The sequence below is a fragment of the Clostridium sp. JS66 genome (assembly GCF_033561535.1).
In the GTDB taxonomy this organism is placed as follows: Bacteria; Bacillota; Clostridia; order Clostridiales; family Clostridiaceae; genus Clostridium_AM; species Clostridium_AM carboxidivorans.
Genome location: NZ_CP131467.1, coordinates 1 through 922,746, shown reverse-complemented (window position 1 = coordinate 922,746; position 922,746 = coordinate 1). Strand labels below are relative to the sequence as shown.

General features: G+C 30.2%; 785 protein-coding genes, 23 tRNA genes, 18 rRNA genes, 3 other RNA genes, 14 pseudogenes, 15 riboswitches and 6 other annotated features (1 of these 864 only partly in view). Of the genes and pseudogenes, 186 read left to right on the top strand and 657 right to left on the bottom strand.

All coding sequences use genetic code 11. The features are described from left to right. Positions 1 to 95 carry the final stretch of an EamA family transporter gene (locus tag Q6H37_RS04185; RefSeq protein WP_318739337.1) on the top strand. It extends 895 nt beyond the left edge of the window, so 95 of the gene's 990 nt are visible here — the last part of the coding sequence; its start codon lies beyond the left edge, outside the window; the stop codon is at positions 93 to 95. Between the two features lie 159 nt (positions 96 to 254). Here the strand turns inward: Q6H37_RS04185 and Q6H37_RS04180 are convergent, their stop codons facing one another. From Q6H37_RS04180 to Q6H37_RS04170, 3 genes are all read right to left on the bottom strand, one after another. Continuing rightward, positions 255 to 779 carry a PadR family transcriptional regulator gene (locus Q6H37_RS04180; RefSeq protein WP_318739335.1) on the bottom strand — a complete coding sequence of 175 codons (525 nt, stop codon included), beginning with the start codon at positions 777 to 779 and terminating at the stop codon, positions 255 to 257. A 64-nt stretch (positions 780 to 843) separates the two neighbouring features. Then, on the bottom strand, positions 844 to 1,692 hold the full coding sequence (locus tag Q6H37_RS04175) for a sialate O-acetylesterase (RefSeq protein WP_318742918.1): 849 nt from the start codon (positions 1,690 to 1,692) through the stop codon (positions 844 to 846). Between the two features lie 139 nt (positions 1,693 to 1,831). Further along, positions 1,832 to 1,954 (bottom strand): hypothetical protein, encoded by a 123-nt coding sequence (locus Q6H37_RS04170; protein WP_318739333.1) that lies wholly within the window; start codon positions 1,952 to 1,954, stop codon positions 1,832 to 1,834. Positions 1,955 to 2,426: 472 nt separating this feature from the next. Here Q6H37_RS04170 and Q6H37_RS04165 point away from each other — a divergent pair, with 472 nt between their 5' ends. The 3 genes from Q6H37_RS04165 (at position 2,427) to Q6H37_RS04155 (ending at position 5,404) form a co-directional block, all read left to right on the top strand. Further along, complete coding sequence (locus Q6H37_RS04165; RefSeq protein WP_318739331.1) at positions 2,427 to 3,599, top strand: SH3 domain-containing protein; 1,173 nt, start codon at positions 2,427 to 2,429, stop codon at positions 3,597 to 3,599. 286 nt (positions 3,600 to 3,885) lie between these two features. After that, positions 3,886 to 4,857, top strand: a complete 972-nt coding sequence (locus Q6H37_RS04160) for a choloylglycine hydrolase family protein (RefSeq protein ID WP_318739329.1) — start codon at positions 3,886 to 3,888, stop codon at positions 4,855 to 4,857. A gap of 274 nt (positions 4,858 to 5,131) precedes the next feature. Further along, entirely contained in the window at positions 5,132 to 5,404 is a 273-nt protein-coding gene (locus Q6H37_RS04155) for a hypothetical protein (protein WP_318739327.1), read from the top strand. A 376-nt stretch (positions 5,405 to 5,780) separates the two neighbouring features. Here Q6H37_RS04155 and Q6H37_RS04150 read toward each other — a convergent pair whose 3' ends face one another. Beyond that, on the bottom strand, positions 5,781 to 6,392 hold the full coding sequence (locus Q6H37_RS04150) for a TetR/AcrR family transcriptional regulator (protein WP_318739325.1): 612 nt from the start codon (positions 6,390 to 6,392) through the stop codon (positions 5,781 to 5,783). A gap of 129 nt (positions 6,393 to 6,521) precedes the next feature. Between Q6H37_RS04150 and Q6H37_RS04145 the strand changes: the two genes are divergently transcribed. Beyond that, positions 6,522 to 7,727 carry an alpha/beta hydrolase family protein gene (locus Q6H37_RS04145; protein ID WP_318739323.1) on the top strand — a complete coding sequence of 402 codons (1,206 nt, stop codon included), beginning with the start codon at positions 6,522 to 6,524 and terminating at the stop codon, positions 7,725 to 7,727. A 45-nt stretch (positions 7,728 to 7,772) separates the two neighbouring features. Further along, a complete protein-coding gene (locus Q6H37_RS04140) occupies positions 7,773 to 8,324 on the top strand; it encodes a flavodoxin family protein (RefSeq protein WP_318739321.1) in 552 nt (183 codons plus the stop codon). Between the two features lie 280 nt (positions 8,325 to 8,604). Here the strand turns inward: Q6H37_RS04140 and Q6H37_RS04135 are convergent, their stop codons facing one another. The 4 genes from Q6H37_RS04135 to Q6H37_RS04120 form a co-directional block, all read right to left on the bottom strand. Further along, positions 8,605 to 9,330: a CPBP family intramembrane glutamic endopeptidase gene (locus Q6H37_RS04135; protein WP_318739319.1), complete on the bottom strand. Its 726-nt coding sequence runs from the start codon at positions 9,328 to 9,330 to the stop codon at positions 8,605 to 8,607. Between the two features lie 292 nt (positions 9,331 to 9,622). Next, positions 9,623 to 10,201, bottom strand: coding sequence for a flavodoxin family protein (locus tag Q6H37_RS04130; protein WP_318739318.1), 579 nt, complete (start codon positions 10,199 to 10,201; stop codon positions 9,623 to 9,625). A 60-nt stretch (positions 10,202 to 10,261) separates the two neighbouring features. Then, positions 10,262 to 11,251 (bottom strand): NAD-dependent epimerase/dehydratase family protein, encoded by a 990-nt coding sequence (locus tag Q6H37_RS04125; protein WP_318739317.1) that lies wholly within the window; start codon positions 11,249 to 11,251, stop codon positions 10,262 to 10,264. 316 nt (positions 11,252 to 11,567) lie between these two features. Then, the gene (locus Q6H37_RS04120) at positions 11,568 to 11,984 is read right to left on the bottom strand and encodes an RrF2 family transcriptional regulator (protein WP_318739316.1); all 417 of its coding nucleotides are present in this window, start codon (positions 11,982 to 11,984) and stop codon (positions 11,568 to 11,570) included. Between the two features lie 107 nt (positions 11,985 to 12,091). Between Q6H37_RS04120 and Q6H37_RS29485 the strand changes: the two genes are divergently transcribed. Further along, positions 12,092 to 12,328, top strand: a complete 237-nt coding sequence (locus tag Q6H37_RS29485) for a hypothetical protein (RefSeq protein ID WP_412523927.1) — start codon at positions 12,092 to 12,094, stop codon at positions 12,326 to 12,328. Positions 12,329 to 12,993: 665 nt separating this feature from the next. Here the strand turns inward: Q6H37_RS29485 and Q6H37_RS04115 are convergent. The 8 genes from Q6H37_RS04115 to Q6H37_RS04080 all read right to left on the bottom strand — a co-directional run bounded on the left by Q6H37_RS04115 (position 12,994) and on the right by Q6H37_RS04080 (position 18,268). Continuing rightward, positions 12,994 to 13,293: an antibiotic biosynthesis monooxygenase family protein gene (locus tag Q6H37_RS04115; RefSeq protein WP_318739315.1), complete on the bottom strand. Its 300-nt coding sequence runs from the start codon at positions 13,291 to 13,293 to the stop codon at positions 12,994 to 12,996. A gap of 137 nt (positions 13,294 to 13,430) precedes the next feature. Next, positions 13,431 to 14,600 (bottom strand): alpha/beta hydrolase, encoded by a 1,170-nt coding sequence (locus tag Q6H37_RS04110; RefSeq protein ID WP_318739314.1) that lies wholly within the window; start codon positions 14,598 to 14,600, stop codon positions 13,431 to 13,433. Between the two features lie 209 nt (positions 14,601 to 14,809). Continuing rightward, positions 14,810 to 15,250 (bottom strand): DUF4345 domain-containing protein, encoded by a 441-nt coding sequence (locus Q6H37_RS04105; protein ID WP_318739313.1) that lies wholly within the window; start codon positions 15,248 to 15,250, stop codon positions 14,810 to 14,812. A gap of 125 nt (positions 15,251 to 15,375) precedes the next feature. Continuing rightward, positions 15,376 to 15,945, bottom strand: a complete 570-nt coding sequence (locus Q6H37_RS04100; RefSeq protein ID WP_318739312.1) for a flavodoxin family protein — start codon at positions 15,943 to 15,945, stop codon at positions 15,376 to 15,378. After that, on the bottom strand, positions 15,942 to 16,460 hold the full coding sequence (locus Q6H37_RS04095) for a PadR family transcriptional regulator (protein WP_318739311.1): 519 nt from the start codon (positions 16,458 to 16,460) through the stop codon (positions 15,942 to 15,944). Before Q6H37_RS04095 ends, Q6H37_RS04100 begins: the two co-directional genes overlap by 4 nt. Before the next feature lie 182 nt (positions 16,461 to 16,642). Beyond that, complete coding sequence (locus tag Q6H37_RS04090) at positions 16,643 to 17,113, bottom strand: Fur family transcriptional regulator (protein ID WP_318739310.1); 471 nt, start codon at positions 17,111 to 17,113, stop codon at positions 16,643 to 16,645. Between the two features lie 119 nt (positions 17,114 to 17,232). Then, a complete protein-coding gene (locus tag Q6H37_RS04085; protein ID WP_318739309.1) occupies positions 17,233 to 17,766 on the bottom strand; it encodes a methyl-accepting chemotaxis protein in 534 nt (177 codons plus the stop codon). A 13-nt stretch (positions 17,767 to 17,779) separates the two neighbouring features. Then, positions 17,780 to 18,268 carry a MarR family transcriptional regulator gene (locus Q6H37_RS04080; protein WP_318739308.1) on the bottom strand — a complete coding sequence of 163 codons (489 nt, stop codon included), beginning with the start codon at positions 18,266 to 18,268 and terminating at the stop codon, positions 17,780 to 17,782. Between the two features lie 187 nt (positions 18,269 to 18,455). On the opposite strand from Q6H37_RS04080, the gene Q6H37_RS04075 reads away from it, so the two are divergent. The 4 genes from Q6H37_RS04075 to Q6H37_RS04060 all read left to right on the top strand — a co-directional run bounded on the left by Q6H37_RS04075 (position 18,456) and on the right by Q6H37_RS04060 (position 21,184). Beyond that, positions 18,456 to 18,941, top strand: a complete 486-nt coding sequence (locus tag Q6H37_RS04075; RefSeq protein WP_318739307.1) for a MarR family winged helix-turn-helix transcriptional regulator — start codon at positions 18,456 to 18,458, stop codon at positions 18,939 to 18,941. A gap of 269 nt (positions 18,942 to 19,210) precedes the next feature. Beyond that, on the top strand, positions 19,211 to 19,456 hold the full coding sequence (locus Q6H37_RS04070) for a hypothetical protein (protein ID WP_318739306.1): 246 nt from the start codon (positions 19,211 to 19,213) through the stop codon (positions 19,454 to 19,456). 35 nt (positions 19,457 to 19,491) lie between these two features. Continuing rightward, on the top strand, positions 19,492 to 19,770 hold the full coding sequence (locus Q6H37_RS04065) for a hypothetical protein (protein ID WP_318739305.1): 279 nt from the start codon (positions 19,492 to 19,494) through the stop codon (positions 19,768 to 19,770). A 70-nt stretch (positions 19,771 to 19,840) separates the two neighbouring features. After that, on the top strand, positions 19,841 to 21,184 hold the full coding sequence (locus tag Q6H37_RS04060; RefSeq protein WP_318739304.1) for an MFS transporter: 1,344 nt from the start codon (positions 19,841 to 19,843) through the stop codon (positions 21,182 to 21,184). A 122-nt stretch (positions 21,185 to 21,306) separates the two neighbouring features. Here Q6H37_RS04060 and Q6H37_RS04055 read toward each other — a convergent pair whose 3' ends face one another. Together Q6H37_RS04055 and Q6H37_RS04050 are read right to left on the bottom strand one after the other, a co-directional pair. Further along, positions 21,307 to 21,507 carry a hypothetical protein gene (locus Q6H37_RS04055; protein WP_318739303.1) on the bottom strand — a complete coding sequence of 67 codons (201 nt, stop codon included), beginning with the start codon at positions 21,505 to 21,507 and terminating at the stop codon, positions 21,307 to 21,309. A gap of 156 nt (positions 21,508 to 21,663) precedes the next feature. After that, positions 21,664 to 23,640, bottom strand: coding sequence for a DNRLRE domain-containing protein (locus Q6H37_RS04050; protein WP_318739302.1), 1,977 nt, complete (start codon positions 23,638 to 23,640; stop codon positions 21,664 to 21,666). Between the two features lie 191 nt (positions 23,641 to 23,831). On the opposite strand from Q6H37_RS04050, the gene Q6H37_RS04045 reads away from it, so the two are divergent. The 3 genes from Q6H37_RS04045 (at position 23,832) to Q6H37_RS04035 (ending at position 27,027) form a co-directional block, all read left to right on the top strand. Beyond that, positions 23,832 to 24,917, top strand: coding sequence for a glycosyltransferase family 2 protein (locus tag Q6H37_RS04045; RefSeq protein ID WP_318739301.1), 1,086 nt, complete (start codon positions 23,832 to 23,834; stop codon positions 24,915 to 24,917). A 256-nt stretch (positions 24,918 to 25,173) separates the two neighbouring features. Then, positions 25,174 to 25,620, top strand: coding sequence for a MarR family winged helix-turn-helix transcriptional regulator (locus tag Q6H37_RS04040; RefSeq protein WP_318739300.1), 447 nt, complete (start codon positions 25,174 to 25,176; stop codon positions 25,618 to 25,620). Positions 25,621 to 25,635: 15 nt separating this feature from the next. Further along, positions 25,636 to 27,027, top strand: coding sequence for an MATE family efflux transporter (locus Q6H37_RS04035; protein ID WP_318739299.1), 1,392 nt, complete (start codon positions 25,636 to 25,638; stop codon positions 27,025 to 27,027). A 152-nt stretch (positions 27,028 to 27,179) separates the two neighbouring features. Here Q6H37_RS04035 and Q6H37_RS04030 read toward each other — a convergent pair whose 3' ends face one another. Next, on the bottom strand, positions 27,180 to 28,025 hold the full coding sequence (locus Q6H37_RS04030; RefSeq protein ID WP_318739298.1) for an SDR family oxidoreductase: 846 nt from the start codon (positions 28,023 to 28,025) through the stop codon (positions 27,180 to 27,182). Positions 28,026 to 28,386: 361 nt separating this feature from the next. Here Q6H37_RS04030 and Q6H37_RS04025 point away from each other — a divergent pair, with 361 nt between their 5' ends. Further along, positions 28,387 to 28,956: a flavin reductase family protein gene (locus Q6H37_RS04025; RefSeq protein ID WP_318739297.1), complete on the top strand. Its 570-nt coding sequence runs from the start codon at positions 28,387 to 28,389 to the stop codon at positions 28,954 to 28,956. A 125-nt stretch (positions 28,957 to 29,081) separates the two neighbouring features. Here the strand turns inward: Q6H37_RS04025 and Q6H37_RS04020 are convergent, their stop codons facing one another. The 37 genes and pseudogenes from Q6H37_RS04020 to Q6H37_RS03845 form a co-directional block, all read right to left on the bottom strand. Next, positions 29,082 to 29,537 carry a hypothetical protein gene (locus Q6H37_RS04020; RefSeq protein WP_318739296.1) on the bottom strand — a complete coding sequence of 152 codons (456 nt, stop codon included), beginning with the start codon at positions 29,535 to 29,537 and terminating at the stop codon, positions 29,082 to 29,084. A 20-nt stretch (positions 29,538 to 29,557) separates the two neighbouring features. Next, positions 29,558 to 30,532: a hypothetical protein gene (locus tag Q6H37_RS04015; protein ID WP_318739295.1), complete on the bottom strand. Its 975-nt coding sequence runs from the start codon at positions 30,530 to 30,532 to the stop codon at positions 29,558 to 29,560. A gap of 253 nt (positions 30,533 to 30,785) precedes the next feature. Next, complete coding sequence (locus tag Q6H37_RS04010; protein ID WP_318739294.1) at positions 30,786 to 31,283, bottom strand: SUKH-4 family immunity protein; 498 nt, start codon at positions 31,281 to 31,283, stop codon at positions 30,786 to 30,788. A gap of 343 nt (positions 31,284 to 31,626) precedes the next feature. Then, positions 31,627 to 31,923 (bottom strand): hypothetical protein, encoded by a 297-nt coding sequence (locus tag Q6H37_RS04005; protein ID WP_318739293.1) that lies wholly within the window; start codon positions 31,921 to 31,923, stop codon positions 31,627 to 31,629. 274 nt (positions 31,924 to 32,197) lie between these two features. Next, positions 32,198 to 32,791 carry an RNA 2'-phosphotransferase gene (locus Q6H37_RS04000; protein ID WP_318739292.1) on the bottom strand — a complete coding sequence of 198 codons (594 nt, stop codon included), beginning with the start codon at positions 32,789 to 32,791 and terminating at the stop codon, positions 32,198 to 32,200. After that, positions 32,778 to 32,999, bottom strand: a complete 222-nt coding sequence (locus tag Q6H37_RS03995; RefSeq protein WP_318739291.1) for a hypothetical protein — start codon at positions 32,997 to 32,999, stop codon at positions 32,778 to 32,780. The genes Q6H37_RS04000 and Q6H37_RS03995 overlap by 14 nt, the downstream gene beginning before the upstream one ends. 465 nt (positions 33,000 to 33,464) lie before the next feature. Beyond that, the gene (locus Q6H37_RS03990) at positions 33,465 to 33,761 is read right to left on the bottom strand and encodes an SMI1/KNR4 family protein (protein WP_318739290.1); all 297 of its coding nucleotides are present in this window, start codon (positions 33,759 to 33,761) and stop codon (positions 33,465 to 33,467) included. 68 nt (positions 33,762 to 33,829) lie between these two features. Then, positions 33,830 to 34,006: an SMI1/KNR4 family protein gene (locus Q6H37_RS03985; protein ID WP_318739289.1), complete on the bottom strand. Its 177-nt coding sequence runs from the start codon at positions 34,004 to 34,006 to the stop codon at positions 33,830 to 33,832. Positions 34,007 to 34,042: 36 nt separating this feature from the next. After that, the gene (locus Q6H37_RS03980) at positions 34,043 to 34,519 is read right to left on the bottom strand and encodes an HNH endonuclease (RefSeq protein ID WP_318739288.1); all 477 of its coding nucleotides are present in this window, start codon (positions 34,517 to 34,519) and stop codon (positions 34,043 to 34,045) included. Then, positions 34,516 to 34,695 carry a hypothetical protein gene (locus Q6H37_RS03975; protein ID WP_318739287.1) on the bottom strand — a complete coding sequence of 60 codons (180 nt, stop codon included), beginning with the start codon at positions 34,693 to 34,695 and terminating at the stop codon, positions 34,516 to 34,518. Before Q6H37_RS03975 ends, Q6H37_RS03980 begins: the two co-directional genes overlap by 4 nt. A 107-nt stretch (positions 34,696 to 34,802) precedes the next feature. Beyond that, the gene (locus tag Q6H37_RS03970) at positions 34,803 to 35,033 is read right to left on the bottom strand and encodes a hypothetical protein (RefSeq protein WP_318739286.1); all 231 of its coding nucleotides are present in this window, start codon (positions 35,031 to 35,033) and stop codon (positions 34,803 to 34,805) included. 143 nt (positions 35,034 to 35,176) lie between these two features. After that, entirely contained in the window at positions 35,177 to 35,689 is a 513-nt protein-coding gene (locus tag Q6H37_RS03965; protein WP_318739285.1) for an Imm6 family immunity protein, read from the bottom strand. Between the two features lie 50 nt (positions 35,690 to 35,739). Continuing rightward, positions 35,740 to 36,717, bottom strand: coding sequence for an immunity protein YezG family protein (locus tag Q6H37_RS03960; protein WP_318739284.1), 978 nt, complete (start codon positions 36,715 to 36,717; stop codon positions 35,740 to 35,742). Positions 36,718 to 36,729: 12 nt separating this feature from the next. Further along, positions 36,730 to 36,945, bottom strand: coding sequence for a DNA/RNA non-specific endonuclease (locus Q6H37_RS03955; RefSeq protein ID WP_318739283.1), 216 nt, complete (start codon positions 36,943 to 36,945; stop codon positions 36,730 to 36,732). Then, the gene (locus Q6H37_RS03950) at positions 36,918 to 37,160 is read right to left on the bottom strand and encodes a hypothetical protein (protein ID WP_318739282.1); all 243 of its coding nucleotides are present in this window, start codon (positions 37,158 to 37,160) and stop codon (positions 36,918 to 36,920) included. The genes Q6H37_RS03955 and Q6H37_RS03950 overlap by 28 nt, the downstream gene beginning before the upstream one ends. Beyond that, entirely contained in the window at positions 37,145 to 37,279 is a 135-nt protein-coding gene (locus Q6H37_RS29480; protein WP_412523902.1) for a hypothetical protein, read from the bottom strand. The genes Q6H37_RS03950 and Q6H37_RS29480 overlap by 16 nt, the downstream gene beginning before the upstream one ends. A 59-nt stretch (positions 37,280 to 37,338) precedes the next feature. Continuing rightward, positions 37,339 to 38,277, bottom strand: a complete 939-nt coding sequence (locus Q6H37_RS03945) for a WG repeat-containing protein (protein WP_318739281.1) — start codon at positions 38,275 to 38,277, stop codon at positions 37,339 to 37,341. A 27-nt stretch (positions 38,278 to 38,304) separates the two neighbouring features. Further along, a complete protein-coding gene (locus Q6H37_RS03940; RefSeq protein WP_318739280.1) occupies positions 38,305 to 38,586 on the bottom strand; it encodes a hypothetical protein in 282 nt (93 codons plus the stop codon). Between the two features lie 526 nt (positions 38,587 to 39,112). After that, positions 39,113 to 39,796 (bottom strand): hypothetical protein, encoded by a 684-nt coding sequence (locus Q6H37_RS03935; RefSeq protein ID WP_318739279.1) that lies wholly within the window; start codon positions 39,794 to 39,796, stop codon positions 39,113 to 39,115. A gap of 16 nt (positions 39,797 to 39,812) precedes the next feature. Then, positions 39,813 to 39,965 (bottom strand): hypothetical protein, encoded by a 153-nt coding sequence (locus Q6H37_RS03930; RefSeq protein ID WP_318739278.1) that lies wholly within the window; start codon positions 39,963 to 39,965, stop codon positions 39,813 to 39,815. 117 nt (positions 39,966 to 40,082) lie between these two features. Continuing rightward, positions 40,083 to 40,295 (bottom strand): hypothetical protein, encoded by a 213-nt coding sequence (locus Q6H37_RS03925; RefSeq protein WP_318739277.1) that lies wholly within the window; start codon positions 40,293 to 40,295, stop codon positions 40,083 to 40,085. A 520-nt stretch (positions 40,296 to 40,815) separates the two neighbouring features. Continuing rightward, positions 40,816 to 41,244 carry a hypothetical protein gene (locus Q6H37_RS03920; RefSeq protein WP_318739276.1) on the bottom strand — a complete coding sequence of 143 codons (429 nt, stop codon included), beginning with the start codon at positions 41,242 to 41,244 and terminating at the stop codon, positions 40,816 to 40,818. Between the two features lie 234 nt (positions 41,245 to 41,478). After that, positions 41,479 to 41,825: pseudogene (locus tag Q6H37_RS03915) on the bottom strand (IS1595 family transposase); the annotation flags it as partial. Next, positions 41,822 to 41,905 (bottom strand): annotated as a pseudogene (locus Q6H37_RS03910) (ATPase); the annotation flags it as partial. The pseudogenes Q6H37_RS03915 and Q6H37_RS03910, both read right to left, overlap by 4 nt. Position 41,906: 1 nt before the next feature. Then, a complete protein-coding gene (locus Q6H37_RS03905) occupies positions 41,907 to 42,071 on the bottom strand; it encodes a hypothetical protein (protein WP_007060949.1) in 165 nt (54 codons plus the stop codon). A 372-nt stretch (positions 42,072 to 42,443) separates the two neighbouring features. Continuing rightward, the gene (locus tag Q6H37_RS03900; RefSeq protein WP_318739275.1) at positions 42,444 to 43,364 is read right to left on the bottom strand and encodes a suppressor of fused domain protein; all 921 of its coding nucleotides are present in this window, start codon (positions 43,362 to 43,364) and stop codon (positions 42,444 to 42,446) included. A gap of 166 nt (positions 43,365 to 43,530) precedes the next feature. Continuing rightward, a complete protein-coding gene (locus Q6H37_RS03895; protein WP_318739274.1) occupies positions 43,531 to 43,908 on the bottom strand; it encodes a hypothetical protein in 378 nt (125 codons plus the stop codon). A gap of 99 nt (positions 43,909 to 44,007) precedes the next feature. Further along, positions 44,008 to 44,943, bottom strand: coding sequence for a WG repeat-containing protein (locus Q6H37_RS03890; protein ID WP_318739273.1), 936 nt, complete (start codon positions 44,941 to 44,943; stop codon positions 44,008 to 44,010). Positions 44,944 to 44,969: 26 nt separating this feature from the next. After that, positions 44,970 to 45,437 (bottom strand): hypothetical protein, encoded by a 468-nt coding sequence (locus Q6H37_RS03885; RefSeq protein WP_318739272.1) that lies wholly within the window; start codon positions 45,435 to 45,437, stop codon positions 44,970 to 44,972. Between the two features lie 151 nt (positions 45,438 to 45,588). Further along, on the bottom strand, positions 45,589 to 46,389 hold the full coding sequence (gene imm47, locus Q6H37_RS03880; protein WP_318739271.1) for an Imm47 family immunity protein: 801 nt from the start codon (positions 46,387 to 46,389) through the stop codon (positions 45,589 to 45,591). Between the two features lie 24 nt (positions 46,390 to 46,413). After that, positions 46,414 to 49,743: a polymorphic toxin-type HINT domain-containing protein gene (locus Q6H37_RS03875; RefSeq protein ID WP_318739270.1), complete on the bottom strand. Its 3,330-nt coding sequence runs from the start codon at positions 49,741 to 49,743 to the stop codon at positions 46,414 to 46,416. Beyond that, entirely contained in the window at positions 49,743 to 50,057 is a 315-nt protein-coding gene (locus Q6H37_RS03870) for a hypothetical protein (RefSeq protein WP_318739269.1), read from the bottom strand. The genes Q6H37_RS03875 and Q6H37_RS03870 overlap by 1 nt, the downstream gene beginning before the upstream one ends. Further along, entirely contained in the window at positions 50,050 to 50,688 is a 639-nt protein-coding gene (locus Q6H37_RS03865; protein WP_318739268.1) for a DUF5081 family protein, read from the bottom strand. The genes Q6H37_RS03870 and Q6H37_RS03865 overlap by 8 nt, the downstream gene beginning before the upstream one ends. Before the next feature lie 21 nt (positions 50,689 to 50,709). Further along, the gene (locus tag Q6H37_RS03860) at positions 50,710 to 51,225 is read right to left on the bottom strand and encodes a hypothetical protein (RefSeq protein ID WP_318739267.1); all 516 of its coding nucleotides are present in this window, start codon (positions 51,223 to 51,225) and stop codon (positions 50,710 to 50,712) included. 57 nt (positions 51,226 to 51,282) lie between these two features. Beyond that, entirely contained in the window at positions 51,283 to 51,618 is a 336-nt protein-coding gene (locus Q6H37_RS03855; RefSeq protein WP_318739266.1) for a hypothetical protein, read from the bottom strand. A 471-nt stretch (positions 51,619 to 52,089) separates the two neighbouring features. Then, on the bottom strand, positions 52,090 to 53,184 hold the full coding sequence (locus Q6H37_RS03850) for an NAD(P)-dependent alcohol dehydrogenase (RefSeq protein ID WP_318739265.1): 1,095 nt from the start codon (positions 53,182 to 53,184) through the stop codon (positions 52,090 to 52,092). A gap of 42 nt (positions 53,185 to 53,226) precedes the next feature. Next, positions 53,227 to 55,170: an FAD-dependent oxidoreductase gene (locus tag Q6H37_RS03845; RefSeq protein ID WP_318739264.1), complete on the bottom strand. Its 1,944-nt coding sequence runs from the start codon at positions 55,168 to 55,170 to the stop codon at positions 53,227 to 53,229. A 242-nt stretch (positions 55,171 to 55,412) separates the two neighbouring features. Between Q6H37_RS03845 and Q6H37_RS03840 the strand changes: the two genes are divergently transcribed. Continuing rightward, positions 55,413 to 56,339 (top strand): LysR family transcriptional regulator, encoded by a 927-nt coding sequence (locus Q6H37_RS03840; RefSeq protein WP_318739263.1) that lies wholly within the window; start codon positions 55,413 to 55,415, stop codon positions 56,337 to 56,339. 78 nt (positions 56,340 to 56,417) lie between these two features. On the opposite strand, the gene Q6H37_RS03835 is transcribed toward Q6H37_RS03840, so the two are convergent. Then, the gene (locus tag Q6H37_RS03835; protein ID WP_318739262.1) at positions 56,418 to 56,558 is read right to left on the bottom strand and encodes a hypothetical protein; all 141 of its coding nucleotides are present in this window, start codon (positions 56,556 to 56,558) and stop codon (positions 56,418 to 56,420) included. Positions 56,559 to 56,970: 412 nt separating this feature from the next. On the opposite strand from Q6H37_RS03835, the gene Q6H37_RS03830 reads away from it, so the two are divergent. The 5 genes from Q6H37_RS03830 to Q6H37_RS03810 all read left to right on the top strand — a co-directional run bounded on the left by Q6H37_RS03830 (position 56,971) and on the right by Q6H37_RS03810 (position 61,758). Then, complete coding sequence (locus Q6H37_RS03830) at positions 56,971 to 57,108, top strand: hypothetical protein (protein WP_318739261.1); 138 nt, start codon at positions 56,971 to 56,973, stop codon at positions 57,106 to 57,108. A 59-nt stretch (positions 57,109 to 57,167) separates the two neighbouring features. Beyond that, complete coding sequence (locus Q6H37_RS03825) at positions 57,168 to 57,479, top strand: PqqD family protein (RefSeq protein WP_318739260.1); 312 nt, start codon at positions 57,168 to 57,170, stop codon at positions 57,477 to 57,479. A gap of 2 nt (positions 57,480 to 57,481) precedes the next feature. Continuing rightward, positions 57,482 to 58,858 (top strand): B12-binding domain-containing radical SAM protein, encoded by a 1,377-nt coding sequence (locus Q6H37_RS03820; protein WP_318739259.1) that lies wholly within the window; start codon positions 57,482 to 57,484, stop codon positions 58,856 to 58,858. Between the two features lie 140 nt (positions 58,859 to 58,998). Beyond that, positions 58,999 to 59,679 (top strand): hypothetical protein, encoded by a 681-nt coding sequence (locus tag Q6H37_RS03815; RefSeq protein WP_318739258.1) that lies wholly within the window; start codon positions 58,999 to 59,001, stop codon positions 59,677 to 59,679. 1,395 nt (positions 59,680 to 61,074) lie between these two features. Further along, on the top strand, positions 61,075 to 61,758 hold the full coding sequence (locus tag Q6H37_RS03810; RefSeq protein WP_318739257.1) for an ABC transporter ATP-binding protein: 684 nt from the start codon (positions 61,075 to 61,077) through the stop codon (positions 61,756 to 61,758). Between the two features lie 271 nt (positions 61,759 to 62,029). Here the strand turns inward: Q6H37_RS03810 and Q6H37_RS03805 are convergent, their stop codons facing one another. From Q6H37_RS03805 to Q6H37_RS03790, 4 genes are all read right to left on the bottom strand, one after another. Further along, positions 62,030 to 63,415, bottom strand: coding sequence for a DUF445 domain-containing protein (locus tag Q6H37_RS03805; RefSeq protein ID WP_318739256.1), 1,386 nt, complete (start codon positions 63,413 to 63,415; stop codon positions 62,030 to 62,032). A gap of 14 nt (positions 63,416 to 63,429) precedes the next feature. Continuing rightward, positions 63,430 to 64,677 carry a DUF445 domain-containing protein gene (locus Q6H37_RS03800; RefSeq protein WP_318739255.1) on the bottom strand — a complete coding sequence of 416 codons (1,248 nt, stop codon included), beginning with the start codon at positions 64,675 to 64,677 and terminating at the stop codon, positions 63,430 to 63,432. A 170-nt stretch (positions 64,678 to 64,847) separates the two neighbouring features. Continuing rightward, a complete protein-coding gene (gene rlmD, locus Q6H37_RS03795) occupies positions 64,848 to 66,200 on the bottom strand; it encodes a 23S rRNA (uracil(1939)-C(5))-methyltransferase RlmD (protein WP_318739254.1) in 1,353 nt (450 codons plus the stop codon). A gap of 3 nt (positions 66,201 to 66,203) precedes the next feature. Continuing rightward, positions 66,204 to 66,752, bottom strand: coding sequence for a hypothetical protein (locus tag Q6H37_RS03790; protein ID WP_318739253.1), 549 nt, complete (start codon positions 66,750 to 66,752; stop codon positions 66,204 to 66,206). Positions 66,753 to 67,099: 347 nt separating this feature from the next. Between Q6H37_RS03790 and Q6H37_RS03785 the strand changes: the two genes are divergently transcribed. From Q6H37_RS03785 to Q6H37_RS03770, 4 genes are all read left to right on the top strand, one after another. Beyond that, positions 67,100 to 68,953 carry an LTA synthase family protein gene (locus Q6H37_RS03785; protein ID WP_318739252.1) on the top strand — a complete coding sequence of 618 codons (1,854 nt, stop codon included), beginning with the start codon at positions 67,100 to 67,102 and terminating at the stop codon, positions 68,951 to 68,953. Between the two features lie 83 nt (positions 68,954 to 69,036). After that, positions 69,037 to 69,792 carry a sulfite exporter TauE/SafE family protein gene (locus tag Q6H37_RS03780; RefSeq protein ID WP_318739251.1) on the top strand — a complete coding sequence of 252 codons (756 nt, stop codon included), beginning with the start codon at positions 69,037 to 69,039 and terminating at the stop codon, positions 69,790 to 69,792. A gap of 338 nt (positions 69,793 to 70,130) precedes the next feature. Further along, complete coding sequence (locus Q6H37_RS03775; RefSeq protein WP_318739250.1) at positions 70,131 to 70,568, top strand: MarR family winged helix-turn-helix transcriptional regulator; 438 nt, start codon at positions 70,131 to 70,133, stop codon at positions 70,566 to 70,568. Positions 70,569 to 70,652: 84 nt separating this feature from the next. Next, on the top strand, positions 70,653 to 72,014 hold the full coding sequence (locus tag Q6H37_RS03770; protein WP_318739249.1) for an MATE family efflux transporter: 1,362 nt from the start codon (positions 70,653 to 70,655) through the stop codon (positions 72,012 to 72,014). A gap of 148 nt (positions 72,015 to 72,162) precedes the next feature. Here Q6H37_RS03770 and Q6H37_RS03765 read toward each other — a convergent pair whose 3' ends face one another. Further along, positions 72,163 to 72,687, bottom strand: a complete 525-nt coding sequence (locus Q6H37_RS03765) for a phosphatase PAP2 family protein (protein ID WP_318739248.1) — start codon at positions 72,685 to 72,687, stop codon at positions 72,163 to 72,165. A 420-nt stretch (positions 72,688 to 73,107) separates the two neighbouring features. On the opposite strand from Q6H37_RS03765, the gene Q6H37_RS03760 reads away from it, so the two are divergent. Together Q6H37_RS03760 and Q6H37_RS03755 are read left to right on the top strand one after the other, a co-directional pair. Further along, positions 73,108 to 74,448 carry a Na+/H+ antiporter NhaC family protein gene (locus Q6H37_RS03760; RefSeq protein ID WP_318739247.1) on the top strand — a complete coding sequence of 447 codons (1,341 nt, stop codon included), beginning with the start codon at positions 73,108 to 73,110 and terminating at the stop codon, positions 74,446 to 74,448. A 420-nt stretch (positions 74,449 to 74,868) separates the two neighbouring features. After that, positions 74,869 to 76,209 carry a Na+/H+ antiporter NhaC family protein gene (locus Q6H37_RS03755; protein WP_318739246.1) on the top strand — a complete coding sequence of 447 codons (1,341 nt, stop codon included), beginning with the start codon at positions 74,869 to 74,871 and terminating at the stop codon, positions 76,207 to 76,209. Between the two features lie 95 nt (positions 76,210 to 76,304). Here Q6H37_RS03755 and ribE (Q6H37_RS03750) read toward each other — a convergent pair whose 3' ends face one another. The 4 genes from ribE (Q6H37_RS03750) to ribD form a co-directional block, all read right to left on the bottom strand. Next, positions 76,305 to 76,769 (bottom strand): 6,7-dimethyl-8-ribityllumazine synthase, encoded by a 465-nt coding sequence (gene ribE, locus Q6H37_RS03750; protein ID WP_318739245.1) that lies wholly within the window; start codon positions 76,767 to 76,769, stop codon positions 76,305 to 76,307. A 43-nt stretch (positions 76,770 to 76,812) separates the two neighbouring features. Beyond that, positions 76,813 to 78,015, bottom strand: a complete 1,203-nt coding sequence (locus tag Q6H37_RS03745; RefSeq protein WP_318739244.1) for a bifunctional 3,4-dihydroxy-2-butanone-4-phosphate synthase/GTP cyclohydrolase II — start codon at positions 78,013 to 78,015, stop codon at positions 76,813 to 76,815. 76 nt (positions 78,016 to 78,091) lie between these two features. After that, positions 78,092 to 78,745: a riboflavin synthase gene (gene ribE, locus Q6H37_RS03740; protein WP_318739243.1), complete on the bottom strand. Its 654-nt coding sequence runs from the start codon at positions 78,743 to 78,745 to the stop codon at positions 78,092 to 78,094. A gap of 42 nt (positions 78,746 to 78,787) precedes the next feature. Next, a complete protein-coding gene (gene ribD, locus Q6H37_RS03735) occupies positions 78,788 to 79,900 on the bottom strand; it encodes a bifunctional diaminohydroxyphosphoribosylaminopyrimidine deaminase/5-amino-6-(5-phosphoribosylamino)uracil reductase RibD (protein WP_318739242.1) in 1,113 nt (370 codons plus the stop codon). A gap of 194 nt (positions 79,901 to 80,094) precedes the next feature. Further along, positions 80,095 to 80,213: riboswitch (FMN riboswitch) on the bottom strand. Positions 80,214 to 80,348: 135 nt separating this feature from the next. On the opposite strand from ribD, the gene Q6H37_RS03730 reads away from it, so the two are divergent. Together Q6H37_RS03730 and Q6H37_RS03725 are read left to right on the top strand one after the other, a co-directional pair. Next, positions 80,349 to 80,984 carry a 5-methyltetrahydrofolate--homocysteine methyltransferase gene (locus Q6H37_RS03730; protein WP_318739241.1) on the top strand — a complete coding sequence of 212 codons (636 nt, stop codon included), beginning with the start codon at positions 80,349 to 80,351 and terminating at the stop codon, positions 80,982 to 80,984. Between the two features lie 100 nt (positions 80,985 to 81,084). Continuing rightward, positions 81,085 to 81,792, top strand: coding sequence for a hypothetical protein (locus tag Q6H37_RS03725; RefSeq protein ID WP_318739240.1), 708 nt, complete (start codon positions 81,085 to 81,087; stop codon positions 81,790 to 81,792). A 70-nt stretch (positions 81,793 to 81,862) separates the two neighbouring features. Here Q6H37_RS03725 and Q6H37_RS03720 read toward each other — a convergent pair whose 3' ends face one another. Next, positions 81,863 to 82,186 (bottom strand): hypothetical protein, encoded by a 324-nt coding sequence (locus Q6H37_RS03720; RefSeq protein ID WP_318739239.1) that lies wholly within the window; start codon positions 82,184 to 82,186, stop codon positions 81,863 to 81,865. 245 nt (positions 82,187 to 82,431) lie between these two features. Here Q6H37_RS03720 and Q6H37_RS03715 point away from each other — a divergent pair, with 245 nt between their 5' ends. Next, positions 82,432 to 83,325: an MBL fold metallo-hydrolase gene (locus Q6H37_RS03715; RefSeq protein WP_318739238.1), complete on the top strand. Its 894-nt coding sequence runs from the start codon at positions 82,432 to 82,434 to the stop codon at positions 83,323 to 83,325. A gap of 77 nt (positions 83,326 to 83,402) precedes the next feature. On the opposite strand, the gene Q6H37_RS03710 is transcribed toward Q6H37_RS03715, so the two are convergent. The 10 genes from Q6H37_RS03710 to purE all read right to left on the bottom strand — a co-directional run bounded on the left by Q6H37_RS03710 (position 83,403) and on the right by purE (position 94,682). Then, the gene (locus Q6H37_RS03710; protein WP_318739237.1) at positions 83,403 to 84,809 is read right to left on the bottom strand and encodes an amino acid permease; all 1,407 of its coding nucleotides are present in this window, start codon (positions 84,807 to 84,809) and stop codon (positions 83,403 to 83,405) included. Between the two features lie 392 nt (positions 84,810 to 85,201). Continuing rightward, positions 85,202 to 86,242, bottom strand: a complete 1,041-nt coding sequence (locus Q6H37_RS03705; RefSeq protein WP_318739236.1) for a hypothetical protein — start codon at positions 86,240 to 86,242, stop codon at positions 85,202 to 85,204. A gap of 15 nt (positions 86,243 to 86,257) precedes the next feature. After that, the gene (locus Q6H37_RS03700; protein ID WP_318739235.1) at positions 86,258 to 87,268 is read right to left on the bottom strand and encodes a phosphodiester glycosidase family protein; all 1,011 of its coding nucleotides are present in this window, start codon (positions 87,266 to 87,268) and stop codon (positions 86,258 to 86,260) included. A gap of 275 nt (positions 87,269 to 87,543) precedes the next feature. Continuing rightward, positions 87,544 to 88,791, bottom strand: coding sequence for a phosphoribosylamine--glycine ligase (gene purD, locus Q6H37_RS03695; protein ID WP_318739234.1), 1,248 nt, complete (start codon positions 88,789 to 88,791; stop codon positions 87,544 to 87,546). 28 nt (positions 88,792 to 88,819) lie between these two features. After that, positions 88,820 to 90,322, bottom strand: a complete 1,503-nt coding sequence (gene purH, locus Q6H37_RS03690; RefSeq protein ID WP_318739233.1) for a bifunctional phosphoribosylaminoimidazolecarboxamide formyltransferase/IMP cyclohydrolase — start codon at positions 90,320 to 90,322, stop codon at positions 88,820 to 88,822. 24 nt (positions 90,323 to 90,346) lie between these two features. Then, entirely contained in the window at positions 90,347 to 90,958 is a 612-nt protein-coding gene (gene purN / locus Q6H37_RS03685; RefSeq protein WP_318739232.1) for a phosphoribosylglycinamide formyltransferase, read from the bottom strand. After that, positions 90,946 to 91,941 (bottom strand): phosphoribosylformylglycinamidine cyclo-ligase, encoded by a 996-nt coding sequence (purM, locus tag Q6H37_RS03680; protein ID WP_318739231.1) that lies wholly within the window; start codon positions 91,939 to 91,941, stop codon positions 90,946 to 90,948. The genes purN and purM overlap by 13 nt, the downstream gene beginning before the upstream one ends. 60 nt (positions 91,942 to 92,001) lie before the next feature. After that, positions 92,002 to 93,441 (bottom strand): amidophosphoribosyltransferase, encoded by a 1,440-nt coding sequence (purF, locus tag Q6H37_RS03675; RefSeq protein WP_318739230.1) that lies wholly within the window; start codon positions 93,439 to 93,441, stop codon positions 92,002 to 92,004. Between the two features lie 49 nt (positions 93,442 to 93,490). Further along, the gene (gene purC / locus Q6H37_RS03670) at positions 93,491 to 94,201 is read right to left on the bottom strand and encodes a phosphoribosylaminoimidazolesuccinocarboxamide synthase (RefSeq protein WP_318739229.1); all 711 of its coding nucleotides are present in this window, start codon (positions 94,199 to 94,201) and stop codon (positions 93,491 to 93,493) included. A gap of 1 nt (position 94,202) precedes the next feature. Beyond that, positions 94,203 to 94,682, bottom strand: a complete 480-nt coding sequence (gene purE / locus Q6H37_RS03665) for a 5-(carboxyamino)imidazole ribonucleotide mutase (protein WP_318739228.1) — start codon at positions 94,680 to 94,682, stop codon at positions 94,203 to 94,205. Between the two features lie 110 nt (positions 94,683 to 94,792). Then, positions 94,793 to 94,894, bottom strand: a riboswitch (purine riboswitch). A 221-nt stretch (positions 94,895 to 95,115) separates the two neighbouring features. Here purE and Q6H37_RS03660 point away from each other — a divergent pair. Together Q6H37_RS03660 and Q6H37_RS03655 are read left to right on the top strand one after the other, a co-directional pair. After that, complete coding sequence (locus Q6H37_RS03660) at positions 95,116 to 95,430, top strand: hypothetical protein (protein WP_318739227.1); 315 nt, start codon at positions 95,116 to 95,118, stop codon at positions 95,428 to 95,430. Between the two features lie 24 nt (positions 95,431 to 95,454). Beyond that, on the top strand, positions 95,455 to 96,048 hold the full coding sequence (locus tag Q6H37_RS03655; protein WP_318739226.1) for a GDSL-type esterase/lipase family protein: 594 nt from the start codon (positions 95,455 to 95,457) through the stop codon (positions 96,046 to 96,048). Here the strand turns inward: Q6H37_RS03655 and Q6H37_RS03650 are convergent. The 5 genes from Q6H37_RS03650 to Q6H37_RS03630 all read right to left on the bottom strand — a co-directional run bounded on the left by Q6H37_RS03650 (position 96,008) and on the right by Q6H37_RS03630 (position 101,558). Next, the gene (locus Q6H37_RS03650; protein ID WP_318739225.1) at positions 96,008 to 96,844 is read right to left on the bottom strand and encodes an alpha/beta hydrolase family protein; all 837 of its coding nucleotides are present in this window, start codon (positions 96,842 to 96,844) and stop codon (positions 96,008 to 96,010) included. The genes Q6H37_RS03655 and Q6H37_RS03650 overlap by 41 nt on opposite strands. Before the next feature lie 189 nt (positions 96,845 to 97,033). Next, positions 97,034 to 97,279 (bottom strand): hypothetical protein, encoded by a 246-nt coding sequence (locus Q6H37_RS03645; protein ID WP_007062859.1) that lies wholly within the window; start codon positions 97,277 to 97,279, stop codon positions 97,034 to 97,036. Between the two features lie 106 nt (positions 97,280 to 97,385). Continuing rightward, positions 97,386 to 97,979 carry a YdcF family protein gene (locus Q6H37_RS03640; protein WP_318739224.1) on the bottom strand — a complete coding sequence of 198 codons (594 nt, stop codon included), beginning with the start codon at positions 97,977 to 97,979 and terminating at the stop codon, positions 97,386 to 97,388. Between the two features lie 171 nt (positions 97,980 to 98,150). Continuing rightward, entirely contained in the window at positions 98,151 to 99,584 is a 1,434-nt protein-coding gene (locus tag Q6H37_RS03635; protein ID WP_318739223.1) for an NCS2 family permease, read from the bottom strand. Positions 99,585 to 99,660: 76 nt separating this feature from the next. Beyond that, a riboswitch (purine riboswitch) is annotated at positions 99,661 to 99,761 on the bottom strand. A gap of 168 nt (positions 99,762 to 99,929) precedes the next feature. Continuing rightward, a complete protein-coding gene (locus Q6H37_RS03630) occupies positions 99,930 to 101,558 on the bottom strand; it encodes a TaqI-like C-terminal specificity domain-containing protein (protein WP_318739222.1) in 1,629 nt (542 codons plus the stop codon). 120 nt (positions 101,559 to 101,678) lie between these two features. Here Q6H37_RS03630 and Q6H37_RS03625 point away from each other — a divergent pair, with 120 nt between their 5' ends. Next, entirely contained in the window at positions 101,679 to 101,807 is a 129-nt protein-coding gene (locus tag Q6H37_RS03625; protein WP_318739221.1) for a hypothetical protein, read from the top strand. Between the two features lie 292 nt (positions 101,808 to 102,099). Continuing rightward, positions 102,100 to 103,353, top strand: a complete 1,254-nt coding sequence (locus Q6H37_RS03620) for a S1C family serine protease (protein WP_318739220.1) — start codon at positions 102,100 to 102,102, stop codon at positions 103,351 to 103,353. Between the two features lie 265 nt (positions 103,354 to 103,618). Here Q6H37_RS03620 and Q6H37_RS03615 read toward each other — a convergent pair whose 3' ends face one another. The 12 genes from Q6H37_RS03615 to hydA all read right to left on the bottom strand — a co-directional run bounded on the left by Q6H37_RS03615 (position 103,619) and on the right by hydA (position 116,220). Further along, positions 103,619 to 103,774 (bottom strand): small, acid-soluble spore protein, alpha/beta type, encoded by a 156-nt coding sequence (locus Q6H37_RS03615; protein ID WP_318739219.1) that lies wholly within the window; start codon positions 103,772 to 103,774, stop codon positions 103,619 to 103,621. 166 nt (positions 103,775 to 103,940) lie between these two features. Next, a complete protein-coding gene (gene preA / locus Q6H37_RS03610; RefSeq protein ID WP_318739218.1) occupies positions 103,941 to 105,179 on the bottom strand; it encodes an NAD-dependent dihydropyrimidine dehydrogenase subunit PreA in 1,239 nt (412 codons plus the stop codon). Beyond that, positions 105,179 to 106,444 (bottom strand): FAD-dependent oxidoreductase, encoded by a 1,266-nt coding sequence (locus Q6H37_RS03605; RefSeq protein ID WP_318739217.1) that lies wholly within the window; start codon positions 106,442 to 106,444, stop codon positions 105,179 to 105,181. The genes preA and Q6H37_RS03605 overlap by 1 nt, the downstream gene beginning before the upstream one ends. 41 nt (positions 106,445 to 106,485) lie before the next feature. Next, on the bottom strand, positions 106,486 to 107,484 hold the full coding sequence (locus tag Q6H37_RS03600) for an electron transfer flavoprotein subunit alpha/FixB family protein (protein ID WP_318739216.1): 999 nt from the start codon (positions 107,482 to 107,484) through the stop codon (positions 106,486 to 106,488). Between the two features lie 14 nt (positions 107,485 to 107,498). Further along, positions 107,499 to 108,287, bottom strand: coding sequence for an electron transfer flavoprotein subunit beta/FixA family protein (locus Q6H37_RS03595; RefSeq protein WP_318739215.1), 789 nt, complete (start codon positions 108,285 to 108,287; stop codon positions 107,499 to 107,501). A gap of 13 nt (positions 108,288 to 108,300) precedes the next feature. After that, positions 108,301 to 109,437 carry an acyl-CoA dehydrogenase gene (locus tag Q6H37_RS03590; RefSeq protein ID WP_318739214.1) on the bottom strand — a complete coding sequence of 379 codons (1,137 nt, stop codon included), beginning with the start codon at positions 109,435 to 109,437 and terminating at the stop codon, positions 108,301 to 108,303. 106 nt (positions 109,438 to 109,543) lie between these two features. Further along, positions 109,544 to 109,939 carry a hotdog fold domain-containing protein gene (locus Q6H37_RS03585; RefSeq protein ID WP_318739213.1) on the bottom strand — a complete coding sequence of 132 codons (396 nt, stop codon included), beginning with the start codon at positions 109,937 to 109,939 and terminating at the stop codon, positions 109,544 to 109,546. Between the two features lie 28 nt (positions 109,940 to 109,967). Beyond that, complete coding sequence (locus Q6H37_RS03580; protein WP_007063768.1) at positions 109,968 to 110,417, bottom strand: hotdog fold domain-containing protein; 450 nt, start codon at positions 110,415 to 110,417, stop codon at positions 109,968 to 109,970. Between the two features lie 35 nt (positions 110,418 to 110,452). After that, positions 110,453 to 111,643, bottom strand: a complete 1,191-nt coding sequence (locus tag Q6H37_RS03575) for a CoA transferase (protein ID WP_318739212.1) — start codon at positions 111,641 to 111,643, stop codon at positions 110,453 to 110,455. A 251-nt stretch (positions 111,644 to 111,894) separates the two neighbouring features. Beyond that, positions 111,895 to 113,142, bottom strand: coding sequence for a Zn-dependent hydrolase (locus Q6H37_RS03570; protein WP_318739211.1), 1,248 nt, complete (start codon positions 113,140 to 113,142; stop codon positions 111,895 to 111,897). A gap of 54 nt (positions 113,143 to 113,196) precedes the next feature. Further along, positions 113,197 to 114,741, bottom strand: coding sequence for an NCS1 family nucleobase:cation symporter-1 (locus tag Q6H37_RS03565; protein ID WP_318739210.1), 1,545 nt, complete (start codon positions 114,739 to 114,741; stop codon positions 113,197 to 113,199). Between the two features lie 93 nt (positions 114,742 to 114,834). Next, the gene (gene hydA / locus Q6H37_RS03560; RefSeq protein WP_318739209.1) at positions 114,835 to 116,220 is read right to left on the bottom strand and encodes a dihydropyrimidinase; all 1,386 of its coding nucleotides are present in this window, start codon (positions 116,218 to 116,220) and stop codon (positions 114,835 to 114,837) included. A 326-nt stretch (positions 116,221 to 116,546) separates the two neighbouring features. Between hydA and Q6H37_RS03555 the strand changes: the two genes are divergently transcribed. Continuing rightward, positions 116,547 to 117,758, top strand: coding sequence for a PucR family transcriptional regulator (locus Q6H37_RS03555; protein WP_318739208.1), 1,212 nt, complete (start codon positions 116,547 to 116,549; stop codon positions 117,756 to 117,758). A 77-nt stretch (positions 117,759 to 117,835) separates the two neighbouring features. On the opposite strand, the gene lgt is transcribed toward Q6H37_RS03555, so the two are convergent. The 12 genes from lgt to Q6H37_RS03495 form a co-directional block, all read right to left on the bottom strand. Beyond that, complete coding sequence (gene lgt, locus Q6H37_RS03550) at positions 117,836 to 118,615, bottom strand: prolipoprotein diacylglyceryl transferase (protein WP_318739207.1); 780 nt, start codon at positions 118,613 to 118,615, stop codon at positions 117,836 to 117,838. Between the two features lie 91 nt (positions 118,616 to 118,706). Continuing rightward, entirely contained in the window at positions 118,707 to 119,594 is an 888-nt protein-coding gene (locus tag Q6H37_RS03545; protein WP_318739206.1) for a sulfite exporter TauE/SafE family protein, read from the bottom strand. 426 nt (positions 119,595 to 120,020) lie between these two features. Further along, on the bottom strand, positions 120,021 to 122,933 hold the full coding sequence (locus Q6H37_RS03540; protein WP_318739205.1) for a metallophosphoesterase family protein: 2,913 nt from the start codon (positions 122,931 to 122,933) through the stop codon (positions 120,021 to 120,023). 247 nt (positions 122,934 to 123,180) lie between these two features. Beyond that, positions 123,181 to 124,545 (bottom strand): MFS transporter, encoded by a 1,365-nt coding sequence (locus Q6H37_RS03535; protein ID WP_318739204.1) that lies wholly within the window; start codon positions 124,543 to 124,545, stop codon positions 123,181 to 123,183. A gap of 283 nt (positions 124,546 to 124,828) precedes the next feature. Beyond that, the gene (locus Q6H37_RS03530) at positions 124,829 to 126,220 is read right to left on the bottom strand and encodes a sugar porter family MFS transporter (protein ID WP_318739203.1); all 1,392 of its coding nucleotides are present in this window, start codon (positions 126,218 to 126,220) and stop codon (positions 124,829 to 124,831) included. A gap of 220 nt (positions 126,221 to 126,440) precedes the next feature. After that, positions 126,441 to 127,337, bottom strand: a complete 897-nt coding sequence (gene iolE, locus Q6H37_RS03525) for a myo-inosose-2 dehydratase (protein WP_318739202.1) — start codon at positions 127,335 to 127,337, stop codon at positions 126,441 to 126,443. A 31-nt stretch (positions 127,338 to 127,368) separates the two neighbouring features. Beyond that, positions 127,369 to 128,385, bottom strand: coding sequence for an inositol 2-dehydrogenase (gene iolG, locus Q6H37_RS03520; RefSeq protein WP_318739201.1), 1,017 nt, complete (start codon positions 128,383 to 128,385; stop codon positions 127,369 to 127,371). Between the two features lie 104 nt (positions 128,386 to 128,489). Further along, positions 128,490 to 130,436 (bottom strand): 3D-(3,5/4)-trihydroxycyclohexane-1,2-dione acylhydrolase (decyclizing), encoded by a 1,947-nt coding sequence (gene iolD / locus Q6H37_RS03515; RefSeq protein WP_318739200.1) that lies wholly within the window; start codon positions 130,434 to 130,436, stop codon positions 128,490 to 128,492. A gap of 27 nt (positions 130,437 to 130,463) precedes the next feature. Then, on the bottom strand, positions 130,464 to 131,264 hold the full coding sequence (locus Q6H37_RS03510; protein ID WP_318739199.1) for a 5-deoxy-glucuronate isomerase: 801 nt from the start codon (positions 131,262 to 131,264) through the stop codon (positions 130,464 to 130,466). Positions 131,265 to 131,275: 11 nt separating this feature from the next. Beyond that, complete coding sequence (gene iolC / locus Q6H37_RS03505) at positions 131,276 to 132,292, bottom strand: 5-dehydro-2-deoxygluconokinase (RefSeq protein WP_318739198.1); 1,017 nt, start codon at positions 132,290 to 132,292, stop codon at positions 131,276 to 131,278. An 11-nt stretch (positions 132,293 to 132,303) separates the two neighbouring features. Next, entirely contained in the window at positions 132,304 to 133,146 is an 843-nt protein-coding gene (locus Q6H37_RS03500; RefSeq protein WP_318739197.1) for a class II fructose-bisphosphate aldolase, read from the bottom strand. Positions 133,147 to 133,154: 8 nt separating this feature from the next. Continuing rightward, positions 133,155 to 134,309 (bottom strand): iron-containing alcohol dehydrogenase, encoded by a 1,155-nt coding sequence (locus tag Q6H37_RS03495; RefSeq protein ID WP_318739196.1) that lies wholly within the window; start codon positions 134,307 to 134,309, stop codon positions 133,155 to 133,157. Positions 134,310 to 134,636: 327 nt separating this feature from the next. On the opposite strand from Q6H37_RS03495, the gene Q6H37_RS03490 reads away from it, so the two are divergent. Continuing rightward, entirely contained in the window at positions 134,637 to 135,392 is a 756-nt protein-coding gene (locus tag Q6H37_RS03490) for a DeoR/GlpR family DNA-binding transcription regulator (protein WP_318739195.1), read from the top strand. A 64-nt stretch (positions 135,393 to 135,456) separates the two neighbouring features. Here Q6H37_RS03490 and Q6H37_RS03485 read toward each other — a convergent pair whose 3' ends face one another. Beyond that, positions 135,457 to 136,233, bottom strand: a complete 777-nt coding sequence (locus Q6H37_RS03485; RefSeq protein WP_318739194.1) for a cell wall-binding repeat-containing protein — start codon at positions 136,231 to 136,233, stop codon at positions 135,457 to 135,459. A gap of 292 nt (positions 136,234 to 136,525) precedes the next feature. Here Q6H37_RS03485 and Q6H37_RS03480 point away from each other — a divergent pair, with 292 nt between their 5' ends. Together Q6H37_RS03480 and Q6H37_RS03475 are read left to right on the top strand one after the other, a co-directional pair. Beyond that, positions 136,526 to 137,224 (top strand): response regulator transcription factor, encoded by a 699-nt coding sequence (locus Q6H37_RS03480; protein ID WP_318739193.1) that lies wholly within the window; start codon positions 136,526 to 136,528, stop codon positions 137,222 to 137,224. Beyond that, the gene (locus Q6H37_RS03475; protein ID WP_318739192.1) at positions 137,225 to 138,685 is read left to right on the top strand and encodes a HAMP domain-containing sensor histidine kinase; all 1,461 of its coding nucleotides are present in this window, start codon (positions 137,225 to 137,227) and stop codon (positions 138,683 to 138,685) included. It begins immediately after the preceding gene. A 56-nt stretch (positions 138,686 to 138,741) separates the two neighbouring features. Here the strand turns inward: Q6H37_RS03475 and Q6H37_RS03470 are convergent, their stop codons facing one another. The 4 genes from Q6H37_RS03470 to Q6H37_RS03460 form a co-directional block, all read right to left on the bottom strand. Beyond that, entirely contained in the window at positions 138,742 to 139,563 is an 822-nt protein-coding gene (locus tag Q6H37_RS03470; protein ID WP_318739191.1) for a hypothetical protein, read from the bottom strand. 157 nt (positions 139,564 to 139,720) lie between these two features. Beyond that, the gene (locus tag Q6H37_RS03465) at positions 139,721 to 140,038 is read right to left on the bottom strand and encodes a hypothetical protein (protein WP_318739190.1); all 318 of its coding nucleotides are present in this window, start codon (positions 140,036 to 140,038) and stop codon (positions 139,721 to 139,723) included. Positions 140,039 to 140,339: 301 nt separating this feature from the next. Further along, complete coding sequence (locus Q6H37_RS29475; RefSeq protein ID WP_412523926.1) at positions 140,340 to 140,552, bottom strand: aminotransferase class III-fold pyridoxal phosphate-dependent enzyme; 213 nt, start codon at positions 140,550 to 140,552, stop codon at positions 140,340 to 140,342. Continuing rightward, the gene (locus Q6H37_RS03460; protein ID WP_318739189.1) at positions 140,536 to 140,916 is read right to left on the bottom strand and encodes an aminotransferase class III-fold pyridoxal phosphate-dependent enzyme; all 381 of its coding nucleotides are present in this window, start codon (positions 140,914 to 140,916) and stop codon (positions 140,536 to 140,538) included. Before Q6H37_RS03460 ends, Q6H37_RS29475 begins: the two co-directional genes overlap by 17 nt. Between Q6H37_RS03460 and Q6H37_RS29470 the strand changes: the two genes are divergently transcribed. After that, entirely contained in the window at positions 140,882 to 141,280 is a 399-nt protein-coding gene (locus Q6H37_RS29470) for an FCD domain-containing protein (RefSeq protein ID WP_412523925.1), read from the top strand. The genes Q6H37_RS03460 and Q6H37_RS29470 overlap by 35 nt on opposite strands. Positions 141,281 to 141,657: 377 nt before the next feature. On the opposite strand, the gene rnpB is transcribed toward Q6H37_RS29470, so the two are convergent. The 8 genes from rnpB to Q6H37_RS03420 form a co-directional block, all read right to left on the bottom strand. After that, positions 141,658 to 142,009, bottom strand: an RNA gene (rnpB, locus tag Q6H37_RS03455) — RNase P RNA component class A. Between the two features lie 56 nt (positions 142,010 to 142,065). After that, positions 142,066 to 142,788, bottom strand: a complete 723-nt coding sequence (locus Q6H37_RS03450) for a zinc ribbon domain-containing protein (RefSeq protein ID WP_318739188.1) — start codon at positions 142,786 to 142,788, stop codon at positions 142,066 to 142,068. Between the two features lie 66 nt (positions 142,789 to 142,854). Then, complete coding sequence (locus tag Q6H37_RS03445) at positions 142,855 to 143,670, bottom strand: Nif3-like dinuclear metal center hexameric protein (RefSeq protein ID WP_318739187.1); 816 nt, start codon at positions 143,668 to 143,670, stop codon at positions 142,855 to 142,857. Beyond that, positions 143,661 to 144,350, bottom strand: coding sequence for a class I SAM-dependent methyltransferase (locus Q6H37_RS03440; RefSeq protein WP_318739186.1), 690 nt, complete (start codon positions 144,348 to 144,350; stop codon positions 143,661 to 143,663). The genes Q6H37_RS03445 and Q6H37_RS03440 overlap by 10 nt, the downstream gene beginning before the upstream one ends. Positions 144,351 to 144,370: 20 nt before the next feature. Next, the gene (locus Q6H37_RS03435; RefSeq protein ID WP_318739185.1) at positions 144,371 to 145,258 is read right to left on the bottom strand and encodes a PH domain-containing protein; all 888 of its coding nucleotides are present in this window, start codon (positions 145,256 to 145,258) and stop codon (positions 144,371 to 144,373) included. Positions 145,259 to 145,350: 92 nt separating this feature from the next. Then, positions 145,351 to 146,415: an RNA polymerase sigma factor RpoD gene (rpoD, locus tag Q6H37_RS03430; RefSeq protein ID WP_318739184.1), complete on the bottom strand. Its 1,065-nt coding sequence runs from the start codon at positions 146,413 to 146,415 to the stop codon at positions 145,351 to 145,353. 23 nt (positions 146,416 to 146,438) lie between these two features. Next, positions 146,439 to 148,202: a DNA primase gene (dnaG, locus tag Q6H37_RS03425; protein ID WP_318739183.1), complete on the bottom strand. Its 1,764-nt coding sequence runs from the start codon at positions 148,200 to 148,202 to the stop codon at positions 146,439 to 146,441. Positions 148,203 to 148,516: 314 nt separating this feature from the next. Further along, positions 148,517 to 149,545 (bottom strand): deoxyguanosinetriphosphate triphosphohydrolase, encoded by a 1,029-nt coding sequence (locus Q6H37_RS03420; RefSeq protein ID WP_318739182.1) that lies wholly within the window; start codon positions 149,543 to 149,545, stop codon positions 148,517 to 148,519. 126 nt (positions 149,546 to 149,671) lie between these two features. Here Q6H37_RS03420 and Q6H37_RS03415 point away from each other — a divergent pair, with 126 nt between their 5' ends. After that, the gene (locus Q6H37_RS03415) at positions 149,672 to 150,739 is read left to right on the top strand and encodes a CotS family spore coat protein (RefSeq protein WP_318739181.1); all 1,068 of its coding nucleotides are present in this window, start codon (positions 149,672 to 149,674) and stop codon (positions 150,737 to 150,739) included. A 35-nt stretch (positions 150,740 to 150,774) separates the two neighbouring features. Here the strand turns inward: Q6H37_RS03415 and ppdK are convergent, their stop codons facing one another. From ppdK to gpr, 25 genes are all read right to left on the bottom strand, one after another. Next, positions 150,775 to 153,408, bottom strand: coding sequence for a pyruvate, phosphate dikinase (ppdK, locus tag Q6H37_RS03410; protein WP_318739180.1), 2,634 nt, complete (start codon positions 153,406 to 153,408; stop codon positions 150,775 to 150,777). Between the two features lie 84 nt (positions 153,409 to 153,492). After that, complete coding sequence (locus Q6H37_RS03405; RefSeq protein ID WP_318739179.1) at positions 153,493 to 154,134, bottom strand: helix-turn-helix transcriptional regulator; 642 nt, start codon at positions 154,132 to 154,134, stop codon at positions 153,493 to 153,495. A 424-nt stretch (positions 154,135 to 154,558) separates the two neighbouring features. Then, a complete protein-coding gene (locus Q6H37_RS03400; RefSeq protein ID WP_318739178.1) occupies positions 154,559 to 155,134 on the bottom strand; it encodes a DUF4342 domain-containing protein in 576 nt (191 codons plus the stop codon). 51 nt (positions 155,135 to 155,185) lie between these two features. Beyond that, positions 155,186 to 155,962, bottom strand: a complete 777-nt coding sequence (recO, locus tag Q6H37_RS03395; RefSeq protein ID WP_318739177.1) for a DNA repair protein RecO — start codon at positions 155,960 to 155,962, stop codon at positions 155,186 to 155,188. A 92-nt stretch (positions 155,963 to 156,054) separates the two neighbouring features. Then, a complete protein-coding gene (gene era, locus Q6H37_RS03390; protein WP_007061137.1) occupies positions 156,055 to 156,936 on the bottom strand; it encodes a GTPase Era in 882 nt (293 codons plus the stop codon). A gap of 171 nt (positions 156,937 to 157,107) precedes the next feature. After that, positions 157,108 to 157,809: a diacylglycerol kinase gene (locus Q6H37_RS03385; RefSeq protein WP_318739176.1), complete on the bottom strand. Its 702-nt coding sequence runs from the start codon at positions 157,807 to 157,809 to the stop codon at positions 157,108 to 157,110. Positions 157,810 to 157,836: 27 nt separating this feature from the next. Then, positions 157,837 to 158,337: an rRNA maturation RNase YbeY gene (gene ybeY / locus Q6H37_RS03380; RefSeq protein ID WP_318739175.1), complete on the bottom strand. Its 501-nt coding sequence runs from the start codon at positions 158,335 to 158,337 to the stop codon at positions 157,837 to 157,839. 11 nt (positions 158,338 to 158,348) lie between these two features. Continuing rightward, a complete protein-coding gene (locus Q6H37_RS03375) occupies positions 158,349 to 160,424 on the bottom strand; it encodes an HD family phosphohydrolase (protein ID WP_318739174.1) in 2,076 nt (691 codons plus the stop codon). 191 nt (positions 160,425 to 160,615) lie between these two features. Then, positions 160,616 to 161,758 (bottom strand): sporulation protein YqfD, encoded by a 1,143-nt coding sequence (yqfD, locus tag Q6H37_RS03370; RefSeq protein ID WP_318739173.1) that lies wholly within the window; start codon positions 161,756 to 161,758, stop codon positions 160,616 to 160,618. Next, positions 161,751 to 162,035 carry a sporulation protein YqfC gene (gene yqfC / locus Q6H37_RS03365; RefSeq protein WP_318739172.1) on the bottom strand — a complete coding sequence of 95 codons (285 nt, stop codon included), beginning with the start codon at positions 162,033 to 162,035 and terminating at the stop codon, positions 161,751 to 161,753. Before yqfC ends, yqfD begins: the two co-directional genes overlap by 8 nt. Positions 162,036 to 162,126: 91 nt before the next feature. Continuing rightward, on the bottom strand, positions 162,127 to 162,573 hold the full coding sequence (locus tag Q6H37_RS03360) for a GatB/YqeY domain-containing protein (protein WP_318739171.1): 447 nt from the start codon (positions 162,571 to 162,573) through the stop codon (positions 162,127 to 162,129). 27 nt (positions 162,574 to 162,600) lie between these two features. Continuing rightward, the gene (rpsU, locus tag Q6H37_RS03355; protein ID WP_007061146.1) at positions 162,601 to 162,777 is read right to left on the bottom strand and encodes a 30S ribosomal protein S21; all 177 of its coding nucleotides are present in this window, start codon (positions 162,775 to 162,777) and stop codon (positions 162,601 to 162,603) included. Positions 162,778 to 162,903: 126 nt separating this feature from the next. After that, entirely contained in the window at positions 162,904 to 163,248 is a 345-nt protein-coding gene (locus tag Q6H37_RS03350) for a histidine triad nucleotide-binding protein (protein ID WP_318739170.1), read from the bottom strand. Positions 163,249 to 163,424: 176 nt separating this feature from the next. Next, the gene (gene mtaB / locus Q6H37_RS03345; protein WP_318739169.1) at positions 163,425 to 164,735 is read right to left on the bottom strand and encodes a tRNA (N(6)-L-threonylcarbamoyladenosine(37)-C(2))-methylthiotransferase MtaB; all 1,311 of its coding nucleotides are present in this window, start codon (positions 164,733 to 164,735) and stop codon (positions 163,425 to 163,427) included. A 49-nt stretch (positions 164,736 to 164,784) separates the two neighbouring features. Then, positions 164,785 to 165,549, bottom strand: a complete 765-nt coding sequence (locus Q6H37_RS03340; protein ID WP_318739168.1) for a 16S rRNA (uracil(1498)-N(3))-methyltransferase — start codon at positions 165,547 to 165,549, stop codon at positions 164,785 to 164,787. A 35-nt stretch (positions 165,550 to 165,584) separates the two neighbouring features. Further along, positions 165,585 to 166,520: a 50S ribosomal protein L11 methyltransferase gene (prmA, locus tag Q6H37_RS03335; protein WP_318739167.1), complete on the bottom strand. Its 936-nt coding sequence runs from the start codon at positions 166,518 to 166,520 to the stop codon at positions 165,585 to 165,587. Between the two features lie 107 nt (positions 166,521 to 166,627). Then, the gene (gene dnaJ, locus Q6H37_RS03330; protein WP_318739166.1) at positions 166,628 to 167,770 is read right to left on the bottom strand and encodes a molecular chaperone DnaJ; all 1,143 of its coding nucleotides are present in this window, start codon (positions 167,768 to 167,770) and stop codon (positions 166,628 to 166,630) included. 139 nt (positions 167,771 to 167,909) lie between these two features. Further along, positions 167,910 to 169,772, bottom strand: coding sequence for a molecular chaperone DnaK (gene dnaK, locus Q6H37_RS03325; protein ID WP_318739165.1), 1,863 nt, complete (start codon positions 169,770 to 169,772; stop codon positions 167,910 to 167,912). A gap of 69 nt (positions 169,773 to 169,841) precedes the next feature. After that, on the bottom strand, positions 169,842 to 170,465 hold the full coding sequence (gene grpE, locus Q6H37_RS03320) for a nucleotide exchange factor GrpE (RefSeq protein WP_318739164.1): 624 nt from the start codon (positions 170,463 to 170,465) through the stop codon (positions 169,842 to 169,844). A 63-nt stretch (positions 170,466 to 170,528) separates the two neighbouring features. After that, positions 170,529 to 171,566 carry a heat-inducible transcriptional repressor HrcA gene (gene hrcA, locus Q6H37_RS03315; protein WP_318739163.1) on the bottom strand — a complete coding sequence of 346 codons (1,038 nt, stop codon included), beginning with the start codon at positions 171,564 to 171,566 and terminating at the stop codon, positions 170,529 to 170,531. Between the two features lie 192 nt (positions 171,567 to 171,758). After that, entirely contained in the window at positions 171,759 to 172,910 is a 1,152-nt protein-coding gene (gene hemW, locus Q6H37_RS03310) for a radical SAM family heme chaperone HemW (protein ID WP_318739162.1), read from the bottom strand. Between the two features lie 34 nt (positions 172,911 to 172,944). Next, the gene (gene lepA, locus Q6H37_RS03305; protein ID WP_318739161.1) at positions 172,945 to 174,753 is read right to left on the bottom strand and encodes a translation elongation factor 4; all 1,809 of its coding nucleotides are present in this window, start codon (positions 174,751 to 174,753) and stop codon (positions 172,945 to 172,947) included. 138 nt (positions 174,754 to 174,891) lie between these two features. Then, entirely contained in the window at positions 174,892 to 175,242 is a 351-nt protein-coding gene (locus Q6H37_RS03300) for a hypothetical protein (RefSeq protein ID WP_318739160.1), read from the bottom strand. 171 nt (positions 175,243 to 175,413) lie between these two features. Further along, on the bottom strand, positions 175,414 to 176,493 hold the full coding sequence (locus Q6H37_RS03295; protein ID WP_412523901.1) for a stage II sporulation protein P: 1,080 nt from the start codon (positions 176,491 to 176,493) through the stop codon (positions 175,414 to 175,416). Between the two features lie 122 nt (positions 176,494 to 176,615). Next, a complete protein-coding gene (gpr, locus tag Q6H37_RS03290) occupies positions 176,616 to 177,590 on the bottom strand; it encodes a GPR endopeptidase (protein WP_318739159.1) in 975 nt (324 codons plus the stop codon). Positions 177,591 to 177,823: 233 nt separating this feature from the next. On the opposite strand from gpr, the gene rpsT reads away from it, so the two are divergent. Continuing rightward, positions 177,824 to 178,090 carry a 30S ribosomal protein S20 gene (gene rpsT / locus Q6H37_RS03285; protein WP_318739158.1) on the top strand — a complete coding sequence of 89 codons (267 nt, stop codon included), beginning with the start codon at positions 177,824 to 177,826 and terminating at the stop codon, positions 178,088 to 178,090. A gap of 91 nt (positions 178,091 to 178,181) precedes the next feature. Here rpsT and Q6H37_RS03280 read toward each other — a convergent pair whose 3' ends face one another. The 7 genes from Q6H37_RS03280 to rfbC form a co-directional block, all read right to left on the bottom strand. Further along, positions 178,182 to 179,174, bottom strand: a complete 993-nt coding sequence (locus Q6H37_RS03280; protein WP_318739157.1) for a glycosyltransferase — start codon at positions 179,172 to 179,174, stop codon at positions 178,182 to 178,184. A gap of 176 nt (positions 179,175 to 179,350) precedes the next feature. Further along, positions 179,351 to 180,565, bottom strand: coding sequence for a glycosyltransferase family 2 protein (locus tag Q6H37_RS03275; RefSeq protein ID WP_318739156.1), 1,215 nt, complete (start codon positions 180,563 to 180,565; stop codon positions 179,351 to 179,353). Positions 180,566 to 180,570: 5 nt separating this feature from the next. Then, positions 180,571 to 181,662 (bottom strand): CDP-glucose 4,6-dehydratase, encoded by a 1,092-nt coding sequence (gene rfbG, locus Q6H37_RS03270; RefSeq protein WP_318739155.1) that lies wholly within the window; start codon positions 181,660 to 181,662, stop codon positions 180,571 to 180,573. Further along, positions 181,644 to 182,414 carry a glucose-1-phosphate cytidylyltransferase gene (gene rfbF, locus Q6H37_RS03265; RefSeq protein ID WP_318739154.1) on the bottom strand — a complete coding sequence of 257 codons (771 nt, stop codon included), beginning with the start codon at positions 182,412 to 182,414 and terminating at the stop codon, positions 181,644 to 181,646. Before rfbF ends, rfbG begins: the two co-directional genes overlap by 19 nt. Then, positions 182,411 to 183,046, bottom strand: a complete 636-nt coding sequence (locus tag Q6H37_RS03260; RefSeq protein ID WP_412523924.1) for an acetyltransferase — start codon at positions 183,044 to 183,046, stop codon at positions 182,411 to 182,413. Before Q6H37_RS03260 ends, rfbF begins: the two co-directional genes overlap by 4 nt. A 25-nt stretch (positions 183,047 to 183,071) precedes the next feature. Next, complete coding sequence (locus tag Q6H37_RS03255; protein ID WP_318739152.1) at positions 183,072 to 184,205, bottom strand: DegT/DnrJ/EryC1/StrS family aminotransferase; 1,134 nt, start codon at positions 184,203 to 184,205, stop codon at positions 183,072 to 183,074. A gap of 18 nt (positions 184,206 to 184,223) precedes the next feature. Continuing rightward, positions 184,224 to 184,757, bottom strand: a complete 534-nt coding sequence (rfbC, locus tag Q6H37_RS03250; protein ID WP_318739151.1) for a dTDP-4-dehydrorhamnose 3,5-epimerase — start codon at positions 184,755 to 184,757, stop codon at positions 184,224 to 184,226. A 632-nt stretch (positions 184,758 to 185,389) separates the two neighbouring features. On the opposite strand from rfbC, the gene Q6H37_RS03245 reads away from it, so the two are divergent. The 6 genes from Q6H37_RS03245 to Q6H37_RS03220 all read left to right on the top strand — a co-directional run bounded on the left by Q6H37_RS03245 (position 185,390) and on the right by Q6H37_RS03220 (position 195,211). Continuing rightward, positions 185,390 to 186,436: a DNRLRE domain-containing protein gene (locus Q6H37_RS03245; RefSeq protein ID WP_318739150.1), complete on the top strand. Its 1,047-nt coding sequence runs from the start codon at positions 185,390 to 185,392 to the stop codon at positions 186,434 to 186,436. 123 nt (positions 186,437 to 186,559) lie between these two features. Beyond that, complete coding sequence (locus Q6H37_RS03240; RefSeq protein WP_318739149.1) at positions 186,560 to 188,632, top strand: DNRLRE domain-containing protein; 2,073 nt, start codon at positions 186,560 to 186,562, stop codon at positions 188,630 to 188,632. Between the two features lie 132 nt (positions 188,633 to 188,764). Beyond that, on the top strand, positions 188,765 to 191,008 hold the full coding sequence (locus Q6H37_RS03235) for a DNRLRE domain-containing protein (protein WP_318739148.1): 2,244 nt from the start codon (positions 188,765 to 188,767) through the stop codon (positions 191,006 to 191,008). Positions 191,009 to 191,137: 129 nt separating this feature from the next. Continuing rightward, positions 191,138 to 192,217 carry a glycosyltransferase family 2 protein gene (locus Q6H37_RS03230; RefSeq protein ID WP_318739147.1) on the top strand — a complete coding sequence of 360 codons (1,080 nt, stop codon included), beginning with the start codon at positions 191,138 to 191,140 and terminating at the stop codon, positions 192,215 to 192,217. Then, positions 192,207 to 193,715 carry a glycosyltransferase gene (locus tag Q6H37_RS03225; protein ID WP_318739146.1) on the top strand — a complete coding sequence of 503 codons (1,509 nt, stop codon included), beginning with the start codon at positions 192,207 to 192,209 and terminating at the stop codon, positions 193,713 to 193,715. Before Q6H37_RS03230 ends, Q6H37_RS03225 begins: the two co-directional genes overlap by 11 nt. Beyond that, a complete protein-coding gene (locus Q6H37_RS03220) occupies positions 193,712 to 195,211 on the top strand; it encodes a glycosyltransferase (protein WP_318739145.1) in 1,500 nt (499 codons plus the stop codon). Before Q6H37_RS03225 ends, Q6H37_RS03220 begins: the two co-directional genes overlap by 4 nt. A gap of 56 nt (positions 195,212 to 195,267) precedes the next feature. Here Q6H37_RS03220 and Q6H37_RS03215 read toward each other — a convergent pair whose 3' ends face one another. Genes Q6H37_RS03215 through Q6H37_RS03205 form a run of 3 tightly spaced genes read right to left on the bottom strand, consistent with a single transcriptional unit; the run spans position 195,268 to position 198,220 of the window. Next, entirely contained in the window at positions 195,268 to 196,263 is a 996-nt protein-coding gene (locus Q6H37_RS03215; RefSeq protein WP_318739144.1) for a glycosyltransferase family 1 protein, read from the bottom strand. Next, positions 196,238 to 197,227 (bottom strand): glycosyltransferase, encoded by a 990-nt coding sequence (locus Q6H37_RS03210; RefSeq protein ID WP_318742914.1) that lies wholly within the window; start codon positions 197,225 to 197,227, stop codon positions 196,238 to 196,240. Before Q6H37_RS03210 ends, Q6H37_RS03215 begins: the two co-directional genes overlap by 26 nt. Before the next feature lie 18 nt (positions 197,228 to 197,245). Then, a complete protein-coding gene (locus tag Q6H37_RS03205) occupies positions 197,246 to 198,220 on the bottom strand; it encodes a glycosyltransferase (RefSeq protein ID WP_318739143.1) in 975 nt (324 codons plus the stop codon). A gap of 207 nt (positions 198,221 to 198,427) precedes the next feature. On the opposite strand from Q6H37_RS03205, the gene Q6H37_RS03200 reads away from it, so the two are divergent. Continuing rightward, the gene (locus Q6H37_RS03200) at positions 198,428 to 200,089 is read left to right on the top strand and encodes a hypothetical protein (RefSeq protein WP_318739142.1); all 1,662 of its coding nucleotides are present in this window, start codon (positions 198,428 to 198,430) and stop codon (positions 200,087 to 200,089) included. 17 nt (positions 200,090 to 200,106) lie between these two features. Here Q6H37_RS03200 and Q6H37_RS03195 read toward each other — a convergent pair whose 3' ends face one another. From Q6H37_RS03195 to Q6H37_RS03185, 3 genes are all read right to left on the bottom strand, one after another. Next, a complete protein-coding gene (locus Q6H37_RS03195; protein ID WP_318739141.1) occupies positions 200,107 to 200,379 on the bottom strand; it encodes a DUF3343 domain-containing protein in 273 nt (90 codons plus the stop codon). A 16-nt stretch (positions 200,380 to 200,395) separates the two neighbouring features. Further along, positions 200,396 to 201,355 (bottom strand): hypothetical protein, encoded by a 960-nt coding sequence (locus Q6H37_RS03190; RefSeq protein WP_318739140.1) that lies wholly within the window; start codon positions 201,353 to 201,355, stop codon positions 200,396 to 200,398. 64 nt (positions 201,356 to 201,419) lie between these two features. Then, complete coding sequence (locus Q6H37_RS03185; protein ID WP_318739139.1) at positions 201,420 to 202,997, bottom strand: YncE family protein; 1,578 nt, start codon at positions 202,995 to 202,997, stop codon at positions 201,420 to 201,422. Between the two features lie 299 nt (positions 202,998 to 203,296). Here Q6H37_RS03185 and Q6H37_RS03180 point away from each other — a divergent pair, with 299 nt between their 5' ends. The 4 genes from Q6H37_RS03180 (at position 203,297) to Q6H37_RS03165 (ending at position 209,292) form a co-directional block, all read left to right on the top strand. Next, positions 203,297 to 204,565 (top strand): hypothetical protein, encoded by a 1,269-nt coding sequence (locus tag Q6H37_RS03180; protein WP_318739138.1) that lies wholly within the window; start codon positions 203,297 to 203,299, stop codon positions 204,563 to 204,565. Between the two features lie 213 nt (positions 204,566 to 204,778). Next, complete coding sequence (locus Q6H37_RS03175; RefSeq protein WP_318739137.1) at positions 204,779 to 206,521, top strand: beta strand repeat-containing protein; 1,743 nt, start codon at positions 204,779 to 204,781, stop codon at positions 206,519 to 206,521. A gap of 71 nt (positions 206,522 to 206,592) precedes the next feature. Beyond that, positions 206,593 to 208,380 carry a glycosyltransferase gene (locus Q6H37_RS03170; protein WP_318739136.1) on the top strand — a complete coding sequence of 596 codons (1,788 nt, stop codon included), beginning with the start codon at positions 206,593 to 206,595 and terminating at the stop codon, positions 208,378 to 208,380. A gap of 57 nt (positions 208,381 to 208,437) precedes the next feature. Beyond that, positions 208,438 to 209,292: a DNRLRE domain-containing protein gene (locus Q6H37_RS03165; RefSeq protein ID WP_318739135.1), complete on the top strand. Its 855-nt coding sequence runs from the start codon at positions 208,438 to 208,440 to the stop codon at positions 209,290 to 209,292. A 212-nt stretch (positions 209,293 to 209,504) separates the two neighbouring features. Here Q6H37_RS03165 and holA read toward each other — a convergent pair whose 3' ends face one another. The 23 genes from holA to Q6H37_RS03050 form a co-directional block, all read right to left on the bottom strand. Further along, positions 209,505 to 210,527, bottom strand: coding sequence for a DNA polymerase III subunit delta (gene holA, locus Q6H37_RS03160; protein WP_318739134.1), 1,023 nt, complete (start codon positions 210,525 to 210,527; stop codon positions 209,505 to 209,507). Positions 210,528 to 210,615: 88 nt separating this feature from the next. After that, positions 210,616 to 212,397, bottom strand: a complete 1,782-nt coding sequence (locus Q6H37_RS03155) for a ComEC/Rec2 family competence protein (RefSeq protein ID WP_318739133.1) — start codon at positions 212,395 to 212,397, stop codon at positions 210,616 to 210,618. A gap of 44 nt (positions 212,398 to 212,441) precedes the next feature. Beyond that, the gene (locus Q6H37_RS03150) at positions 212,442 to 215,039 is read right to left on the bottom strand and encodes an HAD-IC family P-type ATPase (RefSeq protein ID WP_318739132.1); all 2,598 of its coding nucleotides are present in this window, start codon (positions 215,037 to 215,039) and stop codon (positions 212,442 to 212,444) included. Between the two features lie 145 nt (positions 215,040 to 215,184). Then, the gene (locus tag Q6H37_RS03145; RefSeq protein WP_318739131.1) at positions 215,185 to 216,975 is read right to left on the bottom strand and encodes a glycosyltransferase; all 1,791 of its coding nucleotides are present in this window, start codon (positions 216,973 to 216,975) and stop codon (positions 215,185 to 215,187) included. 406 nt (positions 216,976 to 217,381) lie between these two features. Then, a complete protein-coding gene (gene thiE, locus Q6H37_RS03140; RefSeq protein ID WP_318739130.1) occupies positions 217,382 to 217,996 on the bottom strand; it encodes a thiamine phosphate synthase in 615 nt (204 codons plus the stop codon). Further along, positions 217,987 to 218,799: a hydroxyethylthiazole kinase gene (gene thiM / locus Q6H37_RS03135; RefSeq protein WP_318739129.1), complete on the bottom strand. Its 813-nt coding sequence runs from the start codon at positions 218,797 to 218,799 to the stop codon at positions 217,987 to 217,989. Before thiM ends, thiE begins: the two co-directional genes overlap by 10 nt. A 130-nt stretch (positions 218,800 to 218,929) precedes the next feature. Next, on the bottom strand, positions 218,930 to 219,733 hold the full coding sequence (gene thiD / locus Q6H37_RS03130; RefSeq protein ID WP_318739128.1) for a bifunctional hydroxymethylpyrimidine kinase/phosphomethylpyrimidine kinase: 804 nt from the start codon (positions 219,731 to 219,733) through the stop codon (positions 218,930 to 218,932). 106 nt (positions 219,734 to 219,839) lie between these two features. After that, positions 219,840 to 219,941, bottom strand: a riboswitch (TPP riboswitch). A gap of 59 nt (positions 219,942 to 220,000) precedes the next feature. After that, a complete protein-coding gene (gene rodA, locus Q6H37_RS03125) occupies positions 220,001 to 221,113 on the bottom strand; it encodes a rod shape-determining protein RodA (protein ID WP_318739127.1) in 1,113 nt (370 codons plus the stop codon). A 197-nt stretch (positions 221,114 to 221,310) separates the two neighbouring features. Further along, entirely contained in the window at positions 221,311 to 223,014 is a 1,704-nt protein-coding gene (locus Q6H37_RS03120) for a methyl-accepting chemotaxis protein (RefSeq protein ID WP_318739126.1), read from the bottom strand. 38 nt (positions 223,015 to 223,052) lie between these two features. Further along, positions 223,053 to 226,784 carry a helicase-exonuclease AddAB subunit AddA gene (addA, locus tag Q6H37_RS03115; protein WP_318739125.1) on the bottom strand — a complete coding sequence of 1,244 codons (3,732 nt, stop codon included), beginning with the start codon at positions 226,782 to 226,784 and terminating at the stop codon, positions 223,053 to 223,055. Positions 226,785 to 226,987: 203 nt separating this feature from the next. Beyond that, positions 226,988 to 228,046: a diguanylate cyclase gene (locus Q6H37_RS03110; protein ID WP_318739124.1), complete on the bottom strand. Its 1,059-nt coding sequence runs from the start codon at positions 228,044 to 228,046 to the stop codon at positions 226,988 to 226,990. Positions 228,047 to 228,078: 32 nt separating this feature from the next. After that, entirely contained in the window at positions 228,079 to 229,137 is a 1,059-nt protein-coding gene (locus Q6H37_RS03105) for an HD-GYP domain-containing protein (RefSeq protein ID WP_318739123.1), read from the bottom strand. 91 nt (positions 229,138 to 229,228) lie between these two features. Next, a complete protein-coding gene (locus Q6H37_RS03100) occupies positions 229,229 to 230,320 on the bottom strand; it encodes a GerAB/ArcD/ProY family transporter (RefSeq protein WP_318739122.1) in 1,092 nt (363 codons plus the stop codon). 69 nt (positions 230,321 to 230,389) lie between these two features. Then, the gene (locus Q6H37_RS03095; protein WP_318739121.1) at positions 230,390 to 231,517 is read right to left on the bottom strand and encodes a Ger(x)C family spore germination protein; all 1,128 of its coding nucleotides are present in this window, start codon (positions 231,515 to 231,517) and stop codon (positions 230,390 to 230,392) included. 29 nt (positions 231,518 to 231,546) lie between these two features. Beyond that, positions 231,547 to 232,665, bottom strand: coding sequence for a Ger(x)C family spore germination protein (locus Q6H37_RS03090; protein WP_318739120.1), 1,119 nt, complete (start codon positions 232,663 to 232,665; stop codon positions 231,547 to 231,549). Further along, positions 232,643 to 233,746 carry an endospore germination permease gene (locus Q6H37_RS03085; RefSeq protein WP_318739119.1) on the bottom strand — a complete coding sequence of 368 codons (1,104 nt, stop codon included), beginning with the start codon at positions 233,744 to 233,746 and terminating at the stop codon, positions 232,643 to 232,645. Before Q6H37_RS03085 ends, Q6H37_RS03090 begins: the two co-directional genes overlap by 23 nt. Continuing rightward, positions 233,739 to 235,232, bottom strand: coding sequence for a spore germination protein (locus tag Q6H37_RS03080; protein ID WP_318739118.1), 1,494 nt, complete (start codon positions 235,230 to 235,232; stop codon positions 233,739 to 233,741). Before Q6H37_RS03080 ends, Q6H37_RS03085 begins: the two co-directional genes overlap by 8 nt. A gap of 228 nt (positions 235,233 to 235,460) precedes the next feature. Next, positions 235,461 to 235,985 carry an FmdE family protein gene (locus Q6H37_RS03075; RefSeq protein ID WP_318739117.1) on the bottom strand — a complete coding sequence of 175 codons (525 nt, stop codon included), beginning with the start codon at positions 235,983 to 235,985 and terminating at the stop codon, positions 235,461 to 235,463. Positions 235,986 to 236,119: 134 nt separating this feature from the next. Beyond that, positions 236,120 to 237,103: a cobalt transporter CbiM gene (cbiM, locus tag Q6H37_RS03070; RefSeq protein ID WP_318739116.1), complete on the bottom strand. Its 984-nt coding sequence runs from the start codon at positions 237,101 to 237,103 to the stop codon at positions 236,120 to 236,122. A gap of 198 nt (positions 237,104 to 237,301) precedes the next feature. Further along, entirely contained in the window at positions 237,302 to 238,153 is an 852-nt protein-coding gene (gene lipA / locus Q6H37_RS03065; RefSeq protein ID WP_318739115.1) for a lipoyl synthase, read from the bottom strand. A 31-nt stretch (positions 238,154 to 238,184) separates the two neighbouring features. Continuing rightward, a complete protein-coding gene (locus Q6H37_RS03060; RefSeq protein ID WP_318739114.1) occupies positions 238,185 to 239,168 on the bottom strand; it encodes a lipoate--protein ligase in 984 nt (327 codons plus the stop codon). Positions 239,169 to 239,194: 26 nt separating this feature from the next. After that, a complete protein-coding gene (locus tag Q6H37_RS03055; protein ID WP_318739113.1) occupies positions 239,195 to 239,674 on the bottom strand; it encodes a PTS glucose transporter subunit IIA in 480 nt (159 codons plus the stop codon). Positions 239,675 to 239,699: 25 nt separating this feature from the next. Further along, positions 239,700 to 241,517 (bottom strand): MutS-related protein, encoded by a 1,818-nt coding sequence (locus Q6H37_RS03050; protein ID WP_318739112.1) that lies wholly within the window; start codon positions 241,515 to 241,517, stop codon positions 239,700 to 239,702. A 308-nt stretch (positions 241,518 to 241,825) separates the two neighbouring features. Here Q6H37_RS03050 and Q6H37_RS03045 point away from each other — a divergent pair, with 308 nt between their 5' ends. Then, positions 241,826 to 242,473 carry a hypothetical protein gene (locus Q6H37_RS03045; protein WP_318739111.1) on the top strand — a complete coding sequence of 216 codons (648 nt, stop codon included), beginning with the start codon at positions 241,826 to 241,828 and terminating at the stop codon, positions 242,471 to 242,473. Between the two features lie 14 nt (positions 242,474 to 242,487). After that, positions 242,488 to 243,048 (top strand): hemerythrin domain-containing protein, encoded by a 561-nt coding sequence (locus Q6H37_RS03040; protein WP_318739110.1) that lies wholly within the window; start codon positions 242,488 to 242,490, stop codon positions 243,046 to 243,048. 87 nt (positions 243,049 to 243,135) lie between these two features. Here the strand turns inward: Q6H37_RS03040 and Q6H37_RS03035 are convergent, their stop codons facing one another. Further along, complete coding sequence (locus tag Q6H37_RS03035) at positions 243,136 to 247,293, bottom strand: 5'-nucleotidase C-terminal domain-containing protein (protein WP_318739109.1); 4,158 nt, start codon at positions 247,291 to 247,293, stop codon at positions 243,136 to 243,138. A 257-nt stretch (positions 247,294 to 247,550) separates the two neighbouring features. On the opposite strand from Q6H37_RS03035, the gene Q6H37_RS03030 reads away from it, so the two are divergent. Then, positions 247,551 to 250,223 (top strand): PAS domain S-box protein, encoded by a 2,673-nt coding sequence (locus Q6H37_RS03030; RefSeq protein WP_318739108.1) that lies wholly within the window; start codon positions 247,551 to 247,553, stop codon positions 250,221 to 250,223. A gap of 73 nt (positions 250,224 to 250,296) precedes the next feature. On the opposite strand, the gene Q6H37_RS03025 is transcribed toward Q6H37_RS03030, so the two are convergent. Together Q6H37_RS03025 and Q6H37_RS03020 are read right to left on the bottom strand one after the other, a co-directional pair. Beyond that, positions 250,297 to 251,460 (bottom strand): methyl-accepting chemotaxis protein, encoded by a 1,164-nt coding sequence (locus Q6H37_RS03025; protein ID WP_318739107.1) that lies wholly within the window; start codon positions 251,458 to 251,460, stop codon positions 250,297 to 250,299. Positions 251,461 to 251,628: 168 nt separating this feature from the next. Next, entirely contained in the window at positions 251,629 to 252,144 is a 516-nt protein-coding gene (locus Q6H37_RS03020) for a serine/threonine protein kinase (RefSeq protein WP_318739106.1), read from the bottom strand. Between the two features lie 183 nt (positions 252,145 to 252,327). Between Q6H37_RS03020 and Q6H37_RS03015 the strand changes: the two genes are divergently transcribed. Next, complete coding sequence (locus tag Q6H37_RS03015) at positions 252,328 to 252,768, top strand: cell wall hydrolase (RefSeq protein ID WP_318739105.1); 441 nt, start codon at positions 252,328 to 252,330, stop codon at positions 252,766 to 252,768. A gap of 72 nt (positions 252,769 to 252,840) precedes the next feature. After that, a complete protein-coding gene (locus Q6H37_RS03010) occupies positions 252,841 to 253,272 on the top strand; it encodes a hypothetical protein (protein WP_318739104.1) in 432 nt (143 codons plus the stop codon). Positions 253,273 to 253,362: 90 nt separating this feature from the next. On the opposite strand, the gene gcvT (Q6H37_RS03005) is transcribed toward Q6H37_RS03010, so the two are convergent. Then, a complete protein-coding gene (gcvT, locus tag Q6H37_RS03005) occupies positions 253,363 to 254,442 on the bottom strand; it encodes a glycine cleavage system aminomethyltransferase GcvT (RefSeq protein ID WP_318739103.1) in 1,080 nt (359 codons plus the stop codon). Positions 254,443 to 254,584: 142 nt separating this feature from the next. Next, a riboswitch (glycine riboswitch) is annotated at positions 254,585 to 254,683 on the bottom strand. 388 nt (positions 254,684 to 255,071) lie between these two features. Here gcvT (Q6H37_RS03005) and Q6H37_RS03000 point away from each other — a divergent pair. Then, the gene (locus Q6H37_RS03000; protein WP_318739102.1) at positions 255,072 to 255,989 is read left to right on the top strand and encodes a metal ABC transporter substrate-binding protein; all 918 of its coding nucleotides are present in this window, start codon (positions 255,072 to 255,074) and stop codon (positions 255,987 to 255,989) included. Positions 255,990 to 256,044: 55 nt separating this feature from the next. On the opposite strand, the gene Q6H37_RS02995 is transcribed toward Q6H37_RS03000, so the two are convergent. From Q6H37_RS02995 to Q6H37_RS02980, 4 genes are all read right to left on the bottom strand, one after another. Then, a complete protein-coding gene (locus Q6H37_RS02995; protein WP_318739101.1) occupies positions 256,045 to 257,772 on the bottom strand; it encodes a HAMP domain-containing methyl-accepting chemotaxis protein in 1,728 nt (575 codons plus the stop codon). A 250-nt stretch (positions 257,773 to 258,022) separates the two neighbouring features. Further along, entirely contained in the window at positions 258,023 to 259,210 is a 1,188-nt protein-coding gene (locus tag Q6H37_RS02990) for an ABC transporter permease (RefSeq protein WP_318739100.1), read from the bottom strand. Further along, positions 259,211 to 259,912 carry an ABC transporter ATP-binding protein gene (locus Q6H37_RS02985; RefSeq protein ID WP_318739099.1) on the bottom strand — a complete coding sequence of 234 codons (702 nt, stop codon included), beginning with the start codon at positions 259,910 to 259,912 and terminating at the stop codon, positions 259,211 to 259,213. A 28-nt stretch (positions 259,913 to 259,940) separates the two neighbouring features. Then, positions 259,941 to 261,329 carry an efflux RND transporter periplasmic adaptor subunit gene (locus tag Q6H37_RS02980; protein ID WP_318739098.1) on the bottom strand — a complete coding sequence of 463 codons (1,389 nt, stop codon included), beginning with the start codon at positions 261,327 to 261,329 and terminating at the stop codon, positions 259,941 to 259,943. Positions 261,330 to 261,546: 217 nt separating this feature from the next. On the opposite strand from Q6H37_RS02980, the gene Q6H37_RS02975 reads away from it, so the two are divergent. Further along, positions 261,547 to 262,245 carry a response regulator transcription factor gene (locus tag Q6H37_RS02975; RefSeq protein WP_007059169.1) on the top strand — a complete coding sequence of 233 codons (699 nt, stop codon included), beginning with the start codon at positions 261,547 to 261,549 and terminating at the stop codon, positions 262,243 to 262,245. A gap of 4 nt (positions 262,246 to 262,249) precedes the next feature. Next, positions 262,250 to 263,701 carry a HAMP domain-containing sensor histidine kinase gene (locus Q6H37_RS02970; RefSeq protein ID WP_318739097.1) on the top strand — a complete coding sequence of 484 codons (1,452 nt, stop codon included), beginning with the start codon at positions 262,250 to 262,252 and terminating at the stop codon, positions 263,699 to 263,701. A 71-nt stretch (positions 263,702 to 263,772) separates the two neighbouring features. Here the strand turns inward: Q6H37_RS02970 and Q6H37_RS02965 are convergent, their stop codons facing one another. Further along, positions 263,773 to 265,470, bottom strand: coding sequence for a methyl-accepting chemotaxis protein (locus tag Q6H37_RS02965; protein ID WP_318742912.1), 1,698 nt, complete (start codon positions 265,468 to 265,470; stop codon positions 263,773 to 263,775). 316 nt (positions 265,471 to 265,786) lie between these two features. Here Q6H37_RS02965 and Q6H37_RS02960 point away from each other — a divergent pair, with 316 nt between their 5' ends. Further along, positions 265,787 to 266,995: an EAL and HDOD domain-containing protein gene (locus Q6H37_RS02960; RefSeq protein ID WP_318739096.1), complete on the top strand. Its 1,209-nt coding sequence runs from the start codon at positions 265,787 to 265,789 to the stop codon at positions 266,993 to 266,995. A 40-nt stretch (positions 266,996 to 267,035) separates the two neighbouring features. Here Q6H37_RS02960 and moaA read toward each other — a convergent pair whose 3' ends face one another. Beyond that, a complete protein-coding gene (gene moaA, locus Q6H37_RS02955; RefSeq protein WP_318739095.1) occupies positions 267,036 to 267,992 on the bottom strand; it encodes a GTP 3',8-cyclase MoaA in 957 nt (318 codons plus the stop codon). A 289-nt stretch (positions 267,993 to 268,281) separates the two neighbouring features. Here moaA and Q6H37_RS02950 point away from each other — a divergent pair, with 289 nt between their 5' ends. Then, complete coding sequence (locus tag Q6H37_RS02950; RefSeq protein WP_318739094.1) at positions 268,282 to 269,430, top strand: aminotransferase class V-fold PLP-dependent enzyme; 1,149 nt, start codon at positions 268,282 to 268,284, stop codon at positions 269,428 to 269,430. A gap of 158 nt (positions 269,431 to 269,588) precedes the next feature. Here the strand turns inward: Q6H37_RS02950 and Q6H37_RS02945 are convergent, their stop codons facing one another. The 6 genes from Q6H37_RS02945 to Q6H37_RS02920 all read right to left on the bottom strand — a co-directional run bounded on the left by Q6H37_RS02945 (position 269,589) and on the right by Q6H37_RS02920 (position 279,100). Next, positions 269,589 to 270,626, bottom strand: coding sequence for an aldose epimerase family protein (locus tag Q6H37_RS02945; protein ID WP_318739093.1), 1,038 nt, complete (start codon positions 270,624 to 270,626; stop codon positions 269,589 to 269,591). Between the two features lie 118 nt (positions 270,627 to 270,744). After that, positions 270,745 to 273,138 (bottom strand): phosphoketolase family protein, encoded by a 2,394-nt coding sequence (locus Q6H37_RS02940; protein ID WP_318739092.1) that lies wholly within the window; start codon positions 273,136 to 273,138, stop codon positions 270,745 to 270,747. Between the two features lie 267 nt (positions 273,139 to 273,405). Next, positions 273,406 to 274,872, bottom strand: coding sequence for an L-arabinose isomerase (gene araA, locus Q6H37_RS02935; protein WP_318739091.1), 1,467 nt, complete (start codon positions 274,870 to 274,872; stop codon positions 273,406 to 273,408). A 19-nt stretch (positions 274,873 to 274,891) separates the two neighbouring features. Then, positions 274,892 to 275,590 (bottom strand): L-ribulose-5-phosphate 4-epimerase, encoded by a 699-nt coding sequence (gene araD, locus Q6H37_RS02930; protein WP_318739090.1) that lies wholly within the window; start codon positions 275,588 to 275,590, stop codon positions 274,892 to 274,894. Between the two features lie 441 nt (positions 275,591 to 276,031). Then, a complete protein-coding gene (locus tag Q6H37_RS02925) occupies positions 276,032 to 277,387 on the bottom strand; it encodes a sugar porter family MFS transporter (protein ID WP_318739089.1) in 1,356 nt (451 codons plus the stop codon). A 108-nt stretch (positions 277,388 to 277,495) separates the two neighbouring features. Beyond that, the gene (locus Q6H37_RS02920) at positions 277,496 to 279,100 is read right to left on the bottom strand and encodes an FGGY-family carbohydrate kinase (RefSeq protein WP_318739088.1); all 1,605 of its coding nucleotides are present in this window, start codon (positions 279,098 to 279,100) and stop codon (positions 277,496 to 277,498) included. Between the two features lie 361 nt (positions 279,101 to 279,461). Between Q6H37_RS02920 and Q6H37_RS02915 the strand changes: the two genes are divergently transcribed. Continuing rightward, on the top strand, positions 279,462 to 280,550 hold the full coding sequence (locus Q6H37_RS02915; protein WP_318739087.1) for a GntR family transcriptional regulator: 1,089 nt from the start codon (positions 279,462 to 279,464) through the stop codon (positions 280,548 to 280,550). A gap of 81 nt (positions 280,551 to 280,631) precedes the next feature. Here the strand turns inward: Q6H37_RS02915 and surE are convergent, their stop codons facing one another. From surE to Q6H37_RS02885, 6 genes are all read right to left on the bottom strand, one after another. Continuing rightward, positions 280,632 to 281,381 carry a 5'/3'-nucleotidase SurE gene (gene surE, locus Q6H37_RS02910; RefSeq protein ID WP_318739086.1) on the bottom strand — a complete coding sequence of 250 codons (750 nt, stop codon included), beginning with the start codon at positions 281,379 to 281,381 and terminating at the stop codon, positions 280,632 to 280,634. A 108-nt stretch (positions 281,382 to 281,489) separates the two neighbouring features. Next, the gene (locus Q6H37_RS02905) at positions 281,490 to 282,068 is read right to left on the bottom strand and encodes an ABC transporter ATP-binding protein (RefSeq protein WP_318739085.1); all 579 of its coding nucleotides are present in this window, start codon (positions 282,066 to 282,068) and stop codon (positions 281,490 to 281,492) included. A 206-nt stretch (positions 282,069 to 282,274) separates the two neighbouring features. Continuing rightward, on the bottom strand, positions 282,275 to 285,721 hold the full coding sequence (gene addB, locus Q6H37_RS02900; protein ID WP_318739084.1) for a helicase-exonuclease AddAB subunit AddB: 3,447 nt from the start codon (positions 285,719 to 285,721) through the stop codon (positions 282,275 to 282,277). A gap of 159 nt (positions 285,722 to 285,880) precedes the next feature. After that, on the bottom strand, positions 285,881 to 286,741 hold the full coding sequence (locus Q6H37_RS02895) for a polysaccharide deacetylase family protein (RefSeq protein WP_318739083.1): 861 nt from the start codon (positions 286,739 to 286,741) through the stop codon (positions 285,881 to 285,883). A gap of 24 nt (positions 286,742 to 286,765) precedes the next feature. Next, positions 286,766 to 288,505 carry an ABC transporter ATP-binding protein gene (locus Q6H37_RS02890; RefSeq protein WP_318739082.1) on the bottom strand — a complete coding sequence of 580 codons (1,740 nt, stop codon included), beginning with the start codon at positions 288,503 to 288,505 and terminating at the stop codon, positions 286,766 to 286,768. Next, entirely contained in the window at positions 288,474 to 290,243 is a 1,770-nt protein-coding gene (locus Q6H37_RS02885; protein WP_318739081.1) for an ABC transporter ATP-binding protein, read from the bottom strand. The genes Q6H37_RS02890 and Q6H37_RS02885 overlap by 32 nt, the downstream gene beginning before the upstream one ends. 381 nt (positions 290,244 to 290,624) lie before the next feature. Here Q6H37_RS02885 and Q6H37_RS02880 point away from each other — a divergent pair, with 381 nt between their 5' ends. The 5 genes from Q6H37_RS02880 (at position 290,625) to Q6H37_RS02860 (ending at position 295,606) form a co-directional block, all read left to right on the top strand. After that, positions 290,625 to 291,896: a hypothetical protein gene (locus tag Q6H37_RS02880; RefSeq protein ID WP_318739080.1), complete on the top strand. Its 1,272-nt coding sequence runs from the start codon at positions 290,625 to 290,627 to the stop codon at positions 291,894 to 291,896. Between the two features lie 87 nt (positions 291,897 to 291,983). Continuing rightward, positions 291,984 to 292,709, top strand: a complete 726-nt coding sequence (locus Q6H37_RS02875) for an ABC transporter ATP-binding protein (RefSeq protein WP_318739079.1) — start codon at positions 291,984 to 291,986, stop codon at positions 292,707 to 292,709. After that, positions 292,696 to 293,448: an ABC transporter permease gene (locus Q6H37_RS02870; RefSeq protein ID WP_318739078.1), complete on the top strand. Its 753-nt coding sequence runs from the start codon at positions 292,696 to 292,698 to the stop codon at positions 293,446 to 293,448. Before Q6H37_RS02875 ends, Q6H37_RS02870 begins: the two co-directional genes overlap by 14 nt. A gap of 9 nt (positions 293,449 to 293,457) precedes the next feature. After that, positions 293,458 to 294,900 carry a HAMP domain-containing sensor histidine kinase gene (locus Q6H37_RS02865; RefSeq protein WP_318739077.1) on the top strand — a complete coding sequence of 481 codons (1,443 nt, stop codon included), beginning with the start codon at positions 293,458 to 293,460 and terminating at the stop codon, positions 294,898 to 294,900. 10 nt (positions 294,901 to 294,910) lie between these two features. Continuing rightward, positions 294,911 to 295,606: a response regulator transcription factor gene (locus Q6H37_RS02860; RefSeq protein WP_318739076.1), complete on the top strand. Its 696-nt coding sequence runs from the start codon at positions 294,911 to 294,913 to the stop codon at positions 295,604 to 295,606. Between the two features lie 57 nt (positions 295,607 to 295,663). Here the strand turns inward: Q6H37_RS02860 and Q6H37_RS02855 are convergent, their stop codons facing one another. The 3 genes from Q6H37_RS02855 to gdhA all read right to left on the bottom strand — a co-directional run bounded on the left by Q6H37_RS02855 (position 295,664) and on the right by gdhA (position 302,137). Next, positions 295,664 to 298,105, bottom strand: coding sequence for a sugar phosphate nucleotidyltransferase (locus tag Q6H37_RS02855; RefSeq protein WP_318739075.1), 2,442 nt, complete (start codon positions 298,103 to 298,105; stop codon positions 295,664 to 295,666). A 25-nt stretch (positions 298,106 to 298,130) separates the two neighbouring features. Beyond that, positions 298,131 to 299,660, bottom strand: a complete 1,530-nt coding sequence (locus Q6H37_RS02850) for a glycosyltransferase family 4 protein (RefSeq protein ID WP_318739074.1) — start codon at positions 299,658 to 299,660, stop codon at positions 298,131 to 298,133. Positions 299,661 to 300,778: 1,118 nt separating this feature from the next. Next, complete coding sequence (gene gdhA, locus Q6H37_RS02845; protein WP_318739073.1) at positions 300,779 to 302,137, bottom strand: NADP-specific glutamate dehydrogenase; 1,359 nt, start codon at positions 302,135 to 302,137, stop codon at positions 300,779 to 300,781. Positions 302,138 to 302,525: 388 nt separating this feature from the next. On the opposite strand from gdhA, the gene Q6H37_RS02840 reads away from it, so the two are divergent. Then, the gene (locus tag Q6H37_RS02840) at positions 302,526 to 302,786 is read left to right on the top strand and encodes a TIGR04076 family protein (RefSeq protein WP_318739072.1); all 261 of its coding nucleotides are present in this window, start codon (positions 302,526 to 302,528) and stop codon (positions 302,784 to 302,786) included. 106 nt (positions 302,787 to 302,892) lie between these two features. Here the strand turns inward: Q6H37_RS02840 and Q6H37_RS02835 are convergent. From Q6H37_RS02835 to Q6H37_RS02825, 3 genes and pseudogenes are all read right to left on the bottom strand, one after another. Further along, a pseudogene (locus tag Q6H37_RS02835) lies at positions 302,893 to 304,266 on the bottom strand (APC family permease). A gap of 254 nt (positions 304,267 to 304,520) precedes the next feature. Continuing rightward, a complete protein-coding gene (locus Q6H37_RS02830; protein ID WP_318739071.1) occupies positions 304,521 to 305,885 on the bottom strand; it encodes an aspartate aminotransferase family protein in 1,365 nt (454 codons plus the stop codon). 367 nt (positions 305,886 to 306,252) lie between these two features. Further along, positions 306,253 to 307,920, bottom strand: coding sequence for a sigma-54 interaction domain-containing protein (locus Q6H37_RS02825; RefSeq protein ID WP_318739070.1), 1,668 nt, complete (start codon positions 307,918 to 307,920; stop codon positions 306,253 to 306,255). A gap of 495 nt (positions 307,921 to 308,415) precedes the next feature. Between Q6H37_RS02825 and Q6H37_RS02820 the strand changes: the two genes are divergently transcribed. Next, positions 308,416 to 309,531, top strand: coding sequence for a 4-hydroxybutyrate dehydrogenase (locus Q6H37_RS02820; protein ID WP_318739069.1), 1,116 nt, complete (start codon positions 308,416 to 308,418; stop codon positions 309,529 to 309,531). A gap of 716 nt (positions 309,532 to 310,247) precedes the next feature. Here Q6H37_RS02820 and Q6H37_RS02815 read toward each other — a convergent pair. From Q6H37_RS02815 to Q6H37_RS02735, 17 genes are all read right to left on the bottom strand, one after another. After that, entirely contained in the window at positions 310,248 to 311,609 is a 1,362-nt protein-coding gene (locus Q6H37_RS02815; protein WP_318739068.1) for a hypothetical protein, read from the bottom strand. 257 nt (positions 311,610 to 311,866) lie between these two features. Continuing rightward, the gene (locus Q6H37_RS02810) at positions 311,867 to 313,174 is read right to left on the bottom strand and encodes an acetyl-CoA hydrolase/transferase family protein (RefSeq protein WP_318739067.1); all 1,308 of its coding nucleotides are present in this window, start codon (positions 313,172 to 313,174) and stop codon (positions 311,867 to 311,869) included. A gap of 111 nt (positions 313,175 to 313,285) precedes the next feature. Further along, complete coding sequence (locus Q6H37_RS02805) at positions 313,286 to 313,549, bottom strand: hypothetical protein (protein ID WP_318739066.1); 264 nt, start codon at positions 313,547 to 313,549, stop codon at positions 313,286 to 313,288. 27 nt (positions 313,550 to 313,576) lie between these two features. After that, positions 313,577 to 313,855, bottom strand: a complete 279-nt coding sequence (locus tag Q6H37_RS02800) for a NifU family protein (RefSeq protein WP_318739065.1) — start codon at positions 313,853 to 313,855, stop codon at positions 313,577 to 313,579. A gap of 50 nt (positions 313,856 to 313,905) precedes the next feature. Then, complete coding sequence (locus Q6H37_RS02795) at positions 313,906 to 315,357, bottom strand: 4-hydroxyphenylacetate 3-hydroxylase family protein (RefSeq protein ID WP_318739064.1); 1,452 nt, start codon at positions 315,355 to 315,357, stop codon at positions 313,906 to 313,908. Positions 315,358 to 315,707: 350 nt separating this feature from the next. After that, the gene (locus Q6H37_RS02790) at positions 315,708 to 317,141 is read right to left on the bottom strand and encodes a sigma-54 interaction domain-containing protein (RefSeq protein ID WP_318739063.1); all 1,434 of its coding nucleotides are present in this window, start codon (positions 317,139 to 317,141) and stop codon (positions 315,708 to 315,710) included. A gap of 183 nt (positions 317,142 to 317,324) precedes the next feature. Next, entirely contained in the window at positions 317,325 to 318,617 is a 1,293-nt protein-coding gene (locus Q6H37_RS02785; RefSeq protein WP_318739062.1) for an acyl-CoA reductase, read from the bottom strand. Beyond that, positions 318,614 to 319,726: an acyl-protein synthetase gene (locus Q6H37_RS02780; RefSeq protein WP_318739061.1), complete on the bottom strand. Its 1,113-nt coding sequence runs from the start codon at positions 319,724 to 319,726 to the stop codon at positions 318,614 to 318,616. The genes Q6H37_RS02785 and Q6H37_RS02780 overlap by 4 nt, the downstream gene beginning before the upstream one ends. After that, positions 319,723 to 321,228, bottom strand: coding sequence for an AMP-binding protein (locus Q6H37_RS02775; RefSeq protein WP_318739060.1), 1,506 nt, complete (start codon positions 321,226 to 321,228; stop codon positions 319,723 to 319,725). The genes Q6H37_RS02780 and Q6H37_RS02775 overlap by 4 nt, the downstream gene beginning before the upstream one ends. Then, positions 321,225 to 321,467, bottom strand: coding sequence for an acyl carrier protein (locus Q6H37_RS02770; RefSeq protein ID WP_318739059.1), 243 nt, complete (start codon positions 321,465 to 321,467; stop codon positions 321,225 to 321,227). The genes Q6H37_RS02775 and Q6H37_RS02770 overlap by 4 nt, the downstream gene beginning before the upstream one ends. A gap of 319 nt (positions 321,468 to 321,786) precedes the next feature. After that, on the bottom strand, positions 321,787 to 322,635 hold the full coding sequence (locus Q6H37_RS02765; protein WP_318739058.1) for a glycerophosphodiester phosphodiesterase: 849 nt from the start codon (positions 322,633 to 322,635) through the stop codon (positions 321,787 to 321,789). 202 nt (positions 322,636 to 322,837) lie between these two features. Next, a complete protein-coding gene (locus Q6H37_RS02760) occupies positions 322,838 to 323,230 on the bottom strand; it encodes a FlxA-like family protein (RefSeq protein ID WP_318739057.1) in 393 nt (130 codons plus the stop codon). 17 nt (positions 323,231 to 323,247) lie between these two features. Beyond that, on the bottom strand, positions 323,248 to 324,765 hold the full coding sequence (locus tag Q6H37_RS02755; protein ID WP_318739056.1) for a histidine kinase dimerization/phospho-acceptor domain-containing protein: 1,518 nt from the start codon (positions 324,763 to 324,765) through the stop codon (positions 323,248 to 323,250). Continuing rightward, positions 324,762 to 325,439, bottom strand: coding sequence for a response regulator transcription factor (locus tag Q6H37_RS02750; protein WP_318739055.1), 678 nt, complete (start codon positions 325,437 to 325,439; stop codon positions 324,762 to 324,764). Before Q6H37_RS02750 ends, Q6H37_RS02755 begins: the two co-directional genes overlap by 4 nt. A gap of 162 nt (positions 325,440 to 325,601) precedes the next feature. Then, a complete protein-coding gene (gene galU / locus Q6H37_RS02745) occupies positions 325,602 to 326,534 on the bottom strand; it encodes a UTP--glucose-1-phosphate uridylyltransferase GalU (protein ID WP_318742910.1) in 933 nt (310 codons plus the stop codon). A 47-nt stretch (positions 326,535 to 326,581) separates the two neighbouring features. Next, entirely contained in the window at positions 326,582 to 327,001 is a 420-nt protein-coding gene (locus tag Q6H37_RS02740) for a GtrA family protein (protein WP_318739054.1), read from the bottom strand. Then, on the bottom strand, positions 326,985 to 327,953 hold the full coding sequence (locus Q6H37_RS02735) for a glycosyltransferase family 2 protein (RefSeq protein WP_318739053.1): 969 nt from the start codon (positions 327,951 to 327,953) through the stop codon (positions 326,985 to 326,987). Before Q6H37_RS02735 ends, Q6H37_RS02740 begins: the two co-directional genes overlap by 17 nt. Positions 327,954 to 328,318: 365 nt before the next feature. On the opposite strand from Q6H37_RS02735, the gene Q6H37_RS02730 reads away from it, so the two are divergent. Beyond that, positions 328,319 to 328,513, top strand: a complete 195-nt coding sequence (locus Q6H37_RS02730) for an alpha/beta-type small acid-soluble spore protein (protein WP_318739052.1) — start codon at positions 328,319 to 328,321, stop codon at positions 328,511 to 328,513. A 170-nt stretch (positions 328,514 to 328,683) separates the two neighbouring features. Beyond that, positions 328,684 to 329,106: a YaaR family protein gene (locus tag Q6H37_RS02725; RefSeq protein ID WP_318739051.1), complete on the top strand. Its 423-nt coding sequence runs from the start codon at positions 328,684 to 328,686 to the stop codon at positions 329,104 to 329,106. A gap of 159 nt (positions 329,107 to 329,265) precedes the next feature. Here the strand turns inward: Q6H37_RS02725 and Q6H37_RS02720 are convergent, their stop codons facing one another. Both Q6H37_RS02720 and Q6H37_RS02715 read right to left on the bottom strand, forming a co-directional pair. Beyond that, the gene (locus Q6H37_RS02720; protein ID WP_318739050.1) at positions 329,266 to 330,240 is read right to left on the bottom strand and encodes a 3D domain-containing protein; all 975 of its coding nucleotides are present in this window, start codon (positions 330,238 to 330,240) and stop codon (positions 329,266 to 329,268) included. 127 nt (positions 330,241 to 330,367) lie between these two features. Further along, positions 330,368 to 331,921, bottom strand: a pseudogene (locus Q6H37_RS02715) (NAD(+) synthase); the annotation flags it as partial. A gap of 249 nt (positions 331,922 to 332,170) precedes the next feature. Here Q6H37_RS02715 and Q6H37_RS02710 point away from each other — a divergent pair. Further along, positions 332,171 to 333,004, top strand: a complete 834-nt coding sequence (locus tag Q6H37_RS02710) for a DUF3800 domain-containing protein (RefSeq protein WP_318739049.1) — start codon at positions 332,171 to 332,173, stop codon at positions 333,002 to 333,004. Positions 333,005 to 333,256: 252 nt separating this feature from the next. On the opposite strand, the gene Q6H37_RS02705 is transcribed toward Q6H37_RS02710, so the two are convergent. From Q6H37_RS02705 to Q6H37_RS02690, 4 genes are read right to left on the bottom strand one after another with little or no spacing between them, the layout of a single operon-like run. Further along, positions 333,257 to 333,769, bottom strand: a complete 513-nt coding sequence (locus Q6H37_RS02705; protein ID WP_318739048.1) for a hypothetical protein — start codon at positions 333,767 to 333,769, stop codon at positions 333,257 to 333,259. Further along, positions 333,733 to 335,601, bottom strand: coding sequence for a tyrosine-type recombinase/integrase (locus Q6H37_RS02700; protein WP_318739047.1), 1,869 nt, complete (start codon positions 335,599 to 335,601; stop codon positions 333,733 to 333,735). The genes Q6H37_RS02705 and Q6H37_RS02700 overlap by 37 nt, the downstream gene beginning before the upstream one ends. After that, positions 335,594 to 337,813 (bottom strand): tyrosine-type recombinase/integrase, encoded by a 2,220-nt coding sequence (locus Q6H37_RS02695; protein ID WP_318739046.1) that lies wholly within the window; start codon positions 337,811 to 337,813, stop codon positions 335,594 to 335,596. The genes Q6H37_RS02700 and Q6H37_RS02695 overlap by 8 nt, the downstream gene beginning before the upstream one ends. 17 nt (positions 337,814 to 337,830) lie before the next feature. Continuing rightward, positions 337,831 to 339,186, bottom strand: a complete 1,356-nt coding sequence (locus Q6H37_RS02690; protein ID WP_318739045.1) for a site-specific integrase — start codon at positions 339,184 to 339,186, stop codon at positions 337,831 to 337,833. 552 nt (positions 339,187 to 339,738) lie between these two features. Here Q6H37_RS02690 and Q6H37_RS02685 point away from each other — a divergent pair. Next, positions 339,739 to 341,631: an ATP-dependent nuclease gene (locus Q6H37_RS02685; protein ID WP_318739044.1), complete on the top strand. Its 1,893-nt coding sequence runs from the start codon at positions 339,739 to 339,741 to the stop codon at positions 341,629 to 341,631. 2 nt (positions 341,632 to 341,633) lie between these two features. Next, positions 341,634 to 343,415 (top strand): ATP-dependent helicase, encoded by a 1,782-nt coding sequence (locus Q6H37_RS02680; RefSeq protein WP_318739043.1) that lies wholly within the window; start codon positions 341,634 to 341,636, stop codon positions 343,413 to 343,415. Between the two features lie 742 nt (positions 343,416 to 344,157). Here Q6H37_RS02680 and Q6H37_RS02675 read toward each other — a convergent pair. Continuing rightward, positions 344,158 to 345,210 (bottom strand): hypothetical protein, encoded by a 1,053-nt coding sequence (locus Q6H37_RS02675; RefSeq protein WP_318739042.1) that lies wholly within the window; start codon positions 345,208 to 345,210, stop codon positions 344,158 to 344,160. A gap of 615 nt (positions 345,211 to 345,825) precedes the next feature. Between Q6H37_RS02675 and Q6H37_RS02670 the strand changes: the two genes are divergently transcribed. Beyond that, positions 345,826 to 346,836, top strand: a complete 1,011-nt coding sequence (locus Q6H37_RS02670; protein WP_318739041.1) for an HNH endonuclease — start codon at positions 345,826 to 345,828, stop codon at positions 346,834 to 346,836. 456 nt (positions 346,837 to 347,292) lie between these two features. After that, positions 347,293 to 348,081 carry a hypothetical protein gene (locus Q6H37_RS02665; RefSeq protein WP_318739040.1) on the top strand — a complete coding sequence of 263 codons (789 nt, stop codon included), beginning with the start codon at positions 347,293 to 347,295 and terminating at the stop codon, positions 348,079 to 348,081. 467 nt (positions 348,082 to 348,548) lie between these two features. On the opposite strand, the gene Q6H37_RS02660 is transcribed toward Q6H37_RS02665, so the two are convergent. Continuing rightward, entirely contained in the window at positions 348,549 to 349,916 is a 1,368-nt protein-coding gene (locus Q6H37_RS02660; protein ID WP_318739039.1) for a caspase family protein, read from the bottom strand. 445 nt (positions 349,917 to 350,361) lie between these two features. Beyond that, complete coding sequence (locus tag Q6H37_RS02655; RefSeq protein WP_318739038.1) at positions 350,362 to 350,556, bottom strand: hypothetical protein; 195 nt, start codon at positions 350,554 to 350,556, stop codon at positions 350,362 to 350,364. A gap of 556 nt (positions 350,557 to 351,112) precedes the next feature. Here Q6H37_RS02655 and Q6H37_RS02650 point away from each other — a divergent pair. Then, positions 351,113 to 352,042 carry a DUF4747 domain-containing protein gene (locus Q6H37_RS02650; RefSeq protein ID WP_318739037.1) on the top strand — a complete coding sequence of 310 codons (930 nt, stop codon included), beginning with the start codon at positions 351,113 to 351,115 and terminating at the stop codon, positions 352,040 to 352,042. Between the two features lie 20 nt (positions 352,043 to 352,062). Further along, positions 352,063 to 352,827, top strand: coding sequence for a hypothetical protein (locus Q6H37_RS02645; protein WP_318739036.1), 765 nt, complete (start codon positions 352,063 to 352,065; stop codon positions 352,825 to 352,827). 315 nt (positions 352,828 to 353,142) lie between these two features. On the opposite strand, the gene Q6H37_RS02640 is transcribed toward Q6H37_RS02645, so the two are convergent. Continuing rightward, entirely contained in the window at positions 353,143 to 353,475 is a 333-nt protein-coding gene (locus tag Q6H37_RS02640) for a helix-turn-helix transcriptional regulator (protein WP_318739035.1), read from the bottom strand. Positions 353,476 to 353,666: 191 nt separating this feature from the next. Here Q6H37_RS02640 and Q6H37_RS02635 point away from each other — a divergent pair, with 191 nt between their 5' ends. The 10 genes from Q6H37_RS02635 to Q6H37_RS02590 all read left to right on the top strand — a co-directional run bounded on the left by Q6H37_RS02635 (position 353,667) and on the right by Q6H37_RS02590 (position 360,266). Beyond that, positions 353,667 to 354,053, top strand: a complete 387-nt coding sequence (locus Q6H37_RS02635; protein WP_318739034.1) for a hypothetical protein — start codon at positions 353,667 to 353,669, stop codon at positions 354,051 to 354,053. 379 nt (positions 354,054 to 354,432) lie between these two features. Next, entirely contained in the window at positions 354,433 to 355,155 is a 723-nt protein-coding gene (locus tag Q6H37_RS02630) for a Fic family protein (protein WP_318739033.1), read from the top strand. A gap of 379 nt (positions 355,156 to 355,534) precedes the next feature. After that, entirely contained in the window at positions 355,535 to 355,666 is a 132-nt protein-coding gene (locus tag Q6H37_RS02625) for a hypothetical protein (RefSeq protein ID WP_318739032.1), read from the top strand. Positions 355,667 to 355,917: 251 nt separating this feature from the next. Then, positions 355,918 to 356,088 (top strand): hypothetical protein, encoded by a 171-nt coding sequence (locus tag Q6H37_RS02620; protein WP_318739031.1) that lies wholly within the window; start codon positions 355,918 to 355,920, stop codon positions 356,086 to 356,088. Positions 356,089 to 356,171: 83 nt separating this feature from the next. Further along, positions 356,172 to 356,594 carry an aminoacyl-tRNA hydrolase gene (pth2, locus tag Q6H37_RS02615; protein WP_318739030.1) on the top strand — a complete coding sequence of 141 codons (423 nt, stop codon included), beginning with the start codon at positions 356,172 to 356,174 and terminating at the stop codon, positions 356,592 to 356,594. A gap of 414 nt (positions 356,595 to 357,008) precedes the next feature. Continuing rightward, positions 357,009 to 357,359: a hypothetical protein gene (locus Q6H37_RS02610; protein ID WP_318739029.1), complete on the top strand. Its 351-nt coding sequence runs from the start codon at positions 357,009 to 357,011 to the stop codon at positions 357,357 to 357,359. A gap of 553 nt (positions 357,360 to 357,912) precedes the next feature. Then, entirely contained in the window at positions 357,913 to 358,743 is an 831-nt protein-coding gene (locus tag Q6H37_RS02605; protein ID WP_412523900.1) for a restriction endonuclease subunit S, read from the top strand. A 520-nt stretch (positions 358,744 to 359,263) separates the two neighbouring features. Further along, positions 359,264 to 359,392 (top strand): hypothetical protein, encoded by a 129-nt coding sequence (locus Q6H37_RS02600; protein WP_318739028.1) that lies wholly within the window; start codon positions 359,264 to 359,266, stop codon positions 359,390 to 359,392. A gap of 46 nt (positions 359,393 to 359,438) precedes the next feature. Beyond that, complete coding sequence (locus Q6H37_RS02595) at positions 359,439 to 359,972, top strand: hypothetical protein (protein ID WP_318739027.1); 534 nt, start codon at positions 359,439 to 359,441, stop codon at positions 359,970 to 359,972. A 51-nt stretch (positions 359,973 to 360,023) separates the two neighbouring features. Then, entirely contained in the window at positions 360,024 to 360,266 is a 243-nt protein-coding gene (locus Q6H37_RS02590; protein WP_318739026.1) for a hypothetical protein, read from the top strand. Between the two features lie 191 nt (positions 360,267 to 360,457). On the opposite strand, the gene Q6H37_RS02585 is transcribed toward Q6H37_RS02590, so the two are convergent. Next, positions 360,458 to 361,531, bottom strand: coding sequence for a hypothetical protein (locus Q6H37_RS02585; protein WP_318739025.1), 1,074 nt, complete (start codon positions 361,529 to 361,531; stop codon positions 360,458 to 360,460). A gap of 284 nt (positions 361,532 to 361,815) precedes the next feature. Here Q6H37_RS02585 and Q6H37_RS02580 point away from each other — a divergent pair, with 284 nt between their 5' ends. The 3 genes from Q6H37_RS02580 (at position 361,816) to Q6H37_RS02570 (ending at position 363,736) form a co-directional block, all read left to right on the top strand. After that, entirely contained in the window at positions 361,816 to 362,823 is a 1,008-nt protein-coding gene (locus tag Q6H37_RS02580) for a hypothetical protein (protein WP_318739024.1), read from the top strand. Between the two features lie 178 nt (positions 362,824 to 363,001). Continuing rightward, positions 363,002 to 363,256 (top strand): Fic family protein, encoded by a 255-nt coding sequence (locus Q6H37_RS02575; RefSeq protein ID WP_318739023.1) that lies wholly within the window; start codon positions 363,002 to 363,004, stop codon positions 363,254 to 363,256. A gap of 348 nt (positions 363,257 to 363,604) precedes the next feature. After that, positions 363,605 to 363,736 carry a hypothetical protein gene (locus Q6H37_RS02570; RefSeq protein WP_318739022.1) on the top strand — a complete coding sequence of 44 codons (132 nt, stop codon included), beginning with the start codon at positions 363,605 to 363,607 and terminating at the stop codon, positions 363,734 to 363,736. Between the two features lie 352 nt (positions 363,737 to 364,088). Here the strand turns inward: Q6H37_RS02570 and Q6H37_RS02565 are convergent, their stop codons facing one another. Beyond that, positions 364,089 to 366,074: an NAD(+) synthase gene (locus tag Q6H37_RS02565; RefSeq protein WP_318739021.1), complete on the bottom strand. Its 1,986-nt coding sequence runs from the start codon at positions 366,072 to 366,074 to the stop codon at positions 364,089 to 364,091. Between the two features lie 156 nt (positions 366,075 to 366,230). Next, positions 366,231 to 366,608 (bottom strand): annotated as a pseudogene (locus tag Q6H37_RS02560) (nitrilase-related carbon-nitrogen hydrolase); the annotation flags it as partial. A 173-nt stretch (positions 366,609 to 366,781) separates the two neighbouring features. Between Q6H37_RS02560 and Q6H37_RS02555 the strand changes: the two are divergent. After that, positions 366,782 to 367,318: a chromate transporter gene (locus Q6H37_RS02555; RefSeq protein WP_318739020.1), complete on the top strand. Its 537-nt coding sequence runs from the start codon at positions 366,782 to 366,784 to the stop codon at positions 367,316 to 367,318. Beyond that, positions 367,319 to 367,843 carry a chromate transporter gene (locus tag Q6H37_RS02550; RefSeq protein ID WP_318739019.1) on the top strand — a complete coding sequence of 175 codons (525 nt, stop codon included), beginning with the start codon at positions 367,319 to 367,321 and terminating at the stop codon, positions 367,841 to 367,843. Between the two features lie 75 nt (positions 367,844 to 367,918). Here Q6H37_RS02550 and Q6H37_RS02545 read toward each other — a convergent pair whose 3' ends face one another. The 10 genes and pseudogenes from Q6H37_RS02545 to Q6H37_RS02500 all read right to left on the bottom strand — a co-directional run. Next, on the bottom strand, positions 367,919 to 368,923 hold the full coding sequence (locus Q6H37_RS02545; RefSeq protein ID WP_318739018.1) for an electron transfer flavoprotein subunit alpha/FixB family protein: 1,005 nt from the start codon (positions 368,921 to 368,923) through the stop codon (positions 367,919 to 367,921). Between the two features lie 18 nt (positions 368,924 to 368,941). Then, positions 368,942 to 369,721, bottom strand: coding sequence for an electron transfer flavoprotein subunit beta/FixA family protein (locus Q6H37_RS02540; RefSeq protein WP_318739017.1), 780 nt, complete (start codon positions 369,719 to 369,721; stop codon positions 368,942 to 368,944). Between the two features lie 12 nt (positions 369,722 to 369,733). Beyond that, positions 369,734 to 370,873, bottom strand: coding sequence for an acyl-CoA dehydrogenase (locus tag Q6H37_RS02535; protein WP_318739016.1), 1,140 nt, complete (start codon positions 370,871 to 370,873; stop codon positions 369,734 to 369,736). A 279-nt stretch (positions 370,874 to 371,152) separates the two neighbouring features. Further along, a complete protein-coding gene (locus Q6H37_RS02530) occupies positions 371,153 to 372,331 on the bottom strand; it encodes an acetyl-CoA C-acetyltransferase (RefSeq protein WP_318739015.1) in 1,179 nt (392 codons plus the stop codon). Positions 372,332 to 372,353: 22 nt separating this feature from the next. Next, positions 372,354 to 373,199 carry a 3-hydroxybutyryl-CoA dehydrogenase gene (locus tag Q6H37_RS02525; protein WP_318739014.1) on the bottom strand — a complete coding sequence of 282 codons (846 nt, stop codon included), beginning with the start codon at positions 373,197 to 373,199 and terminating at the stop codon, positions 372,354 to 372,356. A gap of 43 nt (positions 373,200 to 373,242) precedes the next feature. Further along, positions 373,243 to 374,022, bottom strand: a complete 780-nt coding sequence (locus tag Q6H37_RS02520) for a short-chain-enoyl-CoA hydratase (RefSeq protein ID WP_318742906.1) — start codon at positions 374,020 to 374,022, stop codon at positions 373,243 to 373,245. Positions 374,023 to 374,200: 178 nt separating this feature from the next. Next, positions 374,201 to 375,022, bottom strand: coding sequence for a ComEC/Rec2 family competence protein (locus Q6H37_RS02515; protein ID WP_318739013.1), 822 nt, complete (start codon positions 375,020 to 375,022; stop codon positions 374,201 to 374,203). A gap of 159 nt (positions 375,023 to 375,181) precedes the next feature. After that, entirely contained in the window at positions 375,182 to 376,051 is an 870-nt protein-coding gene (locus Q6H37_RS02510; protein ID WP_318739012.1) for a S1 RNA-binding domain-containing protein, read from the bottom strand. A 91-nt stretch (positions 376,052 to 376,142) separates the two neighbouring features. Then, on the bottom strand, positions 376,143 to 377,042 hold the full coding sequence (locus Q6H37_RS02505; RefSeq protein ID WP_318739011.1) for an ADP-ribosylglycohydrolase family protein: 900 nt from the start codon (positions 377,040 to 377,042) through the stop codon (positions 376,143 to 376,145). A 200-nt stretch (positions 377,043 to 377,242) separates the two neighbouring features. Continuing rightward, positions 377,243 to 377,356, bottom strand: a pseudogene (locus Q6H37_RS02500) (IS3 family transposase); the annotation flags it as partial. 180 nt (positions 377,357 to 377,536) lie between these two features. Here Q6H37_RS02500 and Q6H37_RS02495 point away from each other — a divergent pair. The 3 genes from Q6H37_RS02495 (at position 377,537) to Q6H37_RS02485 (ending at position 380,379) form a co-directional block, all read left to right on the top strand. Then, positions 377,537 to 378,091, top strand: coding sequence for a DUF6431 domain-containing protein (locus Q6H37_RS02495; RefSeq protein ID WP_318742904.1), 555 nt, complete (start codon positions 377,537 to 377,539; stop codon positions 378,089 to 378,091). 206 nt (positions 378,092 to 378,297) lie between these two features. Continuing rightward, entirely contained in the window at positions 378,298 to 379,557 is a 1,260-nt protein-coding gene (locus tag Q6H37_RS02490; protein ID WP_318734736.1) for a DDE-type integrase/transposase/recombinase, read from the top strand. Between the two features lie 15 nt (positions 379,558 to 379,572). Continuing rightward, complete coding sequence (locus Q6H37_RS02485) at positions 379,573 to 380,379, top strand: ExeA family protein (protein WP_318733562.1); 807 nt, start codon at positions 379,573 to 379,575, stop codon at positions 380,377 to 380,379. Between the two features lie 168 nt (positions 380,380 to 380,547). Here the strand turns inward: Q6H37_RS02485 and Q6H37_RS02480 are convergent. Then, a protein-coding gene (locus Q6H37_RS02480) for an IS3 family transposase (protein ID WP_412523899.1) occupies positions 380,548 to 381,833 on the bottom strand; the annotation gives its coding sequence in 2 pieces (ribosomal slippage) (positions 380,548 to 381,446 and positions 381,446 to 381,833; 1,287 coding nt in all). Positions 381,834 to 381,952: 119 nt separating this feature from the next. After that, complete coding sequence (locus tag Q6H37_RS02475) at positions 381,953 to 382,453, bottom strand: gamma carbonic anhydrase family protein (RefSeq protein ID WP_318739009.1); 501 nt, start codon at positions 382,451 to 382,453, stop codon at positions 381,953 to 381,955. Between the two features lie 266 nt (positions 382,454 to 382,719). Here Q6H37_RS02475 and Q6H37_RS02470 point away from each other — a divergent pair, with 266 nt between their 5' ends. Further along, a complete protein-coding gene (locus tag Q6H37_RS02470; protein ID WP_318739008.1) occupies positions 382,720 to 385,758 on the top strand; it encodes a vitamin B12-dependent ribonucleotide reductase in 3,039 nt (1,012 codons plus the stop codon). Between the two features lie 534 nt (positions 385,759 to 386,292). After that, a complete protein-coding gene (gene cooS / locus Q6H37_RS02465) occupies positions 386,293 to 388,212 on the top strand; it encodes an anaerobic carbon-monoxide dehydrogenase catalytic subunit (RefSeq protein ID WP_318739007.1) in 1,920 nt (639 codons plus the stop codon). Positions 388,213 to 388,321: 109 nt separating this feature from the next. Here cooS and Q6H37_RS02460 read toward each other — a convergent pair whose 3' ends face one another. Continuing rightward, positions 388,322 to 388,696 carry a hypothetical protein gene (locus Q6H37_RS02460; protein WP_318739006.1) on the bottom strand — a complete coding sequence of 125 codons (375 nt, stop codon included), beginning with the start codon at positions 388,694 to 388,696 and terminating at the stop codon, positions 388,322 to 388,324. A gap of 212 nt (positions 388,697 to 388,908) precedes the next feature. On the opposite strand from Q6H37_RS02460, the gene Q6H37_RS02455 reads away from it, so the two are divergent. Then, complete coding sequence (locus tag Q6H37_RS02455; protein ID WP_318739005.1) at positions 388,909 to 389,208, top strand: hypothetical protein; 300 nt, start codon at positions 388,909 to 388,911, stop codon at positions 389,206 to 389,208. A 59-nt stretch (positions 389,209 to 389,267) separates the two neighbouring features. Here the strand turns inward: Q6H37_RS02455 and Q6H37_RS02450 are convergent, their stop codons facing one another. The 7 genes from Q6H37_RS02450 to Q6H37_RS02420 form a co-directional block, all read right to left on the bottom strand. After that, positions 389,268 to 390,665 (bottom strand): APC family permease, encoded by a 1,398-nt coding sequence (locus Q6H37_RS02450; RefSeq protein WP_318739004.1) that lies wholly within the window; start codon positions 390,663 to 390,665, stop codon positions 389,268 to 389,270. Positions 390,666 to 391,044: 379 nt separating this feature from the next. Further along, positions 391,045 to 392,568, bottom strand: a complete 1,524-nt coding sequence (hutH, locus tag Q6H37_RS02445) for a histidine ammonia-lyase (protein ID WP_318739003.1) — start codon at positions 392,566 to 392,568, stop codon at positions 391,045 to 391,047. Positions 392,569 to 392,587: 19 nt separating this feature from the next. Then, complete coding sequence (locus Q6H37_RS02440; protein WP_318739002.1) at positions 392,588 to 393,226, bottom strand: cyclodeaminase/cyclohydrolase family protein; 639 nt, start codon at positions 393,224 to 393,226, stop codon at positions 392,588 to 392,590. A gap of 32 nt (positions 393,227 to 393,258) precedes the next feature. Next, positions 393,259 to 394,512, bottom strand: coding sequence for an imidazolonepropionase (gene hutI, locus Q6H37_RS02435; RefSeq protein ID WP_318739001.1), 1,254 nt, complete (start codon positions 394,510 to 394,512; stop codon positions 393,259 to 393,261). A gap of 115 nt (positions 394,513 to 394,627) precedes the next feature. After that, positions 394,628 to 396,661 carry a urocanate hydratase gene (locus Q6H37_RS02430; protein ID WP_318739000.1) on the bottom strand — a complete coding sequence of 678 codons (2,034 nt, stop codon included), beginning with the start codon at positions 396,659 to 396,661 and terminating at the stop codon, positions 394,628 to 394,630. A gap of 17 nt (positions 396,662 to 396,678) precedes the next feature. Continuing rightward, complete coding sequence (gene ftcD, locus Q6H37_RS02425) at positions 396,679 to 397,575, bottom strand: glutamate formimidoyltransferase (protein ID WP_318738999.1); 897 nt, start codon at positions 397,573 to 397,575, stop codon at positions 396,679 to 396,681. Positions 397,576 to 397,756: 181 nt separating this feature from the next. Next, positions 397,757 to 398,290: a sigma-70 family RNA polymerase sigma factor gene (locus Q6H37_RS02420; RefSeq protein ID WP_318738998.1), complete on the bottom strand. Its 534-nt coding sequence runs from the start codon at positions 398,288 to 398,290 to the stop codon at positions 397,757 to 397,759. A gap of 778 nt (positions 398,291 to 399,068) precedes the next feature. Here Q6H37_RS02420 and Q6H37_RS02415 point away from each other — a divergent pair. Continuing rightward, positions 399,069 to 399,629 carry a DUF6241 domain-containing protein gene (locus Q6H37_RS02415; RefSeq protein WP_318738997.1) on the top strand — a complete coding sequence of 187 codons (561 nt, stop codon included), beginning with the start codon at positions 399,069 to 399,071 and terminating at the stop codon, positions 399,627 to 399,629. A 282-nt stretch (positions 399,630 to 399,911) separates the two neighbouring features. Here the strand turns inward: Q6H37_RS02415 and Q6H37_RS29465 are convergent, their stop codons facing one another. From Q6H37_RS29465 to Q6H37_RS02405, 3 genes are all read right to left on the bottom strand, one after another. Next, positions 399,912 to 400,403, bottom strand: a complete 492-nt coding sequence (locus Q6H37_RS29465) for a transposase (RefSeq protein WP_412523898.1) — start codon at positions 400,401 to 400,403, stop codon at positions 399,912 to 399,914. A 108-nt stretch (positions 400,404 to 400,511) separates the two neighbouring features. Beyond that, positions 400,512 to 401,339, bottom strand: a complete 828-nt coding sequence (locus Q6H37_RS29460) for a transposase (protein ID WP_412523897.1) — start codon at positions 401,337 to 401,339, stop codon at positions 400,512 to 400,514. A 312-nt stretch (positions 401,340 to 401,651) separates the two neighbouring features. Further along, positions 401,652 to 402,203 (bottom strand): hypothetical protein, encoded by a 552-nt coding sequence (locus tag Q6H37_RS02405; RefSeq protein WP_318738996.1) that lies wholly within the window; start codon positions 402,201 to 402,203, stop codon positions 401,652 to 401,654. A 235-nt stretch (positions 402,204 to 402,438) separates the two neighbouring features. On the opposite strand from Q6H37_RS02405, the gene Q6H37_RS29455 reads away from it, so the two are divergent. After that, on the top strand, positions 402,439 to 402,612 hold the full coding sequence (locus tag Q6H37_RS29455; protein WP_412523923.1) for a glycoside hydrolase family protein: 174 nt from the start codon (positions 402,439 to 402,441) through the stop codon (positions 402,610 to 402,612). Between the two features lie 238 nt (positions 402,613 to 402,850). Here the strand turns inward: Q6H37_RS29455 and Q6H37_RS02400 are convergent, their stop codons facing one another. Beyond that, positions 402,851 to 403,087 carry a BhlA/UviB family holin-like peptide gene (locus tag Q6H37_RS02400; protein ID WP_318738995.1) on the bottom strand — a complete coding sequence of 79 codons (237 nt, stop codon included), beginning with the start codon at positions 403,085 to 403,087 and terminating at the stop codon, positions 402,851 to 402,853. 296 nt (positions 403,088 to 403,383) lie between these two features. Between Q6H37_RS02400 and Q6H37_RS02395 the strand changes: the two are divergent. After that, positions 403,384 to 404,340, top strand: a pseudogene (locus Q6H37_RS02395) (IS1182 family transposase); the annotation flags it as partial. A gap of 298 nt (positions 404,341 to 404,638) precedes the next feature. Here the strand turns inward: Q6H37_RS02395 and Q6H37_RS02390 are convergent. The 3 genes and pseudogenes from Q6H37_RS02390 to Q6H37_RS02380 form a co-directional block, all read right to left on the bottom strand. Then, a complete protein-coding gene (locus Q6H37_RS02390) occupies positions 404,639 to 405,040 on the bottom strand; it encodes a hypothetical protein (protein ID WP_318738994.1) in 402 nt (133 codons plus the stop codon). 372 nt (positions 405,041 to 405,412) lie between these two features. Beyond that, positions 405,413 to 406,849: pseudogene (locus tag Q6H37_RS02385) on the bottom strand (IS1182 family transposase). Positions 406,850 to 407,058: 209 nt separating this feature from the next. Further along, a complete protein-coding gene (locus Q6H37_RS02380) occupies positions 407,059 to 407,460 on the bottom strand; it encodes a hypothetical protein (protein ID WP_318738993.1) in 402 nt (133 codons plus the stop codon). 243 nt (positions 407,461 to 407,703) lie between these two features. On the opposite strand from Q6H37_RS02380, the gene Q6H37_RS02375 reads away from it, so the two are divergent. The 3 genes from Q6H37_RS02375 (at position 407,704) to Q6H37_RS02365 (ending at position 411,242) form a co-directional block, all read left to right on the top strand. Then, positions 407,704 to 409,251 carry a transglutaminase domain-containing protein gene (locus tag Q6H37_RS02375; protein ID WP_318738992.1) on the top strand — a complete coding sequence of 516 codons (1,548 nt, stop codon included), beginning with the start codon at positions 407,704 to 407,706 and terminating at the stop codon, positions 409,249 to 409,251. A 1,266-nt stretch (positions 409,252 to 410,517) separates the two neighbouring features. Next, on the top strand, positions 410,518 to 411,081 hold the full coding sequence (locus Q6H37_RS02370; protein ID WP_318738991.1) for a sigma-70 family RNA polymerase sigma factor: 564 nt from the start codon (positions 410,518 to 410,520) through the stop codon (positions 411,079 to 411,081). Continuing rightward, a complete protein-coding gene (locus tag Q6H37_RS02365) occupies positions 411,063 to 411,242 on the top strand; it encodes a BhlA/UviB family holin-like peptide (protein ID WP_318738990.1) in 180 nt (59 codons plus the stop codon). Before Q6H37_RS02370 ends, Q6H37_RS02365 begins: the two co-directional genes overlap by 19 nt. Before the next feature lie 87 nt (positions 411,243 to 411,329). On the opposite strand, the gene Q6H37_RS02360 is transcribed toward Q6H37_RS02365, so the two are convergent. Both Q6H37_RS02360 and Q6H37_RS02355 read right to left on the bottom strand, forming a co-directional pair. Next, the gene (locus Q6H37_RS02360) at positions 411,330 to 411,791 is read right to left on the bottom strand and encodes a cell wall-binding repeat-containing protein (RefSeq protein WP_318738989.1); all 462 of its coding nucleotides are present in this window, start codon (positions 411,789 to 411,791) and stop codon (positions 411,330 to 411,332) included. Beyond that, positions 411,785 to 412,351 carry a cell wall-binding repeat-containing protein gene (locus Q6H37_RS02355; RefSeq protein WP_318738988.1) on the bottom strand — a complete coding sequence of 189 codons (567 nt, stop codon included), beginning with the start codon at positions 412,349 to 412,351 and terminating at the stop codon, positions 411,785 to 411,787. Before Q6H37_RS02355 ends, Q6H37_RS02360 begins: the two co-directional genes overlap by 7 nt. 293 nt (positions 412,352 to 412,644) lie before the next feature. Here Q6H37_RS02355 and tnpA point away from each other — a divergent pair. After that, positions 412,645 to 413,118: pseudogene (gene tnpA, locus Q6H37_RS02350) on the top strand (IS200/IS605 family transposase). 200 nt (positions 413,119 to 413,318) lie between these two features. On the opposite strand, the gene Q6H37_RS02345 reads toward tnpA, so the two are convergent. The 10 genes from Q6H37_RS02345 to Q6H37_RS02300 all read right to left on the bottom strand — a co-directional run bounded on the left by Q6H37_RS02345 (position 413,319) and on the right by Q6H37_RS02300 (position 428,466). Beyond that, the gene (locus Q6H37_RS02345; RefSeq protein WP_318738987.1) at positions 413,319 to 415,319 is read right to left on the bottom strand and encodes a cell wall-binding repeat-containing protein; all 2,001 of its coding nucleotides are present in this window, start codon (positions 415,317 to 415,319) and stop codon (positions 413,319 to 413,321) included. Between the two features lie 469 nt (positions 415,320 to 415,788). After that, on the bottom strand, positions 415,789 to 416,484 hold the full coding sequence (locus Q6H37_RS02340; protein WP_318738986.1) for a hypothetical protein: 696 nt from the start codon (positions 416,482 to 416,484) through the stop codon (positions 415,789 to 415,791). Between the two features lie 10 nt (positions 416,485 to 416,494). Then, positions 416,495 to 416,770: a hypothetical protein gene (locus tag Q6H37_RS02335; RefSeq protein ID WP_318738985.1), complete on the bottom strand. Its 276-nt coding sequence runs from the start codon at positions 416,768 to 416,770 to the stop codon at positions 416,495 to 416,497. Between the two features lie 414 nt (positions 416,771 to 417,184). Then, positions 417,185 to 417,736 carry a hypothetical protein gene (locus Q6H37_RS02330; protein ID WP_318738984.1) on the bottom strand — a complete coding sequence of 184 codons (552 nt, stop codon included), beginning with the start codon at positions 417,734 to 417,736 and terminating at the stop codon, positions 417,185 to 417,187. Positions 417,737 to 418,309: 573 nt separating this feature from the next. Further along, entirely contained in the window at positions 418,310 to 418,546 is a 237-nt protein-coding gene (locus Q6H37_RS02325) for a BhlA/UviB family holin-like peptide (protein WP_318738983.1), read from the bottom strand. Positions 418,547 to 418,821: 275 nt separating this feature from the next. Then, complete coding sequence (locus Q6H37_RS02320; protein WP_318738982.1) at positions 418,822 to 419,661, bottom strand: PIG-L family deacetylase; 840 nt, start codon at positions 419,659 to 419,661, stop codon at positions 418,822 to 418,824. 258 nt (positions 419,662 to 419,919) lie between these two features. Beyond that, the gene (locus tag Q6H37_RS02315) at positions 419,920 to 421,803 is read right to left on the bottom strand and encodes a cell wall-binding repeat-containing protein (RefSeq protein WP_318738981.1); all 1,884 of its coding nucleotides are present in this window, start codon (positions 421,801 to 421,803) and stop codon (positions 419,920 to 419,922) included. Positions 421,804 to 422,021: 218 nt separating this feature from the next. After that, entirely contained in the window at positions 422,022 to 425,066 is a 3,045-nt protein-coding gene (locus tag Q6H37_RS02310; protein ID WP_318738980.1) for an AAA family ATPase, read from the bottom strand. A gap of 555 nt (positions 425,067 to 425,621) precedes the next feature. Continuing rightward, complete coding sequence (locus Q6H37_RS02305) at positions 425,622 to 426,080, bottom strand: hypothetical protein (RefSeq protein ID WP_318738979.1); 459 nt, start codon at positions 426,078 to 426,080, stop codon at positions 425,622 to 425,624. Positions 426,081 to 426,213: 133 nt separating this feature from the next. Next, a complete protein-coding gene (locus Q6H37_RS02300; protein WP_318738978.1) occupies positions 426,214 to 428,466 on the bottom strand; it encodes a glycoside hydrolase domain-containing protein in 2,253 nt (750 codons plus the stop codon). A 690-nt stretch (positions 428,467 to 429,156) separates the two neighbouring features. Between Q6H37_RS02300 and Q6H37_RS02295 the strand changes: the two genes are divergently transcribed. Together Q6H37_RS02295 and Q6H37_RS02290 are read left to right on the top strand one after the other, a co-directional pair. After that, the gene (locus Q6H37_RS02295; RefSeq protein ID WP_318738977.1) at positions 429,157 to 429,642 is read left to right on the top strand and encodes an Lrp/AsnC ligand binding domain-containing protein; all 486 of its coding nucleotides are present in this window, start codon (positions 429,157 to 429,159) and stop codon (positions 429,640 to 429,642) included. Between the two features lie 96 nt (positions 429,643 to 429,738). Next, complete coding sequence (locus tag Q6H37_RS02290) at positions 429,739 to 429,972, top strand: DUF378 domain-containing protein (RefSeq protein ID WP_318738976.1); 234 nt, start codon at positions 429,739 to 429,741, stop codon at positions 429,970 to 429,972. Between the two features lie 60 nt (positions 429,973 to 430,032). Here Q6H37_RS02290 and argH read toward each other — a convergent pair whose 3' ends face one another. From argH to Q6H37_RS02260, 6 genes are all read right to left on the bottom strand, one after another. Next, on the bottom strand, positions 430,033 to 431,349 hold the full coding sequence (gene argH, locus Q6H37_RS02285) for an argininosuccinate lyase (protein WP_318738975.1): 1,317 nt from the start codon (positions 431,347 to 431,349) through the stop codon (positions 430,033 to 430,035). A 2-nt stretch (positions 431,350 to 431,351) separates the two neighbouring features. Beyond that, positions 431,352 to 432,557: an argininosuccinate synthase gene (locus Q6H37_RS02280; protein WP_318738974.1), complete on the bottom strand. Its 1,206-nt coding sequence runs from the start codon at positions 432,555 to 432,557 to the stop codon at positions 431,352 to 431,354. Between the two features lie 147 nt (positions 432,558 to 432,704). Further along, positions 432,705 to 433,481: an amino acid ABC transporter ATP-binding protein gene (locus Q6H37_RS02275; protein ID WP_318738973.1), complete on the bottom strand. Its 777-nt coding sequence runs from the start codon at positions 433,479 to 433,481 to the stop codon at positions 432,705 to 432,707. An 18-nt stretch (positions 433,482 to 433,499) separates the two neighbouring features. Next, complete coding sequence (locus Q6H37_RS02270) at positions 433,500 to 434,147, bottom strand: amino acid ABC transporter permease (RefSeq protein ID WP_318738972.1); 648 nt, start codon at positions 434,145 to 434,147, stop codon at positions 433,500 to 433,502. A gap of 84 nt (positions 434,148 to 434,231) precedes the next feature. Continuing rightward, positions 434,232 to 435,059 carry an ABC transporter substrate-binding protein gene (locus tag Q6H37_RS02265; protein ID WP_318738971.1) on the bottom strand — a complete coding sequence of 276 codons (828 nt, stop codon included), beginning with the start codon at positions 435,057 to 435,059 and terminating at the stop codon, positions 434,232 to 434,234. 448 nt (positions 435,060 to 435,507) lie between these two features. Further along, positions 435,508 to 436,053 carry an NADH peroxidase gene (locus tag Q6H37_RS02260; RefSeq protein WP_318738970.1) on the bottom strand — a complete coding sequence of 182 codons (546 nt, stop codon included), beginning with the start codon at positions 436,051 to 436,053 and terminating at the stop codon, positions 435,508 to 435,510. A gap of 273 nt (positions 436,054 to 436,326) precedes the next feature. On the opposite strand from Q6H37_RS02260, the gene Q6H37_RS02255 reads away from it, so the two are divergent. After that, positions 436,327 to 436,701: a transposase gene (locus Q6H37_RS02255; RefSeq protein WP_318733555.1), complete on the top strand. Its 375-nt coding sequence runs from the start codon at positions 436,327 to 436,329 to the stop codon at positions 436,699 to 436,701. Beyond that, complete coding sequence (locus tag Q6H37_RS02250) at positions 436,698 to 437,552, top strand: IS3 family transposase (RefSeq protein WP_318742896.1); 855 nt, start codon at positions 436,698 to 436,700, stop codon at positions 437,550 to 437,552. The genes Q6H37_RS02255 and Q6H37_RS02250 overlap by 4 nt, the downstream gene beginning before the upstream one ends. Before the next feature lie 102 nt (positions 437,553 to 437,654). On the opposite strand, the gene uhpT is transcribed toward Q6H37_RS02250, so the two are convergent. From uhpT to Q6H37_RS02225, 5 genes are all read right to left on the bottom strand, one after another. Continuing rightward, complete coding sequence (uhpT, locus tag Q6H37_RS02245) at positions 437,655 to 439,067, bottom strand: hexose-6-phosphate:phosphate antiporter (protein ID WP_318738969.1); 1,413 nt, start codon at positions 439,065 to 439,067, stop codon at positions 437,655 to 437,657. A gap of 110 nt (positions 439,068 to 439,177) precedes the next feature. Continuing rightward, positions 439,178 to 440,224 (bottom strand): ABC transporter substrate-binding protein, encoded by a 1,047-nt coding sequence (locus tag Q6H37_RS02240; protein ID WP_318738968.1) that lies wholly within the window; start codon positions 440,222 to 440,224, stop codon positions 439,178 to 439,180. A gap of 18 nt (positions 440,225 to 440,242) precedes the next feature. Next, entirely contained in the window at positions 440,243 to 441,085 is an 843-nt protein-coding gene (locus Q6H37_RS02235) for a DUF3919 family protein (RefSeq protein WP_318738967.1), read from the bottom strand. Positions 441,086 to 441,174: 89 nt separating this feature from the next. Next, positions 441,175 to 442,551, bottom strand: coding sequence for a HAMP domain-containing sensor histidine kinase (locus Q6H37_RS02230; protein ID WP_318742902.1), 1,377 nt, complete (start codon positions 442,549 to 442,551; stop codon positions 441,175 to 441,177). 59 nt (positions 442,552 to 442,610) lie between these two features. After that, on the bottom strand, positions 442,611 to 443,291 hold the full coding sequence (locus Q6H37_RS02225) for a response regulator transcription factor (protein ID WP_318738966.1): 681 nt from the start codon (positions 443,289 to 443,291) through the stop codon (positions 442,611 to 442,613). Positions 443,292 to 443,512: 221 nt separating this feature from the next. Between Q6H37_RS02225 and Q6H37_RS02220 the strand changes: the two genes are divergently transcribed. The 3 genes from Q6H37_RS02220 to pdxT all read left to right on the top strand — a co-directional run bounded on the left by Q6H37_RS02220 (position 443,513) and on the right by pdxT (position 445,686). Then, a complete protein-coding gene (locus Q6H37_RS02220) occupies positions 443,513 to 444,058 on the top strand; it encodes an NADH peroxidase (RefSeq protein WP_318738965.1) in 546 nt (181 codons plus the stop codon). Positions 444,059 to 444,237: 179 nt separating this feature from the next. Beyond that, entirely contained in the window at positions 444,238 to 445,107 is an 870-nt protein-coding gene (gene pdxS / locus Q6H37_RS02215; RefSeq protein ID WP_007063008.1) for a pyridoxal 5'-phosphate synthase lyase subunit PdxS, read from the top strand. Between the two features lie 3 nt (positions 445,108 to 445,110). Then, positions 445,111 to 445,686: a pyridoxal 5'-phosphate synthase glutaminase subunit PdxT gene (pdxT, locus tag Q6H37_RS02210; RefSeq protein WP_318738964.1), complete on the top strand. Its 576-nt coding sequence runs from the start codon at positions 445,111 to 445,113 to the stop codon at positions 445,684 to 445,686. Positions 445,687 to 445,748: 62 nt separating this feature from the next. Here pdxT and Q6H37_RS02205 read toward each other — a convergent pair whose 3' ends face one another. The 3 genes from Q6H37_RS02205 to metF all read right to left on the bottom strand — a co-directional run bounded on the left by Q6H37_RS02205 (position 445,749) and on the right by metF (position 449,832). Then, entirely contained in the window at positions 445,749 to 446,468 is a 720-nt protein-coding gene (locus tag Q6H37_RS02205) for a hydrolase (protein ID WP_318738963.1), read from the bottom strand. An 85-nt stretch (positions 446,469 to 446,553) separates the two neighbouring features. Continuing rightward, entirely contained in the window at positions 446,554 to 448,890 is a 2,337-nt protein-coding gene (locus Q6H37_RS02200; RefSeq protein WP_412523922.1) for a homocysteine S-methyltransferase family protein, read from the bottom strand. A 90-nt stretch (positions 448,891 to 448,980) separates the two neighbouring features. Continuing rightward, positions 448,981 to 449,832: a methylenetetrahydrofolate reductase [NAD(P)H] gene (metF, locus tag Q6H37_RS02195; RefSeq protein ID WP_318738961.1), complete on the bottom strand. Its 852-nt coding sequence runs from the start codon at positions 449,830 to 449,832 to the stop codon at positions 448,981 to 448,983. A gap of 98 nt (positions 449,833 to 449,930) precedes the next feature. After that, a riboswitch (SAM riboswitch) is annotated at positions 449,931 to 450,042 on the bottom strand. A gap of 243 nt (positions 450,043 to 450,285) precedes the next feature. After that, a riboswitch (SAM riboswitch) is annotated at positions 450,286 to 450,393 on the top strand. A 130-nt stretch (positions 450,394 to 450,523) separates the two neighbouring features. Between metF and Q6H37_RS02190 the strand changes: the two genes are divergently transcribed. Together Q6H37_RS02190 and Q6H37_RS02185 are read left to right on the top strand one after the other, a co-directional pair. Continuing rightward, the gene (locus Q6H37_RS02190) at positions 450,524 to 451,804 is read left to right on the top strand and encodes an O-acetylhomoserine aminocarboxypropyltransferase/cysteine synthase family protein (protein WP_318738960.1); all 1,281 of its coding nucleotides are present in this window, start codon (positions 450,524 to 450,526) and stop codon (positions 451,802 to 451,804) included. A gap of 108 nt (positions 451,805 to 451,912) precedes the next feature. Then, complete coding sequence (locus Q6H37_RS02185) at positions 451,913 to 453,151, top strand: homoserine dehydrogenase (RefSeq protein ID WP_318738959.1); 1,239 nt, start codon at positions 451,913 to 451,915, stop codon at positions 453,149 to 453,151. 141 nt (positions 453,152 to 453,292) lie between these two features. Here the strand turns inward: Q6H37_RS02185 and Q6H37_RS02180 are convergent, their stop codons facing one another. The 3 genes from Q6H37_RS02180 to Q6H37_RS02170 all read right to left on the bottom strand — a co-directional run bounded on the left by Q6H37_RS02180 (position 453,293) and on the right by Q6H37_RS02170 (position 456,946). Next, positions 453,293 to 454,300 (bottom strand): isocitrate/isopropylmalate dehydrogenase family protein, encoded by a 1,008-nt coding sequence (locus Q6H37_RS02180; RefSeq protein ID WP_318738958.1) that lies wholly within the window; start codon positions 454,298 to 454,300, stop codon positions 453,293 to 453,295. A gap of 126 nt (positions 454,301 to 454,426) precedes the next feature. Next, positions 454,427 to 455,797 (bottom strand): 2-isopropylmalate synthase, encoded by a 1,371-nt coding sequence (locus Q6H37_RS02175; protein ID WP_318738957.1) that lies wholly within the window; start codon positions 455,795 to 455,797, stop codon positions 454,427 to 454,429. Positions 455,798 to 456,232: 435 nt separating this feature from the next. Then, the gene (locus Q6H37_RS02170) at positions 456,233 to 456,946 is read right to left on the bottom strand and encodes a lysophospholipid acyltransferase family protein (protein WP_318738956.1); all 714 of its coding nucleotides are present in this window, start codon (positions 456,944 to 456,946) and stop codon (positions 456,233 to 456,235) included. Positions 456,947 to 457,153: 207 nt separating this feature from the next. Between Q6H37_RS02170 and Q6H37_RS02165 the strand changes: the two genes are divergently transcribed. Beyond that, a complete protein-coding gene (locus Q6H37_RS02165) occupies positions 457,154 to 458,020 on the top strand; it encodes a ComEC/Rec2 family competence protein (RefSeq protein ID WP_318738955.1) in 867 nt (288 codons plus the stop codon). 700 nt (positions 458,021 to 458,720) lie between these two features. Here Q6H37_RS02165 and Q6H37_RS02160 read toward each other — a convergent pair. From Q6H37_RS02160 to Q6H37_RS02095, 14 genes are all read right to left on the bottom strand, one after another. Continuing rightward, a tRNA-Asn gene (locus tag Q6H37_RS02160) sits at positions 458,721 to 458,795 on the bottom strand. Between the two features lie 7 nt (positions 458,796 to 458,802). Continuing rightward, positions 458,803 to 458,919 (bottom strand): 5S ribosomal RNA (rrf, locus tag Q6H37_RS02155). Positions 458,920 to 459,084: 165 nt separating this feature from the next. Continuing rightward, positions 459,085 to 461,983 (bottom strand): 23S ribosomal RNA (locus Q6H37_RS02150). 223 nt (positions 461,984 to 462,206) lie between these two features. Continuing rightward, positions 462,207 to 463,718, bottom strand: a 16S ribosomal RNA gene (locus Q6H37_RS02145). The 16S, 23S and 5S rRNA genes sit together here with 1 tRNA gene alongside, the layout of an rRNA operon. Before the next feature lie 474 nt (positions 463,719 to 464,192). After that, positions 464,193 to 465,017, bottom strand: coding sequence for a 2-amino-4-hydroxy-6-hydroxymethyldihydropteridine diphosphokinase (gene folK / locus Q6H37_RS02140; protein WP_318738954.1), 825 nt, complete (start codon positions 465,015 to 465,017; stop codon positions 464,193 to 464,195). 532 nt (positions 465,018 to 465,549) lie between these two features. Further along, positions 465,550 to 466,029: an HD domain-containing protein gene (locus Q6H37_RS02135; protein ID WP_318738953.1), complete on the bottom strand. Its 480-nt coding sequence runs from the start codon at positions 466,027 to 466,029 to the stop codon at positions 465,550 to 465,552. A 33-nt stretch (positions 466,030 to 466,062) separates the two neighbouring features. Next, complete coding sequence (folE, locus tag Q6H37_RS02130) at positions 466,063 to 466,617, bottom strand: GTP cyclohydrolase I FolE (RefSeq protein WP_318742900.1); 555 nt, start codon at positions 466,615 to 466,617, stop codon at positions 466,063 to 466,065. A 412-nt stretch (positions 466,618 to 467,029) separates the two neighbouring features. After that, a complete protein-coding gene (locus tag Q6H37_RS02125; protein WP_318738952.1) occupies positions 467,030 to 468,331 on the bottom strand; it encodes an acetyl-CoA hydrolase/transferase family protein in 1,302 nt (433 codons plus the stop codon). Between the two features lie 279 nt (positions 468,332 to 468,610). Further along, positions 468,611 to 468,686: transfer RNA gene (locus Q6H37_RS02120), tRNA-Phe, on the bottom strand. Positions 468,687 to 468,693: 7 nt separating this feature from the next. After that, positions 468,694 to 468,810 (bottom strand): 5S ribosomal RNA (gene rrf, locus Q6H37_RS02115). A 165-nt stretch (positions 468,811 to 468,975) separates the two neighbouring features. Continuing rightward, positions 468,976 to 471,874, bottom strand: a 23S ribosomal RNA gene (locus Q6H37_RS02110). Positions 471,875 to 472,021: 147 nt separating this feature from the next. Next, positions 472,022 to 472,098 (bottom strand) — tRNA-Ile (locus tag Q6H37_RS02105). A 3-nt stretch (positions 472,099 to 472,101) separates the two neighbouring features. Beyond that, positions 472,102 to 472,177 (bottom strand) — tRNA-Ala (locus tag Q6H37_RS02100). Positions 472,178 to 472,266: 89 nt separating this feature from the next. After that, positions 472,267 to 473,778: ribosomal RNA gene (locus Q6H37_RS02095) — 16S ribosomal RNA — on the bottom strand. A gap of 891 nt (positions 473,779 to 474,669) precedes the next feature. Between Q6H37_RS02095 and Q6H37_RS02090 the strand changes: the two genes are divergently transcribed. Beyond that, positions 474,670 to 474,758 (top strand) — tRNA-Leu (locus Q6H37_RS02090). 26 nt (positions 474,759 to 474,784) lie between these two features. Here the strand turns inward: Q6H37_RS02090 and Q6H37_RS02085 are convergent. The 5 genes from Q6H37_RS02085 to Q6H37_RS02065 form a co-directional block, all read right to left on the bottom strand. Next, entirely contained in the window at positions 474,785 to 474,961 is a 177-nt protein-coding gene (locus Q6H37_RS02085; protein WP_007064325.1) for a hypothetical protein, read from the bottom strand. An 838-nt stretch (positions 474,962 to 475,799) separates the two neighbouring features. Then, positions 475,800 to 476,651 (bottom strand): undecaprenyl-diphosphate phosphatase, encoded by an 852-nt coding sequence (locus tag Q6H37_RS02080; protein ID WP_318738951.1) that lies wholly within the window; start codon positions 476,649 to 476,651, stop codon positions 475,800 to 475,802. A 150-nt stretch (positions 476,652 to 476,801) separates the two neighbouring features. After that, positions 476,802 to 477,686, bottom strand: coding sequence for an FUSC family protein (locus Q6H37_RS02075; RefSeq protein WP_318738950.1), 885 nt, complete (start codon positions 477,684 to 477,686; stop codon positions 476,802 to 476,804). Between the two features lie 247 nt (positions 477,687 to 477,933). Continuing rightward, the gene (gene pckA, locus Q6H37_RS02070) at positions 477,934 to 479,520 is read right to left on the bottom strand and encodes a phosphoenolpyruvate carboxykinase (ATP) (RefSeq protein WP_318738949.1); all 1,587 of its coding nucleotides are present in this window, start codon (positions 479,518 to 479,520) and stop codon (positions 477,934 to 477,936) included. A 487-nt stretch (positions 479,521 to 480,007) separates the two neighbouring features. Then, the gene (locus Q6H37_RS02065; protein ID WP_318738948.1) at positions 480,008 to 480,871 is read right to left on the bottom strand and encodes a DMT family transporter; all 864 of its coding nucleotides are present in this window, start codon (positions 480,869 to 480,871) and stop codon (positions 480,008 to 480,010) included. 185 nt (positions 480,872 to 481,056) lie between these two features. Between Q6H37_RS02065 and Q6H37_RS02060 the strand changes: the two genes are divergently transcribed. Beyond that, positions 481,057 to 481,863, top strand: coding sequence for a polysaccharide deacetylase family protein (locus Q6H37_RS02060; RefSeq protein WP_318738947.1), 807 nt, complete (start codon positions 481,057 to 481,059; stop codon positions 481,861 to 481,863). An 86-nt stretch (positions 481,864 to 481,949) separates the two neighbouring features. On the opposite strand, the gene Q6H37_RS02055 is transcribed toward Q6H37_RS02060, so the two are convergent. The 14 genes from Q6H37_RS02055 to Q6H37_RS01990 form a co-directional block, all read right to left on the bottom strand. Then, positions 481,950 to 482,684 (bottom strand): type 1 glutamine amidotransferase, encoded by a 735-nt coding sequence (locus Q6H37_RS02055; protein ID WP_318738946.1) that lies wholly within the window; start codon positions 482,682 to 482,684, stop codon positions 481,950 to 481,952. Positions 482,685 to 482,725: 41 nt separating this feature from the next. Then, positions 482,726 to 484,036, bottom strand: coding sequence for a Mur ligase family protein (locus tag Q6H37_RS02050; protein WP_318738945.1), 1,311 nt, complete (start codon positions 484,034 to 484,036; stop codon positions 482,726 to 482,728). Between the two features lie 318 nt (positions 484,037 to 484,354). After that, positions 484,355 to 485,824: a sigma-54 interaction domain-containing protein gene (locus tag Q6H37_RS02045; RefSeq protein WP_318738944.1), complete on the bottom strand. Its 1,470-nt coding sequence runs from the start codon at positions 485,822 to 485,824 to the stop codon at positions 484,355 to 484,357. A gap of 198 nt (positions 485,825 to 486,022) precedes the next feature. Then, positions 486,023 to 487,027 carry an electron transfer flavoprotein subunit alpha/FixB family protein gene (locus Q6H37_RS02040; RefSeq protein WP_318738943.1) on the bottom strand — a complete coding sequence of 335 codons (1,005 nt, stop codon included), beginning with the start codon at positions 487,025 to 487,027 and terminating at the stop codon, positions 486,023 to 486,025. 94 nt (positions 487,028 to 487,121) lie between these two features. Then, a complete protein-coding gene (locus tag Q6H37_RS02035) occupies positions 487,122 to 487,901 on the bottom strand; it encodes an electron transfer flavoprotein subunit beta/FixA family protein (RefSeq protein WP_318738942.1) in 780 nt (259 codons plus the stop codon). A gap of 12 nt (positions 487,902 to 487,913) precedes the next feature. Next, positions 487,914 to 489,053 carry an acyl-CoA dehydrogenase gene (locus Q6H37_RS02030; protein ID WP_318738941.1) on the bottom strand — a complete coding sequence of 380 codons (1,140 nt, stop codon included), beginning with the start codon at positions 489,051 to 489,053 and terminating at the stop codon, positions 487,914 to 487,916. A 169-nt stretch (positions 489,054 to 489,222) separates the two neighbouring features. Continuing rightward, the gene (locus tag Q6H37_RS02025; protein ID WP_318738940.1) at positions 489,223 to 490,401 is read right to left on the bottom strand and encodes an acetyl-CoA C-acetyltransferase; all 1,179 of its coding nucleotides are present in this window, start codon (positions 490,399 to 490,401) and stop codon (positions 489,223 to 489,225) included. Between the two features lie 69 nt (positions 490,402 to 490,470). Continuing rightward, positions 490,471 to 491,316, bottom strand: coding sequence for a 3-hydroxybutyryl-CoA dehydrogenase (locus tag Q6H37_RS02020; RefSeq protein WP_318738939.1), 846 nt, complete (start codon positions 491,314 to 491,316; stop codon positions 490,471 to 490,473). Positions 491,317 to 491,378: 62 nt separating this feature from the next. After that, complete coding sequence (locus Q6H37_RS02015) at positions 491,379 to 492,158, bottom strand: short-chain-enoyl-CoA hydratase (protein ID WP_318738938.1); 780 nt, start codon at positions 492,156 to 492,158, stop codon at positions 491,379 to 491,381. A 463-nt stretch (positions 492,159 to 492,621) separates the two neighbouring features. Next, positions 492,622 to 495,234 (bottom strand): ATP-dependent chaperone ClpB, encoded by a 2,613-nt coding sequence (clpB, locus tag Q6H37_RS02010; protein WP_318738937.1) that lies wholly within the window; start codon positions 495,232 to 495,234, stop codon positions 492,622 to 492,624. Positions 495,235 to 495,529: 295 nt separating this feature from the next. Then, positions 495,530 to 496,786 carry a helix-turn-helix transcriptional regulator gene (locus tag Q6H37_RS02005; protein WP_318738936.1) on the bottom strand — a complete coding sequence of 419 codons (1,257 nt, stop codon included), beginning with the start codon at positions 496,784 to 496,786 and terminating at the stop codon, positions 495,530 to 495,532. A gap of 18 nt (positions 496,787 to 496,804) precedes the next feature. Next, positions 496,805 to 498,109 (bottom strand): helix-turn-helix transcriptional regulator, encoded by a 1,305-nt coding sequence (locus Q6H37_RS02000; RefSeq protein ID WP_318738935.1) that lies wholly within the window; start codon positions 498,107 to 498,109, stop codon positions 496,805 to 496,807. Positions 498,110 to 498,665: 556 nt separating this feature from the next. Next, positions 498,666 to 498,833: a YtxH domain-containing protein gene (locus tag Q6H37_RS01995; protein ID WP_318738934.1), complete on the bottom strand. Its 168-nt coding sequence runs from the start codon at positions 498,831 to 498,833 to the stop codon at positions 498,666 to 498,668. Between the two features lie 95 nt (positions 498,834 to 498,928). Beyond that, the gene (locus Q6H37_RS01990; protein ID WP_318738933.1) at positions 498,929 to 499,846 is read right to left on the bottom strand and encodes a ribonuclease H family protein; all 918 of its coding nucleotides are present in this window, start codon (positions 499,844 to 499,846) and stop codon (positions 498,929 to 498,931) included. A 228-nt stretch (positions 499,847 to 500,074) separates the two neighbouring features. On the opposite strand from Q6H37_RS01990, the gene Q6H37_RS01985 reads away from it, so the two are divergent. After that, positions 500,075 to 501,814 carry an ATP-dependent metallopeptidase FtsH/Yme1/Tma family protein gene (locus Q6H37_RS01985; protein WP_318738932.1) on the top strand — a complete coding sequence of 580 codons (1,740 nt, stop codon included), beginning with the start codon at positions 500,075 to 500,077 and terminating at the stop codon, positions 501,812 to 501,814. 61 nt (positions 501,815 to 501,875) lie between these two features. On the opposite strand, the gene Q6H37_RS01980 is transcribed toward Q6H37_RS01985, so the two are convergent. The 3 genes from Q6H37_RS01980 to Q6H37_RS01970 all read right to left on the bottom strand — a co-directional run bounded on the left by Q6H37_RS01980 (position 501,876) and on the right by Q6H37_RS01970 (position 504,440). Then, positions 501,876 to 502,847, bottom strand: coding sequence for a rhomboid family intramembrane serine protease (locus tag Q6H37_RS01980; protein ID WP_318738931.1), 972 nt, complete (start codon positions 502,845 to 502,847; stop codon positions 501,876 to 501,878). An 88-nt stretch (positions 502,848 to 502,935) separates the two neighbouring features. Beyond that, positions 502,936 to 503,994, bottom strand: a complete 1,059-nt coding sequence (locus Q6H37_RS01975; RefSeq protein WP_318738930.1) for an HD-GYP domain-containing protein — start codon at positions 503,992 to 503,994, stop codon at positions 502,936 to 502,938. 47 nt (positions 503,995 to 504,041) lie between these two features. Beyond that, positions 504,042 to 504,440 carry a DUF6762 family protein gene (locus tag Q6H37_RS01970; protein WP_318738929.1) on the bottom strand — a complete coding sequence of 133 codons (399 nt, stop codon included), beginning with the start codon at positions 504,438 to 504,440 and terminating at the stop codon, positions 504,042 to 504,044. A 116-nt stretch (positions 504,441 to 504,556) separates the two neighbouring features. Between Q6H37_RS01970 and Q6H37_RS01965 the strand changes: the two genes are divergently transcribed. Beyond that, entirely contained in the window at positions 504,557 to 504,889 is a 333-nt protein-coding gene (locus Q6H37_RS01965; RefSeq protein WP_318738928.1) for a hypothetical protein, read from the top strand. A 13-nt stretch (positions 504,890 to 504,902) separates the two neighbouring features. On the opposite strand, the gene Q6H37_RS01960 is transcribed toward Q6H37_RS01965, so the two are convergent. The 16 genes from Q6H37_RS01960 to Q6H37_RS01885 all read right to left on the bottom strand — a co-directional run bounded on the left by Q6H37_RS01960 (position 504,903) and on the right by Q6H37_RS01885 (position 521,834). Further along, positions 504,903 to 505,340 (bottom strand): Fur family transcriptional regulator, encoded by a 438-nt coding sequence (locus tag Q6H37_RS01960; RefSeq protein ID WP_318738927.1) that lies wholly within the window; start codon positions 505,338 to 505,340, stop codon positions 504,903 to 504,905. A gap of 49 nt (positions 505,341 to 505,389) precedes the next feature. Further along, complete coding sequence (locus Q6H37_RS01955; protein WP_318738926.1) at positions 505,390 to 505,941, bottom strand: manganese efflux pump MntP family protein; 552 nt, start codon at positions 505,939 to 505,941, stop codon at positions 505,390 to 505,392. Between the two features lie 115 nt (positions 505,942 to 506,056). Next, positions 506,057 to 506,776: a SprT family zinc-dependent metalloprotease gene (locus tag Q6H37_RS01950; protein ID WP_318738925.1), complete on the bottom strand. Its 720-nt coding sequence runs from the start codon at positions 506,774 to 506,776 to the stop codon at positions 506,057 to 506,059. Positions 506,777 to 506,785: 9 nt separating this feature from the next. After that, complete coding sequence (locus tag Q6H37_RS01945) at positions 506,786 to 508,417, bottom strand: S41 family peptidase (protein ID WP_318738924.1); 1,632 nt, start codon at positions 508,415 to 508,417, stop codon at positions 506,786 to 506,788. 203 nt (positions 508,418 to 508,620) lie between these two features. After that, positions 508,621 to 509,508 (bottom strand): SLAP domain-containing protein, encoded by an 888-nt coding sequence (locus tag Q6H37_RS01940; RefSeq protein ID WP_318738923.1) that lies wholly within the window; start codon positions 509,506 to 509,508, stop codon positions 508,621 to 508,623. Positions 509,509 to 509,709: 201 nt separating this feature from the next. Continuing rightward, positions 509,710 to 510,066: a hypothetical protein gene (locus Q6H37_RS01935; protein WP_318738922.1), complete on the bottom strand. Its 357-nt coding sequence runs from the start codon at positions 510,064 to 510,066 to the stop codon at positions 509,710 to 509,712. 176 nt (positions 510,067 to 510,242) lie between these two features. Then, entirely contained in the window at positions 510,243 to 511,859 is a 1,617-nt protein-coding gene (locus tag Q6H37_RS01930; RefSeq protein ID WP_318738921.1) for an ABC-F family ATP-binding cassette domain-containing protein, read from the bottom strand. Between the two features lie 106 nt (positions 511,860 to 511,965). Beyond that, complete coding sequence (locus Q6H37_RS01925) at positions 511,966 to 512,874, bottom strand: DMT family transporter (protein ID WP_318738920.1); 909 nt, start codon at positions 512,872 to 512,874, stop codon at positions 511,966 to 511,968. Between the two features lie 157 nt (positions 512,875 to 513,031). Further along, the gene (locus Q6H37_RS01920; protein ID WP_318738919.1) at positions 513,032 to 513,832 is read right to left on the bottom strand and encodes an SLAP domain-containing protein; all 801 of its coding nucleotides are present in this window, start codon (positions 513,830 to 513,832) and stop codon (positions 513,032 to 513,034) included. A gap of 116 nt (positions 513,833 to 513,948) precedes the next feature. After that, positions 513,949 to 515,133: an ABC transporter permease gene (locus tag Q6H37_RS01915; protein WP_318738918.1), complete on the bottom strand. Its 1,185-nt coding sequence runs from the start codon at positions 515,131 to 515,133 to the stop codon at positions 513,949 to 513,951. Further along, on the bottom strand, positions 515,130 to 516,293 hold the full coding sequence (locus Q6H37_RS01910) for an ABC transporter permease (protein WP_318742898.1): 1,164 nt from the start codon (positions 516,291 to 516,293) through the stop codon (positions 515,130 to 515,132). The genes Q6H37_RS01915 and Q6H37_RS01910 overlap by 4 nt, the downstream gene beginning before the upstream one ends. Before the next feature lie 27 nt (positions 516,294 to 516,320). Continuing rightward, the gene (locus tag Q6H37_RS01905) at positions 516,321 to 517,370 is read right to left on the bottom strand and encodes an HlyD family secretion protein (protein ID WP_318738917.1); all 1,050 of its coding nucleotides are present in this window, start codon (positions 517,368 to 517,370) and stop codon (positions 516,321 to 516,323) included. Positions 517,371 to 517,750: 380 nt separating this feature from the next. Further along, positions 517,751 to 518,929 carry a TolC family protein gene (locus tag Q6H37_RS01900; protein ID WP_318738916.1) on the bottom strand — a complete coding sequence of 393 codons (1,179 nt, stop codon included), beginning with the start codon at positions 518,927 to 518,929 and terminating at the stop codon, positions 517,751 to 517,753. 25 nt (positions 518,930 to 518,954) lie between these two features. After that, on the bottom strand, positions 518,955 to 520,148 hold the full coding sequence (locus Q6H37_RS01895; RefSeq protein ID WP_318738915.1) for a TolC family protein: 1,194 nt from the start codon (positions 520,146 to 520,148) through the stop codon (positions 518,955 to 518,957). A 48-nt stretch (positions 520,149 to 520,196) separates the two neighbouring features. Next, complete coding sequence (locus Q6H37_RS01890) at positions 520,197 to 521,372, bottom strand: TolC family protein (RefSeq protein WP_318738914.1); 1,176 nt, start codon at positions 521,370 to 521,372, stop codon at positions 520,197 to 520,199. Positions 521,373 to 521,408: 36 nt separating this feature from the next. Then, the gene (locus tag Q6H37_RS01885; protein WP_318738913.1) at positions 521,409 to 521,834 is read right to left on the bottom strand and encodes a MarR family winged helix-turn-helix transcriptional regulator; all 426 of its coding nucleotides are present in this window, start codon (positions 521,832 to 521,834) and stop codon (positions 521,409 to 521,411) included. Positions 521,835 to 522,019: 185 nt separating this feature from the next. Between Q6H37_RS01885 and Q6H37_RS01880 the strand changes: the two genes are divergently transcribed. Both Q6H37_RS01880 and Q6H37_RS01875 read left to right on the top strand, forming a co-directional pair. Further along, positions 522,020 to 522,394, top strand: coding sequence for a transposase (locus tag Q6H37_RS01880; protein WP_318733555.1), 375 nt, complete (start codon positions 522,020 to 522,022; stop codon positions 522,392 to 522,394). After that, positions 522,391 to 523,245, top strand: coding sequence for an IS3 family transposase (locus tag Q6H37_RS01875; RefSeq protein WP_318742896.1), 855 nt, complete (start codon positions 522,391 to 522,393; stop codon positions 523,243 to 523,245). The genes Q6H37_RS01880 and Q6H37_RS01875 overlap by 4 nt, the downstream gene beginning before the upstream one ends. A 72-nt stretch (positions 523,246 to 523,317) precedes the next feature. Here the strand turns inward: Q6H37_RS01875 and Q6H37_RS01870 are convergent, their stop codons facing one another. The 3 genes from Q6H37_RS01870 to Q6H37_RS01860 form a co-directional block, all read right to left on the bottom strand. Then, complete coding sequence (locus Q6H37_RS01870) at positions 523,318 to 526,842, bottom strand: cell wall-binding repeat-containing protein (RefSeq protein WP_318738912.1); 3,525 nt, start codon at positions 526,840 to 526,842, stop codon at positions 523,318 to 523,320. Between the two features lie 443 nt (positions 526,843 to 527,285). Then, positions 527,286 to 528,551 carry a cell wall-binding repeat-containing protein gene (locus Q6H37_RS01865; protein ID WP_318738911.1) on the bottom strand — a complete coding sequence of 422 codons (1,266 nt, stop codon included), beginning with the start codon at positions 528,549 to 528,551 and terminating at the stop codon, positions 527,286 to 527,288. Between the two features lie 366 nt (positions 528,552 to 528,917). Beyond that, on the bottom strand, positions 528,918 to 529,454 hold the full coding sequence (locus Q6H37_RS01860) for a hypothetical protein (RefSeq protein ID WP_318738910.1): 537 nt from the start codon (positions 529,452 to 529,454) through the stop codon (positions 528,918 to 528,920). 463 nt (positions 529,455 to 529,917) lie between these two features. On the opposite strand from Q6H37_RS01860, the gene Q6H37_RS01855 reads away from it, so the two are divergent. The 4 genes from Q6H37_RS01855 to Q6H37_RS01840 all read left to right on the top strand — a co-directional run bounded on the left by Q6H37_RS01855 (position 529,918) and on the right by Q6H37_RS01840 (position 537,025). Further along, complete coding sequence (locus Q6H37_RS01855; protein ID WP_318738909.1) at positions 529,918 to 530,778, top strand: tyrosine-type recombinase/integrase; 861 nt, start codon at positions 529,918 to 529,920, stop codon at positions 530,776 to 530,778. A gap of 15 nt (positions 530,779 to 530,793) precedes the next feature. Continuing rightward, positions 530,794 to 531,600: a hypothetical protein gene (locus Q6H37_RS01850; protein ID WP_318738908.1), complete on the top strand. Its 807-nt coding sequence runs from the start codon at positions 530,794 to 530,796 to the stop codon at positions 531,598 to 531,600. 551 nt (positions 531,601 to 532,151) lie between these two features. Next, the gene (locus Q6H37_RS01845) at positions 532,152 to 534,770 is read left to right on the top strand and encodes a hypothetical protein (protein WP_318738907.1); all 2,619 of its coding nucleotides are present in this window, start codon (positions 532,152 to 532,154) and stop codon (positions 534,768 to 534,770) included. A gap of 404 nt (positions 534,771 to 535,174) precedes the next feature. Beyond that, positions 535,175 to 537,025, top strand: a complete 1,851-nt coding sequence (locus Q6H37_RS01840; RefSeq protein ID WP_318738906.1) for a C1 family peptidase — start codon at positions 535,175 to 535,177, stop codon at positions 537,023 to 537,025. 188 nt (positions 537,026 to 537,213) lie between these two features. Here the strand turns inward: Q6H37_RS01840 and Q6H37_RS01835 are convergent, their stop codons facing one another. From Q6H37_RS01835 to Q6H37_RS01810, 6 genes are all read right to left on the bottom strand, one after another. Then, a complete protein-coding gene (locus Q6H37_RS01835) occupies positions 537,214 to 537,684 on the bottom strand; it encodes a hypothetical protein (protein ID WP_318738905.1) in 471 nt (156 codons plus the stop codon). 354 nt (positions 537,685 to 538,038) lie between these two features. Further along, positions 538,039 to 542,109, bottom strand: coding sequence for a beta strand repeat-containing protein (locus Q6H37_RS01830; RefSeq protein WP_318738904.1), 4,071 nt, complete (start codon positions 542,107 to 542,109; stop codon positions 538,039 to 538,041). A gap of 26 nt (positions 542,110 to 542,135) precedes the next feature. After that, on the bottom strand, positions 542,136 to 542,594 hold the full coding sequence (locus Q6H37_RS01825) for a hypothetical protein (RefSeq protein ID WP_318738903.1): 459 nt from the start codon (positions 542,592 to 542,594) through the stop codon (positions 542,136 to 542,138). A 66-nt stretch (positions 542,595 to 542,660) separates the two neighbouring features. Beyond that, positions 542,661 to 546,752 (bottom strand): cell wall-binding repeat-containing protein, encoded by a 4,092-nt coding sequence (locus Q6H37_RS01820; RefSeq protein ID WP_318738902.1) that lies wholly within the window; start codon positions 546,750 to 546,752, stop codon positions 542,661 to 542,663. Positions 546,753 to 547,473: 721 nt separating this feature from the next. Next, positions 547,474 to 548,526 carry a cell wall-binding repeat-containing protein gene (locus Q6H37_RS01815; RefSeq protein WP_318738901.1) on the bottom strand — a complete coding sequence of 351 codons (1,053 nt, stop codon included), beginning with the start codon at positions 548,524 to 548,526 and terminating at the stop codon, positions 547,474 to 547,476. Between the two features lie 322 nt (positions 548,527 to 548,848). Continuing rightward, entirely contained in the window at positions 548,849 to 552,169 is a 3,321-nt protein-coding gene (locus tag Q6H37_RS01810) for a cell wall-binding repeat-containing protein (protein WP_318738900.1), read from the bottom strand. A gap of 303 nt (positions 552,170 to 552,472) precedes the next feature. Here Q6H37_RS01810 and Q6H37_RS01805 point away from each other — a divergent pair, with 303 nt between their 5' ends. Both Q6H37_RS01805 and Q6H37_RS01800 read left to right on the top strand, forming a co-directional pair. After that, entirely contained in the window at positions 552,473 to 552,682 is a 210-nt protein-coding gene (locus tag Q6H37_RS01805) for a hypothetical protein (RefSeq protein WP_318738899.1), read from the top strand. 21 nt (positions 552,683 to 552,703) lie between these two features. Further along, positions 552,704 to 552,964 carry a spore coat protein gene (locus Q6H37_RS01800; protein ID WP_318738898.1) on the top strand — a complete coding sequence of 87 codons (261 nt, stop codon included), beginning with the start codon at positions 552,704 to 552,706 and terminating at the stop codon, positions 552,962 to 552,964. Positions 552,965 to 553,019: 55 nt separating this feature from the next. Here the strand turns inward: Q6H37_RS01800 and Q6H37_RS01795 are convergent, their stop codons facing one another. Both Q6H37_RS01795 and Q6H37_RS01790 read right to left on the bottom strand, forming a co-directional pair. Further along, a complete protein-coding gene (locus tag Q6H37_RS01795) occupies positions 553,020 to 553,889 on the bottom strand; it encodes a tRNA 2-thiocytidine biosynthesis TtcA family protein (protein WP_318742894.1) in 870 nt (289 codons plus the stop codon). A 60-nt stretch (positions 553,890 to 553,949) separates the two neighbouring features. After that, a complete protein-coding gene (locus Q6H37_RS01790; protein ID WP_318738897.1) occupies positions 553,950 to 554,222 on the bottom strand; it encodes a hypothetical protein in 273 nt (90 codons plus the stop codon). A 291-nt stretch (positions 554,223 to 554,513) separates the two neighbouring features. Here Q6H37_RS01790 and Q6H37_RS01785 point away from each other — a divergent pair, with 291 nt between their 5' ends. Beyond that, the gene (locus tag Q6H37_RS01785) at positions 554,514 to 556,355 is read left to right on the top strand and encodes an APC family permease (RefSeq protein WP_318738896.1); all 1,842 of its coding nucleotides are present in this window, start codon (positions 554,514 to 554,516) and stop codon (positions 556,353 to 556,355) included. 34 nt (positions 556,356 to 556,389) lie between these two features. On the opposite strand, the gene ytaF is transcribed toward Q6H37_RS01785, so the two are convergent. Further along, complete coding sequence (ytaF, locus tag Q6H37_RS01780; RefSeq protein ID WP_318738895.1) at positions 556,390 to 557,004, bottom strand: sporulation membrane protein YtaF; 615 nt, start codon at positions 557,002 to 557,004, stop codon at positions 556,390 to 556,392. Between the two features lie 155 nt (positions 557,005 to 557,159). On the opposite strand from ytaF, the gene Q6H37_RS01775 reads away from it, so the two are divergent. Continuing rightward, the gene (locus Q6H37_RS01775; RefSeq protein WP_318738894.1) at positions 557,160 to 559,064 is read left to right on the top strand and encodes a cell wall-binding repeat-containing protein; all 1,905 of its coding nucleotides are present in this window, start codon (positions 557,160 to 557,162) and stop codon (positions 559,062 to 559,064) included. A 163-nt stretch (positions 559,065 to 559,227) separates the two neighbouring features. Here Q6H37_RS01775 and Q6H37_RS01770 read toward each other — a convergent pair whose 3' ends face one another. Further along, positions 559,228 to 560,628, bottom strand: a complete 1,401-nt coding sequence (locus Q6H37_RS01770) for an NAD(P)/FAD-dependent oxidoreductase (RefSeq protein ID WP_318738893.1) — start codon at positions 560,626 to 560,628, stop codon at positions 559,228 to 559,230. 196 nt (positions 560,629 to 560,824) lie between these two features. Continuing rightward, a riboswitch (purine riboswitch) is annotated at positions 560,825 to 560,928 on the bottom strand. 153 nt (positions 560,929 to 561,081) lie between these two features. Further along, positions 561,082 to 561,272: riboswitch (cobalamin riboswitch) on the top strand. 144 nt (positions 561,273 to 561,416) lie between these two features. On the opposite strand from Q6H37_RS01770, the gene Q6H37_RS01765 reads away from it, so the two are divergent. Genes Q6H37_RS01765 through Q6H37_RS01755 form a run of 3 tightly spaced genes read left to right on the top strand, consistent with a single transcriptional unit; the run spans position 561,417 to position 564,238 of the window. Then, a complete protein-coding gene (locus Q6H37_RS01765; protein ID WP_318738892.1) occupies positions 561,417 to 562,370 on the top strand; it encodes an ABC transporter substrate-binding protein in 954 nt (317 codons plus the stop codon). A 24-nt stretch (positions 562,371 to 562,394) separates the two neighbouring features. Next, a complete protein-coding gene (locus Q6H37_RS01760; protein ID WP_318738891.1) occupies positions 562,395 to 563,447 on the top strand; it encodes a FecCD family ABC transporter permease in 1,053 nt (350 codons plus the stop codon). Then, positions 563,447 to 564,238 (top strand): ABC transporter ATP-binding protein, encoded by a 792-nt coding sequence (locus tag Q6H37_RS01755; RefSeq protein ID WP_318738890.1) that lies wholly within the window; start codon positions 563,447 to 563,449, stop codon positions 564,236 to 564,238. The genes Q6H37_RS01760 and Q6H37_RS01755 overlap by 1 nt, the downstream gene beginning before the upstream one ends. A 66-nt stretch (positions 564,239 to 564,304) precedes the next feature. On the opposite strand, the gene Q6H37_RS01750 is transcribed toward Q6H37_RS01755, so the two are convergent. From Q6H37_RS01750 to Q6H37_RS01695, 12 genes are all read right to left on the bottom strand, one after another. Then, positions 564,305 to 564,463, bottom strand: a complete 159-nt coding sequence (locus Q6H37_RS01750) for a zinc-ribbon domain-containing protein (protein WP_007063126.1) — start codon at positions 564,461 to 564,463, stop codon at positions 564,305 to 564,307. A 173-nt stretch (positions 564,464 to 564,636) separates the two neighbouring features. Continuing rightward, the gene (locus Q6H37_RS01745; RefSeq protein WP_318738889.1) at positions 564,637 to 565,125 is read right to left on the bottom strand and encodes a MarR family winged helix-turn-helix transcriptional regulator; all 489 of its coding nucleotides are present in this window, start codon (positions 565,123 to 565,125) and stop codon (positions 564,637 to 564,639) included. Next, on the bottom strand, positions 565,091 to 566,680 hold the full coding sequence (locus tag Q6H37_RS01740; protein WP_318738888.1) for a DHA2 family efflux MFS transporter permease subunit: 1,590 nt from the start codon (positions 566,678 to 566,680) through the stop codon (positions 565,091 to 565,093). The genes Q6H37_RS01745 and Q6H37_RS01740 overlap by 35 nt, the downstream gene beginning before the upstream one ends. Before the next feature lie 14 nt (positions 566,681 to 566,694). After that, positions 566,695 to 567,345 (bottom strand): HlyD family secretion protein, encoded by a 651-nt coding sequence (locus Q6H37_RS01735; protein ID WP_318738887.1) that lies wholly within the window; start codon positions 567,343 to 567,345, stop codon positions 566,695 to 566,697. Positions 567,346 to 567,363: 18 nt separating this feature from the next. Beyond that, entirely contained in the window at positions 567,364 to 568,344 is a 981-nt protein-coding gene (locus Q6H37_RS01730) for an efflux RND transporter periplasmic adaptor subunit (RefSeq protein ID WP_318738886.1), read from the bottom strand. Positions 568,345 to 568,571: 227 nt separating this feature from the next. Beyond that, positions 568,572 to 570,605, bottom strand: a complete 2,034-nt coding sequence (locus Q6H37_RS01725) for an HD domain-containing phosphohydrolase (RefSeq protein WP_318738885.1) — start codon at positions 570,603 to 570,605, stop codon at positions 568,572 to 568,574. Positions 570,606 to 570,902: 297 nt separating this feature from the next. Then, positions 570,903 to 571,490: a 50S ribosomal protein L25 gene (locus Q6H37_RS01720; RefSeq protein ID WP_318738884.1), complete on the bottom strand. Its 588-nt coding sequence runs from the start codon at positions 571,488 to 571,490 to the stop codon at positions 570,903 to 570,905. A gap of 215 nt (positions 571,491 to 571,705) precedes the next feature. Next, the gene (locus tag Q6H37_RS01715) at positions 571,706 to 572,377 is read right to left on the bottom strand and encodes a hypothetical protein (RefSeq protein ID WP_318738883.1); all 672 of its coding nucleotides are present in this window, start codon (positions 572,375 to 572,377) and stop codon (positions 571,706 to 571,708) included. Positions 572,378 to 572,596: 219 nt separating this feature from the next. Next, positions 572,597 to 573,898, bottom strand: coding sequence for a pyrimidine-nucleoside phosphorylase (locus Q6H37_RS01710; protein ID WP_318738882.1), 1,302 nt, complete (start codon positions 573,896 to 573,898; stop codon positions 572,597 to 572,599). Between the two features lie 17 nt (positions 573,899 to 573,915). Then, positions 573,916 to 575,097: a phosphopentomutase gene (gene deoB / locus Q6H37_RS01705; protein WP_318738881.1), complete on the bottom strand. Its 1,182-nt coding sequence runs from the start codon at positions 575,095 to 575,097 to the stop codon at positions 573,916 to 573,918. 56 nt (positions 575,098 to 575,153) lie between these two features. Then, positions 575,154 to 575,798, bottom strand: a complete 645-nt coding sequence (gene deoC / locus Q6H37_RS01700) for a deoxyribose-phosphate aldolase (RefSeq protein WP_318738880.1) — start codon at positions 575,796 to 575,798, stop codon at positions 575,154 to 575,156. A 43-nt stretch (positions 575,799 to 575,841) separates the two neighbouring features. Continuing rightward, positions 575,842 to 576,240 (bottom strand): cytidine deaminase, encoded by a 399-nt coding sequence (locus tag Q6H37_RS01695; RefSeq protein WP_318738879.1) that lies wholly within the window; start codon positions 576,238 to 576,240, stop codon positions 575,842 to 575,844. A 467-nt stretch (positions 576,241 to 576,707) separates the two neighbouring features. Between Q6H37_RS01695 and Q6H37_RS01690 the strand changes: the two genes are divergently transcribed. Then, a complete protein-coding gene (locus Q6H37_RS01690) occupies positions 576,708 to 577,415 on the top strand; it encodes a YoaK family protein (protein ID WP_318738878.1) in 708 nt (235 codons plus the stop codon). A gap of 63 nt (positions 577,416 to 577,478) precedes the next feature. On the opposite strand, the gene Q6H37_RS01685 is transcribed toward Q6H37_RS01690, so the two are convergent. The 5 genes from Q6H37_RS01685 to Q6H37_RS01665 form a co-directional block, all read right to left on the bottom strand. Then, entirely contained in the window at positions 577,479 to 579,341 is a 1,863-nt protein-coding gene (locus Q6H37_RS01685) for an ABC transporter permease (RefSeq protein ID WP_318738877.1), read from the bottom strand. Beyond that, positions 579,341 to 580,087, bottom strand: coding sequence for an ABC transporter ATP-binding protein (locus tag Q6H37_RS01680; protein WP_318738876.1), 747 nt, complete (start codon positions 580,085 to 580,087; stop codon positions 579,341 to 579,343). Before Q6H37_RS01680 ends, Q6H37_RS01685 begins: the two co-directional genes overlap by 1 nt. 15 nt (positions 580,088 to 580,102) lie before the next feature. Continuing rightward, a complete protein-coding gene (locus tag Q6H37_RS01675; protein ID WP_318738875.1) occupies positions 580,103 to 580,954 on the bottom strand; it encodes an undecaprenyl-diphosphate phosphatase in 852 nt (283 codons plus the stop codon). A 311-nt stretch (positions 580,955 to 581,265) separates the two neighbouring features. Continuing rightward, positions 581,266 to 582,258: a sensor histidine kinase gene (locus Q6H37_RS01670; protein ID WP_318738874.1), complete on the bottom strand. Its 993-nt coding sequence runs from the start codon at positions 582,256 to 582,258 to the stop codon at positions 581,266 to 581,268. A gap of 7 nt (positions 582,259 to 582,265) precedes the next feature. Then, complete coding sequence (locus Q6H37_RS01665) at positions 582,266 to 582,958, bottom strand: response regulator transcription factor (RefSeq protein ID WP_318738873.1); 693 nt, start codon at positions 582,956 to 582,958, stop codon at positions 582,266 to 582,268. Positions 582,959 to 583,181: 223 nt separating this feature from the next. Here Q6H37_RS01665 and Q6H37_RS01660 point away from each other — a divergent pair, with 223 nt between their 5' ends. Beyond that, positions 583,182 to 583,826, top strand: a complete 645-nt coding sequence (locus Q6H37_RS01660) for a TetR/AcrR family transcriptional regulator (RefSeq protein WP_318738872.1) — start codon at positions 583,182 to 583,184, stop codon at positions 583,824 to 583,826. A gap of 31 nt (positions 583,827 to 583,857) precedes the next feature. Here Q6H37_RS01660 and Q6H37_RS01655 read toward each other — a convergent pair whose 3' ends face one another. From Q6H37_RS01655 to Q6H37_RS01635, 5 genes and pseudogenes are all read right to left on the bottom strand, one after another. Beyond that, complete coding sequence (locus Q6H37_RS01655) at positions 583,858 to 584,472, bottom strand: MBL fold metallo-hydrolase (protein ID WP_318738871.1); 615 nt, start codon at positions 584,470 to 584,472, stop codon at positions 583,858 to 583,860. A gap of 54 nt (positions 584,473 to 584,526) precedes the next feature. After that, complete coding sequence (locus Q6H37_RS01650; RefSeq protein WP_318738870.1) at positions 584,527 to 585,249, bottom strand: flavodoxin family protein; 723 nt, start codon at positions 585,247 to 585,249, stop codon at positions 584,527 to 584,529. Positions 585,250 to 585,438: 189 nt separating this feature from the next. Then, entirely contained in the window at positions 585,439 to 586,146 is a 708-nt protein-coding gene (locus Q6H37_RS01645; RefSeq protein ID WP_318738869.1) for an alpha/beta hydrolase, read from the bottom strand. Between the two features lie 24 nt (positions 586,147 to 586,170). Next, positions 586,171 to 586,392, bottom strand: a pseudogene (locus Q6H37_RS01640) (acetyltransferase); the annotation flags it as partial. 148 nt (positions 586,393 to 586,540) lie between these two features. Beyond that, positions 586,541 to 586,714 (bottom strand): annotated as a pseudogene (locus tag Q6H37_RS01635) (Mor transcription activator family protein); the annotation flags it as partial. Positions 586,715 to 586,968: 254 nt separating this feature from the next. On the opposite strand from Q6H37_RS01635, the gene Q6H37_RS01630 reads away from it, so the two are divergent. Continuing rightward, positions 586,969 to 587,208 (top strand): hypothetical protein, encoded by a 240-nt coding sequence (locus Q6H37_RS01630; RefSeq protein WP_318743199.1) that lies wholly within the window; start codon positions 586,969 to 586,971, stop codon positions 587,206 to 587,208. A 188-nt stretch (positions 587,209 to 587,396) separates the two neighbouring features. Here Q6H37_RS01630 and Q6H37_RS01625 read toward each other — a convergent pair whose 3' ends face one another. The 4 genes from Q6H37_RS01625 to Q6H37_RS01610 form a co-directional block, all read right to left on the bottom strand. Further along, a complete protein-coding gene (locus Q6H37_RS01625) occupies positions 587,397 to 588,749 on the bottom strand; it encodes a L,D-transpeptidase/peptidoglycan binding protein (RefSeq protein ID WP_318742892.1) in 1,353 nt (450 codons plus the stop codon). 558 nt (positions 588,750 to 589,307) lie between these two features. After that, on the bottom strand, positions 589,308 to 590,054 hold the full coding sequence (locus tag Q6H37_RS01620; protein ID WP_318738867.1) for an ABC transporter permease: 747 nt from the start codon (positions 590,052 to 590,054) through the stop codon (positions 589,308 to 589,310). A 16-nt stretch (positions 590,055 to 590,070) separates the two neighbouring features. Continuing rightward, positions 590,071 to 590,793, bottom strand: coding sequence for an ABC transporter permease (locus Q6H37_RS01615; RefSeq protein ID WP_318738866.1), 723 nt, complete (start codon positions 590,791 to 590,793; stop codon positions 590,071 to 590,073). Continuing rightward, complete coding sequence (locus Q6H37_RS01610; RefSeq protein WP_318738865.1) at positions 590,794 to 591,705, bottom strand: ABC transporter ATP-binding protein; 912 nt, start codon at positions 591,703 to 591,705, stop codon at positions 590,794 to 590,796. A gap of 172 nt (positions 591,706 to 591,877) precedes the next feature. Here Q6H37_RS01610 and Q6H37_RS01605 point away from each other — a divergent pair, with 172 nt between their 5' ends. The 3 genes from Q6H37_RS01605 (at position 591,878) to Q6H37_RS01595 (ending at position 594,255) form a co-directional block, all read left to right on the top strand. Beyond that, entirely contained in the window at positions 591,878 to 592,591 is a 714-nt protein-coding gene (locus tag Q6H37_RS01605) for a response regulator transcription factor (protein ID WP_318738864.1), read from the top strand. 2 nt (positions 592,592 to 592,593) lie between these two features. Then, positions 592,594 to 593,955 carry a HAMP domain-containing sensor histidine kinase gene (locus tag Q6H37_RS01600; protein WP_318738863.1) on the top strand — a complete coding sequence of 454 codons (1,362 nt, stop codon included), beginning with the start codon at positions 592,594 to 592,596 and terminating at the stop codon, positions 593,953 to 593,955. 108 nt (positions 593,956 to 594,063) lie between these two features. Further along, the gene (locus Q6H37_RS01595) at positions 594,064 to 594,255 is read left to right on the top strand and encodes a hypothetical protein (RefSeq protein ID WP_318738862.1); all 192 of its coding nucleotides are present in this window, start codon (positions 594,064 to 594,066) and stop codon (positions 594,253 to 594,255) included. Between the two features lie 90 nt (positions 594,256 to 594,345). Here the strand turns inward: Q6H37_RS01595 and Q6H37_RS01590 are convergent, their stop codons facing one another. The 11 genes from Q6H37_RS01590 to Q6H37_RS01540 form a co-directional block, all read right to left on the bottom strand. Then, positions 594,346 to 595,224: an ROK family protein gene (locus Q6H37_RS01590; RefSeq protein ID WP_318738861.1), complete on the bottom strand. Its 879-nt coding sequence runs from the start codon at positions 595,222 to 595,224 to the stop codon at positions 594,346 to 594,348. A 155-nt stretch (positions 595,225 to 595,379) separates the two neighbouring features. Beyond that, entirely contained in the window at positions 595,380 to 596,246 is an 867-nt protein-coding gene (locus Q6H37_RS01585) for a ketose-bisphosphate aldolase (RefSeq protein ID WP_318738860.1), read from the bottom strand. Between the two features lie 49 nt (positions 596,247 to 596,295). Then, positions 596,296 to 597,147, bottom strand: a complete 852-nt coding sequence (locus Q6H37_RS01580; protein ID WP_318738859.1) for a class II fructose-bisphosphate aldolase — start codon at positions 597,145 to 597,147, stop codon at positions 596,296 to 596,298. 14 nt (positions 597,148 to 597,161) lie between these two features. Further along, a complete protein-coding gene (locus Q6H37_RS01575; protein WP_318738858.1) occupies positions 597,162 to 598,241 on the bottom strand; it encodes a PTS fructose transporter subunit IIC in 1,080 nt (359 codons plus the stop codon). 48 nt (positions 598,242 to 598,289) lie between these two features. Further along, on the bottom strand, positions 598,290 to 598,601 hold the full coding sequence (locus tag Q6H37_RS01570) for a PTS fructose transporter subunit IIB (RefSeq protein WP_318738857.1): 312 nt from the start codon (positions 598,599 to 598,601) through the stop codon (positions 598,290 to 598,292). Positions 598,602 to 598,660: 59 nt separating this feature from the next. Continuing rightward, positions 598,661 to 601,054 (bottom strand): BglG family transcription antiterminator, encoded by a 2,394-nt coding sequence (locus tag Q6H37_RS01565; protein WP_318738856.1) that lies wholly within the window; start codon positions 601,052 to 601,054, stop codon positions 598,661 to 598,663. Between the two features lie 247 nt (positions 601,055 to 601,301). Then, positions 601,302 to 602,180, bottom strand: coding sequence for a pirin family protein (locus Q6H37_RS01560; RefSeq protein WP_318738855.1), 879 nt, complete (start codon positions 602,178 to 602,180; stop codon positions 601,302 to 601,304). Between the two features lie 24 nt (positions 602,181 to 602,204). Next, complete coding sequence (locus Q6H37_RS01555; RefSeq protein ID WP_318738854.1) at positions 602,205 to 602,969, bottom strand: class III extradiol ring-cleavage dioxygenase; 765 nt, start codon at positions 602,967 to 602,969, stop codon at positions 602,205 to 602,207. Positions 602,970 to 603,241: 272 nt separating this feature from the next. Further along, positions 603,242 to 603,916, bottom strand: a complete 675-nt coding sequence (locus tag Q6H37_RS01550; RefSeq protein ID WP_318738853.1) for a CatA-like O-acetyltransferase — start codon at positions 603,914 to 603,916, stop codon at positions 603,242 to 603,244. A 166-nt stretch (positions 603,917 to 604,082) separates the two neighbouring features. Next, a complete protein-coding gene (locus tag Q6H37_RS01545) occupies positions 604,083 to 604,358 on the bottom strand; it encodes a CD3324 family protein (protein ID WP_318738852.1) in 276 nt (91 codons plus the stop codon). A gap of 223 nt (positions 604,359 to 604,581) precedes the next feature. Continuing rightward, a complete protein-coding gene (locus tag Q6H37_RS01540; RefSeq protein ID WP_318738851.1) occupies positions 604,582 to 605,415 on the bottom strand; it encodes a helix-turn-helix transcriptional regulator in 834 nt (277 codons plus the stop codon). Between the two features lie 135 nt (positions 605,416 to 605,550). Here Q6H37_RS01540 and Q6H37_RS01535 point away from each other — a divergent pair, with 135 nt between their 5' ends. Next, positions 605,551 to 606,132, top strand: coding sequence for a flavodoxin family protein (locus Q6H37_RS01535; protein ID WP_318738850.1), 582 nt, complete (start codon positions 605,551 to 605,553; stop codon positions 606,130 to 606,132). Positions 606,133 to 606,503: 371 nt separating this feature from the next. Further along, complete coding sequence (locus tag Q6H37_RS01530) at positions 606,504 to 606,986, top strand: hypothetical protein (RefSeq protein WP_318738849.1); 483 nt, start codon at positions 606,504 to 606,506, stop codon at positions 606,984 to 606,986. Positions 606,987 to 607,458: 472 nt separating this feature from the next. Here Q6H37_RS01530 and Q6H37_RS01525 read toward each other — a convergent pair whose 3' ends face one another. After that, positions 607,459 to 608,025 carry a hypothetical protein gene (locus Q6H37_RS01525; protein ID WP_318738848.1) on the bottom strand — a complete coding sequence of 189 codons (567 nt, stop codon included), beginning with the start codon at positions 608,023 to 608,025 and terminating at the stop codon, positions 607,459 to 607,461. A 1-nt stretch (position 608,026) separates the two neighbouring features. After that, positions 608,027 to 608,389 carry a helix-turn-helix transcriptional regulator gene (locus Q6H37_RS01520; protein ID WP_318738847.1) on the bottom strand — a complete coding sequence of 121 codons (363 nt, stop codon included), beginning with the start codon at positions 608,387 to 608,389 and terminating at the stop codon, positions 608,027 to 608,029. A gap of 372 nt (positions 608,390 to 608,761) precedes the next feature. Here Q6H37_RS01520 and Q6H37_RS01515 point away from each other — a divergent pair, with 372 nt between their 5' ends. Next, positions 608,762 to 610,069, top strand: coding sequence for an IS110 family transposase (locus Q6H37_RS01515; RefSeq protein ID WP_318738846.1), 1,308 nt, complete (start codon positions 608,762 to 608,764; stop codon positions 610,067 to 610,069). Positions 610,070 to 611,060: 991 nt separating this feature from the next. On the opposite strand, the gene ssrA is transcribed toward Q6H37_RS01515, so the two are convergent. Then, positions 611,061 to 611,414, bottom strand: a transfer-messenger RNA (tmRNA) gene (gene ssrA, locus Q6H37_RS01510). Between the two features lie 202 nt (positions 611,415 to 611,616). Then, positions 611,617 to 612,090: an SsrA-binding protein SmpB gene (gene smpB / locus Q6H37_RS01505; protein ID WP_007060549.1), complete on the bottom strand. Its 474-nt coding sequence runs from the start codon at positions 612,088 to 612,090 to the stop codon at positions 611,617 to 611,619. 319 nt (positions 612,091 to 612,409) lie between these two features. Between smpB and Q6H37_RS01500 the strand changes: the two genes are divergently transcribed. Further along, positions 612,410 to 613,186, top strand: coding sequence for a response regulator (locus Q6H37_RS01500; protein ID WP_318738845.1), 777 nt, complete (start codon positions 612,410 to 612,412; stop codon positions 613,184 to 613,186). A gap of 67 nt (positions 613,187 to 613,253) precedes the next feature. Here Q6H37_RS01500 and rnr read toward each other — a convergent pair whose 3' ends face one another. Then, positions 613,254 to 615,422: a ribonuclease R gene (rnr, locus tag Q6H37_RS01495; RefSeq protein ID WP_318738844.1), complete on the bottom strand. Its 2,169-nt coding sequence runs from the start codon at positions 615,420 to 615,422 to the stop codon at positions 613,254 to 613,256. Between the two features lie 265 nt (positions 615,423 to 615,687). Here rnr and Q6H37_RS01490 point away from each other — a divergent pair, with 265 nt between their 5' ends. Then, positions 615,688 to 616,203 carry a DUF6241 domain-containing protein gene (locus Q6H37_RS01490; protein ID WP_318738843.1) on the top strand — a complete coding sequence of 172 codons (516 nt, stop codon included), beginning with the start codon at positions 615,688 to 615,690 and terminating at the stop codon, positions 616,201 to 616,203. A 507-nt stretch (positions 616,204 to 616,710) separates the two neighbouring features. Here the strand turns inward: Q6H37_RS01490 and secG are convergent. From secG to Q6H37_RS01355, 27 genes are all read right to left on the bottom strand, one after another. Continuing rightward, positions 616,711 to 616,947 carry a preprotein translocase subunit SecG gene (gene secG / locus Q6H37_RS01485; RefSeq protein WP_318738842.1) on the bottom strand — a complete coding sequence of 79 codons (237 nt, stop codon included), beginning with the start codon at positions 616,945 to 616,947 and terminating at the stop codon, positions 616,711 to 616,713. A 93-nt stretch (positions 616,948 to 617,040) separates the two neighbouring features. Beyond that, a complete protein-coding gene (eno, locus tag Q6H37_RS01480) occupies positions 617,041 to 618,336 on the bottom strand; it encodes a phosphopyruvate hydratase (RefSeq protein ID WP_318738841.1) in 1,296 nt (431 codons plus the stop codon). Between the two features lie 123 nt (positions 618,337 to 618,459). Next, positions 618,460 to 619,983, bottom strand: coding sequence for a 2,3-bisphosphoglycerate-independent phosphoglycerate mutase (gene gpmI, locus Q6H37_RS01475; RefSeq protein ID WP_318738840.1), 1,524 nt, complete (start codon positions 619,981 to 619,983; stop codon positions 618,460 to 618,462). A gap of 105 nt (positions 619,984 to 620,088) precedes the next feature. Continuing rightward, positions 620,089 to 620,835, bottom strand: coding sequence for a triose-phosphate isomerase (gene tpiA / locus Q6H37_RS01470; RefSeq protein WP_318738839.1), 747 nt, complete (start codon positions 620,833 to 620,835; stop codon positions 620,089 to 620,091). A 30-nt stretch (positions 620,836 to 620,865) separates the two neighbouring features. Next, positions 620,866 to 622,059 (bottom strand): phosphoglycerate kinase, encoded by a 1,194-nt coding sequence (locus tag Q6H37_RS01465; protein WP_318738838.1) that lies wholly within the window; start codon positions 622,057 to 622,059, stop codon positions 620,866 to 620,868. Between the two features lie 206 nt (positions 622,060 to 622,265). Continuing rightward, positions 622,266 to 623,276 carry a type I glyceraldehyde-3-phosphate dehydrogenase gene (gene gap, locus Q6H37_RS01460; RefSeq protein WP_318738837.1) on the bottom strand — a complete coding sequence of 337 codons (1,011 nt, stop codon included), beginning with the start codon at positions 623,274 to 623,276 and terminating at the stop codon, positions 622,266 to 622,268. Between the two features lie 61 nt (positions 623,277 to 623,337). Next, a complete protein-coding gene (locus Q6H37_RS01455) occupies positions 623,338 to 624,363 on the bottom strand; it encodes a sugar-binding transcriptional regulator (RefSeq protein ID WP_318738836.1) in 1,026 nt (341 codons plus the stop codon). A 133-nt stretch (positions 624,364 to 624,496) separates the two neighbouring features. Next, positions 624,497 to 625,858: an RNA polymerase factor sigma-54 gene (gene rpoN / locus Q6H37_RS01450; RefSeq protein ID WP_318738835.1), complete on the bottom strand. Its 1,362-nt coding sequence runs from the start codon at positions 625,856 to 625,858 to the stop codon at positions 624,497 to 624,499. Between the two features lie 201 nt (positions 625,859 to 626,059). After that, positions 626,060 to 627,148, bottom strand: a complete 1,089-nt coding sequence (locus Q6H37_RS01445; RefSeq protein WP_318738834.1) for a BMP family ABC transporter substrate-binding protein — start codon at positions 627,146 to 627,148, stop codon at positions 626,060 to 626,062. A 309-nt stretch (positions 627,149 to 627,457) separates the two neighbouring features. Further along, complete coding sequence (grdD, locus tag Q6H37_RS01440; RefSeq protein WP_318738833.1) at positions 627,458 to 628,609, bottom strand: glycine/sarcosine/betaine reductase complex component C subunit alpha; 1,152 nt, start codon at positions 628,607 to 628,609, stop codon at positions 627,458 to 627,460. Between the two features lie 16 nt (positions 628,610 to 628,625). Next, the gene (gene grdC / locus Q6H37_RS01435) at positions 628,626 to 630,158 is read right to left on the bottom strand and encodes a glycine/sarcosine/betaine reductase complex component C subunit beta (RefSeq protein ID WP_318738832.1); all 1,533 of its coding nucleotides are present in this window, start codon (positions 630,156 to 630,158) and stop codon (positions 628,626 to 628,628) included. A 162-nt stretch (positions 630,159 to 630,320) separates the two neighbouring features. Further along, a complete protein-coding gene (grdB, locus tag Q6H37_RS01430; protein WP_318738831.1) occupies positions 630,321 to 631,628 on the bottom strand; it encodes a glycine reductase complex selenoprotein B in 1,308 nt (435 codons plus the stop codon). A 73-nt stretch (positions 631,629 to 631,701) separates the two neighbouring features. Further along, positions 631,702 to 632,166, bottom strand: coding sequence for a glycine/sarcosine/betaine reductase complex selenoprotein A (gene grdA / locus Q6H37_RS01425; RefSeq protein WP_318738830.1), 465 nt, complete (start codon positions 632,164 to 632,166; stop codon positions 631,702 to 631,704). Between the two features lie 56 nt (positions 632,167 to 632,222). Next, positions 632,223 to 633,509 carry a glycine/sarcosine/betaine reductase component B subunit gene (locus Q6H37_RS01420; protein WP_318738829.1) on the bottom strand — a complete coding sequence of 429 codons (1,287 nt, stop codon included), beginning with the start codon at positions 633,507 to 633,509 and terminating at the stop codon, positions 632,223 to 632,225. A 207-nt stretch (positions 633,510 to 633,716) separates the two neighbouring features. Then, complete coding sequence (locus tag Q6H37_RS01415; RefSeq protein WP_318738828.1) at positions 633,717 to 634,049, bottom strand: thioredoxin family protein; 333 nt, start codon at positions 634,047 to 634,049, stop codon at positions 633,717 to 633,719. Positions 634,050 to 634,069: 20 nt separating this feature from the next. After that, complete coding sequence (gene trxB / locus Q6H37_RS01410) at positions 634,070 to 634,990, bottom strand: thioredoxin-disulfide reductase (protein WP_318738827.1); 921 nt, start codon at positions 634,988 to 634,990, stop codon at positions 634,070 to 634,072. A gap of 72 nt (positions 634,991 to 635,062) precedes the next feature. Beyond that, positions 635,063 to 635,440, bottom strand: a complete 378-nt coding sequence (locus Q6H37_RS01405) for a GrdX family protein (protein ID WP_318738826.1) — start codon at positions 635,438 to 635,440, stop codon at positions 635,063 to 635,065. 143 nt (positions 635,441 to 635,583) lie between these two features. Next, positions 635,584 to 635,752: riboswitch (glycine riboswitch) on the bottom strand. Between the two features lie 391 nt (positions 635,753 to 636,143). Continuing rightward, a complete protein-coding gene (gene gcvPB / locus Q6H37_RS01400; RefSeq protein ID WP_318738825.1) occupies positions 636,144 to 637,604 on the bottom strand; it encodes an aminomethyl-transferring glycine dehydrogenase subunit GcvPB in 1,461 nt (486 codons plus the stop codon). Continuing rightward, on the bottom strand, positions 637,605 to 638,945 hold the full coding sequence (gene gcvPA / locus Q6H37_RS01395) for an aminomethyl-transferring glycine dehydrogenase subunit GcvPA (protein ID WP_318738824.1): 1,341 nt from the start codon (positions 638,943 to 638,945) through the stop codon (positions 637,605 to 637,607). A gap of 1 nt (position 638,946) precedes the next feature. After that, entirely contained in the window at positions 638,947 to 639,330 is a 384-nt protein-coding gene (gene gcvH / locus Q6H37_RS01390) for a glycine cleavage system protein GcvH (RefSeq protein ID WP_007060575.1), read from the bottom strand. 91 nt (positions 639,331 to 639,421) lie between these two features. Beyond that, positions 639,422 to 640,534, bottom strand: a complete 1,113-nt coding sequence (gcvT, locus tag Q6H37_RS01385; RefSeq protein WP_318738823.1) for a glycine cleavage system aminomethyltransferase GcvT — start codon at positions 640,532 to 640,534, stop codon at positions 639,422 to 639,424. Between the two features lie 126 nt (positions 640,535 to 640,660). Further along, positions 640,661 to 640,762, bottom strand: a riboswitch (glycine riboswitch). 117 nt (positions 640,763 to 640,879) lie between these two features. Next, positions 640,880 to 641,719, bottom strand: coding sequence for a DegV family protein (locus Q6H37_RS01380; RefSeq protein WP_318738822.1), 840 nt, complete (start codon positions 641,717 to 641,719; stop codon positions 640,880 to 640,882). Between the two features lie 14 nt (positions 641,720 to 641,733). Continuing rightward, positions 641,734 to 642,201, bottom strand: coding sequence for a tRNA (cytidine(34)-2'-O)-methyltransferase (locus Q6H37_RS01375; RefSeq protein WP_318738821.1), 468 nt, complete (start codon positions 642,199 to 642,201; stop codon positions 641,734 to 641,736). Between the two features lie 327 nt (positions 642,202 to 642,528). Then, the gene (locus tag Q6H37_RS01370; RefSeq protein WP_318738820.1) at positions 642,529 to 643,275 is read right to left on the bottom strand and encodes an N-acetylmuramoyl-L-alanine amidase; all 747 of its coding nucleotides are present in this window, start codon (positions 643,273 to 643,275) and stop codon (positions 642,529 to 642,531) included. Positions 643,276 to 643,462: 187 nt separating this feature from the next. Further along, a tRNA-Leu gene (locus tag Q6H37_RS01365) sits at positions 643,463 to 643,544 on the bottom strand. A gap of 159 nt (positions 643,545 to 643,703) precedes the next feature. Further along, positions 643,704 to 645,170: a VanW family protein gene (locus Q6H37_RS01360; protein WP_318738819.1), complete on the bottom strand. Its 1,467-nt coding sequence runs from the start codon at positions 645,168 to 645,170 to the stop codon at positions 643,704 to 643,706. Between the two features lie 182 nt (positions 645,171 to 645,352). Then, complete coding sequence (locus Q6H37_RS01355) at positions 645,353 to 646,501, bottom strand: VanW family protein (RefSeq protein WP_318738818.1); 1,149 nt, start codon at positions 646,499 to 646,501, stop codon at positions 645,353 to 645,355. Between the two features lie 306 nt (positions 646,502 to 646,807). Here Q6H37_RS01355 and Q6H37_RS01350 point away from each other — a divergent pair, with 306 nt between their 5' ends. Together Q6H37_RS01350 and Q6H37_RS01345 are read left to right on the top strand one after the other, a co-directional pair. Then, entirely contained in the window at positions 646,808 to 647,800 is a 993-nt protein-coding gene (locus tag Q6H37_RS01350; RefSeq protein WP_318738817.1) for an alpha/beta hydrolase, read from the top strand. 22 nt (positions 647,801 to 647,822) lie between these two features. Beyond that, a pseudogene (locus Q6H37_RS01345) lies at positions 647,823 to 648,350 on the top strand (nicotinamide-nucleotide amidohydrolase family protein); the annotation flags it as partial. 86 nt (positions 648,351 to 648,436) lie between these two features. Here the strand turns inward: Q6H37_RS01345 and Q6H37_RS01340 are convergent. From Q6H37_RS01340 to Q6H37_RS01300, 9 genes are all read right to left on the bottom strand, one after another. Then, positions 648,437 to 649,609: an NADP-dependent malic enzyme gene (locus Q6H37_RS01340; RefSeq protein ID WP_318738816.1), complete on the bottom strand. Its 1,173-nt coding sequence runs from the start codon at positions 649,607 to 649,609 to the stop codon at positions 648,437 to 648,439. A gap of 195 nt (positions 649,610 to 649,804) precedes the next feature. After that, positions 649,805 to 650,443, bottom strand: coding sequence for an endonuclease III (gene nth, locus Q6H37_RS01335; protein WP_318738815.1), 639 nt, complete (start codon positions 650,441 to 650,443; stop codon positions 649,805 to 649,807). Positions 650,444 to 650,521: 78 nt separating this feature from the next. Further along, positions 650,522 to 651,217, bottom strand: coding sequence for a lysophospholipid acyltransferase family protein (locus Q6H37_RS01330; RefSeq protein WP_318738814.1), 696 nt, complete (start codon positions 651,215 to 651,217; stop codon positions 650,522 to 650,524). Positions 651,218 to 651,255: 38 nt separating this feature from the next. Beyond that, a complete protein-coding gene (gene queG / locus Q6H37_RS01325) occupies positions 651,256 to 652,230 on the bottom strand; it encodes a tRNA epoxyqueuosine(34) reductase QueG (RefSeq protein ID WP_318738813.1) in 975 nt (324 codons plus the stop codon). A gap of 59 nt (positions 652,231 to 652,289) precedes the next feature. Continuing rightward, on the bottom strand, positions 652,290 to 652,934 hold the full coding sequence (gene epsC / locus Q6H37_RS01320; protein ID WP_318738812.1) for a serine O-acetyltransferase EpsC: 645 nt from the start codon (positions 652,932 to 652,934) through the stop codon (positions 652,290 to 652,292). Next, positions 652,897 to 653,805: a cysteine synthase A gene (gene cysK / locus Q6H37_RS01315; protein WP_318738811.1), complete on the bottom strand. Its 909-nt coding sequence runs from the start codon at positions 653,803 to 653,805 to the stop codon at positions 652,897 to 652,899. Before cysK ends, epsC begins: the two co-directional genes overlap by 38 nt. A 130-nt stretch (positions 653,806 to 653,935) precedes the next feature. Further along, positions 653,936 to 654,171: a binding site (T-box leader), on the bottom strand. A gap of 89 nt (positions 654,172 to 654,260) precedes the next feature. Continuing rightward, positions 654,261 to 654,977 (bottom strand): spore cortex-lytic enzyme, encoded by a 717-nt coding sequence (gene sleB / locus Q6H37_RS01310; protein ID WP_318738810.1) that lies wholly within the window; start codon positions 654,975 to 654,977, stop codon positions 654,261 to 654,263. Positions 654,978 to 655,149: 172 nt separating this feature from the next. Beyond that, entirely contained in the window at positions 655,150 to 656,349 is a 1,200-nt protein-coding gene (locus Q6H37_RS01305; protein ID WP_318742890.1) for an Nramp family divalent metal transporter, read from the bottom strand. A gap of 41 nt (positions 656,350 to 656,390) precedes the next feature. Next, positions 656,391 to 657,653, bottom strand: a complete 1,263-nt coding sequence (locus Q6H37_RS01300; RefSeq protein ID WP_318738809.1) for a magnesium transporter — start codon at positions 657,651 to 657,653, stop codon at positions 656,391 to 656,393. A gap of 226 nt (positions 657,654 to 657,879) precedes the next feature. Then, positions 657,880 to 658,049, bottom strand: a riboswitch (M-box (ykoK) riboswitch). Positions 658,050 to 658,443: 394 nt separating this feature from the next. On the opposite strand from Q6H37_RS01300, the gene Q6H37_RS01295 reads away from it, so the two are divergent. Then, positions 658,444 to 660,378 carry a YgiQ family radical SAM protein gene (locus tag Q6H37_RS01295; RefSeq protein WP_318742888.1) on the top strand — a complete coding sequence of 645 codons (1,935 nt, stop codon included), beginning with the start codon at positions 658,444 to 658,446 and terminating at the stop codon, positions 660,376 to 660,378. 300 nt (positions 660,379 to 660,678) lie between these two features. Here Q6H37_RS01295 and Q6H37_RS01290 read toward each other — a convergent pair whose 3' ends face one another. The 4 genes from Q6H37_RS01290 to Q6H37_RS01275 form a co-directional block, all read right to left on the bottom strand. Then, positions 660,679 to 661,329 carry a hypothetical protein gene (locus Q6H37_RS01290; RefSeq protein WP_318738808.1) on the bottom strand — a complete coding sequence of 217 codons (651 nt, stop codon included), beginning with the start codon at positions 661,327 to 661,329 and terminating at the stop codon, positions 660,679 to 660,681. Positions 661,330 to 661,426: 97 nt separating this feature from the next. Beyond that, positions 661,427 to 662,332, bottom strand: a complete 906-nt coding sequence (locus Q6H37_RS01285; RefSeq protein WP_318738807.1) for a YegS/Rv2252/BmrU family lipid kinase — start codon at positions 662,330 to 662,332, stop codon at positions 661,427 to 661,429. A gap of 180 nt (positions 662,333 to 662,512) precedes the next feature. Then, positions 662,513 to 662,941 carry a CBS domain-containing protein gene (locus tag Q6H37_RS01280; protein ID WP_318738806.1) on the bottom strand — a complete coding sequence of 143 codons (429 nt, stop codon included), beginning with the start codon at positions 662,939 to 662,941 and terminating at the stop codon, positions 662,513 to 662,515. A gap of 91 nt (positions 662,942 to 663,032) precedes the next feature. After that, positions 663,033 to 663,698, bottom strand: coding sequence for a TVP38/TMEM64 family protein (locus tag Q6H37_RS01275; protein ID WP_318738805.1), 666 nt, complete (start codon positions 663,696 to 663,698; stop codon positions 663,033 to 663,035). A gap of 185 nt (positions 663,699 to 663,883) precedes the next feature. On the opposite strand from Q6H37_RS01275, the gene pssA reads away from it, so the two are divergent. Further along, a complete protein-coding gene (gene pssA / locus Q6H37_RS01270) occupies positions 663,884 to 664,405 on the top strand; it encodes a CDP-diacylglycerol--serine O-phosphatidyltransferase (protein ID WP_318738804.1) in 522 nt (173 codons plus the stop codon). Positions 664,406 to 664,417: 12 nt separating this feature from the next. Here pssA and Q6H37_RS01265 read toward each other — a convergent pair whose 3' ends face one another. From Q6H37_RS01265 to Q6H37_RS01250, 4 genes are all read right to left on the bottom strand, one after another. Beyond that, on the bottom strand, positions 664,418 to 664,945 hold the full coding sequence (locus tag Q6H37_RS01265) for a hypothetical protein (protein WP_318738803.1): 528 nt from the start codon (positions 664,943 to 664,945) through the stop codon (positions 664,418 to 664,420). 157 nt (positions 664,946 to 665,102) lie between these two features. Then, on the bottom strand, positions 665,103 to 665,975 hold the full coding sequence (gene sdaAA / locus Q6H37_RS01260) for an L-serine ammonia-lyase, iron-sulfur-dependent, subunit alpha (RefSeq protein ID WP_318738802.1): 873 nt from the start codon (positions 665,973 to 665,975) through the stop codon (positions 665,103 to 665,105). A gap of 4 nt (positions 665,976 to 665,979) precedes the next feature. Further along, entirely contained in the window at positions 665,980 to 666,663 is a 684-nt protein-coding gene (gene sdaAB / locus Q6H37_RS01255; protein ID WP_318738801.1) for an L-serine ammonia-lyase, iron-sulfur-dependent subunit beta, read from the bottom strand. 407 nt (positions 666,664 to 667,070) lie between these two features. Beyond that, on the bottom strand, positions 667,071 to 668,726 hold the full coding sequence (locus Q6H37_RS01250; protein ID WP_318738800.1) for a nucleoside kinase: 1,656 nt from the start codon (positions 668,724 to 668,726) through the stop codon (positions 667,071 to 667,073). Between the two features lie 170 nt (positions 668,727 to 668,896). Between Q6H37_RS01250 and Q6H37_RS01245 the strand changes: the two genes are divergently transcribed. From Q6H37_RS01245 to fba, 3 genes are all read left to right on the top strand, one after another. Next, positions 668,897 to 669,568, top strand: a complete 672-nt coding sequence (locus Q6H37_RS01245) for a DUF421 domain-containing protein (protein ID WP_318738799.1) — start codon at positions 668,897 to 668,899, stop codon at positions 669,566 to 669,568. 15 nt (positions 669,569 to 669,583) lie between these two features. Further along, positions 669,584 to 669,964: a DUF4363 family protein gene (locus tag Q6H37_RS01240; protein WP_318738798.1), complete on the top strand. Its 381-nt coding sequence runs from the start codon at positions 669,584 to 669,586 to the stop codon at positions 669,962 to 669,964. 194 nt (positions 669,965 to 670,158) lie between these two features. Next, entirely contained in the window at positions 670,159 to 671,091 is a 933-nt protein-coding gene (gene fba / locus Q6H37_RS01235) for a class II fructose-1,6-bisphosphate aldolase (RefSeq protein ID WP_318738797.1), read from the top strand. A 77-nt stretch (positions 671,092 to 671,168) separates the two neighbouring features. Here fba and Q6H37_RS01230 read toward each other — a convergent pair whose 3' ends face one another. Beyond that, complete coding sequence (locus tag Q6H37_RS01230; protein WP_318738796.1) at positions 671,169 to 671,666, bottom strand: hypothetical protein; 498 nt, start codon at positions 671,664 to 671,666, stop codon at positions 671,169 to 671,171. Positions 671,667 to 671,978: 312 nt separating this feature from the next. Between Q6H37_RS01230 and Q6H37_RS01225 the strand changes: the two genes are divergently transcribed. Continuing rightward, on the top strand, positions 671,979 to 672,596 hold the full coding sequence (locus tag Q6H37_RS01225; RefSeq protein ID WP_318738795.1) for a hypothetical protein: 618 nt from the start codon (positions 671,979 to 671,981) through the stop codon (positions 672,594 to 672,596). Between the two features lie 97 nt (positions 672,597 to 672,693). On the opposite strand, the gene Q6H37_RS01220 is transcribed toward Q6H37_RS01225, so the two are convergent. From Q6H37_RS01220 to Q6H37_RS01200, 5 genes are all read right to left on the bottom strand, one after another. Further along, positions 672,694 to 673,719, bottom strand: a complete 1,026-nt coding sequence (locus Q6H37_RS01220; RefSeq protein WP_318738794.1) for a branched-chain amino acid aminotransferase — start codon at positions 673,717 to 673,719, stop codon at positions 672,694 to 672,696. A gap of 203 nt (positions 673,720 to 673,922) precedes the next feature. Continuing rightward, the gene (locus Q6H37_RS01215; protein ID WP_318738793.1) at positions 673,923 to 674,558 is read right to left on the bottom strand and encodes a hypothetical protein; all 636 of its coding nucleotides are present in this window, start codon (positions 674,556 to 674,558) and stop codon (positions 673,923 to 673,925) included. A 97-nt stretch (positions 674,559 to 674,655) separates the two neighbouring features. After that, the gene (locus Q6H37_RS01210; RefSeq protein WP_318738792.1) at positions 674,656 to 675,570 is read right to left on the bottom strand and encodes a peptidoglycan-binding protein; all 915 of its coding nucleotides are present in this window, start codon (positions 675,568 to 675,570) and stop codon (positions 674,656 to 674,658) included. Positions 675,571 to 675,765: 195 nt separating this feature from the next. Next, the gene (locus Q6H37_RS01205; RefSeq protein WP_318738791.1) at positions 675,766 to 677,022 is read right to left on the bottom strand and encodes a sensor histidine kinase; all 1,257 of its coding nucleotides are present in this window, start codon (positions 677,020 to 677,022) and stop codon (positions 675,766 to 675,768) included. 40 nt (positions 677,023 to 677,062) lie between these two features. Further along, positions 677,063 to 677,800 carry a LytTR family DNA-binding domain-containing protein gene (locus tag Q6H37_RS01200; protein WP_318738790.1) on the bottom strand — a complete coding sequence of 246 codons (738 nt, stop codon included), beginning with the start codon at positions 677,798 to 677,800 and terminating at the stop codon, positions 677,063 to 677,065. A gap of 273 nt (positions 677,801 to 678,073) precedes the next feature. Between Q6H37_RS01200 and Q6H37_RS01195 the strand changes: the two genes are divergently transcribed. The 6 genes from Q6H37_RS01195 (at position 678,074) to leuS (ending at position 683,611) form a co-directional block, all read left to right on the top strand. Next, positions 678,074 to 678,610: a class IV adenylate cyclase gene (locus Q6H37_RS01195; protein ID WP_318738789.1), complete on the top strand. Its 537-nt coding sequence runs from the start codon at positions 678,074 to 678,076 to the stop codon at positions 678,608 to 678,610. 30 nt (positions 678,611 to 678,640) lie between these two features. After that, on the top strand, positions 678,641 to 679,519 hold the full coding sequence (locus tag Q6H37_RS01190; protein ID WP_318738788.1) for a DUF5685 family protein: 879 nt from the start codon (positions 678,641 to 678,643) through the stop codon (positions 679,517 to 679,519). Beyond that, the gene (locus Q6H37_RS01185) at positions 679,503 to 680,096 is read left to right on the top strand and encodes a J domain-containing protein (protein ID WP_318738787.1); all 594 of its coding nucleotides are present in this window, start codon (positions 679,503 to 679,505) and stop codon (positions 680,094 to 680,096) included. Before Q6H37_RS01190 ends, Q6H37_RS01185 begins: the two co-directional genes overlap by 17 nt. Positions 680,097 to 680,114: 18 nt before the next feature. Next, on the top strand, positions 680,115 to 680,624 hold the full coding sequence (locus tag Q6H37_RS01180; protein WP_318738786.1) for a hypothetical protein: 510 nt from the start codon (positions 680,115 to 680,117) through the stop codon (positions 680,622 to 680,624). 67 nt (positions 680,625 to 680,691) lie between these two features. Continuing rightward, positions 680,692 to 680,767: transfer RNA gene (locus Q6H37_RS01175), tRNA-Gln, on the top strand. Between the two features lie 101 nt (positions 680,768 to 680,868). Further along, positions 680,869 to 681,076: a binding site (T-box leader), on the top strand. Positions 681,077 to 681,172: 96 nt separating this feature from the next. Beyond that, on the top strand, positions 681,173 to 683,611 hold the full coding sequence (gene leuS / locus Q6H37_RS01170) for a leucine--tRNA ligase (protein ID WP_318738785.1): 2,439 nt from the start codon (positions 681,173 to 681,175) through the stop codon (positions 683,609 to 683,611). A gap of 21 nt (positions 683,612 to 683,632) precedes the next feature. Here the strand turns inward: leuS and Q6H37_RS01165 are convergent, their stop codons facing one another. Next, complete coding sequence (locus Q6H37_RS01165; RefSeq protein WP_318738784.1) at positions 683,633 to 684,421, bottom strand: GTP pyrophosphokinase family protein; 789 nt, start codon at positions 684,419 to 684,421, stop codon at positions 683,633 to 683,635. A 153-nt stretch (positions 684,422 to 684,574) separates the two neighbouring features. Here Q6H37_RS01165 and Q6H37_RS01160 point away from each other — a divergent pair, with 153 nt between their 5' ends. After that, entirely contained in the window at positions 684,575 to 685,462 is an 888-nt protein-coding gene (locus Q6H37_RS01160; protein WP_318738783.1) for a DUF2225 domain-containing protein, read from the top strand. 96 nt (positions 685,463 to 685,558) lie between these two features. Here the strand turns inward: Q6H37_RS01160 and Q6H37_RS01155 are convergent, their stop codons facing one another. The 20 genes from Q6H37_RS01155 to Q6H37_RS01060 form a co-directional block, all read right to left on the bottom strand. Continuing rightward, positions 685,559 to 686,260, bottom strand: a complete 702-nt coding sequence (locus Q6H37_RS01155; RefSeq protein ID WP_318738782.1) for a metallophosphoesterase — start codon at positions 686,258 to 686,260, stop codon at positions 685,559 to 685,561. Positions 686,261 to 686,271: 11 nt separating this feature from the next. After that, a complete protein-coding gene (locus tag Q6H37_RS01150; RefSeq protein ID WP_318738781.1) occupies positions 686,272 to 686,535 on the bottom strand; it encodes an EscU/YscU/HrcU family type III secretion system export apparatus switch protein in 264 nt (87 codons plus the stop codon). A 96-nt stretch (positions 686,536 to 686,631) separates the two neighbouring features. Then, positions 686,632 to 688,302: a hypothetical protein gene (locus Q6H37_RS01145; RefSeq protein ID WP_318738780.1), complete on the bottom strand. Its 1,671-nt coding sequence runs from the start codon at positions 688,300 to 688,302 to the stop codon at positions 686,632 to 686,634. A gap of 68 nt (positions 688,303 to 688,370) precedes the next feature. Next, positions 688,371 to 688,994: an ECF transporter S component gene (locus Q6H37_RS01140; RefSeq protein WP_007063861.1), complete on the bottom strand. Its 624-nt coding sequence runs from the start codon at positions 688,992 to 688,994 to the stop codon at positions 688,371 to 688,373. A 126-nt stretch (positions 688,995 to 689,120) separates the two neighbouring features. Beyond that, positions 689,121 to 689,238: riboswitch (FMN riboswitch) on the bottom strand. A gap of 90 nt (positions 689,239 to 689,328) precedes the next feature. Then, positions 689,329 to 691,491, bottom strand: a complete 2,163-nt coding sequence (locus Q6H37_RS01135) for a Tex family protein (protein WP_318738779.1) — start codon at positions 691,489 to 691,491, stop codon at positions 689,329 to 689,331. A 218-nt stretch (positions 691,492 to 691,709) separates the two neighbouring features. Continuing rightward, complete coding sequence (locus Q6H37_RS01130) at positions 691,710 to 693,152, bottom strand: MDR family MFS transporter (protein WP_318738778.1); 1,443 nt, start codon at positions 693,150 to 693,152, stop codon at positions 691,710 to 691,712. Between the two features lie 31 nt (positions 693,153 to 693,183). Next, a complete protein-coding gene (locus tag Q6H37_RS01125) occupies positions 693,184 to 693,645 on the bottom strand; it encodes a MarR family winged helix-turn-helix transcriptional regulator (protein WP_007063864.1) in 462 nt (153 codons plus the stop codon). 226 nt (positions 693,646 to 693,871) lie between these two features. Continuing rightward, positions 693,872 to 694,976, bottom strand: a protein-coding gene (gene prfB / locus Q6H37_RS01120) for a peptide chain release factor 2 (protein WP_318738777.1) whose coding sequence is annotated in 2 segments (ribosomal slippage) — positions 693,872 to 694,912 and positions 694,914 to 694,976 — 1,104 coding nt in all. Because the reading frame shifts where the segments join, the coding sequence is not laid out codon by codon here. A gap of 78 nt (positions 694,977 to 695,054) precedes the next feature. Next, a complete protein-coding gene (gene secA / locus Q6H37_RS01115) occupies positions 695,055 to 697,565 on the bottom strand; it encodes a preprotein translocase subunit SecA (protein WP_318738776.1) in 2,511 nt (836 codons plus the stop codon). A 208-nt stretch (positions 697,566 to 697,773) separates the two neighbouring features. Next, positions 697,774 to 698,301 (bottom strand): ribosome hibernation-promoting factor, HPF/YfiA family, encoded by a 528-nt coding sequence (gene hpf, locus Q6H37_RS01110; protein WP_318738775.1) that lies wholly within the window; start codon positions 698,299 to 698,301, stop codon positions 697,774 to 697,776. A gap of 486 nt (positions 698,302 to 698,787) precedes the next feature. Then, positions 698,788 to 699,444: a ComF family protein gene (locus Q6H37_RS01105; RefSeq protein ID WP_318738774.1), complete on the bottom strand. Its 657-nt coding sequence runs from the start codon at positions 699,442 to 699,444 to the stop codon at positions 698,788 to 698,790. Continuing rightward, entirely contained in the window at positions 699,441 to 700,475 is a 1,035-nt protein-coding gene (locus Q6H37_RS01100; RefSeq protein WP_318738773.1) for a hypothetical protein, read from the bottom strand. The genes Q6H37_RS01105 and Q6H37_RS01100 overlap by 4 nt, the downstream gene beginning before the upstream one ends. Beyond that, entirely contained in the window at positions 700,444 to 702,699 is a 2,256-nt protein-coding gene (locus Q6H37_RS01095) for an ATP-dependent RecD-like DNA helicase (RefSeq protein WP_318738772.1), read from the bottom strand. The genes Q6H37_RS01100 and Q6H37_RS01095 overlap by 32 nt, the downstream gene beginning before the upstream one ends. 126 nt (positions 702,700 to 702,825) lie before the next feature. Next, a complete protein-coding gene (gene metK, locus Q6H37_RS01090; RefSeq protein ID WP_318738771.1) occupies positions 702,826 to 704,001 on the bottom strand; it encodes a methionine adenosyltransferase in 1,176 nt (391 codons plus the stop codon). Between the two features lie 73 nt (positions 704,002 to 704,074). Then, positions 704,075 to 704,180, bottom strand: a riboswitch (SAM riboswitch). Between the two features lie 127 nt (positions 704,181 to 704,307). After that, positions 704,308 to 704,392, bottom strand: a tRNA-Tyr gene (locus Q6H37_RS01085). Positions 704,393 to 704,397: 5 nt separating this feature from the next. Further along, positions 704,398 to 704,473, bottom strand: a tRNA-Thr gene (locus tag Q6H37_RS01080). Positions 704,474 to 704,492: 19 nt separating this feature from the next. Beyond that, positions 704,493 to 704,568: transfer RNA gene (locus Q6H37_RS01075), tRNA-Val, on the bottom strand. Between the two features lie 8 nt (positions 704,569 to 704,576). Then, positions 704,577 to 704,661 (bottom strand) — tRNA-Tyr (locus Q6H37_RS01070). 5 nt (positions 704,662 to 704,666) lie between these two features. After that, positions 704,667 to 704,742: transfer RNA gene (locus Q6H37_RS01065), tRNA-Thr, on the bottom strand. Between the two features lie 203 nt (positions 704,743 to 704,945). Next, on the bottom strand, positions 704,946 to 705,596 hold the full coding sequence (locus tag Q6H37_RS01060; protein WP_318738770.1) for a hypothetical protein: 651 nt from the start codon (positions 705,594 to 705,596) through the stop codon (positions 704,946 to 704,948). A 132-nt stretch (positions 705,597 to 705,728) separates the two neighbouring features. Between Q6H37_RS01060 and yyaC the strand changes: the two genes are divergently transcribed. Then, a complete protein-coding gene (yyaC, locus tag Q6H37_RS01055; protein WP_007063635.1) occupies positions 705,729 to 706,268 on the top strand; it encodes a spore protease YyaC in 540 nt (179 codons plus the stop codon). Between the two features lie 161 nt (positions 706,269 to 706,429). On the opposite strand, the gene Q6H37_RS01050 is transcribed toward yyaC, so the two are convergent. The 28 genes from Q6H37_RS01050 to Q6H37_RS00915 all read right to left on the bottom strand — a co-directional run bounded on the left by Q6H37_RS01050 (position 706,430) and on the right by Q6H37_RS00915 (position 730,533). After that, positions 706,430 to 707,461, bottom strand: coding sequence for a rod shape-determining protein (locus Q6H37_RS01050; protein WP_318738769.1), 1,032 nt, complete (start codon positions 707,459 to 707,461; stop codon positions 706,430 to 706,432). 101 nt (positions 707,462 to 707,562) lie between these two features. Then, positions 707,563 to 707,817 carry a sporulation transcriptional regulator SpoIIID gene (gene spoIIID, locus Q6H37_RS01045; RefSeq protein ID WP_007063637.1) on the bottom strand — a complete coding sequence of 85 codons (255 nt, stop codon included), beginning with the start codon at positions 707,815 to 707,817 and terminating at the stop codon, positions 707,563 to 707,565. Between the two features lie 108 nt (positions 707,818 to 707,925). Beyond that, on the bottom strand, positions 707,926 to 708,651 hold the full coding sequence (locus tag Q6H37_RS01040; protein WP_318738768.1) for a peptidoglycan DD-metalloendopeptidase family protein: 726 nt from the start codon (positions 708,649 to 708,651) through the stop codon (positions 707,926 to 707,928). A gap of 112 nt (positions 708,652 to 708,763) precedes the next feature. Beyond that, complete coding sequence (spoIID, locus tag Q6H37_RS01035; protein ID WP_318738767.1) at positions 708,764 to 709,807, bottom strand: stage II sporulation protein D; 1,044 nt, start codon at positions 709,805 to 709,807, stop codon at positions 708,764 to 708,766. Between the two features lie 138 nt (positions 709,808 to 709,945). After that, complete coding sequence (gene murA, locus Q6H37_RS01030) at positions 709,946 to 711,205, bottom strand: UDP-N-acetylglucosamine 1-carboxyvinyltransferase (protein WP_318738766.1); 1,260 nt, start codon at positions 711,203 to 711,205, stop codon at positions 709,946 to 709,948. A gap of 24 nt (positions 711,206 to 711,229) precedes the next feature. After that, positions 711,230 to 711,922, bottom strand: coding sequence for a hypothetical protein (locus Q6H37_RS01025; RefSeq protein WP_318738765.1), 693 nt, complete (start codon positions 711,920 to 711,922; stop codon positions 711,230 to 711,232). 255 nt (positions 711,923 to 712,177) lie between these two features. Beyond that, complete coding sequence (locus tag Q6H37_RS01020; protein WP_007061628.1) at positions 712,178 to 712,576, bottom strand: F0F1 ATP synthase subunit epsilon; 399 nt, start codon at positions 712,574 to 712,576, stop codon at positions 712,178 to 712,180. 71 nt (positions 712,577 to 712,647) lie between these two features. Continuing rightward, the gene (gene atpD / locus Q6H37_RS01015; protein WP_318738764.1) at positions 712,648 to 714,048 is read right to left on the bottom strand and encodes a F0F1 ATP synthase subunit beta; all 1,401 of its coding nucleotides are present in this window, start codon (positions 714,046 to 714,048) and stop codon (positions 712,648 to 712,650) included. A gap of 13 nt (positions 714,049 to 714,061) precedes the next feature. Then, complete coding sequence (atpG, locus tag Q6H37_RS01010; protein WP_318738763.1) at positions 714,062 to 714,913, bottom strand: ATP synthase F1 subunit gamma; 852 nt, start codon at positions 714,911 to 714,913, stop codon at positions 714,062 to 714,064. 22 nt (positions 714,914 to 714,935) lie between these two features. Further along, positions 714,936 to 716,450, bottom strand: a complete 1,515-nt coding sequence (gene atpA / locus Q6H37_RS01005) for a F0F1 ATP synthase subunit alpha (RefSeq protein WP_318738762.1) — start codon at positions 716,448 to 716,450, stop codon at positions 714,936 to 714,938. A 10-nt stretch (positions 716,451 to 716,460) separates the two neighbouring features. Next, entirely contained in the window at positions 716,461 to 717,000 is a 540-nt protein-coding gene (locus tag Q6H37_RS01000) for a F0F1 ATP synthase subunit delta (RefSeq protein WP_318738761.1), read from the bottom strand. 2 nt (positions 717,001 to 717,002) lie between these two features. Next, positions 717,003 to 717,482 carry a F0F1 ATP synthase subunit B gene (locus Q6H37_RS00995; protein ID WP_029159215.1) on the bottom strand — a complete coding sequence of 160 codons (480 nt, stop codon included), beginning with the start codon at positions 717,480 to 717,482 and terminating at the stop codon, positions 717,003 to 717,005. 54 nt (positions 717,483 to 717,536) lie between these two features. Next, positions 717,537 to 717,785: an ATP synthase F0 subunit C gene (atpE, locus tag Q6H37_RS00990; protein WP_029159216.1), complete on the bottom strand. Its 249-nt coding sequence runs from the start codon at positions 717,783 to 717,785 to the stop codon at positions 717,537 to 717,539. 33 nt (positions 717,786 to 717,818) lie between these two features. Beyond that, complete coding sequence (locus tag Q6H37_RS00985; RefSeq protein WP_318738760.1) at positions 717,819 to 718,502, bottom strand: F0F1 ATP synthase subunit A; 684 nt, start codon at positions 718,500 to 718,502, stop codon at positions 717,819 to 717,821. 16 nt (positions 718,503 to 718,518) lie between these two features. Beyond that, the gene (locus Q6H37_RS00980) at positions 718,519 to 718,881 is read right to left on the bottom strand and encodes an ATP synthase subunit I (RefSeq protein ID WP_318738759.1); all 363 of its coding nucleotides are present in this window, start codon (positions 718,879 to 718,881) and stop codon (positions 718,519 to 718,521) included. 690 nt (positions 718,882 to 719,571) lie between these two features. After that, complete coding sequence (gene wecB, locus Q6H37_RS00975) at positions 719,572 to 720,720, bottom strand: non-hydrolyzing UDP-N-acetylglucosamine 2-epimerase (RefSeq protein ID WP_318738758.1); 1,149 nt, start codon at positions 720,718 to 720,720, stop codon at positions 719,572 to 719,574. An 18-nt stretch (positions 720,721 to 720,738) separates the two neighbouring features. Next, positions 720,739 to 721,779: an MraY family glycosyltransferase gene (locus Q6H37_RS00970; protein WP_318738757.1), complete on the bottom strand. Its 1,041-nt coding sequence runs from the start codon at positions 721,777 to 721,779 to the stop codon at positions 720,739 to 720,741. Between the two features lie 74 nt (positions 721,780 to 721,853). Continuing rightward, positions 721,854 to 722,342 carry a deaminase gene (locus Q6H37_RS00965; protein ID WP_318738756.1) on the bottom strand — a complete coding sequence of 163 codons (489 nt, stop codon included), beginning with the start codon at positions 722,340 to 722,342 and terminating at the stop codon, positions 721,854 to 721,856. Positions 722,343 to 722,532: 190 nt separating this feature from the next. After that, positions 722,533 to 723,162 (bottom strand): uracil phosphoribosyltransferase, encoded by a 630-nt coding sequence (gene upp, locus Q6H37_RS00960; protein ID WP_318738755.1) that lies wholly within the window; start codon positions 723,160 to 723,162, stop codon positions 722,533 to 722,535. Between the two features lie 15 nt (positions 723,163 to 723,177). Beyond that, positions 723,178 to 723,627 (bottom strand): ribose 5-phosphate isomerase B, encoded by a 450-nt coding sequence (gene rpiB / locus Q6H37_RS00955; RefSeq protein WP_318738754.1) that lies wholly within the window; start codon positions 723,625 to 723,627, stop codon positions 723,178 to 723,180. Positions 723,628 to 723,708: 81 nt separating this feature from the next. After that, complete coding sequence (locus tag Q6H37_RS00950; protein ID WP_318738753.1) at positions 723,709 to 724,167, bottom strand: low molecular weight protein arginine phosphatase; 459 nt, start codon at positions 724,165 to 724,167, stop codon at positions 723,709 to 723,711. 23 nt (positions 724,168 to 724,190) lie between these two features. Continuing rightward, on the bottom strand, positions 724,191 to 725,243 hold the full coding sequence (locus Q6H37_RS00945; protein WP_318738752.1) for an L-threonylcarbamoyladenylate synthase: 1,053 nt from the start codon (positions 725,241 to 725,243) through the stop codon (positions 724,191 to 724,193). 216 nt (positions 725,244 to 725,459) lie between these two features. Continuing rightward, positions 725,460 to 726,182, bottom strand: a complete 723-nt coding sequence (locus Q6H37_RS00940; RefSeq protein WP_318738751.1) for a ZIP family metal transporter — start codon at positions 726,180 to 726,182, stop codon at positions 725,460 to 725,462. Positions 726,183 to 726,262: 80 nt separating this feature from the next. Then, positions 726,263 to 726,877, bottom strand: coding sequence for a hypothetical protein (locus tag Q6H37_RS00935; RefSeq protein WP_318738750.1), 615 nt, complete (start codon positions 726,875 to 726,877; stop codon positions 726,263 to 726,265). Positions 726,878 to 726,915: 38 nt separating this feature from the next. Beyond that, positions 726,916 to 727,992 carry a peptide chain release factor 1 gene (gene prfA / locus Q6H37_RS00930; RefSeq protein WP_318738749.1) on the bottom strand — a complete coding sequence of 359 codons (1,077 nt, stop codon included), beginning with the start codon at positions 727,990 to 727,992 and terminating at the stop codon, positions 726,916 to 726,918. Positions 727,993 to 728,058: 66 nt separating this feature from the next. After that, on the bottom strand, positions 728,059 to 728,931 hold the full coding sequence (gene prmC / locus Q6H37_RS00925; protein WP_318738748.1) for a peptide chain release factor N(5)-glutamine methyltransferase: 873 nt from the start codon (positions 728,929 to 728,931) through the stop codon (positions 728,059 to 728,061). 52 nt (positions 728,932 to 728,983) lie between these two features. Continuing rightward, the gene (locus tag Q6H37_RS00920) at positions 728,984 to 729,931 is read right to left on the bottom strand and encodes a DUF1385 domain-containing protein (protein ID WP_318738747.1); all 948 of its coding nucleotides are present in this window, start codon (positions 729,929 to 729,931) and stop codon (positions 728,984 to 728,986) included. Next, complete coding sequence (locus tag Q6H37_RS00915; protein ID WP_318738746.1) at positions 729,931 to 730,533, bottom strand: thymidine kinase; 603 nt, start codon at positions 730,531 to 730,533, stop codon at positions 729,931 to 729,933. Before Q6H37_RS00915 ends, Q6H37_RS00920 begins: the two co-directional genes overlap by 1 nt. A gap of 186 nt (positions 730,534 to 730,719) precedes the next feature. On the opposite strand from Q6H37_RS00915, the gene rpmE reads away from it, so the two are divergent. Then, a complete protein-coding gene (rpmE, locus tag Q6H37_RS00910; protein WP_007061651.1) occupies positions 730,720 to 730,938 on the top strand; it encodes a 50S ribosomal protein L31 in 219 nt (72 codons plus the stop codon). Positions 730,939 to 730,997: 59 nt separating this feature from the next. Here the strand turns inward: rpmE and rho are convergent, their stop codons facing one another. The 7 genes from rho to ypeB form a co-directional block, all read right to left on the bottom strand. Beyond that, complete coding sequence (gene rho, locus Q6H37_RS00905; RefSeq protein WP_318738745.1) at positions 730,998 to 732,476, bottom strand: transcription termination factor Rho; 1,479 nt, start codon at positions 732,474 to 732,476, stop codon at positions 730,998 to 731,000. Between the two features lie 186 nt (positions 732,477 to 732,662). Continuing rightward, complete coding sequence (locus Q6H37_RS00900) at positions 732,663 to 733,004, bottom strand: hypothetical protein (RefSeq protein ID WP_318738744.1); 342 nt, start codon at positions 733,002 to 733,004, stop codon at positions 732,663 to 732,665. Positions 733,005 to 733,315: 311 nt separating this feature from the next. Continuing rightward, the gene (locus tag Q6H37_RS00895; RefSeq protein WP_318738743.1) at positions 733,316 to 734,929 is read right to left on the bottom strand and encodes a CTP synthase; all 1,614 of its coding nucleotides are present in this window, start codon (positions 734,927 to 734,929) and stop codon (positions 733,316 to 733,318) included. Between the two features lie 302 nt (positions 734,930 to 735,231). Next, entirely contained in the window at positions 735,232 to 735,540 is a 309-nt protein-coding gene (locus Q6H37_RS00890; RefSeq protein WP_318738742.1) for a ribose-5-phosphate isomerase, read from the bottom strand. A 105-nt stretch (positions 735,541 to 735,645) separates the two neighbouring features. After that, complete coding sequence (locus Q6H37_RS00885) at positions 735,646 to 736,065, bottom strand: DUF1934 domain-containing protein (RefSeq protein ID WP_318738741.1); 420 nt, start codon at positions 736,063 to 736,065, stop codon at positions 735,646 to 735,648. 55 nt (positions 736,066 to 736,120) lie between these two features. Further along, the gene (locus tag Q6H37_RS00880; RefSeq protein WP_318738740.1) at positions 736,121 to 737,104 is read right to left on the bottom strand and encodes a tRNA 4-thiouridine(8) synthase ThiI; all 984 of its coding nucleotides are present in this window, start codon (positions 737,102 to 737,104) and stop codon (positions 736,121 to 736,123) included. Between the two features lie 157 nt (positions 737,105 to 737,261). Next, on the bottom strand, positions 737,262 to 738,626 hold the full coding sequence (gene ypeB / locus Q6H37_RS00875) for a germination protein YpeB (RefSeq protein ID WP_318738739.1): 1,365 nt from the start codon (positions 738,624 to 738,626) through the stop codon (positions 737,262 to 737,264). Between the two features lie 322 nt (positions 738,627 to 738,948). On the opposite strand from ypeB, the gene Q6H37_RS00870 reads away from it, so the two are divergent. Further along, positions 738,949 to 740,190, top strand: coding sequence for an MGDG synthase family glycosyltransferase (locus Q6H37_RS00870; protein WP_318738738.1), 1,242 nt, complete (start codon positions 738,949 to 738,951; stop codon positions 740,188 to 740,190). Positions 740,191 to 740,202: 12 nt separating this feature from the next. Here Q6H37_RS00870 and spoIIR read toward each other — a convergent pair whose 3' ends face one another. The 12 genes from spoIIR to Q6H37_RS00810 all read right to left on the bottom strand — a co-directional run bounded on the left by spoIIR (position 740,203) and on the right by Q6H37_RS00810 (position 754,451). Beyond that, positions 740,203 to 740,853, bottom strand: a complete 651-nt coding sequence (gene spoIIR / locus Q6H37_RS00865) for a stage II sporulation protein R (RefSeq protein WP_318738737.1) — start codon at positions 740,851 to 740,853, stop codon at positions 740,203 to 740,205. A 99-nt stretch (positions 740,854 to 740,952) separates the two neighbouring features. Next, positions 740,953 to 742,119: a Ger(x)C family spore germination protein gene (locus Q6H37_RS00860; RefSeq protein WP_318738736.1), complete on the bottom strand. Its 1,167-nt coding sequence runs from the start codon at positions 742,117 to 742,119 to the stop codon at positions 740,953 to 740,955. Next, positions 742,109 to 743,221 carry an endospore germination permease gene (locus Q6H37_RS00855; protein WP_318738735.1) on the bottom strand — a complete coding sequence of 371 codons (1,113 nt, stop codon included), beginning with the start codon at positions 743,219 to 743,221 and terminating at the stop codon, positions 742,109 to 742,111. Before Q6H37_RS00855 ends, Q6H37_RS00860 begins: the two co-directional genes overlap by 11 nt. A gap of 15 nt (positions 743,222 to 743,236) precedes the next feature. After that, a complete protein-coding gene (locus tag Q6H37_RS00850) occupies positions 743,237 to 744,697 on the bottom strand; it encodes a spore germination protein (RefSeq protein ID WP_318738734.1) in 1,461 nt (486 codons plus the stop codon). Between the two features lie 48 nt (positions 744,698 to 744,745). After that, a complete protein-coding gene (locus tag Q6H37_RS00845) occupies positions 744,746 to 744,940 on the bottom strand; it encodes a CLC_0170 family protein (RefSeq protein WP_318738733.1) in 195 nt (64 codons plus the stop codon). Between the two features lie 143 nt (positions 744,941 to 745,083). Further along, positions 745,084 to 745,926: a 4-(cytidine 5'-diphospho)-2-C-methyl-D-erythritol kinase gene (gene ispE, locus Q6H37_RS00840; RefSeq protein ID WP_318738732.1), complete on the bottom strand. Its 843-nt coding sequence runs from the start codon at positions 745,924 to 745,926 to the stop codon at positions 745,084 to 745,086. A gap of 127 nt (positions 745,927 to 746,053) precedes the next feature. After that, positions 746,054 to 748,669, bottom strand: coding sequence for a cyanophycin synthetase (cphA, locus tag Q6H37_RS00835; RefSeq protein WP_318738731.1), 2,616 nt, complete (start codon positions 748,667 to 748,669; stop codon positions 746,054 to 746,056). A 25-nt stretch (positions 748,670 to 748,694) separates the two neighbouring features. Then, positions 748,695 to 749,510, bottom strand: a complete 816-nt coding sequence (locus Q6H37_RS00830) for a cyanophycinase (RefSeq protein WP_318742886.1) — start codon at positions 749,508 to 749,510, stop codon at positions 748,695 to 748,697. 516 nt (positions 749,511 to 750,026) lie between these two features. Continuing rightward, positions 750,027 to 751,586, bottom strand: coding sequence for a DUF3794 and LysM peptidoglycan-binding domain-containing protein (locus tag Q6H37_RS00825; protein ID WP_318738730.1), 1,560 nt, complete (start codon positions 751,584 to 751,586; stop codon positions 750,027 to 750,029). Between the two features lie 374 nt (positions 751,587 to 751,960). Next, positions 751,961 to 752,197: a Veg family protein gene (locus Q6H37_RS00820; RefSeq protein ID WP_035775371.1), complete on the bottom strand. Its 237-nt coding sequence runs from the start codon at positions 752,195 to 752,197 to the stop codon at positions 751,961 to 751,963. Between the two features lie 202 nt (positions 752,198 to 752,399). Further along, positions 752,400 to 753,266, bottom strand: coding sequence for a sporulation peptidase YabG (yabG, locus tag Q6H37_RS00815; protein WP_318738729.1), 867 nt, complete (start codon positions 753,264 to 753,266; stop codon positions 752,400 to 752,402). Positions 753,267 to 753,434: 168 nt separating this feature from the next. Beyond that, complete coding sequence (locus Q6H37_RS00810; RefSeq protein ID WP_318738728.1) at positions 753,435 to 754,451, bottom strand: CotS family spore coat protein; 1,017 nt, start codon at positions 754,449 to 754,451, stop codon at positions 753,435 to 753,437. Positions 754,452 to 754,565: 114 nt separating this feature from the next. Here Q6H37_RS00810 and Q6H37_RS00805 point away from each other — a divergent pair, with 114 nt between their 5' ends. Beyond that, a complete protein-coding gene (locus Q6H37_RS00805) occupies positions 754,566 to 755,690 on the top strand; it encodes a glycosyltransferase family 1 protein (RefSeq protein ID WP_318738727.1) in 1,125 nt (374 codons plus the stop codon). 84 nt (positions 755,691 to 755,774) lie between these two features. On the opposite strand, the gene Q6H37_RS00800 is transcribed toward Q6H37_RS00805, so the two are convergent. From Q6H37_RS00800 to Q6H37_RS00780, 5 genes are all read right to left on the bottom strand, one after another. Next, the gene (locus tag Q6H37_RS00800) at positions 755,775 to 756,359 is read right to left on the bottom strand and encodes an ECF transporter S component (RefSeq protein ID WP_318738726.1); all 585 of its coding nucleotides are present in this window, start codon (positions 756,357 to 756,359) and stop codon (positions 755,775 to 755,777) included. 202 nt (positions 756,360 to 756,561) lie between these two features. Then, positions 756,562 to 757,578, bottom strand: a complete 1,017-nt coding sequence (locus Q6H37_RS00795) for a CotS family spore coat protein (RefSeq protein WP_318738725.1) — start codon at positions 757,576 to 757,578, stop codon at positions 756,562 to 756,564. A gap of 12 nt (positions 757,579 to 757,590) precedes the next feature. Beyond that, positions 757,591 to 758,352, bottom strand: a complete 762-nt coding sequence (locus Q6H37_RS00790) for a spore coat protein (RefSeq protein ID WP_318738724.1) — start codon at positions 758,350 to 758,352, stop codon at positions 757,591 to 757,593. Positions 758,353 to 758,373: 21 nt separating this feature from the next. Beyond that, on the bottom strand, positions 758,374 to 758,577 hold the full coding sequence (locus tag Q6H37_RS00785; RefSeq protein ID WP_318738723.1) for a hypothetical protein: 204 nt from the start codon (positions 758,575 to 758,577) through the stop codon (positions 758,374 to 758,376). Between the two features lie 26 nt (positions 758,578 to 758,603). After that, positions 758,604 to 759,611 carry a CotS family spore coat protein gene (locus Q6H37_RS00780; protein WP_318738722.1) on the bottom strand — a complete coding sequence of 336 codons (1,008 nt, stop codon included), beginning with the start codon at positions 759,609 to 759,611 and terminating at the stop codon, positions 758,604 to 758,606. 165 nt (positions 759,612 to 759,776) lie between these two features. Here Q6H37_RS00780 and Q6H37_RS00775 point away from each other — a divergent pair, with 165 nt between their 5' ends. Next, positions 759,777 to 760,895, top strand: coding sequence for a glycosyltransferase family 1 protein (locus tag Q6H37_RS00775; protein ID WP_318738721.1), 1,119 nt, complete (start codon positions 759,777 to 759,779; stop codon positions 760,893 to 760,895). Between the two features lie 141 nt (positions 760,896 to 761,036). Here Q6H37_RS00775 and Q6H37_RS00770 read toward each other — a convergent pair whose 3' ends face one another. The 32 genes and pseudogenes from Q6H37_RS00770 to Q6H37_RS00615 all read right to left on the bottom strand — a co-directional run bounded on the left by Q6H37_RS00770 (position 761,037) and on the right by Q6H37_RS00615 (position 801,334). Further along, a complete protein-coding gene (locus tag Q6H37_RS00770; RefSeq protein WP_318738720.1) occupies positions 761,037 to 762,305 on the bottom strand; it encodes an ABC transporter substrate-binding protein in 1,269 nt (422 codons plus the stop codon). A 256-nt stretch (positions 762,306 to 762,561) separates the two neighbouring features. Beyond that, the gene (locus Q6H37_RS00765) at positions 762,562 to 763,944 is read right to left on the bottom strand and encodes a radical SAM protein (RefSeq protein ID WP_318738719.1); all 1,383 of its coding nucleotides are present in this window, start codon (positions 763,942 to 763,944) and stop codon (positions 762,562 to 762,564) included. A 155-nt stretch (positions 763,945 to 764,099) separates the two neighbouring features. Next, positions 764,100 to 764,846: a nickel pincer cofactor biosynthesis protein LarB gene (gene larB, locus Q6H37_RS00760; protein WP_318738718.1), complete on the bottom strand. Its 747-nt coding sequence runs from the start codon at positions 764,844 to 764,846 to the stop codon at positions 764,100 to 764,102. A gap of 272 nt (positions 764,847 to 765,118) precedes the next feature. Continuing rightward, positions 765,119 to 766,186 (bottom strand): mannose-1-phosphate guanylyltransferase, encoded by a 1,068-nt coding sequence (locus Q6H37_RS00755; RefSeq protein ID WP_318738717.1) that lies wholly within the window; start codon positions 766,184 to 766,186, stop codon positions 765,119 to 765,121. 79 nt (positions 766,187 to 766,265) lie between these two features. After that, positions 766,266 to 766,511, bottom strand: coding sequence for a GIY-YIG nuclease family protein (locus Q6H37_RS00750; RefSeq protein ID WP_318738716.1), 246 nt, complete (start codon positions 766,509 to 766,511; stop codon positions 766,266 to 766,268). A gap of 22 nt (positions 766,512 to 766,533) precedes the next feature. Beyond that, positions 766,534 to 767,145, bottom strand: a complete 612-nt coding sequence (locus tag Q6H37_RS00745) for a DNA-3-methyladenine glycosylase (protein ID WP_318738715.1) — start codon at positions 767,143 to 767,145, stop codon at positions 766,534 to 766,536. A gap of 391 nt (positions 767,146 to 767,536) precedes the next feature. After that, a complete protein-coding gene (locus Q6H37_RS00740) occupies positions 767,537 to 767,671 on the bottom strand; it encodes a hypothetical protein (protein WP_318738714.1) in 135 nt (44 codons plus the stop codon). Then, positions 767,664 to 767,789 carry a hypothetical protein gene (locus Q6H37_RS00735; protein WP_007062671.1) on the bottom strand — a complete coding sequence of 42 codons (126 nt, stop codon included), beginning with the start codon at positions 767,787 to 767,789 and terminating at the stop codon, positions 767,664 to 767,666. The genes Q6H37_RS00740 and Q6H37_RS00735 overlap by 8 nt, the downstream gene beginning before the upstream one ends. 126 nt (positions 767,790 to 767,915) lie before the next feature. Beyond that, positions 767,916 to 768,797 (bottom strand): sulfite exporter TauE/SafE family protein, encoded by an 882-nt coding sequence (locus Q6H37_RS00730; RefSeq protein WP_318738713.1) that lies wholly within the window; start codon positions 768,795 to 768,797, stop codon positions 767,916 to 767,918. Between the two features lie 115 nt (positions 768,798 to 768,912). Then, a complete protein-coding gene (locus tag Q6H37_RS00725; RefSeq protein WP_318738712.1) occupies positions 768,913 to 769,920 on the bottom strand; it encodes a proline racemase in 1,008 nt (335 codons plus the stop codon). After that, on the bottom strand, positions 769,917 to 770,393 hold the full coding sequence (locus Q6H37_RS00720; protein WP_007062674.1) for a glycine/sarcosine/betaine reductase component B subunit: 477 nt from the start codon (positions 770,391 to 770,393) through the stop codon (positions 769,917 to 769,919). The genes Q6H37_RS00725 and Q6H37_RS00720 overlap by 4 nt, the downstream gene beginning before the upstream one ends. A gap of 21 nt (positions 770,394 to 770,414) precedes the next feature. Then, the gene (gene prdD, locus Q6H37_RS00715) at positions 770,415 to 771,176 is read right to left on the bottom strand and encodes a proline reductase cluster protein PrdD (RefSeq protein ID WP_318738711.1); all 762 of its coding nucleotides are present in this window, start codon (positions 771,174 to 771,176) and stop codon (positions 770,415 to 770,417) included. Between the two features lie 106 nt (positions 771,177 to 771,282). Continuing rightward, positions 771,283 to 772,008, bottom strand: a complete 726-nt coding sequence (gene prdB / locus Q6H37_RS00710) for a D-proline reductase (dithiol) protein PrdB (protein ID WP_318738710.1) — start codon at positions 772,006 to 772,008, stop codon at positions 771,283 to 771,285. Beyond that, positions 772,008 to 772,268 (bottom strand): CBO2463/CBO2479 domain-containing protein, encoded by a 261-nt coding sequence (locus Q6H37_RS00705; protein WP_007062678.1) that lies wholly within the window; start codon positions 772,266 to 772,268, stop codon positions 772,008 to 772,010. Before Q6H37_RS00705 ends, prdB (Q6H37_RS00710) begins: the two co-directional genes overlap by 1 nt. A gap of 9 nt (positions 772,269 to 772,277) precedes the next feature. After that, the gene (gene prdA / locus Q6H37_RS00700; protein WP_318738709.1) at positions 772,278 to 774,377 is read right to left on the bottom strand and encodes a D-proline reductase (dithiol) proprotein PrdA; all 2,100 of its coding nucleotides are present in this window, start codon (positions 774,375 to 774,377) and stop codon (positions 772,278 to 772,280) included. An 18-nt stretch (positions 774,378 to 774,395) separates the two neighbouring features. Then, entirely contained in the window at positions 774,396 to 775,697 is a 1,302-nt protein-coding gene (gene prdC / locus Q6H37_RS00695; protein ID WP_318742884.1) for a proline reductase-associated electron transfer protein PrdC, read from the bottom strand. A 445-nt stretch (positions 775,698 to 776,142) separates the two neighbouring features. Next, positions 776,143 to 777,027: a TSUP family transporter gene (locus Q6H37_RS00690; protein WP_318738708.1), complete on the bottom strand. Its 885-nt coding sequence runs from the start codon at positions 777,025 to 777,027 to the stop codon at positions 776,143 to 776,145. 127 nt (positions 777,028 to 777,154) lie between these two features. Continuing rightward, positions 777,155 to 778,162, bottom strand: a complete 1,008-nt coding sequence (locus tag Q6H37_RS00685) for a proline racemase (RefSeq protein WP_318738707.1) — start codon at positions 778,160 to 778,162, stop codon at positions 777,155 to 777,157. Positions 778,163 to 778,166: 4 nt separating this feature from the next. Beyond that, positions 778,167 to 779,402: pseudogene (gene prdD, locus Q6H37_RS00680) on the bottom strand (proline reductase cluster protein PrdD). Between the two features lie 78 nt (positions 779,403 to 779,480). Continuing rightward, positions 779,481 to 780,206 (bottom strand): D-proline reductase (dithiol) protein PrdB, encoded by a 726-nt coding sequence (gene prdB, locus Q6H37_RS00675; RefSeq protein ID WP_081457842.1) that lies wholly within the window; start codon positions 780,204 to 780,206, stop codon positions 779,481 to 779,483. Further along, entirely contained in the window at positions 780,199 to 780,459 is a 261-nt protein-coding gene (locus tag Q6H37_RS00670; RefSeq protein WP_007062687.1) for a CBO2463/CBO2479 domain-containing protein, read from the bottom strand. Before Q6H37_RS00670 ends, prdB (Q6H37_RS00675) begins: the two co-directional genes overlap by 8 nt. A gap of 16 nt (positions 780,460 to 780,475) precedes the next feature. Beyond that, on the bottom strand, positions 780,476 to 782,569 hold the full coding sequence (gene prdA / locus Q6H37_RS00665; protein WP_318738706.1) for a D-proline reductase (dithiol) proprotein PrdA: 2,094 nt from the start codon (positions 782,567 to 782,569) through the stop codon (positions 780,476 to 780,478). A 109-nt stretch (positions 782,570 to 782,678) separates the two neighbouring features. Next, positions 782,679 to 783,089, bottom strand: a pseudogene (locus Q6H37_RS00660) (sugar transporter); the annotation flags it as partial. 19 nt (positions 783,090 to 783,108) lie between these two features. Then, positions 783,109 to 784,416 (bottom strand): proline reductase-associated electron transfer protein PrdC, encoded by a 1,308-nt coding sequence (gene prdC, locus Q6H37_RS00655; RefSeq protein ID WP_318738705.1) that lies wholly within the window; start codon positions 784,414 to 784,416, stop codon positions 783,109 to 783,111. A gap of 276 nt (positions 784,417 to 784,692) precedes the next feature. Then, entirely contained in the window at positions 784,693 to 786,441 is a 1,749-nt protein-coding gene (prdR, locus tag Q6H37_RS00650; RefSeq protein WP_318738704.1) for a sigma-54 dependent transcriptional regulator PrdR, read from the bottom strand. Between the two features lie 144 nt (positions 786,442 to 786,585). Further along, positions 786,586 to 790,671, bottom strand: coding sequence for an AAA domain-containing protein (locus Q6H37_RS00645; RefSeq protein WP_318738703.1), 4,086 nt, complete (start codon positions 790,669 to 790,671; stop codon positions 786,586 to 786,588). A 161-nt stretch (positions 790,672 to 790,832) separates the two neighbouring features. Next, positions 790,833 to 792,464: a M20/M25/M40 family metallo-hydrolase gene (locus Q6H37_RS00640; RefSeq protein WP_318738702.1), complete on the bottom strand. Its 1,632-nt coding sequence runs from the start codon at positions 792,462 to 792,464 to the stop codon at positions 790,833 to 790,835. Between the two features lie 150 nt (positions 792,465 to 792,614). Beyond that, on the bottom strand, positions 792,615 to 793,802 hold the full coding sequence (locus Q6H37_RS00635; RefSeq protein WP_318738701.1) for a hypothetical protein: 1,188 nt from the start codon (positions 793,800 to 793,802) through the stop codon (positions 792,615 to 792,617). A gap of 279 nt (positions 793,803 to 794,081) precedes the next feature. Continuing rightward, on the bottom strand, positions 794,082 to 794,693 hold the full coding sequence (locus Q6H37_RS00630) for a DedA family protein (RefSeq protein WP_318738700.1): 612 nt from the start codon (positions 794,691 to 794,693) through the stop codon (positions 794,082 to 794,084). A 143-nt stretch (positions 794,694 to 794,836) separates the two neighbouring features. Further along, the gene (locus Q6H37_RS00625) at positions 794,837 to 795,835 is read right to left on the bottom strand and encodes a LacI family DNA-binding transcriptional regulator (protein ID WP_318738699.1); all 999 of its coding nucleotides are present in this window, start codon (positions 795,833 to 795,835) and stop codon (positions 794,837 to 794,839) included. A gap of 162 nt (positions 795,836 to 795,997) precedes the next feature. Next, complete coding sequence (ileS, locus tag Q6H37_RS00620) at positions 795,998 to 799,102, bottom strand: isoleucine--tRNA ligase (RefSeq protein ID WP_318738698.1); 3,105 nt, start codon at positions 799,100 to 799,102, stop codon at positions 795,998 to 796,000. 97 nt (positions 799,103 to 799,199) lie between these two features. Then, positions 799,200 to 799,428 (bottom strand) — a binding site (T-box leader). 85 nt (positions 799,429 to 799,513) lie between these two features. Further along, the gene (locus Q6H37_RS00615; protein ID WP_318738697.1) at positions 799,514 to 801,334 is read right to left on the bottom strand and encodes an N-acetylmuramoyl-L-alanine amidase; all 1,821 of its coding nucleotides are present in this window, start codon (positions 801,332 to 801,334) and stop codon (positions 799,514 to 799,516) included. Between the two features lie 203 nt (positions 801,335 to 801,537). Between Q6H37_RS00615 and Q6H37_RS00610 the strand changes: the two genes are divergently transcribed. Next, on the top strand, positions 801,538 to 802,170 hold the full coding sequence (locus tag Q6H37_RS00610) for an MBL fold metallo-hydrolase (protein WP_318738696.1): 633 nt from the start codon (positions 801,538 to 801,540) through the stop codon (positions 802,168 to 802,170). A 19-nt stretch (positions 802,171 to 802,189) separates the two neighbouring features. On the opposite strand, the gene nrdG is transcribed toward Q6H37_RS00610, so the two are convergent. Together nrdG and nrdD are read right to left on the bottom strand one after the other, a co-directional pair. Further along, entirely contained in the window at positions 802,190 to 802,705 is a 516-nt protein-coding gene (nrdG, locus tag Q6H37_RS00605; protein WP_318738695.1) for an anaerobic ribonucleoside-triphosphate reductase activating protein, read from the bottom strand. Positions 802,706 to 802,779: 74 nt separating this feature from the next. Then, positions 802,780 to 804,882, bottom strand: coding sequence for an anaerobic ribonucleoside-triphosphate reductase (gene nrdD, locus Q6H37_RS00600; RefSeq protein WP_318738694.1), 2,103 nt, complete (start codon positions 804,880 to 804,882; stop codon positions 802,780 to 802,782). Between the two features lie 244 nt (positions 804,883 to 805,126). Between nrdD and Q6H37_RS00595 the strand changes: the two genes are divergently transcribed. Together Q6H37_RS00595 and thiT are read left to right on the top strand one after the other, a co-directional pair. Next, complete coding sequence (locus Q6H37_RS00595) at positions 805,127 to 805,303, top strand: hypothetical protein (protein ID WP_007064001.1); 177 nt, start codon at positions 805,127 to 805,129, stop codon at positions 805,301 to 805,303. A 43-nt stretch (positions 805,304 to 805,346) separates the two neighbouring features. After that, positions 805,347 to 805,451, top strand: a riboswitch (TPP riboswitch). Positions 805,452 to 805,530: 79 nt separating this feature from the next. Further along, a complete protein-coding gene (thiT, locus tag Q6H37_RS00590) occupies positions 805,531 to 806,163 on the top strand; it encodes an energy-coupled thiamine transporter ThiT (RefSeq protein ID WP_318738693.1) in 633 nt (210 codons plus the stop codon). Between the two features lie 31 nt (positions 806,164 to 806,194). Here thiT and Q6H37_RS00585 read toward each other — a convergent pair whose 3' ends face one another. The 10 genes from Q6H37_RS00585 to Q6H37_RS00540 all read right to left on the bottom strand — a co-directional run bounded on the left by Q6H37_RS00585 (position 806,195) and on the right by Q6H37_RS00540 (position 817,340). Continuing rightward, positions 806,195 to 807,043, bottom strand: coding sequence for an Mrp/NBP35 family ATP-binding protein (locus Q6H37_RS00585; RefSeq protein WP_318738692.1), 849 nt, complete (start codon positions 807,041 to 807,043; stop codon positions 806,195 to 806,197). A gap of 62 nt (positions 807,044 to 807,105) precedes the next feature. Next, the gene (locus Q6H37_RS00580; protein ID WP_318738691.1) at positions 807,106 to 807,951 is read right to left on the bottom strand and encodes a hypothetical protein; all 846 of its coding nucleotides are present in this window, start codon (positions 807,949 to 807,951) and stop codon (positions 807,106 to 807,108) included. A 262-nt stretch (positions 807,952 to 808,213) separates the two neighbouring features. Continuing rightward, positions 808,214 to 808,801: a hypothetical protein gene (locus Q6H37_RS00575; RefSeq protein ID WP_318738690.1), complete on the bottom strand. Its 588-nt coding sequence runs from the start codon at positions 808,799 to 808,801 to the stop codon at positions 808,214 to 808,216. A gap of 98 nt (positions 808,802 to 808,899) precedes the next feature. After that, entirely contained in the window at positions 808,900 to 810,336 is a 1,437-nt protein-coding gene (locus Q6H37_RS00570; protein WP_318738689.1) for a hypothetical protein, read from the bottom strand. An 89-nt stretch (positions 810,337 to 810,425) separates the two neighbouring features. Then, on the bottom strand, positions 810,426 to 811,253 hold the full coding sequence (gene rsmA / locus Q6H37_RS00565; protein ID WP_318742882.1) for a 16S rRNA (adenine(1518)-N(6)/adenine(1519)-N(6))-dimethyltransferase RsmA: 828 nt from the start codon (positions 811,251 to 811,253) through the stop codon (positions 810,426 to 810,428). Between the two features lie 10 nt (positions 811,254 to 811,263). Next, positions 811,264 to 811,806, bottom strand: coding sequence for a ribonuclease M5 (gene rnmV / locus Q6H37_RS00560; protein ID WP_318738688.1), 543 nt, complete (start codon positions 811,804 to 811,806; stop codon positions 811,264 to 811,266). Positions 811,807 to 811,907: 101 nt separating this feature from the next. Then, a complete protein-coding gene (locus Q6H37_RS00555) occupies positions 811,908 to 812,954 on the bottom strand; it encodes a 3D domain-containing protein (protein WP_318738687.1) in 1,047 nt (348 codons plus the stop codon). A gap of 277 nt (positions 812,955 to 813,231) precedes the next feature. Further along, a complete protein-coding gene (locus Q6H37_RS00550; RefSeq protein WP_318738686.1) occupies positions 813,232 to 814,032 on the bottom strand; it encodes a TatD family hydrolase in 801 nt (266 codons plus the stop codon). Positions 814,033 to 814,457: 425 nt separating this feature from the next. Continuing rightward, on the bottom strand, positions 814,458 to 816,392 hold the full coding sequence (metG, locus tag Q6H37_RS00545) for a methionine--tRNA ligase (RefSeq protein ID WP_318738685.1): 1,935 nt from the start codon (positions 816,390 to 816,392) through the stop codon (positions 814,458 to 814,460). A gap of 67 nt (positions 816,393 to 816,459) precedes the next feature. After that, positions 816,460 to 816,715, bottom strand: a binding site (T-box leader). 52 nt (positions 816,716 to 816,767) lie between these two features. Beyond that, a complete protein-coding gene (locus tag Q6H37_RS00540; protein ID WP_318738684.1) occupies positions 816,768 to 817,340 on the bottom strand; it encodes a uracil-DNA glycosylase in 573 nt (190 codons plus the stop codon). Between the two features lie 187 nt (positions 817,341 to 817,527). Here Q6H37_RS00540 and Q6H37_RS00535 point away from each other — a divergent pair, with 187 nt between their 5' ends. Then, on the top strand, positions 817,528 to 818,883 hold the full coding sequence (locus Q6H37_RS00535; RefSeq protein ID WP_318738683.1) for an MATE family efflux transporter: 1,356 nt from the start codon (positions 817,528 to 817,530) through the stop codon (positions 818,881 to 818,883). Positions 818,884 to 819,547: 664 nt separating this feature from the next. Here the strand turns inward: Q6H37_RS00535 and Q6H37_RS00530 are convergent. Beyond that, complete coding sequence (locus Q6H37_RS00530) at positions 819,548 to 820,066, bottom strand: spore maturation protein (RefSeq protein WP_318738682.1); 519 nt, start codon at positions 820,064 to 820,066, stop codon at positions 819,548 to 819,550. Positions 820,067 to 820,106: 40 nt separating this feature from the next. Further along, positions 820,107 to 820,682: a nucleoside recognition domain-containing protein gene (locus Q6H37_RS00525; protein WP_318738681.1), complete on the bottom strand. Its 576-nt coding sequence runs from the start codon at positions 820,680 to 820,682 to the stop codon at positions 820,107 to 820,109. Between the two features lie 204 nt (positions 820,683 to 820,886). Between Q6H37_RS00525 and Q6H37_RS00520 the strand changes: the two genes are divergently transcribed. Both Q6H37_RS00520 and Q6H37_RS00515 read left to right on the top strand, forming a co-directional pair. After that, positions 820,887 to 821,129: a metal-binding protein gene (locus tag Q6H37_RS00520; protein WP_318738680.1), complete on the top strand. Its 243-nt coding sequence runs from the start codon at positions 820,887 to 820,889 to the stop codon at positions 821,127 to 821,129. Between the two features lie 13 nt (positions 821,130 to 821,142). Next, on the top strand, positions 821,143 to 821,331 hold the full coding sequence (locus Q6H37_RS00515; RefSeq protein ID WP_007063525.1) for a hypothetical protein: 189 nt from the start codon (positions 821,143 to 821,145) through the stop codon (positions 821,329 to 821,331). A gap of 113 nt (positions 821,332 to 821,444) precedes the next feature. Here the strand turns inward: Q6H37_RS00515 and Q6H37_RS00510 are convergent, their stop codons facing one another. Then, the gene (locus Q6H37_RS00510; RefSeq protein WP_318738679.1) at positions 821,445 to 822,947 is read right to left on the bottom strand and encodes an N-acetylglucosaminidase; all 1,503 of its coding nucleotides are present in this window, start codon (positions 822,945 to 822,947) and stop codon (positions 821,445 to 821,447) included. Between the two features lie 246 nt (positions 822,948 to 823,193). Here Q6H37_RS00510 and rluF point away from each other — a divergent pair, with 246 nt between their 5' ends. Next, positions 823,194 to 823,922 (top strand): 23S rRNA pseudouridine(2604) synthase RluF, encoded by a 729-nt coding sequence (gene rluF / locus Q6H37_RS00505; protein ID WP_318742881.1) that lies wholly within the window; start codon positions 823,194 to 823,196, stop codon positions 823,920 to 823,922. Positions 823,923 to 823,946: 24 nt separating this feature from the next. Here the strand turns inward: rluF and Q6H37_RS00500 are convergent, their stop codons facing one another. Beyond that, positions 823,947 to 824,888: a polysaccharide deacetylase family protein gene (locus Q6H37_RS00500; RefSeq protein WP_318738678.1), complete on the bottom strand. Its 942-nt coding sequence runs from the start codon at positions 824,886 to 824,888 to the stop codon at positions 823,947 to 823,949. A gap of 862 nt (positions 824,889 to 825,750) precedes the next feature. On the opposite strand from Q6H37_RS00500, the gene Q6H37_RS00495 reads away from it, so the two are divergent. After that, on the top strand, positions 825,751 to 825,918 hold the full coding sequence (locus Q6H37_RS00495; protein ID WP_318738677.1) for a hypothetical protein: 168 nt from the start codon (positions 825,751 to 825,753) through the stop codon (positions 825,916 to 825,918). 67 nt (positions 825,919 to 825,985) lie between these two features. Then, complete coding sequence (gene ispF / locus Q6H37_RS00490) at positions 825,986 to 826,459, top strand: 2-C-methyl-D-erythritol 2,4-cyclodiphosphate synthase (RefSeq protein WP_318738676.1); 474 nt, start codon at positions 825,986 to 825,988, stop codon at positions 826,457 to 826,459. Positions 826,460 to 826,509: 50 nt separating this feature from the next. Here the strand turns inward: ispF and Q6H37_RS00485 are convergent, their stop codons facing one another. The 3 genes from Q6H37_RS00485 to Q6H37_RS00475 all read right to left on the bottom strand — a co-directional run bounded on the left by Q6H37_RS00485 (position 826,510) and on the right by Q6H37_RS00475 (position 829,618). Next, entirely contained in the window at positions 826,510 to 827,526 is a 1,017-nt protein-coding gene (locus tag Q6H37_RS00485; protein WP_318738675.1) for an AI-2E family transporter, read from the bottom strand. Between the two features lie 213 nt (positions 827,527 to 827,739). Next, positions 827,740 to 828,738: an ornithine carbamoyltransferase gene (gene argF / locus Q6H37_RS00480; RefSeq protein WP_318738674.1), complete on the bottom strand. Its 999-nt coding sequence runs from the start codon at positions 828,736 to 828,738 to the stop codon at positions 827,740 to 827,742. Between the two features lie 283 nt (positions 828,739 to 829,021). Then, entirely contained in the window at positions 829,022 to 829,618 is a 597-nt protein-coding gene (locus Q6H37_RS00475) for a DUF1836 domain-containing protein (protein ID WP_318738673.1), read from the bottom strand. A gap of 418 nt (positions 829,619 to 830,036) precedes the next feature. On the opposite strand from Q6H37_RS00475, the gene Q6H37_RS00470 reads away from it, so the two are divergent. Genes Q6H37_RS00470 through Q6H37_RS00460 form a run of 3 tightly spaced genes read left to right on the top strand, consistent with a single transcriptional unit; the run spans position 830,037 to position 831,927 of the window. Beyond that, positions 830,037 to 830,591 carry a hypothetical protein gene (locus tag Q6H37_RS00470; protein WP_318738672.1) on the top strand — a complete coding sequence of 185 codons (555 nt, stop codon included), beginning with the start codon at positions 830,037 to 830,039 and terminating at the stop codon, positions 830,589 to 830,591. A 17-nt stretch (positions 830,592 to 830,608) separates the two neighbouring features. Next, positions 830,609 to 831,259 carry a PspA/IM30 family protein gene (locus Q6H37_RS00465; RefSeq protein ID WP_007064296.1) on the top strand — a complete coding sequence of 217 codons (651 nt, stop codon included), beginning with the start codon at positions 830,609 to 830,611 and terminating at the stop codon, positions 831,257 to 831,259. 11 nt (positions 831,260 to 831,270) lie between these two features. Next, positions 831,271 to 831,927 (top strand): DUF1292 domain-containing protein, encoded by a 657-nt coding sequence (locus tag Q6H37_RS00460; RefSeq protein WP_318738671.1) that lies wholly within the window; start codon positions 831,271 to 831,273, stop codon positions 831,925 to 831,927. 286 nt (positions 831,928 to 832,213) lie between these two features. On the opposite strand, the gene fsa is transcribed toward Q6H37_RS00460, so the two are convergent. Then, on the bottom strand, positions 832,214 to 832,858 hold the full coding sequence (gene fsa, locus Q6H37_RS00455) for a fructose-6-phosphate aldolase (RefSeq protein ID WP_318738670.1): 645 nt from the start codon (positions 832,856 to 832,858) through the stop codon (positions 832,214 to 832,216). Between the two features lie 73 nt (positions 832,859 to 832,931). Further along, the gene (locus Q6H37_RS00450; RefSeq protein ID WP_318738669.1) at positions 832,932 to 834,149 is read right to left on the bottom strand and encodes an HD domain-containing protein; all 1,218 of its coding nucleotides are present in this window, start codon (positions 834,147 to 834,149) and stop codon (positions 832,932 to 832,934) included. Between the two features lie 563 nt (positions 834,150 to 834,712). Between Q6H37_RS00450 and Q6H37_RS00445 the strand changes: the two genes are divergently transcribed. Further along, a complete protein-coding gene (locus tag Q6H37_RS00445; RefSeq protein ID WP_029161170.1) occupies positions 834,713 to 834,958 on the top strand; it encodes an AbrB/MazE/SpoVT family DNA-binding domain-containing protein in 246 nt (81 codons plus the stop codon). Positions 834,959 to 835,122: 164 nt separating this feature from the next. Here Q6H37_RS00445 and Q6H37_RS00440 read toward each other — a convergent pair whose 3' ends face one another. From Q6H37_RS00440 to Q6H37_RS00375, 14 genes are all read right to left on the bottom strand, one after another. Then, positions 835,123 to 836,166 carry an NlpC/P60 family protein gene (locus Q6H37_RS00440; RefSeq protein ID WP_318738668.1) on the bottom strand — a complete coding sequence of 348 codons (1,044 nt, stop codon included), beginning with the start codon at positions 836,164 to 836,166 and terminating at the stop codon, positions 835,123 to 835,125. Positions 836,167 to 836,533: 367 nt separating this feature from the next. After that, a complete protein-coding gene (gene rsmI, locus Q6H37_RS00435) occupies positions 836,534 to 837,379 on the bottom strand; it encodes a 16S rRNA (cytidine(1402)-2'-O)-methyltransferase (protein WP_318738667.1) in 846 nt (281 codons plus the stop codon). 32 nt (positions 837,380 to 837,411) lie between these two features. Further along, positions 837,412 to 838,152, bottom strand: a complete 741-nt coding sequence (locus Q6H37_RS00430; protein WP_318738666.1) for a tRNA1(Val) (adenine(37)-N6)-methyltransferase — start codon at positions 838,150 to 838,152, stop codon at positions 837,412 to 837,414. Positions 838,153 to 838,319: 167 nt separating this feature from the next. Then, positions 838,320 to 839,153: a flagellar motor protein MotB gene (locus Q6H37_RS00425; RefSeq protein ID WP_318738665.1), complete on the bottom strand. Its 834-nt coding sequence runs from the start codon at positions 839,151 to 839,153 to the stop codon at positions 838,320 to 838,322. After that, entirely contained in the window at positions 839,150 to 839,944 is a 795-nt protein-coding gene (locus Q6H37_RS00420) for a flagellar motor protein (RefSeq protein WP_318738664.1), read from the bottom strand. Before Q6H37_RS00420 ends, Q6H37_RS00425 begins: the two co-directional genes overlap by 4 nt. Positions 839,945 to 840,131: 187 nt before the next feature. Further along, positions 840,132 to 840,302 (bottom strand): DUF362 domain-containing protein, encoded by a 171-nt coding sequence (locus tag Q6H37_RS00415; RefSeq protein WP_007063051.1) that lies wholly within the window; start codon positions 840,300 to 840,302, stop codon positions 840,132 to 840,134. 82 nt (positions 840,303 to 840,384) lie between these two features. Continuing rightward, positions 840,385 to 840,588, bottom strand: coding sequence for a heavy-metal-associated domain-containing protein (locus tag Q6H37_RS00410; RefSeq protein WP_318738663.1), 204 nt, complete (start codon positions 840,586 to 840,588; stop codon positions 840,385 to 840,387). An 11-nt stretch (positions 840,589 to 840,599) separates the two neighbouring features. After that, the gene (locus Q6H37_RS00405; protein ID WP_318738662.1) at positions 840,600 to 841,508 is read right to left on the bottom strand and encodes a stage 0 sporulation family protein; all 909 of its coding nucleotides are present in this window, start codon (positions 841,506 to 841,508) and stop codon (positions 840,600 to 840,602) included. A 1-nt stretch (position 841,509) separates the two neighbouring features. Then, positions 841,510 to 842,454: a DNA polymerase III subunit delta' gene (locus Q6H37_RS00400; RefSeq protein ID WP_318738661.1), complete on the bottom strand. Its 945-nt coding sequence runs from the start codon at positions 842,452 to 842,454 to the stop codon at positions 841,510 to 841,512. A 14-nt stretch (positions 842,455 to 842,468) separates the two neighbouring features. After that, positions 842,469 to 842,798, bottom strand: a complete 330-nt coding sequence (locus tag Q6H37_RS00395) for a cyclic-di-AMP receptor (protein ID WP_318738660.1) — start codon at positions 842,796 to 842,798, stop codon at positions 842,469 to 842,471. Positions 842,799 to 842,877: 79 nt separating this feature from the next. Further along, on the bottom strand, positions 842,878 to 843,570 hold the full coding sequence (locus Q6H37_RS00390) for a thymidylate kinase (RefSeq protein WP_318738659.1): 693 nt from the start codon (positions 843,568 to 843,570) through the stop codon (positions 842,878 to 842,880). Next, positions 843,563 to 845,038: an aminotransferase class I/II-fold pyridoxal phosphate-dependent enzyme gene (locus tag Q6H37_RS00385; protein WP_318738658.1), complete on the bottom strand. Its 1,476-nt coding sequence runs from the start codon at positions 845,036 to 845,038 to the stop codon at positions 843,563 to 843,565. The genes Q6H37_RS00390 and Q6H37_RS00385 overlap by 8 nt, the downstream gene beginning before the upstream one ends. Further along, the gene (locus Q6H37_RS00380) at positions 845,017 to 845,229 is read right to left on the bottom strand and encodes a sigma factor G inhibitor Gin (RefSeq protein ID WP_318738657.1); all 213 of its coding nucleotides are present in this window, start codon (positions 845,227 to 845,229) and stop codon (positions 845,017 to 845,019) included. Before Q6H37_RS00380 ends, Q6H37_RS00385 begins: the two co-directional genes overlap by 22 nt. Positions 845,230 to 845,387: 158 nt before the next feature. Next, entirely contained in the window at positions 845,388 to 847,013 is a 1,626-nt protein-coding gene (locus tag Q6H37_RS00375) for a cell wall-binding repeat-containing protein (RefSeq protein WP_318738656.1), read from the bottom strand. A 149-nt stretch (positions 847,014 to 847,162) separates the two neighbouring features. Between Q6H37_RS00375 and Q6H37_RS00370 the strand changes: the two genes are divergently transcribed. The 3 genes from Q6H37_RS00370 (at position 847,163) to Q6H37_RS00360 (ending at position 850,292) form a co-directional block, all read left to right on the top strand. After that, positions 847,163 to 848,335, top strand: coding sequence for a M20 family peptidase (locus Q6H37_RS00370; protein WP_318738655.1), 1,173 nt, complete (start codon positions 847,163 to 847,165; stop codon positions 848,333 to 848,335). A gap of 76 nt (positions 848,336 to 848,411) precedes the next feature. Then, positions 848,412 to 849,353: a magnesium transporter CorA family protein gene (locus tag Q6H37_RS00365; RefSeq protein WP_318738654.1), complete on the top strand. Its 942-nt coding sequence runs from the start codon at positions 848,412 to 848,414 to the stop codon at positions 849,351 to 849,353. Between the two features lie 18 nt (positions 849,354 to 849,371). Continuing rightward, positions 849,372 to 850,292 carry an LD-carboxypeptidase gene (locus Q6H37_RS00360; protein WP_318738653.1) on the top strand — a complete coding sequence of 307 codons (921 nt, stop codon included), beginning with the start codon at positions 849,372 to 849,374 and terminating at the stop codon, positions 850,290 to 850,292. Positions 850,293 to 850,326: 34 nt separating this feature from the next. Here the strand turns inward: Q6H37_RS00360 and Q6H37_RS00355 are convergent. After that, a tRNA-Cys gene (locus Q6H37_RS00355) sits at positions 850,327 to 850,400 on the bottom strand. Between the two features lie 195 nt (positions 850,401 to 850,595). On the opposite strand from Q6H37_RS00355, the gene Q6H37_RS00350 reads away from it, so the two are divergent. Beyond that, positions 850,596 to 851,333 carry an NAD-dependent protein deacylase gene (locus tag Q6H37_RS00350; RefSeq protein WP_318738652.1) on the top strand — a complete coding sequence of 246 codons (738 nt, stop codon included), beginning with the start codon at positions 850,596 to 850,598 and terminating at the stop codon, positions 851,331 to 851,333. A 128-nt stretch (positions 851,334 to 851,461) separates the two neighbouring features. On the opposite strand, the gene rrf (Q6H37_RS00345) is transcribed toward Q6H37_RS00350, so the two are convergent. The 8 genes from rrf (Q6H37_RS00345) to Q6H37_RS00310 form a co-directional block, all read right to left on the bottom strand. Next, positions 851,462 to 851,578, bottom strand: a 5S ribosomal RNA gene (gene rrf, locus Q6H37_RS00345). 55 nt (positions 851,579 to 851,633) lie between these two features. Beyond that, positions 851,634 to 854,532 (bottom strand): 23S ribosomal RNA (locus Q6H37_RS00340). 223 nt (positions 854,533 to 854,755) lie between these two features. Next, a 16S ribosomal RNA gene (locus Q6H37_RS00335) occupies positions 854,756 to 856,267 on the bottom strand. Positions 856,268 to 856,898: 631 nt separating this feature from the next. Then, positions 856,899 to 857,645: a peptidylprolyl isomerase gene (locus Q6H37_RS00330; RefSeq protein ID WP_318738651.1), complete on the bottom strand. Its 747-nt coding sequence runs from the start codon at positions 857,643 to 857,645 to the stop codon at positions 856,899 to 856,901. A 145-nt stretch (positions 857,646 to 857,790) separates the two neighbouring features. Further along, positions 857,791 to 857,866, bottom strand: a tRNA-Phe gene (locus Q6H37_RS00325). 7 nt (positions 857,867 to 857,873) lie between these two features. Then, a 5S ribosomal RNA gene (gene rrf / locus Q6H37_RS00320) occupies positions 857,874 to 857,990 on the bottom strand. 56 nt (positions 857,991 to 858,046) lie between these two features. After that, positions 858,047 to 860,945 (bottom strand): 23S ribosomal RNA (locus Q6H37_RS00315). Between the two features lie 223 nt (positions 860,946 to 861,168). Further along, a 16S ribosomal RNA gene (locus Q6H37_RS00310) occupies positions 861,169 to 862,680 on the bottom strand. Positions 862,681 to 863,192: 512 nt separating this feature from the next. Here Q6H37_RS00310 and Q6H37_RS00305 point away from each other — a divergent pair. Continuing rightward, on the top strand, positions 863,193 to 863,519 hold the full coding sequence (locus Q6H37_RS00305) for a DUF1904 domain-containing protein (protein WP_318738650.1): 327 nt from the start codon (positions 863,193 to 863,195) through the stop codon (positions 863,517 to 863,519). Positions 863,520 to 863,601: 82 nt separating this feature from the next. Here the strand turns inward: Q6H37_RS00305 and Q6H37_RS00300 are convergent, their stop codons facing one another. Continuing rightward, on the bottom strand, positions 863,602 to 864,735 hold the full coding sequence (locus tag Q6H37_RS00300; protein WP_318738649.1) for an alanine--glyoxylate aminotransferase family protein: 1,134 nt from the start codon (positions 864,733 to 864,735) through the stop codon (positions 863,602 to 863,604). Between the two features lie 172 nt (positions 864,736 to 864,907). On the opposite strand from Q6H37_RS00300, the gene Q6H37_RS00295 reads away from it, so the two are divergent. Continuing rightward, positions 864,908 to 865,519 (top strand): uracil-DNA glycosylase, encoded by a 612-nt coding sequence (locus Q6H37_RS00295; protein ID WP_412523896.1) that lies wholly within the window; start codon positions 864,908 to 864,910, stop codon positions 865,517 to 865,519. A gap of 23 nt (positions 865,520 to 865,542) precedes the next feature. Here the strand turns inward: Q6H37_RS00295 and Q6H37_RS00290 are convergent, their stop codons facing one another. The 6 genes from Q6H37_RS00290 to Q6H37_RS00265 form a co-directional block, all read right to left on the bottom strand. Next, on the bottom strand, positions 865,543 to 866,490 hold the full coding sequence (locus tag Q6H37_RS00290; RefSeq protein ID WP_318738648.1) for a M42 family peptidase: 948 nt from the start codon (positions 866,488 to 866,490) through the stop codon (positions 865,543 to 865,545). A gap of 112 nt (positions 866,491 to 866,602) precedes the next feature. Beyond that, positions 866,603 to 866,678, bottom strand: a tRNA-Lys gene (locus tag Q6H37_RS00285). A gap of 5 nt (positions 866,679 to 866,683) precedes the next feature. After that, a 5S ribosomal RNA gene (gene rrf, locus Q6H37_RS00280) occupies positions 866,684 to 866,800 on the bottom strand. Positions 866,801 to 866,851: 51 nt separating this feature from the next. Then, a 23S ribosomal RNA gene (locus tag Q6H37_RS00275) occupies positions 866,852 to 869,750 on the bottom strand. A 223-nt stretch (positions 869,751 to 869,973) separates the two neighbouring features. Continuing rightward, positions 869,974 to 871,485 (bottom strand): 16S ribosomal RNA (locus Q6H37_RS00270). 553 nt (positions 871,486 to 872,038) lie between these two features. Next, positions 872,039 to 872,983, bottom strand: a complete 945-nt coding sequence (locus tag Q6H37_RS00265) for a GNAT family protein (RefSeq protein ID WP_318738647.1) — start codon at positions 872,981 to 872,983, stop codon at positions 872,039 to 872,041. 165 nt (positions 872,984 to 873,148) lie between these two features. Here Q6H37_RS00265 and Q6H37_RS00260 point away from each other — a divergent pair, with 165 nt between their 5' ends. Next, positions 873,149 to 874,309 carry an SAM-dependent methyltransferase gene (locus Q6H37_RS00260; protein WP_318738646.1) on the top strand — a complete coding sequence of 387 codons (1,161 nt, stop codon included), beginning with the start codon at positions 873,149 to 873,151 and terminating at the stop codon, positions 874,307 to 874,309. 40 nt (positions 874,310 to 874,349) lie between these two features. Here the strand turns inward: Q6H37_RS00260 and serC are convergent, their stop codons facing one another. The 25 genes from serC to Q6H37_RS00135 all read right to left on the bottom strand — a co-directional run bounded on the left by serC (position 874,350) and on the right by Q6H37_RS00135 (position 893,859). After that, complete coding sequence (gene serC, locus Q6H37_RS00255) at positions 874,350 to 875,432, bottom strand: 3-phosphoserine/phosphohydroxythreonine transaminase (protein WP_318738645.1); 1,083 nt, start codon at positions 875,430 to 875,432, stop codon at positions 874,350 to 874,352. A gap of 18 nt (positions 875,433 to 875,450) precedes the next feature. Beyond that, positions 875,451 to 876,701 (bottom strand): DUF1015 domain-containing protein, encoded by a 1,251-nt coding sequence (locus Q6H37_RS00250; protein WP_318738644.1) that lies wholly within the window; start codon positions 876,699 to 876,701, stop codon positions 875,451 to 875,453. 18 nt (positions 876,702 to 876,719) lie between these two features. Further along, positions 876,720 to 877,649 carry a D-2-hydroxyacid dehydrogenase gene (locus Q6H37_RS00245; RefSeq protein ID WP_318738643.1) on the bottom strand — a complete coding sequence of 310 codons (930 nt, stop codon included), beginning with the start codon at positions 877,647 to 877,649 and terminating at the stop codon, positions 876,720 to 876,722. A 213-nt stretch (positions 877,650 to 877,862) separates the two neighbouring features. Continuing rightward, positions 877,863 to 878,067 (bottom strand) — a binding site (T-box leader). 42 nt (positions 878,068 to 878,109) lie between these two features. Beyond that, positions 878,110 to 878,313 (bottom strand) — a binding site (T-box leader). Between the two features lie 129 nt (positions 878,314 to 878,442). Continuing rightward, complete coding sequence (locus Q6H37_RS00240; protein ID WP_007064051.1) at positions 878,443 to 878,628, bottom strand: hypothetical protein; 186 nt, start codon at positions 878,626 to 878,628, stop codon at positions 878,443 to 878,445. Positions 878,629 to 878,799: 171 nt separating this feature from the next. After that, on the bottom strand, positions 878,800 to 878,955 hold the full coding sequence (locus tag Q6H37_RS00235) for a hypothetical protein (protein ID WP_318738642.1): 156 nt from the start codon (positions 878,953 to 878,955) through the stop codon (positions 878,800 to 878,802). Beyond that, positions 878,946 to 879,728, bottom strand: a complete 783-nt coding sequence (locus Q6H37_RS00230) for an EFR1 family ferrodoxin (protein WP_318738641.1) — start codon at positions 879,726 to 879,728, stop codon at positions 878,946 to 878,948. Before Q6H37_RS00230 ends, Q6H37_RS00235 begins: the two co-directional genes overlap by 10 nt. A gap of 60 nt (positions 879,729 to 879,788) precedes the next feature. Next, a complete protein-coding gene (locus Q6H37_RS00225; RefSeq protein WP_318738640.1) occupies positions 879,789 to 880,475 on the bottom strand; it encodes a hydrolase in 687 nt (228 codons plus the stop codon). A 106-nt stretch (positions 880,476 to 880,581) separates the two neighbouring features. Continuing rightward, the gene (locus Q6H37_RS00220) at positions 880,582 to 881,130 is read right to left on the bottom strand and encodes an NAD(+) diphosphatase (protein ID WP_318738639.1); all 549 of its coding nucleotides are present in this window, start codon (positions 881,128 to 881,130) and stop codon (positions 880,582 to 880,584) included. A gap of 115 nt (positions 881,131 to 881,245) precedes the next feature. Then, positions 881,246 to 881,938: a DNA/RNA nuclease SfsA gene (sfsA, locus tag Q6H37_RS00215; protein ID WP_318738638.1), complete on the bottom strand. Its 693-nt coding sequence runs from the start codon at positions 881,936 to 881,938 to the stop codon at positions 881,246 to 881,248. A gap of 179 nt (positions 881,939 to 882,117) precedes the next feature. After that, on the bottom strand, positions 882,118 to 882,378 hold the full coding sequence (locus Q6H37_RS00210; protein WP_029162304.1) for a pro-sigmaK processing inhibitor BofA family protein: 261 nt from the start codon (positions 882,376 to 882,378) through the stop codon (positions 882,118 to 882,120). A 117-nt stretch (positions 882,379 to 882,495) separates the two neighbouring features. After that, positions 882,496 to 882,768 (bottom strand): YaaL family protein, encoded by a 273-nt coding sequence (locus Q6H37_RS00205; protein WP_007062884.1) that lies wholly within the window; start codon positions 882,766 to 882,768, stop codon positions 882,496 to 882,498. A 60-nt stretch (positions 882,769 to 882,828) separates the two neighbouring features. After that, positions 882,829 to 883,425, bottom strand: a complete 597-nt coding sequence (gene recR, locus Q6H37_RS00200; RefSeq protein WP_007062883.1) for a recombination mediator RecR — start codon at positions 883,423 to 883,425, stop codon at positions 882,829 to 882,831. Between the two features lie 56 nt (positions 883,426 to 883,481). Next, entirely contained in the window at positions 883,482 to 883,823 is a 342-nt protein-coding gene (locus tag Q6H37_RS00195; RefSeq protein WP_032078692.1) for a YbaB/EbfC family nucleoid-associated protein, read from the bottom strand. Between the two features lie 56 nt (positions 883,824 to 883,879). Continuing rightward, entirely contained in the window at positions 883,880 to 885,505 is a 1,626-nt protein-coding gene (gene dnaX, locus Q6H37_RS00190) for a DNA polymerase III subunit gamma/tau (RefSeq protein WP_318738637.1), read from the bottom strand. 116 nt (positions 885,506 to 885,621) lie between these two features. Further along, positions 885,622 to 885,887, bottom strand: an RNA gene (gene ffs / locus Q6H37_RS00185) — signal recognition particle sRNA large type. Positions 885,888 to 885,898: 11 nt separating this feature from the next. After that, positions 885,899 to 885,988, bottom strand: a tRNA-Ser gene (locus tag Q6H37_RS00180). Positions 885,989 to 886,207: 219 nt separating this feature from the next. Then, positions 886,208 to 886,299, bottom strand: a tRNA-Ser gene (locus tag Q6H37_RS00175). A gap of 3 nt (positions 886,300 to 886,302) precedes the next feature. Then, positions 886,303 to 886,740: a nucleoside deaminase gene (locus Q6H37_RS00170; protein ID WP_318738636.1), complete on the bottom strand. Its 438-nt coding sequence runs from the start codon at positions 886,738 to 886,740 to the stop codon at positions 886,303 to 886,305. 51 nt (positions 886,741 to 886,791) lie between these two features. Next, positions 886,792 to 887,967 carry a cyclopropane-fatty-acyl-phospholipid synthase family protein gene (locus Q6H37_RS00165; RefSeq protein ID WP_318738635.1) on the bottom strand — a complete coding sequence of 392 codons (1,176 nt, stop codon included), beginning with the start codon at positions 887,965 to 887,967 and terminating at the stop codon, positions 886,792 to 886,794. A 137-nt stretch (positions 887,968 to 888,104) separates the two neighbouring features. Beyond that, positions 888,105 to 888,551, bottom strand: a complete 447-nt coding sequence (locus Q6H37_RS00160) for a MarR family winged helix-turn-helix transcriptional regulator (RefSeq protein ID WP_318738634.1) — start codon at positions 888,549 to 888,551, stop codon at positions 888,105 to 888,107. 849 nt (positions 888,552 to 889,400) lie between these two features. Then, positions 889,401 to 890,636, bottom strand: a complete 1,236-nt coding sequence (locus Q6H37_RS00155; RefSeq protein ID WP_318738633.1) for an ABC transporter permease — start codon at positions 890,634 to 890,636, stop codon at positions 889,401 to 889,403. Then, on the bottom strand, positions 890,636 to 891,790 hold the full coding sequence (locus tag Q6H37_RS00150; RefSeq protein ID WP_318738632.1) for an ABC transporter permease: 1,155 nt from the start codon (positions 891,788 to 891,790) through the stop codon (positions 890,636 to 890,638). Before Q6H37_RS00150 ends, Q6H37_RS00155 begins: the two co-directional genes overlap by 1 nt. A gap of 8 nt (positions 891,791 to 891,798) precedes the next feature. After that, positions 891,799 to 892,851 carry an HlyD family secretion protein gene (locus Q6H37_RS00145; protein ID WP_318738631.1) on the bottom strand — a complete coding sequence of 351 codons (1,053 nt, stop codon included), beginning with the start codon at positions 892,849 to 892,851 and terminating at the stop codon, positions 891,799 to 891,801. Between the two features lie 32 nt (positions 892,852 to 892,883). Continuing rightward, complete coding sequence (locus tag Q6H37_RS00140; protein ID WP_318738630.1) at positions 892,884 to 893,360, bottom strand: MarR family transcriptional regulator; 477 nt, start codon at positions 893,358 to 893,360, stop codon at positions 892,884 to 892,886. Positions 893,361 to 893,782: 422 nt separating this feature from the next. Continuing rightward, positions 893,783 to 893,859, bottom strand: a tRNA-Arg gene (locus Q6H37_RS00135). A gap of 185 nt (positions 893,860 to 894,044) precedes the next feature. On the opposite strand from Q6H37_RS00135, the gene Q6H37_RS00130 reads away from it, so the two are divergent. Further along, complete coding sequence (locus Q6H37_RS00130) at positions 894,045 to 894,932, top strand: phosphatidylserine decarboxylase (RefSeq protein WP_318738629.1); 888 nt, start codon at positions 894,045 to 894,047, stop codon at positions 894,930 to 894,932. Here the strand turns inward: Q6H37_RS00130 and Q6H37_RS00125 are convergent. The 25 genes from Q6H37_RS00125 to dnaA form a co-directional block, all read right to left on the bottom strand. Further along, a complete protein-coding gene (locus Q6H37_RS00125) occupies positions 894,929 to 897,703 on the bottom strand; it encodes a PAS domain S-box protein (RefSeq protein WP_318738628.1) in 2,775 nt (924 codons plus the stop codon). The genes Q6H37_RS00130 and Q6H37_RS00125 overlap by 4 nt on opposite strands. 260 nt (positions 897,704 to 897,963) lie before the next feature. Further along, positions 897,964 to 898,596 (bottom strand): DUF6198 family protein, encoded by a 633-nt coding sequence (locus Q6H37_RS00120; protein WP_318738627.1) that lies wholly within the window; start codon positions 898,594 to 898,596, stop codon positions 897,964 to 897,966. A gap of 125 nt (positions 898,597 to 898,721) precedes the next feature. After that, positions 898,722 to 898,798 (bottom strand) — tRNA-Arg (locus tag Q6H37_RS00115). Positions 898,799 to 898,893: 95 nt separating this feature from the next. After that, a tRNA-Ser gene (locus tag Q6H37_RS00110) sits at positions 898,894 to 898,984 on the bottom strand. A gap of 29 nt (positions 898,985 to 899,013) precedes the next feature. Then, a tRNA-Ser gene (locus Q6H37_RS00105) sits at positions 899,014 to 899,104 on the bottom strand. Between the two features lie 61 nt (positions 899,105 to 899,165). Further along, positions 899,166 to 900,446, bottom strand: coding sequence for a serine--tRNA ligase (gene serS, locus Q6H37_RS00100; protein ID WP_318738626.1), 1,281 nt, complete (start codon positions 900,444 to 900,446; stop codon positions 899,166 to 899,168). A gap of 94 nt (positions 900,447 to 900,540) precedes the next feature. Continuing rightward, positions 900,541 to 900,906, bottom strand: a complete 366-nt coding sequence (locus Q6H37_RS00095) for a DUF1667 domain-containing protein (protein WP_318738625.1) — start codon at positions 900,904 to 900,906, stop codon at positions 900,541 to 900,543. 20 nt (positions 900,907 to 900,926) lie between these two features. After that, positions 900,927 to 902,318: an NAD(P)/FAD-dependent oxidoreductase gene (locus Q6H37_RS00090; RefSeq protein ID WP_318738624.1), complete on the bottom strand. Its 1,392-nt coding sequence runs from the start codon at positions 902,316 to 902,318 to the stop codon at positions 900,927 to 900,929. Between the two features lie 33 nt (positions 902,319 to 902,351). Then, positions 902,352 to 903,182, bottom strand: coding sequence for a L,D-transpeptidase (locus Q6H37_RS00085; protein WP_318738623.1), 831 nt, complete (start codon positions 903,180 to 903,182; stop codon positions 902,352 to 902,354). A gap of 146 nt (positions 903,183 to 903,328) precedes the next feature. Then, complete coding sequence (locus Q6H37_RS00080; RefSeq protein ID WP_318738622.1) at positions 903,329 to 906,043, bottom strand: UPF0182 family protein; 2,715 nt, start codon at positions 906,041 to 906,043, stop codon at positions 903,329 to 903,331. Positions 906,044 to 906,049: 6 nt separating this feature from the next. Then, positions 906,050 to 907,213 (bottom strand): DUF362 domain-containing protein, encoded by a 1,164-nt coding sequence (locus Q6H37_RS00075; RefSeq protein ID WP_318738621.1) that lies wholly within the window; start codon positions 907,211 to 907,213, stop codon positions 906,050 to 906,052. A gap of 26 nt (positions 907,214 to 907,239) precedes the next feature. Then, positions 907,240 to 907,755: a transcription repressor NadR gene (locus Q6H37_RS00070; protein WP_318738620.1), complete on the bottom strand. Its 516-nt coding sequence runs from the start codon at positions 907,753 to 907,755 to the stop codon at positions 907,240 to 907,242. 96 nt (positions 907,756 to 907,851) lie between these two features. Further along, positions 907,852 to 908,346, bottom strand: coding sequence for an HDIG domain-containing metalloprotein (locus Q6H37_RS00065; protein ID WP_007064210.1), 495 nt, complete (start codon positions 908,344 to 908,346; stop codon positions 907,852 to 907,854). A 105-nt stretch (positions 908,347 to 908,451) separates the two neighbouring features. Further along, positions 908,452 to 908,527 (bottom strand) — tRNA-Ala (locus Q6H37_RS00060). 3 nt (positions 908,528 to 908,530) lie between these two features. Next, positions 908,531 to 908,607: transfer RNA gene (locus tag Q6H37_RS00055), tRNA-Ile, on the bottom strand. 3 nt (positions 908,608 to 908,610) lie between these two features. Then, positions 908,611 to 908,727: ribosomal RNA gene (gene rrf / locus Q6H37_RS00050) — 5S ribosomal RNA — on the bottom strand. A 57-nt stretch (positions 908,728 to 908,784) separates the two neighbouring features. Continuing rightward, positions 908,785 to 911,683, bottom strand: a 23S ribosomal RNA gene (locus Q6H37_RS00045). Positions 911,684 to 911,906: 223 nt separating this feature from the next. Next, positions 911,907 to 913,418: ribosomal RNA gene (locus Q6H37_RS00040) — 16S ribosomal RNA — on the bottom strand. A 491-nt stretch (positions 913,419 to 913,909) separates the two neighbouring features. Beyond that, positions 913,910 to 916,381, bottom strand: a complete 2,472-nt coding sequence (gyrA, locus tag Q6H37_RS00035) for a DNA gyrase subunit A (RefSeq protein ID WP_318738619.1) — start codon at positions 916,379 to 916,381, stop codon at positions 913,910 to 913,912. A gap of 16 nt (positions 916,382 to 916,397) precedes the next feature. Further along, the gene (gene gyrB / locus Q6H37_RS00030) at positions 916,398 to 918,311 is read right to left on the bottom strand and encodes a DNA topoisomerase (ATP-hydrolyzing) subunit B (protein WP_318738618.1); all 1,914 of its coding nucleotides are present in this window, start codon (positions 918,309 to 918,311) and stop codon (positions 916,398 to 916,400) included. A gap of 15 nt (positions 918,312 to 918,326) precedes the next feature. Next, positions 918,327 to 918,590, bottom strand: a complete 264-nt coding sequence (gene remB, locus Q6H37_RS00025) for an extracellular matrix regulator RemB (RefSeq protein ID WP_007063331.1) — start codon at positions 918,588 to 918,590, stop codon at positions 918,327 to 918,329. 14 nt (positions 918,591 to 918,604) lie between these two features. Further along, a complete protein-coding gene (gene recF, locus Q6H37_RS00020) occupies positions 918,605 to 919,696 on the bottom strand; it encodes a DNA replication/repair protein RecF (protein ID WP_318738617.1) in 1,092 nt (363 codons plus the stop codon). Between the two features lie 104 nt (positions 919,697 to 919,800). Then, complete coding sequence (gene yaaA, locus Q6H37_RS00015) at positions 919,801 to 920,007, bottom strand: S4 domain-containing protein YaaA (RefSeq protein ID WP_318738616.1); 207 nt, start codon at positions 920,005 to 920,007, stop codon at positions 919,801 to 919,803. A 22-nt stretch (positions 920,008 to 920,029) separates the two neighbouring features. Continuing rightward, entirely contained in the window at positions 920,030 to 921,133 is a 1,104-nt protein-coding gene (dnaN, locus tag Q6H37_RS00010; RefSeq protein WP_318738615.1) for a DNA polymerase III subunit beta, read from the bottom strand. A 260-nt stretch (positions 921,134 to 921,393) separates the two neighbouring features. Next, positions 921,394 to 922,746 (bottom strand): chromosomal replication initiator protein DnaA, encoded by a 1,353-nt coding sequence (gene dnaA, locus Q6H37_RS00005; protein WP_318738614.1) that lies wholly within the window; start codon positions 922,744 to 922,746, stop codon positions 921,394 to 921,396.

Genomic DNA, 922,746 nt, shown 5'->3' with positions numbered 1-922,746 from the left:
TTACAAAATCTATAAAGAGTTCAGGTTGCACAGCTGAAGCTGCTGAAATATCAGTAGAAAAAGTTGAAGAAATAAAAAAGATAATAGCTAACTAAATTATAATCAGTTCAGAGGAATAGTGTAACAGCTATTCTTCTTTTTGGAGTCAGACACATGGCCATGAAGTTTAGAATATTTTAAGAATATAAAATATAGTAAATTCTAATATCTTTTCATCCATAAAGACACCATCTTATATAATATTCATGTTAATATTATAACCCATTATTTCTTATATCCTTTAACAATTCTTCAAACCATTGAACATTTACTAAATGATGAGAACGTGAATTTTCTAACATTTTTTTAAAATAAGTAGGGATACTCTCATTATGTTCAAGAGATTGATCTAATAAAAAAATTTTCTGTTTAGTTTGTTCGATTTGCATTTCTATTAGTTTTGTTAGCCCATCACCTTTATATTCATTAGCAAATAGCATTGCTGCATAAAAAGATAAATTTATATACTCTGTCTTAGAACCATACTTATACATCAATTTTTCAAATTCTTTGTCCCCTAGTTCAGTGATGATATAATTATGTGTATCTCTAGTATTGTCTACTTGGTCAACTTTTTTAATATATTGTTTTTCTTCTAATTGTTGAAGATTATAATAGAATGACCCTTTAGTGAAATTTACTATATATTTATAGTGTCTCTCTTCCATTAAGGCTAATAATTCGTATCCATAAGAACCTGGGTTTTGTCTTAATAAACCTAAAATTAGTAATGGTATCAAAAAAAACACCTCCTTTATATTATTCATCAAAATTATGCTAATAGTTATTCCATAATTATAAAGTTTAACCATTGTTGATTTGTATGAGTTGAGATTCAAATTCATCATATGATATTTTCCCTAATGCAAAATCCATACTCTTTATATATATCTTTTCTATTTTGGTATGTGTTCTAGCATGATTAAGATTTATCAACTCATTTTCATTAATTAATGGCTTCAATACATGTTGCTTATTAGAAAAGGCTTCAAAATATCGTAAACCAAATTTTCTTTGAGAAATTGCATCAATATGAATACCATCAGGATTAGAAGTTAAACCTGAGGCTGTAACAAAGTAACAATTATCTTGTTCAAAAGCAAACTTTTGTAACTCTTGATTAATAAATTTATATTCAGTGCAGTGTTTTCCAAATCCTTCTTTGCCTAAAAAATCTCCTAAACCGCCAATAATGATGGGAATATCTGGAGCATTCAACTCCTTTCTAAGAGCCTGAATAATTAAAAGTAATTTTTTGTAATAGACTTTGTAGTTACCATTAATACTATCATTTTCTCCTTGATGCCATAGAATTCCTGTTAACTCACTACTCTGCATAGCAAATTTAGCTTCAATTATTGCATGTCTAAAAAGTACTTCGTCTACAGCCCATTCATCCAGTGAGCTTCCACCTTCAGCACAAGGAATTAAGCCAATAGTATCTTCTTGATTTTGATGACACCATGCATCTGCAAATGAACTGGCCAGACTTATTCCTGAAACAGGACGGTCATAATTGATGGGCTCAGTCATCATTTGCCATCTGCCATTACGCAACATTTGTATTCTTTCATTATAAATCGGTGTTACTTCATGAATAAACCCTCGTCCTGCCATATTTGACTGTCCTAACATTAAAAACGATTTAACCATCTTTTTCATCCTTTCTTTTTTAAACATTAATTCATTACTTCAGTAGATTTTCCTATATATCAAAAACTACTAAATTTATTATTAGTCTAATTAGACTAACAACACTTAATTATTATAGTCTAATTAGACTATTTGTCAACTACTCGTTTAAGGGTATCATCTCCATTACTTTTGTCTGTCCATTTAGCCATTTTTCCTTTGCCTTATTTAGAATTTCTTCTACAATATCATTATAGATCTTATCTCCGTCTTTATCAGCCAAGGCTTGGCACCCCACCTGTGGACAATGTGAATCCTTGGATTAGTTTGATAATTTTTGCATACCTTATAGCTTGAAATTCAAAAGCTTCTTTTCTTTAACTAATATCTTAAATTTCTATAGAATCTTTTACATTTCCTTACAAGTACCTAACCCCTTTGTGAGGACATGCTTTGCTGGACTCACTTGCTAAGGCGAACCCAAAAACTCACCTTGTTATTTTTATATGTATTACCACAAATTGATTATTGATAGAATATCTTTTGCCCCTTATAATAATCCTTACAGAGTCGCTGATTAATCTTTATATCAACTCGAAGTCATCTTAACTTTAGTTTTACAAATATAGCTAATAGGATGATGTCTATTAAATTAATTTTAGTAATATCTAAGTGTTTTCAATCTCTACAGAAAGCAAGTAATTTTCTCATAATCACATATAAAATATTATTAAATATAAAAGGAGAAATTAAATATGAAAAAATCTAGTACTGCATTATTTGGTATTCTATTTGGAATAACTGCTATTGTTATACCTGCTTTAAATGTAAGTGCTGATACTGTTCAGACGCCAATTACAACAAGTCAAGCTGAGCAAAGAGCTTTAAATATGATCAATTTAACATGGACCTATTCAAAAGATAAGAACGGAAATATAGGTTCAGCTTATACAAGTAGTGTTACTCAGCCTAATCAATTTGCTAATCTTACTACAGCTCAAGTTAGTGGTATCCCCTATGATTGGGGCGGACAAGACGGTTTAAATTCAAATTCCCTTGGAACTCCATGGAGTAACTTTTTAGACGCCATTAATCAAGGTGCTTTTGCTGGAAATGTTAATACTACAGCGGGAAATAGCTATGTTCCTACTACTGCTGGTATTGATTGTTCAGGATTTGTACAAGCTACCTTTGATATACATGATGGAAAACTTTCAACTGGAACTATGTTTGATAAATACTTTACTAAGATAAACTTAAGTGATATTAAGCATATGGATATTTTGGATAGACCTGGTGATCATGTTCTTATATTTGATAAGTGGGGAACATTAAATGGAGTTAATGGAGCCTACACCTTTGAATCAACATGGGACCAAGCCTTTGGTGGAATTCAAGGTACTAAAAGATACTTTGTAACATTAGACGATATTAATAATGGATATATTCCTGGAAGATACGTTAATATTGTAGACGATACTGCAGTACCATCTACAACGCCTGCACCTACACAAACTTCTGTTACTACTGGTATGTTTGCTCAAGTAACAAAGGTTACTAATTCAGCTTATTTTAACGCAAATCCTTCAGATGGTGCAGCTTTACTTGGTACTATACCAAAAGGAACTCTACTATATTTAAATAGCTATTCTAATGGTTGGTATTTAGTAAAATATAATGGACAATCTGGCTGGGTATGGGGTGATTTATTAACTTCAATATCAAGTGGTAAATATGTTGCTGTTAAAAACGCTTATCAGCTAAATATAAGAAGTAATCCTTCAACAAGTGCATCAATAGTTGGAATATTAGGTCAAAATCAATATGCAGAGGTACTTGATTATTCAAAGGATGGAAATTGGATTAAAATAAGCATAAATGGAGTTCAAGGTTATGCTTCTAGAAACTATTTAAGCTATATATACTAAAATAAAATGGTTTAGTCATTTTGACTAAACCATTTTTATAATTTCTCTTAGCAATAAACTTCTACATATTACTTCTATATAGTAGATATTAGCAAACATAAATTTCCAGTTTATGTAACACTCTATGGGGTATTATCAGAAAATAGTTGACGATAAAAAGTCATTTTGTGGTTGCTAGATGTGCTAGTAAATAATGCTGGACAATGTGGAGATTATACCTTTGCACCTTATTTACTATGGAAGCATACAGTATAATTATGACATTTATAACATTGGAGGTTATGGTATGTGTACCGCTATTACATTACAATCTATGCAAGGTGAGAATTTTTTTGGAAGAACTATGGACTTTTCCCGTCCCATGGAACCTGGAGTTTATGTAATACCCAAAAATTACAAATGGCATAGCCTTATAACAATGAAAAAATACATTGATAACTATAGCTTTATCTGTATCGGTGAAGAAACTGATGGCATGTTAGGTTTTTTTGATGGTGTAAATGAACGAGGATTTGCTGCTGCAGTCCTATACTTTGCAGGTTATGCTTACTATGATTTATCCATAAAGGATAAAGAGCAGATTGCTTCACTAGATTTTCTACATTATATTTTAGGACATTGTGGTTCCGTGGATGATTTAAAGTCTTTATTAGAAAATATCCGTATCGTAGGTATACAAGATCCAGTTACCAAAACAGCTGCTCCTTTACATTGGATTGCTACTGATAAAAGTGGCAAATGTGTTGTTATTGAACAAACTAAGACAGGTCTTGAAATAATTGATAATCCCATAGGTGTCATGACCAATAGTCCTGATTTTAACTGGCATATGACCAATCTAAGAAATTATATGAATGTATCAATTAATCAACAAAAGAAAGTTTATTGGGGAAATGTATCATTAACCCCTTTTGGTCAGGGTGCAGGAACCATACATCTCCCAGGAGGCTTCACATCTCCTGAGCGTTTCGTTCGCACAGCATTTCTAAAAACACATGTAACAATTCCGAAAAACCGGTCCGAAGCACTTATGACATGCTTTCATATTATGAACAGCATTTTTATTCCTAAGGGTATTGTCTTAACTGATAAAGGAACCGCTGATTATACGAAATATATTGCTTTTATAAACACTAATACATGTGAATATTATTTTAAAACTTATGAGAATGATCAAATCATAAGGGCAAGTCTCTGGGATTATTATATGCATAGTACGCAGCCAATCTTTCTTGGAAGCATTGCATTCCCTGTATAATTTGAACGTAGTTAGTTGTATAAACTCTACTTTAAAAAAGCATAATAACATATTTATACAATTCCCTCAACAGTAAAATCCTTTAATTGCATTTAGCTCGCCTCCCTATATAATCTTTTACATTTCTTTACAGGTACCTTACACCTTTGTGAGAACATGTTTTGCTGGACTCACTTGCTACAGTTTATAATGGATCAGACATATGCTACAATCATAAATATAGCAGGTAAATTGGGCACGACTAAGCAGAATGCAGCAAGGATTATCAAAAGCCTTGAGAAAAAAATATATTTCAGTAATGCCATCAGAAAAGGATAAAAGAGCGGTTAATGTAGTGTTTACAGAAGCAGGCATCTGTTCTCTTTCAAAAAACGGAAAGAATGCTAAGAAAAATTTTATGGTTGATATATTTAAAGATTTTAAGAAAGAAGAATTGGAAACACTATGGCAACTTTTAAAAAAGCTATATAGTTATGATGGTGTTCCAATGGATGGGTTTGAAGAAAGAATGAAAATTTCGAATATTTCTACTGAAATGTTAGAATAATTGAGCAAAAACAGTATGATTTAGGTAAGCTATGATAGGTTAATCGTAAAATAAAACATCTGTAACTGGCAAGTACTTTTGGAGAAATTTCGGCAAATAATTTTCCTTAATTTCTTCCAGTTACTTTTCTAAAATATATACTCTCTATGTTCCAGTCTAAAACTCTTGCCAGACATATTAAAAAGTTCGCATCTATAAACAAGTTATATCAATACTTAAGTCTATAAGCCTCACTTATTTATGATACGCTTCACCATAACTATTTAATCGGATAAACTAAAAAGATACATCCCTAGTTTTTGATGTCTCTTTAAAAATTGAATATGTTCAAGAATAATGTTGATTTCTTAATAAATGCAGAATTTGAATCACAACATTAATTTTTATTCAGCATTCCTACATAGCCATTTTTAAAATAAGATCTAAACAAATAAGACATTTTTTCCGAATCAGGAGTACATCTTGACTTTAACCACCAATCAATAGTACCTATTAAAGCATTAGCGGTAAATAAGAATGCCATTTCTTGTACCTCTGGTGAGCAGTCTTCTTTGTTTACTATGAAAGAGCTTCTTAATTTTTCACGTTCTCTCAGCAATGAGATGATTTGGCTGCGCAGTCTAGACATAAACCAGATGTTACATGAATCATCTAGCATTGCCAGATATAATCGACTGTTTTCAGCAAAGTGTTCAAATAGTTTCACCCAAGGATCAGATCTTTGCTCTTCATTAAGATTCTTAAGGCTTTCTTTAGGCAGACCTAAATCTTTTTTCATTTTTTCCATTGCTTCTTCAAAGATTTTTAGTACAACATCGTATTTATCTTGATAATATCTATAAAAGGTAGAACGATTAATCATGGCTCTATTAGTGATATCACCGACTGTAATGTTATCGAAATGCTTTTCAAAAATAAGATCAATAAGTGCATCCCTTATCTGCTTATGTGTCCGTTTTGTTCGAATATCATGTTTATTCTGCAACATTTTCACTCCTTTGTTGTATATAAAACAAACTATAAGTATTGTTGGTTGAATACAAATCTGTATCTGATATATTTTAATTATAGCAACAACGTGTTACATAAACAATAAATACTGTAAAGGAGAATTACTATGAATAATTTGATTTTTAAAGATGATCAATTCGCATCCAAGGTATTGGGACTTCTTGGAGACACTGCTTTCAAAGCTGCTGATATAGGAGAGGTGGTTTCAACAGCAGAAAAGATTAAAGAAGGAGACTATCAAAGCTGGTGTGAAGAATGGACCAAAACAGCCAAGCGCTTGCAAAAAGTTGCAGAGGATAGCTACTCAGATGGCCACTTGATCAGTGCAAAAAAAGCCTATCTTAGAGCTTCTAATTATTATAGAATTGCAGAATTCTACCTTCATGAAAATCCAGAGAACCCAAAGATAGATGAATTATACAACGCAAGCCTAGATTGCTTTTCACATGTTATGAAGCTGAACAAGCCTATTATTGAAGACGTGAAAATCCCCTATGAAAATACAACACTTTCAGGACATTTTTATAAATTAGAGGATTCGAATGAACCAAAACCAGTTTTAATTGCTATGACTGGCTTTGATGGAACAAAGGAAGCATTTTACGGAATGGCAATGGATGCACTTGAACACGGTATGCATTGTATTGCTTTCGAGGGGCCAGGACAAGGAGAGGCCGTACATAAACAACAACTATTTTTCAGACATGATTACGAGAAGGTTATAACTCCAGTGGTAGACTATCTGATTACAAGAAAAGAAGTAGACTCAAAGAAGATTGTCTTATGGGGACAAAGTTTAGGTGGGTATCTTGCTCCTAGAGCTGCAGCTTTTGAACATCGACTTGCAGGCTGCATATCAAATGGAGGAGTATATGACTTTTTAGGAGGATTTACAAGTATCTTTAATATGCCAAGAGAAGAATTTTTAAATTTCGCACTTTCTGATTCAGAGGGATTTAATAAAGCTGTTAAGGAAAAAATGGAATTAAACTCAAAAGCAAAATGGAGCTTTTCACATGGAATGTATGTATTTGGTGTAAATACCCCCGCTGAATTCATTCTAAAGGTTGGAGATTTTTATATGAAAGGATTAGCAGAAAAAATACAATGCCCTACCTTAATTGTTGATTCAGAAAATGACAAACTGCTTAGAGATCAAGCAAAGCAATTGTATGAGGAGCTTACCTGCTATAAAGATTTTATTTTATTTACAGCTGAAGAAGGTGCTGAATACCACTGCCAAGCTGGAGCTAAATTAATTGCAAATGAACGTATTTTCAGTTGGATTGAAAAGATTCTTAGTAATATATAGATAGCACAGAATTTAAATTTTTATATTTATAAGGAGAGATGAAAAATGTCAAAAGTAGTTATTTTTAAAGGTAGTCCAAGAAAGAATGGATATACCTCAAAATTATTAGATCAAGTAGCAAAAGGAGCAAATTCAAAAGGCGCTGAGGTTATTGAATTTGATTTAAATAACACTGGAATCCGTGGATGTCAAGGATGTTTTTATTGCCGTATCCATGATGGCTGTGCTGTTAATGATTATTTGCAGCCGATGTATAAAGCTATTGCTGAGGCAGATGCTATTGTATTTGGTTCCCCAATATATATGTACCAAATTACAGGCCAAGCAAAAACTTGGTTAGACCGTACATTTCCAATGGTTGAAGAGCTGCCTCATAAGTTTATTCCCAGACATCCAGGTAAAAAATTAATAACTATATTTGCTCAAGGAAGCTTAGATCCTAAAAAAGGTGCAGAAACAATTAAATATGTTAATAACATTTTTGGCATATTTGGTTGGAAATTAGAGGATTGCATTCACTACTGTGGAAACAATGATGGAATGTTTAATGAGTTATCTTTAAGAGCATTTAAAGATGGTGAAAGTTTGGTTGGATAAGATTGAATGTGATATCGAATAAAAGTGGCAAAAAGTGAGTTAAGTTGAATTGGCAAGCATACTTTCCTGCTAAGATAAAAGTCTGCTTGCCCAGAAGCATATTTTTTATGATACCGTCATACGGTTTGGCCTATTTTTTGTATCTGTCCCAGCTAGAGGTGTGAATAGAAACAAAGATTGCTTGTTTCACTTTCAATTTTTGTTTCTATAAATTTGGATAAAGGCCTTGTCCATTTTTCAAATGTTTGCATTTGAATTGGAATTATAATTCTAATTTCTATTATATCAATAGTGTCATATATGACACCACCTCTGTAAATTGAGCTAAGCAATGCACTAATATTCCTAATTTTAGAGAGTCTTTTTTATATACAAAATAGTATAATGGTAACATTGTAACAACCTTTGTAATAATAAGCCAAGGTGAAAAAAAATGGTAAACTGAAAATAGTATTACATTAAATAGAACACTATACTTTCCCATCCACTTCATTCGAGCTAGTAAGAATCCTCTGAAGTAAAGCTCCTCAATAATTGGTGCTATAAGTGTCATAATGAAGAAGCTTACTAAAATTGCTATGATGATATAATTTTTACTAAACAGACTCAGATCTTGGACAAAATTAAACCAACTTGGAATCCAACAAAATACAGTTTTTAATAAGTAATTTGAAAGTGGCTTTAAAGCAATTAAAAGTATCCCTCCTACTATAAACAATGAAAGAGAGTAAAGTATAAATACTTTAACCTTCAACTTACCATTTAAACCTAGTATTTTAAATATATTAAAAGTTCCTTCTTCCTTCTTTGCTACATAAAATAGATATCCAAGTTCTATAGGAATTGTTGAGAAAATCATAGAAAAACCTAATATAACTATATGGGGATATCCTGCTAAAATTCCCACCTTCGAAAAAAATATATACATAATGCATAACGCAATTCCAGGAAACAAATGAAGAAATATAAGTTTCCTTGTGCTTCTCATTTCTTTATCTACATTCATACGTCATTACTCCTTAAATTTTTGATTACCATAATATAGTAGCAAACTCAACCTTTCAGGTTTCGCAACCACCCCTGGGATCGTTACAAAAATTGGAAGTTTTTCGTTTGCTATTTACTGGGCAACAACATGTTTTTTGTAATCAATATATAATTAAGAATTATACAACCTAACAATACATTTTTCTATACCTGGCACTCAACTATTAGGAACTATAAAATACACTTAGGTGATTAAATATGTGTGACAAGATACGAAAATTAATAATTTATTTTTACTATATTGTATAGGATCATCGATTATTTAATTTTGCTAATAGTTCCGCCATATTCTCTCCGAGATTCTCCATATTGACGATCCCTTCTATATCACTTTCAGCTTCACCAATTTCCTTACCATAAACCATGTTCCAATATGTTGATCCCACCAAAAACATTTGATTCCATTGAAAAAAATGATTTATTGTATCAAAAGCATGAGTTGCGCCTCCACGGCGTACTGCCACTACAGCTGCACCTGCTTTGTGCTTAAAGAGATAATCATTTGCTCTTGAAACATAGCCTGCTCGCTCAATTAATGCTTTCATACCTGCAGTTACATCAGAAAAATATACTGGTGATCCAAGAATTATACCATCAGCAGAACTCATTTTTTCAATACACTCATTTATAATATCTTTATTATTAATACACTTTTGATCTTTACTTTTAAAGCAACCTAAGCAGGCATTGCATCCTGTGACAGTTTTTCCTCCAAGCTGCATAAGTTCGGTTTCTATGCCTCTCTTTTCCAATACTGAAAACACCCTTCTAATAGCAATAGCAGTGTTACCATCCTTTCTTGAACTTCCATTAATACCTATAACTTTCATGATATTTCCTCCCCTTTTACATTTCCAAACCTTTGTTGGAACATATTTATAATTACCTTGCTAAAAGTTTTCTTTTGAAAAATGTAATAAAACTTCATTAATTGCTTGTTCTGGTGAGATCGGATTATACCCTAATTCTCTTTTAGCTTTTGAAATGTTTATTCGCTCATCAGCTTCATAAAAATCCATTACATTTCCCACAAGCAATAGCGGTGGCTTATGAGTTATCTTGCTTTCTTCTTCCATTTGCACAGCCAATCTAATTAATTCTTCTTTTGTAATAATATTGAGCTTTTTTATATCAAGCAAAAGATCTCTGGCCATATTTATTATTTTTGTTGTAGAAATTGAAGATTCGGTTGCAAGTATATACCGTTCACCATTTTTCCCTTTCCGAGCAGCCAAAATCATACCTTTTGCAACATCCTTAGCATGAACAAAATTAAACGAAAAATTCGGGTCAAATGGCAGTCTGTTCTTTACAATAGTGTTAAGCAAAGCATTAGTTGCAGAAAGATGACTGTATGTATTTGTACCAATAATTCCAGAGGGTAAAATAGTTACCATCCATAAATGCAATTCTCCAGCTATTTTCCAAGCTAGCTTTTCTGCATCATTCTTAGCTTTATAATATGGGTTAGGGAACTCTGTACCCCATGATCCTTCATCCATAGGTATTTGGGTCCGATCCAGCGCTGCCATTGAACTTACATATACAACTTTCTTTACTCCGCATTCCGCAGCTACTTCAAGAACATTTTTTGTACCAATTAAATTTGCTTCTATAATGTCTTTTTCTGGATCTTCCGACCAGTGCTTAAATACTGCTGCAACATGATATAGAATATCAACACCTTCCATTGCTTCAATGAGTGATTTTTTATCCAGAATATCCGCATAAACCATCTCGCAGTCAAGTCCTTCAAATGGCTTCTTATTATGTATATTCCTCACACTTGCACGTACATTTTCACCTGAACTTATGAGTTCTCGAACAAGAGTGTTTCCCAAAAGTCCATTTGCGCCTGTCACTAAAGAAATTGTTTTCATAAAAAATACCTCCATAATTTTATTTTAATTTTTAGAAATTAAATTTACTATAATTCTGGATTGATTTATTGAATCGATAAAACCACTTTTCCTACTCATGTTCTAGTCATATCAATATCTTTTTGCTTTTTCAGCAATCAATTTTGTATTACCATCAAAAGAGTAAGTACATCATAAAAATTCTAAGCTCTTTTTCTTTCATATCAAATTATCCTCCTTTCATCATACTTAATATTTATTATATTCTATATATAAAGTATATATAGTTATAGTTATAAAATAGAACTCTTACTGAAAAAGAGTTCTTAATACACTACTATTTCATTAAATCCTGTATTGTAGTTTTGCTCAAAGATTCTTTCATAGCCTTTTCCGAATCAATCAGGCATTTTTGGACTTTAGATTTCAAAGTATCTATTTCCTTTCCTTGAATTTTAATATTCAAATCAGTTTTAAAAAGAGGTCTATCTTTCTCTAATATTACAAATATATCAAGTAATGTAATTTTAGAAGGTGATTTTGCCATTGTAATACCGCCCTTTGCACCTTCTTTAGTCATAGTTATCCCTGCTACATTTAAACTATTCAATATTTTAACAGTCGTAGGAGTAGATATCCCTAATCTCTCGGATATTGATTTTGTAGTAAAAAATTCATATTCACATTCTTCTTTCTTAGAAGCAATATATATTACTATTGAAATTGCTTGGTACATTGCTAATGAGTATGCCATACTTATCATCCTTTTATGCTTTATTAAACTATATATAGTATAGGTTAAGTTTATATAGTTGTCAACACTCTTTGCAATTTTCGTTTATCATCCTGCCCCTTAGCACAGTGTGTGTAGTATTAAATGTAAAGCCCAAATTCGATATTGATGAGAAATATAGTATCAAATCAAAGCTTCCTAGCGTCTACTCAAATACGAAAGCTATTGCTGAAAAGAAAACCTTAGAATCTAATTCCCCTAAACTGAAATCCATTGTAGTAAGATCCACACTAGTTTGGGGAAAGGGTGATACTTCAGTATTACCAAAAATAATGGATGCCGTTAATTCGAATCAGTTCATGTGAATTTCTGGTGGAAGTTATAAAATACCGACAACTAATGTAATGAATCTGTGCTTTGGTCTATTATACGCAAGCAACTTTAAAAACATACCAAGGTGGCTGGCATTAACTTTCGCTAAAATACTGGATATACACCACAAAGTATTTAAAACTAAAAACTCTTCTCCCATAGATGTTGAATTCATCTATACAATGGGAACGGCTTACACAGTCAATGACCAAAAGGCTAGATCCGATTTAAAGTACAAGAATATTATTGAAATTCAAGAAGGCCTTAAGCAGTTGAATTAACTCAATTAGCATGGCTGTTTTTGAAATTTATAAAGTGATTTAAGAATTTTGGAGAATTAGTAAGCTCAACCTTTCAGGTTTCGCAACCACCCCTAGGGTCGTTACAGAAACTGGAAGCTTTTGTTTGCCATATCTTATAGCTTGAAACTCAAAAGCTTTCTTTTACTAATATCTTGAATTTCTATAGATTTTTTTACATTTCTTTAAAGATACCTGACCTCTTTGTGGACTCACCTTCTATAAACTAAAAAAGAGATATTATTTTTAGACATAAAGCAACCCTCCAAACTTTGTGGGTTTGAAGGGTTCTAAGCAATTAGCACATCGATCCCCCAACAAATTCTAGTTTTTTTGTTTAGGGGGGGTATCGCCATATATTATTCATTTATAATGGTGTCCTCTTCAAAAATCCAGCGACCTCTTGGACATTCTAAAATAGTAGTGATTAACTTCACTGTTTCAGCGTTTGCATATTCATCCTTTATTCTATCAGCCAACGCACGATTTTCCCATTTACTGAAAACCAGTAAATGTTCTTTATTATCCTTATCGACCAATATACTATGAGAAATATATCCTTTAAATTTTTGCATATCACTCCATATTTGTCGTGTAATTTTTAGTCCCTCATCACCATTACCCTTTTTCAACCAAGTTTCCCAGACAACAGTTACCATAAAAATAAATCCCCCCATCCACAAATTTAAACATTTATTAATTTCCAATCCGTCTTTAGCATTTTCGTCAAATACTCTCCCATATATATTACTTCGATTCCAAGGCCGGTAAGTTTTTTTATAGATTCCTAAAAAAACTACTCTTCTCTATTTTTAATTATTTTTATCCATGAAATAATAGTATCAAGAACTAATTTAGGATTTCCAGTATTACAATGACTTGCTGCATTCTCTTTCTCAGTAAACATTCTGTATGTTAATGATTTTACATTTTTAAGACTATCAATAGCGTCTTTATATTTTTCTATACGTATTAAATGATCTTTTTCAGCACCTAATAACATAAAATCCTGTGTGATCTTATCTGCAACATCCCTATATTCATACTTATTTGCTGCAAGCATATAATCGTAAGGGTTGTTTACTCCCATATTATAAAAACCATGATGCATTGACCAATCTATTAAAGGTTCCTTCTTCATCTGGTTATACATTATATTATTTATAGTATCTTTATCATTTTGTCTTAGCAATTTTGTTAAAGTCTCTTTTTCTTTTGTAGGAACAGCTTCAAGAAGTAATTCAAGCATGTTAACACATACACTCCAAGCTACAACTCTTTTTATTCGGTTTTCAAACGCCGCCACCCTTGGTGCCAGAATAGCCCCCATGGATATACCTATTATTGTCACATCACTTAAATTGTAATAATCTAGTAAAGCTTTTACAGGCCTTTCCCATTTAATTGAAAATGTAATTCCCTGTTTCCTTAAGGGATTTCCCTGACCTGGACCTTCAAATAGATATACCTCAAATCCATTTTCTCTAAGATACAATAATGAAGGAAAGAATTCTTCCATATAGGAATCAAATCCGCCATGTATTAGAATTGTGTCTATACACTCCCCTTCAGGTATGGCATGTATTACTGGAAGATACCCTTGATCATATGGAACATGGTCAAACTTTAATATTCCAGATTGAAACAATTCATCATGATATCTATAAAACAATTCTATTGACTTATCATATGTTTTTATTTTATCTGGATTACCGTCATACATAAAAAATTCTGTCATTCTGAAATATGCAATAGCATCTTTTATTCTATCTTCCTTTAAAGCTTTTTTAGCAAGAGCCATCATTTCTTTTTCCCATGCTTTAATATCAGTTATTTTTTTAGCAAGTTCTAAAATTTCATCAAGATTCCCATTACTTACGTTGTAGGTTCGGTTTAATTGATAATTGAAATTAGGATTAGCATGTAATTGATATTCACCTAAATTGAACTCAACATTATTTTTCATATTAACCATCATTCCTTTCGTTGTACTCAAAATACAAAAAATATACTCTATATTAAAAAGAGATATTATTTTTCACAGTATCCTTTAATATTTAATTTTATTATATTTTGTCCCCATGCCATATATTCTTCAGAAACATTGATATAGTTTTTCTTCGTGGCAACGCAAGCTTCTACACATCCCGTAATACTCGTACCCTAAAGTATACATCATTTCAAGATACTCTTTTGCCACAACGTGAGAAGCGGAAAGCTAAATTCAAGTAGCACGAAAAACATGTACATATATGAAGGCAGTCCACACATTAATATGGATATCAAGCGACCAATTCCACCAAGAAAAAAGAAGATGGCAATAATACGAAGCGTGTTCTTATCCTTATCAACCCGCGGTATCATCCACAACATTATAATTCCGACACCTAACCATAATCCACTGTAAAAACGCATGTTGCTGTCTAGCATAAGAAGCCCTTTTGAATACCCCTGCTCAGCTGAAAGCCCATAATACCAATTAACCGCACCATAAGCAAATCCTAGATAAGCTGTGTATATGGCTAAAATCCCTATTAGAGCAAATATCAACTGCATGATACGTTTCGACATAACCTTACTCTTGATGTTCTTATCTATCATATTTACTTTACTCAAGTTAATTCACACTTCCCCTCTTATAAATTACAAAATAAAATCTATTATAATCCAACTATTTATCTCTTTTCTCAATTTAAGATAAATAAATTTCCTCGTATCAAAATCAATACTTTTTACAAAGGTTATTTTTGTATTATATCTTTTGTCAACTTATCAGCTACTTCCTTAGCTCTATCATTAAAATCAGGTGCTTCGCTTAATGGAATAGTATATTTTCCAATCAAATTGCATTTTAGTACATTTCTCATTGACCTATCGAAAATCTCCTTTGCAAGATCTGCATTTCCTTCTTCACTACCCATACATGTAATTAAAAGAGCAACCTTCTTTCCCTCAATTGATGATGTGTGGCTTGGAGAACCAAAATTTATTGTAAGACAATAATGCCTGTCAATAAAAGTCTTTAACTGTGAGGTGAAATCATAACAGTAAATAGGAGAAGCATATACAACAGCATCTGCCGATATCATTCGTTTAAATATCAATACCGCATCATCTTTCAAAATACATCCAGGCCCATCGTTATTTGCCATGCAAGCATAACACCCAATACATCCTTTAATAATATGGTCACTAAGTTGTACCCTTTCTACCTCGTGTCCTTGTGAAATAAGATTTCCTTCGAGCATGTCAAGAGCTTTCGCAGTTTTGCCGTTTCTTTTCGGACTTCCTAAAATAGTTATTATCTTCATAAAATTTCTCCTTTCAATTCCTTTAACAAATTATTGCTCCATTCTATTACGTAATTATAATAGCCGACTCCAAAAATCAATGTAGAAAATTCAAAAGTATCATATTTTCCCTTTACCTTGCTCTCAGCTTCATTAAATTTTTTATATACAGGCTCTACTTCATTAATAAAAGCTTTCAGCTTTTCTATTGCCTTTTCCTTGGGCAAAAACTTAAAGAAAAATATCTTTATAAGGTGGTCCGGCTTTGTCCTTGAAAATTCCACTGGCAGTTCAAGCCAATTCAAAAACTCTGATTTTCCTAACTCAGTTATAGCATATAATTTTTTATACTTTCCTCCTTCAACAATTTCCCGTAAACTTATAACACACTTAGCTTCCATTCTCTTCAAAGCAGGATATATACTTCCATAACCTGCATCAAAAAAGTTTGATGTACTTTCAGTCATTTTTTGCTTTAAATCATATCCACTCATTTCACCGCTCATTAAAAAACCAAGAATAATATACTCTAACATTTTCCGCCTCCATATGTATTTGTGATATATATCGAAATGATATATATAGTATACATATATATTAACTCGTCATAATGATATTGTCAATATTATTGATTTATTTAATTAAAAATGTGACTGTTAATATATTTTAAAATGTAACATAAAAAAAGCAGTAACTGGATTAACTTCAGTTACTGCCTTTACTTTTGCTGGCTATCTGCAATAAATGTAGATTTCTTTTTTAAGCACTGTGAGCATAAACCTTCAAAAGCTATGCTTTGCTCTGTAATATAAAATCCATACTTATTGCTAATTCTATCATTGAAAATACTTATAAAATCATCTTTTATATCTATAATAGCTCCACACTCTTTACATATAAAATGATGCTTGTGTTCGCTTTTGCTTAAAACCATCTCATAACGAGTTATGTTATCGCCAAAGGTTAATTTTCTCACTATTCCAAATTGATATAGTAATTCTAAAGTCCTATAGACTGTAGCCACACCAGTATCTGGATTTTTTATTCTAACATAATGATAAAGCTCCTCAACACTTAGGTGATTATCTTTATTCTCAAATAAAACTTGTAGTATAATCTTACGTTGATAAGTAAGAGTAATATCTGATGCTTTTAATTGTTCATATATGCTATCCAAATAATCATTCACAACACCATCTCCTATATGATTTCATGAATCCATTATAAAATTCCTATTTAAAATAACTATAAAAATTTTATAAAAATTTTATAAAATATTTAATAAATCTTCCTTGTATTTAATTCTCCTTAATCAGTCATTTTTTTTAATTCATCAAACTTGGTAAGTATACTATCCATTTCATTACTTACTTTAGAAAAGTCACTTCTAGCTTGTTGCACATCATTTAACCTATCCTTTAATTTTTCTATTTCAATACTTCCTTCCTCTGTCAAAGAATATATCTTTTTCAGTGTATCATTCATACTCAAGACTAATTCTTTTGTTCCAATAGAAAGCTTTTTAACTTCATCTGCAACTACTGAAAAACCTCTGCCAGCATCGCCTGCTCTTGCAGCTTCTATTGATGCATTAAGTGCCAACAAATTAGTTCTAGATGCAACATCATTTATTTTTGATGAGATATTTTCTATGTATTTTGTATGAGTTAAAAGCTCTTCAAAAGTTGCAATAAAACTGTTCATTGCCTCTCCTCTGCTGGCTACCTCCTCTGAAAAACTTATATTTCCTTTTGTTTCATTTAACAAATTGGATATAGTTTCAATACATTCTTTAACCTGTGTTTCTCCATTATTTATCGTGCTGTTATTCTCCTGCATCATCCCATTCTCCTCCTTAAATTTCACTTATTAAATCATCTAGAAAACTATTTATAGTGTTTAATCCTTCTTTATCATATTTACTTAACATTTTAACAAGTTTTTCATGTTTAACTTTATGGAGCATTTCGTGTATTTCAAATACTTCTTTTCCTTGTGCTGTCAGTGTATAATAAATTTCTTTTTTATTATTTTCCAAATGATTTCCTTTTATTAACTCTTTCTTTAACAGCTTATTAGTAATCTTAGATATGGCACCTTTCGTCATATTTAATTCCTTTGCTATAAATGTTGCATTAATCAATTGATTTTTTCCAATACAATCAATTACGTGAATTTCTGAAAACATTAATCCCATATCATAAAGCTCTTTGTGTTTATATTTGATCAACAAGTCCTTTATTTCATTATCATGACTATTCAACGAATTATTTATATGTTCAAAGGCGGCTATAAACTTATTTATTATTAAATCTATCTCAAATTTTACATTTTCTGTTTTCATAATCACAATCTCCTTTTAAAATTATTTTCCTTGGAAATAATCATATTATACCTTATATCACTAACCTATTCAATATTATTTTTCAAAAATAGTTTACCAGGAAATAATATTACGATATTATAATGTTGTTTCCCGGGAAATTAAATAGTGACTTGACAAAAGTGTATGGCAGCCATATACTATTGTCATGAATAAATTTGTAAATAACAAACATCAAATTGCAGATAATTCTTTGAAGTTAGCACTTGCCTTGGTTGATCTGGATAAAAAGACTCGCAACTACAAAACGGATGTGCCGATTTTTTACTCTGAAATACATGTAATAATGACTATTGCCGAGCATCCTGGCATTCATGTGGGTGGTCTAGCTGATATTCTAGGAGTAACAAAAGGGTCTGTTTCCGAAATTCTCAAAAAGCTAGAGAGAAAGGGTCTGGTTATAAAGGAAGTTGATGATCTTAATCTATCTAGATATTCATTGAATCTGACTGAAAAAGGTAAAAAGGCTCATAACAACCATATGCACTATCATGCTGTTATAAACAATATGGTTGAAGATGAGTTACAAAATGCCTCAGAACATGAATTGGAATTTTTGTCAAACTTTTTGTCCTCCTTGATGAACAAGGTTAAATTTTTCAGTGAAAATTTTGATGAATCAAGTGATTCTTAGACTCAGGTGGAGTTTGCTTGTGAGGAATACCTCTCTTTATCTGAGCCTTAGAAGAACTTATCCAGGCGCGTAGCAGTGCTTATCCCCCAGTTAAGTAGAGAGCCAAAATCTATGATTTTGTAGGAATCACTTACTCCTTCGACAATAGGAGAAGAAGTTTCATATAAAAGGATGGGAGTATTAGCAATGGTAGCGATGGGATAAAATTTTTAAGCAAGAGTATGGTAACCATACACCTTTTATCTATAATTAAGTTAGGAGGTGCTAACATGAAAAAGAAAAAATTATCAAAGTTATATATGGTCTCTAATAATAGTGAAGTGAGTGAGAGGAGGTATAAACAAGCACTTGAAGCTAATAAAAGGACTTTGTTGGCTATTTATAATTCTTTAGCCGCATACGTTCCCTTTGGCTTTTATCCCTATGAATGCCCAATATTTGAGCAAGTCAATCCTTCCAATAATAAATTGGAAAATAGTAAAATTGATAAGCTATTAAAAAAACAAGACGAATAAACAATTGTATCCAAGAGTATGGTAGCCATACACCTTTGCCTGTAATTAAGTTAGGAGGTGCTAACATCAAAAAGAGCAAATCACCAAAGCTATATCTGACTTCTGATAATAGTGAAATGATTAAGCGTAAGTATAAACATAAAATACTTGAAGCTGATGAAAGAAGTTTATGGGCAATCTATAATGCTTTAGCCGCCTGCGTTCTCTTTGGTTTTTATCCATATGAATACTCAATATTTAAGCAAATCAATCCTTTTAATAATAAGCTTGAAAATAATGAAATTGATAAACTCCTAAAAAAGCAAGATGAATAAACAATTGCATCAAAGTGTATGGTATACATACACTTTTTACCTATGATTAATGTAAGGAGGAACTATACTAATGAATCAATTAAGAAACAAACATGAAAAGAGCCTAGATTTATATTCAAAAAGAGCTACATCAATAATGCTGATAATCGGAATTACATTTATTGCAGCGAATTTGCGTGCACCTTTAACAGCGGTTGGCCCGTTGGTCAATCAAATTCGTGGCAGCTTGCATATTTCAAATACATTGGCGGGCATGATTACAACCCTTCCATTATTCGCTTTTGCAGGATTTTCACCTTTCGCTCCAAGATTGGCGCGAAAATTTGGCACTGAATTGGTGCTGCTTTGGTCACTTATCTCTCTGACATTTGGAATTATATTACGCTCATTGTTTGGTGGGGTTGGACTATTTCTTGGGACAGCAATACTTGGATTGTCCATTTCTGTTGGCAATGTGCTGATACCCAGCCTATTCAAACAGAAATTCCCCAAACGAATCGGTGTGATGACGGGCATCTATAATGTTTCTATGGGCCTTTTTGGGGCGATAGCATCTGGTATCAGTGTCCCCGTTGCGGCAGGATCAGGATTGGGATGGGGTGGAGCGCTAAGTATTTGGACTGCACTTAGTTTCTTATCCATTATCTTCTGGATACCTCAAATAACACGGAGAAGGCAAGAAACGTCTATTGCTACGAGAACGGTCGGTAGTAACATTAAAGCAAAATCCAAACACGTCCACGAAGAAAAAAATGAAATGGAGAGTGTTAAGGGCGAAGTTATTAATAAGGCCAATCTATGGAAATCTCCTTTGGCATGGCAGGTAACGGTATATATGGGATTACAGTCGATGGTGCTCTATTGCATGGTTGCATGGTTGCCGACTATTTTGATCCAGCAGGGTATGGATTCAAGCAGAGCAGGATTTATGCTCTCTCTTTATCAACTAGCATCGCTCCCCATAGCGTTTGTGGGTTCTATCCTTGCTGGGCGTAAATCCAATCAACGTCCATTAGTTATCATTGCTTCTCTATGTGTTTTGGTTGGACTTTTAGGGATATTCTTCGGAGGGACAGGGCTTACATTCCTATGGGTGATTATGATTGGTAGTGGAGGAGCACTTACTTTTTGCCTAGCTATTATATTTTTCAGTTTTCGTACGAGAAATGCAGATGAAGCGGCAAGGCTGTCCGGCATGGCACAATCAATCGGATACCTGCTTGCTGCTTTTGGACCGATGCTTTTTGGGTTTCTACATGATTCGTCTAATAACTGGGCATTGCCACTCATTATCCTAATTGGACTTGCCGTTTTATGCTTGTTTGCTGGGCTTGGCGCATCACGTGATTTATATGTTAGTACTGCTATGGACAATGAATCAATACCTAAATTTTCTACTTCTAATAAGGATTAAATTACAAATTTATCATGGTAGAAGTGATTTACCACCTTAAAATTCCAGCAAACCTAACTTATACATCTTGGAGATTCTCGCCTTCTGTGGTATTACTACATCCTCATCAGAGCAACCTGAAATTAGCTCTGTAATTGAATTCGCTTGCGAGGAAGCTGCTTTAAATTTACTCCAGTAGTGTCAAATATATTTCCAGGAGCAGTTATATATTTAAATTCATATACTTGGGCAGCTACTAGACTCATTCTAGTATTAACTTTTTCATATGTTTCTAATTTAGATGGAAACCCAGTAGCTGCATCAAGATAAGCAACTTCTTTCATGTTCGTTGTGGCAGTTCTAGTATCTAATTTAGTGATACTTTATAAGTTTTATAAACTCTTTTTAGAGTTTTACCATCTTCAGTTTTTTTATTTCCCTCTGCAGTCCACTCTGAGGATTCATATTACCAGCTTGGTTATGAAAAAGCAACAAACTTTTTAAGGGTTTACAGTTACTCCAAGTGGTAGAGTACCTACTGGAATAGTAGCTATGACAATATTGCTAGTTCCATCAATTACTGAGACATTGCTACTTGCATTATTAGACACATAAATTTGATTTGTTGCCGAATTCACACCTATCCCACTTGGTTCACTACCCACTTCTATAGTAGCTATCACAACATTAGAAAGCCCACTAATAACCGAAACATTTCTGCCACCATAATTCCCCGCATAAATTCTATTCATTATAGAATTCACCGCTACGCCTCTTGGTTGAATACCTACTGGCACATAAGTTATCACAATATTGCTAGTTCCATCAATTACTGTAATATTATAGCTGCCCCAATTTGCTACGTAAATTTGATTGGTTAATGGATTCACACATACGCCTCTTGGTTGAGTGCCTACTGATATAGTAGTCATGACAATATTGCTATTTCCATCAATTATTGAAATATTGTTATCTCCATAGTTTGCTACATAGATTTTATTTGTTGAAGGATTCACACTTATAGCATACGGTTTAGTCCCTACTGTTATAGATTTTAAAATACTATTACTCTTTCCATCAATTACTGATACCTTATTTCTATAATAGTTTGTCACATAAATTTTATTTGTTGCTGAATTTACACTTATAGCATATGGTGTATAACCTGCTACTGGAGAGGTTATAACAGTATTGGTATTTCCATCAATTATTGAAATATTATTATCCGTATAGTTCGCTACATAAATTCCATTTGTTGCCGAATTCATACTCACACCCATTGGTGAATTACCTACTATTACTGAAGACACAACAGTATTGGTATTTCCATCAATTATAGAGAGTTTACCACTGCCCCAGTTTGATACATAAATCCTATTAACAGAAAAACTTGCTCTGGCAGGTCCAGTTGAGCCTACTGGACCTGTAGGTCCGATTGCTCCAGTTGGTCCGGCTGGACCTGTGGCTCCGATTACTCCAGTTGCTCCAGCTGGACCTGTAGCTCCGATTACTCCTGTTGGTCCAGCTGGGCCTGTGGCTCCGATTGCTCCTGTTGGTCCTATTGAACCCGTGGCTCCGATTACTCCAGTTGGTCCGGCTGGGCCTGTTGCTCCGATTACTCCAGTTGCTCCAACTGGGCCTGTTGCTCCTATTGGGCCCGTGGCTCCAATTACTCCGGTTGCTCCTTTTGGACCTGTGGGTCCTATTGCTCCTGTTGCTCCTTTTGACCCCGTAGCTCCGATTACTCCGGTTGCTCCTTTTGGACCTGTGGCTCCGATTGCTCCTGTTGCTCCGACTGGGCCTGTGCTTCCGATTGCTCCTGTTGGTCCTATTGGACCCGTGGCTCCGATTACTCCAGTTTCTCCTTTTGGGCCTGTGGCTCCGATTGCTCCAGTTGCTCCTTTTGGGCCTGTTGGTCCGGCTGGGCCAGTTGGACCTTCTGTGCTATATTCTATAGCTATGGCAGGTCTTTGCTCTATGATTGCCCATTTTGATGACCTATAACCTATTATAGTATCAAATAAATTTTCCAGTCCAATTAAAGTTATTCCATTGTTATCAATTATATTGTAAAACCACTTGACAACTATGCTTGTTATATCCATGCTAATAAATTGATTGACATTATCATCTATTATATTAATAAAATGCGGTGTGAAACTTATTTCTGGTGCATTACTCCAGGTAACTGTTTTTTCTGAAAAGTCACTTGTATTTATATATACGCTGACACGCTGCGGTGATTTAAATATATCAGCTCCATCTTTCCTATAAACAAACAATTTCAAAACAGCTCTTTGTATAATACCTCCTGATGGAATTACATTGTCTAAGTTAAATTTTAATAAGCTTCTATAAATATCTTGAGCTTGATTATAGTTTCCAGTGAACAAAACTTCTGAGTCATTAAAGTTTGTAGTTTTGTAATATTGTGATATATATACATTATCTGTAGGATTTACTTTTACAATTGGCATACAATCCTCTCCTATTTTTATTTAAATCTATGTTTCCTTTCCACTTTACTACATTGTAATCTATAAAAGTTTTAAAATACTTTTTATAATTCATTATATAATTTTTTATAAAAGCATGTGTTAAATTCACATCAAAACAGCTAATTCATATTATAAATAAAGTAAATGATATTCTAAAGGTGTGGTTTTCAATGATTACAATTAGCCTTTGCATGATTGTAAAAAATGAATCTATAAACTTAAAAAACTGTTTGGATTCCATAAAAAATGTTGTGGATGAAATAATAATTGTGGACACAGGTTCAACAGATAACACAGTAGAAATAGCTAAAGAATATTCTGATAAAGTATTTTCCTTTGAATGGATTGATAACTTTGCTGCTGCAAGAAACTTTTCCTTTTCTAAGGCCTCAATGGATTATATACTATGGCTTGATGCAGACGATGTATTACTTCCAGAAAACAGTGAGAAATTATATCATTTGAAGCACTCTCTTTCTCCTTCGGTAGATGCTGTATCTATGCAATATCACTGTGATTTTGATGATTATGGAAATGTTGCTTTAAATGTACGACGTACAAGACTAGTAAAAAAATCGAAGAATTATCAATGGGATGGTGTTGTTCATGAAGATTTACTAATAAAAAGTTCTGACTTTTATGACAGCGATATAGTAGTAACCCATAGAAAAATTAAAGGTACCACTAATCCTGACCGAAATCTTAAAATTTATGAAAAGTTGCTGTTAAGCGGCAAGGAATTTACCTTACGTGATACACTGCACTATGCTATGGAACTTCATCATCACAAATTATACCAAAAAGCCACAGAATATTATCTGAAATTTTTGGAGATGAATGGTATTACAGCAGAAGACTGTGTATATGTTTGTTCCAAGCTAGCTGATTGTTATTATCAGTTAGGGGACCGAAAAAAAGAACGAGAATATATATTTAGGTCTTTTGATTATGATTCTCCCCGTCCAGAGTTTTGCTGTCGTTTAGGTTATGCATTTTTAGAAAAAAATCAGTTCTCTCAAGCTGCGTTCTGGTACAATCTTGCTATTCAATTACCTCAACTAAATAATAATTGGGTAGTTCAGAATCAAATTAGCAGTACCTGGTTGCCTCATATGCAGCTCGGTCTTTGCTATTATCAAATGGGTGAATATGAGAAATCTTACTATCACAATAAAATAGCACTATCTTATAGACCCAATGACCAGGATATCATAAACAATATAAAGCTTTTAGAAGAATTAATAGCTAAGAAATAAGATAATATTTTTATTATATCCCCATTACAATAATAAGGCATACCTAAAATATATCAAAGGTTCCTACTTTGTAGCCTTTAATATATCCTTTTTTCTATTTATCCTGTTAGCAAGCTCAGCCAACCAAACGACCCTTGGGGGCATTAATATGTATAGTTCAATGTCTTTCTAGTATCTTGACAAATAGAAATTAAAAGCATAAAATTTAGTTAGAATTCTTACTTTAAGTATTCTTACTATCTGAAAGGTGATGTTTATGGCAAAAGATGAATTTCAAGAAATACACGACCTATTATTTAAAACTATGGGCTTATTCCATACAAAATTTATCCGTAAATTTTGCACAGAAAGCCCAAAGCATCCAGAACTAAAAAAAAATCATACTGCAATCATTGGGTTCCTTTATCAATATAAGGTTCTTACTGCAACAGAACTTTCAAAGATGCTTAATATAGAAAAAGGCAGCTTAACTACATTGATTGATCAATTAGAAGGATTAGGTCTTATTATTCGCTGCAATGATACTAATGACCGACGAAAAGTACTTATATCTCTCACAGATGCTGGAAAAAGGGAAATGGAAGGTATGATGAAAATCTCCATTCACCGTATGAGCGAAATTCTAAGTACTGCAGATCCTAATGAACTAGCAAAATTTACTGACAGTCTCAAATATGCTGTAGAATTTATGCAAAAATTTTAAGAAGGTGAATTAAAAATGGATAACACAAATGAACTTAGAAATGGAAAAATTGGTAGTCTATTATGGAAGTTTTCATGGCCAGCTGTTATAGCTATGCTGGTAAATTCTATGTATAACATTATTGATCGTATATTTGTAGGTCGTGGTGTTGGCCCACTTGCCATTGCAGCCACAACTGTAGCCTTTCCAATTATGCTTACTCTTCTGGCAGTATCCGCATTAATTGGAGTTGGTGCTACATCACTTATTTCCATTCGATTAGGTGAAAAAAAACCAGAAGAAGCTGAGAAAATAGCTGGAAATGCTGTAGTATTGTTGGTTTTATTACCTTTTTGTATTAGCATTATTTATTTTCTTTTTAGCACTCCTATTTTAACTTTTTTCGGTGCAAGCCCTAAGGTTTTGCCTTATGCTAAAGCTTTTACCAATATTATAATGATGGCATCATCTTTAGGCTCTATAAGCATGGGAATGGTTAATTTTATTAGAGCTGAAGGTAATCCTAGGATGTCCATGTATACTCAAGTAATCGGAACCATTATCAATGTAATCTTAAATTACCTTTTCGTTATGAAATTAGGTTTTGGAATTAGAGGATCTGCTCTTGCAACTGTCTGTGGTCAGATATTTTCATCTATTTGGGTGTTAAGTTATTTTCTATTTGGCCCTAGTATTGTAAAAATAAAGTTAAAAAATCTCAAGTTGAAGAAAAACTTAGTTATTAGCATTATGTCTATTGGTTTCGCTCCTTTTGCAATGCAATTAGCTAACAGTCTTCAAAATACTATCTTGAATAAAGCATTAATGAGTTATGGTGGAGATATGGCATTATCTGCCATGGGCATTGTTGGAAGTATAGCCACATTGATGTTTATGCCTATTCTTGGCATTAGCCAAGGTGCTCAGCCAATCATTGGCTTTAATTATGGTGCAAAGGAATTTACCAGAGTAAAAGAAGCCCTGAAAAAAGCAGTTATTGTTGGTATAATTATAGCAACATTCAGTACTGTAGTAGTTCATTTATGGCCTACTCAAATTGCCAATATGTTCATTAATAATAATCCTAAGCTGACCCAATTAACTGCTCACGCAATTTGTATCTTCTTTTTTATGTTTCCTGTGGCTGGTTTTCAAATTGTCTGTTCCCAGTACTTTCAGGCAGTTGGCAAACCAATTCAATCCACAATTCTGGGGTTATCCAGACAATTGTTCTTATTGGTTCCACTATTATTGATATTACCACACTTTTGGGGTATTGAAGGTATTTGGAGAACTCCACCTATAGCAGATATTCTGGCTTCTCTTATAACTGGAATTGTTGTGTTTTTTGAAATGAAACATATAAAAGAGAATGAAAAAGAACAGCTTCAAAGCAGTACCTTTGATGGCGCTGTTGTTGAGAAATAAGTTTTTCATACACTAGAAATGTATACAAAGTTATTCGAAAATAAATATCTAAAAAAGGAGTGGATTACACCATGTATTGGTTTGTAATCCACTCTTTGTTTTTTGATTTAAAGTTAAATAATGTATATCGAGTGTCCCTAAAATGCAGTAAATCATTCATTAAAATAGTGACCTTGCTCCAAATCCGCAATCAAACCTGGTTGTGTCGGATTCCACCCCAAAATCTCTTTTGTTTGTGCAACGTTTCCTGGCATTACACTTGGGATATCTAATGAAACCAACATACCGAGAAATCCGAAATGAGCATTTGCTTCTTCATGGGAAATGCTTACCACTGGAAGGTTTAAGTGTTTTCCGATAGTACTTGCAATTTCTCGGAAAGGAATTCCTTCGTCACCTCTTCCGGTAAAACTTGAACCAGCTGGTGCTTTTTCAATTGCCATACGAAAAAGCTTAGCAGCATCAAGCCTATGAATAGCCGGCCAGCGATTAGTTCCCTCTTCAACATATGCAGATACTCCTTTTGAGCGCGCAATATTGATAAGCTGTGGAATGAATCCATGGCTATCTGCGTCACTATGCACGGACGGTGCAAGACTAATGACAGCAGAACGAACTCCTTTATCTGCTAAAGCTAATGTAGCCTTATCCGAGTTTTCTCCATTAGCATGAGAAGTGGTCACAAATGGTTTCCCAGTATCCTTAAGGATTTCACCTATTGTGTTAATTACATTTAAATCAATGGCAAGTGACCCTGCGAAATCCGAAAAATCATGTCGAAAAGCCATATGAATAACACCTTCTGCCATGGAAGCCCCTTTACAAAGACATTCCGTATCTTCAAGAGTCCCAATCAGTGCTTCTGCTCCAACATTTTCTAACTTCTTGGCACCCTCTTTTGAACGTGTTAATCCAATTACTTCATGTCTAGCCTGAATCAGTTCTTGTACAACTGCTGAACCGATATAACCTGTTGCTCCTGTTACAAAAATACGCATAATAATTCCTCCTTCTAGTCGGAAGCACCGAGTAGTTTAACCCACTCGTTAAAGGTTGTTCAGACCTTTAACCTCCTTAATCTGTTGATTTTCTTTAACAATTGTAGTATAAACTATATAGTTAACTCTAATGCAAGTCATTTTTGGAGGGATTCATATGAAGATTCAAGAATTAAATGAACATGCAGCATTATCATCATAAAGTAAAATTATCTCAATTAACATAACTATGTAGGTCACAAAAATGTGCCTACTTGTTGTTATTTTTCTTAATAAATATAATAATAATATAAACATAATAAAAGGCTATGTATAAATGAGATAGTTTTATACTTAGCTAATAATTTAAGAGGTGAAATATATGAAAAAAGATCTAGGTAATAAACTTTTCCTTTATCCTACACCGGTTTTGGTTGTAACTACTTATGATAATGAAGGTAAGCCAAATGCTATGACTGCTGCTTGGGGAGGTATCTGCTGCTCTGTTCCACCTTGCGTTGCCATTTCATTGCGTAAAGCTACTTATACTTATAACAGCCTTATGGATAAAAAAGCCTTCACAATAAATATTCCTTCAGAAAATTATGTTAAAGAAGCTGATTATTTTGGCATGGCATCTGGAAAAAATGAAGATAAATTTGCAAAGACTGGACTTACACCAGTAAGAAGCGAATTTGTTGATGCTCCTTATATAAGTGAATTCCCAATAAATATAGAATGTAAGATTATACAGATTAATGAACTTGGTCTGCACACTCAATTTATCGGCGAAGTTATTAATTTCAAAATGGATGATACCATACAGGAAAAAGGCAATAACCCAATTATAGAACAAATAAAACCTCTAATATTTGCACCTGACAGCAGAAATTATTATGGCGTTGGGAAACAGATTTCTCAGGCATTTTCTGCAGGCAAGGATATAAAATAAGTAATTAATGACTGATAAAAATACTGACACCCACAGAAATCCCACATATAGTTAGGGGCGTTCTGTGGTGTTCTATTTATTTACAAAAAATAAACCTTCATTTTATATAAAGATAGTCCCTTTATCTATATATAATATTGTATAAATTTTTCTTTATAAGGAATCAATTCATCAATGTTGAATTCTACTTGCAGTAATTTTGTTTTTTTCTCTAATTTATCAATAAATAGTGCATAAAAATCACTAAATGTTGGATAGGCAAATAATCCATATCCTTTTTTTGATATGACTTTGTTGACTTCTCTTATTTTATCAGGTAAGAATTCATATTCAAACTCGTCTAGCTCCTCAAGTTCTTCTTCTGAACCTAGTTCAATGTTGTTATTAAACTCATAATCTAAAATGTAGTTCACAATTTCATAATTATGCTCACCTTTATAATCAATGCATAGAAATCTCTTTGTAGATATTCCATGTTCTAATATAGCCTCATGCAAATCCATTTCCTCTGAATGACCTAAAATAGTTTGTATATCTTCGCTATCTTCAAATATAAATCTTACTATATCTATGTCTGGCATATTTATTCCTCCAATCATTATTATTTAAACAACTCACCATATTTGTTTGGTATATATTCAGGATAATTCTTGCGATAAAATCCGTCTATAAGCAGCAATAAATCATCCCATTGTGGATATGGTTCTGCGTCTTCTATTACCATTTTTGCTTCTGGTGTATTCATTAATAGATCATCAAATTCTTTTGGAACAGGTAATTCTGTTCTTTTTCTTACATATATAAGGAATAAGATTTCAAATGGATAGAATCCATATTTAAAGTCTCCAAATTCAAATGACTGACCTATTTCAGATGCTAATATTGAATGAAACAATGACATTTTATTAATTAATTCCTCAAGTTCTTTCACATTACAAGTTGTCCAACTTTCCAGTACTTCTCTATAAATACCGAGTTCTTCAGGTATTAACTTGTATTGAAGTTTCAATTTATGAAGATTTTCCTTAATTACAATATATAACTTTTCATTAGTTCCACAAATTGTCTTATGTCTATACTGAAGATATAACTCCAGCAAAAACCATATGTGCTTATTTAATTCATTTATATCTAATCTATTTTCGTTTATATGATTTACAATGAAATCATACAATATATTTTCTTCTCTTTCCCACCCAAACATTGTAAAATGAATTAAAGCTGTTATTACTTCTTTAAAAGTATATTCAGGCATCATATTAGGATAACGAGTTTTATAAAGTTCCTGAACTATACACTGATAAAACACTACCATTTGAACATGTTTCAATTGTTCTACCTTGTTTTCACCGTTTATTAACACATCTTTTTTCCATTTTGATAGATAATTTAATGATATTGTATCTAAATCTATTAATAAGATATGATCTTTATCAATATTATTTTCTTCAACAATATTGATAATTTCATCCTTGATTTCTTCATAATCATTATCAATATCTTGCAATCTAGTTTCATTATCAAAGTTTCTACAATATCTTTTAAAGGCCATTCTAAATTTTTTAGGGTTTAACATAATAATATACCTCCAAAATCATAAAGTATTCGTTATTAAAGTTAAAATTTATTCTTTAGTATTAGGATTTTTATAGCACCAGCTCTCATCATAACCCCTGAAAGTGCCATTATTGTTCTATAACTCCTTTTAATTATTTTAAACTATTAAGCACTTTTATTACACTTCTCATAAGGAACCACTATACCATATTTGCTATTTCTGCATCTTTCTAGACACTAAAGGCTTACCTATATACTGTTGGATTTACTTTTTACATAAATCCCTCTTCAGTTTGTTCTAAAATTACAGACCACCAATTTTCATCATCTGCTAAGGCATGTTCGTCAATCTTAGTATATTCTTCTCTGACTCTATTTACAATTTCTACTGCTTCTTCATCTGCAGCATCTGCCAACCTCAATTGATTATCAATATATATCATTAAAAATTGTAAAAGACTTTTAATATTTGTATTGATAAATCTTTGTGGTAGCTCATTCGTGCTATCAAATGAAATTATTTCATTTGTATTTTGATGTATACCTATTTGTGTTCCAAAGTCATCACCTATCGTTATAAATTTGTCATTCTCTTTTATTTCACTACTGTTTTTAAAATTAATTAGTACATCATTGTCTATAGGCAACCCTACTCTTATAAGAAATTCTATTGTTTCCTTTGACAGTAAAGATTCTTTAAATAATTTACCATCAATTTTCTTTAGTGAATCCCCCCAAAATCTAATTATATCTTCAGAAATTTTATCCATAAAAGCTTCTCCTTACTTAAGATAGTTAAATTTTTTATTGCACATATCAAGGCTATTTAACATATGAATAGTTGCTAATAATCCCCACTGCTTTCATATGTTATCTACTACAAAAAATGAACCAGCCTACTTAAATTTCAGCTGATCCATTTCATTTTCTCGCTATATTGTTAATATTATGTAGTTATATTAATATGAAAAATGCTTATCCTTTGTTTAACATAATTCGTAGAATTTTCATTTCATAATTCCTAATATTAATTTTATTTTCAATCTACACTGCTTCTCATAGTCCTTCTTTTAAAGACTCACCTTTATACATATCAAGTGCCTTTTTAACTCTTTATTTACTATCTGAATTAGTAGTTGAAGCAGGTTTATCTGATCCTCTAAATTTCTTGCGTCTAAACCTATCAATGTCATAACCAATGATTGCTATAATTAATATAGCCGCCCCAGCTGCCTGTCCTGCCACATAAGCATTTGTAACAAAACCAATAATTGCTACAATTAATACTGCTAGCCCTATCAATATCTTATGCCTTGCGAAAAAAATTCTATGATCTTTGCCACAATTAGGGCATACACTTCCCTTTGCTATTTCTTTACCGCATACTTTACAATTTGTCAATTTACCCATTTACGTCCTCCTATATTTTTACCTTTTTGCATCCTCATTTGTCTTTATAATATTATAACAAAATGCTCATATTTTTACAATAATGCTCACAAATTGTAAAAGTTTACAATAGCTTACGAGTATAAAATAGCCTGTAAAAATCAAAAAAATTTCCATAGTTTAAGAAAACGCTGGAAGATAGAGAATGAATGATTTTAATACATTCTTTTTATATAGTTAATGTTAACATGATACAGGCAGCTTGCCACCTTGAGCTTACTATTTATCCATTAAACTATTGTTCCTTTTTCAAAGATAGCATATCTTTCACATTTTTATTATCCTCAATGGATATAAATTTTACTGGAACAACATCAGTTAACCAAACGCCATTTTTTGAAAAATAAAATTTATAACCTTCATCATACATTCTTATGCAGTCAATTTTAAGTACGGTTGGCTTTCCATGACGTTTGCCTACTGAAAAAGCAGTTTGGAAATCCTTTGACAAGTGTACATATTGTCTGTTTTGTTTTTGTATACCTAAATTCATAATACTATCAATAAATCTTGTTGAGGTGCCATGATAAAGATATTTTGGAGGAACCTTTTCTTCTAATTCTACATCCACCTCAATTGAATGACCTTGATTAGCTCTTATCTTGGTCCTATCATCATTGAAACTATATCTTTGTTTATTATTCTCCCTGACAATGCGTTCAAGATCTTGAAAATCTATCCTTTTTCCTTTTTTATTTATTCCTCTAATTAAATCATCCACATTGGCCCATCCATGTTCATCAAGAGTAATATCTATAGTTTGAGGACTATGCCTTAATATTAAGCTAATAAATTTACCTAATTCTATATCTTTATTATTCTGTCTCATTCTTAACTCCTAATCCCTTTCTTCTTTCAGCGCTACGTTCTTGTCTTTTTTGTTCTTTTGCTAGAAATAGTTTTAACTTATTCTTCTCTAATTTTAGTGGTATACATGAAAATAATGGATGAAAGTTTTTTAATTTTTTCATTGATAAATTTAACTCTCCAGGATTTGTAGCCGCACCTTCATCACTCATATAAATCATTTCAACCATTTACATAACTCCTTTTTATTGAAAAATTGTTTAAAGCTTTTTTAAGAATTTTAAATACTATATATAATATTTTTTCCGTTGTAACATATTTACAATGAGGACACCTAGCTATTGGATTTTCAGGTACTACAAGATTGCTATTATTTAATTTACCTGAATTCACCACGTTAATAATTGTATCATATGGATTTTGTTTAAACAATTCTGGAAACTATCCATTGCAAATAATTATATTACCCTTTATAACATTAGGTGATATAATTGTTATCATGATTTAATTATATGTTTTTTAGTTATATATTGTAACTATTCAGCTACAATAAAAAAGATCTACTTTTTTATTAATACTTTGCTAGTATCATCAATCATATTGAAGATTATTGCTGATCCTTTGTCAGAAGAAACTCAGTGTGGAAAAGATTTCTACTCTGGATTCATAGTAAATCCATGATAAACTCACTTATTCTAATCAAAGTCCTCTGGATACAACATATCCAACAATTCATCAAAGGAATTACAAACATGATGTATATTACATTCTAGCAATTCTTCTAAAGATTTCTCTGCTAATTCCTCTTCATCAAAATCTTCTGGATCATTTACTTGGTCATGTTTCATAAATACGATGGCAGGTTCTTCTTCGTTATTTCTGTAATCAAATAATAAATCATCTCCTGCTCCATTATCTGCAAATGTTATAATTCTTTGGGAATTAGGCAGTACTTGCTTAATGTCATCATTAACTGTAATAATTCGTGGCAATCCTGAAGTAGATTTAATATATGCGTAAAACCTAAAGCTTGTCACTCTATTGTTTAAGCTTTGAATTTTTAGAAATGCCTCCGCCCATTCTCCTTGCTATTTTTTATTCTTGGATCACCCCCATCGTGATCTTTAATGATTTCTTTATAAGTTTTAGGAAATTTAACATTAAAATACTTTTCTACCTTCTCCATTAATTCATCACTTACTTTCCTATCCCTATGCCATCTTATTTCATTATTCACCTTTTTCTATCCTTTCAACATACTTTATATGATTACTTATTTTATACCCCCAAATGAATCTCCTCCATTATGAGTTGCTTGTTTATGGATCCTTTCCTTAACAAGTTGTAATCTTCCTGTTTCTCGATGGTGATGCCAAGTATATCCCTCAATTTTAGTTTCACCATTTTTTATATCATCGATCGCATCAGAATCTAATCCCAAATCTTTTAAGTGTTTTTCAAAAGTTGGATCGGTCTCAATCTTATTTTTAAGCTTTTTAGTTGCTTCCTTCATATGTTCAACACTCTTCATTTCATTAATATTTTTACCTGCAGCTTTCACCTCATCCAATATTTTTATATCTAACTGAGAATCTACTTTAAAAATTGGCAAACCTATTGGATCATACTCTACACTAACACCACAAGGAAGCTCTCTTACTGTACCTGCAAGATCTGATTTTCTCAATGCTGTTGCTTTACCTGCATTTTTACTAAGATACTTATTAATATTTCCTATTGCCTCTTTCATTTCCTCAGCCCCAGAGCTTCTACTTTTATACCATTACTTTCATCTTTTAAAACCTTTCTTGTATCACTAATTATATTACCTACATTCATATCTTTAACTTCATTTTTCATATTATCAAGTTCCTTTGCATCTTTAGCTACTATTTTCATTGTTGATGGCTTTGAGACTGTATTCATTTCATATAATCTTTTACCATTTGATCCATCTTTTCATCTGCCATGCCTTATGGCCATTTTTCTTTTGGCAGTTCAGCTAATTCTTTTATCTTTTTTATTGCTAGTTGCTACTGCTGAATTTCTTCTTTAAGTGTCTTATCTACATCACTGTATTTGAGTAAATCATTTATATTTATTGTAGTTTTTTCAAAATTTTCATCTGGTGCCCCTTGGTAATATCTTGTACTTGTGCTTGTCTTTGTTACTCCTAAATTATTATCTACTTCAATCTCTTCTAATCTCACACCTCTTAAATATTTTATGGCCTCTTCTTGAGCTTTAAAAAATATTAAATCCATATTTTCATCATATTCATTTATGTTATATAACTAAAGGCTTTTCCACAAAGATCCATTAGTTTTTTAACCTACAATCCCTATGAATTATAAAATAGCAAGCTCCACAACGAGGACTATTCTCATTGTGGAGCTTGCTATTATTTTTATATTATCTTCATAAATTTCATTTTTTTTATTCTTTCATCATCACCTATCTCTTCAATCAACAAACAAAACTTTTTCATCATGTCCATTATTTCATCTTCTTTCATTAGTCCTGTTATCAATACATTTTTATTAAAATCTGCCATATGTCTTCTATGTATCCCCTCTAATATTTGAGGCAAATACTTTTCTCCATCTTCTTTATATGCGCTCCACGAAGCAAAACAAACAGCATCAGTAACTAAATGCCACATGTATTTCATATCTTTTGTTTCTTCTTCACTAGCATATTCAGATACACCTGAACATTCTTCATTATCAATTAATTCGTACAAGTCATCACCAGAAACTTTGTCCCCCTCTACCCACTGCCAACATTTATCTAAAGTCCTTCTCCCTTCAAAATATTTTTCATCTTCTATCTTTCTAATTGAAAAAACCTTTTCTGCTATAAGCAATATATATGCAACCTTTTTATCACTGCTCATTAAATCTAACAGTTCATTATTCATTGTTCAACCACTCCTATCTTTTTATAGATAAGTTTATATCTTTGTGATTTTTAAGTTTCATCTTCATGTTTCTTCATTTTTAGAATCAGCTCTTTTTTTTCATTATCTTGTGGCTGTATATCCAAATACACATATTTAAAATAATTATTAATATCCTCAGTATTGTACTTTAATTGATACCAGTTAGAATACGTAAATTCCCAGTCTACTCCAATTTCACTTTCATCCGATATCATAATTGAAAACCATTCTTCCCTATCATTATTAACATATAGGTTCCTTAACTCATCTATAATATCATAAAGAGCTTCTTTTAAAATAACTACTTCTTCATCTGTACTATTTTTCATCTTAACAACTTCATTAAATGAAAAATACTTATTATCAGTTTCTTTGAGAGTAATGTAGAAATTAATTCCTTCTACCCCATTAATTAATACTCCATCAAATACTATTTTTTCATATTCAATATCACCTAAATATTTTTTTATTTCCAAAATAACTTTTTCAACAAGCATATGTTTAGTATTTTCAAATTTTTCTAAATCGTCAGCATACTCCTTCATTCTTTCTATCTCTTCTAAAACACTTTTAGATTCAAATTTAACTCCTAAGTATTTTGCTTTAAAAAAGTTTACTATTGCACCTGAATCAAATCCTCCTTCATACCAATCAATATATTCATAACTTACTTCTAAGTTTCCTTTATAATTGAAATTCATTATTAACATATACCATAGTTCTTGCCCATATTCTATAAATACCTTCTGTAAATCTCTAACTAAAAAAAATAATTCATTATGTTCGTTTGTATATATATTATCATCAATATTAAATATATCACTTATATTTGCATTATAAATGTAACTACCTTTATTCTCTAATGTATCAAAGAAAAAATATACAACTCCATTATCATAATCATCAATATTAGCTCCTAGTATGACATTATTCCATTTAACAGGAATAATATCATTTACCTTTGATACAATTTTTTGATATAATTCTGACAACTTATTTTCTAACATAAAAGCCACCTCTTATTTCTTCTTTTTCTCAACAACAGATTTATTAGAATTCTCCATATATACATTTTTCATTTCCTTCTCAATTTCTCCACTAACTGGACTTACAATTTTATAACTTATTGTATATCCTGAAGGTCTTAATGTATCATCTCCATAAACCGGTTTTATTTCAACGGAAACCTTTTTAGGCGGATTATCTTTTAATACATTTGTCCATTTTGTTTCCATTGCATACCATTGACCACCATTTTGGTTAAACTTAGTATTTTATGGTAATACATTGGCTTTAATGCTTTTTTTCTACCCTTCCTTATTATATGATCACCATATAAAACATCTTCAATCTCATTTTTTAAGCTACTATCATTCTTACTAACTTCACTTAAATCATTAGCCACAGATTTAACTTCTGAATTTTTTTCTTCCTTTAAAGTTTTACCCAATTCTTCTGCCTTTCTTTATTGCATCCAATATTATGTACTAAAATTCCACATTTAGATATAAAATAAGTATGATACCCATCAACACTTAAATTATATATCCCCTCTGGTTCTTTTTCCAAATACTCTTCTTATATTAGCTACTTTATCTTTATTTATAATTTTTCTACTATAACTCTTTCTACCAAAGATCAAACCCTTCTGGTTTATATATCCACTTTTTATCCCTAGTTACATATCCCCAGTTTCCTTTGTATGTTACGCATGCAATCCCATCTTTAAAGTCATCTGCAGTTGTGAATACATCTTTAATAATTAGCTTTCCTTTCTTATCTATATATCCCATTCCTTTATTGGTTTCAACTGCTGCAAGACCTTCAGTAAAATCTTTAGCTTCATAATATTTTTCCTTTATTACAATGTTGCCTTCTGTATCTATATATCCTAATTTCTCAGAATTTTCTTTTTCAGAGAACACAGCTAACCCATCCTTAAAATCTCTTAAATAATTAAATCTTGGTTCAATTACAAATTCACCTGTCTTATTTATTACTCCATACTTTCTATTTTCAGTATGAACTATTGCTAATTCTTCTGAAAAATTGTGTGCACAAGCAAATTTAAACTCAATTACAATTTTACCATTAACATCTACATATCCATCTTTACCATTCTTAGTTACACTGAATATTCCATCTGATGCGTTCATTATTGAATCATATATAGGCTGAAGTATATACTTTCCTTCTTTATTAATTACTCCATGTTTGTGATTAACTTCAACCACTGAAAAACCATTTTCATTAAATTCACTATTAATCCAATCATACTGCGGTTCTATTGCTACATTCCCTTCCATATCAATATATCCAGCCTTACCATTTTGCCTAAATGCAGCTAAGCCATTTGTAAAACTTGATATTGACTCGTATTCTATATTTAATACTACTTCATTTTTGGGATTAATAAAACACTTCTTATCATCAATTGTTTTTACTAATGATAAGCCTTCACAAAATTCTTCTGCATCTTTATATATCGGTTCAATAATGAATTCTCCATTTATATTAATAAATCCATATAGGTTACCCTTTTGCATAACTAATAATTTTTCTTCCACTTATAAATTCACCTCTCTAATATAAAATTAATCATAAACTTTCCCAGCATTTTCAGGCATGTACCAATATCTTGTCCATTCATCTTCTGCTATTTCTGATAGAGGGTTGTACCACACATCAATCTCTGTTCCTTCCACCCTCACTCTTACATATCCTGGTGGATCATCTATATTTATATCATTTATTACTTTGTTTCCCTTGCATTTATCAGCTCTATAAGCCTCAAATTGAGATATTCTTGGTGAGTTAACAGGTGTTGATTGATGTATTATATTTAATGAACTATCTTCAATACAATTATCAGACAATCCTTCCTTTGTAACATATTGAACATTAGATTTTAATACTTTTTTATCACTCGCAAAACGCTAGAAGATAGAAAATAAATGATTTAAACGTCCGAAGAACTAGCAAGGAGATATCACCCATACATATAGTTGGAACGAACAGGCTGTGAAGAACAAATATCAGATATGATAAAACAACTGTATGAATGGTATTACCTGAAAGCTGACTCACCATTACCTGCACACGCAAAGGTACATCTAAAATCATTATTGCCTTGACTATTATATCTTACATCATATTTTAACCATAGTAATCTTGCCTTTAAAATATTTTAGTACATGAAAAAAGATTAATGCTCCGATTACTAAAACATTAACCTTTTTAACTTCTTTAGCTACATTATTTATATTATGAAATGTTAACTTTTCGTAGTATTATTGATTTAGCTGTACTATTCAATAATTATTTTTTTTGCAGTTACTTTACTATTTATTATGCATTAACTAATTGATTTAAACTAAACCATTTAAAAACACTTTCTATTTCCTATCCCACAACAATTAATAAGTTTTCATCTATTATATAAGGTTTAATCCCCCTTTTCCAAAGTTCAACATAGCCTTTATATGGATTATCTACATCATCTATTTTTCCAAGTGGCCATAAAATGTAGTAAATAATATTATAATCTAATGTTAACTCATATAACGCTTCATGAAATGCACTGATCGGATTTTCATCATCCTTAGGCAATACATCATCAATCATAGCATCATTACAAGAATCTCTGACATCCCTGTCTTCTATATCATTAGCATCATAATTATCTTCAAACTGCTTACCAGTAAGTTCTCTAATTTCCATTTTCCTTATATCATATGTTTTTTCATCTTCCATTTTTAATAAATAATTCATTCCATTAATATGTTTAATAATCAATTCTTTCAACTCATCTTCATTCAGATTTTTAACAATTGACTTTGCTGTTTCAGATTTACCATATAGTTCAAATAAATTATTGAATACTTCTTTACCTCTTTCAAAACAGAAAAATGGCTCGCATAACTTATAATCATCCATAAAGTATGAAAAAAAATACGGTGATATCATTTCATATCTATTCACCTTTTTATCTTTAACGATTTGTTCTTTAATCTCAGGCATTTGATTTAATAATTTAATCCATTCCTGTGGTAAATCTCTTAATTCTTCTTCAATAAAGTTCCCCATGTTTTGCACCTCCAAATTAAAATATTATCGCTAATACTTGTTTCTTGAGAATTTCACTATCAAATTGTTTCACTATAGCTTTATCTTCATTACCATTCAATGGCGTAGAAATAATATCCATATTCTTTATCTTGTCTTGCTCATACCACGATTTCATATTGTAATACATTTGCAAATACACATCCGATTCTATTACCAATCTACTCTTTATATCATAAACTAAACACTTTCCACAAGTCTGTATTCCAAGGCTCCTTTACTAGGTCTATCCTTATTCCTCACCACTCTAATTCTTCAACATATGCTGGCGTAAACACTCACATAAATTATCTTTTGCAATATTAAAATAATGTATATATATTATTTCTTTATTTTTTACAATTTCATTTTCTTCAACAATATCACCATTATAGTAAGTTTTATAGTAATTACCATTTTCTAAAGCTTCATTTTCATTAATAATATTTCCCCTTAAATCAGTATATTTAATCCCATACATTTTATCAACTCCTTGCCTAATTAATTTATACCAGACGCTTACGAAACGCCACAATCTGCATGAATGGGCGATATTTTGTCACAAAATTAAAACAACTCCTCACTGATTTATAATAAAATAGGATTGGTAAATAAAATCATCATACTTCAGAAAGGAGTTATATATGATGCCACATAAACATTCTCCTTGGCAGATGTTTTTCTAATTGCAAAGAAAAATTTGTAAATATCAAATACCAATTTCTTTCTTTAGTTGAAAATACTATTATCTTGATGATTTTAAATCAACTAATGATATCGAAAGCTCTAATTACCTTTTATTATGTTTCTATCAATAAGTTTCGCAATTATATATTAATTTATGGCTATGTTAATGAATAGTGTTGATAATATAGTATATAATAATGGAACCCCTTTTCAAGAGTTCCATTATTTCATAATTTAAGAATGAAACGAAGTAAACTAACTCAATAGTTGTAATTTGATGAGCTTCGCATTATGACATTTTGTTTGTGATAATATTACAAGTTATATTTTTGTTGATTTTTATATTTTTTATCATATTTCCAACCCCAAAAAACCGACAACAACAATACTATAATAGCTGGTATAAATGTTAATAATACCATCCACCCAAATGCTTCACCGCATACGACAATACCTAAAAAAATAAATAGTACATAAAATGTAAAAACAAGGATAGGAAAAACAAATTTATTAAGTCCTGTGATTTTAAAGTAATAAAGCAAATAAACGGCAACAAAGTAAATCAAAATAGCAGGTGCAATTACGCTTAATGCTTTCAGTACCTGCCAATTTGTGGGACCTACTGCCTCACTTTCATAGCCACCAATATTATTTAAAGCTGGCAAAAAAACTTTTAAAATATAAACATATAACATTATGTTTATTAATATAAATCCTCCAAAAGCAAATAATTTTCTTCTCATCATTTCACCTTTCTTATCACTAATTCTATTTTAATATTGCATTATAATCATATAAAAATATTCTTTTACCTTGTTATTAATGTATGACAGTATGAAGAATAATTGTTCTGCATGTTAACAATATAATGTGGCGGTGCCTAAATTTTCTTATTGGTTTCAACCTCTACAATATAAATAATCTTCCGTTCGCAGTTATTTACAATTATCCATTTGTTTAATTATATACTATATATAAATTACTTCTTCATCAATTCTATCTTTAAAAAGCCTTTCTAAATCTGTATGTTTCATTCTTCCTTTACACAAGAGTTCAGTAACAACATTGCCAACTCTATCTATAGCACACAAAACACAAACTTGCTCCTTTGAAATACCTCTTTTTCTCTTTTCAGTTTTGCTTCTTTTGCTACCTTTAACACCACTCTTATGTGCTTTACGAGGCATAGTAAAGGTTGTACTTTTTTATGATTGCCTTTAAATGATTCTCTAAAGAAAGACTCGTCAACTTCGACAACGCTACCAACTCCTATATATGCTCTAACAGCGTCTAAAATTTTGTGCCTCCAATAAAATGATGTTTGTTTTGATCATAATAAGTTGTCTTATAAATTGATGTTTTACCTGCTCCATTAACTCCTGCAAATATTGTATATGTTGCCATGTTACTTACCTATAACCTTTTGTGCTTCTCTTTTAAGTACTAAATTAGAAAGCATAACATAAAAATCCTGTTCTTCTTTAGTCTTAGCCTTCCTAAATAAATCCATTAAATCACTATAAGAATAATTCAAAAATATATCATATAATTTTTCATTATAATTTTCCACTTTAACATACCTCCAAATGAATAGAAATATTTCCCTTTTACCCTTGTCTATATTATATCCTATTTTATTAATATGAACATCACACTTGAAAGATTTATTCCAATTCTGATTATTACTTTTTTTATGTGGTAAGACTCGATAATAATTTCTTATTTAACCTATCAATTACTTGCGTATCATTTTTACAATTTTTAATTTCTTCATAAGCATTTCTATAATAGTTATTATTATGTATTTTACCACAATTTATTGCCAAGCCTCTAGATGCATCATTTACTGTTATTTGTGCTTTTCTATGAAACAAAATCGTCTAAACTTATATTAATTTAGGCGATTTAGTATAATTATCTTCAATATTATAATAAGCAGCTTTTAAACTACCGATTCACGAATTTTCGGTGGATAGTTTATGTACCCTGCTTTAAATAATTTATCTGCAACTGTATAAATATCAGTTTGTTTAGCTATTTCCAATTCTTTTTGTGTCACTCCTACAAACATATTTAATCTTGCATATCCATCTGTAACTGGTATTGTATATGGAAAGCCTATTGGATTTAGGATTATAAATCCTGATAAATTGGTTCCTTCTATAATGTAATTATCTCCATATTCTAAATACTGTCCTTGATAAATATGATTTCCTGTATTATCTAAGTAATTGACCCATGCCACAAATTGTTTTATTAGGTCCATGTCATCTTCTTTAGCAAACATTAATAATTCATATCCATAACCAGATAGTTTTCCTTCTTCAATTTCTAATTTTGATGGTGCCAGATTTGGTGAAGTAAGACCACATGTTATATATAAATCTAAATCATTAAATACTTTTTTATATTTTATAACATATAAATCTTTCTTTTTACTTCTCCAAGCTACCCTCGGTTCCTGGAACCCAGTAAGACCTCCATAAACCAGCTGTATTAAATCAGTAAATGGATATTTTTTACCTTCAGGAGGCATAAATATTCTTGCAATTATTGTTTCAACTGCTGGATGAAGTACTTGACCTTTTTTAGATGTATATATTCTTAGTAAATTTAATTTTTTATTGCTTTTTTCAAATTCTACTAATTCATCCGCGTCCATCTCTATCCATAGTTCTGGTTCAACATCACTATTTTTATCTATATTATCATAGAAAATTTGGTCTTTCCCACACCTCATTAAAACATCACTTATACTATTTCTAATGTTAAATCCAATAACATTTGCATTTCTATATAAATACTCATTGTATGGTGACTTATTGACTATGTTTTTCAATGCTTCTAATGTATTTCCATACATGTAAATCCCCCTCCTCCTAATAGCTATTATTTTCTTTGACATATAAAAGGAAATAACAATTCAAAATATGTAGGCAAATTGACTTGTTATTTTTTAATAACGTCTTATACCAGTTATATTTTTATTGTATTTATAAACAATATATTTTTAATAACAGATTAATTTATTAGTCATATACTGCACCTTTATGACTTGGCATAAACCAATCATCTCCCCATTTTTCTGCGCTTTCATCTGTGGCTCTTGGATTATATGTTACATCAATATCTGCTTCTTTTATTGTGACCCTCATATACCCTGGTTTATTTTCTACAATCATATCTGTTATTACCTGCATTCCTACACAGTTTTTATTAATATAGTTTTCAAAATCATCAAGCCTTTTGGCACAAACACTTTTGGATTCATTCTCTAAACCTGAATTATCTCGTTTTACACTGCCTTTATCTAAATTTCCTAATATATCAAGTATATTAGGTTCCGAATTTGAATTCTTATCTTTCTTGTTTAATAATCCTGATAATAATGATATTATATTTTTCATATGATTTGTATTCCCTTCTTCTAAGCTTTTACATAAAGATAAATTAGTTCTTCATTAGCTGATTTATCTTTATCTATAATTTTTCTACTATAAATCTTTCTACCAAAGATCAAATCCCTCTGGTTTATATATCCACTTTTTATCCTTAGTTATATATCCCCAGTTTCCCTTATAGGTTACACGTGCAATTCCATCTTTAAAATCACTAGCAGTTGTGAATACATCTTTGATAACTAGCTTCCCTTTCTTATCTATATACCCTATTTTTTTATTAGTATATACTGCTGCAAGACCTTCACTAAAGTCATTTGCTTGATAATACTTACTCTTAATCACTATATTTCCCCTAGTATCTATATATCCAAACTTTTCAGTATTTTTACTATCTCTAAATACTGACATTCCTTCCTTAAAATCCATTAATTGCCTAAATACTGGCTCTATTACAAATTCACCTGTTTTATCTATTGCTCCTTCTTTATCATCTAAGCAAGCTATTGCTAATCCTTCTGAAAATCTACCTCCATCTATAATCTTAAAATCAATAAAGAGATTTCCTTGGACATCAACATATCCGCATTTTCCATTTTGATATACTGTAAACAATCCTTGTGATGAATTTAATATTGTATCATAAATAGGTTCTAATACATATTCTCCTTTTTTGTTAATCACACCACGCTTTTTATTTACTTCAACTACAGAAAAACCATCTTCATTAAATTTATCATTAATCCAATCATATTGAGGTTCTATAGCTACATTTCCTTCTTTATCAATATATCCTGCTTTTCCATTTTTCTTAAATGCAGCTAAACCATTTGTAAAACTTGATATTGATTCATATTCTATATTTAGTGTTATTTCATTTTTCTCATTTATAAAACATTTCTTATTATCAACTGTTTTCACCAGTGCTAAGCCGTCATTAAAATCTTCTGCACTTTTATATATTGGGTCAATAACAAATTCTCCATTTATATTAATAAATCCATATAATCTACCTTTTTGCATTCTTAAAAACTTATCTTTCACTTATAAATCCACCTCTTTACTATAAATTAATCATAAACTTTTCCAGAATTTTCTGGCATATACCAATAACGCCCCCAATCCTTTGCACTTTCCTTTGTTGCTAATGGATTATATCTTACATCAATACCTGCCTCTGGCACTCTTACCCTTACATATCCTGGTGGATCAGTTATATTTATATCAGTAATTACTTTCATCCCTTTACAATCCTCAGCTCTATACTCTTCAAATTGACGTATTTTGGGTGAATTAACAGGTGTTGATTGAGGTATTATATTTAATGGACTATCTTCAATACAATTATCAGATAATCCTTCCTGGAATGAGAATATGTGCCCTCTTTCATATGGTTTTGTATTAGCATTTGTATATCCTGTTACTTCTTTTCTATCAACTATTTTTCCATCATAACCAACTTCATGTATAACTTTAACTGGTTTTCCCATATTATCTGTAAATACAGTTATTTTTGATCCTTCATATACTATTTTCACACCTTGCATTACATTGTCTGAACATAGTTGGTTTATAATTTATCCTTGTTTTCATATTTGTACTGAATCTTTTAAGATTTTAAAAAGCAAATGGCAGCAACAGTTCTTTACTATAGCTACCATTTATCATTAACTTCATTTAAGTTATCATTTATTGTATTTTATGTCCATAAAAATATTTACACCCTTTTTCCCAATTCATCTTTGATAGCTGTTTAACATAATCAAAAACCTTTTTCATAATTTCATCATCAACTATTGTATAATATTCTACAGGGCATTTAATACCACTCCAAATTGAAAGCATTGTTGGAATAGCAATTTCTCTTAATTCCGTTCCAAATTTTCTAGAAATGGCACTTGCTTCTAACAATCTTTTTGTTAATGTTCCTGGAAATACCAAATCACTTTTATAATAATATTTTTCTTCATCTATTTTATCTCTTCTATTAACAAAAACTTCTCCAATCTCATCAACAGAAGCATTTTCTGAAATTAATTCCTGATAATTTAGGATATTTTGTAATGCATCTCTTATTAAGATTTCAACATCTGTTTCTTCCCATTCTTCTAAAAGTGCAAGTAGGTATGGAACAACTTCATATGATAGTACCTGTTTTGAATATGTTACAAATACATTAACCGCATCATCATCAGAACTTGATAACAATTTCAAATTGTCAGAATTGTAAATATCACTATGATTTGCGATTGAACAAAATACTCTAATACAAAGGTTTAGCACACTATAATTATTACTTTCATTCATCATTTTTATCAATAATTGCTTCACTGAAAAATCTCCAAGCTTCAATAAATCTACTATTTTTAATAGTTTCTTTTTTTCATCATTCTCATTATTAATATCATGCCACAATTCCTCCTTACTGATATTATTAGGAGTCTCTCCATACCATATGCCTTTACACATTATATCATCTTTCTTATTCATCTGATTTTCCTCACAATACATATTTTATTTTCTTAATCCATTATCTCGTTGCCATTTTAATACCTTCTTTTGAAAATTAGTAGCATTTGTATGCCTTGGATTATTACCAAACACAATTACTCCATTCTCATTTTCATAAATTTTTAGTGTTTTAGCATTTTCTTTTCCATATCCATTTTTTGAATAAAAATCTAAATTCAACTCTTCCAACTCACTACTTTTAATAGTTGATTCACCTGTAAAAGTAATATTATCATTTTTATTCTCTCCACCAAATGCAAGACCTTGCTTATGATGACCTTTTTCTAGGCTTCCTTGTGAAACTAACATGTTATAATCATCTCTAGCTTTATTCAAATCTTCTCCTTGAACTATGATTGATTCATCAGGATTAGCAAAAAAGTCTGGATCTTCTTTATGCAATTTCTTTGCCTCGTCATAATATGAACCATAAACATCCTTTCCTTTTAATCCATTAGCTCTTAATACCTCTGAATTAGATCTCTTCTTTATAATATCATCTACAGTTCTTGCTACATCCTCAAACGTTTCTGTTGATTCTAAATCTTTTATTGTCTTTATTTCATTCTTTGATAAGCTTTCTAATTCATCAAATATTTTATCATACTTGCTTACTTCCGCTGCAATTTCAGCTTCACTCTTGCCACTATCCATTAAGTCTTTTATTTCTTTTAAATATTTTTCTCTTATATTTGGCATTTTTCTATGGAGCTTATCTAAAATATCCATCTTATCTGATATATTATTTTTCTCTATAAATTCTTTTAACTTACTTGTAGTATCCTTTAGATTTTCTCCATCTTTTAAAAGATTAGATATTTCTTGTATTTTTTTCTTAGTACACATCCAGTTATGAACCAAAACTGCTTCTTTCGATACAAAATAAGTATGATACTCATCAACACTTAAATTATATATCCCCTCTGGCTCTTTTGCCAAGTACTCTTCTACAGCTATTACTTTCTTTTCCTCTCCATTAGCTGCTGTCAATATATCTCCTGGTTTTAAATTTCCTGCTAATTCCCACTGACCATTTGTGTAGAATAAATGGGATGGGGTTACTTGTATTTCTTCATTTTCTACTTTAACTTTTACAAATTCACAGGTATTTCTTTTTTGAAGCTGTAGTACTTCTTTAAAGCCTTTTTCTCCTGTTCTTACATCTTGTGAATATACATAATCACCTATTTTTATATCTTTTATCTTAACTTGTCCTTCTTTTGATAATACCAAAGTATCTCCTGTAAAACATCCTATTATACAGAAATTTATTGCTGCATCTGATACTTTATTTTTTATAAGATCTGCTATGTCTATTGCTACTTTTTTTCCTGTTTCAGCCATTGTAAATATTATTTTTGTGCCTTCCTTTACTGTTTCTACTACATGATCAAATAACTTATTCATATCGGTTTTTAATGTATCTGCTATCTTTACAATTGCCTTTGCAGATGCTATCTTAGCTTCATCTACTGCTTCTACTTTTATACCATTGCTTTCATCTTTTAAAATCTTTCTTGCATCACTAATTGCAATATCTGCATTCATATCTTTAACTTCATTTTTCACATTATCAAGCTCTTTTGTATCTTTGGATATTGTATCTAATTTTGATTCACCAGATAATCCATCTTTAGCTATTCCTGTACTTTCATCTTTTATATTTTTCATATTATCTTTTGCATCTTTAGATATTGTATCTAACTTTGATTCATCAGATAATCCATCTTTAGCTATTCCTGTACTTTCATCTTTTATATTTTTCATATTATCTTTTGTATCTTTAGATATTGTATCTAATTTTGATTCAGTAGATACTCCATCTTTGGCTATTCCTGTACTTTCATCTTTTATATTTTTTATATTATCTTTTGCATCCTTAGATACTGTATCTAATTTTGATTCACCAGATACTCCATCTTTGGCTATTCCTGTACTTTCATCTTTTATATTTTTTATATTATCTTTTGCATCTTTAGATACTGTATCTAACTTTGATTCTGCAGATACTTCATCTTTAGCTATTCCTGTAGCTTCATCTTTTATATTTTTTACATCATCAGCATCTTTAGCTACTGTTTCTATTGTTGATGACTTTGAGGCTGTATTTATTTCATCTGCTATTTTACCATTTGATTCATCTTTGGCAAGATCCTTTACTTCACTTTCAATATTACTTAAATTTTTACCTACTGTGCCTTCTACTTCTACATCTTTAATTATTGAATTTAAAGAATCAACCTTCATTTCTTTTGATGCATCTTTAATATAATTCTGGACTTTGGTGTGTAATTTTCCTCCACCTATCACAATTCCTGCCATTACTGCAAGCTCTGATTTTGGATCTAAGCCTAGATCTTTTCCTAACTTTGACATTCCCTCAATAGTTTCAACCGTTGCTAAGTTCTTAGCTGTTTCTTTTACTGTGTATTTTGCCCCTTCTTTTAATAACCCTTTTCCTCCTAGCTTGAGAGCAACCTTTCCAAGTTTCCCCACCTGGCTAAATCCTATTATTGTTGCCCCTAACATTATGGCTCTCTCTTTATCTGAGAATCTTCTCCCTGATACTAGATCTTTTCCAATTGCCACTTCTGCTATTCCTTTTATATCTCCTACTATTGGAATACAATCTAGTACTGTAGACGTTATTTTCTCACCTGAAGTTTCATAATCAAGTTCCCCTGAAGTAATTAATTTTTTTATGGAATCATCATAGGATTCTTGATCTTCTTTTGTCTCTTTCAACTGTTCTACATAAGCTCTTATTTTTTCCATTCTTTCATCTGTCATGCCTTGTGGCCATTTTTCTTTTGGCAGTTTAGCTAATTCTTTTAGATTTTTTATTGCTAGTTGCTGCTGCTGAAATTCTTGTTTAAGTGCCTTATCTACATCACCACATTCAAGTAAATCCTTTATATTTATTTTAGATTTTACAAACTCTTGTCCCTCTAATCCAGGGTAATGGCTTGTATACATCTGTTTTATTCCTAAATTATTATCTAATTCAATTTCTTCTAATCTCACATCTCTTAAATATTTCATTGCCTCTTCTTGAGCTTTAAAAAATATTGAATCCACATTTTCATTATATTCATTTGTAAATCCTTTAAAATCTTTATAATCTCTACTATAATCACTTATCTTAGTACAATCAGAAGATAACGAATTATATTGCACATAAGCTAAATCCTCATGTCTATTTATTTCAGCATATGCATCTTCTATTAAACTGTCTGCTTTTTTTAAGTGTTCTAATATTTTATCTGTAACTTCATATCCTGTCTGCCCTTTCTTGTTTATGGTATTTTCATCTAACTTAAAAGTTCTAACCATTATTTCTTTCCTCCAACTATGGATTGTCGATTTTTTATCATTTGAGCTAATTCTCCATCTGTGAAACCCATTTGTTTATATGCATATGTTATATAAGTAGATGCTTTTCCATAAAGATCTGACAATTTTTTAATCTGCATTCCTTCTGAATTACAAAATTGCTTTATGTTGTCCAAAGCTGCTCCTTGATATTGTCCTTCAAATTCTGTCATTACATTTATATATAATTCAAGGGCCTCATCAACTAAATTCTGGCAATTATCAATTTTCTCTGCAATATCAATTAACTCTTCTCCAACTTTTATATTAGCCAATTTCTTCCCCCCACTTCATATCAAATAATTTTACTAATTCAATCCTTATATCTTTTGGGTTTACTTTCTTAAGTGATTTATAAATCACATCGTATTTAAAAATATCATCTTTTTCCTTATAATATATGTTATATACCTCTTGTCTGCTTGGATTTTCTATTTTTATATACAATATATCCTCATCTTTTTTTCCATTAAGTATATTTGATACAAACTCCTTAACTGAAACATACTTTCCACTGTTTTCAACTACTTTGTTTCCCCATAAAAAAGAATTTTCTTTAATTATGCTATATAACATTATTGCTTTAGTAATTTCTTTTAATACAATTTTGCCTTCTTCTTCTTTTTCTAAATGTATTACAAAATTTGTGTCATCTAATGCTACTATTCTACTATTCACCCATAAATACTTTTTGGCCTTTTTATATTTTTCTAAACCTTCAATTAACAAATAAGATCTTTCATTTATCTTTCCTTCTTTTGTTAATATGTTCTTCTCTATTAAACTTTCCTTGGCTGTTTTTCCACTGCCTAAAGTATTAACTATATTTTCCACAGGATCTACTCCATAAATCTCCATTCCATCTAAGGCTCTATTTAAATAATATAGTTCATTGGAATTAATCATTTAATATTAGCACCACCAATTCTATAGTATATTTGAAACAAATTGCCCAGCCTCATTAGCAGTCTCTGATATGCTTTCACCTGCTTCATTTGCCTTTTTTGAAAGATATTCTCCTGCCTCATTTGCTTTTTCTGATACATATTCTCCTGCTTCACAAGCCTCTTTGTATACATAATCTGAAGCTTGGTTTAAACTTGTTGCTACCTTCTCTTTAAATGACTTGCTTGGACCATCACTCCTCCATAACACCGGAATTGCTCCACTACTCATATAACTAGTAGCCTTATCATCTAGTACCTTCATTGCACTAAGATTCATTTCACTAGCCTCTATAAGCTTAGCATGATATGTATGAAATATTGACAATAAATCTAAGGCTGTTTTCTTACTTTGTCCTTGCCATACATCGCTTTGCAATATCTTTATTATATCTGTAACTCCACTTAATGAAGTTCTTAATTTTTGATTAACTTGCTCTAACGCATAAATTTGATTTGATAAGTTACTATTAACTTCATATAATAAATCACTTTGCATATATCATAAACTCCTTTTCGTATCTAGCATGCTAGATTCCTACTTTATCTCATTTTCTTAATCATCATCTAATGACTCCTCGTACAGCTCCATATAATACAAATATCTTGCATGTGCTAATACTTTTTTTTCACTAATTACATCTCTGCTAGACTTAGCCTTATTAAGTATACTTTCCAATTCCTTACCAAACTTTTTAGATTTACTATTAAAATTTTCTATAACTTGCCCCTCTAAATTAATATTGTTGTTATATACATTTGGAAAATTAGAGAAACTATCATCACATTGTCTAAGATTACTATTTATACTTTCTAATTTATCCAGCAATATTCTTTCTGCATTACTATATTCAATCATTTTCATATAATAATAAGTGCTTCTTCCGCTCATAATTTCTCCTTATAATAAATTTACATATTTTCTATTTACTAGCCATACCAATATTAACACAAAAACTAATTTTTAGGCAATATTTCAATATAATTGAATTTTATTTTTTTATTTCCTTATTAGTTGCTTTTTCTACTTCTGATGCTGCCATTCATAATTTTACACCCTTATAGATATCTCCTAGTTTCACAATCAAAATCTAAAGCAGTTACCATTTTATTAATAAGTGTATCATCTACCTATTAATATTTTTGATATTCAATAATTATAGCTAATTTTTATAACTAAATATATTTATACTAAAAAATGCACACCCCTAATTTCAAAATCCTTAGGGATGTGCAAGTTCAACATAAAATCTATAAATTTAAGCCTTAAACTTAAAAAAATTATTACCTGTTTGAGTCAAGTAAATTCATATTGAGATTATTAAACAAGTTACTTATGGTAACTTTCAGATTGTTCAGCCATTTAATTTATTTTTAATACAGCTTTAATAACTTTACCATTGTGAGAGTCTTCAAAGGCTTTGTTAATATCTTCAAAATCATAGAATTTAATTAATTTATCAAATGGAAATTTACCTTCTTTATAGTATTGAATTAATTTAGGAATAAATAACTTTGGAATAGAATCACCTTCTACAATCCCAATTAAAGATTTTGCTTCACCCATTAATTCTTCTTGTACATTAATGGTCAAATCTCCAGTTGCTCCCAAAACCACTGCAGTACCTAAGAAACGAACACAAGCAAGAGCTTTCTTTACAAAATCACCAACTCCAGTGGTATCAATTGCATAGTGGCATCCTCCATTTGTGATCTTCTTGACTTCACAAACTATATCATCAGTTTCTTTTCTGTTTATAGTATGAGTTGCTCCAAGCTCCTTTGCAAGTTCTAAACTACCTGGATTTCCTCCTACTGCAATAATTTTTGAGCATCCTGTAATTTTAGCTGCCATAATAGCACTCATTCCTATAGTTCCACATCCAAATACCGCAATAGTAGAACCAAACTTTGGATTTAATCTATTTAATACAGCACCTGCACCTGTTTGGATGCCACAACCTAGGGGGCCTACCAATGCAAGATCTATATCATCATCAACCTTTATTGCACTATTTTGATTTACTACTGCATAAGTTGCAAAGGAAGATTGTCCAAAGAATGAAGATATTTCTTTTCCATTTTGTGAAAGTCTCTTTGTACCATCACTCATAACCCCACCAAAATTAATTGCATTAAAATTTTCACATGCATGTTGATGTGCACTTAGACAGTTTTCACAATGTCCACAAAATCCAAAGGAAAATCCAACACGGTCACCCTTTTTAAACTCAGTAACACTACTACCAACCTCTTCTACAATACCACAACCTTCATGTCCAAATACTGCTGGTAAAGGTACTGGAATCACTTGTAGTTTTGCAACTTCATCAGTATGACAAACACCACTTGATACTATTTTTACAAGTATTTCATCTGCCTTTGGTGGTGCTAATTCTACCTCTTCAATTTTAAAATCTTGTCCTTTTTCATGAACTACTGCTGCTTTTATTTTCATAATAATCCCCCTTCTTTAAATATAGAGTTTCTATGTCTAATCTTAAATATCCAGTGCACGGTAGTATCCGTTTGTAACTGCCTCAACAACACGACCCGGCTTAATACAGTCGCCTGTTTCAAATACACGTGGTGCTGCGTTATAGAAGCTGTCTGCAACTGCACAGTCAGCTTTCATACCTGCTGCTAACAAAATGCTGTCAGCCTCCAAAGTAACTTCACCATGGGTTGTCTCACAGACAAGTCCTTCAGCTGTAACAGCCTTTGCCTTTGTATTTACATTAATCTTGATATTGCTGCCACGCATTGCCCTTACCATTGCACTTTTGTGCATAAAGTAAGAATCTGCTGCCCAGTCTCTTTTCATCTCAACGATTGTAACATCTTTTCCAAGGCTATCCAGATAAATTGCAGATTCGCATCCAACAAGACCTCCGCCAAGGATAACAACCTTGTGTCCAAGTGCAGGAGCCTTCTGATGAAGAGCTTCAAGTCCAACAACTTTCTCATTACCAATTCCAGGGATTGGTGGAACAATCGGTTTAGCGCCAATAGCTGTAATAATGACATCAGCATTCTCTGCTGCAGCCTGTTCAGCAGTAAGCTCTGTATTCAAACAAACCTCAACGCCTGATTTCTCCAAACGTCCTTTTAATACTTTTACAAAGTTGAACATATCCTGCTTAAAAGGAATATACTGTTCAGAAAGAAGTTGTCCGCCAAGCTCACTGCTCTTTTCATAAAGAGTAACAGAATGACCACGATGAGCTGCTGTAATAGCTGCTTCCATACCGCCTGGGCCACCACCAACTACGATAACTTTTTTTGGCGTTGTAGCTGGGAATGCATGCTTATTTTCCAGTTCGTTACCAATAACTGGGTTAAACGCACAACAGAATGTTCTATTTGTTAAATAATTGAAGAAACAAGTGTAGCAGCGGCAACAGCGATTAATATCATCTGCATTTCCTGAAAATGCTTTCTCTGGGAAATATGGATCAGCCAGTGATTGACGTGCAACCTGTATGATATCTGCTTTTCCTGAAGCAATAATTTCTTCCATCATGTCCGGATCATTTAGTCCGCCTAATGTAGCAATTGGTGTCTTAACATGCTTTTTAATCTCAGACGCAAGATATACATTATATCCATGTTCAATAAACATAGATGGGTGAGTAAGTGTAAATACCTCTGGATCTTCATGAATACCAGCAGAAACATGGATAATATCCACCTTCCCATCCAGCATTTTGGCCATATCGATACCTTCTTCGATTGTGTATCCATCTTTCGTATACTCTGCTCCACTCATACGGAATTCAATTGGATAATTAGGTCCAACGGCTTCACGTACTTTTTCTATTACCAGCAGTGGAAAACGCATACGATTCTCCAGACTGCCACCCCATTTATCTGTTCTGTAATTCATGGTTGGAGAGCTGAACTGACCAAGCAGCCATCCATGACCACCGTGGATAAGTACCATGTCAAAGCCAGCTTCTTTCACCAGTTTTGCACCTTCAGCAAAACAATCCGCAACTCTATAGATATCCTCATCTGTCATGCTGCGAACCTGAAGTCCTTCTGGATTTATTTCATCATTGGGCCCAATTAATGTGCCATCAGCATTGCCATGACCACGGGCATTCCCATATTTTCCTCCGTGGGCGAGCTCCATTACTGCATTACAATTGTGACGATGCATAGCGTTTGCAGCTTCCTTAAGTGAAGGGAGAGACATTATGTCATAGAGTTTTATTTCCTTTGTGTGTGTACGACCAATAGCATCTACAATACCAAGACCAATGGCTACACTTGCAAGACCACCACGTGCACGATTTTCATGAAATGCGATTTCTTCTTTCCTCATATTACAGTCTGCATCTAATTCCGGATTGGACATAGGCGCACCAAAAATTCTATTTTTAAAAGTAACTCCGTTAATCTTAATAGGACTCGCAAGATGTGGATAATATTTGTTCTTCATATCTTTTTACTCCTTTTTTATCTGAGTTTGATAATTTCTTGACACCTTAAGTATATATGATAAAATTAAGACAAAAAAGAAGAAAAATCATTGTATCTATACAACCAAAAGGTTGTATGCAGAAGACTGTTTCGTGAACATTTGCGATTTTTAATTATACTTGCGCTATTTTCTATAAGAAACTTATTATACAATGTGTGATAAGTTACTATATTTAAAAAAGTTATGAAGGAGGATGGGTTATGACATTCAGACAAATGGAAGTCTTTATAGAAGTATGCGAGTGCAAAAGTATCAATAAGGCATCTGCGGTATATCATGTATCCCAGCAAGGCATATCCAAAATAGTCCGAGAACTGGAAGAAGAGCTTGGATGCCAACTGCTTTACAGAAATACCAATGGAGTATCCCCCACAAAATATGGCGCGTATTTTCTGGATGAATGTCGTATTATTTTGGAGCGAAAAAGATATATGTATTCCCATATTTCTCAGATAAAGGATGTGCCTCAGGAAACCATTTTTCTTGGTATGGCCTTTGGCGTAATTTCTGTACTGCCTTATAAACTGATTACAGATTTCCAGAATACACATCCACATGTGAATATTGAATATGCAGATCATGCAGACTTTTATCTGGAAGAACTTTTGAAAAAAGACGAATATGATTTCTGTATTACAACTGGTGTCATAGATTCAGACCGCTTTTCTGCTGAATGTTTGATGCAAGAAGATATATATCTGTGTATTCCGTGGACACACGAATTATACCGCAAAAAACATATCCAGATAGATGATTTGAACTGTCAACGATATGCCATGTTTAACACACAATTTCACATACGCCACAATTTCGTTGCGACTTGTCGAAATGCAGGATTTAACCCAATTATTGATATATCCTCTGGTGACTTCAACTCCTTAAGAGAGATTGCACAACATAACAACCTTCTGTTTGTTGTTCCAGCACATACCATACGTCCGGATGATTCCAAGCTCAGATATTATAAATTTCCAGATGATAACTTTAGCTGGGACGTATATTTCGTAAAGAAAAAAAACAAAGTGTTGACTGAAAATATGTTGGCATTTTATCGATATATAAAACAGCAACTTCCTAAACTCAACAATCATCAGAGTACAATAGCTTTCCATGACCTCAATGAATGAAATTCCAAATGAAAAATAAATCCCAGCAAGGCTGTCAGTAATATCATCGTAGACAGAAGAGTCCTTCCCATAGCAAGCTCAACCAAGCCTTTTTAGCATCAATTTCAAGAATAACTGGCTTATCATTATGTCTTTTGCTAAGTACTCTTCTACAGATATTACTTTCTTTTCTTCTCCATCATCTGCTGTTAATATATCTCCCAATATTTTATATTCCACTTTACCACTTACATAATAACTCTATTTATACCATTATTTTTACAATAATTAAAATAATATAGCAGTAATTTAGATAGAATTCAATATGTATATCGCAAAACTACCATATTTTATCCCAAATGTACTTTATATTCAAATATTTCATTTCACGACATAATTTACATATTTCATAACATTTATATTGAATTTAAGATTAATATATATATAATCTTAAATTAGAGAACAAACTAATTAACTATATACTTTAAGTGAGTTTGTTCTCCTCCTCTATGATTTACTATTTTATGTAGTTACAACTATTATCTCATGGTGGAGGAAAATATAAAAACCTAACAGCTAAAAAGTTAGGCTAATCAACACTTGTGGAATTCTGCAAGCGACTAAACCATAAACTTTTAAGGAGGTGACATTTATGAAATACGAAGAACCAGTTATGCAAATAATTGAAGATGAAGAAGTATGTGTTGATGTACATTCTTCTGCATTCGCTTTGGCTGCTGTCGGTGCAATTGTTATATCAGCATTATGGCCACCTACACATGTACATTAAGCTATAAGGGGAATTTTCTTATATTCCCCTTATTAAATTTAATAGAAAGGATGAAATCAATGTTAGATTTTAAACCATGTAGAGTTATTCAAAGTTATAAAATTGAAAATAACAAAGCTTCAATAATTGGATTTAATCATGTTGTAGAGCTAAATTCAGTATCTACTGTACTTTGGAAGATGTCAAATGGTAAGAACACAGTCAAAGATATCATTACAGAAATTCTTAATATATTTGATATTTCAGATGAAAATAAAGTATATGATGATATAAAAAAATTAATAGACATGCTCCATAATGAAGGACTTTTAATTAAAAATTGGGATCCTTTATATAAAGATAAGATAGGAATTCTAACTAGGGGGAACTAAGTATGAACAATGATTTAGATGTACTTTTAATAAATGCACCATCTCCATTACCTGGAAGTATATTATCACATAGGATTCAAGGGTTACCACCATTGGGCTTGGGATACATTGGAACATGGCTTATTAAAAATAATTATACAGCAAAAATACTTGATTTTTACATTAAGGAAGTTACAATTCTAGATTTAGAAAAAATTATTAAATCAAATAGTCCAAAGCTTATAGGAATATCAACAACTACAGAAACCTATAAAAGTGGACTAGCTATTGCTAAATATATAAAATCATTGAATAGTGAAATAATCGTCTTTATGGGTGGATGTCATGTAACATTTGAATATGAAGATACATTAAAATCTGGATTTATAGATTTAGTTGTTAGACATGAAGGCGAATTAATAGTAAAAGATTTGTGTGATTATTATATAAATAATATTGGTAGTCTACATAATATCGAAGGCATATCATATATTGATAATGGAATAATAAAGAAGAATCCTCGCAAAAAATTCATAGAAGATCTAGATATGATACCTTTTCCAGATAGAAAACTATATGATTTAAATAAATACGCTGTACCAGCAAGCATTTCTACTAGCAGAGGATGTCCAGGCAAATGTATATTCTGTGCCGCTACTGCTTTATCAGGTGGAAGATATAGAGTACGTTCAGCAGAAAATGTACTTGAAGAATTTAAATATTTAAAGTCACTTGGTAGTACTCATATACAAATAGTTGATGATACAATGACTGCAGATGTTGAAAGATTATATAAACTACTTGAACTACTAAAAAAAGAAAATCTAGGCATTACATGGAATTGTGAATCAAGAGTTGATATAATGAGTAAAGATTTATTAAAAGAGATGAAAGACTGTGGATGTACATCAGTTCAATTTGGTGTAGAAACTGGAAGTCAAGAAATGTTAGATTGCTTAAAGAAAAATATAACAATTGATCAAATAAGAAAAACTTTTTTATGGGCAAGAGAGCTAGACATTAGTACTGCTACTTGTTTAATGATAGGTCAACCATATGATACAATTGAAACTATAAATAAATCAGTAGAATTAGCATTAGAACTACAATCTTATGGTGCAAAAGTAGTTTTCAGTGTTTCTACTCCTTTTCCAGGTACCTTTATGTATAATAACCCTGATAAAGTTGGGATAAAAATTAAGGATTTTGATACAGATAATTATAATACATTGACTCCAGTGTATGATACTAATAATTTTAATAGAGAAGATATTCAAATACTATATTACGATGCATTAATTAGACTAAGTAAAGGCGATATAAGACCTGAGTCAAAGATATTATACAAAAACATAAGTAAATATTTAAAAGAACAAGTTGCAGAACTAACTTGTGAATAAATTTATATTAGTGTTCCTTAAGTTTATAACCAAATATCAAGAATCAATAAGTTATTGATTTAAAATTAAATTTCTTACATTATAATGATACAAATAGGCTAATAAACATTTATGTCCTATTATGGAAAGGTTAGTTATTCATGATTAGAAGTTTTTATATTGATATACCAAACAATAAGAAAGATAATTTTTTTGTATTATATATATATATATTGCAAAAAGTTTTTAAATATTTGATTGTACCATTATTGGTTCTTATAACATTAGTATTATGCGTACATAAAGACTTACTAAAAACAACCAATATACCAAATATTTTCATATGCATTTTTCTAATTCTGTTATCAATAACATTAGAAGAAACTTTTCATGCCTCTATGTTGATTATTCAAGGTAGAGGTAATCAAGTTAAATCATTGAGATTTGATTCAATACAATTTAAAAAAATTAAAATTTGCATAGGAGTTTCTGTATATTTTAATGGCGAGTTTACTAGTAATGATATTTTATATATATCATTAGCTGGACCAATTATGTCATTGCTGTTTGGTTTAATCTCATTTTTGATTATTAGTGTGCTTATCGTAATATTCGTACATAAGATACAACTTACATATTTCTTTATACTATTTTTAGGTCTTTTAATGGTAGGAATGTTCTCTTTAGTTCCATTTAATAAATTCTTTATTAAGACAGATGGCTATAAGGTCTATGAGCTTATTAAAAAATATAAAATTACGCCAAAGAATATTGTAAAAACAATTTCTATGATTTTAAAATATTGTTTGATTTTTGTTTTTAGAAGCTTAAAAGTTACCTAAGGAGTTAATTTCTATGGATAAAAATATAATCTACTGGATAAAAGCAAATAATTTTAAAAAAAATTATAAATATCTACTAATATATATATGTATATTTTTAATATCAAATTATTTTGGAAATTCATTTGATATGTTTCTTTCAAAAAAGTATGAATATAATAGTATATTAATAAAAAAAAGCCTTGCATTGTTGCATATTATAATTACTTTTAACTTAGTAATTGTTAACACAAAAAAATTTTTATGTACCAATGAAATTTCTTTTTTAAAAGGACTTTCGTATACAAACATACAAATAACTAGTATTGGATTTTTTAAACAAAGATATATTTTTTATATTCTTTCAATAGTATATGGGATTCTTAATTTTAGAACATCTATTTTCTTAATTTTGATTAATTTATTGAAATATTTTATGTTGTATTTAGCTATTTATAAATTTATACTATTGATTTTCTTAACAATTAATATATCTTCAATTTATAAAGCAATTAAAATTATCCTTGCAAGTATGTTCTTAGTGATATTAGCATATTGCCTTTATATTAATTTTAATTTTAAAATAGCTGATTTATCTTTAGTATTTGAACATGTAATTAACAGCACATTTATAAAATTTTTAATAAATAATTTATATGATAATTTATATTTTATAATGACTTTATTTATTATTCTATCTATTTTATTGATTTTGATAGCTAGAAAAGTACATATTTATGCTTCACTTGTAAATTCAACTACTAACAGATTTAATAATATAAAAGATTTACTTCACAGGAAAAATAGATTTAAAAAACCAGTTATATCCCATATATTGAAAGATTTTTTTTCATTAACTAGGAACATGGATTTTTTACTGCTACAAATACTTTCATTTTGTATATATCTCGTTGTTGTTTTATTTAATAATGATTATACTATATATTTTATTATAAGCATTATTGTTATATATTTGAATACAATGTATTCTCAAGTGCTATATAAAATTGAGGCTAGCAATTTTATGATATATCAACAACTACCAATAAAGTATAAAGAGTATGTATGCTGTAAAATAATAAGTGTTCTTTTTATATCAACATATCAATTTATAATATTATATTCTTTTAAATGTTTTATTTTTCCTAAGTTAATATTAATTATAATAACCTTAGTTATTATAGCTCTATTTTTATCAATATATTATAATAGCATATTAATAATGTTTTACCCTAATATAGAAAAGACAAATATTCCAATACTAATTGGGAATTTTTTAATGATTGTTCCGCTTCTTCCATTTGCTATTATTTACATTGCATTAAAAAATGGTTATAAGAACTGGAAAAAATACTTTTATGAATAAAATTAAGATGTAAAAATCTATTTAATATCATAGAAAGAGGTACTACATTTATGTTAACTGCTAATAATTTAACCAAAATATATCCTAATAATAAAGGCATCACTAAAATTTCTATAAACATAGATTCATCAGAAATTTTAGCACTAATAGGTCCAAATGGTTCTGGTAAGTCAACAACTTTAAAAATTATTGCTGGTGTAATGAAAAGTCAAGAAGGAAACGTTTTGGTTAACAATCTCTCTACTACTAGTAGAGAGTCAAAAAGATATATTGGTTATCTACCAGAGGACTTATTTTTTTATGAAAAAATGAGTGTATATGAGTTTCTTGATTTTGTAGCTTGTGTAAAATTCAAATCAAATTTAAGCTCAGATATTGAAAGCCTATTAGCTAGCTATGATTTATGGGAACACCGACATCAATTATTAAAAAATTTATCTATGGGAATGAAAAAAAAGATTGGCATAATTAGCGCTTTTCTAGGTAACCCTAACTTAATAATACTTGATGAACCAACAAATGGAATTGACACTAAAGGAATAATTACATTAAAAAAACAGATAAATGATTCTAAATCTAAAGGAGCCATTATTATAATATCAAGTCACATTTTAGATTTTGTCAGTAGCATTTGTTCAAGATTTATATTTTTAAAACATGGCCAGATTGCTAAAGATATTTCTAGTGCTTCTAATTTGAATTTAGAAGCACTTTACTCTGAGTTATACTTATAAATTACAAGCTAGTGATATAGATGTATACATTTAATCTGCAAAAATTTAAAAAGGAAGGTTTCCCTCCCTTTTTGCTTTCTTCTTATTATTTTGTTCATATTTTATTCACAAATTGCAAAGAATGCTGCGAATCTTTAGCTAATCTTGCTATTTCAGTTCTCATGATTAAGAAATTAAGTGATTTCTCTTTGTTGTTCCTTTTGTAATAATATCTCTGCTAATTTAATATAAAAATTTTGTTCTTCCGTTGTATTTCTACTAAAAAATAATTTTACATTAAATGAAACACCCTTGATATAATAGGCATATAAACCCCATTCATAAACAAAAATACAATTAATCCAAACACCGCTCCAACAATACACCCATTTATACGAATCCAATGCAACTCGTTTCCTGCCTTTTTCTGTATAAAATCATTAAGGGAATCATCTGTTAAATTGCTTAATGTTTTATTAACTATAATTCCTATAAAATGATGCTCTGATTTTATAATCTTATAGATAAATCCTTTAATATAAATTTCTATACTTCGCTTTGCTTTACTATCATTTTTAAAATTTTCCCAATAACTGCTTATTTGTTCTTTTAACCAATTAATAACAGGTTGCATACTGTTTGAGTACAATTGAAAATTTTCCACATTTGTATTCTTGGATAATAGTTCATCCACTTGAACGCTTTCCTTTTTAATAGCATACCTTAGAGCCATAATAGTATTTTCTATAACATTGCCAAGCTCATTTCTAATTATAATTTTTTCAATGGTATCCAATTTCCACTTTTCTACACTAGATATTACTTTCTCATCAGTATGCAGTTTTTCTATAACTTCTTCAATTTTATTGATCATTTCAATATGTATTGGATTATTTATATCTTTTAACTCTAAAAGCACTTCTAATATCTGTTTTTGTATAGAGTATGCTGCATCTAAAGTGTTGACACTATCTGTCTCTTCTGCTAATGTCACTGCAACTTGCATTAACATTCTTTGGATACCTTTTTTATTATCTATATTCTTTTTTATAAGTTCATTTATCATATTATAAATTTCATTTCTTGTATTATCTTCTTTTGCCTTCGCAATTATTTTCTCTAAGACATCAACAAATAACTTTTCACAATCACTACTTTTTACTGCAAAAATTAAAATTTTACTTAAGTATATAGATAAGTCCACTTCTTTCAAATTGCTTTTCAAATTGTCTTCAATGTACCTGGCAATTTTATCTTTATCTATGTCCTCTAAAAACTTTGTAGTATATTTCTCCAGGAACTCAAATATATATCCACCTTGTTTTGCATTCCTATCAATATATTCAATCAAGGTATCAATAATCTTAATTTTCTTTATCCTACTCTTTAATGTTCTTTCATTTAACAGTTCATTTTCCACCATATAAGCTATTGAATTTATAACCTTATCTCTATTCTTAGGAATTATAGCGGTATGCCATGGAAAGCCTAAAGGTTTTTCATATAAGGCTGTTATAGCAAACCAATCCGCAATTCCTCCAATCAATGCTGCTTCAATGACAAAACCCAACATTTCAGTAAAAAAGCTTTTGTGAAAATATGCTTTTATAAAAACAACGGTAATAAATGCTATAAGTAATATAAATAATAATCTATCTGCTATCTTCTTATTTCTCATATTCTTACCCCTATTTAAATTCTATATGTTAGGATAAACACTATAATACCAATTAAGCCGCCAACCACTGAACCATTAATTCTAATTAATTGCAAATCATTTCCTGCCTTTGACTCAATTAGTTCTATTAACATATCATTTGAATACTTGTCTAAATTTTCTCTAACAATTCTACCAATGCTTTCATGAGCACTGTCAATAAGTTGTGATGCAGCCTTCTTTATATAGTTATCCACACTTTTCTGAAAACAAATATCATTATTAAACTTATTTCTAACAGTATCAATTTTAAGCTCTGTCTCATAAATAAATTTCTTTATGATGCCATCCTCTTCCATGCCTTTGTCCTTTAAATTTTGAAAAAATCCATCTACATATTCTTCAATTTTAAGATTGTTTATTTGACTTATCTTCCATTTTTCAATTTTATTCTTAACATTATCACTTTGCTCTAATTCTATAAACTTCTCATCAATCCATTCTTTAAATTTTAATCTATCACTATTATTGGTATTTTTGAAATTATAAAAATAGTCTGCTGCCTTTTCCTGGATAACCCTTGCAATGTTTTCAGGAGATAACTTCAAAAGCATATCTAGTACTACTGCATTAAGAATAATTCTCTTTGTCATACCATTTTCATAAGAATTTTTAGTTTTCTCTACTACATCAGTAAGTATACGATGAAAATCATCTGTTCTAATATAAGAAATAATTTCATCAATTATAAAATTTATTATTTTTTCATCATATCCATTTTTTATTGATATCTTAACGGCAGAAATCAATATCTTCCATAAATTTAATTGTGCTAGATTTTGTGTTACTAAGTTAGCTGCAACCTTGCTCGCCTCATCATTTTGTATTTTGTCAAAACTCTCCTTAATAATTGAGCTAGCAATCTTTTTAATATTTTCATACTCTTTATTATTTGATGCATACTTTAAGATTACTTTTGAGGTGTCATATTCATTTAACAGTTTCTTTAAGTGTTCTCTTGTTAATAGCTCCTCACTCACCATATTGCTTAAACCATCAAATATTTTTTCTCTATTTTTAGGTATTATCTCAGTTTTAAATGATACTCCAAGGGGCTTTCTAAATAAAGCTGTTATTCCATACCAATCAGCAAATCCTCCTATCATTGAAGCACAAAAGCCACTACTTATAAGACCCCCAATGAAAGTTTTATGGAAAGGATAACTGATTAGGAAACCAATTGTAGCTATAATTAGGATTACAGTAGCTTTATAACGATTCATAATAGTTTAGTATACCTCCTGATTTTTTTATTCATTATAAAATTAAAATAAGACACTGCCCATATACTTGAGTATATTATTTATGGCTCAAAATAATTTTTCCACCGTATATAAAATTACGGTGGAAAATCTGTATTTTAGTATTCTATAAATTTATATACCTATTGATTTTACTTGCTTAGCTTAACCACAGTCTCCACGTGAGGCGTGTGTGGAAACATATCCATAATCTTAACCTTCTCAACCTTATAACCTGCTTCTATAAGGCCTTTTAAGTCCGTAACCAAGGTTTTAGGATTACAGGATACGTAAACTATGTCAGGAGCATTAAACTTTATAACATAGTCTAAAGCCACTGGATGAACTCCTGGTCTTGGTGGGTCTAATATTATTACATCTGGTTTTTCAGTTACAGTTTTTATAACCTTAGCCACATCACCAGCTATAAATTCACAGTTGTTTAAGCCATTTAATTTAGAATTTTCATTTGCAGCCTTAACAGCTTCTTCTATAAGTTCAATACCTAGAACCTTTTTAGCATTAGAGGCCACTATCTGGCCAATTGTACCAGTACCACAATAAAGGTCAAAAACCACCTTTGAAGAAGCATCTCCTAAAAATTCTTTAACTATGCTGTATAACTTTTCTGCACCCTTTGAATTAGTTTGAAAAAAGGATTCTGGGGCTATTTTAAATTTAAGGCCCATAAGTTCCTCAATTATATAATCTCTACCATAAAGTACTTTTATTTCATCTGCCTGAACTACATCTGAAAAACTATCATTTATAGTATGTAGAATTCCTTTTAACTCTCCAGCATAACTTAAATTTAAAAGACTTTCTTTAAATTCTTCTAAATCAAAGTCTATCTGTGATGTCGTTACTAAGTTTACTAATATTTCACCCGTATTTTTACCTTTTCTTATTACTAAGTTTCTTAAGTATCCTTCTCTTTTCATAACTCTATAATAAGGAAGTGGATTTTTTCTAAAATAATTTACTGTGAAATCTAAAATCTTTCTAAAATCTTCATCTACTATTTTACAGTTATCCACATTAACTATTCCAAAACTTTTTCCTTTTATATGCATTCCAAGGGTTAGTTCTCCGCCCTTTTCTTCATCTCCAAAGGTGAATTCCATCTTATTTCTATACTCAAATTCTTCAGGACTTGTTTCTATTCCCAAGAATTCATAATTCTCAATACCTGCATTATGAAAAAGGTCTAATACTTGCTTATGTTTTAATTCAAGCTGTTTTTCATAAGGCAGAAATTGAGTTGTACATCCACCACATAAATTAAAATGCGGACATGATGGTTCCACTGCATAATTTACATTTTCTATTACTTGTAATAATTTTGCTTCTGCTTTATCTCTTCTCTTCTTAGTAATCCTAGCTAGTACCTTTTGTCCTGGAATTCCATTCTTAATAAGTACCCTTGTGCCATCTTGAACTGCTACTCCAGTGCCAGGGAATTGAGTTTCTTCTATGTAAAATTCGTATTCCTTGCCTTTTTTCAATTCTTATTCTTTCCTTTCTTGAACTTCCTTTTTACTTAATTTCTGTCCTAAAGTTTCTTTTACTTTTGTATTTTCCATTATTACTGGATATAAAATCAATAATACTATCATAAATATTATGAAAAATCCTTTGTAATCTACAACATAATATCCAAATATAAGTCTTAATATAAGATCCAGCAAACCTACACCTGCAATTGAAACAATTCCTACTACTGCTGTATCTACAACAGCTGCTTTTAAAGAATTACAGCTGAATTTTGTATGAGGTTTTTCAACTTCATTTACTGCAACACTCTTATCTTCAGCAACCACTACATCTGTTTCTTCTGATTTGTATGCTAATGCTTTAGCTTCCTCTAGTGCTTTAGTTTCTGCTGCTAATTTTGCTTCTTCTGCTGCTTTAGCTGCTGCTAGTTTTGCTTCTTCCTCTTCTATTAATTTTTTTTGCTCCTCTTTGTTTTTATTTTTAAGCTCTTCCAAAAATTGTTTTTTTGCTTCTTCTTCATCTATTAACATTTCTTCTTTAATCTCTTCTTTATTCTCATCCATTTCCTTATTCCTCCTAAAAAATTCTGTTTCCGTAACAAGTATATTATGCTATACTATTGTCTTTATGTAAATAGCTATTTTACTAAACGGAAAATATGCAACTTAATATTTTAGCTCTTATTTAATAAAATTCCAAAATGTTTACACTTCCATAAAAACACCTTATAATCATATTTGTAAATAAATTTAAGCTCCTTTTAATTATAATACAATTTTCTCTAAATGAAACTTCTATTTATAACTGTTAAATTTTTTGAAACAATTTGTTAATATATTATTATAGAATTATACACATATTAGTTTTATAATCATTTATAATGTGTTTTTTATACTTCGGAGGAAATGAAATGAAAAAAGCAAAAGTACTTATTAGTACATATATAGATGTAATATTATTTATAATTTTGGTATGTGCAAAAGCACTCGTATACGGAAGACAGCTGGAATCCGGTTACTTTTCATATACTTCATTACTTTACCCAATATTCGCCTCTGTTATAATCCTTGTATCATTTTCTCTAATTTTAAAGAGCAAAATTCGTACTAAATTTTTATACATATGCAATTTAATCATAACCATCTTTTTTATAAGCGATTTAAATTACTTTAGATATTTTAAAGATGTAATATCAATACCTGTGCTTATAAATGGATTTCAACTTGGAGCAGTAAAATCTAGTGTAAGCAGTATTATAAAATTTACTGACTTTTTTTATGCTTTAGATCTCATATTAATACCTATAATAATTAATAAATATAAATCCGAAAAAGCTGAAATTACAAGTAAGCTTTCAAAAGTCCTAGTTTTTTCAGTACTATTAATTGTAGGTATAATTATAGATACCTCTAACTTTTATTCCCTATCAAAAGATCAACCAAAACTTTTAACCACCATGTACAATAAAGTATATATAACCAAAAAATTAGGAAGTATTAATTATCATTATTTAGATTTTTATAATTTCATATCCTTCAATATAAGCCGAAAATCTCCTGTATCTAAATCAGAAGAAACATCCATACAAACTTTTTTTCAAGATAATTCTTCTCATAACAATAATTTAAATGGAGCTGCAAAAGGTAAAAATCTCATCATGATTCAAGTTGAAGCTCTTCAGGAATTTGTTATTAATGCTAAAGTAGACGGCAAAGAAGTCACTCCAAATTTAAATAGATGGATAAAACGTAGTGAATACTTCAATAATTTTTATTACCAAATATCTGCTGGAGGAACCTCTGATGCTGAATTTATGACTAACAATTCCTTATATCCAGCTTCATCTGGTGCTGCGTATTTTTTGTATTGCGGCAATGAATTTAATGCTATGCCTAAAAGTTTCAAAAAATCTGGTTATAATACAGCTGCATTTCACGGATTCAGAGAAAGCTTTTGGAATAGAAATGTAGTATACAAAAAATTTGGCTTTGACAATTTTTATGGTGAAAAAAGCTATAATATTGATGAAAATGTTGGCTTAGGTTTAAGCGATAAATCTTTTCTAAATCAATCTATAGATAAAATAAAAAAATTAAATAAACCCTACTATTCATTTTTAATAACCTTAAGCAGTCATTTTCCTTATGATGATGTTGATAACTATGGTAATTTTAATGTAGGTTCTTATGAAAACTCTCTTTTGGGCAACTATTTAAAGTCCATACATTATACAGACGAACAGCTAGGAATTTTCTTTGATAAATTAGAAAAAGAAGGCATTCTAAAAGATTCTGTTATAGTGCTATATGGCGACCATTATGCTATTCCTAAGGAGCATGAACAAGAACTAAGTAAATTCTTAGGTAAAAACTCTCTATCTGATATAGAGTGGTTGAAACTTCAAAAGGTTCCAATGATGATTCATTTTCCTGATGAATCCATTAAGGGAGTAAACAATATATATAGCGGTCAAATGGATATATATCCTACAATGGCTAACCTTTTTAATTTATCTGATAAAAGTTTTATGGGAAAGGATCTTTTTAATTCTTCTGAAGGAGATATTATATTTAGAGATGGTTCTTTTATATATAATAACTATTATTATGTCAGCCAAAAAAATTCTTACTATAATATATCTACAAACCAAAAAATTGATGAAACTGATTCTCTAAAAAAGAAAAAGGAAGATGTATTAAATCAGCTTCAATATTCAGATGAAATATTAAAACATAATTTGTTTAAAAAATTTAAATCCAACTAATAGAACTTTTTAAGCCAGCCTACTAATTTTATGTTAGAATTAATAGAGATAATTAAAATGACTAAGTATTGGCGGTGTTTTTTATGACAATGAATCTAATCTTTTTGTGTGTGGCTGGTTTTTTTGCTGCTTTTGTTGATTCTATTGCAGGAGGAGGCGGAATTATAAGTGTTCCAGCTTTTTTACTAGCAGGAGTTCCACCTCATATAACTCTTGGTACCAATAAATTTTCTTCTACTTGTGCATCATTTACTAGTTCTCTTAAATTTATGCAGTCCGGAAAAGTAGATTTAAAAATTTTAAAGTTCTTGCTTCCTTTTACAGTTATAGGTGCTGTTTTAGGTGTAAATACAGTACTTATTATAGATGCAAAATATCTTAATATGATAGTTTTAACACTATTATTATTTGTAGGAATATATAGTTTATTTTCCAAAAGTATTGGCAAAGAGGACAAGTTTAAAGGTTTGTGTAAAAAAAGCTTGTTTTTAGGTATACTCCTTGCTTTTTCTTTAGGATTTTATGATGGATTTTTTGGTCCCGGAACAGGATCTTTTTTAATATTTGGACTTATAGGTATATATCAATTCGATTTTGTGCGTTCTGCTGGAAATGGAAAGGTAATGAACTTTGGAAGCAATATTGCATCCTTAATAATGTTTGCTTTTAGAGGTCAAATTAACTACAAGCTGGGAATTCCTGTAGCTATATTTATGATAATAGGAGCGAAATTTGGTACTAAAGTAGCACTTAAAAATGGTGCAAAAATTATAAAACCACTTTTTGTAACCATGTCTTTGTGTGTGGCTTTAAAAATACTTTATGGTGCTGTTAAATAGTTATTTAACTTTCATAAAAAGTATTCAACAATAGGAGCAAAAGTGCTTTAGCAAGAAGTTAACAACCCCAAAAATAACTATAAACAAAACCATATATACAATCAATAGAGATTAATATCAATGATAACTTAATAATGCACCTAAGTAAGCAGGAGAATCAAGTCTAGGTGGAACTGGAAGAGGTTCGCCTTCTTATTTTGTTTATATTAAGAAAGTTGATGACAAATCCTAATTAATGAAAGAAATATTATAAATATAAAATAAACATTGACACTTTGAATTCTAATTGTTAAACTATAAATAGTTAGAACTCTAAGATAATTTTAGGAGGAATTTTAATGGCTAATTCTAGATACTCTATACAAACACCATATTCACAATTAATAAGAAGTATTGCGATAAAAATGAAACTCAGTTCTGATGAAAAAGTAAAAAAGTTAGGATTAAATTCTCAACAAGGACGCATGATAGGTTATATTTATGAACATCAAGACAGTGGTATTATTCAAAAAGATTTGGCACGAGCATTTCAACGTACAGAAGCAAGCATTACAAGTATGCTTCAAGGGTTAGAGAAAAAAGGATATATAGAAAGAAGAATTCCTAAAGAGAATGAGAGACAAAAGCATATATACGTATTGCCTAAAGGTGCTGAATTAATAGAAGATTTTAATAAATCAGTGGTTGATACAGAGGAAAATATTATTGCAAGCTTGACGGAACAAGAAAAAGAGACGTTGTTAGCTTTGCTATTGAAAGTAGATAGAAATTTATAAGTTATTAATATAATAACTTATACCTAAAAACTTAGAATTCTAAGAATATGAATTCTAAGAATACTTATTGTGGAGGATGAAATTATGAAACAAAAATTGTCAAACGAATATTATTTAGAAAATGCACCAATTACTAAGGCAATTGCACATTTATCTATTCCTATGATGATTGGTATGTCAGTAGGTACAATATATAACGTTATTAATGCTTTTTTTATTGGACTATTAAACAATACAGATATGTTAACTGCTGTTACTTTAGGACTACCAATCTTCACTATATTGATGGCTTTTGGAAATATGTTAGGAGCTGGAGGTGGAACATTTATAACTCGTCTTGTTGCAAAACAAAATATAGAGAAAGCTAAGAAGATAGCAGGATATACTTTTTATAGTAGTATTATCATAGGAATTTTGCTTGGAATAATCTTAACAATAGCACTTACTCCTATTGTTAAGATTATGGGGGCAGATACTTCTGCTATTATTAATTATACAAAAAGTTATTCTTTAACTATGTTTATTGGTGGTTTTGCAATTGTAATGAACTTTGCATTGGAGCAAGTTGTGAGAGCAGAAGGAGCATCAAAAGAATCAATGTTCGGAATGGTTGTAAGTACAATTTTTAGTCTTATCTTTGACCCATTATTTATACTATTATTTAAATTTAATGTTGTAGGGGTAGCATTATCAATGATTTTAGCTAATATAGCTTCATCTATTTACTATGTTTACTACTTGGAAACAAAAAGTGAGAATTTAAAAGGATTTATTAAGAATTTTAATATTTCTCTTAAAGATAAAATAGAGATATATAAAATTGGGGTTTCTGAATTGTTCCTAGCTGGTTTTCTAATTATTACAACTCTTCTTTTGAATAATTATTCAATTAGATATGGAGAAAGTGTAGTAGCTAGTTTTGGGATTGCTTTGAGAATTGTACAAGTACCAGAATTTCTTGCAATGGGGCTGGCGCTAGGAATTATTCCTTTAATTGCATATAATTTTTCTAATGAAAACTTTAAGAGATTAAAAGACAGTATAAAACAATCAGCTTTATGGATTTTGGGATTATCAGGCGGGGTTGTTACTTTAGTTTATATTTTTAGAAATGTAATTATTCATCTGTTTTCTAATGATGCAGCAGTATTAAGTGTTGGAGTTTATATCATGGCTGCCATGCTTATTTCCGCATTTTTCAATGGATTTACAACATTATTTATAGGAATTTTTCAAGCATCAGGTCAAGGAACACCATCAACAATTATGTCAATTACACAAGGAATTCTTTTCATTCCTGTCATAATAGTATTGAATAATTTCTTTGGATTGCATGGTGTTATATGGTCTATGACCATTACAGAAATAATTACCTTTTTAACTGGAGTAATACTATATATTATTTTTAATAATAAACTAAAGAAGAATCAAGTAGTAGCAAACTAACATCAATAAATATTTGACGAAACAACTAAAAAAACGAACAATTCGCAAAAACACCACATAATTCAAAGTTGAATTATGTGGTGTTTTTGCATTGCATTTCAAATATAAAGTATACTTATTGTAAATTTTCTTCTGATTAATTAATAACTTAAAGAAACTTTTTAGCAGCCATGCTAGATATTTTAGCACAAGCTAATCCTAAAATTACTCCTGCAAGCACATCTGAAGGATAATGAACAAATAAGTATAATCTTGAAAAAGCAATTAAACTTGCTAATAATAGTGCATATAAACCATACTTTTTTAAATTAATCATCACAACCCCTGCAGCTGCAAAACTAGCAGCAGTATGTCCTGATGGAAATGAAGAAGACTTAGGAACTTTCACAAGCATTTTCATTGTAGGCACATCTACACATGGTCTTGTTCTTTGAACCGCATGCTTTATTATTCCCTCTCCTAATATAGTAACTAACATTAAACTTAATGCCATAATTATTCCAACTTTTCTATACTTATTACTCATTAAAAGCAATATGGCTATGAAAACCCAAACTAATCCTCCACTTCCTAAAGACGTTATTACAGGCATTACTTTGTTCATTAATGCTGTATGCATTTTTTCTTGTATAAAGATTAATATATTCATATCTATGTTTTGTATTAAATTCATGCTTCAAATATTCCTTCCATAAGTTTAAACAACGCATTACACTATATACATTGTACATGCAATACTAAATAATTGTAATACGATTCATAGTAAATAATTTGTAAATTATTATATACAAATTTTTATAGCATTGAATTTAAAGCTTTTATATCAACTACAAATATTTATTATAGATACTATGCTTAACTATAAAATATATTTGTAACGCTTATAATTGTAATAAATAATTTACAGTTGTCAACATTCTTTTACAATTTAATTAACAAAGTGGTTTAAAACGTTTACACATATCGTTGTAATTATATTATTTTATTAAAATTCAAGCTATTGCAACTTTTGAATATCTTGGCATAATAAATGCTATTACAAATTACGCATGTTAAAACTTGCATAAAAGCATAATGGGAGGTATTCAAAATAATGAATGAAAAAAAAGGTAACGCTCTAGCCCTACTACCGTTAGGTGTATTTATGGTTCTATTTCTTGGTGTTTCAATTATTATGAAAGACTTTTATAAAATGCCTGTAATTGTAGCATTAATAATTGCATCTACTATAGCCATACTTCAAAACAAAAAAATACCTATAGAATTAAAAGTTGAGAGATTTTGCAGAGGTGCTGGAGATTCTAGTATCATACTTATGTGCTTAATTTTTATTTTGGCCGGTGCTTTTGCTGAAGTCAGCAAAGCTATGGGAGCTGTAGATTCTACTGTAAATTTAGGACTAGCTGTTTTTCCACCTAGCTTTATGGTAGCTGGTATATTTATAATAGGTTCTTTTTTATCCATGTCCCTTGGAACTTCTGTTGGAACAATCGTAACTCTATCACCTATTGCAGTTGGAATATCACAAAAAACAGGTCTTCCTGTAGCATTTTTAATTGCTGCTGTTGTCAGTGGTGCCATGTTTGGTGATGGTCTGTCTATGATATCCAATTCTACTGTAGCTGCTACTAAAACTCAAGATTGCGAAATGGTAGATAAATTTAAAGCTAACTTTAAGATAGTGCTTCCTGCAGCTATTATAACATTATTCATATATGCATTTTTAACTTTTGGTATGCACATCAATCACTCAGGAGCTTATAACTATCAATTTATTAAAATATTACCTTACATAGCCGTGCTTGGAGTAGCTTTAACAGGTTTTAATGTAGTGTTAGTATTAGTTGGAGGTATTGTACTTGCATCTATAATTGGTCTCATCTATGGATCTTTTGATGTATTTACAGTATTTCAGCTTTGTGCCAAGGGTATTGCAGGTATGGAAGACATATCTATGATATCTATATTAATTGGAGGTATTGGTGAATTAATAAAATTCAATGGTGGAATAGACTTTTTATTAAATACAATACGAAAAAGAGTTCATTCTAAGAGAGGTGCCGAATTTGGCATAGGAGTACTCGTTAGTTTAGTAGATTTATGTACTGCTAATAATACCGTTTCTATAATTATAGTTGGTTCACTAGCTAAAGATTTATCTGAAAATTACGGCGTAGATAGAAGAAAAACTGCCAGTCTTTTAGATACTTTTGCTTGCTTTATACAAGGATGTATACCTTACGGAGCTCAACTTTTAGTTGCCTCTAGTCTTGCAGCAATTTCACCATTTTTGATAATGAAATATCTTTGTTATCCATATCTTTTAGGTATCGCATCAATATTTGCTATAATACTTGGAGTACCTAAATTTAAAACTCCGGCTAAAAGCGGATTAAAACTAGAAGAGGAAGATTCTTCTTCCATTGGAGCTTAAGAATACATAAATTATATACTTTTTAATTATAAGCACTCAATTTTTGCAGTTTAAAAATATTGAGAAACAACTTTTTTAGTTAATAAATAAGATTGAAGAGTTAATAGTTAAGGATGATTTTTTATGACAGTAAAAAATCATCCTTCATTATTAACTCTTAACTATTAGTTCTTAATTTGCTAAACTTTGTTTCGTATAAAGATTAATATATTCATATCTATGTTTTGTATTAAATTCATGCTTTAAATACCCTAGTCAAAACAAAAGCACTAAACTCCATGAAATACATATAATTTTTTATAATACCTATGAACTTTATTATAAAATATATTTATTATACCAATACTTGAATGTAATACGTGATATTATATATCTGCTGCATTAAATCATGCAAAAACATAAAGGGAGGTATTCAAAATAATGAATGAAAAAAAAGGTAATGCTATGGCATTATTGCCACTAGTTATATTTATACTGCTATTTCTTGGCGTTTCAATTATAATGAAAGATTTTTATAAAATGCCTGTAATTGTAGCATTAATAATTGCATCTACTATAGCTATACTTCAAAACAAAAATATACCTATAGAATTAAAAGTTGAGAGATTTTGCAAGGGTGCTGGAGATTCTAGCATCATACTGATGTGTTTAATTTTTATTTTAGCAGGTGCTTTTGCTGAAGTCAGCAAATCTATGGGTGCTGTAGATTCTACTGTAAATTTAGGACTAGCTGTTTTTCCACCTAGTTTTATGGTAGCTGGTATATTTGTAATTGGTTCTTTTTTATCCATGTCACTTGGAACTTCTGTTGGAACAATAGTAACTCTATCACCTATTGCAGTTGGAATATCACAAAAAACAGGTCTTCCTATAGCATTTTTAATTGCTGCTGTAGTCAGTGGTGCTATGTTTGGTGACGGTCTATCTATGATATCCAATTCTACTGTAGCTGCCACTAAAACTCAAGATTGTGAAATGGTAGATAAATTTAAAGCTAACTTTAAAATAGTGCTTCCTGCAGCTATTTTAACATTATTAATATATGCATTTCTAACTTTTGGCATGCATATTAATCACTCAGGGCCTTATAATTATCAATTTATTAAAATACTGCCTTACATAGCTGTATTTGGAGTAGCTTTAACAGGCTTCAATGTAGTGTTAGTATTAGTTGGAGGTATTGTACTAGCATCTATAATTGGTATTATTTATGGATCTTTTGATATATTTACAGTATTTCAGCTTTGTTCGAAGGGTATTGCAGGTATGGAAGACATATCTATGATATCCATATTAATTGGAGGTATTGGTGAATTAATAAAATACAACGGTGGAATAGACTTTTTATTAAATACAATACAGAAAAGAGTTCATTCAAGGAAAGGTGCCGAATTTGGTATCGGAATATTAGTTAGTTTAGTAGATTTATGTACGGCTAATAATACTGTTTCCATAATTATAGTTGGTTCTTTGGCTAAAGATTTATCTGAAAATTACGGTGTAGATAGAAGAAAAACTGCAAGTCTTTTAGATACTTTTGCTTGTTTTATACAAGGATGTATACCTTATGGAGCTCAACTTTTAGTTGCTTCAGGCCTTGCAGCAGTTTCGCCATTTTTGATAATGAAATATCTTTATTATCCCTATCTTTTAGGCGCTGCATCAGTGCTGGCTATAATGTTTGGATTACCTAAATTTAAAACTCCAGCTAAAAGTGGATTAAAACTAGAAGAGGAAGATTCTTCTTCCATTGGAGCTTAAGAATACATAAACTATACACTTTTTAATTATAAGTAAAAAAGGAGCTGTCTTAAAATAAGCCATCTCCTTTTTTATTTTGCAACTTATATACTATATTATTTTAATTCCTTCATTAGGTTAGCCATTTCTATAGCAGACATAGCTCCATCCCAACCTTTGTTACCTGCTTTAGTTCCAGCTCTTTCTATTGCCTGTTCTATATTATCTGTAGTAAGTACGCTGAATATTACAGGTATTTCTGATTCTAATGATACATGAGCTACTCCCTTTGATACTTCACTAGATACATAATCAAAATGTGGTGTAGAACCTTTAATTACAGCACCAAGGCATATAACAGCATCATATTTTTTCATAGCTACCATTTTTTTTGCTACTAGTGGAATTTCAAAAGCTCCTGGAACCCAACTTATTTCTATATTACCTTCTGTTGCTCCATGTCTTTTTAAACAATCTAGTGCTCCTGATAAAAGTTTAGATCCTATAAATTCATTAAATCTTCCAACTACTAAACCAAATTTTAATGTTTCTGCACTTAATTTTCCTTCATAAATTTTCATATTTATACCTCCAAATTTTAAATAAAATTAATCACTTTCTGTATTATAAATTAAGTAAGTGTCCTAGCTTTTCTTTTTTTGTTTTCATATAATCTATACTCTCTTTTGAGTATTCCATTTCTATTGGTACTCTTTCTACTATATTTATTCCATATTCAGAAAGTCCTGATACTTTTTTAGGATTATTAGTAAGTAATCTTACACTATTTACTCCTAAATCTTTAAGAATTTGAGCTGCTATACCATAATCCCTTAAATCAGCTGGGAATCCTAAGGCAATATTTGCTTCTACTGTATCCATACCCTGTTCTTGAAGTGCATAAGCTTTTAATTTATTTAAAAGTCCTATACCTCTTCCTTCTTGTCTCATATACACAAGAACTCCTCTGCCTTCTTTTTCTATTTGAGTTAAAGCTGCTGCTAATTGATCTCCACAGTCACATCTTAGAGAATGGAATGCATCTCCTGTAAGGCATTCTGAATGAACTCTTACTAATACTGGTTCATCTTCAAAGTTTTCTCCTTTTACAAACGCTACATGATGTTCTCCATTTAAAATATTTTTATATCCTACAGCTTTAAAATCTCCAAATCTTGTTGGTATATGAGCTTCAGCTGCATTTTCTATAAACTTTTCTGTTTTCTTTCTATAAACTATTAGATCCTCTATAGTTATAATCTTTAAATTATGTTTTTTTACAAACTCCATAAGCTGTGGAGTTCTTGCCATAGTACCATCTTCATTCATTATTTCACAAATTACGCCTGCTGGAGAAAAACCTGCTAATCTTGATATATCTACAGCAGCCTCAGTATGTCCATTTCTTACAAGTACTCCTCCATCTTTAGCTTCAAGAGGGAAAATATGACCTGGTCTTTCAAATTCTTCTCCTGAGCACTCTGGATTTACAAGCTTCTGTATTGTTAAAGCTCTATCATAAGCTGATATACCTGTAGAAGTTTCCACTGCATCAACAGATACTGTAAATGCTGTTGAAAACTTTTCACTGTTTTCACTTACCATGTGATTTATATTAAGTTCTCTAAGTCTTTCCTTTGTCATAGGTGTACATATAAGTCCTCTTCCAAACTTAGCCATAAAGTTTATAGCCTCAGGGGTTACCTTCTCTGCAGACATAAGGAGATCTCCCTCATTTTCACGACTTTCATCATCTATTACTACTATCATTTTTCCTTCTTTTATATCCATTAAAGCTTCTTCTATACTATTAAATTCAAATTCCATTTCTATCTCTCCTTCAACACTTTAGTTATTAACTTCTCTATAGTTAAATTTTTATTACAAATCATTAATTGATCATCTACATAAATCCAGCTTCTCTTAACATAGCTTCTGTTATTTTAGATTCTTTTTTTTCTTCCTTTTGCTTCATAAAAACTAATCTCTCTACATATTTTCCTATTAAATCACACTCGATATTTACCTCATCGCCAAGCTTCTTTTCATAGAGAGTGGTTTCTCCTTTAGTATGTGGTATAAGAGAAACACTGAAAGATTTTTCATTTACTTCTGCTACTGTAAGACTTATACCATCTATGGTTATTGATCCTTTAAGCACAATATATTTTAATGCATCATCAGGAACTTCTACAGCAACCCAGGTAGCTATATCTTCATTCTTTATGTTAACTACTTTTCCTGTGCAATCTATATGCCCACTAACTATATGTCCACCTAATCTTTCACCTAAAGCCAATGCTCTTTCCAAGTTTACTAAACTGCCTTTTTTTAAATTATTTAAATTACTTCTTCTCATAGTTTCAGGCATAACATCTACAGTAAAACTATTATGTTTAAAACTTGTTACTGTAAGACAAACTCCATTTACAGCAATACTGTCTCCAAGCTTAACATCTTCTAATACCTTTTTAGCTTCTATATTAATTTGTGCAGAGTTTGTGCCTTTAGATATACTTAAAATTCTTCCAACCTCTTCTATAATTCCAGTAAACAAAAAGCCACCTCCTTTTAAGTATTAATTACTAATCTATATATTCTAATTGTTAAAGTACCCTTCAATGAGTAAATCTTCTCCAACGTTTTTGCAATTCATTTTATTGATTAATACAGCATTCTTTAAAATTTCAATACCGTTACCTTCAACTGGAGTTTTAGCTGTAGCGCCTCCTAAAATTTTAGGTGCTATAAAGCATAATATTTTATCTACTATTTTAGAATCTAGTGCGGAAAAATTAAGTTCTCCTCCACCTTCTAAAAGAATGCTATCTATACCTTCTTTTCCTAATTCCTTCATCAAATATTTTAAATCTACTCTATTATTATCTTTAGGAGTTACTATTATTTTTATCCCCTTTTGTTCTAACTCTTCTTTCTTTTTTGCATCAAATTCTTCAGTACATGCTATTATAATTTTTCTTTTATCTAAAGTTGTAAATATTTTTGATTGCACAGGTATTGAAAGTTTAGAATCTACAATTATAGCTGTAGGGCTTTTACCATCTTCTATAAATCTAGTGGTAAGTAGTGGATCATCCTTTTTAATAGTTCCTATTCCAGCCATTATGCCCATTACTCTGTTTCTGATAATGTGCACATATTTTCTGGATTCTTCTCCTGTTATCCACTGCGATTCTCCTGTTCTAGTAGCTATTTTTCCATCCAAAGTCATAGCCGTTTTCAATATTACAAAAGGAGTTTTTTGTGTAATATATTTTATAAATATTTCATTTACTTTTTTTGCTTCTTCCTCTAAAACTCCCACAACTACTTCTACTCCATTTTTCTCTAGAAGTTCTATTCCCCTTCCAGCTACTAAGGAATTAGGATCTTTCATAGCTATTACTACTTTTTTAATGCCAGCCTTTAAAACAGCTTCTGCACAAGGAGGTGTTTTACCATAATGCGAACATGGTTCTAAGGATACATAAAGCTCTCCCCCCTTTGCCATTTCACCAGCTTCTTTCAAAGCATATACTTCTGCATGAGGTCCTCCATAAAATTTATGGTACCCTTGTCCAACTATGTTTCCATTGTTGACAATTACTGCTCCTACTAAAGGATTGGGATTTACATTTCCTTGTCCTTTTAATGCTAAATTTAAAGCCATTTTCATGTAATATTCATCTAAATTTTTTTTCTTATCGTTCAAGACTTTCCCCTTCCTCCTAATATATATTTTCAATTTAATTACTTATTTTTAAAAATTTTGAAGTAGATGATTATAAGTGTTACCAATTTCTTTTAAAATAGTTTATAAAAAAAATAAATCCCTGAAGAAACCTTCAGGGATTATTATATGCAAAACATTTAAAAGCATACTAATTGCTTATTACTAAAATTGCATCTTTCTTTCTTTTATCCAGACTTTACTGTCGGTACTGGAATCTCACCAGTTCATGCTGACTTATCAGCTCGCGGACTTTACCGCCGATCGGGAATTTCACCCTGCCCCGAAAGTTTTTATATTAAGTTTTATTACAGGTTTAATATACACCATTCTGATAATTTTGTCAATTATTAATTAAATTCTAAATTTTCAACTTAAATAGTGTATAATATACTTGTGTGTATTTGCTAATTAATGGAGGTATATGAAAATGGAAGTAGTACTAGACTTTGATTTTAAATTGGATAAGCAGCAAGTTATAGATACTTTAAAATCCTATTGTGAAACTATAACTGATGAAGAGATAAGTTCTTTATATGAAAAGCTTTTACCTAATTTATATGAATGTGTACAACCTTCTGCTATATTCACTATAGCAGAAAAAAATAAAGACTTTACTTTCGAAGTAATAGAAGATTATAAATATATCTTTTACTGTTTAGTCACTATTGGTGATAAAATTTCTGAAAAAGTAAATGAATTTTTTTCTTATGCTAAAATGAAGGAGGGAATGGTACTAGACGCTATGGCTGCTTCCTATTTGTTTGAAATAAGCTCCCAATTATTTAATCACATACACAGTAAGGCTAAAGAATTAGGATTAGGCCTTAGTTATAGAATAGCACCTGGAGATGGTGAAATTCCTCTACGGTACCAAAAAAACATTTTAGATGAACTAGATTCTAAAAATTTTCTAGATATATATGTAAACGAAGATTTTATGCTTACATCACTGCGATCTATGGCTTATATCTATGGCGCAGATAAAAATAAACCTTTAAGTAATATAGACCATGACTGTAGTAGATGCAAGAATAAGGAACAGTGCAGTATGAGAAAGAAATAGCACATAAACTCAACTTTCACAGTTTAAAAAATGCGAAGCATTATGCTTATTTCAGATTAAATATGTACACTAAAATATATTTAAGGGGTTGATGAATGTTATGAAAACTTTAACTAATGGATGCATTTTGTTGGAGGATTTAAAGTTCAATATAGAATACTCAAAGCTATACAATGAATTAAATGTTAGTAGCAAGGAACAATCTATTATACTAAAAGAGCTCATATCTGAAGCTGAAAAAATGGCTAAGCCTAAGGCATTATTTAAAAAATGTACTATAGATAAAAAATCTCATAATTCTACCTTAATTGGTTGTGAAGAGTTTTTTAGCAGAGTTATAAGTGTAAATTTACGTAATGAACTTATAGCTTTTCCTTATATAATTACATCTGGAATAGAACTGCAAAAATGGTGTGAGTCAAAGGAAGATAAACTTATCAGTAAAGTAGCCGAACATATAAGTCAATCCATTTTAATACAAGTGCATTTAGAACTACAAAAATATATAGAAATTAACTTTAGTACTGGCAGCTTAGCTAGAGTAAACCCTGGTTCTACTATAGATTGGAATATGGATGAATTAAGAAAAATATTCAAAATTCTAGAAGATCCTATGAAATATATAGGAGTATCACTTAATGATAAATTTTATATGACTCCTAGCAAAACCTACTCAGGCATTTATTTTCATAATGAGAATAATTATAAAAATTGTTTCATGTGCCCTGGATTGCAATGTCCTTTAAGAGAATCACCTTATGACAAAAATTATTATGCTGAAAACTACGAAAACTTTAAAGCAATATAAATAATTCATTCTATTTTATTTATTAAAAATGCTGTTGATATAGTAAGTTATCAACAGCATTAATTTAAATCTAATTCTTTTTCAACATTTTCTTTCTTCTTATCTTTCTATAGACCATATCTACTGTTATAGAAAGTAATAAAAATGCTGAAAATACTATATTTAATTTTTCTGATAATTCAGGTCTAAAATAAGATGCAACTTGAACCATTAATAAAACAGTTCCTACTATTATTAAATAATTTATTTTCATGTTAACATACTTTGTATCTACACCTTTTGCATCCAGCATAAGCTTCTTTCTAACAGATTTGCTATATTTCATACCTAATCCTTGAATAATACCTGTAAAAGCAAGAAGTGTCATTAGGCTAGTCATTGCTGAAGAATCCATTTTTATACCTCCATATAAGTAAATATAATATACTATTATAAATTATAGCATGCATATGCTTAAAATTCAAAATTTTTAGTGTTTTTATCATGTGTAAATTTTACCGCAATAATTCAAATTTATTTTCACATATGATATCATTATAAACAAGGCATATTCAAAAATAACCAGTCAGTATGTTACTATATTTCACTTGTTATTTTCTCTCATATACCTAAACAAAATTAATAAGGAAGTGAACTTTTATGTCTTTAGATAAAATTAAAGGAAATACATATTATATAAACTCAGTTACCAATTCTGGAATTTTTGCATTTAAGAATAAAAATTGTCTCATAATAGATACAGGTTCGAATAATTCTGATGCTAAAAAAATAGAAGATATATTAATAAAAAATAGTCTTCATCCTAAATATATAATAAATACCCATAACCACTTAGATCATTGTGGTGGGAACATTTATTTTCAAAAAAACTATCCTGGATGCTTAGTATATACCTCCTTAAAGGAAAAATTATTCATGGAAAACCAAGAAATTCAAGGAGCAATATTATCCTCCTCCACTCCTATTAAAGGAATAGATATTAGCAATAAGCCTTTGCCAGTAGACTTTATATTAGACTATGGTACAAATAAAATTAATGATGAAAAGTTCGAAATAATACCTCTTAAGGGTCATTCTATAGAGCAAATAGGAATTATAACCCCAGAAAAAGTATGTTTCTTAGGTGATTCCATATTTAGTGCAGAAATAATGGAGAAATACTCCTTCCCTTATTTATATGATATAGAAGAAAGTTTAAATACTCTAAACAGTATAAAAACAATAGATTCAGATTATTTTGTTATAAGCCATGCAGATAAAGTTTTATGCAAAGACGAAATTGCAGAACTTTGTGATAAAAATTTAAATAATATAGAAAACTATAAAAATCAAATTCTGGAACTTTTAGAACAGCCTTTAACTCGTGAGGACATTTTAGAAAACATAGCTGTTTTAAATGATCTATCTTTTAATTTTTATCAATACCATCTTAATTTAGGAGGAGTTTCTGCTTTTCTTGCATACCTTTATTCTAAAGCACTAATAGAACACTCCATAGAATCTGGTAAACTATACTATTTTAGAAAATCTTAATGCAAATTTTAGTCTTAAAAAGGAACCTTTACAAATAGTATTGTAAAGATTCCTTTTTTAATTACTTATTTATCATTTTATTTTTGTTCTTCAAAATTCATTATACTATGTTTCTTACCATATATAAAGTATAGTACAATTCCAATTGATATCCAAACTACAAATACTTGGTGTGTTAATTGTGGTAATTTATATATTAAGTATAAGCAGAATACGATTGCAATTGCTGGAGTAATAGGAACGCCTGGGCAACTAAATGGTCTGTTAACATCTGGTCTCTTCTTTCTAAGAACTATAACCGAAGCTGAAACTATACAGAATGCACAAAGTGTTCCTATATTAGTCATTTCTGCAAGTCTTCCTATTTGTAAGAATCCTGAAAGCACCATTGTTGATACACCAACTAATAAAGTACTCTTTACAGGTGTTCCAAATTTTGGATGAATTTCTGAAAATACTGTTGGTAACAATCCATCTCTTGATAATGAGAATAGTATACGAGATGAACCAAATGTCATAACAAGTAAAACTGAAGATATACCACAAACTGCACCTACTGATACTAAAGCTGAACCCCAATTAATTCCTACTTTTGCAAGAGCATAAGCAACTGGAGCTGCATTACCATGGAATTCTTTATAAGGAACCATACCTGTTAATATAGCTGAAACTATAATATACAATACTGTACATACTAACAATGAAGCTACTATACCTATTGGTAGATCCCTTTGAGGATTTTTAACTTCTTCTGCTGCTGTTGAAACTGCATCAAATCCTACATAAGCAAAGAATATTATAGATGCTCCTGTAAATACACCATTTACACCATATGGGAAGAATGGATGCCAGTTAGCAGGATTAACATGTCCTATTCCAACTACTATAAATAATATAACAACTGCTAATTTAATTATAACAAGTATATTATTTAACTTAGTACTTTCACTAACACCTTTGATTAAGAATAACGTAACAATAAATAAAATTATAATTGCTGGAAGATTTACTACGCCTCCATTTTGTCCTGGTGGATTACAAAGTGCTGCTGGCACAGTTATCCCCCCTGCTTTAAGTAAGGCAACTATATATCCGGACCATCCAACTGCAACTGTTGCAACTGCAACTACATATTCCAGAATAAGATCCCAACCTATAAGCCAGGCCCAAATTTCACCTAATCCAACATACCCAAATGTATAAGCACTACCAGCTACGGGTATCATAGCTGCTAATTCTGCATAACATAAAGCTGCAAATGTACACGCTATTGCTGCAAATACAAATGATAGCACAAGTGCTGGTCCAGCATAATCAGCTGCTGCAACACCTGTTAATACGAATATACCTGTACCTATAATTGCACCGATGCCAAGCATTGTAAGTTCAAATGCTCCTAGCACCTTTTTAAGACCTTTTCCTGACTCAGATAACATTGCCTCAATAGACTTAGTTCTAAAAATTGATTTGTTGTCACTCGCCATGTTCCAAAACACTCCTTTCAAAATAAGATAAAATAATGAATTTTTCAATTAGTGTAATTATAGCATATTTTTAAGTTACTCTTTTATTATTCGCAATATTCTGAATATTTCTAGTAACAGCATAAAAAAATTCATTTAGCCCTTGAAATTCAATCATTTCAACTTATGAAGTAAACATTTTCATGGTGATTATTTTAAAAAAAAATATTTTCCAGTTAATTTTTTTAATTTTTTTGCATAATTATTGACTCTATTTATATATATATATGCCAAGTTTCAAATTATATTTATTTTCTAACTATTTAAATTATTCTCTTTTACTTGTGATATTAACAAAATCCTTTCAAAAAAATTGCACAACTAATATTATAGTTGTGCAAAATTATCTTTCTCTAAAATAAAGTATTAACTATTTTTCCATCATTTTTTGACAATATACCAAAATCATATATTTCTACCAAAGTTCCCTTATACTCTACTGTTTTGCCACTAGATACTTCTGTTACCACATTTTTTGATTTATCATTTACATATATCTTTCCATTTCGAGTAATATGTATATTACTTTTTTCTGCAGCTTCAGACAACGAGTATTTCTGATTTTCTGATGTTTTTTTCAAATTTACAACAAATATTTTCTTTATTTTTTGATTTTCACCATTTCCAATATATATTCTATCTTCACCATCTATACCTAGTAAATAATGGATTCCATTTTCGCCTGTTGCTATAGGACTTTTTAATCCAATACCTCTTATTCTATTACTTGTATTGTCTTCATATATTAATCTATCCTGCTTATTTTCAACAAATATCTTTCCAAGTTTACAACTAGGATACTTAGTTTCTTCTGTATTTGTCATTACATTTATACAATATAGTCTACTTCTTGCGCCTTCTTTTGAAATTTTAACATAAGTTACATTACTAGCAGTTGACATAGCTATATCAGAAACATCATATTTATCATCTAGCAATGATATTTTCAATTCCTTATTTTTTTCGTTGCTTAATGCACTTTTTTCATCTCTCTTAGCATTATAAGATTCAAATTTTAGATAACTAGAATCACCATCATTATACTTTTCCGCTATAAGTATAATATTTTCATTAGGCCACCATTTAAATGCAGACAATTTAGCATCATCATCAAGTTTTATTTCCTTTTTCTTATTATTTGATGTATCCACTACATTAATTACTCCATCAACACAGTAAGCAACATAGTTTCCATTATAAGAAGCAGATATGTCTTTAGCATCATCTGGTATTTTAAAACTGATTTTATTAGACGTTTTTTTAGTTGAATCTATTTTTTTTGCATTAAAAGTAGTCTTATCATTTAAATAGAAATTATCCACAAAGAAAAATGCAAAAATCTCTAGTATTATAGGGATCATTGTCCAAGCTAGTATTCTTTTTAATCTCTTCATTAATTAAACTCCTCTCTACTGCTTTACGTATACTGCCGTAGCTACAGTTCTTTCGCCATTCCAATCGCAAGGATCATTAATAACCTCTCCATTAAAATACATAGTAGAAGAAGATCCTCCATCAAGACTACTTGCATTTAAAGCACCTCTTTGAAGCAATATGTTTTGAACTTCTTTTAATGACGCACCTGCCTTTAAGCCTTTTCTTCCATCAATAACCAACATTATAATAGTACCGTCTGCTTTTTGTCCTATAGCAGTTCTAGGATTTAGTCCTTCTTCAGCTAAAGCAACGGGCTTTCCATTTATAATAAGACTATTTCTAAATGATATAGCTTCCGTAACATTATCCCTCAATAATTCACCCACAGTATGATCCCCTACTATCAATTTTCCATCTTTAGTAAAGGCTGTAACATTTACTGCTTCATTATTTTTAACATCACTATAAACGACTTTTCCATTGGATATAACTATTCCCTGAGGATATGCTCCAGTTCCAGTCCAAAGCTTTCCATTTGAAGATTTATCAGTAAATCCTCCTCCATTAATAGCAGCTGCTGCTCCATTTTCTTCCGCTATTTCACTTGTTTTTTGCCCTACTTCCTTTAATTTATTTGTGTATCCAATTTTCATTCTTGTAGGGTTTTTTACTTCAAGTATACATGCATGAAATTTAGTATCATCTATTTCATATCTATCTATTCCACTATCATTAGAGTAATTTACGCTAACACCACCTAAATTCTCAGACTCACTTCCTGAAACTCCACCACTTTTATTATCATTTAATATCTCATTTATCTTATCCTTTGATAAAAACATTGTCGCAAAGTATTGATGAGTAAAAGTAGCCATAGCTGTACCTACAAATTTAGTTCTAACATTATTAAAAGGACCATAGAATATTAAGAGTGGCGCAGCTATAATTACTACTATCAACTCATAAATTATAAAGCATATAAGTCTTTTTAAAGATAATTTTTTTGTTTTTACTTTTTTCCTTACTGTTCTATTTTTTTGCATACTTACCTCCAAACAATTTAAACATTTCAGTTCTAGTACAAAAATAAATACATATCACATTTTACTATTAAATTGAAATTATTTCTACCACCTTTTAACATTACATAATTTCATACTATTTTTTCTTTAATTATAACCATACACATATTTATTATAAGGTATATTTGTGTCTAAATTATAAATAAAAAAATTTAAGGTATATTTCCTATAAGAAACTTAACCTTAAATTTTTAAATTAATAAATATGTTTAAAATTTAATAAGAAATTATATAATCTATTTCACTCTTCCTATATCATGCCTGTAATATATACCTTCAAATTCTATTTTGTTTAAATCGTCATATGCAGCGTTTATAGCCTCATCTAATGTACTTCCTAAGGATTGCGTACATAAAACTCTTCCACCGCTTGTTTTAAGCTTATTATCTTCAAATTGTGCTCCAGCTACAAAAACTCTTTTAGCTTTATCTGTTCCTTTAATTTCAAACCCAACTTCATATTTACCTGGATATCCTTTAGAAACGGCTGCTACACAGCAGGAAGCTCCATTATACCATTTAACATCAAACTCTGAAAGTTTTTTATCTAAAGCTGCTTCTATAAGTTCTAATAAATCACTTTCCATTATAGGAAGTACAGCTTGAGTTTCAGGATCACCTAATCTTACATTATACTCTAAAAGATAAGGTCCTTTTTTAGTTATCATTATTCCAAAAAAGATTATACCTGTATAGTCAAACTTTTCTTCTTTAATGCCTTTTAGTGTAGGTTCAATTACTTCTTTTTCAAAAGCTTTGAGAACCTCTTCACTGCAGTAAGGATTAGGTGCTATAGCTCCCATTCCACCTGTATTTGGACCTTTTCCACCATCATATATTTGTTTATGGTCTTTAGCTGATATAAAAGGAATTATAGTTTTCCCATCAGTTATAGAAAGTATTGATGCTTCAGGTCCCTCTAAAAATTCTTCTATTACTACTTTTTTTCCTGAGCCTTTAAAAATATCATTGACCATGAAGTCTTTTATAGTTTCTTCTGCCATCTTATATTCTTCACAAATGACTACGCCTTTTCCTGCAGCTAATCCATCTGCTTTTATAACTATTGGATATGCACATGTTTTTAAGTATTTAATAGCCTCATCTTCATTTTCAAAAACTTCATATTCTGCAGTTTTAACACCATACTTTTTCATGAATTCTTTTGAAAAAGCCTTACTACCTTCAAGCTTTGCAGCTTCTTTAGAAGGTCCAAAAACCTTTAATCCCTGACTTTTAAATAAGTCCACAATACCCTCTGTAAGAGGAACTTCTGGTCCAACTACAGTAAGATATATTCCATTGTCTTTAGCAAATTTAGCTAACTCTTCATTGCTCTTCAAATTTACATTTTCGCATTTATCTTCTACTGCCGTACCACCATTTCCAGGTGCACAATAAACTTTTTCAACTTTAGAATTTTGAGCTATCTTCCAAGCAATGGCATGCTCACGACCACCCGAACCAATTACTAATATTTTCATACTTTGCCTCCAAAACTATTAATTATTATTAGTGTTTAAAGTGTCTTACACCTGTAAATACCATAGCTATTCCATTTTTATTACAGCCCTCTATAGATAAATCATCCTTTAAAGAACCACCTGGTTGAATTATAGCTTTTATTCCGTATTTTGCAGCTTCTTCAACTATATCTCCAAATGGGAAAAATGCATCTGAAGCAAGAACTACTCCATCTCCAGCTCTCTTTAAAGCGTCACAAGCTGGCCAAATTCTATTAACCTGTCCGCCGCCTATTCCTTTTGCAGCACCATCTTTAACTACAACGATAGCATTGGATTTAACGTATTTACATACTTTCATTCCAAACATTAAGTCCTTCATTTCCGCATCTGTTGGAGCTTTTTCTGTTACTACTTTTACTTCATCTACTAATTTATCATCAGATGATTGAACTAAAATTCCTCCGTCTACCTTTGCAAATTCAACTTTGCTTTGAGGTTTTATATCACTCTTTATAATTCTTAAATTCTTTTTAGTTTTTAGAACTTCTAAAGCATCCTCATCAAATTCAGGAGCAATAACTATTTCAAGGAATATCTTTACTAATTCTTCTGCTGTTTTCTTATCTAAAGTTCTATTGACTGCTACAATTCCTCCAAATATTGAAGTATCATCACATTCAAAAGTCTTCATATAAGCATCATATACATTATCTGCTATAGCTGCACCACAAGGTGTATTATGCTTTACAGCACAACATGCTATTTCTTCAAATTCATTTACTACTTTCCATGCTATATCCATATCTTTTATATTATTGTAAGATAACTCTTTTCCATTTAACTGTACAAAATCCTTCATGGAACCTTTTTCTGCAGTAGAAGTGTAATATGCTGCACTTTGATGTGGATTTTCTCCATATCTTAAATTCATAGATTTTTTATATGAAACTGACAAATATTCAGGATATTCTTCTTCTGCTAACAAAAAGTTACTTATAGCTCCATCATAAGCAGACATAAGATTAAATACTTTTCCAGCAAATTTCTTTCTTGAATTAAAATCTACATCACCATTTTCTTCTATCTGCTTCATAACATTTGCATAATCATTAACATCTGTTAATACTATAACATCTTGAAAATTTTTAGCAGCAGCTCTTATCATAGTAGGTCCGCCGATATCTATGAATTCAACTTTTTCTTGAAATTCTAGATCTTCCTTTACTTTATCAAAGAAAGGATATAAGTTTACAACCACCATGTCAATTGGTTTTATTCCCTTTTTCTCTATAGTTGCCATATGTTCTTTATTATCTCTTATAGCTAAAATTCCACCATGAATAAATGGATGTAGAGTTTTTACTCTTCCATCTAATATTTCTTCAAATCCAGTTACATCCGAAACTTCTGTTACAGGTATATTGTTTTCCTTTAAATGTTTGTATGTACCACCAGTAGAAAGTATTTCAACCTCTCTATCAACTAAAAATTTAGCTAAATCTAATACACCTTCCTTGTTAAAAACACTTATCAAAGCACGCTTTAACATTATATATACCTCCAATTTTAATTATTATTTTATTGTAACTATTCTTCCATTTACTTTAACTTTACCTTCAGAAATAAGTTTTACTGCCTCTGGAAGAGCTTTATGTTCCTCCGCTAAAATTCTCTTTTGTAATTCTTCTGCACTATCTTCTGCATATACAGGTACAGTTTTTTGCAAAATTATTGGACCACTATCTGTTCCATTATCAACAAAATGTACTGTACAGCCTGATACTTTTACACCATATTCTAATGCACACTCATGAACTTTCATTCCATACATACCATTTCCACAAAATGCTGGTATCAATGAAGGATGTATGTTTATTATTTTATTTTGAAATTTTTCTATAAGCTCACCTTTAAGTATAGATAACCATCCTGCACAAACTATTAAATCTACTTTTCCATAAAGTAATTTAAGTATTTCGTCAGAAACAGCACCTTTGTATATTTTTCTTTCAATTACATAAGCATTTATATTATTGTTTTTTGCTCTTTCTAAAGCATATATACCTTCTCTATCACTAACAACTGCTTCAATACTACAATTTGTTAAGTATCCAGTGTTTACTGCATCTATAATTGATTGGAGATCTGTACCACCACCAGATACAAGCACTCCTATTTTAAACATACTTTTTTATCTCCCTTTTCAACATATCCAATTTTATACGCTTTTTCACCCATAGTATCTAGTTCTTTGATAATTCCTTCTACATCTTCGTTCTTTACGCATAAAACAAAACCTATACCCATGTTATAAGTATTAAACATATGATCTTCATCTACGCCTAGCTCTATTATGTGTTTAAATATTTCAGGTACTTCAAAACTGTTTTTATCTATAACAGATGTAAAGTCTTCTTTAAACATTCTTGGTATGTTTTCATAAAAACCGCCGCCTGTAATATGAGCCATTCCTCTTATATCAAATTTCTCCATAAGCTTTAATACAGGTTTAACATATATTTTAGTAGGTGTTAATAATACATCACCTATTTTCTTGCCATTAAAATCTTCATCATAGTTTTTAATAAGCTTTCTGATTAATGAATATCCATTACTGTGAGGACCACTTGAAGCTATACCTATTAAGGCATCTCCATCTTCTATTTTACTTCCATCTATTACAGCGTCTTTTTCAACTATACCTACAGCAAATCCTGCCATATCATATTCTCCATCTGGATAGAAGCCTGGCATTTCTGCAGTTTCGCCCCCTATTAGAGCGCAGCCACCTTGAAGACAGCCATCTGATACACCCTTAACCAAGTCTGCAGCAACATTTGCTTCTAATTTTCCACAAGCTATATAGTCAAGGAAAAATATGGGCTTTGCACCATGACACAATATATCATTTACACACATAGCCACACAATCAATTCCTACAGTATCATATTTTTTACTTTTAAAAGCTAATTCAAGCTTTGTTCCAACACCATCTGTTCCTGAAACAAGAATAGGATTTTTATATTTTCCAATTTCAAACATACCTGCAAAGCTTCCAAGATTATTTAATACGCCTGGTATAAAAGTTTTTGCTGCATGATCTTTAATGAGTTTTACTGATTCATATCCTTCTTCTATATTAACACCTGAATCTTTATATGTTATCATAACTGCACCCCTCAAAATTTTATTTAATTCAAGAATGGAGATACTATAAGTATCTCCTATTTATTCTAAATGGTTCTTAGCTTGCTCCATAGGAGCTGATACTGGATAAACTCCGCTAAAGCATCCAAGACAAAAACCTTTGTTTATATCTAGAGCCTCTAAAAGTCCTGGAATACTTACATAACCTAAACTATCTGAACCTATTTCCTGTCTTATTTCTTCTATTTCAGCATGAGCTCCTATTAGTTCACTTCTATAAGGAGTATCTATTCCAAAATAACAAGGATATTTTACTACAGGTGACGAAACTCTAAAATGAACTTCCTTAGCTCCGGCCTTTCTCAAAGCTTCCACTAATTTTCTACTTGTAGTTCCTCTTACTATAGAATCATCAACAATTACAACTCTCTTACCTTCTACATTTACCTTTAAAGGATTAAGTTTAACTGAAACTGCTCTTTCTCTTAATTCTTGTGAAGGAGTTATAAATGTTCTTCCTACATACTTATTTTTTATAAATCCTGTTCCATAAGGTATTCCTGAAGCTTCTGCATATCCTACAGCTGCTGGTATACCGGAATCAGGTACTCCTATAACTATATCTGCTTCTGCTGGACATTCTTCATATAGCTTTTTACCTGTTTTTACTCTTGAACTATAAACATTTATACCATCTATAGTACTATCTGGTCTTGCAAAATATATATATTCAAAACAACAAGTTTCGCACTTTGTTTTTTCTGCAAAATTTATAGATCTAATTCCTTCTTTATCTATAATTACAATTTCACCAGGTTCTACATCTCTTATAAATTCTGCTCCTACAGAATCAAGTGCACAGCTTTCAGAAGATAATATATAGCTATCATTTATCTTACCTATACAAAGTGGTCTTATACCATTTGGATCACGTACTCCTATAAGTTTATCTTGAGTTAAAAGCACAATTGCATAAGATCCTTTTACTGCCTGTATAGCATTAACTACTGCTGTTTCTATACCTTTTTTTGCACCCTTAGCTATTAAATTTAGAATTACTTCTGTATCAATGGAAGTCTGAAAAACAGATCCTCCCTCTTCTAAAAGTTCTCTTATTATATCCGTATTAACTAAATTTCCATTGTGGGCAATTGCAAGGGAACCTAGTTTATATTTTACAACTAGAGGCTGCGCATTGTTTGCATTACTTGAACCAGTAGTAGAATATCTAACATGACCTATTGCGCTTATTCCTTCTAAATCCTTTATTACATTTTGATTAAATACATCTGAAACAAGACCCATATCTTTATAACATTTTAATTCCTTGCCATCTGATGTAGCTATTCCAGCACTTTCTTGTCCTCTATGTTGAAGTGCATAAAGTCCATAGTAAGTTATAGATGCCACGTCTAAATTATCTGGTGAAAAAATACCAAAAACACCACATTCATCTTTGAATTTATCTTCTTCTAAATCAAATACTAAAGACTTATTAATACATTCTTTTAAATTGCACATTATAAGATTCCCCTCTTTTTTAATTTTTAAATAGTACTAGATAAGTTTACTAGTTGTTTGCACCTATTCTGTTTAATATTTCGATATAAGCTTCTTTTACATTACCAAGATCTCTTCTAAATCTATCTTTATCTAATTTTTCATTAGTCTTTGCATCCCAGAATCTGCATGTATCTGGTGATATTTCATCTGCTAAAAGTATTTCTCCATTAAATCTTCCGAACTCTAATTTAAAATCTATTAATTTTATATTTTGTTTTAAGAAGAATTCCTTTAAAACGTCATTAACCTTTGATGCCATAGCATATATAGTTTTCAATTCATCAAAAGTTGTAATTCCCATAGCTACTGCATGATAGTCATTGATAAGAGGATCTCCTAAATCATCATTTTTATAGCTTAATTCTAATACTGTAGTTTTAAGTTCAAATCCTTCTTCTAAACCGTATCTTTTAGCCATACTTCCAGCTGCAACATTTCTTACTATAACTTCAAGAGGAACTATTTCTACTTTTTTGCAAAGTTGTTCTCTTTCGTTTAATTTCTTTTCAAAGTGAGTTTTCACTCCATTTTTCTCTAAAAGTTCAAATAATGCTGAAGTAATTGAATTGTTCATAACTCCTTTATCTTCTATTTGTCCTTTTTTCTCACCATTAAAAGCTGTAGCATCATCTTTATAATAAACAACTACCTTATCCTTATCATCTGTAGCATATACCTTCTTAGCTTTTCCTTCGTATATCATTTCTCTCTTTTCCATTTTATAACTCCACTCCCTCTTCATTATCTTTTATAAATTTTTCTTTCATATCTTTTCTATATTTTTTAAGTTTTTCTTTAATTTCTGGATATTTTAAAGATAACATTTGAACTGCAAGCATTCCAGCATTATAACTATTGTTAATACCTACTGTTGCTACTGGAATTGATTTTGGCATTTGAACTATAGCTAAAAGTGAATCCATTCCACCTATTGCTGCATTAATAGGGACTCCTATGACAGGAAGAATTGTATGTGAGGCTATAACCCCTGGCAAATGAGCTGCAAGACCTGCTCCTGCTATTATACATTCACAACCTTCATTTTCTATATTTTTAATTGTTTCCATAAGTTTTTCTGGGACCCTATGCGCTGAGAGTATGTAAGCTTTATACTCTATACCAAACTCTTTTAATGCATTAGCAGCTCCCTTCATTTTTTCTGTATCCGACTTACTTCCAAAAATAATAGCAACTTTCATTAAAGTTCCTCCTCATTTTTAATATATATTAATAAAAAATTCCACCACCAATTCACAGGGAATCTGGCAGCAGAATTTTAAAGATACCTTCAGAAAAAACTAAAAGTATCATATTCTTCAGATTAACCCATAGAAAGGAAATTAACGGTTCCCTAGTAGAAACTCCCGAACCTTATTATCAGGATTATATGGATGTTTTATTCATCTTACGTATTCATGGTAGCATATTATTTTTTAAAAATCAATATGTTTTCATCACAATATATAAAAATATTCGTATTTTTGTAGTTTTTTATCTTAATTTCAAGTTTTATAGTTCGTACCATTACGAACTATAGATTATAACACAAAATTTAACATTAAAAATAAAAGCTTAACATCAATGTTCCAACTTTGCTATAATATACTTAACAAATTTAAGGAAGGTATTTTAATGGGCATTTTAATTTTTTTTATATTTATAGTTGCAGCATCACTTTTTGTATGTAAAAATAATTTCAAGAAAAGGACAGAAGAATTAACAAGTAATTTAAAAGCTTTCAATGAAGAAATAAAAGAAGTTTTTTATTCTATACCTGAAGTTCATCAGGAAAATATTTTAAATTCATTAACCAGTGAAAGCCAGACAAATTTAAAAAATATTTTAAATAACAGCTTTATTTATGGTGCCAATGCTTGGTCCATTCAACAACAAATTCTAAAACAGCAAGAACTTCTTATGGAACTTAAGGCATCTTCAAAAAAATAATTTAAAAAGAAAGGATTTGTCTATATGAAATTAGTATGTATAGGTGATAGTATTACATTTGGCTATGGAGTTTTTAAAAAAGATTGTTGGGTAACACTATTGAATAATAAATTTGAAATAGAAATTATAAACAAAGGCGTAAACGGAGATACTACTGCTGGAATGCTATCTAGGTCTTATGAAGATGTAATTAGTCTTAATCCTTCTCATGTAATTATCATGGGTGGATGCAATGATTTTATGTGTGAACGTAAATTAAATATGGTAAAGGACAACTTAGAAGAATTATTAAAGGAAGCTTTAAACTATAATATTGTGCCAATAGTAGGTATAGAGCCTCCTATAGATGCTGTATTGGCAGAAAAAAAGTGGAGTGGAGATGTAAATTACGACTTAGTAAATAGCATAGAAGAAGATTATAGGCATTGGATAATGGACTTTTGTAATAAATCCAAAATAAACTATATAGACTTTCATAAATGTTTTAAAGAAGCCCTAAAAAATAAAGATCCAAGAGAGTTATATGTAGACGGTCTTCATCCAACTGCTCTTGGACATAAATTAATGTATCAATGTGTTATTGATGTTTTTCAAGCCATGAAACTATCCCTTGAATAAGCGAAATTCTTTTATCTGAAAAGGCATGGTCTGAATCCAATATAATTTCTTCTAAATCTTCAGGATTCTTTTCCCTTAATGCATTTACTAATGGGGTATGGTGAATGCATAGAGGAGCATCCTTATCCCTAGTTCCTGCAACTAATAACAATGATATCTTAGATAGATTATCTGCATAATTTATAACATTATAATTATGCAGATTATTTAAAGCTTCATTGACTAATCTTTTAGCACATGTTGCATTAAGGGGATATATATTTTCTATCCATTCCTCTATTGATTTACTTATTTTTTCTTTACTGTCTTCAATATCTTCAGCAAAAGCTCCTAAATTAAATCCTGATATAGATATCGCAGCTCTTATTTGAGAACTTTTAGCCGCAGTCATTAAAGTAGCAAATCCTCCCATACTATGACCTACAAGAGTTATCTTGTTTTTATCTACTCCATATTCATTTAACGCTTCTTCTGAATTTAAAAATTCCATAGATACTTGTACATCCTCAAGTATATTATTAAAAGAATAATTACCACTACTTCCCCAAGAACCTCTGTAGTGAAATATAAGTACATTATATCCTATACGTCTTAAAACCTGTGCCAAATCAATATTTTGTTCATATCCCGGAAATCCATGAAGTAAATTTATAGTAGGGTGTGGACCTTTCCCCTGTGCTATGTACATTGAACCTAAACATCTCTTCTCTTCACTTCTCAAAATTACTGTTTTTATACAGGCTGGATATTCTGTATCAACTTCAACATCATCTTTAAAAATCAAATCATATCTCAAGTGAAAATCCCCCTTTTTAAAATTATATATGTACTATGATTATTTATATTTTATCATAGTTCAACCGTGTATAAAAACCAAAACTTAATTACTCACCTTTTGTATGTGCAAAAGTGGATTTATTAAGCAAATTAAGTTTATGCATACTAAAAGAGGCCATTTTACAAATAGCCTCTTTTTTATTCAAAATTACAATAGTTTCTTTAATTGTGCAGGTTCATATTCTTTTAAAAGTTTCTCGTTAGCTTCATTTCTTATTAAAATATCTACTTTTCCATCTTTAAGTTTAAAAACCTTTCCTTTTACTTTAGTTCCAATAACATTTACAGGAGCTTTAATTGTAAGTTGTTTCAAATTTTCACTTTTACAATAATCACATACCTTGTCATTTTCTATTACTCTTTTGCATTCCACGCAGTAATAAACTTTGCCCATCAGTATTACCTCCTAATTTATTGTTCTTAGTATTAGTTTTTAACTAAGCATACATATTTTACTATATTTTATATATTCTATGTTTTCTGAAAATTTCCTTTTTTATTTAAAATATTTTAAAATAAGCTTTTAAAAAATAATACTTCATAAGAGCAGGAACTTCCCTAAGGTATCCAACAAATTCATCTGATTTATAAGTTTTAACAAAAACACCAGAATAACTTGCTTTTATTCCTTCGCCGGCAGCCATGAGAGAGGCTCTTTTTAAGTGATATTTATTCGATACTATAATGGCTGTTTTTAAATTCTTTTTTTCCATTATACTTTTTGAATTTATTAAATTAGCCATAGTTGATGCTGACTTATCTTCTAATATTATCTTAGAAGAATCTACACCTTTAGAAACTAAATATCTTTTCATAGCCTCAGCCTCAGATATACTCTCACCTTCGCCTTTTCCACCAGACACTATTAAATACTTGCCATACCCTTCTTTAAACAGCCTAAATCCTTCATCTGTTCTCCAAATAAGAAAAGGACTTGGAGTACTCCCATAAACCTTACATCCTAATACAATTATACAATCAGATTTTTCAGGTTTTGCACTTTGTCCAAAATAAATAACTTGAAAAGCAAAAACTATGACACAAACTGTTATTACTGCTATTCCCCATAAAATAAACTTTTTAATTTTAATCATAATTCCCCCCATAATTCCCTTTTCATTAATAGTAATTTATTCAACATACCAGTTCAACCAAAATATAGATAATTTAATATATTATTAATATGTACTTATACAAAAAATAAAAATAGAGTATATAAATATGAGTAATTACATATTTATATACTCTAAAATATTTAAATTTTCTTATGGAAGTAATGTAAATCTTAATATAAACAATAAAGCAAGTACATATACTATAGGGTGAACTTCTTTTGATTTTCCAGTTGCTATTTTTACTATAGGATAAAATATTATTCCTGCTGCTATACCATTAGCTATACTGTAACTAAAGGGCATGATAGCTATAGTGAAAAAGGCTGGAAGAGCTTCTGTAAAATCTTCAAAATTAATTTTTGTTATAGCTCCAATCATAAGGACTCCAACTATTACAAGTGCTGGTGCTGTAGCTTCTGATGGAACTACACCTACAAGTCCTCCAAAGAATAATGCTAGTATAAATAATACAGCAGTTGTAAAAGATGTTAATCCTGTTCTTCCACCTTCTGATACTCCTGATGTGGATTCAACATAAGTTACTACTGTACTTGTTCCAAGCAATGAGCCTACTGTAGTTGCTACTGCGTCTGATAGAAGAGCTTTATGCATATTCTTAACTTTTCCGTCTTTATCTAGCATATTAGCTTTTTGTGCAGTTCCAACTAAAGTTCCGATAGTATCAAATAAATCTACTAAACTAAAAGTTATAACAACCATAATTAAACTTGTAAAAGCTCCAAGCATTCCTGCTTTTCCCAATCCTAAAAGTCCTTTAAAATCGAATGCAAATAATGTTGGTGCTAAAGATGGAGGTGCACTTATTATTTTTACACCTGCAAGGTGTGTTACACCAAAAGGAATTCCAACTATAGTAGTAAGTATTATACCTATTAATATTGAACCTTTAATTCCTCTTGCCATTAAAATTCCAGTTATTGCTATACCTATAACTGTTACTAAAACATGAGGATCTGTAAACTTTCCAAAGGTTACTAATGTACTACTGCTTGCTACTATTATTCCGCCGCCTTTTAAACCTACAAGTGCTACAAACAATCCTATACCACCTGAAATTGCAAGTTTTAAATTATGTGGTAATGCGTCAACTATTTTTTCTCTTATTGAAGTAACTGTAATTATTATAAAAAGTACTCCTGATACGAATACAGCTGCTAAAGCTTGCTGCCATGTATATCCTAAAGTTAAACATACACTATAAGTAAAGAATGCATTAAGTCCCATTCCTGGCGCTTGAGCAAAAGGAAGGTTAGCATAAAGAGCCATTACTAATGTACCAACTGCTGCTGCTATACAAGTAGCTCCAAATACTGAAGCTACAACTGGATCATTAATAGCTGATAGTCCAGCTTTTACTGCTGCATCTCCCACAAGTCCTTTTGAATTCATTCCTGCCTGCATAAGTATTGAAGGATTTACGAAAATTATATATGCCATAGTAATAAATGTAGTAATTCCGGCCAATATTTCTGTTTTAACATTGGTATTGTTCTCCGACAACTTAAAAAATGAATTTAAAAATGATTTCTTTGGTTCTTCTGGATTAGATCTTTCCATATACATATTTTTCCTCCTCAATAAAAAAATTTCTGTTCAGATTTCAAGTAAATCCAAAACAGAAATTCAATTTTTTAAATATAAATTTCACGGATCCACCCATAGTCAGATATTTAAGGTATTCTGGTAGAGACTCTTGAACCATATTTTCAAGATTATACGGATGACTATTTAATTATATTACGTTATATATGTTAGCATTGATAAAGCATAAAGTCAATATATTTGAATGCTTTTTTAATGTAATGTTCTACTCAGAATTTACTATGTATTCCACTTGCATTTAAAATATTCGTCACAGGACGAACATTGCAAATATATTCATCAGTAAATTCTTGAATAATTAAACTTTTACAGCAATTTATCTCTATACTTATCACTTACTTCATATAAATCAAAAACTTCATTATCTAGTTCATCCTTAAACTTTTCATATAAATTATATTGTTTACTAATTTTATCTACCAAATTTTCTATTTTATACTGCCTCTTAGCATCGCAAAACTTTATAGGTATTTGATTTAAGCTATATTTTTTAAGTTGAGGAATTGACTTTGAATTTGTTATAAGGAAACTGGAATAATACCACTGCATTAATTTAGAATTTAATATGCCCAATACATACTTATAAGAAAATCTTTTATCTAAATTAATTATGCCATACAGAGATTGTTCTATAGCAGTTCCATCCTCATCCAAAGCTGCAATTATAGTATTCCCCGTTTTTCTTAATACTATTTTAGGTGAATAGGTCAACTTTTTTATATTACTAGTTCCTCCCTTTATATTTTGCTTTTCAAATTCATAATAGAACTTACTTAAAATTTTAAAATTAGTTATATTCTCTCCTTTTAGTATACTTATTTGCTTACTATTTACTCTATATTTTTTTATTTCTTTAGAATTTCCTATGAACCCTGTAAAAGTTGTGCATATGTCTCCAAGGAATTTACTGTTCATCTCTATTCTTTTCTTAATATCTAAATTAAAACTATTGCTGTTATATAAAAACTCATAATTTTCATTTTTTAAATATTGACTTTGATAAACTCTATAATTTCTCTTTTTATGTACATATAAATCTATTTCATTGTCTTTGCTGTAACTTCTTTCTAATACAAAGATCATTACATCTGTATTTATATTTGGAAACGTTATTTCAAAAGCAAGATTTTTTATACTGTAATTTAAAATTATTTTTTTTCTAAAATTTTTGTATTGAAGATTTTTTGCGAGTCTATCAGGCAGTACAAATCCAATTCTTCCATGCATTTTTAACACTTGTAAGGATCTTTTAAGAAAATACTCATATAAATTAGGTAAATATATATTTCCCTCATATTCATTTATATAATAATTTATTAGCTCTATATCTTTGCACTGCTTATTCTTTCTGTTTAAAGAAACCCAAGGGGGATTTCCTACAATGTAGTCATATTTTTTACTCCAAAAATCACACAAATAATTTGACTTTTCTGTTTTATTTATATATGCTTTTTCCCATTTAATTAAACTATCGCAGCAAACTACATTTAAAATAAGTCCTTTCCTATTTTCACAAGTGGAAACAATATTTTGCTTGCATATTTCTACTGCATTATAATCTATATCTGCACCATAAACACAATGATTTACTATATGTAAAATTATATTCTCAACTTTCCAATAATCTTTACCTTTTAACTTACAATCTCCATTTATGATATATTCTTCTTCTTCATATTTCTTTGACAAAGCATCAATATTTTTAGTAAAGTCCTCTACCAAAAATTTAATTACTTTAATTAAAAAATATCCTGAACCACAAGAAGGGTCAAGAATTTTAACAAAAGGTGTTTTTATAACATCTAAATTATCAAAAGTATTTTTTATAATATAATCTATAATATAATTTGGTGTATAAAAACATCCATAACTTTTCTTTCGGTTTTTTTCCATAAGAACATCATAACTTTTTTCTAATTTAACGTCTTTATACATATTAAACCTTCTTAATTTTATAAATTATTTACAAACACATATTATATGTTATCACATTTTTTTCATAGCATAAATAAGTTTTTTGTGGTTAGCATATTATTATTGAAAGGGGTTGTTTTTATGCATACTGAAAGTAAAAAAGAAAAGAAAACGGAAAAGAAAAGGCCTCGCAAACCAATAGTTACTAATGAAGATGAAATGAAAAAAAGGAATCCTCAAAGTACTTTGGATATTAATAGAGCTCCTTAATCAAAGGAGCTCCTACTTATTATTTGGTAAATTTCAATAACATATTTACTTTTTTTATTTTTAAGTTATTTATCATTAATATTATTAATTTTCTTTAAAATACCTAAGCAACCATATAGTATTTATTCCTTGGGAAATAAATATCAATATATTTTGTATAATAATTCTTAAATATATTAACAATTATTATACAGAAAAGTTATATTGTGTTCATAATTTTGACATAAAAATGTCACAAAATAACTCTAGTATAATAACTATAGTACAACAAAAACCTAAGGAGGTACTTATCATGGATAACTCAAATAATGAAAAAAATGAATTTCAATTAGTTAATACTAACAACACCAGTGAAGATAAGGATTTTAATAACAGTAATAACAACTATAACTTTCAAAATAAGTTTTTTAAGCATAAAGGAAAAATAAAAAGAGGACTTGTGTCCTATGTAATAGTTGGATTGATTTGTAGTATTGTAGCAGGAACAGCTTCTACTGCAGCTACATTATATTATCTTCCTAACTCGAACTTTTTCAAAAATACACCTTTATATCAAAACTTAAAGCAAGGAAGTGGAAGTACTGCTACTTCTACAAATTATATTAATGCATCAACTGTATCTGCAAAAGGTTCCTTAACTGTAGCTCAAATAGCTCAAAAGGTTGGACCTGCTGTAGTTGGTGTTTCTACTACAGGTATAGCTCAAAATGATTATGGATTTGCTGAGAAACAAGAAGGTATGGGTTCTGGTATTATAATAAATAGTGAAGGTTATATTTTAACAAACTTTCATGTTATAAATGGAGCTCAACAAGTAAAGGTAATACTTAATGATAAAAAAGAAGTATCTGCAAAAATAGTAAATTATGATCAAAATATGGATTTAGCAATAGTAAAGGTTACTGATAGCAGCGTAAAAATGCCTGCTGTAGCTGAACTTGGAAGTTCAGAGGCTCTTCAAGTTGGTGATCCTGTAGTTGCTATAGGAAATCCTTTAGGCAAGGAACTATTAGGTTCTGTAACAACTGGTGTTATAAGTGCTAAGAATAGAGAAATACAAGAAAGCAGCAATGGTCCAAAACAAACTTTCCTACAAACAGATGCAGCTATAAATGCTGGTAACAGTGGTGGTGCTTTGGTAAACTCTCAAGGTCAAGTAATAGGTATAAATACTGCAAAAATTAATGGAAGTGGAGTTGAAGGGTTAGGCTTTGCAATTCCTATGGATTCAATTAAACCTAAAATAGATAATCTTTTAAAACCTATATTAAAAATAGGAATTTCTTGTAGAGATATCTCTTCAGATGTAGCTAAACAAAATAACGTTCCTGAAGGAGTTGCTGTGCTTCAAGTTGAAGAATTTAGTCCTGCTGAAAAAGCTGGTCTACAAACTGGAGATATAATTACAAAATTTGATGGTAAATCAGTAAAATCCGTAGATAGTATGAATACTATAAAATCAAAACACAAACCTGGTGATGAAATAAGCTTAGAAGTGTATAGAGATGGTTCAACTAAGAGCTTAAAATTAAAGTTATCAGAATAACTTATAAATATAAGATTAATTATTTATATGATATTTTACTTTATTAATCCATAGAATTAATGGTATAATTTACTTATAAGTAATTTTTACATCATAATAATTTGGCTGTAATTATTACGTAAAAAAAAATACTCAATAGTTCTATCCTCCGTTAGATATCTTAGCTATTTATTAGTACGTATACTCAAAATAAATAAGCTAAGATATTTTCTTTAATAAAAAAACTGTGACGCAAATTTATTTGCGTCACATTCTAATTATTATACTAATCTTCTTTAGGCTTATCCTTTCCAAGTTTTTTAGTTTGGCTTGAAAATCCTATATCATTGGAAATTTCCATTTTCATATCTTCAAGTTCTTTCTTAGTCTTTTTTCCAGCTTTTTTGTTATCTTTGCTGTTTTTATTATCCTTATGAGACACTTTTTATATACCTCCTAACTTTTTATATGTAAGATTACATTTTAGTAAAAATTTTAAATAAGTTTCACTTTATAATCTAACCCATAAAAAAATATATATTAGGAATTCATATAAATATTTTTAACCTGAAACTTTTTACTAAGTTTCAGGTTATTTATTTTATATATTAAAGAGAAATTTCTCTACTTTCTGCACCATTTTTAAATGTCAATTCACCTTTAGTAATACATCCTTCTATAGGGCATACTAATGAACATAAATGACATCCTACACAATTGTCCTTATTAAGTGATGGCCTTCTTTTTTCTTCATCCCATACTACTGCTTGATGTCCTCCATCATAACAAGATATATAACATCTACCACATCCAATACAATTATCCTGTTCATAATTTGGATATACTATATAATCTCTATCTAATTCTTCAGCAGAAACAATATTATTAAGGGCCGCTCCAACTAATTGATGCAACTTGTCTATTCCTTTATCCTCCATATAATAAGATAATCCACTTATCATATCCTCTACTATTCTATATCCATATTGCATTATAGCTGTAGTGACTTGAACATTACTTGCACCAAGTAATATAAATTCAAGAGCATCTTCCCAGTTTTCAATTCCACCTATTCCGCTTATAGGAACATTTTTTAGCTTTGGCTCTTTTGCTAATTGAGCTATAAATCTTAATGCTATAGGTTTTATGGCTTTTCCTGAATACCCTGATATAGATGACTTTCCATTTACTATTGGTAATCCAACAAGTTTATCCAAATCCATTCCTGTTATACATTTTATTGTATTTATAGCTGAAATACCAGTAGCACCACCTTCTATTGCTCCTATTGCAGGCATCTCCATATTTCCTATGTTAGGTGTCATCTTTGCAATAATTGGAAGATGTGTGCCTTTTCTTACTGCTGCTGAATATTTTTTAACTAATGCTGGATTTTGACCTACATCAGATCCCATAGCACTACTTGTCATTTGAGGACATGAGAAATTACATTCTATAATGTCTGCTCCTACTTCAGTAACAGATTTTGCAAGTTTAGTCCACTCTTCTTCATTTTCCCCCATTATAGAAGCTATTAGCACCTTATTAGGGTAATTTTTCTTAAGCAATCTCATTTGTTCAAGATTAAAATCTAGTGGATGCTCAGCTATCATTTCCATATTTTTAAATCCTACAAATCGTGTAGATTCCTTAGTTAATGCAGAAAAACGTGGTGAAACTTCATTTGCTATAAAAATACCAACAGTTTTGAATACTATACCGCCCCAACCAGTTTCCAATGCCTTTGCACACATATCATAATTATTTCCAACAGGTGAGGAAGATAAGAAAAATGGATTTTCACATTTTACTCCACAAAAATCTATGGATAGATCCTTTTTTTTCATTATTTTAAACCCTCCTTAACTGATGCTGCTTCACCTAATCCTGTATCTGTGTTCCTTATTTCTGTCAAATATGCATCTATTCTTTCTGCTGCCAATTTTCCTGAGCCTGCAGATTGAACAACTGTTTTATCCTTTTCAACTATATCGCCAGCTGTAAATACATCTTCCAATTTAACATCTATTATGGAATCCATATCATCAATTTCTTGCCCAACAGCCACTATAATCATATCTGCCTCAAGATCCATTGATGAATCATCAAACATGCCTTTGGCTTTAATGGCTGTTACCTTTCCTGATTTTCCTAAGATTTCAACTGGTTTAAATCCTGTAAATATAGGAATATTTAATGCACCTTGAACATACTGTCTTTCTTCAATACTTGCAGGCATTTTTTCTATAGTCCTTCTATAGACGATTTTAACATCTTCTGCACCAAGAAGTTTTGCTGTAGAAGCACAATCCATAGCTACATCTCCACCACCTATAACAACTACATGGCTGCCAACTTTTATATTACCTTTTTTTACTTTTGCTTCTGATAAGAAATCTACACCATTTATAACTCCTTCAAATTCAGTTCCATTAACATCTATACCTTTGGACTTTTGAATTCCACAAGCAAGTAAAAATGCCTTATATCCATCTTTTCTCAAACTATCTATATTTACTTGATTTCCTATTTTACAATTAGTTTTAAATTCAATTTCCAAATCTTTTAAATGATTTATTTCATTCTCAACTACCTCTTGTGGTAATCTTTTAGGTGGTATTCCATAACTTAGCCATCCACCTAAAATTTGCTTTTGTTCAAAAACTATAACTTTATACCCCTTTTGTGACAAAATAGCTGCTGCAGCAAGCCCACTTGGTCCTGAGCCTATTACTGCTACTTTTTCTTTATCTAATTTAGATTTTTCCATAACTTTCATATTACTATTTTTTTCATAATCTGTTAAATACCTCTGCAAGTCCCCTATTCTTATAGGCTTATCTATACCGCATCTACTGCAAGCACCCTCACAATATTTATCATAAGGACATACCCTAGCACATATTCCTCCTAAAGGATTATTCGTTCTTATAGTTTCTATAGCCCCTTTAAGATTTCTAAATCGAAGTGAACGTATAAACTTTCCTGGATCTGTACCTGCAGGACAAGCTTTACTGCAGGGAGCATCATAACATAATAAACATCTTGAAGCTTCTTCAATAGCCAAAAAATTAGTTAGTGTTTTTTTATTTTCTTCTAAATATCCTTCCATTTACACACTTTCCTCCCTATATATAATATTTAATTTTCCTTCTACTCCTTTTGTAATTCTTCTATTAAATTAGGTATAACTTCATACAAGTCACCAACTATACCATAGTGAGCTATTTTAAATATAGGTGCATCCTTATCCTTATTTATAGCTATAATGCAATCTGAGGAATTCATACCAGCTAAATGTTGAATAGCTCCTGATATGCCGCATGCTATATAAATTTTAGGTCTTACAGTTTTACCTGTCTGTCCTATTTGATGACATTGATCTATCCATCCAGTATCCACAGCTGCACGAGAAGCTCCAACCTCTCCACCTATGGAGTCCGCAAGTTTTTTTATAAGTTTAAACCCTTCTTTATCACCTACTCCTCTACCTCCTGACACTATAATTCTTGCATCCTCCAATGAAACTTCTTTTTTACTCTTCTTTATAACATTAATTATTTCTGTATTTTTATCTTTTTCCTTTAACTTGAAAGAAATTTTTTCTACTTTTCCTGCTCTATTGGGATTTAATTCAGCTTTTTTCATTACACCTGGTCGTACAGTTGACATTTGTGGTCTATGATAACTACAAACTATAGTTGCCATTAAGTTTCCACCAAAAGCTGGTCTTGTCATTAATAAACTACCATCTTCTTCACTTATATCTAAACCTGTACAATCTGCTGTCAAACCAGTTTCCAATCTGGCAGCAAGTCTTGGAGCTAAATCTCTACCAATAAAACTAGCACCAATTAAAAGTATTTCTGGTTTTCTATCTTGTACCATCTCATATATTATTCGCGTATATACCTCTGTGGTATATAGCTTTAAAAATTTTTCTTCTGCATATAGTACTTTGTCTGCACCATATTGTATTAATTCTTTTGACAAATTTTCTATTTTGTCACCTATTAATATAGCTGTAAGATCTACTTTTAATTTACCTGCTATTTTTCTTCCTTCCCCTAATAATTCCAATGAAACATTTGATATTTTCCCTTCTCTTTGTTCTGCAAATATCCATACCCCTTTATAATTCTTATTACTCATAAACTTACCTCCCACTACCCTACTTGCTTTTCTTTGATTTTTACCGCTAGTTTTCGAGAAGCCTCTTCGACGGTCCCTGTAATAATTTCTCCTTTAAACTTAAGTTCAGGGGTAAATGATTTTTTAACATTTGTTGGAGAACCCTTTAGCCCTATACGATCTTTATCTATCTCTATATCATTAATATTCCATAAAGTTATAAGTTTTTCTCTAAATGCATTGTATATACCTTTTATTGAAGGATACCTCGGTTCATTTAATTCTTTTATAGCTGTTAAAACTACAGGCATCCTCGTTTTAATAACATAATATCCATCTTCCATTGCTCTTTTTGCTACTATTTCATTTCCCTTTATTTGTAACTCACTAACATAAGTTATTTGAGGCACCCCAAGATGTTCTGCTATTTCTGGGCCAACTTGTGCAGTATCTCCATCTATAGCTTGCCTACCACAAAGTACTATATCGTAATTGCCTATTTTATTTATAGCAGAAGCTATTATCAAAGATGTTCCCCATGTATCTGAACCACCAAATTGCCTATCGCTCAGAAGAATAGCTTCGTCTGCACCTATAGCTAGAGCTTCTCTTAGCGCATTCTCTGCTTGAGGTGGTCCCATACTTAAAACTGTTACATTTACATCTTCAAATTTTTCTTTTATTCTCAAGGCCTCTTCTAATGCATTTTTGTAATCTGGATTTATTATGCTTGGAACTCCTTCCCTAATTAATGTCCCTTTTACAGGGTCAATTTTTACTTCATTAGTATCTGGAACTTGTTTCATACAAACTATAATCTTCACAATATATCACCTCTTATTTCAACAAGCTTCTAGAAATAACCATTCTCTGTACTTCAGAAGTACCCTCATACAGCTCAGTTATTTTAGCATCTCTCATCATTCTCTCAATTGGGTAATCCTTCATATAGCCATAACCTCCATGAAGCTGCACTGCTTTAGTCGTTACATACATAGCAGTTTCTGCAGCAAATAACTTGGCCATAGATGCTTCTTTAGTTATGGTTTTTCCATTATCTAATTTATTTGCTGCATCATACACTAGAAGTCTGGAAGCATTTATTCTTGTCTCCATATCAGCCAAATTCCATTGAAGTCCTTGAAAAGCTGCTAGCGGTTTCCCAAACTGCTCTCTTTGCTTTAAGTATTCTACGGTTTCATCCATAGCACCTTGTGCTATACCAACAGCTTGTGCTGCCATAGCTATTCTTCCTCCATCTAATGCTTGCATTGCAATTTTAAATCCCTGGCCTTCCTTTCCTAAAAGGTTTTCCTTAGGTATAATACAATCTTTAAATATAAGTTCCGAAGTAGCAGATGCTCTTATTCCCATTTTGTTTTCCTTTTTTCCTATGGAAAAACCTTTAAAGTTTTCTTCTACTATAAAAGCACTTATGCCTTTAGTTCCTTTTGTTTTATCTGTCATGGCAAGAATTATATATATACCAGCTTCTCCACCATTAGTTATAAAACATTTTTGGCCATTTAATATATAACTATCTCCTTTTAAAACAGCTTTACTATTTTGGCTGGCAGAATCTGTACCTGCATTAGGTTCAGTTAAAGCAAAGGCTCCAATCTTTTCTCCTTTTAGTAATGGCCTTAAATATTTTTCCTTTTGTGCATCTGTTCCATAATTCATTAAAATCCAGCATGGTATATTATGTACAGCAAGTATAGCTGCTGTGGATGCACATTTTTTTGCTATTTCTTCTATACACATGGCAAATACATATTCATTTTGCCCTGCACCTCCAAATTCTACAGAGAAAGGCATTCCAAGCATATTTAATTTAGCCATTTTATTTATGTTTTCTCTAGGGAATTCGCCTGTTTCATCTATTTCTGCTGCAATTGGAGCAATTTCATTTTTAGTAAATTCTCTAACTGTATTAACTATCATTTTTTGTTCCTGGGTTAAATTAAAACTCATTTGCTTGCCTCCTTCAAGTTTCACTCACAAATACTCACTCAATGATTGCTTTTATAAATAATAGGTTGGTAAATTAACTTATCAACCTATTATTTATAAACTACTTCTATTTTAATGATTCATATGTTGCTATAAATTCTGTACATAAAATTGGTTTTTCTAGTACATTTATAGCGCTTGCATCTTCTGGAATCTTAGGATTATATGCTACTTTAAAAGTTCTACACTGAATTTTTCTCTTATTTCCTTCTACTCCAATAATTCTTCCTACTAATTCAAGGTAATCTCCTGCAAAAATTGACTTATATAATCTGATATTATCAAACCCCGTACATCTTCCTTCATTACCATCATGCATAATCATAAGTCTAGTAGCAACATCACCCATTAAAGTTATTGAACGAGATCCATTTACTATACCACCAGCATAAAAAACATCTTTATCTGACATTCTTAAACGCATTTTAGTCTCGTAATTTTTATCTGTTTTTTCAAAAGCCATCTTTATACCTCCTATTATTAAATTTCAATTATTTTTCTACTTCTTCCCATGGATCTGCTACAATACCATCTGGTTGAATTCCTCTTTGAAGATTCTTTTTTACTACAAGTATTGAATAGCCTTCTCCGCATAATAAAGGAGGATCTAATAAATCCATTTCACTATCATCTGCCTCAGGTCTTCCATTTCGTTTTGCTTGAGTAGCAATTTTATATGTTTCAAGTTTAACCGTACGAGATGTATTACCTATCTTCACCATAGTTGCCTTAAAGTCTACCTGATCTCCTAAATAAAGATCGTGATAAAATTTTACATCATGATATCCTAAGCATAAGGATTCATCCCCATCATTTAAAATCATAACCTCAGTCTCAGCATCCCCCCAGATGTCTAATATTCTTCCTGCTGGAACAACAAATCCTAAATTATTTGCATCAGATGGCATCATCTTGTAGCTTAATACTGATTGATTTCTCATCTAAACATACCTCCTCAAATATTCCTTTTAAAAATTTAAATTACACCATTTTCTTTCATGCTAGCTACTTCTTCTTTGCTTATAGAAAGTTGGCCAAATATTTCTTCATTATGCTGTCCTAAAAGAGGTGCTGGAGTATCTACGCTGCCAGGAGTCCTTGACAATTTAATAGGTACTCCTTGAAAATACATGTCACCTATAAGTGGATGCTTCATACGAACCATCATTTCTCTAGCCTGAATTTGAGGATGTTCAATTGCTTCTTTCATATCTAGAACTGGTCCACAAGGAATTCCAGCTTCATCAAACATATTTTCTAATTGCTTCTTTGTTTTATCTTTAATCCAATCAGAAATTATCTCCTTTAATTCAGGATCATAATTTTTGCATCTTAAATCGTTAGTTAAGAATTTTTCGCACTGTATTAAGTCTGTCCTTCCTATTACATTACAGAACTTAGACCACAACTTGTCATTTCCAACTCCTACAGCTACATAACCATCTTTAACTTTATAAACATCAAAAGGAGCTATAGATGGATCTATATTTCCTTGTCTGTGAGGTATTTCTCCTGTCATAGTATTTATAACAATTGCATTTTCTAGAAGAGAGAATATTGTATCTAACATTGCCACATCAACAGATTGTCCTAATCCAGTTTTTTCTCTATTATAGAGAGCCATTAAAACTCCTACACATAAATATATTCCAGTAACATTATCTGCTATAGATGGCCCTACTTTAGTTGGAATCGAATCAGGAAATCCAGTTAAATTGACCATTCCTCCCATAGATTGAGCTACTATGTCATAGCAAGGTCTATTAGCAATAGGTCCATATTGTCCAAATCCTGAACCTGAGGCAAATATTATTCTACTATTTATTTCTTTTAAAACTTCATAATCTATACCCAACCTTTTCATAACACCTGGTCTATAATTTTCTACAACTACATCTGCATCTTTTACCATTTCTAAAAATATTTTTTTGCCTTCTTCAGTTTTTAAATTCAGTGTAATTCCTTTTTTATTTCTATTTAAAAAAGCATAAAATCCACTTTCCCCGCTCTTTGGATCTATTGGACCCCAAAATCTACATTGATCACCTTTTGGACTTTCAATCTTAATTACATCTGCTCCATTATCAGCTAAAAGAGTTGTACAAAAAGGACCATTATATGCATGTGTTAAATCTAATACCTTTACCCCTTCTAATGCCTTTGCCATAAAACCATCTCCCATTCCTCATATTTCCCCGTACTATATGGGAAATTAATTAATATTTTCAATTTTTTTACACCAAAATTGATATTTAAAAATAGAGATATAAACCAGAAAATTTTTTCAGCTTATATATATCTATTGAAGAGGAACAAGTTTCATTATTTTTAAAAGTTTAATGAAAACTTGTCTCCCTATAATATTGGCTTTGTTATTAATTCAAATTTAATCAATCATTTGAACTAAATAGATGTTTCTTATTTTTTGTCTGTTTTAAGAACTGCATTAAGCATTACACTTGCAGCTTTTGTACACTGTTCAACTGATGTAAATTCAGGTTCACAGTGGCTGTGTCCATCTTTGCTTGGAGCAAAGATCATAGTTGTAGGAATCATTTCAGATACAAATTGAGCATCATGTCCAGCACCACTATTGATATACTGATTTGAATATCCAAGCTCATCTACACTTTCTTTAACATATCCTACTAATTCCTTGTCATAGTATACTGTGTCTCTAGCCCAAGCTTTTTCCACTTTACATGTGCATTTTTCAATTTCCTTACCATCAAGACTCTTAACAATAGCAAGAACCTTTGCAAGAACTTTTGGATCTTCATGTCTTACATCGATTGAAAAATCAATCATATCAGGAATTACTGTATGAACACATGGATGACATACAATTTCACCAGTTGTATATACAAGGTCTTTATCACCTAATTTATCAATTTCTTCATGCAAGTAGCAAAGGGCCTTAGCTGCAGCAAACAATGCATCATGTCTTTTATACATTGGAGTAGTTCCCGCATGATCAGCCTGACCAAAGAATTTTATTCTGTAGTTGAACATACCAAGTACGCAAGTTACAACACCAATTTCGTTACCTGCGTCCTCAAGTATAGGACCCTGCTCGATATGCGTTTCAAACATAGCCATATAATCCTTAGGGTTTAACCTGTTCTTTTCTTCCCCTTTATATGGGCTAGCATCTAAAGCCTGTCCGAAAGTCTTTGTAGTATCTAATATACTCTTTGAAGCTAACATATCTTCTTTCTTAAACTTGCCACAAATAACTCCTGATGACATCATAGCAGGTGGATAAAGAGAACCTTCTTCATTTGTCCAAATCATAGCTGTAATGGAATGTCTGTGTGGAATTTTATTAGCTACAATGGTTTCTAAAACTTCCATAGCAGACATTACACCTAAAATACCATCATAGTTTCCGCCATTTTTAACAGAATCACAGTGAGATGCCATTACAATTTTCTTTAGTCCTGGCTCTGAACCTTTAATAGTTGCATACATATTAGCCATATCATCAGTTTCAATTGTAGCTCCGATTGCCTTCATTCTTTTTACAAATTCATCTCTTGCCTGATGAGCTTCAGGTGACAATGAATATCTAGTGATTCCACCATGACCTGCATCCCCAAATTTACTAAATGTAACAATCTTGTCCTCCATTCTGTCTTTACTACAAGTCAACATATCACTTTTCATTTTACACACATCCTTTTTATATTTAATTTACACTTGTGTTTTTTATAACCTATGTTACACATTCACATCATTGTTTTCATCAATTGAAGTAGTAGAAATCTTTTCCGTTATACTTTCATTTTCTTCAGGTGAAAGTATAGAAACAGTATCATTTTTCATTAAAATAGGGTAAATAATTATAGCTAATACAAACCCTACCATCCATCCACCATCAGCCAATAAACTTAAACTTGGTATAAACAACCCCATTATTGGCAATATTAAAGCTAATATCCAAGCATATATGGCCTTTACATTCAACCCTTTCTTATACCAATACCTTCCTTCAGTTGTTAAAAATAATGATTTCATGTCTACTAATTTCTTACGATGAATATAGTAGTCTGCAATATATATGCCAGCTAAAGGTCCTAAAAGTATACCGTAGGTTCCAAGCCATCCATATATATAAGAAGACGCACTAGATAAAAGTTTCCAAGGCATAATTGCTACACCTGCTACACCAGTAATAAGTGTTGCTGTTTTAAAAGATATTTTTCCTGGATTAAGATTAGAAATATCATTTGAAGTTGCTACTGCATTAGCAGCTACGTTAGTATTTGTAGTTGCTATCATTATTCCTAAACACCCTATAATTGATGCTAAAGGACTATTGATTCTTTGTATAACCTGAACTGGATCCCATATAAATTGTCCATAGAGCACTCTTGTCGCACCTGTAACAAATATACCAACAAATGAAAATCCAACCATAGTTAAAGGTAATCCAAAAAGCTGACCTCTAAATTGAGCTTTTTGACTTTTTGCAAATCTACTAAAGTCTGGTATGTTTAATGCTAATGTAGCCCAAAATGCTATATTTGCTGCTAAACTTTTTAAAAATGTTACTCCAAATGATGCTGGTTTATTAGCTACTGGCATATTAAATATATCTGAAATTCCTTTTCCCATACCAGCTACAGATGTATAAGCCCATACAACGAGTGCTAAAGATACAGTAACAAGTATAGGAACAGTCCATGATTGCATAAACTTTATAGTTTCTGGTCCTTTATGGACTATTGCTACATTTAAAGCCCAAAAACCAAAGAATGAAATCCAAAGTGATAAAGAAAAACTAGCCCATCCTGGAACAAGTGTACCTAAAATTGAATTTATAGCTTCTCCACCTATCCAGCATTGGATACCAAACCATCCTGCACCTACTATAGCTCTTGCCATAGCCGCAATGTTAGACCCCCATACACCAAAGGACAACCTTGCAAATACTGGATATGGTATTCCATATTTAGTTCCTGCATGTGAATTAAGCTGCATTGGTATTAAAACTATTAGGTTTCCAAGAGCAACATTTAAGAGAGCCTGCCACCAGGTAAGTCCTGCTGAAATAATTGAAGCTGCCATCATATATGTTGGCATGCAAATACACATACTTACCCACAATGCTGTAACATTGTAAGTAGTCCAAGTTCTTTGCTTAAGCTTTGTAGGTGCTAAATCACTATTATAGTACCTACTACTTTTTATACTTTCTATTGCAGAATCTGCCATCTCATAAAGTCCACCAAATTCTCTCTGCGGTTTAGGTTTTTTATCCATACATGCACTCTCCTTGAAAATCTATTTCTATTAAACAAACAATTATGCATAATGTTATTTCGTTAATTCACCTAATTTTAAACAATATATTTTTTATATAATTTCAGGTACGCCTCTCTTTATAAATTTTCCTCTTCCTTCTGATCCAATATACTTTCCATCCTTAGCTATAACTTCTCCTCTGGATAATGTAATTTCTGGATATCCTTTTAATTTAAATCCTTCAAATGGCGTATAATCTACATTTTCATTAAGCATACTTTGAGTTACAGTAACTTCTTTGTTTGGATCAAATATTACTAAGTCAGCATCACTACCTATAGCAATAGTTCCTTTTTGTGGATACATACCAAAGATTTTTGCTATATTGGTAGATGTTACTTCTACAAATTTTTGAAGAGTCAATTTTCTTTCTAGTACACCATAGGTATACATAAGTGGCATCCTTAATTCAACTCCAGGAGCTCCATTAGGTATTTTAGTAAAATCATTTATTCCCATTCTTTTTTGCTCCATAAAAAATGGACAGTGATCAGTAGATACAGCCTGTAATGTATTGTTTTTAAGAGCTTCCCATAAATAAGGCCAATTTCTCTTATCTCTTAAAGGTGGTGACATAACATATTTTGATCCATTAAAATCTGGTTCTTCATAGTTATCATAAGATAGCAATAAATATTGAGGACAAGTCTCACCCATAATTGGATAACCTTTTTTTCTAGCCCTTGCTATTTCAGATGCTGAAGCTTCACAACTATTATGGACTATATAAAGTGGAGTATTACATAATTCTGCTAATTTAATAGCCCTACCTGCTGCTTCTCCTTCACATAAATCTGGGCGGGAAATAGCATGATATTTTGGTTCAGTTTTTCCTTCATCCAAAAGTTTTTTAGTGTAATATTTTATTACATAATAATTTTCAGCATGCACACAAGTTAATCCACCATTGCTACTTACTTTTGTAAGCGTTTTCATTAATGTGTCATCATCTACCATCATTCCATCATAAGTCATAAATAATTTAAAACTAGAATATCCTGATTTAATTATTTCAGGTATTTCATTCATAATATCTTCATTCATGTCGGTAATTACTATATGAATTCCATAATCGATACATGCTTTATTATCAGATTTTTCTCTCCAAATTTTAGCTGTATCTTTTAAGCTTTTTCCCTTAGGTTGAACCGCAAAATCTACAATTGTAGTAGTTCCTCCACAAGCTGCAGCTTTGGTACCAGTATTAAAGTTATCACTTGAAAAAGTTCCACCAAAAGGCATATCCATATGAGTATGTGGATCTATTCCTCCTGGAAATACATATTTACCTTCAGCATCAATAACCTTATCAGCATACTTTTCCAATCCTGACCCCATTACTTCGATTTTTCCATTTACTATTCCAAGGTCAGCTTTATAGCAGTCAGAAGCAGTAACAACAGTTCCATTTTTAATTACCATATCAAGCTTTTTCACATATAACACCTCCATAAAAAATAAACTTATTAACATAAATTTACATATAAGTAAAAATAACCATGTGCCCCGATTTTTATTTTAGTCTGCTGCTATAGTTTTGTCAATATAATATTCTAAATATTCAAATTATTATGCTAACTCCTAAATCCTTCTGTCATATTGCTCAATATTATTCTAATTTTATAATTTATTTAATAATATTTAATATATAAAACGCAAAATTAATTAGGACAAATTAACTTTATCGGGTATTTTGGTCAATCAGGATAATAGTATATTTAAAATTTACAACCACATTAATACTTTTAAAGGAGAAGTAACTTATGAATGTTAGATTTGAGCAATTAATAAAATTGCCTGAACTTAAAGATTTAAAATTAGTAGGAGGAAATAAAGGCCTTTTTAAAACAGTAAGTTGGTTTCATTTTATAGAAACTTCAGATCATGTAGGATATGTGCAAAAAGATGAATTGATATTACTTACAGGCATTGGAATTCTAAATAATAATCTAAATTTTATTGAACTTATTAATAAACTAATTGAAAAAAAAGCAGCTGGTTTAATTGTGAATATAGGAAAGTATTTCAAACAAGTCCCTAATTGTGTAAAAAAAATTGCAAATGATAATGACTTTCCCGTATTCGAAATACCTTGGGAAATTAATTTATCAAAAATAACAAGAAGTATTTGTAATTATATAGTAAAGATGCATTTGGATGAGCTTGTATACGAAGATTTACTAATGAATATACTATTTTTCAACAAAACTACTTACGAAGAATTTATTGAAAAGATTTCATTATGTGAAAACAATTCCTTAAATTCATTTAGAATAATCATTGTAAAGATAGCTAATTTTGAACAATACCTATGTTCTAAAAATATTAGAGATAATGAAATGATAACCAATATTAAAGATGCTTTTTTAAGATCTGTTAATAATTCGATTTGGGATGCTAAGTGCCGACCTATAAGTTTTTTTAATAATGAATCTGTAGTCTTTCTTTTAATTAATGAAAAAGAAAAATGTATGGACTTAAAAATGTTTACAGAAAACATAATATTAAATTGTAAAAAAGTTTTTTCTGACATAAATATAAATATAGGTATTGGTAATTTATACAGCGAATTTTCTGATATAAAAAAAAGTTACATAGAAGCACAAAAAGCTCTCAAAGCAATACAATCAGAATATCATTGTGATAAAAGCATATTTTATTCAGACATAGGAGCATATAAATTACTCACGGAAATTGGAAACACAAGCCTTTTAAAAGAATATTATTATGATACTGTTGGCAAATTAGATCGATATGATATGCAAAATAATACAGATTTTTCGAAAATATTTCATACATTTCTTTTAGAAGATGGTAATTACATTAAAACAGCACAAAAACTTTATCTACACAGAAATACATTAATGTATAAAATCAATAAAATTCATGAAATTATAAGTGAACATTCATTAGGTCCAAAAGTAAAATTCCAGTATTATATAGGTTACCTTATAAAGTACATGAATAACTTTTAAATACAATTTTGATCATCTAAACTGGATTTACCATTTAGATGATCTCTACCTCATTATTTTTTATTAATACCAAACCATTATTTTAAGCTAACTTTTTTTAAATAACATTTTCTATATATAAGCAATAAAAATATAATACTAAAAGCCATACCTCCAATGCTTACTAACTGAGCCATTCTTATACCATAAAACATTAAGCTATCCGTTCTTAATCCTTCTATAAAAAATCTTCCCAAAGAGTATAAACCTACATAAGCCAAAATTACAGTTCCATTTTTTAATACTCTTCGCAGCAAATACACAAGTATTAAGCAAACACATAAATTCCAAATAGATTCATATAAAAAAGTAGGATGATAGTAATTCCCGTCTATATACATTCCCTTTTGTATAAATAAAGGAAAATGCTTTATAAATTCATAGGATACAATACCCCCATGAGCCTCTCCATTAAAAAAGTTTCCCCATCTTCCTATAGCCTGCCCCAACACTATAGAAGGTGCTGCTATATCTGCTAACTCTAAAAAGTTTATTTTTTTATATCTAGTGTAAATGAAAGCTGTAGTTAAACCAAATAATATACCTCCATGAATAGCCAAACCGCCCTGTCTTATATTAAACATATTTATAATATTGTTCTTATACTGATCAAACTCAAAAAATACATAATAAGCTCTTGCTCCTATTACAGCAAATGGGAAGGAAATTAAAAATACATCCATGATATTATCAAAATTATAATTCCTAGCTTTGCAATTTATATTTCCCAATATAAGAGCCATTATAACTCCAGTACCTATAATTACTCCATACCATCTTACATCAAAACCATTAATAGAAAAAGCTATAGGATTCATAAAATCACATCCTTATTTAGACTTTAAATACTATCATTATACATAAAAGACTTCCAATAGTATATATCCTACTGGAAGTCTTAATAATTTGTTAACCTTCAGCTCCAATTGCTATTTTTTTATTGAATCTAGCAGATTTAAACATCATAGATGAAGTATAAATTATTACACAAGTAACTACCCATTTTAGAACATTTAAAGGCAATGATTTAACAATATATGCAGCTATCAATACACCTACAGTACCTAGCACAGCTATAGACACTGAAGCCTTACTTGAATATGCTCCACTTTTTATAAATTGGTAAGATGAGAAAGGCATTAGCAATGCACAAGAACCCATCATTATAGGAAAGGCTACCTTAGGACCCATTCCCAATGCAAATACTAAAGCCATGCAAGGTGCATAAAGCCCTATTCCCACTGTCATAAGTGCTCCAAAAACAAAATTTCCTATGATTCCAATTACAAGTTTTGCTCCTGTTAAACCTGTGGCATCTCCACCCACTGGATATAAATTTAATAGTCCTGCTACCATAAGTAAAGCTACTACTACTAAAGATACTCCCATAACTACCTGAATCGTTTTCTCATTAAATCTAGAAACAATTTTAGCTCCTACAATAGCTCCTAATACTGCAGCAGCTAACATGCTAAAAAGAGTTACTGCATCTACCTTTATTACAGTCATAAATATAAGTGCTTCCGTCATTGTTGGAATAGTATTTGCTACATTCAATGTTCCTGGAAGCTTTTTATCTTCTACCATTTTTAAATTTTTGAATAAAGATGTTTCTATAGCAAAGCTTCCTATTCCCAAAGTGTCAAAAAAGTTAGCCAACATACCAATAAGACCAAACTTTATAAAATTGCCTTCTTCCAAAGTACCATCATTTTTCTTTTTAGTATAATCTTTAACAAGTACTGCTATGAATGCTAAAGCACTTATAATCATAAACCCTAGTACAATTTTTAACATAAATTTCACCTATCCTTCATTTTTTTCTATTTTTTTAGGTCTTATGTCTATTTTTTAACAGAGTACTATGATTATTTTATAATATTATTGATACTTTTTCAATATAATTAAAAAATAGATACTCTATTTTCTTATTATTACTATCAATATAACGTAAAAAGTATGCAAAATGACCATCTAGAAAGTGTTAGAAAAAAAGTTTATACTTATTCCCAAATTAGATAATTTTCTAACAAAATGGTTAAAAAGTTAATTATATGCTAATTAATAGACACACATATCTATATTAATGATAAAAGTGTAATTTTTATACAAATAAAAAACACTAAGCATAAATGCCAGTGCTTTTATTGATATTTTCCTCAGAATAACATATTATATTTATTAGGAACCTTCAAACAAATTTAGTTCTCTCTTCTAGTTAAGTTATCCATGAATAACATCTGTATACTCATGAAAAGTTTTCAATCTATCTACATTTTGAAAACCAACCGCACCTAAAAATTCTCCTTTTTCCCAGTCATTACGTGTTGACCATATCATTTCAGTAAAATTATTTTGTCTTGAAGCAGTTACTTGATATTCAAACACTTCTGGAATAAAAGTGCCTTCATTACAAACCTCTGCAGTAAGTTTTGTTATTATTCTAATATACTGTGCCTGCTGCAAATCTGAAATATCTATACAACTCATTCCATCCTTAATACAAATATTCTTAGAATCCTTTACTAAATCAGCATCGTCAGAAACTTCTACTATTCCCTCAACTAAGGATTTTCCTGGAACAATAGCAATAATATTAATTTTATTAAAGTTCCAATGATTTTTCTCCGTTTTATATGAAGGTTTAAATGCCGCAGGACGTCTCCATTCTGTAATATGTGTTCCAGTACATTCTATATTACTGAAATCCAACCAAACTGCCAACTTATCAGCTTTTGGTCCAACTTCAGTAGGATTTTTATAAATAAATTCGTTTTCCTCACCAGATAGCTTCGTTGTATAAAATCTTACTTGGCTAACCTTTGCTGGAAGATGTGTATAATATTTAGGTTTACCAATTTCTTTAATTACATGTCCAATACGAGAATATCCAACAAATATTGGTTCACCTTCCCAATTTCTTAGTTTAGCATTTTTTTCAACGCCTAAAACTTCTACAACTTTATTTGAATTACAATAGGAAACACCACCACTCTCTTTAGAGAAAGCTGCAGTGTATTGAACCCATTCATTTAAACTTACATTACCACCTTGCCATGCATATTCCGTAATATCATGACAAACTCCCCATTTTAAACTTCCTGCTCGTTCAACTGCCATACGAAGTAAATATGTAGCACCCCATCCAATAGATTTTCCTTTAACCATTAGTGGATTATGTGCCATTTCTGTACTTTCAGCTAGACGATCAACATTAGCCCAAACCATTCCCGTAAAACCTTCATTTACACGTAAAGTAGCATTATCAGGGATTTCTAAATAATCACCATATTCATCTAAATGCACAACTACCCTGTCCTGCTCTTTTTCAACTTTTGGCATTCCATGTAGTAATGCATCATTACCATTTCCAGACAAATCCTTAATTCTTGGTATTATACGTATAGATCCTTGTACCTCTATTTCTTTTTCCTCTAGGTTGCCTATCCTAACTTGATATTTTCCACTTCGTAAAAATTTATAATAATATTCTACATTTTTTTTCTCATACCCTTTTAAAAATATCATTTTCGTTTCAACAATACTTTTATTAATAAAAAGCTCAATTGGGGTATGTATTTCATTACTTAAATTATTGGTAACCTCAACACTAGCAATTAATATATTGCTATTTTTCTCATTATCAATTTTAAGTTTCATATACTCAAAGGTTAACTGTTCTGGATCAGATACCATAATACTTTTAGTTATATTCTCAATGCATAATTTATGTTGTCCTGGAGTTTTTGCTTCATACGGTGTGACAAAATTCCTCTCCTCATTACAATCTAATGCAATAACTCTCTCATTACCCTTATTACCAAATAGGTTAACTAAATGCTCTTCCCCATTATCATTTACCTTAACAATTACAGCAGCTATACCAATACCTACATTTTTAGCCTTACCAGTAATTTGCACATGTCCAAAGTTATCCTCAACATTAATTTCAATATCTGTAATAACAACTTGGGGTTCTTCATTTACTAAAGTTACTGTATCAACTAATACTTCTTCTTTTTTATTATTATCAAATCCAAAACTTTGATAAACGAGTCTATCCTCCGTTATATCTAAACATCCATAGTTTTCCTTACCCAATGCAACAACTTCCGGAAATTCTGCTAATAAACGTTTATCAGATTTTCCTAAATTTAATTCATTTTCTTCATCTTGAGCACTTCCTTGTGTTATATAAACTGTCTTTGCACCTACTTTAGGATTTACTGAAATATTTTTAATATAATAGTGTAAATGGCCACTTAGTACAAAATTAACATTATATTTTTCAGCAATAGGAATAATATATTTATTATTAAATTCATCAGTATATGGATGATGAAGTACCATCACTCTCCAACTAGCATTCTGAGCTTGTTCTGATTTTAAATCATCAGTTATCCAGTTTAATGTACTGTGAATTATTTTCTTAGTCTTATCATCTGCATTTAATCCTGAGTTAACTGCATTCATTTCAAATAATCCCCAGGAGTTACTATCAATCATTAAAAAATGTGTTTTTCCATAATCAAAAGAAAATGTTCGTCCTGTTTTATCGCATTTATATGTTTGTGACTGTGGAACTGTAAAAAAATCGTTGTAAAAAGGACCGTCATCATGATTACCGCGTACATGTACAAATGGCATATTTTTAATTAATTCTGGAGCCTTTTGAAACCAATTATTCACATATTGTTCTCGCTGATAACCTGTTCCAAATGGAATATCACCTGCATGAATAATAAAGCTTGGCTTATTTTCTAAAACTGTATTAGTAAATTGCTCACTTGTATAAAATAAATGTGAGTCACTTATTGTGTAAATCTTTATTCTATCTGGATTTATATTTAAAGTTTTAAAATGTCCAGCTACTTTCTGACCGTTTTCTAACTGAACCTCATAATCATATTCTGTATTTGGATAAAGATTATCCACCTTAGCCATATAAATAAAATTACCTTCAACATTACCTTTATAAGGGGTCCCTTTATAAAATTGTACTTCTACTTCATGGTCAGCTTCACCATAAATAACCTTTGCGTTTATCTGAATCTGAGTCTCCCAAACTACAGTCATACTATTAGTAGTTGGAGATAACAAATATGGTCCACTTAATATAACATTATTACTTATCATGCATATTTCCTCCCCTATAAATAAACCACATATTTTAAAAATACTGATTTTTTCATAATGCTTTTCTTAACTTCTATCTTATAATAAATTATAATTTAAATTCATCAACTTCATGCTCTAATCTTGTATAAAATCATGTTTTTTATTATGATCATAGCTAGTAACTCAGTAATCTGCTTAGTAATACTAAAAAATTATTATAGTATTGCAGATACAAATAAATCTACAATACTATTTATGAAATTTTTTATGCTCCAACTGACTCTTCTTCTTCTCTATTAACTTTTTTGCCCCATAATGTTGGAATTATAACTACTGTCATTATTATAACTGAAATAATCCAGAACAATTCAATATTGTGAAAATTATAAGTCACCTTACCATTTACAACAAGTTTGCTGATAGACATTAATTTAGCATTAACAAATTCTTGTGCTGTTGCACCAAAATAAGCAAGTAAACCAACTATACCCATTGCTGCACCTGTAGCTTTTTGTGAACAAAAATCTACAGCAAGCATTCCTCCTATGAAGCATAAATTAACACCTAAGCCAAATCCATATATAGCCATAAAAATCATATTAAGTGTAGGACTTGATGCTGGAGCATAACAAAATCCTGCTATACCTACTAACATCATTATTCCAAAAACAATTGTTGTTATAGAGTGACGTGATTTAAAAATTTTATCTGATATAATACCTGACAAAAACGAACCTACTCCGCCCATTATTGGACATATTGAAATTATACCTCCAGCTGCAACTAAACTAAATCCTTTTTGCTCTTGTAAGAATACAACTCCCCAGCTGTCAATAGAATATCTCGCAATACCTAAACAAATTGCACTTATTGCTACTATCCAAACATAAGGATTTTTAATTGCTTCTAATTGTGCTTCTTTTGTAGATTTACCTTTTTCTTTTTTAGCTACATCCATTTCACCTTCAAATTCATTTGCAGAAGGTAGTCCATAAGCTTGAGGTCTATCATACATACATTTGTACATGATAACTGCTAAGAAAATACATACAACTCCAGGAATATAAAATGCTGAATGCCAACCAAATGCAGCTACTAACATTGCTGAACCAATATAAGTTGCTGCTTCACCAATATAGTGAGCAATACTAAAAACGCCATAGTATGTAGCTAACTTACTCTTTGAAAACCACTGCGATAGAGAAACAATACAGGGAGCTGAACCCATTGATTGAAAGCATCCATTTATAAACCACAAGGCTAAGAAAACCCAGTAATTGTGAGAAAATCCTAAAATAAAATTAACTACTGCTGCACCAAGTAACCCTAAAGGAACAATTTTCTTAATGTTACAACTATCTGCAAGAAATCCATTTAAACATTTACCAAATGCAATTGCAATTGTCATAGCAGCACCAATTGAACCAAGCTGCATAGGAGTAAATCCTTCATTAAGCATTGGATGTTTTACAACCCCTAATGTCAATCTCATAACATAATACATTCCATAACCAACAATCATAGCTGTTACTCCCTGTATTCTTGCACGCTTGAACATACGTTTTACAAGGGATTGATCCGTAATACGAGATTTCTCCTCTCCAGTTAAAAAACATCTAAATATATTCACAATTAAACCCTCCTTATTAATGTTAGCCACAAAATTTGTAAGAAAATTATTTTCAATAAATACTATGACTGATTTACTTTAATACCATTTGAAAATTTTTTACCCTATTAGGCTCATAATCTTGTTTGAACCTAATTTTTATTTTTTAATTATTACAACTCTACTTATATAAAATTCATCTCATTATTCAAGTAGTTAACATATAAAGCTTTTTATATTACATTTTTCTTATACTAAACAATGGGCATTAAAATTATATAATTTTAATTACTTAAAGGTATTTTTATAATTTAACTGCATCATAATTTCTAAAGTATTTCTCCATTTCCTCCAATGATTTTCCTCTAGTTTCAGGCACAAATTTGATTACACATCCTACACATACAAATCCAAGTACTATGAATATTATAAATGTTTTAGAAAGTCCAAAGATTGCTATTAATATAGGAAAAGTTAAACCTACAGAAAAATTACCTATCCAATTAAAGAAAGTTGCAACACCAAAACCAATTCCTCTTACTCTAAGTGGGAAAATCTCTGATAACAAAAGCCATGTTAATGGTCCTATAGTAGCTTGATCAATAGCAAGAAACATCATAGTCAATGTAATTATCATATAAGGTAATATAGCTGAACCTATAAACACATGTGAAACTATTGCTATAATAACCCAAATTAAAGTAGTTCCAGCATATCCAAATATCAGCAATGTTCTTCTATTACACCTATTTGCCATTACCGACATATAAAACCATGAAGAAACAACAGACATTATTCCATTGCCTATATTAGCAATTAATGCCGTTTTGGTTCCAAAACCGGCCTTTTCTAACAAAGTTGTACCATAATACATCATTACATTTACTCCTGCAAATTGTTGAATAATTGCAATTATGCATCCCATGAATACGATTCGACGTATCCATGGAGTTCCTAAATCCTTAAAAGTAGCGCGATTCAAATGTTTTTCTGCTTCAATATTATTTTGAATTTCTTTAATTTCTGCTTCTGCCTCTTCATTGCTCCGTACTTCTCTTAAAACTTTTAGTGCTTCAGCAACCTTTCCATTTGCTGCTAACCACCTTGGAGTTTCAGGAACTACTAACATACCGAACCATAAAACTACTGCAGGAATTGATGATAACGCTATCATGTAACGCCAAACACCTGGATTTGAGCAAATATTACCTAAAATGCCGTTAAATACATAAGCTAAGAGCTGCCCTGTAACAATCATTAATTGATCTTGAGAAACAATACTTCCTCTTATTTCAGTAGGTGCCATTTCTGCAAGTAATGTTGGCACAACTACTGATACTCCTCCTACACCTAATCCAACTATGAATCTACATACAATAATAACTGATGCAGTAGGAGATACTGCACATCCTATAGTTGAAACAAAGAAAATCGCTGCAAGTATCTTTAAAATTTTCTTTCTTCCATATTTATCAGAAAAACGTCCCATAACTACAGCTCCTAAAGCTGCTCCTAATAGTAAAGAACTTGTAACAAAACCTTCAGTTAAAGGTGTGAGATTAAGCTGGTCCTTCCTAGATATAAAACTAAGTGCACCATTAATTACACCACTATCATACCCAAATAAGAGTGATCCAAAAGTAGCTAGAATTGATATTTTTCTTAAAACCCTTTTTTTTCTTTTATCTTCTTCCATTTCCTCCTCCAAAATTTCGAATTCTATTTGCATTATTTTTGTTTTTTAGTTATAATTCATTAGGGTACCTTGCCATGATAGCTTTAAATTTTAAATAACCTTACAAGTTTACATTTATTATTCTATCTATGGAGGTACCTTACTTAATTTTATAAATAAGGTTACTACTAAAATGCCCCTAACAAATTATAAACTTACATAAAACAGCTCTTTAAACTTTTTAAAAACCTATTTTATTTTGAATATACTCTCTTGCTTTTAACGCATATTCAAGAGGATTTGCTATAGCTGGATCTTGTTCAGCCTCAACTAGCATCCACCCTTCATAATCGTTTTCAGAAAGCATCTTAAATATTGGTTGAAAATCTATACAACCATCCCCAGGGACTGTAAATGCTCCTTCTCTAACTCCTTTAAGGAAACTTAGTTTTTCTTTCTTAACCTTATCCTTTTTCTCTGATCTTATATCTTTTAAATGAACATGCTTTATTCTCTTTGCATATTTTTTTGCTATAGCTACAGGATCTTCTCCTGAATATACTAAATGTCCTGTATCAAATAATAAATAGACTAATTTATCATCTGTCATGTCCATAAGTTTATCTATTTCTTCAGTAGTTTGAACCACTGTACCCATATGATGGTGATAAACTACCTTCATATCCTTTTCTTTTGCAAGTTCACCTAATTTATTAAGTCCATCTGCAAGCTTCTTCCACTCATCTTCATTCATATTATATTTACCTTCAAATATTGGAACATCCATCTGTCCTTGTATACTATGTCCTTGCTCTGATACAACTATCACCTTAGCTCCCATAGCATGTAAAAAATCTCTATGTTCTATAAAAGCTTTTTTTGTTTCTTCAAATGGTTTAGTTGTTAAAAATGAACTAAACCATGCACTAGCTATCTGCAATCCTCTAAGATCAAGGGCCTTTTTCAAAACCTTTACATCTTTAGGATACTTATTTCCGACCTCCGTACCTTTAAAGCCTGCTAATGCCATTTCACTTACAGCCTGTTCAAATGTATTTTCTTTTCCTAAGTCTGGCATATCATCGTTAGTCCAACCTATAGGACAAATTCCTATTTTTACTTTATCTTTATTAAACATGTTATAATTCCTCCTAGCTACAAAATACTTTCTAAAATTTTATTTCTGATATCTTAACTGGTCTATTTTCTTTTAAGGATTTTTGTGCTGCAAGTCCTATAAGTACAGGCTTCAATCCATCATCTGCATTTACAGGTGTGTTTTTATCCTTTACAATAGCATCAATAAATTCTGTAATTTCTTCTGCATAAGCTTGCATATATCTCTCTAAGAAGAAGAACATTGGTTTTTCTGCTGTAACACCATTTTCTGTTGATACAACTGCTGACGAATTTGAATCATTTGATATAGCAACTTGTCCTTTTGATCCAAATACTTCTGCTCTTTGATCATAGCCATAAGCTGATTTTCTTGAATTATCTATAACTGCCATTGCTCCATTTTCAAGTTTTAGAGTTATAATAGCTGTATCTATATCTCCAGCTTCTCCTATAGCTTTATCAACTAAAACATTTCCTGCAGCATAAACTTCAACAACTTCACTATCCATAAGGTATCTAACCATATCGAAATCATGTATTGTCATATCAAGGAACATTCCTCCGGATACTTTAACATAGTCAATTGATGGTGGTTCAGGGTCTCTTGATGTTATTTTAAGTATATGAGGCTCTCCTACTTTTCCATCAGCAACAGCTTGTCTAACTGCTTTAAAGTTATGATCATATCTTCTATTAAATCCAACTTGATATTTAACAGAATGGTTTTTCTTAAGTTCTTCTATAACTTCTTTTATCCTAGAAACATCATGATCTATTGGCTTTTCACAGAAAACATGTTTATGAGCTTGTATAGCTTCAATTGAAATTTTTGAGTGTGTGTCTGTTGACGAACAAATTAAAACAGCATCAATTTCTGGATCTTCCAATATTTTTTTATAGTCTGTATATGCACAAGGTATTCCTTTTTCTTTTGCCCATTTTTTTTGTTCTTCATTCAAAAAAGGATCAGCTATTGCTTTAATTTCTGCTTCTTTTACATACTTTGATATACTTTCTCCATGTACTCTACCTATTCTACCAGCACCAATTATTCCAACTTTTAACATCAAAAACATCTCCTTATTAATTTTATTTATTCTAACTATATATGTTACTTTTAATTAATTGACATTAGCTAAAAACAACATATATAGTTAACAACTAATTTTGTTTAATACTTTCTTGCATTATCAAGGAATTTTTCTTTTTCACTATATGCTTCCTGTATTGATTCTTTATGAGAAACCTCAGCTACACCAACATGCCACCAAGATTTATAACCATTTGTCATGGTTTTAGGTAAAACTTTAATATCTATTAAAGTTGATATAATTTGTTTTTTAGCATCTTTTAATGCATTCTTTAATTCATCAATAGTTTTTACTCTATATGTTTTAACACCATAACCTTCTGCACACTTTGCAAAATCTATAGGAACATAGTTTGCATTCAATCTAGATCCATCTTCATTTCTAAATCTAAATTCTGTACCAAAGCTATCCATTCCATTGGACATCTGTAAATTATTTATGCACCCAAAACCACAGTTATCAAATAAAAGTACATTTATTTTCTTTCTCTCTTGAATTGATGTTACAAGCTCTGAATGCAGCATCAGGTAACTTCCATCTCCAACCATGGCATATACTTCTTTATCTGGTTCTGCAAGTTTGGCACCTAAAGCTCCAGCTATCTCATATCCCATACAGGAGTAACCATATTCCATATGGTAACTATATTTTTTGCTTGATTTCCATAATCTTTGTAAATCTCCTGGAAGACTTCCAGCTGCACCAACTACCACATAATCTCCATGAAATTCTTCTTCAACAAATTTATTAATTTCACCTACAACTGTAGTTTGTGGGAGTGCTGATCCATACATTTTATAAAATTCTTCTAAAAATTTTTCATTTTGACCCACTATTTCAGGCTTAAAGTTTGATTCAGGATATTTAATACTATATAATCTTTTTACTTCATTTTCCCATTTAGCTTTAGCTTCTACTATTTCATTTTTATATGAACTCTTATATGCCAATTTTTCAAGTACTTCTTGTAGCTGCTCCAAGCTCGCTTTAGCATCTCCTACTACCTTTGTTCCATCCATCTTGCCAGCATGAAAAATAGAAGTATTTATTGTAACAAAATCAACATCTTTATTTCTAAACAATTCCTTTGATCCTGATGTAAAGTCAGTAAACCTTGTTCCAACACCTATTACAAGGTCGGCATTTTCAGCTATAATATTTGCTGCCAAGTTTCCAGTAACTCCAACCCCACCAAGATTTAATGAAAAATTACTTTCTATTGAACTCTTTCCTGCTTGAGTTTCACCAATAGGTATATTAAACTCTTGAGCAAATTTTTTAAGCTCTTCTCCTGCCTCAGAATATCTTACACCACCGCCGCAAATAATTAATGGTTTTCCCTTAGATGATATCAGTTTAGCTGCATCTTCTATTTCTTCATCAGTTGCCTTTCTTCTACCAATTACATGTACTCTCTTTTTGAAAAAATATTCTGGAAAATCATAAGCTTCTCCTTGAACATCCTGAGGTAATGCAACACATACTGCACCTGCATCATCCAAACTTGTAAGTACTCTCATAGCATTTACCATGGCACTCATAAGTTGCTCTGGTCTAGTTACTCTATCCCAATATTTACAAACAGCTTTATATGCATCGTTTGTAGTTATAGCTGCACTATTCATGTGTTCAACCTGCTGAAGCACAGGATCTGGTTGTCTTGTTGCAAATGTATCTCCTGGCAATAACAATACTGGTATATTATTAGCAGTTGCAGTTCCTGCTGCTGTTACCATATTTGCTGCTCCAGGTCCTACAGATGAAGTACATGCAAATATCCTTTTTCTATTATTTTGCTTGGCAAATGCCACAGCAGCTTGAGCCATTCCCTGTTCATTTTTTCCCTGTAAAACTTTAAGCTGTCCAGCATCTTGTTGTAATGCTTGTCCAAGTCCTACTACATTTCCATGACCAAATATTGTGAATATTCCTTCTATAAATCTACTTTCTTGACCATCAAATTTTACATACTGATTGTTTAAGAATCTAACTAATGCTTGTGCTGTAGTCAATCTAATTGTACTCATTTTAAACCTCCCTCTTATCTTATAGCACTATTCTTCAGGCCATATTTTTACATTTTTATCCCATAGCCACTTATGTTCCTCTATATCAATTCTATCAGTCCATGGATTATCCTTAAGATGTCTTATCATCCAACAATAATACATAGCATATCCAGGTGCTGATGTTTGTGGGTGAACATCTCCCCCATGTATAGCTACAAAACTATTGTCTGATATTTTATGTGCATCATCTCCTGTAAGGCAAAATCCTAATCCTTGAGGCTTATTAAATTTGTAGTAGTAAACTTCAGGTTGTGGATGATAATGTGGTGGGTAACTTGACCACTTACCAGGATAAGTTATTACTTCTCCCATTACCATATTAGAATAAGGTGCATTGTGGTAATCAAATACTGTTCTAACTACTCTTCTTGCTGTATCATTCCATACACCTTTTCCAAATATGTCACTTTGACAATCTTTTGGAGTATAAAATTTTGCTTCAAAATCATTTTTATTTTCTGTGGCTTGGAATATTAGCTCACTTTCCTCTTCTGCCTTTACTATTACTTTTACACCATGTGGAACATGAAGGCACCATGGATCTTCATCAAATACAGAATGTCTTTCCATTACTTTTTTGTTACCAAGCCAACTTATTTCAATTTTTCCTGTTAAAAGAAGGATAGCTATTTCCTTTTCATTTTCCTCATAATATGCTTCAGTGCCTTTTTCAAGCTTATTTACTGAAACATCCATAAGCATTTCTTTATATGCACCATCTATATTGCATATTTTATTAATTCCATATTTTAAAGAACCTAAATTTCCAAACTCGCTTGCACTCATATATATTCCTCCTATACTCTTGCTACCATTTCACCATATTCAGCTTTTTCCTTTTTTATAAATTCCTTTATTGCATCAACAGTTGGCATTGCATCTGAACAACTATGGCTTGCAACCAACATTGCTGCAGAAGCACTTCCAAATTCAAGTGCATCCATTATACCCCATCCTTCTAAAAGAGCATATATGAATGCTGAACCATAAGCATCTCCACCACCAAATGATTTTAGAAGTTTTACTGGGAATGGTTTAATATTATAACTCTTACCATCATTTGTATAAGCTGTTGAACCTTCTTTACCATGTTTTATAACTACAATTTTGTTTCCATATCCAATCCATCTTTTAGCAGTTTCTTCATCGGTACTATTTTTTGCTATTAATCCTTCCATAAGATCAAATTCTTCCTTTGACCCTATTACAAGATCACTGCTCTTTCCAACTATAGAATAATAAATTGCTATCTCATCTTTATTATTCCAATTGTATTCTCTGTAATCTATATCAAAAATAACTACTGTATTATGCTTTTTTGCATATTCCAAAGCTTTTAAGGCAGCTTCTCTTGATGGACTTTGAGCTAATGCTGTTCCTGATATTGAAATTGCCTTTGCATTTTTTATGTACTCTTCATCAATTTCACCTACATTTAAACTTAAATCCGCAATACCATTTCTATACATTAAAATACTACTTTCTGTAGGACTTAATATTTCTGTGAATGTAAGTCCTAAAGATTCACCATTTTTAGCTCTATAAATATTTGATGTATCTATACCTTCTTTTTTAAAGTAATCAATTATAAAATCTCCGAATCTATCATTTGATATTTTACCTATAAATCCTACTTTTTTTCCTAATCTAGCAAGTCCAACTGCTACATTAGCTGGAGAACCTCCTAAATATTTTTTAAAAGTTCCACTTTCTGCTAGTGTCCTATTTACATCTACAGGATTAAAATCTATAGCTGCCCTTCCAAGTGGTATTACATCAAATTTTCTACTATTATCAAACTCAATATACTTCATTTTTTTCCTCCTTATGCCTTGTTTTCGGTACCAAATATTTTAATATGCCTTTTTACATTTAAATATGCACCCTCTATTTCTGCTTCATGTAATTTAAAATAATCCACATTATTAGATTCACAAAGCTTTTTTACATTTTCAGCAACAGATATAAATGTAGCAGTTGCTATATTTACTTTTCTCATTCCAAGAGACACACATTTTCTAAAATCTTCATCACTTATGCCTGAACCACCATGTAGCACTAAAGGAACGTTTACATTCTTACTGACATCCTGAAGTACACTAAAATTCAAATTAGGTGTTCCCTTATATACTCCATGTGCATTTCCAATACCTATAGCTAATGCATTTACCCCTGTTTCTTCATAAAATCTCTTTGCATCCTGTGTATTTGTATACAAAGCAGATATATCTTCAGAACCATCTTCACTTCCACCAACTCTTCCAATTTCAGCTTCCACAGCTGCTCCATATTTTTCTGCTTCTTTTTTAACTTTTTTTGTTAAATCTATATTTTCTTCTAACGAATATTTAGACCCATCTATCATCACAGAAGTAAATCCTAGTTTAAGAGCTTCATTTACACATTCCATTGTGACGCCATGATCTAAATGTACTGCCACAGGTACATTGGCATTTTTTGCTGCTGACATCATTACAGGACCTATTAGTTGTAGTGGTGAATGTTTTAATCTTACTTGTGCAATTTGAAGTATAATAGGTGCATTTAGTTCTTCTGCAGCCTTTATTGCTCCCATTATCATTTCCATATTTGCAATACTAAACGCTCCTATTGCATAGTTGCCTTTCTTTGCTTCTGTTAATAAATCTTTTAAATTTGCTATCGGCACAATTTCACCTACTTCCAAAGTTCCTTATATATATTGATTATATCTTTCTTATCCACTTTTCTTATTGTATTTTGAGGACTTCCACTATCTAATGCATCCTCTGACATTTTATGTAAGCTGTCAAAGAATTTAGTTTTATCCACTCCAAATTCCTCTAAAGTTTGTACATGTAAATCAGAACATAACTTTTCAACTTTTTTTATAAATTCTTGTCCAGCTTCCATATCATTCATACCATCTTTGTATATATCAACAGCCTTTGCCAGATCACAAAACTTATCAGCTGCATCTTTTAAAGCAAATTTCAAACAACTTGTAAGAAGAATCGCATTAGACAGCCCATGTGGTACATGGAAAAGAGCACCTATTGGTCTACTCATCCCATGAACTATAGTAACTGAAGAATTATTAAATGCTATTCCAGCTTCAAGTGCCGCTATAGACATTTTTGTTCTTGCTTCAACGTTACTTCCATTGTTATAAGCTTCAAGTAAATTATCAAATATCTTTTTTACAGCAGAAATTGAAAACATCTGAGACATTGGTTGTGCAAGTTTTGAGGTGTATGATTCAATTGCATGAGTTAAAGCATCTAGTCCAGTTGCAGACGTTACACTTTTTGGAGAGGTCATAGTGAACATGGGATCTACTACTGCAATACTTGGAATTAAGTTTGGTCCTTTTAAAAGCATTTTTATATCTCTTTTAGTATCTGTTATTATAGTAAATTGAGTTGCCTCAGATCCTGTTCCAGCTGTTGTAGGTATTGCTACGAGTGGTGGGGTTTGTTTTTCTATTATTTTTCCTAAGTAATCATTTATAGTTCCTGGATTAGTTATCATTGCTCCTATAGCTTTCATTGTATCAATAGGACTTCCTCCGCCTAAAGCTATTACAAAATCACAATTTTCTCTTTTATATTTTTCAATTCCGTTATTAACCATAGTATCAGTAGGTTCCCCATTAACTTCATGATAAATGGAATACTCTACATTAATTTTGTCTAATAATTTTGTAACATTATTAACACTACCTAACTTAACCATAATATCATCTGTTATAATAAGCGCTTTTTTACCAAGTAATTTTATACTATCACTTGCTTTATTTAAAGCACCTTCACCTGTAAAGACATACCTTGGCATTAAAAATAAATTGCTCATTTTTTCACCTTCCCATGTGTAATTTTTGTAATAATATTATCACATTCATATCACTTGTTTATTGTTTTTTGGTTATATTTTGATTATCTTTTGGTTATATATTATCACAAGTTAATAATGCAGTCAATATTTTTTGCTAAATTTTAGTTATAGTTTTCACAGTATCTGAACTTTTGTCTAAATATGAGTAACTTTTGGTTAATTTTTAATTATATTACTCATAAGTTGTTTACTTTTATGAAATTTTATATATAATTATATGTATAAATATAAGCAATTCCTACAATCAGCTAAAATATGTATTGCATCAATGAAAAGGAGGATTTTATGAAGATAAAAAGGATAAATCAAATAGAACAATATGTATTAAATAATAATACTGTAACTTTAGATAAATTAACTGATATTTTTAATGTTTCTAAAAATACTATAAGGAGAGATGTACAGGAATTAGTTGAAAGAGGACGTATAAAAAAAGTATATGGTGGAGTTACTGCTAACTCTAATTCATTAATACCATTTGATGAAAGACAAATAAAAAATAGTTCTGCTAAAAACTTAATAGCTAAAACTGCTTGCAATTTCATTAAGGATGGAGACATAATATTTATAGATTCCGGTACAACAACTTTAAATATGGCAGATTTTGTGAAAGATAAAAATAATCTTACTATAATAACTAATAATTTAAACTTTATTACAAGTTGTATCAAATATGATAACTTAAATATAATTTCAACTGGAGGAACTTTGGTTAGAAAAACAAACTCCTTTGCAGGCATAGACTCACTAAACTTACTTAAAAAATACAACATAAATAAGGCATTTATGGCTACTGCAGGTGTATCCTTAACTAATGGACTTACAAATTCCTCTCCTCTCGAGAGTGAAATAAAAAGAACTGCTGTAAAAAAAAGTGCTGAAGTCTTTGTTCTCACTGATTATTCAAAATTTAATGTTTCATCTTTGGTAACTTACTGTAATTTAAGTGATATTGACTATTTAATAACAGACAAGGTTCCACCTAGTGAGTATGTAGATCTTATTAAAAATAACTCTGTAAACTTGATTGTGCCAGAATAAATGTACAAATAATTTTAACACAGATAATTTTATTTTTAATAGAAAATAAGCGCTAGGAGCTAAACTAGTGCTTATTTAAATTGCAATATTTATTATCATTTAAGCTTTCACTTTTACTATCATCTGTACTAAAAAATATCGCTCCATTTTGTAGCACTGCACTATAGGCTGTCATTGCCGAACTGCTATTATCTATTAGTAATCCTAGCAGGTTGTCTGATATGGAACCTATACCACCATAAACCAAAACATTTAAATATTTCATGCTGTCAACAAATTGTTTTTGAAGCTTATTGTTATTATTGTTAACTAAAAGAATTGGTGCATTTTTAGCTACTGCTATACTGCTTATAGAAATTCCATCTGCATAACCTTCACCACTTGCAAAAATTACAGGTGTTCCTTCAGTAACATTCATTTTGTCTAATACAGCTGAATTTGTATCATAGTCACTTTGTCCTGAAATTCTCTCTACATTGCTAAATCCCTGATTTTTAATTATGCTCTCTACAGCTGAACTAACTCTTTTAGTGTTTCCGATAATGTATACATTTTTGTCTTTAGAAACACTTTTATTTAAAAAGTCCAATGAAGATTTGCTAAGAGTATTACTTTCGGTAAGCAAAATAGCTGCCCCCATTCTTTTAGCGAAAACATAACTTGAGATAGCATCATGATAATCTTCACCGTTTACTATTACTATTGCATTTATTAATTTATCAAACTGCTTTGCTATATTAACAGATGTCTCATATCTGTCCTGTCCACCTAATCTTGTTACTCCAGCGGCTTTAACATCACTAAGAGTAAGAGATAAAACAGTTGAAAAATTTGCCAACATTGTAACTATCTTAATTTTTTACTTAACACACATATTTCTCCTTATAGTTTACAAAAGTAAACTTATTTACTTTTGCGTTGTATCATAATATAACAAATTCAGAGAAAAATTTCCAACATCTCTATAGTTGCAAGTGAAGACTAGCAATATATTGGATTGCCCATTGCCATTTTTAAGTGTCCCCCTTTTCTTCTGAAACATTTTTGAAACAACTTTATGTTAAAATTATATGTGTAAATTTCAAAGAAAAAGCTTTATAAAAAATATTATGATAACTGAGGTGTTGAATAAATTGGAACATAGAAAAATACTAATTATTGAAGACGAAAGACCTATAGCAGAACTTTTAGCATATAGACTTAAAAAGGAATCATTTGAAATTAAGATAGCAAATACAGGTGTCGAAGGAATTGATTACGTTGATAAATTTAAGCCTAATATAATACTTCTTGACTTAATGCTGCCTGATATCAGCGGACTTGAGGTTTGTAAAAGAATTTCAATATCAAATAATAATATTCCAATAATAATGATAACTGCAAAATCAGATATTACTGATAAAATAACTGGCCTTCAATTTGGTGCTGATGACTATATCACAAAACCTTTTGATTTAAGAGAAGTAATAGCAAGAATAAATTGTATATTTCGTAGAATTGATCAGGTGAATAGACAACCAGAAGAAATGATTGATAGTATAGTTCATTTTGGAGATATAGAAATACTAATGAACGAACGTGTTGTAAAGAATAAAAATAAATTTATAAAACTCACTCCAAAAGAGTTTGACCTTTTAGTTGCGTTGTATAAAAATAGAGGAAATGTTTTGACACGTTCTCAAATTCTTGATAATGTTTGGGGATATGATTATATAGGTGATACTAGAACAGTAGATATTCATGTACAAAGGCTCAGAAAAAAATTAGAAAATAATGATTTAATAATGACTGTGTTTGGGGTAGGGTATAAGATTAATTTAGGGAGTGAATAAATGAGAGTAACTATAAGATTCAAGTTTGCGTTGGGTTTCTTTATCATATTTTTAATTTCATTTCTCGTGCTTGTTTTTGCAATAAGCAGTATACTTGAGAGGGGAAACGAAGAAACTATTACAAGCGAAATGGAAACTTTAAAAAGAACTAGTAATGAACGTATAGAACAGTTTCTTAGGGGAAATTTTTTTGATAATGATGAGATAGGTTTTAAAGAAATGTCTAAAGATATCGCAAGAAAGCTCAAAACGATTACTGAAAGTGAAGTACATGTGTATAGTTTAGAAGGACAACTTCTATATAACACAAGCAAAACCAAAGAACCTGAATATGAAGATTTAAGAAATGCAATAACTGGAAGTGTATCTTATACTATAAAATCTGATAAGAATAATACAACAGTATATTTTTCATACCCTGTAATTATTCTTAATAATAAAGTAGGCATTATACGATTTAGCAAAGACTATTCAACTCTGTTTTTACAAAGTAGGCACATTAAGGAAATAATTATTTATGCAGCTTTAATAATTTTTATTATAGCATTTATTTTTTCATATCTTTTATCAAGAAATATATCAATTCCTTTATTAAGGCTTAACAATGCAGCAAATAAGGTTGCTGGAGGAAACCTTGATGTTAACTTAGACAGCAAAAGAAGAGATGAAATAGGTGACCTTACTAGAAATTTTAATAAAATGGTGGAAAAAATATCTGCTCAGATAATTACAATTGAAAAAGACAGGGATAGCCTTTTAGAACTTAATAACTATAAAAAGCACTTTTTTGATAATGTTACTCATGAATTAAAGACACCATTGACTACAATACTTGGATATGCTGAAATAATACATGAAAATGCCTTCACTGATATAGAATTTTTTGATAGTGGAGTTAACCATATAATTAATGAGAGCAAAAGGCTCCACAGTATGGTAATTAGGCTTCTAGAGTTATCAAAAGACTCTTTTGTTATTGAAGATGAATTGAAAGAGATTGATATTGGTAATTTATTAAAAGATACTTGCAAGGGAATGGAATTAAAGGCACGAAGATATGGGAATACAATATTATGCAAAGTAGATAAGAATGTTTGCATATATGGAAATAGTGATAACTTGCAGCAAGTATTTATTAATATAATTGATAATGCGATAAAATACGGATATACTGATTCACCAATACAAGTTAGTGCAACAGCAAAAGAAAAAAATGTAGAGATTAATATAATCAATAAAGGAGATGGGATTCCCGAGAAACATATGAGTCAGATATTCACTCCTTTTTATAGAGTTGACAAACTCAAGTCAAGAGAATTAGGTAGCTGCGGCCTAGGACTGTCAATTTCAAAGACTATTATTGAAAAATACAAAGGAAAAATAGAAATTGCTAGCCAACCTTATAAGGAAACCACAGTTACTATAAGTTTACCTACTAATTACTATACAAAACACTCCTAGAAAATTTCTAGGAGTGTTCTTAAAAATAATTAAAGAGCTTGAATTCTTATTATATATTATTTTAACTTTAAATCTCCAACTGATTTATTATTTTCATCGTATTTGAAAACGGAGCTATCAAAGGTTTGGTTTGATTTTACTGTATAACTATTATTGGTATAAACCGCCACTTTGCCGTCTGGTTTAAAACACTTCTGTTGAAAGTTAAGTATCATTCCTGTCTCAGCATCATACCATATTTGCTGATCAGCCTTGATTTTGTCACCATCTTTAACTATTGCTTTTGAGTAAACAGCTTTCTTACCATTATAATCAATAGTTTTAAAATCTCCAAACCTTGCATTATCTAAATATAGGAAATAATATTTTAATCTATCACTTGCTATTGGATAAATCTTACAATAATTTTTACATTTACCTAGGGCATTATTTTTAACATCATAATCGTAGTTAATATCTTCAGCTTTATTATACACTGTTACATATAAAAGCTTACCATCTGTTCCAAATTCTTCACTGCGATAATTGCCATCCTGCCAGTACTGCTTTACAACACGATTTCCACCTATGCCGCCTTCACAACTTAATTTAGTTTCTACATAAAAACCATTTCCTAAATAATTTTTGGCTTTCTCCATCAAATCTTTTATTATAGGCAAATTTTGTTTTTTTTCAACATCTCCAACAACATTAGAAAATTCTCTATCTGTAATCTCTTTGGCTTTCATATCCATAGAATCTTTTGTTTTTGTTGTGTCCAACACAACAGTTTTAGTTGTAGCTCCTTTATTTATAATAGCAGCATTTGCTATAGTACCTCCCGCACTTGCAATTGCTATAAGCAATGCCATTGTACCTATTATTTTCTTGCTCTTCATTATAAATACCCCTTCCTCATATATTAAATATCTTTAACTATGCAATAACCGTTCATCTATTGCATACTCTAATTTAACTTCAAATCTCCAACTGATTTATTGTTCTCATTATACTTGAAAATTGAGTTATCAAAACTTTGGTTTTACTATATAATTGTCAGTACTTTTTTACAATGCCGCTTTCCTTTGCTCCACCTTCACAAGTTACTTTCATTTCTACATAAAAACCATTTGCCAAATAATTTTTCGCTCTTTTCATTAAGTCTTTTACTATAGGTAAATTTTGTTCCTTTTGCACCTCTCCAACAACATCATTAAACTCTTTGTCTGTAACATCTCTTGTGCTTATTGCGTTCACGATAGCAGGTTTTGTTATAATGTTTGAGTCTACGCCAGCAGCATTTGCCACAATCCCTGTGGGACCTCTAATTGGCATACATAATAACATTATACCTATTGTTTTTCTACTTTTCATTATAAATACCACTCCTTATTAAAATTGGGGATTATGCAATAAATTTATATATATTGCATGATTTAATAATAACAGGAGCATATATATAAATAGTCTCAACCATGTAAACAATATGTTTCTATTCTAAATTAAAATCTCTAGAATATAAATTCCATACTTAAGCATTTACTTCGGCATTTTAATGATACTAAATACTAATTACGCGCAATTGTTCGTTCCCCTTGCCTCACCTTGAAATTCATCTGTTTATTGCACTACCTTTCGAGATTTCCAACACCTCTATAGTGGCAAGTGAATCCTGTCAACATATTGGATTGCTAGTTGTCGTAAAGAGGTGTGCAGGTGGCCCAACAGACTCAATAATATCTTCTCTAGCAACAATGGCACTCAATGGCATCCCTGACGCAACAGCTTTTCCTAAAACCATTATATCTGGTTCTACCCCAAAATTCTCTATTGCAAACCACTTTCCTGTCCTTCCAAAACCCTGCTGAACCTCATCCGCCGCGAACAGGATACCTCTTTCCTTGCAGATTTTGTATAACCTTTAAGTTATATTTAATTGGTGGTATTATTATGCCTCCATCACCAGCTATTGGCTCCATAATTATTGCAGCGACCTCTTCTGCTGGAAGATATGTTCTAAATTTCTCGTAAAGTTCATCAAGACACTCGAGATTACAGCTCTCAACCTTATTGTCACATTTACATCTATAGCAGTCAGGATAATTGATATAATATATATCTGACACTAAAGGTCCAATTTTTCTTCTCATGTTCAAACTCAATGCTGAAAGTGATATTGAGCCATATGTTGAGCCATGGTAAGTTCCTGTAAATGATATAATTTTATTTTTTTTCTGTATAGACTCTTGCAATTTTCATCATTCCGTCATTCGAATCAGAGCCTGGCAAACCAAACATTACCTTTTTCTTGAATTTTCCTGGTGCAATATTGCAGACCACCAATATCACACTGCTATAGTAAAAGCTTCCCACAACTCATATCTTATCGAAATGTATGATATTATTCAGCTTAGAATCTTGAGGTACAGATATTATGCACGATATCGCGTGGGTGAAAAAGTACTTTTTAGCATGATTAAAAATGATCATCGCAGCCACCATGCAATTTATTGTTCAATGAAAATAGGATATTCAACTTTAGCAAAAAATGAAATCGAAATCCACATAGATGGTATGAAACCATTTGTAACAAATCTGAATGAATTTACTAAGTAATAGAATGTGTTTAAGAATAATGTTGATATTAAATAAAATATGTAAGGAATCTATTTCTATAGATTTATTTTGCGTTAAATATTAAAATTGTGTATTAATAACCTAGATTACATTTTAATTTTTTTATCAATAGAAGGTTAAAAACCAAAAGCAAACTCCATAAATAGCACTTACTACAGTAAGTACAACAATCCAAATTATGATATTAGCCACATTCATTTTTAAAAAAATTTTATATTGACTAACCAAGCAAAATAGAGATACTACTGTTTCACCAATTGTGAAGAAAAAAATCTTTTACAAATAATTGCATTATGAATAGTTTCTAGATTTTTTCTAAAATAAAAAAACACCAAGCCCAAAGCTAGTGTTTTCAATATGTGACCAAATCTATAAGCCGAGTTCTGTATTAGACAATCATCTATCTAGGCCTATTATTACTAATAGGCTCCAGCGATACTACCCGGAAGCGGGACGGACCACCCCTTAACGCTTCCCTATTCGATCTTGCTCCAGATGGGGTTTACATAGCCGCAAAGTCGCCAATGCGCTGGTGAGCTCTTACCTCGCCTTTCCACCCTTACCATGTGTGATAAACACATATGGCGGTATATCTCTGTTGCACTTTCCTTCAAGTTGCCCTGACTGGGTATTACCCAGCACCCTGTCCTATGGAGCTCGGACTTTCCTCTCCTGTATTTCTACAGCAGCGATTGTCTGACTTACTCACGAATATTATAATATCACACATAAATTAAAATTACAAATAAAACTTTTACCATACTTTAAAAACTTTTCTTTTCATTACAATAAATTATTCTTCCACAGTTATCACAGTATACTATTCTTTGCTGTTTATTTACATTATCTATAGTCATAGAAGACACTTTTACTCTACATCCTGAACATATATTATCCTTTAACTCTGCTGCACCTGTACCCTTTGAACTACATATCTTATTGAAAATTTCTAAAATATCAACAGGAATAAGTTTTTCTAATTCCTTAATAGCTTCTTCTGATTTTTTTATTTTTTCTCTTGCGTCATTAATTTTTTTACCTTCTGTATTTTTATATGTGTAAAAATCATTTTTAAGTTTAGAAAGTTTTATTTTTAAGCTTTCTTTTTCAGAACTCAATTTTTCTTCTTGTTCTAATAACTTTAAAACTTGATTATCTACTATCTTTATACTTTCTTGCTTTTTATTAAACTTTTTTTGCAGTGCATCTATTAATTTCAAATCGCTTCCTGCATTATTATAAAGCTCAAATTTAATTTTTTCTAACTCATCTTTATCATTATTTAGATTACTACTTACCATTTGATATTTGTTCCTTAAATTTGATATTTCACTGTCTTTATTTTTAAATTTACTTTTTTCTATATCAAATTCTTTCTTTACACCCTTCAAGTTACTAGTATATTCATGATTATTAATTAAATTACTACATGCTGCAATATTTTTTTTATTATCTTGAATCTCGATAAGTTGCTTCAATAAACTCATTTTTTTATCCTCCCACTAATTCTTTTTTAAATAAAAAATAGAAATGAGCATGTTAAATACCCACTTCTATTTATATTTATACGGATTTTTATTAGACTCTGATATAAAAACAGAATTTTTGTAACCCATAGTTTCTATTTTATTTTTAAATTCTTTAGCCAATACCACTACAGCAGGCCATTCTGTATCAAAATGTCCAGCATCAATAACAGCTATGTTTTCTTCTTCAAAATCGCTAACATAGTGATATGTAGTGTCACCTGTAATTATACAATCTGCCCCCAATTTTTTAGCCTCATTAAAATAACTTTGTCCACTGCCATTTATAACTGCAACTTTCTTTATTATTTTATCCTCGTCACCTGAATATCTCAAAAAAGGAACATTTAAGCATTTCTTTACTCTGCTGCACATTTCATCAACCGTCATAGCTTCTTTGAGCTTTGCAATTCTTCCAATGCCTGAAACCTTATCATCTTCCTCATTTCTTTTAGAAAGTTCTATAGTATTATAATCCTGAAAGTTTAAAAGCTGCATTATAGTATCGTTAATACCTCCTTTTACAGAATCAAGATTAGTGTGACTTGAATAAACATTTATATCATTCTTTATAAGTTCTATTATTTTTTTTCCCAATAAAGTGCCTTTAGTTATATTCAATGTTTTCTTGAATAGTAATGGATGATGGGTTAATATAAAGTTGCACTTTTTTTCTTTAGCTTCATTAATAACTTCCAAAGTACAATCTAATGCCACAAGTATGGATGTTACTTCGCACTCCATATCCCCTACCATAAGACCCACATTATCATAATCCTCTTTGAATTTTGGTGGTGCACATTTTTCCATTATACTATTAATATCTCTTACCCTTAAAGACATTTAAGCAGCTCCTCCAGCTTTTGAATTTTAACTTTAATATCGACTTTTCTATCCATAGCTAATTTCGTATCATCTTTTATATTACCTAATATTTTATTATATGTTGATATCTTAAATTTTATAAATTGGGCTACAAGAGGATGTTTTTTATCTATCAATGATTTACCTACCTCATAAAAAATACTATCAACCTTTTCAACTTTATTATCATATTTTATTTTCATTATCTCATAAAACTTATTTTCATCAATACATAGTTCCTCATCAATAATATTATATCCTTTTTTATATAAATATTCTCTTAAAACTTCAGGATTTTGTACTGGCTGTAATATTGCAAATTCACATTTTTTGAAAACTTCTAATCCTTCTTCTATAATATCTCGAATTAGATTTCCTCCCATTCCAGCAATTATGACTCCTTGAGCTTCTCCTACTTTTACAGTATTTAATCCTGAGCCCAGTCTACAATCTATTTGTTCTTGTAAATCTTCAGATATTATATTAATACTTGCTTTTTTTACTGGTCCCTTATTTATATCAGAAGCAATAGCTTTAATACAAGTATTATTTTTTATCAATTCTATAGGAACATATCCATGATCTGTACCTATATCTGCAACACAATTACATTTATCCACCAAACCTACTATGGTTTTAAGTCTTAAGCTAAGTTCCATTTGTATACTCTCCATTCTATTTATCTAAACGTAAGTAAAATTCTAATTTGCATAATAAGAAAAACAAATGTTAAAATTAAAGGTACATAAATAAACTTATATGCAGATTTTTTATCATATCGAGCACAAAGATATCCTGCATTATACATACAAAATAGTACTGCCATATTAAGTAGTCCATAAACCATCTGTTTAAATGCAAACTGTTTACTTGTACCAAATTTTATAACCACGAAATGTGAACTGAAGTTTAAAGGCATCATAGCCGGAAGCTTATTGCAAAAGTACAATATTATTGGATTCAGTGTAAGGATAAGCACTGCTACAGTTACTATACTAAATGGAATAAAAAACTTTTTATCTTTATATAAATTTACATTCTTATTAACTTTGTATTCCCAACTTATACAATTTACATTTTTATCATTTAAGTTTTTCTCAAACTCATGAAAATTTTCAGGAGATAATCCATAGTTTATATCATCTGTTTTTAAATAAATTATATTTTTAGTTGAAGTAATAAACATATAAGTACTTCCTATTTTTTCAACTATGGCTCTTCCAATAGCAAAATGATTCTTGCCACATCCTGATAGCTTCATGCCTCTTATATGTCCTTGTGCTTTTTGATATCCTTGTATAGATGTAAATGGTATTTTTATATTTTTAAGTTTTAACACACTTAAAATTTGTATGCCATCATCATCCACAAAATATTTTAATGAACTACATATTAGTATATAGTATAATTGATATATATTAAAAACTATAGTAGCAACTTTTAATATACTTAACACTTCATAAGAATCTATTAGAAATAGTAGAACTCCTAATAGTAAATCACCCAATATACTCATGCCTAAAATATAATATACTCCGGATCCCTTAACTGATTTATAAACTTGCACTTAACCACCCTCCTTTATACATTATAACATAGTTTACTAAAGTATACTGTGCTTAAAACTTTTAATGATAAAAGCACCTATAATAGGGTGCTTTAATCTAAATAGTCCTTTAGTTTTTTGCTTCTGCTTGGGTGTCTCAATTTTCTTAGAGCCTTTGCTTCTATTTGTCTTATTCTTTCTCTTGTAACATTAAATTCTTTTCCGACTTCTTCAAGTGTTCTAGCTCTTCCATCATCTAATCCAAATCTAAGTCTTAGTACTTTTTCCTCTCTTGGTGTTAAAGTATCTAAAACATTTATAAGCTGCTCCTTAAGCATAGTAAAGGCTGCTGCTTCTGCAGGTGCAGGTGCTTCATCATCAGGTATAAAATCTCCAAGATGGCTATCTTCTTCTTCACCTATTGGAGTCTCTAATGATACGGGTTCTTGTGCAATCTTCATTATTTCTCTTACTTTATCTACAGGCATCTCCATAATTTTAGCTACTTCTTCTGGTTGAGGTTCTCTGCCTAATTCTTGAAGTAGTTGTCTTGAAACTCTTATTAATTTATTAATAGTCTCAACCATATGAACAGGTATTCTTATAGTTCTTGCTTGATCAGCTATAGCTCTTGTAATTGCCTGTCTTATCCACCAAGTTGCATAGGTACTAAATTTGTATCCTTTTCTATAATCAAACTTTTCTACAGCTTTTATAAGTCCAAGGTTTCCTTCCTGAATTAAATCTAAGAAAAGCATACCTCTTCCCACATATCTTTTAGCAATACTGACAACAAGTCTTAAGTTAGCTTCTGCTAATTTCTTTTTAGCTACTTGATCACCATTCTCTATCCTTTGTGCAAGACTTATCTCCTCTTCTGGTGCTAGCAATGGTACCTTACCTATTTCCTTCAAATACATCCTTACTGGATCATCTATAGCTATACCTTCTGGAACAGATAAATCTAAATCTTTTTCATCTACTTCAACTTCCTGAATATCACCTGCAACTTCGATTCCCATAGATTCAAGCACTTCATATATTTTTTCTATTTGTTCAGGACTTAAATCTACTTCATCTAATTCATCCATTATTTCTTTATAAGTCAAAGTGCCAGTTTTTTTACCTTTTTCTATAAGTTTTTTAACTATTTGCATCTTTGCACTTTTATCTTTCATTTTTTTTCCTCCATCAGTCATTACTACATACCACCAATCTTTTTTTGTATTTGAATAAGTTCTTGGGCCAACTTTAAAGATTCTTCAAGTTTTCCATCTATCTCATATTGCTTTATTCTATTCATAATTTGCTTCTTAGACTCTTCTAATTTGAATTTTTTAATACCTCTTATATAATCATCTACTATATTTTCATAATCACTGCTATCATATATAAAATCTGACTCTACAATATTGACCCACTCTTTTGAAGTATCTATATCATCACATTTCACTTCTATGCGTTTTCGTCGTTCTTCCTCATCATACTGCATATTTTCAACAATATACTCATATATCTTTCTATGACTTTCAAGTATTAATTCTTCTCTTTTTATATTTTTTTCTACATATTCAAGCGCTTTTTCATCTTTAAACATGGCTTTTAGAAGCCCTCTCTCAGCCTTTAAATATGCAGGTTCTAAATATAATTTTTGTCCAAAATCGTTATCTATATTCATATTTTCTGATTTTTTTACATTTTTTTGAATTTTACTATTGATCATATCATATAAAGCTTGATCCCTGATGCTAGTTTCTTCGGACAACTTTTTAATGTATATTTCCCTTTCTATAGCATCTAAATCTGATATAATCTCAAGAGCCTGCTCCGCATATTTAATAACACCTTCTGAATTATTAAAATCAATATTTTCTTTAATCTTTTTTATTCTATAATCTACTAATGGGAGAGCTTCTTCTATAAGCTTTATAAATGCTTCTTTTCCATTATTTCTTATATATTCATCTGGATCCTTTCCTTCTGGAACCTTTAATACTTTAACATCAAGTCCCACTTTTTTCAATATCTCAAGTCCCCTCATAGTAGCCATTTGTCCTGCACTATCTGCATCATAAGCTATTATGGCACTATCTGCGTACTTTTTTATAAGTTTAGCTTGATTCGTTGTTAAAGCCGTTCCTAAAGAAGCTACCGCATTAGTTATTCCATACTGGTGAAGTGATATACAATCCATATATCCTTCAACTATAATGAGCATTCTTTCCCTATTACTTTTTATTGCAAAATTTAGTCCATAAAGATTTACTCCCTTTTTAAATAGAGCGGTTTCTGGAGAATTTAAATATTTGGGCTTTGAATCATCCATCACTCTGCCCCCGAATCCAATAACTCTTCCTCTATAATCAAAAACCGGAAATATAATTCTGTTCCTAAACCTATCATAATAAGATCCCTTTTGACTTTTAATTATAAGTCCATTTGAAAGCATATCCAGTTCAGTAAAACCTTTTTTCTTTAAATGTCTTAACAATCCATCCCAACTATTAGCTGAATATCCAAGTCCAAAACTTCTTATAGTCTTTTCTGTTATACCTCTATTTAGCAAATATTGTTTTGCATTAGCATTTTCCCCTAAACAATTAAAAAAATATCTTGCAGAATCTACATTAAGTTTGTATAATTGTTTAAAAGTATCTTTATGTACATTGTTTTCATCAGTTTCAATAGTTATATTCACCCTATTTGCCAATAACTTTACTGCTTCGGGAAAAGAAAGATTCTTTGTTTTCATAACAAAAGTTATAACATTGCCTGCTTCTCCACATCCAAAACATTTGTATATTTGTTTGTCTACGGATACACTAAATGATGGAGTTTTTTCGTGATGAAAAGGACATAATCCTGAATAATTTCTGCCTGCCCTTTTTAATTTTACAGTTTCAGATATAACATCCACTATATCATTTTCTTCTTTTACTCTTTGGATGACATCTTCCGATATCAATAGATACTACCACCCATCTTTTTTATTATATGGAACTATACTTTTTTAAGTAAAGATAATTCCATTATGTCAATCTCATTATCGTTTATTTTCAGTGTTTCCATATATACTTAAGAATAAATATATTCGACATAAATTACTACATTCCTTCTATAAAATTAAATATTTTTTATCTTAAACACTTAGATAATATATATATATTCTTTATAAAAATTAAATTTCCTTCAAAATCGCAGCTAATTTTAATAAATCCCATATATAAATTTATAACAGTTCAATTGTTATTTTACCCACTTAATACTAAAAATTATTCCTTAATAAATAACAATTTTAGGTACATATATACCATTGAATAGCAATAAACAATAGTCATCACTCATTCCCGCTATGTAATCTGTTACTCCCCTATACAATCCTTCATTTTCTACAATATTCCTGTATAGAGAAGGCATTTTATGAGGATTTTTTAAGAAATAATTAAAAACTTGTTCCAATACAAATTTCGCCTTATCTCTTTCTGTTTTGAGTACTGAACCCTTATAGATTTTTTCAAACATAAATTGCCTAAGCTTTGCTAATGCATCTCCTATTTCCTTACTTAAAGATACTTCCATTATATTGTTTTCTATATTATTTGTAGTTGTATAAATACAATCTTTAACCAATGTATCTATTCTTTTACTATGATTTTTTCCCAGCACTGCTATTAAATCCTTTGGAAGTTCACTTTCTTTTAATAATCTAGCTCTTATGGAATCATCTATATCATGATTTACATAAGCTATTTTATCACTATATTTTACAACTTGACCTTCCAAAGTAAATGCTCTTGAAGCTGAGCTCGAAAATCCACTGTGTTTAAGTATGCCATCTAATACCTCTTCAGTAAGATTGAGACCTTTTCCTTGCTTTTCTAACTTAGTTAGTACCCTAATACTATGTTCATTATGTCTAAAACCATCTGGAAGCAGCTTATCTAAAACTTCTTCTCCATTATGAGCAAAAGCCACATGTCCTATATCATGTCCCATTGCAATAGCTTCAATTAAATCTTCATTAAGCCCTATTCCCTTACCTATAGTTTTGGCTATCTGTGAAACTTCTAAAGTATGTGTAAGTCTTGTTCTATAGTGATCCCCCCAAGTTTTTATATATACTTGGGTTTTATGTTTAAGCCTTCTAAACGACTTACTATGAACTATTCTATCTCTATCTATCATAAAGCAAGTTCTTATTTCATCTTTCCTCTCATGAGTCCTTCTTCCCCTAGAATTTGCTGAAAATGCTGCTTGCTTTATCATAATTAATTTTTCATTTTTTTCAACTTTTTCTCTTACAATCATATAAACCACCTTATAATCTAATTCTATATTTATACTAAAACTCCTTTTTTTAATGTAAATGTATATTGTAAAAAGTTTTTTAATATTATTATATGGAGATAACTTTTTAAGGAGTTGTTATTAATAATGCCTCACCCTGCTAAAGAGTGTAATATAACCTTATTATCTGAAGAAAATGTGCAAAAATACGTACTTCCACACTATGAACTTAATCAAGCACAAATAGAAAGAGTTAAATTTAAAAATACAGATAAGCAAAGAGCTGTTTATAAAGTAGATTATTTGGATAAAACCTATTGTTTAAAAAAAGTTTACTTTTCGAAACAAGAATTACTATTTGTCTATTCTGCTATAGAATGGTTTTTTAGAAACGATATAAATGTTCCAAGAATACTTCCTAATAATGCCCGTGGAAGATTTGTTAATTTTAATAATATGTTATTTATATTAACTCCATGGATAGAAGGCATTAAATGTGATTATGATATTAAAGAACATATTACTTCCTCTATAAATAACTTATCGTTAATGCACGCTAAAGGTAAAAATTTTACACCTATAATTGGAAGTTCACTTAGAAAAAGCTTAGAGAACTTTCCTTACTCCATTAATAAACATTTTCAGCAAATTTTAACCTGTTCTAACCTTGCATTTAAATACAAAGATAAATTTTCAAAATTATTTCTACAACACTTTAACATTAATTCTTTGCTGGCCGAAATTTCAGTAAAAGTATCTTCAAATATGTGTAAAGAAAACCTTAGTATATCACTATGTCACCTTGATTACGTAAATAAAAATATAATCTTTGATAAGAACAGCAATATATGGGTTATAGATTTTGACAAGTGCGGCATAGATTATTGTTGCCATGATATTTCCTACTTTCTTAGAAGGTTACTCCGGAGAACTAATAATAACTGGAACTTAGAGCTTACACTAGAATGCTTAGATTTATACAATAATATTAATCCACTGAATATAGATGACTATAAATATATTCTTGCTTATTTAAGTTTTCCACAAAAATTCTGGAAATTATCCAGAGATTATTACAATAATATGGCCAAATGTAACCATAATTCTTTTTTTTATCTGCTTAAAAATTCTTTAGAATATGACAACAATCAGTTAGATTTTGCAATAAAATTTGGAAAATACATTGAAAACAAATTTAAAACTAAAATAATATAACAAAACTGCTGACTTAAAGCCAGCAGTTTAATATTTTACTTTCTTGGATTTTTAACTTCAGCTTGTGCAGCAGCAAGTCTTGCTACTGGAACTCTAAATGGTGAACATGATACATAATCAAGTCCAACATTGTGGCAAAATTCAACAGAAGATGGATCTCCACCGTGTTCTCCACATATTCCAAGATGAATATCTGGTCTTGTTTGTTTTCCAAGCTCTACACCCATCTTAACAAGTTTGCCAACTCCAGATTGGTCTAATCTCTGGAATGGATCAGATTCATATATCTTCTTATCATAGTAATCGCCTAAGAATTTACCTGCATCATCTCTTGAAAAACCAAATGTTAATTGAGTTAAATCATTTGTTCCAAATGAGAAGAATTCAGCTTCTTTAGCTATTTCATCAGCTGTAATAGCAGCTCTTGGTATTTCTATCATAGTACCTACTAAGTATTTTAATTCGATACCTGATTTATCTATTATCTCATTAGCAACCTTTACAACTATATCCTTTACAAATTTTAATTCCTTAATCTCACCTATAAGTGGAATCATTATTTCAGGAACTATATCGTAATTCTTTCTCTTTTTGACATCTATAGCTGCTTCTATTACTGCTCTTGTCTGCATTTCTGCTATTTCAGGATAAGATACTGCAAGTCTGCATCCTCTATGTCCCATCATTGGGTTAACTTCATGTAAAGATGCAACTGTTGCCTTTAATTCTTCAAAGCTTACTTCCATTTCTTTAGCTAAGTCTTTGATATCTTCTTCATCATTAGGTAAGAACTCATGTAGTGGTGGATCCAAGAATCTTATAGTCACTGGTCTGCCTTCCATAGCTTCATAAATTCCTATAAAATCTTCTTTTTGCATTGGTAACAATTTATCTAAAGCTTTTCTTCTTTGCTCCTCAGTTTTTGAAATTATCATTTCTCTAACTGCTGGTATTCTATCTTCATCAAAGAACATATGCTCTGTTCTGCAAAGTCCTACACCTTGAGCTCCAAATTTAACTGCATGCATTGCATCTTTTGGAGTATCTGCATTAGTTCTAACTCCCATTGTTCTTATTTCATCTGCCCAAGCCATAAATGTTCCAAAATAACCACTAATTTCTGGCTCTACTGTTTTTATTGCCTGACCATATACATTTCCTGTACTACCATCTAGTGATATGTAATCTCCCTTATGGTATACATTTCCACTTACTTCGAAAGTTTCACTCTTTTCATTTATCCTTATATCGCCACAACCAGCTACGCAGCAAGTACCCATACCTCTTGCAACTACTGCTGCATGTGAAGTCATTCCACCTCTAACTGTTAGTATTCCTTCAGCTGCAACCATTCCTTCTATATCTTCAGGTGAAGTTTCTAATCTTACTAATACAACCTTTTCTCCTTGTTCATGATGCTCTTTGGCATCTTCTGCTGTAAAGTAAACCTTACCACAAGCAGCACCTGGCGATGCAGGTAATCCTTTAGCTATTACCTTTGCAATTTTTATCTCTGCTTGGTCGAAATTGGGATGTAAAAGTGCATCAAGTTGTTTAGGATCAACCTTTAATATAGCTTCTTCTTTTGTAATTAAACCTTCATTAACCATATCAACAGCTACTTTTAATGCAGCTTGAGCTGTTCTCTTACCATTTCTTGTTTGCAAGAAATATAATTTACCTTGCTCTATAGTGAACTCCATATCTTGCATATCTTTATAATGATTTTCAAGATTTTGTGCTATACTCATAAATTGATCATAGCATTCTGGCAAATCCCCTTTTAATTTTGCAATTGGTTGAGGTGTTCTTATACCTGCAACAACATCTTCACCTTGTGCATTAATCAAATATTCTCCAAATATAAGTTTTTCGCCAGTAGCTGGGTTTCTAGTAAATGCAACACCTGTTCCGGATGTTTCTCCCATATTACCAAATACCATTGATTGAACATTTACAGCAGTTCCCCAATCTCCTGGTATATCGTTCAATCTTCTATAAACAATGGCTCTTGGGTTATCCCAAGATCTAAATACTGCAGTTATAGCCTCAATTAACTGCTCTTTAGGCTCTTGCGGAAATGATTTGCCCATTTCTTTCATGTATATACCTTTAAATTGTTTTACTACCTCTTTTAAATCTGAAGCACTTAAATCTGTATCGAATTTAGCTCCTTTAACTTCTTTAACTTTATCTAGTACATCTTCAAATTTTCTTTTTTCAATCCCCATAACTACATCTGAGAACATTTGTATGAATCTTCTATAAGAATCATACGCAAATCTTTCATTATTTGTTAGTTTACTTAAGCCTTCTACAGTATTATCATTTAATCCTAAGTTTAAAATTGTGTCCATCATTCCTGGCATTGAAACTCTGGCTCCTGATCTTACTGAAACTAGCAAAGGATTTTCTACATTTCCAAACTTTTTATTTGTCTTTTCTTCCATAGTACTCAATGCTCTATAAACCTGAGAAACTATATCTTCATTTATTACTTTACCATCTTCATAATATTTAGTGCAGGCTTCAGTGGACACTGTAAAACCTTGCGGAACTGGTATCCCCAAATTTGTCATTTCTGCAAGGTTAGCACCTTTTCCACCTAACAAATTTCTCATTGTGGCATTACCTTCACTAAAAAGATAAACATATTTTTTGTTTTCCATAAGTAACATCCCCTTTGATTGTTTTTTGCTATATTTTTTTGTATATGTTAACGGATATTTATCCGTTACCTAACAATTTATAATTTAGCTATTTTCCCCCATTTTTACAAACAATCTTGTTATATTAGTTTTAGAAACCTTGCCAACAATTCTAAGTATTTCCTTTGTACCATTGTAAGACTTTTCTACTACAGGTAAACTATCTACTTCATGTTCCATTATTTTATGTGCAGCTAAATATGCATTATCCTCTTTTTCAACAAACACAATATTAGGCATTCTAGTCATTATTATACCTACAGGTACTTTATGCATATCTGTACCACCCATAGCTATTTTAAGAAAATCTTTTCTTGAAACAGCACCAGTAAGTACTCCATTATTTTCTATAAATAGTGTTCCTACATCATTCAAGAATAAATGTACTATGGCATCATACACTGTTGTATTTTCATCCACTACTACAGGCTTAGACATTATATCCTGTACCTTGATATTTCTTATATAATCATATACTAAACTATAAGAAGGCTTTTGTGAATATATATACCCCACCTTTGGCTTTGCATCTAGGATATTTGTCATGGTTAATACAGCCAAATCTGGTCTTAGTGCAGCTCTTGTAACATTTAATTTAGATGCTAGTTTTTCACTTGTTATAGGCTCATGCTCTTTTACTAATTTTATTATTTGTTCCTGCCTTGGTGATAACTTAATAATGTTCACCCTCCCTCTTTATCCTTAACTTTTAAATAAAAATTTTAGTTAAAGAAGTTTTACTCAGCTTTAGTGTGTTGTATGTACTTACTATTATTATAACATTATACAACAATAAGTAGTATATAACTTTTATTTTTTGTTTTGAATTGACTGAATATTCTACATTAATTATACTTTTCTTTAGTTTTCATTAATTATCTTTAAATTTCATTTATCAACATTTAACCCAAATTATGTATTTATTTTACGCTACAATAAAAAATCAGCAATGAAAATCTTATTCTTTGACTATCCATTACAATACTCTAGTTTTCTATCTCTAGAATAAAGAACATCTATATCTCTGAATAATAATTTCTAAGCATTAGGCTAAATATAACCTGATGCTTAGAAATTTATTTATCGCTGACTTTCCAATTATTTTTTAGCCTTACTTATCCTTATCATCATTTTCTATATCATCAAATTTTACAGTATAGCTATAAGTATTTTCTTCTTTTTTATTTTCATTTTTGCCTGAAAACTTTTCTTTTACAGTATTGGCAGCATCAAATACCTTATCTTTTACATCTTGCATTGTATCTTTTACATTAGTTTTTATAACTTTATTTACTATTTCTATGCTTCCATCATCCTTAGTAATTTCTATAGTAACTTTAGTAAACACTGCTGTTAATATACCTATAGCAATAAGTGGTGGCCATACTAATACTGTTAAAGTGGCCGCAATACCTGCATTAACAGGAATATCAACAACTATTTTGTCATCTTTTTTTATCTTTATTCTATTTATGTTGCCTTTCTTAACTAGATCTTTTATCCAATCTAAAAATTCATCCTTTGTTGTGTATATGTCATTCATAGTTGATTTTTTATTTTGCTCAAGATATATTAATGCATCCACTACATTTGCTTCACAAACCTCCAAGGCTTCCTTAGCTTCTGTATAAGTAACTCCAGTTCTCTCTCTTACGATATCAATTTTTTCTAATGTAATCTCACTCATTTACTTCACTCCTTTTTAATAGTTTATCGCTTATATAATTTAAATTTCACATCACTCAAATTTTGTTAAACAATTAAGTATATCCAAACTTTTAGGTCTTCTAAAATAACTTTGATCAATAAATTGAGATAATACTTTGTAAAGCTCATCTTTTATTTCTTTTGATAAATTAACTCTATATACATTTTCTAGAGGAATTTTAGATAAATATTTAAGAGCATTATATGCTGGATAACTTACATTAATACCATTGACTTTTGCACATTCTTGGCAAACCCCTCCAGAATACTGGAAACTTATATAGTTAGAAGTATTTATTTTTTTTCTGCACATACAGCAATGTTCTAAATTAAAACCATATCCTGTAGCTTGTAAAGCTTTTATTTCAAAAGCTCTTGCTAAAATTTCTATATCAACAACCTTATTCTTTAAAAAATAAAAAGCTGTAATTAGTAATTTGAAAAGTTCCCTGTTACTTTCTTCATCCTGCATGGATATGTCTATAATTTCACAAAAATAAGATGCATAAGTTAATTTATCTAAATCATTAAGTAGTTCTTGGAATGAATCTATAGCTGTGCTTTCATTAATTACATAAAGACTTTTTCCTCTGTAAACTACATAGTCTCCATAGGAAAATTGCAAAGTACTAGTAAATAATTTATTACTACTTTTTTTCGAACCTTTCGCAATAGTCGATATCTTTCCCAACTTTTCACTAAATAGCCAAACAAGTTTGTCTGATTCTTTTATATCTTGAGTTTTTATAACTACAGCCCTGGTCTTAAATATGGACAGAAAACCACCCCCTCCACACTTTATCGACACATTTTACAATTTTTGTGGTATACTTTGAAAATTAATAATAATCGAATATATATTTCGTATTCTAAGTATATTATATACTTAGTGTGTGCAATTTATTTATAACCAAGTTCTTTTAACATACTTGAACTATCTCTCCACTCTTTCTTTACTTTAACCCAAAGCTTCAAATTAACTCTAGTTTGCAAAAATTTTTCTATATCTTGTCTAGCATAAGTGGATATTTTCTTAAGCATAGAACCATTCTTGCCTATTATTATACCTTTATGTGAGTCTTTTTCACACAATATAGTAGCATCTATATGGTACATGCCCTTTTCATCCTTTTTCATAGATATAATTTCTACAGCTGTACCATGTGGCACTTCTTGAGAAAGTAATCTTAATGCTTTTTCCCTTATAGTTTCCGCTACAACAAATCTTTCTTGTTGATCTGTAATCATATCTTCTGGATAATACTTAGGTCCTTCATGCATGTACTTTACCATAAGTTCTTTTAATTCATCTACATTTTTTCCTTTTAACGCAGATATAGGTATAATTTCTGCAAAACTAAATACCTTTGAATAGTTATCTAAGGTTTTTGCAACTCTTTCTTGGGTATTTTCATCAATTTTATTTAGAACTAAAAATACAGGTACATTACACTCCTTTAATTGTTCAAGTATGTACATATCACCTTTTCCAATCTCATCTTCTGGATTTGTAAGAAATAGTATTAAATCTACTTCTTTTATTGAATCCTGAGCTATTTTAACCATAAATTCGCCAAGCTTATGTTTTGGTTTGTGAATACCAGGAGTATCAACAAATACAAGCTGAAAATCTTTTTCTGTAAGTATAGTTTGTATATTATTTCTTGTTGTTTGAGGCTTACAAGAAACAATGGATAGTTTTTCTCCCATTATTGAATTTAATAGTGTTGACTTTCCCACATTAGGCCTTCCTATTATTGTTATGAATCCTGATTTAAACATAAATTCTCTCCTTATTTTTGTAATCTTTCTTAAGTAAAAAGTTTATACTAATATTTTCTCTATATTTCTAATATTTATTATAAGTAAGTTGTAAATAAATTATAGCACTATCTTCATTCATTGCAATATTTTATTTTATTAACATCTGTAATATGAGTAGTTCAAAGCTTTTTATCCGAATATTCTAAACAATAATATAGTAATCAAGGTTCCAAAAATTCCTCCTACAATAACCTCAACTATAGAATGTATTTCAGAATCCACTCTACTTTGAGCAACTATAAAAGCTAATATATAACTTAAAATTACTACTGCTAATTGACCAGTAATAAGTGCTATAGTAGTAGCTATAGAGAAAGCTATTGCACTGTGACCACTTGGCATACCTCCTTTAAGAGGTGTTCCTTCTCCAAAAATAGCTTTTGCTACTAAAGTAGTTATACATACAATAGCTAGTATTATAAAAATAACATATGGACTAGTACTTTTTACCTTCATTATCAATATAAAGTTTATATACTTTAATTTGTCCCAAAATATTATATATCCTACAACTACAGCATTTATAGCTGTTATTAGAACTCCACCAGCTGCCACGTTTTTGGCAACCTTTACTAAGGGATGGTAATAATTAGTTGTAGCATCTACAGCAAACTCTATAGCTGTATTTATAAGTTCAGCCATAATTACCATACTAATAGTTATTGTTATGGCTAAAAGTTCTATTTTACTTAAATCATAAAAAAAGCAGGCAGTTAGTACTAATAGAGCCGAAACCATATGTATTTTCATATTTCTCTGAGTTCTAACTGCATATATAATTCCTTCTATAGCATAGTTGAAACTGTCAAGTAGTTTTCTAACTTCTCTCATATTTTCATCTACTTTCTTTATATGTATTTACCTTGTTAAATGGAACTTTTCTAATATTTGCTCTTCCCTTTTTCTCATAATTGATTTTTCATCTTCTTCCATATGATCATATCCTAACAAATGAAGTACAGAATGTATGGTAAGATAGACTACTTCTCTAATAAATGAATGATTAAATTCTAAACTTTGTTCCTTGGCTTTTTCAAGAGAAAGTACTATATCCCCTAACACCAAACTTCCCTCATCTAAATCTACATGTGAAAAATTAAAATCTTTATAAGTATCTTTAAACACCTTTCCCTTTTCATAATCTAGCATTGGAAAAGAAAGTACATCTGTAACTTTATCAATATTTCTATTTTCCTTATTTATTTCTTTTATTTTTTCATTATCAACGAATATAACACTTACTTCACAAGGAATATTAACTTTTTCTTCCTGCAGCGAATACTCAATAATATTTACTATATTCTTTTCTATTTCATCTGAAATTTCTATTTTATCTTGTCTATTATCTATAAAAATCATATTTACACTCCTTACTTATTCGCCCATTTATCTTCAGGATACTCTATTCTCTGATGATATATCCCTGTAAGAACCTTTAAAAAGGATTTTCTTATTTTATTTATATCTTTTAATGTAAGATTACAATTATCTAGTTGACCCTCATTTAATCTATTTTTTATAATTTTGTTAACCATTTCTTCAATTTTACCCTTAGTTGGTTCACTTATGGATCTTACTGCAGCTTCTACTGCATCAGCTAACATTATTATAGCACCTTCCTTTGTTTCAGGCACAGGTCCAGGATATCTAAAATCTTCTTCTTTAACATCCTCAGGTCTTTCACTAGAATTTTTCATAGTTACATAAAAATATTTTACAAGAGATGTTCCATGATGCTGTTCTATTATATCTCTTACAGCCTTTGGAATCTTATACTGTTTTGCTAATTCTACACCATCTTTTACATGAGATGTAATTATAAGAGTACTTAAATTAGGCGTAATTTTGTCATGAGGATTATCACTTCCTAATTGATTTTCTTTAAAAAAGTAAGGTCTCTTTATTTTCCCTACATCATGATAATAAGATGCAACCCTTGCGAGTACTGGATTTCCACCCACTTCTTCTGCAGCTATTTCAGCAAGATTTCCAACTAAAATACTGTGATGATAACTTCCTGGAGCTTCCATTAATAGCCTTTTTAGCAGAGGATGATTAGGATTTGATATTTCTAATAATTTTATAGTAGTTATAACATCAAAAGTACTTTCAAAGAATGGAAGAAGTCCAATAGTAAGAATACCAGATAATATACTTCCAATACATGCAAGTAATGCCTTTTGGGTTACATCCGCCACACTATTACTTAATAAAAATCCTACTGAAAAGGTTAAAATTACATTCATTATTGAAATATATATTGATGAATATAAAATATCATTTCTTTGCTGCATCTTTTTTAATATTACAGCACCAATAACAACATTTACTAATGCTAATATAGTTATTTCTGGGCTAAATTCAACTGCTCTACTTATAAGCACACAATTTAACGCACTTATAGCCAAAGAAACCTTATAATTTACTAAAAGTGTAAAAATCATAGGTATACAAGCTAAAGGTATTAAAAATGGTGAAATTACAGCTAAACTTCTAGCTAAAAGTATAGCTATACAATTCAATATATTTATCATTATAAGCTTATTAGTGTCACTATATACGTTATTATGATACTTATAAAGATAAAACCACTGTAGAAACATTATTAGTAAAATTAGTATGCTTAAACAAATATATATGTACCATTCAAAATGATAGTTGCTATTTAAAAGACCTAAATCCTTTAATATTTCTATTTGATACTTAGCAACTGGTTCTCCTTCTTTTACTATTATCTGGTCTTTCTTTATCATAACAGGAACAACTTTTTTTATTGCATCCTTTTTTAATTCTTCAGTTTTATCCTTATCGTAGAAAAAATTAGGAGTAATTAAAGCGTATCCTATGCTAGCTGATATGTCTTTTAATGATTTAGGAATTTTTGATCCATTTACTTTTAGTTGTATGCTTTCCTGTGCTTTTTTAATATCCTCCTGATTATCCTTTTGGCTATTATCACTTATATTGTTGTTATCATATATATCGGCCATATTTTTAATTGAAAAATCTTGAACAGTTTTCAGATCCTCTTTACTTAGCCTTATAAGAGTTAAATAATCATCATCTGATAAGCTTATTTCCACATTGCTTTTTAACTTTTGAAGCTTATCTTTTTCCTCACCGGTACCATCTTTTACTTGTAATAACTTAGAAAAAAATGAATTTATCTTATTTATAATTTCAGTTTTTACTTCCGGTTTTTTATTATATTGTATAGGTACAGAATCAGTCGCCTGCTGTATTCTTGCTGCTGTAGACACCTCATCTCTAACTTCTCTCGGTGCTTTTATATCTACCTTAGCAATGTCGCCTTCCTTCAAGCTATACTTCTTAGTTACTATCGATGTTACTAATACAGAAAAAATAAATATAAATGTTAAAATAAAAATAATTATCTTATTTGTTTTTTCTTTGGCAAAAAAATTCCTTATGGATAATTCTTCCATGTTAACCACCTTTTCATTAATATGCATCCATATTTTATCCAGAGATTACATACTGCATAAATTCAACCAAACCCAGACTTGGGTAAAATACCCAAATGGTATTTTACCACTTTTTCTTTACCCAATCTGAATTAAGCTTTATTTTATTACCTTTTGCTTAAGTTTATATCCACCTAAGTATAAAAGACTTCTTATTGTATTGGTTGTTCTAAAGCCACATTTTCTTCAGCTACAACTAATACCCTCATTCTATAAGAATCTCCCTGCTCATAGCTCACTATTTTATCTACAATTTTAACAGATTTATCTAAGTTTGCACATATCTTTGAATAAAGTTCATCATATGTATCATTTATTACCTTTTGAGGATCCTTATGAACAGTAGTTTCTTTTACTTCATAATAATTTTCAATATTAACACATAATCTTTTATCTTCTATTTTATCATATTTAACAAATTTATTCGGAGATTTTTTTAAATATAGCTTTTTACCATTAAAATTTATATATATGTCTTGTGCTTTTTTGCCTGTACGTTCTCTTTTTAAAGTATCAATTTTTACATCCTTAATTTCTTCATAAAAGGTTCTACATATTACATTCCCAACTGCATGAACAGCATAAGTTGAGTTTTCATTTCCTTGTTCTCCCTTTACTACAATTTGTCCTTTTCTAATCATATCTCCCTTTTTCACCACAGACGTTCCTGCTTTAGTATATACTCTTATTACTTCACCATCCTTTTTAGCAACTAAATTACATGGTTTATCATCAGCTACTACATTAGGTGGTGATTGCCTTTCCATTGCAGAAATTTTAAGTTTTGCTCCATCGACCCTAGCCTTTACCCACATTATATTGCCGTTATTTTTCATGAGATTTTCTTCTACTTCGTAAACATTTATGTTTTTCTTATTAATTCCAGGCTTTATGCCATAAGATTTAAGCTGTTGTCTTATTTCATAAGGTGTCAAATTATGATCCACATTTATTTCTATACTCCATATAAATGTAGATAAATAATAAATTATGCCTACAAACAATATTATACCAATTACAAAAGCAATTCTTCTTTTTACTTTAATTAAGAAAAATGCAAATCCTCTTCTTTCAACTATCTTTACTTTAGTTTTTGTCCTTTTAGCTATATCCTTAAGCTTAATATAATCTTTTAAACTTATATCTATATTCAGGGTAGTAATGTCTTTTTTTATAACGTTTCTTACACTAATGCCATTTTTCCATAAAAGATTGATAAATTTTTCAGGTATAAGAGATCGTGCTTCTATAGTTATTATACCACTTTTATATTTTTGGAAATTAAACTTACTCATTTGCCTCATAAATTATGGATTTAAATTTCCCACCTACTGTTATGGTACTTCCCCCCATAAACAGTATTTCAAAATTAACTCCATTTATAGATATCAATCCTATACCTGAATTTATCTTTACTTCATTTTCATTAAACACTACTATTCCCTTATGGTTCTCTATTACTATTTCATTATGTCCTGTCACCGTAATTTTGGGTACATTTAAAATTATGTCTCTGGGTAAATCTAGCTTGTCTGCAATATCTTGTTTTGTTCTATTAAACTTTCCCTTCACCTTATCACCTCTAAAAATACTTCCATACTAATTTATGAAGAAGATTTTTAATAAATGACAAAATAAAAAAGGTTGAGAATATCTCAACCTTTTATTTATTTAAATATTGCTTTACAATCTGACTTACAAGTTTACCGTCTGCTCTACCTTTTGTTTTAGGCATGATCAAAGCCATAACTTTGCCCATATCCTTAATGCTACCTGCACCTACTTCATCAACTGCTTGACGAACAATTTCGGAAATCTCCTCTTCGCTTAACTGCTGAGGAAGGTAACCTAACAAGATTTCTATTTCCTCATTTGCCTTATCAACTAAATCCTGCCTATTTCCTTTTTCAAATTCTAATATAGCTTCACGTCTCTGTTTAACTTCTCTTGATAAGACTTCAATAACCTGCTCATCACTAAGCTTATTACCATCTGTCTTTTCAACCTGCAAAACAGCCGCTCTTGCCATACTTATTGTTTCAGCCTTAGACTTTTCTTTTGCTTTTAAGGCTTGCTTCCAATCTTCTTGTAGTCTTTCTTTAAGAGACATTAACTTAGTACCTTCTTTCAAAGAATTCTATTTAAACTTTCTCTTTCTTGCAGCTTCAGATTTCTTTTTTCTCTTTACGCTTGGTTTTTCATAATGTTCTCTCTTTCTAACTTCTGAAAGAACACCAGCTCTAGCGCATTTTCTCTTAAATCTTCTTAATGCACTTTCTATAGTTTCATTTTCTCCAACTTTTATTTCTGACATATTTTATCCCTCCCTCCGCTAGCTCAATCTAATTTAAAAAAATTAAACGCAGCCAATGTAGGTTACATAGCACATTGTTTATTATACAACATAGATTTACAAGCTGTCAACAATTTCATTGAGATTTTAACCTGGAGGCCACTGAAGACTTCTTCCTCCTAATACATGAAAATGAATATGTGGTACTGACTGTCCTCCATCTTCTCCACAGTTACTAACAATTCTGTATCCAGTCTTATCTATACCTAACTTTTTAACTATTTCTTTTAGCACAACAAACACATGAGCTACTATTTTTGAATCTTCATCTGTTAACTCATTTAAGCTGCTTATATGCTTTTTAGGTATTATTAATATGTGAGATGGTGCACCAGGACTTATATCTTTAAAGCTTAGCACTATGTCATCTTCATAAACTTTTTCACAAGGTATTTCACCCTTTATTATTTTACAAAAAATACAATCTTCCATGATTTCACCTCCTTTAAAGTTATCTGATCACTATTAAATATAAAATTTATATAACTGCAAAATTTATAATTTAAAATTAAGTTTTACTTGATAATATTCAATATTTAATAAAAATATCCTTCTAAAAAATAAACTTTTCTTTTCAAATTTATTATATAATGTATAACAAATTAAATTTAACAATCATTTAGTAAGTTTCCTTCTAATATTCCATTTTTAGTTTGTACAATTTCAGTATTTTTAATACTTCCTGATATATCTTTTTGAGACTTTGATACAACTTTTATATAGTTAGGAGTATATCCTTCATACAAATCTTCTGAGTTACTACATTTTTGTTCGTATAAAACCTTCATATTCCTTCCCAAAAACTTTTTCATAAATTCTTCTTCCATAATCTTATCTAAAGCTATAAGTTTACTGCTTCTATCATCCTTAATATTACCATCTACTAAGTTTTTCATCTCAGCAGCTTTTGTTCCTTTTCTAGGACTATATTTAAATACATGAATTTTTGACAATTTTATTCTTTTTAAAAATTCATAAGTAGTATTAAATTCCTCTTCTGTTTCTCCAGGAAAACCAACAATAATATCTGTAGTTATTGATACATCATCAATATTAGATCTTAAATCTTCTACAATTTTTTCATATTCCCCAGCAGTATACCTTCTATTCATTCTTTTTAAAGTTTCATTACATCCACTTTGAAGTGATAAATGAAAATGAGGACATAACTTTTTAAGAACACTTATTCTTTCTATTACACCTTCTGTAAAGAATTGTGGATCTATCGAACCTATTCTTACTCTTTCTATACCATAAATTTTATCTATCTCTTCTAGTACAGAAAGTAAGTCGCAATCCCCTTCCAAATCAACTCCATAAGAAGCAGTATGTATTCCTGATAAAATTATTTCTTTAAATCCATGTGCTGCAAGTTCTTTAACTTCACTTATAATTTTTTCTGGCGGCTTACTGCACACGGCACCTCTTGCAAAAGGAATTAAACAATATGAACAGAATCTATTACAACCATCTTGTATTTTTAGGAATGCTCTAGTTTTATCTTGATAACTTTCTATATTCAATTCTTCAAAAGCATTATTTTTCATCACTTCTTTAACTTCTACTACTTGTTTTCTTTCTTCTCTTACTCTATTTACCCAATAAACTATTTCACCCTTATTTCTAGTTCCAAGTATAACATCTACTCCATCAATTTGGGATACTTCTTCTGATGCAATTTGTGAATAACATCCTACAACTGCTATGACAGCATCTTCATTTTCTCTTCTAGCTCTATGTATCATCTGTCTAGATTTTTTATCTCCCATATTAGTTACAGTACATGTATTTATAACATAAACATCTGCATATTCTTCAAAAGGCACTACTTCGTAACCATCTTTTATAAATTTTTCTACCATAGCTTCTGTTTCATACTTATTAACTCTGCAGCCTAAAGTAGCAAAAGCAACTTTCATTAAAATATTCCTCCTTTTAGTCAGAACACTGAGCAATTAAGATTGCTCGTTAAAGCTCATTTAGGGCTTTACCTCCTAAATCTCCTAATTCATACATAAGCAAAGACATACATACAAAACCAGCAGTTTCTGTTCTAAGTATTCTAGGTCCTAGTGTAACTATATGAGCGCCTAACTTTTCTAAAGCTTCTATTTCTGATTCTTCAAATCCACCTTCTGGTCCTATTATTATTCCTATTTTTTTTATACTGTCTTTATCTATATTATTTACAACTTTTTTTATTCCATAACCTTCTGCATTTTCATAAGGAACTACGATTAAATCCATTTGCTTTAGAACTTCTAGGAGACTCTGAAATTCTATTGGCGTATTAATCTTAGGCACTAAACTTCTTTTACTTTGTTTGCAAGCTTCTAAAGCAATTCTACACCATCTGTCTATTTTTTTAAATTCACCTAGTTCATTTTTAACCACAACTCTTTCCGTAACTATAGGTGTTACTTCTTTTACACCTAATTCTGTAGTTTTTTGAACTATTAAATCCATCTTAGCAGACTTTGGTAATCCTTGAAATAAATAAACTTCTACATTACTTTCATTGTTAAGTGGAAGCTTCTTTATAAATTTCACAATAACCTGCCTTTTGTTTATTTCTTCTATTTCTCCTAAGAATTCTTCACCTTCGCAATTATTTATATTAACTTTATCTCCAACTTGGAGTCTTAAAACTTTATATATATGTTTTACATCATCACCACTGATAACAGCAGAATCACCATTTATGTCGTTTTTATTAACAAAGAACTTATGCATAATACACCACCTTTTAAAATTACATCAAAAGTCTACTAAAGTTTTGCAACTATACATACCCATTCCCCATCAACATTTACTTCTTCTATATTAAATCCTGAACTTTCTAATTTACTTACAACATCATCTTTTCTATCTAGTATTATACCAGAACATATGAATCTTCCACCTGGAACTATAAAGTCCTTTACTCCATCTGTTAAGAATATTATTACATCAGCAATAATGTTAGCTACAACTATATCAGCTTTTCCTTGAACTACTTCCATAAGATTTCCATGAAGTATTTTTATATTATCAACATCATTATATTTAACATTTTCTGATGCAGATTTTACTGCTACAGGATCTAAATCTACACCTATAACCTCTTTTGATTTAAGCTTTGCAGCAGTTATAGCAAGTATACCTGAACCTGTTCCTATATCAAATACTTTCGACTCAGGTTTTACATATTTCTCTAGGGCCTTTATACACATTCTTGTAGTTTCATGTGTACCTGTTCCAAAGGCCATTCCAGGATCAAGCTCTACAACTAGTTCATCATCCTTTTTAGAATATTCTTCCCATATAGGCTTTACTACTACTCTTTCACCTACTTTAGTTGGCTTATAATACTTCTTCCAATTATTTTCCCAATCTTCTTCATTTACTTTGCATACTGTAATCAAACCTTTACCTTTATCTATTCCAAACTTCTCTAAGTCATTAATACTGTCTTTTATATATCTTAAATATCCATCAAGCTTTTCATTTTGTTTATAATAACCTTTAATTATTGCTCCCTCTTTAACGTTTAATAATGATTCATCAAAATAATCCCAATCTCCTGGATGCTTTTTCTTAAATTCTATATCTTCAGGATCTTCTATCGAAACCCCTTTAACTTCAGTATTATATAATATACCTGTTACAGCCTCTACTGCTTCACTACTAGTAACTATTGATACTTCTATCCATTCCTTATCCATAAACAACCTCCACACAATTAATCTTTTATCACATCTACTTTATAATTATAGACTTAATATGTCAATAAAAAACTTTGTTTCCCAAAATTTTGAGAAACAAAGTCTTTTTATTTTAAATTATCTTTTAGCTTGTCAATAAAAGATTTTTTATTATGTTTTCCTTCTGCCATTTCGCCGCTTGCTTCAGCATACATATAAAGAGCTTCTTTCTGTTTCTGGTTTAAATTTTTAGGAATATCTACTACTACATTAACATATTGATCTCCTCTACCATGAGAATTGACCCTAGGTACTCCTTTACCTTTCAATCTAAACACAGTTCCAGGTTGAGTTCCTGCTGGAACATCATACTTGACATCTCCATCTATAGTTGGAACTGTTAATTCTACTCCTAAAGTAGCTTTTACAAAGCTTATATGAGTATCTATATAAATATCAAAGCCTTTTCTCTTAAATTTATCACTAGGCATTACTCTTATATTTACATACAAATCTCCTGCTGGGCCACCGTTATTTCCGTGCTCACCCTGCCCCCTTATAGGCATTACATTACCAGTGTCTACACCTGCTGGTATATTTATTTTTATTTTTCTTTGTTTTCTTATTTTTCCCTTTCCCTTACATTCTGGACAAGGGTCTGTTATTATTTTTCCTTTACCACCGCACTTATCACAGGTACTCATACTTACAAAGCTTCCTAGTGGAGTGTTTCTTTGAACTCTCATTTGACCAGTTCCGCCACATTTATCACAAGTATGTGCACTTGTTCCTTCTTTAGCTCCTGTTCCATTACATTTTTCGCAATTTTCGCTTCTTGTTATATTTACCTGCTTTTCAGCTCCAAAAACAGCTTCTTCAAAAGTCAAATTTAAGTTATATTCAAGATCAGCTCCCTTTTGAGGGCCATTTCTCCTTTTTCCATTTCCACCAAATCCCCCACCAAAGAAGGAATCAAATATATCACCAAAGCCTCCAAGATCTGAAAAATCAAAACCTCCAAAGCCTCCATCGAATCCACCAGCTCCATTAAAGTCAGTAGTTCCAAATTGATCATATTGTGATCTTTTCTGTGGATCTGAAAGCACTTGATAAGCTTCATTTAGCTCTTTAAACTTTTCTTCTGCTTCCTTATCACCAGGATTTCTATCTGGATGGTATTTTAGTGCTGATTTTCTAAACGCCTTTTTTATTTCATCTTCACTTGCACCTTTTTCAAGTCCAAGTAATTCGTAATAGTCCTTTTTTGCCATCCCTGCTTTTCACCACCTAATATAAAAATTAAAATTTTACAATTATTTCAGTTACTCAAATTAAGGGAAGAGTATAACTCCTCCCTTAATTATCACAATTATATATTATACACTATATATATCTAATTAGTGAACATTTTTATTTGTCATCTTCAACTTTATAATCTGCATCTACTACATTATCATCATGTTTTGTTCCTGCATTGTTTTGTCCTGCACCAGCTGCTCCTCCCATGTTGTTTGGATCAAATCCTGCTCCTTGTGGATTTGCTGCTTGGTATATTTTTGATGATACTGCATAGAAAGCTTGAGTTAAATCTTCAGTAGCTTTCTTTATAGCTTCTAGATCTTCTCCATCTTTTACTGCATTAACAGCTTTAACTTTTTCTTCTATATTAGCTTTGTCTTCTGCTGATACTTTATCTCCAAGATCCTTTAATGTCTTTTCTGTCTGATAAACAGCCTGATCAGCATTATTCTTTACTTCTATAGATTCTTTTCTCTTTTTATCTTCTTCAGCGAATTTTTCTGCATCTTTAACAGCCTTATCTATTTCATCATCATTTAAGTTAGTAGAAGCAGTAATTGTAATGTTAGCTTCTTTTCCTGTTCCTTTATCCTTAGCAGAAACATTAACTATACCATTAGCATCTATATCAAAAGTAACTTCTATTTGAGGAACTCCCCTTTGTGCTGGAGCTATACCCGAAAGTGTAAATCTTCCAAGAGTTTTGTTGTCACCAGCCATTTGTCTTTCACCTTGAACTACGTGTATTTCAACAGAAGTCTGTCCGTCTGCAGCTGTTGAGAATACTTGACTCTTTTTAGTTGGTATTGTAGTATTTCTTTCAATTAATGGAGTAGCAACTCCTCCTAAAGTTTCTATACCAAGTGTTAATGGAGTAACATCAAGAAGTAATACATCTTTAACATCTCCTGTTAAAACTCCTGCTTGAATAGAAGCTCCTACTGCAACACATTCATCTGGGTTAACTCCCTTTGAAGGTTCTTTTCCAGTAAATTGTTTAACTGCTTCTTGAACTGCTGGTATTCTTGTAGATCCACCAACAAGTATAACCTTATTTACATCATTAATTGTAAGTCCAGCATCTTGAAGTGCTTTTTTCATTGGTTCTATTGTTCTTTGAACTAAATCATGAGTTAATTCATTAAATTTAGCTCTAGTTAAAGTCATATCTATATGCTTTGGACCAGTTGCATCTGCTGTTATGAATGGAAGATTTATGTTAGTCTGCATTGAAGATGATAATTCAATTTTAGCTTTTTCAGCAGCTTCTTTTAATCTTTGTACAGCCATTTTATCATTTCTCAAGTCTATTCCATTTTCAGCTTTAAATGTATCTGCTATATAGTTCATTATCTTTTCATCAAAGTCATCTCCACCAAGCTTTGTATCACCATTTGTAGATTTAACTTCAAATACACCATCACCAAGTTCTAGTATAGATACATCGAAAGTACCTCCACCTAAGTCATATACAAATATTTTTTGATTTGTATCCATTTTGTCTAATCCATAAGCAAGTGATGCTGCTGTTGGTTCGTTTATTATTCTTAAAACTTCAAGTCCTGCTATTTTTCCAGCATCTTTTGTTGCCTGTCTTTGGCTATCGTTAAAATAAGCTGGAACTGTTATAACAGCTTGAGTAACTGTTTCACCAAGGTAAGCTTCAGCATCTGCTTTTATTTTCTGAAGCACCATTGCTGATATTTCCTGTGGAGTATAATCTTTTCCATCTATATTTGTTTTATGGTTTGTTCCCATATGTCTCTTTATTGATATTATTGTCTTATCAGGATTTGTTATTGCCTGTCTTTTTGCTACCTGTCCTACTAATCTTTCACCATTTGCTTGGAATGAAACTACAGATGGAGTTGTTCTTGCTCCTTCTGAATTTGTTATAACTACTGGTTCTCCACCTTCCATAACTGCTACGCATGAATTGGTTGTTCCTAAATCAATTCCTATAACTTTTGACATATTAATTTACCTCCTAAAATATCAAATGAATTAACATTCTTTCTATATGTTTGTTATTTATAATAAATTTTAATTTGCAACTTTAACCATACTATGTCTTAAAACTTTATCGCCTCTTTTGTATCCCTTTTGGAATACCTCTACTACTTGATTTTTTTCATACTGTTCATCATCAACATGCATTACTGCATTATGAACATTAGGATCAAATTCTCCATCTGATTTAATTTCTTCTACTTCTAGCTTTTCTAAAGCGCCATTAAATTGCTTTATAGTCATTTCTATTCCCTTTTTTAAATCATCTACACTGCCTTCTACAGTTATAGCTCTTTCAAGGTTATCTAATACTGGTAACAACTCTTTTAGGATATCTTCACAAGCATTTGTATATATGCCTTCTTTTTCCTTTGCTGTTCTCTTTCTAAAGTTGTCATATTCTGCTACTGTTCTTGCCAATCTATCCTTAAAGGTTTGATTTTCACTGTCTAATCTAGTATTTTCTTTAGCTAATTTTTCATTTTCACTTTTTATTTCATCAACTAAAGATTCTTCTAATTTTGAATCATCCTCTTGTGAATTTTCATCTTTTTCTTCAGCATCTACATTTTGGTCTTTATCAACTTTTTCTTCTTCCACATTTTCTTCAATTAATTCACTCTGCTCTTCCACTTTAACTTGTTCTTTCTTTGACATTTAAATAACTCCTCCAATCTAGCACTTTCTAAATTGCTATCATATATTTTAAAGCCTATTTTGTTATCCATCTTGAGGATACATATGAGTTAAGATATAATTTAACTCTTTAACTACATTAGCCATCAAAGATATTACCTTTGAATAAGGCATTCTAGTTGGTCCAATTACTCCTATTTCTCCTACAGGCTTGTCATTTATACTATAAATTGCTGAAACTACACTGCATTGTTCTGCACCTTCTACAAAATTTTCAGTTCCTATTTTTACAGACATATTAGCACCACTGTTTAAAAGTCCACTTATCTTATCTTTATTATCTAACAATGATAAAAACTCACGTGCTCTTTCTATGTCCTTGTATTCTGGATAATTAAATATATTAGTTGAACCTTCAGTATAAATTTCAGATTTATCAACTGTATTTAAACTTTCATATAATACAGGAATTATAGCATTGAATATATCATCATATCCTTTTAAATCACTTCTTAAGTTATTTATAACTTCTAAATTTATTTGATCACAATTTAAATTTCTCAATCTAGTATTTAACACGTTGCTTAATTTTGTAAGCACATCTGAAGCAACAGCTTTACCTACTCTAATTACATTGTTTTTTATTAATCCGCTATCTGTAATTATTAACAATAATATATTATTACAATCAATATCTAAAAGCTGAACATGCTTTATGGAGCTTTTCCCCACAGATGGAGCTTTTACAATACAGGCCATTTTAGTCAATTCAGATAAAATAGAAGTAGCTTGTTTTAATATTCTGTCTACCTCAAACAACGCTGTATTTAAAATATGTGTTTTTATCATATATTCTTCTTCAGGTGTTAAATTAGGTACCTGCATAAGCTTATCTACATAAAGCCTATATCCCTTATCAGAAGGTTTTCTCCCAGAAGAAGTATGGAGTTGTTCAAGATACCCCATTTCCTCAAGATCTGCCATTTCATTTCTTATAGTAGCAGAACTTATACCCAAATCATACTTTTTTGCTATGGTCCTGGATCCTACAGGTTCAGCAGTGTTTATAAAATCATTTATTATTGCCTGAAGTATTTTTATTTTCCTTTCATCCATTTCCATAATTTCACCTCTTTATTAGCACTCGTTGTTGTTGAGTGCTAATTACTATGATTAAAAAATAGCACTGATAATTTTATTTGTCAACACTACATAATTAACTTTATTTGTACGGATAAACTTATATGCAAGTTTAAAATAGCTAAATATTAAAATTTCTCTGTTTTTCTAGCGAAACCTATCAAAGTCTTTAAATTAAGTTAATATAAAGTCACACATGACACTATTAGAAATTTCTATGCCTCTTTCACTTAAAAATAAATTATCATCTTCACACATAATCATGCCATTATCTACATATTTTTTTATAATATTAGGATATATATTATAAATATCTGTGGCAAATCTCCTCTTAAATTCTGTTATAGATATCCCAGATATTTTTCTAAGCCCCATAAAAACAAATTCTTCTATATTATCTTTTTTAGAATTTTCATGCTCATCAAGTTTTAAATTCTTATTTTCTCGTATATCTTTAATGTATTCCTGTATATCTTCATTTTTTCTATACCTTAAATTATCTATATAAGAATGAGCTCCTGACCCGCACCCAATATATTCTTGCAAATTCCAGTATACTAAATTATGTTTACACTCTCTTCCTGGCTTTGAAAAATTAGATATTTCATATTGCCTATAACCTTTGCTTTTTAAAAATTTTATGCCATATCTATACATTTTTCTTTCCATTTCTTCTTCTGGCAAAATTAATTTTCCTTTTTGATCCATTGAGTAAAAAGGAGTGCCTTCTTCAATTATAAGACTATAGCAGGATATATGCTCTGGATTTAGCTCTACTACTTTATCTAGAGTTTCTTTCCATTGCTCAATATTTTGTTCTGGTAAGCCAAACATCAAATCTACATTTATATTTTCAAATCCTATATTTCTTGCCATTTCATAACTTTTAATAAAATCTTGGACAGTATGAATTCTCCCCAATTTTTTCAATATATTGTTTTGCCAGCATTGAAGTCCTATGCTAAGTCTATTAACTCCCATTTCCTTTAAAAATTTTAATTTGTCTTTTGTAAAGGTTCCTGGATTTCCTTCTACAGTAAATTCTAAGTCTTTAGTTTTTTTCAATTTATCTATAGCCTTTTTAATATTACCCCATGCTTCTAAAGTCAAATAGGTGGGAGTACCCCCACCTATGAATATAGTCTTTATACTCCTTCCAGAACAGCTTTCTATATCATTTGCTAAAGCCTTTGAATAATCTAACATAAGATTTTCCTTACTGGCAAAAGAAGGGAAATCACAGTATAAACACTTTTGTTTGCAAAAGGGAATATGAATATACAAAGCTACTTCTTTATTTTCATAGATAGTTTCACTTTCTAGCATAAAATTATCACACCTTTTTACATTGAAAATCAATTTATTCTCCTGTTTTAAGTACTGCCATAAATGCTTCCTGTGGAACTTCTACACTTCCCACCTGTCTCATTCTCTTCTTTCCTTCTTTCTGTTTCTCAAGTAACTTTTTCTTTCTAGATATATCTCCACCATAACACTTTGCTAAAACATCTTTTCTCATGGCTTTAATTGTTTCTCTAGCTATAACTTTGCTGCCTACTGCAGCTTGAATTGGTATTTCAAACATCTGTCTTGGTATTATCTCTTTTAATTTTTCTGCTATAGCTCTACCCCTAGCATACGCTCTTTCTTCTGGAACTATCATGGATAATGCATCTACTATTTCTGCGTTTAAAAGAATATCTAATTTAACTAATTTAGCATCCTTATATCCCCTTAGTTCATAATCTAAAGATGCATATCCTTTAGTTCTTGATTTTAAAGCATCAAAAAAGTCATATATTATTTCATTTAAAGGTATTTCATAATTTAAGGATACTCTTGTAGTTTCTATATACTGCATATCCTTAAACGTTCCACGCCTGTTTTGAGCAAGTTCCATAACAGCTCCAACATAATCTGATGGTGTTATTATAGACGCTTTTACTATAGGTTCTTCCATATACTTTATTTCCGAAACGTCTGGAAGATTTGTAGGATTAGTAAGTTCTATAACTTCTCCATCAGTTTTTCCTATTTTATATATAACAGATGGTGCTGTAGTTATAATATCTAAATTAAATTCTCTTTCTATTCTTTCCTGTATTACATCCATATGAAGAAGTCCTAAGAATCCACATCTAAATCCAAATCCCAAAGCAATAGAAGTTTCTGGTTCAAAAGATAGTGCAGCATCATTTACTTGCAACTTTTCAAGTGCATCCTTTAACTCACCATATTTCGCTCCATCTACAGGATAGATACCACTATACACCATAGGTATTGCTGGTCTATATCCTGGTAATGCTTCTTTAGCTGGTCTATCAGCCTCTGTTACTGTATCTCCTACACGAGCATCCCTAACATTTTTAATAGATGCTGTGAAATATCCAACATCTCCTGCTTTTAATTCACTAACAGGCATATATCTAGGTGCAAATACCCCTGTTTCAACTACTTCATATACTTTTCCTGTAACCATTAGTTTTATTTTTGTACCAGGTTTTATAGCTCCTTCTTTTACTCTTAAATGGCACACTACTCCTCTATAACTGTCATAAGATGAATCAAATATAAGCGCTCTTAAAGGAGCATCTTCATCACCTTGTGGTGCTGGTACTTTTTCCACTATAGCTTCCAATACATCTTCTATATTGAGGCCTGTTTTTGCTGATACTAAAGGTGCATCTGATGCCTCAATTCCTATTACATCTTCTATTTCCTGCTTAACTTCATCCGCTCTAGAACTAGGCAAATCTATTTTATTTATTACAGGTACAATTTCTAAATCATGATCTAATGCTAGATAGCAATTTGCTAGAGTTTGTGCTTGTATACCCTGTGTAGCATCAACTACAAGTATAGCACCTTCACAAGCAGCCAAACTTCTAGATACTTCGTAATTAAAGTCTACATGACCAGGGGTATCTATAAGATTCAAAATATATTCATGTCCATTATCTCTTTTATAAACAAGTCTCACTGCTTGTGATTTTATTGTTATTCCTCTTTCTTTTTCAAGTTCCATATTATCAAGAACCTGTTCATCCATTTCTCTTTTTGTAAGGGTTCCTGTTTTTTCTATTAATCTATCAGCAAGTGTAGACTTTCCATGATCTATATGAGCAACTATAGAAAAATTTCTTATATATTTTTGCCTTTCGCTCTGCATATCCTTTACCCTCCATTACTAATTACAATTTAAAAGATTTGCATCTTATTGCAAATCTTATACTATACTCTTAATATAAATAATCATAGTAAATTATAACACAACAACAATACAGTTAAAAGTGGATTCTATATACCTTTATTTAACTTTATGCTGTATAGTATTATTTATTTTTTCTTCAACACTCTTAAATACATCAGAAGTTTTATTTAACATATAGGATGTGTTATTTTGAACTTTTTTACCAATATTATTAATAATTTTACCAGAACTGTTTTTTATATTTGTAACAGCCTTTGAATTTATGTATAAAGAATACTCCCCAACTTCAAATCTAAAATTAAAAGGCTTCTTTGAATAATCTACTTTAAAATCTGTTTTATCCTTTATAAACTTAGGCAAATTATTACTAATAACAATAATTCCATACAAGGATATGAAAAAGCATATTATTATCATAACCATAATACTCCTACCATTCTTTTTCATATAAGAAAAAACACCCCCAAATAATAATTAATAGTTAAAAAGTGAACATATCCAACCTTCAACTATCCTATTATTTAAGGATGTACTCTTTTTTTATTTTTATTCAATGTTAGTATATACTTATTCTAATTTTTATCTAATAACTTTACCTCAATATTCCCATCAAAGAATCTATTTATTAAGACATTCTGCTATTACTCTAGCAAGATATTTAGCTGATGCTTTTGCCTCATCAGTAGTATTTATATCTGCACCTATTTCTATTAGTATTGCATTGTTACTTTTATCTTGATTAAAATATCTTGTTCCATAGTTATAGTAACATACACCTTTACAAAAGCCTGGAAACAATTTATCTGAAGTTTGTATTATTTTATTTGCTAAATCCATATTTTTATCAAAATGTGGATTTTTTCTGGCCATAACAATCATAAATTTAGCTACATTTTCTCCATTTAATTTAATAGTAACTGCTTTTTTATCATCTACAGAATCTCTGTGCAAATCTATTACTAATTTAAAGTCTTTATACTGTTTTAAATATTTATCTACTGTTACAGCTGATCTTTCATAGCTTTGAGTATAAGCTTCTGCATCATGTACTGTTTTGTCGTTTATTCCAGATATACCATAATTTTTTTGTAACTCATTTACTAATGCATCACCTACTGCACAAACATTTTGAGATGTGTCAAAACTTATAGCATTACCTGGTTTATAGCTTTCGGTGGTGTGAGTATGATATATAAATACTTCTGGCTTACTAGTATTTAAAGCTTTCTTCAGTTTTGGATCATAAAGATTTACCGTTTTATTTTCTAAATTTAAATTTCCATTAGAACTATCATTTGATTTTGAATTGTCCTTTGAAACTTGTTTTTCATCTAACTTAAATTGATTAAAATTCACATTTGCATCATTTTTTGAGCTATCATTATCCAAATTCATATAAGATATTTCTTTTGATAAAACTGACATAGGATTGTTCATTTTCAATCCTAATACCTTTAATACCGATTCACTTAACGAAAATCTACTTTCCGCCATGTCATCTTCATTAAAAGAAGTTGCCTTTACTGCTGGCATTGTGAAATTCAAAACCTGTACATAGAATAGATTCCTTTTTACATTACTGCTATAAGAATTAGCTTTAGCTACAAAAGGCACGATGATAATAATAAATAAACTCATCATTATAATGTATAATCTCAATGCCAAATTATTTTTTGTATTATTTCTTCTGTATCCCACCAATTACACCACTATGAAAATATTCAAAGCAGCTTTCCCCCCTCTCAGATAAACTACTAAGTTTTTCTCATGTTCAAACAAATTCTATATTAAATTTATATTACAAATCTTTAAATTTATAACTAATTTAAGAACTTATTTATATCTTCGAGATTTAAAGCTGGCTGAAGAGCTATATTTATTCCATTAGCTATTACTTTAGAAACTGAATCTATAACTAAATCTACCTCTTTAGGAGTTACCATTAAGTTTCCAACATAAGGATCCAAAAGCTGCTCAATCATATGCTGCTTTTCATTTTTATCTAAAGATTTTAACATATTATAGAATTTACTATCTTTTTTAGATTGTTTTATCATTTCATCTAATACCATATCAATAGTATCATTAGCCATTGTAGCTGCATCCACAACAGTTGGTATACCTATAGCTATTACCGGTACTCCTAAAACATTTTCACTTATCTCCATCCTCCTATTTCCAACTCCTGAGCCTGGAGATATTCCTGTATTCCCTATTTGAATTGTTGAATTTACTCTATCCATTTTTCTTGAAGCCAATGCATCTATACATACTATTAAATTAGGCTTTATTTTTTCTACTACACCTTTTACAATTTCTCCTGTTTCTATTCCTGTAAGTCCTAAAACTCCTGGTGCTATAGCGCATACGGGCCTTATACCCTCATCTATTTTATCTGGAACTAATTGTTTTAAATGTCTTGTAATCATCAATTTAGATACCACCTTAGGTCCTAAAGCGTCAGGAGTTACATTCCAATTTCCTAGACCTACTACTAGAGCAGTCATACTATCATCTATGTTTACCATTTCAGATAAAGTTTTGCCAAGAACTTCACTGACCTGATCCATAGTATCACCATCATAATAAGTAAACTTTGGCATATCTATGGTTATGTATGTCCCTTTAGGCTTCCCCATCATTTTTTCTCCTACATCAGTCACTATTTTAACTGTAGTTGTCTTTATATCATCTATACAATTTTCCTCCACCTCCACTCCAGGTATATCACCATTATTCTCTTGCTTATAAATTTCTGTAGCTTCAACAGCCAAATCAGTTCTTATACCAAACATAACTTCACTCCCTTAAATAAATTTTCTATTAGGTTTTCCTTAAATCAACATGCATATTCAAATTTTAAGCATAATGCAAATCCAAAATATTACATTTTTAAGCTTGCATAGTAAAAAAATACTTGAAGTACTTAAAATTTAATGATATAATATCATTTGTTGAATAAACGAAACTCACTAGCAAATTTCCCCAGAGCTGTTGAGGCCCTATAAAAATACGAGGGGGTGAAAATATGGCAAATATAAAATCTGCAAAGAAAAGAATAAAAGTTATAGAAACTAAAACTCTTAGAAACAGAATGATTAAATCTGCATTAAAAACTGCTATAAAGAAGTTTGAAGTTGCTATAACTAGCGGAAATGCTGAAGAAGCAAAAACTACTTTTGTTAGTGCCGTTAAAGCATTAGATATGGCTGCTTCAAAGGGAGTAGTACATAAGAACAAAGCAGCAAGAAGCAAATCAAGATTATCAGCAAAATTAAAAAGTTTAACTGCTTAATAAATAAACCGGTTCTTTAAACCGGTTTTTTTATTTAGCAATCTCTCACACTAAGTTGTCTACCATTTGGTACACAACGGTTTAATAGAAATTAATCCATTAACATGTGATTATAGCTATTGTGCAATTCTTTTATACACTCTTCCCAACTAAAATTCTCCAATACGTGCTTTTTCAATGTCTCACTTTTAGGCTTCTTAATAGCTCTTACAATTGCTTCACTAATACTGTTCTCATCATAAGGATTACAATATTCAGCCATATTCTTAAAATACTCAAATGTACTGCCTTCAATAGTAGATACTATATTACATCCAGCTGCAGCTGCTTCTAATGACGAAAGACCAGGAGTTTCTACAAAGCTAGGTAATACATGTGTTTTACAAAACTTATACGCATTATATATATTGTAACTATCCATGAATCCTAAATATATGACATTACTATACTGCATACATTTATTAAAATATTCTCTGTCATTTATATTTCCAATAAGAACTAGCTGTAACCCTAAATCACTGCACGCTTTTGCCAATAGAAGTTGATTTTTCCTATAGCATATCCTTCCTACACATAATACATAATCATTGAGTCGAAATTTTTCCTTAAAATTATATACAATTACTTTCTCATGCTCTATTTCAACACCATTATAAATAACTCTATATGGTATAAAGTTTCCAAACTCTTTTTTTATAATATCTCCTTCCATTTTGCTATTTGGATATATCATCTTACATCCCTTTAATATTTCTAATCTATAAGCTTTACACTTATCCCAAAGCTTAATGCTATCCAAATCATTAACATAATTATAATATTTTTTTAAGTCCCAATATACAGAAGATAACACTATACATTTTTTTAAGGATTTAGCTTTTTTGTAGTAACTATAAGTTTCTCCTATTCTAGTTAAATTAAATAGATGCACTATATCATAATCGGAATAATCTGTTATTGAACCATTATTTATATCTGCCTCTACTCCAATTTTTCTTAAATATTGTGCTGTTTTTAATATTTGCATTGAATCTCCTGCAAAGTTTCTATAATAATCGTTTCTTATACATAATAATACTTTCATAGCAATCCCCCTAAACAAGTTGCTAATTTCTAGATATTCTCAAAATATTATTATGCATATACTTCTTTAATTATAACGATTTGTTTAAAGGTATATAGTGTCATATATTATCAATGCACCTTATATCCTTCAAATTTCTATTACTTATATATTTTTTATTCAAGTACTTAAAAATATTAAATTGTAACTATAAATACATATCCCCCACCTTCAGGCTTCTCCATTATTTTCTTATAATTAAGTTCACTTAAAATATTATTTAACGTATCTATTGAAAGTTCATTATTATCTTTGTTATTAAGAATAAAAATCATCTGTCCACTATCATTCAATATATTTTTTAATGCTGATAAAACTTCTTTAACATTTTTAAAGCTTTCTATGCATTCATCAATATATATATAATCAAATTTATTTTTAATAAAACTGGTATCTATAAAACTTTCCTGTGTATAAAAGACATTATTACATATAGTTTTTAAATCTACTATATATTTTCCATGTAAGGCATAGTAATCTAACCTAATGCCTTTCACCTCTTTTTCTTTCATTACATTTTTTATTTGAACTCCAGTAGCTCCGGAAGTTTTACCTAGACCTAAAATACTCACTTTCTGCATCTTATCATATGAAAGATTATTCACAATTCTAAAATCAACAACTGAGGCATCCCATGAATCCACACCAAACTTAGTTCTAAATATTTCTCTATTTCTAGCAAATACCCCTCCATATTGATCCCTCATAGTTATAGAGCCAAAATGATGCACATAGGTGTCTTTTGCAAATATAAGCTTATATCCAGCTCTTCTATATCTATAGCTTAAATCATCATCATCAAAGCTACCTGGAGAATAGGCTTCATCTAAGCCACCTATATCTTTAAGATCCTTTGTTCTAAAAATCGCCGCATACAGTACAAGTCTAAGTCTTTCTTCCCATTTATCTGGATTGGATTTATTATATTCTTTTGCAAACTTATCTAACTCATCTAAATTACTGTAGTTTGCACTTATCACCTGATGATTTGATGAAAAATTACATGCAGGCACTGCAATGCCTATCTTAGGATCAGACTCCATTACTTTAATTAAGTTATCTAACCAATTTTCTGTAAGAATTAAATCATTATTTAAAAATACGGTATACTCCCCATCACAATATTCTAAGGCTTCATTAAAAGCTTTGTCTCCGCCAACATTAGTTTCAAAATTTATCTTTATTTTATTAGGCAATGCTTCAAAATATTCTCTAGTCCCATCACTTGATCCATTATTTACAGAGATAAAGTCAAAATTAATATGTGATGTATACTTATAAAGACTATCAACTGCAAGCTTAGTATATTCCAACTTATTATATCCTAACATTATAATACTTACTTTTTTCATAATATTCACTTCCTTAAGCTGCAATAATTGCAAATTTGATCTACATCAAATTTATACATATCACCATTTTCAAAACACTTGTACCAATCTATGGTATAATTAATAGCTTCCTCAATGTTGAGCCTTGGTTTCCATTTTAATAACAGTTTTGATTTTGTGCAGTCAAGATTTAAAAGGTTAGCTTCATGCTGTCCATTATTACAATAAACTGAATCATACCTTCCATTTCCCCAAGCCTTTATAATCAAATCCACTAAATCTGAAACTTTCACTATTGATTCAAAATCAGGTCCAAAATTCCATGCTCCGCAATAGCTTGCGCCATAATAATACATCCTTTTAGCTAATTCCAAATATCCACACAAAGGTTCCAGTACATGCTGCCATGGTCTTATAGCCTTTGGATTTCTTACCTTTATACTCTCACTATCTCTAAGGGCTCTAATGCAATCTGGAATTATTCTATCCTTTGACCAATCACCACCACCAATAACATTTCCAGCCCTTACAGATGCTATAGCTTTTCTATGAATTTTATAATCAGCTTCATTAAAAAAGGAATTTCTATAAGAGGATATAAGAATCTCACAACAAGCTTTGCTAGAACTATAAGGATCATACCCTCCTAAAGGATCAATTTCTCTATATGGCCACATTTGTTCTTTATTTTCATAGCACTTATCAGTGGTTACCATAACAGCAACCTTCACAGTTTCACTTTGCTTTATTGCTTCAAGAACATTTAACGTTCCCAAAACATTTACTTCATATGTCTCCTTTGGATTTTCGTAAGATACTTTAACCAAAGGTTGTGCTGCAAGATGAAATATTATCTCAGGTTTATAGGTTGAAAATATATCATTTAACTTATTCAGATCTCTAATATCTCCCCTTATATCAATTATCTTATCTTCAAGCTTAATAACTTGAAAATTATCACCTTTTGTATAAGGTGATAATCCATAACCAATTACATTTGCTCCAAGTTCCTTAAGCCATAGAGCCAGCCATGAACCTTTAAACCCGCAGTGTCCTGTTATAAGCACATTTTTATCCTTATAAAAATCTTCAAACAAATCTAATTGGATGTTAGCCATGGCATTACCCCTTTACTGTACATGTTATTTACAAATATAACATCCTTATTCGTATCTATAGCCTTCCAAAAACCTTGATGTTCATAAACTGCAAGCTGCCCATCTTTCGCGACTCTTACTAATGGTTCTTCTTCAAAAGCACAATCTTCTTCCGGAAAGTAATTAAATATTTTTTTATTCATTATCATATATCCGCCATTAACCATATCATTTAATATCGGCTTTTCTCTAAAGGCTTTTACAATTCCATCTTCTACATTCATAAGTCCAAAAGAAGAAGCTGGATGTACTCCTGTTAAAGTAGCTATTCTATTTTTATCTCTGTGATATTTTACAAGTGATCTCAAATCTACATCACTTAACCCATCTCCATAGGTAAACATAAATTCATCTTCATCAATATATTTCTCTACTTTTTTTAATCTACCACCAGTCATTGTTTCAAGTCCTGTATCTATTATTGTAATATTCCAATTTTCATTTTCATTAGTTTTATAATCTATTCTGTTATTACCATCTATATGAAGGGTAAAATCATTATTTCTCCAATACATTTCCATAAAATACTGCTTTATCATATCACCTTTATATCCAATACATAAAATAAAATCATTATATCCATAGGAAGAATAAAATTTCATTATATGCCACAATATTGGTTTTCCTCCTATTAATATCAATGGTTTAGGTCTAAATTCTGTTTCTTGTCCCATCCTTGTACCTTTTCCACCACAAAGTATTACTACTTTCATTTTATTCTCCTAACCTCCCTTGCAGGGTTTCCCACCACTAGTGTATAGGGCTTAACATCTTTTATAACAACGGCTCCAGCTCCTATTATTGCGCCCTTACCAATTTTTATTCTAGGTAAAATTACTGCACCAGTATAAATTGTTGCATAATCCTCTACGTTAACAAGCCCAGCCAAATGCACACCTGGACATATATGAACACCATTGCCTAATTTACATTCATGATCTACTGTGGCACCTGTATTTATAATAGTTTGTATTCCAAGTTCAACCTCAGCACAAATAGATGATTGTGGTAGTAGCTGACAGCCATCACCTAATTTACAATTACTTGCTATATAGGCTGACTTATCCACAATAGAGAAAGGTTTTAGTCCATAACTCATTAACTCATGATGAATTATAACTCTATCCTTTCCACAATTTCCACCTATAGCCACAGAGAAATAAGTTTCATCCTCTATAAAAAATTGCTTATACCAATTATTGAATCCTTCCTCTCCATAATATATTTCTATATCATTAAAAGGAGATTTTATATTTCTATTCTGTTCAAATATAGCAGTAAGCTTTATTTTATTCTGGAGACTTTCTCTCAGCATCTTTGCTTGCCCAGTGCCACCTCTAAACACTATTTGCTTTTCCACTTAAATCACCTCATTTTAGCTTGTCAAAAGCTTTCACATTGTCTATGACATAGTCTACTTCTTCATTTGTCATATCTGCATGAAGTGGTATAGTAACAAATTCTTTCCATATTGAAATAGCATTCGGTGTATTATTTTCGTACTTTGCAAAATAAGGATGTAGTGTAAGTGGCATATAATGAACTCCTGTAGCAATATCCTTTTGCTGCATAAAACTTATAAATTTATCTCTATTTTTAACTCTTAACATAAACATCCAGTAACATTTCTGATTTTTATCATAAGGCAATGCTGGCTTTAAACTTGAACAATCTTTAATTCCATCTAAATATTTTACTATAATCTCCATTCTTCTTTTATTCATTTCAGGTAACTTTTTTAATTGTACAAGTCCAATAGAAGCCATTAGATCATTCATATTATATTTATAACCTAACTCAAGTATCTCGTAATACCAATGACTATTACTCTTAGTTATTGAATTCTCTTTTTCTCTCTGCCAAGTATCCTTGTTCATTCCAACCCATCTGCTGCTTTTTAATGGTGATATAAGTTCTACATCATTAGAACATATCATGCCTCCATCTCCTGTAGTCATACATTTCTTCTCTTCAAAACTATAACAACCAATATCTCCCCAAGTTCCTAATGTTTTTCCTTTATATTCTCCTCCAGCTGTATGGGCACAATCTTCTATAACTTTCAGATTCTTGTTTTTTGCAAAATTCATTATTTCATCTAGCTTAGCAGGATAACCTCCATAATGTACTGGCATTACAGCAACACAATCCTTGTCATACTTTCTCTCCAAATCTTCTAAACTTATAGTCAATGTATCCTCATCCACATCTACAAATACAGGCTCTAACCCATTATAAATTGGTGCCATAGCTGTTGATGCAAAGGTTAATACTGGTACAAGAACTTTTTTTCCTTTAGGAAATCTAAAAGCTGACACAGCTAAATGCAAAGCAGCAGTACATGAGTTAACACCAACAGACTCTTTACATCCAATATAATTTGTCCATTGCTTTTCAAATTCCCTAGTTTTAGGACCTAATCCTAGCCAGGCCATGTCAAAAGCATCTTTTATACTTTGTATTTCTTCCTCACCTAATGATGGCTTAAATAATCTTACTTTCATTCTTTTTTCCTCCAAAAACTACTTTTTAAATAATGGCCAATTCTTATCTTTGCTAGATATAACTCTTGGTTCCCCAATCGGCCATATAATATTAAATTGAGGATCATCCCACCTTATTCCACCTTCAGCCTCAGTTTTATAATATTCTGATACTTGATAATAAAGATAGGTATTGTCCATCAGTGTTTCAAATCCGTGAGCAAAACCTTTAGGTATATATAAAGCTTTTTCATTTTCTTCTGTAAGCTCCACACCTATCCACTGACCAAATGTCTTTGAATCTTCTCTTATATCAATTATCACATCATATAATGCACCTTTAATACATCTAACATATTTTACTTCACTATAAGGATTCTTCTGATAGTGCATACCTCTCAAGGTTCCTTTTTGGGAATTATATGAAATATTACATTGAACAATATTTGTATCCAATTCATATTCCTCAAATTCTCTTTTACACCATGCCCTTGAAAAAAAGCCCCTATTATCTTTTACTGGAACTGCTTCTATAATATAAACTCCTTTTAACTTCGTTTCATTAAAAATCAAAATATATCCTCCTAACTTAAGCTAGTCTTAGACATCTAAAAGGAAATGATGAGTTGAGATGCCTTATATATCATATTCGGATTTATTTCCAATTGTTCCACAAAATGCATAGAGCTTTTGCTTAAGTAAGAGATATTTCTCACAGACAAACTTCGCCTTAGTCTAAAAATCACTTTATATAATAAAATGCAGCTATTGAAATGTTAGTATGAACATTCTGCCAAATAATTAATATTATATATAGAGATATAATTTTATAATATTTATTGAGTAAAACCATGAGATAAATAAAAGATTATATGTCTAATTAGTACTTACTTCTGATTATATAGGTTCTAGGAGGTTTACAAGTATGTCAATAGATAAAATAAAATTTTCATGCAGTAATTTATTTAGAGTCCTAAAAAAATGAATTAATTATATTAACCGTTGATTATCCAACTATAAATATAAATTTTTTAGCTAACTGCTTAATTAATGCAGGGTTTAACTTTGTAAGCTCCTTTGATCCCAAAATATATAATAATGCTATATATTCTCAATTATTAGGTGGATTATATTGTTTTAGATTATTATTAAAAAAATAGCATAAGGTAGAAAAATAGCAGATAAAGACACAAGGAGATGATAACATGCCATTTGTACAAATTCCTCCTACTGATAATATATATATATCACAATTTTTCCCAAACAAAAATTTTGGCAAACTAACGACTCTCCTTACAGGAAAGTATCTTAAATCTAATGATGCTTATAGAAGCTTATTGAAGTTTGATTTGTCTAATGTAATTCCTTCAGAAAGCATTATATTATACGCTGCTTTAAAGCTATTTGTTTATAGAAAAGATAAGACAGATTCTCAATTCTCACCACAAATCATTAATGTATATGCTAACACAAACAATTTTTCGCAAAATGAAATCACTTGGAATAATGCACCTGAATTAGATCAAACTCAATATTCTATAAAAATAGAAGATAAAGATATTAACAACTTTATTAACATTGATATTACTAGTATAGTAATTAGTTGGTTTTACAACATAATACCTAATAATGGAATAACATTGGTTAGTATGCATAACATAATTAACTCTATTATAGGTTATAGATCTACTGAATGGTCAATTTCTGATCAAAGACCGTTTTTAAATGTACAATATGAATATACAAAAAATGATTTATGTGCCAATCCTATTGAAGTAATTAACTCCACTGATCCTCCTGAACATGCTAATCTTATGGAGACTTCATCAAATGCTTATGCATATATTTACAATATAGCTGCTGAAACTGTACCTACTGACAGTGATGTTATTTTTGATAATAATGGTGTAATGACAGGAGATATTAGTCATACTACAAACACTGCATCAATTTTTATACCAAAACCTGGTGATTATAAAATTGAATTTTTAACTACTGCCACAACAAACTCACAATTTGCAATAGTAATCGATGATACAACTATAGTCTCTGGCTCAGCTTATGGTGTTGCTCTACTAAGTACTTTAGGTTTTGCTCATCAGAGCCAGGGTCAAGTAATTATTGCAGTTCCTAATGGCGGTTTAACCATTACATTGAGAAATGTTTCAGGTTCTACTATAACGTTAAATGTTAATAATGGCGGTACCTCTATTGATTGTAATGCTTCTATAATGATTACAAGGTTAAGTTAATAGTTGAGCTATGGACACTTTTATATTAAACGCATATATTGTAGTAAGCTGAATAGTGATTGACTTAATGACATAAGAAAAGAAATCAAGAAATAAAGGATAAAATAATAAGGAGATGATATTATGCCATTTGTACAAGTCAACCCTACCGATGATGCCTATATATCACAATTTTATGGCAATACAAATTTCGGTAGTGCAATTACTTTGTTTACAGGAGAATATCTTCAAGCTAATGATTTATACAGGAGCTTATTAAAGTTTAATTTAACTGGTGTTATTCCTCCTGAAAATATCATATTAAGCGCTACATTAAATCTATTTGTTTATAGAAAAGATAAAACAGATGCTCAGTTATCACCACAAACTGTCAACGTATTTACAAATGCAAGTAACTTTTCACAAAATACAGTTACTTGGAATAATGCACCTGCAATAAACCCTACTCCTTATTCTATAAATGTAACTGATGCTAATGTTAATAATTATATTAGTATTGATATAACAAATATAGTAGTTAATTGGTTGTATAATGTAATACCAAACAATGGCATTACTTTAGTTGGAATAGAAAATATAATTGATACTATCATAGGATATCGATCCTATGAATGGACAACTCCAGGGCAAAGACCATTCTTAAGTATTCAATATGGTATAGCAGGACCTACTGGGCCTCAAGGTGCTACTGGCCCTCAAGGTGCTACTGGTATCCAAGGCTTAACTGGTCCTCAAGGTCCTACCGGCATCCAAGGCGTAACCGGTCTTCAAGGTCCTACTGGCCCTCAAGGTGCTACTGGTATCCAAGGCTTAACTGGCCCTCAAGGTCCTACCGGCATCCAAGGCGTAACCGGTCTTCAAGGTCCTACTGGCCTTCAAGGTCCTACTGGTATTCAAGGCTTAACTGGCCCTCAAGGTCCTACTGGCCCCCAAGGCGTAACCGGTCTTCAAGGTCCTACTGGCCTTCAAGGTCCTACTGGTATTCAAGGCTTAACTGGCCCTCAAGGCACTACTGGTCCTCAAGGCGTAACCGGTCTTCAAGGTCCTACTGGTATTCAAGGCTTAACTGGCCCTCAAGGCACTACTGGGCCTCAAGGCGTAACCGGTCTTCAAGGCCCTACTGGCCTTCAAGGTCCTACTGGTATTCAAGGCTTAACTGGCCCTCAAGGCACTACTGGTCCTCAAGGCGTAACTGGTCTTCAAGGCCCTACTGGCCTTCAAGGTCCTACTGGTATTCAAGGCTTAACTGGCCCTCAAGGCACTACTGGTCCTCAAGGCGTAACCGGTCTTCAAGGTCCTACTGGTATTCAAGGTCCTACTGGTATCCAAGGTTTAACTGGTCCTCAAGGTGTTACCGGACTTCAAGGCGCTACTGGTCTTCAAGGTCCTACTGGTATCCAAGGCTTAACTGGTCCTCAGGGCACTACTGGTCCTCAAGGTGTTACTGGACTTCAAGGTGCTACTGGGCTTCAAGGGCCTACTGGTATCCAAGGTTTAACTGGTCCTCAGGGTGCTACTGGTCCTCAAGGCGTTACTGGGCTTCAAGGTGCTACTGGGCTTCAAGGACCTACTGGTATCCAAGGTTTAACTGGTCCTCAAGGTGTTACCGGACTTCAAGGCGCTACTGGTCTTCAAGGTCCTACTGGTATCCAAGGTTTAACTGGTCCTCAGGGTGTTACTGGCCCTCAAGGTATCACTGGCCTTCAAGGTATCACTGGCCCTCAAGGTATCACTGGCCTTCAAGGTGCTACTGGTCCTGGATCTTTTTTACCTACACCAGCACAACAACTTTCGTCAAGTCCAATAACTCCTAATCCTTTTTTTACCCCTGAAGTTATACTTCAGATTTCAGTAAATACCACTGTTGGTGCAAAAGTAAAATTAGATTGTATGGCAGAAGCTGAAATAACAACAACAGCTGCTAGCACTTACCAATATACAATCCTGTATGAGTTAATTAGGGACATTAGTACCGTTAATCAAACTACTATTACTTCAATAACACTTGATACAATGGAGGATAACTTAAGTGGAACATCACGAACATTAAGTGAACTTCCTAACTTGACTTGGGTTGATACTACCTCTTCTACAAGTCACACTTATAGCATTAGAGCTACAGTTGCTGGTACCAATATTGCAACCACAGGTGTTACCTACCTTGCTAGAGCATTAAATGCAATTATCTTCGCATAAATTATTAATATAATTTCTATGTACGCTTTTATACTAAACGCATATATTATACTAGACGAGTTATAATCATTGACACAATGGCAAAAGAAAAAAAGTAAGAAATAAAAGGTAAAACAATAAGGAGATGATACTATGCCATTTGTACAAGTTAGTCCTAGTGATGATGCTTATATATCACAGTATTATTCTAATACAAACTTTGGTACTTCAATAGCTTTGTTTACAGGAGAATTTTCTCAACCTAACGATTTATACAGAAGCTTATTAAAGTTTAATTTAACTGGTGTTATTCCTGCTGGAAATGTCATATTAAGCGCTGCATTAAATCTATTTGTTTATAGAAAAGATAAAACAGATGCTCAATTATCACCACAACCTGTCAGCGTATTTACAAATGCAAGTAACTTTTCACAAAATACAGTTACTTGGAATAATGCACCCGCAATAAACCCTACTCCTTATTCTATAAATGTAACTGATGCTAATGTTAATAATTATATTAGTATTGATATAACAAATATAGTAGTTGATTGGTTCTATAATGTAATACCAAACAATGGTATTACTTTAGTTGGAATAGAAAATATAATTGATACTATCATAGGATATCGCTCCAATGAATGGACAACTCCAGGTCAAAGACCATTCTTAAGTATCCAATATGGTATAGCCGGACCTACTGGGCCTCAAGGTGCTACTGGGCCTCAAGGCGCTACTGGACCTCAAGGTGTTACTGGACCTCAAGGCGCTACTGGACTCCAAGGTCCTACTGGTCTTCAAGGGCCTACTGGGCCTCAAGGTGCTACTGGGCCTCAAGGTGCTACTGGACCTCAAGGTGCTACTGGTCTTCAAGGGCCTACTGGTATCCAAGGCTTAACTGGTCCTCAGGGTGTTACTGGGCCTCAAGGTGTTACTGGCCTTCAAGGTGCTACTGGTCTTCAAGGGCCTACTGGGCCTCAAGGTGCTACTGGACCTCAAGGTGTTACTGGACCTCAAGGCGCTACTGGACTCCAAGGTCCTACTGGTCTTCAAGGGCCTACTGGGCCTCAAGGTGCTACTGGTCCTCAAGGTGCTACTGGCCTTCAAGGTCCTACTGGTATCCAAGGCTTAACTGGTCCTCAGGGTGTTACTGGGCCTCAAGGTGTTACTGGCCTTCAAGGTGCTACTGGTCTTCAAGGGCCTACTGGGCCTCAAGGTGCTACTGGACCTCAAGGTGTTACCGGACTTCAAGGTGCTACTGGTCTTCAAGGGCCTACTGGTATCCAAGGTTTAACTGGTTCTCAAGGTGCTACTGGTCCTCAAGGTGTTACTGGCCTTCAAGGTGCTACTGGTCTTCAAGGACCTACCGGTATCCAAGGCTTAACTGGTTCTCAAGGTGCTACTGGTCCTCAAGGTGTTACCGGACTTCAAGGTGCTACTGGTCTTCAAGGTGCTACTGGCCTTCAAGGTGTGACTGGCCTTCAAGGCGTGACTGGTCTTCAAGGTGCTACTGGTCTTCAAGGTGCTACTGGCCTTCAAGGCGTGACTGGCCCTCAAGGTGTTACTGGCCTTCAAGGTGCTACTGGTCTTCAAGGTGCTACTGGCCTTCAAGGTGCTACTGGTCTTCAAGGCGTGACTGGTCTTCAAGGTGCTACTGGTCTTCAAGGCGTGACTGGTCTTCAAGGTGCTACTGGTCTTCAAGGTGCTACTGGTCTTCAAGGCGTGACTGGTCTTCAAGGTGCTACTGGTCTTCAAGGTGCTACTGGTCTTCAAGGCGTGACTGGTCTTCAAGGTGCTACTGGTCTTCAAGGTGCTACTGGCCTTCAAGGTGTGACTGGCCTTCAAGGCGTGACTGGTCTTCAAGGTGCTACTGGTCTTCAAGGTGCTACTGGTCTTCAAGGTGCTACTGGTCTTCAAGGTGCTACTGGCCTTCAAGGTGTGACTGGCCTTCAAGGCGTGACTGGTCTTCAAGGCCCTACTGGCACACCATCTTTAGGTTTTACTAACGGAACCGGACCAATCACTGTCTATAATCCTCCAGCAGTGCCACTAAACACAGAAGTAACAGTTACAACCGTTTTTACAAGCGTTACTGCAGGCCAAAATCTTAAAATTGATTATTCTCTTGGCGTGGACTTTATTGTTACTGCAAGCTGGTCCATGGCATTCGAAGTAAGATTATATAGAGACGGAACCCTAATTAATACTAGGTTTAATAATAGGGTTGGAACACCTGCAGGTAACCAAAGATTTCCAATATCAAGCACGTATGTAGATATAGTTCCTACTACCCTTGCTTCCTCCAGGTATGATCTTAGAGTCATTGTAACAACAGCTACTAGCGTTACTTCAGCAGCTACAGGAACTAGTATTGATATGAACCTTATAAAATTTTAATAATATTAATATAAACGGGGCTGCCTATCTTCTAGATAGGCAGCTTTTCGTCTAAATAAGATAAAACTTGTATCAGATTTTTTTCCTTTCCATATTATATATTGTAGCAAACTTTAAGAAGGTGATTATATGATTTCAATGAGTCTCTGTATGATTGTAAAAAATGAGTCTAGTGTCTTACAAAACTGTTTAGATTCAATAAAAGATATTGTAGATGAGATCATTATTGTAGATACTGGTTCTACAGATAATACTGTTGAAATAGCAAAGAAATACACTGATAATATATTCTTTTTTAAATGGATTGATGATTTTTCTGCAGCACGAAATTATTCTTTCAGTAAAGCTACCAAAGATTATATTCTTTGGCTTGATGCAGATGATGTGCTGCTAGCTGAAGACCAAAAAAAATTAATGATACTAAAAAATTCACTGGATACTTCTATAGATTCAGTAACTATGATATATAATTATGCTTTTGACGAATTCGGAAATGTAATCTTAAGTTTACGCAGAAACCGTTTGGTAAAAAGAAAGCTTCAATTCAAATGGTATGGTCCTGTTCACGAATATCTTGCAGTGGATGGTAACATTTTTAATAGTGACATTGCTGTTTCTCATAAAAGAATTCACGTAAAATCCGGGCGAAATTTATCTATATTCCAAAAGAGATTAAAAAAAGGTGATGTATTTTCACCTCGTGACCGCTACTATTATGCCAACGAATTGTTAGACAATGGTTTTTATGAGAAAGCTATTGAGAATTATTCTCTTTTTCTGGATTTAAAAGAAGGTTGGATTGAAGATAAAATTTCAACCTGCCATAAAATTTCAGATATTTATTCTCATCTAGGAAATCCAGAAAAAGAACTCCAATATATATGGAAATCCTTTGAACTCAGCACTCCAAGGGCTGAATTCTGCTGCAAACTTGGCTACTATTTCCTCAATAAAAGCGATACAAAAACTGCACTATTCTGGTATAAACTTGCTTCAGAATTAAAGAAACCTGAAGGAATTTCTGGCTTTTTCTTAGATAGCTGTTGGACCTGGCTGCCTCATATTCAATTATGTGTATGTTATTCTAGGCTTGGAGATTATAAAAAATCTTATGAGCATAATGAAGTAGCCCGTTCTTTTAGGCCATCAGATGCAATGATACTGCATAATAAATCATTATTGGAGGGGATTTTAAAAAATGACAGATAACATCACAGGAACAAACACTATTAATAAAACAGTCTCATCTCATCCCTTACGAATTGTACAAGTAGCTCCAGATTATTACCCTATTCCTCCTTCTAACTATGGAGGAATTGAACGAATGATTTATAGCTTAACCGAGGAACTTGTAAAACGCGGCCATGAGGTATATCTTTATGCTTCTAAAGGAAGTCAATGTAGTGCAAAAATTATCAATTATGAGCATACTGCACCAAACCCATTAAGTATCGCTGATTTTGTAGAAAAGACACTTCCTGATAACATCGATATAATACACGACCATACGCATGCTTCTATTGTAGGACTAAAAAAGCTTGTTATTCCAACAGTTTGCACAATACATGATTCTAGATACAATCCTATAGATTATCCTGTTTATTTAAGTAAACGAGCCTTAGAGATAGTTGGTAAAAATTATGGTTTTTTCGTTTATAATGGCATAGACCTTAATGAATACGAATTTTCTGAAGCTAAGGATGATTATCTTCTTTTTTTAGGTGTACTCAGCTGGCATAAAGGCATAAAAGAAGCAATTGAGGTTGCTGAAAAAACTAACCAAAAACTGATAATTGCTGGTCCTATTTTCAACTACGAATATTACAATAAAGAAATTGAACCAAAAATTAAAAATAATCCTAACATTCAATATGTAGGCGAAGTAGGTGGAGAACAAAAACAGAATTTACTAAAAAAAGCTAAATGTTTTCTCTTTCCAACCTCCTGGGAAGAACCTTTTGGTCTTGTGATGATCGAAGCAATGGCCTGTGGTACACCTGTACTTGCATTTCGTAACGGAGCAGTTCCTGAAGTTATGGATGGCTTTCCAGAGCTTATTTGCTCTTCGGTGGATGAAATGGTGCTGAAACTTAATAGCAATCAATTTCCAGAAGCAAAATTGCTTCGTGAATATGTAGAAAAGAATTTTACAGCAGCTGCCATGACAGAAGGATATTTAAAACTATATAATAAAATACTCACTGAGGAAGTTAACTATAATTATGGAGACAAGTTAAAGGAAACGGGTAAATTTACTGAAGCTATTCAATATTATGAGCAATTTTTACACCTTACAGACCTTTCAAAAGGGCACAAGATAAAAATATACAATAAGCTGGCAGATATCTATTTTGATCTAAAAAATTCAAAAAAAGAAAGAGAAATTATCTTCAAATCTTTTGAATGTGGCTCCCCACGGGCTGAATTTTGCTGTAGATTAGGTTACCAGTTTCTTCAAAATAATGAGCTTGATAAAGCGATTTTCTGGTATGAACTTGCCACAAAATTAGAAAGGCCGAATAATCATGAAATTTTATATGAATCTTGTTGGACATGGCTTCCATTTCTCCAATTATGCATTTGTTATTACAAAATAGGTAATCTAAAAAAATCTTATGAGAATAATGAATTAGCATTGAATTTGAGTCCCAATAATGAAATGATTATAAATAATAAAAAATTTTTGGAGGGAGTTTTAAAAAAATGATTTCAAATTTCTTGAATGACGATGAAATTATTATGAAAAAGCCACTAAATATAGTTCAAGTTGCTCCAGATTATTATCCTCTTCCTCCTACAAATTATGGCGGCATGGAAAGGATTATATATAATCTCACGGAACATCTTGTTCTAAAAGGTCATAATGTATATCTTTATGCCCCTAAAGGGAGTAAAACCAGTGCCACCCTAATTCCATACGAGCATTCGGGACCTGACCAGCAGAAGCTATCAGAGTTTGTAATGAAAACTCTCCCTGAAAATGTTGATATTATTCATGATCATACTCACTCTTCAGTTATAGGACAAATTGCATATGCCATACCAACTGTTTGTACTATTCACTGTATCAGAAAAAATGATGTAAAGTCTCCAATTTATTTAAGCAAAAGAGCCCTTGATATAACTGGTGAAGATCATGGTTATTATGTTTATAATGGTATAGATCCTGAAGAATATGAATACTGTGAAAAAAAAGAAGATTATCTCTTATATATGGGAGTTCTAAACTGGTATAAGGGGATATTACAGGCTATCGATGTTGCTGAGAGAACAAGACAAAAATTAATTATAGCTGGTCCAATCCATGATTTTGAATACTTTAGAAATACACTTGAACCACGAATTAATAATTCAAATATCCAGTATGTAGGCGAAGTAGGTGGTTTAAGAAAACAAGAGCTTTTAAAAAAGGCTCGCTGTTTGCTATTTCCAACTATTTGTGAAGAGCCCTTTGGTCTTGTTATGATAGAGGCTCTTGCCTGCGGAACGCCTGTATTAGCTCTTGCAAACGGTGGAGTCGAAGAAGTCTTAGCAGGTTTTCCAGAAATGATCTGCCATTCTACTCAAGAAATGTGCAAAAAGGTTTTGAATCCTAACTTTCTCTCACCTAAGCTTCTAAGAGATTATGTATCACAGCATTTTACAACTGAAATAATGACAGATAACTATCTAATGCTATATAAAAAGGTGTTAAAAGAAGATGTCAATCTTAATCATGGTAATAAACTAAAAAATCAAGGATGTTTTAAAGAAGCAATATCCTATTACAAAAATCTTCTTATTTCCGCAGTCCTCTCTGTTAATAGCAAACTAAAAATATGTCATGAGCTTGCAGATATTTATTCTAATCTTGGTGATACTGATGATGAACTTGCTATTACGTTTAAAACCTTTGAGTATGATACTCCTCATGCAGAATTTTGCTGTAGATTAGGATACCACTTTCTTAACAATAATGAACTTCAGGATGCTATTTTTTGGTATAAGCTTGCTACACAACTAGAAAAACCTCAGCATAGATATGAAATACTCTCAGAGGCTTGCTGGACATGGCTTCCTAATATACAGTTATGTATATGTTATTATAAACTCGGTGACCCTTTGAAAGCTTTTAAATACAATGAAGCAGCCAGAAATTTTTTGCCTAATGATAAAAAAATATTGTTTAACAAGACATTTTTAGAAAAAATATTAAATAAATAACATTTCCCCCATAACCTGGGGGAAATTCACCTTTATTACTTATGTTTAGTTTATATTTAACTTATATGAAACTCATTATATAAAATTTTCTTGATATTATTTATTCTAGAATCCCAACTATTTTCTCTGGCTGTTATAATTCGTTTATTCACAAGTTCATTACTCTTTTCATTAACAGCTTTATCAATATAATTCTTAAATTCTATAGCATTATTAGCTATATAACATACCTCAGAAAACTTATTAATTTCTCTCATATTAGTAGTAACCACAGGTTTTCCAAGTGAAAAGTATTCATAAAGTTTTACTGGATTGCAGCTATTGGTCATATTATTAACCTTAAAAGGTATAATACAGCAATTGAAATTATTTATATAGTATGGAAGTTGGTCATAATCTTTAATTCCAAGATAATAAATATTACTCTTTATTAACGGCGGCTTGAATCCATTATAAAAGGGACCTACAAAAACAAAATTATATTTTGACTTTTTGGTTATAAAATCTATGACTTCCCAATCCATCCAACTAGCTATAGCTCCTACATAGCCAACTACAGGTTTAAATGTAGGTAAATCGTTGGGTTTTTTTAGCTTATTTAAAGAAAAATTATCTAAATCAACTGCATTATTTAAAAGATAAACTTTAGGATGAAGTGTTCTAAACTTTTCATAGAGTCTGTCAGCTGTTGTAAAAACTATATTAGCTTTTTCCAGCATCTTGTTAATATAAGGCTGCCATGTAATAAACTCATCAGAAGCATCGTCTACAACATCATATATCACATAATCATGATAAATCTTGTCTACATTAAGAACTTGATTTGGCGAGCTACACCACAGAATTACACTTCCTTCAGTTTTTATATCCTCAGGATTATAGTTTCCAGATACTATACTAAGATTAGGTTCTCTTTGTACTATTCCATTTGCTCCTTTGCTGGTAAAATAATAAACTTTATATCCATGTCTAGCAAGCTTAGTCATAATTTGCTGCGGCCTTTGAACCATCCAATCAAAAGGAACACTAGGCATTTGAATAAATGTTATCATATTTCCATATTCCTTTCCTTTTTAATTCATTAATAAAAAAATTCACTTTATCTTTATAACTATGTTTCAAATAACATTCTTTTTGTCCTTCTAAAGAAATATAGTCTCTATCACTTTTTCTCACTAAATAATTATCTACATTTCTCAGTGTTTCTAAATGACTTTTGCTCCAAACCAAATGTTTATTATTAGCAAAATAATTTTTAATTGCTGGTGTATATTGAGTAATATAAAATCCTCTACAGCCAAGAATTTCAAAAGTCTTCATACTCATCATCGTAGAAGAGCTATTAATAGAATGAACACCAAGCATTATTTTAGCAGATGCACATGCATCCTTTATTTCATTATACTCACAATACCCACCATAAAACTTTTTATCTATTGTAAATTTCTGACTGCCATCTATCCACCACTTATTTCCATAAATTTTTATGTCATATCCCCTTTTTATCAAAGGCTCCAGCATAATTTTATATCCCTGAAGTCTTGCAGGATATCTTGAGTAATTGTTACCTACAAACACTATATCATGATCAAATTTTTTATTATATTTTCCTGGACGATGAATCTCTTCATTACAACCAAACATTAAAAATGATGCGTTAATTCCCATTGACTCATATTTCCCTATGCATTCAATAGCTGGAGTAAAAGTCAATATTGATTTTTTTGCATGTTTTATAGATTCGCTCATCATCTCTATTGGATCATCTATGGCCCAATAGAGTATTGGGATATTATATCTTTTTGCTATATTAAAAAATATATCTCTATTTTTAAATATTGCTACATGTTCATAAAAGAAAGCATCTGGTTTATATTTTTCAATAGACTCTATTAATGTTTCATATTTTCCAATAGAAATTTCTTTTCCAAAGTCAGTATATATAAAATCTATTTCACTTTTTCCCATAGCAAAACCAATTCCAAATTTTATAATTGGAGCTGTGCTTAAAGTCATAATTTTCAATTTTATCACCTATCTCCAAAGTTTTCTACGCTTTAATTCATATACAAATATATCAACTTTTTTATCATAATCATATTTTAAATAACATTCTTTCTGACCCTCTAAGGCTATTCTTTCCCTTCCATCTTTATTGTTTAAATAGCGTTCTACCATCCTTAATGTATCATATGAATTTTCACTCCAAACTAAATGTTTTTCATTTAAAAAACATTTTTGAATAGCTGGAGTATATTGTGTTAAATAGAATCCTCCACAACCCATAATTTCAAATGTTCTCATACTCATCATAGTGTTAGAATTAGCAACTGAATGCACTCCAAGTGCAATTTTAGCTGTAGCATAAGCATCTGGTAGCTCTTCATAAGCACAATATCCACCATAATATTTTCTATCTAGCACAAAATTTTGGGAAGTATCAAACCACCAATCATTTCCATAAACCTTAATATCATATCCCCTTTGCATTAAAGGTTTTAAAATAATATCTATTCCTTTTTTTCTTGAAAAATGTTGTTTATAATTATTACCTATAAATATTATGTCATGATCAAATTTAGGGTTGATATTTCCTTTGTAATGAAAATCCTTATTACACCCAAACATCATTAATTTAGCCTGTATTCCATATTTTTTATATTTAGGAATACATTCTACAGCTGTAGTCATGCACATTGAAGCTGCCAAGGCGTTCTTTAATGAAACATGAGTAAAATAAACAGGATCTTCTATAGCCCAGTATATATAAGGAATAAAATAATCTTTTATTATTTTAAACATTTTATCTAAGTTATTCATAATGCACATACCAGCATTTAATATAGCATCAGGTTTAAATTGTTCTATTTCTTCTTGAAGTGCATATAAATTTCCTTTATTTATCTCTATACAAAGCGAAGTATATTTAACTTCAATTCCTTTTTTTATCATAGCTGAGGCAAATCCATATTTAAAAATAGGTGCATCCTCCAAAAGAAGTATTTTCATTGTAACCTCCATTTCATCTATTGATTAAATGGCTATAATTAATTACCTACTTACATATTATTATATGTTAAAATAAAAAAATCGTGAATTAATCTAATTACAAGATTAGATTAATAAAATTCCACTTTGTTTCATATATATATTAATACTAATTAATATATATATGACTATTATTTTTTTAATAATTATAATAAGGAAGGTTATTTTATGATTTACAAAAATTTGCCTTACATTATAAAAAATTCGGAAAATATCATTTATAAATTCAATTTAGATTCCTCTCATAATTTGATTGTAGAAAGTTATAATGAGCTTGGTACTAGTTCCAATGTTAATAACAGATTCGCCTATAAACAATATGTACTTGATTATTCCGTAGATATGGACGATAAAGATAAAATTCACATTGCATTTATAACTGAAGATGGACTCTTAAAATATTCAACTTTAGATTTTCCTAATATAGAAAAGACAATAAGCAGTGTTTACTCTAAAGATTATAAAATTAATTATGTTACTATAAAAATTATATCCTCCGATATTCATATTTTTTATATGATACAAAGTAAATATAATGTTAATAAATGGTCTATACATCATAGTTTTTTCCATAACAATTTATGGATTTCTAAAAAACTTTCAGAAGTATCATTTATTAAAAATTCATTGCCATACAATATTGATTTTTACAAAAATAATATTTATATATTCCACTCAACAAATATTTCTTATCAATATTGTATACAAAAATTTAGTATTTCCTTTAGCTTATGGTCAACTATAGAAAATAATATAAATCTTATGAATTGCCAAAATGCAGAATTTTTTATAAACGAAACAGGCATTGGCATTATATGCTATAACTCATACATTAATAGATCTATTAATACACTTTTAAAATTTAAAGACTTTAATGTAAATAGTTCAGAATGGTCTGATGAATTATTGACAAAAACTAATAATTTTGATTTTTCATTACCATCTGTATTGTATAATAATGATGCATTATTTTTATTTTGGAAAGAAAATAATACTTTATTTTTAGCAAGATCTTTTTATAAAACTGCTAGCTTAATTGAAATTAAATCAATTCCATTTAAAAATATAATAATTAATTGTAAATATATAACGAAAGAAATTTCATATCCTACCTATAAAAATAACTTTTTATTTTTTGTCAGTATAAATCCCCTTAATAGTATTTTTGAAGATAATAATGTTAAGGATTTCCTAAAAGTAGATACAATAAGAATCGAGCAAAAGTTTAACCCTCTTAATGGACCTCTAAAAGAAACCTTAAAGATAATTGCTAAAAATAGTGGTTTAATAAACAAAACTATTTATAATGATAGTGATGATTTTGGAAATAAAAAGCTTGAAAATGAAGAAAAAACAGATAATTCAAAGGATAAATCAAACGATTATATGGATTCCCCAAATGATAAAATTGATTATTTTCAAGATACCCTTAACTTAAAAAATACTGAAATAGAACAACTAAAAACTACCATTGATTTAAAAGAAGATGAAATTCAAAAGTTTAAAAATATCATTAGTTCAAAGGAAGATGAAATAGAACAATTAAAAAATAGTTTTAACTTAAAGCAAAATGAGCTGGATCAATTTAACATTAACCTTAATTTAAAAAATGCTGAAATAGAGCATTTAAAAAATGAACTAAAATCCAGTGAAGCTGAAATTGAAAGCTTAAATAGCTCATATTCTTCTTTAAAAAATCTAGCATCCGAAAAAGACTTATTAATACAAAATCTATATAATCAAATACAAGAGCTTGAAAATAAAAATATTGAAGATTTTCAAATATCGAAAAAGAAAAGCTTTATAGATTTATTTAAAAAGGACCATTAAATGGTCCTTTTAGCGTTTTAAATTATTTTTACATAGCTATACTTAGCTCCATTTTTAATTATTTGATATATACCTTTTATTGTCATATTGCTAATTTTGGCCTCTGTCATTATTGCTTGTATATCATTTTCCATAAACTTTATAGATTGAGTACAACCAGCAGAAATACTACATGGAGTGGATATAAGTTCAACTTTATACCCCTTTTTTATAAGTTTATTAAATAAAAATACAGCTTGATTGCGTGAAGCAAAAACCAGCAAACACCGAGATTGTTCATTTTTATACATATATAACAACCCCCAATTATAGCTGTTTTCTTAGCCAATATATATTTTGTAATATATTAATATTTATAGTGTTATTTAATAATATTATATTTTCTGGAGACATAAATGTTACTAATTTGTTTATATTATGTTCTGATAAAAACTTAAAAGTTATTTTGTATACTTCGATAATGTAATCTTTATCATCAATCTTTCCATTGTAAATATAAAAATTTACAAAAGCTTTATCTTGTTTATTAACTATATTTATAAAAAACTTTTCTTTTTGTAATATACCTTCATAAATATTACTTCTGTTTTCAAATCTTGATGGTATTATTTTTCCTATAGCTGTATAGTCCATATCTATATTTTTTACTTTTTTCATATTTACTTCAAGTTGTAATTTATCAAAATTTTCTATGTTTAACTCAACTGTACAATTTTTCCACACACACATATATCCCATGTTTTTAATTTCTTCCAAAGCCCTTTCGTCCTTGTTATCATCAGATTGAAAGCTTATAGTTCTATCAAAATACAATATTGATTTATTTTTTATTTTTTCAATTATAAGTTTTTCAAATTTTTTGTAATTTTTGCTATTTTCACCATTTATAAAATTTATGAAATGTAAAAATGCATATTGTCCAAAATCTATCTCACTTTCATAGCTTATTAAGGCATATGCTGCAACTTTATTACAATCATATATTTCAATTATTTCAGACTTCTCATTTAAAGCTATAAATTTATACTGGTTCATGGGATATTTTTCCATAATGATTCTTTTTTTATCCTCTATGTTTTTATAAGTTTTTACTAGTATTTTATTAGTATTTTTGTTTATTAAGTTATATAATTTTGATAACGTATCTATAAACCCCTTGCTTTGTATAAGCTTAAATATTTCTTCATATTTCTTGTACTTATTATAAAACTCTACTGCTTCTATTTTAAATTCTTCTTCAGTTAAATTATCTTTAAATTTTTCCATTAATCAATCCTCCAACTAATAATTTAGAGCAGACAATAGCCTGCTCTCTTATTAATTTTTATATTTAATTAGCACAATTTGAGCAATTTATATCTTCATATTGATGTGGGAAGAAATCTTCTGGGAATGGTGTCTGAGTGAAATCTATAAATCTTTCACATACATTTTCTTCTTGTGGTATCATGAATTCTTCACATTCTGGTGGCGCTGGGCAATATCCAAATGCTGGTATTAGAAGTTGAACTACTCCTGTTACTTTTATTACTATGAATACCCCAACTGTAAAGTTTAGCACTTCATCTGCAAAAGTAGGATTATTTAATATCTCTGACCTAGTTTCTATTCTTAAATTAAAATTAAATTCATCTCTAGATTCTGGAATAAATAATACTATATCTTTATCTATATCTGGTAATACACCAGTTATTTCACCTTGAATTCCTGCTACATTTACATAAGTTATTGTATAAGGAACTTCTAATGTAAATTGAACCCTTGAGAAATTTGGTCTTTCAGGTATTGGAGTTCTGACTTCTGTTCCTGGCACTATTATACCATTGCCAAACGTTATTTTTTCTATTACAAATGGTCCACCTGTACTAGGGAACGTTACTCTAAAATTAGGGAAACAAACCCTTTGTTGACAATGCGCAAAAACTTTCTCAGTTATAATGCATACTGATTCAGAAATATCATCTAACTGATAGCTGTCAGTTAAATCAATAGGGTCACCTGGGGAAATTAAAGATCCCTCATAAACTCCTACAATACCTATAGGTCCACCTATAAATCCACTAATAGTTCCTGTTAAAACATTGGTTAGAGGATCTATTATATGAATACTTACGTTTCCAGAGTTAGTTACATATAATCTTGTTTTATCAGGTGATACTATTACTCTTTGAGGACTTCCACCTAGTGCAATAGCAGCCATAGGAGTGTTTGTTAGTATGTTTACTGGTATTAGATTTCCTGTTGTATCTGCAACATACAAAATATTGCCAAAAATTGCCAGCCCATATGGTATAGCTCCTGGTACACTTGATCCTAATGGTATAGTAGCTAAAATTGAATAATCGCTAAGTTTTATTACAGTTACGCTTAAACTTCCAGAATTTGACACATATGCCTTGGTTTCATCATCACTTAATAATATAAAATTTGGTGCTGTTCCCGTTTGTATTCTAGCTACTTCTGTTAAAGTTAGTGTACTAATTACTTTTACGGAGTTATCTCCAGTGTCTACAACATATAACAAATTTCCATTACCATTTAGCTTTATATATTGTGCATTAGTAAAACATGATATAGTTGCTATTAATGATCCACTTAATAAATCATTTACTGTGACAGTTGTTCCATTTGATACATATAATTTTGCATCTTCAGCATCTACATCTAAAAATCCATTATTAGGAATATTATAAGTTTTTACTGTGCCATTAGTACATATAGCTGTTATTGTATCTGAAACTGCATTGACTACATATATTCTATCATCAGTTCCATGAACAACTTCTGTAGCTCCCAATCCTGTGTTTATTGTCTTTACAATTGCATTAGTAAACTCATCAACAATAGATACATCTCCATTGTTAGATACATAATACCTAATTCTCCTTGTTAAATCCGATACAGGCATTAGGTCCATTCCTCCCCTAAATTATTTAAATCATTTAAATTATTCAAGTTATTATTATCTTATTACATCGCGTATCTGTTAGAATAAATAATGCAATAAAATATAAAACCTCCTAATCCTAATATATGAAACACATAAAATTGTGTTACCAGTTTTTGTATAACTTTTATTAAAAAATTTAACTATTATGATTTAGTTAAGTTTTAATTTTATACTTTTTACATATTTACAACTATGTGTGAATATTATTTATTAAGGTAGATTTATGATCAATCTTTTATTAAAATGAGGTGTAAAATGTGATTTATAATAATAAATGTAGTTTTGTAGTAAGAAATTCTAAAAATATATTTTATAAATTTACACTAAATAATCAAAAAAATCTATTTTTACAATCCTATGACTATAGAGGACTTATATCCTCATCTATATTTAAAGAAAATATTAATAATTTTTCTATTGATATTGATTCCATGGACAAAATTCATATACTTTATACCTCCACTAGTGGAAATATAAAGTATACCGTATATCCCTCAAGTTTTCATAAAGATATTAATGTACTTAATATTAATGAAAAATATAATATATCTTTTCTTAAATTAAAAATTGTTAATTTCAAGCCTCATATTTTTTATATATTAGAAGATAAGCTTCAATCTCCTTATAAAAGTATTCATCATATTTTTTCGCATAACAATTCTTTACATAATATAAAAATTGAAGATATCTCATTTTCAAAATATATTTATCCATATATAGTAGATACAGTTAATGATACTATATACTTATTTTATACAACAAATGGTAAGAAATTTAAAATAAAAAAATTTGATACAAATTCAGGAAATTGGTCCAATTACGATGATACTCTTTCTATTTCATCTGCTAATAATGCTAACTTTCTTATTAATAATAAAAATATTGTACTAGTTTGTTATAACAGTTCTTTTAACAAAAACATTCAAACATTTATAAAATATAAAGAATTAAATTCTTATAACTTTCAATGGTCAGACCCAGTTATACTTTCAGATGAAACTTCTAATTCAACTCATGCTAACATAATAAATAAGTCAGGAAATACTTATGTTACCTGGGAAGAAAATGGACAAATAGTATATAGGAAATCTTTTTGTGGTATGAATGATTGGAGTTCTAAGAAAATTCTAACAAGCAAAAAAGAAAAATTTTTTACTGGTATATACTTAAGCAATCATAACACAGACAAGGATTATAAAAGTATTCTTTCTACTATTGATATTAATATCATTCCTTACCCTATAATAAATCTTGAGGGTAATACCTCAAATTCATTCTATATAAACAAAGATCCTATAAATAATTCTATATTTATTCCAACAACCAAAAAAACAGCATTTAATAAGAATGAAAAGAAATATATAAAAGATTTACAAAATATGCTTGTTGATAAGGATAAAAAAATTATAGAATTATCACAATATAATTTAATTCTAAAAAATGAATTAGAAACAAAAAATAAACAATTGGAAAATCTCAGTCAAAAATTAAAAAAGAATTGGTTATGGAAATTTTTCAAACGTTAATGATTTATTAAAGTATTTGTTTTAATTAATCTTATTAGTATACTCTTTGTGTTTTAATTTTTTTAATAATAAGCATTAATAGCTCTATACAAATAAGTATGGAGCTTTAAATTTTAATTTTTAATGTCATTTCTTTAAGTTTTACATATTATAAATTGAGGCTAGCCCAAAATTTAATATACGTTTTACAATTAATTAAGGAAGTGAGATACAATGCCTAATAATATAGTATTTAATAATGTAGCTGAAAATCTTAAAACTCAAATATATGGTACAACCTCTAGTGGTACTGTAACAGCACTACTAGTTGATAACAGTGGTAATATACAGATTGGGGGTAGTATTAACTCTACTGTCACTGGTACTGTTAATATTTCAGGCGGCAGCATTACCTCTACCGTTACTGGTACTGTTAGTATCTCCGATGGTAGCATTACAGCTACTGTGACGGGTACTGTCAATATTTCAGGTGGTAATATTAACTCTACTGTCACGGGTACTGTTAATGTTTCAGGCGGCAGCATTACCTCTACCGTTACTGGTACTGTTAGTATCTCCGATGGTAGCATTACAGCTACTGTAACGGGTACTGTCAATGTTTCAGGCGGCAATATTGACTCTACTGTCACGGGTACTGTTAATGTTTCAGGCGGTAATATTAACTCTACTGTCACGGGTACTGTTAATGTTTCCGGTGGCAGCATTACCTCTACCGTTACTGGTACTGTTAGTATCTCCGATGGTAACATTACAGCTACTGTAACGGGTACTGTCAATGTTTCAGGCGGTAATATTGACTCTACTGTCACGGGTACTGTTAATGTTTCAGGCGGCAGCATTACCTCTACCGTTACTGGTACTGTTAGTATCTCCGATGGTAGCATTACAGCTACTGTGACGGGTACTGTCAATGTTTCAGGCGGTAATATTAACTCTACTGTAACAGGTACTGTTAATGTTTCAGGCGGTAATATTAACTCTACTGTCACGGGTACTGTTAATGTTTCAGGCGGCAGCATTACCTCTACCGTTACTGGTACTGTTAGTATCTCCGATGGTAGCATTACAGCTACTGTAACGGGTACTGTCAATGTTTCAGGCGGTAATATTGACTCTACTGTCACGGGTACTGTTAATGTTTCAGGCGGTAATATTAACTCTACTGTCACGGGTACTGTTAATGTTTCCGGTGGCAGCATTACCTCTACCGTTACTGGTACTGTTAGTATCTCCGATGGTAACATTACAGCTACTGTAACGGGTACTGTCAATGTTTCAGGCGGTAATATTGACTCTACTGTCACGGGTACTGTTAATGTTTCAGGCGGCAGCATTACCTCTACCGTTACTGGTACTGTTAGTATCTCCGATGGTAGCATTACAGCTACTGTGACGGGTACTGTCAATGTTTCAGGCGGTAATATTAACTCTACTGTAACAGGTACTGTTAATGTTTCAGGCGGCAGCATCACCTCTACCGTTACTGGTACTGTTAGTATCTCCGATGGTAGCATTACAGCTACTGTAACGGGTACTGTTAATGTTTCAGGTGGTAGCATTACAGCTACTGTCACAGGCACTGTTAATATTTCTGGTGGTAGTATTTCTGCTACTATTGCAGGTCATGGATTTACTTCAAGTTTTGCAACGCTCACAGCTAATGCCTCTGCACCTATAAATACTTCATTTAGTTTTGACACTTCACAGTTCGGATACAATAACTATTCCTTCTATGTAAAAAATACTGGAACAGCTACAGTATCTGCTAGATTACAAGTTAGTCCAACAACTGCAGAAAGTTACTACGTCAATGATACTACTGCTGAAATAACTTTAACCCCGAATCAAGCAGTTGTACTTGCTCCTGGATTATTCTTAAACTACACGAGATTACGTGTACTTGGAACTTCAGAGGCTACCATAACTGTTGAAGGATACTTTAACGGTCAAAATTAATAGTTAAAATGGTAGGAGTATTTTTCTCCTACCTGCTATCTACCTTAATCAATAAAACAGGGGTGATTAATTTGAATTCTACTCTCAGCGTGTGTATGATAGTAAAAAATGAAGCTAAAAATATTGGAAGATGTCTTGGAAGTATATCTCATGTAGCAGACGAAATTATAGTTGTAGATACAGGTTCTATTGATAACACTAAAGAAATCGCAAAACAATATGGCGCTAAAATATATGATTTCAAATGGATAGATGATTTTAGCAAAGCCAGAAACTATTCCCTATCTAAGGCTTCATGTAATTGGATTCTAGTCCTAGATGGTGATGATGAATTTGAAAAAGAAGATACAGATAAACTGTTAAATATAATAAATAATTCAACCGAAGGAGATATATTTGTTTTCAATACTATATGTTATGTAGGAGATACACCTGGTATTGAAAAGATAATGAATGTTAATGTTAGACTATTTAAAAATAGCCCAGATATCAAATATCAAGGAAGAATACATGAAGGAGTTATTCCTGGAAATAAAAATATTATAACAAAGTTTGTTGATATACGAGTATATCATTATGGATATCTAAATTCATGTGTCAAAGAACAAAATAAACGTGAAAGAAATATGAGAATATTAAAAAAAGAATTAAAAGATAATCCCAATAATCCATATTGGTTGTTTTGTATTGGAAATGAATACTTCGCTCTAAATCAGCTAGAAAAATCACTTGAATGCTTTCTTGCATCTTATGAAAAAGGTAATATAAAAGATATATATATGCCTAAAGTTTTAATAAGGATTATAATGATCTATGATATTTTTGATCAATTAGATGAAGCCTTAAAGTATATAGATAAAGCCTTAGATCATTATCCTAAATACACTGATGTTGAATTCATAAGAGCTGGTATATATAAAAAATTAGGGCATGTTACAAAAGCAATAAGAAGCTTTGAACAATGCTCAAAATTAGGCGAACCTCCTTCTACACTCAGTTTTATCATAGGAGTAGGAAGCTATAAAGCATATTATGAATTAGGCAATATTTTCTATGAACTAAATGATTATGAAGAATCCCTAAAGTTTTATAATCAAAGCCTTTTAATAAAAAGTGATTTTCATCCTGCTATTATTAAAATAGGAGCAGTTTTGACTAAAATTTATACCGATCCTGAAGACATTAAAAAGAATATAGAAAAATTCTTTAATTTAAATGATCCTTTAAACTATTCTAATTTAGAAGAGATATTATTTTCCGCGCAACAATACCAACTTTCCTTAGCTTATGCTAATTCCGCAATAGCTAACAACGTTAGAGTTCCGTATATGACTTTCAAGAAAGCTGTGTGTATGTATAATCTAAGAATGTACGAAGATGCAATAAAAGAATTTGAAAAAATAAATTCTAATAATCCAAATTATTTAGATAGTCAAGTAACACTTTTTATGTGTTATTTATCTTTAGATAAATTTGAGGATACAGAAAAAGTTTTATCTATTATAGAAAAAATTGACAACCATAAAAATATTTATAAAACATTTTTATGTTTAAATAATATTTTCCAATCAAAAGATAAAGAAATTCTAAGCGAGGATGAGCAAAAATCTAACGAATATTTACCTATTATTATTAATATACTTGATGCTCTTCTTAATACTAAGGAATTTGACAAATTTGAAAAATCTCTAGAATTATTGAATTGTATAGAAAGTAGTAGTGCTTTACTTGAACTAGCAAAGTTATACTCAAAACATGGATTAGTACAAATTGCTGTGAATGAAATAAAAAGATCTATTAATACTTTTAACAAATTAGACAAGGAATGTGCACGTATTCTCTATAAAAGTTTTCATTAAAAGAATCAAAGTTTCACTTAATTTACACAAGAAAAGCTAAATAAAGGATGTGAGGAAATGCCAAATGCAATTTTTTATTCAAATTATAGTGTAACATTAGATGAAGCAAATCCTTCTATAGTATGGGGTGGGAGTCCCTATTTAATTTCAGGCTTATATGCTAATACTACCCCACCTAATTTATATAGGAGTCTGCTTCATTTTGATATAAGTTCTCTTCCATCAGATATTCAAATACAGAGCTGTATTTTAAATATATATGTTACTATTGTAGCATCTTCTACCGTACAGGATTTATTTACTCCATACCTTGTAAGTTCCCCTTGGAGTGAATCTACTACTTGGGCAACACAGCCTTTAATAAACTCTTCAATAAAAGGTACTTCTACACCAATAAGCAATATAGGTCCTGTAACCTTTGATGTGACACCTATAGTTAAATACTGGATTAATTCTGGAATAAATGATGGATTAATAATAAATTCCTCAGAAACTATAACACTTAGTACAAAAACCTTCTTTAGCAGTCATTACACAACTAATTTAAGCCAGAGGCCATTTTTGAATATACAATATATTGATTCATATCCAGTAACAGTATTTAAAAGAAGATTCGAAACTATTAGCAATAATTTTACAACCTCTACTATACCACAATCAAGTTCTCCAATAGATGTATCTCAAATCTCTAATTACACAATCTTTATTCAAAATACTGGTACAAATTTAATAAATTTGACTTTACAAATAAGTCCTGATGGAATAAATTTTGTTACAGAAGCTCAGAATTCTATATCTACAAGTGAATTAATACCAATAGTTTCTAGATATCTTACCAATTATATAAGATTTGTTTATAATTCCGTTGGAGGTGTTGGCAGTTTCAAATACTGGATAATAAAACAATCATAAGAAATGGTGCTGTTATAATAGCAATTTTTTAAATCGCTATTAACAGTACCTTATTTAAGTCAAAAAATAATTTTAGTTTCTTAAGAAATTTTTCTAAGATGCTTAATTTAAGTTGACTTTTGTAAAGAACTTTAATGAGGAAAATTTTTTTGATCTGTTAATTGTATTTTCACAGAAGCTACTTCGCTAAATAAAATAGTTCATTTTCATTTTTATCCTGTAATAGTGTTTATCACTAATAGTTCTATTTCAGTTTTTCCATTTACAGTAGAACTTTTTATTTTCTGCTCACAGTCTAAACATAGTTGTAATGCATGTTCTAATTGTTTTAAGGTAAACTTTTTACTTTGTCCTATAATTATATCACATGCATAATCAGACCTTATATTAAGCTCTTTCATAATATCCTGTTTACTTTTTTTATTTTCTAGTAACATCTTTACTCTAAATAAACGATTAAATTGCCTTTCTATCATGTTTAATATATATGGTATCTTTTCTCCTCTGTATATAAGTTCATTCAACACTTCTATAGCTTCTTTTACTTTTTTTTGGGATATAGGATTTACTAAATCAAAGATGTCATCATCATTACTCTTTAAAAACAACTCTTTTATATCTTCTTTTGATATAGACTTTTCATAAGTATAACAGCATAATTTTTCAACTTCATTCTCAATAATATTTAAATTGTTTTCATCCATAAGGCTAGAAAAAACTTTAAGTTCAATTCTTCCAATTTGCTTGCCTCTTGCTTCAAAAAAACTTTTTATTTTTCCTTCAAGCTGCTGCCCTTTAATTTTGTCAGCCTTTACTACACATGCTCTTTTATCTAATTTATATATTTTTTTCCCTGGCTTATCTCTTTTACTTTTAAAAACATCATAAAATATAAGTATACAATAATCAGGTAAATTGGATACATATTCAGAAATTCTATTAAAAACATTATCATTTTTGTCTTCTTGAAAAAAATTAGCTCTATATACTAATACAACTTTTTTATCACTCATAAAAGGTAGTGTTTCACAAGCATTGACAACAGGTTCAAAACTTTCTAATGTACTGCCATCAAATTTAACATAATTTAAATCCACAAAATTTTTATCTAAAACTTTATTTATTATAGAATTTATTCCATCCTTCATAAGTTGTTCATCTATTCCACAAAATAAATAACAATTATTTAAAATACCCTTTTTAATATTCTCATTAAAGGTAAATACATCAATCAAAAAAATTCCCCTCCATACCTTATTTTTAATTAAAAATTAATAGTGTGAAAAAAGTCCACATTAACTATTAATTCTTCATTTTTAACTATTAATTTAATTTATATATTTCGTTAAATATTATAGCATATAAAATACAATTTTCCTCATTGCTATAATTGGAATATGTTTCATTATCCTTTTTCAAATATACAGGTAAAACTTCCACCTTATTATAATGTTTAAAAATATCTCTATCTTCTTTTTGAAAATTACTACTTAAAATAGCAAACTTACGATTTCCATTATAAATGCATACATTTATAGAGTCATCTTTATAATAATCGATATTCTTCATATATAACTTGTTATTTAATTTCACTATCCGGCTTCCTTCAGCATTATTAATAACCTTATCTACATTCATTTCCTCTTTTAAATTTATAATGTCTTTAGCAGAGCTTTCATCATAATTACATATCATTGTGCTGTCTCTTTTATATTTTATAACAACTGCTTGCGCCTTTTGAAAATTAATACAATACACTTTTGGAATAAAATCATAGTTTTCAAAAAACATAGGTATAAGCAGTAAGAATGGAATGTATTTAAACTTACTATATCCATGTTTATATAGTAAACAACTTATAAATATTAGGGTCAAAATTGTACCATCTAAATAAGTTAAATTATTAACTTCAGGACATATTTTTAAAATTAAATAGTTTGCACCATCTAAAGCAATCATTACAAAATTTAAAGCCTTACACGTAAATTCAAATAATATCTTAAACCCACATAAAAGAAGAGCTACGTTTCCTAAAATAACTATAATAGAATATATAGGCAATAAAAACAAATTTCCAATTATAAAACCTGAACTAAAACTTTGTATTGTAAAAGCTATATAAGGAACTGAGAATATTTGAGAGCTCAACGTTACGCTTAAAGTTTCATTTAATTTTTGTGGTATTTTATATAAAATTCTACAAATCTTTTTATAATACAAAAGTATACCTAAAGTAGATAAAAAAGATAACATAAAGCCTATATCTGTTATATAATAAGGTCTTACTAGAAGTATAACTAAAGCCGCTAAACTCAGAGATGATATATTGTCATAGTTTTTAAATAACATTTTTGACAATTTAAATACCAATATCATAATAAATGATCTTATAGTAGCCGCCTGCATTCCTGTAAATAGAACATATATAAAAGAAACCAATATTGCTAGCTTCAATCCTATAAACTTTTCAAGTACCTCATATATTATTGCAATATGAAAACCAGATACGCTAACTGCATGAATAACACCTAATTTTTGAAATTGACTTTTAGAATCTTTAGAAAGATATTGTGTATCTCCATAACAAAGAGACATTATTACAGAAGCTTTATCTTCCCCTAAACTCTGTTTTAATTGTAAGTAAATATTTCTTTTTACTTGATAAAAATAAAAAATAATATCCTTCTTGCAATATTTATAGCTATTTAGTGTATATACTCCTACTATGCCTCTTTCAAAATCTACTTCCTTTGCAAATTTACCATAAGCATTGATTTTTTCTCCTTCCTTAAGCTTAGCTATATTTCCTTTTAATATTAGTTTTCTTCCTTTATAATTTGCCATATAATAATAGTTCTTTTTTTCAGCTACTCTTATACTGACGTTTTGAGGTATTCTAATATAAAAATATATCATAAAACTAAAAACACCAACAAAAAAGAAGGAGACATTTATGAAAAAAAATTTTTTATCCAAGGTAAAGAAAAATACGGCAAAAAAGGATGCAGCAATAACTGCACCCACTATAGTACTCTTAAATAACATCAAAGTAGAAAGGCATCCCATAAACAATGAAATAGTGTAATATACTAATGGCTTTTTCATTATCTATCCCCTCCTGCTATTGATTTTATCCAAATAGCAGAATACTAATCATATATTTCTTCTTTATCAAATTTTTTAAATAAACATATTATAAACCAAATGCCTATAACTATACCTATAATCCTTAAATACTCCATATTAAATATAATATTTTTTCCTGAAATAAGATATAAAATACACCATTGTATAATAAAGTTTATAAATACAATAAAATTTGAAAGCTTATTTTTGAAAAATAGTTTATTTGAAAAACTATAAGTAAATATAACTGTATTTAAATTTAATATACCAAATGATAAAGCTTGAGCAAACATTATTCCTTTACTATATCCAAATTGGAAAGCTAAAAATGCTGCTGCTCCCATTAAAACACCATTAAACATTATAAAAGACATATTATCCTTTATGATTGTTTTGTCTATTATATATCCATCACACTCATTCTTTTCGTTTTTATATTGATATGTAATAGCTATACAAGATAATGTCATTGCTATACAGCTAAATATTAATCCTTCTTCTAATATAAATGGAATTTCTTTTTTATACAAATGGATAATAGAAGTAAATGTGATCATAGCTGCACTATTAGTAATCACATATAAAATTATCTTCTTTATTAAGCTTATTATCTTTCTGCTATCTTCAATGGAATTTAAAATTTGCAAAAAATTAATATCATTAACAAATATATCTGATAATTTTTTTACTATATTACTGCTTGAGGTAGTAATTCCTACATCCGAAACTCTTAAAGCAGGTAAATCTGTTAACTTTGATCCTGTAATAGCTGTAGTATATCCATACTCTTTTAAATCTCTTATTATTTTAACTTTATGCCTTGAATCTATTCTTGAAAAAATATTTATTTTATCTCCGATTCTTTTAAATTCTTCATCTGGCATATTATCAATTTCAACTCCAGATAATATTTGTTGTATATTAGATATAGTACCCAATTTTTTTCCTAAAGCAAGGGCTGTAAGTTTATTATCTTCAGTAATTATAATAGGTTTGATATTCAAAAAATCACTTTTTTCAATTGCTTCTATAGCATCTTCTCTTATAGTGTTTTCAAAACCAAACAATCCCGAAAAAACCAAATGACTTTCTATATTTTCATTTAAGCTAGGCTCATAAATAAAGTTTCTATACGCTGTAGCAATAACTGACAAACACTCGTTAGACATCTCTATATCTGCCTGTTTTATCTTTTCTATATCTTCATCTGTTATTTCTACTTCTAGACCATCTTTCATAATATAAGTACATCTAGCTAATATAGAGTCTACTGCTCCTTTAACGTTAGCTCTGCAATTCTCATCTACAACATTTAAAGTTGTCATCATTCTTCTTTCGGTATCAAAGGATATTTGCTTAATTCTTTTATGTGTTCTTTCTAAATCTCTTTTATCTATTCCATTTTCTCTTGCAAACTTTACTAAAGCAATTTCCATTAAATCATCCTTGGGATTTTGTAACTTACCTGCAATACTTTTGGTATCGTTGCATAATAAACCTATATTAGTCATTCTATATAGGTTTACATCCTTATCTTCAGATATTCCCTGTCTCAATTCTGCTCCCAATGCATCAATCAAAACTTCATCAGAATATATTTTTGCTACTTTCATCTTATTAGTAGAAAAAGCACCTATTTTATCTGTACATATAACTGAAACTTGGGCCAATTTTTCTATGACGGATAAATTTTTAAACACTATAGATTGTTTTTTAGCTACTCTAAGTAAAATTGCAGACACAATAGACACAATTACTATCATTGTTTGTGGTGTAGAATTTAATATCATAGTTGAAGAAAATTTAAGTAAGTATTTTATATTTTCTTTTTGCAAAAAATCGATGCACAGAATTGCCACTAAAGGTGTTACTATAAACAAAGCAAATAAATTTAATATACCATTAAGTCGTTCGTTAAAGGATTTACCATCTTCCTTTTCTCCTAAAAATAATTTTATTATATTAGATATTTGAGTATTCATACCAGTAGATATTACTATACCTGTACCACTTCCATCTACAACATAAGATGATTTAAATAGTATATTTTTCATATCTGATAATTTTAATTCTTTATCTATTATTTTTGTTTCATATTTTTCTGCTATGAAACTTTTTCCTGTAACAGCACTCTCATTTGTCTTTAATTCATCGCTTTCAATAACTCTTAAATCTGCTTGTACAACTTCACCTTTACCTATTATTACAATATCTCCAACTACTAGCTGCTCTGCAGGTACTTTTAAAGTTCTTCCTTCTCTAACAACTCTAGCATTTCCTATATTTAATCTTTGTAGTGTTTTTAAATTTTTTCCTTGATTATATTCACTTAACACAACAAATAAAAAATTAATTATAATTATAAAAAATCCTATAGATGCAGAAATATATTGATGTAAATAAACAAACACTATAGAAACTAGGATTAACATTATCATCCAAAAATTTTTAATTTGATTTTTAATTAGCTTTCCTATCTTAGGCGGACTAGGCACTTTTATTTTATTACTACCATATTTATCTCTATGAGGTTTTACTTGTTCCTCATCTAATCCTGAATATATGTTGCTTCCAAAATTTTTAACAACTTCGCTCCAAGGCTTGTCATACCATTCAATCATAAGTTTTCACCTTTCTATAAATTAAGTAAGTTTTATCCATATTATGCCCTCATTTTAATAGTCGTTTCATAGGTAAAAGACTTTAATACATATTAAATATAAAAGCATAATGCAAATATAGAATCATTGGCATTAATCTTATCTATCAAACACTATCAATTTTAAGAATGTCTAAAGCTTCTCTATCTATTACACCAAATAATTTTATAGAATTTATTATCTCCTTTTTAGCCATATCTATATATCCGTGTTTATTATACAACTTTCCGAGCTGTAATAATACTGACTTATCACTTATTAGATTTAATAAATTCAAAGATTTCTGAAATTTGTCCAATTCCTTGTTTATAAGCATAATTTCACAAATTTCAAATATAGTTGAGGTATAACCTGTTTCATTTTCATCTTCAGATAAGATAGATGTTGGTTTATCCCTAACAAGGTTAAAAAATTGCCTATATACTTCAAATACCTTTTTATTATGCTCTAATAACTTATTTGCATCAAATCCACTTATTACCTTTAATGCTAGTTCATATTTATTCATAATAACATAACAAATAATCTTATACATCATAACTTGAAAATAATATAGATTATCCTGAAATATATTTTTTGTATATTCAATACATTCATCAAGCTTTGATGATCTTATAAAACATTTTATTTTGAAAAATTTAAGTTTCTCTGAAATATCTATTTCCATTTCACATTTATTTATATATTCTAATGCTATTTCATAATATCCTTCCATATAAAATAAGTCTGCAATTATAGGATATTCCCTTGGAAAATCAATAAAAAAACTTTCTATAATTTTCTTAAATTCATCTAGTGGTATCTGCTTTTCTTTTAATATATGAGCAATATTGTATAGTGGTACTAAATAATCAGGTTCTAATTTTATTGTTTGAATACAATAATCATATGCTGTATCATAATCTTTGAGTTTCATGTATATTTGTGCTAATTCATAAGAGGCTCTAAATCCGTCTGTTCCATAAATATATCTAAATCTCAAAGGTGTTGCTCCCATTTCTATACATTTTTCAAAAGCCTTTATTGCTAAAGTAGGTTTATCTTGTATCACTAGTATTAACCCTTTAAAATAATATAAATCTGTAAATTGCAAATAGTACTTAAGTCCAGTCTCTATAAATTCAAGAGCTTTATTATAATACCCTAAATTATAGTTACTCATAACTATTCTTTCAATTAACTTTGGAGCAAAACCTGCAGTTTCATCAAATTCCTCATATGCTTTGTAATAACTTTCCAAGGCTTTTTCCTCATTGCTTATTGAAAAATACTCATTTCCTAAATTAAAATAATTAAGTTTATTTTGTGGATTCTTTTTTATTTCTTCATCTAAAATAGTAATATTTCTTTTACTTTTATTTTTACTTGTTAGAGTATCATCCAAATATCCATAATGATATATTTTTATGGACTCCTCTTTTCGTTTAATAGAATGATCCTTATTTATTAATTGATTGTGTATAACCCCTTCATAACAATATCCATAATTGTTTTTAAAAAGTCTTGGATTTAAATTTACAGTTAAATTGTTAATTGATTGAATCCCCAAATAGCACATTATCTCAAACAAATAAACTGTAGTCTCATCAAGATTTGTAATTAGCCTTTTAAATTTTTCTTTATCTTCTTTACAAAATTCATCATCTACATCCATAATGAGAATCCAATCTTTTGTTGCATATTTAAGTGACTCATTCCTTGCAGCACTAAAATCATTGCTCCACTGAAAATAATAAGTCTTTGCTCCATAACTTTTTGCTATTTCTACTGTATTATGAATATAACCTATATAAACTATTATCATTTCATCTACTATATCTTTAACACTTTCAAGACACCTCAGAAGATTTTCATTTTCATCTTTTATAATCATGCATAAACTAATTTCGTATGCCATTTTATTCATCACCTCATTATGTTTCTCACTTAGTATTAATGATTTGATTTAGTTGCAATACATTATTCAGCATTGTTAATTTAATGTATATTATGAATTAGAATTAAAAATTGTGTACTCCAAAATGTCACTCCTTCTTTATCAATTATCTGTATACTTGAAATGTTTTTTTATTACCATCAGACAAATTATTTTCATCAACATTATTAACAATCTTGAAATTTAATAATTCATTATGAACTGCTCTACTATAATATCCAAAGTTATTTTTAAAAAGACATGATTTAAATTTAAAATTTTTTCATATATATAAGTAGATATATATTTTATTTATTTTTTATATTAACTAATATATAAAAATAACGCAGTAAAAAATATTTTTTTAACTGCGCTATTTATTCCATATTTATTTAATATTTAAATTTTTAGACGCTTGTCTGATATCATCTTTTCCAAGTATAGCTGATATTACAGAAATTCCATTAACTCCTGTGGATAAAACTTCTTTAAAATTCGTTTCATTTACCCCACCAATAGCTACTGAAGGTATTTTTACACTATTACATACTTCTTTAAGCCCTTCAATACCAATAGGAGTTTTTATATCTTTTTTAGTACCAGTATAAAATACAGTTCCTATGCCTAAATAATCTGCTCCATCTCTTTCAGCCTCTACAGCTTCTTTTACATTTCCTGCTGAAATACCTATAATTTTTTCTTCACCTAATATTTTTCTTGCAATTTTTATATGCATATCACTTTGTCCTAAATGTACTCCTTCTGCATCTATAGCTTGGGCTATATCTAGCCTATCATTTATTATTATAGGAACTTTATAGTGCTTTGTAACTTCTTTTACTTCTAAAGCTACATTATAAAATTCTCTAGTTGAAATATTTTTTTCTCTCACTTGAACTAAAGTAACTCCTCCTAAAATTGCTTCTTCAACAACTTTTTTTAAATCTCTACCTTTTAAAAAACTTCTGTCTGTTATAAGATATAAACCATAATCTATTTCCATATAATTTTTCCTTCTTCCTTCAATTTTTCTTCTGATAAGCAATAAATGTGATCCATAAGTTTAACTTTAAAAGATCCTGGGAATTTAGCTTCTTCATAAGCTCCTTCTCCTGCTATATTCATTGAAAGTACAGCCGTTACAGCAGCTATAAATTTATCTTCATAGATTCCAGCAGTGCCACCACAAAGCGCTCCCAGCATACATCCTGATCCAGTCACTTTCGTAAACATCTCTGTACCATTTTGAATAATTGCACTTCTTTTTCCATCTGTAATAAAATCTTCTTTTCCTGTAGCTGCAATTACACAATTATATTTATTTGCAAGACTAATACATGCTTCTAATGCTCCTTCAGAGCCTTCAAGAGAATCTACTCCCCTTACCTTTGATGCCTCACCAGCTAAGAACTTTATTTCTCCAATATTGCCTTTTATAATATCCACACGTCCTACTTCAAATATTCTATTTATTACAGAAAGTTTTCTTGGTATAGCTCCACAAGCCACAGGATCTAGTACTACAGGTATATTATTTTGTTTTGCAGATATACTTGCAAGTACTGCTGCTGCTTCTTGTTCTTTTGTTAAAGTTCCAACATTTATATATAGTGCTGAGGATAACTTTACAAAATCAAAAACTTCATCATAAGCTTCACACATAGCTGGGGAAGCACCAAAAGATAAAAGTATATTTGCACAATCATTTATTGTTACATAATTTGTTATACAGTGCACCAATGGAACCTTTTTTCTAAGCTTTGCTAAACTTTCAGCCACTTTATCCATCATGTTTAAATCATTCATTTTTAATTCCCCCACATTTTTAATATTTTTAATAACTCAATTGTCCTCTGAAAAAAAGTTGTGTCGCAATATTTTTAAACTGCGAAAATTAAGTTGTTTATAATTATCATAGTTAAAATCACTTATTCTTTTATTCAAAATCTACATCTGCCTTTTTATAAAGTTCAATAAAATGTCCTACTGGTCCTACTCCATGTCCTATAGAAAAAGAGTTTTCTATAGCCTTGGTTATATATTCTTTAGAAAGTGTCACTGATTGTTTTACACTATATCCCTTAGCTAAATAAGAAGCTATTGCTGAGGATAATGTACATCCTGTTCCATGTGTATTTTTAGTGTTGATTCTATGCCCTGCTAAATTTATAAATCCATCATCACATAGCAGTATATCATTGGCATCATTACATCTGTGACCACCTTTTATCAAAACATTTTTAACACCAAATTCTTTTATTTTCGCTGCTGCATTTTTCATATCATCTGCATTTTCTATTTTCATATTTGTTAATACTTCTGCTTCTGGAATATTAGGAGTTACTAAATCTGATATTGATACAAGTTCCTTTATAGCTTCTTGTGCTTCAGGCTTTAAAAGAAAATATCCACTTTTAGAAACCATAACTGGATCTAATACTATATTTTTTGCTTTAAATTTCAACAGTAATTTTTTTATCACTCCTATGGTTTTACTATTAGAAACCATTCCAATCTTTACACTATCTACATCTATGTCAGTAAATATAGATGTTATTTGTGCCGCTATCATTTCATCCGTAACATCCATTACATCTTGTACCCCTACAGTATTTTGTGCTGTTATAGCTGCGATAACACTCATACCATAAACACCTAATGCACTCATAGTCTTTAAATCTGCTTGAATTCCTGCCCCTCCACAGCTATCTGATCCTGCAATAGTTAGGACTTTTTTCACTTTAATCACTCCTTATATGGCTGTGTGGATGATAAACATACTCTAATTTAAGTAAAACAAAAAGTGTATCGCAGAAAAGCAATACACTTGAAAATATATTATTTTATATCATAAAATATCTGCTTCCCTACGCCAGTTTTACCTAGATCAGGTTCAAAGGGTTAGAGAAAACTCTCTTCTCAGCCTTACAGCACCCCCACAACGAATTTATTAAATTTTTACTTAATTACAATTATATTGTACATATATTTATAAATATTTGCAACCTTAAAAATTAATTTTTCTTCTTCTCATATACACATTTAAAACTAATCCTAATGATATAAAATTAGTTAAAATAGAACTTCCTCCATAACTCATAAAAGGTAGAGTAATTCCTGCTATTGGCATAATACCTATTGTCATACCTATATTTTGAAATATAGAAAATATAAAGGATGCTGCTGTTCCCACACATATAAGTCTTCCAAAAATATCTTTAGATTCCTTAGCTGCATTAATCATTCTATACAACAATATACCAAAAAAAATCAGCAGAATAACAGCTCCAATCAATCCCCATTCTTCTCCTACCACCGCAAATATAAAATCAGTATGAACCTCAGGTATATAACCTCCTGACACTTGTACACCTTTTAAATATCCACTGCCAAACAACCTTCCAGATCCTATACCTATAATTGATTGCATTAATTGAAATGCTGTATCCTGTTGATACAATTCTGGATTTAAAAATGAAATTATTCTGTCTTTCTGATAACTTTTCATTAAACCACTAAACCATATAAATACACTTATTGGAATCATGGACAAAAATCCATATATTATAACTTTTAAATTTAAGTTACTTATAAAAAATATAGCTAATGTTATAAAAAAACATATTAAAGCCATACCTAAATTAGGTTGTACTATAATTAAAATCATTGGTATAGCAGCATATGCACAAAGGGTTAAAAAGTTTTTTATATTATTAATGTTACCTTCCATATCATCTAATTTTTTAGCAAGCATTAATATTAGACCTATTTTTACAAATTCACCAGGTTCTATGGCTCTATTTCCTATTCTTATCCAAGAAGCAGCACCTTTAACAGCTCTACTTGTTATATCATTAAATAACAATAGCGCTACTCCACTCCAGTATATAAATCCGCAATATGAACCTATTGTTTTATAATCAAAATTTAGCAGTATATATACAACTATAACTCCAACAATTAACCAAATAGATTGCAATTCAAAATAGCTGAATCCACACTTATTGTGTGTTGCACTAAAAATATTAGCTATACCAAAACATACAATAAGTATAGCTGCGAATAACATTATATAATCCAAATCCTTTAAAAACTTTCTGCTTAATAAAATCTTTCTCATTCTTTACTTTCCTCCACAACAAATCCAAAAACTAATTGACACATCTACTCATCATTATGTAATAATTACATCCTTACATCAATGAATAATTTTCAATAAATTACATATATTGTGGTAAAAAATAAGAATATATTGAAAATAAAGGATTAACTTTTTCTGAACAATTAATTAATAAAAATGACACATATGGTATAATCCTATTTTTCTATAATCAAATCTGCCATAATAACTCCATCAATTTCTCCAAACTTATTTTTAAATGGTACTGCTATGGCAATGCAATAATTAAAGGATACATTAGATATATATGGTTCAGTATAATATTCATTCCCTTTCATTGCCTCTTTAAAATAAGGCCTAAATGAATAGTTATTATTTTCATATGATATAGGCTTACTAGCAGATTTCATAATACCTTTCTCATCCATCACACCTATATATTCAAATTCTTTATATAAATTTTCTTTTTCCTTTAATAACTGTGAAGCCCCATCTATTGGCAAAGATTTAGAATTTATTTCTTCAGTTATACTTTTCAGTTTTAAGAATCCAGACTTAATAGATTTTTTTTCATTTTCTCCTATTTCTATGTTATTTATAAAATCTTTAAGCCTTAAATCTACACTATCTGCTGCATCATTCATATTTCTTATTAACTCAGAAAGGCTCTCCATTGATGCTGATTGTTCCTGTGCTGACGCAGAAACTTCCTGTGTAAATGCTACTGATTCTTCGTTAGCTGAAATGATATCATTTATTAGTTCATTAACCTTATCGGACATTAATGATGTTTGGCTAGCTAACTTATGTATTTCATTAATAGCATCATAAGTTGAACTAGTTGACCCTTTGATTTTTGAAAATGAATTCTTAGATTCATCTGCAAATCTTATATCCTTCTTTGTACTTTCTGCTTGCTCATTAGCTTCTTTAGTTATTTGAGCTATTTTTAAAGTTATGTTATCAATAATTTTTGTTATTTCCTCTGCAGAGCTTGAGGATTGTTCTGCTAATTCTTTAACTTCATCTGCTACTACAGCAAATCCTTTTCCATGCTCACCTGCTCTTGCTGCTTCAATAGATGCATTTAGAGCCAAAAGATTTGTTTGTTCACTTATTTCAGTTACCACTGTAGCAATATTTTTTATTGCATCAGCCTCACTTTGAAGTGTCTCAACATTGTTAGCAAGCTTTACACTCACATCCCCAGTCCCCTTAATTTTCACAATTATTTCATCAAAAACTTTAACACTTTCATTAATTACATTAATCATTTCCTTTGCAATATTTTCAGTATTTTGGGCATGCTCAGCTATAATTTCAGCATTACTTACCATTTGCTTTGCACTTTCTCCTGTGCTTTCTGCATTTCCAGATTGTACTGAAGCTGATTCACTAATCGCAATTATAGATTTAGTTATTTCATTTGATGATGATAAAGTTTGTTTTGTATTCTTATTTAGATTGCTAGACAAATCTCTAGTTTTTTGAGACATTTCTGCTATCTCACATAAAATTTTTCTAGTATTTCCTACCACAATATTTATACTATCTGCTAAAGTAGACATATATCCCTTTGATTTTAATTTTATAGCTAAATCTCCTTGTGATATCTTATTTAAATCATATTTTAATTTGTCAATTTTTATAAATATGCTATTTAAAAACATTGCAATTATAACTGATAATATTAATGCACATATTACCATGGAAATAAGAACTATAAGTGTACTTTTAGAATTAAACTGAGACATTATAGAACTTATTTCTCCACTATTACTTGATTTAGATAAAAGTATATTTCTAAGCATATTTTGTGAAATATAAGATATTATAAAACCAGTTATTAATAATATAGCTAGGAATAATGTTATAGACAATGATATTATTTTATTTTTCATTACTATTTTCCTCCTAATTTTATTAATTTGAATTTAAATTAAAGTTCCAATATCTTATCATTAAAAAATAAATATAAATATTTATTTTTTATACTTTTTCCTGTTAATCTTTCAAGCGCATTTTTATAGCACTGAATTTGAACTGAATATCTTTCTTTGATTTTATCTAAATCATCTACATAATCTGTTTTATAATCTAAAAGCACTAATTCATCATCTTCTTCAAAATAGCAATCTATTATTCCCTGCAAAAGTAATTTTTCTCCTTCATATACATCCTTTGGCAAATCTTTGTAAAGCTCAATGCTATCTAAACTTACAATAAAAGGAACTTCCCTCAAAACTTTTTTTGATTTTATCATTCTTTTTCCTAGAGTAGAGTTAAAAAAACTTAATACTTTATTTATGTTAATTGAATTAGCTTCTTCTCTAGTTATAAATTCTCTATTTACTAAGTCATTCACCTGGTTAGATATCTCTTCATAGTTAGAAACCTTTTTCAAATCTACATGCTGCATAACAGTATGTAGCACTGTCCCCTTCTCTGCTGCTGATAACTTTGTTGTTTTCTGAAGGAATGCAGGTTTATTTAATTTACTAGAATCAACTAAAAATGAACTGCCTTCGTCTGCTGATAGAAAATCGAATCTTCTCTTTATCTCTGATACAGAAAACTTTGATGGTATATTGCAGGACTCTTTGTATTTATACTGCCAATTGAGTCTTCTATTAACTTCCTCATAATATATGCTATTACCACCATTTAACGCTTCATCTTTTACTATTTTAATTATATCTTCTTTCTCATTTTCATCACACAGATCATTTTTAAAATCTTCCTTTTTCCAAAACTTAACACACCATTTAGACTTATCATCTACTAAAGGTTCAAAATTCTGCACACCACCAATATCTCTTATAACCTTTCCAGATGGGTGCTTAGCTACAGCTGGTACTATCCAATCTAAATAGTTTTTAGCATTTATCACCACATATTCAGGTATTTTTCCTTCTTCATACTTTATAGCTTCACACCATTTTTCTGAAGTTTTTTCTAGATCCTTAGCAGTACCTGTTATTATAAGTTTTTCTTTTGCTCTTGTAAGTGCTACATATAATATTCTCATTTCTTCAGATAGGGTTTCAACTTTTATTTTCTTTTTAAGTACCTGTTTAGCAATAGTTGGATAACTAATCCTTCTATCTATGTTTACATATTCTGGTCCTAACCCTAGTTCACTGTGAAAGAGTACACTTCTGTTCATATCCATTAAATTAAAATTTTTACCTGTTCCCGAAAGTATAACTACAGGAAATTCTAATCCCTTGCTTTTATGTACACTCATAATTCTTACAACATCTTCATTTTCTCCAAGAATTTTAGCACTTCCCATATCTCCACTGCTATTTCTTATCTTGTTTATGAAATTTATAAAATTAAATAATCCTTTATAACTTGTACTTTCATATTGTTTAGCTCTTTGGAACAAAATTCTTAAGTTAGCCTGCCTTTGTTTTCCTCCAGACATAGCCCCAACAAAGCCATAGTATCCTGTATCAGTGTAAACGTACCATATAAATTCATCAATAGGCATGTATAAAGATTTTTTTCTCCATTTCTTAAGCTTTCTTAGAAAATTGCTTACCTTATCCTTGAGTTCCTTGCTTACATGTTTAATTCTCTCATCTGTATCATCACTTTCTATTATTATCTTTAATACACTAAAGAAATTTATATTTCTATCTACCATTCTTATATCTATAATTTCTTCTGATGAAAATCCCTCTATAGGAGATCTAAGTATGGATAACAGAGGTATATCTTGAATAGGATTATCAATTATCTGAAGGAGAGAAATTACAGTTCTTATTTCTATATTATCAAAATACCCAGTATTAGTATCTGCAAATACAGGTATACCAAAACTTTTAAGTTCTTCTACAAAAGTAGGTGCCCAATTTGATGTAGTTCTTAATAAGATTACTATATCTTTATACGTAACATTTCTATACTTTTTTTCGTCTTTATCGTACACCTTAAATTTCTCATTATTTATTAAATCTATTATTCTTTTTCCTACTAATCTGGCTTCTATTTGTATATTGTCTGGAGTTTCCTCATTAATATTTTCAGTTAGGACACCTTCTGGATTCTGACTATTGTCTTCACACACATCATTATCTTTTTTATCTAATAAGTGAAGTTCTATTTTACTTTCAGCATCCATGATATTTCCTTCTAATTCAGGAAACTCAGCTCCACTTTTTAACATTTCTCCTTCATCATATTCAAGTTCACCTATATTCACGGACATTATCTGATTAAATACATAATTAACTGCAAAAATTATTTCAGGTCTGCTCCTAAAATTTTTAAAAAGCCTTATTTTTCTCTCATTTCCCACTCTATTATCTGAATACCTATTATATTTATCTAAAAACAATTCTGGCTTAGCTTGCCTAAACCTGTATATGCTTTGTTTCACATCTCCAACCATAAATGTATTTGGTATGTCATTTTTTTTAGAGATAGCATTCATAATTACTTCTTGTACTTCATTACTATCTTGATATTCATCTATAAGTATTTCCTCAAACTTTTGCCTATACTCCAATGCTATTTTTGAAGGTGTTATATCTTTATTCTCGTCTGTATCTATAAGTATATTAAGGCAAAAATGTTCAATGTCATTAAAATCAACTAATCCTCTTTCTCTTTTTTTAGCACCATATCTTTCATCAAATTCCATTACTATTTTTCCTAAAGACTTCATTTTAGGATACATTTCTTTTAAGTCCTTACCCATACTGCTCATTTTCAAAAAAATATCTTCTGATATTTCAGTAATTTTTTTCTTTACATCATCTCTTATTTTCTTTGATTTTTCCTTTGCTTCTTTATCAGCATCCTTATTCCTTTTCACAGGAAGTTTTTCAAACTGTAAATTATCAAATTGATATTTTAACTCTTCTAAATTTCTGCATTGCATTATATTATTTATATTTTCCAAATCCTTTTTCATAGGCTCAAAATAGTAATCTATACCTTGAGCATTTTCTACTATTTCTATTGCTTTCTCCATTTTACTTTTGCAACCTCGTAATTCAACTATCATATAGTCTAAAATTACAGGGAACCAATGAGATTTTTCAAAGTTAAAACTCTCTCCAACATTAAATCTTTCTGTCATTGTTGAAATCCATTTTTCAGGCCAGGGATTACTTTTAGCAAACTCATATAAATCCAATATCATATTTTCAACTTTAAAGTCATTTTTTCCTCCATAACATTTTACAAGTTGCATAAACCCTTCATCACTTTGCTCATATTTATCCTCAAAGATTTCATCAATGGTTTCCTGTTTCAAAAGTATGGATTCAGTTTCATCACAAACTCTAAAATTAGGATCTAAATCTATGATATGAAAATTATTTTTAATAACTTGAAGACAAAAAGAATGTATAGTCATTATATTTGATTTGTTTAACAACATCAGCTGCTTTTGAAGATTTTTTGATTCAGGCACAACCTCCAACTTTTTTGAAATAGCATCTCCAATTCTTTCCCTCATTTCAGAAGCAGCTGCATTAGTAAATGTAACAACCAAAAGTTTATCTATATCTACATCATCTTCATCATCCGTTATTTTTTGTATTATTCTCTCTACAAGCACTGCTGTTTTTCCTGCTCCTGCTCCTGCAGCTACTAGAAGATTGCAATTTTTTGTAAAAATTGCTTCTCTTTGTTCCTCTGTCCATTTTGTCTCCATACTTATCACCCAATCTTGATTTATTATGTAAGTAAAAACTTATTTTCTTCTATTAATTATTCAATATAAAATGTTATTCTCCTCTATTATTTCCTATAAAGATTACTTTAAACTTATTTATAATTAAATAGTATTTTGCCAATTAAAAAATACTGCTTACATAATCGAAACAGTATTTTTTATAAAAATTATAATATTTTTCGTTAAAAGACTACCCTATTTTTTCCCAGGTCTTTAGCTTTATATAAATTTTGATCTGCTTTCTCTATAATTTTCTCTAAAGATGTATCTGTTTTGTTACTCATACCTATTCCCATAGAAACAGTAACATTAGATTCCATATTTTTATAACTTATCACACTTTTTTCTATAACACTTCTTATATAATCCATTCTACGGTATATATCATTTACATTTTTCATGTCAAACATATATACTATTATTTCTTCTCCGCCATATCTAGCTATAATATCATCTTTTCTAAGATTTTCTTTTATAACTTTAGAAATTTCTTTTAAAACATAATCTCCATATTGATGACCAAATGTATCATTACATTTTTTGAAATTATCTATATCTATCATAATTATTGTAATTTTTTCTCTATAATCTTTTAGCTTATTTTCTACAATAGAAAAAAAGTAACTTCTATTATACAATCCGGTCAACCCATCTATTTGTGAATTTTCTTTTATTTTATTGTAAAGACTATTATTTTCTAAACATATAGCTAAATGGTTACTTAAGGCAGTTAGAAGTTTTATATGCTCTTGCGTCAAATAATTATACCTATTGTGTTCCACTACAATTGCACCTAAAATATTATTTTTCAAATAAATTGGCATAAATATAGATGAATGTATTTCAATGCTTTTATCTTCAGATATATTTTCAATATCATTAAAAATACTGGTTTCTAATTTAAAATTTTTTTTATTAAAATCATTGACTGAATAGTGATGATTAGTATCTCTCAAATTAGAAACTTTTAATTTTAATTTTCTATTTTGTACTAAATAAACACTAGAATATGTAACTCCTAAAATACCTATCATTATGTCATTTATCATAGAAACAATCTCACTGCTGCCTAGGCACTTATTTATGTACTCGCTAATTTCTACTATAAGAGACATCATATCTAATTTTTTATCTAGCTCCATTATTTTAGCATTTTGTTTTTGAATTATTCCTTCAGCCATTTTCTGATAGCTTTCATAATCATTCTTTAATTGATTATAATTGTCTTGCAATGATAACATATAAATCTCCTTTATTTTATTTATAGTATACTCTAATAAACAAGAGATTCTATAACTGTATTATATGTTGTTAATAGATCGATTTCATAGTTAGTTATTTTTTCTTTTGTAATATGATCATATTTAACTCTTATAACAGGTCTGTCTGGAAAATATTTATTTTGCTTTACCACATATCCTTCCACTCCATTAGAAAGTTTTACACAACACCCTAATGGATAAATAGAAAAACTTTCCTTAAATTTTTGTACTATATTACTTTCAAAAATAGTACTAGCATTGGATATTATATACTCATAAGCTTCATTTGGATTGAATCTTTCTCTATAAGCTCTATTAGCACTTAAGGCTGTAAAAACATCACAAACACTAATAATTTTTGCATAATACCAAATTTTATCTCCACTTATTCCATTAGGGTAACCTTGTCCATCTATTCTTTCATGATGCTGCGCTACTGCACATAAAATATTTTTATTATTTATTCCAGCTTCTTTTAAAATCTCATAACCATATACTGGATGTTTTTTAATTTCTTCAAACTCTTCCGCAGTAAGAGGTTCTTTTTTATTTATAATTCCATTTGAAATTTTTATTTTTCCTATATCATGTAGTATTGCTGAAATTCCTAATTCCGTTAATTCTTCTTTTTTTAAGTTTAAGGAACGCCCTAAAAATATGGACATAATTGCTGTATCTACACAATGAATATATGTGTAGTTATCATATCTACTAATTTCATACAAATTAGTATTCATATCACCTTCTTCAGCAATATATTCAGCTAAATTTTCTACAATTTTAAAAGATTCTTTAATGGTATTGACATCCCCCTGAATTATACTTGTAAATATACTAGGAAGTCTTTCAATTGTTGATTGCTTTAATTCATCAATTTTTTTATCTTCTTTAACATCATCTAATTCGTTATCTTCTATATAAATATAATAAAATCCACTTTGTTTTATTCTATTTATATATGGAGTATTTAATTTTGTGCCCGAAGGCAAAAGCACCTTTCCATATCCGTCAAATAACGTTTTTCCTAATACTTCATCACCCTTTAAATTCCTTACCAATTCAAATCTCATAATAATATCCTCATTCTTCAAATGGAATAAAAATTAAAACTATATTAATATTTTAATTCATAAATAGTAAATATTCAACTTGATGAATGAATTATTTTTTAATTAAAATTTTTCTATTATTTATACTTATTAAAAGTGCTATTAAAGAAACATATGATAAATTAAATAATACATATATAGGTATAATCTTACTAGCAAATGCACCTCTTATTATAGTATTTTCATATTTAGAAGATATATAGAAAATTATGGGATACGTAATAAGGATAAAATCTTCTCTCTGTACTTTTTTAATTAGTTCATTTAATCCAAAAGTAAAAGAATAATAGTAATTTGCTATGATTTTAATCATTATTAAAGTCCACATTACTATAAATACATATCTAAAACTATTTATAATAGGTAGTGTTAAAGCTTCTGTTGCAGTAACTACAGGCCATATAAATTTAGGAACAACATCGATACCCAAATAATATATAGTAATAAAAGTAAACCAAGTATATACACTTCCGGTAATTAACAAGCTCATTAAACCACACTTCTTCAAACTTTTATTTTCTTCTAAAAAAGGATAAATCAAAAATAAAATTTCCATACCAGAATAAGCAAGGGCAGTTTCTTTTGTAGATCTAATCATATTAACTACACCAGAACCAAATACAGGCATTACATTTATCATCATACCTTCTTTTAAAGCAACTATAGGAATAAAAAATGAAACAAAAGTCAAATAAAAAATAATTTCATTAGTCTTTCCAAGAGGCTTAATTCCTTTATATGCAAGAAAAGCTGCTGGCAAAAATATTGTTATTAGAATTTTATTTTTATCTAAAAAAAATATCATATATATCTTAAGTAAATTTGCTATTCCCGAAGCTGCTTCTGTTAATATTAATAAAAAAAATAATACAAATATAAAATTTAATATAGTACCTATGATTTTACCAAAATACTTTTTACTTAAAATTAATATATTTTCTTTAGGAAATTTTTTATAAAGATAGTTTGCTATAAAGATCATATATATAGGATATATTAAACCAAATATACAAGATATCCATCCATCCTGCTGAGCATCTTTTATAACATCAGCAGGTAACGTTAACACTGAACTTCCAATCATGCTTCCAACTAGTATATAAGTCAATTGATTTTCAGTTAAAAAAATATCTTTATTATTCATTCATTTCTCTCCTAAAATTATCCCCAAAATTTGCTTTTGCTTTATATAACTGAAACTAATAATACCTTTTTAGTATTCTCCTCTACCTTCAGCATTTACTTTAACCTTTACATTTACATATATGTCAGATTCACTTACTACCTTATTCCAATCCACACCAGTATGCCTCCCATACTTAGCAGCTGCATATTTACCCAAACCTAAAAAATCTACTTTATATTGAGATTTAGCACTACTTATAAAATTCTCACAGTTTTTTTTTATTGAATCTTCCATATCTTTAACAAATTCTTTCTGAACTTTTGGATCTTTATTAAGATTTGCATATAATTCATTTGATGCTACAGTACCATTTAGATTCAAATCAATTATAAATTTATATTTTTCACCTTGCTTATAACATTTAACTTTTCGTTTAACTTTTGCCTCATAGTCTATATATCTCTTAGACCCTTTTTTTATAGTAAATATTCCACCTCCACCATCTTTTCTTAGCAAATTTACAATTTTAGCTTCCTGTAGATCTAATTTTGCTATCATTGTATCACCTTTAAATATGGCAATACCCGTAATTTGAGGTAAATTTTCTTTTAATTCTATATAAGGAAGTACTAAATTTCTTCCTTCAGCACCAACCCTTGTTATTGAATTTATAAAATTATATTCACCAGTAAAAAAATTATAGTATTTAGAATTTATAATCAATGATTCTATATATTCTGCAGGATTTGAATATCCTTCAATTTTATACTTTAAAATATCTTCAGCTTTTTCTTTACACACTATCATAACTGCTTTATCATTTACTTGAGGCGTAGTCAATAATATATCAAAAATATTGTTAATACCCTGTCGAGCATAACTTTCGCTTATTATAAGCACTTTTTCTAACCCTATTACAAATTTTTTTTCAGATTTCAATTCTCTATTATCCCTGGTCTCTCCTAGATTTTTAGCTTTTCCAATAATAACCTCACTTTTTATACCACCTGAAGGATCAGTTATATATGTAGCTATTGGAATACTATATTCTATATCCTTCTCACTTTTTTTTATTAAATCATATCCTATGCCTATAGGAATTGCTAAATCTTCTATCAACTGACCCTTAGCGCCTATAAAACTCCACAAAAAAATCATTACAATAGCTATTTTAATAATTATATTTTTAACACTTTTTTTTGCATGTTTAACCATTTTTTCACCTTTTAATAATCCTTAAAGATTTAATATTCTCCCCTGCCTTCAGTATCAACTTTAACTTTTACATTTACTTCTATATCTGATTCACAAATAGTCTTATTCCAATCTACTCCTGTTTCCCTTCCGTATTTGGCTGCTGCCACTCTTCCTAAGTCTAAAAAATCCACTTTATATTCACATTTAGCCTTACTTAAAAAATTTTCACACTCTTTTTTTATTGAACTTTCCATTTCATTTGTAAACTCTTTCAATACTTTAGGATCTTTATTAAAATTTTTATATAGTTCATTTGATGATATAGTACCTTTTAAATTTAAATTTATTACAAATTTAAATTTTTCACCTTCTTTATAACATTTAACTTTCCTTTTAGATTGTGCATAATAATTTATATATTCTTTTGAATTTTTTTGTATACTTAACATACCTTGTACTTTGTTTTCTCTAAGCAAATTGGCTATTTTAGCTTCCATAATATCTAATTTTGCCACCATTTTATCCTTTTTAAATACAGCAATGCCTGTAATTTCAAGACCATTTTCCTTTATCTCCAAGTATGGAAGTATAGTGCTTCTTCCTTCTGCATCCATTCTCACTACTAAATCCATCATAGTATATTGTGGTGCAAAAAAATTAAAATAATTAGAGTTTTTAATCATTCCTTCTATAAATTCTGTTGAATTAGCATACCCCTCTACTTTATACTTTAAAATATCCTCGGATTTTCCTTTACATACTGTCATAAAGGCCTTATCATTTATTTGAGGATTATGAACTAGTATATCTATAAGTTCATGAACTCCATCTATAGCAAATTCTTCACTTATTACATATACTTTTTCCAGCCCTAGTAAATATCTTTTATTGTTTTTTACCTGTCTGTTTTCCCTGGTACCTCCAATAGTATTAGCTTCTCCAACAATAACACTACTTGTTGTATTACCAGAAGGATCAAAAACATATATTGCAATAGGAAGCCTATATAATTCATCTTGTTTTGTGTTCTTTACTATATCCATTCCTATTCCTATAGGTACAGATAGATTTTCTACTAATTCCCCCTTTGATCCTATAAAGCTCCATAACAAAATTCCACTTAATATCATGGAAATAATAAACTTAGTGTGTAACCTTTTTTTCATGTTTATCTCCTTTTTTTATAAAAAGTAAAAGAGCTACGACAGAAACATATACTAAATTAAAGAGCACATATAAAGGAACTGTCTTGCTTAAAAAACTTCTTCTTATAGTTGGATTTCCATACTTTATAGATAAATAAAAAGCTATTGGATACATCAAAAGAACAAATTGTTTTCTACTTATATGCTTAGTAAATTGGCTTAATCCGTAAACCAACATAAAATAAAAATTAGACATAGTTCTAAACATTATAAGAGACCATAACATCATGAATATATATCTAAAGCTATTTATTACAGGTATTATTACAGATTCTGATAGTGTTACAACAGACCATAAAAATTTAGGAATAGTTTCAGTTCCCAAATAAAATATAGTTACAAAAGTTATCCAAGTATAAATAATTGAAGTAAGTACTGCAGCCCCTATGCTGTAACGTTTAATTTTTTCTCTGTTTTCTAAAAAAGGGTATATCAAGAATATGACTTCTATTCCGGAATATGAAAACGCAGTTTCTTTAGATGCTTTTAGTATATTTATTATTCCAGAACTAAATACAGGCATAATATTTAAAAAACTACCTTGTTTTAAGGCTGCTATAGGAATAAAAAGTATAGGAAAAGTACAACAAAAAATAATTTCTCCTACCTTACCAAGGGTATTAATACCTTTATATGCAATAAAAGCTGGAACCAAAAGTATAATTGCTATTATTTTTTTTCTATTTAAAAAGTTAACTACATATATTAAAAAAACATTACATGTTCCTGCTGCCACCTCTGTCAACAAAAATAAGAAAAACATTACAAATATAAAATTAAAAATTCCACCTAAAATCTTTCCAAAGCACCTTTTGCTTAATATTAGTATATTGTCTTTAGGAAACTTTTTACACATATACATTGCCATAGTAATCATATATAAAGGATATATCATACCTATTATACATGCTATCCATCCATCCTGCTTTGCAGCTTTCACTACATCATTAGGTAATGTCAATATTCCAATTCCAATCATACTTCCCAGTAATATAACCGCAAATTGGGTAATAGTTATTGTATTCCCTTTATCATTACCCATTTTTGCCCCTCCTAAATTTCCATCTGAAATTCTTTTGTCTTACAGGGTTATTATTAGGTATAGCTTCTGGTCTTTTATTCATTTTCCATATAGGTGCTCTTATAAGGATATCTTTTAAATCACTCTTATGAAAAGAAAAATAAGGAACTCCATAGCTGTCTAAAGAACAAAGATAAGCTATTAAAAAAAACCACCCTATGGCTATCCCTAGTGCTCCTAACCAATTAGCTAATATTAACATAGGATAATTTAAAAGCCTTATGGAAAGAGACATTTCATAATTAGGTATTAGAAAAGAAGCTACAGTTGTAATACCAACTACAAGTAATGTAAGGGAACTTACAATTTTAGCTTTAATTGCTGCATCCCCTATAATAATTCCACCTACCACACTTATAGTCTGACCTATCTTGCTTGGTAATCTAAGTCCTCCTTCTCTTAAAAATTCTATAACCAAATTCATAGACAATATAGACATAAACGGAGTTAATGCTATACCCTTTCTCGATTCAATAATAGATTGTATAAAAGTTAATGGTATTAGTTCTGAATTGAATTTTATTAAAGTTACATAAACACTTGAAAGAGTAATTACTATAAAACCTGCTATGTATTTTATTATCCTAACAAAGGATGCTACTAATGTTCTATGATAATAGTCTTCTACTGTTTGAAAAAAATCTCCAAACAAACTTGGAACAGTCATAGCAAAAGGTGATCCATCCATTAATACAGCTATTCTTCCTTCCAATAAATTTGATTGCACTATATCTGGTCTTTCTGTAGCAAAAGATTGTGGAAAAATACTATAGGGATGTTCTTCTATAAGTTGTTCAACAATAGAATTTGCTGTAACACCATCCACATCTATAACTGATATCCTATCTTTTATTTTTTTTAATAAATTTTTATCTACTATATCATCTATATACATAATTACTAAATCAGTTTGAGATCTTACACCTATAATAACTTTTTCTGTTTTCAAGTTTCTATCTTTTAACCTTCTTCTTATAATGCTTACATTTGTTTCTAAACTTTCTATAAAAGAATCCCTAGGACCTCTTACTGAAGTTTCATTCATAGGATCAGTTATAGATCTAAAGTTTCCACCAGTAGTATCTATTATAATAAAGCTGCTATGCCCCTCAATTAGTACTGAAGTTTTCCCCCTTTTTATAGCATCTACAGCTTTATTTATATCTGTTTCTAATTGAGTATTGCTCATAATTATATATTTTTTACATACATATTCTTCAATCTGTGGTATATTGCTTAAATCTTCTTGTACATGAAGCATTAATGGACTTAAAATATCTTTATCTATCATGTCTTTATTAACCAAACCATTTACATAAATAATAGATGCTTCAACAGGATTTTTATTTCCTATAACAAAACTTTTAGTTACTAATTCCATGCCATTTCCCATTAAATTCTTAATATTATCCAAATTTTGTTGTAGTGTAAGCTTTTTATTATCCATATATATCACCTCGCTTTACAAGAACAATATAGTCTTTGTTTTTAGTATGTATTTAATTTTAAAAAATATTAGACACATTATGCCTCTAATGTAAGTATTCTGTTGTTATAAATGGATATTTATTGAAAGCACCTAACTCAAATATCAAAGAAGAAATAATAAAAACACTAAACTTTACTTATGTAAAATTTAGTGTTTCTATTTATGTTTGAATATAATTTATTCCTACTAAAACCCTCTTGAATAATCATTAAAGCAATCTAAGCAAACCTTTTTGCCATCCATAAGTCTTATCTTATGTTCTGCAGTACTTTCTCCACAGTTTTCGCAGATAATGCTATTAAAAAGTCTAGCCTTTTCTGGAATTTTAAATTTTGGTGCCTTAAATAAGAACAAGTCCTCAATATCAGCATTCAATATGTACTCCATACGTTTTTCTCTATCTTCAGACTTGTCTAATGGTTTTAAAACTATTCTCAAAGCTTCATTATTCTTTCTATTGAAAAATGTAAATGCCATTTTACCAGAATCCTTATAAACTAAGTTTCCTTTGCCTATAGAACAACCTGTTAATACTTGTACTGCATCTACACAGCAAGCGTCATTTTCTGTTACACAAACAATTTCTTCATCTTTAGAATAATCTAATCCCATCTTTTTTTTAGCAGCTTCACTAACTTTATAACCTATAGCTAAGCCTGGACAGGAATGTCCGTGAAATTCTACACACTTTTTCCACAAATCTTTATTCATATAACACTCTCCCCTTCATAGTATACTTAATATAAGTATACTATACCATCAATTTTAATGTAAATTTAAATGGCCACAGCTTATAATACATTTGCATAAGCTGCAGCCTTTAAAACTTTCATTTAATATTAATTCTATGATGCTTTATTTTGTAAATCTTTTTCCTTTTTAACTGAAGCAATTACTTTAAATATAATTAATAAAATTGCCACTCCAGCTATAGCTGAAACAATATAACCGAACCTTTCAGGCATTCCACCTGGAGCATAGTCTGGCGCTATTGCATTAAAACTAAATCCATTTTGAAAAGCTTTAGGTACGTATCCTACTAATGACTTCATTTCTTCTGCATCCCATTCTCCCCAAGCAGTTCCGCTAGCTAAAAGTCCTAATGGACATAATACTATTAAAGCACCAAGTAATCCATATAAAGATTTTTTGCTTGTTTTCTTTCCTTCATATATAGTACCAGGTGACATCTTTTTTACATAAGCATAAACTCCTGCTGTTATAGCTCCTTCTAGTATTCCCACAAGTAAATGAGGTAAAACCATAGCTGGCACTGAAACGCTTAATGTATAAGGGCAGTAAATTGCTGCACCTGCTGCGTCTTTAAATAATAGTGGTTGTATTCCAAATTCAATTGATGCGCAAAAGGCTGCTGCTAATATTCCCATATAGCCACCAATAAATGCTGCTATATATTCACCTTTTTCACTGTTTACTCTATTTTTTATAAATCTATAAATGTAATATCCGACAAAGGGCATTATAAAAGCCATATTAAACGTATTTGCTCCATAAGCAAGTATTCCACCATCTCCAAAAAATAATGCCTGAATTAATAATGCTATACTGACAGATATAGTTGCCGCATATGGTCCTACTAATATTGCTATTAAAGTTGCTCCTACTGCATGAGCTGTAGTGCCTCCTGGAACTGGCACATTAAACATCATTACAAGAAATGATACAGCTGCACATACACCAAGTATAGGCATTTTTCTTTTACTTACTTCTTCTTTAACCTTTTTTACTGATTTTGTCCACACTGGCAGCATAATAACCCCCATTGCTGCACAGGTTGATGGACTTAAATAATTATCTGGAATATGCATAATTTTATCCCCCCAACCTTATAATAAAAAACCCTTCATTTTTTCTTTAAATAGATTATCTTTACAATAAATAGCAGCAATTTTTATGCCATATGTTTTACAAGGTAAAAACAGCAAAAAATTCTCAAAACGATACTTTTTTAGTACCATTTTGAGAATTTTTTCATTATGATAACTTTTTTATTATCGAATAAACAATTAATAATTAAATACCTGTTCTGCATAATAAGAACTTCTAACTAAAGGAGCAGAAAAAACATGTTTAAATCCCATATCTAAAGCTATTTTCTCATATTTTTTAAATGTATCTGGATGCACATACTCTACTACTGGATGATGCTTTGAGGAAGGTGCCAAATATTGTCCTATAGTTACAATTTCACAATTAATGTTTTTCAAGTCCTTAAGTATTCCTATTACATCATCTTCATTTTCTCCAAGTCCTAGCATAAAGCCAGACTTAGTCATTATTGAATCATCCATTTCCTTCACTTGCTGTAAAAGTTCCAATGATCTATCATACACTGCCATAGGTCTTACTTCTCTATAAAGCCTTGGCGTTGTTTCTACATTATGATTTATTATATCAGGTTTAGCACTTACCACCTTTTTCAAAGCCTCTTTATTTCCTTTAAAATCAGGTATTAATACTTCTATAGTGATATTTTTATTTAATTTTTTTATCTCTTCTATTACTTTTGCAAAATGTGCTGCTCCACCATCTTCAATATCATCTCTTGTTACAGAAGTTATAACAGTATGTTTAAGATTTAGCTTATCAACTGCTTGTGCTACATTATGCGGTTCTTTATAATCAACCACCTCTGGTTTTTCTTTTGTTACATTACAAAAAGTACAATTACGAGTACAATTCTTTCCAAGTATCATGAATGTGGCTGTTCTCTTGTTAAAGCATTCCATTCTATTTGGACAATTTGCTTCTCTGCAAACTGTATTTAACGAATATTTCTTTAGTATTTCTTGAACATTACCAGAAATCTCTCCCCCTCTTATTTTTACTCTTAGCCATTCTGGTTTTCTTTGATGCATGATCTTATCCCCCTTTGAAAAAATCTATATATTAATTAAACATTACTTGCATTAAGTTATCTTCATTAATATTACTCATATATTTTTCAATTGATATATTCTTTAAAACATCTCTTATACTCTTTTCATTATATCTTATTCCAGTAAAAACATTTTCCAATTCAATAACATCACTTTCACTAAAAAAATCTCCATATAATTTAATACTGCTTATTAATCCCTTTTCCACATTTATATTAGCCTGTACTATTCCTCCTAAAAACTTTTTTTCATTAAAATAATTGAAATTAGGAGATTTTCCATAATTCCATTCCCATGTAGAATACTTTTCATCAGAAATCTTTTTTATATGAATCCAATCCTCTTCTGTTAATTCGTAAATTTTTACTTCTTGCTGTTCACTCATAATAGAATTAGCCAAAAACTCTTTAAATTCATCTAAACTCATGGGAATCTTTAAATGTTCACTTATGTTAGTAACCCTACTTCCTACAGATTTAACTGATTTGTCTTGAAACTTTATATCTTTTACTTTTAATGCTGATGTTAAATCATTCATACTAGCTGAAAATAAAATGCTACCATGGTGAAGAATTTTATCTTTATAGTTGTATTGAGCATTACCCGAAAATTTCTTTCCATCTATGGTTAAATCATTTCTTCCTGATAAATCAGCATTTATACCAATTTTCTTTAGAGCATTTATAATAGGATATGTAAACTTACAAAAATCTGCAAAACGATTTTCACTATTATTAGCTATAAAAGTAAAATGTAAATTTCCAAGATCATTAAAAATTGCTCCTCCACCTGACATCCTTCTTACAACAGGTAAATTGTGTTTTTTTACATAATTCATATTTATTTCCGAAAGAGTATTTTGATTTTTTCCTATTAATATACAACGTTCATTTCTCCATAACATAAAACAATCTTCTTCAAAATTTTTTAGCATATATTCTTCAATGGCATGATTGATATATGGATTGGTATTATCATTCTTAACAAAAATCATAAAAAACCTCCAAATAAATATTTGAATTATTTAGTTTTATAAGTAAATATAATATCCTCTCCTGCTGATACATTTACTCCAACATTTTTATCAATATTCTTAACTCTGTCACCATTAACAATTAAAACTGGAGTAATTAAAGAAAATCCTTTTTCTTTTATAATCTCCCTATCGATTTTTATTATAGGATCTCCAGCTTTAACTATGCTCCCCTCTTTAGCTATTCTTTGAAATCCTTCACCATCTACTTGTATCGTATCTATTCCTATATGAACTAAGATTTCTACTCCATTATCAATGGTAACAGCAAAAGCGTGATTTGTCTTAAATATTATAGTTAATACACCATCTGCTGGTGAGACTATTGTATCTCCTGAACAATCAATAGCAACACCATCTCCAGCAAGTTTATTAGCAAAAACTTCATCTGGTACCTCTGACAACTCCAATACCTTACCAGATGCAGGAGATATTACAGAATAATCTTTCTTTAATAAATCAAACATATAGTACCCCTCCTAAAGCTTATATTTATTTTTGTATATCATGTTCAATTTCTATTCCCGCCATCTTCATTAAATAAAGAGCATTCCTAGTTTTTGATATACCTCTTTGAAGCTTATAATCGAAATAAATTTTATTATCTTTATAATATTCTCTAAAATGATAATTCTTTATTTTATTATTACTTTCCTCTTCCAAATCACCTAATTCCAAATCATGAGTAGATACTAAGCCTAATGTTTTCTTCTTACTTAAGCTATTTATTAAAACCTTAGCTCCTGTATGTCTATCTAACGAATTAGTTCCTTTAAAAATTTCATCTAATAGGAAAAATATTTTTCTTTTTTCTTTAGAAGCTTTAACAATATTCTTTATTTTTAAAAGTTCTGCATAAAAAGAAGATATATTTTTTTCTAGATTGTCACTAACCCTCATGCAAGTATATATTTCCATTATGGAACAACAAAAATTCTCAGCAAATACTGCAGACCCTGAATAGGCTAATACTAAATTAATTCCTGAAGTTCTAAGGAGTGTACTTTTACCAGACATATTAGAACCTGTTATAAGTCCTACAGTAGATGGCTTTTTAATTGTAAGATTGTTACATACGCCTTTCTCACCTAATAGTGGATGTGCCATATGCTTAGCTTCAAATACTAAATCATTTTCAACAATTTTAGGGATAGACCACTTTGGATGATCATAATTTATAATTGATAAACTGCTCAATTCCTCAAACTGTCCAATAGTATCAATCCACTTCTGTAAATTTCCTCCACACTTCTCTTTCCATTTTTCTAATGCAAACATATATTGATAATCCAACAATAATAATATATTGATAATTATATACATAGAATTTCTACGATCAGAAATTACATCACATAACTTTACTAATTTTCTTATTTGTTCAGATGCTTTATATTTATCATTTATAAGATTACTTTTTAGTTCCATTAAATATGCAGAATGAAACTTTTCCTTCTCAATTAATTTTATCATTTTATCATAAATCTTTATACTTTTTTTAAATTCATAAACTACTCCCAAACTCTTAAAACGTTGACCTGCCTTTGGGATAAGCAAAAAAATCTGAATAACTATTAATAATAGGGGTACAGATCTAGATACTCCATTAGTCATAAAATGCAATATAAGCATACCAACTGTAATTGCAGGTAATACCTTAAATATTAGAATTATATATTTATTGGTATAAACAGGATTTCTATTCTCTGCTACTTTAATGATAGGTGACGGATCAACTATTTTTTCATTTATAACTTTTCCTTCAGCTTCAAATCTTTGCCTCCATTTAAGCTTTTTTGATAGCTCCTCTATGGCCTCTTGTCTTTTTTCTATTTCTTCTACATTTTTTAAACATGTAGAAAGTGAGTTTTTCAACTTTCTTCTACCTAAATAAGTATTAGCAGTATTAATCCACTGAAAAAGAGAGCCTTTACCAAAAATATCTAAATCAAAAGAATAATTATGATCTATATCTACAAATTCCTCACCATCATCAACAAAATCCTTCCATTTACCATTAAATCGTTTTATACAATTATCATTTATTTCACTAAGCACTAAAGAATAATTTCTGTTCCTTTTAATTTTTCCATGGATAACAACTATAAAAACAAATAATACTAAAAAGCATAAAAATGAACTTATACTTAAATAAATATATTTTTTTGTATATAAAAATACTGTTAATATAATTCCAACCAAAAAAATAATAAGCCTTGCAGTGCTCATAATACTTATAGCTTTATTTTGTTTTTTTACTAAATTTAAATAATTATTTTTTCTCTTTTCGTAAAATTTTTCTCCAATTACCACTAAAGATTTTCCTCCTTTTATGGAAGCCAATATATTTTTATTTTTTTTAATAATATAAGGATATTACACCTTTAATATTCTATTTGTATAACTGAATTTCCTTTATTTTTGTGTGAATTTAACTTTATTATGCTTAATACATACCTATTTATTTTACAGCAAATCATATAACTATTATTATTGACAATTTCATACATACATTTCATTGTATTATAACTCTAGTAACATTTGTTACTGATTTATAATACATATTTACATATAATAAAAACATGAAATTAAAGTTAAAATAATAATTCAGGAGGTTAATTATGAGTTTATTTTTAGGAAAAATTCATTATTGGTTATTTGATAAAATTAAATGGTTTGAAGGTTTAGAAAGTGACATAGTAAGCTGGGCTGAACATAAAGGTTTACCTGTAGACAATTGGAAAGAAGAAATATATAAAGATTTTGGTCATCCTGTTGAAGATAAGCCTCTAGAAGATATGATAGATACCTCAAACATACATGGATGGCTTCAGGATAAAATTTCAAAAGCAGAAGGCAGGCAGGCAGCATGGGTTACTAAAATACTAAATTCTTCAGAAGAATATAAAGAAGATCTAATAAATATATTTGAAAAACAAGGTAGTAAATTAGGAGATAAATATAGACAAAATTTAATTCCTAATACTCCAGAAGAAGTCTATAATATTATAAATGATTCTATTCTAGAAGGTATGCCTTGTGATAGAGTTACAGAAGAACTAGAAAATAATTCTGAGGTTTATATGTGGAGAACAAATCTTTGCCTTCACAGTAAATACTGGGATAGCGTTAATGGAGATGTAAATAACTTTTATATTCTTCGAGATGCATGGATAGAATGCTTTATAAAAGCCTTAAATAGTAATTTTTCATATAATGTAAGTATAGTAAACAATAAAAGGGTTCAAGAAATTAGAAAAATTTCTTAGAAGGAAGTGATTAAATGAATGCTCTAGAAATAATGGTTGCAGAACATACAAATATTAAAAGAATGCTTAAAATAGTAAGAAAATACTGTTACAAAATATTAAAGAATGAAGCTTTAGATTACAATGATTTCTATAAAATAATAGATTTTGTTAGAAATTATGCAGATAAGCATCATCATAGTAAGGAAGAAAATATATTATTTGATCTCTTAAGTAATCAACTTGGAGAAAAAATTAAAAACGGCCCTATAATGGGAATGCTAGTAGAACATGACTTAGGTAGATTATACATGACAAATTTAGAAAATGCATTAAAGCGATTAGAAACTGGTAAGGAAGATGCAAAATTAGACATAATTGCAAATTCAATTTCCTATACAGATTTGCTAACCCGACACATAGAACGTGAAGATACAGCCTTATATAAATTTGCAGAACGTTCATTAACAGAAGAAAACGCAAAAATACTAAATGAAAAATCTGAAGAAGTTGAAAAAAATGCTGCTTTAAACAATATACAAGATAAATATTTAAAACTTATTGATGAACTAGAAAGAAAGCTTGATGCTATTTAAACTAAATGATATATGTAATAGCTCAAATTAACTTAAATAAAAATGATAAGACACAACTTTTCAAAAGTTGTATCTTATCATTTTTATTTAGTTGCCTATACCTGTTGGCAATTTAGTTTGTCCTCCAAGTAGTATTACAATGCTATTAGGACTAGTATTACTGTTAATATAATCTGTAGTTGCCTTTGGAACATTATTATATACTAACATTATTGGAGAAGAACTTTGTGCTGCTAATGCAGAACCTGCTAATCCATCTGCAAATTCAGTACCAGTTGAGCCATCTCCTAACGCTACAAACATTTTATCTAATTTTAAATCATTTTGGAATTCTTTCATTACTGCTACATTTGTTTCAAATCTATTGCTTCCTCCAAGCCTTACTGCATTCTTAGATAAAACTTTATCTAAAGAATTCTCTACTGACTTGCTAATTGCACCATCTAGTCCAATTATATAAAAATTCTTTGCCTTATTCTCATTAATATATGCAGCTACACTATCTGGAAGTTTATTGCCTTCTGTTAAAAGTATTGGCATTTCTTTTGATGCAGCCACTGATGATACTGATAAAGCATCAGGATAATTATATCCATTAACAAAAATAGCTTTATCCTTGATTCCTACTTCTTTTGCAATATTTACAGAAGTTTCAAATCTATCTTTTCCATATATTCTTTTAACTTCTGGTTTAACCTTTAAATTATTTTGTATATTGCTTTCTATTTCTTTAGATATAGACCCTTCACCACCAACGATTATTACATGCTTTACATTTAATCTTTCTAACTCAGCTTTTGAATAGTCAGAAAGTTTATTTTGCTGTGTTAATAATATTGGAGCATTGAACTTCTTAGCCATTGGCGCTGCACAAAGGGCATCTGCAAAAACTTCACCATTAGCAATTACTGCATAATCAGAACCTTTATCCCATCCATTTTTAGAAATATTAGCTGCAGTTTCATATCTATCAGCACCCTTTATTGTTTGTACTGTAAATGGATATATTGGAGTAGTACTTAACTTCCAATTCTTATCTACAGTTGGTGTAATAGTTTTATTTTCTTGAATGTATTTAGTCATCATATTTCTAACTTGACCATCATCTCCTAAAGTCTTAGCTGAATCATACATTACTATAGATGTATCTCCAGGTTTTAAACCAGCTGCAGCCATAAAGCCTCCACCACCATTAAACCTATAGTTATTTATAGCTACTGTAAATTCATCTGTATCCTTTACTGGTACTCCGTTAAATTTTAAGTTCTTAATTCTGCTTATTGATTTAACTTCTCCTGTTTTAGAATCCACTGTACATGCTGGTTGTGTTAAATCAACATCATAAGTTGCTCCATATAATTGATCCAGATTATAGTCTGGAACATTTAATGTTTTATCATTACTTACAGCATCATTAGGATTGTTTACCTGCCCATAGTATCTTGCAGAAAACTCCATCCACTTTTTAAGCTGTGCTCCATTCATTTTTATTCCATATAAGAAATTTTCAAATACATATACTCCCATTATATTTTGAATTGTTATATCTCCCTTTGGTATATATGCACTTTCACTTAAAGGTGCTGCTATAGACAATTGAGTTCCTGCTCCCTTTTGTTGTACCTTGTTTATTAAATCCATAATAGCTGTTGGCTCCATTGTTTGTCCCTTGCCTGGAAATTCCCCTGATGATTGTCCAATTACCGTTGCCATATATTTTAAAGTTGTATCCTCATAAGGCTGTGCTAATTTAGTTATAGCTTCATCGGCTGCAATTTTATCATCCATAGGTACTGTTTTAGCATTGATTGTTCCTATAGTTCCATTTGCATTTATATTTATATCCAATTGCGAAACATATTGTCCTGATTTTGCTGGTTCAGTAACAGGAACAACTTTTCCAGAAGGATTCTTCAATGTAAGATCACTGGATATATTTTTATGAGCATGTCCGCATATTATAGCATCTATGCCATTTACACTTGTTGCCAAGGCTTTTACTTGATTTTCAGGTATTGTATCCGTAGCTGTTTCTTCTCCACTATGGATAGTAACTATTACTAAATCTGCCTTCTCATCATTTCTTAATATTGGAACCCATTTTTTAGCTTCATCCACTGGATCATTAAATTTTAATCCATTATAGTTAGATGCATTTTCCCAATTAGGAATACACTTAGTTGTTAATCCTAATATACCAACTTTAAGACTTTTTCCATTTACATTAAGAGTTTTTGTAATATAAGGCTTTACAAAGTTTGAGTTATCAGAAGTTTTATAAGTATTTGCTGATAATACATTTATATTTTCTTTTTGAGCATCCTTAATTACCCTGTTTAAAACTTCTAATCCATAATTGAACTCATGATTACCAAGTGTCCATGAATCATATTTCATAGCCCCCATAACCTTCATCATTGGATATTCTGACTTTGTATCTACTTTGTCATAATAATAAGATAATGGTGTTCCTTGAATAGTATCACCAGAATCCACAAGCATTACATTTGGATTTCCATTTCTTAAGTTATTTACATAAGTTGAAACTTTAGCTAGTCCTAAATTTGCAGCTTTTCCTGTACTATAATCTATAGGATATATACTTCCATGAATATCTGAAGTTCCTACTATGGATATTTGTGAAGCTCCATTAGTGGCTATTCTCTTATCCATTGAAGCTATTATACCCTTATTTGCTTTTATATTTTCAATTAATGAATCTCTTACAAGTATATGAGTATCATTATAAGTTTCTTTAACTGATGGCTCATTAAATACAACAAAGCCATCTCCTCCTGTTGCCATAAAATCATTAGTAGCAACCTTCAAGATTTCTTTATCAGAAATAGCTGTGCCATCTGCCTTTTTTATATCTATTACTCTATTTCCTGATGGTTTTGTTGAATCATAAGTAACCTTAAGTCCCGACATTTGAACTCCAACTCCATTGTCTGCAAAGGCTTCTTCAAATACCTTTGTTAACTGAGCTTTATTCATCTTTACTGTAGTTACTACATTATCAAAAGGCATTAAGTAAAATATTGTTCCAACTGTTATATCCCCTTTTGGTATATCAACTCTTATACCTCCATTATTTTGTAATCCAACATCTGCATTCCCTTTATTTTTTATAATATCAGCTGTCCAATTTCCCAGATAAGATTCTCCAAAAGGAGCTGTATCTTGTTTCCTAGTTAAATCTTTATTTGTCTTGCCTATAACTTCATTAAAGGTTGAGCCAACTTGCTTTTTAGCATCAGCTACTATAGATAATGCATTAGCATCAGTGATTGGATTTTTTGCTTTGTATCCATTATCTTTATTATTATCTAATGCTATATAACTTGTAGTTGGATTTATAAATGATACTTTTCCTGAAGATTCTACAGACATTTTCAAATCTATAAAACCTTTTGCTTGTGCTTTACCTATCACAACTGGTATGCCTGTTTTACTAATAGCTTGTACAGCGGTATGTGAATGCCCTCCTAACACTGCATCTACATTAGAAAGCTTGTCTACTATGTCAAAAACTTTACCTGTTTTACAATCTTGATTGCTTCCTTCATGCATAAGTGCTAAAATTACATCTGCCTTTTTATTATCTTTAATGTCCTTAGCTAAACTATTTATCTCATTTAAAGGATCTGTAAACTTATAATTTGCTACATTATTTGGAAGAACTATTCCTGGTGTTTCTGTAGTTATTGCTCCTATAACTGCAATTTTTACTCCATCTTTATTTATAATTTTATATGGCTCAAAAACTCTTTCTCCAGTATTTTTATTATAAAGATTTGAACATACAATTGAATACTTAGAATCCTTCATTGTAGTATTTATAATTTTGTCTAATCCCCAATCAAATTCATGATTTCCAAGAGCTGTTACTTCCATTCCAATACTGCTCATTAACTTTTGTACAGGAACTCCAAATAAAACATTTGACATTGGTGAACCTTGATACAAGTCTCCTCCTCCAAGAACCAGTGTTCTATTTGGATTTGCATTTTTAATATTGCCAATATTTTTAGCAAGTACTGCTCCTGCAGGTAATGGAGGTGTGCTTGCATCCTCTAATGCACCATGAAAATCTGTAATTTCAATTAAATCAAATAATTTACCAGATTCACTTGCTTTAACATCTGTAAAAGCGGTTGGTGTTAAAAGTGATACTACCATTAGTATTGTCATTACCAAGGATGTCAACTTCTTGTTTTTAAAAGCTCTTAACAAAATTATCATCTACCTTCCTTTAAAATTTATAACCTATTGGAAATATATTCATATATGAAAATTATATAACAATGTTAATTTTTTGTAAATTGGTAACCGAATGTTTATAAAAATAAAATACAATTTAAAATTACTTTAATTCTTCTTGTTGATACATATATGTAAGTGTAATATACTTTAAAGAAAACGCCATAATTTTCAAGACATTTTTAATTTTAAGAAAGAGGTGAACATTAAAGTAGATTTAACATCTATTTTTATCTATTATGAGACATATATTTGAAAACGAAGAAGATTTTAGACAACACTTTAAATTTTTATCTTATATTTCTGTACCTTTTTTTTTAATACACAGCAATGATACTATAAAAGAATATAATTCTCCTGCTGTTGAAATGCTGCATACCATTTACATGGATGAAAATATAAACGCTTTTAATGCTAAATTTAATAATCTTTTATGGTTTATTGAAGAAGATTTTATTAAGTTTAAAACAAGCATTAAACAAAATAAGGTTTTTGTTAAAGAAGTAAAACTCAATAATATTACCTGGAAATTTAATGGACAATTTATAAAGCATAATGATTCCATATTTTTAATTATAAACTACCGTCTTCAAAAAGATGAATACACAAAAAAAGCTTTACAATTAGCTTCCATAGCTGATGCATCTGAAGATGTTATAATAGGAAAAACTTTAGATGGCAAAATAATAAGCTGGAATAAAGCGGCTGAAAGAATTTTTGGATATAGTGAACAAGAAATTTTAGGTAAAAAATTTTCCATATTAGATAATAACGAAAATAATAAAATCTTATGCAGTACAATAAGTAAAAATGGAATTAAAAACTACGAAATAGAAATGACAAATAGAAATAATGAAGTTATATACTTATCCATAAGCATATCACCTGTTAAGAACTATAGTGGGGATACTGTATGTGACTCTGTTATTGCTAGAGATATAACTGAAAATAAAAAGCTTCATAAGGAACTATATAATAGTGAAAAAAAGTTCAGAAGTATATATGAGCAATCTCCCATCGGAATAGAACTTTTTGATGCTAATGGAGAAGTTATATCCTCAAATGAATCCTTCTGCAATATGTTTAACTTAGATGACATAAAGGAGTTCAAATATTCTAATTTCTTTAATACTCCTCATATTTATGAAAGTGTAAAAAATAGAATTAGAAACAAAAAACCTTCTCGTGTTACTTGCAAATATAAATTAAATCAACGTGCTGACTTTGAAACAAATAAAAATAGAATTTATTATTTTGATATTGTAACTGCTCCTATACTAAATGAAAAAAAAGATTTAACTGCAATTTTATTACAAGTACAAGACATTACTAAGCTTAAAACTGTGGAAAAAAAAGTTCAAAATTTCACCAACTTATCTGATGATATATTTTCTATATTTGATTATGATGGTAAGTTTTTTCAAGTAAGTGCTGGTATGAATAAAATTTTGGAATGGAGCGAAAAGGATGTTCTATATAAAAACTTTAAAGATTTTGTTCATGTTGATGATATTCAAGGTTGTGTAAACGATTTTTCATATTTATTAAAATATGGTAGACACATATTCAAAAATAGATATATTTGTAAAAACGGAACCTATAAGTGGATTGAATGGAATTCATTCGTAATAAAAGAATATAGCCTTATTTATTCTATTGGAAGAGATATAACTAAGAGAATGGAAAGCGAAGAGGAACTAAAAAAAGCTAAAATTGCAGCTGAAGAAGCTAATATTGAAAAAAGTAGATTTTTAGCTAATATGAGTCATGAAATAAGAACTCCAATAAATGGAATAATGGGTATGACAGATTTAACTTTGATGACAGAATTGACAAATGAACAAAGAGAATATTTGAATATGGTAAAATCTTCCTCAAGCCACTTACTAGATATAATAAATGACATTTTAGATATATCTAAAATTGAATCCGGCAAGTTCAAGCTTGACTTAGTACCTTTTAACCTTGAAGAAAGGATTTCAAAAATGGTTAAAAACATCTCTGTTCTTGCTTATAAAAAGTTTATTGAAGTTATGTATTTCATTGATCCTAACATTAGTGAAGGTAATATTATAGGTGATCCTTCAAAATTGGACCAAATATTAATGAATTTACTAAGCAATGCTATTAAGTTTACAGACAGAGGAAATATAATGGTCTGCGCAAAAAAAATTGAAGGACCTAAAGATAAAATTAAAATTCAATTTTCTGTTAGCGATACTGGAATTGGAATTCCTGAAGATAAAATGGACAGGCTTTTTAAAACCTTTAGTCAAATAGATGATTCGTACACTAAAAAATATGGCGGTACTGGATTGGGACTTTCAATATCTAAACACCTTGTAAATATGATGAATGGCGATATATGGGTAACAAGTAAGCATAATGAAGGAAGTTGTTTTTACTTTACCGCAGAATTTTTTCCAGCTGAAAATTCATCAAAATGTTTTTTAGAAGATGATAATGAAATTGCAAGTACTGTAAAATATATTAAAGAAATAACACCAAATATAAAACAAGTTAATAGCTCTAAGAATATTTTAATTGTAGATGATAACGAAATAAATCAAAGATTTATTTCTACTCTAATAAGTAAGAAAGGCTATAATTATTTTACCGCTTTTGATGGCATTGAAGCTTTAACCTTATTAAAACAAATAAAAAAAATTGATTTAATCCTTATGGATATACAAATGCCTAATTTAAATGGATTAAACACCACCAAAAACATTCGCAATATAGAAATAAATACAGGAAATCACATTCCAATTATAGCAATGACAGCCTATGCTATGATAGGCGATAGAGAAAAATTTTTATCAGCAGGAATGGACGATTATATTTCTAAACCAATTGACTATACTACACTTTATAAATTAATAGATAAATTTCTATCCAATAACCTAACATAAGAAGCACATTGCGACACAATTTTTTCATAGGACAATTGTGTCGCATTATTTTTAAACTGCTAAAGTTGGGTCATTAAAGTTTAAACTTTTCTGTGACCTTATTTAATTTTGATGAAATTTCATCAAGCTTTTCTAAGCTTTTAGATACTTTTTCAACAGCTTCATATTGTTCTGCCATAGAAGCCGATAGTTCTTGTGTTGATGCTGCTGATTTTTGTGTAATATCAGCTATATTTCTTATGGAACTAATAGCTATTTCCTTATTTTCATCTACTTTATTAATACTTGATGCTTGGCACTCTACTTGCCTCATTGTATTTTTAACTGCTTTCCCAGTTGAAAAAAGCGATTTTTCAGCTTCTACCATAGCAGCATTAGCTTCTTCAGTAGCCTTGTTACTATGTTCCATATTCAATTTAGTATTTTCTATCTCACCTTGTATATCTTTTACTATTTTTTCTATTTGTTTTGCAGAATTTGTTGTTTCTTCAGATAGTTTTCTTATTTCATCTGCAACTATGGCAAATCCTTTTCCAGCCTCACCAGCTCTTGCTGCTTCTATAGCTGCATTAAGTGCTAAAAGATTAGTTTGACTTGCAATTGATTCTATAGCATTAACAATTTCACCAATATCACCTGACTTATTAGATAAATAATCCACATTGTTAGATATTTTTTTTACGCTGCTATTATTTATTTCAAATTTTTCTATAAGCTTCTTCATTGCTTCCATGCCCATTAAATTAATTTTTTGAGTTGCCTTAGATAATTTTATAACCCTATCAGATCCTTGCACTGCTATTTTTATTTCCTCAGCCAGACTTAATAATTTTTCATTCCCACTCTCAGAACTCTTTGCTTCTTCCACTGACCTTTTTGACAGCTCTTCCATTGTGGCAGTTAAATTTTCAATTGAAGACACTGCTTCTTCAGTTGATATATAAACTCCATTATAATATTCTGAAATATCCTTTGAATTTTCCTTAATAATTTTAGCTATACTCCTAAGCTGTTCCCTTAAATTACAAACAGATTTTACCATATTGCTAATTTTACTTTTGCCATTCAGTAAAAACTGAAATTCATTAGTTTTTTCTTGAACTGTTAAATCTAAATCAGCAGTCATGTTAATAATTTCTGTTGCTATCTTTAATGGCTTTATAATTTTATTATAAAGCAGCATAAAAATTATGCACTGAATTACGAGAAAAGCCATAAGAAACAAAAGTATTTTCATTTTACCATCTCCCATATCCCCCTATAATAATCCAAGTTAATAATAACATAATTTGAATAAAATTTCATAAAATTCACTAATTTTAATATGTGAAACTTTAATACTCACTAAATTCAAATTATTTTGTATTAACAAGTCTTTTATTGAAAACAGAGATTATATATAAAGCTATCTATTCCACTTCTTATACAAATCAGGTCTTTCATCTTTTAAAACACTATAGAATTTATCTATCACGCCTAAATTTTTTAAATCTCTTAGCATAAGCTCAGGGTATTTTACTGTCTTTATAAGCTGCATAGAAGGATCTATAACCTTTACTTTTTCATTTTTAGTTACATATATATGAATTCCTCTCATATCTAATCTCTTAAATCCAAGCTTTTCAAATTCTTCAACCATTCCTATTAAATTCAATACTAAATTTTTGCTTAGTCCGTATTTTTTTATATAAGTATTTAAATCATATCCATCTATATATTCCCTTATCATAACTTTTCCTTTTATTTCATATACTTTTGGAAAATAACTGCTTCCTTCAGCTATTTTTAAAACTTTGTATTCTTCCAAACACCTATCTTCCCTTTTACATATCTTTATTGCTTTTCCATCAGGCATTAAGTACACTTTTCCATTCTTCCCGTGTCCTAAATATTTATATTTACTCACATCAATATAACTCATAGTTGTTTTCTCCCCTCTTCCCAAAATTTCATCATCTTCTTTTATTAATATATTTATTTAATGCAAGAAATGTACTTAATTACCCTGATAATTAAAAATATAATAATCTTATTAAAATTGTAACATTTACCACATGTGTGAATAAACTATTATTATAGTGAGAATAATCGAGGTGACTAATATATGGCTTATTCAAATAGAGAATTGTTAGCAAGACTAATTAAATGTGAATCTGGTGGAGAAGGCGAAAACGGAATGAAAGCCGTTGCTACTTCTATTATGAATAGAGTAAGAGTTCCATATGGTGAGTACCATAAAATTGGTCAAGGGGATATTAGAAAAATAATTTATCAAAAGGGACAATATGATTGCATGCGCTCAGTTTTAGGCGGTGTAGCTAATCCTCAGACAATTTGGGCAAATCCACCGGAACAAATTCACTATGATATTGCAGATTGGGCATTAGCAGGAAATAGATTATTTCCAATAGGTTATTCGCTATGGTATTTTAATCCATTTGCTCCTTGTCCATACACTTTTCCATATAACGGAAGTGGTAGTTTTCAAATAAAAGTAGTGAAACATTGTTTCTATAATCCAACTGCACTCTATGCCAAAACCTAAAATTAAACCATATGCTTAATAAAGTTTTTCATAAATAATAAAATAAAAAATTTTATGCAAGGAGGTTTATTTATGTTTCCTCAATGTTGTTTTAATTGCTTTAATCCTTACACAATAGACTATGATTCTCCTAATATTCTCAACTCTCGTCAGAAAAAGCAACCAGTTCCTCAATTCCAAGAAGAACAACAGCAGCCTCAACAACAACCTCAACAACAACCTCAACAACAGCCTCAGCAGCAGCCAATCATGCAAGATCAAGGATTTGAGCAAGCTCCTGGTTCGCCAATAGCTCAAGATATTCAATATACACAAGGGTACTTAAGAACACAAATAGGTAAAAGGGTTCGAATATTTTTCTTGATTGGAACTAATATAGTACAAGATAGAGAAGGAATTTTAACAGATGTTGGAATCAGCTATGTAATTCTTAGAGAAACAGAAACAAACATAAAAGTACTATGTGATATATATTCAATTAAATTTGTAAATATATTTCCTTAAAATATCCAGCAAAAATACATAGACTTTAAATGCAATTTTTAAATTCCATTTAAAGTCTATTGTAATCTTATAATAAAATAACTAATAAATTTATCTTGTTACCTTAGCTTTAACTAAATCATTCATATTTTTAATAAATATTGTAGTTCCTAACTTTGAATATTTTAGATCTACTAGTGCTAGTCCCATATTTTTTTTCTTTTTAGGTGAAAAATGTTCTGTGGCCACTATACCTACTTTTTCGCCATTAAAAATAACATTAGAACCAGAAATTTCATTGGTGCATTTATCCCCTGTTTCAAATTTTACAATCTTTCTTTTAATTCCCTTTTCACTTTCTTTTTTTAATGCATTCTTCCCAATAAAGTCACTCTTTCTTAAATTAACATAAGTTTTCAATCCAGCTTCAAATGGAGTTATATCTTCCAAAAGTTCATCTCCAAAAGGAGGTAAATTAGAATCTAACCTTAATGCATCCCTTACGGATAAGCCTGCAGGCTTTATACCTTCTTCCCTTCCTGCCTTCAATATACTATTCCAAAGTAATTTTAAGTCTTTGGGCAGGATATAAATCTCAAATCCATCTTCTCCTGTATAACCAGTTCTAGAAAGCAAACACTTTGTCCCACAAATACTTACATCTTTCTTAAAACTCAAATATTTAATTTCTTTAAGGTCTATATCTGTTAATTTTTGTAGTATAGTCTCTGACTTAGGACCTTGCAATGCAAGTTCACAAATTTCATTTGAAATATTAATAATACTTACATCATGCTTATTTTTTTTATTTATAAGCCATTTAAAAATTCTTTTTACATTTCCCGAATTAATAGTAATTAAATAATCATTTTCATTTAATTTATATAATAGTACTATCTCAATAACTGCCCCATAAGGGTAGCACATAAGAGTATACATAGCTCTATTTTCTTCTAAATTTTCAATATCATTAGTTACCAAGTTTTGAATAAAGTGAAAGGCATCCTTACCTTTTATTTGAATTTTTCCTACATGCGAAATATCAAATAATCCTGCTTTTTTTCTTACGGCCTTATATTCTTCTACTACTCCTTCAAATTGCATAGGTAAAGCCCAGCCTGCAATTTTGCCTATCTTTCCACCATATTCTTCATAAACATTATATAGTGGAGTTTTCTTTAATGCTTCCATACTGTTACCTCCTATGTATTCATATAATAAAAAAAGGACCATTGGACATATCCTTATAAATGCCCACATGATCCTCTGTTATTCTATTTAAAAACTTCTACATTTAAATTTAAACATAGTTAAAAATAGAATTTCAGAGTTTCGTCCTATAATGTTACATTTACCTGAAAGTTTCTATTAAACTTGTGGTGTTTTAATATTGCTTCTTCGGTTAACAAAAGTTATCTCACATTATTTTCATCCGATTTATATAGGTTTTTATTATGTAACTCATTATAACACTTTTCTAATTCATTTTTAACCCATTTTTATGAATAAATTATAAAATTTTAGCTATATTTATAAATACTCTATTTAAGCATAACATACCTTAAAAATTAGAACTTAATTATGTATGTAATATACAAATTCTATGAAAAACTATACATTGTACATAATTGTTTTAAGCAATTTTATATTAGTGAAATAAATTTTTAATTGTATAAACATTATAAATAGAGCATAATTAATTTTTTGCTTACTTTTAGTATAATTATTGAATACATTGACAATTAATTAATATAGTTATATTATAATTTTATATTTAAATGCAAATTATTTGCATTTATTTTTATGAGGAGTGATACATAATGTTGAAAAAGTTAATTTTGCTATCTGCTATATTCTGTATGGTACTTACATTTTCATCCTGCAGCAATAAACAAACTTCACCTACAAACAACACTTCACAAAATAATAAGCTAAAAGTAGTAGTTTCCTTTAATGCTATACGAGAATTTGCAGAAGCAGTAGGTAAAGATAAAGTTGAAATTGAAACTATAATACCCAGTGGAACTGAAGCACATGACTTTGAGCCAAAAACAAAAGATTTAAAAGCATTGAGTGATGCTAAAATATTTATATATAACGGTTTTGGCATGGAACCTTGGTCAGATGAAACATTAAAAGCTGTAAATAATAAAAATCTTATAGTTGTAAATGCATCAAATGGTTCTACTCCTATAACAACTATAGATGCTGAATCATCTAAAAGTAATGAAAAATATGATCCTCATTTATGGATGAGCCTAAAAGGTGCAGAAAATGAAGCTAAAAATATAAAAGATGCATTCGTAAAAGCAGACCCTTCAAATAAAGATTATTTTGAAAAAAATTATTTAGACTTTTATAATAAACTTGAACAACTTTATAAAAATTACAATAGCAAATTTAGTACTTTACAAAACAAAAACTTTGTCACAGGTCATGCTGCATTTGCTTACCTCTGCAGAGATTTTGGATTAAATCAAAACAGTATTGAAGGTGTTTTTGCAGAGGGAGAACCTAGTGCTAAAAAGTTAAAAGAACTAGTTGATTATTGTAAAGAAAAGCATATAAAAACAATCTTTGTTGAGGATATGGTAAGCCCTAAAGTTTCCGAAACACTAGCAAATCAAGTTGGAGCTAAAGCACAAAAAATTTATACCTTAGAAAATACAGAGGGCGGTAAAGATTACCTAGAAACTATGAAAAATAATCTTAACTTGATATATAATAGTTTAAAATAGCTAAAAAAGGACTTTCAAATAAATTTTTGAAAAGTCCTTTTTTAGCTTTTTACAATTACACTTTAAATCCAGATGTCATTTTAGTTAGTTTCTTTGACATCCCTGATAAATCTTTTGTATTTTTCTCTATCTCATTCATAGTACTAAGCTGTTCTTCTATGCTTGCACTTATATTTTCAGTACCACCAGCTATTTCACTTGAACTACTAGCTATAGTATTAATAGCCATTTCAATTTCTTTAGTACTCTTTGCCTGCTGCTCATTAGCATTATCTATTTGTTCTATTTGATTTACTATATCTTGTATATTATGTATTATACTTTGTATACTCTCTCCAACCTCAGACGCTTTAGTAACTCCATGAGACACCTTTACTTCAACTTGATCAAATGAGGTTACAGCTGAAGCTGATTTCAATTGATTTTCCTTAACTAATTCAGATATCTGTGTTGCTGCATTATTACTTTCATCTGCAAGCTGTCTAATTTCATCCGCTACTACACTAAAGCCTTTTCCAGCTTCACCTGCACGAGCCGCCTCTATGGCTGCATTTAAAGCTAACATGTTTGTTTGAACTGAAATTCCTGTTATTATTTGAATAATTTCTCCAATCTCCTTTGAAGATACATCAAGATCATTTATGATTATTGATACTTCTTTTGATGAAGAAGCTATATCCGTTATAGAAGAAACAATTTCAGATATTTTTCCTGCTCCTTCTTCTGCTATTTCTTTTGCCTTTTTACTATTTACAGAAGTATTCTTTGTTGCTACAGAAGTTGATTCAGAAAATTTAGCTACTTCTGCAAGACTTGCTGAAGTTTCTTCTGAAACAGCAGCTCCATCTGCTGTGCTAGAGGATATCTCTGAAACAGTACCTGCTATACTATCTAAAGACTGTGTTGTTGCTGTTGTTGCATCACTTAAATTTTCACTTAAGGATGTTATAGTTTCAGCTGAAAATGATACTTCCTTAATAATTGAATGAAGTTTGTCCATAAATAAGTCAAAACTTCTACTCAAATCTCCCATTTCATCTTTACTTTCATAACCTATTCTTTGAGTTAAATCACCATCACTTTCAGAAATTTCTTTTAGTTTTTTGGTAACCCTTCTAATTGGGTCAACAGTTTCTCTTATTATAATTACAGATAAAATCAAAGTTATAATTAAACATATCAATGAAAGTGATATTATTTCAATCATCGTAGTGCCAAAAATCTTTTTACTTTGATCATAAGTATTATTTGCTGCTTTAACATGATTATTGATAATTTCATCAAAGGATGCAGTTAATGCAGTTTTAGCTTTATCAAAATTAGAAGCATCATTAGGTATTGTCTGAGCACTAGCATCTGCAGTTCCTTGCTGTTGAGAAACTTGATGTTGACCTGCAGTTTTTATAAATTCATCCTTTGCTGCTATAAACTTATCATAATTATCTAATAAAGTTTTGTAATCAGCATCACTTTTATATTCTGATAATGATTTGTCAATTGATGCTACCTTATTTGCAACATCACTTTTTATAGTATTCTTTGTATTTTCATCACTTGCATCCATTAACGCACTACTTCTAGTTCGAATATATTCCACATTAGATTTCATGTTCTCTAACTTAACAATTGGACCCATTCTTGATTCACTTAGTTCCTTAATCCCAATATTGACTAAAGACAATTGTTTTACTGAAGCAGCCCCCATTATTAATAGAAAAACAAGAAAACTAGTTGCAAGAAAACTAATTTTATGTGCAATTTTTAAGTTTCTAAAAAAATTCATGTACTTACACTCCTCTGTATTTTCGTTATCTTTGGTACTTTATCTCTTACTACATTTTGACATTAAAATATAAACATTAAAGTTATATTTATATTTTAATATTAAATTGTTACAATTAGGTTACAACTTAAACTTAATTTTACCTGATTTTCGACATTTTGTATATGTACTTTACTTAAAAATTCTAAATATTTATTTTATAAATAAAGTACTGACAACACATATTTGTCAGCACTTTATTATTTGGCATTTATTCGAATCTCAATGCTTCAATAGGACTTAACTTAGAAGCCTTATTAGCAGGATATACTCCAAAAACTATGCCCACAAGTATAGAAAATAGAAATGCTTCCATTACCACACTATTAGATATTACAACAGATGTATGAAAAAAAGTTTTCATTACATAAGCTGCTGCATATCCACCTAAAACTCCCAAAATTCCACCAAAAGTACTTATGCCCGCAGATTCTAGTAAAAATTGCATCAAGATAGTTTTCCTCTTAGCACCAATGGCTTTTCTTATGCCTATTTCTTTTGTTCTTTCAACTACTGAAACAAGCATAATATTCATAATACCTATTCCACCAACAAGCAAAGATATAGCTGCCACTCCTGAAAGCATAGTAGTCATACTATCACTTGTTGAAGTAGCTGTTTCCAAAAGACTAGACTGATCCATTATTCTATAATTAGTATTTTGTGAAGAATCACTGCTAAATTTGTTGTTTAAAAATAACTGAAGATATCCTTTTGCTTCTGATATTGAATCCTGACTTTCTGCTTCAACATAAAAAGTTTTTATTTCTGAAATTTTAAATAGCCTTTGAACCACACTTAAAGGTACTATTATTTCATCATCTGGAGAATTTTGTCCACTACCACCTTGAGTAGCAAGTACACCTACTATAGAAAATATACTTCCATTTATATTAATTTCTTCTCCAACAACATTCGTACTTCCAAACAAAGTATCTGCTGCATTTGTGCCAATTACTGCAACTCTATATCTACTATCCACATCATCTTGAGTTACAAACCTTCCACTACTTACACCTAATTTTCTTATAGTAGCAGAGCTTGGAACACATCCTTCAATAGAAGCTGTAGTACTTTTAGAACTTGATTCAGACTTTACTGTGGCATTTTGCTGTGATGCTGAAGGTGCTATATCCTTTATTCCTGGTTTCTTTTTAAGTTCATTCAATTCACTATTTGTTACTGTTAAACTTCTTCTTCCCATGATATTTACAGTTATAAGATTAGTTCCTAAACTTGAAATTTTAGAAGCTACATCCTGTTTAGTTCCCTGTCCCATACCTACTAAAGCTATAACAGAAGTAATTCCTATTATTATACCAAGCATAGTAAGGAAAGATCTCATTTTATTGGCTAAAACCGATAAAAATGCCATTTTTATAAGTTTACTAAATTTCATTTAAATCACCTTACTATATTCACAATTTAATTCATCTGATTGAATATATCCATCTTTTACAGTTATTATTCTTTTTGCCTGATGTGCAATTTCATTATCATGAGTTATAAGTACAATTGTATTTCCTTCTTTATTTAATTCCTTAAGCATTTCAATAACCTCTTTTCCTGTTTTGCTATCTAATGCCCCTGTAGGTTCATCTGCTAGTAATAATTCAGGTTCTGTGGCTAGTGCTCTTGCAATAGCAACTCTTTGTTTTTGTCCTCCTGAAAGTTCCGCAGGCTTATGTTTAATGTGAGATATCAATCCAACCCTTTCTAGTGATTTCAAAGCTTTTTCTTTCATTTCTCTATTACTTAACCCTTGATATATTAAAGGTAATTCCACATTATCTAGCACATTCATCTTAGGAAGAAGATTATAATTTTGGAATATGAAACCTATTTTTCTGTTGCGAATCTCTGATAATTTATTATCATTACAATTTGTATCTTCTCCATCAAGAATATATTCTCCAGAAGTTGGCACATCCAAACAACCTATTAGATTCATTAAAGTAGATTTACCTGCTCCAGAAGGTCCCACTATTGATACAAATTCACCTTTTTCTATATTTAGATTAACATCACTTAAAGCGCTATATTCGCTACTGCCCATTTTATAGACTTTATTAATATTTTTCATTTCTATAACAAGATTCATATTCTACCTCCATTAAACCATACATTCTTTAATTTCGTGGCATTCCTCCTCCGCCTGACATTCCTCCACCTGGCATTCCGCCTTGTTGATTACTTTTACTCTTACTTGACTTACTATTGTTATTTGTATTAGTAGTTTGCGTAAGTTCTGTCATAACAACCTGATTCTCTTCAAGTCCACTTGTTATTTCAATCAAAGTTTTATTTTTAAGTCCTGTTTTTACTTCTACAAGCTTTCCTTGTCTTATATTATTAGGAGCTTTTTTATTAGATGAAGTTGATTTACTTGTTTGTTCAGAAACCATGACATATTTCTTTCCATTTCTTTCTGTAATAGCTTCCACTGGAACTGTTAACACATCTGTCTTACTTTGTACTTCAATGCTGACATTTGCATTCATTCCTATTTTCACATCCTCTGGATTATCTATAGTCACAACTACACTATAAGTTGTAACATTATTGGTAGTTGTACCGCTTTGTGAAATAGATTCAACACTGCCTTTAAAAGTTTTATCTTTAATATCATCCAACTTTATTGTAGCTGTTTGTCCTACTTTTACTTGGTTAATATCTAATTCATCTACAGCTAGTGTCACTCTCATTTTTGATGTATCTGATATAGTAGCAATAAGTTTTTCATTTGTTACTATTTCACCATTTTTAACATTTAATACTGTTACTATTCCGCTTATAGGAGTAGATATTGTAGATTTAGCTAGATTAGCTTGTTTATCACTCAAGTTTTTTTGTGCCAACTTGATGTCATTTTCTTTTTGAGCAATAGTGTTGTTTAAAGTTTTAGCATCGAGTCTAAATAATACATCTCCTTTGTTAACGCTCTGACCAGCTGATACACAAACTTCTGCTACTTTTCCACTAGAAGGAAATGGAACAGCTGTTTCATAAGAATTATCAGACCCTACAGTTATCATGGCCATTCCTCCATAAGTAGACTTTATGGAACTAACCTCGTCTCCCACACCTGCATATACTGCTCTTACCTTTCCACTTATAGGAGCCTTTACTACAAGGTCATCCAACTGATTTTTCAATGCCTGCAGCTCTAAATAACTGTGTTGCAATGAAATTTGCGCACTATCCACTGCCTGTTGAGTTGTACTGTCATCAATTTTGCAAAATAAATCCCCCTTATTAACAGCAGCACCTAATTTTGCCGTCATTCCATCTACTGTACCAGTGTTAGATGAAAAAACATTTACTTCATTTACTCCTGTAACAGCACCTGTAGCTTCTACAGTAATATCCAAATTAGTTTTTGTTGCCTTTGATAAAGAATACTTAGTAGATGTCAGTACATTTTTAGATGTACTTTTTTTATATGCATAGTATCCTCCGAAACCAACTATAATTATTAAAAATATTACAGCTGATATTTTTAAAATCTTTTCTTTCATGCTCAGAAACCTCCAAATCTAGTTTACCTTCACTATCATTTCCTCAATTTGAACTTTAGTTATTATAAGTCATTTTTATCCACATTCTAATTCTACTCTAAAGGCTTTATATAAATCTCGGTAAAATTGTGGCAAAATTGTGGCAACTTTAAATACCAAACAATTTCAAATGATATTGTAAGCTGCTTATGTTAAAATTGATTAAGAGGTGAGTTAATTGAATAAAAAACTAATATATATTGGCGATGATGAAGTTAACATTTGCAACATAATAAAATCTTTCCTTGTCAAGGAAGGCTTTGAAGTAGAATTATTTAATGATGGGCTTTCTGTTCTTGAAGCTTTCAATACTAAAGAACCAGACATGCTCATACTGGATATTATGATGCCTGAAATGGATGGCTTTTCGCTTTGTTCATTAATTCGCCAGAAAAGCTGTATTCCAATAATAATAGTATCTGCTAAAGATACAGAACCTGATAAAATAGCAGGTCTTACTTTAGGATGTGATGACTATCTTACTAAACCTTTTAGTCCTATGGAGCTCATAGCTAGAATTAAAAGCATTTTTCGTAGAATTGAATTAGATAAAAAACAACATATTGAAGATAACAAAGTTATTACTATTGGAGATATTTCTGTAAATCTTGATATAAAAGAAATACATTATCATGGAAACAATATAGGCCTTACAGGTATGGAATTTTCATTTATTTATTACCTTATAACAAACAAAAATAGAGCAGTAAGTCGCAGTGAACTATTAGATAAAGTTTGGGGATTCGAAAATGATGTAGAAACCAGAGCCACTGATGATATGGTAAAAAGAATCAGAAAAAAACTACTAAATGCTGGTTCTTCTTTAAAAATTGATACTGTATGGGGTTTTGGCTTTAAAATACAATTTAAGGAATGATATTATGAAAAAAACTACAATTAAATGGAGAATTTTTAAATATAATCTTATTATAATTATTATGTTAATTACACTGACTACAATAATATTTAATATTGCTATTCGTCTATATTTTGAAAAGGATTTATTTATGCAATTAAATAAAATTGCATCAAATACTGAGCGCATAGCCTTACAGCATGGGCCAGATTTTTTTGTAAAATCAGAGAAGGTGCCGTCACCACCTCCTTCACCTCAAAACAGTAATAGCCTTATACATTTCTATTTTATGTTAGATCGTTCATTGAGAGATTCCCTTACTGTTTTGAATGCAAATTATATTTTACTTGATAAATCTAAAAATATACTAACTCCTTTTCCAAGAGAATCCTCTGTAAATTCAGCCGATATATTAAAACAAATAAATGAAACTGCAAATAAATCAAAAAAACTTAGTTCTAAAAATTATTTGAACTTTTATTTATCTGGTACTGAATATATAGCACTAGTTAAACCTGTATCTGAAAAAAATTCCTTTGGACTGGGATGGATAATCATATATTCAAACATTGAAAAAGTAAAACAATTGCAAATTGGAATAAATATTATTCTTTCAATTATTTTAATTTTTTCATCATTGATTATTTTAATTTTTTCATCTATTTTATCAAAAAAAATATCTTCTCCATTTTCTACGCTCAGTCAACATATAAGATCTATTGCTGAAAGAAATTTTGATACCAAAATTAATATGTCTGTAGATGATGAATTACGTGAATTTGTAAACAACATTAATATCATGTCTGAAAAATTAGAGATATATGATAAAGCACAAAAAACTTTTTTTCAGAATGCATCTCACGAATTTAGAACTCCACTTATGTCGATCCAAAGTTATGCCGAAGGTATAAAGTATAAGGTGGTTGATACTGATGAGGCTGCTGACATTATAATTGATGAAACAAAACGATTAACCCGTTTAGTTGAAGACTTACTTTACTTATCTAGGCTTAATACAATAGATGATAATTATCATTATAATAATTTGGATTTTAACGATTTAATAAAAAGTTGTGTTCGACGGATGAATACTATTACTGTAAATAATAATATAAAAATTATTCTAAATAACATAGATAAAAAAATTGAAATAAATGCAGATGAAGAAAAACTTTCGCGAGCAATTACTAATATAATAAGCAATTGTATAAGATACGCATCTAGTGCTGTTATATTAACAGTTAAAGTTATAGATAGTAAAATACTCTTAACTATATCTGATGATGGCGTAGGTTTTCAAAAAAATGATCTTCCTAATATATTTGAAAGATTTTATAAAGGTAAAAAAGGCAACTTTGGTTTAGGCTTGCCTATCAGCAAAAATATTATTGAAAAGCATAATGGAAAAATCATCGCTAAAAATTCTGATTCAGGAGCATTATTTATAATTGAATTGCCATTAATCAAAATCACCTAAGTTTCGTAATTTATAATTGATTAAATACTATAGAGGAAGATACATACATCTTCCCCTTTATGTGGTAATTTCTAACTTATTTTAAAATTTTCCATAATTATTGATAGCTTTTCTGCTCCTTCTGCATTTTTATCAACTTCTTTTGATATAAGCATATTTTTATCATTTACTGCAGATACACCCTCTGCTATTTCTCCTGAAGCTTTTGCAACTTCACCTACAGAAACAGCAACTTCCTCCATACTTTTTACAATTTGATCTACAGCACCGGAAATGTTTTCTGAAACTTCTGAAAAATTTTCCACTATAGCTTTAACAGTACTTCCATCGTTTTTATATTGTTTACTTATCTCTATTAAATTTCCATAATCCTTTAAAACATCGCTTTCAATAAACACTAAAACTTCCCTGGATGAATTAGATAGTTCTTCTACAGCAGCTAAAACCTTTTTAACATTAGTTTGTATTTCAACAACTGCGTTAGATGATTCCTCTGCAAGTTTACGTACTTCTTCTGCAACTACTGCAAATCCCTTTCCATGTTCTCCTGCACGTGCAGCTTCTATAGCTGCATTTAATGATAATAAATTTGTTTGTTCTGCTATATCGAAAATACTACCAGCCATTTCTGATATATTTTTAACTACTTTAGAATCTTCTATAGCTTTTTCTAATTTATCTTTAGCATACTTATAAATTTTTTCTGCATTTTCCTTAGCCTGTGAAGAATTTTTATTTATATCATCAGCCTTTTTTTCTATTGCAATAGCAATATTTAGTCCTTCTTTAGCCTTTTCAGCTGAAACATTTACTTCTTCCTTTACTGTAGTTGCCATTGATGTTACTTCTTCTGATGATGCTGCAGACTCTTCCATTCCTGCTGATATTTGCTCTGTAGATGCTGATATGCTCTGAACTTGAGAATTTACCTCTTCAAACATTTTTACCGTTCTATTTACACTTTCAGTTGTGCTTTCACTCTGATTTTTCACTTCAATTATTGTTCCCTTTAAAACCTTTATAGCATCATTTAATGCCTTAACTGTTTGTCCAATTTCATCATTTGCGTGAACTTCTATTTCAAAATTAAAATTTCCCTGCGCTAGTTTATTTGCTGCCTCTGATAACTCTTTCATCTGTGATTTTATACTCTTAATAATAACATATGAAAATATAACAATTAAAATTAAACATGTAATACCAATAATAATCATCAATTGTATAACCTTTTGTGAAGAAGCATTAGCCTCTGCTCCATGTTGTTTGGATAATTCATCTTGCAAATCCACCATACTTTGAATATTAGAAATCAAGGCATTTTGAGGTTTTTCCATTTTGTCAAACATAACCAATAATTCCTCATTAGTTACACCAATCTTCATTCCAGTTTTTATGGCATCATTAAAAATTGGAATAATATCTTCTTTACCAGATTTAATTTTTTCAAATATTTCTTTACCTTTTTGTGTAGAAAGCAATTTTTGTAATTCATTTTGTGCGCTTTCGTATTTTGCTAAATTTTCATCTATTTCATTTTTCTTCGAAGTCATGTAATTCATATCATTACTAACTCCAATATCTCTAATGTCTATCGCTATCCTGTTAATGTATCCTCTCATATCAGTTGCTAATTTTATCTTCCTATTGTTTACATTAATTGTTTGATATAATACTGCATTTGATTCCTTAAGTTTAACTATAGCTGCAGTTGAAATGACAATAAGCATTACCATCATAACACCAAAACTAAATAAAAGTTTACTTGTTATCTTTACTTTTTTTTAATTCATAACTTCACCTCTTTATAAAAAATATATACATATATATCGACTGTTTATTTTATAAATTAATATTATTTCTCAATATATGTACTATTTCATATGAAAATTTTTTTAAAAATGTAATTTTATAAAAATATATTTCATATTTTTACATTTTATACTATAACATGAAACCTATATATACTTAATCATAATATTGTAAAAATTATGTATATTAATTTGTACTATTAGTGAATTTTATTGCAAATTTTTATATACCATGCAATAATTACTATATACAGCATTTATATGGAGGTGAACATTAATGGACATATTTGTAGCAAGACAACCTATCTTTAACAAAAATAATAAGGTCATAGCATATGAATTACTTTTTAGAAATAGCTATGATAATAAATATACAAATGAAGATGGCGATACTGCTACTTTAAATGTAATAAATAGTTTGTATACTTTAGGAATAGATAATGTTACGAATGGAAAACATGTTTTCATTAATTTTACTGAAAACTTATTAAATCAGGACTTTATTGCATTATTACCTCCTGATATTGTTACAATTGAGATATTAGAAAACGTTTATCCAACTCCCAAAGTTATAATGGAATGCAAAAAATTAAAGAGAAAAGGATATACTATTGCTCTTGATGATTTTGTACTTGATGAAAAACACAATAATCTTATACAGATTGCTGATATTGTAAAGATAGATTTTTCTATAACTAAAGGATATGAAAGAGAAAATATAATAAAAAAAATAAACTCAAATAATATTAAATTTCTTGCAGAAAAAGTTGAAACTATAGATGAATTCAATGAAGCAAAATCATTAGGATATTCATATTTTCAGGGTTACTACTTTAGTAAACCTATAATACTTTCTGGAAAAGATATTCCACATGATAAACTTATTAACTTTAAAATTTTAAAAGAATTAACTAATGAAGACCTTGATATCGAGGGCTTAGAAAAGCTTATATTAATAGACGTCTCTCTTTCTTTTAAACTGTTAAGATTAGTAAACTCAACAGCATTCTCATTAAAAAATAAGGTAAGCTCAATAAAACAAGCAATTTCATTACTTGGAGAAAGAGAAATAAAAAAATGGATATATGTAGTTATAATACGTTCTCTAGGTGAGAATAAACCAAATGAATTAATAAATTGCACATTGATTAGAGCTAAATTTGCAGAATTATTATGCGTTAAAATGGGTTTAAAATATAAAAGTTATAGCTCATATATTACAGGTTTACTTTCATTTATTGATGTAATCTTAAATCAACCTATTGAAATAATAGTAGCAGATTTGTGCTTATCAGTTGAAATTAAAGATGCTTTATTAAATAAAGAAAATATATTAAGTTCAATAATTAAATTAATAACTTTTTATGAAAAAGGACTTTGGGACAAGGTGGATTTATATTCAAAAAAATTAAATGTTAGTGATCAGGATTTATCAAGTTGCTATTTTGAATCCTTAAATTGGTTAAAACAACTTAATGGCTATTAAGTTTTACCCTATAGCCATTATTTTTGCTTTAATTCTTTTTTTAACCACCTATTTGATACATCATTTTTAAACTATGACTTTTATTATCACACTCTAAATGATGTTGTGAAGGTTTATTATATATAATATCCTTTAAAACTGATGTGAGTAAAACTTCATTATCTACATATTCTCTTATGTTTATTTCTTTAGCTGAATGAAGACAAGGTTTAATGGTTCCCATAGATGTAAGTCTTATTCTGTTACAATTGCTGCAAAACTTACAACTTAGTGGACTAATAAATCCTACTTTACCTTTTGAGTCAATGAGCTTGTACATAGATGCAGTGCTACTTTTACTAGATTCTAAAGGTATAAGTTCTGGGAACTCATTTAAAACATCTTCTGAAGACATAAACCCACTTTTGTAAAGCTTTTCACCTTCTCCTATAGGCATAAGTTCTATAAACCTTATTTCTACGGGTATTTCTCTAGTAAGATCTATAAAGTTTTTTATTTCATCATCATTTATTCCTTTTATAAGTACTGTATTAACTTTTACTTTAATACCTAAACTTATGCATTTTTCTATTGCCTTTAATACTTTATTTAAGTCTCCCCCTCTAGTTATATAACTAAACTTGTCCTCTTTTAAAGTATCTAAGCTTATATTTACTCTCTTGAGCCCTGATTCTTTTAACTCATCGGCTAAATCGTATAAAAGTATTCCATTGGTAGTTATAGCTATATCTTTAATTTGTTGTATTTTAGAAGTTTCACTTATTAATGAACTTATATTTTTTAATATTAAAGGTTCCCCTCCTGTATACCTTATTTTTTTTATTCCAAGAGGAACTGCAGATTTTATAATCTTTAAGACTTCTTCAAATCTAATTACATCTTCATGGCACTTTTTAGAAACGCCCTGCTCAGGCATACAATATATACATCTTAAATTACATCTATCTGTAAGGGAAATTCTAAGGTAGTCTATATTTCTTCCATAGTTATCAATCATTTTACACCCACCTTTAATTATATATATTATAGATTCAGTGTTTAAATTTTTTAGACAAACATTAATATATATTCTCGTATTACTTAATATCATATAACGCTTTTAAATATTATTCAACACAATTTATAACTTTTTAATAATTTTTACATAAATTATTTTAAATTTTCGGAAAATTTGACCATTTTTCAAAGTAAAATCCATATAAAAAATATTTTTATTAGCTTTAGCATTTCTCCTTATAATGTTATAATTACTTTAAAATTATAATTACTTAAGAGGTGGTACAATAATGAATTCTGTATATTTTGATAATGCCGCAACAAGTTTTCCTAAAGCTCCAGGAGTTGCTGAAAGTATGGTAAATTATATAACAAACATAGGCTGTAATGTAAACAGAGGTGCTTATGCTTCTGCTCTTCAAGCTCAACGAGTGCTTTTTGATACTCGTAATTTAATTTGTTCTTTTTTTAATTTTGATACTCCTGAAAATGTTGTGTTTACAAAGAACATTACTGAAAGTTTAAATATTTTAATTAAAGGTTTACTAAAGCCTGGTGATCATGTAATAGTATCTTCTATGGAGCATAATGCTGTCATGCGCCCACTAACCTCTATGGAAAAATCCTCTGTAGAATTTTCCAGAGTACCTTGTAATATCGATGGTACACTTAACGTAGAAGATCTTGATAAATACTTAAAGCCAAATACAAAAGCTGTAATTATGACTCATGCATCTAATGTATGTGGCACTATTTTACCTCTTATACAGGTCGGGGAATTTTGTAAGAAAAACAATTTATACTTTTTAATTGATAGCGCTCAAACTGCCGGATTTTTGGATTTAGACTTTAAAGCCCTAAATGCAAATGCCATAGCTTTTACTGGTCATAAGGCATTTCTTGGGCCTCAAGGTATGGGAGGGTTTATAATAGATACTAATCTTGTACCTCTAGTTGATCCATTTATAGAAGGCGGTACTGGAAGTGTTTCGTCCTCAGAAAAACAACCTGATTATATGCCGGATAAATTTGAAGCTGGTACTATGAATATTCCTGGAGTATTTGGATTAAATGCTTCACTAAACTATTTAAAGGATATAGGTCTTAATACTATAAGAGAAAAAGAACTTTACCTTACAGAACTTTTTATAAATAAAATTAAAAATGTGGACAACGTAAGATTAGTAGGCTTAGATGGAATAGAGAATAGAACTGCTGTTGTATCTCTTGATTTTACAAGCAGCGACAATGCGGAAGTTTCATTTAAACTATCAAGTGACTACTCAATACTTAACAGATGTGGTCTTCATTGCGCTCCGTCAGCACACAAAACCCTTAACACTTATCCTCAAGGTACTGTTCGCTTAAGCTTTAGTCACATTAATACAAAAGAGGAAATTAATTATGCTATAGATTGCATTCATAAATGTATAAAATAATTATGTGATATAAATTATACTTTAATTTTGAAGACTTTCAATGAAAAATAAGACTGACATACATAAAAAATATGTCAGTCTTGTTAATTCCAGTACATTCAAACTCAGTGACTTTTCTACCATATTAATGATACACTAAGATATGAAAAAACTACTTGCTATATTATAGTAAATTTATATTTAATATAATATTCCTCTTGCTTATTTGGTGACAATACTATATCTCCAAAGTTTTTATGATGTATTGAATCAGGTAATGTCTGAGCTTCTAAAGCTACTCCAAATTCAGGCAATACCTTCTTATTTTGAACATTCCAAATCTGATCTACAACATTAAGGGTATAAACCACTAATCCATTACGATTTGACTCAATATCAAGACGTCTACCTGTCTCATGATTAATTAAAGTTGCTATATTTCCACTATTACCTACCTTATAAGGATGATCAATACCACTTATTTTAAAATGTTTTTTTACATCTTTAACAGCCTGTGACAAATCTTTTGGTTTTCTAAAATCTAAGGGTGTTTCAGATACATCATTTAATTTGCCAGTTGGTACTAAATCATCAGCAAGTTCAGCATAAGTATCTGCATTAATTTGTAATGTATGTCCTGATAACAATTTGCTAAAATCATTATTTAAATTAAAATACGAATGAATTGTAGGATTAAAAAGTGTATAATCATCAGATATACCTTTAAAAGTAATTAGAACTTCATCACTATTAGTAAGTGTATATATTATTTTCACCTGTAAGTTTGCTGGAAAACCATCTTCTTCGGATTTAATTGTTCTATAAAAAATTATGCTGGTATCGTCTTTAGATTCTACAACATCACTATTCCATACCAATGTATCGAAACCGTTTTCTCCACCATGTAATGTGTTTTCTCCCTCATTTACAGGTACCTTATACAAATTTTCTTTAATTTGAAATTTACCTTTAGCTATACGACCACCAACTCTTCCTATGGCTGCTCCTAGAAACATGCTTCTATCTTTTAAATAACTATCTAAATTATCAAAACCTAATAAAACATTTGATAAGTTTTCTTGTTTATCTTTTACAAAAATTTCTGTTAATTTAGCTCCATAGGAAATACAAGAAACTTTCATTCCATTACTATTTATCATAGTATACTTTTGAATTTCTTTTTCTCCAACATATCCAAATAGCTCATTTTGAACCATGTTATTCATCTCCCCACATCATATTTATAAATAATTATATTTTTGCAAAAACGGAACTATTATACTAATTTCTTAGTATAACAGTCCCTATTTTATCATTATAATAATCTGTTAGCAATTACACATGCCACTGCCATTTAGCAACTTCAGGAAGGTCTTCACCAAAGTCACGAATATATTTATTATGTTCAACTATTTTGTCGTTCATTAATTGAACAAGGTGTGCTCCACGATTTCCAAGTTGAGGTAAATTTTGTACTACATCTTTTACAAGATTAAATCTATCTAATTTATTCTGAACACGCATATCAAATGGTGTTGTAATTGTACCTTCTTCTTGATAACCATGAACATGTAAATTATGATTAGCACGATGATAAGTTAACTGATTAACTAAATGAGCATAGCCATGGAAAGCAAATATAATTGGCTTATCCTTTGTAAATAATGTATCATAATCTCTTTCACTTAATCCATGAGGGTGTTCATTTTCAGGCATTAACTTCATCATATCTACTACATTTACAAAACGAATTTTAAGCTCTGGTAAATGTTCACGTAAAATTGTAACTGCTGCTAAACCTTCTAAAGTTGGTGTATCACCGCAAGTACCTATAACTACATCAGGTTCTTGTCCCTGATCATTACTTGCAAAATCCCAAATACTAGCACCCTGTTCTACATGCTTAACAGCTTGTTCCATAGTTAACCATTGTTGTCTTGGATGTTTTGATGTAACTAACACGTTGATTTTATGTTTAGTATGAAGACAATGATCAAAAACAGCAAGTAGAGTATTAGCATCAGCTGGTAAATAAGCTCTAACTATTTCTGGTTTCTTGTCTACTATATGACCAAGTAAACCTGGATCCTGGTGTGTATAACCATTGTGATCCTGCTGCCATACATTAGAAGTTGCTATTAAGTTTAATGAAGCTATATCCTTTCTCCAAGGAAGTTCTGAAGTTACTTTTAACCATTTTCCATGTTGAGTGATCATAGAATCTACAATACGAAGGAAAGCTTCATAGCTTGAGAAGAAACCATGTCGTCCAGTTAATAAATATCCTTCTAACCAACCTTCACATAAATGTTCACTAAGCATTGAGTCTACAATTCTTCCATCATGAGCCAAAAACTCATCATTTGGTTCATTTATTTCTGGTAACCATTGACGTTTAGTTCCTTCAAATAATGCCCATAAACGATTGGACATAGTTTCATCTGGTCCAAAGATACGGAAGTTACGATTTTCTTCGTTTAATTTAACCACATCACGTAAGTATTTTGCAAGTTCAATCATATCCTGTGAAGTAGTAGCTCCTGGAGTAGGTACATCTACAGCATAATCACGGAAATCAGGAGTACGAAGTTCCTTTAATAATAAGCCACCATTTGTATGTGGATTTGATGCCATTCTCTTATTTCCCTTTGGAGTTAATTCTTGAAGTTCAGGAACTAATCTACCATTTTCATCAAATAGTTCTTCTGGCTTATAGCTCTTTAGCCATTTTACCAAATCATCTAAATGTTCTGTGTGATAACGGTCTACTGGAAGAGGTACCTGGTGCGCACGGAAAGAACCTTCATTTGGAACTCCATCTACCATTTTAGGACCTGTCCATCCCTTTGGAGTACGTAAAACAATCATTGGCCACTTAGGACGAGCAGCATCATTATTTTTACGAGCATTTTCTTGGATTCTAAGAATTTCTTCAGTTACTATATCAAGTGTATTAGCCATTAATTCATGCATAGCTTTAGGATCTTCGCCTTCTACAAAATAAGGTTTCCATCCATTTCCTTCAAAGAACTTTTTCAATTCTTCATTAGGAATACGTGATAATATAGTAGGATTACTGATTTTATAACCATTTAAATGTAATATCGGAAGCACTGCACCATCTGTAATAGGATTTAAAAATTTATTTGCCTGCCATGAAGTAGCAAGTGGACCAGTTTCAGATTCACCATCACCAACAACGCAAGCAGTAATTAAACTAGGATTATCAAAAACTGCACCAAATGAGTGAGCTAAAGAATAACCTAATTCTCCACCTTCATGTATAGAACCAGGAGTTTCAGGTGCCATGTGGCTAGAAATTCCACCTGGGAAAGAAAATTGCTTACATAGTTTCTTTAAACCAGGAATATCACGAGCAACATTTGGGTAAACTTCACTGTAAGTTCCATCTAAATAAGAATTGGATACCATAACTTGACCACCATGTCCTGGTCCAGAAACATAAATCATGTCTAAATCATACTTTTTTATAACTCTATTTAAATGAGCATAAATAAAGTTTTGTCCAGGAATAGTTCCCCAATGTCCAACTACTTTTCCTTTTAAATGTTCAGGCTTCAAAGGTTCTTTAAGTAAAGGATTGTCTAATAAATATAATTGTGCTGCAGATAAATAATTAGCAGCACGCCAGTAAGCATCCACTTTTTTTAAGTATTCTGGTGTAATATTTCCTTCACCTGTATGTTCTTTTGTTGTTATAACTTTCATAATATTCCTCCTGATTTATAATTTTTTCACTGTAAAATCATCTAATGTCATATTTAACAAATAACAAGTGTTTTATTTTTGTTAATTGTAATCCACCATTTTATTATGTATTATAAGCGTTTTATTTTATACGTATATATTTTAAATTTTAAATTATTTATACGTACAAATTAGAATATTTTTTTGACAACTACGGAGCCATCACAAATTCCATAGTTGTCATTTTTTCTTACAGTATGATAAGCGTTACTACTAACTTTTAAATAATTATCTTGAAACTTCTTTAATAAGATCTCTTAAGTTAGTGTTTTTATCTATTATAATTGTTTCCAATCCAACCATACGAGCCCAATCATAAACTTGTTCACAAGTTAAAGCTAAAGTAAGAACAGTATGATGTCCGCCGCCAGCATAAATCCAAGCTTTAACAGCATCTGCAAAGTTTGGTTGTGGCTGCCATACCATCTTAGCTACAGGTAAATTAGGTGTATCTTCAGCAGCTTCAACAGCAGTTACTTCATTGATAAGCATACGATAGTGTGTTCCAAGATCAAGCATAGATATAGTAATACCTTCTCCTGTTGTTCCATTAAATATTAAACGTGCAGGATCTTCTTTTCCACCAATACCTAATGGTTTAACAACAACTCTAGGTTTGTCTGCTGCAAGAGTAGGATCTACTTCTAACATATGAGCACCTAAAATTGTTTCACTACCAGAATTTAATTCATAAGTATAGTCTTCCATAAATCCAGTTTTTTCGTTCTTAGTCATTATTTTAATTAAACGGCTTAATGCAGCAGTTTTCCAATCTCCTTCGCCTGCAAAACCATAACCTTCAGCATTTAAACGTTGAACTGCAAGTCCAGGTAATTGTTTCATACCATATAAATCTTCAAAGTTTGTAGTGAATGCTGTATATCCACCCGCACTTAAGAAATTACGTAAAGCAATTTCCATTTTTATTTGTTCTTTTACTTGTTTCTCATAGAATTCAGGATCATTTTCACCTGGTTCCATTATATAAAGCTTTTTAAATTCTTCATAAGTATCATTAATTTGTTTTTCCGAAACCTTATTCATTTCAGCAACTAAATCGCCAATACCAAAGTAATCAACTGTCCATCCAAATTGAATTTGAGCTTCTATTTTATCTCCTTCAGTAACAGCAACATTACGCATATTATCGCCAAAACGTGCAACTTTAATATCCTGGCTTAAAATGTAACCTACAGCTACCTGCATCCATTCAGCAATTTGCTTTTGAACATCATCCTTTTTCCAGTAACCTACTACTACTTTATTATGTTTATTTAATCTAGCATTGATAAATCCATATTCTCTATCACCATGAGCACTTTGATGTAAGTTCATATAATCCATATCTATTGTCTTCCAAGGAATGTTCTCATTAAATTGAGTTGCTAAATGCAATAAAGGTTTTTGTAATAATTTTGTTCCAGCAATCCACATTTTAGCAGGTGAAAAAGTATGCATCCATGTAATAACACCAGCTACTTCATCTTTGTAGTTTACTTCTTTCATAATGCTTGTAATTTTATCAGCAGATGTTGCTAAAGCTTTAAATACAATAGGATATGGTAACTTTCCACTTGCATTTAAACATTTTACAATTTCTTCAGAATTCTTTTTAACCTGAGCTAATGCTTCTTCTCCATATAAATGTTGACTTCCTACTACAAACCAAAATTCTAATTTTTTATTTTTTAACATCTTAATCATCCCTCTTTTTTTATTTTTTCTGTCCATAATATGCATTTTTTCCATGTTTTCTTTTAAAATGCTTGTCCAATAAAACTTGATTCATTCTAATATTATGAGGATTTAATTGTAATGAATGATATGTCATTTTTGCTACTTCTTCCAAAACTAATGCATTATGTACTGCATTTTCTGGATTTGTTCCCCAAGCAAAAGGGCCATGATCATTTACTAATACTGCTGGTATATTATTAGGATCAATATCATTATCTTTAAAAGTCCTAACAATTACATCTCCTGTCTGCTTTTCATATTCTGTATTTATCTCACTTGCAGTCATTTGTGGTGTTACAGGAATATCCCCATAAAAATAATCTGCATGAGTAGTTCCTGCTGCTTTAATAGAAATTCCTGCTTGAGCAAAAGAAGTAGCCCAAGGTGAATGTGTATGAACAACACCTTTTATATCAGTAAATTTCTTATATAAAACTATATGAGTTGGCGTATCACTGGAAGGATTTAAATCACCTTCTACAACATTGCCGTTTAAATCTACAACAACCATGTCGCAAGCCTTCATATTTGTATATTCAACTCCACTTGGCTTAATTACTATTAACCCCTTCTCACGATCAATTCCACTTACATTGCCCCAGGTTAATGTAACCAACCCATACTTTGGAAGCATTAGATTAGCTTCTAGCACTCTTTTCTTCAAATCCTCTAGCATAAAATTAATCCTCCTTAGCTGTAACTTTATTAATTTGTTTTAGATACTTAATAACATTAATATCTTTGCTTAACATTTAAATTTCTTTCTTGAATTATAATTTTAAGTCTACATCTTAAAAACGATTTTACATATATAATACTATTTATACGTATAACAGTCAATGTGTTTTCAAAAATTATACGTACAAATTTTAATTCTATTTTTTATCCTTATTTATGCAAAAACATTATATATTCACATTGATATTTAGTATCATTAGGAAGTTTAATTATGAAGGTTTTCTGAAATTTCTTATACCTTTATGTCTAAACCTATTTCTATGGATTGAAAGTTTTCCATGTCTTTAGTAAAATGTACGCACCTACTTATTATTTAATAGATATAATAAGTGAATTCATTTCAAGAGGTACGTACATCTGCTAAAAAAACTTAAATGAATTATGAAACTTTTCCAATAGAACGATTATATAAATACGTTTCAATTTCTTCTAATGATTTTCCCTTTGTTTCATAAAGAACATATTTTGCAAATAAGAATCCTATAACGCAAATTGCAGCAAAACCAAAGAATATTACAGATAAACCTACTGTTTGAAGTAATATTGGGAAGAATAGAGCAACTAAAATATTACCAAACCAGTTTACTGTTGATGCAATACCAGTAGCAATTCCTCTAACATTACTTGGGAACAATTCACCAACTACAATCCAGGTAACAGCAGCCCAAGAGTATGCATAGAAAACAACATACAAGCAGATAAAGAAGAATACAGTCCACATTGCCCATGTATGATTAGCTTGAGCAGAAGGATAAATTAATCCAACCAATAATAGACATACTCCCATTCCAATAGAACCTGACATAAATAGGCTACGACGTTTAAATTTATCTACTATCAATAAAGTTATAATAGTTGCTAACACAAAAACAACACCGATACCAACTGTACTAATAACTCCACCAATTGCTGAACCAAAAACCTTCTCTAGAATTTGTGATGAGTAATAAAAAATTGTATTTGCACCTTGAATTTGCTGTAATAGTGTTAAACCGCAACCTGCAACTACAGCAGGTAGAGCTGTTTTTCCAAACAAGTCTTTAAATGAACCTGAATCAGAATGTTTTGAATTAATAATCTCCTGATATTCAATTTGAGCTTCTTTAGAAGAACGTAATGTTTGTAACACCTGTAGTGCCAATTCCTTTTTTCCAATTCGAACTAAGAATCGTGGTGATTCTGGTAACACGAATGTTCCAAATAGCAGCACCATAGCTGGTACCATAGCACCACCAAGCATCCAGCGCCATCCTTCAAATACATTTGCAAATCCGTAATTTACGCCATATGCAATAAGCATTCCTACTGTTATCATTAACTGATTTAATCCCGATAGCTTTCCACGTGTTTCAGCTGGGCTAATTTCTCCCATATACATTGGAACCAATGCCGAAGCACCACCTACAGCTACCCCTAAAATAATACGAGCACCAATTAAAAAGCTTGTACTACTAGAAATACCAGATCCTATAGCACCAATTGCAAATACAATAGCACTCCACATAATCATTTTACGGCGACCAAAACGATCTGCTAATGAAGCCATTAGTGAAGCACCAATCATAGCTCCTACAAACAATCCAGAAGTAATTGCTCCTTCTAACCATGGATTAACTTGCCACGTTGTCTTAATTCCAGGTAAAGCACCATTAATTATTCCGATATCATACCCAAACATAAATCCTCCAAAAGCCCCAAAAAAGTAAATTAGTGCTGGAGATATTTTTTTCTTCATTGTAATTTTCCTCCTTACTCATTGGTTAAATAATATTTATTGTTTTCTTTAGTTAAATTAATTTCTAATATTACCTTAATTATATTTAACTATACATTTAGTATTCATTTAAATTAAATGATCCACTGCTGCTTGTTCAATAGGAATTCCCTTTTTATAGCGCTCCATGAATTTCTCAAAGCCTTCAACATCTTTTGGTTCAGGCTTTACTTCATCAGCTACATAACCAGCAAAAACCTTTTTTGATAGAAACTCTGACAATGTTATATTATTTTCCTTATTTTTCAAATAACTTGCCAATAGCGCAATTCCCCATGCACCACCTTCACCTGCAGTTTTCATAACTGATACTGGTGTATTTACTGCAGCGGCAACTGCTTCTTGTCCCACAATAGGTGTCTTGAACAATCCGCCATGACCAAGTAATTTATCGAGTTTCACTCCTTCATCCTTAAGAAGAATGTCCATACCAATTTTCAATGCTCCTAAAGAAGTAAAGAGGTGTGCTTTCATAAAGTTTGGCAAATTAAAATTACTTTTTGGTTTTCGTACAACTAGAGGTCTACCTTCTGAAACACCTGTAATGTTTTCACCTGCCAAATAGTTATATGCAAGAATTCCTCCACAATCAGGATCACCTAAAAATGCCTGACTATAGAGTCCCATATAAAGAAGGTCTTTTGGAATCTTAACATTTATTGCTTCAGTAAATTCATGAAATATATTTACCCAAGCATCTATATCAGAATAGCCATTGTTTGCATGAGCCATTCCCACTAAATCTCCTACAGGTGTTGTTACCATATCAATCTCTGGATGAACCTTCTTAAGTGGTTTCTCAAGAACAACCATAGCAAAAATTGACGTACCTGCAGATATATTTCCTGTACGTGGTGCAACTGAATTCGTAGCAACCATTCCTGTGCCTGCATCTCCTTCAGGTGGGCATAATGGAATTCCACTTTCAAGATTTCCACTTATATCAAGCTTTTTAGCTCCTTCTGGAGTTAAAATACCAGCACTTTCTCCAGCTACTAAAATCTTTGGTAAAAGTTTTTCTACATTTAATGAGTATTTCTTAACTTCTGGCAAGTTATTAAAGACTTTTAACATATTATCATCATAATTATGAGTATTCATATCAATTGGAAACATTCCTGATGCATCCCCAATACCCAAAACCTTTTCACCTGTTAATTGCCAATGAATATATCCAGCTAAAGTAGTTAGAAAATCTAATTTTTCAATATGAGGTTCATTGCAAAGAATAGCCTGATATAAATGAGCTATGCTCCATCTTTCTGGAATATTAAACTTAAACAGCTCTGTTAACTTTTTCGCTGCTTCTTCTGTCATTGTATTACGCCAAGTCCTAAATGGTACAAGTAGGTTTCCTTGTTTATCAAATGCCATATATCCATGCATCATTGCTGAGAAACCAATGGAACCAATTTTAGAAAGTGTAACTCCATATTTTTCTTTTACCTCAGCAAAAAGTTTTTGATAACTGTATTGCAACCCTTTCCAAATTTCTTCTAATGAATAGGTCCAAACCCCATCTTCTAAGCTTGTCTCCCATTCAAAGCTGCCACTAGCTAATGGTTGAAAATCATTTCCAATAAGAACAGCTTTAATACGAGTAGAACCAAACTCTATTCCTAGTGATGTCTTACCATTTTCAATTTCTTCTACTGTTTTTTCTTTTATAGTCACTAGAATGACCTCCTCTTAAAATATTAGTAAACGGTTTCTTTAGAATAAATATATCACTTATGTACGTACATGTCAATAAAAAAATGCAAAAAGGTACGTACATATTTTCTTCTTCATAGATTTTCTACCTCATAATTTATATTTATATAAAATCCCATTCGCTCCAACTTTTATTGATAAAACCTTACTACCGTCTCACTTTTCCAATTAAATTTTAAATTAACTGTTAAATGTCAATGCCTTTCACATTCATACGTATCAATCATAATTGCTGCTGTTTCTAAACATATGAACTTATGTTATAATACTTATGTTATAATATTCTATGAAAAAACATTTATTTTTTACAGGAGAACAACTAATGAAATACAAATATGAAGAAGTAGAAAAAAATATTATTGACTGGATCGCTGCAGGTAAATATAAAACACATGAAAAAATACCTACTGAGTCAGAACTTATGCAAATGTTCAATGTTAGTAGGCACACAATAAGAAAAGCTATAGGCGATCTTGTATCAACACAATATTTATATAGAAAACAAGGAAGTGGCATATATATTTCTGATTGGACAGAAAACAGAGAAAATCTTAAAAATACTAAAAATGTGGCTGTATTAACCACTCACATATCTAATTACATTTTTCCTAATATAATTAATGGTATGGAAGATATTCTTTATTCTCAAGCTTATTCTCTTTTGCTGTCTTCCACCAATAACAATGTTATGTTTGAAGACATAAACTTAAAAAACTTATTAGCACATAAAATAGATGGTCTTATTTTAGAACCAACTAAAAGTGCGTATCAAAGTCCAAATATTGCATACTTAAATAACATAATATCTAAAAATATACCCGTTGTAACAATAAACGCTTCTTATCCTGAAATTAATGTGCCTAGTCTTCGAACAGATGATTTTAAAGGAGGAAAGCTGGCAACAAACTACCTTATATCCTTAGGTCATAGAACGTTAATGGGTATTTTTAAAGTTGATGATTTGCAAGGTATAAATAGAATGAATGGATTTATTGCAGAATGTCAAGAGAACAATATTTCACCATATTCTGGGCAAATTTTGACTTATCTATCTGAGGAAATAGCTTCATCATTACCTTCTAAGATTGAGTATACATTAAAATCCTCAAAAAGACCTACAGGAATTTTTTGTTACAATGATGAAATAGCTTATATAGTGTTAACTATTGCTAACAAACTAAACATCAAAATTCCTGAAGAACTATCAATAATAGGCTTTGACGACTCACAGCTTTCAGTAATTATACATCCAACTTTAACTTCTATAACTCATCCTAAAGAACAAATGGGTAGAGATGCTGCTAATTTGATTGTTAAATTAATTAATAATAACAATCATTTTGATGCTAGTGATTCCATTCTTTATGATCCTGAGCTTATTATTAGAGAATCAACTTCTCCAATAAAATAACTTTTCCATAAAGTGCTGTCACTCTAAGAATTTACATACAATATGTTGTAAAACTTATTCTTAGTGTGACAACCACTTTTTTTAAAATAACTTTCTAGCTTCCTCTAATATTTTAAAATTTGTCAGATCATAATGAAGAGGTGTCAATGTAACATATCCTTGTTTTATAAAATGTACATCTGTATCTATATCTTGAACATTATTTAATTCTCCTCTTAATTGAAAACTCTTGCCATCATTTATAGTATTTTCTTCAAAATAACTATTGTAAGTTCTTCCTCCTATTCTACATATTTTTATTCCTTTGATTTTTTCTTTACTTAAAATAGGAACATTCAAATTCCATACAACATCATCCTTAAGATATTTATTCTTGATTTTTTCTATTAAATCTGATGCATACTCTGCTGCAACTTCATAATTATCCTCTCCACCTTCAATTTCTGAAGAAACAGCCATGGATGGTATTTTATAAATAGCAGCTTCAATAGCAGCAGAAACTGTCCCTGAATAGAGCACATCTATTCCTGCATTTACGCCATTGTTTATTCCAGATAAGACCATATCTACTTTTCCAATTGCAAGTTTATTTACTGCAACTTTTACACAATCTGCTGGTGTACCACTGACACTATATGCTTTTGATTTTATTCCATTCAATTTAACTTCTTTAACAATTAGTGGTTCCCTCATAGTTATAGAATGGCTGCAAGCACTTCTTTCAACGCTTGGTGCAACAATAATTATTTCATGATTTTTCTCTAGCTCCTTGGCTAAAATATATATTCCTTTTGCATTAACTCCATCATCATTAGTCAATAATAACTTCATAAATTAACCTCCATAATTATATAAATTCATTACTAGATCTATTGTAACACATATAAATTTAACAAAAGTAGATATAAAGCTCAATGCTGTAAATAATCATTAACGTTTTTAAGCTCCTAAATATGCCTTCTTTACTTCTTCACTTTCTTTTAATTCTTCGGTAGTACCTTCTAAAATAATATTTCCAGTCTCTATAACATAACCTCGATTAGCTACTGATAATGCCATTTTTGCATTTTGTTCTACTAAAAATATTGTTGTTTTAAAATCCTTATTTATACTTTTTATTATACGAAATATTTCTCTTACTACAATTGGAGATATTCCCATAGAAGGTTCATCTAAAAGCAAGATTTTAGGTTTTGCCATAAGTCCTCTACCTATAGCAAGCATTTGCTGTTCTCCTCCACTTAATGTTCCTGCATATTGATTTTTTCTTTCTTCTAATCTAGGAAACATTGTATATATATTTTTTATTTCCTCATTTAATTTATTCATTTTTATATTTCTTGAATAGGCTCCTATTTTAAGGTTTTCTTCTACTGTAAGCTTTGAAAATACTCTTCTTCCTTCAGGAACTAAAATTACAGATTCTTTTACTACCTTATGTGCGGGATATTCAGTAATATTTTTCGAATCCAACATCACATATTCACATACTATTTCTATAAAAACTTCTACTTCCATTCCATATTTTTGAATATTTCCAAATTTTTATAAAATTTTATTCACACAAATTTGTACTTTACATATAATGAATATATAGATTAATTTATTATTCAAGGTACCCCCATATATCGATAAATTTCCCTATCACCTCCAATCTAAAAAACAAGCTCTAAGTTGCATATATAACCTTTCATACTATGCAATCTTAGAGCTTGTTATTAAACTTATTTGTTATACTTATTTCCTATTTCATTCCAAACTTCTTCATCACTCTTATCATTTATTATCCTATACTTGTTTTCCTCTAAAGATGTATCAAATTGACATATGGATGGATAAATGCAATATTCACAAGCATCTCCATTTTTATGTTTGCTAGGCTTCACACCTATATTACCTTCCAATATTTGCTCACATAGAGAGGCTATAGTATCTCTTACATATTTCCTTAAAAGATTAAATTGCTCTATTGTAGCAACTGAAGAATAGGCTTTAGACAAAGTACCATCTTTTTTTATAGAAGCTGGTATAATATCAGAAGTTTTTTCTATTTCACTATCCATCCCCCTTATAATATCAGGATCATCTAATAATAATCCATTCATTTTTAAGGCTTTCATTATTCTCTCTTCTATTTCTGAATCAGCAATATCTCCTTTTGTCTTTACTATTGGGTCGTCTAATTTAAAATAAAGAATTCCTCCTGGAATAGCATCTTTATTCATTTCTTTTTCAAGTTCTGTGAGCATAGCATCTAAGTATATTAAAAGCTGCATTTGTAAACCATAATATACGTCTGAAAGCTTAAATTCCTTTGTTCCAGATTTATAATCTACTATCCTTAAATAAGTATTCTCCTCACTGTTCATACTATCTACTCTATCAACTCTTCCTATAAGGCTTACAGTTTCACCAGAATGAAGCTGTAGTGAAATAGGAGGAAAATCTCCTGAATTACCAAACGATAATTCATATCCAGAGGGTTCAAAGCCTCCCCTTTTCATATGCTCAGTTATAAGCCAAACTGACCTATTGAGAATTCTTTTTGCGTTATTAGTTATATGCTTATATCTTTTAGAACTATTAAATACAGAACTAGGCATACTTTCTAAAACTTCATCCACTATTTCAGAAACTTCTCTCTCACACCATTCACTATCAATTTCCTTCCAACTTAAGTTTTCTTCCTTAAGTTTGCTTGAAAATACTTGAAGTACATTATGCATAAAGCTTCCCAAATCAGGTGAACTTAATTTATATACTTTTCTTTCCTTTGCATTAAGTCCATATTGTATAAAATAAGAAAATGGACAATTTACAAACCTTTCAAGTCTAGATACACTTATATTCAAATGCCTTCCATAAAGTTTTCTTACTCTATTTGTATCCATAATTTCTGCTTCGTTACTATATGAAAAACCATTAAATACATTTTCAAGTTTTCTGCTCCATTTATCATTTTTATTGTACCATCTATACACATCTACCCACATAGGAGTTATATATCCATTAGAATCCTTCTTAATATTTGATATAAGCTTATTAAAGGTTGCTCTAGGTCCTGTTACATACTTTAATTTTTCCTCTTCATTTTGTATTTCTATTAAATCGCCTTTTTCTTCCACATTGCTAAATATCTTTTTAATTCTACCTATTACTATAGAAGGTCTTTTGGTTTTTCCAGCTTCATCTGCTATAGAATAACTCAATCTTAAATATTTACTTACAGTAGTTAGGGTAGTATACACTAAAAATTGTTCTTCAAAAGCTCTACTTCTAGTATCCTTTGCAATTTCTATTCCTCTTTCTTTTAAAATTTCTCTATCACTATCTGTTAATACACCTTCTTGAGCCAATGCAGCTGGAAAAACTCCATCATTAACTCCAACAATATATAATACAGATACATCATGACTTTTAAGTCTCGTAACACTACCAATGAGAACTTGATCTAACGCTGGTGGAATTACCCCTATTTCATATTCATCAAAGCCTTTAGATAAAACCTGTGAAAAGGTTCCAATAGCTAGTGTTTCCTCTCCCATTACTTCTACTATTTGGTCTAAAACCTCCATTACTATATTCCATATCTGACTATATTCATTAGCTTTATCTAATTCTTCATTTTCCTTAAAATATTCTATCCATGCAGCTACCTTTTCATCTAATTTTATACTACATAAAAAATTATAAAGTCCTTCACATATAGCTCTTCCTTTTTTTCTTCCTTTTATATCTTTAGATAGTTTAATAATAGGCTCTCTTATTTTATCCCTAATTAAATTTATATTGCTCAAAATTTCCTTTTCATAATCCGATATTTCTTTCTTTTCAAAACTATAGCTTAAACCAAAATCCCAAGGCTCTTCTTTAATCCAAGCATTTCCTTTAATTCCGTTGCTAAGTACATAATTTTCTATTAAATCTATATCTTCCTTAGTTAACTCTAAAAGTCCTGTTTTTAAATACCTAAATACAGCTTCATAGCTCCAATTTTGCGATAATATTTCTACTACAGACATTATCAACATTATAATAGGATTATCATTGATTTTTCTTTTTTTATCTATAAAATAAGGTATATCGTATTCTTTAAAAATTGCACCAAACAAACTTTCATACCCATCCAGATCGCCGCTTATTACTGCAATATCTTTAAACCTAAACCCATTATCTCTACACATTCTAACTATATCTCTTGCTGTGTCTTCCACTTCTGTGTATTTATTTAATGCCTTAAAAATACTTATGTCTTGACATTTTTCTTTATAAATTTTATATGGATAAGAAAATAAGTATTTTTCTAAATGTTGAAGTTCTTTAGTATCTTTAAATCTATAGCAAGGACTACATTTTAATGCAATTGGTTTATCATATTTTATGTTTTTTTCTAAAACAATTTTTAAAATTTTTTCTTCTGTACTTTTAGTTGGTAAAAATACATCTGTACTATTATCCGCTAAGCTGCAATCTAAATAGTCTGTACATAAAGTTATGTTAATCCTTTTAGTCTTATCCATAAGCTTATCTAAAACTTTATATTCTTGAGGAGTAAAGCTTGAAAATTCATCTATCCATATTTCTGCTTCATCAAACATATGTGATTTTGACATCTTTTCTGCCAAAATAGCTAAATCATCTTCTGAATCAACATATTTTTTATGAAGTCTTTCTTCAAATTGTGAAAAAATTAATATTAAATCCTCCATTTTGTTTCTTAAATTTTCATTTTCTATTCTATCTAAAGTGCTATTTAAGTTTTCCAGGGTAATATCGTACCTTTTAAATTCTGTTATAATATCAGAAACCGTAGTAATAAACCCTTGTCTTTTTACTGACTTTCTAAAAACTTTGAGTTTACCACTATTCTCCTCCATTATCTTATAAATAAGCATACTCTTTCCCGAAGCGTTCATATGCTTTTTTGTAAGTCCTCCTACCTCATTTAATACCTTATATGCCATTCTTCTAAAGCTCAAAACTTGTGCTTTAAGCATTCCGGCTTCTCCTATAGTTTTTATAAGATTTTTTTCTGATTGAAATGAGAACTGTTCAGGCACTAAAAGAATTAGAGGACTATCTGTTCCTTCGTTTATTCTCTTTTTAATATCATTTAAGCAAAAATGACTTTTACCACTGCCTGCTCTTCCATATATAAATCTCAAACTCATAATATATTCTCCTTCAATATATAATGTATTTACAATTCTTAATTACTAACTGCTGAAGTCTTGTTTATATTATATCATTTACTCATATTTAATATTTTAAAATAATAAAAAAGCTTTAGCTAAACTAAATTCAACTAAAACTTTTTATTTATCACAAATTTATTTTAATGTATCAAAAGTATATCCTTTTGATTTTAAATATTCAATTACCTGAGGAAGAGCTTGTACTGATGTAACCTTAGCTCCAGCATCGTGCATTAAAATTACTACAGTATCTGAATTTGTATATTTTTTAAGGTTACTAAGTAAAGTGTTAACTGGAACATTGCTATGCTCAGCGTCCCCTGTTTCATCATTCCAATCTATATAATGATATCCAGCTTTTGTAACAGCTTCTCTAAAAGGTGCTAATTTGTTTCCAAAAGAACCACCTGGGAATCTTATAAGCTTTGAATCATATTTATCACCTACTATGGACTTAATCACAACATTACCTTTATCCAAATCTTCTACAAACTTTTGTGGACCTTCTTTATAATTCAATTGATGACTATAGGTATGATTTCCTACTGCATTTCCCTGAGCTATTTCCTGTTTTACAAGTTCAGGATTATGTTCAGCATTTTTTCCAATCAAAAAGAAAGTAGCTTTTATATTATTTTTATTTAGTATTTCTAATATTTTAGTAGTATTTGGTGATGGACCATCATCAAAAGTTAAGTAAGCTACTTTTTTTCCATCCGTTCTTTTTGCTGCCCAAGGTTTGTATGCTCCAGCAGCCAGATTTTCACCTGATTCATTTTTGTTATCTTTAGGAATCTGACTTTCTCTTTTATTTGCAATACTTTCACTAGAATTCTTCTTTGCATTTGCAGCATTTACAACTGCATTTTTTTTACCTATCATTCTATTTACTGCAAAAAAACCAGTACCCACAACAACTAGCGCACAAATTGCTGCAATTATCCTATTTCTTCTTATAGTTTTTCTTTTTTCATTTGTTTCATCATGATTATTCATGAAAATCATCTCCTATGTTTTTGCTTAATTAGTAACTTCAAATTGACTATTGTAAAGATTTGCGTAAAAGCCTCCTTTTTTAATAAGTTCTGTGTGACTACCATTTTCAATAATTTCTCCATTATTCATAACTAAAATTAAATCAGCATCACGAATAGTTGAAAGTCTATGTGCTATTATAAAGCTTGTACGGCCCTCCATCATAGATAAAAAGGCTTTTTGTATGCTTAGCTCAGTTCTTGTGTCAATATTACTAGTTGCTTCATCCAATATAAGCATTGGAGGATCTATCAGCATTACTCTAGCTATAGTTAAAAGCTGCTTTTGTCCTTGAGAAAGGTTTTCACCTCCTTCAGTAATAATAGTATCGTATCCTTTAGGTAAACTTTTAATAAAATTATGAATGTGAGAAGCTTTTGCAGCTTTTTCTATTTCCTTAATAGTTGCTTTAGGTTTCCCATAACTTATATTTTCTCTAACAGTACCTGCAAAAAGCCAGGTATCTTGAAGTACCATACCAAATGCACCACGAAGACTATTACGAGTTATTTCTCCTATATTTCTTTCATCAACAAAAATTGATCCACTATTTATATCATAAAACCTCATTAATAAATTTACCATAGTTGTTTTACCTGCACCAGTAGGTCCTACAATAGCTATTGTACTGCCTGATTTTATATTTATATTTAAATTTCTAATCAATGGCACATCTTTTTTATAAGAAAAGCATACATCTTTAAAACTTATATTTCCATAACATTCTTTTAATGTAGATGAATTCTCTACCTCTGGTGTTTCTGGTATTTCATCTAAAATGGAAAACACTCTTTCAGCAGCTGCAACTGCAGCTTGAAGTTGAGTAGTAACACTAGTTATATTATTAATAGGTTGTGAAAATTGTGTTGAATATGTTAAAAAACTTGATATTTTACCTATGCTTAGTCCACCTACTACCGAACATATTCCTCCAACTACACCAACTAAAATATATGTAATATTATTAACAAATCTAGTTGAGGGATTTGTCAATGATGAATATAATTGTGCAAAACGTCCACACTTATACAATCTTTCATTAATTTCTTTGAATACTTCCTGGGAATTTTTTTCATATCCAAAAGCTTTTACAACCTTTTGATTGCCTATTATTTCTTCTATATATCCATTTAGCTCTCCCACAGTTTTTTGCTGTTCCTTAAACATTTTATTAGATCTAGTAGTAATAAAAGATGCAATAAAAAAGCAAAATGGAGTCATAAGTAAAATAACAAGCGTTATTTTAGGACTCAATATAATCATTAGCACTAAAGAGGATAGTATAGTAACAATACCTGGATAAAATTGTGTAATACCTTGAAGTACCCCATCAGATATAGCATCAATATCATTTGTTAATCTGCTCATAATATCTCCATGAGCATTATTATCAAAATAGCTTAAAGGAAGTATACTTATTTTATCAAAAGCTTCTTTTCTTATATCCTGTACAGTATGAAATGCTATAACATTTGCTATCATTGAAAAAATCCATGAAAATACTGCACTGATTACATAGAGTGCTGCTAATATATATATTAACTTTAATAGATAATTAAAATTTACTTTTCTATAACTTATAATATAATCTATTCCTCTTCCTACCAATAAGGGACCTATAACCATTAATAAATTGCTTATAAATGCACAAATTATAACAGCAAACATATGCAGCTTATATTTTCCTACATACTTAAACAGCCTCAATAATGTCTTGTTCTTCATTTTTCTCATCTCCCCCTTTATCTAATTGGGAAAGGTAGATTTCTCTATAGATGTTATTATTCTTAATTAACTCATCATGTGTTCCAACTCCAACCATTTCTCCATTATCTAAGACAACTATCATGTCAGCATCTCTTATAGTACTTACTCTCTGAGTTACCATTATAACAGTCATATTATTCTTATTACCCTTTATAGCCTTTCTTAATGCAGCATCTGTTACATAATCTAGAGCACTAGAACTATCATCCAATATTAACAATTCAGGATTGCGTACTAAAGCTCTTGCAATAGCAAGTCTTTGTTTCTGTCCTCCTGAAAAATTCACTCCACCTTGAAATATATTAGTATCATAAGCTTTAGGGAGTTTTTCAACAAAGTCAGAAGCTTGTGCAATTTCTGCAGCTTTTTTTATTTCTTCATAGGAAGCCTCCTTCAAGCCCCATCTTATATTTTCAGCCACGGTACCTGAAAATAAAACTGATTTTTGAGGAACAATTCCTATTTTAGACCTAAGCTCATTTTGCATATAATTTTTAACTTCAATTCCATTAAACATTATACTTCCTTTTATTACGTCATAAAAACGTGGAATTAAATTTATAAGTGTTGTTTTTCCTGAACCTGTTCCTCCTATTATCCCAACTGTTTGTCCACGTTTTATTTGAAAAGAAACATTTTTTATAGCATATTCTTTAGAATTATTATAAGCAAAAGAAACATTTCTAAATTTAATTATAGTATCATCTTCATTTACATCTGTACAACTTTTAAAATTTAAGTTATCAGCTATTGTAGTTGATGTTTCAAAAACTTCATTTACACGCCCTGCTGAAGCAACTGCTTTAGTAAATATGACTACCAGGTTTGCCACTACAATTAATGCAGATAAAACCAATGTATTATAATTTATATAAGCTATAATTTGCCCCTGAGTCATTGCACCTATATTTACACGCATACCTCCGAACCACAATATAGCAATAACTGAAAAGTTCATTATAATATTAGTCATAGGATTCATCAATGCTGAAATTTTTCCAACTCTAATTGCAGTATTTGCAAAATCTTCATTTGAATCTTTAAATCTTTTCTTTTCATAATCTACTCGAGCAAATGCTCTTATAATTCTAATGCCTGAAAGATTTTCTCTAAGAATCAAGGCTAATTTATCTAACTTCTTTTGAACTAATTTGTATAGTGGAATTGACTTGCTCATTATTAAATATAAAACAAAAGCAAACAATGGTAATGCTAAAAGCATAATAGTAGAAAGTTTAATGTCTAAAAATGTAGCCATTATAACTCCTCCTATACATAGAAATGGCACTCTTATAGCTAATCTAATAACCATTGCCACTGACACTTGAAGTTGATTAACATCATTTGTTATACGATTAATTAAAGAGGACGTCCCAAAATTATCAAGTTCATTGTGTGAAAATGTTCCTATTTTTTCAAACAAGGCATTTCTAAGCCTGGTTCCAAATCCTTGAGAAACTATTGATGCATAATATTGACAAGTAAAAGAAGATATAACACCCAATATAGCCATACCTCCCATTATTCCTCCTATCTTTAATATGTAGGAAATATTATTATGCTTTATACCATTATCAATAAGAATCACCATAATTGTTGGTATCAAAAGCTCAAAAATAGCTTCTAATAATTTAAATATAGGACCTAATATAACTTGCTTCTTATATGGCTTTAAAAAACGTAGCAACTTAAACAAAACTAATTCCCCCCTTAAAGTGTAGTAAATTTAATGTTATTGTAATTTCTTGTAACATTATATCAAAAAGAAATGTATATTAAAAATACTTATTAAGTATCGAATCAATATAAAATTTATATGGATCAAAAAATATCTAGAGCTAAGAAATCTGTTTATCCGATGACTACCTGCTCTAATAATCCAACTCTTCAAGTTGTATTAAAGAGCAGGTACGTCCCTGGATAACGATTTCTAAGCTTCAGCTAGATTTAAATCTATCTGGAGCTAAGGAATCTGTTTATACTTTGTTTATATTTAGTTTATGAAAAATCAAGACACTTATTTTAAAATAGAATTAAAGAAAGATTTACCATACAATTAAAAGGAGATGGTCTTAAAATGAAAATTAATAAAAGGCTGGCTATTATTTTAAGTTTTGCTGTAGGTACTTTAATGTTTGCCAGCACCGCTATGGCGGAAGTTGCATCTAAAAGTGGATATGATCAATTAAAAGATTCTTTAAAGTATACAGGCAATAGCCTAAGTAGTAAACTTTCAAGCTATACCCTTGATATGTCATTTGTTATTAAAGATAACAATACTGTTGTTTCTTCTACAAATGTATTAGATAAATGTGACTTATCAAAAAATGCTAAAGAACAAACATCAAAATATACTACTACTTTAGAAACTAATGGTACAAAAGAAAGCTACTACTACAATGATAAAAATTCTTCTATCTCACATGATAGTGATGAAGATTTTTATCGTGTGATTGAATTAAAAGATTCTAAAGATAAAAAGATTTTTACAAATCCTTTTGAAGAAAAACAAGCAGGAGATCTTGAGAAAATATCAGATGCTCTTGTAGGTAATTTGAAAGATTCTGTTGTGGTTACTCAAAATGCTGATGGAAGTAAAAAATTGTCTGGTTCTTTAACTGAAGCACAAATTCCTGCACTTGTAAATGCAGTAGCATCTTTTGAATTTAAAAACCAATTTAGAATGTATAATCCTAATGAAACTACTAGCACTAGATCAAAAATGTCTAAAATCACAAAAGACATTTTCGTAAAAGAAGTTAAAGGAACTATGGATGTAAATAAAGATGGATTAATGCAAAATATTCTTTTCACTGGAACACTTTCTGGTAAAGATGAACAGGGCACAGAACATACATTAACTTTTGAACTCCTGGCAAAAGTAACTAATATTAACTCAACTACAGTTACTAAACCTGATCTTTCTGATAAAAAAGTTGAAAAGCAAGTTCAAAAAGATGACAATAAACTATCTAATGCTAAAGCCTATATTGGGAAATACAAAAGTGATCTTGTAATAGAAAAAGATAATAAATTTGTTAAAATAGGTGAAAGAATTATAACCATTACAAGTATAGATGAGGATAGCGTTATAGGAAATTGTCACGAAGAATATATAAAAGGTTATGAAAGCTATGGCAATAGTAAAAATGATTTTAACTTTGATGGAAAATTTGATAAACAAGCTCATCGTGATGCAAGTTTCAACTATACTAATTCTTCAGAGAAAACTGTAAAGGGACATATATTTATTAATCCCAATTCTTCATCTATAAATTTTGATATAGATGGACAAAGGTCAAACGGAAGTATACTATTTGATAATAATTTCAATAGAATGTTTGATTAACTATCATAAGATAACTTGTTCATACAATGTATGTCAGGTTATCTTTATCCTGTCTTTTACAATTGAAAATATCAGGGAGGTATATAGATGAAAAAAGTTATAGAAATTAATAACCTTACGAAAATATACAAAAACGGAAGAGGTATAAAAGATATTAACCTTGAAATATATCAGGGTGATATTTTTGGTTTTTTGGGTCCTAATGGTGCTGGTAAAACTACTGCTATGAAAATAATGACTGGACTTGTAAAACCAGACAGTGGTGATGTTAAAATTTTAGGTTATAGTGTTTTAGAACAATTTGAACAAGCTATGGAAAGGGTAGGCTGCATTATAGAAAATGCTGAATCCTATACCTATTTAACTGCTTTTGAAAATCTAAAACAATTCTCAAGATACTATAAAGACATTGATGACAAAAGAATTGATGAAGTTTTAGAACTTACAGGTATTTTAAAATATAAAAACGAAAAACCAAGAAAGTTTTCTCTTGGTATGAAGCAAAGACTTGGAATTGCTGCTGCACTTTTATCAAAACCTGAAGTTATCATTCTAGACGAACCACTAAACGGTCTTGATGTTGAAGGAATGATAAATATAAGAAACATTATAAAAACTTTAGCTGAAACAGAAAAAACAACATTTTTTATATCAAGTCATCTTATCCATGACATTGAGCTTACCTGTAACCGTATTGGTGTATTATATGATGGAAAGCTTCTTAATGTGGATACTACTGAAAACATATTAAAAAACTATGCTTCCCTTGAAAATTATTTTGTTAGCGAGGTGGAACGAAATGGAAGGATTTAAAGCAGCTTTAATTAATGAAATTGAAAAACTATATAAAAAGAAAAAAGTTTTAGTAGCAGCAATAATATCACTTATTTTTATTGTACTTGGACAATTATCTATCATTGCTTTAAGAAATGGTTTTGGATTACGTGGAGTTTCCAGCATGGACTTTCCTATACTTGTACTTTCTGTAGTTGTTAATACAATTTTACCTTTGTTTACTGCACTTGTTACTATAGATAGTTTCTCTGGAGAATTTTCTCACAACACCATGAAAATTGCACTTACAAGACCTATCTCTAGGTTAAAATTTTTTGTCTCAAAACTAACTGCCATAATGTTATTTGTACTTGCAAATCTTCTATTTGTGATGATTTTTTCTATTATAGCAGGCTTTCTATTTAATTCAAATTCTTTTACCTTAAATGCTATTATTAGAATATTAGTTTCTTATGTTGTCACATTAATGCCTATGATGGTTTTATCATTGATTATTGTACTTTTTACAAATATAATAAAAAGCAGTGTAGGTGTATTTTTTATATCTATCTTCATTTTTATTATTTTCAAAGCACTAGAAATTATTTTTTATAGATATTCTGGTCTATTTTTTACATCTATGCTTAATTGGTATACCTTATGGATTATGAATACTATTCCATTTTTTAAAATTCTTCGTCAGTTTATACTGATGTTAAGTTATGATATACTTTTATTTACAGGAAGTTACTATTTATTTGATAAAAAAGATTTTTAAGGTGAAAAAATGGATATAAAAAAACGTCTAATAACATTTAATTCTATAACTATTATAATTCCCTTTATTGTTACAATAATTATCGCTTATATATTTATTTTTATTTCTTCAGCATCTCTAAGTAGAGATATAAGTTATGATAATTTCAAAAAGCTTTTAACCATAAAATCTGAATTATTGGATTTAAATACAAATATATCAAAACAAACTTCTTCAGATATTGAAGATGTACATCTGCAGCAATATTTATCTAAAAGACTTTTAAGTATAAATGGGGAATTTATACTTACCAAAGAGGATAATGTTATATTCGCCTCAAAAAATATAAATAAAATTGATATAGCCAGATGCTTAGAAGAGGTGAAAAATAATTCCTTACAAAAAAACATTAAAATTAATAATATTTCTTATATTGTTGAAGTAGCACCCCTTAAGTTTAAGAATGAAATTTCTGGTAATGTAATATTATTAGCACCAGATAATCATGAATCTCAATTTATTGAAAAATTTATTATAGCAATTATTGTAGTATTTTTTATTTGCTTTATATTAGTTAATACAATTATGTCCTATCTTTTTTCAAAGAGAATATTAAATCCAATATCTCTTCTAAAAAATGCTACTGCAAAAATTAGTAAAGGTGATTTAGATTATGAAATTGTCGAAACTGGTGATAAGGAAATCAGAGAATTATGTAGTGATTTTGAACATATGAGAATTGAATTAAAAAATTCTATTCATATGAAAATGAAGTATGATGATAACAGAAGAATGTTAGTTTCCAGTATATCTCATGATTTAAAAACACCTATAACCTCCATAAAAGGATATGCTAACGGCCTTTTAGATGGTGTTGCGAATACTCCTGAAAAAGTAGACCATTATTTGAAAACTATTTATTCAAAAGCTGAACTAATTGATGTTATGATTGATGATTTACTTTTATATTCAAAACTAGATTTAAATCAAATTCCTTTTAAATTTGAAAAAACAAATATTGTTGAATACTTTAACTATTGTATTTGTGAGAGCGCACCTGAACTTGAAAGGTCTAATATAAAAATTCACTTAAAAAATGATTTGAACCATTCCAAGTATGTTATGATTGATAGAGACAGATTAAAAAGAGTAATATTAAACATTATTGATAACTCCCGTAAATATATGGATAAAAATAATGGTGAAATTGTAATAATGCTTAGAGAAACTAATTCCAGTATTGTTATTGAACTAAGAGATAACGGTTATGGAATTGATAAGAATGATACAAATAAAATATTTAATAGATTTTACAGAGGTGATTCTGCAAGAACTGGTGCAAATGGAAGTGGTCTGGGACTTGCTATTGCAAAACAAATTGTAGAAGGACATAATGGTAGAATATGGGCTGTAAGTCACGAAAATAAAGGTACAAGCATATTAATATCATTAGCTAAAATACCAGAAGAATAGAGAGGATATTATGAAAAAAATTTTGATAGCCGAAGATGATTTAAGTATTGCTGAGCTTCAAAGAGACTATCTGGAACTCTCAGAATTTGAAGTTAAAATATGTATGGATGGTGTAGAAACTTTAAACTGCTTAAAAGAAAATGAATTTGATCTATTAATTCTTGATATTATGCTTCCTAAAATTGATGGTTTTAGTATTCTACGCAGCATACAGGATACCAAAGATATTCCAGTTCTGATTGTTTCTTCAAAGAAAGAAGAAATTGACAAAATAAAAGGATTTAACCTTGGTGCCGACGATTATATCACAAAACCTTTTAGTCCAGCAGAATTAGTTGCTAGAGTTAAATCGCACATGAAAAATTATGAAAGAATAAAAAATAAATTTGATACTAATAAAAAAAATGATACTATCATAATAAGAGGTTTAGAAATACGAAAAGATTCCAGACAAGTATTTGTAAATTGTAAGGAAGTAACTTTGGCTCAAAAAGAATTTGATCTATTACTTTATATGTCGGAAAATCCTAATCGAGTATTCAGCAGAGAGGATTTATTTGAAAAGGTTTGGGGACTTGATGCTATTGGAGATACCTCTACCGTTACAGTACATATTGGAAGAATAAGAGAAAAAACAGAAGCCTCTCCATCTAATCCTCAATATATTGAAACTGTTTGGGGTGCTGGATATAGGATTAAGGTTTGATCCTATATCCTCCTTTTTACACTCCATAATATCTAAATAAAGGTGAACAATTAACTGTTATTCTAATGTTATAGCTTCAATTCTCTTTAACAATTGATTTGTAAGCTTTTTTAATTCATCTGAATTCTTAGATTCAGCATAAACTCTACAAAGAGGTTCATCTGCATCTGGTAAAACTAATGCCCAACCATCATTAAAATTCAGCTTAACTCCTTCTATTAAATCTACAGATTTTGAATGGTTTTCTTCTATAAGATTTCTCATTACTTTTCCCTTTAGATTCCATGGACATTTTATTTCTTCTCTAGCAGTATAGTACTTTGGAATTTGTTCTAATATAGTTGAAAGTGCCAAATTGCTTACTGCCATAAAATTGATAGTTAGCATAGTTACACTTATAGCATCTAGTGTCATTAAATAGGAACTTATAACTTCTCTCCTCGTAATTCTATTTTCATGTTTTAAATAGTTATCTAATATAAATTTTTGTGAAGTTTTAGTTCTTACAAATTTACATCCACACATACTTGCAATTTCCTGCATGGTAGAAGATGCTGTCACTGGAGCAACTAATGTACTTATATTTGTAGTTTTTAACATAACAAGAGCATTTGTTGCATCATAAGCTTCATCTTTTATTATATTTCCCTTTTCATCTATAAAAATTGCTCTATCGCATTCATCATCAATTCTAATTCCTAAATTTGAACTACTTTCTATTACTTCTTTTCTTAACCCTAAAATATTATTAAATTCATCGTATAATTTAACACTTATTCTCAGCTCCTGGAATATATCCTGAATTATATTTAATATCATAGGACTTTTAACGCTTAAGACAACCTTATACTTTTGTTTTCTTATATTTTTAACTCCTAATTCATTTATAAGCTGCCTTATATAATATTCTATAGAATTGTATATATGATTGATTTGCTTAAAACTATCTGTCTTAACCCTCCTGAAATCTTCTCTTATAAAACTATTTTCTATCTTTCTCTCTATTCCTTTATCTATATCAAGTCCATTTTCATTCATAAATACTATATTAACCTTTTGAGAATCCTCATTATCTATATAAACATGAATACTTCCCTGTACTCCAAAGAACAAGGTAGCCTGCCTTACTGCTGGTCTTGGCATTCTATGCAAGTCTAATACTTCAATTCCCATAGAAAGCAATCCTGTAGCAAGGGAATATTTAAACATTTGAGCTGCACCATCATTGCTGCAAGCTATGGCAACTTTTGAATCAGACTTTAAAAGTGAACCATAAGCAGCACCTAATTTTGATACAAATTCTGGTGTTATATCTACATTAACTTCACCACTTATGCCTTGCTTTCCAAACAGCGCCTTTGAAAACTTTCCTCCCCAAATTACATTTGATTTTACCACAGTACTAGCTTCAATAAGTTTGTTAGGCCATACCTTTATATTAGGCTTTATAATTGCTTTTTCTCTTATAAGAGTATCATCACCTATAGTTGCTTCTTCAAATACAGAAACTCTTGGTTCTAATTGGACCTTTTTACAAAGAACAGCACCTCTTACTTGTGAATTATCACCTATATAACAGTTATCAAAAATTATACTTCTTTTTATAGTAGCATGATTTGACACTATGTTATTTTTTCCCATAATAGTATAAGGACCTATTTCTGCACCATCATATATTTTTGTTCCACTTCCTATATAAACCGGAGAACATATCAAAGCATTTTTACTTATTTGACAGTTTTCTCCCGTCCATATACCATCTTTATATTTTTCACCTTTTATATTTACTTTTACTAAACCTTTTAATATATCAAAATGACATCTTATATATTGCTGAATATTTCCAATATCACACCAATATCCTTCAGCTACATAGCCAAACATAGGCTTTTTTTCATTTAAAAGTATTGGAAATAAATCATTACTAAAATCAAACTTTTGTTTTTTTTCAAAGTAAGAAAATATCTCAGGCTCCAATATATATATTCCTGTATTCACCTTATCACTAAAAACTTCACTCCAGCTTGGTTTTTCTAAAAAACCTGTTACTCTTCCATCATTATCCGTTACTACTACTCCAAACTCTAATGGCACAGCAACTTCTTTTAATACTAAAGTAGATATAGCATTATTTTTTTTATGATAAGCAATGGCTTTGGACAAATCTATGTCAGTTAAGGCATCACCACTTATAACTATAAAGGTATCATCAAGAAATGCTTCTGCATTTTTAACACTGCCTGCTGTACCTAATGGTGTTTCTTCTATAAAATATCTTATATTAACTCCAAATTCTCTTCCATCTCCAAAATAATTGATAATTTCATCTGGTAAATATTGCAGCGTAACTCCTATATCATTTATACCATTTTCTTTTAAAAGTTCTATGGCGTATTGCATAACAGGCTTATCCATTATAGGCATCATTGGCTTTGGTATGTTACATGTTAACGGTCTTAATCTAGTTCCTTCTCCCCCTGCCATTATTATAGCTTTCATTTAATACCATCCCCTTATTTTCTTTTTAGCTCTTTTTAGTTTTATTTTTTATCATATTAGAATTTTTCAATTTCTGTACAGATTCTACAGTTTTTGAATTTTTGACTTCTTCCAAAACTTCAATAGTTTGAGCTGTTATTTTGTCTTTTATATCTACAGCATCTCCTACTATACCTTTTGTTTTATCAGTTATTTTATTTTTTAATCTATCCATTAAATTCTTTTCTACTTTTTCTTTTAATTCTTCTTCCAACTTTTTTTCAACTTTATCCTTTAATTCAAATTTTAATTTTTCCTTAACCTTATCTCTAAGTTCTTCAGTTAAATTCTTTATAATATCATTTTTAACTTTATCCTCACTTTTTACTTCCCACTGACTACCTTTTATTTCTTCTTGGACCTGACTATACATGTTTATGGTTAAATCAGCTATTTTATCCCAACTATATTTCTCATGAACAGTCTTTAATGCATTCTCCTTTACATAATTAGATAAACCATCATCTAATAACAGCCTACTTACATTAACTGCTAAACTTTCCGCAGAAGATGTTATAGCTTTCAGACCATTTATTTCATGATCAACTATTTCACCCAATCCTCCAGTTTCTGATACAACTACAGGACATCCTGCTGCCATAGCTTCTAAAGCTACAATACCAAAAGGTTCATATAATGAAGGAAAAACTGCTACATTTGCTACCCTGTACATTTTGTCTCTATCTTCATCACTTATATACCCTGTGAAAATTACCTTTGATCCTATACCCATTTGTTGTACTCTATATTTTAGTTCCTCTGTCATAGGTCCTTTACCACCAATAATAATTTTAGTATCATTGTAGTTCTCCAGTATTTTAGGACATGCCTCTATTAACAAATGTATTCCTTTTTCGAATACATGCCTTCCAACATAAAACACAATTTTTTCATTATCACTAGCAAATCTTCTTCTAAAATTAATCCAATCAAATTCAAAATTAAATTTTTGTGTATCTACTCCATTAGGTATAACCCAAATTTTATTCCATGGTGATTCAAATATGTCGCTTATTTGCTGTCTCATATAATTACTGCAAGCAACTACTTTCCAGGATTCATAAGTTAACAGCCATTCAGTAGAAGATATATATTTCTGCATATCAGTTTTTATGCCTCCATTCCTACCGTATTCTGTAGCATGAATAGTACATACCATAGGAATTTTAAAAGACCATTTTAAATTTTTTGCACTAAAAGCAGATAGCCAGTCATGCGCATGTATTAAATCAAATTTTCCAAACTTAACTATAAGACTTGCTGCTTTCTCTATTATAGAAAAGTTTAATTGCATAACCCACTTTATAAAATCACTTGTATCTATTTTATAAGGTGAAACCCTATGAACAAAAACACCATTATCGTTTTGTTCTTCAGGTGATGTGCCTTCTTCACAGGTTATTACATGTATTTCATGTCCTTTTTTACTTAATGCCTGGGATAAATAATAAACATGATTTGATAAACCACCTACATTTTTGGGTGGATACTCCCAAGAAATCATTAAAATTTTCATTTTAAACTCCCCCAATTTTAAATAAACTTAAATCGTTAATCACTTAGAAAAATTTATTCAGACGTGTAAAAAAATTTATACACAACATAAGAACACTCTGATGAAGTCAAAGAGCTCTAATATCTGAAACTCCAATATAATTATGAATCATTAACAGCAGCTGCACTTTTTAAGAATAACGCTATGAGTTGTAAATAAGATTTGACTTATAAGACCCATATATTAATTAATTGATTATTATTGAATTTATCCTCCTTGCATACCCATATTATAATCATTTAGAAATCATATATTATAGATAGATTTTTAAATTAAAATTACATATTAAAACATCCAACATTAACACTATATTTTGTTATCAAACAAATGCTAATATCCTTTAGATGTATAAACTGGATATAAATGGTTACAAACTATATAAATAATTATAAGTGTTTTTTTTAAAAAATCAACTGTTTTAATTTTAATTTTCGTTGTATTAAGTTTATATTTAGAATTATCAACATATAATTCTATTTAAGTCCTAAAATATCACTTTTTCTTTAAATAGCTTCATTTTATCTTATTTTTATTTACAATATATTCTTAATTATTTAAGTATTTTATGTTTAGTACTGTTACATTTTGACACATTGCTATACAGACACATTACTATTAGGTATTTACACATGGTTTTACATTTAAATAAATATTCATTTATCAGAAAATACTTGCATGCTGCTATAAATGGCTTAATTGAGGCTAATTAATAAATCCTAATGTACAATACATTTAATTTCGTAATTTTATATTTCATAGTCACTAAACAATTTACTTAATAAAAAAATAGATAAATTCAATAATCTGAATTTACCTATTTTTATATTTTGAATTTAAACTTGCTCTTCAAAAACAATAAACTCTAAATACTACTTTAATTTGAAAGTTTTTATAGAATCTGATAAATTTTGAGCAGTTTCTTTTAAAACAGTATTTAATATAATAAAAGCATTATAAATAATCTAAATAAAATAGACCATATAAAATAGACAGTTAAAAAAAGCCACCCAAAAGGCATTATTTTTAGCTGATTCTATTTTATAGGGCTATTTTTGTTGTAAACTATTCGAAATTAAAATTTAATAATTTCCTTGAACATGCATTGCATCTGCAACTTTTACAAATCCTGCAATATTAGCTCCAGCAACTAAGTTATATCCAAAGCCATAAGCTTCAGATGCATCTTTACAATTATTGTATATATTAACCATTATCTGATGAAGTTTTACATCAACTTCTTCTGCTGTCCATGATAATCTTTCACTATTTTGGGACATTTCAAGAGCTGAAGTAGCAACTCCACCAGCATTAGCAGCTTTAGCAGGTCCTACTATAACACCATTTTTCTGGAAGTATTCAACTGCTTCATTTGTGCATGGCATATTAGCAACTTCACAAACAATTTTTATACCATTTGCAACTATTTGTTTAGCATGCTCTAAGTGTATATCGTTTTGAGTAGCACTTGGCATTATGATGTCAGCTTTAACTTCCCAAGGTTTTTCTCCTTTGAAGAATTTAACTCCAAATTTGTCAGCATAATCTTGTACTTTATCTCTTCCTGATGAACGCATTTCAAGTAAGTAATCAATTTTTTCACCTACAACTCCATCTGGATCATAAATATATCCATCTGGACCTGAAAGTGTTACAACTTTACCGCCTAGATCATAAACTTTTTTACATACTCCCCAAGATACATTGCCGAATCCTGATATTGCAACTGTCTTGCCCTTGAAGTCTGTTCCTTCATGTTTAAGCATTTCTGCACAATAATAAGTTGCGCCAAATCCTGTAGCTTCTGGTCTTATTAAACTTCCACCATAAGATAACCCTTTGCCTGTAAGAACTCCATTTTCAAATGCCCCACGTATTCTTCTATATTGCCCATAAAGATATCCAATTTCTCTTCCACCAACACCGATGTCTCCTGCTGGTACGTCAACATCTGGTCCTATATGTCTGTAAAGCTCAGTCATAAAGCTTTGGCAGAATCTCATAACTTCATTGTCTGACTTTCCTCTTGGATCAAAGTCAGAACCACCTTTACCTCCGCCTATTGGAAGTCCAGTTAATGAATTCTTTAATATTTGTTCAAAACCTAGGAATTTGATTATTCCTATGTATACTGATGGATGGAATCTTAAACCACCCTTGTAAGGTCCTATGCATCCATTGAACTGTACTCTAAATCCACGATTAACTTGAACTTTTCCTGCATCGTCAACCCATGGAACTCTAAAAGTAATTTGTCTTTCTGGTTCACAGAATCTTTCTAAAAGATTTTCCTCAATGTATTCTGGGTGTTTTTCAAATACTGGTCCTATGCAAGATAAAACTTCTTCAACTGTTTGTAAGAATTCTGGCTCATTATTATTCCTTTTCTTTACTTTTTCTAATACCTCATTGATATAATTTTGTGCATTTTCTTTTGTCATTGTAAACCCTCCTCTAATATATTGTTTTATAATTTACACGATATCGTTTACATGATTAATTAAACGCAAAACCTGTGCCAAAATAAAGTTCAACTATCCTATATGCTATTTTATACTATGTATAACTCTATTAATTCATTTTTAAATAAACTATGAATATATTCTATAAAATTTATAAGTATTATAGGCATTATTCATCTCTAACTTTCCATATTCACTTCTGAATAATTTATATCAGCTTTTTCTATCACAGACTTTATAATATAATTATGTATTTACTAAATACCATATATCCCATAGTACTACTCAGTACAAATCTATATTGTAATTATTGGTATGAATTTTGCTTTATGATAACTGTATAAAAAATGTGAAAGAGGTGAGTACTATGGAAAATATAGTTATAGAAGTTATAAAATCTAAATGTAGTCATTACAAAGCAGGTGATAAAATATATATAAAAGACGCACTAATAGATATGAATAATACTTCAAATGTATGTGTTATGGCAATGCAATCATTTTTTCCCTTTGTTTTTGCTATGCGAAAAGGAGTAACATCTGACAAAATGGGTTTTGGTGAAAAATTAATAGTTCAGTGCCCTGATTATTGTGAACCAGTAGTTTTTCAAATTAAAAAAATATCTTAATTAAATTCTTGCAGCAATCTTAGCTATGATGATAGCTAGATAAATAAAATTGCATAATAATTAATTTAAAACGGATGAAGTTATAACTTCATCCGTTTTAAATTAATCATACGCCTATTTCTGGTGGCAGTTCCCTAAAAAATTTAGTCTTATAACATAGATAAATTAATCCAAGTATTAACCAAAGTAAACCAAACATCATTGCTTTAAAATCAACCTTTGACCAAATTGCAAGATTTATAACTGCTCCAATAATCGGCATAATTAAATATTTTATAATATCTAATCCACTTCTCTTTTTCTGTTTAACAAAATACCAAGCAATAACTGATAAATTAACCATTACAAAAGCTAGTAATGCACCAAAATTTAATATACCATTAGCTGTTGCTAATGGAACAACTGTTGCTAACAGACCAATTACACTAATAATTATAATACTGTAAGTTGGAGTCTTATATTTTTCATGCAATTTTGCAAATATTGAATAAGGTAGGATCCTATCTCTTCCCATTCCATAAAGTACTCTTGAAGCAGAAGTAACTCCTGCTAATGATGATGCTAAAAGCCCTGCACCAAAGCAAGCCGTAAAAAAAATCTGTAACCATGGTTCATTACAAATTCTCTTTAATACTTCAACTGATGCTGAATCAGGGTTAGATATTTCAGCAAATGCCTGTGGCCAACAAAGTGTCAAGAAATAAGTTATAACCACAAATCCTATTCCTGCTCCAATACAAGCAATTAATATAGCTTTTCCAACATTTTTTTCAGGATTAATTGCCTCTTCACTCAATGTGGAAATAGCATCAAATCAAAGATACGAAAGTGCCAAAATTGATGCACCTGTTAATATAGCTGATATACCAACTCCTGGTTTATAAAATTCCACTGCATTAAAATATGCAGTACTATAAACTAATGTGCCAGCTCCACCGCCACCTGTAACATACTTAAATATAAATACTAATAATACAATTAAAAATATAAATTGTAACCAAACTATGATGTTATTTACAATTGATGCAAGTTTAATACCGAAATGATTAACTAATGCAATAGCTATTACAGCTACTACAATAAATACATTTGATGGAATTGCCGGTATTAATGCATTAAAATAAATTCCCATTACAACATAATTTAACAATGGCAACATAATATATCCAAGTAAAATTACCCAACCTGTAAAAAAGCCAATAAAAGGATTCATGGATTTAGTTACATAAGAATAAGCTGCTCCTGCTACTGGAAATGATTTAACCATTCTTGAATAACTAAATGCTGTAAATCCCATTGCTATAGTTGCAACTGTATATGTTAATGGAATCATTCCATGGGTAGCCACTGAAGCAAGACCATAAGTTGTAAAAATTGTTAAAGGTATCATAAATGCTAGTCCGTAAAAAATTAAGGAACTAAGGGGTAATACACGTTTTAAATGAGATTCAGAATTTGTATTCACATTTATTTCAGTCATTTAAATTACTCCTTTCAAATTTTTTTATAAGTTTAGTGGAATATTTTAAACATTAAGAATATTTCGATCGTACTAAATGACCTTTGATACTTTGCATAATTTTAACCTACACTCAGCTTGTAAATATTTATTTTACCTTAACTATGTAATGCATTTACTTAAAGTTAAGATTCATTTAATATTCTTCCTTACTTTCTGAAATAACCTGCTGAATGTAGGTTCTAATATTAAAATTAATATATAAAATTAACTTATTATTTTACATTCAAATTCTTTACAATAGCTTTTTCAAATATTTCAAGACCTGCTTCAGTTTGCTCATCAGTCATGCAAAGTGGAGCTAATAATCTGATAACATTGCCTTTATTACCTGCATTTTCCATTACCAAACCCATTTGAGCTGCGTCATGGATTATTGCTTTAACTATTGCTGAATTTGCAGTCTTAGATGCCTTGTCAGTTACGAATTCGATACCAATCATTGAGCCAATACCTCTTACATCACCAACGACATCATATTTTTCTTTCCATTGGTTGTATCTTTCAGCTATTTTAGCACCAATATGACGTGCTTTTGCCGGAAAATCTTCTCTTTCCATGATTTCAATAACTTTTAATGCTGCTGCACAACCAAGTGCATTTCCTCCATAAGTACCACCTATTGTACCTGCTGGTACTTTATCAAATATTTCTTTTCTAGCAGTAACAGCACTCATTGGAATACCTTGTGCTATTGATTTAGCCATTGTTACGATATCTGCTGGACATCCTACTTCTGCCCAATATTCTGTAGTAAACATTCTTCCTGATCTAGCAAAACCACTTTGAACTTCATCAGCTACAAGTAATATGCCATATTTGTCACATATCTTTCTAACTGCTTTAACATATTCGATAGGAGCTGGAACGAATCCGCCTTCGCCTTGTACTGGCTCAAAAACTATAGCAGCACAATATTCAGCTGGAGTTGCTTCCATAAACATGTTTTCTAATTTAGCTATATAGTATTCGATAGCTTCTGATTCTGTCATTCCTTTTGGAGCTCTATATAAATATGGGAATTCACATCTATATACACCATCTGGGAAAGGCCCTTGGCCAATAGCATAACCTTTTTTAGCTGTCATAGCCATTGTGAAGTTTGTTCTTCCATGAAAAGCACCTGAAAAAACAATTATGTTTGGTCTTCCTGTATAAGCTTTAGCAATCTTTACGGCATTTTCATTAGCTTCTGATCCACTACAAACAAACATAGTGTTTCTAACATCGCCTTTTACTGGAACAATTTTATTTAATTTTTCTGCAAGCTTAACATATCCTTCATGAGAATATATATTGAACATTGCATGACAAAATTTTCCTGCCTGATCTTGTATAACCTTAACAACTTCAGGATTACTGTATCCAAGGTTAGTTACACCTACACCACCAACCCAATCAAGGAATACGTTTCCATCTGGATCTTCAAACATTGCACCTTCTGCTTTAGCCATAACAGCTGGATAACTGCAGCCAATTGCTTTTGCACATGCCACTGCTCTTCTATCTATGATATCTTGTCCTTTAGGTCCTGGAACCGTTTTAGTGATAATTTTAGGTAATTCATTTCCTAATGTCATTTTCTAAATCCTCCTTAAATCTCCATATACTTTTATAATCCAAAGGAAAGTTAATATGAGATAAATAAATTCAAAGTTACTATATCCGCCAATGTATATTTATTTTGCAAATACATGCAGCATAATTTTTTGTTAAATTTCAAATAATATATTTTGAATGCATTCGGAAATCTATATTAGCAAAACTTATGCCAAAAAATAAATAGGCTGTTACACTAAGAATAAATTTCTTAATGCAACAGTGCTATTTTAATAATTGTCATAAATATAGTTCAATAATATAATTCAATTTTGAATAATTTTTCTGCTTATAGTTAATTATCATACATGTTACAGTAATTATTCACTTATAACTCTTGATATTCATTTATGAATATTTACGTACATATTTTTTTATTTTTCTTACTGCTGTAGCCTGACTTATTCCTAAAGCTTTTGCAACTCCCACAGTAGTCTTGTACTTTTCAAAAGCTTTTACTATAATATCTTTTTCATAGTTATCAAGATCTTCTTGAAGTGTATTTTTTTGTTGACCATTCATTTCTTTATGTGAATTTTTAATATTGTCTGGTAAAAATTCTTCAGTAATAAGATCACCTTCTGAAATCAATAAAGTTCTTTCAATCATATTTTCTAATTCTCTTATGTTTCCAATCCACTCATAGTTAATTAAACTATTCATTGCACAATGAGATAGTTTTTTATTTAAATTGTATTTTTTATTAAATTTTTCCATAAAGTACGAAATTAAAGCGATTATATCCTCTTTTCTTCTTCTAAGAGCTGGAATATGGATACTTACCACATTTAATCTATAAAATAAATCTTCTCTAAATTTCCTCTGTCTAATTAAATCTTTTAGATCTCTATTTGTTGCTGTAATGAGGCGAAAATTTACTTTAATAGCTTTTCTTCCTCCAATCCTATTAAAGGTTTTATCTTGAATTACTTTAAGAAGTTTTACTTGTAAGTTTAAAGACATTTCAGCAATTTCATCCAAAAAAAGTGTTCCGTTTTGAGCCGATTCTATTAATCCCAATTTTCCTTCCTTTTTTGCTCCAGTAAACGAACCACCTTCATATCCAAATAATTCTGATTCTAAAAGATTTTCTGGTATAGCACCACAATTCACTTCAACAAAAGGTGCTTTATTTCTTCTACTAATGTTGTGAATTAACTTAGCAAAATAACTCTTTCCAACTCCAGATTCTCCAGTGATAATAACATTTACATCAAAATCTGCTATCTTAGTAATAAGTTTAAATATTTTTTGCATCTCTTTGCTTTTTCCAACTACATTAGGAAAATTTATTTTCTTACTTTCTAAAGATTTTAGATTTCTCATATATATTTCAGCGTTTTTTTCTAAAGCTCCAATTTGTTTTTTTATTTTATACAAATCTGTAATATCATAGGAAAAACAGATAACTCTAGAAATATTTTGTGTGTTATCTTTAATCGGAAGTGCAGTTACTAAAATTTCACGATTTAGCCTGTTTTTTTGAAGCATAGTAACCCTTTGCCCTGTTTTTAAAACTTTACAAGTAGCTGAAGGATAGAATACACCTGACTTTTCCAATTCAAAAACACTTTTACCTAACAATTCTTCACTCTTTACATTGTAAAATTTTTCAAAAAATCGACTAATATTTAAAATAATACCTTTTTCATCTGTTGCAATAATGTCTATATTATTTTTAATAGGTTCTAAAAGCACATTATTGCTTTTGTTTTTTATAGTTTCAACTAGAGCCATACTTATATCTTGTATTATTATAATTTTATATTCAGAAGAATCATCAAATTTTAAACAATAGAAAGAAATTAAATTTTCATTTTCTCCAATTATATAAATATCCTTCAAATATTCTTCAAAATCTTTTTTTGAAACATATTTAAGCATATTTTCTAAATTTTTTTGAATAGAAATATTATTTTTTAATATTTCATATGCTTTTTCATTAGGTATCATATGCTGTTCTGTAGTCTTATAAAGTATCGCTGGAATAGATATTGATTTTATTAAATCGTTCAACTTAAAACCCCCTATTTGTTAATTTCACTTTTACAGGGGATAAAATGTAAAGAACACTTGTATTAAAAAAGTCTCTCTTAAAAGTAATTTTATGATTTTGCCGCGGCTGCTGAAGCTTATTTAAATTTAAAAAAATATCATGAACAAGAGATAAAGGATGATTATTTATGTTAAATTATTCAACATAAATAATATTTTTCCTTCCCAATATTAACTTATTTATTTTATTAATAATTTCATAATTTGTTTATCACCATTAAAAAATACAATGTATTCAAAAATGAATATAAATTTTATTTGTGAATAATAGTTAATAATCTAAGACTTTAATTCCCTTATCACTTAATAATGTACCTTAAATAAGCATACTAAATATATTCAAAAGTGAATTTTAAAAAAACTACATTTCTTAAAACTAAATACATTTTTTTGGCAAGAAATTTGCTGATAATAATCAATAAAATTAAAATATAAACAAACAAGGAGTGTTATACTATGAAATTGCTTAAAATAAAACCGGAAATTCACAATTTTAATAATTGTAAAGATTTTGCAGAATATTTTAAAATAGGACAGGGAGATTTTATATTAACTAATGACTTTATATATACACCATTCATGGGATCTTTTAATCTAAAAGCAGATGTTATATTTCAAGAAAAGTATGGTTCGGGAGAACCTTCTGATGAAATGATTAATGCTATCATGAAAACTATGGAAGGAAAAAATTATAAGAGAATTATAGCTATAGGCGGTGGAACCGTTATAGATATATGTAAATTACTTTCTTTAAAAAGTGCAAAAACTACATTAGATTTATTTGAAAAAAAAGTTCCTATAATCAAGGATAAAGAACTTATAATTGTTCCTACAACTTGTGGTACAGGCTCTGAAGTTACAAATGTTTCTATAGCTGAAATAAAAGAAAAACATACAAAAATGGGACTTGCAGTAGATGAATTATATGCAGATTATGCTGTTTTAATTCCTGAACTTGTAAAAGGCCTCCCTTATAAATTTTTCATAGCAAGTTCCATAGATGCCTTAATTCATGCTATAGAATCTTACGTTTCACCAAAAGCTAATGTTTATACAGAATTATATAGTGTAAAAGCTATTGAATTGATTTTAAAAGGATACATGTCAATTATTAAGAAAGGCGAAAACTATAGACTTGAAATTCTTGAAGATTTTGTTATAGGAAGCAATTATGCTGGTATAGCTTTTGGTAATGCAGGTGTAGGTGCTGTACATGCTTTATCCTATCCACTAGGCGGAAGTTACCACATTCCTCATGGTGAAGCAAATTATCAAATGTTTATTGAGGTATTTAAAACATATAATAAGAAGGACCCAAATGGAAAAATTAAAGAACTAAATAAGCTTATAGCCGATATACTAGGCTGTAATATATCAAATGTATATGAAAATTTATCAGAAATTTTAGACAAATTACTATCGAGAAAACCATTAAGAGAATATGGAATGAAAAAAGTAGAAATAGAAACTTTCACTGATAGTGTGATAGCAGGTCAGCAAAGATTATTGGTAAATAATTACGTTCCAATTTCAAGAGAAGACATGATACAAATATATAGTAACTTATACTAATACAATTAGACTTTATTTACTTTAACACTGTAGGTCATATATAACACCATTATTTATCTTGTATTGATGATAATGCTGATGATCTTGTAAGCTAAATAATGGTGTTACTGTTCATTGTCATTTGAGTTTAAAAGTAGATATAGAATCAGATAAATTTCGAGCAAGTATAAAAAAATAAGGCTTAACAAAAATATAACCTTATTAAACAAATATAATATCTAAATTTTTTAATACAAGTCTTTTTACAAACAAAAAACTATCTAAATCTATGATTATTTCTTTTTCTTTAAAAAGGCTTAATTTCGATGACTGTACATATATTTTAAAACTAAATTTATTTTCAACTTCTATATAGGAACTTGGTGATAGTTTTTCATGAGGAAACTTTAAAACTATTGAAGGTGTATAGTATATCCTACTATTACCACATCCTCATCCTGCATTAGTTTGCCCTGGAATTAATTGTATTAGAATACCACTTATTTTTAACTTTTTTAAATAATTTAAAGCTTTTTCTGTAATTATAACTTCCATTACTCTTACCTCCAAGCTTACATTGTACTGTATATTATAGTTGTACTAATTAATTTTATAACATTAATAAGAAAATTTTTATATGAGAATCTATGGAAATCATTAATTGTAGTTATAAGTATAGTTATAGTTATAAAATATAATTAGTACAATTTATAAAAAAATAGGATGTCTAAATAAAACTAAGCACTTTCTTCTTTAAAAACACTAACATCATATTCTTTTTTATTTCCAAGTAATATTAATCCACATAATACTATGCCTACTCCAAGTCCCCAAGCTGCTCCTTTTGCTATAATTACAGCTGCCATAATTCCTGCAATTCCAAGGTCATTCATAGTACGTGCCTTTAATACGCCTATTCTAACTGAAACATACCCTTGTATCAACATTGTTAAAGCCATTGCTATATTAAGTATAGGAGTAACAAGTGTAACTATAGGTAGAAGGAAGTATCCAGTTAAAGTACCAAATCTAAATGAAGCTGCTCCTCCATTTATAGAGTCCATAGCTTTTCTACCATGTTTATACCTATCGCAGACAACAACCTGCATTGCTGCCCAAAGTGGTCCACACATTGTTATATCAGGTCCTATAACTGACATTATTACATTACGTAATCCAAATATTAAGTGAGTCCTATTAGGGTTATAATCTATAATTTCATCTTTACGCACTTTTGCTGCATCTTCTAATAATGCTTGTGCTTGAATCATTTCACCAAATAGTATTATGTATGCTGAGAAAACCATAGGAATAGCATTTACAAACATCTTAAATGGTGGAAAACCTATACTCCAAAATGTCCATTTACTCCAAAGTTCACCATAGGCTGGTTGAGAAAGCCCCCATTTAATAGTAGGAACTATAGTTTCACCTACAATAGGTCCTATAATTACTGCTAATATCATAACAGGTAAAACACCTAAATTAGAAATTGTTTGAAGTAGTTTGTTCTTGTTTCTAATACTCTTAAATTGGTTTGAAAATAACAGATAGAATCCCAAACCTATACATATGGTAATAGTCCAAGGATAATTTTCGAATTTTCCACCTTTCCCAAATACAGTATTTACTGCTGCTAATCCAGCTCCTAATATTATTCCAGCCTGCATAGCATTTGGAACAAGTAAAATTACCTTTTTACCAAGTCCAGTAATACCTAAAAAAGCAGCTAATATACCTAGACTCATTTCAAATGCAATCAAAGCTTGAACTCTTTGTGGTCCCATTGGATAAGTACTAACATATAACATCAAAAGTGGTATAGCTGGTGTAACCCATCCTGGTACAACAGGATCACCTAAAAATACATGAGCACAATACAATATTCCATTAAGAGTAACAATAGCCAAAGCAACATTGAATGGCATTCCCAAATACTGCTGAAGCATAGGAATTGCTGCAAGACATACTGCACACATTAAAAGTCCTTGAATATAATCTGATATTTCAAATTTATAATGAATTCCTGGTATACGTATTTTGAAAGGACCTGCCGATGTATATGGTTGTTCTTTTCCATCTTCTCTTTTCATGGCCATATAAATTTCTCCTTTACTAATTTATTTTTTGAGTAATTATATAATATAAAACTATTAATATTTATTATTAAAACGTTTTCAGTCTGTAAAGCAATATTGACAAAGAAATACTAACTAACTAATATATTATTTGTGGACTAAAATCCTTATCTTTTAAGTCCATATAAAATCATTTATCATAAGTAAAGGCTAGGTAATGGTCAGTACTAACCTTTACTTATATGAATTAAAAAACTTATTTTTAACCTTTAAAAATATTAGTTTTGAAAGTTGCATTTAAATCTAGTTTCATATTCTTTTATTAATCCCTCTCTGAAATCTGGATGTGCAATATTTATTAGTTCTTTAGCTCTCTGCTTTAAAGTTTTTCCTTTAAGCCTTGCAACACCATATTCAGTTATAATATAATCTACGTCATTTCTTGAAGTAGTAACTGCTGCACCTTCATCCAATAATGGAACTATTCTAGATACTTTTCCTTTAGCTGCTGTTGATGGTATAGCAATAATTGATTTTCCATCCTTAGCCATACTAGCTCCCCTTATAAAATCAATTTGTCCACCTACTCCACTTATTTGCTTCATTCCTATGCTCTCTGAACATACTTGTCCCATTAAATCTACCTGAACACATGAATTTATTGAAACCATCTTATAATTTTTCATTATAACTGTAGGATCATTTACATAACTTACAGGATAAGTTTCTACCATAGGATTATCATTTATAAAATCATATAGCCTCTTTGTACCCATCAAGAAAGTTACAACTATTTTTCCTGGATGAAGCGTTTTCTTTTTGTTAGTAATTACCCCTGCTTCTACCAGTTCAACTACACCATCAGATATCATTTCTGAATGTATTCCTAAATCTTTTTTATCCTTTAAAAACAATAGTACTGCATCTGGAATAGCACCTATACCCAACTGTAATGTAGATCCATCCTCAACTAATGATGCACAATATTTTCCTATAGCTTTTTCTACTTCTCCTATCCTAGGTGGATTCAACTCTATTATTGGATGTGAAGTTTCAACTATATAATCTATATCTGACACATGTATAAATGAATCACCCATAGTCCTAGGCATATTTTCATTTACCTCTGCAATTACAATGTTGGCACAATCTGCTGCTGGTTTAGTATAATCATTAGATACTCCAAAACTGCAATATCCATGTTCATCAGGCTTACTTACTTGAATTAAAGCAACATCTACAGGCATGTATCGATCTTTAAATAATTTTGGTACTTCATAAAAGAAACATGGTGTATAATCAGCTCTACCTGAATTAACAGCATCTCTAGTACTAGAACCTACAAATATTGAATTATGCTTGAAGTATTTCTCCATTCCTTCTTTTGCATACTCACCCTTTCCCATTGCTACCATATGAACTATTTCTACATTTTTATAATTTTCTTTATTTTCAACTAATGCATCAATAAGTTCAGAAGGTTCTCCAACAGCATGGCCTACAACTACTCTGCTGTTAGATTTTATTTTAGAAACAGCTTCTTTAGCACTAGCTAACTTACTTTTATATACGTCCTTCCAACTCATGAAAATCATCCTCTCTATATATTTGAATTTAACTTCGACAAACAATATATGCACCTTTGCAGCAAACATACAATATCAATAGAAATAACTATTGTTTACCGAATCTAAAATCTAAATTAAATATTTATTTAAAATATTTTTGACCATGGAATAATCATCTTTGCATGTGACTAATATTTTTTCAAATTTAAATTTAAGTTCATAATGATTGGCACAGCAACTTGTACAACCACATAAAACTATAATCATATCATAAATTTTATCTAATTTAGCTATTTCAAAATCATAATTGAAATCTTTCTTTAATAAACATAGAAATTCTTTCCTATTATATTTAGCATTGCATCCTCCACAATACTTAACCCCTATATTCAAGTTATATCACCCTGCATACTTTTTTACTTAACATTTCCTACTTAATATTTTTCTTGCCATATCTAAAGTTTCTTCACTGAGACTATCTACAAGTTCTACCTTATTAATTTCAGGAATTTCTTCTCTTAATGAACTTTCTACTATATCCTGAACAGTGTATTTTGCAGAAATACAACCACTGCATTGTCCTAAAAGTCTAACCTTAACTATCCCATCTTTCACTTCTAGAACTTGAATATCTCCATTGTGTCCATTCAAATACGGTCTTACTTTTTTATCAATTACTTTTAATATTTTTTCATTCATAATTGCATCACCTTATTTTTAAGGGGGGTGTATAAATACACCCCAAATTTTTATTTGATTCTAGCTATAGCTTTTGCTAATTCTTTCTTTTTACCTAAATTTCCTTGTCTTGAGATCATTATTCTTTGAGCTTGTGGTGAACCTGCACCATGCATTGATTCAGTTCTATAACCTACTGCTGCTGTACCAAGACATAGATTTTCAAGTAATCTTAATACCTTCATTCTGTCTTCTACCGGTACAGATGCCACTCCTACTAAATATTTTTCTACATATTTTCCAACAACAGGACTGTGGTAATCTTTTTCAGATGGCATAGTAACCATAAGTCCACCTGCTATATCTTCTGCCAATCTTACTATTTCATATGGGAATCTTGTTACATTTTGCTTACATACATTAGCTAATAATAAATCTATTTGATAATTTCCTGCTTTTGTTGGATATCCTTCAGCTGAACATGCAATTCCACAAGCATATAATGTTTCATTCAAGTGCATCATTTCTATTAACTTGTCCTTTATGTGTGATGCTTTTGCAGCTCCATTATAATCAGCAGCAAGTGCAGCAGCTCCTATTAATACATCACCAACTCCAACTTTGCATCCACCATAACTTTGTCTATGATATCCTGCAAATCTTTCAACTAACATTCCTGCAAATTCAGTTTCACCATTTAAGAAAATTCTATCATTTGGTACAAATACATCATCAAATACTGTTAGAGCTTCTACTCCTCCAAATTCTTTGTTGCCTACATCTATATCTGTATCTTTTTCAATTTTTCTAGTATCACATGATTGTCTACCAACTATCATTGTTATTCCTTTTGTGTCTGTTGGTACTGCAAATGCTACTGCATAATCCTTATCTTCTGGTCTCATTGCAATAGTTGGCATTACTAAAACTTCATGAGAATTACATATACCTGTTTGGTGTGCTTTTGCTCCTCTTACTACAATACCATCTGGTCTTCTTTCAACAACTCTTAAATATAAATCTGGATCAACTTGTTTGCTTGGTGATAAACCTCTATCTCCTTTTGGATCTGTCATAGCTCCATCTACAGTTAAATCGTTTTCTTGAACATACTGTAAAAACTTTTTAAAGTTCTCATGATATTTTGTATTATGTTCCTTATCTATTTCATAAGTAGTACTAAATGTTGCATTAAAAGCATCCATACCAACACATCTTTGGAAACATGCTGCAGTTTTTTGTCCACATAATCTTTGCATTTTAACTTTCTTTACTAGATCTTCTGCACTTTGGTGTAAATGAGTAAATCTGTTTATTTTTTCTCCTGTAAGACTTGATTTTGTAGTCATTAAATCTTCATACTCAGGTAATTGTGCTAAATCGTAAGTCATTTTTACTGAATTAAGTGATGGACGAAGTATTGGATTATCCACTGGATTATCTATTTTTTCTCCTAATAAATAAACTTGTAACTTTAGCTTTCTCAAACTTTCTACATATTGCTCTCCTGTCATTAAAGCCATTTAAAATCATTCCTTTCATATTTTAAAATATATTTTTTATTTTCTTGCTTATATATTTAGCAATTATAATGCCAACTTTTTCACAAAGCACAAATAATTTTCATAAAAATAATGTAGTAAAAGTTGAAAACTAAGGTTTTATCTCTTTATTTCACTGCTTTTATACCTAAAATTAAAGGTGTAATTTATTAAAATTAATAAATTACACCTTTAAAATAGTATTTTTCATACAAAATATTAACGTAAACATTTTCAATCAAATTAATATAAAATCAGAAAATTGTTGCATTATCTCATCAATAATTTAACAAATGGCTATTTTCAATGCATGTGTAAAATTGCATCGAAATTTACTTTTGCAACATTGATTTTTTCTTATATTTTATCCTTTTCCTTACAAAAGTAGATGGATCTATACCTAATTCTTTAGCTGCTTCTCTAACATTTCCATGTTTTTCAAAAGCATCCTTCATAAATTTAATCTCTAAATTCTCAATTGCCTCCTTTAAAGTGTAATTTCTATCACTAATATCAAACCCTACACTATTGTCCTTTATTGGCAAGTCACTTCTAATTATCTTGTTATCAGAACTCATAATTACAACTCTTTCTATTATATTTTTTAGTTCTCTAACATTTCCTGGCCATTTATATTTTTTCAACTGTTGCATAGCGCCTTCTGTAATACTTTTATTGAAATTGTACTTTTTATTAAACTTATTAAGGAAATATACTATCAAAGGTTCAATATCATTTTTTCTTTCCCTAAGAGGTATAATTGTAATAGGTACAACATTTAATCTATAGTATAAATCATCTCTGAAAGTTTTTTTACTTACCATAGCTTCTAAATTTCTATTAGTAGCAGCAATAACTCTCACATCAACTTTAATAGTTCTTATTGCACCTACCCTCTTAATTTCACCTTCTTGAAGTACTCTAAGTAGTTTTACCTGCATATCTAATGGTAATTCTCCTACTTCATCTAAAAAAATAGTACCTCCATCAGCCAATTCAAAAAGACCAATTTTTCCTTCTTTATTTGCACCTGTAAAAGCCCCTTTTTCATATCCAAAAAGCTCTGATTCTATAAGATTCTCAGGTATGGCACCACAATTTACCTTTATGAAACCCTTATTACTTCTGGTACTATTTTTATGTATGTATTTAGATATTTCCTCTTTTCCTACACCAGTTTCTCCAAGTAAAAGCACTGTAGTGTCCACACCTGCAACCTTTTTACACATGGCTAAAATTTTCAACATATTTTCATCTTCAGCAACAATATCTGAAAAGTTCAAAAGCTGTCTTCTCATTGCTTCTACTTGAGAATAATATTTTTGTGCCAGGTTTTCTTTTTTTTCTAATTGTTCCTTTAATTCATATAAATCTGTAACGTCTCTTACATTAGTAACAACCATAACTATATTAGCTTCTTCATCAAAAATAGGGTTACTGGAAACCAATACTTTCTTTCCTGTTTTAAATTTTTGTTCAATTGTTATACCTTTCCTGCTGTCTAATACCATAAGTGTAGCTGATTTTGATATGTAACCGTTTTTCTCAATGTCCATCATATTGTTCCATAGCATTTCTTCTTTTTTCATTCCTGTAATTTTTTCATAGGCACTGTTTAAGAATATAGTGTTTGCTTGTCCATCTGTTATGTATATACCATCATAAGAGCATTCAATTATATTATACAAACTCTTTATTCTTAGCTTTAAAGTTTCCTCATCACCATTTAGCAACTCACTGAAATTTAATAAATCCCTGTTTTCCATAGAATTACCCACCTTCCATTTCGTTAAGAAAACTATAATTAATGATATTATACTACAACCTTCCCGTAAATGTCATAATTATTAAAATTAACAAAATTTTTTATCACAAAATTAAAAAGAACCATACATAAATTAAAGTTTAAAACTTTAATTTTGCATAGTTCATTATGAATTACAATCCTTCTAATTAGTATTAACTACACACCATCTTACAAGTTCATTTACTACAAAATATCCATCCCATGGATAATCATATATATTCATCAATCCAACCTCTACAATTCTATCTACTCCCAAAGGTGTTACAAGTTCTCCAAGTTGTAACATTTTATTTTTATCTTCGCAAGCTACACCTATGGTTTGTATCCTATTTGTAATTAGGTTTTTTATATCAAATATACTTTCTATTTCTTTTACAAACAAACATCTTCCACCTAAAGGTTCTTCCAATTTTATCTCACTATTTATTAAAATTGTATAATTAAGACCTTTGCTGCAATATAAATTCTTATTAAGACTAAGACTATATTGTCCTCTTTTATTTATAATTTTTGCAGAAGTACTTTCATCTAAAATATTAGGATATCTCTTATCTAATTTTTCAAAACTTCTGCATAACTTTCTTATAGTTTCATTTAAAGGTATTTTACTTCTTTCTATAAACAGCACTTGAGGCGATGTACATGCCTTTTGTTCAAAAACAGCCACATCTCTTACAAACTTATCCATATAATTACTGCAATCTTTGCTTTCTATTACACTTTTATCAAAAACAGCAAAAGAATATTTAGGTCCAAAAACAATATCTTTGCAGGTAGTTTTTTTCTGTAAACTGCTAATAGACTTTACTGCTTCTTCTCCTCCCCACATTATTCTTACATCAGCTGCCCTGGACATATTTTCATTTAACAATTTATCACTACTGTCAAAGTATACAAGAGAAATATTTTTCAATATATCTTTTGAAAAATATTTCTTAAAATTATATTCTATTTCTATATCTTTCAGAAGCTCCATGAGTTTTAACACTAACTCAATGTTAGCTTTAGGAACTCTTACAATATTAGAGTTTTTAGCTATTATTGCTTGAAAAAGTGAATAAAACATAAGTGTAGGTACATTTCCTGCTATCCAATGACAAGCAATTCCTCGTCCTTGCGCTTTAATAAACTTACCATTTCCCTTGTCAATAAATTTATCTAAATAACATTTGTCTCCCAAGCTATCACTTATCAATTTATCAATGTTCTTTCTTTTAAAATAGAAAGAAAGAAATGCTGCTCCCTCTATTTTTAGAATATCTTTATTTAAACATATTCGTTTATTATATTCATCCAGAAGCAAAATAATAGCTTCTATTGGTATCTCTCTTAATAAACCCAAATTATTTTTTAGCGAAGAATATATAGTATATAAGTTATTAAATTTTATTCCTTCATTATATATTTTGCCATTTAATGAATAACAAGTTATCATTTAATATTTTCCCTTTCTGCAAAAGTATCTCCACATCCTCTAGTTTCAGCTTTCTCTACTCTAGACTTGAACTTAAAGTATTTACCTTTTCTTCCACACTTGCAACTGTCTATACCAACTAATTCTCCTATATCTTCCGTTAGAATAGCTTGAGACGGATAGCTTGATCCTAAAATGCTCATAACTTCTATAATTCCCTGTTCACCAGGTTTAACTTCCTCTAAACTATTAATATCTCTTATTATAACCTCTGCAAAATCCGGAACATGCTTATGTCCATATTCACAATCTATAAAAACAACTCCTACTTGTTCTACCATTCCATAGAAATCTATTATATTTTCCATGCTAGTACCAAATACTTTTGCTGTTCTTCTCATAAATTCTTCTTTTTGAACCTTTTCAGAATTAAGCTTTTTCCAACCTCCACTATGTAAAAGCTTTAAGTTTGGTAAGGATAAAGTAATTCCTTTTTCTTCTAAAACCTTCACAAATTTAGACCATATTATATAAGTAAAACCATATACTAAAATTTCTTCATCTTTATAAGTGATTTCAAATTCTTTAAGCTTATCTATATTTAATTTTAAATTATCTTCATACCTTTCCATTACATAAGTTATTTTACTGGCAAAACTGCTTACACCTCTTATGGCTGCACCCCTAGCAGTCAAAACCCCACTTTGTCCATTTATATTCTTGTCATCTATAATGAGCATAGGTCTCCTTTTTGTTCCTAAAAAACTTACCAAAGTAGATATTAATCCTTGAGTTTGATGTAAAGATGTAGTTTTATCTAAATATATCTTACTAGGCTTCCCAGTTGTTGTGGCACTAGAATTTAATATTCTTATTACATCTTCCTTAGAACAAATCGAAAGATCAAACTCTTTAAACATATTAACAGGTATAAATGGAACTTCTTCTAATTTAGAAATTTTAGAAATATCTATTCCACTCTTTCTATACATAGCTCTTAAGTTAGGGTTTATATTAAAATTTTTTAATTGTTCTTTTATAATTTTTAATAACTTTTCTTCTTTTTCATTCTGAGGTATTTTAAATTGGCTAGCTAACACAATATCCTCTATAAAATCTTTGTTAATCATAACACTGCATCTCCTGTTTTTTCCCTATCTTTTAAAGCTTTTAATAATACTTTTCCAGAAGAGTTTTTAGGCAGTGCATCCAAAAATTCCACATATTTAGGAACCTTACATTTTGGCAATTTATTTTTACAATAATCAACTATATATTTTAAATCCATACTAATTTCTTTTGATTTTAATACTACAAAAGCCTTTACTACTTCTCCTAAAACATCATCCTCTACTCCTATAACTGCACATTCTACTACTTCTGGTATCTGAACTATTAAGTTTTCGATTTCTTTAGGACTTATTCTGTTTCCGCCGCTTTTTATTATATTTTTTTCCCTTGATACTATATATACATATCCATCTTCATCAACAGTGGCTAAATCTCCTGTGTAAAGCAATCCTTCCTTTATAACTTTTTTAGTCTCTTCTCTGTCATTAAAATACCCTTTCATTATATTTCCACCTTTAGCTACTACTTCTCCTACTTCACCAGATTTAACTTCTTCACCATTTTTATTTAAAACCTTAATCTCTGTTCCTGGAATCCCTTTACCAATAGACCCCAGTTTGCTTTTAATTTTAGAAGGTGGAAGATATGATAATCTTGCTGTAGCTTCGGTTTGTCCATACATAATGTAGATATCCACATTCTTAAGTGTATCACTTAGTTCTTTTATAAAAACTTCTGGCAACCTTCCTCCAGCCTGAGTTATATATCTTAATGAAGGGAATTTACATTCTTTAAGATTTGTCATTCGGAGCAGTATTTGATAAGTACTTGGAACACCTGCAAAACCAGTACATTTATACTGATTTATATGCTCTATCACACTTTGAGGAAACATAAATTTATTATTTATTACTACAGTACCACCACATCTAAAATGTGTATTAAGCAAAGAAGTTCCATAGCAATAATAAAAAGGAAGCACAACCTCTATAATATCTTTTTCTGTTAAATTTAAGTAGTCTATTATAGATTCAGTATTATACATCAAGTTGTAATGTGTAAGCATTACACCCTTAGGCTTATCTGTAGATCCTGAAGTAAACATAATTACTGATGTATCTTCCTTTATATCAATGTTATTGTTTACATTTAACACTCTATCAAATTTAATAGCTTCTAAATCTTTCTCAGTATAAAGTTCAACATCATCATTAATTATATTCTGTATTTTAGCTCTATACTTTTTCTGTACAAAAACTAACTTTATTTTTAATATCCCAATAATATATTTTATGTCTTCATTAGACATTACAGGATTTATAGGTACGCAAACACTTCCATTTTTAATAATTCCAAAATAAATTGTTATAAAAAATTGACAGTTATCAGATACTATAAGTACACTATCTTTCTTATTATATTTTTTTTCAACTAATAGATTTGTTACACAATTTATACTCTTATATATTTCTCTATAGCTTATTTTTATTCCTTTATCACATATTACTGCTATTTTTTCTAAGTTGAAGGACTTTTGAAAAACATAATCTGTAAAGGTCATATTTCAACACCATATTTTTTTAGTATTTTTTTTACATCACCTATAGTATACATTTTCGATATGTCAACTACTTCAAGGCTAATCCCAAATCCTTCTTCTATACCGTTTACAAGCTCTACATGAGCCAAAGAGTCCCAATCCTCTATTTCATCTGGTCCCATTTCATCCGTTACTTTCTCTATATTCTTTATACTTAATGCATCAGAAATTATTCTGTTAAACTTTTCTAAATTATTCATAAGAATTACCTCCTAATTATTTGTACATTTTTATAGAAGTATATACGCAATTTTTATACCACAATAATTTTATTTTCCAATACTGCTAAATTAGCAAATATATCAACATATAATTTATAGAAATTTAGCATTCAAAATTGTTTCTGATGCATTATTGCAATTTTATTTTTACTTAACGTTAACTTTATAGCTAAATACTAAATAATCTCTGTATTTAAAAGCATTTACAAATTTCCGTTGATAATATGCATTATGTTTCTATTTTGCACGAATAACTAAAAAATTTAATTTTTTTAAGAGTTATGTTAATATAAAAATATTACATTAACATAGCTCTTAATTTTTCTGGGTAGTCTGTAATAATACCATCTACACCCATTTTTATGAATTTATTCATATCATTAATATTATCTACTGTCCAAACATGAATTTTTTTATTTCTCCTATGTACTTTATCTATTAACTCCTTGTCAACTTTAGCATTATAAATACTGTAAAAATCTACATCTTTTAACTTGAATATATCATCACTGTTGGAGCAAGTTATATATCCTATTTGAATTTTGGGATTTAATTTTTTTACCTTTTGCAAAACTTTGTAATCAAATGAACATACTATTGAATTATCTATAGCATTATTATCTTCAATAATCTTAACTACTCTTTCTGGTAAATTAACATCATTTCCATAAGATTTTATTTCTATGTCTAATTTTATTTTTCCTTTAGTTTTCTTTACCACTTCATCTAATGTAGGAATTTTCTCTTCTTTAAATTTTTTAAAATTATTCCCATAAACACTTAATTCTTCGATATTTTTATAATTAGTTTCTTCAACATTTTTATTTAATTTAGAAATTCTTTTCAAATTTTTATCATGCATTAATACAACTACACCATCCTTAGTCTGTTGTACATCCAATTCTGCATAATCAGCTTTATCTTCTACTGAGCATAAAATAGAACTTACTGTATTTTCAGGAGCACGTCTGCTGCTTCCTCTATGAGCTATTATTTTAACTGGAATATCAGTTACATAAATTCCGCTGCTCTTACTCTTTTGCTGTGAAGCTAATTTAAAGCCTGCCAATAGAGATAAGAGAAAAATAACTATTATACTAGTAATCATTAATATTTCACTTTTTCTATTAATACAATTTGTTTTCATATAATTTAGTCCCCTCTATTTTTAACAAACAATTTACATTTTAATTATATAATACCACCAACATATTATATTAATCTTACATAATTCTTAAGAATATCTTAATTTTATTTACATTAACTTTACATTTCAAAATGAATATAAAAATAAAAGGGGTAAAATTACCCCTTTTACATATAAATAAAACTTTATTATAATGCATTAATTAAGCATATACATCTATTATATTATTATTATTGCTATTACTATTTGATTCATTATTCATACTTTGTATTGATTCTGCCTGACTGTTAGATGTTTCAGCTGATTTACTTACCTGTTGTGTTTGCTGTGCTTGCTCTGCCTGTTGAATTTGAGCTTCAATCTCTTCCAATTCAGCCTGCAATGCTTGAATTTTTTGTTGTTTTATATCTGAACTGTCATTACTTGAATTTTCTTGCTGTATTTGCTGCTCAATACTAGATCTTTGTTGTTCAAGACTACTTATGCTGCTACTTGAGCTGCTGCTAGCACTGCTACTACTGCTGCTAGCTTTTTTTGATGATAAATTTGATATTGCTGAATGTGATGACATTGATGAAATTGCTGAAATACTCATAATATATTCCCCCCATTTTAATTGTTATTATTTATGTCTTTTACTTTATCTATCTCAAACCAAAAATTCACACCATGTTCAACATTTTCTACACCATAAGCATTCTTATGAAGATCTTGAATAGCTTTTACTATAGAAAGCCCTAATCCATATCCACCATAGGCTCTTGTTCTTGCTTTATCCACTTTATAAAAGCTATTCCATAGCTTTTTAAGTGAATCTTCTGGTATATGCTTTCCAGTATTAAATACATTCACCCTTACTTTATTACTATCAATGCTGTTGGTTATTTTTATAATTCTATTTTCATCTACATGATTGATAGCATTGTTTATATAATTTGTAAGTACTTGTTCAATTCTTACCATGTCTCCATAGACAATACAACTTTCACCAAAAAGTTCTGTCTCTACTTTAACATTTTTTTCTGTAAATATGGATTTGTACTTAGTAAGCACATAATTTATTAAGTGTGTTATATCAAATTCACTTTTGTCAATTTGAAAATATCCTGATTCAATTTGAGATAAGTTTAGTAAGTCTCTTACCAATTTATTCATTTTGATTGTTTCTTGCATAATAACATCACAATAAAAATTTCTGTCTTCTTCACTTTCATTTACATTGCTAATAAGACCTTCTGCATATCCTTGTATTAAAGATAATGGTGTTCTTAATTCATGAGAAACACTGGATATAAATTCTTTTCTCATTTCATCTATTTTTCTCTCTTTTTCAATATCTTCTTCTAGTTTTTGATTCTTTTCATTTAATTCGGTAATTGCTGTATCCAATTCTTCTGAAAGGTAATTAACACTTTGTCCTAATTGTCCAATTTCATCATTACCACTTATACTACATTTTTGACTAAAATCAAATTTAGCCATATTTCGCGCAATATTATTTACTTCTAATATTGGCTTTGTAAATTTTCTTGAAAATAAGTACGCTCCTATACTACCTAAAAGTACTATTATAGAACCTATTATTATAACAAATCTATTTGCAATATCTACACTTTCTTTTATAGAAACTAGTGGTACTCTTATAGCCATTATATCTCCATTACTAAGCTTTGTTACAAGAGTAAGAAACTCTATTTTCATTTGAACATCCGTTCTATTTTCAAAGATATATTTACCTACCGGATACTCTTTTACTTTTACATTATAATCATCCATATTATGTGGTTTATCTGGTGGAGGTTTTAATTGAACATTATTATTTACATTGTTCATGCTTTTTTCTTCTGGTGGTCTTCTTGCAGACATATAAATTACCTTGCCATTTTTATCTCTTATATCAATATTACTCCCAGTTATATTAGCTGTTCTATCCAATTCATTTTGTATGCCGCTTATATTTCCTTTGTACATACTTACTAAGGTCTGAGCATTTTCTTGAAGTATATTTTTCTTCTTATTTATATAATATTTTTCAAGATACATACTATTTAATATCCATAAAAGGGAAATAAAACATATTAATAACAATGTTATGAACATAAATAATTTTGCTCTTATAGATTTAATCATTTTTCTACCTCAAATCTATAGCCATAACCCCGCACCGTTTGTACATAGTTACTTTTTGAATCTAATTTTATTCTTAATCTATTTATATGAGTATCTACAGTTCTTAAATCTCCGTAATAATCATATCCCCATACTTTATCTAATATCTGTTCTCTACTTACAGCCTTACCGTAATTCTCAGTAAGGTACATTAATAAATCATATTCTTTAGGACTTAAATCAATTGGACAATCATCAATATTAACTTCATGAGCATTCTCGTCAATAATTAATCCATTAAACTCCTTAGTTTTACTATCTACTGGAACAGCTCTTCTTAACACGGCATTTACTCTTGCCATCAATATATTGGGACTAAATGGTTTTGCAATATATTCATCTGCTCCTATATCAAAACCAAAAAGTTCATCAAATTCCTCTCCTCTTGCAGTTAGCATTATAATAGGTGTACTAGATTTCTTTCTTATTTCCCTACATACAGTCCATCCATCGTATTCAGGTAGCATCACATCAAGAATTACTAAATCTATATCTTTTTCAGATGAAAATACGTCTAAAGCCTTTCGACCATCTTCTGCTTCAAGGATGGTATACCCTTCTCTTTTCAAAAAATCTGTTACAAGTTTTCTTATTAACGGTTCGTCATCAACTACTAGTATTTTCTTATTACTCATAAATATTCCTCCGTGAAAAACTACTATGTTTATTATAAAACACTTTTGTTACAATTCTGTCACAAGTCTACTTATTATTCAATATATTTCATATAACTATATCTAATTTTATAATCTAAAAAGCGGTTAGTATTACTTATATCCTAACCACTTATAACACTTTTATTTAGCCAAAGCCATTTTTCTGGATTCTAACTTATGATAGATTTCTTCATGTATTTTAGCATTATTTGCACCCTTTATTCCTAAAAGATATGAAAGTAAATCTTCCTTTAATTCATCTCGTTTTAAAGCATATTCTATATTAGCTTTTAAAAATCCTAACTTATCTCCAACATCATATCTTATTCCTTCAAATGAATAAGCATATATAGATTCTTGTTTTGATAATTCTTTTAGCGCATCTGTAAGCTGTATTTCTCCACCTTTGCCTGGTTTAGTTCTTTCTAGTATTCCAAATATCTCAGGTGTTATAATGTATCTTCCAAGAATGGCAATATTTGATGGTGCTTCTTCTACTTTAGGTTTTTCTATCATATTGTTAACTTTATAAATCTTATTTTCAATTTCCATTCCATTAACAATACCATATTTAGATACTTGAGACTTATTAACCGGTTGTACTCCTAAAACAGAAGTTTTATATTTATCATAGCAATTCATTAATTGTTTAAGACACGGAACTTTGCTATCAACTATATCATCACCTAACATTACAGCGAATGGCTCATCTCCTACAAAATTTCTAGCACGGCTTATAGCATGACCTAAACCCTTAGGTTCTTTCTGACGTATATAATAAATATCAGCCATATTACTTATATCTTTAACTACCTTTAGTAATTCACCCTTATTGCTATTTTGTAGTTCATCCTCAAGTTCAACAGATTTATCAAAGTGATCCTCTATTGCTCTTTTGTTTCTCCCTGTAATTATTAATATTTCTTCAATTCCTGAAGCAACAGCTTCTTCAACTATATATTGAATAGCAGGTTTATCTACTATTGGCATCATTTCTTTAGGTTGAGCTTTAGTTGCTGGTAAAAATCTTGTTCCTAATCCAGCAGCCGGAATTATTGCTTTTCTTACCTTCATAATAATCATTCCCTTCTCTATCTTTTTCTTCATTCTCCATTTCCCCCTTAGTTGAACACCCACAGCTTATATGCAATAAAATTTGTTATTTGAGCTATAAATGTTACAACTATTTTTGCTACATATACATTGAAATTAAAATCTTTTACTAAAAATTTCATAAATATTAGTGTAATAGCAAGCGACATTATATTAACTATAATAAATTGAAACAATTCATGATAAACCTTTTTATTAGATTTACCTCCTTGAAATGTCCATTTCTTATTAAATACAAAGCTATTTACAACGCCAAAACTATATCCCAACACCTGACTTAAAGTGTAACTTACTCCAATCAAACCTTGAAATATTGTAAATACTATAAAATCTATAAGGGTATTTGATATACCTACTAAAGAAAACCTGCTTAAAGATTTAAATTTTCCATCAAAAACATAATTCGTTATATTAGCAACTAATTTCATATCTCTTATCAACTCTCTTATAATTTATTGTGCTATCTATTATATATATAGGTCTTCCTTTACTTTCATCAAAAATTCTTCCAATATACTGACCCATTATGCCTATACAACCAAGTACTAAACCAAACATAGTTACATTTATTGATAAAATTAGTGGTAAACTTACTATATTTCTTCCATTAATGAACTGATTTATAATAACACCAATAGTTGAAAATATTCCAGCTATAAAAGTTAATACACCAAGATATCCTGAAATAACTAGTGGTTTATAAGACAAAGAAGTTATACCATCTAAGGCTAATTTCATCATCTTTTTTAAAGGATATTTAGTTTCTCCAGCAAATCTCTCCTGTCTTACGAATTCAACACAAGTTTGTTTGTAACCTACCCAGCTGACTAAACCTCTTACATATCTATTTTTTTCAGGAAGTGATATTAAAGCATCACATACTTTTCTATCTATAAGCCTGAAGTCTCCTGTATCTACTGGAATATCTATAGTTGTCATACTTTTTAGTAATCTATAAAATGCTTTTGCTGTAAATTTCTTAAAAAATGTTTCTCCTTCTCTTTTAGCTCTTTTGCCATAAACAACTTCATAACCTTCCTTCCATTTTTTAATCATCTCTAAAATAACTTCTGGAGGATCTTGAAGATCTGCATCTATTACAACAATAGCAGCTCCTAAAGCCATATCCATTCCTGCAGTTATAGCAGCCTGATGACCAAAGTTTCGTGAAAAATTAATAAGCTTTATTCTTCCATCATTTCTGCATATATCTTTTACTATATCAACTGTTTTATCTTTGCTTCCATCATTAACAAATAAAATTTCATAATTTTCTTTTGTGCTATCCATAACTGATTTTAATCTCCTATAAGTTTCCTGAACAACAAGCTCCTCATTATATAGTGGCACCACTATAGAATACATTATTTTATTATTCATTTAATTCACCTCAATTATTAATATATTTTTTAATATGTTCAACTCAAGTTATCTCTTTCTTTGAATCTATATGCTTATTGTAGTCTTCTATTATTACAGTTTAGTTACAACTTAAATACAATTTCATTAATATTTATTAAAAAAAGTGTTTATATAATTTGCATAAAAAGTTGTGCTAAAAACAACCATTTTATTTATCACTTTCTCTTAAAATACTCAGAATATAAAGCTAAAGTATAATTTTAAGGAAAGTAGAAAATACTTCATGTTTTACATCTATTTTAATAGCGTAATAATTTTAAAACTGTACAAACTTTTAATAGAATCCAAAAAATATTATAGAGATTCAAAAGGAGGAATTTATTATGGCAAGTAGAGGTAATAGAGTATTAGTTCCAGAAGCAAAGGATGGATTAAACAAATTTAAAATGGAATCAGCTAATGAAGTAGGCGTAAATCTAAAACAAGGATACAATGGAGATTTGACTTCAAGAGAAGCTGGATCAGTAGGCGGAAACATGGTTAAAAAGATGGTAGAAGCTTACGAAAAAGGTTTATAATTCAATATAACTAAAGATAAGGACTTTGTTCTAATTTTTGAACAAAGTCCTTATTTAATTTTATTAAATAATTTTTGTGGTTTTACAAAAATTACGATATAATGGATATAAATTAAATCGTTAGTCTTTGAAGTATATATTTATTTGAAATTTTATTTGGAGGTAATTTTATGGAAATATCTAGACTAGGCAGACCTTCTACAGTTACTACTGAAAAAAAGACTACATCAATGAAAAAAGATTTTTCCCAAAGCTTTAATTCTCAGAGGGAACAAAAATCTGAAGAGCAACTTAAGGAAATGTTTGATAGTATAAAGAAAAAGGGAAATAGACTTGCTATAACAAAATGCTATTCAGACGTTAAAGCTTATAAGAGAATGATTAAGGACTATCTTAGTTCCATATTAAACTATATGTACAGCGTAAAAAAGGATATAAGTTTTTGGCAAACACAGTATTTTATAACAGTAGAAACTATAGATAACAAATTAGAAGAACTTACTCAAATGCTTATGAGCGAACAAAAAGATAATTTAGATGTAGCAGCTACCATTGATGATATTACAGGGTTAATGGTAGACATTTACAAATAAACTAAAAGAATTACACTTAATAAAAGCATACATATTTATCTAATTTAAAAGGCTGTACCATATGGTACAGCCTAGCTTTAAGCAGGTATCCAAAATCTATAATTTTGAGATGATCGCTTATTCATCCAACATTAGCAGGATGATTTTCATTATAAACATTTAATTAAGTACATAAACATTAACAGTTCTTACTCCCCAACTTTCACATTCACCTTCTGTTGGAAAGAACAAATCTATTCTATTTCCTTTAATAGCTCCTCCTGTATCATCTGCAATGGCATATCCATAACCTTCTACATAAAGTCTGGAGCCTAGTGGTATGACTCTAGGATCTACAGCTACAGTACTATAACTACTTCCATCTCTTTTAGTTGCAGTTCCTGAAGCAGTAACAGCATCTCCTGAATAGGCAGTTGATCTCATACTTATTACTTGTGAATATGAAACAGATTTAGACATACCACGAGATAATGTACCACTTTGGTAAGCCACGCTGACACTAGGAGCTTGTACATTTTGAGCAGCTACTAACTGCTTTTCCTTTTCAGTAGCTTGGCTTAAAAGATCTTTTTGTGCTTTTATGTCCTTATTTAAACTCAATAAAGCACTTTCATTACTTGCTTTTAATTGTTGCAACTTGGCATTCTTATCATCTAGAACCTTTTTTTCATTTGTTACTGTTTGTTTTTGCTCTTTTAGCTTATTAATAAGGTTTTTATCAAAGCTCATTACTTTTGATATCATATCCATTTTGGAGATAAAATCACTTAAATTGTTTGATGACAATATTACATTAAGATAACCATCATTATTATTTACATACATGGATCTAACTCTTTTTTTGAATAAATCATCTTGAGCTTTTGAATTCTTCTCTACCTCATCTAACTTAGCTTGTGTGTTTTTTATGTCTTGTGCAACTTTATTCATATCTTTTTTATTGCTATCAACTTTTTTCATAACTTCGTCAATTTGTTTATTTAAGTCATTAACCTTTGTTTCTAAGGCCTTCTTGTTGTCTTGAACCTGTTTTAATTCATCTGATGTGCTAGTGCTCGGAGCAGCAAGAGCAGTGCTATTTGTTATTAACATTAATACTAGCATCATAACAACAGATAACGCTTTTTTCTTCAATACAATTCCTCCTTAGGCTAGTTATCAAGTTATTTTTTTATAAAAAACTTGTTAATGTTTTCTATTATATCATTAAAACATATAAAAACTCAACCCCTTTGGAATTATATGGCTTAATTTTTGTAATTTATTTCCAAAGACTGTAACTTGCATCAGAAGGCATCCTAAAATCTCCTCTTGGCGAAAGGCTTACAGTTCCTACTTTAGGACCATCTGGTATGGCAGAACGTTTAAATTGTTGAGTAAAGAATCTTTTTATAAATTTTTCAAACCATTTTTCTATAATTTCATTATCATAGTCATCTTTAAATGCTTCTTTTGCTAAAAAAAGTATTTTATTAGGTTCAGCACCTTGTCTTATAAAATTGTACAAGAAAAAGTCATGAAGTTCATAAGGACCTACTATATCTTCAGTTTTTTGTGCAATTTCACCATTTTTATCCTTAGGAAGAAGTTCTGGACTTACAGGAGTATCCAGAATATCCATCAATATATCAGAAACATCTTTAGGAACTTCTGTTTCAGCTACATATTTCACCAAATATCTAACTAACGTCTTAGGTATAGAACAATTTACACCATACATAGACATATGATCTCCATTATATGTACACCATCCCAAAGCAAGCTCTGATAAATCTCCAGTTCCTATTAAAAGTCCACCTTCTTTATTAGCTATATCCATAAGAATTTGAGTTCTCTCTCTTGCTTGAACATTTTCATATGTGACATCATGTTTCTCCACATCATGGCTTATATCCTTAAAGTGCTGCAAACAAGCTGGAACTATATTTATTTCTCTAAATTCCGTTCCAAGTTTTTTACATAAACTCACAGCATTGTTGTAAGTTCTATCTGTTGTTCCAAAACCAGGCATAGTTACAGTTATTATGTTCTCGCTTTGAATATTTAACATACGAAACGTTTTTATCATAACTAATAAAGCTAATGTAGAATCCAATCCACCAGATATTCCTACTACAGCCTTCTTAACTCCTGTATGATTTATTCTTTTTGCAAGTCCAGAAGTTTGTATATTAAATATCTCCTTGCATCTAATATCTCTTTCAGCTTTATTAGAAGGCACAAAAGGATGTTTATCTATATACCTATCAAAATTCTTGTAGTCTAAATTTTCAAATTCAAAATTTATTTGTAGAGGTTCAACAGGTATTAGTCTAGTACTATCTCTAAAGCTTACGTTTCTTAACCTTTCACTATTTAATTTATTTACATCTACAATTGAAGTTATTACCTCATTTTCTCTTTGAAATCTATTATTATGTTTTAAAAGACTGCCATTTTCGCCTATAAGCAAATCACCACTAAAAACTAAATCTGTAGTAGATTCAAATACCCCTGAAGATGCATATATATATGATGCCATACATCTAGCACTTTGAGCTTTTACTAAATCTTTTCTATAATCAGCTTTGCTTACGATTTCATTTGAGGCAGAAAGGTTTCCTATGATATTTGCTCCCATTAAACTTAAATAACTACTTGGTGGAATAGTAACCCAAAGATCTTCACAAATCTCAAATCCAAACTTAAAATCACCACAAGCAAATATTAAGTTAGTTCCAAAAGGAATTTCTTCTTGAAAAAACAAATTTACCTTTTTATTTACAATACCTATGCCTTCTGCAAACCATCTTTTTTCATAGAAGTATGGTAAATACATAAAATGTTCAACAGGGTCAAGATGGCTTAAATGAAGGGTTTCTTTAGCTATATAATAGATTTTTGATGTTGAACACTTTTTTAACGGGTTTCTATTATTACTTTTTTATTTTTTATAAATATATAAAGTATGGTAAATTTTATTCTGTTCAACTTTTTATGATAAGTATTTGCACAAAAAAGAAATAGTATTTATTATATATAGTATGTATTACTTATTCAAAGATATTTAGTTCGGAGGGGTATGATGAATAATACATCTATATTTATTGATGATACAGGTTTATCTGGAAACATCTCAAATAGCTCAAGTATTTCACAAAACTCAGTAACATGGTCTGCATTAATTTTGAATTATGAGGAGAAAAAAGAAATTGAAAGTTTAATTAGAAAAACATTAGGAATAATACAAAGAGAGTATAGTGTAACAGAGTTCCATTTTAAAGATATATATGGTGGAAGAAAAGAATTTAAAGGTCTACCAACTGAATTAAGATTATTAATAATTAGTTTGTTTGTAGAGATATATAACAAGTATGTACCTAAAATTATAGCAGTAAGTATAAATGAAAATACTCTAACCAATTCTGGTTTTTCTGATAAGATAAAAAGAATAAAAATGGATGGATTCAATTATAATAAACCTAAAGATGTAGCTTTACATTTACTATTATTAAATTGCAAAGAATATATAGAAAGCAATTCAAAAGACTTCCAATTACCAGTTGAGATATTTATTGATAATGGGAGACAAAAACCAAATACTAAACAAAAAGTTACAGACTTATCTGAAATCTGTACTAATGGTGAAATTGAATATCTTTCATCAGTTAGTTCACCACTTTTACAATTTGCTGATTTTATAGCATTTTCATTAAATCGAATTCAAACTAACAGTATAAAGCAAAGAACAGAATTTGACGATGAATTTATGAGAATTGTTGGTCGAATAAAATGGAATACAAACTTACCATTAATGCAAGTTAAAGCTTCTAATATGGATAGTTTAAATCTTGATTTTTATGATAAATATATGAATAACATTTTAGATTCTATGCCTAAGATTGACAAAAAACAATAGATTACACTAATTTTTTAGTGAGTTCTACTATAGTATTGAAAGACATTATAGAAGCATTAGCCAGTAAAAGAAAGTAATAAAGAGCTTGAAAAAATTAAATATTTTAAGTTAATTTTGTAGGAGACTTTTATTCATATAATACTGTAAATGTTCAAGGGGCTGTCGCATTAAGAATAAATACTACAACATATTGTGCTAATTTTAAATTTGCAAAGCAATATATTGTATGTAAATTTCTTAGTACGACAGCCCCTATTTGTTATTTTTAAAAATTTGTTTTTTCAATTCTCTATTAGTTTTAGACAGTTCTGCTTTTTCTACTTCAAGCCTTTTAATAGTGTCATCTTTTTCTTTAATTGTATTTATATGTGTATCGAGTTCATTAGCTAAAATTTCATTATTTACATCACGCCCTATCATTTGATTTAACTGATTTTCTAACAACTGCTTTTCAGTTTTCAATTTTTCAAATAATTCAAAAGGATTGTCTTCTATAAACTTTATTTCAGATAACTCAATATATTTTTTTAGAATAGCTCCATGATTATAAAGAGTTGTTCTTGAACAATTTAAATCCTTTGATATAGAGACTACTGAAAATCTATTATTTTTTAATATATTAATAGCTTCATCACGATTTTTTTCTTTCTGAAAAATAATCTCTTCAATTTTAATTAAATACTCTTGTATAAAGGATTTTAAGCTATAATAGTCAATCTCTAATTCTTTTAATTTATTGACAATGATTCCTTCAAGTTTATCCAAGATTTAACCTCCTTGTATATTGAATCAAAATTTTCAACTATTTCAACTAAATCAGGATACTCAAGAAGTATTCTTTGTGCTCCCTTTTTTAGTAATTCTTTTTCTAATTCATTTAATTCAGGAATTATTTTTTGGGTGGTTATCATTTTCAGCATATTAAGTTCTTTTTGAACTTGTTTTCTATGACCTCTTTCAATATTTATGGTAATTGTTTTTAATAATTCTTTTCCCTGCCTATAAGAAACTTCAGACATATAGAAAAAATGAAATATATTAGGACAAACTCCGTAAGCACAATATAATTCATTTGTCATAGCATCTTTGCTACATTCTCTTAGAGGTGAACTTTTTATACAAACACCCCCTGTTTTATTTCTAATAGGAATAGTCTTTGATAAAGTTTCAACTATTTCTTCTATATTAGTTGCAATATTGTATTTATTTACCTTTAAAAATTCTTTAAGTCTTTCAGAAAATTCATTAGCATTTGAACCAAGCAAAGTAACATCACCAGATACAATATCTTTAAGTACCTTTTTAGAAAATGTAATATCTTCTTGAACTTGATTTTTGTTAGGTCTTACATAGTACCCCTCCATTGCAGAAGTTAGATGCCCCATAAATTTTCTTATATATTCTAAAGGAATACCTTTATTATAAAGGTCAGTGCATACACGGACTCTATATTGTGGAGTTACTGGATAAGTTAATGTTTTTGAATCTGGATGAAGACAAAAAAAATATTTATCATGTATTTGAGTTGTTTTAAGATTAGGATACTTGTCTTGTGAATCTATTGCATCTAAATCTTCACCATAATATGAAAAGAAAGATAACATAGATTTATTAAACGATGTTGATTGAACTGGTAAAATTTTCGCTCTTGATGGAACGTATAATAAATCAGTTTTTTTATCTTCTCTATTCTTTTGGTGTAAGGTTATTAGTTTTTGAAAACCTTTTTGCGACAAATCATTAATGAAAGTATTTTCTATTGCATAAGCATTATTGCCATTTTCACGCTTCCATGTTTTATATTCTAAATAATGTCTCTTCTCTCCATTAAATAAGGTTATCTCCTTTATTGAATGGGTATGCAATTCTAAAAGTTCACTAATTCTTAGACCTGTTTGACTAATAATCAATAATATACATGCTGTTGCTCTAAGTTCTAATTTTTCATTTTTATTATCAATTACTGATAATATATGTTTTATTAGAGTATTAAAATATTCATCAGGAATGTTTGGATATTTTCTTTTTTCACAATTATTCTTAAACATATTGTTATCACCTTCTTTAAATAAATTTTTAATATCACTTGTCATTAAATCTTTGTAATTAGCTGAATAAAATTCGTAGAAATTTTTTATAGAATCTTTTAGTAATTTCATTGACTTTGGTGCGAGAAAGTCTTTTTTATTTATATATTTGTTAATTTTTGATGCGTTAATATCATATACAGAGAATATATTTTCAGAAATAATGAACCTAAAAAATTTATGGAGTTCTTCAAATTTCCTATGAATACTCTGTATTTTGTTATTATTTTCAAGAATTCTAATTAAAACGTAAGCTTTTAAATCATCTTTAAACTCATCAGGACATAATTTAAAATTGAATATTAAATAATTCTTAGGAACATTTAAAGCTGTATATTGTGAGAAATCCCACAAGTTCTCTGAGAAATAAATAGTCCCTTTATTAAAAGGTAGCTTGTCTACTATTTTTAGTCGTTCTATATAATTTTCTGTTTTTAATTTATTAATATCATAATCATTTTCTAATTCATATTCTAATTGAAGATAATTTAAAACTATAACGTTAGCCATTATTTTTTATCTCCTCTCGCTTTAAGTGCAATGCCTTTAAATAGTTTAGTAACAGTTGTTTAATATTCAATAAATCTTCTTTGTCATGTTGGATAGTAACTTTTAAGAGTTTAAAATCTATAATTTTAATTTGCTCTTCAAAATAAGGAATTCTGTCCAAAGTAGCAACAAAATCACTACACATAAAACAACTTAAATAAGATGTATTTTTGCATGAGTTGCACTGACAATATCCACAACCATTTTCAACTTCATTTTCTTTATTTGCTAATGATTCATTAGCATGAGCTACTATATTGCCATTAATATCAATGTCACCTATTATTGTGCCATTAATAAGCTCTAACATATCTGCTATTTTGGACTCAATATAATGTCTATTAGCTGTGTTTGTACTCGTATGACCTGTTAGTGTATTTTGCTCAACGTCACTTAATCCGTTCCTAATTGTAAATTCTTTTGCCTTTGTTATGTGAGTATCTCTTAAATTAGAAGGATTATAATGTGGTATAGATAATTTTTTACAGCATTCGGAAAGATACTCAGCAAAATTTTCAGATGTTATAGGACTAATAATTAATTTTCTACTATAGTTTCCTTTTATGAATAAGCGTTTTTTTAAGTCTTCTTCCCTACACTCATTTCTTAAATCTTGAGTGATTTTTAATATATAATCTATTTGTTTTTTTACGTATATAGTAATGCTCTGAGGTAAAGTATAACCATTTGAAGTTTTGGTTTTAGAATTTATAACGTATTGTCCTTTTTTGGCAGTTTCTTCAACACAATCTATCTCTAAGGATAATATCTGAGATAGTCTAAATTCAGTTTCCAAAATAATATAAAATAATAGATAATAAAGCTTGTTTAAATCTGAAAGTTCAGCATTTTTCTCCAGCATAATTGCTAATTTATTTAAGTCTCCATCAGGAACAACTTTTGCTGTATTTTCACTTTTACTTGAATACCTCAAATGATAAAAAACATTATCATCCATTTCTATGAAATTTTCCTCTTTTAAATAGCGAAGAATACCCCTTATGTTATAAATATATTTGCTTGCATTTGTATCGCTATCGATAGTACTTAGCACATAATTTTTATAACATAAAGTTTCTTCTAAACTTATTGTATTTAAGTTATTATCATTTTTTTTATTAGATATAAAATTGAAAAATCTATAAATGTGGAAAAAATAATCAATTTTTGCTTTAAGTGATATCGAAGAGTCTTTCCAGAACCAACTTTTAATGTAGTACCTATAAGTTATAGTATTGACCAGTTCAAAATTAATTGATATTCCATTACCGTGATTTACTGATAACCAGTTACAATCAAAGCCATTATAATTTATAATCCATCTATCAAATAAAGGAATAGGGTCTAATGGATTATATAAAACTGACCTATATCCTTCTTTGTATTCTTTGAAAAATCCTTTTCTTTTAAGTGCTTTATAATCAATACCTGATGATTTGGGAAATAAGTTATAACTTGGGTCAAAGTTCCACAAAAATAAATAAAAGGAACATAATATATTTGATAGGTTGATGTTATCATAAAATTTAAATTGTTCTTTAAATATATCAATAGAAAAATCCTTGAAAGTTTTTACTTTCTCCAACTTAGATTTATCTTTAATACTATTTTCAAAGACTTCAAAAAAAGTTGAATTACTTCTCAAAACACTCGCATTTCTATCTATAAAATCACATAATAAATCATGTATAATAATATTACTTATATTTATACAAAATGCTATCTGAAAACGGTCAGTCATTTTGCCAAGTTCCGTAATATATATAGAGTTTAAATACTTCATAGCTCTAATATTTCTTTCATTCCATGATTTAGTAGAAATTGCTTTTAATAAGTTTATTTTAGCTATTTGATATTCTTGTTGTAATTCATAATCGAAATAGTCAGTGGAGGACAGATAAATAGAAAAATTTATTAGACCCTTTCTAATATTCATTTTATCAAGAATAGTTATTTTTAAATTTTTCCAATAAAAATCTTCTTTATTGCAATTTTGAAGTATATTTAAAACTTCTTTAAGTTCTCTAATAAAAGTATATTTATTTGTTATTGGCATATAATAATTAGTAGTACAAACTTTAATATAGTCTTTACATATATCTTTTAGGTAATTATCTGTAAATTTTAAAGTGTCAATGTGGTTTGATAGTGTATTTATTATATATTCATTCATTTTTAGTTACCTCTCATTTAACATATATTCAATTCTGGAATTACTGAATATAAATCTTTAGTAAATTCATCTTTCAATTTTATTTTATCTGAAAAAGTTGGCTGGTAATAACAAGAAACTGAAAGCAAACTTTTATGTCTCATTTTCTCTTTTAATTCTAATATTTTAACTTTCAAATAGTTAACGTTGTACATGGCATAACCATGGCGAAACTTATGGTTTAGGTTATTTTTCCTTACATTTGTATCAACAGATATATGAGATTTTTCAAAAATTTTCCTCAACGTATAATTCCATAAATGAGAACGTAGAGGCTTTCCGAGACTATTTAAAAATATATAGTAATTATCATCTTCATATTCTTCTGACTCGCTAACTCTATCTGCGATTGTATACTTGTAGTAATTGTTACGTTTATGCTCCCTGGCATAAACATGAGTTTCATCTATATAGTCATTTATTAAATCATATAAATCCATTGGAATTATTATTTTTTGAAATCCATTCTCTTTATATTCCTTTAATCTGTATTGTTTTTTATTAGTAACTTTCATACAAGTTTTAGCCATTTGGTCTTTTTTATCAGTTACTCTATTTCTTAAATATCCAACAGCAACATAGTCATCTCCAATCTTTGTAATAACAACATCATCAGCAGTTAATCCAAGGACTTCTCCAATTCTGAGACCACATTGATACATAAGCCTTATGATACATTCTTCTCTTTTAGAGTAATATTTTCTAATAATTTCAAGAATTTTCTTAAATTCTTCTACAGAAATATACTTTGGAATTTCTTGGTTTTTACAAGGCGGTTTTGAACCTAATTCATAAGGAGTTACAGACATATCTTTGTCATTTTCTAATATTAACACTTTAAGTTCTTTTTCAGACTTTTTTAAAAAGAATGATTCTGTCAAATTTAGAAATTTAATATATTTTCTATAAACAGAAAAATAGCCACTAATTGTTTCTGAATTTCTTTCTGTTTTTACTTGAAAAGAAATTACTTGCCCTTCTGGAGAAAATCCTCTTAAAAAATTTATTAAATTAGAAATGTCAGTTCTATTAAAGCATTCAATACTTTTATTTATTATTTTTTCAAACATATATAATAGCTTTAATGCATATAAGCTCTTCTCTTTTGAATTAATGGCTTTACCGTTTAAACCATAATTAAGAAACCTAAAAGCTTCTCTTATAGGTTTCATATTTTCATCATAGAGGATAAAATATGATAAATGTTTTTTATTCTCTATAATTGATGACTTTAAATATATAACTTCTGTATATATTAATATATTTTTTGTATTATAAATCTCCTTTATATAATATGTTGCATTTTGCTTTTTTTGTTCTTTTATTATAATCATTTTTTCATTCCTTTCGTTTTATTAAAAAGAAAAGATTTGTAAAGATATAATAAACAAATCACATTACTTTATTTGAATTTATTGACAATAGTCTATAATTCATGTTTTTTTGACTATATACTTACATTAATTTCCAATTACATTTTTATAATACTATCAAATAACCAAAAAATCAACAAATAATTAAGAATTTTTGTTAAAAAGTTAATTTTTTAAATGTTATTTATTAGATTATATAGTATATAAATATTATTTAAATTTTAGATATATTTGTATGTACCAATTAATCCTTGTTGATTCAAAACAATCCATTGTGAAATACATAAAGGCGGCAAAACTATCTACAAATCAAAAATAAAAGAAAAATAAGAGCTGGGAGTAAAAACTCAACCTATTTTTATACTATTATATTTTAATTGTTAATTTTATGAATATTTATGTTATAATTTAAAATATAAGGTAAAAATATGTAATTGGATTTAAATAAAATATATAAAAAATAAATTTACTATAAGTTAATGAAAAGGGTATTAAAAAAGGGGGGCTTGATTTATGTATATTTACAAATTAATAATCCACAATTTTAGAGCAATAAAAAAATTAGAATGGAAACCTAATTCAGGAGCAAATATATTAATAGGTGGAAATGGTTCGGGTAAGTCATCTATAGCAGTGGCAATTGATTATTTGTTAAATCCTAATATTAGTTGGTATCGCAATTCATTAAGTGAAGTAGACTTTTATAATAGAGATACAGACAATAGTATTTTAATTGAAGTATGGTTTAAGGATGTAGAGAACATTTTAGAGGATGGATTAGATTTATTATTTGAGCATATTGATAAAGAAGATAAAATTTCAGAAACTGGAGATGAACTGGTTCTTATAACAAAAATGACATGTGATAAATCAATGAAAGTTAAGCATAGTATTTTTTCAAATGGTAAAGAAACTCATTTCAATCAAGCATACAAACAAGCAATAAACTTCAAGTTTATTACAGCAGATAGAGACCCATTAAAAGAGCTTGCATTTTATCAAAATTCTTTATTATCAAAAACATTACATAGCGAAAATACTGCTGAGATTATCCAAAAAATTATTAATGAATTAGATGGTTCGGCAAGGAAGCATCTTTTTGGTGATACTGATTTTAATAAATCATTTAATGAACTTAGAAATACTTTTAAGGATTTTGATTTAATATCATCTGATAAAGATTCACTAAGTTTAGAGATAACAGACCTAAGTGAAAGAAAGACATTACAAGCATTTAGTTTAGTGTTAAAAAATGAAGAGGTTACTAATCCAATACCTCTAAAATATCAATCGAGAGGTATTAAAAATCTACTATTATTAGTAGCACTTGAAAATAACATTGAAAGTAATGGGATATTGTTTTTGGAGGAAATAGAACAAAACCTCGAGCCACATTTGCAAAGAAAAATTGTCAAGAGCTTAAAGAAAAATCTAAAAAATCAAGTTTTTTTAACAACTCATTCTCCAGAAATTGTAAAATTATTTGATTTTAGAAATATTTATTTAATGAATAATGGTAAAGTTAATTTAGTACCTAAAATAACAGATGCAGTTGATGAAAAGTTTGAGAAACTTGTTGAAAAGCAAGCTAAGCACGAGCTTATTTCTGGTATGTTTAGTAAAGGTGTGCTATTGGTTGAAGGTGAATCAGAAAAGGGTGGATTACCTGTATTTTCTGAAGTTGTTGATTATGGTATGGAAGAACATGGAGTTGAACTAATATATTGTAATGGAAAAAGTAATTTAATAAACTATGAAAAGTTTTATAAAAAAATTGGAATACCTGCAGTAAGTATATTGGACAATGATGCTGATATTAAATCAGATTTGAACAAACTAAAGGACTCGAAAAATCCCGTATTTTTAGTACCAGAGGATTATGAAGGAAGCCTTATTACATCTAAAGCGTTTAAAGAAAAATATTTAAGAATTTTTGAAGCTCTTTTACCTTTTTCAGATTATAAAGACAGATACATAAACCCATTTAGAGTAAATAAAACCAATATAAAAAATAAATTACTCAAGGAAATTTACTCAAAAAAAGCTGAAACCATAGAAAATTCTAAGAGTATTGAACCTATAATAAGCATTCTTTCTGAAGAAGAATTAAAAGAATATCAAAAAGTGATGTTGCATTCAAATTTAGCAAGTATTCCTACATCGAGGTATATTGCCTATTACATGGTTGAAGATATCGAGAATAAAGATGATAAAGAAATTATACCTTGTGTATTTAGGAATATATTTAAGTTAACTAATAATTACATTTCAAATAAATGTTTATGTGGTGAAACAAATAAATGTATTGTTTTATCTCTTAATAAAAATGGCAAAAGTGAAATTTGCACAAAATGTGGTAAATTGAAAGATAGTTATTCAAATGTTATAGAGATTTGGGGGGAATGACATTGCAACCAAATAAACTACAAAGTGAAATCATTAATTATATTTCTGATGTAAAAAATAAAAAAAGAATTTTATTAGTTGAAGCTCCTCCTGGTACAGGAAAAACCTATACAGCAATATTATCAGCAGTCTCATTTTTAAAGAATAGAAATGATTTAGAAAATAAAAAAATTCTAATACTAACATTTTCCAAAAATGCTAAAGCTCAATTAGATAAACAATTAGATGATACAAATGAAAGCAAGGATATATGTGATAGAATCGAAATATTAAATTTTCATTCTTTTTTTCAAAGATATGTATGGGCTTATAGCTGTTTTTTAGGATTAGGTAATAATCTTATTATAGTGTCTCCTAACGAAAGAAAAAAACTAATTAAAGAAAGAATAAATTTTATAGATTGGGATAAATTCGGTGAAAAACATTGGAAAAAAGAAGCAACTTTAATTGATTGGATAGATAACATTCTTGAAAATTATTCAAATTTAGATAGCTACACTGGAACAGGGGTCATAAAAGAGTATTTTAAATATAAAGAGAAAATAAAAGATTCAATTATCAATATTAACAAAGATGGATATATGGCTTTTTCAGATATAGCCTTTTATATGAATGTTTTAATAAATAAATCACCTGCATTATTGAAAGTAATACAGAATAAATATCCATTAATTATACTTGATGAATATCAAGATTCTTCTGAATTGCAAAATACTATTGTAAAAAAAATTATTGGAAGAAAAAATAATGCTATGTTTTTTGCTGACTCAAAACAAATGATTTATGATTGGCGTGGAGCATCAGAAAACAGATTATATGAAGTGAAAGATTTTTATAGTGGAGAAATTGAAGAAAAAAAATTAGAAGAAAATATGAGATTCAAAGGTTCACAGCAAATGAGAACATTTTTGAGTGATATAAGAGAAGGTAAGCATTGTGAAATAGTTAATTCTCCAGAACTTTCATTATGTAAATTTAAAGTCAAAAAAGTTCAATACTACCAACAACAAGAATCTCTTGTAAAAAACTCAATTTATTACAGTGTTTTAAATAAATTAAAATTAGATATGAAAGATAATAAAAATAAGGATTCGTCAATTGGCATATTGTGCAGAAAGAACGAATTAGTATCATATCTAAGAAAACATCTTAGAGAGGAGGTTAATATTTGGACAAAGGATATTTCTAATAATGAAGAAGAACATAATATGGTTGGAGAATTTTGTAGTTTTCAAAAATTTATTAATAATTCAGTAAAAAATGATGATTTTAATGATAATTATTGTAGGTATATATTTAAATTTATTTTTTATGTTTTATATCAGGACAAAATAGCATCTTTTAAACGAAATCTAATTAAAGAAATAAATTTTGATAAAATAAAAAAGGCAAAAAGTCCAATAATAAAATCATTTAGAATAGAAATGTTTAAAGCTATAGAACAAGAAAAATATTTTGATGGATTAAAAAATGTTTTAAAAGTAATAACTGGGACAGAATTAGCTGGTAATGTAAATAAAGACATATATAGATTACTTATAAACATTATGTTACTTAAAAATATAAATTATGAGAATATAACAAAGATATTTCTACAATATCAACATAAGAGAGCATATAAAGTGCTTAATGGTATATATGTATTAACAATGCATCAATCAAAAGGCAGAGAATTTAATACTGTTTATGTGATAAATGAACCTAAGATGAACATTAGTGATAATGTGTTTTATGTTGCTGTTACAAGAACTAAAGAAAAATTGTGTATATTTCAAAATGAGTAGATTATTGTTGATGTTATTCATAAACTTTTTTGATTTAGTAGATTTGAAAAAGAAAATATAAGAAGTTATGCTCTCTATGTATCAGTTTCCAATAGGGTGGAAATGTTTGGTGCAGACAATGATGAACAATTAATATAGAAAATTTAGCATAGAAACTTTGAAAGGTTTAAAGAGAATCTTGGATTCCAGCATACAAGAACATTTATAAAGCTTGTGAGGCTTATTATTTCTCAGCTATATAATGTTGCCCAATAAAATTTATAGAAAGTGTTAAGTATAGTCAGTGTATATTGAGTATTAACGTAAGTGTGAATGTGTAAACTCCAATATCAAAATGCATAAATATTTGATTCTAAAACGTTTGGCAAGAAAATGCATGATTATTCCAACATGATATATTAACTATTTACATTGAGGAGCATATATGGTAGCCTCCACTTAGGTATAGACTCATTTATTGAGACTTCCATTGAGGTTATAAAACCATGTATGCAGAGGCTCAATGTAAATAGTTAATATATCTACCTTGGAATTTAACTGCATTTTGATGTTGGAACTTTCCTAAATTTTCATGTCCTCATGTACAGTGAATGTGATTTTTTACTATATTTTATTGTAAAAAATAGTCTTTTTATATGGGGATTATACCCATTATTCTCTAAAAGTAGTATATCAAATATCAATAGCGTAAAATGGTTTATAGGAGAGCTCTAAAATGCATTTTGTATTTACATTACCTATCCTAAAATCCGTCAAATCCTATGTCTTCAGTTTCTATGTCTTCAGTTTCGTTTAAAATGGAGTCTACCGACACTTGGTTTTTTATCATTAATTCTTTGCAAATTGAAGAACTGTTAATCCATTTTCTTTTAATAATAGATTTGGCAAATTCTGTGAGAGATGTTTGTGATAACACATCTACTCCCATATGATAAAGAGGCTCATTATATATTAAATATGATTGTAATAATATATATATATCTTGAGCTATTAATGATTTTATTTTTTCTTCATTTTTTTTAGAATATATGTTTTTAAATTCTTTTGTTCTTGCTTTATAACAAATTTCTGCAAATTTATCATAATCATTTGGGTCTAAATCTATCATATTGCAACCTTCTAAAACAATTCCTAAAATTAATTTATATTTTTGTTCATCCAATATTTCGTTCTTTGCTATGTTCTCACTGATTTGATTAAATTTAAATCTTTTTTGAAAAGTATATTCAGCATATTCAGTATATTCTTTCCCTTTCCAAAAATTTTGTTTTGAATTCTTATATTTTTTGATTTCTTCATTAAGTAAGTCTATGCATTTATCAAAAAGTGTGACTAATAAAATAAAATCTATTTTATTAATTGTAGCTTGAAAATGAGTAAGTTTATTTCTTAGATTTTCTAATACATTAAGTTGGAATAAGAAGTGTTCATCAAATTCGGGTATATTATACATATATGCTAAAATTTTATATGCTACATCAAAACTAACAGTATGTGGTTGCGTTTCAGATGGATTATTTTCAAGATAACTCAATAGAGAATTATAATTATATTTTTTAGCTGTTTTGTATTTATCAAGAATATTAGTAAAATTACTACCAGTATAAGAAAAAAGCATAAATTCATTTCGGTTTAATATCATAAACTTAAACGTCAATTCAAATGCATTGTGCAGATTAATTATTGCAAGTTTATAGCTTTTGGCATCATTATTATTATTATAAATGTTTTCAAAGCTTTCGATGGTTAAGTCAAGTGATAATTTTATATTTTCAACAATATCAATTTTAAACATAATTGAGCCTTTTCCTTTCTATAATGTTTTAAGTATTTAAGTTATAAATTCTACAAATTATCTTAAATTCCTTTATATTCAATTAATTATATTACTATTTTAAGAAAAAATTAAAATATTTTGGCTTATAAATTAATATTATAATGAAAAAATTTTTTTAACCATAAAATGATTGTAACTCATAGTTTAAACCATAATATTATATCTTTATTGTTTCATCCTAAATTGTTTTTTGATAAATAAATATCTAACCTTTGAGCTACAGTATAGACCGATGGAAAATGAATTTTTAAATTTTATGTTATAGAAAGTCTTCCAAAGGTATAAAAGAAAAAACTGTTTAATGGTTGTAAATTTACTATTATGGAGTTTGTATGTAATTAAGTGTATAATATTGGTATATTATACTTAAATTAAATCCATCAATATTGTAAATATACTTACAGAATTTATGCAATTACTCGTAAGTGGCACAATTAAAGAATGGAAAAACTTTTATTATTAGATTTGTAATCAGGATTTACTCGAAGTAGATAATATTAATATGGTTTGACTTGGATTATTAGAATTAGATAAAGTCAACAGAAGAATATCAACAATAAAGGAGAAACAAGTATGGTTAAACATGGAGAAGGATTAGGATATGAAATTGTTAAGGCAGTTAACAATGGAGAAATTATAGAACCCATAACTGCTGAGAAAGTTACAGAATTGTGTAAAATAAAAAAGTTTAATGCTACAAAAAATCATATTAAAGTTATTTTGTCTAACGCTACTGAAAATACTCATAGTCCGACCTATAAAAAATACTTTAAACGTATTGGTAGAGGTGAATACGAGCTTCTTGATGAATATAGAGAACGTGATTACTATTATTGGTTAAATGTTGATATAGAAGAGTATGAGTGGTCGTTTTCAGATTTAAAAGTTGGGAGAAGTCAGATTTACTCTAATTTAAACGAAGATGGCTCTAAAAGAAAAAATCAAAGTTGTTTTGAAAATATAAATATAGGAGATAAAGTTGTTGCATATGAAACTGGTCAAATAGATGCAATTACTGCAATATGTGAAGTAGTAAACAAGCAAGATAAGGATGGTGAGATAATCGTTGAATTTAGAAAAACAATAGACCTCGAAAATTTTCTAAGCTTAGATAAAATGAAAGTTGAAAAAGAATTAGAAGATTGCAAGGTTATTGGATTTCATAGGGGTACAATATTTCAATTGGATAAGGAGCATTTTTATACAATAAGAAAAATGGTTGAAGAAATAAATACTCCATTAGATTATACTAAAGAGTTTGATAAAGCTGTAAATGACTCGTTAAGACTTAGTAGTGAAGAACGGAGAAGAAGATTAGAAAATAAAAAGAATAATATACCTGAAAAAGTTGATAGAGTGAGTAGTGGGTTTAAGCGAGACCCTGATGTTGTAGCAGAGGTACTTATTAGAGCGGATGGTGAATGTGAAAGGTGTGGAAATACAGCACCATTTAAAAGAGCTTGTGATGGTAGTCCTTATCTTGAAGTTCATCATAAAATTAGGCTGGCTGATGGTGGAGAAGATACTTTAGAGAATGCAATAGCTATTTGTCCTAATTGCCATAGAGAGTTACATTTTGGATAATAGGTATAAAAAGTTAAATTGATTAAGATACTGTGAGTTATAATTAATATTGTCATAAATTATAACTAATGATGTCATTAGAAAATATTATTAGAATTAAGAAACTTTGATAACATCAAGTTTTCTTAATTTTTAGTGTTAAGTATTTTTATATGATAAATTTAGAGAAAGCGAAATTAGTTATTTTATAAGTAAATTTGACATAAATCAGTATATATTTTATTTAAATATTAGGCTATGTTTTAATATAATGTTGAAATATAGCCTTAAAAATTATAAGCGGGATTGTCCATCTATAATACTCAATATAAGAAATATACAAATTAATTTTTGTGTTGAGTATACTCTTGCAGTTATTTTTGCCATACTAATAAGTATATCCAAAATAATAATTTCTATGAAAATATGTACATTACTTGCAAGGTGAATTAATATATTCTTAGAGGGGGGATTGATATGCTAAAGTATTTAGTTTTAAGTATAATAATTTCATCTGTAATTTTTTTAAGTAATATCCTAATAACATTTTTATTTAGTAAATATAATTTTCAAAAGATGAAAAGAGATTTTATAACTGGATTTATAACTTTATTTATACCTTTTATAAATATGATTATACACATAGGTTTGTTTAAAGAGCTTGCTATGAATGCGATAAAGAATAAAAATCTAACCTGTGAACAAGCTAAAAATCAAGAAGAGGAAGAATTTAAAAATGGGATAAAAGAGGCTGAAGAAAGACTTAATAAAAGAATATCAGAGAATAAACTAAAATCTGAAAAATCGAATAAAGAGGAAAAAGAAAAATATGAAAGAATAAATAAAATGAATCAATTACAGTTAGGTTCTTGTAGTGGAACTTATTTAGGTGGATATGAGGAGTTAGTTGAAACAGGACATGGAAAAATAAATCTAACAAATAAGTGTTTAGAGTTTAAAATAACTGAGGGTTCAAAAACAGGTGAATTTAAATTACCTTTAAGACAAATTAAGAACATAGCTTATGATACTGAGAAAAATTTAACTTTATCAAGAATATTAATATTGGGTGTATTTGCTTTAGGAATGAAAAAAAATAGCTATTACTTAGTTATTGATTATACAAATGATTATGACATATCTAATCAGATAATATTTAATTTAGGATATGAAAAGAATCAAGATTTCTATAACAAACTAAATGTACAAAGAAATAAATGTATAAAGGAATATATAGATATTGGTAAAAGTCGTATAAATATGTGAAAAGATAATAAATAATTTATAAAGTGCCTAATATAAAAAGGCACTTTTTTATTTGACTAAAATACGTATCCTACCTGGATGGGATACGGCAACGATTCGTGCAAAAAACAGTCATAAGACATCTTTTTACCAGACTTTTATTACGTTGCCATACCCCTATTAAGAATGTATGAATATGTAGTCAATACAGGATTATAATTATTAAAGTAATATACTTTAACCTTTTAATTAGATACGATTGAATTAATGACCATATTAGGTTTTCAGGTATTGTATGAAATAATTTAATTTCACCTAAATGTGTAAATTGAGGTGTGGTAATGTATCTTGAACAAATCATAGTGTCAATGATATGACAAAATTAAGAGAAGCCTATATGCATTAAAATATATATGGATTCCTTAGTTCTGTCATAATATTATTAGGTTCTAAACATAATTTAAATAAGTGCTCTAATACTGACATCCTTAGAACTCACATAAGTATGTTAGCTGATTTCCATGTATGGGATGATATTTAACATACTTTCCAACAAGATTACGGCATTTATCACCAAGTATTTGCTGTACAATTCTATTAGATGTAAAAATACCAGAATCAATCCTTACTCTTTTAATTTCGTCAGCATCCGTTATAGTTATCTTTCCACCAGTAACGATAAAATTTTTAGAAAAATTAGATTTATTATCCCAAATAAAAATCTCACATTGGTCAGGTAAATTTGTTTTAATAATTATATTCCCTTCTTCCTTTTTTGCATCAAAGTTAACATAAAACTCTTTTCCTTGTTCAGGTAATTTGCGTTGCATACTTGGTGGAAGTGGTGGAATTTCACCCATTCTGATTTGCCTACCATTATAATACCAAGTATGGCTTTCATCACAAGTAAAAAACTTTTGACTACGTGTAAATCCCAGAAAAATTACTAATTTTTCTTTTGCTTCAGTAAGTTCGGGAACTGATATTCCTGTATTTTTAAATATCTTGTTACTAACTTTTCTAAATTTCCAAATTGCATCAAGCAAACCTATGTCAAAATATTGAGAGGCATCTATGAATATTAAATCATCTCCGTGAAAATATCCATATTTGTCAGTATATTCGTCTCCATACTTTTGAACAAAATCATAAACTTTTTTATCATCATCATCATAGCTTAATTCAGAATGGAGAACTACTCCTTCAAGTAATCCAGTTACGCTTGGAGGGATTTGTGCATGATGTTTTCTTAAGATATTTTGTCGTACTTGTGTAAATAAAGAATCAACATCTATATTGGGTGTTAGAATTTCATCACAAATTGCTTCAGTAAACCAACTCATCCTATTTGTAGCAATTGATGAACTTTGAAACATCGTACCATATGCGATATAAACATTTTCTGCTGAAGCCATTTCAGAATAATATCCCTTTGATACACCGAAATCATTTCGACAAGCATCTAATATCAAAATTAATTTGCCTTTGTCTTTGAATACAGAAATAATATCTTTTATGTTAATGCTTGCATCATCTACATCTTTAGTCCTATCGTAGCGTACTGCAAAATCAGAAGGATATATGTAATTCTTACCATTATAATGTCCTCCGTGTCCAGAGAAATATACAATATGAATAGCATCACTTGGACAATTCTCGACACTTTTTTTCAGAGTAGAGAAATATTCAGATTTGCAAACGTTATCTTTTCTTATTACATTGAATCCAATCTGATTTAATCTTTTTTCAATCGCCAATACATCACACTTAACACCTTGCAAATCCAATTTAGGTTTTGGATAACTTAGTGAATTAAGATATTCACCTGCTGAAAAAATAATAGCTCTTTTTTGCATAAATTACATCCCCTTTAAAATCATAAAATTATAGATACTCTATAAATTACTACCAAATGAATATTGTTCAGATTCCCGTTAGTGATATAATATTAACTTAACTAAATTGTCAAACTACCGTTTGTTAACAGGTTATTAAATAGTTTTTGCTTTGCAGTTAATTACTGTTGTGCTGTTTCAAGGAAAAAGCCAAGTTTCATCAGCCCCAAAAGTTCTCGATAAACGGGAGAAATACAATTAAAACTTTAAGTTCTTAGTATTCTCTTTCTTTCTCATTAATTAATTTATTCAATTCTTTCAATGACTCCCTTCGTAAAATCTCCAAAAGATGTTTTAAACCAGCAGTGTAAATCAATCCCAATAAAATCTTATCCCTTTCGTCTGTACTTCCAAAAGATACACCATTAAAGTACTCCCACTTATGTTCGATGCTGGTATGAGCTTCCTATTCTTGAATAGTCATTTCAGTTCTTTTTATTTTAGGAATAAGATAACTTATGGGTATATCACAAGCTCTTAAAGCTTCGTGACAAAACTTATTTGTATCTAATATTTTTCTGCTTGTATATACTTTTTTATTTAAATCTTTAATTTCTTCTACTTGGTCATTTAAATATTCTTCAAAACTCCATTTTGACATAATAACGTCCTTTTATCTTTAATTTAAACTATGTTAAAGTGTTAATTTTAAGGAAAGTTAGTTTTGACTTCACTAAAGGACAATATAAGAAAGATGTAGAATAAAACTATATACTTAAGGTTTATTTGTTCTATATACATATTATAATCTGATAGTACAAAGGCTACAAGTTTCTAAAATTCCTTGAGTGGCTTTTATGATATATATAAATTCTAAGAAATGGAGTGAGTATAAATGTCCCAAGGTTTAGGAATAACTTTAATTACTATAGTCGGATTAGCTCTTATATAAAAGTAAAACTTGGATAATGGTATTAAAAATTAAGCATATCACAAATGAACAATATTCTTAGTTTGTGTATTAGCAAGTAGTTCAAAATTGGACTACCTGTTTTATTATGCTTATATCAACAATTTAGTCTAACAAGGCTTAATTTAAAAATAAACTGTATTTAGGCAGGATTATAATTATGTATGTAGAAATTTAATTAATAATGAAATTTTTTCTGTTTAGTAGTTATTTAGCTAAAATTATTGTTTAAAAGGGGGTAGATATTTTGTCGGTTACTTTATACTTTTCAAAAATTAATATAAACTCACATATATTTGATATATATGATAATCCAAGTAGACTAAAAGAAATATTAAATTTATTAATGGTTAATATCAACAATGACATTAAGTATGAGAAAAATGAAATTAGATATGATGAATCTGGAGATGTGCATGAATATAATGCTTCTTATAAATTTAGTTCTATAGAAAAATTGGGAGATGAGCTTGATAATGTTATTGTAGGAAATGTCATAAAAACTTCTAATCTATTTATAAATAAAGTTAATGAAAAAACAGGTCATGTGAAGAAAGTACCAGTTGAAAATAATGAAGTAATTAGGTTTTGTTTTGATATTTTTAATGAAAAGGTAGCTTTCTACACTACTAATAGATTTGGATATGTAGAATTTAATGATGCTTTTAGAGAATTAATAAATATAAGTATGGAAGAATATGAAGATAGTTATAGTTTTGAAGCATTTATATTAAGAAAGGGATTAAATATTGAGGAAATAAGAAGTGAGTTAAAAAGTATTGGTAGAATAGAAACTTTAAAAATAGAAATTATTCCGCCAAACCCAAATGAAGACTTGCTAAATCAGATATATAATAATGGAGAAAAATTTTTACAATCAGCAAAAGCGGGAAATGTAACATCGAGAAGTATATTGTTTACATCTAAAGCTCCTAATGGGTTGTTACTTGATTCATCAATTGTAAAAGATGAAATTGACCAGATTGAAAATATACATTCAAGATTAAGTAGTGAAGAGGCTATAAGTAAGGGGTATGCAACTGTTGAAGCTGTTAGTAAAAGCGGTAGAACCTATTCTACTAAAAATAATCAACCAATAAAAGATAAGATTGATGACTATATTGATAACGTAATTGAATTTGCAAAAGTATGTAAAAGAATAATAAAATCAGTTTAGCTAAGATATAGGAGTGTGAAATGAAAATTAATTCGTTTGATAAATCATGCCATCATGAGCTGTTCAAAAGATTTAATAAATATAAGAAGTGGAAAGACTTATTTGATTTTTCTTCTTTAGAGTGTAAAATAGCTGTTATCTTTACAGGAATTATTTTATGGATTACATATAGTTTTAATATTTATGCAGACTTTAAATCTTTTGAAGTCGCTATACAAAACGTAGCATTATACATAGCTTCTGCATTAATAGGAATGATTGGAATTATTTTGGCAGGGATTGCAGTGATAATAAGTATGTTAAATAAGAATGTAACTAAAGAAATAGAAAGATTAAATGGTAAGGATTCAGTTGACGAAATATTAGTTAGTTTTGAGTTTTTAACATTTATAATAGGTATTCAGATAATTACATTTTTTTTGACTTATATTATATTATATAGCCCTTTGAGCTTACCAACAGAGAAGTTATTCTATTTAATTTTTGCTGTTCTATCTTACATATTTGTATTTACTATATTTTATACTGTAAGCTTGGTATCAAATAACGTTAAACTTTTTCTAATTACAAATACATATAATGAAGTTATTGAAAGTGAAAAAAGTATATACTCAGAGGCAAACGAAATAAGAATCGACTTCATTCTAAATATGTTGATTGAAAGCTATGGAATTAAGAAAGAAAGCTTTCTTAGTGAGTTACAAGAATTCGTGGATAAGAGTGATATTAAGGAAAAAGAAGTTATTAAAAATTATCTTAGACAATATTATTCAGGAGACACATAGAATTGTGAATAAATATGCTACTTATTCTATAAGTATATATTACAATGCTTTGTATGGAAGGTAGTTTCTTATCAACCTAATTGTATAAATGTATTCCATAATTTAAAAGTATGCCAAATTATAATTTGGCATACTTTTAAATTATGGAATATACCTCACCAATAGTACATTAAAAGCCTCATAATTTGCCTGAGTAAATGATAGAGAAAAGCATTATATATAAGCTAACTGGAAAACAAATAATGAATTTTATGCTATGGACGATAATTCATTATTTGTTTTGAAATTATAATAAGAAATTTAAGTTAGAGTATTTTATTTTTTTAGATAAGGTAAAGTTACCCGAATAATATCATATAATGCATTTGATTCTGATTCTGAACATCCAGATAGTAATTCAATTAAATGTGAACCTTCTTTTGATGGAGGTTTTTCTCCTGTGATTAGATAATCAGTTGTTACGTGCAAACAATTTGATATGTTTACCAATGTATCAACTGTCATTCTTTTTTCTCCTCTTTCCAGGACTCCAATATATGCAGTTGTGACTCCAATTAGTTCTGCTAATTTTTCTCTTGTAAAACCCATTTTTTTTCTTTCAAGTTTTAGTCGAATTCCTAATTCTTTATAATTTATTGAATTGTTCATTTTTTCCTCCCAAAATATAAAGTAATAGATATAGTTATTAAAAAAAAAATGAAACTAATGGTATATATTTTTTATTTACAAATGGTAGATAATAATATACAATATAAATATAAGAACTTCGCATTTTTTAATATAAAACAATAGGGTTGTTTGTATTAAAAAATTGCTTACCAAAGAAGGAGGTGGCTTTAGTGAGTAAGAGTGCAGAGATGGTAAAGAATTTTTCAATATCAAAAGAATATTTAGAAGTTATAAGCATATTGAAAACAGTTCCTAATTCATCTCGATTTATTTGCGAAGCCATTATAGAGAAATATAATAATCAAAGTATACTAAACGACTTAAAATCCGAGGGAAAATGTGGAGCATATAGTAATATTGTTATAAACCAATTACAGCAATTTATAGACAGCCAGATTATAAATGCTACGAATAATTTACAACAAAATTACATAAATGTTTCACAAGATACTCTATTTGCATTGGTTTCAAAACTTGTAAATAGTTTACAAAAATATACCACTATTTCTATTCACTTGCCTAATGATGTTAAACTTACTATTGAGTGTAATAATTAGGCAAGATACTTATAACAAGTATCTAAATTTAATTTTATGTTAAACAAATTATATCAAAATAAATATTTTGATATATCATATTTCTATAAAATTTAGTACATATGTCAGCACCATTGATTTTAAGCACATGTTGATAATTCTTAAATTTAATTTAAAACTTGTTAATAGATTAAACTACACTCCTTAACATAGTTATACTTAATTAAAATAAGTATGTCAAATATTATAGGTATATTTATATCTATCTTACCTCAATTTCATAGAAACTTAAAAAATAGCATGTCAAATTAGATTGAACTAAGCTTTATATAACCCTAATAATGTGTGTTATAATTTATAGTGTAATTAAGTCACAAATGCTAAATTGGAGAATCAAAAAATGTTATATAATGAAGTTATAAAAATATGGAGGGATGTGGAAAAAAACGACTTATTAAAAAAATTTTTCCCACAATTTGTGTATGAATCCAACAAGATAGAAAATAATGAAACAAGATTTAAGGATGTAGAAAGTATTTTTAAAGAAGAAGAAGTAAAAGATTTTAAAGGTAATAAAAATACACTTAAAGAAATAGAAAATCAAAGAAAACTATGCAACAATATTGTAGAATTAACTAAAGAAAATAATACAAAATTATCAATTGAACTAATTAAACATTTTCATTGTGTTCTGATGAAAGAGTGCTTTACAGAAAAACTAATAGTAAATGGTGAAAAACCAGGAGAATTTAAAAAAGGTGATTATGTAGTAGGGATACATAATATAGGTTGTAGTCCAGATGAAGTACAGGAGAACTTGCAGTCGTTGATAGATGAAGTAAATGAAGTCCAAATTACTGATAAAAATGTTTTAAAAGTTGTAAGTTATTTTCACTGTTGGTTCGAGACTATACATCCCTTTGCTGATGGAAATGGAAGAGTTGGCAGGATGTTGATTAATTATTTAATTATAGGAAATAATCTTCCTCCGATTATTATTTCTAAAAATGATAGTGAAGAGTATTATTTAGCATTAGAGTATTTTAACTTAAATCAGGAAATAGATAAAATGGTTAAGTTTTTAGACGAACAAGCGTATAAAACTTGGATTAATTTTCTATAATATAATTAAACCAAAAGATATGGAGGTGGCATAGGTGAAGTGGCTGAAGGTAATTAGTAGGATTAAGGGTCACAGTTGTTATTTAAGAAGAACTAAAGTTTTTAAAAATGAAAATAAATATAAAGGGAAGATATTTATATAGAATTGACTATAGTAAATATCTTCTCTTTTTTATACAAAAAGCAACATACTAATATATACAATAGAGTTTAAAATTGGGGAACATTAGATGAAAATTAGGTTTATTTATATTGATATTTCTTAGAAGAAAATTAATTAAGGGGTATATGAAATGAATAAAGAGATTGTAAAAGTAATAATAAAATAAATAAGGATGAAAGGCTTATAAACAGTTAGGCAGATGAAAGGTGGTGTAAAAATGAATGAATCTATGGCAATTATATGTATAGCAGTAATTGCTATTGCTGGAATAATAGTTGTAGGTTGTGTGTGCATGAAATGTATAACAAATATAATAAAATATGAAAAAAATAACGAACATGAAGAATAAAATTAAAGAAAAAAATTAAGATATTAAATTTACATTTTGAACTGTAATTTGGGAAGCAATAAATATATCTGAAATGAATTAATTCACTAAGCTAAATATAGAACATAAAGGTGATGTTTTGGGCATAACATATTCTAATTTGCAATTGAAGGTTTTTAGTAGCGCCCCTGGAAGGATTAGTTAGGTATCTAATATAGAATTTAATTATAGAAATCTCTCTAAATATGGTTTCTTAAAGGAGGATTTTTATTATGAGTGAAAATGAAGATAAATACAAATTACGCAAAGCTTTTAACCAACTGGTAAAAGGTTGCCATATGCGAATAAAATCTATAAATAATTGTCCATATTGGTTATATAAGTTACTTCGCAAATTTAAAACAAACTTTGAAAAAAGTATACATCAAGTTGAGAGAAAATAAACAATTAGAATAATTGTTATAGAATGAGATTTTAAAGATATTAGTTTATATCTTATATCAAAATACGAAATGGATGGTTAAAAATGTTAAAACAAGTAATTGTAATGAGAAAAGATTTGCAAATGACTAAAGGTAAAATGGTTGCACAAGGAAGTCACGCTTCTTTGGCTGTAATATTAAAAATGTTTAGAGGTAACAAAAGTATAGATGAATTTCATCCTGAAATTCATAATGGAAAATACGAATTATCATTAGAAGTAAATGAAGGTTCAGAATTAGATGAATGGCTGAAAGATGGTTTTACTAAAATATGTTTATATGTTAATTCTAAAAATGAACTATTAGATATTTACAATAAGGCAGAACAAAGCAAACTGCCAGTTGCACTAATAATTGATAGTGGAGCAACGATGTTTAAAGGGGTAAAGACTATAACTTGTTTAGCTATAGGACCTGCAAAATCAGAAGAGATAGATAAAATTACAGGAAATTTGAATTTATTATAGCAAAAAACAGAGTATAATAATAACGAAGAAGTAGAAAAGAGAGCTAAAGAGCTTATTGATAAAAGAGTAGACGGAATTATAAAGAATTTGTCGACATATTTAATCTATAAGGCAGAAATCATAAAACGAACTGATGGATTGTTGAGCTTTGATATATTTAGATAGTACGAAGATGAATGGGTTGATGGGTGGTCACTTTTGAGACGTATCCGTAATTCATTACGACCCAATTTATACAATAGCTTTTGATAATGCAATAGAAATGTTAAAAGAGATTATAAAAGCCAATCCAAATAACAAAGTAATTAAATCTTATTACGATTGTGTGGTAAATACAAATAAGATGATTAAAGAAAAATATAAGAAGAATATATCTAAACAAAAGCGTAGATAAAAGGGAGGGTGTGATTATTTATGGAATTTGTAACATTAGAAGATGTAATGAAGGAAATAGAACTTTATAAAAAAGAAGCTTTAAAATCTTGTGGCGATATAAAAGTTAACGCTGAAGCTGATAAAATATTAAAAAAACATTTTGAGAAAGTTGTGAAATCTTTGGCGGATTTATGGTTTGATGAATTAAGGCATAGAATTGAAAGCAAAACAAATCTTTATGTAGATATTAAGCCATTTTCTAAGAAATCAAGGGATAATGAAAATGAATTTGAAAATATATTAGAGCGAGATAATATTGAACTTATAAAGATAATAAATGTAGACAAGGTTCTCAATAAGCCAGCAGGTTTAAGTGATACTTTGAATTAGAATTATATGCAAGTAGGGAAAATGTATTATAGGTAGTGATGAAAAAGGAGGAAGATTAAATAGCAAGTCTAAAAGCTTATATTAAAATATAAGTTATAAATTTTTTGTTGTAAAAATAAGCATATTTTTAATAGATTGGCTTGCTATTATTGATTACATAATGATTTTTTGTATTACTAAACTCTAAATGGAATATATACTTAAGAAAACAATAATGAATTATGGTATAGACCATAATTCATTATTTGTTTTGAAATTGCAATAGCAAACTTCAGTTAGAGTATTCTATTTTTTTAGATATGGTAGAGTTACTCGAATAATATCGTGTAGTGCAGTTAATTCTCTTTCTGAGCATCCAGATATTAGCGCAGTTAAAGCTGAGTCTCCTTTTGATGAAAGCTTTTGATAAAAGATTTTAAAGGTAATAAAAACTAAAGAGTTCGTAGAAGGTGGAAAGTCTACTTATACTGGTACAGCAGGACAACAAAGAGTTAAAAAAGAGTTTGTTGAAAATTATGTTATTGCTATTCCACCAATACCAGAACAAAAACGTATGGTAGCAAAAGTTGATGAATTATTTTCACTAATAGATGAACTTGATAATAATAAGCAAGATTTATTACAAAATATAGCCGATTCAAAAAATAAGATATTGCAGTTAGCTATACAAGGAAAATTAGCAGAGCAAAATGAAGAAGATGAACCAGCATCAGTTCTATTAGATAAAATTGCAGAAGAAAAGGAAAGATTGATTAAAGAAAAGAAGATAAAGAAAGAGAAATCATTGCCAGAAATAAAGGAAGAAGAGAAGTATTTTGAGTTGTCTAAAGGATGGGAATGGTGTAGGTTTGGTAATATAGGATGCTTTCAAAAAGGGTATGCTTTTAAATCTAAGGACTACGTAGGTGATGGAGTAAAGATAACAAAGGTAAGTAATTTAAATAATCCTTTCAATAAAGATGTTGTATATATTGATAAGAAAGATGCACTAAAGTATGAGCAATATAAACTATATAAAGATGATATAGTATTAACTACAGTAGGTTCTTGGCCAACAGCACCTGCATCTGTGGTGGGAAATGTTATATACATTGATGAAATTTTTGATAATACATTATTAAATCAAAATGCAGTAAGAATAAGAAGTAAATTAAATCAAAAATATCTTAATATAATTTTAAAAAGCAAATTATTTAAGAGATACATTGTAGATATTGCACAAGGTACTGCAAATCAAGCAAGTATAACACAAGAAGATATAAAGTTGTTTTTATTGCCTATTCCGCCTATTGCAGAGCAATTTCGTATAGTAGAGAAAGTTAATATGCTTATGGCATATTTAGATGAATTAGAAAAAACAATATTAGGACAAGACGTAATATAGAGCTTATAAGGTAATAGGGGTACTTCTCTATTATCTTATATTTTAAATATGCGGGAAGTATTAAAGGATTATTATATTATAACACTAATTACTATTTTAATTTTATCTATAATTAAAGTATTTTTTATTTTATAGTTTTAATTTAGAATAACGTTAACTTTCCAGTAACATCTATACTTTGTTTCACATTTAAAATATTATCTTAAAATGCAGTGCATTGCTTAAGAATGTTATAGCATCCCATTAAAAGAGTATAAAATTAGGTGAAAATTTATGTGTATAGCAATTTATTTATGATATAATTAGAATAAAAATATATGGAGGTGTGTTAAGGTTGGGGTGATGAAGATAAATAATTGGATTCATATGCGAGATTATTGGATAACAAAGACTAAAATTTTTAAAAATGAAAATTTTATAAAAAAGTAAGATATCTATATAGCGTTGACTATAGTAGATATCTTATTTTTTTTCGACAAAAGTCAATGTAATAGTTAAGTAACTAAAAGGGGGTGTGATTATGGATGAATATATTATATACGTGACAGCAATAGTGGCAATTGTTGGAATAATAGTTGCAAGCTGTGTATGTATGAGATTTATGGTGAGTTGTGTAAGAAAAAATAAAAAAGATGAACATGAAAAATAGAATTAAAAATGTGAAGATATTTTATTTGTATTAATGGAGGATATAAATGAGAATAACAAAAATAATTAATTTATTAAACGAGAGAATAAAAAATAACTCAAATAAAGAATATAGAATAGGTATTGAATTCTTACAAAAAGGCATAGACAGATATGAAAAACAGATTTATTTTTATGATGCATGGAATTTAGATGAAACAATAAACTATGAGGTGCTAATTAATAAAGAAATGAACAAGCAATATATAAAATTAATGGACCCTTCGCTTAATAATCATTTTGACTTCCTTATAGAAGATAAAGACTATGAGGTTGATGAAGTGTTAAGTAGAAATTTAGATTTATCCTTTGATACATGGTTAGTATTTGAGATATATTGCTCAGAATCAGATATATTCAATGCTTTCTCAAAAATGAAGGTGGAGTCGGGTTTTACAAGTAAACATATAAATGATTTGGATTTAACATATCCTAATTTTCAATTAATGGTTTTTAGTAGTATCCCTATAAAAATTGGTGAAACAACGAATATAGAATTTAATTATGGAAATTTCAATGAATATGATTTTTTAGAAGAATAAGTCAGAGCTGTTAGTAATTTTTATTGCTACTTTTTAAAGTATGGGGCTACTTTGACGTATGTTAATGAAAAAGTTGGAAGAATATTAATAAATTATGTGCTTATGAAAAAAAGTCTTCCACCAATTATTTTCTTTGAAAGTGATATGCAAAAACATTGTTCAGCATTATCATATTTTAATGAAACAGAAGATATATCTAAGATGGTTGATTTTTTTGAAGAAGAAGTCTATAAAACATGGATTAGAAACCATTGTTTAAGATTAAAAAATCTCAAAGATTTTTTGAGTGAATAAATAATGTATTTAAATCTAACATTGGTCCATTTACATATAATATTAAAATGTTGAAACTAAAAGGAATCTATAATAAGGCAGTGTTAAAATAAATTATTGATATGTAGGTACTAAAAACAGGTAACCCAACTTTAGCTTGAGTTAGGGCTATCTGTTTTTGTAACTATTAAGTATAAATCTGAATTCAAAACCTAAACCAAGATTTTTTTTAGATAATTTATGAAACTTACTGCACTGTTAAATGCTAATTCTGAATCACTAAATCCATAACTTGAAATTCCGTTGTGAACTATCTTATTTCTCTTTTCGTATGTGTCCTTCTTCCATGCTTTATATTCATTGGTTAAATGTACAGATATGCCTAATATTGAATTTACATAGCCTTTTAACAAATCTGATATGATATTGCCTGATTCTATAGCTTCTTCAAAATGCACATGTTGATTATTTCTATAGTGAAGTGGTAAAGTATTTATGTTATGTATTGAACAAACATCTATTAACTTTTTCTTTGTAAAAGTTTCAACAGCAGTTTCAACTAACACGATACTTAAAGAATAATCCTTGTATACGAAAGCTTTTTCTTTAGATTCAATAATTAATTTTTCATATAATTCTATTTTGTAATCAGTTTGTAAATGATATTGTAATTTATCTAATGCTTCATTTGATAGTTTGAAAGATTCAAAAACATTTATATTTGCTGATTCGGATTCAACTTGAATTGTAAAATCTTTAAAGTCTGACCCTTCTTTACATAAACATTCAATACTTGAATCTTCACAAGTTAAAATTGACACCAAGGGTGATACAATTGTTCTTGGATTAGCAATAAATTCAATCTGTGTAGAGTACCTATACATATCAATGAAATGAATTAGATATTCTTTTGCTATTCGAGTATACTCTTTTAAATTATCGTTATTACTATAAGGCTTAGAAACATCTTCTTCAAAAATAACATCTATAATATTACTTATGCCATATTGCTTATATCCATATTTAAATCTATCATCATTACCAATGAATATTTCTTGTAGCAACATTTTCTTACCTTCTTTATTATATATGAATAAATCGCTTCTATAGCCATCTTTAACATTATTCCAGTTGACATTGATTCCTTTAAAAGGAACATGGGTAGCAATCTTATTGCTATTTACTAAGAAAATAATTTTCTTAGAATCATAATTCATCTGTAGCCCTCGTGTACCTGGTATTCCTAAATTCATATTAATAAAAAATCTACACAGTATGAGATTCATAATAATCCCCCCTTAAAACTCGCAAATATTAATAGTATTTTATAATATTTGCATCCTGTTATGTAAATTATACCATATGTGGAATTCAAATTCAGTAATATACATCTTTCAAGTGGATTTATTGAGTTAAAAATCCATATTTCAGTAAAAAACAATTTTCTTTCTATTTACTACCTTTTAAGTTCTATTATTATATAATTTGTGTTTTTATGTAATTTACTAATATTTTCATATATAATATTAATAGTGTATTTAAAAGTTAATTAGTAGAAAGGGGCACAGTTATGGCTGATAAAAAGAGTTTTAAAGACTACAGTTTTAAGGAATTACTATTTGAATTGGCATTATATTCTAAACTACCTATTTTGCTAAAGGAATATCAAAGTTCTACATACAAGGAATATGATGATGAGTTTGGAGACACAAGGACTATTTATAAAGATGGTTTTTCAGAAGACCTTGAGCATTTAATTGATTTTATGAAGACTGATACAAATATTATTTATTATTGTCCTATTTGTAAAACATCTTTGTCTTTGCATCCACATCTCAATAGTGTAAATAAAGACTTAGCATCACTATCTATTTTTGAAGCACCTGAGTATATGTTAGAAGATGAAGAGTTTAATCCTCCACTTTTAGATTTTGAAATGAGTAAAATAATAACTGACAAATTAATTCCTAATTACGGTATTTTTAAAAAACAAGTAACCTGTACACATTGCAAAAATGTTTTCACATTTATTTATAAATTAAATATGAAGATGTCAAACAGTATACTTGTAGAGAGCCTTTCTTTGGAAAAAATAGGACAGACTCCTTCAATAAACGATTTTTCTGATGCTTCTAATGAATATAAAAAAGTATTAGATACTAAATATGTTAAAGAGTTAAATAAAGCTTTAGGATTAAAGTCTCATGGTGTTGGTATTGGTTCATTTGTTTATTTAAGAAGAATTTTTGAAAAACTAATATTTGAAATAGTTAATGAAAAAGTTGTTAATGATTCATCATTTAATTTGGAAGAATTTAAAGGTTTTCATATGGATGAAAAAATAAATTCTTTAAAAAATGATTTGCCTCAAAATTTAGTAGATAATTCTAAAATTTTATATGGAATATTAAGCAAAGGAATTCATCAATTAGAGGAAAATGAATGTTTGCTGTATTTTGATATTGTATACTTAGCAATAAAGAATATTTTAGATGAAAAAGTAAGAATAAAAAAACAACGGGAAAATGAAAAAAAAGTAAAAGAAGAATTACAAAAAATTAATTCATTACTTAAATAGTTATTAAATATGGTACATTTAGTTTTTAAATTTCATTAATATATGCTATATTAGATTAATAATCATTTTTAAAATTCAATTAAATAGAAGACTCATGCTTAATTGAATTTTAAAAATGATATATACATTCAAGTTTTTAGATGATAATACTTTATTAGTTTTGTTATTTTTTTATTGATTGTTCTTAAGTTCAATATCGTACACCTGCTGGTTTGAGACTATACACCCCTTTGCTGATGGAAACGGAAGAGTGGGCCGGATGTTAATTAATTACCTTATTATAGGCAATAATCTTCTTCCAATCACCATTTTTGAAAATGATAGTAAAAAGTATTATTTAGCATTAGAATATTTTAACTCAAATCAGGAAATCGATAAGATGGTTTATTTTTTGGATGAACAAGTGTATAAAACTTGGATTTATTTTTTATAACATAATTAAAGTAAAAGATATGGAGGTGCTATGGATGAAATGGTTGCAAATAATTAATTTGATTAATATTCATGATTATTTTTCAAAAATAACTAAATTTTTCAAAAACGAAAAGACTTATAAAGAAGAGATATTTATATAGTATTGACTATAGTAAATATCTCTTCTTTTTTATACAAAAGTAAACATACTACTGATAGATAAATAGTAGAAGCATTATTATATATTCCTAATATAGGTTATATTTTTAAGTATATTAGATAAGAATTAAGTGTATGCTATTGCTATTTCTTATAATGAATTAATGAAAGTTTATAAACAGTTAAATGAACGAAATGAGGTGTAATAATGAATGAATCTATGGCAACTGCAGTTATATCAATAGTTGCAATTGTTGGAATGATAGTTATAGGTTGTGTGTGTATGAAGTGCATGGTAAATGTAATGAAACATCAAAAAAAGAACGAGCATGAAGAATAGATTAAAAAAATAAAAATTTAGCATATTAAACTATATTTAGAAATGTAATTTGACAAATAATAAATATATATTTAAATTTGTATAACAAAAAATTACTCCTATAAAGTTTGAAAGTGAATAGCTGATAAGTAGAGTTCTTAATCTTGTTGGAAAATCTAAGTTAAAAGTTCTTTTAAATTATTAGATAATATCAGAACTTCTAAAAAGCATATTATATTGCATAGCAAAACTACTGTATAATAAAAAAACAATTATATACAGTATTGCTAACAATATCCTTAAATTATTAACAAAATAGCCTATATCTTATTTTACTTAGTAGTTTAAGATATAGGCTTTGCATTTTAATTCACTATCTTATCTCTTCAAGCTCATCTAACCATATTTCAGCAGAAGAATCACTTGGCATACGCCAGTCCCCCCTTGGTGATAAAGATACTGAACCAACTTTTACACCATCAGGCATACATGAACGTTTGAATTGTTGAGTAAAGAAACGTCTATAGAAAGTTTTCATATCTTTTAATATAATCTCTTTATCAACATTACCTTCACTATTGCCATTGTTCTTAGCCATTAAACTTAAAGAATTTGTATATAAGTCATAGATTTTCTTAGGTCCAAAACCATATCTAAGCATATAGTATAAGATAAAATCATGAATATTATATGACCCAATAGAATCCTCTGTTTTTTGAGCAATTGTTCCATCTGGATTTGGAGGTAATAATTCTGGACTTATAGGAGTATCACAAATATCAAATAATGTTGTTTTAACCTCGTTATCCTGTTTCTTAGCATAAGAATATACAATACTTCTAACTAAAGTTTTAGGAATAGATGAATTAACACCATACATACTCATTTGGTCACCATTATAAGTACACCATCCAAGAGCTAACTCAGATAAATCTCCAGTTCCTACAACAATAGCATTATATTTATTAGCAGTATCCATAAGAATTTGAGTTCTTTCTCTTGCCTGAACATTTTCATAAGTAATATCATGACTGTTTATATCATGACCAATATCATTGTAGTGTTGAATACAAGCATTCTTAATTGAAATTTCATGCGATGTAACATTTAATGCTTTCATTAAATCTTTGGAGTTATCTAATGTTCTACTTGTTGTCCCAAAACCAGGCATTGTTATAGCAATAATACCTTTCATATCATAACTATTTATTTTAAATGCTTCTACAGCTACAATTAATGCTAATGTAGAATCTAATCCGCCAGATATACCAATAACAACCTTATCACAATGGATTTTTCTTAGTCTTACAGCTAAACCAGTGGCTTGTAAGTTAAGAATTTCTTGTGAACGATTATCTATGTCATGTGGTACAAAAGGAAGAAGGGATAACATTCTATTAGATTTAAATTCATTTGAATTAGGTTCAAATGTTTTTAAATAAATGTGTTTATATTCCTGTCTGTCTTGTATTCCCATGTATGAACTACTTACAGCTCTATCATTTATACACTTTTCAATATCTATTTCGCCATAGGATATATCTACATTTTCTGTAAATTTAGTTTCTGCAACAATGTAGCCATTTTCTGCAATAACACAATGTCCTGAAAAAACAGTATCAGTAGTAGATTCATCACTTGTTGCTGATGCATATATATATCCACACATAGATTGTGCTGAGTGTATTTTTATTAAATCTTCACGATAAGAAGTTTTACCAATAGTTTCATTACTTGCAGAAAGATTTACTATGATATTTGCTCCATGTAAGCAGTGATATGAAGAAGGGGGAATAGGACACCATACGTCTTCGCAAATTTCGGCACTAACGATTGCACCAGATTGTTTGTCTTCGATAAGTAAATTGGGTGTAAAAGGAACTATATCTCCATACATTTCTATTACATCACTTAATCTGTAATGGGAAGGTTTAAAATATCTTAATTCATAGTAAATTCCATAGTTTGGTATGAAAGTCTTAGGGATAACTCCTAAAATTTTTCCTTTATGTATTGCTACAGCACAGTTAAATAATTGGTTGTCTTGTCTTATAGGCATACCAACAAAGATAATGGGATTAAATTCATTATTTGATTCTTCAATAAATCTCTTTAGTTCATTTTTAGCACTATCTAATAAAGCTGAGTTGTTAAACAAGTCTCCACAAGTGTAACCAGTTATACACAACTCTGGATAAACAACTACTCTTGTCTGTCTTTCTCCCTTGCTATTTTCCTCATTAACTTTATTTATAAGTTCTAACATTTTATCTACATTATATTTAGGATTACCTATCTTGATTGAAGTAGGAGTTAAGGTTGCTACTTCAACTACACCATTATTAAGTAAGTTACTCATGTTATTTTCTCTCCTTTACTGTTTTTACTCTATATCTATAATCTATCTATCTTTTCTCTAATCTATATTATAAGTGTTCAATATATTATCATAATTATATATTATATATTAGGTAAATATTAAATAGTAGTTGCACATATTTAATATTTACTGTAAGTAAAATTCTGTATAATTTGGAATATAACTTTTAGGCACTATTCCAAGTACTTTTCCATTAAAAATTATGTAAGCACAATTATATAAACAATTATTATGTATAAGTGGTGCACCCACAGCTATAAGTATATCCTTTTCTTTAGAATAACTACATATATGTTCTACTCCCTCTATAGCTTCATTAAGCAATAACTGCTGCAAAAAAAGATCAGCACAGGTATAGGACGTTATACAAAGCTCAGGAAAAACCACAAGCTTTGAACCTTGTTCAATAGCATTATCTATACAATTAACTATGTTTTTTAAATTGAATTTTATGTCAGCCACATTGGTTATAGGACTAGCAGCTGCTACTCTTATAAAATTATCAGTTGGCATGTTATCATCCCTTTCCTTTATATTATTCCTGGCAAAACTAAAATTATCCAATATAATTATGATTTAGAAGGTTTAAATTGTCAAACTACAAGATTTTAATTTTAACTGTTTATTCTTTATTTTATAAACATTATATTATAAAATAATAACTAATGAAATGAGGTGTGTTTAACATGGGAAAAATATTTTCTATGTTTTGGATTTTTTTTAAAATAGGTGCTTTTACTTTCGGTGGTGCTTATGCCATGATTCCCCTTATTGAAGCCGAAGTCGTAGACAAACATAAGTGGATTACCAAAGAGGAATTTCTTAATATCATAGTAATATCACAATCCTTTCCAGGTGCCCTTGCTGTTAATATAAATACCTTCATAGGCTACAAGTTAGGTGGAATTTTCGGTGCAATTTTAGCTCTTTTGGGAACTATTTTACCATCATTTATTATAATTCTGCTTATAGCTTCTTTCTTCACCAAATTTAGAAGTAACTACTTTATAAACTTAATATTTAAAGGCATAAGTGCTGCAGTACCAATGCTAGTATTAGTCGCTATAGTAAGTTTATCAAAATCTATAAAAAAAAATTACACAAATTTAATAATAATAATTATAACTGTATTGTGCATTGAATTTTTTAAATTTCATCCTGTACTGATTATAATTTTATCAGGGATTTATGGATACTTTTTCTGTAGAAAGAAGGTGGGCTAAATGAGCTTATTGGTAAAATTATTCTTATGCTTTCTTAAAATAGGTGCTTTTGGATTTGGCGGTGGTTACACCATACTGCCATTAATTGAAAGGGAAATAGTTACTAATAACCATTGGATTAACTATAAAGAATTTATAGATATAATAGGAATTTCTCAAATTACACCTGGACCTATTACTATAAATTCAGCTACATTTGTAGGGTATAAGGTTTCTAGTTTTTGGGGAAGTTTATATGCTACTATAGGTGTAGTTATTTTTCCCTTTATTTTAGTTTCTGTGGCTACCCACTACATATTAAAATTTAAAGAATCTATATTTATAAAATCAGTACTTATAGGAATGCGGCCTGCACTAATAGGTCTTATTATATGCGCCTTTTTATCTCTTGCTAAAGAATCTTATTATGATTTAAAAAGCATTACTATAGGTGTATTCATTATGATTTTACTACTTAACAAAAAAATACATCCTATAATTATAATAGTTATATCAGGTATTTTAGGAATAATTTTTTATAGGTAATTTTGAGATTTGTACTTTAGCTTCATAAAAAATAAATACTCTAACTTATAAAAAAGCTAGAGTATCTTCAAGTTTCTAGTTGTTCAAAGCCTTTATTTCAGCTGCCATTTCAGGAATTACCTTTTTGTAATCTCCTACTATAGCTAAATCTGCTACTTTCATTATTGCAGCGCCTTCATCTTTATTTATTGCTATTATATAATCACTGTCTTGCATTCCTGCTAAGTGTTGAATTGCTCCTGATATTCCACATGCTATATATACTATAGGCTTTACTGTTTGTCCTGTCTGTCCTACTTGGCATGCCTTGTCTACCCAGCCATTTTCTACTGCTGCTCTTGAGCCTGCCACTGTTCCTCCTAGTACATCTGCTAATTCTTTTAATGGTTCAAAACCTTCTTTGCTTCCTATTCCTCTTCCTCCTGATACTATGAACTGAGCTTCTCCTATATCCATAATATCTTTTGCTATTTTAACTACTTCATCTACTTTTACTCTTATATCTGATGCTTTTATATCTGCATTTATTTTTTCTATTTCACCTTTTCTTGATGTATCCTTTTGTAATTTTTCAAATACTCCAGGTCTTACTGTTGACATTTGTGGTCTATTTGCCGCACATTCTATTGTTGCCATTAAATTTCCCCCAAATGCTGGTCTTGTCATTTGAAGATGTTTTGTTTCTGGATCTATATCTAATCCTGTACAATCTGCTGTAAGTCCTGTTGATAATCTTGCTGATACTCTTGGTCCTAAATCTCTTCCTATATATGTTGCTCCTACAAGTATTGCTTCTGGTTTTCTTTCCTGTACAAGATCACATATAACTTTTGCATATCCATCTGTTGTATAGTGTTTTAATAATGGACTATCTGCATATATTACTTTGTCTGCTCCATATGCTGCTAATTCTTTTGCTATATCATCAGCTTCACTTCCAAGTAGTAATGCTGTTACTTCTGTTCCTAATTTATCTGCTAGTTCTTTGCCTTTTCCTATTAGTTCTAATGCTACTTTTTGTAGCTTTCCATCTCTCTGCTCAGCAAATACCCATACGCCTTTATAATCTGCTATATTCATGCTAAAAAACCTCCTAATTTATACATAGTGTTTTTCTTTTAATTTTGAAACTGCATAAGCTGCTGCTTCTTTAAATGGTTTATTTACAAGTTCTCCTGCACCCTTTGCTTCCTTTGTTGAGGATTTCTTTACCTTTGTTGGTGAGCCTGATAATCCTAGAAGGGATTTATCTCCATCTATATCATTTGCAGTCCATACTTTTATCTCTTTTTCAAAGGTCTTGAATATATTCTTCATATGCATGTATCTTGGTACATTTAACTCTTTTATTGCTGTTAAAAGCACTGGTGCTTTTACTGTTAAATCTTCATATCCGTCTTCCCATGCTTTTCTAACCTTTATTTTATCTCCATCTATGTCCACTTTTTCAACATATGTAACCTGAGCTATTCCAAGATGTTCTGCTATTTCTGGTCCTACTTGTGCTGTATCTCCATCTATTGCCTGTCTTCCTGCAAATACTATATCATAATCTAGTTTCTTTATTGCTGCTGCTAATGCATGTGATGTTGCCAATGTATCTGCTCCACCAAAAGCTCTATCTGATAACAATATTGCTTCATCAGCTCCCATTGCTATTGCTTCTCTTAATGCTACCTGTGCCTGTGGTGGTCCCATACTTACTACTGTAACCTTTGCACCTTCATTTTCCTTTAATACTAATGCTTCTTCTAGTGCATTTTTATCATCTGGATTTATTATTGATGGAACCCCTTCTCTTATTAATGTTCCTGTCTTTGGATCTATTTTTACTTCTGTTGTATCTGGTACTTGTTTTAAGCAAACAACTATATTCATTTAAAAAACCTCCTATCTTAATCTGCTTCCTGATATAACCATCTTTTGAACCTGTGATGTTCCTTCGTATATTTCTGTTATCTTAGCATCTCTCATCATTCTTTCTACCGGATAATCCTTAGTATATCCATAGCCTCCGAATAACTGTACTGCCTTTGTTGTTACTTCCATTGCTATATCTGCTGCAAATAGTTTTGCTCTTGCTGCATCTATTGTATATGGAAGTCCCTTTTCCTTTTTCATTGCTGCTTTATATACTAGATGTCTTGCAGCTTCTATTTTTGTATCCATTTCTGCTACTGCCCATGCCAATCCCTGGAACTTACTTAATGCTCTTCCAAACTGCTTTCTTTCCTTAATATATTTTATAGCTTCATCCAAAGCTCCTTCTGCCAAGCCTAATGCTTGTGCTGCTATACCAATTCTTCCTCCGTCTAGAGTCTTCATTGCTATACCAAAGCCTTTTCCTTCTTTTCCTATCATATTTTCAACTGGTACTTTAACATCTTCAAATATAAGTTCTGTTGTTGATGATGCTCTTATTCCCATTTTGTTTTCAACTTTTCCTATTGAGAAGCCTGGCATACCTTTTTCTAATATAAATCCTGTTATTCCTTTATTTCCTTTACTTCTATCTGTCATTGCAAAAACTATGAATATATCTGCAACTCCACCATTTGTTATAAATATTTTTTGCCCATTTAATATATAATGGTCTCCCTCAAGAATTGCCTGACTTTGCTGTCCTGATGCATCTGTTCCTGCGTTTGGCTCTGTTAAACCAAATGCTCCTATTTTTTCACCCTTTGCAAGAGGTATTAAATATTTTTTCTTTTGTTCTTCTGTACCATGTTCTTTTATTACAGATGCACAAAGAGATGTATGTGCTGATAAAATAACCCCTGTAGTTCCACAAACCCTTGATAATTCTTCTACAGCTATTATGTATGAAAGAACATCTCCACCTGCTCCACCGTATTCTTCTGAAAATGGTATTCCCATCATGCCGTATTTAGCCATCTTCTCCACTGTTTCCATTGGAAATCTTTCTGTTTCATCTATTTCGGCAGCTAATGGTTTAACTTCATTTTCAGCAAATTCTCTTACCATTTGTTTTACAAGTTCTTGTTCCTTTGTCAATGTAAAATCCATAAAAAGTCCTCCTAATTCTATTTTATTTTTATTAAACAATACATGAACTGTTTATATATGAGGATGTTGCATTAAGGGTAATTACTACAACTTGTTATATTGGTTTTTAATTTACCAAACAACGTAGTGTACATAAATTATTTAGTGCAACAGCCCCAAATAATATATTTAAAATTAAATAGCATCGAAGTCTCAAGCCTTATAAAGGTCTCAAGCTTACACTGTTTAATTTATTATCATACTATTTTACTTTTCAATAATTACAATAGTTTTTTATAACTAGCATTTTTCAACTATTACAGCTGTTCCCATTCCTCCACCTATACATAAAGTTGCTAAGCCTTTCTTGGCATCTCTTTTCTGCATTTCATATAAAAGTGTTGTTAATATTCTAGCCCCTGACGCTCCTATTGGATGTCCTATTGATATTGCTCCTCCATTTACATTTACCTTGCTCATATCAAATTTTAAATCCTTTGCTACTGCTAAACTTTGTGCTGCAAATGCTTCATTTGCTTCTATTAAATCTATATCTTCTATTGTTAAATTAGCTTTTTCCAATGCTTTCTTTGTTGCATGGAATGGTCCGTATCCCATTATTGATGGATCTAATCCTTTTGATCCATAGGATACTATCTTAGCCATTGGTTTTATTCCCAATTCTTTTGCTTTATCTGCACTCATAACTACTATTGCTGCTGCTGCATCATTTATTCCTGATGCATTTCCTGCTGTTACTGTTCCATCCTTCTTGAAAGCTGGTCTCAATTTTCCTAGTGATTTAACAGTTGTTCCAAACCTAGGGAATTCATCTGTATCAAATACTACTTCTCCCTTTTTAGTCTTTATTACTACAGGCACTATTTCATCCTTGAATTTTCCTTCTTTAATAGCAGCTTCTGCCTTTTGTTGTGATGCTGCTGAAAATTCATCTTGCATTTCTCTTGTTATATTCCATTTTTCAGCTATATTTTCTGCTGTTATCCCCATATGATATCCATTAAATGCATCCCATAGACCATCTGTTATCATTTCGTCAACTAATTTTCCATCGCCCATTCTCTGTCCCCATCTTGCTTTTGGAATTAGATATGGTGCTGCTGACATATTTTCCATTCCACCTGCTACTACAATATCTGCATCTTCTGCTTTTATTATCTGAGCTGCTAAACTTACTGCTCTAAGTCCTGAGCCGCAAACCTTGTTTATTGTAAATCCAGTTACGCTGTCTGGAATTCCTGCTTTTATCAATGCTTGTCTTGCTGGATTTTGTCCAAGTCCTGCTTGAAGCACATTTCCCATTATGACTCCATCAACTAATTCTGGTTTTACATTGGCTCTTTTTAATGCTTCTTTAATTACAACTGCTCCTAATTCAACTGCTGGTACATCCTTTAATGTTCCTCCAAACTTTCCTACTGCTGTTCTAACAGCGCTAGCTATAACTATTTCTCTCACATTAACTCCTCCTAAAACCTTTTTATTTTGTATAATCATAAAATCCTTTTCCAGTTTTTCTCCCTAATAATTTACCTCTTACCATTTTTATTAATAATGGATTAGGTCTGTATTTTAAATCTCCAAATTCTTTATATAAAATTTTCATAATTGCTAAACATACATCTATACCAATTAAATCTCCTAGTGCTAAAGGTCCCATTGGATGGTTAGCTCCTAGCTTCATCGCTAAATCTATATCTTCTGCTGTTGCAACTCCATCTGCTAATATTCCTACAGCTTCATTTATCATAGGGATAAGTATTCTATTAACTACAAATCCTGGAGCTTCTTCTACTTCTACTGGTTCTTTTCCTATTTTCTTTGCTAATTTAACCACTGTATCCTTAGTTTCCTTTGAAGTACAAATTCCCTTTATGACCTCTACTAGTTTCATTACTAGCACTGGATTAAAGAAATGCATTCCTATAACCTTGTCTGGTCTTTTTGTTGCACTTGCCACTTCTGTAATTGATAATGATGATGTGTTTGTAGCAAGTATTGCTTCTGCCTTACAAATTCCATCTAATTCAGCAAATATTTTCTTTTTAATATCCATATTTTCTATGGCTGCTTCTACTACAAGATCTGCATCCTTTGCTAAATTCATATCTGTAGTAGGTTTTATTCTACCAAGAACTTCATTTTTAACATCTTCAGTAATTTTTCCTTTTTTAAGGCTTCTATCAAGATTTTTAGTAATGTTTAAAATTCCTCTTTCAACAAATTTATCTTCAATATCTCTTATTACTACTTCATATCCTGCTTGGGCAAATGTTTGGACAATTCCAGCTCCCATTGTTCCTGCCCCTAATACAAATACTTTCATTACATACAGCCTCCAATAATAAATTTATAATTAATCTCCCAATTTACTTTAATGTGAAAATTGGATTTCTTTTTTCTAAAAAAGCTCCCATTCCTTCTTTTTGATCTTCTGTTGCAAAGCATAAACTGAATAAATTATTTTCAATTGTCATCCCTGTGTCAATGTCAGTTTCAAAACCTTTATTTATTGCTATCTTTGCATATCTTATAGCAGCTTGAGCATTTGAAATAATTTTCTCTGCCATTGCCTTTGCTTCATTCATTAATTCTTCAGATGCAACTACTTTATTAACTAATCCTATTTTTTCAGCTTCTTCAGCTTTAATCATATCTGCCGTATATATCAATTCTTTTGCTTTTCCTGGTCCTACTAATCTTGAAAGTCTTTGTGTTCCTGCAAATCCAGGTATAATTCCTAAGCCAACTTCTGGTTGTCCAAATTTAGCTTTTTCTGAAGCTATTCTTATATCACAACTCATAGATAATTCACATCCACCACCTAATGCAAAGCCATTAACGGCTGCAATCACTGGTTTTTCCAGAAGTTCTATTTTTCTAAATACAGCCAATCCTAATTCAGCAAACTTTCTTGCCTGCTCTGGAGTTTTATCTTTCATTTCTGCTATATCTGCTCCAGCTACAAAAGCTTTTCCTTCCCCTGTTACTATAATTACGTAAACATTTTCATCGTTGTTAGCTTCATCTATACACTGATCAATTTCAGTCAATACTTCAGTGTTTAATGCATTTAATGCCTTAGATCTATTAATAGTTAATATACCAATATGACTTTTCTTTTCTAATTTAACATTTTTATATTCCAACATAATCACCCCTCATATTATATTTTATATAGCAAAAATCATACCAATATTGATGTGATCTATTCACAAAACACAAACCTATAATAACTTTATATAAATTATACTTTTAATAAAAAAATTAGATTTAAGGCCTTTGATTTAATATGCTATAACCTCAAATCTAATTTTTAAATCTCAATTACTTGATTTTTATGCTTAAATCAGATCTTGTCATTTGTAAATTTCCATTTTTAATTACTATATCTCCTTGTAGATCTGTTCTTATAACTATACTTCCTATGTTACTTATTCTATTTAAAGCCTTATTTTCCGGACTCTCCACACCATTAGAAGTTATTATTGCAATTTTAGGAGAAGCTTTTTTTAAAAAACCTTCTGTACTACTTGTGTTTAAACCATGATGTGGCACCTTTAAAATATCACAATGACTTATCTTATTATTATTTATCATATACTCTTCTTCTGTTTTTTCACAATCAGCGGCAAATAAATAATTTATCCCATCTATTTCACCTTGTAATATTATAGAATTATTATTTTCTATTCTTTTATCCTCTTTAAATGGAGTTAAAGCCTTTAAATTCATTTTTTCTTCTTTTAAAATATAATTATTAGGTATATATTTCACACTAATACCCTTTTTAGTCAATTGCTTGTAAATTGTGTATTTGATTTTATCATCATGCATTGGCAACAATACCTTGTTTATCTTTTTACTCTCTGCTATTGCTAATAATCCACCATAATGATCATCATGGTAATGAGTTAAAATCACTGTATCTATCTTATTAATTTCATTTGCATCTAAATACTTTAAAATTTTATCAGAATAATAAGACGCTCCTGTATCTATTAGGTAATTATTAATATCTGTTTTTATTAATATACAATCACTTTGCCCCGTATCTAAAAAATGTACTTCATATCTGTTTTGTTTAGCAAGCACACTATTTGTTGTGAGGATTATAATCATAAATAATATCATTAATTTTCTTTTCAACTAAAATCAGCTCCAATTTCTATTTCGCACTTATTTTTTGTTTCTTTTATGATAATATGACTGTAAAATGTACGAAAAACAACAAAAATACACCAGTGGTGACTTTTCGCACCAATGATGTATTTTTGCATCAAAGATATTTATTAAGTTACACAAATATTACTTCAGCCTTGTTCCATTCTCGTCTTGTTCTATAATTCCCTGCTTCATAAGTCCTCCTAAGGCATTTTTAAAATAATTCTTGCTCTCATGAAATACTTCTCTTATATCTTCTGGAGAACTTTTATCATTAAAAGACATACTTCCATTGTGTTTCTTAAGATATTGAACTATATTTTCCTGAAGCTCCGTTCTCTCATCCACAGCTCTTTTTCTTGGAGTAAGACCCATTCTTCCATCCTCATATATTTTTTTAACTCTAAGTTTTAACTCATATCCTTCTTTTAAATCTACAAAATATTCATTTTTAAGTATTACTCCTCTATAGGTTTTATCTATAGCTACCATAGCACTTCTATTAGTTTGAAAACCATAGATAATCCCTGTAACATCGTCCCCTACTCTATACTTACCATTTAAAATCTCATCTGTTTCTTCAACATTTAAATTTTCTAAGTATCTATCTATATCTGTAGTAGCTGCAATTCTATTTGTTTTGTCTAAGTATATATAGAACAAATAATAGTTACCTATTTCCAATCTATAAACTTGTTCTTTCATTGGAACAAAAATATCTCTTTCCATTCCAAAATCTACAAAGCTTCCTATTTTAGTTTTGGATACCACTTTAAGGTATGCAATTTCTCCAACTTGGGCTATAGGCTCTTTTAAAGTAGCTATAATTCTATCTTTTGAATCCCTATATATAAAAGCATTAACTTCATCACCTATAGAAATTTCTTTTTCTAACGCACTTTTATTGGGTAAAAGTATATCATCACTAGTATTCCCTGTACCTGCATCTAAATAGTAACCGAAATCCGCTTTTCTAACAATCTTTAAGGTATTAAATTCTCCTATGTTTATCACTTAACTTCAACTCCCTATATGAATAGATATAATATTTTAATCTAATATATTATATCCTATTAGTTAAATAGTTACTATCACTTAATTAGTATTATATACAATTCTTTTTGACTATCTTATCTTCTATCTTTTTTCCAATTTCATTTAACTTATCTTTAACTAATATCTTTTCTCTCCATCTTTTAGGTATATTATCAATTCCATAGTAAACTCCTGCTAATCCTCCTGCTATTGCTCCAATAGTATCTGGATCTCCATAAATATTTACTGCTTCACAAATAGCATCTTCTGAATTGCTAGTGTTTATAAAACACCACAAAGCGCATTGTAATGTGTCAACCACATATCCAGAAGGACTCAATTCTATTTTTTTAGTAGAAATTATATCTTCGTAATCTTGATATTTTAAAGTTTCTTCTTCTATTACCTTTAGCTTTTCATCACCATTTAAATATCTATAAATTATTGTATTATACAATTCACAAGCTTCAGCTGCTTTTTCATCATAATGGGTAAGCATAGATTGTTCCTTGCTTATTTTTATTACCTTTTTCAAATCATCATAATAGAGAGCTACAGGAATACATCTCATTAAGGTTCCATTTCCTGCTGAATGTTGGTTTAGCTGTTTATGTGCATAAGAAGATGCCTTCTTCCAACTATTGTATTTTTTATATCCTTCCATTGCAAGTTTTACAGTATTTCCAACATCCTTAGGATCAGTATCATACCAACTAATAAAGTTTTTTCCTATACATTTTAGAGGATCTTTAGGATTTTCTAATATGCCTTCAGCTACTGCAATAGTCATCATGGTATCATCCGTAACCTCTCCTGGCTTTAAATTCCAAACACCTCCACCAATTATTTCTTTCAAATATCCATATTCTTCTTTGCCCTCTTTTTTAGAAAGAAATTCTAGTGTTCCACCTAATGCATCCCCACAGGCTACTCCAAATAATCCTCCAAGTATTCTATCTTCTTTTTTCATATATATCCCCCCCTTTGATTCTTGAAATATATAAAAAGAAACATTATTATTTATCTATTCTTTAAATTTTATTATAATTCTTCTAGTTTATTCTTTACAAGGATATATTTTACATAACGTTGTCTAGTTTATATGTTTCTAAAATAAAAAGAGCATGGCCTTATAAAGTGTGCCCTTTGTCAAGGACAATAAAAAAAGAGTTATTTTAAATTAAGAAGATGATTTCTGTATTGTACAGGAGTCATCTTTTTTAGTCCCCATTGATATCTATAGTTATTATAGTAAAACATGTAGTTTTCGATTTCTTCCTTAAGTGTTATTAAGCAATTTATTTGCTTAATAACAGGTTCAAAAAAAGTAAATTATAATAGCCTTTCTTTTTACGTCAGATTAAATAATCTGACACAAAAAGAATAAGATTATTTAATCTGACTATAATTTAAAAATATAAAAAAATTTTATAGGACTGAAAAAAAGTGATAGAAATAATAAAGATGCCTTACGGCATAAGAAAATATAATAAGCTTAATAAGTATAATAGGTTTCCCATAAAATATGGATGCGAAGCATGCGGATATGAAGGAAAACTATATAGACATGGATTCTACTATAGAAATTTGATTACATTTAACAAAGCTTATAGAGTAGTTATCATTAGATATAGGTGCAAATCATGCCATAAGACGTACTCTCTTATTCCAAGTTTCATAATACCTTATAGACAATACACCTATCATGTTATATTAACTTGCCTTATTATTATGTTTAAATTTAATTACTCATTTAGCAAAATTATTAAGTTTGTTAACTCTATAAATTGTATGTTATCCATAAACAAAACTCATTTATCATTTTGGAAAAGCAGACTAATAACTTCTTTAACGGCTATTCGCCTATTTTTTGCACAACTTAAAATATTTTGCCCTGATACCAAAAATGTTTTTCCATCCAATTTACTTACAATGATTACTGATTTTTCACGTTTAAGATATGATTTTAATTTAAGATTTTTCTTAGATATGCCTAAATATTTTTTCTGTAAACCTTAATTACAGAAGCTTTAGTTTTTTTGCCCTTTATCAAATTAAACACTTCTTATTTTTTTAATGCTTATTTACTTAAAACTTGTCTCAACTTTTAAATTTTATTTTGAAGTTCTTATATTTTTCCACACAACTTTTAACGGTTAAGGCTGATTATTGAGGTACATAATTAAAAATGAAAATAAACTCAAAGTTGAAGGAGGCATTTAATTATGATATCTCATGAATTAAGCCAAAAAATAGCTCTGTTTAGATACTCTCTAATTGCACCTATAATTACTAATACTTTTACTCAATCTTCTGTTAAAGAATATTTATCAGAAATTGCTGCTAAATCTTATACTATGCCTAACGGCGGAAGAAAAGAGTATTCTCCGGCTACAATTAAAGGTTGGTTAACCTTATATAGGAAACATGGTATAGACGGTTTATATCCTAAAACAAGAGATGACAAAGGTTGTTCAAGAAAAATTTCGCAAGAAACAAAGCAGTTCATTATAAACTGCAAAATTAATTCCCCCAAAAAAACTGCTAAACATATATATCATGAAGTTATTGCCAAAGGATTTGAAAATGAAAACAATATATCTCTTTCTACAATAACTAGATTCATAAAACAGGCTAATATAGCACCTCAAAAGCTGGCGCCTCAAGATAGAAGAGCCTTTGAATTTGAATATGCGAATGAATGTTGGCAGTCTGATGTATCTGTTGGACCTTATCTCACTATTCAAGGCAGAAAATATAAAACTTATATTATAGCTTTCCTTGATGATGCTAGTAGGCTTATTGTTGGATGTAAAGTATTTTTTAAAGATGATTTATTGTCTCTTATGGCTGTTTTTAAAGATGCGGTAGCATCTAAAGGTATTCCTAAAAAAGTTTTTGTTGATAACGGAAAGATATATAAAAGTGAACAGTTTCAACTTATATGTGCTTCACTTGGGTCTATTTTAAGCTTTGCTAGGCCATATTCTCCTCAATCGAAAGGTAAAATTGAAAGGTGGTTTCAAACAATGCAAAAACAATGGATGAATTCAATAAACTGGGGTGATTTTAAGTCAATAGACATTTTGAATGAATCTCTATTGACTTATGTTAATCACTATAACAAAACCTTTCATTCATCAATAAATTCTACACCCTTTGATAAATATATGAATAATATTGAAAATTTAAGGTTTGTTTCCTCTAAAAGTGAACTTGATCATTTATTTTTATATAAAGTTCAACGTACTGTTAAAAATGACTCCACAGTATCCATAGGAACTAAATTATTTGAAGTTCCATTAAAGTATGTAAGAGAAAAAATAAATATTCGTTATGATCCTACTTCACTTGATAAAGCATACATCTTCTCTGAAGATGCTAAGCTTACAGATACTATTTTCCCACTAAAAAAAATTGATAACTCAAAGGTTAGAAGATCTAATAATGATTCTGTTGATTTTTCTGCCTTTAAAGCTAACTAACCGGAGGTTGATATTATGTATAAAACTTTTTATGGGTTAACCTTTGACCCATTTGATAAAAATATTGATTTAACACACAGCTTTAAATTCCAAGACTTTAATCACGCATTAAGCAGATTAGAATTTTTAAAATCTGTTTTGGGCATTGGTGTACTTACTGGTGAACCCGGAGTAGGTAAGTCTTTCCTACTCCGTTATTTTGTAAATTCACTCAACCCCAATTTATATAAATGTATATATATTCCTATTTCGACCTTAACGGTCATGGATTTTTACAGAGCTCTTTGTGATGGTCTTGGAATAATTCCTGCCTGTAAAAAAGTTACTATGTTTAAACAAATACAGGAAGCTATATACACTTATAGTCATAGTAAAAATATAACCCCAGTCATTATATTAGATGAATGTCAGTTTTTAAGCAATTCCATCCTTGATGATTTAAGAATTATATTTAACTTTAATATGGATTCAAAGAATTATGCTATGCTAATTCTTTCAGGTCAACCTAACTTTTTACTTCAACTCAGCAGACAAATTCATGAAGCGCTGCGCCAGCGAATTTTAATGAATTATTGCTTACGAGGGCTAACGCCAGAAGAATGTAAACCCTACATAATTTCAATGCTTAAAGCCGCAGGCTGCATAGAACCTATTTTTACTGATGATGCATTTGAACTTATGTATTCAACCACAAATGGCTCTATAAGACCTTTAAATTCTCTAACGAGAATGTGTCTTATTTCTGGTGCTAATCAAAAACTTTCCTCTATTAATGCTGAAATAGTTTATAAAGCTCAAAGCGAAATTGACCTTACAATTTAATTTTAAACACTGCTTACTTGGCAGTGTTTTTTTATACCTATATTAATTGTCTAATTTTCATATTTTATACATTGTGGATATTGTGAAGAAAGGTTGATTTAATTTGACTTTTTACATATTTTTTTCTATCGTAAGATTATTTAATCTGCATTTTTACCATATTATTACTTAATTTAGGTTGAAATAATTTGACTTTGAATAGCTTAAATAATTTGACGCGTAACACTTAAGTTCACTTAAAGTTTCACATGACTTAATGTACGATTCATCTTTAAAGTGTCCAAAAAACGATTCCTGCGGCGCATTATCCCAGCAATTACCGCGCCTTGACATGGATTGTCCTAGGCGGTAGCCTTTCACTAGGCTTTGAAACTTAGGACTTGTATAGTGAGCACCTTGATCAGAGTGAATAAATGCATCTATAGTAAGTTTAACTTGTCCTTCATTTATTAGTTTGTCTATCGTATCTGTAGCTATGTCAAGCGTCAATTTATCTGATAGATTATATGAAAGAATTTCATTAGTAGATCCATCCTTAATTGTTGATAGATATGCTTTCTTACCATTGCCGTAAAATAAGTAAGTTATATCAGTGAGAAGCACCTTCCCAGGTGTATTTTGTTTAAAATTCCTATTTAATAAATTAGGCAGGGTGGTATGTTCTTTAGTAGCTTTCATTATTCTTCTATAAGGATTTGCTTTTCTAATAGGACAAATAATTCCGTACTTTATCATTATCCTTCGAATACGTTTTAAATTGTATACGATTCCAAATTCACCTTCTAATGTCATTTTTATTTGCTTAGCTCCTTTTTTGCGTCCTTTAAAGTTATATGCTTTTAGAATGATATCTCTCGACATCTCATCCTTACCAGTGCGTTTATTCCTTGCTCTATGGGATTTTGATGAAAAATAATTATAGTATCCAGAACGGGATACACCTACTATTTTGCATAAATAACTAATCAAGTTTTTCAACTTATGCTTTGTAATTACCAACTTAATAAGATTGAACTTCTGTTCAGCCGGTAGGCTTATTTCTTTTTCATCATCCCCCTTTCTAACATATCGAGTTTTTTTAACAATTCATTCTCAGCTTTAAGCAAACTAATTTGCGCCTTAAGACGTTCATATTTTTCTTCGATGGAGAGTTCCGTATCTCTAGGCCTCCCTGAATTATCTTTTCTGGTATCCTGTAATCCTAATACACCTTCCTTATTGTACGCAGTACGCCATCTATAAGCTGCCATTTCTATGCGCTTTTTCCCCAAAATATTTATGTCAAATCCGCATTCTTCGAATATTAGCCTTGGAAACTTGCCTTTTCCGTCCTCACTTATAAAGATGCGCTTAAATTCATCAGTATAGGTTATTCCCTTCGCGCTGACGCGCTTAACATATTTGTTCTTAGATAGTATTTCTAGTTCTTCATTTGTGAATATTTTCTTGCTCATTCAACCTACCCCAATCTCTCAATCTCAGCTTGTTTTATTATAACAAAAATACCCTATAGGGTAGACTCTTTTTTCTTTGTCTACTCTATAGGGTACATTTTATTAAAACCTATACTCTATTACTTATGATCATTAGCTTCTTTAATATAATCAAAAGCTGAACTTCTAATTTTTTCTTTTTCATCTTCTGTAAGTTCACGTATAACTCTTGCAGGTGATCCCATACATAAAACTCCTGAAGGTATTTTTTTTCTTTCAGTTACTAAACTTCCTGCACCTATAATAGTTTCATCTCCTATTTCTGCATCATTTAAAATAATTGATCCCATACCAATTAAGCAATTGTTACCAATTTTGCATCCATGTATAACAGCATTATGTCCAACAGTTACATATTCACCTATTTCCACAGAACTATTATTTCCTACATGTACAGTACAGTTATCTTGAATATTGCTGCCTTTTCCTATATGTATAGAGTTGCAATCTCCCCTAAGTACAGTGCCATACCAAATACCAACATCTTCTAGCAAAGTAACCCTTCCTATAACATCTGCACTATGTGCTACAAAAACACTTTTGTCTATTACAGGTTTTATATCTTTATAATTAATTATCACTTTAACACCTCTTTGGAAAAATTTTTTATAATATTATAACAAATAAAAATTGTATTGTCTAAATTCACTTTTATCTATTTATCTACGTTCTACGGAAACATATTAAAATTAGACCCTTTTACTATAAATAATCAATGTTTATTAACAATATTTATTGTTGAATTTAGCATAAATATACTTTATAATAAATATACTACATATAGTATCACATTACAATAACTATACTATATATAGTATAGTTTTATAATACAAGGAGGAAACTTATTTTGAAATCCCTTACTGATTTATTTAAAAGATATTATACAAAGGAATTAGAAAATAATTCTGACAAGACAGTCTATGACTTATTTACCTGGAAGAAAACAGATGTTTTTCTAAAGGATCATAAAAGTGGTAAAGTGCTAGTTGATATGAAGGATTTAGAATTTCCTGAGCAATATTCACAAACAGCTTGTGATATTATAGCTTCTAAATATTTTAGAAGAGCAGGTGTTCCTAATGAAAATGGTTATGAAAACAGTATGAAATCCATAGCTCATAGGATGGTTAATTTTTGGTGTGAAGCTTTAAAAGATGAAGGTATTATAAAAACAGAAAAAGAAGCTTCTATATTTTATGATGAAAGTGTATATGCCTTATTAAATCAAATGTATGCACCTAACTCACCTCAATGGTTTAATACAGGTCTTGCTCAATCATATGATATAAAAGGCAGTAAGCAAGGTCTTTATTATTTTGATGAAAATAAAGAAAAGGTAGTTGATTCCTGTGATAACTACACCAGAACTCAGGCTTCAGCTTGTTTTATATTATCTATAGAGGATAAGCTTTTAGGCCCTCACTCTATATCAGACCAATATATTACGGAAACAAAACTTTTTAAAGGAGGATCTGGAACAGGTACTAACTTTTCTTCTATAAGAGCGAAAGGTGAAAAACTTTCTGGTGGTGGTTTTTCATCTGGCTTAATGAGCTTCTTAAAAGGCTTAGATAGAAATGCTGGCGCCATAAAGTCTGGTGGTACCACAAGAAGAGCTGCCAAAATGGTATGTTTAGATGTTGATCATCCTGAAATTATGGATTTCATGACCTGGAAAGCTAAAGAAGAGAATAAAGTAAGAGCTCTTGGTAAAATGGGCTATGATATGGATATTGATGGTGAAGCTTATGAAACAGTTTCCGGACAAAACAGCAATAACTCTGTTAGATTTTCAGATTACTTTATGAATAAAGTTCAAAATTTAAACAATACCTCTGATGAAACCATAGAACTTAAAGGTAGAGTTGATTCAAAACTAGATAAAATTATTGGTGTATCTGATATTTGGGAAGCTTTCAATTCTTCGTCTTGGCAATGTGCTGATCCTGCTCCTCAATTTAGTGACACCTTTAACGCTTGGCATACTTGTCCCGCTGGAGAAGATGGTGCTTTAAATGCTCCATATAATAGAATTAATTCAACAAATCCATGTGGTGAATATGCCTTTTTAGACGATTCTTCTTGTAATTTGGCTTCTGTAAATATATATAGATTTTATAACAATACTACACATAAATTTGATATAGATGGGTATCTGCATGTAATAAGTCTAGTTCAATTAATTCTTGAAGCTTCTATACACTGGGGTCAGTATCCAACAGAAGATATTGCAAGAAAGAGTTACTTGTTTAGACCTACTGGACTTGGCATATCTAATGTAGCATCACTTTTTATGGTTATGGGATATGCTTATGATTCTGATGAAGCTAGAAATATAGCATCTTCATTAATAGGAATTCTTACAGGTTATTCATATTATACATCATCTTTGATTTCTAAAGAAATTGGTGCCTTTAAGAAGTTTGAAATAAATAAACCCTATATGATGAGAGTTATTAGAAATCATGTAAGAGCTGCAGGAGTTGACCCTGATGATGTTATTAAAAATAATAAAACTAAATATGGAAATAATTTTGAAGGCTTAAATTATACTCCAATAAAAGTAGATCATAATATTTTAAATAAAGAAGGTTTAAAATACATAAGTTTATGCCTTAAAGATTGTTGGGGTAAAGCTTTAAGCTATGGTGAAGAATATGGATATAGAAATGCACAAGTTTCAGTAATAGCTCCTACTGGAACTATATCATTTGCTATGGACTGCGGTGCTACATCAATTGAACCATTTTTTAGCCATATAGTATACAAAAAGCTTTCTGGTGGTGGCTTTTTAACCATAATAAATCCTGTTATAACTGTAGCTTTAAAAAATCTTGGATATTCAAATGATGAAGTAGAAGATATTTTAGACTATGTACTTGAAAAAGAAACAGTAACAGAAAATGGATTTACATATGAAAAAGTTTTAGATGGCAAGATTGAAGGTGCACCACACTTAAAAGAAGAACATTTGCCTATTTTTGATACTTCTAATCGATGTGGAAGTGGAGAAAGATATATACTTCCTATGGGACACGTACTTATGGTAGCTTCAATAACTCCACTTATATCCGGAGCAATATCTAAAACTGTAAATTTACCTAAAACTGCTACTATAGATGATTTTAAAAATATAGTATTATCCTCTTGGAAATTAGGGGTAAAAGGAATAGCTCTTTATAGAGATTCTTCCAAGGCTGCTCAACCTTTAAACACTACACTTACAGATAATGTGGATTTAAAGCTTGAAGATTTAACTTATAAACAGCTTCTTCAAAAAGCTAAAGATTTACAAAAAGGAATAAAGCCTTCAAGACGAGATAAACCTATAGGCATAAGACGTGGTACTACTCACCCTGCCCAAATTGATGACGTTAAAATATATACTACTGTTAACAGACGTGAAAATGGTGAGATATCAGAAATATATATAACTACAGATAGAGAAGGTACTATAATAACAGGACTTTTAAATTCATTGTCTAAAGCTGTTTCTGTAATGCTTCAATATCATGTACCGCCTCAGGACATAGCAAGAATGTTAAGAGGTCAAAAATACGAACCTTATGGTTTCGTACAAAAACATCCTTATATAAAGAATGTATCTTCAATATCTGATTTAATAAGTAAAGTTATAGATATTGAACTTGGGGATTTTTCAAGATGTCAGATTAAGCCCGAAAATTATGATGAAAATACCTTAAATGTAAGCACTGAAACTGCTGTATCTTCATCTAACATTCCAGAAAACAAAATTAAAATAAAAAAAGTCGATGGTGAAAGACTCTACAATGTTACTTGCCCAAATTGTTCCGGTACCAGAATGGTCAGGAATGGTACTTGTATGGTTTGCCTGGATTGTGGCTCTACTACTGGTTGCAGTTAAAACAAGGTGTCCTTTAAAGGACACCTTTATAATATGTCATATCGAGTATTTATCCTATTATCACCTGCTTAGCATACCATTTTAACGCAGAAGATAAATTAGACTAAAACTCTTCTTTATAGTACCTAAAATTATATATAAGAAAAAAGCCTACATGGGGGAACATGTGGCTTAATAGGGGATATTATTTAATAATAAGTCTTTCATATCAACAAAACTTAATTTGTCCACGATAATATGTTTATTGATAATTTTCGACTCAATTACAAATAAGATAATAACACTTAAAATATAATTAGTCAATATATTTTTATAAAAAACATTATATTTCGACATTATTTTTTCTTCTTATGCAAATTTTAAGTTTTTCACAAGAAACATGATATTACTGTATCCCAATACACTTATATTAAGTTTTTGTTCATACATACCTAGATAATTTTAATTATGGAGAATTAGAAATGTATAATTAAATTCATTATAGGAAAATTTACTATTAGCACTAGTCATAATAGTAAAAGGAGTGAATAATTTATGAGTGAAACTATATTAGAAAAATCAGAAGGTAGAGTAAGTTATCATGATTCTGTAGAGGAAATGCTTAAAAGAATTAGAGAGGATGGAATGTCTAATGCATTTGATAGATATGCTCTTCAAGACAAAATTAGGTGCAAATTTTGCCTTGAAGGTTTAAGCTGTCAATTATGTTCAAATGGTCCATGTAGAATAAGTGAAAAAACAGGTCAAACCAAAGGTGTATGTGGAATAGGTCCTGATGCCATGGCAATGAGAAACTTTCTTCTAAAAAACATAATGGGTGCAGGTACATATAGTCATCATGCTTATGAAGCTTTTAGAACATTAAAAGCTACAGCTGAAGGAAAAACTCCATTTAAAATTACAGATGTAAATAAACTTAAATGGATGTGTGAAAAAGTAGGTATAAATACAAGTCAGGAAGTTAATGATATGGCCATAGAATTAGCTGTTCTACTTGAAGATCAACAAAGAATTGGTGTAGAAGATAAGAATATCATGGTTGAAGCTTTTGCCCCAAAAAAGAGAAAAGAATTATGGAGAAAACTGGATATATATCCTGGTGGAACAGTTCACGAGGAACAAAATTGTGTAGCTAGTTGTCTTACAAATGTTGATGGAAGCCACGTTTCCTTGGCTATGAAAGCTCTTAGACTTGGTATAGCAACTATATATAACTCTCAGATAGGTCTAGAAATGGTGCAGGATATACTGTTTGGAACACCAACACCACATGAAGTTAATATGGATTTAGGAATCATGGATCCAGAATACGTAAATATAGTATTTAATGGTCATCAACCTTGGCCTGGAGTTGCCACTATATTAAAATCAAGAACGCAAGAAATTCAAGAAAAAGCAAAAGCTGCTGGGGCTAAAGGTCTTAGAATAGTAGGTTCCATAGAAACAGGTCAAGAACTACTACAAAGATTTGAAATAGATGATGTATTCGTAGGTCATATGGGAAACTGGCTTACTATAGAACCATTATTAGCTACTGGTACTGTGGATGTATTTGCAATGGAAGAAAATTGCTCACCACCAGCTATAGATATGTACGCTGAAAAGTATCAAGTAACTTTGGTATCTGTAAGTACTATAATTGATTTACCAGGTCTTGATGAAAAAATTCCTTATGATCCTTCTCAAGTAAATACCATGGCTGATAGATTAATTGAACTTGCTATAGAAAATTTTAAAAAGAGAAAAGAAAGAAAAATTCAGCCAATGGTTCCTAAAAAAGTTCAAAAGGCTGTAGCTGGTTTTTCAACTGAAGCTGTTTTAGGGGCTCTTGGTAATAAACTTGATCCATTAGTAGATGTAATATCTGCTGGAAAAATTAAGGGAGTTGTAGCTCTTGCAAACTGCTCCACCCTAAGAAATGGTCCTCAAGATTCCATGACAATAAATCTTACAAAAGAACTTATAAAAAAAGATATATTAGTTGTCAGCGCAGGATGTGGAAACCATGCTCTTGAGGTTGCAGGACTTTGTACCGTAGAAGCAGCTAATACTATGGCTGGTGAAGGGCTAAAAGAAGTATGTAATATGTTAAAAATACCTCCAGTATTAAGTTTTGGAACTTGTACTGATACAGGAAGAATATCTATGCTTGTTACTGCTCTGGCAGATCATTTGGATGTTGATGTATCTGATCTTCCAATAGCTGTTACTGCTCCAGAATGGATGGAACAAAAAGCAACTATAGATGGAATTTTTGCATTAGCTTATGGGGCTTATACTCATCTATCTCCTACTCCTTTCATGACAGGAGCTCCTCAGCTTGTAGAGCTTCTAACTAAAAAAGCAGAGGATGTAACAGGTGGAAAAATTGCGCTAGGAGATGATCCTGTTGAAGTGGCAAACAATATAGAAGCTCATATAATGAATAAAAGAAAAGGGTTAGGCTTAAGTTAATATAAAAAACCATGCATATAAGGAAGTTTATTTTCCTATTTATGCATGGCTTTTGTTTTTATACAAGGATTTAATTCATTTTACAGCAATCCATTATATAATATTTCAACTATTTTTGATTATTAGTCTTATTTTTGTTTACTCTATTAGGTTTTGCTTTAGGCTTTATAACTGTATTTCTTCCTCTGGAATTACCGTTTCTACCCTTATTATACATAGCTCCAGTTCTCAAATCTATAAACCATAAGAAAAAAACTATAAATACTGCAGACTGTAAGTACTGCCATACACTTTCAGATAGGTTGTATTTATAATAACTTGCTATTATATTAGGCACAAAAAATGCTAATATTGCTATGGCCAAAATAATCCATTTATTTGGATGAAATTTTGATAATACATGAATTTTTAATTGATTGTAAACAACTACAAAAATTATTACGAAAAATAAAACCTGCAAAACTACTTTTGTCCATAAAGGCATCTATTTTTCCCCCTTTACTTTTGTCTATTAATTCTATTATTATATACTTTTCCTTTTATATCAATACCTTTTTTTAATTAAACATTATAAAATCAATATCTAACCACTTATAGCACTATTATTTTAAAATATTCAAAACTTTAATATTTGCTATTTATAAATAATGATTATCATGATATAATATTATAAAAAGGAATAGGGGGGTAAAATATATGATTGATTATAAACAACTTATGAAAGATATACTTGATAAAAAAGTAAAGCTTGAACTTATGCTTGATAGAGCAATAAAAATCGGTTCTCAAAATATTACTAGCGAAAGTGGTTTTGTAGAAGTATATGAATTAAGTGATTCTGAAAAATATAGAGCCATATTAACTAGAGGTAATGATATTTATTATTCTGAAACAGAATTGTGTGCTGATATGCAGCAAAACGGTTCTTGTACTTATCGATATGAACAAATATATAAAGTAATTTTAAATGACAATTGTAAATGTGAATGTAAGTAAAAAAAATAATGTCCTAAATTAGCTTTTAGGACATTATTTTTTATCTGATAGATAATATTCTATATATCTAAACCTACTGATTTTCTAAGTTTATCTACAGATTTATCTTCTTTATTATTTTGGAGCATCATATATACGTAAATTGGAATACCCATGAGCAATAGTAAAAATCCATACATTACTGTCTCTGCTCCTGTTCCATAAATTGCATATATAGAATATATTAATGCAATCAGTGTAACAAATGAACTTTTTAAGAAATTCCAAAAATTAAAATCCTTTGAATGCTTAGTCAAGAGCACTATCTCTGCTGCAGTTGTAAAAGTATATGCAGGCAAAAATGCTAAAGTTGCAAGCAGCATCATAAAATCAAAGGCTGACCTTAAAGTACCAACATAGTTCATTACTAATAGTATGTTAGCACATATACCACTAATAATTAATGCTGCAGCTGGTGTATTATACTTTGGATGAATTTTCGCAAATACCTTTGGAAATAATCTATCCTCTCCTGCTGCAAAAGCACTTCTAGCTGTAGTCATAATCCAACCAGAAGTTCCTCCTAAAGTTGATATAATAGCTCCTATTGCAATAAAGGCACCTCCCCATGAACCACCTGTTACATTATTTATAATATCTGCAAGTGGTGCATCTGATTTAGCAAGTGAAGCTTGATCAATTGCTCCCATAGCAACAACGCTAATAAGAATATAAATAACTGCTGCAATTAAAGTACCATATATAGTACTTTTTCTTATGTTTTTTTCTGGATCCTTAATTTCTCCAGCTGGAACTGTTGCACTTTCTAGTCCTACAAAAGACCATAATGCTATTGCTATAGCTCCAGATAAAGTTCCCATTCCTGATAATTCTGGTTTAGCTACAGTATTTAAAAATTTAGGATTGAAATGAACTGCAGCAATAAATATAAATACCACTAATGCTGCTACTTTAAGTATTGTACTAACTATCCCAATAATTCCAGCATTCTTTACACCTAAAATATTAATTATAGTAAAAATCCAAAGAACTGCTGAAGTTACTAAAAATGCAATAATTGGTGTATTCGCTTGAGGTACAAAATAGACAAAATAACTCATAAAAGCAGTAATAATAGTTGCATTTCCAACCCAAGTTGCAATCCAATAACTCCATGCAATTAGAAAACCTGCAAAATCTCCAAAAGCTGCTCTAGTATAAACAATAGGACCTCCTGTTTTTGGCATAGCTGCTCCCATATTACCAAAACTCAATGCAATCAATAAAGATCCTACAGCTGTAATGCTCCAAGCCAAAATAGCAGTTTTCGGATTGGATGCTCTTGCCAAAGATGCTGGTGCCATAAAAATTCCAGAACCAATAATATTTCCTACTACAATTGCAGTAGCAGCAGCTAATCCCAATTCTCTCTTTAATTTGCCCTCACTCGAGTTTCCTACTCCTTGTCCCTTATCCATGTTTTTCCTCCTTTTATAAAAAATAAATATATGAATACATTTTTTAATAAGCAAACATTCTATTTTTAATAAACAACCACTCTATTATATCAAATAATCAGCATTACTGCACCTTGTTAAAGTTATAATGTGATAATATTAATTAATTTAAGATAAATTACCTTTTTATAATTTGAGCAAAAATCTAATTGAATACAATTAAACTTAATTTAAATTCTATTCAAATAAGATTTAATTTTCTGAACTTTTTACATATAATTATATGCTTGAAAATCCCATTATACACTTAACATCTTATATTTAATACTGGAATCCTGAATATTTCACAGGATTCCAGTATTAAAAACAAATAATAATTGTTTAATTAATATACTTTTATTTATATTTCTACCTTTACCTTTTCTTCTACTGCTTTCAAAAGTTCTCCACTTGTTAAAAGCTCTTCACATTTCTCTAATTCTTTATACATAACCTTGTCTTCTGCTATAAAGTCTACCTTATTTCTTACTGCTTTGTATGCTTCCTGAGTACCTTTACCTAATTTAAGTCCATCTCTAAAATCTATAGCTTGACAAGCTGCCATAAGTTCTGTTGCAACTACTCTAGTTACATTATTTATAATCTGTAAGCTCTTTCTAGCAGCAATAGTTCCCATACTTACATGGTCTTCCTGATTAGCAGATGAAGGAATAGAATCTACACTAGCTGGATGTGCAAGCACTTTATTTTCTGATACTAAAGCTGCTGCTGCATATTGTGTAATCATAAATCCAGAATTAAGTCCTCCATTTTTTACTAAGAATGGTGGTAAATCATTTAATTGATAATTTACTAATCTTTCTAATCTTCTTTCTGATATATTAGCAATTTCAGATGCTGCTATACCAAGAAAATCAAAACTTAAAGCCATAGGTTGTCCATGGAAGTTTCCTCCTGATATTACATCTCCATTTTCAAATACAATAGGATTATCTGTAACAGAATTTATTTCAATTTCTACTCTTTCCTTAACATAGTTTATAGCATCCTTACTTGCACCATGTACTTGTGGCACGCATCTTAAAGCATAAGCATCTTGAACTCTTAATTCTCCTTGATTAGTTGCAAAAGTACTGCCTTCTATTAAATTAAGTATATTTTTAGCTGTTTGAATTTGTCCTTTATGAGGTCTTACTGCATGTGCTCTTGGATCAAAAGCATCTCTTATTCCTCTTAATGCTTCTATAGTCATTGCTGCGGTAATGTCACTAAGTTTCAAAAGATTTATAGCTTTATGTAAAGCTAATGAACCTACTGCAGTCATTACCTGTGTTCCATTTATAAGTGCCAAGCCTTCTTTAGCTACAAGTTCTACTGTTGGTATTCCTGCTTTTTCCATAGCTTCTTTTCCTGATAAAATTTCGCCTTCAAATTCGGCTTCTCCTTCACCAAGCATAGGTAATACCATGTGTGCAAGAGGTGCCAAATCCCCAGATGCTCCTAAAGAACCTTTTTCTGGTATAGAAGGATGTACCCCTTTATTTAACATATCTAATAAAGTTTCAAGTACACTTAATCTTATTCCTGAATATCCTTTAGATAAATTATTTGCTCTTAATAGCATTATTGTCCTTACTATTTGCTTTGGGAACTTTGGTCCAACACCACATGCATGTGATATTATTAAATTTCTTTGAAGTGTTTTGCACTGTTCTCCTGTTATAGTTACATCTGAAAATTTTCCAAAGCCTGTTGTAATTCCGTATACTATTTTATTTTTATCAACTATATCATCTACTATAGCTCTTGATTTTTTTACTTTTTCTTTGGCTTCTTCTGTAAGGTAAACTTTATAATCATTGTATGCAACATTTATAATATCCTCTAAAGTAAGACCTTCACCTTTTAAATTAACAGTTTTCATTGTTACACGCCTCCAAGTTTTAAATCAATTTGTTTTCTATTATACTCATAATTTCTTCTTTTTTCTTTTTACTATTTTCTAATAAAACATTACATTTATCCCTTAAATCTTTCTTATATGATTCATCCTTTAAACCCATAATATTTATTTTTACATTTAGTATAGCACCTTCTACTGCAGTTTCTGTTAATGAAGCTGCAACACCAGCATCCGATAACGCATTTTTGTTTCCATACTTTACTGCTATGTATATATAGTCATAAATCCCATAAGCTCTATTTGCTACTTCTAACGGAATTTCTAAAGATTGTCTGTTACCCTCTGCTATTTTTTGTTTTCTAGCTTTAATTTCTTCATCTGTATTCTTAGGCATTTTAAATGCTTGCATTAGTGACAAAAAAGCATTTGTATCCCTTTCCATGAATTCTAAAAATCCTTCTTTTAATATACTAACCTTCTCCAAAGATTCATCAATATCCTTTTTTAACTTTTCTTCATATTCCATATATTCTTTTTTTCCCACGGTAAGATTAAACACCATACTAGCAAGAGAACTAGCTAAAGAAGCTGAAAGAGCAGCTATACTTCCTCCACCTGGAGCTGGAGATTTAGAAGCTAATTCATCTATGAAGTCTTTTACAGTTAAATTTTGTAGCATTTTATATTCCCCCAATTTTAGAAATATGTTAACTAATATACAATCTTTCCAGCTTGCACTACAATAGCTCCATTTTTAACTACTGTATCTATTGCATTTACACCAAAATGATACATCAAATAATTTAAATTTTTAGCATCGAATATAGCTATATCAGCTTTCTTTCCTGTTTCAATACTTCCTATTTCTTTTTCACGACCAACTGCACAAGCCGCATTTATAGTCATTGCATTTATTATTTCCTCTGGCAGCATTTTAAGCCCGAAGCATGCAAATGTCATTGTACTTTGTAATGATTCTGTAGGAGAAGTTCCTGGATTACAATCTGTAGCTAATGCTACAGCAACTCCTTCTTCTATCATTTTTCTGGCTCTTGCAAATTTATTCAACATTAGATAAAAGGATGTAGTAGGTAATAGTACTGCAACTACATTATTTTCTGCCATAGCCTTTATTCCTTCATCCGAAGCCGCTACTAAATGTTCTGCAGATACTGCTTTAATTTCTCCTGATAATTCTGCTCCTCCTATAGATTCTATTTCATCTACATGAATTTTAGCTTTAAACCCTGCTGATTGAGCAGCTTTTAAAATTTTTCTACTTTCATCTATTGTAAATACACCTTTTTCACAAAAACAATCAACAAAGTCTGCCAATTTATGTTCTTTTACATAAGGAATTACCTTTTCAATTATAAGACTTATATAACCTTCTCTATTTTCTTTAAACTCCTTAGGTACTGCATGAGCTCCAAGATAAGTTGAAACTATATCCATAGGATGCCTTTTATTTAAATTGGCATTCACCTGTAACATTTTTATTTCATTTTCAAAATCTAAAGCATAACCTGACTTACTTTCCACTGTAGTAGTACCATGAGCAAGCATTAAATCCAATCTCTTTTTTGTACCCTGTTCTAATTCTTCTATTGATGCTTTTCTTGTATTGCTTACAGTACTTAAAATTCCGCCTCCAGCATTTAATATATCTATATACTGAACATTTTGAAGTTTTAAAGGTAATTCAAATTCCCTAGAACCTTCATAAACTACATGAGTATGACTATCTACAAGTCCAGGAGTTACAGTTTTACCATATGCATCTATTACAGTTTCATCATCTTTTAAATACTTTTTATAACCTTCTCCGCTGCCTACTTCTACTATAGTTTTATCCTGTATAACTATATATCCATTTTCAATTACACCGGCATCTTTTAATTTATCCTTTTTTTTAGGATAATCTCCTGCACAAGTTACTAGACAACTTATATTCTTAATTATCATTCAATCACCTCCAGTAAAATTTATATTCTTAATTCTTAATTTATAATTTAACTTTCACAGTTTAGAAATATTGTGAAGCTTTGCTTCGCAATATGCTCATATTAACTTAATATTCTTATTTAACTTTACTAAAGTATTTCTCTACTTCCTTTTTTATTCCTTCTCCTTCAACTAAATATGGAAGTGTTACATGATCTGTACCTTGATGAGTTTTGTTAAATTCCATCACTGTTTCAATAGAATGTTCATTTCTTGCCCAAGAACGTCTAGAAACACCGCTCATAACATCCCAGCTAAGTGCTGACTTAATTATTTCATCTGCTTTATAACTTCCATCTAATACTAATCCAAAGCCTCCATTTATAGATTTACCTATTCCAACACCTCCACCATTATGAAGTGCAACTAAACTCATTCCTCTAGCTGCATTTCCTGCATAGCATTGGATAGCCATATCTGCCATTACATTACTTCCATCTTTAATGTTTGAAGTTTCTCTAAAAGGAGAATCTGTTCCACTAACATCATGGTGATCTCTTCCCATCATTACAGGTCCTATCTCACCTTTTCTTACCATATCATTAAATTTAAGTGCTATATTTATTCTTCCAATTGCATCTTGATATAATATTCTTGCTTGAGTTCCAACTACTAATTTATTTTTCTCTGCATCCTTTATCCAATTGTAATTATCTCTATCTTGATATCTTCTATTTGGATCTATACATTCCATAGCAGCTTTATCTGTTTTAATTAAATCTTCTTCTTTTCCACTTAAACAAACCCATCTGAAAGGTCCATAGCCATAGTCAAATAATTGTGGTCCCATTATATCCTCTACATAAGAAGGGAATATAAATCCATCTTTTTCATCTACTCCATTTTTAGATATTTCTTTAACTCCAGCATCATATACAGCTTTCATGAAAGAGTTACCATAATCAAAGAAATATGTGCCCTTATCTACTAAAGTTTTTATTAACTCAAAATGACGTTTTAAGCTCTTATCTACTAACTTATCAAACTTTTCTCTATCTTCTGCAAGAAGTTTTGTTCTCTCCTCAAAAGTAATTCCTTGTGGGCAATAACCTCCTTCATATACAGCATGACAAGAAGTTTGATCTGATAACAATTCTACTTTTATATCATTTTTAACTACATATTCAAGTAAATCTACTATATTTCCATGGTAAGCAATGGACATAGGTTCTTTTTTCTCCATATATTCATGTGCAATTTTAAATATTTTATCTAAATCAGAAGAACATTCTTTAACCCATCCTTGGTTAAGTCTTGTGTCTATTCTAGACTGATCAACTTCTGCTATTATGCCCACTCCATTTGCTATTTCTATAGCTTTTGGTTGAGCACCACTCATTCCTCCAAGACCTGAAGTTATGAATAAATGACCTCTTAAATCACCATCGTTTGGAATACCAAGTTTCATTCTTCCTGCGTTAAGCAATGTATTAAAGGTACCATGAACTATACCCTGTGGTCCTATATACATCCATCCTCCTGCAGTCATCTGCCCATAATTTGCAACTCCCATTTCCTCTGCTATTTCCCAATCCTTCTGATTGTCGAACATGCCTACCATCATAGCATTTGTTATTATTACTCTTGGTGCATCTGGTTTTGATTTAAATAATCCAAGAGGATGACCAGATTCAACTACTAAAGTTTGATCTTGAGTCATAACTTCTAAATATTTTTTTATAAGTCTATACTGCATCCAATTCTGACATACACTTCCTGTCTCTCCGTATGTAACTAGTTCATAAGGATATAAAGCTACTTCAAAATCTAGGTTATTCTCTATCATAACTTGAAAAGCTTTACCTTCTGTACATTTTCCTTTATATTCATCAATAGGCTTTCCGTAAATTCTTCCTTCTGGACGAAACCTGTATCCATAAATTCTTCCTCTTGTAGTAAGTTCCTCTAAAAACTCAGGTATTAATTGTTCATGGTATTTAGGTGGAATATATCTTAAAGCATTTTTCAAAGCAATTTCAGTTTGTGATTTACTCAAATGAAATCCTCTATCTGGTGCTCTTCTTATGCCTTCAACAAATTTAGGCATTTCAGGCAACTCATCATCCAATTTTATAGTCATAGCTTCTTTAATGTTAACATTATTAATCATATTATTTCCTCCCCTCATTACTCACTTAAATTTGTCTCTAAAACTTGTTTAATATCAAAATTTTCAATTTGAAGATAATATTCTGCACAATCAATTAAAGCTTTCATTGGAATTAACCCGATAACTTCAGCTCCAACTACTGGAACACCATATCTTTTTGCTTCCATCTTAACCATTTCCTGAATAGTATATACAGCTGTCTTTTCATAATTTACCATGTTTATTGAAACTTGAGCTATATTTCTTTCAGTTAACATTACTCCAACAGCTTTAGCATATCTTAAGCCTCCGCTTATATGTCTTATCTTTCTAGCTATTTTATTAGCTATTTCGATATTATCTGTACCTAAATTTACATTATATGCTATTAATGGGAATCTTGCTCCTATAACAGTAGCACCACTCTTTTTATTCATTTCACATGGACCAAAATCAGGCTTCCATTCTGGCTTCTTTATTTTTTCAAAGAAACCTTCATATTGACCCTTTCTTATCTCTGCTAAATTTCGTCTTTCTGGCGCTGTAGCAGCATCTTCATATAAATAAACGGGTATATTTAATTCTTCTCCAACCTTTTTTCCTAAATCTTTTGCAATTTGAACACATTCTTCAGTAGTTATATCTCTTATAGGAATAAAAGGAACTACATCTGTAGCACCCATTCTTGGATGTGCTCCTGAATGCTTACTCATATCTATAAGTTCAGACGCTTTTTTTATAAGTTTAAAAGCAGCTTCCTTTGTTTCTTCTGGACCACCTATAAAAGTTACAACAGATCTATTGTGATCTTTATCTGAACAATAATCCAAGAGCTTTACACCCTCTGTTTTTCTAACTTCATCTACAATTTTTTCAATTATTTCTTTATCTCTACCCTCACTAAAATTAGGCACACATTCTACTAACTTCGCCATATTACTTCCCCCTTAGTTTATTTCTTTACTTGTCTTATTATAACGTTTACACATCTACATAACGTCTACTATTATATGTTTTTTTGAATTTTATATAAAATCAGAATTTTTCTATCGACGGTAAAGTTTTCATGTACCTAGAAGGTCTATAACAAAAGTAACTACTAAATAAACTTTTCATTTATAAACTACTAACAAATTCCTTTCTTAAGTTATTTAATGCTCTTTTTTTAATTCTATTAACAGCTTGTCTAGATATTTTTAGCTTCTTGCCTATTTCAATATCAGAGTAGTTATAGAAAAATTTTTGTATAATAACTTTTTTTTGTAACTCGTTTAAATTATCTACTAAGTATTTCATTAAAAATGAGTCCTCTATACTACTAGAAAATTCATTTTGACATATATCTAAATTCAATTCAGTTTCTGTTTTTAAAATATTCATATTTTTTTTTGATAAATAAATGTATTTATTCTTTATCGATGAATGTATATATCCAACTATACATTTATCTTTTTTTAAATTTTCATTTTTAAATATTGGTAAAAATAGTACTGTTTCTATAAATGTTATTAATAAATCTGTTTCAGCTCCATCATAACTCAATTTTCTACTATATTTTTTTATTAAAGGTTTAAACATTTCTATAATCTTCATCAACGAATCCTTATTTTGTTCTTTGGATTCTTTCACTAGACAATATAACTCTTCCACAATATCACCTCTTATATCATTTTTTATATAAAAAGTAAAAAAACGTAAAAATGTAAACCCATATTTTTGTAATAATATAAATTTTTACATAAAAAAGCACCCTAATGCATTGATAAATCAAGCACTAGAGTGTTCTTTAGTGTCTAAATTAGGAACTTTATTGTGGATTAGTTAAAAACTATATTGAAAAAACATTTAAGAAATGTTAAATTACTATTTCCCCATCTACATATGATGATTTTAGATATGTTAGATTATTTTCATAGATAAAAATACATGCACTGCCTATTTTAAAAATGTCATTAAAAAATTCATAATGTTTTTCTCTCCTAATTATTAATAATTTTAAATATATATGTTAATTGTATTTATTAGTTTAATTATAACTCAAATTAAATTTATAATATGATTGTCAAAATATTTGTAATATTAAATATTATAAAGTAAATACTAAATTCTACACAATTATAATTTAAAATTACACATAATATAATAAAATAAGTTGGTATTTGCAATTAATAAAGCCTTTATATTTTATATGTACAACAAATATAAAAGTATCCGAAAAACATCTTAGTTTAGATGATTTTCTTAAGCTTTATATGCGAGCAAAACCTAATTCAAAAAATAAATATGTAGAGAAAAAAAAATTAAAAAATAAGGTTGAACTGAATTTTCAACTACAATTTTATTGAGACTCTAGTACTTTTGAATAATGGAATATTTATGTAAATAATGATATAATTATAAAAAACTAATTTTATAAGGAGACCTCATTATGAAAAAAAATATTAGAAATATAATTATTGGTTTTGGAATTATAACGGTAGTAATTGGAATAGGCTCTTATATTATTAAGCTAGGGTCATTTACTACTCCAGCATCACATATACAAATTAATAATAAACATAATGATGAAGTAAAAATTGACTATGCAACTAATAAGAATGATTCTGTTAAAAAGGATGTTATTAAAAAGGGAGATACCCGATATGAGGTAGCAACAAGTATGCATTTAATGGTCAATGGTTTAATAGTTGCAGAAGATAATGCAAAAGATGGAGTTAAATCTATGAGTAAAGATGAATTAAATGCTACTTATAAGCTAATTCAAACTTTACCAGATGGAGCTGAAAAAACTAATTTTATAGAAATTATTACTAGATGGAAAAATTGTGATTTTTCTCAAGTTGTATCAGATCATAATACATTATGGAAAATATTGGGTGGAGGGCAACCCGAAAGTACATTAAAAGGTCGTGCTATTTCAATTAATCAATCAGCTATAAAACCTACTATTAATCTTATTAAAAGAGGTGATTATTCAAAAGACGAATAATCGATTAAATATTGCGAATAACTACTCTAAAAATATTAGATGACAATGGTACAATGAATAAAAGCAAAAGTGTAAATTGAACAATACATCCTATATTTAGATAAAAGGGGCTGTCGCATTAGCATAAAAAAATATGCTAACGCGACAGCGTTTTTGTGTGTTTCATAGAAAATTTAATAATGTTTTAGCCTCCAATAAGCTCAATAATTAAAAAATGGCGCACTTTAATAAGCCTTTAATATTAAGGTTTTTTTGATTTTCAAAGCTTTTAAAATTTTTAAATTATGCAGCCTTTTTAAGTGAAAAAAGATGTGGTCCAGTTCTATCTGACTGAATTTTATTATGTAGTTTATTTATATTATGTGCCATTGCTAATAGAACACTTTCTGCTAAAACATTCTTTTTACCTCTGCTTAGATATCTACGAAATCCCATATCCTGTTTTATCTCCGCAAAAGAGCCTTCGGCTTGAATGCTTCGATTCATTCTCAACTTACAGCCTTCTTCGGTTAAAATTCTTTCAAGATTCTCTTTGCGAAGCATGTTAAATAGCTTTGAAGTTTCAATATTTTTAACCCTTTCTTCTAATGGTGTTTTGCAGTTATGTCCTTTTATACATTTGCTCTTGTGATAACAATTGCTGCAGTCATCAGAAGTATAAATTGTTTTTTCACTTATATAGCCTGTCTTGCTTTTTCTTTTTAATATTCTACTTACTGTTAGTTTCTTATTATTTTTACAAGTATAATAATCACCAAGTTCTGTATAATCCATGTTTTCTATTCTGCTTATATCATTTTTATATTTCCTTGTTTTTGATATTTCATAATTTGTCGGTTTAATATATGATATCTGTCCATTCTCTTTAATATAAACATAATTTTATTCACTCTCGTAACCTACATCTGCAGAAATTCTAAAATACTTAAAATACAAGAAACTCTCCATGCTTTTTATAAATGGAATCAATGTTGTTGTATCCGTAGGCTGATCGCCAACAGTAAGCCATACTATATATTCGGAATCCACTCCATGTTGAACATTGTAACCTGGTTTTAACTGACCATTTTTCATAGCATCTTCTTTCATCCTCATAAATGTCGCATCTTTATCTGTCTTAGAATAGCTATTACGCTTTCCGCAGGTATGGATTTTCTGTGTATATTCTTTTAGTTTACTAAGGTATTCCTTAAGTTTTTCAATAGAACGTTGAATGGGAGTTTTCCTTTTACCACACCCATGTACAAATTCTATATTTTCTTGTTGTTTCAAGGTATAAAGTTTCTTGCGTAGCTTTTTTACATGCTTTATTTTTACTTTGTTCTCATATACAAGCTTTATTCTGTACAACTCTTCACATTCAGCTACGAAATCAGCCAACTTAGAAAGTAGTCTCTCCAAATTTTTTGAGACAGCTTTTTTCCAAATGAAAGTATATTTATTAGCGCATGCCTCTATCTTCGTACCATCAATGAATATAGCATCACCTAATATTTCTCCAATTTCATAAAGAAAATTTGCCATTTCAGCCATAATTGTTTCTGAACAGGGCGCAAAGTGAAGACTACGAAACCTTGCAAAGGTAGAATGATCTGGTACTGGTGAACCTTCTAAAAGGTACATAAAATTTACATCTCTTCTGCAGGAGTTTTCCATTACTCTAGAAGAATAGTTGTGATTCATGTAAGAATAAAGTACAATCTTCAGCATCTGACGAGGCGTAGCCTGATTTTACCTTAATCGGGAATAAGTCGAATATAAACCTGTTAAATCCATCTCCTCTACAAACTGACTTAGCAAACGCACCGAATCATTATTTGGAATCATGTACTCAATATTTAGTGGAAGTTTTAATTGATATTTTCCAATATTTAAAGTATAATTTTTGTGTAAATTAATGTATTTAGGCATATATTAATTTTACTATAAATCTTTCACTCTTCCGAGTGGGAGATTTATTTTTTAGGCAAAAAACTGTCGCACTAATTTTTTAGTGCGACAGCCCCTCTATTAATTCTTATTTTACCAATTACCATAAACGGCAGTATCAAACCCACTTTGTACATTTATTTTAGTATCTATGAAGTATGCCCCCCATATATTTTGCCCATGTTCAATGTTGTAGACTCCATATGCAGAAATACAATTCTTATAATGTTCCCCACATGCACTATTGGGGGTTATATAGGCATTACTCCCTGGCGCTAAGTAGCAAATCAATTCCCCACCAGAACCATAACAAGCAACACTTTTATCAATTTTCATTATAGATAATGGGGTGCCAGGAACGTTTGGTGAATAAACTGTTCCAAATCCAAAGTTACTCCACTTACTTCTCCAATCCATATTATCATGTCTTGGGGAGCTTGTTGTGTTAAGAGTAAAATAACCATCAACTATCCCCCCTCCATCTGGGTTATGAAGCACACGACCATAACAACCACCATCACCTTGAGATATCCAATCTATAGCAAACCTCTCATTTTCTTGTATATACCCTTTTGATGCTTGAAAACCTAGTGAGGTATATAATTTGACACTAACTCCACTTTTATTAACTGCAAAATATCCCATATCGAATTCCTCGCTTTCATTAATTTATTTTTTTATATCAATCGATTGATTGTACACTAAATAATAATAAATAATTAGCTATAATGTAAACCTATAATTATTTTTATTAATTTAAAAATAATTATAGGTTTACATTAATAAAATTAATCTCTTTTTTAATATAGTAATCTAAATATTAATTAAAATTTTAGAAAGAAGGTATGATAAATGGACTTAAAAGTTCAACAGTGGTTAAATATCACTTACCAAAATAAAACTTAATAGATACACTGTTACATTAAATCAACAACAGTTTGATTCTTTATGCAATTTTGCATATGACTGTGGTTCTAGCGCATTGTTTAGTTCAACCTTATATGTAATAACTTATGATAATATTAGAGATAGCTCATTAAAAAGGATTTTCTGAAGTTTGGTGTCATGATAATTGGACAAGTTATACAAGTTTTATTAAATAGGCGTAGATAAGAATATGATATTTTTATGTATGGAGATTATACAAGAAATTTATATACATAATAGCCCATTAAATTTTTATATAAGAAGCTAGCACTACAAACCCATTAGTATACATTATTATGATTGTAAACTAACGGGTTTGTAGCTGTGATCCTTGAAATTAATTGTTAAATCTCAAAATTAAAATTCTAATTACTAACATCTTTATTTATATGTTGTTTAATTTCCACAACATCTTTTTGAATATTTTCTATCATACAAAATTCATTTGTAAGTTTTAATATTATATTCTGATAGTTTTTTTCTCTTTCATCTTGACTTAAATCTCTTTTTTCTTGTGCTTTTACAATATAAAAAATAAGTACTATGGACAATGCAGCCCATATTCCTTGAGAGGCTGCCAGTCTAAATAATTCACTTTCCAACCTTTTAGTCACCTCCTATAATGTACAAAATTTTTCTCTAAATTAACATCTTTTAATCTACTTACATTATATAAAGAAAAAAAACAATAAAATGTAAATCTGTGTTTATTGTTTTTTCTTTTTATAAATAGAATAAACTTATTTTCATTCATTTAATATATATCATATGAGTATAGAATTTTAAGATGGAATATGAAAAGTGCTCATTTACGTAATGAGCCCAGGCTGTTGATAAACATATTTTGTCAGCAGCTCTTTCAATTTTTCGCCCGATAGGGTTTTTAGGGAGGTAATATATGCTTACAAATAATTCAGAAAAACAAAATGAACTAGAATTAGTTTATATAGAAAATTTAGTTCCCAAAAATCATATCCTTAGAAAAATAGATAAATATATTGATTTTTCTTTTATAAGAGAACTAATAAAAGATTTATATTGTCACAATAATGGTAGTCCATCAGTAGATCCAGTAGTCTTATTTAAAATACTTTTTATTGGATACCTATTTGGTATACGTTCAGAACGTCAGCTTGTTAAAGATATTGAAGTTAATGTAGCTTATAGATGGTTTTTGGGATATAACCTTACAGATAAAATTCCAAGTCATTCAACTATAAGTCAAAATAGAATATCAAGATTTAAAGATACCAATATATATCAAAAGATATTTGATAATATTGTACTCCAAGCTATAAATAAAAAATTAGTAGATGGTAAAATTCTACACACAGATTCAACTCACTTAAAAGCTAACGCTAATAAAAATAAGTTTACTAAAGAAATAATTACTCAGTCAACTAAAGGATATCTTGAACAACTAGAAAAAGATATTAATAAAAATAGAATAGAATATGGAAAAAAACCTTTAAAAAAAGAAAAAATAGCTGAAACTAAAGAAATAAAAGTAAGTACTACAGATCCTGAAAGTGGATACATGGTTAGAGAAGGTAAACCGAAAGGTTTCTTCTATTTGGATCATAGAACGGTAGATGGCAAATACAATATAATAACTGATGTCTATGTAACTCCAGGAAATATTAATGATGTAGATCCTTATATTGATAGATTAAAAACACAAATAGAAAAGTTTAATTTTGACACAAAATATGTAGTTGCTGATGCTAGTTATTCAACTAATCCAATTTGTAAAAAACTTTCTGAGAAAAGTTATAAGGCCGTTTTAGGCTTTAGACTAGGACCGCATGCTAAAGACAAATTTACAAAATATAGATTTGAGTATGTTAAAAATTTAGTTTACGTGGAATCAAAAAAGTTTCTGAAAAATGCCTACTTACGGCTGCAGTTCAGAATATGAAAAAGATAGCCTGAGTGCTATCGCACATTTTTTTGATTTTACGAAGTAACTATTTACAAATATTTGCACATATTAATATTTTCTATAAATGCTGCCGTATAAATTAGAATCAATAATTTTACCCAGCACTTTTAAAAATGCTGGGTTCTTGAACAATCTGTAATAAACCTCATACTTATAAACGTATGAGGTTTATTATTTTTTAAAGAATTTTGTACATCTTTAAAAACATTTATTATACTCTAGAAAATGTACTACCATTATAATAGATATTAAAATGTGTATATCCAATTACTGTTGAACTTGAATTTCTAGCACATATGTCAACAGAATATGTACCAACTTTATTAATACTACTGCCAATATAAGTACTGTGAATACTTGAATTAAATACAGCTTCATATGCCTGACTGCTCCCCGTTACATCTACTTCATATTTATAAGCATTAACATTGTCCCAAACAAGATATCCACTTCTAGAAATATCTGCACCAAATGATTGTACTGATACATAACTTACATAATTATTGTCTTTACTATTTAAGGTTGCAGCTTTAGCACTTCCTCCTAATACAAAACTACTTGATCCAATGATTGATACTGCCATTAAACTAGCTAATATTTTTTTTGATTTCATAATAATTTCCTCCCACCATTATATGTAAGATAAATATATTTTATACATATACGGTACATCTACCCCAATTATTTGTCAAATTATATTATATTTTACTTTTGAAGTAATCTATTGAATTGAATGTAATATTAGGTTATAAATAATAGATAAAAATTTACACATTCAATTTTATACATACATAATTGCAATTATCTTTTATCCTATTTTTATAAAAGTATTACTGTAAAAAATAGAAATCTTTTTGCTTATACTACTAAACAGCAAATTATAAATTATCTTTAGTAAAGAAATGTATAGTAGTAAACCTAATACTTTTAATAAGTATTAGGTTTCAGATTGTTCATAAACCCAGCACTTTTTAAAGTACTGAGTTTAATTTTGTCTTAAATATTTATGCGGTAGCATATAAAAAAAGAATGTTGTCCATAAATTGTTTAATGCATTCTTTAAAAATTGCAAAAATAGGTGCGATAGCACCCTGGCTATCTTTTTCATATTCTGAACTGCTGCTGTTAATAAACATTGTTCAGAAACTTTTTTAATTCCACGCATACGACAATAGCGCAGACCATGGAGATTTTTTGAATCTGCAAAGCTACGCTCAATAGTTTCTTTTCTTCTTTTATATAGCCATTTTCCTTTATCAGTCCTTAGTAAATTTGATTACTTTATCTTTGTAATCTTCCCAGACATGACGATAAACAACTTTTCTTTTACTTTTATCTGATAAGCAATTTTCTTTTTTATTGCATTGACTGCAGTACTCGATTTTGCATGCATATTCTCTATAGCCATCACGGTTAGTAGTTCTATATTCTAATGCTCTTAAATCTGGATAATAATATACATCTTGTTCTTTAACATATTGAAATCTAAATTTAGTAAATTTACCTTTTACATGAGGACTACGTCTATAGCCCATAACTGCTTTTAGTTCTCGTTCAAATATTTGCTTGCAAATATTATTAGTAGAATAACCAGCATCGGCTCCAACATATTTAGTTTTCAAATTAAACTTTTTAATTTGAACATCTAGTCTTTCTATATAAGGATCTACATCATTTATGTTACCAGGTGTTACATAAACATCTGTTATTATGTTATACTTTCCATCTACAGTTCTATGATCTAAATAAAAAAATCCTTTTGGTTTTCCATCCCTATGCATATAGCCACTATCAGGGTCTGTAGTAATGGTCTTAATTTCTTTAGTTTTTTCTATTTTATCTTTTTTTTAGAGGTTGTTTTCCATGAGCTGCTCTATCCTTATTAATGTCGTCTTCTAACTCATTAAAATAGTCTTTGGTTGATTGTGCAATTTGTTCTTTTGTAAACTTGTTTTTATTAGCGTTAGCTTTCAAGTGTGTAGAATCTGTATATAGAATTTTACCATCTACTAATTTTTTATTTATTGCTTGAAATACAATATTATCGAAGATTTCTTGGTATATATTTGTATCCTTAAATCTTGTTATTCTATTTTGGCTTATAGTAGAATGACTTGGGATTTTATCTGTTAATGAAAATCCTAAAAACCAGCGATAAGCTACATTTACTTCAATTTCTTTCACGAGCTGTCGCTCTGATCTTATTGCAAATAAGTAACCTTATAAATAACATTTTGAATAAAACTACTGGCTGAATTGCTGGTCGTCCATTATCAGGACAATAGAAATCCTTAGTTAAATCTCTTATAAATGAAAAGTCTATATATTTATCAATTTTCCTTAAGATATGATCTTTGGGAACTAAATTTTCTATATATACTAACTCTAATTGTTGCTGTGCGGAATTATTTTCTTTAATCATAATAGTTAACTCCTTAAAAAATCTGATATTATATTAATTCTACACAAAGTCTTAAAATCCTTTTTGAATTCAAAAAAAAGCCCTATCGGGCTAAAAATTTAGAAAGTTGCTGACAAAATATGTTTATCAACAGCCTGAAACCTAATACTTTTAATAAGTATTAGGTTTATTATTTTTTTAAGAATTTTATACCTCTTTAAAAACATCTATTATACTCTAGAAAATGTACTGCCATTATAATAAACATTAAAATGTGTAGACCCAATTTCACCTAATCCATCTCTAGCAGTTACTGTAATTGAATACATACCAGCTTTATTATGTAGCTTATCTCCAATATAAACACTGCAACTACCATCCGCTATATACGATCCAAAACCCGCTTCGCTTCCCATTACATCTACGCTATAAGTAAAAGCATTAACATTGTCCCAAACAAGATATCCACTTCGAGAAATATCTGCACCAAATGATTTCACTGACGCATAACTTACATAACTATTGTCTTTATTATTTAAAGTTGCAGCTTTAGCACTTCCTCCTAATACAAAACTACTTGATCCAATAATTGACAACGCCATTAAACTAGCTAATATTTTTTTTGATTTCATAACAATTCCTCCCCTATAATATGTAAAATAAATATATTTTATACATATATGGTACATCTATTCTAATTTTTTGTCAAATTTTTATATTTATTCATATAAAATATATTAATTATAATAAATTACATATATGACAACTAATTATACTATGGAACTAATTTTGCTAATTATAAATAATATATCAATTAATGCAATCCATATGATATAATTAAATATATCCATTTTTATACTAAGGAAGTGATATACTTGAAAAGAAGTTTCAAATTGTTATTCAACATATTAATTATATTTCTAATTACATTTTCTCCTTTTCTTGTGAGAGCATCTGAGTCAAAAACCTTAACTGAATTTTATAATTCTGATATTAAATTAAATAGCATAAATAAAAGGTATTACAATGAGAGCAGTATTGTAAAAAATAAAAATCTTTGCTCTGATACTGATAAACAGCAAGGGAAAAAAATAATAGTTTCTTATAATAACAACTATTGCACTAATATAGATCAGATAGAAGAAATGGCTAAAGATAATATTCTTAATAAAAACACAAATTTTTTAATACACTATACAGGAAATCTTTCAGATTTATTAGGTTCGCCAAATTTTCCAAAGAAAGTAGTCAATTATGTTATTGCATATGATAATTATGCAGGATATTGTGTTACCAACTGTATTACAACTTTTTATGGCTATGACAAGAATATAGATATAAAATTTGATGTAACATATTTATTAACACATGATGAAGAAATTTGGGTAGATAATAAAGTGGATTCTATACTTCAAAATATAATAAGTAACTCTATGACACAGGATCAAAAAGAAAAAGCTATACATGACTATATAGTTGCCAATGTTGCTTATGATGAAACTGCTAAAAAAAATAATCCTTATTACGCCTTACATGATGGAAAAACAATGTGTCAGGGTTATGCACTTCTCGCGTGCAAAATGTTAAGTAAAGTAAATATTAAAAACTTACTTGTTTTAGGTAGCGTAGATGGAAGCAGTACTTATAATCATATTTGGAATCTAGTAAATCTAAACGGAAAATGGTATCATTTAGATTGTACATGGGATGACCCGATACCAGATATCCCCAACCGTAGATGTTATAATTACTATAACCTAACAGATGATGAATTAGCAAAAGATCATGATTGGGAAATGTCGAAGTATCCATTTGCTGATACAAAATATGATTTAAGTCTTACTAATATTCCAGTTAAAGCTGTAGAATTAGACAAGCATAAAATAACTTTGAAAGTAGGAGAAACTACTTCACTGACTGCTAGTGTCTTACCAAGTAACGCTTCTAACAATTCTATAAAGTGGAACTTCAGTGCAGAAGGAGTAATTTATTTTGATGGAAAAACTATAAAAGGAGTAAAACCTGGTACAGTTTATGTAAATGCACTATCAAATGATGGAACTTTTAAAGATACTTGTATTGTAACAGTAACTAATGAAATTGCAGACCCAATAGATATTAATGATTCAACACAATTACAAGAAAAGATTAATGTAGATAAAGATAAATCCTGGAAAATAAGGTTTAATAAAAATATATCTACTTCTGCACTAAATAAAGATAATGTATTTATATTAGACGAGTTTAATAATAAAGTAGATATTAATTTAAGGTTTGATGTAAATAAAGATACTTTAATAGTTGAACCTTTAAAAAATTATATTTCAGGCAAAACTTATTATCTAGTTATAAATAAAAAAATTTATTCTGACTCAGGGAAAACAATGATTAAAAATATTATAATGAAATTTTCAATTAAATAAAAAAGTAACTTTTTAAACTACTACTGTTACATCAATCCAATAATAAATAATTGACAAATTATAAATGCCTACGGCACCTGTTAAAAATGCCGTAGGCTTCTTAATTGTATTAAAATTAGGCTATCTATTCAAAACACAAAATTAGACTACTTCTATAGTTTAAAACATAGTTTTTTAAATTTTAATTTACATTATAAATCAGCAATATACCCAGGAACATACTCCATATTTTCTAGAATATTAGATTTTACTATTCTTGTCACTTTAAGCATTGAAGTTGCTACTTGAAATGATTCTTTAAAAAAATATATAAGTACCTATGCTATGAGTTCTGTATAAATCTGAACTTTAATACTATTGTTATTGTGTGTTATACATTTCTTAATCTTCAGATGACATATCAAATATATTTGTTAAAACTCTAAATTCTTCTTCATTTTCGTCAAAAGCAACAATTTCCATATAAATATTATAAGCTTTATTTTTGCTATATTTAGTTTCTAATGTAATTTCACAGCCAAATATAAGCTCATTATCGACATAGGTACTTCGCGTTTCTTCAACACAAATGTTGGAATCTTACCTTGTTATAAATTTGAATCTATCATCTCTTAATTTATAATACCAACTGTAGTCATAGTATCCCATATAGAAAAAATAAATACAATATTTATTTTTAATCATATCATCTATACATTTTCTATCATTAACCTTTCATGTGACAATGTTAACTAACCATTTCGGTATATTTACCATTAAACAAAATACTTATTTTAACACCTGATTCTTTTGCTTATTATCATAACAAAAATGCTTTGCTAATTTAAAAGGCAATACTATCATTGTTAAATCAATTATTTGTAAATCTATAAGTTTTTCTTTGATGCAACAGTAGTACTTTTTAAGCTACTTTTTTATCTGTATATTTTTTTATTTTTCCGAAAATTATGTCAAATTATATTCATTTAATTCTTATTTAAATTTCACAAATTTTATTTAAAAACTTGTAATTATTGAACTTTAGGCATTTATACTGTAGATTTGTTCGAAAATTATAGTAGTTTTAAAATTATTTATAAGAAATATTATAATGGCTTTTATACCACATTCAGCTATCTTACAACTTATTTCAATGAAATTTAATGTAGTATATTTAGACATAATAAAAAATTCCCAAAGACATTTAATATTAATAGCCAAAACGGTTTACAAATTTTTTAAAATATCCTTTTTATTTGTAAAACTGTTTAAAAGGTGGGAATATCCATGAAAAGTAAATTGTCAAATTTAATTAATTCTTCTCAAAATGGTGATAAAAATTCTATTTTAGAAATAATAATTAAATTTACACCATTAATAAAAAAATATAGTAGAAAGTTAAAATATGATGGGAGTGATACAGATTTAATAATTCAACTTATTGAAACCATAAATAAATTTCCTTTATTTAAGAAACCATATCTAGAAAATGAATCATATATAGTTAGTTATATACATAATTCCATAAAACATGAGTACATTCATCTATCTAAAAAATATCAAAGATTATATAATATGGAAGCAACTTTAAATTTAGAAATATTGAAAGATGCCACAATAAACTATACAAGTGCTATAGAAGATAAAATAATTTTAGCCAAGTTATTAGACAAGCTTTCTAAAACACAAAAAAAAATAATTATGGGAATATTTCTAAAAGATTATTCTGTAACACAATTAGGGCAAAAATTTGGTATATCTAGACAATCTGTTAATAAAACAAAAAATATAGCATTAAAAAAACTTAGAAATGAATTGAATGATGATAAGTTATGGAAAATGAAATACTAAAAATGGCCTCAACTCAAGAAAAAAGAGATACTAGGCAAGAAGAAAGAGAAAAAAATTATCAAGAAATTATATCAAAACTTACTGAAAAATTTAATATAGTTGATGATATAAATAAAAATGTTAATGAAATAGAAGATTATGTGTTTAAAAATAATAAATAAATGGCTAATACAAAAGCTATTGAAAAACATCAATAGCTTTTGTATTTATTATATACCATTTTCATAAATAATTTTTAATTTTAAAAATTAAGATCTTAGAATACTCTTGTTTATTTGATCAACTGTACTATTAGTAATAACTCCTGTCCCACCTATGACAGTTAAATCTGATGTTTTATTTATATTATCACTTATAAACTTTATTGCATTGCTTGTTGATGGGTTTCCATTAACATCCAATAGTACTAATGGAGATTTATTCTTTCCAGATAATACAGATGCCACCAATGCATCTGCATATCCATCATCACTACTTGCATTTGCAATATATATTTTATTAAAATTTAATGATGAACTAAACTTTAACAATACATTCAAATTAGTATCAAATCTATTGGCTCCTCCTTCAATTCTAACCATACCATTAACTTCATTATATATTTTATCATTTATTATCTCTTTTGTTCCAATAACCGTAACTTTTGAGTTATGTGATTTTACAAAATCCATTGTTGGCTTTATATAATCCATATCATTATTAGCTAACAAAAGAATTTGTTCTTTAGTGATGCTATTGATACTGCAGATAAAGCATCAGAGAATCCTTCTCCAATAGCCATTATAATATTATTTGGATCAACTCCTAATTTAATTAATTCATTAGCAACAGATATATTAGTTTCATATTTATTTGAGCCACTTAACTCCATTAATGCATACTTAGATTTTAATTCTTCTCTTATATTCTTTGAAATCGAAGCATTTCCACCTATTACATATACCTTTTTAGCTTCTAATTTGGATAAAGCTTCTTTAGTATTTGAATCTAATACATTACTTGGTGTTAATAATATAGGAGCATTTAATTTTTCAGCTAACAAAGAACCACTTACTGCATCTGCATACCCTTCTCCAGACACCAATACAACATTATCTGAATTCCCCCAATTTGTTGTAGCAACTTGTGCTGCTGTAATATATCTATCAGCACCACTTATTCTTGTAACCTTTCCTATTTCTGCTTTAACTGGATTACCTAATAAAGTCATCGCTATAAATAACGATATTATCTCTGCATATACACAATATTTAAAAACTTTTCTGATCATTTTATATATCACTCCATTTAATATATTTTTTTACATATATGAAAATTATATCAACAAACTATAATATGTTCAAAAGCAAATCAGTATAAAAACTTTTATTATTATTAAATATTGAAAAATAATAAGCCCCAGACATTAAATTCTGGGGCCTTATATTTTTGTTTAACGAATACCACCGGTTATACCGGTGGTTCTAAAAAGCTTTTAGCTATGAGTAGAAAAAAATAAAACCTCCGATGTAAAATGAAAGTGGGTTTGCCAACCACAACAAAATACAAAGGAGGAGTATCCAAATGGATAACAACAGTTTAGCACACAGTAAATGGAATTGTAAATATCACATAGTGTTCGCACCAAAATACAGGCGACAGATAATATACGGAAGTATAAAAGCAGATATAGGTCAAATCTTGAGAAAGTTGTGTGAGCATAAGTAAGTAGAAATAATAGAAGCAAATGCATGTGCAGATCATATACATATGCTTGTGAGTATACCACCAAAGTTGAGTGTTGCATCATTCATGGGATATCTAAAAGGTAAAAGTTCATTGATGATATTCGATAGACATGCAAACTTGAAATACAGGTATGGCAACAGGCAGTTTTGGTGTAAGGGATACTATGTGGACACGGTTGGAAGAAATAAAAAGATAATTGAATAATATATAAGAAAGCAAATACAAGAAGATATAATAGCAGAACAAATCAGTATAAAAGAATATATTGACCCGTTTACGGGTGAGGCAGTTAATAAGGTCAAAAAATAAAACCCCTTTAGGGGTAGACCGTAGAAATCTGCGGTTGGCAGGCCTTTCAGAATGTCTTTAGACATAAGCCAGTAATATGCCCTTATAGGGCTAGAGCAAACCACCCGTTTTACGGGTGGTCCTGATTTAATTTTATTTTTATATTAAATAAACTACAACTGCCTATCTCATACTTAATACAGTAAAAAAACTAAATATCTTTATATGCTTGATAATATTGATGATGATATTGTTCCTGTAGGAGATCCTAAAATAACTGGACATACTATATTTTTTGACTTGAGATTATTAATTATACCTCTTGCTCCACTAGATAATGAATAACCATCAGTAAGAAGTACAGGGGCATTAAAGTTAGCACCTAGCATAGCAGCAGAAGACATATTTTTAAATTCATCTCCTCGAGCTAATACAACATTATCATAATCATAGCTATTCCAAAGTTGTTTTACAATTTGTACTGATGTATCATATCTATCAGAACCATAAACTCTTTGTACATTACTTGCAAAATTTCTTAAAGCAGATTCTACTGAAGAAGATACTAGAGAAGTACCTCCAATAATTATAATTCTACGTGGTCCAAAATTGTATAAAAAATCCTTGTTTTTAGAATCTAATGTATTAGAAGAATCATTAACTAATATCGCTGCATTCATTTGAGCTCCAAGGGAACCAGCACAAACTAAGTCTGGATAATCATAATCATTAACCATAATTATAGTATCACCTGTACAATGTTTTGCTATTTCCACAGCAGTTCCTACTCTATCTGATCCGAAAATACGTTCTACAGATAAATTATCTCTTTGACTTTTTAATTCATTTTCTATATCATTTGAAATTATAGATGGTCCTGCTAATATTTCAACTTTTTTTAATCCGAACACATGATAAGCGTGACCATTAAAATATTCAATTCCACTATCTAAAGAGGAACCATCTGTTAAAAATAATGGATATCTTCTTTTAGTATAATTTCCAGGAGCACATAGTACAGCACCAGCAGAACTAGCTACATAATCATCGTTTCTAGCTAACATGCAACCATCTACACTAAGTCCTAATTTTCCTCCTATTGAAACAGAAGTGCTAATATCTGAATAATTACCAAAATCTTGATATGATTTTACTGGTAAAGGCCAAAAACTTTCACTAAATTTAGCAGAAGAGCTTAATCCTTTTTCTTCGTAACCACCAGTTTCCATTTTCAGTTGAGACACTAGATATTCTACATATTTTTTACTAGCTCCATAAACATTTCTCATACTTCTAGTTCTAGCCTTACAAGAATCTTTCACTAATTTATCAAAATCATTTTCATTACTTTTTTCTACATCAAAACTTATTAATGCTACAGCATCTTTAATTTGAACATCATCTTTTACCCTCCAAATGGCTTTTGAAATACTTTCCTTCTGCCAAGAATTAACTACTAATAAGCCTTGTTCATCATATCCAACAACGCAAAGGAAATGTCCTCCTATTTTGTTATTAGGATCTTCATAAAAAACTCTATTAGTATTGTCTTCTCCTGTTATATTTATAGCAATAATTACAGGTACACCTGCACATACAAAAGTTTTTATTTCTTCTCTTGTTAATGCTTCAATACCTCCATATATTATTCTATGATTTCTTGCACTTTCTAAATATCCTTTTGGATTTTTGTTAATTTCACTTTTGCAATTATACGGCGTTGGATCTTGAATATTCATTTCTGTAAGAAGCACATCCCCATACCTCATAACTGCTTGCATCAAATCATCTATATTCATTCCTGATTCATCTAAATATTTATCATCTTTGCTGGAAACATTATTCATGCACTCATCAAATATATTGCTGCAACCATATAGGAAGTTAGTACTAAATTGTTTGTAAATTCCTGTTTTGGTGTAGTTAATCAATTCTAAAGCATAACTAAAAGCATGTGGCCCACAAGAGCCATGAGATCCTTGATCTTTAGGTTTTAAAACAGTATTTACAGCATCCATAAAATAGCTACTAGGTATATCAATACCAAATGCACCTTCAACCGTACTTAATGATTTTTTATTGCCAAGTATAGAACTTAATAAATTTTTATTAAGCTTATTTTCAGTAGATCCATTACAAAAATTAGATTTACCTTTAAAGGGTGGTATTAACCTAATCTTATTTTCTTGATACATAGTAAAATACTCTTTTTCATCTGACATAATACATTCCTCCATTATTTTAATTTTTTATATCAATCGATTGATTTTGATTACAATAAATAAGAATAAATAATTAGCCATAATGTAAACCTAAATTTAAAAAATATTAAATCAGAATTAAAAACAAGTATTTTATTAATATGAACTCTTTGTAAATTAACCATACAAAAATAAAACTTAATAACTATTACCTACAATGTGAATTATTACACATATCTAAGAACATAAATATATGAGTATATAATGACATAAACTTTATTTCCAAATTTATTATAAAGGTATTATTAATGTATATTATATCAAAGGTTTTATCTTATATTTAGAAAGTGAAAACTTAATCATGTCAATATTAACTTTTTTATGAAACTAAGTAAGTATAATCTCTGCATTACTTCTTACTTTTTCAAATTTGTATTAAACTTTCTGATCTTTATCTTTATTTTAATATATAATTTGTCTCTACTATAAATTAAGAAACATATTTTTTATAAGCTACCTTGTACAAACCTTCTACCGTAGACCATTGTGGATCTGCAGCTATAAATGAATTAGGAATTTTATTGGTTATAGTTTCAACCAACTTTTGAGTAGTGCCACCTATAAATACTAATCCATCTAACTCTTCTATACGAAATCCATGTCTATTAATCTCGTCACAGGCATCATCAAAGAAACGCTTTTTACTATTTTCAATAATATCTTGGCTTTCTTTATCTATTTGTCCAAAATTAGATAAATATCCAACATCAAGAGCCCTTTCTGCAGCATCAAATTTAACTATATTACCTCTCTTATAACCTGTTAAATCATCAGCTACATAATTAGTTAATTTTATTGCACCAAACTCCTCTACAAAACGATCAGATGAAGGTGACATACAAATTCCATCAGTATAAAGAGAAAAGGTAAAATTTAATCCCCCAAAGTCAACTACTCCTATTTTTTTATTTTTAAAAAGATGTGGAGATAAATAAACTATCCCTGATCCCTCAGCTTTTATCATTACATTAGAGATTTCAAAACTATAATTTTTATCATTTACACTTATTTCTATAACTCCATTACCTTTTATAAAATCTTTATATTCTTGTTTAGCTTTTTCAATCTTTAAGACACTTATAGGACCATGCAAGAACCATATTAATTTTGTTATCTTTGGTGTCAAGATCTAAAAATTAAGTAATTGCTGTATAAGCACATACTTTATGCATAAATAAAGTTTTAGATGTTTCATAACTCTTTGTTTCTCCTTGTTCACCTACAATTAATTCATCACCATTAAATATTACTTTATAAGATTTACCTTCTGCATCTATATAGCCATTTTTAAATTCATATATTTTGCTTTTAATATCCACTTTCCTTATATCGCAAGTTAACCCTTTCGAACTTCTTCCCATTGCTTTAACGGCGTATTTCCCCGCATCTAAAGATATTAGGTATTCATTCATACATTATACCTCCACATTATTACAAATTATGGAAAGCCATTATATATGGATATATAGCAAATAAAAAAAGTCAAGAGAGTTAGATTTAATATTACTTTAAATCTATGGATATTAATAAAACTGAAAGTGCTCGCAGCAACAACTCAACGAGATGTAAATGATATATTAGAAGATCTAGCACTAGAATATATATACCTTTGACATGAAATTATAACAGTACAATAAACTAATACACTTAGATAAATTTTTGAATTTTTTTCAATAGCACTTAACATTCTGTATATATTTGTGGTATAGATAGTTCCACAATTTTTTAAAATAAGAACTAACTTTCTAAATTAACTAATCGTCTATCTTTACAATCAATCTAAGAAAACGCGTATTTTACACGCGTTTTCTCTATTAATTCTTATTTTACCAATTACCATAAACAGCAGTATCAAATCCACTTTGTACATTTATTTTAGTATCTATGAAATATGCTCCCCATATATTTCGGCCATGTTCAATGTTGTAGACTCCATATGCAGAAATACAATTCTTATAATGTTCCCCACATGCACTATTAGGAGTTATATAGGCATTACTTCCTGGCGCTAAGTAGCAAATAAATTCTCCACCAGAACCATAACAAGCAACAGTTTTATCAATTTTCATTATGGATAATGGTGTGCCAGGAACATTTGGTGAATAAACTATTCCAAATCCAAAGTTACTCCACTTACTTCTCCAATCCATATTATCATGTCTTGGGGAGCTTGTTGTGTTAAGCGTAAAATAACCATCAACTACACCCCCTCCATCTGGATTATGAAGCACACGACCATAACAACCACCGTCGCCTTGACATATCCAATCTATTACAAATCTCTCATTTTCTTGTATATATCCTTTTGATGTTTGAAAACCTAATGAAGTGTATAATTTGACACTAACTCCACTTTTATTAACTGCAAAATATCCCATATTGAATTCCTCTCTTTCATTAATTTATTTTTTACATCAATCGATTGATTGTGCACTAAATAATAATAAATAATTAACTCTAATGTAAACCTATAATTATTTTTATTAATTTAAAACTAATTATATAATCTTACGCAGTGATCAAATTGTTTCATATTAAAAGATTTAATGAGTATGTTATTAGTTTAGATTAAATCTCTGAGTTAATAAACAAATTTGATATTGAAGAACTAATACCAGCAAGAACTTAACAAAAAATTCACATAAAGTTACTGGGTTTTACACTTATCTTGGTTTCTATCTATTAAGAACATGTGCAATTACTATTATCCAACTTTCATTTGGAATATTCATAATATACATTCTTCAATACATTATTGTAGATCTAAATACTTAGAATAAGTTTTTATCAAATGCTTTAGTAGATTTTGCGGAAAGCTATATATGGAATAGTTACTAACTAAAGAAAAGAATTGATGATATAAATCCTTTAGTATGCAGATTATAATATATACTAAAGAGTTTATGATTACTATTCTTAAACTAATTTGGTTAAATATCAAAATGAAAATTCTAGTTACTAGCATTTTTATTTATATGTTGTTTAATCTCCACAACATCCTTTTGAATATTTTCTATCATTTCAAATTCATTTGTAAGTTTTAATATTATATTCTGATAGTTTTTCTCTCTTTCATCTTGATTTAAATCTCTTTTTTCTTGTGCCTTTACAATATAAAAAATAAGTACTATGGACAATGCAGCCCATATTCCTTGAGAAGCAGCTAGTTTAAATAACTCACTTTCCAATTTTTAGTCACCTCCTATACTTCACAAGATTTTTTACTAAATTACTTAATTTTCATATAATATAAACCTCTTTTAATCTGCTCATATTATACAAAGAAAAAAAGCAATAAAATGTAAATCTACACTTTACTGTTTTTTATTTTTATAAATGGAATAAACATATTTTTATTCATTTATTATATATCATATGAGTGTAGAATTTTAAGATAGAGTATAAAAAGGGCTCATTTACAGTAATGAGTCCTTTCTCATATCTTTATTTTAAAATATATCTATTATGCATGATAGTATGAGCATAAACATTTATTCACTTCTTTAAATAAATCATGAACTGACGCATCACCTATACCTAATCCAGTAGAGGTTGTATATTGTTGTAAAGCATTCTTAAACTGACCTACTAAATTAGCATTATATTCTTTACCAACAGTCACATTGCTACCTACTGAACCATCATATATAGTACCAGTAGTAGCTACTGAACCATAAGAATAATTATATCCCCCTATCATAAAAGGATTCTCCCAACAGTAAGGACTGCAATAAAATCTAGGATTACTTAACCCATAATTCTTTTGTAATCTTCGTACAGCTAATCCACATGCCTTATGGTCACCACTTAAATACTGCCCATAACTACTACTTGCAGGGTTAGGATCTCTTAAGTTACCATCTGTAGGCGAAGTAGTCTTAACCTCAAAATCAGGACTAAACTTACCAAACCTATAATTCGGATCATCATAAGTTAATAAACCCATTCCTTCTGCCATTTGTACTACATATTCAACTATTTTATCTATTGGTGTTTCGCCACCAGCATCTGGGGTTTGAGACATTCCAGTGTCATCTTTTATATCTAAATAAGATATTTTAGAAGCAGGCACTCCTAACTTTGCTAATGCTCTTCTTTGTTCATCCTTTCTTGCATTACTAAATTCTTTTCCAGACGGATATGACGGATGTTTAGGATCTCCGTTTAAGCTACTTCCTGTTCCATCGAATACAGATAATACATATACATCATTGTTAGGATTACTACTATGATTAGCTATAGCCATACCCATTGATAATGTTTCATCATCTTGATGTGGAGATATAAATAATACTGTTGCCATAATAATTTCCCACCTTCGTTAATTAATTTTTTATATCAATCGATTGATTTGTTGTACACTAAATAAAAACAAATAATTAACTATAATGTAAACCTATCTTAATTAATTATTTTTAAAAATATTAATTTAGGTTGCAACTTTTTCTACTAAAGGAAGAATCAATTTATAATTATCATTTGTATAATCACAATAGTTTCCGGCTGAAATTAAATAACCGCATGCTAATTTAAGCGTGCGGTTTATAACACAAAAATTTTTTTATTTCATTGATTTGTCTTGTAAGTATTTAAGATGCAAATTTATATTTTGAGAACCATCTATTTTACCCTTATATAGCCATCTAACAGCATCTCCAACATCAACCATGGTATAACAGTGGTAATAAATCCAATTACCTACAATGTTAGGTGTAGTTATAATAGATGCACCAAATCCAAAATCTAATTTTTCAATATCAATTAGTGTACTATTGCCACTTCCATCAATTTTAACTTTATGTAAACAACCATCTTTTGATTCATAATAAATCCAGTCATTTGCAATATTAAATGATTTACTAGTATTATACTCATCAACAATATTAACAGTTTCTAGATTATCAATTTTTGTTTTATAAATTCCATTAGAAGTTGAATAATATATAAATCCATTATCTAAAAGAATTTGACGCGCAGTATCATCTATTACCTTCATCTTACTTGAACCATCAAGTTTCATTTTATATATTTTAAAATTATCAGATTCATTTATGTAATAAGCCCAGTTTCCTATTATGTTTAATCCAAAAATTTGATCTTCTTTATTTAACACAGTATTTCCTGAACCATCAGTATTTATTTTACACAAATACTCTTTACCTTCTTTATTAGAATCTCCAACATAATAAATTATGTCTCCAATTACAATCATGTTCTTGCATGAGATATCACCAACTATTTTTGTTTTGCCAGAGCCATCCGTTCTTATTTTGTATATATCAGATCCTGTGGAGTAATAGATCCAATCTCCTAGAATATTTATGTATCTAAATAAACATGATGTATAATCTAATTTTGTACTTGAACTGCCATCTTCCTTAGATTTATACAAACCTCCAAATGGATAATTAGTATAATATACCCACTCTCCTTGTTTAGCTGCAAGTCCATCTAAACATACATTGCCATTAGTGTTACCTGCAGGATATATCATATAATTTATTAGTTCATCCGATATCACCTTACTTCCACCAATTATATTAGCTTCACACTGTGAAGGTATTTTGGAAAGTACAAAGTCTTTAGTGGATTGTCCAGAATCATCATTTACTAGTATAATAGCAGATGAATTTTTTGATGCTAAAGCAGAACCTGCTAAAGCGTCTGGAAAACTTTCACCATTAGCAAAATAAATTTTACTAAAATCAAGTTCATTTTTAAATTTATTTAATACTGCAATATTAGTATCATATCTACTATCACCATATGTTCTTTCAGCATTAGGCAGCGAACAAAAAATATCTTTACTTACTACAGAATCATCGCCAATTACATATGTCTTTAGTATATTTTTATTTTTCATATATTTAATTACAGAAGTTGGTAGATTATTACTAGGTGTAAGTATAATCGGCATAGATTTTTTAGCTGCAATGGGTGCTGCTGATACTGCATCAGGAAAATTTTCTCCATTAGCCACAAATATTTCACCTTTAAAATCTAACTGTTCTGCAACCTTAATTGCAGTTTCATATCTGTCTTGTCCCCAAAGTCTTGTAGTTTTAATATTTAGCTTTTCAATTTTATCTTTAACCGTATTAGATATAACTGCTGATCCACCAATGATAAATACCTGTTTTACTCCTAACTTTTTTAATTCCTCTTCAACTCTAGTGTCTAGCGTTGTTCCTGGATTCAATAAAATAGGAGCATTATATTTTTTAGCAAGTGGTGCTGCACTAAGGGCATCAGGAAAATTTTCTCCACTAGCTAAGACTGCGTATTCCGAACCATTTGTCCAACCACTTTTGCAAATTTCGATGGCTGTATTATACCTGTCATCACCACAAATACGCTGAATGTTAGTTGAAGCCATTACTTTAGTTGACATAGAAAAAGTCGTACCTACAATACACAGCATAATGATTAACTTGTTTTTCATCATTATAGTACCTCCAATATTAGTAAGTTATTTAAAATCAAGGTAAATCTAATTACCATTATACTATAAAAAGTATTAATTAGGTATAAATGGATAGTATTGTTTTTCATATATCATACATCATTAAACACAAAAATTATTACTAATGATAAAAAAACTATAAAACTAGGACATTAATCCTACTTTTTATAGTTTTTATTAAACTTCAGATTTAATTTCTTTCATTTTAATCTCTTTAAAGCATTAGCACTGTATTCATCTCTAGCTTCTTTTAAATATATTATTCCTTGTTTAACATACTCCTGAAAATCTTCATTTAAATATCCCTCAAATATATGTTTAAAATGTGTATTATCCTTTACATTTAGCAGTATTTCTGCCTTAGCTCTAAAAACCGTACCTATTTCCTTAGGATTCTTCAAAATTTTTGAATTTATATCAGCATTTTTTAAGAACTTTAAAGACTCTTCAAAATTTCCATCTTTCATCAAAATTATTGACATAAAGGCTTCTGCTATGGATTTTCCCCATATAATATCAAACTTTTTATAAATGTTTAAAGCTTTTTTAAAATACCTTGTTGATAAATTATAATCATTTGTATAAAAAGCTGTTTCTCCTGCATTAGTATAAAATAGAGCAAGACTAGTTAGTACATTTTTTTGTTCACATATTTCAATAGCCTTATTGTAGTAATCCAATGCTTCTAAAAAATTTTCTTTTCTCTTTCTTATGTCTCCCATATAATTATAGCAAGCAGCTATGTTTAAAGCATATTTATCAAAAGCATGCTTAGTTTCGCTTAAGGTATTTATAGATTCCTGCATTAACATTTGAGCTTCTTCATATTCTCCAACCATCTTTTTATATAAGGCCTTGAGTCTTAATATTATTCCAACCTCTTCATAATAATTACACTTGACAGCTAGTTCAAGTCCACAATTTATATGCTTTATCATTTCATCACTTTTATTTGTTTGAATACAATAGTAAATCATTTGCTTATAACCTTCTATAGCATAATCATTACACCCAATTTCATTAGCCTTATCTATCATATCTTGAATATTCTTTATTCCTTCTTCATACTCGCCTTTTCTTATTAAATATCTTCCTTTTATATGAAGTACACTTACTTCTAATTTTAGTACTTCGCTAGAATTTTGTTCTTTACTTTTTAAATTATCCAAGGATTTTTCAATTTCCTTAAGACTTTTAATTGTTTCTTTATCATTGAAATATAATTCATTATAGGATTTATTGCTATAATAAATTATAGGAAAAAGCTCATGGCTAAAATTAAGATAAACATTCAAATTTTTAATTCTATATTTAAGAGCATCTATATAATTATACGCATTTTCAAAATGATATATCAATTTATAATAAATATTAATATCTCCTATATTATTCTTCAATGTTTTTTCTATTATTTTACCTATTTTATTATGGAGTATTTTCTTTTTTGCTTCAGATAAGTTCATATATTGAAATTCTCTTAACTTTTGATGAGTAAATTTAAAACATATATTCTCTTCATTTATTGACTCTTTTAAAATAAATCTACCTTCAAGCTTTTCTATTATATCCATAATTTCGAGTTCATCTTTTTGTGTTAATTCTTTTAATATAAACATAGGCACTTCATCATGAAATAACGATGCTATTTCAACTATTTTTCTTTCATCCTCAGATATATCTATAAATCTAGTTTTTAAAACATCCTGCATCTTAGATGTCATTATATTTATATTATTTTTTGACTCTATTATATTAAGATATTCTTTAAGAAAAAATGCATTTCCTTCAGTTTCTACATATATTTTATTTATAATTTCCTTTGATAAACTATACTTTGGAAGAGCTTTTTTAATGAAATTTTCTACTTCAAAAGTAGTAAATCTATTAAGCTCTATAACCTCAATTCTGTCATACTTTTTTGCAGAAGTTAAAAATCTATCTACATTATGATTAAATTCATTTCTAAACGTAAGTAGAAACATTATATTATTTTCTTCGCATTTAGATATAATACTTGTAAGCAGGGAAATACTAACTGAATCCATCCATTGTATATCTTCAAATACTAATAAAATTTTTCTATCAATAGATATTTTTTTCAGTATGTATGTTAGTATATTTCCAACTACATCATGCTTTAATAGCTCTATGGTATCCTCTAACTTAACATTTTTCGAATATCTAAAATCATTATTTACTTCTGGAACAAGTTCCCTTATTATATTTTCTAAAATACCAGAAGTTTTATTCTTATTATCAGCTATAATATAAGCTAAACTTGAAATTATGTTTCTCCAAGGCTTTAACGCATATTCATTTTCAAACTGATAGCAGTTTGTTTCAAAAATATGGACTTCTTTATCTTTTTCAATAGTCTGAAGAAGTCTCTCCTTAAGGCTTGTTTTACCTATACCCATTTCACCTTTTATTAATATTGACTTTGAGTCTTTACCATTAATAAAATTTTTATAATTATTCTCCATAAGTCTTAATTCATTAATTCTTCCATAAAAATAATTTTCATTATTTTCTTCTTTATGTCTTACATCCATTAAATTTAGTACTTCTTTAAAAACCTCCGTTGTTTTAGGATCAGGAACTATAGATAATTCTTTATTTAGCATATCTGAAAGTTTATTGTATAATTCAATGGCACTATTAAATTTTCTTTGATTTTTATAACAACATATTAACTTTCTATAAGCATCCTCATCAAATTCATCAACTTTTATAACTAATTTGCAATATTTTTCAATTTCATCATAATTTTCAGTAATTTCTTCTGATTCCAATTTATCTTTAAGTCTTTTTAGATATATTTCTTGGAGATATTCATGCATTTCAAATACCCATCTTTGAAAGTTTTCAGCATCTTTAGGCATAAATCCCTTTAAAAATCCACCTTTATATATATCTACTTCATCTTTTTTATTAATAAATTTATCTACATCTGTATCTATTTTCGTATTTTCACTAAATAAAATTGTAGACTTATTTAAAAAATCTATTACTTCTTCTTTATCAAAAACTTTTTTTAATTTGTATATTGCATTTCTTAAATTTTTTCTTGAAATACTCTCTTCCATATCTGGCCATAAAAGTGCTGACAATTCATCCCTTGTAGCTTGTTTCTTTATTACCAAATAGCAAAATAGAGCTTGGACTTTACTATATGGAAATGATATGTTTTTTCCGTTGAATGTTGCAATAAAGTTCCCAAGTAGTTTTACATGGATATAATCCATACTATCACCTCTTAAATTGCACTTTATATATTCATAATTAATTATAAATATCACAAATTTTTTTGTCAATTTTTAAAAAATCTTTAAAATAATACTTTTTCATATTTATATATAACTAAAAATCAATGGTATCAATTATATTAATCGTCTCCATATATACCATCCAGCCTTTCTTTTTTAGTTAAAGTTATAATTTCTACATCAGCTTCAATATTTTGGTCTATTTCCTGCTTATCTTTCCAAACAAAATTATTTTAGGATTAAATATTATATTATGTATAATTAATTTTTGCAAACATGCTTTTTTTACAAATATCTAAAGGGTAGAAGCCTTATTTTATGACACTTCTACCCTTTTTCATGATTTCCACACAATACATATTCTGTGGAACTTATATTATTTTTCATACATTTTACGTATTAGCATAAAGATTGTCGGAAATGTTGGCGGTATTCCTATTATAACTGAATTTTAAATGCAAAGCTAAAACAAGAGATAATCCTTTTGTTTTTATTTACTATTATAATTTATTTACACTAACATGTTTAAAAGTATCAACCTCTCCTAAACAATTTCATAGTAATTACTACTACTATGACTATTACAATTATATATATAGGAACTATTAGGCAAGAATAATTCAACAAACTATATTGTTTTAAAAATATGAATATTCCCTCAAATGGAAGAGTTAAAATTATTAATGCTGTTAATAATTCAAGTGGAAATATTAACTTTGGAATATATAATCCATAATCCGAATATTTCCCAAATAATGAATTACTATCAATAGCAATAATCATCATTAATAATAGTAAAATAGAAAAAAATATTAATACACTTATTAAATTAACATTAAATTTAATAAATATAGTTACTAGCACTATTAATGCAATTAAATTTATTAAAGGAAACACTAACCAATTAGTTCCAGATATTTTAAAATAACTTAACAATAGAATTAAGCCTAATATTATAAAATATGTAATACAAATATTTTTAAAATCATCCATATTTCAAATGCTCCCGAGTACCATTCTACCTATATAATGCACTAACATTAATTATATGTCAATGCTATTCTTTATAATTTATTTTAATATATCTCAGTTTATTATATTAATATTTTTCGTCTAAATTTATACTCTAACTAGGAAAATCAATCCAAACTACTCCAGGAGATGGGATCGGATAATTAACTGCTCCATTCTCACAATATCCCTTAACCTTTTGAGCTTCAGCATGCTTGTTAACATCATCTCCAAATATCACCGTATAATCGGTTTTTCCATTTGCTGCTCTTATCTTACCGAATCCACTACTATACCATTCTCCAGCCATGCTCTTTCCATATATATCCTTAAGTAATCCTGTCTCATCAGAGCTTGAATCTACTTTTGTTGCCCCATTACAGCAATATAATTGTGTAAACACATCTGGACTAAATGAACTTGCTTTAATGTCTTTTAGATGATAAATATTAAAGCTTAACTTTGATTGTAAATCAGCACCTTGATCATATCCAAATTCTATGCTTCCCGGTATTCCATGTGAAAATATAGTTATGTTACCTATTTTACACTTATCTCTGTTTCTATTTATATATGAAGCAAATTCAGTAGTATCCTTGAAAAAAGCTATATTTACTTGTAATTTTTTTGCCGTATCTTTAAAATTTTCTAAATCCGAATAGTCATATGCTATTGATGAAATAAGCCATGTAACAATGTCATATGGATATTGTTCCCTAAATTTCTTTAATTCATTAATTGCAGGCTCAATAAAATTATATTTATATCTTTTTCCCAACTTTATCACATCAAAAATATTAACCTTACAATCATACTCACTACCAGATACAACAATTCTTTCTAATACTTTTTGAGCTGGATCTGGCAACCCACTAGCATTATTATTAAGTGTAATGTTTGACTCTCCTATGTTATCAACCGAGCATATATTATTATCTATTTCTATTTGAGCTGATCCACTACCTAACGTAACAGTGGAGATTTGATCTATTGTCCAATCTTTAGGTAAAGGGTACCCAAGATTTCCACTGAAGCCTGATGACATATCACATACAAAACTACTACAAGAATATCCTTCTGCAGCTACCCTGCTACATACATTTCTAGCTCCATAAATTCCTATTTTATAGTCTGTCTTAGTTCTACTAAATGCCCTATATATTTCTCTAAAATATGGGAGTACTGAAGATGTAACATTTCCATCTAACGCGTCAAAATCTACTGTAAAGTAAATTATAGTTCCTTTATTAAAACCAAAGTCATGCGCTACTTGTATCGCTTCTTTTGCATCAATAATACCTTGATATGGAGTAAAGTATGATAATTCATATCCGCCGGTTTCAAATATTGGAATAATTTTAAGACCAGATATAAATATTGTATTTATTTCTGTTGATGTCATTTTATACTTTCCGGTTAAATACCTCCCGATTGCTTTATATCCATTATTTTTTAGTGTTTTTGCTTTATCAGATGTTATAGTAGATGCACAATCACAAGCAGTACCTTTTCTTGTATTATCTCCTGTACTTACTAGTAATGAAGCCCAAGTTTGCATACCAGCTGTACCATCTACCGATAAACAACAAAATTTTTGGAAGTTTGTAACCGCCATTTTAACTCCCTCTTCATATTTGCCATTCAATCCATTTGGATCGAACTTATTACAATATAATGCACATTGTAATAAAAATGTAAAATTCGACTTAGTAGTTCCTAAGGATAATACAGGGCATCTACTCTTTGTAGTAGGTCCAAAAACTCCATTTGGAACTGAAATTCCTTCTTCAATCTGTAATGCATATAATAGTGCCTTATTTGTTGCTCTTGCATATATACCATCGCAAGGAACTAAACCAATATCACTTGCAAAATATTGATTTGACGAATATTTTTGATTTAATCTTTGTTGTATTATTCGTATATTAGGATCACCATTATATCCTCCAAAATTAAGCAATGTAAAAGCATCCATTGATAAGATAGACTTCATAAGTAACGCATTTACATTACCAGTCTGATCCAACCCTGCATTTAATTGTAATTTCGATACTGCTGCTGCTGTATTATCTCCAAATACTCCTGTAAAACCAGTAGGGTTATAGCCTTTACAAAATAGACCTCCCTGTAAAATATATACTTGATTCACATTAGGCGTTCCCTTTACAAGCATTTTAAATGCAGCTGTTGTTGCTGGTCCAAAATTTCCATTTGGATTATATATACCCAATTCAATTTGTAATGCTGTCACAAGTGCATTCATCGTTGCCCATCCAGTCGCCCCATCCTCTGGAATTGTTGAATAACCTCCCTTTCCATTATACGTACTATTAAGCCATTTTTGTGTTTTTAGTACCATTTCATCCATACTTAAAACCTCTTTCCTTAAATTTATTTACATATAAACAAAAGAAAAGCTAAGTATATTTGTAAACCTATATATCAAGTTTTTTAAATTGAGAGTGTTTTAGTATGGAAATATATTACATAAAAGCAGTAGTCAGCGAATTTCACCAAGACAAAATTATGTGGATAATCATGATTTGATTTTATACATATCTTGATAATTCTTATACAAAGACAATTGCTGAAAACAGACTTGTAATAGAAGGATTAAGAAATCAACTGGATAAAAATGTAATAGATATTTAGATGTTATTCATATACCAGATCATGGCAACAACAGCATTATGTTATATAATAATAAAAATAAACTTCTTTTTATAAGTTAAGTTAAATTATCGAAATTCGGAAATTAAGAATTTTCTTGATTCACCCCTGACTTTTGTGTATCAAAGTTAAAGGACTGCGCCCAATTTACGAATTTAATTTAAGATTATCCTTGTTAATTTACAAATCATGTGCTATTATTTACTTTGCACAAATTGATCCTATAAATCAGTAAGTTCTTTTTCATGATAACGTTTGAAATTGTTAATTTAACACTTTTTTTGGTATAATGTTAATAACATATTATTTATACTGATTATCTTACATATAATAAATATTTGTTTTTCGCAATTAATAACCATTGTATTTAATATAAGGAGTGATACATATGAATTTAAAGGTTAACGGATTAGACGACTTAGATCTTCAGATACTACATATTCTCATAAAGGATTCTAGAACTCCATTTCTTGAAATAGCTAGACAATGTCATGTAAGTGGAGGAACTATCCATGTTAGGATGAAAAAAATGGAGGATCTGGGCATAATTAAAGGAACCAAGATGATTATAGATAACTCAAAACTTGGCTATGATGTTTGCTGTTTTATAGGAATATATTTAGATAAAGCTAATACTTTTAAGGAAACACTAGAACAATTAAAGCTTATAAAAGAAATTGTTGAACTTCATTATACCACTGGAGAATATACTATATTTATAAAAGTAATTTGCAAAAATATAGCAGACCTTCAGAATTTATTAATGAATAAAATTCAAAAAGTTGATGGCATTCAAAGAACAAACACTTTTATTTCTTTATATCAACCTGTAGATAGAAATATAGAATTGGATATTATGATTAAAGAACAGTAAAAACGGGAAAATTTTTTCCTGTTTTTTTTATTTGCTTATAATTTTTAAAAATATGCAAATAATAATCTTGTATAAAATTATAAAGGAGATGTAACCATGAAAACATTAGATGTTATCGCACTAATATTGGTAATTATAGGTGCTATAAACTGGGGATTAATTGGATTTTTCGGATTCGATTTAGTAGCTATGTTATTTGGGACTATGTCTACCTTCACTAGAGTTATATATGCTCTTGTAGGTATAGCCGGCTTATATGCTTTCTCATTATTTGGCAGGGACAGAGATCCTGATAGAGATAGGGAGCATGACAGAAGAGAAGTTAAATAATTTTAAAAAAGTAGATAGAAAATTTTCTACCTACTTTTTTTACTTTAACCTTTTTAAATACTATTTTAATTCTGTTTTTATTCCCCTACTTAAAGTATTTTCGTAATCTATGAACTCATAGACATCATGTTCAAATAAATCACTAAAATTTTTCAATTCTTCTAAGGAAACATCTTCTATCGCCTTGCATTTTTCTTCACAATAAAGTACTATTTCACCTATTACCTTATGAGCATCTCTAAATGCCATACCCTTATTAACAAGATAATCTGCTGCTTCTGTTGCATTTAAAAATCCTTTTTTAACTGCATTAAAAGTATTTTCCTTTTTAATTTTTATTGAGGAGAGCATACCTCTCATTATTTTTAAACAGCTTAATACTGTATCTAAGGAGTTAAAAAACTGTTCTTTATCTTCCTGCATATCCTTATTATAGGCAAGGGGAATGCCCTTCATAGTGGTAAGCAGTGCCATGAGTGATCCGTATACTCTCCCTGTTTTGCCTCTTATCAATTCTGCAGCATCTGGGTTTTTCTTTTGAGGCATGATACTGCTTCCTGTTGAAAACTCATCATCTATCAAAATAAAGTCAAATTCTTTACTACTCCAGAGGATCAATTCTTCACTTAAACGGCTTAAGTGCATCATCATTATAGAAAAACAAGATAAAAGCTCTATAACATAATCCCTATCACTTACTCCATCTAAAAAATTATCTACTGGTTTTTTAAATCCTAATTCTTTAGCTGTAAAACTTCTATCTATATTGTAGGTGGTTCCAGCTAAAGCGCAACATCCAAGAGGACTTTCATCCATAATTTCTATGGCATTTTCTACTCTCTTTTTATCTCTAGATATCATATTATGATAAGCCATAATATGATGCTTGAATGTCACTACTTGTGCTCTTTGAAGATGAGTATAGCCTGGCATCAAGTAATTATTTTCTTCTCCAAGTTTTACCATTACATCTCTAAGTGCATCTATATCTTCTATAACTTCAAAAGCTTTCTTCTTTGCATAAAGTCTTAAATCTACGGCTACCTGATCATTTCTACTTCTTGAAGTATGAAGCTTCTTTCCTACTTGACCTATTCTTTCTATTAAATTCGTCTCTACAAAGCTATGAATATCTTCATAGTCTCCTTCTATTTGAAGTACATCATTTTCTATATCTGAAAGTATGGAGTTTAATCCTTCTGTTATGCTTTCGCACTCTTCTTGCGTTAAAATTCCACACTTAGCAAGCATTTTAACATGTGCTTTACTTCCTTGAATATCTTCATAGTAAAGTCTTTTATCAAATCCTAAAGAGCTGTTAAAGTCCTCCATAAGTTTGTTTTCAGCTTTTTTAAATCTTCCACCCCAAAGTTTCATAATTACTTTTCCTTCTTCTTATTAGTCATAGCTTGTATTTTGCTTGGTAGACCAAATAAATTTATAAATCCTTCTGCATCTTTGTGGCTATACAATTCACTAGCACCAAAGGAAGAAATACCTTCATCATAAAGAGCATAAGGTGCGTCTATACCTGCTACCATTATATTTCCTTTATATAACTTTAATTTTACTGATCCTGTAACATTTTTCTGTGTAACATCTACAAAAGCATCTAAAGCTTCTTTTAATGGAGAAAACCATAATCCTTCATATACTAATTCACCATACTTTTGAGATACTGTTTGTTTATAATGGAATGTAGCTTTATCAAGAGTTAATCTTTCAAGTTCTTTATGTGCTGCATAAAGGATTGTTCCACCTGGAGTTTCATATACGCCCCTTGATTTCATTCCTACTAATCTATTTTCAATTATATCAATTACTCCTATTCCATTTTCTCCACCTATTTCGTTTAAAGTTTCTATTAATGGAACTGGAGATATTTCTTTTCCATTTAACTTTTTAGCTATTCCTTGTTCAAAATATATTTCTACGTAAGTAACTTCATCCTTTGCTTTTTCTGGTGGAGTTGTCATAAGATACATTTCCTGCTTATGTTCATTTTTAGGATCTTCTAAATCTCCACCTTCATGGCTTAAATGCCATAAGTTCTTGTCTCTTGAATATATTTTTTCTTTAGTTACTGGCACTTCTACGCCTTTAGCATTAGCATAATCTATAGCATCTTCTCTTGATTTTATATCCCATATTCTCCATGGTGCAATTACCTTTATTGTAGGATCAAAAGCTGCTATACCAACTTCAAAACGTACTTGATCATTTCCTTTTCCAGTGCATCCATGTGCTATGTATTTTGCACCTTCAGCATGTGCTATTTCAACTAATCTTTTTGCCATTAATGGTCTTGCAAAAGAAGTTCCAAGCATGTACTTTTCTTCATATAAAGCTCCTGCTTTTATGCCTTTAAATACATAATCAGTTATAAATTCTTCTATTAAATCTTCAATATATACCTTTGAAGCTCCAGTTCTTAAAGCTTTTGCTTCAACTTCCTTCATATCATCACCTTGGCCAACATTTATACATGCTGCAATAACCTCTAAATCATAGTTTTCCTTAAGCCAAGGAATTATTATTGATGTGTCCAATCCACCAGAATACGCTAATACAACTTTATCTTTCATAAAAAATACCTCCGTCTTTCCAATTGAGAATTTATGATACCATCTTCAGTCTCAATCTTTTTTATATTTTTATTTTTCAAATACTTAATTTTATAAATAAGTGTCAACTGCATTTTTTGTAGTTGACACTTATTTTATACCAACCTTTTAGAGTACTTTTTCCAAAAACGCCTTTGTTCTTTCTTCCTTAGGATGAGAGAATATCTGCTCTGGTGGTCCTTGTTCTACAATTTTTCCACCATCCATAAATATAACCCTGTCAGCAACTTCCTTGGCAAAACCCATTTCATGAGTTACAACTACCATAGTCATTCCTTCTTTTGCCAAATCCTTCATTACATTTAAAACTTCTCCTACAAGTTCAGGATCTAGCGCAGATGTAGGTTCATCAAAAAGCATTATATCTGGATTCATAGCAAGTGCTCTTGCTATAGCAACTCTTTGTTTCTGTCCACCTGAAAGCTTTGAAGGATAGTAATCCATTTTATCTGAAAGTCCAACCTTTTCTAAAAGCTTTTTAGCATTTTCTAAAACTTCACTTTTATTTTCCTTTTTTACTACAACTGGTGCTTCCATTACATTCTGCATAGCTGTCATATGTGGGAATAAGTTAAAGTTTTGAAAAACCATTCCCATCTTTGTTGTAATTTTTCTTATAAGCTTCTTATCTTTAGGATTTAGTTCTTCACCTTCTATAACTACTTTACCACCAGTTATTTCTTCAAGATGATTAAGACATCTTAAAAATGTACTTTTTCCTGATCCTGAAGGTCCTATTACAACTAGAACTTCTCCCTTTCTTACATTAACATTTAAATTTTCAAATACAGTTAAATCATTAAATTTTTTAGTTAAATTTGTAGCCTCTATCATAAAATCTTTAGTATTAAAATCTATACAATTATTTCCAACTATGTTTTCCATAAAAATTTCTCCTTTTTATTAATAAACAGAAAGTTTCTTTTCAAATACTCCAAATACACCTGTAAATATAGTAGTTAATAAAAGGTATAATATACCTGCTGTAAAAAATACCTCTATAGGTCTGAAAGTACTTGCATATATCTGTTGAGCAGATCTCATAAGTTCTACCATAGCGATAGTTGATACTAATGAAGTATCCTTTAATAATGCTATAAACTCATTTCCTACAGGTGGTATTATAACCTTGAAAGTTTGTGGCAATATTATCTTTTTCATAGTATCTGCATAAGTGAAACCTAGCGCTTTTGCAGCTTCAAACTGTCCTTTATCTATAGATTGAATTCCACCTCTTATTATTTCTGCCATATATGCACCACAGTTTAAGCTTAGTCCTATGGCTGCTGCTGAAAAAGGTGTTAACTCCATTCCCATGAAAGGCAAACCATAATAGAAGAAAAATAACTGCAAAAGTAGAGGAGTTCCTCTAAATATCCATGTATAAAAACTTGATATTATTCTAAACACTACATTCTTAGAAAGTTTCAAAAGTGCTAAAAATACTCCAAGTATTGTTCCTACAACTAGCGCAATAACAGTAAGTTCTATCGTCATTACACTTCCTTTTAAAAGGATGGGTAATACTTTTATTATAATTCCTGTATCCAATACTTTCACTCCAATTCAATTTTTTAAGTTTAGGACAATGAGACTAATAATCTCATTGTCCTGTAATTTCTGATTAAATGAATCTTATTTTTCATTATATATGTCAGTTCCAAACCATTTTACTGAAAGCTTAGAAAAAGTTCCATCCTTCTTTAATTCATTAATTGCCTTTTGAACTGCATCTTTTAATTCTTTATCTTCATTTTTAAATCCTATACCCATTGGTTCTTTAGTAAGTTTTTCTGATAAAACTTCATATTTACCCTTCTTATCAGCTTCTGATATATAGTATCTGCCTACTGGCTCATCTACTATAACAGCATCAATTCTGCCTATTAATAAATCTTGAAGTTCCTCTGTAGTTTTATCATACTTTTTAACTTCTTTTAATCCTTGCATTTTAGTTGCAACACTTTCACTAGTTGTACCAAGACCTACTCCTATAGTTTTACCTTTTAAATCATTAGCACTCTTTACAGCAGTGTTTCCATTTTTAACAACTATTATTTGTGAGTTCATTACATATGGATCTGAAAATGATATTTCTTTTTTTCTTTCATTTGTAATGCTTAAACCTGAAATTATAGTATCAAATTTACCTGATTTAAGTGCAAGAATTATTCCATTAAAATCAGTACATACAAATTCAGTTTTTACCCCTAATTTTTTTCCTATTTCATTTGCCATATCTATATCGAAACCTTTTAGTTCATTTTGCTTGTCTCTAAACTCCATTGGAGGAAATGAATCCTCAAGTCCTACTTTTAATACCCCTGCTTTTTTTATTTTTTCTAATGAATTTCCCCCCTGAGCTTGACTCTGACCGCTGCTTGATTTTCCACATCCGGCAAACAATGCAGCAATGAAAATTACTGATAGCATAAGTACTACTGCTTTTTTTAAACTTTTCATTTTTTTCTCCCCTTTTCCAATAAACTTTTTTGACTCCTTAGATCAATATAATAATTATACATCCATTATTATAATTATGCAACTTTTTTTTAATATTTATTTTTATAAATTATCTTTATTTACAACTTTAAATTGTACTATAAACTTATTGGATAAATTGAATCTTTTTCTTTAGTATCAATGTTTTATAGAGATTTCATATTAGTGTTTTTTTAGCGTTATTTGTGTAGAAATATAGTAAATATTTCAACTATTTCTTATTTGTATATTCTGCATAAAACTTTCGTTATTCATGATAATTTTATAAGGTATATAAAAGAAACTATACTAGCATACTGACTGGTTATTTTTTGAATAGGCCTAAATACCAACAAAAAAATATCTGTATCCAATTCTAGATACAGATATTTTTAATCCAATTTTAATTTATATACATTAAGTTATATTTTTATTTAAAATATCTATTTAATAAACCTTTAAATGCACATCCATGTCTTGCTTCATCTTTACACATTTCATGAACTGTATCATGAATTGCATCATAGTTTAATTTTTTAGCTAAAGTAGCTAAATCTTTTTTACCCTGGCATGCACCGTGTTCTGCTTCTACTCTCATCTCTAAGTTTTTCTTTGTACTATTAGTTACAACTTCACCTAACAATTCTGCAAATTTTGATGCATGTTCTGCTTCTTCAAAAGCTATTCTCTTGTAAGCTTCAGCTATTTCAGGGAAGCCTTCTCTATCAGCTTGGCGACTCATTGCTAAGTACATTCCAACTTCAGTACACTCTCCTGTAAAATTAGCTCTAAGACCTTCTATAACTTCAGGATCTACATCTTTAGCAACACCAATTTTGTGTTCATCTGCCCAAGACATTTCTCCTTCTACTTTTTCAACAAATTTATCTTTTTTAGCTTTACATTGAGGACATACATCTGGTGCTTCCTCTCCTTCATAAACATATCCACATACTGAACAAACAAATTTTTTCATTACATATTCCTCCAATTCAAAATAATTTTTATTTTATCTAAATTTTTATTTTTATATTCTTTACAGATATTATTATATAATAATAATTATTATTTTGCAATAGTATTTTTTAAAAAATTTTCATGTTTTTCCATAATATTATTTACTTTAGATAATTATTAATAACAAAAAAACATTCCTCATTTAAATTAAGTGAAGTTGTAAGATAAAAGTAGACATGAAAAAAGCATGTCTACTTTTTTCATGTTAAAATCAAGTTAGAAGGATGTGATTATGATGAGTAGAACAAAAGGTGGTCAAAATAAAAAATGGTCTAAGGAAGAAAAACTCCGTATTGTCCGTAGATATTTTGATGAAGGTATTGGTCGGCCAACTTTAGCAAAAGAAGAAGGTATCGCAAGTGGTATGATTGCAACATGGATTCATAAATATTTAAATGAAGGTGAAGCTGGCTTAGAAAATAAAAAGAAATCAGGAAATAAGTTTGCAGCATTACATAGAAGCAAATCAATGAAGGAATTAGATCGACTTCGTTTAATTGTAGCAAAACAAGAAATCGAAATTGAAAGGTTAAAAAAAGGGTACATGGTGAAAGGAGTTGGTGCAAACAAGGAGTTCGTTTCTATAAAAGATCCGAGTACGAAATAATTGACAACTTAAAAGTTAAATATTCTCTTAAGGCTCTTTGTATTTTAATGCAGGTTAACCGTTCTGGGTACTACAAGTGGAAATCCCGTCAGGGTGTACAGAATCGATATGAGAAAGATAGGGAACTACTTACAGATTTACTGAAAGAAGCTCATAGCAAACATAAATCATATGGATATCATAGACTCGCTGCAGTCATCCGCAAGGAAACTGGGTGGTCGTTTTCAGATAATCTTGCACATAAGTGCTGTAAAATCAGTGGCATCAAATCCAAAGTTAGAAATTATAAATATAGGAGACCTGGGAATGAAAATATCGTTTATCCAAACATAGTTAAAGGAAAGTGGAATGCTTCAAAACCATTAGAATTAGTAGTTTCAGATATGACTTGCCTTAAACATAGAGGCCGCTTATACGAATTAACGTATATTATGGATACATACAACAATGAGATTATTGCACATCACCTCACATCTAAACCCGGTGATAGACGTACCTACTTTTTATGTTTGAAAGATTTAAAGAAAAAAATTGAAGAACAAACAACTCCAGTCGTTTTGCACACGGATCAAGGAGCAGTCTATTCTTCAAGAGCATTCGCAAAAGCTCATAATAATTGTAACATAATTCGCTCTATGTCGCGAGTAGGAACTCCAACAGATAACCCAGTTATTGAATCAATAAACGGTTGGATTAAAGATGAAATGGCAGTTGATTTTAGATTTTGGGAAGAAGATGATCTATTTGAATTTGTGGACAGATACATCCATTATTACAATAATGATAGACCAGCATATGCATTAAGTTATCAAAGCCCCATTCAGTATCGAACTGAACGAGGCTTTGGTTAATATTGCTTTTATTGTTGTCTACTTTTAGTTGACAACTTCACTCATTTAAATTAAGGAATGTTTTTCATCTATTATATTGTTTTTATATAAATCATATATTTATTAAGCAACATTTTCTTGTTGATCTAATAACTTTTTTCTTCTTATTTTCTTTTCTTCACCATAAGCAACAATCAATAGAAGACAAATTCCTATAATAAGTGCACCATAAAATATTACAAACACATCATTCCATCCATGAAGATGTACACTTCCAATATTTATACCTGATGACTTAGGATCTGCTATTTTTGCTAGTGCCACTTTAGCTGTAGAATCACCAAATAAATACCCAAAAGTACCACTTAAACCATTTGCCACTGCAATAGCTTTCTTAGGAGCAAAATCTGCAAGGGATACTCCAATTAATAGTTGAGGTCCAAATATTAATGCACCAAGGCAAAATAATGAAATATTTATCATTGTAACACTTGTACCATACCTATAGCCCAACACTGCTACAGAAGTTAACATCAAACAAAATACTGCAACTATAGATCTTCTTCCCTTCAATACGTCAGATACATATCCCCAAGTAAGACTTCCTAAAAGTGCTCCCATTTCAAAATAAAATATTGTATTTACAGCAGCCCCCATTGGAAAATGTAATTTTTCTGTAACATATAATGGCGCCCAGTTGTCAATTCCTATACGTACTATATATACAAATACATTAGCTACACATAAAGTCCAAATCCAAGGATTTGTTATAACATACTTTTTCAAAACCTCAAACTTACTCATTCCATCTAGTTTTTTAACTTCTTTGTCTTCTGGTTCATCAAATATTTCTGGTGCTGAATTCCAGCCTAATTCTTGTGGTTCATCCTTTCCAATAAATAGAATTGCAATACCTACAATTAATGCTACTAGCGCAGGTACTATAAACATTCCTGCTGCATTTCCATGAAAGAATATGTTTGCTCCAGCTAATGCTAATATTCCAGCTAATCCTCCACCTATATTATGTGACATGTTCCAAAATCCTAAATATCTTCCTCTTTTTTTGGATGGCGTCCATCTAGAAATTGTAGAGTAAGAACTTGGACCACCTGGAGCTTGTAAAAATCCACTTAATCCCCATAAAAATAAGATAGCACCAGTAGGTTTTTTACCCATTAATAAAATAATTCCAATTATTAAAACCATAGTGGCAGACATACTTAATAATACTGATATTGCACGTTTTGAGTTTCTACCATCTATAATGTATCCTAAAATGGTTTTGCCCAAAGCATAAGTTAAAGAAAATCCAAAACCTATATAACCTAGTTCAGTTGTAGTAAATCCTAACTGAGTTTTTAATAAAGGTTGTGCTGATTTAAAATTATTTCTAATTAGATACATACATGCATAGGCCATAAAAACAACGAAGAATGCTTTAAAAAATTCTTTAGCCCAATCCTTTCTTTGCTGCTCAATTGGTACAGATACTTGTTTTTTTTGAATACTGAAAAAGTCTACTACTTTATTCATTTTTGTTCCTCCCTTTAAAGCGTTTTAACAATTACAAATTAATAATAAGCAATTATTTTCGCATAAATATTTCATGTAATATAACAATTTTAAAGTAGCTACTTTTTAAACTAGTTTAATCCATTCCACATTTTTAATAATTCTTCTCTATCATTGCTAGCCTTGGTAAAATCATAATTTTTATATATATCTAAATTTGAAAGCTTTATTTCACTTTTAGAATTTATATCTTCTCTAGTAGACATTCCTAATGATATATTGGATAATGCATCAGCAGCTTCCTTAGTGGTACAAAAATCTATAAAAAACTTTCCAACATCTCCATTAGGACCTTTTTTTATTTTTGAAATTGCATCTATATTCCAACCAGCTTTTTGTGGTACATTAGTTACTATATTAAATCCAGAATTCTTAATAAGTAATTGATCACCTAAAAAGTTTATACCTATTAAATATTCACCTGTACCTACCTTTTGTGCTGGAGTATACCCATTAACAGTGAATTGACCTACATTAACTTTTATTTTTCTTAATAAATTCTTAGCTTTTTCTTCTCCCATGTTTTGCACTAGTGATGCTAAAAAAGTATAAGCTGTACCTGATGTATTAGGATCAGGCATTACTATTTCTCCTTTATAAACAGGATTTAATAAATCTTCATAGCTATTAGGAATCTTTAATCCTCTAGCTCCAAATTCTTTTTCCCATCTGTCTTTATTTATAACAATAGACAAAGGTTCTATTTCAAAACCAATCCAGTAACCTTGCGGATCTTTATACTGTTTTTGTATAGCATTATCGTTTTTACAAATATATTTTTCTGAAAGCCTTTCGCTCTTCATAAGGGTATGAGCATCGCAGCTCCCTCCCATAAATATATCTGCCTTTGGAGAATCTTTTTCTTGTCTAACTCTAGCTACAGCTTCTTCTGTAGGCATTCTCATATATTCATATGTACATCCTGTTTTTTGTTTAAAAAGTTCTAATAATCTTTTTCCTACTTCTTCTCTAGATGCTACATATACTACTAAATGTTTTCCCTTTAAATCTGGATAGCCATTTTCATAGGTTACTTTTAAAGAATTTCTATTACATCCAGTTAAATTAAAAACTAAAAATATTAATATGATAACAGACACATACTTTTTAAATTTCATAATAACCTCCACAATCAACTATTGTATATGATTTTCTTCTATTTTTTTACATACATCTTTCAAGTTGCCTTTCATATATATGTGCCTTCCATTTTCATCTCCCATATACTGTGCAACGAAAAAATTTTCATCATACACATCAATAGTCATTACATTATAACTTTTAACTTTTAATAAATCATTATCCTCTTGGTCAACATATACTTTTATATGAGCCACTATATTTTGATTTTCTCCTGTTAAAGCCATAACTTGTCTGTCATCTTCAATTTTTGTGGACTTTTCCACTATATTTTTTATATACTCTTTATCAGAGTTTCCTAACTTAATTTTGTTATTGTTTGAATCTATAAAAATTACCTTACTTCTATCACTTATAAACTTTCCTAAATTAAATGGTGAATATAAATAATTTAATAAGCTACTTTTTAAATTACTTATTATAGGCAATTTATAATTATCATAGTAAACATAATTATTTAACTTAAATACATTACTTATTTCAAAATCATCTTTTGTCCCATTTAAATAATATACACTTCCTTTAATATTAACAGATGATGTATCCTTACTTATATAATTATTTTTACTAGTATAATCTGAAGTAATCTCATTTATTGAACTCCATATATTTTTTATGGAATTATCATCTTGTAATGTATAACTACCTAATTTATCATTATAAAATTCAATTTTTACTGGTATAGACATATTAATTTTTTTCATAGTAGTTTCTTTATCATCTATAATTGTAACTTTATTATATAGATTGTTATAATTGATACTAGTTCCTATAATACATAAAAGTATTATAAATAAATATATGCCAATAACTTTAAATTTTATATTAATCCTTTTCATTTACCAATCCTCCTATATAATAACGTCATAATTCATCATAAGTATTTCATAAATGTTTCATAAATGTAACATTTTATCGTTTTCATAAATTATTTAAAAACTATTTTTACACATGTCCACATTCCAACTTTACTGGAAATTTTTATATTCCAACCTTGTTTTTCCACTATTTCTTTGCAAATAGTAAGACCTAAGCCATTTCCACTTTTATTTCTAGAATTTATCTTGTCTACTCTAGATAAAGGCTCAAATATTTCATCCAAATATTGTTCATCTATACCTATTCCATCATCAATAATACTTAATAATACTTTTTCCTCATGCTTTTGCATTTTTATATCAATGCTTGTACACTCACTATACTTTATTGCATTATCTAATATGTTTAATATAACTTGTTTGGTTTTATCTCTATCTAAAGATATTTCTATGTCAAATAAATCCTTCATTATGCCTATACCATACTTATTCATCCTTGGTTGCATAATATTTAAAGTTTCCTCTACTATTTCTCTTAAATTGTTATTAGTTTTTTCTATGTTAAAATTAACTTTACCCAATTTAGATAAATCCAATAATTCCTCAACTAACTTTAAAAGCCTTTCTCCCTCATTTTTTACATAAACAAGACTTTCTTCTATGTCTTTTTCATCCTCTAATCTAGGAATTAAATCAGAATATCCTATTATAGCTGTTAATGGTGTCTTAAATTCATGAGTTACGTTATCTAAAAAGTCCTTTTGTTTTTTCTTTTCATCTTTCAAACTTTCTATATAAATTCTTATATTTTCAGACATAGTATTAAATGTATTAGCTAAATCCTCTATTTCATCTCCACTTTTAATTTCTATCTTATTCTCATAATTACCCAAGGCCACCTTTTCTGAAACTTCCTTCAGCTTTTTTATAGGTTCAGCTATATTCTCTGAGAATAAATTGCTAAGTATCCAAGATATAACCACTGCTGCTAAGGCTACAATTCCCATAATAACCAATATACTATGTATTAATTTTTGGCCAGTATCTATTGAATAAACATACCTCACACATCCTATAGTATTCTTATTTAAATAAATAGGACTTGAAAATAATATATATATTTGTCCATCAATTTTTTTTACTACATAGGACTTATTACCTTTTACAGCACTATTTATATCTTCAGCATACATATTAACACTATTACTTATAGAATCTGCTAAGATTTCTCCACTTGCATCATACATTTGTATTCTAAATGCCAACTTATTAGATAAATAGGTGGTTATAAGAGGACTCATATTTCTAAAAGCAGTTTCAGAATATACCGCCTTATCTTTTTCAATATAACTTGCAATATACAATTGAGTACTATAACTTTCTTTTGTTAAAAAATTAATAGAGCTTTTTATAACGTTACTATATAAATTGTTAATGGTTATTAAATATATAAAAACTATAGCTGGAATAAGTATTCCCATATTCATTAAAATAATCTTTGTTTTAATTTTTAACTTTAACTTTTTCAAAGGGACACCCCGTTTCTTTATATCTCTAACTTATATCCTACACCATATATAGTTTTTACTGACTGGGAATATGGACTAAGTTTTTTTCTAAGCCTTTGTATAAGTATATCCACTGCCCTAGAATTTCCTTCGTATTCATAACCCCATACTTTTTCCAAAAGTTCATCTCTTGTAAAAACTTTATTATGATTTTCAATCATTAAAAGTAAGGTATTAAATTCTTTATAAGTCATATTTACTTCTTTGCCATCTACCAGAACCTTTCTTTCATTTTTTAATACTTTTATAGCTCCTAAATTTATTTCATTATTTTTATGTACTTCTTCTTTATCTTTTTTAGTTATTCTCTTAGTTATAGCCTTTATTCTTAGGATAAGTTCCGTACTATTAAAGGGTTTTGTTATATAGTCATCTGCACCTAACTGTAATCCCAATAACTTATCATTTATTTGACTTTTAGCCGTAACCATTATTACAGGTATATCATTATTTATTTCTTGAAACTTCTGTATAACTTCATGTCCACTTATATCTGGAAGCATGATATCTAATATAACTAAATCAGGCTTTTCCTTTTTAAACTTTTCAATTCCTTCAATACCATTCATACTTACAATTACTTCATATCCTTCTAATTTTAGATTCATCTTTATCAAATTTAAAATACTTTTTTCATCATCTATAACTAATATTTTCATAAGAAATCCTCCTTAACATGGTTTCTCTTTTAATATTATTATATTTTAATATAGTGTTTTTACAAAGCAATATATAGTTTTCATTATCTATTACCCTAAAAATAAAAAAAATTTTTTTAAAAAACTCTTGATAAATAATAATTATTATTATATAATAATATCAACAAGTAAATAATAAATAAAAATTAATTATAAATAATTTTGAATTGGAGGAATATGTAATGAAAAAATTTGTTTGTTCAGTATGTGGATATGTTTATGAAGGAGAGGAAGCACCAGATGTATGTCCTCAATGTAAAGCTAAAAAAGATAAATTTGTTGAAAAAGTAGAAGGAGAAATGTCTTGGGCAGATGAACACAAAATTGGTGTTGCTAAAGATATAGATCCTGAAGTTATAGAAGGTCTTAGAGCTAACTTTACTGGAGAATGTACTGAAGTTGGAATGTACTTAGCAATGAGCCGCCAAGCTGATAGAGAAGGTTTCCCAGAAATAGCTGAAGCTTACAAGAGAATAGCTTTTGAAGAAGCAGAACATGCATCAAAATTTGCAGAATTATTAGGTGAAGTTGTAACTAATAGTACAAAGAAAAACTTAGAGATGAGAGTAGAAGCAGAACATGGTGCATGCCAAGGTAAAAAAGATTTAGCTACTTTAGCTAAAAAATTAAACTATGATGCAATTCATGATACAGTTCATGAAATGTGTAAAGATGAAGCTAGACATGGTGCCGCATTCAATGGATTATTAAATAGATATTTTAAATAAAAACTATTAACAATTAATATGAAATACCCACTCCCTAATTTATATTCAATAAAGCCAAGTAAAATGTATGCATACATTTTACTTGGCTTTATTTTTGTCTTATTATATCATTGTAAACCATGGTGATAATTAACAAGGCCTTTTTAATTTATTATATATTTTAAATTGGAGGATTTTTTATGGAAAAATATGAATTAAACAAAAATTTAGCCCAAATGTTAAAGGGCGGTGTAATCATGGATGTTGTAAATCCTAAAGAAGCTGAAATAGCAGAAAAAGCTGGAGCTTGTGCTGTAATGGCACTAGAAAGAGTTCCTTCAGATATAAGGAAGCAAGGCGGCGTAGCAAGAATGTCAGATCCAAAGATGATAAAAGAAATACAAGCGGCCGTATCTATTCCTGTTATGGCAAAGGTTAGAATAGGTCATTTTGTAGAAGCACAAATACTTGAAGGACTTAAAATAGATTATATTGATGAAAGTGAAGTATTAACTCCTGCCGACGAAGCTTACCATATTAACAAATGGGATTTTAAAGTTCCTTTTGTTTGTGGAGCTAGAAATCTTGGTGAAGCTTTAAGACGAATAGGCGAAGGGGCTTCAATGATTAGAACTAAAGGTGAAGCTGGTACTGGAAATGTTGTAGAGGCTGTACGTCATATGAGATGCATGATGGAAGAAATAAGTAAGGTAAAAAATTCTTCTGAACAGGAACTTATGACACTTGCTAAAGAATTAGGAGCACCTTATGACCTTATTAAATATGTTTGGAAAGAAGGTAAACTTCCTGTAGTTAATTTTGCAGCTGGTGGAATTGCAACTCCAGCAGATGCTGCTCTTATGATGCAGCTTGGTTCTGAAGGCGTATTTGTAGGTTCAGGTATATTCAAATCTTCAAATCCAGAAAAAAGAGCTAAGGCTATTGTACTTGCAACCACATACTATAATGATCCTAAAATACTTGCAGAAGTTTCTACTGACTTAGGAGAACCAATTAAAGGTCTTGACTTAAGAGATTTAGATAACAGATATGCTGAAAGGGGCTGGTAAAACATGAATGTTGGAGTTTTATCTCTTCAAGGTGGAGTTATCGAACATATAAATCATTTAAAATCTCTTGGCTGTAATGCAGTAGAAGTGAAGAAAATATCAGATTTGGAAAACATTCATGGTATTATTCTTCCTGGAGGAGAAAGCACCGTTATTGGCAAGCTATTAAAAGAAACCAATTTACTTGATCCATTAAAAGAAAAAATATTACGAGGTTTTCCAGTTTGGGGCACCTGCGCTGGGATGATACTTCTTGCCAAAGAAATTGAAAATGATGAAAATACTTATCTTTCTGTTATGGATATAAAGGTTAAGAGAAATGCATATGGAAGCCAAATTGATAGCTTTGAAACTGAAAAAGTAATTGAACAAGTTTCTCCAAATCCACTTCCTCTGATTTTTATAAGAGCTCCTTATATTTCTAGTTACAGTAATGATGTAAAAACTATCTGTGAAATTGATGGAAATATGGTGGCTGCTAGGCAAAATAATATACTAGCTACATCATTTCATCCTGAGCTTAGTAAAAATCTTGAATTTCACAAATATTTTTTATCAATGTGTAATAAAAGTATATAAAAAAATTAAAGAATAAATCCTTAAATTAATAGGATTTATTCTTTAATTGTAGTTTATTATAATTAGTCTTGTTTTTTATCAAGTTCCATTGCCATATTTCTATATTTTTCCATTGTTACTGCAAATAATTCTGAAGTAGTTGGTGGTGTATACGAAATAGCATTAGCACCAGCCTCAATAGTCTCGTTTATACTCTCTTCATTTCTTCCACCAGTAGCTATTATAGGTAACTCAGCATATTTTTCTCTTATCTTTCTAACGACTTCAGCACTTTTCTTGCCTGCTGCCACATTAATTATAGTAGTCCCTGCCTCTATTCTTTTTTGTATATCATCATGTTCCGAAACTACTGTAACTATAATAGGTATGTCTACAGTATCTCTCATTGCTTTAATAACATCATTTGATGTAGGACTGTTCACTACTACTCCCATAGCCCCTTTAAATTCAGCGTCTAAAGCAAGGTTAACTACTCTTTTACCCATAGTAAGCCCTCCGCCAACACCACAAAATACTGGTACATCTGAAGCTGCAACTAGTACCTTTGTTATTACTGGTTGTGGTGTAAAAGGGTATACTGCCATTATAGCATCCGCATTAGTATTTTTTATAACCGCAATATCTGTAGTAAATAAAAATGACTTTAACCTTTTTCCAAATACCTTTATACCACTAGCTTTTCTTATCACTTCTGGAATATTTATCATGTGACTTCTAAGTGTTCCTTTTATTTCCGGTACATACTTGCCATTTTTCCCAGTTATATTGTTTATGTCACTCATAACTTACTCTTTCCTCCTCTTATATTAGATTCATCATTATTTATATATTTTATACTATATATTAAAAATATTCTACATGATGAATTTAATTACGGAAAATTTCTTCTGCAATTCTTACAGATTCTCTAGCATCTTTAGCATAAAAATCTGCTCCTATCATTTCTGCATATTGTTCATTAAGAACAGCTCCGCCTACAAAAACCTTGCATTGTAAATTATTTTCTCTTAAAGCTTCTATAGTCTTTTTCATATTAACAACTGTAGTAGTCATGAGTGCACTCAACCCTACAAGCTTAACATTATGTTCCTTTACTGTATTAACTACTTTTTCAATAGCCACATCTTTTCCTAAATCTATTACTTCAAATCCATAGTTCTCCAAAAGAACTTTTACAATGTTTTTACCTATATCATGTATGTCGCCTTTTACAGTTGCTAAAATAATTTTTCCTTTAGATATACTTTCTTCACCTTGTTCAACAATTTTCTTTTTTATAACTTCAAAAGATTTTTTTACAGTTTCAGCTGATTGTATAAGCTGTGGTAAAAATATTTCTTTTTCTTCATACTGTTCTCCTACATAATCCAATGCTGGAATAATATAAGAATTAACAACTTCTAAAGGTTCTTTTGTTTTTAATAAAACTTCTGTACTGCTAATAGCATCTTTTTCTATTCCATCTACAATAATTTGTTTCAAATCTTTTATTGAACTTATATTTTCAATATTTGTTACTGCTTCTTCTTTTTTGCCTACTAACTTTGTTCCATACTTTTCTACATAATTTTTACCTTCTCTATCAATATTGGATAGAACTTCAAAAGAATAAATAACTTCTTTCATTCCTTCGTCTCCAGTATTCATTATTGGTAAATCTAATCCTGCATAAAGTGCCATAGACAAAAATGTTCTATTTAATATTTCTCTTCTTGGAAGTCCAAAAGATACATTACTTACTCCTAGTACAGTTTTAACCTTTAATTTTTCTTTAACTAATTTTATAGCTTTTATTGTTTCCAATACTTCTTTTTGCTGTGCTGAAGCTGTTAAAGCAAGACAATCTATTATTATATTTTTCTTATGTATACCATACTCTTTTGCAGTATTTACTATTTTTTCTGCTATCTTAAATCTGCCTTCTGCTGTATCTGGAATACCACTTTCATCTATAGTTAAACCTATTACACATCCTCCATACTTTTTAACCACAGGAAAAACCTTTTTCATTATTTCCCTTTTTCCATTTACAGAATTTATAATAGGTTTTCCATTATAAACTCTAGCTCCAGCTTCTAGTACTTCTTCATTAGGGCTATCAATAGTTGTTGGTAATTGTACTACCTTTTGTACTGACTTTATAGCCTTAATCATCATTTCTTTTTCATCAATTTCTGGAAGTCCTACATTTAGTTCTATTATATGGGCTCCTTCTTCCTTTTGCTTTACAGCTTGAGTTTGAATATAATTAACACTTTTTTCTTTCAATTCTTCCTTATATTTTGATTTTCCTGTAGGATTAATTCTCTCACCTATTATTGTAACTTTTTCACCTAAAAACACAGTTTCTGTAGAAGAACATACTACACTAAAATTCTTTTCTTCTATTTTTAATGGCTTACTATCTTTTAATCCTTCACATAGTTTCTTTATAAATTCTGGATTAGTACCACAACAACCACCTAAAACTCTTACACCCTTTTCAGCCATGATTTTTGCATATTTCACAAATTCATCTGGTGTTATATCATATACTGTATTTTTTCCATCATATCTTGGAAGCCCCGCATTAGGTTGAACCATAACAGGTATTGATGCATATTTTAGTATTTCTCCTACTATAGGCATAAGCTCCTTAGGTCCTAGTGAACAATTTACTCCAAGAACATCTACTCCTAAACCTTCTAATACGAATACCATCGTTTTAGGATCAGTTCCCATTAGTGTTCTTCCATTATCCTGAAAAGTCATAGTACAAAATACTGGCAAGTCACTATTTTCCTTTGCAGCAAGAACTGCAGCCTTAGTCTCATATAAATCAGACATAGTTTCTATTAAAATTAAATCTGCACCTGCTTTTTCACCAATAACAACCTGCTTTTTAAATAAATTATATGCTGACTCAAAACTTAAAGGTCCCGTAGGTTCCATCATTTGTCCAATAGAACTTACATCAAGAGCAACAAGCTTATCTTGGGCCGCTTCCTTTGCAATTTTTACTCCTGCAGTAATTACTTCTTCTATAGAATACTTAGAAGAACTGTACTTTAATTCATTTGCTCCAAAAGTATTTGCAATTATTATATCAGCACCTGAATCAATATATTGTTTATGAATATTTCTTATAATATCAGGATTTGTTATATTTAAAGTTTCAGGCAAATCACCTACTTTAAGTCCTGATTTTTGAAGCATAGTTCCCATTGCTCCATCAAATATAATAAATTTATTCTTAAATCTTTGAGCCAAATCATTTATTTTCAAAATTACATTCTCCTTTCGTTAGTTCTAATACTATTTAAAAGATACATTGTCTAGTATACTTTTAACAATATCAGGTTTGTTCATAGTATAAAGATGGACCCCTTCTACCTTGTTTTGCAATAATTCTTCTATTTGGTAGCTAGCATATTCTATTCCTGCTTTTTTAAGATCCTCTTCATTATTTTCATACTTATTCATAAAATTTTTAACTTTATCTGGAATGATAAACCCAGATAATTTTTGTATTTTTTCAATTAATATTTTATTTATAGCAGGCATGATTCCAACAGTTACTGGAACTCTTATATTATATTTATACATCTTTTCTTTAAACTTAAAGAAATTATTATTGTCAAAAAATAACTGAGTGATTAAAAAGTCTGCACCTGCATCAACCTTTTCTTTTAAATATCTTACACTCATGTCCAAATCTTTACACTCATTATGTCCTTCTGGATAAGCTGCTGCTCCTATACACAAGTTAGTATCAATTTTTAATTTATTTATTAAATCTTTCCCATATCTATATAAATGTTCTTTACCTATAGTAAATTTTTCTGGTATATCACCTCTTAGGGCTAATATATTTTCTATTTTGTTTACTTTTAAATTTTCAACTACTTCCTCTATTTCTTCTTTTGTAGATGTTATACATGTTAAATGAGCAAGCGCTTCTATTGAATACTTATTTTTTATTATCGAAGCTATTTCTACAGTTCTATCTTTACTACTTCCACCTGCTCCATAAGTTACACTTATAAAACCCGGATCAAAATTTTTTAACTCCTCAATAATATTAAATAAAGTTTCATTGCTTTTAGGTGGAAATATTTCAAAGGATAAAGTGGTTTCTTTTTCTAAAAATGTATCTCTTATAAACATATAGTTTTCTCCTTTATCAGTAGTAAATTATTCATATAAATTTGAAAAGCTGCTTTTCATAGAAAAGCAGCTTTAAAATTGCTAATTTTAAACTTCTTTTCTTATCTACCAGAATAAAAACTTATTCTGCAGGAATTGACACCGATACATTTAATTAATGCCGGTTGTCGGGTTTCACAGGGCCAGTCCCTCCACCACTCTGGATAAGATTTTACATTCAATTATACTTATTATTAATAGTATATCTGTTTATTTACATTGTCAATAGTTTTTCTATTATAAAGAAATGAATAAAAAAAATTTTCACTAAATTAAATTTTTTTATCTATTAAATATCAAGTTATTTCAGTGCATATAACAAATTTTTAAAATATAAATTTTATTTTTTTAGTTTTTTTGGTATTGACAATTAAAACTAATATCTGTTATCATTTATTCAATCGAATACGGAACTTCTTATCTAGAGAGGCTGAGGGACTGGCCCTATGACGCCCAGCAACCTGAATAACATTTTTGTTCAAAGGTGCTAATTCCAGCAGGTTAAATCCTGAAAGATGAGAAGCTAGGGGAATAATCTTCTTGTAGCTTTTCTGCAAGAAGATTTTTTATTTTAAAAATTTCCTAGGCAATTATCAAATTAGAAGTTTCGTCCATGTATTAAAGGTTTAATAATATTTAGGAGGAATCTAAAATGAGTGAAAGAAAATTATCATTTGAAACATTACAAGTACATGCAGGACAGGAACCAGATCCAACAACAGGATCAAGAGCTGTTCCAATTTACCAAACTTCATCTTACGTATTTAAAAATGCTGATCATGCTGCTAACCTATTTCAATTAAAAGAACCTGGAAATGTTTATACAAGAATAATGAATCCAACTACAGATGTATTTGAAAAGAGAATAGCAGAATTAGAAGGTGGAGTTGCAGGACTCGCAACAGCATCAGGACTCGCAGCTATTACCTATGCTATCCTCAATGTTGCAAGTGCAGGTGATGAAATAGTTGCAGCAAGTACACTATATGGCGGAACATATGAATTATTTGGAGTAACCTTAAAAAAGCTTGGTATAAAAGTTGTATTTGTAAATCCAGATGATCCTGAAAACTTCAGAAAAGCTATTACAGATAAAACAAAGGCACTTTATGGTGAAACTATAGGAAATCCAAGAATCAATGTATTAGACATAGAAGCTGTAGCAAATATTGCACATGAAAATAAAATACCATTAATCATAGATAATACTTTTGGTACTCCATATCTTGTTAAACCAATAGAATTTGGAGCAGATGTAGTTGTTCACTCTGCAACTAAGTTTATTGGAGGACATGGAACTACAATTGGTGGAGTAATAGTTGATGGTGGTAAATTTGATTGGAGAACTAGTGGAAAGTTCCCTGATTTTACAACACCAGATAAAAGCTACAATGGATTAGTATACGCAGATTTAGGCGCACCAGCATTTGCTTTAAAAGCTAGAGTTCAACTTTTGAGAAATACTGGAGCAACTCTTAGTCCTCAAAGTGCATTTTTATTCCTTCAAGGCTTAGAATCACTATCCTTGAGAGTAGAAAGACATGTATCAAACACAAGAAAAATTGTTGAATTTTTAAGTAAGCATCCAAAGGTTTCTTGGGTAAACTATCCTGAACTAGAAGGTAATCCATATAATGAATTATCTAAAAAATACTTACCAAAAGGTGCTGGTTCAATATTCACATTTGGAATTAAAGGTGGTTTAGAAGCAGGAAAAAGATTTATAAATAGTGTTGAATTATTCTCATTACTTGCAAATGTAGCTGATGCGAAGTCACTCGTAATTCATCCTTCAAGTACAACCCATGCAGAACTTAATGAAGAAGAACAAAAAGCTGCTGGAGTTACTCCTGATATGATAAGACTTTCAATTGGTATCGAAGGTGTTGATGATCTTATATATGACTTAGATCAAGCTCTTGCAAAAGCTTAAAACTTAAATAAACAACGAATTATTTAAGTAAAAAGCCAGTAGGGAAGTTCCTACTGGCTAAATTTTAGTTAATGAGAGTAAATACAAATAAAAAGGGGGCTTTTTAATATGGCATCTATTGCAATATTAGGTTATGGAGTAGTTGGAACAGGTACAGCTGAATTAATAAATAAAAATAAAGAAAGATTTAAAAAGATTACAGGTGAGGAACTTAAACTTTCAAATATATTAGTTAGAAATATTGAAAAACATAAACAAAAAAAGGATTCTAAAATTCTAACTGATAACTTTGAACACATTTTAAAAAGCCCTGTGGATATAATTGTTGAAGTTATGGGTGGCATCAATCCTGCTTACAAATATGTAAAAAAAGCTTTAGCTTCAAAAAAACATGTGGTAACAGCCAACAAAGATTTAATGGCGGAACATGGAAAAGAACTTTTAGATATAGCACATGAAAATGGTGTTACATTAAACTTTGAAGCTAGTGTAGGAGGCGGTATACCTATTTTGAAACCTCTTATGGAATGTCTTACAGGTAATGAAATTGTAAGTATTAAAGCAATATTAAATGGTACTACGAATTTTATACTTTCAAAAATGTATAATGAAAACATGAGCTACGAAGATGCTTTAAAAATTGCTCAAGATTTGGGCTTTGCTGAATCTAACCCTGATTCTGATGTTCTAGGTTATGATGCAGCAAGAAAGTTATCCATACTATCTACTATCGCCTATGATAAAAAAATTAACTGGAAAGATATACACATAGAAGGCATTACCAATATAGATGCTGATGATTTTAAGTATGCTAAAGCTAATGGTTATAATATAAAACTCTTAGCTATAAGTAGAAAAGAAGAAGATGGAATCTTTGCTTCTGTACAACCTGTTATTGTAGATAAAAATTCAGAACTCAGCAAAATTGAAAATGAATTAAATGCTATTGTTATAAAAGGCGATGCTGTAGGCGATGTTGTTTTTTCAGGTAAAGGAGCAGGAATGTTTCCTACTGCCAGTGCAGTTTTTGGTGACATAGCTGATATAATTCAAAATAGAAATAAAAGATCTATTCAATTTAACAGTGAAAATGCCAGTATACAAACACTTTACAATTATAAATCTAATTGGCTTGTAAGAATAAAAACTACTGATAAAATAAATACTATTTGTTCTTTAACAGGAAACTTTAAAAATTGTCATATTTTTAAAAATGAATTAAATCCAAAAGATGAAGTTGTAGCTATTGTCAAGGAAGAAACTGAAAATGATTTAAATTGTAAATTAGAAGAGATTAAAACTTCAAGCCATACAGAATATATAAAAAAATTCCTACATATTAGATAAAACATATATATTTTAAAACTTTTGACAAACAACTTTTTAAATTAATTACAAAACAAAAGCTATGAAATTCAGAAATTAACTTTCCCATTTCATAGCTTTTAAATTAAATAGAATTCTTACAAACACACTTTTAGAGTAGTGCTATTTTTTTTTCATTGCTTTAATTATAGCTTCTGTAAATTCTACAGTATTTGCATTTCCACCTAAATCTGCAGTGACACTTTTTCCTTCTTTTAGAACATCTGCTACTGCTTTTTCTATTTTAAGAGCAGCTTCAAATTCGCCTATGTGATTAAGCATCATAATACCTGATAATACTGCTGCTACAGGATTTGATATATTCTTTCCTGCTATATCTGGTGCTGAACCATGTGCAGGCTCAAATACAGCAGCTTCATCTCCTATATTTGCACCTGGAACTAACCCAAGACCTCCAACTAAACCTGATGCCATATCTGAAAGTATATCACCATATAGATTAGGCATTACAAGTACATCATATTTTTCTGGAGTTAACACAAGCTTCATGCTCATAGCATCTACTATTACATCTTCAAACTCTATATCCTTATATTCTTCTGCTATATTTCTTGCACATTTCAAAAAAAGGCCATCAGACATTTTCATTATATTTGCTTTATGCACTGCTGTAACCTTTTTTCTATTATTTTTTCTTGCATAATCAAAAGCAGCTCTTACTATTCTATCGCTGGCTTTTTTAGATATAATTTTTACACTTTCTGCAATATCTTCACTTACCATATGTTCTATGCCAGCATATAAATCCTCTGTATTTTCTCTGAAAATTACTAAATCTACATCATTAAATCTGGACTCTACCCCTTCATAACTTTTTATAGGTCTTACGTTAGAATAGAGATTTAAGTTTTGTCTTAAAGTAACATTTACACTTCTAAATCCCTTACCTACAGGTGTTGTAACAGGTCCTTTTAATGCTACCTTATTTTTCTTTATACTCTCCAAAACATAGTCTGGTAATGGTGTACCGTACTCTTCAATTACTGCTGCTCCTGCTTCTACTACATCCCATTCTATTTCAACGCCACTAGCGTCTATAATTCTTTTTGCTGCTAAAGTAACTTCTGGTCCTATTCCATCACCAGGAATAAGAGTAATTTTGTGTGTCATAAAATCGCCTCCAAATATTTATTAACCGTAAATTGGGAACAAAAATATTCTGTTCCCAACTATATTTTTTAATTTTAACAATTAATTAATTTTTACTTATATTTAAATTATACTCTATACTTTAGTTTAGCTTGCTTTTGTTTCACCTTTTTTTAAAATTTCTGGAATATATTTTTCTACCATAAGTTCTAACTCATTATTACCAATAATAGTAGTTCTTCCTTCCTTATATTGTTCTTCAACCCACTCTCTTATTTCTACAATTCTTGGATCCTTTTTATCTACTTTTTCATCATCTTTAAGTCTATAGTAAGTATTAATCCAAGCTGCAATTCCTGCTAAACCAGAATACTGATTAACAGCAACTACCACAGGTCTATCTAATATTTTGTCTGTATCAAATATATTATATATTTCCTCATCTTTTAATATACCATCTGCATGTATACCAGCTCTAGTTACATTAAATTGGCTACCTACAAAAGGAGTTCTTTCTGGTATATCATAGTTCATTTCCTTTTTAAAGTATTCAGCTAATTCAGTTATAGCATGCAAGTTCATATTTCCAGTAGTGCCTTTTAATTGTGCATATTCAAATATCATAGCTTCTAATGGACAATTTCCTGTTCTTTCTCCAATTCCTAAAAGAGAAGTATTTATTGAAGATGCTCCATACAACCATGCTGTAGAAGAATTACTTACTACTGCATAAAAATCATTATGGCCATGCCATTCTATCATTTCAGAAGGAACACCGCAATTAGTTCTAAGTCCATGAATCAATCCTTGTACACTTCTTGGAAGTGATGCACCACTATAAGGAACACCTAACCCTAAAGTATCACAAGCTCTTATCTTTATAGGTATATTAGACTGTTTTGAAAGTTCCATAAGCTTATTTACAAAAGGTACCACAAATCCGTAAAAATCCGCTCTAGTTATATCTTCTAAATGACATCTTGGATGTATACCGTTATTTAAAGCTTCTTCTACAATAGACAAATACATATCCATAGCTTGCTGTCTTGTCTTATTTAATTTTTTAAATATATGATAATCTGAACAAGACATAAGCATTCCTGTTTCTTTAATGCCCATTTCTTTAACTAGTTTAAAATCTTCCTTATTTGCCCTTATCCATGATGTAACTTCAGGAAATTTGTATCCTCGCTCCATACAAACTTGTGCAGCTTTTCTATCCTTTTCTGTATATAAAAAGAATTCTGTTTGACGAATTATTCCTGAATTATTATCCAATTTATGAAGATAATCAAAAATTCTTATAATCTGCTCAGCAGCATATGGAGGCATAGATTGTTGTCCATCTCTAAATGTAGTATCTGTAATCCATATGTTTTCTGGCAAATCCATTGGAACTTGAATTTGATTAAAATTTACTTTTGGAACCTCTGAATAAGGGAATATATCCTTATAAAGATTTGGTGTACCTACATTTTGTAAACAATGTTCATATGAAGACTTTCTTAAACTTTTCATTTTGCCCTCCCTAATTACTTATTAAAATATTGGATTGTTGGTTTTTAGCTAATTTTTGAATGCGTTTTCGTGCTTAATTGCAAATACGAATTTTATCCCATTTCTTGCTGAATTAATTTTTATACAGTTTCTATGAATATTTATTAATAATTTTATTATATAATCTATATTTCAAGTATATTTATGCTTACATTGTATCATTTATATTTTGAATTATCAAATAAAATTTTTCGTATTTTTGTAATTTTAATTAACTTTTTCTTCATTTTAACCGTTTTAATTCATAAATAGGACTTTTTACGTGTATAATTGGACTATTATCAAAGATACCACATTCTTTTAGCTAATAAAAATTAACATAAAAAAAAACTTAGTTTATAGTGATACAAAACTAAGTTCTTAATGCTTTATTTATATACATCAATCAATAAAATTTTACTTGATATTATTCTCTATTATAGATTTTATCTTATCAGCAAGATTGGTCTGCTCTTCCTTAGACAAATGTTCTGTATATATAGGCTCACATATAGTAACTGTTACACTTCCAGACTTTATAGCACTCATCCTATTCCCTTCACGAAGCTTATATGTTCCACTTATTGCTACAGGAATTATGGGAACTTTAGCTTTTAAAGCTAGCTTCATGCTTCCTTTTTTAAATTCTCCAACTTTAGGTCCTTTGCTCCTTGTACCTTCAGGAAAAATAACCATACTGTACCCATTCTTCAAGTTATCAATACCTTCATTTATGGCTTTCATAGATTCTCTTATATTATTTCTATCCATAAATATACAATGAATTTCCTTCATCCAATAACCCATCATTTTAAACTTTAATATTTCTTTTTTAGCTATAAAGCCAACTGACTCATCTAAAGCCGAAATTAACACAGGTATGTCCAAAAAACCTTGATGATTTACTACATAAACACAAGTTTCTTTCTTAATATTTTCTTTTCCCTCTACATCTATCTTTGCACCAACCTTATTTAATACATGTGAAGCCCACTCCTTGACATATTCATTTATCTTACTTTCAGCCTCTTGGAATTTTCCTTTCTTTCTTAATGCTTCTACTTTATTTTTTTTAAAAACTGCCATAAACATATAGATAAAAAAATCTAAATAAAATAAAATAGTTTTCATTATTTTAATTTCTCTCCTTTTCATATAATAAATATTTATAAAATAAATCCCTATGTTATTATATCATTAAAACGTAGTCTAGTAGTGAAAAACTAACAAAAAATTTACATTTATTGTATACATTAAAAATTTACTTTCACTTATTAATAAAAAATGCTAAACTTATGTTTGTATTAATATTTAAACTACTATTTAGGAGGTAAAAAAATGCAATTTCACAAAAAGTTTTTTAAGGTTATTGTTTCATTATTTGTAGTTATATTTACTTTTTCAGCATGTAGTACTACAAAAAATGCATCAAATAATCCGATTAAAAACAATCAAAATGTTATAAAAGTAAACTATATTGATGTAGGACAAGGAGATAGTGAATTAATTCAAGTTAATGGTAAGAATCTTCTCATAGATGCAGGTCCAAATGAAAGTATAGATAAACTTATGAGCTACTTAAACAAGCAGAACATAAAAAAAATCGATTATGTTATTGCAACACACCCTGATGAAGACCACATAGGCGGTATGAGTTCTGTAATAAAAAAATATGATATAAGTGAATTCTATGCCCCAAAAAAATTGACAAATACTAGAACTTTTGAGAATATGGTAACTGCACTAAAAAGTAAAAATCTTAAAATAAACGCAGGTAAAGCCGGTATGGACTTAGACTTAGGCAAAAATGTAACTTGTCAAATGTTAGCTCCGAACAACGATAAATATAAAGATACTAATAATTATTCAATAGTCATTAAAATAACTTATGGTGAATCAAAATTCTTATTTACTGGTGATGCTGAAAAAATTAGTGAAACGGAAATGTTATCTAAAAACTTTGATCTATCTGCTGATGTATTAAAAGTTGGGCATCATGGAAGTACATCCTCGTCATCTAAGGAATTTTTAGATAAGGTTAATCCTAAAATAGCAGTAATAAGCTGTGGTAAAAATAATAAATATGGACATCCTCATCATGAAACATTAACAGAACTCAAGAATAGAAAAGTACAAATTTATAGAACTGATGTAGATGGAAGTATTGTTCTACTAAGTGATGGTAAAAAAATAGCTAAACAGTAAAATTAAACAACTTTAAATCCGTTATTAGAAAGTAATATATCTTTATAAAATAGGCATATTGCGACACAACTTTTTAGGTGGAGTCCGCATTGAATATATGGTGTATAAAAGCCAACCGTTCATTAAGGAGGTCTAATGTCTAAAATTCTCTCAAAAGCTTTTATACACCATATATTCAATGCTCCCTCTACCTAAAAAGTTGTGTAGTAAATATTGTAATTCTAATATGAAAAATTGCTTATAATACATTATAATTATAGCTCTTCAGAAAAAAGCGTATCTTTCATAATACTTATTATCTAGTTTATGTATATTTCAGCTATTTTAATAATATCTTATGGTGCAGTCTGCAAAAATAATAAGTTTCTTTTAAGATATTTTTACAGAATAGAATTAAACTAAATATATTAGGCCAACATCAGGCTACGGCTTAATTTTAAACGCTATAAATTTTATAGTTATAAATATGATTGTGGCTTACTAAAATTACTTATAGCAATGTAATTATGTACATTCACTTGAAGTTGCTAGTTTGAATTTTAACTTTTGTGCAGTGATATATGATAAGGGTGTCATCACATTAGCTAAATTGTTTTAATATTATTCTTAGCTCAAAATTTTTAAATTATAAGACTAAGTATTTATTTTAAACGTAAAAAAAGACTGTATATCTTACAGTCTTTGATCATTCATATAAAATTGGCTCCGCGAAAAGGATTCGAACCTTCAACCTATCGGTTAACAGCCGAGTGCTCCACCATTGAGCTATCGCGGAACGCATTACCTGGCAACGACCTACTCTTCCACAGAGCCTCCCCTGCAGTACCATCGGCACTATAAAGCTTAACCATCGTGTTCGGAATGGGAACGGGTGTTACCTTTATGTCATTATCACCAGATAAGCAGACATTCAAAATCTTTGATTTTGTTATGGTCGCTTACTCCGCAGATGGCAATCTGTGGAGTTTCCTTTAAAAAGAAAACCAACGTATCAAATCTTTAGTCTACATTTCTATTCAGTTTTTTAGAGATTTTGTTATCTCAAAATTGCACAGTGAATTTATTTGGTCAAGCCCTCGACCTATTAGTATCAGTCAGCTGAACATGTTACCATGCTTACACCTCTGACCTATCAACCTTGTGTTCTTCAAGGGGTCTTACTAGCTTACGCTATGGGAAATCTAATCTTGAGGTGGGTTTCACGCTTAGATGCTTTCAGCGTTTATCCCGTCCCGACATAGCTACCCAGCCATGCTCCTGGCGGAACAACTGGTACACCAGAGGTCAGTCCATCCCGGTCCTCTCGTACTAAGGACAGCTCCTCTCAAATTTCCTACGCCCGCGACGGATAGGGACCGAACTGTCTCACGACGTTCTGAACCCAGCTCGCGTGCCGCTTTAATGGGCGAACAGCCCAACCCTTGGGACCTACTTCAGCCCCAGGATGCGACGAGCCGACATCGAGGTGCCAAACCTCCCCGTCGATGTGGACTCTTGGGGGAGATCAGCCTGTTATCCCCGAGGTAGCTTTTATCCGTTGAGCGATGGCCCTCCCACGAGGAACCACCGGATCACTAAGCCCGACTTTCGTCCCTGCTCCACCTGTATGTGTCGCAGTCAGGCTCCCTTCTGCCTTTGCACTCTTCGAACGATTTCCAACCGTTCTGAGGGAACCTTTGGGCGCCTCCGTTACTTTTTTGGAGGCGACCGCCCCAGTCAAACTGCCCACCTAACAATGTCCCGTGACCAGTTTCATGGCCGCCGGTTAGAATCCCAATACTGTCAGGGTGGTATCCCAAGGATGACTCCACAGAAGCTGACGCCCCTGTTTCGCAGTCTCCCACCTATCCTGTACAGACAATATCGAAACTCAATGCTAAGCTGCAGTAAAGCTCTACGGGGTCTTTCCGTCCAATCGCGGGTAGCAAGCATCTTCACTTGCACTACAATTTCGCCGGATTTGTTGTCGAGACAGTGCCCAAGTCATTACGCCATTCGTGCGGGTCGGAACTTACCCGACAAGGAATTTCGCTACCTTAGGACCGTTATAGTTACGGCCGCCGTTTACTGGGGCTTAAGTTCATACCTTCGCTTGCGCTAAGTATTCCCCTTAACCTTCCAGCACCGGGCAGGCGTCAGCCCCTATACTTCAGCTTTCGCTTTAGCAGAGACCTGTGTTTTTGCTAAACAGTTGCTTGGGCCTATTCTCTGCGACCTACTTTCATAGGCACCCCTTCTCCCGAAGTTACGGGGTCAATTTGCCGAGTTCCTTGACAACAATTCTTCCGATGGTCTTAGGATTCTCTCCTCACCTACCTGTGTCGGTTTGCGGTACGGGCACCAACATCCTCCATAGAGACTTTTCTTGGCAGCGTGGAATCAGATACTTCGCGGCATAAAGCCACTCCCCATCACACCTCAACATTAACCAGACGGATTTGCCTGTCTGATCTATCTAAGTGCTTAGACACACATCCAATAGTGTGCACATCCTATCCTCCTGCGTCATCCCATTTGTAATAACGTCAATTGGCGGTATCGGAATATCAACCGATTGTCCATCACCTACGCCTTTCGGCCTCGGCTTAGGTCCCGACTAACCCTGAGCGGACGAGCCTTCCTCAGGAAACCTTAGATTTTCGACCAATAAGATTCTCACTTATTTCTCGCTACTTATGCCAGCATACTCACTCCTGTACAGTCCACCGCTCCTTTCGGTACGACTTCACTCCATACAGGAAGCTCCTCTACCGCTCTTTCGAGCCCATAGCTTCGGTGGTAAGTTTTAGCCCCGGACATCTTCGGCGCAGGATCTCTTGACTAGTGAGCTATTACGCACTCTTTAAATGAGTGGCTGCTTCTAAGCCAACATCCTAGTTGTCTTAGAAATCCCACATCCTTTTCCACTTAACTTACACTTTGGGACCTTAGCTGATGATCTGGGCTGTTTCCCTTTTGACTACGGATCTTATCATTCGCAGTCTGACTGCTGAGATACAAGTATATGGCATTCGGAGTTTGATAGGGTTCAGTAACTGTTGTCAGCCCCTAGCCCATTCAGTGCTCTACCTCCACTACTCAATCTCAACGCTAGCCCTAAAGCTATTTCGAGGAGAACCAGCTATCTCCGAGTTCGATTGGAATTTCTCCGCTATCCACAGCTCATCCCATGGTTTTTCAACACCAACGTGGTTCGGACCTCCACGGAATTTTACTTCCGCTTCATCCTGGCCATGGATAGGTCACCCGGTTTCGGGTCTACGACATGCAACTTTTCGCCCTATTCAGACTCGGTTTCCCTTCGGCTCCGTACCTTAAGTACTTAACCTTGCTACATACCGTAACTCGCTGGCTCGTTCTACAAAAAGCACGTCGTCGCACATAAAAGTGCTTCGACCGGTTGTGGACACACGGTTTCAGGTTCTATTTCACTCCCCTTCCGGGGTTCTTTTCACCTTTCCCTCACGGTACTGCTTCACTATCGGTCACCAGTTAGTATTTAGCCTTGGGAGGTGGTCCTCCCTGCTTCCCACAAGGTTTCACGTGTCTCGTGGTACTCTGGATTAGATCTTAAAAGCTTCCATTTTCACTTACAGGGCTGTTACCTTCTATGGCGGAGCCTTCCAGCTCTCTTCAATTAATTCCTGCTTTTAGTTATGATCTATCCGCAACCCCAGGAACAAGTTCCTGGTTTGGGCTCTTTCCCTTTCGCTCGCCGCTACTCAGAAAATCGATTTTTCTTTCTCTTCCTCCGGGTACTTAGATGTTTCAGTTCCCCGGGTTTACCTCCATAAACCTATGTATTCAGTTTACAGTACAATGCGTTAGCATTGTGGGTTTCCCCATTCGGAAATCTCTGGATCTCAGGCTATTTGCGCCTACCCAAAGCTTATCGCAGCTTATCACGTCCTTCTTCGGCTTCTGGTGCCAAGGCATTCACCATGCGCCCTTTGTAGCTTGACCATTCATGTAAAAATTGTCTTTCAACAATTTTCTTAGTTAAAATCTACAAAGGTTTTTTTACTTATATAATAAGTAGTTTTACCTTTAGCTTTACTTTTAATTTAAAAGTTATATTCACTGTGCAATTTTCAAAGAACAATTTGAAGAATTAGATTCTTCAAAATTAAACAGAGCTATTAAATAAACCTTCAAAGTAGAATTACCTACTTTGTCGACTCCTTAGAAAGGAGGTGATCCAGCCGCAGGTTCTCCTACGGCTACCTTGTTACGACTTCACCCCAATTACTAACCCCACCTTCGGCCGCTGGCTCCTTACGGTTACCTCACGGACTTCGGGTGTTGCCAGCTCTCATGGTGTGACGGGCGGTGTGTACAAGGCCCGGGAACGTATTCACCGCGACATGCTGATTCGCGATTACTAGCAACTCCAGCTTCATGTAGGCGAGTTTCAGCCTACAATCCGAACTGAGATGAGTTTTAAAAGTTTTGCTCCACCTCACGGTCTTGCATCTTTCTGTACTCACCATTGTAGCACGTGTGTAGCCCTAGACATAAGGGGCATGATGATTTGACGTCATCCCCACCTTCCTCCCGGTTAACCCGGGCAGTCTCACTAGAGTGCTCAACTTAATGGTAGCAACTAATGATAAGGGTTGCGCTCGTTGCAGGACTTAACCTAACATCTCACGACACGAGCTGACGACAACCATGCACCACCTGTCTCCCTGCCCCGAAGGGCTTCCCTCATTACAGGTAATTCAGGGGATGTCAAGTCTAGGTAAGGTTCTTCGCGTTGCTTCGAATTAAACCACATGCTCCGCTGCTTGTGCGGGCCCCCGTCAATTCCTTTGAGTTTTAATCTTGCGATCGTACTTCCCAGGCGGAATACTTATTGCGTTAGCTGCGGCACAGAAGGAGTCGATACCTCCTACACCTAGTATTCATCGTTTACGGCGTGGACTACCAGGGTATCTAATCCTGTTTGCTACCCACGCTTTCATGCCTCAGCGTCAGTTACGGTCCAGAGAATCGCCTTCGCCACTGGTGTTCTTCCTAATCTCTACGCATTTCACCGCTACACTAGGAATTCCATTCTCCTCTCCCGCACTCTAGATATCCAGTTTCAAATGCAGTTCCCAAGTTAAGCTCGGGATTTTCACATCTGACTTAAACATCCGCCTACGCATCCTTTACGCCCAGTAAATCCGGACAACGCTCGCCACCTACGTATTACCGCGGCTGCTGGCACGTAGTTAGCCGTGGCTTCCTCCTTGGGTACCGTCATTATCGTCCCCAAAGACAGAGCTTTACAACCCGAAGGCCTTCATCACTCACGCGGCGTTGCTGCATCAGGCTTTCGCCCATTGTGCAATATTCCCCACTGCTGCCTCCCGTAGGAGTCTGGACCGTGTCTCAGTTCCAATGTGGCCGATCACCCTCTCAGGTCGGCTACGCATCGTGGCCTTGGTGAGCCGTTACCTCACCAACTAGCTAATGCGCCGCGGGCCCATCTCAAAGCGGATTACTCCTTTAATTAGTAATTCATGTAAAAAACTAATATTATGCGGTATTAATCTCCCTTTCGGAAGGCTATCCCCCACTTTGAGGCAGGTTGCCCACGTGTTACTCACCCGTCCGCCGCTAATCCATCCCCGAAGGGATTTCATCGCTCGACTTGCATGTGTTAAGCACGCCGCCAGCGTTCGTCCTGAGCCAGGATCAAACTCTCAATTTAAAAGTTTAATCTATACTCAAATTATTGACGTTAAACTTGTTAGTTTAACTAATACTGGCTTATTTAAAATAAGATTTATATCTTACTTTCACTCTGTTTAATTTTCAAGGATCTTGCCGCATCTCAGCGACTTTTATATCTTATCATGTTTGCTTAACCTTGTCAAGAACTTTTTTCAAATTCTTTTTTGTTAAGCTTGCTGCATCACACAGCTTGTAAATTGTATCACATCATTTCATGTTTTGTCAATGAATTTATATTGAAAATTTATTGAGCAAATCACTGATCAACTCAACAACATGTATTATGATACCACTTAAACTTATACTAGTATATTTAGTTTTCTCTAATTTTTTGATATTATTCTATAAATAGATATAATTTTTGATACTTTACTTCATATTTCTTATAAGGATACTCTAGGATAAGTTTACGCTTAAATATATTGTTTCGCCATAAACAAGTTTATTTTTATTATGCTTTTTCTCCTATAAACTTATTCATCAAATCCACAATTCTTTTATTTAATAAAGGATGCACAATATATGGTGCTATATCAGCTAATGGTTTTAGAACAAACATCCTTTCTTCCATTCTTGGATGCGGAATTATAATATCTTGTTCACAAGTCACTAAATTATCATATAGCAAAATATCTAAGTCTATTGTTCTAGGTCCCCATTTAATAATTCTTTCACGCTTTAATTCTTTCTCTTTTTCCAACATAAACTTCATCAATCCTTTAGGCGATAAAAGTGTCTTTACCTCTATTGCACCATTTAAAAAATTATCCTGATCTACATAACCTACAGGTTCTGTTTCATAAAATTTAGATACATTTACAACTTTCGTAACAGTTGATTTATTTATTAGTTCTATAGCTGAAAGTAAATTTTTTTCTTTATTGCCCATATTAGATCCTATTGCAATATATACTTTATGCCACTTTCTATCAACTTCTACAGCTACATACTCTACTGGTTTACCTATAGGTGCCCATGGCTTTTTTATTTTTAATTTTATTCTTTGAACCATTTCATATTTTAATAAAATAAATTCCGCAAGCTTTTCAGCTGCACTTTCAATCAAATCATATTTTTGTTTTGTAAATTGTTCCTCTATTTCAAAACATAATTCTGCATAATTTACTGTTTTATTTAAATTATCACTATCTCCAGCTTCTTTTAAATCTAAAAAAAGTTCTGCAGATATAATAAATCTTTGTCCCATATCTTTTTCTTGCTGGTTCACGCCATGAAATCCATAAACTTGCAAGTTCTCTATATACATCTTATCCATTTCATTTTTTCCTCCTCATTCTAGATATGTTAGTTATTCAGAATTTAAAAATAATGTGACACAAGCGTATGTAAGCGAAGTAACTTTCAGCTGTATTTTAAATATTTATATATTTTTCAATAATACTTCGCATCAATTTTTGATCATTATAAGTTATAGTTATAAATATAATTTTTACTTACTAAAATTGTCTATAATAATGCACTTAGGTACTTACACTTGAAGTTACTAGTTTGAATTTTAACTTTTATGCAGTGATATATGATAAGTGTTTCATCATATTAGCTAAATTGTTTTAATATTATTCTTAGCTTGATGATTTGGAAAGCCTTAGAACTTTAGTCCTGTTTGAGGGAACCGAGTTTGACAAAGTTCTTAGGTTTTCCAAATCTTCAAGCTTTAGAATAATTAAAACATTTAGCCGTGATAAAACACTTATCATATATCACGGAGTAAAAGTTAAAATTCAAACTTCTACTGCACCTTTATGTCGCATTATGCTTATTATACTAAAATTCACTATACTGTAACCTTAATAATTTATAGTATAGTTTTTCTTTTCATCAGACCATTTACATTCATCTACAGCCTTGCAATAAAAACAGTTTCTTGAAAGTTTATCACTTAAATAAAATATATGAGCAAAGCTGTTCTTTTCGTTGTTTTCTTCCCTATGACTTAGAATTGTATTTAAAATTATCTCCATCTCTTCAACTTCATATCCAGATTCTATTAATATTTCCTTTGCTAATTTACTACTAGCAACTTCATGATGCACATTTTCCTTATATTCAACCCATCTTCCTATATCATGAAGAAGAGCCGTGCCGTAAACAATATCTTTACTAATATTTATTCTATTTTCTAACACTAATATATATGCTATTCTTGCTACATCTAGAAAGTGTTGTAGGTTGTGTTTGCAAAATTTTCTATCTTTTTCGCATCTTTTATTTTTCTTAACATATTCATTAAACTTTTCATTATTTAAAATAGAATTAATTTTATCCAATATCTACAACTCCTTGCTACTAATTAACCTATTTTAAAGGTTAATCATTTTATACACTTCATCTTTTAGATAATGATTCTCGTGGAACTCTCCTCTAGTAACTACTGTTACAGTTCTACTTCCAGGTTTTTTTACACCTCTCATTGTCATACACATATGCTCTGCTTCTACTACTACCATAACTCCCTTAGCATTTAAATACTCCATAATAGCATCAGCAACCTGTCCAGTTAACCTTTCTTGAAGCTGAGGTCTTTTTGCAAACACCTCTACAGTTCTTGCCAACTTACTTAATCCTGCAACTTTTCCATCAGGTATATATGCTATATGTGCTTTACCATAAAAAGGAACTAAGTGATGCTCACACATAGAATAAAACTGTATATCTTTTTCTAATATTATGTCATTACTTTTTACGGTAAAAATTTTCTTTAAATGCTTCTCAGGACTTTGATCCAAACCTGCAAATATTTCAGAATACATTCTTGCTATTCTATCAGGAGTTTCCTGCAACCCTTCTCTATCTGGATTTTCACCTATTGCTTCAATAATCATTCTAACTGCAGTTTTAATTTTATTTTCATCTATCATAATTTTTCATTGAACAATTATCCATATAAGGACTTATTCAATAATCCTCCTATTCTTATAATTAATTCTAATGGAAAAAACTTTGGTTGAATTAAATATTAATTTTACTTACATAATTTATGAATCTATATTCAATGTAAAACTCTAATTGAAATTATTAATCCATTTTCAACAGTTTTTTAACCTTCTACACATAGATACAATGAACATTAATAATGGATAAATAATTCACAATTTATCATAAATTATAACATTTAAATTTGAAGTTTACAAGGCAGTTAATATCTACATTGTGTCCATATAAAGCCAATTACAATGATTTAAAATAAATTCAAATTAAAGTGAAATAAGCGTGATTTTTGGTCACGCTTATTTTACTATACCACTTTAATCTTATGTCACATTATATTTAAAATTTAGTTTTAAACCTTTTTTCATATTCATCTATAAGCCAAGATCTAAAGTCTGGGTGAGCAATATTTATCAACTCTCTAGCCCTTTCTTTTAAAGATTTACTCTTAAGTCTAGCAATACCATACTCTGTAATAATGTAATCTACATCTGTTCTGGAAGTTGTAATAGGTGTACCCTTTTCTATTAATGGAACTATTCTAGAAATTTTTCCTTTAGCTGCTGTTGATGGTATCGCAATAATAGCTTTTCCATCCTTACACATATTAGCTCCTCTTATAAAATCAACTTGTCCTCCAATTCCGCTTATCTGATTCATTCCTATGCTTTCAGAACATACTTGTCCCATCAAATCCACCTCAACACAGGAATTTATTGAAATCATTTTAGAATTTTTCATTATAACTGTAGGATCATTTACATAACTTACAGGATAAGACTCTACCATGGGATTATCATCTACAAAATCATAAAGCTTTTTTGTACCCATCAGAAAAGTTACTACTATTTTTCCCGGATTCAAAGTTTTTTTCTTATTATTAATTACACCTGATTCCACCAAGTCAACTACACCATCAGATATCATTTCTGAGTGTATACCTAAATCCTTTTTATCTTTTAAAAATAACAATACTGCGTCTGGAATAGCACCTATACCAAGCTGAAGTGTAGAACCATCCTCAATCAATGAAGCGCAATATTCCCCTATAGCTTCTTCAATCTTTCCTATCTTAGGTTGTTTTAACTCCATTATGGGATGTGAAGTTTCTACTATATAATCAATATCTGATATATGTATAAATGAATCTCCTAAAACTCTAGGCATATTTTCATTTACCTCTGCAATTACCATTTTAGCACAGTCTGTTGCTGGCTTAGTATAATCATTAGATACTCCAAAACTACAATAGCCATGTTTATCAGGTTTGCTTACTTGAATTAATACCACATCTACAGGCAAATATCCCTCTTCAAATAATCTAGGTAATTCATAAAAACAACATGGAGTAAAATCTGATCTTCCAGAATTAACAGCATCCTTGGTACTGGCACCTACAAATATAGAATTATATTTAAAATACTTTTCCATTCCTTCTTGTGCATATTCGCTCTTTCCCATATCTACCATATGCACTACTTCCACATTTTCATAGTTTTCTTTATTTGCTACCAACGCATCTATAAGCTCTGTAGGTTCTGCAACTGCAATGCTTACAACAACTCTACTATTAGACTTTATATTAGAAACTGCTTCTTTTGCACTTACTAATTTACTTTTATATAGTTTTTTCCAATCCATAAAGATCACCCTTTCTATACATTAATACGTTTATTTAAAACATTTTTACTGTAAATTAAAAATATTAATAATTATTTTTAATGCGCATTAAAAATAAAATGTTAATTGAAATTGTTAAAAAAACTACAAATGACAATATAATACTTAAGTAAAATTATACCACATTTTTATATTTTTATCAAAATATTGTGAATTTACCACTGACAAATTTATTTTTTAAGTTAATAAGTATATTATTTGTTCATAAGCAAAAAAACCTTAAGTATTACTTAAGGTTTTTGGTGGCTGGACCAGGAATCGAACCAGGGACACGAGGATTTTCAGTCCTCTGCTCTACCGACTGAGCTATCCAGCCAAATACAACCTGGCAACGACCTACTCTTCCACAGAGCCTCCCCTGCAGTACCATCGGCACTATAAAGCTTAACCATCGTGTTCGGAATGGGAACGGGTGTTACCTTTATGTCATTATCACCAGATAAGCAGACATTCAAAATCTTTGATTTTGTTATGGTCGCTTACTCCGCAGATGGCAATCTGTGGAGTTTCCTTTAAAAAGAAAACCAACGTATCAAATCTTTAGTCTACATTTCTATTCAGTTTTTTAGAGATTTTGTTATCTCAAAATTGCACAGTGAATTTATTTGGTCAAGCCCTCGACCTATTAGTATCAGTCAGCTGAACATGTTACCATGCTTACACCTCTGACCTATCAACCTTGTGTTCTTCAAGGGGTCTTACTAGCTTACGCTATGGGAAATCTAATCTTGAGGTGGGTTTCACGCTTAGATGCTTTCAGCGTTTATCCCGTCCCGACATAGCTACCCAGCCATGCTCCTGGCGGAACAACTGGTACACCAGAGGTCAGTCCATCCCGGTCCTCTCGTACTAAGGACAGCTCCTCTCAAATTTCCTACGCCCGCGACGGATAGGGACCGAACTGTCTCACGACGTTCTGAACCCAGCTCGCGTGCCGCTTTAATGGGCGAACAGCCCAACCCTTGGGACCTACTTCAGCCCCAGGATGCGACGAGCCGACATCGAGGTGCCAAACCTCCCCGTCGATGTGGACTCTTGGGGGAGATCAGCCTGTTATCCCCGAGGTAGCTTTTATCCGTTGAGCGATGGCCCTCCCACGAGGAACCACCGGATCACTAAGCCCGACTTTCGTCCCTGCTCCACCTGTATGTGTCGCAGTCAGGCTCCCTTCTGCCTTTGCACTCTTCGAACGATTTCCAACCGTTCTGAGGGAACCTTTGGGCGCCTCCGTTACTTTTTTGGAGGCGACCGCCCCAGTCAAACTGCCCACCTAACAATGTCCCGTGACCAGTTTCATGGCCGCCGGTTAGAATCCCAATACTGTCAGGGTGGTATCCCAAGGATGACTCCACAGAAGCTGACGCCCCTGTTTCGCAGTCTCCCACCTATCCTGTACAGACAATATCGAAACTCAATGCTAAGCTGCAGTAAAGCTCTACGGGGTCTTTCCGTCCAATCGCGGGTAGCAAGCATCTTCACTTGCACTACAATTTCGCCGGATTTGTTGTCGAGACAGTGCCCAAGTCATTACGCCATTCGTGCGGGTCGGAACTTACCCGACAAGGAATTTCGCTACCTTAGGACCGTTATAGTTACGGCCGCCGTTTACTGGGGCTTAAGTTCATACCTTCGCTTGCGCTAAGTATTCCCCTTAACCTTCCAGCACCGGGCAGGCGTCAGCCCCTATACTTCAGCTTTCGCTTTAGCAGAGACCTGTGTTTTTGCTAAACAGTTGCTTGGGCCTATTCTCTGCGACCTACTTTCATAGGCACCCCTTCTCCCGAAGTTACGGGGTCAATTTGCCGAGTTCCTTGACAACAATTCTTCCGATGGTCTTAGGATTCTCTCCTCACCTACCTGTGTCGGTTTGCGGTACGGGCACCAACATCCTCCATAGAGACTTTTCTTGGCAGCGTGGAATCAGATACTTCGCGGCATAAAGCCACTCCCCATCACACCTCAACATTAACCAGACGGATTTGCCTGTCTGATCTATCTAAGTGCTTAGACACACATCCAATAGTGTGCACATCCTATCCTCCTGCGTCATCCCATTTGTAATAACGTCAATTGGCGGTATCGGAATATCAACCGATTGTCCATCACCTACGCCTTTCGGCCTCGGCTTAGGTCCCGACTAACCCTGAGCGGACGAGCCTTCCTCAGGAAACCTTAGGTTTTCGACCAATAAGATTCTCACTTATTTCTCGCTACTTATGCCAGCATACTCACTCCTGTACAGTCCACCGCTCCTTTCGGTACGACTTCACTCCATACAGGAAGCTCCTCTACCGCTCTTTCGAGCCCATAGCTTCGGTGGTAAGTTTTAGCCCCGGACATCTTCGGCGCAGGATCTCTTGACTAGTGAGCTATTACGCACTCTTTAAATGAGTGGCTGCTTCTAAGCCAACATCCTAGTTGTCTTAGAAATCCCACATCCTTTTCCACTTAACTTACACTTTGGGACCTTAGCTGATGATCTGGGCTGTTTCCCTTTTGACTACGGATCTTATCATTCGCAGTCTGACTGCTGAGATACAAGTATATGGCATTCGGAGTTTGATAGGGTTCAGTAACTGTTGTCAGCCCCTAGCCCATTCAGTGCTCTACCTCCACTACTCAATCTCAACGCTAGCCCTAAAGCTATTTCGAGGAGAACCAGCTATCTCCGAGTTCGATTGGAATTTCTCCGCTATCCACAGCTCATCCCATGGTTTTTCAACACCAACGTGGTTCGGACCTCCACGGAATTTTACTTCCGCTTCATCCTGGCCATGGATAGGTCACCCGGTTTCGGGTCTACGACATGCAACTTTTCGCCCTATTCAGACTCGGTTTCCCTTCGGCTCCGTACCTTAAGTACTTAACCTTGCTACATACCGTAACTCGCTGGCTCGTTCTACAAAAAGCACGTCGTCGCACATAAAAGTGCTTCGACCGGTTGTGGACACACGGTTTCAGGTTCTATTTCACTCCCCTTCCGGGGTTCTTTTCACCTTTCCCTCACGGTACTGCTTCACTATCGGTCACCAGTTAGTATTTAGCCTTGGGAGGTGGTCCTCCCTGCTTCCCACAAGGTTTCACGTGTCTCGTGGTACTCTGGATTAGATCTTAAAAGCTTCCATTTTCACTTACAGGGCTGTTACCTTCTATGGCGGAGCCTTCCAGCTCTCTTCAATTAATTCCTGCTTTTAGTTATGATCTATCCGCAACCCCAGGAACAAGTTCCTGGTTTGGGCTCTTTCCCTTTCGCTCGCCGCTACTCAGAAAATCGATTTTTCTTTCTCTTCCTCCGGGTACTTAGATGTTTCAGTTCCCCGGGTTTACCTCCATAAACCTATGTATTCAGTTTACAGTACAATGCGTTAGCATTGTGGGTTTCCCCATTCGGAAATCTCTGGATCTCAGGCTATTTGCGCCTACCCAAAGCTTATCGCAGCTTATCACGTCCTTCTTCGGCTTCTGGTGCCAAGGCATTCACCATGCGCCCTTTGTAGCTTGACCATTCATGTAAAAATTGTCTTTCAACAATTTTCTTAGTTAAAATCTACAAAGGTTTTTTTACTTATATAATAAGTAGTTTTACCTTTAGCTTTACTTTTAATTTAAAAGTTATATTCACTGTGCAATTTTCAAAGAACAAAAAATAGTTGGTGGGCTTAAATGGACTCGAACCATCGACCTCACGCTTATCAGGCGTGCGCTCTAACCAGCTGAGCTATAAGCCCTTATGGTGGAGATAAAGAGACTCGAACTCTTGACCCTCTGCGTGCAAGGCAGATGCTCTCCCAACTGAGCTATACCCCCATAATAAGAAAGAATAAAATCCTTCAAAATCAAACAGAGCTATTAAATAAACCTTCAAAGTAGAATTACCTACTTTGTCGACTCCTTAGAAAGGAGGTGATCCAGCCGCAGGTTCTCCTACGGCTACCTTGTTACGACTTCACCCCAATTACTAACCCCACCTTCGGCCGCTGGCTCCTTACGGTTACCTCACGGACTTCGGGTGTTGCCAGCTCTCATGGTGTGACGGGCGGTGTGTACAAGGCCCGGGAACGTATTCACCGCGACATGCTGATTCGCGATTACTAGCAACTCCAGCTTCATGTAGGCGAGTTTCAGCCTACAATCCGAACTGAGATGAGTTTTAAAAGTTTTGCTCCACCTCACGGTCTTGCATCTTTCTGTACTCACCATTGTAGCACGTGTGTAGCCCTAGACATAAGGGGCATGATGATTTGACGTCATCCCCACCTTCCTCCCGGTTAACCCGGGCAGTCTCACTAGAGTGCTCAACTTAATGGTAGCAACTAATGATAAGGGTTGCGCTCGTTGCAGGACTTAACCTAACATCTCACGACACGAGCTGACGACAACCATGCACCACCTGTCTCCCTGCCCCGAAGGGCTTCCCTCATTACAGGTAATTCAGGGGATGTCAAGTCTAGGTAAGGTTCTTCGCGTTGCTTCGAATTAAACCACATGCTCCGCTGCTTGTGCGGGCCCCCGTCAATTCCTTTGAGTTTTAATCTTGCGATCGTACTTCCCAGGCGGAATACTTATTGCGTTAGCTGCGGCACAGAAGGAGTCGATACCTCCTACACCTAGTATTCATCGTTTACGGCGTGGACTACCAGGGTATCTAATCCTGTTTGCTACCCACGCTTTCATGCCTCAGCGTCAGTTACGGTCCAGAGAATCGCCTTCGCCACTGGTGTTCTTCCTAATCTCTACGCATTTCACCGCTACACTAGGAATTCCATTCTCCTCTCCCGCACTCTAGATATCCAGTTTCAAATGCAGTTCCCAAGTTAAGCTCGGGATTTTCACATCTGACTTAAACATCCGCCTACGCATCCTTTACGCCCAGTAAATCCGGACAACGCTCGCCACCTACGTATTACCGCGGCTGCTGGCACGTAGTTAGCCGTGGCTTCCTCCTTGGGTACCGTCATTATCGTCCCCAAAGACAGAGCTTTACAACCCGAAGGCCTTCATCACTCACGCGGCGTTGCTGCATCAGGCTTTCGCCCATTGTGCAATATTCCCCACTGCTGCCTCCCGTAGGAGTCTGGACCGTGTCTCAGTTCCAATGTGGCCGATCACCCTCTCAGGTCGGCTACGCATCGTGGCCTTGGTGAGCCGTTACCTCACCAACTAGCTAATGCGCCGCGGGCCCATCTCAAAGCGGATTACTCCTTTAATTAGTAATTCATGTAAAAAACTAATATTATGCGGTATTAATCTCCCTTTCGGAAGGCTATCCCCCACTTTGAGGCAGGTTGCCCACGTGTTACTCACCCGTCCGCCGCTAATCCATCCCCGAAGGGATTTCATCGCTCGACTTGCATGTGTTAAGCACGCCGCCAGCGTTCGTCCTGAGCCAGGATCAAACTCTCAATTTAAAAATTTAATCTGTACTCAAATTATTGACGTTAAACTTGTTAGTTTAACTAATACTGGCTTATTTAAAATAAGATTTATATCTTACTTTCACTCTGTTTAATTTTCAAGGATCTTTGTGCTATCTTTTTTTGTGCTATCTTTATTGATAGCTTTTTAATATTATCATGATTTAAAAACTTTGTCAACATTGTTTGTCAACTTTTTTTAAACCGCATCATCTCTCGACGACAATAGTTATTCTATCACAAATTTCTCACTTATTATTGAATACACATGTAAATAAATGAAATTATATGAGTTTTTTTCAATATACCTACGCTTTTCTTAAATATATTCATATTGATACGCCAGGAAAAGTTTACTTTTAATAATTATTATATTACATATAACTTAAGCATTATTCACTCAATTTTCGCAGTTTAAAAAAATTGCGGTGTAAGCTATTCGCATAAAATCATAGATTTTGGCTCTCTTCTTAACAACTTCTAAAATTCGTTGGAATCTTTCTTCACAATATATTCAGTTTCCATACAGTTGAAAGTTACTTCTTAGTGCATCATGTGTATACATACTACATTATTAAATATATTTGTATAAATTGATTTTCGATTTGATAAGTAAATGTGGAAACTATTAATAATACCTAATTTTTAAGTGTTCTTAGTTATGGTTGAATATAATTTAAGTTTACTAAAATTTATTTATAATAATGCACTTAAGTGTCTATCCTTGAAGTTACTAGTTTGAATTTTAACTGTTATGTAGTGATATATAGTAAGTTAAAATTTTGTATGTATGAATGTTGAGTTATTTAACTTTCAAACTTTTTAATGATAGTTATTGACAACTAACATAATATTTATTATAATAATTCATGTCGAAAGTAATTTGCTGGAGTGGCGGAACTGGCAGACGCACAGGACTTAAAATCCTGCGGGCTTTAAAACCCGTACCGGTTCGATTCCGGTCTTCAGCACCAAGCGAGGTTTTTTAACCTCGCTTTTTTTATTTCTTTATATTCATAGCCACAATATCATAGTAATTTAAAGAACATACTCCACTTTTAAAATTTTCACATGTTATGCAACTCACAAACTCAGCTCTACTATTTTTAGATTCATATAAAGAACTATAAGCTGGACACCTTTCCCCTACTGCCATATACATATTACTAACTAACATACTATTCCACCTTTCTAATTCCAAGTCTTTTCTAACATCATTTTATTAGTGCTAACCAAATACTTATATTATTATTACCATTAAAAATCTTACTTATAAGTTTTAAATTTATGTTCCATTATAAAAATAATGCGACACAAGCGAATGTAAGCGAAGTAACTTTCATAATACTTAATAACTAGTTTATACATACGTTGACTATTTTAACAATACCCTAATGGAATAGCCTATAAAAATAGTATAATTATTGATTAGTAACTATATTTGAAATATTTACGTATTTTGATGTTATATTTTTCAATAACTTAAATACCAATCCCTTTTAAAGTATTTCTATAAAATAAAAAAGCTGATATTTAAACTAAATATATTAGTAAAACAGTAGGTTCCGCCTTAGTTTTATATGTTATAAGTTATAGTTAAATATAATTTGACTTACTAAAATTATTCATAACAATGTAATTAAGAGCGTACACTTGAACTTGCTAGTTTGAATTTTAAATTTTATGCAGTGATATATGATAAGGGTGTCCTCACATTAGCTAAATTGTTTTAGTATTATTCTTAGCTCAAAATTTTTGAAAGCCTTAGAACTTTAGTCCTGTCTGAGGGAACCGAGTTTGACAAAGTTCTTAGGCTTTCAAAAATTTCGAGCTTTAGAATAATTAAAACATTTAGCCGTGAGGACACCCTTATCATATATCATGGAATAAAAGTTAAAATCCAAACTTCTACTGCAACTTTACATCACAATATGCTTATTATACAGCTAAAAAAGCCCTTACTTCAGTTCAATCCGTATGAACCTAAGTAAAGACTTTTTATTTAGATGTAAAAATTATAATTTATGTGTAAGAGCTAGTACAAGTATTATTACTCCAACAAATATTCTATACACTGCAAAAACTCTCATAGGACGTTTCTTCAAAAATTTAATAAATCCATCTATTACAACTAAAGCTACTACAAACGAAATAACAAAGCCTACTATTAGAGCTATTATTTGTGCTGAATTACATGTAGAAAGAACATTATGTTTAATTAATGATAAACCAGATGCTCCGACCATCATAGGTATAGCAAGAAAAAATGAAAATTCTGCTCCAACTACAGTAGAAAGACCTGCTATCCAAGCACCAATAATAGTGGATGCTGAACGAGACATTCCTGGCCACAATGCCAAACATTGAAAGGCACCTATAATAAGTGCTTGTCTAGCATTTATATTAGAAATTGTAATATTTCTACTATTATTTCTGTATTTATTCTCAGCATAGATCATCCAAACTGCTCCTACAACTAATGCTACTGCGACAGGTATTGGATAGAATAACTTATCCTCTATCTTGTCTTTTAGTGGAAATCCTATTATTATAGCAGGTATACATGCTATAAGTACAATAATCCAAAACCTCAATCCTGATTCTTTAGCTGAAACTCTTTCACTTGGTAAAAAGTTTAATAAAGTTTCCTTTATCTTATCCCAATATAATACAACAACGGCTAATATAGCACCTAATTGTATAACTACTTCAAACATGTCCACATATGGCTTAGGATAGGCTGGTGCTTTAAAGTTTATTAAATTTCCAACTATAATCATATGACCTGTAGATGACACAGGTAAAAATTCAGTGAGCCCTTCTACTATTCCTATTACAACAGCTTTTAATATAAGTACTATGTCCATATATTCACACTCTCTTTCTTTTCATTAATATATCAATAGAAATTTTTATACTGAAAAATTATAATAACAATTTTTATTATACTATTTTTAGTAGATAGTTCTCAACTAATAAATTTTTGTAAACATTAAATATTAGCTTTATTTTAAAACTTAACTTTTATTGAAATATTTGATAACTTCAAGCTTATCCAATGAATTAAGTATCTTTTCCACATGGTAATTGAATACTATACTAATTTCATCCTTTTCCTTTTCTTTTATTGGCTCCTTGCTAAACATATCTGCAACCTTAACATAATTACTTTCATTAAGTCCACATACCTTTTCTATTGATTCAATTATTTTTAAATGTACATATATTTCATTACATACATTAATAATTTTTTTAATTTTGTCTATATACACATTTTCCTGTTGCCTTATTCTAAGTTCTGAAGTATATGTATTCAAATTGCCTTCTAACTTTAATATTTCATTTTCTAGTTTATCTAAATTCACTTTTTTATGATTGCACAATTTTTCTTCTATAATAATAAATACTCTATCTATAGCAAGTATATATTGATCATATAACTTATCCCAATGTTTTGGTGGAAGTATGAAATAATTCACAAGTACAGCTACAGTTATTCCTATAAAAGTATCAATTATTCTATTAATGCTATACATAAATGGACTTCTTCCATTTAAATTTAACATTATAGCAAGAAAAACAATGCAGGATATAGTTATAGATTTATTCCATCCCAATGAATTACATATGAATATTAAAATTATGATACCAACACCACAGAGAATTATGTTATTTGGAGATATAAATGCACACACAAATCCTATAACTGCTCCCGTCATAGTTCCTAATATTCTATTTTTCCCGGCCTTAAAAGAATCTGTAACTGAACTTTGCATAGCTATAACTGATGCTATTGCAGCATAAAATATATACTCCCTATTAAATACGTGAGCCAAAGCTACACATATAGAAACAGATATTGCTGTTTTTATATTTCTCATACCTATTTTTCTAAATTTCATAAAAACACCTACCCTTAAAAAGTTTAATTATATTATTTGTCAGGTACCATTCATAGTACACTATTCTATGTCCATTTTCCATGAACCTAAATACAAAAATAACTTACTATCTATAAAATGCTATATAATATTATAAAAATTAACATTAAATTATTGATTATTATTTTTCGCTAAATATATCATGAAATAATAAAAACTTTGTTTTCACCACCTTTATTAAGTAAAAACAAAGTTTTTATTACATTATTTATGCATATTCAACTATCTTTATTTCCGGACCAGCTTCAATTATTTCTTTGGGTACATTTTTAAACTTCTTAAAGTTTTCTTTAAATTTATCTGCTAAGGCTACAGCTTTATGATCATATTCTTCTTTATCTTCCCATGTATTTTTAGGATTCAATATTTCATAAGGTACCCCAGGACATTCTAAAGGCATTAAGACCTTAAATATAGGATGTTCTAAATACTCAACGTCCTTTAATCTTCCTTCCAGTGCAGCCTTTACCATAGCCCGTGTATAAGAAAGCTTTATTCTATTTCCTTTTCCATATCCTCCATTTAGCCATCCTGTATTTACAAGATACACTTCTGTATTGTATTTATCTATTTTTTCTCCAAGAAGCTCAGCATAAACTGAAGGATTCATCAACATAAAAGGTTCTCCAAAGCAAGCTGAAAATGTAGCCTTTGGTTCATTTATCCCTCTTTCAGTACCTGCTACTTTACTTGTATATCCAGACATAAAATGATACATTGCAGCTTCCTTTGAAAGTTTTGATATAGGTGGCATTACACCAAATGCATCTGCTGTTAAAAAGATGATTGTATCAGGACTTTCACCTATTCCGCTTTTTTCAATATTATCTACATACTCTAATGGATATGCTGCTCTTGTGTTTTCAGTATATTTGTTACTGTTATAATCTGGTTGTCTATTCTCATCCAAAACTACATTTTCAAGCATTGTTCCAAACTTTATAGCATTATATATTTCATATTCCTTTTCTTTATCAAGTTTTATAGTCTTAGCATAACATCCACCTTCAAAATTAAATATACCATCATTACACCAAGCATGTTCATCATCGCCTATAAGCTTTCTTTCAGGATCAGCTGATAAAGTGGTTTTTCCTGTACCTGATAATCCAAAGAATACAGCTGTTTTTTTATCTTCACCGATATTTGCAGAACAATGCATTGGAAGAACTCCTTTTTCAGGTAATAAAAAGTTCATTACCGAAAAAATAGCCTTTTTTATCTCTCCTGAATATTGTGTTCCACCTATTAATATTATCTTTTTATCAAAGTTTATCATTATAAAAGCTTCAGAATTTATTCCATCTTCTTTTCCTTTAGCCTTAAACCCCGGAGCAGAAACAACATGAAATTGCGGATGAAAATTTGTCAAATCTTCTAAGTTAGGTCTTCTAAATAGTTGGTTGGAAAATAATGCTTGAGAAGCATTCTCACATACTACTCTAATAGGCATATTATATTCTTTCATAGCTCCTACAAATCCATCAAACACAAATATGTCTTTGTTTTCTAAATATTCTGTAACTTTGCCATAAAATTTGTCAAATACGTTTTCATCTATAGGCAAATTTGTATCTCCCCAATTTACCTTATTTTCTATGCTGTTTTGTTTTACAATGAATCTATCTTTAGGTGATCTTCCAGTATATTTTCCTGTATTTACAACTAATGCTCCTTTATCTGATAAAATTCCTTCCTCACGTTTAATTGCAAATTCTGTTAATTCGGATACTGTTAAGTTTCTATAAATGCTTTTGCAATTTTTAATATTTATATATTCTAACTTTAAATCCATGTTATCCCCCCTCAACACTATATAATAATTATTACACCTCTAACAAGAAAATGCAAGAAAAAAATTATATTTTTTATTTTTTGCTAGATTTTTTCAATTTACCTTGCAAAAACCTAGCACACTTGCGCTATTTTTACAGATAAATGATATACTATTCAAAATGTGCTATACTATTTATGCAAGTTTTTATTTTTTAACTTGCATAAATTAAATAGAATTATTTTACTTGCCAAACAATAAATTACTATTGCAATTTTTTTGAGACATTAATGAAAATATTAATTATTATCTGTAAATATAATAATTAACATTTTAAATTTCTTCTATAATTTTCACCTTTAATTTTAGCTAAAACATTGTTGTCTATATATTATGCTTTGTAATAAACTGTAATCCTGCTATATAAATAGCTATGATAATAAAAAACTCTGCAAGATGCAATTAGAATAATTTTTACTATCACTTTTTAATTGTAGTATTTATACTACTAATCTTCTTTTCTAATCAAATATATTGCATAAACTATAAGTAACGCTCCAATAACTTGAGTGAAGGTTACTTGTTCTTTTAAAATAAAAGAGGATACTACCATAGCGGTTGGTATTTCTAAATTGCTAATTATAGAAACCTTTAACGCTCCTATGTATTTTATAGAACCATACAATAATGTCAATGGAATTACTTCACAAACTATTGCTAAAATAGCTACATAAATGAAAGCATTGATTTGAATATTTTCCTTAAATAAAAAAGTTGGCCATCTGTATATTAATAATGATATTAACGAGAATAATGTTGAATAAGCATTAATAGATAAAGAATCTAGTTCAAATAGCTTCTTTTCAGTATATAAGTTCATAAAAGCATAAAATAATGCACTTAAAAGTCCAAATATTACTCCCTTTATTGAATATTTAAAGTTTCCTAATAAAATATTTAGTGTCAATAAACATCCTAGAAAAGCCATAAATATCACTAATATTCTTCTCTTATCTAAGGTTTGTTTCTGAAAAACAATAGAGTATATCAAAACCATTATGGGATATGTAAATAGGAGCATAGTAACCATAGCCACGGGTAAATACTCAAATGCTTTGTAATAAAATATAGTCATAAAAGTATTTCCTACTACACCTAAAATAGACAATCTAATTAATTGTATCTTTGTTATATTTAACTTTTGTTTTCCTGTTATAAATGCTGTGGTAAACATAAGAAAAACTGCAATAATATACTGTACTGTAAGCAAACTTATAGAATCTAATCCTATTTTCAATGACAATTTAACAAATATTCCAGCAGTACCAAACAATATAGCTGAAATTATAGAGTAAATATATCCTTTTTTCAAATAATCACTTCCTAAACTAACCATAAATTTTATAGTTTAAAATAAATAACCGATCCTTCGCATTATGCTTATTATATCCAAATTCAAAAACCTTCTATAAAGCTCTATAAATGTATTTTATTTCTTATATTATTTTTAAAATACAGGTTAACATATATAGTAAAGAAAACAAAGCAGGTGATTATATGAAAAAAAGTATTTATGTTTTTACAGTAATTTTCCTATGTTTAACTGTACATTCAAATGTATCTGAAAATTTTTTATACAATTCATCCTATGATTCTACAAATAATAAAGTTTCAAGCTCTAGCTACTTAAATTCAAATGATCAATCTTTAAATCCTAAAGAAGTTTTTTTAACTTTTGATGATGGTCCTTGTATAAACAATACAAGAAAAATATTAAGTATATTAAAGGATAATAATGTAAAAGCTTCTTTTTTTATAGTTGGTATAAAAGCAAATGAAAATCCTCAAATATTAAGAGAAATATCTGATAGTGGAATGTGTGTTGGTGTACATACATATTCTCACGACTACAAAAAAATATACAGAAATTTAAATGCTTACCTTGATGATTATGATGCTTGTTATAATGTTATAAAAAAATTAACTGGAAAAACTCCTTCACCATACATAAGACTTCCTGGTGGCTCTACTAATTTGGTTACAAGCAAAGCTAATATAAATTCCATAAAAGAAGCTTTACATGAAAAAGGTATAAGATATGTAGATTGGAATGTATGTTCTGGAGATGCTGAAAGCCACGTGGTAGCTGTAGACAAGATTAAAAATAACGTTATGACCCAATGCAAAGACAAAAATTTCGCAGTAATTTTAATGCATGATACCTACTATAAACACTTTACTGTAGAGGCATTACCTGATATTATAAAATACTTAAAAAATGAAGGTTATGTATTTAAAACCTTCGATGATATATCCCCTGCTGAAGAAGAAGAAATGATAAAATTAAAAATAATGAACAAGTAAATGGCTAATCCAATTTCAGAGTTTAAAAATATTGCGAAGCTTTGCTTCGCAATATGCTTATTAAGTTACAATTGAAGTATAAAATTCTAGTTCTTCTTAGTTTCCCTATTTACAATAAACTCCTTAGCTTTAAGCTCTAGACTATTATCTAGTGGTTCTAATTCTATTTTTTCTCCAGATTTATTAGATAAAGCTGTTTCTATAAGTCTATCTGCTAACTCAGGGTTTTTTGAGAGAAGAGAGCCATGAAAATATGTGCAGTAACAATTTTTATATATACAGCCTTCATATCCATCTTCACCATTATTTCCGTACCCTACAACTGTTTTTCCAAGAGGCTTTAATTCTTTACCTATATAAGTTCTTCCTGAATGATTTTCAAAGCCTACATAAGTTTCATTAAATTCTTCATTGCGTATAACTGTATTTCCTATAAATCTCACACTTCCACCTTCTGTATATACATCTATGATGCCAAGTCCATCAAGTTTTTCTCCTTCAGGGGTAGTATAATATTTGCCAAGCAATTGATATCCGCCGCAAATAGCAAGAAATACTTTTCCACTTTCTATATATTCTGTTATATTCTCTTTCTTAGTTTGATTTAAATCATCTGAAACTATAGACTGTTCGTAATCCTGTCCACCACCAAAAAAAGCTATATCATATTTTAAAGCTTCAAAAGGATCTCCTATAGATACATTAAACACATTTACCTTTATTCCTCTTTGTTCAGCTCTATATTTTAATATAAGAATATTGCCTAAATCTCCATATACATTTAACAAATCAGGATACAAATGACATATATTAAGTTCCATTATATTTACAACTCCTTATCTTTATTATTATCATGGAAACTTTACCAAAGATTTTTAATAAATCCTTTATTGTTAAGGAACTTTCTAAAATTAATCATAGCAGTATAAGTAGCAAGTATATAAACAGTATTATTATTACATCCTCTTATTTCTTCTAGAATCTTTTCATAATTTTCGCATATGGCAAATCTATCCTGCGGGAGCCCTGCTACTTTAAGTCTTATAGCCATATCATATAGTCTTATACCAGAAACTATTGTTTTATCAATATCCAATGAGGACAATGTTTCAAAATTAACATCCCATATCCAAGACACGTCCCTACCATCTGCATAATTATCATTTAGAAGTACTGCCAAAGAAAACTTCCTTTTATCTAAACTTATAGTGTTTATTGCTTCATTATATCCAGCTGGATTTTTAACTAAAATTATCTTTATATCTTTTCCATCTATATTTATACTTTCTTGTCTACCAAAGCTGCTTTTTTGACTTTTCAAGGAATTAAAAATTACAGAATCTGCAATTCCACATACTTTTCCAACTGAATACGCACATAGAGCATTATATATGTTATATGTACCTGGTTGATTTATATAATATTCAGTTCCATTTATTATTACCAAGGATCCTTCTGGATTTTGTTCTTTTATTTTATCTACAGAATAATCCAATTCAGGTCTTTTATATCCACAATTCTCACAATAAAAATCACCTAAATGATTATAAGTAAGATAATTATATTTATAAGGACTTTTACACTTTTTGCAGAACTTAGCATCTGCATTTATATCTATTATGTTGTTCTTATTTAAGGAGTCCTTAAATCCATAATATATAGTCCTATTAGGAAGTTCTAAACCTCCCAACAAGGATTCATCACCATTTAATACTAAATTAGCTAGCGGAACTTTTTCAATTCCTTCAAGTATTTTTTTTAGTGTAGTGTATACTTCACCATATCTATCTAGTTGGTCTCTAAATAAATTAGTTACAGTTATAACTTCCGGAGTAACATATTTTGTAACCAACTTTACATTAGCTTCATCACACTCAATAACCGCATACTTTGTAGCCGAACAGCTTGAAAAAGAAAAATGCTCCACAAAACAAGAAACTATCCCTGGAAGCATATTCGCACCTGTATTATTTGTAATTACATATTTTTCGCTATCTTTTAACATATTATATATCATACTTGTAGTGGTAGTTTTACCATTAGTTCCTGTTATAAGTATAATTTTATAATCTTCACATACAGTTTTTAAAATACTCTCATCTAATTTTAAGGCAATCCTGCCTGGAAAGTTACTTCCTCCTTTAAATAAAGCCTTTGATAAGCCTATTATCATTTTAGAAATTATAATACTAAAAAAAGATTTAATTTTAATTTTTCACACCACCCTTGTTATTTGGTTAACATTTTTAAAAAATCAACTTAAATTATATTCTAAACCTTACCCCTAACTCTAAATATTATAATACAATATTACTTTTTTTACATCACAATTTTTTACACTGAACCCCTTCTACTTCGTGAATTATGAAACAAATTTAAAATTTCGAAGGTATGCAACATTTTTCACAATATATCTTAATCTTATCTAAAATTTATGTAACTCAAAGGCAACATTGCAATTATTCTTTATACAAAATTATTACTTGTACAACTAGACATCACTATTTTTACAATCACTTTTACTTCTATATTTTTTTCTTTTTCTTACAAGGGTTGATGCATCTATACCTAACTCCTTGGCTGCTGCTCTAACATTTCCATACTTTTTAAAAGTGGTTTCTATAAGTACCTCTTCTAAATTTTCAACAGCTTCTTTCAAAGTAAAATGCTTATCCTTATTATTATTCTCTACTAAACTGTAATCTCCAAGCATTCTAACAGTTAAATCATCTCTAAGTATTTTATCACCTTTACTCATAATTACAGTTCTTTCTATTATATTTCTAAGTTCTCTTACATTTCCAGGCCAATCATACTTATACAAGTAATCCACTGCTGCACAAGTTAGAGACTTATTAAAGTTATATTTGTTATTAAATTTAGTTAAAAAATGCATTGCTAAAGGCTTAATATCTTTTCTTCTTTTTCTTAAAGGTAATACCGTAATAGGTATTACATTCAAACGATAATATAAATCTTCTCTAAAAAGTTTTTTGTCTACCATTTTCTTCAAGTCTCTATTAGTTGCTGCTATAATTCTTACATCTATTTTAATGGTCTTAGTACCACCTACTCTGGTAATTTCACCTTCTTGAAGCACTCTAAGAAGTTTAACTTGCATGTCCAATGGCAATTCTCCTACTTCGTCTAAAAATAAATTTCCATTGTTGCACATTTCAAATAATCCAATTTTTCCTTCCCTATTAGCACCAGTAAAAGCTCCTTTTTCATAGCCAAAAAATTCTGATTCCATGAGATGCTCTGGAATTGCTCCACAATTTATTTTTATAAAATTGTTATTGCATCTTTTACTATTTTTATGTATATATTTAGCAACTTCTTCCTTACCAGCACCTGTTTCTCCAAGCAAAAGCACAGTAGCATCTACTTTTGCTACTCTCTTAGCCATTTGCAAGACATTAATCATGTTCTCATCTTCTACTATAATGTCTGAAAAATTTAAAAGCTGATTTTTTAAACTATCTGTATTGGAAGAATTCTGACTATTAAGTATCTCCTCTTTTTTTTCTAGTTGTTCCTCTAATTCATATAATTCTATAACATCTCTTACACTTGTAACTACCATAGTTACATTTCCTTCCCTATCAAATATAGGGTTACTAGAAACTAATACCTTTTTCCCTGTTCTTAATTTTTGTTCAATGGTTACACTTTTTTTATCTTTTAAAACTATGAGAGTTGCTGATTTTGACATATATCCTTCTTTTTCTAAAAAGGACATATTTTTTTCCAATACTTCTTCTCTCTTTATACCAGTAATCTTTTCCCAATACTTATTTACTAATATAGTATTGCCAAGTTTATCTGTAACATAAATACCATCATTGAATCCTTCAATTACATCCTGCAATTCCTTCAATTTTAATTTGACGAACTCCAATTTCATTTCTAAATCACATGAATCAGAAAAAGTATCATTCATTAATTGTTGAATCCCCATAAAGTAGTGCAACCTCCTACCTCTTATACATTAATAAAAAATATAAATAATTGTATTAAATACTATTAATTATATTTTCTATCAATTATACTATATAATTATATTTAATTCAAAAAACAAAAAACTTCGTATATACGTTTTTACAAGCTTATATACGAAATTTTTTGTCTATATATTTAAAGTGATTGTTAATGGATGCTAATTATTTAAAGCTTTTATTTCAGCTACCATTTCAGGAATTACCTTTTTGTAATCTCCTACTATAGCTAAATCTGCTACTTTCATTATTGCAGCGCCTTCATCTTTGTTTATTGCTATTATATAATCACTGTCTTGCATTCCTGCTAAGTGTTGAATTGCTCCTGATATTCCACATGCTATATATACTATAGGCTTTACTGTTTGTCCTGTCTGTCCTACTTGGCATGCCTTGTCTACCCAGCCATTTTCTACTGCTGCTCTTGAGCCTGCCACTGTTCCTCCTAGTACATCTGCTAATTCTTTTAATGGTTCAAAACCTTCTTTGCTTCCTATTCCTCTTCCTCCTGATACTATGAACTGAGCTTCTCCTATATCCATAATATCTTTTGCTATTTTAACTACTTCATCTACTTTTACTCTTATATCTGATGCTTTTATATCTGCATTTATTTTTTCTATTTCACCTTTTCTTGATGTATCCTTTTGTAATTTTTCAAATACTCCAGGTCTTACTGTTGACATTTGTGGTCTATTTGCCGCACATTCTATTGTTGCCATTAAATTTCCCCCAAATGCTGGTCTTGTCATTTGAAGATGTTTTGTTTCTGGATCTATATCTAATCCTGTACAATCTGCTGTAAGTCCTGTTGATAATCTTGCTGATACTCTTGGTCCTAAATCTCTTCCTATATATGTTGCTCCTACAAGTATTGCTTCTGGTTTTCTTTCCTGTACAAGATCACATATAACTTTTGCATATCCATCTGTTGTATAGTGTTTTAATAATGGACTATCTGCATATATTACTTTGTCTGCTCCATATGCTGCTAATTCTTTTGCTATATCATCAGCTTCACTTCCAAGTAGTAATGCTGTTACTTCTGTTCCTAATTTATCTGCTAGTTCTTTGCCTTTTCCTATTAGTTCTAATGCTACTTTTTGTAGCTTTCCATCTCTCTGCTCAGCAAATACCCATACGCCTTTATAATCTGCTATATTCATGCTAAAAAACCTCCTAATATTTTTAATGAAACTCCTCCTCCTTACGTCGGCTGAGTAAGCGATCATCTCAAAATCATTGATTTTGGATACCTGCTTATATATAGTGTTTTTCTTTCAACTTTGAAACCGCATAAGCTGCTGCTTCTTTAAATGGCTTGTTTACAAGTTCTCCTGCACCTTTTGCTTCCTTTGTTGCTGATTTCTTTACCTTTGTTGGTGATCCTGATAATCCTAAAAGGGATTTATCTACACCTATATCATTTGCAGTCCATATTTTTACTTCTTCTTTAAATATATTGAATATATTATTCATATGCATGTATCTTGGTACATTTAACTCTTTTATTGCTGTTAAAAGCACTGGTGCTTTTACTGTTAAATCTTCATATCCATCTTCCCATGCTTTTCTAACCTTTATTTTATCTCCATCTATGTCCACTTTCTCAACGTATGTAATTTGAGGTATTCCAAGATGTTCTGCTATTTCCGGTCCTACTTGTGCTGTATCTCCATCTATTGCCTGTCTTCCTGCAAATACTATATCATAATCTAGTTTCTTTAATGCTCCTGCTAGTGCATGTGATGTTGCTAATGTATCTGCTCCTGCAAATGCTCTATCTGTTATTAGTATAGCTTCATCTGCTCCCATAGCTAAAGCTTCTCTTAAAGCTGTTTCTGCCTGTGGTGGTCCCATACTTATTACTGTAACCTTAGCACCTGCATTTTCCTTTAACACTAATGCTTCTTCTAGTGCATTTTTATCATCTGGATTTATTATTGATGGAACACCTTCTCTTATTAATGTTCCTGTCTTTGGATCTATTTTTACTTCTGTTGTATCTGGTACTTGTTTTAAGCAAACAACTATATTCATTTAAAAAACCTCCTATTTTAATCTGCTTCCTGATATAACCATTTTCTGAACCTGTGATGTTCCTTCATATATTTCTGTTATCTTAGCATCTCTCATCATTCTCTCAACTGGATAATCCTTAGTATATCCATATCCACCAAATAGCTGAACTGCTTTAGTTGTTACTTCCATAGCAGTATCTGCAGCAAATAATTTTGCTCTTGCAGCATCTATTGTGAAAGGAAGTCCCTTTTCTTTTCTCATTGCTGCCTTATATACTAAATTTCTTGCAGCTTCAATTTTTACGTCCATTTCAGCTACCATCCAAGCTAAGCCCTGAAATCTGCTAAGTGTTTTTCCAAATTGTTTTCTTTCCTTCATATATTTTATAGCTTCATCTAAAGCTCCTTCTGCGAGTCCTAATGCTTGTGCTGCTATACCAATTCTTCCTCCATCTAGAGTTTTCATTGCTACAGCAAATCCTTTTCCTTCTTTTCCTATTAGGTTTTCTACTGGTACTTTAACATCTTCAAATACAAGTTCTGTTGTTGATGATGCCCTTATTCCCATTTTATTTTCAACTTTTCCAAATGAGAAACCTGGCATTCCTTTTTCTAATATGAATGCTGATATTCCCTTATTTCCCTTACTTCTATCTGTCATAGCAAATACTACAAATACATCTGCATAAGCACCATTTGTTATAAATATTTTTTGTCCATTTAATATATAATGATCTCCTTCAAGAATAGCTTGGCTTTGTTGAGCCGATGAATCTGTACCTGCGTTTGGTTCAGTTAAACCAAATGCTCCTATTTTTTCACCCTTTGCAAGAGGTACTAAATACTTTTGTTTCTGCTCTTCTGTACCAAATTGTTGTATTACACATGCACAAAGAGAAGTGTGTGCTGAAAGTATAGTTGATGTTGTTGCACATACTTTTGCCAATTCCTCTACTGCTAATATATATGAAAGTGTGTCTCCACCAGCTCCACCATATTCTTTAGCAATAGGCATACCCATCATGCCATACTTAGCCATTTTCTTTACAGTTTCAAGTGGATATCTTTCTGTTTCATCTATTTCTGCTGCTAAAGGTTTAACTTCATTTTCAGCAAATTCGCTTACCATTTGTTTTACAAATTCTTGTTCCTTTGTCAATGTAAAATCCATAAAAAGTCCTCCCAAATATATTTTATTTAATCAAAATAACATGTAAATTTTTTAACATGCAGCTAAAATTAACAATAACTTTAGCTGCATATTGTGATATTTTAAAATTAAATAAGTTTAAAGTCTCAAGCCAGCAAAGGTCTCAAGCTCTTACTCTTTAATTTTTTACTTAACATCTTTCAACTATTACAGATGTTCCCATTCCTCCGCCTATACATAAAGTTGCTAGGCCTTTCTTAGAATCTCTTCTTTCCATTTCGTATAAAAGTGTAGTTAGGATTCTAGCTCCAGAGCATCCTACTGGATGACCTAATGCTACAGCTCCTCCATTTACATTTACCTTGCTCATATCAAATTTTAAGTCTCTTGCTACTGCTAAACTTTGAGCTGCAAAAGCTTCATTTGCTTCTATTAAATCTAAATCATCTACTGTCATACCAGCTCTTTCTAAAGCAAGTTTAGTAGAATAGAATGGACCATATCCCATTATTGATGGATCTAAACCTTTTGTTCCATAAGAAACTATTTTAGCCATTGGCTTTAATCCTAATTCTTTTGCTTTATCTGCACTCATAATTACTAGAGCTGCTGCTGCGTCATTTATTCCTGAAGAATTTCCTGCTGTAACTGTTCCACCTTTTTTGAAGGCTGGTTTTAATTTAGCTAATGCTTCCATAGTTGTTCCTGGTCTTGGTCCCTCATCTGTATCGAATATTACATCACCTTTTCTAGTTTTTATAACTACAGGAACTATCTCATCTTTAAATTTTCCTGCTTTTATTGCTGCTTCTGCTTTATTTTGTGATTCTACTGAAAAAGCATCCTGTTCTTCTCTAGTTAATTTCCATTGTTCAGCTATATTTTCTGCAGTAACTCCCATATGATAATGATTAAATGCACAATGTAAACCATCATGAAGCATAGAATCTTGTAACTCTGATGCTCCCATTCTTTGTCCCCATCTTCCTGATTGAAGTACATATGGAGTTCTTGACATGTTGTCCATTCCACCTGCAACTATAATATCTTCATCGCCTGCTTTTATTATTTGTGCTGCTAAACTTATACTTCTAAGTCCTGAACCGCAAAGTATGTTTAATGTCATAGCTGGAACTTCTACTGGAATACCAGCATTAACTGATGCTTGTCTAGCTGCATTTTGTCCAAGTCCTGCTTGATATACACAGCCCATCAATACTTCTCCAACTTGTTCTGGTTTTATTCCTGCTCTTTTTACAGCTTCTTTAATAACAGTAGCTCCTAACTCAACAGTTGTTACATCTTTTAATGCTCCTCCAAATTTACCTATAGCAGTTCTAACTGCGCTAACTATAACTACTTCTCTCATGTTAATTCCTCCTAAAATTCTTAAATTCTTATTTTGTGTAATTACGAAATCTATCTACAAATAATCATATTATTTTGTATAGTCATAGAATCCTTTTCCAGTCTTTCTTCCTAATAATTTTCCTCTTACCATTTTTCTTAATAATGGATGAGGTCTGTATTTTGAATCACCAAATTCTGTATATAAAACATCCATAACGGCTAAACATACATCTATACCAATTAAATCTGCTAAAGCTAGAGGTCCTATTGGGTGGTTAGCGCCTAGCTTCATTGCTAAATCAATGTCTTCTGCTTTAGCAATACCATCAGCTAATATACCAGCTGCTTCATTTATCATAGGAACAAGTATTCTATTAACTACAAATCCTGGTGCTTCTTCTACTTCTACTGGTTCTTTTCCTAATTTTTTAGCTGTTTCAACTATTGTATTTTTAGTTTCTTCTGAAGTACAAATTCCCTTTATAACTTCTACTAATTTCATTACTGGTACTGGATTAAAGAAATGCATTCCTATAACTTTATCTGGTCTATTTGTAGCACTTGCTACTTCAGTTATTGATAAAGATGATGTGTTTGAAGCAAGTATAGCTTCTGGTTTGCAAATTCCATCTAACTCAGCGAAGATTTTCTTTTTAAGTTCCATATTTTCTATAGCGGCTTCTACTACAAGATCTACATCCTTTGCTAAACCCATATCTGTAGTAGGTTTTATTCTACCAAGAATTTCATTTTTAGCTTCTTCAGTCATTTTTCCTTTTTTAACACTTCTATCAAGATTTTTAGTAATGTTTGACATTCCTCTTTCAACAAATTTTTCTTCAATATCTCTCATTACTACTTCATAACCTGATTGAGCAAATGTTTGAACAATTCCTGATCCCATTGTTCCTGCTCCTAATACAAATATCTTCATAATCCTTTCCCTCCAATAAACTTTTAATTTATAATAATAATAATTAATAATTACTTTTTAAACTATTTTAATTTAAAATCTGGACTTCTTTTTTCTAAGAAAGCTCCCATTCCTTCTTTTTGGTCTTCTGTTGCAAAACATAAACCAAATAAATTATTTTCAATTGTCATTCCTGTATCAATGTCAGTTTCAAATCCTTTATTAATTGATATTTTTGAATATCTTATAGCAGCTTGTGCTTTTGAAGCAATCTTTTCTGCCATTGCTTTTGCTTCATTCATTAATTCTTCAGGTGCAACTACTTTATTAACTAATCCTATTTTTTCAGCTTCTTCAGCTTTAATCATATCTGCTGTATATATTAATTCCTTTGCTTTTCCTGGTCCTACTAATCTTGAAAGTCTTTGAGTTCCTGCAAATCCAGGTATAATTCCTAAACCAACTTCTGGTTGTCCAAATTTAGCTTTTTGTGAAGCTATTCTTATATCACAACTCATGGATAATTCACAACCGCCGCCTAATGCAAAACCATTAATTGCTGCAATAACTGGTTTCTCCATAAGCTCTATTTTTCTAAATATAGCCAATCCTAATTCAGCAAACTTTCTTGCCTGTTCTGGAGTTTTATCTTTCATTTCTGCTATATCTGCTCCAGCTACAAATGCTTTACCTTCCCCTGTAATTATAAGCACATATGTACTTTCATCATTTTTAACTTCATCTATGCATTGATCAATTTCATTCAATAGCTCCGCATTCAATGCATTTAGTGCCTTAGGTCTATTAATAGTTAATATAGAAGTATGGTTTTCCTTTTCTAATTTAATATTTTTATATTCCAAAACAATCACCCCTTATGCCATATTTATTTAGCAAAACCTGTGCCAAACAATAATTAATTTAGTAAACATATTTTTACTAAAAGTTGGGGAACTATTGAGATAGTTAAATTATTAACATCGACTTCGTTAATAATTTAACTTTTAAACGTTGAATTAAGTTCTAAAATATGTTTATTTTCAGACATTTTCATGTTGCAATAAGGAAACGCATTGCATTTTTGCATCAAAACAAATTATTACTAAATATAAGCATTTATAGTTATATATTAGTCAATTTTGTTTCAATATTAAGTTGCAATATTACATCAATACATACTTTTTTACAAATTACTACGTGTAAAATTTTACAATTTATATTATTAAACTAAACATTACGTTATAATTTACCAATTCAATCCACTTACAAAATTACAAAAAAATAGTTATAAAGATATCTTAATTGACATCCTTATAACTATTTTATCTATTGTATATTGGCAGTTACATTTTCTACAATAATTTCATCATTTCTAACATCAACTCCTACGGTACATCCTTCATATACATCACCTTTAATAATCTTTTTTGCAATAGATGTTTCCAATACATTTTCAATATATCTTTTTAAAGGCCTTGCACCATATACTGGATCATATCCTTCTTCTGCCATTAGTCTTTTAGCAGCTTCTGTTATTTTTAACGATATATTCTTTTCTTTAAGTCTCTTTCTTATATCCTCAATAAATATTGATATTATATCCTTTATTTCTTCTGTGGATAGAGGTTTAAATAATATAATATCATCTAATCTATTTAAAAATTCCGGCTTAAATCTTGATTTCATTTCACTCATAACTCTATCACGAATATGTTGTTCTACTCCTGAAATCTCCTTATTCTCAAGTAAGTAACTACTTCCAATATTCGAAGTCATGATTATTATACAATTTTTAAAATCTATTACCTTTCCTTGATTGTCAGTAAGTCTTCCATCATCTAATATTTGAAGAAATATATTAAATACATCATCGTGAGCCTTTTCTATTTCATCAAATAATATTACACTATAAGGGTTTCGTCTTACAGCTTCTGTAAGCTGTCCTCCTTCTTCATAACCTACATATCCTGGAGGCGCACCTATAAGCCTAGATACAGAGTATTTTTCCATATATTCAGACATGTCTATTCTTACTATATTTTCTTCACTATCAAACAAAGTTCTAGCTAAAGTTTTAGCCAATTCTGTTTTTCCAACTCCTGTAGGTCCAAGAAATATAAAAGAACCTATAGGTCTCTTAGGGTCTTTCATTCCAGCTCTTGCTCTAATAACTGCATTAGATACAGCAGTTACAGCTTCTTTTTGTCCAATTACCCTTTGTGAAAGTTCATTCTCTAGTCTTAAAAGTTTTTTTCGTTCTCCTTCCACTAACTTGGCTACAGGTATGCCAGTCCAATTTGAAATTATCTGTGAAATTTCTTGTTCTGTTACCTCTTCTTTTAACATTGCATCTTCATTATTTTCTTTAATCAATTTCTCTTTTTCTTTTATTGCAGTTTCAAGCTTAGGAATTAATCCATATCTAAGCTCTGCTACTTTATTTAAATCATACTCTCTTTCAGCTTTTTCAATATCACCTCTAGCATTATCAAGCTGTTCCTTTAAGTTCCTAATTTCGATTATTTTAGACTTTTCTTTTTCATATTTTGCAGTCATTTCATTATCTTTGTCTTTTAAATTACTTAACTCTTTTTCTAAAAATTTAAGTCTTTCTCTAGACGCATTGTCTTTTTCCTTGGATAATGCTTCTTTTTCAATCTCTAATTGAAATATTTTACGTTTTACCATATCCATATCCGCAGGCATACTGTCTATTTCAGTTCTTATCATTGCGCAAGCTTCATCTATAAGGTCTATGGCCTTATCTGGCAAATACCTATCTGTTATATATCTGTCAGAAAGCTTTGCTGATGCAACAATAGCTGAATCATGAATTCTTATACCATGATATATTTCAAACCTTTCCTTAAGTCCTCTAAGTATAGATATAGAATCTTCAACTGTAGGTTCAGCTACTACTACTGGCTGAAATCTTCTTTCTAAAGCTTTGTCCTTTTCTATATACTTCCTATACTCATCAAAGGTCGTAGCACCTATACAGTGAAGTTCTCCTCTGGCTAACATTGGTTTTATAAGATTTCCAGCATCCATAGAACCTTCTGTTTTTCCAGCTCCAACTATAGTATGAATTTCATCTATGAAAAGAATTATTCTTCCTTCGCTATTTTCCACTTCCTTCAATACTGCCTTTAGTCTTTCTTCAAATTCTCCCCTAAACTTAGCTCCAGCAATAAGAGCACCCATGTCTAAAGAAAATATTATTTTGTTTTTAAGACCTTCAGGTATATCACCTTTTACTATTCTTTCTGCTAATCCTTCTACTATAGCAGTTTTACCAACTCCAGGTTCCCCTATAAGTACAGGGTTATTCTTTGTTCTTCTTGAAAGTATTCTTACAACTCTTCTAATTTCGTCATCTCTTCCTATAACAGGATCTAATTTATGTTTTTGGGCTTCCTCAACTAAGTTCCTGCCATACTTAACTAATGCTTCATAAGTTCCTTCTGGATCTTGAGTTTCTACCCTTTGATTTCCTCTAACCTTAGATAATGCACTTAAAAAATCATTTTTTGTAATATTAAATTTTGTCAAAATGTCTTGTATTTCTTTAGAATTAACTTCCATAAGACCCAGCATTACATGTTCTACGCTTATATAAGAATCTTTAAACTTTTTAGCTTCCTTTTCTGCTTTTACAAAGACATCTTCAAATCTTCTAGTTGCATAAAGAGATGTATTTTGAGCTCCTTCTCCTAGAACCTTTGGCATTTTATCTAGAGCCTTACTTATTTCTTCTTTTAACGCTCTTATATCTACTCCCATCTTGCTAAATATATTAGGAATAAGACCGTCCTCTTGAGACACTAGAGCTGAAAAAAGATGAATAGTATCTATCTGCTGATGATTATATCTAACAGCTACTAACTGTGCTTCATTTAAAGCTTTTTGAACTTTTATAGTTAATTTTTCTACATCCATAAAAAAACCTCCTTAAAAAATTAATAGTTAAGAATGAATAATTAATAGTTAATGTAGATTTTTCGCGACAGGTAAAAATCATCCTTCAACTATTAATTCTTAACTTACTAAGCTTCGCTTCGCGCTTTGCTTTTAATTACTATTATACCCAATCTTACTTATCATTCAATATTTAGTATAATAATTATTATTAAGAAACTATTAATTTTAAAATACACGCAAGAAAAAAACCATCTTTATTGTAATTAGAGATGATTTTTTTCAAATAAATAATCTACCAAATTTATATACCATATTACATTTTCTTTTCTAAATTAATTGCAAAATTAAAATACTTTATTGATTCTCTTACATTCCCTATTCTATAGTACATATTTCCCATTTCCATATATCTTCTATATACTTCATTATTATTAGCAAACTTTAATAATGCATCCAAGGATAAGTTTATATACATTTCTGCCGATGAAAGATCGCCTTCTCTTTCCAAAATCAATGATTTGTAATAATATGCCCTTTCTATAAAAGTTATATTATTTAAAGTTATAGCATAATTCAAAGCCATATCACAAACTTTCTGAGCTTTATTAAGCACATTATTCTCAATTAGTTTGTTTATATTCATTAGCATAAATTTAACCAAGGTTTCTTTGTTATCCTTAGGATAACATTCTAATGCTTTATTTATATAATTTATAGCCTTATCCTTCATGTTCAAGCTAAACATAACTACAGCATAATTATATATAGCTTGAGCTTTATGTGCTAAATTATTTTCATATAATTTAAAAGATTTCTGTTCATATTCATCAAAATTTTCCACATGGTTTCTTCTAAGGCATAATATTGCAAGCATATGATAAGCTTCTGCTTTTTTAATATCATTTTCTATATAGTCAATTAAATCTGTAAGTTTTACAGCTATTTCATAAGCCGCTTCATAATTTTCTAACATTACATAACAAGCTGCCTCATTATAAGTTGCTCTTGCCAATAAAGCATAATCTTTGCTCTTTTTAGAAACATCTCTTACATTGCTGTAATAATTAGCTGCTTGAGAAAATTCTTTAGTGTTATAAAAAAATCTAGCTATATCCATGTAGTATACTACACCATTTTCTTCTGTAAAACACTTTTTCCAATAATCATAGTACTTAGATATTATAAGCTGTATTTTTTCAATTTTATTTTTATCTAAATAATAATTAAACAATAAGTGCATTATATTAAAAGATATATCAAAATATGAATATTCTTCTGCATACTTTAAATTATATTCTAATTTACTCTCATATTCATCTGAATACTCGCTTTTTTCTATATCCTTAATATTCCTTATTACTTGGGATTTAATATCTTGTTTCAAGTATGATTCATCAATCTGAAGTTTTTCTGCTACAAATTCTAGTATCCAATCTTCAGGTTTGATTTTATCATTTTCAATACAACTCATTTTTGATACTGATATTTTATCCCCACATAAATCTTTTAAAGTGCATCCCTTATATGTTCTAGCCCTTTTAATCTTTTCACCTGTAGAAAGTATCTCCATATTTTTCACCTATCCACACTAACAGTCTTTTAATATTCCAAGCTTTTTAAAAGTTTCTACACCTTCATTTAAATACTGAGCCGCCTCTTCTTCTCTATTATTATCTATATAGAACTTTCCAATCATAATACATATTTCGGCAATTTCCTTTGTATAGTCCATATTTCTGACAAAGTTTAACACCATAATTAAAGTATTCTCTGCCTCCTTCAAATTGGACTCTAACATATCTATTCTATACTTAAGTAAATAATATTGTATCAAAGTTCTATCACTGCCATCCTCAATACTATCAATTATATTTTTAAGTATTAACTTAGAGTTTTCTATATCTTTAAGTTTTATATAGTTTTCACATATATTCACCAAGGTTTCCACTATACTAGAATCTTTAATTTTTATCTTTAGCTCTCTAGCTTTGTTCAAATGTATAAATGACTCTTCTAAGTTATCAAACTCATAAAATAACTTACCAAGACTATTTTCTATTTTAGCAATATGTATAACATCTTCAATTTCTTTATAAACATTTAATGTCTTCTTCGAATATTTTATGGCATTATCTACATCGCCTTTTTTATTATACTGTTCTGATAACAATAATAATGTCTTAGCATACTCTTTTTTATTATCCATTTGCCTAAACTTTTCCTTTGCCAAATAAGAATAGTTCATAGCCTTTTCCATGTTTTCCAACTTAAAATACACACAAGCTATATTATAGTATATTTGTCCAAGTAAAAAATCATTGCCTATATCATTCTCAGTGTACACACTTTCTGCTTGTTGAAAATAACTACAAGAAGAATGATAAGCTTTTAGCTTCATTGTAATTTCTCCTAAATTTACAAAGGTTTTAATAGTTTCTTCATAATCATTATTCTTTATAAATATTACATTGGATGATAGAAAAAACTGTTGAGCTAAGGCATATTCGTCTTTAGACATATATATAATCCCTCTAAGATACAAATTTTTTGCCTTGCAATATTCAAGATTATATCTTTCTGCATAATATAAAGCTTTCTCTATGTACTCTTCACCCTGATTTAAATCTTCATTTATTATGTAAGATTCAGCTATATTCTCAAAATAAGTGCAAATTTTTTCTGCTTGCGTTTCTTCAGATTCCATAAGGTATTCTATAGAAGTATTTAGCGCATTAGCAAGGTATTCTAGCAAGTCCATGCTAGGATTTGATTTTCCTGACTCAACAAGGCTTATTTGTCCAGGAGTAATTCTATCTCCTGCTAAATCTTTAAGGGTCATATTAAGATCTTTTCTTCTTCTTTTAATTTTTTCTCCTAAAGATAGTATTTCCATAAATTCACTCTTCCTTTATTACATACATATTGATGCATACATAAATATTCGGGAAAAATTCAAACATATATTTTAGTCCAAGTATTTATCCAAAAACTAAACCTATTTTTAATTTAGTTTGTCTACAATTAGTAATTTATTTAGTATATCTAGATAAGCAAATAAGTCTTTAGATTTTTTGAACATTTACTATTTAACTAAAAGTATAACCAGACTTTGAAAAATTTGATAATAGTCCTTTACAAAATCTCCAATTATTTGACTGTAAGATAAATTTAACTGTATTAAACTTTTTTGAATTACACATATTATTATAACATATTTTTTAATAATGATATAAAAATTTTTAATATAAAGTACATTTTTTTAACTTTAATTACATTGTATCCAAATTTATCCTCAAGATTTTAAATTTATGCAAAAAAAATTGCGTACTATGTTACTTATACAAATTCATAGTACACAATTTATAATTTGTTAATATTATCCAGTTAATTAAAATAATAATAAACTAAATGTTTTGTAAATGATCTATTATTTTTTTAAGTATAACATTTTATTGCATCATTTTACCCTTCATTCCATCATAAGCATCTTCTGCCATATTTCTCATGTACTTTGCAGTTCTTTTTATTCTTCTTTTTGTTGCTCTATCCATTCCTGGAACTAGCATCATTCCCAAAGCAGCTCCTACTAAAGCACCTGTTACAAATTTACCACGCATATTCTATCCACTCCTTTTTAATTATGTAGTTAAATATTTTTTAGCTTCATATATAGAATATGCATTTTTGTATATATTAAACAAAGAAAATTATACTAAATTTTTTTCTCTAATAAATAAATTATAAAATCATTTTTTTCTTCAGTACTTAAGTTGCATATTAAATCTTTAGCATGTTCAGGATCCTTATTATATACTGCAATGATATTGCTAAATTGTTTTTTTTCTGTCTTATTTTCGACTTTTTCTTCATTAGAATTAACTATAACTACATTTTTTCCCCCCTTAGGAGCTATCTTGATAATTTCCTGCTTTACTCCTTCATTGGATACATTTACAGAATTTGTAAGTAGCCATTTTTCTACTACCTTATCTGATGGAATCAATAACTTTTCCTTACACTTTTCATCTACAAGTTCATTAAAAAAGTCACCTGTATGACTATCTACTTTAACAAAAGTCACCTCAATACCTTGACTCATTAATTCATTCATCTTTTTATAATATTCAGCTGAAGATTGTTCCTTTCTTTCCCAAAAACCTGTAGCATGATGGCATATGCCTTCATAATCATGAAATATAACTACACGCTTATCTCCTTTTTCAAGTGCATATTTTACAGCTTTAACTGCAGCTTCTAATTCTCCTGCTATCTGCCTTATATTTTTTTTAGAACTGTCCTTTGCTGAAGCGCTATTAATGTATTCAACCACATTATTCCTAACTGCTACCAATCCATACGAATATTCTTCTGTACTAATATTATAGCTTCCATCAACATAAACATGTAAACAATCCTGTGGATAATTGTTATCTTCTTTTTTTAATAATTTTGTATCCTCACTTAAATATTCCCTTGCACTTTCAATGTCTGCAAAACTCTTATACTTAGCTCCTTTAACCCCTTTAACATACTTCAAACACTCCGCCCAAGTGCTAACTATTTTATTTTCCACTTTTTCATTAGTTTCAAAATTAAATCCTTCTTTTATTGCATATACTTTTTTCCCCATATCTAACCTCTCTCTTTTTTGACTAATATTTCTTATAGATTATTTTATACATAAAGTATACAATAAATTTTGATTTGCGCAATAAATATTTTGTGCACCCAAGTTCCATAAATTACTTTAGCAAATTTTATGATTTTCGTTAGACTAAAAATCAAAAATATTATAATATCATAATCAAGGTATTTGGAATAGTGTGAAAACATTAAAATTTAGAAAGGCGAGGTATTTATGAATAAGATTAAAAACAAATTTATATTAATTCCTATGTTTACCGCTATGGTTTTCCTAGGCTCTTCTATATTTTTTAATTATACACTTAAACCTAAAGATTATAAATCTTATGTGTTATTTTTAAAGGATATATCTAATAAAAATATTTCTACTGTTTATATAACTAATTCTCCTAAGATAGCTGTAAAATTAAAAAGTGGAACTGTATACGAAACAGATAATCCTAGAACAAATGATTTTAAGGAAGCTTTACTAAAAAACAACATCTCTGTTTCTGAAGACACTCCATATGATAATAGAGGTCTATTTTCTACAATTGGTTTAGTTATATCTATTATTGCTATTGCTGTTATGTGGTTAAAATCCTCTAACATTGCTTCTAAGGGTATCTTAGCAGTAGATGCTTTAGATACAGTAGAAGTTGGAAACACAGATCATAACTTTGAGAGTATTGCTGGTAATGAAGAGGCTAAGGAGAGTGTAAAGGATTTAGTAGATTTCTTAAAAAGACCTGATAAATATACCTCTTATGGTGCACGAATGCCAAAGGGCGTTATACTTTATGGGGAACCTGGTACTGGGAAAACTCTTCTTGCAAAGGCTGTAGCAGGAGAAGCTGGAGTTCCATTTTATGCTGTTTCCGGTTCTGATTTTATTCAAGTGTATGTTGGAGTAGGTGCCAGTCGTATAAGACAGTTATTTAAAAAAGCTAGAAATAATAGCACTGGAAAAGCAGTTATATTTATTGACGAAATTGATGCTATAGGTAAAAAAAGGGATTCCGGAAAAAGCAGTGGTGGATCTGATGAAAGAGATCAAACTTTAAATGCCCTTCTTACTGAAATGTCTGGATTTAATGAAAAAGAAGGTATTATAATAATGGCTGCTACCAATAGATTGGACATGCTTGACCCTGCATTACTGAGACCTGGAAGATTTGACAGACATATAGAAATAATGCTTCCAGATATAAGTGCCAGGGAAAAAATACTTGATTTACATTTAAAAAATAAACCTATTGGAAATATAAATATAAAAGAATGGGCACAGAAAACCTCTTATTTTTCTGGAGCTAAAATTGAAAATTTAGTAAATGAAGCTGCAATATTAGCTTGTAAAGAAAATAGCAAAAACATAAATGATTTACATCTGGATAAAGCATTTTCTATAGTTTTAGCAGGCCACGAGAAGAAAAATAGAGATTATATAAAGGATATTGATAGAAAAATTACTGCTTATCATGAAGCCGGACATGCTCTTGTATCTTTAAAAGTTCTGCCTAATGAAACAGTATCAAAAATAACCATTATACCAAGTACTAAAGGTGCTGGAGGATATACTTTAAGCATACCTGAAGACAGCTTATATCAGAATAAAAATTATTTAAAAAATAGAATAATGGTACTGCTTGGAGGAAGAGCTGCTGAAGAAATTATATTTGGAGCTAACTATATAACTACAGGTGCTCATAATGACTTAAAACGTAGTACAAGCATATCTTTTAATATGGTAACTCAATATGGTATGGGTGAAACTTTAGGTCTTTTAAATATGGAAGAACTTTTGAATTTAAACTTAAATCCAGATCAGATAATTAAAGAATGTAAAGAGTTTATAGATTCTGTATATGAAGAAGTTAAGACTTTACTTTTAAATGAAAAGCATAATTTAGAGAATATAACTAACTTGCTTTTAGAAAAAGAAACCTTATACAAAGAAGACCTTGTTTTAGAATAATTTAAAAATAATGCGAAGTTTTGCTTCGCATTATTTTTATTTTGTAAATAAATCCTGACTATTAGTACCTTTTTCCTATACCTAGTAAAAGCGTTATTGCACTTCCTCCTATGAGTCCTCCTAAATGTCCAAAGTTATCCACATTACTCATGGAAAATCCCATAAATAAGTTTATAAGTATTACTGATACAATATTAGTTATAAAGCCTCTTCCTATTCTGTCCTTCATTTTCATTGCAAATATTAGTGCTGCTCCAAGGAGTCCAAATATTGCTCCAGAAGCTCCTATAGAAACTGCAGTTGAAAACATATAACTGAAAATTGATGAGACTATACCTGATAAAAAGTATATAATTAAATATCTAATTTTTCCATAAATTTTTTCAATAAAAGGTCCTAGTGAATAAAGTGCAAACATATTTAAAAGCAAATGCATAATGCCCCCATGCAAAAACATACAAGTAATTAATCTGTAATACTCTCCTCTTGCTATAAGATAATTTACTTTAGCTCCTAGAAATACTAATACATTAATATTACTATCCACAAAATTCCCCGATAAATAGGCAGTTACAATATATGCAAGTACATTTACAGTAATTAAAATGTATGTTATAATTGATGCTTCTGTTTTTTCATAGTTTGATAATGATCTTCTCATACAATTTAATAACTCCTCGACTTTATTTTCTAATCCGGTACTATAATAAAGTATTTTATTATCCACAATGTTTATAAAAATATATTCACACTGTGGATAAATTCTTTCATTTACATTATTACCTACTATAATTTGTATTAATCTTATATTGTCACATTGTAGAGCACTTTTTAATGAATTTAGAAAATTTTCTTTATTTAAAGAGTTATAATCATTTATATTTGAAAAAAATATTACTTCTGCAGCATTTTCATACTTTTTCACAGCTCCCCAGCTACTTTGGAATCCGGGCATAGTTCCCTGAAACTCTATAATGTTGTATCCATAAATTTCGCACAACCTATTTATTAGGTTTTTTATATACTTATCCATATTACTCTCCTTATTTTTCTCAAAAACATTTGTGCTTATATCTAAAAAAACCTCCGAAATCTTAAATACGGAGGTTTTTCAATTCATACTACACAACGCCTTTTATTACAATACTAGGATTTTTAAGAAGATCTATTTCATAAAAAGACACTGGCTTTTTTGTCCTGAAATCATATAAAATTCTTATTATTGGCCTGTCAGGAAATCCCTTATTCTGATTTATTACATATCCTTCATCACCATTTGAAAGCCTTACACAACACCCTAATGGATAAATAGAAAATGTATCCTTAAACCTTGCAACTACTTCACTATCAAAACTAGTTCCAGCTCCTGAAAGAATGAGTTCATAAGAATCATTAAGGGTAAACTTATTTCTATAACATCTATCATTACTAACTGCATCATATACATCACACACACATATAACCTTAGCAAATTTTGATATCTGTTTACCAGTTAAACCATAGGGATATCCTTTTCCATCAACTCTTTCATGATGTTGTTCAACGATCTTAATTATGGACTCTGGTATTGTAATATTTTTTCTTAGTATCTCAGCACCATATATAGTGTGCTTTTTCACTTCTTCAAACTCTTCCTTTGTTAAGTTTCCACTTTTATTTAATATATCATTTGATATCTTTGTTTTTCCTATATCATGGAGAGTTGCACCAATGACCATTTCCTTCAAATCCCATTGGTTATACTTTCCCGTCATCCCCAAAAAAGCAGTCATTATGCAAGTATCTAAAGAATGTATATATGTATAATTGTCAAAAGTTTTTATGTCATAAAGGCTTTTATTAATATCACCCAATTCTACTACATAGCTTATCATTTCTTCTACTCTACTTAAAGATTCTTTAAGTTCTCTGCTATTAACATTATTAATATTTTTCATAATTCCAGACATACTCTGTATAGTAACCTGCTTTAATTCTGTCAATCTTTCGTCTTCCACATTTACATCATCTAATCTATCATCGTGCACATAGACATAAAACACACCTAACTCTGTTAACTTTTTTATGTAACTGCTACTTAACTTCACACCTGTTCTTAATAATACACGTCCTTCATTGCTTAAAATGCTCTTACTAATTACATCACCTGGTTTTACCTTGTTTATAAACTCTAACCTCATTTTTCCACCTCAATAAAATTTAATGGGCTTAAACACATTAAATAGCCTTATTCGTATTCTTCTTTTTTACCTTTTATATCCTCCAAAACCTTCATCATGGAATCTTTTATCAAAACACACAAATTGTTTATTCTCTCATTCATATCTTCATGATTTTCAATGTAATCAAATTTAACAAGCCAAGTTGGATTATATTCATCATCTACATCTTCTATAACATATTCACTTTTTGAAAAAGCTTCAACATCAAACAAATCAAATATTGCAGAATATTGCCATTCTTCTACATCTGAATTTGTATCAAAGTATACATTTACTTTATCACCATCATAAAACATCTTTGTAATATATTCAGCGCCATCACTAACTTCATAGCTGCCTAATTCTTTTACTATAAAATTGGTTTCCTTATCCTTTTCCATTAATACTAAAGAAGAAAAATTCAATGTTAACACCATCCTTTACAAAACTGTAATTATTTCTATATAAAACAAATAAGTATTTACTTATTTCCATTTTTTGGTTATTATTATGTTGTATCCCATTTTTTAGGAGGTAGCTTATGAAAAAGCTTTTAATAATTTTATTATCCATTGCCATTATAGGCGGCTTAATAAGATACAGATATACCTATAATAAATGTACAGACATAAATTATGTGGTTCAAAAATACTTTACTACTGGAATTTTTAATGATCATAAAATGTGTAGTATATCCAAAATAAACTTAAGTTTTTCTAATGGTAGTATGGCGGTAATAAATGTGGATGGAATGGAAGATAAATCTCCTCATAAGAAAGTAGCCTATAATGTATTTTTAGAAAAAAATACTAAAGGTATATGGAAAGTAAAAAATGTATATGTTTCAAAACCTAATTTAAATTTAGAACAATAAAAGAATAGAATCTCTATTCTTTACTTTTTTTGTGTTCTTTCTTTTTACATTCATCACAAATTCCTTCAAGATTAATATTTAACTCTTCATTTACAGAAGTAAACCCAGTAGTATTCTTTATTATTTCTCTAATTTGCTGCATAGGACAGTCTATCTCTACTTTTTTATGACATAATTTACACTGTATTATGTGCTTATGATCTTCTTTCTTTATGATATAATTATATTTTCCACAACCTAAATCAAACTTTCTTACAATATCCTTTTTTTCAAACAGTTCTAATGATCTATAAACTGTTGACAAATCAATATTTATTTTCCTATGTTTAAATTCATCAAATATGAACTCCGCACTTAACGCACTATCATTTTCACATAAGATATCTAGTATATTTATTCTTGCCTTTGTTACCTTTATGCCATGCTGTCTCAAATAATGCTCTATTTCCATACCATCACCCCAATTTTTCCATATCCCAAACCAATGAAATGTCAATTTACTAGAAAAACATCATTTTTATACCAAAAATAACTAATATAATTCCACCTATGTAATCTGCATACTTACTTATTATTTCTATACGTTTTAAATACTTTGCAATAAAAAATGCTATTGAAACTACTATTAATGTAACTACACCTATAAATATAGTATTGCTAAAAATAACAAACTTATTTCCTGCACTATGGAGAGTAGTAAATCCTATAACCATAGCATCTATACTTACTGATATTCCTAAAATTATAGCCATGCCTGGCTTTATTGCAGGACATTCATCCTTGTTTTCAAATCCTTCTTTTAACATCATTATTCCAACTATAGCTATCAGTGCACCTCCTATAATGCTAGGAACTGAAGCTATGTATCTGTTAAATAAGAATCCCGTATATGCTCCTAAAATAGAAAATAAAAATTGAAAAAATCCAAAAGAACTTGCGAACAAGATCTTATCATTTGTTTTTACATTATTATTTAATCCTATGCATAAGGCTACTCCAAACGCATCTAGCGAAAGAGCCATTGCAATTATAAATAACGAATGAAAAACCATAACCATTCTCCTTATTATTATTTGCCATTGTACTATAACAATATAATTTTACTTTATATCTATTACAATGTCCAGATACATACTTATATTTATGAATTCAATAAAATATTCATTGTTATTCAAAATATCTCATTAATTTGAATCCGTTATCTTTAAGCCATCGTCTTCTAATTTTATAATCAGGCAATATGCTTTGTACCGTACTCCAATATTGTTTAGAATGATTCATGTGTATTAAATGGCATAGTTCATGTACCACTAGATAGTCTACCACTTCTATAGGTGCCATTATTATTTTATAGTTATAATTTATATTTCTTTTAGATGAACAACTTCCCCAAAGGGTTTTCTGACTCTTTATAGTAACTTTTAGTGGATTTGCATTAATCAACTTGCTGTAAATTTTAGTTCTTTCTATTAGTACCTTTTTTGCTTGTTTTTTATATATCTCGATTATATGATTTTTAATACCATCCTCATCTAATCCTATATTACCATCAAAATAAACCTTAAAGCTTTCATTGTCAATAAAAAAATTACAATTATCTGGTTTTTCATAAAACAACTCCAGTTTTAATTGTATTCCTAAATATAAAAGTTTATAACCATTCTTTAAAGATGTTTTTTCCTCTAACTTTTCACTTTTAATAATATTAAGCTTACCTAATATCCATGAAGACTTTTTCTTAACTATATCTTCTATGATTTTGTCACTAATACCAAAGGGAGAAGTAACTATAACCTCTCCCTTATTAGTTATTTTAATCCCTATGGTTTTTCTTTTTTTTCTAAAAATCTTATAATTAAATGTGGGTAATTCATGATTACTCTTCATATTTTGGCCCTACTTTACAGTATAAGATTTAATTATATCTTTTGCTTTCACATAATAAGTATCCCCAGACCTTAATTCTTCTTTAGGTACTAAACTTACTTTTTTGTCTCCCACTTTTTTTATATCAAAAGCAGCACGTTCTCCAGTTTCAGCATCTATAATTTCAATATCTGCATTATTTTTAACAGCATCTATATCTACATTTTTATTAAAAGTTACATTAAATATTTTATTTTTTGGCACATTAGTTGCAGAATCTAAATTCTTAAGATTACCATAGAAAAATTTATATATATTATTAAAATAATCTCCTGGTGTTTTAGTCCATCCATTTTTAGTTCCTATATATACATTATCCTTCGATACTGTGCTTATTATATACTTAAATGCAGCCCAATGAGCTTCATCTTTGGCTGTATCCAAATTTATTTCAAAATCCTTACCACCTGCTGTTACCTTTACATAACCTGTTTTATCTACAGCATTTTTACATTTCCCTGAAAATAAATCTGCAACAGGTAATGCTAAAGTATTTGCATCTTCCACCTTGAAATCTGGAGTTATTCCAGTTTTCTGTATAACATTTCCCTTAGGTGAGTAAAATTTTTCTACCGTAAGCTTTAAATAACTTCCATCAGATAGTGGAAACATTTGCTGTGCTACTCCCTTACCATAAGTTGTAGTACCTATAAAAAATGCCTTATTATAATCTTTTACTGCAGCTGACAAAATCTCTGAAGCACTAGCAGTATTCTCATTTACAAGAAAGAATACAGGCTTGTCTATAACGCTTCCTTTATCACTGGCTAAATATCCTGTCTTTTGCCCTTGTTTATTTTCTATAATTATTGCACGATTTTCTCCTATAAAGTTTCCTGCCATATCCAAAGCAGTACTCATATATCCTCCACCATTATTTCTTAAATCAATTATGTAAAATTCTGGGTTTTTCATTTTAAGTTCCTTAAGCTTCTGAGTAAATAATTCTGATGTATCACTTCCAAAAGAAGATACCTGTATATAGGCTGCATTATTATTTAACATCTTTCCTTCTACTGTTGGTATACTTATTTCTCTTCTTGTTACAGCAAAATTTAATTGAGAGTCTCCTCTTTTTATTACTAAATTGACAGTAGTCCCCTCTTCTCCTTGTATATAAGAAGCTGCTTGTTTTGATGCCACGCCTGCTAAAGATGTACCATTTGCAGAAGTTATTATATCTCCAGCTTTAATACCAGCTTCTGATGCTGGAGAATTATTTATAACACTACTTATTTTAACCCCCTCCGGAATAATTTCCATATATATTCCAATTCCATACATTTTATTGTCTATAACATTTACGAAATCTTGTTGTTCTTGCTTAGAGAAATACTCTGAGTAAGGGTCATTGAGCCTTTTTACCATCTCTTCTATGGTAGGTGCATTTAATACACTATCTGGCACTTCACTAACATAATTATTTTTAATAGTTTGTCTAGCTTCTTCCAATAAAGAGGAACTAGCAGCTTGTACACTAAATGTCATGCTTGTAATAAAAAATAATACAAAAGCAAATGTAGCTAACATGCTCGATATTTGCATACTCCTATTTGTGCTGCATTGTTTTTTCTCTTCAATGAACTTTGTTCTATTGTTCATTATTTTCATCCTCCTGAAAATTCTTATATTATGTATTATAGAAATTATACATCATTTTGGAATTTATTGAAATAAATAATTTGTTAAAAATGGGGATGTAAAATTACCCACTAAAGGAAATACCTATGCAAAAAAACATTTTAGAAAAAAATTTTTTTCTAAAATGCTTTTTTGTGTTTATTTATAAATTATTTATCTATATTCTATTCTTCATTTAAAGGTTGTTTAGCTACCTCTTGTAAGTTAAATTCAACCTTCCAATCATCTAAAGCAACATCCTTTTCCAACTTGAAATTTGTTGGAAATGCAAAATTAAATATTCTAGCTTTGAAAGCTCCGACCTCAAAATTTTCAAGCTTAAATAAATTTGATTTTACAACATTTCCATTAGCATCTTTTAGTGATATAGGGATTTCTTTCAACCCAATTGCTTTATCATTACCATTTCTCATAACAACTGTAACTATTATAGTTCCATCCTTTTGAATTCCTACGCTAAATGTAGAAATAATAAACTCTCCTTCATTTACATCTGGAAGACCTCTTAAAAAGTTATCAAATACAAGTTTATCTTCTACCTCTATGTTTCTAGGTAATTTTTCATAATCTATTTTAACCCTTTTTGCAGTTTCAACTTTTGTATCAAAACCTATACTCCAATCATCCACAGGAATACTTTCTACATATACATTTTTCTTTTCAAAATAAACTTTTACTGGTCTTGCACCCTTAGATGGAATTGCTCCTAAACTATTTAAATTAAAAACTTGATAAGCTAACATTTCATTTTTAGAATTATATATAACTAAAGGTATATTATCTAAGGATATTTCTTTCGAATAACCATTTCTTATGTAAGCTTTAACTTCTAATTTTTCACCTAAATCATAAGCATATATACCAGAAATGTTCAACTGACCTTCTTTTATTGGAGGAAGTTCTTTTATTTCATCTTCCAATATATCTTTTTGAACATCAGACATTACATTATCATCATTTTCTAAAAGCGAAAGAACTGTAGGCACTTCTAGCATTTCAACATTTGCGTCTTCAATTTTATTAGATTGACTTTTTTCTATTTTTTTCACCATTATAATATAAACCTCCAAGTTTTATATACTAATCCATTCATTGTTACTTATATTAAATATAGTAATTCTTTTCAAATAAATTTACTTATATTTTTACGTTTCTAATTTAATATAACACACTGTATCTTCAAAATCAAACCTAATCATACATGACTGAAATTCATAATATACAATTTATGCATAATATATCAGTTTATGATTTTACTTGTTTACAGTAATATTAGCTATATTTTTATTTTTTTGTACTGCCTGAACATTTATCTTCATACCTTTATATTCTTCTTTTAATTCTTCAACATACTTATTTACTAAATCTTTAGCTTCCTTTTCACCTATGTTATCCTTAAAAACCATAGTTGCAGTTACCATATTGTTTTTAACATACACTTCGCCATTAACTAAATCTTTTTCTTTCTTAATCTGATTTGTTCTTTTTACATCTTGAACCAACTTCTTAGGATCTTTATCAGGTTTAACAGCTGTATAACAACCTGTTAAAGATACAAACATTGATATACATATTGTAATTAACGTTAGCTTTTTCAAAAACTTTTTCATGAATCAAACATCCCCTCTTACTTTATACAAAAGCTAATATAAATTTTAATTCACCTTTATAATATATGGTGAATAACTCAATATTAATTATATCATCACATTGACATAATTAATATTGAGAAATGTTCAATATTTTGTAAATAATTTCTTAAGTTTATATAATAATCATTAAAATGTTACTTATACATATCTTCTAACTGCCTTTGAATATCTTCATTTTCTAAATATTCATCATAAGTCATTTGTCTATCCATTAATCCTTTAGGTGTAATTTCCATAATTCTATTAGCAACAGTCTGCACAAATTGATGGTCATGAGATGTAAAAAGTATTGTTCCATCAAAATTGATTAAACCATTATTTACTGCTGTAATAGATTCAAGATCAAGATGGTTGGTTGGTTCATCTAATATTAAAACATTAGAACCACTGAGCATCATTCTTGAAAGCATACAGCGAACCTTTTCTCCTCCTGAAAGCACACTTGCATTCTTTAATGCCTCTTCTCCTGAAAAAAGCATTCTTCCAAGAAAACCTCTTATAAAGCTTTCTGATTTTTCTTCTGAAAACTGACGAAGCCAATCCACTAAACTTAAATCTACTCCATCAAAGTATTTTGTATTATCCTTTGGGAAATAAGATTGGGAAGTAGTTATTCCCCATTTATATTCACCAGCATCTGGCTCTATTTCACCAGTTAATATTTGGAATAGAGTAGTTTTTGCTAACTCATTTGTTCCTGCAAAAGCTATTTTATCTCCCTTATTTACTATAAAACTTAAATTATCTAAAACTTTTACTCCATCTATAGTTTTAGTTAAACCATCTACTAGTAAAAGATCATTGCCAGCTTCTCTATCTGCCTTAAAACCAACAAAAGGATACTTACGAGAAGAAGGTTTTATATCATCTAAAGTTATTTTATCTAGCTGCTTTTTACGCGAAGTAGCCTGTTTTGATTTAGATGCATTAGCACTAAATCTTGCAACAAAGGCTTCCAATTCCTTAATTTTCTCTTCTTTCTTCTTATTCTGGTCTTTTGCCATTTGAAGAGCTAACTGACTTGATTCATACCAGAAATCATAGTTTCCAACATACATTTGAATCTTTCCAAAATCCAAATCAGCCATATGAGTACATACCTTATTTAAAAAATATCTATCATGAGATACTACAATTACAGTGTTTTCAAAATCCATAAGGAAGTTTTCTAGCCATTTAATAGATTTTATATCTAAATGGTTTGTAGGCTCGTCTAATAATAATATATCAGGTTTGCCAAATAAAGCTTGAGCTAAAAGAACTCTTACCTTTTCAGCACCATCCAAATCCTTCATAAGTTTGTCATGAAGATCTATAGATATTCCAAGCCCCATAAGCAGTGATGCAGCTTCGGCCTCTGCTTCCCAACCATTAAGCTCTGCAAATTCACCTTCAAGCTCTGAAGCTTTTATTCCATCTTCATCTGTGAAGTCTTCCTTAGCATATATAGCTTCTTTTTCTTTCATAATATTGTATAGTCTTTCATGACCCATTATAACTGTCTCTAATACATTATGCTCATCAAATTCAAAGTGATTTTGCTTTAAAACTGCCATTCTTTCTCCAGGAGTTATTATTACATCTCCTGTATTAGGCTCAATCTCACCTGAAAGTATTTTTAAAAATGTTGATTTTCCAGCTCCATTAGCACCTATAAGTCCATAACAGTTTCCTGGTGTAAACTTTACATTAACGTCTTCAAATAATTTACGTGCACCATACCTTAAACTAACATTATTTGTACTTATCATATTTATTAAATTCCTCCATTTATAAAATGTATATACTATTAAATCTATGTCAATGTTAACTAAAATCGTCAAAACACTGCACTATTATATCATAACTCAGCATACTTTATAAATCATTTTTTTTACTATTCTTTAAAAAACTTAACTTAGTTTCACATATAATTACAGCAATAAATATAATGATGCAACCTACAATCATATTTATTGTAAAAATATCCTTTAAAAATATTACAGATAAAATTGCTCCGAATACAGATTCAAAACTAAGTATTATACCTACATGGTTTGGATGAGTATATTTTTGAGCTACATTTTGAATTAAAAAAGGTATGGTTGTACTAAAAATTATAATATAAAACATTGAAAATAAAGCGTTGTTGTTTATCCCTGTAAATTTACCCTCAAATATCAATGCAAAAACAAGTGACATAATTCCTGCGAAACTCATTTGAAGCACTGAGAGCACAATGGGATTTGTATCTTTTGTGAAATGAGCTATAGAAACTATATGAGCAGCAAATAAAAAAGCTGAAAACAGTGTAATCCAATCACCTAAATTCATACTTAACTTAAATTCACTATTGATACTTAAAAAACTTATCCCTATAAAAGTCAATAGCACCGATACTATAGAATATGTATCTGGTTTCTTTTTATCTATTGCCCAAACAAAAAAAGGAATTATAACCACATATACAGTAGTTATAAAAGCTTGTTTACCTGCAGTGGTATATTGAATGCCTATAGTTTGTGCTGACATGGATAAGAATAAGAAAATACCTACAATGAAACCTGATATAATATCCTGTTTTCTTATACCCTTAAATTTTTTATAAAATACTGCAGTTAAAAGTATTGATGCGGCTAAAAATCTAATAGCCAGCATATAAAAAGGAGTTACATTGCTTACAGCATCTTTTACTGCAACAAAGCCTCCTCCCCATAATAGAGCTGTTAAAAATAGTGACATATCAGCCCAAAAGCTTTTTTTACTGTCACCTCTAACTTTTTCCATAGTAATTAAATTTTCCTTTCATATAAATTTAACTTTCACAATTTAAAAATATTGTGAAGCAACTTTTTTAGTTAATAGTTACTCCTTAACTTGCAAAGTTTTGCTTCACACTATGTTTATTTTATGAACTAACTTTCACCCATAATTTTAAATTCTATTAAAAAACAGCCTTCCACTTGCTAGTATCTACACCCAATTCAGGATTTAAATTAGTTTCAAAAGCTACAACACATACCTTTGCCTTCATTGGATTTATTGTAAAATCCTTTAATTGAAATCTTCCTTTAGCTATTACATTATCACTTTCATCTTTAATTGTTATTGGAATTTCTTCTACCTTTGCTACTTTTGCTACAGAATTTCTCATAATAATAGTCACTATTAACTTACCATCCTGTCGTAAAGATATATTAAAAGCTGAAGCAGTAAACTTTCCCTTTTCTACATTAGGAAGATTTTCTAAGAATGTTTGAAATTGACCTTTGAAATTATTGAATTCTTCGGGAAAATCTTCAAATTCAAACTTTGCATAATTTACAGCTTTTATATTTTTATTAAAAAGTACTTTACAATTTTCAGGAGAAAACTTCTCCATATCTACACAAGATTTCTCAAAGCAAAGTTTCCAAGGTCTCGCTCCACCTATTGGAATATCCCCCATTTCTCTTAAATCAAAAACTTTAGAAGCTACTACTTCTTCATTTGAATTAACCAACACTAAAGATACATATTCAAAATTGATATTTGTTGATAGTCCATTTCTAAAATATACCTTAGCCTCTATTTCATCGCCATCATCAAAAGCATATATTGTTGATATGTTTATATCACTCTCTTTTATAGGTTCAAGACCTGAAATTTCTTCATTCATAATATCTTTTTGTACCTCTGATACTACAGCTTCAAATCTTTCTGTTAATGATAACTCCATTTCTACATTTTGTTTTTCTTCTGACATGCTATACCTCCATTTTATTTAATATAACTTAAGTATACCATATATTAATAAATTTTCACCATTTGAATACTAAAGCGGCAGAAGGTAATAGTTACCTTCTTCCACTTTAGTATTTTTTACGCAGTTTCTTTTTGCGTATTTAAAAACTTTTTATACATATATTTAAGTATTACAATCTTAATAAGGTACAATAGTATACCTATAGGTATCCATACTAAGGCATAGTGAATTCCCTGTTGTATATATGGGCGTAAAAAGTCTATATTTGAACCCTTTAAGCTTATTACCCTTAAAGGATCTGCTGAATATATAACAGGCCATAATGTTTCAACAATACGACTAAAACCACCTGGCATCATATATCCAGGCCATGAATAACCTGCAGTAAGAAATGTTGGTACAGATAAACACATAGAAAATCTATTAAAATCCGGAACCTTATTGAAAATAAAAGATAATACAAAGGCTACTCCAGTAAGGTCCATAATAAGTACGGTCATTATTCTAAAGTAATTTATAAGCGTTCCCCTAAGGGGCATATTAAAATACTTTCCTGCGCAATATAAGCAAAGAATAAAACCTATATATGCAAATAACATGGCTAACAATATTCTCAAACAAACAACAGCCATCTTTTTAATTCCCTTTTTTGATCTAAGCTTCATTTTAATTAAATTAGATTTTTCAGTAATTAAAATAGGTGTTACTACTGCTAAATAAGTTTGCTGAATTAAAATGGCTATAAGGCCATAAATTAAATACTTACCATAGCATAATTGAGGATCATACAATATACGTTCAGTAAAAGATAAAGAACTAACTGATTGTTGTGCCAAATAAGGCATCATATTATTTCCTTCTAATACGTTAAGTTGAATTTTTGCATTTAAAGTATTTAATATAGCACTTCCATAAGACAATGCATTATTTCCTATAACTATATTTGTTTCATTTACCAAAAGTATAGTCTTTGGAGCCTTCATTTCCGATACATCTTTACCAAAATTCTTCGGTATGATAATAGCAGCTTGAACTTTTTCTGATTTTATTTTTTCATTAATATCATCATAGGATCCAGCATGGTATGTAACCTTAAAGCCTGGATGATCTTCAAATTGTCTTACAATAGTTCTAGATGTAGAGGAATTATCCAAATCCAAAACACCAAAAGGTATTTGTTCAACAAATACCTTGCTGAATACTAAAGAAAAAAGCCAGGTAAAGAAAATAGGTAAAAGTACAAGTATTGCAACATTTTTTACTTTTGCAACAGTGATTTTAATGAGTTCCTGCTTATTCATACTTCCACCGCCTCTCCAGTATTCTTTACACTATTTTTCTTCTCTTTAATATGCTTATATCCCTTCTTAACTGCCTTCTTTATATAGAATACTCCTATTGAAAGTATCCACATCCAAATTATAAATTTAATAAACCAGCTTATTTCTGGGTTAATATACTCTGCTCCTATACCAACAAGAAATATTCTTCTCATAGGTCCTGCATAGTGTACAAAGGGAAGAATTGTTGATAAATTTTGAAAAAACTCCGGCATTGCAAGAATTGGAAAAGTATACCCTCCAAGTATACTTGTAGGTAAAACCGTCACTGCACCAATTTGTATAGAGAGTATTTTTTGATTCACAATAAGCCTTATTAAAACTCCATAACTTACTATTGCAATACAAAATAGTATAGTAAGTAAAATAGTTTCCTTAGTTGTCCCCCTAAAAGGAACTCCATAGTATTTAACTTGTATTGCCAAAGTTATCAAGGTAGAAAGAGCTCCTGCCAAACCTCCCAAAATAGTCTTTATCCATATAAATAAATAATGCTTTTCCTTTTTTACCATGTCTGCTCCTAACATCACAAAACATACTTGAGCTACAGAAATTAACATTCCTATATTTAAAAAGTTGCTATAATTTCTAGCAGGATTGTTTAAAATTCTATAATTAAAATACATAGGAAGCATATAATTCCTAGACACTTCTGGCATTACTCCAAGCTTTCCCTGCATAATCTGCTGTATATACCCAGTCTTTATGGATAAAAGTATTTCATCCATTCTTGACTTGGCTGCACTGGTAATTGACATCTGTGAACCATCATAAAATATAAGGACCTTAGGAGCATTTCCTTCTGTTAAATCCTTTGCAAAAGATTGTGGAATAATAACTCCAACTCTTGCCTTATTATTTTCTATTAAATTTTTAACATCTGAATCATTATCACTATAATTAGTTATATTAAATATTTCATTATTTTTTATTTCCTTTATAAGCATTTGGCTATAAGAAGAATTATCATGATCCACAATTACAGTTGGAATATTTTTAATTTCACCCTCACGCATTTCACTTCCTAAAATAAAACTACAGGCGATGGGAATAAAAAATATAAAGAATATAAAAGTTAAAATTCCTTTTAATTTCAAACCTATTTTTATAAAGTTCAGCATTTTATCTTTCATAATAGATTAATCACTTCACTTTCCAAAGTCAACAAGAGCTGTCATACCCTGGTGAAGTTGTTTAGTTGTATCCTCTAATTCAACCTTAACACCATAGGATAGCACATCAAAATCTCCATTATCATTTGTAGCTCTTTTAACAGCAAAATCTGGTTTTTCATTTATTCTTACTATCTTACCTGTAAACTTTTCCTTAGGGTAACTTGGAAGTTTTACTGAAACAGTTCCATTTAATTTTACCTTTGAAAGATCTGTTTCCTTTACATTACACTCAATCCATGGCTTAGTTGTATTTGTTATTACAAGAAGAGGCATACCTGTAGATACAAGTTCACCAACCTCTACATTTAGTTGGTTTACAATTCCATCTGCTGGTGCTGTGATTGTAGTATCAGCTATATAACTTTGTACTTCACTTTGTCCACCCTCAGCCTGCTTAATCTGTGCTTGATACCCCTGTATTGTTGCATCTGCTTGATTTACTTGTGCTTGTAATGCTGCTATATCTTCTTTTCTTGCTCCATCTTTAGCCAGATTATATTGACTTGTTGCTACATCCAAACTAGCCTTAGCTTTATCTAAGTCTGCTTGAGCTGCATAATTTTTATCGAACAATCCCTTTACTCTATTATATGTAGATAGGGCTAAATCATATTGAGCCTTAGCCTCATCTATTTCTTCTGGTCTTGCTCCATTTTGAGCTTTTGAAAGTGCTGCTTGTGCTGCTGCTTTTGCTGATTGTGCTGCTTTCATTTGTCCAGTAGCTGCATCAATTTGAGCTTTTGATTGAGCATCTTTTGCAACCAATGAACTATTATCTATAGTTATTAAAACCTGTCCATTTTTAATACTGTCACCTTCAGCTACCTTTATAGCCGTTATCTTTCCTGCAACTTTAGAGTTTATATTTACTTCCTTGGTCTCTATATTTCCCTGAACAACTAAATTAGAATTGCTTTTTTTTGTTAAATTATCTCCTGTAAGTGCTGCTGCATTGTTACTGCATCCTGTAAAAAAACATGTTATTATAATTAATGATGTGAAAATTAAACCTCTTTTTTTCATGGAAAAACCTCCTTATCATATTGTAATTATATTTTATATGAAAACATAATTACTTATTACTTTATTGTAAATTTATACCACAAGTTTAGGTAACTTATATAAATAGTAAACATATTTACTATTTATATAATAATTATACACATACTAATATTATTGTCAATATACCTAGCCTACCAGTTTTCATCAATTAAAATTATTAAATTTAATTTTCCCAACAAATTATATTGAAAAACACAATAATACCAGTACTTTTTATAATTTAAAACTATTTATAGCTACAATTATAAAAAACTTTATATTTAGAATTTTCTATTAAAAATAAAATGTAAGTAAATAAATTCACTTACATTTTATAAAAAACACAATATTAATATATCCCTTTATTGAATAGAAGCTGCTGTAGAAGCATGCCCATTTAAAGCATATTTGAATTGTTCCTGTACAATCATATAGTCATTTATAGCTTGCTCTAATGCCACCTTCTGAGTATTCAAAGCTAACTCTGCAGAATCCAATGATACCTTGTCTATTAATCCAGTATCAAAACTCTGTTTAGCCTTATCATAAGCCGCTTGAGCACTTTCTTCAGCTGCTACTTGAGCTTGAACTGTATCTTCCTTATTCTTTAAAGCATAATACGCTTTCCATAAATTCACATCAGTATTTGTATTAGTATTGTATAACTTATTTTGCAAATCTTCTAAATCAGCCTTAGAATTCATAGGTTCAAGAAGAGAATCAAAAGCATATTTCGTCTGTATGCCTACCTGTATTTTTTGAATATCAATATTTTTTTGTATGCTATTTAAATTATAATCTCTACTTATAGCCTCTTTGATTTTATCTCCTATATTAGTATCATCAAATTTAACAAATTGCTTTTTAGCAGGTGCTAAATTTAAAGTATTGTTTATATCCATATTTAAATATTTTTTAATATTTAATATAGATTGCTGCTGCTGCATATAAGGTGATGCTAATTGAGATAAAAGTTTACTTTTTTGAACATTTAGGGAATTAAGAGAATCCTTAGTTAATTGCCCTAAATCTATTTTGGCTTGTGTCTGCTTTATTTGTTCATCTAAATTAGTTATATTTTTATTAATATTATCCACTTGTTCTTTGGCTGTTACAGCGCTCATATATTGTTTTTGCAAATCAAATTTTACAGTATTAATTTTTTCATCCTTGCTATTTTCAGTATCATCAATATTCTGCTGATCTTGGACTGGTGTAACCTGCTTTTGTACCATAATCCCTGCATATTCTGAACCAGAATAATTAGCTTCAGTTTTACCGCTAGCATCTATTCCTATAACCTTTCTTTTATCATTGTCAAGCTGCTTATTCAGAGAATCTATTTTATTATTAAGTGACTGTACTTCTATATTACTATTTTCCACACTATTTAGAGCTTGGTCTAATGTTAAATCTGATATGTTAATGCTTGTAACTACGCTATCACTTCCAGTAACCATGACTGCTGCTGCTGCCATAGAAGTAGTTGACACGCTTAAAGAAATAGCTAAAGCAATTAAAAGGCTTAATCTTTTTCTCATAATTTAACTCCTCCATAATTATATTTTAGTAATCTATACCTGATGTTCCTATAGCTTTAGTAGAAAGTTGTGCAGAAGCATGACCATCTAACATGTATTTAAATTGTTCCTGTATTATCATATATTCATTTTTTGATCTTTGACTCATATTTTTCTGTTTATCCAAAGCTAAAGCTGCTGTATCCAAAGCAAGTTTATCTGTCATTCCATTGTCATAGTTACTTTTTGCCTTGTCATAATCTGACTGTGCACTTTTCAAATTTAAAGCTTGAGTTTCAACTGCATTTTCATCACTTTTTAAAGTATAATACTTGTTCCATATATTTGTTTTTGCATTAGCCTTAGCTGCAACTAAATCATTTTGTGCTTTTAACAAATCTGATTCAGCACCAGTAAGCCCACCACTTATATCATTATCATATTGTTTATATATTTCCTGCTGCTTTTTAGCAATATCCAAAGAATTTTGTGCTTCAATTACTCCGTAATCTTTTGCTACAGCTTCATCAATTTTACTTGATACATTTGTATCATCAAATATAGCAAATTCTTTTTTTGCATCAGCTAAGTTTAAATTTCTATTTAAATCTACATTCAAATACTGTTTTATAGTTAACATTGAACTATCTATATCCGCATTAATAGAATCAATTTGATTCATAAGCTGACTTTTTTGTACATTTAAAGAATTTAGCGAATCATTGGTTGCTAGTCCTAAATTAATTTGCTGCTGTAATTTATTAATTTGCTCATCTATATTTGTTAAAGTCTTATTTATATTATCTATTTGATCATTGGAAGTTAAAATATTTAAATACTGTCTTTCCATATCAAATTTTAAATTATTAAGTCTAACATCTAAAGCAAATTGTTGATTTTTAATGTTTTGTTGATCTTTTAATGGGGTAATAAGCTGTTGTGTTTTTGCCTGTATTTTATCTACTCCAGATGAGCTAGTATCTAACGCTATACCTATCTCATGATCTAAATCATACTGTTTATACAAAGAATCAACCTTATCTTTCATAAGTTTTATTTCTGTATTATTTTTTTCTATGCCACTTGTTGCATCATACATTGTTAAATTTAATCTACTATTATCAACTTGTACAATACTACTATCGCTATTGCCCGTAGTACTTTCTGCTGCCGCAAAAGAAGTAGTAGTTGTGCTTAAACAAATAGCTAATGCAATTAAAAAGCTTAATTTTTTTCTCATAATTTTACCTCCAATTTTAAGCCAATGTGATAAATAACTATACTCTATTTAATTAGTACTGGCACTTGCAAGAGTTGATCCATCTGCTCCAACGTCTGAAGCATAATCAAGATTCGTTTGTGCTAACCATATATCTCTTTGAGCAGACTTTAATGCAATTTCTTTAGCTTTAAGACCTACTGCTGCCTTATCAAAATCAATTTTGCTTATTAAGCCTACGTTATAGCTCTGTAATGCCTTATCATAAGTTTTTTTCATTGAGTCATAATCCTTCTTTATAGGTTCTAATTTTTTAACTTTAACCTGTAAATCATTATATAAATTATTTATTTCTATCGATATGTCAACTTTGTCTGTAGCTAATTTATTCTTAGCCGCCTCTACAGGATATTCAGCCACTTTATATTCAGGTGTATTTGAACCACTATATATTCCCCTTACAGATTCAAATTCCATTTTTTTTGTATTAATCATTTCAGTATCATTTTTTATTTTAACTCTATTTTTAATTGCATCTTCTACATAATCATTATAACTTTTTGTATTTGCTGAAGTTGCTAAATTATCCTTTGTAAAACCTGTATATTTTGTATTAATATCCACACCTAAAAGCTGATTAAGCTGTTTAGTATAGGCATCATATTGTCTTTGATACTGATTCAATTTTGCCTTTTCAGCAGTATATGCTGCTTCACTAGTTTTTACATCTGCTTTTGATACTAGTCCAAGTTGTAGCTGGAGCTGTGCCTTTTTATACTGATCTTCTACATTATTAAAATTTTGTTGTTCTGTATCTAACCCTTCCTTAAGACTAACAAGTCCTGAATATAATTTATATACACCAAGCTTCAGCTCATTTTCTGAAGCCTTTTTTATATTTGTATATTGGAATATAGCATATTTGTATTCTGACTGAGCAAAATCTCTTCCCTTTACAAGATTTAATTTCATACTATCATTATAATTTTGAGTATATTGAACATAACTTAATTTTTTATCATAGTCTGCAGCATTTCTCTGAGAATCTGCATACTTATTCTTAAGCTGTCCTATACTTAAATCAATTTTTTTAAGTGAATACGAATTTTCAATAGCCATATTTACAGCCTTGTCTACATCCAATATATTTTGCGTAGGCTGTGCAGCATCTGCAGCAAAAACTGTTGATGAAAATAATGTAGTAGTCAAAGCTGCTGTTATACATAATAATTTAAGCCTTTTCATATATAAAAAACCTCCTCTATAATTACCCTTTTTATACTAATTCATAAACTTTTCCAATACTTTTAAGCCTTTTAAAATACAATCAATTTCTTCATCACTAGCATCCTTAAACAAATCTTTAAAATATTCTATTCGATATTTTATAATTTGTTTTTCCTGCTGCAATCCCTCATCTTCAATATATATAAGTACCTTTCTTCTATCTTTCTCATCCCTCTCCCTTCTGACAATACCTAACTTTACAAGCTTGTCTACTACCACAGAGACTGTACTGTTTGGAATACCTAAAGTCTCGCTTAATTCTGTCAAAGTCTTTACATTTCCAATTCTTAATTGATTCATTATCATTAGAGTAGTTATAGTAAACTTTCTGTGTTTACCACCAATACCCTTTTTACTGTTTATTAATTTGGAAATAGAATTAATTTCTTCTACTAACTCATAAATCTTATCATCATTCATACTATTTCCTTTCAATATTAAATATTTCAATTATGAAGTAATTTTACCATATACTAAATTTTATTTCCATATATTTTTATTATAAAAAAACAGAAGCTTAAAAGCTGAAGTTGTAAGATAAAAGTAGACATGAAAAAAGCATGTCTACTTTTTTCATGTTAAAATCAAGTTAGAAGGATGTGATTATGATGAGTAGAACAAAAGGTGGTCAAAATAAAAAATGGTCTAAGGAAGAAAAACTCCGTATTGTCCGTAGATATTTTGATGAAGGTATTGGTCGGCCAACTTTAGCAAAAGAAGAAGGTATCGCAAGTGGTATGATTGCAACATGGATTCATAAATATTTAAATGAAGGTGAAGCTGGCTTAGAAAATAAAAAGAAATCAGGAAATAAGTTTGCAGCATTACATAGAAGCAAATCAATGAAGGAATTAGATCGACTTCGTTTAATTGTAGCAAAACAAGAAATCGAAATTGAAAGGTTAAAAAAAGGGTACATGGTGAAAGGAGTTGGTGCAAACAAGGAGTTCGTTTCTATAAAAGATCCGAGTACGAAATAATTGACAACTTAAAAGTTAAATATTCTCTTAAGGCTCTTTGTATTTTAATGCAGGTTAACCGTTCTGGGTACTACAAGTGGAAATCCCGTCAGGGTGTACAGAATCGATATGAGAAAGATAGGGAACTACTTACAGATTTACTGAAAGAAGCTCATAGCAAACATAAATCATATGGATATCATAGACTCGCTGCAGTCATCCGCAAGGAAACTGGGTGGTCGTTTTCAGATAATCTTGCACATAAGTGCTGTAAAATCAGTGGCATCAAATCCAAAGTTAGAAATTATAAATATAGGAGACCTGGGAATGAAAATATCGTTTATCCAAACATAGTTAAAGGAAAGTGGAATGCTTCAAAACCATTAGAATTAGTAGTTTCAGATATGACTTGCCTTAAACATAGAGGCCGCTTATACGAATTAACGTATATTATGGATACATACAACAATGAGATTATTGCACATCACCTCACATCTAAACCCGGTGATAGACGTACCTACTTTTTATGTTTGAAAGATTTAAAGAAAAAAATTGAAGAACAAACAACTCCAGTCGTTTTGCACACGGATCAAGGAGCAGTCTATTCTTCAAGAGCATTCGCAAAAGCTCATAATAATTGTAACATAATTCGCTCTATGTCGCGAGTAGGAACTCCAACAGATAACCCAGTTATTGAATCAATAAACGGTTGGATTAAAGATGAAATGGCAGTTGATTTTAGATTTTGGGAAGAAGATGATCTATTTGAATTTGTGGACAGATACATCCATTATTACAATAATGATAGACCAGCATATGCATTAAGTTATCAAAGCCCCATTCAGTATCGAACTGAACGAGGCTTTGGTTAATATTGCTTTTATTGTTGTCTACTTTTAGTTGACAACTTCAGCTTAAAAGCTTCTGTTTTAAAAAAATAAATTTTAAAAAGATGTTATACTTATACTTCTTTCCTTTAAGTCATCACCGGATGGAATATAATTAACATACTTTCCATCTACATCTCTATCTGTTGTTATTGACACTGTACTCTTAACCTTTATACCAATTTTTCCAGTAAATGCTTGTATATCGTCATTATTACTATTAAAGGTAAATATTATGGTGTTTTTACTTATTGATACCAAATCAGGTTTTAATTGTGTACCATTAGTACCTATAAATGCAAAATCATCTGCCTTTACACCACTATTTGCATTAAGTATTGTATCAAAGGTTATATAAATCTTTCCACCATTTTCATCTTTTGATGCTGTCCAATACTCTGAAGTAGTCTTAGGATTTAACTCATAATCATATATTGTATTTTGGTTGTTAGCTACTCCATCTGACAAAATATCTATAGATGCACCAGTTGCATCAGTTGTTTTGGCATATGCTTTTATTCCCAAATATGCTTTTTGACCTTGAGCTTTTATAAGATCTATCTTAGTTGTATTAACATCATTATTAATTTTTCCATTAGCAAAGCTTATTTGAGGCACTGCATTTTTTTCAGAAGTAGTAGCTAGGTCATCTTCATTAAATGTAAGTATTACTTTATCACCATCAGCACTTGCACTAGTTGGCGTCACTTTTCCCAATGTAAAATCCCCTGGATTTAAATTATCTATAGCCCTATCAAACTGAACTGAAGCTTTTAAATCATCACCTTCATAATAAACCTTAAGTGTATTGGATCTTACCTTAGCTCCCTTTGAATTAATAGTTATTACACTTGTATATGCTACACCATCTAATACATTGTAAGACTTATCTTTAACATTAGAAATTACTAATCTAAGTACATCATTAGTTATTCCAGTATTAGCAATATTTCCTTGAGCATCAGCTATTTTAACATGATATCTTGTAGGAAATTCAATTATGACACTTTTACCGTCTCCACCAAATATAATATTTGCATCATCTGGTAAAACCTTAGTATCTCCCTCGCCATTTGCAAATTTATAGTTATTTTTATTCATAACAGTATTTGTATCCATAGCTTCAGTGAAATAAACAACTATCTGATCCTTACCAGAAAAACTATTTTGCTTATAATATACTCCTGTTACCTTTGGAGCTATATCATCAACACATGTAAAAGCGGTGGAAGAATCATCCATTGTATTTGGCTTTGTTGCTGTATCTATAATATTCTTAACTGTTAAGGTATAATTTGAACCTGTTAATCTCCAATCATCATTAGAATTACTAGGGTTAGTCTTCTTTAATTTAATATCATAAATATTTGTATTACTAGTTTCATCTCCACCCCCAGTACTATATATTGCATCAATATGATTTGTTATATTTATACCTTCATTATCTTGTAATTTGTAATTAGATTTATTTGTAGCATAAAAATAATTAACATCCTTACTGAATCTAACACGAATAGTTTCACTGTCAATAGCCTTAACACTTACAACTGTTGGTTTTGTTTCATCTTTAACATCATTAAAGCTAACTCTAGTATCATCATCAACTTTATTTCCATAAGCATCTTTAACACCATTACTAATATAAAGAGTATTGGCTCCTGGTTGAATATTATTTAACCCTTTTATTTTCACTGTACAATCATTATTATCATTATCAAAACTAACTCCAGACATATAATTTAAATTCACACCATTTAATTCATAATTTTTTCTATCAAAAGCTGTCTTTTTATCCATTGATCTATCAAAAACCACTTGAATTTCTCCACTTGAAGCTTTATTTATAGAAACAATTGATGGTTTTGTAGTATTAGCATCTACTTTAAAATCTAAACTAGACTCCTTTAAAGCAAACCCAGCAGCATCACTTAACATTTCATTTGTTTCCCCATCTGAAATTTTTAATGTATGATTACCTGATGATATTGGCACATCAAAATAAAATTGAGCTCCATTTGCCCAGGTGCTGCCATTTACTATAATCCCATTTTTAATTTTTGTTAAGGATGAATCACTATCTATTCCATAACTTACTATGCTTTGTTCGTCAATTTTAATTTTATTTTCTAAAGCTAAAATGTCCTTTACATTAACAGCTTCTGAAAATTCTAATGTCAATAAATTATTTCCTTCTATATTTATTGATTTTAATTTAGGAACTTCAGTATCCCATAATGTTACATTTTCATCAAAGGAATCTATAGTCTGACTCTTATCTGCAGTTAAAATAGACTTTTTAACTGAAATTATAACATCATCATATTGTTTTCTTGGTGCCGCTAAAGTTATTAAAACTGTTTTATCATCAATAGCCTTAGCTACTGCCCCATTTACATCCACTGCATTTCCACCAGCATCTACAGGTGTTAATGAAACACCATTTAATTTGTAGTTTCTTACATCTTCAGCAGAATTGCTGTAAACAGATGTATTAAAATGAACTTTAAACTGACTTAAATTAATGGCTTCTATAGATTGAACAGTTGCTTGTCCATTCCCACTATTACTATCAGCTATAGCAGAATTTATGGCAGCTTCAGTATTTTTCGAAATAACCCCTATACCACCTACAACATTTAAATCTGTATTAACATTATGATTATTTTTAACATATGCTATAGCATTAGCTGTTCCATTTGAGTTTTCAGTATCAACTAATACCAATGGTGAACCTGACTTTCCAGCTACTGCTGATGCAACTAAGGCATCTGCATAACCATCACCTGATGCGTTGGCAATATACATTTTATCCATTTTAACAGTATCCTTAAATGCGGCTAAAACCTTCATATTAGTATCAAATCTGTCTAATCCACCATCTATTCTGTTTACAGCATTTAATGCATTGTAAATAGAATTATTTATAACATTTTTAGTTCCAACTACTGTAACCTTTGAATTATTTCTGCTCACAAAATCTATAACTGGTTTCATATAATCAGTGCTGTTCATTCCAAGTAAAAGGATTTGACCCTTAGCTGCTGCTATTGGAGCCACTGATAATGCATCTGAAAAGCCTTCCCCTCCTACCATCATAACATTAGCTGGATCAACTCCTAAATCAACTAATTTTTGAGCAACCTTTGCATTAGTCTCATATCTGTCAACTCCACCAAGTTCTATTAAATTATAATTAGATTTTAATGAAGTTCTTACTGAAGCTGAAACTGAAGCATTTCCACCTATTATGTATATATTTTTAACCTTTAATGAACTTAACGCATTTTGCGTATAAGTACTTAAAGACCCTGGAGATGTTAAAAGTATTGGTGCATTTAATCTTTTAGCTAGTGCGGAAGCACTAACTGCATCTGCATACCCTTCTCCTGTTACCAATATCACATCATTGCTGGTTGTCCAATTTGTTGTAGCAACCTTAGCTGCTGTAGCATATCTATCAATTTCACCTATTCTTGTAACCTTTCCAGGTGCAGCATTAACCAAAGCAGCTGGCAAAGCTGTAGTCAAAATTAATGACATTAGCGCACTACTTGCAAATATTTTTCCACCTTTTATATTCAAATTTACTACCTCCTGATATTATAAATAGATTACGAAATCAACTTTCGTAAATATAAAATTTCGACTTAAATATGTAGTAATTTCATTTTAATATCAGAACAGCACATGTTCAATTGATTAATTTATAGCAGTTATTGAATATAAAACTAAAATGTAAAAAAACATGAAAACTTAATTCCACCTTTTTTATAATCTACAAAATATCATGTAATGTTTTAACTAAACTAATCCATATTATTTAATAATAGTTAAATGCCTTTTTATAATAAAAACATCTTCTTTTGTCTTAAGTTCTTCATATCTTTAAAAAATTCATACTCCTGGGGTTTTTGAGAGACCTGAAAGATTGAGCTTACTAAAAAGAATCGCCAACTAACTTGACGATTCTTTATTTTACTGATTTGAATTTTTTATATCACTTGGGATCTTTGATTGAGCTTGTTCTATTTTACTGCTTTAAATGTTATTTTAGAATCTGCTTGAGTTTCAGTTACATCTTCTGCAACATCTATTGAATATATTCCTGTATCTAATTTAGTAAGCTTTTGATCATTATAATAAACATCATATTTTCCATCATTTGAAACATCTGTAAGTTGTACTATTATCATTGTCTTTTTGCCTACATCAAGAGAAGCTTTTACTCTTGTTTGATGCGCTACAGTTGTTTGTTGGTTATTATTTTCACCTGTAGGTACAGGTACAGCTGCATTTATAGCATTTTCTGTATTTTTAGTAACAACTCCTATACCACCTATAACATTTAAGTCTGTTTTAGCTTGAGCATTATTTTTAACATACGCTATAGCGTTAGTTGTCGCAGTTGAACCTTCAGTATCAACTAATACTAATGGTGCTCCTGATTTTCCAGCTACTGCTGAAGCAACTAGTGCATCCGCATAGCCATCACCTGATGCATTAGCAATGTACATTTTGTCCATTTTAACAGTAGTCTTAAAAGCATCTAAAACTTTCATGTTTGTATCAAATCTATCTGATCCACCATCTATTCTGTTTACAGCCTTTACTGCACTATAAATAGAACTGTTTATAACATTACTAGTTCCAACTACTGTTACCTTTGAATTATTCTGATTTACAAAATCTACAACTGGTTTCATGTATTCAGTACTATTCATTCCAAGTAAAAGAATTTGTCCCTTAGCTGCTGCTATTGGTGCTACTGATAAAGCATCTGAAAAGCCTTCTCCACCAACCATTATAACTTCATCTGCTTTAACTCCTAAATCCACTAATTTTTGAGCAACCTTTGCATTAGTTTGGTATCTGTCAGATCCACCAAGTTCTATTAAATTGTAATTAGCTTTTAATGAAGTTCTTACTGAAGCTGAAACTGATGCATTTCCTCCAATTATGTATATGTTTTTAGCCTTTAATGTACTTAATGCACTTTGAGTATCTGTACTTAATGTTGCTGCTGTTGTTAAAAGTATTGGTGCATTTAGCTTTTTAGCTAATGCTGAAGCACTTACTGCATCTGCATAGCCTTCTCCTGATACTAATACTACATCATCACTAGTTGTCCAATTTGTTGTAGCAACTTTAGATGCAGTAGCATATCTATCAATTTCACCTATTCTTGTAACTTTTCCTTCTGCTGCTTTAACAGGAACAGCTGATAAAGCTGTAGTTAAAATCAATGACATAAGAGCAGCACTTGCAAGAGCTTTTGTACCTTTTTTACTCATATTTTTTACCTCCATTATTGAATAAAATTATTCAGTTTTAATATTTTTTTGCACATACTAGTAAACTTACAACTAAAAATAACATTTTAGAATGCATTAATTATTTATATTAGTAATTCTATTTTAATGTTAAAGTGCTGTATTTTCAATGCATTAATTGATGTAAATTATTCAACTATTAACCCACAAATCCATAAAATATGAATTTTAGGTTTAATAATTTTCACTATATACATAATTTTTCATGATATTAAAACTAATATATAACAAACAAACTAATAGAATACATAGTTATCAAAAATATAGCTAAATGTCATACTTAACTATATTTTCATAAAAGCATCTATTTTAAATAATACCATCATATTACTTTTTTATAGGCTTAAATACTATTTTGGGTTCTGCTTGAGTATCACTTACACTTTCTTTTACATCTATTGAATATAAAGCCGCATCTAACCTAGTAAGTCTCTGATTATTATAAAAAATGTCATATTTTTTATCATCAGCAGCATTTGTCAATTGTACTATTATCATTGTTTTTTTATCTACATCTAAGGATGGCTTTACCCTTGTTTTATGTGATACCATTACTGGCTCTCCATCTGCTATCAGGCTCAACTTATCATTTAAAGATCTTTTATCAGCACCTTCTGGCAATTTTCCAACTGCCTGTTTTGCTGAATTTATATCTTTTTCACTCTTACTCTTTTCTGCTTTAGCTATTTCATCTGCAGCATTCTTTTTAAGTGTTTCATTTGCGGCATTTTTATTAGCAGCATTTTGAGCTGTCTGGTTAGATTTAGCTTTATTATATGTACTGTTCTTTTGATACATATAATATCCCCCAATTAAAATTAAAACAATAGCTAATGGTAAAATTATTTTTACTTGTTTTTTCATATTTGCCTCCACATTTACTAAATTTGGTTAAAGTTACCTAAACAAACAAAAAACAGAGAGTACAATCAAAGCACTCCTTTAAATACATAACTATTTTATTGGTATGGTCGTTTAATTACCATACTATTTTTCATTATATCATTTATAATTTTATATTTCAATATTGCCGCGGAACTAAATAGAGCCTTAGAAAAACTGTGGAAATTCCAATCACATCACTTTTTATTCTTTACTTAATTCCAAATTATTCATATTACTGTAAACTTAAAAATAATTATACTTATTAGTCCATACATGAATAATATTATTAATTTAGTAAAAAAATATTATAAACATATTGTAAATACATTGTATTTACTCTTATTGTTAATTGACAAAATTATTCTCCAGAATTATTATATCTGTATGGATATATTTTAACATTTTACATATTTCCTCATATTATTACAAAAGGAGGTATTTTATGCTATTAAACGATGCCGTAAATAAGTTCATTTATCATCTTATCATAACAAGTAAAAGCAAAGAAACTATAAAATCTTACACTTCAGATTTAGCAGCCTTTCAAAACTTTCTAGAATCAAAGTATAATTGTGCTGTTTATTTAAATGAAGTTAAAGATATAGATATAGATGATTATCTGTACACATTAAAAGTAAAAAAGTTATCCTCTGCTAGTAGAAGCCGACAGCTCTATACTCTTAGATCTTTTTGGAACTATATGTATAAAAACAATTTTTGCAATTTAAATATAGCTATGTCAATAGAACCTATAAAAATTCAAAGAAAAGAACGAACTTTTTTGTCACCTGAAGAAGTACAAGATCTTATAAATGCAATTGATCATCCAGTAGTTAAAACCGTTGTACAAACACTCTTCTATACTGGCCTTAGAATTAGTGAGTCTTTGAACTTAAAATTAGAAGATGTGGATATTGAAAATAAAATCATACATGTAATAAACGGTAAGGGTGCAAAAAACAGAAATATACCTATTAATATACACTTGTTATCTATATTACAAAACTACATAAAAACATATAGATCTTCAGTAAAAAGCATCTATTTTTTCGCTACAGAAAAATCCGGAAGCTTGAGTGCCCCCTATGTAAATAGAATTTTAAATGATACTGCCAAAAACCTTGGATGGCAAAAACATATAAGTGCTCATATACTTAGACACAGCTTTGCATCTAACTTAATTAAAAATGGAGTAAATCTTGTTTATGTTCAAAAACTTTTAGGACACTCAAACTTAAAGGTTACATCAATATACACCCATGCCAATATGGATGATTTAAATAAATGTATAAATCTTTTATAACAGGGAGTGAAATTAATGGAAATTTATGATGGAATCACTGAATGTGCTGCTGCTAGCAATGCTGAAAAAACTGAATATGACGATGACTATATATTAAAATGCCTTATGAAAGGTATAACAAGAGAAGATCTAGCAACTAAACTTAATCATAAAAACTATAGAACTTTAGATATGTATATGCGAAGAAGAGGTTACTTTTGGGATTCTGAAAAACAAACTTATATAAAAAAAGCTAATTCCAATACAAATATAAGCTATGAATCTCCAAGTTCCGGAAAAACAGAAAAAATAATTTCTCTTTTTAGCGCTGGACTTGAACCTTTAGATATAGCTAAAAAAGTAGGCATGGCTGACCACAGGTCCATGGCTGAATATATGAAATCAAAAGGTTATATATGGTCCCACGAAAAACATAACTACATTCTTTTAAAAGGCGAACTTCCTACTGAAGATTCGATCCATTTTAAAGAAAATATAGAACAATGTGATTACAATGAGTATTCTACTGAAATTGAAAATTTACCACATGATGAACTTCAAAAACTAGAAACGTTGCTTCCTATGCTTGAAATGATAAATAAAAACAAAGAAAAGTTAGCAGAACTTTTATGCACTAGTTTAACTTCTACCCTCCCAAGGTACTCTGTAGGAGGTATTACAATAACTAAATCCCTATGTATGTCTCATTCTCTTTCACAACTTGTTAAAGAATTTAGCAAAGAAAAAAATATAAGTCAAAGAGAAATATTTGAAATATCTATAGTAGAATTTCTAAAAAAATACGGATATGAAAGTGAAGTTAATGCTTTATTTTCATCATAAGTAATTTTCCTATAATATCTACATAAAATGCTATATACCAACTATAGCATTTATTTTTTTCGCGAGTTACTTGCTTTTTATAATATTTTTTCTTTTAACATTTATTTTATATTTAGTTTTATAATGAAACAATATTTTTATTTTATTAAATATTTAATAAATATTCGTCAATGCAAGAATTTCAATTTATTAATATAATATATAACTAACAAATGTTTGCAATATTCAAATGCCATTGTACAAGCTATACTGCCATTTTCACCATGTAAAAATGTGGTTAAAAAAATGGAAATATAAGTGCTATTACCGAAACTACTGTTACAGTTCAATTAAGTGGAACACCAACTACAGCTCCAACAACTTCAGATTTTACTGTAAGCGGAAATTCAGTTACAGGCATTGCATCTGGAGCAGCTGCTAACTCATATGTTCTTACTTTAGGAACAAGCCTAACTGGAAAAACTGGAACTTTAACAGTTGGATATGCTGGAACAACAGCTTCAAATACTTATAATTTTGTATCCTCTACTAAAGCTGCTGTTAACAATGTAGTGTTTGATAACTATAGAGAATTTAAAGTTAGCTATAGTACAATTATAGACCATACTACAGCCGTAAGTCCAGACAATTATTACTTTGAAATAGCAAAAGGTGACGCTTCAGTAGCATCAGCAATGACTGCAGCTGGAGATGTTACAGGAGGTTATAGATTATCAGAAATAACTGGTGGTGCAGAAGTAACAGGATATACATCTACAGCTACTGATACAAACGGTAATACTGTTTCAGGGTTAGCAGGATGGTGGTTAGATCATATAGTAGCAACTGATGTAGACGGAAAAACAGTTGTAACAATCCAGTTACCAGAAACTGCAAGATTTAATAATGGTTTAACTTTAAAATCATTAGCAGGTGCTGTTGGAACAGATAAGGCTTTAAATAAAGATGTAACTGTTAACGTTGCTGTACGTAATGTTAAAGATGCAACAGGTACTAGAGTAATAGATACAGCAGTTAAAGCAATGCTAATAAATGACTCAGTTAATCCAGTACTTGTAAAAGTTACAGATGCAGCTGGCAATACAGTTGATTTAAATAATACAGTAAATTTACCAACTGATACAACTGCTAAACTTACATTCCAATTCAGTGAACCAATTCAAGTAACTACTCCTGCTGCTAATGCAAATGTTTTACCTAAAAATGCACTTGCTATAGTTGATGGAATAAAGGTAGATGGAACTAATAGTACAACTGCAATAGATAGTACAACTTTAGCTGGAAGCGCAGAAGGTAAATATGCTGATGCTTGCAAAGTTACTTTAGATGTAAAAGATTTACTTACAAAAGCTGCTAATGGAAAAACATTTGCAGTAGGTAATAGTTATAACATCAAATTAAATGGATTTGGAGATTTAGCAGATAACGTATTTGCTTCAACTTTAAACTTTAACATTAAGTTAACTCAACCAGTTAGCCAAACTGCTACAAAACCTGTAATAACAAAAGTTGATCAAGTTCTTGACAATGTATTTAGAGTAGAAGCTAATCAAGCAAATGTTACAGGTGTATTAGCAATAGATAATGCTGATGGAGCAAATCATGCTGTTGAAGTAATGGTTCCATTAACACAAGCATATACAATAGGCGGAGTAAAACATTATTATTCATATGTAGAAGTACCAGTTAGTGACAATGCAGGTTCACCAGCAACAAATAAATTAGAGTTTGCAGGAGCAAAATTTGTATCTAAAAAAGTTACAGTTAATAGCGTTAAGCTTCTAACAGGAGCTGCTAATACTGACACAGTTGCACAAACTGGAGATGATTATGTACCAGCTTCAAATATGATAGTATATAAAGATACTTTAGCACCAGAATTAGTGACACCTACAAGCAATAGTTTAGCTTATGGTTCATCAACTACTTTGAACTTTGTATTTGATGACAAGACACCATTTGCAGCTGTTGACAAAAATGAAAATACAGCTATTTATACTTTACAAAATACTGTAAAACAAAATGTAAAGAATTTATACAATGGAAATATACGTTTAGCATTACAATATACAAAAGCAGACGGTACTATTGTAAACAAACAGTTTGATGAAGCAGTTACAGCTAATGGTACAGTTCAGACTACACCAGCTGCAATAACTTTTGCAAATGATACTTTAAGTGTAAATTTAGCAACTTTAGAAGCTGGCGCATTATTAGATAGTGGAAAATTACCACAAGGTGCAGTTTATACAGTAAACTTACCTACAGGAATGCTTTCAGATGGTTACTTAAATGCAGATGCAACTGAAAATGGATTTGGACAAAAGAATGCTGCAGCTAATGTAGCAGCTCTTAAAGCTCTTGCAGTTGGAGCTACTGCTTCTGGCGTAGCAGCTGTTGCAGATGATGATGGTGGAGCAGATGTTACATTTGTAGATGCTGCAGGACGTGAAGCAACACATGGATATACTACAAATGCTTCAACAGTAACATTCACAGTTGGGAATCCAACATCAACTGTTTTAGATGTTGTACCACAAACTTCTGAACAACTTATTACTTTTAATAATACAACTAAAGAATTAGCTGTTGAGTTTACAGGTAATCCTGATGATTCAGTAAAGAACTTAGATAATTACTTAATCAATGGCAAAACATTAACTTCTCTTGGAGCAAAAGCTTCTGATCTTACAGTAACAGATACAACTAATGGAAAGAAAGTATTTATAAAAGTTCCAGCAGGACAAGTAGTTGTAGATGCTCCAGTTGTTATAACTGTACAAAACGTACAAAATGTTAAAGGTGCTAAGATGACTCCAGTATCTAAAACATTACAAGTAAAAGATACAACAGCACCTCAATATATAAGCGGAGCAGTAACATCAAATAGAACAATCGAATTAACATTTGATGAAACTGTACAATTGGATGCTACTAATGGTGCAACTGCAACATCTGCAGCAGCAAACTTTGATGTAATCTTCAATGGAGCTAAGATATCTGTAAACAGTGTTAGTGCAAACGGAAACAAATTAACATTAACTGTTGGTTCAGATATAGATGCAACTTCACCTTTATCAGTTTCAGTTAAGAACAATGCAAATGGTAAGATGGAAGTTACTGACGTTGCTTCAAATGGACTTACAACAGGAAGTTTAACTGTTAAATAGTAACAACATTTCACTTCTTAAGATTCTTGAATAAGGATTATGGATGAATTTTAAAGAAGGATAACCTAAAAGGTTATCCTTCTCAAATTTATATAAATGAACGGATAAACTAAGATCATAAAATCATATCAAAACTTTATAAATAATAGTCACATCAAATAAATCACAAAATAACCAGGGCATACACTGGTTGAAAAATTTAATGTCATATACCATTAGATAAAGTATAATTCTTTATCTAATGGCTTTTCTATTTATAAGTTATTTCAGCTTAATTGATCAGCATAACAGATTGTTTTACATTTTTTGGGCATATAAACTCCTAATTACTAGTGACAAAATCTGTCTAAAATTGATATAGTAATATTAAAATATAAATTTAAAAGGGAGTGTAGAAGGTTATTGTGAGGAAGAATAAGAAAAACACAATTTTTATAGTATTTTTTGTATCTTTTGCCTTAGGTATTTTAGCGTTGCATGTACAAGCTAAATCACCTATATCTTTAGGTGAAAAAATTCTTGAAACTAATAAACTTAATAATAGTAAGGAAGAAATATTTACAATAAAAAATGGTGAATACCACAAAAAATTATTGCAAAAGAAGAATGATAATTGGACAGTAGAAAAAGATGAATTAATAACACTTCGTAAAACTGGTTTAAAAGAAAAAGAAGGAATTAGTAAAGATACATTGCTTGGAAAATCTGTTGAAAATAAACTCAAATCATCTGGTTATGATCTTCAACAATTACCAGATAAGCTTGATTATTCTACTTCTCCTTATCTTCCTCCTGTAGGAAATCAATTACAGGATGACTGCGTTGCTTGGAGTACAGGCTATTACTTGAGGACATTTCAACAAGCTAAGGATATTGGTTGGTCAGTAAAAAATCAGGATATACCTATACCCTACCATGTATTTAGTCCATCTTTTATATATAATCAAATTAATGGTGGAGTGAATAATGGAGCTAATATAGAGGACGCAGGAGATTTGTTAAAAAATGTAGGAGAAGCTACATTAAAGGATTTTCCATATAATCCTCAGGATTTTACTACTCAGCCTAGTGCAGAAGTTAAGGCAAAGGCTGCTACTAATAAAATAAAGGATTGGACAGTGCTTTATACAAAGAACGATTCATCTGATTACATAGTGCAAAAAACTAAAGAGTACTTAAATACAGGAGATCTTATTGTAGTAGGTCTGCACATAGGATTCAAGTTTAGATATCCAACAATACAACCAGATGGCACAAGCATTATATCTTCTGAAGACTATGTAAGTAGTGGCCATGCTATTACTATAGTAGGTTATGATGATACTCTTGACACTCCTGATGGTAAAGGAGCCTTTAAAATAGTAAACTCATGGGGAAAAGAGTGGGGTGATAATGGCTTTAGCTATGTAACGTATAGCGAAATAGCTAAAAATTTAACAGCTGGTTTTGTATTTACAGATTTGCCAAATGGCCATATAGTTGATGATATACAAGCAATTAATTCTGAAATACTCTCACCCTACAAGTTTAAGTTAACTTGGGATGCACCTGTTAATGTTAGTGGATATAAAATATACGATGGAAATTATAATTTAATGTCTAACATATATAGCAATACTTATGAAGAAAGCATCTCAGTACCTGGCAATATAGTTAGATATATTCAGCCTTTTAATTCAATATCAACAGGTTCATTGACTAGTGTACAATCAAATTCTTTAACATTAAAAAATAGCGATATCCCTGTAAACATAAGTAATAAGCAAAATTTTAATGTTTCATTTAATGGCAGTGGTAATTATTCTGTTCAAATAACATCTTTGGATGGTCAATTAGTAAATAAGATAAATAATTTGATTGCATCTCCTGGTATATCCCAAGTTACGTGGAACTGCAAGGATTTAAGTGGTAACGAAATTAATGATGGTCAGTATAAGCTATATATAACTACAGATGAAAATGGAACTCAGAAAGAATTGTATTCAAGTATATTTGATAAACATAGTAAAGTAAGTAATGCAAGTTCTAAAATATATAAGGACAACAGTGAAATAAAAAGTGTTGAGGTTACTTTTACACCTAGTATAGATTGTAACATTGGTATTAGTGTAGTAAACAATAATGTTTCTACTAATGTAACTAATAATAAAGCTATAAAGGCAAATCAACCTTTTTCCTATATAATTGATAAAGATCAATTTAATTTTAATAGTTTGGATTTATCAAAAGTCCATATAGATGTTGACGTTAATTAGCAGGCTGTACTAAACAACCAAAATAAAAATAGATAAGAGTATGTACTAAAAACTAACTATTTGTTACTTTAATACATACTCTTATCTATTTCTGTTTTATGTATCTGTTACAATACGATAGTACAATTTATCCGTTCATATTTTATTCACAGCATCAAATAGGGACGTTGTGAAACAAAATGAGCTTGCTAGTTGTTTATCTTCCACTTATCTCCTATTTTAACAACCTGCCAAGACTGTGAATTTTTATTATCTTCAAGTTTTTTTATATCCTTAAGATAATATACTTTTGCAGTATTTTTATTTTTAAAATCTTGAACAACCTTCATATGTTTCATTATAGAATCAGCTGTAGATGGATCATATTTAAAAATATCCGCAGCAGTGTGGTTATTTCTATAGCTGTCAAATGCCTTTTCATTTAAAGCATTATTAGGATTTTTAAAAACAACTATGTAATCTTTATAAGTACCTTGTTTAAAATATAATGTTTTTACAAGAGTATTTATTGGCTCAAGCTGTTCTTTTTCCGCTGCTAAAATCTTATTATTAGCAGCTGCATCTAGTTTATGTTTTTCATTATACTTATATAGACCGCCTCCAATAAGTCCTATCAAAACTATAATAGAAATTAATATAAGTATATTCTTTTTTTTCATATTAGATCACTCCTCAATAATAACATAGAGTATTTTATTAGCCACATCAAAAGGAAAGGGCCATTAAATAGAGTACATAATTTAATATGAACTTTATCTAATAGCCTATAATAACATGCATTATTTATTTTTTCAGCCAGTGTGTGACCTGACTATTTTATGACTTAAAGATATTTTAAGATATGATAGTACAATTTTTTCCGTTCATTTATTTAAATGGGAGAAGGAAGGTTGTACTTTCCTTCCCTCTCTTTTTTTGTTTTATTTATCTGTTCTCATTTTTCACAGTTCGTCACCGGAAAATTTCATACCCCTAGAGTCTTTGCAAGACCTGAAAGGTTAAAATTACTATTATTAGTTTGCTCCATTAACAGCAGTTAATGTTGTAAATCCTAATAAAGTTGCTCCAGTAGCTGTATCACTGCCAGTTAAATCAACTTTCGCAGCTGCACCTTTATCTACAGAAGTAATTGTTAATTTACTACCAGATTTAGCTACAGTATACTTACCATTAAGTGTTCCAACCGCATTGATATCTGCTTGAAGTGCTGTAACTACAGCATCAATATTTGTCTTAGCATCATAAGTTGCACCCAATAGTTTAACATTTGTTAATGTAACATCTGTTCCATTAAGTGTAATCTTAGTAGCTGTATCAAATGCAACACTTGAACCAAGATCAGCATCTGCAGTTTTAACAGCTGGTGTTGATGCTAAAACAACAGTTATATTAAATGTTGCAGTTTTTCCATTAACTGTTACAGTTATTGTCTTAGTTCCAGCACTTGTAGTATCAAATCCTGTTATAGTATCTGGTGTTACCGCTTTTGTACTAGCATCACTGTAAGTTCCAGTTACTACTAGGCCAGTTGTATCCATTGCTGCATCACCAACAGTATAAGTTGTTTTAGTTGGTGGAGTTGTAATTGCTATACTACTTAATGTTGCAGGTGCAACTTTTGCTGTAACTACATAAGTTTTAGTATTATCTAATCCTGTAAGTGCTCCAGTTGCATCTGTTGTCATATCTGTTGCTGCTGCTCCATCTACTGATACACTATAAACTGTTGTTGCAGTTAAGCCTGTTATTGTTTTATCTCCTGCTACTGCTCCAGCAACTGATCCTGCTCCTAATGTAACTTTTGTTGGTGCTACAACTTTTGCTGTAACTAAATAAATTTTATTATTATCTAATCCTGTTAACGCTCCAGTTGCATCAGTTGTCATATCTGTTGCTGCTGCTCCATTTACTGATACACTGTAAGCTGTTGATGCAGTTAAACCTGTTATTGTCTTATCTCCTGCTGTTCCTAATGATCCTGTTCCTAATGTAACTTTTGTTGCTGCATCTGCTGCAGTTGGAAGAACAAATTGTACAGCATGAGTTGTATCATATGCTGTTCCAAGAGCACTCTTTAATGACTTAGCAACAACTAATGTATGGCTAGCTGAATCATTAATAGTGCCATCAGGTAATGTTATAAGGATTGTATTATCCTTTATTCCATCAATGTCTGTTGTTCCAACAGGAGCTCCAACATCACTTATCAATGTTATGCTTGATCCTTTTGGTAATAAATTACCATCTAGTGTATAGTTAGATACGTCAGCTGCATTCTGAACATTTCCAATAATTGAAACTGGTTCAGTGAATGTAACCTTTATTGTATCTTTGTCAGTACCATTAAGCTTAACTTCGAATTTACTGTTATTTACACCTGGATTTACATAGAAATCTTCAGCCATAATTGAAGTAAATGTAAATGTCTTAGTTAATGTTGCTGCTGTATTTCCAACATCATCACTGATTGACTTAACTACCACTGTCCAATCTTTTTGGAAAGTTCCATCATTAACTAAAGATTGGATTGTCTTTCCGTTAACTTGGTTTGGTACTACTTTGAATATTGTATCTCCAGAACTTTCTAATTCATTAGGTGTTGTAACTCCTTCAACAGTATCATAAGGTACTACAGTACCATCAACTGTAACAGTGTTTCCACTTGCATCTTTTCCTAAGAATTGAACTGTAGTTGCTTGTAATGCAGATTGTTTTTGAGCTACAGTGTTATCTCCATCTGCTGAATTTACAGCACCTGCATTATTAAGTACTCCAACTTTTACAGGTTTGCTCATTATAACATCATATGCATTTTCTGTTTTATCATGTGCTGCAACTATATTATTTATAACTGGACTTGTTACATCAGGTGTAGATATAGCAGTTCCTGTAATTGGAGCATCAATTGCAGCTCCGCTCTTCTTACCATTTGCAGGATTTACCAATGCATTAGTTTCAAAATGTAAAGCATATTGTCCATTGTAGTAGTTCTTATTTGTAAGTGTTGTATTATAAATACTTGTCCAGTCTGCTTTAAGCTGAACAACATATTCAGAGTTTGAAACTTTTTTAATATCAAGTATATTTGCTCCTGTAGGATCCGCACCAACAGGGTTTACAAGATTTCCATTTGTGCTATCTATTGGTACATTAGAGAATACATCATACTTACTTGTTGTAGTATTATAAGCATATAATGCCATAACAGGATCTGATGCAAGATCACAAGTAAATTTAACTCTAAATTGTTCTGGTGATTCAGCTACTACTGATGCAACTGCTGGTACAACATCATTTCCTTGTACTGTAAAGTTAAGTGTTTGAGTTGTAGAAATATTCTTTTGATCAGTAAGTCCAGCAAAATCTTCTATTGCTGATAACTGAACTGAATGGTTTCCAGCAGTGAAGAACACTTGATCTTTATCTTTATGATCCTTACCATCAAATGAATCAGCTGCTTTTACATCACCCTTATAAGTTCCAAAGTTTAAACTTAATACATTACGTGTATCAGTAAATTTATTTTGGTCAAAATCACCTGTAGTTATAAATCCAACTGCAGGAGCATTGAATTTATCTTTATTAGCAAAATCTATTTTGCCTGCATCAATAGCAATTTGTGATTTATCTGGAGCTACTATTGGTTCAGATAATACAACATTTACTCCTGCTAATCCTTGTGCTGCAACACTTGTTGGTTCAGCTGGTCTTGGATCAGTTAATATAAATGATTGATTAGAATTAACTACATTGACTGTATCTGTAAAGTTTACATCAACTTCAGTATTATCAGTTAAAGTTGATTTTTTCTGTAATATAACAACCATAGATTTATCATCGCCTGCAACTGGTTGGAAACCTCTTATCAAACGTTGATCTCCATTAGGTTGCTTAATTACAACTTGGTATGGACAATTAGTAGTAACTGCATTTCCATCCTTATCTGTAACAAAAGTTCCATCAGGCCTTTGTTGTACAAAATCCTTAACGGCTACAGTTCTATTGAAATGTAATGTTACTCTATCAGCTATATCTGATTGTGCGCCAGTAAGTATAGCTTTAGTTAAATCATTTGGTCCTTGTGCTGAAAGAGTTATGTTAGTGGTTCCAAATACTTTACCTATTAAAGCTTTGTAATCATTTGAAGCTTCATTTATTTGTGCATCTATTTTAGCAGTTACATCTGAAGTTTTTGTTTCTGATATAAATGTTACATCAGCTTCACCATTTTGTACTGTTACTCTGCTGTTAGCTAAGTTACCAGCACTTGTGCTAAACTGTATAACCATACCGTCAACATTTGCTGCTGCAGCTCCAGTTGCTTTATCGATAAGTTTTGCTCTTAATGTAGTAGTATGTCCAGCATCTGCAATTACAGTTGTATCATCAGCAGTTACTGATAATGAATATGCATCGTTAACTGATAATGATGTAAATGTTCCTGTTAAATCAGGTTGAGCTGTTCCTGCTACTTTTAAACCTGTTGCTTTTACAGTATAAGCTGTAGACCAATCAGCTCCAGTTATATCTAAATCTACTTTAGTTCTATCTGCGCTTAATGTAGCACCAGTAACTGTAACACCTGCTATGCTGAAGTTATCTTTAGTTGCAGCATCTACAGCTGTATTAAATGTAATTTCTACCTTAGTCTTAGTAATAGCACTTACAGAACTAACACTTAAGTTTGTTGTTTGATTATACTTTACTATTGTCTTTCCTGTTAAATCTAATAATTTTGCTACATCTGATTCAGTATAAGCATTCATATCAAAAGCACTAGTTGCTTTTGAATATGCTAATTTCACATCATTAGCTGATACAATTCCTTTTTTTACGTCATCATAATATCCAGATACAGTACCAGCTGCCTTATAATCATTATAAAGTTTTGCTTTTGTTGCATCTACACCATCCATAGCATATGATGCTTTTAAAGCAGTATAATCAAATTGAGTTAATGTGCCTTGTCCATTATCAACTAATACGTCAGTAACTTTTGCACTAGCTGTTCCACCGACACATGCAGCAATTGCTGAAGCTATTGCAGCGGTTGAAAGAACTCTATATAATTTTTTATTGTTCATATTAAAACCCTCCATATTTACAATTATTAGTAAGTATTCTCAATATCAAATGTTTGAGAATCATCATTGTTTCCTACATCTGTGACAACTATCTTTCCAGTTGAATCTACAGATACTTCTTTTACTGGGGCAACCATATCTAGGCTTTTAGCATTACTACTGCTTGTATAAGCATCCATTGAAAAATCTCCCGATTGTGTTATATAAGCTAACTTTATGTCCTTTGTTGCGACATAAAAGTTATTTACATCATCATAATAAGCAAGTGGACCTTCACTGGTAAGCTTACTAGTGTAATCAGTATATAAGGCTTTATCCAATGCATATGCTACCTTTAAGCTGTTATAATCGTATCTATATAAAACACCAGTAGAATCTTTCACTAAAACATATTTAACTTTAGCTTGTACTTGAGAAGTAGTGGTAAATGCTATTCCAAATGTACACACTAGAGTACAAAACATAGTTACTAATTTTTTATTCATTAGAAGTCACCCTTTTTTATTAATCTAAATAGGACATTAAGTCCTATTTAGATTTATAAATTTTTATTATTTTACTGCACTAAAAGTTATTTTAGCATCAGCTTGAGCTTGAGTTACATCATCAGTTACATCTATTGAATAAATTCCTGCATCAAGTCTTGTAAGTTTTGTTCCGTTGTAGAAAATATCATATTTTCCATCATCAGAAGCATTAGTCAATACAACATTTATCATTGTTTTCTTTCCAGTATCAAGTGATGCTTTTACTGATGTTGTATGTGCTACTGCAGTTGTTACTGGAGTTATTGCTTTAGATGTTATTTTAGCATCAGCTTGAGCTTGAGTTACATCATCAGTTACATCTATTGAATAAACTCCTGCATCAAGTCTTGTAAGTTTTGTTCCGTTATAGAAAATATCATATTTTCCATCATCAGAAGCATTAGCTAAAGTAACAATTACCATTGTTTTCTTTCCAGTATCAAGTGATGGTTTTACTGTTGTTGTATGTGCTACTACATCTCCTGATGGAGTTGGAGTAGGAGTTGATGATGCTGTAAGAAGCTTATTAAGATCTATAGTAGAACTTACAGTCGCTGTTCTGTTGTCACTCTTATCTTTATCTGATGGTTTGTATTGAGCATAGTGTCCGTCTCCATCAGCTACTGATTTTATAACAACATTAGCATTGATTAATTTAACGCTAACATCTGTTCCACTAGTAAATGAGTTTAAGTCACTTTCTGAAACATCACTGTTAACTTTGAATAAGAATACTAAGTTATTATTTACAACTTTTACACCAGCTGGCTTAACTGTTTTTCCGCTAACAGTAAATGCGAAATCATCAGGTACAACGCCACTGTTATCATATAATTTTGAATCAAATGTAACAACTACTGCTGCTTCTTTAACACCATTTACCATTTGAGGTGTAGTAGCATACCAATAATCTTTAGTAGTCTTTGGTGCTACTGAGTTATCATATACGCCTGCAACAGATTCTTTAGCTATCTTGTTACCTGCAATATCTCTTGTAACTGGAGTATCAGTTACAACTTCAAATTTTGCAGTATCTGGAGCATAGTATTTTAATACATCAACCTTCTTAGGCTTATCATTAGCAGCCTTTGAAGTTGGGTTAAGTGCATATCCTGGTAAAGCTGTATATGAGCTTACACTTGTTGCTATTGAATCTTTTCCAAATCTTAATACTAAATCTGATTTGTCAATTGATAAAGAATCTGGAGTTTCTCCAGCAACCTTAAAGTCATTCTTATCTGTATTATTTGAATCTATACTTCCGTCATATTGAACTTTAACTAGTATATCATCTCCATCATATACCATTCTATAGCAGTTATCTTTTAATTTTATAGTTCCGTTTGCTGCTACAATTGCTCCTTTGTTCTTGAATGAATCTATTTTGTTACCTGCTTCATCCTTAACACCATCTGCAATTATTCCTGTTACGTCATTATCATCATCTTTAGTTGAATCATTCATTGCATAATTAGTTGGGAATTTGATTGTTACTGATTTATTATCATCACTGTGTGTTATATCTGCAGACGATGGTAAATCTTTTGAATCTCCGCTCTTATTGCTGTATTTAAAGTTATCTCTTGTAAATGTAGAAACATCCATTGCTTCACTGAAGTATACAACTACTTTTTGTTTCCAATCTGAATCTGTTGAAGTTTGTGATTTAGCATATACAGCTGTTACCTTAGGTGCTACATCATCAGTACCAGTTAATTGAGTATCCCATGGATCCATCATGTTTTTATTACTTGTAGTATCAGCTAAGTTCTTAATTGTTAAGCTGTATTTAGAACCAGTTAATCTCCAATCAGTTGTACTATCTGTGCTTCCACCTTTTTCTGCTGGGTTTTTATACATTTTTATATCCCATGTTTTGCTATCATCCCAGCTTCCATCAGATTTTTTAACACCAGTTGAAGGTTTGATTTCCTTAATATGTGAAGTAATATCTAAACCTGTTGAATCTTTTAAAACATAGTTGTTTGAGTGTATTGCATAAGTAGCATCTATGTCTTTGCTAAATCTTAAACGTATAGTTTCACTATCTTCGATCTTAGCATCTAAAACTGTAGGCTTAGTTTCATCCTTTTCCTTTGTAAAGTTAACTCTTGTATCATCATCAACTGCGTTGCCATAAGCATCTCTTACGCTGTCATCTATAAATATATTGTTTGCACCTGTATTAATTTTGCTGCTTATTCCAGTAATTTTTACAGTGTTATCATTTTCTTTTAATTTTAATGTAGCTCCTAAATTCTGTAAAGTATCTGAAGAGTTATTTAATACATAATTTGATGCATTTAAAGCTGTCTTCTTATCCATTTCTCTTCCAAACTTAACCCAAAGTGTTCCATCTGGATCGCATTTTGCAGTAATGTCTTTAACTGTTAGAACTCCATCTTTTGTATCTACATTGAAGTCCTGTGTTTCTTCTTTTACTGAGAATCCACCTGCATCGGTAAGAACACCATCTGTATCTCCTTCTAGGACTTTAAGTGTGTTGCTTCCTGCTGGAAGTTTAGTATCAAAATAGAATTCTGCTTTACGTGCCCATGTATGAACACCATCTGTACTCTTTATTGAATCCTTAATTTCACTTAATGGTGTAGTTGTGTTTGGTATATTTGATGTATCTAAACCAAAGCTTGTTATATTTTGATCTTTTATTCTAAATTTACTTGCTAAAGTTGAAATAGTCTTCATATCAAGTGGAGCTGTAAATTCAACTGTTAATTTATTCTGTCCTGAAGCCTTTACAGATTTTAATGTAGGTGCTTTAGTATCTGTGAAAGTTACTGGCTTATCAAGAGATGGTATAGTGTTTGTTCCATCAGCTGTTATTACACCTTTTTTAACTGTAACTTCATACTCTTTAGATTGTTTTTTAGCATCAGCTAGTGTAATGAAAACAGTTCTATTGTCATCTTCAAGAACAGCTTTTGCTGTCTTATCAGTTAATTGTTCTCCATCAACTTTGTAGTTTGAAACTTCTTCTGCTGAATCTTCATCAACATCAGTACCAAATACAATTTTGATTCCATTTAAGCCTACTGGGTCTATTGATTCAACATCTCCAACTGGACTAGGAGGAGTATCTCCAATAGCTTTATTAATTTGTTCTTCAACATTAGCTGAAACAACACCTGTTCCACCTATAACATTCATATCAGTTTTGTCTTTAGTTGCATTAGCTTTGATGTATTTTATAGCATTAGTTGTTCCTTCTGATCCATCAGTATCAACTAATATTAATGGTGAACCTGTTTTTCCAGCTACTGCTGAAGCAACTAGAGCATCTGCATATCCATCACCTGTCGCATTAGCAACGTACATTTTGTCCAATTTAACTGTATCTTTGTATGCAGTTAAAACTTTCATGTTAGTATCAAATCTATCTGATCCACCGTTTACTCTATTAGTAGCATTAACTTTGTTGTAAATGCTGCTGTTTATAACATTTTCAGTTCCAATTACAGTAACTTTTGATTTGTTATTGTTAACGAAATCTATAACTGGTTGCATATAGTCAGCATTATTCATTCCTAATAAAAGAATTTGTCCTTTAGCTGCTGCTATTGGAGCTACTGATAATGCATCTGAGAATCCTTCTCCACCAACCATCATAACTTCGTCAGCTTTAACACCTAAGTCAACTAATTTTTGAGCAACTTTTGCATTAGTTTCATATCTGTTTACTCCGCCTAATTCTATAAGGTTATAATTATTTTTCTTTAATAGGTCTCTTACTCCACTTGAAATTGAACCATTTCCGCCTACTACATATATATTCTTAGGTTTTAATTGATTCAATGCAGTTTGAGTATCAGAATTCAATTGATCTCTTGATGTTAAAAGTATTGGTGCATTTAATTTTTTAGCTAATGCTGAAGCACTTACTGCATCTGCATATCCTTCACCTGATACTAATACAACATCAGGACTAGTTGTCCAGTTTGTTGTAGCAACTGAAGCTGCTGTTGCATATCTGTCAACACCACTTGTTCTTGTTACCTTTCCTGGTGCAGCTTGAACTGGGCCAGCTGATAACGCTGTTGTCAATACTAAAGACATAAGTGTAGCACTTGCAAGTGCTTTTGTACTTTTTTTACTCATATTGTAATACCCTCCTCGATTTAAGTGAATTTTAATTAAAATTCTTTTAATATATATATATATTTTTATAATATATACTTTTTTAAAGCTTCAATTTTCTCAAATTATATTGAAAACATTGATAGCATTTTAAAACAGAAACTATTATACCATATTAATCCTGTATATTCCAGTATTTTTGGTTAATTTAATCACTTATTCATCTTATATTATGTACTAGTTATGTTTTCCAAAGTTCATTCTCCATTATATCATATATTTTCTTTCATTTCTACATAATGCATACTCTTTAAGTTTTATGATTATAGAGAAAAAATTTTATTTTATAGGAAAATTAACTATGGTTTAATTATACATTAGTTTTTTAAATTTTTCTACAGTTTTAATGTTGGCAAATAAATGTATTTTAAATGTAATTATTTAGCTTTTTTTTACATTGAGATACCTTAATTTCAAATGGTATAAAATTGTAACGTCCCGCTAATGATGATATATTCATAGAACATAATATTAGACGTAACTACAATAAAAAGTGTTTCAAATTTTTCTACTTTTTTTAATAAATAACTTTAACTATGTTTAGCACTACATTTTTTAGTAATGTATTGAACTGTTAACATGCCTTAGTACATATTCTACATAAAGCCCCAATTTCCTTCTTTATGTGTAAAAAAAACTGCAAAGCAGTTTTTTTACACAAATTTAAGTTGAAAAATCCTATTTAATCAATTTCTATTATTTTAAGAGCATCTCCACTAGATAATGCTGATTGAATTTCTTGTGAAACTGAAGCTGTTCCTCCTATTATCATAAGTTTTGAACTGTCAGCTGCATTTAAGTTTATATAAGCTTGAGCTGCTTGCGCCTGACTTACACTTGCACCTACACCAGTAAGTACTAATGGTGAACCAGTTTTTGCTGCTGCTGCTGAAGCAACTAGAGCATCTGCAAATTGATCATCAGTTGCACCACCTGCTGCTATATAAACTGTGCTGAAATCCAATCCGCCATTATTTTTAAAGTAATCTAAAACAGCTAAGTTTGTAGCAAATCTATCAGCTGCATTACTAGTTATTTTTTTACCTGATACTGTATCTACTACTGATTGAGGCAATACCCCTTCTCCGCCTACAGCAAGAATACTTAAGCTGTTAGAAGTTATTACATCTTTAACTGTAGAATATATCATTTGGGAAGTACCAAATAATACTGGATATCCTTTTTGCGCTGCAATTGAAGCTACAGATAATGCATCTGCATATCCATCTTGTCCATTAACAAGAACTGCTGATTTTTGTCCACTTAAGCTTAAAACTTTTTTTGCAACCTCTGCATTAGTTCCCATTCTTGTTGTATCTTTAACCCCAGCTATACGCTCTACTGTATATTTACTTTTTAACGTATTTTCTATAGAAGTTGACACTACACCTTTTCCACCTACTATATATATGTTAGAAGCTCCAAGATTCTGTATAGTTGCAGCTACTTCTGATTCCAAAGTATCTCCTCCTGCTGTTAAAAGTATAGGAGCACCTAAAAGCTTTGCAAGTGGTGTAGCACTTACTGCATCTGCATAACCATATCCATTTACCAATATTACGTTTTTGGCTTTACCAAATAAGTCTACAGCAACTTTATTTGCTGTACCTATTCTTCCACCTGAGCCTCCATCTGTTCTACTTACTGTAGCAGCCTGTACACTTCCTGCACTTAAAGTTATCGATAAAACTAGTGCTGTAAGCATGGAACTTAAAAACTTCTTTCTTCTAATCATTAAATCATTCCTCCTACTGTTAATGATAATCGTACATTGCTTCATAAAATTTATACTTAATTTTAATTATATAATAACATACATAAATTTTACAGGTATTTTACTAATTTTTATAAACAAAGTTTAAATTATACCAATATTTATTTTCTATAATAATGCTTTTCATAAATAATTACGCAAATAAAGTTATATATGGAGGGGTAGCTTCATTTAAAATTTATAGAATGTAAAAAACAGCATATTAAAAGGCCTATAATAAAATAGACACTATTGCTATTTTGAAATAGACCTTTTAATATGATATTTTAAACAAAGCATATTTTTATTTTGCAGTTAATACTCTATCTTTTAAATCATCTGTACATGGACTAAATACTGCATAATCTCCATTATCATCCTCTTTGCCTCTTATACTGATGCTTGAACTTATAGGGTTTGCTCTAACATGAATTTTATCTCCAGTTTTTATTGTTCCATTATTAAAATTATAAATAACTTTGCTTCCATCAATTGTTATTGAAAGAGCTTTCATTGTTTCTCCTGTTGTTTCATTTGTAAATATAAAGTCATCATAATAAGAACTTCTAGCATCATCATCAATATCTTGGTTAAAGGCTATAGTTACACAAGGATTCATTGCTCTAGTGCTATTGCTTTCTGCAATCCATGAATCAGGACGAGTTATTGGTGGAATTAATACTTTATCTGAACCTGATTGTAGTCTACGTCCAGCTGCATCATAAGAATTATTTCCATAAACATTAATTGTAGTACTGCTTCCTGCACTTTTTATAGTATTAATTTTATCATTATTTTTAATTCCAGACCTAAATGTGAGAATTATATCTTTACCTGATTTAGTACATCTATCTGGAGTTTGACCATCTACTCTAAAGTCGTTTCCATTAATTATATCTAAAGTATCTGTTAATGAAAATTTAACTACTATGTCGTCATTTTCGAAAGTTAACTTTGCAGTATTGTCTATAAGTTTTGGTCCATCATTGTAATTTGTTTCTATATTACTGCTATAAGTACTTGTCAGCGACTTACCATTTTTATCTCTAACATCTGAAACAGATATTTTCTTTACATAGTTTGAATAGTTTGAATCTCCTATTACATAACTTGATGGGAATTCAATAACTACACTCTTGTCATCTGCACTTGCAGTAAGGGTAGTACTAGCTGGTAAATTTCGTCCTTCTCCAGTACCATCCATAAAACGATAATTTGAAGGATTAGTAATTGAATTTTCATCCATACTTTTATTGAAAAATACAACTACTTGATTATCAGTATTTGCATTTTTTATTATTGAGTCCACAGTTACTCCTTCAGTACTTATTCCATCAATCTGTCCTATATACGTCTCCATTACATTTGGTACTGGACTAGTATCCATAACATTTCTTACTGTTAGTGTATATTCAGAATCATTTAAATTATATTCATCTTTAACCTTAATACTGTAAAGTCTATTAGAATTTCCATCACTATCACTTAATGCTGTTATATAGTCAATTTTGTAGCTTATATCTGCGCCATCTGAATCAACTAATTTATAGTTTGATTTATTTGTTGCATTACTATTATTAACATCCTTATTAAATTTAACACGAATAGTTCTACTATCTATTAAACTAGAACTTACAATCTTTGGTTTTAAATTATCATTTTCAACATTAAAAGCTACCTCTTGTTCATTAACTGAATTTCCATAGGTATCTTGAACGTCATCAGTTACCATAAGACGGTTTTGTCCATCTTTGAACATGTAACTTAACCCCTTTATTTTAACAACCTTGTCATCTGTATCAGCATCAAAACATATGTCTGATGTACTAACTCCAACAGTGCTGCCATTTATTTTATAATTACTATATTCAAGAGCTGTTCGCTCATCCATAGTTCTATCAAAAGTTATATACATAAGCCCTGAATTATCAGCAGATACATTTGTAACTTTAGGAGTTCCAGTTTCTGTATTAACATCAAAAGTCAAGCTTGATCCTTTTAAAGGAAAACCTCCTGCTGCATAAAATGATTTGGTATCATCCCCATTTGGAACTGTAAGTGTATTTTCTCCTATTGGAAGTGGTGAATCAAAATACAATTCTACAGTATCTGACCAGTCATTAGATTCTCCTGGAAACTTAGTTACAGATTTATTCAATGAATAATTCAATAAGCTTTGTCTATTAATTTTTATAGAAGCTAAATTATCCGAAGTCATTTTTAAAGGCTTAGAAAACTTAACTATTAATTTATTTCCCCCACGTGCCTTTACTGATTCAAGTGCAGGTAGCCCATCAACTGAAAAAGTAATATCTTTTTCATACTTATCTATACTTTTATTGGTTTTATCCTCCAATATAGCATTTTTAACTGTAAAACTTACAGTTTTTGAAGGATTAAATTGGTTTGAAAATGTAATTGCTACTGTCCTCTTATCATCTTCAAGATAAGCTTCACAATCTGTGTCTGAAATTGTTCCCAAATCTCCACCATCAATCTGATAATTTCTTATATTTTCTGCTGTATCCTTATCAACTTCTGTATTAAACACAACTTTTACTTGATTTAATCCATTTGCAGTTACTGATTTTACAGTAGGACTACTACTTAGAGGAATTGCTGAATTTATTTTTGAAATAACATTATCAGAAATAACTCCTGTCTCAGCTATAGCATTTACATCAGTTTTGTCAACTGCTTTATTTCTAATATAACTAATTGCATTGCTTGTAGCTGTAGAGTTGTCTGCATCTACTAACACTAAAGGCGCAGCCCATTTTCCTGCTAGTGATGAAGCTATTAAAGCATCTGCATATCTGTCTTCACTTGCATTAGCAATATATAATTTACTATTTTTCAAATCATCTTTATATTCATTTAATACATTTAAGTTAGTTTCAAATCTGTCAGCACCACCATTTATTCTTTTAATAGCACCTAAAGTTTTATAAGTGCTATCTGTTATAGTATTTTGGGTTCCAACAACAGTAACCTTTGAATTATTTGTTTTCACAAAATCAAGCACTGGTTTAATAAATTTGTTATCATTAATTCCTAATAAAAGTATCTGTCCTTTAGCTGATGCTACAGGAGTAACAGATAATACATCCGAAAATCCTTCTCCACCAACCAACATGACATTGCTAGGGGATACTCCTAATTTAACTAATTGATTTGCTACAGCAACATTAGTTTCATATCTATCTTTTCCACCTAATTCTATTAAATTATAATTAGAATTTTTAAGTCCATCTCTTACAGTTTGTGATACCGATGCCGTTCCACCTATAACATATATATTCTGTGGTTTCAATGTATCCAATGCAGTTTTTGCATAAGAATTAAGTGACCCAGTTGTAGTTAGAAGTATTGGCGCATCCAATTGTTTTGCCAACACTGATCCACTTACTGCATCTGCATATCCTTCACCACATACTAATACCACATTTTTAGAACTAGTCCAATTTGTAGTAGCTACTTTGGCTGCAGTTTCATATATGCTTGTTCCCCCAACAGTTGTAACTTGTCCCTCCGCAGCCTTAACTGGTGATGTTGATAAAGCTGCCGCTAAAATCAAGGACATAATCGTTGCTCTACTCAAGGCTTTTGTACAATTTACCTTCATCTTGTTATCCCTCCTGATATTCCTTAATAATCTATGATAAGAATATTATACTATAAATACTAAATTATAAATACTAATAAAATTGATATTTTACATGTTATGTTCATTTTCAAACAATAAAAAAGCTTACTATAAGTCATTTTACACTATTTAGGATTAAATTGGAACTGTTATGAAAGTTGAGTACATATTGTAACTATTTTCATATCATTCCTCAATATTACACATATATTTTAAAATCATAAACAAATAATATAATTTGTAAAAGATTTAAACTTTTAATTTTTTAGGAGGTAACACTTTATGAATACTAGTGGTAACAAACAAATTGAAGCTAACAACTTAAAAGTTCTTAAAGATCAGCTTGGATATGAAGCTTTAATGAACAAAAAATTTAATGAATACTCTGGACAGTGTACAGATCAGACCTTAAAGACTTTGTGTACTGATGCCAGTCAAGTTCACAAAAGAAATTTTGATAGTCTGAAATCTTATTTAGATTCTCATCAATAAAAATATAGGAGGAATTATTTTATGAATGATAAAGAAATGGCTCAAGACCTTCTTGCTACTGAAAAGCAAGTTATATCAGCTTATAGCACTGGAATAACAGAATCTTCTTGTATGAATCTTAGAAATACTCTAGTGGATAATTTTAAAAATGCTCAGGAAGTTCAATATAAAGTTTTTGATGCTATGAGACAGAAAGGATGGTATGCTACAAAAGATGCTCCTGACAATGAAGTGCAGCAGCTTAAGAATGAATGCAACCAAATGTCTGGAACACTAAAATAAGTACAATGCGAAGCTTTGCTTCGCATTATACTTATTTCAAATCCAAAACTATCAATTATTCTTCCTCGTTATAAAACTCTAAGTAGGAGTGGTCTTCTCCATTTTTCTGCCATCCTAAAATAGAATCCATATTTACATTTTGTGCTGACTTAAAAATAGATTTGTCAACTTGGGGAAAGTTTTTCTTTAATTCTTTAATCAAGTCTTTAATTTCATATCGCTTATTACCTATTTTTCCTGCTGAAACCATACAAGCACAATTTAAAGGCCAGATTCCACTTTTCTGGATGAAACGTTGAATATTTTCTTCTTCTATATAATAAAGAGGTCTTATTAATTCTATTCCTTCAAAATTTGTTGATTTAAGCTTTGGAAGCATGGTCTTAAAGTTTCCTGAATACAACACATTAAGCAGTGTTGTCTCTATTACATCATTAAAATGATGACCAAGCGCAAGCTTATTACAGCCTAATTCCTTAGCCTTTGTATATAGTGCACCTCTACGCATTCTTGCGCACATGTAACAAGGGTATTTTTGAGCTATTCTATCTGCTACTTCAAAAATCCCTGATTCAAAAATTTCGATTGGTATATTTAAATATTCACAGTTATCAATTAGAAGTTTTTTAATATCCTTATGATACCCTGGATCCATGGCAATAAACTCCAACTGAAAATTCATCTGTCGATGACGATGTAGTTCTTGAAACAGTTTTGCCATTAGCATGCTGTCCTTGCCTCCAGAGATAGCTACTGCAATCTTATCTCCTTCTTCTACTAATTTATAATCCTTTATTGCCTTTACAAATTTTGACCATATCTTCTTTTTATATGTCTTAGTAATACTACGTTCTATTTCTTCTAAAGGTTTCCTTTCATTAAAAGGAACCAATATATCACAGCCGCTTCCTGCTATATCACTCATCATATGCACCTCACTTTTTTCACCAAAACATTATAACACTTTTTTTAGTCTTTGTGTTCTTTACTTATCCTCATCTTCTAATTCAACTATCATAAATTTATCGAAATCTATTTCTTCTATAAAGTTATCTTGATTAAAGCTTGTTTTACTCATCTTATTATATTGCTCCAAATTTATAGGCAGCCAATAAGGCTTGGAAATATCAAATTTATTGCATAATTCTGTAATGCATACCTTTAAATTTTCTTGATAGCTTCCCTCAATATTGGATATTACTACATCATCTATTACAATTTTATTATTTTTTATAATCTTACCCCATATTTTTAGCATTTCATTTCCTCCGTTTTCAACTATTATATTTAATTTTACACATTTAATACAAATTGTAAACCGCAAAAAGTTGTGCCGCATTATGCTTATAACACTAAGTTAAACTTTAAGTTGAAAATTATGCGCGTCCTAACTCTATTAAATGTGTATAAATAAAAATTTATCCTTGAAAATTTTGAAAATTAAGGCAAATTTGGTGTTATAACAACATAGTTAGGGTTATACATAAATTGTTAGTTGATGTATAATCATTTCATCATTGATATATGAAATATCTAGGAGGTAGGAGATATGGAATCTAAATTAGTAAACTTCATACTTGGTCGTAATTTAAAAAATGATGATTTAAAGAATGAAAAGTATAACATCTTTTGGGGACTTCCAATACTCTCTAGTGATGCAATATCTTCTGTGGCTTATGCAGGAGAAGAAATCCTGTGGATTTTAATAGGTGTTGTAGGACTAGCTTCTTATAAATATATGTTTTATGCTGCCTTGTGCATTGTCTTTTTAATGTTTTTGCTGGTTTTTTCTTATAGACAAACCATAGATACCTATCCTAATGGCGGTGGTTCATATATTGTAGCAAAGGACAATTTAGGAACTATTCCTGGTCTCATTGCTGGATCATCACTTTCTATAGATTATACCTTAACCGTAGCAGTAAGCACCTGCGCTGGAACTGCTGCAATAACATCTGCTATACCTTCTCTTTTAAAATACAAGGTTCCTATAACAGTCGCTTTGATTATTTTCATGACCTTAGGCAATTTAAGAGGTGTAAAGGAATCTTCAAGATTATTTGGAATTCCTACTTATTTATTTATTCTTTCCATAGGATTTATGATAGTTACAGGTATAGTGAAGGTTCACTTTTTTGGCGCTAATCCTCAACCTTTATATTCAATACCACAGGCCACTTCCGATATATCTATTATTCTGTTTTTAAGAGCTTTTGCATCAGGCTGTACTGCATTAACAGGCATAGAAGCTGTTAGTAATGGAATACCTAGTTTTAAGGAGCCTTCTCAAAAAAATGCCAAAATAGTTTTAATGCTTTTAGGCATTGTTGTGTTGTTTATATTTGGAGGACTTTCTTATTTGACTACACTTTATCACGCAGTGCCTAATTCATCAAATACACTTATATCACAAATTGCCACTCAAATTTTTGGTCACAGCTTTATGTATTATATTATTCAATATACCACAGCAATAATATTAATTATGGCTGCAAATACAGCTTTTGCAGGTTTCCCACTTTTATTAGCCTTAATATCAAAGGATGGTTTTGCTCCAAGACAATTTTCAAAAAGAGGACATAGATTAAGTTTTTCTAATGGAATAATATTTTTATGCTCAATGGCATGCATTCTCGTCATAGTTTTTCACGCAGAAACTCACTTATTGATTCCTCTGTATGCTGTAGGAGTTTTTATTTCTTTTACTCTTTCTCAAACAGGAATGTTTTGTAGGTGGATAAAGCAAAAATCTCCTTACTGGAGACATAAGGCTTTTATTAATGGTTTAGGTGCTCTAGTAACCTTTGCAACTGTTCTAATAATAGGCATAACCAAATTTCATCTTGGAGCCTGGATTATATTTATTTTGATTCCTTTTCTCGTATTTATTATGACAAGGATAAAGAAACATTATATTGCTGTAGCAACTCAACTTAAATTGGCCATTAATCAAAAACCAAAGGTAATTAATTTCGAAGAACAGAAAAGATATGCTATAGTTCCTATTGATACCTTAAATAAATCTTTTCTCAAAGCACTAAATTATGCAAGAACTATTTCTAATAATATTATAGTTTTTCACATATCCGTGAATAAAGAAGCAACAGAAAAACTTATAAAAAAATGGGAGGAATATAATATAGGCATACCTCTTGTTATTAAAGAATCTCCTTACAGAAGTGTTATACATCCACTTGTTAAATTTATTAAATCTGAAGAGTATGTAGCTGGTCCTAATGATACAGTTACTGTAGTTATACCTCAATTTGTAGTTTCAAAATGGTGGGGCAATATACTTCACAATCAAACTTCACTTTTTATAAAAGGAATGCTTTTAAAGGAAAGAAATATAGCTATAGTTACTGTGCCATATATAATTGATGAAAAATAATAAAAGATGGGCTAATTTTTTAGCTCATCTTTTTTTATAATATTTGTTTTATACCTATTAAAATCAATATACATCCTGATATTATATTTGCCTTTTTAGTCAAATTCCATTTATTAAAAAACTCAGTAATATAGTTTCCAGCCCATAATGCCAAAAAGCTTATTACAGCAGAAAAAAAGCCTATAAAAAAAGAATTTAGCCCAATCATACCTGCACTCAGGCTTCCACCCACATTATTAATGGATAGTGCAATACCAAGAAATGTAGCTTCTTTAAAATCAATATCCTTAGAGTTATCTGCATCTGCAGTTTCTGGCTCTTTTAAAATATTATATATATTGCTATTTTGAATAGAACTCTCTTTATCTTTAACTTTATTTTCTTTTTTAAAGTAAGGTTCTAATATAATCCATAAACCAATGATTACAAGCATCGTCATGCTTAACATAGAAGATACTTTATTACTAAATGCCTGTGATACAGCATTTCCTGAAAAAGCAGCAATGGAAGATATAAAAAAAGTAATTACAGAAATCCATAAATTTTTTGGAGTTGTTATTTTTATTCCACGAATACTGTAAGCAATTCTAACACTTATATTGTCTAGGTTGTTTACTAGTGCAATAAAAATCGTATATATTAAGTGCATAGCAGTACACCCTCCTATAAGTTAGTACATTGCTATAATATGAAAATTTCATGAAATGTGTGAAAAAATACAAAGTTTATTCCCAATTAGTAATTTATTCAATATCTTTTATAATACTTATAAATATAGTAAAATTAGAATTAGGAGGTGTCAAAATGATTAAAAAAAAATTATTACCAGCAGTAACTTGTATTAGTATATTATTGACTATCAGCACAGTAAATGTTCAAGCTAAATCCATTTCATTTAAAACTTTAGATGGCGAAAATAGATTTTACACTTCAGCTTCAATAGCCCAGGAATATAATTACACTAAAAGTATAGATGCTGTAATTCTAGCCTTTGGTAATGACTTTCCAGATGCTTTATCAGGAAGTATGATTTCTAATAAATACAAAGCACCTATTCTTTTATGCGGGAAAACAGAAAGCGAAACTAGTACTGCATTAAATTTTATTAAATCCAATCTTTCAAGTTCTAAAACTGTATATATTTTAGGAGGTACAGGCGGAATAAAATTAGACGTTGAAAACTCATTGAAATCCTATGGATATACTGTAAAAAGAATAAGCGGTGAAGATAGATTTGATACAAATATAAAAGTAGTTGATGAACTTAATCCATCTAAAGGAACACCTGTCGTTATAGCAAGTGGTGATAATTTTCCAGACGCTCTATCCATAAGTAGTGCTGCAGCATCTAAAGAATATCCATTGATGTTAACATCTAAAGATTCTTTAACAGAGGCTGCTAAGAGAAAATTACTAGAGATTAACCCTTCAAAACTATATGTTATTGGAGGCATAGCTTCTATATCGGAAAAAAATCTTAACCAAATGAAAAACCTGCTGAATTTATCTTCTTCTGATGTAATACGCCTTGCAGGGGAAAATAGGTATGAAACATCTTTGAAAATAGCAGAATTTTTCAACTTAAATTCAGATACTGCTGTTATAGCAAATGGAGAAAATTTCCCAGATGCATTAAGTGGTTCTGCTCTTGCAGCTCTTAAATCTTCTCCTATAATTCTTGTAAACAATGAAGATGTTTCTAGACAAAAAACATTTATTGATAACTCCTCCTGTTCCAATTTAATATTTCTAGGTGGAGAATATTCCGTAAACAGTAAAACTAAAAACGCACTAACCCAAAATGATTCTAACAATGAAAATTACAGTGTAGACCTTAAACCTGTTACATCCACATTCTCAAGCTACAAGATTAGCCCTGAATCAGGGGTATCTGAAAATCTTATAAATACTACTTGGGATGAATATACTATTGGAGATAAAATAATTAGAAATCCTTATTTTAATAAAGATAACTCAAATAAAATAAATAAAAATTCAGTTGCTTTTAAGGATTTTGGTCAAGCAATTACAGATTGTACACCTATACAGTTTTTTACCGAAAATGGGGATTTTAAAATACTTCAACACTCATCAGATAAGAAACTATCTGTCGAATCTTTTAACAAAATTATATCCAATTCAGAAAGAGGTAATTTAGTATCTAAACAAGTTTATGAAGTATTAAACGGGTTCATTAAGAATGCATATGGCAATAATACAAAAATCTCCCTAGAAGCTGACGGATATGTACCTGATGCAGATGGTACTAATTGTTTAGGTCCATCTATTAATGTATCTACAAATAATAATTTAGATTACTCCATGATATTTGTAAGAGATGATTTAAAAAGTAAAGAAAAATTTAAATTCAGAAATGCTTTTCCAGAGTGTGATACTTTCTTATGGCTTTATAATTTAACAAATTCAAAAACAAGTATGCTTAATATTTTAAATTCAGATAAGTCTTTTAATCTTGATGATTTTGATAATTCAAAATTACAAAATCTTAGAGTTACTTTAGCTTCTACCTTTGGAATAGAACATTCAGATAAAATATTAAACTTTATTACAAACGAAATCACAAATAATAATTTTTCTAAAGGTGCTGTACATCGCGGGCCTTTCAATCCATACAAATTTGATTTGGACAATTTAACTATATACTTTGATGAAAGTAATTTCGTGTTAGGTTTTAAATATAACAAATAGTAAAAAAGCAACACTTACTTTTAAGAGGACAATTGACAAAGGACAGAAGACAATGGCGGAGAAAAATCATCCTTCACTGTCCTCTGTCCTCTGTCCTCTCAAAAGCTTGTGTCCCAATGTGATTATATTAAATCAAAATTTTACATACACAAAAATTAATTTCTTACTTCTCTAATATCTTTCCCATAAGCACTCCCATAATGGATGCCATCATTAGTCCTCTGGTCCACCCACTGGAGTCTCCTAAGCAGTGAAGTCCTTTTATATTAGTATCAAATTTGTCATTTAAATTTATCTTGTTGCTATAAAATTTTATTTCTGGACCATATAATAAAGTTTCAACACTTGCAAAACCTGGTACAACTATATTCATAGCTTTAATAAAGTTTAAAATATTAATCATTGGTCTATATGGAATAGCAGAAGTTAAATCTCCAGCTACAGCATCTGGCAAGGTATGCCTTATATTTGTTTGATCTAATTCTTTCTGCCAGGTTCTCTTTCCATCTAATATGTCTCCATACCTTTGAACTAGTATTCTGCCATTACCTAACATATTAACTAACTCAGCTACCTTTTTTCCATACTCTATAGGTTGATTAAAAGGTTCTGAAAAATTATGGGAACTCAATATAGCCAAATTAGTATTATCAGATTTTCTTTCTTTATAAGAATGTCCATTGACTATTGCTAAGTTATTATCATAGTTCTCCTGGCTGACAAAGCCTCCAGGATTTTGACAAAAGGTTCTAACTTTATTTTTAAAAGGTGCTGGATATCCTATGAGCTTTGATTCATATAAAACATTGTTTACCTTTTCCATAACCTCGTTTCTAATTTCAACACGAACACCTATATCTACAGTACCAGCAGAATGATTTATTTCATGTTTTATACACATATCTTTAAGCCAGTCTGCTCCTTTTCTACCTGCTGCCACTATTATTTTATCAGCATACAAGTCTTCTTTTTTAGTCCTAGTTTGTGAATCAGCTATTTTTATACCTTTTGCTGTTCTATCTTCAATAATCAAATCTTCAACTACAGTATCAAACTTAATTTCTATTCCAGAATCTAAAAGATATTTTTGTATTTTTAAATATATTTCTTGTGCTTTTTCTGTTCCTAAATGTCTTATAGGACAATCTACTAATTTAAGTCCTGCTTCTATAGCTTTTATTCTAATTGCTTTAACCGCTTCAGTATTCTCTAGTCCCTCTACCTTTGTGTCTGCACCAAATTCAAGATAAATTTTATCTGTATATTCTATGAGCTCTTGAGCTTTGTCAGTTCCTATTAAACTTGGCAGATCTCCTCCAACCTCATAGCTTAATGATAATTTACCATCTGAAAATGCTCCTGCTCCTGAAAAACCAGTTGTTATATGACAGTAAGGTTTACATGAAACGCATTTTTTCGTTTTTTCTTTAGGACAATATCTCTTATCTATACTTCTTCCTTGTTCAACCATTAAAACTTTCTTATTAGATTTTTGTCTAACTAGTTCCAATGCAGTAAATATTCCTGATGGACCAGCTCCTACTATTATTACATCATACTTCACAATAATCATCTCCATTACAAAATCATTAATTATTTTTCCCTTAATAAAGAAAATATTATTACATTTTCGTCAACAATTTAGTTCGTACCATTGCGAACAATATATATTTTTTTCAAATGGATCATCTTTAATTTTACATCTTTCACACATTTACTTAAAGGAAAATTCAGCATAGAAAAGCATGAAAGTTGTAGTCTAAATAAGCATATGCACTTATAGCCTACAACTATTTAAGGTAGCTCGGTAGAGACATCCAGCCCGTATTGCTAGATTTATACAAGTGAACATTAAACAATATTCTCTTAAAAAAGTTCTTATTACAAAGAAATTTTACTCTATATTTTCGTAAAATGCAATAGTTTTTTATATAACTTCTTTTACTAAACACATTATTCTTATAATATAAATTATACAATTTAAATAGAGCGATAACATCAAAATAGTGTTATAATTAATTTAATAAAAGTTTTAGGTACTTATTAAGTTTAACAACTTATGAGTTTAAAAGGGAAATAGGTTAAAAGCCTATGCGGTCCCGCCACTGTAAGGATGAGTATATTAACATTATGCCACTCAGTAATGGGGAAGGCCTTAATATATGATGAATCTTAGCCAGGAGACCTGCCTAAAATTATAGATATTGATTCACCTTACGCGGATAAGGGGATATTAGCACATTTTTGCTTTTAACCATTATTCGTTTGGATAATGGCTTTTTTAATTGTTTTAAAATACGAAGCATCTTTTTATTTGTATATAAAAAAATCAAATTAAGGAGGAATATAAAAATGTATAAATTGAAAAAAACATCTTTTATTTTACTTATTGTTTTCCTATTTGCTTTTTCAGCAATTGGATGTAATCAAAACAGCTCAACTTCTTCAAATGAAGATAACAAACAAGTTGAATCAGTAAAAAATACTACTTATCCACTTAAAATAAAAGACTCACTTAATAGAGAGGTAACTATAGAAAAAGAACCTAAAAAGGTTATATCTATAGCACCCAATATTACAGAAACTATTTATGCTCTTAACAAAGAAAATACCTTAATAGGAAGAACTGATTTTTGTACATATCCTAAGGAAGCTAGTAAAATTCAATCTATTGGTGGACTTACAAATCCTAATATTGAAAAAATAACTAATTTAAAGCCTGATATAGTTATAGCTTCCAATCATTTCAGGGAACAGGATTTAAAAAAATTAGAAGAGCTTAACATAAAGGTCGTAGTGCTTTCTGGTCCTGAAAGCTTTCAAAGTACATATGACATTATAAGAAATGTGGGTAAAATCCTTAACGCTAATGATAACGCTAATTCTATAGTTTCTAATATGATAAAAAAAGTGGATTATGTAAAAGCAAAGGTTAAAGATAAAGGTACTCCAACTGCTTACTATGTAGTAAGCTTTGGTAAAAGTGGTGATTTCACTGCCGGTAAAGATACTTTTGTAGACACAATGATTACTACAGCTGGTGGAAAAAATACCGCTTCTGATGTAACTGGATGGAAATATAGCTTAGAAAAACTTATTGAAAAAAATCCGGATATAATTATATGTTCAAACAAGTTTAATTCAAAAAATCAAATTAAAGTACAAGAAGGATATAAGGATCTAGATGCTGTAAAAAAGAATAAACTTTTTGAAATTGATGAAGATATTATTAATAGGCAGGGTCCTAGATTAGCTGATGGTTTAGAAGCTTTAGCCAAGACAATCCATCCTGATGCTTTTAAATAGTATATTTACAGAAGGGATTTAGTTATGAATTTAGATGATAAGAAAAAAATGATAAGATTCATGTTTCCAGTAAGCATAATTCTGTTATTTTGTATAATGCTATTGTCCAGTACTTTTGGAACAGCAAATATATCTTTTACTGAAACCTTAAATGTAATTTTAAGCAAAATACCATTTTTAAATAATTTTATTTCAATATCTGAAATACCTAAAAATCATATACTAATAATATCAAAAATTAGACTACCTAGGATATTTCTTTCTGCTCTTATTGGTATGGGACTTTCCATAGTTGGTGCTTCTTTTCAAGCAATATTTAAAAATCCAATGGCAGATCCTTATATTCTTGGTATATCCTCTGGTGCAGCTCTTGGAGCTGCTCTTGGATTTATATTTAAATTAGAAAGCTCTTTTTTAGGATCAGCTTCAATTACAATAACAGCATTTATAGGCTCAATTTTAACTACAGTAGTTGTATATACCATTGCCAAAGTAAGAAACAAAATACCTACTAATACCCTTCTTCTAGCCGGTATATCTGTAAGCTTTCTTTTATCCTCTCTTATTTCTGTTATTATGGTATTTAACAGAAATGAAGTTGAAAAAATTGTTTTTTGGACAATGGGAAGCGTTTCTTCTGCAAACTATAATGAAATCATTTTGCTGCTATGTTTTTTGTGTGTTGGCATTTTTATAATAATAGCTCTTTCAAAAGATTTGAATATAATACTCACAGGCGATGATACTGCTAGAAGCTTAGGTGTAGAAGTTGATAAAGTAAAAAAAGTAGTATTAATTGTTTCTTCTATGATTGTTGCTGCTTGTGTATCTGTAAGCGGAATAATAGGTTTTGTAGGTCTCATTATACCTCATGTAGTGAGAATACTTTTAGGACCGGACAATAAAATTCTGCTTCCCTTTTCATTAGTTTTTGGAGCTGCATTTATGGTAATTTCGGATACTTTAGCAAGAACGATAGCCGCTCCAGCTGAAATACCTGTAGGTGCCATAACCGCTTTATTTGGAGCTCCTTATTTTATATATCTTTTAATTAAATCAAAAAAGAAGGTGATGTAATGGAAACCATAGGCTTTCCTGAAGTTAAAGTTGATAATTTAAGCTGTCGTTTTGGAAACAATGAAGTGCTTCATAGTATTAACATAAATTTTGAAAAAAATAAATTTTATAGTATTTTAGGTCCAAATGGCTCTGGAAAAACCACACTGTTGAAAAAGCTTGGAAAAACTTTAGAATCTAATAAAAAAACTATTTTTATAGAAAATAAGGACGTTATAGACTTTAAAAATAAAGCTCTAGCTAAAAAGCTTGCTGTAGTACCTCAAAATACTATTTTAGATTTTGATTTTTCTGCTTTAGATATTGTTCTTATGGGAAGATCACCACATGTTTCTAGATTTCAACAAGAATCAAAAAAAGACTATGATATTGCTGAAAATGCAATGAAAATAACCAATACTTGGCACTTTCGTGATAAATATATAAATCAGTTGAGTGGAGGAGAACAGCAAAGAGTTGTTATTGCAAGAGCTCTAGCCCAAGATACTGATATTATACTTTTAGACGAGCCTATATCTCATCTAGATATACACCATCAAATTGAAATCCTAGATACTATTAAGTCTTTAAGCAAAAAAGTAACCATTATAGCTGTACTTCACGATTTAAACCTAGCAGCACAATATAGTGACTATTTAATTTTAGTAAATAAAGGTTCAATTGCTTTTCAAGGAACTCCTGAAGAAGTGCTCATAGAAGAAAATATTAAAAAAGTTTACGATATAAATATGTGTATGATAAAAAACCCTGTAACAGGTAAACCATACATAATTCCTATTGGCAGTGTATAAAATTTTACAAAAATCAAAAAACCCTATAAGAATTAATTCTTATAGGGTGTATAGTACAAATTTATACTACTTTCTGAATCCTCTTTGTTGCTTTCTAGCTCTTCTACAATCAGGACATCTTTGTGGTTCATTTTCGAATCCTTTTTCTTTGTAGAATTCTTGTTCTCCTTCAGTGAATATGAAGTCTTTTCCGCAATCTTTACAAACTATTGTCTTATCTGCCATTTCAACATCTCTCCTTTTAATTTTAATATTAAGATTTAAAAACTGATCTAAACTATGTTCCTTAAAAGAGGAAATGTTGTTAACCGTATTAAATCTCTTTTCGTAATTGTTTTATTTACATTACTCATTTACTATACCACATTTAAAAACAATTATCAATGGTAAAAAATAAATTATTCACATTTACTATTTTCTAATAACAAACTAAACTCCTGTAATCCATATATAATTTTATCTACTTTTTCTGCATCCATATTTTTTACTGCATCAGATACTATATGGGAAATAAATTCTTTCTTCATGCTCTCTATATCATTATTGTTTTTAAAGTTTTCATCAATAGATAATTTCACAGTTCTACGGTTATCTTTAGGTATTTCTCTAACTACTACCCCTTGCTTTGATAAGCGATCTACAATACCTGAAACTGTGCTTTTAGTAAGCATTAAATGATTACTTAATTCATGAAGAGTTATACCTGGCATTTTGTATAAATGTACTATAACCGCAAGCTGTGGTGCTGTAAATCCATATTTCTTTGCACATTCATTAAACTTACATCTAAGTGTTTTTTGAACGCTCCTAATTATTTCAATTATTTTATCAGACTGTTCTGATGCTAATTCATTATTCGGACATGACAGCTCCTCCTTTTGCATCATTACGTTCACCTTCCTTATCTTGTTTTTTACTTGAATCCTTACTTCTCATAAGTAAAGTTAAAGTTATTGCTGCTAATACCGCAAAAGCAGTTACAGCAACGGCATATCCCATAGCATCTAAGGTCGCCTGACCCTGCAGCATTTTACTTAAATAAGCTACTGCAGAAACTTTCGCTGCTCCTTGTGATAAACCTGCATGCATATATGATTTTGTAAGTGTGCTTATGGTACTAATAGCTGTTTGATTATAATTATTTACTTGCTCAGCTAATTTTAAATAGTTATAATTTGTTTTGCTCTGTATTAAGGTTGACATTATAGTTATACTAAGAGCACTTGCCACCTGCCTTATGGTATTATTAAGCGCTGATGCTCTTCCAACTAATTTTGTTGGTATAACATTCATTCCCGCTGTACTAATCGGCATCATTGCAAGCCCCATTCCTACTGATCTTAAGCAAGTAATGAGTATTATATGCTCCCTGCTTGAATTCATATTTATTGCAGTTGAAAGTTCAATAGAACTTATTGCCAATATTACAAGCCCAGGTATAACAATTGGTTTTGCTCCAAATTTGTCAAACAAATTACCACTTATAGGCATTAAAATACCAACTACAATGGCTGATGGAAACATAATTATACCTGTTTCCATAGCTGTATATCCCCTTATATTTTGAAGGAATAATGGTAATACATACATTCCTCCCATCATTGCCAGGGATAAAACACTAGTTATAATTAAGCTTAGACTAAAATCAAATAATTTAAACACTCTCAAGTCCAATAAAGGATCTGGATGAGTAAGCTCATTTACTACAAATAATACTAAACTTAAACACCCCAAAGTCATGAGAATAGGATTATGAATTTGAGTCCAATCAATTGAAGAACCTTCTCCAAAAACATACAATACACTTACTAAACCAATGGTAGAAGATAAAAATCCTACTATGTCAAAGGGTTTAAACTTTTGCATTTTTGTTCCTTTTAATAAGATACCTGCCAGTACTACTCCTATTATTCCTATCGGAACATTAACATTAAAAATAAGTCTCCAATCTAATTTTTCAATAATATATCCACCTAAGGTTGGTCCTATTGCAGGTGCTGCCATTGCTGCTATTCCCCAAACACCTAAGGCTAAACCTATTTTTTTTCTAGGAAATATCTCATATATTATACTCATTCCTATTGGCATTATCATACCGCCACCAATAGCTTGAATTACACGGAATGCTATCATGGATGCACTGCTCCATGCAAATCCACACAGCAGTGACCCAAAAGTAAACATTGACAGAGCAAACATATACACCCTCTTGGATCCAAATACATCCTGTACATATCCTGTAAGCGGTATAATTGCTCCAAGAGCCAATGAATACGCTGTAAGTATCCATTTTGCATCATCCATGGGCATTCCAAAAACAGTCATCATCTTAGGAAGAGCAATATTAACTATAGTACTATCCAGTATGGACATAAACGTACCAATTACAACTACGCATAATGATAACCAACTATTTAATGATACCTTATTGTTCTCTTCCATTATACCTCACCTCGTTATTTAATGTGAATCTTAACAACAGCATTAGTTCCTGGAAGTATTTTGGCATTAAACTTATTAAGTTCAATTTTTACAGGTATTCTCTGAACTACTTTTGTAAATGTACCACTAGTTGATGTTGGAAGTAAGGATAATGCAGAATTTGCTGCTTCTCCTACAGATTTAACTTTTCCAGTAAATTTTTGTGATGAAAACTGATCTATTGTAATATCAACATTTTGACCCACTCTTACTTTTCCAAGTTTTGTTTCCTCTATATCTGCTGTTATATAAAGTTTATTTGGATCTATTAATGTATATAAAGTCTGACCTTGTGACCAAATTTCTCCTATGGTTCCTTGCTTTTTTACTACTATTCCAGAAATAGGTGCTCTGACTAAAGCTTGTTCCACATTTGAATCTGCAATATTATTCATATCTTGACGAGCTAATATTTGATTTTTTGAAACCGAGTCTCCTTCATCCACATTAAGTTCTAATAATTTTCCTTGAATTTGTGGAGTTACACTTACCAAGTCTGCACTAACTCTAGCATCATCAGTAGAAACAAAATAAGTATTTTGATACCAATAATAAGCTCCTACACTTCCTATGGCAATAACAATCACTGCTAATATTATAAAAATCAATTTTTTACGCTTTTCCATACTAATATCACCCCTTGCTTATTTCTTCAATCCAACTTCTGCAAACATACCAGGCTTTAATAGTGAATTAGGATCTACCACACTTACCTTAACCAAAATATTTCTGCTTTCAGAACTTAGCTTTGAGTTTATAACCGTTATTTTTCCTTGAAATTCTTTATCTGGTATTTCTGATACCTTAATCGCTACATCCTGTCCTTCTTTTAATCCATTTACAATTTCAACAGGCGCATATGCATTTACACATAAAGCTCCAGAATTGGATATGGAAACAAGAGTTGCTCCTGGGGACGCTGTTTCTCCTACATTTATATTTTTAGCATTCACTGTTCCTGATATAGGTGCTGTAATTGTAGCATTGTTTAACGAAGTTTGTGCTATTTTTAACCCTGCTTCAGCTTCATTTACCTGAGCTTTAAAAACATCTATACTTGAACTTGTAGGTCCATTTTTTAACAGATCCAATTGTGCCTGTGTACTTTTATATTGTCCTTCTGCAGTGGCAAGCTGCTGCTTTGCTAAATCAAGCTGCTGCTGAGCTTCTGCTCCTGAAGTAACTAAAGCTTGTGTTCTATCATAAGTTTTCTTAGCAGTTTCATAACTTTGAGCTGCACCATCCACAAGAGCTTGTTCTTGTTCTATTTGTTCAGGACGTGATCCACTTGAAGCATTTGCTAAATTTGCTCTAGCAGTATTAACCGTTGCTTGTGCTTTATCAACTTGAGCTTGTAAATCCTGAGCATCTAGCTTAATAATAACGTCTCCTTGATTTACTTTCGAACCTACGTCTACTGATATTTGAGTAACTTTTGCTGAAATTTTTGAAGTTATATTTGCTTCGTCATTTGCTTGAATTTTCCCAGCCATTATAAATTGATTACTAGATGATTGCTGAATTGTTTTTGTATTTTGTACATTTTTGCTTGTATTAGTGCCGCTAGAACCGCATCCACTTAACACTACTGCCAAAACCAAACAAAGTAAAGTAGTCTTTTTCATTTTAACACTCCTTGCACGAATTATTCTTACATATACTGTTCGTCTGCTAACATTATATATCAATCCATTTCTGTTTTCAATAATCAACACTTCCATTTATTCAATTATTTGTATGATGTAAACGTAATACTTTTTTAATTTTATTTACTAAACTAAAAAAGCTATGAAATATAAGATTAATATCTTAATTTCACAGCTTTTCATATAAAGTATTTATTTTAATATCTTTAAATACTTCCTTCTTCTAAGAGTTTTAAAAATTCATTTACTATAACTGGATCAAACTGAGTTCCTGAACAACGTTTTAATTCTTCAACAGCATGTCCAATATTAGAAGCATCCTTATATACTCTTTTATGTGTCATTACATCAAAAGAATCAACTATGTTAATTATTCTCGATAAAATTGGTATTGCTTCCGCTTTAAGTCCTTGAGGATACCCTGTTCCATCAAACTTTTCATGATGACAAAGTATTTCATTTGCAACATGAGCTAAACCTGGTGTAGCTTTAGCTATTCTATAGCCTATTTCAGTATGTCTCTTCATTATTTCCCATTCTTCATTTGTTAACTTTCCTGGCTTCATTAATATGTTATCAGGTATTCCCATCTTTCCTATGTCATGCAACAAACTTAATAGTTCTAATTCTTCCAGCTCATCTTTGGACAAATTAACTTTTCTGCCCAATATCATACTAAGCTTTTTAACTCTTTGAGTATGTTCCTCTGTTTCGCTATTTTTTTCATACAAAGTTCTTTCTAAGGACATTATAGTTGCATTTCTAGAACTTTTGCTTTCAGTAAGCTTACTTCTATACATTCTTTCTTCAGCTAAACTCATTACCGCCTCAGTACTTTCAGCTTCATCCTTTTTTGCACTTCCTAGGGCTATGCTTATCTTAAAACCAAATTCAGTAATTCTTTCACATTCTTTTTTAATATTTTCAATTAAATTTGATACATACACTTCTTCTTTGTCTATAACAAGTATTATAAACTCATCTCCACCCCATCTAGCAATAATATCATCTTGTGAACATACATTTTTCAATATGTATCCTATTTTACAAATTAATCTGTCGCCTATTTTATGTCCAAAAGTATCATTTGTAAGCTTCAATCCATTCAAATCTCCCATTATTATAGAATAATTTGCGCCATCCTCATTGTCTAACTTTGAAAACTTTTTTTCCATATATACTCTATTTTTTAAGCCCGTCAATTTATCAGAATAGCTTAAAGACAAAATTTCATCATTAGCATAATACAATTTAGACAGCATTTTGTTAGTTGAATTAGCAATATTGGTTATTTCATCATTACCAGAAATACTTAAGCGTGCCTTTGTATCTTTTGTTTTTGATACGCTATCAATAAACTCATTAACAACCTTAAGTCGTTTCAATATAACTTTATTAAAAACATTAATAAACACAAGTATTACTAAAATCAATACTGCTAAAAAAATACCAATAAAAATTTTAAAATAAAATTTGCCCAAATTATATTCATTACGCAGCATAGATATAGAAATAGTTATGGACGCCTTTTCATTTATATCGTCTATTTGCCTATAAGCCATAATAGAATCACTTTTTCTAATTACACTGCTTTCTTTGTCTGTATATGTATTTTCTATAAATCTAACTTTACATTCCACTATTGAATTTATATAATTTAACAAGGAATCATCCACATATCTTCCAATTATTAAGCCTCCATCACTAAGTGTCTTTCCATCACTTGTTGTAACAGGTGCATAACTTATAATAAATAGCTTTCCATTAACCATTAAAACACCAGAGTGTTTATCACTATTATTCTTAAAAACTATTTCCTGACTAAATTTACTTTTTTTATTGAAGAGCTCGTCCATTAATATACGTTTTGTTCTATCTTCCAGACTTCCTGTTTCGCTAAAAACTAAGCTTCCTTTTTTATCTACAAAAAACATAAAATTTAAATTTAATTGCCTTAATGTATAGTTTTGAATATTGTTTTTTATATACAATTCCTTATTTTGTCCTAATAAAAAATTGTAAGTATCATTCCATGAAGCCCAATCAGCACATGTTCTTTGCATATCTATTTCTTCCCTATCAAGTATGGCTGTTACTGCCTTAAAATTATTATTTAAATTTTGAGTCTCAACTCTATCAATATATTTAAAAATGATGAATCTAAATGCGGTAAACGTAAAAATTATAATAAATAAAAAACTTATAAAATAAATTAGTAAAGCTTTGCCCTTAACACTCATCCATTTCATCTCCTTGATAATTCTAGTAAAAACGTTATGAAAATTCACCATTTTATATAGAAGTGAATTTTAAGTATTTTCTGACAATTTATTCATTATTAAATTAAACTTCGTTTTGATTTTAGTATATTCTACAGCATAAATCATGTCAAACCTTAAATTACAGAACATAGCTAAATTTATATTATTTCATAAAAAAATCGTATTAGAATCGTGATATGCTTTCCTCACAATTCTAATACGATTTTTTAATGAAGAGTTATTAATTATTCACTCTTATCTATTAATTACTATATATTAAGCCTCTGTTTCTGATTCTTCATCGCTATCTTCCACAGGTTTATCTACTATTTTAGTTATAGTTGCATATATTTCATTTTCTTTATCATGTATCTTTAGTTGGTTGTCCAAATTTAAGTCTTTTAAAGTAATAGCATCTCCTGCATTTTTTTCTGATACATTTACATGTATCACTTCTGGTATTAAATCTATTTTTCCTAAGACATCAACTTGTGGTTTTTGAATTTGAAGTTGTAATTGATTTTTGGCTAAAGCTTCTTCTCCATTAAATGTAATTGGAACTTGTACTTTTACTTCATGATCTTTAGATACAAGCTGTACATCTAAGTGTATAATCTTATTTGAAACTGGATGTCTTTGAATTTCTTTTATAAATCCAAATTTCTTATCATCTCCACGCTTAATCCACAACTTTACGTTCGAACCATGTTTAGCAAGAATTTTCATCAATGGTATTTTTTCAAATTTTACTGAATCTGCTTTAGCAACACAGTCACCATAGATTATTCCTGGTATAAATCCCTCTTCTCTAAATTTTTTAGCCTTTCTTGTTCTTTTTTCTGCATTTAAAATAATTTGTTCCAAAATAAATCACTCCTCTGGCCTCTATTAAGCCATTCTTAATTTTATCCAATCGCTAGCATCCGTAGGAGTTTTTAAGCTCCTCTTTCATATTGAAAGAGTAAGTGGTTCGCACCAAATTAAAATGTGTTCTCTACTTATGCGGTAACGTTAGTGATTTAAACATTCAATTTTATTATAACACTGTTGTCCAGAGGCTGACTTGTATTTGAAAATATTTATTTCTCTTCAAAGGATTCTACAGTATATATATCACTTGCATAAACTCCAGTACTTGAATCCAATATAGTTATCTGAACATTTTTTAATGTATTTAGTTTTATATAAGGAGATGTTATTGTTATTACTCCATTACTTCCCTTTGCAGTACCAACTCCACTTTGGAATGTTAAGTTGTTGGCAGTAGTTGAGTTTGTAATATCATTACCATTTTGGTCTAACACTTTATAATTTACTTTTCCAGTAGTTCCACCATCAATACTTATTAAAGCAGCTGAAGTTATTTCAATCTTACCAACCTTTTCAATACTAAAATGTATAAATCTATCTTGCTTCATTTGTATTCCTTTAGCCGAATGTACTTGTTTTCCTACCTTTAATGTATAACTTTCGCCTGTTTTGTATCCACCTGCTGGTGGATAAACTATTATACTTTTGTTATCATTACCTAATTGGAAACTTATATCTACTTTAGCTCCCTTACTATCAGTAACTACAATTGCCTGCTTAGTTAAATCATCATACCCAACAGCACCTGTAAACTCAAGTATCCACTTTTTGTTAGCATATACCACTTGATTGTCAGTAACTTGAAATGCAAGTACATTTGTAGAAAGCAATAAGCTTGTTCCTAAAATACATAATACGAGTAATAGTTTCAGTTTTTTCATAGCATTAAACACCTCTGCATAAATATTTGTTTAAAATTTTACATATATATTAAATATATACCTTACAAGGACATATTTCCACTAAAATTATATAAATTAGCAATTTTATAAATAATAGCTTTCAATTATAACATAGTAAAAGCGCACCTAAATAGATGTGCTTTTAAATTATAATATTAATATGTTACAAGCTATTTCATAAATTATTATTGAAAATTTCTATTCTGTAATAATTTCATGAATTAATGTTGGTTTTTCTGCATGATTAGCAATTGAGATATTTTCATAAATTTTAGCTTTTACATCCTCTACATTTTCACGGTTTGAATAAATAGTCAAAAGAGATTCTCCCTTTTCCACTTTGTCACCAACTTTTTTATGAAGCATCAAACCTACAGCTAAATCTATTGTATCTTCTTTTGTAGCTCTACCTGCGCCTAAAAGCATTGCTGCAATACCTACTTCATCAGCTACAATATTCGAAATAAAACCACTTTCTTTAGCAGGAACATCAATTTTATATTTTGCCTGTGGTAACTTTTCTGGGTTATCCACCACTGATGGATCCCCACCTTGATTTTTAAGGAATAGTTTAAATTTATCTAATGCTTTACCGTTTTTTATTACTTCAACAAGTTTTTTTCTTGCTTCTTCTAAAGTATTTGCTTTTTTAGCTAACACAACCATTTGACTTCCAAGGGTTAACACAAGTTCTGTCAAATCTTCTGGTCCTTCTCCCTTTAGAGTATCAATAGCTTCCTTTACTTCAAGCGCATTACCAATAGCAAAGCCTAGTGGTTGTGACATATCAGAAATTATGGCCATGGTGTTTCTACCTACGCTGTTACCTATTTTAACCATTGCATGTGCTAAATTTTCTGCATCCTTATCTGTTTTCATAAAAGCACCTGCACCTGTTTTAACATCTAGTACTATTGCATCTGCTCCTGCTGCAATTTTTTTACTCATAATTGAACTAGCAATTAGAGGAATTGAGTTAACAGTTCCAGTTACATCACGAAGTGCATACAGCTTTTTATCTGCTGGAGTTAAATTACCTGTTTGACCAATAACAGCAACTTTATCACGGTTAACTAGTTGAATAAATTGATCTTTTGTAATCTCCACATGGAAGCCTTTAATTGATTCTAATTTATCAATAGTTCCTCCTGTGTGTCCAAGTCCACGCCCAGACATTTTGGCAACTGGTACTCCTAATGCAGCAACAAGAGGGGCTAATACAAGCGTTGTTGTATCACCCACACCTCCAGTTGAATGTTTATCTACTTTTATACCATCAATAGCTGATAAATCAATAGTTTCTCCTGAATTAACCATTGCCATAGTCAAATCTGATCTTTCACGATCGTTCATATCTTGGAAATAAATAGCCATTGCTAAAGAACTTGCTTGGTAATCAGGAATTGTTCCTTTAGTATAACCTTCTACAAAAAAGTTGATTTCTTCTGTTGATAATTCTTCTCCATCACGCTTTTTTGAAATTATATCTACCATCCTCATTTTAGTTACCCCCTTTTTTACTTTAATTTTTGTAAAAAGCTTTCTCCATACTTAGGCATTTTTACATTAAAATTTTCAGCAACTGTGGCACCTAAATCAGCATAGGTTTTACGTATTCCTAAATCATTTCCTTCTTTGAATCGTTTGGAATACGCAATTAGCGGAACATATTCCCTTGTATGATCTGTTCCAATATAAGTTGGATCAGTTCCATGATCTGCTGTAATCAACAATAAATCATCTTCTTTTAATTTCTCAAATACTTCTGGCAATCTTCTATCAAATTCTTCTAAAGCATCACCATAACCAATTGGATTACGACGATGTCCATAGGCAGCATCAAAATCCACCAAATTAATAAAGCTAATGCCATGAAATTCTTCATCTAGTAATGAAATTAATTTATCCATACCATCCATATTAGATACAGTTCTAATTGCTCTAGTAACTCCTTCTCCATCAAATATATCTGAAATTTTTCCAATGGCAATAGACTCTAAATTTGTTTGTTGTAAATAGTTCATTACTGTCTCACCAAATGGTTTTAACGCATAATCATGACGATTAGATGTTCTTTTAAATGTATCCGCAGTTTTACCAACAAACGGTCTGGCAATAATTCTTCCTAAAGTGTATGGCTCATCTAGTGTTATTTCACGACAGTATTTACAAATTTTGTACAATTCATCTAATGGTATAATTTCTTCATTTGCAGCGATTTGAAGTACAGAATCTGCTGATGTATATACTATTAATTCTCCTGTTTTAAGTTGTCTTTCACCAAGTTCTTTTATAATTTCTGTTCCACTGGCAGGTTTGTTTGCAATAACCTTTCTGCCAGAAAAATCTTCAATTTTCTTAATTAATTCATCTGGAAAACCTTCTGGAAATACACGAAATGGTTTATCAATATACAAACCCATCATTTCCCAATGCCCTGTCATTGTATCCTTTCCACGAGAAGCTTCCTGCATTTTTCCAAAGTAAGCTTTGGGATGAAATGCTTTTCTTACTCCTTTAATTTCATAAATATTGGACAATCCTAAGGATGACATATTAGGCATTTTCAAGCCATTTTTCTTCTCAGCAATATGAGCTAATGTATTTACTCCAAAATCATTAAACTCTTTTGAATCTGGTGCTTCTCCTATGCCAACTGAATCCATAACAATGATGTGTATTCTTTTAAATGGTTTCATTTTCATTACCTCCTACTTCTCTTTATACGTTTTTTGTGTTAATACAATACTTTTGACTATTCAGAGATAATAGCTATACTTGCACTTGCCCCAATACGAGTTGCTCCAGCTTCAATCATTTTTAAAGCTTCTTCCCTAGTATGTATACCACCAGATGCTTTAACTCCCATATCTTTACCTACTGTTTTACGCATTAATTCAATATCCTCTGCTGTGGCTCCTCCTGTAGAAAAACCAGTTGATGTTTTCACAAAATCTGCACCTGCTTTTTTAGATAACTCACAAGCTCTAACTTTTTCTTCTTGTGTTAGAAGGCAAGTTTCAATAATTACCTTTACTAAGGCTTTTCCCTTTGCTGCTTCAACAACATCTTTTATGTCTTTTTCTACATAGACATCATTTTTATCTTTTAACTCTCCAACATTTATAACCATATCTACTTCTGTTGCTCCATTTTTAATGGCATCACTAGCTTCGAAAGCTTTTGTTTCTGTTGTGTTAGCTCCAAGAGGAAATCCTATAACAGTACATACTTTAACTTCAGTGTCTTTTAACTTTTCGCTTGCCAACTTGACCCATGTTGGATTAACACAGACAGATGCAAATTTATTTTCTCTAGCTTCATCTATTAATTTTAAAATCTGCTCCTTTGTTGTATTTGGTTTTAAGGCTGTATGATCAATCATTTTAGAAATATTCATTGTAAATCCCCTTCTCTTTCTGTTATAATTTTGTAATTGTTTTTTACTTTATAAGATCTCTTTTAGTAAAAGCTCCTGGTAAAATTTCATCTAATGTTTTAACTATATACTCGTTTTCATTTTTTCCTAAGATTATTTCAATGTCCTCTGATCCAAATTCAGCTATTACCTGTCTGCAAATACCACAAGGATATGTGTATTCATTCTCTACTCCAACTATAGCAATAGCTTTAATAGTTGTATGCCCTTCTGATACTGCTTTAAATACGGCAGTCCTTTCTGCACAATTAGTTGCACCATAAGACGCATTTTCTATGTTACACCCTGTATATACTTTTCCATCTTCAGTAAGCACTGCTGCTCCAACTTTAAATTTAGAGTAAGGAACATAAGCATTTTTTCTTCCTTCTAAAGCTTTAGAAACTAACATCTTATAATCCATTTTAATTCTCCTTTTCATTCCTATTATAGTTTTATAATAAAACTTCTTTGAACACTTGTAAACAAAGTAGTGAAATATCGATCAATAATATATATTTAGATCATTCTATATCCAAAAAAATACATTATGATTAGAATTAATGTAATAAGTGCTATGATACCAACTACTATTAATAAGGCTATTATCTTTTTATTTAAATTCATATATATTCCTCCTAAATTCAGGATTTCTATAATGTTCATCGACTAATTCTAAATAACCTAAAACATCTTTATTTATATTATATATCATTTTACAATTCTTATATCCTACATTAAATATAAGTTACAATTATCAAAGAAAAATCAATTGAATAGCATTACACTAAAAAATATCGTCTATTACGCTGTGAAAGTGTTATGCATGCAGCTTAAATTAATAGTATAATGAATATTAGTTATCATTTCGTTGAAAGGGGTCCTTATACCTTGCTTACTAAAGATGTAAATATAATAGAAAAAAACAAAATGAAAAATTCTATATTTAATGTAACTTGTGAATCATTACATTTAGGAATACTTCTAGCAATAGTTGGTGGATTCTTAGATGCTTATACCTTCATAGGAAGAGATGGTGTTTTTGCTAATGCTCAAACAGGAAACATTGTCCTTGTAGGTATAGCAGCTTTAAATAAAAATTGGATGCAAACTTTAGTACAAGCTCTACCTATTTTAGCATTTATATTGGGAGTAGTAGTTGCTGAAACCATTAAAAAAAATCCGTCTGCTACTTTTATAAAAAATTCAGAGCGTGCTATATTAATCATTGAAATAGCTTTGCTTTTTATTATCGGATTTATACCTAATAATGTTTATAATGTTTTTGTAACTGTTACAATTTCCTTTGTAGCATCTATTCAAACTTCTTCCTTTAGAAAATTGGTTGATTCTCCATATGCTACAACTATGTGTACTGGTAATTTACGTTCTGCTTCACAAGCAGCTTATATAGCTTTTACAACTAAAGACAGGGATTCTGCTATAAAAGCCACTCGTTACTTTATTGTAATATTTTCATTTTTATTTGGTGCTTTTTTAGGCGGACTTTTGACATTATCTATTGGATCTAAAGCAGTATGGGTTTCCGTTGTTATATTGTTTTTTTCACTAATCTTACTTAATGAAGATAAACTTTAACCTAATTTTATAAAAAACAAGGGACTGCTTTAAAACGCATAATTTCCCTTGTTTCTTTATATTTTATAACAAGCCTTTTTTAATTTCTAATAAATAACTTTTTCTTATAACTAGGAAATATATGATTTGAATAATCATCATAGCAACTATTAGCTGAAGTGCTGGTATAATTATTTTAATTTGAAAAGCATTTAATGCATTCATAGCAAAAATGAAATGTATTACAGCTATTATATAGGGTAATAAAAATAGCACTCCTATTTCAATATTTAGCACCTTTTTTATTTCAGTATAGGTTAATCCTATTTTATTTAGCTGCTTATACTTAATTTTATCTTGTATAATATCCATATAACATTTATTATACAAAAAACTTGCAGTAGTCACAAAGAAAATAAGTCCTATAAATATTGCAGTAAACAAAATTACACCATAAGCTATTTTTGTCACTTCTAATATATTAGCTTTAAGAAAGTTTTTAAAAACTTTATCTCCTCTGTCCTCTCCAAATCTATTAATATAATTGTTACATATACCTAATGTATCCTTGTAATTTTTCACATTAAATGCAGCAAAATAAACTCTATTACCATTTATCCTTTGATATACATCATCCTTAACCACATATATATCACCATAAAATGCTGGCATTATTCCTTTATTACTTTCTTTGGCAATTTTCAATTTTATATTATCTAAGACAACATTTTGTTTTTTATGCTTCACTGAATAACCTAATATTAATGTCTCATTTTTATTAAAAGAATCAATATTTAAGTTTATTGTTGATGCTAATTTTTTATAATTTTCTTCTCTAATTACAACTACCTTATCCTCCTCCCCTCTGGAAGCAATAAACTTCATTTCACCATTATCTTTAGTATAATCCTCAGCTTTATTTTTAAGTGAACTTTCTATAAAATCACTTTTTAGATTAACTTTACTTTTATTTTCATAAGTATCTGAATAGAAAAACGCTTGTGGAAAATCTCTATCTATTTGAGCTTCTTTATCCTGCCAATAAGCATATACTGACCCTACTGCACAAAGTGCAACTGTTGTAGTTATTGTAATTAAGAAAAACATCCTTGTGTTATCCTTTATCTTATACAATAAATTTGATATCCATAATACTGTGGTTTTTTTCATATAAAAACTTCTATTCTTTTTCATAATTTTAATTATAAAAGTGCTTAACTGTGAAAATAAAAGATAAGTTGCTATAATTACCATTATTGTTACAGGTATTATCCTATATGCTATTGTTTTTTCACTGCATGTAAGTGACATATAATATCCTGCTGTAAGCAATATTACACAGACAATGACAAGAATAATAGATGACTTTGGTTCAGCTTTAGGTTTTTTAGTTCCTTTTAGCAGCTTTAAAACCATATCTTCTTTTATGACAAATGAACAAAATATTGAAATCAACATTCCCATAATTAAAAATCCAACAAAAGTAATAATCATAGCCTTAACTGGAATATAAAATCCTAATGCATTAAATCCTAATAATTTTCCACTCACAGCTAAAAGTATTTTTGAAAAAACCATTCCAAGTACTATTCCTACTATTCCTGATACTGAAGTAATAATTATATTTTCAATGCTTATCATTTTTTGTATTTGCTTTTTTGATAAACCTATAATATAGAGTATTCCAAACTCCTTATATCTTCCTTTTAAAAAAGTACTAACTGAATAAAATACAAAAAAACATAAAAATAAGTATGCAATAATCGTTGTAATGTGGAGTGCATTTCTCATATGATCAGGCAGCTTAAGCACTATAAACTTAGGATGAAATATGATCATTGTAAATGAAAATAGTAAAGCTGCTGACATGCTGCTGCTTAAAAAGTATGCAAAATATGCTTTTGCATTCCTATACACATTCTTAGTGGCAAACTCCATAAAATTCATTAATTTTCACCTCCAAGCAATGCAAGCACATCAATAATTTCTTGATAAAATTGCTGTCTACTATCTCCTTTATAAATTTCATTATATATAGTTCCATCTTTTATAAATAAAATCCTGCTACAATAACTTGCTGATAATGGATCATGAGTTACCATCATTGTAGTTACCTGTTCTTCTCTATTGATTTTTTCAAATAACTCCATTACAGTTTTAGCAGCCTTTGAATCCAAATTACCAGTAGGCTCATCTGCTAGTAACAAGGTAGGTTTATGTATTAAAGCTCTTGCAATAGCTGTTCTTTGAGACTGACCTCCTGATATTTCAAAGGTTCTTTTATTAATTAAGTTGTGTATACCCAATATATTTGATATTCTTTTCAGTTCATAATCCTGTTTCTTAACTGATATTCCATCTAGTGTAAGTGGAAGTACTATATTTTCTCCAACAGTTAAAGTATCCAACAAATTAAAATCTTGAAATACAAATCCTAATTCTCTCCTTCTAAACAGCGCCAAATCATCGCCTTTAAGCTTTAACGGATTTTTATCATTTATTCTTATTTCTCCTGAACTGGGTTTATCCACTGTTGAAATCATATTTAATAGTGTTGTCTTTCCACTACCTGAAGGTCCCATTATCCCTACAAATTCTCCTTTTTCTATATCAAAACTTATATTATCTAATGCATTAAATACCACTTTTCTACCATATACTTTGCTTAAATTCATAACTTCTAAAATCTTCATTTACACCACCCCTTTCTATGCTGTTAAAGTAATAACCTTTGCTAATACTAATATTCCAAGCAAACTACCTGCTATAATTCTATAAATTGCAAATACCCTCATTGGTTTCTTTTTCAAAAAGTCTATAAATTTTCTCATAACAATCAAAGCTACTATAAATGCTACAACAAATCCTAATATTAGTGAAATCCACAATGTTGGCGTCATTATCGAATAATCAAATTCAAATAAATCTTTTCCTGTAGAGCCTATCATAGCTGGGATTGCCATAAAAAATGAAAATTCTGCTGCTACTGGGGTTGATAATCCTGCAACCCATCCACCCATTATTGTAGATGCACTTCTGGACATTCCAGGCCACATACAAAGTAGCTGAAACAAACCAACTTTAAATGCTTGCTTAGGAGTTATGTTATCTATACTTTCAATTTTATGCTTTTTATTTCTAAACTTATTTTCAAATATTAATAACAATAATCCACCAACTACAAATCCTATTATTACAGCTTCTGGTATAAACCTTGATTTTATTTTACTATAAAACAACACTCCTGCAATTCCCATTGGTATAGATGATGCAATAACATTTATTCCAAATTTAAAACCTGTCTTTCCTTCTCTTCCTTTAGTAAATATAAATTTAAAAAATTCTACTATACTTTCTCTGATCTTTTTCCAATATAAAACAACTACTGACATTATTGCTCCAAGTTGAATTACAACTTCGAACATCTTTGTGAATTCTCCTTTGAAGCCAATTGCCCATCCAACTAATATCATATGTCCTGTAGAAGATACTGGAATAAACTCAGTTATTCCTTCTACTATGGCTATTATAATTGCTTTTAATATAAATATTATATCCATGCCTACACACACTCCTTACAAACTATTCATTACTTGTATATAGTCTATAATAATAATGTGCAAGGTGCTATCTACAAAGCTTACATGAATGTGACATGTATGTAAGCTTTACTTATAACATTACTTTTAAGGAAATTAATCTTCCATTGCTGTGAAATATTTTGTGGTACTCCCCAAAGTTATTTACATCAGCTAAAAGAAAATCTTTCACGTTTTCAAAAAATAAATAAAGAAGAATCATTAAGATTATTTTAGATTCTTCTTTATTATGATTTCAATCTATATTCTAATAGCGATGGGATAAAATTTGACTATTGTGATGGAAAACATGGAAATATTATTGTAACTTTTGTTCCTTCATTAATATTAGATTTTATTTCCACTTTATGTCCCAAATTTTTGCATACTTCTTTAACTATATATAATCCCATACCTGTAGATTCTCCAAACTTACGTCCATTTTCTCCTGTAAAAAATGGATCAAATACCTTTTTAATATCCTTACTTGGAATTCCTATTCCACTATCAACGATACTTAATTTAATTTCTTTTTCATATTCATAGGATTTTATAATTAATTCTTTTCCTTTATCCTTTGAATACTTTATCCCATTAATAATCAACTGGTCTAATATAAACTTCAACCACTTTTTATCACTATAAATCCTAATATCTTTATCAATTTCCAATCTAGGAATCATTTTATTCTTTATAAAAATTCTTTTTTCTTCATTCACTATATCAAGAACTAATCCCTTCAAATCAACCTGCTCTACTAGAAAATCCTTTTTAAAAGAATCTATTCTTGCATAATACATTGCCATATTTAAACCTTTATTTAATTTATTAACCTCTTCTTCAATGCTTAAAGCTACTTCTTCTCCTTCATATTCTTTAAGCTGAAGCTGTATTACAGACAAAGGTGTTTTCATTTGATGAACCCATTGATTGATAAAAGTTAGATGCTCACTGTGAATCTTGTTTGATTTCCTTATTTGAGCATCATACAAATTATGCTGTTGTTTTAATATGCTAGAAATATTTTCACTTAATTTTGAGTTGCCTAATTCTACAAAAGCATCATTTAAGGATGTCAGTCCATTTTTTAATAACTTATATAATCGTCTATTTTGATAATATTTAAACACTAAAAAACAGACCAAAATAAATGTATTGAATATGAATATATAAATAATCTCACCAACTTTTATAAATTCCATAATATTGCAATACATTATTGTAAGAATTAAACTCATTAAATATATAAAAATATAACCTTTATTATGTTTAAAAAACAAATTCATATCACATCTACCAGGTTTTATTTAATCTATAACCTGCTCCTCTTATAGTCTCTATCCCTCCATCTATGCCTAAATTCTTAAGTCTTTTTCTTATCCTGCTGATGTTTACACTTAAAGTATTTTCCTCAACAAATTCAATGTCATCCCATATTTTTTCTAAAAGAAAATCTCTACTAACTACCTTAGGATATTTTTTCATAAGATATTCTATCAATATTCCTTCTCTTTTAGTTATAATTAACTTTTGTTCCTTAAATTCTAATTCCAATCTTTCTGGGTAAAATATAAGGCCATCAACTTCAACTATTCTTTCTTCTATTTTAGGTGCATAATCTCCAAAAGCTCTTCTTAAGTGGCTCTTTATTTTTGCAATAACCACATCATAATAAAAAGGTTTAGTTATATAATCATCAGCTCCACTTTCTAAAGCCATAATTTGATCCATTCCGCTGTCTCTTGCAGATATAAATATTATTGGCACCTTTGATTGTTGTCTTATCTTTCTGCACCAATAAAATCCATCAAATTTAGGTAAATTAACATCCAGTAATACTAAATCTGGATTATACTCATTAAAGCCCTCCATTACCTTCTCAAAGTTCTCTACTGTTGCCACTTGAAAACCATACTTATCAATGCACTCTTTTAACACAGCACTTATTGAAACATCATCTTCTACAATATATATTTTATATTTCATATTGATTTTTCTCCAATTCTGCATCCTAATATACAGTTTAAGTTTAAATGATAAGGAGATAACTTTCAATAATTTGGATAAAAAGAATTTAACTGTTCCATTTCTTGACAGGCAAAAAATTATATTATATACTCATTGTGCACATATTGTATCCTAAGATTACATATTGTAACCAAATATACACCTTGTAAATTATAATTATCAAATAGGAGGAAATATTTTAATGGATACCATCATATCTAGAAGAGAAAAAGAACGACGTATGAGAGAAGACGATATAGTAGATGCAGCAGAACAAGTATTTAGCACTACAGGCTATAGTGGGGCCTCAATGGAGGAAATAGCCAAACATGCACAATTCACAAGAAAAACTATATATCAGTATTTTGCAGATAAAGAAGATTTGTATTTTGCAGTGATAATCAGGGGATTTCAAAAGCTTCTATGTTATTTTGAAGAAGAAATTCAAAATGGTAAAACAGGTTTTGAAAAGCTTAAAAACTTATCATATGCTTATTATAAATTTTACAAAGATTTTCCTAAAACTTTAGAATTAATGAACTATGTTGGGTATATAAAATCCAAGAAAGAACCTACACCTAAGCATCAGGAATTTAATAAAATTACTGAATTAGTAGCACAAAAAATTGCAAAAATAATCAATGAAGGTAAGGAAGATGGAAGTATACTTAAAGATATTGATACAATGAGCGGAACCTATTCAGCTGAATTTTCGATAACCGGCTTTTTCCACATGCTTTCCGTATCAGGAAAAACCTTCTTAAATCACTTTTCACTTAATGAAGAACAATTTATACAATTTAATATCAATTTACTATGTGATGCTTTTCGTAGTAAAAATTCATAAAATATAAAAAGAGAACTACTATACTAAAAATTTAATATAGTAGTTCCCTTTTTACAGGTATTCCATGTGCTGGACATACCCATTTAAATGAAATGTTAGATATACTTTTAATTGATTTCATAAGTTCATCTTTGTTCCAGTTCATATTAGGATATGGCCTTAATTCTCCTTTTCTGGAATCTACCAAATCTCCTGCAAATAATACATCTTTATAAAGTATACAAACATGTCCGGGTGTATGACCTGGAGTTGCTATAATTTCTATATCTCCAATTCTTATATCCTTGTTATAAGCACATACACTTTCTGGTTTTCTCACCCTGAATAAAAATGAAAAAATTCTTTTTATTCCAGGTCTATTTTTATATCCTTTAATATAGGGAATATCTTCTTTAGCTGCCCACAGCTTGGCATTAGTCACTTTTTGAAGCATATAAGCATTTCCTACATGATCCAAATCATGATGAGTTAATACTATATGTTTTATATCATGTAATTTTATATTCATAGCTGCAAGTTCTTTTAAAATTTCTTTTCCTTGCCACATTTGACCTGTGTCAACAAGAATTGTTTCCATGCCAAGTATGATATATGCATAAGATCCTTTTGTAGATTCTAGTGCATACACATTATCAGTTATTTTCATTTATTTACACTTCCTAAATTTTTTTATAAACTTCCCCTATTAAATAACTTTTGTTTAAATTAACCCTCTTTTTGAAAGACTGTTATATGTAGCATACTCTTCTCCATCTTTACATTTTAAAATTTTCTTTTTAAATATAGGTTTTAAATACAACCATATAATTAATCTAGTAATTAAATTTTGGAAAGGATATCTATTGTAATTTTTTATGTCACTTGTAATTTTTCTTCCCAAAGTATGTGCTTTTCTCATTGCATCTTGATTTTCAAAGGTCTTCTTCTCCATACCCTTAAACATAGTACCCACTCCTAAAAATCCAGATACATAACTTCTTCTAAATATTCCAAGTTGAAACAGGCCAGTAAGCTTTTTAGCAACCTTCTTTGCCATTCCCTCACCATAAGCCGTAGATATTCCTACTCCATACTTGCCTCCCATTAAAGAAGCATACTGAGTATATGGTCCCAATCGCTCAATAAAGCACTTCATTATTCCATTGTATTCTGTAGCGTAGGTTGGAGAACCTAAAATAATTCCATCTGCTTCATAGATAACCTTTCTAATTTCCTCAAAATCATCTGGTAATGGACACTTTCCCTTAGCTGTACATGCTAAGCATCCTGTACAAAAAACAAGATTATGCTTAGCTAAAAAAATTTCTTTTACTGATGCACCCTCTTCTTCTGCACCTTTAAGTGCTTCTCTAACAAGTGCAGCAGTATTACCATTAAGTTTTGAACTGCTTATCACTCCAACAATTTTAATATTTTTTTTCATTTCCTTATTTCCTCCTATCTTTCACTAAAAACGCCCATCATCACATATTGTATATTTAGGTTACATTTTGTAACTCAAATATACATCCAGTCCACCAGCACTGTCAAGTAAATAAAGAAAATTTTTCTATATCTCCACAAAAAATAAATAAAGAAGAACCATTAAAATTTCAGGTTCTCCTTTTATCAACTATACATAGATATATTTTTTCACCCACTGTCTAAAATATTGCAATTGCCCTTCAGTATGAAAATAATGTTCTCCATGTTCCATTACCTGAAGATTACAGTGAAAAGCCTTAGCAAAATCAGATACCACATCAAACTCACATATATCATCCTCTGAACCATATAAAATTGATGTTTCTTTATTCCAATTAACAATAGGATGCTCTTTTACATAACAATAGTAATCCCAGTAAAGTTTTTGTCCAATAGGTGTAGAGATTTCTTTTTCTTCTTTCAATCTATTTTCACTTACATTAAACCATGTCATCATATTATTTATGATACGTTCCATGTTTACCACAGGTGATAAGAACAAACACTGCTTCAATGAATCCTCCTTATATGAAAGCAAACTAAAATACGCTCCCATACTGCACGCAAATAAACTTATACTATTTGATAATGATTGTGCATAATGCATAATAATATTAAGGTCATGGACACAATTTTGAACTTTACAAGCATAGTTTTCATTTTTACGATCACCATGTTCAGGTAAATCAAAACTTATCACTTGATAACCTTTATCTACTGCTTCTTCTACAAATTCAACAATAACATCATCTGACTTATTTGACATATTGCCATGTACGACTATAAATAGTTCATCCGACTTATTGCCCCACAAAATTGCAGGTATATTTTCTATTTTTAAATTTTGTTTTATCATTACAATTCTTCCTCCATATATACTCTATCTTTTTAATGTTTCTATATCTCCATTTCTAATGGCAGTTAATTTTTCAGATATCTTTTGAGTATTCCAATTCCACCACTGAACTTTAAGTAAGTCTTCTATAACCGAATCTTCAAACCGCTTTCTTATAATCCTTGCTAGCATCCCACCAACTATAGTATATGGCGGCACATCCTTTGTTACTAAAGCCCTCGTTCCAATAATAGCTCCATCACCAATAGCTTATAATAAAATTATAACTTCATTTCTTTTACTTTATCTAGTTCATAAATAATTCTGTAATAAACTTGCCTGATTTTACATCAACAAATTAAAAAGGATATTTTTATATCATATAATTTACATAATATAAAAATATCCTTTTCAGTTATATTAATTGTTTTTCTTCTCTAATTATTCTTCTAATACTATCTTCAGTAAGGTAAAACTGCTTAGAAAGTTCTTTAGCAGATACACCCTCTTTGTAGTTATTAAAAATTTCCTTATTTCTTTTCTTCAAGCTATTTTTTATACCACTATTCTCACCCCAAGCTTTTTTACTGCATGTACCATAGATAATCCTTTTATCCATCTTAGTTCATAATTAACAAACCAAGTCTTATTAACTTATAAAATAATTTTGTCAGATATTTTCCCAATTATGACATAACTACCCAATACATTGTAATATTAACTCCATTTTTTATAATATCTATCCCTTGCTATTATGTTATCTTCCAATAAATATCCCTATATACTTATTCATAATCATGGTACAATATCCAAGTAAAACATGTTAACCACAGAAGGATGGCTGTGGAGGTTTTGAACATTTTATCCTCCTTTGGGCTATTGGTGAATTATTTCACTATAGCTAAGGATGTGGTATTGGATATGTTAAATACTTTTATAAAGTGTGTATCAATTGTTTATGTAATTAAATTAGTTTTAAAACATAATCTTTTTATATATCACTTAAAAATTAAGATTAAATTCCTTGGTCTTGATATAGAAGTTAAAAGCAAAGAAAAAAGTGCCCCATCCTCACAAGATTAGCACTTTTTCTAAGATTCATATTTTATAACATAAATCTAATCCAATAGCCCTAAAACAAAATAAATGTTTTAAGGATTGCTTAGTGTTAACGCACTAAGCTCTTCTTAATTATATTATATCAAAATCCATATAAAAATAAACATATATTTTTATAATTTATTTTATAGACTTTTCACTTACTAAAATTATTAATAATAACAAACAATTGGAGTTCCTGCTTCAATATTTTCATATATTGTCTGTGCTAGATAATGTGGTGAGTTTACACAACCATGTGAGCCATCTCCCATATATATACTACCACCAAATGCCGGTCTCCATGGTGCATCATGAATTCCAATACCACCATTAAATGGCATCCAATAATCAACAGGAGAAGCATATCCCTGTCCTTTCAAAGTAGCATGTCTTTCTTTGTATTTTAAGCTGTAAATACCTTCTGGTGTTGCATGTCCCTGACTTACATTACCTGTAACAACGTCACCTTGTACTACTAAAGAACCATTTTTATAAAACCATAAGTGTTGTCTTCCCATATCTACTTCTACATAGGTATTACCAATATCATTAGTGCTGTGAGATGCTGCAGTTTGGGTGTATGTTGGTTCCTTTTTTATAGACTTTCCTTCTTTAATTGCAGCAATTAAGTTTTGTGTTTCTTTTGAAGCATCAGTATACCATCCGTAATCACCGCCACCAACTTTTATTGTTGATCCTGAGGATGCAGTAAAGCTTCTTGTTTTGCCAATTGTGTCATAAGTACCAGCAAGTTCATTCATATATCCTTTTACTTTTTTCTCATCAACTTCAACTTTAAAGTCGTCATTAACTGTAAGCCAATTATTTATTTTAGAACCATCTATAGTTTCTTGTTTGTCACCAAAAGTATAAGTAATTTTAGAAGATACATATTTATTAAGCGTATTTTTATTTTCAGTAGTTTCTTTAGATTTTACAGTGTATTTTGGTTTTACATAACAATTAAGCGCTTCTAAATCTATGGTAGTTTCACCATTAACTATTACCTTTACCACATTGTCCTTTAAAGAATTTTTATTAATCTTATTTCCATTTATCTCACTTACAACCTCATAACCCTTATCTGTATATTTAAAACTAGGATTTTTAGGTTCAACTACCTTTTTACTATCAAGGCAAGAAAGGTTGTTCACCTTTTGTTCTAATAAATCTTTATCATAGGAAACTTGAGCTTTCATTTTAGAATCACTTGTATTTAAAAACGCTAAAGCCCATTTATAACCACCCTGTTTATTCTTAAGATTCTTAAATTCATCATCTGAATTATATTTTAATTTAATATCTTCAGCTTTAATTTGTTCGCTTTTACCATCACGTTCTTTTAAATTCAACTTATACGATTTTATTTCAGATGCCATTTGTTTGTCCACTTCTTCAACAGTTTTTCCAGAAACATTGACGCAGTTAATTTCAGATCCGAAATAAAAATGATTGTTAAAATATGCTGATGCACCTAAATATACAGCAAGCAAAACACAAAAAGAACTTGCAGTGCCTATCATAACTTTATTATATTTTTTATTATTTTTTTTACTACTACGTCTCCTACTTTCTTTACTCTTTTCTATATCCTTTTCTGCATCCTTTTCTGTTTCCTTTTCCAAAATACCCATCCCCTTTTTGATTACAATAAAAATTTAAAATTAATGCTTTATGATTTTAATATTAATCAATTTTATATACATAAAACCTACATTGTATTTTATGTAATAAAACTCATACTTAAAACAATTATTATTTTATAAAAATAATAGAATAAAGGAACTAAAAGAACGGATATTAAATTACTCATATAGTTAATTTAGCACTTTATATTCTAACTACTTATCTTAAATAAAAAGTATATTTATAAATATTATTTACAGTACACAATAAAAAAGATACCACCTTTTTGCGAAAAATACAACCGCCTATAAGCATCTATTTAAAATACTTACAGGCGAATTTTATATATGTTTGATTAAAGCTAAATTTACTAAACAAAATCTACTGATTTCATATTTTTATAATTAACTGAAACTATTACTCTAACACATTTTTTATAAAGTTTTCAGCATCCATCAAACAAACTCTCCATCATCAAATTTTCTAATACCTATGACATTAATTATTACCATAAAAATCAAACAATATATCGTAAATGATAACTGTGGAACTATTCCTTGTATACCTGCAGCTACTGAAATGTCCATAGATACTTTTTGAATAGCCCAGGGCCATATGTATTTAAGACCTTTTACAGCTGATATAAAGAATCCAAGCAGTGAGAAGCATGATGCTATCATAATCGATTTTGTAAATTCCTCATACTTTAAAGACAAATACATCTGTACAGAAATTAGTGGTAGAGCCCCAATCCATCCAAAGAACAAAATATTAATAATCCTTCTAATTGGAAAAGGATCTGTTATTCCATATAGTTTTCCAACCATAAAGTATGTAATTCCAAACACAATCTGTAAGAATAAAACCATTAAAATTGCTGTTATAAACTTTGATATGTATAATGACTTTCTAGAAACAGGGGTTGATAATATAATTTTCATATTTTTATTCATATATTCCACCCTGAATATCATTGCACAATATATGCTAGCTATTATAGGAAATATAATAGGTGAATAAAACATTGCAACCTGTCCCCACCCTTTTAACCAATCATTTACATTTTGTTCCTTAAATACACTATAATTAGCCTTAAAAGTAAATAATCCTAATATAATTGGTATTAATGTAATTATTATTGAAATTATAAACGCTCTTTGCCTTTTTAATTTTAGTAATTCACACTTAATTAATCTATACAAAATATCTCACTCCTTCTTAAAGATCTTCCTTTTTATCGTACAAACGTAGTGATATGAAAGCCATTCCCGCTGCTACAATAATACTTATAAAACTAAACATTATACTACTTTCATTCATAACTGTGCTCATATTTGATGCAGTAATCATAGGTGCAGTAAAAAATGGATACATCCATATGAGAATTTTTCCAAAGGGAAGTGCAAAACCAAGCACACCTAAAAAACATCCTATAACTCCGCAAGCTATTGAAACTCCTTGATTCTTTACCATTATAGAAATTGAAAGCTGTAAAATTATAAATGGTAAGTATCCAATTAAAGGACATAAACTCTGCTTTAATATTAAACTGTAAGCAATACCTTTTATCCCTACACTATTCCCTAATAAGATTAAGCCACTAAAAGTTATACAGGAAGAAAAAAACATTATTATTAATACACAAATAAACTTGGCTATATAAAGCAACTTCTTATCCTCTATAGAAATAAATTGAATTTTCCACATATCCGATTTATGTTCAATATCTACTATTTTAGAAATAATAATTGTAAATACTATTATCATAATCATAAAATTAAATCCGCTAAAATTATATAATAAATTCATCCAACTTTTTGATCCAGGTCTGCTTTCAAAAACATAAGCAACTAAAAATGATAATAATTCACCAATTAAAGCTAGTAAAAACAGCCTTTTTCTTTTCATTTTTATAAATTCTGCACAAACAATATCCTTCATTTATAAACTATTCTCCTTTCCAGTAAGATTAAGAAAAATATCTTCTAATGAAGTTTTTTCTTCTTCTATTCTATATACCTTTATACCTTTAAAAACTATATCCTCAATTACTTGTCCTATTTTCTCATCCTTTAGGCCACCTATCTCAATATATCCATCCTGTACATTATGAAAAATATTCTTTTGATTTAATATATTTATAGTGCCATTAATGTTATCTGTACGCATTTTTATTTTTTCATGGCCTTTACTTCTTAACTCTTCAATAGTACCTTGATATACAAGACTTCCCTTAGTAATAATTCCTACATGGGTTGCAATTTGATCAATTTCTGATAAAAGGTGGCTTGAAATTAAAACTGTGCTGCCATACAGGTTAGGAATCTCTTTTATCAATTCTCTTATTTCATGAATTCCAGAAGGATCCAATCCATTAGTAGGTTCATCTAAAATAAGCAGCTTTGGTTTTCTAAGAATTGCCATAGCAATCCCAAGCCTTTGTCTCATACCAAGTGAAAATTCTTTAACCATCTTATTTTTAACCTCATTTAATCTAACAATCTTTAATACTTCATCAATATCACTTTTAGATGAATTAGTTAAAGTACTCATTATCTTAAGATTTTCATATGCTGTAAGATGTGGATAACTAGCTGCATTTTCAATAAGTGCACCAACATTTTTCAGTATGTCAGTTCTATTTTTTTTATTTTGATCATATCCAAATACACTAACACTTCCTTTTGTAGGTTTTATTAAACCTAACATCATTCGTATTGAAGTGGTTTTTCCTGCTCCATTTGGTCCAAGGAATCCATAAATTTGACCTTCTTCGATTGATATATTTAAGTTATTAACTGACAACGTTCCATTATATTCTTTAGTTAAATTTTTAGTTTCTATTATATTCATACTTATTTTCCTCCAAATATACATAATGTTTTTCATCAACTGTTTTCTACTCTTTAAGTATAAAAAATCTACCTTACATATCCATGAAATCTACCTTACATTTACCTTAAGAAATATTTGATGTATAATATTTTAAGTTATTATATAAGATTGGAGGAATAGAATATTTAGTATGAATGATATTAAAGATTGCAAAATATTAATTGTAGATGATGAGCTTTCCTTATCCCAAATGGTTAAAGATATCATGCTAAAGGAAGGATTTCATGAAGTATTTACAGCTTCTAATTGTCATGAAGCCGTAGAACAGTTTAAAAGGGTAAATCCTCACATTGTTATTTTAGACATAATGCTACCAGATGGTGATGGTTTTTCCCTTATGCAAAAGTTCCGTGAAACTTCTATGGTTCCTATACTTTTCTTATCAGCTAAGGATCAAGATGAAGACAGACTTTTGGGGTTAGGTCTTGGTGCTGATGACTATATTACCAAACCATTTCTCCCTAGAGAATTAATTCTTCGCATTAATATTGCACTTAGAAGAACCTATTTTCCATTAACAGGACAAGCAAATAAAAAGCCTACTTTTTATTTAGGAAGTACATTCGTTGATATGAACAGCGGTTCTATAAAGACACAAAATGAAGAATTCACCTTAACAGCTAAAGAATATGCGCTGCTAGATAAGCTTTATACTAATAAAGGAAATATTGTAACCATTGATGCTTTATGTAAAGCTGCCTGGGGTGATGACTTATTTCGATATGAAAATACACTAATGGTTCATATCAGACGACTTAGAGCAAAAATAGAATCTGATCCTTCCCATCCAAAATATCTGTTAACAGTAAGAGGACTTGGATATAAGCTTGTATTGGAGGCTTAACTATGAAGAGAATGTCAAAAATAATTATGCGTTATGTCCTTTCCGCTGGGGGAATTATAATAATATTACTCATAACTAATATTATTGTATTTGCTTTATGCTTATCCTCTAACAATTCCCCTACTACTTCACATAGAATATCTGAAATTAGTAAAGGATTGAAAAAAGAAGATAACAACTTCGTATTGTCAGACAAAGCTTCCTCTATAATTACTAAGGAATTTCAATGGGCAATGCTCATAAATGATACTGGGAAAGTTGTATGGAGTAAGAATCTACCAAATGATATTCCATTAAGTTATACTTCTTCTGATATAGCTTCTTTTACCAGGTGGTATTTAAAGGAGTATCCAGTTTATACCTGGAAGCATAAAGATGGATTGTTTGTGGCTGGCGGTATCAAAAACAGCACTTGGAAATCCCAACTTGAAATCCCAGAAAACATTGTACGTAATAGTATCAAATGGATATCACTTGGATTATTGATAAACTTCATAGTTGCTATGCTTTTAGCTTTTTTATTTGGAATTCGTTTCTTTCTGTCTCTGCGTAAAATTATAGAAGGCGTTGAAGATATGGCTAAGAAAAAGCAAGTTTCTCTTGGAACTAAAGGAGCTTTTGGCGAATTGGCCCATAATATAAATATTACTTCTGAGGAACTCTTAAGACAACAAGCCTTAATAGAAAAGAGAGATACTGCTAGAAACAACTGGATTACTGGAGTATCTCATGATATTAGAACTCCTTTGTCTATGATTATGGGTTATTCCAGCGATTTAGAAGATAATGAAAACTTTTCCAAGGATGACAGAAAGAAACTTACCATCATAAGATTACAAAGTGAAAAGATAAAACAATTAGTTAACGATTTAAATTTAACAATAAAACTGGAATATGAAATGCAGCCTTTAAACATAAAACCTTTTTATGCTGCAGAGCTTACAAGAAAAGTAGTTGTAGACCATTTAAACAACTTATCTAATGATAGATATAACTTAGAGTTCTCCATTTCTTCTGAAGCCCAAAGTTGCATGATAAATGGTGACATGAGATTATTCGAACGTGCTCTTAATAATATTATAGGAAACAGTATGAAGCATAATGAAGATGGTTGTAATATTTATATTGAACTAGACCAAAAAGAAGGCAATTGTGTCATTGAAATCAAAGATACTGGAAGCGGCTTTAAAAATGATATTTTACAAACTTTAAATTTTTCAACCGAGTTTCCTACTAACAAGTCTCACGGTCTTGGCCTTTATATTGTAAAACAGATAATTGCAGCACATGGTGGAAAGTTTTATTTTCAGAATTGGGAACAAGGCAGTAGCACAAAGTTATGTATACCTAGTTATAAGAAATAGTTTTTCGAACCTTTACCACTTTCTACCATAATGTTAATTGTTTCAAAAAACTTCTAACATAAAAACTTATTATCTGTAAAAAATAGTTTAGAAGGTGGTGATCATAAAATGACTAACCAAAATAACAATTCAAATTTTAATCAACAGTGTAATTGTTCAAACTCTAAGGACCAAAGTAGTTCTTTAAATGCTGTACATGACAATAAATCCTCCATCTCCAATAAATATAAAAATGTTGAACCTCTTCCAGAATCCTCACGTCCAAGACGCGATGGCCCTGGTGGGGAGGATGGAGACTAATTTGCATCAAACTAAGTAAACAAGTGATAATATGTATTAATATCGTCACTTGTTTTTCTAAAAACAATAATATTTAAAATACTTAATAATCTAAACCAATTGAGAAGCCCCTATCAAACCAGCATCATCTTCAAATTTTGCTAATTCTATTTTTAAAGTTTGAGGATTATGAACCTTAAACATGGTTTTTCCTTTTATAATACTAATTATTTCAGGATTATGAATGGCAACAGAGCCTCCTATTATAAAAATATCAGGATCTACTACTGCACATATATTAGCAATACCCTTAGCCATATTTTCACAAAATTCTTCTATAACTTGTATGGCTATTTTATCTTTTAAATAGTATAATTCAAAAACATCTTTTGCATTTAAATTTTTATTTAATTTTTCACTAGCTATTCTTGCAATATTAGTACCACTACATTGACCTTCTAGTCCTCCAGCATTTAAACCATTGTGCGAATATGCATCTTCATTGATAATAATATTGTTAATTTCCCCAGCCGCAGAATTAGCTCCACCTATTATCTTACCATTTAGTATATATGCTCCACCTACTCCAGTTGATATTGTGATAAAAAATACTGATTCGTATCCTTTCCCAAATCCATATATGGCTTCGGCCAGCCCAGCAACATTAGCATCATTATTCAATTTTGTCTTTATAAGAGTTTTTTCTTCAAAAAACTCAACAATATTAAATTCATTCCATCCCACTAAATTTGGAGGATTTAAAATTTTACCCTTCTTTATATCTAATGGACCTGGACAACCAATTCCGATTCCATTGAATTCATAATCTTCTTTTTCAGTATTAATAAAATCAATTAATTTATTTAAGTTTTTTACACATCCAAGATTCTTTTCATTTTCAAACTTTACCTTTTTTATGATTTTTCCATCTTCATCAAAAATGGCACATCTTAATTGTGTACCTCCAATATCAATTCCTATTTTCTTCATATTCTCACCTTCTTGATTTGATATCACTAATAAATAATAATCATATAAACAACATAGTCTGTGTCCACTTTATTTCCTATAATTAAATGCTGAAATAAAATTTTCACAGACTATTTTATATTGCAAAATTTATTTAAGATACTATATTTTTGCTTTTATTTATAATGTTTTACTTTATCTTCATCATTAAATAAACTTATTTTATGATAAATTACTTCCTTCATAGCTTCTATGCATGGTGGATAGATAGCATTTGGTTCACGAGCACTTAAATCTTCTGTTAGTATTTGTCGGCATTTTTTATAAAATGCATCCTTTATATCACTGGAAATGTTTATTTTAGATATTCCTAATTTTACGGATTCTGCAATTTCATCATCTGAATTAGCTGATCCACCATGTAATACTAATGGAACCTCAACAATTTCTCTTATAGTTTTTAATAAATCTAATCTTAATTTTGGCTTCATATCTTTTGGATAAATTCCATGAGATGTTCCAATAGCGATTGCCAATGTATCTACTCCTGTTCTATCAACAAACTCTTTTGCTTTTTCTGGATCTGTGTAAATTATCTTATCAGCTCCAGTTTCTCCTCCATTGCCTGTTGTACCTATAGTTCCAAGCTCTGCTTCAACTGAAACATTAAGTGGATGTGCTACTTCAACTACTTTTTTAGTAATAGCTATATTTTCTTCAAAGGTCATATGTGAAGCATCAATCATTACTGATGTAAATCCACATCTTATTGCTCTAAGAACTTGTTCAAAAGTTGCACCGTGATCTAAATGAATAACTACTGGTACATTACATTTAAAGGCTTCTTCTTTTACACTTGCTATAAAGCTGTCTTCTACAAATGATAATTCATCTGGATGTATTGCAATAATTACTGGAGCTTGTTTTTCTCTGCAAGCTTCCATAACACCTTTTAAAATCATACAACTACTTGTATTAAAGGCTGGTACAGCAAACTTATTTTTTTGTGCTACAGATAATAATTCTTTCATATTCATTAACATAATACTATTCTCCCTTTTATTTTAATTTTTATTTTAAATATTTTTAACATTAATTTTTGTTGCTTGATCCTGATAGTCTAATATAATTTCTTACAATATCAATACTATCTTGTTCAATTTGATGCATTAAAACATAATAATTAACATTTGGATCTTCTTTTAATCTAGCTTTAATAGCTTGGACATTTGCATTCATAAAATCACAGCCAACATTTATTTTATTAATACCATATTTAACTGCTTTTAAAATATTATCTTTTCCAGAACCAGAGCCGCCATGAAGAACTAATGGCATTTTAGTCAATTCCTTAATGGTTTTTAATCTTTCAAAATCAAACTCTGGAACCATTCCCTCTGGATAATTTCCATGAGAGGTACCAATTGATATAGCTAGTGCATCAATACCAGTTTCTCTAGCAAACTTTAAGGCTTCTTCTGGATTTGTATACATATCATCAGCTGTAAATGCTGAACCTTCTGTAGCTCCCAAGCATCCAATTTCACCTTCAACACTTACTCCCTTTGGATGTGCATAATCTACAACTTCTTTAGTCATATTAATATTTCCTGTTAGTCCAAAACGTGAAGCATCTACCATTACAGAAGAAAAACCGTCATCTATTGCTTTTTTTAAAAACAAAACTTCCTGACCATGATCAAAATTTAGTGCCACTTTTATGGATGTTCTATTAGCTAGGGTCTTTACAATTGGAGTTATCAATTCACTATCACAATGATCAAGCAAATGTTCTTGAACTATATTAATTATAATAGGCGAATTTTCCAATTCTGCTGCTTTAATTACAGTTCTAGCAGTCTCTAAATTAAAACAATTAATAGCCATAACTGCATAGTTTTCTTTATTTGCTTTTTTCAGCATATCACTCATTGAAACATACATTTTATTTCTCCTAATTATTTTATTTTTATACTTGATAAATCTATTTCTTCTTCCTCTTCATCATCTTCAACTACTTTTTCTACTGCATCTTTTTTAAGAATTACAAGTAAAATTGCTGTAATAACAGAGCCTGTCCCTAAAGCAATTAAGAAACCAATTGGATTATGCATCGCAGGTACAATAAACATTCCACCAGAAGGAACTGGTGATCCAACATTTAGTAACATGATTATTGCTCCACCAACAGCTGCTCCAAAAGAACAAGAGAAAATTACACGAAGAGGATCAACAGCTGCAATTGGAATAACACCTTCAGTAATCATACATATTCCCATTGGAAAAGCAATCTTTATATTATCAGATTCGTTTTTAGTATATCTTGCTCTTCTTATCAACCAAGATAATGTAACTCCAAAAGGAGGAATCATAGATGCACATATCTTAATAGCTTCTGGCCCATAAACACCCTGTAATAATAATCCATCAGCAAACAGTGAAGCTACTTTATTAACTGGTCCACCAAAATCAAATGCTGCCATGGCGCCCATAATAACACCAAATATAACCTTTGATCCACCCTGCATATTATTGAGCATATGGGTAAGTGCAGCCGAAGCTACAGCTATTGGCCCACCAATGACAAAGAACATAACTAATCCTATGACTGCAGAAGATATTAATGGAATAATCATCATTGGCAATAAACCTTGTGCCCATACAGGTACTTTCAAGTTTTTCTTTAAAAAGTTTACAAAGTAACCTGCAAGGTAACCTCCAAGCATTCCTCCAAGAAAACCAGCTCCCATAGCATTTGCTATCATACCCATTAACAAACCAGGTGCAATACCAGGTCGATCAGCAATGGAATATGCAATAGCTGCCCCCATAACTGCTGGTAGTAATCCCATACCAAAAACTCCTAATGAAACTGCTGCCTGCCAAATAGTATAAGACTTCTTATAATCGGAGATTAAAGCTGGATTTCCACCTGCTAAATTACCAATAGCAATTAGCAAACCAGAAGCAACAACTAATGGAAGCATATAAGATATACCTGTCATAGCATGCTTTTTTAACTCTAACTTTTTTAACATCATAAGTTCTCCTCTCATTTCTTAATCTATATTATTCTAAAATATTTTCTACAAGCCTAGATCTTGTTGAATTTTATTAATAAGTGCTTTAGGAGATTTTATTACAATTTCTGTTGAAACATCGATAACCTTCTTATCTTTGAATCTTTCTCTACCTCCTACCTTAATATCAGCTGCAATAATTACTATATCTGCTTCTTTGATATCCTTTGGAGTAAGTTCGTCTTCTGTTCCAATTGTTCCTTGAGTTTCAATGTGAATTTCATGATTTAATGCTTTTGCTGCTCGTATAAGTTTTTCTTTTGCTATATAAGTATGTGCAATCCCAGATGTGCAAGCTGCTATTCCTACAATTTTCATATTCATATCCCCTTTCTTTTTTTAATATTTATATAATATTAGACAATGATTAAACCTATTTAAAATTCTTCTTCTCTTATGAATATTTCATAAACTTCTTCTGGAGTTGCTGCATTTAGTAAGCTTTCGCACACCTCGTCATCTCCTAGTTTTCCTGCTACTTTTGAAAGCAATCTAACATGAACACTGTCTTTATCAGATTCTGTCACTGCAAATAAAATAATAAAATGTACTGGCTCATCATCTAGGCTTTCCCACTTAATATCTGCTTTTGCTTTTCCAAAAGCTATTGATGTTTTATTGACAAACTTAGATTTTCCATGAGGAATGGCTATTTTATTTCCAATTCCTGTTGCACCTAAAGTTTCTCTGTAATATACGTCTTTCAAAAATGCTTCTTTGTCTGAAAGAACTCCAGCATCACATAATAATTCTGTAAGTTCTTTTAATGCTTCGTCCTTTGTAGTTGCTTCCATGTTTAACTTTATTGTTTCTTTCTTTATTACTTTAGCTAAATTTATATCCATTTCTCCCCCACCTTTGCTATTTAATGCAAAATATTGCTTTACGTCTTTTTTCTTAGTACATCTTCTTAAATAGTTCGCATAATTTTCCTTGATATCAAAATTTATAATTTCTTTTAACATACGAGTCATTAACTCAATGTTCTCCACAGCAATATAAAAGGTTAACTGTTTTTCATTGTTCTCTATATCATTTATAGAAAGTCCAAGTATACATTCACTTTTATGAAATCCTAACTGTATTTTTAGATTTCTATCAATATTTATTTCATTAAAAGCAATACATTTCTTATAATTTTTATTAATTTCTTTTTTCACATCATCTTCTGATGTGTTAAAGTATACTAGTTCTTCTTGTAAATACTCTCCAATAAGTTTTGTTGTGACCTTTTTTCTTTCAAGTTTATTTTTATTATTAAGCAGAAAATCAGATATATTTTTAATGTCATATTCATTTAGAAATGTTGATACTAATATATATGGCTTACTTTTAAATTCTAATGGAACTGTTGTAACCACAAAATCAATATCATCAACATTTCTGTTCTTGATTCTACTTGACGAAACATTGTCAACGATTTCAAGTTCCGGAAAGTACCTGTTAAGTTTTGTTCTTAGGAGTTGCGATGTCCCATAACCACTATGACAAACTACTAAGATTCTTTTCTTTATATAAGAGTTCTCTAATCCTAACTGATAATATACTGCCAAGTATCCAATTTCATCCATTGGGATTGATTTTTGTTTTAGCTGATAAGATACCATAAGTGCAGCAGCCTTACACACGTTTAAAAGAATAGGATATTGTTCTCTTATTTCACTAATAAGAGGATTTGATATTTGTATATCATATTCCATGCGATTTAGCATTGGTCGTATATGAAGCAATAATTTATACATTATATCCTGATCATTTGTAATATTTATTTGCAAAATTTCTTCTATACATTTAGTCATCATGTTTCTAAACTCTATAGATATAGAATCCAATTTGTTTAATACTTTATCTTGACTTTCTATTACTTCCTTAATCAATCCAAATGATACAAAATACTGGTACAAATAATAAACTTCAGCTTCATCTAATTTCATTCCAAAATCATTATTAATTTTATCAATACATAAAACAGCTTCTTTGTAATCTTTTTCTGATTTGAAATCTCCAATCTTTTCTTTTTTCAATATGGACTTTCCTGTTGAACCTCTTTCCATTGAAATTAAAATATGAGTTAACAAATTAGTATAATATGGTTCATCTATTTTACAATTATATTTTTTTTCTAAATTAAGCAAGAGCCTATTAACATATATAATTTTATCTTTTTCAAAAAGCTCTGATAGTCCATTTAAAGTAACTACATCTAAACGTGACGCCAATTCTTCAACAGTATTTTCATTCTTCTTTGTGTTTGAATATTCAAACAATAAAGAGCAAATTGCCCTACGTATATTAACTTCCAATCCTTTTACTTGAGTTCCTTCTACTGTTTTTTCTAATCTCAACTTAAATAAGGAAAGCCATTTTTCTATATACTTAAAATCATTTATTATACTAGTCTTACTTACATAATATTTTTCAGAAAGTTTTTGAATTGAAGTACTCTTATTGGATTTAATAAGCATTTCTTTAATAATTTCAATTCTTCTTTCATTTATTGAAATCTTCCTATTTTTTAATTCTTGTACTTGAAGATTATTATGCAAAAGCAATTTAGCTTTTCTAACATCTTTTATCATTATTCCCATACTATGTTTCTTTTCCAATTGAACTTTATATTTATTTAAATATTGTTCAATTGCTATTAAATCTTTTTTAATTGTCTTTTCAGATACGTTTAAAACTTCACTGTAATATTTAATTGTTTTAAACTGTTCCTCATCTAATAATAAATTTGTAAATTCAATTTGCCTTCCATTTAAGCCATCCATTTTTCAACCTCCTTCCTGTTTATCATTTCTAATTCTTTTATATGTATACGATAACATGAATTTAAATTTTGTAAAATAACAAATAAGTTCCATTCAAAATGGAACTTATGTATCATTGAATTTTAAAAATATAAAAAACCGTACCAGATTTTTCTCTAATACGGTCATAATACATAATAGTTTTTATTGTCTAATAACTTGTAGAACAACAATCGTTATTATTTTAAATACTATTATTCTCATACTTTTATAATTCTTCTGTACTATTCTTTTTTATAAAAGTATTGTTATCCAACTCCAAGAACGCTGAATTAAGTTCTTCCTTTGTATTCATAACTATAGGACCACCCCAGGCAATTGGTTCTTTCAATGGTTTAGCAGATAAAAGTATAAAGCGCACATCCTGATTTGCTGCCTTTATCCAAAACTTATCATCATGACTAAACAATATGGCTTGTTTTTCATCAACTAAATCTTTAGGATTTTCGATACTCTTATCAGGATGAAAAATTGCTTTTCCAGTAAAGATATAGACAAACAAAGTATTTTCAGCATCATTTATGAAATTCCATTCCTGATTAGCAGGTAATTCAACATCCAAATAGGTTGCTTTAATGTATTTACCTTCAAAAGCACCTTTATGGCCTCGATAGTCTCCAGCAATTATGTGAACTTTTGTTCCACTTTCATTAATTATTGGTATATTTTCAGCCTTTATATCTCCATAACTTGGTTCAGTCATTTTGTCTTTAGCAGGCAAGTTCAACCACAATTGAGCACCTAGCATACGTCTACTTGACTTAGGCATTTCCTGATGGATAATACCGCAACCAGCTGTCATCCATTGACACTCTCCATCAAGAATGCTTCCGCTATTACCAAGACTATCACCATGCTCGATATCTCCATTAATCAAATAAGTTATTGTTTCAATTCCTCTATGAGGATGCCAAGGAAAACCCTTTATATAATCTTCGGATTTATCTGAATCAAAAGCATCTAACATTAAAAACGGATCATAATCCTTAGTGTCATTATACCCAATTACACGAACTAACTTTACACCTGCACCGTCAACAGCTGGTTGACCTTTTGTGATTTTAATTACTCTTCTCAATGTGTCCATATTATTCTCCTCTCTCTTCTTATTTTAAAATTCAAAACATATATAACTTAGCGTTCCATATGCATAGCTTTGGTGTAAAAGCTTAGGTTTATCCCTATTACCACTTCCCATTGCTATAAACATAGGAACTATATGCTCTTCACGTGGCACTGCATGTTTTGCATAAGGTGCTAACTTTCTGTATTTAAACAGAGTATCCTTGTCATTATTTTCTACCTTTTCAATAAACCAGTCATCAAACTCTAATGCCCATTCTTCTGTTTTTTCTGAATTCCAATTAACTGTAGCAAGGTTATGAACAGTTGAACCACTTCCAATTACTAATATATCCTCTTTTCCTAATTCCTTGATGGCTCTTCCTATTTCGTATTGCTTTTCCATAGCTAAAAATGGATTTACTGATACTTGAATAATAGGTATATCTGCTTTTGGATACATTAAATATAAGATATCCCAAGCACCATGATCCAGTCCTCTATTTTTATCAAGCTTACTTTCAATACCATGATTTCTTAACATAGATTGCAGCTTTGAAGTTACCTCTACAGATCCTTTAGCTGGATATTTTATAGAATACAGTTCTTTAGGAAAACCATAAAAATCATAAATCATACTATAAGTATCATCCATAGAAGAAATGGTTGTAATTTCACTTTCCCAATGTGCTGTAAATATCACTATTGCTTTTGGTTTCTGTCTATTTCCCAAGTCTTTAAGAAAATCCGTATACTCATTTTTTTCTGATACTAATGTCGGTGCACCGTGGCATATAAATAATGAAGAAATCATTTTTTCACACCCTTTAACTAATATTTTACTAATCTTCAAATTGAACATTTAAATAACTTTTTCTTAACTTTCCTCATATTAATTCAAAAATGTAGTACAGTATTCTTTATGACACAATTTATTAATTAATAATTATTATTCTTTATACTTTTATTATTTCATTTATTAATTACAATGTCAATACATTTGTACAATTCTTTCAAATTACATATTATATAATGAAGTAACATAGGTGCTATTTATATTTTTTAATTGATTTCCGTTAGTTACATTTACACTTCTGTACCTTTAATCCACTCTTCTGGATGATTCATTGCCCATTGTAATTCCTGTAAAAGCAGCTTTATGTGATAACCATCTACTACAGCATGATTAACCGTAATAGATAATGGCATCATAATTGTACCATTGGTTTCAGTAAATCCACCAGCTTCAAAAATTGGTGCATAATAATTTTTTGCATTTTGCAATTGCATTGATAAACCATTAAAACTAAACCATGGAATACAAGATATGATATAATTGTTAGACGGTGGTGTTTCCTTTGATAGCATAATATCATGACTCTTCCCATACTGTTTCATATCTGAAATATAACTTTTATAAAACACCTCAAAATCCTCATCGTATTCTGTCCAAAGAAATGTTATTGTTTTATTATCTTCATGAAACACTGGATAAAAAGGTGTTTGACAATCCCAATATCCTAGCACATTATCTTGCATTGTCATAAGAAATTCCTGCTGTTTTCCAATAGCTCTGGTTACTAAATAAAGATATGTAGGAAAGAATTTTAAGCCTTTGCTTTTTAATGTATTCCTAAGAATTGTAACATCCACTGTAACATTAATAGAATAAATAAGTGTTGATACTGTTTTTGTAAAGTAATTGTATGTGTGTGCTCTTGTCCATGTATCCATGTCAATAGCATGAAAATTTGTATTCATATGCTTATACCTCTATTTGATTTTAATTAATTTATAATGAAATTATAACCTCCCCTCTCATGACTTATCTAGTTCATAAATAATTCTGTAATAAAGTTGTTCATACTATGAAAAATAAAAAGTGGTATTTTTATATCATCTAAATTGATAAAAAACACCGCTTTTTTTACATTCCTTGTTTTTCTTTTCTGATTATTCTTCTAATACTATACTCAGTAAGATAAAATTGTTCAGCAAGTTCTTTAACAGATACTCCTTGTTTATATCTATTAAAAATCTTTCTATTCCTTTTATTTAAACTATTTTTTATGCCACTGTATTCCCCCCAAGCTTTTTTGCTATCGCTTTTTCTAGGAATGTACAGATAACTCCCATCTACATATTGTTGGATTAATTCAATAATATTCTGTGGTAATATATTTTGTGCTTTTTCGTACTTCATACCTTATGCTCCTATCTACATTTAATCTGTAAATATAAAGCAAAGTCCACACAAAAATATTTTAGTCTATATCAGTCAAAACTTAGCTCCGAACAAGACATTCCTTGTATTTTCATGTAGTCTTTGCGCGGAGCCTTGTCTCACAATACATTCTGATACGTCTCTCATACATAGTCCCCCCCTTTATATGTTGTATTCCAGTTTCAGTATCAATATTCGTTATTTATGTTTCAAAACCTAATAATGATTTAACTTTTATATCAGTATCCGTCCCTAATAAGGGTGTATTTACAATTAATTTTAGGTTAGATTTATCACAAACATTAAAACTACAAAACTCAAAAATCATTTCTTCAGCAATTGGATGTCTAATTTTCTTATAAACCCCATTGTCTGTTTGAACATCATGCTTGGACCACCATAAATTAAATTCTTCACTTTTTTCCCTTAGTTCTTCAATAAATTTAACGAACCAAGGTTCATCAACGTATTCTACTGTAGTAGAACGAAATCGTGCAAGCATTCCTTGTGCATGCAAATCCCAATCAATAAATAATTGCTTGTAATTATCATTTTTAAACATCATGTAAACCATATTTCTCTCACACTCATTGATTTTATCAAAATTTCCAAATACAACTTCTGCTGCCTTATTCCACAAAATAATATTCCATCGTGAATCCATAATAAAAGAAGGACTTATGGTTAAGTTATCTAACACATGTTGAAGCATTGAAACTTCACTTTCTTGATATAAATAAACATCTACTGGAGGGACTCTATTTGCCAAAGTATACAAATGGATTCGTTCTTGTTGATCAAGCTTCAATACTCTAGCTAAACTTTCCAGCACTTCTACTGATACATTTATTTGACGTCCTTGTTCAAGCCAGGTATACCAAGTTAATCCTACACCAGCAAGTGCTGCTACTTCTTCTCTCCTAAGTCCTGGTGTTCTACGTCTTAATCCTGGCGAAAGTCCAACTTCTAAGGGTGAAATTTTACCTCTTCTGGTTCTTAAAAAATCTCCAAGCTCTTTATAACGATGTGTTTTCATATTTATACTTCCATTCCTATCCTATTATTATTTATACCAGTATAAATAGACTTCTATTACCAATATAAACTTTGAGATAATATATTTATATTATATTACAAAAGCTTTATAAAATAGAAATGGAGGAAATATTAAATGAACATATTATTTTTAAATGGATCACCTAGAAAAAGCGGATATACTGTTGGCATTATGAAGTACATTGAGAAAGGAATTGAGCCAACGCATACTGTAGAATGGATAAACGCATATGATTTAAAAATTAGCCCTTGCATGAGTTGCTTTGGATGCAGACCTAATAGAGAATGCATTCTTCCAAAAGATGATGGACACGATGTATGGCATAAGCTTCGCTCTGCTGATGCAATTATTATTGGCAGTCCTACATATTACGGAAATATATCAGGCCAACTAAAAGTCCTTATTGATAGGAATCTTACTGCTTTTGAAGAAATGGCAGCAAGTGGATTAGAAAGCCCCATAGCTTTACATAAAGGTAAGAAAGCTGTTATCGTTACAGCTTGCAATTCTCCAGCTCCAATCAGCCAGCTTCCAACTCAAAGTAAAGGAGCATTACAGGCCATGGAATCAGTTCTAAAAGCAGGTGGATACAATATTATTGGAAGTATAACTTTAGATGGAGCAGCTTTTAAAAAAGGAATCCCTTTAGATATTCAAAAAGAAGCCCAAAGCCTTGGTATGAAAATATCATTATAAATTATAAATACACGATTGTTTTTAGTTTTAAATATAAGTTTTAGCATTTTTAAAACTTTTACAAAGATTAATTTCTCTGTTTAAAAAGGTAAGCAAAATAATGAATTATATACTTTCACTAATTACTTTGTATTTTACAAGTCAAATTAAATTTCTTTAACGATTCATTAAATCGATAAAAACACATGTATTAAAAATCATTAACATTTTGACAATCTATGTGTTATTATGATATACTAATACAGTTACATAAGAACGCACCTTGTGGTGCAAAAAAAAATTTTATCAATAAATTAAGATATTATTCGGCTTTTGTGATTTTTATTGCAAGAGTCTTTTGTTTTTTATGGGAACAGAAATCAGGAGGCAAAATGGAAATTTTAATAGTATTTTTACTGAAACTACTCGGCAACACTCTGTGCACAATGAAGAGTATATGTCTAAGTCGTGAAAAGTTCTTCTTTTCGAGCTTGCTAGCAGCGTTGTCTACAACTGTATACATGATTGCTGTTGTGAGGATGGCAAAGTCAGACGGCATACTCAGTATCATGGCGATATGTGCCGCAACATTTATCGGGACTCTGATTCCGAGGCTTGTCGTTAAAAAGTCTGAGAAGGAGAAGCTTTACATCTTTGATATTACAGCAGACAACATGGACAACGGCAAAGAGTTTGCAGATATTTTAAGAAGCGCGAACATTGCCACAAAAACCAGCATTGTCTATGATACGATGATGATAAAGACACTTTCCATAAAAGCATACTGTGCCAACAGGAAGGAAAGCAAAATGGTGAATAAAGTCATATACCCGGCTTTCAAATACAATGTTTATGAACCAATAAGCTTAAATTAAACTCATATATTCCATAAACTCCAAGTTGCAATAAGAATTTCTTTACATCCCCAAGTTTTGGGGGGTAAATACATATCTTGATTCAAGAGAGATTAAATCTTCTCTACTTCTTTTCGCAAGAGGGTACCAATAATGATTTCCTATTTATAAAATATCACATGACTTATTCTCTATACTCCAAATTTATGAATTTCATGTAAAACTTGCGATACTGACTTAGTGTCCTGCAACACTGTTGCCTTCAGCATATATCTCTCCTTTAATAAAACTTCTCTCCCTTCAATATTATGTCTTAAAACTAATGCTTTCTCAAACATAAATTTCAAATATATTTTTGCTAATAATATACTTTAATTGTATCCTATTGGGTTAAGCAAATACACTCTAATACAGAATTTCATCTAATTCATAAATAATTCTGTATTAAAGTTGTTCATACTATGAAAAATAAAAAACGGTACTTTTATTATTGCTACTTAGCCAATAGCCCTCCACAGAGAGCATCAGTCAAGGCCTCATCCATTGGGATTTTCCATATCCCATCTATTTTGTTAAGAGTGATTTTCAAGTTAGTTGTAATCATTTTATTATCAGAATTTTTGATTGCTTCAATGAGTGGATTACCTGGGTTTGTATAACGTAGCATATCTTTCTCTACATTTGATAAATCACGGTTAGTAATTTTTACTTGAGCTGTTGTGACATTTCCATTTTCCTTCACTTCCCCTATATCATAAGAAAAATTTGAAAAAATACTCTCTATAAGCTCTTTCCCTTTGCCATCTAAATTATTACCAAACAACTTATTATCCTTATATATGAGAACACCTTCCCGTCGTTCTTTATATTCAATAAACTGATTAAATTTCTTGGAGTCTCCATTCTTTAATGCTTCAAAAGCAATTTGTATAGTTTGTTTAGGAGAGATTTTTGATGACAAATCAGTGGTTCTATTGCCCTCATCTGATAAATTTCCACAAGCGGATAGTGAAATTGTAAATACAAAAACAAGTACTAAAAAGGAAAAAATTTTTTTCATTTTAATGACCTCCTAAAAATGTTTTTATTAAAAAAGTAAAAGTAAAAAGAAATAGAATTGCAATAGCAGAAATACCAGCAATAAATAAAAGTATATTAAACATTTTTCTGGATTTAATATTCTCCTTATTTTCTTCAGAATCAATTTCTATTGGCTTACTTATCTGCTCCTCACCTTTTAATAAATAGTCCGTACTAACATTATAAATTTCACTTAATTTAATAATATTATTGATATCTGGATTCCCTTGGTTACTTTCCCATTTTGATATTGCTTGTCTTGTTACTCCTAGTTTTTCCGCTAACTGTTCCTGCGAATATCTTTCATGTTTTCTTAATTTCTGTAATCTTTCAGATATGCTCATTAACTCGCCCCCTAGTATAATAATGATATAGCCACTAAGGACTATTCTTCTTTTAATAAATTTTCAAAAATCAGTAACGGAAGAAGGATTTCTTCCTTCATCAGATGTTACTTTAATAATTTAATATGGTCTGACGGTTCCTGATAGACTCCAGACTTTTCATAAAGTATAATCTTTAAGGATAGGATAAAGAATGTTCGCCTCCTTGGGAAGTCAGTTACCACTGACCTATACCTACGATTGAGTCAATTAGTCCATTCAATGAGGTTTTATGATTAGCTGGTTGGGAGCCTCAGGCTATTCCTGTATCACATGCTAGGTTGTGTACTCATTGCTTGGAAATGGATTCCTATCAGAAAGGAGCTATCGCTCATGTTAAACACTATAAAATATGATTTATTTATCTCGGTTGGAATTGATGTCGGTGCAGACTTTAGTTGGATGTCTATTGCACTTCCCAACCAAACATTTGTAGGAAAACCTTTTAAGATCCTACATTCTGATTTAAGTTCCCTTGCTGCCGCTGTTTCTAAAATAAAAGAAGCAGAAGAACTGTATTCTTTGGAAAGTCGCATTTTCCTAGAATCCACGGGAATTTATCATTACCCACTCTTCTGCTATCTTCGTGATAATGGATTTAATGTTAGCGTTATTAATCCTATCATCACTAAGAATAGCACAAACATTAATATTAGAAAAGTGCATAATGACAGATTTGATTCAAAAAAAGCTGCATTGGTAGACTTAAAGCCTGATTTAAAGGTTTCTCTTATGCCATCAGATCTTGCTCTTGATTTAAGAAATCTTTCAAGAGAATATTATGACCTGATGGACAATCGCTCTGCTTACGTAAATAAGCTTCAAGCTGAACTTCGAATAGTATTTCCTCAGTATTTGAAAATATTCTCGAAGATAACTACAAATACGGCAATGACTTTACTTGAGAAATATACTTCTCCAGATGCATTTTTAAATGCTTCCAAAGATGAAGTCATTAATTCCATATGCCTTACTGCTCGTTTTGGACTTATATATGCTAACAATAAGTATACTGCCATTATTCAGGCTGCAAATGATGCTAAGTCCTTCGGACATAGCGTAAGCAGTAACTTTAAGCGTATTCGCTTATATATAAGCTTTATTCGAAAGTATGACGAAGAGATTTCTTCAATACTCTCTGATATGCATAACCTTGCTGACGCAAATGAATCTACTGATTTTGTTAAGCATATTCACCTAATCGAATCATTCAAAGGTGCAGGCTTTCTTTCTGCTGTAAGTCTGATGGGAGAAATCGGAGATTTCTCTGCATTTAACTCACCCAAACAGCTTTTTGCTTACTTTGGTTTGGACCCAGCAGTAAAACAATCTGGTAAGTTTAATGGTACGAAAATCAGTATGTCAAAACGAGGTTCTCGGATTGCCAGAAGAGTTATCCACACCATAGCCCTAAACAGTATCAGTAAAAACAAAGATGGTTCTGCTAAAAATCCTGTACTTAGAGAATACTATCTTTTAAAATGCCAGAGCAAGCCTAAAATGGTGGCTCTTGGAGCCATTATGCATAAAGTTTGTAATATTGTATTTGCCATTCTTCGTGATGAAAAAAAGTTTGAAATCATCACACCAGAAGAACATCAAAAGAATTATCGTAAAGCGAAATGCGGCTTCGCTGCGTAGTGTAATTCCATAAAATTTATTCACATTTTTTGTTAACATAACAAAGACTTATTAAGGTCGCCCTTTTTTAAGATAGTAAAAATATTAATTATTTTTTAATTCTTATTGACATTTCTTAGCTGGACTCTATTCTTCAATTATATAGAAAACGAAAGGTTGCAGTCTACCAAAAAGTGCTGAAAATTTGTCAACGGAACGTTGCTATTAGTTTCTACATATAAGAAATATCCATACAATTCACCTTCTTTAAACTATCACATGAAGATTCAAAATCTCCTTCTTTTACACATACGTTCAACTCATTTGCCAGTATATAAAACTTAGCCTACACTATACTTTCCTGCAAAAGTTAAAGACCACGTTGAATATTACTTCAACGTGATCTTCTGTTAGCTTATTATAAGAGCTTTTTATCATTTTTACATTTCTATCCAAAATCAACCTCAAAGTAAACTCTAACTTTGATTTCATATACTCAACTAATACTTCAATATCGTTATCATCAAGTTCCTCTATTTCTATTTTATTCTTCACAATTCCATCAATAGTAATCATCTGAATAATTTTCGTTCATGCTATTTTCACTCCTAGTGCTAATTATAGTATTTATTTTCCCATTACTACATTCCCTTCAATTCTTCTGGGAATTGATTTGAAACCTGTACTAATACAGTACCTTATTGATTTATCTTCATTATGTCCCAATACTTACTTTAATAATCAGTTTCGTATTCTTTCTCATAACCTCCTAATTACTATATTATCATATCCCCATAATTTATAGCTTTCATTGTGCACCTCTTTGGTATATAACATATACTTTTGTTATATCCTATTAATTTAAGCAAATGAACTCTAATATAAAATTACACTTAATTTTTAAATAGCTTTATTAGAAATGTAAATTTAGTAGAGCTACCTTCACCCAGCAAAAAACGGAACCGCCTGTAAGTAGCTATTTAAGCCACTTACAGGCGGTCACTAATATGTATGGTGGAGGCGATGGGTGTCGAACCCATGTCCGAAAGTCGTAATACTTAGGCATCTCCGAGTGCAGTCCACATTTTAACATTCCCTCTACTGAACGCCTATGGACAGGCTTTCAGTTTCAGTAGCTTCATAAATTCCGTTCCTGTGGCAAAGCTTACACAGGCTCGTTTCACCGCTGTCGACGCTCTATCCTAAGCCGCGGTACTCAAAGGTAGAACGTAGCAGACTAAGCTGCTAATGCAAAATTATCGTTTGCGTTTACATTTAATCCCATAGTTTTTTAACGCGGGCCCACAGGTTCCCTCGACTCGCTTCCCAAATACAACATACCCCCGTCGAAACCAAGTACGCCCCCATATATAATTGGGTTTACCTAATTTTAAGGTTTTATATTGTTACGCAAACTATTATTTTAATATTTAGTTTTTAGTAAGTTAAGATTTAATATCTCCAACTTGCAACTATTATATTACATCAAATTTATCTATTAATCAATAGTAATTTTTATCTACACATTTTTTATAATCCAAAGAAAGAAAATGTTTCATAATTTTAAATTAGTATTTTATTCTTTCTTTCATGTCTCTATCTATATCCCTCTTCGCTGCTTTTTCAAGCATAGCATCTCTCTTATCGTAATCTTTCTTACCTTTTGCCACTGCTATATTTACTTTTACTCTACCATTTTTAAGATATAAAGATAATGGTACTAAGGTGTATCCCTGCTGAGTAGTAAATCCTAACAATCTTGATATTTCACTTTTATGAAGTAGAAGTTTTCTAGCTCTTAATGGATCTCTATTAAATATATTTCCTTTTTCATAAGGACTTATATGAACATTACAAATAAATATTTCACCATTTCTTATTTCTGCATAACTGTCTTTTAAATTTGCTCTACCTGCTCTTATAGATTTCACTTCTGTTCCAACTAACTCTATACCAGCTTCCATACTTTCTTCTATAAAGTAATCATGCCATGCCTTTCTATTTTCAGCAAGAGTTTTGTTTGTTGATGTTTTTTTAGCCATTAAAATCACCTACCTTATAGTTTTTATTCATTATATTATACATATAAGTCTATATCAATATACCTTATTATGCAATATATAGCTATTCATAAACTTATCATGATTAATCTCAATCTTTTTTGTATTAATTTCTCCAAAATATTAATTATCATTAACCATACTTTTTAGTACATTTCAACACAATAGGTTAAATATGGACCCAATTGTACATTATTGTCTACTTTTCAAAATTAGTAAAATGTTATATAATTCTTTTAAAATATAAATTTTGATAACATTTTGAAACTTTTAAATTATAAAAAGATTGGATGTGGAAATTATGTACACTATACTACATCTTGAACAAAGTAGTTTTATAAAAAAGTTAGTAAAAAATATCTTACTTGAAAATGGTTTTAACTGTGTTTCTGTGGATACTGCAGGAGAAGCTTATGAAACTTTGAAAAACCTTAATGGCAAGGTTGACCTAATAATAACTTCTTTATTATTAGAAGATACTAGCATTGAGGAATTTATGAAAACTATTAATAACAGCAATTTAAACAAAAATATACCTGTATTTGTTGTGACTGGTAATGAATTAGAAAATACCAAAAAAAGAATTTTAAATTTAGGGGTTTCTGATTATATCACCAAGAATAACCTAGGCGAGGAACTTCTTAAACATGTAAAATACATAATTAAAGAAGATGAACTTTTAAATTGTCTAAAGGAAGCTAAAATAGCTTGTGTAGACGATAGTCATTTTGACTGCACCATAATGAAAGATATTCTATCTAGACACGACATAGAAAATGTAGATTTCTATTCATCTGGAAAAGACTTAATAGAAAGCCAAAAACATTATGATTTATATCTTGTGGATATTGTGCTGGAAAAGGAATTTGGGAAAAATATTATTATAAGACTTAGGCGTGATAATATAAATTCTTCAATTATAGTGACTTCATCCTTAACTAATACTAAAACTGTGGCCAGTATGTTAAATGCCGGAGCAAACGATTATATAAGAAAACCTATCCAAGAGGATATATTCATAGCTAAACTAAAATCAAATATGAGAACTTATGCTTTAATAAAACAATTAGAAAAATAGTAATAAGAACATTGCATCGCAATGTTCTTATATTATTTTAAAGTTTATCCACAACTAACACATATAATTAATCAACATTGTTAGTTGTTTCATTTGAAATTTCAAATTCTTCTTCATCCTTTTCTGGCTTAACTAGTTCAAAATAAATTTCGTGAGCAAACATATCTACTTTCGAGACTTTTATCTTTGCTTCATCTCCTAGTTTATATATGTTTTTAGTTCTTTCGCCTATAAGACTTAAATGTTTTTCATCATATACATAATAGTCATCATCAAGACTGCTAATGTGCACAAGACCTTCTATAGTATTTGGTAACTCTACAAACATCCCAAAATTAGTTACAGAAGATATTATTCCTTCAAATTCCTGACCTATTCGTTCACTCATGTATTCAGCCTTTTTAAGATCTTCTACTTCTCTTTCAGCATCTTGAGCTACTCTTTCCATTTCAGATGACTGCTTTGATGCATATTCAACATCTGCTGTTAATATTTTATTTCTCTTATCATTTATCTGCCCATTTATAAATTCTTTTATTATTCTGTGTATAATCAAATCAGGATATCTTCTTATAGGAGATGTGAAATGGCAATAATACCTCGCTGCCAGGCCAAAGTGACCTGTACATTCTGGAGCATATCTAGCCTTCATCATGGAACGAAGTAAAAGAGTACTTACTACTGTTTCCTCCTTTTTTCCTTTCACTTTTTCTACTATATCTTGTAAGGCTTTTGGATGAACTTCCTGTCCCATTCTAACTACATAACCTAAATTATGAACAAATTCGTTAAAATGCATAAGCTTTTCTTCATCTGGTTCCTCATGTATTCTATATACAAAAGGCATATTAGCCCAGAACATATGCTCAGCTATAGTTTCATTACAAACTAGCATAAATTCTTCTATTATTCTATTAGCAATAGCTCTTTCATAAGGTTTTATTTCTATTGGTTTTCCCAATTCATTGAGAATTATCTTACACTCTTCAAAGTCAAAGTCTATAGCTCCTCTTTGAATTCTTTTTTTGTAAAGTATACCACAAAGCTCTTCCATAAGTTTGAAAGTATCTACTAAATAATCATATCTCTTTATAACATCTTCATCAGTATCTCTAAGTATTTTAGTTACATCTGTATATGTCATTCTCTCATTAGTCTTTATTATACTTTCTGTAATATTATGATCTACTACCTTACCTGTTTTATCAATTTCCATAAAACAACTTAAAGTTAATCTATCTACCTTAGGATTCAAACTGCATATTCCATTAGATAACTTCTTTGGAAGCATTGGAATAACCCTATCTATAAGATATACTGAAGTTGCTCTTTTTAAAGCTTCTTTATCTAAAGGATTTTTGTCCTTTACATAATTAGATACATCTGCTATGTGAACTCCTAAATAATAGTTACCATTTGGAAGTTTTTCAAGTGATACTGCATCATCTAAATCCTTTGCATCTTCACCATCTATAGTTACTATAGTCAAATCTCTTAAATCTTTTCTTCTTTCATACTCTTCTTCTGGTATTTCATCCGGTATACCTTCTGCATAGCTTTCTACTTTTACTGGAAATTCTTCTGGTAAGTTATTCTTCTTTATTATAGTTAAAATGTCTATTCCCTTTTCTCCCTTTTTACCAAGTATCTCTACTACTGTACCTTCAGGGTTTCTTCTTTTATCCGGCCAACTTGTTATATCTGCTATAACTATATCCCCTGTTTTAGCTCCATTTCTACTACCCTTTGGAATAAAAACATCCTGATATATTCTTTTTTCTTCTGGCACAACAAATCCAAAATTTCTACTATCTTCATATACTCCTATAACCGTTTTATTTGACCTTTGAAGAATTCTTATTATTTCACCTTCACACTTTTTGCCCCTGTTTTCCTCTCTAGTTATCTTTGCTACTACTTTATCTCCATTCATAGCTCCATTCATATAAGAGGAAGGTATGAATATATCCGGTCTGTCATCATCAGTAATTACAAAGCCAAAACCCTTTGGATGTCCTTGAAGCTTTCCAACTACCAAGCCCATTCTATCTGGAATGCCGTAGTATTCCGTTCTAGTTTTAACTACATCCCCGTCTCTTTCCATTTCTTCAAGTACTTTTTCAAAAACTTTTCTTTCACTTTTTTTTATACTAAATACTCTTTCTAATTCTCTTATATTCATAGGCTTATATGCTTGCTCTGTCATAAAATTTATTAATGTTTCCCTTATGTTCATAAATTCACCTCATCCTATTATGGCTATTTAATAATATGTTGCAGCCATATTAATTTTTCATATATCATTATATTTCTGCTTTATTCTTAAAAATATTCAATTATAGTAATATTTATATTTGTAGCTTTATAATATAGTAAACTTATCCAGTAGTCAATGATATACAAATTTAAATTTTATATTTTGTAAGTTGGAGATATACTTCCATTTAATGTAATATTATGTTATAATTGTATAAAGTCTGATTTTACAAGGAGAACTTATTATGAGAAAAAATGTTAGAAATATAATTTGGGGTTTAGCTATTACAATGCTAGTTGGAATAAGTTCTTATACGATTAGTCTAAGATTATTAACTGCTCCAGCATCACATACAAAAAATGAAGTAAAAATTAGCTGTGCAACCAACGGAAATAATGTTGGAGATACACGATATGAGGTAGCTGCAAGTATGCATTTAATGGCCAATGGTTTAATAGTGGCAGAAGATAATGCAAAGAATGGAGTTAAATCTATGAGTATGGATGAATTAAATGCTACCTATAAACTAATCCAAACCCTACCAGACGGACCTGAGAAAACAAATTTTATGAATATCATTAATAGATGGAAAGCTTGTGATTTTTCTCAAATTGTATCAGATCACAACACAGTATGGAGAATATTGGGCGAAGGACAACCAGAAAATACATTAAAAGGTCGTGCTATTTTAGCTGATGAATCAGCTATAAAATCTACTATTAATCTTATTAAAAGAGGTGATTATTCAAAAGATCAATAATAGTTTTCAATAAATAAAAATAGAAAATACAATTAAGTAATATACTTATATAAAAAAACGCATGTTTTACACGCGTTTTCTCTATTAAAGAATCTACATTTTTATGCTTATTTTTACTCTTGTCCATAATAAGCATTTGTACCATGCTTTCTTAAAAAGTGTTTATCCAACAAAGTATTATCTATTCATTTTAATTCATTATTTACTAGTACTCCTGGAACATAAATTGGATTTATATCTTCAAAGGTTTGTACAGTTACATTTCCTATTTCCTCTTCATAGTGTCCTTTTCATCTCTTCTTCTGTGATTTTTCTTGTACAAGGAACATTCCCATATACATATTGCACGTTTGTGTGATATATGAATAAATGTTGGCACTTTTCTGGCGGCCTGCTATTATAACAATATAGAATATGAAAATTTTAAATACTTATAATAAACTCAAAGAGTGGGAGAAAAAATAAATAGAGCAGACTAACTCCGCTCTAAATATATAAATTTCAATATTATTTAACTAAATTCTGAGCAATACATAAACCTGCAAATATTGCAGCAAGTACAGACGTAACTTTTATTAGCATTGCTTCTGATGTTCTTCCTTTGTTCTTTGAATAAAATGATTCAGCAGAACTTCCACCTGCAACCAATCCACTTAAACCATTAGTTTTACTAGGCTGTGCCATAACAACAGCTATTAGCGCTATAGCTATTATAATCTGTAAAACCATTATAACATTTCGCATGCTTTTCACCTCCTGGTATGTTAACACATCCTATATTTTAACATACTAATTAATCTATTACAAGGAAAAAGCTCTCGAGGCAATGTTCCATTTTTAACCTCTAATATTGTAAAATGCTTTCATTCCTCTAAATTCTCCAGCGTCACCCAGCTCTTCTTCTATTCTTAAAAGCTGATTGTATTTTGCCACTCTTTCACTTCTTGCAGGTGCTCCTGTTTTTATCTGTCCTGCATTTACAGCTACTACTAAATCAGCTATAGTTGTATCTTCTGTTTCACCTGATCTATGTGATACTACTGCAGTATATCCTGCTCTTTCTGCCATTTCTATAGCATTTAAGGTTTCTGTTAATGTTCCTATCTGATTTAACTTTATAAGTATTGAATTTGCTACCTTCTTCTCTATGCCAGTTTTTAATCTCTCTGTGTTAGTTACAAACAAATCATCGCCTACTAATTGAACTTTGTTTCCAATCTTATCTGTAATTAACTTCCAACCTTCCCAGTCCTCTTCTGCCATACCGTCCTCTATGGAGATTATAGGGTACTTTTCAACTAGGTTAGCATAATAATCAACCATTTCTGCTGGTGATAAAACCTTTCCTTCTCCTACTAAGTTATACTTTCCATTTTCATATATTTCGGAAGATGCAGGATCCAATGCTATAAACATTTCCTTTCCTGGAGTATATCCTGCCTTTTGTATAGCTTCTACTATTACCTGTATTGCTTCTTCATTTGACTTTAGATTTGGAGCAAATCCTCCTTCATCTCCTACACCAGTATCGTAACCTTTAGCTTTTAAAATGGATTTCAAAGAATGATAAACTTCTGCACTCATTCTCAAAGCTTCACTAAAGGAAGGTGCTCCTACTGGCATTACCATGAATTCTTGAAGATCCACGTTATTGTCAGCATGCTTTCCTCCATTTATTATGTTCATCATTGGCACTGGAAGAACTTTTGCATTTACTCCTCCAATATATTGATATAAATTTAATCCCAGGCTTTCAGCTGCAGCTCTGGCACAAGCTAAAGACACTCCAAGCATTGCATTAGCTCCCAATTTGCTTTTATTCTTTGTACCATCCAACTCTATCATAACTTTATCTATTAGTACTTGATCAAATACATTCATTCCTATAAGCTCTTCCGCTATATATGTATTTACATTATCTACAGCTTTTAAAACACCTTTACCAAGATATTTTGACTTATCTTCATCTCTTAATTCTACTGCTTCAAACATACCTGTAGAAGCTCCTGATGGTACTGCCGCTCTCCCTATAGTGCCATCTTCAAGTATAACCTCTACTTCTACTGTAGGCATACATCTAGAATCAAGTATTTGTCTTCCAACTACATCTACAATTTCAATATAATTTTTCATAAAAACACCTCCAGAATTATTAATATTTCTTTATTAATATATCCATATAACATATTTATTATAAACTGAAAAGCTATGAAATGTAAGTTTATTCCCTTAATTCATAGCTTTTGTTTACATATATTATTTAATAAGACTTTTTCCTGTCATTTCTTTAGGTACTTCAAGACCCATAACTTGAAGCATAGTTGGTGCTATATCAGCTAATATACCACTATCTCTAAGTGGTTTAGCATCTGATGCTACATATAAAAATGGAACTGCATCAGTTGTATGTGCTGTCATAGGTTTTCCTGTAGAATAATCTATCATCTGTTCTGCATTTCCATGGTCCGCGGTTATAAATACAGTACCATTCTTCTCTAATATTTTATCTACAACTTTTCCTAAACATACATCTACAGCTTCTACGGCTTTTTTAGCTGCTTCAAATATACCTGTGTGCCCTACCATATCTGGATTTGCAAAGTTTAATATTATCATATCATATTTATCTTCATCTATTCTCTTTAAAAGCTCATCTGTTACTTTATATGCACTCATTTCTGGCTGTAAATCATAAGTTGCAACCTTTGGCGATGGTATAAGTGCCCTATCTTCATTCTTATTTTCTTCTTCCACTCCTCCATTAAAGAAGAATGTTACATGTGCATATTTTTCAGTTTCAGCTATTCTTAGTTGATTCTTACCAAGATTGCTTACATATTCACCTAAAGTGTTTTTGTAGGTTTCATTTGAAAAAGCAACTTCAACACCTTCTAAAGTAACATCATATTGAGTCATGGTTACAAATGTAAGATCTACAGCTTCTCTTGAAAATCCATCAAATACTTTATCGTTGATAGCTCTTGTAATTTCTCTCGCTCTATCTGGTCTAAAGTTAAAAAATATTACTGAATCCTTATTCTTTATGCAAGCTTCTGAACTCTTTTCAATAACTGTTGGAAGTACAAATTCATCTGTCTTATTATCATTATAAGATTTTTCAACAGCTTCCAAGGCAGTACCTGCTTCTTCACCTTTACCAAGCACTAATGCATTATATGCAAGTTGAACTCTTTCCCATCTTTTATCCCTGTCCATAGCATAATATCTTCCTGATATTGTAGCTATTTTACCTACTCCAAGTTTTTTCATGTAATTTTCTATATCTTCTATATACTCTTTTGCTGAAGCTGGCGGAACATCTCTTCCATCAAGGAATGCATGAAGATATACCTTTTGTACACCTTTTTTCTTTGCAAGTTGCAAAATTCCTTTTAAATGGTCTATATGAGAATGAACACCACCTGGCGATAAAAGTCCCATTAAGTGAAGAGTTGAGTTATTTTTTATTGCATTATCTACAGCTTTATTTAATGCTTCATTTTCAAAAAAGTCCCCATCACTTATAGATTTAGTTATCCTAGTTAATGCTTGATATATTATTCTTCCTGCACCTATATTTAGATGTCCAACTTCTGAGTTTCCCATTTGTCCTTCTGGAAGTCCAACGCTCAATCCACTAGCTCCTAATTCTGTATGAGGGTAATTGCTATATAACTTATCAAAATTTGGTTTATTTGCTGCCTTAATAGCATTGCCATCTTCTCTATCTGTAAGACCAAAACCATCAAGTATCATTAACATTACTGGTTTTTTATTCATATTTACCTCCAAAACTTATTAAATTAATAACTGAACTTTTTTGAGAGGACAACTGACCTTCACTGTCCTCTGTCCTCTAAAAAACTGAGTTCTTAATTATTAATTCTAGTAGTTGACTATTGCTGCGAAGTCTGCTGCTTTTAAGCTTGCTCCTCCAACTAAAGCACCATCTATATCAGACTTTGCCATTTGTGCTTTAATTGTAGCTGGTTTTACTGATCCACCGTATTGAATTCTTGTTTTTTCTGCTGTTTCTTTTCCGTACATTGAAGCAATTACACTTCTGATATAAGCTATTGTTTCATTAGCTTGATCATCTGTAGCTGTTTTACCAGTTCCTATAGCCCAAATTGGTTCATAAGCTACAACTAATGTTTCAACTTGCTCATTTGTAAGTCCCTCTAAATCCAATTTTATTTGTCTTCCTAAAACTTCTTCAGTTACATTCTTTTCTCTTTCCTCTAAAGTTTCTCCGCAACAAACTATTGGAATTAAATTATGCTCAAATGCTTTTTTAACTTTTTTATTTACAGTTTCATCTGTTTCATTAAAGTATTGTCTTCTTTCGCTGTGTCCGATTATTACATAATTTACTCCCATTTTTTCAAGCATTGAAGGTGCTACTTCTCCTGTAAATGCTCCCTTTTCTTCAAAATGCATGTTTTGTGCTCCAACTTTTATATTGCTTCCTTTAACTGCTTTTAATACTGCATCTAAGCATACAAAACTAGGACATACAACTACATCACATTTAGCATCCTTTACAAGACCTTTCAATTCTTCAACTAATTTTAAGCCTTCTTCTACAGTATTATTCATTTTCCAATTTCCTGCTATTATTGCTTTTCTCATTACAAATTACCCCTATCCTTTTTTATTTTATTATTTATTATTAAGTGCTTCTATTCCTGGTAAAGCTTTTCCTTCTAAGAATTCAAGTGAAGCTCCACCACCAGTTGAAATATGAGTCATTTTGTCTCCAAAGCCTAATATATTTACAGCTGCAGCACTATCTCCCCCACCTATAACAGTTGTAGCATCTGCATCAGCCATAGCTTTAGCAACTGCAATAGTTCCTTTTGCAAAGTTTTCAAATTCGAAAACTCCCATTGGTCCATTCCAAACTACTGTTTTAGCATCTTTAACAGCATCTGCATAAATTTTTGAAGTTTTTGGTCCAATATCTAATCCCATATATCCTTCAGGAATATTAGCATCTTCTGTTGTAACTGGAGCTGTATCTGCTGCAAATTTTTCTCCAACTACATTATCTATTGGAAGTAATAATTTAACTCCCTTAGTTTTAGCTTTTTCCATCATTTCTTTAGCATAATCTACTTTGTCTGCTTCAAGAAGTGAAGTTCCAATAGTATATCCTTGAGCTTTTAAGAATGTATAAGCCATTCCTCCACCAATTATCAATGTATTTACTTTATCAAGTAAATTGTTTATAACATTGATTTTATCTGATACCTTAGCTCCACCAAGTATTGCAACAAATGGTCTTTCTGGAGTATTTACAGCTTCTCCTAAGAACTTTAATTCTTTTTGAATTAAATATCCACATACAGCAGTATCAACAAATTGAGTAACTCCAACTACTGAACAGTGTGCTCTATGAGCTGAACCGAAAGCATCATTTACATATATATCAGCAAGAGAAGCTAAATCTTTTGAAAATGCTTCTTCATTTTTTCCTTCTTCTTTTCTAAATCTTGTGTTTTCTAATAAAACTACATCTCCATCTTTCATTGCAGCTACTGCTTTTTTAGCATTTTCACCAACAACTGTATCATCAGCAGCAAAAACTACTTCTTTTCCAAGCATTTCTGATAATCTCTTAGCTACTGGAGCTAATGTCAATTTTGGATCTGGTCCTTTAGCTTTTCCAAGGTGTGAGCAAAGTATAACTTTAGCTCCTTTTTCTACTAAATATTTTATAGTTGGCATTGCTCCAACCAATCTATTTTCATCAGTTATAACTCCATCTTTTAATGGCACATTAAAGTCACATCTCGCTAATACTCTTTTTCCCTTTACTTCTACATCTTCAATTGTCTTTTTATTAAAAGCCATTTAATACACCTCTTTCTTTTGATTTGTATACATACTAAACATTTAATTTTCTCACAATATCTATTTAACTGTCAAACATCAATTTTTCATTACTAATTAAAATAGGTCTGGCCTTATAGCCCAAACTACAAAACCAGACCTATTTATCTAAATTTAGACTATGAAAGTTCAATCTAAATTAAGTTTATACCATTCAAATACTTAAATTACTTTAAGAAATTAGCAAAATGCTTTATAGTTCTAACCATTTGGCTAGTGTATGAATTTTCGTTGTCATACCATGCAACTGTTTGAACTTGGTATAAATCTTCTCCTATTTTAGAAACCATTGTTTGAGTTGCGTCAAATAAAGAACCATAAGTGATTCCAATGATATCAGAAGATACTAATTGTTCTTCAGTATAACCGAAAGATTCATTTGAAGCAGCTTTCATAGCAGCGTTGATTCCTTCAACTGTAACATCTTTTCCTTTAACAACTGAAGTTAAGATTGTTGTTGAACCAGTTGGAACTGGAACTCTTTGTGCAGAACCGATTAATTTTCCTTTTAATTCTGGAATAACTAATGCGATAGCCTTTGCAGCTCCTGTTGAATTTGGAACTATATTTACAGCTGCTGCTCTAGCACGTCTGAAATCACCTTTTCTATGTGGTCCGTCTAATACCATTTGGTCTCCAGTATAAGCATGAATTGTTGACATTATACCAGATTGAATTGGTGCATAATCATTAAGTGCTTTAGCCATTGGAGCTAAGCAGTTAGTAGTACATGATGCAGCTGAAATTATGTGGTCTTCAGCAGTTAATATATCATGGTTTACATTAAATACAACTGTTGGAAGATCGTTACCAGCTGGAGCTGAAATAACAACTTTCTTAGCACCTGCATTGATATGTGCTTGAGATTTTGCTTTAGATACATAGAAACCAGTACATTCAAGTACTACATCTACTCCAATTTCTCCCCATGGAAGTTTTGAAGCATCAGCTTCTGCATATATTTTAATTTCTTTTCCATTAACAACGATAGAAGATTCTTTAGCTTCTACTGTTCCTTGATATCTACCTTGAGATGAATCATATTTTAATAAGTGTGCTAGCATTTTAGGATCTGTTAAATCGTTGATTGCAACAACATCATATCCTTCTGCACCGAACATTTGTCTAAATGCTAGTCTTCCTATTCTTCCAAAACCATTAATAGCTACTTTAATCATTAATAATTCCTCCTAAATTTATAAATTATTTTATATATATAATTAAGTTAAAATTTGTTGACTATTTTATAATACTTAGTATTTCTCTTGCAGCGCCTTCATCAGTGATGAGTACACTATTATTATTGTTTATTTCTGTAGAAATTATAGCTTCTGCTTTATTTTTTCCACCAGATACAGCTATACGAGTTTCAATATTGGAAATATCATCAATTCTAGCTCCTATACTTGAAGTAGCATAAACAATATCACCTTGTTTATTGAAATAATATCCAAAAGCTTCTCCCACAGCTCCAACTTGTTCTATTTTTTCTATCTCTTCATTAGATAGTCCTCTTCTGCGAGCCATTTGATCAGCTCTTCCAATTCCATATATCAACATATTGGCATTGTGTATAATATTAAGTATATCTTTTATATCTTCTTCTTCCATCATAGTGTTCATAGCCTTATCGCTTAAATTCTCAGGAACATGAAGTAATTTATAACTTCCTTCCACCTTATCTGCAAGCTTTGCTGCTAATGTATTAGCTTGAATTTCCACATTTCTTCCAAGTCCTCCTCTAGCAGGAACTACCATTACATTTTTTACATGTGTCATTTTAGGCATATTATCTATTACTTCTTTAATAGTACACCCACCAGTAACACCAATTATGCTATCAGACTTTATCGTATTTTTTAAATATAAAGCTGCTGTCCTTCCAAGTTCATTCATTACAGTTTTGTCTTCATACACATCTCCTGGAACAATTACAACATCCTTCAATTTTAAGCTTTCTTTTATAGCATTTTCGATATCTGATAAACCTTTTATTTCATGAATGAAATCCTTAAGTTTATCAATTATTTCTTCACCATTTTTTGTTATACTCATACCTGGAGTATTTATTTCAATAAAATCTTGATTTTTTAGGAAATTTATTTCTGTCCTTACTATTCTTTCTCCTATTCCTAAATTGTTAGCTAATACTCTTCTTCCAATAGGCTGATTATAATATATAGTTCTAAGTATGTTATATCTTTTCTCAAGTAATTCTATAAGTTCTGGTACTATCTTTTGCTGTAATTTTAATAATTGTTCCATGTAAACACCTCTCTGGTCATCTTATGTCCCAGTGCTTTGATTTATGTCCCACTAATATTATAAAATAAATAAATAACTTTTTAAATAGTATTTTTAAAAAAAGTGTGAACATTTTGTGAATAATAGGGAGAATTTAGAATCTTTTTCTCCCTTTTGATGATTTTATTCCAATTTCCTCTCTATATTTTGCTACAGTTCTTCTTGAAATATTCATACCTTTATCGGTTAATATATCACATATGGCTTGATCTGATAAAGGTTTTTCCTTATTTTCTTTATCTATCAAATCTTTTATAGCATCTTTTATTATTTTTGTAGATACATCTTCACCTGTACTAGACTTAGATAATCCAGTAGTAAATAGATCTTTAATTTTTATAGTACCACTATTGGTATATATATATTTATCCCTTATTGCTCTACTAACAGTTGATTCATGCATCTCTAAGCTTTCTGAAATTTCTTTCAATGTCATAGGTTTTAAATATTTGTTCCCATATTCAAAGTAATCTCTTTGAAGTTCTAATATTTTTTCCAAAACTCTATATATAGTGCTTTTTCTATGCTGTATACTTTTTATTAAAAAAATAGCACTATTCAATTTTTCTTTTACATAATCCACTGCATTTTTATCATTTTCATTTTGAATAATCTCTTTATACATTGCATTTATACTAAGCTTAGGTGTAACATCTTCATTCATAATTATGTAATATTCATTATCTATTTTTCTTATTTGAGCATCTGGTACTATGTATTTTACATCTTCTCCAGTATAAAAACCACTAGAAGGCCTTGGCCTTAAAGATTTTATTATATCACCATACTCTTGTGCTTTTTTTACATCTATATTTAAATGTTTTGCTATAACATTATATTTATTTTCTGCTAGAAGTTCCAAATATTCATCAACTATTTTATATATGTTGTCATCTTCTAGTCCCTTTTTATTTATTTGTATCTTTAAACATTCCTTTAAATCTTTTGCACCTATACCATCAGGTTCTAATGATTGTATTGCTTCTATGCAATAATCTGTAAGCTTCTTTGATATTTTAAGCTCTTCCATTATTTCTTTATCTGAAATATCTAAATATCCTCTTGCATCTATATTCTCAACTATATACAAACAAACAGCTTTCACGTAATCCTTTTCATTTAAATCTCTTATCTGTTCCTGCAAATATTCTTTAAGAGATTTTTTTTCTGATATAAAATTAAATGGAGAAACTTCTTCATCATCATTTTTTTCATAGTTATGGTGGCTGTAGTTGTCAAATTCAAAATATTTAATTAATTGTTTATAATCAATTTCTTTATGTTCTTCATTGCTTGATGTACCAACTTTAGCATCCAATACTGGATTTTCCTGAACTTCTTTTTCAACATATTCTTGGAGTTCAAAACTAGACATTTGAAGTAATTTAACTGATAACTGCATTTCCTGAGTCATTATTAATTTTTGTTCCTGAGTTAAATTCAAGCTGAAATCCATATTCATATCTCCACCCCATTTCTTTTATGTTTTAAGTTTATCAATCTTATTATACCATGAAAAAATTAAGATATAAAAATAAGTTTAAATATTAAAAATAACTTTAAATATTAAGAATAATACACATACAAAAAGAGCTAAGCAATACAACTTAGCCCTTCTAATATTACAAATATTTAAATAAAAATTTATGTTATATTACTATATTGTTGGTGCTACAAATTTTGCTGCTTCCTCTTTAGTTGTTGGTACTTTTATTTTTCCATCAATTATAGCAGTCTTGTATTTTTGAACTAAATCTAATATATCCTTTGGAACATTCTTGTTTGAACTTGGAGCTATATCAACACCATTTTCTTTTAAGCCATATACTTTATTTGTTCCACCAGCAAATTTGGAATCTTTAACAAGGCTCTTAAGTGTATCATAAGTTGCAGTATCAACTCTCTTCATCATACTTGTAAGTATAACATCTTCATATAATGGCTTCTTTTGTGAATCCACTATTCCAACAGCCTGATCCTGGTCAACTCCTATAGCCCAAAGCTTTTTATCTGGCTTAGTCATATTTTTAGTTGCTTTAAATAATCCAAGACCAGTACCACCTGCTGCATGATAAATTACATCACATCCACCATTATACATACTAGTTGCAAGTTCTTCTCCTTTAGTTGGATTAGCATAATCATTTGCATATCTTATATCAAATTGTACATTTGGATTTACAGTTTTAGCTCCAGCCATATATCCAGCTGCAAACTTATTGATTAAATCAACATCTTTTCCACCAATAAATCCTATCTTATTTGCCTTTGTTGTTTTACCAGCTATAAGTCCTACTAAAAATGAACCTTCCTCTTCTTTAAAAGTAAGCGAAACAACATTTTTTTGATTAACTATTGAATCTATTATAGCAAATTTTTTATCTGGATATTTTTTAGCTATATCTGTTACTTGATCTGACATCTGATATCCTATACCAAATACTATATCTGACTTATTGTCTACTAAAGCTTGAAGATTAGGTTGATATTCATCCTTTTTCTTTGATTCAATGGCTTTATAGTCTATATTTTTTAATTCATCTTTAGCCTTTTTTATTCCTTTATCTGCTGATTCGTTAAATGATTTATCATTTAATCCACCTTCATCAGTTACAAGACCTACTTTAACTGTTTTTGCTGTTGATGATCCTGATCCCCCTTGTTGCTGACTTGAACCGCAGCCTGCAAATACTGAAACTGCCATTATAGCACTTACACATAATGCTGTTAACTTTTTTTTATTCATTTAAAAACTCCTCCTAAATTAAGATATATTTGTTTCATATGTCATAAAATATTCTACAAAAGGTTAAACTTTCCCTGCTTTTTAATAATATAATTTTTAACAAATAAATTACATTAATAGAAAATGAAAGCCAACCCTTGCAATTTGAGCAACTATTAATAAATATAATAGCACATATTAATATCTTATGACTATTTAGCATAGCTTATACTAAAATCCATAAATCACATATGTATATTATACCAATTTAGAACCTAAATAATAAGGCCTCATAGAAATTTTATTACTACAAAGCCTTAAAATTGCAAATTATTTATATCCTGTTTTCTTCAATACTTCTATAGCCTTATCTCCATCCTGTTCATTTACCAATACCACAGGTCCTGTGCATCCCATGCCGCTTTCTGAATATATATCTTCTCTCCATAATTCCTTACATGCATCATCAAGATCTAATATATCTATTCCAGGTATAGCAAAGGTAACTACTTTTTTAGGTGGGACTTCCACCTTTTCTGGTGATGACTGTTTATCCTTTGCTAATAATTTATCTATAATATTATTTAAACCTGATGTATTCGCTAATTTAAACTCAGTTGATGCTTTTATAAGCACATCGTTTTTAGCACAAGTTGCACAATATCTTAATGCTTCACATATAAGTGGTGCTCCGGAAGCACGAGAAACTATATTTATAAGTTTATCATAATTTTCACCTATACCTGGTCCATATCCATAACCTAAAGTCTCATAATTTCCGCCTGTTGTAAATGATGAAAATATCTTAATCATAAGATTTCCTGTTAAAGAATCACATATCATAACATCTGGTGTTCCTGCTAAAATATCATTTCCTCTCATTACTGCTCCACCATCTGCTCTTAAAGATTCTGCAAACTTAATATCATATCCACCTTCTTGAAGTTCTTTTAAGGATCTTTCAACAGTTCTTGCTCCATCCACATTAAGTATTCCTACAGTAGGCTCTTTTATACCTACTGCCTTTGCTACTGCAATTCCAGATATAGCGTTCTTTATCATGCCTTCTACTCTATTAGTAGACGTAGTTCCTGTAGTTGTTGCAAGAATAAGGTCTTTTCCTAATGCTGGCGTCACTAGTTTTCCAACTGTAGAAACTCCTATTGGAAAATCAAAATGTTGAGTTACACAACCATCCAATTGTTTTTTTTCTAAAAGCTCTACCATTTTTTTATGTCCATCTTCTGCATCTTCAGCTTCTACTACTTCTAAATCGCAATCAACTTTAGGACCTATAAGCACTACATCAAAATCTCCGTACTTACTCTTAGCCATTTCAGCTGCTTTTACCATTTCCTCTACGCCATGTTCTGATCCAAAAGTTGTAAGTCCTATTTTAACTTTTTTTGAAAAGTTTCCGCTTTCAATACCTTCTGCTATTTCATTAAAGACTTCAGCTATTATTTTTTTTGTGCTATCCAAGGTACTCACCCCCTTTTTATTTCATAAGCTGCTCTGCAAATTTTTTCATTTCTTCTGCTATCATCTTTTTAATTTCTTCCTTAGAAGCACTACTACTCTCTTCCACTAATCCTGTATTTTTCTCTACAAGTATTGAAACTCCATCAAATAAATTTGTCATTCTTCCTAAGAAAAGACTTCCTTTTCCTATAACCATGAAATTCTTTAATGTACCATTCATTATATGCTCTATACCATGACCTATTATTGGAACTCCTGATGGAATATGTCCTTGAGTAGGTGCAAAACCTGGATATCCATGTTGTTTTACGAAATTAGGCAATTCTTTTCTATCTAGCTGTCCACTCTTAACTGCCAAAGCTCCTATCATTTTGTAATTTTGTGTTGGAACATCACCTGCACCTGCTGGTTCAGTTATATCAGGTGTTTGCATTTCTGGAGCATATTTATCTACATCTGTAATTTTCATTCCATTACTTGTTAAAGGATTTAATACTAGAGCTTCTATTACAGCTTGAGGTGCTGCACCGTGACCTATAGTATGTCTTCCTATTATATCGGTTCTAAGTACTGGACTTACGCCATCATTTTCTGACACAAGTACTGCAAATCCGCCTATACAATCTTCAAGAACTGGTATTTCTTTCTTTATATGATCCTTGCCATTCATACCAAGTTTTGCGGTACATCCTCCTGCAAATATTATTACATTTTTATATATTCCTGATTTTACAAGAGCAGATGCTGTTATTAAAGCATGAGTTGGGCCTGCACAAAATCCTCTCATATCCACTCCTGTAGCACCTTTTATTCCTGCTATTTCTCCACAAGCTTTGGCTATATTTCCGCCACCTCTTTGATTCATATCACCAATAGCTTCTTCTGAACATTCTATTAAATAGCCTACTTCATTTACATCTACTCCGGAAGTTTTTACAAGATGTAATAATGCTAAAACTCCTGATGCCTTAACCACAAGATTTTCAAGCATTAAGTGAGATGAAAGATTAGTATCAAATTCATGTGCTCTCTTAATACATCCTACAAGCTTACCATTTTCATATAGTCCTTCTGCTACTTTGTCATTTACCAATTTTTCTATAACAGCTTCATCTTCTCCTAATTTTAAATCTTCTGCCTTTGCATTTAAAATTGGATGTGCTTTAAACTTTTCCTTAACCATTTCAGTAAAAGACTTTTCAAGAATTACTAAATCAAATACATCTGAAATTTTTAAAAGTCCATAGAACTCATCTTGAGGCATTATTTCACCAAATTTTCCAAACCTTGATGCACCTTCAATATTACTTGTATGCCATGGTCTTTTTAATTCACTTAATTGTTCTGGAGTTAAATTTCCTATGTATGTTTGATTTGGTGCATAACCTACTGCATCTTCAAAAGATCTTAAATGATTTTTTAATTCCTTCAAATAATCTGAATCTGGGTTTGTTTCCCTTTCTAATGTTTGAGTAGTACCATTGTGTATTACCATATCTGGTGTATTTACCAAAATATAAGAAGCTTTTTTTACAACTGGAAAACTCATTTATAAACCCCTCCTTATTTCTAATTGAAATCTATAAAATTAGCCTATGATTTTAAAAAATTAATAGTTAAGAATGAAGAGTTAATAGTTAATATGGATTTTTTGCGACAGTTAAAAATCATCCTTCACTATTAACTCTTCATTATTAGTTCTTAACTTTTTTTATTTTTCAAAGACTGTTTGTTTGTCTACTGGTGTTTGTAGAGCTTTTAATGCTCTCTCTACCAAATGATATCTTAATTCAAACTCATCCTTAGCATCTAATGATGGATTTCCAAGTGGATGAGGTATTGCTATTGTAGGAACTATTCTATTTGCCCCTACTGTTAAAGATATTGGAACTACTGTACACATGTGAACTATTGGAAGTCCAGCACGTTCAATTTCTTTTACCATTGTTGCACCGCAACGTGTACAAGTTCCTCAAGTAGACGTTAATATAACTGCATCAACTCCGTCAGCTATTAATTCTTTAGCTATATTCTCTCCAAATTTTTTGGCAGAAGCAACAGCTGTTCCATTTCCAACAGTGGAATAATAATATCTATGAAGAGAGCCTATTTTTCCTTCCTTCTCCATCTTTCTTAAAACATCCACTGGTAGAACTCTATCTGAATCAGCATTAGCATAAGTTGGATCATATCCTCCATGTGCTGTTTCATTAGTTTCATCTGTTAAGTTTTCAATTCCTTCTATGTCATACTTTCCAAACTTTGAAGCACTTGATGATTCGATATGATCTGGGTTTCCTTTTGGAACTATACCACCAGATGTTACTATAGCTATCTTTGCCTTTGCAACATCTGCTACTGGAGCAACAGGATCTACTCTATCAAATACAGGCATTTTAAATTCTGTAACAAATTTTTCTCCACTTATTTTCTTTATAAGCATATCAACAGCTCTTTTTGAGCCTCTTTCTTCATGAAAATAATTTTTTCTTATTCCTCTTTCTATGAAATGTTCTTCTTCAGGTGATCCTATTTCTTCACCTTTAGCAAGCTTTAATGCCAAGTTTACTATTTTAGGAAGGGCATCTCTCATACCAGCAGCACTATTTTTAGTTTCTACTATATATATGTCTTTTTTATATAGATCCACCCCTGGATTTTCAACATACATAGCTGAAATTACTGGTATATTCAACTTTTCTGAAACTTCTTTAGCTATAGAACCACAAGCAACACCATATCTTCCAGCATTAAATGCAGGTCCTGCTATAAATAAATCTGGATTGTACTTTTTAATCATTTCTAATACTGCAGCCTTAGCCTCTTTTTCATTTTCGTTATAATAAGAATCACCGCACACTACTGTAGCGACAATTTCAGCATCACCTTTTTTTAACAATCCATTAAGTCCCATTCCAGGACCTACAAAACCTTCCTTAATTTCTGGCTTCACATCTGCTTTTTCTTCTCCACCTATACCGCCATAAAATTGATTTATATAATGAACAACTTTAAGCATCTAATATTCCCCTCCTTTTTAGGACTTTCACATATTTAAACTATTTTTATTAAAAATCGACTATTTTTACTAATTAAAATTTTGAATACTGATCTCTTACAGTTTTAACTTCTCCAATAATAGCATCTACATCAAGAACCATCTCCATCATTCCGCACTGCTCATCATAAACAGCAGCATCACATTCATCTTTTATTTCTGGTTCAACCATATGGTAAACTGCTAAACCTAACTCTACTCCAGCAAGTGGACCTGCAAATGTTGGGTCTCCAGCACTTACTGTTTCTGCTGAAAGTCCTGAAGCTTCTGCCTCTGCTCCTCCAATTACTACAACTATATTTTCTGCACCATGTTTTTCAGTTAAATCTTTTACTCTTTGTTGGATCTCCAGATCCATAGCACCTGCGGCTGTTCAAACAAAGCATTCTGTTGATGCAAAAACAACTTCTGCTCCAGCTGATTTAACACAAGCTTCAATAGCTGGTCCTGGTATTCCGTCTCTATCTCCTACTGCTATAACTTTTTTTCCTTGTAACATATATAATCACCCTTCTTTCAATAATTTTATGATAAAGCCTATATAATCCTTGCAATTTAGAATCCTTTAGCTGTTAATTTATTAAATCCAACTTCACTAGTAGCTCCAGTTATAACTTGAATTTCAGCCTCTATAGAACCATCTTCTCTTAAACTTCCTACATGTCCTCCAGCTATTACATTTGCTGCTTCTGGATGCCCTATTATTTTTTTCATTGGTGGTAATACAACAACTTCATTAGCATTTCCTCCAGTAACTACTGCATCACCTTTTGGTGTTGAATCAGCTAATGATTGTGAACTTCCATCTTGTCCTGCATATTCATCTGTAATTAATACAGTTTTCACACCCAAATCGCTTATTTTATTGCAATTCATAACTAAGTCTGCATCTGGATTACCAAATCCTTCTTCTGATATAATTACTGCATCAGCTCCTAAATATTCTACTAACTTAGCAGTATAATTTGAGGATCTTTCCTTATCTGCAAGATAAACATTCTCATTTGTTATGATACAGCCTAAGAAATTATAATCTTTTCCATGATGCTCATATAGGTCTTCAATTACTGGGTGATTCATATGGACATAACTTGGATTCTTATCGCAAGCAGATACACAGTTTCCACTAACAATAGCTCCATCAAACATTTCTGTTGGATATATAAATGTTGGTATTATTTTCTTTGCATCCACTCCATAAACATATGTGTCATGTAAAAGTCCTTGACTTTGAAGCATATAAACATATATTACCTTTGGAAGATTAGGATATTGTTTAACTTGTTCTAATAATGGCAATGTTTCATATGTTTTAATTTCATCTGGTTTTATGTTCTTTCCAGCCTGACCAATATAAGTAGCAGCTTTAAATCCAACCATTCTTACTGCTTCTTCATGCTCGTGCTGTTTAACCCCTTCTTTTGGTTCACAAGTTATTACTAAATTGTTTGTCTTTGAAAATGGAGTATATTTTGCTCCTTCTCCACTCATATCTATAATACCTTCTTGGAATCCAACTATTTTTCCAGTAGTTACTATAGCTGCACCCTTTAGCACATGAGTTCTTCCTGAACCAACCATATCTACTTTGCTTATAAATCCTGGGAATATTCCACCTTTGCCTTCTACCTTAACTCTTGGCTCAATAACATCTTTTACAGGTATTATTCTTGTTTCTTCACCTGGTTTTGCAATGTCAAACTCAATACTTTTAAGTCTTTCATCTCCACCTACTTCTTTTAACAGTTCTTCTTTGTTTACATAAAGAATTCCACTTTCAACTTTTGTTTCAGCTCCAAATTGAATGTCCTTTACATAAATTTTTCCAACTTCTAAACGCAAAGTATTCACCTCCAAATTTATTTCAATAGGTACAAAATTGCCTATTGCTATCAATAATACTGATTGTTACAATTGTTAACTATTTTAATTTTTAATAGTATTAAAATTTACTTGTATTTTTTATTTATATATATTAGGATTTTAATGAACGTTACTTAATTTTTGACAAGGTGATGATGATTTTCATCTAAATCTTGTCTTTTTTTATTATAGTGTGTCATAATATGTTTTTATAAAACTTTCCACATCTTCTAATGAAGTAATTTTGTCAGCAGTAATTGTATTTGCTTTCTCTCCATTTTTATAAATTATCATTGTTGGTAGTCCTAGTACCTTTTGTCCTATAGCAAGTCTTCTTGCAGTACTTATGTTTAAGCTTGAGAACTTTATTTTATCTCCATACTTTTCTTCTAAGCCATGTACTCCTGGCATAAGTTCTTTACATATTTCACATTTATCTCCCCAGAAATCAACAAATACTGGTTTTTCAGTATAATTTAAAACTTCGCCTTCAAAATTCTCCTTGTTTAATTCAATCATTTTTTAACCTCCTAAATATTTTATTTATGTTCTTCTAAATAACGCTCAGCGATAGTTGCTGCTATAGCACCATCTGCTGCTGCAGTTATTACCTGCCTTAATGATTTTTTTCTTACATCTCCTGCTGCAAAAACTCCAGCTACATTAGTTTGCATATCTTCATCTGTTATAATATAACCATTCTCCATGTTTAACTTTCCTTCAAATAGAGCTGATATTGGATCATATCCTACAAATACAAAGCATCCATCTACTTTTAATTCACTATTTTCACCAGTTAATTTATTTTTTAATATAAGTTTTTCTAATATTTCATCGCCTACAGCTTCTTCTATAGTTGAATTCCAAATAAAGTCTATTTTAGGATTAGCAAAAGCTTTTTCTTGTAATGATTTTGCTGCTCTTAATGCATCCCTTCTATGAACTACTGTAACCTTTTCTGCAAATTTTGTAAGATATATTGCCTCTGTTATTGCAGAGTCTCCTCCCCCTATAACAGCTACATCTAAATCTGTAAAAAAGTCAGCATCACAAGTTGCACAGTAAGAAATTCCTTTTCCTCTAAGTTCAGTTTCATTTTTAAAGCCTGAAAGTTTAGGATTTGCTCCTGTAGCTATTATTATAGTTTTTGCTTCATAAGTTTCCTTTTTGCCTTTTACAACTTTTATGTCACCTTCTAAATTTACTTCTACTATTTCATCCTTTGTAAATTTTGTTCCAAAATCTTCTGCCTGTTTTTTCATTCTCTTACTTAAAGTTGTTCCTGTACATTCCTCTATGGAACCTGGATAATTTTCCAATTCATCTGTAGTTGTTGCCTGACCACCATATTTTGCCCTTTCAATAATTAAAGTATTCATCCTAGATCTTGCTGCATAAAGTCCTGCTGATAACCCTGCTGGTCCTCCTCCTATTATTAGAGTGTCATAAATTTGTGCCATAAAATTACCTCCTGCCTTTTAAAAATCTAATCCAGAAAATTCTCAATTTTAAAAATAGTTTTAACCACTAAATTATGTTAATGCATGATATATTAAATCATAATCTATAAGCTGAAAATCTTCTATTACCTGCTTAGTCCAATTGGGTATTCCATAATTTTTTAAAAATTTTTCAGTAGTATGTATAGCTTCTTCTATATACCCTAAGGATTTCATGTCTACTACACTGTGATTGTTCTTAGATATAACTACTGTTCTATATGGAGTTTCATTAGGTTTAATACTACTCATTAAAGGATGAGTTAATAATTCATGTCCTTTATGGATATAATCTCTAACCTTTGTGTAGACCTCCATAGTAGTACCATCTATGAAATCCACCTCATATACATCACCTAATTTATTGTTACTCATAGGATTATTTGTAATGATTATTACCTCTTCCACCACTTTTTACTCTCCTTTTGCAAAAATTAAATATAAGCAATCTTTACTTTACAAAATAAAAACAGGGGTATAAAACTTCCGTTTTATACCCCTGTCCTTTAACCTGAGAGATTTACTCCTTCGGTGCTTAACGCTTCCCAGAGATTTGTCCGTTTTCGGTCCTTTTGCCTGAGAGGTTCATATTATTACGGTAAAAACAATACTTACTCCTTCGGCTATCCATTGAAGGATACTATATATTTAAAATATATAGCTAAGCAAACTCTTAAAGTAAAACTTTGTTAAGTTTTCTACTTAATCTCCCGAAAACATCATCCTAATTTATTAAGTTTTTTTATAATCTTCTTTTCAATTATTATTATATATTATAGTCACATTTTTTTCTATAATTTTTGAAAACATTTTCTATTGTATTTTTTTATAGCATTTATTTTGTTTTCGGATACATAACATCCATTTAAACCCATATATCATGCAATTTTTTATAATTACTGACTATTATTTTATCTATTTCCAGACATATGAATAAGTGAATTCATAGTTTTCTTTAAAATGCCATATTTTATCACATATAAAAATAACATTTATTTGTAACGTCATTTACAAATAAATGTTATTTATGGGTTATCGAGTATTAACAGTAATTATTTTTTTAACAATTTTATATTATAATCTTATTTAATGCAGATTATTTATAGTAAATTATCTAATCTTTCTTACTATATTTCACTACAGGATTTCTAGCAGCTTTTACTTCGTCTAATCTTTTAATTGGTGTGTTATGTGGTGCATTTATTAATATTTCAGGATTTTCTCTAGCTTCTTCAGCTATTTTTATCATGGAATCTATGAAGCCATCTAAAGTTTCCTTACTTTCCGTTTCTGTAGGCTCTATCATCAATGCACTATCGATAATTAAAGGAAAATATATTGTTGGTGGATGATATCCATAGTCTAATAACCTTTTAGCTATATCAAGAGTACTGACACCTTCAGGTGCATCCTTTAAACCTGCCATTACAAATTCATGTTTACAAATACTATCTATAGGCTGATTATAATAATTCTTCAATTTACCTTTTATATAATTAGCATTTAACACAGCTATGTCACTAGCTTTTTTAAGTCCTTCTGCTCCCATTGTAAGTACATAGGAATAAGCCTTTACTATGACATTAAAATTACCATAAAAACTTTTAACTTTTCCAATAGAATAAGGCTTATCATAATTCAAAGTATATTTTTCCTCTTTCTTTTCTATAACAGGTACAGGTAAAAATTCAGCTAACCTCTCTTTTACTCCTACAGGACCACTTCCTGGTCCTCCACCTCCATGTGGTGTTGAAAATGTTTTATGAAGATTCATATGAACTACATCAAATCCCATATCTCCAGGTCTTGCTTCTCCCATAATAGCATTTAAATTTGCACCATCGTAGTAAACAAGACCTCCAGCTTCATGTACCATATCTGATATCAATTTAATATTCGAATCAAAAAGACCTAATGTATTTGGATTTGTTAACATTAACCCTGCTATTTCATCATTCAATACAGATTTTAAAGATTCTATATCCACAAGTCCTTTTTTATCAGATTTTACTTCAACTATAGTGAAACCAGCTACATTGGCACTGGCAGGATTTGTTCCATGGGCAGAATCCGGAACTATGATTTTTGTTCTTTTCAAATCTCCTCTTTTTCTATGATAAGATTTAATTATCATAAGTCCTGTAAGTTCTCCATGAGCACCTGCTGCTGGCTGAAGTGTAACATAATCCATACCAGATATTTCTGAAAGTTTACTGCTCAAATCATACATTATTTCAAGTGCTCCTTGTACAGTATCTTCACTTTGATATGGATGAATGTTTAAAAACTGTGGGTTGGAAGCTATATCTTCATTTATTTTAGGATTGTATTTCATGGTACAAGAGCCTAAAGGATAAAAACCATTATCTACTCCATAATTCTTATTTGCAAGAAGTGTAAAATGTCTTATTACATCTGGTTCACTAACCTCTGGAAGTTCCACCTCACTAGTCTTTAGCATATCTTTAGGAATTAAATTTTCAACAACTTCACATTCTACATCACATTTAGGAAGTGTATAAGCCACTCTTCCTGGCTTTGAAACTTCAAAAATCAATTTATTATATTCTTTCATTTATACTCCCTCCATTACACTTACTAATTTATCAATCTCCTGAGCTGTCCTTTTTTCTGTTACACAGAAAAGCAGTGCATTTTTATAGGAAGCATAACTTTTACCTAAAGGATAACCTCCAAGTATTTTATTTTTCAGTAATTCATCATTTATAATTGCTGGTTCCTTTTCACTTACTACTGCAAATTCCTTAAAGAAAGGTTTATTAAATAGAGGTTTAAACTTTCCTGATTTAGTGATTTTATTAAAGGCATAATGAGCTTTTTGTGTACTTTGATAAGCTACTTCCTTGATTCCTTTTTTACCCATGGTAGTAAGATATATTGCCGCAGTCAAGGCATTTAAAGCTTCATTTGAACATATATTAGAAGTTGCTTTTTCCCTTCTTATATGCTGTTCCCTTGCTTGCAAAGTTAAAACAAAACCTCTTTTTCCATCTAAATCTTCAGTTTGTCCTACTATTCTTCCTGGCATTTTACGCATAAGCTTTGCTTTAGTTGCCATAAAGCCAACATATGGACCTCCAAAACTCATATTGTTTCCTAAACTTTGTCCTTCACCAACTGCTATATCCGCACCTAATTCTCCTGGAGATTTCAATATGCCAAGGGATATAGGGTCCACACTCATAATAAGTAATGCCTTATTGTCGTGAGTAATTTTTTCTACTTCCTTAACATCCTCTATTATTCCAAAGAAATTAGGATTTTGTAATATAACTCCTGCTGTTTTATTGTCAATAGCTGATGTTAATTTTTCTAAATCAGTAACTCCATCTGCTATATCTATTTCCATTAATTCTATATCTTTAAATTTTGTATAAGTTTCTAATACCTTTATAGTTTCTGGATGAACAGTCTTGGATACTAATATTTTCCTCTTCCTTGTGCTATCAACTGCCATTAAAGCTGCCTCTGTACAAGCAGTTGCTCCATCATACATAGAAGCATTAGCAGCATCAAGTCCTGTAAGTTCACAAATCATACTTTGATATTCAAATATGCACTGTAATGTTCCTTGGCTTATTTCTGCCTGATAAGGTGTATATGCAGTATAAAATTCTGATTTGGAAACTATATGTTTAATTAAAGCTGGAATATAATGATCATAAGCACCTGCACCTAAAAAGCAGGTAAGTTCATTTGCGCTTAAGTTTTTATCAGCCAAAGTATCTAGATATTTTGAAAGTTCTAATTCTGACAATCCCTCTGGTAAATTTAAAGCTCTTTTAAGTTTTATACTTTCTGGAATATCTGAAAAAAGGTCATCTAATGAATTTAAGCCAATACTATCTAACATTTTCTTTTCATCTTCAGGAGTTACAGGTATATATGGAAACATATTATTCCTCCTTACCACACAAATCTTCATAAGTCTTGCTGTCCAATAAATCATTTAGCTGTGCTGTATCTGAAATACTAATCATTATTATCCAGTTCTCATAAGGGTCTTCATTTACTAATTCAGGTGAATCAACTAAGTCTTCATTTACTTTAACTATTTTTCCACTTATAGGCATATATATGTCTGATGCTGCCTTTACAGATTCAACTACTCCAAAAGCTTCTTCTGCATTAAATTCAGAATCCACCTCTGGAAGTTCAACAAATACAATATCTCCTAAAGAATGTTGTGCAAAATCTGTAATACCTATATAAGCCTTATCTCCTTCAACCTTTACCCATTCATGATCTTTAGTGTACTTTAAGTTTTCTAATAATTTCATTTTTATTCCCCCTCATTAACACTTTATTTTTTATTTGATAAAACATTAATTTTGCTGCTTAATTCAAATAAATATAAAAAGGTTTTATATTTTACAACTGTTTTTTATAATTTTTTTTATAAAACTTTTTATCTATTATTTCAGCCTTAGCTCCTTTGTTTCTAATAATAATTTCTATTTCTTTTCCCAAACCTGCATAATCTGCTTTTATAAGAGCAAGACCTATATTTTTATTTAAAGATGGTGATTTATATCCTGTAGTGACAAAACCAATTTCTTCACCGTTCACTTGAACCTTATATCCATGCCTTGGAATTCCTCTGTCCTTCATTTCAAATCCCACAATTTTTCTTTTCAACCCTTGGGATTTCTGTTTCATCAATGCTTCCTTGCCTATAAATTTATCCTTATTTAACTTTATAAAAGTACCAATTCCTGCTTCCAAAGGACTTATATCTTCAGTAAGCTCATTGCCATACAAAGGTAAACATGCTTCAAATCTTAAAGTATCTCTACAACCAAGCCCCACAGGTATTAGGCCATCATCTTTTCCAACCTCTAGAAGTTTAACCCATGTGCTTTCCCCATCTTTAGCATTACAAAATATTTCAAAACCATCTTCGCCTGTATAACCTGTTCTTGATATCATGCAATCAACATTATTAACTTTTACATTTCTTTCACAGTAAAAAAACTTTATATTTTCTAAATCTATATTTACAACCTTCTGTAATATCATCTGCGCTTTTGGCCCTTGAATAGCGAATTCACAAATATCTGGAGATATGTTTGTAATATCTACATATAAATTATCTTTATGATCCATCATCCATTTAAAATCTTTATCTATATTTCCTGCATTAATAACTAAATAAAAATAATCATCAGCATATTTATACACAAGTATGTCATCTACTGTTCCCCCATTTTCATAACACATTGGACTATAAAGTGCCTGATTATTCTCCAATGTAGAAGCATCATTAGTGATTATGTTTTGTACAAATTTTAAAGCATCTTTCCCCTTAACTTCTACTTCTCCCATGTGTGATACATCAAAAATACCTGCTGAATTGCGTACTGCTTCATGTTCAACAATTATACCTTGATACTGAACTGGAAGTGCCCATCCTGCAAAATCTATAATTTTGCCTCCATACCTTGGATAGACATCAAACAATGGTGTTTTTTTCAAATCTCCCATAATTAATCCCTCCTTGAATTATATATAAAAAAAGACATAACGATACTTCTATCATCATGTCTCTGTTTAACACTGTTAGCTATGTAATACAATCTTAGGAAAATATATACTCACTATTCAGAGTTCCATCCAGTATAAATCCCTTTGCCTGAGAGTTTTTATAAAAATACTTCTTTTTTATATTTCCCCGACGGCTACCCATTCAAGGATATCTCTTTATACTTTCATCTGTCTTTATTTAATTATAATTAAATTTTATAAGTTCTATTACATTATATTATACAACTGCATTTTTTTCAATACTTTTTAACTTATTTGTTATAAATTTGAAGTTTAGTTTTTTAATTAAAAACCTTCTATGAAAAATACACCACAAGCACCTGCTCCTGCATATACTCCAACTACACATCCTACTTCACATTCAATGAACTTATTATTTTTTTCTTTCAAATCTTCTCTTAAGTTATCTAAAATATCTTTATTTTCTACATGCAAAAGTACAGAGGTTTCCCCCTGCTTTATACCTTTTTTATCTAAATAATCTAGTATAACTCTTATAGCTTTTTTACTTCCTCTTACCTTATCTATTACAATCAATTCTCCATTTTCTATAGAAATTATGGGTTTTATCCCCAAAATATTTGCTATGGTCCCTGCAGTTTTAGATATTCTACCACCTTTAATCAGATTGTCCATTGTTCCAAATGCCAATACGCTTTTTACATGGGGAATTAAATTTTTAATTTCTGTTTCTATATCATATATTCCTAAACCTTTTTCTTTTAATTCGGCTGACTTCATAGCTAAAATTCCAAGACCTGATGTAACATTAAAACTATCTATTACTACTATATCTTCTGTTTCTAATGTATCTTTAGCTATACAAGCTGATTGATACGTACCACTTAACTTTGATGAGATATGTATGGATACTATCTTATATCCTTGATCAAGATACTTTTTATAACATTCCATAAATCTTTGTGGATTTACCTGTGCTGTTGTTGGAAAATCTTTATTTCCATCCATTTTAGATAACAGTGTATGTAAATTTATGCCTACACCATCTTGGTAAGTTTCTTCACCAAAACTAACAAGGAGTGGAAGTACTTCAATATCATATTTTTCTACTATATTTAATGGCAGATCTGATGTACTATCCGTTATTATCTTTATTTTTTCCATACCTTAACTTCCTCCTACTTCATGGTTGGAAAATCCATCTGTCTTAATGCCTCATATGCAACAATAGCTACTGTATTAGATAAATTTAATGATCGAGTTGTAGTATTTATCATAGGTACTCTTATACATCTTTTGGGATCACTTTTTCTTACACTATCTGGAAGTCCACAAGACTCTCTGCCAAATACAATAAAATCCCCTTCTTTAAATTCTACTTCATGATAGAAATTATCACCATGTGTAGTAGAAAAATAGAAAGTTGAATCCTTATATTTTTCTCTTAATTCTTCATATGATTCATAAACTTCAAGATCTAGGTATTTCCAATAATCCAATCCTGCTCTTCTTAAATGTTTTTCATCTAAACTAAAACCTAAAGGTTTTATCAAATGAAGTTTACAATTTGTAAGTACACAAGTTCTTGCTATATTACCTGTATTTTGTGGTATTTCTGGTTGAAATAGTACTATATTTAAATTCAAAACATCACCCAACTTTTTATACAGCATGATTTAAGTTATATTTACTCTAAGCTGCAAATTGGGCTTACACCTACCTTTCACTTTTAAAGTTATAAAATTTTTTTAGTTGAAAACAAATAGTGGATAGTTAGAAAAGTCATCCTAGACTTATTAATTTCTCTACTATCCAATATTAATTACAAATTACTTTATAATTTGTTTAAATAATTAAAGCTTAATAGCCTTATACAATTATAAATTACATAAATATATTATCTCATAATAACACAAGAACAAAAAGGTGTAAATATAATACTTCATTTTATGTTAACATTTTCTAAAAGCTTTTTATGAATCTGAACTTTGCTTTAAATATTTTATTATACCGTTAGATATGTTTTCAGATAACCTTTTTAAAACCTCATCTTTAGATAGCTTGTCCCTATCTTCATTGTTAGTTATAAAGCCACATTCTACTAAAGCACAAGGTATTTTACTATATCTCAATATTGCAACATTCTGCTTTTTTATACCCTTGCTTTCCCAGTTATCACTTTTTACAGCTTCTTTCTCTAAAGTATTTGCCAATTTTATTCTTTCATCCTTTTCATAACCTTGTACATCATAATACAAGGTTGTTATTCCTTTAAAGCTTGCATCACTAATGGAATTTACGTGAATAGATACAAATACAGTTCCAGATGATGCATTTACTCTTCTTCCAATTTCCTTTAAAGGTATAAGTTCATCCTTATTTCTTGTAAGAACTACTGTATATCCTTTGCTTTTCAAATACGCTTCCGCATATTTAACCATTTTTAAGGTTAAGTTTTTTTCATACAAATTTTTATAGCTTGTACCATTATCAATTCCACCATGCCCTGCATCTAATACTATTACATCTTTGCTTATATTCTGATTTACCTTAGTATCAGTTGATTTTTTTGTTCCATTTTTATCTACAGCCATTACTACAGGTTGAACTTGTGTCACTTTATCTTGTTTTATATTTATTACAGTTTTTCCAAATAATAACATTGATAAGGTAAAAAAAATACAAGAAAATGTGAATCTTTTTCTATTTGCAATTCTCATGTTTTAATCTCCTTATAATTTTTTGTATAATATATTTAATTTTTTAATTACAAATTGAATATTTATATTATACCATCTGTTGTAAAATTATTCCATATTTTTTCTCTTATAGTATATTAAAATCATTTGAATTTTTAATATTGTTAACATAAATAAAAGCCTATGAAATTAATTCATAGACTTTTTATGGTGCGGGTAACAGGATTCGAACCTGCATGATTTCTCACTAGAACCTGAATCTAGCGCGTCTGCCATTTCGCCATACCCGCTCATAACTTTAACACAACAACCTCATTTTACCATATATGAATATTTTATGTCAATTTAAAAACATCTACTATATTAAAAGTATTTCACTTATAAAAATTTCATAAATTAAAAATGTCACAAAATTATTTATAGCTACATAAATAATTTTGTGACACCCTTTAATTTTTAGGAGCACTTGGTGCAGTACTTGGCTGAGCAGCAGCTGGTGTTGCTGGTGCTGGTACTGCTGGTTGACCAGCTGGTGGAGTTTCTGGTTTTTTAGTTCCTCTTTTTATTATTCCTTCTACTGGCTCGTAATAATCATCTGCAATTGTTTCTTGGCTAATTAATTTTCCATTTTGTGTTGTGGTTTTTGTTACTTTAACCTTGTAACCTGTTGAAGAAGGTTTTTCCACTTCCGTTTTTCCTTCCGGTAGAGTAGAATCATCTTGATATTTGATATTTGGTTCTACTGTTTGATAAACATCTGAATTTATCTCTGTTACTATACCTGCTAAAGAATTATTGGAATATATGTTAAATGCAACAACTCCTCCTGAAGCATCTCCTTCTATGTATATAGGATATTTCAATGTATTTTTAAACTTATAATCTAGACTGCCATAATCTACTGTAGCATCCATACCTAATTTTACATAATGAGATGGTAATGAGTGATGAGTTCTCTCTACTGATTTTATATTTGCTCTAATCACCGCATTATATAAAGTACTTGAAACTTGGCATATTCCTCCACCTAGACCTGAATCCACCTTATCTCCTATGATTACAGGTGCAGCTTGATACCCTCTTTCTGCAGTTCTCTCTCCTACTATGTCATTAAAACTAAAGGTATCACCTGGCATAAGTATTTTTCCATTTATACTTTTTGTGGCTAAAACTATGTTATTTTCCCTTTCAGCTGAAGATATACTTCCATATTCTGTGCTAAATTCACCTATTTTATAGTTTATGCTAGAAATTTTATCTGCTGTTATTTTTGCATTTACTGCTTGCATAGGAGCCTTTATATCAATATCATGATCAATTTCTCCATTTATTTTAGATGCAAGTTCTTTTTTTAGTTTATCCTTCTGAAGTGTTTCACCCTTTTTATCTGGAACTACTTTAATATTTCCTTGACTAGTATTCAAAGTTGCATCTATAGGTGCTTTATTCACTTCTTTTTCAATACCATCTATAAATTCATTTACAGGTTTATCATCATATACAAGCTTTAAATTAAACTGTTTAGTAGATGAAAATTTTATAAGTTGATATTTCTTTAATAAATTTCTATCCTTACCATAACTAAAAGCTTGATTTACAGCACCATCAATATCATATTTAGGATTTATCTTTGAAAAATCTAATGTATAAGTCCTGGCATCAGCCTTAATATTTAATTTCTTTTTTATAACTCCAACTTTATATTTTTTTTCTATAATACTCTTAGCCTCATCTTTTGTTTTACCTGACAAATCCTGATTTTCAATTTTTACTCCTGGATATATTCTACCACTCCAAGCCTTTGCAGTATTATACTGATATATTATAAATACTATCACCCCTACCACTACTGCTGCACCAATTAGCATTTTTGATAATATGTTATTTTTTTTCATATCATCATTGCTTTTTACCATGGAATCACCTCTTAATCTGATATATAACTTACCCTAATATTTTATCAAAATAATGTAAGTTAAGCTTTTAAATAATTTTAACTAATCTTAAGGTAGAATCCAGATTACGGAAGTCTTTCCTATCTTAAGTAAGTTTTATTCACACATATTTTAATTATACTATAAAAAATGCTTAATTTAAATTAGTTTTTCATAGAAGAATTAGAATATAAATTAAATATTATATTTCCATTGGATATATATGCTTGAATGTATACAGGATATTGATATATATTCTTAAACTTATAATCTATATTTCCATAATCAACTGTAGCATCCATACCCTGTGGCACATAATGTACCGGCATAGTATGATGTTCTCTTTCTATAGATGTCATTCCAGACCTACTTACCGCATTGTATAAAGTAGTAGATACCTGACATATTCCTCCACCTAGTCCCGATTCTAGCTTATTTCCTATAATTACAGGCGCTGGTTCATACCCTCTTTCTTCTGTTCTTTCCCCAACTGTATCATTAAAGCTAAATACTTCACCTGGCATAAGTATTTTTCCATTTATACTCTTAGTAGCTAATGCTATATTATTAGCTCTTTGTGATGAAGATGATGCAAAATTAGTAGAGTATGTCCCTATTAACGAATTTATACTTTTTAAAGAATCTCCTTTTATATTCGCAGGTATTTGTTTTACAAGTGCAGTAACATTAACATTCTGTCCTATGCTTCCACTTATTTTACTTAAAGTTTCTTTTTCTAATTTTTCATTTTCTAACTTTTTTCCATTCACTTCAGAAATTACATTTAAATTGCCGTTATCTATTCCTAATGATGCATTAACAGGATCTTTATTAACCTCTGATTGAATATTGCTAATTAACTCTTTTACTGGTTTTTCATCATAAGAAAATTTTAAATCAAAATTTTCATCTTTATTCATTTTCAACATTATAAATTGTGAAAATATATTTGAACTTTTTCCATAATTGAATGCAGTATTTACTGCGTCCTCAATGCTATACTTGGGAGATATTTTTGAATAATTTAAAGTATAAACCTTACCTTCTACATTTATGTTTATATTCTTTTTCACTATTTGCTCTGAAAAATCATGTTTTAGCATCTCTTTGGCCTCATCCTTAGTTTTTTCTGAAAGATTTACTCCACCTACTGTTACTCCAGGATATATTAAACCATTCCAATATTTAATGTAATTGTAATTATAGGTTACATATCCACAAGCAGCAGATAATAAAAGTACTGTAAATATCATAAACGGCACTACAAGTTTATTTTTCTTAGCTTTTTTTCTACCTCTCCTATTTCTTCTCACGGTTACCCTCCCCAACACAATTTCCCATTGTTATTATACTATAGAATTATTACTTTTTGTATTTTTATAACCCCATTATTAAAACAAAATTTTTTTAATATTGATAATCTATTGGCGACCTAATGCAGAAATTTACTATTCACTTTCATTAGTCCACCAAAAATTCCAATTTAACATAATAAAATTAAAGTGTTATAATTTAATAATAAATTACTAACTCTTTTTACTTAATCATCTTATATTTGTAATGATTTTAGTACTCTAAAAATCGAATAATTATATCTTAATGGAGGAAACCTTTAAAAAATGCATGAAGTTTCTAGTATACAAAATGAAACTAAAATCAAAGTTAAATCAAATAGAATAAAAATGATATTTATAATTTTATTCTCTATTATTTTTATTATATTTAACTCAGCTGGCTTATTTATAGGTAACTTGATTTATACTAAAGCCTGTCGTGAGCAAACTAGTAAAGGTGTAGCTAATTTACATGAAATATATAAAAACACCTTTGATGACAATAGATTTTTGAAGCTTTCCAAGGAAGAGGTAGTTATAAATTCTAAATATGGATATAAATTAAGTGGTACTTATATACACAATCCTGTAAAAACAGAAAATACAGTAGTAATTGTACATGGTATAAGAGGCAGCCGATGGGAATCATTGAAATATGCTGATATTTATTTAAACAAAGGATTTAATACCGTTGTTTATGATTCTAGATTTAGTGGCGAAAGTGGCGGAAGTGACATAAGCTTTGGTTTTTATGAAAAATATGATTTAAATGAATGGATAAAGTGGGTACATAATAAAAATTCTAATGGTATAATAGGTGTTCATGGTGAATCTATGGGCGGCGCAACTGCACTACTTCATTCAAAACTTAATGAACAAAGCAAGTTGGTTAGTTTCTATGTATCCGATTGTGCCTATTCTGACCTAGGAAATCTTTTAATGTTTAGACTTAAAGAGGATTATGGAATAAAAAACAAATATCTTGCATCAATAATTGTTACATATACAAATATAATTGCTTACGCACGTTCTGGATTTACATTTTCTGAGGTATCTCCTATAAACTCCATTAAGGATGTAAAAACCCCTATAATGTTTGTACATGGAGATAGTGATAGCTTTATTCCTTTTTCAATGGGTAATGATATGTATTATGTAAAACCTGAAAAAAAGGCTATATACATAGCGCCTTATAGTGGACATGCTCAATCATACCTATATAATAAGAAAGAATATACACAAAAAGTTTATGACTTTCTGAATAAAAACGTAAAATAAATACATGTTTGGAGGTTTAAAAATGGAAAATGAAATACATCAAAAACTTGGAGATAACATATGTAGTGAAGGCGAAGTCAACCTTGAAGATGTAATTGGGAAATTACTTATAGATAAAAACCTTACTATATCTACTGCTGAATCTTGTACTGGTGGACTAATAGCTTCTAAATTAGTAAACTATCCTGGCATCTCCTCCGTATTTATGGAAGGTGCAGTAACTTATAGTAATGAAGCTAAAATGAATAGAATAAATGTAAGTAAAGAAACTTTAGATAAATTTGGTGCAGTAAGTAAAGAAACTGCTGCGGAAATGGCAGAAGGTATTGCAAAAACTTCTGGTACCAATATAGGATTGTCTACTACGGGTATTGCAGGTCCTGGAGGTGGAACAAAAGAGAAACCTGTGGGATTGGTTTATATAGGAATTTATGTAAATGGAGAAATTAAGGTAAAAAAACTCCTATGTAATGGAGATAGACAAATGGTTAGAACACAAGCTACCATAACAGCCCTAGATTTACTAAGAAGAGAACTATTGATACACTAATCAGGCTATAGCAATAAAAAATAAAGCTAGGAGGTATTTTTATTTACCTCCTAGCTTTATTGAAATTAACTATTATAAATTCTATACTAAATTCTTGCTACTTTCATTTCTCTAGCTATTCTTTTTACTTCTTCTGCTACAGATTTACATACTCTCTTATCAAAAGCATCTGGAATTATATAATCTTCTTTTAATTCCTCATCTTTTATTAGATTAGCTATACCTCTTGCTGCTGCTAGTTTCATTTCATCATTTATAATCTTTGATCTTACTTCTAAGGCTCCCTTGAATATTCCAGGGAATACTAAAACATTATTTATTTGATTTGGGAAATCTGAACGTCCTGTAGCAATTACTCTTATTCCAGCTTCTTTTGCAACATCTGGCATTATTTCTGGTGTTGGATTAGCCATTGCAAAAACTATACCATCTTTATTCATTGATTGAGCCATTTCCATAGTAAGTGCTCCTGCAGCTGATACACCTACAAATACATCTTTTCCTTTTATTACTTCTGCAAGAGTACCTTGTTCCTTATTTCTATTTGTAACTTTAGCTATGGCTTGTTGTGCTGGATTTAATTCAGAATTTCCTTCCACTAATGCTCCATTTTTATCACACATAGTTATATTTTGAGCTCCTGCCTTTAAAAGAAGCTTACATATTGCAATACCTGCTGAGCCTGCTCCATTTATTACTATTTGAACTTCTTCAAGCTTCTTTCTTACAAGTTTTAAGGCATTATAAAGTCCTGCAAGAACTATTATAGCAGTTCCATGTTGATCATCATGAAAAACGGGTATATCAAGTTCTTTTTTTAATTTTTCTTCTATATAAAAGCACTCTGGTGCTTTTATGTCCTCAAGATTTATTCCTCCAAAAGTAGGTGCCATTGCTTTTACAATATTCACTATTTCATCTGGATCCTTACTATCTAAGCATATAGGGAATGCATCTATACCACCGAATTCTTTAAATAATAAAGCCTTTCCTTCCATAACAGGTAGTCCTGCCGCTGCACCTATGTTACCTAAACCGAGCACTGCACTTCCATTAGTTACTACAGCTACAGTATTAACTTTCATAGTATAATCATAGGCAGCATCTTCATTCTCAGCTATTTTAAGACAAGGTTCTGCAACACCTGGAGTATATGCTATTGACAAATCCTCCTTAGTTTTTAACTGAACCTTGCTCTTTACTTCTAATTTTCCTCTGTTTGCTTTATGCATTTCCAATGCTTTTTCTTTAATGTTCATTTTATGTTACTCCTCTCAGATTTAAAATTTATCAAGTGATTCTTAGACTCAGGTGGAGTTTGCTTGTGAGGAATACCTCTCTTCATCTGAGTCTTAGAAGAACTTATCCAGGCGCGTAGCAGTGCTTATCCTCCACTTGAAGAAGATGGGGGTATTAGCAATGGTAGCGATCGGATAAAACTAGCTTTATTGCCCTTAAGCGCTTGTGTCTCCTCCACTAAAATACTCACAGTAAGGTGCTAATGGACATTTTTCACAATCTGGTTTTCTAGATTTGCAAATAAGTCTCCCGTGCCATATCAGGTAGTGGTGAGTATCACTCCACATATCTCTTGGAACATTTTTCATAAGTCCCTTTTCTACTTGTTCTGGAGTATCTCCATTTGCAATACCAAGTCTGTTAGATACTCTAAACACATGAGTATCTACAGCTATGGCTGGTACTCCAAATGCATTAGATAAAACTACATTAGCAGTTTTTCTCCCAACCCCTGGAAGCTTTAAGAGTTCTTCCATGGTCTCTGGTACTTTCCCCCCATTTTCTAAAATAGCTTTAGTAGCACCTAATATGTTTTTACTTTTATTCTTATAAAAACCACAGCTTCTAATTTTCTCTGATAATTCTTCTTCTGTTAAAGTTATCATTGCTTCAGGGGTATTATATTTTTCATATAATTTTTCTGTTACCATGTTTACTCTTACGTCAGTACATTGTGCTGATAATATGGTGGAAATAAGTAACTCATATGGCGATTTAAAATTAAGTGCACACTTTGCATCAGGATATGTTTTGCTTAATGTCTCTAAAATTTTATTTATATTTTTTTTATTCATCTCTATCACCTACACTTAGTGAATTTTGTGAAAAAATAATCTATGTCTTTAATAACTTAAAGATATAGATTATTCATCTTAACGATAGACGCCCCTATAAGACTCAGGAAGGAGTTCTGCAATTTTCTTCATCATAAAACTTACAGATCTTTCTTCATAAGCATGTTTATCTTCGTTTTCCATCTTTTCTGGAACTTCTATTTGTTTTCCTATATTTAATGTAACTTTAGCATAGTTAAATTTCTCTGATCCCATATCTTGTTTTATAGGTAATAATTTTTCTGTTCCATGAATTGCTAAAGGTATTATAGATGCCTTGCTTAGTTTTTGTACTAAAAAAACACCTCTCTTGGCTTCTATCATACTAGAAGTTCTACTTCTAGTACCTTCAGGAAATATAAGTACATTATTACCTGTCTTTAAAGTCTTTACTATTTTAGATATAGAATCTTTATCTGCTGTATTAGGTTTTATAGGTATAGTTTTAGTCATGCTCATTCCTAAATTCGTTAAAGGATTTTTTGAAAGCTTTATGCCTGCTACAAAAGTTATATCCTCTTCCTTAAGGGATTTGTTTATAACTAATCCATCTGAATTACTCAAATGATTACATATAAATAATATAGGTCTTTTTACATCTTTCAAATTTTCCATACCATTAATTTGAATATCCGCATATTTTTCAACATAGCCATATATCAGCTTTTTACATAAACGTTCTAAAAGTCCTTTAGGAAGATAGCCTATAATTTTAGCCATTCCAGGAGAAATCATAATAAAGTCCACCTTTCATATTATCTATATAATATAAATTATAGTTTGAAATGGTATAAAAGTCTATTATAATAATTTTTTACATAAGGAGAATTAATTCCTTCTATATTTATATTCTTCTTCATACCTATTATATTAATTAATGCATTTCTTTGCAGTACATTTTTTCCTCTCCATCCACAGGAACTTTTTGAATACTTGTTTAAAAAGATTCTTTTATCTATATTTGCCAATTCTTCTAAATTTATTACCTCCATAAAATCATATGGTCTAAATTCTTCTATATTAGAAAAACTAGCTTTTTTATTAAAAGGACATATTCTCTGGCAAGTATCACATCCAAAAATTCTTCCTTTTAACTTATCAAACCACTCATCATCTATTTCTTTTTTCTGGCTAATATATGAAAGGCATATATTAGAATTATTTTCTTCTCTTATAGCTCCTGTAGGACATGACTTTTGGCACAAATCACAGCCTTCACATTTGCACTCCATAGGTTTATCTTCTGCTATTTGTACATTCGTTATTATTTCCCCTAAAAATACGTAAGACCCATATTTCTCTGTAATAATCATATTATTTTTCCCTACAAATCCTATACCACAAAGTTTAGCTATATACCTTTCTGGTAAGGAATTACTATCCACAAAATAAGCAGCCTTACCTGACATTTCCCTTTCTATGAAGCTGCATATCTTTTTCAAATACTCAGATACTACTACATGATAATCCCTTCCCTGAGTATATTTAGAGAAATTCACTTCTTGTTGAAAATTATCATCAAAAAGATAAGGGAACGCAATAGAAATTATAGTTTTCCCATCTTCCATATACATAAATGGATTAATCTTTTTATTTATATCTTGCTCTTCAAATTCATTGATTAGTGACATACTTTTTCTATATTCAAAATAATGCTTTAGCTCTTCAAAAACTCTGCATTTTGTAAATCCTACTGCATCTAATCCTATATCCTTACAATAATCTATAATCATGCTTTTATAATTCAAACATTACCACATCCTTTTTGCTCAATATAATAGAGTACAGATAAATCTGTACTCCATTATTATATCACCATTTCATTATATATCTTTTTTCTTTGTCCTTGGTAGTCTTTTATTTCTATTATAGGATTAACCTTATTATATATGACTCTAGCTGGTATTCCAACTGCTGTTGTATTTGAAGGAACATTTTTTAGCACCACTGAGTTAGCTCCTACTTTTACATTATCTCCAATAGTTATAGGTCCTAAAATCTTAGCTCCTGCTCCTATTGTAACATTGCTGCCTACAGTAGGATGTCTTTTTCCTTTATCTTTACCTGTTCCCCCTAAGGTTACTCCGTGGTAAAGGGTAACATTATCACCTACCTCAGCAGTTTCTCCTATAACTACACCCATTCCATGATCTATAAACATTCCCTTTCCAATTTGAGCTCCAGGGTGTATTTCTATCCCAGTAAAAAACCTAGATAACTGTGATATTAGTCTAGCCATGAAGAAAAACTTCCTTTTATACAAAAAGTGAGCCATTCTATGGTGTATAAGAGCATGGATGCATGGATAAAGGATAAATACTTCTATTGGATTTCTTGCTGCCGGATCATTCTTCATGGCACTTTCTAAATCATATTTCAGCGATTTAAATGGATTCACTTTTAACACTCCTTTTCTAATAAAGTCCCATGGATAGATATTTTTCTCCTCCATCTGGTGCAACAGTAACAACTTTCTTACCTTTTCCTAATTTCTTAGCAAGCTTTATAGCTGCTGCTATATTTGCTCCTGAAGATATACCTACTAAAATTCCCTCTTCTCTTGCCATAAGTCTTGCATACTCAAAGGCTTCTTCATCAGATATAGTCATAACCTCATCTACGAACTCTTTTTTATAAATATCTGGAACAAAGCCAGCTCCTATTCCTTGTATCTTGTGTGGAGATGCTTGACCTCCTGATATTACAGGTGATTTTTCAGGCTCTACTGCAATTATTTTTATTGCTTTATCTATTTCCTTTAATCTTTTTCCTACTCCTATTAAAGTTCCGCCTGTACCTACACCAGCAGTGAATACATCTACACTATTTAAATCCTTGATTATTTCATCTGCAGTAGTTTCATAATGCTTTAATGGATTTGCTTCATTCATAAATTGTTGAGGTATATAATATCCTTCTTTTCCTTCAACTATTTCTGAAGCTTTTTCTATAGCACCTTTCATTCCTTTAGCTCCTTCTGTAAGAACAAGCTCTGCCCCATAAGCCTTTATAGTGTTTCTTCTTTCTACACTCATAGTTTCAGGCATTACAATTATAACCTTATAGCCTTTTAATTTACCTATCATTGCAAGTCCAATTCCCATATTTCCACTAGTAGGTTCAACTATAGTGTCACCTTTTTTTATAAGTCCTTCTCTCTCTGCTTTTTCTATCATACCTAATGCTGCTCTGTCCTTAATACTTGCTCCTGGATTGAATTTTTCAAGCTTTACATATACCTCTGCTGCATTTTCGTCAATTATATTATTAAGTTTAAATAAAGGTGTTCCACCTATCATTTCTATTGCATTATTATAAATCATTTTTTTACCCCCATTAATTTTATTTTTATTTTTTTACTTATTTGTTCTAAATTTACATTAAAGTAATACACTATCTGATGATTCAAGTTTAAATCCTATTTTGAGTATTAAAAAAACTCCATCTCTATATAAAAGAGACGAAGTTTAACTCCGCGGTTCCACTCTAATTAGATTAACAAAAATCTCACCTTTTTCAAGCACAGCGCTATGCTCTATCACTATAACGGGCAAACCCGGTGCAGCCTACTTAATTCGGTGCACTACTCCAAAGGGCACTTCACTTAAAATTCCTTTAGAAACCTTTCAGCTATGGTTTCCTCTCTTTAAAATTTCATTTAAGTTACTTTCCTTTTTCAAAGTATTTCTGAGTGTTTTACTATGATTTCTATATTTCTATTATATTATTATTTTTAATTTTGTCAATATATTTTTTAGTTAAATTATATAATTTTTTTCTACTTACAAAATCTATGACTTCCTATAACTTTAATTAATGGTCTAGACCATATCCAAGCACTGGTTGCTGTGGCTGGATTGAAGTAATATACTGCTCCACCTGAAGGATCCCATCCATTTAAAGCATCTCTAGCTGCCCTTATGGAATTTTGCTCCATATTAGCATGTACTTGCCCATCTACTATAGCTGTAAAAGCACCTGGTTGATAAATAACTCCTGCTATTGTAGAAGGAAATCTTGGATCTCTTGTTCTATTCAAAATTACTGCACCTACTGCCACTTGGCCTTCATAAGGCTCTCCTCTAGCCTCTCCATTTATAAGTCTGGCAAGTAATGTTACATCCTGATTACTAGAACTATTAGTATTTTTTGCTGCAGCTGCAGCTGTAGCTGTAGTATTGTATATGCCTAATGCTCGAAGTGTAGAATCTCCTGCAACACCATCTACCTTTAATCCATTTTTAGCTTGAAATTTTTTAACAGCTGTAAAAGTTCTATAACCATATACACCATCTACACTACCATCATAATAGTACCATGCCTTAAGCTTACTTTGTATCTGTGAAACCACACCACCTCTGGACCCATAATAGTAAACTACGGCATTTACAGCATTATTATAGGGATCTACATACAATGTAGTGGAAACATATGTAATTATAATCATAAGTGCACAAATTGCTTCTCGCCTAACTCTTAAAATCTTTTTCGTCATACCAACTCACTCCTTGATTCAGTATAAAGCTATAATTTATGGTTTTATAAATTTAGTTTGCTCACTAAACCATAAAAAATACACTCAACTTTTTAGGAGTTAAATTTGCATAATATCTAAAAATAATGCGAAGCTTTGCTTCGCATTATGCTTAATTTATGTAAAAACATATTTATACAAAATTTCCACCAAAAGCTAGTATTGTAAGTGCTATTATAAGTATTACTGTAGCTTTTGCAATAAAATTTTGTATTGTACTGTTCACATACTTACCCATTACTTCAGTATCATTTACAAGTTTTATCATAAATATAAGTACCACAGGGCACAATACCCCTGCCAACTGCTGAGTTACTAATATTATATTAATCAAAGAAATATTAGGTATTAAAACTATTACTGCACTTATGACAATCATAAATAAAAACAAACCAAAAAATACAGGTGCTTCCTTTATTTTGTTGTCAATACCACTTTCAAATCCAAATGCCTCACATACAGCATAAGCTGTACATAAAGGTATAACACAACATGCTAAAAATGATGCTCCAAAAAGTCCAATGGCAAATAGCATAAATGAATAATTTCCTGCTAATGGTCTTAATGCTGATGCTGCATCCTGCGCGCTATCTATACTTATACCTGCTTTGAATAAAGTTTCTGCAGTACATACAGTTATAAAAAGTGCCGTTAATATTGCCCAAATAGTTCCAACATAAACATCCACTTTCTCATATTTATACTCTTTTAAGGATATTCCTTTATCTACTATGGATGATTGTAAATAAAATTGCATATAAGGTGTTATAGTAGTTCCTATCATTCCTATAAGCACTAAAAAATACCCTTTATCAAGCTTAGCCTGTGGTTTTATAACACTTGTTACAACATGACCCCAGTCAGGTTTCACTAAAAATGCAGTTATAACATATCCAAAAAACGTAAGTGTAAGAAGCAAAAATATCTTCTCGGCTTTTGAATAACTTCCTTTAGTTAACATAAACCACATAACTACTGCAAGTATTGGAATTGTTATATATTTACTTATATTAAACAACTCCAAACTAGCAGCAATTCCAGCAAAATCACCTATGCATACGCCTAAATTTGCAACTATGAGTACAATCATGGCAAAAAAAGCCCATTTGACACCAAATCTTTCTCTTATTAAATCTGAAAGTCCTTTTCCTGTAACTACAGCCATCCTTGCATTCATCTCTTGAATTACTGCAAGACCTATAGCTATTACAAACATTCCCCAAAGCATGGAGTAACCATAGTGAGCTCCTACTACAGAGTAAGTGGCTACTCCACCTGCATCATTTCCTGCATTTGCTGTAATAAGCCCTGGCCCTATTATTCCTAATATCATTAAAAACTTATTTCTATTTTTCAATTTTAAACACCTTCTCTCTATCCTACCTTTTTAAATCTCTTTCTCCATGTTGGGATTAGTATATCTTCTACTATATCGCTCATTATAACTACACCACACAGCTTTTCACTACTGTCTACTACAGGTAAAGAGAGAAGATCATATTTTGAACACATTTCTATAGCTTCATCTATATTTTCATTATCATTTATTTTTACTATATTAGTTAACATTATTTCTCTGAGTTTATTTTTAGGATCTGACATTATAAGTGCTTTTAACGACACTACTCCTTGAAGTCTTTCTTGTTGATCTGTAATATATATATAATGTGACACTTCATCCTCTGGATTTGTTTCTCTTAAAAGTTCTATAGTTTCTTCAACAGTTATATTTATATTAAAATCTATAAAATCCTTATTCATTATACTTCCTACAGTTTCGTCTTCATACTGCATAAGTGTTCTTACTTCATCAGCATCTTCTTTCTCCATAGATAAAAGAATCTTTTCAGCAGTTTCCTCATCAACTTCATCTAATATGTCTGCAATTTCATCATTAGGCATATTATCTAATACTTCATCCCTCTTAGATTGACTTAAATTTTCAATAATATCTGCTTGAACATCTGGTTCAATTTCCTCTAAAATATCCGCTGCAAGATTCTGATCCAAGCTTTCAAAAACCTTTTTTCTATAATTTATATCCATATCCTCAAAAATATCCGCTAAATCTGCAGGATGGAGTTTTGATAATTTTTTATAAGTAACAGATAACTTTAAATTGTTATTGACCATCTCTAGCGACTCAACATTATCCCAAATAATAAGACTATCTGCTGGTTTTTTATTAAATAATTTATAGCAGCCTTTAACCATATTTTCCACACCAAGTCTTCTACCTAAAGCTAAAACTCCGGTATCTACAGCTACTACTCTAAGTTCTCCTGCTATCTCAGCAATTCTTAAATCATTAACTCTTACAAGCTTTTTTCCATTGATATCTACAATTTGCCTATCTAATAGATGTTTAGATAGAAGGTATGAATACTTCTGCAATATTATTTCTCTTACACCTTCACCTTTTATTATTATCCTATCGTCATCCTCATAAAATGCAATATTCTTGAATTCACAGTTTAAAACTTCTCCATCTTTTTTTATTTTGTAACCTATTGCTCTTGGAAGACCATCTTCTGTAGTTACATAAATGTCACAAAGTTTTCCTATTGAATCGTTAAATTCATCATAAATTTTTTTATGAAGAACCTTACTTAGAAAGAATGCAGATAACTTTTTCATAAATATTCCTCCTTACTTATATAGAAAGATATTTATGGAAAAGTCATAAGAATTTTAGAAATGAAAAAAATCTAATTTTATTATGATTTTAATATAAATGTCTCTCTATATATAACTATATTTAGTTTTACTTTCGAGTTTGACCGACCACCATAAGGGCCACTTTCCATCTATCGCACCACCTTAAAATAAAATAAAGGAGTCTAAAAAGACTCCTCCAATAAACTAAAACTTCTTCGTACGAGTTTTAGCACTATATAGCTTTAGACTTTTATTAAGTCCAGCTACATTAAGTAAAACCTTGATTCGGTAATACCTGTTGACCCATTGGCATCTCTCGATGTTTCCGGGCAGTAGCGTATATCTATATAGGAGCCTCACCTAACATAAGTAAACTTATAATTTCATTTTACATTATTAATTATAGTACAAATTTATAAAAATGCAACCATTAAACAGTGAATTTATTTAAATTTAAGTGTTTAATTATTTTAGTTCTCTGTTAATTCGTTTTTCTATGTTTTTTAAAGAATTTTTACTATTTTCTAAAGAATTATCGGTTCATAATATATCATTACATTATATTATATGCATTAAGTTGCTCTTAAGTTAAGGTAAATTTTATGTAAAATTAATATTTTTCATAAACAAATTATTGAAACATGCATCTGTAAAAACATCCATTTGTACAAAAATCAATAGAAGTATTTTTAATTTCATATTCATATTTTATTCTGGTTATGCTAATATAGGATTTAGAAAAATTGTAACTGAATGGAGCATTTAAATGATAATAAATAAAGAATTTTTACCTATTAGTAAAGAAGATATGAAAAAACGTAATATAGACCAACTAGATTTTATAATAATTACAGGTGATGCTTATGTAGATCACCCTTCTTTTGGTACAGCTATAATATCTAGAGTATTGGAAAGTGAAGGTTTCACTGTTGGAATCATAGCCCAACCCGATTGGAATAATGTCGAAGATTTTAAACGTCTTGGAAAACCTAAGTTCGGCTTTCTTGTAAACTCTGGTAATATAGACTCAATGGTAAATCATTATACCGCATCAAAGAAAAAGCGTCATGATGACTTATATTCTCCAGGTGGAAAAAGCGGTAACAGACCTGATAGAGCTCTTATTGTATATTGTAACAAAGCTAGAGAAGCTTATAAAAATGTACCAATTATGATTGGCGGCATCGAGGCAAGTTTAAGAAGATTTGCTCACTATGATTACTGGGATAATAAAGTAAGAAGAAGTATATTAGTTGATTCTAAAGCAGATCTTTTAATGTATGGAATGGGTGAAAAAACTGTAGTCCAAATAGCTAACCTTCTTAAATATGGCATGGAAATTAATAAGCTAACAAATGTAAGAGGAACATTACATTCATGCAAAGAAATAGATAATTTAAATGATTTTATAGAGCTTCCTTCTTTTGAAGAAGTATCTAATGATAAAAAGAGCTATGCAGAAGCTTATAAAACAGAATACTATGAACAGGATGCTATAAGCGGAAAAACCTTAGTTCAAAAGCATGGGGATCACTATATTGTTCAAAATCCTCCTCAATTCACTCTAACTGAAGAGGAAATGGATATAGTATATAACCTTCCTTATACTAGAACATATCACCCTATATATGAATCTGAAGGTGGTATCCCTGCTATAAAGGAAGTTAAGTTTTCTATTACTAGCCATAGAGGTTGTTTTGGAGCTTGTTCCTTCTGTGCTCTTACTTTCCATCAAGGAAGGACTATTCAAGCTAGAAGCCAAAACTCTGTTTTAGATGAAGCAAAACTTTTAACTACACTAGATGATTTTAAAGGCTATATACATGATGTAGGTGGACCTACTGCAAACTTTAGACATAAAGCATGTAAAGTTCAAGAAACCCGAGGAGTTTGTAAAAATAGGTTATGTCTTTCACCTAATCCTTGTAAAAACCTAATAGTTGATCATAGGGAATACTTAAATCTTTTAAAACAAATGAGGGAAATTCCTGGAATTAAAAAAGTTTTTATACGTTCTGGAATAAGATATGATTATCTTATTTATGATAAGAATACCGCTTTTTTTGAAGAACTCTGCAAACATCATATAAGTGGTCAGCTTAAGGTAGCACCAGAGCACATAAGCGATAAGGTCCTTAAACAAATGGGGAAACCTAGCAGTAAAGTATATGATAGATTTTCTAAAAAATATTTTGAAATAAATAAAAAATTAAATAAAAAACAATATTTAGTACCTTATCTTATGTCTAGTCATCCTGGTAGTGATTTAAATGCTGCCATAGAATTGGCTTTATACATTAAAAATATGGGATATATTCCTGAACAAGTTCAAGATTTTTATCCTACACCAGGAAGTCTATCAACTACAATGTATTACACAGGTATTAATCCTTTAACTAATGAAAAAGTTTATGTTCCTAAGGAACAAAAGGAAAAAAGTATGCAGCGAGCCTTACTTCAATTTTCTGTTCCTGAAAACTATAATCTTGTGAAAGAAGCTTTAATTAAAGCCCATCGTGAAGATTTGATAGGAAATAGTTCCAATTGCCTTATTCACGAAACAGCACCTAAAAAAAGAACTTTTCATAATAATTCATCTACTGCCGCTAAATCAAAAAATGAAAGTTCTTATAAACATAAAAGTAAAGTTGGAAATTTAAATAAAGCATCTAAAAAATCATTTAAAAGTAAGTTTAAGAAATAAACTGATATTATTTTAGCTTTCACCTTTTGAGCATAATGCGATGCAACTTTTTCAGAGGACAATTGACAAAGGACAGAGGACAGTGAAGGGTGATTTTTCTCCGTTGCACTACGAAAAATCTTTAATTAAATTTTCAATTACTCGTTTCATTAAAGTGAAATATTACTAATTTATATAAATTTAAAGCTTGTTTTGTGTTAGCAAAACAAGCTTTAAAAATAAATTAGTTTTCTGACGTAAGGGAAAAAACTTACCTTAACTGTCCTCTGTCCTCTCGAAAATATTGTTTCGCAATATTTTTTAAGCTTTCTTTTTCACCCTATTTAAAGCATATATTAGCGCTATTATCCATAACATATCTCCTATAATATTCTCCGCAATCAAAACAATTCCAGCTATCCATACTATATATTCTATTATAGTTGCAATTGAAGCTAAAATTACTATACTCATCCCTATTCTATTTATATAAGTTTTATTAATAAAACTTATAGCCAAAAATAATGTTATAGTATTTATTCCAATATACACCCAATATATATAAGTATCTTGCGCAAATATCATAGTATAACCAATATTACTGGAGTTTTGAAGAAAGCATGTACATTTTAACATAATAGAAACATACAATATTATCGATATTCCTAATGCTATAAAAATACAAGAAAAATTTATAATATGTCCCTTCATAAATATATACAGTACAATCAAAATTATTAAGGGAACACCAATTAGATTCATAAAAAATAAAGGTTTTAGTAAATAAAGATATTTTATGTTACTAACCAAAAATAATATTAAAAGTGCAGCATATCTTAAACCCATAACCAATATGGTGATTAATGCTATTGTTTTAACCTTTTTAGGTGAATATAAATCTAAATAAAAGCATTTAAATAAAAGTATTATTATAATAAGTAGCAAAGAAATATAGATATAGAATTTTAACATACTACCTCCTGATACATTACTACTATCTTATATTTATTATAAAATTTAAATTTATATTACTAAAAAATGCTTTTAAGTAAATATATGATTCATATATTTAACTTAAAAGCATTTTCTCAGGTATATTTGTCCCTAAAACTTCTATTCCACCTTTTATACATTCTATAACTAATGGAAAATCTGGTCCTCTTTCTCCATCTATATCCGTTACTATATCTTCATAACATTCTATCTCTATTCTATTAGATTTAAAATACACAAGTCCTTCTGTACCTTCTAAATGTTCACCCTTAAACATTTTTATAAAAAGCGATATCATGTCCTTTATCATTCCTGCTTTTATTATTATTACATCCAACATTCCGTCGTCCACTTCTGCTTTATATGCAAACTTTAAATTTCCAGCAGTCTGTCCGTTAAATATTAACATCAAATACATATAATCATCAAACACATCATTTTCAGATGACACTTTTATTTTAAGTTTTCTAAGACTAGGTAACTGCTCTAATGCCTTGATATAATAAGCAAGTTTACCTATTGTATTTTTTAAATTCACATCTGTTCTTTGGGATACATCTGTAAAAAGTCCTGTGCTTGCCACATTCAAAAAATACTTGTCATTTATTTTTCCTAAATCCAATTTTTTAGGTTTACTGTTCAATATTTGTTCACAAGCTGCTTCTATATCCTCAGGAGCCCCAATAAATTTTGCAAAATCATTAGCAGTACCCACTGGAAGTATTGCTATAGGGATATTCAAGTCTAGCTTTTTCATCTCATTTACAGCTTCGTCAATGGTTCCATCTCCACCAGCTATTAAAATATATTTATAAGTTTTATTTATACCTTTAAAAGCTTCGCTTATACTATATTCAAAACTAATTCTGAAAGGTACAACCTCATATCCATATTTTTGATGCACTTTTATAACCTTGTCAATACCACTTATTATGGTATTCTCTCCTGAATACGGATTATATATAAACTTTACTTTTTTCATACAAAAACTCTCCTATTTTTAATAAGCCTTATTACTTAAACTAATATTTAAATCATAAAATATAATATATTCATTAAAAAGTCCTAATTTTATGATTATCTACTACATTATAACACCTTATATAATAAATCCACAAGATTATGAAAGAATCTTGTGGATTTATTCATAAATTATTAAATTTTAAATTTCTGGTGCAGTATGTTCAGAAATATTACTAAGTGCTTCTTCTGCTTCTTCTTGAAGATTAGGCTGGACAGCTATATCTCCCAAGGATACTACTCCAACTAGATTATTAGATTCTATTATAGGCAATCTTCTTATTTGTCTTTCACTCATAATTCTAGATGCATCTTCAATATCCATACTAGGGTCACCTACAACTGGATTTGAGGACATGATTTCTCTAACTGTTTGCTTTTCGGAATTCTGTCCTTCAGCTGCAGACCTTATAGCTATATCCCTATCTGTAACTATTCCTATAACTTTGTCTCCATTACATACAGGAATTGCGCCTATATTATGTTTTCTCATAAGTTGTGCTGCTCTTTCAACATTATCTTCGGCATTTAAGCTAACAACACATTTAGTCATAATGTCTTGAACTTTCATCAAAAACACCTCTCTTCAAAATTTACACTGTAAAACTATTGTGTCCCTATATTTCCTTGAATATAAGCGTAAATTTATAGAAAAAATGCTTTTATAAACTTTTTGTCTTTTTTGACGACTTATATATGCCTAATGCAGTTACTGCCACAACTACTATGAATATTATCGGAATAAAAAACTTAATTGAAAAGGGATGTTCCAAACTCTTTCCTATAAATGAATAAGAAACCATTTCCGGAAAAACGCCTATCATAGTTCCTATAATAAAACTTCTATATTTCATTTTAGTAAGTCCTGCTGCATAACTTAATGGATCATATGGAAATATGAATGATAATCTCATTATGCACATTATTGCAGTTCCATGTTTTTCAATACTTGAATCTAATTTCATGGCTTTACCTTTTAAAAGTTTATCCACAAAAGATCTACCTAAAAATCTTGCTAGGAAAAAAGCTAAAGTACCTGATGTAAAACAACCTATCATGCTGAGTAAAAGTGCTTTGTAAGGCCCAAAAACATTTCCTGCTACAATGGATAAAAGTGAGACTGGAACAATTAGAGCTACAGGCTTTAAGGAATATAGTATTACAAAAGCTACAGAAGCAAATTTACCATAGCTTAAAATATAATGTCTAACATGTTTTATCCTTAAGTGAGTCAATCTTTTTCCATACTTCATCATAAAATACACAAATACAATAATTAATAGTGCTCCAATGAAATACTGCAATATCTTTTTTTTATTTTTTTTCATTAAGATCCTCAACTCTCTACTTTTAATTCTTTTGTAAGTCTATTTTAACAAAAAATTTATAATTTTTCCACCAAAAATCTCAAATATGCACTTAAATATTTTAGAAAAATGAGTTATAATAGTTCTAATATGTAATTTGATTTTATGTTCAATTTAACATTATTATATTATTAGGAGTGATTATGATGGCTAAAATAGCTAAAAGTGCGGTACCTAACATTTTTACATTTGCTAACTTAGGTTGCGGTGTAATGTCCTTAATGATGACTTTCCAAGAAAATTTCAAGTGGGCTGGTATTTTTGTACTACTTGCATGTCTAGCTGATAGATATGACGGAAGAGTAGCAAGATTTCTAAATGTATCTAGCACCTTAGGAAAAGAACTAGATTCTCTTGCAGACTTAGTTTCTTTTGGAGTAGCACCTTCTATCCTTGCATTTAACCTTTATGGTTTAACTAACTTTGGACTTTTAGGATATTCTTTAGTATTACTATTACCTATAGCTGGTGCTTATAGACTTGCTAGATTTAACGTTACTGAATTTGATGGACAATTTTTCGGTATACCTATAACTTTTGCAGGTATGTTTATGGCTATTTATTGTTTAATTACAATGAATTATATGGCACCAGTTGGCGTTACAATTATATTGATGATAGCTTTATCTTACCTTATGGTATGTAAACACAGATTTAAGAAATTTTAAGAGGTGTGATTTTCACACCTCTTTTCCATTATCATTATTTTCATTATTACTAGAATCTTTTTCATTACTATCAATAGCTTTTTTACCATCTTGTATATCTTTTTCTCTATTACTATCATCATTTTCATTATTAGAATCATCTTTCTCATCATTAGGAAGATCCCTGTCATTAATGATAGTATCTTTTTCACTATTTGGAGTATCCCCTTGAGAATTTTGCAATTTTAATTCATTATCAATTTCTGTTTGTATATACTGAACCTGCATCCTAGATTCCGTTATTTGTGCTCTTAATTGACAATAATCCATATATCCACAACTTGTCTTTTCTAACATACATATGACTTCATTTATTACTTTTAGAAGATCATTTGATGTTTTTATAGCCTTTTTTACATCCTTCTTATGTGCTAGTGCTATGCCATTTAGTTCTCCTGCTCCTCCTACTATAAGCCTGTATGAATTAACCAATTTGGCTAGAAAATCAGATAAGTTATTTATATCGTTATAATAATCTTCCATAACTTTTCTACACGTCATAAATACTCCACCACGTAAAATTTGATACCAATACTAATATATTGTACTTTACTTAAATTAATTCAAATTATTAAAACTTAATATCTATAAAATACAAAACATTAAAAAGAGAATTAGACTTAAAATCTAATTCTCTTAAAATTAAACTAATATAATGTTATTCTCCAAGCACTTGTTTTTTCAACTTTAAGCCTGTTTCTGTTACTGCTAATCCTCCAAGTGCTGTTTCCCTTAACGCACAAGGAAGTTGTTTTCCTACCTTATACATAGCTGATACTGTATCATCAAAAGGTATTTTACTATAAACTCCTCCCATAACCATATCTGCTGTAGTTAATGCACTAACTGTACCTGAAGCATTTCTTTTTGCACAAGGTACTTCTACTAATCCGGCTATAGGATCGCATACTAATCCTAATATATTTTTTATTACTATAGCTGATGCATTTAATGCCTGTTCTGGAGTTCCACCCATCATTTCTACTACTGCTGCTGAAGCCATGGCTGCTGCTGATCCACATTCTGCTTGACATCCACCTTCTGCGCCTGCCATAGTAGCATTTTTAGCTATTATTATACCTACTCCTGTAGCTGTAAATAGAGCTTTAACTAATTCATCTTCAGTTTTATTCAACTTTTCTCCAGCACTTATTATAACTGCTGGCATTATTCCACAAGAACCTGCTGTAGGTGCTGCTACTATTTTTCCCATAGCTGCATTTACTTCTGAACAAGAAAGGGCTCTTGCCATTGCCTTAACCATAAAATCCCCTGTTAACGTTTTCCCGGACTGTGAATACTTATCTAATTTATAAGCATCTCCACCTATAAGACCACTTACTGATTTTACTTCATTTTTCAATCCATATTCAGCTGAATTCTGCATTACAACTAAATTTTTTCTCATTTTTTCAAAAACTTCTTCAATTGTAAGATTAGTGGCTTTTGCTTCTTCTTGAGCAGTATATTCCCATATACTTAATTTTTTTTCTTTACATACTTCTATAAGTTCGTATCCATAATTAACCATAGTTCTATTTCTCCTCCTTTATAGGATTTATAGCTCTTGCATTTTTTATATTAGGTATTTTTCTTATTTCATCTATTAACTCTTGAGATATAACATCATCTACTTCAAATACCATTGCTGCAGCTGATCCTTTACCGCTTCTATACACTCTCATAAAAGCAATATTTATTCTGTAATAATACAATACTGCGCTTACTCTAGCAACCATTCCTGGTAAATCTACATGATTTATTAATATAGTAGGGTATGCTCCTGTAAACTCTATATTTTCTCCATCTATTCCTGTTATTACTATATTTCCTCCACCTATTGATGAACCTATTACCTCTACTACCTTACCATCAGTTCTTGTTATTTCAAATTTAACTGTATTAGGATGTACATCATCACCAAGGTCTGTTGGTATGAATTCTATTTCTATACCTTTTTCTTTTGCTTTATCCATAGAAGTTTTTAATCCTTCATCCCATGGATTCATTCCTAATATTCCTGCTACTAAAGCTTTATCAGTACCATGTCCTTTATATGTGCTCGCAAAAGATCCATGCAGGAAAAATTTCACTTTCTTAATCTTACCATCAGCTATAGTCTTTGCAACCTTTCCTAATCTTGCTGCTCCTGCAGTATGCGAACTTGATGGTCCTATCATTATAGGTCCTAAAATATCAAAAGCACTGTATTCTCTCATTTTATAGCACAACCTTCCATTTAATTATTTCTATAAAATCATAAAACTAACCATAATAATAAATTTATCACGGCAATAATAAATTTATCATGACGATAATAAATCTATCACAGCGATAATAAATTTATCACAACTTAATTATACAATAATTTTTATTTTTTTTATATATTTTTTGAAAGTTTTTTTGTATAAATTAATAAAATTTAAATGGAAAAATTCTTTATTACTTTATTAAAAGTTAATCATTGAATTAAATTATTCTATTTTTCCGACTTTTATATAAAATTCAAAATTCGCTGTACACAAAAAGAGAACTCTGCTAAAGTTCTCTTCTCATATACTAAAACAACAAAAATTGTTTCAATAGTAATTCAAATATACCAATTATTGGTTATTGAACTTTCATATCAATATTTATAAAAACAACTTCCACCTATAAATTCTCTTAGTATGGAGTTATCTGGTACTAATTCCATGTCTACACTCTTAAAAAAGTGAAGGAAACTTTTTAATCTTAAAGCTTCATAATAAACAGGACTCTTAGAACTTATCTTTTCTAGTTCCTTTAACGCATACTGCTTCAACACACATAGTTCATACACTAAAGTAGAATTGAACATAACATCTGCATTCTCTTGAAATACAAATATATTTTTTTCTTCTCCGCGCTTTATTGAAGGCCACATTTTTAAAGTATCTTCTCCACCATATCCTCTTGAAAGATAATCTCTTACTATTCTTCTTATAATTCTCACATCTGTAGTTGCTATTCTATTGTGATTATCTACATTTAATTGTGTAAGTGCACTTATATATATTTTAAACTTATTTTCTTTAGGTATAACACTAGTAAGCATTTCATTTAAACCATGTATTCCTTCTATTATTAACACTCCATTGTTAGGAAGTTTAATTTTCTGATTTGTCCATTCTCTACTTCCTGTTTTGAAATTAAAAGAAGGTATTTCTATTTCTTCATAATTAAGCAACTGCTCTAGATTTTTATTGAACAATTCTAAATCCAAGGCATATATAGATTCAAAATCATACTCTCCATTTTCATCTTTAGGAGTATGTTCTCTATCCACAAAATAATCATCTAGTGATATAGGAATTGGTATAAGTCCATTAACTCTAAGTTGTATTCCAAGCCTTCTAGCAAATGTAGTTTTACCAGAAGAAGATGGGCCTGCTATTAATACTATTTTTACATTTTTTCTCTCACTTATCATATCAGCTATATAAGCTATCTTTTTTTCATGAAGTGCTTCTGCTACTCTTATTATGTCTATAATTTCATTGTCTTCAACTTTGTCATTTAACGATCCAACATCACCTACACCTAATATATTTCCCCATTGTTCTGTTTCACGAAATATTTTACTTAACTTTTTATATTCTGCTGATCTAGGTATATTAAAAGGATCTGTTTCTATTGGATACTTAAGTAAAAAACCTGGTTTATAATATTTTAGATCAAATACATTTATTATACCTGTGGAATAAGCCATGGACCCATAAAAATAGTCATATCTTCCATCTAGTTCATAAAGTTTAACAGTAGCTGTATTTACATGATTAAGTAACCTTACCTTATCCTCCATTTTATACATAGAAAATATTTCTATAGCTTTTTTTCTATCCATGCTTACCTTTTTTATCTGAATATTTTTTTGTATTATTTCATTCATTCTTATCTTTATTTTCTGAATGTCCTCTTCGGTCAATGGGGTATTTTTATGAATTTCTCCAAATAAACCTTTACTCAAAGAATGTTCTATAGTTATTTGAGCTTCAGGAAACAAATCAAAAACAGATTTAATAAGAATAAATTGCAAAGTTCTTATAAATGTTTTGCTTCCCAACTTGTCAGTAATATTCACAGCTTCTATTTCCGAATTTTCTTCTATGGTTGATGTAAGTTCACAATATTCTCCATTTATTTTTCCAAGTACTATAGGAATATTTTGTTCATAACTACTTTTTTTAATCACATCATATAAAGTTGTTCCTTTTTCTATAAATAATTCTTTATTATTTATTTTAACTTTTAACTTAGACATATTACATGCCCCCCCATTTTTTTGTGTACTATTATTATACGTCATTTTATTAAAAATGTTCAAATTCAGTTATATTTTTTTATATTATACAGAAAATATATTATGAGTTCAAAAAATTTTAATTTTAACTTTAAAACTAAACAAAATCTAACTCTAATGGAGGTATTTAAATGTTTACTGTACTTATCAGAACAGCTATATTGTATTTTTTGGTTATTATATCTATGCGTTTAATGGGTAAAAAGCAACTAGGAGAATTGCAGCCTTTTGAACTTGCTATTACTATAATGATTTCCGAATTAGCTTCTTTTCCTATGCAAGATACTAGAATACCAATTATACATGGAGTTATAGCAATTATTACGTTATTACTAATTCAAACAATCTTGTCTGTACTTGAACTTAAAAGCGAAAAAGTTAGGCTTCTTCTGAATGGTAAGCCAAGTATTTTAATAAATAACGGAAAAATAGATATTAAGGAGTTAAGACGTCAACAATTTAATATAAATGATCTAATGGAAGAACTTAGACTTCAAGGTCATTTTAATTTGGATGATATACACTTCGCCATTCTTGAAACCAGCGGCCAACTATCTATTATACCTAAAACTAACCTTGCTCCTGCTACCAAAGGTGATTTAAAAGTACCATTTAAACAAGATACAATTCCTGTTACTTTAATTTTAGATGGAAGCATAAATCATGATAATTTAAAAATACTAAATAAAGATGAAAATTGGCTTAATGAGAAACTAAAGAGATTTAATATAAATTCTCCTAAAGAAGTTTTTATAGCTCTTATAGATTCTCAAGGTAGTTTTTATTATCAAAAAAAGGTATAAAAGGGATGTGGTTAAATGCGGAATTTATTTGCTGCTCTAATAATTTTTATTGGTATGTTTTTGTCATTAGTATTTTCAATAAATTATTTAAATCAAACTTGTGGTAAATTAGATACTCTTAACATCCAAATAGAAAAATCTATAGAATCTAACTCTTGGGATGAAGCTTATAATAAATCCTTAAAGCTCTTAGATAACTGGGATAATTGCACCCGTAAAATTTCTATTTTTGTAAACCATTCTGAAATAGATAATATTAACAATGAAATATGGAAACTTACCCAATACACTAAATGCCACAGTGAGGATGAAGCTTTAGCTTCTAACCACGTAATAAAATTTTTACTTAAACATATACTTAACATGGAAAAAGTAAATATGCAAAATATATTTTAAAAATCTCTCAAAATAATTTATAATTAAACTATGGAAAATATAAACTCAATCGATTATAATGTATACATAACAATCGAGTCCCACTGGGCCTTAATTTGTCCCTATTTTTTTAAAGATTCAGCTATTAAAGAATATGAATGTTTTCTCATTCATATATCATTAAAATATTAAAAGTTTGGAAGGTGGAATACAAAATGGCATTAGTTACTACTAAGGAGATGTTCAAAAAAGCTTATGAAGGCAAATACGCAATAGGTGCTTTCAACATTAACAATATGGAAATAATCCAAGGTGTTGTTAGAGGTGCAAAAGCTAAAAACTCAGCTGTTATTCTTCAATGCTCTGCAGGAGCAATAAAATACGCTGGTGCAAAATATTTAAAAGCTATGGTAGATGCTGCTATAGAAGAAACTGGAATTGATATTGCTTTACATCTAGATCACGGTCCAGATTTTAAAACTGTAAAAGAAGTTATTGATGCTGGATTTACTTCAGTTATGTTTGATGGTTCACACTATGAATATGAAGAAAATGTAGCAAAAACAAAAGAGGTTGTTGATTACGCACATTCTAAAGGCGTTGTTGTAGAAGCTGAACTTGGAGTTTTAGCAGGTGTAGAAGATGATGTTGTCGCTGCTGAACATATATATACTGATCCAGATCAAGCTGTAGATTTCGTTAACAGAACAGGTGTTGATTCTTTAGCTATAGCTATTGGAACTTCACATGGTGCTTTCAAATTCCCACTAGATTTTAAACCTAAACTAAGATTTGATATATTAGAAAAAATACAAGAAAAATTACCAAATTTCCCAATAGTTCTTCATGGAGCTTCAGCTGTTGATCCAGAAGCTGTTGCAACTTGTAATAAATATGGTGGAAATATAGCTGGTGCTAAAGGTATTCCTGTAGACATGCTTAGAAAAGCATCTTCTATGGCTGTATGTAAAATCAATATGGATACTGACTTAAGATTAGCAATGACTGCCGCTATAAGAAAAACTTTTGGAGATAATCCAAAGGAATTCGATCCAAGAAAATATTGTGGAGCTGGAAGAGATTATATTCAAAAGGTTGTTGAAAACAAAATTTCTGATGTACTTGGTTCAACTGATTCTTTAAAATAATACTCAAAAATTCCTTAAAGAAGGACTTAATCCTTCTTTAAGGAATTTTTATTTACAAAACATAATGCAAAAACTTACTAATTCTTTTTAACAGAATTAGGATTGTGCTTATAGCATAGATCTATGAACTTATTATCTGGCACAAATCTTACTTGAATTCTTTCCTCATTGTATTTCAATATTGCTGAATAAATTAACTCTCTGGAAGTAGAAGGATAAAGCTTCATCTTCTTTTTAGGTAAATTATTAATAGCCTTTAAAGACTTGCTATTTTGTGCTGCTAAAATTTCTATATCCTTTACATTAAAACTTATGCATTTTTTTCTCTTAACCCTGCCGATTATTTTATGTATATTTATTTCTTCTTTATTAAATTCATATTCATATTCAACATATAAATACCTTTTAAAATATGCAGTCCCAAAGGATACTACTACTAACACCACTGCTGGAATCATCTGATATGTTACAACCATAATTAATGCTAATATAAGTCCTACAAATGTAACTGATGATAAGGATTTATATTGAACTGTTTTATAAGTAGTAACTAATTGCTTATAATAATTATTCATTAATTACCTCCTATCCATCATTAAAAAATACTACATAAAACTTATGATAATATTGTAACACACTTTACTAACTTATGGTATTTGATTCTTTGTGTTATCTTTTTCTGGTTTCAAAACAGTAAAGATACTACTATTAGATATCCCCAAGATAATTCCAAATTGATACTCATTAAAATCAACAACATTACTAATAATGATAAAATCCCGTTAAAAACAATTATTTAAACGATTTGATAAATCACAAATAAATATCGTATAATAGGAATTAATATATAAATGCTATATACAAAATATAGAAAGGAAACAAACTAAATGGAGAAAGATTTATTACGTATTCCTCAAATGATCTTGATTGGTTCATCAAGTCGAAACAGTGGCAAAACAGCTATTGCTACTGAACTAATTAAACAATTAAAAAATAGATCTCCCATTATCGGATTAAAGATAACCACCATACAACAAAAAAACAGCAAATGCCCTAGAGGCGGGGAAGGTTGTGGAACTTGTTCTAATATGAAGGGAAACTTTGAACTGTTAGAAGAAACTAACGTAAGTGCTAACAAAGATACTTCTCTCCTATTATCGTCAGGCGCTGAAAAAGTCTATTGGCTTAAATGTTTAAAAACACATATTAAACCTGCCATTGAAGAATTTATATCACAAGTTCCTAGGAATGCCTTAATAATTTGTGAATCCAATAGTCTACGTACTGTTGTTAACCCTGGAATCTTTATAATGATGAAAAACTCACAAAACAATATTATAAAGAAGTCTGCAAGTGAAGTAATACATAATGCTGATATTATTATAGAAAATGATTTCAAAAACAGTATTAATTCCATAACTGAAAAAATACTAAAAGAGATTTTACGAAATGACATTAGTTCTAATTTTTTATCTTCTAATACAGGAATATCAAATAAAAATTGATTTTTGTATTACATTAAGCCATCATTTGATGATACTTTAATCTTTTACTAAAAGATTGAAGTATCATCAAATGATGGCTTAAGCAGTATCTGTAATATTATTTAACTTCTACAATCCAACCTTCTGGAGCTTCTATATCTCCAAATTGAATTCCATAAAGCGTATCATAAAGTTTTTTAGTTACAGGTCCTACTTCTTTTTCACTATGAAATACATGCAAATTTCCTTTATACTCTATTCCACCAATTGGAGTTATTACTGCAGCAGTTCCACAGGCACCAGCTTCTTTAAATTCATCTAAGTTATCAATTAAAACATCTCTTTCTTCTACTTCCATCTTCAAACATTCTTTTGCAATATGCAGTAATGAATACTTGGTTATACTGGGAAGAATTGATGGTGATTTTGGAGTAACAAATTTATTATCTTTTGTTATTCCAAAAAAGTTAGCTGCTCCAACTTCTTCTATCTTAGTATGAGTTACCGGATCAAGATAAATACAATCTGCAAAACCATTTTTCACTGCTAATTCATGTGGATAAAGACTCCCTGCATAGTTGCCTCCAACTTTTGCTGCACCTGTACCATATGGTGCAGCTCTATCATATTCTGATACATTAAAGTTTACAGGAACCATTCCTCCTTTAAAATAAGGTCCTACAGGTATGCAAAATACAGAGAATATAAATTCTGGTGCTGGTTTAACACCAATATTATCTCCTACCCCTATTACGAAAGGTCTTAGATAAAGAGTTGCACCAGTTTCGTATGGTGGTACATACTGTTCATTTGCTTTAACAACTTTAATGCATGCATCTATAAATTTTTCTACAGATACCTCTGGCATTAAAATACGTCTGCAACTATCTTGCATACGTTTCGCATTCCTGTCTGGTCTAAATAATTGTATTTTTCCATTTTTTGTACGATAAGCCTTTAATCCTTCAAAACATTGCTGACCATAGTGAAGAGCTGTAGAAGATTCATTTATACTAAGCATATTATCTTGAACTAACTGTCCTTCATCCCATTTTCCATCCTTCCACCTTGATATATATCGTAAATCTGTTTTAATATAATTAAATCCCAAGCTTGCCCAATCAATATTTACTTCTTTGCTCATTAAAAGCACCTCCAAGTAGAATTAATAAATATACATAATTTTCATAAGACTTTATTATTATTCCTCAATATTATATAAATATTTAAATTTTTAATAATTCATACAACTTATGCATATCAAATAAACCCTACTGAAATAAAGGATTAGACACTCAACTTTTTCCAAATAATTGTTGCTACTGTGTTTGAGACAGTACTTGCATCCTACCTAAAATCATAATCATACAGCATTTCTGTATTTCCTGCATAAATATCTGTATTTATAGTTAAATAGTTTTTTTCAATAATAGTACTAATTGTTTTATTAACATCATCTAATTGTAGATTTAATTCATTAATTTTACTCAATTCCGATGGATAATATCGCTGTAAATATTCTTTTAATTTAGCCTTTAAACTATGAATAAACCTATCTTTTGATTTAATAGCTTCATCATAAGATTTATATACACTTAAATACTTATTTTGGTTCCAATTTGATAAGTAGTGTATCCACCCTGAAACTCCTTTATTATACATATCTATAAGTGAATGACAAGTTGATGATATAATGCTGTGTATTCGTATTCTTATATTTAATTGATTACACATTAATTTGCTGAATTCAAATCCTTCTATTGCAAGTTCTAATGGGACTGTAATGTTATGTTTAACTTGCTCTTTTTTATTTTCAATTTCATAAGTAACTTCATAATGATTTCTTAGTAAAATACAATTACTTCCATCTAACGCTCCAAGAAGTGATTCCTGTTGTGGAATTTTTTTAATGTTTAAATTTATTTTATTTAACGAATGGCTATTGAAAGCATTATATGCGTTTATTAAAGAATTAAAATTCATAATATCTTCTCCTTTGCTTTAATATTTTACGGTAATTGTTTTATACCCGCTTAAAGTTATTTTGAGAAATAACTTTTAATAACAAACTTTTGAACTGCTAAAATACTTTTATAGTTGTTTTTGTTGGAATTTTATTTATAAATTCTGCATCTTCCTTGGAAATTCTTAATCCAAAACCTACATTTTCTTTAGCATAATAAAATATATCTAACCCATTTATTTGTGTAAAATAACTTACATCTATATAATTTAAAGAAAGTTTTTCGCCTTTAATTCCTACCTTATAAGTTCCTTTTTCTAGGTTACTATATGACATAATATTAAAGGTCCTAATTTGTTTCCACAAATGTTGTGTTCTCTCATAAATTATGCATACATGATCACTAGAGTTAACCAATATATAATAGTTAGTATCTGATTTAAAATTTTTCATTTCTTCTGATTGTATCTTAATTTTTTCTTGTATTTTATTTATAAATACTTTATCAACTTTTCCCGTTATTTTTATGTTATTTTCTTCTTGTATTTCCTTTACAGCTTCTACTGTATCAATGCTATTTAAATCTCCATTTGCTTTTATGTTATATCCCAAATCTATAATTTGATTTTGAATATCTTTAGCTACTGGAGTAAATCCATCATTCTCATCTACTGAAGATTTACTACCATATGTTAATAATCCTTTTGCAGTTGCAGGTCCAAATATTCCATCTTCAGTTATGTGTAACTTCTTTTGTAAGTTTTGCACAGCCTCTTTTGTACCTTCACCATATATTTCATCTTCTGCAAGGCCAGCTCCAATATATAGATTTAATGCCTTTTGAATTTGCTTTACAATATCTCCTCTATCACCAAATTTAACTACTTTACTAAAATTCTTATCTATAATGATCTGGTTTTGCGCCTTAACAGTTTTAACTGATAAATTTTGAGCATGTACCTGTCTTGTACTACTTAAAGTTATCCCCATTGCTAACGATAACACTATCATTACTTGATTCCTATTCTTCAAAATTGTCTCCCCCCATGTTTTACAATTAAGAATTATAAAATTATACATAATGTAACCATATTCATCATTTATTTTATACATAATTTTGCATAGTTCAATACAATTTGCTTGAAAAGAAAAAAAACGAACATAAAAAGACTTTTTCATTGTAAAATCTTTTTATGTTCGTTTTTTTCACTTTCATGCACTTATATTTTAAATTGATATTTTGAAACATACATAATAATTATCAAATGATAGTTCAATATTACCACCATTGCATTGAAGTATTTTCTTTATATTATATAATCCATATCCTCGATTTTTTTCAGTTTTATTGGAAAATCCTCTATTAAATATTTCATTAACACTAGGTATGGCTAATGAAATTGCACTATTTTTAATTTCTATAATATTTTTATTCTCATCTTTAAATATCTTTAGTATAACACTTTTATCTGAATAATCAATAACAGCTTCAAAAGCATTATTCAAAATATTGTTTAATATATCTGAAAGCTCATATTCCTTTAACTTCCACTTAAACAAATCATTATTTATATAATATGAAAAGTTTATATGCTTTTTTTCAGCCTCACAGCACTTGCTATATATTATAGCTCTTACTATAGAATTATCTATATACATAATATCATCAATACGTTTAATAGAGTAATTTACACTTTTTATATATTTCAATAAAACAGACTTTAATTCCTCTTCTTTAGAAACCTGAATTATTCCATTTATGGTATTTAAATAATTCTTAAAATCATGTTGTTTAGCCCTTATTTCTTCTATAATATTTTCAACAATAGGATCATACTTTTCATGCATCTCTATAATCTTTTTCTCTTCGCTTACTTTGGCAATATAGTAGCACAGGAAAAAATTCAAACTAACTACTACTGCAAACATAGTAATAAATATTATCATATTATTTAATATTAAGCTCTTATTGTATTGCCATATTATTTTAAAAATTAATATGTACCCAACAAAATTCAACACAATATAGTATACTATTCTGGAGCTTATTTCTGTAATATTATATATTTTTTTATTGGGTCCATAATAACTTACTATTATACTAAACAACAATATAATTGCCTGTACACCTAGTTTGAATACAAAAAATGTATAATCAAAATTTTCAACAAAAATTTTCAGTACATATATTGTAGTTAGCTGTAAAATAATTATTACTATGGAATATATACAAATTTCTACCGAAGCTTCTATGAAACTTTTGCCATAAAAAAAACAAATCAGAAGTACAAGAATTACATAACTAATGATTATTCCATAATAGGTAAATAAGGAACTAACAATAGTTTGTATAACTGAATAAAAAACTATTATACATAAATTATTTAATACTTTTTTATCCTTATTTAAACTAAATTTACACCATAAAATCATAAAACAACTTATTTGAAAAAATGTAACAATAAACATTTGAACTATTTCCATTTGTTATCTCCTAATATTAAACACTTAACTTTTACACTTATTAAATGTTTTTCTCTAAAACTTCTGTAACAGTATCCTTAAACTTATAACTTAAAAGAGCATTCTCTTCATAATTTGCAAAGCTTACCTTCCACAACTTTGACGATATAGATTCTACTTTGTCTATAAGCTTCACATTTACTGCAAACGATTTATGACTCTGTAATATGTAATCAGCATTAATAATGGTTAAAACTTTTGCTAAAGACATTTTTTTAGGTTGGTATTTTCCTTTTTTAGTATGTAAAGTAACCTTTCTTAAATTAACTTCAATAAAAAAAATTTCATCTATATTTAACTTTACACTAACACTATTTTGCAGAACAAAAACTACACATTTATTCTTATCTTCTTTAATATTATACTTATATTTTCCTGAAATAAGGAATCTTGTTGTTTCAATTATCTCCTCTTTTCTATAAGGCTTAATTATATAATCATAGCAATGAATTTCTTTAAATGCTTGAATCATATATTTAACATGAGTAGTTATAAATATTATCCAAGTAAACTTATATATCTCCATTTTTCTTAATTCTGACGCCAAATCTAAACCTGATGAATCTTTTAGAAAAATATCTATATAAAAAAAGTTAATATAGTTTCCCTTTGATATATTTAATGCTTCTTCCATAGATTCAGCTTCATATATGTCTAAATTCTTATCTGCTTCACATATCATTTTTACAAGATTTTTTCTTTGGATGTGATCATCTTCTACAATCAGCACACTTAACACTTGAATCCCCCCTTCAAATTACAAAATATGATTAAATATGGTTATGAATACATTTTATTGTATATTAATTTTATTTTCAATGTAATTATTTACATATTCTGCAAAAATCATGTCGTAAAATATATTATTAAATGTCTAAAAAAGTATAAAATATAGCTATATAATTAAGTTTATATTTATATTTCTCAATATATTAACAAACACGTTTACCATTTAACTAAAAATTTATGTTATAATTCAAATTAAAAGTATTATTTTACAAGGAGTTTTTATATGAACGAATTTGAAACAAGACTAATTGATATAGACGTTGAAGATATAAGAGAAAAACTTCAAAATATTAATGCTGTTAAAGTAAAAGAAGAAAATCAAATAAATAACATATATGATTTTCATGATAAAACATTGATAAATAACAAGGGATATGCAAGAATAAGAATAGTTCACGATTTGCTTGATAACTCAAATCATTATTACATGACTACAAAAAAGTTATTAAGCCAAGGAACATATAAAATAATGGAAGAAAATGAAACTGAAATACTAGATGCTGACTCTGGTGAAAAAATATTCAAGTCACTAGGATTAGAGCTTATTCAATCAATAAAAAAATATAGAGAAAGTTATAAATATAAAAATACTCTAGTAGAAATTGATATAAACGACAAGAGTTTCTGTCCTTTTCCTTATATAGAAATAGAAACATCTGATGATAAAGAATTAGAAGAAGTAGTTATATTACTTGGTTATACTATGAAAGATACTACCTCAAAAACTATATTTAAAATACTAGAAGAGAGAGGACTTTAATATCAATCTTAGAATTGGAGAATTTTTAATATGTTTGGTTACGTTACTCCGTGTAAAATGGAGCTTAAAATAAAAGACTATGAAAAGTTTAAGGCTTATTATTGTGGTTTGTGTAAATCCATAAAAAATAATATAGGTAATATTCCAAGAATGGCACTTAATTATGATATGACTTTCTTGGCTATACTTTTAGATTCATTAAATGATACAACTCCTATTTATGAAAAAGAAAAGTGCAGTGTCCATGCCTTTAAAGGTAAAGCTGTTATTAAAAACAACCCTTGTTTACATTATGCTGCTTTTTGTAATACAATTTTGACTTATTATAAATTTTTAGATAATGTAAATGATGATAACTCTATTAAAGGAAAAATTTTTTCAATGCTCTTCAAAAGGTATTTAAAAAAAACTCCTGTAATTTTAGAGGATCATATTAAATATATAGAGAATATATTAATTGAGCTATATAATTATGAATCTAATGCTAAGAATGCCTCAATAGATTCTTTGGCACACCATTTTGCAGAACTTACAGGATTTATTTTAAGTTCTTATAAGAATGATGGTAATAAAGATACATTATATTGGTTAGGCTATAACCTTGGAAAATGGATTTATATTATAGATGCCTTTGACGATTTAGAAGATGATATGAGTAAAAACAAGTTTAATGCTATAAATGCTTGTTTTAATAATGATAATCTTCCATTTAATGAGTTTTCTAAACAAGTGGAACAAAGAATAGACTTCATTTTAGGTACCTGTGCTTCTCAATGTATTTCTTTTTTAAATAAGCTGAAGCTAAAAAAAAATGAAGACTTGTTATATAATATTTTGCAATATGGACTTTTAGAAAAAATGGATAAAGTGTTTAAAAGGAGTGCTGATAAAAATGAGAAATCCCTATGAAGTGTTAGGAATAAAAGAATCTGCCACAAAAGATGAAATAAAAAAAGCTTATAGAGAATTAGCAAAAAAATATCATCCTGATCAATATGGCAATAATCCTTTAAAAGATTTAGCTGAAGATAAAATGAGAGAATTAAACGAAGCTTATGATTATTTAATGAAAAATACTCCTGATGCTTCTTATTCTAACAATAACCAAGGAGGTTATAATAATAATTCTTCATATCAATCAATTGAAATGGACATTAGAAATGGTAACTTTTCTTCAGCAGAACGAAAACTAAACAGTATTACTACAAGAGATGCTGAATGGAATTATTTAATGGGTTTACTTAATCTTCAAAAAGGCTGGTATAATGATGCTTACAATAATTTAAGCATGGCTTGTAATTTAAATCCTGGAAATATGAAGTATAGGGAAGCTTTTAATAGGTTAAATAATATGAATAATTCTTACAGGGAGCCTTATTATAATAATAGAAGAAAAGATACTGGTTTGTGTGATATATGTGCTACCTTATATTGCCTTGACTGCTGCTGTGAATGTAGTGGTGGAGATCTTATAAGCTGCTGTTAAAGTTAGGAGTGTATTTGTATGGATAGTAAAAATACTAAAGCTTCTTATATATCTAAAGGAGGCCTTTTTACAGCCTTTGGAGTTATTTGTATATATTTAAGTACATTATTACCTGTAAATAAACTTTATTTACTAGCAATAGCTTCTTGTATTATCCCACTGTCCGTAATTACAACAAATGTTAAAAATGCACTAATTATATACGCTGCCACTTCAGCTCTTTCATTACTTATATGTGGTTTTAAAATTCCAGTTATACTTTATATAATATTCTTTGGCTTATATGGTACTATAAAGTATTACGTTGAAAAAATGAGAAAAATTTACCTAGAGCTTTTATTAAAGTTAGTTTTCTTTAATATTGTTATGTTCTCTATGCTTATTATTTATAAGCTTTTCTTTCCTAATGTATTAAAATTAAATATATCCATATACTTCATAATCATAGGTGCTCAATTTGCATTTTTAATATATGATTATGTCTTAACACTATTTATAAATGTAATAAACAAAAAGTTTAATTTTTAAAAAACTTTTTCAATGTTGTTGACATATTTGTCATATCTGATATAATGTTTAATGTTGATAAAAATATTGCCCATTAGCCAAATGGTAAGGCACCTGCCTCTGGAGCAGGCATTGTGTTGGTTCGAGTCCAGCATGGGCAGCCATTAAAGAATCCTTAATTTTAAGGATTCTTCTTTATTTATGATTTTAAATAATAATCCTTGACAAAATGTTTCTATTATTATAAAATTTACAATAAGTTAATTATAAAGCTTTGAAGAGGACTAGTAATATTTATATCTTCAGAAGAGAGCTGTTAAATCGGTGCAAAGCAGCGTTGATAAAATATGAACTCACCTTAGAGCTTATCTATTGAAAAGATAGATACGGTTAAAACCGTTATATTTTTGAGTGAAACCTTTATAAGGTTTAATTAGAGTGGTACCGCGGAATTTTGGCCTTTCGTCTCTTAAAGTAGACGAGGGCCTTTTATTTTATTTAAATATTGTCAAGAATAATACTATAAATTAGTAAAGCTAACAGATAAAAGTATGAAAAGGAGCGATAACATGGGTAACTATGGTACTAACATTGATGAAAAATGGCAAAAAAATTGGGAAGAGTCCGGAATTTATAAATTCGATGAAAATAATCCAGGTGAAAAACTTTATACTCTTGAAATGTTCTCTTACCCATCAGGAAGTAAACTTCATGCAGGACATTGGTTTAACTATGGGCCTGTAGATTCTTGGGCTAGAATGAAGAGAATGCAAGGATTTAATGTATTCCAGCCTATGGGTTTTGATGCATTTGGACTTCCTGCTGAAAATTATGCAATAAAAACAGGAATACACCCAAAAGATTCTACTTTGAAAAACATTGAAACTATGGAAAAACAATTAAAAGCCATGGGAGCCATGTTTAATTGGGAAAATGAAGTAATTACTTGTCTACCAGACTATTACAAATGGACTCAATGGGTATTTTTAAAGCTTTATGAAAAAGGCTTAGCTTATAGAAGTGAAGCTCCTGTAAATTGGTGTCCTAGTTGTAATACAGTTCTTGCTAACGAACAGGTAGTTGATGGTGCCTGTGAAAGATGCGGTACTGAAGTTATAAAGAAAAATTTAACACAATGGTTCCTTAAAATCACAGATTATGCTGATGAATTACTTCAAGATTTAGATAAATTAGATTGGCCTGAAAAAACTAAAGCTATGCAAAGACATTGGATTGGTAAGTCAAAAGGTGCTGAAGCTATTTTTAAAGTAGATAAATCTTCTATTGAATTTAAAGTATTTACAACTAGGGTAGATACTCTATTTGGTGTCACTTATGTAGTTTTAGCTCCTGAAAATGATCTAGTTGACGGTCTTACTACTGATGAATATAAAGAGGCAGTAGCTAAATATAAAGAAGATGCTAAAAAACAATCAGATATAGAAAGACAGTCTATCACAAGAGAAAAAACCGGAGTATTTACAGGCTCTTATGCCATTAACCCTATAAATGGAAGAAAGGTTCCTATTTGGGTTGCTGATTATGTTTTAAACACATACGGTACAGGAGCAGTTATGGCAGTTCCTGCTCATGATGAAAGGGATTTTGCATTTGCTACAAAATACAATCTTCCAATAGAACGAGTTATTGAGGGAGGAGATTCTCTTCCATATATTGAACATGGCAAAATGATTAACAGCTCAGAATTTAACGGTCTTTCTACCAACGAGGGTAAAGAAGCTGTAGTAAAAAAGCTTCAAAGCATAAATCTTGGCGGATGGAAAGTTAACTACAGATTAAGAGATTGGTTAGTTTCAAGACAAAGATATTGGGGTGCTCCTATTCCTATAGTATATTGCGAAAAATGTGGAACAGTAGCTGTACCTGAAGAAAATCTACCAGTTGAACTTCCATATGATGTTGAATTTTCACCTGATGGAAAATCTCCTTTATCAAAATCACCTGAATTTGTAAATACAACTTGCCCTAAGTGCGGTGGACCTGCTAAAAGAGAAGCTGATACTTTAGATACTTTTGTATGTTCTTCATGGTATTACTTAAGATATCCTGATAACAAAAATTCAGAAAAAGCTTTTGATACTGAAAAAATAAATAGACTTCTTCCTGTAGATATGTATGTAGGCGGACCAGAACATGCATGTATGCACCTTTTATATGCTAGATTTATAACTAAAGCATTAAGGGATATGGGATATTTAAACTTTGATGAACCTTTCCTATCATTAAGACATCAAGGATTAATCCTTGGACCAGATGGATTAAAAATGAGTAAATCAAAGGGAAATACTATATCACCAGATGATTACATTAAAGAATTTGGTTCAGATGTATTTAGAATGTATCTTATGTTTGGCTTTGACTATTCAGAAGGTGGAGCATGGAGTGATGATGGTATAAAATCCATAGGAAGATTTGTAGATAGAATCGAAAGAATCCTGACTTCTTGTAGAGAGGTAATTAATAACTCTCAAAATGATAAAGCTTCATTAGATAAAGCAGAAAAAGCATTAAACTATGTAAGACATTTTTCTATAAAATCTATATCAGAAGATGCTAGTAAATTCCAGTTTAACACTTCTATAGCAAGACTTATGGAATATACAAATGCTCTTTCTAAATATTTATCAGAGGATGTAAAAAATGCTGGTTTCTTAAAGGATGTTATAGTTGATTTTATAAAACTTCTTGCACCTTTTGCTCCTCATTTTGCAGAAGAACAATGGAGTCTTACAGGTATGAACTTTTCTATATTTAATGAAAAATGGCCTGAGTTTGATTCTAATGCATTAATAAAAGATGAAGTAGAAATTGCAATTCAAGTTAACGGAAAAGTAAGAGCTAAAATAAATATAGCTACAGGACTATCTGATGATGAAATAAAAGAAATTGTGCTTAATAACGATGAAGTCAAATCTTTGATTAAAGATAAGGAATTAAAAAAGATTATAGTTGTTAAGGGTAGACTTGTAAATATAGTTGCAAAATAATAATGGAGGGCTCATAGCCCTCTATTTGTACATTTCAAGAACTTTTTCTGTATTTCTTAGTAAATTAGTAAGTTCAAATACTTCCCCTTCCTCTATAAGCTTATTTAATTGAGCTTGATATCTTTTAGCTTCGGAAAACTTACCCATAGATGATAGCATCAATATATTATTCATTATGTCTGAAACAAGGCTTGACTTTACTTCGAACAACTTTTGAGCATCCTTTATTTCATCTTTTATTTCAAGCATTTGTTCATCTAATTGAAAGGCAGCATCCCCTGCACTTTTTAATTTTAATTTTATATTATCTGGTATTTCATGCTTATATTTATAATTAAGAGAATGTTCTATAGTTGCCCAAAAATTCATTGCTAAGGTTCTTATTTGAAATTCTGCTAAAATATCTTTTTCACCATCTGCCATATTTACAGGATATTTTATAATAACATGATAACTTCTATAACCACTTTCTTTTACATTAGTTATATAGTCCTTTTCATATAATATTTGCATATCCTTTCTTCCTCTTATTATTTCAACAACCTTCTCAATGTCATCAACAAATTGGCACATAACCCTTATGCCTGCTATGTCTTCTATTTCATGATCGATTCTATCTAAAGGTATATTAAACTTATTAGCTTTTTCCAATATACTAGATATTTCTTTTACCCTTCCCGTAACAAATTCTATAGGCGAATACTCATTCTTCCTTCTATATTCCTTTCTTATACTTCTAAATTTAACTTTTAGCTCTTCAACTGCTTGCTCATAAGGTATTAAAAATGCCTTCCATTCCCCTATAGCCATATGCGCTCACCCCTATACAGTAGATTTGATGTAATCATTTCTTATATTATACTACTACTTTCGTTATTTATAACTAAAATAATATAATTTAATTAGTTTTTTTGATATAATAATTTATATAAAATCTTTTAGATAATAAAAGGAGATGTTCTAATGTCAGAAAATATATTTTCCGGTTTAGAAGATTTAGGGTTTGATGATATAGATGAAATAGATTTGTACCATACAAAAAAAGAAGAACTAAAAAAAGAAGAAATTCTTCACTTAACTGATGAGGAAAAGCAAAAAAATTTATTATATAATCGTGAAGTTACATGTCCTGTTTGTGATAATGTTTTTAAAGTTAAAGCAGTCAAAACCTCAGCTGCTAGAATTTTAAGAAAGGATTCTGATTCATTCATCATATTTGATGTTATAAATCCTTATTTTTATGATGTATGGATTTGTAACAAATGCGGATATGCTGCAATGAAAAGAGATTTTAACAAAATCAGAAACTCCGAAATTGAACTAGTAAAGGAAAAAATCAAACCGAAATGGCATCCTAAAGCTTATCCAGATGTATATGACGTAAATGTAGCCATAGAAAGGTTTAAACTTTCTTTATTAAATTATTATGTAATAGATGCAAAGGCTAGTAAGAAGGCCATGAATTGCTTGAAAATAGCCTGGATGTATAGATTGTTAAAAGACTCTGAAAATGAAACTTTATTCTTAAAACAGGCTTTAGAAGGCTTTAATTCTGCCTATTTTAACGAAGGCTTTCCTTTATATAACATGGATAAGTTTACTTCCATGTACATCATAGGCGAATTAAATAGACGATTAGGAAATAATGAAGATAGTTTAAAATGGTTCAGTGAAATAATAACTGCTCAAAGTGCTCCTTCAAAACTTAAAGACCGAAGTAGAGACCAAAGAGACTTAATAAAAGAAGCGGAAGATTTGGAAAAAAGTGCTGATAAGTTAAATAATGATGAAATTCCTGCAAAAGAAGAATCAAAACCAAAAAAAGGATTTTTCTCAAAATTTTTTGGTTAATAGATTTACCAAAAAATATTAGCTCTAACATATCCTCAAAAGAACCATTAGAGCTAATATTTCAATTCATAAAAACATAAATAAATTTATACAAAACTATAACACTTTTTCTTGCAAAATTCTTATAGGATTAAAGTTTAAATGATCTGCTGATGTAACAATATATTGAATTCCATCAACTTCTCCTCTTACAGCCTTTGATAAAGACGCTCCATGCAAATGCCCATATACAACAAGCTCTACATTATATTCCTTAAATATACTAACAAATCCAGAATCCATGTTTTTATCATATACAGGAGGATAATGAAGCATAACAATAAAATTTCTAAATCCAGCTTTTGCAGCACTATCCAAGGATAGTTTTAATCGTCCAAGCTCTCTTTTATATATTTTTTCATCATGAGCTGAAAAATTATCTCCTCCTGGGCATACCCATCCTCTAGTACCACATATAGCATAATCTCCATGTGCAAAAAAATTATTTTGTATAAACTTCATATCTTCATACATTTCATTTAATTTTGTAATACTTACCCACCAATAATCATGATTGCCTTTTACCATAACTTTCGTGCCTGGCAATTTATGAATCCATTCTAAATCCTGTATTCCATTTTCTATTTTCATAGACCAAGATATATCACCTGCTATAAGTACTACATCTTCTTCCTTTATCTTTTCAATCCAATTACTTTTAATTTTTTCATCATGTTGAAACCAATTTTCACCAAATATGTCCATTGGCTTATCACCATTCAAATCTAAATGCAAATCAGATATTGCAAATAATGCCACCCAACCACCTTCTATTTTTCTATATTTTTATCTACATCCATTACATAAGCTATTACTTTCGCCACTACATCGTACAGCTCAAAAGGAATGGAATCTCCTACATCTACACTACTTAAAAGATCTGTGAGCTCTTTATCATATACTATTGGTACATTAGCCTTTTCTGCATTTTCTATTATCTTATCTGCAACATATCCCATCCCTGCTGCAGTTACAACAGGTGCTTCATACCCCTGTTCATATCTTAAGGCTGCAGCTTTTTTCCTTTTATCCATAATAACCACCTCTCAATTAATAAGGGGATTTGAAATATTATAATATATATTATAAAGTGTTAAACCTACATTGTAAATTAACTTAATACTTTAAAATTAAACTCTCTTATCTATTAACCCTAAATTATCATCTTCAAAAAATTCTCTACAATTTACAATGTTAACTTCTTGTTTTCTTTCATTTACATATATATTTAAATTATACCCTATATCCATTAATCCATTAAAAATACGGTCTTTTCCATTATCCAATATCTTAATCCACGGGCTATTGCACTTTATATTTATATCCATATTATAATTATTTACCTTTATGTAAGCATCCACCACACCCATATTATTGGTATTAACAGACGCTGCTATTTTTACATTAGTAGAATCTATTTTCTTACCTTTTTTTCTTTCATCTTTTATCATAAGCTTACACTGATACTCAGAGTTATCTACATTTAAAGGTAAATCCATGTAATAGTATGAGTTGGATATAGTATTAAAAACTTTAAAGTCATTCATATTCTTATCTAAAACTTGAGCAATATTACTAAATGTTTCAAGTTTGGTATCACTATTTTTTTCTAATACTTTTTCTATTATACTTTTCATTTCTTGGGTTTTCTCACTTATTTGATCTTTTATAGCCTTTGCAATGTTATCCACAATTTTTTCTTTATCAATAGTATTATTTTTACTTACATAATTCTTAATTTCCTTTTCAATGGTTTCACCTGTTTCTATTTCTTTATTTGTTATAGTATCCTTACCCTCAGTTGTACTTTTATCTTCAACTTTGTTTTCTGTTTTAATTGCAACATTACTATTTTCTAAATTTTCTCCTTTACTTTTTACATCACTATTAACTAAATTTTTGTTATCGCTTATACTTTTATCACTATTTATATTTTCGCCTTGATTTTCAATTGTATTTGTATAATTAGTATCTTCTTTGTATGTTATGTTTTCAACATTATCCCCTACTATTTGTTTTTCTTGTTCAGCGTTAATATAAATTTTTTCACTTTTTACATTTTCATCAGGTTGCTTTTGCGCATTATTCTTTAAAACCTGCTGTTCTATATTTTTAATTTCCTTATATAAATTTCCTGATCCCTTAAACATATCATTAAAACTTTTAATGTTATCTTCTGTCAAATCAATGTTATTCTCTGCAAAAATAAGTATATCCTCTTCTGAAAGGTTCTTTAATTCATTAAAAAAACTTTTTAATGTATCTTTAATTTCTTGACCTTTAAGACTATCTGGAAGTACATTTTTACTCTGCATATACTTACCTATAAATGCATTTTCCTCTTCTGGATTCTGCTTTATCTTACCCATAAAATCTACTATAGTTTTCATATTTGATATATTTTCTTTTGTTAAAGGCATCTCATGTTTTATCATTCTATTTAAAAGAGGATAGTCTTCTTTATCTACATTAATACTTTTACTTTTCAATAAAAAATCTATAGAATCCTCTTCTGTGTTGCTTTTTTTATTATCAGGATTTAGTATTTTTAATTGAAGTTTTCCATCTTCAAAACCTTCTACTTGAAATCTCATCAAACCTTGTGGTAATATATCTACACCATTTTGAAGCTTTGCTGAAAATTGCCATCCATCTAAAAGCTTTAATAAAACTTCTCCTGTTAATTTATCTAAATTCATAATTCTAGCTGCAAAATTCTGTCCAACTTCAAAGGATAATTTGCTAAACATTCTCTTGGTATTAACATTATAGGTACTATTTATATTCCATATACCTGCCATAGTATTCACCTCTTTTTTATTATCGTATGTAAGTAAAAAAAAATCCAGAGTTACCTGGATTTTTTATATTAATTATTCTTTGCAAGTTGTGTTTTACTTCTTTTTTCTTCATGAAGAATTGGCGATACACTTTTATACATAACAAATGTTAAACAAGATAATATTATTCCTTTAATCAAGTTAAAAGGCATGATAGCTAAAACTACAAAACTATTTAGGTCTTTTATATTTGGATTTATCTTATTTCCCATTGCTACTATAGCACTTATAGGGAAATGAAGCACTGTTTCATATAAAGGCAATAATATGAAGTAATTTAAAACACTAGCTGCTAATGACATTGCAACTGTTCCTACAGCTAAACCAAATATAGCTGTTCTTCTACTTTTATTTTTATTATAAATATATCCAGCTACTACTACCAAAATTGATCCTACTGCAAAGTTTGCTAATTCTCCTATAAAAGCTGTTCCTCCAACAAATAAACCATGAAGCAAATTCTTCAAAAATTCTATAGATATACCTGCTACAGGTCCTAATGCAAAAGCTCCTACTAAAGCTGGTAAATCGCTTATATCGATTTTCAAAAAACTTGGAAATAATGGTGTAGCTACCTCTATAAACATAAGTATAAATCCGATCACCCCAAGTAAAGACACCTTAACCAATCTGTTTAATTTTTCGTTTTTCATTTTTACCATCCTCCAATTAAATTTAAAAACTTAAAATAAATTCATCTTCTTTGGGATTTGATTTTTAGATGTATAATGGCATAAACAAAACCCTGATATAAAATACCAGGGCGAATAAACATTATACTTTATCTTCTTCCATCCAGACTTTACTGTCGGCTTCGGAATTACACCGAATCATACCTATTTAAGGCTCGCGGGCTATACCGCCGGTGGGGAATTTCGCCCCGCCCTGAAGACTAATTTTATTAACTTTTATGTTTATATTATAGTACAAGTTTTTTTAAAATTCAAGTAATATAACAAAATATTTAAATGTATTATTTGCTAATAATTATTTTTTCATAGTTAATGCTATTCTTTTCCTTTTTTCATCCACTTCAAGCACAGTTACTTCAACTATATCTCCAACTTGAACTACATCTAAAGGATGCTTTACAAATTTATCCGATAACTGACTTATGTGTACAAGTCCATCTTGATGAACACCTATATCAACAAAAGCTCCAAAGTCTGCCACGTTTCTTACAGTCCCTGTAAGTTGCATACCTGGTTTCAATTGAGCCATATCTATAATCCCAGTTTTCAATACAGGCTTTGGCATTTCTTCTCTTGGATCTCTTCCTGGTTTCTTCATTTCCTTTATTATATCTTTAAGCGTAGGAACACCTATTTCCAATTTTTTTGCTAATCCTTGAATACCTATATTATCTACTCTTTGATCTATATCTGATAATTTTACATTTTTCAAATCTTCTATTGTATATCCTAATGTAGTTAATAACGCCTTAGCAGCTTCATATGATTCAGGATGAACTGATGTATTATCTAAAGGTTCCTTACTTTCCATAACCCTTAGAAATCCTGCACATTGCTCAAAAGCCTTAGCTCCTAATCTTTTGACCTTTAAAAGTTCCTTTCTACCTTTGAACTTACCATTTTCTTCTCTATAGCTTACAATATTCTGTGCTATTGTTGCATTTACTCCTGAAATATAACTTAAAAGTGATGGCGTAGCTATGTTTAAATCTACACCTACACTATTTACACAATCCTCTACAATACCTTTCAAAGATTCATCTAATTTTTTAGGTGTGACATCATGTTGATATTGTCCTACACCTATAGACTTAGTATCTATTTTTACAAGTTCAGCTAGTGGATCTTGAAGTCTTCTTCCTATGGATATAGCTCCTCTTAAGGATACATTTATATCTGGATACTCTTTAGCTGCTAACTCAGATGCTGAATATACTGAAGCTCCAGCTTCTGACACAATAACATAATAGAGCTCTTTGTTTTTTTCTTCTTTAACTTCTTTTATTAATCTTACAATAACTTCTTCAGACTCTCTACTAGCAGTACCATTTCCCAAAGATACAACACCTACATCATATTTATAAACTAATTCTTTAAGTGTCTTTATAGCTCCTTCTACATCATTTTTAGGTACTGTAGCATATACTGTAGCTGTATCTAATAGTTTACCTGTATCATCTAGTACAGCTATTTTACATCCTGTTCTAAATCCAGGGTCATAGCCCAATACTGCTTTTCCTTTAATAGGAGGCTGCATTAATAATGCTTTTAAATTAGCCTTAAATATCTTTATAGCTCCTTCTTCTCCTATATCTGTGAGTTCAGCTCTTATTTCCCTTTCAATAGATGGATATATAAGTCTTTTTAATGAATCCTTTATACTTTCTTCTATATAAATATCTGTATTGTCATTTCCTTTCAAGCACTGCGATTTTAAATAGACAATTATTTTTTCCATGTCTGCAGTTACTTTAACTGAAAGTATCTTTTCTTTTTCTCCTCTGTTTATCGCAAGTATTCTATGAGCTGGAATACTTTTTACAGCTTCCTTATAATCGTAATACATTTCATAAGGAGTAGTTTCATTTTCCTTATTTTCGCCAGTAGTTTCTATAAGTCCCTCATTTTTAACTAAGTTTCTAATCCATTTTCTATATTCAGCAGTATCAGATATAATTTCGCTTATTATATCCATTGCACCTTGTAGTGCTTCCTCCTCTGACTTTACTTCCTTTTCTTCATTTATAAATTTACTGGCATATTCTTTTATGTCATCTTTAAACTCGCCATTCCATATAGCTTCTCCTAATGGTTTTAAACCCTTTTCTGCTGCTATTATGGCTCTTGTTCTTTTTTTAGGCTTATATGGTCTATATATATCCTCTATTTCGGTTAAGGTATCGCATTTCATTATAATTGTTTTTAATTCATCTGTAAGCTTACCTTGTTCATCTATAAGCCTTATAACATCTTCTTTTCTACTCTCTAAGTTTCTCAAATATGTAAGTCTTTCAAATAGATTTCTAAGAGTTACATCATCCATATTACCAGTTACTTCTTTTCTATATCTAGCTATAAATGGTACAGTATTTCCTCCATCTAAAAGATCTATTACACTTTCAACATTTTTCTTATTTAAATTAAGTTCTTCTACCAATCTATCTACTATATTTTTCATATTACTTATACTTGCCTCCAACCTTATTATCTTAATTTAAGCACCCTAAAACAGTAATAAACAAGGGTGCTTACTGAAAACATTAAGCTACTATAAGTAGCAATTTTCATTTTATTTTAAAAATGACTAATAATATATTACACCACCAACATGGTATTTGGCAAATTAATATAAGCTAACAACTTTAAATAATATTAAACTCTAGTGGTTTCTTAAATCTACTGTGTTACTGCCTTTTTATTATTTTTAATAAATAAACATATTATTACAGCAACAATAAGTACCCCTACTTCAATTGCAAAGGTATGTCGTACTCCTAAAACTAATGCCAAAGCTTGCTGCTTAGAATCATTAGGATTACTTGCAGTCATTAAATAATTCTTTTGATAAGCAGACATAATAGCAACAAATAATGAGGTTCCAAATGCCCCTGCTATTTGTTGTAATGTATTCATTATAGCTGTACCATGAGGATAATATTCTGGAGTCAATTGATTTAAACTATTTGTTTGAGTTGGTGTATTTATCATTCCAACAGCTATTAATGAAAGACAATGCAAAATAATTATTGTTGGAATAGTTATGCTAAGTGACAAACTTCTAGAAAATATAAAAAATACAATAGTTGAAATAATATATCCTGGAAGAATCAATACTTTAGGACCAAACTTATCATAAAGATGTCCTGAAATAGGTGATACAATTCCATTGATAAGTCCTCCAGGAAGCATAATAAGTCCTGCTGTAAAAGCTGTTAAACCCAAAGCTCCTTCAAGAAACATTGGTAAAAGAAGCATAGTTGCAAAGTTAACCATGTGCATAATTATAATAAGTATAGTTCCCAAGGTAAACATTGGATACTTAAATGTACGCATATCCAACATAGGTTGTTTCATATGTAATTGACGTAATACAAATATTGCTAGTGCAATGCATCCTACAATCATAGGAACAACCATTGTAGTATTAGATGCTCCTCCTATATTACTAACTCCATATATAAATCCACCAAAGCCAATAGTTGATAATACAACTGATACAACATCAAGAGTTGGTTTTGATAGTTCTGTTACATTCTCTATATAAATATACCCAAGTATAAGTGCAATAACAGAGAAAGGTGCTATGGCAAAAAATAACCATCTCCAATTAAGAGATTGTATGATTAATCCTGAAAGAGTTGGACCAATAGCAGGTGCACAAAACATAACAAGATTGAATATCCCAAGTGCCTTTCCACGTTTTTCTATAGGATTAATAATTATTAAGGTATTTATTATATTAGGTATTAAAACACCTGTTCCTACAGCTTGAATTAATCGTCCTACTAATAAAATTGAAAAAGTAGGAGCAATTCCACTTATAATTGTTCCAAGTATAAATATAATTACAGAAGCTAAAAATAATTGCCTTGTTGTAAATCTTTGAGTAAGATAAGCTGAGATAGGTATAGAAATACCCATAATAAGCATATATCCTGTACTTAACCATTGTACAGTGTTTGCAGTTATACTAAACTGAACCATCAAATTTTTTAACGCCATATTCAATACTGTTTCATTTAACATACAAAGAAATCCTGCACTTATTAACGCTATACTAATTGGTACTACTTTAAAAACCTTTTGTTGATATTGAATTTCTTCTATTCTTTCTTCCATTATATCGACCTCCTATTAAAACATTCTCCAATTACTTTTTATTACATTGTTTTATTTTTTGTTCCTCAGTACACATATTTTCATTAATTTTACTAAGAACACCTACAAACAGATCCAATTCATCTTTTGGAATACCACATATCATATTTTTAAATAATTTTTCAATAAAAGGATACACTTCTTCCTTAACTTCTTTACCTTTATCAGTAGTGTAAATTAAAAAAGCTCTTCTATCTTCGGGTGATTTTTTTCTTATAATCAAACTCTTTCTTTCTAAAATATCTAATATTCTTGTTAGTGTTGCCTGATCTTTTTCTACTTCCTTAGATAATAATTTCTGATTAATTCCTTCTTTCTCAACTAATTTTAATAATACTGCCCATTGTTCTGTCGTAATATCGTATTTTTCAAGGTTTATGGATAAATATCTTTGTATTTTTTTATTGACATAATTTATGGACATTCCAATGGATTTATCTAGAGATGTAATCATTTTTTCCTCCTTTATATGGCGAACTAATACTTGTTATAAAAATAATTGTTATACTAATAATATGTTAATCATTTATATTTGTCAAGCAATGTAATCGTAACCAATAAATTAAATAATAAAAACCCATAAATTTGTTTCACTTGCATGTGCAAATAAAACAAGTTTATGAGTTTTCATAAGTCATGTCATAAATACATTGTAAATATACTTATGATCTTCAAACACTTTAATTATATTGTTTTAAATATTCATTTATAAATTGATCTATATCTCCATCCATTACTGCATTAATATTTCCACATTCTACAGATGTTCTATGATCTTTTACCATAGTATAAGGTTGGAATACATAGGATCTTATTTGACTTCCCCAGCCCATGTCTTTAAGCTCTCCAGTTAAATCTTCTATTTTTTCCTTATGAGCCCTTTCTTTAAGCTCAGCAAGCTTAGCTTTTAACATTCTCATTGCTTCTTCTCTATTATGATGCTGACTTCTTTGATTTTGACACTGTACTACAATTCCTGTTGGAATATGAGTTATTCTAATGGCTGATTCTGTCTTATTTACATGCTGTCCTCCTGCTCCACTAGACCTATAAGTGTCAACTTTTATATCATCCGGTTTTATATCTATATCTTGATTATTAGTTAGCTCCGGCAATACTTCAATAGATGCAAATGAGGTCTGCCTTTTTCCATTAGCATTAAAAGGTGATATTCTAACTAATCTGTGAATCCCTTTTTCAGCTTTTAAATATCCATAAGCAAATTCTCCAATTATTCTTAAAGTAGCACTTTTAATTCCTGCATCCTCTGCTGGTAAAATATCTACAGTTTCTATTTTAAATCCTTTTTTTTCTGCCCATCTTGTATACATTCTGAGAAGCATTTCTGTCCAATCCTGAGCATCAGTACCTCCAACGCCTACATGGATATCCATTATGGCATTGTTCTTATCATATTCTCCAGAAAGTAATATCTCAATCCTAAACCTTTCTGTTTCATTGTCAATCTCTTCTACTTCTCTCATTATATCCTTTGATGAAGAAAGGTCATTTTCCTCTATTGCAAGCTTAGTTAAAAATTCAGCATCCTGAATTTTAGTTTCAAGTTCTTTATACCTATCTAATCTAGATTTAAGGAACCTTTCTTCACTTGTTATTTCTTGTGCTTTATCTGTATCATTCCAAAAGTTAGTTTCCTGCATTTTTCTTTGTAATTCTTCTATTTTATTTTTAGTGCTCTCTATGTCAAAGTGAATCCCTAATTTCTTTTATGATTTCATTTAAATTATTCAAAGAGCTTAATACTTCTTCTAATTGAATTACCATTTAATCACACTTCCTTTTATATAAATATAAGAAAAACTTTTTGCGTTTGCAAAAAGTTTTTCTAGAATACAATCTACACTACTCAAATCTTCCACAACAGTTTTTATATTTCTTACCACTACCACATGGACATGGGTCATTTCTTCCAACTGTTTTTTCTTTTCTAACTGGCTGCTTCTTTACTGAATCATCTTCTGCTTGATTTGTATGAATTTCTTTAACTACTCTCTCTCTTTCTGGAGCCTTTTGTATTTCAACATGTAATAAATACTTAATAGTATCTACCTTGATGTTATATATCATTTCTTCAAACATTTCACTTCCCTCAAACTGATAAGCTTGAGCTGGATCTTGTTGTCTGTACGCTCTAAGTCCTATTCCTCTCTTTAAATGTTCCATATCATCTATATGATCCATCCATTTTGTATCTACTACTCTTAGAAGAATAACTCTTTCTATTTCTCTCATTTGTTGTTCGCCGAATTCTTCTTCTTTATGTGAATATATATCTTCTGCTATATCTATATACTTTTCCTTAATTTCTTCATTTGATAGTTTCTCTAAATCTTCTAACTTAACAGAATCCTTTGTAACATATAGTTCTTCCATATAGTGAATAAGTTTTTTTAAATCATTTTCAAATTCTTCATCTACACCTGACATATGAGAATCTACTACTGTAGAAACTAAATCTTTAAGCATATTTCTAATTTGTTCCTTTAAGTCTTCTCCTTCAAGAACTTCAGATCTTTGTTTATATATGATTTCTCTTTGCTTATTTACAACATCATCGTATTGAACTACTGTTTTTCTTATGTCAAAGTTATTTCCTTCAACTTTCTTCTGCGCATTTTCTATAGCACCTGAAACCATTTTACTTTCTATAGCTTCATCATCACCAAGTCCTAATTTTCCAACTAATCCTTGAAGCTTATCAGAACCAAATATTCTCATAAGGTCATCTTCTAATGAAACATAGAATCTTGACATTCCTGGGTCACCTTGACGGCCAGAACGTCCTCTAAGTTGATTGTCAATTCTTCTTGATTCATGTCTTTCAGTACCTATGATCTTTAAACCGCCAACTTCTACTACTCCTTCTTCAAGCTTTATGTCCGTACCACGGCCTGCCATGTTAGTAGCTATAGTAACTGTTCCAGTTTCTCCTGCATGAGATATTATATCTGCTTCTTTTTCATGAAATTTGGCATTAAGTACTTGATGAGGTATTCCCTTTTTCTTTAACATATCAGAAAGTAATTCTGATTTTTCTATACTTACTGTTCCTACAAGTACTGGCTGACCTTTTTTATGAGTTTCCACTATATCCTCTACTATTGCCTTAAACTTTCCTTTAGCTGTTTTATAAACCACATCAGGTAAGTCCTGTCTAGCTATTGGCTTATGAGTAGGCACTACTATTACGTCCAATCCATATATTTCTCTAAATTCATTTTCTTCTGTTAAAGCAGTACCTGTCATACCAGCAAGCTTTTTAAACATTCTAAAATAGTTCTGATATGTTATAGTTGCAAGAGTTTTAGATTCTCTTTCTACTTTAACTCCCTCTTTTGCTTCTATAGCTTGATGAAGGCCATCACTATATCTTCTACCTTCCATCATTCTTCCTGTAAATTCATCTACAATTAATACTTCACCGTCTCTTACCATGTAGTCTTTATCCCTTTTCATCATATAGTTAGCTTTTAAAGCTTGAACTACATGGTGCTGTATTTCCATATGTTCAGGATCTGCAAAGTTTTCTAACTTAAAGAAATTTTCTGCTTTTGCAATACCTTCATCTGTAAGCATTACTGCATTAGCTTTTTCATCAATATTAACATCTGCTTCTTTATCCAAAGATTTAGCAAAATAATCTGCTACTTTATAAAAATCAGTAGATTTTTCACCTTCACCAGAAATTATAAGAGGCGTTCTAGCTTCATCTATTAATATAGAGTCAACTTCATCTACTATGGCATAATTTAAGCCTCTTTGAACCCTTTCTTCTTTATATATAACCATGTTATCCCTTAAATAGTCAAATCCATATTCACTATTAGTACCATAAGTTATATCACAATTATAAGCCTCTTGTCTTTGACCTTGATCTAAGTCATGAAGAATTACACCTACTGTAAGTCCTAAGAACTCATATACTGGCGCCATAGTATCTCTATCTCTTTTAGCAAGATAGTCATTTACTGTAACTATATGAACACCTTTTCCAGTAAGTGCATTCAAATATGCAGGTAAAGTAGCTACTAAAGTTTTACCTTCACCTGTTTTCATTTCTGATATTCTTCCTTGATGAAGAACTATTCCACCTATAAGTTGTTCTCTAAAATGCTTTAATCCTATAGTACGAAATCCAGCTTCTCTAACTACAGCAAAAGCTTCTGGTAATATAGCATCTAAGCTTTCTCCTTTTTCTACTCTTTCTTTAAATTCAACTGTTTTAGCTTTCAATTCATCATCGGTTAGTTTTTGAATTTGAGAATCTAAAGCATCTATTTTATTAACAATAGGTATTATCCTTTTAACTTCTCGGTCACTATATGTACCAAACATCTTCTGAAAAATATTCATTATTTTCATCCTCACATATCAAATTTTTATAAAGTTACACCTTATAGATTATAACATCTAATCCTTAGCTATTCAACTTTATATACAGCTTACTTATCATAGTTTAAAATTTTGTTACATTTAATATACATTTAATATTAATAAAAAAACATAAATTTTAATTAAAAAGAGGAAGCTATTAAGCCTCCTCCCGCATTTTTATTTAAATCTAAAATTCAGGTTCTATTAAACCATAATTACCATCTTTTCTCTTATAAACTACATTTACTTCTCCATTTTCTGCATCTTTATATACAAAGAAGTTATGTCCTAAAAGCTCCATTTGAAGAACTGCTTCTTCAGAAGACATTGGTTTTATTGCAAATCTTTTTGTTTTAACTATTTTAGATTCTTCTTTATCCTTTGGTTCTAGGTCAGGTATAAACTGAAATTTAAGCGAATCAGAATGAGTTCTTCTCTGAAGTTTTGTTTTTTGTTTTCTTATCTGTCCTTCTAATTTATCTACAACTAAATCAATAGATGCATACATATCATCATTTTCTTCCTCACCTCTTAATATAACACCATTAAAAGGTATAGTGACCTCCACTATTTGTCTGTTCTTCTGTACACTTAATGTAGCATATACTTCTACATCAGGGTTGAAATACTTTTCAAGTTTTGATAACTTCCTCTCCACTGTATTTCTTAATGCACTAGTTACCTCGATATTCTTTCCACTTACTGTTATTCTCATACTTTCAGCCCCTTCCTTGTTAATATTGCAAATTTTATTGTATTGCAATATTAAGAATGTTTTGATTTTTATTAATTCTATTTTAATACTGTTTATAATAAATTACAAGACCATAAAAAGGAACTAACGAAATATTATTCAAACTTATGTTAATATTGCTTAAAATCCTTTCTTTATTCTTGATTTCTTTGTTCACTTAATAGTATATTCAAAAATCAAAAAAAAATTAAAAGTTCTTAATCTAAATGATTAAGAACTTTTATACGAAGTCAGTTGACCTGGTCTTTGACCCCACACTCGCCTGCTGGAATCCTCGCTACCGGGAATTAACCTCTCACTACTAATTCTCTCGCCATTTTACATAACGGCAGGACTTACTTCTAAACCGCACCATGCTCATTAAATATTTTATTTAACTTACGTGGATCGCTTTGCCTGCGACTAGCATCGACTTTCAACCACAAACCTGACTTCCATATAATAAGATTATACTCTACTTTTCGCCGCAGTCAATACAGTAATTTCTTCCGCTCCATGCTTTTTTAACTCTAAAGCACAGGATATTGCAGTTGCACCAGTAGTTATAACATCATCAACTATTAATATATTTTTACTTTCAATACAATATTTTTTCAAAAATTGAAAGCTTCCTTGAATATTTCTCCATCTTTCCTCTTTGCCTAACCCAATTTGATCCTTAGTGTTTTTCACCTTACTTAGACAATTAATAACAGGAATATCCAAAGATTTAGATATCATTTTAGACAAATAAGCACCTTGATTATACCCTCTATTTTTTAGTCTTTCTTTAGTCATAGGAACACAAGTTATATAATCATATTTGATTTTTTTATTTTTTATAAAACTTACCATATATTGCGATAATACTTGGCCAGCTTGAAAATTACTTTTATACTTTAATTGTAGTATTAAATTCATGATAACTCCTGAATAGTATGATATACTATAACACTTAAAATTAATTCCTTCTCTTTGTATATCAAATCCATAGCTGCAAAATTTAATTAATGCTTCACATTTACTGCATATATATCTTCCATCATAAGTTTCTTCTCCACAGCATATACACTTCTCATCATTTGAATATATTGTTTCTAGCACACAATCTTTTAAAAATATCAAATTCTTAATAATCCCATTTCCCATGCTTCTTTGTTGAAACTTCTAGCTATACTTTTTGCCTTTTCCATATCTTCTGTTTCTTCATTGGCTAAAAATATAACTTCTCCCTTTAAGTCCCTTTCGCTCCTTCCTGCACTAGCACAAAAATAGATAAGCTTTTTATAATCAAATTCAGCATCATCTGCAAAATAGACCATTATATCAATGTTTTTTATGTTTGAAAAAGTTTCATAAAAATTATTTGTAATCAATATGGACTTTTTAACTTTTTCAAAATTATTAATTACCTTTTTGTTGTTGTTACAATCACCTTCTTTATATAAATCCATTATACTTTTAGTAAATCCTGAGCAATAATTTCTTATATAAAAATGTACTTTAGGAATTTTATCCTTACTTGGTACACATATAACAACTTTTCTACCACAACTTATAGACCATTTTAGATAGTCATATACCATAAAAGGTATATCCTTATTTACATCTATTCTTGTAAGTATAGTCCTTGGCTCTATCATAGGACTTTTACTATCTCTTACAGGAAGTAAAAATTCTTTTTTATTTCTCATTATGTTTTCTATAGCATACATTATAACCTTAGTATTGCTTTTAGAAATTTTCGTTATCAAACCTAGTATTTCATAAATATTCTGCATAGGAAAACTATTTATATCATCATAAATTATCAAATCAAACTTTTCCACTATTTTAGATGCATTATAAAAATTACTTATTTTCAATAGAGCACTTGATTCTACTTCATTGTTTCTTAAATAGGCGTAATTTCTAAATCCTGTATATTTCTTTATCTTTTCTATAATATTAACTTTTTCTGGGTTTTCATTTGTAATGTACATTACTTTCCTGTGTTTAAACACATAATGTAGTATAACTTTTATAAATATTTCTGAAGAGTTATAAGGCAATGATCTTACATTTAAGAATTTATCTCTACCCATACTCCAAGTTAATATAGCTTCGCTTAACTTTTCTTTTTCATTATTCAACCTCATCTTCTGAAACAACAACATTTACTTCACTCTCCATTATATCCATTATTCTATGTTTTAATAATGAATATCTTTCAAAACTTCTATCATTATCTATCATAAATTTTATAGCTTTTAATTCTCCTACTAAAACAACTAATTGTTTTGCTCTAGTAATAGCTGTATATAATAAATTTCTATTCATTAATAATGGGGCGCCCATATACATAGGTATAATAACCACAGGAAATTCACTTCCCTGACTCTTGTGAATAGTTACCGCATAAGCCAAATCAACTTCATCCAAATATATATTGTCATATATAATTTTTCTCTCATCATCAAATATTATAGTTACAGTATCCTTATCTTCATCTATATCCTGTATAAATCCAACATCTCCATTAAAAATGCCTACTCCTTCACATTCACCTTCTCCTGAAACTCTAGTCCATTTCAATGAATAATTGTTTTTCGTTTGCATTATTTTATCTCCAACCCTAAATACAATATCCCTAAATTCTTTTTCTTTTTTATTTTGAGCTTTAGGATTTAAAATATCCTGAAGTTTTTTATTTAGGTTAGAAACCCCCAAAATCCCTTTTCTCATAGGTGAAAGTATCTGTATATCATTGATCTTATTCCATTCTTTATTAAAATTAGGCAGCCTTTTATCTACAAGAGATATTAATGTATCTGTTATCTTATTTACATCTTCACATTTTATAAAGTAAAAGTCTTTGTTTTTTTGATTCATTAAAGGCATTTCCCCATTATTAATTTTATGTGCATTAACTACTATCATGCTTTCTGTTGATTGCCTAAAAATTTCCTTGAGCCTAACAACCTTAATACATCTGCTTTCAATTAAATCTCGCAATACATTTCCTGGACCTACAGATGGAAGTTGATCCACATCTCCTACAATTATAATTCTTGTACTTATGTCAACTGCCTTCAAAAGGTTATTCATAAGCATAATATCTATCATGGAAGCTTCATCTATTATAATAACATCACACTCTAAAGGAGAATTTTCACCTTTAGAAAATAATATACCTGGTTCTTCTTCATCACCCACTCCCATTTCCAAAAGCCTATGAATTGTTTTAGCTTCACGCCCTGTAGCTTCTGTCATCCTTTTAGCAGCTCTCCCTGTTGGTGCTGCCATAAAGACCCTAAGCTTAAGTTTTTCAAATATTTCTGTTATACAATTTATAATAGTAGTTTTTCCTGTACCTGGTCCTCCAGTTATTATTTCAACTCCATTCCCTATGGCACCTCTTATAGCTTCTTTTTGTGAATCCGCAAACTTTATACAATTATCATTTTCAAAACTCTCTATTTCTTCATCTACATTTATCTTCATATCGCCATAATCATTTACAGCTAAAGTAAGTATCTTTTTTGTAACTCCAAGTTCACAATAATAGTATGGAATTGTAAAGACACATAATTTATCTTCAAACTTTTCCAACTTTAGTTTTCCATTTATAGAACTATCATATATATTCTCTTCAATTTTTTCTTTAGTTACTCCTAATATACTAATTCCCTCTTTAAGTAACTTTTCTAATGGCATATATGTGTTTCCAAGGCCACAAAATTGATTTATAATGTACCTTATTCCACTTTGTATTCTAAAAGGAGAGTTCGCATCTATACCAAGACTTCTTGCAATCTTATCTGATGTTTTAAATCCTATACCCGATATTTCTTCTGTCAAAATATATGGATTTTCTTTTACAATTTTTATAGATTCTGTTCCAAATCTTTTATGTATCTTAACACATTGATTTGGAGTAACTCCATAAGTTTGCAAAAAAACCATTATATTTCTTATTTCATTTTGCTTAGAATACGAATCATCTATTAACGCTATTTTTTTTGCACCTATACCTTCTATTTCTTTAAGTCTTTCTATGTGATTATCCAATATATCTAAAGTTTGTTCACCAAACTTTTCTACTATTTTTTTAGCTGTAACAGGCCCAATACCAGATATTATTCCTGATGATAAATATCTTTCTATACCAACTATAGAATTGGGTACTATTTCTTCGCATCCAGAAACTTTAAATTGCTGTCCAAATTGTGGATGAAGAACCCATTCACCTATAAGCTTTAAATTTTGACCTTCCGTAATAAAAGGTATACATCCTACTATAGTTATATTTTCACTTTTATCTTTAATTTTGGCCACAGCATATCCATTTTCCTCATTTTGAAAAACTATATTTTCAACTACACCTTGTATTTGCTGCATAAAATCTCTCCTAATTTTTACTAGTGTTTTATTTTTAATTATATCATATGAACTTTGTAAATATACAGAGTTCATAAACAATTTAAATCTTAAAAAGCCCTTATGCTAATGCATAAGGGCTTACTTTTATAAATATTTTTTTATTTCTTCAACTTTGTTTAATTGTTCCCATGGTACATTTATATCAGTTCTTCCAAAATGTCCATAAGCAGCAACTTGTTTATATATAGGTCTTCTTAAATCTAAATCTCTTATAATAGCTGCTGGTCTCAAATCAAAAACCTTATTAACTATTTCAACTATTTTATCCTCAGATATCTTTCCTGTTCCAAATGTATCTACTGTTATAGATACAGGCTTTGCTACACCAATAGCATATGCAAGCTGTATTTCAAGCTTATCTGAAACTCCAGCTGCAACAAGATTTTTAGCAACCCATCTTGCAGCATATGCAGCAGATCTATCCACTTTCGTTGGATCTTTTCCTGAGAAAGCTCCGCCGCCATGTCTTCCATATCCGCCATAAGTATCAACTATAATCTTTCTTCCTGTTAATCCTGAGTCTCCCTGAGGTCCTCCAACAACGAATCTTCCTGTTGGATTTATAAAATATTTAGTATCTTCATCTAAAAGTTCAGATGGAATAATTGGTTTTATTACTTGTTCTATCATATCTTTTTCTATTTGATCATGTGTTGCTTCTGGATCATGCTGTGTTGATATTACAATAGTATCTATCCTAACAGGTCTGTTATCTTCATATTCTACTGTAACTTGAGTTTTTCCATCTGGTCTTAAATATCCTAAAGTTTCATTTTTTCTAACTTCAGTTAGTCTTCTTGAAAGCTTATGTGCTAAGCTTATTGGCATAGGCATATATTCAGCTGTTTCGTTTGTAGCAAAACCAAACATCATTCCTTGGTCACCTGCACCTATAGCTTCTATTTTATCCATTTTACCACTTTTAGATTCTAATGCTTCATCTACTCCCATAGCTATATCTGCAGATTGCTCATCTATAGAAGTAATTACAGAACATGTAGCATAATCAAAACCAAATTTAGCTCTAGTATATCCTATTTCCTCTACAGTCTTTCTTACTATTTTAGGAATATCTACATAACATTTAGTTGATATTTCTCCCATAACTAAAACCATCCCTGTAGTAGTAGCTGTTTCACAAGCTACCCTTCCATTTGGATCTTGCTCTAATATAGCATCAAGAATAGCATCTGAAATTTGGTCACACATTTTATCTGGATGTCCTTCAGTAACCGATTCTGACGTAAATAATCTTCTCATAAGTACTCTCCCTTCTCTTTATAAAAAAATAAAACCTCTTCCAATAAGAAGAGGTTAAATAAGCTTAACAACTCTCTTATCTTGCAGATTATCACTGCAGGAATTGGCACCTTAGCAATATCTGTTGCTGGTTGCCGGGTTTCATAGGGCCCTTTTCCCTCCACCTCTCTTGATAAGAGCTTTATTCACTTGTCATTCATTCTACATCATGTTAACACAACTAAGTTTTAGTGTCAATATTTATATGATTTAAAACTTAGTAAAATTATTATTCACAAAAATAAAAGCACTTACTAGTGCTTTATTTGGTGGAGGAAGATGGATTCGAACCATCGAAGTCGATGACAACAGATTTACAGTCTGCCCCCTTTGGCCGCTCGGGAATTCCTCCGCATTTGGTGCTGGCAGAAGGCTTCGAACCCTCGACCTACTGATTACAAGTCAGTTGCTCTACCAACTGAGCTATGCCAGCACATACTATTTATTTTTAATGGTGGGCACAACAGGGCTCGAACCTGTGACCCTCTGCTTGTAAGGCAGATGCTCTCCCAGCTGAGCTATGCGCCCATTAAATATGGTGGAGGAAGATGGATTCGAACCATCGAAGTCGATGACAACAGATTTACAGTCTGCCCCCTTTGGCCGCTCGGGAATTCCTCCATATTTGGTGCTGGCAGAAGGCTTCGAACCCTCGACCTACTGATTACAAGTCAGTTGCTCTACCAACTGAGCTATGCCAGCACATGTTTATTAAATTTACGCCATTAACGGCTTCAACATGGATTAGTATACATTGTTATAGTTCTATTTTCAAATTCAAAATACTCCATTTAACCAATTCTTCTTTGTATTATTTAAAATTTCTACGTTTTTCTCTTAAAATCGCATCTAAACATTTTTCTAATAATCTATTTAATTATCATATATTTTTATAAAAAAGCTCATTATTTATCAACTAAATCCATATTTATAAACTTTTCTGCTACCTGCTGCACTTTCTTATAATCTTTATCAGATAATCTTTCTTTAAGCAACTTAATAGTATTTTTTATATCCTCTTCATTGCCATTTTTTAAGTATTCGTTTATTTTTTCATAATCAACAGCGGATAGTTTACTTCCTATAGATAAAAGTTTTTCCTTATCGGCAATAGTTAAATCGTCTTTTATTTTTGATTTTGAAACTTTAAATACAGATACATCCTTTTCATTATTTGAATTAGTATTATTTTTATTATCATTACACTTCGATTGAGTTATTTGACTTTCTTTACTATCGCTACTATTATCCTTCGAAAAAACTTCATTTTTATCTTGATTTATTTTATCTTCTATAGCCTCCATTTTATTTTTTTTATAACTATCTGTTATCTCTATTGATTTTTTACTAGCTTCCTCATTTAAATTACTTTTATCTTCACTTTTAATGTTCTGTTTTTTGCTATTTTCATTATTGCTTTTTCTATCTTCATTTATTACTTCTACTTTTCCCTTTACTGAATTTTCATTAATGTTTACTTTGCTTGAATAAATCATTATACCAACACAAATAGTTGTACATAAAATTACAATGAATGATAGAATCTTTTTACTCATATCATTAGCCTCCTTGTATTATGCAAACACTTTTCTCTTAGTATACCCATAAAGCTTTTTTTTATTCTGCATATATTAATATTTTCAAAATTGTTTTCATATAAATTAATTATTGATGTAGGAGGTGAGTTTTTGAATAGGGTAAAATCCAATTATAAAGATCCATTATCATATTATAAGATTGCATGTTTCTTAAAGGACTATATTAATAAAAATACCATTGTAGTATGCATTGGAACTGATAGATGTATAGGGGATTGCCTTGGTCCATTAGTAGGTACGCTATTAAAAACTAAAGGTTTTCCATTGCCTGTACACGGAACTATTGCAGAACCAATACATGCACTAAACATTGATAAGAAATTAAAAGAAATAAAAGTTCTATATCCATATAGTAATATAATAGGTATAGACGCCTGTCTTGGAGATGAATCTAGCATAGGAGAAATTCAAGCAAGAGATTATCCTGTACACCCTGGAAAAGGTGTTGGGAAGTTCCTACCTAATGTAGGTGAATGTTCTGTGATAGGCATAGTAGATTCTAATGATAATGATGAAATATTCACTAGTAATAATATACGATTAAATTTAGTATTGAACATGGCTAAAGTTATAACTCACTCTCTTATACACACCTATTATATGTATGATAATACAAAACTTACATTATAATTATGTATACTAATACTTATTAATATAAATCCATCAACCTTCGCAGTTGAAAATTTAATTAAAGATTTTTCGCAGCGCAGCGGAAAAAATCATTCTTCACTGTCCTCTGTCCTCTAAAATAAAAGTAAAACCCCGAACTTTGTGGGGTTTTACTTTTCACTTTAATCTATTAATGTTATATCGTCACCAGTAAAAGTAACTTCCATTTTATCTAAATACTCTAACACCTTTCCTGTTCCCAACGCTACACAAGACACAGCATCTTCTGCTACACATACCGGAACCTTGGTTACCTCTTGTATTAAATCACTAAGACCACTAAGTAATGCTCCTCCACCAGTCATAATTATACCTTTATTTGCTATATCTGCTGCTAGTTCAGGTGGTGTCCTTTCAAGCACTGCATGAGTTGTTTCTGCTATAGAATTTACTGCCTCCTTCAATGCTTCCCTCATTTCATCTGAGGATACAGTTATATTTTTGGGAAGACCTGTAATTAAGTCTCGTCCTCTTATTTCCATAATCATTTTTTCTTCTCTCTTAAATGCAGAACCTATATTTATTTTTAAGTCCTCTGATGTTCTTTCTCCAATCATTAGTTTATGCTCTTTTTTTATATATTTCATGATAGACTCATCAAACCTGTCTCCTGCAACTTTTATGGAAGCTCTTACAACTATTCCCCCTAAAGAAATAACTGCAACATCAGTAGTACCTCCTCCAATATCTATTACCATATTTCCACTTGCTTTTGTTATGTCAAGACCTGCTCCAATAGCTGCTGCTAGCGGTTCTTCAATTAAAAACACTTTTTTTGCACCAGCATTTTTGGCAGCATCAATTACAGCTCTTTTTTCAACTTCTGTAGCCTCGCATGGAACACACACTACTACTCTTGGTGCGGACATTCTCTTTTTGCCACAAGCCCTAGTTATAAAATACTTAAGCATTTTTTCTGTTATATCATAATTAGATATAACCCCATCTCTCAAAGGACGAATTGCCACAATATTTCCAGGCGTTCTACCTATCATTTGCCATGCTTCTTCACCTACAGCTAATACCTTATTTCTACTTCTATCTACAGCAACTACAGAAGGTTCCTTTAAAATTACCCCCCTGCCTTTAATATAAACAAGTACTGTGGCTGTCCCTAAATCAATTCCCATATCAGTTCCTATACTAAAAAACATTCCTATGCTCACTCCTAATCTTTCCATGCTTTTTTATAATAAAAATGCTAATTTTTCCTCTTTTTATTATATCTACTTACTTAATTATAATAGGAATGTTTTTAACCTTCAATAGCTTTATATTTCATTTTTGTTGCTTTTCCACCTCTTATATGTCTTTCTGCCTTATTATAGTCCAGAATAGTCTTAGCCTCTCTAGCAATTTGAGGATTTATTTTAGGTAACCTTTCTGTCATATCTTTGTGTATAGTACTTTTACTTACTCCAAAAACTTTGGCTGTTTTTCTTATTGTAGCCTTTGAACCTATAATATAATTTGCTACTTCTAAAACTCTTTCTTCAATGTAATCTTTCAAGGATGCTACCTCCCTAATCCTTCTATATTTATAAATATGCTGTTTATAATTTTTAAATTCATCAGGTTAGCCATTTTCCGATAAACATATCAGAAAACGGCTTAAAAATTAATATTTTACATACTTTGCTGGATCAACAAAATCATTTCCTTTTAAAACTTCAAAATGCAAGTGATCCCCATATTTTTCATAAGCTGATCTCAATGTAGTTTTTCCTACTGTTCCTATAAGTGTACCTTTAGTTACACTTTGACCCTTTGAAACCTTTACCTTTTGATCTAAATTAGAATAAACTGTTTTTAATCCATTTTGATGATTTATAACAATTTTTACACCATCTTGAGTGGCAGTATCAATTTCTTCTACTTTTCCATCCATAGCAGCCATTACTGGTTTACCTAAATCTGTTTTTATATCTAATCCAAGATTAGGTCTATAGCTTGATGTAGAATCCCAATATACTGGATCTTCAGAATAAGCTCTTGCCAAACTGCCTTCTACTGGCTTACTTAAAGAAGTACTAACTGAATTAGATACACTCTGCGATTTTGTTTCACTTTTAGGTACAACTACTTGTGGTTTAGACTCTTTTTTTACTTGAAGGGCATTGTCATAATTTAAAGATGACTCATTGTTTCCCTTAGCTGTCTCTTTTTTTGCTTTATCTTGTGCTTGAGTATTTTGTTGTTGTATTAGTGCATTGTTAGCATTTTTGCTAGACTTAGCAGTCAAAACTGCTACTGTAGCTACAATACATAAACAAACAAATAATATTACATAAAAGCCCTCCTTCTTAAAAAAGTTAGTTACTTTGTTCAAAAATTTTTTGTCCATATGAACACCTCCTTTTTGTAGTTTGTCCAGAGTATAGTAAAAAATACATATTTTATAAAAAAAATTTCTATTATTTTCTTATATTTAAAATAAAAAAAGAGGCAATGCCTCTTTATCGTGAAATTTTGCTAATTTCAACTCCAGTATAATAATGTTTTAATATTTCTTTATAACTATCTCCAGACTTAGCCATAGCATTTGCTCCCCACTGACTCATTCCAACTCCATGACCATAACCACTACAATCTATTTCTATATTGTTATCATTAAATTTAATACTAAAATTAGCAGAATTTAAGCCCATAATGCTTCTAAATTCAGTACCAGATAAAGTAACTTGTCCTATTACTATTTCCTTTATTGAACCACCCTTAGTTTTGGATTTTATTTGAATTTGATTTTTTATATTAGCTGTCGACAGACCACAATTGGTATATCTAGAACTTATTTTATTAATAAATTCACTATACGATACTTTAACTGAAGTTTCTCGTTTATATGCACCTTCTTCCCCTGAACTATTTACACTTTTTAGATAAGGAATATTATCAGAAAACACGTCTAAACAATCTTCGGTTTTACCACTGCTTACAGAAAAATAATATGGTTCCATTACTAACTTATTATCATACGTCAAATATTCTCCAGAAGTTTCTTCAACCGCTTTAGTTATTTTACTCCAATATTCCTCTCTTTTATTAGCCTCCCAAGTTTTAAATCTATCTTCTTTATCCATAAAGACTTGACACTGAGTTGTATCAGATACATCAGCACCAGTATTACTTTTATACTTATGCCCCCCGAAAGATTCCATATGGGCTAACGCAAAAGTTCTTGCTGCTACTGCTTGTGCTTTTAAGGCTTCTAAAGAAAACTCTGCTGGCACCTCAGATGCCACAACACCTTTTACATATTCCTCTAAAGGAATTTCCTGTACTTTATTTTCTTTTGTTATATAAACCTTTATTTTTACGTTTTCCTTATTAAGTACCACATCGCTGGATTTAATAAAAAATTTAGGTATTGACTTTCCAAACTTATTACTAACTTCATCTATTTCTAATACAAATATAGATAACACTATAGCCAACACTATGCCAGCAAATATCAGTAATAAAAGTTTTTTTAAATGTATTGATCCATTAATATTTTTCATATAAGTATCTCTCCTTACTTTTGCCTAGTATATCAATATAATATTATTAATGGCTATTAAAAATTATTACTGCAATAAAAAAAGAGAAGATTTTGTTCTAATCTTCTCTTTAACTTAATATATTAATATTGTAGAATTTTATACCATTATCCTCTGAATATCTGCTCCCAACCCTTGTAACTTCTTTTCTATAGACACATATCCTCTATCTATATGATATACATCTGTAATTTCTGTTTCACCCTCTGCTACTAAACCACAAAGTATAAGTGCAGCTCCTGCTCTCAAGTCAGTAGCCCTAACCTCTGCGCCTGTTAGTTTATCCACACCTTCTATAATAGAACTTCTACCATCAATTTTTATATTTGCTCCCATTCTCTTCATTTCGGCAGCATGCATAAATCTATTTTCAAAAATTGTTTCTGTTATTACACTAGTACCTTTTATTGTACACAAAAGTCCCGCCATTTGAGATTGCATATCAGTAGGAAAACCTGGATATGGCATAGTTTTAATATCAATAGGTTTAAGATCTCTATCTGCATCTACGTAAATGCTATTTCCATCTGAGGTTATTTTTACTCCTGCTTCAGTTAACTTTGCTATAATAGGTTTTAAATACTCTTCATTAACTCCATTTATTTTAATTTTACTCCTAGTTATAGCTGCTGCTACCATAAATGTGCCAGCTTCTATTCTATCACATATAGGTTTATGTGTAGCTCCTTTCATATTTTTAACTCCAATTATACGAACAGTGTCTGTGCCAGCTCCTATAATGTTAGCACCCATATTATTTAAATACTTGCCTAAGTCTTCAATCTCAGGTTCTTCAGCTGCGTTTTCTATAATAGTCTCCCCTTCAGCCATAACTGCAGCCATCATTATATTTTCTGTTGCTCCTACAGAAGGGAAATCTAAATATATTTTATTTCCTACAAGCTTTTTAGCCTGAGCTTCCACATATCCATGACCTACATTTACTTCTGCTCCTAATGCGCTAAATCCCTTTAAATGCAAATCTATTGGTCTAGTTCCTATATTACATCCACCTGGTAAAGATAGCTTAAATCTTCCAAATCTTGATATCATAGGTCCCATAATTAAAAAAGATGCTCGCATCTTTTTTACTAAACTACTGCAAGGCTCACAATCCTTTATATTTGAACTATCTATTACTACTCTATTAGCTTTCTCATTAATATTTATATCTGTGGAAATAGTTCTAAGTACATCACTTATAACAAATACATCTTCTAACATAGGTGCTTCATCAATTACACATTTTTCTCCACTTAATATACTAGCTGCTATTATTGGTAAAACAGAATTTTTAGCAGTACTTATATTTACCTCTCCCTCTAATTTTTTTCCTCCCATTACTGATATTTTATTCATGTTTTATCCTCCATTCTATAATTGCTAATATGCTGTGAGTATTTCAGGCGTACCCATAATTATATAATTACCTGAATTATACTTACAAACAGCATAATTAAAATCCATTAACTTGCCATTACTTTGCATTGCATCATATAGTCCTGTATATAATGTAGAACTATATCCATTTTTTAATGCTACAGTAGTAATGTTGGATGCTCCATGATCTTTTAATGTTTTTAAAATTTTATTATTTGTTATATCAACATCATTATAAACTTGTGATTTTAAGTATTGATAATATTTAACGGTTACATTTCCATCATCTATGCATTTTTCCAAATCACGCTTCATATCATTTAATAGATTCTTATTACTTTTTTCCACCAAGTTTATTGTTATAATATTATGGTTTTCATATTTCATGGTTTCTATGTAACCATTTGTATTATTTTTACCAAATTCTATACAATACTTTTTTTCATTTTTCAACACAGACTTATTTTTTGCATCAATAAAATTCATTTTTTTCAATATATCATTACAAACCTTTTCTCCACTTTTATCTGTTATAAATGATGCTGTTATACCATATTCAACTGTTTTACTATTTGTTATTTGTAAAATATCATTAAATGGATCCAAATCCTTACTAGCTAGTGAAAAGTCCGAAATTAAAAGTACAATTCCAATTATAAAAAAAACGGTTAAGAAAATAACATTTTTCTTTTTCATAAACTACGCTCTAAAAAATTATTTCAAAGAGCTTGTCACCCCCCTTTTTCTTCCATTTACATTATGAACTAGTATTAGTTAAAATATTCATCTTTTTAGTTCTACATTTAACTATTACAAAATTACTCTTTACTCATACTATAGGGGGTTGTCTTAAGATACTATCAATATATATATTTACATATGAAAATGTGCAAAATTTCTCATAAAAAAAATAGCATGAAACATAAGTTTCACGCTATTTTAGTATAAATTTTATTTTAAATCAAGTCTAGCCATAGCTCTAGCTAAAGCTAATTCTGCCCTTTTTATATCAACATTATCTTTTGGTTCAGCTAATCTATTCTCAGCTCTTTCTTTAGCAGATTTTGCTCTCTCTAAGTCTATATCTTCTGGCCATTCACAAGAATCACATAAGAATTCTACTAAATTATCCTTTACATCAAGTATGCCACTGGATGTAAATGCTTTAAGTTCTTTACCATCACTTGTAGTAAACTCTGTGACAGTAGGTCTTAAAGGAGTCACTAAAGGCATGTGATTTGCAAGAATTCCTATACGACCTTGGGTAGTATCCGTTATTAATTCTACCACTTCTCCAATGTAAAATTCTTTTTCGGGAGTAAGGATAGTTAACTTAAAAGCATTTGCCATATTAATCTCCTTCTCACAAATAAATTATTAAGTTAGACAGTAATAATCTGTCTAACTTAAAACTAAAAGGATTAGCTTTCTTCCATCATAGATTTAGCTTTTTGAACAACTTCTTCTATAGTTCCAGCAAAAAGGAATGCTGCTTCTGGTAAGTTATCATATTTACCATCAAGTATTTCTTTAAAACCTCTTATAGTTTCTTTTATTGGAACATAAGCACCTTTCATGCCTGTAAACTGTTCTGCAACGCTAAATGGTTGTGATAAGAATCTTTGAATTCTTCTAGCTCTTACAACTACCAATCTATCTGTTTCTGGAAGTTCATCTACACCAAGTATTGCTATTATATCTTGAAGTTCTCTATATCTTTCAAGTATATGTTTTACACTTGAAGCTATTTCATAATGTTCTTCTCCTACAATTCTTGGATCCAATATTCTTGAACTTGATTCAAGAGGATCAACTGCTGGATATATTCCAAGCTCTGATATAGATCTTGAAAGAACTGTTGTAGCATCAAGATGCGCAAACGTAGTTGCTGGTGCTGGATCTGTCAAGTCATCTGCAGGTACATATACAGCCTGAACAGATGTAATAGATCCCTGTTTTGTGGATGTTATTCTTTCTTGAAGAGCACCCATTTCAGTTGCAAGTGTTGGTTGATATCCAACCGCACTAGGTATTCTACCAAGTAACGCTGAAACTTCAGAACCAGCCTGAGTAAATCTAAATATGTTATCTATAAATAGAAGCACATCCTGACCTTTATCTCTAAAATACTCAGCCATAGTAAGTCCTGTTAAAGCAACTCTCATTCTAGCTCCAGGCGGTTCGTTCATCTGTCCGAATACTAGAGCAGTTTTGTCTATAACGCCAGATTCTTTCATTTCATAATAAAGGTCGTTACCTTCTCTTGTTCTTTCTCCAACACCTGTGAATACTGATAATCCACCATGTTCTTTTGCTATATTGTTTATAAGTTCTTGAATAAGAACTGTTTTACCAACACCGGCACCACCAAATAGTCCTATTTTTCCACCTCTTTGGTATGGTGCTATAAGATCTATAACTTTAATTCCTGTTTCAAACATTTCTGGTGAAACAGATTGATCTTCAAAACTTGGTGCTGGTCTATGAATAGGATATGTCATATTAGCATTACAATCTCCACATTCATCTATTGGCTGTCCTAACATATTGAAAAGTCTTCCTAAAACTTCCTCTCCAACTGGTACAGATATTGGTGCACCTGTATCTACTGCATCTACACCTCTTCTTAAGCCATCTGTTCCTTCCATAGATACAGTTCTAACTATATCGTCTCCAACATGCTGTTCTACTTCAGTAACAAGTTTACCAGCATCTCCCATATCTATTTCTATGGCATTATATATATTAGGAAGGTGTTCTGTACTAAATTTTATATCTACTACAGGTCCTATAACCTGAACAACTTTGCCTATATTTGGCATTAGTGTCCCTCCCTTATTTTTGAACTTCTGCGCCCCCAACTATTTCTGATATTTCTTGAGTTATAGCGCCTTGTCTTTCTCTATTAAATTTAAGATTTAGATCGTCTATTAAATCATTAGCATTCTTAGTCGCTCCATCCATAGCTGCCATTCTCGAACCTTGTTCACTGGACTTAGAATGAAGCATATAATTTAATATTTGTTGTTTTAACTGCATAACCACCATATCATCTATTATTTGATCAATTGGTGGCTCAAACTTAACAAAACGTGCTGTTGATTCGCCACTTTTATTTTCCAAGGGAAGTATTTTCTGTACATTAACCGATTGCTTTACAGTTGTAAAGAACTTGGTATATACTACGTACACTTCTCCAACTTCAGAATTTTTATACATATCAAGTGCTTTATAAGTTATAGCCTCTGCCTCTTTTAATGTAGGTATATCAGGTATATCTACATACTCTGCCGCAGTTTCGCATTTTAATCTATTAAAATACATTCTTCCCTTCTGACCTACTGACATTAATACAGAGTTTCCTTTATCACTTGATATTAATTCCGCAGTTTTATTTACTACATTAGCATTGAATCCTCCACAAAGTCCTGAATCAGAGCTAAGTGTAATATAAAGTTTTTTATCACTTTTATTACCATGCACATAAATACTTCTTCCTTCCACGCCGCTTGCAATATCATTAGCAATTTTTGTGAAAGCATCAAAATATTTCTGATTTACCTCTAATTGATTCCTAACTTTCCTAAGTTTTGAGGTGGCAACAACACACATGGCATTTGTTATTTTTTGGGTACTAGTTACTGACTTAATTCTTCTTTTAATTTCAACAAGTCCTGCCCCTGCCATAATTCACCTCCCGCAAAGGGAATTATACCTCTGCTAAAAATATTTTTTTGAATTCTTCTATAGCACTGCTAAGTTTTTCTTTTAACTCATCTGATAATACTTTTTTAGTTATTATTTCTTCACCGATTTCTTTATGATGAGTATTCATATATTCTAAGAATTCTTTTTCAAATTTCTTTATACTTTCTACCTCTATATCCATTAACTTATTGTTAACTGCAGCATACATGATCATTATCTGATCTTCTACTGGTACTGGCTTATACTGAGGTTGTTTTAGTATTTCTACTAATCTCTTACCTTTTTCAAGTCTTCTCTTTGATTCTCCATCAAGATCTGAACCAAACTGTGCAAAAGCAGCAAGTTCTCTATATTGTGCAAGGTCAAGTTTTAGTGTTCCTGAAACTTGCTTCATTGCTTTAATTTGAGCATTACCACCAACTCTGGATACTGATATACCGGCATTAACTGCTGGTCTTTGTCCTGCGTTGAATAATTCTGATTCAAGGAATATCTGACCATCTGTTATTGAAATAACGTTAGTTGGTATGTACGCTGTAACATCTCCTGCTTGAGTCTCTATTATAGGAAGAGCAGTAAGTGATCCTCCACCAAGCTTATCTGAAAGTTTTGCAGCTCTTTCAAGCAATCTTGAATGTAAATAGAAAACATCTCCAGGGAACGCTTCTCTACCTGGTGCTCTACGAAGCAATAATGACATTGTTCTATAAGCAACTGCGTGCTTAGATAAGTCATCATATATTATAAGTACATCTTTTCCTTGATGCATGAAATACTCACCCATAGTACATCCTGCATATGGTGCAATATACTGTAATGGTGCTGATTCTGATGCTGATGATGATACAATTATTGTATAATCCATAGCCCCTGCTTCAGTAAGATTGTTAACTATATGAGCAACAGTAGATTGCTTCTGTCCTATAGCAACATATATACAAATTACATCTTTACCTTTTTGATTAATTATTGTATCTGTTGCTATTGCAGTTTTACCTGTCTGTCTGTCTCCTATAATAAGTTCTCTTTGACCTTTTCCTATTGGTATAAATGAGTCTATAGCTTTTATACCTGTCTGTAATGGCTGTTTAACAGATTGTCTTTGAATAACACCAGGTGCCTTAATTTCAACTGCTCTTGTTTCTGCAGTTTTCATAGGACCTTTACCATCTATAGGCTGTCCAAGAGAATTTACAACTCTTCCTACTATTGCATCTCCAACTGGTACTTCAACAACTTTTCCAGTCCTTTTAACTATGTCTCCTTCTTTTATACCTTTTTCAGAACCTAGAAGAACACAACCTACGTTGTCTTGTTCTAGGTTTAGAGACATGCCATAGACATCGTTTGGAAACTCTAGAAGCTCTCCAGCGATACAATCGTTAAGACCATAAACTCTGGCTATACCATCACCAATTTGAATTATTGTACCTGAATCAACTGTTTCTATTTTCTTTTCATACTTTTGTATTTCCTGTTTTATAATTGAAGTTATTTCTTCAGGTTTTATATTCATAGGCTCACCTCTAATCTCTCTTAAGCATTAATTTTTTCATTTCATCGATTTTAGATTTTACTGTTCCATCTATTACTTCGTTTCCTACTTGAACATAAACTCCGCCAATTATGCTTTCGTCTATCTCCTCTTCCAATAAAATCTTTTTATTATACTTTTTTTCTAGTTGTAGCACTAAACTTTCCTTTTCATCATCTTTTAAAGCAACAACTGTCTTTACTTTAGCAACAGCTGTTTTGTTCTTTTCAAGATAAATATTTTCCATTTGTTTAAGTTTGCCTTCAAGTTGAAGTATTCTTCCCTTTTCTATAAGAACTAATAGAAAAGCTAATAAATCTCCATCTACTTTATCCTTAAACAATTTAGTGAAAAGTTCCTTTTTATTTGAAGTACTAACTTGTGGGTGTTCTATCAATCCCATAAAGTCTTTATCTTCATTTATTAGAGCTACTATTTCTCTTAATTCTTGTAAATACTGCTCTACTTTTCCTTTTTCCTCTGCAATTTCATAAAGTGCAAGAGCGTATCTTCTATCTAAATATTCATACATAGTTAGATACCTACCTTAGCTATAAAGTCTTTAATAAGTCTCCTATGTTCATCTTCATCTATAGATTCTTCTAAAGCCTTTGAAGATACTAAAACAGCTAAGTCTACTACTTGATTCTTTATTTCATCTGCTGCTTTTTCTTTTTCTCTTTCAGCCTCAACTTTAGCTCTTTTAACTATAGTTTCAGCTTCTTCATGAGCTTCTTTCAATATGTCAGAGGAAACTTTTTCAGCTTTATTCTTATATTCTTCAACAATAGTTTTTCCTTCTTGTCTAGAGTTTTTTAACAATTCTTCATGTTGAAAAACTAGTTGTTTAGATTTTTGTTCATTTTCATTAGTATTTTTAATTTTAAAATCAATTTCATTCTGTCTGTTTGTGATTGTATCATCAACAGTTTTGAAAAAGAAATGTTTTAAAATAAAATATAATACTATGAAATTAATTATAGTTATTACAACTCTTCCAATATCAATACTCATATTGAATTTCACTCCTCCCCTCTAAATGTATGTAAATTGGTGAGGTAACTAGTTTTAGCTAACTTTAAATACTAGCATAATAGCTATTAATAAACTATAGATAGCTGTTACTTCTGATAATGCAGCAGTTACAAAGAACGTACTTAGTATTTTACCACTTGCTTCAGGCTGTCTTGAAACTCCTTCAACTGCCTTTCCAGCAGCAGTACCAACTCCAATACCTCCGCCTAAACATCCTATAGCAGCTAAACCTGCACCAATTGCTGCCATACCTGATACAAATGAGTGCGCATCTAAATTCATAATAAAAATCCTCCTTAAAATAATAAATTATCGTTAGTGTTCAGCTATAATTTTTATATTCATCATTGTTAACATAACAAACACTACCATCTGTATGGACGCATCAAACAAGTCAAAGAAAGCATGGAAAGGTATAGGTATTAGTAATTGAGAAAACCACGCTAAATGACCCAATCCTTGATACATCATCGAGATTATTACAGCACCTGCGGTCATATTACCAAACAGTCGTAGACTTAATGAAACTGGAAGTACTAATCTTTCCACAATATTAAGTGGTAATAGAGGTACTACTGGTTGGGCATAAGCTGTTAAATACTTTCCAAAACCAACCTTCTTTATAGCATTAACTTGCACTATAACAAATGTTATTAATGCTAAGCCAGCTGCTACACTTAAGTCTTCTGTTGGTGCTTTAGCTCCAACAATTAATGGAGCAATATTCATAACCAAAATAAAAATTGCAAGGGTTCCTATGTATGGTACAAAGCCAACATACTCTTCTCCCATATTTTCCCTAACTACATTTCTTATTGTTTCAAATAACATTTCAACAACACTTTGCTTCTTGTCAGGCACTTTTTTTAGGTTTTGTGTAAAAACTTTAGCTAAAATAGCTATAAGAATAATAAGAATCCATTGTGTAATAATGCTAGAGGTTATTCCTATGTTAAATGACCCTAGATTTATTGAAAACAATGGTTGCAACTCTTCCACTTCCTCACATCCTTTCTTAATTACTTTTAATAACTGAATATATATATACTCCCACTAAATGGGATGTATATCCAAATAAATACGGAACTACACTGTAGTTATTATACTTAAAAACAGCATATCCTATTCCCACAGCAAGTACTACTCTAAAAATAAAACTTAGTATGTACAAAGATGTAGATGAATTTTTAAATTTTTCAAATATTAGTCCACCTACTATACCATTAACACTAAAATTAATTATGGCAATTATAGTTCCAAGAAATATAATTACTCCATAATTCTTTATTATTATCTGAACACCAATAGCAATTATACTACCAAGTATAAAATTAATAATAGATACTCTTTTTATCATATCTAAAATTTCTTCATTCAACTGAAATTCCTCCACTAAGATAAACATTCTAGTTAAATCGTTCTTGAATCACACTAATACTGAATTGAAAACTTTCTGAACATGCCTTAAAAACAACCTTAATCTTTCATTTTACTCTCTACTTTCACATGATAACTTATTATATAATCTAAAGAAATATAAATAAAACGCTACATTTTGCTTATATAATTAATATTTAGCTTTAATAGTCGATTTTTTAACAATATAATTGAATTTTATTTTCATTTCTCCTATTTTTTTAAATTTGCTACGTTTTTAGTAATTTACATTTTCCTCTTTCACTTTTTCGAATTGTCTGAACACTTATCATATTACTATAATCCTATTGTTTATGGTTATTTTATCGTTTTCAGACTAATGAGAAAATTTTAAACTTCAAATCAATTTTGAATATTTTCACTGTGGAAAATTTAATTTTTCTTAAAATATTTTTAAAATATATACTTATATTAAATTGATTTCACTATAATTCAATTAATTTACACTTATAATTATACTCTACTTTTCAAATTATAAAAGGCAAACTTTAAATTTTTCTGAATTATCAAATCAATTGTAAGACAATAGTCAAATTTTATAATAACATCAACGTAAATTGCTGCTATTTATACATTCAATTACATATTTCACTTTCCTTATTTTATAAAATAGCTAGAAAATTCACATTTTCTAGCTGAATTCCTCATATTCACTTTTTTCTATTCCAAAATACTTCAATATTGATGCTGATATTCTTTGAGATGCCTTACCATCTCCATAAGGGTTTATAGCTTTGCTCATACTATCGTATTCCTCACCATTTGTAATTAAATCATTAGCCTCTTTTTTTATAGTGCTTATATCTGTTCCTACAAGTTTTACAGTACCAGCCTTTACAGCTTCTGGTCTCTCTGTAACATCCCTAAGCACAAGTACAGGTTTTCCAAGATGAGGAGCTTCTTCTTGAAGTCCACCTGAATCTGTCATAACCATATAGCATCTATTCATTAAATTATGAGTTTCCTTTGTATCTAATGGTGCTAATAAGTGAACTCTATCTACATCACCTAAAATTTTGTATACAACATTTTTAACTACAGGATTTAAATGAACAAGGTATACTATTTCTACGTCTTTATTCTCATTTACAATATCTCTTAATGCATAACATATATTTTCTATTCCCTTACCCCAATTTTCTCTTCTATGAGCTGTTACCATTATTACCTTTTTGCCATTATAATCTATATTATTGAGTTCACCATTTTTAAATACATATTTGTCGTCTACAGTAAACTCCATAGCATCTATTACTGTATTTCCTGTTACAAATATTGAATTTTGGTCTACACCTTCTCTTAATAAATTCATTTTTGATCCTGGTGTTGGTGCAAAATGCATGTCAGCTACAGCACCTGTAAGCTTTCTATTCATCTCTTCTGGAAATGGAAAATACTTATCATAAGTTCTAAGTCCTGCTTCTACATGACCTACCTTTATTTTCTGATAAAAAGCAGCTAATGCTCCTGCAAAAGTTGTTGTCGTATCTCCATGTACCAAAATTAAATCCGGCTTCTCTTGCTCAAATATTTCTTCTAATCCTTCTAAAACTCTTGTCGTTATACCTGTAAGACTTTGCTTTGTTTTCATTATGTTTAAATCAAAATCTGGCTTTATGTCAAAAAGCTCTAAAACCTGATCTAACATTTCCCTATGTTGTGCAGTTACACAAACCTTGGTATCAATTTGTTCTTTTTTTTCAAGTTCTTTGACAAGAGGAGCCATTTTTATAGCTTCAGGTCTTGTACCAAATATTGTTATAACTTTAAGTTTATCCATGAGTATCCCTCCATCATCTTATTCTCTATGTTCAAAAAATCCAAATTTCCACGCTATTACTACCAAGACTATCATAACCATAGCCAATAGGAAATATGACTTTTGGGTACTTATTTGCATAGCAATTATTGCAAAGCTACCAAGAACTGCACTTATCAAATACATTATTATAACTGCCTGCCTCTGAGTAAGTCCCATATCTAATAATCTATGATGTAAATGCCCCTTATCTGCTTGCATAATCGGCTTACCATTTATTTTTCTTCTAATCATCGCAAAAAGAATGTCATATATTGGTATTCCTAGTGCTAATATAGGTACTGCTATTGCAAAGGCTGCTGCAGACTTTATAGCTCCCTCTATGGATATAGCTGCAAGTAAAAAACCTAAAAGTTGAGCACCTGTATCTCCCATAAATATAGAAGCTGGATTAAAATTGTAAGGTAAAAAGCCTAGTATTGAACCAGATAGTATACATGTTAATACTGCTGCATCCATTCTTTCATTTAAATTTAATAGAGCTATTATAAAAATAGTTACTGAAGATATAAATGCAACACCTGCTGCTAATCCATCTAAGCCATCTATTAAATTAAGTGCATTAGTAATACCAACTACCCATATTATAGTTAAAGGTATATATAACATGCCTATGCTTACATATGTATCTATTCCAGGTGCTGCAAAAGGATTAGTTATTCGTTGTATGCTTACACCAAAAATAATCAAAGATAAAGCTGCTGCTATTTGAAACAATAACTTCTGCCATGGTTTTATATCAAATTTATCGTCTAGAAAACCACCTATAACTATTATTGTTGCTCCTACTATTATCCCTTTTTCCTGACTAGTTAGGCTTCCTGCTTTCAATATTACTGTAATAACAAATGAAAAATATATAGCAAGTCCTCCAAGAAGAGGTATAGGCTTTTTATGTACCCTTCTATTATCTTTTGGAATATCTATAGCTTTTATTTTTACAGCAAATCTCTTTACTAATGGAGTAAGTGCTGCTGAAATTATTATTGAAATTATCGCCAAAATATATAAGTTATTCATATGTTAACCTTCCTTTATTGATTGAAACTTCACCATTTGTATTAGAAAGTTCCTACTTTACATATATATAATTATCAATATGCAGCTTCTCCATCTAAGGAATCATCATTCTCAATCCATTCAGTAACATTTATCTCTCTATAGAGAGTTTTAGTATCTCGTATAATAACTTTTTCAATACCTGAATTAATTATAAACCTTTTGCAAAGTGCACAAGGTGATGCGTTATGCACATATTCTCCTATTTTATGTTCTTTACCAACCAAATACATAGTAGATCCTATCATATCTTGTCGTCTAGATGATATAATTGCATTTTGCTCAGCATGAACCGATCTGCATAACTCATATCTTGTTCCTCTTGGTACATTTAAATGTTCTCTTTTGCAATATCCTAAATCACAGCAATTTTTCCTTCCTCTTGGTGTTCCCGTATACCCTGTAGCTATTATTTCATCATTTTTAACAATTATAGCTGCAAAGTTTCTTCTTATACAAGTTCCTCTTTCCAAAACAGTCTCACATATATCTAAGTAATAATTGTCTTTATCAATTCTTATCATGTTGTCCTCCATAACTTTAATAAATTTTCATATCAAACTTTTACAAATAAAGTGTGATTTTATGAAGCACATAGACTCCCCTCTTATTTTATACTAAAAAGGATGTAATTAAAAGTCTCATTAACTATTATAATTTCAATTTATTTTATGCCAAAAATAAAAAGCAGTGAAAATATCACCGCTTGTTATTTTATTTTGTACCAAATAATCTGTCTCCTGCATCTCCAAGTCCAGGTACTATATAACCATTTTCGTTTAACTTTTCATCTACTGATGCAACATATATATCTACATCTGGATGTGCATTCATAACTACTTTTATACCCTCTGGTGCTGCTATAAGACACATTAATCTTATATTTTTAGCACCCTTTTTCTTTAATAAAGTTATAGCATCTACAGCTGATCCACCTGTAGCAAGCATAGGGTCAGTAACTATAACTTCTCTATCTTCTATATCTTGTGGAAGTTTACAAAAATATTCTACTGGTTTTAATGTTTTTTCATCCCTATAAAGACCTATATGTCCTACCTTTGCCGCTGGTATAAGTTTTAACATACCATCAACCATTCCAAGTCCTGCTCTTAATATAGGCACTATAGCTACTTTTTTACCTGCAAGCATCTTACATTTAGTTTTACATATAGGAGTTTCTATTTCTACTTCCTCTAACTGTAAATCACGAGTTACTTCGTAAGCCATAAGCATTGCTACTTCTTCTACTAATTCTCTAAAATCTTTAGAACCTGTATTTTTATCCCTTATAAAGGATAATTTGTGTAATATTAATGGATGTGCTATTTGTGTTACTTTACTCATTTTTATTCCCCCTAATTATTTAGAATACTTTTTTTCGATATCTGAAATTTTATCTATTCTTGTCTGGTGTCTACCACCTTCAAATTTTGTATCTAGGAAAATATCTACTATATCTAATGCTAATCCTAAACCAACTACTCTTTGACCTAATGCTAATATATTGGCATCATTATGTTCTCTGCAAGCATGAGCACTAAATGTATCACCACATACTGCAGCTCTTATTCCATGCACTTTATTAGCAGCTATACTTATTCCTATACCTGTGCCACAAACCAATATGCCAAAATCAAAATTTTTAGCAGCCACTTCTTCTGCAACTTTTAGTGCAAATTCAGGATAATCACATGATGATTCTGTATAAGTACCAAAATCTTCAATTTGAATACCTTTACCTTCTAAATGGGTTATAATTTCCTTTTTTAAAGGCAATCCAGCATGATCACTTCCTAAAGCAATTTTCATATAAATACCTCCAACTAAATTTATATAAATAATTTAAATATTTAACTGTCATCAAGCCGCAAAAAAAGAAGATAATAACATTTAATTAATGCCTATATCTTCCTTTAATTTTCTCAATAGTAAAATAATACTACTCCTTAATTGAGTATAAGTTTTTTTATAAACTTGTATATCACTGCCAAAAGGGTCAAGTATATCACTATTCACTGAAACATATTCATTTAAAGTAAATATTTTATATTTAAACTCAGGAAAAACCTCATATAAAACATTTCTAATACTCTCAGTCATAGTTAAAATAATTTGAGAATTTTGTATCATATCATAAGTAATTTTAACGGCCTTTCTATCACTTATATCAATCCCTATATTCTCTTTAACAACTTCGGCAGAATTTTTAGAGGTTTTACTATTGTTTACTATAGATATTCCTGCAGAAATAGCTTTTAAACCTTCAATATCACATAAATAATTGAATATGGATTCTGCCATACAACTTCTACAAGTATTACCCGTACAAACAAATAGTATGTTTTTCATGTTTAACCTCCTAAAAATAAAACTTAAACTGTAGTAATATCAAATCCAGCAGACTTTTGCAGCCTATTCATTATTGCTACTCCAACACCAATTTCTTCAAAAGCTTCAGACACTATTACGTCTACACCCTTATCATCAAAACTTCTAAGTGTTTCAAATAAATTTTTAGATATACTTATCATATCTTCTCTACTACCCAATGATACCACCATTCCATTTTTGTAGTATTTTTTTGTTTCATCCGTAGCCATTATACCCACAGATTTATTTTCACCTATATAATTTTGCACTATTTCATTGATTTTTGCAATAGTTTTTTGCAAATCTCCTGCAACAATTTTTACATGGGCTTTTGGTGCATAATGTTTGTACTTCATTCCAGGTGCTTTAGGCTTAAAATCCTTATCAGGTTTTTTCATTATAGCAGGATCTATATATGCATCCTTATCTACCTCTTTTAACATTTCAAGAGTTATTCCGCCAGGTCTTAAAATGCATACTGGCTGTACAGTACAATCTATTACTGTTGACTCCACTCCAATATCACACATTTCTCCACCAATAATATAGTCAATTTTGCCATCCATATCCTCTATGCATCTCTCTACATCTGTAGGACTTGGCCTTCCTGAAATATTAGCTGATGGAGCTGCTATAGGAACGCCACAAGCTCTTATAAACTCCCTAGCTATAATGTTTGACGGCATTCTAATGCCAACACATTTTAGTCCTGCAGTTGTCACATCTGGTACAATTTCTGACTTTTGTAGTATTAATGTCATAGGACCTGGCCAAAACTTTTCCATAAGCTTTTTTGCCACTTCCGGTATTTCCTTTACCAATGCATTTATTTCTTTAAAATCTGCTATATGCGCTATTACAGGATTATCCTGAGGCCTTCCCTTAGCTTCAAAAATCTTTTTTACAGCAGAAGGATTTAACGCATTACCTCCAAGCCCATAAACAGTTTCTGTTGGAAAAGCTACAAGCCCACCTTCTTTTATAACATTTGCTGCTTCTATTATAATATCTCTATCCAAACTTTTTTCATCTAGCATTTTTATTTTCGTATTCATCTCTATATTTACCACCTTTTTTATAAAGTTATTTTACCAGTAAACAAAAGTTAAAATGTGTTTTTTATATAAATACTAATTCCAAACACAGGCTTAATTGATAATTATACCTTAATAATACTTAAATTTCAAACCTCTTACAACTTGGCTTACTATTTTTTATAATAAAAAAAAGACCGGAAACTTAATTCTAAATTTCAACAGTCTATAAGCAATTTATATTATATTTACCATTGTAAATCCTACTATTAATCCTGCTAATATTCCAATAGTACTGGTTAATCCTTCCCATAACTTAGAGGACTCTGGTATCATCTCTCCACAAACTACATATAACATTATACCAGAGGCAAAGGATAAACAAGCGGCTAACACATTTACAGATATATTAGCTATGTACGCACCTACCCAAGTACCTATAGCTGTAGGAAAAGCCGTTATAAAAGCATAAAATAATATTTTTGGTACTTTTACCCTAGATGCCATAAGTGGAGCCGCAACAGCAATACCTTCTGGTATATCATGAACTGCAATTATTAAACTCATCTTAATCCCAAGCGTAGTTCCTGCTGCAAATCCGCACCCCATAATTATTCCTTCAGGAAAATTATGAATCATAAGTCCTAATGCAGCCATAAATGCAACTTTTAAATGTCCGTTTATACTATCTATGTTTACTTTAGTGTCAATAAATGCTATAACCATAATTCCAACTATACAAAATATCAAAGTCCACCCAAAACTCCACTTTGTAAGAGCTTCTGGAATTAGATCAAATACAACTACAGATAACATAAGGCCTCCAGCGAACCCTATCATTGCTCCTAGCATTTTATCAGATGGTTTTTTTACTATAACCCCCAGTGAAGCACCTATCATAGTTCCTATTAATGATACAATACTTCCCACAACTACAATATAAATTATATTATCCCCCAAAAAATCACTCTTTTACTTATTACTATATAAACTATTTTATTTATCTTATCTATCATATATGCCATTAATTTTATCTACATTTAAATTTTATAATTCTCAGAGTTCTTACGATAGAACTTTATTTTTTCCACCGCCTCTTCTGTAAATTCAGCATAAACACAATTTTTATATATAAGATCTAAAAGAGGATATTTATTTATGCCTCCTCTTTTTATTATAGTATAGTAATATTCATTTTCTGGATGCATAATTTTAATTCTATTATATTCACAAGCTACATATGGATGATTTTTTAAAAAATTAATACTAACAGATAGCATTCTATCACTCCTAAACTTGGATTTAGAGAGCAATATAATTTTAAAATCTTTTTCCCTAGTATCCTTTAACACAACATTTTCCACATGAACTAGAACAATCTTATCACCAGCTATATTAATTTTTTTACCGGCTAATCCCAAACTTATTTTTAACTTATATTCATCATACTGAAATGTAAGAGATTCTTTATTAATTTTTATACAAATTGCCAGTAGTATAAGTGACTCTATAACTACCAAGTAAACTATATAGAATATATAAAATTTTTTCAAAAAAATAAGTATTGCCGGTAACATAAAAAAAATAAAGCACATAGACAGCATGAATCTTTTGTAAGACTTTTTCCGCTTTCTAATGGCTTTATCTATATTCATAGTTTCCCTCTTTTCATAAAATTAATAAACAAAATTAATTATTCATTATTTCCCATAGCCTTCATTTTTTCTGCTTGATCTGTAGTTATAAGCGCATCTATAACTTCATCTATATCTCCATCTAAGTAGGAATCTAATTTATATAAAGTAAGTCCTATTCTGTGATCAGTAACTCTTCCCTGTGGGTAGTTATAAGTTCTTATTCTTTCACTTCTATCACCAGTACCAACTTGACTCTTTCTATCCTCAGCTATACCTGCACTTCTTTCTGCCTCTGCTCTTTCAAACAATCTGGATTTAAGTACCTTCATAGCTTTTTCTTTATTCTTAAGTTGAGACTTTTCATCTTGACAAGAAACTACAAGTCCTGTTGGCAAGTGAGTAATTCTTACTGCTGAATCAGTAGTATTAACGCACTGTCCACCATGTCCTGATGCTCTAAACACATCTATTCTTATGTCATTAGCATTTATAACTAAGTCCACATCATCAACTTCAGGCAAAACTGCTACTGTTGCTGTTGATGTGTGTATCCTTCCACTAGATTCTGTATCTGGAACCCTTTGAACTCTGTGAACTCCACTTTCATACTTTAATCTACTATAAGCTCCATCACCCTTTATCATAAATACAATTTCTTTAAATCCACCTATATCTGTAGCATTTAAACTTATAGTTTCAACTTTCCAGCCTTTTCGTTCAGCATATCTAGTATACATTCTTGTAAGATTTGCAGCAAACAATGCTGCTTCCTCTCCACCTGCTCCACCTCTTATTTCCACAAATACATTTTTATCATCATTAGGATCTTTAGGTAAAAGCAGTATTCTTAATTCTTGACGTGCCTCATCCATGGAAGCTTCAAGTTCTTTTATGTCCTCTTGGATCATATCCCTCATGTCTTTATCTGTTTCATCTTTTAGCATTTCTTTGTTGCTTTCCAATTCTTCTTCAGCTTTTCTATATTGTCTATACTTCATTACTAACGTTTCTAATTCTGCATGTTCTTTACATAATTTCTGCCATTCTTTTTGATCTGCCATAATTGACGGATCACTTATTTTTGCTGATAATTCCTCATATTTATTTTCTATAAACTCAAGTCTTTCTAACATACTTTTTTATCACTCCGTATAAATATTTTCACAATTAATAATTATATCACAATACTTTTATAACTATCAACTGATTTCCCTTTTTCCTTTTATAACTCTATCCTTACCTGCTAAATCCTTTATGCAACTTATATCAGTAAAACCGTTCTGTTCCAATATGCTGCTTACAGAATCTTTTTGATCATATCCTATTTCAAATAATAAGAATCCATTGTTATTCAACAATTTTAAACTTTGCGATGTAATTTTTCTGTAAAAATACAAACCGTCTTGTCCCCCGCTTAATGCCTCATAAGGTTCATAGTTCTTTACATCCTCCATTAATGTTGGAATAACATCCTCTCTTATATATGGTGGGTTTGAAACTATTATATCAAACTTTTCTTTATTATCTATAAAATAATTTAACAAATCACTTTTTATAACTTCCACCTTATGTTTAAGCTGAAACCTTTTAATATTTTCTAAAGTAACTTCATAGGCAACATTGGAAATATCACTGCACTTAACTTTTATATCTTCTACAAATTTTGCAATGGATATACCTATTGCACCGCTCCCGCAGCATACATCACATGCATTTTTTAACTTTTGTTCTTTTATACACTTTATAGCTAGTTCTACTAAAACTTCTGTATCAGGTCTCGGAATTAGTACTCCTTCTTTTATATAGAAATCAAGTCCCATAAATTCACATTCACCTAATATATACTTTATAGGCATCTTCTGCTTTCTAAGGTTAATAAAATTACAATATTCTTGTTCTTCATTAACAGTTACTTTATAATCTCTATTTAAAAGTATAAAAAGTCTATCCTTTTTTATTACTTTTCCAAGAAGAAGTTCACAATCTATTTGATAACTATCTATTCCTACTGACCTTAGTGCTTCATATCCAAATTTTAAGAGCTTTCCAATATTAAATTGTTCCTTCTCCATATATTTTCTCCATTCCTCATTATATTACTTTATTTAATCTTAGTAAACAATACTAATTTTCATTTTTTAATTCTTCATTTTCTTCTGTTTCTATACCTTCTGCCCACTTAAGAGCCTTTATAGCCACTTCTAGCTGCTCCAAATCAGGCTCTCTTGTGGTAAGCTTTTGAAGCATAAGTCCTGGATAAGAGGTTATTTTTGATAAAATACTATCACTTTTTCCCATCCATTTAATAATTTCATAAGTAATCCCTGAAACTACAGGTAAAAGTATAATTCTATATAGGATCCTTTGCCACAAACTACTCCACCCAGTAAACGAAAATAATATTATACTTACTATCATAACCAAAAATAAAAAATTAGTTCCGCATCTTGGATGAAATCTTTGAAATTTTTTAGCATTTTCAGGTATAAGTTCCATATCATTTTCATAACAAAATATAGTTTTGTGTTCTGCTCCATGATATTGAAAAACCCTGTTTATATCATCCATCTTACCTATAAGGTATATATATGTTAAAAAGATTAGCACCCTTATAATGCCCTCAATTATATTTAAACCTACGGTACTATAAATTCCTATCCTTTTAAAAATATTAGCTGCAAAGGTAGGCAGTATAAAAAATAATATTGTGGCTATTCCTATGGATATAATTAATGTTATTCCCATAAGCACATCATCACTTTTATCCTTAAATACGCTTTCAAACCATTTGTCTAATTTACTAGGCTTTTCCTCCTCTTCAGGTTCTTCAAAAAATGATGCAGAATAATTTAATGTATTTATACCTATTACTAAGGATTCTATTAAGGATACAAATCCTCTTAAAATAGGTAAGCCCAATAGTTTGTTTCTCTTTGTATAAGGTATAGATTCTTTCCTGTCTACAACAATTTCTCCATTAGGTTTTCTTACAGCTGTAGCTATACCCTTCATTCCTCTCATCATTACGCCTTCAATTACAGCCTGTCCTCCAACCGAAGTCTTAACCGACATTATTTCACCCCATTTTTACATTTCATTTTATATTCAAAATAGCATTTTGGACACAACGGCTCATATTCAACATTATCTTCTTTATCAATAGCTATTTGTTTACCTTCAAATACAAATTCACCATTTATTTTTCTTCCGTTTACAAGTGCTTTTTTGCCACAATTACATATAGTCTTTAACTCTTCTAAGCTGTGTGCTAATAAAAGTAATCTTTCACTACCTTCAAAACCATTCATTTGAAAGTCAGTTCTAAGTCCATAGCATATAGTTGGTATGTCCTTAATTACTGCTATTTTGAATAGTTCATCTATCTGATCTTTTTTAAAAAATTGTACTTCATCCACTAAAATGCAATCTATTTTTCCATTTTCCTCAACATATTTTTCTACTCTTTCATAAATATTTTCATTTTCATCAAGTAACATATCCACCTTTCTGTTTATTCCCAACCTTGAAATAACTTTATCTCCTCCTTTGGTATCAGTATAAGGTTTTATAATTATAACCTTCATTCCTCTTTCTTCATAATTATGAGCTACTTGAAGTAAATTAGTAGATTTACCACAATTCATAGCTCCATATCTAAAATATAATTTGCTCATTCTATTAACCCCTCTACATTTTAACTTTTTTAAACTGTTTTATTAAACAAATATATTTTAACAGACCCAATATATATATTAAAGAGTTGTTTTAAACAATTTATTCATTGACTTAATCTTAACCCTTGTGTTATAATACAATAGTTAAAATAGAGGTATATCCTCAAACTGAGAGAGGTGAAAAATATGAAAAACGGCATACATCCAGAATACCATCATGATGCGGTAGTTAAGTGTGCATGTGGAAACTCTTTTACAACTGGTTCAACTCAAAAAGAACTAAAAGTTGAAATATGCTCTAAATGCCATCCATTCTTCACTGGTAAACAGAAGTTAGTTGACGTTGGTGGAAGAGTTGATAAGTTTATGAAGAAATTTAACTTAACTATGGAAGATAATAAGTAATTTAATTTTCTTAAAACTTATTGAAAAACCTGTCCTTTACATCTAAAGGACAGGTTTTATTATTTATCTACGTTCTTAGTCATATCCATTTTGCTGGCCAAATTTATAAACTCTTCATTATTTCTTGTCTTTGATAGAAGATTTATCAACTGCTCTGTAACATTTTGAGTATTGTTTTCATCATATAAAACTTTTCTTATATTAAATGCAGCATCTTTCTCTGCTTGATTTTCAAATAATAAATCGTCTCTTCTTGTTCCTGATTTATATACATCTATAGCAGGGAATATTCTTCTCTCTTGAAGTCTTCTATTAAGATGTACTTCCATATTTCCTGTACCCTTAAATTCTTCAAATATCATATCATCCATTCTGCTTCCTGTTTCTACAAGTGCTGTAGCAAGTATAGTAAGACTGCCGCCTTCTTCTATATTTCTTGCTGCACCAAAAAACTTTTTAGGCATTATTAATGCTCCTGGATCTAATCCACCTGAAAGAGTCCTGCCTGTAGGAGTTATAGTTAAATTATAGGCTCTAGAAAGTCTTGTTATACTATCTAATAAAATTACTACATCTTGCCCCTGTTCTACCATTCTTTTTGCTCTTTCAAGCACCATGTATGCAACTTTTGTATGGTGTTCAGGTTCTTCATCAAATGTTGAATAAATAACTTCACCTTTAATATTCCTTTGCATGTCTGTAACTTCTTCAGGTCTTTCATCTATTAAAACAACAATGAGTTTAACTAATGGATGATTTGCAGATATACTTTGAGCTATCCTTTTTAGAAGAGTGGTTTTACCTGCTTTAGGTGGAGCAACTATAATTCCCCTTTGTCCTTTACCTATAGGAGATATTATATCCATAAGTCTTGTTGATAAATTTTCCCGATTAGTCTCTAGATTCAATCTTTGATTTGGATAGATAGGAATAAGAGTTTCAAATGGTTTTCTTCCAACTGCTCTTTCTGGATTTTCACCATTTACTTTTTCTACATAGAGCAGCGCCTTAAACTTTTCTCCTTCTTTAGGAATTCTAACTTTTCCTTGAACTTCATCACCAGTTTTTAAATTAAATCTTCTTATTTGAGATGGGGATACATATATATCATCTGGTCCTGTTAAATAATTTCTACCCCTTAAGAATCCGTAATTATTATTTTCTATTATTTCTAGTACTCCTCTTGCTGTATCAGATTCGTTTATCATCTCTTTGAGTTTTTCTCTTTTTTCTTCTTCATTATTTTTATGTTCTTCAACTTTGTCAGTTAATGTTTTTTTATCAGTTAATACTTTTGTTTCCTGATTTTTTGTTTCTTTTTCTGACTGAATTTCATTGTCATTAACTATTGATTCACTTTTAGGGCTTATTTTTTCTCTAAGTATTTTTCCATCTTTTTCAATGGATGCAGGAGAAACTTTTTTAATTTCTTCTATCAATTCAGATTTTTTATACTTAGATATATTCTTAATTCCAAGACTTTTTGCCAATAATTTCAACTCAGCAACAGTCATGCCCTCTATATCCTTAGTCACCAAAAAATAACACCTCACAATATTAAGTTTTCACAATTTATTATAATCTTAGGGAAACGTTTAAGAGAATTCCAATTTAAAAGAATATACCGTACAATACATTATACCCCTTTTTTTTATTTTAATCCACATTTTTCACATTAAATATTATATCCAAGTAAATTTTTAATTTAAGCGCATTTATACAGTCTACATCATAGCATATAAACTTCTATTAACATTATTACATCTATCTACTCTTTGTTTCACTTCATCGTAATTTCCTATATAAAACAGAGGAATGCCTAACACTTCACATCCTCCAACTATCAATTCCCTTTTTATAAGCTCGTTAAAACTATATCTATAATAATGAAAGCTTTCACAGACAGGACACTTTATTTCAATACTGATTCCTTTATTAACAGTTTTTAATTTTAAAGAAGGGAATCTTTCACTAATTTTGCTTGCTTCAAATAGAGAAAAATTTTTAACGTCATAAGACCCACTAAAATTTTTCAATGCAATACTTATATCCATATCTAATAACATAAAAGTCACCCCTTCCCTTTTCACAAAGTTTTATATATATTATTTCTATACATATCATTAAAATCCTTCATGAAAATTCTACAATTATTATTTTCATGCAACATTTTTCTTAAAGAAATAAAAAAATAGCCTAATAAAAATATTTCTTAAAATTGAATAAGGTAAATAAAAAACCTATTTAGTCAAAACTTATTTTAGCATTACTATATATTACACTTATATTTGTGCAAATAGTAATAATAAATTTTAACCAAACAGGTTTTATATTAACGTAACTATATACAATTAAAAAAACAGTACAATACTTTTAACTAAAGTTCAACATCAGTATTATCTAAAGACGCCTTTATAAATTCTCTAAATAAAGGATGTGGTCTATTAGGTCTTGATTTTAATTCAGGGTGAAATTGAACTGCTACAAACCAAGGATGATCCTTTATTTCAACAATTTCAACAAGTCTAGAATCTGGGCTTGTTCCTGATAAAATAAGGCCCGCATCTGTTAACGCCTTTCTGTATTCATTATTGAATTCATATCTATGTCTATGTCTTTCATATATAACTTCTTCGCCATAAGCCTCAAAGGAATTAGTACTTTTTGAAAGCTTGCATGGATAAACTCCAAGCCTCATAGTGCCGCCTTTTTCGTCTATATCCTTTTGATCTGGCATTAAATCAATTACAGGATAATTTGTATCTTCATTAAACTCTGAGCTATGAGCTTGTTTATATCCTACTACATTTCTAGCAAATTCTATTACAGCACATTGCATTCCAAGACATATTCCAAGGAAAGGTACATTATTTTGTCTAGCCCATCTTACTGTTTCTATTTTTCCTTCTACTCCTCTATCTCCAAATCCACCAGGAACTAAAATTCCATCCACATCTTTTAGATACTCTGATACATTTTCAGAAGTAACATCTACTGCATTTATCCATCTTATATTTACATTAGCATTATTAGCATATCCACCATGACTTAAGGCTTCAACTACTGATATATATGCATCATGTAATTCAACATACTTTCCAACTAAACCTATTGTAACATTTTTTGAAAGGTTTTTAATTCTATCTACCATACTAATCCATTCAGTATTGTCTATTGGTTTACTCTGCAAATTTAGCTTACGACAAACTAAATTATCTAATCCTTCTTTATTAAGCATCAAAGGAACTTCATATAAATTTTCTGCATCTAAATTTTGAATTACAGCATCTCTATCTACATTACAGAATAAACCTATCTTTTCTTTCAAATCATCAGAAAGAGGTTTTTCTGAACGACAAACTATTATATCTGGCTGTATTCCTATACTTCTTAATTCTTTTACTGAATGTTGAGTAGGCTTTGTTTTAAGCTCACCTGATTTTCGAAGATATGGTATAAGAGTAACATGTATAAAGCAAACATTTTCTCTTCCTACATCATATTTTATCTGTCTTATAGCTTCTAAAAACGGTAATGACTCTATATCTCCTATAGTTCCACCAATTTCAGTTATAACTACATCTACATCTCTTTCTTTTCCAACTCTATACACTCTTGATTTTATTTCATTAGTTATATGGGGAATTACTTGAACAGTACCACCTAAGTAATCTCCTTTTCTTTCTTTTGAAATTACAGACCAATAAATCTTTCCTGTAGTAACATTACTATTCTTACTTAAACTTTCATCAATGAATCTTTCATAATGGCCTAAATCCAAATCCGTTTCTGCACCATCATCCGTTACAAAAACTTCACCGTGTTGATATGGACTCATTGTTCCTGGGTCTATATTTATATATGGATCAAACTTTTGAATTGAAACTTTAAATCCTCTATTCTTTAAAAGTCTTCCTAACGAAGCTGCTGTTATTCCTTTTCCTAATGAGGATACTACTCCTCCAGTTACAAACACATATTTTGTACTCATAAAACTTCCTGCTTAAAAAAGCAGTCTTCACCCCCTATGTTTTATAATATTTCTAGTTTTCTCTTTTTACTTTGAGAGAAAACCACTCCTCAGCAAACTATAAATATAAGTCTGCTGCTTATGTTAAACTTTTATTCAATTATGCTAAAATATTTGTTGACAAACTTTTTTATTAGTTTTATAATAAAAAATACCCTATACATTATATAATGGTATTTTTATGTTTTAAAACATACTTAATATACTACCACATTTTTATTTGTTATGCCACACTTTTTTTTATCTTTCTTTTAAAAAATATTTTATTCTATTTTTTCTAATACATTTTCTGCTTCAAAATACATATTTCTTATCTTTGTATTTAACAATATCTTTTCTCTTGCTTTTCTAAAATTACTATTTATGTTTTTTGTATTTATGCTTGGAAAGTCTTGTTGTATCATCTTCGTGTCATCACATCCATACTTTTTTATCAATAGAAAAAAAAGATATTTACATTCTTTATCTTTTAATATTTCTAATAATTTTTCTCTATTTATGCCTTTGTATTCACATAAAATATTTATTATCTTTTCATATTGTTCCCTTTTATCATTAAAATACTTAGACATAATACTCACCTTCTTATTTTGTTTATATAATTAGTAATAATATTGCCATAATCTTCAATTTATAAACCTTAATGTGTAATTAAAGTAAAAAAACGCAGCATACTATTATTGCTGCGTCTTTATATTTATTTCTAATAATGTATTTTGAGGTTTATGTCCAGATATACTCATAATATAATCTATAAATACTTCTCCACCATCATCATCTAAATTAACAATTAATTTGTTTGTTTGAGTTTTCAATTCTAATGTTCCATAAGGAGTATCATACATAGATATATCTTCTTTTCCTTTATAGAATTCCATTTTACTAGTAGTACTTCCTGATCTTATAAGTGAGAATTTATCTTCACTTATTCTCAATGTAGTTGTAGTACCTTCCATTCCCGAAATTTTAGTTTCTTTATAAATAGCATAATAGGTGTTATCCTTTTTATAAAAGTTTCCTGGCGTTACTACTTCAATAACATCATCTGTATCTTCTGTTTGCTTACTTAATACAGATATAATAGCTTTCTTTTTCATAAAACCCCCCCCTCCATAGTACTAGCCTTTAAAACATAACCTTTAACTTCATCATTTATGGTAATATATATTTATTTATTTCTTCTTCAGTAGCAGCTTTAACTTCCATAAACTTATCCAAAGGTTGCTTATAATATCCATATTTAATTTCTATTTTTTCTTCATTTTTTCCTTTGCAATACCTTCCAGTAATCTTTGCTGCAAATTCTATATCTTCTTCAGTTGCTTCTCCTATTATTATAACCATAGAGCCATTAAAATCCTTTGCCAAAAATATCATATCTTTTTTAGTTAAGTATTGCTTTATTTCTTGTGCTTCTTCTGCAGTTCTTGTAGAAATAATTTTAGCTTTTTCTGACACTCTAAAATGTCTTCCATATTTTAAAACTCCTAAATCGCTAGCAATTATATCTTCTTTTTTATCTAAAAGGTCCCTTAATCTTTTTGCATAGTTAGGCTCAGTAAGTTTACAGCCTCCAGCTGGTGATGGGTAATCCTTTATACCCCATTTTTCTGCTAATTCCATTTGAACCTTTCTGCTTCTTCCTGATATGTCCATAAGTTTTTCCCTATCAACTAATCCCTCTAATTCCATTTTTGTTGGAGCAAGATTTTTAGCACATAATGGCCTCAATATTTTATCACTAAATCCAGATTCCTTTTTTACTACATCTAATGAGCTTTTATTTTGAGACATAGGCCTTTGATTTAAAACTTCACCTGTTATTATAAAATCAGCTTCATACTTTTCTAGCATTTTACCTGAATAATTCATCATCATTGCATGACAGTCAATGCAAGGGTTCATATTTTTTCCATACCCATGTTTTGGGTTCTTAACCATACTAAAATGTTCTTCTGAAAAATCAACAACTTCCAAAGGAATATTTATCTGTTCTGCCATCCTTATAGCATTTTTAGCTCCAAAAAAATGAGACTTAAAACATATTCCTATTACTTCTATTCCCTGATCCTTCATAAGTTTTGCTGCTAATGTACTATCTAATCCTCCGGACATCATTGCAAGTGCTTTTGTCATACTATCACCTTTCCTGTGGACTATAAAATTAGTCCTACTTTTATTTTTAAAACTTCTAAGTAATAGTTTAGTTAATTTTCAGCACTTTATCAATAGATTAATTTTCTTAATCATATATTTTTTGCAAAACTATAAAGAATTTTAGGTTATATATTGTTTACATTGTAAGTTTACCATTTGGAGTATTTATAATTTGAACTATTTTTTGCTCATATCCAGTTTCTGCATTTATATATACTATAAAATTATCCTCTTTATAATTTCCTGAAAATTCATAGCATAATACTTCTTTATTTGTTTCTGTTGGAACTACAACAAGTCTTACATTAGTTATATTAAGCCTTTTACCTACTCTTTCTCTCGCTTTATCTCCACTTATCTTAGGTGTAGGTATATTTCTGTTTTCTTCATGAGATGTAAGATACTTTTCTGATTCTATTCCTACTATGCTGCCGTCATCCAAAGCTATTTTCAACTTTATTTGATCTGGATACATTATAACATTCTGCTGTCTGTATACATAACTTATTAGAGCAGTGTCTCCGTAATTTAGCGTATATGTAGGAATCATATTTTTATATCCTATGTTTTGTAAATACTTAGTTCCAATATCAACAGATTTATTAAAGTCTACATTAGTCTTATTTATAGTTCTATTATCAAGCAAATATACTACCTTTCCACCATGTTTACTTATTTCACAAATTATATCACTATTCTTTCTCCCCTTAATAGTTACTTGAAATCTATATGTGTCTATATTTTGTTTTCCTGTACTAGCTTTTAATTGTACAGCTTGAATTTTGTCTTTGCCTATAATTTGAGTAACTACTTGTTCTGCTTCTTTTTGTGAAATTTGCTTTTGAGAATTTATTTTAGGATTTATTTTTAAAGTATTATCTGAAAATGGTCCATCATAAATTAATGCAGGATATTGAGTTACTTGTTTTTGTATACCTTGGAACTGTTCACTTATTAATGGTTCTTTATTACTAGCAAGAACACTGCTAGTTTTCTTTCTTATATCTCCCCACTTAACCTTACCATTATTTATTTCATCAGATGCTGTTTTTAATTGCTTCTCCAATGAAAAAGATTCGTTCTTCAACCTGTCTATAGTATTATAATCTTGTTCGTTTAGTTCTCTTCCTTCGGAAGATACTTTAGCTAAAGTATAACAAAAGTCTCCTACTTGAGATATAAATTTACTTGTATCACCTATAACCTGTTGGGATATTGGTAAAGAATGAAGTTTATCATTTGCTATAGCTGAGTATCTGAATATATCTTCAAATACAACTATACTTTGCTCCCTAGATCCAACCACATTTGATTTTCCTAAATCTACCCTTATGTTTTGCACTGAATTTATAAGGTCATACATATTTTTACTATATTCGCCTTGAAGGTAATTCCTATAATCCGTTCTTTCGAGGGTCATAAGAATTGCAAAAGTGCTTGAAAAAACTACTATTAATGCAACTACAGATGTATATATTATTCTCTTTCTAGTAAATTTCATAAAAACTCCTCCTAAAATACTTATTTTAAATACAACTTATTTATATTATCCATATTTAATTAATTGTTATTCATTATGTAGCTATTTTCTTAAACATTATGAATAAAACCATATTTTAGAGTCAAAAATAAATTAAATAATAGTAAAAAATTATAACTATAAATAAACTTTTGAATTACAATATATAGTATATAAACATATTATCTTAACATTAAATTTTTCTTACTTATATTAATTTTTTCTTAAATGTTATCTAAACTTGTTTATTATTGCTCTTATATTTTATATAATGTTATTACATACTTAACCAGAAGGTGATTAAATGAAATTTTTGATTCTTTCAGTTTCTGCCGGCGGAGGACACGGTCATGCTGCAGAAGCACTAAAAGATTATATAAATTTAGAAATTCCTGATTCAGAAATAAAAATTATAGATACATTAAAATATATAAATCCGATAATTGATAAGGTAGTAATTGGAAGTTATTTGAAAACTTTAAAAGTTACTCCTTCTCTTTATGGAAAATTATATAATTATTCAGAAGGAGATTATGGAATTACTAATACTATTAGTGCTAAATTTAATGAAATAATGACTTACAAACTAATACCATTAATTGATGAATTTTCTCCTAACATTTTGATATGCACTCATCCATTTACAACAGAAATGGTATCTATAATGAAAGCTAAATATAATTTAAATATACCTGTTATGTCCATAATCACGGACTATTATCCCCATGGATCTTGGTTACATTCTTACATAGATGCTTATGTAGTTTCAAACAAAGACATGGTTGAAGACATGGTATCCAAAGGAATACCAAGAAACACAATTCACGATTTAGGTATACCTGTAAACCCTAGCTTTATGGACAAATATAAAAAGGATGACACTCTAAAGAAATTAAACTTGAGCCCTTCCAAATTTACTATCCTAGTTATGGGTGGGAGTTTAGGTATGGGTAAAATTACAGATGTATATCATGAACTTAATAAAGTAGATAAAGATATCCAAATAATTGTAATAACAGGTAAAAATGAAAAACTTTATAATGAACTATCAACATTAGAACAATCTTCAATTAAACCTACTAAAATAATAGGATTTACTGACAAAGTCAATAAATATATGCAAGCTTGTGATTTACTTTTAACTAAACCTGGTGGGCTTACAATAACAGAAGCTCTTATATGCGGAATCCCTTTAGGAATTTTTTCTCCAATTCCAGGGCAAGAAGAAAAAAATGCAGAGTTTCTTTTAGATCACAATTTAGCTATTAATTTATCCGATACTAGTAAATGTCAAGAAATCATAGAAAATTTATTACAGTTTGAAGATAAATTGACAGCTATGAAAACAAACTGCAGTAAATTTTCAAAGCCTGATAGTGGCGATAAAATAGTCGAACTCATAAAATATTTAATAAAAAACAAAAGCGTTTCAGGCTTAAAAAACTTTAATAAAGATTATGAAAAAGATAACAATATTAAAACATTTTTTAAATCTGTTGAAGAATACTTTATGAAAACAGCAATTAAAATTTTTGCAAATAACTAAAAAATCCAGTATTTATTGTACTGGACTTTTCTTATTTTTTAATAATTCTAAAATTTTAAACTTAATTTTTATATTATTTTTATCACCAGAATTGATTATTTGATTATCTATCATTTTATACTCCTCAGGAGATAACACCTTTTTCATATCTTTCTCTGTTTCCTTATAAGAAACTTCTCCTTTTGTAATATCAATAAAACATAAAGGTGGAAACATTACGCACCACCAATTTTGACCTTCACCATTTCCTATAATTATTCTATAGGCTTCATATTTCCCCTGTGGCAATGTTATATTGCCATAGGTTTTTATAGGAAAGTTCTCATTGGATAATGTGGTTTTAACCATATAACTGTATCCATTTTCCTTTATTACATCTTCTGCTATTGTTATTATTTCATTGTTACTTTTTCTAATTATTTCTCTGGATTCATCTATACTTTTGGAATTTTTTAATTTTGGCTGCATATATTCTAAAACTTTATCTCTAACTTTTAATTTAAGAGCTTGGTCACTTTTTGAATCACTATTTGCTATTACATGAAATCTTATAATTTTAGAAGCTATGTCTTTTTGAACAGAATCACCACTTACTTTTGTTTTATTAACAGTTAAGGAAAATATGCCTAAAATACAAATAAAAATAACTAAAACCTTTTTCATAATTTTTATCCCCCATTTATAATTTGTTATTAGTATTATTGACACATATTTTAGTTATATTCACCTTAACCATATTTATCCTAATTTCAAAAGCTGTATCTATTTTGATACTCCTATTCTTCTTATCTTTGTGGTTACATCAACATTTATTACTGAATTTTTATATGCTTCAGGCCAATTCTTCTTCTTTTGACTCCAAATTTCAGGATGATACTTTCTTACATATTCCTTCAATTCTGAGGGATCAACTTGGAATTCATTTTGAGTAATTCTAATTAACTGTTCACATTCTTCCTTTAGTGATTTATTAAAATCATTTTCTATAAGATTCAATTCATTTTTGGAACTTAAATTACTACCTATATAATACTCCTTTAGTTCTCCTTCCAAATTAACATACACATTAAATATAAGTTTTCCATCAACATCCTTTACTTTTATTTTTCTACCCGTACTGTTAAAAGAAACATCCACAGGATGCCCATCCTTATATATTGCTTTCTTACCTCCATGAAGTTTGCCCTTTAATATTTGTAAATTAACAGTTTGTATAGGTGATAAATACCCCTTCAATTTATAGTCTTTTATTATACCAGCTCCACTCATTTTTAGTTCTTTTTTATCTTTATCTATCTCCATAGCTGGTAATACTGCATTACCATTTTCATTTAATGAAACAAGAAATTCATTCAATGTTACAGGTAACACTGCATTTCCTGCATCATTTTCCATTAAACCAGTTATATAACTTTCAACATTCTTTTCTGTTTTGGGTTTATATTTTATGTAATCTTCTGTTTTTCCTTTTGCTATAATTACATTCATCATCCTATCCAATGAAGCCTGCCTTTGCAAATAATCCACTACCTCTTTCAAAGTATCTGGGTGTTGTAAAATTTCACTGCTTAATATCAAAAGCTTTATATGACTAAATTTTATAATCCTGCTGGTTTTAGCACTAGCCTTGCTTATGGCATCTTCCATTGAATAAGCATCTGTGTCTATATATATGTCTTCAGCTGTTCCACCCTTATCTGGTCCTAGTTTACTTATATCTGGAGATCCTAAAATAACATGTAGTCTTTTAACATTTACACCACTATAAGGATCATCTGACTTTACTTCTTTAGGTTTTTTATCTATTTGTTCCCCAGCATCTACACCTATAATAGATATAAAACTTTTTCTATCTATTTCAACTTTGTCCCAACATCCAGTAAAAATACAGCAAATCAATACTAATGGTACAAATTTTTTAAGTTTCATTTTGCTCAGCTCCCCTTTCTTGATTACCTCTAACTTTATTTATTAAAAGTAATAATAAAGGAAGTACAATCAAAACATATAATGCAAATGCATGTGTTCCTATTTTTCCTATTTCATAAAGCTCAGCTACATTTTGTGGATACATTGCTATAACATATATGAAAGGAATTATAATTACCATTGACAATTTTACATCTTTTAACCTAAATACATCCTTAACTATATCTGCAGAAAAATAATAATAATTAATGAAGGTTGTAAAATAAAATATTATCCACATAGCCATTACTATACCTTCCCATCTTTCTACAAAAGCTCCAGGTATATTTATAGACTTTATCATGGTTATAGTTGGCCATATCAAAGTTTCTGTTTGAGCCTTCGAAAAAATTGCTATACAAAATATTACTATAACTGTATAAAATACTGTTACAAAACCAATACTTTTTAAAATACATTTTTTTATTCCAGCTTTGTTTCTTACAAATGGTAAGAATAAATACATCAATTCAAATCCTGTAAATGTAAATACTGCAGCATTCATCCCCTTCAAGTAGTTCATTGGGGCGTTGTTGAATATTGGAAAAATATTTGTAAAATCCAAATGATTTAAAGTTAACAACAGTACTAAAAATATAGGTAAAAACATTATTCCAAAGGCAATTTCATTAAATTTTACTAAATTATCAATTTCACCTCTTATAAGATAACTCCCTGTAATTATAGTTACTACAACCAAAAATTCAGTAGGTGTTTTTTCTAGAAGATACATTTTTATTACTTCTACAAAAGACCTCATTCCTATTGACATTGAAAATGTAGTATACCCTACAAAAATTATTGATAAAATCCCCCCAAATATCTTTCCAAAATTATTTTCCATTAAGTTAAAAAATTTATTAAAATTGTTGAGCTTAACTACTTTATATATAAGATATGCTAGCACATAAGCTATGAATCCAGCTAATAAAGTTACAATCCATCCATCATTACCAACAATAGCAGCTAATTCACTAGGATAAGCAAATATTCCTATTCCTACAATAGCCACAACAATTGTAGAAAATAGTCCATAAGACGTAATAAAATTTTTATTAATCATAAAATGTATTCACCTCTATTTTTGTCGTACTTTATCTCCTGTATCCATATATTCTGGTCTTTTCTTAAAACATTTTAATGGAAACCTTATATACATATCTTTGAAATCACTTATTCGAGGATTAACTAGTGGTGATAAATAAGGTACTCCAAAACTTCTAAGCCTTACTAAGTGTATAAGTATACATATTAGCCCTATCATCATTCCATAAAGGCCTAATATTGATGATGCTATTATAAGTAGAAATCTCAATATTCTAAAAGCCGATGTAATTTCATAATTAGGAGTTGTAAAACTCGTTATTGCGGTAATAGATATTATAATTATCATTATAGGGCTTACTACTCCAGCTGTTACAGCTGCCTGACCTATTATAAGACCACCTACTATACCAATAGTTGCTCCTATGGGTTTAGGCAATCTTGCTATAGCCTCAAGTAAAAAGGCAAGGCTTATCTCCATAATTAGTGCTTCTACAAAAGCTGGAAAAGGTACACCTTCTCTAGATGCTGCAATAAAATAAGCCAATTTTGTAGGAATTATAGATGTATGAAATGATGTAACTGCAACATATAATGATGGAAGTACTAACGATATAATTATTGAAAAAAATCTTATAAGTCTAACTACTGATCCATGAATCCATCTTTGATAATAATCATCTGGTGTTTGAAATAGATTAGGCAAAGTTGTAGGCACTATAATTGCAAATGGAGAATTATCTACTAATATAGCTATTCTTCCTTCATATAATGCTGCTGCTACCACATCTGGCCTTTCTGTGCTCTGTATTTGTGGAAATACAGAAAATGTACTGTCTTCTATGAGTTGCTCTATATAACCACTATCTAATACAGCATCTATGTTTATTTTATTTATTCTTGTTGTAAGTTCTTCCAGCGCAGCTTTATTTACAATATCATCAATATACATTATTGCAACATCAGTCTTGGATCTTGTTCCTATGCTTTTAGGTGATATTTTTAATCTAGTATCTCTTATCCTTCTTCTAATCAACGCAGTATTAAACCTTACAATTTCCGTAAATCCATCTCTGCCTCCCCTTATTGCTGTTTCCCCAGATGGTTCTGATACACCTCTAGCTGGCCAAGCACGAGTAGATATAATATAACAAATTTCAAGACCTTCAATGAACATTAATGTATCACCAGAAAGTACTGCATTAATACCTTCACTAAGTTTTTTTACTTCTCTCAAGTCAGAAACTGTTAGTATTCTATTTTTTATTTCCTCTACTTTTGCTACCCTACTTCCTCTAATCATAAGTGTTTCTAGCACATAATCATCTAAGAGTTTCTTATCTCCCATACCATCTACATATACTAACGCAGAATTAAATTCTCCTATGTAAAATTCCCTATAAACTATATCAGAGCTTCCTTCTAACAAATCTTTTATATAAGAAATGTTATCACTAACTTTTTTAACTATCTCATCTCTTATTTCTTCTTTCAACAGTCACCACTTCCTTAAATTAATTAATACAGAAACTTGAGTATGCCTCTACACTGTAAATGTGTTAACTAAGTAAATACAAACAGATATTATAATAAAACCTATACCTAAAAATTTTGCCTTTTTACTTACATCTCTTAAATTACTTTTACTAAAACTTCTTGAATCAAAAAAAGCTAGTACTAATCCTTGTATAATCATCAAGATCAAAAAATAACCATTAAATATTTTAATTATTCTCACTGTATCACCTCTAACTTTTTAGGTAATCTTAGCTTATTTTTAACTTTTATAAAACTATTTATTCATAATAGAAAAATAAAAGAGATATATAAAACTAGAAATTAATTTCTAATTTTACATATCTCCTTATTGAGTATTAACATCTAAATTGTTCTTGTTATAAAAGTTTCCTTATATCTTTTCTTCATTTTATCATAACACAATTGAGCTTTTAACATATCACTAAAAAATGCAAATACTGTAGGTCCACTACCACTCATCAGTGCACCTTGTGCCCCCATATTAATCATCTCTTTCTTTATATCTTTCAATACTACATGTTTATATAAAGTAACGTTTTCTAACACGTTTTTCATATTCCTTGCTAACATATTTAAATTATTAGCTTCTATACTTGATATTAACAAATTTGTATCAGGATGCCTCTTTATTTTATTTATATCCAAATTTTTGTATACTTCTTTAGTAGATACTCCAAAAGCTGGCTTTACCACAACTAAAATGTGGTTTTTAAAACTATTAAGTTTTGTAACTTTTTCTCCTATACCTTCACAAAGTGCTGTTCCTCCAACAACACAATAAGGTACATCTGCTCCTATGTTTAATCCTAATTTCATAATCTTTTCATCACTTATATCAGGCCTATACATATTTCTCATAGCCTTTAACACTGCTGCTGCATCTGTGCTTCCTCCTGCCAACCCAGCTGCAACAGGTATATATTTCTTTATGTAAATATCTATGCCCTCGCATATATCATAAGTTTTCATAAAAAGATCTGCTGCTTTATACGCTAAGTTTCTCTCATCCGTAGGTACATACTGCTTATTACAACTTATATTAATACCTTTATCAGTTTTCTTAATATTTATTAAATCATATAAATCTATAGTCTGCATTATCATTTCCAAAGTGTGATAACCATCTTCCCTTTTTCCCACTACGTCCAATGATAAATTAACTTTTGCATAAGCCTTTATTAACATTTCTATCCTCCAGAAGCACATAAATATAATACTAAAAAATAGTATAATACAAGATCAAAATTAAAGCTATACCTTTAAAGATTTATTTTTAAAGGTATAGCTTTTATTTACTGGATTTAACGTCTGTCTAAAATGTTGCCGCAAGCTGCTTTTTATCCATATTTATTTTTTCTTTTACTAGCTTTACTAAAGGATCTAAATTTTCAAAGAATATTATAATTAAATCTCCTTCTATTGAATCCTCTATAGCCTTTTCTAAAGCTTCTTTCTCATCTAATATAACATTAATTTTTCTTTCATTAAAACCAGATTTTATAACACCCTTCTTTATTATATCTGCAATTTCGCCTACTTTTCTTCCTCTTCTATCTTTATCTTCTTTAATATAAATATAATCAAAGCTTTTTCCTGAAATCTCACCTATATACTCTGTACTACTATTAGTTCTATCTCCTGGCACACCTATTACTCCTATTAATCTTTTATGTTTTATTTCCTTAGCTCCACTAATTACAGCCTTATATCCCTCTATGTTATGACCATAATCTAATACAACTTTCACTCCATTTATTTCATACATATTAAATCTTCCTGGATTATAATTTTCATCTCCATAAAAACTAATTAATCCTTCCCTTATAACAGAATACTTAATATTGAGTCCTATAAGTGCCGCACAAGCAGCCATAGCATTTTCTATGTTATATGTTAACTTACCATTTAGTGTAATCATCACATCCTGAATTTTTACCATAGGTACTACTTGCTCTTGTTTTTCAACATACATAGTACCCTCATGTGTATATATGCCACATTGTCCCTGTTTTATATTTTGTATAAGTGCAGGGTTATACTTATTTTTGGAAAACATAATTATGTTACTTTTAATTCTACCTAAAATTTTAAGACTAACAGGATCATCTGCGTTTATAACTACATATCCATCATCCTTTACTGCTTCTGCAACTAATGATTTTACATATGCTAAATCTTCTATAGTTTCTATTCCATCTATACATAAATGATCTTCAGTAATATTTGTAATAACGCCCACATTTGCCAAATCATAGGCAAGTCCTTTTCTTATTATGCCACCTCTAGCTGTTTCTAATACTGCAGCATCTATTTCTTTATTACCAAGAATAACTCTTGCACTATTATACCCTGTAGTATCACCTTTTTCTATACATTTATTGTCTACATATATACCTCCTGTGGTGGTCATTCCAACATTATATCCTGCTAAAGTCATCACATGTCCTATAAGTCTCGTTGTTGTGGTTTTTCCATTTGTACCTGTAACAGATATAACCGGTATGCTTGTTGGAATATCCTTAAACATCATATCCACTATAGTACCTGCTACATTTCTACTTAAACCTTTACTTGGATAATGATGCATTCTTATGCCTGGTGCTGCATTTACTTCCATTATAGCTCCATCTCCTATAGGTTCACTTATATTACTGCAACATATATCTATCCCACATATATCAAGCCCTATGGTTTTGGCTGCTCTTTCACATATTTTTATATTTTCTTCACACATATCATCAGTACAATCTATTGCCTCTCCACCAGTAGATAAATTAGCCTTTTCTCTTAATTCTAATTTTTTCCCCTTTTCTATAACACTATCTAAATTATAACCTTTTTTTAAAATACTTAACTTCAATTCTTCATCTATTTTTATTTTAGTTAGTGGTTTTTCATGACCTTCTCCTCTTTTTGAATCTTTATTCAATTCATATATAAGCTGTTTTATACTTTTTGTTCCATCCCCTATGACATAAGGAGGTATTCTTTCAGATACTGCCACTACTTTATAGTCTACAACACATACTCTATAATCTTTTCCAAATATATTTTTTTCAATAATTATGTCCTTAAAATTTTCAGATAACATTCTATAGGTTTTAACAAGTTCTTCTTCATTTTTTATATTAACGAATACACCTTTACCCTGGTTTCCATATCTCGGTTTTAAAACTACTGGATATCCTATTCTATTTGCTTTAAACATCAATTCCAAGGCGTTCCTTACAGCACCACCTTCTGCTACAGGTAAACATTGATTGTATAACAGTTCTTTACACAATAATTTATCACAAGCTATATCCACTCCTATAGCTTTAGTATCGCCATCAATAGTTGCTTCTATGATTTTACTATACTTTCCATAGCCTAATTGAAACATACTACCTTCCCCTAATTTTATAGTAGGTATACCCCTCTTTTTAGCCTCTGTTATTATACTTAATGTACTTGGTCCAATCTCTTCCTCTATTAACATACTTTTTAACAATTTTAAATCATTTTCTAAATTAAATGTTGTTCCATTTATTAATGAATTTATTAACGCTACAGCTATTTTACCTATTTTTATTGCCAAATTTTCATACATATATTCATATATTATATAATATTTATCTCCAGATATTTCTCTAGCCTTTCCATAAGAAACATCCATACCTAAAGTGTTTTGTAACCCTATTATAATATGTTCACACACATGTGCAAGATATGTCCCTTCTTTGATTCTTTTTACAAACCCTCCATCTTCATCTATACCACATCTATGTTCTTTTAACTGAGGAATCATTTCAATTAATCTTTCATTAAAATTTTTTATTTCCTTAGTTTGAATATCCCTATATCCTTCTAAATCCACATTAATTTTTATACATTTTCTATGAGAATATATATTTCTACCACTAAAAACTTTAATCTCGTCTATTTTCATTTTTAAATATATTTTCCTCCTATATTTAAATATCAAATTTACTAATGGGTTTTTTATTTGCTAAATCAAAGATATCTCCACACTTAAGTATATGCAATTTCACATCAAAGATAGATAATATATCATCTGGATGCTGTTCTGATACATTACTATAACTTATACAACTTCCATCTATTATATATACAGCTCCAGAGCCTATAACCTTAAACTTTCCATCATCATAAACTTCAATTGCAGTATCTTCATCTATACCTATTCCTAAACTTTGGGGATTTTCTGCTATTCCAACAAGTAATCTACCTATTCTTCCTCTTTGTGCAAAATGTTGATCTATTATTACTCCTTTAATTAAACCTAATCCAGGTGCCATTTTTAACGTACATTTTCTTGGTGATTCTTCGTTAGGTCCTGTTACTATCATAGTATCACTCATAACTGAAGCTCCTGCTGAAGTTCCTACAAATATACACTTTTTCTCATAAACTTCTTTCATCTTTGTATATAAAGGCGTTCCTCCTATTAAACTAGTGATCCTTAATTGATCTCCTCCTGTAAAAAAAATTAAAGAAGCATTATCTATTACTTCTATATTATTCTTATCAAAGGCACTTTTTCTATCTCTTATATTTAAAACTTTTATATTCTTTACTCCCAATTGTTGAAAAATTTTTGTATATTCATTTCCAAGTTCCTCTGGTAATTCTGAAGCAATAGTAGCTATTACTAATGTATTTTCCTCTTTATCTAATCTATTACATACTTCCTTCAATATTACTTTAGGACCCCTTTTATCCTCTGCACCACCTATTATTATTAAATTTCCCTCTAATTTTTCTTCCAAATTCAAATCATATGCCTCCTCTTCATCCAACAGTTATTACTTTAATACTCATATTTTATGCTAAGCAGAGAGATAAATTCTTCTAAATGTTTAAATAAGCTATTCAAAAGTTAACTAGTAAAATTTTTATATAAACAAATTCACCTATAAATTAAAAATTATTTCATAGATATTTTATATATTTACCACATTCTTAATTATTATACACACAAAAAAATCGTGGAAATCCACGATTTTATGCGTACCAAATATAAGTTAATAGTTTTTATTTTAAGCATAATGCAATGCAACTTTTTCAAGAGGACAATTGACAGAGGATAGAGGACAATGAAGGTGAGTTTTGCTAACGCAAAAGAAGCTTCAAATTTTATATAAATCAACAATGTTTCACTTTAGTGAAACAAGTAATTGAAAATTTAATTAAAGATTTTTCACAGCACAGCGGAGAAAAATCCTCCTTCACTGTCCTCTGTCAATTGTCCTCTGTCCTCTTAAAAATATTGCTTCGCAATACTTTTATATTATGGCTCTTCCTGGTATTATAAGTTTATCTCCCACCTTTACCACGTCTGCATCTTCTATTTCATTAAGTTCTACCAATGATTCTATTGTTGTACGATACTTTTTCGCTATTTTCCAAATGGTATCCCCATGTTGCACAACATAAATGGTAAGACTTGCACTTTTCTTAGGAATCTCTCCTTCTACAGGAACTATATCCACTAAAAGTTCTTTATGTGTTGAATAATTAACTCTAGCATATATATCTACTAAAGCTTTTATTTCTATATTATCCAATTCAATGGAGGCCTCCAAGTTTTCAAGACACATTTTTGCTATACACTGCATATCAATCTTACATCCTGGTATATCTACTCCATAATTAAATGGTACCTCTTCATTAACTGTGTATACATACTTTTCCTCATCAAAAGTTCTATATAATACTTCTACATTTAAAACTCCTTCTACAATTACCTTATCTTCTACTATTTTTTTATCTGTAATGCAAGCTTCTCCACAGCACATAATTATTTTTGATACTTTAGGTTTATTACTTAGTTCAACAGTACCCTTTACCATGCTCTTGCAATTAGAATGTCCATGCATAACATTAACTTGATAGTCTTTTCTATCCATATTCATAAGTTCATAAGGTGAGTATGCATCTTCTATTATATCCATCTCTTCTTTATACATAACTTTTGTATTTGATTTTACTATAGCCTCTACATCAACTATCCTATTTTCTCCTAAATCATCTTCCTTTACATTAAACTCCATTGCATCTACTTTAAAACTACTATAGCTGTCCATCATAGGATTTACATCTTTTAATTCTAGTTCCTTATTTACATCAACATCATCCTCAATATATATTATATCTTTAGAATCCTTTGCTCTATAAAGCAGTGATACTAATACCCCAGCAGAAACTGAAACTTTTTCCTCCATAATCTTAGTTTCCTTTTTATGAACCTTAACATCACATTTCAATACATTGCCTATCTGAGGATTATCCATAGGAATTTCAATGTGGCTTTTTGCTACTAAATCCCCCGAAACTGTACCAACTATTTTATCCATAGTTGTAGGGTTTTTTAACATTTGCATGTCCTGAGAACCTGTAATATCTTTTATAACTTTAAAATCATAATTCTTAAATACTTCCGCTTTTAATTTTATAATTCCTTCGATAGCTACCTTTCTTTCATTAACTATACTACATTCTATATGTTCAATATAAGAATCACAATCACACATCATCTTATGTTCAGCTCCAGGTACATCTACATAATTAGAAAACCTGCCTGTATAATTTGTACTATGAATCCCTGTACCTTCCTCCTCATTTGCCAAATAAATTACTGTATATTTTACTTCTCCTTCTACCAAAATTTTGTCTTGCATTATTTCTTTACTTACAATACATGGTTTAGCATCAAGCATTAATACCTGACTAACATCAGGATGCGTATCCGGTATAACATATTCAGATTTAACTACTGTATCACAAAAATTTTCTGTTAACAGCTGTTCACATTCTATATTTTCTCTAATCAACTCCATATCCATAATTGTATCTCCCTCCCATAAAAACCTACTATTTATTTATATAAACAGTAAGTAAAAAATATGATAAAAACTTATATTGTTTTTAAACAAATAAATAAAGATATAAAGCCAATCTATTACAATATTCATCATTTTTATTGCTTTATTTTATTCACACTGTCGCATAATGTTTATCTATATTGACATTTGCAAAATTTTGGGGTAATATTTAAAATGGTTGTTGACCATATAACCTCTCATAAATTCTCAATACCCTTTTATACCATAGTTGAAAGATGGAAACCCACCATCTTTCTTTTAATTATACAAGCTATATCTAAGTTTTTATTAACTGTAAAAATAAAAAAAATTGGTACTAAAACTTAGTACCAATATTATACTGCAAAAACAAGTTGCACTGTCTTTGTTAAAACATCCGAATAACTATAAGTCACTTTCCTCTGGGTGTCACTTTCTAATCTAATTACAAATATGCTAGGATAAGCTTTTTCAATTATTCCACTGTTTACAAAAACTTTTCTTCTACCACCATTTGCTTTTAGAGTCACTTTATCGCCAACATGACCTTCAATATCTTTCTTTATTGAAGCCAATACATTTCCTCTTTCCACAACAAACACCCTCTTTCCACATTTTATATTATATATCCTAACATATATAATGTCAACTAAACATTTTATTTTATCAGTTAACAATTTGTTTTGTCAATATTAATTTTTTGTTAACTGTCTAAAATATTTAATTTTTTAATACCTTAGGTATTATTCCCTTACAGTTCCTCATATATACAACTATTTTTAAAAGTCATAAAATTTATGCATAAGATGACTTAGGAAATCCTTCTCTATATTTACCTCTCGTTTGTAATCCTCCTATTCCTTTAGTACCAGTTATAGTATTTTGCAATGCTTCTTGTATAGACACTACCTTTTCTATATTAGCATAAGCTACTTTTTCACATAAAAATACAGGATCTAAACAATGTATTAATACTCTTCTTGGAGAACTTGCAAAATTAGCACCTGCGTCTAATATAGCTTCATAACATGATTGACATGCCCCTGCAAATATAATTAAATCATCATAACTAGCTTCATAATTTCTAAGCTCTGACACACATTTAACAAAATACTTTGAATTTTTATAATTATCCAAATTCATATAATCCTTAACATCCTTACTTACAGAATCATGTCCTGTAATGACAACTATATCCGGTTTTACTCTTTTTACCAAATCAACTATAAACTTAGGCTGCTCATTCTCAGCAATATTTTTGCCTACTACATCTAACTTAAGTTGCTTATATACCTTAAGGCATACATCCAAATATTCTGGGTCTCCATCTATATGCAGAATCCTTCCTGGCCTTCCAAATGTAAGTTCCTTGTTAGAAATATCAACTGCTCTCACACTTCTATATGCTCTATCAATTTCATGCCTGTTTGATAAAACATTTTTAATTGATACATTTACTTTTCTGCTAAATATTTCTTCTGATTCTGTTTGTGAATTATCAGGCACAATTTCTAAATCTTCTTCTGGGGAGTCTGCAATTATTCTTAAATTTATTCCTTTTAATGTATAAATCGTATTGCCATGATTCTCCCTTATATCTATAATTTTAAAAGTAATATCCTTTCCATATGATTTTCTAACAACTACATCATCTATCTTCATATACAACCCCTCATAATATAAGACTATGATATATACTATGTTTTTTTTGTAAAATGGTGAATTTTAACTATGCATGGCAAAAATAAAAACTTTAAATAATACTAAAACAAAAATAGACATATTAGCATCATTGTTAATTTTCAATGCTCCATATGTCTATTAAAGATTTTATATGCTTTTATTTTGCTGTTCAATATATATATCATTGAATTTGTTAATAAAATTAATATACTTTTCCTGTTCAGAAATCAATTCCTCCATTTTATTATTAAACGTACTTAGAGGCCAATTCACCTCACTATAGTAGTACCTATTTGCTAATCTCCAAAATCTTTGAGGAAATAGTAAAAAGCCAAATAAAACCCTATATTCCTCAACCTTTAGTGGACTGATTTCATTGTAAGAATCAATTATAAGTTTAGCAAAATCAATATTCCAATCCAATCTTTTTAACACCTTAATAATAAAAGCTGATATATCATAGGTTCTTATTTCCCTTTTGCAATAATCAAAATCTATTACATTTATTTCATCTTTCTCATCAATTATTATATTGTGATAAGTAAAGTCATGATGACAAAATGATTTTTCTTCTTCAGCACTTTTGCACAATTCCATATAATTTGATTCTAAAATTACATTCAAAGCTCTTTTGCCAAGATCTTTGTAAAATTCCACTGTTTTCATATAATTTAAATCGAACTTACTTTTAACACTTTTTTTTCTTCCCATATCACGCATTTTATCCATTGATCTCACTCTTTTTTCTATTAGATTAGGCCATCTTCCCAAATCTGTCTTTAGCTTGCTATTCTCAGGTGGTTCGTATCCTTTTGAAGCTATGTGCATACATGCTAAACTTTTAGCAGCCTTAACTAAATGTTCTTTATTTTTAAAATCACATTCTTTTCCATCAATCCACTGTGAAAGAGTATATATATCTTCATTTATAATCGCATATGGGCTTCCATCTACATTTAAGCAATATTTGTCTACATTAGGAAAACCATTTTGTATTAAATGTTCCTTAGCACCATAAACAAATAAAAGTTTTTGTGTTCCATAGTTTATTTTTTTTAAACACTTTGTACCTTGATCCGTTTTTAATAAATATACTCCTCTATTTGGCTTTATATTTTCAATTTTGATGTTGAATTGTCTTTCTATTTCAAACTCTCTCATCATGTTAATCACCCCTATTAAATTTATATGAAGTAAAAATGTAATTTAGAAGATTATTAACATTTTTAAGGGTATTTTAATATAATAGATTATAACAAATTTGAAAGGAACAATCTTATGAAAATAGGAATTGATGCCCGGGCAGCAAAATGGTATAGAGGAACTGGAATAGGTACTTATACTTATCAATTAATTAATTGTTTAAACAGAATTGATAATATAAATAATTACTTACTTTTTACCCCTGACAACTCGAAATGTACCATACCACTTAAAAATAATTTTAAAATAAATAGCATTAGCAAAAAAATGGGCGAGAATTTTTGGAATGAAATAAACATTCCAAATATTTTAGAGCATAAAGATATAGAACTTTATCATATACCTCAAAATGGGGTTGGGCTTCCTTATGATAAAAAATGCAATTTTATTATCACTCTTCATGATGTAATTCCATACAAAATGCCAGAAACAGTAAGTGATCGATATTTTAAAATTTTTTCAGAGCAAATTCCTATGACTGTTTCTCAATGTGATGGAATAATTACTGTATCTAATCACTCTAAAAAAGATATAATTGAAGCCTTTAAATTCCCTGAAGATAAAATATATGTAACTCATCTTGCTGCAGAAGATATATATAAGCCATTAAATAAAAGTTTAAGCAAAGATATTATTAAAAAACATTATTTCATAGACAATGATTTTATTCTATATGTAGGAGGCTTTAGTCCTAGAAAAAACATTATTGGCCTTATAGAAAGCTTCAGCAAAGTATTACATTCTTATAAAAAGAACCTGCTGCTTGTCATAGCAGGCAAAAAGGGAAAATCTTATGATACTTATAAAAAAAGAGTAGAACAATTAAATATATCTGATAAAGTAATTTTTCCTGGCTTTATTTCAATAGATCATTTGCCTTACTTATACAATGCATCTGAATTGTTTGTTTATCCTTCTTTTTATGAAGGTTTTGGTCTTCCTCCTATTGAAGCTATGTCCTGTGGAGTACCTGTAATAGGCTCTAATTGCACATCTGTTCCTGAAGTATTAGGTAATAGTGGTTTATTAGTTGATCCTAATAATATTGACGAATTAAGCAATTCCATACTCAAAATACTAAATGATAAAAATTTAAAAGAGAATCTCATAGTTTCAGGACTTATGAGGTCATCAGAATTATCTTGGGAAAAAACCGCAAAACAAACCCTAGCAGCATATAATAAAACTTTAAATCGTTAAAAGTATATTATAATAAAAAACGACAAGTATTATACCTTGCCGTTTATATCAGTATTATTTATGAAAATCTTAAATTAAATAAAGTTATTTTCTTAACTTTTTTAATGCGACTATTATTGGCACACAAATTATAACAGCTGTACCTGCTGATATAAAACCATTTAAAACTAAGGCTAAAAGCATATTTACTGCAGCTTTATAGCTTATGTGTAAAGCATTGGCATAGGCGTTTATATATAATATATAAATTAACCCCAATACACCTAATGTATTTGTAAAAGATCCTACTATAGTACCTGCTATTACCCCAAAGCTTTGAGATTTTTTGCATATTAGCTTATAAACATAATAAGATGTAACTCCTATTAAAATTCTTGGCAATATAGCAATAATAGGATTTAAAAATATAAATGACACTGGAGTTGGAGTATTAATAGCTTGCATAATACTAAAAATTCCAAACATCAATCCAATAAAAGCACCAATTACTGGTCCTTCAACTATACCTCCTATTATTACTGGAATATGCATGATTGTAGTCTTAAATGGCGGAATAGGAATAAATCCAAGACCTGTAGCACCTAGAATTATAGTTACTGCAGACAACATTCCTATTATTGTCATTTGTCTAGTTTTAAATTTTCCTCTTGTTGAAATTCTCTCAGTCATTTCTTATTACCTCGCTCTCATTCCATTATTTGGATATAAGTCGAAAATTCAATAGAATTTTAAACATAAATGTTCAGTTTCATAATAAATACTGACGGTTAAAATTTTATCACATGATTATTAGAAATTCAATAAGTTATTTACAAACGTACATTAAAAAGTTAAAGAAGTAAATTGATGTATAATTTACTTCTTTAACTTTTTAAATTAACTTTTTAAATTCATTCAAAAATTCCTGTCTATCTTCTTTATATCCATTCTTTCTCTTCAACCTTTCAAGAAATGTATTTTCATCCCAGTCCTTACACTTTGTATAGTAAGCTTTAGATATATTATAAAAATCATCCGGAAAAGTTAACATAGCATTAAGCACTTCTATTTCTCTATTATTTAAAACATTTTTCATAGAATAATTTTTTATTACTTCTTCAGCTTTTTCTATATCAAATGCAAAGTTTTTTATTACTTTATTTATAAAATTACATAAATCATGTACCTTCAAATCTATTAAAGCGTAATCAAAATCTATGAAATAAGCATTACCACCATTTATTAATATGTTATGATGTGCTAAATCATGATGGCATACCACTATCTTATCTTCTTCACCACAAAGTTTATAATAATAAGATTTTTCTAGCATATTAACACTTTTCTCTATTTCATTAACATAATATTCTACATTTTTTATAAATATTTCATCAAATTCACTTTTGTTTTCATGAGCACTAGCTATACTATTAAAAAAGTTCATTTCTTGAATTCTTCTTTTAAAACGATCTATAAGTTTACCAGTATTATATCTATTAGATAAATTAGTTTTAAATCCTTCTGAAGCTAAGTGAAGTTCTCCAAGTCCTTGCGCTGCAATATTTAAGTCTACAGGACTACTAAAATCACATTCTGTTCCATCAACCATATCCATAATGTAATACATATTGCCATTCCATATGGTATAAATTTCACCATTTTTATTTTTAACAAAATCCATAACTCTTGAAAATTTATTTTTTATATATTGAGATAAATTATATATGAATTTTAACTCTTCCTCTGTATACTCTGCTCTTTTTAATATCTTCTGCCCTTTATCTGTAGATACCATATAAACACTTCTTAATGGTGCAACATCATAAACAGCTAAATTAAATTGATTAAATAAATCTACACACAAATCATATCTAGCTAAATATCTTTTTTCATTATACTTTTCTACCATTTTAACACCTCTTTAAATTAGGCTATTTCCATCTTCCTTTATGGCTTTTTGTAATTTTAAATAGAATTCTTTTTCATTAAAATTTTCATTTTTATCTCTATATTTACTGCACCATTTCATAAATGCATAAGGGTATGATATAATAGCCAAAATAAACTTAGCACTACTTGTATTTAAATCTTCCAGACTACAAAATTCACTTATTAAGCTATGAAAATCAACTTCTAATCCTTTTCTTTTAACTTTATTTAAAAAACAAGCCAAATCCATTTCAACCATGTTATAACAGCAACCTTCAATGTTTTTAACTTCTATATTTTGCAATTTCCTTAAATTATTAAAATAAGTATTTCCAACACACATTTCTACTCTTTTTGTACTTCTCATTATTAAATCTATATAATCATTTTTATATATATTTTCAATACACTTTTGTGCTCTTTCTAAGTAAAGTTCTCCATTTTTCAAAAGCATTTTATCAAGTTCATTATCTGCCCCATTTTGCTGTATTTTTTTTAAATCCCTATTAAATTTTTTTATATTAACCTTATATTGTTCTACTACTCTTCCAATATTGTTACTAAGTCTTTTATTCATATATCCTGTATAACCTAAAGTTTTAGCGTGAAATTCACTTATTATATAAACTTGTTTTTTTATAACTTCTATACTTATATCTTTATATTTAATTTTCTCCGAAAAGTTTTCCACACGATAAATTCCTTTTGACTGCAAATACTTTATAAATGTGTCATTAACATTATTACAATACACAAACAAACCTCCCTGGAATTATTATTTATGCTTCTTACTTTTCATATCCTTTAAAATTTTTCTCCTTTTTCTTTCCATCTTTTTAATTTTTTTATTCTTTCTTTTAATTTTTTCTAAAGATTTAACAGATCTCTTTAAATCATCTAGTTTATTTTTATATTCTTCTAAATCCACATTACTTAAATCTTCATTGTTGAATTCATGAGATTCTTTTTTATCTCCCATAAACACTTTCACTCCCTTTATAATAATTAATGATATTTTTTAAATCTAAATTCATCTATGAATTCTTGCTTTTGATCTCTATCCTCAATTGTCCTTTTTAATTTATTTAAGAAAAACTCTTCTTTCCAAGGCTGCTTTTCCCAATAATACTGTATCCCAATTTGCCAATAATCTTGTGGAAATTCCATAAACGCTGCCATTATAGGTATATCATCTTTTTTGACTTGATTGATTGAATTATAAGAATCAATTATATCTAATGCACTACTTATGTTCCATTTTCCATTTTTCATACATCTTAAAAGAATGCTACTAAGATCATGAAGATGTGAATCCAATATACAATAGTCAAAGTCTATAATATTTACTAAATTCTTCTCAGATTTTAATATATTATGATCAGCAAAATCATGATGACAAAATCCTCTGTTGCCTATTTCTTCATTCATAGTTTCTATATATCTAGTTTCTATTAGATTTTGCATAGATCTTTCTGCTCTTTGAAGTTCTTCTCTCATAATACTTAAATAAATAGAATCAAACTCTGTATTATTTTCTTTTTTATCTATTATATCTTTAAAAGAACGTATTTCCTTTTTTCTAGTCCTAAATACTTCTATCCATTTAAACCATCCTATTCTAGGATTTATTCCAGCTATAACTTCAAATCCACTACTTTTTTTATGAAGCTCTGCCAGCTTACATGAAGCTAGTAATATATCTTTATTATCATTGTAGTTTAATGTTGTTGAATCAACCCATGGATTCAAATAGGCATAGTTGCCTTCAAGTTCTACATAATCCATTCCATTTTCTGTTTTTATTATTTCTGGAGTATATTCGAATTTATTATTTTGTAGATGTTTTATAGCAGATATAATAAACAAAAAATGTCTAAAATCATATTTTACAAATTTAAGGCAATAGTCACCATTTTGGGTTTGAATCTTATATATACTTTTTATCTTTTCTATATGCTTCACATTAAGACTATAGCTTTGTTCTACTAGCTTTTTTACTCTATCTATATCCAAACTCTTTCCTCCAAAATAATTCTATATATGTAGTATATGAATTATTGTATATGTATGTGCTAAGTGACACATTTAGAGCGTAATATTAATAATATATAATACGATAAGTTTAAAATTTTTTAAAAGCCTCGAAATTATCTGTGTTAAATGGAGGTTGATAACTATATGAAAATAGGAATTGATGCAAGGGGGGTTAACTGGTATAAAGGTACTGGTATAGGAACCTACACTGATAAAATTTTAAAATATATGATCCAAACTCATAAAGAAAATCTATATCATATGTATTGGTCTGGCAACAATTATGAATGCTTTAAAAGTGATAATTCAAAAATATTAATGACTTCAAAAAAGTATCATAAATTTTTTGAACAATGTTATTTTCCTAATAACTTAAAAGATGAAAATATAGATATATATCATATTCCTCAAAACGGTATAGGTCTTTCTCAAAACATTGAATGTAAAAAAGTAGTTACCATACATGATTTAATACCTTATATCCTCCCTGAAACCGTAGGAAACGGATATTTAATTAAATTTCTAAAAGAAATGCCTAAAATAATGGAAACTTGTGATGGCATTATAACTGTATCAGAATGTTCAAAAAGGGATATACTAAAATTTTTCCCTATGAATGAATCTAAAGTTTTTGTAACACCTTTAGCTGCTGATAAAAAATATAAGCCTTTAGATAAATCCAAATGCAGAAGACTCATACGCAAAAATTATGATATAGATAATCCATTTATACTCTATATAGGCGGTTTTAGTCCTAGAAAAAATGTTAAGTCTCTTTTAATGGCTTTTTCCAAGGTTTACAGGAAACTTCCTGAAGATTATGATTTAGTTATTGTTGGTGCTAGTAAAGATGATATACACCTTCTCAAAGATTTGAGCCATGATTTAAATATACGTTCACATGTAAAATTTACAGGATTTGTTGAAGAAGAGCTATTACCAACATTTTATAATGCATCCAGTGTTTTTGTATATCCTTCTACGTATGAAGGTTTTGGCTTACCACCTTTAGAAGCTATGAGCTGTGGTACTCCTGTAATAACATCTAACATTTCATCCATACCAGAGGTAGTTGGAGATGCTGGAATTTTAATAGATCCATTTAATATAAAAAGTCTTGAAGATTCCTTGGAACATTTACTAAATAGTAAAAGTTTAGTTGAAAAATTAATTAACAAGGGACTAAATCAATCTTCTAAATTTTCTTGGGAAAAAACCTCAGAAGAAACTCTAAAAGTTTATAAAAACATTTTAAAAATGTAAAACAAAATCTCTTGACTGCCCCGTTCCCAGCCAAGAGATTTTATCTTATATTTTAAAATTCCCTATGATTAAACCCTTACATGAACATATTATACACCTTAACAGAATTATTGTAAACGTTTTATATGTATTATTTCAACATTACTTTTTCTCTAAATATTTTTGAAGAGAATCCAATACTACTTTTGTATCTTTATTTACCAAGTTAGATTGAGCTAATGAATTTTTTACATCATCTCTTATGTTGAAAAAGTAAGGAGTGTAATTTATTTGATAACATCCTTTTTCTGTACTTCCAAGTAATTCCCATACTCTAGAATTAAAATAGTCTTCAACTTTATTAAATTTTTCTAAGTTATATATATCACTAAATACAGGTAAAACTCCATACTTCATCATAGATTCTAAATCAAACTTATCATTACTTATAATAAATTTTATAAATTCCTTTGATAATTTTGTATTGCTAGATAAGCTATTTATCATTAAATTACATCCTCCTAAGGATACATCTCTATTACCTCCTGATTCAAAAGCAGGCAACTGAATTGCTCCCCACTTCCCTTTTTCATTAGGTAGGTTTTGAATAAAATAACTTACATAGCTAGGATCTGCTACAAATGACATTACCTCTTCATTTTTAGCAGAGTTAATAAGTTCTTCTTTAGAATTATAATCACAGATTATTCCCTGAGAATATAAATTTTTTACTGTGTCTACAACTCTAATCCATTCTTTATCACTGAAATTAACTTTATTATCTTTATTAAAATAGGAAATTCCCAGTTGATTTGCTAGCAATAAGTATATATCACTATTTTCATTTTCTACATTTCCAAGAACTTTTTTGCCTTTATCTTTAGCAATCTTTTTTCCCATTTCAATATAGTCGCTCCAAGTCTTAATATCATCAATATTAATTCCCTCTGAAGATACTATATCCTTTCTATATAAAATTATTTTAGGAGAAGTACTCCAAGGAAAACCATATACTTTATTTTGCTTAGTTAAGTTATCCATCTTACTTTTTGGTAACTTGTTTTTATAACTGTTTATATCTTCTGATACATTTAAAAATCCACCTGGTAATTTATCTAAATAATATTGAACATAAGAATCATCTATTGTTACTATATCTATTGATTTATCTTTATTTTTAACACTTTCTGAAAACTTTCCATATGAATTATTATCAACCTTTAAATTTACACTTACTTTTTTATGTACCTTTTGAAAATCTTCTATAGCCGCTCTTAATGGTTGTTCATGTTTTTTATCTGTTAATACTGTAATTTTCCCTTGTAAATCATCACTATTGTTTGATACACTATTATTTTTCTTGCAAGAAACAGTAGTAGCACCTATAACTATTAAAATGATCATAGCCAAAACTTTCATATTTTTCTTCATAATATCTCTCCTGCATTAAACAGTGTCCTGTTTCTATTGTTTACTTAATTTATTATATTTCCAGTATATATTATCAAATTTACTTAGTTTTTTCAATTGGTTTACTAATATTGGATTTGATCTTACATATGAAAAAGTGTACCTTATAAATCATATTTTGAAATTATCCATAATTTTTAAATTTTATAATTTCCTATAGAGCAAAGAATAAGTCCTAAAGATTTTAATAAATCATTTAAATCTTTAGGACTTATTGTTATCCTTTTGCCATATCATAATTCCCTTTAGAATTAAAATCTTCTTTCCAAGATTTATCTGCTAAAGGTTTAAATTCTTCTGCTACCTTATCCAATGATTTTTGAAATTCTTCATTTTCTATCATCATTTTAGCAACTTTATCTGTAGGTTTAGCTCCTGTTTTTTTTACAACTTCCCTTATCACATTTGTGTTATCTATCATCATGCAAGGCAATAATAAATTTTCATTATAAGGCTGCCTTCTTCTTAGTTCCTTAAAAAAGTCTGATTTAAATACATCTATAAGTTTTTTATTTTTCAAATTATCTACTGAAAAGTGAGCAAAAACGCATGGTTCCATATCTTCATGAGAGTTTATATGACAATAAAACTTACCTGCTATACAACCTCCTACATAAGGAGCATCATTAAAGAAATCTATCATAAAATAAGGTTTTGAATTTCTTATCTTCCTAACCCTCTTCCCTAAATAAATCCTTTGCTCGGGAGTAAGCATTAAATTAACATCTTGGCTACTTCCTACTGGCATAAATATGAAGTACCAACTCATTTTAGCACCCTTTTCTATAAGCATATTTACAAATTCATCAGATACAACTGTTTTCACATTACTTCTACTAACAGTTGTGGATACTCCAAATAACATTCCCTTTTTTTTAAGTAATTCCATGGAGCTCATAACCTTTTTAAATACACCTTTTCCTCTTCTCATATCAGTATCTGCTTCAAAGCCTTCTAAAGAAAACATAGGTATTACATTACCAAGTTCCTTTATTTTATTAGCTAATTTTTCATCAAAGAGAGTTCCATTTGTAAAAGGTGTAAACATACAATCATTGTACTTCTCATATATTTTTAACATATATTCATTGAAAAATGGTTCTCCGCCTAATACTACAAAGTAGTAAATTCCTAATTCTCTGGCTTCCTTTATAATCCTATCTACTTCTTCATAAGGTATATCATCTTCTTTGCTATAATTTGCAGCATAGCAGCCCATACACTTCAAATTACATCTCATTGATGGACTAATAAGTATTACTAATGGTATTTTTATATCCTTTTCCTTTAAGAGCTTTTCCCTTTTAGGCATTCCATACCATATTGCATTTGATAAAAAATTGGAAAAGAATTTTTGTATACATCTTTTATCTGTATTTTTTAAAATATTTATTATGAATTCATGTGTAGCAGGATTATTATTATAGTACTCTTCAACTTGTTGTATTCTTTCTAAATTTTCTTTGTCCTTGCAAACGGATTTTTTTGCCAAGTCAAATAACTTATCAATATTTTTTTCAGGATTTTTCTCTAGTAACTCCAATCCAGTTTTAACTAAGGTATCTCTAGCTGCCTTTTTCAACTTTTCAGTTACCTTCATTTACTATTCCCCCTGATAAGTAGTGATATATAAATATAAAGTTTCCTTTATAAAATTATATACATATTTATTTTATTTATGTCTATATAATATCAGGGTGCTTCTATGGAAACTATTAAAATACAGTAACACAAAATACAATAGTAGTTTAAATTTTATAGTTTATTTATCATGCTTGCTAAATAACCTGCTCCAAATCCATTATCTATATTTACTACACTTATACCACTTGCACAACTATTTAGCATGCATAGTAAGGCTGAAAGCCCTCCAAAATTAGCACCATATCCTACACTAGTAGGTACAGCAATGACAGGCTTATCTACAAGTCCTCCAAGTACGCTAGCTAAAGCACCTTCCATACCAGCTACTACAATAATTATTTTAGACTGTCTTATTTTCTCTAATTTATCAAACAATCTATGTATACCTGCTACCCCTACATCATATATTCTCTCCACTTTGTTTCCAAATATTTCTGCAGTTACTGCTGCCTCTTCCGCTACAGGTATATCAGAAGTACCTGCTGTAACTATGGATATATATGTACTGGTCTTTTCCACTTCCTTATTTTTTATAGTTATAGTTCTCGCTTCCTTATTATATTCTGCTTTAGGACATATAGATTTTACAGCTTCATACGCCTCTTTGGAAGCTCTCGTTCCTAATATATTGTTTTTCTTTGTAATCATAAATTCAATTATTCCCTTAATTTGTTCAACAGTTTTTCCAGCACAATATATAACTTCTGGATACCCAACCCTAATTTCTCTATGATTATCAATTTTAGCATAACCTAAATCTTTAAAAGGTAAGTCTTGAAGCGTTTCTAATGCTTTTTCTATATCCATCGAACCACTTTTTACATTTTGTAAAAGTTCTTTTACTTCATTCAGATCCATAATATCCTCCTCTGTGCTCTCTATATACTCTTCTATTTAATTTTCTAAAATACTTCCTTTTCTATAAGTTTTTCATACTTTAGTATAGCAAGTTTCACTTGCTATTCTATCATATATAACTTTAATATTTAAATAAAAGCTTAAATATTTGTGAAAATTTAGAATTTAAAATTCTCAATAAACATAATAAAAAATTATTAATAATAGAATAATTATACTTTTATATTAAAACACCAGTAAATAACATAGTTATTTACTGGCCTTCTAACTTACTATAAATATTTATCCATATTTTTTTCATTTTTTAATAAATTCACAAGATATTTTATTTCTTGATCTTTATTTTTGTCCATAATTAATACTACATCACCATCATCTACTATTACTAAATCCTTAGTTCCAAAAGTTACTATTAGTCTGTCATTCCCAAATACGCTGCAATTTTCACTATTTTCCATGAACACATTTCCCATAAAACTATTGCCTTTAGATTTCTTTAAAAATCGTGATAATGCAGCAAAGGTACCCATATCATCCCAAGCAAACTCACATTTTATAACATAAGCTTTTCTAGTTTTTTGCATTATACCAAAATCTACAGATATTCCATCTATAATTTTATATTGTTCTCTTATAGTTTTTTCTTCATTACTAGTATCTAATTGATCATATATAGCTATAATACTCTTGTGCATTTTAGGAAGATACTTCTGCATTTCCCTTAAAAACACATCTGCTCTCCATACAAATATTCCACTATTCCACAAGTAGGTACCTTTCATAACTAAATCTTTTGCTACTTCAGAATTAGGTTTTTCTAAAAACCTTTCTACTTTAAAACTTTTAATACTAGAGTTTACTTCTTCACCCATTTCAATATAACCGTATCCTGTTTCAGCTCTTGTAGGTTTTACCCCTATTGTCACCAATCCCCTTTTTTTTTCGGCAATTCCTATTGCATGTGAAAGTGTACTTTTAAATAGTTTTTCATTTTCAATATAGTGATCAGACGGCAAAATTATCATTGTAGCATTTTGATCTTTTTTAAATAACTTTGCTGCTGAAAGCGCTATACAAGTTGCTGTTTCTTTATTTTCAGGTTCTATAAAAATATTATTTTTATCTATATCCTCTAATTCCTCATATACCTTATCTATATATTCCTTATTAGTAACCACATATATATTCTCTTTGGTTACTAAAGGCATTATTCTATCCACAGTATTTCTTAAAAAACTTTTATTATCTATAACTTTCAAAAATTGCTTTGGATTTTTTGACCTAGAAAGCGGAAAAAGCCTAGTGCCCTTACCACCTGCAAGAATTAATGCATATATCAATATATTCACTCCAAATTATGCTTGCTATATTGTTATAATATGTATTACTTTGAATAATGGTGAAAATATATTTATATATTTATTTTATATTATTAATAAGCTCTAATTTTCTTTTTCTTTTCATTAGCTTTATAGCATATTCTCTTTTTAATGCTTCATTCTTTGTATTAAATTCCTCAGAATATACTAATTTAACCGGTAATCTTCCCCTTGTATATTTAGCTCCCTTTCCGCTATTGTGTACCTGTATTCTTTTATTTAAATCATTAGTATATCCCGTATAAAGTGTTCCATCTATACATTGTAATATATAAACATAATTCATAATTAAAGTTTCCTCTTTAAAATTATTTTACAGATACATTAGGATTAGCATCTATGTAAAATCTCCATAAATAATCCCTTGCTTCCTCTGCATAATCTATTCCTACTCTTTTAGCAGTTTTTATATTAAATTTATCATCTAGTCCATTTTCTATATATAGTTTATCTCCACATAAATCCTCTTTATTTAACGTTTTATTTATACCCATAGCATTGCACAACTTTCCTGGTCCATTTGATAAGTTTTTTATTTGATATTTGGTTAGATCTTCATAAGATTTTTTATATCTATTATAAACCATATACTCCAGACCTTCTACCGGCTCCAAAGCTCTAACTAAAATGGCCTCTGGCATTCCTTCTTCTCGAGTAACTATATTAAAACAATAATACATACCATATATAAAATAAACATAAGCAACACCTGGTTTTCCATACATAACTTCAGTTCTTGGAGTTACCTTTCCACTATAAGAATGAGCCGCTTTATCTAAAGTACCCCTATAAGCTTCCACCTCTACTATTTTACCTGATACTTTCTTTCCATCAATTTCATGTACTAAAACTTTTCCTAAAAGCTCCTTTGCAACTAGTAAAGTATCTCTATTATAAAAATCTCTATTTAATTTTTTCATTTTATATCACCCTAAAACTCAAATTAAAATTTTATTTGATAGTTATATTATATATTAAACTCTATTGGTTTAAAAATATTGCTTATCTATATAAGCATAATGCGACGCAACCTTTTTTAGAGGACAATTGACATAGGACAGAGGACAATGAAGGTGAGTTTTGCTAACTCAAAACAAACTTCAAATTTATATAAGTCAGCAATATTTCGCTTTAGCGAAATGAGTCATTAAAAATTTAATTAAAGATTTTTCGTAGTGTAATGGATAAAAATCATCCTTCACTGTCCTCTGTCAATTGTCATCTGTCCTCTAAAAAAAGTTGCATCGCAATATTTTTAACATATAAATTAACCTTCTACACTTAAACCTTTCTTATTACTTAACGAAAAGCTTAATCTGTTGTTCTTACACTATTTCTATCTTTTTTGATTGCTCTTCCTTCCTCTTCAGGTGTAGGGTAACTACCAGGTTTATTATGTGGTTTTTTAAAGTCTTTCTGTAAATCTCTTTTCTCTACTTTATTCATTATTATCAGCCTTTCTTTCTTTTCTATGTTGTTTTTCTAGTACTTTACTATCTTGTGTTCTTTTAGTGCCTATATTAACTTCTTTAGCATTTACATTGCCTTTCTTAGATTTATTCATGTTTCAGCACCCCTTTTATATATAAGATTTTTTCATGATTAGTCTTTTCATTTAATAATGTTTTATTCTAAAAAAAGAGTCCATAATTTCAACATTATGGACTCTCTTACTTATTTTGTTAATATTTTAACCTTGTTCTGCGACAGGTTTTGATTTACTTGCAGATCTAAACATTAGAACTGATGTATAAAGAATAACCACTATTACTAACCATTTTAAAACATTTAGTGGCAATGTTTTAACTATATATGCTGCTATAAAAACTCCTACAGAACCAAATATAGTTATAGCCATAGATGCTTTTCTGTCATATGCACCTTCTTTAATAAACTTAGCTGATGCAGCTGGCATCAAGAATGCACAAGATCCCATCATTATTGGGAATGCTATTTTAGGGCTCATTCCAAGTGCAAATACTAGGGCCATACATGGTGCATAAAGTCCTATTCCTAATGTCATAAGAGCTCCTAATATAAAGTTAGCAACTATTGCTATTATAAGCTTTATGCCTGTAAGTCCAATAGCATCTCCGCCTGAAGGCATCAGATTTAATTGTTGTGCAAGCATTATTATTACAACTACAATTAATGCTACTCCCATGCCAAGCTGTATTTTCTTTTCATCAAGTTTTGACACAATTCCAGCTCCTACTACTGCACCTATAGTTGCTGCAGCAAGCATTGAGAAAAGTGTTATCGGCTCTACTTTTATAACCGTTATAAAAATAAGTGCTTCTATGCCTACAGGTATAGTACATGCTACATTAAGCGTTCCTGGTATAGTTCTATCCTTTGAAAGGTGAAATGCCTTTAATAACGCAGTTGTTGGTGAAAAACTTCCTATTCCTAATGTATCAAAAAAGTTTGTAATAAATCCTACTACTCCAAGCGCAAAGAAATTTGTCTTTTCAATTTTTCCTTCTTTTGCAGCTTTAGCATAGTCTGTAAAAAATACGAATGCAAAGTATAATACTAAAAGTATTAATATACCGAATACTATTTTTACCATTTCACAGCCTCCTCGTTTCTATTTAATATTTTATAGTTGAATTGCAATGTACCATACCTAACTAATATACCAGTGTATTGTGATTCTTTCAATACAACTTTATACTTTTAAGATTTTATTTCAAAATAAATCCATGTTTAACTGGGTCTTCTGGATCTATGAAGAATTGATTGTGTCCTGTTATGAACGCACTTCCTGTAATTTCAGGAATTATAGCATCAAAATCTCCAACCTTAGTTTCTTCTAATACTCTTCCTCTGAATTTTGTCTCTAAAATACTTTCATATATGAAATCTTCATTCATTTTTAGTTCACCTTTTGCATAAAGTGTTGCTAATTTAGCACTAGTTCCAGTTCCACATGGTGATCTATCAAGCTGTCCCTGTCCAAATACAACTGCATTTTGTAAAGTTGCATCAGCACTTTTAGCAGGTCCATATATTTCACATAAATCTACAGTTTTTATATGTGGAAGTGTTGGATGCTGTATTTCAACTTGTTCATTAACAGCTTTTATAACTTTCATTCCTATTTCTATTATCTTTTGCGCATTTGATGGACATATTTCTATTCCTAGGTTTTCAGCTTTAACTATAGCAAAGAAACTTCCGCCAAAAGATATATCCATTGATACTTTGCCTATTTCAGGCACATCTACTTCTACATTTCTTTTATAAAGGAATGCTGGTACATTAACTATAGAAACTTCTTTTGCTTTTCCATTTTCTACTTTAACATTTGCTTTAACTAATCCTGCTGGAGCTTCTAAAGTAATTTTTGTTACTGGCTCAGTTACTTCAACCATACCTTCTTCTACAGCTACAGTTGCAGCTCCTATGGAACCATGTCCACACATATTTAAATATCCACCGCCATCCATGAATATTATTCCAAGATCTGCTTCTTCAGTTGTTGGCTGTGTTATTATTGAACCAAACATATCATTATGTCCTCTTGGTTCAAGCATTATAGCTGTTCTTACATAATCTAAATTCTCTTCAAGATAAGCTTTCTTTTCTGGCATTGTTTTTCCAGGGATATTAGGCACTCCACCTACCACTATTCTTGTTGGCTCTCCCATAGTATGTGAATCTATTGCAAATATTGTTTTTGTTGTTTTCATTTTTGTGCCTCCTTATTTTTCATTTTCAATTTTAAAAATGCTAAAGCCTTTTTAGCATCAAGCTCTACTACGTTGTTTTCTCCCACAACTTCTGTTTCAATTCCATCTTTTGATTTATTAAAGTCTACTATAGTATCCATATATTGATTAGTAACTACAAACTGTGCTTGAGTTCCTACAAAGCTCATTCCAACTACTGGAATGCCCCTTTTTCCTACCTCTTCCAAAGCAGTAGCAAAATCAATATTGCTGTTTCCCCAACCGTCAATAGATACTATGACTCCATCTGCTCTCATAGCTTCAACCCAAGATGCTGCTCTCTGTGCAACAAATACCTTATCTTCATTTTCTTGTGGTGTTCCTGCTACTATAATCCCTAAAAGATCCACATCATCATCATTAGAGACTACATTAAGCAGCGGATCTCTAAAATGATGTAATGTTGTTTCTTTTGTAGATGGTCCTATTCCCATAGTAATACCCTCCTATATAATTTAGTTCATGGCTCTTAATGCACCATCTCTGTATTCATTAGGACTTAATACTATAGGCATATTACCCATATCTATAATAGATCTACATCCTACAAAACCACCTGGTTCTTTACTTAAAAGTCCTGTATCATACATAGCGCCTTGGCCAGCAACTTGTTTTATAATAACTACTTTCTTCTTTCCAGGCTTTATCTTATCAAAATATTCATACTTTTCGTCGCACACTCTTCCACTTAATTGCTTTAAGATACTTCTTATTTGACTAATTATCTTATCAGAAACTTCATGTGCTGACATGGGACCTGGTCTACTTGTTCCTTTACCAGCCTTTAGAGTAACATTTATATGAATTAATATGTCATTCTTAGCTGGAGTACCAGCTCTCCCAAATACAACTTGCTCATCTAGTATACCTTCAGAAGAACCAAATTCTGCAACTTGTATTCCCTCTTCATCTACCCCTGTAAGCATCACATTTACTCCTGTAAGTACATGAGTTATACCTTCTCCTATTTTCCCTAATACCTTTACAGCTATTGGAGAAAAATCCATTATTGAATTTACAAATATATTGTGGTTATCAGGATTTATGATTTTAACTTCTATATGTTTTATGAGTTTCTCATCTACTGATATTCCCTTTTGTATATCATTTTTTAAATACAATACACCGTTTTCTATATAGGTTTTTTCAGCAAACTTTACTTTTGTTATATGAAAAGTCTTTATAACTAATCTTCTAATTTCTATTTGCTTTTCCATATATATCACCACGTTTATTTTAATAAAAAATATTAATATATAGGAACTAGAAACTAGTTTTTAGTTCCTAGTTCCTATATTATAGTTACTATTTTCTAACTTCTGATTAAACTTTTGCTATATATTCATATGGAAGTGGAACTATTGTTCCTGCAGTAGTTATCTTAGTTAACTCTACTAGTGAATCTTTAACTATAGCTGTTTGCATAGCAACATCATGTGGTGCTCCTGCATTAGCTCCCATTGGTACTCTTGGAGCAACTGCTCTTGGAGTTCCTGTTTGTTTAACTACTGGTGGTAAAGCAGCTATACATATTGTAGGTATTCCTGCTTCTTCGATTGCTCTCTGCACCAAAACTGCAGAGCGGTGGCAAGTTCCTCATCCAGCTGTCATTAGGACTGCATCTACGCCTTCTTCTTTAAGAATTCTAGCGATTTCTGGACCAGTTTCATTCTTGAATTTTTCTTGGTTTCCGCCGCCACCCATGAATCCTATATGAGTTGGTGCAACTTCTTTTATAAATCCTTCTTCTACAAGTTCTTTTAATCTATCAATTGGGAACATGCAGTTGATGTCTTTATTAACATCTCCATTATCATATCCACCATGTGATACCATAAGTTCGCTTGATGGTGCATCTCCTGGTATCTTTCTAAATGTAAAGTCTCCTGCTAAATTAAATCTCTTATCTGATTTTAAATGTACACCAGCAGCTGTAGCTATAGCTACTTTCATATCTTTAAGCTCTTTTGTTACAGGAGCCCAAACTGGTGGAGGAGTTATAGGAACAAATATTTCTGATTGTAATCCTTTAACAATTGTTAAATCCATTATAATTTTCCTTCCTTTCTATTTCTTATATCTATATTGCTAACATATTTTTCATTAGCTTCTTCTGACAAAACTTCTATAAAACTCATCTTAAAGCCAACTTCTTGACCTACCTTTAAAGGATAATCTGTTATAAGCATTCTCATAGGTACTTTTAAATATCCTAATCTTCCTTTAAGGTCTACTGCAACGCATCCGTCATGAACTTCTACAATTACGCCTTGCATTTCAATGATTTTATCACCATATTTTAAATCCATATTAAGCGCCTACTTTGTTGAATATTTTTCAAGTCTCTTTTGGCTTACTGGAACAGCAGTTTCATTTTCAACTCTTTCTATTGAAGTTGCTGTAGTCTTTTCAACTAACTCTAGATTGTTTTCTTTAACATTTGCATTCCATTTTCTTTCTGAAGCTTTAACTTCTTCTCCACCCATAGCTGCTTTAAGCATTGATATTCCTCTTATTGCATCTTCTGGACATAATGTATTACAGCTTAAAACTTCATTTTCAATTCCAGCTTCTGACTTGTTGTTATCAACCATGTACTTCATGTACTTGTTACCAACAACTAAAGCTCCTTGTACTGCGCAGAATGAGAATCCTACACATGGAATATCTCTCATACCAATTTGTTCAATGTGACTTGCAAAGTCAATGTGATTGTTTCCAAATCCTTCTGTTGTAACAAAAGCTCCATCAACATCTAAAGCTTCTACTATCATTCCCATTCTTTCTGATACATAGAATTTTTCACTGTTGATTTGTGGACTTCCTACAAATAACACTCCACAAAGATCTAATTCTGGATCATTTAAAGCTTCATGAACAAGTGGTTCTCTCCAGTAATGTCTTGAACATTCCTTTGATGCAGGTCCTATACAAGTTAATGCATGAATTCCTCCATCAGCAACTTCAAGTGGTGATAACATTACAGGAACATTTCCTAAATCAACGTTTGGTTTTGCTCCAAGCACTCCTACTGGTTCAACTGGTAATATTAAGTTATCGTGCATAGCACCTTGACCCATTATCTCTTTAACAATGATAACTTTTTTCTTTCCTGGTCTTCTCTTTTGTTCAAATACTTCTGTACTTGTTACTAAAGATTCATCAGCATTCTTTAAAGCTTCTCTGATTTCTTGAGTTATAATATCTGTAGCTGTATGAGCAGCTAGAGGACCTGGCCTTTCCATGTTAGTTCCTGCAGCTATTGTTACTTGAGTTTTTATGAAGATTTCTCCCTTATCAGGTGCTCCTGGTCTTCCAAATTGAATGTTTTCTTCAAGTATACCTTCTGATGAACCGAATTCTCCTATTTGAACTCCATTTTCATCTGTTCCAGTAACCATTACTATAACACCATCAATTACTCTAGTTACGCCTGAACCTAACTTGTCGTCTCCCTCTTTAGTAGCTATTGGTTGAACATCCATTATCGTTTCACTATAAGTGTTATACTTATCTGGAGTTATTATATCAACCTTTATTTCTTTAACTAATTTGTTTATTTTTACAGCATCATCACAAACATTTTCTCTGATGTAAAGAGTTGTTCCTTCAATTTTTGTTTCTGGTCCAAACTCTACTTTATCGATTTTGAAATATTTTCTTGTAAGAGTTCTTACAACCTTTTCTTCAAGCTTAACTTCCTGAGTTGCTACAGTTTTTTCTTCTTTAGCAATGCTTTGATTTTTTACTGCTGATGGTGCCTTTGCCACTGGAGCTGCTATTGAACCTACACCTAAAGGTACTTCAATGTCAATTCCTTTTCCTTCTGCTATTTTAATCTTTAAAACTCCACCAGTCACGGATGCTATTGGTTGTGTTGCTTCTACTACTTCTTCTTCAAATCCTTCTAACATATTAGCTGTTACAGCAGTTAATGCTGGTACATCTACTTTTAAAGTCTTTCCAATTACTTCTTCTCTTAATAAAACTTTTTCATCAAGCTTTAACAATAATGAATCTTCAAGTTTTTCAAAATTCATTGGATTTTCAAAATCTTCAGCTGTTATAATGTCCCCTGCTTTTTTGTTGTACTTCAAAACAGCCTTTGCATCTCCTTGAGTTAATTCAACTGCTTTTTTCTCTTCCTTCGCTTCTGAAGCCATTGCCTTAGCTCCTTCTAATAAATCAGGAGTTAATGGAGTAAGTGAATCTATAGTTTTTAGTAATTTAGCTCCTACAACTTCACCTATTTTAAAGCAATTATCTGGTATAGTTAAAAGTCCTGAATCCACCATATCAGGGAATATAGATGGATCCTCTAGATTACTTGCTGAAATTATTGTTCCTTCTTCTGTTCTACAACATACAACAGCAACTTCATTTTTTAGTTGTTCTGCGTGTTCTGCACTCATTGACATTTATCGTATCCTCCTTTTTTATTTATCAATTGAAAGTCTTCTAGTTAATTTATAATCAACTGTTCTAAACACATGATCTGTATGATGATATACTCCTAGTCCAGTCTTTGGAGCACAACACATTACAGTGTTTGAACAATCGCTGCAATTTGAAATTAGTACTCTTTTTGCACCAAGTTTCTTTAAATACATAATACCAGCTACTTGACCAGGACAATTACCTGGGGTTTTGCATTTGTTCGCGCCTTTTATTTCTTCTACATTTTTACACTTTGTAACACCAACTACTTCTGATTTCATTTTAGATGCTATATCTCTAAGTCTTTCTTCATTAGCACCACAAGCACAAACAAGAAGTCCTAATTTGTCTTTATATTCTGGTAATGGAATAGTAACAATGGCTCCACCTGAAATCTTAGTAACTTCAGCTTTCTCCAAATCTTGTGCTTTTCCTGTGTATGGTCCTCCTATTAGGATTTCACCATATTCTCCATCTATACCACCACATTTTTCTATGAGGCTTTTTATTGAAGTTCCAACAGGCATTTGGAAAAATACATTTGATTCTTTTCCACTGTTTAATTTACCAGCTATTGTAATATCTTTGTCTATAACAGGCTTTCTATCATCTACTGCTCTAGTTATATTAGCCAAAGTTTCTGTATTTAAAACAACACATTTTGCTTCTAATGGAAGCTGTGTTGGTTCAAGCCATTTATCAAATATAGCATGAATAAGTGCTCTTTCTTCTCCCATAGGATAAATATCTTTAAGTTCCTTAACTTCTATATTGCTTTCACCTTTTAGTGCTGCTTTTACAGAAGATATAGCTTTTGTGTTTTTAGATTTTATTCCCATATATGCTTTTGGAGCTCCTGTAGCTTTCATTGCATACTTTATACCCTTAATCACAATTTCAGGGTTTTGTTCTAATAAAGTTATATTATGATTCAATACTGGTTCACACTCAACACAATTAGCAATGATATATCCATCTGGAATTTCAGCTTTTAATTTTATGTGAGTTGGAAAACCAGCTCCACCAGCTCCAACTATTCCTGCTTCATAAACTGTATCAATTATGCTATCACTTTCTTTGATTTTTACATAATCTTCTGTTTGAACATCATTTGCTTCAATAACTATTTCAGTGTCTGTAATCTTAACTACTTTTCCTGAAACACTTGTATGTATTTTTGCTCCCAATCCATTTGGCTCTGCAATACATTCGCCTCTTTTTACTTCCTTACCTTCCTTTACTACTGGAACGTCCGGCGCACCAACATGCATTTTAAGAGGAAAATTAAATAATTTTACCATAACATACTGTTGTCTTAAATCTACTACGCTTAGTTTAGCAGAATGCAACATTCCCTCCTTTCAACATTTTATTAATTTATATAATGTTCATTATCATATAAATTAATAGTATATATTGTACTAAATAAGTTTTTGTTATACACAGTAATACATTAGCAATTTCCGTGCCAATAATTTATTTTGCGCTGCTTTGTTATAAAATATGCAAATACGCTGGTTTTTTCGTATTAGTTTTTTTTATATTAAAGGTTTACTTATAGCAAAATGTACTTTTTTCTGACAAATAGTGTAGTATTTTTTGACACTATTCGTTAATTTTTAGTTAAAGTCATACACTGTATAGAAATATATATAAATTTGGTGTCAATAATTTGACACTAAAAAATAAAATAAAAATAGCCATATACAAGATAAATTTTCTTGTATATGGCTATTTGTTAAATAATTACGCTTGTGCTCCGACATCCTTTGACTTACTAGCAGATCTAAACATAGCTATAGATGTGTATATAATAACACATATTACCAACCAAGTTAAAATATTCAAAGGAAGACTCTTAACTATATATGCCGCTACTAAAACTCCAACTGATCCAAATAGAGTTATTGCCATAGAAGCTTTTCTATCATAAGCTCCTTCTTTAACAAATTTAGCTGATGCTACTGGCATCAAAAATGCACAAGATCCCATCATTATAGGGAATGCTACCTTTGGGCTCATTCCAAGTGCAAATACTAATGCCATACAAGGTGCATATAACCCTATTCCAAGTGTCATAAGTGCTCCTAATATAAAGTTAGCAATTACAGCTATAATAAGCTTTATTCCTGTAAGTCCTATAGCGTCTCCACCTACAGGCATTAATTTTAATTGTGATGCTAACATTACTAATGCAACTATAAGTAATGCTGCTCCCATTCCAAGTTGAACTTTTTTCTCATCAAGCTTTGAAACTATACCTGCACCTATAAAAGCACCTATAGTAGCAGAAACAAGCATTGCAAATAAAGTTACAGGTTCAACTTTTATTACTGTTATAAATATTAGAGCTTCTACTGTTACGGGAATTGTACAAGATGCATTAAGTGTTCCTGGTATTGTTCTATCTTGAGAAAGTTTAAAGAATTTTAATAATGCTGTAAGAGGAGCAAAACTTCCTATACCTAATGTATCAAAAAAGTTTGTTATAAATCCAACACCGCCTAATGCTAAAAAGTTTGCACTTTCTAGATTACCCTCTTTAGATGCTTTAAAATAATCTCTTAAAAATACTATTGTAAAATAACCTGTCAAGAGTATAAGTAAACCGGACACTACTTTAACTAACATAATAACATCCCCCTCTTTCTATTATAATTTTTAATATTACATATATATTGTAATATATATTATGGCCTTACCGCAATAATTTTCTTAATATTTTTTATATTTTTATTTTTGAATTTTTTGCATAAATTTACTTTAATATAAAGCCATGTTTAACTGGATCATCTGGATCTATTAAGTATTGGCTAAATCCAGTAACATATGCGCTTCCTGTTATTTCTGGGATTATGCCATCAAATTCTCCTACCTTAGCTTTACTTAAAACTTTTCCTGTGAACTTAGTACAAATTATACTTTCATTTACTATTTGTCCACCAACTTCGATTTCTTCTCTAGCATATAAATCAGCTAATTTGGCACTTGTTCCAGTTCCACATGGAGATCTATCAACCTGTCCTTGACCAAATACTACTACATTTTGAACATCTGCATCTTCACTTTTTGCAGGTGCATAAAATTCACAAAGATCAACTGTTTTAATATGCTTTAATATAGGGTGTTGAATCTCTACCTGTTCATTAACTGCATGAATAATCTTCATTCCAAGATCATTAAGTTGTTGTGCATTTTTAGGAATTAAATCAATTCCTACATCTGAAGCTTTTACCATTGCAAAAAAGCTTCCTCCAAAAGAAATATCTAAAGTTAACTTTCCAAAGTCAGGTACATTTACTTCTATATCTTTCTTATAAAGAAATGCTGCTACATTAACTATTGAAACTTCTTTTGCTTTGCCATTTTCAACTTTTACTCTAGCTTTAATGATTCCAGCTGGAGCTTCTAAAACTATATCTGTATATGGCTCTGTAACTGGTACCATTCCCATTTCAACAGCACAAGTTGCTGATCCAATAGATCCATGACCACACATATTTAAATATCCGCCGCCATCCATAAATATAACACCAATATCTGCTTCATCTACACAAGGTTCAGTAAAAATAGCACCAAACATATCATTATGTCCTCTTGGTTCAAGCATTAACATAGTTCTTAAATAATCCATGTTCTTTTCCATGTATTCCATTTTCTCAGCCATAGTTTTTCCTGGAATCTTGGGCACTCCACCTGTTACAATTCTAGTCGGTTCACCCATAGTATGAGATTCTACTGTATTGATAACTTTTGTTGCTTTCATTTCTCTATTCCTCCTTGTTTTTCATTTTTAATTTTAAAAATGCTAACGCTTTTTTAGCATCTAATTCTATTACATTGTTTTCGCCTACAACTTCTGTTTCTATTCCATCAGTTGATTTATTAAAATCAACTATGGTATCCATATACTTATTAGTAACTACAAATTGTGCTTGAGTCCCTACAAAACTCATTCCTACAACAGGAATTCCTCTTTTGCCTATTTCTTCTATAGCGGTAGCAAAATCAATATTACTATTTCCCCATCCATCTATAGACACAATAGCACCATCTGCTCTCATGGCTTCAACCCAAGCTGCTGCTCTCTGAGCAACAAATATCTTATCTTCATTTTCCTGAGGCGTTCCTGCTACTATAATTCCAAGAAGGTCTACATCTCCATCATTATCTACAATTTCTACTAATGGATCTCTAAAATGATGTAATGTAGTTTCTTTAGTAGATGGTCCAATTCCCATAGTATCACCTCAATTCATGGCTCTTAAAGCACCATCTCTATATTCATTAGGACTTAAGACTATTGGCATATTTCCCATATCTATAATAGATCTGCATCCAATAAATCCTCCAGGTTCTTTACCTAAAACACCTGTATCATACATACAACCCTGACCTGCAACTTGTTTTATGATAACTACTTTTTTCTTATTAGGTTTTATTTTATCAAAATATTCGTATTTTTCGTCACAGAACCTTCCATTCATCTTTTTTAGATACTCTCTTATCTCCGTAATTATCCTATCACATACTCTGTGAGCTGCCATAGGTCCTGGCCTGTTTGTACCTTGCCCATCTTTCAATGTTACATCTATACTTATTATTATATCGTCCTCTGAAGGAGTGCCTCTTCTACCAAACTTAACTTGTTCTTTTAATATACCCTCTGAAGAACCAAATTCTGCAACTTGTATTCCTTTTTCATCTACTCCTGTAAGCATAACAGTTACTCCTGTTAAAACATGAGTTATTCCTTCTCCTAGCTTGCCTAAAACCTTAGTTGCTATAGGAGAAAAATCCATTATAGAATTTACAAAAATATCATGTTCATTACTTTGTATAATTTTTAACTTTAGACTGCGCACTAACTCTTCATTGTCTATTACGTCAGCCTCTATATTATTTCTTATATATAAAACTCCATCTTTTATATATGTTTTTTCTGCAAATTCTACCTTTTGTATATGAAAAGTTTTTATGACAAGCTTTCTGATTTCTCTCTCCAAATTAACACACCCTTATCTTAATTAGAAGGTTATTATAAACCAGAAACTAAAAACTAGTTTCTGGTTTATTATTGCTAATTAAACTTTTGCTGTATATTCATAAGGTAATGGTACTATCTTACCAGCTGATTGAAGAACTTCAAGCTGAGCTAATGTATCCTTAACGATACCTGTCTGCATTTCAACATTATGTGGTTGACCTGCATTAGCTCCCATTGGAACTCTAGGAGCAACTGCTCTTGGAGTTCCTGTCTGTTTAACTACTGGAGGCAATGCTGCTATAATTATAGTAGGAATTCCAGCCTCTTCGATTGCTCTCTGCACCAAAACTGCAGAGCGGTGACAAGTTCCTCATCCCGCAGTCATTAGAACTGCATCCACGCCTTCATCTTTTAAGATTTTAGCAATTTCTGGACCTGTTTCTTCTGTGAAAACTTTTACGTTTCCACCACCACCCATGAATCCAATATGAGTTGGTGCAACTCCTTTAATATAACCTTCCTTAGCTAGTTCTCTTAATCTATCAATAGGAAACATACAGTTTATATCTTTATTAACATCGGAATTGTCATATCCACCATGTGATACCATTAAATCATCGGAATTAACATCTCCTGGTATTCTTCTAAATCCTGTATCTCCTGCTAAATTAAATCTTTTATCGGTTTTAACATGAACTCCAGCTGCTGTTGCAAGTGCAATAACCATATCTTTTAATGGTTTTTCTACAGGTGCCCAAACTGGTTTTGGTGTTATAGGAACAAATACTTCTGATTGTAAGCCTTTAACAACAGATTTACTCATTGCTATTACCTTCCTTTCTCTTTTCTATATTACTTATATACTTCTCATTAACTTTATCAGAAAGAACCTCTACATAAGTCATGTATAATCCCACTTCTTGTCCTACTTTCATAGGATAGTCTGATATTATCATTCTATTAGGTATTTTCAGATAACCAAGTCTGCCTTTGAAGTCTATTGCAACAGAACCATCAGTTACTTCTACAATGACTCCCTGCATTTCTCTTACCTGATCACCGTACTTTAAGTCCATACATCTCTACCTACTTTTATGAATATTTTTCTTTCCTTTTTTCACTCATTGGTAATGATTGTTCATTAAGAGCTCTTTCTATTTTTATTCCTTTTTCTTTTTCAACTAATTCTAGATTGCTTTCAAGAACATTTCTATTATACTTTCTTTCTGCAGCTTTTACTTCTTCTCCATCCATAGCAGCTTTAAGCATTTCAGCTCCTCTAATTGCATCTTCTGGACATAATGTGTTGCATCCAAGGATTTCATTTTCTATTCCAGCTTCTGATTTATTGTTATCTATAATATACTTCATGTATTTATTTCCAACAACTAATTGACCTTGAACTGCACAGAATGAAAATGCTACACAAGGTATTCCTCTCATACCTATTTGTTCAACATGACTAGCAAAGTCTATATGATTGTTTCCAAATCCTTCTGTAGTGACAAAAGCACCATCAACATCTAATGCTTCTACTATCATACCCATTCTTTCAGACACATAGAATTTTTCGGTGTTAATCTGAGGACTTCCTACAAATAGTACACCACATAAGTCTAATTCTGGATCAGCTAATACCTGATGAACTAATGGTTCTCTCCAGTAATGTCTTGAACATTCTTTTGATGCTGGTCCTATACAAGTTAATGCATGTATTCCACCGTCAGCAACTTCAAGTGGTGATAACATTACAGGAACATTACCAAGATCAACGTTTGGTTTTCCACCAAGGAATCCAACTGGTTCAACTGGTAGAATTAAGTTATCATGCATTGCTCCTTGTCCCATTATTTCTTTAACTATTACAACCTTTTTCTTTCCAGGTCTTCTTACATGTTTAAATTCTTCTACATTAACTACTAAAGAATCATCATCAATTTTCTTTATAGCTTCTCTTATTTCTTGAGTAATTACATCTGCTGCCTTATGAGCTGCTATAGGTCCTCTTCTTTCCATGTTTGTCTTAGCTTGAATTGTAATTTGTGCTTTTATGAATATTTCTCCTTTATCAGGACAACTTGGTCTACCCCATTGAATATTTTCATCAAGGTAACCTTCTGATGAACCAAATTCACCTATTTGAACACCATTTTCGTCTGTACCAGTAAGCATCATTATAACACCATCAAGTACTCTAGTTACGCCAGAACCAAGTTTTGAATCTCCTTCTTTTGTAGCTATTGGCTGAACATCCATTATTGTTTCACTGTATGTGTGATACTTATCTGGTGTAATAATATCAAATTTTACAGCTTTAACAAGATCTCCAGTTGCTTCTGCATCTTTACATACGTCTTCTCTAATATATAAAGTTGTACCTTCGATTTTAGTTTCTTTGCCTAATTTTACTTCATTTATTTTGTAATGTTTTCTTGTAAGAGTTCTTAGTACTTTTTCTTCAAGCACTACTTCCTTTTTGCCTTCAGCTTTTGCTGCTACAACTGCTTTTTCAGCCTTTACTACTGGCACATTTCCAGGTTTTACTGAACTAGTACTCATACCATTCAATGGTACTTCGATGTCAACGCCTTTGCCTTCGGCAATTTTAATTCTTAGGACTCCACCTGATACACTTGATGTTACTTTTGGTGATTCTCCCATATCAACTTCCTCCTTAAATCCTTCTAACATTTCAGGTGTTATAGGAGTTAAAGCTGGTACATCGGACACTAATTTCTGTCCAACAACTTCTTCTCTTGTAAGAACCCTTTCATCTAATTTGAATAGTAATGAGTCCTCAAGTTTTTCAAAATGCATAGGATTCTCCAAATCTTCAGCCCCTATTACATCACCTGTTTTTTTGTTATATTTTAAGACTGCCTTTTCATTTCCTTCAGTTAGCTCCTCTTGAACTTTTTCTTCAGAAGCCATTTCTTTAATGCCTTCTAAAAGATCTGGAGTTAATGGAGTAAGTGAATCAACAGTTTTAATCAATTTTGCTCCAATTACTTGTGCTACTTTCAAGCAATTGTCTGGAATAGTCAGCAAACCAGCATCTACCATGTCAGGAAATATTGCTGGATCTTCTAAATTGGAAGCTTGAATTATTGTTCCTGCTTCTGTTCTACAACATACAATTCCAAGTTCATTTTTAACTTCTTCTGCATGTTCTGCACTCATTGACATAACATTAATCCCTCCTTTTCGTTATTTCATAACAAACTTTATATATTAAAATAACTTAAATTAAATTTTATTAATATAACTTGTATAATAGATAAACTAAAAATTAGAATGGTAATTCTATATCGATTCCTTTTCCTTCTTCTATTCTAATTTTCAAAACTCTACCTTCAGCACCATCAACTATTTCTTCTGATACTACTTGTTCTTCTACAACTTCTTCCACTTGTTCTTCAACTTTTGAATCATTTTCTACTTTATCTTCTACTTCCTTAACACCCTCTAAAATATCTGGGGTTAATGGAGTTAATGAATCAATAGTTTTAAGTAATTTTGCTCCTATAACTTGACCTACTTTTAAACAATCTTTTGGTATAGTAAGCAATCCTGAATCAACCATATCTGGGAATATATCTGGGTCCTCAAGATTTGATGCTTGTATAATTGTTCCTTCTTCAGTTCTACAACATACAACAGCTACTTCATTTTTAAGTGCTTCTGCATGTTCAACACTCATTGACATTATTTAAATCCTCCTCTTACTACTTTTGTTCTTCCATAGGAAGTCTTCTAGTTAATGGATAATCCACTGTTCTAAATACATGATCTGTATGATGATATACAGGTAATCCTACCTTAGGTGCACAACACATTACAGTATTAGAACAATCACTACAGTTTGATATTAAAATTCTCTTAGCACCTTGTTTTTTCAAATACATAATGCCAGCAGCTTGCCCTGGGCAATCTCCTGGAGTTTTGCACTTATTAGATCCTTTAATTTCTTCTACATTTTTACACTTAGTAACTGCTACAACTTCTGATTTCATTTTAGAAGCTACATCTCTAAGTCTTTCTTCATTTGCTCCGCAAGCACAAACAAGAAGTCCTATTGGTCCTTTGTATTCTGGAAGTGGAATTGTTACTATAGCACCTCCTGAAATCTTTGTAACAGAAGCCTTCTCTAAATCTTCAGCTTTTCCTGTATAAGGTCCTCCTATAACAATTTCGCCATATTCTCCATCTATACCACCACATTTTTCTATAAGACTCTTCATTGAAGTGCCTACAGGTACTTGTGAAAATACATTAGGTTCTTTTCCTGATTTAAGTTTACCTATGACAGTTATATCCTTATCAATTACTGGCTTCTTATCTTCTACAGCTCTTGTTATATTAGCTAAAGTTTCTGCATTTAAAACCACACATTTAGCTTCTAATGGAAGTTGTGTAGGCTCAAGCCATTTTCCAAATATCTCATGAATTACAGCTCTTTCTTCACCCATTGGATACATATCTTTAAGTTTCTTTATTTCTATATCATTAGATCCATTTAAATATTTTTCTAATGACTGTATTGCTTCTGGATGCTTTGCTTTTATAGCTATATAAGCTTTCTTGGAGCCTGTTGCTTTCATAGCATATCGTATGCCGTTTACAACTAATTCAGGCTTCTCTTCTATCATTTTTATATTGTGATGAAGAACAGGTTCACATTCAACGCAATTTGCAACTATGTATCCATCTGGAATTTCTGCTTTTAATTTAATGTGTGTTGGAAATCCCGCACCACCGGCGCCAACTATACCTGCTTCATAGACAGTGTCAATTATGCTTTGGCACTCTTTAATTTTTACATAATCCTCTGTTTGTGTCTCATCTGCTAATATAACTATATTATTATCAGTAATTTTAGTTACTTCTCCTGACACGCTAGTATGGATTTTTGCTCCAAGGCCTTTTGGTTCTGCTATGCATTCTCCTCTTTTTACCTTCTGACCTTCTTTAACAGCAGGAACATCTGGTGCTCCTACATGCATTTTTAGAGGAAAACTATATAATTCTTTCATATCATCCCTCCTAAGTTTAATAGTCATAAATATATTGCAGCATTTATTATGCCAAATATTTGTTTATTTAATATATTTATTACTATTTACCTATAATTGTTGCAAATACTAGTATGTGGACTTATAACCTTTTCTTATAATAACTATAATTTTTATTAATAAGTTCATTTTTTTGACACACAATATTTTGAAAATTATACCAAATGCCTACATGGTTAGGTTTACACGCAAAAACATCTATGTCAATAATTAGACATAGATGTCAGTAACTTGAACCTATATATTGTATTTTCCTAATTTGTAATATAATGTGCTCCTCTTTATATTTAACACTTTGGCCGCATGCTGCTTATTTCCTTTTACCATTTTCATAACTTCTTTTATAGTTCTTTTTTCAACATTCTCTACTATTTTTTCTAAATCAAATTCATCTTCACCTAAATCTTCCTCTGGAGATACACTTTCTATAATGTATTCAGGAATAGATTCTGTATTTATTTTACCATTATTGGATAAAACAACCATCCTCTGAACTACGTTTTTTAGTTCTCTTATATTACCGTCCCACTTATAATTAGTTAATATCTTATATACTTTATCATCAATATTAGTTATTTTTATACCTTCCTGCTTAGAAACCTGTTCAAAAAAGAGGTTTGCTAAATCTTTTACATCCTCTTTTCTATCTTTAAGCGGCGGCAGCTGTATCTGCACTACTGCTAATCTATAAAACAAATCTTCTCTAAATTTATCTTCAAGTATTAATTTTTTTAAATCTTTATTGGTAGCTGCAATAATTCTAGCATCAGTATTTATAGCCTTCTCACTGCCAAGCCTATATATTACTCCATCTTGCAGTACCCTTAACATTTTAACCTGCATCTCTACGGGCATATCTCCTATTTCATCTAAAAATAATGTACCTCCATTGGCAAATTCAAATTTACCTATCTTCCCCTTTTTTATAGCTCCTGTAAATGCACCTTCTACATATCCAAACAATTCACTTTCTAGTAAATTTCCTGGTATAGCACTACAATTTATAGCTACAAAATTTCCAGTTCTCCCGCTAGCTTCATGTATTGATTTGGCGAAGACCTCTTTACCTGTTCCACTTTTTCCTGTTATAAGAACACTGGTAGATGTATGTGCTACTTTTTGCGCTATAGCTATAGCATCTATTATTTTTTTATTTTTTCCTACTATGGATGAAAAATTATATTTTGAAGATATCTCATTTTTATATGCTTTCTCTAAAAATTCAACCTTCTTTTTCTCATATTCCAGCTGTTTTGTTAAATTCATAGCATCAGTAATATCTCTATCTGTTGATACAGATGCAATTATACGTCCTTTTGAATTATAGATTGGAACAGCACTTAATATTACCAGCTTTCCTTCCACAGGTTCATGAAATACATTATCTATTCTTTTTCCGGTACTTAATACTTTTAAATTTAAAGCTTTAGGAAAAAATTCTCCTAGGTGTCTATTCATTATTTTTTCTGCAGGTACATTATATAATTTTTCCGAGCTCCTATTCCAATACTTTACTATTCCCTTTTCGTCACATATGCATACACCTTCGTGTAAATTGTCAAATACATTATTTAAAAGATTGAACATTTCATCCATTTTTAAATAAAAAGTATCTCTTATATTATTACTAGTAACTATACCTATAACTTTTCCATCTTCTAATACAGGTAATCTTCCTATACGATTATCAATCATTATGTCTCTAGCCAATCTTGCCGAGTCATTAGATCCTATAGTATGTAAATTAGTATTTCCAAACTCTATAATAGGTGCATCAAAGGATACACCCTTCTTTTTTATTTTTGCAACATCATTCATGGTAAATATTGCTTTTAACTTTCCGCTTTTATCTTCAATTAAAACTTCATCTCTATACGACTCTATCATTCTATTGAGGGCATTTCTTATACTCTCATCTTCTCTTACTTTTATAAAATCCTTTAACATTATGTCTCTTACTTTATATATAATTTCAGATATACTCATTAATTTCACCTACCATTTATACTCTACTTTAATTATAGAAATATATCCTACTCATTACAATGAAAACTTTTATTATAATTTTTTATACAAAAATAACACTTACTTTAATTATAAAAATTTAGTAAGTGTTATTTTTAAAATTCGTTATACTACCCTGAGCGTTTCCTTAGATGTTTTTTCTCTGTTATAATTTTCTACACCTATTCTCTTCAACCTACTCCATAACTTTTCCATGGTTTTCTCTGGATTATAATAAAATTCACTTCCCCTTATTCTCAGAAAGTACCAACCTATTCTTTCTAAGTTTAATCGTGCTTCCATATTCTTTTTTATATCATCTCCATTATCTATTATTCCTTCATCACAAACAATGGCAGCTCTATTTCTATTTCCTTCTATTATAAAATCTACTTTATATCCTCCCACTTTTATTTGAGGAATTATATCATATCCTTTATCCTTTATCATGTTATATACATCCTTTTGAAATTTAGATTGAAAAACATATTCTAAATTTATATATCTCTTATTATATCTTTCATAATTTAAACAATAATTAAGAATAGAATGCCTTACACATGACTTATTTAAATCTTTTAATTCTACAGAATAAAACAGCCACATTTGATTTCTTGCTCTACTTGCTGCTACATTAAACCTTCTTATATCTGATTCCCTAGTTAATGGTGCAAACTTAACATTATTTGCAATAACCATTGACAAGAACATTACATCTCTTTCATCTCCTTGGAAGGAATAAGCATCTCCGCATATAATTTTTCTTCTTATCATCTCCTCTTCCCCTATTCTTTCTCTTATCATATTTTCAATTGTTTCACTTTGAACATCACCTAGTAAAGAGATAACACCCATAGTCATATCTTTATATTTTTTATCTTTACAGCAACTAACTAATTTGCTTACTAAAACCTCTGCTTCTGGAATATTCACAGCTTTATTCTGTTCCCTATATCCATCTTCCGCTTTTACAGCCACAATAGGTGGGTATAATGCCTCTGAAGGCTTAGGATATCTCAATGGCTTTATCTCATTTGAATAACAAAGCATATTGCTAAATCCAATAATTTCTGGTACACACCTAAAATGTTCTTTAAGAATTAACCTATTTGGAAAAACTCTAAGTGCAGTATCATAAAGGCTAGTGTGTAAATCAAACCATTCATTTTGAGGAATATCCTTCAAATATTTATTTATCAACCCTTGTATAACTCCCTGATCAACTCCTACAACCTCTGGACTTATCTGCTTGTCATCACCAACTATAACCGCCTTTTTAGCTCTCATTAAAGCACATATAGAAAATATATCACTTTGGCTGCTTTCATCATAAATAATAACATCAAACAACTTTCTTGATAATTTTATATTTTCAATTACTCTATTTAATGGCATAATCCAAACAGGTATAGTATCTTTACATTTCTCCATCTCATCCTGAGCTATTTTTCTATACTCTGATACCATCTTTCCTGTACCTTTTCCTATTCTTTTAACAGCCTGCATCCAGGCAAAAAGACTTCTTTTTTCAGATTCAGTGGTTTTAAGTATTTGATTATACCAGGTTTTTTTAGATACTATATCTTTTATAATCATTTTTTCTTTCTTACTATTCTGCTCTATTGTTTCTTCTATAAATTCTAAGTTTAGCTTATAAATATCCTTAAGCAAACTATTCCACTGACACCATTTCCACGCACTACAAAAATCCTCAAAGTTTCTCGTGCTATTTCTCCAACTCTCAATTAGGTTTTCTCCTGTATTCGGACATGCTTTTGTTATTTTATTTATAAGTTCATCTAACCTAACTAAATCGTTCTTCATTACTTTAAAATGTTCTATCATCTTCAACTGTTCTTTTGTTTTTTCTACATCAAGAGATCCCATTGCATTATACAATTCATCTAACTTATCTGTAGATAAAACTAATTTTTTCATCACTTCAATATAAGCTTTTAGCTCATTATACTCATTTACTTTTTTGATAGCTTGTACACATTTTATTAGATAGCTATAAGTTTGAGATTTATGCCACTCTATATTTTGTGGTATCGAAATTCTACCTAATAATGATATTATTTTGCTTTTATACTTTACATTCCAATCAATTATAGTATTTAATTTTTTTATATTTTGTTCTATTTCTATTATGTCCATTTCATCTTCTCTATTACAAACATCTGATAAATCACCATACTTTTTTGCCATGCTATTCCATAAAGACTTTAAGTCTTTAATTATTTTTTCCTGTTGAATGTAAAGTTTTAATGCTGATGCTTGTTCAAAATTTTCTACTTCAAGAAAATCAACTTTGCACTCTTTAAAAATATAATTATATTCTGAATGAATAATTTTAAAGGTTTTGCTCACTCTTCCTCTTGAATTAAACTTGCTATATACGATATCAAAATCTCTACTTAATTTATCTATATTTATATTATTGGGAATTTCTATGTTGTAATTTTTTAGCTTGCTTTTTAACCTATCTAGCATCAAAAAATAATTATTACATTTAAACGCTATATCCATAAATAAATCATGTGCTATCTTGCTACTATAATAAAGTCCTAGTATATTTTTAAAGTTACTATTTTCTATAGATTCCATTTCACTTTTACACTTATTCAACATACTTAAAAGGGCTTCATAATCACATCTATTATTATCTGGTATTCGCCAGTTACTTAGTAATCTTGTATTAATTTCAATATCTTCTTTTAATTTTTTAAACCTAGACATCTTATCACAGATTTCAATATCCATAGGTATTTTATCTATCAAATTTTTTATACTATCAAAATTCTGTTTTTCCTCTTTATCTATAGACTTTAATAATTTTAATAACTGCAAATATTCTTCTTTATTTAAAGGCATAGATTGTTCATATTTAATGTTATCCTCTATCCATGAATGTTGTTTTCTATTTTCTCTTACCCATTTTGCAATATCTGCAACTTTATAATACTGTCCACCATATTCTATGCTCTTATTTTCAGTATTTTGAATTTCCACCAATCTATTATATAAATGCTCTTGCTTTTTTCTGCAATTTTTTAATTCTTCCCTTAATAATTTAATCTCTTTACTTAATGCTTCAGGCTCTACAGACAGATTATCTGTTATTTTTCTTACAGCTTCATTAAGTTCTTTTAGAGAATTAGAATCATTTCCAATAACACTCATACACAATGGTCTAATATGCTCTGGTATCATGTCCACCAATACTTTTAAAGCTTTATCTGTTTGACTTGTCACAAGAACACTTTTACCATGTGCAAGAAGATGACATATTAAATTAACTATTGTATGACTCTTACCTGTTCCTGGGGGACCTTGTACTACAACTCCATAATTTTCACATAACCTTTTAACAACTTGTTTTTGCTCAAAGTTTGTATCTAATGGAAATAATATGTCCTCTCCAACTTTCTCCCATTCCTTTATATCTTCCTCACTTTGCTCTACTTTTTTATCTTGCACCAGAGCCTTTATTGTTTCTGGTATAACATAACCATTATCTATTTGATTATTTATGTTTATAATTTCTTTTTGCCATAATCGCATATTATTTTTTCTTATTAAAATTACAGGATTATCGCAAATAAAAGGATTTTTTGTTAATTTTATTTTATCCATGCTTACTCTACAATTTATTATTTGACCATTACAACCTAAATAGGAAACTATATCTTTTAGTACATTCTCAATATTATCTATTGTTCTAGGATCTATATCGGCGCTATTTATTTCATTTTCTATTTGAACTATGCTATGTAAATTAGCTATATCTAAGTCTTCAAATATTCCCAATTCTAAACATGTAGGACTTATTGGTATTAAATGAAATATACCCTTTTTAACATCAAAATTTAGTTTCATTCTGGTTGTAACAACAGGATGAATTATTTTTTCGTTACCAACTTTCCAAACAAGAAGACCATGTCCCCATACTATTTCTATTCCTTCTGATCTTTTCTGTATCTCCAAAAATAACTTAAACAATTGATCATATATACATTTACACTTTTTTGTTACCTCTAACCACCATTCGGTTTCCGAAACCTTATTCACACTGCACCCATCCATAGACATCAGGTCATTTTCCCAATATAGTTTTTCATATTCTGAAACATTTCTTATTATTTTTTCATTTAAATTTTTTACGCTTAGTAAATATGAAAATATTTTTTTGACCTTATTCCTATAATCCATTTTTTCACCCCACAACGCACTTATAAATATATTTACTTTTATGTTAAATTATACCATTTTATTTTTTATTGTCCATTTGTTTCGTTAAACATATTTCATAATAAAATGACACCCTTTTTAGACTTATTTTGGTTGTGGTAAAAATGGTTATTTAAAATAGCCTATTGTAACAATGAATAAATAATATGTTCATATAATTCTGGTACTACATTTAAAGTATAAGGAACATTTAATCTTTCACTATATTTGTGGAAATCCTTTCCCTCGCCGCCAAAGACTATTGCAGGAATGCTAAGCTTGCTTAAAGCTTGTAATGGTAAATCATAACTTATACCATATCCAACAATATTCGAAGATAAACCAGATATATTCTTATTATTCTCTATTCCAGTATAACTTAAATCAGAAATTCCCATAAAAAAGTCTTCTTTAATAATTTTTTCGTTAAACTTTTCATGCGCATACTCTATTGTTTTATCTATAGCATTTATAAATTTTTTGTCCTTAGTGTCTTCACCTCTCAAGTATTTATGAGGATAATATGGAGGAATAAAAGAAACTATTATCATAGGTTTCTTATCATCATATTTTTCATAAGTTTCTTTAACTATATTTATGGCTATAGTTTGGTTATCTTTATTTTCTTTTTTCCAAAGTTCAACTTTTTCTTTCATATAATTTTCAAAATTTTTATTCTTACTTTTAACCTGCAAAAGTAATTCTTCATAAGTCATAACACATGGCTGCACTTTAATATATTCAAATTTCTTACCGCTCTTTTTTATAAACTTTTCTCTTTTATTTTTAATATCTTCTAAAACGTTATTATATGCCTTAAATGCTAAGTCTTTTAAATTACTCATAAGCTTTTCCTCAGACATACTAAGAGTAAGTAAATTATAATATGCTGCTGCATATAAAGGACTTTGTACAGAATATAACTCTTTTAAATCCATTTGTTTCAAACACATAGGAGGTGGAGTTATGACATTATTAAATTGATCAGAAAAGTCAGGATTATTTTCTAAAATTCTATTTATTTCTGAAACTAACGCATTGGGATTTAGCCCTTTTAATGGTTCTCCTACATGAGTTTCTTTACCTACACATAAAAACAGTGGCATTATTTTTCCTACACTGCCCATATATAATCTTTTAAATTCTTCACCTGCACTTTGCGGTATGCTGCATTCTGATATTATTGCCCCGCAATAATTATATTTCATTTTATCTTGAAGCTTTAAAAGAAAAGGTGCTGCAGCTACCATACCTTCTGAATTACTTTCTTCACCTGGCACTGCTAAAAATAACAAATTCCCCTTAAAATTTTGATCTTCGCTAAACTTTCTAATTAATTCTATATCTATTGCAATACCACATTTCATATCTGCTGTTCCTCTTCCAAAAATCCACTTACCTGATTTAAGGTCTTTTAAGGCATCTTCATCTAAATTCAACTCACTAATCCGTTTCGTACATTCTTCCATATCAAAAGCAATAGATTTTAAATGTCCAAATTCTTCTACTCCTACTACATCAAAATGTCCTGTTAAAATCAAAGTATCATTTGATTTTTCTTTTCCATTTACTACTGCCCATACAAATTTTCTTTCTAAATTATCTCCTTCTACTGCTTCCATACCAAAGTTATTTTTGTTTTTCTTAAAATAAGCCATGTTTGATAGCATATCATATATTTTTTCTGATGCAATACTTTCATTTTTTGTACCTGATACACTTGGAAGGGAGATTAATTCTTTTAACGTTTCATAAATCTTATCACTCAAATTCATTTTAAATTTCCTCTTTTCTCATATATTACTTTTAAATATGTTATATCATAGTTTAATAGTTTATATATACATTATAATTAATAAAAAATTTTTAAATCAAGAACTTTATATAAAAAAATAAAGGAGCATTTATCTATGCTCCTTCAAATACTATTTAATTTTTTTCTGACTAAGCAATTCTTCATATTGAATAGAATTTTGGCTATTTATTTCTGGGAATTTTATCTCTACATTTTTATTTATATTAAAAGTATTGGTATTAAAATCAATACCTAATTTATAAACACCTGTAAGTTTATTTGCTGTATTGGCATTTTTAGCATTACTTAAACTTTCAACTGTTGATATAAATTTTGGTGTATCAAATACTAAATCTATATTTCCCTTTTCACCAACAACATATCCATTACTATCTACTGCAAAATCAATTACAATTCCTTTATCTCCAACAATAGGTACTCCATCAAAAGCATTTAATACTTTATTCATACTAACTGTAAATTGTGGTAATCCTTTTTCAAAATCTGAAAATGCCTTATCTATTTCTGCTTGACTAACTGATGCTTGTTGTTTGTCTGAAGAAACTTTTACAACTGTAGTTAAATAATCCTTTAAGAAATCTCTAGCATCTTTACTGTTTACTAAACTGTTTGAAGTATATTTTATCAAATCCTTGAAGTTTTTATCATTTAATTTAACTTCATAAACATGAACATTTCTTGCTCCATCTACAAGATTCCAGTATTGATTTCCTTCATCTGTAATAAGTTTAAACTTTGGATCAAAGCTTGTCATATTTTTTACTATCATTTCCGAAAACTTTTTTTGCATGTCCTGACTAACTTCAGCAACATCAGTACTCATTGTACCATTCTTATTCATATTTGAGCTATCTAATACAATATACTGTTTTCCATTCATTTTTGATGATTGCATATCTGGAACTTTTAAAATTTCCTTAAAATTAACTTTATCATTTTCTGTATTTGCATCAGCCCAAAGTCCCATATTCATTGCAGTATTTCCTACTTGTAATGACATATCTGCTTGCATTTTTCCACTTTTCCCATTATCACTTCGATTCATCTTGCCATTTACAGTTAATTTTGAACCATTTATCATAGGAATAACTTTTCCCATTTCCTGTTGTTCCTGAGTTGAAAGATTTTCTCCACTAAATCGTAGTCCAATTTGTGTTTTAAATTCTGAACTAGAAGCTTTTTGTGTTTTTGTATATGCATCAGAAATTGACTTACCCTCATAACTGCATCCTGTAAAAATAGAAGAAACCATTGTCATACAAATTGCCAACACAACCAATTTTTTTAAACTTTTCATTATTGAGTCCCCCCATCTAAATTATGTGCTAATTATAGCATGGTGGCAAATACCGGTCAATAAGTTTTTTTATACCTTTTAACGGTGTTTTTTTTACCAATACCTCTTTACTATAATTTGATTGCACTTTACTACTGTTATCTCGATTTTTCTAAATTTATCTATATAAGATTCTATTTCCCACATACAGAATATATGATTAAGTTTTCAAATAAAAAAACTTACCTGAAAATAAAACTGCTTTTCATATAAAGCATTTATTTTCAGATAAGTTATTTACTAATTTTGTACATTTATATTTTTACGTTTTGCTACTAATTTATATATTATAAACCCAATTATGCAAACTACTACAGCTATATCAGCCATATGAAACCAAGAACGAATCATGATCCAATTTTCACCCATTTTATATCCAACATAACCTAACAAAATACTCCATATTAATGATCCTAAAAAAGTATATATGGTGAACTTTTTAAATTCCATTTTGCTTATACCAGCTGGAAGCGATATGAATGTCCTTATTATAGGCAAAAGCCTTGAGAAAAAAACTATTTTTTCCCCATACTTATTAAAATATTCATCACTTTTTTCTATTTTACTTTTAGATATTCTCAGTTTGTCCGCATATTTTTCCACTAAAGGTCTTCCTCCAAGCTTACCTAAATAGTAAGCTCCTATTGAACCTGCAGTTCCACCAATAGTTCCAATTAGTATCATAGCTATTAAATTTAATCTTCCTGTAAAACTTAAATAACCTCCAAAAGGCAGTATTGCCTCACTAGGAATAGGTATACATGCACTTTCTAATGCCATTCCCGCAAAAATCCCTACATATCCGAGTTTATCCAGGACAAAAATAACTGCATTTATTAAACTTTCTACCATAAAATTTTCCTTTCTTTAACTACAACATCCTATACTTAATGATAAGTTTTTAAACCTCTCCTCAATTATAAGACATTTAACAAAAACTTTTGTTAACTTTATATTAAAAAAATGTGCATAATTTGTGTATACCTTGTCACTTTTTATCTTTTACAAGAATCTCTTTCTATTAACTCATGCTCAAGAACATAACTGTCTTTATCTACTTCTTTTTTATTTATGATTTTTATAAGCATCCTCATTCCTACAGATCCCATATCATACATAGGCAATCCTATAGTTGTAAGTTTTGGATAAAATACAGATGCAGAATAAATGTTATCAAATCCTATTACATCTACCTGTTCAGGAACTTTTATATTTTTGTCTCTCAATGCATTTATAGCACCCATAGCAATTTCATCACTAGAGCAAAATACTGAGTCAATACTTTCTTTCTCTAAAATAGCATTTATTCCATCATAACCATCTGATACTTTTAGTCCTCCAAAATGTACAATGTTTTCATCTAATTTTATGCTATTTTGTTTTAGTGCAGTTTTATACCCTGTATATCTTAATGCACTAGCATTAGCTGCATCCTCATGCGTTCCAATATAAGCTATTTTTTTATCGCCCTTCTTAATTAAATAATTCACAGCATCCAACGCCGCTTGTTCATTGTCTATGGTTACGCTTGGTATATTTCCTTCTTTACTAGTAGTTTCTACTAAAACCATAGGAATCTGTAATTGCTTTATAAGATTTACTATGCTATCTTCTAAAGAATTGCTCATATAAAGAACTCCGTCTACCATTTTTTCTTTTAATACTTTTAGATATTCCATTTCTTTTTCAGGATCTAAATCTGTATTGCATAACATTATATTGTAGTTATATATATTAGCTACATCTTCAGCTCCTCTTACTATTTCTGGATAGAATTGACTGGATATATCCGGTATTATTATTCCTATTGTACTTGTTTTTTGTGTTTTTAAACTTCTTGCTACTATATTAGGTCTATATCCTAACTTATTTATTGCTTCTAAAACTTTCTTTTTTGTTTCTTCATTTACAACGTCTACATCATTTAATACTCTAGAAACTGTAGCTATAGAAACGCCTGCTTCCTTTGCTACATCTTTTATTGATGCTGCCATTTTATCAACTCCCGTTATATTTTCTTTTAATAATTATACTTATAAAACCCTTTTATTACAAGTTCCTTTGTAATATTTCTTTAATTTGCATTGTTAAAAGTAAAAATGTGTATAAGACTTTAAGTTATCTTATACACATTTAAATTCAAATCATGCAGATACTTATTTTACAACTTCTACAAACATATCGAAATCTTCACCATTTATTTTGCATCTGTTGTATTCTTTATTTGCATTATATACAACTTCAACTGATAACGTTTCTTTCTTTATTTCTTCCTCAAATTTCTTAACTATTGCTTCAAGCATTGGATTTGATGAAACATAAAGTTTTATTTTATCAGCTACTTCAAATCCACTTTCTTTTCTCATATTCTGTACTTTACTTAAAATTTCTCTAAGATTTCCAGCCTCTCTTAATTCTTCAGTAATATTTGTATCTAATACTACTCCTATAGTTCCTTCTCCAGCAAATGCAAAACCTTCAAGTCCCTGCATTGTAACAAGTAAGTTTTCTTCATTTAATTCTATCTCATTGTCATCAATATAGATTATTACAGTTTTTCCTTCTCTCATTTTCTGTGCAAGTTCCATTTGGTTAATTGCTGAAATTTTTTTTCTTATCTGAGGTATTAATTTCCCATACTTCTTTCCTATTACAGGTAAGTTCGGTTTTATATCAAAGTTAACATATTTAGATAAATCAGCACCAAATATTACTTCATTTACATTTAGCTCATCCTTTATAATATCTCCATAGTATTCTGGAAGAGATTTTGAACTTATAAGCATTTCTGAAAGAGGCTGTCTGTTCTTAATATTAGCTGAGTTTCTAGCACTTCTTCCTAATCTAACTACCTTATACGCTTCTTCCATATCTTCTTCTAGCTTTTTATCTACAAAGTTTTCATTATACTCAGGCCACTTGCATAAATGTAAACTCTCTACTGCATCTTTATCAATATTAACTACAAGATTTTGATATATTTCTTCTGTCATAAATGGTACAAATGGAGCTGCTATCTTTATCAATGTAGTAATAACTTTATATAAAGTTACATATGCTCCTATTTTGTCGTCAGCTAAACTTTCACTCCAAAATCTTGCTCTATTTCTTCTAACATACCAATTAGAAAGTTCATCTACAAAGTCTCCAATATTAGTAGCTGCTTGAGTAATTCTATAGTTATCCAAATGATCTTCTGTTTCCTTAATCAATGAATTTAATCTTGATATAACCCATTTATCCATTACATTATCGCTTACAAAGTCTTTATAATCTAAAGGATTAAAGTTATCTATATCTGCATATAACACATAGAATGAATATACATTCCATAAGGTTCCCAAGAACTTTCTCTGACTTTCTTGTACAGCTTCTTCGTAGAATCTTGATGGAAGCCATGGTGCACTTGCAGTATAGAAATACCATCTAGTTGCATCAGCACCTTCATTTTCAATCACTGTAGTAGGACTTAATACATTTCCCTTATGCTTTGACATTTTTAAACCATGTTTATCAAGTACATGACCTAATACTACACAATTTTCAAATGGACTCTTATCAAATATTACTGTAGATATAGCCATTAATGTATAAAACCATCCTCTAGTTTGATCTACAGCTTCTGAAATAAATTGTGCTGGGAAATTCTGTTCAAATAGTTCCTTATTTTCAAATGGATAGTGATGCTGAGCAAAAGGCATTGATCCTGAATCAAACCAACAATCAATTACTTCTGTAACTCTTGTCATTTCTTTTCCACAGTGTGGGCATTTCAATTTTACATTATCTATATATGGCTTATGAAGTTCTATATTTTCTGGTACATCTATTCCCTTTTGCTTAAGTTCTTCTATACTTCCTATACATTCTTTATGACCACAATCACATTCCCATATTGGAAGTGGAGTACCCCAATATCTTTCTCTACTTAAGCCCCAGTCTATAACATTTTCAACAAAGTTTCCAAATCTTCCTGTTCTAATATTATCAGGATACCAATTTGTATCATTTGTATTCTTAACTAATTTATCTCTTAAAGATGACATTTTTATAAACCAAGTTTGTCTTGGATAATATAATAATGGTGTATCACATCTCCAGCAGAATGGGTATGAGTGAGTAAATTTTTCTGCTTTATATAATATATTTTTTTCCTTTAAGTATTCTACAACCTTAGGATCTGCATCTTTTACAAACATACCTTTCCATGGTGTAACTGCATCCACAAATTTTCCTTCTGTATCTACAAGGTTAACTAATGGTATATCATTTTGCTTACATACTATGTTATCATCTTCACCAAATGCAGGTGCAATATGAACTATTCCTGTACCATCTGTTAATGTTACATAATCTCCATGAATTACATAATGTGCTTTTCCTTCAAAAGTTGCAAAATTAAACATAGGTTCATATTCTACGCCTAATAATTCTTCTCCATTAAATTTTCTTAAAACTTCATATTCACCTTCAAGTTTCCCTAAAAGTGCTTCTGCTAAAATTAAATGCTCATCATTATTTATAACTTCTACATAATCATATTTTTTATTTATTGCTAATGCCATATTACTTGGAAGTGTCCAAGGTGTAGTTGTCCAAGCTAAAATATGTTTATCTTCATTTTTAACTTTAAACTTAACAAAAACTGATGTTTCTTTTACATCTTTATATCCTTGCGAAACTTCATGTGAAGAAAGGGCTGTTCCGCATCTTGGGCAATATGGTACTATTTTATGGCCTTTATATAAAAGATCTTTATTCCATATGCTCTTTAATGCCCACCAAACTGATTCTATATAATTATTATCATAAGTTATATAAGGTTTTTCCATGTCAACCCAGTAACCCACACTCTTAGTCATTTCTTCCCATTGGCTCACATATGTAAAAACGCTGCCTTTACATTTTTTTATGAAGTCTTCTACTCCATATTCCTCAATTTGAGGTTTTCCTGAAATACCAAGAGTTTTTTCAACTTCAAGTTCAACTGGAAGTCCATGAGTATCCCAACCAGCTTTTCTTAATACTTTGTAACCTTTCATAACCTTATATCTAGGAATTAAATCCTTCATTACTCTTGTTAATACATGCCCTACATGAGGTTTTCCATTAGCTGTTGGTGGTCCATCATAAAAAGTAAAATATTCTCCGTCCTCATTTAAATCAAAGTTTTTCTTAATTATATTCCTAGCATCCCAGAATTTCATTATATCTTTTTCCATATCCACGAAGCTTCTGGAATTATCAATTTTTTTGTACATATTTTTAGCCCCTTTCTAGTTTATTATGTAATTTTTTACTATTCCAATTTTTTTATACTTGTTTATAAATATTTACAATATAAAAAAACTTCATCCAAAATAGGACGAAGTTTATATTCGTTATACCACCTATGGGTAAAAATTTTAAGCACAATCATACTCTATCCTTTAACGCAGGATAACGGAAAAACTTACTAGAGCGGCAAAACTTATTCTGCTTTTCAACTCCCAGGGGATTTTCTTTAAACTTTTTCTGTGAATTTTCACCATTCTTCACTCTCTGTAAGTAACTTGGTTTAAATACTTTTCCTGTTCAACATCTTTAATATAATATATTTTAAATTTTTATTACAATTTCTTTTTATTATATTATAAGGTTTTTTAGTTGTCAATTATTTAATAAAAATTTTGCTATTTTCCAACACATTGCAATATTCCATCAGCAATGGCTTGTGCAAATTTTTGTCTATATTCATCACTACTTAATTTTGCAGCATCCGAAGGATTTGTTAGAAATCCTAATTCCGTTAATACTGCTGATGCATTTGTATGCTTTACGACATAAAGCCAATTACCATCCTTTAAACCTCTATCATATGTACCTATTTCATTTACAATGCTATTTTGTATAGCTTGTGCTAACCTAGTTGCTTCTGGGTTATCCTGGTTTACCAAAGTCTCTGTGCCATACGCTGATGATGAATCAAAAGAATTACAGTGAATGCACACAAAATACTTGGCATTTGCATTATTTGATACATCACAACGCTTTTGTAAACTAGTTGTAACATCCATAGGAATTGATCTTTCATCCTGTGTTCTTGTATATACTACCTTTATTCCATGATTCTCAAGTATCTTTCCTAATCTTAATCCCACTGATAGAGTAACATCATCTTCTTGCAGTCCATTTATACCACTAGCTCCTGTGTCACTTCCCCTACCATGTCCTGGATCAATACATATTGTTGTACCTGAATCTGGCGTTGGTACTGGAGCCGGAGTTGGAGTTGGTATTGGAACTGGAGTTGGCGCTACTACTGTTAAAATAAGCTTCACAGCTTTACTATATCCTGCCACTGTTCCTTCATAAGTATGAGCTCCTGCATTAGATGTATCTGCTTTTTTACTATTCCAAATTACAGGAACCTTTTTGCTGCTTCCATCACTCATAGATGCTGTCATATTTAAAGGAAGATCATATGTACCACCTTGATTAACAGATGCAGTAACGTCAGAAATTGATTTTACAGTAACATTTTTACTGACCAAACTTAAAGATTTTAAAATTCCATTTGCTATATCATTAGCGCTTTTATTTTGAAAATCGCTTGTAGCTAAAGCTGAACCTTCTTCTGCATTACTCATAAATCCTAGCTCAACCATTACAGCACTTCCATTAGTTCCTCTTAATATTTCATGCTGTGGTAAACCTACTTTTATTCCCCTATTATTAAATCCAGTATTACTAACAAGTTCACCTTGAACCGCTTGCGCTAACTGTTTTGCCACGTTATCTGAATCCCTATAATAAGTTTCTATACCTTTAGTTGATGGATTTTCTGGATAAGTATTGCAACGTATGCTTATAAAATAGTCAGCTTTTGCATTATTAGCTATAGTAAAACGTGATTTTAAGTCATTGTCACTATTCCAAGATACATTATCACTAGTTCTTGTATATACTACCTTTACTCCGTTATTCTCCAACACTTTTCCTAATTTTAAAGCAACTGCTAAATCTATATCCTTTTCTTTTACACCTGAAGCTGAAACATGTCCTGCATCGTTTCCGCCATGTGCTGCATCAATACAAACAGTATATGCACTATTTGTATTATTGACACTCTTAGTTGAAAATTTCATTTCCTCAGCTTGTGTTAGTTTCTTACCTGACGAAGATTTTATATTATTTATAGCTAAACTATAATTTTTGCCATACTGATACTGTACCTTTGGTGAAACTATCACTGACTTATTATCACTACCTACAGTTAGACTTACAGGTACTGTTTGTCCACTTTCATCTTTTACTATAAAATTAGATTCACTTATAGTACTTTTATCTATCTCTTTATTAAATTTCACCGTCCATGACTTATTTATATCTACTCCGTTTCTTATTCCACTACTAACAGAATCATCTGCCTTTACATGTGTAAGTGTACCAAACATACATAAAACTAGGAAAAGGCTAAAAACTACAAGTATGCTTGATCTTTTGAATTTCAAAAAACCACCTCCAAATTTATATTAATACTATATTATTCGTATTTTTTTTATCATACATTACCATTATTATAATATAAAAAAGTCAGTTTTACACTTAAAAACTTTTTTTATAGTTAATTTTGGTGTATAAATATATATAGATAAAAAAAGCTATAATATAAATATACATATACAATAATATTTTTTAAGAGAGGTGTTATTTTATGATAATAACTTGGCTTGGTCACTCATCCTTCTTAATAGAAGATTCTCATGGAAGAAAAGTTTTAACAGATCCTTTTGATAAAAGTGTTGGATACAAATTATTTGAAGGAGATGTGGACTTGGTTACAGTAAGTCATCATCACTTTGATCATGACTACACTGAAAAAATAAAATATGATAATTTAATAGATAAATCAGGTTTTTTTAACTTATCTGATATTCCAATAACGGGTATTCCTTCTTATCATGATAAAGTTAAAGGTGCCAAAAGAGGTGAAAACGTAATTTTTATTTTAGATATAGATGGTTATAAAGTTTGTCATCTCGGCGACTTAGGATATGTTTTATCTCAAGAGGAGATTGAAAACTTAGGACACATAGATGTATTGCTTATACCTATAGGTGGTAATTACACTATAAACGGTAAAGAAGCATCTCAAGTAGCGAAAGCTATAAATAGTCCTATTATTATTCCTATGCACTATAAAACTCCTTTACTTTCTTTTGAACTAGAAGGTTTAGAAAACTTTCTAACTTATATGAAAAGCGGTGAGAAAGTAGGTAGTAACAAACTAGTCATAGAAGGTCCATTAGAAAATAAAAGTATTGTTAAGATTTTAAATTTTAATTAGAGATTATACATATCTCTAATTAAAATTCTAAGGTTATTATTTGTTTCATATTTAAAGTTTTTTTTACATCTATAATCCTCTGATTACTCGAACCCCTGTACTTCAAGTTATTACTTTTCTTATCTTCTTCAAACTTTCCATCAACTAACACATCTATATTATTTAATAGTTGTTCCCAGCCTTCATGTTCATTCCTATGTTCAAATATATATTCAAAAGTATATCCTGTATAACACCATATGTTTAAATTAGTTTCTTTTATTTTTTCAGCCATATATGCAAATTTACTTGCTTGTTCAAAAGGGTCTCCTCCTGAAAAGGTTATACCCTTCAACATAGGATTCTTTCTTATATCATCCAGCAGTTCATCCATATCCCTAAGTTCACCACCATCATAACAATGAGTACTTGGATTAAAACAGCCTCTGCAATTATGCTTACATCCTTGTGAAAACAATACACGTCTTAGACCAGGACCATTCACTAAGCTTTCATAAATTATTCCTGATAGTCTTATACTTTTATTTAAACTCATCTCAATCCCTCCAAGTCTGATTAGTTTAAAAGACAGAGATATAACCTCTCTGTCTTTACATTAATAAATATCATTTAATAAACATGCTTATTACTGCCTTGAGATAATCGATCTGATCTTTCTGCTACCTTTCCCGATCCAAACCTTTCATCTAAAGAAAGATATCCTGTTACTCTTGATATACCCTGTATATTATCACTTCCACATTTAGGACAACTCTCTTCATCATGAAGATATGTTCCACAACATCTACAATATCTTATATGAAAGTTAATGCCCATATAACTTATATTTGTATTATCATAAGCATAATTTAATATATCCATTATAGTTTCTGCTGCAGGATAGTCATCTAATTCTATATAGCTTATATGTCCAGCGTTACATAACTTATGATAAGGTGCCTCTATATCAATTTTATCTTTTATGGATATAGGAAACCCTACTGGTATATGATAAGAATTAGTATAGTAATCTTTATCAGTTACTCCCTTTATATTTCCAAATATTTTTTGGTCTTGAACTATAAACTTACCACTTAAACCTTCTGCTGGAGTAGCATAGCAACTCCAATTTAAATGAGTTTCTTCTATTAATTTATCCATGTAACTTCTAATATGGGAGACTACCTCTACCCCTAATTTTCTAGAATTTTCATCTTCACCATGATGTTTACCTGTTAAGGCTATTAAAGTTTCAGCTAATCCTATAAATCCCACAGACCATGTTCCTTGCTTTAATATTGGCTCTATAGAGTCATCAGGTCCTAAATTTTCAGATCCTTTCATAAGTCCTTGACCAGCTACAAAAGGTAAATCTTTAACTCTTAATCTCTTAAGTATGTTGTATCTATGCATTAGAGCTTCTTTTGCAAGTTCTAATTTGCCGTCCAAAAGTTTAAAAAACTTACTTATATCTTTTTTTGCTACAATTCCAAGTCTAGGCAAATTTATAGTAGTTGGAGCTATATTTCCTCTACCTTTTGTTCCTGGCTCTCCATTTACATTAGCACATACATAAGTTCTACATCCCATAGTAGCAGGAACTACACCTTGGTCATAATAAAATTTATTAAAATCTGCATCTAAATTCATAAAAGTAGGATTCATTCTTTTTGCAGCTACTCTGCAAGCTAACTTAAACAAGTAATAGTAAGGGTCTCCTGGTTCCTTATTTACACCTTTCTTTACCCTAAATATTATATTAGGAAAAATAGGCTGTTCTCCCATTCCTAAACCTTTTTCATATTCTGTTAAAAATACTTCGCAAACTAGTGCTGAATCATCACAATTAGGTATACCAATATTTATAGAACTGAAAGGCACTTGTGAACCAGCTCTTGAATGCATGGTGTTTAAATTATAAACAATCCCCTGCATTGACTGCTCTACAGCTCTTCTAAGCTTTTTTTCCACGAGGTTATTTACTTTTTCTTCATCTATGCCCAAACCTGTAAGTTCATTCCTTATTTCTTTTCTTGTAGGTTCTATAAACACTCCCATATCATTATCAAAATCTGGATGAGACTGTCCTCCAAACATATCATTTTGAGTTGACTGCAAAAGTATACATGAAAGTTCTGCTGCTGACTCTATTCTTCTAGGAGGTCTTATATTCCCATAACCTGTATTAAAACCTCTTGTTAGTATTTCTCTTGTAGGTATATGTAAACAGTTGGTAGTTAAATTATAACTATCTAAATCGTGATAGTATATGTCTCCATTTTCATGTGCCTTAGCTAAATATTTAGGCATAATAGATAAGTTGTGCCACTTATTTGATTCACTGGCTATCCTAAGCAGCTTTGAGCTAAAATTATTACCTACATTTGCATTATCCCTATCGGTTTCTACTCCTATTTTTTCAATAGCTTTCATTAAATCAGATTTTATTTCTCTAATTTTATTTCTTTCTTTTCTATAATTACAATAAGCTGTTCCAATTTCTCTGTAGTCATTTTCTAAAAGTGTTTTTTCAACAAAGTTTTGTATTTGTTCCACATTTATTTCATTAGCATCAAGTTCTTCTAATTGTTTTATAACTTTTTGCGTTAGTTCTATAAATTCACTTTCCTTTAAATCATAACCTATTTCTTCTGAAGAGCCCTTTATGGCATTAGTTATTTTTATAGAGTCAAACTCTACTTCTCTGCCATCTCTCTTCACAACATGTAGCATACAACATTCCTCCAAACTACAATATATTGTGTTAAGCACGTTGATATTATACTATGGGAAAATTTTTTAGGCAATTTTTTAATTAGGGTTAAGGCTATATTAAAACAATTTAGTTTTACTTACCTCTAAATTCTTTTGTTTTTTACTAAACATTATGATTTGATATTTAAATTTTATCAGATATTTTTTTATTTTATTGAATAATTAACTAGTAAATGCAAAAAATATCACAGAGGTGACTTCTATGATTGGAAAAATTATTGATATAAATTTTACAGATGCATTTGTAAATTTCGAAGATGGAACAACACTAGACATTGGAATTTCACATTTACCACCTAATTCCAAAATAGGCGATTCTGTAAATGTTAATCCTAATTCTATTAAAATGAAAAATGATAAACTCATAGATTTATTTTAATTCATTGAAATATTTGGAAATATGTATTATAATAATTTTATTAAGGTAGTGCTAGGGGTGCCTCTTTGAGGCTGAGAGATAAAATATTTTATTAACCCTTGTACCTGATCTGGATAATACCAGCGTAGGAAAGCGATAATACATGTAACTTTCTAATGTATAATCAATTTTATACATTCTTCTTATTTTCAGTATTCAGGTACCTCTTAGCACAAAGGAGGTATTTCATGTCACTTAGTAAAAATTTTTTAGAAATTGTTTCACACCCAACATCCTTATTTGCTCTTTTAGCTCTAATATTATTTATACTTTTCATTGCAAAAGTAAAAAATGTAAAATTTAATACTCATCTTATTACTCAAATAGGAATTGCTTTAGCTTTAGCAACAATACTTAAGATTTTTAGAATTTATCACCTTCCTCAAGGTGGAAGTGTAACATTAGGTAGTATGATTCCTATTATTTTAATGGCTTTGCTTTATGGTCCTGAAGTAGGATTTATTACAGGCTTTCTGTATGGCATAATAACGCTTATTCTAGATCCATATATTCTTCAGCCAGTTCAAGTTTTATTCGATTATCCTTTGCCATTTATGGCTTTAGGACTAGCTGGATACTTTAAGAATAATAAACTACTAGCTACCTTTGTCGCGGTGTTTGGGCGTTTCATATGTCACTTTATATCGGGCGTGGTGTTCTTCGGAAGTTTTGCTCCAAAAGGTATGTCACCTGCAGTGTACTCACTTATGTCAAATGGTATTTTCTTAAGTATAGAAGGTGCTATATGTTTAGTAATCATTGCAGCATTACCAATAAAACAGCTATCTGTAATGGCAACTAAAAAAATCCCTCAAAATTAAAAATAAGAAAGCTTTAAGCTTTCTTATTTTTTTACATTATCCTATTTTTTAAGTTATTTATTAATTCTTGATATTCATCTGATTTTGCTAAAAATTCTTCTACTGTCCCATTCTCCATACTTTCAACTAAATCTAAATTTATAGGCATTTCTGCAAGAAGTGGTACTCCTAAATGTTCAGCATGCTCTTGAGCAGATTTTTTACTAAATACATTTATTTTTTCTCCACACTTTTCACATTTAATATAGGACATATTTTCTACTACACCAATTACACTTATGCCCATTTTTTGAGCCATAATAATTACTTTTTTAACTATCATTGATACCATATCTTGAGGTGTAGAAACTACCACCAATCCTTCTAGTGGTAACTCCTGCATTATAGTTAATGCAATATCTCCTGTTCCTGGTGGCATATCTATAAGAAGATAGTCTAATTCATCCCATTCAGTATCTGTATACATTTGTTTTAATACTCCTGTAATCACTGGTCCTCTCCATATAACTGGTTGTTCTTCTTCCTCTGTTAAAAGATTTAAGGATATAACCTTAATTCCAGTTGAAGTTTCTACAGGTCTAAACTTTATTTCCTCACTGTCTCCTACCTGAAGCATGTCTGCTCTCTCATTATTTATACCAAAAAATCTAGGCATTGAAGGACCTGTTATATCACCATCTAGCACTCCAACTTTATGTCCTTCCTTACTTAACTTGGCTGCCAATATACCTGTAACAGTTGACTTACCAACTCCACCTTTTCCACTTATAACACCTATTATATGCTTTATCTTACCATATTTAGGCTCTAATTTATTATTACACCCTACTCCTGCACTATTGCAGTTTCCTTTGCTTGAACAACTATCACAATTACTCATTGCTGCTTCCTCCCTGTGATATAAAAATTTATTTATAAATTTTATAAACATGCTTAAACAAATTAAAATTTATCAGGTTTAGTATCTGTAATATTGAAATTCCAACTTGCATTCTTATATTCATCACTTATGTAGTATTTTTTTTCAGTTTTTGTTTTTTTATCCCACAAATTCACAATACCTTTATACATTGTAGATTTATATCCTTCAGTACTTATTGTTAACCATATATCGTAATTTTCCTTATCTTTATCTGCTACTGATACATTTTTAAACTTACCACTTAAATCACTATTAAAATCTTGCAAATCTGTAGATAATATAAATTTAGCAGAATTTATATCACTTTTTAAATTTATACCAACACTTTTATCTTTATTATCACCTTTTAAATATTGATCTAAAACATTAATTATAGATTTATAATAAACCTCTTTAAAATTCTTTGGTGGTTGTCTTATCTTCCAATAATTGTTTATTATATTACTATCTATTCTTTTAGATACAATATATGTTTTTCCATCACCATAAAAATTACCTGAATCCTTTTTATCTAAACCTGTAATATAATTAAATTTATGTACCTTATTATTTCCCTCATCCATTTCAAATGTATAATCAGGTTCCAATGAGGATTTTTGGCTTGCCTCTTTTGCAGTAGACAACACATCATATATTTCATTGATAACATTCTTATCTGTAACTGTAAATCTAAATCCTTGATCCCTTGTGTTTTGTATTACTATTTTCTCTATCTTACCTTGTTTTATGTACTCAAAATCATTATTTTTAAGTCCAACCTTAACCTTAAGATCGTTAATTTTGGTACATCCAGATGCAGTAAAACAAAATAATAAAACCATAAATATAATCATAATTTTACTATTCTTTATTTTTCTAATTCTCATTTCACACAATTCCCTCCTGAACCTTAAGAACTTATAGATAACTTTATTTTTAATTTACTTATATTATAAAGAACTATTCCAGATACCAAGGCAAATATACCTATAAATTGTGATGTAGAAAACATGCCTACATTTCCTCTCTACCATAATACAATAAAAAAAATACAAGTGCAAAACATATCCCAAAAATTTAAAAAATGTCAACAATATTATAGCATATAAAAAAACTGCGATGCAGTTTTTTTAATTCACAGTTTATTTATTATTCTTTATAATTAAAAGTCTGTACTATAGTTTTAAATATTGTTGGCATGCTTTCCTTAAAGTTATCTTCTGATACAAAAAAAGAAAATCTCATAAACTTATCCTTATTTTTTATAAAATATTCATATCCTTTATAATCCTTATTATTAGATGTAATTATAGTATACTCAACTAAATATCCATCTTTATTGTTTATTTTAATTGGTTTTATTTCGTAACTCTTATATAAATTTTGCTCACTAGATATTTTCTTACTTTCCTCTAGAAAAGCTTTTAAATCCGTATTTAAATTCCATACTTCCACAAATCCATGAATTTTTAAATCTTTAGTATTAAAATCATTATGATATATAATTTCATTGCCGGGAAATTTTTGTTCTTTAGTAGACCATTCTGCAGGCAATTTATAAGTAAATTTTTTATCTAATGCTTCATATTGTACTAAAGAATTTATATTATTCTGTATTAATGCAGTAAACTTAAGCCTTGCATCAAAATTCTTTTCTAAACTGAATAAAACAAGCATTAGACCAATTATAATTATAGTTACCCCTAACCTTTTCCTATTTATTATTATTACCTTCATCTTAATACCACCTTATATTTCAAATAAGAGTTTTTATTTAATTATATGAAAATAGTACTAGAAATATTAAATATTCCCAGTACTATACTTTCTCCATATTATTTCTTTACTGGTATCATGATAGTAGATGTTTTAAAATCATAGAACATAAGCCAGTAGCCTAGAGCCTCTTCTCTCTCATCATCAACATTTAAAGGCATCCATGTAACAAATCCAGATCTACCACCATATGGTTGATCCATCTTAGATTTAGTTCCTGCTATACCATATACAAGATATTTCATCTCTCCATCTTTATTAAGCTTATATCCTATTATATAATGCTTATGTTTTATTATATACTGGTAATAATTCATCATAGGATAATATATCATTGCGTACCTGCTATAATCAGACATATCGTACATAGATTTTGGTGAATTCACAGGTACCTTATACCACTTACATCTTTTTATTTCAGAACAAATTTCTCCCATGGATTCAAATCCTTGTACCAAATTTCTAAAAAATTCATTTTCATCCATTTGAGGATAATCTTCATTTCTTTTTGGATTTATGTTCACATCTTTTTTACTTTGTTTTCTTGCTGTGTATTCATGTTTTTCTATTCCATAGTTACCTTTTTCCATACCATATTTTTTATTCTCATTCTCTTGATTATTGATATTGTTTTTCTCACTTATATTAATTTTTTTATTTATATTCTCTTCTATTTTTGCATTGTCTTTTTTATTTACAATTGATCCTTCTTTTACATTATCCTTTTTAATTATGTCCACTTTTTCTTTTATATTATCTTGTTTATTTATCAATTCTTCCTTTTTATCATCTTTTTTTGTTACCTTTATTTCTTCTTTTACATTATCCTTTTTTGCTACATTTGCCTCTTCTTTTATAATATCCTTTTTTATAATATCCTTCTTCATATCATTTTCTTTATTTATATATTGTTCTTTTTTAGAATTATCTTCTTTAGGTATAATTTTAACATTTTCTATTTCTTTAGTTTTATTTTCTTCTTTTAATGATTCTATGTTTTCTTCATATTTGTCAAACATACTGTTAGGAGTATCCACTACTTTTTCTTCTTTTTCTTCCTCAACCTTTAAGTCAACCATAGCAAATGTCTTCCAATCAGGTATTTCAGTGCTTGCAAATCCACTCATAACAGGTATTATATTTGAATCTAAAAATTTAACTATAGCTGCACCAGAAATCTTATCCATGGATATACCCGTACCAGCTATATTATCTGCTAAATATTCATGACAAATATCTGCTCTGCCATAATCATCTATGTTTATCTGTGATATTTTTATTACCTTCCTTATATCCTTCTTATTACAAATTAAAAGCATATAATAAGGAGCACTTTCTTTTTTTAAGTTTTGTACATAATACGATATTTTGCACTTATCATTTTTCAGCTCCAATTTTGCGTACCCAGAAGCTACTTTGTCGGAAGATATTGAATACCCTTTTTCATCTTCTTGTAATATTATAAAATACCTACTATAACTCTTTTTTTGAGCCAACTTCCTATACCTCCATATATTTTATTCATTATAATATATGAAGTAAAATTAAAAAAGTGAACAACTAGTTGTATAATATTGTAAAAAGATTATTGTAATTCATATATACAATCTGATAATTTTGCAAATTCTTCTAGAGATAAAGTCTCTCCTCTTCTTTTAAGATCAATGTTTGCATCAATAAATGCCTTTTCTAAGCTTTCCTTTTTCATTCCCAAACTTTTAAGTCCATTCCAAAGAGTTTTTCTTCTCATATTAAAAGAACTTCTTACTATTTTAAAGAATAATTCTTTACTTTTAACTTTTACTTTAGGTTCTAAAAGTTTAGTTAATTTTATAACTATAGAATCTACTTTAGGTCTAGGCACAAATGAATCGCAGCTTACTTTTCTAACTATTTCTACATCACAATAATATTGTACAAGTATGGAAAGTGCTCCATATTCTTTTGTACTGGGTTTCGCAGCAATTCTTTCACCTACTTCTTTTTGAATCATTATAGTTAAAGATTCAAATCTATAATTTTCCTTCAACAATTTCGATATTATTGGCGTAGTAACATAATAAGGTAAATTAGCTACTACCTTAGTGCTTTTTTCTTCTCCTATAAGTTCATTAAAGTCTACCTTTAATGCATCTTTATGTACTAGTTCAAAATTATTAAATTCCTTAAGTTCTTCATTTAAAATAGGTATTAAATCAGAATCTAATTCAATAGCATAAACTTTTTTTGCTTTTTTTAAAAGTTCTTTTGTTAAAGTTCCAACTCCAGGACCTATTTCTATTACTAAATCATCTTTACTAACATTAGAATTATCAACTATATCCTGCAAAACAGAATTGTCTATTAAAAAATTCTGTCCTAAACTTTTTGAAAATTTAAATCCATATTTTTTTACTATATCCTTTGTAGACAAACTTTCCATATTATTTCTCCTTATTTATCTTTTTTATGGCCTGTATAAATTCTTCCCTGCTAATTCCATAATTATTAAGTCTCATTAAAAACTGAGCTGAGTTACAATAGCCTATTCCAAGTTCTTTCCCCAGAAGTTCTCTCTTTTCTTTTGATTTATTATTTCCTGTAAGTTCAAAAAAAATCATATCATTTATATCAAAGTTAGATACTTTTTCTTTTACTTCACATTTAGCATTCTCTAAAGCCCTTATTATTACTTCTGGTTCAGCATTTTCTACACCTATATCCCCATTCTTCGTTCCATCCTTTTGAGCTATGTACGCGTGTTTTATCCCCTTAACTCTTTTAGATATAATTCTTCTTATTTTTTCTCCTGCAAAATCAGGATCAGTAAAAACTATTACGCCTTGTCGTCTTTGTGCTTCTTTTATTCTTTCTATAACTTTAGCGTTAATACCAAATCCACCCACTGCTATAATTTCTGCATCTACAGCTCTTTTTACTGCAGTAATGTCATCTCTTCCCTCAACAACAATAACTTCTTTAATCATATGCTCTTATTGACCTAAAAATAAAAATACTAAGTCAACATCCTCCTTTTCTATTTTATTATATTCATTTAATATACAGAAAAAAATAGGAGCCTTTGCTCCTATTTAACTAAATACACATTAACCCATCTTACACCCCAGTTATCTGCCTCTGAATTGGAATCAAAGTACAAATCTACTCTGTCACCTTTTATAGCTCCACCTGTGTCTTCAGCAACAGCATATCCATATCCCTCAATATAGAGTTTAGTACCAAGGGGTATAACTCTTGGATCAACTGCTACAGAGCTATAGCTACCTACATTTCTCTTAGCTACAGTACCTGTAGCTGTGATTCCAAAATAAGGATCTCCAGGACTTTTGCCTGTGCTCTCATAATCTGAGGTATACCCAGTAGCTCTCATCCTCGTAACTGTTGTATAAGGAATCCTAGCACCACGTGAAGGTGTGTAAACATTTAAAGCTCCCATGGCTACAATCTTTTGAACTGGTTGCTTTTTAACAGTCTCACTTATTACTTTTCTTGAAATCTCTTTACCATTTTCATAAACAACTCTAGTTAATGTTTCTTTTTCTCCAGCTTTTCCTTCTTGTACTACTTTATTATTACCTTGCTCCATATCTTCATCTTTTTTTACAACTGTAGCATAATCTAGTGGTTTAACTTCCTTAACATCTTTTGTCTCAACTCTTGTTACCACTACCTTTAGCCCTGCCTTTACAGTTGAACTTTTACTTGGATATATTTTATCAGATTGATGAATTGTTATTTTTTCTGCTTGCAACATTTTTTCAATGTTGTCTTCTGCAGATTTTATATCCAACTTCTTTCCATCTACAGCAATTTGAACATTTACTGCTTTCTTTATGGATATTTTTGAGCCATCTTCAACCTTACTGTCAAGACTAATCGTGGTCTTATCCTTTGGTCCTACAGTTATACCATTATTACTCAAAGCACTTTTATAAGTACTACTTAAAGTCGTTATTTTTTTATCTTTACCGTCTACAGAAACTGTGATTGTCTTTCTTGCGCTGCTAATCAATACTACAAAAACTATTAAAACTATTAAAGTCAAGTAGATATACTTAGCGTTAGGACCATTGGAAAAATGCTTTTTAAAATAGCCTTTTAATTTTTCCACCATAAAAATACCTCCTCCTGGTAAGAACGACATTCCTATTATAAGTGCAATGACGAATTCTGTCAAATATCGCCTTAACATTTTAGACCATGTAATGCAAATTTTTGCATAAAACTTAATAATAAAATATTTATGATAGCACTTTTTATTAATGGTCTATATTAAATATTTTTGGTGGAATTTTTATAAAACTTATTATATTATATGAGGCAAATTAACATATAATACCTAAATGTAAAATTAATAAAAAATTAAAAAATCGCAATTTAATTTTACACTATTATCCTATATTTAGCAACCTCTTGATGTTTAAGATAGTCTTACAACTCACTTCCTCACTACTTATACCTTTAATTTCAGCTATTTTATTTATTATGTGAGCTATATATTCTGATCTATTTCTTTTACCTCTAAAAGGAACAGGTGCCATGTAAGGACAATCAGTTTCCACTAACATTCTATCAAGTGGAACTTCTTTTACTACATCTAAAACCTTTTTAGCATTTTTAAATGTCACTACTCCGGTAAATCCTATGTAATATCCAAGCTTTAAACATTCTCTTGCAAATTCTACACTACCAGAAAAGCAATGTATTTCACCTTTAACCTCTGGAAACATTTTTATAATATCTAACGTGTCTCCATGAGCATCTCTATCATGTATAATTACAGGTAAATTTAATTCTCTTGCAAGTTCCATCTGTTTTATAAAAGCATTTTTTTGAATCTCTCTTGCAGGATTTTCCTCGTAATAGTAATCAAGTCCTATTTCCCCTATTGCCTTAACTTTAGTATTTTTAGCTAAATCCTTTAATTCAAGAATAACTTCATCTGTTAATTGATCAGCATGCTCGGGATGAATTCCAACTGCTGCATAAAAAAAGTCATGCTTATTCGCCAGCTCTACTGAAGCTCTAGTTCCCTCTATAGATGCTCCACAATTTAGTACTCCTTTTATCCCATTTTGTCTTAACTCATTTATTATGGATTGTCTATCTTCATCAAATTGTTCATCGTCATAATGTGCATGAGCATCAAATATGTTTATTTTATCATCAGTTAATTTTATATTATCATCCATTGTATCTCTCCATTCATAAACTTAAGCATATTTTTTCTTATGGATATATTTTAACCTCCCATTCATAAGTAAATCAATTTTAATCATGATATTAAAAAAGTCTAATCCGGATTTATCTGGAGTTTAAACTCCTCCTAAATCAAGCTTCACTTGATTAACTGTATTATTAAATACTAGATGATTAAAATTTTGCAATTGCATATTTCCATTTTATTACATTTATTTTTATAGTCAACTTTTTTTTATTATAATATAAGCGATTTTTTTAACAAAATCTAATATTTGCTCGATCATAATTAGTTTTATACCATTAATGATGAATTATTATAAAAAAAACTAAAAATGACTATTTATCCGAAATTTCTTCAAAATAAATAATCATTTTTAGTACTAAGTTTAAACTTTTTACTGAACTGTATTTATACCTATCTTACAATACTGCCTGTAGGAAGTTCTGATTCAATAGTAGCTGTAAGTAACTTACTATCATCATCTGTAGATGCTGCTAATATCATTCCCTGAGAAAGTTCTCCTCTTAATTTTACAGGTTTCAAATTTGCAACTAATATTACATTTTTACCTACTAATTCTTCTGGTTTATAGAATTTAGCTATTCCTGAAACCACTTGTCTCTCCTCGCCGCCTAAATCTACCTTCAGCTTAAGAAGTTTTTTAGCACCTTTTACTGGTTCACATGCTAATACCTTAGCTATTCTTAAATCTATCTTTTCAAAATCATCAATTGTTATTTCTTCTTTCAATGGCTGCATTTTAGGTCTATTAGCTGCAGCTTGTTGTTCCTTAAGTTTATTTAATTCCTCAATTTTTTCATCTACATCTATTCTTGGAAATAAAAGTTCTCCCTTATTTACTTTTGATCCTGCTTTAGTTCCATCAAAAGATGTTAAGCTATCCCAAGTTATAACTTCAGCATTTAATTGTTTGTTTATCTTCTCACTAGTATCAGGTAAGAATGCTGATAAACATACTGAAACTATTCTTAATGATTCCAATAAATTGTAAAGTACAGTTCCTAATCTTTCCTTTTTGCTTTCATCTTTTGCAAGTATCCAAGGAGTAGTCTCATCTATATATTTATTCGCTCTTCCAATAAGCTCCCATATGCAATCTAATGCTTCTGGAATTCTCAAATTATCTATACACTGTTCTGCAGCTTTAGGAGTATTTAGCGCAACTTTTATAAGCTCATCATCTATTGCTTCCTTAGCTGTTGGAGCTGGAATTGTCCCTCCAAAATACTTTTCTACCATTGCACAAGTTCTTGATAATAGATTTCCTAAATCATTAGCTAAATCTGAATTTATCTTCTTTATAAATATTTCATTATTAAATAATCCATCTGCTCCAAATGGTATTTCTCTTAATAGATAATATCTTACAGGATCTGCGCCAAAATGATTTACTAAAAGTACAGGATCTACCACATTTCCTTTAGATTTTGACATTTTTCCTCCATCTACTAGAAGCCAACCATGGCCAAATACCTGCTTTGGTAGTGGAAGACCTAATGCCATAAGCATAATTGGCCAATAAATTGTATGGAATCTTAATATATCTTTACCTACTAAGTGAACATCTGCTGGCCAATACTTATTATATAAATCTGAATTACTGCTTCCATATCCAAGAGCTGTTATATAGTTTGCTAAAGCATCTACCCATACATATATAACATGCTTTTCATCAAAAGTTACTGGTATTCCCCAATCAAAAGAAGTTCTTGAAACACAAAGATCTTGTAGTCCAGGTTTTAAGAAATTATTTATCATTTCATTCTTTCTTGATTCTGGTTGAATAAACTCTGGATGACTTTCTATATACTCTATAAGCTTAGGAGCATATTTCGACATTTTGAAAAAATATGCTTCTTCTTTAGCCTTTTCAACAGGTCTTCCACAATCAGGACACTTTCCATCTACAGCCTGAGTTTCTGTCCAGAAAGATTCACAAGGTGTACAATACCAACCTTCATAGGAACCTTTATATATATCTCCTTGATCATATAACTTTTTAAATATATCCTGAACTGATTTTACATGGTAATCATCTGTAGTTCTTATAAACTTATCGTAGCTTACATTCATCATTTCCCAAAGATCTTTTATACCAGCAACTATTTCATCAACATAAGCTTTAGGAGTTACACCTTTTGCTTCAGCTAACCTTTGAATTTTTTGTCCATGCTCGTCTGTACCAGTTAAAAACATCACATCATATCCTGTAAGTCTTTTAAATCTTGCTAATGCATCAGCAGCAATTGTAGTATACGTATTACCTATATGAAGCTTTGCTGATGGATAATAAATTGGCGTTGTAATGTAATATGGTTTTTTACACATTTTTTATTCCTCCCTAAAAACTTATAAATTTCTAATAAAAAAACCTCTATATGAAGTAAGTTCTTCATATAGAGGTGCATATAAACACTTTACCACTCTATTTTATCTTTATTTCACAATAAAGATCTCAGTAAGTAACTCAAGTCATCATAAGAAGACCTTTTATTACTCTGCATCATAACGGTTGCCTCCGTGTTATCCTAATATAATTTCAAATAACCTGCTCTAGAGCCATGTTCATAAACTGTTTTATTATCGGTTTTCACCTAACCCGACTCTCTTTAAATACTTTCATTTACTACTCTTTCCTTCACAGCATTTCAATTTTTATAATATTCCATATGTTTAGTTCTGTCAATAGCATTTATCTAATTTTTAAATAATTTTATCATCTTTAATTTCATCATATTTTTTCTTTACAGATTTTAAGTCTTCCCAAAACAATACTTTTTTATTCTCATCTCTAAATAAAGCTGCTGGATGAAAAGTAGCAATAATATAACATCCTTTTCTTTCAATCCACTTTCCTCTATCTCTTGTTATTCTAAAATCATTTCCTAAAATGTATTTCATAGCAGTTGCTCCTAAGCAAACTATAATTTTCGGTTTAATTAAAGCTACTTGATTTCTCAAATAAGGTAAACATGCTTCAGCCTCATCTTCATATGGTACTCTATTATTATCTGGTCTACATTTACATACATTACATATATAATAATCATTCTCTCTTATTAAATCCAATGCTGTAAGTCCTTTAGTTAAAAGTTGTCCTGCCCTACCAACAAAAGGCAAACCAATTCTATCCTCATCAGCTCCTGGAGCTTCTCCTACAAAAACGATTTTTCCTCTAGAATTTCCATCTCCAAACACCATATTAGTTCTTTTATTGCCCAAATCACATTTATTACATTGTAAACATTCTTCATACAACTCTCGCCATTTTAACAACCTAACCACCTCTTACTCATAATCACCGCTTAGAATGTGCTTAAATTTAATATAACATTTCATGTTTTAAGTACATTTTTCTTAGTATTGTTTTATTTTATAAAATGAAGTACCATTTATATTATACTACATTAATTTTCATTACTAAAAATCTATTATTTTTTAATATGTCTCATGGAGGTACTAAATGTTATATCGCAATACTATAAAAGATGTATTAAATCTTGCACTTCCTGCAGTAGGTGAAATGATTCTCTATATGATGATATGGGTATTTGATACTATGATGGTAGGCCAATATGGAGGTAACGTAGCTGTTAGTTCTGTTGGATTAAGCTCTGAAATAATCTATACATTTTCCAATATATTCATAGCTATGGGTTTATCTGTAGGTATTACTTCATTAGTTGCCAGACAAATAGGCTCTAAGAAATTTCAACTAGCAGAAGAATATTCATCCATAGGATTTTTAGTAGCTTTTATTATAGCTTTTATCATATTTTTATTAATATTCTTCTTTTGTGGTAACATGCTAAAAATGGCAGGTGCAACAAACGAAGTAATATATAGTGGCAAAATATTTATGCAAATAGTTTCCATAGGAATCATTTTTTATATGCTTATGAATGTATTAAATGCAATTTTAAGGGGCTGTGGAAATACAAAAACTCCTTTAATAGCTTCTATACTAGTTAATATAATAACACTAAGCTTGGACTGGCTATTGATTTTTGGTCACTACGGTTTTCCAGAGCTAGGTATAAGGGGAGCCGCAATAGCTACTGCTTCAGCTCAAATATCAGGATTTATATTTATATTTTTCTATATAATGAAGAAATCTAAAATTAAACCTAGACTAAAATATATATTAAAGCTTAATTCGAAAAATCTAAAGGAATTATTAAAGTTAAGTATTCCAGCTTCTTTTCAAGAAGCAGCTTTTTCTACAAGCAGATTATTATGTGTATTCATAATAATGCATCTTGGAAACATAGCCTTTGCTGCTAATCAAATAGTAACTACTATAGAATCAGTTTCATATATGCCCGGATGGGGATTTGCTGTAGCTGCAACTACTTTATCAGGTCACAAATTTGGAGAAAAAAACTTTAAGAAATCTAAAGAATATGCCTATACTTGTATGGTATTAGGTGTTATATTAATGGGTTTTTGCGCCATTTTATATTTAATCTTCCCTAGCTTTTTAATAAAGCTTTTTATAAATTCAAAAGAACAAGAAGTTATTAGACTAGGAAGTCTATGCCTTATGGTAGCCGCTGCAGAGCAAGTTCCTATGGCAGTTTCCATGATACTTGGAGGTGCTCTTAAAGGCATAGGAGATACTAAAACACCTTTTCTAATTTCACTAGTTTCTAGTTGGATAATACGATTACCTTTAATGTTTTATTTCATATTTGTATTAAAGGTTTCTGTAGTATATGTATGGTGGATTACTGCTATTCAATGGATATTTGAAGGTATAACTATGTTTATCCTATTTAAAAAGAAATTTAAGTCACTTTCAAAACAAGCAGAAGCTTAAATTTCATAATCTAAGCATAATGCAATGTAAAGGTGTAGTTGAAGTTTGAATTTTAACTTCAAATGTATGCATCTAATTGCATTGTTATAGATACTTTTAGCAAACAGAAAGTACATTTATAACAATAACTTATAACGCTGAAAATTAATGCTAAGTATGCTATTGTACTAATATATTTAGTTCAAAAAACAATTGTTTTTGAATTTATGAAAACAACTTAAAATAAATTTATCATTTAGTGTATTGAAAAATGTATAAATATTTCAAATACAGTTAATAATCAATTAACTTACTATTTTTACAGGCTTCGTCATAGAATATTATTAAAAGAACCAGGATGTGCATAAACTAGGTAATAAGTATTATGTGTACACGCAATGCACTAAGAAGTAACTTTCAACTGTATGTAGACTGATATATGCTGTGAATGAAGATTCGAACGAATTTTAGAAGTTCTTTGCTTGAGATATTGAAAAATTTCGTAATTTTTGGCAGGACGGCAAAAGCTCCGAAAGCGACAGGACGTCGCATTTGAGGAGGTAGAAATTTTTCAATATCTCAAGCATTAGAACTTCTTAATGAAGTGAGTTTTCCTTCACAGCATATATCAGCCGGAATACAGTTAAAAGTTACTTCGTTTACATTTGCTTGTACCACATTATGCTTAAAACATAATTCTTGCTAAAGTTACTGCCATGACAATTGAAACACAATCTGCTAAAACTGCCGCCCAAAGAGTATGCCTTATTTTTTTTATTCCTACAGCACCAAAATACACTGTAAGTGTATAAAATATTGTTTCTGTAGACCCCATAATTATGGAAGAAACTCTCCCTATGTAGCTATCCACTCCAAACTTATTTATAGTTTCTGCAAAAATACCTAAAGCACCACTGCCAGATAAAGGCTTTATCAATACTAGTGGTACAACTTCTGGTGGAAGCCCTATGAGTTTTGCAAAAGGTTTTACAATAAATATAAAATAATCTAAAGCTCTAGACTCCCTAAAAACACCTACTGCTACTAGCATAGCCAATAAGTATGGAAATATGGTAACACATATACTAATTCCTTCTTTTGCACCTTCTACAAAACATTCATATACTTTAACTCCTTTAAATATTCCATATGCAGTTATAGATATTATAATTATAGGAACTATTGATTTTATTATATAATCCAAAATGTCACCTCCATTAATTCTTTCTTAACCATCATTTGATTCAAAAATACCTTTGCAGTATCTTACAAAATACTATTCCAAATAAAGCTGCCGTACCAGTAGCTATTATACCTGGTAATATAGTTTCTCCAGGATTCTGAGATCCTACTGCTGCACGCATTGATATAATAGTAGTAGGTAAAAATTGTATACACGCTGCATTTATCACCAAAAACAATGCCATATCATCACTGGCTGAACTGTTTTTTTTATTTAATCTATCTAATTCCTTCATAGCTTTAATTCCAAAGGGAGTCGCTGCATTTGAAAGTCCCATCATATTTGCAGTTAAATTCATAACTATTGCTCCTATGGCCTTTTCATCTTTAGAAGCTTCCTTGAAAATTAACTTTAGTATAGGTTTTAAAATTTTTGCTAATTTATCAGTAAGACCACTTTTTTCAGCAATTTTCATTACTCCACACCATAGGCACATTATTCCTAATAAGCTTATAGTTAGTTTTACTGTGGATTCTGTAGAAGACACTATAACCTTAGATATATCTGCACCTCTCCCAGTAAAAATACCTAGTATTATTCCAAAACCTAAAATAAAAAACCATATATAATTTATCACTTACCTATCTCCTTTATAAATAACTTTGTTATAGTAATTATTAATATATATGTTCAAATTATATTCAAATTGACTAACATAACCTTTAAATGAAAATTTAACTTTACAGTTAAGTTGCTATAAGTTATTATTACTATTGAAATTAAAATTTAAGAGTGCTACCATTTATGTTGTATATAATTTTTTGAAAATCGGAGGTTTGAAATGACCATTAAAGAAATAATGAAATATATAGAAAGTGAGTATTCTGTTATAAATGATACTCCTTGTGAGATATGTGGTGGCCAATATTTAGCGGAAGACTTAAATATTGATATAATAGATGATATACCATATGATGTATGTTCCTGTGTATGCTCTAATTGTGGACATGAAAAAAACTTTGAGTTTTGCGCACCATTTATAGATGACGATGGATTAAAAAAAGTCAAAAATATATTAAACTAAAGGAGAATCATAAATGAAAGAAGGAAATTTAGAACTAGCTCAAAAGGATATTGATGAAGCTTTAGAAACAATTCAAAACATGGAAGAAAATTTAAGTAAAGAAAATCTACCTAAAGAAGTAATATTAGAAAATTTCAAAGTTCTTACAGAAAAAGTTAGTAAATTAGAATTAATTTTAAAAGAAGAAGGAATACTAGAATAATAAGATTTTTTCAAAATCACCTTCATAAAAAACTTTATTTACATAAAAAATCACTATTGAACTTTAGTAAGTTCTATAGTGATTTTTATTATGGTTAATTACAATATGAGTTTCTATTTAAATTTAGGTATTTGAAAATTTAATTTTATATCCTTAACCTTATCTAAGATATTTGTTATTCCCTCTATCATCTTAGGAAGCTGCTTATATGACCAAGCTACATCTGTAGCATATTGATGCTCCCCTGGATTAGAAGGGTTCCATCTCATTTTATATAAAGTATCTTGTTTTCCATTAGGATTATTTATATATTGTGATGCAATCCACTGAGCTCCACCATTAATTGCATCCTCTGGAGTAAACCATTTGTTATCATAAGCTGCTTTAGTTCCATAATAATTAGGATCTTTATCATATGCACCTATTCCAAAGAAATTATATACAGGTGCACCAAAAATATATTTACCACTGCTATCTTTTTGTCCACCATTAGCTAATGGTGATGTTCCATTTCCAGTTTCTAATAAGGAATGTGAAATTAAGTATACAATACTTATATTATTATTTTTAGCAGCATCTAAAAATGCTTGTCCTTTTCCATCTAAAATCCCTTTACCTTTTAAGATATTATTAACTTGATCTACGCTCATACCATCTGTATAACTTAATTTTAAAAACTGATATTTTCCATATGAATCCATAAAATTATTAGGATCTAAATAGTATTTAATCTGATTTTTACTTGCTGCATTATTAAAATCATTAGTTTCCACAAAAACTGACTTATCGCTTAATTTTGTTTGAATATCTACCATTTGATCCACAGAAACATCATAATTTTCATATTCATTGTTACTTGTATCTGTACTATTTATACATCTAAAATAGTCAGTATAATAGTTATCATAATCTGTATTTACATCCTTATGCGTTCCAACGTTTCCTGACTTTTTAACATATATTAAAACTTTATACTTTTGACCATTTGATCCTGCATCTAAAGTTTTTGTTGATGTTATTTTTCCATCAGAAGGTTTAGTATAACCATTAGTAACTTCTGTATAACTATCTTTATCTAAAGAATAGTTATGTACAAAAATTCTATATTCAACATCTTGTCCATTATTAGTATTTAAAGTAAAGACTTGTTTTTCGGTAGATAAAAGTGGAGAATACTGAAACTTACATGAAACTATTTGTGGTAAGTTTTCATAATTACTACCATCCTCATATTTATTGTTAGTAGTAAACTGCATTTCCATTGGAGAGCTAAGTTTCTTACCGTCTGTTGATTGAACGTCTGTACCTATTATCAAATTATATTTTTTATTTGGTTCATATCCTGAAACTTCAGGACTTATTACTATCGTATCAGAACTCTTACCCATGGTTACGCTTACAGGTACAACTTTGTTATTTTCATCCTTCACAGTTATGCTTTTGTCATTAACAGTATCTGTCTTTAAAGATGCATTAAATTTTACAGTCCATTCCTTACTAGTAGTAATGTTAACCTTTGGACTACTTAATGATGAGCCTTCTGCTGAAACCTTAGTAGTAACTACAGTTAAAGAACATATCAAAGTAAAGATAATCATTTTTATTTTTTTATTCATAATCTACCCTCCATTTTCTTCTATGTAATAATATATTAAAAAACTTCTATATTTATTTAAATAATTTTAACCCCATATTATGAATATTCGTCTATTTAATATAAAACTTGCTAATTAGCTAAAAAATTTGATATCATTTATAAATAATACTTTAAAATTTGCATATAACTAAATCACTAACAAAAGGAAGGAGATTTTATTGAGTTGCATAAAAACAAAATAAACCATAATGAAAATTCAGATTCTATGAGAATAAACAAATTTATAAGTGAAAAAGGTATTTGTTCTAGAAGAGAAGCTGATACACTAATACAAGAAAAAAGAGTTACTATAAATGGTACCACAGCAGAATTAGGTTCTAGAGTAAACTCTAGGGATGAAGTAAAATTGGACGGTAAACTTCTTACTGAAAAAGATGATAAGGTGTATATTGCCCTAAACAAACCTGTAGGTATAATATGCACTACTGAAAAAAAAATTAAAAATAATATAGTGGACTTTGTGAACTATCCTAAAAGAATATTTCATATTGGAAGGCTAGATAAAGATTCGGAAGGATTAATATTTTTAACCAATGATGGTGATATTGTAAATAAAATTTTAAGGGCTGGCAACAATCATGAAAAAGAATATATTGTTACTGTGGATAAATGTATTACAAATTCGTTTTTAAAGGAAATGGCCTCTGGTGTTAGCATATTAAATACTGTAACTAAACCTTGTAAAGTGTATAAAGAAGGTTCCCACGTATTTAGAATAATATTAACTCAAGGGCTAAACAGGCAAATTAGAAGGATGTGTGAGGCATTAGGTTACAATGTATTAAAGTTAAAAAGAATTAGAATAATGAATGTAACGTTGAAAGATATTCCTGTAGGTAAATGGAGATACCTAACTCCAAGCGAATTAAAAACTATAAACAAATTAACTTCTACTTCTATAAAAACTGAAGAAGCCTCTTTATCCGATAATTAGTTTTTCGGATAAAGAAGCTTATGTTTATTGCCCTTTAACTTTCTTTTTACTACTAGTAGTAGTACTAACATTATAATTTAAATTACTTATTCTTCTTTCAAATTCTTTCATATCATGGTTTGCTGAAATATATACTCTATTTAATGTGTATATACCTTGATTTTTGTTAGACCAACCGCTTTCAGTAGTAAAAGCCATAACATAGCCTGCATCCTTAGCTGCCTTTACAGTATCATTGTTGCATTTTCCATAAGGATAGCCTATATATTTTACCTTTTTATTAAGAAGCTTCTCTAAAAACTCCTTTGAACCCTTTAATGTTTCAAGTTGTTTATCATATGGCAATTCATTTAATTTGTCATGATTTAAAGTATGACTTTCTATATCTATACCATTATGCTGCATTTCCTTTAATTGAGCTGATGTTAAAAAACCTTTATCCTTATCTATGCAATTAGTAATAATAAATACGGTAGCCTTAAATCCAAATTCCTTTAGCACAGGATAAGCATTTTCATAATTATCCTTATAGCCATCATCAAAAGTTAAAACTACTGACTTTTCAGGAACAGGTTTATTGTTAGACATAAAATTATACAATTCTCCTAAAGTTAATGTTGTATAACCATTATCCTTTAAGTATTTCATTTGCTCTCTAAATTTTTCTTTAGGAACTCTAAGTTCATTTCCTGCTTCATAATCAATAGAATGATACATAATTACAGGTACAGATTTATCATTATATTTAAGGATTCCATCTTTAAATTCTCTGTCTTTTTCATTATTTTGTGCAGTTTCATTTTTGTTCTTTGTTGTACTAGTTTCTTTAGTGTTACTAACTTGCTGTTTTGTAGTTTTTTCACTATGAGATTTTGCCTTTCTTCCATTAATAAAATTGTAGCTCAAAACTCCTATCATAAGGACAATAACCATTAATAATGTTAACTTTTTATATTTTCTATTCATACTTTCACTTCTTTCCTAATTTTCATTTATATACAAAACACCATTATATTCTTATAGACAAATTTTATTATAATATAAATTATGTTTAATTTGTACTGGAAATATGTAAATTTTAATTAGAAAGTTGTCCACATTATTAACATTTTACATGTTGATAACTTGTTAGTACAAATTAAAGTTATTTTTCTTTTACTATTTTATTGATATCATTGAGCAATGCATTATAATCTTTACTAACTTTTACATTTTAGCACTATGTTTATTAAAAATAATCACTTAAAATTGATCTCTATAATAAACTTTAACTTACTGTATATTCTAAAGGTTATCAACATTATCCACAGATAGCTTGTTCATAACTTGTGAAACTTATGGTGGATTACTAAATATTCACGCAAAAAATTAATAAATAGGTCAATTCCTTGCAAAATATATTAACATTTATACACATTATCCACAGTTCTGTGGACAACTTGTGTATAACTCAACATTTTTTATTAATTTTTCAGATTTACTTTAACATATATGGTGTAAAAATCATATAATATACTATGCAAGGCCCACTGGTACAATTGATTTCTTTTTCTTTTTTAATGCTAAGTTTCACTAAATTACAATATAAAAAATTTAAAATTAATTGAAACTTAGCAACTACATAAATTTATACTAATAGCATCTAATAATATTATTATATATTTTCATAATTTTAATGAATATTTTTCTATAGTTAAGTTTATCCTATAATATAGCTTATAATTTTGCAATATGTTTTCGATAATATTTTTTGAATTTTCTTAACATTTTCAAGATTTTATGTTATTATTTTATTATAATATGTATTTTCATGAAGGGTGGGAATATTATGAGAGATAAAGTTATTTTCGTAGATTTTACTAAAAATAAAAATAAAAAACAATCCATATTATCCATATTAAAAAACTTCTTTAGAAAAATATTTAACTCTACAAATACTCCATCTGATCCAAGTGATACTAAAAAAGTGATACATTATAACCGAGACATCTCCTAAGGTGCAATGATTATGCACCTTTTTTTTTCTGTGATAAAATATAAATAAAAACTTTGGAGGTTTTATTATGAGAATAGGAATAGGTTATGATGTGCATAAACTTGTTGAAAATAGGCTTCTCATTCTTGGTGGAGTAAATATACCTTATGACAAAGGATTATTAGGCCATTCTGATGCAGATGTACTCTTACATGCCATAATGGACAGCTTACTTGGTTCTCTATCTTTAGGAGATATAGGCAAACATTTTCCAGATACAGATCCTTGTTACAAGAATATTTCTAGCTTAGTATTATTAAAAAAGGTAGGTGCCCTAATAAATTCAAAAAGATATATGGTTGAAAATATAGATTCAATTATAATTGCTCAATCTCCTAAATTATCACCTTTCATTGACGATATGAAAAAAAACATAGCTGAAGCCTTAGAAATAGATATTGATAAAGTAAGTGTAAAGGCAACTACTGAAGAAGGGTTAGGTTTTACAGGCAAAAGGGAAGGAATATCCGCTCAAAGTATATGTTTAGTTGAAAAAATCTAAGTTGAATAAAAATAAGAAATACAGAATCTAACCCGTAGTTCCTGTATTTCTTATTTTTTATTAAGATTTATACCAACCATATGCAAAATAAACATGAATAAAGGTATTCCAACCAAAAGTCCCCACATACCCATGAAATGCTGAGATATTATTAACACTATAAAAACAAAGAAAACAGGTATTTTAGTTTTTGAAGACATAAATTGAGGTGTTAGTACATAATTTTCTACTGCATATAAAAGTACTATCATTGATATTACATATATAACTTTAATCATACCTCCAATATTAAAAGCAATTATAGAAAGAGGAATTAAAGCCATAATAATACCTACAATTGGAATTAAACTAAATATAAATATCATAAATGCAAGTGCAATAGATTCAGGGAAATTCATTACACTTAACATTATTAGCGAAAGAATAGAGTTAGTAACTGCAATCAACATTTGAAGCTGTACAACCTTACCAAAAAAAATTAAAAAATCCTTCCAAAACAATACTACATACTTGTACATTATTGAAATCCTACTGGTTTTAAACTTAATTAGAAACCTCCTGACGTTAGTCCTTTCAAGCATAAAAAATAAGCTTAACACCAACGCTAAAATTATATTTATCCCCCATTTTCCTAAACTTGTAATAAACTGAACTATAGTACTTACCTCATTTTTTAAATAACCTTTTATATCAACCTGCCCTATTAAAGGATATAAATACTGCTGTACTTTATTTATGCTATATTGAGACTTTCCTCCAATAAACCCATTAGCTAATATTACGCTCTGGTTTACTATTAAAGGAATATACTTATATACAAAATATATTAAAAGCGTAAAAATTATAAGATATAAAGCTATAGTTATAAATACTTCTTTTAACTTTATATACTTTCTCAAATTAACTATAATAATCTTTTCTAAACTATAAATTAAGTATGTAAATAAAAATGTTAACAAAAATAAATCAATAATATTCTTTAATGCATAAATAAGTATTGCTACAATTATAAAAACTGATATTTCCTTAGTTGTTTCTTTTCTCAATATTTCTCTAAGAAAATTCATCTATTATCATCTCCATATATATACATAATTATCAAATCCCCTTATTTAATTTTACTTTTAATAATAACATACGTCAATATTACCTCCTAATCTTCAAAATTCACGTAATTTTATGCATTGATTTTTCGCTAACTTACATAACAAAACCCTATGTAACTATTATTTTTTACATAGGGTTTTTAATAAATTCATCAATTTAATATTAATACTATTTTACTTTCCTAAAGTTGCTACCATGACTGCTTTTATTGTATGCATTCTATTTTCAGCTTCATCAAACACCAATGAATATTCACTTTCAAATACTTCATTAGTAACTTCCATACACTCTAGTCCATATTTGTCGTATATTTGTTCTCCTACTTTAGTACTTGTATCATGAAATGCTGGCAAGCAATGGAGAAACTTTACATTTTCGTTAAGAGTATTTTTTATCATATCCATATTTACCTGATATGGCTTTAAAAGCTCTATACGTTGTTCCCATTCTTCTTCTGGCTCACCCATTGATAACCAAACATCCGTATATATCACATCCACATGCTCTACACCTTTTCTTATATCATCTGTAATGGTTATACTTCCTCCATTTTGTTCAGCAACTACACTGCATTTTTCTAATATATCAGAATGTGGAAATAATTCTTTTGGAGCTACTATTCTAAAGTCCATTCCCATCTTTGACGCACCTATCATAAGAGCATTGGCCATATTGTTTCTACCATCACCAACATATACAAATTTTACTTGATTTAATGGCTTATTAATATTTTCCTTTATAGTTAAGAAATCTGCTAAAACTTGAGTCGGATGATCCTCGTCAGTTAACCCATTCCATACAGGTACTCCTGAATATTTTGCCAAAGTTTCTACAACCTTTTGGCTGTACCCTCTATATTCTATACCATCATACATCCTTCCTAGAACCCTTGCAGTATCTGCTATAGATTCCTTTTTTCCCATTTGACTGCCTGTAGGTCCAATGTATGTAACATTTGCACCTTGATCCATTGCCCCAACTTCAAAAGCACATCTAGTCCTTGTAGAATCCTTTTGGAATAATAATACTATATTTTTTCCCTTAAGCATCTGTTTTTCAGTTCCTGCATATTTTGCATTCTTTAGTTCCTTTGCTAAGTTTATTAAAAAATTTATTTCTTTAGGTGTAAAATCCATTAAAGTTAAAAAACTTCTATTCTTTAAATTAAACACTTAAATACCCCCTTTATATTTATATAGTTCTAATCTATTTTGAATTATAATTATTCTTTCTTTTGTATATTTATACATATATTATATATTATATTTAAAAAAATTTCTAGTATATTTTACTTAAATATCTTATTTTTATTTCATAAATAAAAAAACTAGGTAAATTTAAACTACACTCTACCAATTGAATCGAGTGTAGTTCAAATTCACCTAGCTAACTTTTAATAAATATTTATGCAACAAATCCGAAGTTATACAACACCTATACTACATTTCTATGAACTTAAATATTATTTTCATAATTATCTACTATATTTTGTACTAATTTTTTTATAGCACTAGCCTGACAAATTAAAGTCATTACTATAAAAAATACCTTTATTCGTTCCTGTTCCTCTTTTTTTAAATTCATATTCTCTACTATCTTATCAATCTTATCTCCATCAAAATGCTGCTTTGATATAAATTCTTCAAAACTATCTTGTTGTATATCCGAAAAATTTTTATAAGCTTTTTCCCAGGATATAATATCATCGTCCCTGTCATTTATATCATTAAAAGCCAAGCAAAAAACTTTTTTTATCTCCTGAGTAGTGAGTATTGGTCTCATGTAACTAAGAAGTACTAGCTGTGCTAAATGCAGCTTAGTATACCCCCTCTTTTTTCCATCTTCTGGTTTTGATATGATTTCATTTTTAATATAATTTTGAACTATATTATTAGTATATTTTTCATCTAAAAATTTATCATTAAGATAATCTATGACCTGTGATAAAAATAAATCATATCTTGGCAAATCTTCATAAGAAACTATAGTATTTTTAGATATATCTTTAGCAATCTCATCTATGCATTCTATAGTAAATTTATTTTTTTCCATACAATAACTTTGATTCTTAATTTATTTTTAATTGTAAAATAAGAACCAAATTTTCACCACCTTTCCTTTATAACTATTATTATTAACACATTTTATATTAACTTATATTCTATATATACTTTTGTACATTTATATTATAAGGTATATATAAACTCTTTACAACTTAAAAAATTACACATTACATTGCATATTACATTAAAATCTTAAGCTATATGATGCTATTCTTATCCTTACACTTAATAATCAGTTTAAAGAGTTATAATTTCACCCAAACGAGCTATTTTAAACATTGTTATAAAGTATGCCATACTATATAATATTTTTATAGTTAAATTAATAAAATTTATTATTATTTCTATCCAATAATACGGCATAATATGCTAACATATAATAAAAAGCAATCCTATTTTCTTGGGGGGTGAACAAAATAAATAAGAAAAGATTTTTTATATGCTTATTACTTGCTTTTTTATTCTTATCAACAGATATTTTTAATCCTCAATTAGCAAGTACCTTAGGTGTAAATAATAATTATACTATAGCCTTTGCTAAAGGATCAGGAAGTTCCAGAAGTTCAGGTGGTAGTTTTAAATCCGGAAGCTTCTCTTCCCCTAAATCTTCTAGTAGTTCTGGAAGTTCTTCGTCATCTAAGTCTTCATCGGGAAGCTCTAAATCCTCAAATGGGGATTTTAAATCCGGAAGTTTTTCAAATTCACCTAAATCCTCTTCGGGAAACTCTAATTCACAAACATCAAACAGTAGCTCAAATAGTGGAACATCTCGAAGTTACGATAGTGGAAGTAGAAGATCATTTTTACCTATTCCAATACCTATACCAATCCCTTGGGGACATGGATATAGTTCCGGTTATGGTTACAGTACCGGAAGCTTTTTAGGAACCATATTCAAGTTTATAATCTTTGTAATAATAATATTATTTATTATTAGATTAATAAAAAATAGAAGAAGATAATTAAGGAGGATTTTACTATGGGAATATTTTCAAGAATGTCTAACATGTTTAAAGCTAAGGTTAATAATGCTTTGGATGAGGTTGAAAATCCAATTGAACTTTTAGACCAAAAGATTAGGGATATGGAGGAAAGTTTAAATAAAGCTAAATTATCTTCCGCTCAAATCTTAGGTAATGTTCATGAAATTGAGAAGAAAATGGCTACTGCAAAAAGGGATTCAGAAGATTTTGATGAAAAAGTTAAACTTGCTATGAGTAAGGGCAATGAAGATTTAGCTAAAAAGGCTCTTGCAAAAAAACTAGAATGTGATAAAACTTATAATTCTTTAAAAACTAGCTATGAAGATGCTAGTAAAAAAGCTGAAACATTAAAAGCAAAACTTAGAGAACTAGAAAATGAAATAGAAAAAACTAGAGCTTATAGAGATGAAGCCTCAGCTAGATTTAATAATGCTGAAGCTAGTAAAAAGGTCAACGAAATTTTATCAAATGTAGATGCTGGAAGCAATAAAATAAACTTAGATGATATAGAAAGAAAGGTTCAAAGAAAAGAAGCCTTAGCAGAAGGCCTAGGAGATCTAAGAGAAGATAATTCTTTAGAAAAGGAATTTGAAAAATTAAAAGAAACTGATCTTGATGAAGAATTAAAAAAATATAAACAGAACTAAGGTGATTTATTATGAATAAAGCTGAAGAATTTCTGAAAATAGAAAAAGATAAATATAGTAAAATATATGTAGACATAACTTATGCTATTGATAACATATCACCTTTTTTAGATCAAAGTACATTAAAAGGCAGAAAGTATGTATCTAAAATTCACATTTTAAAAAAATATATGGAACTTATTGATGCATCAATGTCTGAAATTAATAAAAGTGGATTTTTAGGTATATTTAAAAATGATAAGTCTGTGGATTTAATTAAAGATTACAGAGATGAAAATTTAGATTCTTTAGATCAACTAGAAAAATGCAGCAAATGCCAATGCTTAAATTGTACTGCCAATTGTAAATTTGATAGTTGCTTAGGCTGCAAAGATAACTCAAAAATAATCTCCTGTGATCACAAAAAAATAAATGTTACAAAACATGATAATTTCACTTTGAATTTAACTAATAATAGAACAGGTGATGATGACAGATATATTGTTTTATCAACTCTTCAAGATGTAGAAGTAGATAATAAATATATAATAATTCAAAATGTCCTAACCAAAGAAAAATTTATACTTCATTATTACCCAGGAATATCCGAAGATACTTATGGTGAAATTACAGATCCTGAAGAATTTGATTTTATTGTTTCAACTTTTCAAAGTATAGAAGAATCTTAATCTAATTAATTTCATTGTTATGTATTGTGGATTAATTCACATAATTACAACTTATCCACAGATTTCGAAAAGTTGTGCACAGATTTTGTGGATAAGTTGTATGCTTTGATATAGTTCATTTTAACCTAAAATTATGCGTTTTTATTCACAATGTGGATAACTTTGTTTGTTGATAACTTTGTTTTTTGTCTAATTGCGTGTAATATATGTCACATATTATTACATTATGTTTTTTATTAACAAAAATAATCCTAATGATTTTATCATTAGGATTTCTTAATTTAATCTACTTTTGTGATTTATTATAGTCATCTAAGAATTTCTGTATACCTGCATCTGTTAATGGATGTTTAAGCATTTGCATTAATACTTTATATGGTATTGTTGATATATTTGCTCCAGCTTTTGCACAATCTAAAACATGCATAGGTGTTCTTATGCTTGCTGCTATTATTTCTGTTTCTATACCATATATCTCAAATATTTCAGCTATATCTTGTATAACCATAATTCCTGCATTACCTATATCATCTAATCTACCCATAAATGGACTTACAAAACTTGCTCCTGCTTTAGCAGCTAATAAAGCTTGTTGTGCTGAAAATATTAAAGTAACATTTGTTCTTATACCTTCTTTAGCTAAAATCGAAACTGCTTTTAATCCCTCTTCACACATAGGTATTTTTATTACTATATTTTTATGTAATTTTGAAAGCTCTCTGCCTTCTTCAACCATCTTGTCAGCTTCTAAGCTTATAACTTCTGCACTAATAGGACCATCTACAATGGCACAAATCTCTTCAATAACATCCTTTAATTTTCTGCCTTCTTTAGCAATTAATGAAGGATTAGTTGTTACACCATCAAGTACCCCCCATTTTGCTACTCTCTTTATTTCTTCTACATTAGCTGTATCAATGAATATTTTCATACAATAACCTCCTAAAATATAAACTATAGTTCTAATTATATCATATTTTCCAAAAATTTAACCTGTATTCCAACTATTTTTGCAGCTTATATTTACAAATCATATCTTCAATAAACTTCTTATATTCATGCTTTCTAGTGTCTTCGTACAAAGAATCATAAGTTGCATAGTTGTCACATAGTGAAATAATCAATATAAATTCACAATACCTATTATACTTTTCAAAGAACTTATAGGCTGCTTCCATTCTTTTATTTTCATCCATTTTAAAAATTTCCAATGGACACATATGTGCTTCTACAAGTTTTTCTACAAGCTGAGCTGACTTTTGAGGCACTTTCATATCTTTACATATATCATTAACTATCTTAGCTCCTTCTTTTTCATGACCCAAAAAACTTACACTATCTTCTTTCTCTTTATAACAGTTAAACTTTCCTATATCATGTAAAAAACATGCAAGACTTACACATTCTCTTACTTTAAAATTGTCTATATGTTCTTCTAAATTTTGCAAACTAAGTCCTTCTATTTTTATTCTTCCTTTAACTACATCCTTAAACATCTCATAAGTTAACTTCATATGAGTAAATGCATCTTCTGTGTGATATTTGCACTTTCCTACAGTTTTTAATTCCTCCATATAAGGAAATATATTTTTTAAAACACCATAATTATCTAAAACCTCAAAAGCTCTACCATTATTATCTATCTCCATTAACTTCATAAGTTCAGTAAATAATCGTTCCTTGTTACAACTTTTAAGCTTATAAGATAAGTCAACTATTTTCTTCTCTGTCTCTAAATTAAAATGCATACCATATCTTATACAGAACCTAATACCTCTTAATATTCTAATTGGATCTTCTTCTATACTTGTATCACTTACATTTTGAACAATTCTACACTTCATAGCCTTTCTTCCATTGAAAGGATCTATTATTTTATTTTCTATAAGTTTAAGAGAAATTGCATTTATAGAAAAATCTCTTTTACTTAAATCTTCTTCAATACTTTTTTCTTTCATTTTGGTTATATTAAAAACTGTATTTCTATCATTATATCTATAAGTATCTTTGTTTTCTTTTAGAGAATAAAAGCTGAATTGTTTATTATCTAAAGACATTAATAACTTGTTTATATCTCCATTATATATAATATCTAGTTTTGATGGTTGACTTTTAAAATCTATAAGTCTTTCCCTAACAAATGTCCCTACTAAATATGCTTCACCTCCTACTTCATTTAAAGACTTTTTTAACACTTTTAAAAATTCATTTGTACTATTCATTTGTTATCACCTACTCATCATTATTTTACCACATATAAATAAACATATTGCAATTAAAATTTTCCTTGTTTTTTACAATAGTGAAAATTTAGTATAAAAACTTATCCTGTAAATATGCTAAAAATGCGAACTCTTTTAATTTATTTAATATTTACAAATTATTAACTTTACAATCTAATCTAAACCTACTGCTAAATGTAACCATTAATTGCATACTATTGGATAATCAAAATAACTTTCGACATTTAAATTTTTATTATCCATATAATTACTATTTTATTTTTACTTGTTATTCATTCCTATTTTTCTATAATTAGGAACACAATCTTGATAGTTTTTCTTTACATACATTGATTTATCAACATTCTATAATATAGTAAAAAAATGTATTTTGTAATAAAAACATATTGACATTTGTATATTTTGGTAGTATATTAACTATAGATGGAAGTGAATAAGAAATTTGTAAATTTATTTCTTAAAGCATGTTGACTTTTAATGTCATATTTGCTATTATTTAATTAAACATATGTCGAATTATGGAGTTAAAGGAGGATTTTCAAATGAAATCAACTGGAGTTGTAAGAAGAGTAGATGAATTAGGAAGAATAGTTATTCCTATAGAACTAAGAAGAACTTTGGATATTGCAGAAAAAGATGCTTTAGAAATATATGTTGATGGTGAACAAATTATATTAAAGAAATATGAGCCTGCATGTATATTCTGTGGTGATGCAAGAGATGTTGTAAACTACAAAGGCAAAAATATTTGCAAAAATTGTTTAAATGAATTAAAAGAAGGTAAATAGTCATTTAAGTCCACATGATAACTCATGTGGGCTTTTTATTTAAGTAAAAATTTTATGTGTATAAAGGTTAAGTTATTAATATAAATAAAAAGTCTTACAAACTCAACAGCTTGTAAGACTTTTATACGTATTATAAATATCATTAACACTAATGATAATATTTTCTACCTTACTCTTCTTCCTCCACTGAAATCAGAATGTAATGGTGATATTTTAACTACATCTCCAGTATGTGGTGCATGAATCATACATCCATCACCTACATATATTCCAACATGGTGAGCTGGTGATCCAAAGAAAACTAAATCTCCTGGTTGAAGTTGATCTCTTGATACGGCCTCTCCTACCCCTTGTTGATCTGAAGCTACTCTTGGTAAACTTATTCCAAAATGTGCAAAAACATAACAAGTAAAGCCAGAACAATCAAAAGAGCTTGGACCATTTCCTCCCCAAGCATAAGGCACACCTTGGAAAGTTGACGCATATTGAACTATTGCACTAGCTGATGATGAACCTCTTGATAATGCTGGTGATGATGCACTGTATTTTTCAACTTGGCCTTGAGCTGAAGCAACTAAATTATTTGTTTCAGCATCTGCAGCCTTAAGAGTTTTTTCCTTAGCATCTAAACTAGCAATCAAATTTTTTTGTTCACTTCTAGTATTATTAAAGCTTGCCAATTTCTTTTCATTATCTGCTTTTAAAGCTAAAAGTTTATTGTTCTCAGCATTTAAAGCTTCCTTTTTCTTTGTTATTGTGTCCTTTTTTTGTTTTAAATCGTTTATTACTTTTTCATCAAATCCTACTATTTTTTTAACAGTATCAACTCTTGATATGAAATCACTTAAGTTATCAGACTGCAATATAACACCTAGGTAGCTATCTGCTCCATTTATGTACATAGCCCTAACTCTTTTATTAAATACATCCTGTTGTCCCTTTATGCTGTTTTCTGCATTAGTTAATTCTTGCTGAGTTGTCTTTATATCTGCTGTAGTTTTTTCAATGCTCTTTTTATTACCATCTATTTGTTTCATTATTTCTGTTATCTGGTTGTCCAATTTTTCTACTTTTGTTTCTAAATCCTGTTTTTGTTGTTGAACTTGAGCTATCTGTGGATTACTACTTGATGGTGCAGCTAAAACGGTTCCATTCATTGTTACTGCTAATGTTAAAGCAATAACAACAGATAAAGTTTTTTTATTCAATACTTTAACCTCCTTAGTTAAAAAGAATTTTTATTACTTTTTTGCTTTAATTTCAAATATATATAGAATATTCGCTAAAATATTCCTTAATATAAGTGCTTAAAACATCTATGTTTATAAAAAAACATTTATTACTCTTAATTATTTTTTTGTCATATAATTAAATTATTTTTTTAATAAACTTGCAGCCAAAAACTGCATGTTTATATTATATCATTAATTTATATCAAATCTCAATGTTATAGCAGTATTTTTTTAAAATCGTTAATATTATCCTATTAAAATCTTTAATTTATTAATAAATCCAAAGCTTTGATTTTAATATGCATATATATTAACATGAAATATTCTTAATTTACTAAATTTTTTACAAATTAATTGAATACTTATATATTTCAGATTTAGGCAAATTTCTATCTTTAGCCACTTTCTTTATAGCCTCTTTTTTATTTAGCCCCTCTTCAATATACATTTTTATATGCTCATCAATTTCCAAATCATTCCATTCTGACGTTTCCTCATTCATTATTTCTTTTTCATCTTTTCCTTCAACTACAAGTACAAGTTCCCCTTTTACTGTTTTGTCTTCATAATAATCTATAGCTTCACTTAAATTCAATCTAAGTATTTCTTCATGCATTTTTGTAAGTTCTCTACATATAGATATTTTCCTATTACCCAAATTGCTTTTTAAAAACTCTAAAGTATTTTTAAGTCTATGAGGTGCTTCATAAAATATTAAAGTTTCTTTTCTATTTTTCAACTCTTCCATCATACTTTTTCTTTCCTTGTTGTCCCTTGACATAAATCCTCTAAATATAAATTTTGTCGTATCCATACCTGAATATACTAATGCTGTGGTTACAGCAGTAGCTCCAGTTAAAACCTCAAAATCTATATTTTCTTCTATGCACTTAGAAACTATTACTGCCCCTGGGTCTGATATTCCCGGAGTTCCAGCATCGCTTACCAAAGCTATGTTCTTTCCTTCTTTAAGCTTATCTATCAAATTTTCACTCTTACCTTGTTCATTGTGCTTATGATAACTTATTAAAGGCTTTTTTATATTAAAATGGTTTAAAAGTTTCAGGCTTTGCCTTGTATCTTCTGCTGCTATTAAATCTACCTGGTTTAATACCTCTAATGCTCTTAAAGTTATATCCTTTAAATTACCTATTGGTGTAGGTACTAAATATAATTTTCCAATACTCATATATGTTCCTCCATTTAAGCATGATTTTTTACTTATTTCCCGTATATCTTATTAATTTCATCAGTATAGCTTCCATCTAAATTATGTACACAAAGAGGTGCTTCCCATTTTAAAAAAGTTCCTCCATTATTTTGACCTTCTATTAATAACATATTTGGAGCTTTTTTTAAATTAGGTTGAACCATCTTTATTAACTTGGGTTCAATTTTATATTTTCTCATAAGACATATAATATCTGCAAGCCTATCTGGTCTATGAATCATATACATCCTTCCATTATCCTTTAAAACTGCTTTACACGCTTTTATAACATCTTCTAAGGTACAGCATATTTCATGTCTTGCAATAGCATCTTTGTCGTTAGGATTTACAATTCCAGAATTTTTCAACTTATAAGGTGGATTTACTGTAACTACATCTACTTTGGATAAGTTTTTGAGAAATTTTAAATCCTTTAAATCCTTATTAATAAACTTTATTTTATCCTCTAGTTTATTAAACATACAAGACCTATCCGCCATTTCCACCATTTCTTCTTGTATTTCTATTCCAACTATCTTAGAAGCTTCCGTTTTTCCTGCTAATATAAATGGAACTATTCCTGTACCAGTACATAAATCTATAACTTCTGCATTTCTTTTTACAACTGCAAAGTTGGCAAGCAATACCGCATCTACTCCAAATCTAAATGCATCTTTTTTTTGTATTACACAAATTCCTTTTAACTGTAAGTCATCTAATGTTTCATCCTCTTTCAAAAAGTTATCAACCATAAGCTTTATCCTCATTTCTATAATAAATAATCACTTAATAGATTAATTATTCTTAAATATTATAATGAATTATATTTATTAACAATTATCATTTATATAAATTAAATTGTCAAATTTCTTTAATTTTACATAAAATTAAGCCTTAAGATTAAAGTGTATCTTAAGGCTTACTTATTACTTATATCTGGAACATTTGCTGGATTGTCTCCCATAGGTTTGTCCCCCATAGGCTTATCACCTAAACTTGGATCACCCAAGGGATTTGTTCCTATAGAATTGTTCTCTATTTTATTATACTTATTGCTTACAACAATTATATCAACTCTTCTATTTCTTGCTCTACCATCTTCTGTAGAATTATCTAATACTGGTCTATACTCTCCATATGCAACTGATGAAAGCTTTTTAGGAGGTACTCCATTAGCTATGAGTAATTCAGTAACATTAAGTGCTCTAGCAGAAGATAACTGCCAGTTATCGGAAAATTGCTCATTATGTATAGGAACATTATCCGTATGGCCTTCTATTCTCATTGAATTATCTAATTGATTTAATATTTTTCCTATTTCCACAAGTTTCCCTTGTGAAGCTGCTATAACTTCTGCTTTTCCTGTTTCAAAAAATAAAGTATCTCTTAAACTTACTACAAGTCCTCTTTCATCTACTTCAGTAGTAACACTATTTTGCATTCCGTTCTTTTGTAAATAACTATCAACCTTTTTCTTTAAGTCCTCCATTTTAGACTCTTCTGTCTTTCCATCTGAACTGTTTCCACTAGGGCTTGAATTTGATATGTTTGGGGAGTTTTCATTACCCTGCATTATTTTTCCGCCCCCCATAGCTATACTCATTGATTGAGAAAGCTGAGAAAACTTTGCTTTGTCAACATTACTCATAGCATATAAAACAACAAAAAGTATCATAAGTAAAGTCATAAAGTCTGAGTAACTAAGAAGCCATCTTTCACTATTTTCATGTTCTTCTTGCTTTTTCTTCTTCATACTTCTGGCTTACCATCCATTCCTTCAAATTTTTTAAGTTCTTCTTTACTTAAAAATCCCTTTAATTTTTCTGCTATAGTATTAGGATTTATTCCTTCTTGTATATATAATATACCTTCGATTATAAGAGACTTTTCTCCAAATTCTTTTTCATCTAGTGCTTTTAATCTAGTTGCTAATGGTAAAAACAATAAGTTTGCAGATGAAAGACCATACAATGTAGCTAAGAATCCTGATGCTATTTTAGGACCTAAGGTGTTCGGATCAGACAAATCAGCCAAAATGTGAACTAGTCCCATTACCGTACCTATAATACCAAGTGTAGGAGCATATCCACCTGCTTGTGCAAAAATAGCCGCTCCCTTTTTATGCCTTTCGGATGTAGATTCCAATTCCAGCTCTAAAATACTTCTAACAGCTTGTGGATCAACTCCATCTACTACCAATTGAAGTCCTTTCTTAATAAATGGGTCTAAATTAGGATCCGCAGATATTTCTCCTTCAAGGCTTAATAATCCATTTTTTCTAGTCTTATAAGATACATCTTTAAAATATGCTACAAGAGCTGATAAATCTATTTTTTTTGGAGTTATTGCAACCTTTATTATTTTTGGTAACCTTTTTAAAATTTCTCCTGGAAACGTTAAGCCGACTGCTCCTGCTGTTCCACCAAATACTATTACAGCCGGTGCAAGTAGGAAAAGTGAACCTATTACTCCTTTTTCTATTACAAATCCTGCTACTATAGATCCAAATCCAACCAAAACGAAAATGATAACAGATATGTCCATTTTTATCCTCCATTCAACAATTTTGCTTTATATAATAGATATTCGAACAAAAAAAACCAATCTTTATATAATTTTATATTTATATTAGGTATAAAAGAGAATTTACCCTAAAACTGGTTTTATATATTTTTATTTATAATTATCAAAATAAAAAGACTGCTTAATTGCAGTCTTTTTGTTAATAACACTATTCTTGAACTGGTGCTCCTACTGGGCAAACATTAGCACAATTTCCACAATCGATACAAGTACTTTCATCTATAACAAATATAGAATCTCCTTGACTTATAGCGTTAACTGGACATTCTGAAGCACATGTTCCACAACTTACACATGAATCCTCTATTTTGTAAGCCATTATGTAACACCTCCTTTTAAAATTCGATGTTTCACATCTATTTTTTATTTTACCACGTTTGGACAAGTTTTTAAAGACAATTTTAAAATACTATATAACCCAAATCTTCTATAGACTGAACCAGCTTATCGTTATTGACAAAATAATCATCATATACAACATTTACTTCGCCTTTATCTTTATTTATTTGACAAGCAACTACACCTTCGTTGCTTGAAACTGCCATTCTAATCTTATTAACGTCTTCAGCTGTATTCATATTATAAATTTTTAATACAGACTTCATAGTTTTCCTCCTTAATTGTCTTTAAATAATTCTTTAATTATATTCGGATCTTCAACTTCATCCACATCTATTTTTATTTCATCTTCATTAATACTTCCTTCAAATCCACCAGTTACTAGCTCTACTTCATCTATTGGAACTTCCACTAACGTTTCTTCTCCATCTTCAGACTTTACTTTGACCTTTACACTTTCCTTTACTACTGAATTTGAAAATACTACTCCCTTGCCATAAGGAGTATTTACAATAGAGTCTGGTTTAGGTAATCTTTTTCTAATTTTTTCATAAGTTTCTTGTTCATAATTTAAGCAGCACATAAGCCTTCCACATATTCCTGATATCTTCGTAGGATTCAAAGATAAATTTTGTTCTTTTGCCATCTTTATTGATACTGGAGCAAAATCCCCTAAAAATGTAGAACAGCACATAGTCCTTCCACAAGGTCCAAGTCCTCCTATCATTTTAGCTTCATCCCTTACACCTATCTGTCTCAACTCTATTCTGGTTCTAAAAATAGCAGCCAAATCTTTTACAAGTTCTCTAAAATCTACTCTTCCATCTGCAGTGAAATAAAATATAACTTTATTATTATCAAAAGTATATTCTACATCTATAAGTTTCATTTTTAACTGATGCTTCTCAATCTTTTCTAAACATATTTGAAAAGCTTCCGTTTCTTTTTCCTTATTTTCATTATGTTTTCTTATATCTTCTTCAGTAGCCACTCTTATGACACTTTTTAGTGGTGCAACTATTTCGGATTCTTCTACTTCTTTACATCCTATTACACATTCACCAAATTCTATACCTCTAGCTGTTTCTACTATTACTTTACTATCTTTTTCTATATATAAATCGCCTGGTGAAAAATAATATATTTTACCAGCCTTTTTAAAACGCACCCCTATAACTTTTACCATATTATACCTCCTGCATTTTAAGCAACATTGAATCAAAAACTAATGTTGAGTTAACGTTTTTCTCCATTTTTATTCTAGTTTCTTTTATAATATTAATAATACCATTTAACTTATTAAATGAAAACATTTCAGCTATATCTTTTATGTCGTTAACTTTATCTATATTTATTATTAAATCCCTATTTGATGTTTCCTTATATATGAGTACATCTCTTATATATGACAACATACAAGTTAGAACTTCTTGCCATTCATTTTTATATTTCACAAAAAAATTCTCATTAGATAAAATTTCTTCTAAATTACTAGTACTAACTGTTCTTAATACATTTATAATAGTATCTCTAATTTCTCTTAACGAACTATCATCAATAAATTTTTCAGCTCTTCCTGGTATACCATCACTAAATGCAACAACAGATTTTAATTCTATCTCTGATAATCCAGGAAATTTGCTACTTATAAAATTCATCATTTCTTCTTCACTTAGTCTGTTAAGCTTATATGTTTGGCATCTTGATTTTATGGTATCTAGTATCAATTCTAATTTTTCACACAGTAATATTATAAATACACCCTTAGGTGGTTCTTCTATAGTTTTTAAAAATGCATTTTGTGCTGTTTCTGTAATCTTATCTGCATTATAAACTATAATTACCTTTTTATTACCTTCATAAGGTTTTTTAGTAGTTTCTTCTATTATACTTTTTACTTCATCTATACCTATTGATTTCTTACCTTTTGCTAATTTAAACTCTACTATATCAGCATATTGTCTGTTTTCACACTTTCCTAAAATTTCAATAGCAGTTTCCCTGGCAATAAAACTTTTTCCTATGCCATCTTCTCCTACAATAATATGAGCATGTGAAAACCTTTGTTGCTTTATAGAACTTACAATCTGAAATTTTATATTTTCATGCCCTATTATCATACTAAAACTCAATAAAATCCCTCCATTTAAACTCTTACAAACTTGTCAACATCTACAACAAATATTGTTGCGCCTCCAACTTCAACTTCTACAGGATAGGGTACATATACACCTGTAGATCCTGCTACTGGTGAAGGTGTTGATACAATCTGCTGTCTAGTTTTACATATTTCTTCTATTTGTGATATTACTTGATCTACTTTTTCTTCTTCCACTCCAATCATAAGAGTAGTATTACCTGCCTTTAAAAATCCTCCAGTTGTAGCAAGCTTTGTTACCCTAAAGCCTGACTCCATTAGCGTTTCAACTAAATCTCCAGAATCATCATCTTGAACAATAGCTATTATTAATTTCATATAACTCATCTCCCTTTTATTTTAAATTATATAAACATTGAAATATTATATATTTAATTCAAATGACTTTGTTATATTATTATATGTACAATTTACTAATTGTTTTTTTTACTATATTAAATACCTCTTCACTAATTAATTCAATACTTTTTATATTTCCTTCCTTTACACACTTTACTCTATTCCACTTATACTTTTCTGCTATTTCACAGGAATTGTTATATGAATGTTCTAAGTATTCATAGTCCTTTTCATGTATATCTTTATGACTATCTCCTGTAATCTTATTGGCTCTTTCTTTCATAAGCTTTCTGCTATACTCTGGAGGCATATCAAGAAACATAACACAATCTGGAACTGGCAAGCCAAAAATTCTAAATTCAAAATCCCAAAGCCAATCTAAAAACTTGCTTTTCTCTTGCTCATTTTTAATCTTTGATGCTTGATGTACCATATTTGCAGTTGTATACCTATCAGCCAATACTATACCCCCGCTTTCGTAAAAGTCTTTCCATTCAGTTTTATAAGATGCAAATCTATCCACAGCATAAAAAGTAGATGATACATATGGATTAACATCTTCTGGATTGCTTCCAAAATCTCCATTCAAATACATTTTAACTAACGCTGAAGAATCACTCTTATAATTTGGATACTCTATTTTTTTTACTTTATAATTTTCACTTAGAAGTTTTTCATATAATATTTGAGTTTGTGTGGCTTTTCCGCTGCCATCGCAACCTTCTACTACTATTACAATGCCCCTATTCATATTTTTGTCCTCCATTAAATTCATCAATTACTCTTATTTTATTATCTTCTAAACCTAAAATATCTACTCCCTTATTAATATAATAACAAATAGACTTTAAGGTTACATCATCTATTATTTCTCCCATGTTTATTAATGGTACTCCTGGCGGATATGGTACCACATTAGCAGCACTAACCTTTCCTAGTGAGTCTTTTATATCTATGTATTTCTTTTTTTTGTCCATAATTTCAAAAGGTATATAAGCCATTATAGGTATGTTATATTCCAACAAATCCAATTTTTCAACTTTTATTTTATTTAAATCACATCTCTTAAGTACATTATATAGTTTTTCAAGTTCCCATTCTTCATTAAATGGTGAAAAAATCAAGACCACATTTGAATGATCGCTCATTTCCACTTGAATATTATTTTTTCTCAAATAATTTCCCAGTAAATATCCGCTATATCCTTCTTCTAAATTTATAACATATCTAGTATTATCAATATCATATACACTATCTAGTTGATATAAATCAATTTTTTGTTTGATATTTATATCTTTTTTACCGATTACCTTTATACCTTTTATGCAATTTATCTTATCTTTATAATATCCCAACATATTTAACATTTTTTCATATTTCTGTCTTCCATAAGTTTGTAAATAGTATCTAGCATAATCCATAGAACATAGAAATAAATAGGAAGGGCTTGTACTTAAAAATGCACTCACATAAAAATCTACTTTTTCTATATCTTCCATATTATTAACATGAAGATAGGACGTTTGTGTTAAGCTAGAAAGAGTTTTATGAGTACTAGTAACTACCATATCTGCATTCAATTTTACTGCACTTTGAGGCAAATCATCATGTATTCCAAAATGAGCTCCATGAGCCGAATCTACAAGTACTTTCATATTATATTTCTTTCCTTGTTTTACTATATATTCTAAATTAGAGCATATACCATAATAATTTGGATAAGTAACAATTATACCTTTAGCATCCTTATTTTTATTCAAAACCTGTAAAAAATGCTCCAAATCTATGCAAACTGGAGCATTTAGTGTATGACTCATTAAATTATTTATATATACAGGCTTAAGTTTTCTCATTATTATAGCATTAAAGATGGATCTATGACAATTTCTTTCTATTAATACCTTATCCCCCTCATTAAAGCTACTAAATATCATAGCTAAGTTTCCTGACGTACTGCCGTTAACTAGAAAATATGATTTTTTACTTCCATAAAATTTTGTTAAAAGTTCCATTGACTCTTTTATTATTCCTTGAGGGTTATGAAGATTGTCTACTCCTTCTACCTCAGTAATATCGCATTTTAAAAGATTTTTTAAAAAATCCTTGCCAATAGTAGTTTCTAAAAAACCTCTTCCTCCTTTATGACCTGGCATGCATAATTGTATATTATTGTTTTTCACATATTCTAAAATTCCTTCTAAAATCGGTAATTCTGGCACTTTAATTCCTCTCCTCTTATAACTAATTCAGCTATATTTCTTCTTATACATTGTTTATAATAATCATAAAAATCTGTATCCATTTCTATATTCATTAGTCTCTTCTCACAACAAGGGCAAATACCCCTACCATATATAATTATACCATCATTTAGAGTTTTTCCACATATAATACAAATTCGCTTTTTCATTTCACATACCCCCTATCTATTTTTCATATTTACAATTATTACCTACTACTATATATAATATTCATCTACACTTAGAAATTTATTTTGTCCACATAAATAAAATAAACTCAATATAATTTTTTTCAATTGTATTGAGTTTATTTTTATTATTTGTAATTTTAATCTTTTATTGTTACTAGCGTTCTATATGGAACATTATCTTGAATCCACTTTGCATCCTCTATTTTAAGTCTTATACATCCATGTGAAGCCTTAGAACCTAATTTATCATATTCAGATTGTACTGCATATCCACTTAAAGTATATATAGCACTATGAAATAAATAATTATTGTCAAGCCTTGTCCAATAATAACATTCTGTACTCTCAGATGCTGCAAAACTAGGTCCTTTAGATCCAACTAAGAATCTACCTGATGGTGTTGGAGTTTCGTCTTTCCCTGTGGAACATACAAATTCCTTAACTATATTTTCATTATTAAATATATATACTCTTTGTCTTGATTTATCTACAAGTATATTATAAGGTCCTGAAGGTGTTACCGTATTAACCATACTCATAGGTACATAACCCTTTATGTAATTTAAAGTATCATAGTCTAATACTTCTACATAATAATATCCACCGCTGCTGCCCAAAATTTTAACTTCTGGAAGACTTCCATAAGTTGAACCTACATTTGATGCTGAAGAACTTGGGCTACTTTTTATATAAACCCTTTCACTTTCTCCTGCATTCATAATATTAAAGGAACTTGTCCATGCAGGTGGCTGAACTCCTTGATTCTGTACTGGTTTTGGTGGTTCTTTTTCTAATCCTATTAAATATAATGTTTTTAATGAAACTGCTCCTTCTAATCCTAGTACAGAAATATTTTTAGCTGATGACAGTATTTGTTTAATACCATTTTGCTCTTCTGTATTTATGTCTTCGTTTACTAATACTAAAGGTGACTTAGTTTTTTGTGCTAATGCACATCCTGAAAGTGAATCTGGAAAATTTGATCCAGAAGCCAAATATACATTGCTAAAATCTACATTATCTCTAAATCTATTGATTATAGCCAAATTAGTACTATATCTATCTGTACCGCTTACTCTCTCTGCATTGTTAAATTGATCCTTCACTGAATTACTTATAGCTCCTTCTGACCCTATAACATAAGTATTCGTGATTTGTTTATCCTTTAAAGAATTTTTTACCACATCTGGTATTGAATCTTTACCTACAAGTATTATAGGTGTATCAATATTAGCTGCAATAGGTGCAATTGATAATGCATCTGGATAGTTATCTCCAGATACTACTATTACTCTTTCCTTTATACCTACATAGTTTGCAACTATCATAGAAGTTTCATATCTGTCTGCTCCTCCCAATCTTTCACAAGCTATTCCCATATTACTAATACTATTTTCTACATCCTTTGATATAGAATTACCTATTATAAAAACCTTTTTTACTTCACTTCTTTTAAGTTCTGCTTCAGCCTTGCTGTCCAACTTATTTTCTGTAGTAAGTATTACTGGAGCATCGTACTTTTTAGAAAGAGGACATGCACAAAGAGCATCTGGAAAGTTCTGCCCTGAAGCAATTATTGCGTAACCTGATTTTGTGTCAAACTTTTGTGAAATTTTCATAGAAGTTTCGTACCTATCAGTTCCACCGTATCTTTGATAATTTCCTTGAGCATAAACTTTAGGTGTTATGCTAATACTAATTGAAGCCACGAACAGAACTTTGCAGAAGTTTTTTAACATTAACTTGTGATTTATCAAAACCACTCCCCCTTAAATTTATTTGATGTAATAAAGTCTTAAATTACGATATACATATTTAAGACATATATCTAATTTTAAATAATTTTTAACCAATTTACAACTACATAATTATTTTTTACCACATGTTTATCCAACACTTAGGAGGTAATTTTATGAGGCAAGAGATATCAACTTATTTAACTACTATAAAAGAGGATATATTAAATTTATCAAAATATATTTATGAAAATCCTGAAAGCAGCTTTCATGAATATAAAGCATATAATTATATAGTAAACATGTTAAAAAACAATGATTTTAATGTTATAGAACATTATCTTGATATACCAACTGCTTTTTATGCACAATATGGAACAGGTCATCCTAAGGTATGTTATATATGCGAATATGATGCTGTTGATAATCTAGGTCATGTAGTTGGACATAATTTAATATCTGCTATGTCCATAGCTGCTTCGTTATCTCTATCTAAAATAATACCTAAAGTAGGTGGTAGTGTTATAGTTATTGGCTGTCCTGGTGAATTTTTAGGCAGCTCTAAAGTTACTATGACTAGACAAGGAACCTTTAACGACATAGATGTAGTACTAATGGCCCATCCTGATTTAATTACTGCTGAAAGTGGTTCTTCCATGGCTATAATACCTATTAAAATAAACTATAAAAGTAAATCAGGATTTACTTATAGGAAATCGAAAAACTATACAGCATTGGATGCGTGCCTTTTTGTTTTTAATACTTTAAGTTTACTTTCTAAAGGTTTTGAAGATAACTGCACCATTGACGGAATAATATTAAAAGGTGGTGACTCACCATACCTTCTGCCTTCTGAAACAGAATCAAAGTTTTATATTAGATGTCCTAAAATGTCTATGGCTTGTGATATTGAAAAAAAAGTAAGAGAATTAGTTAAAACTACAGGTTACTTAATGAATATAGACTGTACTATATGTTTATATGAATTACCTTATGATGAACTAATACCTAATAGAAACCTATCTAGAATTTTTAGCCACAATCTAAAAGAAAGCGGTATAATAGACATAGAAGCACCTAAAAACACTAACTCTGGTTTAAGTTTAGGTACTGTAAGTCATGTTGTACCTTGTATACACCCATATATATCTATATCAGAAGATAAAAACTTAGAATATTCTTCCAAAGAATTTTCTGAGGCTACTATATCTTATTACGCTCAAAGTAGAATTCTAAAAGTTGCTCAAGCTTTAGCTTTAACTGGTTTAGATTTAATAGAAAATGCTTCACTACTTAATCAGGTAAAAAAGGAATTTTTTCATGAAAAAACAAAAGAGACTACTCCATAAGTCTCTTTTATTTTTATATATTTATAATATATAATATAAACATAAATTTAAAATTATTTTTACTTGGGAGGAACGTATGATTTCAATTTATAAAACTTTAGATGAATCAGGAACATTACATTCTACAGATACCATAGAACCTGGATGCTGGGTTAATATAGTAGCACCTTCTGAAGAAGACTTGCTGCTTGTATCTAAAAAAGTAGGTGTACCATTAGACTTTTTAAAATCTGCACTAGATGAAGAAGAAACTTCCCGTATTGATATTGAAGATAATAATCTTCTTGTTATTGTAGATATACCATTCACTGAAATGGAGGATAACTCTTTAACTTACGATTCATACCCACTAGCAATTATTCATACAGAACACTCTATAATAACCGTATGTTTAAAAAACAGTAAAATTCTTACTGACTTTATTGATAATAAAGTTAAATCATTTTTTACTTTTAAACGTTCAAGATTTATCCTTCAAATACTTTACAGAATAGCAAGTTACTATCTAATCTACTTAAGACAAATAGACAAAAAAAGCTTAATGATTGAACAAAAACTTCATAAATCCATGAAAAATAAAGAATTAATTCAATTATTGTCCTTAGAGAAATCTCTAGTTTATTTCTCTACTTCCTTAAAGTCTAATGAAATTACACTTGAAAAAATGTTAAAACTTGAAATTCTTCAAAAATACCCTGAAGATCAAGATATACTTGAAGATGTTATTATAGAAAATAAACAAGCTATAGAAATGGCTAATATTTATAGTAATATATTAAGTGGAACCATGGATGCCTTTGCGTCTGTAATATCCAATAATCTAAATATGGTAATGAAATTATTAGCTTCTATAACTATAGTTATGGCTATCCCTAACATAATTTTTAGCTCTTTTGGTATGAACGTAGCTGGAATACCTTTTAATGCAAACATACATGCATTTTGGATTACTTACGGTATAGCTGCAGTACTATGTTTAGTTTCTATAATTATTTTAAGAAGGAAAGGATTATTCTAATTATGGAGGTGCTATAAATTGATAGCTAAAAGATTAAATTATGGAGATACAATAGGACTTATATCTCCAGCTGGAGCTGATAACCCTGATAATATAAAAAAGAGTATTAGCTTTCTTAAAAGCTTAGGATTCAATGTAAAAGAAGGCAAGCATATATATGATAGATATGGTTACCTTGCAGGTAAAGATGAGGATAGAGCTTCTGACCTTATGAGTATGTTCCTTGATAAAAGTGTTGATATGGTTCTTTGTGTAAGAGGTGGATATGGTACCATGAGAATTCTTCCTCTTATAGATTTTAATGTTATAAAAGAAAACCCTAAAATATTTGCAGGTTTTAGTGATATAACTACCTTATTAAATTCTATATCCTTAAAGTGTAACTTAATAACTTTTCATTCTCCTATGTGTAATTCTAATCTTTTAGATAAAATTACACTAGAAAGCTTTTTGTATACTATCATGAAAGCTGATAAAGCATATACTATAAAGAATCCTGAAGACTTTACTACTGAATGCTTTTCAAATGAACCTTTTATAGAAGGACAACTTGTAGGTGGTAATCTTGCTTTAATATCTAGTACTCTAGGTACTCCTTACGAAATAGATACTAAGGACAAAATTTTATTTATAGAAGATGTATCTGAAGAACCTTATAGGATAGATAGAATGCTAACCCAATTATCTCTATCCGGAAAACTTCAACAATGTAAGGGATTTATTTTAGGTCAATTTAAAGACTGCTCTCTTCCACATTATGAAAGAAGTCTTACTTTAAGGCAAGTAATTGAAGACAGGATTCTCACATTAAATAAGCCTACTATACTTAATTTTCAATCAGGCCATTCTTACCCTAAGCTTACTCTTCCTATTGGTGCACAAATTAAATTAGATTGTAAAAATGGAGTAATCCATGTATTAGAAGGTGTCATAAAATAAAAAAAACTCACAAATTATTGTGAGTTTTTTTATTTGGAGGCGCCACCCAGATTTGAACTGGGGATAAAGGTTTTGCAGACCTCTGCCTTACCACTTGGCTATAGCGCCATAAATATTTTTAATATTTAATGCTTTTTTATAATATCACTTAAAATAATATTTGTCAATAGATTTTTCATTAAATACTCATAAACTCTTATAATGCAAAGAAATATGGTCTCAAAAATTTTTTAGTGTTAAAGTTTCTGTAAATTATAATACCTATGGTATAATAAAACTATATTAATTTACGGAGATGATTTTATGAATACTGAAATTGAAAAATTAACTCAAATACTTAAAAATAGTAATGATATAGTTTTCTTCGGTGGAGCAGGTGTAAGTACCGCTTCAGGAATCCCGGACTTTAGAAGCTCAAATGGACTATGGAATGAAAAGCTTAAAATAAACTTTACTCCTGAACAATTAGTATCTCATACCTTTTTTATGAGATATCCAGAAGAATTTTTTAAATTCTATAAAGATAAATTAATTTATCCCAATGCAAAGCCTAATGGTTGCCATATAGCTTTAGCTAAACTAGAAGAAATGGGAAAATTAAAGGCTGTAGTTACTCAAAATATAGATGGATTACACCAAGCTGCTGGTTCAAAAGTAGTTTATGAATTACATGGATCAGTTCTTAGAAATTACTGTATGAAGTGCAATGCTTTTTATGATGAAAAATTCATTTTGGAATCTAAAGGTGTACCTACTTGTCCTAAATGTGGAGGAAAAGTTAAACCTGATGTAGTTCTTTATGAAGAAGGATTAGATAATAGCATTATTACTGGTGCTGTAAAAGCAATATCAGAAGCTGATACTTTAATTATTGGAGGAACATCTTTAGTTGTTTATCCTGCTGCAGGACTTATTGATTATTTTAGAGGAAAAAATCTTGTACTTATAAATAAGAGTACAACTTCTGCTGATAATAAAGCTGACTTAATTATTAATGACGATATTGCTAAAGTTTTAAGTGAAGCTGTTAATAAACTTTAATAAATAATGTAGGTAGTTATTATAATATGAACTACCTATATTTTTATTAATCCATTTTTCTTTTCATTTCTCTATAATTAAATTTTCAAAATAAAAAGTACTAAGTTTATACTTAGTACTTTTTTATAACCTGGCAACGACCTACTCTTCCACAGAGCCTCCCCTGCAGTACCATCGGCACTATAAAGCTTAACCATCGTGTTCGGAATGGGAACGGGTGTTACCTTTACGTCATTATCACCAGATATTCTTATTTAATTTTAGAGATTTTGTTATCTCAAAATTGCACAGTGAATTTATTTGGTCAAGCCCTCGACCTATTAGTATCAGTCAGCTGAACATGTTACCATGCTTACACCTCTGACCTATCAACCTTGTGTTCTTCAAGGGGTCTTACTAGCTTACGCTATGGGAAATCTAATCTTGAGGTGGGTTTCACGCTTAGATGCTTTCAGCGTTTATCCCGTCCCGACATAGCTACCCAGCCATGCTCCTGGCGGAACAACTGGTACACCAGAGGTCAGTCCATCCCGGTCCTCTCGTACTAAGGACAGCTCCTCTCAAATTTCCTACGCCCGCGACGGATAGGGACCGAACTGTCTCACGACGTTCTGAACCCAGCTCGCGTGCCGCTTTAATGGGCGAACAGCCCAACCCTTGGGACCTACTTCAGCCCCAGGATGCGACGAGCCGACATCGAGGTGCCAAACCTCCCCGTCGATGTGGACTCTTGGGGGAGATCAGCCTGTTATCCCCGAGGTAGCTTTTATCCGTTGAGCGATGGCCCTCCCACGAGGAACCACCGGATCACTAAGCCCGACTTTCGTCCCTGCTCCACCTGTATGTGTCGCAGTCAGGCTCCCTTCTGCCTTTGCACTCTTCGAACGATTTCCAACCGTTCTGAGGGAACCTTTGGGCGCCTCCGTTACTTTTTTGGAGGCGACCGCCCCAGTCAAACTGCCCACCTAACAATGTCCCGTGACCAGTTTCATGGCCGCCGGTTAGAATCCCAATACTGTCAGGGTGGTATCCCAAGGATGACTCCACAGAAGCTGACGCCCCTGTTTCGCAGTCTCCCACCTATCCTGTACAGACAATATCGAAACTCAATGCTAAGCTGCAGTAAAGCTCTACGGGGTCTTTCCGTCCAATCGCGGGTAGCAAGCATCTTCACTTGCACTACAATTTCGCCGGATTTGTTGTCGAGACAGTGCCCAAGTCATTACGCCATTCGTGCGGGTCGGAACTTACCCGACAAGGAATTTCGCTACCTTAGGACCGTTATAGTTACGGCCGCCGTTTACTGGGGCTTAAGTTCATACCTTCGCTTGCGCTAAGTATTCCCCTTAACCTTCCAGCACCGGGCAGGCGTCAGCCCCTATACTTCAGCTTTCGCTTTAGCAGAGACCTGTGTTTTTGCTAAACAGTTGCTTGGGCCTATTCTCTGCGACCTACTTTCATAGGCACCCCTTCTCCCGAAGTTACGGGGTCAATTTGCCGAGTTCCTTGACAACAATTCTTCCGATGGTCTTAGGATTCTCTCCTCACCTACCTGTGTCGGTTTGCGGTACGGGCACCAACATCCTCCATAGAGACTTTTCTTGGCAGCGTGGAATCAGATACTTCGCGGCATAAAGCCACTCCCCATCACACCTCAACATTAACCAGACGGATTTGCCTGTCTGATCTGTCTAAGTGCTTAGACACACATCCAATAGTGTGCACATCCTATCCTCCTGCGTCATCCCATTTGTAATAACGTCAGTTGGCGGTATCGGAATATCAACCGATTGTCCATCACCTACGCCTTTCGGCCTCGGCTTAGGTCCCGACTAACCCTGAGCGGACGAGCCTTCCTCAGGAAACCTTAGGTTTTCGACCAATAAGATTCTCACTTATTTCTCGCTACTTATGCCAGCATACTCACTCCTGTACAGTCCACCGCTCCTTTCGGTACGACTTCACTCCATACAGGAAGCTCCTCTACCGCTCTTTCGAGCCCATAGCTTCGGTGGTAAGTTTTAGCCCCGGACATCTTCGGCGCAGGATCTCTTGACTAGTGAGCTATTACGCACTCTTTAAATGAGTGGCTGCTTCTAAGCCAACATCCTAGTTGTCTTAGAAATCCCACATCCTTTTCCACTTAACTTACACTTTGGGACCTTAGCTGATGATCTGGGCTGTTTCCCTTTTGACCACGGATCTTATCATTCGTAGTCTGACTGCTGAGATACAAGTATATGGCATTCGGAGTTTGATAGGGTTCAGTAACTGTTGTCAGCCCCTAGCCCATTCAGTGCTCTACCTCCATTACTCAATCTCAACGCTAGCCCTAAAGCTATTTCGAGGAGAACCAGCTATCTCCGAGTTCGATTGGAATTTCTCCGCTATCCACAGCTCATCCCATGGTTTTTCAACACCAACGTGGTTCGGACCTCCACGGAATTTTACTTCCGCTTCATCCTGGCCATGGATAGGTCACCCGGTTTCGGGTCTACGACATGCAACTTTTCGCCCTATTCAGACTCGGTTTCCCTTCGGCTCCGTACCTTAAGTACTTAACCTTGCTACATACCGTAACTCGCTGGCTCGTTCTACAAAAAGCACGTCGTCGCACATAAAAGTGCTTCGACCGGTTGTGGACACACGGTTTCAGGTTCTATTTCACTCCCCTTCCGGGGTTCTTTTCACCTTTCCCTCACGGTACTGCTTCACTATCGGTCACCAGTTAGTATTTAGCCTTGGGAGGTGGTCCTCCCTGCTTCCCACAAGGTTTCACGTGTCTCGTGGTACTCTGGAGTAGATCTGACTGCTATTTCCTTTCACTTACAGGACTGTTACCTTCTACGGCGGAGCCTTCCAGCTCTCTTCAATTAAGAAATCACAGTATTTATGATCTATCCGCAACCCCAGGAACAAGTTCCTGGTTTGGGCTCTTTCCCTTTCGCTCGCCGCTACTTAGAAAATCGATTTTTCTTTCTCTTCCTCCGGGTACTTAGATGTTTCAGTTCCCCGGGTTTACCTCCATAAACCTATGTATTCAGTTTACAGTACAATGCGTTAGCATTGTGGGTTTCCCCATTCGGAAATCTCTGGATCTCAGGCTATTTGCGCCTACCCAAAGCTTATCGCAGCTTATCACGTCCTTCTTCGGCTTCTGGTGCCAAGGCATTCACCATGCGCCCTTTGTAGCTTGACCATTCATGTGAAAATTGTCTTTCAACAATTTTCTTAGTTAAAATCTACAAAGGTTTTTTTACTTATATAATAAGTAGTTTTACCTTTAGCTTTACTTTTAATTTAAAAGTTATATTCACTGTGCAATTTTCAAAGAACAATTTGAAGAATTAGATTCTTCAAAATTAAACAGAGCTATTAAATAAACCTTCAAAGTAGAATTACCTACTTTGTCGACTCCTTAGAAAGGAGGTGATCCAGCCGCAGGTTCTCCTACGGCTACCTTGTTACGACTTCACCCCAATTACTAACCCCACCTTCGGCCGCTGGCTCCTTACGGTTACCTCACGGACTTCGGGTGTTGCCAGCTCTCATGGTGTGACGGGCGGTGTGTACAAGGCCCGGGAACGTATTCACCGCGACATGCTGATTCGCGATTACTAGCAACTCCAGCTTCATGTAGGCGAGTTTCAGCCTACAATCCGAACTGAGATGAGTTTTAAAAGTTTTGCTCCACCTCACGGTCTTGCATCTTTCTGTACTCACCATTGTAGCACGTGTGTAGCCCTAGACATAAGGGGCATGATGATTTGACGTCATCCCCACCTTCCTCCCGGTTAACCCGGGCAGTCTCACTAGAGTGCTCAACTTAATGGTAGCAACTAATGATAAGGGTTGCGCTCGTTGCAGGACTTAACCTAACATCTCACGACACGAGCTGACGACAACCATGCACCACCTGTCTCCCTGCCCCGAAGGGCTTCCCTCATTACAGGTAATTCAGGGGATGTCAAGTCTAGGTAAGGTTCTTCGCGTTGCTTCGAATTAAACCACATGCTCCGCTGCTTGTGCGGGCCCCCGTCAATTCCTTTGAGTTTTAATCTTGCGATCGTACTTCCCAGGCGGAATACTTATTGCGTTAGCTGCGGCACAGAAGGAGTCGATACCTCCTACACCTAGTATTCATCGTTTACGGCGTGGACTACCAGGGTATCTAATCCTGTTTGCTACCCACGCTTTCATGCCTCAGCGTCAGTTACGGTCCAGAGAATCGCCTTCGCCACTGGTGTTCTTCCTAATCTCTACGCATTTCACCGCTACACTAGGAATTCCATTCTCCTCTCCCGCACTCTAGATATCCAGTTTCAAATGCAGTTCCCAAGTTAAGCTCGGGATTTTCACATCTGACTTAAACATCCGCCTACGCATCCTTTACGCCCAGTAAATCCGGACAACGCTCGCCACCTACGTATTACCGCGGCTGCTGGCACGTAGTTAGCCGTGGCTTCCTCCTTGGGTACCGTCATTATCGTCCCCAAAGACAGAGCTTTACAACCCGAAGGCCTTCATCACTCACGCGGCGTTGCTGCATCAGGCTTTCGCCCATTGTGCAATATTCCCCACTGCTGCCTCCCGTAGGAGTCTGGACCGTGTCTCAGTTCCAATGTGGCCGATCACCCTCTCAGGTCGGCTACGCATCGTGGCCTTGGTGAGCCGTTACCTCACCAACTAGCTAATGCGCCGCGGGCCCATCTCAAAGCGGATTACTCCTTTAATTAGTAATTCATGTGAAAAACTAATGTTATGCGGTATTAATCTCCCTTTCGGAAGGCTATCCCCCACTTTGAGGCAGGTTGCCCACGTGTTACTCACCCGTCCGCCGCTAATCCATCCCCGAAGGGATTTCATCGCTCGACTTGCATGTGTTAAGCACGCCGCCAGCGTTCGTCCTGAGCCAGGATCAAACTCTCAATTTAAAAGTTTAATCTGTACTCAAATTATTGACGTTAAACTTGTTAGTTTAACTAATACTGGCTTATTTAAAATAAGATTTATATCTTACTTTCACTCTGTTTAATTTTCAAGGATCTTGCCGCATCTCAGCGACTTTTACATCTTATCATGTTTGCTTAACCTTGTCAAGAACTTTTTTCAGATTCTTTTTTGTTAAGCTTGCTGCATCACACAGCTTTAACATAATACCACATTATTTAAGTTCTTGTCAATAGATTTTTAAACTTTTTTATTTCCATAAAATTAACTAAAAAACTATCAATCAATATATGAAAATAAAAAATCTCTATACCTATTTACATTTGTCCTAAACAATTGCTGTCTTATCTGACAACGTTTATTATATTAACATCCTACAATACTTCTTGCTTTAATATTATTTGTATTTATTTTAAATTAAATACACTATACACTATTTTCTTTGTAATAACTACGTATATTACATAATGATACTCTAGGACAAGTTTATGTAATTTATTAAATAGATATATTCTAAAATTATTAACTATAAAAGTAATATTTTCACTGAATTAAATTACTACAAAACAATAGGATGCTAACTTTGCTAGCATCCCCTAAATTTTTTAATATGTTCTAATTATTAATTTGTACATCATACTTCTGTCTAAGATCTTTATTTAACTGTGTATACTTAAAAGATTGTCTTTCTTGTAATAATCTACTTTTAATAGAATTTTTTACTTCTTCAAATGATTTTACTGCTCCCTTAGATTTATCTTCAACCTTTATTAAATGATATCCAAATTGAGTTTTAACAGGTGCACTTAATGTTCCTATCTCTAAAGCAAAAGCTGCTTCTTCAAATTCAGGTACCATTTGTCCTCTACCAAACTTTCCAAGATTTCCACCTTGTTCTTTTGATGGACATGAAGAATATTTTTTTGCAGCATCCTCAAAAGTAGTGCCAGCATTTATTTCTTCTGCTATTTCTTTTGCTTTTTCTTCAGATTCTACAAGAATGTGTTTTGCACTTACAGTTTCAGGCTCTTTAAAATTTTCTTTATTTGCATTATAATAATCTTCTACTTCTTTATCTTCTATAGAAACCTGCTGCATAACTTTAGCTATAGCTGTTTGAGTTAAAATTTCTTTTTTAGCCATTTCAAGCTGAGCAATATAATCACTGTCATTTTCCATATTATTATCTTTTGCATAATTATAAATAAGCTCAAAAGATACTATTTCTTCTAATAACTGTTTTTTGCCTGCTTCAGTTTGTAAATATCCTTGTCTTTCATTAGGAAATCTCTTAATTGTTGAATCTAAATCAACTTGTGTTATTTCTTTTCCATTTACAACTGCTAATACCTTGTTATCCATACTTTTTCTCCTTAAAAATATTATTTTGTTTGCCATAAATAATTATGACATATTTTTAAATTTTTTTCTATATATTTATACCCTTTAATTTATTAATAAGTATATTTATATATGTAAAAAAACCTTAGGAAACACCTAAGGTTTTTGGTGGCTGGACCAGGAATCGAACCAGGGACACGAGGATTTTCAGTCCTCTGCTCTACCGACTGAGCTATCCAGCCAAATCTTACCTGGCAACGACCTACTCTTCCACAGAGCCTCCCCTGCAGTACCATCGGCACTATAAAGCTTAACCATCGTGTTCGGAATGGGAACGGGTGTTACCTTTATGTCATTATCACCAGATATTCTTATTTAATTTTAGAGATTTTGTTATCTCAAAATTGCACAGTGAATTTATTTTGGTCAAGCCCTCGACCTATTAGTATCAGTCAGCTGAACATGTTACCATGCTTACACCTCTGACCTATCAACCTTGTGTTCTTCAAGGGGTCTTACTAGCTTACGCTATGGGAAATCTAATCTTGAGGTGGGTTTCACGCTTAGATGCTTTCAGCGTTTATCCCGTCCCGACATAGCTACCCAGCCATGCTCCTGGCGGAACAACTGGTACACCAGAGGTCAGTCCATCCCGGTCCTCTCGTACTAAGGACAGCTCCTCTCAAATTTCCTACGCCCGCGACGGATAGGGACCGAACTGTCTCACGACGTTCTGAACCCAGCTCGCGTGCCGCTTTAATGGGCGAACAGCCCAACCCTTGGGACCTACTTCAGCCCCAGGATGCGACGAGCCGACATCGAGGTGCCAAACCTCCCCGTCGATGTGGACTCTTGGGGGAGATCAGCCTGTTATCCCCGAGGTAGCTTTTATCCGTTGAGCGATGGCCCTCCCACGAGGAACCACCGGATCACTAAGCCCGACTTTCGTCCCTGCTCCACCTGTATGTGTCGCAGTCAGGCTCCCTTCTGCCTTTGCACTCTTCGAACGATTTCCAACCGTTCTGAGGGAACCTTTGGGCGCCTCCGTTACTTTTTTGGAGGCGACCGCCCCAGTCAAACTGCCCACCTAACAATGTCCCGTGACCAGTTTCATGGCCGCCGGTTAGAATCCCAATACTGTCAGGGTGGTATCCCAAGGATGACTCCACAGAAGCTGACGCCCCTGTTTCGCAGTCTCCCACCTATCCTGTACAGACAATATCGAAACTCAATGCTAAGCTGCAGTAAAGCTCTACGGGGTCTTTCCGTCCAATCGCGGGTAGCAAGCATCTTCACTTGCACTACAATTTCGCCGGATTTGTTGTCGAGACAGTGCCCAAGTCATTACGCCATTCGTGCGGGTCGGAACTTACCCGACAAGGAATTTCGCTACCTTAGGACCGTTATAGTTACGGCCGCCGTTTACTGGGGCTTAAGTTCATACCTTCGCTTGCGCTAAGTATTCCCCTTAACCTTCCAGCACCGGGCAGGCGTCAGCCCCTATACTTCAGCTTTCGCTTTAGCAGAGACCTGTGTTTTTGCTAAACAGTTGCTTGGGCCTATTCTCTGCGACCTACTTTCATAGGCACCCCTTCTCCCGAAGTTACGGGGTCAATTTGCCGAGTTCCTTGACAACAATTCTTCCGATGGTCTTAGGATTCTCTCCTCACCTACCTGTGTCGGTTTGCGGTACGGGCACCAACATCCTCCATAGAGACTTTTCTTGGCAGCGTGGAATCAGATACTTCGCGGCATAAAGCCACTCCCCATCACACCTCAACATTAACCAGACGGATTTGCCTGTCTGATCTGTCTAAGTGCTTAGACACACATCCAATAGTGTGCACATCCTATCCTCCTGCGTCATCCCATTTGTAATAACGTCAGTTGGTGGTATCGGAATATCAACCGATTGTCCATCACCTACGCCTTTCGGCCTCGGCTTAGGTCCCGACTAACCCTGAGCGGACGAGCCTTCCTCAGGAAACCTTAGGTTTTCGACCAATAAGATTCTCACTTATTTCTCGCTACTTATGCCAGCATACTCACTCCTGTACAGTCCACCGCTCCTTTCGGTACGACTTCACTCCATACAGGAAGCTCCTCTACCGCTCTTTCGAGCCCATAGCTTCGGTGGTAAGTTTTAGCCCCGGACATCTTCGGCGCAGGATCTCTTGACTAGTGAGCTATTACGCACTCTTTAAATGAGTGGCTGCTTCTAAGCCAACATCCTAGTTGTCTTAGAAATCCCACATCCTTTTCCACTTAACTTACACTTTGGGACCTTAGCTGATGATCTGGGCTGTTTCCCTTTTGACTACGGATCTTATCATTCGCAGTCTGACTGCTGAGATACAAGTATATGGCATTCGGAGTTTGATAGGGTTCAGTAACTGTTGTCAGCCCCTAGCCCATTCAGTGCTCTACCTCCACTACTCAATCTCAACGCTAGCCCTAAAGCTATTTCGAGGAGAACCAGCTATCTCCGAGTTCGATTGGAATTTCTCCGCTATCCACAGCTCATCCCATGGTTTTTCAACACCAACGTGGTTCGGACCTCCACGGAATTTTACTTCCGCTTCATCCTGGCCATGGATAGGTCACCCGGTTTCGGGTCTACGACATGCAACTTTTCGCCCTATTCAGACTCGGTTTCCCTTCGGCTCCGTACCTTAAGTACTTAACCTTGCTACATACCGTAACTCGCTGGCTCGTTCTACAAAAAGCACGTCGTCGCACATAAAAGTGCTTCGACCGGTTGTGGACACACGGTTTCAGGTTCTATTTCACTCCCCTTCCGGGGTTCTTTTCACCTTTCCCTCACGGTACTGCTTCACTATCGGTCACCAGTTAGTATTTAGCCTTGGGAGGTGGTCCTCCCTGCTTCCCACAAGGTTTCACGTGTCTCGTGGTACTCTGGAGTAGATCTGACTGCTATTTCCTTTCACTTACAGGGCTGTTACCTTCTACGGCGGAGCCTTCCAGCTCTCTTCAATTAAGAAATCACAGTATTTATGATCTATCCGCAACCCCAGGAACAAGTTCCTGGTTTGGGCTCTTTCCCTTTCGCTCGCCGCTACTTAGAAAATCGATTTTTCTTTCTCTTCCTCCGGGTACTTAGATGTTTCAGTTCCCCGGGTTTACCTCCATAAACCTATGTATTCAGTTTACAGTACAATGCGTTAGCATTGTGGGTTTCCCCATTCGGAAATCTCTGGATCTCAGGCTATTTGCGCCTACCCAAAGCTTATCGCAGCTTATCACGTCCTTCTTCGGCTTCTGGTGCCAAGGCATTCACCATGCGCCCTTTGTAGCTTGACCATTCATGTGAAAATTGTCTTTCAACAATTTTCTTAGTTAAAATCTACAAAGGTTTTTTTACTTATATAATAAGTAGTTTTACCTTTAGCTTTACTTTTAATTTAAAAGTTATATTCACTGTGCAATTTTCAAAGAACAATTTGAAGAATTAGATTCTTCAAAATTAAACAGAGCTATTAAATAAACCTTCAAAGTAGAATTACCTACTTTGTCGACTCCTTAGAAAGGAGGTGATCCAGCCGCAGGTTCTCCTACGGCTACCTTGTTACGACTTCACCCCAATTACTAACCCCACCTTCGGCCGCTGGCTCCTTACGGTTACCTCACGGACTTCGGGTGTTGCCAGCTCTCATGGTGTGACGGGCGGTGTGTACAAGGCCCGGGAACGTATTCACCGCGACATGCTGATTCGCGATTACTAGCAACTCCAGCTTCATGTAGGCGAGTTTCAGCCTACAATCCGAACTGAGATGAGTTTTAAAAGTTTTGCTCCACCTCACGGTCTTGCATCTTTCTGTACTCACCATTGTAGCACGTGTGTAGCCCTAGACATAAGGGGCATGATGATTTGACGTCATCCCCACCTTCCTCCCGGTTAACCCGGGCAGTCTCACTAGAGTGCTCAACTTAATGGTAGCAACTAATGATAAGGGTTGCGCTCGTTGCAGGACTTAACCTAACATCTCACGACACGAGCTGACGACAACCATGCACCACCTGTCTCCCTGCCCCGAAGGGCTTCCCTCATTACAGGTAATTCAGGGGATGTCAAGTCTAGGTAAGGTTCTTCGCGTTGCTTCGAATTAAACCACATGCTCCGCTGCTTGTGCGGGCCCCCGTCAATTCCTTTGAGTTTTAATCTTGCGATCGTACTTCCCAGGCGGAATACTTATTGCGTTAGCTGCGGCACAGAAGGAGTCGATACCTCCTACACCTAGTATTCATCGTTTACGGCGTGGACTACCAGGGTATCTAATCCTGTTTGCTACCCACGCTTTCATGCCTCAGCGTCAGTTACGGTCCAGAGAATCGCCTTCGCCACTGGTGTTCTTCCTAATCTCTACGCATTTCACCGCTACACTAGGAATTCCATTCTCCTCTCCCGCACTCTAGATATCCAGTTTCAAATGCAGTTCCCAAGTTAAGCTCGGGATTTTCACATCTGACTTAAACATCCGCCTACGCATCCTTTACGCCCAGTAAATCCGGACAACGCTCGCCACCTACGTATTACCGCGGCTGCTGGCACGTAGTTAGCCGTGGCTTCCTCCTTGGGTACCGTCATTATCGTCCCCAAAGACAGAGCTTTACAACCCGAAGGCCTTCATCACTCACGCGGCGTTGCTGCATCAGGCTTTCGCCCATTGTGCAATATTCCCCACTGCTGCCTCCCGTAGGAGTCTGGACCGTGTCTCAGTTCCAATGTGGCCGATCACCCTCTCAGGTCGGCTACGCATCGTGGCCTTGGTGAGCCGTTACCTCACCAACTAGCTAATGCGCCGCGGGCCCATCTCAAAGCGGATTACTCCTTTAATTAGTAATTCATGTGAAAAACTAATGTTATGCGGTATTAATCTCCCTTTCGGAAGGCTATCCCCCACTTTGAGGCAGGTTGCCCACGTGTTACTCACCCGTCCGCCGCTAATCCATCCCCGAAGGGATTTCATCGCTCGACTTGCATGTGTTAAGCACGCCGCCAGCGTTCGTCCTGAGCCAGGATCAAACTCTCAATTTAAAAGTTTAATCTGTACTCAAATTATTGACGTTAAACTTATTAGTTTAACTAATACTGGCTTATTTAAAATAAGATTTATATCTTACTTTCACTCTGTTTAATTTTCAAGGATCTTGTCGCATCTCAGCGACTTTTATATCTTATCACGTTTGCTCAACCTTGTCAAGAACTTTTTTTAAATTCTTTTTTGTTAAGCTTGCTGCATCACACAGCTTTAACATAATACCATGTTACTTAAGAAGTTGTCAACATATTTTTTATGTTTCATTTTCTAAGTAACTGTCTGCTCTCTCAAGCGACATGTGTTATTGTATCACACTTTTTACATTATATATATACTATTTTATCATTAAAACCTATTTATATACCTATTACTTTAATTTAAATATAATTTACTTACTTATACTCATATTGATACACAAGGAAGTGTTGCTTTAATTTATTACGTATTTACAAGTTTAATATTTGTTTTTTTCACTAAATAAGTTAAAATATTATGGGAGATGATTCAAATGCCACAAATAAAAATAAGAGGTATTGATAAAGAAAAAATCTTACCTATAAGTACTGAATTGATTAATGAATTAAAAGATATTATAGGTTGTCCAGAAAATTATTTTACAATAGAACATATTCCTTCTGTATTTATAAAGAATGGCTTAATAGATAATGGATACCCTTTTGTTGAAGTAGCTTGGTTTGATAGAGGCCAACAAATTCAAGATAAAGTAGCCCAATGCATAACTACTTTTATACATAATATAGGTTATAACGATGTAGATATATTCTTCACCGTATTTAAAGAAAATAACTATTACGAAAATGGAAAGCATTTTTAGTACTTTCCGAAACTAGTAATACATTTTAATAGAAGGTTTGACTCCAAAATATATCAAGTTGTGGAGTCAAACTTTTATAATTTTAAAATTCTCTTAAAAAACAACTGCACATATCACATTTACACTTAAATTCAAAATGCTCTAAGGACTTTTGAAGAGCAAATAATGCATGACCCACATTATCTATTCTTGCATTCTCACCCATATGACCTATTCTTATTACCTTACCCTCTAAATATCCAAAGGAACCAGCTATCATTACATCATATTTATCTACCATATAATTTCTTAATTTCTTATCATCAATTCCTTCTGGAACTTTAACTACGGTAACTGTGCTAGAATACCCTTCTTCAATATATAATTCCAATCCTGCTTCCCTAATTGCATTTCTAGTAGCTGTTGCTATTTTTTTATGTCTATATAATATATCTTCATCTTCTAACATGTTATCTATAGCTTTTCTTAATCCAACTATATCACTTATAGGTGGTGTATATGGAAACCACTTATTTTCATAATACTTTTCCCAATTCAATAAATTACAATAAAAAGAAGCTATAGCACTTTTTCTATTCTTCATACAATTAAAAGCATCATCACTTATACTTAATATAGTAAGCCCTGGTGGAGCAGAAATACACTTTTGTGAACCACCAATTAGTATATCTATTTTCCAATCATCTGTTTTTACTTCTTCTCCTCCCATAGCAGCTACACTATCTACTACAGTAAGAATACCTTTCTCTTTTAATAATGTACATACTAATGATATGTTATTTAATACTCCTGAAGGTGTATCACAATGTACAACAGTAGCATATTTAAAATTACTATCAGTTTCTAAGAAACTTTTTAATTCTTCTATATCTATTTCTCTTTTTCTATCACCCTTAAAAAATACAACTTCACCACCATATATTTTTACAAAGTCACCAAAACCTTCTCCAAATATTCCATTATCTATTACTAAAACTCTATCATCTTTTTCTGTTAGTGATGCACAAGCTGCTTCTAATCCTAATATGCCTTCCCCACTTAGTATTCTCACATGATTTTTAGTCTTTAATAGTGTTCCTATTTTTCCACAAGTTTCTTTATAGAAATCATAAAAATTATAATCTAAATCTGGGTTAGTACATCTAATACTTCTTGATAACCTTACATTTTCTCTTACTTCAGTTGGACCTGGTGTCATTATATGTGGAACATTCATATTCGTATCACTCCTAGCAAACATATTTTAAAGATTTTTGTATAATTATATCATTTTCACCATTTAAGACAAATGTATGAATACAATTCTGTTTTAAATGTTTTGTTTTAAGATATAATAGTTATGTATAATAGGATATATAGTTTATAATAAAATATGCTAAAGTAAATTAATGAAGGGAGTCTTTATAACTGTGGATGAAATTTTAAAACAAAAAATAAAGCAAATAAGTGAAAATTACACAGAAGAGAAAATTGGAGGTTTTATTTCTGGTGATGGTCCTATTCCTTGTAATATATTATTTGTAGGAGAAGCTCCTGGAAAAACAGAAGTGGAAGAAGGAAAACCTTTTGTAGGAGTTGCAGGAAAAAACTTTGAAAAGCATCTAAACTCTATAGGACTATCTAGGAAAGATGTTCATATAACAAACACTTGCTTTTTTAGACCTATAAAGATAAAAGAAAGTTCCTCTGGAAGAACAACCATAAGCAATAGACCTCCCAAAACTTCAGAAGTAAATCTATTTCGTGAAGTACTAAATGAGGAAATAGAATTAGTTAATCCTAAAATCATTGTAACTTTAGGTAATGTTCCATTAAAAAGATTAACTAATTTTAAATCTATAGGCGAATGTCATGGTGAGCTTTACTTTAATAACGAATTAAAAAGATATGTATTTCCAATGTATCACCCTTCTGCACTAACTTATAATAGAAATGAAGAATTTTACTCTATGTATCAGGAAGATTGGAATAAACTAAAAGAAGCTCTAAATAAAATTTAAATTTAGAGCTTCTTTCCCTATACTTAATTTGATATTGCTTCTTTTATAATACTAATAGTATTTTCAATGTCATTTATAGAAACCATTTCTGAAATTGAATTTTTATATTTGCAAGGCACTGCTATTTCTCCTATCCTTATATCTGGTCTTTCATTATGTATTAAGTCACATTGAGAACTTCCGGGGCTCACACTATATTGTACATTTATATTTACTTTATTCGCTGCTTCTTCAAGCATACTTTTTATGTACTTATGCATTATAATTGAATTGCCCATTAGTTTTAGCACAGGACCTTTATCCAACTCAATCTTATTTAAGCAATCTATAGCATCTTTTGCACTTACTAAATCTATAATAATACAAAAATCAGGATCTATGGAATAAGCAGCAGACCTTATACCTCTTCCCCCTAATTTTTGTTCACATGAAAAAACAAAATATACTTCTCTATTTGTATTCTTTAATTCTTTTATTAATCTTAGTAATATGTAACATCCTATTTTATTATCTAATGAAGGACTTACTAAATCATTGTTAGGAAACTCCAAGTAAGGTCCTACTAAACATGCCGTATCCCCTTCTTTAACTTTATTTAGTGTAGTTTCCTTGTTCTTTGTTCCTATATCTATAAATATTTCATCCTTATTTAATAAAAGTTTTCCTATAGTTTCATTTTTAAATCTTACAAAACTATGAGATACATTATTGCAATCGAAATTACCTATTTTTTCTGCTCTTATAAGTCCACTTTCTTCTATATAGGAAACCATAAAACCTATACTATCCATATGTGAACAAATCATAAGTTTTTCTTCACCTTGTCCTAATTTTACAATCATATTCCCTATTTTATCTTCTTTAATGTCGCACTTAATATCTCTCAATTCATTTTTTATAATATCTTTTATTTCATCTTCATTTCCGCTAATACTAAATGTGTTCATAAGCTTTATTAAACATTTATCCATCAATTACCCTCCTTAAATTATTACAAATTCAGTTTTTATAATTTCCGCGGCAATATCATTTTTATTATACTACAACATAAAAAAAGAAACACTCGTTAATGAGTGTTTCTTTTGGTGGCTTACCGGGGAATCGAACCCCGGACAACATGATTAAAAGTCATGTGCTCTACCAACTGAGCTAGTAAACCATACAACCTGGCAACGACCTACTCTTCCACAGAGCCTCCCCTGCAGTACCATCGGCACTATAAAGCTTAACCATCGTGTTCGGAATGGGAACGGGTGTTACCTTTATGTCATTATCACCAGATTTATTTAATTTTAGAGATTTTGTTATCTCAAAATTGCACAGTGAATTTATTTGGTCAAGCCCTCGACCTATTAGTATCAGTCAGCTGAACATGTTACCATGCTTACACCTCTGACCTATCAACCTTGTGTTCTTCAAGGGGTCTTACTAGCTTACGCTATGGGAAATCTAATCTTGAGGTGGGTTTCACGCTTAGATGCTTTCAGCGTTTATCCCGTCCCGACATAGCTACCCAGCCATGCTCCTGGCGGAACAACTGGTACACCAGAGGTCAGTCCATCCCGGTCCTCTCGTACTAAGGACAGCTCCTCTCAAATTTCCTACGCCCGCGACGGATAGGGACCGAACTGTCTCACGACGTTCTGAACCCAGCTCGCGTGCCGCTTTAATGGGCGAACAGCCCAACCCTTGGGACCTACTTCAGCCCCAGGATGCGACGAGCCGACATCGAGGTGCCAAACCTCCCCGTCGATGTGGACTCTTGGGGGAGATCAGCCTGTTATCCCCGAGGTAGCTTTTATCCGTTGAGCGATGGCCCTCCCACGAGGAACCACCGGATCACTAAGCCCGACTTTCGTCCCTGCTCCACCTGTATGTGTCGCAGTCAGGCTCCCTTCTGCCTTTGCACTCTTCGAACGATTTCCAACCGTTCTGAGGGAACCTTTGGGCGCCTCCGTTACTTTTTTGGAGGCGACCGCCCCAGTCAAACTGCCCACCTAACAATGTCCCGTGACCAGTTTCATGGCCGCCGGTTAGAATCCCAATACTGTCAGGGTGGTATCCCAAGGATGACTCCACAGAAGCTGACGCCCCTGTTTCGCAGTCTCCCACCTATCCTGTACAGACAATATCGAAACTCAATGCTAAGCTGCAGTAAAGCTCTACGGGGTCTTTCCGTCCAATCGCGGGTAGCAAGCATCTTCACTTGCACTACAATTTCGCCGGATTTGTTGTCGAGACAGTGCCCAAGTCATTACGCCATTCGTGCGGGTCGGAACTTACCCGACAAGGAATTTCGCTACCTTAGGACCGTTATAGTTACGGCCGCCGTTTACTGGGGCTTAAGTTCATACCTTCGCTTGCGCTAAGTATTCCCCTTAACCTTCCAGCACCGGGCAGGCGTCAGCCCCTATACTTCAGCTTTCGCTTTAGCAGAGACCTGTGTTTTTGCTAAACAGTTGCTTGGGCCTATTCTCTGCGACCTACTTTCATAGGCACCCCTTCTCCCGAAGTTACGGGGTCAATTTGCCGAGTTCCTTGACAACAATTCTTCCGATGGTCTTAGGATTCTCTCCTCACCTACCTGTGTCGGTTTGCGGTACGGGCACCAACATCCTCCATAGAGACTTTTCTTGGCAGCGTGGAATCAGATACTTCGCGGCATAAAGCCACTCCCCATCACACCTCAACATTAACCAGACGGATTTGCCTGTCTGATCTGTCTAAGTGCTTAGACACACATCCAATAGTGTGCACATCCTATCCTCCTGCGTCATCCCATTTGTAATAACGTCAGTTGGTGGTATCGGAATATCAACCGATTGTCCATCACCTACGCCTTTCGGCCTCGGCTTAGGTCCCGACTAACCCTGAGCGGACGAGCCTTCCTCAGGAAACCTTAGGTTTTCGACCAATAAGATTCTCACTTATTTCTCGCTACTTATGCCAGCATACTCACTCCTGTACAGTCCACCGCTCCTTTCGGTACGACTTCACTCCATACAGGAAGCTCCTCTACCGCTCTTTCGAGCCCATAGCTTCGGTGGTAAGTTTTAGCCCCGGACATCTTCGGCGCAGGATCTCTTGACTAGTGAGCTATTACGCACTCTTTAAATGAGTGGCTGCTTCTAAGCCAACATCCTAGTTGTCTTAGAAATCCCACATCCTTTTCCACTTAACTTACACTTTGGGACCTTAGCTGATGATCTGGGCTGTTTCCCTTTTGACTACGGATCTTATCATTCGCAGTCTGACTGCTGAGATACAAGTATATGGCATTCGGAGTTTGATAGGGTTCAGTAACTGTTGTCAGCCCCTAGCCCATTCAGTGCTCTACCTCCACTACTCAATCTCAACGCTAGCCCTAAAGCTATTTCGAGGAGAACCAGCTATCTCCGAGTTCGATTGGAATTTCTCCGCTATCCACAGCTCATCCCATGGTTTTTCAACACCAACGTGGTTCGGACCTCCACGGAATTTTACTTCCGCTTCATCCTGGCCATGGATAGGTCACCCGGTTTCGGGTCTACGACATGCAACTTTTCGCCCTATTCAGACTCGGTTTCCCTTCGGCTCCGTACCTTAAGTACTTAACCTTGCTACATACCGTAACTCGCTGGCTCGTTCTACAAAAAGCACGTCGTCGCACATAAAAGTGCTTCGACCGGTTGTGGACACACGGTTTCAGGTTCTATTTCACTCCCCTTCCGGGGTTCTTTTCACCTTTCCCTCACGGTACTGCTTCACTATCGGTCACCAGTTAGTATTTAGCCTTGGGAGGTGGTCCTCCCTGCTTCCCACAAGGTTTCACGTGTCTCGTGGTACTCTGGAGTAGATCTGACTGCTATTTCCTTTCACTTACAGGGCTGTTACCTTCTACGGCGGAGCCTTCCAGCTCTCTTCAATTAAGAAATCACAGTATTTATGATCTATCCGCAACCCCAGGAACAAGTTCCTGGTTTGGGCTCTTTCCCTTTCGCTCGCCGCTACTTAGAAAATCGATTTTTCTTTCTCTTCCTCCGGGTACTTAGATGTTTCAGTTCCCCGGGTTTACCTCCATAAACCTATGTATTCAGTTTACAGTACAATGCGTTAGCATTGTGGGTTTCCCCATTCGGAAATCTCTGGATCTCAGGCTATTTGCGCCTACCCAAAGCTTATCGCAGCTTATCACGTCCTTCTTCGGCTTCTGGTGCCAAGGCATTCACCATGCGCCCTTTGTAGCTTGACCATTCATGTGAAAATTGTCTTTCAACAATTTTCTTAGTTAAAATCTACAAAGGTTTTTTTACTTATATAATAAGTAGTTTTACCTTTAGCTTTACTTTTAATTTAAAAGTTATATTCACTGTGCAATTTTCAAAGAACAATTTGAAGAATTAGATTCTTCAAAATTAAACAGAGCTATTAAATAAACCTTCAAAGTAGAATTACCTACTTTGTCGACTCCTTAGAAAGGAGGTGATCCAGCCGCAGGTTCTCCTACGGCTACCTTGTTACGACTTCACCCCAATTACTAACCCCACCTTCGGCCGCTGGCTCCTTACGGTTACCTCACGGACTTCGGGTGTTGCCAGCTCTCATGGTGTGACGGGCGGTGTGTACAAGGCCCGGGAACGTATTCACCGCGACATGCTGATTCGCGATTACTAGCAACTCCAGCTTCATGTAGGCGAGTTTCAGCCTACAATCCGAACTGAGATGAGTTTTAAAAGTTTTGCTCCACCTCACGGTCTTGCATCTTTCTGTACTCACCATTGTAGCACGTGTGTAGCCCTAGACATAAGGGGCATGATGATTTGACGTCATCCCCACCTTCCTCCCGGTTAACCCGGGCAGTCTCACTAGAGTGCTCAACTTAATGGTAGCAACTAATGATAAGGGTTGCGCTCGTTGCAGGACTTAACCTAACATCTCACGACACGAGCTGACGACAACCATGCACCACCTGTCTCCCTGCCCCGAAGGGCTTCCCTCATTACAGGTAATTCAGGGGATGTCAAGTCTAGGTAAGGTTCTTCGCGTTGCTTCGAATTAAACCACATGCTCCGCTGCTTGTGCGGGCCCCCGTCAATTCCTTTGAGTTTTAATCTTGCGATCGTACTTCCCAGGCGGAATACTTATTGCGTTAGCTGCGGCACAGAAGGAGTCGATACCTCCTACACCTAGTATTCATCGTTTACGGCGTGGACTACCAGGGTATCTAATCCTGTTTGCTACCCACGCTTTCATGCCTCAGCGTCAGTTACGGTCCAGAGAATCGCCTTCGCCACTGGTGTTCTTCCTAATCTCTACGCATTTCACCGCTACACTAGGAATTCCATTCTCCTCTCCCGCACTCTAGATATCCAGTTTCAAATGCAGTTCCCAAGTTAAGCTCGGGATTTTCACATCTGACTTAAACATCCGCCTACGCATCCTTTACGCCCAGTAAATCCGGACAACGCTCGCCACCTACGTATTACCGCGGCTGCTGGCACGTAGTTAGCCGTGGCTTCCTCCTTGGGTACCGTCATTATCGTCCCCAAAGACAGAGCTTTACAACCCGAAGGCCTTCATCACTCACGCGGCGTTGCTGCATCAGGCTTTCGCCCATTGTGCAATATTCCCCACTGCTGCCTCCCGTAGGAGTCTGGACCGTGTCTCAGTTCCAATGTGGCCGATCACCCTCTCAGGTCGGCTACGCATCGTGGCCTTGGTGAGCCGTTACCTCACCAACTAGCTAATGCGCCGCGGGCCCATCTCAAAGCGGATTACTCCTTTAATTAGTAATTCATGTGAAAAACTAATGTTATGCGGTATTAATCTCCCTTTCGGAAGGCTATCCCCCACTTTGAGGCAGGTTGCCCACGTGTTACTCACCCGTCCGCCGCTAATCCATCCCCGAAGGGATTTCATCGCTCGACTTGCATGTGTTAAGCACGCCGCCAGCGTTCGTCCTGAGCCAGGATCAAACTCTCAATTTAAAAGCTTAATCTGTACTCAAATTATTGACGTTAAACTTATTAGTTTAACTAATACTGGCTTATTTAAAATAAGATTTATATCTTACTTTCACTCTGTTTAATTTTCAAGGATCTTGCCGCATCTCAGCGATTTTTATATTTTATCATGTTTGCTTAACCTTGTCAAGAACTTTTTTTAAAATTCTTTTTTGTTAAGCTTGCTGCATCACACAGCTTTAACATAATACCATGTTACTTAAGAAGTTGTCAACATATTTTTTATGTTTTATTTTCTAAGTAACTGTCTGCTCTCTCAAGCGACATGTGTTATTGTATCATATATTTATAACATCATATTAGATAATACTAGTACATACTCTGTTTATTCTCTTATTGCTCTATTTTACTTACTATTTACATAGTTTTTCACTTATAGATACACAAGGATAAGTTTATGACTTTTTAATACAAATTCACAACTTTATCTATGAGTTTTGCTATTTACCTAAAAACTTCAAAAGACCTTTTTAGTAATAGTTTAACTAAAAAGGTCTTTAATTATGCTAAATAGTATTTATATATTTTTTTTCACATTATAAAAAATTTTATGATCTCTCCACTTTCCATTAATGAACAAATACTTTTCACTTACACCAAGTTCTTTAAATCCACAAGCTCTAAGTACTCTTTGTGATTTTTCATTATCTAATAATGTAGATGCTTCTAATCTATGCAGCCCCATTTCATTAAATGCATACTCACATACTAATCTCAAAGCTTCCTTCATATATCCTTTACCCTGTTCATCTTCATCTATTGAATAACCTACAAATGCACTTTTGAATACACCCATAACTATATTAGATATTTGTATTTTTCCTATAAGTTTTTTACTTTTATAAACACCAAAATTAACGCTATCTCCATTTAAAAACTGCTTATATGATTCAATCAAGTTTCTTTTTTGTACAGGCAATGTATAAAAATTTTCTTCTCTATCAGGTTCAAAAGGTCTTAAATATTCTTTATTTTTTATATAGTATTTAAGCACATCCTCTGCATCATTAGGGGTCAGTACTGAAACACCTATATTAATACCTTTTATATCTAACTCTCTACATCTGTGTCCATTTTTAAAAATATCAAAATCAATTCCAAACAAAATTTCATCTTTATAAAAATTATTACTAATTATACTGTTAGAGATTACACCTTCTAGCTTGAACCCTAAATCTGTAAAGCACATTATATTTATTTCTTCATCAGCTATGACATTAACTTTATATACATTCATATTTCTAAATAAAGATCTTAAGAATGTTTCCAAAGACTCCTTTAATAACTCATAACTTGAGCTGCCTGATTTATAAAATTTAATTCTAAAACTACAATATTTATTCTTATCTGAAAGTTCAATAATGAATACCCTTCCTATAGTTATTCCATCTTTATCTCTTATTATATATTCATTTGTACTTCCTTTTACTAAGTCTACAGTAACATACTGTTCCTTTAACATATTAACCTCTCCTAATTTAAGCCTGCACTTCTTCATATTTTATATTTATATAAATTACAAATAATATTATAACATATAATATTAAGTTAAAAATATTGATAATTAGCATTTATATGTTTATATTATTTATATGATTTAAATAGATAAATTAAGGATGTGTTTTTTATGAATAAGCAAAATGTAGCTAAATTAAACTTATTTTTAATAGGATTAAGTAGCAGATTCAGTGAAAATAAAGATATATTTAAAGGTATAAAAGTCACCTATAAAGCAGGTTTAAAAAACTTCAACGGTATAGGAAAATATGATAATGGAAATATTAAATTCAATTTTAATGGTACTACTAATTCAATATCGATAAACAAATTAATAGAAATTGTTTGTACTGAAGCTTTAAATTATGATAGTTTAACTTTAACCTATAGTGAAAGAGGCACCGACATATTAATAGAAGCTGATAGTACAAATGTAAAAATGAAAAACATAGATGTAAAGGATGAGTCTACTAATGAATTTAATGAAACTTCAACTTTATTAAATAGAAATTATTACATAAAAGTTGGAAGTGCTGATGCTCTGTTAAAAGAGATTGGTATTATGTCCAGCCAAGGTAAAATAAAAAACGATAAAATAAGAAAATACAATCAAATAGATCATTATGTAGAATTATTTGATGAAATGCTAACTAAATTACCTAGAAACAAAGTCTTAAACATACTTGATTGTGGATGTGGAAAATCTTATTTAAGCTTTGTACTAAACTATTATTTAACAGAAGTAAAAAAAGTAAAATGCCACTTTATAGGGCTTGACTATAAAGAAAGCGTAATAGAAACCTCTAAAAAAATGGCTAATAATTTAGGTTATAGAAACATGGACTTTTATGCAATAGACATTAAGGATTATGTACCAAAAAATAAAATAAATATAGTTATGTCTCTTCATGCATGTGATACTGCTACAGATATGGCTTTAGCTACTGGAATAAAATTGAATTCCGATGCCATAATTGCAGTTCCTTGCTGTCAAAAAGAACTTCTAGGTCAATATAAATACGAACCTTTTAAAAATATATTAAAATATGGCGTATTAAAATCTCGAATGGCTGACATTCTAACTGATGGCATGAGAGCTTTAATGCTTGAAGCTAAGGGTTATGACGTTTCTGTAGTGGAATATATTTCTCCGCTGGAAACACCTAAAAATATTATGATAAGAGCATTGAAGACTAAAGAAGAAGATGAAGATTTAATGAGTGAATATTTTAATCTTATGTCAAGCTTAAATGTGTATCCTGCATTATATGGCTTTTTAAATGAATGGTAAAAATAAAAAGGGGTACAATTACCCCTTTTACAAAACTGACCTATTTATTTTCTGCCTCAAATTTCTTCATAAATTCTACTAAAGCCTTAACACCTTCTATTGGCATAGCATTATATATGCTTGCTCTCATACCACCAACAGTTCTGTGTCCCTTTAAGTTATCAAATCCAGCTGCTTTAGCTTCTTTTACAAATTTAGCATCTAATTCAGCTGAATCAGTTACGAAAGGTACATTCATTAATGAACGATCTTTCTTTTCAACTGTTCCCTTGAACATATTGCTTGAATCAAGATAATTATATAATATAGTAGCTTTTTCTTCATTTCTCTTCTTCATTGCTTCTAAGCCACCTAATTTTTGAACAAGCTTAAATACCTTGCCACATATGTATATTCCATATGCTGGTGGTGTATTATACAATGACTTATTATCTGCATGAATTTTATATCTAAGAACAGTTGGAGTACCTGGTAATACATCATCTGTAAGTAAATCTTCACGAATTATTACTACAACAACTCCTGCTGGTCCTATATTTTTTTGAACTCCAGCAAAAATAAGTCCGTACTTAGTTACATCTACAGGCTCTGATAGTATATCTGAAGACATGTCAGCTACTAATATTTTATCACCTGTTTCTGGTATATCATTATATTTAAGTCCATGTACTGTTTCATTATGGCATATATAAACATAATCTGCATCATCAGAAATCTTTAAATTCTTTAAATCTGGTACATACGTAAAATTCTTATCTTCTGAAGAAGCTATAACATTAACCTTTCCATATATTTTTGCTTCTGCTATTGCTTTTTTAGACCATTGACCTGTTTTAATGTAGTCAGCAACTTTATTCTTCATTAAGTTCATAGGAATCATTGCAAATTGCTGAGATCCCCCACCTTGCAAAAATAATACCTTATAATTATCTGGAATGTTCATTATTTCTCTTAATGTTTTTTCTGCATCACCAATTATTTCCTCAAAAGCCTTAGAACGATGGCTCATCTCCATAACTGACATACCAGTTCCTTTGTAATCCAACATTTCTGCTGCTGCTTCTTTAAGCACTTCCTCTGGTAATGTAGCTGGTCCCGCTGCGAAATTATATACTCTTGACATTTTAAAAAGCCCCCTTGTTTATTTTAACTTATGAATAAATATTCCACTTCTTAATTTAGGTTCAAACCAAGTTGATTTTGGAGGCATAACCTCCCCTGCATCTGCAACATCTAGTAATTCTTCCATTGAAGGTGGATACATAGAAAAAGCTACTCCTTCATCTTGTTGTTCTGCTACTCTTCGCTCCAACTCTTTAAGTCCTCTAATACCACCTACGAAATCTATTCTATCATCTGTTCTAGGATCCTTAATTCCTAAAATTGGTTTTAACAAATTTTCTTGAAGAATAGAAACATCTAATCTTTTAACAATATCTTGATCATTATAAGTCCCTTCTTTAGCTTCAAGTTTGTACCATTTTCCATCAAGATACATCCCATAAGTATGCTTACAGTCTGGTTTATATGGTTCTTCTTTTTCATACATACTTATATTAAATTTTTCTGAAACTTTATCCATGAATTCTTCATTAGAAAAACCATTAAGCTCCTTAACAACTCTGTTATAATCCATTATATTTAAATCAGAATCTGGGAAAAGTACTGATAAGAAGAAATTAAATTCTTCGTCACCTTTATAATTTGGATTTTCTTCTCTTCTTTTTATTCCAACCTTTATAGCGGATGCTGCTCTATGATGACCATCTGCTATATATAAATTATCTATATTCTTAAAAAGGCTAGATATACTGTTAATAGCATTATTATCATTTATAGTCCATACTATATGTTCTACTCCATCTTCTGCTACGAATTTATATAAAGGTTCTTTTTCAGTCCATGTATTTATTATGTTATTAACTTTATCATTATATCTATAAGTTAAAAAAATCGGACCTGTATTTGAATCACAAGTATTTACGTGATTAATTCTATCATTTTCTTTATCTTGTCTAGTATGTTCATGTTTTTTTACTATATTATTTATATAATCATCTATAGAAACACATCCTACTATACCAGTTTGTGCTTTTCCATTCATTATAAGTCTATAAATATAAAAACATGCTTGGTTATCTTGTACAAATATTCCTTTATCGATCATACCATTTAGATTTTCTTTTGCTTTTTCATACACCTTTTTATCATAAGGATTTGTAGTATCTGGTAAGTCAATTTCTGCCCTATCTATGTGTAAAAAAGAATATTCATTACCTTCCACCATTTTTTTTGCCTCTTCCCTATTCATAACATCATAAGGAAGGGCAGCAACCCTAGCTGCCAATTCTTTCGTAGGTCTTACTGATTTAAAAGGGTTTAAAACTGCCATTTTACTTCTCTCCTCTCTTTATGCATTAACAGCATTCGCATATTCAAAAGTTTCTTCAATTATATTTACTATTTCATTTCCTATTCTTTCCTGAGCTTCTTCTGTTGATCCACCTATATGAGGAGTTGCACAAACTCTAGGATTATTAATTAATTGTGGATTTGGATTTGGTTCATTTTCAAATACATCAATTCCAGCTCCTGCTACTTTTCCACAATTTAAAGCTTCAACTAAAGCATTTTCATTAACAACTCCACCTCTAGCACAGTTTATCAAATATACTCCATCTTTCATTAGCTTAAATTCTTTTTCGCCTATAACAGCACCGTCTTCTTTATTAAATGGAACATGAATTGATATAAAGTTTGCTTTTTTCAATAAATTTTCTAAAGTACAGAATTGATATTTATCATATCCTTTTGCTTTGCCTAATTTATCTGTATAAATTACTTTCATTCCTAAAGCTTCTGCTCTTTTAGCAACTTCTTTAGCTATTCTTCCAAATCCTATAAGACCTAATGTTTTACCAAATAATTCAACACCTTTATATTTTTTCTTCTCCCACTTTCCATCTCTCATTGTAATATTAGATATATTTATATATCTTGTTAAAGCAAACATGTGTCCAATAGCTAGCTCTGCTACTGATGCACTACTTGCATTAGGTGTATTTCTAACTTCAATGCCATTTTCTCTAGCATATTCTACATCAATATTATCTACTCCAACTCCACCACGAATTATTAACTTTAGTTCCCCATTTTTAGCTTCATCTATTAATGGCTTTCTAGCCTTAGTTGCTGATCTTACTACCATTACATCAAAATCCTTTATTTTTTCTTTAAGTTCATCTTCTTCATAATGTTTATCCACAACTTCAAAACCATCATTCTTTAATTTTTCTATAGCATCCTTTTCCATTCCATCACAAACTAATATTCTTATCATTATTAAGAGCCCCCTTCTATTCATTCCAAAATTTTAATATTTTATCTGCATCTTGCTTTATTCCTACATATCCTAATGTGAATAATTATTTATACATGTTTAATACCTCCAAGTACAATTTTATTTTATGAATGTACAGTAGTAAAGCGTTACATATACAAAGTTGTACACTACTGTAGTACATATAATAAATAAAAAAAGCCAATCCATCCACATAGGGACGATTGACTCGCGTTGCCACCCTTATTAGCCACATAATTAAATATATGACTCACTCAGTTAAAAATAACGGTTTAAACCGTATTACTCATCGTAATAATCCTCCAAGGCGGATTCACAAAAGTACAATTATCAGTTCTCACCATCCACTGACTCTCTTAAATTTACTTTATGCTACTATTCTCTTCATAGGATATATTAAATTTTGATTAGCTATAAAAAAAGAGCCAATCCATCCCACACTAGGGACGATTGACTCGCGTTGCCACCCTTATTAGCCACACAACTAAGTGTATGACTCACTCACTTGAAATAACGGTTTAAACCGTATTACTCATCGTAATAATCCTCCAAGGCGGATTCACAAAAGTACAATTATCAGTTCTCACCATCCACTGACTCTCTTAAATTTACTTTATGTTACTATTCTCTTCATAGGATAAAATTTATTTTTTTCTTACTGCTTGTTTTTTATTATAATTACATTATTATATTTTGTCAATACATATTTTAAATTTTTTTATTTACATTTTAGAATTTTTTATTTAATTTATTATTAATCTTCTTATTTGACCTAATTAACTTTTATCATTTTATCAATTTTCTCAAATAACTTTTTATTACAAGTGCCATTATTATAATTAACACAGTAGTTACAATTTCCAGACATATAACTCATATTTGTAATATTTATATAATCTTTAGGTCTATATTCTTCACAATTTTGTGCTACTAACATTTTATCTTCTAAAGAAATCATAAATTCACTCTCCAAAATAGTAATATCATTTTGTAAATCAAAGTTACCATAACAATATTATTACCCTAATAAAAAATAAAATTACTAAAAATAAAAAATAATTATAAAAAATTTAAGATTCCTTAACTTAAAAAAAGCTTCTATAAAAATAATTTTATAAAAGCTCTCTTCTTAATTTAAAATTGATTCTGTTTCAGTACAATACCTGGTAATTAAACATTTTCCTAAGCTTCTTGGACATCTTCTACATATACAATCTTCAGCCTTTCCCCGACATTTCTTGCCATACTCAGGACATACATTACAATTTTTATCTACTACTGACATTTAATTACCCCCTTGATCATATCTTTTTGTATTTGCTTTATTTTTTTCCCCTTGTATGTTATGGCATTTACCGGACATACATAAATGCATCTTAAGCATAACATACATTTACTATGAAAAACTGCTTTTCCATCTTCAAACGTTATATTACCTTTTGGGCAATTTGTAAGACAAATACCACATTTAGTACACTCTGATGTAGCTGTAATATTTTTCGAAATTTTAGGAATCATCCTTCTAAAAAAACTTCCACATGTTTTTCCAAGCTTTATTCTTATTAACGAATTTTCTTTTTTTAATTTATTATTTTTTACAAAATTTTCAACTATAGTTTTTACCTTACATTCTGCATTATATAAAATTTTATCATATTCATTGACATTGGGCTGTTTGTTTAATAAAAAATAATAATTGTTAGGCATCTTTATACATTCTTCAATAAAAATATTATATCCTTTGTTTTTTAATTTTTTTGCCATTATAGCTGGTGCTGATGATGATTTTCCACCTTGGGTAGCATATATAATTGTTTTAAAATTTCTTATACACTTAGGAAACTTATTTATAAAATCATCTACTATTTTCGGCTCTATCTCAGCATAAACAGGAGAACCTATTATTAAAAAATCAAATTGATTACGCTTAACTTCATCAACTTTTTCAATATTTAATAACTCTAAATCTATTTTATTATTCCTAAAATGTTTTTTTAATGTATCTGCTACCCACTTGGTATTACCTGTACCACTAAAATAATATAATAAACCTTTCATAATTAAAACTCCACATGTCTACTTTTTATAAATAATTTGTATGTTTAAATGATAATTTTCCTATTCACCATTTTGTTCTCTAGCATACTTTTCCCTATAGCTAACCATTATCTTACTCAATATTTCCGCTGCAGTAGGAGGTGTAAATGTAATAGCATTAGCACCAGCTTCAATAGTTTGTTTTATAGTTTCTTCTGTTGGTCCACCTGTTGCTATTATAGGAAACTCAGGGTATCGTTGACGTATCTTTTTTACAATATAAGCAGTCCTTTTAGCTCCTGATACATTTAAAATAGTAGCTCCTGATTCTATTCTTGCTGAGATATCCTCATATTCTGATACTACAGAAACCACTATTGGTATATCTATAGTATCTCTCACTTGCATTATTACTTCATTAGGTGTAGGGCTGTTAACTACAATTCCCATTGCTCCTTTAAATTCAGCATCTAATGCTAAATTTACCACCCTTTTACCTGTAGTAATTCCTCCACCTACGCCACAAAAAACAGGAATATCAGTTGACAGTACAATCGCTTCAGTTATTAAAGGTTGAGGTGTAAATGGATATACTGCAATAACAGCATCTGCATTGGTATTTTTTATAACTGCAACATCTGTACTAAATAAAAATGATTTCAACCTTTTACCAAAGATCCTTATCCCACTTGCTTCTCTAATAACATTAGGCACTTCAATCATATGTCTTCTTAATATACCTTTAATTTCAGGTATATATTTTGTCATACTATTCCCCCCTTTTTCACATCATTAACTTACTATTTATATCACATTATATTACCTTATATTAACATATAATTATTTACATATGCAAATTATATAATTACTTTAATCAAAATGTCTCATTATTGCAGTTATCATTTTCACATCTATATGCTTTTTCTCCATTATAGCCTATTTCCTTTAATACTTTTTTTACTATACTTCTACCTATTTTGTCTTCACTCATTTCACATAAAGCATCTTCTATGTGATGCCAATCTACCCATTCTACTTCAGAAGATTTATTTATTTCCCCACTATCATATTCTGCCATAAATGTAAGCATTATTATCTCTTTTGATTCTACACATTCACTACCCAAATATTTTAAATTTTTTATTTTAAGTCCAGCTTCTTCAAAGACTTCTCTATGAACTGTTTCTTCTACATTTTCACCATTAGTAACATATCCAGATAATAACACTTTAGAATTCTTAAATATATAGCTTTGTTTTAATAACAATATTTTGTCTTCTTTTATTATGGCAACTATAATACAAGGCTTAGGAGTATCAAAATACATAATTTTATCTACTGGGCAATAAGGCACTCCCCCCTCATCCCAACTATATTTTTCTTCTAACTCTCGTCCACAAATTGGGCAATATTTAAATTTCATACAACACCACTCCTATAAGAGTAGTTTCACCTCCTTTACTTAACATTCATTTACGCTTTTATTTATAATTATATTATAGAATTATATAGTTACCTATTCAATTAAAATATACCAATTAAAGTTTAACTGGTATAGGTTTATATAAGGTTATGAAGTCTTCACCAACCTTGCAATTATAAGCCATTACATGAACTCCATTCTTTTCTGCAAATCTTAAGGCATCTGAAAAAGCTTTATCCATTGTATCATTTGGTGAAAAATAATTTACATTTTCCATTTGAATTAGAAATATTACTGCTGCATCTTTGTTACACTTTTTTACTTCTACTAATTCTAACAAATGTTTCTTTCCTCTTTCTGTAGGTGCATCAGGAAACATTACCTTTCCATCCTCCTCTAAGGTTACTCCTTTAACTTCAACATAACATTCATTTTCCAATTCATCTGTAAGTTTAAAATCAAATCTACTATTACCAAAAGTTTTTTCTCTTTGCACTTTATTATATTTACTAAGTAATTCTATTCTTTTATCATTTAATGCTTCTTCAACTACTTTATTTGGTATTTGCGAATCTATATTTATTAATGTATTACCTTTATATGCTGCTATTAAATCATAGGCTGTTTTTCTAGTAGGATTATCTTCTTGTCTAAGTATTACAGTACATCCTGGTATCAGGATTTCTTTGCATCTTCCTGTGTTAGGAACATGAACCATAGTTTCTACGCCATTTATTTTTACATAAGCTTGAAATCTATTAGGTCTATTGATAAATTCTGATTTTATAATATTTTTCTTTATAATCAATGTACCATCTCCAATTTTAAAATTTTATCCACACGTTGTTAAAACTTATCCACAAATCTTTTGTTTTTTATTATTTTTTGTGAATTAATTTATTTTATTATTTTTTATTCAGATGCATGTCCATATAAAAATAGCAACTAAAACTAATAGTGTTCTACTAATTTAGCTGCTAAATAACTTTATAAAAATAATTTAAAAATAATAAGAAATATAACACCTGGTATTCCTAAAAATCCTGCAATAAGTGCTGTTATAGCATTAATTCCTATGTAAAAATTAAAATAACTCCCTATTATATTAACTATTATAAGTAATACAGCTCCTAGCACCGCATTAATTACTAGTTTGAATAATATCTTTAAAGGCCAAGAAAATATTTTTACTAATATGTATAGTCCTAAAATGGCAATTAAAAAATATCCTATATATTGAAAATCCATAACTTTTTCCCCCAAAATTTTGTTATTACTAAATTTATATTCTTATATTATAAAAGTATTAACAAAAATGAAAAGTAAAAACTAAAAAAGTCTTTACTTTTATTTCTGTTATTTTAACTATCCTACCTTTACTTCTTGCAATATATCACTGGAAATAACTTTTAAATTACTCTTTTTTGCTTCATTTAATAAATAAGCATATTTAGCTTTTGCTGCTTCTTCCATATATATAGCATAATCTACAAGCCTAGGATCATTAACTAATTCAAAATATCCTACTGCATTTTTCAAATCTTCTCTTGCTTTATCTATTGCATCCAATAATCTCTCTTGCTCTTCAGTATACATATTCTTTCCAGTTATATGTGCAAGTATTTCTTTTCTATTCATAAAAACCTCCTATTTTGTGTAGTACTTATAATAATTGACACAAAATAGACTTAATATTCATTATATCTCTTTTCTTCCTTCTATAGCCTTAGCTAAAGTTACTTCATCTGCATATTCAAGATCTCCACCTACAGGAATACCATGTGCTATTCTAGTTACTTTAACTTCTAACGGCTTTAATACTTTTGATATATACATAGCAGTAGCTTCTCCTTCAATATTTGGATTTGTAGCTACTATTACTTCTTTTACTTCTCCATTTATTCTTCTAATAAGTTCTTTTAACTTTATATCTTCAGGACCTCTTCCAGCCATAGGAGATATATTTCCATGAAGCACATGATAAACTCCATTAAACTCCTTAACCTTTTCTATTGCTATAATATCTTTAGGTTGTTCTACAACACATATAGTACTTTTGTCTCTATTTGGATTAGAGCATACTGCACAAGGATCGCTGTCTGTAAAATTACCACATATAGAACAATACTTTATTGTTCCTCTAGCTTTAATTAAAGCTTCAGCAAATTCTTTAACCTCTTCTCCAGGTAAATTTAAAACATGAATTGTTAATCTTTGTGCTGTTTTATACCCTATCCCTGGTAGTTTAGCAAACTCTTCTATAAGCTTTTCTATTGCAATTGGATAAAAATCCACCTTTTTTCACCTCAACTTAAAACCCCATCTTTAAAAGATGGGGTTTTCCATATTTTTTAGAACATTCCTGGCATATTCATTCCACCTGTTAATTTTTTCATTTCTGAAGCAGTTTCTTCTTCTGCCTTTTTCAATGCTTCATTACATGCACTTAAAACTAAATCTTGAAGCATTTCTACATCATCAGGATCAACAACTTCAGGCTTTATTTTTATATCAATTATTTCTTTTTTACCATTTGCTACTGCAACTACTGCACCACCGCCAACTGTTGCTTCAAACTCCTTATTTTTTAAATCACTTTGCATATCTTCCATTTGCTTTTGAAGTTTTTGTGCTTGCTTCATTAAGTTATTCATGTTTCCTCCACCGAAATTAGGAAATCCACCTTTTGCCATAATTAATTCCTCCTTAATTCACTTTACATAATTTCAATTATACCATATTTTTTTGTTTATTCATCAATTATTTCTACTATATCTTCTCCAAAAGCATCCTTAATTACTTGCTCTGGTGAATCATTTACACCATTCATATTTTGAAAATCTATATGATACTGTACTCTTACTTTTTCTTTTAATACCTCAGAAAATATAGCTTCTACAATTTTTCTATTTTCATCTTTTTCTAATCGTTCCTTATTGAAAGAATAATCTTTGTCATATCCAATAGTTATTATTCCTTTATCACATGCATCAACTTGACCTGTAGTTAATGCTGCAAATAAAACCATATGTCGTTTACTTTTAAAAGCTTCCAATATGTCCTTCCAACTTCTTTTTACTATATCCACAGTAAGTTTTGAATAAACATTTTGTTCCATTACAGGTTGTGCTGCTTCCTTAACTACATCCTTTTTAGTTATGTTTTTCTTCACTTCATGTTTTGTTGTTTTAGGAGTATTCCTTTCATAAGAAACCTTTATTTCTCCTTCTCTTATAGCTTCTTCTAGTCTATTCAACCTTGCAAGTATAACTTCTTTTGAAGTATCATATTCTATTTTACACATCTTTATTACTGCCAGTTCTAAATATATCCTACTTTGTTTTGTCCATTTTGATTGTTCTTCTGCATCTTGAAGTATTCTTATATTTCTCATAATTTCTTCTGATTTTATTTTTTTAGATTGTTCCTTCAAAAGTTCTATATTTTCCTCAGACATATCTAAAATTTCTTCAGGTTCTTTTGAAACCTTTACCATTAAAAGATTTCTTAAATGGGTAATCATATCTCTAATAAAGTTATAAATATCCTTACCACTAAGAACTATATCATCAATTACTTTCATGGACTCTTCTACATTTTTATCTATTATACTATCTGCAAGTTTTATCATATTTTCATTAGTAACAAGTCCAAGCATACTTACAACTTCCTCATATTGTACCTTTCCACCACCCATAGATATTGCTTGATCTAATATACTTAAGGCATCTCTCATAGCACCATCACTCATTCTAGCTATTAAATTTAAACTTCTATCATCTGCAAAAACGCCTTGTTCTTTAACTATATCCCTCATCCTGCCAAAAATATCTGAACTTTTTATTCTCCTAAAATCAAATTTCTGACATCGTGAAAGTATAGTAACTGGAAGCTTTTGTGGATCTGTTGTAGCAAGTATAAATATAACATTTGAAGGTGGTTCTTCTAATGTTTTTAAAAAAGCATTTACTGCTTCAGCAGTTAACATATGAACTTCATCCATTATATATACTTTATATTTACCCTCTTGAGGCGGATACTTTACATTTTCTATAACATCCTTTATATCCTCCAAACGTCTTTTAGATGCTGCATCCATTTCTATAACATCAATAGAAATTCCTGAATTTATCTTTTTACACATATCACATTCATTACAAGGTTCTCCATCCCTCAAATCTGTGCAATTCACTGCTTTAGCTAAAATTTTAGCTGTAGAAGTTTTTCCTGTACCTCTTGTGCCTGAAAAAAGATATGCATGTGCTATTCTATTATTCCTTATTTGATTTTTTAACGTAACAGTTATATGCTTCTGTCCCACTACATCATCAAAAATTCTAGGTCTCCATTCTCTATATAATGCGGTATAAGCCATTAAATCACCTTCTTCTAACTTTCTAACTACCTATATTATACATTAATAAACACTTAATAGTTAATATAATAAAAAAAGACACCATATGGTATCTTTTATTCAAGTCATTATTAAAGTCGTGCACCTTGCTTTGTCTGATAAAATATGAGCGTTACCCATATAGTTAACTCAAACCAGGTTTATCCACGGCACACGAAAATGATCACTTACCGCTGCTTCCTTCCGGACCTGACGGGGTTCATGAGTTTTCGTTGCGTGGGACCCAGTTCTCAACGCCACTTTTATGGGCCAGACCCCACATTTTATAGCCTAAGCAAGGAATTCAATCCTGCTATAGCGGATTGCAGGTTACAGGGCACCGCTATCTCCCCATCTAGCACGACAAAGATTAAATGGCGGAGAAAGGGGGATTCGAACCCCCGGTAGAGTTTCCCCTACACACGCTTTCCAGGCGTGCTCCTTAAACCACTCGGACATCTCTCCATAATTGATTTACTCATAAAAAATATTAAATTACAATGTTCAGACACTTAAACCATTATCAGAACAAGCATTATTATACTATTAATTTTTGTATAATTCAATACTTTTGATAAAAGTTTTAATATCCTATATTTCGTATTTTATCAAAACTTATTATAATATGTAAAGAAGAATCCCAAAGTCTAGTAATTCAAGACTTTTAGGCAATTTTTATTATTTTGGCGGAGAGAGGGGGATTTGAACCCCCGGTACGGTATTAACCATACAATTGATTTCGAGTCAATCACCTTCGACCACTCGGACATCTCTCCATATTATCTTTTTTTACTAAAAAACTCTTCTAGTATATTACTGCATTTTTCATCATAATTCCAGTAAACATTTGTCCACCGATTCAAATTATCATTTTGAAGTATGTTTATTACAGAACCACAAGCTCCTGTATTAGGTTCAAATGTTCCTATATATACATTGCTTATTCTAGACTGAAGTATAGCTCCTGCACACATTGGACATGGCTCTAAAGTAACATACATACTACATCCATTTAATCTCCAATTATTAGTATACTGTGAAGCTTCCTTTATAGCAAGTATTTCTGCATGAGCTAATGTATCCTGCAAAGTTTCTCTTAAATTATGAGCTCTAGCTATTATAATATTATTTTTAACTATAACAACTCCTACAGGTACTTCTCCTAAAACTAATGATTTTTCTGCTTCTTTTATAGCTTCTCTCATAAAATTTTTCATATAACATACCCCTAATAATAATTCAATTATCAATTTAAATATAATGTAAGATTACGCATACATATACTCTCTAGTCCATGGTAATTCATTATTTACACCTTTTACAAATAAAAATTGGTGAATATCAATATTACCACAATTAAAGGATGCTGCACAAGCATCTAAGTATAATCTCCACATTCTTATAAAAGTTTCATCTTTTGTTTTTCTTATTTCAGGTAATGCATTTTCAAAATTTCTTGCCCAATGCTCTAAAGTTCTTCCATAATGTCTTCGAAGGCTTTCCACATCATTTAAATAAAATTTATATTCTGTCATATTATCAATTAATTCTTTAACTGAAGGTATATATCCACCTGGGAAAATGTGCTTATCTATCCATGTATTAGTTCCACCTTCACCTATGGCTGTAATACAATGAAGCATAGAAACACCCTTTTCATTTAATAAATTATTTACTGCATTAAAGTACTCTCCTATATGTTCTTTTCCTACATGCTCTACCATACCAACACTAACTATTCTATCAAATTTTACATTTTCTAATTCCCTATAGTCTGTAAGCTTAACTTGAACTAAATCTTCTAATGCCTCATCTTTTATTCTTTCATTAACTTTAGCAAATTGTTCTGAACTTAAAGTTATTCCCATAGCTTTTACTTTATACTGTTTTGCTGCAGTAATGATTAATTCTCCCCATCCACAGCCTATATCAAGTAAAGTTTGTCCTTCTTCTAAACATAACTTTTTAAGAATATGTTTAACTTTATTTTTTTGAGCTGTTTCTAAGGAATCATCATTAGATTTAAAATAACCACAAGAATAAGTCATTGTACTATCTAACCACAATTTGTAAAAATCATTTCCAATATCATAATGATGTTGAATATATTCCTTACTATTTTTAATAGTATTTGACATTCTCTTAATTAAATCCATATATTTATTGCCATTACTTAAAAAACTTTCTTTATTATTATACAAAGATTCGATAACCTTTTGAATATCTCCTTCTATATCTAACTTTTTAGTCATGTACCCTTCTCCAAATGTAATAAAGGGATCTCTAATTATATCTGCTTTAGAAATATGTTCATTAAAAACTATGGTAAACTTACTTTCACCTTCCCCATACTTTTCTACTTCTCCATCCCAAAACCTTACTTCACAAGTATCTGAAAATAGGTTTTTAAATAGATTTTTGTAAAATATTTTGTCAATACTCATAATACTACCTCCTAATTTCATTATTTATATAACATTGCTATTTAAATTAATATGATAAATATATTAGTTATATCATTAAATTTATATAAAATATTATTCTGCAATTACCTAATAAAAAAATTACTACAAGTAAAATATCAAACTCTATTCAAATTATTTATAATACGATTCAATACATCATAAAGATTTTCAATATCAGATTTAGGAATATCCTTCAATGCTTCTTCTAATAATGTAAATGCCTCATTATGAAGTGCTTGTCTCATTTGTTTTGATTTTTCTGTTAAACAAATCAAATTCGTTCTTCTATCATTTGGATGCTGTACTTTTTTAACAATATCATTCTTAATCATATTATTAATTATACGGGAAACACTTGGTTCATCCTTAGTTGTAAGTTTAGAAATTTCATTTTGCTGTAATTCACCATGCTCATATAAGTATGTAAGTATTGTGTATTGTTCTGGAGTTATATCATATCCACAAGATTTAAACTTTGAACTTATGCGATTAGATATTAATCTAAAACTCATATTTAAAACCTGGCCAAGCTTTTGTATATCAGAATTATTTTTTATTTCCAAGTAACCACCTCTTTTAAAATATGTAATATATCACCATTTAAGTATATTTCAAAATACTTGTTTATGCAAGTATTTTGAAACAACAGTATCACAATACAATCCTACACCCTAGTAATCATTTTTTTATATTTACTAATTTCATTATAGTACTTTATGCTTATTTATCAACCATACTAGTTTTATGCAAATTCACTACTATACTGGCTATTTTACTATATTAACTGCTTTATTTTCTTATTATTTTACTATATTTGTTATCCCTTAAGATGCTTTTTTGTTCATTTGACACTTTTTATATTCTTTTCTCTATTTATAGCATTTCCATCTAACGAGATATAAGTTGAATTTTATCATTTAAAATATATAAAAAATATACTATAGTTTCAATCATAAAACTATAGTATATCTTTTAGAATTACGCTTTCTAAATTAATGTTTGACAAAGACAACATTAATAGCTTTAATTAAAGCTTCAATTTTATCACCTTTTTTAAATCCAGTATCCTCTAAGCTTTCTTTAGTCATTACAGACGTAACGATAGGAGAGTCATCTCATCCATCAACTGACATCTTTATCTGAGCCATAACAGCATCAGATTTTATTTCTTCAACCTTACCTACTAATTTATTTCTTACACCTGCTTCCATGATTAAGCATCTCCTTTCTTTAGATCAATATTAGTATTTATAATAATTGCCTTTTTATTTATAACTTTTATTTATACAATTTATAATCTGAAGTTATAAATAAAAAAGTTCAATGAAAATTACATCTTTTAGGCACTGCTTTTTATAATTTATTTTTCAGAACCGTAATATTACTAATATCAATTTTTTGAAATTCTATACTTATATTACATCTTCTTGTACTACACCTTCTTGTATTACATTTTCTTGCAATATATCTTCTTTTGAAATACCTTCCTTTGGTATTTTGCTATTTTTATATTTCATAAAAGCAATTCTAGCCGAATACATCGCAAGTCCTATTGGTAACCAAAGTGCACCAAACTTAAGCTCATTTTTTAAATAAGGAAGCATAAGATCCCAGCCTAATCCTTTTAAATTCAACATTTTTAATCCCATAGTCATATGCCTGAATGGCCACAAACTATTGAGAGCCTCAGACATTCCACTTGGCAGCAGATAATCTGGAAATATAATACCGCAGGTTAGAAATATAGGTATATTTATCAAATTAAACAATAGTATAAAATAGCCAAGGTTATCCATAAATGATGTAAAAACTAATCCCATAGCTGTAAGGTTAATAAAAAATAAACTCATTAAAACAATATATATTAATGTATCGCCGCGAAGAGGTACACAGAATAATTTATCAACAATACATAAGCAAGTGAAAATTACTATAATACATATAGCAGAATATAGTAATAGTCTTTCTATAAGACCAATTACAGCTTTTACACCTTCTTTTGAACGCATCTTAATATGTGCAAATTCTTCTTTCTTTTTTATTAAAGCAGGTACTAAAAGTACTGGTACAAAAAATCCTTGATTAACTAAAGGTATCAAAGTATAAATTAAATATCTAAGATAACTACTTTGTGGCTCATAAAGTATACGTTCAGCATAAGAAAAGTTTAAAACAGCTTGTTTGGATTGGTATGGAACCATACCATTTCCCTGAAGAACGCTTATTTGAGCACCAGCATTTATAGTACCTAAAACCTCACTAGCATATCCTGAAATACTGGCTTCTTTAGGAAGACTAGTTCCATCTATTAGTATTAGAGCACTAGGTGACTTTGCCAAACTTACATCTTTTTCAAAATGCTTAGGTATTATTATACCTCCATTTACTCTACGATCTTTTATTGCTTTTTCAAGTTCAGTATCTGAATCTGCATAATAATTAACATTTAAACCTGGATTAATTTTAAGCTGTTGTACAACAGTTCTTGACAAATTTGAGTTATCTTTATCAACTACACCAAAGGGAATATTATCTATATAAGGGTTAGACATAGCATAACCAAAAATAAGTGTTGCTACAATAGTAAGTATAATAGTCTTAAGTAAGGGGCTTCTTTCTTCTTTTAATATTTTAAAAAAACTCTTCATCATATTATCACCTCTGCATCTTGACTATTAATGATACTATTTTTCTCGTTTATTTTAATATTTTTAAGTTTTTTAGCCTCTTTCATTTTATATAAAAGGAATGTAGTAACCCACATGAAAATCATAAATTTAGTAAGCCAGAATATATTAGATAAGTTATCTTGAAAATCTCCCCCAATAAGTGATAAATCTCTTAGAGGTATGGCATAGTAGTAAAATGGAATATACTTAGCTATCATAGGAATAATAGCAGGCATAGCTACAGTTGGAAATGTGTATCCAACCAAAAATAGAGTTATAGCTATTGGACCTGTTAAACCCAGTGCATCTATCTGGTTTCCATTAAACAAAATACTTAAAAGTACTCCCACAAATGTCATTCCTATACAAAAGAGAATAGTTAACATAATTCCTGCTCCAACAGAACCCCTATAAGGCAAGCCAAAATATTTGCAATAAATTGCATATACAATAAAAACTGAAATTGATGCTAGAAGTCCAACCATAATACCTTTAATCCATATTTTTTTATAGCTATTACCTTTGTTTATTAATAAAATTACAACTATAATCATCCCAACTTGAATCGTATTAATTGCGAATCCTGGAATGAAAAAATTAAACATATTTTCAGTAGGATTTCCTATAACTCTGGAATTATAACGTATTGGATTGATATAATTTGCAGCTACTTCTGGCATTAATCCAAGTTTTCCCTCTGCTACACCTATTAAATATGCTGATTTAATGGTACCAAGAATCTGTGCAACCCTTGTTCTACTAGAAGAAGTCATAGCCATTTGTGCCCCATCATAAACAACCATAATTTTTGGATTGTTACCATCAGTTAAATCCTTTGAAAAGTGTTCAGGAATAATAAATCCTATAGCTACTTTTCCTTTATCTATTAAATCTTTAACATCATTATCAATCTGACTATATGCAACTACATTAAATTTTGAATTTGTCTTTATTTCCCTAACAAAAGCTTGAGTTGATAAAGAGTTATCATGATCTACAATAACAGTTGGAATTTTGCTAAGTGAATGAGCACTAAATTCAAGTGCTAAAACAATAGCCCCTCCAATACCAAGTATAAGAAACATTAAAATAGGAATTATCATGTACTTAAATCTTAATATTTTTTCTTTCATGATAATCATCACTTCTTTCCAAAATCAACAAAGGCTGTCATTCCTGCATGAAGTGGTTTATTCACATCAGTTAATTCAACTTTAACTCCATAGGATAATATATCAAATTCCCCATTATCATTTGTTGCCCTTTTAACTGCAAAATCAGCATCCTTATTGATTCTAACTATTTTACCTTTAAATTGTTGATTAGGGTAACTAGAAAGTTTTACAGACACTTCTCCATTTAACTTAACTTTTGAAAGATCTGTTTCTTTTACATTACACTCAATCCAAGGTGCAGTTGTATTTGTCATTACTAGAAGAGGCATTCCTGTAGATACTAATTCACCAACCTCTACATTTAACTGATTTACAATTCCATCTGCTGGTGCTGTGATTGTTGTATCAGCAATATAAGTTTGTACTTCACTTTGTCCACCTTCAGCTTGTTTAATCTGGGCTTGATATCCCTGTATTGTTGCATCTGCTTGACTTACTTGTGCTTGTAATGCTGCTATATCTTCAGTCCTTGCTCCATCTTTAGCAACATCATATTGCTTTTCATACACATCCATAGCTGTTTTAGCTTTATCTAAATCTTCTTTAGCTGCGTAACCTTTACTATATAATCCGTTTACTCTATCATACGTAGATTTCGATAAATCATATTGAGACTTAGCTTGAGCAATTTCCTCTGGTCTTGCTCCATTTTGAGCCTTCTGAAGTTGTGCTTGTGCTGCTGATTTTGCTGCTTCTGCTGCTTTCATTTGTCCCGTAGCTGCATCAATTTGAGCTTTTGATTGAGCTTCCTTTGCAACTAGAGTACTATTATCTATAGTTATTAAAACCTGTCCATTTTTTATGCTGTCACCTTCAGCTATCTTTATAGCTGTTATTTTTCCTGCAACTTTTGAATTTATATTTACTTCTTTAGTTTCTATGTTTCCTTGAACAATTAAGTGGTCGCTTTGCTGTTTTACTATTTTATCCCCCGTTAAAACAACATTCTTACTACATCCTGAAAACAAACCTGTTGTAATTGTTAGAGCTAATACTAATGCAATCTTTTTTCTTTTCATATAAATCCTCCTAAACCAACTAATATATTTACTTATAAGAACCTGTTAGTTAAACGTTGTCTAATTTTTACAAGTGACTCATGTAGAATGTGCATCTCTTCTTCTGGTAAAACACCTAATAAAGAAGCTATAATATTTTCTTTATCTGGCAATATCTCAGCTAAAATTTTCTTTCCCTCTTCTGTTATACTAATCTTTGTATACCTCCTATCATTTTCATCTTCCTGTCGTATAACAATTCCTTTTAATGTCATTCTATCAATTAAAGTTGTTACACTAGGTTTCTTTACTCCTAATTTCTTACTAAGAGTAGATGAGGTACTTCCTTCATCACCACATAAATATAAGTAATATAGAACCTTGAATTGTGCCTGTGTTAATTCAAACTTTTTATAGCCTTCTTCACCAATTTTATTTATTAATTCTGATATTTTAACAATCTCGTCAGTTACCTCAAAAGTTAACTTCATTGGATCAATCTTAATTAAATCGGTATCTTTCTTATTCATAAACAACACTCCTAAAATGTTTTTTCATATTATTTTTCTAACATTATTAATTTAATATACTGATAATCATATAAACATTGGTTATCACAACTAATAGTTAGATTAACTAACTATTAGTTATACTAACTATTATACACATTATTATATTAGTTGCAATATCAATAATTGGAAATTAATATTAATAATTTGTAACTTTCAATTTTAATTCTCCAAAATAAAAAATATATAGTTCAAAGATATAATGCAGTATTTATGCTCAAAGTAGTTGAACTAGGAAGGTTAGCATATTGCTATTACTTAAGTGTGGAAGGTAAGATGAGTATTTAAAAATTAACGACAATCTATGCCAATTTTAATTAAAGCATAAATATTTAAAGACAACAAAAAGTCTTGTAACCATTATGATTACAAGACTTTACATTTGGTGCGCCCGAGAGGAATCGAACCCCCGGCACGCGGTTTAGGAAACCGCTGCTCTATCCTACTGAGCTACGAGCGCATATAAATATATTACTTTATTATTTTATTACAATCTATTATAAAAGTCAATTTTCTGAAAGTACAAAAGTTAATTTTCTTATATAGCCTAATTATTTTTTAATATTTTGTGTTAAATTTGACATTTTACAAATAATAAATGATAATTTAAATTAAGAATTTTACAAATAGAAGGAGTACAGTTTTATGATTAAGTACTATAATAGAAAATCAAAAAAATATGAAATTGAACAAGTTGCTGGAGATACTTATCTTAACTGGATTTATTCATCTCCTATAGGAATGACACTTTTAGAATTGCTGTTTAAGAAAAAAATCTTTTCTAAATTATATGGCAACTTTTGCGATAGAAAAGCTAGTAAAAAAAAGATTATTCCTTTTGTTAAAGATCTTAATATAGATATGTCCTGCTGTGAAAAAAAAATAAATGATTTTGAATCTTTTAATGATTTCTTTACAAGAAAATTAACACCATCATCAAGGCCTATAGATCCAAATAATGATTCCGTAGTATCTCCTGGTGATGGTAAACTTCTAGTTTATGAAAAAATTGATTTAAATAATGTATTAAATATAAAAGGATATTCTTACAGCTTATATGATCTTATAAAGAACAAAGAAACTGCTGATATTTTTAAAGGAGGTACTTGTATAATTTTAAGGCTATGTCCTACAGACTATCACAGATTTCACTTTGTAGATAATGGTATTTGCTCTTCTACTAATAAAATTAAAGGTGATTACTATTCTGTAAATCCTATAGCTTTAAAAAAAATACCTGATTTGTTTTTTCGAAATAAAAGAGAATGGTGCACTTTTCATTCAGAAAATTTTGGTAAAATATTACACATAGAGGTTGGTGCAACTTGTGTTGGATCAATATTACAAACATATACTCCTAACAAAAGTGTAAAAAAAGGTGATGAAAAGGGATATTTTAAGTTTGGTGGTTCTACTACAATATTGTTTATTGAAAAAGGTAAAATTGTAATTGATAATGAATTAATTGAACAGACTAATAAGGGATATGAAACACAAGTATTTATGGGTGAAAAAATAGGAAAGAAAATTTAATTCTTTCCCATTTTTTGAATCTTATTTAATACACTTTTTAATCTTATAATTTCTAACTGAACTCTCTCAAAAGTCTTTTTCGCATTATTTAAATCATTATTTTTAGCCATCTTCTCAAGCTCATCAACTAAAGCAAATACAGACTTAGCTCCTAAGCTTCGTAATGCTTGCTTTAAATTATTAGATTTTACTTGAAGTTCGCTAGAATCGCTTTTTTCTATAGCCTCTCTTATATCCCTCACTTGTTCAGGATAAGCTTGGAAAAACACTTCAATTAATTCTTTAAAAAGCTTTTCCTCTCCTCCTGTAATATCAATAACTTGATCTAAATCTAAAATTGCTTGTTCACCATAATTAATTTTATTGCTTTTTATCATTTGTTCAGCTTTTGAATACACCCCAGTTATATCTTCCAAATTACATATACATTCATTAGCACCAACTTCTAAAAATCTTTCCTTGATATCTTCCCCTGAATCTTTGTTTATAACTATTATAGGTAAATGAGCTTTTATGTTTTCTTCATGTTCTTTGTTTCGAATTTGTTTAATTAATTCAACTACATCCATTTCATTATTTTCAACATTAGTAATAAACATATTAATTTTATTATTTTCTAATATATTAAAAATTTCTTTTTTAGTAGACCCATAAAAAATATTACACTTTCTTTTTTCAACTAAATTACTAATGAACTTGTTGTTGTTCATATTTCTCTCTGATGATATAAGTACATTTACCTTATTTTTATAATTTTTGTTTATATTATTTTTTACATTATCAAAAAACTTATAATCACAATGGTTATTTACTGATTCATTTCTATCTTCTATGTTCAACGCATTTTTAATCACATCACATAATTCTGATTGCTTTATAGGTTTAACTAAATAATTAAATAACCCCATTTGTTTGCACTTACTTTTACTTTTATTTAATTCCATACTTGAAAGCATCATAATTATTGGATTAGTAATATTCATTTCCTTCTTTAGCTTACTTGCTAATGTAAAACCATTCATGCCTGGCATAAGTTCATCTATTATAATAACATCAAAATGCTTGTTAAGTTTTGCATATTCCCTAACAACACTAAGTCCTTCTTCTGCATTAGCTACAAATCTTACTCCCATTTCTAAATCATTAAGCATGTTATAAACGATGGTCCTATTAGTCTTATTATCATCAACTAAGAGCACATTTAAATCTTTTAAGTAATTATACTTAATTATTTCTTGTTTATACTGCTGTAATTTAAAATCTAAAGTAAAATAGAAGCTAGTTCCCTTTTTATATTTACTCTCAAACCATATGTCTCCATCCATTAATTCTATCAACTGTTTTGATAAAATTAATCCTAATCCATTCCCTGCGTATTTTTTTAATTTACAATTACCTACTCCATTAAAATACTTATTTAACTTGTTTATATTCTCTTCGGTCATACCAATACCTGTATCAATAACAGAAATTTTTAAACTAATTCTATCTAATTTATCTGTTACCTTTTCTACATATACTGCAACCTCTCCCTTTTCAGTAAACTTTATTGCATTCCCAACTATATTTATAATGATTTGTTTAAGCTTGAAATAATCTCCTATTAAGTTTTCATCTACATCTGAATGTATATATATCATGAGTTCCAAATTCTTTTCATGAGCACGTATAGCCAAAGCATCCAAAGTTTCATATATTATATCTTTAATATTAAATTCAAACTCTTCAAGCATTACCTTACCAGATTCTATCTTAGAAAAGCCTAACATATTATCTACTATCTTAACAAGTGACTCTGATGATTTTTTAATAATACTCATATACTCATTTTGTTCTTCATTTAAACTAGTATTAAACAACATTACATCTGTCATATCTATTATAGAATTCAGTGGATTCTTTATCTCATTACTCACATTAGCTAAAAATTCACTTTTAGCTAACTTTGCAGACTCCACTTCTAGCTTGAATTTTTTCAACTCTTCTTCTAATTCTTTTATTTTTGTAATATCTTTTGCTACAATTATAGCACCAGAAACATTACCATTTTCATCATACAATGAGTTATATATGAACTTAACCCAAAGATAATGACCATTTTGCTTTCTAAATCTTAGCTCTTGTCCAGTGCTACTTTTATCTATAAATCCTCTATTAAAAGAACTCATAGTTTTATCCAAATCTTCAGGATGAATATTACTAAATATATACTTTCCTATTAGGTCTTTTAAATTATACCCCAGTATTGGCTTAACTGAAGGACCTACATATTGTATTTTACCATTAATATCTATTTTACATATTAAATCTTTCATACTTTCGGTAATTTCTCTTAAACTTTTTTCACTATTTTCAAGTTCTTCTGATACTTTTTTTGAGTTAGTAATATCATCTAATATAACTATAGTACCTATGAAATTATCGTTTACTCTTATCTTTTTAAGCTTTACTTTAAAAAATAAATTATCATTATATGACTTATACTCTTTTATAAAACTAATTTCAGAATAGTTTCCAGAACAAAAATATTTTAATTCATCTTCTATCCATGAGAACTTTTTCTTTTCATTTAAATTATCAACCTTCACATTAAAGTCTATAACTTTGAATAATTCAGTAGCTGTATCATTTACATTACTTATTACATTTTGATCATCTAAAATAATAACTGGATTAGGGATACTTTGAAATATAGATAAGTATTTATTCTTTTCATCGATGAACTTTAAATTCCACTTCTTAACCTTTGCTGTTTCAATAAATTTCTTCATAGTTATCTCCTAAATCTAACAAAAAATTTATCACGTTAAATTAATAAAAAATTAAAACTTTCTTAACTTTTATATTAATTTTATGATTTATAACCAATAATGTCAATATATACATTTGAAGTACATGCCAAAATAAAAAATCCATAAAACTAATGTTTTACAGATTTTTAATTCTATAAGCAATTAGTAGCTCATATTAATATACTTTATTCCATTCTATATTTAGTAATGAAATCACATTACAGTTATTATGTTACATTTTAATTTACAAGTGCAAGCATCTGATTTTTAAAAAGAAGATTAACCAATGCAATAACACGTCCTACGCCAAGTACTGCCACTAAAGTTCCTATACCAATTCCAATAACATTTCCCGTAAATATCATTGCAATAATTACAGTAATAAGAACACTAGATATATCTATAATATTCTTTGCAAATCCAAGTCCTTTTCCTATCCTCTCCCCTAGTGCTTGTGTAAGTCCATCGGCAGCATTAGGCACAATCCTCATTTCAATTGAAAGTGCTGCTCCAACTCCAGTAAGTGTAATTGCTACCAAAAGTAAAATCATATTCTTTATTAAACTGTCACAATTTATATTTATCATATTATTGAAAATGTTGATAATCCAACTGAATGCAATACTCATAGGAACTTGTAGTAAATCAAATATACGAAATTTCTTTCCACGAAGCAATGCTTGTCCAGCTACACATAGTATATAAATACATAGTGTAGCATTTCCTAAATTTATTTTCCAAATCTTTGATATGGAATAAGGTATTGAGATAATTGGCGATACTCCCAAGCCTGTTTTTGTATTTAATATAATTCCCAATGCAAGTATTATAAGTCCAATACAATACATCAATCCACGATAAAAATTCTTCATACATACTCCCCTATTCTTAACTTTTCTTAAAAATAATTTAATTATCTTATATACTTTAGAATTTGTATTAAATTACATTAATGTATATAAAAAAGACTTTCCAATAACTTGAAAAGTCTTAATAATGGTGCGTCAGAGAGGATTCGAACCCCCGACCAACTGGTTCGTAGCCAGCTACTCTATCCAACTGAGCTACTAACGCATATTTAACATAATTATATTAACACAAATATAAAAAAAAATCAATTTTATATTGTTTAATTTACAAAGCAAAAGCACCTAATATTAGGTGCTCTATGGCGGAGAAAGAGGGATTTGAACCCTCGCGCCGGTTACCCGACCTACGCCCTTAGCAGGGGCGCCTCTTCGGCCACTTGAGTATTTCTCCATGCCCTACATTTATAAATTATTATAATATGGCGGAAAGATAGGGATTCGAACCCTAGGTACGGTCACCCGTACGCCGGTTTTCAAGACCGGTGCCTTAAACCAACTCGACCATCTTTCCACGTCTGTTGACATGTATTATTATATCAACATAACATATACATGTCAACACTTTTTTTATATTATTTTATTTTCTCTTTACTTCCCATATATTGTCTTAATACTTCTGGGATTATTACACTTCCATCTGCTTGTTGATAATTCTCAAGTATTGCAGCCACTGTCCTTCCTGCAGCCAATCCTGATCCATTTAATGTATGAACATACTGTGGCTTATCCTTTGAAGTTTCCTTATATTTTATATTAGCACGCCTTGCTTGAAAATCCTCAAAATTACTACAGCTTGATATTTCTACAAATTTATTGTAACTTGGCATCCATACTTCTATATCGTACTTTAAAGCTGCTGTAAATCCTAAATCTCCTTTACATATCTTAACTACCCTATAAGGAAGACATAATCCTTGTAATATTTCTTCTGCATCATTAGTTAACTTTTCAAGTTCATCATAAGATTGTTCAGGTTTTGTAAACTTAACAAGCTCAACTTTATTAAATTGGCGCTGTCTTACTAAACCTCTTGTATCTCTTCCAGCTGAACTTGATTCTGATCTAAAACATGCACTATATGCAACATGTTTTATGGGTAAATCTTCACCTTTTAGAACTTCACCCCTATAAAAATTAGTTACTGGAACTTCCGCTGTAGGTACTAAAAAGAAATCACTATTTGAAATTCTAAATGTATCTTCTTCGAACTTAGGAAGCTGACCTGTTCCTACCATACTACTGCTATTCACCATATATGGTGGAAACAATTCTTCATAACCATGTTGTTCCGTATGCACATCTAAAAAATATGTTATAACTGCTCTTTCAAGTCTAGCTCCTAATCCTCTATAAAATGTAAACCTTGATCCTGCAACCTTTCCTCCTCTTTCAAAATCAAGTATATTAAGATCTGCTCCTATATCCCAATGAGCTTTTGGAGTAAATTCAAACTTAGTAGGTTTCGACCATCTTCTTATTTCTACGTTATCTGAATCTGTTTCCCCTTCTGGAACTGATATATGAGGTATATTAGGTATCCTAAGCATTATGTATTGAATTTTACTATCTACTTCTAAAAGTTCAATATCAAATTGCTTTATTTTATTTGTCAAACTATTTATTTCACTAATAATAAAATCTGAGTTTTTACCTTCCTTTTTTAATTTTCCTATTTGAATTGAATCTTGATTTTTTTTATTTTTTAATACTTCAACTTCAATTAGTATCTTTCTTCTTTTTTCATCTAAATCTAATACTTCATCTATGATTTTTTCTTCAAAATGTTCCCCTCTATTTTTTAATGCTTTTTTAATTTCTTCCTTATTTTTTCTTATCCTTTTTAAATCTAACATAAATTTTTCCCCCTTGAAGTTTTAACCAAAAAGCCTCTCATTCCCAAAAAGAGGATGAAAGGCTCTGTACCATAATTAACTAAAACTTTTCATTTTACTTATTAATTCTAACCATAGTTTTAGTAGAAACTATGTCCACCCCAGTATTTAAGATATTTTTACAAACTATATCTCCTTGTCTCATTGGTGCACCTACATAAAGTCTACTTAATGCTTTAGAACATTCTACCCATAACTTCTTGTCTAATGGCTTTGTACTTTTTACTGAAATTACATTACCATCTGCACCCTTTATCCTTACTAAAGTAGTAAAAATATCTTTATTATTATTAATTTTAAAATTTGCATATTCTTCACCTATATTACACAAATTACCTGAAACTTCTATTGAATCATCATATTTATCTATTCCTAATATGCATTTTTTATTGCATTTATCACAAATAATCTCTTTTATCAATTTAAGCTTCCTCCAAATTATTATATATCATCAAACTCTTTAATTCTACTTATCATAATTTTTGAGTTTTTAGAATCTTTAACTATATCGGTAATTTTCTTATCAGTTTCTCTCGCTAATATTGATGATATTTTATTTAAACATTGAGCTCCCATACAGCTTCCAAATGTTACTCCTGTTCTTCTCTTTATGCCTTCTATTGTACGTGCTCCTAAAGGCCTTCTAATGGAATCTATTATTTCTCCCTCACTTACCTTTTGGCAGTTACATATTATTTTACCATACTTTTTATTTAACTTTATAATTTCTTTTCTCTCATTATTTGATAAATATCTAAATCTATAAAAATCTCTTCTTTTATCTACAAAGTCCTTTTTTAAAACACAATTTAAATTACTTACTATAGTCTCACAAACGATTTTAGCAATAGCAGGTGTTATTGTAACCTGACTATAATTTTTTCCTGTGACCTTGACATATCCTTTATCAATTAGGCTATCATCTATTATTAAACTATCATTAAAAAATAATGACTCATAAAAAGCACCAATACATTCTTCATCTATATTACCCATAAAATTAGATATCTTTTTTATACTTTCTTCATAGGTTATATTTTCATCTGTTTTTATTGCTACTACATATCCTCCATCAACTGTAGGAATTGTATATAATTTATTTTCACTCTCATTTAAAGTGGATAATATATTTTTAAAATTTGCCTTAAATTCTTTTTCCAATAAAAAATATTTTAAATTACTTCTATTTTTATTTACTTTATTAGAACTATCTACACTATAGTTTTCTCCTGGAGTAGTATTTAGTACTGTAGTGCACGTAAATTTATTTTTATTTGTAATTACACTAAATCCTTTGGATATTTTTTGTATGTCCAAAACCTCTTCTTGTAATTTAAAGTTTACTCCATTATCAAATGCAATTTCTCCATAAGCTATTGCAAGATCATAAGGAGAAATTACTCCTGTATTTTTAGAATAAAGAGCCTTTCTTACATCTATATTTAAATTTGGCTCCATTTCATATACCTGCTCTTTATCTAATAAATATATTTCTTTTATTCCTCTTTTTATTGATGTGTTATACATATTGTTAAGTTTTTCTTCGCCCTTTTCATCCTCAGCAACAATTAAATATCCACATTTTTCAAAATTAACATTAAATTTATCCGAGATTTTTCCAACAATATCATTACCCATAACTTGTAATTTTGATATCAAAGTATCTTCAGCTTCACATCCATCATATACTACAGAACAATTAATAAGGGCGACATCATCTGCTATATCATAATCTTTCTCAATAAGGGCTATATTTAAATTATACTTTGAAAGCTCATATGCAGCAGCACAGCCTACTATACCTCCGCCTAATATCAATACGTCATAATCCATAGTTAACCTTCCTTTCAAAGATTTACAGTAATTCTAGTAATGTATAATTACTGCTGAATTCTCAGGAATATTTTTATATATCCATTCAGCATCTTTTACAGATATTCTTATACATCCATGAGAACATGGAAAACCTATCTTTTTCCTTTCATCTTCTATTATATTACCTTTTTCATCAACTGGTATAGAATGTATTAGATAATTTGAAAAAAATTTAATATAATATCTTGCTCCTTCTTTGTATTTATTACTGTAAAAATATTCTCCTTTGTTTTGAACATAAAATATCCCTAAAGGTGTTTCAGTATCCTGATTCCCCATAATTCCTGTAGAACATGAAATAGTTCTTATTGTATTATCGTTTTTTATAACATTTATATTTTGCTTGATTAGATCAACATCTAATATATAATCTGTTTTTTTATATACTATTCCTTTTAAGTTATCCTTATTATTTTTTATCCATCCTCTTTTTCCACACTTATTTTCTTCACAATAAATATAACCATTTTCACTTTTATAAGCTACTACTACATCATTTTTAGCTAATTGAAATAGCACCTTACCCTTTCCTGAATTATCAGTGTAAACATCTACCTTATTAGCTGCTATATAATAAGTTTTCTTAAAACATGTATTTGAAGAAAATATAGCTACATCCTCTGTAACTGTTTTTTTATCTAAATTATTCTTATCGCTGCTATTGTTTATAGTTTTTTTATCTGAATTACTTTTATCATTATTTTTATTTAAAGTTTCTGTATTTACCTTACCTTGTGAATTATCATCAAACTGTACCATAAATGCTGGAGCAAAAATAAAAATACAGGTAAGTATAAAACTTAAAATTATAGTTTTTTTCAATGCAAATACCTCCAATTAGATACTTTATTTGTATTATTTGCACATAATCTATAATTTAAACCTGTATTTCCAAATTTTAATATAAAACATCACTGCAATTTCATGACATCACATTATTTTTTCTCTAATAATTTTCTTGTTTTTGGTTACTTTCCTAATTGATTTATTGTTTCTCCAAGTTGCTTTATATATTCACCATATTTAGCCCAATCTCCACTTTTTTGTGCTTCCATGGCTTTATCATATAATTCTTTAGCTGTCTTTAAATTTTGGACTTTTTTAGTAGTATCTTCAGGAGCTTTATTATCACTTGATTCATCATTTTTATTTTCATTCTTATAATTAAATACTTGTTGAAGAGCAGCTTCTACATTTTCTGATAGCACTATTTTATCACCATAAGAAACTATAACTCTTTTCATTTCTGGTATACTATTTTTACCACTAGCTCTTAAATACATAGGTTCTATATATAACAATGAATTATTTATTGGAACTATCATTGTATCTCCAAATTGTACTTGAGATCCATTCTTATTCCATAAAGCTAATTCTTGAGATATTGTAGTATCCTGATTTATCTTTTGTTTAAACAAATATGGACTGTATATAGTTTTTTGAGGAGGAAACTTGTACAATACCATTTTACCGTAATTATCATTATCCATTCTTGCTCCAAACAAGGCTACCATGTTATCTTTGTTTTTCATATTAAAATATTGTAAAAGAATCATCTCTTCACTTTTCTCATTTGGAAGCTTCATAACTACATATGGTGACTCCATTGTATCTTTTTCTCCATCTATTTGTTTTTGATTCTTTGCTACTTCCCATAAATCTTCTCCATTATAAAAAACGCCTGGATCAGTCATATGATATTTTCCTAAAACACTACATTGAATTTTAAATAAATCTTGTGGATATCTAAAATGCTGCTTTATATCATCAGATAAGGTTCCTAAATCTTTAAATAGCCCAGGAAATATCTTAGCATAGCTTAAAATAATAGGATCATTCTTGTCCATCATATAAAAATTCGTAGTTCCATCTGATGCATCTATTACTACTTTAACAGAATTCCTTATATAATTAATATTATCTTGTGGTTGGGAAAAAGGATATCTATCAGAAGTAGTATACGCATCCAGAATCCAATAAAGTTTCCCATTACTTATAGTAATATAAGGGTCTGAATCATACTTTAAAAATGGTGCTATTTTTTTTGCTCTGTCAGTTATATCTCTATTTATGAGGATTTTACTTTCACTTGTTATGTCCCTAGACAAAATAAAGTTGAAATCTTTTTGATTAGCTGCAAAAAATATCTTATTTAACAATGTCATTTTTATACCTGCAGGACCATTATAATTATTAGTTTGGTTACTTCCACCTTTAGGATAATCAAATTCACTTATCTTAGTATCTACTATAGCATAATCATCTGTTTTTTCTCCAAAATATATTCTTGGATTTTGAAGTTTGATATTAGTACTATTTTCAGGAGGTATATTCTTTATTAGAAAATCAGGCTGTCCTTCTGATGTTACTGTATTTACTTTGCTCATTACCACTCCATATCCATGTGTATATACTAAATGAGAATTTTGCCATGTATTAGGTTCTAAGGATTTACTATTAACTTCCCTTGCTGCTATAAATACCTGATTAATCTTACCATTGATATTATACCTATCTACATTTATGTCTTTAAATCCATAATAATATCTTATATTTTGAACTTGATTATAAAATTCTAATGCAGGTTTAACAGAATTTATTCTTATATTATCTATAGTCTCTTTATTATCTTTTATATTTTCTTGGGTTAAGTTCTCTTTTACTTCAAAAGGTTTTGCATCAATATCATTGATATTAAAAGCTTTTCTTGTATAATCTATATCATACTTTATATAAGGTTGTTCCAAAGTTTTTTCATTTGATTTAACAATAAAGTTCTGTACTCCATTAGATACAAATCCTTCTATTACAACTAAACCAACTATTGCAGCAATAGACATTATTATAGGTTTTGCCTTTGAAGTAATCACACTCCAAAAAATAATTATAGCTGCAATAAGTGCTACTACTACAATAACCTTATAAAATAACAACGTTATATGAGTATCTGTATAGCTGGCACCAAATGCAACACCTCTACTACTATATACTAAATTAATAGCTTTCAATATGTACCCTAAAGAAACACATATCATTATAAGGAAAGAAACAATTGCTAATTGTTTACCTGCAAATCTAGTAAGTCCATTATTAAAAATGCTTACATTACTAAACTTGTTTCTAAAGTTTTTCCTTGAATAAATTCTATCCTTAGCACTTAACATAAAATAAGTTACTAAAGTAACAATTACCAAAAGTATCAGTAAAGTCACTACTTCCGCATAAATAGATTCTACTAAAGGAAGTTTAAATATATAAAAAGATACATCTAAATTAAAAATAGGATCCTTTACATTGAATTTTACTGAGTTAGTAAATTGTAATATCCTGTACCAATAAGTTGAAGAAAATACATAAGATATTATAAAAGATATTATTGTGTTAATTATAAAAAATACTTTTCTTTCAATAATGGTTTTTCTAGCATTTACTTCTACAACCTTCTTAAATTTAATAATGCTAAGTCTTAAACTTTTATAATATATCCATATACCTATAAAACTAATTAAAAACATAGGTATCATAAGTTTAAAAACTGCTACTATTTTAGTAAAATAAATAGATAAATATCCTACTTCCTTAAACCATTCTATATTTACTATAAAATTTATAATCTTTCCTACAGAAAAAAGACCTAAAAATATTATAAATATAGTTGTAATAAAAATCAGTTTTCTTTTCACTTTTAATCACCTCTTATTCATCCTTAATATTTTTCCAAGAGTTGAATATTTAGTTTCTATTGCACCACAAGGACATAATTCTTGGCAACAAAAACATCTTATACACTGTTTCATATTCCACACAGGATACTTTTTTCCTTCTTTTTCAATTATTTTTATTACTTTTGGATTTTCTGGGCATACTTGTAAACACCTAGCACATCCAATACACTTTTCTTTTATAACAACAGGATCTGGTGCAATTAGATCTCTTAAAAAATTAGTAACCTTCGGACTTATAAAATAAAAATTTCCTCCTTCCCTGCAAAGTTCAAAATCTTTTACTACCATATCATTAACTTTTTCACCTAAAACCTGTATATTTTTTTCAAAAACCTCTCCCCAATTGTTATCATATGCTTCTTTTAACACTGGTATATCCAATGGATTATCATATCCTATCAACTTTGTTGCAATAGAATCAACTGCAGTTAAACTTTTACCCATAATTAGTGTGTTCATCTTTTTAGGTTTTCCACTTTTGGGCCCATTTCCTTCCATGGCAATAATACCATCTAATATGGCAAAGCTTGTATTAACTAATGTATTCAAATCTAAAAGCATTTTACAAAAATTATTGGCATTTGGCATTCTAGTATGCCATGTAGCTTTTAAAGTACCTGGTATACATCCAAATTGATTTTTTACAGCTCCAGTATAATAAGCCATTGCATGAGTCTTTAATTTTGGTAAAGTTATGAGTACATCAGATTCATAAGGAGCCTTAGCTATGGTCCATGACTTACATAGTATAGATTTATCTAATTTTGCATGTACAGATTCTTTAAAATCTTCAAACTTTACATTATATTTTTGGGCCACTTCTAAAAGTCCTGATCTTTCAGCTGCTTTATTAGAATCTCCAAATCCAGGTGAATCACCAAAGGATATATTAGATGAATAATCTTTTACAATCCTTATTACAGCTTCAAATACATTGACATTTGTAATTACAGGTGAACCTGCTTGCTCTATAGATAACATATTAGGCTTTAATAAAACTTTACTATTATAAGGTATAAGTTCTCTTAAAAAACTGTCACCACCCAATAAACCAAAACCTTCTCTTAATTTTTTTTCTATAATGTCTACATCATAAGTTTCACATTTTAATAATGCTACTTTTTCCATAACCTATCTCCATTCTTAACAAATTTTTAATCTGATATTAAATATCCATTTTCTTTTAGTTCTTTAATCATATTCTCTATTATTTCTTCATTCTCTGCTACTACAGTATGTAAATGGACACCTCCTGTTAAAATTAGGAGGGGTTCTGCCTTATATTTATTTATCTTCTTTATAAAATTCTCTACATCATAAAACGTTTTTATCATAAGCATTCCCCTTATCTCTCCATATAAAGGATGCTCTACGATAACATCTTCTATTATTCCACCAAATTTAATTATAATTTTAAGTTCGTCTTCTATATTTTCAGTTTTATGTGAAAAAGCCATAACCCTTTTTACTATACTTTTTTGTTCTTTAGGCATTAAATATCCTTCAGGTGTAGCTATAATTTTTTTCCCCTCTGCTCTCAATATAGCTATATCTTTTACTATTATTTGTCTTGTTACTCCCAATTGTTCGGCCAATTCATGCCCTTTTTCAGGATTATTACTTTTTTTTAGTATTTCTTCTATATATGTTCTTCTTTCTTTTGAATTCATTTCTACCTCCAATAAATATAATGATTAAATTAATAGCAACAACCAAATTTATAACTATATTTTACCATTAATTTTTATTAAGTAAAATGTTCATTATTAATTTCTGCTATCACACATTTTCAATATATTTAATTCACTATCTTCTTTTACTTCATTGTTATGATGATTTTTAATTAAATATAATATTCTATCATTATAATTATATTTTTTTAATATTTCATAACCTATTATTCCATGATTATAGTAAACATATATTTTTTTTAAGTTACAAAACTTTCTCAAACGTCCTTTAGATATTTTATCTCCTATAACAATAAGACCTTTATCTATTATTGTTAATTTTTTGACACATTTTCCTATATCATGTAATAGTGAAGCTTTTAAAATAACTTTAGAATCTACATCCTGGACTTTACAAATTTTTTCTACATCATAAGCTACATTAATAGAGTGCTTTTGTTCATTTACAGATAATCTAAAAAATAAATTTAATTCCTGAGAATTTAAATTACTTTTTAAAAACTTTATATCTTTATCATTTAACTTTGAATTTATAGCCCAATAGAATTGCTTTATTCTATAAAAAATCATAAAATACAACTCCTTCTTTATAATTATATTTTAATTCATATAGTTATAAAGTACACTAATTATTTATAAAAAAAAATATCTGTAATTTAAATTACAGATATTTTATGGTGGAGATAAAGAGACTCGAACTCTTGACCCTCTGCGTGCAAGGCAGATGCTCTCCCAACTGAGCTATACCCCCATATGGTGGACCTTCAGGGACTCGAACCCCGGACCTACCGGTTATGAGCCGGTTGCTCTAACCAACTGAGCTAAAGATCCTTAACCTGGCAACGACCTACTCTTCCACAGAGCCTCCCCTGCAGTACCATCGGCACTATAAAGCTTAACCATCGTGTTCGGAATGGGAACGGGTGTTACCTTTATGTCATTATCACCAGATATTTTTATTTAGTTTTTGAAAGCTTTTGTTCTTTCAAAATTGCACAGTGAATTTATTTGGTCAAGCCCTCGACCTATTAGTATCAGTCAGCTGAACATGTTACCATGCTTACACCTCTGACCTATCAACCTTGTGTTCTTCAAGGGGTCTTACTAGCTTACGCTATGGGAAATCTAATCTTGAGGTGGGTTTCACGCTTAGATGCTTTCAGCGTTTATCCCGTCCCGACATAGCTACCCAGCCATGCTCCTGGCGGAACAACTGGTACACCAGAGGTCAGTCCATCCCGGTCCTCTCGTACTAAGGACAGCTCCTCTCAAATTTCCTACGCCCGCGACGGATAGGGACCGAACTGTCTCACGACGTTCTGAACCCAGCTCGCGTGCCGCTTTAATGGGCGAACAGCCCAACCCTTGGGACCTACTTCAGCCCCAGGATGCGACGAGCCGACATCGAGGTGCCAAACCTCCCCGTCGATGTGGACTCTTGGGGGAGATCAGCCTGTTATCCCCGAGGTAGCTTTTATCCGTTGAGCGATGGCCCTCCCACGAGGAACCACCGGATCACTAAGCCCGACTTTCGTCCCTGCTCCACCTGTATGTGTCGCAGTCAGGCTCCCTTCTGCCTTTGCACTCTTCGAACGATTTCCAACCGTTCTGAGGGAACCTTTGGGCGCCTCCGTTACTTTTTTGGAGGCGACCGCCCCAGTCAAACTGCCCACCTAACAATGTCCCGTGACCAGTTTCATGGCCGCCGGTTAGAATCCCAATACTGTCAGGGTGGTATCCCAAGGATGACTCCACAGAAGCTGACGCCCCTGTTTCGCAGTCTCCCACCTATCCTGTACAGACAATATCGAAACTCAATGCTAAGCTGCAGTAAAGCTCTACGGGGTCTTTCCGTCCAATCGCGGGTAGCAAGCATCTTCACTTGCACTACAATTTCGCCGGATTTGTTGTCGAGACAGTGCCCAAGTCATTACGCCATTCGTGCGGGTCGGAACTTACCCGACAAGGAATTTCGCTACCTTAGGACCGTTATAGTTACGGCCGCCGTTTACTGGGGCTTAAGTTCATACCTTCGCTTGCGCTAAGTATTCCCCTTAACCTTCCAGCACCGGGCAGGCGTCAGCCCCTATACTTCAGCTTTCGCTTTAGCAGAGACCTGTGTTTTTGCTAAACAGTTGCTTGGGCCTATTCTCTGCGACCTACTTTCATAGGCACCCCTTCTCCCGAAGTTACGGGGTCAATTTGCCGAGTTCCTTGACAACAATTCTTCCGATGGTCTTAGGATTCTCTCCTCATCTACCTGTGTCGGTTTGCGGTACGGGCACCAACATCCTCCATAGAGACTTTTCTTGGCAGCGTGGAATCAGATACTTCGCGGCATAAAGCCACTCCCCATCACACCTCAACATTAATCAGACGGATTTGCCTGTCTAATCTGTCTAAGTGCTTAGACACACATCCAATAGTGTGCACATCCTATCCTCCTGCGTCATCCCATTTGTAATAACGTCAGTTGGTGGTATCGGAATATCAACCGATTGTCCATCACCTACGCCTTTCGGCCTCGGCTTAGGTCCCGACTAACCCTGAGCGGACGAGCCTTCCTCAGGAAACCTTAGATTTTCGACCAATAAGATTCTCACTTATTTCTCGCTACTTATGCCAGCATACTCACTCCTGTACAGTCCACCGCTCCTTTCGGTACGACTTCACTCCATACAGGAAGCTCCTCTACCGCTCTTTCGAGCCCATAGCTTCGGTGGTAAGTTTTAGCCCCGGACATCTTCGGCGCAGGATCTCTTGACTAGTGAGCTATTACGCACTCTTTAAATGAGTGGCTGCTTCTAAGCCAACATCCTAGTTGTCTTAGAAATCCCACATCCTTTTCCACTTAACTTACACTTTGGGACCTTAGCTGATGATCTGGGCTGTTTCCCTTTTGACTACGGATCTTATCATTCGCAGTCTGACTGCTGAGATACAAGTATATGGCATTCGGAGTTTGATAGGGTTCAGTAACTGTTGTCAGCCCCTAGCCCATTCAGTGCTCTACCTCCACTACTCAATCTCAACGCTAGCCCTAAAGCTATTTCGAGGAGAACCAGCTATCTCCGAGTTCGATTGGAATTTCTCCGCTATCCACAGCTCATCCCATGGTTTTTCAACACCAACGTGGTTCGGACCTCCACGGAATTTTACTTCCGCTTCATCCTGGCCATGGATAGGTCACCCGGTTTCGGGTCTACGACATGCAACTTTTCGCCCTATTCAGACTCGGTTTCCCTTCGGCTCCGTACCTTAAGTACTTAACCTTGCTACATACCGTAACTCGCTGGCTCGTTCTACAAAAAGCACGTCGTCGCACATAAAAGTGCTTCGACCGGTTGTGGACACACGGTTTCAGGTTCTATTTCACTCCCCTTCCGGGGTTCTTTTCACCTTTCCCTCACGGTACTGCTTCACTATCGGTCACCAGTTAGTATTTAGCCTTGGGAGGTGGTCCTCCCTGCTTCCCACAAGGTTTCACGTGTCTCGTGGTACTCTGGAGTAGATCTGACTGCTATTTCCTTTCACTTACAGGGCTGTTACCTTCTACGGCGGAGCCTTCCAGCTCTCTTCAATTAAGAAATCACAGTATTTATGATCTATCCGCAACCCCAGGAACAAGTTCCTGGTTTGGGCTCTTTCCCTTTCGCTCGCCGCTACTTAGAAAATCGATTTTTCTTTCTCTTCCTCCGGGTACTTAGATGTTTCAGTTCCCCGGGTTTACCTCCATAAACCTATGTATTCAGTTTACAGTACAATGCGTTAGCATTGTGGGTTTCCCCATTCGGAAATCTCTGGATCTCAGGCTATTTGCGCCTACCCAAAGCTTATCGCAGCTTATCACGTCCTTCTTCGGCTTCTGGTGCCAAGGCATTCACCATGCGCCCTTTGTAGCTTGACCATTCATGTGAAAATTGTCTTTCAACAATTTTCTTAGTTAAAATCTACAAAGGTTTTTTTACTTATATAATAAGTAGTTTTACCTTTAGCTTTACTTTTAATTTAAAAGTTATATTCACTGTGCAATTTTCAAAGAACAATTTGAAGAATTAGATTCTTCAAAATTAAACAGAGCTATTAAATAAACCTTCAAAGTAGAATTACCTACTTTGTCGACTCCTTAGAAAGGAGGTGATCCAGCCGCAGGTTCTCCTACGGCTACCTTGTTACGACTTCACCCCAATTACTAACCCCACCTTCGGCCGCTGGCTCCTTACGGTTACCTCACGGACTTCGGGTGTTGCCAGCTCTCATGGTGTGACGGGCGGTGTGTACAAGGCCCGGGAACGTATTCACCGCGACATGCTGATTCGCGATTACTAGCAACTCCAGCTTCATGTAGGCGAGTTTCAGCCTACAATCCGAACTGAGATGAGTTTTAAAAGTTTTGCTCCACCTCACGGTCTTGCATCTTTCTGTACTCACCATTGTAGCACGTGTGTAGCCCTAGACATAAGGGGCATGATGATTTGACGTCATCCCCACCTTCCTCCCGGTTAACCCGGGCAGTCTCACTAGAGTGCTCAACTTAATGGTAGCAACTAATGATAAGGGTTGCGCTCGTTGCAGGACTTAACCTAACATCTCACGACACGAGCTGACGACAACCATGCACCACCTGTCTCCCTGCCCCGAAGGGCTTCCCTCATTACAGGTAATTCAGGGGATGTCAAGTCTAGGTAAGGTTCTTCGCGTTGCTTCGAATTAAACCACATGCTCCGCTGCTTGTGCGGGCCCCCGTCAATTCCTTTGAGTTTTAATCTTGCGATCGTACTTCCCAGGCGGAATACTTATTGCGTTAGCTGCGGCACAGAAGGAGTCGATACCTCCTACACCTAGTATTCATCGTTTACGGCGTGGACTACCAGGGTATCTAATCCTGTTTGCTACCCACGCTTTCATGCCTCAGCGTCAGTTACGGTCCAGAGAATCGCCTTCGCCACTGGTGTTCTTCCTAATCTCTACGCATTTCACCGCTACACTAGGAATTCCATTCTCCTCTCCCGCACTCTAGATATCCAGTTTCAAATGCAGTTCCCAAGTTAAGCTCGGGATTTTCACATCTGACTTAAACATCCGCCTACGCATCCTTTACGCCCAGTAAATCCGGACAACGCTCGCCACCTACGTATTACCGCGGCTGCTGGCACGTAGTTAGCCGTGGCTTCCTCCTTGGGTACCGTCATTATCGTCCCCAAAGACAGAGCTTTACAACCCGAAGGCCTTCATCACTCACGCGGCGTTGCTGCATCAGGCTTTCGCCCATTGTGCAATATTCCCCACTGCTGCCTCCCGTAGGAGTCTGGACCGTGTCTCAGTTCCAATGTGGCCGATCACCCTCTCAGGTCGGCTACGCATCGTGGCCTTGGTGAGCCGTTACCTCACCAACTAGCTAATGCGCCGCGGGCCCATCTCAAAGCGGATTACTCCTTTAATTAGTAATTCATGTGAAAAACTAATGTTATGCGGTATTAATCTCCCTTTCGGAAGGCTATCCCCCACTTTGAGGCAGGTTGCCCACGTGTTACTCACCCGTCCGCCGCTAATCCATCCCCGAAGGGATTTCATCGCTCGACTTGCATGTGTTAAGCACGCCGCCAGCGTTCGTCCTGAGCCAGGATCAAACTCTCAATTTAAAAGCTTAATCTGTACTCAAATTATTGACGTTAAACTTATTAGTTTAACTAATACTGGCTTATTTAAAATAAGATTTATATCTTACTTTCACTCTGTTTAATTTTCAAGGATCTTGTCGTACCCTGACGACTTTTATATCTTATCATGTTTGATTAATCTTGTCAAGAACTTTTTTAAAAATTCTTTTTCAACAATCATACGACTTTTATAGTATATCATGTGAGCTGAAGTCTGTCAAACATTAATTAGTTTAAGTTGCTGTACTTATCAGCGACATGTGTTATTTTATCAAATTTAATTTCTTTTTATTGTTAAACTATATTCATTACACTTAAATATGATAAATTTTCTGCTTATATCTCGAATTTTTGAGATTTTTCTTATAAGGATACACCTGGTTTAGTTTGCTTAGTAATATAACGAAAAATATCATTAATTTTAAGCTTAAAACAAATGAGAGGTACTAATACCTCTCATTTGTTTTAATATTTTATTCATTTTCTGATATTTCATCATCTTTTTCTTCATCAATTTTTTCTACGTTTTCATCATAATTAATTTTAGCAATAGCAACTACTTTTTGTTCTTCATCTGTTCTCATTAAAGTAACACCCATTGCATTTCTACTAGTTGTTGATATACCTGATACATTTAATCTTATAGCTACATTACTGCTATTTACAAGCATCATTTCATCTTCATCTTTTACTACTCTAGCTCCAACTATAGCTCCTGTTTTTTCTGTTATTTTATATGTTATCATACCTTTTCCACCTCTTCTATGAGGAGTGTACTCAGATACAGGAGTCCTCTTTCCAAAGCCATTTTCACTTATGACCAAAACATCCTGTCCTTCACATACTATATCCATAGCAACTGCTATATCCTCTTTTCTTAAGGTTATAGCTTTAACACCTGTTGCAGTTCTTCCCATAGGTCTTACATCTCTCTCATTGAATCTGATAGCATAACCATTCTTAGTAAATACAAGTACTTGACTTTCCCCTGTAGTCATTCTAACACCTATAAGTTCATCATCTTCTCTTAAGTTTATTGCATTTAATCCATTTTTTCTTATAGATGAATATTGACTAACCTGAGTCTTTTTAATTAATCCTCGTCTTGTTCCCATTATAAAATAGTTATTTTTATCAAACTCTTTAAAAGTTATAACGGCCTGTATTTTTTCATTAGTTTCAATAGGTAATAAGTTTATTAAATTTACCCCTTTAGCTGTTCTACCTGCATCTGGTAATTCATATCCTTTTAACTTATAAACCCTACCTCTATTTGTAAAGAACAATATATTATTGTGTGTTGATGTAACAAACATATGCTCTACAAAATCATCTTCCTTTGTAGTCATTGCTTGTATTCCTTTTCCGCCTCTCTTTTGAGCAGAATATGTATCCGCCGCTATTCTCTTTATATATCCAGCGTGTGTTAGTGTTATAACTACTTCCTGCTCTTGTATTAAATCTTCTATACTTATCTCATTATCATTTTTTTGTATTTCAGTCCTTCTGTCATCACCATATTTATTTTTTATTTCTTCAAGCTCTTCTTTTATTATTTTTAAAACTAATTCTTCTTTTGCTAATACATCTTTTAAATATGATATAGTGTTTTCTAATTCTTTATATTCATTTTCTATTTTTTCTCTTTCTAAGCCTGTAAGCCTTTGAAGTCTCATATCCAATATAGCTTGAGCCTGTTTTTCAGAAAGATTAAAACTATTCATAAGACCATTTTTAGCTTCTTCACCATTTTTTGAAGATCTTATAAGATTTATAACTTCATCTATGTGGTCAAGTGCTATTCTCAATCCTTCTAAGATATGTGCTCTAGCTAAAGCTTTATCTAAATCAAACTTAGTTCTTCTTCTTATTACTTCTTTTTGAAACTCTAAGTAATGTACAAGAATTTGTTTCAAGTTTAATACTTCTGGTTTATTATTTACAAGTGCAATCATTATAATACCAAAAGTATCCTGCATTTTGGTATGTTTAAAAAGTTGATTTAAAATTACATTAGGGTTGGCATCTCTTTTTAATTCTATTACAATTCTCATACCTTCCCTATCTGATTCATCTCTGATGTCTGAAATTCCCTCTATTTTTTTATCCTTAACCAAATCAGCTATACTTTCTATAAGCCTAGCTTTATTTACTTGGTAAGGTAGTTCAGTTACAATTATTCTATGTCGTCCTTTTTCCTCTTCAATGTCAGTTTTAGCTCTTACAATAACTTTTCCTCTTCCTGTTTCGTATGCATCCCTTATTCCCAACTTTCCAAGTATTATACCTGCAGTAGGAAAATCAGGCCCTTTTATTTCTGTCATTAATTCTGTTATTGTTACTTCAGGATTCTCTATAAGCATTGATATACCATTTATAACTTCTGTTAAATTGTGTGGAGGAATATTAGTTGCCATACCTACAGCTATACCTGCAGATCCATTAACAAGTAAGTTAGGAAATCTTGCTGGTATTACTGATGGTTCTTGTTCTTCTCCATCAAAATTTGGAACAAAATCTACTGTGTTTTTATTTATGTCTCTTAACATTTCAAGAGTTATTTTATTCATTTTAGCTTCTGTGTATCTCATAGCTGCTGCGCTATCCCCATCTACAGAACCGAAGTTTCCATGTCCATTTACTAATGTATATCTTATAGAAAAATCTTGGGCTAATCTAACTAAAGCATCATAAACGGCTGTATCACCATGTGGATGATACTTACCTAAAACATCTCCAACTATTCTTGCACACTTTCTATATCCCTTATCAGGTGTTAATCCTAATTCGTGCATAGAATAAAGAATTCTTCTATGTACAGGTTTTAAACCATCACGTACATCTGGCAAAGCACGGCCTACAATAACACTCATAGCATAATCTATATAACATTTTTTCATTTCATGGCTTATGTCTACTGGTAAAATCTTTCCTTCATTAAACATCAATTACACCTCTTTATTATATGTCTAGGTTTATAACCTTTTTGGCATTTTCTTGTATGAACTCTCTACGAGGCTCTACCTTATCACCCATAAGTATAGTAAAAATTTCATCAGCTGCCATAGCATCTTCTACTGTTACTTGAAGTAAGACTCTTTCGTCTGGATTCATAGTAGTATCCCAAAGTTGTGTGGCATCCATTTCTCCAAGACCTTTATACCTTTGGATATTTGTATTATTGTCTTTTCCGCCCACATCCTCAAGTAATTTTTCTAATTCTTTATCACTATAAGCATAGTGTTCTTTTTTACCTTTAGCAACCTTGTAAAGTGGTGGTTGAGCTATATATACATGTCCTTGATCTACTAGTTCCTTCATGTATCTATAGAAAAATGTAAGTAACAATGTTCTTATATGTGCACCATCTACATCAGCATCTGTCATTATAATTATCCTATCATATCTTATTTTTTCAACATCAAAGTCCTTGCCTATTCCTCCACCAAAAGCTGTTATCATTGCTCTTATTTCTTCATATCCTAAAATTTTATCTAATCTTTGCTTTTCAACATTCATTATTTTACCACGAAGAGGTAATATAGCCTGAAATCTTCTGTTTCTTCCTTGTTTTGCAGAACCTCCTGCAGAATCACCCTCAACTAAATATATTTCACATTCTTTAGGATCCTTAGACGAACAATCTGCAAGTTTACCTGGTAAAGATGTATTTTCAAGTATTGATTTACGTCTAGTTAATTCTCTAGCCTTTCTAGCTGCTTCTCTAGCACGTGATGCCATTAATGACTTGTCAAGTATAGATTTTGCTACTTGTGGATTTTCTTGAAGAAAAGAACTTACTCCTTCACCAACTATACCATCAACTATTCCCCTAATTTCACTATTACCAAGTTTTGTTTTTGTTTGACCTTCAAATTGAGGATCAATAAGTTTTACTGATATAACTGCTGTAAGGCCTTCTCTTATATCTTCTCCAGATAAATTTTTATCATTTTCTTTTAAAATTCCAAATTTTTTTGCATAATCATTAAAAGCTCTTGTTAATGCAGACTTAAATCCAGCTAAATGTGTTCCACCTTCTACTGTATCTATGTTGTTTGCAAAAGAAAATATATTTTCTGTGTAACCATCATTATATTGAATTGAAATTTCAACAGAACAATCCTGCTTATTTCCTTCAACATATATTGGCTCTTTATTAATTACCTGCTTATTTCTATTTAGATAAGATACAAAAGATTTTATTCCACCTTCATAATGGAAAACTTCTAATTTATCTATTCTTTCATCACTTAGATTAATTATTATATTTTTATTTAGAAATGCTAATTCTCTTAACCTTTGAGCTAATGTATTATAATCATAATCTATTTCCTCAAAGATTTCAGCATCCGGCTTAAAGTGAATCTTAGTTCCATGTCCTTCACTATCACCTACTATTTCAAGCCCTGTTTTAACTTTACCTCTTTCAAATGCCTGCTTCCATATATGTCCTTCTCTTTTAACTTCAACTTCACATAATTCTGAAAGTGCATTTACAACAGAAGCTCCTACACCATGAAGTCCTCCGGAAACCTTATATCCACCGCCACCAAACTTTCCACCTGCATGTAGAACTGTCATTATAACCTCTACAGTAGGTTTTTTCATCTTTGGATGCATGCCCACTGGCATTCCTCTACCATCATCAGTAACAGTAATTGAATTGTCTTTATGTATAAAAACTTCTATATTTTTGCAAAAACCAGCTAAAGCCTCATCTATACTGTTATCAACTATTTCATAAACTAGATGATGAAGCCCTCTAGCACTTGTACTTCCAATGTACATTCCTGGTCTTTTTCTTACTGCTTCTAGTCCTTCTAATACCTGTATTTGATTTTCATCATAAACTTGTTTTTTTTGTTCTGACATACCTATCCTCCTATCCTAAGGCTCATAATATAAAGTTTCTGATCTTTTAGTTAAAGTAGATGAAGAAATAGGTGATAAATAAATTTTACTTTTTTTATCAACTTCAGCTATAATAAAGGACTTTGGTTTATCCTTAGTAATCCTTTGAACAAAGCCATCTTCCTCAGCCATTCTCAAAAACTGAATAGTATCAGAACTATACATTGAATTTTCCACATCAAATATACCAATTATATCTTTTATTGGAACCACTATATTTTCACCTAAGTGTAAAAACATAAAATAATCTCCTTTCAAATTCTATTAACAAAACCTTTTTCAACTACAAATAATTGGGAATCTTTTTTTAAATTATTTTTTATATCTTCAATTCCAGTACAGGTTATAAATGTTTGTATATCGCTAATAGAATTTAATATATATTTTTGTCTATTAGAATCGAGTTCAGATAAAACGTCATCTAATAAAAGAACTGGATATTCACCAATAGTTTCTTTTATTATTTCTAAAGAAGCAAATTTAATAGTTAAAACTGAAGTTCTTTGCTGTCCTTGTGAACCATAACTTCTAGTATCTACTCCATTTATTTTTATACTAAAATCATCTCTATGAGGTCCAAAAGATGTAATTCTCTTTTCAAAATCTTTTAATCTATTATTTTCTAATAAATTTAGAATTTCTTCTTCTGAGTTATCAATACTTTTTACACTTGTTATATAGTTGAATTCTATATTTTCAGAACCTGAGGTTATATTGTTATGTATTATTATGCCCTTTTCTGTAAGTTTTTTTACATAATGATCCCTAGTTTTAACTATATATGCCCCATATTTAGCAAGTTGCTCATCATACACTTGTAACATATCTAAATTTTTCTTATCCCATTTCCTTAAAACTACATTTCTTTCATTTAAAACTTTATTGTATTGAACCAAATTGAAATAATACTTTTTACTTAATTTGCATAATTCTATATCTAAAAACTTTCGTCTATGTGATGGAGATTCTTTAACTATTTTTAAATCTTCAGGTGAAAACATAACTACATTAAAAACTCCCATAAGGTCAGATATCTTATTTACTTTAATAGAATTTACATTTACACCCTTCTTGCCTTCTTTGAAAATTTTTATTTCTATTTTTTTATCTATTCTATCCTTTGAAACGTACAACTTTATGTACGCTTCTTTACCATTCCAATTTATAAGTTCTTTATCCTTATTTGTTCTTGGAGATTTTCCAATACTGCAATAATATATGCTCTCTAAAATATTGGTTTTTCCTTGAGCATTATTACCAATAAAAACATTTATATTTTTATTTAGTTCTATATTTAATTCTTTATAGTTTCTAAAATTACTGAGTTGCAAATATTTTATATACATACAAAAAACACCTAACATAATTATACCATACTATGGTTAATGCACAATTAACATTAGAACATTGCCAAATAATAATTATAAATCAATTTATGGTTTAATGTAAATTATATTATTTTATAAGTTTCTCCATCAAACTCTATAATATCTCCTTTTATAAGCTTCTTTCCTCTTCTTACTTCAATTTCATTATTTACTTTAACTAAACCATCTTGTATAAAAATTTTAGCTTCAGAACCTAAAGATACAGCTCCACACCATTTTAAAAAAGAATCTAATTTTATAATATCAGTATTTATTTCTATTTCCTTCATAATTAATTTCCTCGCTTTAAATTTAATTATTAACTAATCTAACAGGTAATACAAGGTATGTGCAGTTATTGGTATCCTTGTTTTTTATTATACAAGGACTCACACTACTTGATAATTCTATTACTACCTCATCTTCTTCCATTATTTTTAGAACATCAATAAGATATTTAGAATTAAATGCAATTTGAAGAGGCTCACCTTGCAAAATTATATTAAGTTCTTCCCTAACCATTCCCAATTGAGAATTTGAAGTTATTACCATGTTCTCATCTTCTATATCAAACTTTATAAGATTTGTATTACCATCCTTACCCATAAGTGATGCTCTTTCTATAGAGCTAAGTAATACTATTCTTTTGGCAATAATTTTTAAATTGTATTCCTCTGGAATTATTGAATTATATTTTATAAATTCACCTTCTAAAAGTCTTGATATAATTTTAGTTTCTCCAACACTAAATAAAATATGGTTTGGTGTAAATGTTATGTTCACACTTTCATCATTTTCTTCTAATATTTTGGATACTTCACTTAGAGTTTTTCCTGGTATTACTGCACTTATTATGTTATCCGTGTCTAAAGTTTCAGATTTTAGCGCAAGCCTATATCCGTCCAGTGCTACTAAATTTAACTTTTTATCTTTTATTTCAAATAGTATACCTGTAAGTATAGGCCTAGTTTCATCTTGTGCAGTAGCAAATAGAGTTCCTCTTATCATATTTTTTAATATGTTTTGAGGTATGCTAAATATCATATTTTCATTTATGTTAGGAAGTTCAGGAAAATCTTCTGAATTCATGTGGATAAGAGTAAATCTAGATTTTTTACATACAATTTCTATAGAATTATTGTCTATAGTAGATATATGTATAGTGTCATTATCCAGTTTTCTTATTATTTCTCCAAATATTTTTGCATCTATAACTATACTTCCTTCTTCAATTATGTCTGATTTTATTTTACTTTCTATACTTAAATCTATATCTGATCCTGTTAAAATCAATTCATTTTCATTGGTTTTTATACGTATTCCATTTAAGATAGGAAGAGTAGACTTTCCTGTTATAGCTTTTTGTACTGTAGATATTCCTTCTTGTAATATTGATTTTTCACATGTAAATTTCATAATATAGGTCCTCCTTATTCACAATATATTTTTAATATATTATAGATTAGATAATTATATATTTATAGTAGTAATAGTAGTAGGGGCTGTGATTATGTGTATAACTCATATAACCGTTGGTATAACTGAAAAATTAAGAAAAAATAATTGTGGATAAGTAAATACATAACATTTGACTTTATCCACATAATTAGAACATAAATAATATTTCTTTGTTATCCACAAGATATTATTAAATAAATATAAACAATTGTTTATATTTATTTTTGATTTATTCTCTTAGTAAGGTCGCTAACTGCATTTTGAAGACTTTCATCAACTTTTAAATTTCCGGATATTTTTTCATAAGCATGTATTACTGTAGTATGATCTCTTCCACCAAATTCTTCGCCAATTTTAGGTAGAGACATATCTGTAAGTTTTCGAGATAAGTACATGGCAATTTGTCGAGGAAAAGCAACATTTCGAGTTCTTCTTGCTGATTTAAAATCATCTACTTTGAGATTATAATAATTAGCAACCACATCTTGTATCAAATCTATAGTAACTTGCTTAGATTGTTTACTAGATATAATGTCCTTTAGAGCTTCAGCAGCTAAATCTACACTAATTTCTTTATTAGTTAGAGAAGAAAAAGCTACTATTCGAATAAGAGCTCCTTCTAATTCCCTTATGTTGGATTTTATTTTTGTAGCTATATATACCATAACTTCATTTGGTATATTTAGATTTTCTACATCAGCCTTTTTCTTAAGTATAGCCATTCTAGTTTCAAAATCAGGAGCTTGTATATCTGCAATAAGTCCCCATTCAAATCTAGAACGAAGCCTATCTTCAAGTGTAGGAATTTCTTTTGGAGGTCGGTCACTTGAAAGAATTATTTGTTTAGTGGCATCATGCAGAGCGTTAAATGTATGGAAAAATTCTTCTTGAGTCCTTTCCTTACCTGCTATAAATTGAATATCATCTATTAAAAGAACATCTATATTTCTATATTTGTTTCTAAAATCTACATTCTTATCATCTTTAATTGAATTTATAAGTTCATTTGTAAATTTTTCTGATGATACATAAACAACTTTGGAACTTGGATTATTTTCTAATATATAATGACCTATAGCATGCATTAAATGAGTTTTTCCAAGACCAACGCCACCATAAATAAAAAGAGGGTTGTAAGCTTTAGCTGGTGCTTCTGCTACAGCTAAAGATGCAGCATGAGCAAACCTGTTACTATTGCCTATTACAAATGAATCAAAAGTATATTTTGGATTTAGCATAGTTGACATTTCATCATTGACATTTATATGTGATCTATTATCTTTTAATTTTGTTTTTGGTTCCTCCGAAGTTTGAACTTCTTCAGAAGCTATTGAAAATTCAACATTATACTTTTTGGATGTAATAAGCTTTAATGCATTTATTATCAAGTCTTTATATCTAGTATTAAGTATTCCTCGAGTAAAATCATTAGGAACACTTAAATGTAAGATATTATCGTCCATAGATAAAGGGATAATACTTTTTATCCAAGTATTAAAACTTACTTCAGTAAGTTCACCTTTTATTATGTTTAATGTTTTTTCCCATATTTCTTTTAGATGGGCATTCAT

Bases quoted from the DNA above. Each gene is read 5' to 3' on its own strand.
- Q6H37_RS00125 (WP_318738628.1), bottom strand. From the start codon at position 897,703: ATGAAGAAATTTATTGAAACAGCAAAGGTTAAGAAGTGGAATTTAAAG.
- Q6H37_RS01340 (WP_318738816.1), bottom strand. From the start codon at position 649,609: ATGAACATTAAAGAAAAAGCATTGGAAATGCATAAAGCAAACAGAGGA.
- Q6H37_RS03640 (WP_318739224.1), bottom strand. From the start codon at position 97,979: ATGATTAAAATTAAAAAGTTTATTTTATGGGGAATAGCAGTAATAACA.
- Q6H37_RS02675 (WP_318739042.1), bottom strand. From the start codon at position 345,210: ATGTTTAAAATTGATATTGTTGAAAATATAAAATTATCACTTGACTTA.
- rpiB (WP_318738754.1), bottom strand. From the start codon at position 723,627: ATGAAAATTGCTTTAGGAAGTGATCATGCTGGATTGCCTTTAAAAAAG.
- Q6H37_RS03660 (WP_318739227.1), top strand. From the start codon at position 95,116: ATGGGCATTTTAATTTTTTTTATATTTATAGTTGCAGCATCACTTTTT.
- fsa (WP_318738670.1), bottom strand. From the start codon at position 832,858: ATGAAAATATTCATTGATACAGCTAATGTAGAAGAAATAAAGAGAGTA.
- purM (WP_318739231.1), bottom strand. From the start codon at position 91,941: ATGATAACATATAAAGATTCAGGTGTTAATATAGAAGAAGGATATGAA.
- Q6H37_RS02295 (WP_318738977.1), top strand. From the start codon at position 429,157: ATGAATTTAAAGGTTAACGGATTAGACGACTTAGATCTTCAGATACTA.
- Q6H37_RS03485 (WP_318739194.1), bottom strand. From the start codon at position 136,233: ATGTTGGCAAATTTTTCAACTGTTTTATCTCTTACTCTTAGTGATGTT.
- ispF (WP_318738676.1), top strand. From the start codon at position 825,986: ATGAGAATAGGAATAGGTTATGATGTGCATAAACTTGTTGAAAATAGG.
- uhpT (WP_318738969.1), bottom strand. From the start codon at position 439,067: ATGAATAAAGTAGTAGACTTTTTCAGTATTCAAAAAAAACAAGTATCT.
- Q6H37_RS04140 (WP_318739321.1), top strand. From the start codon at position 7,773: ATGTCAAAAGTAGTTATTTTTAAAGGTAGTCCAAGAAAGAATGGATAT.
- Q6H37_RS04100 (WP_318739312.1), bottom strand. From the start codon at position 15,945: ATGAAGATAATAACTATTTTAGGAAGTCCGAAAAGAAACGGCAAAACT.
- rnmV (WP_318738688.1), bottom strand. From the start codon at position 811,806: ATGATTAAAGAAGTTATTGTTGTTGAGGGAAGAGATGACATTACTGCA.
- ytaF (WP_318738895.1), bottom strand. From the start codon at position 557,004: ATGCACTTAATATATACGATTTTTATTGCACTAGTAAACAACCTAGAC.
- Q6H37_RS02585 (WP_318739025.1), bottom strand. From the start codon at position 361,531: ATGAATCTCATACTGTGTAGATTTTTTATTAATATGAATTTAGGAATA.
- atpD (WP_318738764.1), bottom strand. From the start codon at position 714,048: ATGCCAAATATAGGCAAAGTTGTTCAGGTTATAGGACCTGTAGTAGAT.
- Q6H37_RS03600 (WP_318739216.1), bottom strand. From the start codon at position 107,484: ATGAGTAATAAGAATTATAAAGGGGTATGGATATTTGCAGAACAAAGA.
- Q6H37_RS00240 (WP_007064051.1), bottom strand. From the start codon at position 878,628: ATGATTTCTTTAGAAGATAAAATGTTAGTAGCACAAAATTGTGAAGAA.
- era (WP_007061137.1), bottom strand. From the start codon at position 156,936: ATGTTTAAATCAGGATTCATAACAATAATAGGAAGGCCTAATGTGGGA.
- Q6H37_RS03790 (WP_318739253.1), bottom strand. From the start codon at position 66,752: ATGGATGAGAATAAAGAAGAGATTAAAGAAGAAATGTTAATAGATGAA.
- spoIIR (WP_318738737.1), bottom strand. From the start codon at position 740,853: ATGAAAAAGGTTTTAGTTATTTTTATTTGTATTTTAGGCATATTTTCC.
- Q6H37_RS01830 (WP_318738904.1), bottom strand. From the start codon at position 542,109: ATGAACAATAAAAAATTATATAGAGTTCTTTCAACCGCTGCAATAGCT.
- Q6H37_RS01525 (WP_318738848.1), bottom strand. From the start codon at position 608,025: ATGAAAAAAATTTTTTCCTTTTTAGTACTTGTTTTTGTATTTACAATT.
- Q6H37_RS02870 (WP_318739078.1), top strand. From the start codon at position 292,696: ATGGAAGGATTTAAAGCAGCTTTAATTAATGAAATTGAAAAACTATAT.
- Q6H37_RS00150 (WP_318738632.1), bottom strand. From the start codon at position 891,790: ATGAAAGAAAAAATATTAAGATTTAAGTACATGATAATTCCTATTTTA.
- Q6H37_RS00170 (WP_318738636.1), bottom strand. From the start codon at position 886,740: ATGAAAAATTTTATGAGAGAAGCTATAAAAGAAGCAGAAAAATCATTA.
- Q6H37_RS02185 (WP_318738959.1), top strand. From the start codon at position 451,913: ATGGCATCTATTGCAATATTAGGTTATGGAGTAGTTGGAACAGGTACA.
- dnaX (WP_318738637.1), bottom strand. From the start codon at position 885,505: ATGGCTTATACCGCATTATATAGAGAATGGAGACCTAGAATTTTTGAT.
- Q6H37_RS04080 (WP_318739308.1), bottom strand. From the start codon at position 18,268: ATGAAAACAGAAAATGTAAAATTTGAGATAGATTTAATAATAAATAAG.
- Q6H37_RS02765 (WP_318739058.1), bottom strand. From the start codon at position 322,635: ATGAAAACAAATTGTATTAATAGAAAAAGTGAAATATTAATGATTACT.
- Q6H37_RS00595 (WP_007064001.1), top strand. From the start codon at position 805,127: ATGATTGGAAAAATTATTGATATAAATTTTACAGATGCATTTGTAAAT.
- Q6H37_RS01820 (WP_318738902.1), bottom strand. From the start codon at position 546,752: ATGAGTAAAAAAAGTACAAAAGCACTTGCAAGTGCTACACTTATGTCT.
- dnaN (WP_318738615.1), bottom strand. From the start codon at position 921,133: ATGAAATTTACATGTGAAAAATCAATATTACAAGAAGGAATATCTACA.
- Q6H37_RS00405 (WP_318738662.1), bottom strand. From the start codon at position 841,508: ATGGTAAAAGTTATAGGGGTGCGTTTTAAAAAGGCTGGTAAAATATAT.
- lepA (WP_318739161.1), bottom strand. From the start codon at position 174,753: ATGCAGAGCGAAAGGCAAAAATATATAAGAAATTTTTCTATAGTTGCT.
- prdD (WP_318738711.1), bottom strand. From the start codon at position 771,176: ATGGAAAAGCAAATAGAAATTAGAAGATTAGTTATAAAGACTTTTCAT.
- Q6H37_RS03920 (WP_318739276.1), bottom strand. From the start codon at position 41,244: ATGAGAAGAAAATTATTTGCTTTTGGAGGATTTATATTAATAAACATA.
- Q6H37_RS01515 (WP_318738846.1), top strand. From the start codon at position 608,762: ATGTTAAACACTATAAAATATGATTTATTTATCTCGGTTGGAATTGAT.
- addB (WP_318739084.1), bottom strand. From the start codon at position 285,721: ATGAGTTTGAGATTTATATATGGAAGAGCAGGCAGTGGTAAAAGTCAT.
- Q6H37_RS00535 (WP_318738683.1), top strand. From the start codon at position 817,528: ATGTTATATCGCAATACTATAAAAGATGTATTAAATCTTGCACTTCCT.
- Q6H37_RS03205 (WP_318739143.1), bottom strand. From the start codon at position 198,220: ATGAAAATACTTCTTTTGGAGGATGCACCTATTTTTAAATATGGATTT.
- Q6H37_RS03440 (WP_318739186.1), bottom strand. From the start codon at position 144,350: ATGGAACTTAGCTTAAGACTTAAAACCATAGTAGGTTTGGTGGATAAA.
- Q6H37_RS03710 (WP_318739237.1), bottom strand. From the start codon at position 84,809: ATGGCGAGTGACAACAAATCAATTTTTAGAACTAAGTCTATTGAGGCA.
- Q6H37_RS02240 (WP_318738968.1), bottom strand. From the start codon at position 440,224: ATGAAATTTAAAAAGTATGTGTCTGTTATCATATTAATATTTTTAGTT.
- Q6H37_RS04030 (WP_318739298.1), bottom strand. From the start codon at position 28,025: ATGCGTATTTTTGTAACAGGAGCAACAGGTTATATCGGTTCAGCAGTT.
- Q6H37_RS02790 (WP_318739063.1), bottom strand. From the start codon at position 317,141: ATGGAAAACAGGGATTTATTAAATTTCAGTGAGTTGCTAAATGGTGAT.
- Q6H37_RS01715 (WP_318738883.1), bottom strand. From the start codon at position 572,377: ATGAAAAAACTGAAACTATTACTCGTATTATGTATTTTAGGAACAAGC.
- Q6H37_RS00630 (WP_318738700.1), bottom strand. From the start codon at position 794,693: ATGGTAGAAAGTTTAATAAATGCAGTTATTTTTGTCCTGGATAAACTC.
- Q6H37_RS00265 (WP_318738647.1), bottom strand. From the start codon at position 872,983: ATGTTAAAGGAACAGTATGTTACTGTAGACTTAGTAAAAGGAAGTACA.
- lgt (WP_318739207.1), bottom strand. From the start codon at position 118,615: ATGAATCCTATAGCTTTTTCTATTAATGGTTTTGATGTAAGATGGTAT.
- remB (WP_007063331.1), bottom strand. From the start codon at position 918,590: ATGTTTTTACACTTAGGTGAAAATATAGTGGTTCCAATAAAAGATATA.
- rfbG (WP_318739155.1), bottom strand. From the start codon at position 181,662: ATGGCTAACATCCAATTAGATTTGTTTGAAGATTTTTATAAGGATAAA.
- rnr (WP_318738844.1), bottom strand. From the start codon at position 615,422: ATGAACATAAGGGAAACATTAATAAATTTTATGACAGAGCAAGCATAT.
- Q6H37_RS01740 (WP_318738888.1), bottom strand. From the start codon at position 566,680: ATGGAAGAGAACAATAAGGTATCATTAAATAGTTGGTTATCATTATGC.
- Q6H37_RS02225 (WP_318738966.1), bottom strand. From the start codon at position 443,291: ATGAAAATATTAGTTATAGATGATGAAAAAAGTATTTTAAATTTGATA.
- Q6H37_RS02545 (WP_318739018.1), bottom strand. From the start codon at position 368,923: ATGAATATAGCAGATTATAAAGGCGTATGGGTATTTGCTGAGCAGAGA.
- nrdG (WP_318738695.1), bottom strand. From the start codon at position 802,705: ATGAGTTTAAATAAAAGTATAAGACTATCAGGAATAATTTATGAAAGC.
- sdaAA (WP_318738802.1), bottom strand. From the start codon at position 665,975: ATGGTTAATTATGGATACGAACTTATAGAAGTATGTAAAGAAAAAAAA.
- pssA (WP_318738804.1), top strand. From the start codon at position 663,884: ATGGCTAAAATAGCTAAAAGTGCGGTACCTAACATTTTTACATTTGCT.
- prdR (WP_318738704.1), bottom strand. From the start codon at position 786,441: ATGAGTATATCTGAAATTATATATAAAGTAAGAGACATAATGTTAAAG.
- gcvH (WP_007060575.1), bottom strand. From the start codon at position 639,330: ATGAAATTATTAGAAAACTTAAAGTACACTAAAGATCATGAATGGGTA.
- Q6H37_RS01550 (WP_318738853.1), bottom strand. From the start codon at position 603,916: ATGAATACAAATTTTCATGCTATTGACATGGATACATGGACAAGAGCA.
- Q6H37_RS02860 (WP_318739076.1), top strand. From the start codon at position 294,911: ATGAAAAAAATTTTGATAGCCGAAGATGATTTAAGTATTGCTGAGCTT.
- Q6H37_RS02415 (WP_318738997.1), top strand. From the start codon at position 399,069: ATGAAAAAAAATATTAGAAATATAATTATTGGTTTTGGAATTATAACG.
- Q6H37_RS03700 (WP_318739235.1), bottom strand. From the start codon at position 87,268: ATGCAAAAAAATAGAACAGTAAGGAAAAAAGTAAAAACAAAAAAATTA.
- cooS (WP_318739007.1), top strand. From the start codon at position 386,293: ATGAGTGAAACTATATTAGAAAAATCAGAAGGTAGAGTAAGTTATCAT.
- Q6H37_RS03360 (WP_318739171.1), bottom strand. From the start codon at position 162,573: ATGTCTCTTAAAGAAAGACTACAAGAAGATTGGAAGCAAGCCTTAAAA.
- Q6H37_RS01615 (WP_318738866.1), bottom strand. From the start codon at position 590,793: ATGAAGGATATTGTTTGTGCAGAATTTATAAAAATGAAAAGAAAAAGG.
- lipA (WP_318739115.1), bottom strand. From the start codon at position 238,153: ATGCATCAAAGAAAACCAGAATGGCTAAGAGTAAAAATAAGAGGGGGA.
- hutI (WP_318739001.1), bottom strand. From the start codon at position 394,512: ATGATAATTAAGAATATAAGTTGTCTAGTAACTTGTGCAGGAGATTAT.
- Q6H37_RS03175 (WP_318739137.1), top strand. From the start codon at position 204,779: ATGCCTAATAATATAGTATTTAATAATGTAGCTGAAAATCTTAAAACT.
- Q6H37_RS01710 (WP_318738882.1), bottom strand. From the start codon at position 573,898: ATGAGGATGGTAGATATAATTTCAAAAAAGCGTGATGGAGAAGAATTA.
- atpA (WP_318738762.1), bottom strand. From the start codon at position 716,450: ATGAATATAAAACCTGAAGAAATAACTTCAATTATAAAACAGGAAATA.
- ileS (WP_318738698.1), bottom strand. From the start codon at position 799,102: ATGTACAAAAAAATTGATAATTCCAGAAGCTTCGTGGATATGGAAAAA.
- ppdK (WP_318739180.1), bottom strand. From the start codon at position 153,408: ATGGAAAACAAAAAATATGTTTATCTTTTTAGTGAAGGTAATGCCACA.
- Q6H37_RS00370 (WP_318738655.1), top strand. From the start codon at position 847,163: ATGAGGCAAGAGATATCAACTTATTTAACTACTATAAAAGAGGATATA.
- Q6H37_RS01765 (WP_318738892.1), top strand. From the start codon at position 561,417: ATGTATAAATTGAAAAAAACATCTTTTATTTTACTTATTGTTTTCCTA.
- Q6H37_RS02795 (WP_318739064.1), bottom strand. From the start codon at position 315,357: ATGGCTTTAATGACAGGAGAGCAATATGTAGAAAGTTTGAGAAAGCTA.
- addA (WP_318739125.1), bottom strand. From the start codon at position 226,784: ATGGAGACAAAATGGACAGAGGAACAAAGAGAAGCAATTTTTACAAAA.
- spoIID (WP_318738767.1), bottom strand. From the start codon at position 709,807: ATGAAAAATATTAATGGATCAATACATTTAAAAAAACTTTTATTACTG.
- Q6H37_RS00225 (WP_318738640.1), bottom strand. From the start codon at position 880,475: ATGACAAAATATATACCTGAAATTAAAGGTATATTAAGAAGACATATG.
- rluF (WP_318742881.1), top strand. From the start codon at position 823,194: ATGAGAATAAACAAATTTATAAGTGAAAAAGGTATTTGTTCTAGAAGA.
- Q6H37_RS03490 (WP_318739195.1), top strand. From the start codon at position 134,637: ATGAAGATAAAAAGGATAAATCAAATAGAACAATATGTATTAAATAAT.
- Q6H37_RS01920 (WP_318738919.1), bottom strand. From the start codon at position 513,832: ATGTCAGAAGAAAAACAAAATGTAGAAATGGAGTTATCATTAACAGAA.
- Q6H37_RS03010 (WP_318739104.1), top strand. From the start codon at position 252,841: ATGTTTCCTCAATGTTGTTTTAATTGCTTTAATCCTTACACAATAGAC.
- Q6H37_RS03765 (WP_318739248.1), bottom strand. From the start codon at position 72,687: ATGAATTTAATACAAAACATAGATATGAATATATTAATCTTTATACAA.
- Q6H37_RS02905 (WP_318739085.1), bottom strand. From the start codon at position 282,068: ATGGAAGTAGAAGTTTTTATAGAAATAGTATGTGAATATGTGATGTTG.
- Q6H37_RS00795 (WP_318738725.1), bottom strand. From the start codon at position 757,578: ATGGTAGAAAAGTATAATGAAAAAAGATATTTAGCTAGATATGATTTG.
- Q6H37_RS00145 (WP_318738631.1), bottom strand. From the start codon at position 892,851: ATGAAAAGAAAAAAGATTGCATTAGTATTAGCTCTAACAATTACAACA.
- Q6H37_RS00245 (WP_318738643.1), bottom strand. From the start codon at position 877,649: ATGATAAGAATATTAGTTTGTGATGGAATGGAAAAGGATGCTATAGAA.
- Q6H37_RS00155 (WP_318738633.1), bottom strand. From the start codon at position 890,636: ATGAAGAGTTTTTTTAAAATATTAAAAGAAGAAAGAAGCCCCTTACTT.
- Q6H37_RS03045 (WP_318739111.1), top strand. From the start codon at position 241,826: ATGAGTTTATTTTTAGGAAAAATTCATTATTGGTTATTTGATAAAATT.
- Q6H37_RS04020 (WP_318739296.1), bottom strand. From the start codon at position 29,537: ATGCCAGACATAGATATAGTAAGATTTATATTTGAAGATAGCGAAGAT.
- Q6H37_RS01955 (WP_318738926.1), bottom strand. From the start codon at position 505,941: ATGGTTTTTCATTCGTTATTTATAATTGCAATGGCTCTTTCGCTAGAT.
- Q6H37_RS04040 (WP_318739300.1), top strand. From the start codon at position 25,174: ATGGCAAAAGATGAATTTCAAGAAATACACGACCTATTATTTAAAACT.
- Q6H37_RS03185 (WP_318739139.1), bottom strand. From the start codon at position 202,997: ATGCCTGTATCGGATTTAACAAGGAGAATTAGGTATTATGTATCTAAC.
- Q6H37_RS04165 (WP_318739331.1), top strand. From the start codon at position 2,427: ATGAAAAAATCTAGTACTGCATTATTTGGTATTCTATTTGGAATAACT.
- Q6H37_RS00295 (WP_412523896.1), top strand. From the start codon at position 864,908: ATGAAGGGAGTCTTTATAACTGTGGATGAAATTTTAAAACAAAAAATA.
- deoB (WP_318738881.1), bottom strand. From the start codon at position 575,097: ATGAAACCATTTAAAAGAATACACATCATTGTTATGGATTCAGTTGGC.
- Q6H37_RS03400 (WP_318739178.1), bottom strand. From the start codon at position 155,134: ATGAGTGAGATTACATTAGAAAAAATTGATATCGTAAGAGAGAGAACT.
- Q6H37_RS00075 (WP_318738621.1), bottom strand. From the start codon at position 907,213: ATGGAAAAAGTAGCATTATTAAAATGTGAAACTTATGATGTAGACATT.
- Q6H37_RS03855 (WP_318739266.1), bottom strand. From the start codon at position 51,618: ATGAGCGGAAGAAGCACTTATTATTATATGAAAATGATTGAATATAGT.
- gpmI (WP_318738840.1), bottom strand. From the start codon at position 619,983: ATGAATAAAAAACCAGTAATGTTAATGATACTTGATGGTTTTGGTCTT.
- Q6H37_RS03450 (WP_318739188.1), bottom strand. From the start codon at position 142,788: ATGAGTTTATTGAAGCAACTTATCGAGATTCAAGATAATAAAAAAAAT.
- Q6H37_RS03035 (WP_318739109.1), bottom strand. From the start codon at position 247,293: ATGATAATTTTGTTAAGAGCTTTTAAAAACAAGAAGTTGACATCCTTG.
- Q6H37_RS02030 (WP_318738941.1), bottom strand. From the start codon at position 489,053: ATGGATTTTACATTGACAAAGGAACAAGAATTTGTAAAACAAATGGTA.
- Q6H37_RS00720 (WP_007062674.1), bottom strand. From the start codon at position 770,393: ATGGGAATAGGACCATCTACAAAAGAAACAACATTACATCATTTTAGA.
- Q6H37_RS00425 (WP_318738665.1), bottom strand. From the start codon at position 839,153: ATGAAGAAGAAAAAGCAAGAAGAACATGAAAATAGTGAAAGATGGCTT.
- Q6H37_RS03925 (WP_318739277.1), bottom strand. From the start codon at position 40,295: ATGTATGGGATTAAATATACTGATTTAAGGGGAAATATTATTAATGAA.
- Q6H37_RS02505 (WP_318739011.1), bottom strand. From the start codon at position 377,042: ATGAAAAAAGAAGATAGAATACTTGGAGGATTATTTGGAGTAGCCTGT.
- Q6H37_RS01050 (WP_318738769.1), bottom strand. From the start codon at position 707,461: ATGTTTTTTAGTATAGGAACTGATATGGGAATTGATTTAGGGACAGCC.
- Q6H37_RS00870 (WP_318738738.1), top strand. From the start codon at position 738,949: ATGAAATTTTTGATTCTTTCAGTTTCTGCCGGCGGAGGACACGGTCAT.
- Q6H37_RS01930 (WP_318738921.1), bottom strand. From the start codon at position 511,859: ATGATAAGTACAAATAATGTTAGTTTAAGGTATGGTGCACGTAAATTA.
- Q6H37_RS00380 (WP_318738657.1), bottom strand. From the start codon at position 845,229: ATGAAAAAGCGAATTTGTATTATATGTGGAAAAACTCTAAATGATGGT.
- Q6H37_RS00635 (WP_318738701.1), bottom strand. From the start codon at position 793,802: ATGAAAAGTTTAAAAAAATTGGTTGTGTTGGCAATTTGTATGACAATG.
- Q6H37_RS01465 (WP_318738838.1), bottom strand. From the start codon at position 622,059: ATGGCTTTTAATAAAAAGACAATTGAAGATGTAGAAGTAAAGGGAAAA.
- Q6H37_RS03970 (WP_318739286.1), bottom strand. From the start codon at position 35,033: ATGGATTTAATATTTTTTAAAGCTCAAGAAGAGGCCATAAAATATTTA.
- Q6H37_RS02730 (WP_318739052.1), top strand. From the start codon at position 328,319: ATGGCAAGTAGAGGTAATAGAGTATTAGTTCCAGAAGCAAAGGATGGA.
- Q6H37_RS01735 (WP_318738887.1), bottom strand. From the start codon at position 567,345: ATGGAAAAGCGTAAAAAATTGATTTTTATAATATTAGCAGTGATTGTT.
- Q6H37_RS00640 (WP_318738702.1), bottom strand. From the start codon at position 792,464: ATGAATTTGAGTGATAAGATTTATGAAACGTTAAAAGAATTAATCTCC.
- Q6H37_RS02495 (WP_318742904.1), top strand. From the start codon at position 377,537: ATGCCTTACGGCATAAGAAAATATAATAAGCTTAATAAGTATAATAGG.
- Q6H37_RS01040 (WP_318738768.1), bottom strand. From the start codon at position 708,651: ATGGACAAAAAATTTTTGAACAAAGTAACTAACTTTTTTAAGAAGGAG.
- Q6H37_RS01960 (WP_318738927.1), bottom strand. From the start codon at position 505,340: ATGGAAATAGAGCATTATTTGAGACAGCATGGCATAAAGGTAACAAAG.
- Q6H37_RS01655 (WP_318738871.1), bottom strand. From the start codon at position 584,472: ATGAAAATAACTGATAATGTGTATGCACTAGAATCTACAAAAGGATCT.
- Q6H37_RS01825 (WP_318738903.1), bottom strand. From the start codon at position 542,594: ATGAATAAAAAATTAGTAACTATGTTTTGTACTCTAGTGTGTACATTT.
- Q6H37_RS00765 (WP_318738719.1), bottom strand. From the start codon at position 763,944: ATGAAGGTAACTGAAAAGTTGAAAAAGGCAGCTAGAGATACCTTAGTT.
- Q6H37_RS00495 (WP_318738677.1), top strand. From the start codon at position 825,751: ATGAGAGATAAAGTTATTTTCGTAGATTTTACTAAAAATAAAAATAAA.
- Q6H37_RS01915 (WP_318738918.1), bottom strand. From the start codon at position 515,133: ATGAATAAGCAGGAACTCATTAAAATCACTGTTGCAAAAGTAAAAAAT.
- Q6H37_RS03055 (WP_318739113.1), bottom strand. From the start codon at position 239,674: ATGTTTGATTTATTAAAGAAAGATTATTCTGTAATATCTCCTGCATCT.
- Q6H37_RS04145 (WP_318739323.1), top strand. From the start codon at position 6,522: ATGAATAATTTGATTTTTAAAGATGATCAATTCGCATCCAAGGTATTG.
- Q6H37_RS02950 (WP_318739094.1), top strand. From the start codon at position 268,282: ATGAATTCTGTATATTTTGATAATGCCGCAACAAGTTTTCCTAAAGCT.
- iolD (WP_318739200.1), bottom strand. From the start codon at position 130,436: ATGAGTACAATTAGATTGACTACAGCACAAGCATTAGTTAGATTCTTA.
- Q6H37_RS03540 (WP_318739205.1), bottom strand. From the start codon at position 122,933: ATGATAAGTAATAATGTTATATTAAGTGGACCATATTTGTTATCTCCA.
- Q6H37_RS01750 (WP_007063126.1), bottom strand. From the start codon at position 564,463: ATGGCAGATAAGACAATAGTTTGTAAAGATTGCGGAAAAGACTTCATA.
- thiT (WP_318738693.1), top strand. From the start codon at position 805,531: ATGTCACTTAGTAAAAATTTTTTAGAAATTGTTTCACACCCAACATCC.
- Q6H37_RS00510 (WP_318738679.1), bottom strand. From the start codon at position 822,947: ATGAATAAAAAAATAAAAATGATTATCTTTACTTTGATATGTTCTTTA.
- metG (WP_318738685.1), bottom strand. From the start codon at position 816,392: ATGTGTAAAAAACCATATTACATTACAACGCCAATTTATTATCCATCA.
- Q6H37_RS01680 (WP_318738876.1), bottom strand. From the start codon at position 580,087: ATGAAGATTTTAGAAGTTATGAATTTAAGCAAAGTATATGGTAGAAAA.
- Q6H37_RS01520 (WP_318738847.1), bottom strand. From the start codon at position 608,389: ATGAGCATATCTGAAAGATTACAGAAATTAAGAAAACATGAAAGATAT.
- Q6H37_RS03510 (WP_318739199.1), bottom strand. From the start codon at position 131,264: ATGAGTGCAAGCGAGTTTGGAAATTTAGGTTCTTTAAAATATGGAATT.
- Q6H37_RS03730 (WP_318739241.1), top strand. From the start codon at position 80,349: ATGGAAGTAGTACTAGACTTTGATTTTAAATTGGATAAGCAGCAAGTT.
- Q6H37_RS01250 (WP_318738800.1), bottom strand. From the start codon at position 668,726: ATGTCTAAGTTAAAAGTTAAAATAAATAATAAAGAATTATTTATAGAA.
- Q6H37_RS02260 (WP_318738970.1), bottom strand. From the start codon at position 436,053: ATGAAAAAATTTGTTTGTTCAGTATGTGGATATGTTTATGAAGGAGAG.
- Q6H37_RS02555 (WP_318739020.1), top strand. From the start codon at position 366,782: ATGGGAAAAATATTTTCTATGTTTTGGATTTTTTTTAAAATAGGTGCT.
- Q6H37_RS02810 (WP_318739067.1), bottom strand. From the start codon at position 313,174: ATGAGTTGGAAGGACGTATATAAAAGTAAGTTAGCTAGTGCTAAAGAA.
- Q6H37_RS00860 (WP_318738736.1), bottom strand. From the start codon at position 742,119: ATGAAACTTAAAAAATTTGTACCATTAGTATTGATTTGCTGTATTTTT.
- Q6H37_RS01000 (WP_318738761.1), bottom strand. From the start codon at position 717,000: ATGTATGAATATTTAGATAGAAGATACGCTCTTGCACTTTATGAAATT.
- Q6H37_RS01660 (WP_318738872.1), top strand. From the start codon at position 583,182: ATGGATACCATCATATCTAGAAGAGAAAAAGAACGACGTATGAGAGAA.
- Q6H37_RS00970 (WP_318738757.1), bottom strand. From the start codon at position 721,779: ATGAATAACTTATATATTTTGGCGATAATTTCAATAATAATTTCAGCA.
- purH (WP_318739233.1), bottom strand. From the start codon at position 90,322: ATGTTAAAGCGTGCTTTGATAAGTGTTTTTAACAAGGAAGGTGTATTA.
- Q6H37_RS01215 (WP_318738793.1), bottom strand. From the start codon at position 674,558: ATGAATTTTAATTCTTTAATAAACGCATATAATGCTTTCAATAGCCAT.
- Q6H37_RS00805 (WP_318738727.1), top strand. From the start codon at position 754,566: ATGAAAATAGGAATTGATGCCCGGGCAGCAAAATGGTATAGAGGAACT.
- Q6H37_RS03375 (WP_318739174.1), bottom strand. From the start codon at position 160,424: ATGGAAGAATTATCCATAAGGAATTTTTTTGCCAAAGAAAAAACAAAT.
- araA (WP_318739091.1), bottom strand. From the start codon at position 274,872: ATGTTAAAAAATAAAAAATTAGAATTTTGGTTTGTAGTAGGAAGTCAA.
- Q6H37_RS02600 (WP_318739028.1), top strand. From the start codon at position 359,264: ATGGATGAATATATTATATACGTGACAGCAATAGTGGCAATTGTTGGA.
- Q6H37_RS00205 (WP_007062884.1), bottom strand. From the start codon at position 882,768: ATGAATAGAAAAGAAATACTTGCACATATAACTGGAAAGAATATGTAT.
- Q6H37_RS02595 (WP_318739027.1), top strand. From the start codon at position 359,439: ATGAGAATAACAAAAATAATTAATTTATTAAACGAGAGAATAAAAAAT.
- purF (WP_318739230.1), bottom strand. From the start codon at position 93,441: ATGTGCAATTTAAAAGAATGTATTAATAAGTCTTTAGTATTTGATTTA.
- moaA (WP_318739095.1), bottom strand. From the start codon at position 267,992: ATGATTGATAACTATGGAAGAAATATAGACTACCTTAGAATTTCCCTT.
- Q6H37_RS04135 (WP_318739319.1), bottom strand. From the start codon at position 9,330: ATGAATGTAGATAAAGAAATGAGAAGCACAAGGAAACTTATATTTCTT.
- Q6H37_RS01130 (WP_318738778.1), bottom strand. From the start codon at position 693,152: ATGGAAGAAAGAATAGAAGAAATTCAATATCAACAAAAGGTTTTTAAA.
- Q6H37_RS00580 (WP_318738691.1), bottom strand. From the start codon at position 807,951: ATGAGAATTAGAAAAATAAAGAATAGTAAAATTATGATTATATTTATG.
- thiM (WP_318739129.1), bottom strand. From the start codon at position 218,799: ATGAATGATTTAAACATGATGGATAAAGTGGCTGAAAGTTTAGCAAAG.
- Q6H37_RS01195 (WP_318738789.1), top strand. From the start codon at position 678,074: ATGAACGAATTTGAAACAAGACTAATTGATATAGACGTTGAAGATATA.
- Q6H37_RS03825 (WP_318739260.1), top strand. From the start codon at position 57,168: ATGTTAGATTTTAAACCATGTAGAGTTATTCAAAGTTATAAAATTGAA.
- Q6H37_RS03220 (WP_318739145.1), top strand. From the start codon at position 193,712: ATGATTTCAAATTTCTTGAATGACGATGAAATTATTATGAAAAAGCCA.
- Q6H37_RS02780 (WP_318739061.1), bottom strand. From the start codon at position 319,726: ATGATTAACAAAGATTTTATAGAGGATATTGTGTTAGCTAGCCAATTT.
- araD (WP_318739090.1), bottom strand. From the start codon at position 275,590: ATGCTAGAGGATTTGAAGAAAAGAGTGCTAGAAGCTAATCTAATGCTT.
- Q6H37_RS01885 (WP_318738913.1), bottom strand. From the start codon at position 521,834: ATGAATGATGATAAGATTTATGAGTTAGTAGAAGAAATTAATTCTATT.
- Q6H37_RS04085 (WP_318739309.1), bottom strand. From the start codon at position 17,766: ATGATGCAGGAGAATAACAGCACGATAAATAATGGAGAAACACAGGTT.
- Q6H37_RS01815 (WP_318738901.1), bottom strand. From the start codon at position 548,526: ATGATTAGAAGAAAGAAGTTTTTAAGTTCCATGCTTACAGCACTAGTT.
- Q6H37_RS02075 (WP_318738950.1), bottom strand. From the start codon at position 477,686: ATGAAATTTAGAAAAATAGGTATGAGAAATATAAAAACAGCAATATCT.
- Q6H37_RS00895 (WP_318738743.1), bottom strand. From the start codon at position 734,929: ATGAGTACAAAATATGTGTTTGTAACTGGAGGAGTAGTATCCTCATTA.
- Q6H37_RS02740 (WP_318739054.1), bottom strand. From the start codon at position 327,001: ATGAAATTAGTTGCTAATATAACGAATTATGTTTTTGATGGAAAATTT.
- Q6H37_RS00460 (WP_318738671.1), top strand. From the start codon at position 831,271: ATGAATAAAGCTGAAGAATTTCTGAAAATAGAAAAAGATAAATATAGT.
- pth2 (WP_318739030.1), top strand. From the start codon at position 356,172: ATGTTAAAACAAGTAATTGTAATGAGAAAAGATTTGCAAATGACTAAA.
- Q6H37_RS03830 (WP_318739261.1), top strand. From the start codon at position 56,971: ATGAAATACGAAGAACCAGTTATGCAAATAATTGAAGATGAAGAAGTA.
- iolG (WP_318739201.1), bottom strand. From the start codon at position 128,385: ATGTTAAAAGTTGGAATAATTGGTGCTGGTAGAATAGGTAGAGTACAT.
- Q6H37_RS01975 (WP_318738930.1), bottom strand. From the start codon at position 503,994: ATGAGGTTAGAGTTTATAAACAAGGTAAAACCAGGTGATGTAATTAGT.
- Q6H37_RS00890 (WP_318738742.1), bottom strand. From the start codon at position 735,540: ATGTCTAAGTATTTTAATGATAAAAGGGAACAATATGAAAAGATAATA.
- hpf (WP_318738775.1), bottom strand. From the start codon at position 698,301: ATGAGAATAACAGTAAGTGGAAAGAATATCGAGGTAACTAGTGCATTA.
- rpoD (WP_318739184.1), bottom strand. From the start codon at position 146,415: ATGAAAGATAAAAGTGCAAAGATGCAAATAGTTAAAAAACTTATAGAA.
- Q6H37_RS03800 (WP_318739255.1), bottom strand. From the start codon at position 64,677: ATGAATCGTTATAAAGCTACTGTAATCCTAATTATAGCTACAATTGGT.
- Q6H37_RS03245 (WP_318739150.1), top strand. From the start codon at position 185,390: ATGCCATTTGTACAAATTCCTCCTACTGATAATATATATATATCACAA.
- gcvT (WP_318739103.1), bottom strand. From the start codon at position 254,442: ATGGAAGCATTAAAGAAAACTCCACTATATAATGTTTATGAAGAATAT.
- Q6H37_RS01665 (WP_318738873.1), bottom strand. From the start codon at position 582,958: ATGAAATATAAAATATATATTGTAGAAGATGATGTTTCAATAAGTGCT.
- Q6H37_RS02020 (WP_318738939.1), bottom strand. From the start codon at position 491,316: ATGAAGATATTTGTATTAGGAGCAGGAACAATGGGATCAGGAATTGTT.
- Q6H37_RS00350 (WP_318738652.1), top strand. From the start codon at position 850,596: ATGAATACTGAAATTGAAAAATTAACTCAAATACTTAAAAATAGTAAT.
- Q6H37_RS02230 (WP_318742902.1), bottom strand. From the start codon at position 442,551: ATGAATATGGGAATACTTATTCCAGCTATAGTTTTTATATATTTAATA.
- Q6H37_RS03630 (WP_318739222.1), bottom strand. From the start codon at position 101,558: ATGTATAAAGACGTTAAATTAGAAAAAAGTTATGATGTTCTTATGGAA.
- Q6H37_RS02315 (WP_318738981.1), bottom strand. From the start codon at position 421,803: ATGATGAAAAACAAGTTAATCATTATGCTGTGTATTGTAGGTACGACT.
- fba (WP_318738797.1), top strand. From the start codon at position 670,159: ATGGCATTAGTTACTACTAAGGAGATGTTCAAAAAAGCTTATGAAGGC.
- Q6H37_RS00365 (WP_318738654.1), top strand. From the start codon at position 848,412: ATGATTTCAATTTATAAAACTTTAGATGAATCAGGAACATTACATTCT.
- Q6H37_RS00685 (WP_318738707.1), bottom strand. From the start codon at position 778,162: ATGAAAGCAACAAAAGTTATCAATACAGTAGAATCTCATACTATGGGT.
- Q6H37_RS03955 (WP_318739283.1), bottom strand. From the start codon at position 36,945: ATGGAAACAAAATGGACAAATGTATTAAAAGATAATCCGCCTAAAAAG.
- Q6H37_RS03200 (WP_318739142.1), top strand. From the start codon at position 198,428: ATGATTTACAAAAATTTGCCTTACATTATAAAAAATTCGGAAAATATC.
- Q6H37_RS01645 (WP_318738869.1), bottom strand. From the start codon at position 586,146: ATGATAAAACAAAATTTAAAAATAGAAAATATACCTGCAATTTTGTGG.
- Q6H37_RS01125 (WP_007063864.1), bottom strand. From the start codon at position 693,645: ATGATTACATCTCTAGATAAATCCATTGGAATGTCCATAAATTATGTC.
- Q6H37_RS00690 (WP_318738708.1), bottom strand. From the start codon at position 777,027: ATGTTAGTTAAAGTAGTGTCCGGTTTACTTATACTCTTGACAGGTTAT.
- galU (WP_318742910.1), bottom strand. From the start codon at position 326,534: ATGAAGGTAAGAAAAGCAATAATTCCGGCTGCTGGATTAGGAACAAGA.
- Q6H37_RS03995 (WP_318739291.1), bottom strand. From the start codon at position 32,999: ATGGTTGAAATGATTTATATGAGTGATGAAGGTGCGGCTACAAATCCT.
- Q6H37_RS02550 (WP_318739019.1), top strand. From the start codon at position 367,319: ATGAGCTTATTGGTAAAATTATTCTTATGCTTTCTTAAAATAGGTGCT.
- Q6H37_RS04075 (WP_318739307.1), top strand. From the start codon at position 18,456: ATGAATAAATTTGTAAATAACAAACATCAAATTGCAGATAATTCTTTG.
- Q6H37_RS03785 (WP_318739252.1), top strand. From the start codon at position 67,100: ATGAAAAAAGCAAAAGTACTTATTAGTACATATATAGATGTAATATTA.
- Q6H37_RS00210 (WP_029162304.1), bottom strand. From the start codon at position 882,378: ATGGATTTTCAATATATAGGATATTTTTTAATTGCCATTTTAGGACTA.
- Q6H37_RS00065 (WP_007064210.1), bottom strand. From the start codon at position 908,346: ATGATTTTTTATAGAATAAAGCAATTCTATTGGGCTATAAATTCAAAG.
- Q6H37_RS01185 (WP_318738787.1), top strand. From the start codon at position 679,503: ATGAGAAATCCCTATGAAGTGTTAGGAATAAAAGAATCTGCCACAAAA.
- Q6H37_RS01585 (WP_318738860.1), bottom strand. From the start codon at position 596,246: ATGTTAATGAATATGAAAGAATTATTATCTGTAGCACAAAAAAATAAG.
- Q6H37_RS02085 (WP_007064325.1), bottom strand. From the start codon at position 474,961: ATGTTAGTTAGTAATATGTATATGGCAGTAGGGGAAAGGTGTCCAGCT.
- Q6H37_RS03100 (WP_318739122.1), bottom strand. From the start codon at position 230,320: ATGAATAATAAAGATATTTTTTTAACTGAAAATCAATTGACTTATATA.
- Q6H37_RS00725 (WP_318738712.1), bottom strand. From the start codon at position 769,920: ATGAAAACAACAAAAACAATATTTGCAATAGATTCACATACTATGGGA.
- Q6H37_RS03845 (WP_318739264.1), bottom strand. From the start codon at position 55,170: ATGAAGAACAAATATTATCCACATCTTGCGAGTCCTATTAAGATTAAC.
- Q6H37_RS01330 (WP_318738814.1), bottom strand. From the start codon at position 651,217: ATGATTTCTCCTGGAATGGCTAAAATTATAGGCTATCTTCCTAAAGGA.
- Q6H37_RS01455 (WP_318738836.1), bottom strand. From the start codon at position 624,363: ATGGAACAATTATTAAAATTACAGCAAAAGATAGTACCAGAACTTATA.
- Q6H37_RS02025 (WP_318738940.1), bottom strand. From the start codon at position 490,401: ATGAGAGAAGTAGTTATAGTTAGCGCAGTTAGAACTGCTATAGGTAAA.
- Q6H37_RS03860 (WP_318739267.1), bottom strand. From the start codon at position 51,225: ATGCAAAGTGATTTATTATATGAAGTTAATAGTAACTTATCAAATCAA.
- Q6H37_RS01555 (WP_318738854.1), bottom strand. From the start codon at position 602,969: ATGATTTCTTCATTATTTATATGCCACGGTGCACCGACATTAGTATCA.
- Q6H37_RS02450 (WP_318739004.1), bottom strand. From the start codon at position 390,665: ATGGATAAGGGACAAGGAGTAGGAAACTCGAGTGAGGGCAAATTAAAG.
- Q6H37_RS01350 (WP_318738817.1), top strand. From the start codon at position 646,808: ATGCATGAAGTTTCTAGTATACAAAATGAAACTAAAATCAAAGTTAAA.
- ybeY (WP_318739175.1), bottom strand. From the start codon at position 158,337: ATGATTTTTATAGATAATAGACAAGATAAAATAGAAATTTCAGATGAA.
- Q6H37_RS03145 (WP_318739131.1), bottom strand. From the start codon at position 216,975: ATGGCATACGAAATTAGTTTATGCATGATTATAAAAGATGAAAATGAA.
- Q6H37_RS01595 (WP_318738862.1), top strand. From the start codon at position 594,064: ATGACTAACCAAAATAACAATTCAAATTTTAATCAACAGTGTAATTGT.
- Q6H37_RS03565 (WP_318739210.1), bottom strand. From the start codon at position 114,741: ATGGATAAAAAACCTAAACCGCAGAGAGAATTTGGTGGACTTTATGAG.
- Q6H37_RS01600 (WP_318738863.1), top strand. From the start codon at position 592,594: ATGAAGAGAATGTCAAAAATAATTATGCGTTATGTCCTTTCCGCTGGG.
- Q6H37_RS01145 (WP_318738780.1), bottom strand. From the start codon at position 688,302: ATGGCAGGTATATGGAATATAAATAGTACCTATAATGTTAATACCAAG.
- Q6H37_RS02755 (WP_318739056.1), bottom strand. From the start codon at position 324,765: ATGATTAAATCTATAAGAGCAAAATTATTTATGTTCATAACATTGTTA.
- Q6H37_RS00625 (WP_318738699.1), bottom strand. From the start codon at position 795,835: ATGGCAGCATCAATAAAAGATGTAGCAAAGGAAGCAGGCGTTTCTATA.
- Q6H37_RS03780 (WP_318739251.1), top strand. From the start codon at position 69,037: ATGACAATGAATCTAATCTTTTTGTGTGTGGCTGGTTTTTTTGCTGCT.
- Q6H37_RS03655 (WP_318739226.1), top strand. From the start codon at position 95,455: ATGAAATTAGTATGTATAGGTGATAGTATTACATTTGGCTATGGAGTT.
- Q6H37_RS01540 (WP_318738851.1), bottom strand. From the start codon at position 605,415: ATGAAAACACATCGTTATAAAGAGCTTGGAGATTTTTTAAGAACCAGA.
- Q6H37_RS01795 (WP_318742894.1), bottom strand. From the start codon at position 553,889: ATGAGTGATATAGCAGGAAGCGGCTGTGATATATTGGTTCCTTTTAAT.
- rodA (WP_318739127.1), bottom strand. From the start codon at position 221,113: ATGAGAAAGATTTTATTAAGCAGAAAGTTTTTAAAGGATTTGGATTAT.
- Q6H37_RS01560 (WP_318738855.1), bottom strand. From the start codon at position 602,180: ATGGACACATTGAGAAGAGTAATTAAAATCACAAAAGGTCAACCAGCT.
- Q6H37_RS01850 (WP_318738908.1), top strand. From the start codon at position 530,794: ATGGAAATTTATGATGGAATCACTGAATGTGCTGCTGCTAGCAATGCT.
- Q6H37_RS02235 (WP_318738967.1), bottom strand. From the start codon at position 441,085: ATGAAAAGGATTAATATAAAATTTAAAGTTATTGGCATATATTTATTT.
- Q6H37_RS03015 (WP_318739105.1), top strand. From the start codon at position 252,328: ATGGCTTATTCAAATAGAGAATTGTTAGCAAGACTAATTAAATGTGAA.
- prmC (WP_318738748.1), bottom strand. From the start codon at position 728,931: ATGGAGAAGGAACAATTTAATATTGGAAAGCTCTTAAAATTTGGATAT.
- Q6H37_RS01570 (WP_318738857.1), bottom strand. From the start codon at position 598,601: ATGAAAATTGTAGGAATAGCAGCTTGCACATCTGGGATTGCACATACT.
- Q6H37_RS29465 (WP_412523898.1), bottom strand. From the start codon at position 400,403: ATGGATTATACAGAACTTGGTGATTATTATACTTGTAAAAATAATAAG.
- Q6H37_RS00130 (WP_318738629.1), top strand. From the start codon at position 894,045: ATGATTAAGTACTATAATAGAAAATCAAAAAAATATGAAATTGAACAA.
- Q6H37_RS01610 (WP_318738865.1), bottom strand. From the start codon at position 591,705: ATGAATATAATAGAAACTAAAAATTTAACTAAAGAATATAATGGAACG.
- Q6H37_RS02760 (WP_318739057.1), bottom strand. From the start codon at position 323,230: ATGAGTATTTCAGCAATTTCATCAATGTCATCACATTCAGCAATATCA.
- dnaA (WP_318738614.1), bottom strand. From the start codon at position 922,746: ATGAATGCCCATCTAAAAGAAATATGGGAAAAAACATTAAACATAATA.
- Q6H37_RS02655 (WP_318739038.1), bottom strand. From the start codon at position 350,556: ATGTCAAAATGGAGTTTTGAAGAATATTTAAATGACCAAGTAGAAGAA.
- trxB (WP_318738827.1), bottom strand. From the start codon at position 634,990: ATGGCACAAATTTATGACACTCTAATAATAGGAGGAGGACCAGCAGGG.
- Q6H37_RS00485 (WP_318738675.1), bottom strand. From the start codon at position 827,526: ATGAATTTTCTTAGAGAAATATTGAGAAAAGAAACAACTAAGGAAATA.
- Q6H37_RS03420 (WP_318739182.1), bottom strand. From the start codon at position 149,545: ATGATTGTAAGAGAAAAAGTTGAAAAAAATGAAAAATTAATTATGATA.
- Q6H37_RS03570 (WP_318739211.1), bottom strand. From the start codon at position 113,142: ATGAAAAGTGATATGTTGACTTGTAGTAAAGACAGAATGGAGGACAAG.
- Q6H37_RS03025 (WP_318739107.1), bottom strand. From the start codon at position 251,460: ATGAAAATACTTTTGTTTCTTATGGCTTTTCTCGTAATTCAGTGCATA.
- dnaJ (WP_318739166.1), bottom strand. From the start codon at position 167,770: ATGGCAAAAAAGGACTATTACGAATTACTTGGACTTGAAAAAGGTGCA.
- Q6H37_RS01865 (WP_318738911.1), bottom strand. From the start codon at position 528,551: ATGAGTAAAAAAGGTACAAAAGCTCTTGCAAGTGCTGCTCTTATGTCA.
- rsmI (WP_318738667.1), bottom strand. From the start codon at position 837,379: ATGAGTATTGGAAAATTATATTTAGTACCTACACCAATAGGTAATTTA.
- Q6H37_RS02265 (WP_318738971.1), bottom strand. From the start codon at position 435,059: ATGAAAAGTTTAAAAAAAGCAGTAGTACTTATGCTATCAGTAATTTTC.
- Q6H37_RS02735 (WP_318739053.1), bottom strand. From the start codon at position 327,953: ATGAATAATAAAATAATGTATTCTATAGTGGTGCCACTATATAATGAG.
- Q6H37_RS00230 (WP_318738641.1), bottom strand. From the start codon at position 879,728: ATGAAAGGTTTATTATATTATTTTAGTGGTACAGGTAATACCAAGTGG.
- thiE (WP_318739130.1), bottom strand. From the start codon at position 217,996: ATGGAAATAGATTATGGTTTATATCTTATAACAGACAGAAGTTTTTTA.
- Q6H37_RS03555 (WP_318739208.1), top strand. From the start codon at position 116,547: ATGAATGTTAGATTTGAGCAATTAATAAAATTGCCTGAACTTAAAGAT.
- Q6H37_RS01230 (WP_318738796.1), bottom strand. From the start codon at position 671,666: ATGAATAATTATTATAAGCAATTAGTTACTACTTATAAAACAGTTCAA.
- prdC (WP_318742884.1), bottom strand. From the start codon at position 775,697: ATGGTAAAATTATTTAATTTTCCTCTTAAAATGCATGTTGGTGCGCCG.
- gdhA (WP_318739073.1), bottom strand. From the start codon at position 302,137: ATGACAAAAGAAAATGCACAAAATTATATCAATGAGGTATTAGAAAAA.
- grpE (WP_318739164.1), bottom strand. From the start codon at position 170,465: ATGTCAAAGAAAGAACAAGTTAAAGTGGAAGAGCAGAGTGAATTAATT.
- Q6H37_RS01280 (WP_318738806.1), bottom strand. From the start codon at position 662,941: ATGAAAGTTCAAGACATTATGACTAAATGTGTTGTTAGCTTAAATGCC.
- Q6H37_RS00195 (WP_032078692.1), bottom strand. From the start codon at position 883,823: ATGGCAAAAGGTGGATTTCCTAATTTCGGTGGAGGAAACATGAATAAC.
- Q6H37_RS02405 (WP_318738996.1), bottom strand. From the start codon at position 402,203: ATGGGATATTTTGCAGTTAATAAAAGTGGAGTTAGTGTCAAATTATAT.
- Q6H37_RS03350 (WP_318739170.1), bottom strand. From the start codon at position 163,248: ATGGAAGATTGTATTTTTTGTAAAATAATAAAGGGTGAAATACCTTGT.
- Q6H37_RS00740 (WP_318738714.1), bottom strand. From the start codon at position 767,671: ATGAATAAAGTAGAGAAAAGAGATTTACAGAAAGACTTTAAAAAACCA.
- Q6H37_RS02670 (WP_318739041.1), top strand. From the start codon at position 345,826: ATGGTTAAACATGGAGAAGGATTAGGATATGAAATTGTTAAGGCAGTT.
- Q6H37_RS00445 (WP_029161170.1), top strand. From the start codon at position 834,713: ATGAAATCAACTGGAGTTGTAAGAAGAGTAGATGAATTAGGAAGAATA.
- Q6H37_RS02365 (WP_318738990.1), top strand. From the start codon at position 411,063: ATGGAAAATGAAATACTAAAAATGGCCTCAACTCAAGAAAAAAGAGAT.
- Q6H37_RS01135 (WP_318738779.1), bottom strand. From the start codon at position 691,491: ATGAAAAATATAGTAGATAGATTGGTAGAAGAACTTAATTTAAATAAG.
- Q6H37_RS02035 (WP_318738942.1), bottom strand. From the start codon at position 487,901: ATGAATATAGTTGTTTGCTTAAAACAAGTACCAGATACAACAGAAGTA.
- Q6H37_RS01535 (WP_318738850.1), top strand. From the start codon at position 605,551: ATGAACATATTATTTTTAAATGGATCACCTAGAAAAAGCGGATATACT.
- Q6H37_RS02175 (WP_318738957.1), bottom strand. From the start codon at position 455,797: ATGAAAAGTTTAAGAAAGTCTTCATATGAACATTGTTTACAAAATGTA.
- Q6H37_RS00220 (WP_318738639.1), bottom strand. From the start codon at position 881,130: ATGAAATTTAAATATTGCCCAATTTGTGGACGAGAGTTAGAAGAAAAA.
- purN (WP_318739232.1), bottom strand. From the start codon at position 90,958: ATGTTTAAAATAGGAGTGCTTGTATCTGGTGGTGGTACAGATCTCCAA.
- Q6H37_RS04000 (WP_318739292.1), bottom strand. From the start codon at position 32,791: ATGAGACAGAATAATAAAGATATAGAATTAGGTAAATTTATTAGCTTA.
- epsC (WP_318738812.1), bottom strand. From the start codon at position 652,934: ATGGAGGAGAAAAATATCTATCCATGGGACTTTATTAGAAAAGGAGTG.
- Q6H37_RS04050 (WP_318739302.1), bottom strand. From the start codon at position 23,640: ATGCCAATTGTAAAAGTAAATCCTACAGATAATGTATATATATCACAA.
- Q6H37_RS04125 (WP_318739317.1), bottom strand. From the start codon at position 11,251: ATGAAAACAATTTCTTTAGTGACAGGCGCAAATGGACTTTTGGGAAAC.
- Q6H37_RS04045 (WP_318739301.1), top strand. From the start codon at position 23,832: ATGATTACAATTAGCCTTTGCATGATTGTAAAAAATGAATCTATAAAC.
- Q6H37_RS01490 (WP_318738843.1), top strand. From the start codon at position 615,688: ATGAGAAAAAATGTTAGAAATATAATTTGGGGTTTAGCTATTACAATG.
- iolE (WP_318739202.1), bottom strand. From the start codon at position 127,337: ATGTTTAATAAAGATAAAGTAAAAATAGGAATTTGTCCTATAGGTTGG.
- Q6H37_RS02430 (WP_318739000.1), bottom strand. From the start codon at position 396,661: ATGATTAATAATGTTAACATTAAAGAAGCTATGACTATAAAATTGGAT.
- Q6H37_RS02830 (WP_318739071.1), bottom strand. From the start codon at position 305,885: ATGACATTAGGAAATGAATTACCTAAAATTATCACTAAAACGGTTCCA.
- Q6H37_RS04005 (WP_318739293.1), bottom strand. From the start codon at position 31,923: ATGGGTAAATTGACAAATTGTAAAGTATGCGGTAAAGAAATAGCAAAG.
- Q6H37_RS02605 (WP_412523900.1), top strand. From the start codon at position 357,913: ATGGTAGCAAAAGTTGATGAATTATTTTCACTAATAGATGAACTTGAT.
- Q6H37_RS01860 (WP_318738910.1), bottom strand. From the start codon at position 529,454: ATGAAAAAACAAGTAAAAATAATTTTACCATTAGCTATTGTTTTAATT.
- Q6H37_RS01285 (WP_318738807.1), bottom strand. From the start codon at position 662,332: ATGAAAAAAGTAAAGTTTATATATAATCCGTATTCAGGAGAGAATACC.
- ispE (WP_318738732.1), bottom strand. From the start codon at position 745,926: ATGTTAATAAAGGCTTATGCAAAAGTTAATTTATCATTGGACGTAGTG.
- Q6H37_RS03075 (WP_318739117.1), bottom strand. From the start codon at position 235,985: ATGAATAAAGATTTGTGGAAAAAGTGTGTAGAATTTCACGGACATTCC.
- Q6H37_RS00070 (WP_318738620.1), bottom strand. From the start codon at position 907,755: ATGAATTCAAAAGAAAGAAGAACATATATAGAAGAAATACTAAAAAAA.
- Q6H37_RS00810 (WP_318738728.1), bottom strand. From the start codon at position 754,451: ATGATGAGAGAGTTTGAAATAGAAAGACAATTCAACATCAAAATTGAA.
- Q6H37_RS02370 (WP_318738991.1), top strand. From the start codon at position 410,518: ATGAAAAGTAAATTGTCAAATTTAATTAATTCTTCTCAAAATGGTGAT.
- sleB (WP_318738810.1), bottom strand. From the start codon at position 654,977: ATGACGAAAAAGATTTTAAGAGTTAGGCGAGAAGCAATTTGTGCACTT.
- Q6H37_RS01530 (WP_318738849.1), top strand. From the start codon at position 606,504: ATGGAAATTTTAATAGTATTTTTACTGAAACTACTCGGCAACACTCTG.
- Q6H37_RS01290 (WP_318738808.1), bottom strand. From the start codon at position 661,329: ATGTTAAAATTCTATATCTATATTTCTTTGCTACTTATTATAATAATA.
- Q6H37_RS02940 (WP_318739092.1), bottom strand. From the start codon at position 273,138: ATGAAAGTTATAACAACAAAAGAACATACAGGTGAAGGAAATATTACA.
- Q6H37_RS02850 (WP_318739074.1), bottom strand. From the start codon at position 299,660: ATGAAAATTTTAATGATTTCTTGGGAGTATCCACCCAAAAATGTAGGT.
- Q6H37_RS02380 (WP_318738993.1), bottom strand. From the start codon at position 407,460: ATGAAATCAAAAAAAATATTAGCTAGTTTAATGGCGTTGTCAATTATT.
- Q6H37_RS03465 (WP_318739190.1), bottom strand. From the start codon at position 140,038: ATGAAAAGTAGAAAAACAATAGGTATAATGTTATTATGTATGCCAATT.
- Q6H37_RS03980 (WP_318739288.1), bottom strand. From the start codon at position 34,519: ATGAAAGAGGCAATAGGAAATATTAATAAGTATCTTAGTAAAAATGCA.
- Q6H37_RS03020 (WP_318739106.1), bottom strand. From the start codon at position 252,144: ATGAGTTATATTGATGTGAGTAAATATAAATATTTAGGACACGGGAAG.
- Q6H37_RS00575 (WP_318738690.1), bottom strand. From the start codon at position 808,801: ATGAAGGTAATAATAATAAATAGGAAAAGGTTAGGGGTAACTATAATT.
- Q6H37_RS03935 (WP_318739279.1), bottom strand. From the start codon at position 39,796: ATGGGGAACTTTATTGAAGAAGAATTAAGAGATTTACCACAGGAATGG.
- larB (WP_318738718.1), bottom strand. From the start codon at position 764,846: ATGGATCTGAATGAAGTAAAAGAACTTTTACAAAATGTAAAAAGTGGT.
- Q6H37_RS01835 (WP_318738905.1), bottom strand. From the start codon at position 537,684: ATGAAAAAAAAGAATATACTTATATTAATTTCTATTATAGTTTTGATA.
- secA (WP_318738776.1), bottom strand. From the start codon at position 697,565: ATGAATATTTTTCAGAAGATGTTTGGTACATATAGTGACCGAGAAGTT.
- Q6H37_RS04010 (WP_318739294.1), bottom strand. From the start codon at position 31,283: ATGGATAAAATTTCTGAAGATATAATTAGATTTTGGGGGGATTCACTA.
- Q6H37_RS03645 (WP_007062859.1), bottom strand. From the start codon at position 97,279: ATGGGCAAAGTTTATTACTGCGTGGAATGCAAAAGAGTAATAGAAAAT.
- Q6H37_RS03770 (WP_318739249.1), top strand. From the start codon at position 70,653: ATGAAACAAAAATTGTCAAACGAATATTATTTAGAAAATGCACCAATT.
- Q6H37_RS02565 (WP_318739021.1), bottom strand. From the start codon at position 366,074: ATGAGTAACTTACTTAATAATGGTGTAGTTGAAGTAGCAACCTTAACT.
- Q6H37_RS03280 (WP_318739157.1), bottom strand. From the start codon at position 179,174: ATGAAAGTATTATTATGTATAAGAAACGATTATTATAGAAACTTTGCA.
- Q6H37_RS00825 (WP_318738730.1), bottom strand. From the start codon at position 751,586: ATGGATATGGAGTTGATTAGAGAAAATATAGAATGTGAACAGCTGTTA.
- Q6H37_RS03155 (WP_318739133.1), bottom strand. From the start codon at position 212,397: ATGAAAAAGCCATTAGTATATTACACTATTTCATTGTTTATGGGATGC.
- Q6H37_RS01415 (WP_318738828.1), bottom strand. From the start codon at position 634,049: ATGATTGAATTAAACAAGGAGAATTTTGAAGGCGAAGTTTTAAATTAT.
- Q6H37_RS02330 (WP_318738984.1), bottom strand. From the start codon at position 417,736: ATGGGATATTTTGCAGTTAATAAAAGTGGAGTTAGTGTCAAATTATAC.
- Q6H37_RS01100 (WP_318738773.1), bottom strand. From the start codon at position 700,475: ATGTTGTTGTTTCAGAAGATGAGGTTGAATAATGAAAAAGAAAAGTTA.
- Q6H37_RS02535 (WP_318739016.1), bottom strand. From the start codon at position 370,873: ATGGATTTTACATTGACAAAGGAACAAGAACTTGTAAAACAAATGGTA.
- Q6H37_RS02320 (WP_318738982.1), bottom strand. From the start codon at position 419,661: ATGGCAACAGTATTATTTATATCTCCACATCAAGATGATGAAACATTA.
- Q6H37_RS01205 (WP_318738791.1), bottom strand. From the start codon at position 677,022: ATGGAAATAGTTCAAATGTTTATTGTTACATTTTTTCAAATAAGTTGT.
- Q6H37_RS02440 (WP_318739002.1), bottom strand. From the start codon at position 393,226: ATGCTACAAAATTTAACTGTAAAAGACTTCATAGATGAATTAGCTTCT.
- Q6H37_RS04110 (WP_318739314.1), bottom strand. From the start codon at position 14,600: ATGAAAAATAATGTTGAGTTCAATTTAGGTGAATATCAATTACATGCT.
- Q6H37_RS00965 (WP_318738756.1), bottom strand. From the start codon at position 722,342: ATGATAAGAATTGATAAAGACAATTATTACTTAGATATATGTGAGACT.
- Q6H37_RS04115 (WP_318739315.1), bottom strand. From the start codon at position 13,293: ATGGTAACTGTTGTCTGGGAAACTTGGTTGAAAAAGGGTAATGGTGAT.
- Q6H37_RS02945 (WP_318739093.1), bottom strand. From the start codon at position 270,626: ATGGTTCAAAATGAGCTATTTGGATATGTTGGAGAAAAAGAAATTCAA.
- Q6H37_RS03530 (WP_318739203.1), bottom strand. From the start codon at position 126,220: ATGGAAGAAGATAAAAGAAAAAAAAGGGTTTTAAGAAAAATATCAATT.
- Q6H37_RS02190 (WP_318738960.1), top strand. From the start codon at position 450,524: ATGAGTGAAAGAAAATTATCATTTGAAACATTACAAGTACATGCAGGA.
- Q6H37_RS01025 (WP_318738765.1), bottom strand. From the start codon at position 711,922: ATGAAAAAGAAAAATGTTATTTTCTTAACCGTTTTTTTTATAATTGGA.
- Q6H37_RS02665 (WP_318739040.1), top strand. From the start codon at position 347,293: ATGCTAAAGTATTTAGTTTTAAGTATAATAATTTCATCTGTAATTTTT.
- Q6H37_RS03085 (WP_318739119.1), bottom strand. From the start codon at position 233,746: ATGGGTAATGATAAAGGGAATACAATAACTATTACCCAATTTGCGGTT.
- Q6H37_RS01945 (WP_318738924.1), bottom strand. From the start codon at position 508,417: ATGAACAATAGAACAAAGTTCATTGAAGAGAAAAAACAATGCAGCACA.
- Q6H37_RS01590 (WP_318738861.1), bottom strand. From the start codon at position 595,224: ATGAAGAAAATAGGAATTGATATTGGAGGTACACAATTAAGATGTGCC.
- Q6H37_RS02725 (WP_318739051.1), top strand. From the start codon at position 328,684: ATGGAAATATCTAGACTAGGCAGACCTTCTACAGTTACTACTGAAAAA.
- Q6H37_RS03235 (WP_318739148.1), top strand. From the start codon at position 188,765: ATGCCATTTGTACAAGTTAGTCCTAGTGATGATGCTTATATATCACAG.
- Q6H37_RS02460 (WP_318739006.1), bottom strand. From the start codon at position 388,696: ATGCCTTTATGGACAAAAGTAGTTTTGCAGGTTTTATTTTTCGTAATA.
- surE (WP_318739086.1), bottom strand. From the start codon at position 281,381: ATGAAGTTATTATTGACTAATGATGATGGAGTTAATGCAAAAGGAATA.
- Q6H37_RS01995 (WP_318738934.1), bottom strand. From the start codon at position 498,833: ATGCGTGGTAAATTTGTAACAGGTGCTTTAGTAGGAGCTGCTTTGGGA.
- Q6H37_RS02695 (WP_318739046.1), bottom strand. From the start codon at position 337,813: ATGAATGAATATATAATAAATACACTATCAAACCACATTGACACTTTA.
- Q6H37_RS03635 (WP_318739223.1), bottom strand. From the start codon at position 99,584: ATGTATATGGAAAGATCTAATCCAGAAGAACCAAAGAAATCATTTTTA.
- Q6H37_RS03725 (WP_318739240.1), top strand. From the start codon at position 81,085: ATGAAAACTTTAACTAATGGATGCATTTTGTTGGAGGATTTAAAGTTC.
- Q6H37_RS03580 (WP_007063768.1), bottom strand. From the start codon at position 110,417: ATGAGAAATCAATCAGTATTAAGCTACAAGATGATGCCATCTGATGCA.
- Q6H37_RS02060 (WP_318738947.1), top strand. From the start codon at position 481,057: ATGAAAAAAAGTATTTATGTTTTTACAGTAATTTTCCTATGTTTAACT.
- Q6H37_RS01500 (WP_318738845.1), top strand. From the start codon at position 612,410: ATGTACACTATACTACATCTTGAACAAAGTAGTTTTATAAAAAAGTTA.
- Q6H37_RS01380 (WP_318738822.1), bottom strand. From the start codon at position 641,719: ATGGAAAAAATAAAGATAATAACGGATAGTACATCAGATCTGCCATTA.
- Q6H37_RS01990 (WP_318738933.1), bottom strand. From the start codon at position 499,846: ATGGGGAAAAAAGTATATGCAATAAAAGAAGGATTTAATTTTGAAACT.
- Q6H37_RS00120 (WP_318738627.1), bottom strand. From the start codon at position 898,596: ATGAAGAATTTTTATCGTGGATTGATGTATTGTATTGGACTTATAATA.
- Q6H37_RS02045 (WP_318738944.1), bottom strand. From the start codon at position 485,824: ATGGGGATTCAACAATTAATGAATGATACTTTTTCTGATTCATGTGAT.
- Q6H37_RS03545 (WP_318739206.1), bottom strand. From the start codon at position 119,594: ATGTTAAAAATTGTACTAGGGTTTATGATTATAAGTGCTTTAGCATTC.
- Q6H37_RS00465 (WP_007064296.1), top strand. From the start codon at position 830,609: ATGGGAATATTTTCAAGAATGTCTAACATGTTTAAAGCTAAGGTTAAT.
- folK (WP_318738954.1), bottom strand. From the start codon at position 465,017: ATGGATAAGATGTATATAGAGAACTTGCAAGTTTATGGATTTCATGGC.
- Q6H37_RS04060 (WP_318739304.1), top strand. From the start codon at position 19,841: ATGAATCAATTAAGAAACAAACATGAAAAGAGCCTAGATTTATATTCA.
- Q6H37_RS01140 (WP_007063861.1), bottom strand. From the start codon at position 688,994: ATGAAAAACGAAAAATTAAACAGATTGGTTAAGGTGTCTTTACTTGGG.
- Q6H37_RS00520 (WP_318738680.1), top strand. From the start codon at position 820,887: ATGACCATTAAAGAAATAATGAAATATATAGAAAGTGAGTATTCTGTT.
- Q6H37_RS01650 (WP_318738870.1), bottom strand. From the start codon at position 585,249: ATGAAAAAAAATATTAAAATTGTTGGAGTGATAAGCAGTTCAAAACTT.
- Q6H37_RS03275 (WP_318739156.1), bottom strand. From the start codon at position 180,565: ATGAAAAAAGTAAGTATTATAATGTTAGGATATAATAAGTTGGAATAT.
- Q6H37_RS02390 (WP_318738994.1), bottom strand. From the start codon at position 405,040: ATGAAATCAAAAAAAATATTAGCTAGTTTAATGGCAGTATCAATCATT.
- Q6H37_RS02895 (WP_318739083.1), bottom strand. From the start codon at position 286,741: ATGAATAATCATGATGAAACAAATGAAAAAAGAAAAACTATAAGAAGA.
- Q6H37_RS01965 (WP_318738928.1), top strand. From the start codon at position 504,557: ATGAAAAAGCTTTTAATAATTTTATTATCCATTGCCATTATAGGCGGC.
- Q6H37_RS02915 (WP_318739087.1), top strand. From the start codon at position 279,462: ATGAAATACAAATATGAAGAAGTAGAAAAAAATATTATTGACTGGATC.
- Q6H37_RS01095 (WP_318738772.1), bottom strand. From the start codon at position 702,699: ATGCAGCAAATACAAGGTGTAGTTGAAAATATAGTTTTTCAAAATGAG.
- Q6H37_RS01565 (WP_318738856.1), bottom strand. From the start codon at position 601,054: ATGGATGGCTTAAATGGAAGGCAAATTGAATTTACAAATTTATTATTA.
- Q6H37_RS01760 (WP_318738891.1), top strand. From the start codon at position 562,395: ATGAATTTAGATGATAAGAAAAAAATGATAAGATTCATGTTTCCAGTA.
- Q6H37_RS01575 (WP_318738858.1), bottom strand. From the start codon at position 598,241: ATGTTAAAAAAGTTAGAGTTAAAAAAGCATGCTATGACAGGTATATCT.
- Q6H37_RS03060 (WP_318739114.1), bottom strand. From the start codon at position 239,168: ATGATTTTTGTTAAGAATGATAATACCAATCCATATATCAATCATGCC.
- Q6H37_RS02710 (WP_318739049.1), top strand. From the start codon at position 332,171: ATGAATAATACATCTATATTTATTGATGATACAGGTTTATCTGGAAAC.
- Q6H37_RS01695 (WP_318738879.1), bottom strand. From the start codon at position 576,240: ATGGATTATAAGATGTTAGTTTCTAAAGCTTTAGAAGGAAGAAAAAAT.
- Q6H37_RS04095 (WP_318739311.1), bottom strand. From the start codon at position 16,460: ATGTTAGAGTATATTATTCTTGGTTTTTTAATGAGCGGTGAAATGAGT.
- purC (WP_318739229.1), bottom strand. From the start codon at position 94,201: ATGGAAAAGAGAGAAATGATATACGAAGGAAAAGCTAAGAAGGTATAT.
- wecB (WP_318738758.1), bottom strand. From the start codon at position 720,720: ATGGATAAACTTAAAGTTATAACAATATTTGGTACAAGACCTGAAGCT.
- Q6H37_RS01895 (WP_318738915.1), bottom strand. From the start codon at position 520,148: ATGAGAAAAAAATTAAGCTTTTTAATTGCATTAGCTATTTGTTTAAGC.
- hemW (WP_318739162.1), bottom strand. From the start codon at position 172,910: ATGCTAGAAAGTGAAACTATCTATGAAAATAAAGAAGTAGCTTTGTAT.
- Q6H37_RS00745 (WP_318738715.1), bottom strand. From the start codon at position 767,145: ATGAAAAAATTAAATAGAGATTTTTATAATAGAGATACTTTACTAGTT.
- murA (WP_318738766.1), bottom strand. From the start codon at position 711,205: ATGAATAAAATATCAGTAATGGGAGGAAAAAAATTAGAGGGAGAGGTA.
- gcvPA (WP_318738824.1), bottom strand. From the start codon at position 638,945: ATGTTTCCATATATACCTGTAACTCCTGAAGATGAAAAGAAAATGTTA.
- gyrA (WP_318738619.1), bottom strand. From the start codon at position 916,381: ATGTTTAATGAAGGAAAGATTTTACCAGTAGACATAAGCCATGAAATG.
- Q6H37_RS00950 (WP_318738753.1), bottom strand. From the start codon at position 724,167: ATGAAAAACATACTATTTGTTTGTACGGGTAATACTTGTAGAAGTTGT.
- Q6H37_RS03110 (WP_318739124.1), bottom strand. From the start codon at position 228,046: ATGTTATCATTGCAAGACAATTATAATCAATTAAAGAATGATTATGAA.
- Q6H37_RS03900 (WP_318739275.1), bottom strand. From the start codon at position 43,364: ATGTATGGAAATACATTAGAAGCATTGAAAAACATAGTCAATAAGTCA.
- Q6H37_RS01755 (WP_318738890.1), top strand. From the start codon at position 563,447: ATGGAAACCATAGGCTTTCCTGAAGTTAAAGTTGATAATTTAAGCTGT.
- Q6H37_RS00550 (WP_318738686.1), bottom strand. From the start codon at position 814,032: ATGGATGATAATATAAAATTAACTGATGATAAAATAAACATATTTGAT.
- Q6H37_RS01245 (WP_318738799.1), top strand. From the start codon at position 668,897: ATGTTTACTGTACTTATCAGAACAGCTATATTGTATTTTTTGGTTATT.
- Q6H37_RS01300 (WP_318738809.1), bottom strand. From the start codon at position 657,653: ATGAAAAAGTTATCTGCATTCTTTCTAAGTAAGGTTCTTCATAAAAAA.
- Q6H37_RS01240 (WP_318738798.1), top strand. From the start codon at position 669,584: ATGCGGAATTTATTTGCTGCTCTAATAATTTTTATTGGTATGTTTTTG.
- pckA (WP_318738949.1), bottom strand. From the start codon at position 479,520: ATGGATTTAAAGTTAGAATATATAAATATTAAAAATTGCAAAAGCATT.
- Q6H37_RS00670 (WP_007062687.1), bottom strand. From the start codon at position 780,459: ATGGACTTAAAGTACGGTGATCAGGTAAGAGAAATGCAGGGAGTCATT.
- Q6H37_RS02630 (WP_318739033.1), top strand. From the start codon at position 354,433: ATGTTATATAATGAAGTTATAAAAATATGGAGGGATGTGGAAAAAAAC.
- Q6H37_RS02485 (WP_318733562.1), top strand. From the start codon at position 379,573: ATGTATAAAACTTTTTATGGGTTAACCTTTGACCCATTTGATAAAAAT.
- Q6H37_RS02815 (WP_318739068.1), bottom strand. From the start codon at position 311,609: ATGGCCATGAAAAGAGAAGATGGAAAAGAACAACCATATACATCGGCA.
- Q6H37_RS00920 (WP_318738747.1), bottom strand. From the start codon at position 729,931: ATGTCGGTTAAGACTTCGGTTGGAGGACAGGCTGTAATTGAAGGCGTA.
- preA (WP_318739218.1), bottom strand. From the start codon at position 105,179: ATGAAAAAAAAGGATCTATCCATAGATTTTTGTGGAGTAAAATGTGAA.
- Q6H37_RS00610 (WP_318738696.1), top strand. From the start codon at position 801,538: ATGATAATAACTTGGCTTGGTCACTCATCCTTCTTAATAGAAGATTCT.
- Q6H37_RS00395 (WP_318738660.1), bottom strand. From the start codon at position 842,798: ATGAAATTAATAATAGCTATTGTTCAAGATGATGATTCTGGAGATTTA.
- Q6H37_RS03760 (WP_318739247.1), top strand. From the start codon at position 73,108: ATGAATGAAAAAAAAGGTAACGCTCTAGCCCTACTACCGTTAGGTGTA.
- gcvT (WP_318738823.1), bottom strand. From the start codon at position 640,534: ATGGGAGATTTGAAAAAAACACCATTGTTTGATGTCTATCCAAGGTAT.
- Q6H37_RS02170 (WP_318738956.1), bottom strand. From the start codon at position 456,946: ATGAAAACTATTTTATTTTATTTAGATTTTTTTATCTATATGTTTATG.
- Q6H37_RS02610 (WP_318739029.1), top strand. From the start codon at position 357,009: ATGGAATTTGTAACATTAGAAGATGTAATGAAGGAAATAGAACTTTAT.
- Q6H37_RS02980 (WP_318739098.1), bottom strand. From the start codon at position 261,329: ATGAAAGAAAAGATTTTAAAAATATCAGCTGTAATATTTTTAATAATT.
- Q6H37_RS03605 (WP_318739217.1), bottom strand. From the start codon at position 106,444: ATGGAAGGATATTTAGAAGAAAATAAAAAAACACTAACTAATTTTTTG.
- sdaAB (WP_318738801.1), bottom strand. From the start codon at position 666,663: ATGAGAGAATACAGTGCTTTTGATATTTTAGGACCTATAATGATAGGA.
- Q6H37_RS01785 (WP_318738896.1), top strand. From the start codon at position 554,514: ATGGAATCTAAATTAGTAAACTTCATACTTGGTCGTAATTTAAAAAAT.
- Q6H37_RS01950 (WP_318738925.1), bottom strand. From the start codon at position 506,776: ATGAAGAGTAATCATGAATTACCCACATTTAATTATAAGATTTTTAGA.
- yaaA (WP_318738616.1), bottom strand. From the start codon at position 920,007: ATGAAGGAAATAGAAATAAATACTGATATTATAAAATTAGATTCTTTT.
- Q6H37_RS04025 (WP_318739297.1), top strand. From the start codon at position 28,387: ATGAAAAAAGATCTAGGTAATAAACTTTTCCTTTATCCTACACCGGTT.
- Q6H37_RS03150 (WP_318739132.1), bottom strand. From the start codon at position 215,039: ATGATTGAATGGTATGACAAGCCTTGGAGCGAAGTTGTTAAAAATTTT.
- Q6H37_RS03445 (WP_318739187.1), bottom strand. From the start codon at position 143,670: ATGTCTTTAAGGGTAAGAGATATTAATAGTATAATGGAAAAATGTGCA.
- Q6H37_RS02750 (WP_318739055.1), bottom strand. From the start codon at position 325,439: ATGAGTAATAAGAAAATACTAGTAGTTGATGACGAACCGTTAATAAGA.
- Q6H37_RS01940 (WP_318738923.1), bottom strand. From the start codon at position 509,508: ATGGTGAAAAAAATAGAAAAAAGTCAATCTAATAAAATTGAAGACGCA.
- Q6H37_RS03090 (WP_318739120.1), bottom strand. From the start codon at position 232,665: ATGAAAAAAAGGTTACACACTAAGTTTATTATTTCCATGATATTAAGT.
- Q6H37_RS01020 (WP_007061628.1), bottom strand. From the start codon at position 712,576: ATGGCAAATGCTTTTAAGTTAACTATCCTTACTCCCGAAAAAGAATTT.
- Q6H37_RS01985 (WP_318738932.1), top strand. From the start codon at position 500,075: ATGAATAAGATTAAAAACAAATTTATATTAATTCCTATGTTTACCGCT.
- Q6H37_RS03040 (WP_318739110.1), top strand. From the start codon at position 242,488: ATGAATGCTCTAGAAATAATGGTTGCAGAACATACAAATATTAAAAGA.
- Q6H37_RS03865 (WP_318739268.1), bottom strand. From the start codon at position 50,688: ATGATTAATTCCAATGAACTATATTATTTAAATAGAGCCTTAGATGGA.
- Q6H37_RS00705 (WP_007062678.1), bottom strand. From the start codon at position 772,268: ATGGATTTAAAATATGGTGATAAAATCATTGAAATGCAAGGCGTAATT.
- ribE (WP_318739245.1), bottom strand. From the start codon at position 76,769: ATGAAAATTTATGAAGGAAAATTAAGTGCAGAAACATTAAAATTTGGT.
- Q6H37_RS03000 (WP_318739102.1), top strand. From the start codon at position 255,072: ATGTTGAAAAAGTTAATTTTGCTATCTGCTATATTCTGTATGGTACTT.
- Q6H37_RS03385 (WP_318739176.1), bottom strand. From the start codon at position 157,809: ATGAGAGAAGTTAGAAAACTACTTGACAGTTTCAACTATGCTATAGAA.
- Q6H37_RS02785 (WP_318739062.1), bottom strand. From the start codon at position 318,617: ATGATAACTTGTTATTCATTAAATGGCAAAATATATAATGAAGGAATA.
- Q6H37_RS03195 (WP_318739141.1), bottom strand. From the start codon at position 200,379: ATGTATAAAAATGAACAATCTCGGTGTTTGCTGGTTTTTGCTTCACGC.
- Q6H37_RS02525 (WP_318739014.1), bottom strand. From the start codon at position 373,199: ATGAAAGTATTTGTATTAGGGGCAGGAACAATGGGAGCTGGAATTGTC.
- Q6H37_RS04035 (WP_318739299.1), top strand. From the start codon at position 25,636: ATGGATAACACAAATGAACTTAGAAATGGAAAAATTGGTAGTCTATTA.
- Q6H37_RS02925 (WP_318739089.1), bottom strand. From the start codon at position 277,387: ATGAAGAAAAAAATATCTCCAGCACTAATTTACTTTTTTGGGGCTTTT.
- Q6H37_RS03805 (WP_318739256.1), bottom strand. From the start codon at position 63,415: ATGAGAAATAAGAAGATAGCAGATAGATTATTATTTATATTACTTATA.
- Q6H37_RS02775 (WP_318739060.1), bottom strand. From the start codon at position 321,228: ATGACCTTTACAGATTATGTTTTTCAAAAGTCCTTCAACTTAGAAAAA.
- Q6H37_RS04015 (WP_318739295.1), bottom strand. From the start codon at position 30,532: ATGTTAAACCCTAAAAAATTTAGAATGGCCTTTAAAAGATATTGTAGA.
- Q6H37_RS00235 (WP_318738642.1), bottom strand. From the start codon at position 878,955: ATGTCAGTAGTAGATAAAAATTGTAATGTATGTCCTGAGTATGGCAAG.
- cphA (WP_318738731.1), bottom strand. From the start codon at position 748,669: ATGAAAATAGACGAGATTAAAGTTTTTAGTGGTAGAAATATATATTCT.
- prmA (WP_318739167.1), bottom strand. From the start codon at position 166,520: ATGGATAAGGAATGGATAGAAGTATCAATAGTTACTAGTAGTGAAGCA.
- Q6H37_RS00750 (WP_318738716.1), bottom strand. From the start codon at position 766,511: ATGAATTATGTTTATATATTACAATGTATAGATGGAACACTTTATACG.
- Q6H37_RS04150 (WP_318739325.1), bottom strand. From the start codon at position 6,392: ATGTTGCAGAATAAACATGATATTCGAACAAAACGGACACATAAGCAG.
- Q6H37_RS01775 (WP_318738894.1), top strand. From the start codon at position 557,160: ATGATTAAAAAAAAATTATTACCAGCAGTAACTTGTATTAGTATATTA.
- Q6H37_RS03625 (WP_318739221.1), top strand. From the start codon at position 101,679: ATGCATACTGAAAGTAAAAAAGAAAAGAAAACGGAAAAGAAAAGGCCT.
- Q6H37_RS03225 (WP_318739146.1), top strand. From the start codon at position 192,207: ATGACAGATAACATCACAGGAACAAACACTATTAATAAAACAGTCTCA.
- pdxS (WP_007063008.1), top strand. From the start codon at position 444,238: ATGGAAAAATATGAATTAAACAAAAATTTAGCCCAAATGTTAAAGGGC.
- Q6H37_RS04055 (WP_318739303.1), bottom strand. From the start codon at position 21,507: ATGAAAGAAGTTGCTTATCTTGATGCAGCTACTGGGTTTCCATCTAAA.
- Q6H37_RS03975 (WP_318739287.1), bottom strand. From the start codon at position 34,695: ATGAATACAGTCTCAAAGCCATCAACAATGAAAATAGTAGCTAAAGAT.
- Q6H37_RS00300 (WP_318738649.1), bottom strand. From the start codon at position 864,735: ATGAATGTTCCACATATAATGACACCAGGTCCAACTGAAGTAAGAGAA.
- Q6H37_RS02820 (WP_318739069.1), top strand. From the start codon at position 308,416: ATGAAATTGCTTAAAATAAAACCGGAAATTCACAATTTTAATAATTGT.
- Q6H37_RS02690 (WP_318739045.1), bottom strand. From the start codon at position 339,186: ATGATTATAATAAAAGAACAAAAAAAGCAAAATGCAACATATTATATA.
- Q6H37_RS01880 (WP_318733555.1), top strand. From the start codon at position 522,020: ATGATGAGTAGAACAAAAGGTGGTCAAAATAAAAAATGGTCTAAGGAA.
- Q6H37_RS01905 (WP_318738917.1), bottom strand. From the start codon at position 517,370: ATGAAAAAAAGAGGTTTAATTTTCACATCATTAATTATAATAACATGT.
- gyrB (WP_318738618.1), bottom strand. From the start codon at position 918,311: ATGTCAGAACAAAAAAAACAAGTTTATGATGAAAATCAAATACAGGTA.
- yabG (WP_318738729.1), bottom strand. From the start codon at position 753,266: ATGAAGATAGATGATGTAGTTGTTAGAAAATCATATGGAAAGGATATT.
- Q6H37_RS02840 (WP_318739072.1), top strand. From the start codon at position 302,526: ATGGAAAATATAGTTATAGAAGTTATAAAATCTAAATGTAGTCATTAC.
- Q6H37_RS01730 (WP_318738886.1), bottom strand. From the start codon at position 568,344: ATGAAAAAGACTACTTTACTTTGTTTGGTTTTGGCAGTAGTGTTAAGT.
- Q6H37_RS03415 (WP_318739181.1), top strand. From the start codon at position 149,672: ATGCCTCACCCTGCTAAAGAGTGTAATATAACCTTATTATCTGAAGAA.
- rpmE (WP_007061651.1), top strand. From the start codon at position 730,720: ATGAAAAACGGCATACATCCAGAATACCATCATGATGCGGTAGTTAAG.
- purE (WP_318739228.1), bottom strand. From the start codon at position 94,682: ATGAAAGTTGCTATTATTTTTGGAAGTAAGTCGGATACAGAAAAAATG.
- Q6H37_RS03095 (WP_318739121.1), bottom strand. From the start codon at position 231,517: ATGGTTAAACATGCAAAAAAAAGTGTTAAAAATATAATTATTAAAATA.
- Q6H37_RS02255 (WP_318733555.1), top strand. From the start codon at position 436,327: ATGATGAGTAGAACAAAAGGTGGTCAAAATAAAAAATGGTCTAAGGAA.
- leuS (WP_318738785.1), top strand. From the start codon at position 681,173: ATGGGTAACTATGGTACTAACATTGATGAAAAATGGCAAAAAAATTGG.
- Q6H37_RS03820 (WP_318739259.1), top strand. From the start codon at position 57,482: ATGAACAATGATTTAGATGTACTTTTAATAAATGCACCATCTCCATTA.
- Q6H37_RS00165 (WP_318738635.1), bottom strand. From the start codon at position 887,967: ATGAGTATTGACAAAATATTTTACAAAAATCTATTTAAAAACCTATTT.
- atpE (WP_029159216.1), bottom strand. From the start codon at position 717,785: ATGAATTTAGATGCGCACTCATTTGTATCAGGTATGGCAGCAATTGGT.
- Q6H37_RS00945 (WP_318738752.1), bottom strand. From the start codon at position 725,243: ATGAATACGAAAATAAAAATGCTAGATGAAAAAAGTTTGGATAGAGAT.
- Q6H37_RS04130 (WP_318739318.1), bottom strand. From the start codon at position 10,201: ATGAAAGTTATAGGTATTAATGGAAGTTCAAGAAAGGATGGTAACACT.
- Q6H37_RS03030 (WP_318739108.1), top strand. From the start codon at position 247,551: ATGAGACATATATTTGAAAACGAAGAAGATTTTAGACAACACTTTAAA.
- Q6H37_RS01670 (WP_318738874.1), bottom strand. From the start codon at position 582,258: ATGAATTTGTTTTTTAAACATAATAAAGGTTATATTTTTATATATTTA.
- Q6H37_RS03960 (WP_318739284.1), bottom strand. From the start codon at position 36,717: ATGTTAGAAAATAAGTTGTCAGAATTATATCAAAAAATTGTATCAAAG.
- Q6H37_RS01370 (WP_318738820.1), bottom strand. From the start codon at position 643,275: ATGAGAATTGCAAATAGAAAAAGATTCACATTTTCTTGTATTTTTTTT.
- Q6H37_RS01160 (WP_318738783.1), top strand. From the start codon at position 684,575: ATGTCAGAAAATATATTTTCCGGTTTAGAAGATTTAGGGTTTGATGAT.
- argH (WP_318738975.1), bottom strand. From the start codon at position 431,349: ATGAAACTTTGGGGTGGAAGATTTAAAAAAGCTGAAAACAAACTTATG.
- Q6H37_RS02280 (WP_318738974.1), bottom strand. From the start codon at position 432,557: ATGAAAGATAAAGTTGTATTAGCGTATTCTGGTGGATTGGACACATCA.
- Q6H37_RS02800 (WP_318739065.1), bottom strand. From the start codon at position 313,855: ATGAATGAAAAAATATTAAAAGTAATTGATAAAAAAGTAAGACCGTAT.
- hrcA (WP_318739163.1), bottom strand. From the start codon at position 171,566: ATGGAAATGGATGAAAGGAAAATAAAAATACTTCAGGCAATAATAAAT.
- Q6H37_RS03575 (WP_318739212.1), bottom strand. From the start codon at position 111,643: ATGGCAAAGGCATTAGAAGGGGTAAAGGTATTAGATTTAACACATGCA.
- mtaB (WP_318739169.1), bottom strand. From the start codon at position 164,735: ATGAAAGTTGCTTTTGCTACTTTAGGCTGCAGAGTTAATAAGTATGAA.
- Q6H37_RS02290 (WP_318738976.1), top strand. From the start codon at position 429,739: ATGAAAACATTAGATGTTATCGCACTAATATTGGTAATTATAGGTGCT.
- Q6H37_RS01925 (WP_318738920.1), bottom strand. From the start codon at position 512,874: ATGGAAAAAGTTAGAGGTGACAGTAAAAAAAGCTTTTGGGCTGATATG.
- Q6H37_RS04160 (WP_318739329.1), top strand. From the start codon at position 3,886: ATGTGTACCGCTATTACATTACAATCTATGCAAGGTGAGAATTTTTTT.
- Q6H37_RS02960 (WP_318739096.1), top strand. From the start codon at position 265,787: ATGGACATATTTGTAGCAAGACAACCTATCTTTAACAAAAATAATAAG.
- Q6H37_RS01220 (WP_318738794.1), bottom strand. From the start codon at position 673,719: ATGAGCAAAGAAGTAAATATTGATTGGGCAAGCTTGGGATTTAATTAT.
- Q6H37_RS01165 (WP_318738784.1), bottom strand. From the start codon at position 684,421: ATGGCTATAGGGGAATGGAAGGCATTTTTAATACCTTATGAGCAAGCA.
- Q6H37_RS00735 (WP_007062671.1), bottom strand. From the start codon at position 767,789: ATGAATAAATCTAAGAAAGGCAATGTAAATGCTAAAGAAGTTAATATA.
- Q6H37_RS00730 (WP_318738713.1), bottom strand. From the start codon at position 768,797: ATGGTAAAAATAGTATTCGGTATATTAATACTTTTAGTATTATACTTT.
- Q6H37_RS00410 (WP_318738663.1), bottom strand. From the start codon at position 840,588: ATGAAGTCTGTATTAAAAATTTATAATATGAATACAGCTGAAGACGTT.
- Q6H37_RS00420 (WP_318738664.1), bottom strand. From the start codon at position 839,944: ATGGACATATCTGTTATCATTTTCGTTTTGGTTGGATTTGGATCTATA.
- Q6H37_RS02985 (WP_318739099.1), bottom strand. From the start codon at position 259,912: ATGAATCTTGTTATAGAAATGAAAAATATTAATAAAGTCTATAAAATG.
- iolC (WP_318739198.1), bottom strand. From the start codon at position 132,292: ATGAAGTATATTGAGTTTGATAATAGTAGAAAATTTGATGTAATACCA.
- Q6H37_RS02770 (WP_318739059.1), bottom strand. From the start codon at position 321,467: ATGAATAATTTAGAAAAGTTTAACAGAATAATTTCTGATGCATTAAGT.
- Q6H37_RS02880 (WP_318739080.1), top strand. From the start codon at position 290,625: ATGAAAATTAATAAAAGGCTGGCTATTATTTTAAGTTTTGCTGTAGGT.
- gcvPB (WP_318738825.1), bottom strand. From the start codon at position 637,604: ATGAAAGAATATAATAAATTGATTTTTGAAGTTTCAAAGCCAGGAAGA.
- Q6H37_RS01190 (WP_318738788.1), top strand. From the start codon at position 678,641: ATGTTTGGTTACGTTACTCCGTGTAAAATGGAGCTTAAAATAAAAGAC.
- Q6H37_RS03340 (WP_318739168.1), bottom strand. From the start codon at position 165,549: ATGCATAAGTTCTTTGTTAATAAAAACGACATAAATGGTGATTCTGCT.
- Q6H37_RS03755 (WP_318739246.1), top strand. From the start codon at position 74,869: ATGAATGAAAAAAAAGGTAATGCTATGGCATTATTGCCACTAGTTATA.
- metK (WP_318738771.1), bottom strand. From the start codon at position 704,001: ATGAGAAGATTATTTACGTCAGAATCGGTTACTGAAGGACATCCAGAT.
- Q6H37_RS29460 (WP_412523897.1), bottom strand. From the start codon at position 401,339: ATGCTGAAGATTGTACTTTATTCTTACATGAATCACAACTATTCTTCT.
- grdC (WP_318738832.1), bottom strand. From the start codon at position 630,158: ATGAGTTTTCCAGTTGTAAAAAAAGCTTCTTATATTTTGGTAAATACA.
- Q6H37_RS02180 (WP_318738958.1), bottom strand. From the start codon at position 454,300: ATGACACACAAAATTACTCTTATTCCTGGTGATGGAATAGGACCAGAA.
- Q6H37_RS04120 (WP_318739316.1), bottom strand. From the start codon at position 11,984: ATGGCATACTCATTAGCAATGTACCAAGCAATTTCAATAGTAATATAT.
- Q6H37_RS02855 (WP_318739075.1), bottom strand. From the start codon at position 298,105: ATGAAAGCTATAATAATGGCAGGGGGAGAAGGAACTAGATTAAGACCG.
- Q6H37_RS03590 (WP_318739214.1), bottom strand. From the start codon at position 109,437: ATGAGTTTTAATTTAACCCAGGAACAAAAAATGATAGTTAATACAGTT.
- Q6H37_RS03620 (WP_318739220.1), top strand. From the start codon at position 102,100: ATGGATAACTCAAATAATGAAAAAAATGAATTTCAATTAGTTAATACT.
- Q6H37_RS00330 (WP_318738651.1), bottom strand. From the start codon at position 857,645: ATGGATAACAAGGTATTAGCAGTTGTAAATGGAAAAGAAATAACACAA.
- Q6H37_RS02660 (WP_318739039.1), bottom strand. From the start codon at position 349,916: ATGCAAAAAAGAGCTATTATTTTTTCAGCAGGTGAATATCTTAATTCA.
- Q6H37_RS02275 (WP_318738973.1), bottom strand. From the start codon at position 433,481: ATGGAAAACATAGTTGGAAATAATTGTATAGATTTTAATACTAAAGAT.
- serC (WP_318738645.1), bottom strand. From the start codon at position 875,432: ATGTCAAGAGTATATAATTTCGCAGCGGGACCAGCTACATTACCAGAG.
- gpr (WP_318739159.1), bottom strand. From the start codon at position 177,590: ATGTTTGGTATAAGAACTGATTTGGCTGTTGAAGCTACAGAAATTTAT.
- Q6H37_RS03120 (WP_318739126.1), bottom strand. From the start codon at position 223,014: ATGAAAAATAAAATAATATCATTGTCTATAACATTATTCCTAGCTATA.
- Q6H37_RS01605 (WP_318738864.1), top strand. From the start codon at position 591,878: ATGAATGATATTAAAGATTGCAAAATATTAATTGTAGATGATGAGCTT.
- Q6H37_RS03720 (WP_318739239.1), bottom strand. From the start codon at position 82,186: ATGGATTCTTCAGCAATGACTAGCCTAATGACACTTCTTGCTTTTACA.
- deoC (WP_318738880.1), bottom strand. From the start codon at position 575,798: ATGAATATTTCTAAAATGATTGATCATACAGCCTTAAAACCAAATACA.
- rpoN (WP_318738835.1), bottom strand. From the start codon at position 625,858: ATGGATTTCAGCTTGAATTTAACTCAGGAACAAAAATTAATAATGACT.
- Q6H37_RS01935 (WP_318738922.1), bottom strand. From the start codon at position 510,066: ATGAAAAAGTTTTTGAAAAAGCTAACGTTAATTACAATATGTATATCA.
- Q6H37_RS02700 (WP_318739047.1), bottom strand. From the start codon at position 335,601: ATGGCTAACGTTATAGTTTTAAATTATCTTCAATTAGAATATGAATTA.
- upp (WP_318738755.1), bottom strand. From the start codon at position 723,162: ATGAGTAAAGTAACACAAATAGCACATCCATTAATATTACACAAATTA.
- eno (WP_318738841.1), bottom strand. From the start codon at position 618,336: ATGAAAAATTATATTGAAATTGTAGATGTAGTTGGAAGACAAATACTT.
- Q6H37_RS03230 (WP_318739147.1), top strand. From the start codon at position 191,138: ATGATTTCAATGAGTCTCTGTATGATTGTAAAAAATGAGTCTAGTGTC.
- Q6H37_RS02335 (WP_318738985.1), bottom strand. From the start codon at position 416,770: ATGAATGAATACCTAATATCTTTAGATGCGGGGAAATACGCCGTTAAA.
- Q6H37_RS02620 (WP_318739031.1), top strand. From the start codon at position 355,918: ATGAGTGAAAATGAAGATAAATACAAATTACGCAAAGCTTTTAACCAA.
- Q6H37_RS03210 (WP_318742914.1), bottom strand. From the start codon at position 197,227: ATGACTTTAAGCACAGCTCCAATTATAAAATTTGGAATTGGTTTTGCT.
- Q6H37_RS02640 (WP_318739035.1), bottom strand. From the start codon at position 353,475: ATGAACAATTCAATAAATTATAAAGAATTAGGAATTCGACTAAAACTT.
- Q6H37_RS00775 (WP_318738721.1), top strand. From the start codon at position 759,777: ATGAAAATAGGAATTGATGCAAGGGGGGTTAACTGGTATAAAGGTACT.
- Q6H37_RS00935 (WP_318738750.1), bottom strand. From the start codon at position 726,877: ATGAATATAGATAAAGCCATTAGAAAGCGGAAAAAGTCTTACAAAAGA.
- Q6H37_RS02970 (WP_318739097.1), top strand. From the start codon at position 262,250: ATGAAAAAAACTACAATTAAATGGAGAATTTTTAAATATAATCTTATT.
- Q6H37_RS00585 (WP_318738692.1), bottom strand. From the start codon at position 807,043: ATGAGTAATTGTGATAGTTGTTCAAGCAAAGGAAACTGCAATAGTGCA.
- Q6H37_RS02310 (WP_318738980.1), bottom strand. From the start codon at position 425,066: ATGGATTATATCCATGTAAAACTACTTGGGAACTTTATTGCAACATTC.
- Q6H37_RS03165 (WP_318739135.1), top strand. From the start codon at position 208,438: ATGCCAAATGCAATTTTTTATTCAAATTATAGTGTAACATTAGATGAA.
- recF (WP_318738617.1), bottom strand. From the start codon at position 919,696: ATGTATATAAAATATTTGCAACTCAGTAATTTTAGAAACTATAAAGAA.
- Q6H37_RS03840 (WP_318739263.1), top strand. From the start codon at position 55,413: ATGACATTCAGACAAATGGAAGTCTTTATAGAAGTATGCGAGTGCAAA.
- prdC (WP_318738705.1), bottom strand. From the start codon at position 784,416: ATGAAAGAATTATATAGTTTTCCTCTAAAAATGCATGTAGGAGCACCA.
- Q6H37_RS02050 (WP_318738945.1), bottom strand. From the start codon at position 484,036: ATGATAATAGGCTTATCAAAGGCTTTATTTAAAGGAGGAAGTAACTTT.
- Q6H37_RS01675 (WP_318738875.1), bottom strand. From the start codon at position 580,954: ATGGATATAATATTTATATTAAAAGCAATTATAATAGCCATAGTAGAA.
- Q6H37_RS02345 (WP_318738987.1), bottom strand. From the start codon at position 415,319: ATGTCAGATGAAAAAGAGTATTTTACTATGTATCAAGAAAATAAGATT.
- Q6H37_RS01800 (WP_318738898.1), top strand. From the start codon at position 552,704: ATGAATGATAAAGAAATGGCTCAAGACCTTCTTGCTACTGAAAAGCAA.
- Q6H37_RS03930 (WP_318739278.1), bottom strand. From the start codon at position 39,965: ATGTATTACAATATGAAATCGTGGTATGAGCAAGACAAGATAAAGAAT.
- Q6H37_RS00995 (WP_029159215.1), bottom strand. From the start codon at position 717,482: ATGAGTATTGATATTGGAAGAGTTGTAATAACTATAATTAATTTCATA.
- Q6H37_RS01580 (WP_318738859.1), bottom strand. From the start codon at position 597,147: ATGTATGTTTCAATGAGTGATATGCTGAAAAAAGCAAATAAAGAAAAC.
- Q6H37_RS01900 (WP_318738916.1), bottom strand. From the start codon at position 518,929: ATGAGAAAAAGATTAAGCCTTTTAATTGCTTTAGCTATTTCTTTAAGC.
- Q6H37_RS01625 (WP_318742892.1), bottom strand. From the start codon at position 588,749: ATGATAGGCACTGCAAGTTCTTTTTGTGTTTTGCTTGCTGTATATTTA.
- tpiA (WP_318738839.1), bottom strand. From the start codon at position 620,835: ATGAGAAAAGCAATAATAGCAGGAAATTGGAAAATGAATAATACTGTA.
- Q6H37_RS01745 (WP_318738889.1), bottom strand. From the start codon at position 565,125: ATGATGCAAAAGGAGGAGCTGTCATGTCCGAATAATGAATTAGCATCA.
- Q6H37_RS00885 (WP_318738741.1), bottom strand. From the start codon at position 736,065: ATGAAAAAGAAAGCTATTATATCTGTATTAAGTAAGCAAACAGAAGAT.
- Q6H37_RS01445 (WP_318738834.1), bottom strand. From the start codon at position 627,148: ATGAATAAAAAAAAGTTAACAGCATTATGTGTAAGTGCTATAATGGCA.
- Q6H37_RS00880 (WP_318738740.1), bottom strand. From the start codon at position 737,104: ATGACAAAAGCACTTGCAATGATGTCCGGAGGATTAGATAGTACATTA.
- Q6H37_RS02890 (WP_318739082.1), bottom strand. From the start codon at position 288,505: ATGAAGAACAAGACATTATTGAGGCTGTTTAAGTATGTAGGAAAATAT.
- Q6H37_RS03965 (WP_318739285.1), bottom strand. From the start codon at position 35,689: ATGAATAATGAACTGTTAGATTTAATGAGCAGTGATAAAAAGGTTGCA.
- secG (WP_318738842.1), bottom strand. From the start codon at position 616,947: ATGCGAAATGTTATAATGGTTTTACAGATTATAATAGCTATAGCGCTA.
- prdA (WP_318738709.1), bottom strand. From the start codon at position 774,377: ATGTCAATGAGTGCAGAACACGCAGAACAACTAAAAAATGAAGTTGCT.
- Q6H37_RS03475 (WP_318739192.1), top strand. From the start codon at position 137,225: ATGAGAGTAACTATAAGATTCAAGTTTGCGTTGGGTTTCTTTATCATA.
- Q6H37_RS00500 (WP_318738678.1), bottom strand. From the start codon at position 824,888: ATGAATAGAAAATATAAAAAGTTAACATTATTAATGGTTATTGTCCTT.
- Q6H37_RS03255 (WP_318739152.1), bottom strand. From the start codon at position 184,205: ATGAAAGTAAGATTATTTAAGCCATCATTAGGTGAGGAAGAAATACAA.
- Q6H37_RS01060 (WP_318738770.1), bottom strand. From the start codon at position 705,596: ATGAGTAAAAAGATTCTATCATTCATTGTAATTTTATGTACAACTATT.
- metF (WP_318738961.1), bottom strand. From the start codon at position 449,832: ATGTTTATAAGAGATACATTTTTAGAAAAAGAAACCACTTTATCCTTT.
- Q6H37_RS00090 (WP_318738624.1), bottom strand. From the start codon at position 902,318: ATGGATTATGACGTATTGATATTAGGCGGAGGTATAGTAGGCTGTGCT.
- Q6H37_RS02040 (WP_318738943.1), bottom strand. From the start codon at position 487,027: ATGAATATAGCAGATTATAAAGGCGTATGGGTATTTGCTGAGCAGAGA.
- Q6H37_RS04175 (WP_318742918.1), bottom strand. From the start codon at position 1,692: ATGGTTAAATCGTTTTTAATGTTAGGACAGTCAAATATGGCAGGACGA.
- rfbF (WP_318739154.1), bottom strand. From the start codon at position 182,414: ATGAAAGTAGTAATACTTTGTGGTGGAAAAGGTACAAGGATGGGACAA.
- pdxT (WP_318738964.1), top strand. From the start codon at position 445,111: ATGAATGTTGGAGTTTTATCTCTTCAAGGTGGAGTTATCGAACATATA.
- Q6H37_RS03810 (WP_318739257.1), top strand. From the start codon at position 61,075: ATGTTAACTGCTAATAATTTAACCAAAATATATCCTAATAATAAAGGC.
- Q6H37_RS02205 (WP_318738963.1), bottom strand. From the start codon at position 446,468: ATGAGTGACATAAACAATATAACTGGGAAAAATGGCAAGTATGTACCG.
- nth (WP_318738815.1), bottom strand. From the start codon at position 650,443: ATGAATAAAAAAAATATAAATAAAATTTTAGAGACATTAAGCAAAACA.
- Q6H37_RS00645 (WP_318738703.1), bottom strand. From the start codon at position 790,671: ATGGATTATAGGAATAAGGTCAAAAAAATATTTTCATATTTACTAAGC.
- prdA (WP_318738706.1), bottom strand. From the start codon at position 782,569: ATGTCAATGAGTGCAGAACATGCAGAAGAAGTTAAAAATGAACTTGGA.
- Q6H37_RS00555 (WP_318738687.1), bottom strand. From the start codon at position 812,954: ATGGTGGAAAAATTAAAAGGCTATTTTAAAAAGCATTTTTCCAATGGT.
- Q6H37_RS03850 (WP_318739265.1), bottom strand. From the start codon at position 53,184: ATGAAAATAAAAGCAGCAGTAGTTCATGAAAAAGGACAAGATTTTAAA.
- dnaK (WP_318739165.1), bottom strand. From the start codon at position 169,772: ATGTCAAAAGTTATAGGAATTGATTTAGGAACAACCAATTCATGCGTA.
- Q6H37_RS02580 (WP_318739024.1), top strand. From the start codon at position 361,816: ATGGCTGATAAAAAGAGTTTTAAAGACTACAGTTTTAAGGAATTACTA.
- Q6H37_RS00855 (WP_318738735.1), bottom strand. From the start codon at position 743,221: ATGATTAATAAAAATTTTATTACGTCTTATGGACTATTTTCTACAATT.
- Q6H37_RS01360 (WP_318738819.1), bottom strand. From the start codon at position 645,170: ATGGTAAAAAGCAATGATGATATGAAAAAAAATAACATATTATCAAAA.
- Q6H37_RS01180 (WP_318738786.1), top strand. From the start codon at position 680,115: ATGGATAGTAAAAATACTAAAGCTTCTTATATATCTAAAGGAGGCCTT.
- Q6H37_RS01855 (WP_318738909.1), top strand. From the start codon at position 529,918: ATGCTATTAAACGATGCCGTAAATAAGTTCATTTATCATCTTATCATA.
- prfA (WP_318738749.1), bottom strand. From the start codon at position 727,992: ATGTTAGAAAGACTTGAGTTTATAGAAAATAAATATGAGGAATTATCA.
- hutH (WP_318739003.1), bottom strand. From the start codon at position 392,568: ATGAAAACTGTTAATTTAAAAGGTGAAGGTCTTACTTTAGAGGATATT.
- Q6H37_RS01890 (WP_318738914.1), bottom strand. From the start codon at position 521,372: ATGAAAAGGCTTAAATTATTATGTATAACAGCAGCTTTGACTACTACA.
- Q6H37_RS02570 (WP_318739022.1), top strand. From the start codon at position 363,605: ATGAATGAATCTATGGCAACTGCAGTTATATCAATAGTTGCAATTGTT.
- Q6H37_RS00415 (WP_007063051.1), bottom strand. From the start codon at position 840,302: ATGGCTTACAAAATAGAGGATTCATGTGTAAGTTGTGGAACATGTGCT.
- nrdD (WP_318738694.1), bottom strand. From the start codon at position 804,882: ATGCTACATGTTGTGAAGAGAGATGGCAGAGAAGTAGAGTTTGACTCT.
- Q6H37_RS02305 (WP_318738979.1), bottom strand. From the start codon at position 426,080: ATGGATGATTTTAAAAATATTTGTATTACATATTTTATAATATTAGGC.
- Q6H37_RS01150 (WP_318738781.1), bottom strand. From the start codon at position 686,535: ATGGATAAAAGGAAAAAAGCTGCAGCCTTAAGATATGAACAGGGGTAT.
- Q6H37_RS02625 (WP_318739032.1), top strand. From the start codon at position 355,535: ATGAATGAATCTATGGCAATTATATGTATAGCAGTAATTGCTATTGCT.
- imm47 (WP_318739271.1), bottom strand. From the start codon at position 46,389: ATGAATAAGAAAGATGATATAATGTGTAAAGGCATATGGTATGGAGAG.
- Q6H37_RS00260 (WP_318738646.1), top strand. From the start codon at position 873,149: ATGAATAAGCAAAATGTAGCTAAATTAAACTTATTTTTAATAGGATTA.
- Q6H37_RS01545 (WP_318738852.1), bottom strand. From the start codon at position 604,358: ATGAAGTACGAAAAAGCACAAAATATATTACCACAGAATATTATTGAA.
- Q6H37_RS03745 (WP_318739244.1), bottom strand. From the start codon at position 78,015: ATGGAATTTGAATTTAATAGTATAGAAGAAGCTTTAATGGATATAAAA.
- rpsU (WP_007061146.1), bottom strand. From the start codon at position 162,777: ATGTCAGAAATAAAAGTTGGAGAAAATGAAACTATAGAAAGTGCATTA.
- Q6H37_RS03240 (WP_318739149.1), top strand. From the start codon at position 186,560: ATGCCATTTGTACAAGTCAACCCTACCGATGATGCCTATATATCACAA.
- Q6H37_RS01225 (WP_318738795.1), top strand. From the start codon at position 671,979: ATGGAGAAAGATTTATTACGTATTCCTCAAATGATCTTGATTGGTTCA.
- Q6H37_RS00250 (WP_318738644.1), bottom strand. From the start codon at position 876,701: ATGGCAGTTTTAAACCCTTTTAAATCAGTAAGACCTACGAAAGAATTG.
- Q6H37_RS01980 (WP_318738931.1), bottom strand. From the start codon at position 502,847: ATGGATAAGTATATAAAAAACCTAATAAATAGGTTGTGCGAAATTTAT.
- ftcD (WP_318738999.1), bottom strand. From the start codon at position 397,575: ATGGCGAAGTTAGTAGAATGTGTGCCTAATTTTAGTGAGGGTAGAGAT.
- Q6H37_RS03190 (WP_318739140.1), bottom strand. From the start codon at position 201,355: ATGGAAAAATTTAAAGATAATTTAACTGAAGAAGAATTTAAAATAGAA.
- yqfD (WP_318739173.1), bottom strand. From the start codon at position 161,758: ATGAGTAAGTTTAATTTCCAAAAATATAAAAGTGGTATAATAACTATA.
- rpsT (WP_318739158.1), top strand. From the start codon at position 177,824: ATGGCAAATATAAAATCTGCAAAGAAAAGAATAAAAGTTATAGAAACT.
- Q6H37_RS02300 (WP_318738978.1), bottom strand. From the start codon at position 428,466: ATGGATGAAATGGTACTAAAAACACAAAAATGGCTTAATAGTACGTAT.
- Q6H37_RS03300 (WP_318739160.1), bottom strand. From the start codon at position 175,242: ATGAAAAAGAATGGTAGGAGTATTATGGTTATGATAATAATATGCTTT.
- clpB (WP_318738937.1), bottom strand. From the start codon at position 495,234: ATGGATGTAGAAAAATTAACTATAAAAGTTCAAAAAGCTTTAAATGAA.
- Q6H37_RS02875 (WP_318739079.1), top strand. From the start codon at position 291,984: ATGAAAAAAGTTATAGAAATTAATAACCTTACGAAAATATACAAAAAC.
- Q6H37_RS03215 (WP_318739144.1), bottom strand. From the start codon at position 196,263: ATGATAACATTTATTCAAATGCCTAGTGTTCCTTTTGATTGGATGGTT.
- Q6H37_RS03470 (WP_318739191.1), bottom strand. From the start codon at position 139,563: ATGAAGAGCAAGAAAATAATAGGTACAATGGCATTGCTTATAGCAATT.
- cbiM (WP_318739116.1), bottom strand. From the start codon at position 237,103: ATGCATATTCCAGATAATTATTTAAGTCCATCAACCTGTGCAGCAATG.
- Q6H37_RS03495 (WP_318739196.1), bottom strand. From the start codon at position 134,309: ATGAGCAATTTATTTTTAATGCCAAGGTATGTCTTTACAGGTGAAGGT.
- Q6H37_RS02005 (WP_318738936.1), bottom strand. From the start codon at position 496,786: ATGGAGATACTTTCTACAGGTGAAAAGATTAAAAGGGCTAGAACATAT.
- Q6H37_RS00915 (WP_318738746.1), bottom strand. From the start codon at position 730,533: ATGAGCAAATTATATTTTAGATATGGAGCTATGAATTGTGGTAAATCT.
- Q6H37_RS02455 (WP_318739005.1), top strand. From the start codon at position 388,909: ATGATTGATTATAAACAACTTATGAAAGATATACTTGATAAAAAAGTA.
- Q6H37_RS01805 (WP_318738899.1), top strand. From the start codon at position 552,473: ATGAATACTAGTGGTAACAAACAAATTGAAGCTAACAACTTAAAAGTT.
- Q6H37_RS00290 (WP_318738648.1), bottom strand. From the start codon at position 866,490: ATGGATAAATGTTTAATAAAGCTTATGAACACATTTAGTATTAGCGGA.
- Q6H37_RS02055 (WP_318738946.1), bottom strand. From the start codon at position 482,684: ATGGAACTTAATATATGTCATTTGTATCCTGATTTGTTAAATGTATAT.
- Q6H37_RS01910 (WP_318742898.1), bottom strand. From the start codon at position 516,293: ATGCTGAACTTTATAAAAATAGGTTTGAAATTAAAAGGAATTTTAACT.
- Q6H37_RS04070 (WP_318739306.1), top strand. From the start codon at position 19,211: ATGAAAAAGAAAAAATTATCAAAGTTATATATGGTCTCTAATAATAGT.
- Q6H37_RS03585 (WP_318739213.1), bottom strand. From the start codon at position 109,939: ATGGCTTTTGAAAAAACAGATAAAAATTACGAGACTAAAATGCGTTTA.
- Q6H37_RS02080 (WP_318738951.1), bottom strand. From the start codon at position 476,651: ATGGACATAGTACTTATATTAAAAGCTGTTGTAATAGGAATAGTAGAA.
- Q6H37_RS02200 (WP_412523922.1), bottom strand. From the start codon at position 448,890: ATGGGAACTATGCTTCAAAAATCAGGACTTAAAGTAGGTGATTTGCCT.
- Q6H37_RS03080 (WP_318739118.1), bottom strand. From the start codon at position 235,232: ATGGATAATAAAAAGCTTACACTACAACAAAATTTGGATAATATTAAG.
- Q6H37_RS01305 (WP_318742890.1), bottom strand. From the start codon at position 656,349: ATGATATTAGGAATAATAGGGCCAGGGCTTATTACAGCAAATGCAGGA.
- Q6H37_RS03105 (WP_318739123.1), bottom strand. From the start codon at position 229,137: ATGAGATTTGAATTGGTAAGGAATTTAAAGGGTGATGAAGTATTAGGA.
- smpB (WP_007060549.1), bottom strand. From the start codon at position 612,090: ATGGCTAAAAAAACATCAACAAACAAAACTCTTGCTGAAAATAGAAAG.
- cysK (WP_318738811.1), bottom strand. From the start codon at position 653,805: ATGATTTATAATAATGCAATAGAAATGATAGGTGGAACACCTTTATTT.
- Q6H37_RS03775 (WP_318739250.1), top strand. From the start codon at position 70,131: ATGGCTAATTCTAGATACTCTATACAAACACCATATTCACAATTAATA.
- Q6H37_RS02220 (WP_318738965.1), top strand. From the start codon at position 443,513: ATGAAAAAATTTGTTTGTTCAGTATGTGGATATGTTTATGAAGGAGAG.
- gap (WP_318738837.1), bottom strand. From the start codon at position 623,276: ATGATTAAAGTAGCTATTAATGGTTTTGGAAGAATAGGAAGACTAGCA.
- Q6H37_RS03705 (WP_318739236.1), bottom strand. From the start codon at position 86,242: ATGAAGAGATTAAAAAGAATACTAGCTTGGACAATGATCCCTATAATA.
- Q6H37_RS03815 (WP_318739258.1), top strand. From the start codon at position 58,999: ATGATTAGAAGTTTTTATATTGATATACCAAACAATAAGAAAGATAAT.
- Q6H37_RS00305 (WP_318738650.1), top strand. From the start codon at position 863,193: ATGCCACAAATAAAAATAAGAGGTATTGATAAAGAAAAAATCTTACCT.
- Q6H37_RS00900 (WP_318738744.1), bottom strand. From the start codon at position 733,004: ATGTTATTAGATATGGATATAAGTATTGCATTGAAAAATTTTAGTGGG.
- Q6H37_RS01790 (WP_318738897.1), bottom strand. From the start codon at position 554,222: ATGCTAAAAATATGGGGTAAGATTATAAAAAATAATAAAATTGTAATA.
- Q6H37_RS02645 (WP_318739036.1), top strand. From the start codon at position 352,063: ATGAAAATTAATTCGTTTGATAAATCATGCCATCATGAGCTGTTCAAA.
- Q6H37_RS03715 (WP_318739238.1), top strand. From the start codon at position 82,432: ATGTCTTTAGATAAAATTAAAGGAAATACATATTATATAAACTCAGTT.
- Q6H37_RS00800 (WP_318738726.1), bottom strand. From the start codon at position 756,359: ATGACTGAGAGAATTTCAACAAGAGGAAAATTTAAAACTAGACAAATG.
- Q6H37_RS02540 (WP_318739017.1), bottom strand. From the start codon at position 369,721: ATGAATATAGTTGTTTGCTTAAAACAAGTACCAGATACAACAGAAGTA.
- Q6H37_RS00140 (WP_318738630.1), bottom strand. From the start codon at position 893,360: ATGAATAAGAAAGATACCGATTTAATTAAGATTGATCCAATGAAGTTA.
- Q6H37_RS02990 (WP_318739100.1), bottom strand. From the start codon at position 259,210: ATGAAATTTAGTAAACTTATAAAAATGGCATTTTTATCGGTTTTAGCC.
- Q6H37_RS01275 (WP_318738805.1), bottom strand. From the start codon at position 663,698: ATGAAAAAAAATAAAAAAAAGATATTGCAGTATTTCATTGGAGCACTA.
- purD (WP_318739234.1), bottom strand. From the start codon at position 88,791: ATGAAAATATTAGTAATTGGTTCGGGTGGTCGTGAGCATGCCATTGCT.
- Q6H37_RS00450 (WP_318738669.1), bottom strand. From the start codon at position 834,149: ATGAATAGTACAAATGAATTTTTAAAAGTGTTAAAAAAGTCTTTAAAT.
- Q6H37_RS01265 (WP_318738803.1), bottom strand. From the start codon at position 664,945: ATGACGTGTAGAAAAGTTATGGAAGATTATTATAACGATATAAATAAC.
- Q6H37_RS03895 (WP_318739274.1), bottom strand. From the start codon at position 43,908: ATGAAAAATATAATATCATTATTATCAGGATTATTAAACAAGAAAGAT.
- Q6H37_RS02355 (WP_318738988.1), bottom strand. From the start codon at position 412,351: ATGATCAGAAAAGTTTTTAAATATTGTGTATATGCAGAGATAATATCG.
- serS (WP_318738626.1), bottom strand. From the start codon at position 900,446: ATGTTAGATTTAAAAAGGATAAGAAAAAATAAGGAAGAAATTAAAAAA.
- Q6H37_RS00515 (WP_007063525.1), top strand. From the start codon at position 821,143: ATGAAAGAAGGAAATTTAGAACTAGCTCAAAAGGATATTGATGAAGCT.
- Q6H37_RS00770 (WP_318738720.1), bottom strand. From the start codon at position 762,305: ATGAAGAAAAATATGAAAGTTTTGGCTATGATCATTTTAATAGTTATA.
- Q6H37_RS00390 (WP_318738659.1), bottom strand. From the start codon at position 843,570: ATGAATAGGGGCATTGTAATAGTAGTAGAAGGTTGCGATGGCAGCGGA.
- Q6H37_RS00430 (WP_318738666.1), bottom strand. From the start codon at position 838,152: ATGGTTGATAACTTTTTGAAAGAGGATGAAACATTAGATGACTTACAG.
- Q6H37_RS02865 (WP_318739077.1), top strand. From the start codon at position 293,458: ATGGATATAAAAAAACGTCTAATAACATTTAATTCTATAACTATTATA.
- ypeB (WP_318738739.1), bottom strand. From the start codon at position 738,626: ATGAAATTTACTAGAAAGAGAATAATATATACATCTGTAGTTGCATTA.
- Q6H37_RS02490 (WP_318734736.1), top strand. From the start codon at position 378,298: ATGATATCTCATGAATTAAGCCAAAAAATAGCTCTGTTTAGATACTCT.
- Q6H37_RS01725 (WP_318738885.1), bottom strand. From the start codon at position 570,605: ATGAGTGTTAAGGGCAAAGCTTTACTAATTTATTTTATAAGTTTTTTA.
- Q6H37_RS01810 (WP_318738900.1), bottom strand. From the start codon at position 552,169: ATGAAGGTAAATTGTACAAAAGCCTTGAGTAGAGCAACGATTATGTCC.
- Q6H37_RS02165 (WP_318738955.1), top strand. From the start codon at position 457,154: ATGCAATTTCACAAAAAGTTTTTTAAGGTTATTGTTTCATTATTTGTA.
- Q6H37_RS00475 (WP_318738673.1), bottom strand. From the start codon at position 829,618: ATGGAAAAAAATAAATTTACTATAGAATGCATAGATGAGATTGCTAAA.
- Q6H37_RS01685 (WP_318738877.1), bottom strand. From the start codon at position 579,341: ATGAATTTTATGGAGTTTGCCACTAAGAATGTGTATAGGAATGCAAAA.
- Q6H37_RS03875 (WP_318739270.1), bottom strand. From the start codon at position 49,743: ATGGTTAGAACTTTTAAGTTAGATGAAAATACCATAAACAAGAAAGGG.
- Q6H37_RS02685 (WP_318739044.1), top strand. From the start codon at position 339,739: ATGTATATTTACAAATTAATAATCCACAATTTTAGAGCAATAAAAAAA.
- Q6H37_RS02995 (WP_318739101.1), bottom strand. From the start codon at position 257,772: ATGAATTTTTTTAGAAACTTAAAAATTGCACATAAAATTAGTTTTCTT.
- Q6H37_RS02000 (WP_318738935.1), bottom strand. From the start codon at position 498,109: ATGGAAATACTATCTTTAGGAGAAAAAATTAAAAGAAGAAGAAAAGAT.
- atpG (WP_318738763.1), bottom strand. From the start codon at position 714,913: ATGGCAGGGGCAGGACTTGTTGAAATTAAAAGAAGAATTAAGTCAGTA.
- Q6H37_RS02125 (WP_318738952.1), bottom strand. From the start codon at position 468,331: ATGGATTGGAAAAAACTATATAAAAGTAAATTAGTAAGTGCAAAAGAA.
- Q6H37_RS00785 (WP_318738723.1), bottom strand. From the start codon at position 758,577: ATGGGAGATAAAAAAGAATCTCATGAATTCAACAATGAAGATTTAAGT.